Source organism: Pseudomonas salicis (assembly GCF_057128705.1).
In genome coordinates this window covers 624,466-1,308,723 of record NZ_JBSKHU010000001.1, presented here as the reverse complement: position 1 = coordinate 1,308,723, position 684,258 = coordinate 624,466, and the positions used below count along the sequence as shown (strand labels likewise).

Genomic DNA, 684,258 nt, shown 5'->3' with positions numbered 1-684,258 from the left:
CCCAGCCGCAAGCTTGGACAACCCTATGCGTTCGTTCGCGCAGAAGGGGCGTATCTCTTCGACGCCGACGGTCATCGACACACGGACTTTCATTGCGGATTCGGCGCCCATGTCCTGGGGCACGGGCATCCGGCAATCCGTGATCGGGTCTTCGAAGTGGCGCAGCGCATGGACCTGATGGGCGCAGGCATCACCGACCTGGAAGTCGAAGTGGCGGAGACGCTGGTCGGTCACATTCCCTGCGCCGAGCAGATTGCGTTTTGCAACAGCGGCTCGGAGGCGACCTATCACGCGTTGCGCCTCGCCCGTGCGGCCACGGGGCGCAAACGGATCATCAAGTTTCAGGGCGGATACCACGGCTGGCACGATTACGTCGCCATGAACGGTCAGACCGCCAGAGACCGGATCGGCCAGTTCGACCCGATGTCCGATGGCATTCTCCACGCCGCCGCCGAGTACACGGCTGTTCTTCCGTACAACGATGCCGAAGCGGTCGAGCAGTACCTCAAGGCTCATCCGGGGGAGGTGGCAGCCATTATCGTTGAGCCCATCGCTCACAATATGGGGGCGGTGGCGGCGACGGACGCTTTTCTTAAAGACCTGCGCAGCCTGACACGCGACCATGGCGTCGTGCTGATCTTCGATGAAGTGATCACCGGCTTCAGGCACGCGCTGGGCGGCTATCAGTCGATCGTTGGGGTGACACCGGATTTGGCCACGTTTGGCAAGGCGGCTTCGTCGGGCTATCCCGTGGGGTTCATTGCCGGGAAGCGTGAGTTGATGCACTTGATCGGTTTGACCGGTCCCAAGGGCGTTTTCATGGGCGGCACCTGCAATGGCACCCCTTCAACGCTGGCGGCGGTGCAGGCCACCCTCGAAGAACTGGCGCGCCCCGGGACGTACGAAAAGCTGTTCGCCTTGGGCGATTACATGCGCGCACAGCTGGACACCATCGTGCAACGCTTGGGCATTCCGGCACAAAGCGCCGGTTATGGTTCGGCCTGGCTGCTGTATTTTTTCGAGGGGCCGTACCACCAGTACACCGATCTGCTGCGCAACGATGACGCGCGCGACATGGCCTTTCGTCAGCGCCTGATCGAGAAACGGCACATCTTCCAGCCGATGCAACTCAAGCGACTGTATCTGTCGACCGCGCACACCCGCGAGATACTGGATGAGTCCCTTGGCGTGATGGAAGATGTGTTGAAAACGCTGGTCTAGCGGTTCACAGCGTTGTGTGCCGAAGACAGTCTGCCGACTGGCTTCGGGCTGGCGACAGTCGCCAGCCATCGCGAGTGAATTCGCTCCTACAAGTGATCGCGCCCTATATGTTATAAGTGGCCCCTTATCGCTTATGGGGGCGCGAGCCTTCATGCCATTACCCGAGACCGCCACTATCAGGAGCTCACTGTGCAGATTCAACCCTTGGAGCAAGGCAACCTTTCGGCTCGGGCGTATTTTTCGATTCGCGAAGGACTGATCGCTGGAAACTTCAAGCCGGGGGAGCGGTTGGTCATGCAGGACCTCGCAGAACGACTGGGAACCAGCGTCACGCCCGTGCGCGAAGCCTGTCTTCGGCTGGTCAGCGAACGCGGTCTGGAGCTTCGCTCTGGCCGGTTTGCAACGGTGCCGGCATTGACCCGGGCGCGTTATCTGGAGGTTCGGACCATCCGCATGGCGCTGGAAGGGCTGGCGGCCGAAATGGCCACGCACAACGTGACTGAAGCCGACCTGGCCAGGCTTCTGGCGCTTCACAACTTGTTCGAAGAAGCGGATCGAAACAACGACGGCCTGGCGGCGATGCACCACAACCGAGAGTTTCACTTCACGCTCTACAGGCTGTCGGGCATGGACATGCTCACCGCTCAGATCGAGGGCTTGTGGGTCTCCATGGGGCCGATCCTGAATCTGTTCTATACCTTCGGCCACAACTCTTATATCGGGGCCGATGAACACATGGTGCTGATGGATGCGTTGCGCGATAAAAAACCCGCCAAGGCCCGCAAGGCCATTGCTGATGACATCCTGCGCGGCGGTGTCAGCATTCTGAAATTCATTGATGAAACCGAGGAGAAACTGGCCTGATCAGGGTCTCTCCACAGGCCCTGACCGCGCTGCAATGCTCATCGCAGCCGGTCCGCAGATCAGGTTTCCAGCGCGCTACGCAGGAAGCCCGGCCCTGTCGCTTCAGTGCTGAGTGACCACCACCGAGGCGTCAGCATCCCCGGCCTGGCTGTTGCTGACGTTACGTCCCAGCACCAGCACCGTCGCCAGACCGCAGCCCACCAACGCCGTCGCCAGGCTCATCAACACCGAGCTGCCCAGTTGGTCGACGATCTGCCCGCCGAAGAACGAACCCAGCGCAATGATCACCTGGAACATCGCGACGAACAGCGGCATGCCGCGTTCGACATCTTTGGGGGCCACGACGAACATCCAGATACTGGCGCAGGCCGGGAAGGCGCCGAAGGCAAAGCCCCAGAGCGCGATCAGCATGGCAGCGCCCGTCAGGCCGGTGGCGAAGTACGGGAACAACGCGGTGCTGACGCCAATCAGCACCGCGACCAGCATCAGCGTGTGGCGCACGCTGCGGTTGGCAGCGAAACCGGCAAAGATGTTACCCATGACCCCGGCGATGCCATAGAGCAGCAGCAACGAACCAATGGTCGGGCCGTCGAACCCGGCGCTGTGTTTGAAGAAGGGCGCGACGTAGGTGTAGGCAGCGAAGTGCGCCAGGCCGATCAGCAGGACCGCGATCAGTCCCACCCTCGCTTGTGGATTGATGAACAGGGCCGGGAGGTCACTGATGCGAATGGCTTTGTCCGGATTGAGTCTTGGCAGCAGGAAAAGCTGCGCCAGCAATACCGGGACGCCCAGCAGTGCGGTCACCAGAAAGGTCATGCGCCAGCCCATCAGTTCGCTCAGCCAGGTGCCGACCGGCACGCCCAGCACCGTGGCCAAGGTCACGCCCACCATGATGATCGACGTCGCTTGCGCCACGCCTACGCCTTTGGGGGCGAGACGGCCGCTCAGGGCAATCGCCGTGGCCCAGAACCCGCCGATGCTGACGCCCAGAAGCACACGACCGAACAGCAGCAGACTGAAGTCGCTGGCGTAGGCCACGACCGAGTTGGCGATGATCATGATCAGCGTCAGGCCGATCAACAGGTAACGACGGTCCATGGCGCCAATGCCCACCGACAACAACGGCGCGGCGAGGGCGGCCATGATGCCGGGCAGGGTCACCATCAGGCCGGCGTGGCCCGCACTGATGCCCAGGTCGCGCGCAACGTCGTTGAGCACGCCGACCGGAAGAAACTCGCTGGTGACCAGGGCGAAGGCGCCGACGGCGACCGAGAGAATCGCCAGCCACTGCTGTTTGACGCTCTGCTGATTGTGTTCGGGCGGGGTATGACTGGCGCTTGGCATGGTTTCGAATTCCAAGGAAGAGTGTCGCCTCAAGCAGGCGCAGGAGCGGGGGAAAAGAGGAGGGGATTGTAGGAGTCAGCTTTCGAGCGCCAACAGGCGAGCGGTTCGATAGTCATCATCAGTAAGATTGATAAGACCCCTCGAAACGCCCTGGATAGAGCCTCTCACGGGTGCTGTCGGCAGGCCTGCCCCAAGAGCGGGTGCTCAACACTGATCGCCGATGGCCGAACCCTGGCCGTGCAAAAAACACCGACGGCCCGTCGCCTGTCACACAGGCAAACGGGCCGTTTGCAGGGGAGCATCAGCCGTGATTAATGCTGCAAGTCGCTCGGCAGGTAGGATTTGTCCATGATGGCGGCCCAGTCCACCGTGCCTTTGAGTTCGCCGTTGAGTCTCAAGCCGTCGGCCATGCGCTCCAGTTCGACCGTGTTGAAATCACCCTCGCTCCACATGTGGGGCGCGATCATATTGTCCACGGCTTCCTTGGCGATGGCCGGCTCCAGCTTGAAGCTCTTGGCGAGGATGTCGGCAGCCTGCTGCGGGTTGTCGTAGATGGCTTTGACGCCCAGTCGGCGGCCTTCGATGATTGCTCGCAGTTTGTCGGGGTGGGCCTTGGCGAATTCGCGGGTGGTGATCCCCACCGACGTCGTCATCGGCGGCAGCAAGTCGCTGGACTTGTAGAGCGTGGTGTACTGATCTTTGCGCAGGATCGACAGAGGCTCGATCTGCACGGCCGCGTCCACGGCTTTCTGATCCAGCAACGTCAGGCCGTTCACGTAGCCGCCGGAGGCCACTCGGGTCACTGTGTCCGCGTCGATGCCCTTGGCTTTGAGCGACATCAGCAGCAGCATTTCCGAGACACCCTTGGGCGAGGTGATCGCGACTTTTTTCCCTTCCAGTTGAGCGATGTCCTTCACCGGAGAACCCTTGAGGGTCACGACAGACGATTCGGCCACCGAGCGAGTGCCGATGTTGACGATGACCAAATCAAGCCCCTGGCGCTGGGCGGCGAGCGCTGCGGCCACGGCCACTTCACCGTAGGGCGTATCGCTTGCCAGAATATTGCGCACGGTGGTGCCGCCACCGCCCGATCCCAGAATGCCCGTGATATCGATACCAGCCTTCTTGAACAACCCGGTCTCCATCGCCACGGCATAAGGGAGGCCATAAAGGCTTGTTCCCCATTGGGTCACCGAAATCTCGTCGGCGTGCGCAGACGTGGCGATCAGCGACAACATCGCCAGGCCGGCTACGGCGAACTTTCGGGTCGAGTACAAAAGGGCTTGCTGTGCAGTCATTCTTGAAACTCCTATTGGCTTCAGGGTGCATGGGGCATGGCAAGAGAGGGGCGAGGCGTCGTTATTATTCGTTTCTGTACGCTATTAACTGCGGCCAGCAAAATGCAGGCCAAGGGTATTTTCTGAATGAGGTTTTTTGCAGTCTTGGGCATTAACACGCTGATAATTATGAACTTAGGACGTTTTCATTGTCTTTCGCCAAAACGGCCGCGTGCCGCGTTGAATCAGTGTGTACGTTGTTTTTGCCAGCCGTTGCGCGCACTGCTCGCTGAGCGGAAGACGGGTGAGTTCGTCCCGTTTTAGTGCGATTGTACGAACGACAGCACTAAGCTGGAGCGAGTAGCGTACACATTGCAATCGATTAACTTTCTGTTTTATAGCGCTTGTTTTTACCGCGCTCACTTATCCGCTTTAAAATCAGATTTAATCTGTTAAAAGCCGTTATAAATCATCTGTTTAATTGAATGTTGTTGTTACTTCAATGCGGGTTTTTATTACTTGGCAGCGATCTTGCTGTGTCCCTCATATGTAGCGTATGCATTATAAGTTGAGCGCTTTTAGCCTTGGCGGGCCAGGGCTTACCAGCGAATCTGGAGGAGTGAAGCATGACCTTTGCATTGAAGGGTGGGGCGGTTGAACCGCTAAGGGCGGCCCCGGAATCTCGCACGGCGCACGTCACTCTGAGTCAGGTGACTCGCTCGTTCAAAAAGGCGGGTACGCGTGAACTGTTTGCGGCGCTCGGGCCCATCGACCTGACGCTGAACAAAGGTGAATTCTTCTCCGTTGTCGGCCCCTCCGGGTGCGGCAAATCCACATTGATGGACGTCCTGTCCGGCCTTGCGCGACCGACGTCGGGCGAGGTGATGTTCGAAGGCAAGGTCATTTCCAGCGTGCCAGACGGCGTGGGCGTGGTGTTTCAGGAGGATGCGTCGTTTCCCTGGCTGAACGTGCGCGACAACATCGCTTTCGGCCTGCGTCGCAGCGGCGTCGATGGCCCGGAAGTGGAGCGTCGGGTGGCCTACGCATTGGGGTTCATGGGCCTGCGGGATTTCGCGAGTGCCTACCCCGCGCAACTTTCCGGAGGCATGCGCCAGCGGGTGTGCATCGCCCGAACGTTGGTCATGCAGCCGCGCCTGATTCTGATGGACGAACCCTTCGGTGCGCTGGACCAACAGACGCGCTTGTTGATGGGGGACGAACTGCTGCGGTTGTGGCGCGAAACGTCCGCCACTGTGTTGCTGATCACCCACGCGCTGGACGAAGCCGCGATGCTCTCGGATCGCGTCGGCGTGATGTCCTCACGGCCAGGGCTGTTCATTGACATGGTGGACACCGGCTGGGATCGCGACCGCGACAGCCGCGTGGTGTCCACGCCACGCTTCGGCGAGATCAATTCCCGTCTCTGGGAGAAGTTGCGCGTGGAAACCATGAAGGTCATGGGCACCCAGCACTGATCCGGTCGGGCCATCTAGCGAGGACGTCGAGTTGAATATCGAAAGCGTGCTGCGATCTGCACTGGTCGCAAGCTTCATCGGGTTGATCGAGCTGCTGTGCCGGACGCACGTCATCCCTCAAAGCGTGTTGATTCCACCCTCGCAAATGCTCACGCATCTGTTGGCACTGGTGTCGTCGGGGCATTACGGCGCCGACATTCTGTTCAGTTTCACCAACATTCTGGTGTCGGCGTTCATCGCGGTCATCAGCGGGTTCTTCATTGGCCTGGCGGTGCATTCGATGCCGCGTTTTCGGGCGGCCCTGGAACCGTTGCTGGCGAGCTATTACGCCGTCCCGACGTTCATTTTCTACCCCGTATTCATCGTGGTTTTCGGTGTCGGTCACGGCTCGATCATCGCCATCGCGGTGCTGCTGGCCATCGTCGCCATGATCACCGCCACGCTGACCGGGCTTGATCGTATCCCCAAGGTCTTGCGCAAGAGCGCTGCGGTCATGCGCATGTCCAGGCTTGAGACGGCGTACCGCATCGAGCTGCCCGCCGCGCTGCCGTACCTGTTTGGCGGGGTGAAACTGGCGGTGGCCTACGCCTTCATCGGCGTCATAGCCTCCGAGTTCATCCTCTCAGGCTCCGGGATCGGCTACGCCATTGCCTTTGCCTACAACAATTTCGAGAGCGACAACATGTACGCCCTCATGTTGCTGGTGTTGATCAGTGTCACGCTGATCAACGCGCTGCTCAATTTCATGGACCGTCGCCTGCAAGCGCGTCGTCAACGGTGAATACCATGCAAAGAATGGTTCCGACGTTTTTACTGGTCATGGCCCTGATTGCCGCCTGGCAGGTGTTGCACCTCATGATTGGGGCCGGCGCGCTGACCTCGCCCTGGATGACGCTCACACACCTGATTTCAATGATGGGCACGGCCGAGCTGTGGGCCAACGTGGGGGCGACCGCCAAGGCGTTCGCCTACGCTATGAGCCTGGCATTGATCGGCGGTATCGTGCTGGGCGTGTTACTGGGCATCAACCGCCTCGCCGGTGCGGTCGCCGAACCGATTCTGCTGAATCTGTACGCGATCCCCAAAGTGACGCTCTACCCGCTGGTCTTGCTGTGTTTCGGCCTGGGGCTTTCGTCGAAAGTGGCGTTCGGCGTCATGCACGGTCTGATTCCGATTCTGTTGTTCACCATGAACGCCATTCGCCAGATGCGACCGGTGTACCTGCGCACCGCCGGGACGCTGCGCCTGAGCCCCCTCCAATCGCTGTTCCACGTTCTGCTGCCCGCGATCCTGCCGGAAATCGTGGCCGGCGTACGGCTGGGTTTTGCGCTGACGTTGCTGGGGGTGCTGATCGGCGAAATGTTCGCTTCTCAACGGGGGCTGGGCTACCTGGCGGTCAACGCGATGGGGCTGGGGGATATCCCGACCATCATGGCCGTCGCGTTGTTACTCACCGTCATCGCCGTCACCTGCAACAGCCTGATGCTGATGCTCGACAAAAAATTGCAGCACCGATAATCGACCTTCACCGAACTGTATCCACACATAGGGGTAACCACGATGTATGACGTATTCCAGACTGACCGCCTGATCGACCTTTGGCTGGCCGAAGACATCGGTTATTGCGACCTGACCGCTCAAGTGATGATCGAAGCGGACGAAGTGGGCGCTTTCTACATGAACGCTCGCGAGACGCTGATCGTCTCCGGCATCGATATCGCTGCACGGGTGTTCAAGCGCTACGACCCGACGCTGGAAGTGATCGTGCGGGTGAAGGACGGTCAGAAAATCGAAGCCGGTACGGTGATGATCGATGTCCGTGGCAACGCGCGCAGCGTTCTGACAGCCGAACGAACGGCGCTGAATATCGTGCAGCGCATGTCGGGGATCGCCAACGAGACCGCCAAATACGTGGCCGCCGTTGCCGGCAGCCGTGCACGCCTGATCGACACCCGCAAGACCACGCCCGGCCTGCGCATGCTTGAGAAACACGCGGTGACGTGCGGTGGCGGCCTTAACCATCGCCTGGGCCTGGACAACGGCGTGATGATCAAAGACAACCACATTGCGGTGTGCGGCGGCATCACCCAGGCGGTACAGCGCGCGCGTCGCCAGTTGCCCGTGCTGACCAAGCTCGAAGTCGAATGCGACAGCCTCACCCAAGTGGCCGAAGCGCTGGAGGCCAATGTCGACGTGATCATGCTCGACAACATGAGCGTGGCGGACATGGCCGAGGCGGTGAAAATGGTCAATGGGCGCACCAAACTGGAAGCGTCCGGCGGCATCAATCTGTCGACCATCGGCGCAATTTCCAAGACCGGTGTCGACTACATCTCGACCAGCAAGCTCAATCAGGCCGCGGTGTGTGTAGACATCGGCCTGGACGAGGCGGAGTAAGTCACATGGCGCAGGGCATCTTCTTCTTTGTCGTCGGCCCCAGCGGTGCCGGTAAGGATTCGTTGATCGAAGGCGCCCGCGCCCAACTCGGTGACACCGGTCGATACGTGTTCGCCCGTCGCACGATCACGCGCCCCTCGGGCGCACCGGGCGAGGACCACATCGGCGTCACTGAGGCTCAATTCTCGGCGTCCGTGAGTGCAGGGGCGTTTCTGGTCACCTGGGACGCTCATGGACTGTCATACGGTTTGTCTGCTGATTTGCTGACAGCGTTGGGCGAGGGCTGCAACGTCATCGCCAACGGCTCACGCAAAATGATTCGTCAACTGGCCGGGCTGGTGCCCAGGCTCGTGGTGGTGGAAGTCACGGCGTCGATCGACGTGCTGGCGGCGCGCATTCTCGCCCGTGGCCGGGAAAATGCCCTGGAGGCGGGCGCGCGGGTGATGCGTCAGGTCGAGCCGTTGCCCGTGGACATCGAAACGATCCGTGTCAACAACGACGGCGCCCTTGAGCAGGGGGTCAGCGCGTTCGTTCATGCGTTGGCGAACGCCTCTCAACGGGTACGTCTGCGCCGTGTGCCGATCTCGACGGGCCTGGAGCGGGTGGCCTACTTGCCCCTTCACAGCGCCGTGCTGTCGGTCGGCGATTATCTGGGCGGCTCGAAAGTCGACCTCCTGGCCGACACCGCATCATTGAGCGTACAGATTCAAGGGCTGGACGCGCCGGGGTTGCTGGCGGCGGACGAAATCGGGTTGAGCGAGGAAGCATTCGCCCATTGGCGGGTTGCCGAGGGCGCCGAGATCGCCTTGCGCCGCACGCCATCACCGGCCAGTCGTCAGGCCCTGATTCAGAAGGTTCAGGGGCAAGAGCTGGGCGAACCCGAGTATGAAATGCTGCTGCGCGACATCATTGAGGGGCGTTACACGGATGGCGAAATCAGCGCGTTTCTGGTCAGCGCCACGCGCAGCCTGTCCGACGCCGAGGTCGTCGCGCTGGCCAGGGTGCGCAGCCGCTTCTCCCCGACGATGACGTGGGACCGTCCGATCGTGGTCGACAAGCACTCGATGGGCGGGGTCCCCGGCAGCCGCATCACCTTGCTGGTGGTGCCCATCGTCGCGGCTCACGGCCTGGCGATGCCCAAAACGTCGTCCCGGGCAATCACGTCTGCGGCGGGCACGGCTGACGCCATGGAGTCCGTGGCGCGAGTGGACCTGGACATCGCCGACGTGCAGCGTTGTGTCGCTGAGGCGGGGGCGTGCATTGCCTGGAATGGGCGACTCAATCACTCACGGGTGGACGATGTGATGAACGCGATCACCCGGCCGTTGGGGCTTGATTCCAATCGGTGGTCGGTGGCGTCGATCCTGTCGAAAAAGCTCACCGCTGGCTCGACCCACGTGGTGGTCGATCTGCCGTACGGCCCGCGCACCAAACTTAAGACGCAGGCGCAGGCCAGGGAACTGGGCGATTTGTTCGAGCGGGTCGGGGCCGGGCTGGCTCTGACCGTGGTGGCGTTTGCCACAGACGGAAGCCGGCCTATCGGTCGCGGCATCGGGCCTTCGCTGGAGGTGCGCGACGTGCGGGCGGTGCTGGCCAATGATCCTGAGGCGGCGCAGGACTTGCGCGACAAGGCGCTTTTTTTCGCGGGACAGATTCTGGCGTGGGACCCGGCCATCGGCAGTGTGGAAGCCGGTCGTCGCCGCGCGGAGGAACTGCTGACCAATGGCGAGGCCAATGCGGCGTTTGAGCGGATCATCGACGCCCAGGGTCGGCGAGCGCCCGTGTTGCCAGGTGCGCTGACCTTCGTGGTGTGTGCGAGCGCGGCAGGGGAGGTGAGTGCACTGGACGGTTGGCGCATCGGTGAGCTGGCCCGACGCGCCGGTGCGCCGGCGGATAAATCCGCTGGCATCGACCTCAAGGTCGGGCTGGGTGACCGGGTAACGGCGGGGCAATGCCTGTATGTCATCCATGGCTCCAACAGCACGGACCTTCAGTCTGCCAGCCTCTTGGCACAGATGAGCGACGGCGTGACCGTCACGCCAATCGCGTGATCCGGATGCACCGCCATCCGCGCCCTGAACAAACAGTGAGGTAGCCACATGCGTGAAGCGATCGCGACCACCCAGCGCTGGGTCATCCACGTCGACAACCGTCTGATTGCGGCAACCGACGGCTTCAATCCGGATGCCATCCGCAAGCTGGCCGCTCAATCGATGGCCCTGCATCAACGAGGGCTTGAAGTCGTTGTGGTCTCGACGCCTGGCGCCGGTGCCTCCACAGGCGTCGCGCTGCCCTTGCATCAAGCGCAGGCCCTGGCCGCGATCGATCAGATCAGGCTGACCCAGCTCTGGGCGCAAGCGCTGGCGCACGCTGGCGCTCAATCTGCGCAGATTCTGCTGACACAGGATGACCTGTCCCACCGCAAGCACTACCTCAACGCACGCAGCACGCTGCAAGTCTTGCTCGGGCAGGGCGTGATCCCGTTGGTCAGCGAGAACTGTGCCTTGGCCACCCATGGGATTCGCGCGGGAAACACCGACAGTCTGGGCGCGCTGGTGGTCAATCTGGTGCAGGCGGATGTGTACATTTTGCTGACCGAGCTGGAAGGCTTCCTGATTACGAGCCAGGGCCTAGAAACCGATCAGGCCACAGCGGTGATCGATGAAGCCGCTGCCGGGGATGCCTCGCTGGATCGCTACGCGCACGACATGACTGAACACTTCGGCGTCGATGTGCGCTCCTGGTTGCGCTCGGCGCGGCTGGCCGCCCGTTCAGGTGCCCACACGGTGATCGCCGATGGGCGCCAGGACGGCATTCTCGATGCCATCGCTGCGGGCGCATCGGTCGGCACGCTGCTGATCTCTGATACCCACCCGGCGGCGTCCCGAGGACGCTGGCTGTCCAATCAACTGCCCATGCGCGGGACGCTGGAGATCATCGACGGCAGCGCATCGGCCACGACGGGCATCACCGCGTTGATGATCCTGCGCAGCGAAGGCGTGTTTCAGCGTGGCGACATGGTGGTGTGCCGAGGCGCTGACGGCGTTGAGTGGGCGCGGGGGCTGGTCAACTACAGCTCGCAGGAAATTCAAAAGCTGCGTGGCCAGTTCGTCGAAGCGTTTTCCCGGCAAATCGGTTATGTCGCCGAACCGGACATCATCAGTCGCGAAAATCTGGTGGTTGTAAAGGCGCCCTGACCGGACGCCTTTAGGCGCGAGGGCCGTTCGCAGGCCGCTCCAATCCCAGATGCTCGCGCAGGGTGCGTCCGCTGTACTCCCGGCGGAACAGGCCCCGTCGCTGCAGCTCTGGCACCACACCGTTGACGAAATCGTCGAGGCTTTGAGGCAGGTAGGGCGGCATGATGTTAAAGCCGTCGCAGGCGCGTTCCGTGAACCACTGTTCGAGATCATCCGCGACTTCGCTGGCCGTGCCCACCAGCACCCGATGGGAGCGACTGCCACCAAAGCGTTTGCCCAGTTGGCGCAGGGTCAGGCCTTCGCGTTGCGAGAGTTCCTGCACGAGTTTGAAGCGGCTCTGGTTGCCGCGTATCTCTTTCACCTCCGGCAACGGCTCGTCCAGCGGGTAGACCGAGAGGTCGTGGTTCATGCTGTCAGACAACAGCGCCAGCCCGGCGAGGGGGTGAACGTTGTCCTCCAGTTCGGCGAATCGGGCCTGCGCTTCGTCTTTGCTCTTGCCCACGAACGGCATCACGCCCGGCATGATTTTCAGCGAACCGGCCGCGCGCCCCTGAGCGAGCAGGCGCTGATTGACTGTCTCGTAAAACGCCTTGGCTTTTTGCAAATCGGGCTGCGCGGTGAAGATCACGTCGGCGACGCTCGCAGCGAAGTCCTGGCCGGTGTCCGAAGAGCCCGCCTGAATCAGCACCGGGTGACCCTGCGGCGAGCGCGGCACGTTGAGCGGGCCGCGCACGTTGAATAATTCCCCCGCGTGATTGAGGTAATGCACCCGCTCGGGATGGGCAAACTCCCCCGTGACCTTGTCGTGGATGAAGGGGTCGTCTTCCCAGCTGTCCCACAGTTTGATCGCCAGTTCGACGAACTCCCGCGCACGCCGGTAGCGCAGTTCGTGTTCGAGGATCGGCTCGGCGCTGTGGTTCAGCGCTTCGCCGTCGTTGGTGGAGGTCACGATGTTCCAGCCGATGCGGCCTTCGCTGAGGTGATCCAGCGTGGCGAAGGTGCGCGCGAGGGTGAACGGGTGATTGAAGGTGGTCGAAGCTGTCGCCGCGAGGCCGATGTGCGACGTCGCGCCCGCCAACAGGCCCAGCAATGCGACCGGGTCGAGGCGGGAACTGGTGAGGTAGCGCACGCTGGCGTCGAGGTTGTCGCCGAAGCGGTCGGACAAGGCGAGACGGTCGGCGAAAAACAGGTAGTCGAACTTGCCGCGTTCGGCGGTCTGGGCCAAAGCTTTGAAGTAGGCCGGGCTGGTCAGATTGCCGGGTTGCGCGTCGGGCAGGCGCCAGGCGCTGGCGTGGTGGCCGATGCCCATGAGAAAGGCACCGAGGTGCAGTTGTCGGCTCATTGCGGGTGCTCCAGATCGACCACCGCGTCAGCAACGTGCACGGCCTTCGGCAGCAATTGGTTGCGATAGAACGCATCGGCCACCCGTTGCTGGGCATCAATCACCTGAGGGCTCAGCGGAAAATGCACGCCCCATGGCTGACGGGCCAGTGACCGAGTCCACACCGGCACGGGCACCTTGGTGTCGTCGCTCAACAGCTGCGCGACTTCCTGTTGATGGCTCTGAACGTAGTGTTCGGTGCTGTCCAGCTCGCGCAGCACGGTGGCGAGGGTTTCCGGGTAGCGTTTGGCGAACGGGCGCGGTGCGATGTAGAAGCTGTATTGAATCGGCAGGCTGCGCGCCGTGATCAACGGACGGGCGCCACTCGACAGTTCGGTGTCGGCGAGGCGCGGGTCCGGCACCACCCATGCGGCCACGTCGCCCCGCTCGAACGCCGCCCGGCCTTCGCTGTAACCGAGATAGGCTTCTTCCACGTCACCGAGTCTGAGCTTGGCCTGCTCCAGCGCGGCGATCAGCAGGTATTGACCCGCAGACCCCTTGGCCACGGCAATCCGCTTGCCACGCAGATCCGCAAGCGACTGCGCGGTGGAGTCCTTCGGCACCAGAATCGCGTAATTGTCCTGATAAGGTTCGCTGTAGCCGACGTACGTCACATCAGGCCCTGCGCCCGCCTGGGCGAACACGGGCGGGGTCGCGCCCACGAAGCCGATGTCGATGTCGCCACTGTTGATGCCTTCGACCAGCGGCGGCCCGAACGCGAACTCTTGCCACACCACTTTGACGCCGTGAGGCGCGAGGGCTTTTTCCAGCGTCCCGCGGTTTTTCAGGACCACCAGGCTGTTGCCTTTCTGGTAGCCGACGCGAACGGTTTGCGGATACTCGACGGCGGCCTGGGCAATGCTCGCCCAAACCCCTGCCACCTGAAAGGCCGCTACCCATACGGCTGTTTTGAAAGGGATGTGCATGGTTCACGCTTATGAAAGGGAAGGGGCGTCAGGGTATCCAGTCCGGGCGACGCACCGTAAATACCCAATACACATAAGCTTATGTGGGTTCAACGGACCACCGGAACGCTCAAAACAGCGCCTTCTCCTCCAGCATCTGCAACAGTCGCTCGACCGCCACCGATGGCTGTCGATCGGCGCGCACCAGCATGTGCGCCTCTGCGGTTTCGAACACCTCGCTACGGGTGCGGAGCGCGACAAGGCTGCCGTCGGCGACTTCATCTGCCACGGCGTGGGACGACAGAAAGGTCACGCCAAGCTGCGCCTTCACGTAGCTTTTCAGGGTGGCGATGGAGTTGGTCACCAGGCTGGATTCGAACTGCACGCGGTCGTGGTATTGCGCCAGTTTGACCAGGTTGCTCAGACCAAAGCCGTTGGACATCATCCCCACCGGATAGGGGCAAACGTCGCTCAGGGCCAGCGGCTGTTTTTTCCGAGTCAGAGGATGGCCAGGCCAGGCGATCACGCACATGGGCTGTTTGCGTTGCATGACCGTGCGCACGGCCGGGTCGATGGGCGGGCGATAGGCCAGGCCGAGGTGGGCCTGGTCGTTGGCGAGCATGCGCACGGTGTCCACGGCGTTGGCGAATTCCAACGTCACTTTCAGCTTAGGGTGTTGCTGGCAGAAATCCTGAAGCACCCAGCGCACCAATTCCTCGCGAAAACCTTCCCCCGCAACGATATGAATTTCGCCACGCTCCAGCCCCTGCAGTTCAGAAATCTGGGTCAGCAGCAGCGTTTCACTGGAGCGTCGTTCGCGGCAATGGTTGATCACCAGCTCGGCGGCTTCGGTCGGAATGACGCCTCGGCCGTGGCGCTGGAGCAACTGCACACCCAGCTCGCTTTCCAGCTGATGAATTTGCCGGCTGACCACCGACGCTTCGACATTCAGATGGTCTGCCGCGCCGCGTATCGAGCCGGTTTCTGCCACAGCGAGAAAGTAGTGCAAACGTCGTTCACTCAGGCCAATTCTTTGCACAGTCGGTGTCTCCTGACCGTTGACTTAAGGGCAACGCTCGCCGACGAGTATTGCTATTGTTCGCAGTCTTCATCCTTCTCATACTTTGTGTCAATCGGGCGATGCCAAGCTCATCGGTTCCAGACAACAAGAACAACAACGCAGAGTGTTCGAGGACATCACCATGGCTTACGCCGCAACGCTGATTACCGTGTCACCCCCGGATGACGGGGCTTTGGGGAGGATGTACCGCAAGATCAGTTGGCGGCTTCTGCCGTTCCTGTTGCTGTGTTATTCGCTGGCCTATCTGGATCGGGTCAACATCAGTTACGCCAAGATCGCGATGCAGCAGGAGTTCGGTCTCACCGATGCCGCGTACGGGCTGGCCGCCGGGATTTTCTTCATTGGTTACGTGATGTTCGAAGTGCCGAGCAACCTGTGGCTGGCGCGGGTGGGGATTCGCAAGACCCTCAGTCGCATCATGCTGTTGTGGGGCGTGGCCTCGACGTCGATGCTGTTCGTCCATGACAGCACCAGCTTTTACGTATTGCGTTTCTTTCTCGGGGTGTTCGAGGCCGGATTCGCCCCCGGCATGATCCTCTACCTGACGCTGTGGTTTTCCGGCAAACGCCGGGCGCAGGTCATGGCGTGCGTGTTGTTGGCGGGGCCGGTGTCGAATATCGTCGGCGGGCCGTTGTCCACCTGGATCATGCAAGCCTTCGCCGGGGCCCAAGGGCTGGAAGGCTGGCAGTGGATGTTCATCCTGGAAGGGGCGCCATGCATCCTCTTGGGGGTGGTCGCGTACTTCTTTTTGAGTGATTCACCCGCCCAGGCGCCGTGGCTGAGCACAGAAGAAAAACAGTGGTTGGCGAACGATCTCGAACAGACGCCGCCGTCGAAACAGCACACCTTTGCGGCGGCGTTGAAGGACTGGCGGATTTATGTGATGGCGCTGATTTACTTCTGCCTCATCTGCGGGCTTTATACGGTCAGCTTCTGGTTGCCGACCCTGCTGCGGGATGCGGGCGTGAAGGACATTGTCGACATCGGGCTGTACTCGGTCATTCCGTACAGCGCCGCCATCGTGGCGATGATGATCAACGCCCGGCGCTCCGACCGGCTCAGCGAGCGCCGATGGCACGGCGCGGTGCCAGCGTTCATGGGGGCCGGAGGGCTGGTCCTGACCGGTTTCAGCAGCGGCAACCTGCCGCTCGCTCTGGGGAGCATCACGCTGGCGACCTTATCGACCTATGCCGCTTATGCCGTGTTCTGGGCGAGGCCTTCGACCTACCTGAAAGGCACTGCGGCGGCGGGCGGCATTGCGTTGATCAACAGCATCGGAGCGTTCGGCGGCTTTGTCAGCCCGTCCATCATCGGTTTCCTGAAAACCCTCACGGGTTCGTTTGTCACCGGGATGGCCGCGATGGCCGCGCTGTTGGTCATAGGCGGTGTCTGCACGCTGGCCCTGCGTTTGCCAGCGCCTGCGATACCTCAAGCCGATGCGCCTTGATCGGCATGATTCACGCACTTTCATTTCTTATCGTCAGGTATGTTTCGGATGAACACTGAACCCCATTACTGCGAAATCGACGACCTCCAGCCCATGACGGATGAGCTGACCCGGATACGCCGCCACATTCACCAGCACCCGGAAATGGCCTATGAAGAGTTCGAAACCGCCGCGCTGGTGGCTGGCAAGTTGCGCGCGTGGGGGTATGACGTCACTGAAGGCGTAGGCGAAACCGGCGTCGTCGGCACGCTGACAGTGGGCAACGGCAAGCGTATCGGCCTCCGGGCGGACATGGATGCCTTGCCGCTGACCGAGCAGACTGGCCTGCCTTACGCCAGTGTTCATGCGGGAACCATGCACGCCTGCGGTCATGACGGTCACACCACCATGTTGCTGGGGGCGGCTGAATACCTGGCGCGCACCCGGAATTTCAACGGAACGGTGCACCTGTATTTCCAGCCTGCCGAGGAGAAGGGCTTCGACAGCGGCGCGCAGCGCATGGTGAACGACGGGCTGTTCGAGCGCTTTCCCTGCGACGCCGTGTTCGGGCTTCACAACCATCCGGGGGAGGCGCCGGGCACCTTTCTGTTTCGCAGTGGTGCGTTCATGTCGGCGAGCGACAAAGTGGCGATCACCGTGCACGGCCACGGCGGTCACGCGGCCCGCCCGCACCTGACGGTGGACCCCATCGTGGTGGCGTCGAGCATCGTCATGGCGCTGCAGACCATCGTCGCGCGCAACGTCAATCCGGTAGAACCTGCGGTGGTCACCGTCGGTTTGTTGCAGGCGGGGGTGGCCAACAACGTCATCTCCAACAGCGCCTATCTGGAGCTGAGCATTCGTTCATTCAGCAAGCCCGTGCGCGCGCTGTTGAAGGAACGTGTGCAGGCACTGGTTCACGCGCAGGCCAGCAGCTACGGGGCCACGGCGACCATCGATTACATGGAAGGCTACCCGGTGATCGACAACACGCCCGCTGAAACCGAGTTCGCCTTGCAGGTTGCCCGTGAACTGGTGGGCGACGCGCACATCATTCCCCACGCTGACCAGCTCATGTCCAGCGAAGACTTCGCTTACATGCTGGAACAGCGGCCCGGATGCTTTCTGCGGCTGGGCAATGGCGTGGGAGAAGACGGCTGCATGGTTCACAACCCGGCGTACGACTTCAATGACAAGAACCTGCCCATTGGCGCGGCGTATTGGGCACGTCTGGTGGAACGGTATCTGAGCTGAGGCACCGGCTCATTTCCCCGCGTGCTGATCGGCCTCAAGGATCGAGGTCACGGCGGCGGGGCGACGTTCTTTGGCAAACCACCACCCTGCACCGCCGCCCAAGAGACTCGCCAGCACCGCGAGAATCAAAACCACCGGTTGCGTGCCCAACGGCGACGCGAGCAGCGCCACCAGCAGGCCGGCAAACGGCTGCGAGAAGTTGTTGAGCAGGGTGATCACGCCCACGGTTTTGCCGAAGTCCCGAGCGGGAATCACGCGCTGGCGGGTGGTGCGCATGTAGACGTTGAAGACCTTGTCGAACGCGACGATCAGCAGAAACCCCACGCCGTAGCCAGGCAGATTCGGGCTTAGTGCACAGACGAAAGCGCCCACGGCGATCATCGAATACCCGGCTCCGCCCAACAGCCGCAAGGGCAGCGAAACGCGCGCCAGCACGAACAGAATCAGGATCGTGGCCACCGCACCCGCCGCCTGCAACCCGGCGTAGTGGTCCTTGTCGGCGCCGTAATCGCCGATCACCATGGCCGCCGAAGTGGCCAGGGTCACGCCGACGATCAGGTTGACGCCCACGGCCAGCGTGATGATCTTCTTCAGTTCCGCCAGATCCCGGATGTGCCCGAAGGCCACTCTCAACGGTTGCAGCCAGAGGCCTTGAATGGGCTCGAACACCTCAAGGGTGACGTGGCTGAGGCGCTGCCACATCAGCATGCTCAGGTCAGCCAGCAAAAACAGCCCGGCGATGCCCAGCACCACCCAATGCCAGGGCCAGACTTCCAGCACCAGAGCCGCCAGCAGTGGCCCGAGGACGAGCCCGGTCTGGTCGGCGATCTGCGAGTAAGACAGCGTTTGGGTGTAGCGGTAGTGCTGAAAAATGTGAGGCATCAGCACTTCCCGCGCCATGACACCCTGGGTCGTCAGCACCCCGCAGAGTGCCGACAGCGCCACCAACCAGCCGATCCCGCCGAAGACCCCGTAAAGCGCCATCGCCAGCAGACACAGCACCGCGCGGTACACCTGACTGATGTGCAGGATTCTGACTGGAGGGTATTTATCGCAAAGCGCCCCGCACACGGGAAATGCCAGAAAGCGCGGCAGCGACTCGACGAAAAACGCCAGCCCGGCCCAAGCGGCGCTTTGGGTGGTCTGGAACACCACCAGCGGCACGATGAACAGCAAAATCTGATCCGCCAATCGAGACAGAAACAGCGAGATGAAAAAGGCGAAGTAATCCTTGCGCACAGTGACCTCCTGGTGGTGAGCAGCGCGGGCGGGTCGATTCGGACGGGCCATCCTTCAACCGACGACGGGATTATGCCTGCAGGCGGCCTGTGCGACGATGCCGATCACTCACGACCCTCGCCGCTCAAACGCCCTCTGCTGGCGGCGACTGCTGGAACCGTTCGCTCAGAAAGTCCAGCAACGCACGCACCCTGGGCGCCAGATACCGGTTGCGCGGATACAGCGCGTACACCGGGGTTTCGGCGGTTTGCCATTCCGGCATCACCCGTATCAAGCGCCCGGCGGCGAGGTCGGCGCGGATGTCCCAGATCGACTTGAGGGCGATGCCGTGTCCATCAATGGCCCATTGCCGAGCGACCGCCCCGTCGTTGGTTTCACGCGCCGCCTCCAGAGGCACCTTGAACAGCGCGGTTTCATCCTCCCGTTGCAGGCGCCACTCGCTCGACCACCCTGTCTGGCCAGAAACGATGTGGTCGAAATTCGCCAGTTGATCGGGATGCGTCGGTACGCCTTTGCGCTGCAAATAATCGGGCGCGGCGCACAGCACGCGGTGATTGGCGGCCAGCGGTCGGGCGATCAGCGAGCTGTCCGGTGGCACGCCGAAGCGGATCACCAGATCGACATCGTCGGTGATCAGGTGCGACAGGGAATCGGACAGCAGCAGCGCGGGCACGACCTGCGGGTAAAGGCGGGTGAATTCATCGAGCCAGGGGTTAAGCACGTGGCGGCCGAAATCCGAGGTCGCGGAGAGACGAACCTTGCCGCGTATTTCCTTTTTTTCAGCGGACAGCGCGGCGCGGGCGTCGTCCAGCGATTGCAGCGCCAAGCGGCAGTGCTGCAAATACAGTCGGCCTTCATCGGTGAGCCGGAGCTGGCGGGTGGTGCGTTCGAAGAGACGGGTAGCGAGTGAGCTTTCGAGCTTGAGCAGGCGGGCGCTGGCAGCGGCGGGGGACAGGCCCAGTTTGCGGCCTGCGGCAGAAAGACCACCCAACTCGGCGGCTTCGACGAACAGACGGATCGCTTCCAGGTTGTCCATGATTCTTCCATTATTTTTGAAAATCCATCAAAGACTAGCCCAATTATCAAATGCAGTCGCTGATCGCAGACTGAGCCCATCTTCTCTTACTGGCTCAGGACACACCGATCATGACGACCTCTTCGAACCTGTTCATGCCCATCGACTTCGCGGGCCTGAGTGCCCCTCACCGTGTGGTGATGGCCCCGATGACCCGCGCTCGCAGCTCCCAGCCTGGCGACATCCCCAACGCGCTCAACGCGCAGTATTACGCCCAACGCGCGTCGGCGGCGCTGATTGTCACCGAAGCTTCGCAGATTTCCACCCAAGGCAAAGGCTACTCCTTCACGCCCGGCATCTATAACGACGCCCAGCAGGAAGGCTGGCGCGGGGTGACGGACGCGGTGCACGCCGAAGGCGGCCGGATCTTCCTGCAGCTGTGGCATGTAGGGCGCATGTCTCACCCGGACTTTCATCAGGGCGAGTTGCCGGTGGCACCGTCCGCCGAACCCTTCGAAGGGCAGATCTGGAAAGTCGACCCGGCGACCGGGCAGGGCACGATGGTCGATTCACCGACACCACGGGCGTTGAGCCGCAGCGAGATTGCCCAGATCGTCGACGACTTCCGTCAGGCGGCCCGCCGTGCCATTCGGGCCGGTTTCGATGGGGTCGAGATTCACGGCGCCAATGGCTACTTGGTGGATCAGTTCCTGCGCACCACCTCGAACAAACGCACTGATGAATACGGCGGGTCCCGCACTAACCGTCTGCGTTTTCTCCGGGAAGTGGTCGATGCGGTCGTTGACGAGATCGGCGCCGAACGCACGGCCATTCGCCTGGCGCCGTTTCTGACGGCCCGGGGCATGGACTGCCCCGACATCCTGCCGACCATCCTCGACGCTGCCGAATACCTGCAAGGCAAGGGCATCGGCTACCTGCATCTGGTCGAAGCGGATTGGGACGATGCGCCGGTGTTCACTGAAACGTTCCGTCGGGCGATTCGCGAGCGGTTCACTCGCCCGATCATCGTCGCAGGCAACTACGACGTCGCTCGTGCCGAGTGGGTGATCGCTCAGGGGTATGCGGACCTGGTGGCGTTCGGCAGACCGTTTGTGGCCAACCCTGACTTGCCGCGACGCCTGGCGCACGACTTGCCCCTGGCGGCACTCGACCCCGCCACGTTGTTCGGCGGCGCGGCCCAGGGCTACAGCGATTACCCTTCCGCAGCCAAGTAAACCGCAGGATGTCTGACGGGCAGCGGCAGGGCGCTAATCGATGCGCGCAGCCGCTGCTTTCAGCTGTTGAACAGAGGAATGAATGCCCCGAATATTCCCGGCGATTTCCGTGTGGGTCTGGTGGGGCTGACGAAACGTGGCGTAGGCCAGATGGCCCGCCATCGACTGAGACAGGCGTTCAAGATGAACGGCGGTTTCTTCAAGGTCGCGTTTGATCGCGGGTAGGGGTACGAGCACTATGGGCCTCTGGTGTGTACGTTCTGAAGCAGTCAGTGGTCACCGATCCGTTGACCTCTACGTCCGTCCGCTTTCACAGCACCAGCGTGTCCCGTGGGCATCCTCGGTTTGACGACACATCGGTTGGCTTGGCTCACAGCCAGCCTCCATAGTGAGCGGGAGCGTAGCTGATTGCCATCATACTTAAGGATACAGACCCGACCTTGACGTGCCGGTTTGCGACCTTTCGGGCCTACCGGTGCCATTCGTCCATCTTGCGGCACTCCTGAATGCGGGGCATTTCCGATGGGTATATGCGTGGATATCCCATGCTGTGAGGATGGAGAATCGAGATGGAGATGAATCCCGACGCGCCCGGCAATGTTTCGCAGAAAGGCGTGAACAGCCAGGCCGACAATGAGACCGGTTTCGATCATCGCGCTGGCACTCGCCCGGCTGAACCCACTTCAGGTGAAAAACCGCGCAAGATCGACCCTGATCTGGGATTCGATCCAGAATCCCCAGACGCTTCCGATCCCGCCGTTGACCCATTGCACCCGGCCCGGACCAGCAATGACCCGGTGCCGTCGGCGGATCGGTCGAACCGCGATGATTCGAAACCATCCTTGGGCGGTCGGGGCATCTAGTCCGAACCGCGCCTGGCGTCGCGCTGTTTAGCAGCGCACAGTGAAGCCCGACACCTGTGTCGGGCTTTTCCATTCTGTACAGCAGCAACGCGCAAGCATTCCATACGGCTTTTCGGCAACGCGCTAGAATCACGACGGCGCTCGATACCGGGCAGGCGATCTCCTTTCTCACGTGACCGAACCCCATGATGCTGTGGCTGTATAACCTCAAAAAACATCTCAAACCGGCCGAGTACACACGGCTGCTCAGCACCCACGACCTCGGCAAGAAGAAAAGCAATCGTCTTTTAAGCAAGACAGGCGTTGTGACCGCGGGCAATGCGGTCATCCGCCCACCGTTCTATTTCGAACGGGGCCGCATCACCTTGGGCAGCAACGTTTTGATCAACGCCGGTTGCGTCTTTCTGGATCAGGCAGGCATTACCATCGGCGCCGACGCGATGCTCGGGCCGCAGGTGCGTCTTTGCACCACCACCCATGACTTGAACCCTGCGCTGCGCCACAGCCACACCCGTTCATCACCGATCAGCATCGGCGCAAACGCGTGGATTGGCGCGGGCGTGGTGATCCTGCCGGGCATCAGCATCGGCGAGAACAGCGTGATTGGCGCCAACAGCGTGGTGAACACGGACGTTCCGGCGAATGCGCTGTATACCGGCAGTCCGGCCCGGTTCAAGAAATGGCTGACGCTGGATTCGAGTCGGGAAAACGGTGATCCATTCACGGAGCTGAATCGCGTTTTGAACGGCGATGCGACCCCTTGATAAGCCCTCGACACGTTAAACCTGTACACGCGTCCGCGGTTGTTCAGTCTTTCGGAACGAATTATCCCGAGCACCGGTCAACCTTTTTCACCCCCCTTGAACACGGAATGTCCATGAGCAAGATGATCGATAACCTCACCGAAACCCTGAGCGAGGACCTCTATGAAAAGACCCGCGCGCAGCTCAACACCTTTATCAATGAAACCAATGCGTTGCTTGCGGCGGGTGATGCCCTGCACGAAGACCGCACAAGTCAGGCCCACGCGCGTTTGATCGCATTCCTCAAAGACGCTGCCACACGCGGTGAAACGGTGTATGAACGTGACTTCCTCCCTGAGCAGCCACCGCTGACCCGTGCGCTCGATGAAGCCAAGGTGTTCGTCAAGGCCAACCCTTGGGCGGCCGTTGCGGCGGCAGCAGGTGTTGGCCTGGTCGTGAGCATTTTGCTCAACCGCCGGCAACCCTGAAAGGAGATCTGTCGTGATGCGTGGTCGCGGTATCGCAACAATGCGCAGAGGGCCAGGAGGCCGATTTTCGCTGTCCAACGCCTACAAACGGTGTGAGGGCGCGCGGCTATTTTCTCCCCGGTACTGGCTGGTCTATGGCTCGCCCAGTGTGGTCACGGCGGGAGGCCTCGGTGTCTATCTGACGCCGGGCGACGAACTGCAGAAATATCTAGGGGGGCGGTGCATGAATGTCGACGAAGAAGCTGTTCGTCAACTGGCGCAACTGATTTGGGAGACAGAGGGCCGACCCGAGGGGCAGGAGGCTCGTCACTGGGACATGGCCACCAAACTGGCCGAGTCCGCTGCGATGGCGCCGGTGCGGGTGTCGAACCGGCACAAGGTCGATACCCTGTTCCCGACCCCGGATGAGCCAGAGGACCCATGACGGCGGTGAGTGCGCCGTCAGGCTTCGCTGGCCTGCAACTCGCCCAGCAAGGACTGCGCAAAGCTCTCTGAAGCGATGAAGTCCAGCGCCTGACGCAGCTTTACCGTCTCTTCGACGCCGAAGGTCTTGTCGAAAACCTGCTGAACCCGCTCCGAAACCTTGCGCGCCTGTGCGTACTTTTCCTGACCGGCCTGGGTCAGGAGCACCCGGCGACTGCGGCGGTCCGTCTCATCTACCTGCAATTCCACCAGACCGTCGCGCACCAGCGGCTTGAGCGTATGGCCCAGGGCGGAGAGGTCCATGACCAGCGCCTGCGCAAGGTCGCGCATCTTGGGCTGGCCACTGCGTGCGATCTGCGACAGCAGAGAGTACTGAGTGGCTTTCAGGCCGCAGTCAGTAAAGGCTTCGTCATAGATCTGCCCCAGACGGCGGGAAGCCCGGCGCACCGAGCCGTTGGCACAACTGCTGGGCGCAACGGTATCTGAGCAGGAGGTCACGCGTTTCAATACGGGGTACTCATTCAATGCAAAGGGTGGACCGATTATGCCTGCGCGAGCGAGGCGGACAAGGTTTTTCAGCCCGCCGGGCGGTGACACGATGACGCACGGTCGTGACCGGGGGCTTGCCGAATCAGGATTCCCCGGCCGCTTGGCGGTCAAATCGCTGCGCGCTGGCGCGGGCATCGGTGATCGCCCAGTACCACATGCCCAGACCGCCCAGGGTCAGCGCCGCGGCGGCATAGCCGGTGGCGGGCAGTCCCATTCCGGCTGAAATCACCAGGCCGCCGACCCACGGGCCGATGGCGTTCGCCAGGTTAAAGGCGCTCTGCACCAATGCCCCCGCCAACGATTGCGCGTGGGGCGCGACGTCCATCAGGCGGGTTTGCAGAATGGCCGCCAGCCCGACGCCACAGCCGATGAAAAACACCAGCGGGATCAGTAGCCAGAGGTTATCGGTGGCCGAGGGGTAGAGCGCCAGTACCAATGCGGTGAAGCCCAGCGAGATGCCGGCCGAGCGCAGGGTGGCCCGGTCCGCTGCCCAGCCGCAGACCAGATTGCCGACCGTGGTGCCCACGCCAAATACAGCCATCACCACCGGAATCATGAAGTCTGAGGTCCTGGTGACTTCGATCAGCGTCGCGGCCAGGTAGGTGTAGACGCAGAACACGCCGCCAAAACCGATCCCGGCAATGCCCAGCGTGAGCCAGACCTGGCGCGAACGCAGTGCGCCGAGTTCACGCAGCGGGCTGGCGTCGGCCTGGGCGGGCGAGGCGGGGGCGAGGGTGCGGATCAGCACGGCAGTGATCGCGGCGAGTATCGCGACCACCGCCGGGCCCCAGCGCCAACCGACGGTCTGGCCGATCCAGGTGGCGAACGGCACGCCGACGATGGTAGCAATGGTCAGGCCGAGAAACACCCGTGAAACTGCCTGTGCACGCTGATTCTTCGGGACAAGAGACGCGGCCAGCAACATGGCGACGCCGAAATACGCCCCATGGGGAAAGCCGCTGAGAAACCGGAAGAACACCAGCCAAGGCAGCGAAGGGGCGATGGCGCTCAGGGCATTGGCGATGCCGATGAACGCCGCGAGGCCCACCAGCAGCGCCCGCCGTGGTAATCGGACGCCGAGGACCATGATCACCGGGGAACCGACCACCACGCCCAGGGCATAGGCACTGATGGCGTGGCCGGCCAGCGGCTGGGTGGTCTGGAAGTCGCCAGCGATAAAGGGCAACAACGTCATCGAAGCAAATTCGGTGGTGCCGATGGCGAACGCGCCCATGGCCAGCGCGAACAGCAGCCAGCCCATGTGAAAGTCGTGTGGGGTGTCAGGGGTGTGAGTCATTGGGGAGCGCGGCGCTTGAGAGAAGAAACATCCTGTTATACCTGAAACCGGTTTCAGATCAACCCGCAACCGGTTCAGAGGCGCGAAGGAGAGCGTTGGGGGCGTCAGCCGAAATGTGCCATTTTCTCTCGTAGCATGGCTTTCACGTCAGGCCACTCGTCATCGATGATGCTGAACCGCACGGAATTGCGCTTGCGGCCGTCGGGCATGATCCGCTCGTGGCGTACGATGCCTTCCTGTTTCGCGCCGATGCGCAGGATGGCGGCGCGGGACTTCTCGTTGAGTTCGTCGGTGGTGAACTGCACCCGCACGCACTGCATGACCTCGAAGGCGTATTCCAGCAGCAGGAATTTCATCTCGGTGTTCAGCCCCGAGCGCTGCACCGACTGGCCGAGCCAGGTGTGGCCGATCTCAAGCTTGCGGTGCTTGCGGTCGATCTTCCAGAACCGGGTGCTGCCAACGATCTTGCCGGTGGCGCGGTGCACGATGGCGAAGGGCATGACGGTTCCGGCCGCGCGTCCCGCCAGCGCGGTGGCGATGTACGTCTCGACGGTTGCAGGCCCCGGAATGACTGTGACTTTCATGTTCCACAACTCGCCGTCTTCAGCGGCTTGCACCAGTGGCTCCGCGTGCCCGGCCTGCAACGGCAGCAGGGTCACGGTGTTGCCGTTCAAGGTGACCTGTTCGGTGGCGATCACTTCACTGCTCATGCCGCATCATTCCTTGGGTTTTGCGTTGGGCAATGCTGCGCCTTTGGGCCACAGCATCCAGATCTGGCCTTGCTGTTTCATGTTGCCCGCCAATTCGCCCGCCGCGTCACCGGTGCCCCAGAACATGTCGGCGCGGACTTCACCGGCGATGGCACCGCCCGTGTCCTGGGCGGCGACCGGACGCACCAGGGGCGAGCCGTCGGGGCGGGTCGACGACAGCCACAACAGGCTGCCGAGCGGGATGACCTTGCGGTCGATGGCCACGCTGTAGCCCGCAGTCAGCGGCACGTTGAGCGAGCCGCGAGGGCCTTCGTCGCTGTCCGGGCGCAGGGTGAAGAACACGTAGCTGGGGTTACTGCCGAGCAGTTCATGCACGCGGTCCGGGTGAGCGATGGCCCAGTCTCGGATGCGGCCCATGGACACCTCGTCCTTGGTCAGTTGACCCTGTTCAACCAGCCAGCGGCCCACCGGCTTGTACGGGTGGCCGTTCTGGTCGGCGTAGGCGATGCGCAGTTGCCGACCGCTTTCCAGTTGCACCCGTCCCGAGCCCTGGATTTGCAGGAATTGCAGGTCGATGGGGTTTTCCAGCCAGGCGAGCACGGGGGCGTTGACGCCTTTCTCGTTGATCGTGGACGCGTCGTCGTAAGGGCGCAACACGCGGCCATCCAGACGACCACGCAAGCGTTTGCCCTTGAGTTCCGGATAAATGCTGTCGAGATTGACGATGATCAGATCGTCCGGCACGCCGTAGATGGCCACCGGATGCTGATCGTTATGGGCTTCGCTGCCTTTATAGATCGGCTCGTAATAGCCGGTGATTAAACCGTTGGCGCCGTGCTCGGACGAGCGCAGGCTGTAGACCTGCAATTGATTCTTGAGAAAGTCCCGTACCGCTGGCGGGTTCAACGGCACCTGAGCGGCGGTTGCGCAGGTCGTGCCCCAGACCGGGTCCTTGGCCAGGCGCTTGCACGCCGAGAACCAGCTGTTGAACCCGGCCATCAAGTCCTGATCACTGACCGCAGGCAGCTTGTCCCATTCGACACTTACATAAGTCGTGGCTTCGGAAGGCTTGGTCTTCGGCGCCCCTCCGTCGCAGGCCGCAAGCAGGGCGATCAAGGGAGCGAGGCAAAACAGAAAGCGGCGCCAGTGCAGGCTTGGGGTCATCACGCGGGGTGTTTCCTGAAAGCAAGTGAAGTCCGCTAGCTTGGTGAAAGGCGAGGGCGACGTCAAATGTGTGAGGCTTTGTTTCATCGACATGGGGTGTCAGACCCAACGCGCCCGGACGAAGGCGGTGTGTCAGGGGGTGCCAACGTCATTTCACCCCTGATTCCGCACTTTTCACCGATTTGCCGCTCTATGCATGGCCGGGACGCCGCGATTCGCGTGGGGTCCAGATCGTCGAAGCCCTTGAAACATGGTTCCACTGCGCCTTCCATTCCTTGCACGCCACCGCGTTCGCCCCTGGCTCGTGGTGTGTCTGACCGCTGTCTGTACCCTCGGCTGCACCCGTCAGGACGGGCAGGATGTGGCGACGCAGTTCGGCAATACCCGCCCTCAGGAATTCTTCCAGACCAGCGTCGACCGCATGGCCACCCTCGCCATGCATGACAACCTGGAAAGCCTCTACCTGCTGATGAACAAGCTCTACCTGCGCAACCCCGCCGAGTGGCGCAAGTCCGGGTTTGTCGATGCGCGGTCAGCCGAACGCAACGTGCGTAACGCCATCGAGCAGCAGAAGTCACTGGCGCAGTTGGGCAACCGGCGGGATCTGGCCGCCCTGAGCTACGCCCTCAGCCCGGAATTTCTCGGCGACCGGGTCGGCGCGTTCATCTACGCCATCGGCAGCATGCTGGTGACGGCCCACGGTGGACGGATGGAGTTCTTCATGACCGACCAGATCAACCCCAAATTCGTCAGCAACGCCGCCCGCAACATCGAAAAGGCCACGTGGCTGCTGAGCCAGCGGCAGAATGCCAATGGCGAGTTGATGCTGTTCTCGAACGAAATTTCGGAGGAGGGCAGCAACCTGAGTTTCGCCACGGAATTCGGCAAGATCGTGGCCCGGCTGGACCTGCTGACCCAGATGCTCGACGAGCGCTACCGGAGGATCGGGCTCAATTATGCGCAGAGCCTGTTGTTCCTGAATTTCTTGCCGGTGCAGTAACCGCACGGTCCGGGGTCGGACGCAGGGGTGGGTCAGGCGTCTTGAAACCTGCCTGACCCACCCCGGACTTCAATAACTCTCGCCGCGAATGTATTCCTGCATTTTCTGAATGAGCCTGGCCTGTTCCGCAATCGCCTCTTTCACCAAGTCACCAATCGACAGCAATCCCACCAGCTCGCCGTTGTCGACGACCGGCAAATGCCGCAGCCGGCCGTTGGTCATGATCGCCATGCAATCACTGACCTTGTCACCCGGCGCAACGGTCTTCACCTCGTGGGTCATGATCTCGCTGACGGGCGTCCCCACCGAGGCGCGGCCCTTCAACTCCATCTTGCGCACGTAATCCCGCTCGCTGACGATGCCCACCACCTTGCCGTCCCGCACCACCGGCACGGCACCGATGTTTTTCTCCGCCATCAACGTGATCACCTCAAAGACCATCTGGTCCGGCCTGACGGTATGAGGAACCCTGTGTTGTTCGTCTTTGAGCTTCAGTAACTCGGCTACGGTCGTCATGGTGGCCTCTCCGGCACGTATTGTAAGCCCGGCCACCGTGGTCGGGCCGTGTGTAGAGAATCGTAGAGAGATGGCATTCCGGCAAGTTTTTGAAAGCGCCGCGCAGATGGCGAAAAACGTCAGCTGAGCCAAGCATTGACGTTTTTAGCCGTATTTGCGGCTCGCGGGACGATCGATCAGACGAACCGTCGAGCCATCACCGGCGCAGCCGGAGCCGACGTCGCAGGGCGCAACAGCGCCGGGACCTCCTGCGTCTGCTTGACGAAGCCTTGCACCCAATGCACGAACGCCAGTTCACTCAAGCCGTCCAGCGGCAGCTCGGCGCACAGCCGCACCTGATTGCGGTCGTCGAGCGCCAGCCAGCAACCACTCATGGCGCTGGCGTCGAAGTTCAAGCGCAGCAGCTTTTCATGCAGCGCGGGGTCGGGGCGCAATGCCAGCCGACAGTGCAGGATCACCACGTCTCCTGCGGTGGGAATTTCAATGATGACCACTTCGCGCTGCTGGTCGAACAGGGCGCAGACGCCGTTTTCCAGCGTCAGCGTAATGCCCATCTGTTTGGCCAGGGCGTCGATCAGAGTGGTTGCAGTTGCCATGGGTGAGCTCCTCGAATGATGTCGTCGCGCAATCCTGCCTCGCATCACGCGGGCCTGAACACGCCTTGGGCGTCGCTGGCCAGATCGCGGGCCGGTTGTGGGTCGCTTTGATCCGCCTGCTCGCCGTCCAGGGTGAATTTCTTCGGCTGGGTCTGATCCAGCCCGTACTCGAACGTGACCTCGCCGCGCAGGCGCTCGATGCTCAGGTTGCTGCCGCTCTTGAAGCTGACATAGGGCAGTGGGATCGCCAGCGAATCGTCCTTCGCCGCCGTCCGGAAGATCGCGATGCTCTTGATGCGCAGGTTGTCCTTGTTGGCGAGCATCTCCTTGAGGTCCTTGTCGGTCAGGGTCCCGGCCAGCGCGCCTTCTTCGATGCGCTGCTTGATGTCGTCGCGCACCTCCAGCTTCAACTCGGCGCGGGTCGTGCCTTTCGTGCGTTTCAGTTCATCGAGCAGGCCCTTGAGCTGCGGGTCATGGCTCATCAAATCGTGGATATGCTCGGCATTGCCGGGGTTGACGTCCAGGCCCAGCAATTCCTTGGTCCAGTCGATGCCGCGTTTCGACAGCGCCGCCTGGTCGACCCGATTGACGTTGTTGTGCTTGACCACCATGTCCATCAGGGACATCAGGCTCGACCCCTGTTTGGCGGCCGTGTTCTGCCGGTCCAATTGGCGCAGGCTGGCAAGCGCGGCGAATTGAGCGTCGTTCTTCGGTGCCCCGGCGCTGAAGTATTTGGTTTTGAGCAGCAGGAGGGTGCGGTCTGCCGGATGCCCCTCGGTGGGCTGGTTTTTGGGCAGGGCGGGGTAGGCCTTCTCCAGGGTTTCGGCCAGGCTCTTCAGGTCGTTGTTTTGCACGGGCAACGCGTGCTTGAACCGCACGTCGTAGGTCTTGCCGGTCTTGTTATCGAAGGACAGGCTCGCCGTGACGCCCATCGGCGCCCCGCCGGCGATGAACAGGTTGCTGGGACGCGAACTGAACACGGTGCTGAACATCCGCGCATACCCCGAGACCGAGCCCTTTTCGAGGAAGCGCGCCCGATTGCTGCTGTAGATGTCAGAGGACAGGCCGTCGCTGCCGTGGCCTTCCGTCCGTTCCCGCTCGGCGCTGAGCAGGGACAGGCTGGCGAGCAGCCCGGCACCGAAACGCATGAACCCGGCGACCGGCTCGGCGTCGGTCTGGCCCTTGTTGGTCCGGGACTCGATGTTCAGTCCCACGTCGAGGTCGAAGTTGTGCTTGGTGGTTTCACGAACTTCCTTTTCCACGCCACGGTCCATCAACGCCATGGGCTTCAAGCCGCCCGCGTCGGGTTGCTTGCTGCTGTGCAGCGGCTCTTGCATGAGGTCTTTCATGAAGGCTTCAAGCTCGTCGTCGCGGATAAAAAAGCTCAGGGCCGTGTTGTCGGTGTATTTGTACTTGCCGTCGAGGCTGCCGCCGAACCAGCCGCCGTTGGACTGAATGTTCTTGTGGCTGTCGCCGGGCGTGGTGCGGGTGTCGCTGATGCCGTTGCCGAAGCCGAAACTGGCGGTGCCGCTGACCGCGCCCTCGCGATTGAGCGCGACTTTCAGGCCGCGATCAAAGCGGGTGAAGGTCAGGCCGAACGTGCGTTCGGGGTCGATGCTGCCGCGAAAACCGAGAAACGCCTTGCCTTCCGGTCCAGAGACGCCACCCGTGACGCCGCCGCCGTAGTTGCGGTTGAGCTTGAGGCTTTCCCTCGGTTCAAGATCGCGCAGGGCATTGGTCAGGTTGCTCACCAACGCGTCGGGACGGGTTTCCAGCCCTTGCAGGACGCTGCGTTTGACCGGGTGGTTGTCCTTACGCATGTACTTGAGCAGGCTTTTGGTCGCGTCGTAGCTGGCTTCCAGCGCGGCATGATTGCGGAAACCGGCGTCGGTGTAGCGCTTGATCGGGCTGCCTTCGTAGGTGTCGTTGTGCAGTTTGGCGAGTGACCTGGCGATGGCATCGAGGTTCTGCGGGCCGGTTTTTTGGGTCTCCGCGACCAAATCACTGAGCTTTTTGCTGATGTCGTCCAGCACGTTGATGTCCAGTGCCAGGCGCGCACGCAACAGCGCTTGATCGTCACCGCGTTTGCGCGAGGCATCGAGGCCGGTTTGCGAGGTGCGATGCTCCAGCGTGAAATGTTGGTCCTGCAGCGTATTGAGCAGTTTGCCCAGCGGGTGGGTGTCGTTGATCCCGCTGTTGCGCGCCACTTGCGCCACTTCGGTCAGCATGTCGTTGGCCCGGGGCTTGCCTTGATACGCCGGGTTGACCTCGCCGTTCTTGAGCAGCGCGTTCTCCTTTTCCGCCAGCTCGCGCAGGGTGTGTTGCAGGTCGTCGGTCACCGCTTTGTAGAACCAGTCGAACAGCTCGGTCAGCTCAGTGAGCGCTGGAGTCTGGGCCGGGATCGGGATGGCTTTCAACGCGTCGATACGAGAGGCCGCCGTGGGCGCGTTGACAGCGCTCATCGCGGCGGTCGATTTTTCGCCCAGGGTTTGCAGGGCGGCAGTTTCTCCGGTGTAGATCGGTTTGAGGCCTTCGCGGCCTTTCCAGGCGTGCTGCACGCTGTCGGCAGGCACCTTGACGGCGCCGGTCGGTGACAGGTGAGACGTGAGGTAGTTCTGATTCCAGCGTGCGGGGGCGAATTGTTCGGATTTGATCGTCTCGATGTTGCTGCGGCCCAACACATTGAGACTCGCCTTGACGTTGCCACGCCGAGTGAAATCCGGCTCGCCGGCCACCAATTGGTCGAAATGTTTGTGGGCCTTGCGTGCGGGGTCGGCGGGAGCCGTGGCAGCTGCCCAGGTGCCGTCACCGTTTCGGACGAAATCGCCCCGGTCGGTTTTCGCCAGCAGCTTGCCGTCGTGATCCGGTCGCAGGTCTTGCAGGGTCGCGCCTGCGAGTGGGCCGTCCACGGTGACGGGGTCCCAGCGGGGTGTTTCGGTGCTCATTTTTTTTGGGTCGGTGCTGTCGCCAGGGAGGCGAAACAGCTGATCGTCGCGCAGCGCGTACCAGTCTTTGCCGCCACTGCTCAAGGACTGAATCGGCCCGGTGCCGGGCGGCGAGGGCAGGAACGCACGCTCACCGTTCTGGTCGTGCAGGCGCAACTGGCCGGCGCTGAGGGTCACGTATTTCTGATCGTTCTGCACCGCGACTTTGTCCACGGTGAGGTGTTCGGCGCCGCGCATGACCGTGCCTTTGGCCTCGGTCCCGCGCCCCGGCAACGCCAGGTCCGCGCCTTTGCCCATTTCGTGGGCGGCGGCTTGCGGCGCGACCTTGAGTTGCTTGAGCTTGCCGTCCTTGTCGACCAGATACGCAAAACCGTCCTGACCCGCCTGCAGGGCCTTGAGGTCTTTTTCGCTGCCTTTCTTCCATTGCTCGGTGCGCGGGTCCTGCACCAGCAGGTCGTTGCCGCTGAGGGCGATGTTGCCGCGCGGCAGACGAATCTGCGACTGGGCGTCCGGGGTCAACGTCGGCAGGCCTTTCTGCCGGTCCATGATCAGCGGTGCCATGTTCCAGCCGGGTTTGAAGTCCTGACGGTTCGGGTCCCACTGAGCGCTGTGTTCGGCGCCTTTCTGATCCTTGACCCTGGCGTGCAACTGCCCCTGATCATCGTGGAAGAAGTCACTGACGGTGTGCTCGCCGAAAGCGTTTTGCAAGCGGGCGTCGGGTGTTTTCTCGCTCAGGTGCAGGTCGAGGCCGATCAACGGCGGGCGCCGGACCATCGTGCCTTCGGGGGCGTCAGGGTCCAGCGAGGGCATGAGGTCGTTGTCGCTGATGTGCGCCTGCAGCAACTTGCCCGACGCGCTGGTCGCAAGCAGCGTGTTACCGGCGATGGTCACGGATTTCGGCTTCAGGGCCTCGTCGTTGGGCGTGCCGGTGGGCAGGCGCAGGGGCTGAATGTCGTGGACGCCGTCGCCGAACACGTGCAGCCGCTCCAGCGTCGGGGTGTGGTCGTCGTCTTCGGACAGCGCGATCAGCCCACCGCCCGTGGCGCTTCCCAGCGCAGACACCTTGTGGGTGAATTCCAGCGGCGTGCGGGGATCTTTCAGCGAGCGTACCTTGCCGTCCTCGCCCAAGGCGTAGACCGTGCCGTCGCCGACGCTGTGCAGACTTTTCAGGTGGCGGACGTGGGTGCGTTCTTTCCATTCGCCGTTTTCCAGCGCGTAGAGTTTCTTTTCGTGCAGCCGCCATGCCTGGCCGTCATCGCCCACGTGAACGCCGGTGATTTGCGCCCTGTGCGCGTGGTCCGGCATGGTCAGGCTCGCCGGGTTGACGTGTGTCCCGCTGCTTTTGAAGACGGACACCGAGAGGTTGCTCGCCTGGGCATGGATCAGCCGATCACGGGCGTCGATCAGCGCATAGGTGCTCTGATCGCCATGGGTGCTGAGGTGCGCGAGGCTTTTGTAACGGTCGGCAGGCGTGTTGAGGATGCCGTCGAGGAGTTTTTCGGTGTGGGTGGTGTGGCCGTCCGCGCCGAACACCAGCTTCTGGTTGTCCAGCGCCATGGTGAGTTTCGGCATCAATGGCAGGGCCACTGGTGGCGGCGCCAGGCCCGGGTCAGGCGTGGGCGCGCGGGAACTGCGGGGCACGGAAGCGGCGTCGCCCGGTCGCGCCCTGAACAGCCCGTCCCTCAGGTTGCGGCCCTTGGTGACCGCCGACTGACTGAGGGTGGCCATGCGGCCCATGATGCCCGAGCGCTGGCGCGGTCCTTCGGCGGGGGCTGCTGCGTCGGCGTGTCCCGTCCGCGCCACATTGCCCGTGGGGGCGGTCCGGTGAAAAAGGTTCGGGGGTAAGGCCATGCTGACGCCGTCCATGCAGTGGGTACTGTGCGGACTGAGTGGCGTCAGACGGCGAGTGGTTCCCGCCGATCGAAAAAATCAGGCGGGCGCGTCAGGGGCCTTGCGTCGCGGGCGTGAGACGACGGACTCGATGTTCTTGCGGCCGATCAGCAGCGGGCTTTTGGCTTTGCGGGACGCAGGCATGTCCGCCAGCCATTTGTACATCACCAGGCAGTCGACCAGTCCGAGGCGGGCGTGACGATAGGCGCGGGGCAGGCGGCCAACGGTCTCGAACCCCAGTTTGCCCCACAGCGCGACTGCGACCTCGTTGGTGGCGACCACCGAGTTGAACTGCATCGCCGAGAAACCGCTGTCCACCGCCAGTTGCTGGGAGTGTTCGCACATCAGTCGGGCGACGCCTTTGCCACGGGCCTCAGGCGTGACCATGTAACCGCAGTTGCACACATGGCTGCCAGGGCCGGCGGCGTTGGCCTTGAGGTAATAGCTGCCGAGCAACACGCCGTCTTCCTCGGCGATGAGGGTGTGCAGCGGGTAGTCGAGCCAGAGGTGCAGGGCTTGTTCGTAGGTCGTGGCGGGGTCGTAGGCGTAGGTTTCCTGCGCCTGGACCACGGCCTGAAAGGTGGGCCAGAAGCGTTCGAAATCTTCGGGCGTCATGGGGCGGATGTGGATCATGAGGAACCGTTGGAGACCAGAGAGTTGAAGGGTAGGAGCGCGCTTGCCCGCGATGACGGTGTGTCAGCGCGTAAATGTGTCACACGCCCACCCCTCTCGCGGGCAAGCGCGCTCCTACAGGTTTGTGTGCCTCAAGACACCACGCGATAACACGGCACATACGCCGCGCCGCCCGGCAATTTCATCCGGTGCTGTTCGACGAAGGCTTGCAGCAATTTGTCCAGCGGCTGCATGACTTCGGCGTCGCCGTGAATCTCGTAAGGCCCGTGTTCTTCGATCAGCCGGATGCCCTTGTCCTTGACGTTGCCCGCCACGATCCCGGAAAACGCACGGCGCAGGTTGGCGGCCAGTTCATGGGGTGGCAGGTCGCGGCGCAGTTGCAGGCTGGCCATGTTGGCGTGGGTCGGGTCGAAGGGACGCTGGAAGCTTTCTTCGATCTTCAGCAACCAGTTGAAGTGGAACGCATCGGCCCGTTCGCGACGGAACTGACGCACGGCTTTCAGGCCTTCGGTCATCTGCCGGGCGACTTCCGCCGGGTCGTCAATGATGATCGTGTAATGCTTGTGTGCCTCTTCGCCCAGGGTCGCGCTGACGAACGCGTGCAACTGCTCCAGGTACGGCGCGGTGCTTTTTGGCCCGGTCAGGATCACCGGGAACGGCAGGCCCTGGTTGTCCGGGTGCATCAGGATGCCCAGCAGATAAAGGAATTCCTCCGCCGTACCGGCACCGCCCGGGAAGATGATGATGCCGTGACCCACGCGCACGAAGGCTTCGAGCCGTTTCTCGATGTCCGGCAGGATCACCAGCTCGTTGACGATGGGGTTCGGCGCCTCGGCGGCAATGATGCCGGGCTCGGTCAGGCCCAGATAGCGGCCGCCGTTGATGCGCTGTTTGGCGTGGGCGATGGTCGCGCCTTTCATCGGGCCTTTCATCACGCCAGGGCCGCAGCCGGTGCAGATGTCCAGCTTGCGCAGGCCCAGTTCGTGGCCGACTTTCTTGGTGTATTTGTATTCTTCGGTGTTGATCGAGTGGCCGCCCCAGCAGACCACCATCTTCGGCTCGACGCCCGGACGCAGGGTGCGGGCGTTGCGCAGCAGGTGGAAGACGTAGTCGGTGATGCCCTGGGACGAGCTGAGGTCGATGCGCTGGCTGTCCAGTTCACTCTCGGTGTAGACGATGTCGCGCAGGGCGCTGAACAGCATTTCCCGGGTACTGGCGATCATCTCGCCATCGACGAAGGCGTCGGCAGGGGCGTTCAGCAATTCGAGGCGCACGCCCCGGTCCTGTTGATGAATGCGGACTTCGAAGTCTTTGTAGGCTTCGAGGATGGTTTTGGCGTTATCGACATGGGCGCCGGTGTTGAGGATGGCCAGGGCGCACTGGCGGAAGAGGTTGTAGATGCTGCCGGAACCTGCGGCGCTGAGCTGTTGCACTTCACGTTGTGACAGCGTCTCCAGGCTACCTTTAGGACTGACCGAAGCGTTGATTACATGTCTTGGAGCCATTCTGAATTCCTTGAAAGCGATGCTGGCCAGCGGGTGTCGATGACCGGCATTAATACAGTGGGCCAGATTTCCGCCCACCCATGGGGGCCATTTTTTACATCGCTCGGTCAGGAAAGCAAACGTTGTGAGTGAAATCTTCGGCTGAGGCGTGAAACGGGTGGGCCTTGGCGTGCTGACGATGGCTTTGCAGCTGACGCAGATCTTTTGACCATTTGGACCGGCAGAAACACCTCTGCGGCCGCTGACATCAAATCCGGGCCAACTCCACCCGAACAGGCTAAACACGTAAACCCCTGTGGGAGCGAATTCATTCGCGAACGGCCGGTACAGCCGACGCATCTCCATCGGCCATGCCCTCTTTCGCGAATGAATTCGCTCCCACAGGGAATCCCGTGTGGCGATGTGGCCTCCGTTCGCCTGCCCGCTTTTGATTTTCCCGCGTGCCCCGGTATGCTGCACCTCGATGTCCACCAGCCCGTGACCACGCCATCCCCATGATCCTTAACTTCGCGATTTTCCTCTGCACCCTGGTCGCCATGGAGGGTGTCGGCTTTCTGGCTCACAAGTACGTGATGCACGGCTGGGGCTGGTTTCTGCACCGTTCCCACCACGAAGAACACCTCGGCGCGCTGGAAACCAACGACCTTTATTTGCTGGCGCTGGGCATGGCGGCAGTCGGCTTGATTGTTCTGGGCATTAACGGCTACGACCCGCTGCAATGGGTGGGGGCCGGTGTCGCGGCGTTCGGGCTGATTTACATGCTGGTGCACGACGGCATCGTCCATCGGCACTGGCCCATGCGGCCGCAACCGCGCAATCGCTACCTGCGTCGTCTCTATCAAGCCCACCTGATGCACCACGCGGTGAAGGGCCGACGCAACAGCGTGTCGTTCGGTTTCCTTTATTCGCCGTCGGTGCCGACGCTGCAAAAGCAACTGCGGGACATGCGCGACGCCGAGCGCGCCCGAGACCGCGACGCTTCCCTGACCGACCTCTGCGGGACCTCGATCAACTCCGATCTGCAAAACGGCTGAGCCTTGACATCGCTCATTTCTGCCATTTGATGGCAACTTTCATGCAATGGCCGTTATTTGCCCTTTTCAGGCGCGTGCAAGTGTCGTAGAACAGAGGGCTCTGCTGTCCGAGGATGCCCAAGGTCAGCGTCTCAGACACCTAAAACGCCCGGGAGATACACGTGACGCAATCCATCGCACAACCCGCAACAGGCAAAACCATTACCTTCAAACGCCCTGACGGCAAAGACGTCAGCGGCTATCTGGCCACCCCTGAGAAAACCGAAGGCGCGCCGGCCATCGTGGTGATCCAGGAATGGTGGGGCCTCAACGATCAGATCCGTGGCGTCGCCGACCGTCTGGCAGCCGCAGGTTATCTGGCGCTGGTGCCGGACCTGTATCGCGGCGAAGCCACGGTCGAGGAAGAGGAGGCCCATCACCTGATGAGCAAACTCGACTTCGCCGATGCCGCCACTCAAGACATTCGCGGTGCGGTGCAATACCTGAAAGGTCATGCGCAAAAAGTCGGCGTGACCGGTTTCTGCATGGGCGGCGCGCTGACCTTCCTGTCCTTGAACTTCATTCCCGAGTTATCGGCCGGCGTGGTGTTCTACGGGTTCCCGCCGCTGGAATACCTTGATCCGAACGCCATCAATGTGCCGGTTCAGGCGCACTGGGCGACGCAGGACGAGTTCTTCGCGATCGAAACCGTGGACGAGCTGGAAAAGAAACTCGGCGACGGCGGGGTCGACCTCGAATTCCATCGCTACCTCGCGCACCACGCGTTCACCAACGAAACCGCCGTGGGCCATGGCCGGATTCCCGGCACCCAGTACGACTCGGTCTGGGCGCAACTGGCGTGGGACCGGACCTTGACCTTCTTTGGTCGGACGTTGTGGGGTTGATGATTTAATCCCGTCACGCCGCCAAACGCTGCGGGAGGTTCTGGAGGTTACGACAGTCGCGGAAGGGGTGTGTCAGACAGCACCTATTCGCTGCCGTCGTTCCTCCGGCGTCTTCCACGGGATTGGGTTTGTCCCGGGATGTGTGAACTGCACCCACCCTGTGGCTGCCGGAGGAACGACGGCCGCGATGGCGAACGCACGTTGCCGAATGTTTCCGTTTGAAATATATTGCGAACCATTCCTATTTGCTTGCGTTTCTCACCATGCCCGTTTCCGGTTCTTCTTCCCATCCCCATCAGGGCGTTGCGACGCTGTATGGCGCTCATCACGGCTGGCTGGTGAATTGGCTACGGGGTCGTCTGGGCTGTTCCCATCAGGCCGCCGATATGGCGCAAGACACGTTCATGCGCGTGCTGCTGGCGGACCGTAACCAACCGATCACCCACGAACTGATCGAGCCCCGACACTTTCTGGTCACCATCGCCCGGCGGGTCATGGTCGACAGTTTTCGGCGTCGATCAGTGGAAGAGGCCTATCTGCACGTCCTCGCTGAACAGCCCGAACGTTACGCCGTCTCCCCGGAAGAACGCCTGATGCTGCTGGAAACCCTGCACGCGCTTGACGCGATGCTCAGCGGGTTGGGCAAGCGGGTGAAAGAAGCGTTCTTGCTCTCGCAGTTGCAGGGCTTGGGTTACAAGGACATTGCTGAACAACTGGCCGTATCAGTGAGTTCGGTGACCAAATACATCGCCCGCGCTACTGAACATTGCCTGCTGTTCCAGCTGGAACACGGCGCTTGAACCGTTCCCCCGAACATCAGGCCCTGAGCGCAGCTGCCCACTGGTTTGCGCGAATGGGCGCCACGCCTGGTGACGCGACGATGCAGCGCCAGTTCCAGACCTGGCACGACGAAAACCCCTTGCACCCTTGGGCCTGGCAGCGGGTCGCGCTGTTGCAGGCGCAGCTGGGCAACGCCAAGGGTGCGCTGGGTTATCAGGTGCTAGATCGCGCAGGTCGCGCTTCATTCGGGCGACGGGGCGTGCTCAAAACGGTTGCGCTGGGTGTCGGTTTTAGCGCGCTTGGCTGGGCGGGGTATCGTGAAGCGCCGGTGTTGCTCGCCGACCTGCGCACCGGCACTGGCGAGCGCCTGACCCGCACGTTGGCCGATGGCAGCACTCTTGTTCTGAACACGGCCAGCGCCGTGGACATTGTGTTCAACGCCGAGGCCCGATTGATCCTGCTGCGTGAGGGCGAAATTTTCGTTCAGACCGCCAAGGATGCCCGACCCTTCATCGTGCGCAGCGCACAGGGTGAGATGCAGGCACTGGGCACCCGTTTCAGCGTGCGGCAGCAGGACGGCGTCACGCAGTTGGGCGTGTTTCAGCATGCGGTCGCGGTTCGCCCTGGAGGCGCGCCGGGGGAGCAGACGATCATCGACAGCGGCCAGGCCGTGAGCTTCAACGCCCGCACGCTGTTCGACCGTCATCCGCTGGACCCTCTGGCTGACACGTGGATCAGCGGGCGACTCGTGGTCGACGGCTGGCGGCTCGACCGTCTCATCGGTGAATTGCAGCGCTACCGCAGCGGATACCTCGGTTGCGCGCCAGAGATCGCGCACCTTCGGGTCTCGGGTTCCTATCCGCTCGATGACATCGATCTGGCGCTGTCAGCGATTGCCCGCTCGCTGCCGGTCAAGGTGGTGCGCTGTACCGATTTCTGGACACGTCTGGTGGGGCATCAAGCGTCCGTTTGATTTTTTTTTGACTTTTTTTCAGGGTGGCATTGTCGATTTGCGCAGGCTCGCGCGACTCCTTGTAAGAAACCCTTACAACGCCCGAACAGGGCATCAGGAGCCAGCATGCGCACCCCGTCAAAACCCGCCAGCCGAAATCCCTTTGCCTTCACCCCGCGCAACACCTTGAGACTCGTTGTGCTCGGGGCTTCGCTCGCGTGGCTGGAGCCAATCTTACTGGGTGGGGCGTACGCGCAGGCGGCCAGCGTGCAGAAAAACTACGCCATCGCACCGGGGTCGCTGGGCGCAGTGTTGGGGCGTTTCGCCAATGAAGCGGGCGTGGTGCTGTCGTTTCAGGCCGGGTTGACCGATGGCAAGCAAAGCGCCGGGCTCAACGGCACGTACAGCGTCGATCAGGGTTTTGCGGCGTTGCTCGCAGGTTCTGACCTGATCGCCACCCCCGGCGCTCAGGGTGTTTACGTGCTGTACCGCGCCGAGAAAACCTCGGCCCTGCAACTCGGCGCCACCAGCGTCGTCGGCGCGGGAATCGATGAGACCACCGAGAACACTGGCACCTATACCCCGCGCCAGACCAGTACCGCCACCAAGATGGGGCTGTCGCTGAAAGAGACGCCGCAGTCGGTCACCGTGATCCCGCGTCAGGTCATGACCGATCACCACTTGGCGTCGCTGGATGACGTGGTCAAGTTCACGCCGGGCCTGTCCAGCAACCACCGCGACAGTGATCGCTACACCTTCTATTCGCGCGGCTTCCAGATTCAAAACTTCGAATACGACGGCATTCCATCGCAGACCGCCAACGAATCCCAGCAGTACACCAGCACCCTCGCGGACATGGCGATTTACGACCGCGTGGAAGTCGTGCGCGGCGCGACCGGCCTGTTGAGCGGGGCGGGCACGCCTTCGGCGACGCTGAACCTGATTCGCAAACGCCCGACCTCGGAGTTTCAGGGCTATGTGTACGGCGAGGCCGGTGCCTGGGACCGCTACCGCGCCGAGGCCGATGTGGCGGGGCCGTTGACCGACAGCGGCAACGTGCGGGGGCGGCTGGTCAGCGTGTATCAAACCGCTGGTTCCTTCATCGACGCGTACAAGACTGAGAAACGCGTGATGTACGGCGCGGTGGACGTGGACCTGAGCGAAGACACGCTGCTGCGCTTCAGCCTCGATTACCAGAATAACGACTCCGACGGCGTCAGCTTCGGCCATATCCCGCTGTTCAACAGCAACGGCACCGCGACCCATTTTTCCCGTTCGTTCAACCCCGGCGCGAAATGGAGCTACCTGGACAACACGCAGTACAACTTCAGCACCGTGCTGGAACAGAAACTCGCCAACGACTGGACGCTCAAAGCCGCCTACACCCATCAGTACGGCTACCGTCACGGCGTGGTCGGCTCGGCCAGTGCCGGTGCGCCGGATTTCGAAACCGGTGGCGGCGTGCGCATGTACGTTAACCGGCTGGACAGCTACCAGACCCAGGACAACGGCGACCTGTACGTCACCGGGCCGTTTGAACTGGGTGGCCGCGAGCATGAGCTGGTGTTCGGCGCCAACGTGGCGTACACCCACCTCAACTACCCGGACTATGAGCGTGCAACGCCCTCGGTCGACAATATTTACACCTACGATGGCAACCCCGGTGGCAAGCCGCACCTGGGCAAAACCGGTGAGAACCTGACGCGCCTGAGCCAGAACGGCGTCTACGGGGCCGTGCGCTTGAAACCGACGGATGCGCTGTCGGTGATCCTCGGCACGCGGGTCAGTTCGTGGACTGAAAAGGACGACAGCAGCGACGACTTCACCGGCGAATCCACCAGCCGTGACCGCACCAAAAAGACGGGCGTGGTCACGCCGTACGCGGGCGTCATCTACGACCTGAACGACACCTACTCGGTCTACGCCAGCTGGACCAGCATCTTCCTGCCGCAGACCTTCTACAAAACGGCGAGCAACACCTCGCTCAAACCACTCGAAGGCGACAACTACGAGGTGGGCCTCAAGGGCTCGTTCTACGACGGCGCGCTGAACGCGAGCATTGCGCTGTTCGAGGTGAAGCAGAAGAACACGCCGCAATTCGTCGACACCGGCGAAGACGGCCGTGAGGTGTATGAGGCCATCAGCGGCACCACCACGCGGGGCATCGAGACGGAAATCTCCGGCGAAGTGCTGCCGGGGTGGAACGTCATCGGCGGCTACACCTACCGCGAATCCCACGACAAGGATGACAATCGCGTCGAAACCAACCAGCCGATGAACCTGTTCAAACTCGGCACCACCTATCGCCTGCCGGGCGAACTGAACAAGCTGACGGTGGGCGGCAACATGACTTGGCAGAGCGACATTTACGCAGTCAACGAAGACTTTGGCACTAAAGCCCATCAACGGCCGTTTGGTGTGGTCGGGTTGCTGGCCAACTATGAAGTCGACTCGCACCTGAGCGTGGGTTTGAACGTGAACAACCTGTTCGACAAGAAGTATTACGACGGGCTGGGCACGTTCAACTCGGGGTCCTACGGCGACCCGCGCAACGCGGTGATCAACGCTCGCTGGAAGTTTTGAACGGAAGTCGTGTAACGGCTCAGGCCGGACGTGTGGGCGGGATCGCGTAGGTCCCGACCACATGGGCGACTGCGTCCGGCAGCCCCTCGGAATACAGCGACACCTCACCAATGGCCAGGGTCTTGCCGACCTTCAGCAACTGACACTCGGCCACGATCCGCCGCCCGGCCTCGGGTTTACGCAGGAAATTGATCGTCAGACTGGTGGTCACCGCCAACGGCACGATGCCAATCGCGCCCAACACCGCGACGTACAGCGCCACATCCGCCACCGCCATCAACGTCGGCCCCGACACCGTCCCACCGGGCCGCAAGTCCGACTCATCGACCGCCTGAGAAACCGTCGCGGTCTTCTCCCCAACCGCCTCGACCACGATCCGCGTCTGCGGAAACTCCTGCGCGATAAACGCCGCAATCTCTTCTTTGCTGGCCATGACGACTCCTGAGTGATGGGCAGCGCAAGACTTGATGAGCGGGCGGGCATTGTCAACGGAGCAATGCGCACAAGCCGCTGCCTCGTTCAGTGGGGGTTCTCTGTAGGAGCGAATTCATTCGCGAAAGATGTATCAGACGATGGAGATGTATCGGCCGCACCGGCCTCTCGTCGGAATGCCGCCCAGAATGAATTCGCTCCCACAGGGGGGGACGGTGTGCGACTTGAGTCAGCGGGGTCTATGCGGTTGGCGATGTTCATATTTGGAGAAATACCGAAGCGTACGATCTTCACACGCACGACTAGGGTGAGTAGGTACTAATCACTATCAGAGGTCGAGCGTGCTTAACCCATCGCAATCCCATCGTCTTCGCTCAGGGCGATTTTCCGAAACCGGCAGGGTGTATTTGATCACCTCGGCCACTTAAGGGCGTCATCCGTTTTTTTCGCGTTTTTGCCTGGGGCGTCTGGTGGTGGATGAGTTTCGCCGCGCTGACCGAGAGGAGATCGCGGCTTCGGTGGCGTGGGTGGTGATGCCTGATCACATTCACTGGCTAGCGGAGCTAAAAAGCGGATCACTGGATCAATTGGTAAAGCAGGTCAAGGCGAGAAGCGCGATCGCTGTGAATCGAGCGACTCACCGCCGAGGCAGGGTCTGGCAACAGGGTTATCACGAGCGGGCGCTGCGGTATGACGAGGATCTGAAGGCTGCCGCACGATACATCATGCTGAACCTGGTCAGGGCCGGTTTGGTTCAGCGTGTTGGAGACTATCCGCTGTGGGATTGCATGTGGGTCTGACGGGCTGGATGAAGAAAGTAGGGACGGCGCGATCTTCACTGTGGGAGCGAATTCATTCGCGAAAGATGTATCAGACGACGGAGATGTATCAGCCGTACCGGCATCTTCGTCGGAATGCCGCCCAGAATGAATTCGCTCCACAGGGGGGGGCGGTGTTTTGCCTGATAGGGAGGTGGTGCTCGTTGTTGACATCGCGAATGCTGCGGAAATATTTCTGACTGGCCGAAGACTCTAACTGTGGGAGCGAATTCATTCGCGAAAGCGGACTTTCAGGCAAAGAAGATGCAGCACCTGGGCCGACGATTCGCGAATGAATTCGCTCCCACAGGGGGAGTGGCTGGCTGAAGAGGGGCTTCGATCTTCGGCATGAAAGCCCACCCTGGGGCCTTGTGAACGCCATCGGGCTCATGCCGAACGGCCATAGGGGCATCACGCCGACCAGACAACGCCACACATCCTGAACTAATCTTGCCCTTCGACTTCAGGCGGTCACGGACGGTGATGGGGCAGGGCGCGCATGCATAAGCTGGTTATCGGTATCGATCTGAGCACGACCACCTGCAAGGCCATTGCCTGGGATGCGCGGGGCGTGTTGGTGGCGCAGGCGCGGGCGCCGTTGGGGCTGTCGCGACCGGCGCCCAATGCGTACGAGCAGGACCCGGAAGACTGGTGGCGGGCCACGCAACAGGCGGTCACCGCGCTGATGCGGTTGGTCGAAGGCTCGGCCATCGCGGCCGTTTCCATCGTCAATCAACGGGAAACCGTGGCCGTCACTGACGCCGAGGATCGCCTGCTGCGGCCCGCCATTCTCTGGCTCGACGAGCGTCGCAAGGACGAGGTCGCGGCGCTCTGTCATCGCGTTGGGCACGAACGTCTGCACAGCATCACCGGTAAACCTCACGATTGGGCACCAGCCATTTACAGCCTGGCGTGGCTGGCCGACGCAGAACCCGAGCGGTTCCGGCAGATTCGCCACGTCTACGAACCTCACGCCTGGCTGGTGCGCAAACTCACCGGCGAGTTCGTCACCAGTTGGGCCAGCGCCGACCCGTTTGGCGCCTTCGACATTCACCAACATCGTTGGGCGGACGACGTGCTCAGCGCATTGCCGATCCCGCTAACGACCCCATGCTTCCCCAAGGCATTTGCCCCCGGCTCGGTGCTGGGCACTGTCACGGACCACGCCGAAACCCTCACCGGTCTGCCCGCCGGTACGCCCGTTGTGGCAGGCGGCGGCGACGGTCAGGCGGGCGGGTTGGGGATTGGGGTGGTCAGCGCAGGCACGGCTTACCTGAATCTGGGCACGGCCATCGTCTCCGGTGTTTACGCCGAAACGCCTCGCGTCCACGACGCCTTTCGTACGTTGTGCGCCATCGATCGCCAAGGCTACGTGCTGGAAACCTCGCTGCGCTCCGGCACCTTGCTGATCAACAGCCTGCTCAAACAGTTTTTCGAGATCGACGTCGTGGCCCAGCCCGACAGCTTGATCCGTCTGGAAATCGAAGCGTCGCGAGTGGCCCCTGGCAGCGCGGGTCTGATGCTGTTGCCGTATTGGAACGGTGTGATGAACCCTTACTGGGATCAGGACGCACGGGGTTGTCTGCTGGGGTTGTCGCCGGACCACGGCCGCGCGGAGATCTACCGCGCCGTGCTGGAAGGCATCGCGCTGGAACAGGCCGTCGCCACTCAACACATGGTGCAGGCGACCGGCGAGCCGGTGAACACCTTCGTCGCCATTGGCGGAGGCGCTGCGAGCCGCTTGTGGTGCCAGATCATCGCCGACATTACCGACAGGCCGGTAATTCGCGCCACGACGCAAGAAGCATCAAGTCTGGGCGCAGGCATTGCGGCGGCGGTCGGAGCGGGTTGGTACGAAGATTTCGCCAGCGCCGCACAGGTCATGACTCAGGACGGCGAGACTTTTCTGCCCAACCCGGCGCTGCGGGAATTCCATCGCGAGCTATTGGCGCTGTACAGCGAACTCTATCCCCGCCTGCGGGATTTGTACCCGCGTCTGGCCCAGCTCGGTTCACGTTTCAACCCGCGCTGAAACCGCCGTCCACGGTCAGCGTCACGCCGTTGATCATCGCCGCGTCGTCGCTCAGCAGGAAGGCAATGGTCGATGCGATTTCACTGGGCTGAACGAAACGCCCCAGCGGAATACGCGACAGCATCGACGCGGACTTGGCCGGGTCGCTCCAGGCTTTTTCGGCCATCGGCGTCAGCGTTACCACCGGGTTGACGCTGTTGACCCGAATCCCGTGGGGCCCCAACTCCACGGCCATCACCCGCGTCATGGCATCCAGCGCCGCTTTCGACGCGCAATAGGCGAGGTGATCGCGCGTGCCCACCGCTGCGGCCAGGCTCGACACGTTGACGATGGCCCCCGGCACGCCGCGCCTGATCAAATCGCGGGCCACGACCTGGGCGATGACCATCGGCGCCCGGGTGTTGACCGCCATCAGGTGATCGAAGGTCTCGACCGAGGTGTCGAGGACCGACTCCAGCTCCACGACCCCGGCGCAGTTCACCAGTAGGTCGATGGGCAGCATCGTCGTCACAGCAGCCTGTGTGGCGGCTGCATCAGCGAGGTCCACCACCAGCGTTTGTTCGCAGTAGGCGAGGTCATCCGGGTTGCGCCCCAAGGCAATCACCTCCGCGCCGCAGCGGGTCAGCCACTGCACGGTCTCGCGACCAATGCCCTTGCCCGCGCCGGGGACCAGAATGCGTTTGCCGAGGAAATCGTGGGTGGCCATGGTGTGCGCTCTCATCAAAGATAAAGTGATTCACTGATTCATTTAAGCGGCCAAACCTGTGGGAGCGAATTCATTCTGGGCGGCATTCCGACGAAAAACCCGTTCGGTCGTCAGAGCTGTGTTGCCTGACCCACCTTCGCGAATGAATTCGCTCCTACCGTGTTTTGCCGTCTGACGAGTGAGCGCCTGCGAATGGTCAGTTGTCTTGGGCCAGCAATTCCAGGGCAGCGCTTTCGTCGATGACCAGTTCATGGACCACGTTGCGCAGCAGCACGGCGCGAATGATTTCCGCCTTGTACGGACCGCCCGACACCAGCACCACTTTTTTGATCTTGCGCAGGTCATCGGGGTCCAGCGAGATGGCGCGTCGGTTCAGCGGGTGGTTGACCTCGATGCCGTCGCGGTCAAGCCAACGGCCCAGCAAATCGCCCACCGCACCGGCAGCGCGCAGGGAGCGGGCGTCTTCCGGGTTGACCAGGCCCAGTTCGAGCATCAACGAGCGTTCGCTCAAATCCCCCACGGTCAGCAATGCCAGATCGGCCTGGCGCGCCTTGCCCAACACGTCCTGCACCGAGGCTTCTTCGAGGATCATGCTGCGGTATTGTTCGGACGGCGCGAACAGCGGCGCCGCGAGGTAGTAATAGGAGCCGCCGAACAGCGTGGCCAGGCTCGACGCGATTTCCACGGTGTTGTTCGCCGAGCCGTAATGCAAACCGCCGAGCAGCGACACCACGGTCATGTTCGGCAGCGTGCGGCCTTGCAGTTCACGCACCGCCTGACGCAGCGTGCGACCCCAACCGACCGCGATGATCGAGCCGTCGACGAGGTATTCCTCGATGCTCGGCGCCACCCCGACGCCAAGCACGCGAAAGATGGTCGACGGGTCGTCAGGGGAGGGTACAACGGTCACGCGTTCCAGCCCGAACCGCTCCTGCAACTGGTCTTCCAGCGCGATGCACGACGCCAGCGGCGAGTTGATGCGGATCTGCACCACACCGGTTTCGCGGCAGGTGGCGAGGGCCTTGTTGACCCGCAGACGGGTGATGCCGAGGCGGTCGGCGATCTGCTGCTGGGTCATGTTGTTGACGTAGTAGTACCAGGCGATACGGATGTTCAGTTGGTCCTCCGCGTTCACCGGGTCGGTGTCGGGGGAGAACTCGGGATAGCGGTTCTGCACGGCAGTGTCCTTGGCGCGGGAAGCGACGCGCCTACTTTACGGCGCCCATGGTCAGACCTTGTACCAGATGCTTTGAAACCATCAACGCGAAAATGATCACCGGGAACACGATTAGCGTGCCGGTGGCCATGATCTCACCCCAGGGCAAATCGTAGCCGCTCATGAAACTGGTGGCCGTGACCGGCGCGGTGCGGGCGGCGTTGCGGGTCAGCACCAGCGCATATAACAGCTCGTTCCACGAGAAAATGAACGAGAAGATTGCCGACACCGCGACCCCCGGCATCGCCAGCGGCAGCGCGATGCGCCAGAAGATCGTGAAGCGCGAGGCGCCGGACAGTCGCGCCGCTTCGTCGAGGTCCTTCGGTACGCCGCGAAACTGATCGGTGCAGATCCACACCACGATGGGCAGGTTGAATGTCAGGTAGACCAGAATCAGCACGAGGTGGGTGTCGATCAGGCTGAGGTTGCGCGCCATGAGAAAAATCGGCAGCGCCACGACAATCGGGCTGAGCATGCGGTTGGTGATAAACCAGAACCACAGGTCTTCCTTGCCTTTGAATTCAAAGCGCGCCAAGGCGTACGCCGCCGGGGTGCCGAGGCCGACCGACAGTACCGTGGTGCACGCCGCGACGATCACTGAATTGCCGAGGCTGTGCAGCACGTCGCGCTCGAACAGCACTTTCACGTAGTTATCAAGGTGCGGGGTGAAGGCCCAGATCGGCGGTGAAGCGAGGGCTTCGGCTTGGGTCTTCATGCTGGTGGCGACCATCCAGTAGAAGGGGAAGACCGCGAATAGAAAGATCGCCAGAAGGCCCACCAAATGCCAGGCGTTGACCTTCATCTTCGGTTTGACCCGCACGGGGGCGGCCACGACTTTTGCAGCGGAAATGGTGGCCATGTCAGATCTCCCGGTAGACGAATTTGATGTACAGCCGCGCCAGCACGATGGTCAGGATCAGCAGCAGAATCGCCTGCGCCGACGCCACGCCCTGATCGAACACCCGGAAGCCGATGCGCTGGATGTAGACGCTGACCAGCTCGGTGGCCGCGCCCGGGCCGCCACGGGTCATGGTGAACACGGTGTCGAACATTTTCAGGATGTCGGCGGTGCGCAGGATCAGGATCACCGTGGCGCTGGGCAGCAAAAATGGCAGCTGCACATAGCGCACGATCTGCCAGCGGCTGCGGGTTTCGAGACGCGCGGCTTCTTCGATCTCGTTGGGCACCATGGTCAGCCCGGCGAGCAGCACCAGGGCGCAGAAGGGCGTCCATTGCCAGATGTCCATCAGCGCCACGGCGATAAAGGCGTTGGTGGTGTCGCCCAGCCATTCCACGGGGCCGACGTTGAGCATCGCCAGCAGCGCATTGGCAACACCGAAATCACGGTTGAAAATCAGCCGCCCGATCAGCCCGGCGACGGCAGGTGCTGTGGCCAACGGGATCACCAGGCTCATCCGAGCCAACAGCTTGAACCCTGAGAGGCCGGGTTTGTGCAGGAGCAGGGCGATGATCAGGCCGAGTGCCAGTTGAATCGGGACGACCGTGATCAGGAACAGCCCCGTTCGCCCCAGCGCCGCCCAGAACGACGCGTCGTTGAGGACGTTGAGGTAATTGTCAAAACCGATGAACGGCGTCGCGTCCTTGGGACGGGCGAGGTTGTACTGGCGAAAGGAATTCACCAGCGCGAACACCGTCGGGAATATCCCGATCAACGCCAGCGCCACGGTGGCGGGGGCGAGGAAGGAGAAGGCGGCACGGGTGTTGTTCCACAGGGTGGGGAACACCGGTTTTTTGTGTTTGGACATGGTCATAGGTCTCGGGTCGAACTTGGGGCAGGCAGCTCACGCATTCCCTGTAGGAGCCGGCTTGCTGGCGAAAGGGCCGTGTCAGGCGACGCGAGGTTGATTGACACACCGCTTTCGCCAGCAAGCCGGCTCCTACAGGGTTGAAGCATTACTTCAACAGCTTGACCTTGCCATCGTAGTAACCGGCCTTCTTCAGGATGTCCTCCATTTTGGTCCCGATCGCCTTGGCGCCGTCCGCCACGCTCGACTTGCCGAGCATGATCGCGGTGCCGTTTTCGCCCACCACTTCGGACACTTCAGGCCATTGCGGGAAACGAGGGCGATAGTCCGGCACGCCGCCTTCCCACGAGGTCACCATCGGCTGCACGAACGGGTACTTCTTCTGCACGTCCGGGTCTTTGTAGACCGACATCCGGCCACTCACGCCACCCGCTTCCAGGTACGGTTTGGCCATCGCTTCCGACGTCACCCACTGAATGAACAGCCATGCGGCGGCTTTCTGTTTGTCCTCGGATTTGGAATTGACCCCCAGCGAGAAACCGCCCAGTGCAGGCTTCAGACCGGCCGGGCCTTTGGGTTCGGTGGCCACGGCCAGGCAATCGGTGATCTTGGATTTGCTCGGGTCGGCCAGGGTGCCGTAGAACGCCGACCACTCGGTAATCATCGCCACCTTGCCTTGGGCGAGGGCGTTGACCGCTTCGTTGTGGTCGTAATCGACGATGCCCGGCGGCATGAACTTCATCAGGTCCTGACGGAATTGCAGGCCTTGTTGCGACTCTTTCGAATTCAGGTTGGACTTGAAGTTGGCGTCCAGCAGCGACCCGCCGAACGGCCAGAGGAAACGCATGAAACTGTCCGCCGACTGCGTCTCGCCGCGTCGCGATTGCAGCGCGTAGGCGTAGCGATCCTTGGCCTTGTCGGTAAGCTTCGGCCCGTAGTCCTTGAGCACTTCCTCCCACGTCGCAGGCGGCTTGTCGAACCCGGCGTCCTTGAGCATGCACTTGTTGTAAAACAGCAGCCCCGAATAGTTATCAAAGGGCAGGCCATAGGTTTCATCACCCCAGCCGCCGAAGGATTTGAGAAGGATCGGGAAGAAGCCGTCGAGCTTCAAATCCGGGTCCGCCAGCTTGCTGTCCTTGGTGAAGGTGGTGATCGGTTCCAGCCAGCCGTTGCCCGCGAATTCGCCGATCCACACGACGTCGGTCAGCACCACGTCCAGCTGTTCGCCGGACGTGAAACTCAGCACCTGACGCTCGCGGCTGTTTTCGTAGGGGATGGTTTCGTAGCTGACCTTGATCCCGGTTTTCTTCTCGAATTCCGGCAGCAGTTTGATGGCGGCGGCGTAACCAGGACGGTCGAGGAAAATCGCCTTGATTTCCGTGCCCTTGTAAGGGGCTGAGGCTTCTTCGAGGGTCCAGGCCTGCGCTGCGCTTGAACCCAGGGCGGACCCCAGCGCAATCGACAGGGCCAGGGCGTTCCATACCAGCTTCTTCATGACGTGACCTCTTTATTGTTGTGGATGAGGAGTACGCGTTGTGCGCAGATGCGCGTGTCTGAGTCATCTAATCCGGGTGCGGCAGCACGATGGTTTTCAAGGCGCCGTCGAGAAATTCCGAGGGGTAGCTGAACGCTTCCGACGCCTGTTGCAGATCGAAGCGATGGGTGACGAGGCAATCCACGTCCACCGCGCCTTGGGCCACCAGTTGAATCGCGCGGTCGTACACATGGCCCATGCGCCGTGACATGCGGATGTCCAGCCCCTTGCGCCGCAGCAACGACGCGCTGAGCGGGGTGTATTGATCGCCATCGGGAATGCCCACCAGCACCACGCGACCGCCGATGCGCGCGGACTGCGCGGCGATTTGAAAACCTTCCGGGGAGTTGGTGGCTTCCAGCACCAGATCGACGCCACGCCCCTGGGTCCATTCGGCAATCGCAGCGTGGTCGGCGGCGACCTCATCGGCGCCCAGTTGCCGGGCTTTTTCAGTGCGGTAGTTGATCGGGTCGATGGCGTAAATGGCTTTCTTGCACAGCCGTCGAGCCAGTTGCAACAGGCACAGGCCAATGGGGCCGCAGCCGATGATGGCGACGGTTTCGAAGAGTTTTTTCGTGCCTGCCAGGTCCATCGCGTGAATCGCCACGCCCAATGGCTCCAACATCACCGCCTGCACCGGGGTGAAATGGTCAGGGACGGCGTAGATCTGACTTGGCGAGACGACGATGTATTCGGTCATCGCGCCGTGGGTGTGCGGGGGAGCGCCAAGGAATTGAACGTGGGGGCAAAGATTGACGTGGCCGCGATGGCACCATTCGCATTGGCCGCAGGGTTTGGCCGGATCGACTGCCACCAGTTGGCCGGCCTTTAGTCCGAGGGCGGGTTGATCGTCGACGACGCGAGCGGCGAACTCATGCCCGGCGATGAACGGCTGCGTGATTTTGGCGTGGCCGATGGCGCCTTCCTTGAAATAATGCAGGTCGCTGCCGCAGACGCCGACCGCGCTCACGCGCAGCAACACCTCGTCGCCTACCGGCACCGGCACGGGCTTTTCACCGATGCGGATGTCCCGGATGCCATGGATATACGCAGCCCGCATTCGGTGTGCTCCTTGACATTTGTATTTTTAGAATTACAAATGATCGTAGAGCGAAATGAATGGCTGTCAAGTTCCGGAATGAACAAGCACCTGTAGGAGTGAGCTTGCTCGCGATGGCGTTCTATCTGTCATGAATATGGAGGCAGACAGTCCGCCATCGCGAGCAAGCTCACTCCTACAATTGATCGGTGCTGCCAAGACCACAACAACAATAATTCAGGGGATACGATTTTGACTGAGCTCAGTTTGAGTGGCGTCGAGAAAGCCTATGGCGACATCAAGGTGTTGCATGACATCCACCTGAGTATCGAAAGCCGCGAGTTCGTGGTCTTCGTCGGGCCGTCCGGGTGTGGCAAATCGACCTTGCTGCGCTGCATCGCGGGCCTGGAAAGCATCACCCAGGGCCAGATTCGCATCGGCACGCGAGACGTGACCTACCTGGAACCGGCCGATCGCGGCGTGGCCATGGTGTTCCAGTCCTACGCGCTGTACCCGCACATGTCGGTCTACGACAACATCGCCTTCGGCCTGAAGATGCAAAAACTGCCCAAGGACCAGATCGAAGCCAAAGTGCGCAACGCCGCCCGTATCCTTCAGCTCGAACCTTTGCTCGACCGCAAACCCAAGGCGCTCTCCGGCGGGCAACGGCAGCGGGTGGCCATCGGGCGCGCCATCGTCCATGAGCCGGAGGTGTTCCTGTTCGACGAACCGCTCTCCAACCTCGACGCTTCGCTGCGGGTGCAGATGCGCATCGAGATCGCCAAACTCCACGCCGACCTGCAGGCGACCATGGTCTACGTCACCCACGATCAGGTCGAAGCCATGACCCTGGCCGACAAAATCGTGGTGCTGAACAAGGGCGGCATCGAGCAGGTCGGTTCGCCGCTGGAGCTGTACCACCACCCGCGCAACCGCTTCGTCGCGGGCTTCATCGGCTCTCCGCAGATGAGCTTTCTCCTGGTCTCGGCAGCAGCGGTCAGCGCCGACGGCGTGCAGGTGAATTTGCCAGGCGGCGGGACCTTATGGGTGCCGGTCAACGGCGAGGGCGTCAAACCCGGCGACCCGCTGACGCTGGGGTTGCGGCCGGAACACCTGTCCGAACAAGGATCAGGCGAAGCGCAGATCCCTGCGCTCGCCAGGGTCGTCGAACACCTCGGCGGCGAAACCTTCACCCACGCCGAAACCGACGACGGCAGCGACCTCATGATCAAGGGCGACGGTTTGTCCTCGGTCAAAGCCGGACAGGCGTTGTCGATTGGGGTGTCGGGTGCGCGGTGTCATTTGTTCGATGAACAGGGGCAGGCATTGGCTCATCGGCGGCATTACACGGAATTGGCAGCCGAAGCGAATGCTCAAGCGTCCGGCGCGGCGGCGGTGGCGAGGTAGGCCTACCGCATTCGCGACGGTCGCACACCTCCAGCAGATGCCACAGGTTATGTGTCGGTCGAAACTTCCCGGCACACCCCATCACCTGTAAGAGACGTTGGAGGTCACGACGGCAGCGATTGTCAGCGTGACCTCAGATCGGCCATTGGTGCGAGCCACCGCAGCCCCATAAAAAATGTGCGTGTTCTGATCATGTTTCGGGCGCTTCGCAAAGGTCTGCAAACAGGTCAATACCCCCGGCTCACGGCGCCTATTGCGTAAAGTTAAAATGCCACTATGCTGCTGTTTCGGCGAGCTATGCTGAAGGTTGCTGTTGTACCCCGGCGTCTCTACCCCCTAACAATCCATAACCAGTCGACGACAGCTTGCGACGTTCCGATTCACCCGATGGGCGCCCTTGGAAACGGCCATCGACGGTGACGCGGGTGCAGGACCGATCGGCCTCAGCAGAAGGTTCGACGATGCGCCTCTTTTCCCTTTCGATCTGTCTCACCGCGATCATGTTCGCCGGCCAGACCGTGGCCGCTGAAGCCACGCCCGAGCCTCAGGCGGTGGTTAGTAAAGCTCAGGTTCTTGAAGAAAAAGCCGCCGAGAAAGACGGCCCCACCCCGGCGGTGCCCAGCAGTCAGATCATCACCAAATCCGAAGCCCAGGCCGTGGACCCGGCGGGCGTGGCGTCAGTGGACGACGCGCTGGTCTGCCTGTCGCGGACCATCTATTGGGAAGCCAAGGGCGGCACGGATGCTGATATGGAAGGCGTGGCTGACGTGGTGCTCAATCGCCTCGGTCATGAGGGTTATCCAGACACCATTTGCGGCGTGGTGAAGCAGGGCGTCGAGAAGAAGGCCTGCCAGTTTTCCTGGTGGTGTGATGGGCGTTCTGATCAGGTAAAAGAAGACGACCGCTACGCCGCCTCCAAGGAAATCGCCCGCAAGGCCCTGAACCAGCAGCTCACCGACCGCACCAAAGGCGCCATGTATTTCCACGACCGCAACGTCAAACCGGCGTGGGCGTCGGAATACCTGCGCACCGCCGAGACCGGGAAGTTTCTGTTTTACAAGCCGAAGGATGGCAAGGCAAAGTGATCGATCAGGTTCACGCCCGCTCTAGCAGCACACCTTCGGCCAGAGTCAAAAGCCCCGCACGCATCACGCTTTTTACTGTTGCACCCCAAACATCGCTGTCCAGTAAATCCCGGCGTCGCTCTTCGGGTCCACTGCGTACGAGGCGCCGAGTTCGCGGAAGGCGGGGTTCATGATGTTGGCGCAGTGCCCGGGGCTGGCCAGCCAGCCTTCGACCACTTTGCGGGCGCTGTCCTGGCCTGCCGCGATGTTCTCGCCAATCGCCTGCCCGATGTAACCCGCCAACTCCGCCCGGTCACCCGGTGTGCCACCGTTGCGGCCTTTGTGGTCGAAATAATTGTTGTTGGCCATGGAGCGCGTGTGACCTTCGGCGGCCGTTGCGAGGGTGTCGTTCCAGGTCAGCGCCGAAGCAGGGCCGTAAGGTTGGCCGCCACACTGGTGAGGCACGCTGCGGGCGGCGTTGATCAGGCCGAGCATTTTTTGCCCTTCCGCCTGTGAATTGCCCAGGCCACCGGCCAGCAAAGGACGGGCCAGCACGACGCGCCAGTCGCGGTCATTGCGGCTCACGCCCACGTCGACGAACTGCGGGTTGAGCACCACCTGACAGAAACTCTCCTGAATCGCTTTCATCGCCGACTGCGCGTCCCGGGGGCCGGAAAGGCTGATCGCCTGCACGGAGACCATCGGGTACGAGGCCCGGGCCAGCATCGGTTGCAGGTCCACGGCGCCACTGGCCGGTAGGTTCAGGCGCGGGTCGGTGTTCAGTGGCGGCAGCTCCTGAGACACGACATTGGCGCAGGGCTGGGCCTCGCTGCGGTAGGTGTTGATGGACTGGATCAATTGCGTTTCTTCGCTGGCCAGCGCCGTCCCGGTCAACATCAGCAGCCCTGAAATGGCCGCAAGACGCGTGAAAGTTGTGAAGCGCATGAAGATCTCCCTTGAGCTGACTGCGGCCATGATGCGCGATTTTGCCTGTTTCGAAATAGTCTGAGCCGAAGAATCCACGGAGGTTGCAGTGCCGTGACAGGTTTTTGCAATGGCAAAAGGGAAAAACTGTCGGGTGGGGCAACACCGAGGACCCCCAGCGCTGCAAGTGTGGACCCCCGTCAGCCGCAGGAATCGACCACGTTCAACACCGTGGGCCGTACACTGACGGCCCATTCCTGGACGGCATAGTTGTTATCGCCACGCCCTGTCTACTGGGCCTCGGCGCGACTTGAGAGGATGAGCTCACCCAATGTTCATCACTCACAAGGACTACCGCCATGACCCTGCAAGCCACCCTCGACGCCTTCAAAGCTGATTTCGTCGCCGGTAAACCGCCTTACAACGCGCCGCCTCAGGTGCACGTCATCATGAAGCGCGCCACCGATGAACTGATCGCCTCTGGTCAGGCCGATCGAACGCTGAAGGTTGGCGACAAGGCCCCGGTCTTCACCCTCAACGATCCTGACGGCAACCCGGTGTCCTCCACCGAGCTGCTCGCCAAGGGGCCGCTGGTGATCAGTTTTTATCGTGGCGTCTGGTGCCCTTACTGCAACATGGAGTTGCAAGCCCTCGAAGCGACGCTGCCGGAGTACCAGGCGCTGGGCGCAAGCCTGGTGGCGATCTCGCCGCAAATCAGAGCCAACAGCCGCAAATCGGTGCGCCAGAACCACCTGACGTTCCCGATCCTCAGCGACGAAAAAAGCCAGGTCGCGGACGCTTTCGGCCTGCGTTTCGCGCTGCCGGACTACCTGGTCGACCTCTACAAAGGCTTCGGCAATGACCTGCCGGCCTTCAACGATGACCCGGCCTGGGTGCTGCCGATGCCTGCGCGCTTCGTCATCGGTCAGGACGGGCTGATCAAATACGCCGAGGTCAACCCGGATTACACCCAGCGTCCTGAACCGACCGATTTGTTGCCTGCCTTGCGCGGCTGATTCATCGGCGCATAGCGAGCCGTCACCCTGTGTGGCGGCTTTTTTGCGTTCACAGGTTTTGCAGCCCGTCGAATGATCGGCGATGCTGCGCGCACTGCTTCGACTGACAAGGAACCCCGATGGACCGTCTCGCCGCGATGGAAACCTTTATCTGCGCCGTGGAAACCGGCTCGTTCTCCACGGCGGCCAAGCGGCTAGGCGTCGGTCAGCCTGCCGTCTCCAAATCCATCGCCTCGCTGGAAGAGGCCCTCGGCACGCGCCTGTTATTGCGCACCACCCGCGGCCTGACGCCCACCGAAGCGGGACAGACCTATTACGAGGCCGCGCGGCGCACGGTGGATCAGGCCAACGAAGCCGATGCCGCCGTGCAGGGTGCGGGCGCCGGGTTCAGCGGGCGGTTGCGGGTCAGCGCGGCAGTGACCTTTGCCAGCCTGCACGTGGTGCCGTACCTCGGCCCGCTGCTCAAACAGCATCCTCAACTGAACATCGAAGTCGTGCTGGATGACCGCAGCGTCGATCTGGTCGAAGAGGGGATCGACGTGTCGTTGCGCATGGGCGCGCTGGAAGACTCGTCGATGACGGCGAGGAAGATTGCCGAAGGGCGTCGCCGGATCATCGCCACCCCCGCGTACTTCGAATCCCACGGTGTGCCAAAACATCCGCGAGACCTGGTCAGCCATCAAGGTGTGATCTACAACCGCAGCGGGGGCGGCGATACCTGGGCCATGCGCAAGGGCGACGAAGTGCTCAGCGCCTCGGTGGCCGGTCGTCTGAGGGTGTCGGCAGCGGAAGGGGTGAGGGCGGCGGTCAAGGCCAACCTCGGCCTGGTCATGGCCTCGGAATGGATGTTCGCTCCGGAGCTGGCCAGCGGCGAAGTGGTGACCGTGCTCGACGACTGGACGTTGCCCTCCATCGACCTGTGGGCCGTCTTCCCGGCCGGGCGCATGACCAGCGTCAAGGCCCAGGCGTTCGTCGATTACGTGGCGGCATTGCTGGCGCACTGACAAAACCTCAGGCGCCTCGCTCGACCTGTGGGAGCGAATTCATTCGCGATGTGGAGGCCGATCCAACACTGACGGATCGGATGTGCCGACTTCGCGTCGAGTGCCGCCCAGAATGAACTCGCGCTCACAGTCGAGAGCCGCTGATGTGACAAATGCCTCTCACTCATCAAACCCATAAAGCTGCGCCGGGTTGTCCACCAGAATGGCCTGTCGCGCAGCGTCGCTGTCGGTCCAGTCCAGCAACAGGTCCAGCAGGTCGGCGTCATCGGGTTTGTGGGCTTCGGTGACGTGGGGCCAGTCGCTGCCCCAGACCATGCGCTGCGGTGCCAGTGTGGCAAAGTCCTGGGCCAGCGAGCGCACATCGGCGTAACGCGGTCCGCCCTGCGCGGTATTCAGGTAGGGACCGCTGAGCTTGACCCAGGCTTTGTCGGCGTCGATCAGCCGCGCGATGAACCGAAAGGCCGGGTGGCTGGCGTTGGAACCTCCGGGCATCCGCCCCATGTGATCGAAGACGATCTGTACCGGCAGCGTCGCCAGCAGCGTTTGCTGTTCAAGAATCTGCTGCGCCGCCATATGGATCTGCAGGTGCCAGCCGAACTCGGCAACGCGCTCGGCCAAAGGCTTGATCATTTCGACGCTGACCACCTGATTGCCCGCATTCCACAGGCTGAAGCGCAGGCCGCGAATACCGCCCTCATGCAGTGTGATCAGCTCTTTGTCGGTGACGCGGGTGTCGACCACCGCAATGCCACGCGCTTGCCCGCGCATGCGTGCGATGGCGTCCAGAGTGCAGCGGTTATCGGTGGCGTAATACTTCGGTTGCACGATCACCGCACGACGCAGGCCGAGGGATTCGCGAACCTTGTGGTAGTCGGTGATCGATTGCCCGTGGGCAGACGGCGTCGATGGGTCAGCCGGGGCGAAGCGCGGGTCGATGATATGGATGTGCGCGTCGCAGCTGTTGGCGGGTGGTTTCAGGTCAGCAGTTTTCATAAATTCCTGGCTCTTCAGGCTCGCTTTCAGGGTATACACCCATTTCTGTAGGAGCGAATTCATTCGCGATACGGCGTGACAGGCGATGAATTGCGATTGACTGCACCGACGTCTCGCGAATGAATTCGCTCCTACGGGGGGGGCGCGTGTCGTGCGGTCTTACACCAGCAATAACAACGCCGCGCCGTACGCCACCATCGCCACCAGAAAGGTGACAAAGGTAAAGCCCAGCACCCGCTGCACGCCGACACCCGCCATGGCCACGACCGGCGCGGCCCAGAATGGCTGCATCATGTTCGACACCTGTTCGCCCATGGCCACTGCCATGGTGGTGGCGGCCAGCGAGGCGTGCAACTCGACCGCCGCCGGAATCGCGAACGGCCCTTGCACCGCCCAGTGTCCGCCGCCGCTGGGAATCAGGAAGGTGACCAGCAGCGAACACACGTAGCTCCAGAACGGCAGGGTGTGGGTGGTGGAAATCGCCACGAACAGCTTGGCGATCACCCCCGGCAGACCGGTGGCCTCCATCATGCCCATGATCCCGCCGTAAAGCGGGTATTGCAGGATCATCGAGCCGCTCTGTCTGGCCGCACCCTTGACCGCGTTGGCGTAAGCCAGCGGGTAGCCGTGCAGGATGATGCCGAGGGTGAACATGATCGCGATCACGCCGTTGACCCCGGACAATTGCAGATGCCCGGTGAACGAATACGCGACGATGGCAATGCCCAGCGCGCCCATGATCACGCTGCCCAGCGGCGAATATTCGAGGAATTGCGCGAAGCTGCGTTTGCCTTCGGGGCGTTTTGCGGGTTCCGGGTCCGGGTGTTGGGTGATGTCCAGGCACACCGCGTCTTCATCTTTGGGGCGCAGGGCCGCGAGGACGAACGGCATGATCACCAGCAACCCCAGGGTCGGCACCATGTTGTACGGCACGAACACCATGTCTCCCAGGCTCAGGACATGGCCGGTGAGTTTTTCCACGACGTTCATCGGGTTGCCCGGTGTGGTCTGGGCCAGCACGATGGAGCTGGACAGGCCGCCTGCCCAGACCACCCAACCCGAGAATCCCGCCGCGACCAGCCACGCAAAATCCACACGCATGCGTTTGGCGATTTCCCGGGCGAGCAGGGCGCTGAGGACTAATCCGAAGCCCCAGTTGAAAAACGAGGTAATCGCCACGCACAGGAAAATCATCGCACCGGCTTGCGCAGGGGTGCGTGCGAAGGCAACGAGGCGAGTGAAAAAACGCTGCACGATGGGCGCGTGAGCCAGCGCATGGCCGAGCACCAGCACCAGCGTGATCTGCAGCGCGAACGTGAAGATGTTGCAAAAGCCCTTGTACCAGCCGCCCAACAGCGCATCTACAGAGGCGTTCGGGGCCACCAGCAACGAAACGACGGCCACGATGAACGTGATGAAAATCGCCAGCACGAACGGGTCGGGAATGGTCCGTTCGAACAGACTGATCGTGCTGTCGGTGAAACGGGTGCGCAGGCTGCGCGGGGCAGTGATCGCCGTGTTCATGTGCGAGGGCCTCCGTGCAGACGGAGGGGTTGCGTGGTGCTGGTCATGGGGTGATCCCTTTTATTGTGTTTGTGGGAAATCTTTGGTGCTGTGAAGACACACGTCCAGTAGGAGTGAGCTTGCTCGCGATGGCGTCAACCCGGATGTTCCGGTGTCTGGCAGTAGATCCATCGCGAGCAGGCTCACTCCTACAAAGGGGCGCGCGAACATCAGGTCGTGCAAGTGTCCAGAATCATTGCAAGGCGCCGCTCGCCCGCAGCTGGGCAATCTGCTCATCGGTAAACCCATGCTCGGCCATCACGCGATCCGAGTCCGCGCCGAATACCGGTGCCGCGAAGGGTTCGGAGCCGGGCGTGCGGCTGAAGGTCACGGCGCGGGTGAAGCCCTGATAGCGCCCCACGGCAGGGTGCTCGAACTCGGTGATCAGCGATTCCGCTTCGCACTGCGGGTGGTCGAACATGTCCTCGACCCGACGCGCAGCGGCGCACGGCACGGCCTCGCCGAAAAGCGTTTCCCATTCCAGCGCGCTGTGCTGCTGAAGGGCTTCGTGCAGTTGTGGGACGATGATTTCGTGATGAATCGCCCGGTTGCGCACGGTGCTGAAACGCTCGTCGTTCGCCAGATGCCCCAGCCCGGTCAACTCGCACAAGGCGGTCCAGAAATGCGGCGTGTTGGCCGACAGGTACAAATAGCCTTCGCGAGTCGGGTGAATGCCGGTGATGCCGCCGGAGCGCATGTCGCGGTCCAGTGAGCGGGGTTCGCTGTCTGCCCAGATCAGCCGAGCGGACTGCATCGCCAGCGCGCTGCGCAACAGCGACACGCCCACCGACTGGCCCAGTCCGGTGCGTTCGCGTTCGAACAATGCTGAGGACACACCGCCTGCCACCAGCGACGCGGCGTAGTAATCGACCACTGAACCGTAAAGAATTTCAGGCGGGCCGTCGGGCTTGCTCTGGGCCGCGCACATGCCGGTCATGGTTTGCAGCACCTGATCGTAACCGGCCTTGGCTTTGAGCGGACCTTCTTCGCCATAACCGGTCACCGCGCAATAAATCAGTCGCGGGTTGACCGCTTTCAACTGCTCGTAGTCAATGCCGAGCCGCGTCGGGACGCCGGGACGGAAGTTGTGCACCAGCACATCGGCCTCACGTACCAGGGTCAACAATGCATCCAGACCACCGGGGGATTTGAGGTCCAGGACCACGCCGGATTTGCTGCGGTTGACGCCCAGAAAGGCGCGGCTTTCAGACGCCAGCGTGGACGGGTATTTGCGCAGGTTGTCGCCAGTAGGCGGCTCGATCTTGATCACCGTCGCGCCTTGGTCGGCCAGCAGGGAGCAGCCATACGGGCCGGCAATGTAAGCGCTGAGGTCGAGGACAGTGATCCCGGCGAGCGGGCCGGTGGAGGGGCGAGGGTGCGACATGGGTTTCTCCGATCTTGTTATCGCTGGACGGGCAACGCAGGCTCCGATGCAGCACATGGGAGCCATTCTGGTCAGCACAATGGAGAAATAAAATGCGTTTTAGCTAGCTTTAGAATCCATAAAAAATGGATTTATTGCGCGCTCAGTTGCTCGAACAACACCTTGCAGAACACCTCGATCAAACGCTCCTTGGCCGAATTGCGTTTCCACAACAGACCAATCGGTCGGTACAGCCCGGCGCCGGGCAACGGGATCTGTGCCAGTTCACCCAACTGCGCGTGCATCGGTCGCCACTGCGGCACGAGGGATACGCCGAGGTTGCCCTTGACCATCGCGGCGATGGCGTCCAGCGCGTCCATTTCGAAGCGCTCCTGGGGCTGAATGCCTGCCTGCAACAAGTAGCGGTCCGCCAACACGCCGCCCCAGGAGCGGCGGTGGTAACGAATGAACGGCTGACTGCGCAATACGCTGTGCGGGTGCTCGTCGGCGAGATGACGGGGAGCAAGCACCACAAACGGCTCGTCGCGCACCGGGCGCCAGACGAACTCTTTCGGCAGCTCGAATTGCGGCGCAACCATCATCGCGATGTCGGTTTCGCCGGACAGCACCTTGCGGTACAGGTCGGTGGAAAACGCCGGCTCCACGTGGGGGCGCAGGTGTTCGTAATTGGCGATCAGCGTCGCCAGTACGCCGGGGACGAGATAGGCCAGGGCGGTGGTGATGCAGCCGATGCGCAGCTCTCCGGCGACAGCGTCCAGCGCGGCGATGGCGCGCAGATCGCGAGCGCGCACCAGCAATTCACGAGCGGGGCCCAACAGCGCGGAACCGGCGGCCGTCAGTTGCATGTTGCGCCCGGTGCGGCTGAGCAGGGGCTGGCCGATTTCGTGCTCCAGCGCCTTGATCCGTTGCGCCACGGCGGTGGGGGTCAGGTTGAGTTTGCGCGCGGCAGCGGCGGTGGAGCCGAGTTGGGCGACTTGAAGGAAGCTGTCGAGGTAGCGCGTGTCCATAGTCTAAAAATTCTGGATTCTAAACGTAGAAATACGCACTTTAGTTAGCTTTTGCGCTTTTGCAATATGGGCCCGGCTTTCAATAGCGCCGGGGCCATGCACCTGGCTTCCAAGAACAATGCCGGGTATGGGGCGTGGTCCTGTCATCCGGCGCGACGTTGCGATGCCTTCCCGGCCGCCGTCGTCATCGAGTGAATCGCCCATGCGCAGCAAACTGTTTGTCCCCGGTTCCCGTCCCGAACTCTTCGAAAAAGCCCTGTCCTCTCGCGCCGACGGCGTCAGCTTTGATCTGGAAGACGCGGTCGCCGAAAGCGCCAAGTCCGAGGCCCGCGCGCAATTGGCGGGGTTTCTGGCGCATCTGCCGACGACCGGGAAAACCATCGTCGTCCGGGTGAACGGTCAGGATTCGGCCCATTACGCCGCCGACCTTGAAGCACTGGTCGGCACCCGGCTGGACATCATCAACCTGCCGAAAGTCGAAAGCCCCGAGCAGATTTTGCAACTGGTGGCTGACCTTGAGCGGCTGGAGCGTCAGCACGCGTCAGCGGCCAACATCCGCATCCTCGCCAACATCGAATCCCCCCGTGGCTTGCGTCTGGCCGCCGAGATTGCCAGTGCTCACCCCAGAGTCATGGGCCTGCAACTGGGTTTCGCCGACCTGTTGGAGCCGTTGGGCATCGACCGTCGCGACACCGCCGTCATCCGGCAGCTTCAACTGAGCGTTCGGATGGCGGCGGGGGAAGCAAACGTCGCCGCCTACGACGCGGCGTTCGCGGCCATCAAGGACCCGGACGGCTATCAAGAAGAGGCCCGTTACGCCCGACGGCTGGGTTTCACCGGCAAGTCGTGCATTCACCCGACGCAGATCGACCTGGCGAACGAAGCGTTCCTGCCGTCCGCCGAAGAGATCGACCGCGCCCGGCGTTTTGTGACAGCCGCCGACGAAGCGGATGCGGCAGGCGTCGGGGCTTACACGGTTGACGGGCAAATGGTGGATGCGCCGTTCGTGATCCGCGCACGGCAAGTGCTGGAACAGGCGCGTCAGGCCGGGCTGTTGACCCACTGACATCTCTGGACACCCCCGGCAACACCGCTCTACAACAATAAAAGAAGACGAGGTTTCCCCATGCATAACGCCGAATCGCTGGCACGGCCCGCCGTGGCCGGGTCCGAGCCACGCCGCAATGCGCTGTTCTGGCGCCTGATGGACATCCGCATCAGCTTCATTCCATTGCCGGTCTACCTGCTGCTGTTGGGGCTGGTGGCCGGGTTGCTGCTGACCAAGGAAATCAAGGCCGACCTGCCGACCATGATCGCGATCATCGGCCTGGGCGGCGCCACCTGTGGCGAGATGGGCAAGCGCCTGCCGTTCTTCGGCAAGATCGGCGGCGCGGCGATTGTCTCGGCGTTCCTGCCGTCCTACATCGTCAGCCTCGGCTGGGTGCCCCAGGACATCATCACGCCGGTCACGACCTTCACCAAGTCGAGCAACTTCATTTATCTGTTCGTCTCGGCGGTGGTGGTCGGCAGCATTTTCACCATGGACCGCAACCTGATCATCAAAGGCTTCGCCAAGATTTTCGTGCCGCTGCTGGTGGGCTCGGTGCTGGCGCTGCTCGCGGGGATCGCCGTGGGCATGCTGTGCGGGCTGGAACTGCGTCAGGTGTTGTTCTTCGTCATAGTGCCGGTGATGGGTGGCGGGCTGGGCGAGGGCGCGATTCCGCTGTCGGTGGGGTATGGCGAAATCCTTGGCATGGATTCCGGCAAGATACTGGCGCAATTCCTGCCGATCATTCTGCTGGGCAACCTCGTGGCGATCATGGCGTGCGGCGCCCTCGATCTGGTGGGCAAACGCTTTCCGCACCTGACCGGTAACGGGCGGTTGCAGATGATCGAACTGCCTCAGGACGCCACCGCACCGGGCGTGGAAAAGGAAACGCGCTTCGACAGCGACACGGTCAATCAGGTCATCGCGGCGGGCATGTGCGCGATCACGCTGTACCTGGCCGGTGTGCTGCTGCATGCGCTGTTCGGCCTGCCGGGGCCGGTGTGCATGCTGTTCATCGCGGTGCTGCTGAAACTCTGCAACGCCGTGCCGCAACGGCTGGAAGCCGGGGCGCAGGTGCTGTTCAAGTTCTTCACCACCTGTGTGACGTACCCGCTGCTCTTCGCCAATTCCATCGCCGTGACTCACTGGAGCGAACTGACGGCGGCGTTCCACATCGGCAACGTGCTGACCATCACCACCACCGTGTTGACGCTGGTGCTGACAGGGTTGGTGATCGCCCGGAAAATGGGTATGTTTCCCATCGAGACCGCCATCGTCAACGGCTGCCACAGCGGCTTGGGCGGCACCGGCGACATCGCCATTCTGACGGCCGCGAACCGCATGCAACTGCTGCCGTTCGCACAGATATCCACCCGCATCGGCGGGGCGATCACCGTGATGGGTGCGTTGCTGATACTGGCGAATTTGCCGCCGGTGTAGCGTCCAGCGTTAGGGCAGAAGGACATTCGGACAGCCAGCGAGGTCCCCTGTGGGAGCGGATTCATGCGCGAAACGATCTTTCAGGCGACAGAGCAGTGTCGAGTGCAACGCCAATTCGCGAATGAACTCGCTCCCACAGGTAGGTCCAGGCCATCGGCCTACCTGTTTCCATTCGCTCACAACGTCGCCTTGACCTGCAACCCGACAATCAAGGTGTTTTCGATGTCCTCCCCATAAAACGCTCCCGGTTCAATGATGTATTGCACCGACGGCCGAATCGTCAGCCACGGCGCCACCTGTGCGCCGTAGGTCATCTCCACCAGACCCTCGCCGCTGGCCAGGTCCGGGAAGTCTTCACCTCGGGCCAATGCCGCGTTTTCCTGCACATCACGGCTGCGCGGGTTGAACACCGCGCGGCCGTAACCCACGGCAATCGTGTCGTTGGGGCGTGACACGAAAGGCTTCTTCAGCGCAAAACCTGCCGAATACCAACGACGAAACGGCGCCGCCGCTGCACTGGCATTGGAGAACTGCCCGAACACATGGACGTTACGGCCAATCACCGCGTCCGAATTCCACACCGTCTGATCCATCAGGAAATACGAGCCTTCACGGCCTGCGACTGCTTTGCCGGTGCCGATGCGCGGCACGTCCGAGGTGTCGTAGTAATAGCCGACACGGTACTCGCCGGGCAGGTCGCCGAGGACGTTGTAGATGGCTTCGACCGGCAGGATGTTGCCCGTGCTGTCCTTGGGCGTGACATGCCATGCCCGGCTGGAATCGCCGTTGCTCGCGGCATCGACCTTGAACGCCGCGACCTGCACCGCGAAATTCGGGTTAAAGCGGTACCTGGCCATGCCGCCCAGATGCGCGTTGGGGTAGTTGCCCCAGCCGCTGCCCCCGGACATTGCCAAGGGATGACCGCAAAACCCGGCGTTCATGAAGTTGCACAAAATCCCGCTGCTCAGCCCGCCCAGGTCGTTGCCCATGGCCATGTAGCCGAGTTTCACGTTCAGCGCCGGGGTGAACAGCATGTTCTCGTAGCTCAGCTCGGTGAGGCGGGTGTAGAGGCCGCCGTAGTTTTCCTGCACCGGCAACCGGTTGCCGACCAGATCGCCCGAGCCGTCGTTGCCGCGCCGATCGTTGATCGTCAGTTGCACCTTACCGCCGCTGTCCAAGTCCAGCAGCTTGCCAAGGTCGAACTGCGCGCCAAGTTTGACGTTCTGCGAATACCGCGTGCCACGCTGCTTGCCGCCGTGGGCGTTGTAGACCGTTTCGCCGCTGTAATCGCCCGTGATTTTCACCCCTTGCGCCGTCAGGCGGCTGCGATTGCCATCCCAGTCGCCGGTCAGGGTGGTGCGGTCGAGCCAGTCATCGGCCCGCGTGGGCGAGGTGGCGGCCATTGCCATGACGGAACCGACGACCAGCGCGGTCGACAGCCCACGGCGGGCGCCGGGGTTTGCGGGGTATTGCGAAGGATTGCTCATCAAAAAACCTGAATGCGAAAAACCGGCCTCGCGGATGAGGGCGGCAGAAAGGGCACGCGCGGAGGGGCCGTTCACAAGCGGGCGACATGAAAACATATTCATGTACCAACCGGTTAATTCATTTTGGCGATGGCGACTATCGGCGCAGGTCATGCAAGAGGTCCTGATGTTACGGCGCCGTCCTGCACGTCGGCGGCGTCGGATTCCAACACGCTGCGGTCGATAAGCCAGAAGGCTACGAAGAAGGACTCTGCCCAACGCCTCAGGATGTGAGCGTGTTTTGCGTAGACCGACGCTGTGCGTGAGGACTTTTCAGGGGCAGGCACAATGTTCGATACTCCGCGCCATCTGACGTCCTCTCGATAAGAAAGAACATGGAAGTTTTGCACGGGCTCCACGACTATCGCTGGATCATTCTGTTGCTCACGCTCGGCGGATGGGCTGTGCTTGCCGCTCTCAAACAGGCGACCCGGACCGAAATCCGTCTGCTCCACCAGCGCAACGACCCACTCTTGCGGAGTGTCCTGGCGCAACACGGGATAGTAGAAGTGGAAATACTTCGGGACAGCACCATTCCCGGCGTGACGGGATCGTATGCACGTCCCTTCACGGTGCACCTGATTTTGCGCAGCCCGCCTGACCGCTGGTGGGTGTACATCCATGTTCAGGACTCGGACCCAGTCCTGAGGCCCATCTCCGAGGCGCGCGCCAGTGCGGCGCTTGGTTAAGGCTGTGCCAGACGTTTCAGCGGAGATGAGGTCGTCCTTTCATGGGGCAGTCGTCAAGCTGTCTCTGTACCTCATCGTCTGGCCCAACATGGTCTTTACAGCCATTTTTACGGTTGTCGCCGTCTTCGCTCCGCCCGTCATGATCATGATGATCATCAGTTGGTGGGGACTGGGCGCCCTGCTGGTACTTCATTACAGGTTTGCCGGTCAGTGGGATCGTCCCGGAAAAGCAGTGTGGTGGGGACTGGCGTTGGCGACTGCGTTGGTCGTATTGATCGGTTACGGTGGGGGCGTTGCGGTGTTGGCTCCTTCGATCTACTGGCTGCCTGCGTCCTGCATCCCTGTTGCAGCCCATTGGGCATGGCTCAGTTGGAAAGGATTTCGTCTCTGACTGTCGTCGTGGGGGGGCGAAGGAGAGGGGTCGATGATTTGAGTGTTGGCCCGTCACCCGCGCGACGTGAAGACCTCCTTGAGCACCGGCACAGCTGACATCGCTTTCGGCCAGCCGAAGTAAAACGCCAAGTGGGTCACCCATTCCGCGGCCTGTTCACGGGGCAGGCCGTTGACCATGGCGCGGTTGAGGTGGAAGGCCAGTTTCACCGGCTGCTTCTGGGTGATCAGCGCGGCAACAGTGATCGGGCTGCGGTCCTTGGGTATCAGGTCGGAGCGCGGTCTGGCCACTGTTGCCCAATGTGCGCTGTTGCATGGTGCGACTCCTCAGTGACGATCAACCTACCTTATATTCCTGTACGCTCGTCAACAATCCGCCAACCGTTGCATGACTCGCTGAGGGGAATTCACAAGTGATCCGCGCCGACTTGCCCGAATTGACGGCGTTCATCGCCATCGCCGAACACCAGAGTTTCAGCCGCGCAGCACGGGTGCTCGGGGTCTCGCCCTCGGCGCTGAGCCACTCGATGCGCAACCTGGAGGCGCGGCTGGAGATGCGCCTGTTCAACCGCACCACGCGGTCGGTGGCCCTGACCGAAGCGGGTGAGCAACTGTTGCAAGGGGTGCGGCCACTGCTCGCTGACCTCACCAACGTGGTCAACGAAGTCACCTCGGCGCGGAACACCCCGTCGGGGTCGATTCGCATCAGTGCCTCGGAGTCGTCGATCAAACTGTTGGTGCGCCATGTGGTGCCGGATTTCCTGCGAACCTATCCGCAGATCCACATCGAATTCGTGGCGGACAGCCGTTTCGTGGACATCGTCGGCGAGGGGTTCGATGCCGGTGTCCGGGTGTTCGAAGACGTGCCCAAGGACATGATCGCCGTGAGGTTTGGCGCCGATGTGCATTTTGGTGCGGTGGCGTCGCCCGAATATTTGCAGCACCACCCCGCGCCCGATGTGCCCCATGACCTCAAGCAACACCGCTGCGTCCGTTTCAAGTTTGCCAGCGGGGCGCTGTTTCGCTGGGATTTCGAATACCTGGGGCAGAGCGCGAGCATCGACGTCGATGGCCCGCTGACCATAGACAACGTCAATGTGATGATCGAGGCGGCGCTGGCGGGCGTCGCTATTGCCTGGTTGCCACTGGGTCAAATTGAAGAGCATCTGCAAGCGGGCAGGCTGGTGCATCTTCTGCCCGAGTGGGGTCCGGTCTATCCCGGCACCTGCTTGTACTACCCGGCGAACCGGCACCCGCCCATGGCCTTGCGGTTGTTCGCCGACGCCGTGCGGGCTTGGGCATCGACGCGGCTCACCTAAGGCGCAGCGTCGGGCGGATCGCCCCCCCTGGGTTTTATCGCGGCCCCATGACAACGGCGGGCGCTTGTGCGCAAATGCTTCATCTGCTGACAACGCTGAACAGGACACTCGATGCAACTGGAATGGCTGGAAGATTTCATTGAGCTGGCGCGCACCCGCAGCTTGTCGCGGGCGGCCGAAATTCGTTGCGTGACCCACCCAGCGTTCGGGCGGCGGATTCGTGCACTGGAGGACTGGGTCGGTGTGCCCTTGGTGGAGCGCAAACAGCCACTGTCGCTGACCCCCGCCGGCTTGCTGTTTCTCGACGCCGCGACGCAATCGATGGAGCTGCTGCTGGCCGCCCGCGCGCAGTTTCAGAACCTCGGCATGAACCGCGACGAGCCGCTGCGCATCGCCACGGGCCGCACCTTGGCCAGCGTGTTTTTCCCGGACTGGTATCAGTCGCTGCATGCGCAGTTCGGCGCATTTCCGGTGTGGCTTGTGACGGGCGGAGCGCAGGAAGCGATCACCAAGTTGAGCGCCGGGGAGGTGGACTTGCAGCTGATTTTCTCAAGCCCGCTGACGCGCATTCTGATCGACAGCGAGCGCTTCGATTCACGGGTGCTGGCCCGGGAAGAATTGCTCCCGGTCAGCGCGCCGGATGCTCAGGGGCAAGCGCTGTTTCTGATCGACGTCAGCAGTGATGTGTCGAGCATTCCGTGGCTGGGGTTTTCCCCCACATTGTCCCTGCGCGGAGTGTTGGCCCAGCATCTGGCGCGGCTCCCTCACCGGTTGGCGTTGCGCATGATCTATCAGGCGGATTCCTACGAGGCCATTCTGGAAATGGCCAAGCGCGGCAGTGGCCTGGCCTGGTTGCCGCGCATGGTGGTCAAAGAGGCGCTGGCAGCGGGGGAGTTGGTGATCGCGGGCGGGCCGGAAATGCAGATCGGTTTCGACATCTCGCTGCACCGCTTGCGCGCCAATCGCAGCGAACGGGTGATGCGGATCTGGGAGGGGTTGGCGTCGGATTGATTGCCTGGCCTTCAGGTCACTGCGAATGTGCGACCTGACGCGGACCACAACCTGTGGGAGCGAATTCATTCGCGAAAGCGGTAGTTCAGACGAAGAAGATGCGTCGCCTGTCCCGACGATTCGCGAATGAATTCGCTCCCACAGAGGTTCATCTGTGTTGCGGAGTCTGAGCCGGACACGTGCCGCTACAGACCCAGTTCTACCGCACCGTTTATGGGCAGCCGGCAAATAATCAACGCATCGTCCCGCCGTCAAACGCCCATCCCTACGCCCCTGTGCCGAATAAGCTCAACCCTGTGCCCAAACAGCAATTGTCCAACCCGCCGACCTGATCCACCTTTACACCGGGCCGGGCAGTCATGGAGGCGAAGACCTTCAGTCACTGTCCGGTTGTTTTCACCCAATAAAAAAGACTGCCGTCGAGTTCGCCCGCCATGGCTCGCGAACGTGATCGCCCACTGTGAAACAGACCCGGAAGCCATTCTTCATGACCCCTCATTCATCAACCGTGAGCGCCGCCCCGGCCACTGCCCGACGAGGCCCGTGGAAAGAGATCGTTGCCGCCAGCTTCGGCAATGCGCTGGAGTTCTACGACTTGCTGATCTACGGCTATTTCGCCGTGGTCATCGGCAAGCTGTTCTTCCCCTCGGACAACGAAACCACCTCATTGCTATTGGCCGTCGGCTCCTTCGGGATTTCATTCCTGATGCGCCCACTTGGCGCCATCGTGTTGGGCTCCTATGCCGACCGGGCAGGGCGCAAGGCCTCGCTGACCCTGTCGATTCTGATCATGCTGATCGGCACGGCCTTGATCACCTTCACCCCCTCGTACCAACAGATCGGCCTCGCCGCGCCCCTGCTGATCATTGTCGCCCGCATGCTCCAGGGCTTCTCTACCGGCGGCGAATTTGGCGCGGCGACGGCGTTCATGGTCGAGCACGCCGACGCCAGCCGTCGTGGCTTTTTCGCCAGTTGGCAACTGTCCACCCAAGGGCTGGCGACCGTGCTGGCTGCGGGCGTCAGCGCCTTGCTGAGCTATGTGCTGACCGACGCACAGCTGAGCGATTGGGGCTGGCGCGTGGCGTTCGGTGTCGGGTTGCTCATCGGGCCGGTGGGTTTCTACATCCGCAGCCAGATCGAAGAGACACCGGATTTCCAGAAAGTCGCCGCCAAGGTGGAAGAGAAAACCCCGCTTCGGGATGTGCTGATCAAGGGCCGCGTCAGCCTGTTGCTGGCCATCGGCGTGGTCGCGGGCGCCACGGCGTTCAACTACGTGCACAAGCTGTACATGCCGACCTACGCCCTGAAACAACTGAACATCGCGGCCACGTCGTCGTACCTGGGTGCGCTGGTCACCGGCATCACGCTGATGATCATGGCGCCGGTGTTTGGCAGCCTGTCCGACCGTTACGGCCGCTTCCGGGTGCTGACCCTCGCGTTGCTGATCACCGGCCTGTCGTCCTATCCGATGTTCGTCTGGCTCAATCACTTCCCCAGCGTCTCGACGTTGCTGATGGTGCAGGCGGTGGTGGGCATTTTGATCGCCGCGTGCCTGGGGCCGATTCCCGCGATGCTCGCCGACATCTTCCCGACCCGCACCCGGGGCACGGGCCTGGCGCTGAGCTACAACTTTTCGGTGACGCTGTTCGGTGGCTTTGCGCCGCTGATCGTGACCTGGATGATCGACGCCACCGGCAGCAAGCTGGCCCCGAGTTTCTACGTGGTCGCCACTTCGCTGGTCAGCGTCATCGCCGTGATTCTGCTGGGGCGGCGCATGCGAAACAGCACGCCTGCCTGATCCAATCCTTTCAACGAAGCACCTGTTGCCGCGCCTCGAATGAGCCCCGGCCTGCGTATGCCATTGTCTGCTGGAGACTGAAATGAAAACCCTTGAGCAAGTCCGCGCCGCCTTGAAACCGTACCCCGTCGAAGTCGAATTTCCGGACATCCGCCGTTGGCAGACCGGCACGGCTGGCGTGGAGTACGTGCACAGTTTCGACAGCGGCGTGCCCGGCCCCCACGTGATGATCATGGCCCTGACCCATGGCAACGAAGTCAGTGGGGCGATCACCGTGGACGCGTTTCTGAAGCGTGAACTGCGCCCGGTGCGTGGGCGCCTGACATTGGCGTTCGGCAATGTCGAGGCGTACCACCGCTTCGATCCGCAGAACATCGACGCGACCCGTTATTTGGACGAGGACATGAACCGGGTCTGGCTGACGGACAAGCTGGACGGTGATCTGGACTCGGTTGAACTGCGCCGGGCGCGGCAGTTGCGCCCGGTGGTGGAGACAGTCGATCTGTTGCTCGACATTCATTCGATGCACGAAGAAGCGCCGCCGGTGATGATGTGCGGCGCGCAATCCAAGGGTCTGGATTTCGCGGCGACCTTGGGCGTGCCGCAAACCGTGGTGGTGGATGCAGGGCACGCCAATGGCCGTCGCCTGCGTGATTTTGGCGGGTTTGACGACCCGGCCAGCGTGAAGAACGCGTTGTTGATCGAGACCGGGCAGCATTTCTCCCGACGCAGCCGGGAGGTGGCGCTGGACACCGCAGCGCGTTTTCTGGTGACGACGGGGGCGGTGAAGGAGGAGGACGTCGCGGAGTTCATTCGCCCGGCTGCCTCACAGCCGCAACGCTTTCTGGAGGTCACCAGCCCGGTGGTCGCCCGCAGCATGGCCTTCTCGTTCGTCGAGGATTTTCGGGGACTGGAAGTCATCGAAAAGGCCGGGACCGTGATCGCCCACGACGGCCAAACCCCCATCGTCACTCCCCACGACCACTGCGTGCTGGTGCAGCCGTCGCTGCGCCACCTCGGGGTGGGTGTGACCGTGGTGCGGTTGGCCAGGATCCTGGACGTCAACCCGCGCCAATTGTCGTTCTGAGTCCCATCGCGGACCGGATCTTCAAACCTGTGGAAGCGTCACACCGCGGCACTTGCGGTCTGGCGCCGACTCAACCTGTGGGAGCGAATTCATTCGCGAAAGCGGCATTTCAAGCGATAGAGATGTGTCGCCTGTCCCGGAAATTCGCGAATAAATTCGCTCCCACAGGAGTTCTGCGTCGCCGCGACATTTACGGTCTGGCACCGACTCAATCCACAGAAACCCTGCGTCGCCGCGGCACTTGCGGTCTGACGGCGACTCAGGTTGTTTGGCGTTCGCCAGTCGATCAGGGCTGAATGCCTTGAAGGGGTTCGCTCAGACGCTGACGAAACCTGAAAAGGCGCCAGGCGAGGTCTGAGTCCAGAACGGGTATGATGCGCGGGTTTGGCGTTTGAACGCCATCGCCGCGCAGCCTTCACCCTGACCCAGGATTGCCATGTTCACCCTGACACGCCTCGAAAATACGCCACCCGAATCCATCGACAGCCAGATCATGCAGATGGTGGTCGATTACGTCACTGACATCAGCATGGTCGGCATCGCGCCGAGCAACCCGTTGTATCCGCTGTATCAATTCGGGGTGGGGCATGAGGTGCATCAATATTTGCAGGCCATGGACGGTTCCCGTGGCTTTCCCGTCGAACTGATCGTGGCGCTGGACGACGAAGATCCGTCAGTCGTGTCGGGATTCCTGCTGTACCTCCCGGTGCAGGGCGATGCCGACGCCTGTTCGGTGGCGTACATGGCGGTGAAGGCCGACCAGCGCCGTCTCGGCATTGCCCGTGGCATGGTGCAGAAAATGCTGGCGCGCTACCCGCACGCCGAACTCGCGTGTTTCGTCGGGAGGGTGCCGTATTTCGAAGCGATGGGGTTTCAGGTGCTGGGCGCACGCGGCCCGCAAGTGCTGATGAACACCCGCGATCACCAGACCGAAGGCCTGCTGGGCGTGATCGACACAATGCCGATCTACCAATCTGTCGAGGTGCGGCAGATCCATGCCTATTTGCTGAAGCAACACGGAAAACGGGCGATGACCGACGCCGAGAAACAGCGCGACCGGCAGTTGGACCAAATGACGCGGCAGGCGCGGGTGTTTGTACAGGAGCGACTGGCCTGATACGCGGATGCTTGCGTAGCAGCCTGGTTTGCCAGCGTGGCGATCTCTAAGACCCCATCGCCAGCAAGCCGTGAGGCTACGGCCGCACCTGCTCATCCAGATCAATCCCACCCGGCTGCCGGCTCCACATCTCCAGCAAAAAATCCTGCTCTTCATGCTGCAATGTGCGTGGCATCTTCAGGTGCTGATCAAGCAGACCATGGGCCTCGCGACCCTCCATCGGGCAACCGTCGATGGGGTGCAGCCAATGACAGGCCAGCACGGCGCCGTCCGGCGTCAGATGGGCAACGATCTTTTCGATGACTTGCACAAACAACGCAGGCGCCAGGTAATACGCCCACTCGCTGACGACGATCAGATCGAACGTTCCCTCGGGCCAATCTTCCGGCAGGCACCCTTCGATCACCGTCGAGCGAGCGAAGGGCCTCAAGCGTTTACGCGCCAATTCCACCGCCCGGGCGCTCATGTCCATGCATACCAGCTCATCGCATCGCTGGGCCAGACGCAGGCTCAGCTCGCCATTGGCGCAGCCCGGCTCAAAAATCCGCTCATAGCGTTGACGGGGCAGGGCGGCGAGGGTCAGGTCGCGTTTGCGCTGTTCGTACCAGCGGGTGCGAAAGGCCCACGGGTCATCGCTGTCGGCAAACAGTTCATCGAAGTAATCAGCAGGCAGGCTCACAGAAACACCAGTTCGAAGGGCTGGAGCAAACGGTCCAGGGTCACGGCGTCCAGCACGGGCAGGGCGCCGGTGCTGGTGTCGGTTTGCAGCTGGCTGGCGTGAGAGGTGATGGCGCGGCGTTTGCGCGCCAACTGTTCGTCGCCGAGCATCAGCTTGCGCGCTTGTTCCCACGGAATGCGCGGGTCGTTGGGTTCGGCCCAGTGCCAGGCCCAGATCGGTACTTCCACCAGCGTTGCGCCGGTGCTGGCGGCGGCTTGGGCAGCGCAATGGCCGACGGCTTCGTGATCGCAGTGGCCGTCGTGGCGCCAGGTGCTGAGCAACACGTCGCTGGGGCGCAAGTCCTCGCTCAGCAGCGCGATCAACGCTTCGGAGCCTTCGGCCACGCCGCCATCGACGAGGCTCAGGCGATGCCAACTCAGGCGAGACACATCAAGGCCCAGCGCGGCGACCGCGTACTCGCTTTCGAGACGACGCTGCGCGCGAAGCCGCGCCTGCGGCCACTGTGACGAGCCGGGATGACTGCCTTCGCCATCGGTGACCGAAATCAGCTGAATCTCCTGTTCCCGACCGGCCATCGCCATCGCCGCCAGCAATCCGCCGCAGGCCAGCACTTCATCGTCCGGGTGAGGGGCCAGCACCACCAGCCGTGAACCCGGCGGCACCAGCGCTTCGAGACTGATGACCTGGGCGCCGCGCAAGGCGGTGCTGTCTTGCCATTGGCTCAAGGGCGTGCCCGCGACGCCAAAAGGTTGCGCCTGACTCATAACGACCAATCCTCCGTTTCCCGTGCGGCAAGCAGTTCGCCCAGTTGCGCCAAATCACGCTCGGCATGGCTTTGACGAATGAACACCGGCAGGTCCACGGCCAGACGGGCGAACTGCGGATCGCGACAGAACGGCGTCGCCCCCAGTGCGCGGCCCACATGCCGACAGACGTGCTCGACCGCCATTTCGACCTGTGCCCGCACCCGTTGCACCGACAGACGCGCGTCAGCTTCAGGGTGGGCGTCGATCCACGCCGCGCAAGCGTGCAACGCTGCCGATGCCCCATGCAGCGCAGCGTCTACCGAGCCAAGGTGCGCATCTGCATGGGGATCGGGCCGACCCTCTTGTCGCTGTCGATGAAGCGTTCGTGCGAGGGAAGCCGCTGCGCCGTACCACGCAGCGGCGATGCCAGCGCCGCCTTGCCAGAAGCCGGGGCGCGACAGGTAGGCGCCCGACTCACCGACGCAATGCCCGACAGCGCTGTCGAAATGCACATCCACGCTGGCGGTGGTGGCCATGCCAACGGCCTGCCAGGCTTGTGCGTCGATGGTGATGCCAGGCTGATCGAGTCGAACGGCCACCAGTTGCGGCTGGTCATCGGCGGTCCAGGCGGTGATCAGTGCGTAGTCAATCTGCTGCGCGCCGGAACACCAGGCTTTGCGGCCATTCAGGCGAACCTCTTCGCCATTCCGTGCACTGACCCCGACTCGCGCCGAGGGCGGCTCAGCGGCCCACACGCCCCAGATGCCCGGCTCGGTAAACGGTGCGCACGCCAGTTCCTGCAAGATGGCCAAGGCATCGGTGTGACCTTCGTACAGCTTGAGCAGTGCCAGATCGATGCCGCCGACCGCCGCTAATTGCTGCCAGCGCAGCAGGGTTTGCCCGCTTCCCGGCACCGGCAAGCGATCCAGCCCGCGCTCGATGCACAGCGTCATGGCCTCGCGCAGGTGGTCATCGATCATCGGCACGTTGGGACGGCGGGCGAAATCCGCCAGCACCGCGTCAATGCCTTTTGCGTCATGGCCCATGGGTTGCGTGCTCCCGTTGTTATTCTGGCCGGCACGTTCTGCGCAGGCTGCGTATGGGATTCGGCACTCCGGGCGGCTGGGGGTTCAAACAATTTGCGGGCCCTGGCGGGTCCGTCGCCGTGCGCGCGGCGGTGTGCTGCGAGTTCTTCAGGGCCTGCGCGGTTTTGTCGCACCCGGACAGTCCGGCGCCGAAACGTGTGTGCGGGGGCAACGATGTAGAATGGCGCCCCATGAAATTCGTCCGAACCCATCAATCGCTCATTGCCTGGATGCTGTATGGCTTCATCCTGTTCAGTGGGTTTGTGTGCAGCCTGAGCCACGGCCAGATGCTGCGGGCGTTCAATCAGACGAATCCCGGCGTGGACTGCAGCGAGCAGCACGGTCTGTCCGGGCACATGGACATGGCGCAGATGGGCGAGCATGCCCAACTCATGAAGCTGTCCATGGCCGACTGTGCCTTTGCGGGGACGCTGGCGCTGTCGCTGGTATTTTTCATTGGCCTCGGCTGGATGGCGCGCAGCCGGCGCAAGCTCATTCCCCGTTCTGATTACCTGCTGCGCAAACCACCCCGACATTGCCTCCCCGGATTGTCGCCTCAGGCACCCTGAACCGGCGTGCCATACTCGCGTACCGATGGGTGTCGCCCTTTATGCCAACAGGCATTCGCAGAGGGCGATCAAAGGCTGGCGCCAACGCTGGCCGCTTCAGAGAGTTCGTCAGATGAATGATTTATTGACCCGCCGTCAGGTGATGACCGGGATGGGCATTCTGGGCCTGGGCCTGCTCGCGGGCTGCGACGGTTCGACCACCGCCCTGGATTTCAAGTACGGCAAGGACCTGAGCAACAAGATCATGGGCCGTACCTTCAAGCTCACCGACACCCAGGGCGAAACCAAGACCCTGTCCAGCTTTCGCGGGCTGATGCCGGTGGTGTTCTTCGGCTTTACCCAGTGCCCGTCGGTCTGTCCAACGGCCCTGGCCCGAGCGGCTCAGGCCAAGAAGATGATGGGCGAGGAAGGCAAGATCATGCAGGTGATCTTCATCAGCATCGACCCTGAACGGGACACGCCGGAAATCCTCGACGCTTACGTCAAGCAGTTCGACCCGAGCTTCGTCGCCTTGCGTGGCACGCTGGAGCAAACGCAGCAGGTCGCCAAGGAATTCGGCGTGTTCTATGAAAAAGTGCCGATCGGCGACACGTACACCATGTCCCATTCCGCCACCAGTTATGTGTTCGACACCCGAGGCAATTTGCGCCTGGGCCTCGGTCCTTCGCTGACCGCCAAGCAATGCGCCGAAGACTTGCTCACTGTCATGGAGGTCTGCTGATGACCGCTCTGTTTCGTATTCCGGCCCTGCGCCGCGTGCTCGCTGTCTCTTTGCTGGCGGGCATCAGCCTGTCGGCGGTGGCAGAAACCAAGGTAGAAGACGCGTGGGTCCGCACCAGCGTGCCGGGCCAGCCGTCCTCCGGCGCGTTCATGCGCATCACCGCAGACAGCGACAGCAAGCTGTTAAGCGTCGCGTCACCGGCGGCGACTCACGTGCAAGTCCACGAGATGAGCATGACCAACGACGTCATGCGCATGGGGCCCGTGGACTCGGTGCCGCTGCCAGCGGGCAAGGCCGTGGCGCTGGAGCCGAACGGCTACCACGTCATGCTCATGGGGCTGGTGGGGCAGATCAAGGAAGGGGACCACGTGCCGCTGACGCTCACCATCGAAAACGCCAAGGGTGAGCGCGAGACTGTACAGGTCGATGCCCCGGCGAAATCGATGGCCGAGAGCATGGACATGGGCCACGACCACGGCGACAGCCATTGACCTGAGGAAGCGCGCCGGCCGCAATGGCCGGCGTTCCTTGTACCTCGCGTGTCAAATGTCAGTCCCCAAACATCCCCACCAGCAACACCCCGTTCAGACCGATGATCAGCAGCGCAATCACCCACGCTACCGATGTCAGCAGCGGCCCGGCCACCAGATTGCCCATCAGCTTGCGGTTGGAGACGAAACGCACCAGCGGCACGATGGCGAACGGCAGTTGCATCGACAGGATCACCTGGCTCAAGACCAGCAGCTTCGCCGTGCCTTCCGAGCCGTAGATGCTGGTCACGACGATCACCGGAATGATCGCCAGCCCCCGGGTCAACAAGCGTCGCACCCAGCCCGGTAATTTCAGCTTCAGAAAGCCTTCCATGACGATCTGCCCGGCGAGGGTCGCGGTCACCGTGGAGTTGATCCCCGACGCCATCAGCGCGATGGCGAACAGCGCTGACGCGATGCCGACACCGAGCATGGGCGACAGCAGATGGTAAGCCTGCTCGATTTCCACGACGTCGGTCTTGCCCGCCTTGTGAAACACCGTGGCCGCCGTGATCAGGATCGCAGCGTTGACGAACAGCGCCAGGGTCAGGGCGATGGTGCTGTCTGTGACCGACCAGCGCAGGCCGATGCGACGGCCTTCATCGGTGCGCGGGTAGGCGCGGGTCTGCACGATGGAGGAGTGCAGGTAGAGGTTATGGGGCATCACCGTGGCGCCGATGATTCCGATGGCCAGGTACAGCGCGGCGGGGTTGGTGACGATTTCCGCCTTGGGAATGAACCCGGCGAACAACTCGGCCATGTCAGGGCGGGCCAGCACCATCTGTATCGCAAAGCAGCCGAAGATGATTAAAAGCAGGGCAATGACGAACGCTTCCAGCGCCCGGAAGCCTTTGCCCATCAACAGGAAGATCAGAAACACGTCGATGGCCGAAATCACCGCGCCCCACACCAGCGGAATGCCGAACAGCAAATTCAAGGCGATGGCGGTGCCGATGACTTCGGCCAGGTCGCAGGCGATGATCGCAATTTCACAGGCCAGCCATAGGGCGATGCACACCGGACGGCTGTAGCGTTCGCGGCAGGCACGGGCCAGATCCCAACCGGTGGCGATGCCCAGCCGAGCCGACAGCGCTTGCAGGACGATGGCCATGAGGTTGGACAAGAGAATGACGGAGAGCAGCAGATAACCGAACTGCGAGCCACCGGCCAAGTCCGTTGCCCAGTTGCCGGGGTCCATATAGCCCACCGCGACCATGTAGCCCGGCCCGGTAAACGCCAGCAGCCGTTTGAACCAGTTACCTGATTTTGGCAGGGCGACACTGGCACTGGGCATGCCGCCACCCAGTGTGTCGTCACCGGGGTTGGCCCGGTTTTTCAAGGGTTGCATCGATTACGGTCCCGCCGAGGTCTGGGTTCTGCGCATGCAAGGGTAGGCGCCGAACGGAGCATTCTGGCGGCATGCGTTATGAGGGTTAGCCTAATAACGTTTGAGTCGCCAGTGAATTCAGGTAATCGCCGAAGCCTTCCTTGCATCGACAGTGCTTACGGGCGCTAGTGGTCACGCTGTTGCGCGCTGTCCAGACGATGCGAGCGCCGATGCGTTCGAGGTCCGCGACCAAATGCACGTCTTCATGGGCCGCCAGCGCCTTGAATCCTCCGGCTCGGAGGTAGGCTTCGGAAGACACGCCCAGATTCGCGCCGTGAATGTGGCGGTGATCATCCACCGGGCGATAAAGCGCGTCGTACCGCTCACGCACCTGCGGTGTGTGTTCGGACCAATCGTCCACCTGCACGATGCCGCAGACTGCGTCAGCGCCGAACGCGATTTGCTCCGCCAGCCACGCGTACGGCACAACGGTGTCGGCGTCTGTGAACGCGAGCCAGCGCGCGCCTCGGTCCAGCATGCGCCGGGCGCCTGCTGCGCGGGTCATGCCGACGTTGCGGTGGTTGCACGGATGGGTGTGTACGCTATGGGCGCGTGCAATCTGCGCCGAACTGTCGGAACAGTCGTCGAGGACGATCAGAATCTCGACCGCCTCGCCGCCCAAGTCTTCATGACCGGCAGCGGCAATCAGCGATTTGATGCAGTCATCCAGATACAGCTCTTCGTTGTGTGCGGGGACAATGATTCCAATCATGGGCGATTCTCGTCAGGGCACCCGCGGTGATCGCGTTGGCCTTTCGATGTCGACGTGATTGTTTGGACAAGAGTTGCAAGTATTTTCGTTTTCGAAGACAGGCTGTCGTAAACGAGAGGTTTTGGCCCTATAAACGAAGAAAGATTGAATTAGTTGGCCAACAGCAGTTCCTACCCCGTGAGTGCGAGACTCCCCTGGCGGACTGTACGTCGCTGTCTTCCGCTGGGGTTACTCTTCTTCTAGACGCACCGACGCCGCTATAAAAGCGGCGTCGGTGCGTTTTGCTTTCGGGCTACGCCACTGGCTTCATGCCGCAAGCAGCGCCTTGCCGATGGCCTCGTTGAAGGCAGGCAGGTCATCCGGTGTGCGCGAGGTGATCAGCGTCCAGTCGTTGGCGCCGCATTGCTTGACCTCGGCATCGACCCAACCTGCCGCCTTGGCGTTGAGCAGGTCAGTGCGCACGCTAGGATAGGAGGTGAGCGTCTTGCCTTCCACAACCCCGGCATCGATCAGCAGCCATGGGCCGTGGCAGATCGCGGCAATGAGTTTGCCCGCATCAGCGAAGGCCTTGACCAGACGCTGGGCATCGGCGTCCTGACGCAGGGTGTCGGCGTTGACGGTGCCACCCGGGATGATCAGCGCATCGAATTGATCAGCGGACAAGCCCGCCAGGCGGGCGTCCGAGGTGACGCTGGTGTCTTTCTCGGTGTCGTGCAGGAACGTCTGGGCGGCGCCGCCCTTGATGGTCGCATGAGTCACAGTTGCCCCCATGCCTTTCAACGCCTCCAGCGGCTTGAGCAACTCGTCGCGCTCGATCCCGGTGTTGGCGGTGATGATCAGGACTTTCTTGCCGTTCAGTGTGGTGCTCATGGTGGTGATGCCTCCCAGTGGATACCGTGCCCGATAAATCGGACGTGTCGGTTCTCAGAGGGAATTGCAAAAACGAAAGTTCAGCCTGATTGCACCGTCGGCCATTCGCGCCATTGGAGGGTCAGGCTGGACTCACAAACATTCCCGAGCGGCTTTTTCCAGCGCGCTGCGACCGAACGCGGCAGAGAGGGGAGCCCGTTGATAGAAGAACACGCGGGTGTTGGGGTTGCCTTTGAACACTTCGAGAATGTCGTCTTGAGACACTTTGCTGGAGACCAGCAACTTAAAGTGGTTCTTGCCTTCGGTCATCGTCGTTTCGGGTTTGATTTTCTGCCACTTGGGGAACACGCATTGCGCGTAGTCCGCCGGGGCTTTGGTGGTTTCCAGATCGACAGATGGATTGTTCGGCGTGGAACCACAGCCATAAAGCGACACGGCCAGCGTAGCCGTCAGCAGTAAATGACGCATCGAGTTCATCCTGAAACTAAGCGTGAGATCACGTGAAGCCACTGCCGAGAAATTAATATCAATCCGATATCACTTTTCGATTTTTAAGTGGGCTCGCACGTGTTTGTTTTATCTCGACTTGAAAGAGAGAAGTTGGGGAACGGTATCGATTCTCATTGAAGCGTTTAGCGCCCCCTTCATCAGTTGCCGCGTATGTTGACGAGCAAACGGCTAAATGAAAAGAGCGTCCCGTAAATATTCCCCGCGCCCTTGATCTGGGCAGCGAATAGGCAGGCAACAGAAGCGTTTCCAGCGGTCATGAAACGTACACATCACAAAGAGTCGCAGGACGGATGGTCACTTCAGTGCTCACTCAGGTGAGAAGTGAGCGCTCGATTTGAAGGCTTTCCGGCTTGACAATGCCTTTCATGAGCATAAAGTGAGCGACAACGAGCATTAATGCTCCTATTTATTGATGAGAACGAGCATGATGACCGAACTGCACCGAGCAGCCTATTCCGTCTTGCTACCGGCTTTCAGCGGACTCACGCTTGATGAGGGTGTGCGTCGTTTCCTGAAAAACGGTGGCGTTTCCATCTTGTTGGGCGAAACCCGCGACGAATACCTCGCGCGCAAGATGACTTTCGAGCGTCGCCGCGCTGAAGCCCAGGCGGATTTCTCCCGTATCGTCGAGCATGCCGCGGACTGTGCAGGTGGCCCGGTATTGGTGGCCGTTGATCAGGAGCTTGGAGGCATACAACGGTTGCATCGGCTGGTGCCCGGTATGCCGTCGGCAGATGAACTCAAGACGCTCAGCAGCGAAGACATCGAGGCGCGCAGCTATGAGATGGCAAGTTCGGCGCGGGCCATGGGGGTCAATATGTTCCTGGCCCCGATCGTCGATGTGGTCACCGGCAACAACCCTTGGTTGCACAATCGCCATTTGGGGCCGGATGCCGTTCAAGTCGCGCGTATTTCCTGCGCGTTCATCCGGGGCGTGCAGCGGGCAGGGGTGATCGCCACGGCCAAGCACTTCCCCGGTCACTATGAAACCCAGGACGACCCTGCTGTGGCGAGGGCCTTCGTACCGGACAACCTAGAAGCGCTGAACGAGGGGCTGGACGTGTTCCGCCAAGTGATCGCGGCCGGCGTGAAAGCGATCATGCCAGGTCCGGCGGTGTTTCCCGCACTCGACCCGCAGCACTCCGCCAGCACATCGCGCAAGGTCATTGGGCTGTTGAGCGAGGAGTTAGGGTTCGATGGGCTGATCATTTCAGACGACCTGGACGCCGTGTCCATCCTGCGCGACAACAGCATCACCGACACGGCCGTCACAGCGTTGGAAGCGGGCGCGCATCTTTTGCTGGTGTCCAGTGACTCGGGTCTGGACGACATCGCTCAGGCCATCGTCGATGCGGTGGAAAATGGCCGGCTTGATCGCCAGCGATTGGTGACGGCGTCGAATCAGGTACGAGGCCTGGCGCAAGCCTCCAGAGATCAGGTCGAATCCGGGCTGTACGTGTCCTACCCGATTCCGGGCGGTCAGCTCACCCGACGTGTCGTTCGCTGACCGCACACGTTCGTTGCAGGGCAGTAGGCAGGGGGTGGGGCGGCATTGCACAATGAGCCGCGCCTGAAAGACCTCATCTGCCAAGAGTCTGCTGCCCATGTTCACGCCTCTCGCCTACGCCGAACTCATGCGTTTCGCCCAACGCTCCCACACCCTCACCCAGCCTTGCACGTGTCAGTCCAAATCCTTCGTGGGCTGGGAAGGGCTTCCCGTCTCGCTCAAGGAAAGCCAACTGCGGGAAGTCGGCTCCCTGATCGCCGCCGAGGAAGAAGACCTCACGCTCGACGAATACCACCCCGCCAACACCTCCTATTGGTCACCCGACGCCCCCATCGCCCCACAGTTCTTTCCCTACAACCGCTGCAGGGTTTGCGAATGCGTGACCTGCGGCCGCGTGTACCTGCGCTATGCCGAGGCAGGGGCGTACCACATCGAGCAGCGGATTCGCAGTCTCGATGCGAGGTTGATGGTGGATGCGGCGTTCGAGGGGGTCGGGCGGGCGTAGCGCGGGCGTAGCGCGTCCAGCACTTAGAAGTAATACCCAACGTTCACATACAGCTGGTTCTCCCACTGATTGCTCCCCCCCGCGCCGAGGCTCTGGCTGTAATCGCTGCCGCCGATGTACGGGTCGTTCTTGCCGATCAGCCATTCGGTGGCGACCCACAGTTTGCTGACCGAGAACGAGGAGCCGAGGATTACGCGCTGGGAGTCGTCGAAGCCAGCGGCGGATTTCTGGTAGGCGCTGTAGTTGGCGTAAAGCTTGATGCCGCTGATCTGGTCGAACAGGTATTTGCCGCCGACGTCGTAGCTCAGGTCGGCAACGTACAGGTTGGCGCGGCTGGCGACGTTGTAGGTGCCGTCGTAACCGCCGAAGGTGACCAGTTCGTCGGTGCCGGGGTTGCGCGGCGACATCTGTTGGCGGGCGGGCGGCTTGCAATTGCACGCCCCACGGGCCGTTTTTACCGATGTAGTGAACGGCGACGGCGTTGCGTCGGCCATCGCGGTCGGTGTCGTTGTTTTCCAGCGAAGAGGTCAGGCCCGAGACGCCGACTTCGGATTTCCATGGCCCGAGGTCGAGCGCCCTGGCCACCCGCAGCACGACGGTGTTGCGCTCCTGGTTGTCGCTGCCGTTGGCGACGTAACTGTCCGCTTGCGACACGACACTGGAATAGGTGCGGCCATTGCTGGTGCCTTTGCCTTGCCACGCCGGACGCAGGTAGTAGCCCGCCTGAATGTTCCAGTCGCCGGTTTGCTGAATGTATTTGGCGCCCATTTCCTCGACGTCTTCCAGGCCGACCACGTTGCCGAGGGTCTCGAAGAAAGTGCTGCCGAAGTAAGGCTGCAAGCCGAACGGGATCTGGTTCAGGCCCACTTGGATCTGTTGATCCGGGTTGAATTTATAGCCGACCCACGCGTACTCGGGGAACGAAACATCGCCCACGTGTTTGGTGTATTTATAGGGGTAGGAGTGTCCGTAGAAGCGGTATTTCGCCGCACCGATCCAGCTGTCGGAGGTGTATTTGGCGGTGAGGAACACGGTGTCGAAGTTGAATTTCTGAATGTCCCGATCCGGGTCGTAATCCCAGCGCGCTCGGATGGCACCGCCCAGGTCGAGGTGGTCGGTGACTGGCACGGCCATGGCAGGCGCGGAGCAGGCACAGAGAAGGGTGAGGCACGAAGTAGACAGCCGCAGGGAAGCGCAGGAAGGCATGGGTACGTCTCGGTTGTTTTTATTAGATGGCGCGCAGTTTTGTGATCCGCGCTTCAATCGACAAACGATTATTTGTCCGGCCAAACCTTCGGCAAATGCATGTTACTGCCAGAAAATTCTCCAACGGCCGTAGTCGACACCTGTCGTACCGTGGGATGCTTCGCGCCTTCCCCGTGGCGGTCAGAGAGCTTCACATGAAACGCAAAATGCCCGGCCTCAATGCCCTGAAAGCCTTCGAAGTGGCCGGCAGCACCGGCAGTTTTACCCGCGCAGCCGAGCTGTTGAACGTGACCCAGAGCGCGGTCAGTCGCCAAGTGCGCCAGCTTGAGGAGCAACTGGGTGAGACGCTGCTGGAGCGTCGCCATCATCATCTCGACCTCACCAGTGCCGGTCGGGTGCTGTTGCGGGCGCTGCATCAATCCTTCGACAAAATCGAAATGACCGTGCGCAGCCTTCAGCAGAAATCCCACTCCAATCGTCTGCGGATCAACGCGCCGCCGACGTTCACCCATCGCTGGCTGATGCCGCGCCTGGGGCGCTTGCGCGAGCAGCATCCCGAATTGGAATTGAGCATCAGCACCCGTTTGCAGGACAGCCTGGCCGAGACCAGCACCCTCGATTGTGCGATCCGGTTTGGCAACGGCGAGTGGGACGGGCTGGACAGTTCACTGCTGATTCAGGAGCGGCACATCGCGGTCTGCGCGCCGTCGCTGTATGCGCGGGAGTCGAGCGACGAGGGGATCGACCTCAATCGCCTGACGCTGCTGCACGTGCTGGCCAACGAGGACCAGCGCTACCTGACGTGGAAACACTGGCTCGACGCCGCACGCATCCAGGGCGTCGATACCCAGGGCGGGTACGAGTTCGACCTGCTCGACCTGGCCATTCGTGCGGCGGTCGACGGGCTGGGCATCACCATCGCCGACTGGCACATGGTCGCTCCTGAATTGGCCACCGGACACCTGACTCAAGTGATGAACGTGCACGTCGAAGGCCACCAATCGTACTGGCTGGTGACGCGCCCGGAGCAGGATTTGCCGCAATTGCAGGTCTTCAGCCAGTGGTTGCAGGAAGAAATCTGGCTGGCGCAGCGTCAGCTCGAACCCTCTACGGCGGCCCTGACAGCGATTCCCTGACCACCCAACGATAGGGCTGGGCAGTAACGTGCGTTTTTGGAATGTTTGTCGGATCAATAAATCGTTTGTCGCCACCGTGTTCGATGACAAGACTGATCGTCATTCGTACAAAAACAACGGTGGACGTCCCACATGCGACTCGAACGAAACTATGTCAACGGCCAGTTTGCCGAGCCTGCCCATGACGCGGTGATTGCGGTCTACAACCCGGCCACCGAAGCGTTGGTTGGACATGTCCCGGCGGCAACCGCCGAGGAAGCGGTGGCGGCCGTGAACGCCGCCGCTGCGGCGCAGAAAGTCTGGGGCGGTTTGACCAGCATCGAGCGCGGTGACCATCTGCGTTCCCTGGCCGACGCCCTTGAGGCCTGCGCCGAAGACATCGGTCAGGCACTGGCCGCCGAGTCCGGCAAAAGCGTCAGCGACGCCAGCAACGAGGCTCGCTACGCCGCGCAAATCACCCGCTACCACGCTGAATGGGCACGCCGTATCGAAGGCGAGATCATTCCCAGCGACACCCCCAACGAAAATATCCTGCTGCAGCGTCAGCCGATCGGTGTGGTGGCCTGCCTGATTCCGTTCAACTACCCGGTCTATACGCTGCTGCGCAAAATCGCCCCGGCGCTGATCGCGGGCAACACCGTGGTGGTTCGTCCGAGCAACAACACGCCGATTTCAGCCTTTGAAATCGCCAAGGCCGTACAGCAATCGGGCATTCCGGCCGGGGTGATCAACATCCTCACCATGGACCACAAGACCGCTGCGAGCGTTTGCACCCATAAAGCCGTGGGCATGATCACCCTGACCGGCAGCGTCAACGCCGGGCGCATCGTGCTGGACTATTGCAAGGAAAACATCGCCAAACCGTCGCTGGAGCTGGGCGGCAAGACCCCTGCGATCATTGAGGCCGATGCTGATCTGGAAAAAGCCGCGAGCGATATCGTTGCCTCCAAGACCACCCACTGCGGCCAACTCTGCACGGCGGTTGAGCGGGTGTATGTGCACGAGAGCGTCTACGAGCGCTTCCTCAGTTTGCTCAAAACCAAGATCAGCGCGGTGGCTTTTGGTGATCGAGCCGAAGACGCTTCGCGCATGGGCCCGCTGGTCAGTGCGAGTGCCCGACAGAACATTCACGCCCTGGTCGAGCGTGCCATCGGCGAAGGCGCAGTGCTCGAAACCGGTGGCGTGTTGCCCGTAGGTAAAGGCCATTTCTACCCGCCGACCCTGCTCAGTGGCTGCCGTCAGGACATGGAGATCGTTCAGGAAGAAATCTTCGGCCCGGTGCTCCCGGTGCTCAAGTACCGCGACATCGACGAAGCGCTGGTCATGGCCAACGACCATCAATTCGGCTTGTCGTCGGTGCTGTACACCGAGAACTACCGCACCACGATGAAAGTCGCCAACGCCATCGAAGCCGGTGAGCTGTACGTCAATCGCACCCCTGCCGACCCGTATCAGGGTTTTCACGCCGGTTGGAAACGCTCGGGGCTGGGGGGCGATGACGGCAAGCACGGCATGCTCGAATTCACCCAGACCCGGCTCGTTGTCCTCAAGTTCTAGCGGCGAGCTTCAAGCTGCAAGATAAAAGCAGACCGCGTGCTGCTTTGAAGCAGCGGTAAGTCCCGAGCTGCAAGCTACAAGGCAAAAGCGCCCCGCGTACCGCTTTTACTTGCAGCTTGCCGCTCGAAACTCGCCTCTGCGCCCATAACAACAATATAAAAAGCGCCTCGGAATCCGGGGGCGCTGAGGTCTTTCCCATGTCCAAGCCTGCTTCTGTTGCGGCCGCTGTTCAGTCGTCCGCTGCCGTGCCCGTCGCCAAGAGCGACAAGGCCAGCCGTTATATCCAGCTGATGCTGCTGGTGCTCGCCGCTGGTGCGATCTACCCGATTCTCTATCTGCGTCAGGTCTACCAGACCACCATGCTCGACGTGTTTCAGATCAGCCACAGCGAATTGGGCTATCTGTATTCGATGCTGGGCACGATCTTTCTGATCAGTTACCTGCCCAGCGGCTGGCTGGCGGACCGTATCGCGCCGCGCTTTCTGATCTTCTTTTCCCTCGTCGCCACGGGTGTGTTGGGCCTGTGGTACTCGACCGTGCCGTCGATGACCGGGCTGATGATCATCTTCGGCTGCTGGGGGCTGACCACCGGTTTGACCTTCTGGGCGTCGGTGCTTAAGCGCGTGAAAATGATTGCTCAACACTCCGAGCAGGGACGGTTCTTCGGCATTCTGGACGGCGGCCGCGGGTTAGTAGAAGCGCTGCTGGCCACCGTGGCGCTGGGCATCTTCGCTTACGCCATCGGCACGGGCGGGCAGACGGCGGCGGAGGGTTTCCGTCATGTGGTGTACCTCTATTCGTTCATCTGCATCGGCCTGGGTTTTCTGCTGGTGCTGGTGAAAGACCCGAAATCAGTCGCGGCTGAAAACGCCGAAAACGAAGAAAAGCACCACCTGCTCAGCGACCTCGCGACGCTGATCAAAATCCCGGAACTGTGGCTGGTCACGGCGATTGTGTTCTGCGGCTATCACATCTTCTGGGCCACCTACAGCTTCTCGGATTACCTGCAAGGCAGCGGCATGACCGCCGTCATGGCCGGCACCATCACCACCATCAAACTGTGGATGCGTCCGGTGGGTGGCATCGGTGGTGGCTGGCTGGGCGACAAGTATTCGAACATCTCGGTGCTGATCGTGGCGTTGGCACTGGCGTCACTGGCGATGGTCGGGCTGGTGCTGTTCCCGGCGCTGAACAACCTCGGTTTGCTGGTGGTGACGGTGATCTTCATCGGCCTGATGACCTACGCCATTCGCGGCCTGTACTGGGCGATTCTCGACACGTGCAACATTCCGCTGCGCATCACGGGCCTGGCCATTGGCATCGTCTCAGTGGTGGGCTATCTGCCGGACACCTTTATTCCGCTGATCAATGGCTACCTCACTGAGCAGTTCCCCGGTGCTCTTGGTTACAAGCTCTATTTCAGCTACATCGCTTTCATTGGCCTGATCGGCACCCTCACAGCCCTGGCGCTGCGGGCGCGGGTCAAGCGCAAAACCTTCAACGCACACGGTGCCTGACATGAAAATCATCGCCCTGGAAACCCACATCGTCGCCGTTCCGCCGCCGCACATCGGTGGCATGTACTGGCTGTTCGTCAAACTGAAAACCGATTGCGGCATCGAAGGCGTCGGCGAAATCTACGCCGCCACGTTCGGCCCCAACGCCATGCTGCCGATCATCGAAGACGTGTTCGAGCGCTACCTGCTGAATCATGACCCGCACCACATCGAACGCTTCTTCCGTCAGGCCTATTCGAGCGGCTTCACCCAGCGCCCGGACCTGACGATGATGGGCGTGGTCAGCGGCCTGGAAATGGCGTGCTGGGACATCATCGGCAAGGCGGCGAACAAGCCGGTGTACGAATTGCTGGGCGGTAAGGTCAACGAGCGTCTGCGTTCGTACACCTACCTGTACCCGGTCAACAGCCAGGGCGAGTACGACTACGACGACCCGGACCTGGCGGCTGAATGTGCGGTCGAGAACATGAACAAAGGCTTCACCGCCGTGAAATTCGACCCGGCCGGGCCTTACACCGCGTACTCCGGCCACCAGATTTCCCTGGAAGTGCTGGAGCGCTGCGAAACCTTCTGCCGCAAGATTCGGGAAGCCGTGGGCAACAAGTGCGACCTGCTGTTCGGCACCCACGGGCAGATGGTGCCGTCCTCAGCGATTCGTCTGGCACAGCGTCTGGAAAAGTACGACCCGCTGTGGTTCGAAGAGCCGGTGCCACCGGGGCAGGAAGAGGCCATGGCGCAAGTGGCGGCCAAGACCAGCATCCCGATTGCCACCGGCGAGCGCCTGACCACCAAGTATGAATTTTTCAAGCTGTTGCAGGCGGGCGGTGCGTCGATCCTGCAAATGAACGTCGCGCGCTGCGGCGGTCTGCTGGAAGCCAAAAAGATCGCCAGCATGGCCGAGGCCTACTACGCGCAGATCGCGCCGCACCTGTACAACGGCCCGATTGGCGCGGCGGCGAGTTTCCAGCTGGCGACCTGCACGCCGAATTTCCTGATTCAGGAAAGCATCGAGACCTGGGACGGCTTCCACGCCGAGATCCTTAAGAAGCCCTTGCAGTGGGAAGACGGCTACATCATCCCGTCCACCGAGCCTGGCCTGGGTGTGGAACTGAACATGGACGTGGTGCGCGCCCACACGCCGTACACCGGTTCGCGTTTGCACCTGCAGATGGCGCCGACCCCGGCGGATGTGAAAGACACATCACCGGCGCGGGGCTGAAGCCGGCGCCAATGCCTCTTTTGAATAACGACTTACGCGGTAACCGTGCATGACATACGACTACATCATCGCTGGCGCTGGCGCCGCAGGTTGCGTTCTGGCCAACCGCCTTTCAGCGTCCGGAAAATACACGGTGCTGCTGCTCGAAGCAGGCGGCAAAGACAGTTCGCTGTGGTTCAAGATCCCGGTCGGTTTCGCCAAAATGTATTACAATCCGACCTTCAACTGGATGTATTACAGCCAGCCACAGAAGCAACTGGCCAACCGCGCCATCTACGCCCCGCGCGGCAAGGTGCAGGGCGGTTCGGGCTCGATCAACGCGATGATCTACGTCCGCGGCCAGGCCCACGATTTCGATGACTGGGCAGCGGACGGCAACGATGGCTGGGGCTTCAAGGACGTGCTGCCGTACTTCCGCAAACTGGAAAACCACCCGCTCGGCGACACCGAATACCACGGCGGCAGCGGCCCGATCAGCATCACCCCGATGAAGGGCCAGACACACCCGATCTGCGACGTGTTCCTCGAAGGCTGCGAACAGCTGGGCTATTCGCGCAGCGAGGATTTCAACGGGCCGACATTCGAAGGCGCAGGCCTCTACGACGTCAACACCCGCAACGGCGAGCGCTGTTCCAGCAGCTTCGCGCACCTGCACCCGGCGCTGGGGCGCAGCAACCTGACGCTGGAACATTACGCACTGGTGGACCGCGTGCTGTTCGATGAGCAGGGGACTCGCGCCGTCGGCGTCGAGGTCAGTCAGAACGGCGTGAACCGCACGTTCATGGCGAATAAGGAAGTGATCCTCTGCGCAGGCGCCGTCGACACGCCAAAAATCCTGCAACTGTCCGGCGTGGCCGATCAGGCGTTGCTGAAAAAACATGGCATCCCGCTGGTGAAGCACTTGCCAGCCGTGGGCCAGCACCTGCAGGACCACCTCTGCGCCAGCTATTACTACAAGGCCAATATTCCGACCTTGAACGACCAGCTCAGCTCGCTGTTCGGCCAGTTCAAGCTGGGCCTGAAATACCTGTTCACCCGCAAGGGCGCACTGGCGATGAGCGTCAACCAAGCGGGCGGCTTCTTTCGTGGCAACAATGAGCAGAGCCACCCAAACCTGCAGCTGTATTTCAACCCGCTGTCGTACCAGATTCCGAAGAACAACAAGGCCAGTCTCAAGCCCGAGCCGTACTCCGGGTTTCTGCTGTGCTTCAACCCGTGCCGCCCGACCAGTCGCGGCCACGTGGAAATCGCTTCCAGCAACCCTCGCGATGCGGCACTGATCGACCCCAATTACCTGAGCACCCAGAAGGACATCGACGAGGTGATTCAGGGCAGTCGCCTGATGCGCAAAATCATGGGGGCGCCCGCGCTCAAAGGCATCACCGTGGACGAGGTCTTGCCAGGCTCGGCGGTGCAAACTGATGAGGAAATGCTGCAATATTTCCGCGAGAACAGCGGCTCGATCTATCACCTGTGCGGTTCTTGCACGATGGGCGCCGACCCCTCGACGTCGGTGGTGGACAAGCGCCTGAAGGTGCACGGGTTTGACGGTTTGCGGATCGTCGATGCGTCAGTCTTCCCCAACATCACCTCGGGCAACACGCACGCAGCGGTCCTGATGGTGGCAGAGAAGGGCGCTGATCTGATTCTGGAGGATGCGGTGGTCGCGGTCAGTGAGGTCGCGCAGGCTGCCATTCACGCGGCTTGATAGATCTGAGGCGAGCGCGATGGCCCTGCGGGAGTGAACACGCTCACTCTCACCGTCGTCGTGCGGCGCCGATAGCTGTTCATTTGTACTCCCGCGCGGCAGGCTTTACCCTCCACCGCATGCCTTTCATGACAGAAGGAATGCCTGATGAGCTGGTCAGCCAAGCAGTATTCGATGTTCGAGCAGCAACGCACCCGCCCGGTTCGCGACCTGGTCGCCGCCATTCCCACGCAAGACGTCAAGACTGCGATCGACCTCGGTTGCGGTCCGGGCAACTCCACCGAAGTGTTGGCCGAGCGTTTCCCCGACGCGCTGATCACCGGTCTCGACAGCTCCGATGACATGCTGGGCGACGCCCGTCAGCGCCTGCCGAATATCACGTTCGAACTGGCCGACATCGGCGTCTGGAAACCGGCTCAACGCTACGACGTCATTCTCGCCAACGCCTCGCTGCAGTGGGTGCCGAACCACGCCGAGCTGTACCCGCGCCTCGTCAGCCTGCTCAACCCCGGTGGCAGCCTCGCTGTGCAGACCCCGGACAACCTTGAAGAACCCGCCCACCGACTGGCGCGCGACATCGCGGCGAACGGGCCATGGGCCGACAAGATCGCCTCGGTCAAACACCCGGATCGTCATCCGGCCGCGTATTACTTTGAGCTGCTGCAACCGCACGCAGCGGAAGTCGATGTCTGGCGCACCACCTACCATCACCCCTTGGCCGGTGGGCATGCGGCGGTGGTCGAATGGTTCAAGGGCTCGGCACTGCGTCCGTACCTGCAAAAGCTTGATGACAGCGAGCAGAAAGCGTTTCTCGATGCCTATTTGAACGCAATTTCACAGGCGTATCCCGCATTGGCGGACGGCTCCGTGCTGCTGCCGTTCCCGCGGCTGTTCGTCGTTGCGACCCGCTAGATGCGCGCCTACAGATGCTGGGATCACAGGAAAAAATATGACCAATCGTCAGCTCGATCTGGCATCTCGCCTGATCCGCAACTTCAACGAAGTGCCGTTGGAAGCTGAACGTCGCGACCCGCTCTACGAGAGTCAGGCCGCGAGACTCGGCACTGGCACCGCCGCCCAAAAGCTCGGCGCCTCCGTGGACATCGTTGCGCCGGGCAAACGCTCCTGCCCCTACCATTTCCACTACGCTCAGGAAGAGATGTTCGTGGTCATCGAAGGGCAGGGCAGCCTGCGCGTCGCGGGCGAAATGCTGCCGATCAAGACCGGCGATGTGATCTTCATTCCCCCGGGCCCGGAATACCCCCATCAGATCATCAACACCTCCGACGCGCCGCTCAAATACCTTTCCATCAGCACCCGCGAAACCCCGGAAGTCTGCGAATACCCGGATTCCGGCAAGTATCAGGCGATGGTCACTATAAACGGTGCGAGGGCGTTCAAGGCCGTGCAACGTCCGGAGGCAACGCTGGATTATTGGGACGGGGAGCCGTGAGCGTCGACGTGTCTGTGACGTGACTCGCTGTCCGATGTTTTGAAATGCCGCGCGGCAGTGGGAACGAATTCATTCGCGAAAATCAGTCAGGCGACAGAGATGTGCCGGATCTACGGGCCCTTCGCGAATGAATTCGCTCCCACAGTTGGAACGGCGTCGGGCGATACTTTTGCGGCGACACGGGGCCTCTGTGGGAGCGAATTCATTCGCGAAAGATCGACCAGGCAACGCAGGAGTGCCTTCTGGAACACGATCACACGCACAGCTTTGGTTATAACCATAGACCTTTTTGATCTACGCCCTATATAAGAAAAACAGCGGTCCTTAGATGAAAAATCGTTATCCTGCGCGCCAGTTTTTTTCCGCGCGTCAGGCAGAACAATGGATTTTGGCAATATAGGTTTCGTCGTGGCTGGCCTGGTGGTCGGTTTCATCGTCGGCATGACAGGTGTCGGCGGCGGGTCGTTGATGACTCCGATCTTGCTGTGGTTTGGCATCAATCCCGCTACCGCCGTGGGCACCGATCTGCTGTACGCGGCCATCACCAAAAGCGGCGGCGTGCTGGTGCACAGGAAGAACGACAACATCGACTGGGGCATCACTGGCTGGCTCACGCTGGGCAGCGTGCCTGCCGCCGGGTTGACGCTGTGGTTCCTGAGCAGCTTGCACACTGCGCCGGACGCGATGAACGCGGTGATCAAGCAGGGTCTGGGCGTCGTTCTGCTGCTGACGGCATTGGCCATCTTCTTCAAACAGCGTTTGTTGGCGTTCGCTCAGCGCCACGCCGGGGATCACTACCGCCTCAGTGATCGAAGCTTGAACAGCCTGACGGTGCTCACCGGGGTGATCCTCGGCGTCATGGTTGCGTTGACGTCTATCGGCGCGGGCGCGCTGGGCACGGTGGCTTTGTTTATCCTCTATCCGTTTCTGCCCACGCGTCGGCTGGTCGGCACCGAGATCGCCCACGCCGTGCCGCTGACGCTGATCGCAGGCCTCGGCCACGCCAGCATGGGCAACATGAACTGGCCCATGCTGGGCTTTCTGTTGATGGGGTCGTTGCCGGGGATTTATCTGGGCAGCCAGTTGACCGGGCGTGTGCCCGACGCGGTCCTGCGGCCGTGCCTGGCGGTGATGCTGATCGCTATCGGGTACAAGCTGGCGTTTTGAATCGGCCAGACAGACCCAATCAGTCCGCTCGTCAAAAACTCGGCAGCTCCGTAAACTGAGCCTCTTGTGCCAGCCACGAAAGGGACGTCCCATGCTCGCCTTCTCCACCCTCGCGTTGTTCTCGGGGGCCTGCCTCGCGCTGGCGCTCACCCCTGGCCCCGACATGCTGCTCATCGCCTCGCGCAGTGCCAGCCAGGGCAGGGCAGCGGGTTTCGCCTCGCTCGCAGGCATCCAGCTCGGCACCTATTGCCACGCACTGGCGGCCGCGCTAGGGCTGTCCCAACTGTTCGTCACGGTGCCCGTGGCCTACGACGTGGTTCGCTTCATCGGCGCGGCGTATCTGCTGTATCTGGCGTTCAAGACCTTCCGCTCCACCGGCACCGCGCTGTCGGCCAATGCGTCGTTGCCCCGCTATTCGCGGGCGCAGATTTTCCGTCAGGGCCTGCTGACCAACGTGCTCAATCCCAAAATGGCGCTGTTCGTGCTCGCGCTGTTCCCGCAGTTTATCGATCCCGACGCAGGGTCCATCGTCGTGCAGATGTTGCTGTTGGCAACGGTGCTGAACGCCGTGGGTGTCATCGCCAATGGCGCAGTGATTGTCATGGCCAGTCGTCTCGGTCAACGGGTCGGCAGCAGTGAGCGGGCGGCGCGCTGGATGCAGAAAATCCTCGGCACAGTCTTTCTCGGCCTGGCGTGCCGACTGGCCCTCGTCGGGCGCGATTGATGGAGATCATTGCTGAGCCGCAGTTGATCCGGCTGGTCACGGAGCGGTTGATCCTGCGGCCCGCGCTCGCTGGGGACGCGGCGCAGATACGGGCGTACAACCTGACCAACCACAAGCACTTGCAGCCGTGGCAGCCGACCCGTCCCGCCGGTTTTTTCGACATCGACAACATTCTGATGCGCATTGCCTACGTTGAACGCGAGCGGCTGGCGGGGCGTTGTCTGCACCTTTTGATGCTTGATCGTGCCAGCGGCGACATGGTGGGCGAATGCAATTTCAGCAACGTCGTGCTGGGGGCATTTCAGGCGTGTCACTTGGGGTATTCGCTGGCCAAGGCCGTCCAAGGACAGGGGCTGATGACTGAAGGGCTACGCCGGGGCATTGCCCACGTGTTCGACGATTTGCAGTTGCACCGGATCATGGCGAACTACAAGCCAGAAAACGAGCGCAGCGGTCGCGTGCTGGAAACACTGGGATTCGAGAAGGAAGGCTTCGCCCGGGCCTATCTGAAGATCAATGGCGAATGGGCGGACCATGTGCTGACGGCTCTGGTCAATCCGGGGCTTTCGTAAGCACCTGCAAAAACGCCGCTGCCCACCTGTTCAAACGAGTGGCCAGCGGCGTGGCAAGGTTCAGCAAAGTTTGTCGATGACGCGCAGGCCCGGCTCTTTTTGCGCGCTGCCCCATTCGCTGCTCAGGGTGTCGAGCACCTGACCCAGGAATTGTTTGTCGGCGGCGGCTTTCTTGCCGACGTAGCCGTGGCCTTTGCGGTACATCTTCAGCCGCGCACGCATGTGCGGACGTTGTTCGTCGAACTCTTGTTCCTCGGTGCAGGCACCCAGGCCGTCCATGTGCACATCACCTTTCTCACAGACCCAGAGAATGTGGCTATCGAGGGAGTCCTTCTGCGCCGCGAACAGTCGAGCCAATTGATCAATGGTGGGTTGATTGTTCAGATTCATGGTTGGATACCCCTTTATCGCCTGTCGTTAATCTATCTGGTTAGTTCAAACGTAATGGCAGATCGTCCATCGATCCGCAGTCCTTTCACACGCTGACAAACAAGGTCCGTCAAACACAACAGAGCCGGAGCCGTTGCCGGGCAGGAGGTGGTGTTGATGAGAGGCTGAAACGGGATGGGTCGAAACGCAGGAGAGAAACGGCGGGCGTCGTAAGGACACTGGCGACGTATCGTGGTCGGCCACAAGTGTCTTGAGGACGTTTCGCCAGCGCTCGGCCTATGGGTCGATCATGCCGGTTCAGCTTCATCAATCTGCCTTGTGGGCAGCACACATCCAGAGGTTGTTCGACGGCTTTGTCGAACGGGCCCGGAATACTTTTGCCAGCTCTCCCGATCAGGGAGACGGCCTCACTATGCAATCGCCGAAACACTTCGTCAACTGTTTTGTAGTGATTATTTTCGTGGACTACATTTTTTGTAGTGCCGATACACAAAGGTCCGTTCGTGACTACAAAGTCAGTGTTTACGGGGCCTGTACCAATGTCCCGGTTGTCATCGACCCAAGAACGGTTGCCTGAACCGCTTGCGAACCTTTACCTTCCCGAGGTCTATGTTCCATGGCTGGCGAGCCCGGGATTTTCGATGAAACCGGTCTTGCCGACGACTAAGAGGATGATGATGGAAACGCTCGTACTCCCCACGTATGACGATGTGATCGCAGCCGCCAAACGTATCGAAGGCCACGCCCACAAGACCCCGGTCCTGACCTCACGCACGGTGGACCGTGAGCTGGGCGCCGAGGTGTTTTTCAAATGCGAGAATTTCCAGCGCATGGGGGCGTTCAAGTTTCGCGGCGCGTTCAATGCGTTGTCGAAATTCGACGCTTCGCAGCGCAAGCATGGTGTGGTGGCGTTTTCTTCCGGGAACCATGCGCAAGGTATCGCCTTGTCCGCTCAACTGTTGGGCATCCCCGCGACCATCGTCATGCCCCACGACGCTCCGGCCGCCAAGGTCGCTGCGACCAAAGAATACGGCGCCACCGTGGTGGTGTATGACCGCTACAAGGAAGACCGCGAAGCGATTGGTCGCACTCTGGCGCAAGAGCACGGGCTGACGTTGATCCCTCCCTACGATCATCCGGACATCCTCGCGGGGCAGGGGACAGCCGCCAAGGAGCTGTTTGAGGAAGTGGGCGCTCTGGACACCTTGTTCGTCTGCCTCGGCGGCGGCGGGCTGCTCAGCGGCTCCGCGCTGTCGACCCGGGCGCTGGCGCCGAACTGCAGGCTGTATGGGGTAGAGCCTGAAGCGGGCAACGACGGTCAGCAGTCACTGCGCAGCGGCCGCATCATCAAGATCGACACACCCAAAACCATCGCTGACGGCGCCCAGACGCAGTATTTGGGCAATTACACTTTCGGCATCATCCAGCGTGACGTGGATGACATCCTCGTCGCCAGCGATGCGCAACTGGTGGAAGCGATGCGCTTCTTCGCCGAGCGCATGAAAATGGTGGTCGAGCCGACCGGATGTCTCGGCTTTGCCGCTGCCCGTGAAAGGGCGGCTGAGCTGAAAGGGCAGCGGGTGGGGGTGATCATCAGTGGCGGAAACATCGACCTGAACACGTACGCGAAGCTGCTGGCGCGCTGACCGATCCGTGAATCGACCGCACCAAAAGGGTCAGCCCGCGTCCTGAATCCCCCGATTTGGTGCGTGCGCTGACCCTTTCTCTCTGTCATGGCGGGGCGCTCCGGCTCAGCTCTGATGGCACTGTGCTTGCAGCATCTTCCGCACACACGGACGGAGATGCCGAATGTTTTCATTGCGCGCCAACAAACACCGGGCTCAAGACGACGATGCCCTCAACCTGTTGTTCGACGATCTGGACCTGACGGTGCAGCTGTCCGGGCCTTCGCCGTTCAATGCGCGTCTCAACGGCTTCAGCCAGACCCTGCACCAGCGCCTGGCCGAGAGCCTCGCCGCCTCGGTGGACATCGCGGCCCACGCCCCTGAGTTGGCGCGCATCGCCCGCGTCACCGAGCAGAGCGGGCAGCGATTGGCTCAGGCTTCGGAACTGATTGCCAGCGCCAGTGAGCAGGTCAGCACGTCGCTGGACACCGAGTTGGTGCCCGGCGCCGCGCAGGTGGCCAGGCTGTCCAGCGAGGTGACGTTGACCCTGCGCCAATGCCAGCAGACCGGCGAACAGGTGCTTGGGCAAGTCGAGGCCATCGGCTCCAGCGAGCAGAAACTGGAGGCGGTGATCGGTCAGTTGTTCGGCCAGTTGGAGGAGGTCAGCCAGGTCCTCGGCGTCATCGCCAGCATCTCTCAGCAAACCAACCTGCTGGCGCTCAACGCTGCCATCGAAGCCGCTCGCGCCGGGGAGCATGGCCGGGGCTTCGCGGTGGTGGCCGATGAGGTGCGACGGCTCGCCGGGCACACCACTGAATCCACGACGCGGGTGAGTCAGATCATCGAGCGTTTTCGGGCGGACATGGATCAGCTCGGCGCCGCGGGCAGCATCATGCACGCGGCCGTGGCCGAGGGCCGTGCGAGCATGACCCGCATGGGTGAGGACTTGCTCAGCACCCAATCAGCGATGGATCAGCTGGATCAACGGGTCGGCCACATCGCCTCAGGCACGGAGCACATCGGCATCGCGGTGCATGCGATCAACCGCGACGTGCAGAACATCGCCGGGGTCGCCTCGGAGCTGTTGGGCAACGCCGGACAGGTCCTGACCCACAGCGACGCCGTGCGCAACAGCGGCGATCATCTGTTGAACGGGTTGGGCGGGTTTCGGTTGCAGATGCACAAGGCAATTCAGGCGAGCGTCGAAAGCCTCGGCAGCGAAGCGGCGATGCACGGCGATCTGCAGATGGCCGAGCGTTTCATGCTCGACACCCTGCGCCGGGATTCGCGGTTTGAATTGTTTTACATGGTCGACCGCAACGGCAATCAGATCACCGAAAACATCGGGCTGGACACCGACGACAAGGCGCCAAGCTGCAAGGGGCGCAATTGGGCGCAGAGGCCTTGGTTCAAGGAGGTCGCGGATCAGTTGACCAGTTACATCACACCGGTCTACCGCTCTTCGGCCACGGACGCGTTTTGCATCACCGTGTCAGTGCCGATCTTTGCCGCGAACGGGCAGTTGCACAGGGTGCTGGCGGCGGACGTGAGGTTGTCGGCGTTGATGTGAAGGGCGGGCAGAGAAGGACTGCCGGGAATGCTGATGAACCTGTAGGAGCGAATTCATTCGCGAAGCGTTCGAACAATCGACGCCGTTTGGTTGGCTGTTCCAATGTCTCGCGAATGAATTCGCTCCTACAGGAAAATAGGCGCCGTCGAGATCAAGGGTTGATCCCAACGGCGATTGTGCAGCGGTTTACGCCTGCTCTTCCTTGTGCAGCTCAAACAGCAGCAACGAGCGCGGGGTCACGGTGTATTCGTTGCCGAATTCGAAGTGCTCCTTGCCCTTGATGTCCGGCTGGTTGGTGTCGACCAGGCTGACCCAGTTCAGGCCTTCCGGCACTTCTGGCAGGGTGAAGTTGACGCCTTCGTGGTGCGAGTTGACCACCAGCAACATGGTCGCATCGCCACCGCGACGGCGAATCCCGGTCTCCTGCGCACGGCCGTCGATGAGCATGCCCAGGCAACGACCATTGGCGTCATGCCATTGCTCGGTGGTCATCTCCTCGCCGCTTGGCGACAGCCAGGTCACGTCCTTGACACCCAACTCCTCGTTGTATTCGCCGACCAGGAAACGGCCACGGCGCAGGATCGGGTATTTCAAACGCAGCTTGATCAAACGTTGCACGAACGCATGCAGCGCCTTGCCGTCTTCGTCCCAATCCCAGTTGACCCAGCCGATCTCGCTGTCCTGGCAATAGGCGTTGTTGTTGCCGTGCTGGGTGCGTGCAAACTCGTCGCCCGCCACGATCATCGGCGTGCCTTGGGAGAACAGCAGGGTCGCGAAGAAATTGCGCATCTGCCGCAGACGCAGCGCGTTGATTTCCGGATCTTCGGTTGGCCCTTCCACGCCGTGGTTCCAGGAGCGGTTGTCGTTGCTGCCGTCCTGGTTATTTTCGTCGTTGTCTTCGTTGTGCTTGTCGTTGTACGACACCAGGTCGTGCAGCGTGAAGCCGTCGTGGGCGGTGACGAAGTTGACCGACGCATACGGCCGACGACCGCGCTGATTAAACATGTTGCCCGACGCGGTCAGACGGCTGGCGAGGTCGGCCAGTTGGCCTTCGTCGCCTTTCCAGAACGCGCGCACGGTGTCGCGGAACTTGTCGTTCCATTCAGCCCAGCCCGGTGCGAAATGCCCGACCTGATAGCCACCAGGGCCGCAGTCCCAAGGTTCTGCGATGAGTTTGACCTGACGCAGCACCGGGTCCTGACGGCAGGCGACGAGGAAACTGTGACGCTCTTCGAACCCATCGTGGTAACGACCGAGAATGGTCGCGAGGTCGAAACGGAAACCGTCGACGTGCATCTCGCTGGCCCAGTAGCGCAGGGAGTCGGTGACCATTTGCAGCACGCACGGGTGGCTCAGGTCCAGTGTGTTGCCGGTACCGGAATCGTTGATGTAGAAACGTTTGTCATCGGGCATCAGGCGGTAGTACGACGCGTTGTCGATGCCACGCATAGACAGGGTCGGGCCGCGCTCGTTGCCTTCGGCGGTGTGGTTGTAGACCACGTCCAGAATCACTTCCAGACCGGCGTGGTGCATGTGCGCGACCATTTCCTTGAACTCGGCGATCTTGCCGTGGGCCAGGAAACGCGGATCAGGGGCAAAGAACGCGATGGTGTTGTAGCCCCAATAGTTGGTCATGCCTTTTTGCAGCAGGTGCTGGTCGTTGACGAAGGCGTGGATCGGCAGCAGCTCGATCGAGGTCACGCCCAGCCCTTTGATGTGCTGGATCACGTCATCGACCATGAGGCCTGAGAACGTGCCCTTCAGCTCATCGGGAACGGACGGGTGACGCATGGTGAAACCCCGAGTGTGGGTTTCGTAGAAAATGGTTTTCTCCCACGGCACGTTCACCCGCTGATCGCGGCCCCAGGTGTAAGCGGGGTCGATGACCTTGCACTTCGGCACGAAGGGCGCGCTGTCGCGCTCGTCGAAACTCAGGTCGTCATCGGGGTGGCCGATGGTGTAGCCGAACAGCGCTTCGGACCATTTCAGCTCGCCGACCAGTTGCTTGGCGTAGGGGTCGATCAGCAGTTTGTTGTGGTTGAAACGGTGACCGTTTTTCGGGTCGTACGGGCCGTACACGCGGTAGCCGTAGACCAGCCCGGGGTGGGCGTCGGGCAGGTAGCCGTGGAAGATTTCGTCGGTGTATTCGGGGAGTTCGATACGTTCCAGTTCGGTCTCGCCGGTGGAGTCGAACAGGCACAGCTCGACCTTTGTCGCGTTGGCGGAAAAGATCGCGAAGTTAACCCCCAGGCCGTCCCAGTTCGCACCGAGCGGGAAGGGCAGGCCTTCGCGGATGCGCGACGCGGTGACTTCCGGGCTGTCGGCCTTGCTGGATTCATTCTTGGGGGCGGTGGTGTTTTCTTGCTTGCTCATGGGGATTCCTGACGTTCGAATGATTTCCTGAAGGCGAACAAAGCCTTTGTCGCAGGCTGGGACTGCGCCATTGGTGAAAACAGGCAAAGGGGTTACCGCAGGGGGAACATCGTTTTCAGGCGATCCCTGCGGTCGAGGTTTGCTACGCGACCAGTCTTCGGTATACCCGAAGACTCATGGCGCGGGTGGCTTGGCAGCCGCGGGTGTCTTCTTGGCCGCTGGTTTTGCGGCAGGCTTGGCAGCGGGCTTCGCAGCTGACGCGCCGTCAGCCGCAGCGGCTTTCGGTTTGGCTGGGGCCTTGGCCGCCGGTTTAGGCGCAGGCTTGGCCACCGGTTTTTCAGCGGCTTTCGCAGCAGGCTTGGCGGCAGGCTTTGCAGCAGGTTTGGCTGCGGCGGCCTTGGGTTCAGCCTTGGGTTTGGCCGCTGCCTTGGGGGCAGCCGCTTTTTTAGGCGCCTTGGCTTCGGCGTCCGCCAGCTTGCGGGCCTGTTCCCAATGAACGGCGTCCTTTCCGTGAGGCTTGCCTTCAGATTCCCAGATCTGATGGGCGAGCTCTTTGATTCGTTTTTCGTCGGCACTCATCTCGACACTCCCGGGTATTACAAGGTTTGAATAAGCAGATTGACGGAAAATTCCTTGAGCGCTGCGCTGAGCGACAATTCCTTGTTGTCTGTGACTGTAGCTTGCGCGAAAAGTCCCTTCCAATTTGGATTTGAATCAGCGAACGGCAGGAGGATTCGTGTATCGCCCCAATGTGCTGCATTGATGAATGGAGTTTGCGCAGTGCCCAATAGTTCAGCCGGCAAACGTGGTATCACAACGATAGCCCGCAAATCCTCCTTTTCCCGGGCAAATGCAAGGACGTGTGCGGCATGTTCGCCGACCACTTCCAACGGTTGATAGCGGCCCTCACTGAACAGTGTCGGATAGAGATTGCGCAACCTGAGCACCTGCGCGATCAACGCCTGTTTGATGCGACCGTCCTGCCACTGGGCAAGCAGCTCGGCGAGCGTCGTGAAGTCACTCAGCGCGCGTTGGCGAGCGGGGTAATCCACCGGACGACGGTTGTCCGGGTCCACCAGGCTGAAGTCCCAGAATTCAGTGCCCTGATACAGATCAGGAACACCGGGCACGGTCATGCGCAGCAAAGTTTGCGCCAGACTGTTCAAGGCGCCGGCGGGGGCGATGCGGTTGGCGGTGGCACCGATGGACTGACGCAAGGCGACGGTGTCCGGGCTCAGCAGCAACTGCTGGAGAAACTCGCGGCAGGCGCTCTCATAGGGCTCGTTCGGCGCGCTCCAACTGCTCTGCAACTTGGCTTCGCGCAGGGCTTTTTCCTGCCATTGCGTGAGGCGTTTGGCGTAGTCCTCGAAGGCGTCTTCACCCTCCATGTTCAGCGGCCAGCTGCCCAGAATCGCTTGATAAAGCATGAGCTCGTCGCCGGGGCTGATCGCCTGATCACCCTGTTTCAGCGGTGTCGATAACTGCTGCCAGCGCTCCACCTGTTCGGCATACCAAGGCGCCACTTCGCTGAGCACCGCCAGACGAGTCCGGGTGTCTTCGCCGCGCTTGTGATCATGGGTCGCAGTGGTCAAGAGGTTGTCCGGAAAGCTTGCACCGCGAGTGATGCACACCTCATGAAACGCCTCGGGCGGTGCACTGAAATGTTGCGGATGGAAACCCACGTCGTTACGCGACAAGAGCACGGCCGAACGGTAGAACGAGGTGTCTTCCACCGACTTTGCAGCCACCGGCGAAGTCAGTTGCTGGAAGCGATTGCAGGCCTTGCGGCGCATCTCACGCAACGGCCCGCTCGGGTAATCCCGCAGGCTCTCACCACCCAGCCAGCGGGCCAGATAATCCAGCACCGGCCAGTCGCCCTCGTTGAGCATTTCACGCGCACCGGTCATGGCTTGCTGGAAATACCGCTCGTCCTCGGCCGAGCGTCCGCACGCGGTGATGTAGGTGCGGTAAACCGGGAAGTTGCCCACCAGCGCCAGTAGCGCACGGCGGATGGCGTTGAGGGTCAGGTCGCGACTCATCACGTCGCTGCGGGCCACCTGTAACAGCGCTTGTGCCAGGTTCTCGAAATCGCCCGCCAGGGTGCCGTGCAGCACCAGGTCCCGCGCTTCGAGCACTTCCTGATTGAAGTCCGCGGTGCGGCCGCTGATGCGGCTCCACAGCTCGCCAAGGACTTCTTCGCCCTTCGGATCATGTTGAAGCAGCGACACCTGGTTCATGAATTCATAACCGGTGGTGCCGTCGACGTTCCAGTCTTTACGCACCTGCTCGTCGGAACCGAGAATCTTCTCGACGAAGATCGGCACATGGCTCAGCTCGGTGCCCGCCGGACGTTGGCTGAGCAGGCTTTCGACGCGACGGTGCAGCTTGCGGCAGTAACCCCGAGGGTCGGCCAGGCCATCGATGTGGTCGATGCGCAGGCCGTCCACCAGCCCCTCTGCGATCAGCTGGAAGATCTTGCCGTGTGTGGCCTCGAACACCTGCGAGCGCTCGACCTTGAGGCCGCCCAGCTCGTTGATGTCGAAGAAACGCCGCCAATTGATGTCGTCTCCCGCCGTACGCCAACTGGCGAGGCGATAGTCCTGGCGTTCCAGCAACTGATGAAGCCGTTTGAAACCTTCCGGGTCCTTGCCGTCGAACTGCTTCAGGCCGTGTTCGATGGCGTCAATCAGGTCGGGGTTGTCCTTCACACACTTGGTCAGTTCGGCCTTGGCAGCCACGGCCAGGTCGTAGGCGTCGGGACTTTCATCCAGTGCAGAGAAGCGGCTGGCCAGGGCGTCCAGTTCAGGGCGTTTGGCCGCCTTCAGCAGCGGCGCGTAGGTGCCCGGATTGATCGGGAAGTGATGCTGATAGTGCTCGACACGGAAGCTGCCGTGCTCGGCATCGAACAGCAGCGGCACGTCGCCGTTTTGCAGCACGGTGCCGTAATCGGTGCTGAGGAAGGGCAGCAGCAATTGGCCCTTGAGCAGCGGGTCGGGGGAATTCCACTGAATGTCGAAGAACTTGGCGTAGGGGCTGCGTTGGCCCCATTCGATCAGGTCCAGCCACCAAGGGTTATCGGCGCCACCAACGGCCATGTGGTTGGAGACGATGTCGAGAATCAGCCCCATGCCATGCTTGCGCAGCTCGGCCACCAAACGACGTAGCGCCGGTTCGCCACCCAGTTCAGGGTTGATGACGCGAGGGTCGACCACATCGTAGCCGTGCATCGAACCGGCGCGGGCCTTGAGCAGAGGGGAGGCGTAAACGTGGCTGATCCCCAGTTCGGCGAAGTAGGGGACCAGTGCGGTCGCGTCATCGAGGGTGAAGTCTTTGTGAAATTGCAGTCGCTGGGTCGCGCGCAGTGATTTGATGGGTGAGTTGACTGGGTGATTCATTGATCGCGCTCCGCGGCCTGTTGACGTGCTGCGGCAAGGATTTCCAGACGACGCGCCGCGTTGGCGTTGTCCAGCAATGAGGCGGTATCGCCGGGCAAGCGCCGACGCCAGTTAGGGTGGCTGTCGATAGTACCCGGAAAGTTGGCCTGCTCTTCGATACCCAAAGCGTCTTCGATGGGCAGCAACACCAGTGGAGCGCGTGTATGGCCCAAGTAGCGCACGCTGCCATCGATCACGTCGCTCTCATTGCCGAGCGGGGCGTGCTCATAGTTAAGCTTCAATGCGGCACGCAGTCCTTCGCGTTCACGCTCGCGCTCACCCCGCCAGCGGCGCTCGGCCTCGTCGTCGATATGGCCCAGGGTCTTGTTCCACTCGATGTCCAGCTCACTGAGCCAACCGGTCAGCGTCGGCAGGTCGTGGGTGCTGGTGGTGGCCAGGGCGTCGTCGGACCATTTGATGATGGGCTTGAAGTGCGCGTTGTCCTGTTCGAACAACAGCACGCGCATGCCGAGAATGCCGCGGGTCGAGAGTTTTTCGTGCAGGCCATCAGGCACGGTGCCCAAGTCTTCGCCGAGGACCACGGCCTTGTGGCGCCACGATTCCAGGCACAACAGGCGCAGCATGTCGTCGATCGGATAATTCAGGTAGGCACCTTCACTGGGCGGAGAGCCTTCGGGCACGACCCACAGGCGTTGCAGCCCCATGACGTGGTCGATGCGCAGGCCACCGGCGTGGGCGAAGTTGGCGCGCAGCATTTCGATGAAGGCGCGGAAACCGTTGCGTTTCAGGCCGGTGGGCGAGAACGCGGAGATGCCCCAGCTTTGACCCGCTCGGTTAAGGATGTCCGGCGGCGCGCCGACGGTCAGCGACGACAGCAATTCATCCTGACGGCTCCACGCCTGGCTGCCCGCACCGTCGGCGCCTACGGCCAGGTCGCCGATCAGGCCGACGCTCATGCCACTACCCCGTGCGGCGGTCTGGGCCCGTTCGAGGCCCCGGGCGATCAACCATTGGGCGAAGGCGTGAAAGCCGATCTGCTCGCCATGATCGGCGGCAAACACATCGATGGCTTTGCTCCGTGGATGCTTGTAGTCGTCCGGCCATTCGTGCCAATTGCCGCTGATGCCAAGCACGTCGCACTGGTCGCGCAGAGCCTCGAAGCGGCAGTGGTTTTCCAGCGCTTCGCCACCCGCGTGGCGGAAGCTGTTGAAGTCCTGATGCAGCGGGTGGTCGCTGGCGATGAACGCTGCGTACAGCGCTCGGTACAGTTTCCATTTGGCCGCCGCTGCGGCGGGCCAGTCGATCAGTGGCAAGTCTTCCAGGCGCTTGAACTCATCCGCCAGCCCTGTTTCTTCCAAAGCTGCGCGCACGGCACGCTCGCCCAGAATCGTGCCCGGCGCGGCATACAGTGCGTTGAGAAACAGGCGGCTGGACGGCGAGTACGGACTGAAACGCTCGCTGTCGTTAGAGAACATCGCGTGCACCGGGCTGATGGCGATGGCTGCGGCGCCGCGCTCACCGGCCGAGCGGGCGAAGGTTTCAAGCGCCTGGGTGTCGCCGAAGCCGCCATCGCCTTCCCGGCGCAAGTAATACAGCTGCAAGGTCAGGCCCCAGGTGCGAGGGACGCTGACGTCCGCCGCCATGGCCAGGGTGTAGGCAGTTTTTGGCGCGACGGCGATCGTCAAGTGTTGCCCTGCAATCGCCAGCTGCTGATAACCCACTGTGGCCAGCGCGGGCAGTTCGGCCTTGGCGGTGAGCCTGGCGTCCAGACGCGATCCGTCTTCCAGCTCCAGCACGAACGGCGTTTCGGGCTTGAACCACGCCGAGAGGTCAAGATTGCTGCCGTGGTCGACGGTCAACAGCGGTGGCGGGGTGGTGGAGAGGCTTTGATCCTGCAAGCGTTCGAGGCTGGCAGCGATGTGTTCGTCGTTCTCGGCGGGGTAACCCAGCCCGTCGAGGACCTTGCGCAGGACCTCGGGGCTGACGCGCTGCGGGCGTGCGTTGGCGTCCTTCCAATCGACTGACAGCCCGGCTTCGGCTGCCAGCATTTCCAGTTGCTCATTGCTCATCCTGTTCCTCCAACGTCACTCGATATCAGGCTGACAATGGCCGTGTAGGGATTGAGGGTGCCGCGCGAGGAAAGTTCTGCCGATTTTGGGTGGGACTCATGCAGCACGTGCTGCACACTGTGTTCGTCGACCTGCACCGCGTGCTCGCTCAGGTTCAGGTCGATGCGCAAGACCTGTCCGTCGCCCATCTCCCAGCGTGCGCTGACGGCCTTGTCGGCGAGCACGTCTGCACCCAGGGCTTTGGCGCCCTCCAGCCGAGGCACGATGTGCTCGCGACGAATCGCCAACAGCTCGCGGTACAACGCCAGCCAGCTGCGGTGATCCTGGCCCTTGTCGGTTTCCAGCAGCAAGGCGTCGAAAGCCGGGCGCGAGGCCTCGAAGGTCTTCAGCGCATTCGGATCAGGGATCTGCTCACGCTTGGCCGGGTCGGCGAACGCCGCGAAGTCCGCGAACTCCCCCCGGCGACCTTCGCGCACGGCGTCGGCCAATTCGTCGTGGAAGTCGGTGAAGAACAGGAACGGCTCACTCGCGCCCCATTCATCGCCCATGAACATCAGCGGGATCATCGGCGACAACAGCAACAGCGCCGTGGCCGCTCGCAGCGCGTGAGGCGGGCTCAACTGAACGAGGCGCTCGCCCAGCGCACGGTTGCCGATCTGGTCGTGGTTCTGCAGGAACAACACGAACGAAGTCGGCGACAAATGCGCGCTCGGTTCGCCCCGGGCGTGGCCGTGACGGGTGGACTCGCCCTGATAGACGAAGCCTTCGCCCAGCAGGCGTGCCAGCTTGTGGGTTGGCTGTTCGGCGAAGTCGGTGTAGTACGCGTCGGTTTCGCCGGTCAGCAACACGTGCAAAGTGTTGTGGCCGTCGTCGTTCCACTGTGCGTCGTAGCCCTGATCCATGCGATGGGCTTCGTTGTATTCGTTTTCCAGCATCAGCCACACGTGACGGTCAGGCGCGGTTGCCTGACGCACCCGTTCGGCCAGTTCCTTGAGGAAGGTCGGGTCTTCGATGGCATGCACCGCGTCGAAGCGCAGGCCGTCGAAGCGGTAGTCCTGCAGCCACATCAGCGTGTTGTCGATAAAGAAGTCCCGGACTTCGCGGCGCCGGAAATCGATGGCGTCGCCCCACGGGGTCTTCTTGTCGCTGCGGAAAAAATGCTTGGCGTACGCACCCAGATAGTTGCCATCCGGACCGAAGTGGTTGTAGACCACGTCCAGAATCACGGCCAGACCCAGACCGTGGGCCGTGTCGATCAAGTGCTTGAGTTGTTCCGGTGTGCCATAGGACGACTGGGGTGCGTAGGGCAACACGCCGTCATAGCCCCAGTTACGATTGCCGGGAAACTGCGCGATGGGCATCAGCTCGACGGCGGTGACGCCGGTGTCGGCCAGATGCTGCAAGCGTTGTTCGACGCCCGCGAAGCCGCCGAGTGCGCCAACATGCAGTTCATAAATGACGGCTTCGTGCCAGGGCCGTCCGCGCCAGGCATCGTGCTGCCAGCGGTAGGCATTCTGGTCCACCACTTGGCTGTAACCATGCACCTCGCTGACCTGAGCCCGGGAGGCCGGGTCAGGCACATGAAGGTCTTCGTCGATGGTGTAGCGATAGCGCGTGCCCGCCGGGCATCGAGCTTCGAGGACGAACCAACCGTCCTCTTGAGGCAGCAGGGCCAGTGACGGCCCATCCTCGATCTCGACGCTGACGTAATAGGCATCCGGAGCCCAAAGGGCAAACCGAGTGTGTTCGGGATCTAGCAGGACGGCGCCGTGGCGCCAGTTCTCATCCGTGCGCGAAGGCATCCGTTACCCCTTTTTTCAATTCATCGATCAGTAATGCAGTGCAGCGCCCACGTTTTTCTTCAACAACTCCTGATAGAGGTCGGCGTAAGGCTCGACCGCTTTGTGCCAGTCGAACGGCGCAGCCATCGCACGGCAGCGCATCGCGTTAAGCAATGTAGGGCTGGCGAAGACGTTGAAGGCGCGGGTGAGCGCTTCGGTGTAGCTTTCCACCGTGGATTCGTCGAACAGGAAACCGGTGCATCCGTCCTCGATGGTGTCTGCCAGGCCGCCGGTACGACGTGCCACCGGCAACGAACCGAAGCGCTGCGCGTACATCTGGCTCAGACCGCACGGCTCATAGCGCGACGGCATCAGCAGGAAGTCGCTGCCCGCGAACATGCGACGAGCGTCGGTTTCATTGAAGCCGACCCGGACGCTGACCTGGCCCGGGAAGCGGGCAGCGAGGGCGCGCATCGCGTCTTCTTCATCCGGTTCGCCGCGACCAATGATCGCGATCTGTCCACCGTTGTTGACGATGTATTCGGCCACGCCGATGGTCAGGTCCAGACCCTTCTGATACACGAGACGCGAGACCACAGCGAAGAGTGGGCCCGTGGACGGCTCAAGCTCGAACAGCTCGCGGACGTAGTCGGCATTGATCTCCTTGCGCGTCCATTCGTTCGGGGCGAAGCGGCAGATCAAGTGTTCATCGGTGGCCGCATCCCAGCTTTCATCGATGCCGTTGGGAATCCCACTGAGCTGGCCGCGATTGGCCTTGCTTTGCAGGAAGCCTTCCAGACCGCAACCGAAATCCGGGGTGGTGATTTCCTTGGCGTAGGTCGCGCTCACGGTGGTGATGTGGCTTGAATACGCCATGCCCGCCTTGATGAAAGACAACTGGCCGTAAAATTCCATGCCGTCCGGACCCAGCGCGGAATCGGGAATGCCCAGCTCGCGGCTCGACGCCACGCTGACGAAACCCTGATACGCGAGGTTGTGAATCGTGAAAATGCTCGGCGTGGTCTGGCCGCGCCACTTCATATACGCCGGTGCCAGACCCGCAGGCCAGTCGTGGGCGTGGACCAGTTCCGGGCACCACTGGGTCTTCACCGCGCCCGCGGCGAAGTCGGCAGCGGCCATGCCCAGACGGGCAAAGCGAATGTGGTTGTCGGACCAGTCGCGCCCGTGATTGTCGCCATAAGGCGTGCCTTCGCGCTCGTACAGCTCCGGGCAAATCAATACATAAATGACCAGACCGTCTTTCATGTCCATCCGGCCGATCTTGCAAGGCGGGAGCGCGGCGTGCCCGCTGAGTTCGCTGATGATGTGAATCGGGTTACCGCTATTGATGACCTGTGGATAGCCGGGAATCAGCACGCGTACATCGTGAAGGTGGCGCATGGCGCGCGGCAGTGCAGCAGACACATCGCCCAGACCGCCGGTTTTCACCAAGTCGGCCATTTCCGACGTCACGAACAGGATCTTTTTCCTGTTCGCCATGGAGATCCCGGGTTGTACAGGGGGCAGTTGCAGCACAGGTGCGCTCGTCGTTGCGAAGACCGGCAGATGGGTCAGCTCGCTGGCCGGCTGATTAAAACTCTCTCCCTTCTGGGTTTTGACAGCGGCACTAATCATCGTTTTCTCCCATTCGATACGCAGTGTTGGTACAGCACTTGAGTTGTAAAAGGCCATGTCCTATGGCCAGGCACACAAGACCTACGCAAAATCGATACCCATTTACCGACTGCATAAGTAAGGACAGGGTGAAAGCGGCCTCTGTTTGGGCTTCATCCGGTAGCATAGGCGCTCTAATCAGCTGACCCAGGGCATTTGTAGAAGTTTCGACTTTTTTTCCGGGAAATGTCTGGCCTGCGGGATGGCAGCTATTTGTAGGAAAAAATTCACCTCGCTACAGAAATTCCCTGACCGCGGAATGCGCCGTTCTGGCGCACATTTTCCTCCTGAACAGTATCGACGACCGCTGGTCGGATTGTTCGACAATCCCTCTGCAGCGGCTTGGGAAGCATAGCCGCGCGGTGATTTTTAGCGACCGGCGCTTCATGAAGTTTTTGTTGTCGCCATTTCTCGGTGCAACACAGCCCGAATCTCGTGCGTAATTGAGAAAAATCCTACTTTTGTATCGGGAATTTTTGGTGCGCTGCACGGTAGAATCCAACCCACGCGGCAGAGGGGCCTTCGGTCTTCTGTCTGTTCCCCCCTGAGTTGTAGAGGAAGTCAATGCAAGCCCCTGAGGTTCTGGTCCTGCAAGCCAGCTATACCAATCCGGTCCACGCAGAAGCCATCGGTTTCCTGATCAATCAATACGCCGAAGACGCCATGGGCGGCGGCGAGTCGCTGTCTCAGGACGCTCGTGGACAGTTGGCGCTCGAACTGGCCAAGCGTCCTCACGCGTTCAGCGTGTTGGCGTTCATCTCCGGCGAGCCGGTTGGGCTGGTCAACTGCTTCGAGGGGTTTTCCACCTTCGCCTGCCGTCCGCTGGTGAACATTCACGATGTGGTGGTCATCGCGTCCGCCCGTGGTCTGGGCATCAGCCAGAAGATGCTGGCCAAGGTCGAGGAAATCGCCCGCCAGCGCGGTTGCTGCAAAATGACGCTGGAAGTGCTGGAAGGCAATGAAGTCGCCCAGGGTGCTTACCGCAAGCTGGGTTTCTCGGACTATCAGCTCGATCCGAAGATGGGCAAGGCGCTGTTTTGGCAGAAGGCGTTGTAGGCACCTGCAAGCCCTCGCCGGACACCCATCTGTAGGAGCGAATTTATTCGCGATAGGCCGGTACATCCAATACGGGTGTATCGGCTGTATCAACGTTTCGCGAATGAATTCGCTCCCACAGGTCGACGGTGACCAGCCGATGTCAATCTGATCGCAGGTTGAAACCGTGTATGAGCTGTTGCCCACGCAACACCATCCAAAACATTTGTAACAGTTCTATCCTGTAAGACAATTCAGCGAGCGATGTAGGATCGCCTCCCGTATTGATTTCAGGACACCCATGTCACTCTCACTGGAACCTCCCAGTTGCCGATCCCGTTCCCTGAACCCGGATCTTCGTCACATGTTTCTCTGCGTCGACCGGCGCGTGTTTTCAAAGACCTTCATTTGTCTCGGCTCCCTCACGGTGACGCCGGGTGTCGTCGTGTCCGGCGCTCAGCCGCTGAAAAGGAACCACTGACCCATGGAATGGCTTGCGGACCCCACGGCCTGGCTGGGCCTGTTGACCCTGATCGTCCTTGAACTGGTATTGGGCATCGACAATCTCGTGTTCATTGCCATCCTGGCCGACAAATTGCCCCCCGAGCAGCGTGACAAGGCGCGGGTGTTGGGGTTGTCCCTGGCGTTGATCATGCGCCTGGGGCTGCTGGCGAGTATTTCGTGGATGGTGACGCTCATCGAGCCGCTGCTCGACGTGTTCGGCAAAAGCTTCTCCGGCCGCGACCTGATCATGCTGTTCGGCGGGGTGTTCCTGCTGTTCAAGGCGACCATGGAACTGCACGAACGACTGGAAGGCCATGTCGCTCAGCATTCGGGCAGCACGACGTACGCACTGTTCTGGCCCATCGTCGCGCAGATCGTCGTGCTCGACGCCGTCTTCTCCCTGGACGCGGTGATCACGGCGGTCGGCATGGTGGATGAGTTGTCGGTGATGATGATCGCGGTGGTGTTCTCCATCGGCATCATGATCATTGCCAGCAAGCCGCTGACGGCCTTCGTCAACGCACACCCGACGGTGATCATGCTGTGCCTGGGCTTCCTGATGATGATCGGCTTCAGCCTGACCGCCGACGGCCTTGGGTTTCATATCCCGAAAGGCTACCTGTACGCGGCGATTGGCTTCTCGATCCTTATCGAGGTGTTCAACCAGGTCGCGCGCTCGCGTCGCAAACGCAGCCTGAAAGGCAACTTGCCGCGCCGCCAGCGCATGGCCCACGCCGTGCTGAGGCTGTTGGGCGGCCGCAAACCCGCTGCCGAGGACGTGGGGGAGGACATCGCCGACATGCTGGACGGTGATGGCGATGCCGACGAAGCCGTGTTCGACCGGCGTGAGCGGGTGATGATCAGCGGCGTGTTGCAGCTGGCGCAAAAGCCGGTCCGCAGCGCCATGACCGCCCGCAACGATGTTGACGTGATCGATCTGTCGGATGACGAAGCGACCATCCGTCAACGCCTGATGGCGTCCTCCTACTCGCGCCTACCGCTGATTCGTGAGGGGCGCGTCGAAGAACCTCTCGGCTTCGTGCACAAAAAGGAACTGCTTAACGCGTTGCTCGCCGAAGAAGTGCCGAACCTGGAACACGCGGCGCGCCAGGCCCTCAGCGTGCTCGACAGTTTTTCGGTCCTCAACGCGCTGGATCAGATGCGTGCGCAATCGACTCACATTGCATTCGTGGTCAACGAGTTCGGCGACTTTGTCGGCATCCTGACCATGACCGACATTCTGGAGTCGATTGCGGGCGAGTTGCCGGACGCGACCGAGGCCGAGGGGCCAGGTCTGGTCGAGGAGGGCGAGGGCGTGTTGGTGAACGCCGCCATGAACCTGACTCACCTGCGCGAACGCACCGGCTTCAAGGCACGTCCTACCGAGGAATATCAGACGCCGGCCGGATTGATCATGAGCCTGTTGGACCGTTTGCCGATCGTGGGGGACGAGGTGCAGTGGGAAGGTTGGCGTTTGGAAGTGATCGAAGTGCAAGAACGGCGGGTGACCCGGGTGTTGTTGCGCAAGAAGTGACGCTGTCGCCGACGCTTGACCAGCGGCGGCGCGCAGGTTCTGGGGTTGCCCCGTGTAGAATTGTTTACGGCCGCACTAAATACGGCCGTATTTCGTTGTGTGTCCGCTTTTTCCAGCTTTGATCCGGAATTTGATCGCGGTCGAGTACTTGAATTTTGCTCCTTAGAAGTTAATTAGTATTTAGAGTCTTAACCGGTTTATAAAAGTTTGGTGCTGAAATATGAAGTCATGAATGTAGTATATATATACCGCACCGATTGAGTTCGCTGCCATCAAAGTTTGCGCCATACAGACAAGGAGAAACTGTATGAGCACAAACGATCGACCTGGACATATCACACTTCCCCCCATTGAGATCAGTGATGTTAACCACACCTCACACACCGGTCGCGATGGTGGCGGATCCGGCACTCGAGGCAGCAGTTGGAGTTTTGGTTTCGGCTCGGGAGGTGGAGGTTTCAGTGGCGGCTTCGGCGGCTCCAGCAAAAAACGGGCAAAAAAACGCGCCAAAGCTGCACGTGCCCGTGCTGAGGAGGCACGGCGTGCGCAGGACGCGGCCGCAGTGCAAGCGGCGGCAATTGCCGCCGAACAGGCTCAAAGAGAAGCGCAAGCGCGCTCTGAAGCGGAGTTTCAGCGTGTCTTAGCCGTTCACGAGCAACTGATTTCTGAACTTTCTGACGCATATATCAGAACGAAGAAAATACTGGATAGCGACTTTGTTACGAAAAGTACGAATATGTTGTTGCAACTGGAGCGGGAAATCGAAGCCAGTCGCACGCCCCATTTTGATTATGTCGTCAACGATAATGAGCCCTGGCACATCTACATAACAAGAAAGAGAAAGCGAGATCTGGATGGACTGATAAGCCAGTTGCGCGATCAGTTGCACGCAGGCTCGATAGATGCGGCTGCATTCAATGGCGCCGATCCCTTGGCGCTAACCACCGATCAATATGTGCAGCGAGTCAGAGACAGCAGTGGGTTCAGCGCTCAGGCTGCTCGCGAAGCACACGCTCTCTGGGAGCGGGCGTATCAGGCGGCACAATCGAACATCCTGCTCTCTCAGAAGATTCAGATGCTGAGTGAGCGATCTGCGTCCATGAGCGTCCACCACGCCGAGCAGTTGGTTCAGTGGCAGGAAATACAAAAGATTCGAGAACAGCAACGTGCTTACAGGCAAGCACGGGATGAACACATTCGTTTCAAGACCCGAACGGATCAGGACAAACGCAAGCAACAGAGAGTGAATGCAAACACGCTCTCGATTGCGATGGTGCCAGCTACCACTCAGGGCGCGGTGCTGACGCGGGCGGGGACATTGGTCGCTGTCGATGGTGTTGCAGCCGGCGTCAGCAGGGCGGTTGCCGCTGCTATTGGTGAAGTGGGCCGGATTGCAGCCATCGGTGCAGGGCAGTCTGTCGGCCTCTTCGCGACAGCTATGTTGTATGCCCAACCTCTGGGTAACGGCGAGCTTACCCCGGCGCAGCGCAATCGTTTCAAAGGCATCGCCGTGCCGGCCTCTGCAATAGGAGTGGTGGAGACGGATTTACGCAAGGTGGCCCAATCCTCAGGTGTCGTTGAGGTGCCAGTCAGACTGAAGCTGGAAAACACCGTTGCAGGGGTTGCAGTGCATGCTGCAACCACGGGGGCGGGTATCGCAGCCCAGATTCCTGTAAGAGAGGCAGCGCTTGATCCTGTTACCGGAACCTACACATTCACCTCTACCGGGCACGAGCAGAAGCATCTGATCTTTGTCGCTCAAGCTCAAGCTCAAGCTCAAGCTCTAGCGACGAGTGCGCCGCAAGTGGTTCCGGATCTTGCGTCCGGTTTGGCAGTTCCAACCGTGCAAGATGCTCAGGTGCGCAGTTCCGGTCTTGAGTTGTTGATCGACGATTGCATTGTCTGTGTCCCCGGATTTGAGCCCCTGTATCTGTCTTTCTCGCCCCGCTCCCCGGGCAGTGGCGTCGCCAATGGTGAGGTAGAGCTGGCACCCGCAGATTGGTGGGCACTCGCGCAACAGCCACAAGGGGCGACTTTCCCTGCGCAAGTCGCTGAAAAGTTGCGCTGGCGAGAATTTACGGATCTGCAGTCCTTCGAGGCAGCCTTCTGGAGCAATGTCGCCGCCGAGGACTTGTTTCTTAGCCCCTTGAGCGACGCCAACCGCAACCGCATCGCCAACGGCATGGCCCCGGTCGTCCCGCGCTCGCAATGGATGGGCGACAAGCGGGAAATAGAGCTTAGGTACGTCGATGTCGAGCGCGGGCAATCAGATCCTTTCAATTTCGACAACCTGAGAGTCGTACCGCCTTCGTCACAGAAAGGCACCCGCCCGTCCAGCGGTCGGCCGAGCTGGTCACAACAGTTGGCCACTGTCGCGTCTTCGGACACATCATCCAAATGGACATGGACGCCCCTCGTTCCCCCAGGTATTGATTCTCTCGGTTCAGATGGATTACCGATCAGCCCGCCAGAGCCGGGGATATATCCAGGAGATTCCGAGCTTCCAGAGTTGCCCGGGAAGGAAACTTTTCCTTCCACGGACGAAGAGGGGACATCAGCGCAGGGCGCCGGCTTTCCGGCCGATGAAGACCTGCCGTCTTCAGGCATGCAGCTAGCCGGACCACCGGTCGAGCCGTTGGAGGTAGGACCTTATAATGATCTCAATGGGCGAAGTCGGCTGGATGGACTGGATATTGATCATATTGTTTCGCGCAAGGCGCTGGAACGTTACTTGAGCGCGCAAAATGATAAAATTGAAGCAGAATACTTGAACGACGTTTTGCGCAAAGCACCGAGCATTGCTATTCCAGCTGAAATTCATCGTAAATATAGTGAGACTTATGGTGGCAGAAACACCATAAGTAAACAAATTAAAGATGCCGAGGATCTTCGTGCGGCAGTGGAGAGTAATTTTGATGCGATCAAGTCTGGATTGTTGGAGTATGGGTTCACCGATGCTGATGTAAAAAATGCTAGGGCTGCTTTGCATGAATTAAATACAGCGCAGGGGTGGTACTGATGAATGGTTTTAAATTCGATTTGTTAATTAAATGTTTGGGGCGAACCTATAAAGAGTTGGACTCGGAAAAGGTAATAGTAAATTGCCCGTTGAAAGATATGTATCCGGGCAGTCTTACCCAGTATGTGGTGCTTGATCAAGGTGTGTCATTAAAGTTTTGGTCAGAGACATCTCGTTATGAGGCGCTTCACATTAGATTGCGCGGGGGGGATTCTGAGCTTCCTAATTATGATGGTGAGCTTCCCGATCTTTTTGCATCAGTGACGAATAAGGCTGAGGTGAGGGTGAGATTTGGTACCCCTGTGGAGACAAAAGGGCCTTTTAAAATGCCGCTTCCTATAGGCATGACGGGGGGCTTGGATGTGTATTTTTATGATTTTCCGGATCGTCGTATACAAATGCACTTTGAGTACGATGCGAATCTTAGCGTTAGGGTACTTGGTTTCAGCCTCGCCGACACCGGTCGCGACTAAGAAATATCGGGGCGGCTTGCGCATTCACGGGAGCAACTGAAACAAGACCGGGCGTTGGCCGAAGAGGAAGGGAGACTTCCTCAATGGGCTGGCCTTGTATTGGAAAATTTTGAGCAATGGGTCGCACAGGTTGAGTCCTAGCCATTCAACAGTGAGCCGTTGCTCTCATCCGCGATTAGTGCAACGGCCAAATTGCATGAAATAAATAGACTGCAAGGGTGGTACCAATGATGGATATTAGGTTCGAGTTATTAATTCAGGCTTTGGGTAAGACCTATAAAGAGCTAATTGCCGAACAGGTCGTCGTCGATTGCCCGCTGGAGGAGATATTTCCAGATAGTCTGAGCAGTTTGGTGATTCTTGAAAAGGGAATATCTTTGGATTTTTGGTCGGAAACGTCTAGATATGAAGCGTTCCATATCCAGTTAAAAGAAAAGGGTTCTTGGGCACCATAATATGACGGGGCGCTGCCTCATCCGTTCTCGTCAATTTTGACACAAAGCGACGTGAGAAAAGTTTTCGGTACACCGATGGAGGCCAAGAAACCCTATCGATTGCCTCTCCCCGTCGGTTTGAACGGTGGTAGGGATTCCTATTTTTATCGCAAGACTGATGAGCGTATAAAAATGAGCTTTCTCTATGACGAAGATTTGACCGTTAGTAGTTTGAGTTTCAGCCTGACCAGTAGACCTCACGACTGAAACCCTTGCCTTGGCTTCTCGAACTAATGAGGAGCCAAGTTAGACATTTCAAGGAGACAGATAAATGGAATTAAAACCAAGGCTTCAAGACTACACGGAGCGGGAGTTTCTTGAACTCGTTCGCCGAATCGCCGCTGTCGATGTCAACAAGCAGGATCACGACCGCCTGATTGAGCACTTCGATAAGATTGTGGAGTGTCCCGATGCGATTGACTCGATCTTTCATCCTGCGCGGATGAAGAGGATTAAGGTTTATGTACCGAGCATGGTGTTGAGCATCGTCGCTGACTGGTGTGCTGCGAACGGGAAACCGGGGCCAAAGCCAGACGGCGGTGTACGTCAGACGGTATCCTCGGTAGCGCCCAGGCAGTCGATACCGTCCGGCTTCACCCCTGCCGCGAAACTTGCGCGTTCAAGGCAGCAAATGGAGCAAGGCCAGGCGCTGGCTGCAGAGGCTGGAAGACTTCTTCAATCGGCTAATCTTGCGTTGGATGACTTTGAGCAAAGGGTTGCGCAGGTTGGGTCCTTGCCAGTCAACAGTGAGCCGTTGCTCTCATCCGAGATGACGGCGACGGCCTTACCCGATCACGTTGATCAATTGTTACGTATGGAATTGCAAGCCATCCGTCAGATCCATGACTTTGCGCAACTGGAAATCCGCATTGACATGTTTCATCAGCCCGCCAAGTTAAACCTGTCCAGCGCGTTGTATGACGCAGGAACCCAAGCGCTTGTGCTTCAAGATGCGCAAGCCCTGAAAACGCAATTCACGTCGCAATTGTCCGCGTTGAAGAGTCGGCAAGTCATCGTGCAGCAGAAAATAGCCGACTATCTCGTGGCCGCTGATGAGCACCTGATGCGTCGAATGGCCCTTAACGATTGGGGGCCAGGAAAGGTCACTTCCACGCTGACGGCAATGCCGAGCAATATCGCCCAGCGACCCTGTCTGTTGAGCGCCGATGACGAAGCGTCTCACTTTTTCGCGGCGCATAATTCCAGCTTTCAGCAGAGCCTGAGGTCAGTCATCGCTGAATTCAACTGGATCGACGAAACCAAGGTGGATGAAGAGCAGGTGCATTCTGCCACTTTGCTTCAGTTCCATAGCGTGTTGGGGAACAGAGAACGTTTCGGCGTCAGTGCGCCATTGGTCGAACTGGTACAAATCGATACGGAAGAATTGCAGGCCATTGCGGCAGCCAATGCCCAAGTCAATGTTCCCGTGCGGATCGGATTTGGCGATACATCAAAAAGCGAATTCAATACTGCTATCGGTACTCGCAAGCTCAACCATTTTTGTACTGTTTATGCTGCATGCACCAATGCAAACTCACTAAGCGCCGTGAGGGTGCGGGCAGCGAGCTGGTGCTCCGAAAGAAGAGGTTATTGTTTTACAACATCGGGACAGGGCGCTACGACGTTGGTCTGGCGCAAGGCCGGATCTGTCGACGATCCGCAAGCCGCTATCCTGGACCCTACAATCGTTCCACCTCGCCTCAGGTCGATCCATGCCTATCAAACTCCGATTGTGGAGAAAGTAGTATCCACGGGAGACTTTAATTTTGAAGACTACGTTATCGTATTCCCACGAGAATCATGCCTTGAGCCGGTTTATGTGGCTATCAAGGACTGCCGGGACTTCCCTGGTGTTGCATCGGGAGTTGGTGAAGATGTGACAGATGACTGGCTGCAACGCGAACCTCTGGAGCGCGACGCCGCAATTCCTGCAAGTGTTGCTCAGCGATTACGTGGGCGAGTGTTCAGCAAGTTCAGCGAATTCAGAAGGGCGTTCTGGATCGAGGTGTCACAGGATGAAGGACTGAAAGCACAGTTCTCGGATTTCGACCTTGCAGCCATGAGAGGGGGTAACGGCCCATCGCTTGGAGCGGTCGGCCCATTGGTACAATTCGAACTCTATCACGTGGATCCAGTATCCGAGGATGGTGATGCCTACGATATGGATAACATATCGGTCATGACGGATGCCCAGCACGCAGAGATGATCAGATTGATAAACGAGTTTGATCATTGAACTGACTGCTTCTATTGTTCGCCCCCGCGTCAATCCCAATCAAAAGGCCTGCATTGCGCAGGCCTTCTTTGTTTGAGGCGTTTATTACTTGTTCGCCACTTCCGGCATCGGCGCCTCTTGAGTCGCGGCCTTTTCCATGCCGGCGAAGTCACTCAAGCCTTTCTGCGCATAAGGGTCGCCAATCAGTCGAGGGCGCGCCTTGAAGTCCAGGCTCACCAGGCTCTTCGTCGAGTCCAGCTCGTCGAAGCTCAGGCCCGCCAGTTGCGCCCAGGTGTGGATCAGGTTCGAGCTGGAGTAAGGACGGCTGTGGATGCTGTCGAAGCTCCAGTTGTGGGTTTCACGCCATTTTGGCGACGCATAGGCAATGAACGGCACCGTGTACATTGGAATCGTCGGTTTGCCCTCGTTGCGGCCCAGCGTGTTGTGCCCTGGCGAGTCGTAAACGTCTTCGCCGTGGTCGGACAGGTACAGCAGGAAGCCGTTCGGGTCCGCCTTGCTGTAGGTCTTGATCAGGCTCGACACCACGAAATCGTTGTACAGCACCGCGTTGTCGTAGCTGTTGTACATCTCCAGCTTGCTGTCATCGATGGCCGCAGGCACGCCGTCACGACCGGTGAATTTCTCGTAGGTTTCCGGGTAGCGGTACTGATAGGCCATGTGCGTGCCCAGCAAGTGAACGACGATCAGCTTGCGCGGCGCGGCATCGGTCAGGGCCTTGGCGAACGGCTCCAGCACGTCGCCGTCGTACTGGCGAGCGTTCTGGTTGCGGTTGTTGTTCAGGTAGACCTGCTCGTCCGCCTGCTCGGAGAACGTGGTGAGCATGGTGTTGCGCTTGGTCATCGTCTGCTGGTTGGTGATCCAGAAGGTCTTGTAACCCGCCTGCTTCATCACGCTGACGATGGACGGGGTCTTCAGGTACAGGTCCGGGTTTTCCTCGTCGGCGAAGGTCAGCACTTGCTGCAATGCTTCGATCGTGTACGGACGCGGGGTGATGACGTTATCGAAGACCTGCAGCTCACTTTTCATGGCGTCCAGGTTCGGCGTGGTCTGCCGTGGGTAGCCATACAGATGCATGCGGCCACGGTTGGTCGATTCACCGATGACCAGCACCAGCGTGGTCGGCAGGCCGGCCTGTTGATCCTTGAGGTTTTTCAGCGGCGGAATATTGCTGCTGGTGGTGAGCATGTCCTGCATGCTGTCCAGTTGCTGGGTGTAGCGGTGGTACGCCACCAGCATCTGCCAGGGCACGGCGGGTTCGATGCGCGATTCGAAGGCTTCAAGGCCGGCAGCCGTCGTGTCGAAGCGTGACATCTGTTTCGCCAGCGGGTAGCCGATGATCGCCACCAGCAGCGCGGTGGCCACGACCCAGGCACGGCCACGGGGCATGTACACGGGGCGCAGGCGGGTCCAGAGGAAAATCGCAAAGGCGGTGTGGGCGATGAACGCCAGCACGATCCACCAGGCGAAGTACTGCGTCATGTATTCGCCCGCCTCAGAGACGTTCGACTCGAACATGATGAAAATGACGCTTTGCGAGAACTCTTGCTGATAGATGAAGAAGTAGCCCAGGCTCGCCATGGAGCAGGCCCACAGCACGACACCGATGACGGCCGCCATGACACGGGTCTTGCCAGGGAACAGGAACATCGGCGCCAGCCAGATACCGCTCATCAGGAACGCCTGGCGGAAGCCCGCGAAGCCAGTGATGCCGGTCAGTTGGATCAGCAGTTGGGTGATTCCGGAAAAGTACCAGAAGAACAGGAAAAGCCAGGCCACGCCGGCCCAGTCAAAACCCTTCGGAGTGGGGGTGCTCCGTTTCATCGTTGCCATCAGGCGCTCCAGCTATGGATCTGTCGAGCGGCGCGATGGGCCGCCTCGTTTTTGCAGCGGGGCGTCGCGCAGGCCATGAACGACCGGCGTACGTTCCGCAGAGGTGCGGGAGTATGGTGAGGGTGAGGTGAAAAAAATGTGAGACAGCGGGAGACGACGTGTAAACGCGGTCAGGTCGGGGATTTTTAGCAGGGTTGGAACGTTACGGAATGTGTCGGGTCGGAAAAATGACGGAAAGTTCGTCAACTGAGAAGATGTAAAGCGGGGAAGGGTCAGGCGAAGGGATGAAGCGTGAAGGCAAGCCAGCAAATCGGGCTTGCCTTATTGGGTGAAGCGCGGGGGATCAGGCGTGAAGGGCCGTGCCGCTGGCGAGCTGAGCGTGTTGCAGCATCAGGGCCATCTGGGCGACTTTCTTTTGCAGCTGGTCACGTTCTTCGCGGAGCTGACGCAGCTCATCGCGACGGACGGTAACGTACAGAGTCTGTGGAACGCTTGCCGGTAGTACTGTGCCCATTGCTCACCTCGCAAATGGCGGATTCAACTTCGTAAGGTTCAAGCAATGACGCGATCGCTACCCGACTTGTCCATGCTTCCTACCTTTGTCGGCGCGGATTCTGATTTCTTTTCAAAAAAATTGGAACTTTTTTATTTTTAATTGTCACTGTCGTTTCGTCTTGGCGACGAACGGCGTAAAAAGCCCGTCCTTGACGCACCAACATGAAACTATTTTCACCGGGAAACCTTCGTTTGCCTCCCCGGACTAACCCTACAAGCGGCACTGGGCTATAAAATGGGGCACCCTGTTTACGAATTAAGGAGCACCTCTACATGCAACTCGGGATTGTTGGACTAGGCCGCATGGGCGGCAACATCGCACGTCGACTGATGCTCAATGGCCACACGACAGTCGTCTACGATCGCGATGAGCAGTCTCGCACCGTGCTCGCCAACGAAGGTTCGACGCCGGCCACCGACCTCAAGTCACTGGTCGCTGCGCTGGACAAGCCGCGAGCCGTCTGGGTGATGCTGCCAGCGGGCGCTCCGACCGAAGACACCATCAATGTGCTGGCTGACCTGCTCGATAAAGACGACGTGATCATCGACGGCGGCAACACGTTCTATAAAGACGACGTGCGTCGCTCCCACGCGCTGAAAGAGAAGGGCCTGCACTACGTTGATGTCGGCACGTCTGGCGGCGTCTGGGGCCTGGAGCGCGGGTACTGCATGATGATCGGCGGTGAAACCGAGGTGGTGAACCGCCTTGATCCGCTGTTCAAGACCCTGGCCCCCGGCATCGGCAACATCCCCCGCACCAAGGACCGCGCCAAGGACGCCGACCCTCGCGCCGAGCAGGGCTACATCCATGCTGGCCCGCCGGGCGCCGGTCACTTCGTGAAGATGATCCACAACGGCATCGAATACGGAATGATGCAGGCCTTCGCCGAAGGCTTTGACATCCTCAAGACCAAAAACTCGGAAAACCTGCCGGAAGACCAGCGCTTCGATCTGAACATGGGCGACATCGCCGAAGTCTGGCGTCGCGGCAGTGTCGTCTCCTCCTGGCTGCTGGACCTGACCGCCGACGCACTGGCGACCGATCCTCAGCTCAATGCCTATTCCGGCTCCGTGGCCGACAGCGGTGAAGGCCGCTGGACCATTGAAGCCGCGATGGAGCAGGCCGTACCGGTCCCGGTGCTGTCCACTTCTCTGTTTGCCCGCTTCCGCTCCCGTCAACAAAGCACGTACGGCGACAAGATGCTCTCCGCCATGCGTTTCGGTTTTGGTGGTCATAAGGAACCAAAATAATGGGTTTAACCCGAAGCAAGCAAAAGGCTGCGGTCGCTCCGGCGACCACTCTGTTCCTGTTTGGCGCCCACGGCGACCTGGTCAAGCGGCTGTTGATGCCAGCCCTCTACAACCTGTTCCGTGACGGACTGGTCGGTGAGGACTTGCACATCGTCGGCGTTGACCACAACACCGTCAGCGACGCCGACTTCGCCAAGAAGCTGGAGGATTTCATTCGCCAGGAAGCGGCCAGCAAGGTCGCCGAAGGCGGAAAAGAGCCCTTGGACCCGGGGTTATGGGGCAGTCTGGCCAAGCGCATCACCTACATCACTGGCGATTTTCTCGACGACGGCACCTACGCGGCCATCGACGACAAGATCAAGAGCACCGGCACCCAAAACGCTGTGTTCTATCTGGCCACTGCGCCGCGTTTCTTCAGTGAGGTGACCAAGCGCCTGGGATCGTCCGGACTGATGACGGAAGGCGACGATCATTTCCGTCGCGTGGTGATCGAGAAGCCGTTCGGGCACGACCTGCCCAGTGCGGTGGCGCTGAATGCGTGCTTGCTGAAGGTGATGAGCGAGAAGCAGATCTACCGGATCGACCACTATCTGGGCAAGGAAACGGTGCAGAACATTCTGGTCAGCCGTTTTTCCAACGGCCTGTTCGAGTCGTTCTGGAACAACCATTACATCGATCACGTGCAGATCACGGCGGCGGAGACCGTGGGCGTCGAAACCCGTGGCGGTTTCTATGAAACCACCGGGGCACTGCGCGACATGGTGCCCAATCACTTGTTCCAATTGCTGGCGATGGTGGCCATGGAACCGCCCGCGGCGTTTGGTGCGGATGCGGTCCGCGGTGAAAAGGCCAAGGTCATCGGCGCCATTCGGCCATGGTCGGAAATGGAAGCGCTGGCCAACTCCGTGCGCGGGCAATACACCGAGGGCACCGTGGGCGACAAGAAAGTCCCCGGTTACCGCCAGGAAGACCGTGTGGCCGAAGACAGCACCACGGAAACCTACGTCGCGCTCAAGGTCATGGTTGATAACTGGCGTTGGGTCGGCGTGCCGTTTTACCTGCGTACCGGCAAGCGCATGAGCGTGCGTGACACCGAGATCGCCATCTGTTTCAAACCCGCGCCGTACGCCCAGTTCCGGGACACCGACGTGGACAAGGTTGAGCCGAACTTCCTGAAAATCCAGATTCAGCCGGACGAAGGCATGTGGTTCGACCTGCAAGCCAAGAAGCCGGGGCCAACGCTGGACATGCAGACCATCGAGTTGGGGTTCGCCTACAAGGACTTCTTCGAGATGCAGCCTTCGACCGGGTATGAAACCCTGATCTACGACTGCCTGACCGGTGATCAGACCCTGTTCCAGCGCGCCGACAACATCGAAAACGGCTGGCGGGCCGTGCAGCCCTTCATCGATGCATGGGCCAAGGACGCGCATGTCGAGACGTATCAGGCGGGTGAAGACGGTCCGGCGGCGGCCGATGAGCTGCTGGCTCGCGATGGTCACAGCTGGCAACGCCTCGGATGAGTGAAGCCTCGCTCCCCCTCATCCGTTTCATGTTGTCGGACATCGATGGCACGCTGCTGCGGCCCGATCACAGCTTGAGCCAAGCTAATATCGACGCCGTTCATCAATTGCAGGCCGCCGGGATTCGCTTCTCGGTGGCCAGCAGCCGTCCGCCCCGTGCCATGCGTCAGCAGATCGAGGCCCTCGGCATCGATCTGCCAACCGTGGCGTTCAATGGGGCGAACATCATCAACCCGGACGGCAGTCTGCTAAAAGCCCACCGCATCGACCCTGAGGCCGCGCGCATCAGCCTTGAGCTGTTCGCCGGAGAGAAGGTGTCAGTGTGGGTGTTCGCGGACGATCAGTGGCTGCTTGTCGACCCGCAAGGGGATTACGTCGAGCACGAGCGCAACACGCTGGGTTACGACTTCGTGAAAGTCGATCACTTCGATGATTACATCGACCGGATCGACAAGATCGTCGCCGCCAGCAAGGATTTCGAGCTGCTAAAGCGGCTGGAAATCCAGCTCAATCCCCTGATCGCCCAGACGGCACGGGCGGCGCGTTCGCAGTCCTACTACCTGGATGTCACGGCGCTGGACGCCAACAAGGGCACGGCGCTGGAAACCCTCGCGCAAACGCTGGGGGTCGAGCTGGCCCAGACGGCGGCCATTGGCGATGCTGGCAACGACGTGGCGATGTTCCTGCGCGCAGGGCTGTCGATCGCGATGGGGCAGGCTGAAACCGGGGTCAAGACCCACGCTCATTATGTAACGGGCAGCAATCTGGAGGACGGGCTGGCAACGGCCATCGAACGTTACATCCTGCCGCGCTGATTTGGCGTTGCATGGCCCCTTGGCGGACAGATTCATCGTCCGCCAGGCGGGTTCATTACCTCAAAGACACCAGAAGGGACCTGCACCCCATGGCTGTACTGATTGAAGATTATGCGCTGCTCGGCAACTGCCGCACCGCAGCGCTGGTGGCCCGCGACGGGTCGCTGGACTGGCTGTGTTTCCCGCGCTTCGACGCCCCCGCCTGTTTTTCCGCCTTGTTGGGCGACAGCGATAACGGTCGCTGGAAGATTGCCCCCACTGACCCCAATGCCACCTCGCGACGCCGTTACCGCGAAGGCACGCTGATCCTTGAAACCACCTTCACCACTGCCACCGGCTCGGCGCTACTGGTGGACTTCATGCCGATGGCCGAAGAGAGCAGCGTGGTGCGCATGGTGATCGGTCTGGAAGGCCGCGTCGATTTCGCCATGGACCTGGCCATTCGCTTCGATTACGGCAGTACCGTGCCGTGGGTCGAAAAGCGCGAGCCCCATGTCCTGACCGCCGTTGCGGGGCCGGAGATGCTGGTGCTAAACACGCCCTCCGAGTTACACCCGCTGGACCATCACACCGAAAGCCAATTCACTGTGCAAGCTGGCCAGCGGCTGGGGTTCGGGTTGTCATGGCAGGCGTCCCATGAGCCGGTTCGGGAGGCGTTCGACATTGAGGAGGCGCTGGAACAGACCGAAAATTTCTGGCGTGAGTTTTCGGACCGCTGCCCTGATGTCGGCCCCTGGACCGCTCAGGTCAAGCGCTCGCTGGTCACGCTCAAAGCGATGACCTATGCGCCCACGGGAGGCATCGTCGCTGCCGTCACCACCTCGCTGCCCGAGCAGCTGGGCGGCGAGCGCAACTGGGATTACCGCTTCTGCTGGCTGCGTGACGCCACCATGACCCTGCTGGCGTTCATGAACCTCGGCTATTACGAAGAGGCGACGGCCTGGCGCAACTGGCTGCTGCGCTCGGTGGCGGGCAATCCTGAGCAAGTGCAGATCATGTATGGCCTGGGTGGCGAGCGGCGGCTGCCGGAATATCAATTGCCCTGGCTGAGCGGCTATGAAAACTCCCGTCCCGTGCGCATTGGCAACGCGGCGGCGACGCAGATGCAACTGGACGTCTACGGCGAAGTCGCGGACGCCATGACCCAGGCCCTGAAAAGCGGCCTGCCGCGACTGCCTCGCAGCACGGAAATCCAGAAGGTGATCATGCCGTTTCTGGAAAAGGTCTGGCATCTGCCTGATGCCGGTATTTGGGAAATTCGCTCCGAGCCCCGGCACTTCACCCACTCCAAAGTCATGGCGTGGGTGTCCTTTGACCGCAATGCGGGGGTGTTGGCCAAGAGCGACCACCCGGAAGACCGCGAGCGCGGGCGTCACTACCGGGACATCGCCGATGAAATTCACGCGGACGTCTGCGCCCACGGTTATGACGCTGATCTGGGGAGCTTTGTGCAGACCTACGGCGGCAAGGAGCTGGACGCCAGCCTGTTGCAGATCGCGCTGACGGGATTCCTGCCAGTAGACGACCCGCGCGTGACGGGCACCGTGGCGCAGATTGAAAAAGCCTTGATGCAGGATGGCTTGCTGCTGCGCTACGACAGCGAGCGCAGCACCGACGGGGTTTCAGGGAGTGAAGGGACGTTTCTGGTCTGCTCGTTCTGGCTGGCCGATGCGTACGTGCTGCAGGGGCGCGATCAGGAGGCCAGCGACCTGTTCGACCGGTTGTGTGGTCTGTGCAATGACGTGGGTCTGTTGGCGGAGCAATACGACCCACGGGCCGGACGCATGCTGGGCAACTTTCCGCAGGCGTTCAGTCACATTGGCATCATCAATACCGCGCTGAACCTGCACCGGGTCGTGTGTCCGGTCAAAACCCGCGCGGCGTCGGAACCGGATGCGGTGGTGGGTTGACTTGGAACTGTCAGATCACAATTTGCTTTGGATATCCCATGGCGTCCGGGTTTGTTGCCACGCAGCGGCAGCAAACCGGTGGTCGCGGTCTTTCTAAGTCAGCGCGCCTTGCGAAACGTGAAATTGATCCGCTGCTCGCCCAGCTGCGGGTGTTCAGCCTGTTTGATCGGCATCACTCCATGAAAACGCAAGCGGTCTTCGCCGCCCCAGACCACCACATCCCCATGAAAAAGCGGCACCCGCTGCGTGGCGTCGCTGCGCGCGTGTCCACCAAACAGAAACATCGCCGGGATGCCCAGCGATACTGAGACCACCGGCCATTCATACCCCCGTTCGTTCCTGTCCTGATGCAGCGACATTTTCGCGCCGGGGATATAGCGGTTGATCAGGCAGGTGTCAGGTACGAAATCCTGAAAACCCGCTGCGTCCGCTGCTTGTTGCGCCAGTTCGAGAAAGACCTCGGGCAAAGCAGGCCAGGGTTGGCCGGTTTGCGGGTCGATGGGGGAATAGGCGTAGCCCTGATGATCGGTGATCCAGCCGTAACGCCCGCAACTGCTCAACGCCGCCGACATTACGTGCCCACCGGGGGTGACCATCTGGCGAAAGGGCGCCTGGGTCAGCACGCTGTCGAGCGCCGGCAGCAGCCGGTTCACCCAGGGCAGGGCGAAACCGCGAAGGACCCACGAACGAGGGCCGATCTGTTCGTTGGCCTGCGGTTGTGGTGTGTCCTCCGCGAACAGGTCCAGCGTCGCGGGGGTAGTGCCCTTGCGGTGCATCATCACGGTCTTCCGGTCACAGCGCCTTGCTGACTTTCACATCGCTGATCACATCATCGCTGCCACTGTGCATTTTCTGCAGCGCGGCCAGCGCTTCTTCAGCGGACGGGGATTGCAGCAGGGCGAACTCGAAGCGGCGTTCGCCGTTGAGCTTGTAACTGATGGCATATTTCACGACGGGCGCGGACGTACTCACGATAGAATTCCTTGAAAACGGCAAAGGTCACAGGCGGCTGCACGAAAGCACGAAACGTTCACGCAGCCTGTGATGGAGTGATCAGCTCAAGCGCGAGGAAGTGCGTCGCACGATTTTGATCGAATGGGTGAATGTGGTCTTGCGACCGCCGTGGCTGTCCATCTTGCGTCCAGCGGTGTCGATGGTGATGTTCCAGAAACCGGTGCTGGGCACGGTGATCTTGGCCGGGAAGCGGTCGAATGCGCCGCCGTGGTAGGTGTGGCGGCCGCCGTTTTTGAAGCTGCGGAAATTCGCATCGCTCATCAGACGGATGTTGCAGAGCTGGGAGCACTCGATGACGACCATGTCGTCTTCGTTGAGGTGCTCGCGCTGGTGTACGAATTTCATGGATGTCTCCGGAGACAGGGCATTCTCGAAAACCCGAAACGATAGCACGGACGACCCCTGGGTTGATGGCCGTGCGGATTTTTATTGCTGGGTGCGTGACGAAAAAAAGCGCGAGCGTCGGGATTTAATCGAACGTCGACGTGTCGTAGCACCTTTACTGGAGGGATTGTATGAAACTGGCTGTTGTAATGCTGGCGCTGGCGATGACAGGTTGCGCCAGTGTCGCTGACATCGAACACTCGCCCGCGACCATGAGCGTGATGTCAGGGAAAAACCCGCAGGAGTACGCCGAGTGCTTCGTTGCCAGAATCGATGACAGTCGCATGCCGCCCCAGATTGAACCGCACAAGGAAGGCTTGCGTGTGATCGTGCCCCAGAAATTTTCCAGCGGGACGCCGACCGCCATTGTCGTCATCGAGAAACGTTCAGGCGGCAGCTCCATCAAGCTGTTCGAGAGCGGTGGCAACAACCCTTTGCGGCCCAAGGACATTCAGCACGCCGTCACGGCCTGTATCTCGGGTGAGTAAGAAGCAGGCGAGTGACGGGGGAAAGGCAGGGGAGCGCGTTTATTTACACATCACCAGCACCGTGCGGGTCTTGTAGTTGCCGACATCGACACCCAGGGTCTTGTCGGCTTCCTTGGGTTGCGGTGTGCCGTTGGTGCTGACGATGTTGTAGCCGGTGCCCGCGCAGGAGGCGTCGGCCTTTTCGTAACAGGCGGCCCACGACATGGCCTCGCCCGAGCAATCGATGCTCAGGGCCTGGTTGCCATTCTTCAGGTAAGTGCTTTGCGCGGTCGCGCAGCCAGTCAGGCCCAGTACGACGAGGACGAACAGGATCTTGGTCATTTCGAATGCTTCACGATAAGGGCCGGGGTTGAATAATCAGCCTTTCTGAGACTGAGCTGCTGTGCCATCGTTCCGGCATCACTGAACCTTTTTTTCAGGGCGCCTGAGCGGTTCAGTAAAGATTCAGGCCCCATTGCGAAGGCCTGAACCTGGTCACGAAGTCAGGACTTCTTGTCGGCGCGACGACGGGGTGCCGGGGTGTCCTGAAAGACCGATGCGACTTCAATGGCGCTGCTTTCGCTGGTGAAAGGCCCTGCCACGGCTTCTTCATCGTGACCTACCAGCCACCATTGGCCATCCTGCAGTTTCTTGATCTGGTAACCGTTTACGCTTTTGACTTCCGACATCGATCCATCTCGACAAGTGATTCAGGCGGCCATGATACGGCGTAATAGCATTATTTTCCTACGCAAACGAATGATCGCGGCTACGCTTGAGTCTGTCATTTAACGGTCGTTTCGCGGGACCGGATGCCTGCGTACGGATGACGTGACAGAGGGAGAGCGGGGCGCCTCGCGGTTGATCGTTTGCGCGACATCCACGATACGTCTCTGCGCGTTCGGTGATCGCAATATCGAAAACTGAACGGAACTATCTCAGCGGCTGTTCCTCTACCAAGACATCGAATCGGCCAGTGGCGGGGCATTGTAAGGTGATCGCCTCCTGATTAGACTGCGCCGCAACACCCCCAGCCCCATCAAGGACTTATATGATCAAGAAATGCTTGTTCCCTGCAGCCGGTTACGGCACTCGCTTTTTGCCAGCGACCAAAGCCATGCCCAAAGAGATGCTGGCCGTTGTCAACAAGCCGCTGATCCAATATGGCGTGGAAGAAGCACTGGCTGCGGGTCTGAACGAAATTTCCATCGTGACCGGTCGCGGCAAGCGCGCGCTGGAAGACCACTTCGACATCAGCTACGAGCTGGAACACCAGATCAAAGGCACCGACAAAGAGAAATACCTCGTTGGTATTCGTCAATTGATCGATGAGTGCAGTTTCTCCTACACCCGTCAGACTGAAATGAAGGGCCTGGGCCATGCGATCCTGAGTGGTCGTCCGCTGATCGGTAACGAGGCGTTCGCTGTGGTACTCGCGGACGACCTGTGTGTGAATCTGGAAGGCGACGGTGTGCTGGCGCAGATGGTCAAGCTGCACCAGCAGTACAAGTGCTCGATCGTGGCGATTCAGGAAGTCGATCCGAACGAAACCAACAAGTACGGCGTGATCGCCGGTGAAGAAATCAAGCCGGGCCTGTTCCGCGTTACCGACATGGTCGAGAAGCCAAAACCGGAAGACGCGCCTTCCAACCTGGCGATCATCGGTCGTTACATCCTGACCCCGGACATCTTCGAGAAAATCGAACAGACCGAGCCAGGCAAAGGCGGCGAAATCCAGATTACCGACGCGCTGATGAAGCAGGCTGCCGAAGGTAATGTGCTGGCCTACAAGTTCAAGGGTCGTCGTTTTGACTGTGGTGGTGCAGAAGGCTACGTCGAAGCCACCAACTTCTGCTTCGAGCACTTCTACAAGACGGGCACGTCCCTGGATCCAGTGGCTGTGCCTGCCAAGGCCAAGTAACTGTATCGCAGCACAAAGCCACCTTCGGGTGGCTTTGTCGTTTCTGCGCGCCAACCCTTGCCGAGCGCGTCGAAGTGGTTATGCTAGCCCTCCTGCCAAGGAGAAATTAATGAGCTACGACTTCGACCTTTTCGTCATCGGTGCCGGTTCCGGTGGTGTGCGCGCCGCGCGTTTTTCAGCAGGTTTCGGGGCCCGTGTTGCGGTCGCCGAGAGCCGCTATCTGGGTGGCACCTGCGTCAACGTCGGCTGCGTGCCCAAGAAACTGTTGGTGTACGGCGCGCATTTTTCCGAGGACTTCGAAAACGCCAAAGCCTTCGGCTGGACGTTGGGCGAGCCCGAATTCGACTGGGCCAGCCTGATCGCCAACAAGAATCAGGAAATCAGCCGCCTCAATGGCATCTATCGCAACCTGCTGAACAACAGCGGCGTGACGCTGATGGAAGGGCACGCGAAACTGCGCGGGCCCCATGAGGTGGAAATCAACGGCCAGGTGCACACCGCCGAACACATCATGATCGCCACCGGTGGCTGGCCGCAGATTCCGGACATTCCAGGCCGTGAACACGCCATCACTTCCAACGAAGCGTTCTTCCTCGACACACTGCCCAAGCGCGTAGTGGTAGTTGGTGGCGGCTACATCGCCGTCGAGTTCGGTTCCATCTTCAATGGCATGGGCAGCGACGTCACGCTGATGTACCGCGGCGAGCTGTTCCTGCGCGGCTTCGACGGCGGCGTGCGCGAGCATCTGCGCGAGGAACTGACCAAGCACGGCATGGCGCTGCGCTTCAATTCGCAGATCGAAAAGATCGAGAAGCTCGCCGACGGCACGCTGGACTTGACCCTCAACGATGGCAGCACGTTCAACGCCGATTGCGTGTTCTACGCCACCGGCCGGCGCCCGATGCTCGACAATCTGGGCATGGAGACGGTCAACGTCGAGCTCGACGACAAAGGCTTCATCAAGGTTGATGACAACTACCAGACCAGCGAGCCGTCGATCATCGCCATCGGTGACATCATCGGCCGCGTACAGCTGACGCCGGTGGCCCTGGCCGAAGGCATGGCAGTGGCTCGGCGCCTGTTCAAGCCGGAGCAATACCGCCCGGTCGATTACCGTCACATACCCACGGCCGTCTTCAGCTTGCCCAATATCGGCACAGTCGGGCTGACCGAGGAAGAAGCGAAAAAAGGCGGCTACGATGTGCAGATCTTCGAGAGCCGTTTCCGTCCGATGAAGCTGACCCTCACCGACAATCAGGAGCGTACGCTGATGAAGCTGGTGGTCGATGCCAAGACGGACCGCGTGCTGGGCTGCCACATGGTCGGGCCGGATGCTGGCGAGATCATTCAGAGCATGGCCATCGCCATCAAGGCTGGCGCCACCAAGCAGATTTTTGACGACACCATCGGTGTACACCCGACGGCCGCCGAAGAGTTCGTCACGATGCGCACCGTCACCCGTTAGTGTTTGATTCCCGGCCTCATGGATGAGGCACGGACCTGCAATCGTTGAAGGATGGACCCGTTTTGACCAGCAAGAGTTTTCCGGCATCCATGCCCCTGAATCCCATCGCGCCTGACGGCCAAACCACTGACGACCAAGGCCCTCACGATCAGGCGTCGACCCTCCCTGATGCGCTGCGTGAGAGCGAGCGTCAGTTCCGTACCCTGGCCGACAACATGAGCCAGTTGGCATGGATTGCCGACCCCAGCGGCAAGATCTATTGGTACAACGCTCGCTGGTACAGCTACACCGGCACCTCACACGAAGCGATGATGGCCCTCGGTTGGCGTTCACTGCATCACCCTGACCATCTGGAGCGCGTGGACACCCGCATGCGCCGCTGCTTCGCCACGGGCTCAATCTGGGAAGACACCTTTCCACTGCGGGGCAAGGACGGGTTGTACCGCTGGTTTCTGTGCCGCGCCCTGCCGATCCGCGACGAGCAGGGCAACATCACCTATTGGCTCGGGACCAGCACCGACATCACCGCGCAGGTCAGCGCCGAAGACGCGTTGCGCGAGTTGAACGAAAGCCTGGAGCGGCGCGTGGCAGAGCGCACCCGTGAGCTGGCGGAGATCAACGAGCGCCTGCAAGTGGAAATCAGTGAACGGGCGCAGGCCGAAGAAGCCTTGCGTCATGCGCAGAAAATGGACGCCATCGGCCAGTTGACCGGTGGCATCGCCCATGACTTCAACAACATGTTGACCGGTGTGCTTGGCGCGCTGGACCTGATTCAGCGTCGGGTGGCGGCGGGGCGGGTGTCGGAAATCGACCGCTATATCGAAGCGGCCATGAGTTCGGCGAACCGTGCCGCGTCCTTGACCCATCGGCTGCTGGCGTTCGCCCGTCGCCAGTCGCTGGACCCGCGCCCCGTGGACGTCAACCAGATGGTGGTTTCGATGGAGGAACTGGTGCGCCGGACGGTGGGCGAGAGCATCGAGCTGGAAATCGACCTGAACAGCGCGCTGCGATTGACCAACACCGATGAACACCAGCTGGAAAACGCCTTGCTGAACCTGGTGATCAATGCACGGGATGCCATGCCCGAGGGCGGGCGTTTGCTGATCCAGACTGAGGTCATTCATGTCGCTGTCTTGCATGACGCCCTGACGCCGGGGGACTACGTGCGGCTGAGCGTGCAGGACACCGGCACTGGCATGTCGGCCGAGGTCATCGCCAGGGCGTTCGACCCGTTCTTTACCACCAAGCCGATCGGGCAGGGCACGGGGCTGGGCTTGTCGATGGTGTATGGCTTTATCAACCAGACCGGCGGGCAGGTCCAGATCGACAGTGTCGAAGGCCGGGGCACGCGGATCGACTTGTACTTGCCGTGCCATTTTGAATCGGCCGGGCGGCACCTGCCGCCGACTGAGGATGCCGCGACACCAAGGGCCGGCCAGGGTGAGCGGGTCTTGGTGGTCGAGGACGAGCCCGACGTACGCATGCTGGTGGTCGATGTGTTGCGTGAGTTGGGTTACTCGGTGGAGGTCGCCGCTGACGGCCCCTCGGCATTGCCGTATCTGCAGGACGCGGGGCGCATCGATCTACTGGTCACCGACGTCGGCTTGCCCGGCATGAACGGCCGGCAGCTGGCCGAAATCGCTCGCCAGCACCGGCCGCAGTTACGCGTGCTGTTCATGACCGGTTACGCTCGAAACGCCCAGGTGCGTGGCGATTTTCTGGAGCAGGGGATGGACATGTTGACCAAGCCGTTCAGCATCGATGACCTGGCCCAGCGGGTTCGCGGGCTGATCGAAGCGCCTTAGGTCTGCGGCGTCTCCTGTCCGTCTGGACGCCCTGCGCGCGAGTTCTCCAGCGCGACCTCGGTCTTGATCAGAATCAGCTCCAGCACGCGATTCTGTTGATCGCGCTCGGTCAGGCGCGACTGAATCTTCTCGCCCTCGCTCAGGGCATTCTGCAGACGCTCCTGTAACAGCGCGCATTGAGTGTGGGCTTGCAAGTGCTGGTCTTTCAGCGCCTGGATCTGATCGTCCTTGTCCTGCAGCCTGGCAGCGCTATCGTGGGCTGCCTGGGTCAGTCGCGCGTTATCTTTCTGTTCCGCTTGCAGGGCTTTCTGAGTCGCCAGCAGAGTCGCGGTCTGGGTGCCGAGTTTCGTCGTTTGGGCCGCGTGTCGCTCGATCAAGTCGGCAAGGCGGCGCTCGACACTGCTCAAGTCGTCCTGCATGGCTTTCTTTTCAGCGTCGAGTCGGGCCTGCGCTTCGTCGAGCTGTTCCTGCGCCTGCGCTCGCAAACGTTGCGCCAGCCGTGCGACAAGGCTGTTCAGCTCGTCATCGATCGGTGCCGGTGAAGGGGCGTTTGTCGGTCCGTCGAGCTCACGCATCAGGCGATGGATGGTGGATTTGGAGCCGGTGTTACCCAGTTCGATACGTATTGCATCGATGCTGGGGTGTTCGCCCCGAGCGATGATCGAGAGACGTGCAGCCTGCACATCAGCCTTGTTGATGCCGCTTCGGGACATGACAACTCCTGAAAGATGAGGCAGGTACGTATCACGGGTTACATACCATCAAAACGCGGCATTTTGCGTCATTCTGTGAAGCTTGTCTGCACCGGCTTGAACATCGAAGGAGGAACTGGTTAGGCTGGGGTGGAATCCATGACCGAGGGTTCGCGAAGGTGTCACTGATTTCTTCTATTTATAGTGTGCCTTCATAGCGAAAACCAATCGCCGACATCAGGTTTGCCAATGAGCCTTAATCGGTGGTTGTGCGTAAGATCCCTCCCATCGAATTCAAATGCAGTTATTCAACAACCCTAAGGAGATCCACCCGATGCCTATCATTAACAGCCAAGTAAAACCGTTCAAAGCTACTGCTTTCAAAAACGGCGCTTTCGTTGAAGTTTCGGATGCTGACCTGAAAGGCAAATGGTCTGTGGTGTTCTTCTACCCAGCCGACTTCACCTTTGTCTGCCCGACTGAACTGGAAGACCTGGCTGACAACTACGACGCGTTCCAGAAACTGGGCGTTGAAATCTACTCCGTGTCCACCGACACCCACTTTGCCCACGCTGCCTGGCACAACACCTCGCCAGCTATCGGCAAAATCCAATACACCATGATCGGTGACCCAACCCTGACCATCTCCCGCAACTTCGACGTGCTGATCGAAGAAGCAGGCCTGGCTGACCGCGGTACTTTCGTGATCAACCCAGAAGGTCAGGTCAAGATCGTTGAACTGAACGACGGCGGCGTTGGCCGTGACGCTTCCGAGCTGCTGCGCAAAATCAAGGCCGCTCAGTACGTCGCTGCTCACCCAGGCGAAGTCTGCCCAGCCAAGTGGCAAGAAGGCGAGGCCACTCTCGCACCTTCGCTGGACCTGGTCGGCAAGATCTAAGTCCTCATGTCAGGACCGGGGGCGATGAGCCCATGAGCACGTAAGCCGCATCGCCCCCAAAAAACGCCCGGGCGGTCATCGCCTGGGCGTTTTTATTTCAAGCACTGCAGTTCAGACCCTGAATGTGAAGAAAAGGAAGCCGAATCATGTTGGACGCCAATCTTAAAGCTCAATTGAAATCGTACCTGGAGCGTATCACTCGCCCAATCGAGATCGTCGCGTCCCTCGATGACGGCGCTAAATCCCAGGAAATGCTGGCCCTGCTGAACGACGTCGTCAGCAGCTCCAATCAGATCACCCTCGACACCAATGGCAGCGATGCCCGCACGCCGTCCTTCGCCCTGAACAGCCCGGGCCAGGACATCAAGCTGCGTTTTGCCGGCTTGCCAATGGGTCACGAATTCACCTCGCTGGTGCTGGCGCTGCTGCAAGTCGGCGGCTACCCGTCAAAGGCCACCGAGGAAACCATCGAACAGGCCCGTGCCCTGACCGGTGACTTCAAGTTCGAAACCTACTTCTCGCTGACCTGCCAGAACTGCCCAGACGTGGTTCAGGCGCTGAACCTCCTGGCCGTGCTGAATCCAAACGTGCAGCACGTGGCCATCGAAGGCAGTCTGTTTCAGCAAGAAGTCACTGACCGTCAGATCATGTCGGTGCCGAGCATCTACCTGAACGGCGAACTGTTCGCCCAAGGCCGTATGAATCTGGAAGAGATTCTGGCCAAGATCGACACCAGTGCCGGTGACCGTCAGGCCGAGAAGCTGAACGCCAAAGACGCTTTCGACGTGCTCGTGGTTGGTGGTGGCCCGGCCGGTTCCGCAGCAGCGATCTACGCCGCGCGCAAAGGCATCCGCACCGGTGTGGCCGCCGAGCGTTTCGGCGGTCAGGTGCTGGACACCATGGCCATCGAGAACTTCATCTCGGTCCAACACACCGAAGGTCCGAAACTGGCTGTTGCCCTTGAAGAACACGTCAAGGAATACGAAGTCGACATCATGAACCTGCAACGCGGCGATCAGCTGATTCCGGGCAAGGATGGCGCGCTGCACCAGGTCAAGTTCGCCAGCGGCGGTGTGCTGAAATCCAAAACCGTGATTCTGGCGACCGGCGCTCGCTGGCGCGAAATGAACGTGCCGGGTGAGCAGCAGTACCGCAACAAAGGCGTGGCGTACTGCCCGCACTGCGACGGCCCGCTGTTCAAAGGCAAGCGCGTAGCGGTAATTGGCGGTGGTAACTCCGGTGTGGAAGCGGCGATTGACCTGGCCGGGATCGTGTCTCACGTGACCTTGCTGGAATTCGACAGCTCGCTGCGTGCGGACGCCGTGCTGCAACGCAAACTGCACAGCCTGCCGAATGTGACCGTTTTGACCAGCGCGTTGACCAGTGAAGTGACCGGCGATGGGCAAAAGGTCAACGGCCTGCGCTACAAAAACCGCATCACTGGCGAAGAGATCAATGTCGAGCTGGAAGGGATCTTCGTGCAGATCGGTTTGCTGCCGAACACCGAATGGCTGAAAGGCACCATCGAGTTGTCGCCCCGTGGCGAGATCGTGGTCGACAACCGCGGCGAAACCTCGATTCCGGGTATCTTCGCTGCAGGTGACGTCACCACCGTGCCGTACAAGCAGATCGTGATCGCAGTGGGCGAGGGTGCCAAAGCTTCGCTGAGCGCTTTCGATCACTTGATCCGTACCAGCGCTCCGGCGTGATGGCTGACTGAATCGCCGGCAAAAACAAAAAAACCTCATGAGCGATCATGAGGTTTTTTCGTGTTCAGCCGATTCAAACGCTTTCGAGCCTGTGGGATCCGGCTTGCTGGCGAAAGCGTTGGATCAATTACATCAATGTCGCTCAACCGACGCATTCGCCAGCGAGCCGGCTCCTACGGCCTTCGGCCAGAATCCGTGTCCAGGTCGGCGAACGATTATTCGGCAACCGGCGTCGGCTGGATGACTTCAACCCAATAGCCATCCGGGTCTTTGATGAACGCCAGGCTTTTCATGCGGCCATCGGTCAGGCGTTTCTGGAAGTCCACGCCCAGCGCTTCGAAACGGGCGCAGGCCACGTGAACGTCAGGTACGGAAATGCAAATGTGGCCGAAACCGCGCGGGTCAGTATTGCCGTTGTGGTAGGCAAAAGCGGGGTCGTTTTCGGTGCCGTGGTTGTGGGTCAATTCAAGAATGCCGGGAATGCCTTTCATCCAGACAGTGCGGGCAGCGGCGTCGGCCGGGATCTGCGCCTTGTCCACCAGAGCGAGGAAGTACAGGCTGAATTCGGCTTCGGGAAAGTCGCGCTTCTCCACCAGACTGAAACCGAGAACGCGGGTATAGAAGTCCAGCGAAGCGGTGATGTCCTTGACCCGCAACATGGTGTGATTGAACACGAATTGGGCCGTGGCGGCGTCCGGCTGAGCAGTGACGCCGGGAAATGTGTTCAGTTCGTGCAGACTCATGATGACTCCGGGTAATCCTGTAAATGTTGCACCATGATACGGGACGCAGACGCCGAGCCAAACCCGAAAGTGCGTCTTCATTGTCGCGGGCCTTGTCGGCATGGCGAGCGTGGCTCAAACTTTCGGGCTCGACGTTCAGGTATCGCTCATGTTTTCCATGTTCCGTATGTTTGCTTTGACAGGTCTGTGTCTGGCCTTGGGTGCGAACGCCGCGCTGGCCGCGGATACCATGATCGTCTGGCCCAGTGACTGGGAAGCCGAAGCCCTGCCACAGTCGGAATCCAGCCCTGACCGGCCGTCGGTCCAAATCCGCCAGCGGGCGGTGAAAAACGATGACAACGGTGATCCGGCCATGGTCGTCGAGTTGACTCAGACCCGCTTGCAACCCGGACACGAAGTCAACGTTGAAGGCGTGCTGCTGGAGATGCGCAAGGCGGTTCAGGTCAATTTTGTGCGGGGTGGCTTTCAGAGCGTTTGCACGAAGATGAAAGACACCACCTTGAGCGACGTTCCGGCCATGGAAACGACCTGCACCATTACCCAAAACGGTGCCCATGTCATGACGCAGACGCTGGTGGCGGCGGCCAATAAAGAAATGGCGTGGTCGTTGTCCTACGCTGGTTCGGCCGATGGCTATGCCGCGAACAAGGCCGAAGTCCTGCGTATCAGGGACAGCTTGCGACTCAACGCGGTGCCATGACGCCCCCTCGTAACGAAAAGGGCAGGCATAAAAGACAGGCATAAAGAAGCCCGCCGAAGCGGGCATGGGGCGCTAATCCTTTAGCAGTCTTCATCCTGTAGAAGTGGGTGTGAAAAAAACGTGAAGGCATTTACGCCCTGCAGCCTCCTGCCCGATCTTTTGAGAATAGATTGATCTGAATCCTGTACAGGCTTAGTTCAGCTTGTACTATCGATGTCAGTAATAACACTCACGCATTACTCTTTTATATCGATGTCGGCAGGGGCACGGGGCAGAGTGCCCGATGTATGTAATCGTCTCGGCGATTATCGCGCGTTGGTACGATATTGAACGATGTCAGGCCCGGCGGCAGTGTTCACGGTATTCACACCGAATCCGCCAGCAATGCCGGCTTCGGTGCAACGGTCGGCCCATAAAAAAAGCCCCTGGGAAGGGGCTTCTTATAAGGCAACGGCCTAGTGCGTTATCGATTAACCCCGCAGCCAGCTGTCCACGGTTTCGGCACCGTATTGCTCTTTCCAGGATTTGAGTCCCCGGTGATTGCCGCCCTTGGTTTCAATCAATTCACCGGTATGCGGGTTTTGGTAAACCTTGACTACGCGGGCACGGCGGCGTTTAGGGCCCGCAGGTGCGGCGGCGGTAGCAGACGGATTTGGATCGAGAATGGCAATGACGTCACGCAGGCTCTTGTCGTAGGTGCTCATCAAGGCCTGGAGCTTCTGCTCGAATTCGATCTCTTTTTTCAGCCCGGCATCATTCTTCAGGTTCTCCAGCTGAGCCAGTTGCTCCTGAAGGGCTTTTTCTGCTGCGCGAAACTCGGCAAGTCTGGACAAAAAATAGTACTCCGGCGGTAAATGGCTGTTGTCAGCCCGACGCAAGCAACATAGACGTTATTAAAGGCCTTGTGCTCACTGTGTGACTACCCCTCTGCGCCTTGACAATGTCTGCGGATGAAGAAACTAACGTTGATCAGTCAGCGTTCCGTGGACCACGGGGTAGTTGTGATTCGCTACGGGGTAAATAATGCACGTTTTTTCCGAGTTGGAAAATAGGCAGCGTGCATTTGTTATATGAAACTTGAGGCTCACTACAATCACGTCTGACAATTGACGCGCGAGCGACGCTTATCTTTGTAAGTAATTTCTCAAACTACGCGGCTATTGGAAACAGTCCGGCAGCGACGGCCACAAGTGGCCCTGTTCGCTATAACCCCTGTTGAAGCGCCGGATCATCAGGGTTCAACTGCTCCAGCTCGGCGAGCAATACCTGTACTTTCTGCAATTGCCCCGTTTCCTTCCAGTAGCGGATGAGCAATATCCTCGCGCTGCGATTCGCGGGCTGCCGTTGCAGGATGTCTTCCAGTTGTCGTTGCGCGGGTTCGACCTGCTGTAAGTCGTGCAGCGCGACCGCGAGTTCGAACCGATAGGCGGTGTTTTCGGGTTCCAGCTCCACCGCTTTGGCCAATGCCAGCAATGCGTACTCATTTTGGTGGTGACGCAACAGCCACTGGCCCAGTGCATGCTGCAGCAGCGAGGATTGCGGGTGTTTTTCTTGCAGCGTCGCCAACAGCTGCCGGGACCGGTCCGTTTCCCCTTGTTGGTCCAGCAGTTGCACTTGGGTGAGGCCCGCCTGAAGGTTATTGGGTTCCAGTTTCAATGCCAGATCGAGGGCGTCTGCGGCCCGACGAACTTCGCCCCGATTGATCAACAGTTTCGCCAGTTGCAACTGGCTCTGGCCGCTGGGCGGCTGAGAGGCGAGGGTGCTTTCGTATTGCTCGGCGGCTTCCTGAAGTGCACCGTAATAAAGCCCGATATCGTCAGGCGTCAGGCCCTGCAAGGCGCGAACGGCGCTGAAGCGAACGCCTTGGTCGGGGTCGTCCAGCAAAGGGCCGATCAGCAGGCTGCGCTGGGCCTCGGGGACGATGGCGGTGACCGTGTCGATGGCGGTCTGCTGGACCAGTGGCACCTGACGTTTCAGGTCCGCATCGAGAATTTTCAACGCCTGTGCGCTGGGGTAATTCGCCAGCTCAACGAGCAGACCCGCCCTGCGAATGTCGGACAGGTCAGTGCGGCTGAATTGCTGATAAAGGACGCGAGCTGCACCGGGCTTGCCGTCATGGGCCTGTTCAAGGGCTTCGGCGTAACTGTGATTGACGACGGGCGGCGGGGGCGGCGCATGCCAAGCGCGCACGAGCCATCCCAGGGCGACTACTGTCGCGACGATGACGGCTGTAATCGCTATCTTCCATCGGCGCCGGGCGTTCGGATGCCGTGGAGAGTGCTGCGAAGACGCTTTTGACATACCGATTTCCGTTTCTGCGTGGACAGCAGCTTCGGGGAGTCGTGGGCGGGTGTCAAACGGGAATGGTGTTAACCCCGGTCTTTCCCGACTGCGACTTCCGTGATCGCCATCGTCGGCAAGCGGGGCGGCTGCGAGATTCGCGTCATTCGCAGAACCCAAGCAACCCACGCACTTCTGTGAGAGCGAATTTATTCGCGAAAATGGGTAAGTCGATAGAGATGTATGGCCTGCACTGGCCTTCGCGCATGAATTCGCTCCCACAGTGGCCGCGGCGTACCGACGCCTTTCGAATAACGCTCCTTTCATATTAGGAATGTACGCCCGAAGCACCGTATTACCTCGAAGGCCCCGGTCTTGCATACCCCCTTCATCGTCCTCTCAAGACCCCGATGCCCATGACCGACACCCACATGCCTCCCGCCCTGCGTTTCATGCTGGCTGCCCGACGCAGTGAGCTGGCGGGGCTTGAAGGGTTGGCGCAGACCTGCGAGCTGGTGACGTCCATCAGCAGGCTGGTCCATGTGCTTCAACGCGAGCGCGGGTATTCGAATGTGTATCTCGGGTGCCCTGACGCGCACCATCTGCCCCAACTTGATGCGCTGAGTGCCGAAGCGCGAGCGATCGAGCACCAAGTGGTGACGTTTTTTCAAGGTATCGACCTGGAGCCGCATGCGGCGTCTGATCGCGCGCGGTTGTTCAACCGGCTGGCGTTCGTGATGCATGCGCTGGATGAGTTGCCCGGTTTGCGTCGACGTATTCGTGATCAACGGTTGACGGCGGTGGACGCCACGACGGCGTTGACCCGGCTGATCGGCGGCTTGCTGGCCGTGGTGTTCGAAGCGGCAGACACGGCGGTCGATCCGCAGATCACACGGGTGCTGGTGGCATTGTTCAACTTCATGCAGGGCAAGGAGCTGGCTGGACAAGAACGGGCAGCCGGGGTGGCCGGGTTCTCCGCTGGCTTCTTCGACGCGACGTTACGGGGGCGGATCGAGCACTTGGTGCACGGTCAGGAACGGTGTTTCCAGACGTTCATCGAGTTTGGCGAGAATGACGCCGCGACGTTGTGGCGCAACCAACAGGCGGGTGAGACCACTGCTCAGCTGTCTCGTTTGCGAGGCGTGGCGCTGAAAACATCGGAAAGCCAACGCGTTGACCCCGCGCTGTCGCCGATGTGGTTTGAGCTCGCGACCTTGCGCATCGATGCCATGCGCGCCGTGGAGACCCGCCTGGCGGAGGTCCTGTTGCAGAGTTGTCAGGCGAGCATCAAGCAAGCCCGCGCTGATCTGGAGAATCACCGGTCCTTGCTCAACCGCTTGATCAGCCTGGAAACGGCCGGTTGCCTGGATCAGGCCGTGCTGTTCAACGTACAGGCGGTTGAGCTGGACAGCCCGCCGCAAGACGGCTTGGGGCATCACGTCGGGCGTTCGGTCCTCGATATGCTGCAGACCCAGACACAACGGTTGATGAGTGCCAACGACGAGCGCGACGAGGCCCGTAAAGCGTTGAGCGAGCGGAAAGTGGTGGAGCGGGCCAAGCGTTTATTGATGGATAAATTCCAGTTGACCGAGAACGATGCGTACGAGCGCTTGCGCGTGTCGTCCATGGATCGCGGGCAGCGCATGGTCGATGTGGCGCAGGCATTGCTGGATCGGGTAGCCGCTCGGTCGGTAAGGCGTTAGCCGCCGGTCATGTTCATGAACCGGACCACCTGCACGTCATCGTTGATTTCGAAATTGTGCTGATACGGTTTGAGTTTCATCGCTTCGACGATGGCTCTTTCGAGCTTTTCCGGCTGGCCGGGATTGGCACGCAGGACGGCCTTGAGGTCGGCGGAATGTTCGTTGCCCAAGCACAGCAACAAGCGGCCTTCCACGGTCACCCGCACGCGGTTGCAGGTGGCGCAGAAATTGTGGCTGTGAGGGGAGATGAAGCCGACGCGGATATCCGGGGCCTCAGCCAGGCGCCAATAGCGCGAAGGGCCTTGGGTCGATTCCGTGGAGTTGATCAGGGTGTAGCGTTCGGCAATCCGCTCGCGCACTTGATCACTGGAGAAAAACGACTCGGCACGGCTGTGTTCGCTGATGATGCCCAGCGGCATTTCTTCGATGAAGGTGATGTCCAGGCCGCGATCGATGGCGAAGGCCACCAGGTCATTGATTTCGCGATCGTTGCGCCCTTGCATCACCACGCAGTTCAACTTGGTGTGGGTGAACCCGGCTGCGTTGGCCGCATCAATGCCAGCAATGACTTTACTCAAGTCGCCGGTACGGGTCAGTTCCTTGAAGCGCGCAGGGTCGAGGCTGTCGAGGCTGATATTGAGGCGTTTGAGTCCGGCTTCGAACAGCGGCGCCGCCAGCTTGTCCAGCTGCGAGCCGTTGGTGGTCATGCACAGTTCACGCAAGCCGGGCAGGGCGGCGATGTTCTTGCACAAACCGACGATGCCCGCACGCACCAGCGGCTCGCCACCGGTCAGGCGAATTTTTTTGGTGCCCAACTCGACGAAGCGCTCGGCGATCTGCAGGATTTCTTCCAGCGAGAGAATCTGCTGACGGGGCAGGAAGGTCATGTCCTCGGCCATGCAATACACGCAGCGGAAATCGCAGCGATCCGTCACCGACATTCGAACGTAATCGACCTTGCGTGAAAACCCGTCCAGCAGAACCCGATCAGACATTGCGTTTCTCGACAGCGTGTGGCGTGGCAGAAGCAAAACGTGCGTCAGTCCATTCGGATCGTCGCACGCAGGAATCGTTAAATTTTCTGGCTGGCCGGTTGTTCAAGGCGAGTGGCCTTGGCATCCGTCGCCGGAGGCTTCAGTGACCTTCGAGTAAGACACGTAATACGCCAGCCCGACGAAAATTGCACCCCCCACCGCGTTGCCGAGCAAGTCAGGGCACTGTTCAAGCGTCCGGTCTTGATGCGTCAGGTCTCGGGGGACGGGCGCCAGTCCTCGGAGGGCAACGGTGCAACGCCAGGCCGCATGGCAGAATCGCCAGGACGGACGTATTCAGTTGATGAGCAAGCTACCGATGCCGTGCCAGAGCGTCCAATCGCTTGTTCCGATGACTTGATCGACCGGCTCTATCGCGTCACCGATCAGCGGTTTGCGCCATGCTGCGCTCGTAGCGTTCGAGCAGCGGTTGAATGCTGATGCCGTGTAACAGAATGCTCAGCGCCACGACCGAGAGCGTAAGCCCTATGGTGGTAGGCACCGCGTCCATCGGCAGGCCGTGGGAAAGGGCGTAGCACAGGTAGTACAGCGTACCGATGCCGCGAATGCCGAACCAGCCCACCAGCGCCTTTTGCGGACGGCTCAGCAGGCGTCGACTGATCAGTAGCCAGACGCTCAACGGCCTGATCACACAGAACAATGCCAGGCCCAGCACCAGCGCGCGCCAGTCCCAATAAAAAGCGATAGCGGCGCCGAGCAGGGTGATCAGCAGCACCTCCATGGCGCGTTCCACCAGACTGCCGAACGCGAGCATATCGCCCATCATCACCCCGGCCGCCAGTTGCGATTCGGACAGTTCTTCGTGGTCGGTCACCGTGGCGGCCTGGGGGTCGCTGTCCATGTGCCCGAGCACTGGTTTGGCGACGTGTTCGGACGGGACTTCCGACTGAGTGATGCGCACCTCGGCCCGTCGCAGGCCCAATCCGGCGGCGAACACGGCCAGGAACCCATACGCGCCCAATGCTTCTGCGATGGCGTAGGCCATGGCGATCAGTGCCAGCGCGAGAAAATCGTTCGGCGAGGTGGTGCTGTCGGCGTTCTTGATGCGCAGGTAGATCATCAGGTGACCGACGCCGCGCCCCAATCCGTAGCCCAGCAACAGGCCCACAGGCACGCCCCACAGAATGTTTTTCAGCAGCCAGCCCTGCACCCAGGTGAAATCGGCGGTGCCGTGGGTGAGGAACAGCAGGGCGAAGATCACGAAGGGGAACGCGCTGCCGTCGTTAAGCCCGGCTTCCCCCGAGAGGCCGAAGCGCACGCGGTCAAAATCCTGAGCGTTGTTGACCTGCACCAGACCGGCGAGCACCGGGTCGGTCGGCGAGAGCATGGCGCCCAGCAGCAGCGACACGGCCCAAGGCAGGTCCAACAGGAAGTGCGCGGCAAGGCAGACGCCAACGATGGTCGCCAGCATCACCGGCACCGCCAGCAGGTAGGCCGAATGCCAGGCCGAGCGGTGCAGCGGCAAGCGCAGTTTGATGCCGGTATTGAAGAGCGAAAACAGCACGGCGACTTCGGTCAGGCGCTCCAGCCAGTGCCGGGATTCACGGACGTCCAGCTGCACCAGATCCAGCCCCCACGGGCCGATGCACGCCCCGAACGCCAGACACACCGCCGAGGTGGTGACGGGCAGCCAGCGCAGGTACGAAGAGGTCAACGCCAGGAGCATCAGAAGGACGCCCAGCACGGTCATGCAAAGAATAAAACTCATCCGGCCTCATCGAGCGTAAAGAAGTGGGTTCCTTGTGTGACTGTGCGGGGTGGGGATAGTTGGATGGAATGTTAAAGGGCAGTCAGATCCCATCGCGGGCAAGCGCGCCTCTATGGAGGGCGTTCGGAGAATTCGGGTGCACGCTGTGCTTTTTGTAGGAGCCGGCTTGCTGGCGAAAGCGATGGGTCAGGCTGAACATCGCTCCGCTGTCAGCCCGTTTTACCGCTCGATTGTCCGGCTCCAGCGTGCGTTCCACTCGGGCCGGATCAGGTTGACCTTGTCCCAGTCGATGGTCACGGCCGTTTCCAGGTATTTGTTCATCGCTTCGACCTGGCCACGGGTGCGGTCGCTGGTCGGGGTTTTCGGGTTGGACGGGATCTGGTCGCCCAATTCCAGCGCCGGGGCCTGGGCTTCCGGGGTCAGCAGGAATTCCGCGAGCTTCTGCGCCAGTTCCGGCTGGTCGTTGTTGGCGAGGGTGCATTCAGCCACGTTCAACACCACGGCGCCTTCTTTCGGCGGGGCGTATTCGACCGGGATGCCCTTCAGTTTCAGCGCTGTCACCTGGGTCGGCGTCAGCGGAAACAACGCGGCTTCGCCGGTCTGCACCATCTCGGAAATCTTCGCCGAGCTGGCGATGTATTCCAGCACGTTCGGGCCGACGGTTTTTGGCCAGGCCTTGAAGCCCGGTTCGACGTTGGTCTCGTCACCGCCCTGTAAGCGGTTGAACATCAGGAAGCCATGCAGACCGAAAGTCGAGGACGCCAGGGACTGGAACACCAGCTTGTCCTTGTAGCGTTTGTCGGCCATGTCGCCCCATGACGTCGGGGCGCTCCAGCCGTTCTCCTGGAACATTTTGGTGTTGTACGCGAGGCCGGTGACGCCGAGGCTCACGGCCACCGCTTCGTGCTTGATCTTGCCCTTGTCCGGAATGTCCGCCAGCGTCGCGCTGGGCTTCAGCTTGCCGCACAGGCCCATGGAAATGGCCCGGTACATGATCCCGTCATCGAGAAACATCACGTGCATCTGCGGGTTGTCCTTGCTCGCCTGCACCTTGGCCAGAATGTCGGACGACGTTCCGGGTACGATCACCACTTTGACGTTGTTGGCCTTCTCGAACGCGGGCAGCACCTGATCGGCATACAAGCGCTCCATGGTGCCGCCGTTCATGCCGAGGTATAGCGTGGTTTCAGCCTGTGCGCTGCCCGACGCCAATAACGCGGCGAGCGGGACGCAAGACAGCCCGGTGAGGGCAAAACGTTTGACGCTGTTCATGGTTTTCATGGGTGTGATCTTCCTCTGAACAAAGGGATAACGTTGACCGCGCCCTTGGGCACGGCGATGGCGGGCTGTACAGGCTGTGAAGCGGGTTGAAAACGGCGGATGGAAAAAACGTCGAGAGCAATGGCCGGTGCGCCGTGACAGACGATCTGCGCCAGCGCTTCCCCGGCGGCGGGGCCGATCTGGAAGCCGGACCCCGCAAAGCCGAACCCGTGCAACAGGCCCGGTTGGGTCGAGCTTGCGCCGAGCACCGGTTCGCGGTCCGGCAGATAACCTTCAGTGCCGCTCCACGTGCGGATCGCCTGTGCACCGGCCAGCGGCGGGTACAGTTCGACGGCGTTGCGCAGGATGTCGAGGATCGCGGCCTGACCGGGACGCGCGGTGGCCGGGTCGAGGGGGAAGCCCTGTCCGCCGCCCAGCACGCAGTTGCCCCGTGCGACCTGACGGGCATAAATCCCGCCGCCTTCGACGCCGGTGCTGACGTCCATGAACATGGGCAGTGGCTCGGTCACCAGCATCGCCGGGTGTCCGGCGCGCATCGGCACCGGCTCGCCAAACTGTTCGGCCAGCGCCGCTGCCCAGGCCCCGGCGCAGTTCAGCAGCCACGGCGCTTGAAACCGGTGGCCTTCGGCGGTCTGTACGTCGAAGGCCTGGCCGTCGTGGCTCACCTGGGTGACCTGCGCCTGTTCGAACACCTCGGCGCCGGCGCGGCGGGCGGCAAACGCGAACGCCGGAGAGACCAGCCGCGGATTGGCGTGGCCGTCGTCGGCGCACAGCGAGGCGCCCACCGCGACATCCCCCGCCCACGGAAAACGGGCGCGCAGTTGCGCACGGTCGAGCAATTGCAGGTCCAGACCAAAACCTCGGGAGGCCTGTTCGTAGGCCACCAGCGCGGTCATGTCCTGATCGCTGCGGGCCAGTTTCAGATGACCGGAGCGCAGGTATTCGCCGTCGATGCCAATGAGGTTTTTCAGGTCGCTCCAGATCCCGTGGGCCCGCTGCGACAATGGCAATTGCGACAGGGGGCGGCCTTGACGTCGCACACCGCCGTAGTTGACGCCACTGGAATGCGAGCCGAAAAAATCCCGCTCCAGCAGCGCCACACGTTTACCCGCCCTGGCCAGAAACAGCGCGGCGGAAGCACCGACGATGCCGCCGCCGATGACCACGGCATCCACTTCGACAGGCAGGCTCATGGCTCGATCTCCACACCGAAGGGCAGGGGTTTGATCGGTGCTTGACCCCGCAACCGGCCAACGCTGGCAATGTCGCGACCTGAGGCGTGCGCGACGAGTTCGGTCGCCGCCAGCCCGCACATGCGGCCCTGACAGCGTCCCATGCCGACCCGGCACATGGCCTTGACCCGGTTGATCTCCCAGTGCCCCTCGGCGACGGTCTGGCGAATGTCCCCCGCGCTGACTTCCTCGCAGCGGCAGACGGTCATTTCGTCTGGCGCGGTGGCAGCCCAGTGTTCGGGGAATGGAAACGCCGTTTCCAGGCCGTGTCGGAAGCGTTGAATGCCTCCGAGTTTGCGTTGCAGCTCGCCACTGCGGTTCGGATCAACCTGATGCCCGGTGTCGCTCAGCAGCGTCAAAGCCGCGAGTTCTCCGGCCATTTCTGCCGCGTCGGCACCCATGATTCCAGCGCCGTCGCCCGCGAGATACACACCCTCGACAGAGCTACGACCGCTGGCGTCCCGAACCGGCAGCCAGGCGCGGTTGAGCGCGCTCCAGTCGAACTCGCAGCCGAGCAGGTCGGCCAATTGGGTTTCGCTGCGCAAGGCGTGGGCGAAAGCGACGGCGTCGCAGTCGAGCCGCTTGAGGTGCGCACCGTCGCGCCACTGCACGCTGCCCACCCGTTGCTGGCCGTGGATGCTGTCCAGCGCGACGCCCTGATGCACGGGAATGCCACGGGCCGTTAGCCAGCCCCGGTAAAACATCCCTTTGGCCAGGGTGGCAGGCTGACCGAGCAAGGCGGGCAGGGCGCGGGTCTGGGCCGACAGCGGCGCGCTGTCGAGCACGGCCAGCACCTTCGCCCCGGCCTTCGCGTACTGATAAGCCACCAGATACAGCAACGGCCCGCTCCCCGCAAAAACCACGCGCTCGCCGATGGCGCAGCCCTGAAACTTCAACGCAATCTGCGCGGCGCCCAGGCTGTACACACCGGGCAATGTCCAGCCGGGCACGGGCAGAATCCGGTCCGTGGCGCCGGTCGCGACGATCAAGTGCTTGTACCGAACCTGCGCCGCCACGCCGTTGGACAGGGTGTCCAGTGTGTGCGATTCCGCGTTCCAGACCAGGGTTTCCGGGCGGTAATCGATGTCGGCTGTCAGGCGATCCAGCGTTGAATGCACGGCCTGGGCTTTCGAGGCTTCAAAGCCATACAAGGCCTTCGCCGAGCGCTTGAAGTTCTCCGGCTGACGACGATAAATCTGCCCGCCGCCCCGCAGGCTTTCGTCGATCAGGCAGGGTTGCAGCCCGTAGGCCACCAGGGTTTGCGCGGCACGGATACCGGCAGGCCCTGCGCCCACGATGACAATGTCGTTCTGTTTCATAGGCTGCGTCCCGGCTCGCGGCTGACGTTCAGGCCCGGCTCCAGCAGCGTCGCGCAGGCCCGCACCCGGCGCCCGTCGCCCAGCTTGACCCAGCAATCCTGGCAGGCGCCCATCAGGCAGAAACCGGCGCGGGGTTCGGCGCTGAAATCACTGCCACGCAGATGCTCCGAGGTGGTCAGCACTGCCGTGAGCAGAGTGTCGCCCTCGAGGCCCCTGGCGGGCTGGCCGTCAAGCGTGAAGGGCAGAACCTCGCGGTCGTGTTCGGCCAGTCGTTTCAGCAAAGCCATGGTGCGTTCCCTGAAAGGCGTTGGGTAATTGAAATCAAAGGCATCAGTGGCGCCCCACCAGCACGCGGTCCAGGCCGTAAACCCGGTCGAGGATGATCATGGTGATGGCCGTCAGCGCGATCACCAGTGCCGACACGGCCGCCATCATCGGGTCGATGGATTCGGTGGCGTAGACGTACATGCGCACGGGCAGGGTCTGCGTTGAGGGCGAGGTGACGAAGATCGACAGCGTCACTTCGTCGAAGCTGTTGATGAACGCCAGCAGCCAGCCTCCGGCGACCCCCGGCAGGATCATCGGCAGGGTGATCTGGCGAAACAGCGTGAAGCGGCTGGCGCCCAGGGATTCCGCGGCCTGCTCGGCGCTGCGATCCACGCCAATCGCCGCTGCAATGACCAGTCGCAGCACGTACGGCGTGATCACCACCACGTGGGCGAACATCAGCCAGACGAAGCTGCCGTTGACCCCCATCAGCGCGAACAGGCGCAGCATCGCCACCCCGAGCACCAGGTGCGGAATGATGATCGGCGACAGGAACAGGCCGTTGAGGAAGTTGCGCCCCGGAAACTGATAGCGGGTGATCGCCAGCGCGGCGGGCACGGCGATCAGAGTCGCCAGCGTCGCAGCAACGACCGCCAGAATCAGGCTGTTATAGAAAGACTGAATGAAGTCGGCGCGCTCGAACACGGCCGTGAACCAGCGCAGGGAAAAACCGTGCCACGGCAGGCTCAGGGTGTTTTCCGGCGTGAACGCCACCATGCACACAACCACCAGCGGCGCCAGCATGAACACCACGATCAGGGCGTGAAACGACAGGGCCAGAGGACCATTCTTGGACATCGATCATTCCCCCAGGGATTTTTTATAGCGGCCTTCGACCAGCCGGTTCCACGACAGCATCACCAGCAGGTTGATCAGCAACAGCGCGACGGCAATGGCGGCGCCCATGGGCCAGTTGAGTTCCGAGAGGTACTGGTCGTAGACCGTGGTGGCGACCATTTTCAGGCGGCGTCCGCCCAGCAGGCCGGGGATGGCGAACGAACTGGCCGACAGCCCAAAGACGATCAAGGTGCCGGACAGCACGCCGGGCATGACTTGCGGTAGCACCACCAGACGCATGACCTTGGCCTGACTTGCCCCCAGCGACAGCGCGGCCTGTTCAGCGGAGCGGTCGAGCTTTTGCAACGAGGTCCACACCGGGATGATCATGAACGGCAGCATCACGTGGACCAGCGCCAGCACCACCGCGAACGGGGTGTAGAGCATTTTGATCGGCCGGCCACCGAGGGCCTGGATCGCCTGATTCACCAGCCCGTCGGCGCCGAGCAGCAGGCTCCAGCCGAAGGCCCGCACCACCACCGAAATCAGCAGCGGCGTGAGGATCACGATCAGAAAGATCGAGCGCCACGGCGTGCCCATGCGGCTCAAGATGTAGGCTTCGGGCACCCCAATCACCACGCACAACAGGGTGACCAGCGCGCTGATCCAGAAGGTGCGAAAGAAGATTTCGTAGAAGTACGAATCGGTGACCAGATTCACGTATTGGGCGAAGGTCCAGCTGCCGCTTTTGACGCCCACGGTGTAGTCGAACACGTTGAACGACAGCACCAGCGTCAACAGCAGCGGCACCACCAACAGGCCGACGAACGACACCAAGGCCGGGGTCGAGAGCAGATAACCGCGACCGCTGTCGCGCAGCACACTCATGCCAACACCTCGTCAGCGGCCAGCACGCGCAGCAATTCAGACGGCCAGTCCAGCCCCACCGCCGTGCCTTCGTTCATCGGCGCATCGCCGTTGTTACGGCGCACGACGGTCAACTCGCCAATCGGCGTTTCGATGCGGTACAGCCACTGACTGCCGAGGAAATAACGGGTGATGATCCGGCCTTGCAGACGGCCTTCACCGGCGGTCACCAGGTCGATCTTTTCAGGCCGCAGGCTGAGGGTCAGTTCGCCGTCGCCCTCGCCCTGACTCTGGCCTTGGCGCACCTGAGCCACGCCGCTCGGATCACGGTCGCCGCGCAACAGGTTGGCCTTGCCGACGAACCCGGAAATGAAACGGGTGCGCGGGTGTTCGTAGAGCTTGTACGGTTCGTCGATCTGGGTGATGCGCCCGGCCTGCATGACCACCACGCGGTCGCTGATGGACAGGGCTTCGGCCTGGTCGTGGGTGACCATCAGGGTGGTGATGCCGACTTCGCGCTGGATGCGGCGAATCTCGAACTGCATCTCTTCGCGCAGATTGGCGTCGAGGTTGGACAGCGGTTCGTCGAGCAGCAGGACCGGCGGTTCGATGACCAAGGCCCGGGCCAGGGCCACACGCTGTCGCTGGCCGCCGGAGAGTTCACGCGGGTAGCGCTCGGCGTGCTGATGCAGGCGCACCAGCTCCAGCACGCGGGCGACGCGGCGCTGAATGTCGTCGGCGGAGACTTTGCGCATCTTCAGGCCGAAGGCCACGTTGTCGCGCACGTTCATGTGGGGGAACAGCGCGTAGGACTGAAACACCACACCGAGGCCGCGACTGGCGGGTTTGGCGTGGGTGATGTCGCGTCCATCAAGGAGGATCTTGCCCGAGGTGACGTCAACGAACCCGGCGATCATTTGCAGGGTGGTGGTCTTGCCGCAGCCGGACGGGCCGAGCAGGGACACGAATTCGCCTTTTTCCACCGACAGGTCAGTGGCGACCACCGCATCGACCGGGCCGTAACGTTTGCAGAGTGCCTGGAGTTGAAGAAATGCCATGGCTGCGTTCCACCTTTTTTTATGCACGCCGGGGGCATGCGTTTTTTATGGGCAGATGCGAAGAGAGACGGCGTGCCGATGCATGTCGGCATGCTCAATGGACGCTGGCGCTCGATCGGTGTCGGCTGCCGCTGTTATTCAAATCGCCCTGGTGGACTGATCCTAGGCCGAAGACTAGGATGGGCTCAACGATGAATTTCATTGAGCGATTAGTATTTTCAGATTTATTCGATCAGTGAATGCAGAAAGGTAAATATCAAAAATGGATTCCACTGAGCGGAATGATTCGACAAAAGAAACAGGCGTTGGCGCTGTGTCTCGATTGTTTGCCGTGCTGCGCTGTCTGGGGGAATGCCCCGAAGGCGGTGAACGGGTGACGCAACTGGCGCAGCAAGTGGGCTTGTCGCAGCCGACGACTCACCGGTTGCTGCGCAGCCTGATGGACGAGGGCATGGTCGAGCAGGACGTACGCAGCAAACGCTACCGGTTGAGCCTGGAGTTCTTCGCGCTGGCGGCGAAGGCGGGACAGACCGGAAACTTGCGCGACGTGGTGCGGCCGAGCCTGCTGCGGCTGTCGGCGTCGCTGGGGGATTCGCTGTTTTTGCTGGCGCGCAGCGGTTTTGACGCGGTGTGCCTTGACCGCAGCGAAGGGCCGTACCCGATCCGGACGTTCACCGGTGACATTGGCGGTCGCGTGGCGTTGGGCGTGGGGCAGGGGAGTCTGGCGATTCTGGCTTTCTTGCCGGAAGACGAGCGCGACACGGTGATCCGTTACAACCTGCCGCGCCTGCGGGATTTTCATCTGTACGACGAAGTGATGCTGCGCTCGGAGATCGACAACGTCAGGCGCCTGGGTTATGCCGCTCGCAACACCGGTGTGCTGGAAGGCATGGCCGGTCTCGCGGTGCCGATCCTCGACCGCGAAGGCCGGGCGGTGGCGGCCCTCAGCGTCGCCACCATCAGCGACCGCCTCAACGCCGAACGCATGCCCACCGTGGTGGACATACTCAAGCGCGAAGCGGCTGCCATCGGCCAAAGGATCAACCCTTTCGACCCGGTGTTGCGCAGGCCTTCGCAGGTGTTTGGGCAGAAGGAGGGATGAGGGGTGTCCCAGGGATGGCATTTAGAGATGTGGTCATCTGAATGCGTATGCAGGAAAAACACGTACATTCAAAGGGTTAGGGAGCTGTTCGCCAGTTTATTGACCCGTCTTTTCGCCACGGGATTGACGTTTTCTGACCGCTCGTCGGCCTGCTTGCGTCGCGTTTAAAGATGCGCTCGGCGGGGTCGAATCAGGCTGTGTAAGCCCTCCGTTTTTGACACGGCGGCACAGGGATGTGGCAAGCAGGCATTTTCGGGCAATCCCGAAAACCGCACTCCCCCCTGATGAGATTTCCCGTATGTCCAAATCCCTGAGATTGCAGATCCTGGCACTGCTTGGCGGCAGCCTGGCGTTGGTGCTGCTGATCGCACTGGCCTGTTTCCAGTTCCTCTCCAGCAACGTTCACGCGTACCGCGGCCTTTTGGACGGCCCGCTGCAGGCCTCGCAACGGGTCGATCAGGCCAACCTTCAATTCAAGATTCAGGTTCAGGAATGGAAAAACGTTCTGCTGCGCGGCAAACAGCCTGCGGACCGGGACAAGTTCTGGGGCCAGTTCGAGGAGCAGGAGCGTCTGGTGCAGACCACGCTGGGTCAGCTCAGCGGGATGGCCGGTCTGGATGCGGCGAGCAAGGCCCAGGTCGACAAGCTGCGTGACGAGCACCGTGCGCTGGGTGTGGCTTATCGCAAGGGCCGCGACGCATTCGTGGCGGCGGGCGGCGATCCGGTGGCCGGTGATCAGGCGGTGAAGGGCGTGGACCGCGCCGCCAGCGAGCAGATGAGCGAACTGGTGGGCAACCTGCGCACCCTCAGTGACGAGCAATCGAAGGTGATCAGCAGCACGGCCGATCGGACCATTCTCATCGGCACCCTCGTCATGCTGGCGTCGGCGTTGCTGGTGGGTGTGTTGGCGTTGTGGATGGTCAACCGCAACATCGTCGGCCCGATCAGTCTCTTGATCGAATACGTCGCGCAACTGAGCCACGGGCGCTTCAGCGACCGGGTCAGCGTGACCCGCCAGGATGAACTCGGACGTCTGGCGGTGGCGGCGAACACCTTGCGTGATTTCCTCGCGGACACCTTCACCCGCCTGAAACGCAGCACCACCGACCTGGACAGCGCGGGCGGTGAGTTGAAAGCCATTGCGTCGCTGATGGCTCAAGGCACCCACGAGCAATTCGAGCGCACCGATCAGGTGGCCACGGCGATGACCGAGATGTCGGCCACGGCTCAGGAAGTTGCGCGCCATGCGGCACAAGCGGCTCATGCTGCGGATGAAGCGGATCGCAGCTCCCAGGACGGCGGCAAGGTGATGAGCGCGACCATTACCGCGATCACCCAGATGCGCACCGAGATCAGCAACACCGCCGACGTGATTCGTCGTCTGGAAAGCGACAGCGGGCGCATCGGCAAGGTGCTGGAAGTGATTCGCGGCATCGCCGAGCAGACCAACCTGCTGGCCCTGAACGCGGCCATCGAAGCGGCGCGGGCCGGGGATGCCGGACGTGGGTTCGCGGTCGTCGCGGATGAAGTGCGCACCCTGGCCCAACGCACGGCGGCGTCGACGGCCGAAATCAACCAGATCATCAATTCGGTGCAGACCGGCGCCATCGACGCGGCGCAGGCCATCGAGAGCGGTCAGGCGCGGAGTCAGGAGAGCGTCGATCAGGTCGCCCTGGCCAGTTCGTCGCTGACCCGCATCACCACCGCCGTGGAGGCAATTCGCGACATGAACCGCCAGATTGCCACGGCCGCCGAAGAGCAGACCTCGGTGGCCGAAGACATCTCGCGCAACCTGACTGAAATCACTGCGATTGCCACCACCAACCAGAGCAATGTGCAGCGCACCCAGACGGCGAGCCAAGACCTGCATGAGTTGTCGGTGGGGTTGAACGACGTGATTTCGCGGCTCAGCGCTTAGAAGCAGCGGCGAGTCACGAGCGTCAAGCCGCAAGTGGGCGTGGGCATCTTGCGACCGGGTGAGGTGCCGATTTTCTTAGGTGTGCGTCAGACCTGGCGGAACACCAGGGCTTTGAGGCCGCCGTCCGGGTCAATGTCGGCAAACTCTGGCGGATTTTCCAGCCGCTGTTCAAAGCGTAACCCCGGTGCTTCTCGCGTCACGCCCTCGATCAGGAAATCCGCGCCCAGCGCCGGGTCGTTCATGCAGGCCAGCACGGTGCCGTCGGTTGTCAGCAGCTCGGGGAGTTTGCGCAGCACGCGCTGGTAGTCCTTGGTCAGCAAAAAACTGCCTTTCTGAAACGACGGCGGGTCGATGATCACCAGATCGTACGGCCCGCTGCTCTTCACCTTGCCCCAGGATTTGAACAGCTCGTGGCCGAGAAAGCTGACCTTGCTCAGGTCGTGGCCATTCAAGCGATGGTTGTCGCGCCCCCGGCTCAGCGCCGCCCGCGACATGTCCAGATTGACCACGAACGCCGCGCCACCCTCGATGGCCGCGACCGAAAAACCGCAGGTGTAGGCGAACAGGTTCAAGATCCGCTTGCCACTCGCGTTCGCCCGCACCCAGTCGCGACCGTAGCGCATGTCGAGAAACAGCCCGGTGTTCTGCTTCTTGCCGAAATCCACGAGGTAGCGCAGGCCGCCTTCGGTCAGCGTCCACTCGTCCGGCATCTCGCCGAACAGGGTTTCGGTGTGGCTGTCGGGCAGGTAGCGATGTTGCAGGAGCAGGGTGTGGGCCAGGCTGTCTTTCCAGACGGGCGTCTGAATCAGCTCCGCCAACAGACGCTTCAAACCCTCCAGCTCGTCAGCCGCCGGTTCCTTGAACAGCGACACCAGCACCACGCCCTGCATCCAGTCCACCGTCAGTTGCTCAAGGCCCGGCCAACGGCGGCCACGGCCATGGAACAGCCGACGGGTTTCCGTGGGCGCAGGGGCGAGGGCGGTGAGCAGGTGCTCGTTGAGGGTGTTCAGCGCGTCGGGATTCATCGGGTGGCGGCGGGTCGGCAGTGGAAAGGGGCGGCATTCTAAACCCAAAAGGTGGCCATGAATGATTATCCTGTGCCGCACACCGTATGAGCCAAGAAGACCGCTGATGACCGACCTGATCCTGCGCGACGCCCGCGACGACGACATGCCTGCCGTGCAGGCCATTTACGCCCATCACGTGCTGCATGGCACCGCCAGTTTCGAGCTGGAGCCGCCGACCCTGGAACAGATGCTCCAGCGGCGTGCCGACATCCGCGCCAACGGCTTGCCGTATCGGGTCGCCGAGCACGAAGGCGAAATCGTGGGTTACGCCTATGCCACGTTGTACCGGCCACGGCCGGCGTATCGCTTCACCGTCGAAGATTCGGTGTACGTGCGCGAAGGCATGGCCGGATTGGGGATTGGCCAGCAGTTGCTGGAAACGGTGATTCAGCAGTGCACCGATGACGGCCGACGGCAGATGGTTGCGATCATCGGCAACAGCGAAAACGTGGCCTCGATCCGGCTTCATGAGCGCCTGGGGTTTCGCAAGGTCGGGGTGTTCGAATCGGTGGGCTTCAAGCACGGCCGCTGGCTCGACACCGTGATCATGCAGCGCGAGCTGGGAGAGGGTGCGAGCAGCACGCCTCACCGGTAGCCTCTTTCAAACGCTCGGGTTGGCCCCGGGTAAGGGGGTTTCGACCGGGCGGTCGGAAATGTCCGAAGTCTCTGGCACCGCCACCCACAACAGCACGAATGCCACCGCCGCAATCGCCGCCAACGTCAGGAACGCCGCGTTGTAACCAGATTCGCGAACCACCCAGCCAGCGAGGCCATTGCTCAACGCGGCACCGAGGCCGAACACCGTTGAGATCGCCCCGAGGCTGACGTTGAAGCGGCCCGTGCCTTGGGTCAGGTCCTTGACCACCAACGGCATCAGCGCCCCGAACGCCCCGGCGCCGATGCCGTCGAGCAGTTGCACGCCCACCAGCCAGTAAGGGTTGTCCGACAGCACGTAAAGCACGCCCCGCAGCGGCAGGATGACGAAGCCCGCCAGGAGCAACGGTTTGCGCCCCCAACTGTCGGCCTTGGTGCCCACCAGCCAGGCCACCGGCACCATCACCAGTTGCGCGGCGACGATGCAGGCCGAGGTCAGAGGCGTCGCGAGGTTGAGGTCGATCTGCGAAAGCTTCTGGCTGACCAGCGGCAGCATCGCGGCATTCGCCAGATGAAACAGGCCACAGCAAATGGCAAAGACCAGCAGGGGGCGGTTGTGGATCAGCACGGACACGCCGCTGGGCTGTTCGGCGCCGTTCTCCTGTCGAGGGTCGAAACCCCGTGCCACTTCATGATCGATGGCCGACCCATCGACGAAGCTGACGGCGACCACGCTGGCGATCGCCATGAACGCCATCAGATAAAACACGGCAATCGGCCCGAACGCCCACGACAGGCCGCCCGCCAGCAGCGCGGCGCAGGCATTGCCCGCGTGGTTCCAGGTTTCGTTGCGGCCGGTCCGGCGAGTGAAGGCTTTCGGACCGGTGATGCCCAGAGAGATCGCCGCAATGGCGGGGGCGAACACAGAACCGGCAATCGCGCCCAGCCCTTGGGTGATCGCCACCCAAGTAAAGCTGTGAATGAACGGCAGGATCACGCAACTGGCGGTCACCAGCAGCGCGGCGATGACCACGACCAGGCGCTTGCTGCGGGTGCGGTCAATCAGCGCACCCGCTGGCGTCTGGGTGACCAAAGCGGCTATACCGGCGAGCGTCATGACCAGGCCGATGCTGGCCGGGTCCCATTTGTGCACCGCCAGCAGGTAGATCGCGAGGTATGGACCGAGTCCGTCGCGCACGTCGGCCAGAAAGAAATTGAGGCCGTCCAGCGAGCGGTTGTTACGAAGATCGGAAGGGGTGTTCAAGGCTGGCCTCGCCAAGTGGGTCGCGCAGCCTTAAGTACGCGCTGCTCCCGATTAATGACCTGTCGAGCGCTGAATTCGTTCGACCCAAGGTGCCGGACTGTTGCACGCACGACAATTGTCTTTATCGCCCCGATATTTGAATCCGCAGCGAGGCAGGCATAAGCTTCGCGCCATTGATGACGGTCACGCTTCGCTGTGTGCCGTTTTTCGCCATTTTTGTTCAGGAACTGCCATGTCCAGTCTGTTTCCCGCCGCCCGTCCACGTCGCCTGCGCAGCCACGCAAACTTCCGCGCGCTGTTTCAGGAAACCGAATTCACGCTGAACGATCTGGTGCTGCCGATCTTCGTCGAAGAAGAAGTCGATGACTTCGTGCCGATCAACAGCATGCCGGGCGTCAGCCGCATTCCAGAGTCGAAGCTGGCCCAGGAAGTCGAGCGCTATGCTCGCGCCGGGATCAAGTCGGTGATGACCTTTGGTGTTTCCCACCATCTGGACGCCAGCGGCAGCGACACCTGGCAGGAAAACGGCCTGGTGTCGCGCATCTCGCGCACGATCAAAGACGCGGTGCCGGAAATGATCGTGATGTCCGACACCTGCTTCTGCGAATACACCGACCACGGCCACTGCGGCGTGATGCACAACGGCCACGTCGATAACGACGCGACCATCGAAAACCTCGGCCGACAAGCGGTGATGGCCGCTCGCGCCGGTGCCGACGTGATTGCGCCGTCGGCGGCGATGGACGGGCAAGTGCGGGCGATTCGTGCTGCACTGGATGCTGCCGGGTTCACGAATACGCCGATCATGGCCTATTCGACCAAATTCGCGTCGTCGCTCTACGGCCCGTTCCGTGAAGCGGGCGGCTCGGCGCTGAAAGGTGACCGCAAGACCTACCAGATGAACCCGATGAACCGCCGCGAAGCCCTGCGCGAGTCGCTGCTGGACGAAGCCGAAGGCGCTGATGCGCTGATGGTCAAGCCGGCGGGCGCGTACCTCGACATCATCCGTGACATCCGCGAAGCCTCGAACCTGCCGCTGGCGGCGTATCAGGTGAGCGGCGAATACGCGATGATCAAGTTCGGCGCCCAGGCCGGGGCCATCGACGAAGGCCGCGTGGTGCGCGAAACCCTCGGCGCGATCAAGCGGGCAGGCGCGGATCTGATCTTCACGTATTTCGCGATGGATTTGGCGTTGCAAGGGATTTGATCCGGCGGGTTCACAGATACGTCTGACGTATACGCCACCTTGTGGGAGCGCCGCATGAGGTGCGGTACGGCACGTTTCAAACTGTGGGAGCGAATTCATTAGCGAAGGGTCGGTACGGGCGATACATCTCTATCGCCTGGACTATTTCGCGAATGAATTCGCTCCCACAGTTGAAATGCGTGCAGCCGATACCATTTTGGTGGGTGTACTGCCGCCTCAGTTACCTGATTGCGCCAGCGCTTTGCGTGTACGCCACCCTGTGGGAGCCCGCGTAAGGTGCGGTACGGCACGGTTCAAACTGTAGGAGCGAATTCATTCGCGAAGGGTCGGGACGGGCGATACATCTCTATCGCCTGGACTATTTTTCGCGAATGAATTCGCTCCCACAGGTGCGCGGTGGTGCCGCGAAGGGTGCGTCTTGATACGGCTTCAGCCGTGCGGGCCTTTCATTCACACCTGCCACGCCTTGCTCGCCTCGGTGAGCATCTCTTCGATCAGCACGCTGAATCGCTGGCTCAACACGCTCTGTGGCCGGTCTTCGGGCAGCAGCAGGTAGGTGGAAAACCGGATCTGCGGCGCGAAGGGCCGGGTGTCGATGCCCATGTGCAGGTATTCCTGCGCCACCATCGGGCTGACGATGCTCACCCCCAGTCCCAAGGCCACCAGCGAGCAGACCGTCGCAGCATACGGCGTCTCCAGGTTCAGCTTGCGATGCTCCTTGTCCCCCGCGAACGCCCGGTCCACGCGGGTGCGCGAACCATCGTTCAACGACAGTGAAATGAACTCTTCGCCGTACAGGTCTTGAGGCCTGACCGCCGCCAGCGCCGAAAGCCGATGCCCCTTTGGAAACACGCACACCCCCGGCACGTCGCAGATTTTGCGCGTGCGCACCCCCGGCATGTCATCGCCGACATAAGACGCCAAGCCGACGTGACAAAACTGCGAGGCCGCCCAATGCGCGACCATCGGCGAATCGTTGGTGTGGATGGAAATCGCCGCCTCGGGGTTTTCCTGACGAAAGCGTTGAATGACCCTCGGCAACAGTGTCAACGACAGCGATGGCACCGCCGCAATCCGCAATTGCCCCGTGCCGCCGCGACGGATGTTCTGCGCCGAATGTTCCAGGCTTTGCAGCCCGACGAACGCCCGCTCCACGTCGACAAACAGCGCCGCGCCTTCATCCGTAGGCAACAGACGGCCTCCCACGCGTTCGAATAATTTGAAACCACTGGCCCGCTCCAGTTGCGCGATCAAGCGGCTGATGTTGGGTTGTGAGGTGTGCAGCGACTCGGCGGCAGCGGTCATCGAGCCGCTCAACATCACGGCGCGGAAGGCTTCGACTTGTTTGAAGTTCATGGCGGACCATATCAATTCGGTATGGACGACCACTGTATTGTCATTTGTTGGCATGAGCCAGAGGCTTTATAACTGTTTTCGACATCGACAGTTCGCGCAGACGGACACGATGCCCCGGCGTCCTCAGGCGCCGCATTCTCGCTGAATCCTCTGCCCTTGAAATCGTTGCGTGGTGACGTCTTCGTTCGTCCCTGCGCTGGTAGTTAACCAGGAGGCAATATGTCGTTTTCGTTGAAATCCCTCGTTCGTGTCATGGCTCTTTCGTGTGTCTCGCTGGCAGGGATGGCGCAGGTCCATGCCGCTGAATTGCCGCCGGTGCCCGATGAAATCAAAGCGGCCGGTCAATTGCGTGCCGGGGTCCGTTGCGACCAGCCACCGTATGGCTTCCAGAACAACAACGGCGACTTCGCGGGCGTCGAAGTCGAGATGTCCAGGCAGATTGCCCTGTGGGCGCTGGGCTCCAAGGACAAAGTGACGTTCACCTGCGTCACCGCTGAAAACCGCGTGCCGCAGCTGCTGGGGCGCAAGGTCGACTTCCTCATCGCGACCCTCGGCGTCACCCCTGAGCGTCAGCGCGTCATCGACTTCACCACCCCGTATCGCTGGGGCGCCAGCGACGTGGTGGTGAAGAAGGACAGCCCGATCAAGTCGATCAAGGACCTCAACGGCAAGACCCTCGCCACGCTCAAAGGCTCGGTGCAGGCCAAGTGGTTCGAGGACCACATGCCCGAGGTCAAGACCCTGCGCATGAACAGCGCCGCCGACGCCTTGCAGACGTTCCGCCAGGGCCGCGCCGACGCTTACACCCACGACGCCGCCACGCTGGTGGTGGTTGCGGCCAACGACGGGGATGCGCGGCTGATCAACGAACCCTTCCAGATCTCCGACGCGGCCATTGGCGTGCGCAAAAACGATGAAGCGTTCCGCGATTACCTCAGCGCCGCGGTCGCCCGGATGCACGAAGAAAAACTGTTCCGCGGCTGGGTTCAGCAATACGTGCCGGAAAACATCCAGAGCTATTACCTGAGCGTGTTCGAACAGGCCAAGCCTGAAGAAAAACTCTGATCGGGCACCCCCATGGACTTCGATTTCAATTACCTGGTGGCGCAATGGCCAGCTTTGCTCGACGGCGTTTTGATGACGCTGCGGGTCTCGCTGCTGGCCATCGGGGCGTCGCTGCTGATCGGCATTCTCGGCGGCGCGGTGCGGTCCTTCCGCATCCCGCTGCTGTCGCAGATCGTGGTGCTGTACGTGGAGCTGATCCGCAACACGCCGATTCTGGTGCAGTTGTTCTTCATCTTTTACGGCCTGCCTGCGATTGGCCTGGAGCTGTCGCTGTTCTGGTCCGGTGTGGTCTGCCTGTCGCTGTGGGCAGGGGCCTATCAGGTGGAGAACATGCGCGGCGGGCTGGCCACGGTGGAGCACAAGATGCGTGAAGCGAGCATGGCGCTGAGCCTCAAGCCTCATCAGTATTTTTATCTGGTGGCCTTGCCGATCGCGTTTCGTACCAGCCTCCCGGCCGTGCTCAACACCTCGATTTCGCTGCTGAAGAACTCGTCTTACTTGCAGGCCATCGGTCTGGCGGAGCTGACGTTCGTGGCGGTGGACCGCATCGCCACGGATTTCCGGGCCATCGAGATGTTCAGTGCGATCTGCGTGATGTACCTGATTCTGGTGGCGATCCTGTCCTTGCTGACCGGTCGCTTGTCTGCCCACCTGCAACGGCCTTTCCGGCACTGAGGCCCCATGAACTTTCTGATCGAAAACTGGGGCTTCGTGCTCAAGGGCCTGTGGATGACCGTGCGCCTCGCGCTGGTGATCCTGCTGTTCACCACGCTTATCTCGACGGTGTTCGGGGTGCTCGCCACCCTCAAGAACCGGCTGCTGTGGTGGACGATTCACGGCTACGTCGAGCTGTTCCGCTCGATCCCGCTGATTGTGAATGTGTTCTTCATTTTCTTCGGTGCGCCGATGTTCGGCCTCGATCTGAGTCCGTTCGCAGCGGTGGTCACCGGCCTGACGTTATGGGGCAGTGCCAATGGCATCGAAATCGTGCGCGGCGGACTGGAGTCGGTGAACCGGCACCAGTGGAAAAGCGCCTGGACCCTGGGCCTGCGCCCTTGGCAGATCTACCTGCACGTCATTGCGCCGCAGTCGATGAAAGCCATTTTGCCGGCGTACACCGGGCTGCTGACGATGCTGGTGCAAGCCACGTCGCTGGGTGCACTGGTGGGCGTCAGCGAGTTTCTCAAAGTCGGGCAGATCATCGTCGAACGCTCCACGGTCATGACCGGCGTCAGCCCCGCCTTCGCGGTCTACGGCGCGGTGCTGCTGGTGTACTTCGTCATCTGTTCATTGCTGAGCTGGCTCAGCCGTTATCTCGAACGTCGCCTGGGTCGCCCGGCGATGCGCACCACTCGTTAAGGGATGTGATCATGCAAGAATCCAAAGTCAGTCGTCGCTTGAAAGAAGCCACCGCCCCCGAGGTCAACGAGTACATTTACCGGCCCCGTCTGGAAGGGTTTGCCGATGGCTTCCTCAACCTGGGCAACGTCAACAAGGCGCACATTGTGATGCTCGCCGAACAGGGCCTGATTCGCGACGAACACGCGACCGCCTTGGCCAAGGGCGTGCTGGACATGGAGGCGGCGGGGCCTGGCGTGGTCACTCTCGACCCGTCCCGCGAAGACGCCTATTTCAATTACGAAGCGCATTTGATCGAGCAGATCGGCACCGACGTCGGCGGCCGCCTGCACACCGGTCGCAGCCGCAATGACATCCTCGCGACCCTCGACCGGCTGCGCTGCCGCGAGGTGTTGATGGCGTTGATCGACGCGCTGATTCAAGCCCGTCAGACGGCCCTCAACAACGCCGAGGTCTTCGCCGAAGTGGTGATGCCCGGTTACACCCACCTGCAACCGGCGCAGCCGATCACCTATGGCTATTACCTGTCGGCAGTGGAGCAGGCCCTGGCCCGTGATTGCCAGCGCCTGACCCAGACCCTGGCCTCGATGAACCAGAGCCCGCTGGGCGCGGCGGCCTTCGCCGGGACGCCGTTCGACATTGACCGGGCACGCACGGCTGAATTGCTGGGCTTTGACGGCTACCTCGACAATGCGCTGGACGCCGTGGGGTCGCGGGATTTCATCCTCGAAAGCCTGTCGCACCTGAGTTTACTGTCGGTGTTCTGGAGTCGGGTGGCGCAGGATTATTTCGTCTGGAGCACCCACGAATTCAGCCTGATTGACTTCCCCGACAGCGTGGCGGCGACGTCGAGCATCATGCCGCAGAAGAAAAACCCCACGGTGCTGGAATACCTCAAAGGCCGCAGCGGGCACATCATCGGGTTGCTGATGGCGGCCAGCGTCACGGTCAAGGGCAGCAACTTCTCCCACACCGGCGATGCCAACCGTGAAGGCACCCGAGGGTTCTGGGAGGCGGCGGAAGAAAGCCTGCGCTGCCTGAAACTGCTGGACCTGGTGCTGCGCACCGCGACGCCGAATGTCGAGCTGGCGGTGAAGCGTGCCGGTGAAGACTTCTCCACGGCGACGGGGCTGGCGGACCTGATCGTGCGCGAAGCCGACCTGTCGTTCCGCGAGGCCCATCACATCGTTGGCGCGGCGGTGCGCATGGCCATGGACGCGGGTCTGCCCGCGCACCGGATCGACACCGACATGGTGGACATCTGCGCCATGGAACAACTCGGGCACGCATTGAACCTGCCCGCCGACAAGGTGCGCGAATGCCTGGACCCGACCGCCAACGTGCAGTCCCGGGATTCGGCAGGTGGCCCGGCGTTGTCGTCGCTGCGCCCGAGCCTGCTGCGCGCCAATGGGCGCTTGCAGGTTGAACGTCAGGCGAATCAGGCGCGCCGTGATCGTCTGTTGGCCGCGCAGGAAAAACTCCAGGCGGCCACCCGTGCGCAGGCCGGCCTATGAAAAGCATGCTGACAGTCCGTGGGCTGCATAAACACTTCGGTTCGGTGGAAGTGGTCAAGGGTGTCGACCTGGACGTGGCGCAAGGGGAGGTGGTGGTGATCATCGGCCCCAGTGGTTCGGGCAAGTCCACGTTCATTCGCTGCCTTAACAGCCTGGAAGCGCCGTCTGCGGGGAGTGTGGTGGTCGGTGGTGGCGAGTCGGTGCGGGCGGATGATCGCAAGGCCATGGCCCGGCTGCGCGAGGACATTGGCATGGTGTTTCAGGATTACACCCTGTTCCCGCACATGACGGTGATGGCCAACATGATTCTGGCGCCGGTCAAGGTCAAGGGCGTGAGCAAGGCCGATGCTCAGGCCAATGCGCTGGCGTTGCTGGACCGGGTGGGCCTCAAGCACAAGGCGGACGGTTACCCCAGCGAGCTGTCCGGTGGGCAGCAACAGCGGGTGGCGATCGTCCGCGCGCTGGCGATGAAGCCGCGCCTGTTGCTGTTCGATGAGCCGACGTCCGCGCTTGATCCGGAAACCGTCGGCGAAGTGCTGAGCGTGATGAAAGGCCTGGCGGCGGAGGGCATGACCATGATCGTCGTCACCCATGAAATGGGCTTCGCCCGTGAAGTGGCCGACCGAGTGGTGTTTTTCGACGGCGGCAAAATCGTCGAAATGGGCCCGCCAGCGCAGATCTTTTCGGCACCGGAGCATCCTCGGACCCGGCAGTTTTTGCAGAGTGTGTTGCATTGACGTTGTCGCGATTCAATAAGCCCTGACGGCTTGACGGTATCTGGCACCGTTTCAAGGGCTCAAGGCTCGGCGCATACCTCTGCGGGAGTGAACTCATTCGCGATTGGCCAGTACAGACGATGAATGGTCATCGTTCGAAACACCGCCTCGCGAATGAATTCGCTCCTACAGAAGTCTGGCGTCGCCGAATGATCAGGCGGTGGCGGCCTGTCCGGGGATGTTCTGGTCAGGGTGCGCCTCGCGCCAGGCGTCCAGACCGCCTATCAGCGCCTTGCCCCGCGTCAGCCCGCGTGCCCGCAGCTTTTCCGCCAACAACGCCGCGGACAGCTCGTTGGGGCAGGCGCAATAAAACACCATGTCGACATCGCTCAACTGATCGAGCCACGGGTCCAGGGGTTCTTCGAGGCTGATGGACAGCGCACCGGGGATGCCTTCGACCACGGCGGTGTGCAATTTGGCGCGAACGTCGATGATCAGCGGCATGTCGTCCGTGTCACGCAGGGCCAGCAGTTGCGGCACGGTGATGCGTGGCACCTTCGACGTGCGCTTCATCAAGCGACGGCGCTTCCAGTATTTCCAGCCGATGAACAGTCCCAACGCCAGCAAAACGCTGCCGATGGCCAAGGGCAAGTAGCCGGTCAACCACCCTAGCAACGGGATGATCGCATCGGTAAACAGCATGCCCAGCAACAGCGCCGATCCCGCCCAGATGAACGCCCCTGCCAGCGAATAACGCATGAACAGCGCAAACGGCGTGGCGTTCATGCCCGCGACCGTCGTCACCAGCGCGCCCGCGCCGGGCAGGAATTTGGACAGCAGCATCGCCCGGGGTCCGACCCGGTCGTAGACATTCAAGCCCTGACGGATGCAGGTGTCTTGTGAAAGGGAAATCTTGCAGATGGACTTCAGCAGCACGCCGCCATAGCGCTTGCCCGCGAAGTACCAGAGGGTGTCGGCGATCAGGCAGGCGAACATCGCCACCAGCACCCCGGCGCCCAGCAGTGGTTTGCTTTGCATGGCCAATGCGCCTGTGACGATGAGGGTGGGGTACGCCGGAACCGGCAGACCGATCTGCTCCAGCAGCACGTTGACGAACACCAGCAGCAGGCCGTGGCTTTCATTCAATTGCTGGAGTTCGTTCATGGCGAAAGCTCGGTCACAGAGCGATGACGGGCAGCACTCAAGAAAAAAGGGGTGTCAGTACCGTGGCCTGAACATCCCTTTCTGTCAACGCTGACGTTGCGTTAGCCAAGCTTCTCGATGGCCGCTGCAACGCCCGCGCCGTACGCCGGATCGGCCTGGGTGCAGTTGCCGATGTGACGCTGTTTGACCAGCGCCGACGCGCCGCTGATGGCCCGTGCGGTGTTGTCGAACAGCACCTGTTGCTGCGCTGGTGTCATCAGGCGGAACAGGGCGCGAGGCTGGGAGTAGTAATCGTCATCGTCTTTGCGGAAATCCCAGTTCGCTGCCGCGCCGTGCAGTTCCAGCGGTGGCTCGGAGAAGTCCGGCTGTTCGACCCACGCGCCCTTGCTGTTGGGCTCGTAGCCAATGGTGCCGCCTGCGTTGGCGTTGACCCGCATCTGGCCGTCGCGGTGGTAGCTGTTGACCGGGCACTGCGGGGCGTTGACCGGGATCTGATGATGGTTGACCCCCAGACGGTAGCGCTGCGCATCACCATAAGAGAACAGGCGGCCTTGCAGCATTTTGTCCGGCGAGAAGCTGATGCCCGGCACCACGTTGGCCGGGTTGAACGCGGCCTGTTCGACGTCGTGGAAATAGTTTTCCGGGTTGCGGTTCAGCTCCAGGGTGCCGACTTCGATCAGCGGATAGTCCGCGTGCGGCCAGACTTTGGTCAGGTCGAACGGGTGGATTTTGTAAGTGTTGGCGTCCTGCTCCGGCATGATCTGCACGAACAGCTTCCACTGCGGGAAGTCACCGTTTTCGATGCTGTCGTAAAGGTCGCGCTGGTGCGTTTCGCGATCACCGGCCACCAGATCAGCGGCTTCCTGGTCGGTCAGGTTCTCGATGCCTTGCTGGGTTTTCAGGGTGAATTTGACCCAGAAGCGCTCATTCTGCGGGCTGATGAAACTGAAGGTATGGCTGCCAAAACCGTGCATGTGGCGATAGGATTTCGGCAAGCCTCGGTCACTCATGACCACCGTTACCTGGTGCAGTGCCTCGGGCAGCGAACTCCAGAAATCCCAGTTGTTGTCGGCGCTGCGCAAGTTGGTGCGCGGGTCGCGTTTGATCGCGTGGTTCAAGTCGGGGAATTTCAGCGGGTCGCGCAGGAAGAACACCGGGGTGTTGTTGCCGACGAGGTCCCAGTTGCCTTGTTCGGTGTAGAACTTGACCGCAAAGCCGCGAATGTCACGTTCGGCATCGGCCGCACCGCGCTCACCGGCCACGGTCGAGAAACGGATGAAAATATCGGTTCTCTTGCCGATGTCCGAAAACAGCCTGGCTTTGGTGTAGCGCGTGATGTCGTGGGTCACGGTGAAGGTGCCGAACGCGCCCGAACCCTTGGCATGCATGCGACGCTCCGGGATCACTTCACGGTCGAAGTGCGCCAGTTTTTCCAGCAACCACACGTCCTGCAGCATCAGCGGGCCGCGAGGGCCGGCGGACTGCGAGTTCTGGTTGTCGACGACGGGTGCACCCGCCACGGTGGTCAGTTTATTCATGATCAGGCTCCGGTTTTTTGAACGGTGAGTCTTGCTGAATACGTCACGGCTGTATTGGACGCTCGTGCGCCTCTTTTAACGTGGGAATGGACAGTGCGGCTGGCTGTAACGCGCCATCCAGAGCGCTTCGACCGGCCCGCTTTCGAATACATTCCAGGCAGGCAAGGGATCGTGCGGCGGCGAAGGTTGAATCAGCGTAGCCCGGCTTTGGCGACAGACGGATGTCACGGGCTAAAAAATCGATGACGATTTTTACACGCACAAAAAAAGGCGCCCGATAAGGGCGCCAAACGAGGAGAGTTCGGGGTCTCTGCGCAGGGTTTGCGGGGGGTGCGGCCCGGTGGATCAATTGCTGCGGGTTATTTCACCAGCACCGGCTGCTCGCTGTAGCGGTCGGCGAACAGTTGCTTGAGCTGGCCGACTTTTGGCAAATCGTTGATCACGATGTACGGGTAGGTCGGGTGGGTGGTCAGGAAATTCTGGTGATAATCCTCCGCGGGGTAGAAGCCGTTGTAGGTCTCAATCTTGGTCACGATAGGCGCATTGAACGATTTGGCGCTGTCCAGTTGCGCGATGTAGGCCTGTGCCACGGCTTGCTGTTCGGGGCTTTCCGGGAAGATCGCCGAGCGGTATTGCGTGCCATGGTCCGGCCCTTGACGGTTGAGTTCCGTCGGGTTGTGGGCCACGGAGAAGAACACTTGCAACAGCGTGCCGTAGCTGACTTGCGACGGGTCGAAGGTGACTTCCACCGACTCGGCATGCCCGGTGTCGCCTTCGCTTACGCGCTCATACTGCGCGGTGTCGGCCTTGCCGCCGGCGTAACCGGATACGGCTTTTTTCACCCCTTGCACGTGCTGGAACACGCCTTGAACGCCCCAGAAGCAACCGCCCGCAAACACGGCGGTTTCGGTCCCGGCGGTCTTCACGGCTTCATCCTTTATAGGCGGGGCGATGCTCACGGCGTCTTCGGCGGCGAACGAGCACGCAGCGGTTTGCAACAGAGCGGCGCCGAGCAGCACGCGCAGGCCCATGCGGCGGCCGTCAGGCAGCGCGGCGCGAAGGGTGGAAACGTTGAATTTTTTCATGTCTGACACTCCTGAAACGGGGTGGAATCAACCGAAGGTGAAGGCGTATGCGGACACGCCCGGATCGCTGAATTCGATGCTGAAGGTATGGTCCGCCACGTCGCCGGGCTGACGCACCAGTTGGTACAGGCGTTGTTCTGTGACGGTGCCATTGCCGTCGGGCGCGATGTCGGTGCCGTGTGCATCCCCCGGCGCCTTACCGTCGAGGGAGACCTTGAAGCGCACCGGCTTGCCGTCGCTGCCAGGGCCGAGCACCAGATGCAGGTCGCGAGCGTGGAAGCGATAGACGATCTTGCCGTTGGGCGCGTTCAGGCTGGCGCGCTCGGAGCTGATGTTCCATTGACCGTCCAGGCCCCAGTTGTTCAGCGACAGGCTTTGCGGGGTGCTGTAGCTGGCGACCCGATCAGCCTTGGCGCCGCCGGGGGATACGAAGTTCTCGGCGCGTTCGAAGCCCAGGTAGGTTTCCGGCGATTTGACGTCGCCCATGTTCGCCGCCTGTTGCACGCCATTGCCGTTGGCGTCGATGAGGTCGGTGGTGATCTGAGTATTGCCTGCTTCGCGCAACAGCTCCTGAATCACGCGTTCAGATTCGTAATAGGCGCCTTCGCCGAAGTGGTGATAGCGGATCTGACCCTTGGCGTCGGCGAAGTAATGGGCAGGCCAGTACTGGTTGTCGAAGGCGCGCCAGATTTTGTAGTCGTTGTCGATGGCCACCGGGTAATTAATGCCCAGATCGGCCATGGCCTTGGTGACGTTTTTCACGTCGCGCTCAAAGGCGAATTCCGGGGCATGCACGCCGATCACCACCAGGCCCTGATCGCGGTATTTGTCGGCCCAGGCTTTGACGTAGGGCAGGGTGCGCAGGCAGTTGATGCAGGAGTAGGTCCAGAAATCCACCAACACCACTTTGCCTTTCAGCTGTTCGGCGGTCAGTGGGGCGGAGTTCAGCCATTGCACTGCTCCGGCGAGGGGCGGCAGCTGGCCTTCGACCGGCAGGCTCGATGTGCTGTTTTTCGCGGCCATCATCATCGCGCCAGAAGCTTGCATGCTCGCGCCCGCTTCATCCTTGCCGGGGATGTTTTGCGCCATCATCGCTCCGCCTTGCATGACGTTGCTGTTCTTGCCGTTACCGGCGAACTGGCCCACCAGCGATTGTTCAAGGCCACCGGTGGACGCGGTCGAGACGCGGGCCAGAATCCCGGTGTCCAGACCCAGCGCGATGGCGGCGACACCCGCCAGCATTGCGGCGCCCAGCCCCCGGCGAATCCACTCGCCAGCGCCCAGCGAACGTTTCATCGCGCTGAACACCTTGCCGCCCAGCAACAACGCCAGTGCCAGTGACGTGGCGGCGCCTGCGGCGTAGGCCAGCAGCAGCAAGGTGGTGCCGACGCTCGCGCCTTGCAACGCCGCGCCCGTCAGCACCAGACCGAGGATCGGGCCTGCGCACGGCGCCCAGAGCAGGCCCGTTGCAACACCGATCATGAACGAGGCCCACGGGCTGGGTTTGGCCTCTACGCCTGCGTTTTCAGACAGTCGGCTGCCCGCGGCCACCAACGGACGGGTCAGGCGGTCGGCCAGTTTCGGCAGCAGCAAAGTGAGGCCGAACAGCGCGACGAAAATCAGCGCCAGGCCACGGCCATATTGGTTGAGCTGCACGACCCAGCCGCCACCGACTGCCGCGAGGGTGGCGACCAGCGCGAAGGTCACGGCCATGCCCACCAGCAACGGCAGGCCGCTGCGGACGAAGGGTTGGCCGGTGCGGGCGAAGACAAACGGCAGCACCGGCAGAATGCATGGGCTGACGATGGTCAGCACGCCGCCGAGGTAGGCAAGGATGATCAGGAGCATGGGTCAATTCCCTTCTGGTGGATCAAAGAGTTACGTGCAGTGTGGCGGACGACGTACCTGTAGGAGTGAGCTTGCTCGCGAATGCATGTGTTCAGTCGATTGAGAGGTGACTGATATCCCGCCATCGCGAGCAAGCTCACTCCTACACCGGGCCTAGTCCTGTCATTGGTTGTTCATGTCGCCGACTCGGCGAATGTCATCGCCAGACCATTCATGCAATAGCGCAAGCCGGTCGGCTTCGGTCCGTCCGTGAAGACGTGCCCCAAATGCCCGCCGCAGCGGCGGCAATGGACTTCCTTGCGCAGCACGCCGAACGACGTGTCGGTGCGGATGGCGGTGGCGTTGTCCAGCGGCTGCCAGAAGCTCGGCCAGCCGGTGTGACTGTCGAACTTGGTGCCAGACGAAAACAGCTGCAACTGGCAACCGGCGCAGGCAAAGGTGCCGGTGCGGTGCTCGTCGTTCAGCGGACTGCTGTACGGGCGCTCGGTGGCTTCGCGACGCAACACCTGAAACTGGTCGTCGCTGAGCAAGGCATGCCATTCGGTGTCGCTGTGGCTGACTTCAAACGTGCCCACGGCCGAATCCGCCGGTACGAGGGTCTCGCCGTCAGCGAACTTGGGCAGCACGCCCAGGGCGATGGCCGCGACGCCAGCGCTGCTGCTCAGGACCATGAACTGTCTTCTCGAAAGCATGAGGTGTCTCCTTGGCACCGCCTGCACGGGGCAGGCTTGTCATGTGATGGGGCCAGAGTAGGGCCGGGCTGTTCCCGGAATCCTCACCGAGAGTTAAACAATTCGTGATAACTGGTCGACCGCAAAATCGGCACAATGGCGGCATCGCGCATTCAGCACTGGCAAGGTTTGCTTTCCATGGATCAGCCCAAACGCATTCTGGTGGTCGAGGACGATAGCCATATCGCCGACCTGATTTGCCTGCACCTGCGGGACGAACATTTCGACGTGGTGCACAGCGCCGACGGGGAAAAAGGCTTGCGCCTTTTGGAGCAGGGCGGCTGGGACGCGTTGATCCTCGACCTGATGCTGCCCGGCGTCGACGGTCTGGAGATCTGTCGCCGTGCCCGGGCCATGACCCGCTACACGCCAATCATCATTACCAGCGCCCGCTCCAGCGAGATGCACCGGATTCTCGGCCTTGAACTGGGGGCCGACGATTACCTGGCCAAACCGTTCTCGATGATGGAACTGGTGGCGCGGGTCAAGGCGCTGCTGCGGCGGGTCGATGCCATGGCGCGCAACCTGAAGATGGACACCGGCAGCCTCGACAGCGCCGGATTGTTCATCGACCCGTTGACCCGCGAAGCCTCGCTGGAAGGCCGCTTGCTCGACCTGACGCCCAGGGAATTCGACCTGCTGTATTTCTTCGCCCGCCAGCCGGGCAAGGTTTTCTCGCGGCTGGACCTGCTGAACTCGGTCTGGGGCTATAACCACGAAGGCTATGAACACACCGTCAACACCCACATCAACCGGTTGCGCGCCAAGATTGAGAAGGACCCGGCCCAGCCGTTGCGCATCCTGACGGTGTGGGGACGCGGCTATAAATTCGCCGATGCGGGAGAGGCGTCGTGAACATGACCCTGACCCAGCGGCTGTCCCTGGTCTTCGCGTTTCTGTTGCTGATCTGTTGCGGCACGTCGGTGCTGTTGCAGGTGCGCTCCAACAAAATGCATGAGCTGGAAGTGGTGCAGGGCCTGTCCCGCGACCTCGCCCAGCACATCGCCCGCGACACCCAATTGATGGACGCCAACGGCCTGAAACCCGATGCCGTGCGCGAGCTGTTCAGCCAGTTGATGCTGGTGAACCCCAGCGTCGAGGTGTACCTGCTCGACGGCGAAGGCAAGATCGTCGGCGACGCCGCGCCCAAGGATCACATGCTGCGGGACCGTGTCGATCTGGCGCCCGTGCGCAAGCTGCTGGCCGGAGAGCCGCTGCCGATTCTGGGGGATGACCCGCGCAGCATGGACACGCGCAAGGTGTTCAGCGCCGCGCCGTTGATGGTCATGGGCAAACCGGCGGGTTTTCTGTACGTGGTGCTGCTGGGCGAGGCCCATGACCGCTTTGCCGAGCGCGGCGCCACCAGTGAGGCCCTGAACACGGCGTTGTGGTCGATTGGCTTGATTGCCTTGCTGTGCCTGTTGGCGGGTCTGACAGCGTTCGGCTGGATCACCCGGCCGCTGCGGCGACTGACCGACGCGGTGAGCCACTTCGACATCAATGCTGCGCCGGTGCCGTTGCCCGCTTCTTCGACCGAATCGGCTCGGCAGGGTCACGACGAAATCGCCGTGCTCGACGCGACGTTCAAACAAATGCAGAACCGCCTGAGCGAGCAATGGCAGACCCTGACCCGCCAAAGCCAGGACCGCCGCGAGCTGGTGGCGAACATTTCCCATGACCTGCGCACCCCGCTGGCCTCCCTGCACGGCTATCTGGAGGTGCTGTCGGTCAAGGACGCCAGCCTCACGCCTGAGGAGCGGCGGCGTTACCTTGGCATCGCGCTGGACCAGAGCCGCAAGGTGGGCGGGTTGGCGCAGTCGTTGCTGGAGCTGGTGCGGTTGGAGCACGGGTTCGTGGTGCCGGTGGTGGAGCGGTTTTCGCTCACCGATCTGGTGCAGGACATTTTTCAGAAGTTCGAGCTGGGCGCCGAGTCCAAGGCCGTGACCCTGACCCCGAGCTTTGCGCCGTCGGTGCCCGGTGTGCATGCCGACTTGGGGCTGATCGAGCGGGTGATGACCAACCTCCTGGACAACGCCCTGCGGCACACGCCCCAGGGCGGCGAGATCAAAGTGGCGTTGTTGCCGAAGGGGCGGTTCGTCGAAGTGACCATCAGCGACACCGGGCCGGGGATTGCCGCCGAGCTGCGTGAAGGGCTGTTTCTGCGTCCGTTCAATATTGGCGGTGCACGGCGAGATGGCGGGCTGGGGTTGCGCATCGTGCACCAGATCCTGCAACTGCATGGGCACCGGATCGAGCTGATCGACGTACCGGGGCAGGGCGCCACCTTCCGGTTCGCGCTGCCCGTGGATCAGGAAACGGCGGAGCGGGTGTTGCCTAGGGGGTGAGCGGCTTCGCGGTCAACGCCGACCCACTGTGGGAGCGGATTCATTCGCGAGAGGCCCGTCCGGTCGATAGAGCTGTGTTGCCTGACCCACCTTCGCGAATGAATTCGCTCCCACAGGTTCAGCGGCGGCATTGGGAATGTCGCCACCGGCAAGCGCTGCGGTGGCGGGGAAATCGCTGTCTTAAGGCCAACGCCGATCCACTGTGGGAGCGAATTTATTCGCGAAAGACTGATCGGACGCTGGAGATGCGTCGTCTGTGGAGGCCTCTCGCGAATGAATTCGCTCCCACAGGTTCGGCGGCGGCATGAAGGGCCTCTCCACAGGTTCAGCGGCGGCGACACAGGGTCACGGCAACAACAACCCATGCTCCATCGCGTATTTCACCAGCCCCGCCGGTTTGTCGACTTTCAGTTTGCGGCGGATGCTCAGGCGGTGGGTTTCGACGGTGCGGACGCTGATGGCCAGGTCGCGGGCGAGGGTTTTGTTGTCCAGCCCCTTGGCCAGACCCACCAACACCTGCACTTCACGAGGCGTGAGTTCGTTTTCGTCGGTCTTCTTCGACACCAGCTTGAGGGTCACTTCGGCGCTGTAGAACGTTCCGCCGGTGGCAATCGCCTCGATGGCCGCGACAATTTCCCGGGACGGTGCGTTTTTCAGCACGTAGCCACTGGCCCCGGCGCGGATCGACGTGGCAACGTATTCCTGATTGTCGTACATGCTCAGGATCAGAATCTTGATCGCCGGGCAGCGCTGGCGGATCAGTTGCGTCAGTTCCAGGCCGTTCATGTCCTGCAGGCCGATGTCCACCAACAGAATGTCCGGCTTGACCTCTTCGCACATCTTCAGCCCCTGCGCCGCGTTCTCGGCTTCGCCTACCACCTCGAACAGGGGGCGGGTGGCGAGCAGGGCGCGCACGCCGTCGCGGACCAGTGAATGGTCGTCGACCAGGGCAATGCGGATGGTCTGGCTGGCGCTCATGATGGGGTGCGGGTTCCTGTCTGAAATGAAGGGTCAGGCGGCGACGTTGATGGGCATGGTCACGGTCAGTTCGCTGTGGCCGGGGACCGAGTAGAGATTGAGCTGGCCCTGGAAATGCTCGACGCGCTCGCGAATATTACGCAAACCGATGCCGCCCTGTATCTCCTGCAAGCGTTCGACATCGACCCGGAAGCCCACGCCGTCGTCGCGAACAGTGAGCTGGACGTATTTTCGGGTGCTGCGCAAATCGACGTAAACGTTCTGTGCGTGGGCGTGACGCTCGATGTTGGTCAGCGCCTCTTGCAGAATCCGGAACAGCGCCACCGGTGCACCTTCTGCCAGCTTCAACTTGCTGAGGTTGTGGGTGTACTGGATGGTCAGCCCGGTCTGTTGCTCGAACTCGGCCACCAGTTGCGTGACGGCCGCCGCCAACCCCAGGGTGTCGAGCAGGGAAGGGCGCAGGTCGTGGGAGATGGTGCGGATTTCGCCGATGGCCTCGCCGAGTCGTTCGGTGCCGTGACGCAGGGTCTCCAAGCCCCGTTGGTCATTGCCTTCGAGTTGCAGACCGGCCAGTTCGAACTGAAATTTGATCGACACCAGCACTTGGCTGATGCCGTCGTGCAGCTCCCGTGACAGCCGCGAGCGCTCTTCTTCCTGCAAATTCATGATGCGCTGGTTGAGCATTTGCAGCTTGCGGTCGGCCAGGCGGTGCTCGCTGGCGTTGAGGGTGACGCCGCAGACGAATACCAGCAGCACGGCGATCAGGGCGACGGCGCCGATGTCGAGCATGGTCGCGTAGATGCCCCGCGCGACTTCCTGTCGGGCCTGTTGCGTGGCCCTTTCGACGTCTTCCAGATAAATCCCGGTGCCGAGCATCCAGCCCCAGCGCTTGAGCATGACCACATGGGCGAGTTTGTCGGTGATCTGCCCGGTGGACGGTTTTTCCCAGGCGTAATGCTGGAAACCGTCGCCGGATTCCGCGCTTTGCAGCAATGCGCGGATCACCAGCAGCCCTTGCGGGTCGGTCATGTTCCACAAGTCCTTGCCCACCAGCGCCGCCTGCCGTGGATGCATCAGGTTGCGGCCGCTCTGGTCGTAGACGAAGAAATAGCCGTCGATGCCGAAGCTGAGCTTGGCCAGTTCTTCCAATACCTGCTGCTTGGTCTGTTCGTCATTGCGGCCGCTGTCGTAGATCGGGGCGAGGGCGCTCATGGCCATCTCCACGTAGTTTTTCAACTCGGCGCGCTTGCTGGACAGAATGCTGTCCTCGATCAACTGCGCCTGCTGCTCGCCCAGACGCTGGTTCTGCACGATCACCAGCGCGCAAATCACGCACACGGCAAGGATCAGCGGCAGGATGCCCAGGGCGACGATCTTGTGTTTGAGTTGCATGGCGTGGGATGTCCGGCGGGAGCGGGTGTTGTTGTGGGCGTATTAGACACGGTATGGGTGGCCAGACGCATCCTTCATGTTCAAGCGCAAGCGCTTCTGGCCGCAGGCCGTGGGAGCTGGCTTGCCTGCGATCTGCCGGGAACCGGCAGCAAACCCTGTGCATGCGGTCTGCCTGAGACAACCCATTCTCTGGTTTGGCTGCCGCTGCGCGTCAGATCGCAGGCAAGCCAGCTCCCACGGCCTGCGGCCAGAATCACAAACGCGTAGCGAACTGGCCTCTGCGTAGAACTACGCAGACGAAACCGTAGTAGTACGAATTTCTCTTGCTGACAACTGCGCGGATAGTGGCAACGCTCCGTTACCCCGGACCACACAATAACAATTACGCCGCAAGCCATGAGCTTCGGCAGGAGACCCACAATGACCCGACTGACCAAACATCTGGGTTGGTTCGCCGTTGCAGCCCTTGGGGCCTGCGCCTTGGGTGTCGTCGCGCTGCGCCGCGGCGAAGCCATCAACGCACTCTGGATCGTCGTCGCCGCCGTCGCCATTTATCTGGTTGCGTACCGCTACTACAGCCTGTTCATCGCCAATCACGTCATGCAACTCGATCCGACCCGGGCCACCCCGGCGGTGATCAACAATGACGGCCTGGACTACGTTCCGACCAACAAACACATTCTCTTCGGTCACCACTTTGCCGCCATCGCCGGCGCAGGTCCGCTGGTCGGCCCGGTGCTCGCCGCGCAAATGGGCTATCTGCCGGGCACGCTCTGGCTGATCGCCGGTGTGGTCCTGGCCGGTGCGGTGCAGGATTTCATGATCCTGTTCCTGTCCACTCGCCGTAACGGTCGGTCGCTGGGCGACATGGTCCGCGAGGAAATGGGCCGCGTTCCCGGCACCATCGCCTTGTTCGGCTGCTTCCTGATCATGATCATCATCCTCGCGGTGCTGGCGCTGATCGTGGTGAAGGCCCTGGCTGAAAGCCCGTGGGGCATGTTCACCGTGTTGGCGACCATCCCGATCGCGATGTTCATGGGCGTGTACATGCGCTATGTCCGTCCGGGCCGCATTGGCGAGATCTCCATCATCGGCGTCGTGCTGTTGCTGCTGTCGATCTGGGCCGGTGGCCAGGTGGCTGCGAGCCCTGAGTGGGCACACGTCTTCACCTTCACTGGCGTGCAGATCACCTGGATGCTGGTGGGCTACGGCTTCGTTGCCGCGATGCTGCCGGTCTGGCTGCTGCTCGCGCCACGTGACTACCTGTCGACCTTCTTGAAAATCGGCACCATCGTCGCCCTGGCGATCGGCATCCTGATTCTTGCGCCTGAGCTGAAAATGCCAGCCCTGACTCAGTTCACCGACGGCACCGGTCCGGTCTGGAAAGGCGCGCTGTTCCCGTTCCTGTTCATCACCATCGCCTGCGGTGCGGTGTCGGGTTTCCACGCGCTGATCTCCTCGGGCACCACGCCGAAACTGCTGGATAACGAGAAGAACGCCCGTTACATCGGTTACGGCGGCATGCTGATGGAATCCTTCGTCGCTATCATGGCGATGGTCGCGGCTTCGGTCATCGACCCAGGCGTGTACTTCGCCATGAACAGCCCGGCGGCAGTGGTCGGCGGCGACGTGGTTGCGGTCGCTCAAACCATCACGGGTTGGGGCTTTGCCATCACCCCTGAAGCGTTGACCGCTGTGGCCAAAGACATCGGCGAAAACACCGTACTGGCTCGCGCCGGTGGTGCGCCAACGTTGGCCGTGGGTATCGCGCAAATCCTGCACCAAGTACTGCCAGGCCAGAACACTATGGCGTTCTGGTACCACTTCGCGATCCTGTTCGAAGCGCTGTTCATCCTGACCGCTGTCGATGCCGGTACCCGCGCCGGTCGCTTCATGCTGCAAGACTTGCTGGGCAGCTTCGTCCCTGCACTGAAACGCACCGAATCCTGGACCGCCAACGTGATTGGCACCGGCGGCTGCGTGGCGTTGTGGGGTTACCTGCTGTATCAGGGCGTGATCGATCCACTGGGCGGCATCAACACCCTGTGGCCGCTGTTCGGCATCTCCAACCAGATGCTGGCCGGGATTGCGCTGATGCTGGCGACCGTCGTGCTGATCAAAATGAAGCGTCAGCAGTACGTGTGGGTGACGATCCTGCCAGCGTCCTGGCTGTTGATCTGCACCGTGACCGCAGGCTTCATCAAGCTGTTCGACCCGAGCCCGGCTGTTGGCTTCCTGGCCCTGGCCAAGAAATACAGTGCAGCGGCTGAGGCTGGCCAGGTCATCGCTCCGGCGAAGACCGTTGATCAGATGCAGCACGTGATCTTCAACGCGTACACTAACGCAGCGCTGACCACATTGTTCCTGTTCGTGGTGCTGAGCATTCTGTTCTACGCCGTGAAAGTGGGCCGTGCGGCGTGGGTCAAGAAAGAGCGCAGCGACAAGGAAGCGCCGTTCCAGGCGATGCCGGAAGCGCACTGATGTTCAATGACCTGAGTCGCCTCGGCAAATACCTCGGGCAGGCCGCCCGCCTGATGGTGGGCATGCCTGACTACGACAATTACGTCGAGCACATGCAGAAGACCCACCCGGACCAGCCGGTGATGTCGTACGAAGTGTTCTTTCGGGAACGCCAGGATGCGCGTTATGGCGGCAAGGCAGGGCCGAAGTGTTGTTGAGCTACTGAGTCAGGGCTTTTGATCGAAAAAACGCGCCATGGGTGATCCCTGGCGCGTTTTTTTATGTCTGGCGGATTTGCCGTAGGCCGCCACGCCTCGCAACCTGTGGGAGCGAATTCATTCGCGAAAAATGGTTCAGGCAACAAAAGTGTGCCGACTGTCACAACGCATCGCGAATGAATTGGCTCCCACAGGGTTTTGCGGCGTGTCAGGCATTCGTCAGCGCCTGCCTTTGATCATCCCGCACCCCGAACACCGCTTTTAACCTTTGACTTGGCAACCTGGAATTTGTAAGTATTACACATGTAATTTAAAGCAGGTTTCTCCCCCATGAATCGCAGCGACCTGCGCCATATCAACCTCAATCTGTTGTTGATCTTTGAAGCGTTAATGAAAGCCCGGAGCGTGAGTCTGGCCGCTGAAAGCATGTACCTCGGCCAGCCCGCCGTGAGTTCTGCGCTCGGCCGATTGCGGCTGCTGTTCAACGACCCGCTGTTCCAGCGTGCCGGTCGTTTCATGGAGCCAACGCCGAGGGCGCAGGAAATTGCGTTGCTGCTTGGCCCCGCGCTCGAATCCATCGCCATGGCGGTCAAGCGGCCGAAGGCGTTTGATGCCGCCACCAGCGACCGGGTGTTTCGCATCGGTTTGAACGACGACGTTGAATTTGCCTTGCTGCCGTCGATGCTCAAGCGTATCCGGGCGGAAGCGCCGGGGGTGTCGCTGGTGGTTCGCCGTGCCAGTTATCTGCAAATGCCGAGGTTGCTCGCCAGCGGCGAGGTGACCGTGGGCGTGGGCTTTACGACTGAGCTGCCGGCCAACGCCAAACGTCGGACCTTGCTCAGCACCCGCATCGTGCTATTGCGCGGTGATGACGTGCCTGGCGACTTGAGCCTGGATGATTTTTGCCAACGGCCACACGCCCTCGTGTCGTTCGGTGGCGGCACGGTGGGGTTTGTTGATGAGGCGCTGCGTCTGATCGGGCGTCAGCGCAGAGTGGTCCTCGCGGTGCCGCATTTCAACAGCCTTGGCGCGCTGCTGGAAGACACTGATCTGGTGGCGGCCGTGCCGGAATACGCAGCCGATGTGCTGACCGCAAGTGGTCGGTTACGCAGCCAGCCGTTGCCGGTGCAACTGGCTGATTTCCCGCTGCACATGGTCTGGACCACGGCCAAGGACAATGACGAATCCGAACGGTGGCTGCGTTCGCGAATCGGCCTGTTTCTCAGCGACGGGTCGTCCACCCGCGTGTCAGGCCCTTGTTCTTGAATCGTCTGTAAGCCCCGTGGCAGAGCGTCTCATCCCGTTTCTTCAATTAATATTGCAACTATCATTTGAGTTGATATCAACATTGAATCCATTCAATTCGTGGACCGGTGTGGCGTCCCACACACTCCGCGGCAATTCTTATAACCTTCGGCGGATTTTCCCATGCAACAGCCATTGACCCGTTTTCGTTATCCCCTTGCCGGACTGGCGCTCGTATTACTCAGCGCCTGCGACAAAGGCCCCGCGGCCACAGCCCAGGCGCCGAGTGCGCCCAAGGTGGATGTCGCCAACGTGCTGCAGCAACCGGTGATCGAATGGGACGAAGTGACCGCCCGTCTCGAAGCCCCCGAAACCGTCGAAGTGCGGCCGAGGGTCTCCGGGCAGATCGATTCCGTGGCGTTCGTCGATGGGGCATTGGTGAAGAAGGGCGATCTGTTGTTCCAGATCGACCCGCGTCCGTTCGAAGCCGAAGTGCATCGCCTTGAAGCGCAGTTGCAACAGGTGAAAGCCACCGTCGTGCGTACGGACGCCGAAGCCCAGCGCGGCGAGCGGTTGCGCACCAACAACGCGATTTCCGCCGAGATCGCCGAGTCGCGCACCACCACCGCGCAAGAGGCCCGGGCCGCTGTGGCGGCAACCCAGGCGCAGCTGGACCTGGCGCGTCTCAATCTTAGTTTCACCCATGTCGCTGCGCCGATCACCGGCCGTGTCAGCCGCGCCGAGATCACCGCCGGTAACCTGGTGACGGCCGACCAAAGCATCCTCACCCGCCTGGTCTCTACCGACAAGGTCTACGCCTATTTCGACGCCGACGAGCGCGTGTTCCTCAAATACAACCAGCTCTCCCGCGACGGCAAGCGCGGTGCCTCGACGCCGGTGTACATGGGCCTGTCCAACGAAGCGGACAACAAACACCTCGGCCAGATGAATTTCGTCGACAACCAGGTCAACCCGCGCACCGGCACCATTCGCGGTCGCGCCGTGTTCGACAACGCCGACGGGCGCTACACCCCCGGCCTGTATGCACGTCTGAAGCTGGTCGGCAGCGGGACCTACGCCGCGACGCTGATCAAAGACGAGGCGGTCGGTACTGACCTTGGCAAGAAATTCGTGCTCGTGGTCGACAAGGACAACAAGGCGACCTATCGCAGCGTCGAGCTGGGCCCGAAGCTGGAAGGGTTGCGCATCGTGCGCAGCGGTCTGGGGAAAGACGACCGCATCATCGTCAACGGCTTACAGCGTGTTCGTCCGGGTTCGCCCATCGACCCTCAGGACCGCCCGATGGCCAGTGACGAAACCCTCGCCGCCCTTGCGCAACAACGCCAGGCCCTGGAAGCGAGCAATCAGCCCTCGGCCAAATCCGCAGCGCCAGCGAAAATCGCCAGCGCTTCCGGCCCACGCGGATAAAGGCCGACGACGATGAAATTCTCCCAGTTCTTTATTCAGCGCCCGATCTTCGCAGCGGTGTTGTCGCTGCTGATCCTGATCGCGGGCGCCATCTCGCTGTTCCAGTTACCCATCAGCGAATACCCCGAAGTCGTGCCGCCCACTGTGGTGGTCAAAGCCAACTTCCCCGGCGCGAACCCCAAGGTCATCGGTGAAACCGTCGCCGCACCGCTGGAGCAGGCGATCACCGGCGTCGAGAACATGCTGTACATGTCCTCGCAATCCACGGCGGACGGCAAGCTGACCCTGACCATCACCTTTGCGCTGGGCACCGACCTGGACAACGCGCAGGTGCAGGTGCAGAACCGCGTGACCCGCACCGAGCCGAAACTGCCGGAAGAGGTAACCCGCATCGGCATCACGGTGGACAAGGCATCCCCGGAGCTGACGTTGTTGGTGCACCTGACGTCGCCGGACAAACGCTACGACATGCTGTACCTGTCCAACTACGCGACGCTGAACGTCAAGGACGAACTGGCGCGGTTGAACGGGGTAGGGGATGCGCAGGTCTGGGGTCTCGGCGAGTATTCGCTGCGGGTCTGGCTGGACCCGAACAAGACCGCCTCGCGCAACTTGACTGCCACCGACGTGGTCAACGCGATTCGTGAGCAGAACCGTCAGGTCGCGGCCGGACAACTGGGCGCGCCGCCGTCGCCGAGCGCCACCAGCTTTCAGATGTCGATCAACACCCAAGGCCGTCTGGTCACCGAGGAAGAGTTCGAGAACGTGGTGATCCGCGCCGGTGCCAATGGCGAAATCACACGCCTGAAAGACATCGCCCGGGTCGAGCTGGGCTCCAGTGCCTACGCGCTGCGTTCCCGCTTGAATAACGAACAGGCAGTGGCAATGCCGATCTTCCAGCGCCCCGGCTCCAACGCCATCGATGTGTCGAATCAGGTTCGCGCGAAGATGGCCGAGCTGAAGAAAAGTTTCCCCGAAGGCATGGACTACAGCATCGTCTATGACCCGACGATCTTCGTGCGCAGCTCCATCGAAGCGGTGGTGCACACCCTGTTCGAAGCGCTGATTCTGGTCGTGCTGGTGGTGATCCTGTTTCTGCAAACCTGGCGCGCCTCGATCATTCCGCTGGTGGCCGTGCCGGTGTCGCTGATCGGCACCTTCGCCGTGATGCACACCTTCGGCTTCTCGCTCAATGCACTGTCGCTGTTCGGGCTGGTCCTCGCCATTGGCATCGTGGTGGACGACGCCATCGTGGTGGTGGAGAACGTCGAGCGAAACATCGAACTCGGTCTGGACCCAGTGTCTGCGACCAAAAAGGCCATGGGCGAAGTGACCGGCCCGATCATCGCCACGGCGCTGGTGCTGTGCGCGGTGTTCGTCCCGGCAGCGTTCATTTCCGGCCTGACGGGGCAGTTCTACAAGCAGTTCGCGCTGACCATCGCCATCTCGACGGTGATCTCGGCTTTCAACTCTTTGACCCTGTCGCCTGCGTTGGCCGCCGTGTTGCTCAAAAGCCACGACGCGCCGAAGGACCGCTTCTCGCGGGTGCTGGACTCGCTGTTCGGCTGGCTGTTCCGGCCATTCAACCGGGTCTTCGAAAAGGCCAGCCACGGCTACGTCGGCACCGTCAAACGCGTGGTGCGCCTGAGTGGCGTCGCGCTGGTGGTGTATGCAGGGCTGATCGCGCTGACCTACCTCGGTTTTTCCACGACGCCGACCGGTTTCGTGCCGACCCAGGACAAGAAATACCTGGTGACCTTCGCCCAGCTGCCGGACGCCGCGAGCCTTGATCGCACCGAAGACGTGATTAAGCGCATGGGCGACATCGCCATGAAGGAACCGGGCTTTGACAGCGCGGTGGCGTTCCCCGGCCTGTCGATCAACGGTTTCACCAACAGCCCCAACAACGGCGTGGTGTTCATCGGCCTGAGCGCGTTCGACGAGCGTAAAGACGCAAGCATGTCCGCGGGCGCCATCGCCGGCTCCCTGAACCACAAATTCGCCGGGATTCAGGAAGCCTACACGGCCGTGTTCCCACCGCCGCCAGTCATGGGCCTCGGCACGATTGGCGGGTTCCGCCTGCAAATCGAAGACCGGGGTAACCTGGGCTACGAAGAGCTCTACAAAGAGACGATGAACATCATCGGCAAGAGCCGCAGCATCCCGGAACTGGCCAACCTGTTCACCAGCTACACCGTGAACGTGCCCCAAGTGGACGCCGCCATTGACCGGGAAAAAGCCAAGACCCATGGCGTGGCGATCAGCGACATTTTCGACACGCTGCAGGTGTACCTCGGTTCGCTGTACGCCAACGACTTCAACCGCTTTGGCCGCACCTATCAGGTCAACGTTCAGGGCGAACAACAATTCCGTCAGGACCCTGAGCAAATTGGCCAGCTGAAGGTGCGCAATGAGAAGGGCGAGATGATCCCGCTGGCGACCTTCGTCAAGGTCAGCGACGTGTCCGGCCCGGACCGCGTGATGCACTACAACGGCTTTATCACCGCCGAAATCAACGGCGGTCCCGCACCGGGTTACAGCTCGGGCCAGGCCCAGGCGGCGATGGAAAAACTGTTGGCCGAGGAACTGCCCCACGGCATGACCTACGAGTGGACCGACCTGACCTATCAGCAAATCCTCTCGGGCAACACCGCGCTGTTCGTCTTCCCGCTCTGCGTGCTGCTGGCGTTCCTTGTGCTGGCCGCTCAATACGAAAGCTGGAGCCTGCCGCTGGCAGTGATTTTGATCGTGCCCATGACGCTGCTGTCGGCCATTGCCGGGGTGATCATCGCCGGCAGCGACAACAACATCTTCACGCAGATTGGCCTGATCGTACTCGTCGGCCTGGCGTGTAAAAACGCGATCCTCATCGTCGAGTTCGCCAAGGACAAACAGGATGAAGGGCTGTCGCCGCTGGACGCGGTGCTGGAAGCCTGCCGCATGCGTCTGCGGCCGATTCTGATGACCTCGTTCGCGTTCATCATGGGCGTTATTCCGCTGGTGACCTCCACGGGCGCGGGTTCGGAAATGCGCCATGCCATGGGCGTTGCGGTGTTCTCCGGCATGCTCGGCGTGACCTTCTTCGGGCTGCTGCTGACCCCGGTGTTCTTCGTCCTGATTCGTAACTTCGTCGAGCGCGGCAAAGCGCGCAAGGCGGCCCGGTCTCATGCCGTGCGCTCGCTGAAACCGGAGGCCCATTGATGAAAACCTTGAAACTGTTCATGCCGAGCCTGTTGGTGCTGGCGCTGGCAGCCTGTGCGGTCGGCCCGGATTACAAGACGCCTGAAACGGCGGCGGCCAACGTGACGTCTGCGCAAGTCGGCCAGTACGACCGTAGCCATTTCGAAAGCGTCTGGTGGCAGCAATTCGACGACCCGACCCTTAATCAACTGGTCAGTCGTTCGCTGCAAGGTAACCGGGATTTGCGCGTGGCCTTTGCCCGCTGGAAATCGGCCCGAGCAATTCGCGACGACATCAGCAATGACGCGCTGCCGGTGGTCACCAGCCATGCCAGCAGCGACCTCGGCCGGGCGCAAGTGCCGGGCCAGACCGAGCACCGCGTCAACATCGAGCGGTACGATCTGGGCCTGGACATGGCCTGGGAAATCGACCTGTTCGGGCGCATCCAGCGCGAACTGGAAGCCAGCACAGCGCAACAGGACGCGGCGCTGGCCGACCTCGAACAGCTGAAAGTGAGCATGATCGCCGAACTGGCCGACGCTTACGGTCAACTGAGAGGCGCGCAACTGCGTGAGCGCATCGCCCGGGACAATCTGAAAAACCAGCAGGATTCCCGAGGCGTGACGGCGCAGTTGCGAGACGAAGGCCTGGGCAACGAAATCGATGTGGTCCGCGCCGACGCACGACTGGCGGCAGTGGAAGCGACGATTCCCGCGTTGCAGGCCGAACAAGTGCATCAGCGCAATCGCATCGCGACCTTGCTGGGCGAACGGCCTGATCAGTTGAGCGTCGACTTGCAGCCGAAAGACCTGCCCGCCATCTCGAAGAACCTGCCCATTGGCGACCCTGCTCAACTGCTGCAACGGCGCAGTGATGTGCGCAGCGCCGAGCGGCAACTGGCAGCGGCCACGGCCAACGTCGGCGTGGCCACGGCGGATCTGTTTCCCCGGGTGAGCCTGAGCGGCTTCCTCGGGTTCACGGCGGCCCGTGGTTCACAGATCGGGTCGTCGGCGGCGCAAGCGTGGGGGTTGGGGCCGCAAATCAGCTGGGCGGCGTTCGACCTGGGCAGCGTTCGGGCGCGCCTGCGCGGGGCCAAGGCCAACGCGGAGGGCGCGATGGCCACCTATGAGCAGACCGTATTGCTCGCGCTGGAAGAGTCGGACAACGCCTTCAGCGATTACAGCAAGCGCCAGCAGCGGTTGCTGTCACTGGTCCGTCAGAGCGAGTCGAGCCGCAAGGCCGCTGACCTCGCCGCGATCCAGTACCGCGAAGGCACCGCCGATTACCTGGTGCTGCTCGACGCGCAACGCGAACGGCTGACGGCCGAAGACGCACAGGCCCAGGGCGAAACCGATCAGTACCGAGGAATCGTGGCGATCTACAAGGCACTGGGCGGCGGTTGGGATGCCACCGAGAGTCCTCAGGTGGCGCAGAAATAACGTTGGGCACGGCCTGTCTGTTCTCCCCATCAACCCTGTAGGAGACGTCAGAGGTAACGGCGTCTTCCTCGGGATTTTTGCCGCCCACAAAAAAGCCCTGTCACGTGGACAGGGCTTTTGATCACGCTGGGCAGTTTAGAACACGACGCCCTGACTGCGCAGGTAATCGTCGTACGTGCCGCTGAAGTCGGTCACGCCGTTCGGGCTCAGCTCGATGATGCGCGTGGCCAGGGAGGACACGAACTCGCGGTCGTGGCTGACGAACACCAACGTGCCCGGGTAGTTCTCCAGCGCCAGGTTGAGCGCTTCGATGGATTCCATGTCCAGGTGGTTGGTCGGTTCGTCCATCACCAGTACGTTCGGCTTTTGCAGAATCAGCTTGCCGAACAGCATGCGGCCTTGCTCACCACCGGATATGACCTTGACCGACTTGAGGATCTCGTCGTTGGAGAACAGCATCCGGCCCAGGGTGCCACGGATGATCTGCTCGCCCGACGTCCACTGACCCATCCAGTCGAACAGGCTGACATCGTCTTCGAAGTCATGGGCGTGGTCCTGCGCGTAGTAGCCCAACTCAGCACTTTCAGTCCACTTCACCGAACCGGCGTCCGGGGTCAGCTCACCCATCAGCGTGCGCAGCAGGGTGGTCTTGCCGATACCGTTCGGACCGATGATCGCGACGCGCTCGCCGGCTTCGACGGTGAAGCTGAAGTTCTTGAACAGCGTCTTGCCGTCGAAGCCCTTGGACATGTGCTCGATGGTCACGGCCTGACGGTGCAGCTTTTTGGTCTGCTCGAAACGGATGAACGGGCTGACTCGGCTCGACGGCTTGACCTCGGCCAGCTGGATCTTGTCGATCTGCTTGGCGCGGGAGGTGGCCTGCTTGGCTTTCGAGGCGTTGGCCGAGAAGCGGCTGACGAAGGTCTGCAGTTCGGCGATCTGGGCTTTCTTCTTGGCGTTGTCCGACAGCAACTGCTCGCGGGACTGGGTCGCCGCGGTCATGTACTCGTCGTAGTTGCCCGGGAACAGACGCAGCTCACCGTAATCCAGGTCAGCCATGTGGGTGCACACGCTGTTCAGGAAGTGACGGTCGTGGGAAATGATGATCATGGTGCTGTTACGCGCCGTCAGAATCGTTTCCAGCCAGCGGATCGTGTTGATGTCCAGGTGGTTGGTTGGTTCGTCGAGCAACAGCACTTCAGGATTGGAGAACAGCGCCTGCGCCAGCAACACCCGCAGTTTCCAGCCCGGCGCGACTTCGGTCATCGGGCCGAAGTGCTGCTCCAGCGGAATGCCCAGACCCAACAGCAACTCACCGGCACGGGATTCGGCGGTGTAGCCATCCATCTCGGCGAACTCGGTTTCCAGCTCGGCCACAGCCATGCCGTCCTCTTCGCTCATTTCCGGCAGCGAATAAATGCGGTCGCGCTCGGCCTTGACCTTCCACAGCTCCTCGTGACCCATGATCACGGTGTCGATGACCGTGAATTCTTCATAGGCAAACTGATCCTGACGCAATTTACCCAGACGCACGTTCGGCTCAAGCATCACCTGACCGCCCGACGGGTCCAGATCGCCACCGAGGATCTTCATGAACGTGGATTTGCCACAGCCGTTGGCGCCGATGAGGCCATAGCGATTGCCGTTGTTGAATTTGACCGAAACGTTCTCGAACAGCGGCTTGGCGCCGAACTGCATCGTGATGTTAGCTGTGGAAATCAAAGCGTTTACCTATCAAGGAGTTACAGGTTACTGGTTTGGGTCTTGGACCAGAGTTCGACCCATGCCGGTCGCTCCCGTCACGCGCTGATCACGGAGGGAGTCGACTCAACACGCATACGTAAACAGCAACGTCTGCGCGGGTGGGCAGAGCTGCTGGGGAATTGAACGCGGGATTCAGACCGGAATTGGCGCGCATTGTCGCATAAGTCAGACGACAGTTGTATGGCGGACCTATGGCCGGTCGAAAATCCTGTGGTGATCAAACGGGCCCTGTCCGTCTCAGCGGGCAGCGGTTCAAACGGGCCTTTTAGTCGATAACTCATCATTCCTACAACAAGATGAGAAAGCGCTCGCACGGGGTAACCCAAATGCCGATTCCGATTTGTAGGGATTAGTCGTAGAACCCCGTATTCCGGGGCTTTGCGCGCAGATTAGCTGGCGCGATCCCATTAGACTCCGGCCCGACATTCATTGAGCACTGGAGCTGCCAAATGCCTTTCGCTACATCTTTAAAACTCGCCCTGACCGTCGTTGCCGCGATAACCGCCACCGGTTGCGCGAGCATCGTCAGCGAATCCCGGTACCCGGTGTCGATCCAGTCGAACCCGCCGGGCGCGTCTTACGAGATCATTGATCAAAACGGATTTCGCGTGATGCAGGGGCAGACCCCGGCTCAAGTGACCCTGGACGCCGGCGCGGGCTATTTCGACGGTGAAACGTACAAAGTGGCGTTTCGCAAGGACGGTTACGCCCCAAGCACGCAGGTGCTGGATTCAGGCATCGACGGTTGGTATTGGGGAAACATCCTGGTCGGTGGCGTGGTCGGGTTGTTCATTATCGATCCGGTCACGGGCGCGATGTTTTCGCTGCCGGACACGGTGTCTGCCGAGTTGAATCGCGTTACCCCATCAGACGCGTGATCTGCCTGCCGTAGAGGGAAAGGGGGCGTATTTGATACCCCTGCGAAGGCATCAAATCAGTGCTGGCGAGCCTCGTTTGTACTGGGTCGGCCTTCGTTTCGTGGGCACCATTCGTCCATTCCTTCTGGCGATATCCCCGTCATTTTCTACCCTTGCCCCCTCAATCACATCGATCGAGGGGAAGCCAGGATGACTTCATCAGTCCAACGAACCGATTGGTACGGTACGGCGAAGAGTGATTCGATCACGGGCGGCAGCGGTAACAACCTGCTGTTTGGCAATGCGGGCAACGACGTGTTGACGGCGGGCGAGGGCGTCAGCGTGCTGGTCGGCGGCGAGGGGCAGGACCGTTTGGTGGCCGGCAGCCAAAGCGATACGTTTCGGTACGTCACCGAAAGCGACAGCTACGTCGACAGCACGGGTGGCCACAGTGACTTGATCGTGGGCTTCGATCCCGCGCATGACATGCTCGACCTGACGACGTTGGGGCTGGACGGCATCGGGCAGGGGTACGGCGGAAAAGTCGACGTGGTTTACAACGAGACCCTCGACCGCACTTACCTGAGAAGCTATGAACACCCGTTCATTCCCGGCGAGGACCTCAAGTATTTTCAGGTGGCGCTGCAAGGCGACTACCGCACGAGCCTGACCAACGCCAATTTCTGGAACCTCGAAGCCCGCGATCGTTTTGACGACACCTTGACCGGCACTGACGCGGGGCGGGAGACCCTGTTCGGTGACATAGGGCGCGACACCCTCAATGGTGCGGGCGGCGATGACCGCATCGACGGCGGGGAAGACGGCGACACGCTGACCGGCGGCAGCGGCGCGGACATCTTCTTTTTTGCCCATGCAGAGGACAGCTACCGCGTCGATGGCACCGATGTGCGCAATCGCGATGTCGTCACTGACTTCAACGCCGCCGACGGTGATCTGGTCGACTTGTCGCTGCTGGGGTTTAGCGGTCTGGGCGACGGCCATCACGGCACCTTGAAGCTCAGCGTCAACGCGGCAGGGAATCAGACCTCACTTCGCTCGTTGGACGTTGATGCGCAGGGGCGCAGCTTCGAAATCCTGTTCAAGGGTGACGTCCGTGAGGGCTTGAGCCACGGCAGTGTGATTTTCGCGACCAATGACACGGGCACCGTCATCGAAAACAAGGTCGAGCTGGTCGGCGTAGCGCCTGTGGCTGTAGACGTCGTTTGAGGCAGGCGGCCATTTATCGAGGGGTTGGATCAGGTGTGGGCCTTGAGTGTCTGCACGACCGACGTCCTTGCTGACGGCGTCCCATGTCAGGTCGTCGGTCGAGCGGCAGCCTTCTCGGGCGAGCTGTTCGGCCCGTTCGCTGGAGGTCGCCGGGTCGATCCATTCCCGTGCATGCTCCGGTGTCAGTACGACAGGGCGTCTGTCGTGCAAGGCGGCCATGCCCGTGTCGCTGGCGGTGGTAAGGATCACGAAACCGCTGCGTTCATCGGCGTTCGGGCCTTTTTCGACGTCCGCCAGACCGGCAAAGAACAGCGGCGCCGAGTTTTTCAGCCGGATGAAAAAGGGCTGTCTGGTTTTCGGGTCTTGTGCATCTTTCGCCCATTCGAACCAGCCATTGGCGGGCACCAGCACGCGCCGTTTCGGCCACAGTGTATTGAAGAATGTACCCTCCAAAACCGTTTCGATCCGGGCATTGAACGGATCGGGCCGTTTGCCTTTGGCCCACGACGGCGACCAGCCCCAGCGCACCTTGTCCACCCTCAGCCCGTCATGGGTGGCCCGAATGATTTCGACCCGGCTGGTCGGCGCAACGTTGTAGCGTTCGATGGGCCAGAGGTCGTAGCCATTGATCACCGACTGCGTGGGCGCCAGCTCCTTGAGGTAGTGATCCATCGACTCGTAAATCGAATATCGCCCGCACATGTGTCACCCGTCGAAATGTTGTGTCGTGAGATTGACCAAAAGCCCGGTCACGGCGTTAACTGTATATGCATACAGTTATTCAAACAAGGCACACATCATGAGTCTTACCGTTCTGGGTCCGTTGAAGGCTGGCGGCGAACGCTTGCCCTATTTTTCTTCCCATGCCGCTGCGGGATTCCCGTCGCCTGCGGCTGATCACATTGAAAAACACCTGTCGCTGGACGAGCTGTTCGACATCCGTGCGCCCCACGTCTATCTGGTCAGGATCGAAGGCGACAGCATGCAGGGTGCCGGGATTTTCTGCGGCGACTTGGTGATCGTCGACCGAAGCCTTTACGCCGAACACGGTGACATCGTGGTGGCGTCGCTCAATACCGAAGCCGTGTGCAAGCGCCTGCACATGCGCGGGGCGGACGTCATGTTGAAGTCGGAAAACCCGAGTTATCCGCCTCGCCGCGTGCTGGAAAGCGATGACCTGATGATCTGGGGTGTCGTCAAGCACAGCATTCGCGCCCATGGCAAAGCCTGAGCCGGTTTTCGCGCTGATCGACTGCAACAGCTTTTACGCCAGCTGCGAGCGGGTGTTTCGCACCGATCTGGTCAAGACGCCGATTGTGGTGCTGTCGAACAACGACGGCTGTGTGATCGCGCGCAGTTATGACGCCAAACCGTTCGTGCAGATGGCTGCGCCGTATTTCAAGATCCGGGACGAACTGCGGCGTCACGGGGTGGTGGCATTCAGCAGCAATTACGCGCTGTACGGCGACATGAGCGAGCGGGTGATGACCATCATCGAGTCGAAGGTGCCCGCCCTTGAGGTGTATAGCATCGATGAGGCATTTGCCGACCTGACCGGCATCCCCGGCGACCTGACGGCATTTGGTCGAGAGATTCGCAAGACGATCCTCATGCACACCAGCCTGCCAGTGGGGATCGGAATCGCGCGCACCAAGACCTTGGCCAAGCTGGCGAATCATGTTGCCAAGAAGCGTGTAGGGCGTAACGAAGGTGTGTTCGACATGTGCGACCCGTCGTTGAGGGACAAGGTGCTGCGCAATAGCGATGTCGGCGAGGTCTGGGGCATCGGCAAGCGAATGAAGGCACATTTGAACGCGATGGGCATCAATACGGCCATGGATCTGGCGCGGGCCGATTACTGGGTACTGCGACAGAAGTTCAGCGTGGTGATCGAAAAGACCGCCCGGGAGCTGGCTGGAACGTCATGCCTGGCGCTGGAAGACACCGAAGCGCCCCGGCAGGAAATCTGCTGCAGCCGCATGTTCGGTGACCGGGTCACCGACATCGAGTCGATCCAGCAGGCCGTGGCCGCTTACACCCAGCGAGCGGCGGAAAAGCTGCGTGCCCAGAACTCCTTGTGCAAGAAGATTCGGGTCAGCATCCGCACGGGCATGTTCAACCCCGAAGAGGTTCGCTACGCCAATGCCGCGCTGGTGGAATTGCCCTATCCCACCAATGATGTGCGTCTGATGAGCAAGGCGGCGACCGAAGCGGTCAATCGCCTGTTTCGGCCAGGGTATCGCTACAGCAAGGCCGAAGTGTTGCTGATGGACCTGCGGCAGCCGGGGGAATTTACCGACGATCTGTTCGCCGCCTCGCAACCGCCAACCGCGACCAAGGTGATGGAAGTGCTGGATGCCATCAACGGCCGATGGGGCAGGGGCACGTTGCGCTGCGCCAGTGTTCCGCAGGACCCGGGGTGGGCGATGCGGCGGGAAATGATGAGTCAGAGCTACACGACCAAGCTCGATGAGTTGTGGAAAGTCGGGAATAAGGCTGAACTAAAAACTGACTGTTAAGTCAGGATGTTCGCCGATTCTTTCTTTACGAGGGCTCATGCATGCGTACTTACACGGTTCAATATGTTTTCAACGACGAGGCCCGGACCCATCGGTTCGAGCTCAAACAGGCCCATCTGCCGGTCCATGAAGCCGCGATGCATCTGCTTCAACTGCATTTCGGCGACGCTGAAAACAGCCTGATCATGCCTAACGGCGAGGCGTCGCCTGACGAGATTGTCGAGCAGGCTGCACGCGTAGGGTTGAGGAACATCCACGTCGTTGACGGGGCGGACTGATTCACGGTGTCACCAGCGTGTACATTTGAAATACAACGTCACACCCGACACAATCGCGCCCCAATCCGGCTCGTGGGGGGCCGGTCGTGCGGACGGAGCAGGCCGACGTTGAACGAACAGACATTGTCCGAGCGCCTTGAGCGCGTGGCGGCGCATGTGCCGACAGGCGCGCGGCTGGCTGATATCGGCTCGGACCATGCTTATCTGCCGGTGGCGCTGATGCGTCGTGGCCTGATCGAATCCGCCGTAGCGGGTGAGGTGGCGTTGACGCCGTTTCAGGCCGCGACGCGTACGGTGCGTGAAAACGATTTCGGCGAACGGATCATCGTGCGCCGTGCCGATGGCCTGCAGGCTATCGAAGCCCACGACCGGATTACTGCTGTCAGCCTGTGCGGCATGGGCGGGGAGACGATTCGCGACATTCTGGGGAGTGGCCAGTCGCGATTGACCGGTGAAGAGCGTCTGATCCTGCAACCCAACGGTGGCGAGCAACCCCTGCGTCGATGGTTGATGGAGCACGACTACCGGATTCTCAGCGAAGAGGTGTTGCGGGAGAACCGGTTCGACTACGAAATCATCGTGGCGGAACGGAGTGGCCCGGTGGCGTATCGCGAGGAAGAACTGTTCTTCGGTCCCTTGCTGATGCAGGCCCGTAGCGCCGCGTTTCTGGCGAAGTGGCAGCGCCTGATGCGTCTCAAACAGCGGACATTACTCAACCTTGCCCGGGCGAGACAGGCCTTACCCGCTGAAACGGTGCAGGTGCTTGAGCGTCAGGTGACGTGGATCACGGCGTTGCTCGCGGAGTCGTCGTAGGTCCATTCCGCCACGAAGTGTAGGAAAAGGGAGTTGCACTGGACGGCGGTGGAATAGAAGATTTTTTTATCCGCTCGCTTGACTTCTCTTTTTCAATCAGTAAGATAGCTCGCATTCCGCGATAGCTCAGTTGGTAGAGCAAGTGACTGTTAATCACTGGGTCCCTGGTTCGAGTCCAGGTCGTGGAGCCAGACGAAACATTGAAAAAGGCCAGCGCATCGCTGGCCTTTTTTGTGTGTGCGGGTTTTGTGTCGCGAAAACGGAAAAGCGACGAACTGCGCGCAACATTTCAGGAAGGCGGCCGATACGGTCGCAGGCAAATCAAGGAGAGAAACCCATGCCCTTCAACGATCAACGCGTCGCCAAGGCGCTTGAAATCTTTATCCATCGCAACGAGAAACTGCAGCGTGAGCTGGCGAGCCTGAGTCAGCATCCGGGCGGGCTGTATGTGGAAGAGCGCCGTCAGCAGCACGCGCAGACCGCGTATCTGAACGCAGTCGAAGACCACGGCACCAACCCTTATGACTTTGCGCTTCGATTCCTGGCCCGGTCGCCGGCGGAATTGGAGGCGATGCGAGAAGAGCGTCGGCATGAGTTGCGCCAGCAAACCCAGACGCTGAATGCCTGAAAGGCGCTCGCCCATGAATCACTGCCTTGACGGGCATCAGCCGGCAGGGCGGGGATCCTGCCGGGTCAATACCACGCCTGACCGGGACAGTTGATCCAGAAACGCGTCGGCCTCCCACAGCAACTCCGGCAGCAGGACGCCCGCTGTCGGAAGCGGGCGCCCACTCTGACCCGACGCGGGGGAAAGCAGCAACGCGACACACAGCCCGGTCAGCGATGCCAGGCCTTCCTCGAATGATAGGGTCGAGCGGGCATGCAGCGCTTGGCCCGCCTTTTCGCCTTCCACGTCGACCACGATTTCAGCCCCGGGGCGGCCGCCGCCAAGCCGACTCGACGAGGCGCCTGTCGCCAGGTCGAAGCGAATGTCCGGCGCGCCGGTGAGGGCGTAAAGGCTGGCGGTGTCGAAGGTCGAGAACGCCTTGGCGTCCAGTGTTCGGCCATCAATGGTCCGAAACGTCCCGTCGGTGGCCTCATTGATCAGCCAGGTGCGGCGCCCGTCGGCGATGGCCAGTGCGGCGGGGGCGGTGTCGTGAACGCGCTCCATGTCTTCCAGCGCGGTGGGGCCTGCGAGGTCTTGATCATCGATGATCGAACCGAGCCGGATCGAGGTCACGGTGTCGAAGTGCCGCGCGGCGTCTATCGCCAGAAATGTGGCCGCGCCGCCCAGCCAGTGGCTGGCAAAGATGATCGGCGCCTGGCTTGGGTGGTGGGCGAAAAAAGCCAGCTCGGGGCCGACTTCCACCACACCATTGACGATTGTGAGGTACGGAACGCCCTGTCCTTGCGCGAGTTTCAGGCCGTGAAGCCCGTCATCCGGTGCCAGCATCACTACCGCGCTGACACGTTGCCCTTGCGCCAAGCCAAGGCCCGATGTCGCTGAATCGACCACCACAGGCTGTGCGCCGCCCACAAGCGTCGCGACTTCGGCGGCGGTTACGGGGTTACGGCCGCCGATCAACAGCGGGAGCTCAGGACGTCGTTCGCGCAACCAGCGAGCAGTCTGGCGGCCGACGACGCCGGAACCGCCGACGAGAAGAATGGGATCGAGTGACATGGTCATGACTCCTTCCGAAGCCTTGTGGCTCGGTCAGGGGCACGATTGCCAGCGGAGACTAGAGAATCGCATCGCTCAGGAAAGCTTTGACGATGGATTTCACCGAGGGATTGACCTTCAAAGCGTTGAGCTGCTTGGCGGTGAACCACTTGCAATCGGCAATTTCGTTTTTGGGTGTCGGGGTGGCCATAAAGGTCACCGAGACCTCGAACACGTGATGCAACACGCTTCCACCTTCGAAACGGCTGACGTAGGAGAGTTCATTGAGAATGAGCCCGGTTTCTTCGCGCAACTCACGCACGGCAGCCTGAGCCGGGGATTCATTGGCTTCGACCTTGCCACCGGGCAGCGTCCAGCGGGCGTTGGGTTTGCGCACGTACAGGATCTGATCTTCCCGTCGGCAAATGACTGTGGCGCGTTCTTTCATTGGCTGTTCCTCCACCGCACAACCGGTGAGATGCGTCCCATGGACGCTTGGTCACGTGGTTGTCATAAAAGCTTCATATACAGCTTCGAAGCACTTACGGTGCCAATGTTCCCCTGATCTGTCAGGCGGGTAGGGGCGGGTCCGTCCTGGATGCTGTTGAGCGTAGCTAAACGCCGCAAGTTTAAGGCTGCAATCCCATTACGTTTTTATTGCCTCCACCTTATTCAAGCGCGCGGCGTGATTGTGCGTCTTCAGTGCACGGTTGTGGCGCGAGCGTGCACGCACGTGGGGCCTGGATACACAGCACTTGGGGTGATCGGTAGCGCGCAAGGCCACGTCCCTTCTCTTTCTCCGCTTCGACGTGACCTGCTAGCCCTTTGATATTTGGTGCTTTTTTCCCACTGGGATTTCACCAGGGTTCTGTGGCACACTTTCTGCTGTTCATTCCGTTGTTACATACACAGTTCCGGTATAGCGGAATTAATACTTTCTCGACGGAGTTCATCACATGCATCGCGGACCTTCTTTTCTGAAAGCTTGTGCATTCGTTCTGGCAGCGACGGCGACACTGGCGACCACCGCGCAAGCGGCGGACAGCAAGCTCGACAGCGTGCTGCAACGTGGCCATCTGGTCGTCGGCACCGGCAGCACCAATGCCCCGTGGCACTTCCAGGGCGCGGACGGCAAATTGCAGGGGTTTGACATCGACATTGCGCGCATCGTCGCCAAAGGTCTGTTCAATGACCCGAGCAAAGTCGAGTTCGTGGTGCAGTCTTCCGATGCGCGGATTCCCAACCTGCTTACCGACAAAGTGGACATGAGCTGCCAGTTCATCACCGTCACCGCCAGCCGTGCGCAGCAGGTGGCGTTCACCCTGCCGTACTACCGCGAAGGCGTGGCGCTGCTGCTGCCGGCCAACAGCAAGTACAAGGAAATCGACGACCTGAAAGCCGCTGGCGATGGCGTGACCGTGGCCGTGCTGCAGAACGTGTACGCCGAGGAACTGGTGCACCAGGCGCTGCCCAAAGCGAAGGTCGACCAATACGACAGCGTTGACCTGATGTACCAGGCCATCAACTCCGGTCGCGCCGACACCGCGGCCACCGACCAGTCTTCGGTCAAATACCTGATGGTGCAGAACCCTGGCCGGTATCGCTCGCCAGCCTTCGCCTGGAGCCCGCAGACCTACGCCTGTGCCGTCAAACGCGGCGATCAGGACTGGCTGAACTTCGTCAACACTGCATTGCATGAAGCTATGACCGGCGTGGAATTCCCGGCGTATTCGGAATCCTTCAAAAAATGGTTCGGCGTCGATCTGCCGACACCTCAGATCGGTTTCCCGATGGAATACAAGTAAACGCAACCCGCAATTGACGGGGCAGGGAAGGCCGTGGCGCCTTCCCGTCCCAGGTACTCCTGACCATGAATTATCAGTTGAATTTTGCGGCAGTCTGGCGGGATTTCCCCAGCCTGCTGGCGGGACTGGGTCTGGGCCTTGAGCTGGCCCTGATCTCCATCGCCATCGGCTGTGTGATTGGCCTGATGGCGGCGTTTGCGATGTTGTCGAAATACCGCGCGCTGCGGGTGGTGTCGTCGGTGTACGTCACGGTGATCCGCAACACGCCGATTCTGGTGTTGATCCTGCTGATCTACTTCGCGTTGCCAAGCCTGGGGATTCGCCTGGACAAGATCCCTTCGTTCATCGTCACCCTGTCGCTGTACGCCGGGGCGTACCTGACCGAAGTGTTTCGTGCCGGATTGCTAAGCATTCATAAAGGCCAGCGCGAAGCGGGATTGGCGATTGGGCTGGGCGAATGGCAGGTGAGGGCGTACATCATCGTGCCGGTAATGCTGCGCAACGTGCTGCCGGCGCTGTCGAACAACTTCATTTCGCTGTTCAAGGACACCTCGCTGGCAGCCGCCATCGCTGTGCCGGAACTGACCTATTACGCGCGCAAGATCAACGTCGAGAGCTACCGGGTGATCGAAACCTGGATGGTGACCACGGCGTTGTATGTCGCGGCCTGTTACCTCATCGCCATGCTCTTGCGCTATCTCGAACAGCGCTTGGCGATTCGCCGCTAGGAGGCCGACATGTACGAACAACCGACCTGGCTGCATGAACTGTGGATCGCCCGCGAAGCATTGTGGAACGGCTTTCTGACCAGCGTGCAGTGCGCGGGCCTTGCCATCATCTGCGGCACCGTGATTGGCGTGTTTGCCGGTCTGATCCTGACCTACGGCAAATGGTGGGCACGCTTGCCGTTTCGCGCCTACGTCGATCTGATTCGCGGCACGCCGGTCTTCGTGCTGGTGCTGGCCTGCTTTTATATGGCACCGGCCATGGGCTGGCAGATCACCGCCTTCAACGCCGGGGCACTGGGCCTGACGCTGTTCTGCGGCTCCCACGTCGCGGAAATCGTGCGCGGCGCGCTTCAGGCGATTCCTCGCGGGCAACTGGAAGCGGGCAAGGCCATTGGCCTGACGTTCAGCCAGTCCCTGAGCTACGTGCTGCTGCCTCAGGCCCTGCGCCAGATCCTGCCGACCTGGGTCAACTCGTCCACCGAAATCGTCAAGGCCTCGACGTTGCTGTCGGTGATTGGCGTGGCGGAGCTGCTGCTCAGCACGCAACAGGTGATCGCCCGCAACTTCATGACCCTTGAGTTTTACCTGTTCGCCGGATTCCTTTTCTTCGTCATCAACTACGCCATCGAGCTTCTCGGGCGGCAAATCGAAAAACGGGTGGCCTTGCCATGACACAGACTCAAACCGCGACCGCCGCCCCGGCTCTGCTGAGCATCGAAGGGCTGCACAAATCCTACGGCCCCGTCGAAGTGCTCAAGGGCGTGGACCTGAAAATGAACAAGGGCAACGTGGTGACCCTGATCGGCTCCAGCGGCTCGGGCAAGACCACGCTGCTGCGTTGCGTGAACCTGCTGGAAGAGTTTCAGGGCGGGCACATTCGCCTTGAAGGCCAGGACATCGGCTACAGCGACGTGCACGGCAAGCGCGTGCGCCACCCTGAAAAAGTCATCGCCCAGCACCGTGCCATGACCGGTATGGCGTTCCAGCAATTCAACCTTTTTCCGCACCTCACGGCGTTGCAGAACGTCACCCTGGGCCTGCTGAAAGTGAAGAAGCTGCCCAAGGATCAGGCCGTTGCGCTGGCCGAAAAATGGCTGGAGCGGGTGGGGTTGCTGGAGCGTCGCAATCACTATCCGGGGCAATTGTCCGGCGGTCAGCAACAGCGTGTGGCCATCGCCCGCGCCATCGCCATGAACCCGAGCCTGATGCTGTTCGACGAAGTGACCTCGGCGCTGGACCCTGAACTGGTCGGCGAAGTGCTCAGCGTGATCAAGGGCCTGGCCGAGGAGGGCATGACCATGCTGCTCGTGACTCACGAAATGCGCTTCGCCTATGAAGTGTCCGACCAGATCGTTTTCATGAATCAGGGCCGCATCGAGGAACAAGGCCCTCCCAAAGCCCTGTTCGAGCAGCCGAAATCGGCGCGTCTGGCAGAATTCCTCAAGAACATCCGTTTTTAAACGCTCAACCGAAGGAGAAATTTCATGAGCATTACTCGTTACGGCGCAGGCAGCACCGCAGGTGGCGGCCAGCCACGTCCTTTCGCCCGCGCTGTAGAGGCTGATGGCTGGCTGCACGTGTCCGGCCAGGTGCCCGCCGAGAATGGCGAAATCATCAATGGCGGCATCGTTGAGCAGACCCACAAGACGATGCAGAACCTGGTGGCGATTCTGGAAGAGGCCGGCTACGGCCTGGAAGACGTGGTGCGCGTCGGCGTGTGGCTGGAAGACCCACGGGATTTCTGGAGCTTCAACAAGGTGTTCGGCGAATACTTCAAACCCGAACACGCCCCGGCTCGCGCGTGCGTACAGGCCAACATGATGGTCGACTGCAAGGTAGAGATCGACTGCATCGCCTACAAGAAAAAGCAGCTATAAGCGGTGAGCTTCAAGTGGCAAGCTGATCGCGTCGTTGCGCCGCTTGCAGCTCGGAGCTTGCAGCTAGAAACTGGCGCCTCTTTTTACAGGCGTGCGGTGTGCTGTGCACCCCCGCCGCTCAGCTCGGAACTGCTCTTATGACCGAAGACACCATCAAACGCCGGGCCCGTGGTCTGGACCGGGCGTTCGATATTCTCGATTTCCTCAAGGAAACGGGCACGCCCCTGCGTCCGAATGAAATTGCCAGCGGCATCGGCAGCCCGAAATCGACGGTCTACGAGTTGGTCGCGTCCCTGCTGGAGCGGCGGATTCTGGAAAACGTGGGCAAGGACGGCCACGTCTATCTGGGGCGTCAGCTGTACTTTCTCGGGCAGGCGCATTTACGGCATTTCGACTTCACCCGCGAGGCCGAAACCAGCCTGGGCGAGATCGTCGACCAGACCCGTGAAACCGCGCAGATGTGCCTGCTCAACGGCCGCAAATACACCGTCGCACTGATGAAAGAGGGCGCACGGCATTTCCGCATTTCCTCGGACATCGGCGAAGACGCACCCATCCCGTGGACCGCCTCGGGCCGTCTGCTGCTGGGCCACCTGAGCGATCAGGCGATCACCGACCTGATCGACCCCGAGGATTTCATCCTGCCGGACGGCACGCGCCTGCCGCTGGAGACCTTCCTCGCGGAGATCCGCAAGGCTCATGCCGAAGGCTTCTTTTCCTTCAACAGCATCGCCGACACGTTTACCCATTGCTTCGCCGCGCCGGTCAAGGACAAGCAGGGCATTTGCATCGCCACCCTGTGCATCGTCGCGCCACGGGCCGACGCGACCGCGCATTACGACGACTACCGACGCGTGCTGATCGACAGCGCAAACGGCCTGGCCCGCCGGGTCAACGACTGACGGTTCGTCCTTTCACACCAACAAGAATTCCGGAGAACAGACATGACCACTGCCACCATAAATAAGGACGCCGTCGTCGAGAAAGGCGCCGCTAACCCGGGCGACCAACTGGTTCGCGACGTCAGCCTGCCTGCGCTGGTCATCCACGACAAAGCGCTGGAACACAACCTGCGCTGGATGCAGAAATTCGTCAGCGACAGCGGCGCCGAACTGGCCCCCCACGGCAAGACCAGCATGGTTCCCGCGCTGTTTCAGCGTCAGCTGCAGCACGGCGCCTGGGGCATGACGCTGGCCACCGCCACGCAGACTCGCGCAGCCTACGCCCACGGCGTGCGCCGGGTGCTGATGGCCAACCAACTGGTGGGCGCGCCGAACATGGCGATCATCGCTGAGATGCTCAGCGACTCGATGTTCGACTTCCATTGCATGGTCGATCATCCGGACAACGTCAAAGCCCTCGGCGAGTTCTTTGCTGCCAGAGGCCTGCACCTCAACGTGATGATTGAATACGGCGTGGTCGGCGGCCGTTGCGGGTGCCGCAGTGAAGAAGAAGTCATGGCCCTGGCCGACGCGATTGCCGCGCAACCGGCACTGAAACTCACTGGCATCGAAGGCTACGAAGGCGTGATTCATGGCGACAAGGCCATCGCCGGTATTCGCGCATTTGCCGCGTCGCTGGTGCGTCTGGCCGTGACCCTGCAAGACAAAGGTGCGTTCGCGCTCGATCGCCCGATCGTCACCGCTTCGGGTTCGGCCTGGTACGACCTGATCGCCGAAGAGTTCGACAAACAACAGGTGCGCGACCGCTTCCTCGCCGTTTTGCGCCCTGGCAGCTACGTGGTGCATGACCACGGCATCTATAAAGAAGCCCAATGCTGCGTGCTGGATCGCCGCCACGACCTGAGCGAAGGCCTGCAACCGGCCCTGGAAGTCTGGGCCCACGTGCAATCAATGCCGGAACCGGGGTTTGCCGTGATTGCGCTGGGCAAGCGTGACGTGGCGTTCGACGCTGGCATGCCCAACCCGATCAAACGCTACACACCGGGCGTGGTGCCCGCGCAAGGCGATGACGTCAGTGCCTGCAAGGTCACTGCCGTGATGGACCAGCACGCGTTCATGACCGTCGCGCCAGGCGTCGAGCTGCAGATCGGCGACATCATTTCCTTCGGCACCTCGCACCCTTGCCTGACCTTCGACAAGTGGCGCACCGGCTGTCTGGTGGGCGACGACTTGAGTGTCATCGAAACCTTCGAAACCTTTTTCTGACGGGAGCCTGTGATGAGCGAACTGGTCAGCCACAGTCATCCCCGCGTCGCCTTGATTGGCGAATGCATGATCGAGCTGCAACAGCACGCCGACGGTGCGCTCAAGCAGAGCTTCGGCGGCGACACCTTGAACACGGCGGTGTATCTGTCGCGCCTGTTGGGATCGGCGGCGCAGGTGGATTACGTCACGGCACTGGGCGATGACAGCTTCAGCGACGCCATGTGCGGCATCTGGGCGGACGAAGGCATCGGCTTGAGCCGGGTCCAGCGTCTGCCGGGCCGCTTGCCGGGGTTGTATTGCATTCAGACCGACGCCAATGGCGAGCGGCGTTTCCTGTACTGGCGCAACGAAGCGGCGGTGCGCGAATGCTTCACCACGCCATCGGCCGACCCGATTCTGGAAGCGCTGCCGGAATACGACGTGCTGTATTTCAGTGGCATCACCCTGGCGGTGCTGGGGGAGGTGGGCAGGGCGCGGCTGCTGTCGAGCCTCGGTGATGCCCGTGATCGCGGCGCGCGGGTGGTGTTCGACAACAACTACCGCCCACGGCTGTGGCGCAGCGTGGATCAGGCGCGACAGGCGTATCGGGCTGTGATGCACGAAGTGGACGTTGCCTTGCTCACTGAGGACGACGAACAGGCACTGTTCGGTTACACCGACAGTGAGCAGATCATGGACGCCTATCGCGGACTGGGCGTGGCCGAAGTGGTGATCAAGCGGGGTGCGCAAAGCTGCCTGGTGCGCGCGGGCGAGCGGCGTTATGAGGTGCCGGCGCATGCGGTGCGGAAGGTCGTGGACACCACGGCGGCGGGGGATTCATTCAGCGCGGCGTACCTGGCGAAACGCTTGCGTGGCGGCAGCCCGGAAGAGGCAGCGGACGCCGGGCATCGCTTGGCGGGGCTGGTGATTCAGCATCCGGGGGCGGTGATTCCACGGAGTGTGATGCCGGTCTGAATCACCTACACGATCCCCTGTAGGAGTGAGCTTGCTCGCGATAGCGTTTTACCCGACACATCTGCGGCATCTGCCATGGCGCAATCGCGAGCAAGCTCACTCCTACAGACTCATGGCGTGAACGTCACCTCAATCCCGATAAAACACCTGCACCAGGTGATAGCCGAACTTGCTCTTCACCGGCCCGTGCACCGTGCGCAACGGCTTTTTGAAAATAACCTGGTCGATTGCACCGACCATCTGCCCCGGCCGAACCTCTCCCAGATCCCCGCCCCGCTTGCCTGACGGGCAGGTGGAATATTTCTTCGCCAGCACATCGAAGGCCTCACCCTTGGCGATGCGCTGCTTGAGCTGTTCGGCCTCTTCGGCCGTCTTGACCAGAATATGGCGGGCTTGAGCCTTCATGCGGAATGAACCCCTCGATAAAAAAGCCGCGCATTATGCCTTTGTCACAGAATTTCAGGTAATTTCCTTCACTTGGTCGGACGAGCGTTGCGCGGCCTTCAAGCGAACGTTGGTACGGGTCGATGGTCGCACTTAATGTCGACCTGCAGTCTTCTTAAACCTTTATATGCGGTGTGATTTATGGATTTTCCGGCGTTGTTGAAGGTTTTGGCCACCCAGGATGGATCGGATCTCTACCTGTCTACCGGTGCGCCGCCCTGCGCGAAATTCAATGGCGTCCTCAAGCCATTGGGCACTGAGGCGTTCAAACCCGGCGACGTCGCGCTGATTGCCGACGGGATCATGGACGCCGAGCAGCGTCTGGACTTCGAGCGCGAGCTGGAGATGAACCTGGCGTTCTCCTTGTCAGGCGTCGGACGGTTCCGGATCAACATCTTCAAACAGCGCAACGAAGTCTCCATCGTGGCGCGGAACATCAAGCTCGACATCCCGAAATTCGAAGACCTGCACCTGCCACCGATCCTGCTCGACGTGGTCATGGAAAAGCACGGGCTGGTGCTGTTCGTCGGGGCCACGGGCTCGGGCAAATCCACCTCACTGGCCGCGCTGATCGACCACCGCAACCGGCACGCCAGCGGGCACATCATCACCATTGAAGACCCGGTGGAGTTCATCCACAAACACAAGCGCTCGATCATCAATCAGCGGGAAGTCGGGGTCGACACCCGCAGCTTTCACGCCGCATTGAAGAACACCTTGCGTCAGGCGCCAGACGTGATCCTGATCGGCGAAATCCGCGACCGGGAAACCATGGAGCATGCGCTGGCGTTTGCCGACACCGGGCATTTGGCGATTTCGACCCTGCACGCCAACAACGCCAACCAGGCGCTGGACCGCATCATCAACTTCTTCCCCGAAGAGCGCCGCCCGCAGTTGCTTCATGACCTGGGCAACAACCTTAAGGCTTTCGTTTCCCAGCGGCTGGTCAAGACCACGGATGGCAAGCGTCGAGCGGCCGTGGAAGTGATGCTCGGCACGTCAACCATCCGCGATCTCATCCACCGCAACGAACTGACCGAACTCAAAGGCATCATGGAAAAATCCGTGAACCTGGGGATGCAGACCTTTGATAACGCGCTGTTCGACCTGGCGGTGGAGGGGGCGATCACCGAAGAAGAGGCGCTGAAAAATGCTGACTCGGCGAACAACGTGCGTTTGCGCCTGAAGCTTCACGCCGAGGGCGATGCGAACACGATCTCGACGCCTCCGCCGCCTCCACAGCCCGCCGCGAAAGCAAACGTCAAGGATTGGGGGCTGGTGGATGAGCGGGATGAGCCGGGCGCCTGAAGTCCTGGTGTGAGCGTCGAACACATTTTGCATGACTGTTACGATCTCTGTGGGAGCGAATTTGTTCGCGAAAGCGGTACATCCGACGCAGTTGTGTCGCCTGCCGATCCTTTCGCGAATGAATTCGCTCCCACAGTGTGACCCACTCGCACGTCGTTACCGCGCCAACCAGCCCCCATCAATATTCCACGCCGCGCCACGCACCTGCGCACCCGCTTCGCTGCACAGGAACAGTGTCAATTCGCCCAGTTGAGACGGGGTGACGAACTCCAGCGACGGCTGCTTCTCCGCCAGCAGGTCATGCTTGGCCTGTTCGATGTCGCCCGTTTCCGCACCGCGATCATCGATCTGCTTCTGCACCAGCGGGGTCAACACCCAGCCTGGACAAATGGCATTGCACGTCACGTTACTGGTCGCCGTCTCCAACCCCACCACTTTGGTCAGCCCGATCACGCCGTGCTTCGCCGCGACGTACGCCGCCTTGCCGGTCGAACCCACCAGCCCGTGTACCGAGGCAATGTTGACGATCCGGCCCCAGTTCTTGGCGCGCATACCGGGCAGGCACAAACGGGTGCTGTGGAACACCGACGACAGGTTGATCGCAATGATCTTGTCCCAGCTCTCGACCGGGAAATCCTCCACCGCATCGACGTGCTGAATCCCGGCGTTGTTCACCAAAATGTCCACGCCGCCAAACTCACGCTCGGCATAGGCGATCATGTCGGCGATCTGCGCCACGTCGCTGACGTCCGCCGGGTGATGGCCGACCTTGCCGCCGAACTGTTTGACTTGCTCAATCACGGCCGAGGCGTCACCAAAGCCGTTCAGCACCAGATTGGCGCCCGCTTTCGCCAGGGTCAGGGCGATGCCCAGGCCGATGCCGCTGGTGGAGCCGGTGACCAGTGCGGTTTTGCCGTGCAGACTCATGTTGGATTCCTCATACGATGCCGGTTGCATAGAAAGTAGCGATCACCACGAAAACCGCCAGGGTCTTGATGAGGGTGATCTTGAAAATGTCCTTGTACGCCTCGCGGTGCGTCAGGCCGGTGACGGCCAGCAGGGTGATGACGGCGCCGTTGTGGGGCAGGGTGTCCATGCCGCCGCTGGCCATCGCCGCCACCCGGTGCAGGACTTCCAACGGGATGTTGGCCGCGTGGGCAGCGGCGATGAAACTGTCTGACATCGCCGCCAGCGCAATGCTCATGCCGCCCGAAGCCGAGCCGGTGATCCCCGCCAGCAGGGTGACGGTGATCGCCTCGTTGACCAGCGGGTTGGGGATCGACTTGAGGCCGTCCGCCAACACCAGAAAGCCCGGCAGCGAAGCGATGACTGCGCCAAAGCCGTATTCCGACGCGGTGTTCATCGCCGCCAGCAACGCGCCGCTGACCGCGCCCTTGCTGCCTTCAGCGAGTTTGGATTTCACGGCGCTGAACGCGAACAGCAACACGAAAACAATCCCTACCAGCAACGCGGCTTCCACGGCCCAGATGGCGGTGATCTTGGAGATTTCGGTCTGCACCGGCGTGGCCATGCCTGGCAGCGAGAGGGTGTGAGTTTTGCCGTACCACTGGGGAATCCACTGGGTGAACAGCAGGTTCATGACCCCGACCAACAGCAGTGGCGCGAGGGCGATCCACGGGTTGGGCAGTTGAATGTCAGCAGGCGTTTCCGGTTCGTTGCGCAGTTCAGTGCCGTAGCCTTCACCCGCGCGTTGCGCCTTGTTGCGCTGGTGTTGCAGGAACAGCATGCCCGTGCAGAACACGAACACCGTGCCGATCAGCCCCAGCCACGGCGCCGCCCATGCAGTGGTGTTGAAGAAGGTCGAGGGGATGATGTTCTGGATCTGCGGCGTGCCGGGCAGGGCGTCCATGGTGAACGAAAACGCGCCCAGTGCGATGGTGGCGGGAATCAGCCGTTTCGGGATGTCGCTCTGGCGGAACATCTCGGCGGCGAACGGGTAGACCGCGAACACCACGACGAACAGCGACACGCCGCCGTAGGTCAGCAGCGCGCAGACCAGCACGATCACCAGCATCGCCTGGCGCGTGCCGAGCAGCTTGATCGCAGCCGCGACGATGGAGCGCGAGAAACCGGACAGCTCGATCAGCTTGCCGAACACGGCGCCAAGCAGGAACACGGGGAAGTAGAGTTTGACGAAGCCCACCATCTTGTCCATGAACACACCCGTGAAGGCGGGAGCCACGGCTGACGGATCGGTGAGCAACACCGCACCGAGGGCGGCGATGGGGGCGAAAAGAATGACGCTGTAACCACGGTAGGCCGCGAGCATCAACAGCGCTAGGGCTGCCAAGGCGATGATCACACTCATTGAGTGTCTCCTGTTGTTTTTGTTATCGATGCGGTCGAGCCGCTTGGCAGGAGGTATAGCGATTAACGTGCCATATGCATAACTGGTTGAATTGTATGGCTTTAATTATTTTCAAAGCGGTGTCGGGTGTTTGCGTGTCTCGTTATTGAGACATTGGGAAGCCGTACGGGCCCCTCCGCCGGCGAGGTGTGCTCAGAAGTCCCGAGGCGATTGCCATATTTTTGAACATCGCAAGATTCTGTAGGAGCGAATTTATTCGCGAATGGCCAGTGCAGGCGCTGAAAATGTGTCGTCTGGAATACCGTTTCGCGAATGAATTAGCTCCTACAGGAGATGTGTGGCGCGGCGAGCTAAGCAATGCAGCCATCGACGTCCTCGTTCAGAGACGGCCTGTCTCGTTACTGAGACTCGGCAATCCCCAATGCCGCCATCTTCTTGTACAACGTCGAGCGCCCCAACCCCAATTGCCGGGCCGCGAGGATCACGTTCCCCCGACATTGCGCCAGTTTCGCCTGGATCAACTCCCGGTCGAACCGCTGCCGTGCGTCGTTGTAGGTTTCGTTGAGGACCGGCTCCGTCCGCCGCTGCGAGGCTGCAGGGGTATGAGGAACAACCGTGCCAATGGCCACGCGAATGTCGTCGACAGTCAATTGCGTGTCATCACTGAGCAGCGCCGCGCGTTCCAGCACGTTGCGCAATTCGCGGATGTTTCCTGGCCATGCATGGTGGCCGAGCATTGTCATCGCTCCGGGCTCCAGCTCGTGCTGGCTGTGTAACTCTTCGAGAATCGCTTCGGTCAGCGCGGGCATGTCATCCAGCCGGTCGCGCAAGGGCGGAACTTCAATCGGCAGCACGCTCAGGCGGTAATACAGGTCGGCGCGAAATTCCCCGCGCTTGATCGCCGCCTCAAGATTGATGGACGTTGCCGCAATCAGCCGGATGTCGGTCTTGATCATCTCGTTGGAGCCGACCGGTTCGTACTCCTTTTCCTGCAACACCCGCAGCAATTTGCTTTGCAGGGGCAGCGGCATGTCGCCGATCTCATCGAGAAACAGCGTGCCGCCCTCGGCCAGACGCAGCTTGCCTTGACGCCCGCGCCGGTCTGCGCCCGTGAACGCCCCCGGCGCCGTGCCGAAGAATTCGGCTTCCAGCAACGTTTCGGGAATGGCCGCGCTGTTGATGCTGACGAAAGGTTTGTGCGCCCGGGGCGAGGTGTTGTGAATCGCGTGAGCGAGCAGCTCTTTGCCGGTGCCCGTTTCGCCCATCAGCAGAACGGGAGAGTCAGTGCTGGCGCTGCGACGCGCACGGCGTTTGACTTCCAGGCTCGCGGCGCTGGTGCCAATGAACTGCGCAAAACTGTATTTGGCCTGTCGCGCCCGCAACAGCGAGCGGGTCGAGGCCAGTTCCTGCTGCATGCTCAGGTAGCGCTTGAGTAAGGGGGAGAGGGCGTGCAGCTCGTCGAACAGTGCAAAGCCGATGGCGCCGATCACGCCGCCCACGTCGTCGTGGATCGGCAGACGCATCACCACCAGCGGGTCCTTGGCGGTGTCCATCATGTCCAGCAAGATCGGCTGGCCGTTGCTCGCCACCTGACGCAGCAAGCTACCCGGAATCACCTTTTCGCAGGGCTGGCCCACCGCGCGGCTGGCGTCTTCGAGACCGAAACGACGCGCATAACGCTCGTTGATCCAGACGATCCGTGCGTCCTTGTCCACGATCACAGTACCTTCGCTGGACTGCTCGATGATTTCGAACAACGAACGGATCGCTAAGCGCCGAACGCGTCGGTAATCCTTGAGGCTGTCACTGTCTTTCATGCACTGTTCCGTCGTTTCCGTCCCGGGCATCTGGCCGCTCAGACTGCTGTTGCCAATCAGTTGTAACCCCTCAGTTGTAACCAGGGTGCGCCGCCGCCAGCAGCTCCCGGGTGTAGGGGTGTTGCGGAGCATCGAAGACATCATGACTCGCGCCGCGCTCGACCACTTTGCCGTCCTTGACCACGATCAGGTCGTGGGCGAGGGCCTTGACCACCGCCAGATCGTGACTGATGAACAGGTACGTCAGCCCGTGTTTCTCCTGCAGCTGGCGCAACAATGCCACCACCTGTTTCTGCACGGTACGGTCCAGTGCCGACGTCGGTTCATCGAGCAAAATCAAGGCAGGTTTGAGCACAAGGGCACGGGCGATGGCAATACGTTGCCGTTGCCCGCCGGAAAACTCATGGGGATAGCGATGCCGGCTCAGCGGATCGATGCCGACTTCCTCCAGGGCGCGAATCACTTCGGCATCGCAGCGGACCTTGTCCAGTTCGCTGTGCACTTCCAGCCCCTCGCTGATGATCTGTGCCACCGACATGCGCGGGCTGAGGCTGCCGTAAGGGTCCTGAAACACCACCTGCATCTGCTTGCGCCATGGACGCATCTGCTTCTGGTTCAGGCAGTCAAGCGCGTGACCCTTGAAGCGGATACTGCCACGGGATTCCAGCAAGCGCAGGATTGCCTGACCAAGTGTCGATTTTCCCGACCCCGATTCGCCGACGATCCCCAGCGTCTTGCCACGCTCGATGCTCAGGCTGATGTCATCGACCGCCTTCAGGTATTCGTGGTGGCGGTTGAAGATGCCGCCGCCCAGCGAGAACCAGACCCGCAGGTTTTCGACCTCAAGGACCTTCTCGCGGGTGTCCCGAGGCAGCGGCTCGCCCGCAGGCTCAGCGTCGAGCAACAGCTGGCTGTACGGGTGCTGCGGGTGCTTGAACAGGGTGTGGCAGTTGGACTGCTCGACGATTTCCCCGGCCCGCATCACGCAGACCTTTTGGGCAATACTGTGCACGAGGTTCAAATCGTGACTGATCAGCAACAACGACATGTTCAGGCGCTGTTGCAGCTCTTTCAGCAGCAACAGAATCTTGCGCTGAACCGTGACGTCGAGGGCGGTGGTGGGCTCGTCGGCAATCAGCAGTTCCGGCTCGCAGGCCAGCGCCATGGCGATCATCACCCGCTGCCGCTGGCCGCCGGACAATTCGTGGGGGTAGGCCTTCAGGCGCTTCTTCGGGTGCTGAATGCCCACCAGTTCCAGCAATTCAAGAATGCGTGCCTGCGCCGCCTTGCCCGTCATGCCCTTGTGCACCAGCAGCGTTTCACCGATCTGCTTGGAAACCGTGTGCAACGGGTTCAGCGAAGTCATCGGCTCCTGGAAAATCATCGCGATCTGGTTGCCGCGAATCTGCCGCATCGTCTTGCCATCGGCACCCAGCAATTCTTGCCCGCGATAACGGATGCTGCCGGTGCTGACCGTACCCGCCTGGGGCAACAGTTGCAGGATCGAATGCGCCGTCACCGATTTGCCCGAACCGGACTCGCCGACCAGCGCGAGGCATTCTCCGGCCGGGATGTCGAGGCTCAGGTGCTTGACCACGGTATTGCCGCTGAACGACACCGACAGGTCGCGGATTTCAATGAGATTTTCAGCCACGTCAGGACCTCGGGTCGAAGGCGTCGCGCAACGCCTCGCCAATGAACACCAGCAACGAGAGAATAAGTGCCAGCGTGAAAAAGGCTGTGAAGCCGAGCCAAGGAGCTTGCAGGTTCTGTTTGCCCTGACCGATCAGTTCACCCAACGAGGCGCTGCCTGCGGGCATGCCGAAGCCGAGGAAGTCGAGGGCGGTGAGCGTCGAAATCGCCCCGGTGAGGATGAACGGCAGGTAACTCAGGGTCGCGTTCATGGCGTTAGGCAGAATGTGGCGCAGGATCACCTTGCGGTCGTCCAGCCCCAATGCGCGGGCCGCCTTGACGTATTCCAGGTTGCGGCCTCGCAGGAACTCGGCGCGCACCACGTCCACCAGTGCGAGCCACGAAAACAGCGCCATGATGCCCAGCAGCCACCAGAAATTCGGCTCGACGAATCCCGACAGGATGATCAGCAGGTACAGCACCGGCAGGCCCGACCAGACTTCCAGCAAGCGCTGACCGATCAAATCCACCCAGCCGCCGTAATAGCCTTGCAGCGCGCCTGCGGCGATGCCGATCAATGCGCTGATGACGGTCAGCGCCAGGGCGAACAGAATCGACACCCGTGCCCCGAAAATCACCCGCGCCAGCACGTCCCGCGCCTGATCGTCGGTGCCCAGCCAGTTGATCGCCGACGGCGGGCTGGGGGCAGGCTTGTTCAGGTCATAGTTCGGCGTGTCGTCGCTGAACGGAATGGGCGGAAACAACATCCAACCGTCGCCCTTGCTGATGAGCTGGCGCACGTAATCGCTGCGGTAGTCCGGCTGGAAGGGCAGTTGACCGCCGAACGCCTGCTCGGTGTACCGTTTGAAAGCAGGGAAGTACAAGCTGTGTTGATAACTGAGCACCAACGGTTTGTCGTTCGCGACCAATTCGCCACAGAGGCTGATGACGAACAGGCCGCAAAACAGCCACAGCGACCACCAGCCACGGCGGTTGTTGCGAAAACGCTCGAAACGTCGGCGAGCCACCGGAGACAGTCTGCGCATCAGGCATTCCTCGCGCTGAAGTCGATTCGGGGGTCCACGAGGGTGTAGCAGATGTCCCCGACCAGTTTGATCAGCAGCCCGAACAGGGTAAAGATGAAGAGCGAACCAAACACCACCGGGTAATCCCGCGACACAGCCGCCTCGTAACTCATGCGGCCGAGACCATCAAGGGAGAAAATCACCTCGATCATCAGTGAACCCGCAAAGAACACGCTGATAAACGCCTGTGGAATGCCCGCGACCACGAGCAGCATGGCGTTGCGGAACACATGTCCGTACAGCACGCGGCGCTCACTCAGGCCTTTGGCCCGAGCCGTGACCACGTATTGGCGGGTGACTTCGTTGAGAAACGAGTTCTTGGTGAGAATGGTCAGCGTCGCGAAACCGCCGATCACCAGCGACGCGACGGGCAGCACCAAATGCCAGAAATAATCGGCGACCTTGCCCAGGGTGGTCATCTGATCGAAGTTTTCCGACACCAGCCCCCGGATCGGGAACCAGTTCAGGTACGTGCCTCCCGCGAACAACACCACCAGCAACATGGCGAACAGGAACGCGGGCATCGCGTAGCCGATGATGATCGCGGTGCTGCTCCAGATGTCGAAATGGCTGCCGTGTTTCACCGCCTTGCGAATGCCCAGCGGGATCGACACCAGGTAGGTAATCAGCGTCGCCCAGAGGCCGAGAGAGATCGACACCGGCATCTTTTGCAGGATCAGGTCGGTGACTTTGGCGCCGCGAAAGAAGCTGTTGCCGAAGTCCAGCCGTGCGTAATTCGACAGCATCAGCCACAGACGCTCATGCAGGGGCTTGTCGAAGCCGTATTGGTGCTCGATCTCCTTGATCAGCTTGGGGTCCAGGCCCCGGCTGGCGCGGGATTGGCCGACGTTCATGGTTTCGGTGTGGCCCGCGCCGATGGTGCCGCCCGCCACGCCTTGCAGCTTGGCGATGGCCTGTTCCACCGGACCACCGGGCGCAGCCTGCACGATGAAGAAATTCACCAGCAAAATGCACAGCAGCGTCGGGATGATCAGCAGCAGGCGTCGCGTCAGGTAGCCAAGCATTACTTCACCTCCGCAGGAATGGCCGAGGCGCCCCGTTGCTGGGCGAACTGTTCGGTGGTCAGCGCCTGCGGGCTGATTTCCCACCAGGTCTCGATGGCTTCACTGTTGCTGGCCTGCACTTTGGGGATGCCGAAGCGGTTCCACCAGACGGTTGAGGAGCCCGGCGGATAATAGTTGGGAATCCAGTAAAAGCCCCATTGCAGCACCCGATCCAGCGCATGGGCGTAATCGACCATCGCCGGTTTGGTGTCAGCTTTGGCGAGGCCGTTGATCAGGGTGTCGACCGCCGGGTCACGCAACACCATGTAATTGCTGGAGCCGGAATCGCGCGCCACACTGGAACCGAAATTGTTGTACAGCTCCATGCCGGGGGAGGTCGAGACGCCGTAGCCGGTCACGATCATGTCGTAGTCCCGCGCCATGACCCGGTTCAGGTATTGCGCGGAATCGATGCGACGGATTTCGAAATCGACGCCAATCTGCGCCAGATTGCGCTTATAAGGCAGAAGAATCTTCTCGAACCCGCTCTGGCCGTTGAGGAAGGTGAAACTCAGCGGCTCGCCTTCGGCATTGACCAGCTTGTCGCCTTTCGGCATCCAGCCGGCTTCTTCCAGCAACGCCAACGCCTGCAACTGTTTGTCCCGGATGAAACCGGTGCCGTCGGTCTTGGGCGTCTGGAACACCGTGGTAAAGACTTCTGGAGGAACCTGGCCACGCAACGGTTCGAGAATTTTCAGTTCAGACTCGGTGGGAAGCTGGGTGGCCGCCAGATCGCTGTTGGAGAAGTAGCTGTTCTGGCGCACGTAGACGTTGCGCATCATCTGCTTGTTGGTCCATTCGAAGTCCCACAGCATCGCCAGCGCCTGGCGCACACGGCGATCCTGGAATTTCGGCCGGTCAAGGTTGAACACGAAGCCTTGCGAACTTTGAACGGCGCCTCTGGCCAGGTGCGCGCGTTGCAGACGACCCTCAGTCAGTGCCGGGCTGTCATACAGGATGGAATAGCCAGTGGCCGAATATTCGCGGTTGTAGTCGTAGCCGCCGCCGCGTAGCACTTGGCGGGCGACGTCAATGTCGCCGAAATACTCGACGCTGAAGTGATCGAAGTTATAAACCCCGCGATTCACCGGCAGGTCCTTCGCCCACCAGTTCGGATCACGCTCGAAGGTGATGCTGCGGCCTGGATCGACCTTGCCGATGCGATACGGTCCGCTGCCGACGGGAACGTCGAAACCGCCGCCGTTGGTGAAGTCTTTGTCTTTCCAGTAATGCTCGGGGAACACCGGCAACGAGGCAAGGTCCAGCGGCAAGGTCCGGCTTTCATTGCTCTTGAAGTCAAAGCGGATCTGGGTGGGCGATTCCACCTCGACGCCTTTTACGTCGCCGAACTCGGTGCGGTAGGACAGGCTGCCCTGAGTCATCAGCAGGTTATAGGTAAAGCGCACGTCTTCAGCGGTGATGGTCGTGCCGTCGGAGAAACGTGCCTTGGGATTGAGGAAAAAACGCAGCGACATGCCGTCCGGTGCACGCTCCATTTTTTCCGCGATCAGGCCGTAAACCGTGTAAGGCTCGTCCAGGGATTTCACCGCCAACGGCGAGTAGAGCAGGCCGTTGACCTGCGACACGCCAGTGCCTTTGTCGAGGTACGGCATGATGTGATCGTATTGACCGATTTCCTGTGCGGACCGGCGCATGCTGCCGCCTTTTGGGGCATCCGGATTCACGTAGTCGAAATGTTTGAAATCGGCCGGGTAGCGGGGAGCTTCACCGTAGACGGTCAGGGCGTGTTGAGGTGCAGCGGACAGGGATTGAAGACCTGAGACAAGGACCAGTGTTGCAACGATCAGCGATGAAAAAACAAAACGCATTACACGAATCCTGACTGACATTGGCGGGCAATGTCAGGGTTGAAGGTCATGGACGGGAAGGTGCTGTCTGTCCTGTGGTTTTTTAATCGTTACCTCCGGTGGCAAGGTACCGCAACGCTGTGATCTTTGTAACCGCACTATTCCTGTGGTTGATGACATCTCTACAGTGCGGCGCGGGCGGCCGGGGCTCAAGCCTGTGTACCACCGTGAACCAGACAAAACGAAGCAATTTCTTTGCCGGAATAGGCAAGAATCTTTTTTGAGGGCTTAAAACGCAAACGGCCCGCTTTAGAAGGCGAGCCGTTTGAAGAGACAACCTTCAGAATCAGTCCTGACGGCTGGTCACTTCCAGCAGGTGATAGCCAAACTGGGTTTTCACTGGACCCTGAACGACATTCACCGGCGCGCTGAAGACCACGGTGTCGAATTCCTTGACCATCTGGCCGGGACCGAACGAACCCAAGTCGCCGCCCTGACGGCTGGAAGGGCAGCTGGAATTGGCTTTTGCGACTTCGGCAAAGTCAGCGCCATTTTCGATTTCTGCCTTGAGTTCGTTGCATTTCGCTTCGCTGGAAACAAGGATGTGGCGGGCAGTGGCTTTAGCCATTTGAAAGTACTCCTGTCAAAAAAAGGAACGAGCCTACCGGATTAAGGGACGCTTTTCCCGAGAAAGTTCCGGCTCGCAGGCTGAGCGGGTGAGCCGTCACGGAAACTACAAGCCTTTGCGAAACAACAAGCCTGCATGATCGACGTAAAGCTGTACGGGGTCGATATCGCCGCGCACCCATCCCGCCGTCTGGTTGATGGCGTCCATATGATCGAGTGGGTAGTCGGAACGAATGACTTTACCCAAATGGGAACTGTAGCGACCGACGAGGCCGTCGTTGTATTCGGCTTCGCGCTCAAACAGCAGGGCATAGCTGCGCAGTGCCAAGTGTAGTGGGTCGAATGCGTTTTGCCCTTCGTCCAACAGCGTGCCTCGCAGGTATCCGCTCCAGGAGTAGTAGTGCACCCCGTCCACGCGTTCAGGCCCCTCGCCACCCCATTCATCTGGCAGGCCCTGAGGGTACCGGCGGTTAAATTGTTCGACCCCGTTGGTTGTCAATGCATCCAGTGCGCGGACCGGGTCTCGCGGCAAATCAGTGGTGCCGCCCAGCAACGAGAGAAAATAGCTAAACCCTCTTACCAGTCGCGCGGCCTGTTGTTCCGGCAATGCACCGGGTGTCAACGCCCGCCGGACCCAGTCCGCGACTTCGGAGCCATGGTTCGGGCCACAGACAGAAGTGACTGAGGCCACACGGTCCGGACGGACAGCGGCGGCGTAACGGGCCGTTAACGCGCCCTGGCTGTGGCCGATCAGATTGGCTTTCAAATAGCCGGTGCGGTTCATGAAACGGTCGATCTGTTCGAGAAGCTGTTCGCCCCGGGTTTCATTGTCGTGGGTGCCGGACAGCACCGGCACGTGAACACGGCAGCCAGCGTTCTCCAGTGCGGGAACGATCCCGTGAAACATGTCGAACGTGCCGATACGATCAAACCCGAACAGCCCGTGGATCAACAGGATCGGGTATTTGGTCGTGATAGGTGTGTCATTCATGACGGGCAGTCCCTTGCTGGTAGTGAGGCGAGCGAGGTTAGCGAGTCATATGACGCAGTGAGTGCCACCTTTTGCGGTCTTCACGACCGGCGTAGCGCTGGTGTGAGCGTGAGCGGGGCAACGGAAGTCTGGATTCAAAGGGCTTGCTGCTGGTAGCGGGTGATGGAGCGAAAGGGCTCACGGGCATCGCCTGCATTTCCTACGGCATCGCTCTGGAAATCGACAACGGCGTGCTGTCGATGATGACGCAGTCATGGGAAGCCAGCCGCGGAATGCGAGCCAGCTTTCCCACACGTCTTACTTATCTGTAACGGAGTTTGTTCACGGCGTCACGCAGCAGCCGTTCCGTGCCGTCCCAGCCCAGGCAGCCGTCGGTGACCGATACGCCGTAACGCATCGAATCACTCAGTGGCTGGCAACCCTCGAAAAGATGGCTCTCCAGCATCATGCCAATCAGCGTTTGGTCACCTGCCAGCCGCTGTTGCAGGACGTCGTTGAAGACGTGGGGCTGACGCAGCGGGTCTTTGCCACTGTTGGCGTGGCTGCAATCGACCATGATCCGGGCCGCCATGCGGTATTTGTCCAGACTGGCGTTAACCGAGGTCACGCTGGCTTGATCGTAATTGGGGCCGGCATGCCCGCCGCGCAGCACGATGTGGGTGTCCGGGTTGCCCTGGGTCTCGATGATCGCCGGATGACCGTGGCGGTCGATGCCAAAGTGACGATGGGCATGGGCCGCCGAACGAATCGCGTCACAGGCCACGGCGATGCCACCGTCGGTGCCATTCTTGAAGCCCACCGGCATGTGCAGGCCGCTGGCCATTTCCCGGTGGATCTGCGATTCGGTGGTGCGGGCGCCGATGGCGACCCAGCTCAGCAGGTCATCGGAGTAACCGGCGGCCATCGGTTGCAGCAGCTCGGTGGCAATCGGCAGACCCAGACTGATCATCTCGCGCATCAAATGACGGGACAGCGTCAGGCCCGCGACCATGTCGTCGCTGCCATCCAGATGCGGGTCGTAGGCGAGGCCTTTCCAGCCCACGGTGGTGCGGGGCTTTTCCACGTATGCACGCATCACCAACAGCATCTGGTCGCTGACCTCGGTGGCAAGATTGGCCAGGCGTTCAGCGTATTCCAGCGCGGATTTCGGGTCGTGAATGGAGCAGGGGCCGACGACCACCAGCAGGCGGGTGTCTTCGCCGTTGAGGATGGCGCGTACCGATTGGCGATGAGCAGCCACTTGGGCGGCGAGGGCCGAACTCAGCGGCAACTGGTTTTTCAATGCCAGGGTGCTGGGCAGCCGTTGTGGGGCAGGGTGGCTGTCGATCAGGGTCACAGGGCTGGACGGCAGGTCGGACAGGTGTGTTGCGGCGACGGACGAATTCATGGTTCGGGCTTCCTGGTCGGCGGGCATTTTCCCGCGCGGACCTACTGGGGTGTTCGACAAAGGGCCGTACTGGCCGTGAGTGTTGATGCGCCACCTGTCAGTGACCGATCGGAGGCGGCAGGCTGTCCCGAACGGAGGGTGGTAAATCGCCAGGCGAAGTCGATGTCGTTGCGGTAATAGGTGCTGTAGTTCATGTCGTGTTCCTCGATTCGAAGCGTTGGTCGGTTGTTCAAACGGGCTAAAACCAAAGGGGCTAAAAAACAAAACCCCCGGTCGGGAGGCCGACCGGGGGTAGAGTTATCTCTGGTTGGCGTCCCGTGATTCGTGGGCGCCGGTTGGGTATCAGGCGCGCCAGTGGCTAAACCAATACCCATAAAAATAAGAAGCCGGGGAGGCGATCGTCGTTGCATCCCACATCGCCATGCCCGCTACCTGACGCGAGACGTCGGCAGTGCGCAGAAGCGATGTATGAATGGATGGCAACATGATGTATCTCCGTGGAATGTCGCCGAGCTTACTTCAGGGTTGCGCGTCTATTCAATTGGAAATTTCAATCGTGTCGATTTCGGGCAGCCTTTGACGATTGGCGTATACGGGCGCGATGAACGCTTCACGTAGAATGCCCCGGCGAACCAATCATCGAAGAAACGGCGCTCAGGAGGAACAGCCATGCTTACCAATGAGGCGCCCGGTGCGGTAATGCAGGCAGCGAAACCGCGTCGGCTAGCACCCGCCACCGATGAGACGCTTGCCTTCGCACGAGAGCTGACGCGGGTCAACATGCGTGACTATTACAGCCACTACGGTCTGGTCTGGCAGCCCGAAGCCTTCGACACGGAATGGCCCAACCGAGAGAGTTATGTGGTGGAGCAGGCGGGCAAGGCGATCGGCTTTCTCAGTCTGACCCTGGAGAGTGATTACCTTTATATCCGCGACATTCAACTGATCGAGGTCTATCGCGGCGAAGGCGTGGGGGAATGGGTCATGGTGTGGGTGTTGCAACTGGCCAGGGCGCGGGGGTGTGCGAGGGTTCGGCTGAAAGTGTTCAAGAACAATCCGGCGTCGGGCCTGTACCTTCGCCTCGGTTATCGCCACGTGGGAGAGGAGCCTGCACTGTATTGGATGGAGTATGTGCTGGAGGCGTGAAGCCGGCCCCGGCGCACCTCATATCTTGGGTTCAGCGGACGAAGCCGAGTCCGGAATGACCCCGATTTTCATCCCCAACAGCACCGCTACCTTATGGGATTCTCCGCGTCGGCCTTTTTTCCGGCCAGAAAGAATCTGATAGGTCGTGGCGGCGTCCACACAATTTTCCCGGGCAAATTCTTGAACAGATTTGCCTTGCTCTTCGAGCCAGGCCTTGGCTTGTGCTGCGGTGCGTATTCCGGGCATAGTTCAAAACCGTTCAAGTCTGTACAAATTTATCTGGATTCTACCATTCGTAAGGATGGGGTCAACAAGGTTACGCATTCAAATGAGTGGAATAGGTGCCCGGCTTAGGGAAGAACGCGAGCGCTTGGGGCTGTCGCAACGAGCGTTCGGCGAAATTGGTGGTGTCGAACCCAATGCGCAAGGAAAGTACGAAAACGGTGACCGTACGCCGAAAGCCGATTACCTGGCGGCAGTGGCTGCCAAAGGTGTAGACGTGCTCTATGTGTTGACCGGTTCGCCCACCCCGGTGCCGATCGAAAACCTCAGTGAGGTTGAAGAGTGGGTGCTGGGCAGCTACAGAACACTGGTCAAGGAAGATCAGGATGCCATTCTCCGGTTGACGACTGCGTTGGCGGAATACAAGGCGACCTACGCCGTTGAAAAGAAATCCGCCCCGCAAGAAGACTGACCTTCCGTTGCACGTGTGAGCGTGCGCCTCAAGATTTTTTGCAAGTTTCCCGGCTGATGATGATAGCGTGTCGGTCTCGTTATCGATTCTCTGTCAGGGCCGTTCGAACGCTGCTTCGTCCTAGGTCATGCGCTTTCTTTTTGTTAAGGTGGCGGGCAATCGCCATAAATTGTTTTTTGTGAGGTGTCTGCTTGATTAGGGTGCTGGTTGTCGATGACCATGATCTGGTTCGGACAGGTATCACACGCATGCTTGCCGACATCGACGGTCTGCAGGTGGTCGGCCAGGCCGACTCCGGCGAAGAGTCTTTGAAGAAGGCGCGAGAGCTCAAGCCCGACGTCGTCCTCATGGACGTCAAGATGCCGGGTATCGGCGGCCTTGAGGCCACGCGCAAAATGCTGCGCAGTCACCCTGACATCAAGGTCGTGGCGGTCACTGTCTGTGAAGAAGATCCGTTTCCGACACGCCTGCTGCAAGCGGGCGCGGCGGGCTACATGACTAAAGGTGCAGGCCTGACTGAAATGGTTCAGGCCATTCGGCTGGTCTTCGCAGGGCAGCGCTACATCAGCCCGCAGATCGCCCAGCAACTGGCACTCAAATCGTTCCAGCCACAGACCAGCAATTCGCCGTTCGACCTGTTGTCCGAGCGCGAAATCCAGATTGCCCTGATGATCGTCGGTTGCCAGAAAGTGCAAACCATCTCGGACAAGCTGTGTCTGTCGCCGAAAACCGTCAACACCTACCGGTATCGCATTTTCGAGAAGCTTTCGATCGGCAGCGACGTCGAGCTGGCCTTGCTGGCCGTTCGTCACGGCATGGTCGATGCCAGCGCCTGAAATGACCCAACCGTTCGATCCCAGCGCGTTTCTTGCCACCTGCAGTGGCCGTCCCGGTGTCTATCGCATGTTCGATATCGACGGGCGGCTTCTTTATGTCGGCAAGGCCAAAAACCTGAAAAAACGCCTCGCCAGTTATTTCCGCAAGACCGGCCATGCGCCGAAGACCGGCGCACTCGTCGCGCGCATCGCGTCGGTCGAAACCACCATCACCGCCAACGAGACCGAGGCGCTGTTGCTGGAGCAGACGCTGATCAAGGAATCGCGGCCGCCCTACAATATTTTGCTGCGCGACGACAAATCCTACCCTTACGTGCACCTGTCAGACGGCGAGTTTCCACGTTTGAGCATCCATCGGGGGGCAAAAAAAGCCAAAGGCCGTTATTTCGGGCCTTACCCGAGTGCAGGGGCGATCCGTGAAAGCCTGAGCATTCTGCAAAAGACCTTTCACGTGCGTCAGTGCGAGGACAGCTTCTACAAGAACCGCACCCGTCCGTGCCTGCAATACCAGATCAAACGCTGCAAAGCGCCGTGCGTCAATTTCGTCGAACCTGAGGTGTATGCCGAGGACGTACGTCACTCGGTGATGTTTCTGGAAGGACGCAGCAATGCGTTGACCGATGAGTTGAACATGCTCATGGAAAAGGCGGCAATGGCGCTGAATTTCGAGCAGGCCGCCGAACTGCGGGATCAGATCGGCCTGCTGCGACGGGTTCAGGATCAGCAGAGCATGGAAGGCGGAAGTGGCGACGTCGACGTGGTCGCGGCTTTCGTCAACCCTGGCGGCGCCTGTGTTCATCTCATCAGCGTCCGTGCCGGTCGCGTGTTGGGCAGCAAGAATTTCTTTCCTCAGGTCGGGATCGAGGAGGAGGTCGGGGAGGTTATGTCCGCATTCCTGGCCCAGTATTTCCTTGGGGGCGGCGAACGCGAGTTGCCGAGCGAAGTGATCGTGAACGTGGTCAACGACGACTTCCCGGCGCTGATCGATGCCATCGATGCTTCTCGCGGCAAGGAAATCACCATCAGCCACCGGGTGCGCGGCACCCGGGCGCGTTGGCAGCAACTGGCCGTGACCAACGCTGAACAGGCATTGGCGGCGCGGTTGGCCAACCGTCAGCACGTCGCGGCGCGTTTCGAAGCGCTGGCCGAGGTGCTCAAGCTGGATGAACCACCGCAGCGGCTCGAATGCTACGACATCAGCCATTCCAGCGGTGAGGCGACGGTTGCGTCCTGTGTGGTGTTCGGCCCGGAAGGTCCGATCAAGTCCGATTACCGCCGTTACAACATTGAAGGCGTGACGGCTGGCGACGACTACGCCGCCATGCATCAGGCGCTGACCCGACGCTTCAGCAAAATCAACGACGGTGCCGGCAAACTCCCCGACATCCTGTTGGTGGACGGTGGTAAAGGCCAGTTGAACATGGCGCGTGATGTGCTCAATGAACTCGCCGTGCCGGACCTCATTTTGCTCGGCGTGGCAAAAGGAACGACCCGCAAGGCCGGTTTCGAAACCCTGTATTTAAACGACGCTGCTCATGAATTCACGCTGAAAGGCGATTCGCCTGCGCTGCACCTGATTCAACAGATCCGGGACGAAGCCCACCGCTTCGCCATCACTGGCCACCGCGCCCGGCGTGGCAAGACCCGCCGCACGTCCACCCTCGAAGGCGTGGCAGGCGTGGGCCCGACGCGACGTCGCGACTTGCTCAAGCACTTCGGTGGGTTGCAGGAATTGTCCCGCGCCAGCATCGAAGAAATCGCCAAGGCACCCGGAATCAGTAAAAAGCTCGCAGAGTCGATTTATGCCAGCCTGCACAGCGAGTAGAATGCCCGCTCACCTCGTAGCCAGTTGTGCCGATGAATATCCCTAATCTGATCACCGTATTACGTGTCCTGCTGATTCCGATCTTCATTCTGCTGTTTTATCTGCCTTATCACTGGAGCTATACCGCTGCCAGTTCGGTTTTCGCGTTGGCGGCCGCCACCGACTGGCTGGACGGCTACCTCGCCCGGCGCCTGGAGCAAAGCACGCCATTTGGCGCGTTTCTCGATCCTGTCGCGGACAAGTTGATGGTGGCCGTGGCGCTGGTGCTGCTGGTCCAGGCCCATGCCAATTTCTGGCTGACGCTGCCTGCCGCCGTGATCATCGGTCGCGAGATCGTGATTTCAGCGTTGCGTGAATGGATGGCCGAGTTGGGCGCCCGTGCTCAGGTCGCTGTGTCTAATCTGGGCAAGTGGAAAACTGCCGCGCAGATGCTGGCGTTGGTGATTCTCCTGGCCAATCCACCCGCTTTCACCTTCTGGGTCGTGTTGGGTTATGTGTTGCTGATGGTCGCGGCGGGGCTGACCCTATGGTCGATGGTGCAGTACCTCAGAGCGGCGTGGCCTCATCTGCGCACTACCACAGAGCAAAAATAAGTATTTTTAAATCAAGGGGTTGACGGGGTCATTTGAATCTATAGAATGGCGCCCACACCAAGCGGGAATAGCTCAGTTGGTAGAGCACGACCTTGCCAAGGTCGGGGTCGCGAGTTCGAGTCTCGTTTCCCGCTCCAGTTTGTACGCGTTCAGGGTCAGTTGTAGGGGCGCTGGACGTTTGGGGCCGAGTAGCAAAATGGTTATGCCGCGGATTGCAAATCCGCTTACGCCGGTTCGATTCCGACCTCGGCCTCCACATATAAAACCCGCAAGATCAACGTCTTGCGGGTTTTTTTGTGCGCAATGTTCAGTCAATGAGTTCCGCTTCAATTCAAATCACTCCCACTTGTCAGCTTTATCTGGTGAAGCTGACGATCTCGCCAATATGCTTAGCGGTGGGCAGCAAACGGAGCATCATCAGCGTTGCCACCGCAGCGACCCGTAAAGAGGGCGGTCGTATCGCCCTGATGTTCGCAATATCTGTGATGCGAATGTCGCAGGCCCATGATTTATCGAGATTTTTCACAGAGCCCACAGTTACATTTTTCACGCCTATTGCAACGCTTCGCGCTTGCTTCACAGGGTAGGGATGTATATATTCCCACCTCTTGTCGACCAGCCTGCTTCCAAAGCCTGCGGTCGGACTGAAAACTGCAACACCGCCCTGATGGTGAAATTGGTAGACACACCGGACTTAAAATCCGTCGTCCGAAAGGATGTGCCGGTTCGACTCCGGCTCGGGGCACCATCCAGATCAGGCGCTTACGGAATCTTCCGAAGCGCCTGAGTCATTTTAGCGCTCTGACAATCCCGCATTTTACGCACCTCACTCCTCAATGTGGTTTCGTGCTTTTGTGTCATCGGCCACGCGCTGTAGCGTCGCTTCGGCATCCATTTCAATACCGCGTAGCGGACACTGCGAAACCTACAGATTGGCCAGCCGTTCCTGCACCGCGTCGTCGAACATCATGTAGAGCGCCTCAATGTCCGCTGGGCGCAGTTTCTTCGTTTTCTCCAGCGCGAGAATGAACGCGATCTGCATTGCACCCTCGCGTTCGACCGATTCTTTCCCATCCGCCGCGTTAAGTGCGCGCACCAGGTCATCGATTTCCCCTTGCAGGGGTTTCGAGAGGCGCAGTGCAGCGATTCGTTCTTGCAGCATTCATTGATCCTTACTGAGTGGCGTCACCGCAACGTTGCGCTCGTGCCTGACTGTGTGTGGCATCGCCTTACTTCGCGCCAATTCCGAATTTGAACTTGTCCAGAAATCCCCATGACCAGGAGGGCGGTGGCGAATAGCAGCCAGGCTGATTCGGGGGTGAGGCGTCGCACCGGACGGTGTAGCCGTTTTTCCCGGTTTCCCTTCCACCTTCGCCGGTTCCCCGATCACTGTAGTTCGCACATCCTGCGATCAGGCCAGCCAGCAGTACTACGAGTCCTGTTTTCATGTATTGATCCTTATTTGAGCGGACGTAGTCTGCTTGCGGCCCGGTCTTGGAGCAAGGTGAAGTTAGAATCCGGTTAACACCTTCCTCAAAAACGGCGCGGTCCGGCTTGCCTTTGCTTTGGCGACTTTCTCCGGCGTACCGCTGGCCACGATTTTTCCGCCTCGATCACCTGCACCAGGCCCAATGTCGATGACCCAGTCGCTCTGGGCCACGACGCGCATTTCGTGTTCGACGACGATGACGGTGTGACCGTTGTCGACCAGAGCGTTCAGTTGAACGAGCAGGCGGTCGACGTCGCTGGGGTGCAGGCCGGTGGTGGGTTCGTCGAGGACGTAAAGGGTGGCGCCACGGGCGTTGCGTTGCAGTTCTGTGGCGAGTTTGATGCGTTGGGCCTCGCCGCCGGAGAGTTCGGTGGCGGGTTGGCCGAGGCGCAGGTAGCCAAGGCCGATGTCCCGCAACACGGTCAATGAGCGAAGGACGGTGGGTTGCTCGGCGAACACCTCAACGGCTTGATCGACGGTCAGTTGCAGCACCTCGGCGATGCTGAGGCCTTGCCATTTGACGGCCAGTGTTTGCGGGTTATAGCGGGCGCCGTGGCAGGTCGGGCAGGGCGCGTAGACGCTTGGCATGAACAGCAATTCGACGCTGACGAAGCCTTCGCCTTCGCACACATCGCAACGGCCTTTGGCGACGTTGAAAGAGAACTGTCCTGCATCGTAGCCGGCTGTTTTGGCGTCCTCGGTGGCGGCGAACTGTTTGCGCACGTTGTCGAACAGTCCCGTGTAGGTCGCGAGGTTCGAGCGCGGAGTGCGGCCGATGGGTTTCTGGTCCACTTGCACCAGGCGCTTGATCGTTTCCAGCCCGCTGGCGATGCGCCCGCCGGTGAATTGCGGGGCGTCGTCTTCGAGGCTCGGTTCGTCCTGATCGCTGGCGGCGGTGGGACGACCCAGATCGGCGCCCACCAGTTCCAGCAATGCCTGACTGACCAGGCTTGATTTACCAGAGCCGGAAATGCCGGTCACGGCCGTGAAGCACCCCAGCGGAAAATCCGCGTTCAGGTCGTCGAGGTTGTTGCGGGTGATGCCTTCGAGACGCAGCCAACTCGAGGGTGTGCGGCGGTCAGTGCGCAAGTCGCTGTGTTCGGCGAACAAGTGCAGGCGGGTGCGAGACGCCTCGATCTGCGCAAGCCCTTCGGGAGGACCACTGTAAAGCACGCGTCCGCCATGTTCGCCCGCCGCAGGACCGACGTCGATCAACCAGTCAGCGCGGCGCATGGTTTCCAGGTCGTGTTCGACCACGAACAGAGAGTTGCCCGACGCTTTGAGTTGCTGCAACGCGGCGAACAGGGCTTCACTGTCGGCGGGATGCAGGCCAGCGGACGGTTCGTCCAGCACGTAAATCACACCAAACAGTTGCGAACCGAGCTGCGTGGCGAGGCGCAGGCGTTGCAGCTCGCCGGACGACAGGGTCGGCGTGCTGCGTTCCAGTGCCAGATAACCGAGGCCGAGGTCGGTGAGGGTCGTTACGCGAGCCAACAGGTCTTGGGCGATGCGCTGGGCGGCAAGGCGTTTTTCGATGGACATATCGGCCTTGGTCGACCCATCCGCCACCGGCTTCAACACGTCGGCCAGGCGCAGGAGCGGCATTTGCGACAGCTCGCCGATGTCTAGACCGGCGAAGGTCACCGACAGGGCTTCACGTTTCAGGCGCTTGCCGTCGCAGAGCGGGCAGGGGCTGCCGCGCATGAACTGCGACACGCGTCTCTTCATCAGCGCGCTTTGGGAGTGGGTGAAGGTGTGCAGCACGTAGCGGCGGGCGCCGATGAACGTGCCCTGATAACTCGGTTCCAGCTTGCGTTTAAGGGCGACGCGGGTTTCTTCCGGGGTGAGCCCGGCGTACACCGGCGCGGTCGGCTGCTCTTCAGTGAACAGAATCCAATCCCGCTGTTTTTTCGGCAAGTCGCGCCAAGGGATGTCGACGTCATAGCCCAGGGTCACGAGGATGTCGCGCTGATTTTGCCCTTGCCACGCGAGCGGCCAAGAGGCGACGGCGCGCTGGCGAATGGTCAGCGAGTCGTCCGGAACCATCAGCGCTTCCGACACTTCATACACGCGGCCCAAACCATGGCATTCGGGGCAGGCGCCTTGGGGCAGATTGGGCGAGAAGTCCTCGGCGTACAGCATGGGCTGGCCGTCCGGGTAGTGGCCGGCCCGCGAGTACAGCATGCGAATCAGGCTCGACAAAGTAGTAACGCTGCCCACCGACGAGCGTGTGCTGGGCGTGCCCCGCTGCTGTTGCAGGGCGACGGCGGGCGGCAGGCCCTCGATGGAATCGACGTTGGGTACGCCCACCTGGTCGATCAGGCGGCGAGCATAGGGCGCCACCGATTCGAAATACCGGCGCTGGGCTTCCGCGTAGAGCGTCGAGAATGCCAAGGAGGATTTGCCCGAACCCGACACCCCCGTGAACACCACCAAGGCATCCCTCGGGATGTCCACATCGACGTCCTTGAGGTTGTGTTCGCGCGCGCCGCGCACCCTGACAAAGCCGGGTTGATCCGGCGCGACTTTGAAAGAAACAGGGGGGCGGGTGTCGGCGTCGTGCGGAGGGTGTGGCGCTGTGGTCATGGGCGGGCCTTGGCGTGATTCGAATCGGTCTGGGTGCAGAGCTTACCGGGCATCAGGAACTTTGGGGGTATGGCCCGCGTCGTCGTGCTCGCCTCCAGTCAAGGGCTGCTCTTTGCGGGTTTCCTGGGTGCGGTCGCGATCATCCGCCACATCAGCGGGTTTGGCGTCAGGGTCGTTGATTTTTTCCCCGGGGGTATGGGCGGTCATGATTTGTCTCCTGTGACGTCACGCAGGGCTTCGGCAGCCTGCAAGCCTTTGAGAAATCCGGCCAATGCGGCTTCTTCCAGTCGTAAACCCTGGCGCTGACGCGAACGAGGCAGCTTGGCGAGTTCGCCCACGACAAAGGCCTCCAGCACGGCGGGGTGGATGTAGCATTTTCGGCACACCGCTGGGGTGTTGCCGAGCAGCCGGGCGACTTCCTTGACCATCGCGACGATGTGTTTCTTCGCGTCAGCCTCGGGCTCCCAGTCCAGTTTGCGCAGGGTGGTCAGTGCCATGGCGCTGCCGGCCCAGGTGCGGTAATCCTTGGCCGTGAAGTCGGCGCCGGTCAGGTCGTGGAGGTAGCGATTGATGTCCGACGAACTGACGGTGTGGCGCTGGCCGTCTTCGTCCAGGTATTGAAAAAGGTTCTGCCCCGGTAATTCCATGCAGCGCTTGATGATGTTCGCCAAGCGTCGGTCCGTGACGCTGACCTCGTGTTCAACGCCACTTTTGCCGCGAAACTGGAACAGGATTTTGCTGCCATGAACATCCACGTGTTTGTTGCGCAGCGTGGTCAGCCCGTAGGACTTGTTGTCCCGGGCGTATTGGCTGTTGCCGATGCGGATCAGGGTCTGGTCCAGCAGCGACACCACCGCCGCCATGACTTTTTCGCGGCCCATGCCGGGAGCGGCCAGTTGCGCCTCCAGTTGCTTGCGCACCTTGGGCAATGCCTTGCCGAACGCGATCATGCGCGCGTACTTGTTCTCGTCGCGAATCTCGCGCCAACGAGGGTGATAGCGGTATTGCTTGCGGCCTCGTGCGTCTTTGCCGGTGGCTTGTAGATGGCCTTTTGGGTCTGCGCAGATCCACACGTCGGCGTACGCGGGCGGGATCACCAGCGCGTTGATGCGCTTGATTTCCGCCTCGTCGCTAATGCGTTCGCCGTCGGTATCGAAATAGGCGAATTTGCCGCGCAGGATCTTGCGCGTGAAGCCCGGCTGGCTGTCATCGACATAATGCAGGTCTTTGGGCAGGTCTTCGCGGGTAAGAGCGTCCGACATGAAGGGCAATCCTGAGGGCTGGTCTTTGCATTGACCTTCCCGCTGCACAGTCGTGCCGATTATTTGCTTCGGCGATCAGCGCACGGCTCAGACGCAGCTCAAGCCAGCAGGGCCACCGACTTGATCTGCGCCCAGAGCGTCTGGCCCGTGTGCAAGTGCAACTGATCCCGCGAATAACGCGTGATGCGCGCCAGCAGCGGCGTGCCCGACGCGTCCAGACGGACCAGCACGTGGGCCGTGTTGTCGGCAGGCACTTCGCTGATGACGGTGACCGGCAGACGATTGAGGATACTGGTCTGATCGTCGGCTTGCAGGGTCAGGCTGACGTCTCGCGCTTGCACCTTGAGGCGTAGGGGTTTGTTCATTTCCAGCACGGAATGGGCCACGCGGATCGTGAGATCGCTACGGGGAAGGCGGACGGTGACCAGGTCGTAGGCGGCATCGTAGGCCACAACCGCGCCCTCAATGACCACGCCCGCGTCATCGCCCATTGCCAATGGCAGGTCGAGTCGCGCCAGGGTTTCAGCAATGGGACCGCTGGCCAGCGCCTGGCCACCGCTGAGCAGCACCAGATGATCCGCCAGTCGAGCGACTTCGTCCTGCGAGTGACTGACGTACAGCATCGGAATGTCCAGCTCGTCGTGCAGGCGCTCCAGGTACGGCAGGATTTCGCCCTTGCGCCGGGCGTCCAGCGCGGCCAACGGTTCATCGAGCAGCAGCAGCCGAGGGCTGGTCAGCAGGGCTCGGGCGATACCGACCCGTTGGCGTTCGCCCCCGGACAGCTTGTCCGGTTGACGGGCGAGCAGGTGATCGATGCCGAGCAGGGTGGTCGCCTGTTCCAGATTCACATGACGTTCCCGGGCCGGAATGCGTTTGAGGCCGAATTCCAGATTGCCCCGGACGGTAAGGTGCGGGAACAGGCTGGCCTCCTGAAACACGTAGCCCAGCGAGCGTTTGTGCGGCGGGACGAAGACGCCGTTGGCGCTGTCCTGCCACACCTCGCCGTTGATCGAGATGAAGCCGGTCGAGGCTTTTTCCAGCCCCGCGATGCAGCGCAGGCAGGTGGTCTTGCCGGAGCCGGAATGGCCATACAGCGCCGTGACGCCGCGCCCCGGCAGGGACAGATCGACGTTCACAGTGAATTCGGGGAAGTCCACGTTCAGGCGGACGTCGATGGTCGAGGTCATGACGGTCAGCTCCAGGTCGCTTTGGTCTTGCCGCTGGAGTAGAGGGCCAACAGAACCAGAAAAGAGAACACCAGCATGAAGCCCGCGAGCCAGTGGGCCTGCGCGTACTCCATGGATTCAACGTGGTTGTAGATCTGCGTCGAGACCACGCGGGTTTTTTCGGGGATGTTGCCGCCGATCATCAGCACCACGCCGAATTCACCCACGGTGTGCGCGAAGCCGAGGATGGCGCCGGTGATGAAGCCCGGGCGAGCCAGCGGCAGGACGACGGAAAAGAAGGTGTCCCACGGGGTGGCACGCAGGGTGGCGGCGACTTCAAGCGGGCGCGGGCCAATCGCCACGAACGCATTCTGCAGCGGCTGGACCACGAAGGGCATTGAATACAGCACTGAACCGAGGACCAGGCCGCTGAAACTGAACGTCAGCGTGCCCAGCCCAAGGCTTTGGGTGAATTGTCCAAACGCGCCATTCGGCCCCAGCAGCAATAAAAGGTAGAAGCCGATGACCGTGGGCGGCAACACCAACGGCAAAGCGACGATAGCCCCCACCGGGCCCTTGAGCCATGACCGGGTGTGGGCCAGCCACAACGCGATGGGGGTGCCGACGATCAGCAGAATCACGGTGGTCAACGACGCCAGCTTCAGCGTCAGCCAGATCGCCGCCAGGTCGGCACTGCCCAGCGGCATTTACAGCTGATACCCGTAGGATTTGATGACGGCAGCTGCTTTTGGACCTTTCAGGTAGTCCATCAGAGCTTTAGCAGCGGCACTGTCCTTGCCTTTGTTGAGGATGACCGCGTCCTGTTTGATCGGCTCATGCAGGTTGGCCGGCACGATCCACGCGGAACCGCTGGTCAATTTGCCGTCTTTATACACCTGTGACAGCGCGACGAAACCCAGCTCGGCGTTGCCGGTCTGCACGAACTGGAACGCTTGGGCGATGCTCTGGCCCTCGACGATCTTGGCCTTGGTCGCTTCAGTCAGGCCTTCCTTTTCCAGCACCTGAGTGGCGGCCAGGCCATAAGGCGCGGCTTTCGGGTTGGCGATGGAGAGGTGTTGGTACGCGTTCTTTTTCAGCACTTCGCCCTTGTCATCGACATAACCTTCTTTGGCGGACCACAGGGCCAGCGTGCCGACGGCATAGGTGAAGCGCGAGCCTTTGACGATTTCGTTTTCGCTTTCCAGTTTGGCCGGGGTGGTGTCGTCGGCGGCGAGGAACACTTCGAACGGCGCGCCGTTCTTGATCTGCGTGTAGAACTGACCCGTGGCGCCAAACGACGCGACCAGTTTATGGCCGGTGTCTTTTTCGAAATCCTTAGCGATGGCCTGGATCGGAGCGGTGAAGTTGGCCGCGACGGCGACTTGCACTTCATCGGCGAACGCGCTGCTTGCGGACAAGGCCGCGACGGCGAGGGCCAGGGATTTGAAGGTGACGCGGAGGGACGTTGCGCGCATGAAGCAGCTCCATGTTGGTTTTTATGTGAGTGAGGGCAGGGTCGGCTCGTACCGGCCAAACGCTATGCAGCGGAATATATAGCGATAGCGCGTGGCAAGGAAGCCAGATTGCGGTTGTTCGGTTTAGGTTGATTTATTAGACGGTCGGTCTAATATGGCATTCCATGACTGATCTGATCGCAAAACCCCGACGCCCAGGGCGTCCTCCGAAAGTGGCCCGCCCCGACGACTTCGACACCCGTGAAGCCCTTATTCGCTGCGGTGTGGAAGTGCTGACCGAGCAGGGCTTCATGGCCACTGGCATCGACAGCATCCTAAAACGCGTGGGCGTGCCCAAGGGCTCGTTCTACCATTACTTCGCCAGTAAAGAGGCGTTCGGGCTCGCGGTGCTGGACAGTTATGCAGGCTATTTCGCAAGGCGCCTGGACCGCTGGTTGCTGGATGAGTCGCTGTCGCCTCTGGAACGCCTGGCCGGTTTCGTACAGCACTCCAAGGCGAGCATGGCCCGTTATGATTTCAGGCGCGGCTGCCTCGTGGGCAACATGGGTCAGGAAGTCAGCGTGCTGCCGGAAGGGTTTCGCGACGCGCTGGAGCAGACGTTCCTCGATTGGCAACGGCGCTTGTGTGCTTGCTTCGATGCGGCAAAGGCCGTTGGAGAACTGCCAGGGCGTGCGGATTGTGGCGAGCTGGCCGCGTATTTCTGGATCGGTTGGGAAGGCGCCGTGTTGCGCGCACGGCTCGTTCAGAGCGACACCCCCCTCAATACATTCATCGCCGGGTTTCTGCGTGGGCTGCCACGCTGATTTCTTCGGCTCTATTTATAGACGATCGGTCTATACGGGAGAAGAGCATGTTCAATGGCATTTTGATCGATAAAGACGACAGCGGTTATCACGTCAAACTGACGTCTATCGATGAGTCGCAGCTGCCCGCAGGCGACGTCACCGTGCGGGTGTCCCACAGCACACTCAACTACAAGGATGCCCTGGCGATCACCGGCAAGGGGCCGATTGTCCGTCAGTTTCCGATGGTGCCGGGCGTTGATCTGGCGGGCATTGTCGAGGACAGCGGCGATCCGGATTTCAAGTCCGGCGATGCGGTCGTGCTCAACGGTTGGGGTGTTGGCGAAGGGCATTGGGGTGGGCTGGCGCAGGTGGCGCGGGTTCAAGGTAAATGGCTGATCCCGCTGAATGCGGCATTCACCCCCGCCCAGGCGATGGCCATCGGCACAGCAGGTTACACAGCCATGCTAGCGGTGATGGCGCTGGAGAAGAACGGCGTGACCCCGGACAAGGGCGACGTGCTGGTGACCGGCGCCAATGGCGGCGTCGGCAGCTTCTCGATTGCCTTGCTGGCGAAACTCGGTTATCGCGTGGTGGCGTCCACCGGGCGGGCCTCCGAAGCGGAATACCTGAAGCAACTGGGCGCGGCGGAAATCATCGACCGCGCCACCCTGTCCGAGCCCGGACGCCCTCTGGCCAAAGAGCGCTGGGCAGGCGCCATCGATTCGGTAGGCAGTCACACCTTGGCCAATGTCTGCGCCAGCACCCGTTATTGGGGCACGGTCGCCGCCTGCGGGCTGGCCCAAGGCATGGACTTTCCCGCGTCGGTCGCGCCTTTCATCTTGCGCGGTGTCACGCTGGCGGGCATCGACAGCGTCATGCGTCCGCGTCAGGACCGTATCGACGCATGGACGCGACTGGCGACCGACCTGGACCCGAAGGCGCTGGCGCTGATCAGCCACGAAATCGGCTTGAGTGAGGTGATCGCGACTGCCCATCGGCTGATGGATGGGCAGGTGCGCGGGCGGGTGGTCGTCGACACCGGGCGCTAAGCCGCGCTGCGGGTCCCCGATTTGCCATAGAAAAAGTCGGTGATTTGCAGCACCTTGATTAGGCTGCAGGCCGGGTGTTTTGGATTGATCAGCACCAGCCGTATTTCCTCCATGGCGGCTGACGGCAGGATCAATCCCAACTGGTCATTGCGTTCGAGCCATTCGCCCCCGTAGTCCATGCTGGGCCGGTCGGCGGGGAAGTTGTCCCAGCCCATCGGCAATTGGTCGACGGCGGGCGTTTCATACAGTTCGGGGTCGGGCGGCAATTCGAGGTGCATGAGCTTGAAACGCAGTTGAGGAACGTGCCCGGCGAGGATCACCGGGTCGAGCGCGCAGCCGGACGGACTCAGGCCCAGGTACACGGCGGGTACGTCCGGCGGATTCCAGCGACCGCCGTACACGGCGGCGCCTGCGCCGGTAAGGCCAGTGATGTCGTCGGCCTTGCTGATTCTCCAGGCGTGCATCACACCACCCCGCCATGTTCCAGGGCCGCCAACGCGCGGCGAACCTGGCCAGCGCCGATTTCGGTTTCGCACAAAGTGAGCGGGGTCTGGTCGTTGAGGGCGCGATTAACGGTCATCATCCAGCGCCGTGCGGTGTCTTGGTCCTGGAACACCTCGGCGGCGCGCATGGCCAGCGAAGCGACCCGGTCCAGCCGTTCGGAACCGACCAGATCCAGTGGCCGTCGTTGCCGCTGCCGACGTTCCAGTGTCGAAATCGAGGCGTTGAGCAGGGCTTCCAGCTGGCTGTTGCTCAATTGAAATGCGTTGCGTACGGTCTTGACCCACCCTGGCGGAAAACCGGTGCGGATGTAGGCGAGTCGTTCTGTTTCATTGCGGGTGCTGAGCTGATCGGCGATCAGCCAGAAAGCGGGCGAAGCCGCGTGAGTCGACGCTTGAAAAATGGCAGGCACGTCCATGCTCCTTCATCAGATGTCCGACGCAGGACGTTACGCCCCTGTCAGGGTTTCTCAAGCGCCAAGCTGTTACACGGATTTGCCTGTGTTTCGTGGTCGAGCAACTGACGCTTGCGCTCCGCGCCCCAGCGATATCCGGACAGCCCGCCGTCGCTGCGCACCACCCGATGACAGGGGATAGCCACTGCCAGCGGGTTAGCGCCGCACGCCTGCGCGACAGCGCGGAACGAGCGGGGCGCGCCGATGCGTTTGGCAATGTCTGCGTAGCTGGCGGTGGTGCCTGGCGGGATGTGTTTCAGCGCCTGCCAGACCCGTTGCTGAAACGCCGTGCCTTGCAAATCCAGGGGCAAGTCCAGACCCAGTCCGGGGGCTTCGACGAAGCCGACGACCTGAGCCACCAACTGCTCGAATCCGCCGTCGCCGCCAATCAGCGTGGCGTTGTGAAACTGATCTTGCAGATCGCGGACGAGTTGGTCCGGATCATCGCCGAGCAGGATCGCGCACACGCCGCGTTGGCTCTGAGCGACCAGAATCGAGCCAAGGAAGCATTCGCCCACCGCAAAATGAATGTCGGCGTTGGTGCCGCCCTTGCGGTAGTCCGACGGCGTCATGCCGAGCAGGGTTTCGCTGGCTTCGTAGAAGCGGCTGTTGGAGTTGAACCCTGCGTCGTACATTGCCTGGGTGATGGTCTGGGTGTCGCTCAGTCGATGGCGCACGCGCTCGGCGCGGTGGGCGCTGGCCCAGGCCTTGGGAGTGACGCCCGTGACGGCCTTGAACACACGGTGAAAATGCCAAGGGCTCATGCCCGAGCGTGCGGCGAGGGCGTTGAGGCTGGGGGGCTGTTCCGCCTCGGCGATGTGTCGGCACGCGTTGGCGACGATCCCGGCGTGTTGCTCGGCCAGGTGGGTCTGATCGGCAGCGGCCCGTTTGCTGGGGCGGTAACCGGCGGCTTCGGCTTGCGCCGCGCAGTCGAAGAAAATCACGTTCTCCGGACGCGGCAGGCGCGACACGCTGCTGGGGCGGCAGTAAATGCCGGTCGTGCGGACGGCGTAGACGAACTGCGCGTCGGCAGCCGGGTCACGGGCTACCACGGCCGCCCAGCGCGGGTCGTCTTCGATGTGTTGTGCAGACCGTTGCAACTTGCCCTGGCCCATGACCCATTACCTCTGAAAATGACTGTTGAGCCTCAAGACTACTGCCTGCGCCGAGGTCAGGAACCCCGAGTCTTGCGGTCAAATTCAGCCTGGCATGGGCGGCAGAGTGCCCAGCAAGGACACGGCCGCCAGCGCGGCCCCACCCGACAGGCCTTCGAGCAGTACACTGGCCCTCAAGACGGGAAGTCGCAAGACGTGGGCGCGCGCCAGGCTTCGGTTCACCGCTGCCAGCGCCAGCATGCACAGCACCAGTGCCACTTTGATCCCCAGCACTGCGCCGAACCCCGAAAACGCCGGGTCTGGCCACCATCCGCCACTCAGGGCGCGCACGTTGACCAGCCCTGTGACGATGATCACCGCCACCAGCCCGTAACCGATGCCGCTGAAGCGCAGCAGCACGGCACGCAGGCCCACCGGATCAACGGATTTGATCAGAACGGCCAGCATCAGCAGGCCGCCCAGCCAGGTGGCGACGCCGAGCAGGTGCAGCATCTGGTTGAGGATCAGCAGTTGGCCGCGCAGGCCGTCGAACATGGCGCCATGACCCACCGGCGCCAGCGTCAGCAACAAAAGGGCGTTGATCCAAAGGCGCGACTTCACCGATATGCCCGGACGGATCACCCAGATCAATGCCAGCAGATTGAGCGCCAGATGCACGACCCAGACGTGACCGAAGAAGGTGTGGCCCAGGACCAGTGCGAGCGTGGAGGGCGCAAACCCTTCGCGCCAGTCACCGGCCATGCTCCCGGCGGTCAGCATCAGCCAGCCCAGTGCGCTCAGCAGCGCCGTGCCGGTCAGCCACGCGAGCTGGAGGTCAAGTCGACGGCTGTCGGGACGTGTTACGAACGCCGTCAGGTTCGAGGTGAATAGCACACTGCGAAACAGGCCCGAACCGAACAGCAGCAAGACAGCGCCAAAGTGCACGAACCGGCACAGGATCAACCCTTCTTGCATGGCGTTATGGCGTCACCTGAAAGCGATAAACGCCTTCGCTTTTGTGCGTATCGACCGACACCGCATGCCATTCGACCTTGTATTTGCCCGGGGCCAGCGGGACGGCCGGGACCACGATCAGCACTTTTTTATCGGCGGGGTCGGTGGTGACGCTCTGGGTCTGGATGATTTCGGTGGTTTCCCCCGGACCGTCGAGGCTGATCGCGACTTTGGTGAATTTTTCTTCGACGCCTTCTGAGAAATTCAGGCGCAGTTCCTTGGGCGTGGTCACTTCGCTGTCGGCGGCAGGCAGTTGGCTCTCCAGGTGCGCATGGGCGAAAGCCGGCGTGGCGATCAGGGAGGCGAGCAACGGCAGGCAAGCGAGGGCGAGTTTCAAGCGGTGGGCAGACATCAAGGGTTCCTTCGAATTCGTGAAAGCGTGTTGCAGCGACAGGCCGGTCTGGAGCCGATGCCGTGTCGATTCCGGTCAATGCGAGCGCTACTAGACCAGAAACCGCCTCTCGACTCCAGTTAAACCCCTGAACGGTGCATCAGACCGGAAGGCGTTTCTGAACGCTGCGGGCCATGATCTCCAGGTCTTCGAACGGGTTTTTGCCCACCAGCATGAAGTCCTGCCGGGTGTTGGACCAGTACACCACGTTGAGTCCCAGGCGTTGTTCCCGGCCAAGGGTTTCGCTGCCGGTGCGTGCTTGATTGATGCACAACGCCAAGGGGCCGTGCCGGGCATCGAGGTAGGTCAATTGGCCGATAAGCACGCCGTCGTAGTCGAGGATTTGCGCCCGCCGGAATTCCGCACCGGGCAATGCCACCATTTCAGGGTTCAGCGCCAGGCCGAGCTGTTGTCCCACCGAACTCAACTGGGAGACATGGGACGAGCGGTCAGCGGTCAGGTTGTCGAGGGTTTGCGGGGTGTACAACGCCATGTATTCGGCCACCGAACCGCGCCATCCGCCGCCGGATTTAGGGCTTTGGACCCCCATAAACAGGCGATCTGCGGCGATTCCGGCGACAACGAAGGTCGCGGCCATGGCCAGGAAACCGCGACGGCTCAGGGCTGGCTTCGGTGGTGCGGCCGCTGCGGGCAACCCGTCGAGCATGTGTTGCAGGCGTGCGGTGGGGGCATCGTCCAGGACCGAATCAAACGCTTCGCGAAACGGCAGGTCCGACCGTTTCAGCCGTTCAAACCGTGCCGCGACCGAGGCGTCGGTGCGCAGCAGGTCATCGATGGACTGGCGTTGTTCCCGGTCGAGTTCGTCGTCCAGCCAGGCGACCAGCCATTCGTCCGAAGGGGGGGCGTGTGTCGTATCGTGGGTCATCGCCGTTCTCCTGTCGAAGGGCTCGACATGGCGGGTGGTGCGGTTTCAGCCAGTTTCAGGCGCGCGGCCGCCAATCGGCTCATGACGGTGCCCACGGGAATTTGCAGGATGTCGGCAGTCTCCTTGTACGAAAGTCCTTCGACATAGGTCAGAAAGACCGTTTCGCGTTGGGCTTCCGGCAGCGCGTTGACACGTTTGATCACTTGGGCGGCGAGGACCTCTTTCTGCGCCTGGCTTTCCCCGTCAAAGGACAGTTCCTGCTCGGCATCGACGAAACCCTGGCCCTGACGGACCCGTTGCGAGCGCAGTTCGTTGAGCCAGATCGAATGCATGATCGCCAACAGCCAACGGTCCAGACGGGTGCCCGCGGCGAACTGCGCGGCACGCTCCAGCGCCCGGACACAGGTGGCTTGCACCAGATCATCGGCCAGGTGCTTTTGTCGAGACAGCACCCAGCCGTATCGCCACAACCTTGGCAACAGAAGACCCAGCTCCCGGCGAAACTCAGCGTCTCTGCCTATGATGGCCTCCCGGCCTGTCGCTCATCATTCACTGAAGCGAACTCAGGTCTGCGGCGCTGCGGCGATGGCGTCGGCCAGGTCTTCGTACTCTTCACAGGTGGTGCTGCACAGCGCCTTGATCTTCACCAACTGTTCTTGAGCGAGATCGACGCGGCCCTTGATCACGTACGCCTCGCCCAGGTACTCCCGCACTTGTGCGTAGTTGGGGTCCAGGGCCACGGATTTCAGGTAGTAGCCGATGCCTTCATCGGTCCGGCCCAATTTGCGGGTGGCGTAGCCGCGATAGTTCAGCGCCTTCGCGGTATTCGGGTTTTGCAGGGTGTCGAGCAACGACAGCGCTTCTTCGTAGCGGCCGTCTTTGGCGAGGCGGTAGGCATAATCGGTGCGGTCGGCGTCCGAGGTGGCCTTGCTGGTCTGCATGACGCATTTGCCGGATTTGCTGTCCCAGACCTGGCCTTTCGGGCAGTTGGGCTTGGGCGGGGCGGATTCGTCGCCCGAGGCGTGGGCCTGACCGGCGAACAGCGCCAGGGCCACGCAGGCCCCCAGCAACAGGGAGGGACGGGACGGCGTGGCATGTGCCGAGTGGGTGTTCATGGTTCTCATGCTCCGTAAATGATGGGATCGAATACGCGTTCGGCCCTGCCGAACACCACAACGACCGGGTGCAGGCCCGGTCAGCGAAGGATCAGCCGCGCAGATCCCCGCGAGGCATCGGCAACATGCGTTTCAAGGTGCTGTCGCCGATGATGTAGTGATGCCACAACGCAGCGGCGGCATGCACCCCTGCCAAAAAGATGATCGCCCAGGCAACGTTGTCATGCAGACCGCCCAAGGTGCTCCGCAGCCCGTGATCGATGGCGAACGGCGCCGGGATCGGAAATAAGCCAAAGAACGTGAACGGCTCACCCTGCGCCCAGCGAAACAGAAAACCCAGCGAGATCTGCGCCAGCAACAGCAGGTACAGCACGCCGTGCCCGAGGCTGGCCGCCAGATGGGCGGCGGGGTGGGTGTCGTGTTTCGGGCGATTGCCACCGAACACGCGCCACACGATGCGCGCGACGATCAGCACGGCAAAAGCGATGCCCAAGGAAATATGCACTGACTGTAGCCCCTTGCGCAGGTCCGTGCCTTTGGCGAGAAACGCCCAGATGTGGGCGCTGGCGAACAGAAAAATGACAACCGCGGCGGTCAGCCAGTGAAAAAGGCGAGTGATGCGGTCGTAGTGGTGAGCGGGAAGGCTGTGCAGGCGTGAAGTCGTGCTGTTCATGTGTAATCCCCGAAAGTGTCGAACCGTAAACACCCCGGCGAAGAAAGTTATTCGGCCCGGTCGTAAATTCTTTTCGGAGAAGGTCCGACGTACCGGGACCCTACCTCATCCCGGCACGCCCAGCCCGTTTCAGACCTTGAAAAAGCTCACGCGGGCGGTGAGTTGATCGGCGAGTTGCGAAAGCTCCTTGCTCGACAGTGCGACCTGATTAGAGCCCACCGCCGCCTCGCGGGCCGAGTCATGAATACGGTTAATGTTCTGGCTGACGTCTTCCGCCACGGCGCCTTGCTGCGCAGCGGCACTGGCGATTTGCGCGTTCATGTCATTCAGCGCACCAACCTCGTGGCGAATTTTCACCAGCGCCGTTTGCGCTTCCTGGGTCTGCTGGACCGTACGGTGAGCCATTTCCCGGCTTTCGCGCATCAGCCCGGCCGTGACGCCAGCACCGGCCTGCAACTGGCCAACCATGTTGCGGATTTCCTGTGTGGACTCCTGTGTCCGTGTGGCCAGCGAGCGAACTTCATCGGCCACCACGGCAAAGCCACGACCTGCTTCACCGGCTCGGGCGGCTTCGATGGCGGCGTTCAGGGCCAGCAGGTTGGTGCGTTCGGCGATGGCGTTGATCACCGCGACGATGGTCTCGATGGACTGACTGTCTTCGGAGACTTTTCCGACAGAATCAGCGGCGCTTTCCAGCTTGTACGCCAGTTCGTGCATGGCTTTGGCGGTGCCTTCGACCATGAGCTTGCCGTACTCGACTTCCTGATCGGCTGTTTCGGTGGCGTTCGCCGCCTTGGCCGCGTAACCGGCGACTTCCTTGACGGTGCCCGCCATTTGGCCGATAGCCGTGGCCATGTGCTCAGTCTCGGTGGCCTGCAAGCGCATCTGTTCGCTGTTGCTGTCGGAACTGGCGCGCAGTTGCGAGGACGAGCCCATCAAATCCATCGCCGCCGCCCGCACCTGGTTGATGGTGGCGGAGAGGTGCGCATTGGTGATTTTCAAGGCGCCCATCACGCTGTCGGGGTAGGGCGTTTCAATGGCTTGAGTCAGTTCACCCGACGCCAGCCGTCGGATGGAGGCCGCGACTTCGTGGGGTTCTGCACCGAGGGTCGATTTGACGCTGCGGATGATCAGCAGCGAAGCCACAACGCCCAGCGCCACGGCAACGGCGGTGGCGATCAACATCAGCACCGCGAAACTGGCGGCAGTGACGCGCACCATGCCGATATGGTCGGCAATGGAGGCTTCTTCCAGATCGATCAGCGCGTTGATGCGGTTCAGCCAGTCCTTGTAGGCGCCCGAAACGTCAGCCATCAGCGCGGTCTGTGCCTGGTCGATGTCGCCTTGTTGACGCAGGCGCAGCACTTTGTCGGTCGCGCTCAGGGCGGCACGTTCCGCCGCTTTGATGCTGGCCAGAAACTCCTGTTCGCGGGCAGTGGCGCCTTTGGTTTGATAAATCTGGTCCATCGGGCTGGCGGACGCTTGATACAGCGCGTTCAGGCGCTCGATGTCGCGCAGGTGGGTCGCCAGGCCCTGGTCATCGCGGACCAGCACGGCGTCGCGCACCGCAATGGCCCGGTCATGCACGCTGCCTCGGAAGTTGATCGCATAACGCTGCTTGATCGTGGCGTCTTCACTCACATCCGTCAGCGTATTTTCAATAATGCTGACCCGGTGCACGCCGATGAGGGTGATGAGGATCATCAGGGCGAGTACCAGACCGAAGCCGAGCCCAAGCCGTTTGCCGATCGTAAGCTGTTTGAACATGTCCGCCGGTTCCAACTGTTGTCTGATATTAGATGGCTACTACTGATGCTCGTTATACGTCATCGCTAAGCCGTCTGCAGGCACTTTTATCTATCGGGGCGATATACGCTGCCGGTGGCGAGTCGGGTCGGGAAATGAAGCCTGCGGGTGATTAAACACTGTGAGTGATGGCATCAAGTGCGCGGAGAGTTGCGAACTATCGTGAATTAACCAGATAGTGAAAACTGCATGAAGATTATTTAATAAAAAAAGCCACCGCACTGACGTGGGGTGGCTAAAAAGTCTTACCAAAGGAATGATGAAGTGGAGCAAGATTCGATTACTTGATGCTGCGGATTCACCAAGTCATTGATTCGTGTGCTTCATCGCCGACAAAGGTAACACCGGTGGCGGCGCTGCAACTATTACTAAGATCGATAGTGACTATCACGACCCATTCATGAACCGTCCGGCGGAAAAATGCTAAAAGTTTTTCGCCCGAGGAGCACACTCGGCAAGAAATGGGGTTGATATACCTCATTGCAACAATAAGGAAATGGGCCTGTAGCCTGTAGATCAACCGTGAACATCAATTACGGTGCCGATGTATTTTTGCCCATCTGCCATAGCGCACATTCCACCGTTTCATCTTTCTCCTGAACTCAGGACGATACCCTGCATGTCAGGGTTTGCGGAACGTTGGGCCTTAATTGAGACAGGGGATAATAATGACATTTGTGAAATGGAACCTCGTGACGCTCGCGGTTTCGCTGGGCGTGAGCCAGATGGCGGCCGCTGGCGTCGTCAGTGATCAGTCCGATGCCAAGGGTTTTGTCGAAGACAGCAGCCTGACCGTTCATCTCAAGAACTATTACTTCAATCGCGACGGCAAGAACGGCGGTGGCGACCGCAAGGATTGGACCCAGGGCGTCATCGGTAACTTCACCTCTGGGTTCACCCAAGGCACGGTGGGCTTTGGCGTCGATGCCTACGGTGAGTGGGGCATCAAGCTGGACGGCGGCGCAGGCACCGCGGGGACTGGCAACCTGCCGGTGGATCGCCACGGCGATCCGGAAGACGAGTACGGCACCGCGGGCGGCGCCATCAAAATGCGGATTTCCAAGACCGAATTGCGCTACGGCGACCTGATGCCGACCGCGCCGGTGTTTGCCGCAGGCGGTTCGCGCCTGTTTACGCAGACGGCCACGGGCTTCAACCTGTTGAGCAGCGACATCGCCGGTCTGGAACTGGATGGTGGTCACTTCACGGGCGGCAATGGCCCGGTCACCACCAACCACGATCACGATATTTATGCGTCGTACGCGGGTGTTACGGCGTCGAGCATTGACTATGCCGGTGGCAAGTACACCTTCAACGACAACCTGACGGCCAGCCTGTATGGCTCCAACCTGAAGGACGTCTGGGACCAGTACTACGGTAACCTCAACTACACCCAAGGCATTACCGACACCCAGTCCGTCAACTTCGACTTCAATATCTATCGCACCAATGATGCCGGTTCGGCCAAGGCCGGTGATATCAGCAACACCACGTGGTCGCTGGCCGCCGCTTATTCTTTCCTGACCGCGCACACGATTACGCTGGCGTACCAGAAAGTGCATGGCGATACCCCTTTCGACTATGTGGCCTTTGGTATTAACGGCCCTGGCGATACGGCGGATTCGATCTTCCTCGCCAACTCCGTTCAATACTCCGACTTCAACGGCCCCGGCGAGAAATCGTGGCAAGCCCGTTATGACTTGAACATGGCGAGCTACGGCGTGCCGGGGCTTAGTTTCATGGCCCGTTATATCACCGGTGATGATATCGACGGCTCGCATATGCCGTCGAACAGCACCTACGTGAACTATGGTTACGGTGAAGATGGCAAGCACCACGAAATCAACGTCGAGGCCAAATATGTGGTGCAGGCCGGCCCGGCGAAGAACCTGTCGCTGCGTTTGCGTGAAGCGATCCATCGCGCCAATGCCGACCAGGCGGAAGGCGACGTGAATGAATTGCGTCTGATCGCGGATTACCCGATCAACGTGTTCTGATGCGTTAAACCTGCTGGTAATAAAAAGCCAGGCGAACCCGTAACGGTTGCCTGGCTTTTTTCATGGCGTAGAACGCTGTGTGAAAGATCAATCCGGCGTGTGATCCCCACGAATCGAGAAGTTCGACATGTGCTCCAGGCCTTTGATCAGGCCGGAGTGGTCCCAACCGCTGCCCCCCAGTGCCGCGCAGGTGCTGAATACCTGTTGAGCGTTGGCGGTGTTTGGCAGGTTCAGCCCCAGTTCGCGAGCGCCTTCCAACGCAAGGTTCAGGTCTTTCTGGTGCAGGGCGATGCGGAAGCCGGGGTTGAAAGTGCCTTTGATCATGCGTTCGCCGTGCACTTCAAGAATTTTCGACGAGGCGAAACCGCCCATCAGCGCTTCGCGGACTTTTGCCGGATCAGCCCCATTTTTCGAGGCGAACAGCAGCGCTTCCGCCACCGCCTGAATGTTCAGGGCGACGATGATCTGGTTGGCGACCTTGGCAGTCTGGCCGTCGCCATTGCCGCCGACCAGCGTGATGTTCTTGCCCATGGTCTGGAACAAGGGCAGGGCGCGCTCGAACGTGCCTTGATTGCCCCCGACCATGATGCTCAGGGTCGCAGCCTTGGCGCCGACTTCACCGCCCGACACCGGGGCGTCGAGGTATTGCGCGCCCGTGGCGTTGATCTTCTCGGCGAAGGTTTTGGTGGCGGACGGCGAAATCGAGCTCATGTCGATCACCACTTTGCCCGCACCGGTGCCTTCGCTCAGGCCGTTCTCGCCGAACAGTACGTCGTTGACCTGAGGGGTGTCGGGCAGCATGACGATGATGAATTCCGCTTCCTGGGCCACTTCTCGCGGGTTGTTCAACACCGTCGCGCCGCCGTCGATCAAGGAGGCGGGCGGGGCGACGAAGTGTTTCGACAGGATGAGTTGATGACCTGCTTTCTGCAGGTTTTCCGCCATGGGCAGGCCCATGATGCCGGTGCCGATAAAGCCGATGTTAGCCATGAAATGTTCCTCTTTTTTGTATATGTGCCGCCTGTAGGAGCGTGGCTTGTCCCGCGACCGACCGGGCACCGGTCGTAAAACTGAAACGCACGGTGTGTCAGGCACGCTGAGGTATCAGGTTTTACTGCTGCTTCGCACCAGATCGCGGGGCAAGCCACGCTCCTACAGGGCGATCCCGGTAGGCGTCAGTTTGTGTCAGATCAGGTTATGGGTCTTCAACCAGCCAAGCCCCGCTTCGGTGGTGGTCAACGGCTTGTACTCACAGCCGATCCACCCGCGATACCCCAGCTTGTCCAGGTGCCCGAACAGGAACCCGTAGTTGATCTCGCCAGTCCCTGGCTCATGCCGCCCAGGGTTGTCGGCCAGTTGCACGTGGCGAATCACCGGCAGGTTTTTTTCCAGGGTGCGGGCCAGGTCGCCCTCCATGATCTGCATGTGATAGATGTCGTATTGCAGCGACAGGTTGCGGCTGCCGACTTTCTCGCGGGTCGCCAGGGCCTGGGCCGTGGTGCTGAGGTAGAAGCCCGGGATGTCCAGGGTGTTGATCATTTCCATGACCAGATCGATGCCTTGGGCTTGCAGCCTGTCGGCCGCGTACTTGAGGTTGTCAACGAAGGTCTTTTCGATCAGCGCGTCATCGAAACCCTGTGGCTTGATCCCCGCCAGGCAGTTGACCTGGGTGTTGCCCAAAACCTTGGCGTAGGCGATGGCCAGATCGACCCCGGCGTAAAATTCTTCGACCCGGTCCGGGTGGCAGGCAATCCCGCGTTCGCCCTTGGCCCAGTCGCCCGCTGGCAGGTTGAAGAGCACTTGGGTCAGGCCGTTGGCGTCCAGTTCGGCTTTGATTTGCGCCGAGCTGAAATCGTACGGAAACAGGTATTCCACCCCGCTGAACCCGGCATTGGCCGCAGCTTCGAAGCGTTGCAGAAAGTCCAGCTCGGTGAACAGCATGGACAGGTTGGCGCAGAGACGTGGCATGGTTCGCTCCTTTCTTTCTCTTTATTCGGTGGCGTCGATCAGTGCCGTTATTTAGTCCAGCAGGCTGATCGCGGTCGGGGCGTCGGCTCGGTTGTCGGCGAGCGACTCGAATTCATTGATCGCGTTGATCTCGGTGCCCATGGCGATGTTGGTCACGCGCTCAAGGATGATCTCGACCACCACCGGCACGCTGTATTGCTGCATCAGGCTTGATGCCTCGGCGAACGCGGCCTGGATGTGTGCCGGATCGCTGACACGAATAGCCTTGCAGCCCAGGCCTTCCGCCACTGCAACGTGGTCCACGCCATAGCCTTCCAGCTCGGGGGCGTTGATGTTGTCGAACGCCAGCTGCACGCAATAATCGATGTCGAAGTTGCGCTGCGCCTGACGGATCAGACCCAGGTACGAGTTGTTCACCACGACGTGGATGTACGGCAGTTTGAACTGCGCGCCCACGGCCAACTCTTCAATCATGAACTGGAAGTCATAGTCGCCCGACAGTGCGACAACCTGGCGGCTCGGGTCGGCCTTGGCCACGCCCAGCGCTGCCGGAATGGTCCAACCCAGCGGGCCTGCCTGACCGCAATTGATCCAGTGACGCGGCTTGTACACGTGCAGGAATTGCGCGCCAGCGATCTGCGACAGACCGATGGTGCTGATGTAGCAAGTGTCCTTGCCAAAATACTGGTTCATCTCTTCGTACACGCGCTGCGGCTTGACCGGCACGTTGTCGTAATGGGTCTTGCGCTGCATCGTGCGCTTGCGTTCCTGACAACTGGCCAGCCACTGGCTGCGGTTTTTCAGCTTGCCAGTGGTGTGCCATTCGCGAGCGACTTCCAGGAACATCGCCAAGGCGGCGCCTGCGTCGGAAACGATGCCCAGGTCCGGCGTCAAAACGCGACCGATCTGCGTCGGCTCAATGTCGACGTGGATGAACTTGCGGCCTTCGCTGTACACCGAAACCGTACCGGTGTGGCGGTTGGCCCAGCGGTTGCCAATGCCCAGCACCATGTCCGATTCCAGCATCGTCGCGTTGCCATAACGATGGGAGGTTTGCAGGCCCACCATGCCGGCCATTTGCGGGTGATCGTCCGGAATCGTGCCCCAGCCCATGAGGGTCGGGATGACCGGAATGCCCGTCAGCTCGGCGAATTCCACCAGCGCATCCGAGGCATCGGCGTTGATAATGCCGCCACCGGCGACGATCAGCGGACGCTCGGACGCGTTGAGCATCGTCAGGGCTTTTTCAATCTGGTTACGGCTGGCCTGGGGCTTGATCACCGGCAGCGGCTCGTAGGCGTCGATGTCGAATTCGATCTCGGCCATTTGCACGTCGAACGGCAGGTCGATCAACACCGGACCCGGGCGGCCGCTGCGCATCAGCTGGAACGCTTTCTGGAACACGTACGGCACTTGGCCCGGTTCCATGACGGTGGTGGCCCATTTGGCGACCGGCGCGGCAATGCTGGCGATGTCGACGGCCTGGAAATCTTCCTTGTGCATGCGGGCCCGGGGCGCCTGGCCGGTGATGCAGAGAATCGGGATCGAGTCGGCGGACGCTGAGTACAGGCCGGTGATCATGTCGGTACCGGCCGGGCCGGAGGTGCCGATGCACACGCCGATGTTCCCGGCGATGGCGCGGGTGTACCCCTCGGCCATGTGCGAGGCGCCTTCGACGTGGCGGGCCAGCACGTGATCGATGCCGCCGAGTTTCTTGAACGCTGCGTACAGCGGGTTGATGGCAGCGCCGGGGATACCGAACGCGGTATCGACCCCTTCGCGACGCATCACCAGAACGGCGGCTTCGATGGCTCTCATGATGGTCATTTGTTAGTCTCCTGAACTCGATAGTTTTTGTACGTGCTCAGCCTGATTTGAATTCGAGAGTTTGTGAATGGCTGCTTTTGGCAGTTCTGTCGGTATCAGGAGTATCGAATGGATCGTTACACAGAGGTACGCAGTTACGTGCTGGTCGCCACTCACGGCAGTTTTGCGGCGGCGGCGCTGGTGGAAGGTGTGACGCCGGTGATCATGGGACGACGCCTGAGCGCACTGGAAGATCGATTGGGGGTGAAGCTGATTCACCGCTCCACTCGCGGCCTGACCCTGACCGATGCGGGCGAGTCGTACCTGGAAAACGCCAAGACCGTGTTGCAGTCGTTCGAAGAGCTGGACGCGAGCATCAGCGAGAACGAAAACAGCGTGCGCGGGCACCTGGTTGTCTCGGCCCCGGCAGGGTTCGGGCGTCAACATGTCGCCCCGCACGCACCGGAGTTTCAAGCGCGTTTTCCGGATTTGCAGCTGTCGTTCAACCTCACTGACAACGTGGTCGATCTGGTGCGCGAGGGCTATGACATGAGCATCCGCATCGGCGAGGTGCTCGACCCCAACTATGTGGCGATCAAGCTGTACGCCAACAAACGCGTGGTGTGCGGCTCACCGGGGTATTTTGCGGAACACGGTCTGCCGCAGACGCTGGAAGACCTGGCCGATCACAATTGCCTGACGTTCAACTTGCAGGGCGGACAACACAGGGGCTGGACCTTTCAGCGGGACGGCAAACCGGTGGCGATCAAGGTCACGGGCAATCTCTATTGCAACGATGGCGAGCTGTTGTACGACTGGGCCAAACGCGGGCTGGGCCTGTGCTGGCGCTCGACGTGGGAGATCCAGAACGCGGTGGGGAGCGGGGCGCTGGTCACGGTGCTGGATGACTTTGCGTTGCCCAGTTATGACATTCAGGGGGTCTATCCCCATCAGCACTACCTGCCCGCGAAGGTGCGGTTTTTCATCGCGTTTCTGAAGGAGGTGTACAACCGGCCGGGGTATTGGACGAACGGGGGATAACGGGCAGTCCTCAGCGGGAACCGATCAGGACGCTGACGCCACTCACGCGGTATTCAGACCGTCCCGGAGGTGTCAGATGTCTATGAAAATACTCGGTCCCGCCCAGCAGGGCTTTGGCCTGGACACCCGCGACTTCGCCCACAAGGACGCGTTCAAGGGCAGTGGAGGTTCATCCGCTCAGAGTGGGATGGTCAGTTTTGGTGGGGCAGCCGGGGCAGGCGGGCAAGTCAATTTTGGCGGCCAGCCTGCGGCGTTGAGCGACAGTCGGGTCGCGGCAGCTCAGGCACCGGCGGACGGCAACGACAGCTTGGGCAATCAGGTCCGTGACCTGGTGCAACAGATACTCCAGCTCATCGCGCAGATGATGCAAAACAACCAGAATGCGCCGCAGCCCCCCTCGGATGGCGCAGGCAATGGCAGTTCGCCGGGCCAATCGCAGAAGCCGGTGACGAACGCCGCCGCGCAGCCCCCGCAAACCGATCAGTCGGCTCAGCCTGCGCGCCAGACAGCGACACCGCCGACCTCGACACCGCAAACAGCGGCTGCCGAACCGCAAACCGCCACAGCCGACCCGGCCACGGCCACGCCTTCCACGAACAGCGCCAGCAGCACGGCTGCCACGGGAGACAATCCGGTCGCGGGCAGTGGTCCGCGCGCGTTCAACATCACCAACACTCAGGATCACCCGATCAAGATCGGGCAGTTCGACCAGCACGATCAACTGACGGCCGAGCTGACCCTGCAGCCCGGCCAGAAAGGCACGATGAAGTTCGAGAACGACACCACCGGATTGCTCAAACAGGCCGATGCCGATGGCCAGTACAAGCCGGACGCCAGCCGTCTGGAGTTCTACAACGGGTTCATCAACACCAGCGACATCGACGGCCGCAACGCCGCAATCCATGCCACCGATGGCAAGGGTTTCGAAGTGGGCGACAGCCAGAGCGTGGCGGACAAGGCATCGAGCGACATCGTCTCGGCCGACTCGGCGGGCAACAAAACCGTGGCGGGTTTCTATGACGGTTCAACCGATGCGATGCGCAAGGGCGGGGACTTCCTGACACAGACCCTGGGCACGGGCATGACCTACATGCACCCGAACGACGACACCCTCGGCCAGGGCAACAACCCGATGCGCCACACTGACGCGATGTCGCTGGACGTCACGTTCGGCAAGGCGTGACGCCCCTGTAGGCGCGAATTCATTTGCAAGGCGTTCGTACATCCGCCACCTGTCTGTCGCCTGGACGATTATTCGCGAATGAATTCGCTCCCACAGTGAAGCCCATGCCCGGTCAGATCAACTCCACGGATATCGGCGGTAATCCACGAACCTCTCCGAAGGCCACACCCGGCCCCTTCGTCAAATACATGCCGGTGTACGAGCCGGTGGTGATGATCAGGTCCGCCGTCACGCTCTGGCCGTTTTGCGTGTGGTGGTTGACCACCCACGGCAGCAGGCGACGCGGGTCGCCCGCCGGGTTGGCGCCGTCGCCGGGTACGATGTCTTCGTCGGCATAGGTGAAGGTCACGGCGGGTTCGACGAAGGGGAAGCTGGCGTCGTACGGCACGAAATCGCCGACGATCAGTGCCCCGTGGTTGAGCAGGTCGCCCAGCGCCAGCAGCGGGTCGATCTTTGGCCAGGCTCTGAACCGGCTGGAGACGATCTCAATGGTGGCGCCCATGGAGCCGATGCTGCCCAGCACGTCCTCATCGGAATAGGCCTCGGTGCGGGGCGTGAATTCGCGGTTCAGGCGAAAGGCGATTTCAAGTTCGAGGATCGGGTGTGGATAGTCGACAATCTCAACTTGGCTGCCACTGGCAAACAGGCCGTCTTCCGGGAGTAATGCGCCCGTGATGGGGCCGCCATGGGTGGCTTTCGAACCCACTTTCCAGCCGCCGACCGTGGTGTCTCGCAACCGCAGGATTTCCCGTTGCAGGGCGTAGGCACTCGGCGCATCGGCAGGGATGTAATCAGGGCGAATCTCGGTGATTTTCTGGCCGTCGCGCATGGCGTCGACGATCAATTCGGCGATTTTTGCTGGGTGAGACGGTTGATTCACGCGGGACTTCCTTCAGTCAATTGAATGGAAAGTGCCCCACGATCCGGTCTCAGTCGTGGGGCCAGCGTGACTACTCTAACCCCATTTGCCGACCACGCAGAACCCTGCGTTACACATCAGCCGTTCTGGCAGTCGTCACCCAGACGGGTGTATTCAAGTGTGTGGCTGACGCCCTTGCTGTCGACGTACTCGATTTGCGCCTTCACCGGCCCGCATTCCCCAGGGGCGTTGCTGGCGGTGTTGATGCGCACGACCTTGGCGATGTCCAGGTCCTGGGTGTAATCGTACTGGCCGTCCTGGACCGCCGCCGCCGTGGCGTGGCTGACCGTATCGTCGGCAAAGGTGAACACACTGAAAAACGACAACGCGATGAAGAGAAAGGTTTTCATGGCAGGCTCCACGTGATCCGCTGTGCCGGGCTCAGAGGTTGGCTCGGGTATGGCGCCATTCTAGGGAGCGGGCGGGACGCAGCTGAAATGGTGCGTGTCGATACACGTCATCAACGGGGCTGATGCCCGGTGTGGGCGAAGGGCGATGCGTCGGCGCGGCTCGAAATAATTGTGCGAGCGGTGGAATAACCGCCGGTCGGGTTCGTCTTGCTGCGGTCACTGACTGAACGCTGCGGCGTTCACCCCTACTTACCGCTTGAGGTCACGCCATGAAGTTTCGTCACGTCCGTTCCGCCTTCGCTGTCGCCGCACTCGCCCTGGCCACCGCCGGATTCGCCACTGCCGCTTCAGCGGCCCCTGTGAAAAACATCGTGCTCGTCCACGGCGCCTTCGTGAACGGCGCGGGCTGGAAGCCGGTGTACGACATTCTGGTGAGAGACGGCTATCACGTGTCCATCGCCGCGCACCCGCTGACGTCGTTCAGCGATGACGTCACCGCCGTCAAACGCATCCTGGCGATGCAGGACGGCCCGACCATCCTCGTCGGCCATAGCTACGGCGGGGCGATCATCTCCGACGCGGGCGAAGACAGCCACGTCGCGGGTCTGGTGTACATCGCCGCCCACGCGCTGGACGTCGGCGAGACCGAGGCCGCCAACGGTAAGCTGTACCCGAACGCGACCAAGGCGGTGAAAAAGACCGACGACGGTTTCCTGTACCTCGATCCGGCGTTTTACCCAGCGGATTTCGCCGCCGATCTGCCCAAGGCTCAGGCCGAGTTCGAAGCTCACAGCCAGTCCCTGACGTCGGCCTCGGTGTTCACCACGGCGGCCACTGTCGCGGCCTGGAAGACCAAGCCGAGCTGGTACGCGGTGGCCAAGTCTGATCGCATCATCAACCCCGATCTGGAGCGCATGTACGCCAAGCGCGCCAACGCGCACACCATTGAGATCCCAGGCGCCAGTCACGCGGTGTACGAATCCCACCCGAAAGAAGTGGCAGCGCTGATCGAACAGGCGGCACAGCACGCACAGGACGGGAAGTGAGTTGACCGGCGCCTGATTCAAGCTGCAGGAGCGAATTCATTCGCGAAGCGCCGGTATGCCAGACATGTCTCTGTCTGATGTACCGGCGTCACGCGTAGGCATTCGCTGCCAGGAGCAAAAACCAGGCAGTTTCAGTCATTCCTCCCTGGAATCCACTGCATAAAAAACATGAATTTTATTTATGGGAATCAACCCTCTACCGTGTACGGACATGTCCTGTGCACGGATCAGAGATGACCGCTCAACCCCCCGCTGCAATCCTCGAAGAACACTGGAAGCGCAACCTGGCGGTGTGCGTCGCCGGGTCGTTCACCACGATCATCGCCATGACCTTGCTGTTGCCATTCCTGCCGCTGTACGTCGAACACCTGGGTGTCAGCGACCCCGCGGCCATTGTGCAATGGTCCGGCGCGGCGTTCGGGGCGACCTTTCTGTCTGCCGCATTCACCGCGCCGTTGTGGGGTCGGTTGGGAGATCGTTACGGCCGCAAGCTGATGTTGATTCGCGCCAGTCTGGGCATGGCCGTGGCGATGTCGCTGATCGGTCTGGCAGAAAACATCTACCAATTGGTGGGTTTGCGGCTGCTGGCAGGCTTGTTGGGCGGGTATGCGTCCGGGGCGACGATTCTGGTGGCGACCCAGACGCCCAAGGAACGCTCCGGCTGGGCGTTGGGCATGCTCTCGTCGGGGATCATGGCGGGGAATCTCACAGGGCCGTTGATTGGCGGATTCTTGCCGCCGCTGATCGGCATCCGCAACACCTTTTTCCTGGCCGGTGGCGTGATCTTCCTCACGTTTCTCGCCACGCTGTTCATCATGAAAGAAGCGCCCAGGCCCAAGCGTGCGGCAGGCGAAGCCAGGCCTGTCGCCGTGCGGCCCTGGGATTTGATCCCGGACAAGCGGCCGGTGATCACCATGTTCGTGGTCGCGTGCCTGGTGATGTTTTCGATCATGTCCATCGAACCCATCATCACGGTGTACCTCACGCAATTGCACACGGAAAACGTGACCGTGATGGCGGGGCTGGTGATGTCCGCCACGGCACTGGCCAGTGTGTTGTCGGCCTCGCGGATCGGCAAGCTCGCAGACCGCATCGGCCACTGGAAAGTGGTGATGGGGTGTTTGATCGCAGCGGCCGTGCTGTTGATTCCCCAGGCCTTCGTGACCAACGAATGGCAACTGGTGGCGTTGCGCTTTTTGATGGGCGTTGCCTTGGGCGGGCTGCTGCCGTGTATCGCGGCGATTATCCGGCATTCAGTGCCGGATCAGGTCGCGGGGCGCATGTTGGGCTACTCGACGTCCAGCCAGTACGTCGGCCAGGTGCTGGGGCCGTTGACGGGCGGGTATCTCGGCGGACACTTCGGAATGCCCATCGTGTTCATCGCGACGTGTGTGTTGATGGCGATCTGCGCGGCGGTGATGTTGATGATGCGGCCCGCGACGCCTTAGCCTCCGGGGCATTCACCCCACGCTGCGCTTCACCGTCCACGTTTTGACGAAACCATGACATGGCATCCGGATAATCAGCCCGGCGGCGCAAGCCCTGATCTGAGTGACGCACGGAACCCCATGGATATCAAACACAGTCTGAAACAGCGGATCGTGATCGTTTTTGCGTTGATGAGCGCGTTGGTGGCCGGCGTGTTCGCGGTGGGCATCATCGCCACCGTGCACGTCGTGGAAAAACGTCTGACGGCCATCAACATGAGCGGCAATCTGCACCGCCTGCTCAAGCTGGACAATGTCGAGGAATGGCGCCATCGCCCGGAAAAAGGCGAGCTGTTCTATGCCGATGATGGCGCGAGCGATCTGGCCATGGCCGATGACCTGCGGGGCCTGCCCCTCGGCTTTCAGGAATTTTTCCGTGGCAAGCGCGCCTATTACGCGATGGTGGCGTCTGTCGGGGAGCGGCATTACGTGCTGTTGCGCGACCAACGTTCGTTCGCCAAGCGCGAGCGGATTCTGTTTGGCGTGGTCCTGGTCGGTTTCATTCTGAGCGTGCTGCTGGCGGTGCTGCTCGGCCGCCTGTTGGCGTCGCGGGTGATGGCACCGGTGTCGAGCCTGGCGGGGCAGGTGCGTCATCGTGATCAACTGCTCGAATTGGCGCCGGTGCTGGCCAACGGGTATGCCAGGGACGAAGTCGGCGCGCTGGCGCGATCTTTCGATGAAACCCTGGGACGCCTGCGGGCGGCGTTGGGGCGCGAGAAACTGTTCACCAGCGATGTCAGCCACGAATTGCGCACGCCGCTGATGGTGCTGGCGACGTCCTGCGAGCTGCTGCTGGAATACCCGCGTCTGGACGAGCGTTCACGAACGCAGGTGCAACGTATCAGCAAAGCCACGGCGGGCATGAATCAACTGGTGGAAACCTTCCTGTTGCTGGCGCGGACTGAAGGCAAGAACGCGCCACAAGGCCAGCGCGGCACACTGTCACAGATTGCCGACGAATTGCTTGAGGTCTGGCGTGCGCCTATCGAAGAGAAAAACCTGACGTTCATTTATGAACCCTGTGATGAAGCTGAAGGGCTGTACAACGAGCCGCTGCTGCGTTCGGTCATGGGCAACCTGTTGCGCAACGCCTGGCATTACACCGACACGGGCTTCATCCGGCTGACGTTGCATGCCCATGGGTTTACGGTCGAAGACAGCGGGATCGGGATTCCGCTGGAGAAGCAGCAGGCGATGTTCCAGCCCTTTGTGCGGGGCGACGAACAGCGCGGAGAAGGGCTCGGATTAGGGTTGTCGCTGGTCCAGCGGATTTGTGGCAATCAGCACTGGACCGTGACGTTGACCAGCCGGGAACCGGCGGGCTGCCGTTTTACCGTTGTGCTTGAGGCACCGGGACAATTGTCGGTGTGAGCGGTTTGGGCGCGGGCTTGAGTTCGATGCCGGGGTCCAGCCTGGCCCGCCCATAGAAGGCCAGCGCGGTCAGGAACATCGAGAACCAGACGATAATGCCGGCCCAAAAAGTGTGGGACATGAAGTGCCAGCCTTGCAGCACCCGCGTGGTGCCGTAGACCATGCCCAGCACCAGCGCGAAGCCCATCAGCTTGCGGGCGTGACGCCAGCGGTAACGCCGTGCCACGAAAAACAGCGCCATCATGGTGAACCCCCCCGATGCGTGACCACCCGGCCAGCAGCGCCCTTTGCCAGCGTCATGCAGCAGGTTGAAGTTCTCGAACCATTCCTTTTGCTTTTCGATGCCGCCGTACAGCGTGGTTTCGATCGGGCAATAGATGCTGGTGTGGCTCTTGAAATAGTGGATCGCGCCGGTGGTGATGGAAAACGCGAAGACCACGAACAGCAGGTCCCGGCGATGGCGGGTGAGGAAACGCAGCAAGGGCGCCACGCGGATTTTCTCCAGCCAGGCCATCATCTTCACGTGTTGTTCGGCCTTGAATCGCGGCCAGATGAACGACAGCAACGCGCCAATGATAGCGGCTTCGCCGGTCCAGTTCGGAATGATCCGCGCCCACTTGTGGGTGATGGTTTCAAACAGTTTGTTGTGTTGAAGCGGGAAGGCCTGGGTGGTCGTGTTGTACATCCAGTCGCTGAGGATCACGTCCAGCCCCGTCAAATCGAAGCTGACGAAGAGGATCAAGGCCAGCAGCAACGGGACACCCACATGCTTGAAGTAGAAACGGTTTCGGCTGTTGTGCACGGTCTGATGTTCCGAAAGGCGGGTGAAGGAAAAGGCGTGGGTCAGGGGCGTTTGGCTAGGACGGTGTTCCAGTCCTGCGCGTCGATATAGCCCAATACGGTGGCGCTGTGGTCTTTGCGGTTCACGGAGACGATCAGCGATGAGCCGTAATCCAGCGTGACCGGGGCGCGGACGTTCAGGGATTTTTCAACCTCGCTGATGCACTCGCTGTGGGTCACCAGAATCAGGTTGTACCCATCCATCTTGTGTTTGAGGACGTCGTCGAGCATCGATTTGCGGCAATTGATCAACCAGTCCTGAGCCACGGGCGCGCGGTTGAAGGCGAACGCGGCCGTCTGCTCGGTGCGGCGCAGCGGACTGTTGTAAATCGTGGCTTGATCCAGCCCCAAGGCCTGAAACGTACGCCCCAACTGTTCGGCAACGCGGCTTCCCTTGACCGTAATGCCGTCGGGTTGTGCGAGGCAGGGGTTGGTGGAGTGATCGCAGCGCTCAGCGTGACGGGTGAGTACCACCAGATCGCCCTGAGCCCAGAGCGGGAAAAAATTGATCCTGCGCAGACGATGGCCGTCCGAGAGGTCAGTCAAGGGTGGCGGTCGCAACGCCAGAGTGGTCACCCCGGCCAATGCCAGCATTGCCATACTAAACACCATTAAACGGGATAACTTTCCCAGCGCCTGATACCGCGCGTTCAATTGATCCAGGGCGTGGCTGAAGTTGAGCGTCATGACGAGCCCCGCAATAAATAAAAAGGATTCAGGACGCAACTTTCAAACTAAGTCGAGATAAGTGCGTCGCGTTGATTCAAAGTAAGCGAGTCAGAGTCAACAGGGAGTGAAGCGTTTGTGAAAATCGTTTTCACATTTGCCTCGCCGCTCAACAGCTCTATTTTGCAGGCTTTGGCGGGATGTTATCGCTGACGTTCGATCACAGAAGCCAGCACCGAAACGTGTCACAAAGACGTCATGGGCCGCGCATGCAATTTTCACGAAAGTTTGACACCCAACCATTAACGCTCTGTGACGAACTGCCATTGACGATACTGTCATTCTTCACTTTTCATGCGTGCACGCTTGCAGTAATACAGTGGGCGAGAAATAAAAACGGACGTCGTTATCGCCGCATTGCAATGCTAATGTGCATGCGGCTGCTGTGCTTCGCAGTGAACCGTCGTGGACGACAGGCCATCACGTAATCTCTGGATCACGTCTACGCTTCCGGCAGTCGTTAACCGATCCGCGTGCCCACAGGAGTCTGTATTGACAGTGATCGCTTCCGAGTTTCTGTCGGGTGTCACCCCGGCTCGGGCCAGACGCCACGCCTGGTGGGCAGGAGGACTGGCCTTTCTGTTATTCGTGACGGCCAGCTGGCACCTGAGCATCATCGGATTCGACTCTCGCTTCGTGATGTTCGCGCAGGAAATGCTGCGTCACGGTCCAGGCGTATTCCCCACGACTTACGGCGAGCCGTACCCGGACTACTCGGGTTTTACGACGTGGTTGATCTACCTCGGTTCATTGCCCTTCGGTCAGGTCACCAGTTTCAGCGCCTGGCTACCGACCTGCATCGCGTCAGCGGTGATGGTGGGGTTGATGTACCGGTTGCTGTCGCCGTACTCGCGCCGCTGGGCATGGCTCAGCATCGCCTTGTTGCTACTGAGCAATACCTTCATCACCGAAACCCGCGCCGTGTCGCTGGATCAGATGCTCGCCACGGTGTCGTTCGCCGTGTTTTACCTCGCCTACGCCACCGATCACTTTGGTTCGGCCCGACGCTTGAGCGCCGTGTTCGCGCTGTTGATACTCGGCTTCGCGATTCGTGGCCCGATTGGACTGGTGGTGCCCGCCGGTGTCCTCTGCAGCTATTACGTTTTGAACCGGCAATGGCGCCGTCTTTGGACAGTCGGGCTGGCGGCCGTCGTGTTGCTGTTGGCGTGCGTGCTGGTGCTGTTGCTGCTGGCGAGAATCAGCGGAGGGGAGGCATTGCTGGCCGAGGTCGTGCGCATGCAGTTCACCTCACGCATGGACGGCAGCGAGGGGAGCAGCCCGGTGTTCTGGTACTTCAGCAGTGCGTTCGGCAACTATGCGCTGGCTTACCCGCTCGCGCTGGTGGTGTTGGCGACGGTGGCGGTGGTGGCGAGAAAACAGCGGAGCGAAGCGCTGGATTTGCTGTACGTGTGTGCCTTTGCCGGTTTGACGGTGATGGTCGGGTTGTCGATTCCCCAAGCCAAGAAAGCGCGCTACATCCTGCCGATGTTGCCCATGGCGGCGATTGTTGCCGCGTACCCGTTTCAAGTCCGTGCAGGGCGTAGCTTCTGGTGGCTGCGTGGTTTCATCCTGACCTTCTGTTGCTTCATTCCCGGTGTGTTGATGGCGGGGTTGCTGGCGGTGCGTCCGCGTTTTCCCGAAGCCCTCAGCGACATCGGCCCGATTCTCGCGGTGCTGGGCATCTTGCAGTTGGTCGCGTTACCGCTGCTGATGCGGCCGCGCTTGCGGCTCTATGGGCTACCCGCCTGTGCGGTGCTGGCCGTGTGGATCAGCTACATCGGCGTGTTTGAAAAAACCGAACGCACGCTGTACGACACCCGGCATTTCACTCAAGCGGTGCGCGAAGCGACGCGGTCGGACAAGGCGCCGCTGGTTCTGCATTCGATGGGGAAAGACGCCAAGGCGATCAAATTCATGGTCAACGTCGATGAAGACCTGCAACCGGTGTTCACCGACACCCCGGAACAGCTGCTGTCCGTGCAAGGCCCGGCGAACGTGGTCATGAGCAACAACGATTTCCAGAAACTCCACGGCACCCGGCTCAGTGAGCTGCCGGTGCTGCTCAACGGCCGGTTCGATAAAGAGGATTACATCCTCGTCAGATTACCCGGCCCGTAGCACCGCGACGTGCCGACCGTGGCGGCAGAGGGGCGCTGCCGCCGCCACGCCGGACGGCTACGGGGAGGGCGGCGTGTCAGACCGCGTGGTGGTTGGCCAGCAGCTCATACGGCGCCCATTGTTGCTGGGGGATGGGCAGGTTGCAGGATTCACCACGCCCGATGGGGTAGTACTGAAAGCCGCGTTTGGCCATGCGTTCGGTGTCGTAGAGGTTGCGGCCGTCGAAGATCACCGGGGCTTTGAGGCGTTGCTGGATCAGGTCAAAATCCGGTGCCTTGAACTGTTGCCATTCGGTGCAGACGATCAGCGCATCGGCGCCCAGCAACACCGATTCCGGCGTGCCCATCAGCATCAGGTTCGGCTGCTCCGCGTACAGGCGCTGGGTTTCCTGCATGGCTTCCGGGTCGAACGCACGCACCGTCGCACCCGCTGCCCACAACGCTTCCATCAGCACGCGGCTCGGTGCATCGCGCATGTCGTCGGTGTTCGGCTTGAAGGCCAGGCCCCACAGCGCGAAGGTCTTGCCGCGCAATTCGCCCTTGTAGAACGCATTGATCCGGTCGAACAGCTTGTTCTTCTGCCGTTCGTTGATGTTCTCCACCACGTTCAGCAGGTCGTTGGAACAACCGGCCTCCCGCGCGCTGTGAATCAGCGCCCGAATGTCCTTGCCGAAGCACGAACCGCCGTAGCCGCAGCCGGGGTAGATGAAGTCGTAGCCGATGCGCGAATCCGCGCCGATGCCCAGGCGCACCGATTCAACGTCAGCCCCCAGGTGTTCGGCCAGCTCAGCGATCTGATTGATGAAGCTGATCTTGGTCGCCAGCATGCAGTTGGCGGCGTATTTGGTCAGCTCGGCGCTGCGCAAGTCCATGAACATGATGCGGTCATGGTTGCGGTTGAACGGCGCGTACAGCTCGCGCATCACCGGGAACACGTCGGGGTTGCCACAGCCGATGACGATGCGGTCCGGGCGACGGCAATCTTTCACAGCCGAGCCTTCTTTGAGGAATTCGGGGTTGGAGACGATATCGAATTTCAGCAACCGGGCCGACTGGCGCAGGTGATGTTCGATGTGGCTACGCAACGCGTCGCCGCTGCCTACGGGTACGGTGGATTTCTCGACAATGATCACCGGCTCGATGCGGTGCCGGGCGATGGATTCGCCCACCGCGAAGAACCCGTTCAAGTCCGCCGAACCATCGGCCCGTGACGGGGTGCCGACTGCGATGAACAGCACCTCGCCGTGTTCGACGGCGCGCTGTTCATCCACCGTGAAATGCAGCCGACCGGCTTCCAGGTTTTCCCGGACGAGGCTTTCCAGACCCGGTTCGTAAATGGTCACGTGGCCTTTGCTCAACTGCTCGACCTTGGCCGGATCGATGTCCATGCACACCACATCGTGGCCGACTTCCGCCAGAACGGTCGCTTGCACCAGACCCACATAACCGCTACCGAAGACGCTGATTTTCATCGGGAGAACTCCTTGGCGCCGTGATCGCTGTCACGCCGGAAATTGATCGTGATCACACCAACCACGATCAGGGTCACGCCCACCGTTCGGGGAACGGTGAGCGTCTCGTTGAAAAAGGGGAGGAGGGCCGCCAACCCATACACCAGCGCGTAGCTGAGGCTGAGCAGCGAATAGGCCCGGCTGAGGGGCAGGTCGCGCAGGGCGCCGAGCCAGCAGAGCATCGACAGGCCGTAGACGACGATAGCGGTCAGCACCACGCCGAGCGCCGTCAGGTCGACTGTCCCGGTCTGCAGCGCGCTCGCCCATTGCATCGGTTGCGGCAGGCGCAGCATGCTCCAGCGCATGGCCAGTTGCGCCGCGCTTACCAACGCCACGCTGCACAGGGCGAGTCCCAGCCCGCGACGGGTCGCGACGGGTGTGGGCATCACCGACACGTTCATGCCTGACGCCCCAGCAGCATCACGCCGACAAGGATCATCGCCAGGCCCAACCGGTGCCGACGGTCCACCGTTTCATTGAACAGGTAACGGCCGGTGAGGGTGATCAGCACGAAGTTCAGCGCCAGCATGGGGTAGGCGATGCCGACGTCCAGCCGTTGCAGCACCAGCAACCACAGCAACAGGCCGCTCCCCAGGCAGACCAGCGCCAACCACAGCCAGCCGCTGGTCAACGCCCCGGCGACGCCCGGAAAAAAGCCGCCCCAGTGCTCGACGGTGAGCTTTTGCGCGATTTGCCCGAGGCACGTCAGCAGGCAGGCGCTGAGCAAGAGGGCGAGGGTCATGACGATGTCCTGTCGAAGATCAGAATCAACAGATTGCCTTCTTGATATTGCTGTCCGTCGTTCGGCAGCAAACTCAGTTCATATTGTTGATCTTTGCCGTCGCCACGCATCACCACGCCCACTGAACCGGTGCGGCGGGCGTTGATCATCCAACCCTGGACCTGATGCCAGTCCACTTCGCGGACCGTGGTCTGCGGGTAATTCAGGCCGTATTCCAGCTCGCCACGGGTGTCGTAGAACACCACGTCGTTGCGCTTGAGTCGCCAGGACAGCGCCGCCGCCACGCCAAGGTCGTTACTGAGCAGGTGGGTCGTGGCCGCCAGTTCCGGCTGATGGCGGGCGACGAACTGATCAGGGGTCTTGTTGGATTCCACGCTGTTGGGCAGCGCCGCCGGAAGCAGCGCGATGGCCAGCCAGGCGCCGACTGCCGGCGCCAGCCAGAAACGCAGCGGCTTGAGGCCCTGCAAGGCATTGGCGACCACCCAACCGACCAGCACGATCACGGCGATCGTCAGGTGTTGCGGCTCGTGGTCATAGACCGATTTTTTGATCTGCATGACCACCAAGGCGATCAACCCGACCGCGCCGACGGCCATGTTCAGCCAGCCGTTAAGCCGCAAGGACAGGGACGTGCCGACGTTCAACCGGTCCACCAGCCCGTGGCCCATCAACAGCGCGAGGGGGATCAGGCACGGCAAAATGTAGGTCGGCAGCTTGCCGTTGCTCAGACTCAGAAAAGCCAGCGGCACCAGCAACCAGCACAGCAGAAAACCGATGTCCGGACGGCGACGCTCGTGCCACGCCTGTTTGAACGTCACCGGCAGCAGCACCGCCCACGGCACGCTCGCGCCCACCAGCAGCGGCAAGTAGAACCACCACGCCTCGTCGTGCTGGGCGTTGCTGCCGACGAAACGACGCACGTGTTCATGCCAGAAGAAGAACCGCCAGAAGTCCGGCTCGCGCAGGTGCACCGTGAGCACCCACGGCAGGCACACCACGGCGGCGACGACCACGGCAATCGGGCCGAAGGTCAGCAGTTCGCGCAGGCGGCGCTGCCAGACCATGTAGGGCAGGGCGACGATCACCGGCAGCGCCAGGGCCAGAAAACCTTTGGTCATGAAGCCCATCGCACAGGCCACGCCCAACAGCGCCCAATACCCGACCCGACGCCTGCCGACGCTGGAGACGGCGAACCAGAAGGCGAAGAGCGAGAGGCTCACCCAGAGGGTGAATGGCGGGTCGAGGTTGGCGTAGCCCGCTTGCCCGGCGACGAACACAAAGCTCATGAACAGCAGCGTGCTGGCGAAGCTTTTGCGCGGCGCTTGCCACCATTTCTCCGCCAACAGATAGACCAGCACAGCAGTCAGGCCGGTGCTCAACGCCGAGGCGAAACGCACCCCGAACAGGTTCTCGCCAAACACCGCTTGCGCCAGAGCAATCAGCCAATAGCCGCCGGCCGGTTTTTCGAAGTAGCGCAGGCCCATGAAATGCGGCGCGGCCCAGTTGCCGCTGTGGAGCATTTCCTGGCTGATTTGCGCGTAGCGGGTTTCGTCGGGAATCCACAGGCCGTGGAAGCCCAGCGGCAACAGGTAGGCCAGCAGGAATGCCGCTCCCAGCAGCAGAATGTGTTGAGAACGGGTCATGGCTGCTGCACTCCCAGCCAGCCTTCACGCCCCGGCAATGCGCCGCGCACCAAATGCCCGATGGGCAGGTTTTCAGGCTCGACGGGCAGTAAGTCGCCGAGGGGTTTGAAGCGCACGTCATGGGCCTTTGCCTGAGCCAGCAGACGGCGGAAGGGGTCGGCCATGACGATGCCCTCGACTTCTGCATGGACCGTGTAGACGTTCAGCTTTCCGGGAGTGAAGCGTTGCAGCAGGTAATCGTTGAACGCGCTGGGGTCCAGTTGCGGACCGACCACTTCGTCGAACGTCGGCAGGTCCACCGGAATCTGCGGGGTGCCCGATTGCCCATCGGCGAGCAGCGGACGGAACAGGCTGTGGCCCCGGCAATCGCTGTTGTAGCGAAAGCCAAACGCCTGTTTGGCCTCTACCACGTGTTCATCGGCGCGCCACCCGGCCGCAGCGGAACAGGTCACCGGCCGACCCAGAATATCGGACAGGGTATCGACCCCCCGCCCAATCTGCGTGGTCAGTTGCGCCGGGGTCCAGCGTCCGGCATTGGCCTGCCAGCCATGGTGATCCCAGGCGTGCAGGCCGACTTCATGACCCGCTGCCTGGGCGCGGCGCATCAACGGCCCGAGGTCACGACCGATGGGCTTGCCCGGCCACGCCGTACCCGCCAGCAAAATATCCCAGCCATACAGGCTGGCCGCCTGGGAGCGCAGCATCTTCCAGAAGAATTGCGGTCGGACCAGACGCCACAGGTGGCGCCCCATGTTGTCCGGGCCGACGCTGAAGAAAAACGTCGCCTTGATCCCGGCTTCGTCGAGCAGGTCCAGCAAGCGCGGCACGCCGTCACGGGTGCCGCGATAGGTATCGACGTCAATACGCAGGCCCGCCGGGATCAATGGGCATGCGCCTTTTCGGCCATGGCTTCGCGCAGGAAGAAGTCCAGCGTCTTGCCGATGGTTTCGCTGAGTTCGATGGACGGCGCCCAGTCGATCAAGCGACGGGCGTTGTCGATGCTGGGTTTGCGGTGGCTGACGTCCTGATAGCCCTTGCCGTAGAACGACTGGCTTTCGACTTCGCGAAAACCGGCGAACGGCGGGAAGTTGTCACGCAACGGATGCGCTTCGAACTGACGCAGCAGCTCCTCGCCCAACTGACGGATGCTTGCTTCGTTGTCCGGGTTGCCGATGTTGATGATCTGGCCGTTGCAGCGGTCGTCGCGGTTTTCGATGATTCGCGCCAGGGCTTCGATGCCATCGACCACGTCGGTGAAGCAGCGCTTCTGCGCGCCGCCGTCCACCAGCCGGATCGGCGTGCCTTCCACCAGGTGCAGGATCAGCTGTGTGATGGCCCGGGAGCTGCCGATGCGCGCGGAGTCCAGACGGTCCAGGCGCGGGCCCATCCAGTTGAACGGCCGGAACAGGGTGAATTGCAGGCCTTTCTGGCCGTAGGCCCAGATCACCCGGTCCAGCAGCTGCTTGGAAATCGAGTAAATCCAGCGTTGTTTGTTGATCGGGCCGACGACCAGGTTCGACGTGTCTTCGTTGAAGCTTGGGTCCTGGCACATGCCATAGACTTCCGAGGTCGAGGGGAAGATCACCCGTTTGTTGTATTTCACGCAGTAGCGGACGATTTTCAGGTTCTCTTCGAAGTCCAGCTCGAACACACGCAGCGGGTTACGGGTGTATTCGATGGGCGTGGCGATGGCCACCAGCGGCAGCACCACGTCGCACTTCTTGATGTGGTACTCGATCCACTCGGTGTGGATGCTGATGTCGCCTTCGATGAAGTTGAAGTTCGGGTGGCTGCGCAGGCGTTCTATAGCGTCAGAGCCAATGTCCATGCCGAAGATTTCATAGCGGTCGTCCTGCAGCAGGCGCTCGGACAGGTGGTTGCCGATGAAGCCGTTGACCCCGAGGATCAACACGCGGGTGCGGCGGACTGGGCGGCGTTTTTCACCCCCCAACAGGCGCGAGCCTTCCACCAGCCCGAATTCGCGGGCAAGCTGCGCGCCGCTCAGGTACAGGCCGTCGTCGCCGCTTTGGCCAGCGGTGATCAGGAGTGAATCCTCACCGCAGGCAATGCGCAACGGGTCGCAGCTGATGACGGTGCCCGGTGCCTGACCGGCATTGCCGGACTGGACCCGCGAACCCCAGACGATGAGTTTGTGTTCGCCCACCGGGCAAAACGCGCCGGGGTAAGGCTGGGTCACGGCACGCACCAGGTTGTACAGGCGCGAGGCCTGTTGCTGCCAGTCAATCAGGCCGTCCGCAGCGGTGCGGCGACCGAAATAGCTGGCCCTGGATTCATCCTGCTCGGTGCCCGACAGCTGACCTTGGCCCAACAGCGGGAGGGTGTCGGCCAGCAGGTCGGCGGCGGTGCTACGGAGTTTGCCGTGGAGCGTCAGCGCGGTGTCGGTGGCGCTGATGGCGATGCGTTGCTGGGCGACGATGGCGCCCGCGTCGGGACGTTTCACCATGCGGTGCAGGGTGACGCCGGTTTCGGTTTCGCCGTTGACCAGCACCCAATTGGCCGGGGCGCGACCGCGATAGCTCGGCAGCAGCGAACCGTGCAGGTTCAGGCCACCGTGTTTCGCGCAGGCCAGCAGGGTCTCGCTCAGCAGGTGGCGGTAGTAGAACGAGAAGATGAAATCCGGGGCCAGTTTGCCGATGCGCTCGATCCACAACGGATGATTGGCATCCTCGGGCGCATGCACCGGGATGTCGTGTTGCGCGCAGAGTTGCGCAACTGAGCCGAAGAAGGTCTTTTCCCTGGGATCGTCGGCGTGGGTGAACACGGCCGAAATCGTGTAGCCCGCGTTGAGCAGGGCTTCGATCCCGACGCAACCGATATCGTGGTAGGCAAAAACAACGGCGTTGAGGCTCATGGGGCCACCTTGTTCAAGAGAGCGGGGGAATCGACTTTGCTGACCGGCGTCGCGGGGGTGCTGCGTGCGACGCGTTCAATGAAGTAACGCGGGCGGGCGCGGACGTCGCTGTACATGCGGCCCAGGTATTCACCCAGCAGGCCCATTCCGATGAACTGGCCGCCGGTGAACACGAACAACACCGCGAACAGCACGAAGGTGCCGTGACCGGCCCAGGCGGCGCCGAACATCAGGCGCAAGACGATCAGCAGGCTGGCGAAGGCGATGCCCAGCGCGGCCATGCTGAACCCGATGATGCTCAGCAGGCGCAGCGGCGTGGTGGTCATGCAGGTGATCAGGTCGAACATCAGATTGATCAGTTTCATGGCGCTGTACTTCGATTCCCCATGCTCGCGCTCAGCATGCTCGACCACCACTTCAGTGGTGTGACGGGCAAAGCTGTTGGCCAGGATCGGGATGAAGGTGCTGCGCTCGGTGCACGAAAGCATGGCGTCGACGATGCTGCGGCGGTACGCCCGCAGCATGCAGCCGTAGTCGGTCATGGCCACGCCGGTGGAACGTTGCACGGCGAGGTTGATGAGCTTCGACGGCCAGCGGCGCAGCGCTGAGTCCTGACGATTGCCCCGCACGGTGCCGATGACGTCATAGCCCTGCTGGGCGAGGGCGACCAGGCGCGGAATTTCTTCAGGCGGGTTTTGCAGGTCGGCGTCGAGGGTGATCACCAGGTCGCCCTTGCACTGGCCGAACCCGGCCATGATCGCGGCGTGCTGCCCGTAGTTGCGGTTGAGGATGACGGCGACCACCGGGCTGCCTTCCCGTTGACTGGCTTCCAGCAGAATCTCGGCGGAATCGTCGCGGCTGCCGTCGTCCACCAGAATGATTTCCGCTGGCACGCTCAGTTTCGCGCAGGTCGCCTCGGTGCGGCGCAGCAGTTCAGGCAGGCTCTGTTCTTCGTTGTAGACCGGGATGACGATCGACACGCGGTGGATGGGATACGGTTTCACGAGCGGGCTTCCCCTTTGAATGTCAGGGTCGATTCAATGGCGCGGACCACGCGATCGACATCGGCAATCGTCATGTCCGGGAACAGCGGAATGGAACACAACCGCGACGAGTTCCACTCGGTGTCGGGCAGGCTGACGTCCGGGAAACGCTGGCGGTAATAGCGGTGCAGGTGGGTGGCGATGAAATGGATACCGCTGCCGATGTTCTGCGCTTGCAGGGCCTTCATGAAGGCGTCGCGGTCGAGCCCGCAGCGTTCCGGGTCGATGCGCACGATGAACAGGTGCCAGGCGTGGTGCTGGTCGTAGTGCGGTTGGGCCAACGGCAGCACCGGACTGCCCGCCAGGCGTTCGAGGTAATGATTAGCCAGTTCGGTGCGCCGGGCATTGATGGCTTTCAGTCGTTCCAATTGCACCATGGCGATGGCGGCGTTGATGTCGGCCAGGTTGTATTTGAAGCCCGGCTCGATCACTTCGGCCTGGGGTTTGCGGCCATGAGTCAGGCGGTCGTAAGCGTCGACACCCAAGCCGTGGAATTTCAGGCGACGCACGCGATCCGCCAGTTGCGCGTCATCGCTGACGAACATTGCACCCTCGGCACAGCTCATGTTCTTGATCGCGTGGAAGGAAAAGATCGCCGTGCCTTTCGCGCCGATGGGACGGCCCTTGTAGCCGGTGCCCGCAGCGTGGGCGGCGTCTTCGATCACCGGAATGCCGTGACGCCCGGCGAGCGCGTACAGCGGGTCGAGGTCAAAGGCGGCACCGGCGTAATGCACGGGAATGATGGCTTTGGTGCGGGGAGTGATAGCGCGCTCGATGCGGGCGGCATCGGTCATCAGGGTGTCGCGATCCACGTCGACGAACACCGGGGTCGCGCCCAGCAGGCAGATCATGTTGGCGGTGGATACCCAGGTCTGTGACGGGGTGATCACTTCGTCGCCAGGCCCGATACCCAGCGCCAAAAGGGTGATGTGCAGGGCGCCGGTGGCCGACGACAGCGCCACGGCCTGTTGCGCGCCGCAACGCTCGGCGAAAGCCTGTTCCAGTCGCTGACATTCGGGGCCGGTGGTGATCCAGCCTGAACGCAGCACACGGCTGGCGGCCGCCACTTCCTCGTCGCCCATGGTCGGGCGGGAAAAAGGAAGAAAGTCCTGACTCATTGATACTCTCCACTCGTTCAGCATGATCGAGGCGCACGGGTACGTCCGTGCCCACTTGTTTAAAAGCGCTCGTCGTTTAGGGGTAAAACCGTTGTAACGGGTGCAGCCGTGATCGAACTGAAACCGATGGGTTGTCCGTGCCTTAATTGCAGGAGTGCGCTCTAAACAGCGGAGGGACTCATAAACGTTAATGGCCCGACAATAGAGTGTTAATTATGAAAATTCCGTTTAAGCCGCGTTGGTTTTTCATCGAATGATGTGCCGCGATAAGCGGTGCTACGTTTATTTTCAAACTGAAATGTAAGGGTCATTATTTCCGTCTATGATCTTCCGCCCGTCGCGCTGAAGCCCCCTGTTTCAGGGGGGCGTGCGCCATTTTCGTCATGTGAAAAGACGTTTCGGGAACTCGGTCGAGGCATGTTCGGGTCTGAATTCGAGCGTACGCTCATAAAGCTGAACGGAAACTGAAAGCGCTTCAAATGAGGAAGTCTGTTGAGAGACGTTAACAACTAAGCAGTGACGTGATGTCAGGCGGGGAGTTAGGAAGCAGGCAAGGAAGTGATCAACAACGCGTAACCTTGGACAGAGTTTAAACAGCCAGCGACATCGATAAGTCGTCAATGTCGCTGCTGTCCTTGAACCTGAAGTTGGAAGGCTGGGTCCGCTCAATCGGGAATAACGGCAATCACATCAATTTCCATCAACCACTGCGGCTGGCCCAAGGCCGACACCACCAGCCCGGTGGAAATCGGGAACACGCCCTTCAGCCATTTGCCGACCTCGCGGTACACCTCTTCACGGTAGCGAGGGTCGATCAGGTAAATGGTGATCTTGACGATGTCCTGCAACTGACTGCCGGCTTCTTCCAGCAACTGTTTGACGTTCTTCATGGCCTGCTCAGCCTGTGCGCGTGCATCGCCGAGGCCGATGAGGTTGCCGTCGAAATCGGTGCCCAACTGGCCACGCACGTACACGGTGTTGCCGGCGCGGACTGCTTGGCACAGGTCGTTGTCCAGTGACTGGTTGGGGTAAGTGTCCTTGGTGTTGAACATGCGGATGCGGGTATGGGTGGGCATGGTGATCGGGCCTGGGTTACAGAAAGAGAGGGGGCCGTCCTTGGCGCTGAATCCGGGGATAGGCGTTACAGCGGCGGCGCGTCGAAGTAATCGGCGCGCACAGCGGCGCCGATCAGGTTGACGATGAGGCGCCCTGCGGTGATGCAACTGAGGTTGTTGACGTCGATGGCCGGGGTGATCTCGACGATGTCCATGCCCACGACCTTGCCCTTTTTCACCAGCCCGTGAATCAACTGGCGAATCTGCACGTAGGTGATGCCTCCCAGCGCGGGGCCTGCCACGCCGGGCATGATCGACGGGTCGAGGCCGTCGGCGTCGATGGTCAGGTAAAACTGGCCGCCGTCGGGAATCCGGTCCAGCACCGATTGCATGCCGTGGTCGTGGACGTCATAGGCAGTGATCAGGTGCGCGCCGTAATCGACAGCGGCCTGGTAATCCGCCGGGCGACCGCTGCCTTGGGCGCGCAGGCCGATCTGGAAGATTTCCCCAATATGTTCCATTTCCGAGGCGCGGCGGATCGGGCTGGAAAGGCCGTCGCGCACGCCGTTGATCTCGTCGCGCCAGTCCAGGTGCGCGTCGATGTGGATCAGGGTGATCGGGCCACGGCCCTCATAGGCGCGCAGCACCGGGATCGGGATGCTGTGGTCGCCGCCGAGGATGACCGGCATCGCCCCGGCGTCGAGAATTTTGCGCACGGCCTGTTCGGCGCGCAGGCTGTGGCTGTTGAGGTCGGTGGGGTCGGCGGGCACGTTGCCGCAGTCCACGACCTTCAGCGCGCGGTTGTCATAGATCGGGCCGCCGACGTCGAAGTCGTAATGGTGCAAGGCCCGGCAGATCCGGTCGCTCATGGCGCGAATGGCATCCGGTGCCTTGCTCTGGTCGTTGCTGATGTGCTCGGCGACATACGCTTTGCCGAACGGAATGCCGAGGATGGCGACGTGGGCGTCGAGTTGGTCGAGGTCAGTGCAAATAGGCGACCACAGGAAGCTCTGGTGTTTTTTCGACGGTGGAACGGTCAACGGGAAATCCATGGGTGTCTCCTGATTGTGGTTCTGAGCGTGTGTTTGAATGAGCAGCGCCGCGTGCAGCGGTCAGTGATCCAGTGAAAGAAAGCGCCGCAGCTCAACGGTCTGCGGGTTATCGAACAGTGCGTGGGGCGGTCCGGCTTCGTGGACCAAGCCCTGGTGCATGAAAATCACCCGGTCGCTGACCCGACGGGCAAAGGCCATTTCGTGGGTGACCATGATCAGCGTCATGCCTTCGGCCGCGAGGCCCTCGACGACCTGGAGCACTTCGCCGACCAGTTCGGGATCGAGGGCCGAGGTGATCTCGTCGCACAGCAGGACTTGCGGGTTCATCGCCAGCGAACGGGCAATCGCCACCCGCTGCTGTTGGCCGCCGGAGAGCTGATCCGGGAAATAGTCGAAGCGTTCGGCCAGGCCGACCCGCTCCAGCAGCTTGCGCGCCTGCCGTTCGGCGTCAGCCCCGGCGGTCTTTTGCACCAGGCGGGGCGCGAGCATCACGTTCTGCCCGGCCGTGAGGTGCGGGAACAGGTTGAAGCCCTGGAAAATCATGCCGACGTTCTGCCGCAGTTCGCGCATCGCGGCGCGGTTGTCGGGCTGGATCGGCTGACCGTCAACGGCAACCGAGCCTTCATGAAAGCGTTCCAGACCGTTCAGGCAGCGCAGCAGGGTGCTTTTGCCCGAGCCGCTCTTGCCGATGATGCAAACCACTTCCTTGCGGGCGATTTGCAGGTCCACGCCCTTGAGCACTTCGTTGTCGCCGAAGCGTTTGCGCAGGCCGCGAATGTCCACCAGAGCGAAGGCCGCTCCGGCGTCGTGGTGAGATGACGCAGTCATATGAGAGGTCCTTAGCGACGAAGTTGATGTTCAAGTCGGCGGCTGTACAGCGACAGCGGAAAGCACAGCGCGAAATACATCAGCGCCACCGATCCGTAGATGAAGAACGGCTGGAACGTGGCGTTGGTGATGATCTGTCCGGCGCGGGTCATTTCGACGAAACCGATGACCGAGGTCAGCGCCGTGGCCTTGACCACCTGCACCATGAAGCCCACGGTCGGGGCGATGCCGGACCGCAGCGCCTGGGGCAGGATCACGTGTCGTAACTGCTCGCCAAAACTGAGGGCCAGGCTGCTCGCGGCTTCCCACTGGCCGTTGTCGATGGACTCGATGTTGCCTCGCCAGATCTCACTCAGATAGGCGCTGGCGTACAGCGTCAGGCAGATCGAGGCGGCCACCAGCGCGCTGGTTTCGATGCCGAACATCGACAGGCCGAAATACACCAGAAACAGCTGCAACAGCAGCGGCGTGCCCTGAAACAGCTGCACGTACAGCATGATCAGACGGCGCACGGTGCGCGTGCCCGTCAGGCGCAGTACCACCAGCAATCCACCCACCAGCCCGCCGCCAATGAAGGCGATCAGCGACAGGCCGACCGTCCAGCGCGCCGCCAGCAGCAGGTTCCTGGCGATGTCCCACAGCGTGAATTCGTACATGTCAGGCCCTCAGCGACCGAAGATGAAATGCGGGCCGACCCAGTTCAGCAGGCGGCGCAGGGCGATGGAGAGCAGCAGGTACAGGGCCGCGACGACGATGTAGGTTTCGAAGTTGCGGAACGAGTTGCTGGCGATCTGATTGGCCGCGTACGACAGCTCTTCCGCCGAAATCTGGCTGCACACCGCCGAGCCGAGCATGATGATGACCATCTGCCCCACCAGCGCGGGCCAGACCCGTTTCAGGGCGGGCGGCAGGATCACGCGGGTGAAGATCTGCCAGCGGTCGAGGGCGAGGCTTTCGGCGGCTTCGATCTGGCCGTTGGGCGTGGCTTCGATGCCGGAACGGGCGATCTCGCTGACGTAGGCGCCGAGGTTGATTACGTTGGCCAGAATTGCGGCGGTCAGCGCCGTCATCTTCAGGCCCAGCCCCGGCAGGCCGAAGAAAATGAAGAACAGCTGAATGATGAACGGGGTGTTGCGGATCAGCTCCACATACGTGCCGATCAGCCAGCGCGCCCAGCGTGGGCCTTTGCTGCGGATCACCCCGCAGGCGATGCCCAGCAGCGTGCCGAGGACCGCCGCGATCAGTGTCAGGCCGACCGTCAGCGCCAGGCCGTCGAGCAGCAGCGGCCATTGCTTGAGTACCACAGAAAAATCGAGGGTCATGATTGCATCGTTTCCACAGGGGGCGTTTCGCAGGTGAGCAGGTCGCGAACGCCGGACAGGTCTTCCAGGTGCGAGAGGTCATCGAACAGGCGTTCAGCGCGGGCGACAGGCCACACGCCTGTCGCGCAGTGCATGAACTTGTGGTGAAGCTGGGCGCTCGACAGGGGCCGTGACGCGGACCCCACCGGCATCGCGCAAAAGCGCTCGACCCACGTGCCGTCGCGGCGCAGGACTTTCACCCAGGCCCCTTCGGGCGCTGAATCCAGCAGAGCGGTTTGCCAACGGGCGCTGCTCGCCATGCGGACCCGTTTCATCAGCTGTTGCAGGTCAGCGCGTGCCAGAACCGTCGCGTCCAGTGAGGCGAGGGTGATGTCACCGAGCAGCACGGTGCACGCCAGCGCGAACGGCATGCTGAACTGGGCCTGCTGACGGGTGACCGGCGCGTCGTGCACCAGGTTCTGGATCACGATGGGGGGCACGTCGCACAGGATCGCGTCGATGTCCTCGACCCTGACTTCGCCCTCATCGAGTAACTCGCGCAGGGCATCGATGGCGGCATGGGACGACAGGCACAGCGGCACCCGTTTGATGTCCACGCCGGGGTAAATCAGGCTCCAGCGACTGCCCAGGGCGGGCAGGGGGTTGAGCAGCCCGCCGTTGAACATCGCCGCCAGACCCTTCTCATGCTCGATCACGTCCAGCGGTCCGCGACTGCCGTGGCTGGCCAACAGCGCCGCGATCACGCCCGCTTCACTGCTGCGACCGGCCATGAGCATCTTGGCGTCGCTGCCGAACCCGGCTTTCATTCCGCCGGTGCCTGCGATGGCGAGGGCCAGCGCAGCGGCGGTCTGGTCCGCGTCCAGCCCCAGCCCATGACAGGCCGCCGCACAGGCCCCGACCACGCCGAGCACGCCAGTGGTCCACCAGCCCCGGTCGTAAATCTGCCGCGTCAACGCCTTGGCCAGCGCGTATTCGCATTCAGCCCCGGCGACGATGGCCGCCAGCAAGCGGGCGCCGCTCAGGTCGCGCATCTGCGCCACGGCCAGCGCGGCGGGCAGGATCACCGCCGAACCGTGGACGAAACCGGGATAACAGTTGTCGTCGAAATCCAGTGCGTGGGCGGCGGTAGCGTTGGCGAACGCTGCGGCCGGGGCGGCGGCGTTTCGCGCCTGACCCAGCACCGTCGATTCGCCTGCGCCCGCCGTGACCGCAATCACCGCACGGGCCTGGGCGGCGACCGTGCTGCGACTGCCCGCCAGCGCCACGCCGAGGGTGTCGATCAGGCAACGCTTGGCGGCGTCCTGCACTGCTGGCGGAATGTCCGCCCGTTGCAGGCCCGAACTCCAGCGCGCCAGGGTGACCAGGGAAGGGGTGAAGTCGCTCATGGTTATTCCGGCAAGTTGCCAGCCGGGGCGCCCAGCCATTTTTGCGAGATCGCGTCCAGCGTGCCGTCTGCCTTGGCCTGACGAATGATCTCGTTGACCTTGTTGCGCAGCTCCGGCTCGTCCTTGTTCATGCCGATGTAGTTGGGCGCGTTGGACAGCACCACCTTGAGCGCGATGTCCATGTTCGGGTTTTTCTGTTTGAGCGCGGCGGCGACGGTGGTGCCGATGGCGACCATTTGCGTCTGCCCGGACAGGAACGCCGAGATGCTGCTGTTGTTGTCCTCGAAACGCTTGGTGATCGCTTCAGGGGCCATGTCGGTCAATTCCTTGTCCTGCATCGAGCCACGGGTCACGGACACGGTTTTGCCCGCCATGTCACCCATGGACTTGACGGGCAACTCGGCCTTGCCGAACACCGCGTCGAAGAACGGCGAGTAAGCGATGCTGTAGTCGATGACCTTCTCGCGCTCAGCGGTCTTGCCCAGGGACGAAATGGTGAAATCCGCCTTGCCGGACTGGATGTAGGCCACGCGGTTGGGCGCCGTCACGGGCACCAGTTGCAGCTTCACGCCGAGCTTGTTGGCCATCAGGTTGGCGACATCGATGTCCAGGCCCTGGGGCACCATGTCCGGTCCGACGTAGCCGTAGGGCGGGTAGTCGACGGGCACGGCAACGCGCAGTTCCTTGGCCTTGAGGATGTGGTCCAGCGCTTCACCGGCCTGGGCGAAGGTGGAGCAGAGCAGGGCGCTGAGCCCGGCGGCGAAGAGGATGTGGCTGAATGGCTTGCACGGTCTGGCTTTCATCAGGACGCTCCGGTAGATGAAGGGGTCGAATCGGATTGAAAAACGGCAGAAATCGAAAGCGGGGCTAGCCGAGGTCCCACCACTCGCCGAGGCTGAGCAGCTTCTCTTCGGTGTGGGTGACCGAGGCTTCTACGTCCTGGGTCGAGGCGGCCGACATCAACGCCACCAGCATCTCGCTGACCAACATGGCCGGGACGATGGTGTCGTAGAACGACGGGGTCTGGTTCTTCACGATGATGGTTTCCGCCGCCAGCCGGGCCGTGGGTGAGGTCAGGCTGTCGGTGATGGTGATGATGCGCACGCCCTGTTGATGCAGGTAGTTGGTCAGGGTGATCAGCCGCCGGGAATAACGCGGCAGGCTGCACACCAATGCCACGTCCTTGGGGCTGGTCTGGTTGATGATCGACATGACGCCGCTTTCACCGGCGCCTTCCACCAGCCGCACGTTTTTCGCAAAGTAAGAAGCGACGTGGGAAAACTGAAACGCCACGCCGAACGACGAACGCATGCCCAGGCAGTAGACTTGACGCGCCCCGGCCAGCAGCGCCACGGCGCGGGAAATCGCCCGCAGGTTGTCGTGACTGCACATCGACTGAATCTGTTCGATGGCGTTGTTGGCCATGTCCTGAATCACTCGCTGCTCGCCGACCCGCTGTTTGAGTTCCACCAGGTCGTGGGCGCGGGAGCCGTAGGCGCTGTTCTGCCCGCGCAGCGAATCGATGAACAGTTCGCGCAGGTCGTCGTAGCCGGACAGGCCCATGCGTTTGGCCAGGCGGGTCATGGTCGAAGGCGGCACGTTGGCCAGCCGGGCGATGTCGCGCATCGACATCACCGCAATCTCGTGGGGGTTGTCCAGAATGAAACTGGCGGCCGCGCGCTCCTGCCGAGGAAAGTCCTCGAACTGTTGTTGAAGCTGGCTGCAGAGCAGATCGCGGTCCATCTGGCGCATCACCTGAAAGCGGGAGTTGCAGGTGAAATTGCAACGCTTGTGCCAGAAATTTCCGAAATGATTCAAGTGATTCATTTTGCGGGCGTGGTCATTCGCCGCAGTGGGCAAGGGACGGTGACCGGGGTGAGTCGTTTTCGATTGGTTTGATTCAAAAATCGTTGATAGGTGAATCGGGCGGGAGGTTGGTGAATTCCCTAACCGCAGGTTTGCGCTCTGAAACCCTGCCCGCGGGCATGCGTTACGTTGGTGCGGCGCACCGGGTCAGTGCGGGTTCAGTCCTTGGCGGAATGACCCGTTGCCTTTATTTCGCTTGTGAGAAAACGCGCTTCATCGCTTAGATAGGCGCCATTCCCACAGTCCGCAAGGCGCTTGAGCATGGCTTTCCCTTCCGTCAGCAACTCCATTTCCTTCGTCCATCCCGTCAGCCTGACCCACGGAAAAAACGCCGAGGTCTGGGACGTTGACGGCAAGCGCTACATCGATTTCGTCGGGGGCATCGGGGTGCTGAACCTGGGCCACTGCCATCCGCAGATCATCGCGGCGATTTGCGAGCAGGCTCAGCGCCTGACCCATTACGCGTTCAACGCCGCGCCCCATGTGCCGTATCAGCAGTTCATCGAGCGGCTGGCAGCGTTCATTCCGGTGAGCTACCCGGTCAGCGGCATGCTCACCAACAGCGGCGCGGAAGCCGCGGAAAACGCCTTGAAGATCGTGCGCGGCCACACCGGCAAGACGGCGGTCATCGCGTTCGACGGGGCGTTCCATGGCCGCACGCTGGCGACGTTGAACTTGAATGGCAAGGTCGCGCCCTATAAACAGAAAGTGGGCGTGCTGCCGGGGCCGGTGTTCCACGTGCCGTACCCGAGCGTGGACAACGGCGTGTCTGCGGAAGAAGCATTCAAGGCGCTGGACCGGTTGTTCAGCGTGGAAATCGACATCGACGAAGTGGCGTGTTTCATCATCGAGCCGGTGCAGGGCGAGGGCGGTTTCCTGGCACTGGACCCGCTGTTCGCGAAGGCGTTGCGCAAATTGTGTGATGAGAAGGGCATTGTGCTGATCGTCGATGAGATCCAGTCGGGGTTCGGGCGGACGGGAGAGCGGTTTGCCTTCAGCCGTCTTGGGATCGAGCCGGACCTGCTGTTGTTGGGCAAAAGCATTGCCGGTGGCGTGCCGCTGGGCGCGGTGGTCGGGCGCAAATCGCTGATGGACACACTGCCTAAAGGCGGATTGGGCGGGACCTATTCCGGCAACCCGATTGCCTGCGCGGCAGGGTTGGCGACGCTCGATGTAATGACCGATGCGAACTTGTCGGCGTGGAACGAGCAGTATTCATCGACGTTGTTGGCGCGTTACGAGCGTTGGCAAACGGAGAAGGTATCGCCGTACCTGGGCCGTTTGACGGGTGTGGGGGCCATGCGCGGGATTGAACTCATCACCCCGGAAGGCAAACCCGCCACGGCACAGATGGCGCAGCTGCTGCAATTGGCCCGTGAGCGGGGGCTGTTGCTGATGCCGAGCGGCAAATCCCGGCACATCATCCGGTTGTTGGCGCCGTTGACCATCGAGCCCGAGGTGCTGAACGAAGGGCTGGACATTCTCGAAGCGTGTTTGAAGGCGCTTGATTGAGATCGAGGTGAAAGGCGGCACGACCGGGCACCTCGTTGTGCTTGGCAGACCGCATGCGCAGGTTTTGCTGCCGGTTCCCGGCAGATCGCGAGCAAGCAACGCTCCCACGGCCTTCGGCCAGAATCAACCGCAAGCGTTTGTGCACATAGATCTGCTTCTGCCGAAGGCGTGGGAGTGCCGGGGTGGCGTTCCACCTTGCCTACGATCTGGCGCGCAGCGGCAGTAAAACCTGACGCCTCGGTATGCCAGGCATGGCGCATCCTCCATCAAAAAAAACGCACCTCTGGCACCCGCCGCACTCCAACCCCTGCATTCCTGAAAAAGAGGCAGCGGCCATGGGTTCTCATATCCCCGATCACGATCCCGTCGATCCATCCGACGACACACCCGAATTCCCTTTGTCGGCGCCGATCAAGCCCGACGACCCGGAGCGGTGCAGCGAGCAGTCGAAAGCGGAAACCGAAGGCTGCGTCCCAGAGCAAACGCATGACAAACGACCGTCGCGGCCATGAGGCCATTTCGCGGGTTGTGCCGTAAGTCTTCGCCACGAATGATGATTGCGCTTGGAAAGCGGCGCCAAACGCGAAAGAATGCGTCTTTCGTCGTGCGTATCGTTCGCACCGCTGACGATCACTGGCGGAGGGAGCACATTTGAACCAGCTAAGACGCCTCAAGAGCGGAATTCAGGGGCTGGATGAATTGTTGAAGGGAGGCTTCGTCGCCGGGTCTTCCTACATCATTCAAGGCCGCCCCGGTTCAGGCAAAACCATTCTGGCCAACCAGATCGGCTTCAACCATGCCCGCGACGGCGGTCGCGTGCTGTTCGCGACCCTCCTCGCCGAACCTCATGAGCGACTGTTCCAGTTCCTCTCGACCCTGAGCTTTTTCGACAAGGACAAGATTGGCGACCAGATCCAGTTCGTCAGCGCCTTCGATACCATGGAAAACGACGGGCTGGACGAAGTGGTCAAGCTGTTGCGCCGTGAGATCGTGCGACAGAAGTCCACGGTCATGATCCTCGACGGGTTGCTCAACGCCCGTTCCCGCGCCGATTCGCCGCTCAACACCAAACGTTTCATCTCCGAATTGCAGGGTCACGCTGCGTTCGCCGGCTGCACGGTGTTTTTCCTCACCAGCTCTCAGCTGGACGACGGCAGCCCCGAGCACACGATGGTCGATGGCGTGCTGGAGTTGGGCGAAGAGCTGGTCGGCATCAAATCCATCCGCCGCATCAAGATGCGCAAGACCCGAGGCAGTGGCGCCATTCCCGGCGCCCACGAGTGCGAAATCACCGAAGACGGCCTGGTGGTCTACCCGCGTCTGGAAAGCACGCTGACGCACTCGGCGATGCGTGACAGCGATCACATCACCGTTGTCCCTTGCGGCGTTCCGACACTGGACCGGCTGATCGGCGGCGGGCTGATGGCGTCGTCGGTGACGTTGCTGATGGGGCCGTCCGGTTCCGGCAAAACCTCGTTGGGCCTCAGTTTTCTCGGCCAGTCGACGGTGGAAGAGCCGGGGCTGCATTTCGGTTTCTATGAATCCCCTCAGCGCCTGCGCATGAAAGCCGCGTCGCTTGGTCTGGACTTTGGAGCCCTTGAGGCTTCCGGGGCGCTGACGATTGTGTGGAAGTCGATCACCACCGAGCTGATCGACAAGCTCGCGCTGGATCTGCTGCGCACGGTTGAGGAAAAGTCCATCAAGCGGGTGTTCCTCGACAGCCTCGGCGGCATGACCCGGGTGGCGGCGGACAAATCCCGCATCCTCGACCTCTACACCGCGTTGATGGGCGAGCTGCGGGCGCGCAATGTCACGGTCGTCGCGTCCTGGGAAGTCATCAGTCTGTTGGGTGGCGAAATAGACGCCCCGGCGCCCGACTTGTCATGCATCGTCGACAACCTGCTGGTGCTGCGGTTCGTGCAGGAATCGGCTGAACTTAAACGCCAGCTGTCCATTCTTAAAATAAGGGACAACCCCTACGATCCGGCATTACTGGAGGTGGTCTTCAGCGATCAGGGTCTCGACGTCAAAAAGGTTCATTTCCATGCCCCTGGCTCAACCCATCACGCCTAAAGGTCGCCGTCGCGATCTCGCTCATGGCGGGTTGCGCAGGCCGGAGGCGCTATGACCACGATCTTGATCGTCGATGACGAATACCTGATTGCAGATGTGCTCAGTTTCGCCCTTGAAGACGAAGGCTACCTGACGGTGACCGCAGGCAGCGGCCAGCGCGCCCTGACCATTCTGGAGCGGGAGCGGCCTCAACTGATCATCACCGATTACATGATGCCGGGGATGAACGGCATCGAGCTGGCAGAGACCGTGCGGGCACACAAGACACTGCATGAGATTCCCATCATGCTCATGAGCGGCGCTCAGGCGCATCTGGGCATAGCCCGCCGGGACTTGTTCCTTGAGGTGTTCGACAAACCGTTCGACATCCACGCCGTGGTAGACCGGGTCAAATCCCTCCTCAAACCGGACGGGGCGTAACGCAAAGCTGGCCGCTCAAGCTCCCCATCCACCTTCATACCCTTCGAGGCCAGCATGCAACCACCCGCGCCGTCATCAGGACTGCTTTCCCAGGAAGACCGCTATCGGATGCTGGTCGATGCGGTGTTCGATTACGCGATTTACATGATCGACACCGCCGGCATCGTCTGTAGCTGGAACTCCGGGGCGCGGCGGATCAAGCAGTACGACGAGGCGGAAATCCTCGGCCGCTCGTTCTCCCTGTTCTACACCGAAGAAGATCGTCTCGCAGGCCTGCCACAGCGTGCGCTGTCCATCGCCGCAACGTCTGGACGTTACGAGGGAGAAGGCTGGCGAGTGCGCAAGGACGGCACGCGGCTGTGGGCGCTGGTGGTCATCGACCCGATTCAGGCCGCTGACGGCACGTTGATTGGCTTCGCCAAAGTCACCCGCGACCTCACCGAGCGGCGCCAGGCCGAGGAAGCCCTGCGTCGCAGTGAGCAGCAATTCAGCCTGCTGGTGCAGGGCGTCACGGATTACGCGCTGTACATGCTCGACCCGACGGGCATCGTCACCACCTGGAACGCGGGCGCCCAGCGCATCAAGGGCTATACGCCGGAAGAGGTGATCGGCCAGCACTTTTCGCTGTTCTTCGAACCCGCCGACGCACAAGCGGGCATGCCGCAGCGCTCGCTGGACATCGCCGTACGGGAAGGGCGCTTCGAGGGCGAGGGCTGGCGGGTGCGCAAGGACGGCTCGCGGTTTCTGGTGCACGTGGTCATCGACCCGATTCGCGATCAGGGCGGTGTCATCATCGGCTTTGCCAAGATCACCCGTGACGTGACGGACTCGGTCATGGCGCAGACGGCGCTGAAAGAAGCGAGGGAAGCGCTCTATCAATCGCAGAAAATGGAATCCGTTGGCCAGCTCACGGGCGGCATCGCCCACGACTTCAACAACCTGCTGACGGTGATTCTCGGCAGCCTGGGCATCGTCAAGAAACGCCTGTCCAGCGATGCGAAAACCCTGTCCCTGCTCGACAACGCCATTGCCGCCGCCCATCGCGGCTCATCCCTGACCCAGCGCATGCTGGCGTTTGCGCGGCGCCAGGAGCTGGCGCCGGAGCCCGTCGACGTCGGTACGTTGATTCGCGGCATGTCCGAGTTGCTGGGGCACTCGTTGGGGGCGAACATCTCGGTGGACACCCGATTCCCACTGCTGTTGCGGCAGGTGTTCGTCGACGCCGGTCAGTTGGAAATGGCGATCATGAACCTGATGATCAACGCCCGGGACGCCATGCCGAACGGCGGCAACATTGAAGTCTCGGCTCGGGAAGCCGCGTTTTGGCGTTCGCCGGAATCGACCGAAGAGCCGTTCATCTGCATCTCGGTGGCCGACACCGGCACCGGGATGGATGAGGCCACGCTGCAACGGGCGATGGAGCCGTTCTTTACCACCAAGGGGCTGGGCAAAGGCACCGGTCTTGGCTTGTCGATGATTCACGGCCTGGCCGAACAGTCGGGCGGCAAGCTGGTCCTGAAAAGCCAACCCGGCCTCGGCACGACCGCTGAGCTGTGGCTGCCCATTTCAAAGGTGGCGAGCGAACCGAGCCCCATGGCGAACGAAACCCTCCCGCGCATTGCGGCGCTCCCCACCCAACCGCTCAAGGTGCTGTTTGTCGACGACGATCCGCTGGTGGTGCTGAGCACCCGGGCCATGATCGAAGACCTGGGGCACAGGGTTCTGACCGCCAGCGATGGCGACGAGGCGTTGGCCCTGATTCGCGAGCACAACGATTTCGATCTGGTGATCTCGGATTACGTCATGCCCGCGATGTCCGGTTCCGAGCTGGCCGAGCAGATTTCCCGCTTGCGCCCGGCCTTGGCGATCATCATTTCCTCAGGGTTCACCGACACGGTTTCGCCCTTGGCCCAGCGCTTGCCGCGCTTGCCTAAACCCTTCAACCAGGCAGAGCTGGCGCGGGCCATCGCTTCGATTGGCTCTTGAACGTCGCAAGGTGCACACCGGCTAGCGCAGAACGATGATTTTCGACACCAGATCGGCGCTGTTTCGTGCTTGCAGCTTTTTCATCAGGCGTGCGCGATGGACTTCGACGGTGCGGTGGGAAATCGACAGTTTGCGGGCAACCTCTTTACACGTCAGGCCATTGACGATGTGCGCGGAAATCTCGCGTTCTCTGGGCGTGAGATTGACGGTGGGGCGAATGGCCCGGTCCATGCGCTCGAAATGCCAGACCATCAACTGGAAGGGTTCGTCAGGGGTCAGGGTGTAGCCGTTGGCCCGCGCCCAGAACACCTCGCCGCTCTGGTGCTGCATGAAACGCTGGTCGGAATACGCGCCGTTAAGGGCGTTGCGCAGCCAGCTCAGGCTGCGCTCGCCGATGGCCTGATAGTCGGCTTGTGAGGGGTAAAGCTTCAAAATCAACTGATCGGCCAACTCGTCGCGCTGATAGCCAAACAGCTTCAGAAAGGCGTCGTTGAAGTCCAGCATGCGACGATTGCCGGTGATGACCTGAGGCGCAGGAGATACTTGAAACGCCAGCCGTTCCAGGTCCTGCAGGTGGTCGGACTCATCTTTCATCGCGCTGTCTCGCTGTTTTTATTGTCGTCTTCCAGACCAGTATCGGCCTTTGGCACTACTCATCCCTATACGTAGTTGTACGAACTGGCGAGGGGGCTTCGTGGTGGGCATTGTAAAGAACGCCTGCTCATTGCGAAGGAGAAAATAAAAATGGTCAATGACGCCGTATCCATCGTTGCCGCCGGCCACAGCCGGTTCGGGCGACTGGACAACACCACCCTTGAAGACCTGATCGTGCAAGTCACGCGTCAGGCCCTGGACGATGCCGCGATTGACGCCTCGGAAATCGACGCGATCTTCCTCGGGCATTTCAATTCCGGGCTGGTACCCGACGGTTTTCCGGCCTCGCTGGTGCTGCAAGCCGACCCTGCCTTGCGCTTCAAACCCGCCACCCGCTGCGAAAACGCCTGTGCCTCTGGTTCTGCTGCGATCCAGGCCGGGATCAACGCGATCCGCTCCGGCGCTGCCGAACTGGTGCTGGTGGTCGGTGCCGAGAAGATGACCTCCAACACCACGGCGCAGGTCACCCAGGCCCTCGCCGGTGCCGGGTATCAGAACGATGCCGAAGAGGCCGGCCTGAGTTTTCCTCAACTGTTTGGCATTGCCGCCGCCCAGTATCGCGACCGCTACCAAAGCCCGATGTCGGCGATGGCGGCGATTGCCGCGAAAAACCACGCCAACGCGATGGCCAACCCGCTGGCGCACATGCACAAGGCGATGCCGTTCGAACACTGCAACACGGTGTCCGACAGCAACCCGGTGATTGCCTCGCCCTTGCGCCTGAGCGACTGCTCGCTGATCACCGACGGCGCGGCAGCGATCATCCTCGCCTCGCCAAAACGTGCCCGTCTGTTTCGCCGTGAAGTGCTGATTCGCGGTGCGCGTCAGGTCAACGACGTGTTGCCCATCGCCCAGCGCGACATTCTCGCCTTCGAAGGCCCGCAGCGGGCGATTCACGCGGCGCTGCGTCAGGCCGAGGTGACGCTGGCCGATATCGGGTTCGCCGAAGTCCATGACTGTTTCACCATCGCCGAACTGCTCATCTACGAAGCCATGGGCCTGGCGCCGAAAGGCGAGGGCCATCGCGCGCTGGACGACGGCATCGTGCAGGCAGGCGGGCGTCTGCCGGTCAACCTGTCAGGCGGCCTCAAGGCCAAGGGGCATCCGGTGGGTGCTACCGGCGTGTCGATGCACGCGATGGCGTTCCATCAACTGACCGGCAACCCCATCGGCCTTGCTGCGCCGGAGGCCGAATTCGGGCTGCTGTTCAACATGGGCGGTATGGCCGTCGCCAATTACGCCACCGTGCTGCAAGCGCGGAGGGCCTGACCATGAACATCGCTCATTGGTTGAACGATGCGTCCCGGCGCTGGCCCGAACGCCCGGCACTGTTTCGCGGTACGGAACAGGTCGCGGACTACGCCGAATTTGCCCGACGCGTGCGGGTGCGGGCAACTTTTCTGCGTGAGGAATACGGCGTCCAGCCAGGCGATCGGGTCGCGCTGTTCATGAAGAACTGCTGCGAATATTTGGAGCTGTTTTACGCCATCTGGTGGATCGGCGCGGTGGCGGTGCCGATCAACTGCAAACTGCACGCCGCCGAAGCGGGCTGGATCGCTGAGAACGCCGAAGCGCGGCTGATGGTCACCGACGACGGCCAGGTGTTCGCGGCCGGAGAGTTGCCTGTCCCGTGTAAGGAAGTGGCGGTTCACGGGTCGTTGACTTCTCTGGCGGCCGAAGGTGAAGCGCTGAACGTGCCTGCTTCGCGCAACACCGACGACCTCGCGTGGCTGTTCTACACCTCGGGCACGACGGGGCGGTCCAAGGGGGTGATGCTGTCACACGGCAACCTCATGGCCATGTCGCTGTGTTACCCGCTGGATGTGGATCAGGTGTCTGCCGACGATGCCGTGGTGTACGCCGCGCCGATGTCCCATGGCGCCGGGCTGTACAACTTCATCCATGTGCGCTGCGGCGCCCGGCATGTGGTGCCCGAGTCGCGCGGGTTCAAGGCGGCGGAGCTGTTCGATCTGGCGCGGGGGCTGGAGCAGGTGTCGTTGTTCGCGGCACCGACCATGGTCAAGCGCATGGTCGAAGAGGCCAAGCGTCAGGGCTACTCTGGCGAGGGTCTGAAAAGCGTGATCTACGGCGGCGCGCCGATGTACGTGGCGGATCTGCGTGAAGCAGTGGAGGTGTTTGGTCCACGGTTGATTCAGATCTACGGCCAGGGTGAAAGCCCGATGACGGTGACCGCCTTGAGCCGCCAGGCCATCGCGGACCGGAGCAACCCGAATTGGGAACGCTGGGTGGCGTCGGTGGGCATGGCGCAGTCCTGTGTCGAAATCAAAATCGTCGATGACCAGCGGCATGCGGTTGCCAGCGGGCAGGCCGGAGAAATCGCCGTGCGCGGCGCGACCGTGATGCAGGGGTACTGGCGCAACGAAGCGGCGACCCGCGAAACCCTCGTCGATGGCTGGCTGTTCACGGGCGATATCGGGTATCTCGACCCGGATGGCTGCCTGACCCTGACCGACCGCTCCAAGGACGTGATTATTTCCGGCGGCAGCAACGTGTACCCCCGCGAGGTCGAGGAAGTGCTGGCCACGCACCCCGGCGTTTTCGAAGTTTGCGTGGTCGGTGAAGCGGACGCGGAGTGGGGCGAATCGGTGGTGGCGTTCGTCGTGGCGCGTGAAGAGCAGGCTGTCGATCAGCACGGGTTGAACGAGTGGTTCGTCTCGCGCATGGCATCGTTCAAAAAGCCGAAAAAGTACGTGTTCTGCGCCGAACTGCCGAAAAACAGCTACGGAAAAGTGCTCAAGACCGATCTGCGGCTCTGGTTGAAGGAGCGCAGGGCGGCGGCGGTGTGAGCGCACCGTTTCACCATGATGTTTTTCCTTGAATAACAACAAAAGACAGGAATACAACAATGGCAACTCAACAGCAAAACCCCGAACGGCAACGTCGCCGCGCCTTCATTGGCGCGATTTCCGGTCACCTCATCGAATGGTATGACTACGGCGTCTACGGCTTTCTGGCGGTGTACATCGGCGGTGCGTTTTTCGTTTCCGACAACCCCACCACCAGCCTGCTGAGCAGCTTCGCCGCGTTCGCGCTGAGCTTTTTCATGCGGCCGCTGGGCGGGTTGTTTTTCGGTCCGCTGGCCGACAAGATCGGTCGTCGCAAGACCCTGATCACGGTGTTGATGATGATGGCGGGTTCGACCTGCCTGCTCGGATTTCTGCCGACGTACGCGTCGATTGGCCTCGCCGCTCCGGTGCTGCTGATCCTTATCCGCTGCGTCCAGGGCTTCTCGGCCGGTGGTGAAATCGGCACCATCACCAGCTTCATCTCGGAGTACGCCGGGCCCGGTCGCCGTGGTTTTTCCACCTGCTGGCTGATGGTCACGGCGGTATTGGGGCTGCTCCTCGGGGGCGCTGTCGCCAATGGCATGACCTGGGTGTTGGGCGCGGAGACGATGCAATCGTGGGGCTGGCGTGTGCCGTTCCTGATCGCCGGCCCCATGGGGATGATCTCGATGTACATTCGCCTGAAACTCGAAGACAGCCCGGAATTCCTCGCGCTGCAAAAAGCCGGGGAGACTTCCAAGGCGCCGCTGCGTGAGGTCTGGCAGTGGAAGCGGGCGATTGCGCTGGTGTTTTTCATCATCACGCTGCACAGCTCGATCTTTTATCTGGTGCTGACCTTCGCCTCGACCTACATGTCGCGCATCCTCAAGTTCGACAGCGGCACCACGCTGTTCTACGTGTTCATCGCCAGCCTCGCGGCGGCGTTCGTCATGCCGTTGGGCGGGGCGTTCACCGACCGTTACGGGCGCAAACCATTCCTGATGGTGGTGGGTGTGCTGGCGACGATGGCGATGTACTGGTTCTTTAAAGCGGCACCGACCGCAACGCCTGCCACGTTCATCTGGCCGTTGATGGCCGTGGCGATTCTGTTCGGGCTGTACGCGTCGTCGACCTACGCGACCATGAGTGAGCTGCTGCCAACGCGGATTCGCTCGACCGGTATCGCGGTGGCCTACAACATTCCGGTGGCCGTGTTCGGGGGCAGCGCGCCATTGATTTCGACCTGGCTGATTCAGCAAACCGGCGACATCAGCTCACCGTGGTATTTCTACATCGGCACCGGGATCGCGTCGCTGATTGCCCTGACGTTGCTGCGCCAGGAAGATTTCGTGGCGTGTACCCAGGCTGTGCAACCTGCATCGAGCGAGCGGGACACCGGGTCTTCATCTTCGGCGTTCCCCGTCACACCTGCCTCCGAATCCAGCCACAGCACCGCGGCCTGATTCGTCCCGACTGCGTCGCACCCTCTGAGCGGTGCGACGCAGGCCGTTCTCCCTCAATGTGTCGCGTTTTCCTCAGGCCTGTACCGGTCCGCGGCCTCCCGATCTGCGTCCGCCGCCATCCGCTTTTCGTGCCTGCGTTCCATGTCATGAAAAATTAAGTGGCATATACCCGTATTTGTGAATATCGTGCGCCATGCCGCCTTTTCTGGACGGGCTTCGTCGATCGGATCGACCTGGACGTCGGAGCGCCGTCGGGCCATTTGTGCCTGATCCGCTTCGACATTGTTGTTTCACGCTTGTCTGGATACTTCCATGCTTGGCCTCGTACGCGTTGCTTTGAGACGACCGTATACCTTTGTCGTTCTCGCCGTTTTGATCATGATCGTCGGGCCGCTGGCGGCTCTGCGCACCCCCACTGACATTTTTCCGGAGATTCGCATCCCGGTCATCGCGGTCATCTGGCAGTACACCGGGCTCTCGCCGGACCAGATGGCCGGGCGCGTGACATCCCCGTTCGAGCGGGTGCTGACGACCACGGTCAACGACATTCGACACATCGAAGCCCAGTCGCTCAACGGCTTCGGGATCGTCAAAGTGTTTTTTCAGCCCGGCGTGAACATCAGCAACGCCAACGCCCAGTTGACGTCGGTGTCCCAGGCGATCCTGCGCAACCTGCCGCCCGGCACGGTGCCGCCGCTGATCCTCAACTACAGCGCCTCGACGGTGCCGATCGTGCAACTGGCGTTGTCCGGTCAGAACCTCAGCGAGCAGAAGCTGGGTGACATTGGCCTCAACACCGTGCGGCTGATGCTCACCACCGTGGCGGGTGCATCGCTGCCGTACCCCTTCGGCGGCAAGACCCGTCAGGTGCAGATCGATCTGGACCCTGCGCAGATGCAAGCGCGAGGGCTGTCTGCCCAAGACGTCGCCAACGCGCTGGCCACGCAAAACCAGATCACCCCCGTGGGCACCCAGAAGATCGGCGGCTACGAGTACATGCTGCAACTGAATAACTCGCCGGTGGCGTTCAAGGACCTGGAAGACCTGCCGATCAAGACCGCCAACGGCACCACGGTGCTGATTCGTGATGTCGGCACGGTCAAGGACGGCAGCCCGCCGCAGACCAACATCGTGCACGTCAACGGTAACCGTTCCGTGCTGATTCCGGTGCTCAAGACCGGCTCGGCCTCGACCCTCGGGGTGATCGAGGGGATCAAGGACAAGCTCGCGGATTCCAAGGCGCAGTTGCCTGAAAACCTGAACATCGACCTGATCGGCGACCAGTCGCTGTTCGTGCGAGCGGCCATCAGTGGCGTAGCCCGTGAAGGGTTGATCGCCGCCGCGCTGACCAGTTTGATGATCTTGCTGTTCCTGGGCAGTTGGCGTTCGACCGTGATCATTGCGGTGTCCATTCCCCTGGCGATTCTGTCGTCGATTGCCGCGCTGTCGGCGTTGGGCGAAACCCTGAACATCATGACCCTCGGAGGGCTGGCGCTGGCCGTCGGCATCCTGGTCGACGATGCCACGGTGACCATCGAAAACATCAACTGGCACCTGGAACAGGGCAAGCCGGTGGAGACCGCGATCCTGGACGGCGCCGCGCAGATCGTGACGCCGGCCTTCGTGTCCCTGTTGTGTATCTGCATCGTGTTCGTGCCGATGTTCTTCCTCGACGGCGTGGCCCGGTTCCTGTTCGTGCCGATGGCCGAAGCGGTGATTTTCGCGATGATCGCCTCGTTCATCCTGTCGCGGACGCTGGTCCCGACCATGGCGAACTACCTGCTGAAACCCCACAACCTGACGGAAGAGGGCACGCACAAACCTGCCAGCCGCAACCCGCTGGTGCGATTCCAGCGGGGTTTCGAGGCGCGATTCGAACGGATTCGCGAGGGGTATCACGGGTTGCTCGCCGCCGCGCTGGAGCACCGTAAAGGGGTGATGGTCGGCATCCTCGCCTTCGTTGTCGCGTCCTTCGCGCTTGTGCCGACGTTGGGCCGCAACTTTTTCCCGGCGGTGGATTCCGGGCAGATTCTGATGCACGTCCGTGCCCCGGTGGGCATGCGTGTCGAAAGCACGGCGCAGTTGATCTTCGACGTGGAGAATGCCGTGCGCCGAGTGATTCCGGGCTCGGAACTCAAGGCGGTGGTGGACAACATCGGGCTGGCGGTCAGCGGCATCAACACCGCTTACAACACCACCGGTACGGTCGGCTCCCAGGACAGCGACATTCAGATCAGCCTGAACGAAGACCATCAGCCGACCGCCGAGTACGTGCGCCAGTTGCGTGAGCAATTGCCTCGCGAATTCCCCAACGCGGTGTTCTCGTTCCCGCCGGCCGACATCGTCGGGCAGATTCTCAACTTCGGTTCGTCGGCCCCGGTGGACGTGCAGATCACCGGTAACAACCTGGGCGGCAACTACGCCTACGCCAACACGCTGCTGCGTGAAATCCGTCGGGTGCCGGGCGTCGCGGATGCGCGGATTCAGCAGTCCCAGCAATTGCCGACGTTCAAGATCGACGTGGACCGCACCCGAGCGCAACTGCTCGGGATCAGCGAGCGAGACATCACCAACAGCCTGGTGGTCAACTTCGCGGGATCGAGCCAGGTCGCACCGACGTTCTGGCTCAACACGGCGAACGGCGTGTCGTACCCCATCGTGCTGCAAACCCCGCAGTACAGCCTCGACAAGTTGGCGCAGCTGTACAACCTGCCGCTGACCTCCACGTCCTCGACCGGCAGCGGACAGATTCTCGGCGGCCTGGCGTCGGTGGCGCGGACCCACAGCAACTCCGTGGTGACCCAATCCGACATCCAGCCCGTGGTGGAAATCCTCACCTCGGTGCAGGGCCGTGACCTCGGAGGTGTGGCAGCAGACATCCAGAAGATTCTGGCCGCGCACGCCAACGACGTGCCGAAAGGCTCGAAAGTGGCGCTGCAAGGTCAGTCAACAACGATGAACAGCGCCTTCAGCGGCATGTTGTTCGGGCTGCTGGGGGCCGTCGTGCTGATCTACCTGCTGATCGTGGTCAATTTCCAGTCCTGGAGCGACCCGTTCGTGATCATCACCGCATTGCCTGCGGCGCTGGCGGGCATCGTCTGGATGCTCTTTGTCACGCACACGCCGTTGTCGGTGCCAGCGTTGACCGGGGCGATCATGTGCATGGGGGTGGCGACGGCCAACGCCATCCTGGTCGTCAGCTTCTGCCGGGAACGGCTGGCGGAGCACGGCAACCCGTTGCAGGCCGCGCTGGAAGCCGGGTTTACCCGCTTCCGTCCGGTTCTGATGACCGCCATTTCGATGATCATCGGCATGGCGCCCATGGCCTTGAGCCTTGGCGAGGGCGGTGAGCAAAACGCGCCACTGGGCCGTGCGGTGATCGGCGGTCTGTGCTTCGCCACTGTGGCCACGTTGTTCCTGGTTCCCATCATTTTCAGCCTCGTTCACGCACGCGACAGTCGCGCCCGCGTCCAGGCCACTGCTTCTCAAGGGTTTTGACATGCTCAACGACACTCCTGTAACCCAACGTCAGCCACGCGTCAGCGGCTGGCGGGCGAATCTGGGTCTGCTGATTGCGCTGGTCGTGGTCGCCGCCGTGGTGTTCGTCGGTCTCACGGCCCGCGCCAGTGAATCGAAAGACCTGAAAACCTGGACCGATGCCCAGGCGCTGCCCAGCGTGATCGTCATCAGCCCGGCCGCACCCACCCAAGGTTCGGCGCTGATTTTGCCGGGCCGCCTGGAAGCCTGGTCGCGGGCGGCGATCTTTGCCCGTGTCGGCGGTTACCTGAAATCCTGGAAAGCCGACATCGGCGCCAAGGTCAAGGCAGGCCAACTGCTCGCCGAGATCGACACCCCCGAACTGGATCAGCAGTTGCTCCAGGCACGCGCCGATCTGGCCACCGCCAAAGCCAACGCCTCGCTCTCCCAGACCAGTGCCAAACGCTGGCAGGCCATGCTGGCGTCGGACTCGGTGTCCAGGCAGGAAGTCGATGAGCGCAACGGTGACCTGGCTGCGAAGCAGGCGCAGGTTCAGGCGGCTCAGGCCAATGTCGAACGGCTGACCGCCACCAAGGGCTTTCAACGGCTGACCGCGCCGTTCGACGGTGTGGTCACGGCGCGCTCCACGGATGTCGGCGCGCTGATCAACGCGGGCAGCACGGCCAGCGGCCAAGAGCTGTTCGCCGTGTCTGACGTCAGCCGTTTGCGGGTCTACGTTCAAGTGCCGCAGAGTTACGCGCCGCAGGTGAAGGCCGGTGCAACGGCGCGACTGAGCGTGCCCGAATACCCGCAGGAACAGTTCAAAGCCACCGTCATTGCCTCGGCGGATTCGGTGAATGCGTCGTCGGGCAGCACGCTGGTGCAGTTGCAAGTCGATAATCCCACCGGTCGTCTGCTGCCGGGTGCCTACACCAGCGTACGCTTCGACCTGCCGATTCAACCCAATGTCGTGCGACTCCCGGCCAGTGCCTTGCAATTCGACGCCCAAGGCATGCGCGTCGCGACCCTCGATCAAAACGACCACGTGCTGTTCAAGACCGTGACCATCGCTCGGGATTTCGGTGATTCGGTGGAAATCGGTTCGGGCCTCGCCGCCACGGACCGCGTCATCGACACGCCGCCCGATGGCTTGAACGACAACGACCCGGTGCAGATCGCCAAACCCGCCGAGGCCAAACCCCATGGTTAAGCAGAGCATGCTGCTGATGGCGATGCTGGGGCTGGGCGGATGCTCCCTCGCGCCGGACTACACCGTGCCGTCGGTGCCCACGGCGCAACAGTACAAAACCCAGGGGCCGTGGAGCGTCGCCACGCCCAGCGACCAGATCAGTCGCGACGGTTGGTGGCAGGTCTACAACGACCCGCAATTGGATGCGTTGCAACAGCAACTGCTGGCCAACAACCCGACTTTGAGCGCGGCACTGGCGCATTACGCGCAGGCTCAGGCGTTCGTGGCCCAAGTGAATTCAGCGTTGTTGCCCACGGTGAAGCAGATTGGCAACGCGCAACGAATCCGCCAGTCCGATACCCGACCGTTGCGTGCCAGCACCACGGACGACGTCTACAACTCGGGCACCCTGGGTTTGCAGATCGACTACGAAGTGGACCTCTGGGGCCGCGTGCGCAATTCGGTGGCGGCGGGTACTGACGAAGCGCAGGCCTCGCTCGCCGACCTGGCGTCTGCGCGGCTGAGCCTGCAAGCGCAACTGGCCGACAGCTACGTGCGCCTGCGCGGCCTGGATCAGCAGACCCACCTGCTGGAACAGACGACCCAGGCGTTCAGCCGCGCGGTGGACCTGACCCAAGGCCTGCACGACGGCGGCATCGTCTCCGGGCTGGATGTCGCGCGGGCTTCTTCGCAGCTGTCGTCGACCAAATCGCAGCTCAAGCAAAACAACGTGCAACGGACGCTGCTTGAACATGCCATTGCGGCGTTGACCGGCGCCTCGGCGTCACAGTTCAGCATCGCGCCGAGCACCGCAGCCTTGCCGTTGCCCGCGGTGCCGACGGGCGTGCCCTCGACCTTGCTCCAGCGTCGACCTGATATTGCCGCCGCCGAGCGACGCATTGCCGCCGCCAACGCACGGATCGGTATCGCCCGCGCCGCCTGGTTCCCCACGCTGACCCTGAGCGCCCAAGGCGGGTATCAAAGCAGCGAGTTCGCCAATCTGCTCAGCGCACCCAATCTGTTCTGGGCCGTGGGGCCGTCGCTGGTGACCACGCTGTTCGACGGCGGCTTGCGTCAGGCCCAGGTGGACGCCGCGAAAGCCGCGACGGACGAGGCGGGCGGCAAATACCGGGCGCAGGTGTTGGCGGCGTTCGAGCAGGTCGAAGACAACCTGTCGATCATTGATGGCCTGGGTTCGGCCCTGGAGGATCAGCGCGCAGCGGCGGAAGCGGCGCAGTACAGCGAAAACCTCTCGCTGGCCCGTTACAAGCAGGGGGCGATTGGTTATCTGGACGTGGTCGTCGCACAAACCGCGTCGTTGCAGGCGCAACGCAGCGTGCTGGATTTGCAGACCCAACAACTGGCGGCGAGTGTCGGGCTGGTCAAGGCATTGGGGGGAGGGTGGAACGTCTCGGAGCTGGCGGTCAACGGCAAGCCGGAGACGCCGCTTCGCTAAGGGTGTGTCACTGAAAAGCCCCGCTGCATGCACGACTCAGCGGGGCTTGCGTGGATCGGGATCAATCAACGCTGATAGGCGGCCTTGTGCAAGGTCACAAACGCCTGAACGGTCATCGGCGCCACGCCGGTGACGTCGGCGATGATCGAGTCTTCGCCCTCGAACACGCCATGCTGGTAGTCCTGCGCCACTTCAATCAGGTGCTGGCGGAGGAACGGGCCCAGCCCCGATTCGGTCATTTCCTTGTCGTATTGCTCAAGGCTGATTGGCACGTAGGTCACGGTGCGGCCCAGCACTTCACCGACGGCATCGGCGACACCTTGCTGGCTCAGTTCGATCGGGCCGTTGAGGTCGTAGGTCTTGCCCGCATGGGGTTGCGGGTTTTGCAGGATCGCGGCGATCAGGCGGGCCTGGTCTTCAGCGGCGATCGGGGCGTGGCGGCCGTCGCCGAACGGCAGACGGATTTCGCCGCGTTCGACGATGTGTTTCCGCCAGTGCGGGTACAGCAGCCATTGGGCGAAGTACGTCGGGCGAAGGTGCGTGGTCGCCAGACCCGACCAGTCGAACACGCGTTCGGCGGTGTAATGGCTCAAGGCTGCGTTGCTTTTAGCCACGCGGCGGGCGGAAATCTGCGACATGTTCACCAACGAGGTCACACCAGCCTCTTTCGCCGCCAGCGCGAAACGGGCGCTCGCGTCGATGATGCCGGGGTGGATCGGGTAGACGAAGTAGGCCGACTCGATGCCTTCAAGGGCGGCGCGCAGCGAATCAAGGTCCTGGAAATCGCCAATGGCAACGTCTGCGCCCAGCTCGCGCAGTTCCGCTGCGCGGTGGTCATCGGCGCGCACCAGGGCTCGGACAGGGATGTTTTTTTCGCGCAGGATTTCGACGGTTTTACGACCGGTGAAGCCAGTGGCGCCGGTGACGAGCAGGGTGGGTTGAGACATGATCGATCCTCAGTGCAGGAAACCGCTTGCGCGGGTGGGAGAGTTATATGAAGCTTGTAATCCACATTAGATGGTGATCAGAATCTAATGTCAACAGCACGTCGGATATTCGGATAGAAAGAGGCGTTCCATGCGCAAGAGCAAACTGGAAACCGCTGCAACGAGGCAGAAAATCATTGAGGTCAGCCGCGTCGAGTTTCGTCGCCACGGCATCGACGGCAGCGGCCTCACCGCATTGATGGCGGCCGCGGGTTTGACGCAGGGCGGGTTTTACAAACACTTCAAGTCGAAGGCACACCTGGTCGCGGAGGCGACGAAAGCGTCCGTGGACGATCAGTTGGCGAAGTTGGCGCAAGTCGGGGCATCAGGCGAAGAAGCCGATGCGTTCAATGCATCGGTCGCCACTTACCTGAGCGTGCAGCACCGGGATGAAAGCAGTGGCTGCCCGTTTGCGGCGTTGGGCAGTGAACTCGCGAGGGCTGAAGACCCCGTGAAGACGGTCGCGGTGCAAGGGTTTGAGCAGACTCTGGCGCTGCTGACCGATCAGTTGGCGGCCGCCCGGCCCGCAGGGGATGCCGGCCCGTCAAACCGTGATCAGGCCATGCTGAGTCTCTGCGCAATGATGGGGGCACTGACCGTCGCCCGGATGGCCGAAGGTTGTGCGCTGTCAGAAGAAGTGCTGGCAGCGGTTCGTCGGCAGTTGCAGGTTGAAGCCCCGGCCGCTGCTAGCGATTGAACCGCTCGGCCAGGCTGTGCAGGTACTGGGCCATCTGCTCCAGCTCTCGGCTGATGCTCGACCCCTGTTGCGCTTGCCCCGCGCTCTGGTCGCACAGTTGAGCGATGCGGTTGATCTGCTGATTGATGCTTTCGGCCACGTGGGTTTGCTCCTCGGACGCGGAGGCCATCTGCTGGCTCATCCCGGTGATCCGTGACACCGCCTGGCTGATGCCACTCAACGCGTGCTGCACCGCCTCGACGCTGGTCACGCTCTCCTGCGACATGGCCTGGCCCCGCGTGGCCGTGGCGACCGCGCGGCTGGCGCCCTCGCGCAATTCGCCGATGATGCCTTGAATCTGTTCGGTCGAGGTCTGTGTCCGCGAAGCCAGGGAACGCACCTCATCGGCCACCACCGCAAACCCTCGGCCCTGTTCCCCGGCGCGTGCCGCTTCAATAGCCGCGTTGAGGGCCAGCAGGTTGGTCTGCTGGGCAATGGAATTGATGACGTCCACGACACTGCCGATGGATTGCGTCGCACTGGCCAGCTCGCCCACCGCTTCGCCGATTTCAGACACCGAGTTGGCCATGTGGCGAATCGCCAACAGGCTGTCGTCGGCCAGGCTGCGTCCCTGTTGGGCGAGGTTGTCCGCCTCCAGCGCAGCGTTGGCGGTGTTCTGCACGTTATGGGTCACTTCCTGAATTGTTGCGGCCATTTGCGTGATGGCGGTTGCCGATTGATCGGTTTCATTGCGTTGCTGATCGAGGGCTTCGGCCTGCAACAGCGACAGGCTGGCGGACTGACCGGCGCGCTGTTTGACGTTTTCCCCGGCATCCACCAGCCGCGTCAGCGCGGTTTGCAGGCGCGCTTCCTCGCTGAGCAACGCCAGGTCCAGACGCGCCTGCGGGCCGCGATTATCGCTGTAGGTCAGGGCGATCAGTGGGTCGGTGAAGGCTTTGGGGTGTTCGTCCAGTAGCGCCTTGAGCGTCTGGTTTTGCCGCCATTCCAGAAACACGCTGAGGGCGACCAGCGTCAGCAGCATGGCCGCCAACTCCGCATGATCGGCCAATAAATAATTGCAAACGCCGAGAATCACAGCGGCGATGATCAGCGGCAGTTGGCGGGTCAGGTGATAGCGGGCGGTTTCAACACCGGAAACGGCAGACTTGCCCGCTCGCAGGCGCGTGTACAGCGCCTCGGCCCGTCGCACCTGCTCTCGGGTCGGGAGCGCCCGAACGGACTCGAACCCCGCGATCTTACCGTGCTCGTAGATCGGCGTGACGTAAGCGCTGACCCAGTAAAAATCACCATTCTTCGCGCGGTTCTTGACCACGCCCATCCACGGCTTGCCCTGTTTGAGGGTCTCCCACATGTGGGCGAACACCGACGGCGGCATGTCGGGGTGACGAACGAGGTTGTGGGGCTGGCCGATCAGTTCTTCGCGGGTAAAACCGCTGAGGGCGACGAAAGCATCGTTACAGTAGGTGATGTGACTGCTGAGGTCGGTGGTGGAAATCAGACGCTCGCTGGCGGCAAAGGTACGTTCCTGCTGTGTAACCGGCATGTTCAAACGCATAGAACGACTCATCCCTGACAGTGCTGAAGTGCTTGCCAGTAGGTGTAGCACAACATTGCCGACGCCGACGAACGGTGCCCGGCAATGGGAATCTGTTCCCAAAACCGGGCAATGCAAGCGCCGGTCAGTTGCCGTCGGCGACCTTGCGTTCAATGGCGTCGGACTTGCGTTTCAGCTCTTCGGCTTCCTGTTCCTTGGTGCGAATCGATGTCGGAGTGATGACTTCGTCCACGGCGCGGGTGTCGTCGTCGCGGTCTTCGAGATCCCGCTCGACCACGTTCACGGGCTTGCCGGACGCATCGGTAGGTGGGGCGTTGGTGGGACGGGTGGAGGCGTTGCGGTCGTCGTTACTCATGTCAGTATCCTCAGGGGGCTTGAACGTTGGAGGACAGCGCGCAAGACGAGTTCGAGGAATTTGGGGGCGTTGGATGAGCACGCTGCTCAAATCCCGGGCAGAAAAAAGCCCGCTGGGGAAGACGGGCTTAAAGAGGATCAAAAGGAGTAAGTGCAGACTGGACCTTGCAACGTGAACATTTCGTGAAAACGGTTTTATGACTGATTCCTATTTATAAAATCACGACGAACGGTCAAGTCTTGCGGGTGACTGCCATGCGCTTCAAGGATTTATGTGCACGGGACTCTGCCAAAAGGACGGGTCGGCACTCTTCAGTCGCTCGACAGCGTTGTTGATGTGGGTGAGGGCGGCCTGGCGGGCAGCTTCCGGATCGCGGGCGGCGATGGCGTCGTAAATGGCGACATGTTCGACGCGCACGGTGCTGGCCATTTCCTGACGGCGCTCTTCATTGGAGCGGGTGATGCGGATGGCCTCTTTCACAAACTGGGCGATGAATTCGTGCAAGGACGGGTAAAGCGGATTGCCCGTGGCGTGGGAAATCGACAGGTGATACGCCAGGTCTTCCTCGACGCCGTCATGGCCTTCGTGTTCGGCGGTATCAATGGCTTTCAGCGCACGCTCGATGGTCTCCAGTTGGTGACGGGTGTGGCGCTGGGCGGCGAGGGCGGCCGCTTCGCCCTCAATGCCCCGGCGTAATTCCGTGACGCGCAGCACCGCTTCGATGGAGCCGCCAACGTCCACATCGATGGTGAACGCCTTGATGTGCGCACCTTCGCAGACCACGGTCCCGCTGCCCTGACGCACTTCCACCAGACCCGCCGACTTAAGTCGGGAAATCGCTTCTCGCACCACCGTGCGGCTCACCCCATAGCGCTCGCACAGCACAGGCTCCGTGGGCAGGCGCGTGCCGGGAAGGGCTTCGCCGTTGGCGATATGCGCTTTGAGTGCGGCCGTCACCTGATCCGCCAGTGTGCCTTTGGAGGCGTCTTTCAGGCTGGAAGGGGCATTCGGGCGCGGGGTCAGGTCGGAGGCGGACATGGAAATCTCATGTTTCAAATGAATGAACGTTACTGCATTTCCGGCGCCACGTCCCGTGCAGGAAGCGTGTTGAATTCGTATGACGTATTATGTTACTTGTTATGTCGCACGCTGTTCTGCCCCCAACAATCGCCCACGACAAAAACAAAGGGATGGGAAAGAAATGAGTGAATCCTTGACGCAAGGCGCCATCGGCACGCCCGCCGCCGATGCCTCCGAAGACGCGGCTTACCGCAAGGCGGCGTGGCGCATTCTGCCGCTCCTGCTGCTGTGTTATCTGGTGGCCTACCTCGATCGGGTCAATGTCGGTTTTGCCAAACTGCAAATGTCCGATGACCTGCATTTCTCCGAAGCGGTGTACGGCCTCGGCGCGGGCATCTTTTTCATCGCGTACTTCCTGGTTGAAATCCCCAGCAACCTGATCCTTCACAGGGTCGGCGCCCGGCTGTGGATTGCGCGGATCATGATCAGCTGGGGCGTGATCTCGTCCTGCATGGCCTTCGTGACCACGCCGATGTCGTTCTACATCATGCGTTTCCTGCTGGGGCTGGCCGAGGCCGGCTTCTACCCGGGCGTCATCCTTTATCTGTCGTACTGGTTCCCGACCCACCGTCGGGGGAAGATGTTCGCGTTGTTCGCCAGCGCCGTGCCGCTGTCGGGCCTGGTGGGTGCGCCGCTGTCCGGCTGGATCATGGCGGTGTTCGACGGCGCTCATGGTTGGGCAGGGTGGAAGTGGCTGTTCTTCATCGAGGGTCTGCCGTCGGTGGCCATCGGCATTCTGGTGATTTTCTGCCTGAGCGACCGCATCTCCCACGCGGGCTGGCTGACTCAGGAACAGAAAACCCTGCTGCAATCGCGCATCGACGCCGAAAGCCACTCCCACGAAGCCCACAGCGTGCGCGACGTGTTCCGCCAGCCGCGCATCTGGCTGCTGACCGCGATCTATTTCTGCATGATCGCGGGCTTTTACACCGTCGGTTTCTGGCTGCCGACGCTGGTCCGTCAGGCCGGCGTGACCGACGTGCTGCACATCGGCCTGCTGACCGCGATTCCGTACGGCGCGGCCGTCGCGACCATGTTGCTGGTGTCGCGCCACGCGGACCGGGTGCGTGAGCGCCGCTGGCATCTCGCACTGACGGCCATCGTCGGCGCCATCGGCCTGATCATCGCGGCGACCTGGAGCAGCAGTTTCACGATGTCGATGATCGGCCTGACCCTCGCCGCCATGGGCGCGCTCAGCACGTTGCCACTGTTCTGGAGCCTGCCGACGGCGTTCCTCGGAGGCACGGCGGCCGCTGCGGGGATTGCGCTGATCAACTCGTGCGGCAACCTTGCAGGGTTCGTTTCGCCGTATCTGATCGGCTTCCTCAAGGACATGACCCAAAGCACCACCATCGGCCTGTACGTGATGGCGGGTGCACTGATCCTCGGGTCGGTGTTGATCTTCCGGATTCCCGCAAAACTCGTTAACCGTTGAGCAACAGGAGTGACCCATGAATATTCTCGTGACCGGTGCGGCCGGCTTTCTCGGCCGTCGCCTGATCGAAGCCCTCTTGCAGCGCGGCGCGTTGACCGATCGACAAGGGGCCAGGCAGGCTCTCTCGAAAATCGTGGCTTTCGACGTGGTGCCGCTGACCGGTCTGGACGACCCTCGGGTCGAGGTGGTCTGCGGTGACATCGCCGACTCCAACGTGCTGGAAGGGCTGGTGAGCGCCGAAACCGACAGCGTTTTCCACCTCGCAGCCGTGGTGTCGAGTCAGGCCGAACAGGACTTCGAGCTGGGGATGCGCATCAACTTCACCGCGACGCAACAGCTGCTGGAACGGATTCGCAGCCTCGGCACTTGCCCGAAATGGGTGATGACCAGTTCCGTGGCAGTGTTCGGCGGACAGCTTCCTGCTCAGGTGGAGGACCATCAAGTCTGGGCGCCGCAAAGCTCCTACGGCACACAAAAGGCGATGAACGATTTGCTGCTCGCTGATTACAGCCGTCGGGGTTTCGTCGATGGCCGCAGCTTGCGCATGCCGACCATCGTCGTGCGCCCCGGCAAACCCAACCTTGCGGCATCGAGCTTCGCCAGTGGCATCATCCGTGAGCCGCTCAACGGGCAGGAAAGCGTGTGCCCGGTGCCGATGGAGACGCGCCTGTGGCTGATGTCACCGGCGCAGGCCATCGCCAACCTGATTCACGGCCATGAGCTGTCGGCGGAGCAATTGCAGTCGGGGCGGGTGATCAACATGCCGGGCTTATCGATCACGGTGGCAGACATGATTGACGCGCTGCGGCGAACGGCGGGGGACGAGGTCGCCCACCGGATTCGGCTGGAACGCAACCCGGCGATCGAGAAAATCGTCGGCTCCTGGCCGGGGTCATTCACCGCAACGTATGCGAAAAAACTCGGGTTTACCGCCGACCACGATTTCGCCGATGTCATCGGGCAGTTCATCGCGGAATACCCACCCCAACCCAGCTAAAACCGTCGCGTTCATATGTCGCGTGGCCGTCTAGGTCAGGGCGCTTAATCGTGTTCTAATCAGCCCCACTCAAACCGGGGAACGGCCCACGCTTCGTGTGTGAAAACAGGCACTTCCCCCGATACCCTCAGAATCAACCAAGGGCTGTCATGGATACGGGGTCACGACTGAAGTTAGTGCGGGAAAGCTACAAAATGTCCCAGCGTGAGCTGGCCAGACGCAGCGGAGTCGCCAATGGCACGATCTCCTTGATTGAGTTGAATCGCGTCAGCCCCTCGGTCAGTTCGTTGAAAAAACTGCTGGAGGGGTTTCCCATGACCCTGGCGGATTTTTTCTCCTTCGATCAGCCGCCTCAAGAACAACGCTACGTCTTCCGCGCCGGAGAACAGCCGGATCTCGGTCGCGACGGATTGCGCCTGTTGCTGATCGGCGCTTCGGTGCCCAGCCGCCAGATGCGCATGCTCCGTGAGCAATACGCGCCGGGTGCAGGCTCGGGCGATGAACCAATCGTGCATGCCCAGGGCGAGGAGTGCGGTCTGGTCACCCGAGGCACCATCGAGCTGACGGTGGACGGGCAGATCAGCATTCTCAACGCCGGTGATGGGTATTACTTCCCGACCACGCTGCCGCACAGCTTTCGCAACATCGGGCAGGATGAGGCAGAAATCATCAGCGCGAACACGCCCGCTAATTTTTAAGGAGCGTCTGGCGTCAGTTTTCCAAACGCCAGACAGCACGAAGGGGAGCCGGGGCTCCCCTTCAAGGTGTTTCAGTTGCATGCTCTTTTTTGTTTTTAGGTGGCCTGTTGTTGTTTTTGGCAGCCATACCTTTTTGGTTTTGAGCGACCCCCATCCGGGGCCAAGAGCAAACGTATTTTTTTGAGCGCTGATGTAGCTCCGATCTTGCGATTCAACCCGTGCGGTAGCTACCTGAGGGTAGTTTTATTGTTCTCTGCCCGGTCGAGAGGCCTGAGCCTCACAAAGCGATCCACTCCAAAAAAATCAGTTAGCTGCGTCTCTTCCGTCTTGTTCTTGTTATGTCAGAGCCGATACGTCTTGTTTTTATTGGGTTACTGCGATTTTTTATTTTTGTTGTACGTAAGACATAGCAGAAGCCATGCCAAGTTTCGTCAATGCTTTGAAAAGCCCGGAAACCGTGGCCTTCAGAAAAACCCCAAATTTAGCTTCACGCTGAAATCATCACCGGGTGTTTCCGTGTTACCCGTTTCCATCGCTTCAATGCCGGTCAGGGTAACACTGTGTGACAACTTGTCGCACATCAGGCCGACAAACGTGCCCTCGCCACCCGAGAGCCGTTCGCCTTGCCCAGCACGTCACTGATGCGCTGACCGGCTGCAATCAGTTTGTCGAGGTTGATACCTGTGTCGATGCCCAGCCCGTTGAGCATGTACACCACGTCTTCCGTCGCCACATTGCCCGTGGCCCCTTTGGCGTAAGGGCAGCCGCCCAGGCCCGCCACCGAGCTGTCGAACACCTGAATCCCCTCCAACAGGCTGGCGTAGATATTCGCCAGCGCCTGCCCGTAGGTGTCATGGAAATGTCCGGCCAGTTTGCCGCGAGGGATGTTGGCGGCGACGGCGTCGATCAATTCGCGGGTCGCGCCGGGTGTACCGGTGCCGATGGTGTCGCCCAGTGACACTTCGTAACAACCCATGCCGAACAGTTCGTTGGCCACTGCCGCCACCTGTTTCGGCGGCACGGTGCCTTCGTATGGGCAGCCCAGCACACAGGACACATAGCCCCGCACGCGAATACCGTGCAATCGCGCTGCTTCCATGATCGGCAGGAAACGGTCGAGGCTTTCGCTGATCGAGCAGTTGATGTTGCGCTGCGAGAAGGCCTCGGAAGCCGCCGCGAACACCGCGACTTCCTTGACACCCGCCGCCAGCGCGTCCTCGAAACCGCGAAAGTTGGGGGCGAGGGCGGCGTAGGTCACGTCGTCCTTGCGCTGGATGCCTGCGAACACTTCCGCCGATCCCGCCATTTGTGGCACCCACTTGGGCGACACGAAACTGCCGACTTCTATATAGCCAAGCCCGGCGTCGGAAAGATCGTCCACCAGCCGGATCTTGTCGGCAACGTCGATGGGGCGCGCCTCGTTTTGCAGGCCGTCACGGGGGCCGACTTCGACCAGACGTACGCGTTGGGGCAGCGACATGGCAAATTCATCCTCACTGTCAGCATCAGGTTTATGCGCTATTCATTTGTTATTTAACGGTATTTTTCAGCGCTTCTTTGCAGCGCTCTTCGGCGGTGTCCAGTTCCAGCTGCATCTGCTGGATGTCGAGCAACTGCTGATCGAGTTGGGCGCGACGCTCGGCGATCTTCTGCAGCATGGTGGTCAGTTGCTTTTGATTGTCGCCACTGGGGTCGTATAAGCCGATCAAGTCCCGGCATTCGGCCAGGGAAAACCCGATGCGCTTGCCCCTCAAAATCAGCTTCAGCGTGACCTTGTCCCTCGCTGAATAAATGCGCTCCAGCCCACGGCGTTCGGGGCTTAGCATGCCTTGTTCTTCATAAAAGCGAATGGTGCGGGTGGTAATGTCCAGCTCGCGAGCGAGGTCGGAAATGCTGTAAGTCGGGTGGTTCATGGCGGGGCTCGAACGAGGGAAGCGTTCGGCTAACGTACGGCGACCTTGACGTAAACGTCAAGGTGCCAGGTGGAATGCGTGTGAAGTGCATGTTCACGGCGCCAGGGTTTTCCATAGCTCAAATCGATGATCAACTTGAGGTTAAGTGGATAACCTATTGATTCATCGCTACTTAACTGCAACCTCAAGCTCTTTCTCAAGTTTGCGTTCCTGCGCAATCACCAGCTGACACAACTCAATGATCTGCTCCCGCATCCAACGGTTCGCCGGGTCTTGATCGGTGCTTTCGTGCCAGTACAAGTGGGTCTCCACGCTTGGCACATCGTTCACCGGGAGGTGAACGAAATGCAGGTCGTTACGCCGGGCGAAGCGTTCTGGCACGGTCATGACCATGTCGGTCTGGTGCAGCACCTGTGATGCCATCAAATAATGCTGCGACCGCAGGGCGATCTTGCGCTGGATGCCCATTTTGCCCAGCGCCAGATCGACGTAGCCCAACCCGCTGCGGCGACTGGAGATGTGGATGTGCGCCACCGACAGATAGTCGTCCAACGTTATCGAGCCTTTGTTCGCCAGCGGATGCCCTTTGCGCATGGCGCAGACGTAGTTGTCTTCCATCAGCTTGACGTGGCGCACCTGCGGGTCGGTGTTCAACGGCGCGTCTACGGCGAAATCCAGCCGACCCGCCGCCAGTTCCTTGGTGGTCTCCCGGCGCTTGGACAGAAAGCTTTCGATGGTGACCGCCGGGGCAAGGCGGCGCAGCCGCTGAAACAGCGCGGGCAGAATGATCGCTTCCGTGAGGTCGGTCATGCTGATGCGGTAGTTCTTGTTCGCCTGCAGCGGGTTGAAAATCCGGCTCTCCTGCACCGACACCCGGAGCAGCGACAGCGCATTACGCACCGGCCCAATGATGTTCTGGGCCATCGGCGTTGGCACCATGCCTTGGGCGGTGCGCACGAACAGCGGATCGTTGAAGGTCTCGCGAAGACGGGCCAAGGCATTGGACACAGCTGGCTGGGTGATGCCGACGATCTGACCGGCGCGGGTCAGGTTGGCCTCGGTGTAGATGGCGTCAAAGACAATAAAGAGGTTGAGATCGACCTTGCTCAGATTCATTGCGATGCGCCTCACGCTGTTGTTGTAGTTGGGACTTTCGTGCCGAAACGCGCCGATCATATATCAGTGATGAATGTTTATACACGCCGAGAATAGGTTAGATAAATGGAGGGGCCTGATCTAGCATCGCTTCCATGTCTTGAAACACCTCATCAGAAGGTAGCTGCCCATGGATTTCGCTTACTCCCCCAAGGTCCAGGAATTGCGCGAGCGCGTCACGGCGTTCATGGACGCCTACGTCTACCCGGCCGAGCCTGTGTTTGAGCGCCAGGTCTCGGAAGGGGACCGCTGGCAGCCGACCGCGATCATGGAAGAACTGAAAGCCAAGGCCAAAGCCGAAGGGCTGTGGAATTTGTTTCTGCCCGAATCCGAATTGGGCGCTGGCCTGACCAACCTGGAATACGCGCCCTTGGCGGAAATCATGGGCCGTTCGTTGCTGGGGCCGGAGCCGTTCAACTGCTCGGCGCCGGACACCGGCAACATGGAAGTGCTGGTGCGTTACGCCAGCGACGCGCAAAAGCAGCAGTGGCTCGAACCGCTGCTGCGGGGCGAAATCCGCTCGGCCTTTGCGATGACCGAACCTGACGTGGCCTCGTCCGATGCCACCAACATGGCCGCCCGTGCCGTGCGCGATGGCGACGAGTGGGTCATCAATGGCCGCAAATGGTGGACATCCGGTGCCTGCGATCCGCGCTGCAAAATCATGATTTTCATGGGCTTGAGCAACCCGGACGGCCCTCGTCATCAACAACATTCAATGATCCTGGTGCCGACGGATGCACCGGGGGTGAAGATCGTGCGTCCGCTGCCGGTCTTCGGCTACGACGATGCACCCCATGGCCATGCCGAGGTGCTGTTCGAGAACGTCCGCGTGCCGTACGAGAACGTCCTGTTGGGTGAAGGGCGCGGCTTCGAGATCGCTCAGGGTCGCCTTGGTCCGGGCCGGATTCACCACTGCATGCGTTCGATCGGCATGGCGGAGCGGGCGTTGGAACTGATGTGCAAACGCTCGGTGCAGCGCACGGCGTTCGGTCGGCCGCTTGCACGTCTGGGCGGTAACGTCGACAAAATCGCCGACTCGCGCATGGAAATCGACATGGCGCGGCTGCTGACCCTCAAAGCCGCGTACATGATGGATACGGTCGGCAACAAGGTGGCCAAGAGCGAAATCGCGCAGATCAAGGTCGTGGCGCCGAACGTTGCGCTGCGGGTAATCGACCGCGCCATCCAGATTCACGGCGGAGCAGGGGTTTCGGGCGACTTCCCGCTGGCTTACATGTATGCGATGCAACGTACCCTGCGCCTGGCGGACGGGCCGGACGAAGTCCACCGTGCGGCGATTGGGAAGTTTGAGATTGGCAAATACGTGCCGAAAGAGATGATGCGCAGCGAGCACCGTTGATTCGATTTTGCGCAAAATCACAGAGCCGGGTTTCAGGCAGTGAAAGGTCATTGCCTGAACCGGCTTTTCGCGAATGAATTCGCTCCCACAGTAGTCCTGCGTCGCCGCGAATGATCCGCCTGACGCTGATCCCACAGAAACCTTGTGTTGCCGCAGAATTTCGTTCTAACGCAGACTCCACTGTGGGAGCGAATTCATTCGCGAATCGGTGGTAAGGGCAATGCACATGCCGCGACTTGCGCATGTCCTATTGAACCCACACCTCAACCCGACGATTCTTGATCCTGCCCTCGTCGGCATCGTTGGCCGCCACGGGCATTTCATCGCCGAAACCGCGCACATCACGCAAGATCACATCGCCTTTCAGCAATTCCCGGCGCACCGCCATCGCCCGCAGTTTCGACAAGAGCTGCGCCCGTGCCGGGTCGCTTTTAGCATCGCCAAACCCTACCAGCGTGACGCTCTGGTTCAGCTTGTCATGGGTTTTCAGAAAATCGACCACCCGCCGGATGTCGCGCCGGGCCTTGGTGTCCAGCGTGGCGCTGCCCTGGGCGAAGCGGAAATTCACCGACAGCCGCTCGGCCTCACGGGTGAGGTTCTGGTATTCGGCGGGCATCTCCGAGGTGGCCCGGACTTTGACAGCCTGGACGGTCTGCGCCACAAAACCATTCTGCGCCACGATGGACTGGCCTTGCGGGCTTTGGGCGAACCGCACCAGCGCCTTGGCCCAGCGCTGGTTCGATTGCGGCGGCAGGTAGAAGTACAGGCGACGAGACAGCGGGTAATCTTCGGTCGCGATGAGGCTGATGGTCGGCAGCATGGGTTTGGATTCGCCGTCGATAATCGCCACCGCACGGCTTTGGCGGACATAGGGCAGACCAATGAAGCCGATGCCGTGGCGGTCCTGGCTGACTTCATCGGACAACGCTTCGCTGGATTCGAAGCGTTTCGCGTCCGGGGCCAACTTCTTGCCCGATTTGGCCAGCACCAACTCATTGAAGGTGTCGAACGTCCCGGATTGCTGGTCTCGCGCATAGAGATGAATGGGGCCACCGGTGCCGCCGAGTGCTTCCCAGTCGCGGATTTCCCCGGAAAACACTTTGGCCAGTTGCGTGATGCTCAGCTCCCGGATCGGGTTGGCGGGGTGCAGGATCACCGCCACGCCGTCGACGGCAATGACCTGTTCGGCCTCGTGCCCGCGCAGGTCGCCGAGCGTCGCGAGGTCGTTCACTTCGCTGTTCTTGATCGGGCGCGAGGAGGCGGCGAGATCCGCCTGGCCGGTTTTCAACGCCGCGAAACCTGTGCTCGAACCGTGAGCGGCGATGTCGATGCTGACGGCTTGCCCTGACGGCATTTGCCCGACGACCCGCATTTCATTGGGCTGCACGCCGGGTTGCAGCTGAATGCCGTGGGCGCCTTGCTGATCGAGCAACCCTGCGACCAGTGCAGGCCCCAGTTGCGCGCCGATGGTGTTCGAGCCCTGAAGGCGCAGCACAGGCGAGCCATCCCCCGGGACGGGAAGCGGAGCGGCGGCGTACGCTGACAGCGGTAGCAGGCAGATAAAAAAGAAAGAAAAGAACAGGCGAGTGCGCGACATGTGCGGCAACTTCTTATGGCCGAAAGTGGCCGGAGAATAAGACAGATGCGTTGCTGTAATGTGACAAGTCTTAGGCCACGCCTTTTACAACACCGCCTGCCAGCGGTGGCGACGTTCGAAACGCCACCGCTGGCCGGGTGGGCCGGACGGTTACAACTGCCTTACCGCCTCGGGAATCAGCTCAACTCCAGCCAGATCGGCGCGTGATCCGACGGTTTTTCCATCCCGCGCAGGTCGTAATCCACACCAGCGGCCTTGATTCGCGGTTGCAGGCCATGGGAAGCGAGGATCAGGTCGATGCGCAGCCCACGCTTCGGCTCGTCCTCAAAACCACGGCTGCGGTAGTCGAACCAACTGAACTGATCGACCACTTCCGGGTACAGGTGGCGGAAGCTGTCCACCAGGCCCCAGTTCTTCAACTTGGCCATCCACTCACGCTCTTCTGGCAGGAAGCTGCATTTTCCGGTTTTCAGCCAGCGCTTGGCGTTGTCCGGGCCGATGCCGATGTCGCTGTCTTCCGGCGAAATGTTCACGTCGCCCATCACCACCAACGGCTGATCATTGCTGAAACGGGTTTCCAACAGTTGTTGGAGGTCGGCGTAAAACTTGGTCTTGGCCGGGAATTTGGTCGGGTGATCGCGGCTTTCGCCCTGTGGGAAATAGCCGTTCATGATCGTCACCGGCAGGCCGTTGCGATCAGCGAAAGTGCCCCAGATGAAGCGACGCTGAGCCTCTTCGTCGTCGGTGTCGAAGCCTTTGTGCAGGACCAGTGGCGCCTGACGGGACAGCAGGGCGACTCCGTAATGGCCCTTCTGCCCGTGGAAGTGCACGTGGTAGCCCAGCGCCTCGATTTCAGCCTGAGGAAACTGGTCGTCGGAGACCTTGGTTTCCTGCAGGCCGATCACGTCAGGCTGGTGCTTTTCAATCAATGCCGCCAGTTGATGCGGGCGTGCGCGCAGGCCGTTGATGTTGAAAGACACAATTTTCATAGACGGCAGTCCTGGCAAAAATCAAACAGCGATGCTAGCCGACCTGCTCAGCGACGGCCAGCATCGCCGCACAAACTCGCGATCAGGCAGGGCTGCTACGCTGTGGGAAACGCCTGAAAAACTCGCCGGAACTGTCGACAACGGCCAGGACTCGAAACCCTGACACCACGAATCCGGCCCCACGCGTCGGGTCGTCATCGAAAGGGACACGATTACATGCCTGAACCTGCGAACGCTTCGCCTGACATCCGCCAACTGGACAGCGGTTATTCACGAGAGTCCCGCTCGCTGCTGTACCAGGCCTATCGCCACGAACCCAGCTTTGCCTACCTCTTTGAATCCGGGCGTTCCGGTTATGAACAGCGGGTGCGCGCGACCATTCGTGAATTGGTCAAACAACACTTTCTGCAAGACATGCCCGCGCTGGGGCTTTTCGTCCAGGACCGGTTGGTGGGGGTTGCCCTCATCGCACCGCCGCAGCGCCGTCTGGGCATCACTGAGAGCTGGGCCTGGCGACTGCGTATGGTCATGGGTACCGGTTTGCGGTGTACACAGCGGTATCTGGAGTATTACCAGGCGGTGCTCGCGTGCTTGCCGTCCGATGCCGTGCACGTGTTGCCCTTGTTCGCAGTGCACCCGGATTTTCAGGGCCAGCACTACGGTGAACAGCTATTGCAAGCACTGCATGACTGGTGCGCCGTCGATGAAAACTCTCAGGGCATCGTCCTCGACACCGGAAACGGCCACTATCTCGACTTCTATAAAAGACAGGGCTACGAGGAAATCGGCGAAGTTGCTGTAGGACCTATCCGCGAACACGTGTTTTTTCACCCGAACCCTCAGGTTTCAATGGGTTCGAGGGTGTGACGTCGGGTTTCTTCTCCCTTTTTGCGGGTTCCAGCAGCCCCCGCCGCTCGTGTTAGCATCCGCGCCTATGAAGTTTCCTGTTCGATTCACCAGTGGTTTTCTCCTGATGTTTTCCAGTTGCGCCGCGTTCGCCGACGCGCAACTGGAGGTGCGGATCAAACCTGCCAATTCAGAACTCAAGTCCAACATCGAGGGGTACGTGGGCAGCCTCGGCGAGCGTGACGAGCAGGCCCTCGAACGGTTCAGCGTCGGCGCCGTCGAACAGGCGCAAAAAGCGGCGCAAGCCCTCGGCTACTATCAGGCGCAGATCGACAGCGAGATCAAACACACTGACAAAGACCTGCACCTGGTCCTGAACGTGCAGCCCGGCGAGCCCGTGCACCTGCGCAACGTCACGGTGCGGATCGAAGGCCCCGCGAGTCAACTCAAGGCGTTCAAGGTGCCGAAGAGCGACGCGCTCAAGCCGGGCGCTGCCCTCAACCACGGCTATTACGAAGACGCCAAGAAACTCATCCAGAATCAGGCCGCCCGCTACGGTTTTTTCAATGGACGTTTTGTGACCCAACGGCTGTCGGTCGACCCCCGCGCGGGCGTGGCTGACATCGAACTGGTCTACGACAGTGGCCCGCGTTTCATGCTGGGCAAGGTCACGTTCAGTGGCGACGCGCCGTTCGACGAAGACCTGCTGCGGCGCATGGTCCCGTTCAAGGAGGACACCCCCTACGATTCCGAGCTGATCGCCGACCTCAACCAGGCGATGCAGTCCAGTGGCTATTTCGAAGGCGTGCGCGTGGACGCCTCGCCCACGGCCGCACAGGCGCAGACCATCCCGGTGGACGTGCAACTGCAAACCCGCAAGCCCCGGACCATGGGCCTTGGCGTTGGTTACTCCACGGACGTGGGGCCACGGGTCAAAGCCAACTGGACGCGGCACTGGGTCAACACCGAAGGTCACAGCTACGGCATCGAGTCCGAGCTGTCGGCGCCCCGGCAGAACGTCGGGCTGTTCTACGACATCCCGCTCGACCCACCCCTGACCGACAAATTGCGCTTTGCCGGTGGCTATCAGTATGAAGAAATCGCTGACACCGACAGCCTGAGCAAATTGCTCACCGTCGGGCCGGAGTGGCACAGCAAGCTGCCGAGCGGGTGGGAGCGAGTCATTTCCCTCAAATGGCAGCGCGAAGAATATCGACTTGGCAATGACGAAGGCATCAGCACCTTATTGATGCCCGGCATCAGCTATTCCTACCTGCGCAGCGACAACCGCATCGACCCCCACAACGGCTATCGCCTGCAATTCGAAACTGAAGTCGCGAAAGAGGGGCTGGGGTCGGACGCCAACGTGGTGCACGGCACGGCGCTGGTCAAGGGCCTGACCACTGTGGCGCAGAACCACCGGTTCCTCGGGCGCCTCCAAGTGGGCGGTACGGCCACCAACGGCTACAAATCCATTCCGCCGTCGCTGCGTTTCTTTGCCGGGGGCGACCAAAGCGTGCGCGGTTACGACTACCAGTCGCTGTCGCCGGAAAACGACGAGGGCGACAAGATCGGCGGGCGCTACATGATCGCGGGCAGTGCCGAGTATCAGTATTCGATTGCCGAGAAATGGCGCGTCGCGGCGTTCGTCGATCAGGGCAACTCGTTCAACTCGCTGGACCTTCCGAGCCTGAAAACCGGTGTCGGCATCGGCATACGCTGGGTCTCGCCGGTCGGCCCGCTGCGCCTGGACCTGGCACACGCACTGGATGACGACGGCGGCATTCGTCTGCACTTCTCGATGGGACCTGAACTGTGACGAAAGCGGCACTGTTTAAACGGGTCGCGCTGTATGGCGCGATCACTGTGTTGGGCGTCGTGGTGTTGATCGGCGCAAGCGTGGGCTTGATTCTCGGCACCGAAACCGGCAGCCGTTGGGCGCTGGGCCAAGTGCCCGGTTTGCAGTTGAACAACTTCTCTGGCCGGCTTGGTGGCCAATGGCAGGCGGATTCGCTGGTCTGGCAACAGGGTGAGAGCACAGTCGAGGTGGACGCGCCGGTGTTCGCCTGGTCGCCAGGCTGCCTGACCCGCATGACCCTGTGCATCGACACGTTGCAAACCGGCGATGTCCGTTTGCACTTTCCTCCTTCAGGCGCTGAACCTGGCAACGGCCCGATCACCTTGCCGGACCTCAAGTTGCCGCTCGCCCTTGAACTGGGACAGGTGCACGTGGGCAGCGTGCACCTTGACGGCCTGGAACAGGTACGCGACGTGCAGCTCGCGGCGCACTGGACGGCCGAGGGGTTGAAGATTGATTCAGTCCATGCCCAACGTGACGACATCGTCCTCGACCTCACCGGCCTGCTCAACCCCACGGCCGACTGGCCGTTGACCGCCGAGGGGCAGGTCAAACTGCCGGACGTGAGCGGTCAGCCGCTTTCGCTGACGCTGAACGTGAATGGCGATCTGCTGAAGACAGTGAACCTCAACGCCCAGACCCATGGCTACATCGACGCCAGACTGGTCGGCCAGCTGCAACCGCTGGTGGACAACCTGCCTGCCGACGTCGCCATTACCAGCGACGCCTTCAAGCCCAGCGCCGACCTGCCTGACATGCTGCAACTCAATGGCCTGAGCCTGAACGCCAAAGGCGATCTGGCCCAAGGCTACGCAATCTTAGGCAACGCGACGCTACCAGCAGAGCAGGGCCCCGTGGCGCTGGCGTTGCAAGGGCGTGTGGACGCCAAAGGCGCGGACATCGACGCGCTGGACCTGACTGCCAGCCCGACCCAGCACTTCAAGGCGAGCGGCAAGGTTGACTGGCAGAAGGGCGTGAATGCCGATGCGAAAATCGACTGGCTGGATTTCCCGTGGCATCGCTTGTACCCGGTCATCGACGAACCGCAGGTCAGCGTTCACACCTTCACCGGAGAAGTCTCCTACACCGATGGCAAATACCTCGGCAATTTCGCAGGGGCGTTCAAAGGCCCGGCGGGGCCGTTCACATTGGGCAGCCCGTTCAGTGGCGACCTGAAACAGATTTTCCTGCCGCAAGTCGAACTGGTGGCCGGGCAGGGCAAGGCCAGTGGTCATGTCAACGTCGGTTTCGCCGACGGCGTGTCGTGGGACACCGCGCTTGACCTCAGCGCCCTCGACCCGTCGTTCTGGGTCGGCGAGTTGCCCGGTTCGCTGGCCGGTCCGCTGCGCAGCAAAGGCGCCTTCAAGAACGATCAGCTCAACCTGAACGCCGACCTGGACCTGAAAGGCCGCCTGCGTGGACAGCCTGCCGTTCTGCAAGCCAAGGCCGACGGCGCCGGTGACAAGTGGACGGTCAGCGCGCTGGACATTCGGCTGGGGGACAACCGCATACAGGGCACCGGCAGCCTGCAACAGAAGTTGACAGCGCAGCTCGACATGAGCCTGCCCCGACTCGGTCAACTGTGGCCGCGCTTGCAGGGACAGGCCAAGGGCCGTCTGGATCTGGCGGGCACGCTGCAGGCCCCGCAAGGTCAGTTGGCGCTGCAAGGCACGCAGTTGGCGTATGACACTCACAAGCTGCAAACCCTGACCCTGGCCGCCAAGCTCGACGGCGCGCAGCGGGCGAACATCGACCTGAAAACCACCGGCATCCAGACCGGTGACACCGCGCTGGGCACATTGACCCTGAACGGGCAGGGCGACATCAAGCGACAGCAGCTCAAGCTTGACCTGCAAGGCCCTCTGCTCAAGCTGGCCCTTGCCCTCGACGGCACCCTTGACAAAGGCAACTGGCGCGGGCGGCTGGCCAGCGGCGACATCCAGACCGGCGGCCAGGACTGGAAGCTGCAACAACCGGCGAAGCTGGAGCGGCTGGCGGACGGCAAGATCAACTTCGGCGCCCACTGCTGGATGTCCGGGCCTGCGAGCCTGTGTGGCGAGGACCAACGCCTGATGCCTGATCCGCGCCTGCGTTACCACCTCAAGCAATTCCCGCTGGAAAGCCTCGCGCAATGGCTGCCCAAGGATTTCGCCTGGAAGGGTTCGCTCAACGCCGACGTGCAACTGGACGTTCCGGCATCGGGCCCGAACGGCCAGATCGTGATCGACGCCAGCGGCGGCACGTTGCGCGTGAAAGACAAAAACCAGTGGCTGGATTTTCCGTATCAGGCGTTGAAACTCACCAGCAGCCTGACACCGAAAAAGGTCGACACTCGCCTTGATTTTCGGGGCGGCAAGCTGGGAGAGCTGCTCGCCAGTTTGAGCATCGATCCTCTGGGCAAGAACAAGCCCGTCAGTGGCGACTTCACCCTGAGCGGGCTGGACGTGTCGGTGGCCAGACCCTTCGTGCCGATGATCGAGAAGCTCAACGGCAAGCTCAACGGCAATGGACGCATCACCGGCAGTCTCTTGGCGCCGCAGGTCAACGGCAACGTCACCTTGAGCGACGGCGAAGTGTCCGGACCGGAACTGCCCGTCAGCCTGGAGAAACTCAATGTTCAGGCGCTGATTGCGGGCGAGAACGTGCAACTGAAGGGCAGCTGGAACAGCGGCCCGACCGGGCAGGGCAGCATTGGCGGACACATCGGCTGGGCGGAGGCGCTGAATGTCGATGTCAGCCTGCAAGGTTCGCATTTGCCGATCACGGTCGAGCCTTATGCCAAGCTCGAAGCCGCGCCCGACTTGAAGATCACCCTGCAAGGGGATCGACTGGCGGTGTCCGGCAAGGTGCTGATCCCCAAAGGCGAGATCACGGTGCGCCAGTTGCCGCCGTCCACGGTCAAGGTCTCCGACGACACGGTGATCGTCGGTGCGCAGACCAAGGAGGGCAAACCGCCGATGGCCATTGCCATGGACGTCAACGTCGAGGTGGGGCAAGAGAAGCTGAGCTTCACCGGCTTTGGGCTGACAGCCAATCTGGCAGGGCACGTGCACATCGGCGACAATCTCGACACCCGGGGGGAACTGAACCTGAACGACGGCCGCTACCGCGCGTACGGCCAGCGCCTGACCATCCGCAAGGCGCGGCTGCTGTTTGCGGGCCCGGTGGACCAGCCGTATCTGGACATCGAAGCGATTCGTCAGACCGATGACGTGATTGCGGGCATTCGCCTCACCGGCAGCGCCGAACAGCCGACGACCACGGTGTTTTCGGAACCGGCGATGAGTCAGGAACAGGCGTTGTCGTACCTGGTGCTGGGCCGTCCGCTGAGCACCAACGGCGAAGACAGCAACATGATGGCCCAGGCCGCGTTGGCCCTGGGCTTGGCAGGCGGGTCGTCCACGGCGGGGAAACTGGCGTCAGGGCTGGGCATCCAGGACTTCGACCTCGACACCTCCGGCAGCGGCGACAAAACGTCCGTCGTCGCCAGCGGCAAGATCACCGACAAACTGAGCTTGCGGTATGGCGTAGGGGTGTTCGAACCGGCGAATACCATCGCGTTACGGTATTTGCTGAGCAAGAAGGTGTATTTGGAAGCGGCAAGCGGCGTGGCGAGTTCGCTGGATATTTTCTACAAACGGGATTTCTGAGTGTCAGCAAGCCTGTAGGAGTGATCTTCCCCGCGATTACGTTTCGCCAGACACCACAATAGGTGCCTGGCACACCGCCATCGCGAGCAAGCTCACTCTTACAGGTGCTCACTGCTAGCCATTCACCAACTTCATCGCCGCTTCCGGATACCGCCCACCGGACACCGCTTCCACCGTGAACAAATCCTTCAGCGCCTGCAACTCACCGGCGCTAAGCTTCACGTCCAGCGCTGCTGCGTTTTCTTCCAGGTATTTACGCTGCTTGGTCCCTGGGATCGGGATCACGTCGTTGCCCTGGGCCAGCACCCAAGCCAATGCCAGTTGCCCCGCACTGATGCCTTTGTCCGCCGCCAGTTGCTGGACCTTTTCCACCAACCGAAGGTTTTTCGCAAAGTTCTCGCCCTGAAAACGCGGGCTGCTGCGGCGGTAGTCGTCGGCCGCGAAGTCGTCGGGGCTTTTCAGGGTGCCGGTGAGGAAGCCACGGCCCAACGGGCTGTAGGGCACGAACGCGATGCCCAGTTTGCGACAGGTTTCCAGCACGCCGTTTTCTTCCGGCTCCCGGCTCCATAGCGAGTATTCGGTCTGCAGGGCGGCAATCGGATGGACCTTGTGCGCGCGTTCCAGCGTGGCCGCCGACGCTTCGCTCAGCCCCAGGTAACGGACTTTACCGGCCTTGACCAGCTCGGCCATGGCGCCCACCGATTCTTCGATGGCAATCTTCGGATCGATCCGGTGCTGGTAGTACAAATCCAGCGTGTCGATCTTCAATCGCTTTAACGTGCCATCGATGGCGTTGCGAATGTATTCCGGGCTGCCGTCGACGCCACGGGCACCGGCATCGCCGGGGGTGCGCACGATGCCGAACTTGCTGGCGATGAACGCCTGATCCCGCTTGCCGACCAGTGCCTTGCCCAGCAATTCTTCGTTGGTGTGTGGGCCATACATGTCGGCGGTGTCGAACAGCGTGACCTCCAGTTCCAGCGCGCGGTGAATCGTCGCAATGGCTTCCTGTGTGTCGCCGCCGGTGGTGTAGAAATCGGTCATGCCCATGCAGCCCAGCCCGACGGCCGATACCTGAGGTCCGTTTTTGCCCAGTTGACGCGTTTGCATGCTGCGTTCCTTTTGAATGTCGAACGGTTTCAAGACTCACCCATGGTGCCCCTCGACAGAGGCGGGATAAACCGGCTAAAAGTGCTTTCACTGTTGGCTTTTTCTAAACAATCCCTGACCGCCGGAGCCACGATGGACCGTTTCAATGCCATGCGCGCGTTCACCCGCATTGTCGACCTGGGCGGTTTTGGCAAGGCTGCCGACAGCCTGCACATGCCTCGGGCGTCAGTGACGATCTTGATCAAACAGCTCGAAGCGCACCTTGGCGTGCAGTTGCTTCGGCGCACCACCCGGCAAGTCACGCCAACGCCCGACGGGCAGGCGTATTACGAGCGCTGCGTCAGCCTGCTCAATGACCTGGACGACACCGAGTCGATCTTTTCCTCCAGCGCCAAAGCCCCGGAAGGCGTGCTGCGGGTGGACATGCCGTCGGGCGTGGGGCGGCTGATCCTCATGCCTGCGCTGCCAGCCTTTACGGAGCGTTATCCCGGTCTGGAAATGGAGGTGGGCATGAGCGACCGCCCGGTGGACCTGATCCGCGACGGCGTCGATTGCGTGATCCGTGGCGGGCAGGCGCTGGACCATTCGCTGGTGGCGCGCCCGTTGGCGCAGATGCGGCAGGTGGTGTGCGCCAGCCCGGCGTACCTGGAACGTCACGGCACGCCGCTGACCCTGGAGGACCTGAAGCGGCACAAGGTCATCGAATATTTTTCCGCGACATCGAGTAAACGCTATGGGCTCGAATTCGTCATTGACGGCAGGGATCAGGAGCTAAGCTTGCCCAAAACCCTGGCGACCAATAGCGCCGACGGCTATCTGGCGGCGTGCGCGGCGGGCTACGGTCTGGTGCAGACGCCCTGGTATCACGCCGCCGAGGCCTTGCAGCGCGGCGAAGTGGTCGAAGTGTTGAGCGATCATCCTCAGCCCCGATTGCCCCTCACCGCGCTGTACCCGGCGCACCGCCAGATGTCGCGGCGGGTGAGGGTGTTCGTCGACTGGATGGTCGAATTGTGTGCCACGCCGGGCCTGCTGGACAAACCCGCGGACTGACCGTGCCCGACACCTCAATCGGCAACATTTTCGTGTATACCGGTAGGTCGCTAACCGGTTTCGTGGTTAACTTCCGGTCTTGTCGTACACCGAACCTGCCACCTCAGAATAAGGACTCAGCTCATGGCTCAAGTGACTCGTAGAGGCTCCCCGGTACAAATCAGCGGCGAACTGCCAAAAGTCGGCAGCAAGGCCCCGGCCTTCAAACTGGTCGGCGCCGACCTGTCTGACGTCACCCTGGACACCTTTGCCGGCAAGCGCAAAGTGCTGAACATCTTCCCAAGCGTCGACACCCCGACCTGCGCCACCTCGGTGCGCAAATTCAACGCCCAGGCCAATGACCTGAACAATGCCGTCGTGCTGTGCATTTCGGCTGACCTGCCGTTCGCTCAGGCCCGTTTCTGCGGCGCCGAAGGCCTGGAAAACGTGAAAAACCTGTCCACCATGCGCGGCGCCGAGTTCCTGGAGGACTACGGCGTGGCCATCGCTGACGGCCCAATGGTCGGCCTGACCACCCGTGCGGTCGTGGTGCTGGACGAAAACAACACCGTCCTGCACAGCGAACTGGTGCCGGAAATCGGTCAGGAGCCGAACTACGACGCGGCGCTGTCCGTTCTCAAGTAACACGCTGCCAGGTACTGCCGGACCGTTACCGGTAATACTTCGCAACACAAGACGGCCTGACTCGATCAGGCCGTTTTCATTTGCAGTTCAGCACGTTAGCCACGTAAGCGTTGGGTAAATTGCCGGTAAAGGCCCTTTGCTTGGCACCTAACTATGCTTATTGTTCAGCCTCCCGCGCACTCTGGTCTTTTTATTCATGCAATCGTCCGCTCCTCGCAGTTCCCGTCGCTGGCTGATCAGCCTGTTGGTCTTAGTGATTGTTGCCGCCGTTTGCTGGCATTTCTGGCCCGGCTCGGCAGCCAAGACCGACGCGACGGCGCAAAAGAGCGAACAGGCCCACAGAGGCTCGGGTCGTAGCGGCACGGGCAAGACCGGCGCGCCACGGCCTGGCTTCGGCGGTTCCACCGGACCGGTGCCGGTACGGGTGGCAGCGGCAAGCACCGGTGATTTCCCGATCTATTACAAGGCGCTGGGCACCGTCACCGCGCTCAACACGATCAACGTCCGCAGCCGGGTGGCGGGTGAACTGATGAAGATCAACTTCCAGGAAGGCCAGCAAGTCAAGGCCGGTGATTTGCTCGCGGTCATCGACCCACGCAGCTACCAGATCGCCCTTCAGCAGGCCGAAGGCACGCTGATGCAGAATCAGGCGCTGTTGAAAAACGCGCAGATCGACGTCCAGCGGTATCGCGACCTCTATAAAGAAGACAGCATCGCCAAGCAGACGCTGGACACCGCCGAGTCCCAGGTGGGCCAATACTTGGGCACCATCAAGACCAATCAGGCGGCGGTCGGCGACGCGAAACTCAACCTCGACTTCACCCAGATCCGTGCACCGATCTCCGGCCGCATCGGCCTGCGCCAACTGGACGTCGGCAACCTGGTGGCGGCCAACGACACCACGGCACTCGCTGTGATCACCCAGACCAAGCCGATCTCCGTCAATTTCACCCTGCCGGAAAAAGACCTGCCGGACGTGATCAGCCATTACCGCACCGGTGAAAAACTGCTGGTCGAAGCGTGGGACCGGGGTGACGTGAAATTGCAGGCCAAGGGTTTTCTGGCGAGCATCGATAACCAGATCGACATCACCACCGGCACCTTGAAGTTCAAGGCCCGCTTCGATAACGACAACGAAGCGCTGTTCCCCAATCAGTTCGTCAACGCCCGCCTGCTGGCCACCACCCTGAAAAATGTCGTGCTGGTCCCGTCGGCGGCGGTGCAGTTCGGGGTCAACGGCACCTTCGTCTACGTCATGGACGGCGACAAGAAAGTCCGCATCCGTCCGCTGAAAACCGGGCCGAGCGATGAAAACGCCACCGTGATCACAGAAGGCCTGGCCGCAGGCGACCGCGTGGTGCTGGAAGGCACCGACCGCCTGAAAGACGGCAGTACGGTGGAAGTGGTCAACGACAGCAAGGACGTGCCGGTGACGCCGGGCGAAAAACTGCAAGGGCAACCGTCCAAGGAGTCCGGTGAATCGGCCAGCGCCGACGCCGCGAAAAAAGGCAACGTATGAACCTGTCCCGCCTGTTCATCCTCAGGCCCGTCGCCACGACGCTGAGCATGCTGGCCATCGTGTTGGCCGGTCTGATCGCGTACACGCTATTGCCGGTGTCGGCGCTGCCGCAGGTGGATTACCCGACCATTCGCGTCATGACGCTGTACCCCGGCGCCAGCCCGCAGGTGATGACCAGTGCCGTGACGGCGCCGCTGGAGCGCCAGTTCGGCCAGATGCCGGGCCTGACGCAAATGGCCTCTACCAGTTCCGGCGGCGCGTCGGTGATCACCCTGCGTTTCAGTCTCGACATCAACATGGACGTCGCCGAGCAGGAAGTGCAGGCCGCGATCAACGGCGCAACCAACCTGCTGCCCAATGATCTGCCCGCGCCGCCGACCTACAACAAGGTCAACCCGGCGGACACCCCGGTGCTGACCCTGGCGATCACCTCGAAAACCATGCTGCTGCCCAAGCTCAACGACCTGGTCGACACGCGCATGGCGCAGAAAATCTCGCAGATCAGCGGCGTGGGCATGGTCACCATCGCGGGCGGTCAGCGCCAGGCCGTGCGGATCAAGGTCAACCCGGATGCGCTGGCCGCCAATGGCCTGAACCTGTCGGACGTGCGTACGCTGGTCAGCGCCTCCAACGTCAACACCCCCAAGGGTAACTTTGACGGTCCGACCCGGGTGTCGATGCTCGACGCCAACGACCAGCTCAAGTCTCCCGAGGAGTACGCCAACCTGATCCTCGCCTATAGCAACGGCGGGCCGCTGCGTCTGAAAGACGTGGCGCAGATTGTCGACGGCGCCGAAAACGAACGCCTCGCCGCGTGGGCCAATGAGAACCAGGCCGTGCTGCTGAACATCCAGCGTCAGCCGGGGGCCAACGTCATCGAGGTGGTGGACCGGATCAAGGCGCTGTTGCCGAGCATCACCAACAACCTGCCGGCCGGTCTGGAAGTGGTGGTATTGACCGACCGCACCCAGACCATCCGCGCTTCGGTGAGCGACGTGCAGCACGAATTGCTCGTGTCCATCGCGCTGGTGGTACTGGTGACGTTCCTGTTCCTGCGCCGTTTCAGCGCGACGATCATTCCGTCGGTGGCCGTGCCGCTGTCGCTGATCGGCACCTTTGGTGTGATGTACCTTGCAGGCTTTTCCGTCAACAACCTGACCCTGATGGCCATGACCATCGCCACCGGTTTCGTGGTGGACGACGCCATCGTCATGCTGGAAAACATTTCCCGGCACCTGGAGGAGGGCGAGACTCCCTTGCAGGCGGCGCTCAAGGGCGCGAAGCAGATCGGCTTCACGTTGGTGTCGCTGACCGTCTCGCTGATTGCCGTGCTGATTCCGCTGCTGTTCATGGCGGACGTGGTGGGACGGCTGTTCCGCGAGTTCGCCATCACCCTGGCCGTGGCGATCCTGATTTCGCTGGTGGTGTCCCTGACCCTGACGCCGATGATGTGTGCCCGCTTGCTCAAGCGTGAACCGAAGGAAGAAGAGCAGGGCCGTTTCTACCGCGCCAGCGGCGTGTGGATCGATTGGCTGGTGGAGGCCTACGGCCGCAAGTTGCAATGGGTGCTCAAACACCAGCCCATCACCTTGCTGATCGCCATCGCCACCCTCGGCGTCACCGTGCTGCTGTACCTGGCCGTGCCCAAGGGCTTTTTCCCGGTCCAGGACACCGGCGTGATTCAGGGCATTTCCGAGGCGCCGCAGTCGGTGTCGTTTGCGGCCATGAGTGAGCGACAGCAGGCGCTGGCGAAGATCGTCCTGCAAGACCCGGCCGTGGCCAGCCTGTCGTCCTACATCGGCGTGGACGGCGACAATGCCACGCTGAACAGCGGGCGCATGCTGATCAACCTAAAGCCACACGCCGAACGCAGTGAATCTGCAACCGAGGTGATTCAGCGTCTGCAACCGGAAGTGGATCAGCTCTCAGACATCCGCCTGTTCATGCAGCCGGTGCAGGACCTGACCATCGAAGACCGCGTCAGCCGCACGCAATACCAGTTCAGCATGTCCTCGCCGGACGCCGAACTGTTGAGCCTGTGGAGCGGCAAGCTGGTCGAGGCGCTGGCCGAACGCCCTGAACTCACCGACGTCGCTAGCGACCTTCAGGACAAAGGCTTGCAGGTGTACCTCAACATCGACCGCGATGCAGCGAGTCGCTTGGGCGTGACCGTCTCGACCATCACCGACGCGCTGTATGACGCCTTCGGGCAGCGGCAGATTTCCACCATTTACACCCAGGCCAGCCAGTACCGCGTGGTGCTGCAAGCGGCGGCAGGCAGCGAACTGGGGCCGAAGGCGCTGGAGCAGATTCACGTCAAGACCACCGACGGTGGCCAGGTCAAACTGTCCAGTCTGGCGAAAGTGGAACAGCGTCAGGCGCAGTTGGCCATCGCCCACATCGGCCAGTTCCCGGCGGTGATGATGTCGTTCAACCTTGCCCCCGGCGTGGCGCTGGGCAAGGCCGTGGAAGTGATTCAGCAGGTGCAGAAGGACATCGGCATGCCGATTGGCGTGCAGACCGAATTCCAGGGCGCCGCCGAAGCGTTCCAGGCCTCGCTCTCCAGCACGTTGCTGTTGGTGCTGGCCGCCGTGGTGACCATGTACATCGTGCTGGGCGTGCTCTACGAGAGTTACATCCATCCGATCACCATCCTCTCGACCCTGCCGTCGGCGGCCATCGGCGCCTTGCTGGCGTTGATCCTCAGCGGCAACGACCTGGGCATGATCGCGATCATCGGCATCATTCTGCTGATCGGCATCGTCAAGAAGAACGCGATCATGATGATCGACTTCGCCCTCGACGCCGAGCGCAACCGGGGCATCGACCCGCAGACCGCGATCTACGAAGCGGCGTTGCTGCGCTTCCGGCCAATCCTGATGACCACGTTGGCCGCGCTGTTCGGCGCCATCCCCTTGATGTTCGCCACCGGCTCGGGTGCGGAGTTGCGCCAACCGCTGGGGCTGGTGATGGTCGGCGGCCTGCTGGTCAGCCAGGTCCTGACCCTCTTCACCACGCCGGTCATCTATCTGTATTTCGATCGCTTGGGGGGCCGGTTTCGTCGGTCGAGTAAGACTGAGGAGGCGGTATGACCGGCAGCTTCGAGCTTCGAGCTGCAAGCTGCAAGCTGATGAGCGCCGCGGCTTTTTCTTGCAGCTTGCAGCTTGAAACTCGAGGCTGCTTCTAATGAACCTGTCGGCGCCTTTCATCCGTCGGCCCGTGGCGACGATTCTGCTGAGCCTGGCGATCATGCTATTGGGCGGCATGAGCTTCAATCTGTTGCCGGTGTCGCCGCTGCCGAACATGGATTTCCCGGTGATCGTGGTGTCGGCGACGTTGCCCGGCGCGAGCCCGGAAATCATGGCGTCCAGCGTGGCCACGCCGCTCGAACGTTCCTTGGGCACGATTGCCGGGGTGAACACCATGAGCAGCCGTTCGAGCCAGGGCACTACGCGGATCATTCTGCAATTCGACATGGACCGGGACATCAACGGCGCTGCCCGTGAGGTGCAGGCCGCGATCAACGCGTCGCGCAGCTTGTTGCCCAGCGGGATGCGCAGCATGCCGACTTACAAGAAGGTCAACCCGTCCCAGGCACCGATCATGGTGCTGTCGCTGACGTCGGACGTGCTGGAGAAGGGCGAGCTGTACGACCTGGCCTCAACCATTCTGTCCCAGAGCCTGTCGCAGGTGAATGGCGTCGGTGAAGTGCAGATCGGCGGCAGTTCGTTGCCTGCCGTGCGGGTCGAGTTGGAGCCTAAGCTGTTGGACCAGTACGGCGTGTCGCTGGACGAAGTGCGCACGACGATTGCCAACGCCAACGTGCGTCGTCCGAAAGGTTCGGTGGAGAACGCCGAACACAACTGGCAGGTGCAGGCCAACGATCAACTGGAGAAGGCCAAGGATTACGGCCCGCTGGTGATTCGCTACCAGAACGGCGCGGCGCTGCGCCTCAAGGACGTGGCCCGGGTCAAGGATTCGGTCGAGGACCGCTACAACAGCGGGTTCTTCAATGAGAAATCCGCCGTGTTGCTGGTGATCAACCGGCAGGCAGGCGCGAACATCATCGAAACCGTGGCGGCGATCAAGGCGCAATTGCCCGCGCTGCAGGCCGTGCTCCCCGCCAGCGTCAAGCTCGACTTGGCGATGGACCGCTCGCCAGTCATCAAGGCGACGCTGCACGAGGCGGAAATGACCCTGTTGATCGCTGTGGTGCTGGTGATCATGGTGGTGTTCCTGTTCCTTGGCAATTTGCGCGCCTCGCTGATCCCGACGCTGGCCGTGCCGGTGTCGCTGGTGGGCACGTTTGCCATCATGTACCTCTATGGTTTTTCGTTGAACAACCTGTCGCTGATGGCGCTGATTCTGGCCACGGGACTGGTGGTGGACGATGCCATCGTGGTGCTGGAGAACATTTCCCGGCACATCGACGAGGGTGTGCCGCCGATGGAGGCCGCGTATCGCGGGGCCCAGGAGGTCGGCTTCACGCTGCTGTCGATGAACGTGTCACTGGTGGCGGTGTTCATCTCGATCCTGTTCATGGGCGGGCTGGTGGAAAGCCTGTTCCGCGAGTTCTCGATCACGCTGTCGGTGTCGATCATCGTGTCGTTGGTGGTGTCCCTGAGCCTGACCCCGATGCTCTGCGCCCGCTGGCTCAAGCCTCACGTGCCAGGCACGGAAAACCGCTTGCAACGCTGGAGCCAGCGGGTAAACGACCGTATGGTCGCCGGGTATGACCGCAGCCTCGGCTGGGCGTTGCGTCACCGACGCCTGACCCTGTTGACCCTGCTGATCACCATCGGCGTGAACATCGCGCTCTACGTGGTGGTGCCGAAAACCTTCCTGCCGCAACAGGACACCGGCCAGTTGATCGGCTTCGTGCGGGGCGATGATGGCCTGTCGTTCTCGGTCATGCAGCCCAAACTCAATGTGTTCCGTGACGCGCTGCTCAAGGACCCGGCCGTGGAAAGCGTCGCCGGGTTCATTGGTGGCAACGGCGGCACGGGCAACGCGTTCATCATCGTGCGCCTCAAGCCCATCTCCGAGCGCAAGATCGGCTCCGAGCAGGTGGTGGAGCGGTTGCGCAAGGAAATGCCGCTGGTGCCGGGCGGCCGGCTGTTCCTGCAACCGGATCAGGACCTGCAACTGGGCGGCGGCCGTGAGCAGACCACCTCGCAATACCAGTACATCCTGCAAAGCGGCGATCTGGAAAGCCTGCGCGAGTGGTACCCGAAGGTCGCCGCTGCGTTCAAGACACTGAAGGAACTGACCGCCATCGACGCCCGTGACGGCGGCGGTACCCAGCAGGTGACGCTGATCGTTGACCGCGACGCCGCCAAGCGTCTGGGCATCGACATGAACACGGTGACCACCGTGCTGAACAACGCCTACAGCCAGCGGCAAATTTCGACCATCTACGACCCGCTCAACCAGTACCGGGTGGTGATGGAAATCAACCCGAAATACGCGCTGGACCCGATCACCCTGGAGCAGGTGCAGGTGATCACCGCCGATGGCGCGCGAGTGCCGCTGTCGACCATCGCCCATTACGAACGCAGCCTGGAAGACGACCGGGTCAGCCATGACGGCCAGTTCGCCTCGGAAAGCATCTCTTTCGACCTCGCCGAGGGCGTCAGCCTCGATGACGCCAACGCCGCTATCGAACGCTCAGTGGCCGCGCTGGGGCTGCCCGAAGACGTGATTGCCAAAATGGCCGGCACCGCCGACGCCTTTGCCGCGACGCAAAAGAGCCAGCCGTTTATGATCCTTGGTGCGCTGGTAGCCGTGTACCTGGTGCTGGGCATTTTGTACGAAAGTTACGTGCACCCGCTGACCATCCTCTCAACGCTGCCTTCGGCGGGTGTCGGTGCGTTGTTGAGCATTTACCTCACCGGCGGGCAGTTCAGCCTGATTTCGCTGCTGGGGCTGTTTCTGCTGATCGGCGTGGTGAAAAAGAACGCTATTTTGATGATCGACCTCGCGCTGCAACTGGAGCGGGGCAGCGGCATGACGCCCATGGAGTCGATCCGCAACGCGTGTCTGCAACGCTTGCGCCCCATTTTGATGACCACACTGGCGGCGATTCTCGGCGCCGTGCCGTTGCTGCTCAGCAGTGCCGAAGGCGCGGAAATGCGTCACCCGCTGGGCCTGACGATCATCGGCGGCCTGATCCTGAGCCAGATTCTCACGCTGTACACCACGCCCGTGGTTTACCTTTACCTCGACCGTCTGCGTCACCGCGTCAATAAGTGGCGCGGCGTGCGGACGGATGCTGCCCTGGAAACACCGCTATGACCCTTCGCCAGAACCTTTTGACCCAACAGCGGACGTTGCCCGTGCGACGGCTCTTCGCCGTCAGCTTCAGCATGTTGCTGCTCAGCGCGTGTGCGGTCGGGCCGGATTACAAGAAGCCCGACGTCACCACGCCCGCGCACTTCAAGCAGGCCGACGGCTGGACCCAGGCCAACCCCAGCGACGCCATCGCTCGCGGTGCGTGGTGGGAAATTTACGGCGACGCGCAACTGAATGGGCTGGTGGAAAAACTCAACACCTCCAACCAGACCGTCGCCCAGTACGACGCGCAATACCGTCAGGCCGAGGCGCTGGTGCGCAGCGCACGAGGGGCGTTCTTTCCGACGCTGGACCTGACCACCAGCAAGAACCGTTCGAGCCAGGGCACCGGCAGCAGCAACTCCAGCCTGAGCAGCTCCAGCAGCGGGATTCGCGACACCTACAACGCGCAGCTGGGCGTGAGTTGGGAGGCTGACGTGTGGGGCAAGTTGCGTCGAGGGCTGGAAGCCGACAAGGCCAGCGCCCAAGCCAGTCTGGCTGATCTGGCTTCGATGCAACTGAGCCTGCAATCGCAACTGGTGCAGAATTACCTGCAATTGCGGGTGATCGACGAGCAGAAGCGTCTGCTGGAGTCCACGGTGCAGACCTACGAGCGCTCCCTCAAACTGACGCAGAATCAATACCGCGCCGGTATTTCCGGGCGTGACGCCATTGCTCAGGCGCAGACCCAACTCAAAAGCACACAGGCCGACCTCATCGACCTCGCCTGGCAGCGGGCGCAGTTCGAGAGCGCCATCGCGGTGTTGATGGGGCAGGCTCCGGCGGATTTCAGCCTGGCGCCGACCACGAACATTCCGGCCTTGCCGCAGATTCCGGCACAACTGCCCTCGCAGTTGCTGGAGCGTCGCCCGGACATTGCGGCCGCCGAGCGCTCGGTCATGACCGCCAACGCCAACATCGGCGTGGCCAAGGCGGCGTATTACCCCGATCTGACCCTGAGCATGAACGGCGGCTACAGCAGCAGTACGTTCAGCAACTGGATCACCTTGCCCAACCGTTTCTGGTCGGTGGGGCCGCAACTGGCCATGACCCTGTTCGACGGCGGTCAGCGCGCCGCCGAGGTGGATCGCACCCAAGCTGTATACGATCAGACGGTCGCCCAGTATCGCCAGACTGTGCTCGACGGCTTCAAGGAAGTCGAAGATTACATGGCGCAACTGCGGGTCTATGAGCAGGAAGCTCAGGTGCGCGCCGAGGCGCTGGACGCCGCCCGCGATTCGTTGCGCCTGACGAGTAACCAGTACAAGGCGGGCCTGATTGGCTATCTTGATGTCGTCACCGTGCAAACCACCGCATTGAGCAACGAACGCAGCGTGCTGAATGTGTTGCAGAGCCGGTTGATAGCCAGCGTTCAATTGATCGCGGCACTGGGCGGTGGATGGAATGCCGAGAGCGGGCTGTCGCGTGACCCGGAGATAACCCGGCGCTGAGCAAGGGCTAAATGGCTCAGTGCCATTATTTCGATGGACTGACGCGACATTCTTGCGGATTTCGGTAGAATTGCGCCGAGTTCATGGGGCCATCTGGCCCTTGTCGTTGAGTCGCGAGTTACGCCCCATGTTGATTGGACACTACACCTTTTCGCTGGTCCTGGTTTCCATCCTTGTGGCGATCCTGGCGTCGTACACGGCGCTCGACCTTGCGGGCCGCATTTCCACCGCCAAAGGCAGAGCCAAACCCTTGTGGATTCTGGGCGGCGCGCTGTCCATGGGCATTGGCGTCTGGTCAATGCATTTCATCGGCATGCTCGCGTTCAAACTGCCCATCGACCTGGGCTTCGACCTGTCCCTGACTCTCCTTTCCCTGTTGCTGGCGGTGCTGTCGTCCGGCCTGGCCTTGTGGCTGGTAAGCCATGAGCGCGTGCCGTTGCTGCACGTTGTATTCGGCGCGCTGGCCATGGGCGTCGGCATCAGCACCATGCACTACACCGGCATGGCGGCGCTGCGTATGCTGCCGGGCATCGACTACGACCCGACGCTGTTCGGCGCGTCGCTGATCATCGCGGTCACGGCGTCCGGCGCTGCGCTGTGGATCGCCCTGAGATTGCGTAAAGAAACCCCCTACATCCGTTTGATGCGCGGCGGGGCAGCCGTGGTCATGGGCTTCGCCATCGTCGGCATGCATTACACCGGCATGGCGGCGGCCAACTTTCCCGAGGGCAGTTTCTGCGGCGCGGCGGCCACGGGGCTGCGCACGGACGGCCTGGACAAACTGGTGCTGATCACCACCCTCGCGGTCCTGGCCATCACCTTGCTGACGTCGGTGCTCGACGCGCGCCTCGAAGCCCGTACCGCTCAACTGGCCCAGTCACTGAGTGAAGCCAATCGCGAGCTGACCCAACTGGCGCTCCATGACACCCTGACCGGGCTCCCCAACCGCATTCTGCTGGCAGACCGCATCGAGCAGGCCATGCGCAAGGTGGATTCCCAAGGCGGCCTGTTCGCCCTGATGTTCATGGACCTGGACGGCTTCAAGCCGGTCAATGACGCCTTTGGCCACCACGTCGGCGACCAGCTGTTGCGTGAGGTGGCCTTGCGGATGCGCGACAACTTCCATCGCCATGACACGCTGGCCCGTATCGGCGGCGATGAGTTCGTGTTGCTGGTGGAGCTGGAAGAAGTCGACGACGCAACCACCGTGGCGTCCCGTCAGGTCAGTCTGGTCGGCAGGCCGTTCAACGTGCAGGACCATGACCTGCAAGTCACGGTGAGCATCGGCATCAGCCTTTACCCCGGTAACGGGCGCACCCAGCAGGAATTGCTGATGAACGCCGACGCGGCCATGTACCACGCCAAAAGCGCGGGCAAAAACGGCTACAGCTTCTTCGATGCGTCGATGAACACCAACGCTCGCAACCAGCTGCAATTGCTGCAGGATCTGCGCATCGGCCTGCGCGAAGGGCAGTTCTGCCTGCATTACCAACCGAAATTCGCGGCCGGGTCGGGCACGCCTGTCGGGGCCGAAGCGCTGGTGCGCTGGAACCACCCCGAGCACGGTTTGCTGATGCCGGATGCGTTCATCGGCCTGGCGGAAAAAACCGGGCTGATCATCAACCTCGGCGAGTGGGTGCTCAATGAGGCCTGTCGGCAGATGCGCGTCTGGTACGACGCTGGGTACACCGACTGGCGCATCGCGGTCAACCTGTCGGCCTTGCAGTTCTGTCACGCCGGGCTGGTCAGAAGTGTGGCAACGTCGCTGGCGGCCCACGGTTTGCCCGCCAACTGCCTGACCCTGGAAATCACCGAAACCACGGCCATGAGCGACGCTGACGCCAGCATGTCCGTGCTGCAAAAACTCTCGGAGATGGGCGTCGACATTTCCATCGACGACTTCGGCACCGGCTACTCCAGCCTGATGTACCTCAAGCGGTTGCCAGCCAACGAGCTGAAAATCGACCGTGGCTTCGTCCGCGACCTGGAACATGACAGCGACGACGCCGCGATCGTCTCTGCCATCGTCGCGCTGGGGCAGGCATTGAACCTGCGAATCGTTGCCGAAGGCGTAGAAACCAGCAGCCAGCAGAATTTTCTGACGGAGCTGGGGTGCGATTCATTGCAGGGGTATTTGCTGGGTGTTCCGTTGCCAGCAGACCGCTTCATGGCGGATATTAGCGCGGCGCAGAACCGCGTCTCCGAGAACACCGTTTGACGTTTCACGCTTGGCATAACACTGGGACGCTACCAAAGACGGCGCATGCAGCTGGCGATTGGCAGAACCCGGAAAAAGATTAGAGCTTTGATTCGGATACTCCCATGGATAAAAACCTCCTCATCACTGGCGGCTCCAGAGGTATTGGTGCTGCCACGGCAGTTCTGGCGGCGTCGCAAGGTTATCGCGTGTGCATCAATTACCTGTCTGATCATGACGCCGCGGAACGCGTCTGCCATCAGATCCGCGAGGCAGGGGGTCATGCCATCGCGATTCAAGCGGACGTCAGCAACGAAGACGAAATCATTCGTCTGTTTGCCAAGGTGGACGCCGAGCTGGGGCGCATCAGTGCACTGGTGAACAACGCGGGCACCGTGGGCGAACAGTCCCGGGTCGAAAACATGTCCGAATTCCGCATGCTCAAGATCATGATGAGCAACGTCGTCGGCCCTATGCTGTGCAGCAAACACGCGTTGCTGCGCATGCTGCCGCGTCACGGCGGCCACGGCGGCAGCATCGTCAACGTCTCGTCGGTGGCGGCACGTCTGGGGTCGCCGGGCGAGTACGTGGATTACGCCGCGTCCAAGGGCGCGCTCGACACCTTCACTCTGGGTCTGTCCAAAGAAGTGGCGGGCGAGGGGGTTCGGGTCAACGCGGTGCGCCCTGGCTACATCTTCACCGATTTCCACGCCCTGAGCGGTGACCCACAACGGGTGACCAAGCTCGAACCGACCATCCCGATGGGGCGTGGCGGGCTTGCCGACGAAGTGGCAGAGGCGATTTTGTGGCTGCTGTCGGACAAAGCGTCGTATTCGACCGGGACGTTTATTGATCTGGGTGGCGGTCGCTGATCCTGCTACAGGACGGGATATTCCCCACATCCCGCCTGGAGATGATCATCTCTGTGGGAGCGAATTCATTCGCGAATGGGTCCAGCCGATGAAGAGGTGTCGTCTGTACCGACGTATCGCGAATGAATTCGCTCCCACAGGTCATGTGCCCTTCTGATCGTCACCCCATCATCGACTTGATGATCTTCCCCAAGGTCTCCATCGCCCGCTCGGCCGTCTCGCTCCACGGGCTGCCGTAGTTCAGGCGGATGCAGTGTTTGAACCGTCGCGTCGGGGAGAAGATCGGGCCAGGCGCGAGGCTGATGCCTTGGGCGGAGGCGACCTGAAACACCTTCAACGAATCGATCTGCTCAGGCAGCTCAACCCACAGAAAATACCCGCCCGATGGCTGGCTGACTCGGACCTGCGACGGAAAATACCGGGCGACGGCGCTGAGCATGGTGCGCAACTGATCTTCCAGGCTGTTGCGCAACTTGCGCAGGTGCCGGTCGTAGCCGCCGTGTTGCAGGTAATCGGCAATCGCCGCCTGTGCCGGCATCGACGCACACAACGAGGTCATGATTTTCAGCCGCTCGACCTTCTGCGCATAACGCCCGGCCGCCACCCAACCCACGCGATAGCCGGGGGCCAGGCTCTTGGCGAACGACCCGCAATGCAGCACCAGACCCTCGGTGTCGAAGGCCTTGGCGGGTTTCGGCGCGTGCTGCCCGTAATACAACTCGGCGTAGACATCGTCTTCGATCAGCGGCACGTCGTGCTTGCGCAGCAGCTCCACCAGTTCACGTTTGCGCGCTTCAGGCACCGTCGCACCGGTGGGGTTCTGAAAGGTGGTCATGCTCCAGCAGGCTTTGATCGGGTAGCGCTCCAACGCGTGTTCGAGCACGTTGAGGTCGATGCCGGTCTGTGGGTGCACCGGGATTTCCACGGCCTTGAGCTTCAGCCGCTCCAGCACTTGCAGGCACGCGTAAAACGCCGGGGCTTCGATGGCCACCAGGTCACCCGGTTCAGTGACCGCTTGCAGGCACAGATTCAAGGCTTCCAGCGCGCCGTTGGTGATCAGCAGCTCTTCCATCGGCAGCATCTGCCCGGCCACCATGTAGCGCAGGGCGATCTGCCGACGCAGGGTGGGGTTGCCGGGCGATAAGTCGCTGACCACCATGCTCGGGTCCATGTCACGGGTGGCGCTGGCCAGTGAACGGGCGAGGCGTTGCAACGGGAACAGCCCCGCACTGGGAAACGCCGAGCCGAAAGGGACGGTGTTCGGGTCTTTGATCGATTCCAGCACCGAGAACACCAGCTCGCTGACATCGACTTCCGTGGACTCACTGACGTGGGCTTCCAGCGGGAGCCCCGACACGGGCTGGGCCTCAAAGCGAGGGGCCGCAAACGTTTCGGGGGCGAGGCTGTCGTTGACGAAGTATCCGGATCGCGGCCGTGCACGGATCAGGCCTCGGCGCTCCAGCAGGTAATAGGCTTGAAAAACCGTTGAAGGGCTAACCCCGTGGGTCTGGCTGGCGTAACGCACCGACGGCACTCGTTGACCCGCAGCCAAGACGCCAGAACGGATGAGTTCGGCAATGTCGTCGGCGAATTTCTCATAGCGTTTCATGGCGGGCTCACACGGTCACACGGAAAGATGCCCGAACTATGCTCGCCCAACTGTTTTTAGTACAGGGGCAGTTTTTTCGATAAAAAGCAGATCAGAAGGTCATCTTGTAGCGGTCAGATCACCGGCGAGTCTTCACCCGGTTCGACGCCCACGGTGTGATGCCTGCGATCCTGAGCCAGATACACCGTCAGCGCATCCGCTTCGGCTTCGGTAATCGGCACCTTCTGCCCGCGAATGTTGGCTTCGGACATGTGGGTCGCATCATTGGTGGTGATCACCACGTCAGTGATCGGGCTGCTGTAGGGGGTGCCGTCGACCACCGCTGTGCAGGTGGTGTGGTCGCTGTTGAATTCGAGAGGCATGATCGTGCTCCTTCATAGGCCTATAAAGGTGCGACTGCGCAGCGCGCTCATTGTTTCGGGCTCCAGACGTGAGGCGCAGGTTCGTCGGACGGGTGAGCGAGCCGGCGGCGCGATACGCGATCGCGACCGCCGACACCTCAGGCTGTCACAGGGAAAGGCGCGCGCTGTCAGCGAAGCACAGACACCATTTGCCCCAGCACGGTCAGCACATCCCGGGCCAGTTGCATCGAGCGTTTGCCCGACCAGCCGGTGACGATGTCCGGTGCATCGTCGTTGTCCTTGAACGGCATTTCAAGGGTCAGCGACAGGCATTTGTAGCGTTCGCCGACGCTGTTGCAGGCCAGGTTCATGTTGGCCTTGCCAGGTTGGCCTTTCGGGTAGCCGTAGCGGGTCTGGAAGTCTTTGGTCAGGCCACTCAGGCGAGCGCGGAAGTCGGCTTCCAGTGCCTTCTGCTGCTCGGTGTACCCCGGATTGCCCTCACAGGCGGCGGTAAAGACGTACGGTATTTCCTCGTCACCGTGGACATCGAGGAACATGTCCACGCCGTATTTTTCCATCTGTTCCCTGGCGAAATACACTTCGGGGCTGAGTTCCGGTGTCGAATCCTGCCACGCACGGTTCAAGTCTTTGCCTTGGGCGTTGGTGCGCAAATGACCATGGAACGAGCCGTCCGGGTTCATGTGCGGTATCAGGTACAGATCAGCCGAGGCGAGCAGGGCCTGCAACTCAGGATCATTCTCTTGCAGCCGCTCGATGATGCCTTCCATGAACCATTCGGCCATGTGCTCACCGGGGTGTTGCTGGGCGATGATCCAGATCTTGCGTTTGCCGGGTGCACCGTCGCCTTTGCGCAGCAGCGGAATGCCGCGGCCCTCGACGCTTTTGCCCGTCGCCAACAATTCAGTGCCAGCCTTGTTCAGCGCCTGATCGATCAGCCAATCGTGACGTTCCCGGCTGTACGGCTCGAAATAGGCGAACCAGATGTGTGGTTGCTCAGGCGACAGTTCGAAATTCAGCGCTTTGCCGTCGAAGTGGCTAGGGACGCGGAACCAGGTTTTCTGGTCGTAGGAGGCGGCGGCGTTGTAGCCGGTCCACGCGCGGTTGTAGCTGGATTCGCTGGCGTTGCTCAGGCTGAATGCGTGAGGTTCGCCCACTTGCATGCCATCGACCTTGAAGTGGAACCACTGAAAATGCGGGCTGCGGGTGTCGGGTCGAATGGCCAGTTGGACATTCTGAGGGCTGCTTGCATCGAGTACGACGATGTTGCCGCTGTCGAAATCGCAGGTAACGGAGAGGGCGGTCTGAATCACGGAAAAGTCCTGAGTACGTAAGTGCCAACTCAGCGCCATGGCAGGCCGTATCCATCAAATGAGGAGGGCGCTGCTGGGCTGTTATAACCGCTACTTTACACGCATCAGGTCGGGGACCGGCGACAGAAACGGTTGCTGATGGGACTCAGGTGAAGGCTTCAGCGGTGACCAACAGGCTGCACAGAAAGGCGGTCAACATCAGCCAGCCGATGTAAACCCGGCGTTTGCGGCGGTACCAGCCGCTGGCGCCCATCAGCGCAGCGGGTGCTTCCAGGCTGCGCCAGAGGCGTTCGGCGTCCTGGAATGCGTTCAAATGACGTGAGTCGGCGTCGAGCCAGTGGCGGAATTCGATGCGCTGGCTGGCGGTGGCGAGGGGGCTCTGCAAGTGGGCATACCAGCGAAGCGCCTTCTCTGCGGTTTCGTCGGCGCTGTGACTGCAATGGACGAGAACGCGGACGATCTTGCGCTCGACCGAGTCGATGTCCAGTTCAAGCAACTGAGCAATGGCGGTGTAGGGCAACTGATCGAGACGGCTGAGCAGAAAGACCTGCTGCGTCTTGCGCGGGAGTTTTTGAATCCGCCGCCGACAGGTGTCGGTCTCGGCGCTGGCAGGCACGTCGGGTCGGCGAGGGGGCAAGGAAAACATCGAGCTGAGCTGATGGGTCATGGCGTATCACTCGCGGTCATCCGTTGATCATCCTGAGGAGCATCGTGCTGAACAGAGGCGTGGGGGCATCGTCCGTGATGCTCGTCGATGCTAGTGGGTATGAGATTCATTCTCAAGTAAAAGGTCGTTTATCCTCGACTTTTTTACTAAATATGTCGTTTTTGACCGCATTGCCGGTTCAGCGCTCATTTTTCTTTTGCTATGATGCGCGCCATCAAGCAGTCACCCTCTTCATTAGCCTGAAGATGCAACACCCGACCGAACCGCAGCACGAAATCAGACCCTTAAAGGGCACAAAAAAAGACCCGGCAAAAAGCCGGGTCAAAAACCGTGATTAGCCTGATGAGGAGATAATCCGGAAGCCGACCTAAGGCTTCTGGTTTACCGGCCCGTCTCGCGACGGGTTGCGCTCAATAATAATCATTATCATTTGCACGTCAAATGTTTTTTCACGTCTGCGCGAAAAAAGTCTCTGCACGCCAATCTGCGCACCGCGAACTCAAGCTCACCGCTAACACCTCTTGCAGCTTGAAGCTCGCCACTCGTCGCTGCTACTTGGCGCGGCTAGTCGATGGGCAATTCCGTCGTCCGCTTCACGACACTCATCGCGATGTTCGAATGCGCCTCCTGAACATGGGGGCTTTGCAGCAAGTGATCGCGCAGAAATCGTTCATAACTGGCGATGTCCTGGACCACGACCTTGAGCATGAAATCCATGTCGCCCGCCATCGTGTAGCACTCAAGGACTTCGGGAAAACCGATGACCGCCGCCTCGAATTCGGTCAGATAGCGCCGGCCGTGGCCTGACAGTTTCACATCGACGAACACGGTCATGGTCAGCCCGAGCTTTGCGGGATTGAGCAGGGCGACCTTGCGCTCGATCACCCCTTCTTCCTCCAGACGATTGATCCGCCGCCAGCAGGGTGACTGCGACAGTTCGACCCGTTCAGCGATTTCAGCGGCGGACAGGTCGGCGTCGTGCTGCAACAGGCGGAGAATTTTGCGATCGATGGGGCTCAGTTTGACCTGCATGAATTGACCCTTTTTTATTATCAAAGTGAAACAGGCATGCAGAATATCAGCAGAAACCGGCCAAAAGAGAAAGAAAATGCCCGCGCCGCACAGGCAGTATTTGGGCTGTGAGCGTCGGGCTGAACCGTCCCGACGACCGAATGGCAGCACCACGGCCCACGAGGCTTGAGACGCCGCCACTCGCCACATTCAAAACGCACTGATAACAATAAAGGAGTGCCTGAATGTCTTTGGCTGATATTCGTCTGGACGATAAATACCGACTCGCCACCGGTCATCTCTACCTGACCGGAACCCAGGCGCTGACCCGCTTGCCAATGCTGCAAAAGCAGCGCGACGAGGCCCGGGGCCTGAACACCGCCGGTTTCATCTCCGGTTATCGCGGCTCGCCACTGGGCAACCTCGACAAGAGCCTGTGGGACGCCAAGGATTACCTCCAGGAAAACGCTATCCATTTCCAGCCCGGCGTCAACGAAGAGTTGGCCGCCACGGCGGTGTGGGGCAGCCAGCAAGTCAACCTGTTTCCCCATGGCAAGTACGACGGCGTATTCGCCCTGTGGTACGGCAAGGGGCCGGGCGTTGACCGTTGCGGCGACGTCTTCAAGCACGGCAACTCGGCTGGCGTTGCGGAAAAGGGCGGGGTGCTGATCCTCGCGGGCGACGACCACGGCTGCAAATCCTCGACCATCGCCCACCAGAGCGAACACGCGTTCATTGCTTCAATGATCCCGGTGCTCAACCCGAGCAACGTTCAGGAAATCCTCGATTACGGCATCATTGGCTGGGAACTGTCCCGCTACAGCGGCTGCTGGGTGGCGATGAAGACCATTGCCGAAAACGTCGACTCCTCGGCCGTGGTCGAAGTCGATCCACTGCGCATCGAAACCCGCATTCCCGAAGATTTCCAACTGCCGAAAGACGGCCTGCACATCCGCTGGCCCGACACGCCGCTGGCCCAGGAAGCGCGCCTCAACACCTACAAGATTTACGCCGCTCGGGCCTTTGCACGGGCCAACGAACTGAACAAGGTGGTCATCGATTCTCCCGAGCCGCGTCTTGGCATCATCACCACCGGCAAGTCCTACCTCGACGTGCGTCAGGCGCTGGAAGAGCTGGGCATCGACGAAGCGCTGTGCGCGTCGGTGGGCATTCGCGTGCTGAAGGTCGGCATGAGCTGGCCGTTGGAGCCGGTGTCGGTGCACGATTTTGCCGAAGGGCTCGACGAGATTTTGGTGGTCGAGGAAAAGCGCAGCGTCATCGAAGACCAATTGACCGGCCAACTGTACAACTGGCCCGTCGATAAACGCCCTCGTGTGGTGGGTGAGTTCGACGAAGAAGGGCGCTCGTTGCTGCCTAACCTGGCTGAATTGACCCCGGCGATGATTGCCCGGGTGATCGCCAAACGGCTGGCCCCGATCTACAGCAGCCCGACAATCGAAGCGCGGCTGCAATTCCTGCAAGACAAGGAAAAAGCCCTCGCCGCGCCGCTGTTCAACACTCAGCGCACCCCGCATTTCTGCTCCGGTTGCCCGCACAACAGCTCGACCAAGGTCCCGGACGGCAGCCGTGCGCTGGCGGGCATCGGTTGCCACTACATGACCATCTGGATGGACCGGGAAACCGAGACCTTTACCCAAATGGGCGGCGAAGGCGTGACCTGGATCGGTCAGGCGCCATTCACCGAGACCCCGCACGTGTTTCAGAATCTGGGCGACGGCACCTATTTTCACTCCGGCCATCTGGCGCTGCGGGCGGCGGTAGCTTCGAAGGTCAACATTACCTACAAGATTCTCTACAACGACGCGGTGGCCATGACCGGCGGCCAGCCCATCGACGGCATCTTGCGGGTCGATCAGCTCAGTCGTCAGGTGTTCAACGAAGGCGTGCAACGCATTGCGCTGGTGTCGGACGAGCCGGATAAATACCCGAGCCGCGAAGCGTTTGCGCCGATCACGACCTTTCACCATCGCCGCGATCTGGACACCGTGCAGCGTGAACTCCGCGAGTTCAAAGGCGTGTCCGTCATCATCTACGATCAGACCTGCGCCACCGAGAAACGCCGTCGCCGCAAACGCGGCACGATGCTTGATCTGGACAAGCGCGCGATCATCAACCCGGCCGTGTGCGAAGGTTGCGGCGATTGCGGGGCGAAATCCGGGTGCCTGTCGATCCTGCCGAAAGAAACCGCCGAAGGGCGCAAACGCGAGATCGATCAAAGCGCGTGCAACAAGGACTTCAGCTGCGTCGAGGGCTTCTGCCCGAGCTTCGTCACCGTTCACGGTGGAAAGCTGCGCAAGCCTCAGTTGCCGAAACAGGCCCAAGCGTTTGCGCAATTGCCGGAGCCGACGCTGCCGAGCCTCGACCAACCGTTCAACATCCTGTTGCCGGGCGTGGGCGGGACCGGTGTGACGACGGTGGGTGCGATGCTGGGTTACGCGGCGAACCTCGAAGGGAAGGGCTGCAGCGTGCTCGATCAGGCTGGTCTGGCGCAGAAATTCGGTCCGGTGGTCAGCCACATTCGCATCGCGGCGCGGCAGGAAGACCTGTTCGCCGTGCGCATTGCGGCAGGTGAAGCGCATTTGTTGCTGGGGTGCGATCTGCTGGTGTCGTCCGGCCCTGATGCGATTGCCAAGCTCAACACCGCCAAATCACACGCAGTGGTGAACAGTCAGCAAACGCCGACTGCGGAGTTCACCCGCAATCCCGATGCCGAGTTCCCGGCGGACGCGATGATGCAGACCATTCGCGACGCTGTGGGCACGGACAAGACCCACTTCGTGCCTGCCACCGACCTGGCCACCAAACTGATGGGCGACAGCATTGCCAGCAACCTGTTCATGCTTGGATACGCGTTCCAGAAGGGGCTGATTCCGCTGACCTCAGCGGCCATCGAAAAAGCCATCGAGCTGAACGGCGTGGCGGTCAACCTGAACCAGCAAGCCTTTCTGTGGGGGCGTCGAGCGGCGTTCGATCTGAAAGCGGTGCAGGCGGCGGCCAATCCCGAAGCGGTGACCGTGTTCGAACCCGAGACGCTGAGCCTTGAGCAGCGTCTGGTCAACAACACCAAAACCCTCACCGCGTATCAGAACCTGGCGTATGCCGAGCGTTATCTGTCGCTGGTCTACAAAGTGCGCGATACCGAAGCGCGGCTGTTTCCGGGCGAGCAACCGGCGTTGACCGAGGCCGTTGCGTTCAACTACTTCAAGCTGTTGGCCTACAAGGACGAGTACGAAGTGGCGCGTCTGTACAGCAACGGCGAGTTCACCCGTCAGTTGCAGGCGCAGTTCGAAGGCGATTACCGGCTGGAGTTTCATCTGGCGCCGTCGTGGCTGGCCAAGCGCGACCCGCACAACGGCATCCCGCGCAAACGCAGTTTTGGCCCGTGGATGTTGAAGGCCTTCGATGTGCTTGCAAACTTCAAATTCCTGCGCGGGACGGCGTTCGACCCGTTTGGCCGGAGTCTGGAGCGTCGGCAGGAGCGTGCGCTGATCGACAGCTACGTGAGCGACATCGAGCTGATCCTGACGCATCTGAACGCCAGCAATCGCCACATGGCGCTGAGCCTGGCGCGCTTGCCCGAACGGATTCGCGGGTACGGCCATGTGAAGGAAACCGCGATGAACGCGGCGGCGTTGCAGGCGGTGCGCATGCGTCAGGGATTGGTGAATGGGGAAGTTGAGCTGCCGAAGTTGTATGAGGTGGCGGCTTGATGTGAATGAGAGCCGGGAGAACCTGTCATTCTTCCGGCTCTGCTAAGTCTCTGACGGAACGGTTTCCTGTGGGAGCGAATTCATTCGCGAGACGGTGGTGAAACAGACACGTTTTCTGCCGATGCACCACCGCTTCGTCGGAATGCCGCCCAGAACGAATTCGCTCCTACAGGGTTTGCGTCCAGCTGTGGGTTTTGCGCGCGGCGTTAGATCTCCTTCAGCTCCACCAACACCGTCCCTTCGCTGACCATCTCACCTTCTGCGCAATACAGTGCCGAGACGGTGCCCGCCAGATTCGCCCGAATGCTGTGTTCCATTTTCATGGCTTCCAGCACCACCAGCGGCGTTCCGGCTTCGACGGGCTGACCCACCTCGACCAACACCCGCACGATGCTGCCGTTCATGGGCGCACTGAGGCCACCTTGGTGGGTGTGGTTGGCGTCAACGGCGGCAATCGGGTCGAACGCTGTGATCGCGTGCAGCTCGCCCTGCCAGCGCAGGTACAGGGTGTCGCCTCGGCGGATCGCCAGGGTCTGGCGACGCAGCCCGTTGTGTTTGCGGGTCAGTTGTTCGCCTTGCAACGTCACGTCGGTCGAGGGCGCGCTCAGGGTCACTGTGCGGGTTTCGCCTGCGCAGTTCAGCTTCAGCTTGACTTCGTTCGGCAAGCCCAAACGCAAGCCGTTCGTGCTTGACCACGACGAGTGAGGATCATCAGCTCGCGCCGTATTCGACGTGCCCTGACGATACGCCTCGGCGGCAACAAGCCAGAATTCATCGGAGAGTCCTTGGGTCGGCGGCAACAACTCGGCCTGATAACGAGGAATGAACCCGGTGTCCAGTTCGCACGCCGCAAACGCTGGGTGAGCGATGATCCGGCGCAGAAACGCCAGGTTGGTGCGCAATCCGCCGATGGCAAATTCGTCGAGCATGGCCAGCAGTCGCAGCCGCGCCTGTTCGCGGTCTTCGCCCCAGGCGATCAGCTTGCCGAGCATCGGGTCGTAAAATGGTGAAACTTCATCGCCTTCTGTCACGCCGCTGTCCACTCGGCGTCCAGGCCCCGCCGCCGATTCCCGATACACCTGCAAGGTGCCCGTGGCGGGCAAAAAGTCATTGGCCGGGTCTTCAGCGTACAAGCGCACTTCGATGGCGTGGCCGTTGAGCGGCACCTGCGCCTGTGTGATCGGCAACGGCTCGCCCTGGGCCACGCGAATCTGCCAGGCGACCAGGTCCAGGCCGGTGATGGCCTCGGTCACCGGGTGTTCGACCTGCAGCCGCGTGTTCATCTCCATGAAGAAAAACTCGCCCCGCGCATCCAGCAAAAACTCTACCGTGCCCGCACCCACATAGCCGATGGCTTGCGCGGCACGCACGGCGGCTTCGCCCATGGCACGACGCAGCTCAGGACTGAGGCCCGGCGCGGGCGCTTCTTCGACGACCTTCTGGTGACGGCGTTGAATCGAGCAGTCACGCTCATTGAGATAGAGACAGTGTCCGTGCTGATCGGCGAACACCTGAATCTCTACGTGGCGGGGCTTGAGGACGTATTTCTCCACCAGCATGCGCGAATCGCCGAACGACGACTGCGCTTCACGCTGTGCCGAGGCGAGAGCGTCGGCGAGGTCTTCGTCACGCTCGACCACCTTCATGCCTTTACCACCCCCGCCGGCTGTGGCCTTGAGCAGCACTGGGTAGCCGATGCGCGCGGCGGCGTCGCGGAAGGTCTGTGCGTCCTGGGCTTCGCCGTGGTAACCGGGCACCAGTGGTACACCTGCGGTTTCCATCAAGGTCTTGGCGGCGGACTTGCTGCCCATGGCGTCGATGGCCGAGGCGGGCGGGCCGAGAAAAATCAGGCCCGCTTGCTCGACAGCACGAGCGAATCCTGCGTTTTCCGAGAGAAACCCATAGCCCGGATGGATGGCGTGGGCGCCGCTGCTTTTGGCGGCGGCAATCAGTTTGTCGATCTGCAAATAGCTGTCGGCGGCCTTGCTGCCGCCCAGGTCCACAGCGATGTCGGCCTCGCGCACGTGGCGGGCGTCGCGGTCAGTGGCGCTGTGTACCGCAACGGTCGTCAGGCCCATGGCCTTGGCGGTGCGCATCACACGGCAGGCGATTTCGCCCCGGTTGGCCACCAGCACGGACGTCAGGGCGTGGGTGTTCGGGCGGCTCATGGTGTGTCTCCGTTCTTGGATTCGTCTCGCCAGCTCGGCTCGCGCTTGTGCAGAAAGGCGCGCAGGCCTTCCTGGCCTTCGGGGCTGACGCGGATGCGGGCGATGGCGTTTTCGCAGTAGCGGCGCAGGGACGGGGTCAATTCGCCGTGGCCGACTTCGCGCAGCAGGTCTTTGCTGACCCGCATGGCCTGTGGGCTGTTGAGCAGCAGGTTCGACACCCAGTGTTGCAACTGGGCCTCAAGCTCAGCGGCCGGATAAGACTCGGCCAGCAGACCGATCTCCCGCGCCCGTTGGCCGTCAAAACGTTCGGCAGTCAGGGCATAACGGCGGGCATGGCGTTCGCCGATGGCCTTGACCACGAACGGGCTGATCACCGCTGGCGCCAGGCCGATCTTCACTTCCGACAGACAGAACTGCGCGTCGTCGACGCCGATGGCCATGTCGCAGCAACTGATCAGGCCCAGCGCGCCGCCATAGGCCGCGCCTTGGACCACCGCCAGCGTCGGCAATTTCAGTTTGGCGAGGCCGTACATCAGCTCGCCCAGTTCGCGGGCGTCGCCCAAATTGGTCTGATAATCAAGGTTCGCGGACTCCTGCATCCAGGCCAGGTCGGCCCCGGCGCTGAAATGCCGACCGCGCCCCCGCAGCAGCAGAAAGCGTAAGCGGCTGTCGCTCTGGACCTTGTCCAGCGCCAGGATCAGCTCGCGAATCATTTGCGCGTTGAACGCGTTGTTCTTGTCCGGACGGTTAAGCCAGAGGGTCGCAAAACCTCGCGGGTCGTACTCCAGCTCGACGGTGTCGAAATCGGTCATAGTCGTTCCTTGGGTTACATCCGGAACACGCCGAAGCGGGTCGGTTCGATGGGGGCGTTGAGCGCCGCGCTGAGGGCCAGGGCGAGAATGTCGCGGGTCTGCGCCGGGTCGATCACGCCGTCGTCCCACAGGCGGGCGCTGGAGTAATAGGGGTGGCCCTGGTGTTCGTACTGGTCGAGGATCGGCTGCTTGATCTCGGCTTCCTGCTCGGCGCTGAAGCCTTGGCCGCTGCGTTCGGCCTGCTCGCGCTTGACCTGCACCAGCACGCCCGCCGCCTGTTCGCCGCCCATCACGCCGATACGCGCGTTGGGCCACATCCACAAGAAACGTGGATCGTAGGCCCGCCCACACATGCCGTAGTTACCGGCGCCGAAGCTGCCACCGATGATCACCGTGAATTTCGGCACCCTGGCGCAAGCCACCGCAGTGACCAACTTGGCACCATGCTTGGCGATGCCGCCCGCTTCGTACTTCTGGCCCACCATGAAACCGGTGATGTTTTGCAGGAACAACAGCGGAATGCCGCGTTGACAGGCCAGTTCGATGAAGTGCGCGCCTTTCTGTGCCGCCTCGGCAAACAGGATGCCGTTGTTGGCCAGGATTGCGAGGGGATAGCCATTAAGGTGCGCGAAGCCGCACACCAGCGTGGTCCCGAACAGCGCCTTGAACTCGTCGAACATCGAACCGTCGACCAGCCGCGCAATGACTTCGCGTACGTCAAAGGGCTGTTTGGGGTCAGCGGAAATCACGCCGTACAGTTCGTCGCTGGGGTAGCGCGGGGCTTCTGGAGGGCGGGTTTGCAGCGCGCCCAGTTTGCGCCAATTCAGGTTGGCAACGCTGCGTCGCGCCAGTGCCAGCGCGTGTTCGTCGCTGTCGGCGTAGTGGTCGGCCACGCCGGAAATCTTGCAATGCACGTCGGCGCCGCCCAAGTCTTCAGCACTCACGACTTCACCCGTCGCGGCTTTCACCAGTGGCGGTCCGGCGAGGAAGATCGTCGCTTGCTGGCGCACCATAATCGCTTCGTCAGCCATGGCCGGCACATAAGCGCCGCCCGCCGTGCACGAGCCCATGACCACGGCAATTTGCGGAATGCCTTCGGCGCTCATGTTGGCTTGGTTGAAGAAAATGCGGCCGAAGTGTTCGCGGTCAGGAAAGACCTCATCCTGACGGGGCAGGTTGGCGCCACCCGAATCCACCAGGTAAATACACGGCAGGCGGTTCTGCTGAGCGATGGTCTGGGCGCGCAGGTGTTTTTTGACGGTCAGCGGGTAATACGACCCGCCTTTGACCGTCGCGTCGTTGGCGATGATCATGCATTCGACGCCCTCGACCCGCCCGATTCCGGCGATCACACCTGCGGCGGGCACGTCTTCGCCATACACGCCGTGGGCCGCCAATTGACTGATTTCCAGAAACGGCGATCCCAAGTCCAGCAACCGATTGATGCGCTCACGCGGCAGCAACTTGCCCCGCGATGTGTGCCGCTCCTGCGCTTTCGGCCCACCGCCTTGATACACATGCGCCAACAGCGTGTGCAGATCATCCACCTGCCTGCGCAACGCCTCGCTGTTCGCCAAAAACTCCGCCGAACGCGGATTGACCTGTGTCTTCAAAATCATCACTCATTCCCCTACCAGAACCGCTGACACGACGCCAAATACCCGGTCACCGCACACTACCTTTACTTGCCGCTTGCCGCTCAACGCTCGCCGCTGCTTCACCGCGTCTCGTTGAACAGCTCGCGCCCGATCAGCATGCGGCGGATTTCACTGGTGCCAGCGCCGATTTCGTAGAGCTTGGCGTCGCGCAGCAGACGGCCTGCGGGGAATTCGTTGATGTAGCCGTTGCCGCCGAGAATCTGGATGGTGTCCAGCGCCATTTGCGTGGCCCGTTCGGCGCTGTAGAGGATGACCCCGGCGGCGTCCTTGCGCGTGGTTTCGCCGCGTTCACACGCCTGCGCCACGGCGTACAGGTAGGCGCGGCTGGCGTTGAGTTGGGTGTACATGTCGGCGACCTTGCCTTGGATCAGCTGGAATTCGCCGATGCTTTGGCCGAACTGTTTGCGGTCATGAATGTAAGGCAACACCACGTCCAGGCAGGCTTGCATGATGCCGGTCGGGCCGCCGGAGAGCACAACACGTTCGTAGTCCAGGCCGCTCATCAGGACGCGGACACCGCCGTTCAGCGCGCCGAGCAGGTTTTCTTCCGGGACTTCGACGTCGTCGAAAAACAGCTCGCAGGTGTTGGAGCCGCGCATGCCGAGCTTGTCGAATTTGCTGCCACGGGAAAACCCTTTCCAGTCGCGCTCGACGATAAACGCGCTGATGCCGTGGGCGCCTTTTTCCAGGTCGGTCTTGGCGTAGATAACGTAGGTGTGGGCGTCGGGGCCGTTGGTGATCCAGGTTTTGCTGCCGTTGAGAACGAAGCGGTCGCCGCGTTTATCGGCCCGCAGCTTCATTGACACCACATCGGAACCGGCGTTGGGCTCGCTCATGGCCAGGGCGCCGATGTGCTCGCCGCTGATCAGCTTTGGCAGGTAGCGGGCTTTCTGCTCAGGGTTGCCGTTGCGGTTGATCTGGTTCACGCAAAGGTTGGAATGAGCGCCGTAGGAGAGGGCGACGGAAGCGGACGCCCGGCTGATTTCTTCCATGGCCACCACATGGGCCAGATAGCCCAGGCCCGCGCCGCCGTACTGCTCCTCGACGGTGATGCCCAGCAGGCCCATGTCACCGAACTTGCGCCACATGTCGGCAGGGAACAGGTTCTCCTGATCGATCTGCGCCGCGCGAGGCGCCAGTTCCGCCGCGACGAAGGCCTGCACCTGGTCGCGGAGCATGTTGATCGTCTCGCCAAGGCCGAAATTGAGCGTGGGGTAGTTCATGAGACTGCGTTCCCTTGTTGTTTTTGGAGGGTCTATCAGACGGAAATGATCTGTATCACCTTTACGTTAACGTAAACCTGAGGGTGAGGGGATGTCAACGCGGGGCATGAGTACGGTTGAGAAAAGAAATGAGGAGAAGGGGTGCGATCCGGCCAGAATCAAGAGCCTGACCGCGCTGCGATCCCGCCTATACCGAAGGTACAGGCGGTGCGGGAAGGGTCAAACCCCCGCCTTGGCCAGCATCGCGTGCAGCAACACATTCCCACCGGCTTCCGACCAATGAGGATGAATGTGCTCGGCTTCGTTGTGGCTCAGGCCGTTCACGCAGGGCACGAAGATCATCGAGGTCGGGGCGACTTTGCTCAGGTAGCAGGCGTCGTGACCAGCGCCGGAAATCATGCGGCGATGGCTGTAGCCGAGCTCCGAAGCGGCCCGTTCCACGCGGTCGATGCAGTCGGCGTCGAAGGCGATCGGCGCGTATTGAAAGATCTGCTCCAGCTTGAGTTGCAGGCCGATGGTGTCAGCGATGCCCTGCACTTCCTGACGCAACTGCCAATCGAGCACTTCCAGCACGGCTTCGTTGGGGTGACGAAACTCGACGCTGAACACCACGCGCCCCGGCACCACGTTGCGAGAATTGGGGAAGACGTTGACCCAGCCCACGGTCGCGCGGCCTTCATCGCCCTGGGCAACCCCCATGGCATTGACCGCTTCGACTACCCGCGCCAGACCGAGCAGAGCGTCCAGACGATGATCCATGGGCGTTGTGCCCGCGTGGGCGCTGCGTCCGGTGAGTTCAATTTCGTACCAGCGTTGGCCTTGAGCACCCGTCACCACGCCGATGGTCAGGCCTTGTGCTTCAAGGATCGGGCCCTGCTCGATGTGCAGCTCAAAGGCGGCGTGAATCTCGCGGCCGCCCATGGGCTCGCTGCCTGCGTAACCGATGGCTTGCAGCGCTTCGCCGAGGGTGATGCCCTTGGCGTCGGTGCGGGACAGGCCGTATGCCAGGTCGAACACGCCGGTGTAGACGCCCGAGGCAATCATCGCCGGGGCGAACCGAGAGCCTTCCTCGTTGGTCCAGTTCACCACTTCAATCGACCGATCGGTCTGAATGTCGTGATCGTTCAACGTGCGGATGACTTCCAGGCCCGCGAGCACACCATAGATGCCGTCGAATTTGCCGCCAGCCGGTTGTGAATCGCCGTGAGAACCGGTGATCACCGGGGCCAGGCTGTCGTCACGCCCCACGCGGCGAGCGAACATGTTACCCATGGCATCGACGCGCACGGTGCACCCGGCTTCGGTGGCCCAGCGGGCGAACAGGTCGCGGCCAATACGATCCTCCTCGGTCAGTGCCAGCCGGGAAACGCCGCCCTTGGGCGTGCCGCCGATTTGCGCCATTTCCATCAGCGAGTCCCACAGACGTGCGCCGTTGATGCGAGGGGCGGCGCTCATGATTGCGGCTCCTGATCCTTGACCTTGTAGCGGAAATTGCAGTGACTGGCGCCTTGCATCAGCGTTTGAGTGCGGGTGAGTTCGACGTTGGGGTCGTAGCCGACGATGAACAGTTCGTCGCGGTTGCAGGACAGCAGGTGGCCGATCTCGCCAAGGCCCATCTCGTGGTACATCTCGGCGTAGCGGCAGCGGTGCACGTCGTAGTCGAAGTGGGTGGCGTCGCTGGCGATGATGTCGACTTTCAGCGCGTCGTCTTTTTCCCACAGCTCTTGCAGGGCCACGAAACCTTCGAGGCTTGGGCCTTCTGGCTCGCGGGACGCGAAGTAAGCCCCGGCCTTGACCGCCGCTTGGGAAACCGCTTCGCCAATCACGGCCTGGGCGTGCTGTTTGCCGTAGTCGCGCACCAGTATTTCGTAGATTGGCTTGATGATCTCAGCCTCGATTCGCCGCCGGGCCAGAATGCCCAGTTCACCTTCGACAGCGCTCATGTGGTTTTCCTCGGGTTCACGGTGTGAGAGGGGCCTTTTATGAAAAGCAGGTAGGCCTCGTTGGAAAGAACACTAATTAACCATTCTATATTTATCAACTGTTAAGGCTATATAGGCTTATAACAGTCTGGATACCGGCGTTATTTAGTGCTTTTCGGCGTTTAATATCCGTAATAAGCTCAATACATGAATAATACAGAACAGTTTGAAAGCGACCCGCCGCTGCGTGCCGTGCGCACCTTCGAAGCCTTCGCCCGTCACGGTGGAGTGAATGCCGCCGCCCGTGAATTGGATGTCTCGCCGTCGGCCATCAGCCATCAATTGCGCCTGCTGGACGATTTTCTCGGCCAGTCGCTCACTTCACGGCAAGGCCGCAACCTGATCCTCACCGACGACGGCCGGGAGTATTACCGGGCGATCCGCTCGGCGTTCGCGGTGTTGCGCAGCGCCACCGAGCACGTGCGCGAGCAGTCCGCGACTCGGCAGGTCACCATCAGCCTGATCCCCATGCTCGGGATCAACCTGTTCATCCCGCGTCTGGGCGGGTTTCTGGCCGACAACCCGGCAGTCGACGTCAACGTGACCTACGCCAACCACCGCAGTTACCCCAGCGATGCGGCCGACATTTCCATCCGGTTCGGGACGGGGCATTGGCCGGGGTATCAGAGTGAGCCGCTGATACCGGGTGACGTGACCGTATGGTGCAGCCCGTCGCTGCTGGAGCGCGTCGGCCCTATCGATTCACCTGGGTCGCTGATCGACCTGCCGTTGCTGCACGATGAAGAACGCGGCACCTGGGCGCAGTGGTTTCAGCGTGTAGACGTTCGCCATCCGGGCGCGTTGCAGGGCTTGCTCTTCGAGGACGGCCAGTTGGCAATGACCGCCGCCCTCAATGGACTGGGCTGTGCGCTGCTTCGCGAGCCATTGGTGGCACCGCTGCGGGACCGGGGTGAATTGGTGAAACTGTTCGACCACGCGCTAGATGACGGGCGCGCGTATTACCTGTGTCGGCGGGCGGACGGGGAGTTGTCGAAAGAGGGGATGAGTCTTTACAGCTGGCTGAAGCGGGTGTTGATGATTCAGCCGCTGTCGACGGAATCGCCAAGCGCCGAATCGCGTCCATAAAAAAGCCGCCAACCCGTTATCTCGGACGGTGTGGCGGCCTGAAGGACATCCATCAAATCGGCGGATTTGATGGATCGAACGTTAGCAAGCTACCGAAGCCTCGACCATGTGAATTTTGGCAAATCTCTATTACTTAACGGGCAACAATCCTTCGCACATGCCTGAACACAATCCATAAATCAGATTGTACCCAGCGCTTGGGCGAGGTCCGCCCGTAGGTCTTCGATATCTTCAATGCCCACCGACAGGCGCACCAGCGAATCGCCGATCCCCAGCTTCGCCCGGTTTTCGGCAGGAATACTGGCGTGGGTCATGATGGCCGGGTGTTCGATGAGGCTTTCGACGCCGCCGAGGCTTTCAGCCAGCGCAAACAGCTCGACTTTCTCCAGGAATCGCCGGGTGCCGGCCAGGTCGGTGTTCAGGTCCAGCGAGATCATCCCGCCGAATCCGCGCATCTGCCGACAGGCCAGGGCGTGTTGCGGGTGAGTCGGCAGGCCGGGGTAATAGACCCGCGCCACCTGGGGCTGGCGCTCCAACCATTGCGCCAATTCCAGCGCGTTGCTGCTGTGGCGTTCCATGCGCAGGGCCAGGGTTTTCACGCCGCGCAGGGTGAGGAAGGCGTCGAAGGGCCCGGCGATGGCGCCCACGGAGTTCTGCAAGAAGCCCAAGCGTTCAGCCAGCTCAGGGTTGTCGCCGACCACGGCAATGCCGCCGATGACGTCCGAATGGCCGTTCAAGTATTTGGTGGTCGAGTGCACCACGATGTCGAAGCCCAAGGCCAGCGGGTGCTGAATCCACGGGCTGGCGAAGGTGTTGTCGGCCACGCAAATGATCCCGCGATCCCGGCAGACGCGTGCGATGGCCGCCAGATCGCTCAGGCGTAGCAGCGGGTTGCTCGGGGTCTCGACCCAGATCATTTTGGTGTCATCCTGCAAACCGGCTTCGAAGGCCGACAGGTCGGTCATGTCGACGAAGCTGAAACGGTGCCCCGCGCTGCGTTTGCGCACCTTGTCGAACAGCCGGAACGTGCCGCCGTAGAGATCATCCCCGGACAGAATGTGCGAACCCGCGTCGAGCAATTCCAGCACCGAGGAAATGGCCGCCAGCCCCGAGGCAAAGGCAAACGCCTGGGTGCCGCCTTCCAGATCCGCCACGCAACGCTCCAGCGCAAAGCGCGTCGGGTTGTGAGAGCGGCCGTAATCCAGCCCCTTGTGCACGCCAGGGCTTTCTTGCAGGTAGGTGGAGTTGGCGTAGATCGGCGGCATCAGCGCACCGGTGGACGGGTCGGGTGACTGTCCGGCGTGGATCACGCGGGTGGCAAAACCGTGGGGCTTGGCGTGTTCGTCGTGCTGACTCATGCAAGGGATCTCCGCAAGTGATTGAGCAGGTCGACGCGGGTGATCAGGCCGTGGAAGCCCGAAGCGTCGGCGATGATGGCGACATGGCCACGGTCCAGTTCTTCTTGCAGCCGGGCAAGGGAAGCGTCGGGCGGCAGGGTGTTCAACTGATCGGTCATGGCGCTGGCGACGGTGGTGCGAAAGTGAGAGGTGTCGTTGTGCACGTCCAGCAGGATGTCGGATTCGTCGATCACCCCCACCAGCCGTGTGTTGTCCACCAGCACCGGCAGTTGCGACACGTCGGCCAGGCGCATGCGCTGGAAGGCGGTGAGCAACGTATCGTCCGGGCCGACGCTGATCACCCGGCCATCCTCGAAACGACGGGCGATCAGGTCACGCAGGTCGCCGTATTTGGTACGTTGCAACAAGCCCTGGTCGGTCATCCACTGGTCATTGTAGACCTTGGATAAATAGCGGGTGCCGGTGTCGCAGACGAAGCTGACCACGCGTTTCGGTACGGTCTGTTCGCGGCAATAGCGCAAGGCAGCGGCCAGGAGCGTGCCGGTAGACGAGCCCCCCAGAATGCCCTCGGCGCGCAGTAACTGCCGGGCGTGTTCGAAGCTGTCTTCATCGCTGATGGAATAGGCCTGACGCACGCTGGTGATGTCGGTGAAGGAGGGGATGAAATCTTCGCCGATGCCTTCTACGGCCCAGGAGCCGGGGGTGGGCAGCGTCCGCGTGCGGCTGTATTCGGCGACCACCGACCCGACGGGGTCAGCGAGGACCATTTCCAGGTCCGGTTGCACGCGCTTGAAGAAGCGGGTCAGGCCGGTGAGGGTGCCTGCAGAGCCGACCCCGACGACGATGGCGTCCAGATCGTGTTGGGTCTGCGCCCAGATCTCTGGCGCGGTGCTGCATTCGTGGGCGAGCGGGTTGGCGGGGTTGTTGAACTGGTCGGCGAAGAAGGCGTCAGGTATTTCACTGGCGAGACGAGCGGCGACGTCCTGGTAATACTCGGGATGGCCCTTGCCGACGTCGGAACGGGTGATGTGCACCTCGGCGCCCATGGCCTTCAGGTGCAAGACCTTTTCGGTGGACATCTTGTCCGGAACCACCAGCACCACGCGATAGCCTTTGGCACGGCCGACCAGTGCGAGGCCGAGCCCGGTGTTGCCCGCCGTGGCTTCGACGATGGTGCCACCGGGGCGCAAACGGCCGTCGCGCTCGGCGGCGTCGATCATGGCCAGGCCAACGCGGTCCTTGATCGAGCCGCCAGGGTTTTGCGATTCAAGCTTCAGGAAGAGGGTGCAGAGACCGGTGTCGATGCGACTGACGCGCACCAACGGGGTGTTGCCGATCAGTTCGAGTACGGCTGGACGCGAATCAGCTGACATGTCAAATCCTCATGTGCAGAACACTCATCGGATGGACAGCAGCATAGTTCAAACGTGCACCGGAATGAGGCGGGGCAGCTCTAGTCGCTCATCAACTCCCTTCCAGCAACTTCGCATCCTGGAAGAAATAATCTTTCCACGAGGTCGGCTTGGTCTTGATCGCGCCGACGCGGTAGAGGAATTCGGCCATCGGGTAGGTGTTCTTCGGGTTGATGGTGAATTCGAACTGTGGGTTTTCGATGATCTTGATCAACTGCGCATGGTCGATGCTGGACTTGGTGACGCGAATATAGGTGTCCGCCGCGCCCGCCTTGTCGCGCTTGATGTAGTCCGCGGCATCCGCCAATGCGTCAATGAACGCCTGATAGGTCTTGGGGTTGTCCTCACGGAATTTTTCCGTGGCGAACAACACCGTCGGCGAGTTCGGGCCCAACACGTCGTAGGAATTCAGCACCACATGGACGTTCTTGTTCTCCACTTCCTGCTCCTGAAACGGCGGGTTGGAGAAGTGGCCGTTCAGCTCGGTGCCACCGGTCTTGAGGGCTGCGGCGGCGTCCGGGTGCGGCAGGTTGACGGTGTATTTGTCGAGCCGGTTGTATTCGGCATCGCCCCATAACTTCGCCGACGCAAATTGCAGGTAGCGCGATTGCACCGACACGCCGACGGCGGGCACGGCGATGCGGTCTTTCTCACTGAAATCAGCGATGGTTTTGACGTTGGGGTTATTGCTCACCAGGTAATACGGGAAATTACCCAACGAGGCGACGGCTTTGACGTTCTGCTTGCCATGGGTGCGGTCCCAGATGGTCAGTAATGGGCCCACGCCCGCACCGGCGATGTCCACGGCGCCAGAGAGCAGGGCGTCATTCACCGCCGAGCCGCCTGACAGCTGCGTCCAGTCCACCTTGATATCGACGCCCGCTTCCTTGCCGTGCTTCTCGATCAACTGCTGATCCCGTGCCACGTTGAGCAACAGGTAGACCACACCAAACTGTTCGGCGATGCGCAATTGACCTTCGGCCTGAGCGGCTTGCGGCGCGCCCAGTGTCGCGGCCAACACACTGGCGGCCAGCGTCGGCGCAGCGCCAACGCGGCCTTTGCCAGGAATTGTCGAGCGTTTTTGAGGCATCATAGGCTCCATCGTTTGAGGGACCGGAGCACGCCGCGCCGTCCTTGATGGAAGCGACTTTATAGATATAACCAGCGTTATTTAAATATCAAAATCGCATATCAATATGTTCGCGAAAGCAGACCTGCCGAAGGCGCGTATCAGCGCCGAAAGGCCCCGGGGCTGATGCCGAGCCGTTGGGTGAAAGTCGCGGTCATGTGCGCCTGAGACGAAAACCCACAGGTGTGTGCAATGTCGGCCAGCCGTTGTGCCGGGTCGCGCAACAGCGAACGGGCGCGAGCGATGCGGCGGTCAATCAGGTAGCGGTGAGGGCTGGTTCCCGTCGCCTCGGTGAAGGCACGCATGAAATAGCCCTCGGACAGGTCGAGCAGCACGGCCATTGCCTGCACGCTGATGGGCTCACTCAAACCGGCGTCGAGAAACTCGTCGAGCAAACGCAGGCGGCGAGGGGTGATCGATCCTGATCCTGCGCTCTCAGCATCGGCGCAGACGCGACTCGCCAGCGTCCTCGCCCAAAGCTCCCAGTCATCGTCCGACGCTGGCTTCAACAGCGCGTTGCGCATGCGTTGAGCCAGGCGAATGGCTTGAGGGTCGATCCGGTTATTGAACGGGCGTTCGTCATTCAGCGCCCAACCATCGGGGCGCAGCACCCGAAGATATTCGCCCCCCTTGGACGATTGCGAATAGACGTCACACCCGGCAGGCACGAAGGCCAGTCCATTGGGCAGGGCATCGAACGGACGCACCCGGTCGCTGCCGATCGCATGCACACCGCGCTGGCTGTCGAAGGCGAAACCGATGGACGAATGCACCGCGACGTAGCGGGCTTCGTACGCGCTGGCAGGCAGCAATTCGATCAGCCACGGCCCGACGACGGCGCGTCGGACCGGGTCGTTGAGGGGCAGAGAGGCAGGCTGATCAAGGGTGCTCATGGGCCTCATCTTACTGAGCGTTTCAACGAAGGTCAGGTGGTTTTTTTGAAAGCCTTCATCGTGGCCCGACGCCTAGACTCGGCAAAAAACAGGAGAGCACCATGCCCGGATTGACACTGCACGACATCGAAGACGCGGCCCGCCAGGTGTATCAGGTCATGCCCCCGACGCCGCAGTTCGTCTGGCCTTTGCTGGCGCAGCGTCTGGGCTGCACCGTGTGGGTGAAACATGAGAACCACACGCCGACCGGTGCGTTCAAGGTGCGCGGCGGCATCACCTACATGGCCTGGCTCAAGCGCAACTGGCCGAACACCACCGGCGTCATCGCCGCCACCCGAGGCAATCACGGGCAAAGCGTGGCGATGGCGGCGCAGGCACTGGGGATTCGGGCGGTGATCGTGGTGCCGAAGGGCAACTCGGTCGAAAAGAACAAGGCCATGGCCGGCTTCGGCGGCGAGGTCATCGAGTACGGTCAGGACTTCGACGAGGCCCGTGAAGAAGCGATTCGTCTGGCGCAGGTCGAGGGGCTGTTTCTGGTGCCTGCGTTCCACCCGGAACTGGTCAAGGGCGTGGCGACCTATGCGCTGGAGCTGTTCAAGGCCGCACCGGACCTGGACACCGTGTACGTGCCGATCGGCTGCGGTTCGGGAATCTGCGGGGTGATTGCCGCCCGCGATGCGCTGGGCCTGAAGACTCAAGTGGTCGGCGTGGTCTCCACCGAAGCCGACGCGGCCAAGCAGTCTTTTGAAGCCGGCGCGCTACGAGAAACGGCGTCGGCCAACACCTTTGCCGACGGGTTGGCCGTGCGTAAGCCCGTGCCCGACGCCTTCCGGATTTATGCCACGGGTGCGGCGCGGATCGTCTCCGTCAGCGACAGTGACATCGCCGAAGCGATGCGGGTCTACTACGCCGACACGCACAACCTGGCCGAAGGCGCCGGGGCGGCGGCACTGGCGGCGCTGATGCAGGAGCGGGCGGTGATGGAAGGCAAGCGGGTCGGGGTGATTCTGTCGGGGGCGAACGTTGATAAACAGATTTACGCAAAGGTCTTGGGCTGAGGTGCCCACGCGGGTTTACAACTGCGGGAGCTGCGCGCGAATGTGGGCTTCCATGGCGGCGACCGGCCCGGAGGTTTTCTGGCGGTCGAGTTTCAGGGTGATGGAGATCTGCGGCAGCGCGGGCAATCCGCTGTCACTGCGCAGGATGTGCAGATCGGCAGGCACGGCGGTCTGAGTCAGCACGGCGACGGCCTGACCCGACCGCACGACCGCACACAACCCGGTCAAACTGTGGCTGGCGTAGGCCAGGCGAAACGGTCTGCCGACGGCTTCGAGGCTGTTGACGGCGGCCTGATGGTCGAGGGTGTCCGGGTCTGAGAGGGCGAGTTGCAGCGTCTCCATCTGCGCCGCGTCGCTGCCCTTGGCGCCCACCCATACCAAAGGTTCCAGGCGAATGGTTGAGGGGGCGTTGTCGGTGTGCGCTTCAGAGATGATCGCGATGTCCAGCAAGTGGGCATTGATGCGTTCAATCAGCCGTGGGGTCGGTGCGCAGAACACTTCGACCTGCACCTGTGGGTGCAACGCCGCGAAATCCCGGAGCAGGGCAGGCAGAAACACCGTGGCGTAGTCGTCGGGGCAGCCCAGCCGGATGATCCCCGAGAGCGCGTCGCCACGCAGTTGTGCCATGGCTTCGTCGTGGGCGCGCAGAATCTTGCGCGCATGGGGCAGCAGCCGTTCGCCATGGGCCGTCAGGTTCACACCTCGACCGGTGCGGGTGAGCAGCGGCTGACCCACGATGTCTTCGAGGCGTTTCATCTGCATGCTGACGGCCGCCTGAGTGCGGCCAACGCGGCCAGCGGCCCGGCTGAGCGCGCCGGTTTCGGCAATGAGAAGAAAGGAGCGCAATAGATCCAGGTCGAGGTAGCTGCTCAAGGGAAGGCATCCTGTGAAATCAGGGGCACAACCAGGGTTTATCCCTGGATAAGTCAATTGCGATGACGTGATTCACGCCTTGGCGGAGGGCTTTGGCACCTCGATCCATTTCTCGAATCCGTCCAGCAGGATCGACACCCCGGTTTCATAAGTGGCAGGACTGTTGAGCGAGGCGAACGGCGCTGCGAGAAACGCCGCACCCGGATAACTGTCGTTGGCGAAGCGGGCAAGGTAACCGCTGATGAAATCTCCATGGGTCTTGGGCGACTGACGGTTTTCCTTTTCGGCGGCGATGACCGACACGAACAACAGCAGCAGGTGGTAGATCATCGCGCCCATGGGCCCCGAAACGCCCATGCTCATCAGAATCCGTCCCATGTGATCGAAGTACGCCAGGCCGTAATCGGTCTCGCCGGGCTGGACCCGCTGAAACAGGCGAAATTTGTTCTCGGTCAGGATGTACGTCGCCAGCCCCGGCCAGCGGCCCATGGTGTCCAGCGATGACAGCGCGAACTGTTCCAGATCGTGACGCCACGCGCCGGTCGGCGCTGGCAGCCTTTCCAGACGCTCCTTGAACGCGGCGTTGATCACGGCGCTGATCAGTTCGTCACGGCTGCCCAAATGGTAATGCACCATGCCAGCGGCCACCCCGAGTTCCTTGCCGATCCTGACCATGCTGACTTCGTTCAGGGATTCGCTGCGGGCGATCCTCACGGCGCATTCGATCATGGCTTCCCGCGAGACATCCTGGCCGCTCTTGGGCCGCCGTCCGACCTTTTTGACGGGCGCGGCCTTGGGGGTTGCAGCGGCTTTGGTTTTCTCTGACATCCGACAGTTCCCTGGAATTAATTGATACGGCCTCAGATTATCACTGCCTGTCACGTTTTCTAAAGCCCTCAATGAATGCAAGGCCAGAGCAGGGTTGCAGGATCAGGGAGAGGGAAGCCTCAGAAACTATTTTTCGAAACGCTAATTGACACCCTCTCAGATAGTGCTCTATCTTCTGCTCAACGCCTAATTGAGCCTGTCTCAAAAAGGCGATCTCAACGGCCTTTCGAGGCTTGGCAGGAGGGCCCACAGTGGCTGATTCCAATAACAAGAAAGTGGCAGTGACGGCAGGTTTGCGCGGCGCGTCCTGGCAAGCGGATCGCATGACCGTTCCGTTCAGCTCGACGCCGGTGCCGCTGACGACACAGGACGGCCAGGGCGCACTCGGCGTGCTCTTCTCCCGAGGCGGCGAGCGCAAAGTGCTGTTCATCATGCACCCCCGGGAGTTGGTGGTGACCCACTACCTGGTGCCGGATGCGCTTGATGCGGGGTGGGCGTGCTGGGTGCAAGGCGCGCGCTCGATTGGCAATGACCTGCGTCTGGAACACGAATTCGCGCTGTACGACGTCGCCGCAGGCATGCGTCATCTGCGTGCCGCCGGGTTCGACACCATCGTGCTGCTGGGCAATTCGGGCGGCGCCGGTCTGTTCGCTTACTACAACCAGCAATCGACACAGGCCGCGGAAAAACGCATCGATAAGACCCCGGGCGGCCGCGCCACGAAGTTCGACACCGCCGAATTCCCGGTCGCAGACGGCATCGCGCTGGTCTCGCCGCATCCCGGCCAAGGCATTCTGCTGATGAACGCGTTGGACCCGTCGGTGACAGATGAGCGCGATCCATTCTCCACCGACCCGACGCTGGACCCGTTCAGCGAGGCCAACGGCTTCCGCATGCCGCCTGACTCTGCCGGTTACAGTGCAGACTTCATCGAACGTTATCGGGCGGCGCAGCGTCAGCGTGTCGAGCGTATCGATGCCCATGCCCGTGATTTGATTGAACGTCGTCAGGCAGCACGTCATCGCCTGAAAACCAGTGGCGCGAACGCAGACCGGGCGCTGGCGGCGCACGGGGCGATCTTTCAGGTGTGGCGCACCGACGCCGACCTGCGCAGTTGGGACATCTCCCTCGACCCGTCCGACCGTTTCGTCGGTTCGTTATGGGGCGCAGACCCCTTCGTCTCGAATCTGGGCAGCGTGGGTTTCGGTCGTATTGTCACCCCGGAATCGTGGCTCTCGACCTGGTCGGGCCTGTCGTCGAACGCCTCTCTGGCCCAATGCGCGCACGCCATCGAACAACCCACGCTGTTGATCGAATACAGCGGCGACAACGCGGTATTTCCGCAGGATGTGGACGCGATTTATGAGGCGATCCCGGCTTCACGCAAAGAACGGCACCGCGTGCGTGGCAACCACCACGGTCAGGCACTGGAGGCGGGCGAGACGTCCGGCCAGGTCCTCGCGGGCCAGCACCTGAGACATTGGCTTCAAGAAAACTTCTGACAAGACAAAGGCGTTCGCTCATGACAATTACAAAAAATGAATCCGCTGCTGTACACACCCCACGACTGAACCGCGTCGCCGAGCCGATTGCCGGTGTCGTCTATCCACCACAGGCCGACCTTGACCGCTACGTCGCGGGCGGCGCATTGCGCCACGAAACCCTTGTTGACGGGCTGAAAGAGGTGGTTCGGCATCACCCGGACAACGTCGCGCTGCTGGGTCCGAAACTGCGCATGACCTACCGCGAGCTGGATGCGCTGTCCACTCGGCTGGCCGGGGCCTTCATCCAACAAGGGCTCAAGCCGCTGGATCGCGTGATCTATCAGCTGCGCGACAGCGAGCAATTGGTCATTTCGTTCTTCGCCTGCCTCAAGGCCGGTCTGATTCCGATCTGCACCATGGCCGCCCACCGCGAACGTGAAATCGGCTATCTGGCCAACCACGGTGAAGCCAGGTTGCACATCGTGCAGGGCGATGAAGTCGAGAAATTCGACAGCGTGGCCTTCGCCCGCAAGATGCAGGAAGCGGCGCCTTCCCTGAAACTCATCATGCAAGTGCGCGGCGAGCCTCAGGACGGGGTGCTGTTTCAGGACGCACTGATCGCGGGAATCGACCTGGTCGAAGCCGAAGCGCTGGTGGGGCAGGTGCGTCTGGACCCGTTTCAGGTCGCCGTTTTTCAGCTGTCCGGCGGCACCACCGGCGTGCCGAAAATCATTCCGCGCTTCCACAACGAATACCTCTACAACATGCGCTCGGTGGCCAAGTGGCTGGGCTTCCGTCCGGACGACACGCTGTTCATGCCGCAACCGATGGTGCACAACCTCAACATGGGGTGCTGTTTCGGGCCGTTCCTGATGACCGGCGGCACGGTGACGATCACCCCGGATCTGCAGCCTGAAACCCTGATCTCGTTGATCGCCACCACCCAGCCGACCTGGCTGATGCTGGGCGGCCCGATCATTGCGCGTCTGGAGTCGGCAATTCAGGAAGGGCGTGTGGACCTGTCCAATGCCCGTGGCGTGATCGTCGCCAACAGCGCAGCCAAGTTGCAGAAGCTGCTGGGCGTACGCACCCACAATATCTTCGGCATCACCGAGGGCGTGATCGCGTTGACTCACCGCGATGACCCGGCAGAAGCCCATGACACCACCAACGGCCGCCCGGTGTCCGAGTTCGACGAGATCCGCATCGTGGTGCCCGGCACGGACGAGGACGCCAAGCCCGGCGAAATCGGCGAGCCGGTGTTCAAGGGCCCGTACACCATTCACGGCTATTACAACGCCGAAGACCGCAACCGCGAGACCTTCACCCGCGACGGCTACTACCGCTCCGGCGACCTGATGTTCACCAAACTCATCGACGGCAAGACCTACTACGTGTTCTGCGGCCGTTTGAAGGACCTGGTCAGCCGTGGCGGCGAAAAGATCAACTGCGAAGAAGTGGAAATGGCGGTCTCCGGTCACCCGGCCGTTGCGGCGGTGGCGGCGGTCGGCTACCCGGACCCGGTGTTTGACGAGCGCCTGTGCGTGACGCTGGTGCTGCGCGATGGTTTTGCTGCGCCGAGCGTGGCCGAACTCGGGGAGTTCCTGCAGGACTACGGACTGGCCAAGTTCAAGTGGCCGGAGCGCGTGGAAGTGCTGGCGTCGTTCCCGCTGACCGCGTCCGGAAAACTCAGCAAAGAAGGCCTGCGCGACATCGTGAAAAAGAGTGTCGAGGCTGAGCGTGCCCAGCTTGCGGGCTGAATCCGGGCTGTCGAGTTCATTTGATTAAAGGGGCTGCGCGTCAGCCCCCTGGCAACTGGCGTCCTCCGACGCCGTTCACAGGAGTCGTTCCCATGACTGTAAAACAGCCCGTTCTCAAAGGCGTTCACCACAGCGCCAGGCCCACCTGGAAGCTGCGTGAAACCGTGGAGTTCTATCGGGACAAACTTGGCCTGCCATTGGTGCATGCCATCTCGGCACGCGCCTGGGGGCCCTCCAATCATCCCGATTTCCTGCACTTCTTTTTCGACAGCGGCAACCACAGCACCATCGCGTTTTTCTACTACATCAACACCGAACAGCCGGACTTCACGCTGCCGGTGGCCGACTATCGCTACGAAGCGACGCACACCGCGTGGCGCGTGGACACCCGCGAAGAGTTGCTGGAATGGCGCGACCGTCTGGAGGCACAGCAGATCCCGTTGATCTTCCAGATCCGCCACGAGTTGATCGAGTCGATCTACTTCAACGACCCGAACGGCTATTACATGGAAATCACCATTCAGGAGCGTCCGATGAACGCACTTGATGGTGAGGACGCGTCCCGCACGCTGGAAGCGGCGATGGCCCATGAAGACGCGCACCTCGCGGGTAGTGCACCGTTCGTGGGGATTGATCAGGTCTGGCTGGACAAGGCCGCCGATATTGCGCCGGACAACACCGACGAGGTGGTGCTCTTCGTCCTTGATGCCCCGGAATTTCAGCCGCTGGTGGACGCCGCCCGAGCGAACCCGGATTACGGTCTCGAACACCTGAGCAATGGTTACTGGAAAATCACGGCCCAAGACGCGCTGGTGTTCGAACGCAAGAAACTGGGTTTCGTCCCGGCATTGTGGAATGCGGCGCTGACCGGCGGGTTCGTCGGTCAGGTCACCGAGTTTGACCGCTATCGCCTGCAGATCAGCCGGGGAGCGCAATGATGAAGGTGGCCATTGTCGGCGGCGGTCCGTCCGGTCTGTACCTGGCGCTGTTGCTCAAACGCAGTGCGCCAGACTGGTCCGTCGAAATCATCGAACAGAATGCCGCAGACGCCACGTTCGGCTTCGGCGTGGTCATGGCGGACACCGGTCTGCAACAGCTGCGCGAAGCGGATGCCGGCTCGTACGACGCGCTTTCCGAAGCGACCCGGCAGCACCAGCATCAGGTGATCGTGCAGGACGAAACCGCCATCGGTTTTCGCCTGCCGGTGAAGGGCGGAGCGATTCCGCGCCTGACTCTGTTGCAGATTCTGGAGCGGCATGCGGAAGCGGCGGGGGTGGTCATTCATTACTGCCAACGCATCGACAGCACGGCCGATCTGGCGCGATTCGGGCTGCAGGACGCGGACGTCGTGGTCGGTGCCGATGGCATCAATTCGGTCATCCGTCGCGAGTTCGAACCGGGTTTCGGCACCACCACCCACACCCTCGGCAATCACTTTGCCTGGTATGGCACGCCGAAGGTCTTCGAGGCGTCCGCACTGGTCTTCCGCAAATACCAGGGCGGGCATTTCGTCGCGCACTATTACGCCTACAGCGATGAAATGAGCACCTTCGTCGCCGAATGCGACGACGCGACATGGGAGCGTCTGAACCTCGGCGCGCTGTCCGAAGACGCGCGTCAGGCGTTGATGGAACAGATATTCGCCCCTGAACTGGAAGGCGCGCCGTTGATCAGTGGCAACGTGCGCGTGGTCTGGCGCCAGTTCCCGGTGATTCGCAACGCCCATTGGGTCAGCGGTCGTCACGTGCTGGTGGGCGATGCCTTGGCCAGCGCGCATTTCTCCATCGGCTCGGGCACGCGCATCGCCATGAACGACGCCATTGCACTGGCGAACGCGCTGCTGTCCCACGAGGACAACGCGCTGGCAGGTTTGCAGGCCTATGAAAGCACCCACCGCCCCAGCAAGCAGAAGCTGATCGGTGCGTCCGAACGTTCTTACCTGTGGTACGAGCGGATGGGGCAGTGGATGGACACGTACACCCCCGAGGAATTCGTCTACCAGTTCATGACCCGCACCGGGCGTGTCGACGACGATCGCCTGCGTGACCAGTACCCTGAGCTGATGGTGCGCCTCGGGCGTACGGGAAGTGCGGCATGAACGGCGGCATCGAATACGTCGTCGCCGAACGGCCCTTCATTGTCCGGCGCACGGTGCGCTGGGTCGACTGTGATCCCGCCGGTGTCGCGTACACCGGTCGTTTCACCGAATTTCTGATCGGCGCGGTCATGCATTTCTACGGCCATATCGGCTGGGGGCCTGAAGCCAGGACCGGCCACGGCGGCCTCGCCTGCAAACACATGTCGTTGACCTTCAACAAAAGCCTGCCGCCGGGTTTGGTGGTGGACATTCGTATCGACGTGGGCGAGGTCCGTCAGCGCACGTTCGATCTGCACGCCACCGCGTTTTTGCCGGACGGCAGCGTGGCGTTCGAAGGGGTGTTCTCGCCGATCTGCGTCACCCCGCAGATGACCGGCCTGCCACTGCCCGATGCGCTGAAATCGGCACTGCGCGAGCATCAGCGCGCGACAGGAGGTCACCATGCGTGAAGCCCTGATCGTGTCAACGGCGCGCACGCCCATTGGCAAAGCCATGCGCGGCTCGCTCAATCACATCAAGTCGCCGACCCTCATGGGCCACGCGCTGCGCCATGCCGTGGAGCGCGCCGGGGTCGATCCTGCGCTCATCGACGACGTGGTGATCGGCACGGTGTTGGCAGCGGGCACCGCCGGTTCGAACCTGGCGCGCAATGCGGTGTTCGCGGCCGGTCTGCCGGTGTCGGTGAGCGGGATGACCCTCGACCGGCAATGCTCGTCCGGGCTGATGGCCATTGCCACGGCAGCCAAGCAGATTCTGCATGACGGCATGGAGGTCGTGGCCGCTGGTGGGCAAGAAAACATCTCTGCCGTGCAGGATGCTTATTTCCAGTGGGTGGCCCAGGAAGCGGATCGCACCGTGCAGCAAGCCGTGCCTCACGCCTACATGCCGATGCTGCAAACCGCCGAACACGTGGCGCGCCAATACGGGATTTCCCGTGAGGCGCAGGATGCGTTCGCCCTGAGTTCGCAGTTGCGCACGGCCCGCGCCCAAGCCAACGGCCTGCTGAACGACGAGATCGTGCCGATCAGCGCGGAGCGTCGCATCGTCGACAAGGAATCCGGCGCGGTGCGTTTTGAGCCGGTGCTGCTGGCGCGGGACGAGGGCAATCGGGCCGACACCACCCTCGACAGCCTGGCCAAGCTGTCGCCAGTCATCGCGGGAGGCAGCGTCACGGCGGGCAATGCCAGTCAGCTATCGGACGGCGCCAGCGCCTGTGTGCTGATGGACAGTCGGCGTGCGGCGCAAGAGGGCGCCACCCCGCTGGGTCTGTACCGCGGCATCGCCGTGGCGGGCTTGGCGCCGGAAGAGATGGGCATCGGGCCGATCTTCGCCATCCCCAAACTGCTCAGGCAACACGGGCTGACGGTCCAGGACATCGACCTCTGGGAGCTCAACGAAGCCTTCGCCTGCCAGGCGCTGTACTGCCAGCAGCAACTGGGGATCGACCCCGAGCGCTGCAACGTCAACGGCGGCGCCATTTCCATCGGCCATCCGTATGGCATGACGGGCGCTCGCCAGGTCGGGCACGTGCTGCTCGAAGGCCGACGACGCAAGGCGCGTTATGCCGTGGTGTCGATGTGCGTGGGCGGTGGCATGGGCGCAGCGGGGTTGTTTGAAATCCTCTGATCGGGCGCTTGCGATAAACCGTTTTTTGCGTGCATGAACAACGTCGTGGACCTGCACGGCGACCTCAACAATCTCTAACAACAAAGGTGGTAGGTGACATGTCCTCACAACAACAAAAATACGTGGTAGAGAAGCTGACCGACGGCCTGATCTTCGGTGAAGGCACCCGTTGGAGGGACGGCAAGCTGTACGTCTCCGACATGCTGGGCAAAAAGGTTTACACCGTTGATGCAGACGGCACAAAGACCGTCATCGCCGAAATGCCGCACAAACCCAACGGCATGGGCTTTCTGTCCGACGGCACGCTGATCCTGAGTTCGATGCACGAAACACGGCTGTACCGCTACCTGCCGGGCAAGCCGCTGGGTGAAAACCTTGAACTGTACGCCGACCTGTCCAGCGTGTTCACGGGCTACATTGGCGACATGGTGATCGATAAAAACGACCGCATTTACGTCGACGACGTCGGTGCCCGCGTGTTCGAAGGCGAAGGCCTGAAACCGGGTCGCATCGTGATCGTCGAGCCGGGCGGCAAGGACGTGTACGTGGGGCTTGAGGACTGCCACTTTCCAAACGGCATCGTGATCACCCCGGATCAGAAACACCTCATCTTCTCCGAAACCTTTGTCGAGCACCTGTCCATCGTCGACATCGTTGACGGCAAGCTGGTGAACCGTCGCGTGTTCCTCGACATGAAAAAAGCCTTCCCCACCGACGAAGATCGCGCGGGCCAACTGGGTTGCGTGGACGGTATCGCCATCGACGCCGAGGGCGGCATCTGGCTCGCCGTGTTGCGTTCGCACCAGTTCGCACGCATCGACGCTCAAGGCAACATCACTGACCGGGTTCACATTCCGGGTCACGAGGTGGTCTCCGTCGCACTGGGCGGCGAAGACGGCAAGACGCTCTACATGACCGGCACCCGGCTCAAGGGCGATCACCCCAACATCTTCCTGGCCATGGTCGCGCTGGACGTCGAAACCTCGATCTTCACCACCCGCGTCGCGGTAGGGCGTGGTGACGGTCGCCCGTAACCGCATCGGCATCTGAGGGGCAGGCGGACTGCCCCTTTTCTCAACAAGCTTTGATCGTGTCTACCGGCGTCGGCCCTCTCGCTGACGTTGCGGGTTCGGCTTGCCTGAGGCAACGCCGTGGGCATTGACCTGCCAACAATAAATATAAGGAATCAGGGTCATGAAAAATGTGCTGGGCGTCATCCTTGCGGGAACGGTGATGTTAGCGGCGAGGGTGGAAGCGGCAAACGGCCCTCAGTATGCGGGGTATGGGGTCACCGCCATGGGCATGGGCGGGGCGTCCATCGCCAATCCCGTGGATGCCACCGCCGCGATCAACAACCCGGCCGGCATGGGCGCGGTGGGGTCGCGGGTGGACGGCAACGTGATGGCGACCGTGGGGCAGTTGCGTTCCAACGTCCACGGGGCCAAAAACAGCGATGACATCTTTCTGTTGCTGCCGGGCTTCGGCGCCAACTATCAATATTCGCCCGACGTCACCTTCGGCCTCACGGCTGCCGGGTACGGCGCGGGGGTGGACTACGGCAAACCGATTCCGGCGTTCGGCACCTCGAAGGTCAAATCGGAACTGGGGCAACTGATTCTCTCGCCCACCGCGACCTACCAGTTCGCGCCGGGCCATTACCTCGGTTTCTCGGTGAAGCTGGGCTATGAAAGCCTGATGCTGCATGGGCTGGAAAATTTCGGTGCCACCAATGACACCGATCACGCGTTGGGGATCGGTTTTGGCGTCGGCTACCTGGGCACTATTGCGCCCAATCTGCGCCTGGGACTCACGTACTCGTCACCGGTGTGGTTTCAGAAACTGGACGCCCATGACGACATCATTCCAAACGGGCAGTTGAACGCACCACAACAGGCGGGCGCGGGGCTGGCCTACGACTGGGGCGACTGGACGTTCGCCTTCGACTACGTGTGGCTGAACTGGGCAAGTCAGAAGACGTTCAACAACTCGCTGGTAGAAGGCGGTGCGCCCGGTTCCAGCCGTGGGCCGGGATTCGGCTGGCAGAACCAGAACGTCTTCCGCTTCGGGGCGAACTACAAGGTCAACGACCGCTTGCAGGTTCGCGGGGGCGTGTCGCTGGCCAACCATCAGGTGCCGAACGACGAAGCAACGCTGATTGCCATTTGCCCGTGCAACCAGCCTAAAAGCGTCACGGCCGGGTTGACCTACACCGTATCCAAAGACCTCGAAGTGAGCGGCTCGTACATGTACGACCTGCGTCACATCACCAAGGGCACCGGACCCAGCGAAGGCACGGAAGCGGGCGGCGAACTGCATATGCTCGCCGTCGGTTTCGGCTACAAGTTCTAACGCTGGCCTGGGCCACCGTCCGGCACCCCGCATGCCGGGCGGTGTTCTCCTTTCCCGCCCTGGCGGGAGGGCACGAACTACTGACGCAACGGCACACCGCTGAGCTGTTGCAGTTCTTCAAACGTGATGTCGGCCACCATTTCCCGCACCAGCAACCCCTGATCCGTAACATCCAGAATCGCCAGGTCGGTATAAATGCGGGTCACGCAACCGATGCCGGTCAGCGGGTAGCTGCACTGTTCGACGAGTTTGCTTTCGCCGGTCTTGGTCAGGTGGTCCATCATCACGAACACTTGGCGAGCCCCTGTGGCCAGGTCCATCGCGCCGCCGACGGCAGGGATGGAGCCTTCGGCGCCGGTGTGCCAGTTGGCGAGATCACCGGTGACGGACACCTGAAAGGCACCGAGCACGGCGATGTCGATGTGGCCGCCGCGCATCATCGAGAAGGAGTCGGCGTGGTGGAAAAACGCGCCGCCGGTCAGCAGGGTGACGTGCTGCTTGCCCGCGTTGATCAGGTCATCGTCTTCGGCGCCGGGCTCGGGGGAGGGGCCCATGCCGAGGATGCCGTTTTCGCTGTGCAGGAAGACTTCCTTGTCGCCCAGGTAATTGGCCACCAGCGTGGGCAGGCCAATGCCAAGGTTCACGTAAGCCCCTTCGGGGATGTCGGCGGCCACGCGTTGGGCCATGTCGGTGCGCGACAGTTTTTGAGTGACGGTCATGGCAGGCCTCAGACGGCAGTGGCGGTGGCGGAAGGAGAGACGGCGTGGCCCGGCACGGCCACCACGCGCTGGACGAAAATCCCGGGGGTGATGATGTGTTCCGGGTCCAGTTGGCCCAGTTCCACGATTTCATCGACCTGAGCGATGGCGACTTTCGCAGCCATCGCCATGATCGGCCCGAAATTACGTGCCGCCTTGCGGTACACGAGGTTGCCCCAGCGGTCGCCCTTGTGGGCCTTGATCAGGGCGATGTCGGCGTGGAGGGGCATTTCCAGCACGTAGTCCCGGCCATCGATCACGCGGGTTTCCTTGCCTGCGGCGAGCAGGGTGCCGAAGCCGGTGGGCGAGTAGAACGCGCCAATGCCCGAGCCCGCGGCACGAATGCGTTCGGCCAGGTTGCCCTGAGGCACCACTTCCAGTTCGACTTTACCGGCGCGGTACAGCTCGTCGAACACGTAGGAGTCCGACTGGCGCGGGAAGGAGCACACGACCTTGCGTACGCTGCCCGCCTTGAGCAATGCCGCCAGGCCGTGATCGCCGTTACCCGCGTTGTTGCTTATGATGGTCAGCTCCCGCGCACCCGTGGCGATGACGCCATCAATCAATTCGGACGGCATGCCGGCACTGCCGAAGCCCCCGACCATGATGACGGCGCCATCACGTATGCCTTCCACCGCAGCGGCGATGGATTCGAATCTCTTGTCAATCACGGACAGCTCCTCGTTCTGAAAGGGCGGCGTCAGGAAGGGGGCACTCACGATCCCGGTTACTTCGACTGCGCGGCCACGTGTAAGCGACCGGCGCATCACACCATAAAGTGCGCGGACAGAGGGGGCTGTGGTGGCGAAGTTGGGCGATTATCGGACGGGATTTTGGAGACGTAGACGAGGGCAGGGTGCGCTACGGGCCAACTGTAGGAGCGAATTCATTCGCGAGTGGCCCGTTCGGTCGATGGAGCTGTGTCGCCTGACCCCACCTTCGCGAATGAATTCGCTCCCACAGGGGCCGGTGTCGCCGCAGGGTTCAGCCATGCCGCGGCCTCAATTGTGGGAGCGAATTCATTCGCGAAGGCGGTACGGCCGACGCAAAAGCCTGTGTGAATCACCGGGGACTCACACCCTGAACTGCCCCACCGCCGTGGTCAGTTCCTGACTGAGCAGCGACAGCTCCCGTGCCGTATTGGCCCCCTGTTGCGTGTCTTGGGCGACGGTTTCGATAGAGGATGCAATCTGCTGAACGCTGCGGTTGATCTCTTCGGAGACTGCGGTCTGTTGCTCGGCGGCGCTGGCGATCTGGGCGTTCATGGCGTTGATGGTGGAAATCAGCGCGCCGATGGCGTCCAGCGAGGTGGTGGCCCGGGCCGCCTGTTCGCGGGTCTGGTTACCCGCGTCACTGGACTGCTTCATGGCGCTGACGGTGTCGACCGTGCCCGCTTCCAGTCGGCCGATCATGCCGTGAATCTCTTTGGTGCTCTCCTGGGTGCGGCTGGCCAGCGCCCGAACCTCGTCCGCAACCACCGCAAAACCGCGACCCGCTTCACCGGCCCGTGCGGCTTCGATGGCGGCGTTGAGGGCCAACAGGTTGGTCTGTTCGGCGATGGCACGAATCACCCCGAGCACCCCGGCGATGGCGTCCACCTCGGTTTGCAATCTTGTCAGGGAGGTGCCGCTGACGCGCAGGTTGTCCACCAACCCGTGAATGCTGTCGACACTGGCGCTGACGATCTGCCCGGCGGACGCCCCCTCGTGCTGCGCCTGATTGGCCGCCCGAGCCGCTTCCTGAGCGTTTTGCGCGACTTGCAACGCGGCGGCACTCATTTCGTTGATCGCCGCTGCGACCTGATCGGTCTCCTGACGTTGCAGGTCCATGGCCCGTTCAGAGCGCTGCGCCTGATCGGTGACACCCGTCACCAACGTGTTCAGGCGCAGGGTCATGCCGGTGACGTTGCCGATCAGCCCCTGAATTTTCTCGACGAAACGGTTGAAGGCCACCGCCAGTTCGCCGAGCTCATCGTTTCTTGTCACAGGGAGTCGACGGGTCAGGTCGCCGTCACCCGAGGCGATGTTTTCCAGCTGGAGGCGCAGTTGCAGCAGCGGATTGAACAAGCGTTTCACCTGCCACGCGGCCAACAGCGCCAGCAGGATGGACGCCACGATGCTCAGCGCCAGGATTTGCCACACCAGCTCCGCGCGACGGGACTTGAGCTCGTCGCTCACTTGGGCGACCTGAGCGTCGATGTCGTCCATGTTCACCGCCGTGCCGATCATCAAATTCCATTTTTCGAGGTACAGCGCATAGCCGATCTTGGGCACGACCTTGTCGCTGTTCGGCACCGGGAAGCGATACCGCTGATAGTGCGACCCGGCCTTGGCCACCCGCACCAGTTCGTTGATCACGAACACGCCATCAGGGTCGCGAAAGTTGCTGAAACTCTCGCCGATCTTCACGTCCTTGTCAGCCCAGAACACTCGCACGCTATTGGCGTCGTAACCGAAGTAATAACCGTCGGTGCCGTAACGCAGTTGTTTGAGGACATTGACGGCCTTGTCGCGCGCGGTCAGGTCGCCGGGTGCGGAGGCGTCGTAAAGGGAGGCGATCGCACTTTGGGCAACCTGGACCGAATGTTCCAGGGCGTTTTGGCGATCAGTGATCAGGGTACGGCGCGTGTCGTTGATCTGGTCGTCGGCCGTTTTCTGCAACAGCATCACCGCCAAACCCGTAATCAGCACGGCGAGCAATAGCGCAGGGACAACGCACAGCAAAACGACTTTGCTACGGATAGAAAGGGTCATGTTTTCAGCACCGGAAATTTGTTATTGGGGTCGGCACGAAGGCGGGCTGATGATAACCAGCATGTAACAGATTTGATGCTCGTAGTAGTACGTAGGAATGTTTGAGCCGTGTTAGACATCTGTCTAATTGAAGAGTAGGGATGGAACTTTCTGGCGATAAAAATGACGGGGCTTTCACAATGTAAATAATCTGAAAAGGTCATCTTTACAGCTTGTTACAACTCTCCATGGAGGGCTAAATGACACTACACCGACCGCGTTCTAAGCCGCGTCGTTGACCGTTGCACGCGTTATCCCATGTCCAGCAGAAGTCACCCATGACCCAGATCCCGGCAGCCCGTTCACGCAAGCGCATCGTTGTCATTGCGCTCCTGATAGTCGCAGCCCTCGTCGCTGTCTTTCTTTACCTTCGGCACACGCCCGCCAATGCGCCGACCCAGCGTGACGGCAGCGCCGTGCCTGCCAGCCCCGGCGGACGTCATGCCGGGCCGGGGATGACCGACCCCAACGCCACGGTGAGCGTGGCGGTCGGGACGGCAGCAGCAGCGGATGTACCGGTGATTCAGCAGGCGCTGGGCACGGTGATCCCGAATTATTCGGTCACAGTCACCAGCCGCGTCGACGGTGAGCTGATGGCGGTGTATTTCACCGAAGGCCAGTACGTGAAAAAAGGCCAGTTGCTGGCGCAGATCGACCCCCGCGCCTATCAGGCCACGCTCGATCAGTACCAGGGCGACATGGCGCAGAATCAGGCGCTGCTCAAAAGCGCGCAACTGACCGCCGAACGCTATAAACGGCTATTCGCCAAGGACTCGCTGGCCAAACAGGACCTGGACACCCAGATGGCCACGGTCGGGCAGTACGCCGGTGCGGTAAAGGCCGATCAGGGCCAGATCGATGCGGCGAAGCTGAACCTGGTCTACGCCAAAATCGTCTCGCCCATCGACGGCTACGTCGGCTTGCGCCTGGTGGACCCCGGCAACATCGTGTCGTCCAGCAGCACCACGGGCATCGTCACTGTCACCCAGACCAACCCCATCGCCGTGACGTTCAGCCTGCCGCAAGCGCAACTGGCGTCGCTCTTGCCGAAAGTGCGCAAAGGCGAATCACTGAGCGTGCAGGCCCTCGATCAACTGGGCACCACGCCGTTGGCCAGCGGCACACTGAAGTTCATCAGCAACGAAATCGACACCAACACCGGCAGCATCAAACTCAAGGCGCAGTTCGATAACCCGGATGAAAAGCTCTACCCCAACCAGTTCGTCAACGTGAAGCTGACCACCGACACCCTGCACAACGCCGTCGTCGTGCCATCTGCCGCCGTGCAGTTGAGCAGCACGGGCGAGTTTCTGTATGCGGTGAAGGACGGCAAGGTCAACCGTCGCAGCATCAAGGTCGGCCCCGTCATGAGCGATCAGACCGTGATCACCGAGGGCGTGGCGCTGGGCGAGCAGGTGGTGACGCGGGGCATCGATCACTTGCGTGACGGCAGCAAGGTCGAAATCGAGAAGGCCGGCACGGACATCGCCACCGAAAAAACCGGCAAGCGTACCGCCGGTACCACCGCCCCATGAACCCATCACGGCTGTTTATCCAGCGTCCGGTCGCCACGATGTTGCTGATGCTGGCGGTGATGCTGGCCGGTATCTTCGCCTACCGTTTGCTCGCGACCTCGGCATTGCCCGAAGTCGATTACCCGACGATTCAGGTCAGTACGCTCTATCCCGGCGCCAGTTCCAGCGTGTTGGCGTCGGCGGTCACCGCCCCCCTTGAACGCCAACTGGGTCAAATGGCCGGGTTGGCGCAGATGTATTCCACCAGTTCGGCGGGGGCCTCGGTCATCACGCTGAAGTTTTCCCTCGACCTGTCGCTGGACGTCGCCGAGCAGGAAGTACAGGCCGCAATCAACGCCGCCAACAGCCTGCTGCCCAGCGACTTGCCGAACCCGCCGACCTACAAGAAGGTCAACCCGGCCGACACCGCCGTGTTGACCCTCGCTGCCACGTCCGACAGCCTGCCGCTGACCCGTGTGCAGGACCTGATCAACACCCGCGTCGCCCTCAAGCTCTCGCAGATATCGGGCGTCGGTATGGTCAGCCTCGCGGGCGGTCAGCAGCCAGCGGTGAAAATCGAGGTCAACCCCACCAGCCTCGCAGCCCACGGCCTGACGCTGGAAGACGTCTACGACAAGGTCAACGCCGCCAACGTCAATGGCTCCAAAGGCGGGTTTGACGGCCCGTCGCACTCGATCACCATCGACGCCAACGACCAGCTGCGGGATGCCGTGGAGTACGGCGAACTGGTCCTCGCCTACGAAAACGGCTCGGCCCTGCGCCTCAAGGACGTCGCCACCGCCGCCGAGGCGCCTCAGGACCAGTACCTGTCCGCCACCGCCAACGGCCAGCCGGCCATTGTCATCGCGGTGCAGCGTCAGCCCGGCGCCAACGTCATCGAAGTGGTCGACAGCATCGAGCAGAAGTTGCAGACCTTGCAGTCGGCGCTGCCGGATTCGGTGAAGCTGACCGTGATCAGCGACCGTACCCAGACCATTCGTGCGTCGATCAAGGACGTGCAGATCGAGCTGATGCTGTCCATCGGGCTCGTGGTGTTGGTGACGTTTGCGTTTCTCGGCAGTTTCACCGCCACGCTGATCCCCAGCCTCGCGGTGCCGCTTTCGCTGATCGGCACGTTTGGCGTCATGTACCTCGCCGGTTTCAGCGTGAACAACCTGACGCTGATGGCGCTGACCATCGCCACCGGCTTCGTCATCGACGACGCCATCGTGGTGGTCGAGAACATCTCCCGGCACCTTGAGGAAGGCGAAGAGCCGATGGCGGCGGCCTTCAAGGGTTCGCAGGAAATCGGCTTCACCATCATCTCGCTGACGTTCTCGCTGATCGCCGTGCTCATTCCGCTGTTGTTCATGGGCGACGTCGTGGGGCGATTGTTTCGGGAGTTCGCGATCACGCTGGCGGTGGCGATTCTGGTGTCGATGATCGTCTCGTTGACCCTGACCCCGATGCTCTGCGCGCACCTGCTGCGTCATGTGCCCGAAGAAGGGAAGGGGCGTTTTGCCGCGTGGGGGGACCGGCAGTACCAAAAGGTGCTGGACGGCTACGACCGCGGCCTGGTGTGGGTGCTGGATCACCAGAAGCTGACGTTGCTGGTGGCAGTCGGCACCGTCGCGCTCACCGCGTTTTTGTACCTCGTCGTGCCCAAGGGCTTCTTTCCGACGCAGGACACCGGGCTGATTCAAGGCTTTACCCGGGCCTCCCAGGACGTGTCGTTCAGTGAGATGGCGCGGCGGCAGCAGGCGATGGTGGAGGTGGTGCGCCAGGACCCGGCGGTGGCGTCGGTGTCGTCCACCATTGGTGTCGACGGCAACAACGACTCGCTGAACAACGGCCGCTTGCAGATCGACCTCAAGCCCTTCGAAGACCGGGACGAAACCGCCACTCAGGTCATCACCCGTCTGGAAAAAGCCGCCAGCGCGGTGGCCGGGATTCAGCTCAATCTGGTGTCCTCGCAAGACCTCACCGTCGATGACCAACTGACCCCCAGCCAGTACCAGTTCACCCTCGACGATTCCGAAAGCGCGAACCTCTCGGCACTGGTGCCGACGCTGATGGAGAAACTGCAACAGCGCCCGGAAATGCGCGACGTCATCGACAACCTGCAAGATCAGGGGCTGGTGGCCTATGTCGAGCTGGACCGGGCGGCGGCCATGCGTTACGGGATCAGCGCGTCAGATGTCGATACCGCGCTGTACAACGCCTTCGGCCAGCGCTTGATTTCGACGATCTTCACCCAGTCCAACCAGTACCGCGTGGTGCTGCAAGTGCCGGGGCAGTTTCAGCAGAACCTCGCGGCGTTCGACAACATTTACCTGTCGGCTGCAACGGGCATCACCAACGCCACGACTACGGCCACCACCGGCGCGTCGTCGAGCACCAGCAGCACGGCGACGTCCACGACCACCACAACACCTGCACAGATGGTGCGCCTGACCGACATTGCCAAGGTCGGGCAGCGCACCGGTTCGCTGTCGTTGAGCCGGCTGGATCAATTCCCGGCCGTGACGGTGTCGTTCAACCTGGCGGACGGCTATTCGCTGGAGCAGGCGCAGCAGGCCATCGCTCAGGTCATGACCGATCTGGCCGCGCCGACCAGCATCACCCTGCGTTATCAGGGCGCCGCCGAAGCGTTCCAGACCGCCACCGGCAACACGCTGTGGCTGATTCTCGCGGCGCTGGTAACCATGTACATCGTGCTGGGCATGCTCTACGAGAGTTTCATTCACCCGGTGACCATCCTCTCGACCTTGCCCTCGGCGGCCATCGGCGCGTTGCTTGCGCTGTTGCTGACCGGTACCGAATTCAGCCTGATTGCATTGATCGGGGTGATTCTACTGATCGGCATCGTCAAGAAAAACGCGATCATGATGATCGACTTCGCCCTCGAAGGCCGTCAGCAACAGCGCCTCAGCGCCCGCGATGCGATTCATCGCGCGGCCTTGCTCCGTCTGCGGCCGATTCTGATGACCACCCTCGCAGCGTTGTTCGGCGCCTTGCCATTGATGCTGGCGACCGGGGCGGGCGCGGAACTGCGGCGTCCGCTGGGGCTGGTGATCGTCGGTGGGTTGCTGCTGAGCCAAGTGCTGACGCTGTTCACCACGCCGGTGATTTACTTGCTGTTCGATAGCCTGTCGGAACGGGCGAAGGCGCGCTTCAACCATGGCAGCACGCGCATTGACCGAGGCGAGGCATGAACCTCTCGCGGCTGTTCATCCGGCGCCCGGTCGCCACCTTGCTGCTGAGCCTGAGCATCACGCTGGTCGGGATTCTCGGTTACACGTTGCTGCCGGTGGCGCCGCTGCCACAGGTGGACTTCCCGACGATCATGGTCAGCGCCTCATTGCCGGGGGCCAGTCCCGAAACCATGGCCGCCACAGTGGCCACGCCATTGGAACGCAGCCTCGGACAGATCGCCGGGATCACCGAGATGACGTCCACCAGCAGCCAGGGCTCGACCACGCTGATCCTGCAATTCGAACTCGACCGCGACATCAACGGTGCCGCCCGGGACGTGCAGGCTGCGATCAACGCCTCCCGCAGCCTGTTGCCCAGTTCCATGCCGTCGTTGCCGACCTACCGCAAGGCCAACCCGTCCGAAGCGCCGGTGTTGATGCTGGCCTTGACCTCATCGACCCGCAGCCCCGGCGAGCTTTACGACCTCGCGTACAGCAAGCTGCAACAGAAAGTCGCGCAGGTGAACGGCGTCGGCGAAGTGTCGGTGCGCGGCGGTGCGTTGCCGGCCGTGCGGATCGACATTCAGCCGAACCTGCTGAATCACGCCGGGATTTCGCTGGAAACCGTGCGCACCGTCATCAACAACGCCACCAAGGCCAAGCCCAAGGGCATTTTGCAGGGCGACGGGCAGAGTTGGGTGGTCGACGCCAACGACCAGATCGACAAGGCCGCTGATTACCAGGCGCTGGTCATCACCTACCAGAACGGCAGCGCCGTGCACCTGCGGGACGTGGCCAACGTCTATGACTCGGTGGAAGACGCCTTCGTCGGCGGCTATTACAACGGCCAGCCCTCCGTGACCCTCGGGGTGACCCGCCAGGCGGGCGCGAATATGTTGCAGACCATCGACCGGATCAAGGCGCTGCTTCCCGAGTTGCAGCGCGAAATCCCCGGCGACGTGCAATTGATCAGCGTCATCGACCGTGGCCCGACGGTGCGCTCGTCTCTGCACGACACCGAGGAAACCCTGCTGATCGCCACGCTGCTGGTGATCGCCGTGGTCTTCGTGTTCCTGCGCAACGTGCGGGCGACGCTGATCCCGGCGGTGGTGTTGCCGGTGTCGCTGATCGGCACCTGCTCGCTGATGTATTTGTTGGGCTACAGCCTCGACAACCTGTCGCTGATGGCGCTGATCATCTGCACCGGTTTTGTGGTGGACGACGCCATCGTGGTGCTGGAAAACATTGCCCGTTACCAGGAAATGGGCATGCGCCCGCTGCGTGCAGCGCTGATGGGGACCCGGGAAGTGGGCTTCACGGTGCTGTCGATGACCCTGTCGCTGATCGCGGTGTTCATCCCGATTCTGCTGATGGGCAGCATCGTCGGGCGGCTGTTTCGTGAGTTCGCCGTGACGTTGAGCATCGCGCTGGGGCTGTCGATGATCGTGTCCCTGAGCCTGACGCCCGTGCTGTGCGTGTTGCTGTTGCGCCAACCGGCCCACGATGCCTCTGAGCCGCGGCTGTATCGCTGGATCGAAGCCGGACTGGCCCGAATGCAAGGCGCGTACATCACGGCGCTGGGCTGGGTCCTGCGTCACCGGCTGCTGACCCTGTTCAGCCTGCTGCTGACCGTGGTGCTCAATGTGTACCTGTACGCCACGGTGCCGAAGGGTTTCTTTCCGGCCCAGGACACCGGGGTGTTGATGGGCGCGGTGCGGGCCGACCAGAACATTTCGTTTCAGGCGCTCAAGCCGTACCTGATGAAGATCGCACACGATCTGGCGGCGGACCCGGACGTTGAAGCGGTGATGTCGTCTACCGGCAGCGGGCGGGCAGGCTCGCGCAACACCGGTGACTTCTTCGTGAGGCTCAAGGATTACACCCAGCGCACCAGCAGCGCGGCAGTGATCGCCAACCGTCTTACCAAAGCGAATAACACGTCAGCGGGGATTCAAGTGTTCCTGACCCCGGCGGAAGACATTCGCGTCGGCGGGCGCAGCGCCAACGCCACGTACCAGTTCAGCCTTCAGGCGGACGACCTCGACGTGTTGCGCCAGTGGGAACCGAAGGTCGAGACTGCGTTACGCGCCTTGCCGGAACTGACGGGCATCGACTCCGATGCGCAAACCGGCGGGCAAGAACTCAAGCTGCACATCGACCGCGCCGCAGCGAGCCGGCTGGGCGTGAGCGTCACCGACATCGACAACCTGCTGAACAACGCCTACAGCCAGCGCCAGGTGGCGACCCTCTACAAAACCCTCAACCAATACCACGTGGTCATGGGCCTGGACCCGTTCTACACCCGCGACCCGACCATGCTCGACCGCATGTACGTGATCAACAGCGACAACCAGCAAGTGCCGCTGACCGCCTTCGCCACCTTCAGCCCGGACAACGCGCCGCTGGCCGTCGCGCACCAGGGCCAGTCGGCCACCAGCACCATTGCCTTCAACTTGCAGGACGGTGTTTCGCTGGATCAGGCGACCGTGGCGATCAACAACGCGGTGGACAAGGTCGGCATGCCCCGTGACGTGCAATACGGTTTCGCGGGCACCGCTCAAGCCTATGCGGCCCTCGCCGCGAGCATGCCCTGGCTGATCGCGGCAGCGTTGCTGGCGGTCTATATCGTCTTGGGCGTGTTGTACGAGAGCTACATCCACCCGCTGACCATCCTCTCGACCTTGCCATCGGCCGGGGTAGGGGCGCTGTTATTGCTCAAGGCGGTGAACATGCAGCTGACGGTGATCGCGCTGATCGGCATTCTGCTGTTGATCGGCATCGTCAAAAAGAACGCGATCATGATGATCGACTTCGCGCTGATGGCCGAGCGAGACCGTCATCTGCCGCCGGAGCAGGCGATCATCGAAGCCTGCCGCATGCGTTTCCGGCCCATCATGATGACCACACTCGCGGCGTTTTTCGGCGCCTTGCCGTTGGCGCTCGGCAGTGGCGGCGACGCCGATCTGCGCAAGCCACTGGGGGTGGCCATCGCCGGGGGCCTGGTGTTGAGCCAGGTGCTGACGCTGTTCACCACGCCGGTGGTGTACCTCTATCTCGATCGCTTGAGCCGTGCCTCCCGCCACGTCTGGCACACGCGTATTCGCCGCACTCACGTGCCCGGCTGACTGACAGGGTTGAATGAATGAACGCTCCACCGTTTTCCCGTTTGTGTCTTTTCGTGGTGCTGAGCAGCGGCCTGTTGAGCGGCTGCATGGTCGGCCCGGATTACCACCGGCCCACCGCGCCGATCTCGGCGACTTTCAAGGAGGCCGAAGGCTGGAAGGCCGCCAGTCCGCAGGATGATCAGCCCAAAGGGCCGTGGTGGACGCGGTATCAGGACCCGCAGTTGAACGCGCTGGTGGATCAGGTGCAGCTCAATAACCAGAACGTGGCGCTCTACGCCGCGCAGTACCAGCAGGCGTTGGCGCTGGTGCGGCAATCGCGCGCCAACCTGTTCCCGACGCTGGACGCCACAGGGTCCGGGACGCGCAGTGAAACGGGCACGGGCTCTTCGTCCGGCACGAGTGGCACCAGCGGGGGCAGCAGTGCGGGCGGGGTGCGGAAGGAATATTCGGCGAGCCTTGATTTGAGCTGGGAAGCGGACATCTGGGGCAAGCTGCGCCGCACCACCGAGCAGGACCGCGCCAGTGCCCAGGCCAGCGCGGCCGATTTGGCCAACGCCACCCTCAGTGCGCAATCGTCACTGGCACAGGATTACTTTCAATTGCGGGTGCTGGACCAGCGCATCGTGCTCTACCGCGAGACCATCGCCGGTTACGAGCGCTATTTGCAGATCATCCAGAACAAGTACGACGAGCAGATTTCGTCGCGGGCGGACCTCGCCACCGGCAAAACGCAGTTGCAGAGCGCCCAGGCCTCGATGCTTGATCTGCAATGGCAGCGGGCGCAGTTCGAGCACGCCATCGCGCTTTTGATCGGCAAACCGCCGGCCGACTTTGCGTTGGCGGCCGATCCGGCCTGGCGGTACCACGTGCCCAACGTGCCGACGGGTGTACCGAGCCGCCTGCTGGAACGCCGCCCGGACATCGCCTCGGCCGAACGGCAAATGGCCGCGGCCAACGCGGCAGTGGGCGTGGCGACCGCTGCGTACTACCCCGACCTGACGCTGAGCGCCAGCGGTGGCTATCAAGGCTCGACGATCAGCAACCTGTTCTCGATCCCGAACCGCTTCTGGTCCATCGGCCCGAGCCTGACCGGCAACATCCTCGATTTCGGCGCCACCGAAGCCAGCGTCGATCAGGCCCGCCACGCCTACGACGCGACCGTCGCCACCTACCGCCAGACCGTGCTGACGGGATTAGGCGAGGTGGAGGATTATCTGGTGGAACTGCGCACGCTGGAACCGGAATTGCTGGCGCGTCGCAACTCCGCGCAATCGGCGGAAGAATCGGCGTCGGTGAGTCGGGATCAGTACGAAGCCGGGGTGATCGATTATCTGGATGTCGCGACGACGCAGGCCACCAGCCTCAACGAGCGGCAGACGTTGTTGAGCCTGGTGGCGACGCAACTCACCGCGAGTGTGCAGCTTCAAGCGGCGCTGGGTGGGGGATGGGAGGGGTTGTGAGGATTTGGCAAGCCGAATGACGGGCGTGCTTGAGGTAGAGACACCCCTCAGGCCCGAGCTCAATCCCAGAATCTGTCACGCCGTTGACCTGTGGGAGCGAATTCATTCGCGAGGGGCCCGTACACGCTGCACATCTCTATCGGATGCACCGCCGTCTCGCGAATAAATTCGCTCCCACAGTTTGAGTCCGCGCCATACCTGAATCTGGCGGCGCCTCCGACTTCTGTAGGAGCGAATTCATTCGCGAAACGGTATTCCAGACGACACATTTTCAGCGCCTGCACTGGCCATTCGCGAATGAATTCGCTCCCACAGTGGATGACGAGTCCGATGCCGAAACCCGGCATCGGACTGCTTTAGCACCTCAATCGATATGGTGCGTCTCGGCCAGCTTGTACACCGGCGTCGACAACCCTTCGAACCGCGCTTTCAACTGCAACGCCAGGTACAGCGAGTAATGCCGTGACTGGTGAAGGTTGCCGCCGTGGAACCACAGGTTTTCCTGTTGCGTCGGCTTCCACATGTTGCGCAGTTCACCTTCGTACGGGCCTGGGTCTTTGGTGGTGCCTGAACCCAGTCCCCAGCACCGACCGACCTTGTCGGCGACTTCCTGAGAAATCAGCTTCGCCGCCCAGCCGTTCATGGAACCATACCCGGTGGCGTAGACGATCAGGTCAGCCGGCAGACGCGTTCCATCGTTGAGGATGACGGCATCGGCCTCAATCCGCTCGACACCTAAGTTCGGCGCGCTCTTGAGCTTGATCGTGCCATTGGCGATCAACTCGGAGGCGCCGACGTCGATGTAGTAACCCGACCCGCGACGCACGTACTTCATGAACAGCCCGGAGTCGTCATCGCCGAAATCGAGCATGAAACCGGCCTTGCTCAAACCGTCGTAGAAATCCTTGTCACGTTCCTGAATGGCTTCGAACACCGGCTTGTGAAAACTCGGCATCACCTTGTACGGGATCGACGCGAACAGCATATCCGCCTTGTCCGTGGTCAGGCCGCTTTCCACGGCGTCTTCCGAATACAGCCCGCCAAACACCAGCTCCATCAAGCTGTCGGAGCGCACGATGTGGGTGGATGAGCGCTGCACCATCGTCACGTCGGCGCCGTTTTCCACCAGGTCCGCGCAAATATCGTGGGCCGAGTTGTTTGCGCCGATGACCACTGCTTTCTTGCCACTCCACGCATCGCCACCGGGATGGCGGCTGGAGTGGTGCTGCTGGCCTTTGAAAGTGTCGGCGCCAGCGTAGGACGGTATGTTGGCCACCCCGGACATCCCGGTCGCCAGAATGAGTTGGGTCGGCTGCAAGACGAGACGCTCGCCGTTGCGTTCCACTTCTACGCGCCAGGTCCGGGACGGCTCGTCGAAGCGCGCATTCACGCATTCGGTGCGCGCCCAGTAGTTGAGCTCCATGACCTTGCTGTACATCTCCAGCCAGTCGCCGATCTGGTCCTTCGGCGTGAACACCGGCCAGTGATCGGGGAAGGGCAGGTACGGCATGTGGTCGTACCAGACCGGGTCATGCAGGCACAGGGATTTGTAGCGCCCCCGCCATTGGTCGCCAGGCCGGTCCGCCTTGTCGATGATCAGCGTTGGCACGCCCAGGCGCTTGAGGCGTGCGGCAAGACCGAGACCGCCTTGCCCGCCGCCGACGATCAGGCAATAGGGCTGCGTGGTGATGCCCAGCGACGCTTCTTCATCGCGACGGCGTTCCAGCCAGTTGCGTTTGTCGGCATGGCCATGGCCGTGGTTGGCGCCGAATGGACGGCGACGGCCGCTGGGTTCTTCATGGCCCTTCAGTTCGCGCATGGTGGTCAACAGCGTCCAGCACACACCGTCCTTGAGACGCACGTAACCCTTGCCGCGCGCTTCGGCGGTTTCCAGCGTGATCCAGCCTTCCAGCACGCCGTCGTTCAGGGTCGCTTCGCCGTCCACGTTCCAGTGGTCCGGTTTTGTCTGTTCGAGCCGTTCGGTCAACAGGTCGGAAATGGAGGCCTTGCCTTCGAGGGTCACCAGGTTCCAGCTGAACAGCAGCAAATCCCGCCAGTAGCATTCCTCTGCGAACAGCTCCAACGTACCGGGAATGTCTCGCTGGGCGAGGTGATCACTCAGGCGCGCAAGCCAGTCGCTGAGTTGGGCAGTGGGGGTTTGCAACGGGGTTTCAATCGCAACATTCATGGGGCTTCTCCCTGTTTTTTGTTGTTGTGGCCCGTGAGCTGAGCAAACCCCGGGCCACGTCGGAAAAACCGCTCTGGACAGGGCGTTGGAGCGACGTAAGCCCACATCCAACGCCCCCGTTGCCAGTGATGTGTCACGCATTTGGAAATCACGCTGAACAAAGTGTCACGTTGGGCAGATGAAGCCGCACGGGCTGGCCTTTTCGCCTAAGCTGCGGAATAAAGTGCATACCGATATGCAGCGGAGAATAAAAATATGACGTCCGCATTGCTCAGCGCCCATGCCCAGCAGGTGCTGCAGGCTGTACAGGGCTCGCCGAAGACTGCCGATTTTGCGAAAGACCCCGCGATCACCCGGTCCTGGCGTCGCTGCCTGGACCAACACGGGCTGGACCCGGCCAGCCGACGCCCGCCCAATGTGCTGGAAAACCACACCCTCAACGCCCACCGCGCGCCCCTTGAACACATCATCAAAGTGGCGCGCTGGCAGATGAGCAGCCTGCACCAGCAGTTGGGCGGCGATGGCCATGTGGTCATGCTGACCGATGCTCAGGGCGTGGTGATCGACAGCGTGTTCAATGACGCGGAACGCACCGACTTCCAGCGAGCGGGCCTCTGGCTCGGCGCAATGTGGGGGGAGGACGTCGAGGGCACCAATGGGGTCGGAACGTGCCTGGTGGAGCGTCTACAGGTGACCATCCGCCGGGATGAGCACTTTCGGGGAAAGCACGCCGGGTTGAGTTGTTCGGCCAGTCCTGTGTTCGACGACCAGGGCGAGTTGCTCGCTGTACTGAACCTGTCCTCGGCGCGGGAGGACCAGAGCCCTTCCGCCATGCTGCAAGCGATGGCGTTGACCAACCTGTCCGCCAAACTGATCGAAAACTGTTTCTTTCTGGGCCATGAACCCCAGCTGTACCTCCTTCGGTTTCACCCCGAAGCGCGGTTCGTCGGGCTGCTGGGCGAAGGGCTGGTCAGCTTTGATGACACGGCCCGCATACGTTCGGTGAATCAGGCGGCGCTGGATCTTCTGGGGGCCACGCGGGATCAATTGATCGGGCAGTCCCTGTCGACGCTGCTCGAAATGCCTGCTGAGCAGGTCATCCGGTATTCAAGCCATCAGCCCACCCTGTGCTGGCCCATGCGATTGGTCGACGGTCGCCTGTTTTACGGTCAGTTGCGCGCACCCGTTCGCATCGCAACGCCCACGGCTCTCAACGCCAGGCGTGCGCTGCCACACATCAACGATGACCAGTTCTGCATGGAGGACGAGCGTTTGCAGCGCGGTCTGAGCCGTGCGCTCAGGGTGTTGGAACGCGACGTGCCGGTGTTTTTGCAGGGGGAAACCGGGACCGGTAAAGAGGCATTCGCGGCGGCGTTGTACCGTGCGAGTTCACGATCGAATCAGCGGTTCGTCGCGATCAATTGCGCGGCGATCCCGGAAAGCCTCATCGAAAGCGAGCTGTTCGGCTATCAGGGTGGCAGCTTCACCGGCGCCCGCAAGGAGGGCATGGTCGGCAAGCTCGAACAGGCCCACGGCGGCATTCTGTTTCTCGATGAAATCGGCGACATGCCGCTGGCGCTGCAAACCCGGCTGTTGCGCGTGCTTGAAGAGCGGCAAGTGGTGCCGCTGGGCAGCGGTGCGCCACGTCCGATCGACATTCGGCTCATCAGTGCGAGCCATCAGGACCTTCAGGCAAGTGTGGTGGCAGGGCGCTTTCGTGAAGACCTGTTTTATCGCCTTGGCGGGTTCACGGTGCAGATTCCACCGCTGCGTGAGCGTTCGGACAAGGGCCCGCTGCTCGACTTTCTGCTGCGCAAGGAAGCAGGCGACAGTGCGATACAGCTGGAACCCGGCGTGCGTGAACACCTGATGGCACAGGCCTGGCCGGGGAATGTGAGGCAACTTCGAATTTGCCTTCGTACGCTGGTCGCACTCGCGTGGGAGGGGCGTATCACGCTGGAGGATGCGTTGGAGCTGCTTCCCGCGCCACCGGCATCGGAGACCGACTGCGAGGACCCTCTCGGTGCATCGGAGCGGCAGACGCTCATGGCGCTGGTCGATGAAGAGCGTTGGCACATCGGTCGGGTCGCCACTCGCCTCAACATCAGTCGCAATACGCTGTACCGCAAACTGCGACAACACGGGATAGCGCGCCGAACGGAGAGCTAGCGTCTAGAAGAGGGGTAGGGTTGTCAGGACGCGGGAGGCGCTGCCGAGACAGCCGCCTCCCTTTCCAGCTCAAACATGCGAACTCAAGCGTGAGGACTCAACGATTGCGCGTCACACGCCAGACCGTATTGGACAGGTCATCCGCAATGATCACGCCACCGCGAGGGTCCACCGTGACCCCGACCGGACGGCCTCGGGTCTTGCCGTCGTCACCCCGGAAACCGGTGGCGAAATCCACCGGCTCGCCGGAAGGCTTACCGTTGCTGAACGGCACGAACACCACTTTGTAGCCCACCGGGTTCTCGCGGTTCCAGCTGCCGTGCTCGCCGACAAAAACGCCATCCGCGAATTTGTCGCCGATGGCCGGGATCGAGAAGTCGAGACCCAGCGCGGCCACGTGAGACCCGAGGCTGTAATCCGGCTTCACGGCCAGCGCAACCTTTTTCGGGTCTTGCGGCTGGGCGCGGGTGTCGACGTTCTGGCCCCAATAGCTGTACGGCCAGCCGTAAAATGCGCCTTCACGGATCGACGTCAGGTAATCGGGCACCAGGTCTTCACCCAATTCATCCCGCTCGTTGGCCACGGCCCACAGCACCCCAGTGCCGGGCTGGATTTTCAACGACGTCGGGTTACGGGTGCCCGTGGCGTACGGTTTGTGCGCGCCAGTCTTGGCGTCGATCTGCCAGATCTGCGCCCGGTCCAGTTCGACCTCCATGCCACGCTCGGTGACGTTGCTGTTCGAACCGATGCCCACGTACAGCGTGTTGCCGTCCGGGGTGATGGCCAGTGATTTGGTCCAGTGGTGATTGATCTTCGCTGGCAGCTCGGTGACGGTCACGGGCTCGCCCGTGGCCTTGGTCTGGCCGTCGGTGTAGTCGAAGCGCACCAGCGCGTCCTGGTTGGCGACGTACAGTTTGCCGTTCGCGTAGGCCAGCCCATACGGCGCGTTGAGGTTTTCGGCGAACACGGTCTTCATCTCGTATTTGCCGTCGCCATCGGCATCGCGCAACAGGGTCAGGCGGTTGCCGCCTTTGACCTTTGTGTTGCCTTCGGCCTTGATGTAACTGGCGATGACGTCCTTGGGCTTGAGCTTCGGCGCTTCGGTGCCGCCTTTGCCTTCCGCGATCAGAATGTCGCCGTTGGGCAGCACCAACGTCTGGCGCGGCACTTTCAGGTCAGTGGCAATCGCCGAGATGCTGTAACCCTCGGGCACCTTGGGTTTCTGGTCACCCCAGGCCACCGGCTCGGCGATTTTCATGCTCGGCAGCAACCCGCGTTCAGCCTGAGGCATTTTCGGGTCCGGGCCGTGGGCTTGCGGGTTGTCCTTTCCTGCACCGCAAGCGCTCAGCAGCAGGGCCATGGACAGGGCAGTCAGTGCGAAGGCAGGTTTCATCGTGCGTCTCCCGAGCGAAGGTTGGTCAGACCGATCCAGGCGGAAACGATGCTCAGCACGGTCACGATCACCGACAGAATCAGCCCCGACGGCATCACGGCCCAGGCGTCCTTGGCGTGTTCGAATGAATTGATCCAGCCCAGCCCCCACGTGACGAGCAGGAGCAAGAAATACAGGACCGGGCGGCCGGATTTGCGCTCCGCCCGGATCAGGTTGACCAGCGCAAACAGCAACGCCAGGCCACAGAACAGCATGGCCCCGGCAATCAGCCACGACGCGAAGTTGCTCCATTGGATCAGGTAACTGTTGTAGTAGGCGATGTCGCTCAGCAGCCCGCCGAGAAACAACGGGACCGTGCCCGCCAGCAAAATCGCGTGAAGCGGGCCGGGGAGGTGGCGGTAGGGGGAGTAGGCAGTGTCGGTCACGTGAGCTCCTTGTCGTTCATCGACCTGTACCAAAGCCGCGAGCAACAGGGCTCGCGAAGGGGATTTGCGCTCAGTGCGCGCGTTAAAAGTGATCCTGAAGCAGACGCGTTAGTTCAACCGATTGTTCGACGACGCTCTATTTGTCGGCGCTTGTCTTCTTCCGCGGGGTTTTCCGGGGTTTGGCCTTGCGGGCGGCACCCAGGCGAATCCAGGTCGGGGCGTGGTCACTGGGGTGTTCTTCGCCGCGCACCCAGGCATCGACGCCCGCGTCGTGCAGGTGCGGCGCTAACACCGGATTGACCAACAGGTGATCGATGCGCAAGCCGGAATTCTTCTGCCAGTGCTGACGGAAATAATCCCAGAAGGTGTAGACGCGTTCGTCCGGGTACAGGTGCCGCAGCGAATCCAGCCAGCCTTGGGCGAGGAGCCGGGCATAACAGTCGCGGCTTTCGGGCTGGAGCAGGGCGTCTTTCAGCCATGAGCGGGGGTTATAGATGTCTTCGTCCGTGGGCACGACGTTGAAGTCGCCGGCCATCACCACCGGGTGGTCGCTGGCCTGCAATGATTCGGCGTGCTGGATCAGGTGCTCGAACCAGCGCAGTTTGTAGTCGAACTTGGGGCCGGGCTGCGGGTTGCCGTTGGGCAGGTACAGGCACGCGACCACCACGCCGTGGGCGGCGGCCTCCAGATACCGCGCCTGGGTGTCCAGTTCTTCCCCTGGCAAGCCTTTACGGATCAGCAACGGCTCGGCGTCACGGGCCAGAATCGCGACCCCGTTCCACGACGTCTGCCCCAGGTGCAGCGAGCCATAGCCCGCCGCTTCGATCTCGTGGGCAGGAAAGGCCTTGTCCGGCGCCTTGAGTTCTTGCAGACAGACGATGTCCGGCTGCTCACGCTCCAGCCACTGCAACAGGTTCGGCAGTCGTGCACCGATGCCGTTGACGTTGAACGTGGCGATTTTCAGGTTTTCCATGGCGGGCATAGCCTCGAACGATCAGGACCTGTTCATCAGAGGGTGTGCCGTTCACGGAGTTCGCCGCTTTATAACGTTGCTGTACTGTCGATTGACGACCGTTGGCGAACTTCATCGAACAAACCGTTGGCGGGGGACTTCATATCTGTATGTCGCGACTCATTCGCGGCCTAGCGAGGTGTGCAATGAATCCATCAACAGGCATTCCAGGTGGTACTGAAAACGCGGTCGACTCCATCGAGCCGCTGGAACCCGGCAGACCCGACGTGATTCCCAATCCGCCACCGGGCAGCGACGACGTGGGCGAAGGCGAGGGAGAAATTCCCCTGAAGCCCGACGACGAAGCGCCCCTGGAGGAGGACATGTCGGACGTCGAGGCCAATGACGCTGTGTCGGCAGAGCATCCGCCGCTGCGGTAACGAGGAAAAACGCGACACACTGGAGGGCGAGCGGGCTCGATCTCCAGTGTGATGCTCATTCGCAGGTCAGACCTTATCGAGGTCCACGTCCTTGGTTTCCTTCAAGAACAGCAGGCTGCAGACCAGGCTCACCGCCGTTACCAGCACCGGGTACCACAACCCATAGAAGATGTCGCCCGTGTACACCACCAGCGCGAAGGAGATGGTGGGCAGTAATCCGCCGAACCAGCCGTTGCCGATGTGGTAGGGGAGCGACATTGAGGTGTAGCGGATGCGGGTCGGGAACAGCTCGACCATCAAGGCGGCGAGCGGGCCGTAGGTCATCGTCGCGATCAGCATCAGGGCCACAATCACCAGCACCACGCCGGACGCGTTTACCAGCGCGGAGTCAGCCTTGGCAGGGTAACCGGCAGCCTTGACCGCGCCGTTCAATGCCGCTTCGTCGTAACCGGTGATCTGCGTACTGCCCACGGTGACTTGCACGGTGGCGCCAGCGGCTGCAGATTGCGAAGTGTACGGCAGGCCTTGCTTGATCAGCAGGGTCTTGACCTTGTCGCACGGGCTGTCGAATTTCGCCTTGCCCACCGGATCGAACTGGAAGGTGCACGTCGCCGGGTCCGCCACCACCACGATCGGCGATTGCTGGCGTGCGGCGTCGATCTGCGGGTTGGCGTAGTGGCCCAGCATCTTGAACAGCGGGAAGTACAGCACGGTCGCCAGCAGCAGGCCGGTGACGATGATTTTCTTGCGGCCGATCCGGTCGGACAGCCAGCCGAAAAACACGAAGAACGGCGCGCCGATGATCACACTGACGATCAGCAAGGTGTTGGCCAGCGACGGGTCAACCTTGAGCACCTGCGTCAGGAAGAACAGCACGTAGAACTGCGCCGCGTAGAACGTCACGGCTTGACCGGCGTTGACGCTGAACAGGGCGATCAGCACCACCTTGAGGTTGGGCCAGACGGTAAACGAATCGCGGATCGGCGACGTGGACAGCTTGCCTTCGCTCTTCATTTTGGTGAACGACGGCGACTCATGCAGGCTCATGCGAATCCACGTCGAAATCGCCACCAGCACGATCGACAGCAGGAACGGAATGCGCCAGCCCCAGGTGTCGAACCCGTCACCGGCAATCAGGCGAGAGGCCAGGACCACTGCCAGCGACAGCAACAGCCCCAATGTAGCTGTCGATTGAATGAATCCTGTGTGAAAGCCGCGTTTGTTTTTCGGCGCGTGTTCGGCCACGTAGGTTGCCGCGCCGCCGTATTCGCCACCCAGCGCCAGGCCTTGAAGCATGCGCAAGACGACAAGAATGATGGGCGCCGCGATGCCGATGCTGGCGTAGCCGGGCAGCAAGCCCACGGCGAACGTCGAGAGGCCCATGATGATGATCGTGGCGAGAAAGGTGTATTTGCGGCCAACCATGTCGCCGATCCGGCCAAACACCAGCGCGCCGAACGGCCTGACGATGAAGCCTGCGGCGAACGCCAGCAGGGCGAAGATGAACGCGGTGGTCTCATTTACGCCGGCGAAGAACTGCTTACTGATGACTGCCGCCAATGCCCCGTAGAGAAAAAAATCGTACCACTCGAAAACCGTACCCAGGGAAGACGCGATGATGATCTTGCGTTCTTCCTTGGCGGCGCTGCTCGCGTGCGCGGCGCCTTCTTGCTGCACATAACCTGCCATAAGTGTTTTCCTCGGCCCAAAGGCCCCAGCCATTATTGTTTTTATTGCATGTGGAAACGCTGTCTTGCTGCTTACGTATGCACCCGCAGTCTAATCAGCGGGGATGGCAGGCGCCACGCCCGGGAGCGCCATGGCGCCTGCCTTTCATCGGATCATTTCATGGTCGGCATCGAGAATTCGGCGCCCTCGCGCACGTTCGCCGATGGCCAGCGCTGAGTGATCGTTTTACGTTTGGTGTAGAAGCGCACACCGTCCGGGCCATACGCATGCAAATCGCCGAACAGCGAACGTTTCCAGCCCCCAAAACTGTGGGAGGCAACAGGGACGGGCAGCGGGATGTTGATCCCTACCATGCCCACTTGAATGCGGTCGCTGAAATAGCGGGCGGCTTCACCGTCGCGGGTGTAGATGCAGGTGCCGTTGCCGTATTCGTGGTCGTTGATCAGCTTCATGGCGTCGTCCATGGTCGCCACGCGGATGACTTGGAGCACCGGGCCAAAAATCTCGGCCTTGTAGCTGTCCATGTCGGCGTTGACCGCATCGATCAGCGTCGCGCCGACGAAGAAACCGTCTTCATGACCCGCCACGCGGGCGTTACGGCCATCGACGACGATTCGCGCACCCTGAGACTCGGCGCTGTCGATGAAGCCCACGACCTTGTCGCGGTGGGCGGCGGTGATCAGCGGGCCAAAGTCGTTGCTGGCGTCGGTGTGCACGCCGAATTTCAGCCCTTGCATCGCTTCGGTGAGTTTGCCGATCAGCGCGTCCGCCACGGCATCGCCCACCGCAACAGCCACTGACAGCGCCATGCAACGCTCGCCGGACGAGCCAAACGCGGCGCCCAGCAACGAATTGACTGCGTTATCGAGGTCCGCGTCGGGCATGACGATGGCGTGGTTTTTCGCGCCGCCCAGCGCCTGGCAGCGTTTGCCTTGGGAAGTCGCGGTGCGATAGATGTACTCGGCGATCGGCGTCGAACCGACAAAGCTGACGGCCTTCACGCGAGGGTCGAACAGCAGGGCGTCCACGGCTTCCTTGTCGCCATTGACCACGTTCAGCACACCGGCTGGCAGGCCTGCTTCGTGGAGCAGTTGCGCGATGTAGAGGGTGCTGCTCGGGTCGCGTTCGGAGGGTTTCAGGACAAAGGTGTTGCCGCAGACGATGGCCATCGGCAGCATCCACAACGGCACCATCACCGGGAAGTTGAACGGGGTCACGCCTGCCACCACGCCCAGTGGCTGGAACTCGCTCCAGGAGTCGATGTTCGGGCCGACGTTACGGCTGTGCTCGCCTTTCAGCAGCTCCGGCGCACCGCAGGCGTACTCGACGTTCTCGATCCCGCGCTGCAATTCGCCCGCGGCGTCATGGCTGATCTTGCCGTGTTCCAGGCCGATCAGTTCGCAGATTTTATTCGCGTTCTGCTCCAGCAATTCCTTGAAGCGAAACATGACCCGCGCGCGTTTGGCGGGCGGAGTGTCGCGCCAGGCCGGAAACGCCTCTTCGGCGGCGGCGATGGCCGCCTGCACGGTGACGGTGCTGGCCAGTGCGACTTGCGTGTTGCTCTCGCCGGTGGCGGGGTTGAAGACCGCTTGGGTGCGGCCATCAGGGGTGGTCGTTTCGCCGTTGATCCAGTGTCCGATAACGCTCATGAATGTGCTCCGTTTATCAAATAAGGTGGGAGAGGCGGGGAGGTCAGTTCCACAGGGCGTGATACAGCTCGACCATTTCCGGGACCGTCGGCACGCGCGGGTTGTTGCCCGGTGAACCCGAGGCCAGCGCCTGCTCGGCCATGGTGTTGACGACTTCATTGAAGCGCGCGCGCTCTACGCCAAAGTCCGCCAGGGTCGGGACTGACAACTCAGCGTTCACCCGCGTGAGAAAGGCGATGAGTTTCTGGCCCGCCGTCGCGTCGTCATCGTGGGAGTCGGCGACGCCCAACGCCTTGGCGCACTGCGCATAGCGACCGGGCGCGGCGCTCAGCGACCACGCGGTCAGTGAGGGCAGCAGCATCGCGTTGGACAGGCCGTGAGGCACGTGGAAGAAGGCGCCAATCGGGCGACTCATGCCATGCACCACTGCCACCGAAGCGGCAGAAAACGCGATGCCGGCCAGGGTCGCGCCGATCATCATCGCTTCGCGGGCGCTTTCGTTCTTGCCGTCCTGACAGGCCGTCAGCAGATTCGGGCCCAGATAGGCCAGCGCGGCCAGTGCCTGGCTGTCGCTGTACGGGTTGGCCTTGCGCGAAACATAAGCCTCGATGGCGTGGGTGATCGCATCGATGCCCGTGTCGGCGGTGGTGCGCGCCGGGAGGCTGAGGGTCAGTTTGTAGTCGATCAGGGCGGCGACCGGCATGAAGCCGATGCCCGCACACAGCAGTTTTTCGTCGGTGGTCTCGTCGGTGATGATGGTGAATCGCGTGACTTCCGAACCCGTGCCCGCCGTCGTGGGAATCGCAATCAGGGGGAGTCCGGCTTCATTGACCTGGCGGGGGAAACGGTAGTCGCGAATGACGCCGCCGTAGCGGGCAAGGATCGCCATGGCCTTGGCGCTGTCGATGGGGCTGCCGCCGCCGAGGGCGACGATGGCATCGAAGTCACCGCTGCGCAGCTTGTCCACGCCGGCTTGAATGGAGGCAGCGGTGGGCTCAGGAACGGTGTCATCGAAGACTTCGCTCTTGAGGCCCTTGGCTTCAAGAATCTCGTAGAGGCGTTGCGCCTGGCCCAGTTTGACCATGGTTTTATCGGTCACGATCAGCGGGCGGCTGCAATTCAGGAAACCCAACACATCAGGCAGGCGCGCGCTGGCATCAGCTCCGACCTCCATAATGCGAGGCAGGATGACGGGTACAGACATATCACACCTCAGGAAATAGTTGTTATTGTCTTATTCCGGAACGAAATGTATCGCTATAGCCATTTAATGTCGATAGAAGTGCAAAAAAAAGAGCGCCGTCAGTCGGCGCCCTTGGGTCGATCCGGGTGAGAAAACGTGGTCAGTCCAGCTCCGTGGGTTCTTCCACCAGAATGCGCAACTGCTCGGCGGCACGGCGCATGGCAGGTTCGAACGTCATCAGTTCATCCAGGCTTTTGCGGATTGTCGGGGCATGCGCGAACAGGCAAGCGATCAATCGGCCATCGCTGTCTCGGACGGGGACCGCGATGGCGACCATGCCATCGACGAATTCCTCGTTGTCGATGCCAATGTCCATCTGCCGCACGCGTTTGAGTTCGATTTCAAGCTCGACCGGGTCGGTCAGGGTGTTGCTCGCCATCCGCCGGAGCGCCAGGTTGTCGATGATCTGCGTGCGCCGCGTCTTGTTGAAACTGCTGAGGTAGAGCTTCCCGCTCGCCGTGCACCACATGGGCGTATGAGCCCCCACCGGGAGGTACATCTGCAACGGCCAGCTGCTTTGCACCCGGTCGTAATACACCATGTCGATGCCATCGGGGAGCGCGATGCCGCAGGTCTCGTCGAGGGTGTCACACAGATGGCGCAGGATCGCCTGGCGTTGCGCCTTGTAGCGACTGGCGTAAATCACCCCCACGGCGATCTTGTGCAACCGGTCATTGGGCACGATGCCGCCGCGCATGTTCGTCTGCAAATACCCTTCGCCCTGCATCTGCTGGAGCAGCCGGTGCACGCTCGGTTTGGGAATGTCCAGCAGGTGGGAGAGGTCGGCGGGCGATAGCGCATGGTCGGCCTGAACCACTGCCTCGATGATATCGAGCGCACGGGTGATGGAGGAACCGGAATTGCGGGTTTGCGGACTGTCGGACATGGAAACGGCCTTCTTTCAGAATGCGGCGATTCTTGCGTAGGCGCGGCGGGTTGTCCATTTTCCGGCCGCTCGGCATGATCCCGCTTCCCCTGGAACCGTATTCCTTACCTGAACGTCACCTTCATCACCTGGAAGGCTCGGCAGACATATTGACCGCCGTTCAACGAGGTACGCACCTTTGACCACCTTTGTACCAGGGGCGGTCCGGTGGCTCAGAGCTTGGCGTTCGAATACCTGAGCATCACGACCACCGCTCCCAGCAACAGCGTCACCGCGATCAGGTAAATGCCAGCGGCATAGAAACCGGTGGCGCTTTTCGACCAGCCGATGATTGCCGGACCGATCATGCCCGCGACGTTGGCCAGTGCGCTGATCGCGGCGATGCCAATGGCGGCCTGTTGTTTGCCCATGACCGACGCCGGGATGCTCCAGAACACCGGCATCGCGCCATAGGTGAAAAAGGCCGCGAGCATTAGCACCGAATACGAACTGAAACCCGATACCCATTGCGAAGCGATGACGCTGTAGGCGAGGGCGCCTGCTACCAGGGCGGCGGCGACGAAGCGGCGTCGCTGCATGTAGCGATCGGACAACCAGCCCATGACAATCATGCCCAGCGCACCCACGGCGTACAGGCCTGCCGACAGCATGGCAATCGTGCTGGTGGTGCCGCCGACCGCTTCCTTGATGAAGGACGGCGCCCAATAATTCAGCACGACCATCGACATGACGATGGCGAAGTAGACGAAGCCCAGCGCCAGGGTCACGGGTGACCGCAGCGTAGTCAGCAATCGGTGGTTGACGACGGTTTCGCGGGGGCCGGTCTGCTCACGTTCGATGGCGTCGATCAGCGTCTGTTTTTCGTCGTTGCTCAGGTGTTTGGAGGTGGAGGGTTTGTCATCGAGTACGACCCACGCCAACACGCCCAACAGCACGGTGATGCCGCCTTCCATGATGAACATCCATTTCCAGCCGCTCAGAGCGTGCCAGCCGTCGAAATAGACCATCAAAAAACTCGACAATGGGCTGCCGATGACCCCGGCAACGGGAATCCCCAAGGTGAACCACGAGGTGATCCGGCCGCGCCGTGATGCCGGAAACCAGTAGCTGAGGTAAAGGATCATGCCTGGCAGAAACCCGGCCTCGGCGATGCCCAGCAGGATCCGCGCCAGGTAAAACCCGCCGACGCTCTGGACCAGCATGAAGCCCGCCGTGACCAGCCCCCACAGCACCATGATCCGGGTCAGGGTGAACCGTGCGCCGAAGCGTTCGAGCATCATGTTGCTGGGCACTTCGAAGAGGATGTAGCCAATGAAAAACAGCGATGCGCCCAGCCCATACTGTGCTGCGCTCAGGCCAATCTCGGCACTGAATTCCAGGTGTGCGATGGCGACGTTCGAGCGGTCGATGTTGCACAGGACGTAGCAGATGAACAGGAACGGCAGGATACGCCAGGCGATCCGGTTCAAGAGCGCGTCCGAGCTGGACACGGCGGGTTCTACGACAGAGCGATGCAGGTCGGTGCGCATCTACGGTTCCTCTTATTATTCGAGTGGGAACAGAAATCGGAATGAAGCGGATTGGTGCAGCTGAATGTGCGAACTAGTGCTCTCGGGCGGTGAGGCGTTTGCTGATCAAGGCGGCCTGCTCGGCCAACACGGCGGCCGTCGCGGGCACCCGGTCTTGCGTCAGGTTGCTGGCGACAGCGGCCACGCTCAGGGCGGCGACAATTTCTCCCGCAGGCCCGTAAACCGGCACCGAAACAGCGGCCGTGCCTTGGGTGACGCCTTGCGCGGCATAAGCAAACCCTCGGGCCTTGGCGGCGGTGATGCGTGATTTGATCTCTTCAAGGGTGAGGTTGGACGTCTCCAGTCGCGCCTTGTCCAGTTGCAGCAGGTATTCGGCCTCCTCATCGGGCAGGCCGCACAGCAGCACCACACCGGCGACGCCGACACCCAAGGGCCGGCGGGTGCCGACGTCGATGGACATCACCTTGATGGGGTAGCTGCCGAGACGCCGGTCCAGGCACACCGAGTCTCGGCCGCTGCGCACAGTGATGAACACCGTGTCGCCCAGTTGATCGCTCAAATACTGCAAATGCGGTTCGGCCAGTTTGCGCAGCGGCGAACGGGAAGGGCGGGCCAGCGCCAGCATGGAAATCTCTCCGCCCACTCGGTAGCGGCGGGTCACCGGGTCCTGTTCCGCCGCATTTTCATCGATCAGCGCTTGCAGCAGGCGGTGCACCGTGGGCCGCGACAGTTGCGTATGACGCACCACATCGACCAGCCGCATGCCTTGCTCCTGGCCCAAAGCCAGGATGCGCAGCACCTGAAAGGCTCGGGTCAGCGAGCGCACTGTCGACGTGTTGTCACTCATGTCAGTGGGTGTTGGCTGACGGCTCATCGGCGCCTCGAAGCGGGTGGTCGGTCAGTTGAACGGGCCCGCGATGGACGCGGCGTTGGTCTTCACGTTGCTCTTCACGTTGTTCTGCATAGTGGTGCGGCTCACACGTCCTGAACAGACGTGGCGGAAGATTTTGTTCCGCACCGTGGACTTTTATCTGGCCTGTGGGGTGCGGGTTTCATCGACCCACGCGGTGAACTCACACTGGATCAGAAATTTTGAGGGCGTCGCGGCCTGAATGGCGTGGCGTGCCGGGCGGTTGTCCGGATCAGGAAACAGGCTGAGCCACTGCGCGTTCAAGGGGCCGCGCTGATCCCGGTCCTGCATCCAGACGGTCATTTTCACCATGTCGTCCGGAAGGGCTCCGGCGGCCTGCAAGATGGCTTTTATGTGGCTGAACATGTGCTGGCATTGGGTTTCGAGGTCCTCGGGCAATTCCCCGGTTTTCGGGTCGTTGCCATTGATGATGCCGGTCATCAGCAGCGGGCCGCGGCGGCAGGCGGCCGGAATCGGATTGGCGTGGGAAAACTGATCCAGATGAATGGTCTGGCGATGGCTCATGACGTACTCCGCAAAACGCGATAAGGCAGAAGGGTGACGTTATTGATAGCGACCCCTGCCGCGGTGCCACAAGCCGCATCCCTGCAAAGAGTCCACCAGCCGGAATCAAATCCAAGAGGCCCGTTGCTGGACTGCCTAGCCGTTCTTACAGTCGGATCAGGTTTTCCAACACGAGCACGCCCCATGCCTGACTACCTGCCGTTTGATCCCCATCCCCGTGCACCGGTGCCCCTGCCGCCGGCGTTGTCCTGCGATAGCCAGTTTCATGTGTTCGGCCCTCGGGACCGTTACCCGATCCAGCCGGAAGCCGCGTACAGCATGCCGTCCGCCACGTGGGAAGTGGCCCGCGATCTGCATCGCACATTGGGCATCCAGCGCGGTGTGATCGTGCAGGCCACCACCTACGGCGCCGACCACAGCGTCGTGCTGGACGCCCTCGAAGGCCTGAATGCCGGTGGAGGCCCCCGTCGTTACGCAGGCTGTGCAAACGCCGCCGTGCTGATGGACGGCCATGACCGCCAGCTTCAACGCCTGCACGACGCCGGGGTGCGCGGTGCGCGATTCAGCCGCGCCGGGCTGGGCATCAGTTTTTCCCCGGCAGAACTGCGCCGGGCGCTGGACCTCGTTGCCGAATTGGGCTGGTACGTCAAAGTGCAGCCCTCGGCGGACGGCGTCGTCGAGCAACTGAAAGATTTCGAACACCTCAAGGTGCCGGTGGTTATCGATCACATGGGGCGCGCCAAACCCTCGCGGGGGCGAACCGACCCGAGTCTCGACAGGGTGCTGGGACTGCTGGGCGAAGGCCACTTCTGGGTGATGCTGTCGCTGTCCGAAAAAATCTCGACCCAAGGCGAACCGTGGGACGACGTTCTGCCGCTCGCCCACACGCTGATCGCCGCTGCACCCGAACGTTGCCTGTGGGGCAGCGACTGGCCACATCCCCTCTCAACGAAACAACCGCCGAACGAAGGGGCGTTGATGGAGCTGCTGTATCGCTTCGCTCCTGAGCCCGCGACGTTGCAGCGCATTCTGGTCACCAACCCTGCACACCTCTTTGGATTTGAGCCATGAAACTGATCACGTACACGCACGCAGGTATTAGCACGTGGGGCGCCGTGGTTGAAGACGGCGTGATCGATCTCGGTCAGCGCTTTCCGGAGCTCGACGGCGTCGCTGCGCTGCTGGGAGCACCGGCTCAAGTGCTTGCCGACGTCAAAACCCTGGTCGCAGGCGCTCAGGCGGACTGCCCGTTGTCCGCCGTCACGTTGCAACTGCCGGTCCCGGCGCCGAAAAAGATTTTCTGCATCGGGGTCAACTACGCCCAGCGCAATGCCGAATACAAGGACGGCAGCGAGCTGCCGAAATACCCGAGCATTTTCATGCGCGTGCCGGATTCGTTTTCTGCGCCGGATCAAGCGTTGCTCCAGCCCCATGAGTCCCGGCAGCTGGATTACGAAGGGGAGATTGGTATCGTCATCGGCCAGGGCGGTCGCCGCATACCGGCCGATCAGGCGCTGGCTCATATCGGCGGCCTGACCTGCGTCAACGAGGGCACGATTCGTGACTGGGTGCACCACGCCAAATTCAACGTGACCCAAGGCAAGAACTTCCACCGTTCCGGCTCCTATGGGCCGTGGGTGGTGACGGCGGACGAATTTCCCGAGGGCTACGGCAATCTTCACCTGCTCACGCGCGTGAACGGCGAACTGCGCCAAGAGGACACGACAGCCCGTTTGATGTTCGATTTCGGCCACCTGATTGCCTACCTCTCGACGTTCACCACGCTGGAAACCGGTGACCTGATCGTGACCGGCACGCCAACGGGGGCTGGCATCCGGTTCGACCCGCCGCGTTTCCTGCAACCGGGCGATGTGGTGGAAGTCGAGGTGGTGGGCGTGGGCGTACTGCGCAACCCCGTGGAGCAGGAATCATGACGCCGGTGCTCACGGTTGAACAAACGCGGCACGCCGCCAGCCAACTGGCGCACGCTGAACAGCACCGCCAGCAATGCCGGCAGTTTTCCCTGCAATACCCGGACATGAACCTGGCGGACGCCTATGCCATTCAATCGGCGTGGATCGAACACAAAGTCGCCTCGGGCCGCCAGGTGAAGGGGCACAAGATCGGCCTGACGTCCAACGCCATGCGTCGCGCGGTGAACATCGATGAACCGGATTTTGGCGTGTTGCTGGACGACATGTTTTACGCCGACGGCGCACGCATTCCGACTGAGCGTTTCATTGAACTGAAAATCGAGGCGGAACTGGCGTTCGTGTTGAGCAGGCCGCTGTCCGGGCCAGACTGCACGCTGTTCGACGTGCTGGAGGCGACGGCCTACATCACGCCCGCGCTGGAAGTGCTGGATGCACGCATCCAGCGCCGGGACAGCGAGACCGGACGCACGCGCACGGTGCTCGACACCATCAGCGACAACGCGGCCAATGCCGCGATCATTCTCGGCGGACGGGCGTTCAAGCCAAACCTCGTCGACGCGGACATCCGCCGGATCGGTGCCATCGTCAGCAAAAACGGCGAGGTCGAGGAAACGGGACTGGCCGCCGGCGTGTTGAACCACCCGGCGTACGGCGTGGCCTGGCTGGTCAACCGACTGCACGCCCACGGCGTGGGGCTGGAGGCCGGGCAGGTGATCCTCGCCGGGTCGTTCATCCGGCCCATCGATGTGGTCCGTGGCGACACCGTCATGGCTGATTACGGCGAATTCGGCACGGTGTCGTGCCACTTCGCCTGACCCGCTTTGTTTTTCCACCGCAGGTGACGACCATGAACGAATTCAAACAGCGCCTGATGGCACGCCAACCGCAGATCGGTCTGTGGCTTGGACTGGCAGATCCTTATTCTGCCGAGCTGGCGGCCAATGCCGGTTTCGATTGGCTGCTGATCGATGGCGAACATGCGCCCAATGACCTGCGCAGTGTGCTGAGCCAGTTGCAGGCGGTCGCGCCTTATCGGTCCCGGCCTATCGTGCGCCCGATGTCCGGCGACGCTGCGCTCATCAAGCAACTGCTCGACATCGGCGCGCAAACCTTGCTGGTGCCCATGGTCGACACCGCCGACGAGGCGCGAGCGCTGGTGCGTGCCGTGACCTATCCGCCTCAGGGCATTCGTGGCATGGGGAGTGGCATGGCCCGGGCGTCTCGCTGGAACGCCATCGCGGATTACCTGGATCAGGCGGACGACGCGGTATGCCTGCTGGTGCAAGTGGAAAGTCTGGAAGGCCTGGCCAACCTTGACGCGATTATCGCGGTCGAGGGCGTGGACGGGGTCTTTATCGGTCCCGCCGACCTCTCGGCTGCGATGGGCCATCGCGGCAATCCCGGGCACCCCGACGTGCAGGACGCCATCGAGCACGCCATCCTGCGGATCTGCGAAGCGGGCAAAGCGGCGGGCATTCTCACCCCCGACGAACGTCTTGCACGGCGTTATCTGGAGCTGGGCGCCACTTTTGTTGCCGTGGGTGTGGATACGACGGTACTGATGCGCGGCCTCAAGGCGCTGTCCAGCCGCTTCAAAAGCCTGGATCCGCCGCCGTCGCCAACTGGCGGGTATTGAGCACGCGACGGTGGCCTGTCGCTGCATCGGTCTACCGACGGTCGCTTCCTATGTTCGAGGCGCGTCGGGCGCTGAGCGACCCACATGGCGTGGTACACCAGAGCTGCTCCACACCCCGGAACTGCCACGGCGATGGCTCTGCATCAGGTGGGTGTCCACGATGCCGGTGGCTTCCATCAAGGCGTACATCGTCGTCGGCCCCACGAAGGCGAACCCCGCTTTCTGCAACGCTTTGCTCAGCGCCAACGACTCGGGCGAGGTCGTCGGCACTTCGGCCATGGTCCGGGGTTCAGGCGTTACCTCGGGCTGGAACGACCAGATGAATGCCGTCAGGCCACCGCGTTCGCGAAGCGCAAGGGTCGCGTGGGCGTTTTTGATCGTCGCCAACACCTTCGCGCGGTTGCGAATGATCCCGGCATCGGCCATGAGGCGCTCGATGTCGTGCTCATCGAATGATGCGACCAGCTCCGGATCGAATTGCTTGAACGCACGCCGGAAGGCTTCACGCTTACGCAGGATGGTGACCCAGGACAACCCGGACTGAAACGCCTCAAGGCTGAGGCGCTCGAAGAGCCCTCGTTCGTCACGCACGGGCATGCCCCACTCGGTGTCGTAGTAATCACGCAGAAGCGGATCGGTCGTCGCCCACGGCGGCCTCACCAGGCCGTCTTCGCATTGGACGGCATGAATGGGTTTGGCTTGTGCAACGCGTGGCGCCCGTTTGCCTGCACCTGCACCTGACCCCATCGCTGGAGAGGTCGATGGGCCGACGTCGGTTTTAGGGGATTCGTCTTTCATGTATCAGCGCTACCGAGGTTGGCATTCATGGGTCGCTCTAAAAGCCGGTGTTGAAACACGACCGCAAGTATTCCACCAGCGCGGTCACCGAACGAGGGATCTGGCGAGAATACGGGCGAATCAGATAAATCTCTTCGGCGAATGCGCCTTTCAGCGCCCAATGCCCCAGCACCAGGACGAGCGACCCATTGTCCAGGGCGGCCTGCGCGCTGAAGTCTGGAAGCAGGGCGATCCCCAGATGTTGAAGCGCGGCATCGCGGAGGGCCTCGCTGTTGTTGGTCGCGAAGTTCCCGGTGATGGGCACCGTCAGGCGTTCCCCGGCGCGCTTTCCATTGGCGGGACGTTCGAACGTCCAGGCGGGGGCATCCACGCCGCGTGGGTAAAAAAGGCAATTGTGATCGACCAGCCCCATCGGGTTATCGGGATGGCCGTGGGTTGCGAGGTAGGCAGGGGTGGCCACCAGGACCGATCGTGTATCGCAGAGTTTCCAGGCGACATGAGTGTCGGGCACCTGATAGCTGTGGCGCACCGCCAGGTCGTACCCTTCAGCCGCCATGGAACTGAGATGGTCCGAGACGTCCAGTTGCACGCGCACGTCCGGGTGCCGCGCAAGAAAACCCGACAGCCGAGGCACGAGGTGTTGGCGAGCGAAAGCCACTGGCGCGGTGAGCCTCACCAGACCGCGTACGGCCCCGGCGGAATCCCTCACTTGAGAAAAACTGTCGGCAATGTGGGCGAACGCGCCGCGGACTTCCCGAACCAATGACTGCCCCGCATCCGTCAGGCGAACGCTGCGGGTCGTGCGTTGCACCAGACGATGCCCGGTGGCTTTTTCGAGTTCTGAAATCCGCTGGCTCACGGCTGATTTACTGACCCCCAAGCGCGTGGCGGCAGCCGTATAGGTGCCGACCTCTTCCAGAATCGCCAGCCAGTGGATGTGGGACCACAGGCCTTCCGCCTCAGATTTCTGCATGATTCGATTGTTCTCGACAGGAAACAATGAATTCGATAATCCCATCTCGTCCAGAACAATACAAAGGGCTATCGTCGCTTCATCGCCTGGCTGTGACCGGGCACACCCCTAAGCCATTGTCGAGGTAACTGTCATGCCACTGATCACGATTGACCTGATTGAAGGCCGCTCGGAAAAGCAGCTTCAAACTATTATGGATACCGTGCACCGCGCCATGGTCGACGCGTTCCAAGTGCCTGAGCGTGATCGTTACCAGATCGTCAACGAACGGCGTCCGGGGCGACTGATCGTTGAGGACACAGGGCTGGATATCCCACGGACCCAGAATGTGGTGGTCATCAGGGCGGTGAGCCGACCCCGTACCGAAGAGTCGAAAACCAGGTTCTACCAGTTGTTGGCTCAGTTGCTCAAAGAGCGTTGCGGCATCGAGCCGTCCGACCTGATGGTGTCCATCGTTACCAACTCGGATGCGGACTGGAGCTTTGGGCATGGCCGCGCCCAGTTTCTGACGGGAGAGCTCTGACCCGAACATGCCGACGTTCAGAACCGTGCCTCCCCAGGCGACTGGGGAGGAGGGCATGCCTCCCCAGTCGCCTAGTGAATCTTGCTGAACAGCCAAGTGGAGAACAGCTTTATTTTTTCGAGATTGCGCTCACTCGTGCGGCAGGACAGAAAGTGCGTTTCGCATTCGATGGCTTTGAACTGCCCCGCGCCCAGTTCCACCAGGGCGCCGCTGGCCAACTCGCGTTCGGCCAGTCGCACGGTTTCCAAGGCAATCCCCATGCCGTCGACGGCGGCGGAAATGGCCAGGGCGCCCCGGTCAAACGACTGCCTTGGCCGATCAGGAAAGGTCAGGCCGTTGAGCTTGAACCAGTCTTTCCACGTCACACGGCTCAGTTGCGAATCGATCAGGGTCAGGCGGGTCGCCAATTCCCGCGCCGAGAGGTCGCCGCGCAAGGAAGACGGCGCCACAGCAGCCCCCGCCGTTTTCGCGACCGGCGAAACGCGCACGCACGACCGACTCTATGGGCGCCTGACCCTCAGGCTCCTGCCGTTCCTTTTCATGTGTTACGTGTTCGCCTACCTGGATCGGGTCAACGTCGGGTTCGCGAAACTCCAGATGATCGATGATCTAGGGTTCAGTGAAACCATTTACGGCTTTGGCGCCGGGGTGTTTTTTCTGGGGTATTTCCTGTTCGAAGTCCCCAGCAACATCCTGCTGCACAAGGTCGGGGCGCGTCGCTGGATCGCCCGGATCATGATCACCTGGGGCATCATTTCAGCGTGCATGGTGTTCGTGACGACGCCGATGATGTTCTATGTGCTGCGTTTCCTGCTCGGCGTGGCCGAGGCTGGATTCGTACCAGGCATCCTGCTGTACCTGACGTACTGGTTCCCGTCTTCCCGGCGCGGAAAAATCACGGCCATGTTTCTCACCGGGATTCCCATGGCAGGTGTGATTGGCGGGCCGCTGTCCGGGCTGATCATGTCAACGACCCAGGGCTGGCATGGGCATTCGGCCTGGCAGTGGTTGTTCTTTCTGGAAGCCATTCCCTCGGTGCTGGCCGGGATTGCCGTGCTGTTTTACCTTCAGGACAAGATCGACGATGCGAAATGGCTGACTCAGGACGAGAAGCGCACGCTGCAACAGAACCTCGCGGCCGAGGCCACGCAATCCGACGACCATTCGGCGTTTGGCGCCTTCAAAAACAAAATGGTCTGGCTGCTGAGCCTGGGGTATTTCGGGCTGATGATGGGCCTTAACGGGATCACGTTCTGGCTGCCTTCGCTGATCAAGGGCGCGGGCATTCAAAGCGCGGCGACGGTTTCGATCATCACCACCATCCCCTACGCCTGTGCGGCCATCGCCATGATCATGATCGGTCGACGTTCTGACCTGCACCGCGAGCGCCGTTGGCATGCTGCGGTTCCTGCGCTGGTCGGCGCGTTCGGACTGGTACTCGCCACCTGGGCCGGCGCGAACCCGGTGCTGTTGACGATGTCGCTGGCTATTGGAGCGATGGGCGTCATGAGCGGCATGAGTCAGTTCTGGTGCCTGCCGCCTGCGTTTCTCAACGGCGCCGCTGCCGCTGCCGGAATCGCGATGATCAACTCCATCGGTAACCTCGCGGGTTTCGCCAGCCCGTACATGATCGGCTGGGTCAAGGATGCAACGTCCTCCACCGACTATGCGCTTTACGTCATCGCCGCTGCGCTGGTGTTGGCCGCCGGAGTGTGCCTGTCGTTGTCGAAGGAGCAGGTGAATCGGTAACCAAACGCTCCGGACCGGGAAGTTTGGTCAAGGGACGGGATGCGCTGACACAGCGGTAGGGAAGGGCGAGGAGGGGCATCACGCTCGCGCAGAAATGCCCCTCAGCGGGTCAGGCTTGCAGGTAGACGACGTGGGTATGCGTGTACTCATAGAGGCCATGCTTGCCGTCAGCCCCACCCACACCCGACTTGCGGACGCCGGCATGGAAGCCTTGCATCGCCTCGAAGTTTTCACGATTGATGTAGGTTTCGCCGAAATCGATTTCCCGCATGGCGTACATGGCCTTGCCCAGGTCTCTTGTGTACAGGGAAGAGGTCAGCCCGTATTCGCAGTCGTTGGCCATGGCGATCGCTTCATCCAGATCATCGACGATTTGGATCGGCAGCACCGGCCCAAAGATCTCTTTGCGCATGACCTCCATCTCGGCGCGGCAGCCGGTCAGCACGGTCGGTTGGAAGTGAAATCCCTGCCCAAGGTCCGCGACCTTGCCCCCGGTCACCAGCGACGCCCCTTGCTCCTGGGCTTTCTTGACTTTGGCCGCCACGCTGTCCAGCCCCTGACGATTGATCAGCGGCCCCATCTCCACGGTGGTGTCGGCCAATGGGTCGCCGTAGCGAGTGGCGGCCATGGCAGCGCTTATTTTTTCAATGAATTCGTCCGCCACTCGGCGCTCGACGTAAACCCGCTCAGCGCAGTTGCACACCTGGCCTGTGTTGATGATGCGCGAGTCGCGGATCGCCTTCACCGCCAGCGCTATGTCCGCATCGGCAAGCACGATGGCCGGCGCCTTTCCCCCTAGCTCCAGATTAAGCTTGGTGATGTTGGGCGCGGCGGCACTCATGATCCGCGCACCGGTTTCAACGCTTCCGGTGAAGCTGATCATGTCGACGCGTGGGTTTGCCGTCAGTGCAGCCCCTACGTGGCCGTCACCGCATACCACGTTGAACACGCCTGGCGGCAGGTCTGTTTCAGCCACCAACCGAGCGAACTCGAAGCAGTTGTTGGGGGTTTCCTCACTGGGCTTGATGACGATGGTGTTGCCGGTGACCAGCGCCGGGGCCATTTTGCGGGCAATCAAAAAGAAGGGGAAATTCCACGGCAGGATGCCCGCGACGACGCCCAGCGGTTTGCGAAACATGAAGATGTTCTCGCCCGGCCGGTCGCTGGTGATGATCTCGCCTTCGATGCGACGCGCCCATTCGGCCATGTAATCGAGATAGTCGGCGGTAAAATTGACCTCGACCTCCGCCAGACCATACGTTTTGCCCTGTTCCAGCGTGATGGTGCGGGCCAGATGGGGCACGTTTTCACGCAGTTTTTTCGCAATGCTGCGCAGGTGGCCAGCCCTTTCATTGGCGGGCTTGCGAGCCCAGTCCCGCTGTGCTGAACGGGCGGCAGACAGCGCCTGGTCGACGTGATCGGCATTCGAGGCCGGTACTTTGGCCAGCAACGCACCGGTGGCAGGGTTGAGCACATCAAAATGCTCGGTGCCGGGGACGAACTCACCGTTGATGTAGTTCTCGTACACGGGTACTGACGTCATGGTCGGGCTCCTTTCCAATCAATAGGTTTTGGATGCAGCGTGTTGTTCAGTGTTGCGGTAGCGCGCCAGGTTGCTGAGCGCCGCCTGGCGCATCAGGCTGATGTCGATGGCCACCGCAATGAACTGACAACCCCATTGTTGGTAGCGGCGTGCGTCTTCTTCAGCGGGTGCGAGAATTCCACAGACCTTGCCCGCCGCAATCGTTGCGTCAACGGCACGGCGAATCTTCTCCTGCACGTCCGGGTGTGATGGATTGCCAATGTGTCCGATGCCCGTAGAGAGGTCCGCCGGGCCAATGAAAATCGCATCGACGCCCTCAACAGCGGCGATTTCCGCCACATTGTCGACGCCTGCGCGGGACTCGATCTGCACGATCAGACAGAGTTCTTCATGGGCGGTATTGATGTAATCCGGTACACCGTCCCAACGCGTGGCCCGGGTCAGGCCACCGCCGACGCCGCGAACACCATGGGGTGGATAGCGGGTGGCCTGAACCAGGGCGCGAGCCTGTTCGGCCGTCTCGACCATGGGGATCATCAACGACTGGGTGCCGACATCCAGCAGCTGTTTGATCAGCACTGGATCATGGCCCACGGCACGAACGATGGGTGCGGTGGAGTAGGGCGCAACCGCCTGGAGTTGTGCCAGGATGGACGGCACGGTATTGGGGGCGTGCTCTCCGTCGATGAGCATCCAGTCGTAGCCAAAACCTGCGGTGATTTCCGCAGCGTAGCCCGTCGCAAATCCGGCCCATATCCCGTATTGCGGTTCACCCTTGGCCAGTCCGGCCTTGAATGCGTTACGCGGCATTTTCATGTCGAACTCCTGTCGAGCTTAATCAGTGCTGGTAAGGGCGATGCAACACGCATTCGGGATTCAACGTGACACCAAACCCCGGCTGATCCAGTCTGGACAGGCGCATGCGACCGTTTTCCGGAACCGGCTCGCCCAACAACTGTGGGTGAAACATCGGCACCACCTGATCGGCTTTGGGCGCCATCATCAGAAACTCCGCGAACGGACTGTTGGTGCGGGTTGCAACAAAATGGTAGCTGTACACCGATGAACCGTGGGGCACGACCAGGGCGCTGTGGGCATCGGCCAACGCGGAAATCTTGATCAGCTCGGTGATCCCACCGCACCAGCCGACATCCGGCTGGATAATGTCGCAACAGCCCATTTCCAACAGCATGCGGAAGCCCCAGCGTGTCGCTTCGTGTTCGCCCGTGGTGACCAGCATGCCCGGCGGGACCGCTTTTTTGAGCGCGGCATAGCCCCAATAGTCGTCAGGGGACAGCGCTTCCTCGATCCATTTCAAGCCAAACTCCTGAGCGCCGTGAGCCAGTTTGGTGGCGTAGTTCAGGTCCAGGCTCATCCAGCAATCGAGCATCAGCCAGAAATCTTTGCCGACGCGCTCACGCATCACCGCCAGCGCTTCCAGATTCTTGCGCAGACCTTCCTCACCTTCGGCCGGACCGTGGTGGAGCGGCAACTTGCCGCCGATGAAACCCATTTTCTGCGCGAGGTCCGGGCGGGCGCCGGTGGCATAGAACTGCAATTCGTCCCGGACCGCGCCGCCCAGCAACTGGTGCACGGGCTCCTTGCGCACTTTCCCCAATAAGTCCCAGAGCGCCAGATCGATACCTGAAATCGTGTTGATGACCAGGCCTTTTCGGCCGTAATACTGGGACGAGAAATACATCTGGTCCCAGATCCGCTCGATGTCCGTGACCTTGGCGCCCTCGACGAAGCGAGCCAGGTGTTTCTCGACGATATAGGCGGCTGGCTCACCGCCAGTGGTCACCGCAAAACCGACGTTGCCTTCGGAATCCTCGACCTCCACCACCAGGGTGCCGAGGACGTTAATGCCGAAACTGCGGCGGCTTTGACGGTACTCGGGGTACTTGCTCATGGGTGTGGCAATGTGATCGTCGATCCAGTGACCGTCGCCTTGATCATGGTAGTCGGCGCCGCCCCCGCGAAGGACAAAGGCACGAACATGCTTGATGGTTGGAGTGGCCATAATGCGTTCCTTGGAATCAGATCTGGAAGGTGGGTTGCTTGTGAGAACGGGTCGCGCGAGGAGGACGAATGCCCATCACCAGCGCGGCGGAGATCAGGGTCGTGACCGCCAGCAGGTAGAGCCCGGCCGCCGGTGAGTGGAATGCGCCTTCCGCCCAGTTTTTCAGGATGGGAGCAATGAAGCCGCCCACAGCGCCAAAGGAATTGATCAGCGCAATGGCGCCGGCGGCGGCAGAACCGGCGAGGAAGCTGCCGGGAAACGTCCAGAACACCGGTTGCACGGCAATGAAGCCCGAAGCCGCAAAACACAGGGCCAAAATGCCCAGCAACGGACTGGCAAAAGAGACGGACGCCGCGATGCCTAGCCCCGAAACGACCAGGGTCAAGGCGGCCACGGTGCGGCGCTGACCCGTGCGGTCGGCAATGGCCGGTATCTTCCACGCCGCGAGCAAGGCGCACAGCCAGGGCACGGCGCTGACCAGACCGACCATTAGCCCGACTTTGGTGCCGAGCAGGCCTGCCACCTGACTCGGCAAGTAAAACACCACGCCGTAGACGCTGGCTTGAATCAGCAGATAGATCAGGCTCAGGTACAGGACGGCAGGCTGAAACAGCACTTTGAGCACGCTGCCATGGGACTGCTTTTGGCCGTCCTCGGCGTCGAGCACGGCCTGAAGCTGATGGCGCTCCTGGGCCGTCAGCCACTTCGCATCGGCAGGCCTGTTGTCCAGATAGAAATACGCCCAGATGCCCACGGCCGTCGCCATCAAACCCTCGACGGCGAACAGCCATTGCCAACCATGGCTGCCCAGGACGCCGTCCAGCTCCAACAGCAGTCCGGACAGCGGACTGCCGAAGATGAACGCCAGCGGCGCGCCGAAATAAAAGAACCCCATGGCCTTGCCGCGCGCGGCGCCAGGAAACCAGTAAGTGAGGTAAAGGATCACGCCGGGAAAGAATCCGGCCTCCGCGACGCCCAGCAAAAAGCGCAGCACATAGAAGCTGGTTTCAGTGTGAGCGAAGACCATCGCCGCCGAAATCAGCCCCCACGTGACCATGATTCGGCACATCCACAAGCGCGCGCCCACCTTGTGCATGATCAGGTTGCTCGGCACTTCGAGCAGCGCGTAGCCCGCGAAAAACACACCGGCGCCAAACGCGAACGCCGCATCACCGATCCCGGTGTCGGCCTGGAATGCCTGCTTCGCAAAACCAACGTTGGCGCGGTCAAGGAAAGCCATGATGTACATCAGCAGCAGAAAGGGAAGCAGCCGCCAGGAGACCTTGCGCAACAAGGACGCGGGAAGAGTGGTCACGTCAGTATCCTTTTTTGGAGTTATTTGACTGCGTAATGTTTAACGAATGACAGGAGGGGGGAGGCTCCTCAAACGGGCTCAGGCGCAGAGAGGAGGGCCGGTGAACTTCGATCCGGCAAGGCAACGAATGAATAGGGGGCGGGAATAACGTTCATGGTGTGCACCTCAATGGGTGTTGTTTTTTGTTGAGTCGACTGTATGCCTCGTTACGATGCATGACCAATCGAATTAAGCTTATATTCGATACCTTAAGGTTATCGCTCGGGAAAACGGTATGAACAGCGAACGGTCGTCTCACCATCTTTTTGGCCGACTGCGCTACAAGCATCTCCAGATGCTGGTGGTGCTCGGATCAAGTCTGAATCTGCATCGCGCGTCAGTCAGCATGAGCATGTCGCAACCCGCGGCAACGCGAATGCTTCAAGAAATCGAAGACATGTTTGGCTGCGAACTGTTCGAGAGGCTGCCCAGAGGGATGCGTCCCACGGCATTGGGAAGCGAACTGTTGCGCTTTGCGGAAGCGGCGCTGAGTGGTTTGGACCGTTGTGCTGCCGACATCGCGGTGCGCAAGCAAGGCGGGTACGGGTATCTGTCCATCGGCACCATCATGGGAGCCGCCCCCGACCTGGTGATGAACGCTGTGGCAGAGATCAAAGGCCTGAATCCCCAGTTGCGCATCCGCATCATGGGAGACACCAGCGACCAAGTGGTCCAGCTACTGGAACAGGGTCGCATCGACATCGCAGTGACACGGCGCAACCTTGTGACCGAGCGAGAACAGTATGAATTTGAAGCGTTAGGCAACGAACAGCTGATCGCCGTCGTTCATCGCGGACACCCCTTGGCGAAGCGTCGCAAACTGGAGTGGCGTGAGCTGGTCAAGGATTGGCCCTGGATTCTTCAGCCTGAAACCAGCCCGGCGCGCATTGCCATCGATCAGGCACTGCAACAACTGAATCTGCCAACCCCGGCAGACATCATCGAATGCAGCTCCGTCTACTCGATGCAACAACTGGTTCAATTGACGGACGCGGTGATGGTGCTTTCCGAATCGGCCATGCGCGATTACCTCAAGATGGGACTGGTCACAGCCTTACCCGTCACACTCAACGCGCAGATGGCGCCGTTCGGTTTGTTGCGTCGCAAAGGGGAGCCCGTCAGCCGAGCGTTGCAGCACTTCATGGATTTGTTGCGCAGGAGGAGTGGCAAGAGCGGTTGATGGAAACATGAGTCATGCACTTTTATCCTCACGGAGAATGAGTCTCTTTAAGCAGGGGCTACCCGCTTTTTCGCAAGGTCGCTCACGCTCGGCCACGAAACTGGCCAGGCTCCCAAATGCAAAACTGTTCCCTCGACAGCCATCCTTCGCTGTTACGGGCGATGGGCTAAAGCCACCCGGATTCTGAAAAAAAACCAACTTGTCGTGACCGCCGCTTTGAGGTTTCTCGGCGGTCTGTGCGAGTAAGAAGGGGCGCCCTCCAAGCCGTTGAGTCAGCGCAGGCTGGTCAGCAGTTTTTGCAAGGCCTGACGGCCTTCATCAGACAGCGGAAATACCGGCAGGCGCGGGTTACCAACGTCGAGGCCACTGGCGCTTAACCCAGCTTTGATCGTCGCCGGTAAGCCACCTTTGAGGATGAAGTCCAACAGCGGCAGTTGCCGATAAAACAACGCACGCGCCTTGTGCAGATCATTGGCCAGCACGGCCGCGTACAAATCGAGATTGAGCTGGGGAATAAGGTTTGGGGCAGCAGTACACCAACCTTTGGCGCCTGCGGCGAATGCTTCCAGCGCCAGAGGATTGCTGCCGTTGTAAAACGGCACTTGGCCATCGCCGAGCAATTGCAGCTTGTGCATCCGTTGGATATCGCCGGTGCTTTCCTTGACCATAGTGACGTTATCAACGGCATTGAAAATGCGGAGAATCAACTCAACCGACATGTCGGTGCCGCTGGTGGCCGGATTGTTGTAAAGCATGATAGGTAGGCCGATGCTCTCACCAATGGCGCGGTAATGAGCGAGGATTTCTGCTTCGCTGAGTTTCCAGTAGGACGCCGGGAGCACCATCACAACGTCGGCCCCATGGGCTTCAGCGAATCGTGCGCGACGCACTGCTTTGGCGGTCGTCAAGTCTGACACGCTGACGACCGTAGGGACGCGCCCGGCCACACGCTTAATGCTGTATTCGCTGACTTGATCCCATTCTGAATCGCTCAGGTATGCGCCTTCGCCGGTGCTACCAAGCGGCGCAATAGCGTGGACGCCGCTGGCGATCAGGCGATCAATGGATTGTCCGAGCGCGTCTAGGTTGATGCTGTCGCCGTTGACCGAGAAAGGGGTGATTGTGTAACCGATGATGCCGTGAATGGGTGAAGTGGACACAGTGTCTCTCCTTATTAAAAAGAGGTGAATTCAGCTCAGGCAGTCAGCGTGCTGACGCAGGGTTTGCCGGACGTAATAGTTGAAAGTCGCAGCGTACCGTTTGGGTCTTGCGATCCAGTCGTGCGCTTCGCGGCCTAGCTCGGGTTGGATAGGCTTGATGTCGCCTGCGGCCATCGCCATGAGTTGAAGCCTGGCGGCGCGCTCTATCAGTTGCGCAATGACGCAGGCTTCTTCGATGCTCGTCCCTGTTGACAGCTGACCATGATGCGAGAGCAGGACTGCGCGCTTGTCGCCCAGTGCACCAGCGATCAGTTCGCCTTCTTCATTGCCTACTGGAATACCCGGCCATCCTTCAAGAAACGCACAATCTTCGTACAGAGGACAAAGATCCATATGTGAAACTTGCAGCGGCACTTCAAGCATCGACAAGGCTGCGACATGAGTGGGGTGGGTGTGAATGATGCAGTTCACATCCGGTCGAGCACGATACACCCAGCTGTGGAAGCGGTTGGCCGGGTTAGCCATGCCATTGCCTTCGAGCACGGTGAGATCTTCGTCTACCAACAGCAGATTGCCGACAGTGATTTCGTCGAATCCGAGGCTTAATTGCTGTGTGTAGTACGTGCCTGGTGTAGGACCTCGAGCAGTGATCTGACCTGCCAGCCCCGAATCGTGTCCGTTCTCGAACAGGATGCGGCACGTCAGCGCCAGTTTTTGGCGGGCGGTCCAGGTCGTGTCTGCGAGGTTGTTTTGCATCTGGCTCAACGCTTGGCTGACCAGTTGGTCCTTGGATAATTCGAGTGTCGTTGCCATACCGTATCCTCTGAATCATGGGAACTTGACTAAGTGTGCGTTCGGGGAGTTCTAACGACGTGCGAGTGGCTTTACACGCGCGCAGGCGTTAGCTCAATAACGCTTCTGGCGCCATAGAGATGCATTGCTTGAAGCGCGTTGGAATCGTGAAGTTAGACTCAGCGGGTCATTGATAGCAGGTGGTGTCCAGACCGCTTATCGATACCTTGGGTGATATAGGAGAGCAGCTCTGCCATCAGATGTTCCAAGGCGCTTAAGCGCTCGTTGGACGCGGCGCGAATGACCTGTTCCGATTGCACGAAGTTGCCTTCCGTCAGGTCGCCAGCGCCATGAACAAGCATTTTCTCGATGCTTTCACGGGTCATTTCCATATGGAACTGCAGGCCAATGACTCGACGCCCCAACTGGAAAGCCTGGTGTTTGCAGACGACGCTCTCGGCGAGGTTGACCGCTTCGTCAGGCAGGTCGAATGTTTCGCCATGCCAATGTAAAACGCTGACCGTGTTCGGAAAGTTGAAGGTGCTTGAAGAATTATCCGTGGCATGGATAGGGTGCCAGCCAATTTCCTTTTCAGGGCCGGGATACACGCGCTTCCCCATCGCGGAAGCAATGAGTTGGGCACCCAGACAAATTCCGAGGACTGCAACACCTTCTCTGATCGCCTGAGCAATGAACTGTTTTTCCTGAATAAGCCATGGCAACTCCGCCTCGTCGTTGACACTCATGGGTCCGCCCAAGGCAATGATTAAATCGAGCTGTTCCACCGCCGGGAACTTGGCCGCTTCATAGAGGCGGGTATAACTGATGGTGGCCCCTTGTTGTCTGAGCCAGTTTTCAATGTTTCCCAAGCCTTCAAAGAAGGCGTGTTGCAAGACATGGACGCGCATGTGAATTCCTCTTGCACACAATCGACGGTGCGGGAGTGGTGATGAAGATTTGATAAAAACTCTGAAGACCACAACTCAATTCAATACTGTGCGGCCATCAGCAAATGCTCGAAGTCTTTCAATGCCGCAGCCGCAGTGGCCGATGGGCTCGTCAGACCGATGGCAGAGATTTCTCCCATGACGTCGGTACTGACTCGAATTGCCTTCATCCGAGCGCTCACCTGGGCAAATGGATGGTCCAGCGGATAGGTTCTCAGCTCTACCGATGCCGTAACGCTCGGCCCGGTGTTGTCAATGCGACCGACAAGTTTGGGGACGACACCGGCAAGCTTCCAACGCTGTATATCTGAAGGTGTGATCTGATCGATGCCTTCGCGAGGGATGTCATGGAGTTTCAAGTTGGCGCCGAAGCCTGCATTGGCCAAGATATTGATCTTGCAGGCTGTGTCCCAGCCTTCCAGATCGAAGCGTGGGTCCGGCTCCGCCATGCCGAGTTGTTGCGCCTGAACGACTGCATCGGCGTAGCGAACCCCGTGCATCAACTTGCTGAGGACGAAATTGCTGGTCGCGGTGACGATTCCTTCGATCTCGAGAATCCGGCAACCGACAAGGTTGTATTGCAGCAGGTCAATGGTCGGCAACGCTGCGGAAGTCGCGCCGCTGATCTTGAGCTGTGCGCCATTGGCCCGAGCCAGCTCTGCGAGGCCTGGAAAGTCAAAGACCAGCGCACCTTTGGAAATCGAAATGGCATGCGAGCCGGCGGTCAATGCTTCTCGCAGATAAAGATATCCCGAGCCACCCGTCTGATAATCCGTTGGACCCGCCTCAATCACGACGTCAGCCCCGGCGCGCTGCAAGAAGCCGTCACCGGTCAGGCCTGGCTGCAACGCCAGCGCTGCCAAGTCATCCAGAGGCAGCCCCTCGTGATTGATCAAGCCTGCACGGGAGCCGCACACCGCCGCGATACGAACGTCGGCATCGTAGAGGGTCTTATAGCGCTGATTACGCTGGTGGATCATCTGGGCCACGGTTTTGCCGATAGCACCGAAGCCGGTTATGGCAATGTTCCATCTTCGCATGGTGGGCGTCTCGTTTTCAGAAGTAGGCGGGTGCGGATAAGCCATTCAGGCGTTCGGGTTATTTGGCGAACAAACTATTTATATCCGCGAATGCTTTGAACTCAAGCGCATTGCCGCTTGGGTCCAGGACGAACATGGTGGCCTGTTCGCCAGGCTCACCCTTGAAGCGAATGTACGGTTCAATAATGAATTGCGTGCGCGCCGTCTTGAGCCTGTCGGCCAGTGCCGTCCATTGCTCCATCGTCAGCAACGCACCGAAGTGGCGGACAGGCACACCATGGCCATCAACGCTGTTGGTCGGGCTGACCCCCGTTTCTTCGGGAGCAAGATGAGCGACAACCTGATGACCATAGAAGTCGAAATCAACCCACTGAGCAGAGCTACGGCCCTCGGAGCAACCGAGCAATTCACCATAAAATTGGCGGGCAACGGCAATGTCGTGCACAGGAAACGCAATGTGGAACGGGAGAAGCTGTGGGGTCGTCTGCATACTGGTTTCTCGCCTCTAGGTCACTTAGTCAACGGAGATCCGCGCCGTTTGCGCAGTCTGCTTATCTACCAAGCGTTCACGTAAAGCATCAGCTTGATGCGGTCCGTGCGCTAGGGATGACTAAAATGCTACCTTCTGCCTGGACCCTTTCAATCATCCAGATTCAAAAACATGGATGGTCCAGAAGTTGGAGAGATTCGCTCATGACTAACAGTTGGGACATCGGTATCGACATCGACCGCGCTGCGAGCACGTCGCTCAATATGCAGATCGTGGCTGCATTGACGGACCGTATCAGGTCGGGGCTATTACGGGCAGGAGATGCTTTGCCAAGCACCCGCGAACTGTCGGTCCGGCTCGGTGTGAATCGGAAGACCCTGATCCTGGCTTACGATGAATTGATAGCCCAAGGCTGGCTGGTCAGCCACGAAAAACGCGGCACGTTCGTTTCGCCGGAGCTTCCGGTGTTCAAGCAAGAGCAGCGAGTGGCGGCAGTAGCACAACGACTGTCGGGCCGTCTGGCAGAGCCCGCCTACCTACCTTACGGTGATGAACATCTGCCGGTGAGCGTACTTGATGAGGACTCAACGGATTTTAGCGATGGGGCACCCGATACTCGCCTTATCCCCTTTGAAGACCTGTCCAAGGCGTTTCGAATCGCGCTTATGGAGTCTGCCCGGGGTAATCGAATGGGCTACGGTGATCCACGTGGCCTAAGCACCTTGCGAATTGAGTTGGCGACCATGCTCCGAGCCGAGCGGGCTATCAATGCCGAAGAGGACACCTTGTGCGTCGTTCGGGGCAGTCAGATGGGTATCTATCTGATTGCGAAAATCCTGATACGTGCGGGCGACTGCGTGGCGATGGAGCGACTGAGCTATCCTCCTGCCAGAGAGGCTTTTCGAGCCTGTGGGGGCCTGGTGCACAGCGTCAAGCAAGATGAGTTCGGGATGATTCCGGACGACCTTGAGCGGGTGTGCCGCAGCCATCGTATCCGTGCTATTTACCTTACCCCCCATCACCAGTTCCCAACCACAGTGACGATGCCCATTGATCGTCGGATGCGCCTGCTAGCCATGGCCGAGCAATTCGATTTCGTGGTGATAGAAGATGACTACGATCACGAATTTCACTTCTCGCACAACCCGATGCTACCCATGGCCAGCATGGATCAAAGTGGCCGTGTCATCTACGTCGGTTCTTTGAGCAAGATTCTCGCACCCGGTTTGAGAGTCGGTTATGTAGTGGCTCCCGCGTCGGTCATCAACCGGCTGGCAAACCAGATCATGCTCATTGACCGGCAGGGCAATACGGTTACCGAGCGGGCGGCTGCACAGCTATTGCAAAACGGTAAGCTGAAGCGGCATATCCGCCGGGCACTGAAAGTCTACGAACAACGTTGTCAGTCAGCGGTGCAAGCGGTTCAGGAAATCCTGAAGGATACTGTTCACGTCACCCATCCCAGTGGGGGCTTGGCGTTATGGATTCAATTTTCTCAGCCGCAGAATATGCAACTATTGGCGAAGCTGGCTTTGCAGAATAACGTCAGGATCCTGCCAGGCAGCATGTTCTGCGATGACCACTCGAACGTTCAAGCGGTGCGGTTGGGTTATGGCAGTCTGAATGAGCGTGAATTTCGGCAGGGTATCGAGCGTTTGCGCGATGCGTTAAGGGGAAGCAGTCAGTGATAGGTTCAACTCAAAGATGGCGATAGCCGCTGTTCCAGGTTTCAACGGTCACGACCATGTGCTCCTGGCTCAGAAGATTGGCTAATAGCGTCAGCAGTCTCGATTGTCACTGCTGACCGACCGCTTCTGGCCGAAAACTGACTCTGAGCGCTGCGTTAATAGGGGTAGAAGATCAGTGATTCCAAAGGCAGCACACGCTTGCTTCTGTTTGCCTTGACGAGCACCAGCGTCTGACCGGAGCCAATTTGGGTTTGGCTAATCGGTACGTTGAGATTACTACCACGTTCGCTTTGTCCGGCGTTACCGATCCAAGGGGCCCCTTGGTGCCAGACTCTAGGAGCAGGACCAGGAGACTAAGTTTTCACGTGCTAGTCATAGGAGCGAATGGTAGCCAGCGCAGCTGACGCGACACTAAAGATAGCTCCCTATTTGAGAGTCTATCGCATCACTCCTTACGTTATGCGTACAGGTAAAGTTAGGTTGCGCAGGCTCACACGAAGAAAACCAAGTGGTTGCTAGTCGGCGAAGGCTTGATCCAGCGGAACGCGGTAGCCCGTTGCCAAGCGGTTTGTCTCATTCGCCATCCCCACTACAGCCTGCAGCTCACCAAACATTGCGTCCGTCATTCCTGCGTTGCGCGCCGCCGCGAGGTGAGAGGCAATGCAATAAGGGCAATTGTTTGTAACGCTTACTGCTACGTAGATCAGTTCTTTCGTCAGAGCATCCAGAGCACCAGGCGCCATGATCTGCTTCAGGCTATGCCAGGTGCGCTCTAGCGTTTCAGGGTGAGCCGCTAGGCATTTCCAGAAATTGTTTACCTGATCCACCTTGCGAGTCTGCATGATGTCGTCGTAGACCGCGCGTACACGCTGACTGCCCTGTTCGTATTCGATTAGATGCTTTGATGACATTGGTTTTACCTCTTGCTTGACCAGACTGTGTGCCCTGTAACTGGCGTCAGAAGGCGCCAGGATTCTCTGATGAGGTATTCGTTTGATCTAGCCGTCATAGCTCGCCCTGTTCATTCGATGTTCCATCGGATCTTGGGCGAGGCAGAACTGGGTTTGCGGTATTACGGTTGCCGGTCTCCAACAGCAAGTGTCGGGGGCTCACTCCATGACAACGGAGAGCACGTAGCTCTGTTTGCTGACTGCAGTGCGGGTCAGCACAGCTTTGCCACTTCCTACCTCTAACGTCAGAGGCGATCCTTTCATAATCGCCTCGTCAAATGAATGCGGAATGGACAGCCCCAACGCTCGAACAGAGAGGCGTTTGGTAGCCCTTATCAGCTCCCTCTTCGCTCCGTCTTCGTCCGAAGGCAAAAGCACGTTGAGTATCACCTTAACTCGACTAGCAACCCCGCTTCCTCCTTCTGCAGAGTAGGAGATTTTATTTCCGTCGCTCGCGTTCGTTTTTATCAACCGGGTGCCGCTGGTACAGCCTTCATGCCCATCTTGATAAGTCGTCCATTCGCCGGCACGAAGTTGGGTGTCGTTAAGCACCGTACAGATTTGGGCCGTCGATAGCGGTTGGAGATCTGCAAGGCAGCTGATGGAGGTAAAAATCGTTGCGAGGCCGATTGCAAGTCGAAACATTTCAATGTTTCTCCGTGGTGAATGATTGACCCCACTGAGAGCTGCCGCAGCAACGTCCCTGAGCTCGGGCTTGGCGCAAGCCAAGCGGGAGGGGCAATGCAGGTTTGAAAAGCAGCCAAACAAGGAAGGTTGTGACTGATGTGCCAACCAGCATCCCACTAACAAACGTCAGCCCGTACGCGAGCTGATTGCGGGCGTTGGTGTCATCAAAAAGAAAAGGCAGCAACGCATTGATACCGAATATCAATGCGCTCATCAGGATCACGGCAATCGCTGTTTTAACGGTACGTGACCATAGTCGGGTAGGGGGATGCCGCTTTGGGCATCTGGCGGCTACTTTTGCATGGCTACCACCATTAGAAGGATAGATCACGAATATTTCCTCCGCGCGCCGGTAATGTCGTGAAGACGTGGAATTCATATCTGTGGCCCTCCGACTCTTGGCGAGAGCTCACCGTCTTGGACGCTCAATGCGATCGCACCAGAGATCGCGGCGATCGCCGCTGCTGCGACAAATGCAATCGCCTAGCTAGTGATCGGATCGGTATTTCTGCGCTGAACGCAGACACTGCCGCAATAACCGCGATGCCCAGCGCTCCCCCGATTTGTTGATCCATTTGTACCGGGCCTGAAGCTGCCCCAGCTTGTTGGTTTGTTATCCCGGTGACTGAGGGATTACTTCAGAGTCAGATCTGCGAGGCGCCGCCGTCGACGAACAGTTCAATCCCGTTGATGTAGCCCGCAGCGTCGCTGGCGAGAAACGAAACAGTTTGTGCAATATCGTCCGGAGCGCCGATACGGCCCACAGTGCTTTTTTCGGCCAGGAATGCAAAAACGCCTTCCGCTTGCTCTTTGGGGAAATAGGCATCAAAGCCAGGCGTGCGGGTTGGCCCGGGGCTGACCACATTGATGCGAATGCCTGAGCCTCGGAGCTCTTGAATCCAAGCGCGTACCAGATTCCTGACACCAGCTTTGGCTGCACCGTATACGCTCATGCCTTCTGGAGGGTTGATGGATGCGGTTGAACCAATGAGGATTACCGACCCGCCGTCTAGCATAAGGGGGAGAGCGCCTTGAACAGTGAAGAGCACTCCTTTGAGGTTGGTGTTGAGTGTTTCGTCTACGTGAGCCTCGGTAATCAGCCTTAGCGGTGCTGGTTCCGCCCCGCCCGCGTTTGCGACGAGGACATCGACCCGCCCATATTGATCCTGAACACGTTCATACAAGGCCTTGATGTCAGCGACTTTGCTAATGTCGACGACCATCCCCGACGCCTGCTGTCCGATTTCAGCCACAGCTTTCTCGAGTTTTTCGGGGTTGCGGCCGGTGATCAGCACGCGCGCTCCGCGTTTGGCCAGGTCTTTGGCAATGCTCAAGCCTATGCCTGAGGACCCGCCAGTGATTAACGCAATTTTGTTATCAAAGGACATGATTGAACCCTGCTGTCGTTTTATGTAGCGATCACTATATTGGTGGTTGTGTCTGTCTGCAAGAGGAATATAGTGGTCGCTATAGCTGGGGTCGCGCTGAGCCGCAGCAGGGTTTACAATAGGGAATGACTAGGGAATCTACGGAAATGAATACAACGATACGCCGCCGCCGGCCGGCGTTTGACCGCGAAGAAGGTGTTCGAATCGCGCAGGAACTCTTCCATGCGCGTGGGTATGATGCGGTAAGCATCGCGGATTTAACCAAGGCCATGGGTATTGTTCCGCCCAGCCTCTATGCCGCATACGGCAGCAAGCTGGACCTGTTTGAGCGAGCGATGAACAGGTACGTGTCGACCAGCGCCCTTCCCATAGATGTTCTGTTGGCCGTGGAAGGTAAGCCTTCCGAAGTTCTAACCAATCTTTTTGTCACCGTAGCGAAGCATTACACCGACCACCCCACTCTTCGCGGCTGCATGGTTACTGAGGCGATGCGGGCGGATGACTCTGAGGCGGCAGCAATCGCTATACGGATTGCGAGCCCAGCCATCGAGGAGATTCGTTCCTACGTAGCCCAACACGCGCTGCCGGACAAGGTCGATGGGATTACCGACTACGTTGTCATGACGTTGCGTGGCTTGTCGTCCTACGCGTGTTTGGGTTACGCCCAGGAAAAGCTCGTGGAATGTTCGAAAGTCGCTGGCCGAGTTTTTGAGTCCGAATTCTCGCTGAATTGAGCGGGCGGCGTTGCCTGATAGGAGTCTTCCTATACCGCTCATCTTTTCACCGGCACGGGATCAGCATACCCCGCATTTTCTCTAGTTCGAGACATGGGGATTTTGGATTCCCTGTAGACACCCCTTAGTGGGCGACGTCCCTCGCTCATCGCGCATGTCCTTCATCTCCTCGCTTCTCATTCTTAAGCCACCTCCCCCCGTTTGAGGGGGACGCTTAATCGTTTAACTATCTCACCCATCCGAAAAGCGTTGCTTGGCGCTTAAAATCTATATAGTGTTCGATACATACGGAATCATATGGCCACCACGAGGGAAGCTCGTGCTCCGAGATCGAGTGATTTTAGTTACGGGTGGCGCTTCTGGTATCGGTTTGGTCGTGGCTCAAGGGTTGGCAAGTCACGGTGCCGAGCTCATCGTGACGGGAGTGACCCAAGGGCAAATTGATAATGCTGTCGCGAAGCTGGGCTTTTACGCCACTGGCATAGTGGTCGACCTTTCGAGAGTTGGGGATGTTGACCAGTTGTTTTCTAGAGTTCGGGTGACCCATGGCCGTTTGGACGTGTTGGTCGTAACCACCGGCGTAAACAGCAATCTGCCGCCGCTAGGGAAAATCACTGAAAAGGCGTTCGACCGGACGTTCGATACGAACTTGAAAATGGTCACATTCGCCATTCAGGCAGCCCGGCCAATGATGGGGGATGGAGGTGCCATCGTTGTTATCGGTGACTACCCTTTGACTGAGCCTGAGGAAGGGAAGAGTTTATGTTGCGTCACGAAATCTGCGCTTCGTGCATTGGTAGACGGATGGATAGCTGAGCTTAAGGATATCGGGGTGAGGGTCAATTTACTCACAGCAAACTCAGCGGTGTCCCCGGTAAGTTCGAGAAGTGTTACTCCAGTCGGCGAGCATGTTTTTTGCTCGCTGAGGAATCGGTGGTCTTTCGAACTCAGACATTCCCACAGCGAGATCGTCGAAGTGGCGACATTCCTAGCTAGTGACGCCTCCCGGTATTTGAGCGGTGTGGAGCTCGTTGTGGACAAGGGATGACGCACCTTTTGGGATTTTTGTAACTGGTCGGTCGAGAGCGATCAGCAGCTTTATGAGGCTCTCCCACCTGCGGCAGTGCCTGCCAGCAGTATCCAATAAAACCATATAAAAACAATAACTCCGACTCACTGGAAGCTCCCGTTTTCAGGAGTTTTTTGCCTTGGATATAGAAATTAACAATCAATTTTAAGCATGCCGAGAGGGTGTGCCACTGGATAGTGAGTCGCATAAATGAACAAGCTGTTGAGGCGTATGAAAATAGGTACCCGGTCAGCCGCGGGGTTCTCGGTTATAACTTGTATGCTGATAGGTATTGGATGCTTTAGCCTTTTGCAGATGGGACGTTTGCAGCATGCAACCGATGATATCAATCAGCTGTGGCTGCCCACTCTGAATAAAGTCCAGCAGCTTGGTGCGGAGGTAGCAAGTATGCGGCTAGAGGGGCAGCGCTATCGTGCAAGTACAGATCCCGTTTACAAAAAAAACAGCGCGGAACTGATCCGTACCACTCAGGTAGAAATCGATAAAATTCTAGAGGATTTGCGTCATGGAATGACGCGTCCAGATGAAAAAAGGGATCTCTCCGGGTTTGAAGAAGTTTACGGGCGTTACATTCAAGAGCTGGGTAAATTGGTGTACCTCACTAGCCGTGATCAGGGTGATGCTGCTGTTCAAGAGATAAATGCCAATCTTGCCGAAGCAGGCCGCCAGCTTACGACTCATCTGAAAGATCTGACTGGTCACCAACAAGCGGGAGCGAATGACGCTGCTGCTGCTTCGATGAGCCTATTCAAAGAAGTGCAGTTTGTAGTCGCATCCACGCTGTGTTTAGCCGTGCTGGTCACGATACTTTTGGCTTGGTATCTAACTGTCAGTATCGTTTCACCTATCCGGCAAGCGGTAGAGATTGCGACCACTATCGCGGCAGGGGATCTGACTTTTCCGATCGATAAGTCAGGCACTGACGAGCCGGCATTGTTGTTGGCGGCCATGGATGGCATGCAAGCCAATCTGAAGACGACCATTGCTTCGATAGGGAATACGGCGAGTCAGTTGGCAGCAGCAGCGGAGGAAGTGAGTTCGGTAATCAGTGACATGAGTGGCGGATTGACCAGGCAAAATGCGGATATTGAGTTGGCGTTTGCCTCGGTGCAAAAGCTCAGTAGGGCTGTTGATGAGGTCGCGAAAAATGCCGTCTCCACTTCCGAGCTTTCCCAGACATCGGAGTCTGGCTCTAGGGATGGTAAGGGGCAGGTCGAGGAAACCGCGAGCCGGCTGGAGAACCTAGAGCGTCAGGTGCGGCTCAGCTCTGCCGAGGCTCAGGAATTCCTCAATCAGACACAGGCGATCAGTAAGGTGCTGGATGTCATTCGTGGCATCGCAGACCAGACGAACTTACTCGCGCTCAATGCCGCCATCGAGGCAGCAAGAGCGGGGGATGCAGGTAGAGGCTTTGCTGTGGTGGCAGACGAGGTTCGCGCTCTGTCTCACACGACTCAGTCCTCAATATTCAATATTGAGTCGATGATTCAGTCGATTCAGGACGGAAGCAGCAGCACCGTCAGCTCTCTGCAGCACAGCGCAAAGCAGGCTAACGAGACGTTGGACGTTGCGCTCGCCGCGGGCAGTGCATTGGAAAAAGTGTCCCAGGCGGTATCCCTGATCAACACGCAGAATCTGATGATCGCGAACGCAACTGAAGAGCAGTCACAGGTCGCACAGAGGGTGAGTGAGAGTCTCAGTTCTATTCGTGACGTGTCTATTCAGACGGCTACAGGTGCCACTCAGACCGCTGCAGCAAGTCATGAGCTGGCAAGAATTGCCAGCAACATGTCATCGATGGTGAAGAAATTCACCCTTGCCTAATTCAGCTCTGAAAGCACGACGCGGTGGTTTGTCTGGCGCTTACTGAGAGGCGTTCGCCTGCGAAAATGGCGCAGGCGCCGCGCTTGACGTTTTGATCTTGCGGCTTTAGGCTTCGCCGATCTTGCCGTATCTGTGCAAGGAAATTTTAAACCCTCTGCCACCCTGCATCCGGCTGCCGCTTAGCGCAAGCGGATCGCCCCACAAGTCAGCCTCGATTTTTCAACGTGCAAGGCGATTATATCGATCGCTACAAAGCGCTTGCTCCCGAGCTTGTGGCTATGTGAAGATAGCTATGTATCGATCGCTATATAGCTCGTATTTTTACGAGCCCTCTTGGAGTAATTGTGATGACTAGCACCAACAACGGCTTGGATATTCTGGCACGACTGGACGCGGAGAGCTCGATCCATCGTCTTCATGCTACCTACACCCACCGGTTGGACAGCGGTGATTTTGAGGGTGTGGCGGATGTACTCCAGCACGCTGTGTTGCATGTAATGGGTAATGAGGCCTCGACCATCGACGGTTTGCTGACATTCTTCAATGCAGGCCTGCAGGTTCATGCCGACGGTACGCCTCGTACCTGGCACACGGTTGCGAATGTGCTGATTAATGTCGACGCTTCGGGTGAAAAGGCGAGTTCGGAAAGCTATTACACCGTGCATCAGCAACTCGATGGTTTTCCTTTGCAGCCAATTTGCACCGGTAAATACCTCGACCAATTCGAGCGTCATGATGGTGAATGGCGCTTCAGTCGCCGTGAAGTGACGCTGCGTCTGCCTGGGGATCTGCAGCACCATGTTCAAGGCGCGCAAACCGACGCTGTAGCGCAACACGCCTGATTGCCTTAGGGCTTGTGTACGCCCACTCGCCGGCAAGGCGGTAAGCAGCGGTTCGATTTGTCTCCTTGGCGAATTAAGGCCAAGGAGAACATGGGTTATGTGATGCGACAGGGCGTTCGTGCCTGTTCGCATATGGGAGGGCACCGCGACAGGCTGCTCTCCGTTCCCATCACATATATCCATTCAGCCCTCCCTGTAAGAGCGCGAGCGGCGCAGGCGACAACATCTCAACTCATCAGGCTGGATGTCCTTCGCGGGGCATGCAGATTCTTAAACATGAGGAATATGCGTCATGACGAATAAACGACAAGCGCTGGTAACCGGTGCTAACAAGGGGATTGGCCTTGCAATTGCCCGCGGTTTGGCTGAGGCAGGTATGTCTGTATGGATCGGGGCTCGAGATCAGACGCGTGGCGAGTTGGCAGTGGCCAAGCTGCGTGAGGAAGGGCACGACGCCTATTTTCTCGAGCTGGACGTTGCAGATGAGCAGAGCGTACTGAAAGCGGCGCAGACGTTGAGCTCCGAAATCGACGCGCTTGATGTATTGGTCAACAACGCAGGAATTGCAGTGGACATGACGCTTCCTCCGAGCCGTATCCGGATGGAAGACATGAAAGCTGTTTTCGAGGTCAACCTTTTTGGCCCGGTGCGTGTCACTCAAGCTTTCCTGCCGCTGCTTAAGGCTGCCAGCCAGGCGCGGATCGTAATGATGGGTAGTGGAGTTGGTTCGCTTACGCTTATCACCGATCCGACCTCACTTTATTCGACAGTCAATCTGCTGGACTACACGTCTTCAAAAGTTGCGCTGAGTGCTGTGACGGTCTCGTTCGCCAAAGAATTGGAACCCTTGGGCATCAAAGTCAACGTTGTTGAGCCTGGACACGTACGCACCGATCTCAATGGGAATTCCGGTTTCCTCACGCCCGATGAAGGTGCTGTGACGGCTATCAAGGCAGCGCTGCTCGATGCTGATGGCCCTACCGGAGGTTTCTTTGGTAGCCATGGCCGGCAGCCTTGGTGACGAGAGTCTCGGTGAGCGGACGCGTTTTGCCGCGTAGAGCCTCGGGCTTAGATCTTTCTGCCTAGCACCATTGCTTTAGAAACTCGGCCTTTCTTTTGGATGGCAGTGGTGGTGCTCACCTTTTAGGTTTTGTGCGTCAGCGAGAACGAAATGTTGAGCGAAAGCGGATGTGCTCACATCCGCTGAAACGTTTGATGGATGGAAGCATGGCCAGGGGAACAAATCCTTCTGGCCATGCTTCTTTTTGTCTTGCTTACAGCCTTCCGGCATCCCGGTCAGGGCCGCGAGAAGGATCTATATCCCGCTTTTGCAGCCACGTTTAGGCCATCCGAATCCAACGAACAGCGGTATCATCGATGCGTATATCCATTCAGACCCGACTCGTCCTGCTTTGCATATTTCCTCTCATCATACTGGCGTCGCTGACGGCCGCAGTATCGATTCTCGAGCTTCGGCGAGCTGCAGATGAGCAGCTTGTAGAAATGAATGACCTGCTGATAGCGGAACGAAAGACCTCCCTTGAACACTCGGTTCAAATCGCCCAGAGCATCATCGAGCCTATTTATCGTAGCTCTGCGCCTGGCGACCTTGTAGCCCGGGCGAAGGCGGTGGAGCTTTTGAAGCAAATGCGTTACGGGAAGGATGGATATTATTTTGGCTATGACTCGCAGAGCGTCCGAGTATTTTGGGCCGATAAAGACGTCAAGATAGGAACCAGCTTCAAGGACTTCCAAGACCCCAACGGTGTTTATGTGGTCAACGCTCTTGTGGCTGCTGGCAAAAGCGGTTCGCATTTTCAGGCCTACAGTTTTCCTTTGCCTGACAGCGATCGTCTGGTAAGCAAGATCGGGTACGCGCTCTACCTAGATAAATGGGATTTGATGATTGGTACATCGGTCAATCTCGATGATATCGCGGTTCAAATGGATAGCATCGCGGTTGAACTCAAGAACCGGAATCACCGAGTTGTGAAGTGGGTTGCCGCGCTGAGCGTGTTTGTTCTGCTGATATTGGCGACCGTGGCAACGGTGCTCATCCGGCGGATGCTCAAGCCACTCAAAAAGCTTCGCGATAACCTGGATCAGGTAGCCGCAGGCGACGGTGATTTGACCGTGAGAATCATCGTGTCGGGTAACGATGAGATCGGGGACCTGGCCGGAGCTTTCAACCGGTTCGTAGATAAAATTCACAGCCTTGTCGGCCATGTAAAAGACATCACCAGCCACTTGAACGATCATGTTTTGAGCGTCTCTGGCCAGGTTGAGCTCACCGAACAAGCAACCCAACTCCAGATGATTGAGACCGATCAGGTGGCTGCGGCGATCAACGAGATGTCCGCTGCAGCGGTTCAGGTTTCAGGTAGCGCCGCCGAGGCGTCCGTGGCGGCGACTAATGCCGAAAATCTGGCAAGTGCGGCCCGGAAAGTGGTTGAAGCAAGTGTTAGGCATGTACATGGGTTGACTGCCAATCTGGAAAGCAGCAGCGCTGCGCTTGACCATTTGCAATTCGAGGTCGGGTCTATTGAGCGGGTGTTGGTAGTTATTCGTTCAATTGCGGAGCAGACAAATTTGTTGGCCTTGAATGCCGCTATTGAAGCCGCTCGGGCTGGCGAGGCGGGGAGGGGATTTGCGGTTGTAGCCGACGAGGTTCGAGCGTTAGCGAGTCGAACACAGTCCAGTACGCTTGAGATTCAATCGATGATTGGACGATTGCAATCAGGAGCGGCGGCAACTGTCGAGTCGATGCAGCAGTCTTGTGAGGCGGGTAGATCGACCAGCGGTGAGGCAGAAAAAGCAATGGCGGCGCTTTCGGAAATCACGTCCCTGGTGAGCACGATAAATGCGATGAACGCCCAGATCGCGAGTGCGGCTCATCAGCAGACGGTGGTCTCGGAAGACGTCAACAGAAGCGTTCAGCAAATCGCATTGGCTTCTGAAGACATGGCGAAGAAAACCAATGAAAGCTCAAGAGCTACGCGCAAATTGGCGAATCTGAGCTCGAGTCTTGGAGATGCTGTTCATCAATTTCAGGTTTAAATAGTCGCCCTGTACTCAAGCCGTATTACGTAGGCTTGGGTGCTTCATGCCCTGAATCAAGGCGCCACAGGGTGGCGCCTTGATTCAGTCGGCTGTCGATGCGCGTTACCGGCTTAGCTGACCTCTTTGGCCACTGCTTCGATTGACGCTTGAGTGATAGAAATGATTTCGTCTGCTTCGGCGGTCGTCAACACCAGAGGCGGTGCGAATCCGAGGACATCAGCATGCGGCAATGCCCGTGCGATTAGCCCGCGCTCCATGCATGCGGCCGCAATCATGGGGCCAACCTTTCTCGCAGGGTCGAAAGGAGTACGCTGGTCTTTGTCGGCTACGAACTCAACCGCTGCGAGCATTCCTACACCTCGTACTTCGCCAACGATAGGGCTGTCCTTCAACGCTTCGCGAAGACGCTGATTGAAATAGGCCCCAACCTGCGCCGCGTTCGTAGCGATGTTCTCTGTCTCGAGGATATTGAGGTTCGCCAGCGCAGCAGCTGCACATACTGGATGGCCCGAGTAGGTCCAACCGTGGCCCATCGGGCCTTCGCGCGTCGACGCCTGCTCGATGACATCCCAGACTTTCTCACCGATGATCGAGGCCGACATTGGTGCGTATGCACTGGTCAAACCTTTTGCGACAGTGATCAGGTCCGGCTTCATATTGAAAAATTGGCTACCCATGGGAGTGCCCAGACGGCCAAAACCACAGACAACCTCGTCTGCAATTAGCAGTACGTCGTATTTGGAAAGCACTGCCTGGATAGCCTCCCAGTAACCAACCGGAGGAACGATGATTCCCCCCGTTCCCATTACTGGTTCGCCAATGAATGCCGCAACGGTATCAGGCCCCTCTTTTAGAATGAGCTGCTCAAGGTCCTCGGCGCACAGGCGGACGTACGCAGCCTCATCCATCCCGGCAGGCGCTTTGTAAAAGTGTGGGCACATGGCGTGCCTGACGTCTTGCTGAGGCAGATCGAAGTTCTGATGGAAGCTGGGCAGCCCGGTGAGGCTCCCGCTCATGATTCCCGAACCGTGATAGGCACGCTGGCGTGCGATGATTTTCTTTTTTTGCGGGCGGCCCAAAACGTTGTTGTAGTACCTGACAAGTTTGATTTGGGTTTCGTTGGCATCTGAACCAGAAAGCCCGTAATAGACTTTCTTCATCCCTGTTGGAGCCCAATCGATGATCCGGCGCGACAGCTCGATGATCGCTTCGGACGAATGCCCGGCGTAGGTATGGTAATAAGCCAGCTGCTTCGCTTGCTCATACATCGCCTCAGCAATTTCAAGGCGGCCGTATCCGATATTCACGCAATACAGCCCGGCGAATCCGTCGATGAACTCGCGTCCCTCACTGTCTTTTACGCGGATGCCCGAGGCGCTCTTGATGATTCTTCCCTTGAGCGCTCCAGTGGCATGGTCATGTGCATGTGTGGATGGATGCATGAAGTGCGCACGGTCCGCTTCAAACAATTCGTCGTATTGAGTCATGCTGATACCTCCAGTAATGGAAATGAAGCTCGTCAGGAAACGGGGGCGGTGTCGGTCTTGATGTGAACGTCCAGCTCAAGTTCGACCCAAGCTTTATCGGGCAGACTGCTGACTCCGACCGCTGTGCGAGCAGGTAAAGGAAGGCTGGGAAACGCTATTGCGAGGATTTCCGAGGCGGCGTCTAAGACCGCAGTGTGAGCAGTGAAGCTTTCATCGCTTCGGATGAAGCCGCGCAATCGAACCAGGTGCATGACTTGCCCCAGTTGACCTTCGCACGCCAGGTTGAGGGCCGCCAATGTGTTGAGCATCGCTACGCGTGCAGCAGCCCGCGGAGTTTCCAAATCGCTTCGCTCTGAGCAGACACCTTGCAGCGCTACGCCATCGATGCGGCAGGTCTGCCCGCTAATACTCACGTGTTTGACGTAACCTGCGATGAGGCAGGAGTACGGCGCGTAGTGGCCCTTGGGCTTAGGCGCTTGAGGGAGGTTTAGGCCTGATGCTGCCAGTCGCTTTTCGGGTGTAACGGCTGTCATAAAGGTCCTCCAGCACTCAAGCATTAGCCTGCGTGACAAACTTGCTGTTTAAATAATTTTCGATCGCCTCGCTGCCACCTTCAGCGCCATGCCCAGAATCCTTGATGCCACCATTGGGTGTTTCAGGGAGCGCCAAACCCGCGTGGTTGATAGACAGCATCCCGCTTTCGATACCTTGAATAAGCCGATGTGCAGTAGCGCTCGACGTCGTATATGCGTAGGAGGCAAGTCCGTAAGGCAGCCGATTAGCTTCGGTCAGGGCGTCATCGAGATCTTCAAAAGAGCTCAGCAGTGCCAAAGGGCCGAAGGGTTCTTCATTCATTGCTCTGGCGGTCGCCGGTACATGTCCAAGAACCGTAGGTTGAAAGAAACACCCCTGTTCCCCTACCTGTTCGCCTCCGCAGAGCAACTCGGCGCCACATGCGATCGCATCTTCTGTAAAGGCCTTCATTGCTGCCAGGCGCCGGCTGTTCGCCAGCGGTCCCATGCCGGTGTCAGGTGACAAGCCATGGCCTACGCGAATAGCTTTCGCATGCGTTACGAACTCAGATGCGAAGCGCTCATAGACGCTTGCTTGAATCAGAAAGCGAGTGGGCGAGATGCACACCTGCCCAGCGTTACGAAATTTACTGGCTGCCATTGTCTGGGCTGCAACCGAGATATCTGCATCAGCGCAGACGATGACCGGGGCATGGCCCCCAAGCTCCATCGACATGCGCTTCATATGAATCCCCGCCATGCCTGCCAGTCGTTTGCCGACAGGAGTCGATCCGGTGAAGGTCACTTTTTGAATCACAGGATGGGCGATCAGATAAGACGAGATCTGGGCCGGGTCGCCGAACACTAGATTCAAAACGCCAGGGGGAACACCCGCATCTGCGAAGGCCTGAATCAACGCGGCAGGAGATGCGGGTGTTTCCTCGGGAGCTTTAGCGATGATCGAGCAACCTGCCGCAAGCGCCGCGCAAATTTTCCTCACGATCTGATTGAGCGGAAAATTCCATGGAGCGAAAGCTGCGACTGGACCGACCGGCTCGCGAATGACCATCTGAGCGACGTGCCGACTGCGAGAAGGGATTACACGTCCATAAGTTCGCAAGGCTTCTGATGCAAACCAGTCAATCACGTCGGCAGCTGCAAGTGTCTCCGCTCTGGATTCAGCGAGCGGTTTTCCTTGTTCGAGCGTCATTAGGTGCGCAATCGATTCGAATCGCTCTCGAATCAGGGTAGCCGCCTGACGCATCACCTTGGCACGAGTGAAGGCAGGGGTGTCTTTCCAGGCGAGGAAACCCTGCGACGCGGCACTGAGGGCAAGGTCAAGGTCCTCAATTGTGGCACTCGCGACCGAGCCTATGGTTGACCCGTCTGCTGGGCTGATGATCGCAAGTGTTTTTTCATCCGAGGCCTGGCGCCACGAACCATTGATATACAACAGGGTATTGGGGTAATTCATAGATCTCTCCTGAGGGTCGTGTCTCAACCTATCAAGGCAATTCCGCGCGCAGCACGAGACGGCCGTTTACCGAGCCTTCCCGCAGGCGCACTAAGGCCTGATTTGCATCCTCTTGAGGGACTATCTCTACGGGGATGGGGGCCAGCTTGCCGGTCTGGGCGAGCGCGACGACAGCGCGCAGGTCTGCGGGCGATCCGACGAAGCTGCCTTGGACGGTCAACGCGCGGGTCGCCATGATGGGCAGCGGGATGGTGAGGTCTCCGCCGTACAGACCTACCTGTATCAGCTTTCCGCCTTTGCGCAGGCTGTCAAATGAGAACCGGGCGCTACTGGACCCGTTTACGAAATCAATGACTGCAGCAACTGGGCCACCGCATGTTTCGATGATGCGTGCTGCGACATCTTCACCACCTGCGTCCACCACGTCAGAGGCGCCATGCAGTAGCGCTGCTTCACGTTTTTCTGGACTGATTTCCACCACTACGATCTTGGTATGCCCGAGCGCTATGGCCATCGATATCGCAGCCAGTCCCAAGCCGCCAGCGCCGATAAGCACGAGCGATTCTTCGGGTGGTAGTGGCAGTACCTTGCGCAGTGCTGCATGTACTGTGATCCCTGAACACGCGTAGGTGGCCGCAACGGCGGGATCAAGGTTGCCAGGGTCCACAAGATGACGCGGATGAGGCACAACCACGTGAGAGCCGTAGCCCCCATGCTGATATACCCCGATGCTTCTGAGCTGCTGGCACATATTGTCTTGTTCGGCTTTGCATGCGCTGCATTCCCCGCAGCCCACCCATGGATAAACAATTAGCATGTCACCGACTTCAACGCCTGATGCATCCGGGCCGAGGCGGGCAACACGGCCAACCACCTCGTGCCCCATGGCCAGTGGAAGAGTCATTCCACGTTCGGTCATCTGTAGTCGTTTTGATCCGCCTAAATCGTAATAGCCATCCCAGATGTGCAAGTCGGAGTGGCAGACTCCGCAGTACGCAACCTCGAGCAAAATTTCGGTGCCAACGGGCTCCGGAGTTTCAAGCTCAAGGTGGCGCAGCGGTTGCCCGCATTCGCATACAGCCCATGCTTTCATTACGCGTACCCGTCGATTCAAGATGGATAAAAGGGTCAGTGAATGTGCTGCAGAAATTCCTGCAGTCGTTGACTGGGTGGGTTGGTCAGCAGGTCTGATGGGGGACCGTCATGCGCAATCGTTCCTCCATCCATAAACAAGAGCCTCGAGCCTACCGTGCGGGCAAAGCCGATTTCGTGGGTCACCACGACCATCGTCATGCCTTCAGCGGCCAACGCCTGCATCACCTTGAGAACCTCATGTCGAAGCTCGGGGTCGAGCGCTGAGGTGGGTTCGTCAAACAGGATGAGTTTGGGCTGCACGGCCAAGGCGCGAGCGATCGCCACTCGCTGCTGTTGTCCACCGGAGAGCTGTGATGGGTAATGATGCTGGCGATTGCTTAGGCCGACCTTGTCCAGCAACTGTGCAGCTATCTCTCGTGCTTGAGCCTTGGATTGCCCCCGGGCCCGAATAGGCCCGAACATCACGTTTTCCAAAGCCGTCAGGTGAGGAAACAGGTTGAATTGTTGAAATACCATGCCTGCTTCGAGACGGATTTGACGCAGTTGGGCTGAGCCGCCCAGAACGCTAATTCCGTCTACCTTGAGATCGCCGCCACTGATGTGTTCAAGACCGTTTATGCAGCGAAGCAAAGTGGATTTCCCGGAGCCAGACGGCCCGATGATGACGACGACCTCACCTTGAGTGATCTTCAGGTCCACTCCGTTGAGGATCGTGTGGTCGCCATACCGCTTGATGGTGCCTTCGAATTGAATCATGGCGTAGCTGTGCCTCGTTCAAGCAGTCGCAGCAGTCCTGCCACTGCGCTGATAAGCAGCAAGTAGATGACGGCAACAGTGCTCCAGATCTCGACGGTCTTGAAGTTTGCCGACATGATTGCCTGTCCTTCTCGGGTCAACTCGGCGACCCCGATAACCAGGAATATGGCGGTGTCCTTAATGCTCGATATCACCTGGTTTCCCAGCGCCGGAATTGCACGGCGCACAGCCAACGGCGCCAACACATAGAGCAGCACACGCCAGAACGGCAACCCCATTGCGAGACCTGCTTCGCGTAAGCCGTTAGGGATCCCCTGAAGCGCACCACGCACGATTTCAGCGAAGAATGCCCCTGAGTTGAGTGCGATAGTGATGATTGCCGCGTTGACCCCGCTGATGCGCAGGTCCGCCAGCATAGGTAGCGCGAAGTAGATGAACATCACCTGGACGACGATTGGCGTCCCGCGAATGAGGCCAACATATCCGCGGGCCAATGCATTCAGCACTCGACCGTAGGTCAATGCTGTCCCTGTCAATGCGCCGATGATCAAGCCCGCGATCAAACCGGACACCGAGATAAAGATAGTGACCTGCAGACCGGCTAGCAGATCCGGCAATGCGGCTGGGATGGCCGCCCAATCAAAGTTCATGCGAGGTAGTCTCCGTTGGCTGTGACGTCTAGATCCTGCGTTCGCAAATCAAGCCGGATCTGGAGCCTGGCCGAACCACTTGCGGTGCAGCTGCTCGTAGCGACCATCTGCCTTGATCTTGGCCAGCTCTTTGTTGACCGGCTCAACCCAGCGACTACCTTTTTGAAAGCCGATACCGTAGTCCAGACCGGTCACGATAGGAGGCGTGATGAGCTTGACCTTGCCTTTGCCTTCTGTGTTCGCGTAGTACACCAAGTTAGGCGTGTCGTGAACTACGGCGTCAATACGACCGGTTTGTAGTTCCAACAGGGCATTCACGATGTTTGGATATTGCCTTACATCGACGGTCTTCAACGATTGCAGATAAGAAACAGTGGCTGTTCCTGTTTCGGCTGCGACGACTTTTCCTTTTAATGACTCTGCGTTAGTAATGTCGTTGTTATTGATGCTGACGATGGCGCTCTCGCCGGTCTTATAATAAGAATCTGAATAGTCGATCACTTTTCTGCGTTCTTCCTTGATGTACAATCCGGCCAGGACCACATCAATGTTGCGGGTCTGCAGAGCAGGGACCAAGCCACCGAAATCCATAGGCTGGAGCCGCCATTTGACACCTAGGCCTTTTGCGATTTCACGCCACAGGTCGATGTCGAAGCCTACATATTCATTGCCTTGCTTGAATTCGAACGGAAGAAAAGATGTGTTGCAACCTACGACTAATTCCTCCTCTGCGCTGGCGAATACTGCGGTTAAGGAAAGAGGAATAGCGATAAGCCAATGCTTGAGCTTCTGGAAACGGCGCATGATTGATCCTTTATTAGTTTAATATCAGTATGCGGCAGTTAGAAATGGAACTTGATCCACGCCATGGCGCGGGTCGGATCTCGAATTGTGGGTGTCTTATTGTGCTGAATGGGTCAGCTGTTTCACTCGCTGACGGTTTGATGTTAGGACCGGGGAGGGGGTGAGACAAAACCAAAGCGCGACTGGGGCTGATCCAATTTGCGACAGCAATTTCGAGTCTGAGTGCGTGGGTAAGGCAAACGGTCAGGTACGAGCTAGGAACCAGGTATCAAGGTTTGATTGAGCTGCCGTGAATGTTTGGTCGCAACCCTAAGCTTTCCAGCAAGCGTGTGAGGTGACCGCTGTTGGCAAAGCCCAGCGCGCTACTCACGGCGGACAGACGATGGCCGCTGTTCAGCATTTCCATTGCGCGTGTTGCCAGCAGTCGGCGGCGTGCAGCTACCGGGCTAACCCCTAGCTCATCTTGGCAGACCCGCTGCAAGGTGCGGGTTGAAACCCCGAGGAGGCAGGCGACCGCTTCAACTGAGGGCATCTCGCAGCCATCGTCCAGCCCGCGCATAAATGCTCTCATCATCTGCGCGCTGAGGGCCTCCGATGCTGGTGCCAGATGCATGCGTCGGCTGCTGCCTAGTTGCTCAACCAGCGCTTTAACCAGCCATTCAGCACTGCTCGGCTTGAGCACTGGGGACATGAGCGCTTCGAGCATTGCCTGGCTTGATCCGTCTAAGTGAACTGGCCCCACCAGTTTAGTGAGGTCGATCAGATCGGGAGCGAGGTACAGCTCTCCGTGGTGTTGGCGAACGGTTTCGGAGCGCGTTCGATGGGCAACGGAAGCGGGCAAAAGAAGAGCGATGCCGCGAGTCAGCGTGATACTGCCTGCTTCTGATGGGGCTTCGCCTTCTGCGTCGGCCCAAGTGGTCTTGAGTCCGCCTAGTCGTGGCCACAGCAGCATGGCGCAGTCATGCATATGCCATCGATATTCGTACTTCGGTTGCTGACTCAACTGCAACGCAAAACCGGTCTCAGAAGCCATTGGCAGTTTTGATGACATATACGCGGTAATCGTCATAACCAAGGCTCCGCCGGAATCGGTATGTGCCCCCAGTCTCAACATCATCAGTGCCGCGTGCAACTGTTCACTGACGGGCGTCCACTGCCGCAAAACGGATTGGGCGTTGGCGGCTATTGGTTTGGATAGGGCAGGCAAGCCCCCATAGGCTGTGCCTCTTTATCGTCCAACGCCAAGGAGTAAACCGTTGAGTGACGTCAATTTGATCAGAGTATTTGTCAAGGATTCTGGTGGCGGGAACCCTGTGCCACTGGTTGCAAACGCCTCTAATATGAGCGCGGATGAGATGCGAAAAGTCGCGCTACACTACGGTCATGAATCTTGTTTCGTGATGCCTGTCGGCGACCCGGAATGTGACTATCACCTTCGATTTTTTGTGCCCGAGCATGAGATGGAAATGTGTGGGCATGCGACGGTGGGCACCATGTGGGCTTTGCGTCAATGGGGACTGTGGCAAGAGGACGTGGCTTGGGTGCAAACTTTAAGCGGACAGGTGCAAGTTGTCTGGGATGAGCCTACTAAACGAGTATGGATTTCCCAGCCGCCTGTGACCGTTGAGACCCTCAGCGACGACCAAGCTCATTTGATAGCGAGCGTTTTGGGCCTGCCTGCAGGCTCAGAAAACTTCACAGTGGTGAATGCCGCCACCAGTCGAGTGAAAACACTTATTCGGCTGTCTGACACTCATATTCTCAACACGCTCAAGCCGGATTTCAAATCAATCAAAGCCGTCTGTGAAGTCATCGGGTCGACAGGGCTTTATCCGTTCGCGGAGTCTTCTTCGGGCATGTACAGCGCGCGCCAGTTTCCAAAGGCTTCAGGATATCCAGAGGACGCAGCGACTGGGATTGCTGCGGCAGCATTATGGGGATATCTCGCTAAGACGGGCACCGCAGATCCAACGGCGGTCTGCGCCATTAGCCAAGGTGAGGCAATGGGCTCACCTTCTTTGATTGAGGTTAAAGCCCGCTACGATGAAGAGGGACGCGCTGCTGGCTGCTGGCTTAGTGGTGAGGTCATCTGGGCGGATGGTGCTCCGCGCGCTTAGAAATCAAGCGATCGCGTCGCGTATTTGTCGCTGTATCCACTCACAGAAAATGGTTACCCCGTAGCTGTGTTCTTGAGTGGTTGAGGTCAGCAAATAGTAGCCCGCGGCGCGCTCCATTGGCCTATTGAACGGTGTGATCAATCGTCCCGACTCCAACTCTTGTTTAAGGAGTCGGGTTTGCCCCATTGCTATTCCGAGCCCCTCGGCAGCTGCTTGGTAAGCCAGCAGGGAGCTGGGGAGCGACGCTCGATTGTCCTTATTGTTCAGATGCATGCCGTCGACAAAGGTCAGCCAATCTGGCCAGTCAGCGGTGCGGTAATGCGAGTCGAGTAGTTTGAAATGACGGAGATCCTCGGGAGCGTCTAACGGCGCCTTTCCTTGAAGTAAGGTGGGGCTGCAAACAGGCTCGATGATGTCAGAGAACAATTTGAGTGCTGAGGGCCCCGCCTGATCATCCCTTACAAATTCAATCGATATGTCCTGTTCATCCCGATCAAAGTTCGCAGGCTTAACGCCTGTGCTTAGCTGTACCTTGATATTGGGATACGCCGCTTCGAATCCAGGTAGGTAGCGAAGCAGCCATTTCGCAGCGAACGTTGTGTACGCTCGGATTCGCAATGTCTTGTCCTGCCGATGTATTCGCTCGGTCGCGCGCACGATTCCGGCAAACGCTGGGCCGATTTCCTGCTGGTATTCCATGCCTACCTTGGTCAGGGACACGCCTCTGGCTTCGCGCTGAAACAGGCGAACTCCCAGGTAATCCTCGATCAGTTGGATCTGCCGGCTGACAGCCGACTGCGATACGCTCAGCTCCTCTGCTGCTTTGGTCAGGTTGCCCAGCCGGGCGGCCGTTTCAAATACCTTGAGAGCGTTTAGGGGAGGGATGCGTCGCATGGGAGCCATACCAAAAACTCATGGATCACTACAGTATCGGAATTTGTCCTCCCGAGCTAGCAGCCAGATGATGGTGGTCAGTTGAACCCATAAGAGCATTAATAAAAATGAATTTTGAGCTGACAGACGATCAACGTGCTTTTCAGGATGCCATCCGCCGATTCGCCAAGGACAAATTGGCCGACGGAGCACTTGAGCGTGCCCACTCCACCGATTACCCGGCTGACATCGTGCAGTTACTCGTGGATCAAGGCCTCTTCGGCATTACGATCCCCGAGGCCGACGGAGGGATCGGTGGCCAGCTCATGGACGCGGTCATCGCGATTCAAGAGTTGGCGATGGTCTGTCCAAAGTCAGCGGATTTGGTTCAAGCCGGCAACTTCGGCGCTATTCGCACATTCGCAGAATACGCCAGCGATGATCTGAAGCAGCGTTATCTTCCTGACCTGCTCGCGGGGAAACGCCTGATGGCGTTGGGTATGAGCGAACCTGAGGCGGGCTCTGCGGTTACAGAGTTGAAGACCAGTGCGCGCGAAGACGGTGACCATTACGTCATCAAAGGCACGAAGGTGTTCTCGACTCACAGCCCTCATGCCGATCTGTTTCTCATCTACGTTCGTTTCGGTCCAGGCCTGGACGGCATTGGCTCGGTCATCATCGAGCGCGGTACACCCGGATTCGACGTAGGGCAGCCTTCCCCTTTTATGAGTGGGGAGGAGTGGTCGCAGCTGTACTTCGAGAATTGCCGGATTCCGAAAGAGAACGTTTTGCTTGGGCCGGGTGGCTTCAAGAAGCAAATTTCCGGCTTCAACGTGGAGCGTATCGGCAACGCTTCTCGCGCAGTGGCGCTTGGTCGTCATGCATTCAACATCGCTCGCGAGCATTGCTTGAACCGCTCGCAGTTTGGCCGCCTTCTGTGCGAGTTCCAGGGGTTGCAGTGGAAGTTCGCTGAGATGGCCCTCAAGCTCGACAGTGCTCAATTGCTGCTGTATCGGGCTGCAGTGAACGCCGACAACGGTCTGCCCACTGCTTACGAAACATCGATCGCCAAGCTGGGCTGCAATCTGGCAGGTTTTGAAGTGGCGAACGAAGCCTTGCAGGTCATGGGTGGTTACGGCTACTCCAGCGAATCTCTGGTTGAGTACTGCGTGAAGCGTACCCGTGGCTGGATGATCGCCGGGGGCTCTATCGAAATTCTCAAGAATCGCATCGCCGAAGATATCTTCGAGCGTCGCTTTGACCAGAGGGCCAAGTGATGACGTTGACAGGGCGAGCACTGGCAGACGCATTGATCCGGCCACGAGTGGTGGCGTTGGTCGGCGTATCTGATGACCTGTCAAAAACGGCTGCGAGGCCGCTGGCATTTTTGCGGCGTTCTGGGTACCAGGGCACGATTTACTGCGTCAATCCGAGCCGCGAGACCATTCAGGGTGAAGTCGCTTACAAGTCGTTGAGTGATCTGCCGGAGAAACCTGAGCACGTATTCATTCTCACCAATAGTGATCTGGCGATTAATGCTGTTGAGGAATGTGGCTTTCTGGGTATCAAGCTCGTGACCATTCTCGCCGGCGGTTTCTCCGAGTCAGGGGAAGCCGGCGTTGAGCGCGAGGAGCTACTCAAGACGCTTGGTGCGCAGCACGGAGTGCGCATCTTGGGGCCATCGAGCATCGGCGTGGTGAACGTCAAATCCCATCTGACGCTGACTGCAAATGCTGCGTTCGCAGAACCTGGTCTGAAAGCTGGTGGCATTTTCTGTGCGTCGCACAGCGGCAGCTTGATTGGGGCAATGATTTCCAGGGGGGCGACACGTTCCTTGGATTTTCACAGCTTGGTGTCCGTGGGGGGCGAGGTCGACCTTTCAATCGGAGAGATCTGTTCGTCCACGCTGGACGACCCAACCATCACAGGTTATCTGCTGTTCCTAGAGTCGATGCGTCACGCTGATCGACTTCGTGAGTTTGCGATCGCGGCTGCGGCCCGAGGCAAGCCAGTGGCGGCTTATAAGCTTGGACGTTCGGAGGTGGCTGCTGAATTGGCGGTCTCTCACACCGGTGCGCTCGCTGGTGAGGATTTGATCGCGGATACCTTCTTGCGTGATTGCGGTATCGCCCGCGTGGAGACGTTTGAAGGACTGCTGGAAATTGCACCTTTGCTGGCGCGCATGCCGAGCGTCCACCGCACACGCCCTTTGGCAGTGGGTGTTATCACCACTACGGGTGGTGGAGCAGCGATGGCAGTGGATCAACTCGGTATTCGTGATGTTAATGCGGTCCCTCCCAGTGCGGAGACTTTACGTCGACTTCGCGAGCGCAACATCGCGGTCAGCGCTGGATCAATTATCGATCTGACACTTGCCGGCACACGTTACTCGGTGATGCGAGATGCCCTTGATGTCTTGATGGACGCCCCCGAGTTTGACTTGATATTGGCAGTGGTAGGTTCTTCGGCGCGGACGCAGCCTGAGCTCGCCGTGAAGCCAATCATTGACGCGCGTCACGGCAATAAACCGTTGGCCTGTTTTGTTGTGCCAGAGGCGCCGCAGGCAATCATGTTGCTCGGTGAAGCCGGAGTACCTTCTTTCCGTACGCCGGAGAGCTGTGCGGATGCTATTGCTGCTCTGGGCCGGCGTAGACCGCCATCTCCCCAGGGAGCGGCGGCGCGAGCTCCAGTTGGTAAAGCGCGCACGCTCAACGAGCTTGATGCGTATGGCCTTCTCACCAAACTTGGTATCGACAGCGCGCCCTCGATTGCACTGGAGATCGATGCGCCGATTCCTGAACTGCCCTTCGAGTTTCCTGTTGTTGTGAAGGTGTTGCATGACCAGATTGCTCACAAAACGGAAGTGGGTGGTGTGGTGTTAAACGTGCGCAATGAAGCCGAGCTGCACCGAGCAATCAACACGATCGGGAAATCGGTTACGGAGTGTTTGCCCGACATCGAACTGACGAAAGTTCTGGTACAGGCTCAGACACGTGGGGTTGGTGAAGTCCTAATCGGGCTGCGCCGAGATCCAGAGGTGGGTTATCTGGTCATGCTCGCTGCTGGTGGAGTGATGACGGAGATCTACCGGGATCGTTCGATGAGGCTTGCGCCCGTAACGATTGAGTCTGCCCGCGAGATGATCTCCGAGGTCAAAGGGCTTAAAGCCCTGGCTGGTTTCCGAGGCAAACCCAAAGGGGATCTTGAGGCTGTGGCCCAAGCGCTCGTGAGCCTTTCAAGATTGGCTTCGCTGAGCAATGCCGTGGTTGATGAGGCGGAGGTGAATCCCTTGATCGTGATGCCCGAAGGTGAAGGCGTCTTGGCCGTTGACGGGCTAATAACCGTATTCACGCAGTGATCGTTGGCGAGGTCACTGAGACCTCGCCTGTCAGTTCTAAATGCTTAATAACAAGAGAGACAGGCATGGACATCCAACAGCTTGTAGAACGCGTCAACAGTGACGCATGGCTCGTCCACCGTGGTCGCTATCTGAGCACACGTTTTCTCGTCGCGTCCGGCACTGACCAGTACGTGATTGAAATCCATAAAGGTCGTATCGACTCGATCGAGCAGGGCCCATTTGTTATGGCGCGCTGGACCTTTGCGATGAAGGCTGAACCGCAGGTTTGGGAGAAGTTTTGCGTCTCCCACCCAGCTCCGCGCTTTCATGACCTCATGGCATTGATCCGTTTCAAGACACTTATCCTGGAAGGTGATCAACACCCATTCATGGCCAATCTTTTGTATCTCAAAGATGTTTTTGCCTGTCTGCGGCCGTTGGAGACTTCGCTATGAATTCTAGTAACCAAGCATATTTCGAACCGGTAACTGGCCGCTATCTGCACCTCGAGTTAAAAGGTCTGCCACACCGGATCTATGTTGAAGAAGCTGGCGAGGGTATTCCTCTTCTGTGTCTTCACACCGCCGGTGCGGATAGTCGCCAATACCGTGCGTTGCTCAATGATCCAGAGTTGCTTGCGAAGTACCGCGTTATCGCATTCGACCTGCCTCGCCATGGCAAAAGCTCCCCAGCGGCGGGATGGCACAAATCTGAGTACAAGCTGACGTCACGAGATTACGTGGACATCGTTTGTGCAGTAACCGACGCCTTGGCACTTGAGAAGCCCATCGTCATGGGATGCTCAATTGGTGGCCGCATTGTTCTGAATCTGGCGCTTGAATGCCCCGAGCGGTTCAGCGCATTGATCGGACTGCAGTCCGGTGCGCACGTGCATCCGTATTACGACCTGCAATGGCTGCATCGTCCTGACGTTCAGGGCGGTGAAACTTGTGCGGGAATCGTGTCGGGGCTGATCGGGCCGAGCGCTCCGGAAGCCGACCGCTGGGAAACATTGTGGCATTACATGCAAGGCGGCCCAGGCGTGTTCAAGGGCGACCTGCACTTCTACAAGATCGATGGCGATCTTCGCGAAAAGGTCAGCCAGATTGATACGAAGCGTTGCCCGCTTTATCTCCTCACTGGGGAGTATGACTACTCCTGCACGCCAGAGGACAGCATCGAGCTTGAGCGCTTGATTCCTGGATCAAAGTTGACGTTGATGGAAGGGATTGGCCACTTTCCAATGAGCGAAGATCCAGAGCGTTTCATCGGCTACCTGCGCCCGGTACTCGAGCAAATCCAAGCCTCTCAGGTGGTCCGTAATGGCTGATCGTCGAGTCCAAATCAGCATATTCGATGGCGTGGCTGTGTTGACGATTTTCAACCCTCCAGTCAACGCTGGCTCCGTCGCCGTTCGACGTCAACTGCTTGAGGCAGTCCAGACGTACTCGAATCGTCCGGACATCATCGCGCTGGTGTTGATTGGGGCAGGAAACACATTCATCGCAGGCTCGGATCTGAAAGAGTTTGGGCAGCCGTTAGAAGCTCCCCAGTTGCCCGAACTGATCGCAGCCATTGAGCAGTCCAGCAAACCGGTCGTCGCGGCACTCCATGGCGCTGCGTTGGGAGGTGGCTTTGAGCTCGCGCTGGGATGTGATGCACGCATTGCCGCACCAGATTGCGTGGTGGGGTTACCGGAGGTGACCCTCGGCATGATTCCAGGCGCTGGCGGTACTCAGCGCTTGCCTAGGCTGATCGGAATTCCTAAAACCATCGAACTCATCTGCGCGGGCACTCGGGTGCCCGCCGCTCAAGCGTTTGTTCTTGGCGCAATTGATGCCCTGACTTCCGACGATCTGTTGGTGGATGCGATAGCGTACGCGCGGCATGCTCGTAAGCGCCGTGTCGCGGAAATGAAGGTTCCTGAGTCAGATCCCGATTCCGTCAATACTGCAAAACATGACGCGCTTTCTAAAGGTCGAAACAGGCCAGCGGTCGCAGAAGCAATTGAAGCTATTTTAAATGCCCAACGTTTGCCTATAGCTGAAGCGCTGCATCTTGAGCGTGCAGTATTTCAGCGGTTGCGTGAAAGCCGCGAAGCTGCCGCCCTTCGTTATCAATTTTTTGCCGAACGTTCCGCAGGTAAGTTGCAGGCGTTGGAGGGGATTGAAGCACGAACGGTTGAGACCGTTGGAGTGATCGGTGCCGGCACCATGGGTAGCGCTATTGCTGCCGCGTTTCTTGATGCGGGTATGCGAGTGACACTCGTAGAGCAGACCGCCGCCAAGCTATCGGCGGGCTATGCACTGCTTTCTGATCTCTACGAGCGCCAGGTTAAGAATGGACGTCTTGATCGGCTTGCGCGAGATGCGCGCCTTGCGAGAGTCAAAGCGACCCTGCACTACGAGGATCTCAGTTCGTGTCAGATGATCGTTGAGGCTGTCTTCGAAGAGCTTCAGGTGAAGCTCGACGTGCTGGAAAAACTAGCGTCCGTCGCGGGGCCTCAGACGATTGTCGCCACTAACACCTCGTATCTGGATATTGATGTCATCGCGGCAGCTCACACTTATCCGGAAAACGTTTGTGGCTTGCATTTCTTCAGCCCAGCCAACGTGATGAAGCTGCTAGAAATCGTCGACGCCGAACGCACCTCACCGACGACACTGGCCACTGCTTTATCAGTCGCCAAGCGGCTTAAGAAAGTACCGGTTGTTGCGAGAAATTCCTTTGGCTTCATAGGCAACCGCATCTATTCGGCTTACCGACGCCAGGCTGAGTTTTTGATGGAGGAAGGCGCGTCGCCTTACGACATCGATTCCGCGATGGAGGCATTCGGGTTTGCCATGGGACCGTTTGCCGTTGCAGATCTTTCGGGGCTCGATATCGCGTGGCGGATGCGTAAAGCGCAAGCCTCACAGCGTGACCCTGAAGCGCGATATGTCGCGATTCCTGATTTGTTGTGCGAGCGAGGCTACCTAGGTCGCAAGACTGGCGCGGGGTACTACCGGTACGCCGAAGGCAAGCGCGAGCCCGATCCTCTTGTCCTCGATCTGATTATTGATTACCGAGCGGATAACCGAGTCGTCCCTAAAGAATTTACGACGGATCAAATTCAGCGGCGGCTTCTGTTAGCGATCGTCAACGAAGCTGCATTGGTCATGGCTGAGGGTGTAGCCACCAGCGAAGTCGATATCGATCTCGCGTTCGTCAATGGTTACGGCTTTGCGCGCTGGCAGGGCGGCCCAGTGTTCTGGGCCAAGGGGCAGGATCCTGCTCAGTTGCGTGAAGAGTTGATGGCACTCGGCGTTGTGAGTGGCCCTGGTGTCGCCTTGGGCGACCTTTCAGTATTGGGAATCTGACGTATGGATGCTTTCTCGATGCAAAGTCAGTCATACCCATGCCTTGGTAGCCGCATCGGCGGCAAGCGGATCGAAACCGGCGACGTTCTCATCGCTGTAGAAAATCCGGCGACCGGTGAAATCCTCGGCCAGTTACCTTATTTGGATAGGGCGAGTGTAGAGGCTGCAGCTGTATCCTCAGCCCAGGCATTCAAGGTATGGCGCAACTATTCACCCGCGGATCGAGCCCAAGTCCTGCATCGGACTGCACGGCTATTGCTCGCCCGTAAGGATGAGTTGGCCTGGCTCATTACTGTTGAGCTGGGTAAGCCTTATGAAGAGTCCCTGCGCGAAGCCCAAACCGCGGCTGAGTTGTTTGAGTGGGCAGCCGAGGAAGCTCGTCGCGCTTATGGGCGGACGATCCCTGGCCGGTCATCGGATGTCAGGCAGTACACGGTTTATGAGCCCATCGGTCCGGTTGCCGGTTTTTCAGGGTGGAATGCTCCAGCCATCACGCCTGCGCGCAAGATCTCCGGTGCATTGGCAGCAGGTTGTTCGATAGTCATGAAACCTTCCGAGGCCACTCCAGGGTGCGCCTTGTTAATTGCGGATGCTCTCGAGGAAGCAGGGCTTCCTGCGGGAACCTGCAACATCGTGTTTGGTGATGCCGCAATGGTCTCGGAATGTCTACTCGACGATCCCCTGATCAGGATGCTGACCTTCACCGGGTCTACGCCTATCGGCAAGCAATTGGCTGAGCGAGCGGCCAGAACTCTCAAGCGCATGACGCTAGAACTGGGCGGGTACGCCTGCGCGATGATCTTTCCCGACGTCGACGTCGATGCGGTCGCCGACAGTGCAGTGACCGCGGCATACCGCAACTCTGGACAGGTATGCACATCACCCACTCGGTTTCTGGTGCATGAGTCTATCTACCCGCGTTTTGTCGAGCGGTTCAGTCGCGGCGTCGCGGCGCTTCGGGTAGGAAATGGCCTGGTCCGTGAAACGCAAATGGGCCCATTGGCCAACGCTAGGGCCGTGTCTTCGATGCAGCGGTTGGTCGACGATGCGCGCGCTCGAGGAGTGCATGTGGTTGTCGGTGGAGAGCGGATCGACGCTCCCGGAAACTTCTACCAGCCCACGGTTTTGGTCGGACTGACCGACGATTGCCTGGCGGCCCAGCATGAGCCGTTTGGACCGGTAAAAGGCATCACGCCGTTCAGAGATCTCGATGAAGCACTCGCGATTGCTAACCGCCTGCCGTTTGGATTGGCCTCCTACCTGTGGACCCACGACACGCGAGTGGTTGGGGCTGTAGCGAACCAGATCGAAGCCGGCTCGCTGGCTGTAAATCAGTGGAGTGTGTCTTCGCCAGAAACTCCGTTTGGAGGCGTTAAGGACAGTGGCCAAGGGCATGAAGGCGGGACTGAGGGGGTTCAGTCCTTCATGCAGATGAGGTTCGTCTCGCAAAAGTACTGATGATGTTTCATAGCGGCGTGCTGCAACCAGCGCGTCCGCCACTACAACAATAAGTTTAAGAGCTGGCGGTATCCCATGAACACAAATCGACTCGAGACGATCGCCAAGATTGTCCGCAATGAGAAGTATCAGTTATTGGTGCGGACGCGCTCACGCTTTGCGCTGAAGCTTTCGGCATTTGTCCTGGTTATCTATTACGCCTTCATGATGATCGTGGCATTCAAGCCCGCATTGCTGAAGACCCCGGTGAGCGACACCTCGGTGATTTCCATCGGCTTTCCGATTGCAGTGCTGATGTTCGTGCTGTTTTGGCTGCTCACCGGCTGGTACGTGCATCGCTCCAACACAAGGTACGACCAAATGAGCCGTGATGTGATTCAGGAGGTGCTCAAGTGAGCGGGCTATTTTCCAAACTCAGTCTATTGGCTCTCTTGCCTGTTGCGAGCTCAACCTTCGCCGCTGATATCGGAGCCACGGCCAAGCAGCCGTTGAACATTGAAGCTATTGGAATGTTCTGTGTGTTCGTCCTGGTCACTCTGGGCATTACCTATTGGGCATCGCGTAAGACACATACGACTTCAGATTTTTACACCGCGGGAGGTGGCATCACGGGTTTCCAGAATGGCCTCGCTATCGCTGGCGATTACATGTCTGCGGCGACATTACTTGGTCTCTCCAGTTTGATATTTGCCCGAGGTTTTGACGGCATTATCTATTCGATCGGTTTTTTCGTCGGATGGCCATTGATCCTGTTTCTCATGGCCGAACGACTGCGCAATCTAGGGCGGTATACCTTCGCGGACATCGTGACCTACAGGCTCGATGAAATGCGCACCCGTTCGCTATCCGCGTTTGGGTCGTTGTCAGTCGTGTGCTTCTACCTGATCGTACAGATGGTTGGTGCCGGGCAGCTCATCAAGCTGCTGTTCGGTCTCGATTACAAAGTGGCCGTCATCATGGTCGGAGTCTTGATGATGCTCTACGTGACCTTTGGGGGCATGCTGGCCACTACATGGGTGCAGATCATCAAAGCTGTCCTCCTGCTCCTCGCTGGTACCTTCTTGACTGTTCTGGTGTTCGCGCACTTTGGGTACAGCCTTGATTTGCTGATGAACAAGGCCGTTGAAAACCACAAAAGTGGTATCAACATCATGAGCCCCGGCAACCTGCTTTCAGATCCCGTTTCCGCCGTTTCGTTGTCTCTGGGCTTGATGTTTGGCACTGCGGGATTGCCCCACATTCTCATGCGCTTCTTCACCGTTTCTAATGCGGTGGAAGCACGTAAATCAGTGTTCTACGCCACCGGCTTCATCGGTTACTTCTTTGTCTTGGTCGCTGTATTGGGGATGGCTGCAATCTCGATCGTCGGCACCGATCCACAGTATTACGAAGGGGGAATCCTCGGCGGCAAGATGCTGGGCGGCAACAACATGGTCGCGATGCATTTGTCGCAAGCGTTGGGCGGGAGCTTGTTCCTCGGATTTTTCTCGGCCGTCGCTTTCTCGACGATCCTTGCTGTGGTTTCAGGCTTGGCGCTGGCGGGCGCATCTTCAATTTCCCATGACCTGTACGCAACGCTCTTTCGCAAGGGTAAAGCGAGCGAGAGTTCAGAGCTAAAGGTCACCAAGATTTCGACTGTCTGCATAGGGATCGTTGCAATCTTCTTGGGCGTTGCTTTCGAAAACCAGAACCTGACATTCCTGACCGGTTTGGCTTTCGGCATCGCGGCATCTTCCAATTTCCCGGTCCTGATCCTGTCCATGTACTGGAAAGGTCTGACCTCGCTAGGTGCAGTGATTGGTGGCCTCGCCGGTCTCGTCAGCGCTCTTGTTCTGGTACTGCTTTCACCTAGCGTCTGGGTTCAAGTACTTGGCAATCCGCAAGCAATCTTTCCGTATGACCAACCGGCACTGTTCTCGATGCCATTGGCGTTCGTTGTGATCTACGTGGTTTCGAAGCTTGATAGCAGCGCGAAGGGCAGGGCTGAGCAGGATGCGTTCGAAGACTTGTCGGTGCATGCAGAGTTGGGCTTGAGCGTCGCGGCTCCTAGCGCTCATTAAGCTGGGCGCATTCAGCAGCAGTTCCAGGTTTGGGTAATTAATAAGGTGTTTCTATGAGTCGTGACGTTTATATCTGCGACGCCGTTCGCACGCCAGTCGGTCGGTTCGGTGGAGGGCTTTCGAGTGTTCGTGCAGATGACCTAGCAGCTGTTCCACTTAAAGCACTGATCGAACGTAATCCTTCGGTGAACTGGTCTTTGCTGGATGAGGTGTTTCTCGGCTGTGCTAACCAGGCGGGGGAAGATAACCGCAACGTGGCTCGCATGGCGCTGTTGCTCGCGGGTTTTCAGGAAAACATTCCCGGCGTGACCCTCAACCGGCTGTGTGCTTCTGGCTTGGACGCCGTCGGAGCTGCGTTTCGCGCGATCGCTTCAGGCGAGATGGAGCTGGCGATTGCTGGCGGAGTCGAGTCCATGTCACGTGCTCCTTATGTGATGGGCAAGGCCGATAGCGCGTTCGGCCGGACACAGAAAATTGAAGACACGACCATAGGCTGGCGGTTCGTAAACCCCGCGATGCAAAGTACGCACGGTGTTGATTCGATGCCGCAAACTGCGGACAACGTTGCATCTGCGTATAGCGTTTCCCGCGAGGACCAGGATGCGTTTGCCTTGCGCAGTCAACAGCGCGCAGCTCGCGCGCAGGAAACGAACTTCTTCGCCGATGAAATAGTGCCAGTGCTGATTAAAGGCCGAAAGGGCGACACGATCATTGATCGCGATGAGCATCTGCGTCCTGAGACAACGCTGGAGGCGCTCGCGAAGCTGAAGCCTGTCAATGGCCCTGGTAACACCGTCACCGCCGGCAACGCCTCGGGAGTAAACGACGGCGCTGTGGCGATGATCCTAGCCTCTGCAGATGCAGTTCGTGCTCATGGCTTGAAGCCTCGGGCCCGAATTCTAGGGACGGCGAGTGCCGGCGTGGCACCACGCTTAATGGGTATTGGGCCGGTGCCAGCCGTTCGTAAGCTGCTCGCAAGATTAGGTCTCAACGTGCATGACTTTGACGCCGTTGAACTCAATGAAGCATTCGCAAGCCAAGCCCTTGCCGTGCTTCGCGAATTGGGACTCGAGGATGACAGCATATTCGTGAACCCCAACGGCGGAGCTATCGCGTTGGGGCATCCATTAGGGGCAAGTGGTGCCCGGTTGGTACTGACACTCCTTCATCAATTGGAAAACACAGAAGGCCATAAGGGGCTGGCGACGATGTGCGTCGGTGTTGGACAGGGAGTGGCGCTAGCGTTGGAGCGAGTCGATTCCTCACAGATGGTATGAGGTCTGAGCAGAACTCCTCAGTCGCCTGATTCGAAGTTGATCAAGAAGTAAAACCCGCAACGGATTTTATCCGTAGCGCGGGTTCGTTTTGCCCAAAAGAAAGCCAACACGACAGTGAGTAAAATAAAAATGAGAATAACTTCGTCACCAACTTCACGATTTCTCGGCACGTTGTGCATAGGCACCGCGGTAAGTTCCAGTGCTATGGCGGATTTCTTATCCGATAGCCATGCAACCTTGGGATTGCGGAATTACTACATCAATAGTGATTTTCGAGACGACAGCGCTGCTCCCTCAAAAAGCGAAGAGTGGGCGCAGGGCTTCATGTTGAAGTTCGAGTCGGGATACACCAGCGGGCCGATTGGATTTGGCGTCGACGCGTTAGGTCTTGCGGCAGTTAAGCTGGATGGCGGCAAGGGGCACCATCCTGGCGGATCCATGATCCCAGACGCCTCCGACGGCTCTGGGGTGGACGAGTGGAGCCGAATGGGCATAACTGGCAAAGCCCGCTTTTCCAAGACTGAACTCCGCTACGGAACGCTAATGCCGAAGCTACCAATTTTGGTGTCTAGCGATGCGCGTTTGCTTCCGCAGACGTTTGAAGGTCTGTTAGTGACTTCCAAAGAAATCGATGATTTGACGCTGACTGGCGGCTGGATCGATAAAGCGACGGGCCGCGCTTCCACTAACCGGACAGGCCTTGCGGTGTTGGGTCCGGCTGCGGGAAACCAGGAGAGTGACGGTTTGTTTCTGGCAGGGGCGGACTACAAAATAACCAAGCAGCTGACAGGGCAGTACTACTACTCGAATCTCAAGGACTACTACACGCAGAACTTTCTTGGTTTGGTTCATCTGTTCCCGATTGGCGACAACCAATCGTTGAAGACCGATCTTCGTTATTTTCGCACCCGCTCGGACGGTGCGAATAGCTCTGCATCTGGCCGGGCTGACGGCTATCGGGTAGGTGGGTACACGAAGGACGGTACCGGAGAAATCGATAACGATACTTGGTCCGCCTACATGACGTATTCCCATGGCTCCCATACGTTTACTGCGGGCTACCAGCGAGTATCTGATGACAGCAACTTCGTCCAGCCGAACCAAAATGGATTAGGTGAGGGGGCTGTGGGTGCGGCCATTTACCTGTACACCGACCGACTTGTTGGGCAGTTCAACCGTGCTGGTGAAAACACCAAATACGGTGCATATGGGTATGACTTTTCCGCCCTCGGCGTCCCAGGATTGACCACATCGATTTCTTACTATGGCGGTCAGGGAATCAAGACTGCATCAGGTCACGATGCTGATGAGTGGGAGCGTGACCTGTTTGTCGATTACGTCATACAGAGTGGCCCCCTCAAAGGGGTTGGGCTGGGATGGAGGAACATCATGTACAGGGGGGACATCCAACGTGATCAGGATGAAAACCGTCTGATCATCAGTTATGCCTTCACCCTGCTTTAGTAGAAAACCAATACGACGCTCGTGCCTCAAGACGGCGAGCGTCTGTAGCTACAGCACCCTATCGCATTGCTGCACAGCTCCATGAGCTGAAACAGTCCAGTTTGCTCGCTCTACATCGTTGGCTCAGAAGACTCTCGCCGAGAAAGTCAGCATTTGTTGTTCACCGGCCCTTGATTGATTGTCTGAGCTGATATAGCGTTCACTATATATGCACGGTGCGCTAGGTCATGTCTGGGGCTGCTTAACCCCGTCGACTCAGATCAACAACACTTCGCAAGCTCTGTCCTACCGCCGAGGCGATTCAGTGCTCCAACGCTTTTCATCACAACTGCGACGACGGTCCACCAGGGTGGGTTTGGCCTTCTGACATGCATGGATGCCCCGCGGATTACTCAAGAGAGCGATTTATGAATATCCGAAATATGAGCATCGCACCGCGCGCCTTCTTGGGCTTCGCCTTCATTGCGGCGCTAGTAGTTGTGCTCGGGGTTTTCGCTTTGAACCGGATGACGGTGATACGCCAAGCCACCATTGAGATGGAAACGAATATGCTCCCAAGCATTGTGTTGCTTGGTGACGTAAATGAAAGCCTGTTGCGCTTGCGTGTCATCGTGTCAGGACTTTTGATCAATCGCGATGCGCGTGAGCTTGAAGCAGCCTACAAACTCCTCCCTCAGTTGGTAAGCAAGATGCAGGAGTCCAAAGCCGGCTATGCAGCTACTCCGGCTGAAACTGAGGAGAGGGGGGTATACGCAAAATTTAATTCGGCACTGGACACCTACCTGACTATCCAGAGTCAAGCGGTGGAGTTTTCGAGGCAGGGAAACGCTGATGAGTTACGCGCCTTGCTGAACACTCATCTCGCTGATGCATCGGAAGCAATGGCTACGCATCTTCAGCGACTGATCGACATCAACCAGGATGGCGCCAGAGATTCCTCGAAAGTGGCCGGGGAGCAGTATCAGAACGCGAACTTAGCGATCATTGGTACAGCTGTTGTGGCCGTCCTGTTGACCGTCCTACTAGCCTGGTTGCTGACCCGAAGTATCGTGAGCCCACTCGCCCGGGCCGTCGAGGCCGCGGGAGAAATATCAGGGGGAGACCTCACAAAAACCATTCGAGTCGATGGGAAGGATGAGCCTGGAAAACTGCTGGGGGCTTTGGCTGTCATGCAGCAAAGTTTGAGAGGCACCATTGAGCAGATCTCTGGTTCTGCCACGCAGCTAGCTTCCGCTGCCGAGGAGCTCAGCGCTGTCACAGAAGAGTCTTCTCGAGGGCTTCAGAAACAGAACGGTGAGATTGAGCAGGCTGCGACCGCAGTCAATGAAATGACCGTGGCAGTGGAGGAGGTCGCTCGAAATGCGGTCTCCACGTCCGAGGCCTCCAAGCATTCGAGCGAGATCGCTTCCAGGGGCCGAGACAAGGTTGTTGAAACGGTAGGTGCTATCCAGTCGATGAGCCGAGACGTCCAGGCAACCTCCACATTGATTGAGGGTCTTGCCGCTCAGGGGCGAGACATTGGACGTGTTTTGGACGTCATCAGGTCGATCGCGGAGCAGACCAACTTGTTGGCATTAAACGCCGCAATCGAGGCGGCGCGTGCTGGAGAAGCAGGCAGAGGGTTTGCTGTGGTGGCGGATGAAGTCCGAGCTTTAGCACATCGCACCGCTCAGTCCACTGAGGAAATTGAAAGCATGGTCGCCGGCATCCAAACGGGCACGCACCAGGCTGTTCAGTCGATGACATTGAGCACCACCAATACCCAGTCAACGCTTGTCCTAGCGAATGCGGCAGGCGAGGCGCTTGACCAAATCACCGAATCGATTGCCCTGATTAACGAGAGAAATCTGGTGATTGCCAGCGCTTCGGAAGAGCAAGCGCAGGTTTCTCGAGAGGTCGACCGAAACCTAATCAATATCCGTGACCTTTCCACTCAGTCGGCCGCAGGCGCTAACCAAAGCAGTGCTGCAAGCCATGAGTTGTCACGTCTGGCAGTTGGCCTCAACGCCGTAGTTGGACGTTTTGTGATCTAGGAGAAGCCTGCCGAATGGCTGGCACCGTAAACGGATGCCGAAGCGATGTTTGCCTTGGCGTTGAACTGACGATCTGGCTTGGATCATCGTCTGCTGATAGGGAAGGTCTGGATGTCCACTAAAACATACTCATTAGTCACGGAAACAGAAGTGCTGCTGATTGAGCGGAAAATTCAGCGCCTTCTCATAACCTTCGCGCAAAAGATGGATGATGGTCATTTTGACGAAGTCGCCGAGCTGTTCCGACATGCTGAATGCGACGTGAAAGGTATCAAATCCGTCGGGCGGGACTCCGTAGAGAATTTCTTCAACATGACTGTGCGACGGCATGCTGACGGCACTCCCCGCGCTTTGCATTTCATAACCAATGTGGCGGTTACGATTGACCCGCTTGGAGATAGTGCTTCCAGTCTCAGCTATTACATTGTTCACCAAAGGATTGAAGGGTCGTCTCTTGAGCCGGTATCCGCTGGGCGCTGGCACGATACCTTCGAACTCTGTAATGGAGATTGGAGGTTCAAATCTCACGTCGATGAGCCTTGGCTAACGGACCGGGCTCCTTCCCTCAATGTCGCACCCGCCTACGATCAAAGTAGGTGAAACAGATGCTGTCAGCCGATTCTTATCAGTTGCGCCAAGGCGCTTGTTCTCGGGACCAGAGATGCTTGGAAAGGCTCTGTCGCGGGATTTTCGTGACCATTCAAACTTGTTATAGCAATTGCTTGCACACGTCATAGAAACGAGAGGAAAAGCTAATGTCAGGCAAACTGGCGGGAAAAATCGCTGTTGTTACAGGCGGCTCTAGTGGCATCGGTCTGGCGATAGCCAAGGAATTTGTCGCCGAAGGCGCTTATGTGTTCATCACCGGCCGCCGCGCTGCGGAGCTCGAAAAGGCCGCTGATGAAATCGGGCGAAACGTCACTCCAGTTCAAGGTGACGTATCCAGTTTGGACGACCTTGAAAAGCTCTATGATGTAGTAGCGCGCGAAAAAGGCCGCATCGATGTGATTGTTGCCAATGCTGCCGTTGGGGGGCTGGCGCCACCGGGCGCCGCTGCGTCACCAGAACACTTCGACCGAGTATTTAACGTCAACACCCGCGGTGTCTTCTTTACCGTGCAGAAGGCGGTGAAGCTCCTGAGCGATGGAGCGTCCATCGTCCTTACCGCCTCGAATGCACATTACCTGGGCATTCCTGGTTTCGCGCCTTATTCCGCCTCCAAGGCAGCGGTCCGATCCTTCGCGCGCACTTGGGCGGCCGAGTTCAAGGATCGAGGCATCCGCGTCAACACCTTAAGTCCCGGACCAATCGATACGCCGATCATGGGCACGTCTGGGCTCACTCCAGACGAGGTTGAGACGTTCATGCAGCACATTGTGGCGAACGTGCCGCTTGGCCGCATGGGCCGTCCTGAGGAGATGGCGAAGGCGGCCCTGTTCCTTGCATCAAGCGACTCAAGCTTCATTACTGGTATCGATCTTGTTGCGGATGGAGGCATGACTCAGATCTGATTGATCCGCTTGTATCGGTGCCACTTAGCTTCCTTTCAAGCCGAGTTGCGCTGGTCATTACCATGATGCTCTTGGGCTCCGCCACGACGAGTCGAGGTTCAAATTTCGCATCAGCGAACCTCGAATGATGGGTAGCGTCCGTTTTCGTCTCATCGCCCCCAGGCGGAATGAGCTCTAGCGCTGGCGCCCGGTGAGATCTCGCTATTCAGAGTTTCCCAGACCCCCCTTCCGCACTGGTGTCAGCGCTAAGGATCGCAATCGTGGGATCACTTTAGTTATGAATTTTTTTCCTATAGCGATCGCTAAATAAACGCTTGCGTGCGCTGCCTTATGTAGTGTTTGCTATAAGCAGGTTCATCACTAACCCACTCCAAAAGGCGTTCCCCATGAGTTTCGATAACAAAGTTGTGCTGGTAACAGGAGGTTCATCAGGTATTGGGCTGGCAATAGCCAAGATTTTCTCGGATCAAGGCGCTCATCTGGTCATCACTGGTCGCAAGCAGGACCGTTTGGACGAAGCCAAGGCGATTCTTGGTACGAACGTCGCCGCTATCAAGGCCGATGTGGCCGATTTGAACGAGCTCGCCGGACTCTTTGAACAGATCAAGGCATTGCATGGCCGCATCGATGTTTTGGTAGCGAATGCAGGCGTTGGTCAGATATCACCTTTAGGCTCGATCACCGAGGCAGGTTTCGATCTGGCGTTTAACACCAACGTGAAGGGGGTGACGTTCACTGTCCAAGGAGCCTTGCCACTGATGGGGCAAGGCGGCAGCGTTGTCATCATCGGTTCGACTGCATCGATGAACCCGGGTGGCGGATTGAGCGTTTATGGTGCAACCAAAGCGGCACTCCGCAGCCTTGTAAGAAGCTGGATTTTGGATATCAAGGGCTCGGGTGTGCGCATCAACCTGCTGAGTCCTGGTCCCGTCGATACTGATTCATTACGCAATATGCTCGGATCAGACGCAGACTCGATCCTTGAATTTCTGAACGACAAAAGCACCCTGGGTCGAATCGGGCAGGCGGATGAAATTGGCAACGCAGTTGCTTTCCTAGCTAGCAATGACTCGAGCTACATCAATGGAGTTGAGCTGTTTGCAGATGGCGGTGCTTCTCAGGTGTAAATCCCCGTACGCGTGTTGCATGTCACGGATGCAGCACGCGTACGTTTCCATGTTGCCAACGAAATGTGTTGGATCACGCTCGTTTTTGAAGGGTCGTCTTAGGAGGGTCCTTATGTCCTGGTTCTCATTGTTCTCGATCTGGTTTGTGGTGGCCGTGAGCGCCGTCTTCGCAAGCGAAATATCGTTGCCGATTGACGATAAGACAAAGGTATTGCTCGGCCGGATAGGTCCTCCATCTCAAAAAGTCATTCAAGAGTTTGAGAAGGCTGGAATGGTTCATGTCCGAAACCACGAGATAACACAGGCAGAGCGCCTCAAGATCGGCTCCGTTTTAGCCTCGTTGCCAGAGTTGTATCGAGACATCTTGGTTGAACATCTCGATCGGTTGAGCTTTCTGGACGGTATCCCGGGGGAAGGGACTGGGCTGACGGCGCCCGCTGACAAGGATGGGGATTACACGATTACCTTCCGCGCAAGCATCATTGATGAATCGCTGTCCCAGTATTTGACGACCAAGGAGCGCAGGCTATTCAAATCCGTTGACGGTGGGCCGAAGGAGGCTGTCACTGCCGATGGTCTGGACGGTTTTACCTTCGTTCGGGCTCATAGTAAGCCGATGGATAGAGACGGTGCTCAGGATATTCAATTCAGCCCATCTAGAAAACTTGTTCTCTGAGCGTCCGCTCCTGGCCGAAAGCGACGGGATGACTACCCCGTCGCCATTGCCTGCTCACACTTCAGTCTGCTCGGCCATTTCAAGCGCGTCGTCCACTTCGATGCCAAGGTATCTGACAGTGCTTTCCAGCTTGGTGTGACCGAGAAGTATCTGTACTGCTCTGATGTTTTTCGTCCTCCGATAGATCAATGAAGCCTTCGTCCGACGCATCGTATGAGTGCCATATGGGACTGGGTCGAGGCCGATGGAGGCTACCCAAGCTTTTACTATGCGTGAGTATTGGCGTGTGGATAGATGTTCGGAGGTTCTTAGCCGACTTGGGAACAGGAAGTCCCCATTTCGGAGTCGAGCCTCTTGCACCCAGTCCTCCACGGCCAGTCGCGTTTGAGCAGTGATCTCGAACTGTACGGCCCGTTTTGTTTTTTGCTGCATCACCATTGCCCTGGCTGCAACGTGATTTCCGTGCGCGACATCACGAACGCGTAGCTTCGTCAGGTCGCATGCACGAAGCTTGCTGTCGATTGCCAAATCGAAAAGTGCTAGATCCCTCACGTTTTGCGCTAGCTCAAGCCTGATCCTGATGCCCCAGATATCCCGCAAGCGGAGCGGTGCTTTTTGACCGACCAGTTTGCCTTTATTCCAAGGCTGATATGAGGAAGTGGTTTTTGCGCTCATGTCGTTACCTCCGTTGGTGGAGGTCTAGCATGTCCCTTCTGCACGAAGGGCGGCAGTCGACCCAAAGCCGCCATGCGTCACCGGTTTCGTGTAAGCAATCTGAATCGCGGAACAGACGATCTTTGCCGCGATTCAGATTTGCAGTCGAGACTCGACTGCATGTCCGACTAAGCCCACCTCATGACCGTAGCTTCACCAACCCATTGAATGATTTACCTGGATACCAAGGCATCCGGTCAACCTGATCAAATCCGGGCACTGCCTCCATGTAGCGCAGCATCCGGTCACGCATCGCTTGATCAGGCAGCGGCCCGCGCATAGCTTCTAGGTTTTCGCTCATATGATCGGGGTTGGTGGTTGCGGGCAGTGCACAGGTGACGGCAGGGTGGGAAATAGCCCATTTGAGAAAATACTGTGACCAGGTCGTCACTCCAATGTCAGCAGCAAAATCGGGCAGTGGACGACCTTCGACGATTTTCAACAGGCGCGCCTTTTCGAGCGGCATGTTCAGCATCACGCCCAAGCCGCGCCTTTGCGCAGCAGGCAAAATCCGCTGTTCGGCCTCACGGGTACGCATTGAGTAGTGCACCTGTATAAAATCGATAGGCCCGTTCTCTGCCCACCAGGCAAGTGGTTCGAAGTACAACTTGTCATGGTGGGTAACACCCACGTAGCGGAGCCGACCTTCTGCTTTCATTCGATTGAGGTACGGGACCATAATTTCGACATTGGTCAAGCTGTGGACCTGAACGACATCAATTTTGTCGCGCGACAAGCGTTTCACCGATTGATCAAGGCTGCGCCGGGCATGACTGTCGTCGGTCAGGTAGTCGCCGGTCACCCACATTTTGTCGGTAAAAAACAGACGGTCCGTCAGCCCCAGTCCGCTGGACAATTCACCTACGTTAACTTCAGCATTTCCATAGAGGGGCGACGTATCGACGACCCGTCCGCCACCTTCGTAAAAGCGCCTCAGTACCTCACGCAAATTGTCGATGGGTTGCCCTGCCAGTACGTCAAAGGTCATGAACGTACCCATACCAATGGCGGGAAGCATTTCCCCAGTGCTTGGAATCGCTTTGGTGATCAGGCCGCTTGACGTGACGGCGGTTGTTCCTACGCGCGTTCCTGGGGAAGGCGAAGGTGTCGGTTTTGCGACACTGTTCGATGCTGCTGAGGTAGCGCTCGCCGAGGTGACGATTGAGCCCAGTGCGAGCGCAGCTGCACCGGCACCAAGACGGTTGACGAACTGTCTCCTGGATGAAGACCCAATGAGGTTTTCGAAGTCAGTCTTACTCATGAGCAGGGTTCCTTTCTGTGAGTGGTGGCGTCAGCCGATTGTGCGAATGGGATCTGGATCTTTCGAATAGGACGAATCCAATGCCTGCTAATGCGGCCAGTGCGCCCACGAGGAAAACCGATGCATACCCCGCTCGCGCAGCCAGTACGCCGGTGATTGGGCCAGTGACTCCGTAGGCGATGTCTTGGAACGCCACGAACCCTCCCAAGACTGTTCCTCTGTTGTGCGCAGGGATGTGTTTCAGGATTTCTACGCCTAGTGCGGGGAATAGCAGCGAGCAACCCATACCGGATAAGAACGCCCCTGCAAGGGCTACCGTTTCGGTCGCGGATAACCACAACATGGCTTGGCCAACACATTCGACGCCTAGCGAAATGACCGCTATTAGGTAACCCCCCATGCGATCAGGCAGGTGTCCAAAACACAGGCGCATCAGCGCGTAGGCTCCACCGAACAGCGTCATCGCCAACGCCGCATGTGACCAGCCGCGTGACGCGAAGAAAAGCGAAGCGAACGCGCTAATGACCGCGAACCCGACGCCTTGGAGCAGCAAACCCAAGCCGCTGCGCCAGATTGTTCCAAGTACGCGACTCATCGGCACGCGCACCCCTGGCGTGGCAAATGCGGAAGGCGTCCGAGCGCCGACTGCGCAGGCGAGTAAAGGGGCTATAACGATCACTGTCATTGCGCTGGAAAAACCAAGGTGCTCGTAGAGGACCATACCTAACGGTGCACTCAGGGCGACCGAGGCATACATGGCCATGCCGGTCAGCGACATCGCGGTCCCGGCATAGGCCGAGCCGCCAGTGGCGATCATCCAAGTCACGGACCCTGTCACCAACTGGCTTTCACCGACACCTGCTAGCACACGTCCGATGAGCAATACGGATAGCGCGACTGCGGGAGAAAACGGCAGGATTGAAGCGATGACATACAACGCACCCGCTACCGAGCAGGTCAAACCGCCACGCATCATCGACAGTTTGCCGCCGTGGGCGTCAGCGACACTCCCTGCATGACCGCGCGTAAGCACGGTTGCCAAAAATTGCAAGCCCACCGTAGTCCCAACGACGATGTCGCCATAGCCGAGTACCTGATGTACGAACAGAGGTACGATCGGAAGTGGTAACCCCACTGAGACGAAGCCAAAGAAAAGTGCCATGGCAATAGGCGCCATGGCTCGAACAGGATTCGGGTGCCGCGCGCCAGCCGGTGATACCGGTGGCAAGTTTGAATATGAGCGCATGTTTTTTCCCTGTGAACAACAGTTCCTCTGAACATGTTTTGCAGAACACGAAATCTGCCGCAGTCACTGACTGCGGCAAATTCGTTCATGTCATGGCGTTCATGTGGCAGGTTGCAGGCGAGGGAAGTCTTCTTCGAAGGCGTCGGGTTGATAACCCGCTGCTTCGAACAGATAGCTGCGGGCAGCCTCGGTGTCTTGTTGAATACGCGCTAGATCGACGCCCAGAAGTTGACCTTCATGCTTACGCAGGCGACCGGCGACCATGACAGTACGCACGTCACTGCGGTTAGCCATGTGAACAACGTTGCCTATGGCGTTGTGTGAAGGAAAAATACTGACGCCGTCGGTACGAATCATGATCAGGTCGGCCTGTTTGCCCGGTGTGAGACTCCCCACAGTGCTCTCCAGTCCCATGCATCGGGCACCGTCAATCGTCGCAGCTTCCAAAATCGGCCTTACGTGTACCGGACCAGGCACCGATGTATCTCCATTGGCGCGTCGTTTTTGGCTGGATGTGCGCTGCTGATAAAACGCCGCGTGCATCTCGCCAAACATGTCTCCTCCCTGTGAGGTGTCGATATCGATACCAAGCGCTGGTCGTAGGCCGTGTTCGAGCGCCGTTTGATAGGGGAATCCATCAGTTTCCAGGCCGAACAATGAGTCCGTTCTCGGATTTACAGTGATCTGTACCCCGGCTTCGCGGAGGATTTTCCAATCATCGTCGGTCAATCGGACGCAGTGGTTGAAGACATTGTCTGGGCCGAGCAATCCTTTGTCTTGAAGATCACGAAGCGGCGATACGCTGCCGTCCCAGTTGCCAAATTCGCTCAGAATCCGGCAGCCAGATGCGCGTGCAACGGCCCATTGATCCACGTCGGATGTATTGGCGAACAAGCCCACGTTAACCAGAGCGTCAGCAGATCTTTTCAGGCGCTGAACTTCGTTTGGCCAGTGCTTGACCGTCAGGCCCACCGGCTGACCCACCATATGGATAGCGCGGATACCCGCATCGTCGAAAGCTTCGAGTGCCGCATCGGTGTGCTCTGGGGTAAGGCTGTTGTGCGCAGCATCCAGGATGCTGGTGATACCCGCGTCCAGACATGACAGGCTCGTCAACAAGGTTGCCAGGTACACGTCGCGAGGGCGGTAATGGCGCCCGATTGCAAACGGGATCGCTTCGAAGTATTCGTTGAGTGTTTCGACGTTCGGCATGAGACCGCGCAGCAGACCAAGCCAAGCATGCTGGTGCGGGTTCACGAAGCCAGGCATTACGATGTGGCCGGTGGCGTCGATGACCAGTGCGCCTTCGGCGCTCAGGTTTTGGCCCACGGCGATGATGCGCGAGCCTTCGATCAAGATATCCGCTTTGGCGAAGTCGCCGGCGCTGGCGTCCAGTGTGAGGACGGTACCGCCTTGAAATAGCGTGCGCTTGTAAGGTGTGGTTTGCATTTGGGCATACATCCATAACGCTGGTTAGCTGAGGCAGCGGACTAAGAGGCGTCCTGCTGATTGTCCAGAGCTGGCAAGAGCAGCCCTGCGTGAAACAAAGCCTAAGGCTCAGGGGCTGTTTACTGAAGTGCGCTTATGTCCTTACACTCTTGACTCAAATTCAGAGGTGGCCATGAGCTTTGATGGGCGTTTGTTATCAGGCGTTGCGGTGCTGGCGGCGGTTGTGGAAACCGGAAGTTTTACGCGGGCTGCTGTTGTGCTGGGAATGTCAGATTCGGGTGTTGGGCGTGCCGTGGCGCGCCTGGAAACGCGGGTTGGTATTCGCCTGCTTGACCGTACGACTCGATCACTGGCGCTTACAGAAGAGGGTCGTCGGTTTTACCAGCAAGTTGTTCCGGGGCTTGCCGACATTGAAGCTGCGGCCGCAGATTTGGTCAGCTCACCCGCAGCGGTACGCGGGAGGCTCAGGGTCGATGTCGATCCTTTTTTTCTGCGCACGATACTGGCGGATCGATTGACTGCCTTTCTCGGTGCATTCCCGGAAATCCAACTGGACCTTCTGACGCGGCAATCGGTAGGCGATCTAGTGGTCGACGGGATTGATCTTGCCCTGCGTTTCGGCGAACCCCCGTCTTCTTCAGGAGCCTCAGAGAAACTGCTTGATACTCGCGTGCTCACATTGGCGGCGCCAAGTTACTTGGCAGTGCACGGACATCCCGTACACCCGCGAGAATTGAACAGTCATGAGTGCATCCACTTTCGCAATCCGGTCACAGATCGTGCATTTGGATGGGAGTTTCACCGGGGTGATGAGGTCCTGACGGTGTCGACATCAGGGCGCCTGATGGTCAGCGATGTGACGGCGATGATTCGTGCATGTGCCGCTGGGGCTGGTGTGATACAGACCATTGATATTGGAACTCAGGATCTGATCCGAGCCGGAAAGCTGGTGCAGCTATTCCCTGATTGGTCCGATGAGCGCTTCGGGTTGTACGCCCTTTATCCTTCACAGCATGACCCCTCTCCTCGGGTGCGCTGCTTTGTCGAGTTTGTGTATGAGGCCCTGAATTCATGAACCTGTTAAACAGCCTGCCGCCAGAGCGGCGTCCTTCTCGGGAACGGTAGAATGGACAGTCGACTACTGACCGGTGTGAGTGTACTTGCCGCCATTGTAGAAACCGGCGGGTTTGGGCGTGCGGGTGAACTGCTCGGTATCACCACGTCGGGTGTGAGTAGATCTATATCTCGACTTGAGTCACGGGTCGGGGTTCGGCTGCTTGATCGCACGACCCGCTCCGTCAGCCTCACCGATGAAGGGAGGCGGTTTTATGAACGTGTCAGACCCAGCATGGACAGTATTGAGGAAGCCGCTGCCATGGCTTCGGCTTCGGCCGCAGTGGTTCAAGGTCGCTTGCGTGTCAACATAGACCCCTTTGTCACCCGATTACTGGTCAATGGCCGCATTGGCGACATACTCGATGCTCACCCGCATCTGAGCCTTGACCTGATATCGCGTGACCAGATTGGCGATCCGGTAGCTGAGGGCATTGACGTCGCGGTCCGGTTTGGTGAGCCTGAGGGCGCATCGTTGATTGCTCGGAAAATCGCTGATCTGCGGCTTATAACCGTTGCATCTCCAGCCTACCTAGAAAGGCATGACTTCCCAGAACACCCTGAAGATTTGCATACGCACCACTGCATTCATCTCAGGAATCCCCGCACAGGCAGGCCGTTTGCGTGGGAGTTTCATGGGAGGACCGATGCGGTTGTGGTCAAAACGCAAAGCCGCCTCTGTGTCAGTGATTCGTCTACCATGTTGTCCGAGTGCATTGCAGGCACTGGCGTTGCGCAAGTTTTCTCCATCGTAGTTCGCGACCTGATCAAACGTGGTGTGCTCGTCGAGCTTTTCCCTCAGTGGGCGGAGGAAACCTACCCGCTTTACGTGTCGTACCCATCGCGTAAAAACCTTCCTATGAAGGTTCGAGCTTTCGTCGATTTCATGGTTGAAATGGTTAGATAGGGGCTGACCTTTTTTGGCTGCTCACTCTGCGCTGATTACTGAATTCCCGTAGCAGTGAGCGACCGCTAATGGCCGGAAGCAGTCGCTCATTCCCGCTCACGGCTCGTGAAATCGGGGCGCAGCCACAAATCACCTCAATCCACTGAAAGCTCATGATACTGGCGATTGAAGTAGATCAGGTTGCGCGCCTCTGCGCTGACAGTTATCGACCTCACTTCGCAGATCAGGATGTCATGGGTGCCCACTTCGGTGATCTGGCTCAAGCGGCAATCGAACGACACGCTGGCATCGTCCAGCAGAGGGCTTCCCGAAGGCCCAACTGACCACTGCCCCGCGGCAAAGCGTTCATCCATGGGCGTCTTGCCGCCGAACAGGTTAGAGATGTCCTGATGCCCCGCGCCGAGGACATTCACGCACAGCACACCGTTGCCCTTGAACGTCTGGTAGACGGAGGCGCTGCGGTTGAGACAGACCAGCAGGGTAGGCGGCTCATCGGTCACGCTACATACGGCGGAGGCGGTAAAGCCCGCGCGGCCTGCCGGGCCGTCGGTGGTGATGATGTTCACGGCCGCACCCAGGCGCGACATGGCATGACGGAAATCGGTTTTGCTCAGCATGACGTGATCAACCATGGGTGAGGTGTTGCGGGGGGCGACAAGTGTGGTGTGCATGATCGGATACCAGGTCCAAAAAACAGGGTCAGAGCAGGGTGCAGGCTTGATCGAAGTCCAAGCGCGGCAAGCGGTCGTGTAGTCGAGTTGTGTCGCCATGGCCCAGGTTGATGATGAAGTTCACGGTCCAGGTGGAATCACTGAAAAACGTCTCGTTGACCTGCTTGGCGTCGAAGCCTGACAAGGCGCCGGCATCGAGTCCCAACGCCCGGGCTGCCAGGATCAGATAGGCACTCTGCAACGACGCATTACGGAAGGCCGTTTCATGAGCTGCCTGAGAGCTGTGTGTGAACCAGCTTTTGGCGTCTGCATGGGGAAACAGTGTTGGGAGGTGGTTGAAAAATGCAGTGTCCCAAGCGGCAATCACCGTGACCGGGGCGGTCATGGTTTTCTCCAGATTGCCCTTCGACAGCGCGGGCGCCAGGCGCTCTTTCGCTTCAGTGGTGCGCAGGAACACAAAGCGGCCGGGGGAGCAGTTCGCCGAGGTTGGGGCCATTTTCAGCAGGTCGTACAGGCGACGCAAAACGCCATCCGGTACCGCTTCGTCGGTCCAGCCGTTATAGGTGCGCGCGTCGGTAAACAGCAGGCGCAGGGCGTCGTCGGTCAAAGCAGGTTTCATGGTTTTCCTCTGGGAGTCGACGGGCCGAGGGGCACGGCCCGTTTTCAATGTGCCGGTTACAGGCGAGCGATGCGGCCTTCGATGGGGTGGTGGGGGTCCATCGGACCCAGCGTCGAACTCTTGCCGGGGGACACCAGCGCGTCGCAGAAAAGCTCGTCTTCCAGCGTCCACGGGCAGGTCATCGCAGCGAGCGCGTCGTCCCACTGTTCAAACGTTCTGGGGCCTACCAATGTGCTGGTGATATGAGCGTTGCGCATGACCCAGGTCTGGGCCAAGTGCGCAGGCTTGCGCCCGGTCTGCTCGGCATAAGCCACCAGCTTTGATGCGACAGCCAGCGATTCTGGTCGCCACTCGGCTTCCAGCATGCGCGGGTCGGCGCGGGCGATGCGGCTGTCGGCCTCGGGGGGCGCCCCTTCGCGGTATTTACCCGTGAGAATCCCTCGTGCCAGCGGGCTGTAGCAGACGGTGCCGACACCATAGTGCGTGGCTGCTGGCAGGATTTCGACCTCGGCTTCGCGGTTCACCAGGTTGTACAGCGGCTGTGAAGCGACCGGGCCGCAAATGCCGGCTTCGCGAGCCAGCCGTACGGTTTCCGCCAGGCGCCAGGCCTTGAAGTTGGAGACTGCGAAATAGCCGATCTTGCCTTCACGAATCAGGTCGGCGAAGGCCAGCACCATCTCTTCCAGCGGTGCGTCGAAATCGGCTTTGTGCATGTACAGAATGTCGATGAAATCGGTGCCCAGGCGCTTGAGCGAGCCATGGGTCGCCTCACGAATCCACTTGCGTGACATGCCGCTCTGATTCGGCAACTGGCCCATGGGGTTGCCGACTTTGCTGGCCAACACCCAGCGATCGCGCTGATGGGCGATGGCTCGGCCGACGGTACGCTCCGATTCGCCCTTGTTATACATGTCGGCGGTGTCGATGAAGTTAACGCCGTGATCAGCCGCGCTGGCGATGATCCGTTGCGAGGTCGCTTCGTCGGTAGCACCGCCGAACATCATGGTGCCCAGACACAGTTCAGACACCTTGAGGCCACTGCGGCCCAAATAGCGGTATTGCATGTCAAACATCCTCACTCACAAACACAGATGCAGGTCGCTCATAGGCCGGCGAGCATAGCTGCGGCCCTCAGGGCTTCTCAGGACGGGATGACCGCCGTGCTGGCGATCTCGACCAGAAACTCTGGCTTGACCATTTCCAGCTTCACGCAGAAACGAGCAGGCAAGAGCGTTGGGAAGTAGGTGACATAGATCTCGTTGAAGGCGTGGTAGTCGTCCAGATTTCGCAAGAAAATCTGGTTCATGGTGACGTGGTCCATGCTGCTGCCCGCGGACTCCAGCACTACTTTGATGCTGTCGAGCACGCGGCGGGTTTGCACCTCGATATCACCTTCGCCGACCAGGCTGCCATCCACCGGATCGGTGGACAGCATGCCGGCGACATACACATGGTTACCGGCCTTGATGCCCCAGTTGAGGTGATTGAGGCCGGTAGCGGTTTTGCCGATGATCCAGCCTTGCGGGTTGATTGCCTGGTTCATGTGTCACTCCTGATTGAGGTGTCGAAACGTGGGTTGATAGAGTTGGCGACGGCCGTGGATCAATGTGCGGCGCCGCGTAAAAACGGTTTACCCAGATCACCCGGTGCGGCGCCCGCGCGGCCCATGACGACCCAGGCGACGAGGGCGACCACGAAGGGCGTGGCCATTAACAATGGGGTGGCGATCTGAATGCCGAGGTACTGCCCCTGAAATTGCAGGGCTTCCAACAGGCCCAGGGCAATGGCCACAAGTAGAGTGCGCAGCGGCATCCAGCGGGCGAAGATCGCAATCGCGATGACCAGATAGCCACGTCCGGCGGTCATGTCGTCGATGAACGTGCCGCCCGACGCGATGATGCACAGGTAGGCGCCACCCAGGCCCGCCAGCATTCCGGTGAACAAAGCCGCGCCGAAACGCAGTCCCAGAACAGGCTGTCCGGCAGCGTCGAGGGCCGAGGCGTTTTCCCCCGCCGCCCTCAGCAACAGACCTAAACGGGTGAAACGAAACATCAGCCACAGCGCCACCGCCAGCAGGACCACGACGTAGAACACCGGGCTTTGGGAAAACAACGCACGACCCACTACCGGAAGATCCGAAAGCCACGGCAGTTTCATCATCGTCACCGAGCGCAGCGATCCTGCTGGTGGCGTATTGACCAGCATCAGTTGGCGGATCAGCGACGTGACGCCCATGGCCAACAGGTTGAAGCCGATACCCATCACGATCTGGTTGGCTCGGGCCAGCACCGTGCCCAATGCCAACACCATCGCAGCGAGCATCCCGCCGAGCATGCCAATGGCCAACGCGGCGACAGGGGAGCCGGTCATCGCCAGGCCCACCGCTGAAGTCACGGCGCCGAACAGCATCAGACCTTCAAGGCCGATGGTGAAAACACCCGCGCGTTCCGACACCAGTTCGCCAAGCGCTGCGAGCAAGACCGGCACACTCATGCGAACACCAGCGGCCAGGAACAGCGCGATCGTTACCGAGTTGAGGTCCATACAGGCTTCCCTTTGGTGAGCATGACGCCGCTGATCACGGCCAGAAGAAGGATCGGCAGGCCGCTGAGCACATCGGCCAGCGCTGCGGGGATCGACAGTGAGCTTTGCAACGCCAGGGCGGCGCTGTTGATCGCGCCGAAATACAGCGACACGACCACTGCACCGAACGGTTCCAGGCCGGCGAGAAAGGCCACGGCCAGCCCTTCGAAGCCGAGCCCCGAAGAGAACCCGTCGATCAGACGGTACTGCACGCCCAGCACTTCGAACGCGCCCGCCAGCCCGCCGATTGCACCGGACAGCGCCATGCTCGATAGCACCATCCGGCCCGCCGACTGGCCTTGCAGGCGCACGAAACCGGGGCTCTGGCCGCTGGCACGCAGCTTCAGGCCGAAGGCTGTGTGTTGCAGCAGGACCCAGATCGCGATGGCGATGACCAGCGCCAGGATCACGCCCAGGTGCAGACGAGTGCCGTCGATCAGCGGCAGGAAGATCCCTTCCCGTGGCAACTGTGCCGACATGTTGAAGGTCGACCCGATCGGGCGCATCGGACCTTGAACCAGGTATTTCACGAAGTAGATGGCGATGAAGTTCATCAGCAGCGTGACGATGATTTCGTCAGCGCCGCGCCACAGTTTCAGTACCGCCGGGATCAGCCCCCACAGGGCGCCGCACAGCGCGCCGCTGAGCATCGCCAGCGGCAACAGCAACGGGCCGATGTTGCCGAATGCGAGGAAGGGCAGCATCGCGCCGATGGCCCCCATTTGCAGTTGGCCTTCACCGCCGAGGTTGAACAGGCCGCCACGAATGGCGATCAGTGCACCAAGGGCAACCAGCAGCCTTGGTGTCATGAATACCAGCGTGTCGGCGATGGCTCGCGCATCGCCGAATGCGCCGTCCGCGGCCACGCCCATCGCCGACAGGACTGGAAAACCGAGCATCGTGATCAAGGCCAGACCCAGAATCAGTGAGCCGGCGAACGCACCGAGTGTGACTCGCAGTGAGAGGGGAACGCTGAGTCTCGCCAGGATCAGGCGCAGCGCCGCCATGGGTGGGGTGGGTTCAGGCATCGGCCGTCTCCAGAACACGTGAATGAGGTTGCCGACCGAGGGTCATCAACGGGCCGATGGCCTTAACGGACATGCCGTCACCTGTGACTTCGCCGGTGATTCGGCCGCCGTTGACCACGAGAATGCGGTCCGAAATGCGGATCAGCTCTTCGATGTTCGAGGAAATGACCACCACGCAGGTGCCGCTGTCAGCGGCCTTTGCGAGCCGTGTCAGGACCGCATCGGCGGCCGCCACATCGAGGCCCCGAGTGGGCTGATACACCACGACGATGGACGCCGCCTGATCCAGCGCGCGGGCCAACACGATCTTCTGTTGGTTGCCCCCGGACAGCGAACGGGCCGGGGTGGTGGGAGAGTGCGTGCGAATGTCGGAGACCTCGATCATCACATTGGCCTGTTCGCCAATGGCGCCATGATCAAGCAGCCCGCCGCGGCGGAATTCGCCCGCCATGATGCGAGGGTAGAGCAGGTTCTGAGCCACCGACAGGTCGAGCGACAGGCCTTCGTGGTGACGGTCCTGGGGCACCAGCGCCACGCTGATGTCCTGAGCGTTATGTGTCAGCAAACCCCTGTCCGGCTGACTTTGTCCGGCCAACAGGTCGAACAGTTCGGTCTGGCCATTGCCTTCGACACCTGCCACGCCGACGACTTCGCCTGCACGCAGGGTCAGGTCGATCTGATGCAGGCCCGGCGAACCACTGGAAGGACGCAGCGACACGTCACGCAGTGCCAGGCATTCAACACCTGGTGTGCGTGCGGCGCCGATTCGGGCCGCGTTGGAAACGGCATGGCCGACGATGCGTTCGACCAGTTGCGCCGCATTCGTTTCAGCGATCAGGCCCGTGCCGTTGGTACGGCCACGCTTGAGCACGGTATAGCGATCCGTATTGGCCAGCACTTCGTCGACGTTATGGGTCACCACGGCAACGGCAGTGCCTTGATCCCGAATACGGCGCAAGGTGAGGTACAGGTTGTCGATTTCCGCAGGCGTCAGGATGGTCGACGGTTCGTCGAGCAGCAGCACGCGGGTCTCGTTGACCAGCGCCTTGAGGATCTCGACCCGCTGCTGCAAGGCCAGCGGTAATTGCCCGACCACCGCAGCAGGGTCCAGATCGACGCCGAAACGTTCCATAAAGGCGCGAGCATCGGCGTGACGACGAAACGCACTGCGCTTGGCGCCCTTGGCGACCAAGGCCAGGTTCTCCGTTACGGTGAAGGGCATGACCAGCTTGAAGTGCTGGTGAACCATGCCAATCCCGTTGGCGATGGCGTCGGCGGGGCGCCGGTGGACGACCTCTCGGCCCTCCATCAGCACACCGCCTTCGCTGGGCTCATGAACACCGTAGAGAATGTTCATGAGCGTTGATTTGCCAGCCCCGTTTTCACCCAGCAGGGCGTGGATCTCACCCGTGTGAAGGGCGAGCGACACGTTCTCCAGGGCAAGAAAGCCATTGGGATAGCGTTTGGAAACGTGATCGAGCGCAATGATCGGGACTGGCATGATCGTCACTCTTCAATCTTGATCTTGCCGGCCTTCAAGTCGTCCATGACTTTCGTAACCTTGGCTTGAACACTGGCATCGACGTGGGCGAACGGCATGACCAGGCCCCAGCCGTTGGACGCCAGATTTTCAGTGACGATGCGGTTGCCGAGCTTGCCCGATGCGTAGTCCTTGCCGATGTCGGCGTAGGATTTTCCGAAGTTCATCACCGTTGAGGTCATGACCGAGCTGGGATACGCCTTCGACTGGTCGCCATAGGAGCCGATGGTCAGCGCGCCTTCTTCGTCGGCGGCCTGTTGAACCCCGGCGTCGGCAGTGTCGGCGGATGGAATCACGAAGTCGGCACCGCGAGCGATCAGGCCGGTAGCGATCTCCTTGGCCCGTGCGACATCGACGAAGGAGCCAACGTAAGCCGAGTCCACCTGCACCTTGGGATTGACGTATGCCGCCCCTTTTTTGATGAACTGTATCGTGCGTTCAGCCGAGGGGATCGGCTCGCCAGAGATCACCGCGATGTGCCCCGATTTACTGGCCGACGCTGCCAGCGCGCCGAGCACGAAACCGTATTCGTCCCAGTCCACCGACCACGCGGAGTAATTGGGCAGGTTAGCGGTGGAGCCTTCATAGGAATAGAGCACGAACTCGGTGTTCGGGTAGGAAGGCGCCACTTCCTTGATGGCCGCCGAGTAGCCCGACGAGTGCGCGATGATGAGTTTCACGCCATCGGACGCCAGTTGCCGGAGTGCGGCGGGGGCGGCCTCGTAGGAGGTGTTTTCCAGGTAGCTGGGCTTGAAGCCGTCTTTGTCGGCCATGGCCTTGAAACCCGCATAACCTGCGCTGTCCCATGTCCCTTGTGTGACTGTTTGAGTGAACAACGCCGCCACGCGCGGGGCTTCGGCTGCATTCGCAAATGAACCGAAGCCCAGCGTGGTGGTGGCCGCGATCGCTAAGAGGTGATGCATGTTCATGTCGAAACTCCTGGTCGCACCGCGACGGTTGGCAAAGGGGCTGGCTTGAAGAATCTGTTCAGTCCTGCGGCAGAATCAGGGTCACGTCGATCTCGGCGAGCAGGTCGGGATCGGCGAGCCCGGCCACCACCACAAAGGTGCTGGCGGGCAGGTCGTAACCGTCGAAGAACGCCGAACGGGCACGATGCAACGCCGGGATGGTTTCCCGGGACAACGCATAGGTGTTGAGCTTGACCACCGCTTCCGGGCCGACCCCGAATGCCGCAAGGGCCAGGCCGATGTTTTCCCAGATCTTCTTCGCCTGGGTATCGATGTCGCCTTTGCCGACCACGTTGCCGTCGGCGTCCCAGGCCACCTGGCCGGTCAGAAATACCGGTTGCCCGCGCCGAACCACCGCGTGGTTGTAGTAGGTCTGCTGCTTGAGACCTTTGGGGTTGCAGGGACCGGTCTTCATCCGCGCGCCGCCTTTTGGTGGGCGCGTGCGTTGGTCTGCACGCCGTTGAGTTCGAGCACTTCCAGCACTTCGGTGCCCACGACCTTCAGGTCGTCGATGAAGTCGGGAACGATGACCGTTACACCGTCGAGCTGCGCGCCCTTGATGATTTCAGCGAGCTTGTTGCCGATGGTTTCCGGCGAGCCGACGAGGGCGGCACGGGTCATGGAGTTGCGTTGTTCGCCCTGGGAGACGAAGCGCTGGGCCATGGTGTTCTGCTTGAAGCTCTTGTCGCCGGAGTATTCGCGGGTCTGATTGTCCAGCGCGATGGTGTCTACGCCGGAATCGTAAAGCGCGACGCGTTCACGGGCTTCGGCATCCGTGGTGCCGGGCACGATGGTGAACAGGCCGTAGGTCTTGAAGTCTCGCTTGCCTTGCTGGGCGGCCAGCTCTTTTGCGCGCAGGCCGGTCTTGATGAAGTCGTCGTGGTCCGAGCCCAGCATGAAGCTGCCGGTGCAGTGCTGCATGGTGAACAGGAAGCCCCGATCCGATGCGCCCGCGCAGATGATCGGCGGCGGTGTGACGGGTTTCGGGTTGGACATGCAATCGGTCAGTTCATAGTGCTTGCCTTTATGGTCGACACGGTCCTCGGTCCACAGACGCTTGAGCACGGTCAGCCACTCTTCGGCCATTTCATAGCGCTCGGAGTGGTCGAGGTCCTTCCAGAGCCCCATTTGGCCCTGGTCGGTGGGGTTGGAGCCGGACACAATGTTCAGGCCAAAACGTCCCTTGGATATCTGATCGAGCACGGCCGCCATCTTCGCCACCACCGCCGGGTGAAAGACCATGGTGTGCACGGTGCCCCACACGCCGATGCGACTGGTGGCTTCGGCGAGACCTGCCATGGTGGTCATGCTTTCAAGCGTAATGTCCCAGTGCTGCGAAGGGCCGCCGTAGCCGCGCCACTTGGCCATCGATAACGCAAAATCAAAGCCCAGCGTTTCGGCCAGAATCGTGACTTGCTTGTTGTAGTCGTAGGTCGCGGGAAGCTGCGGGCTGGTGGTAGAGGTGATCCAGCCGCCGTTGCCGACGGGCAGAAAAACACCGAACTCCACGCTTTTGCTGTCGTTGCCGGACATGATGAACTCCTTGAATCAGAGGACTGAGGCTTCGGCTTGCAAGAAACCGATGCGAGATAAAAAATCGGAGACGAGACCGTTGAATGTCACGGTTTCGGTCTCCGAAAAACTGTGTCCGCCCTTGGGCACGATGTGCAGATCAGCGCCGTCGATGGCGTCTGCCAACAAACGTGATTGGTAGGGCGGGGTGAGGATGTCGTCGTCGGCGCAGGTCACCAGCGTGGGAATGCGGATCATCGACAACTGGGCCGTGGCGTCGTGGGCCATGATCGCGTCGATGCGGCGCAGCACGATTTCCCGGGGCGGGAAGTTGGCGACCGATGCCAGGAGGCCAGGCGACAGCGATTCGGCGTTGTCGCGAATGTGCTCCGGCGGATACAGGAACAGCGCGCTGCCGTGGACGTACTCTTCCAGCGACGTGCCTTCCAGCAGCGTCCGACGCATGCGGAAGCACCAGTTGAAGTGCGCGTCGGATTTCGACCAACTGGCGTACAGCACCATGCCCGCCAGCAACTGCGGTTCACGCGCCGCGAGCAATTGGCCAATCGCGCCACCGGTCGAGTGACCGATGAGCACCGGGCGATCCAGCTCAAGCCCCTCGATCAGCGCCTGCAGATCGTCGGCAAGGGTCTGGATGCTGTAAGTCTCATCCGGATGGTCGGATTTGCCTGCGCCGCGCTGATCGTAAGTCACGACGGTGAATGTCTTTGCGAAGCGCTCAACCTGCGGCGCCCAGTAACCACCTGCGCCACCCAGCCCGGAAACGAACACCAGCGCGGGTCCACTGCCTTGAATCTGGTAGTGGGTCTGGATTCCATTGGTGAACATGCTCGGCATCTGGCTTCCCCTGGTCAGCTTGGTTGCGAATGTCAGTGGCTGATGTTCGCGGATGACTATTTATTGCACGGGGATTTGGGCGGCACGTAACTGCGAATGCTGCATGCCATGTTGCCCAAATTCGAACACCCTCACGCTTCGCTGGCCAGCGGGAAGCGGCCCTTGAGAAATTTGAGAAACGCGGTAGTGGCGTAACTGGGCACCCTTTCCTGGTGCACGCAGACCGCCGAGCGCACGTTTCTGAACGAGTCGAGGTCGATGGGAATGGCCTTGAGCAATCCGGCGTCGATCTCCCGTCGTGCCGAGATCTCCGGGCCGATCGTGACGCAGGCGCCAAGTACCGCCGTGGCGCGCAGAATGTCCAGATTGTTGGCTTCGACGATGATACGCGGCTTGAGTTGACGCGCCTCTGGCGTGCGGTCGAACAGCTGGCGCAACCCAAAGCTGGGGCGAGGGAGGGCGAGGGGACGTTTGCATAGTTGGTGCATGGTCACCACGGCTTCGCCGGCCAGTTCGTCGTGCCTGGAGACCAGGCAAACCACGGGCTCCTTGCGTTCGGCGACCACGCTGATTTCGAAGCGCAGTTCGGGGTTGTAGATGATGCCGATGTCCGTTTCGTCGCGAATCAATGCCTCGACGATCAGGTCGCTGGAGCAGGTAGTGACCTGAAAATCGATGCGCGGGTGCAGTTGCAGGAAGGCTGCAATCGTCTCTGGCAGGAAGCTCGACAGCACACCTTCCATGGCGTGAATCTTCACCTCGCCTTGATCCAGCGAGCGAAACGCAGCGATGCCTTCCCGTACGCGCTCCAGGTCGCGAAACAGGGTGCGGGTGTAACGCTCCAACATAACGCCTGCGGCGGTCAGTTCCACACCCGTATTGGTGCGTTCCAGCAGCGGAGTGCCGAGTTCATGTTCAAGTAAGGCGATTTGTCGGCTGACGGCGGACGGGGTGACGTGCAGGCGGTCCGCAGCGCGGCGGATCGCTTTGGATTGCACGACTTCATTGAAATAGCGGAAGGCGGTGAAGTTCAAGGCTTTCTCCAGGCCGGCCCTGGAGCGCGAGTGCATCAGCCGTTGTGATCTGGTCAACAGGCAAGGCGGACCGATTCGGTGCCCTGACTCGATCGGGCGATGCAGCTCGTTGTCCAGAGTGGCTAATGGGACGGCAGGCCGAAGGTCCCTGGCCGGATGCTGAGGCGCTCAGCCTCAGTGGCTATGCACAAGACGTGCCCCTGGCCCCCATGCCGTACGGTTGTATGAGGATTTCGAGTTCCAAGGGCGTGTTTTTGGAGATGAGAAGGCCATTTTGATCTGACTTTAGCCCTGTTAACCTGCTTGCGGACTGACCGCTCACAACCCAAAGCAGACATCCAGAGGGCTCAAAACGGAGGGCTGGTAATCTCATATTTTGGCCCCCGTTGCTCATCACATCCTCGCCCCACGTAGAGGTTATGGTCATGCTCGGGTTTGTCTTATGCCGAATCACGAGTCCCGGGAGGGCGGAATGCGACTCGCTCTAGTCTTCTGCGGGCAAGGTTCGGGCAATCCCAAAAGGTGAGAAGGTCCAGCCAACTATAAGGAATAGGCCTTCTAACCAAGCGGCAGGACACCGGGGGCCGCTAATTGCAGGACAGACTGATGATACTTATCGAATGAAGACATCCAATTATCGCACCGCTACAAACGCAGCGTCGGTGAATGAAACATTCCGCCGTTCTCACCGACAAAGGGAGATTCTGATGATGATTTATCTGTTCACCTAGCGTAGCGCCGAACTGGCGTTGCCCACCCTGATTTGTAACCTCAGCGTGGACGGTTAATGAAGAGGTAATGACACACGAAAGGTAGTACCAAAAAATGCTGTGCACTCGACATCAATGTGGTCGCCGTGGCCGGCCGCGATTTCGGATGCAATGTGCAGGCCATAATGGCAGTGGCATTTACCGATCTCTTGCCAACGGCTGAAAAGCTGCTGATGCACAGGTTACCGAGAAAACAGGTTGCATTTACGCTGATGCCGCCGCCTAGGTTCATTCCATTCACCTTCATTGACCATGACTGTTATGACGCTTGAAATCTTGTCGCTCCTAGCCATGGCCACGCTGGTTACCTCCTATCCTGTGATCTTCTTTTTAGCTCCTATGGCATCGAGGCGACCCGCACAACACGCTGTTCAATTACTGTTGCTAGTACTAGCTATCTTTGTTGCATTGGCGTTAGAACCCATTCCCAATCCATAGTAAATGTTGCTACATCCACAAGCCCGCCTCAATGCCGCTTTAGCCCGAAGAATCGAGCGGGAATCGTAGTAGCAACGTCGTTTCAGAGCTGCAGATGTGGGAGCGAGCCGTATCGGTTAAAAGCCCATCTGTTTTGCAAACACCTCCTGAACACTTAGAGCATAAGGAAGTGGTCTCCAAGCCACTCTATGAGTCGGTTGCCGATAGTCACACACACAATGGAAAACAGAATGTATGTGTTGACGGCGAATGCAATTCTGTCGCCTATTTCGCGGACTTTTCGAATGCGTCGCGGGCTTCACGGATCGTCCTCGTCAGCAACGTAATATCGCTGTCGGTGGTGCGCCAGGAAGAAACGCTCAAACGAAATGCCGCTCGGCCGTCCCACATCGTTGTGCCGAACCAGACGTCGCCCGAGTCGTGAACATAGGCCTGGATGGCCTTGGTTTCAGCATCGTCTCGACCGCGCACCAGTACCTGATTGAGCACCACGCGGTTAACCACGTCGAATCCGCTGTCGCGCAATGCGTGCGCCAGGGCACTGGCTTGGATGCAGTGGCGCTCGATCATGGCAGCGACACCTTGGCGACCCAGCGTGCGAAGCGCTGCCCAGACTGGCACCCCCCGGGCTCGGCGAGAGAACTCGATCGTCAGATTTTTCTGAGCCGATCTCGCGCCATTGGCATACACCGCGTCGCTGTTCATCGCCGCTGCGAGCGTTGCGGGGTCTTTGCAGATGGCCATCGCGCAGTCGTAAGGGGTGTTTAGCCATTTATGGCCGTCGACGGCCCAACTATCTGCCAGCTCCATGCCCACGGCGTGGTACCTGAGCTTTTCAGACGCACGCGCCCACAAACCAAATGCACCATCGACATGCACCCATGCGCCGACCTCTTGAGCCTTGAGTGCGATCGCCTCAACGGAGTCGAACTCGCCCGTATTCACCTCGCCGGCCTGAAGACAGACAATCGTGCAAGCGTCGAGCGGGGGCAGTCTTGCCAGGTCTATTGCGCCGTGATCATTCACCGCCGCGAAGATGATTCGCTCAGTGCCGAAACCAAGTATCCGTAAGGCTTTCAGGACCGTAATGTGGACTTTTTCAGAAACCACGACCTTGATTTCTGGTGCACCAAAAAGGCCGTGTTTGTCGGCATCCCAACCGGCGTTCATCAACAGTTTCTGACGGGCCGCCGTCAGACAAACGAGGCTGCTGGCGGAGGCCGATGTTCCAAAGCCCACCGCGCTTTGCCGCGGCAGGTCGAGGATGTCCAGCAACCAGCCGGCTGCGACTTCCTCGATCTTGGCGCAGGCAGGGGAGGTGAGATGAAGCGGTGCCCCATTGTCCCAGGCCAACATCAGCCTCTCGGCGGCGGCGGCGACCGGCAACGCTGCGCCGACCACAAAGCCGAAGTACCTAGGGCCGTTGGTAGCCACTGTTGCGGGGGATCCGACGTCGTCCAGCAGCGCCAGTGTTTCCTCCGCGTCGGCACCCCGTTCGCTCAGGTGCTCATCGAAGGCTGAGAGCGCAGCAAGCGCATTGTTGTCGGGAAAAACACGGCGCGTAGCCACGGTTTTCAGGTAGGCAAGCGCTCGGGTGTCAGCGCTTCGGGTCAGGCTTGCTTCTTCAATGTCCATCACTGCTCCGTAAACACTCCAGGGTTCAATCAGGGGATTCCGCGGGCCAAGCGGCTCAGTCAGCTCATTAACTTGTATCCCTTGAGCAGCTTGTCAGCGGCGTTTCTCGGGCATCGAAATGCCAGGCCCGCGAGGTTCAGATCTTCGCTGTAAAACGCCGACACGGCCTGCCTATTGGCCTCATCGTCGTAAGTCAGAAACAGCTCATCGGTGAAGATGGCGAATGGAATGTCACGCACCCGCGCGCGGTCGGCGATGGACCGCAGCCCCTCCAGCGAGGCGCTGTAGGTCATCACCGGTTCCTGAAACATCGGCAGGTACTTGTAGCCCGATTTGTCGTAATAGGTCAGGCCCTGCACCATGGCTCCAGCGGTGATGCCGCTGGCCAGAAACGCGGTGACATTGAGCTTTTGCCAGCCTTGCAAATCCTCGCGCAGAACGACAGCGATCTTGTATTTGACGGCCTGTTCGAGACTGTCCACTTCAGTCATGGAAAACATCCTTTTGATGGGTTGGAAAAGCCGCTCACCTTGAAGGTCGCCCTCACAACGCGGCGTTGAATGCCTGCCGCGCGAAATCGGCGAAAGCCGTCGGTGGCTGGCCGGTCAATTCCTTCACGGCATTCGACACAATGTTGAAATGGCCCGCCCGGACAGTGGCATCAGTCGCAACGATCATGGGCGCAACCTGAGGCGGGACTTTGGTAGCCAACAGTCTGTCCAGCAGCTCAGCGTCTCCGAGAGAAACGACGCGCAACGCCTTTTGCGAGACGTGCGAGAGCGTGGCCGCCATTTCATTTACCGTGAGTGCCGCTGAACCGGTAATGTCCAGCGTCCGGCTGCTGGTGCCGGTATCGAGCAATGCAGCGCAGGCTGCCCGCGCTACGTCCTGGCGCATGACGTACGGGATCGCGCCTTCGCCCGACGACGTCAGCCAGGTACCTGTCGAAAGGGCAAGCGGCAGAATGCCCAGCTCAATCAAATTCTCGGCGTACCATGCCACGCGCAGAATCGTGTGATGGATGCCGCTGGCTTTCAACGCCTGCTCGGTGGCCGTGTGGTCAGGTGCGAACGGGATGGCTCGCGCGCGCTCAGGGGTCGGCATCGAGGTGTAGACGATATGTTTCACACCCGCCTCGCGCGCAGCATCGATTGCCGCCTGGTGCTGCACGATCCGCTTGCCCGGGGCGTGGAGTTCATCGGTGGAAATCAGCAGTAGCCGATCAACGCCAGTGAACGCGTCCACCAGACGCTCCGGTCGATCGAAATCCGCCTTGCGCAGGGTGACGTTCAGTGATTTAAACGCCGCTAGCTTTTCCGGCGAGCGACTGGCCGCAACGACATTGACGCCGTCGCGTGCAGCGGCCAGCGAAACCACCGCTTGACCCAGTCGCCCGCTGGCGCCGGTAATGAGAACCGTGTGTTTGACATCAGGCATATCGAGATTCCTCGGTAGGCGTCACGCTCAAATCAGCTGAAGTTTTTTAATGCTGGGCGGGCTGATCAACTTGCCCTCAAGCGCGGCAAAAAAAGCTTCGGCGTAGTCCTGTGTCAGGTGCACTTCGTGCGCCGCGACCGAGCTGAAGACTTCGAAGAACACCAGCTCATTCGGATTGTCTGTCGCGGTGGTTTGAAAGAAGGCCTCGCAGCCCGGCTCCGCAAGGGTCTGGGGAAAGTTGGCTCGTGCCGCGTTGAGGACTTCGTCGCGGCATTCGGGTTTGACATGGGCCTGGACCAGAAGAATGAATTTTTCCGACTGCATAGCGGGTTACCTGGTTTTTGAGTGCGAACAGGGGAGAGCAGGAGGCCACGTGACTGGCCCCCCCAAGCGATCAGACGGTCAAGAACAGCTGGTCTGCGCTTTTGCGCACTTTTGCCAGGCCGGCCGTTGGATCGTCAGATGCGCGATGGCCGATCACCGCGAACACCGTTGACGCCAGCCCTTGCTCTGTCAGGCTTAGAATCTTGTCCACTTGCGAACGGTCGAAGCCTTCCATCGGGCAGATGTCGATCTGCATCTGCGCGGCTGCGCTTACCAGGACACCCAGGGCGAGGTACGCCTGTTTCTGTGCCCAAATGATTCGCTCGGGCGGGATTAGCTTATTGACCGCGCCCTGAATATGCGTCTCCCGAGGGGCGAGGGTTTCGCGGCTTAATCCACGCGTCTTTGCGGCCAGGTCGATGAACTGGGCAACATCGGCGCTATTGAGATCAGTACGCACGGCGAAAACGAGCAGATGGCTGCCCTCGGTGATCTGCGGTTGACCGATGGCGGCTTCCCTAATTTGCGCGCGAAGTGCCGGCGTGCGGACATCAATGACTTTGAAAGGCTGCAAACCGTAGGAGGTGGGCGCCAATTGGACGTTGAGCAGCAGCTCTTGCAGCTCTGCTTCTGACACCTTTGCGGCCGGGTCGAATTTCTTGGTTGCGTAGCGCCATTTCATGTGGCTGGAGAGCATGGGGTAACTCCTATGAATTATGATTGACATCTAATCGGGCGAATCGAACGTCTAAAATGCTAGTGTTTAGAACTTGAACAGGATCTTGCCTATCCGGTGAGGTCGCAGGGCATGGGCAATCGCTTGCTGGTAATCATCGATCCCATAAACCGCCTCGACAGGGGACCTGATGGTGCCCGCTATGATCAGATCTGCCAGCCGTTGGTAAAGGGCGTCGATTTGCGCCCGTGGCGTTGACCGGATCCAGTTGATCAACCAGAACCCGTGAATGGACAGCCCTTTGAAATTCAGGTCGATCGGTGACACGAGCGGAGCAGCGCCGCTCTGGGCTGCATAACAGACCATGGCGCCGCCTTGATCCATTAGCGACGTCAGACTTCCCGCGGTTTTCCCGCCCACCGAATCCAGTACCAGTGACAGCTTTCTTCCTGCCAAACGCCGTGCGACATCCGCGATCAGCCTATCGCCTTCGACGGCAATCAGATCGCCCGGATGGCTCAGCACTTCGCTTACAGCCTCTGGCCGCCTGATGATATGGACGACATGGACACCGGCCTGATGCGCCAGTTGAGCGATGCAATGCCCAACGGCAGAGTTGGCGGCCGTCTGAGCGATCGTGTCCCCGGCCTTCAGTGCCTTGAAGTGATTGAAGATCAGGTAGGCCGTCAGGGGATTGATGCCCAGCATGGAGATCTGAACGGATTCGTCACTCTCACCGACCGCCACCAGATTTCTCACTGGGGCCACTATTTCTTCGGCCCACGTTCCGGCTTCGTTGGTGGGCAAGACGATGACCCTTGCGCCTTCCCATGTTTGGCTGACCTTTGGCCCCAGCGCAACCACGCGGCCGACGCCCTCTGCACCGAGGGTGAAAGGAAATGTCGGCTTCACCGCGTACCGCCCACGCACCAGCATGAAATCGGATGGGTTGATCGGCGCCGCTTCAAGCCTCACCACCACTTCACCTTCGTTCGGCGTTGGGAAAGGAAGCGACGCTAATGCGATGACCTCGCCCGGCTCGCCGAGGGCGTTAATTTGAAGTGACTTCATCACCGCTCTCCCGTCAATGTAATTGCCTTAAATTATTATGACCATTACAATCTCGGTGCGGCAAGGCTTTTTTGTAGGATGGGCTTTTTGCATTGCGAGGAAACACTATGCCAACCCAGCAGCAGGCTTCGGCCATCGACCGTTTGTTAGCCCTTTTGAATTCAGGCGGAGTCGGGTTTGAACAAGGTATCGATCAGATGGAAAACGCCGACCGGTTCGACGCGTTTCGCCTGCCGCTGATCATGGCGACTGCCGAGAAGGTTGGAGAGGATTCACTTCCGCTGGCCCGTCAGCTTCGTGACTGCCTGTTGACGATGGTCTACCACGGTGGCGACGATCCCGACGCACTAGCGAGGCTGAATCAACTCTCGACGCAGCGGTCTTTCCACTATTTTTTTGCTGAAGCGTCAGGCGCCTGTCTGGAAGAGCAGGGGGGTGAAACCCTGGTCGGATTGGTCCTTCGGGATGTTGCGCAGCTGCGCCGGGAGGGGAAATGGAATCGTTTCAAGATCTGTGCCAACCCCGATTGCAAGGCTGCTTACTTCGACACGACCCGGGCCCGCACTCAGCGATGGCACTCGTACGCTCTTTGCGGTAACAAAGCGAACGTGGCGGCTTTTCGCTCACGCACCGTATGAGCAATCGCGTTCCGTACATGAAGCGCCGGGGTAAGTGGCTTGTATGGAAGGACTATGCAACCGTACCCGCACACATGAAGCAATGCCCGAAATGCCTGGCTGCTGAAAAGATGTACCCGGCGGCAGATGACGAATCAGCATAGGAAAAGTCTTTATGACTGAACTGAAGAAATCTGCATTAATTATGGCTTTGCAATCTGCTGACTGGTCAGGTGTGAGTCTCGGTAACAACGCCCTAATCCAAGCTGCAATCTACGAGTTGGCTAGCATCGCTGCAACGAATTCAGGACAGATAATTGATCTTTCAAAGGTCTCGCAAATGGCGGCTTATTACGAGGCGCCGAAGGGCCTTTTTGATTGGCTTGATTTGATGCGGAGCATCCAGATGGAGAGAGCCGGCGACCTGCCCCGGCAGTCGAGGATAACGCCATAAGCGGAATCAAGACAGAGCTTGAGAAAGTAGCCTTTGCATGCCGAGTTGGGCTCATCAGTCTCGTTGATGCGAAGGACTCCGCTTTCGACGGATTTCCCTGAGGCGCATGCGGAGTCGCTTCCGACATCCTAGGGCGGGTAGTTTGGGAAACGCTTCACTGTGAAGGGGAGTACGTCTGCGGTACACGTCACCCGAATCTGAAAAACGGTGCCAATCACGTCTGGTTTGAGGTAAGTGATTTCATCATCGATATCACCTACGACCAGTTTGAAGCTACTGGACTATTTGGTTGGGTTTTCGACGGTTACGGGGGCTGGCATTCGCAGTTCAAATGCCAGGAGCGACGTCAGGGTTTTTGTGGACCGTCCGGATGGCTTGCATATCCCTGGAATGGGTACGTAGCCGCCCGCGAGACGCCGAGAAAGTAGGCCTCATCTTTAAGCTGGAATAAGTAGGAAAGCCATCATGAGTACACGTCACCGACACGCACGAGGGCCAGTCACTGCCCAGCTGAAACAGAAACTGCTGTTGCGCCTCAAACAAGACCAGGGCAATGCAGATCTGCTGGCAGAAGACATCATCGAACTCAATGCAGTTGCGCGAAACGATCAAGGTGGGTTCAGCGCTGCGAGTTTGCAGCTTGATCGACTGCTCAGTTTCGACACTCCAGCTGCATAGGAAAACGCACCAGATACATCCCAAGCCCCGCCGACTGTGAGCCGATCCCGTTGAGGATCGCCTCTTTGGCGCTTTCTAACATACGCTAAGGACTACTTATAGATTTCAAGCTTACTTATTGGACACGTCGGTGGTCAGCGAACACGACGCTCAAGGTCCAGAGGATCGAGGCTGGATGGCACATTTCCCACATCGCGATCAATGGCGATGCTGATCGAGCAGGTGCACCATTCCTTGAGTCGAACTTACATCAAGACCACGTTAAATTCCCTAACGACGTCGGTGCTTTCTTGAGCTTCGTACGGGAGCAGTTGGATGGCAACGAAATCGACGAAGAGCGAGCCCAAGAAATGATTCAGGAGATCGGTGACTGGATCACCGCATGCGAGACATCGCAGCCTGTATGGAAGGTTTGGAACAGCTAGGAAACGGACGAGGCAACGTCGTTGACAAGGACATTGGCCTAAGATTGATGTGATATGAAAGGAGGGGACGGGTTATGGAAAATCCAGCGACATCACGGCTAATCGAATCGGTGCTAGACGAGATGAATCGTGTTTGGGGATCGAAGGGATTTCACGGTGAAGGCGAAGCCTATACATGGTTGGAAGAGAACTTTGGGATAACGGAAGAAGATGATGTGAAGTGGCAGGACATCCTTGCAGATTGGTCAGGCACGTTCGATGAAGACACCGCTGATCTGACACAGGACGAGCGCGATAAGGGCAGAGTGTTTCTGAATGACACTTCTGCAGTGACGGGCTTTTTGCGAGCTTTGCTTCAACGCTATAGAAGCTCGGATGCCGTCTACTTCGGGCCTGCCTAGGAAAACTGCCTATTCCAGCAGCCTGCCAAGTCACGGGCTTTGTCAGTAGGAGAGGCCCGCTTTCGCCTTTATGATCAAGCGGGACAAGTGATGTCTGCCGTTGGTCAGTGAGCCACCCATAATGAATGAATGCGTATCTCGCCTATCAATCAGAAATTGGGAGACCACAATAAGAGATAGAACTGTGACAGCGTTGGATGAATTGATTGCCTGGAACAGCCGTTGGCGGATTTCCGGACGGGTGATTAGATGCAGATCATGCGCCGGAAACCAGCCGATTGAACGCTCTGGCAGTCCTTTTTGCCACTCATCTGAATGTATTCACGCAACGAGGGTGTCCTGCCCTTGGGACGAACTGGATGCAATCTGTTCTCGACTTTAAACGTCTCTGCGATCTGTTGGCGGTAAGCCGTCTTTTGAAATAATTAGGAACCCATATGAGTCCCAAGACGACGATACCTACTCCTGCTCGTCCGCCAAACTTCATCGTTCGATTTCCGCCTGGCATGCGGCCTAGGATTGCAGACCTGGCAAATAAATACCGACGAACCATGCACACAGAAATCGTTACGCGTCTTCATGAGAGCTTGAGCCAGGACGGCGGTGCGTACGCCGAATCAATGGATGAGTGTCCAAGCCCTAACCTTTTAAAACATGAACTTGCGCTGCTTTGCAGTTTTCGCCGACTCAACCCTCAGCAACAAGAGGCTCTTGTTTTGCTGATATCTCCTAGATGAGTTGAGCCGATCGCGCCTGAGTACTCCATGTGGGTTGATCCCACTGGGCCTCCAGACCAATGGCGCAAGTACGCTGGAACGAAGGCTGTAAACGACGCTCATATGTACTGAATGGCATTTTGCCTTCGCCGCAAGACCACGAGTGAATTCAGCTTCACGCTACCGTTCTTGTGCCTTTTAGCGGTCATAGGATGAAGCATGCCTAACCACTCAGCGACGACCACGCTTCTTCATGTGCTGCTAAAAAACCAGCAAACCATTGCCACCGCACTGTCGGACCTGATCGACTGTTTAGAGCGGTCAGACACGGGTGATTTAGAAGCTACTGCAGGGCGGGTTCGTCACTCGCTTCGAAGCGTTGAGGAGAGTCAGGCAATCGTAGGCAAATGCCTGGTCGAATTCATGCGAGGGGCACAGCCCTAGGTAGCCATCGCTACTTTCCTCCTTTCTGAAGCCTCTTTTCATCTGCGGGGCCCAGATCTACCCTTGCACCTTCATCAGCCTGGTCTTCACGGCTTACACGCTCGTCGTCCGTCAGGCCTTCACCCGAGTTCTCTTGAGGTAGAGGGCTCTTCAGAACGGGCTCTTGGCTGGTCGTTGCGGGTAGATCTTTGTCTTTGGCATTCATGACGTGCTCCAGGTGGCTCGAAAATCAAGCCTTGTAAATCTGAATCGATCCTCCTGAAGGCGTTCATTTTTTATTAGTTACATTGAGTGCCTATTGAAGGTAAGCGTCCGCTTAATTCATCTTGCATGACTCATGCGGCCATTGGTCAGCAAATCAAGTGTTATAGACCCAAGTGCCAGATGTCCCTAGTGCTGTCTGGAGGGCATGGCGACCAGTTTTGGCCAGCCAGTGGTCAAAAAATTGCAGGTCGGGGACGATCATCCGGCAACTCTCCAGGTCAGCCTTGCCTCGAAGGGTTCCATCGTCCACCAGCTCGGACAGTTTTCTCAGAAAGGGGTTTTGCTCCAAGACCTCCTCGGAAAAACGTGCATATCTGATCGGAATGCCCGCCATTTGCGTAAACGTAGCCTCCAGGTCTTTACCCGTGACCGTATCGCTCGCGATGTCGAGCGTTTTTCCACTGAATTGCAGCTTGTCCGCGAAGATAGCGGCCACAAACTTGCCGATATCTTCCACTGCAACAAGTTGCATCGGCTGATCATGCCTCATGAAGAAGTTGAAGCGACCCTCATCCAGCCCGAAGCCAGGCATTACTAACATTTCCATGAAGCACGCCGGGCGAATAATGGTCGCGGTGATCGGCAGTGTGCGGATATGTGCTTCGATATCAGCCTTACTGTCGAAATGGCCCATGCCGGTTGGCTTTTCGCTTACGGCTCCCCCGGAGCTATAAACAAAATGATCGATGCCGTATTCAACGGCGAGGTCGGCTACAACACTGCCAAAACGGATCTCGTCATCGTCGCTCACAGTCCCGCCAGGTGAACTGGGCTGAACGCTGAAGACACCGTACATCCCCTGCATGGCCATTCGGATCGACTCATTATCATTGAAGTCGCCTTGAATCAGCTCAACGCCGGATGTTCGAAGCGACTTGGCCTTAGCGGAAGCAGGATCGCGTACAAGTGCGCGAACCTGCCAGCCTTCCTTGAGAAGTGCTGATGCGACTGCTCCCCCTTGCTGGCCCGTTGCCCCGAAAACCAAGATCGAACGTTTAGTGCCTGACATGACATTACCCTCGTGAACATCCAAGGGTTACCAATATATACTGGAGAAAAGACACCACAAGACGGCACATTTTTCACCCTCGAGCACACGGATGATCATCCGCTCGTGCTCGAATCGCCCGGGGGGTTGGTCAATGTCGAAGTTGACGTGCGAGAGTCGCAGGTTCAATCGGTCACGTTCCGGCCCGACGATACAGCCAGCCTCGTGGCATGCGATCTTTCAGTGAGGGTTGAAGGGCGTGGCGAGATTACCTACGACCTGGTATGGGCGGGTTGCTGGTACGCCGTGGTCGCGGCCGAGCCCTATGGCTTCGGTCTGAATCGTGAAGAAGAAGCCGCTCAAGGGCAATTCGCTTACGAACTGATGGAAGCCCTTGGTCGTTTTGACAACCCGGTACACCCCAGATTGGGTGATCAAGGCCGAGTGGCACTGGTCTTGTTCGCTGCGACACCGGAGATCGGCTCTACAACAGACTTCACTCGTCGCATTTCTCCCGTTGTCTACCCTCATTCGGTTTCGCGTTGTCCAGCTGGAACCGGGACAACGGCGGCGATCGCGCAGATGGTTGCAAAAGGGCAGATGTCGTGCGGTCAAACCCTCGAAGCCGTCAGCAGTTGGGACACTATATTTAGCGGAGATTGCTATCGGATCGAATCAGGGCTTGATGTACGTGTTGCTGTGACTGGCCAAGGTTGGGTCATATGCAGGAAAGAAATCATCCTGGATTCGACTGACCCTTTGACGCCTGTTTCTGCAATTCGTGAATTGCTTACAGACGGTTGCTGACGGCTGCGCTATCCAGCGATAGCTTCTATATCGGGGTGTAAACCAGCCTGCATCGGGCCAATCTCAGTCAGGAGCCACAGTGGGCATCCCATCAGTTTCGCGCAGTCAAAACTGCGCGAGAAATGACTTTAAAGAGGTAATCGCTTCGAGGTACGAACGCAGGTTGCTCACCTAGCCAACCCAGCGCCGCAATTAACGCGAACAGATCCTCACTCGTCATTTCATTATCTGCCATCCCCGTCGCCTGAGCACGATTGAGCAAGCGGTTTCCGGCCAAGCGCAGGTTTTCACACGAGAGGTGCAATGCCGAGTCGGGATCTGCCAATGCGGCGGCCATCATGGTTACAACGCCGCTGTAGGCTCGAACAAATGCCACAGCTTCCCCAAGCCATGTCACCAGAGCGACGTCTGGCGCGCTGGAGGCTTCCAATGCTGCCGCCGTATCAGTCAACTCTTCCAGACTTTTACGCAGGAGAGTGTCCAGTAAAGCCTCGCGCGTTGGGAAATGCCTAAACAAGGTTGCGAGTCCGACTTCGGCTTTACGCGCAATATCGCGCATAGATACGTCTCCGCCTCTCTCCGCAATGATCACGCGAGCAACCGCAAGAATATGATGATAGTTCTGTTGAGCATCGGATCGCATTGCATCAGGCCCTATTGACAATTGGATCAGTGATCCACATATTTGGATCACTGATCCTTTTATTGTAGCGCCGCTACGATGAGGACGACAATGAGGTGAACCGATGCGCTATAAAATACTCGGCAAACACACTGGTCTACGTGTGTCTCAATACTCACTCGGCACGGCTAATTTTGGTGAGGCGTGGGGCCACGGCGCATCCCAGGATGAATCGCGTCGCATCCTTGATGCTTACGCTGACGCTGGAGGCAACTTCCTTGATACGGCAAACGGGTATCAGGAAGGACAATCCGAGGAAGTTTTGGGCAACCTGCTGAAGGGCCGACGCGAAGAGTTTGTGCTGGCGTCCAAATTCACAGTCAAGACTACGATGAATTCGGGAATCCTCGTGACTGGGAACAGTCGCCAATCGATGGTTGCCTCCGTGGAAGCGAGCCTCAAACGTCTGAAGACCGACCGGATCGATCTTTTTTATGCGCATGTCGATGACGGCGTGACACCCATGGAGGAAATCGTACGCGGTTTCGACGATCTTGCCAGAGCAGGCAAAATCCTCTACGCAGGGCTTTCCAATTTTCCCGCATGGCGCGTTGCCCGTGCCAGTACGTTTGCCGAGCTGCGAGGCTCCCTTCCGATCGCCGCGATCCAGATTGAACATAGCCTCGTCCAGCGCGCACCGGAACAGGAACTTATCCCCGCAAGTCAGGGGCTCGGAATTGCGGTAGTCGCTTACTCTCCCATGGGGGGCGGCGTGCTGACCGGGAAATACCGCTCAGACTCGAATGAAAGCAGACGAGACGAAGCATGGGCCGGCGCGGGATTTCAACCAGAGAACTCCGCTCAACGGACAGCCATCATCGACACGCTTATCTCTATTTCTGAAGAAATTGGCGTCACTCCCGGGGAGATCGCCATCGCGTGGGTGGCGGCCAAAGGATCTCTTCCAATTCTCGGGCCTCGCACATTAGCTCAACTGGAAACCAATCTCCGGGCAGCCACAATTTCATTGTCTTCGCAACATATGGCACGTCTTGAAAGCGTGAGCGCATTCCCGCGGACTTATCCGTTCACGGTAATCGATCAACCACGTATTCAAGACATTGTAACAGGAGGCTGCTTTGAAAAAATTGATACCCCAAGCGAGCCTGTAGCGTGATGTAGGTAAGGAAACGCATCGGAGTTCGTAGATGGCATGCATCAGAGGACGCCGCTTAGGCATTTTGCCTAAGTCGCAATTCACCCACGACTATTATGGATTAGGGCAGTCTACTCTTGAACGTTACGACGTGCGGGGCGGCCTGGATCATAATCTTCTCCAAACCAACCCTCACATGGAAATCAGTGGATGCCCCCTGCAAGTCGTAGACAGCGCGCGGTCCTGTTCAATCAATACTGCATGTTTTACGAACTGCATGCTGTTCAGCAGTCTTTGAGACGTTAGCGCCACGTCGTCTTCCGATTCAGCAGGATTTGCAGACGTTTGTTTTCACTCAGAGGTTTGGCGTTGAGCGCATCCTCGAAACGGTCGAATACTTCGTCACTGAGATGGAACACCTGCTGTTCGATAATTATCTCTAGTGCGCGTTTGCTCGCAGCTTCAAGGATGAAGCTGGTCCGATTCGTCCTAAGTATGTCCACGGCTGCATCGATCAGTTCGCGCGTTTGGACATCCATTCGGATATTCAACGTCTGTTTCGCAGTCGTGCTGCGATCGTCACTGTTACGCATGAGTAGCCTCGTTTGCGCACTTGCGCGTAAAGAGCTGCTGTTGAGACCGGGTGACGGCCGGGAGCTCCTTGGCGAGCGAGCTGAAATTGAGTTCAATAAATTTTGCATAGGTTTCGAAGAACGGGTGCGGTATTAAAGGGACTGGCATAGTGATATCGGGAGGAAGAAATTTGAGGCTTATTTTGAGGCCTATAGTGGCGAATAAGCGTAAGTCTGCAATATCCGGGTCTGGTGAACATCGGATACTGAATCTGCAATTTCTCTTTTTCCCTAGCGCGAATCTATGTCGCGTCAGTCGGGACTGGCACTGTGCTGGGAAGGCCTGGAGATATGCAGGAAACATCAAGGGTGGTTGACTGAATCATGGCTGAGAGCGGGATGTGATGCCCCTTGGTTCCAGACCAGCGAGTCCAATAGCCCGACTGCCGCGGATGGCTATTTAGATTTAGGGGGCGAGGGGAGTAGAGCAGATGGTTCACAATCTAGACTTTGGGCAATTTGGTAAAGCTTCTCAAGCGTCAGATTCACCTCACCTCTTTCAATGCGGCCCATGTAGCTGCGATCCACCCTGCACATCAGTGCAAGGCTTTCTTGAGAAATCCCTCTGAGCTTTCGAGCGCCTTTGATTTGCTTGCCCAGCTCCTTCGCCAGATCCCACATAGCTGCCTCTTCTACCTGAGGCGGCACTATCTTGCGTTTGCGGACAGCTAGGCCACGGACTATAATCCGTATTTCTAGGTGCAAAGCGTCTTTACACGCTCAGTCTCTGAGCCAAATCATGGCCAATCAGACAGAGCAGCTTGCTGGTTCAGAAGTGAGGGCGTTAACAGATCTCAACTCGTGCTGTAGCAGGGAGCCAGCCAAACCCACGATGGTGTATCAGTGATATACGTGCTCGACCCCGCGCGCCGCTCAGTTGAAACCCGGTCGCATTGCGAAGTGGAGGGACTCTGCTTTCTCGCGACAATCACTTCAATCCATACAGGCAAACGGGACCGGGCTGCGATCGTGCGTTGCGCCTACGAGCTCCAGAGCTATTTGAATTTTGCGAAGGGTGTGGTCATTGAAGGAGTGCAGATGTTGTGCCCTCCCGATTTAACCGGCCGGCCGGCCTGGAGCTTAGAGACGCTGGTCCAGATTGTCTGTTTCAGAGGTGTTGAAACCGAAGATTCAGCGGTGGTTTACGAGACATCCATGGGAACCTACAAGCTTGGAGATCTGGACCTTCGCAGGAGGAAGACGCGCCACGTGTGGTACTCAGAGCGGCACCTGCGCGCTCATAGTCCACGAGCTTCAAACCAGACTGTTGACCTAAGCGAGCCTCAGTTCTACGGCTCGATGTTGAAGGATCGCGCCTAAGCTACTGCGTGTGAACCCTTTCAAATCTCGTTGATTAACTGGTTGCCAGAGGGGGGCTCAGTGGCAATTCTGGAGCAAGCTACAAAAGCCCTAAACGACGCCAAAAGCATTGTGTGTTTTTCCGGCGCGGGCATCTCGGCAGAGAGTGGTATCCCGACATACCGTGAAGGGACGACTGGGCTATGGGCAGGTCACTCTCCTCAACAGATGGAGACAGCCAAGGCGTTCCGACAGAACCCTCGACTTATCTGGGGATGGTATCTATGGCGAAGGCAGCAGGCGGCCCGTGCGCAGCCCAACTCTGCTCACTTGGCGCTAGGACAACTAGTGCGCCGGGACCGTGCAATCCCCATCATCACGCAAAACATAGACGATCTGCATGAGAGAGCGGGATCACTGGAGGTCGTGCATCTGCATGGCAGTTTATCGTCTTCGAAATGTTTTGCCTGTCATCGTCCAGCGCTGGTTATGCCAGCTCCCATTCAGGAGGAGGGCTTACTGGTCGAGCCACCGCGGTGCGTTCGCTGTAATGGGAAGCTGCGTCCAGGGCACGTGTGGTATGGAGAGGATCTCCCTGCGGGCACCTGGAAATCAGCCGTAACATTGGTGAAAAAATGTGACGTTTTGCTATCAGTTGGAACATCTGGAGTGGTCACCCCCGCTGCCAACCTTCCAGGGATTGCACTGTCTGCCGGAGCCACGGTTATCCACGTCAATACAGCTGACGTCGGCTTTGGCGCGCCCAAAGAGCTCATGCTCATCGGCAAGGCGACTGAAATCCTCCCACGGCTGTGCTCACCCTTGTTTACCGAGAAGCATGCTTGATGACGACGATTCATGAGCGAACACGCGGCGTCGTGGATGCGGGAGAGTTTCTTGAAAGACTTTCAAAAGACCGCTCGCTGCCTGGCCCTGTGAGGTTTGAAGCCAAGCGCCTGCATCGTCATTTTCCCAGCGCACAGGACATCTTGCGGGCCGGTCGCCTAGAAAACCTTCGACAGCGAGCCATCGACGAGCTGTTGGGTAACGGCGTTGAGTTACCTCCTGTCCTTAGTACCTGGCCGATCTGCGAGACGTTTTTCTCTGGCGATGACGATGAGGCGGCAGCCATCCTCGCATGCCCATCGGAAGACCTCGATACTAAGGACCCGCTGTAGATCCGCCGGCGTGGGAAAGAATGCCGATGATCCCGAGCAACCGCACGGACTCGTGATCTTACCTCAGCGACCACATCAGTACCTTTTTCAGGAACGTATACGGATAGTGCGCAATTCCTGCGCGCTGATTGAATCTGGCTCGTGTACGCCGCCGCCCTCTTAGCACAACGCGGTGGCGAAAATTCACAATCTCTACTGGAGCGGTGCACGCGCTGGGCTAGAGTTTAAAATGCGTCAGCCCGGCGTATTAGTTTAAACAGTCACAAGGAAGAGGCTATGCAGATCCAGTATCTGGAGATCGCGAATTTCCGCAAGCTCCTGTCCGTTCGAATCGACCTGGCAAGCACCACCACCCTGTTGGTCGGGGCTAACAACAGTGGTAAGTCCTCCGCGATGCTGGCCTTGCGTAAATTTCTTCTCTCGAAATCGCGCGCTTTCCGCCTTCAGGATTTAACACTTGCTCACCTCACGACCATCAATGTCATCGGTGTCGAGTGGGAAGAGGCAGACGAAACCTTCGAGATACCAGCTGCAAACGAGTGGAAGGATTGGTTACCCACTCTCGATCTATGGGTCGAAGCCTCAAAAGGGGAGCTGCACTACATCAAGGATCTGATCCCCAATTTTGCCTGGAAAGGTGGCTGTGTAGGGATGCGTTTTCGACTGGAGCCAATGGAGATGGCCAAGCTCGTCACCGATTACCGGAAGGAGCGTAACCGGGTCAAAACGCTTTTGCAGGAAATATCGAAGAAGACCGAGAAAGGAAAAACTCCGCCCACGCTGTCACTTTGGCCGCAAAGCCTGCATGACTACCTTAACCGGCGCTTGGGAGACATGTTCACCATACGCTGGTACCGGCTCGACCCGGCGCGGCTCTGCGACCCAGATCCCGAGACTCGTCATGCAAGCCTGCAAGTACTGTCTGCGAATGCACTTCCGCTGGAGAGCAATCCGCTGACCGATCTCATACGTGTGCACGAGATCAATGCGCAGCGCGGCTTCGGTGGTAGCGCCGATGAGTCCATCACTGAGGGACGAGGTGGTTCAGGAAAAAAGCTAACTGAGCAACTGCGTGCTTACTACAGTCGGCATCTCGATCCCGGAGATAGCCCTGATATTTCGGATTTGGAGGCGCTGACAGCCATTCAAGCTGCGCAGTCGGCATTTGATTCCCGACTAACCTCTAGTTTCGCTCCAGCCCTTGTAGAGGTCGCAGGTCTGGGCTATCCGAACACCACTGACCCGGCAATCAGGGTAGAAACCCGGCTTTCCCCTACGGACGGCATGAACCATGAAGCTGCGGTGCTGTTCGAGTTGGATTCAGTCGCGGGCGCACCTGGGGCTCCTCCCATGCGCCTCCCCGAAACATCCAACGGCCTCGGTTACCAGAACCTGATCTCGATGATTTTCCAGTTGATGGCATTTCGGGATGAGTGGCTGAGGAAGTACAAAAATACCGAGGAGCAGTCCGACGCCGGCATCGAGCCGATCCACCTCGTGCTGGTTGAGGAGCCAGAGGCTCATCTTCATGTCCAAGTGCAGCAGGCCTTTATCAAGCACGCGTATCACGTCCTATGCAATGACCCCCTTCTCAAGAAATACCCGAGGCTCAAGACACAACTGGTGGTCAGTTCCCACTCCAGCCATGTTGCTCACGAGACGGACTATGCAAACCTTCGGTATTTCCGAAGGCTACCCGCAGGAATGGCCGGTGTGCCTATCCCGGTGTCCACTGTCTCTAACTTGAGCACGGTGTTTGGCGACAAAAACCGTCACAGGCAAACCAAGGAGTTCGTCACTCGTTACCTGCGGGCGCAGCATGCCGATCTCTTCTTCGCTGACGCGTTGATTTTGGTTGAAGGCGCTGCGGAGCGAATGATGTTGCCGCATTTCCTACGCAGTCAATTTTCATTCCTTGACCGTTGCTACATCACCATTCTGGATATTGGTGGCAGTCACGCGCATCGCCTCAGGCCACTAGTGGATGCATTGGGAATCGTGACGCTGGTGATCACGGATCTGGACGCCGGACTGAAGAAATCAGCGGTACCCGTCAAGCGTAAAGCCGAACAAGAAACCAATAACCCTACCCTGCGCGGCTGGGTCACCGCCTTGGGAATAGGGCACGATGTCGACACCTTGCTGGATCTCGATGCGGAGAAAAAATCACAGCAGATAGACGACTTGTTTGCGATCCGCATTGCGTATCAGACCCCCATCAGCGTCGTTCTGCCCAAGACTGAAATTGAGGCCCAGGCGCTGCCCAACACGTTTGAGGACAGCCTGGTGCTGAGCAATGTGCAGCACTTTGCAGCCAAGAAAGGCCGTGGTCTGACCAAAGCCTTCGCCAAAGCGCTGCGTGAGTCTGCCGCGGTAGACGACCTAGGTAAGGCTTTGTTTGAAGCGCTCAGGACGGGTGACAAAGCGGAGTTTGCGCTACAGGTGCTGGGGGATCCCGACTTCGCCAAGGTGGCTGTTCCAGAGTACATCCGGGAAGGGCTCATCTGGTTAGAGGAAAAGCTGAAGAAGAAGAGCAAGGAGCTCTTAATTATCCCGACGGCCAGTATCGAGGTAACGCCCGAATGAGTGCCCTAAAGGATGCCGCCGATGAGGTCACGCCCACTGCGGATGACATTATCAAGCAATGCCTGGATCTTGAGACGCCACGCAGTTTTTTCCTATATGCCGGCGCCGGCTCAGGTAAGACCCACTCCCTCGTCGTAGCGGTGAAATCACTTAAGGAACGTGAACGTCAGCGCCTCACGTTTGAAGGCCGTCAAATCGCGATCATCACGTACACCAACGCAGCCTGTGAGGAGATCGCACGTCGCCTTGAGCACGATCCGTTGGTGGAGGTTTCAACCATTCATGCTTTCTCTTGGAAGATGATCAAGGGCTTCAACGATGATATTCGTGAATGGTTACGTATCAAGCTTGCAGACGACATCGCTGAGTTGGACGACAGGCTTGGTCGGGCGAGAACAGTGACCAAGACGTCCCAGGCTAATCAGGCGAGCCGGGATAGCAAAGCTCGTCGTTTGGCGGCGCTAGATGAAATTCCTGAGTTTACCTACAGTCCGACGGGAAATAACGTAAGTAGGCAATCGCTGAACCACAGTGAAGTCATCCAGATGGCAGCAGCGTTTTTACCCCAGCCGCCTCTACTCGATGTTATGGCGGATCGGCATCCGGTGCTGCTCATCGATGAAAGCCAAGATACGAATGGCGCGCTCATGGATGCATTTCTGAAAGCTCAGGCAGCGATTCCTGAGAGATTTTGCTTAGGACTGCTCGGCGACACGATGCAGCGTATATATAACGACGGGAAGCTAGGGCTTGATGAGGCGATACCACCAGATTGGGCCAAGCCTGAAAAACGTGTCAATCGTCGTTGCCCGATTAGAGTTATCAAATTGATCAACGATATCCGCGCCGGCGCCGATGATCATCTGCAGATACCAGAGCCGGGAGCTGCCCAAGGTGCCGTACGTATGTTCTGCACTCGGCAATCACCCGGGCAGGCTTTCAGCTTGGAAGACCAGATCGCTGAGCAAATGGCAGAGATCACGGGTGATGCTTATTGGGCCACCGGCAAAGATGGCCGCAAGACGCTGATCCTAGAGCACAAGATGGCAGCCCGTCGGATGGGGTTTGAAGGCGTGTTCGTTCCGCTCTATGCAGTTGCACATCTGAATACCGCGCTGATGGACGGTACGCTACCCATCCTCAAGGTTTTCTTCGATGGGGTTACTCCAATCGTCGCCGCAGCCCGTTCGGATGATTTCACGCTCATGGAGGCGGTGCGGCTGCGCTCTCCTTTGCTTGATCCTAAGCACCTGGAGGTGGCTGGCAACAATCAATTCGAACTGCTGGAGTCTGTTGGCGCGGCAACCCATGCACTGTGCGAGATGCTCAAAGATAACAATCCCTTGATTGAAGAGGTTGCTCAACTCCTCCAAAGTTCGGGTTTGCTTGCGCTGCCTGATCGACTCATTGCTGCGATGGCTCAAGGGGCCACTGCAGACCCCGCACCAAAAACGTCCGATCGTGAGGCGCTTGAAATCCATGCTTATCGGGTTGTCCTGGGACGTCGTTACTCAGAGATGGCGGCCTTCGCAGGCTACGCAAATGGCCTCTCGCCCTACGGTACCCACCAAGGCGTCAAAGGCCTGGAGTTTCCCCGCGTGATGGTCATCCTGAACGACGAAGAAGCCGGTGGTTTTCTGTTCAGCTATGAGAAATTGCTCGGTGTTACACCTGCCTCTGCCACAGATATGAAGAATGAGAGCGAGGGTAAAGACACGTCGCTGTCACGCACCCGCAGACTTCTCTACGTCACCTGCAGTCGTGCAGAGGAGAGCTTGGCCATCGTGGTCTACAGCTCTCAGCCAGAGATTGCGAAAGATAGAGTCATTGAAGCTGGCTGGTTGACAGCCGAAGAAGTCGTAGTGCTCTAAACCAGCTTGGGAAAGGGACAGTAACGTACGAGCACCGTGCACTCCGCGTTTAAGACGGCTGGTGTCTACTGATGATAATCGCGACGGCTCGACTGATAAGGCCGACGGTGCCAAGCGGGCTCAGCGAGCTTAGTGGCGGGACACAAACCTGCAGACTATCGAGCGCAACAAACAGCTTTTCGAACACAAGCCGCTTTTCGGGGGGAGGGGGACGTAAGAGGTCATTTTCTCAAGAAACTCTCAGCAAGCCGGTGCACACCATAATAACGTTTCCCGTCCTTCCTCATACACCAGGGATCAAAGAATTCGCGAACGTGCGGAGGTTCTTCATTAGGGTCTTTGGCTAGTCGCTGGCGAACGGCCTTGCGGAAACGCCGGTGCCAGGCTTGCTTGTCTGAATGCTCGCTGACGGCGGTGGTGATGCCGCAGACAGGGGTCTTGCGTCGGCTTCTGCTCATACTGAGACCAAGGCTGAGGAAGCGCGCCATTGCGTGCTTGCCCTGGAATGCAGAGCCGTTCAGGTTATCAGGCTGATGAAGAATCGAAAAGCTCAGCACTGACGACAACGAAGAATTCGACTTGGAGAACGGGGCCCGTTTAGCCAGCGCCGCAATCCTATTTGAGCTTGAAAAGGTTAGAAAAGGTTAGGAAACATGGTGATGACAGAGTGTTCAGACAGCCTCATCGAGACTTGTTTGCCCTCATCCAGAGTGATTAACCGCTCGCTTGCCATCTGCACGAGTAAATCGCGAGTTGATGATTCACTTAGACCTAACCTGGTTTGTATCTCTGAATGTTGCATGGGCCCAGACTCAAGAAGCCGGCGGTAAATGTGAAGGGCTTCGATGCGTAGGATAGGCAGCGCTATACCGTTGGCCCTCGGAACTGCAGAGTTTTGACGCATCTGGAAGTACTGATCGATACGGCGGTTCAGCATGCGAGGTTCCAAAAGCGCGCTGACGAAACGCACCTGCTCCAACGCCGTCGTGATGAAGTATTCGGTAAATTTGAGCAGGCCGCTGTCAGAGAGCTCACCCCGACCATCAAGATCGCCTTTACGAGCATGGTCGGCAGCTCCCAAGGCCGCATAGTATGCGTCCGCGTAATGGCAAAATCCGCGACTCATTGACCACAGTCCGTAACCCTGCAAACCGCGCCTGAGATACTCATCAGTAAAGAGGCGACCCATCCTTCCATTCCCATCGACAAATGGGTGCAACCAGAGGAGGCGATGATGAGCACCCGCAGCCGCTAAAAGCGGCGCTAGCCCATGCAGCCGGTCCAGCCGATAAGCGTTTTCGAACCACGTAAGATAGGTTCCGATTTTATCAGCGTGAGGTGGAATGTGGTGGCCCACTTTTACGCCTCGAGTTCGATACTCACCTGGTGCCAGTGAGGCGAGTTCGCCACCAACGCCGGCCCTGAGGCGCAAATGCTTCTCGGGAAGCCCGCTAAATAGCTCGCGATGCATGCGTGCAATCGATTCGCGATTGCAGATTACGGCCGCATCGATCGGATCCACAGCCAGACAGAGTTGAGCTTCAGTGTGGTGTTTAATTTCCAGTAAGTCCGGCGCGATCTCAGCGTCTGTTGCATCATTCTGAGTACACAGCAAGTCCGCGGGTGACGCCCGACTTCCCTCGAGCTTGTTGCTGTAATACGAGTTCACCAGGCGTTGCAGCTGGATCATCGGAGAGCGCATCTGTTCAGGGATATTTGTATTCAACGAGGCGTCAAGGTGCATGAGCTCCAGAGCGGCTTCCCTTAGGGCGCCTGGAGCGCGGTCCTCAGTGATAAAGGGGGTTAAAGCCATATCAATGATCGCTATCGCCGAAGTAGTCATCCTTGGTTATCAGGCCCAGATTTTCGTTGATATCTGGGCCATCTTCTGCAAATAACGTATGACCGCGCCGTTCCTGCTTGATATAGGCGATCATCCGGAAGAAACAGTCTTCACACAGATGAAGTTTGTACCGCTCACCATCGTGAGCCGACCCGTAACCCCAGCGCGCATAAACAACGCCGTACTCGTTCGCACTCGTTTTAATCCGTGTAGAGCTAGCACAGGCGTCACAGAGCACATCAACGACGGTTTCTATCTCGGCTTTGCCGATAATCTTCATGGCGACCTCGTCGCAAGAGGCGAACACTACAGCTTGCCTTGTCAGAACCAAGGCACCTTATTCAGGACCTGATGGGACAGCCAGTGTAGGAATCAGCGAAACACCAAACAAGCTGTTTAACGGCGAGTGGTGAATGCTTACGCTGAGAGCTCAAATCTACCAAGGACACAGAGAACTGACACAGGCACAGGAGCGGGCCGAGTGTCCGCCGCCGAGTTTCCGTCAATTCACATAGGCGGAAATTGTGACAATGGAGGAGGGTGGTCGTCAGCCTTCAGGATGACAGGAAGCTGCGAACAGACCTTGCTTAACCACCACCGTGCCGAACGACGCTTCGTGCCTCCCCCCTGCCGCTGAATGTTGACACTCAATAACCACTAGCTAATCTCAGCAGATCACCTTCAGGACCAACTCGGTGGAGAGACGTCCATGGTCAACCATACTGCCAAAAGCGATAATGCCCCCGTTTATATAGTCTTCAAAGCACTTCACTTGCGAGAATCACCGCATCGGCGTCCAGTTCTAATACATATCATCGACGCTCAAAGCCGCGCACATATTGGCGTTCAAATTGACCTTCCTGACCTCGGCGACCAAGCACCGCCTCCCGAGAATGCGTAGTCACCAATGGCATTGCCTTTCTGACTATGAGGTTGAGCTAAGAGCGCTGGTAGCCTGTATCGGAGTAATCTATGTCACATGAAATCGCCAGCAAAGAGGCTGTCCGTACATCGCCCCGGGTAAATCAGTCTTTGAAAGCGCTAGATGAGGAAAGGCACGACCATGGGGTCAGCCCGTTGGAACGCCTGGCCAGACTCGTCATGGCGCTGCACGCCGAATTGCAGCAACAAGCTAACGACACAGTCGCGAAAGGCGCTGCGGACAGTCGAAAGGCAGCCGTCGCAGCTAAAGAAGACCTGAAGGTCGTTCAGCAGAATTTCGCCATCCTGCAGCAGGATCTGGCGAGCGCGCATAAGAAAATTAACGCGCAATCTGCCGAATGCGCCAAGAGTGTCGGTCTGCTAAACAGAGCCAACGAGGAGCTTGCTGCTCAGGCGGTAAGGCTTCGATCTACAGAGCAAGCGAGAAGTTTGCTCCAATCTCGTGCGACTACTCTCGAAGAAAGTTTGGCTGAGAATCAGGATGCACTAATGGCATATCAACAGCACGTGGCCGACGACCGAGAAAAGAGCACAAGTGCGTTTGAGTCAGCGCTGGAAGTTCTGAAGACGGAATTACGCGAAGCATACAACCAAGTCTCCATCAGCAAGCTCTCGCTCCAGGAAGCCACAACTCAAAATCTCGCGCTGAGTCGCGATGTCGAACGGTTTACAGGTGAAGTAGGTGGATTGAGTAAGCGTATTCAAATGCTAGAGGACGAGATCAAAACAGAACGAGCGAAGTCGGATAGCCTCCGCGAATCAGAAATATCTCTAAAAGTGGCCACCGCGAGCGCAGAAGGCCAAATCCGTCTTCTGACCCAACAGCTCGAAGACTGCAGCGCAGTCCACAACTCCAGCTTGAACCAGAAATCATAGCGTTGAGGGGGAGCACCGCGCAGGGTCGTTCGCACTGGGATTGACACAACATACGTCGATGTAGGAAGCGAGCGCACCACACGTGGCAAGCAGGAGAAACGTCTTCGAGCGCCCTCGAAGTCTCAAATTTACAGAAAATATACGAGCTGAGTTTCAAGTTTGCGGAAAAAGTCTGCGTAGGCTCGCAGTTCGGCGCGAATAGTTTCAAATTTGTAGAGTCGCAAGGGAACCTGTGTGAGGGACCGGCAAGGTCCATTCCAATTACACTATTTAACATAATATACATTATACGTAACATACTGTGTCAGCACTGGGGACGCTTTGCAACGCTCAGAACCCCCAAATTCCATCCTTGGGCGTCCAGTCCTCAAATCGCTACCTCGGCGTCTATCCTCAAGACGATCTAGTCACCACCCTCATTCTCCATCCCGATCTTCCCATCACGAATGCCTCCACACCTCACATCAAGCTGAGCAACATCGACTCAGCACCAACGCTCACGCCCAGATCAAGGATGCACAATGAATCGCGTACTCGCCGCGCTGCTCATCTGCGCAAGCTTCAACGCGGGCTCTGTGGTTTCCATCGCACACACCGTCGCCAGTCAGGCGTCAACATTCACCAATGCAACGCCGTGCGACTCCCTCAAGGGTGATCATTCTCGGTTCGGCCTGGCAATGGACAATGCCGAAGCAGACAACGGACCGAGTTCGATGAGCTTCAAGACCGCAAGTCGCTTAAGGACTGCATCAAGCCAGAGAACGTCATTGATGACGATGTCCGGAAATGCATGAAAGGGATTTGAGCACACAGTGATTGCTTATCGGATGCGACGGCGCACGCCGATAGGCTGGGCCAGATATTGCGAGAATTCGCTGGATTCAGCATTCAGGTAGCCGGATTGACGCGTTTGCAATATCCGATAACTGTCAGACCCGGATATTGCACAATACTGCTCCACATAGGATTATCACGACCATTCCAGAGCCTTCTGCAAGCGATTTTCAAAAATGTCCACGCCTTCGACACCGCACCCGTTATTCGAGACCTTTGCCCGTTTCGTCGAGCTGAATTTCAGTTCGCTCAAGGAGGAACTGCCCGCCGTCACCGGCTATCTGGAGCAGTTTCCCGCTGAATTGCAGGCCCTTGAGGGCTATCGTGCCGTGCGGGTTTTTTTGAAGTCCTATGCTGGTAACGAGTCTACGTTCAATTCCTACCGCACGCACGTCGAGCGCCTGTTGCTATGGACCCTGCTCAAGTCTCGCGTTTCCCTTCTGGACATGCGCCGTACTCATGCCGAATCGTTTCTGGAGTTCTGCCTCGCACCCGACCCCGCCTGGGTCGGCCCTGTCGTGAAATCTCGCTTCTTGCGGGTCGGTGGTCGCAAGAAGCTGGCGAGTGATACGTCTGTGTTGAACCCTGATTGGCGGCCTTTCAGTCAGTCAGCTTCGAAAGAGGATCGCAAGCGCGCCAGCGAGGACAACCGCCCTCTCCTTCAGGACCATTACAAACCTGCGCAAGGCTCGATCGCGCAGATATTTGCGGTCTGCGGCAGCTTTTTTCAGCATGCCATCGATGAGGGTTTCTGTGAGCACAACCCGTTCAAGGCCGTTAAACAGAAGAGCAAGTACAAGCAGCGCACCACGGGCGACGCCGACACGCGCATTCTGACCTCATTGCAGTGGGACTTTGTGCTGGAAACAGCCGAGTTGCTGGCCTCCCAGGATGCTAGATATGAACGCACGCTGTTCATCGTGGCGACGATTTTTGCGATGTATTTGCGGGTTTCCGATCTGGTCGGGCGTGAGAACTGGACGCCGAGCATGGGCGACATGCGCAAGGATGGCGCGGGCAACTGGTGGTATCACGTGGTTGGCAAAGGCAACAAGGCCGGGAAAATCAGCGTGCGGGACGACTACGTCGAGAACTACCTCAAGCGTTGGCGGGTGCATCAGGGCCTGTCGCCGTTGCCCGGTTTCCGCGAAACCACCCCGTTGATCGCGACGCAACGAGGGCGCGCCGGGTTGTCGGATCGACATATCCGGGTGTTGCTCCAAGAGGTATTCGACCGGGCACTGGAGCGGATGCAGGCGGAAAACTGGGCAGATGAAGACGTTGGACGCTTGCGTGCGGCATCTTTGCATTGGTTGAGGCACACCTCGGCGACGTTCGATGCGCCCCATCGGGACATGAAAGACCTTCAGGTCGATTTGCGGCACAACAGCCTCAGCACGACCCAGAACGTCTACTACAATTCCGAGGACGAAAAGCGCGCGTATTCGGCAAAACGGCTGCCCATGAGGGAGCGTGATTGAGCCTTTATATTCATCGCGAATCACCCACCTCTTCAGGATGCCGGAGGGCCGCAATGGTGACCGGCAAAAACGATACGGCCGCCGTGACCGCTATGACGATGACCGCCGCTGCGATACCTGCGTGATCACCCACGTAACCGTACAGCACCGGGGCCAGCGCGCCGGCGCCAATGGTCCCGGTGTAAAACACTGAAAAAGCTCGGGCGTGCCCGGGCGTGTCGACCACGTCGGTGACCGCGCCGTACAACACGGAAGATGTGCCGTTCAACACCACTCCCAGGAACGGCAGTGTCAGCATGGCGATCGTCAGCGGTGTCGTCAGAACCAGCACGATAAGCAGTGCGGTCGCCACCTCCGTCAGCATGATTGCCCTGGTGCTGCCGAGTGAGTCCGCCATCCAGCCGCAACAAAACTTGCCGACTGCGCCGCCGATGAAGACCAGCGTCAGGCCAACGCCCGTTTGAGCCAACGAGCCGCCGCTGGACTTGATGATGAACGGAAGAAAGGTGAGAAATCCCATGCGCACAGCACTGTCCAGTATCGCTGTGGCGAGCAGTGCCCGAAAGGCGCCCGGTGTCTCGGTCACTCCGTTGATATCCCTTGCCGGACGACTCCGCTCAGGCGACGCGTGAACGGTGTCAGTCCTTTTAAGGAGCGCTCCGATCAATAACGCCGCGAGCACGCCCACGCCTGCGTAGACAAAGATCACATTACGATACGAGCCATAGGTGAGCAGTACCGCCGCTGAAGCGGGCAGCACCGATTTGCCGACATCCCCCGCGAAGTTGTAGATCCCCAGCGGCCGCTTGGCCCCGCTGCCGTAGGCCCGAGACACCATGGCGGACGCCACGGGGTGTTGCACGCTCGCGCCGATCCCGGCGACCACCAGTGCGGCACCCAACCCGACGGCGCTCCCGGCCAGGCCCGCCAGTAACCAGCCGAGCGCGGTGACAGCGGTTGACCCGACGAGCAAATGGACCGGACGAACGTTCGATGTCAACGAGGTGACCGGTATCTGCAACGCAGCCAACGTCAAGGCATAAGCGCTTCTGAGCACACTGAGCCACACATAGCCGAGCATGAACATGTCCTGCCAGACGGGGAGGAACACATACACCAGATCGCACAAACCATCGTGCGTGGCATGGGCCGCGCAGGCGGCGGTGAGCGCATTTTTACGTGATGTTCGTTTAGTATGCGGGACGTCAGGCGCGGGAGCTGATGAGGTCATGGTGAGTGTTCGCGGCAGGGAAAAGCTATTCTGTCCCGACGCGGGAACCGGTCGTTAATGAAAGGATTTTATGCCCTATGAATGTCCAGTTGAGGCTCGGCAATGGCCGCTAGGAAATTCCCCTCGATGGCTGCGCTCAGAGGTTTTGAGGCCTGCGTTCGGCACCTTAATTTTTCGCAGGCGGCGTTGGAGTTGCATGTCACGCAAAGCGCGATCAGCCACCAGGTCAGGCAACTGGAGGAGATACTGGGCGCCGAGCTGTTTGACCGCACTGCAGGTGCGATGGTCGTGACGCAGGCTGGCATCGAACTGCTTCCTGTCGTGCGCCAATTCCTGAAGGATTTTGCCGCCCTCGCCACGCGCTTCGAGCGAAATGCTCAGGGCACATCGCTGATCGAGCTGTTCGTTCACGACTCGTTCGCCAACACCTGGTTGATCCCTCGCCTGCCCGCCTTCTACGCCAGGCATCCCGACATCCGTATTCAACTCAACACCGAGGATTTCTCGCGATTCGATAATGCCAGCGGACAAGCCGCCATACGCCTGGAAACCCGCGACGCCACATGGCCGGGCTTTTACGCCGAGTTCGTGCTTCCCGAACGGATTTTCCCGGTTTGCAGCCCTGCCCTGATTGACCGAATCGGCCCTCCCGCAACCCCCGCAGACGTGATCAAGTTCCCGGTCATTCTGCGTTCCCGGAACATGGCCAATGGCGAGCAGATATCGACGCCTTCCTGGGATTACTGGCTTGAGAAACACGCACTGGCACCCTCCTCGCTCAATTGCGTGCTGGTCGTGCCTCACTCGAACATGGCCGTCTCGGCGGCGATTCGAGGGCTGGGCGTCGCGATGGCCAGGACATCGCACATTTCTGATGAGCTGCGCACCGGCACGCTTCGCAAGCTGCTGGATGAGGAAATGGAAAGTGACACGGGTTATCACTTTCTCTGTGCCCCAGGCAAACAGAGCTCGCCTGAGATTCGCGCCGTGCTTGACTGGCTCAAGGCAGAAAGCAGAGAGGCTGACAACCCTGACACTGCATCGGCAGATTGATCCGGCGCGACAGATACGCTTGTTCAGCGACGCAATCTGGACAGGCTTCGAGACACCGTGAGAGGCGGGTGTCGTCGCTCGCGCGTGAAGCCCCTCACACCAGTTCTTTCTCCAACTCCAGCGTCACCCGGTCTTCCAGCGCCTTGGCCTCGGTCACGCTGACGTCCCGAGGCAGGACGACGCCGTTTTTGGCGGCGAGGATTTCGGCCATGACGCTGACGGCGATTTCCGCCGGGGTCTTGCTGCCGATATAAATGCCAATGGGGCCGCGCAGTCGCTGAAGTGACGCTTCGGTCTCGCCAAAATGTTCGATCAAGCGCTCGCGGCGCTGTTGGCTGTTGCGTCGCGAACCGATGGCGCCGATGTAAAACGCCGGACTCTGCAAGGCCTCCAGCAAGGCCAGGTCGTCGAGCTTGGGATCGTGGCTCAAGGCGACGACGCAAGTCCTGAGGTCAACCGAGAAATCCCGGACGACGTCATCCGGCATGCCAACGATGCGCTGGACACCGTTGACCGACCAGGTCTCGACGTACTCGGAGCGCGGATCACAGACCGTGACTTTGAAGCCGTTGAACAACGCCATCGTGGCCAGGTACTCGGCCAGCGCACCGGCGCCGATCATGAGCAGGCGGTACCCTGGGCCCAAGGTGTTGAGCATCTGTAGGCCGTCAAAGCTGAACTGCTCCGGTGCAGGGCTGTGTTCGAGGCTTACTTCGTTGCTCGCCAACACCAGGCGCCGACGCACCAAATGCCCCGAGTCGAGCTGGCCCAACACTTCATCCAGCGATTGCCAGGAAGGGTTGAACTCGAAGACCAGCTCCAGGGTTCCGCCACACGGCAATCCGAAACGATGGGCTTCGTCGGCCGTGACGCCGTAACGCACCACTTCCGGGTGCCCTCCCCTTAAACCCTCACCTCCGTAGGCGGTGGTATAGCGGTGGATGAGATCGTCTTCGATACAGCCCCCCGACACGCTGCCCACCACGCGACCGTCGTTACGCAGGGCCATCATCGAGCCGACGGGCCTCGGCGAGGAGCCCCAGGTCCGGGACACGGTCGCCAACAGCACGTGTTCTCCTGCCGCGAGCCAGTCACGGGCGGTGCGCAACACCAAAAGGTCAATGCTTTCCATCAGGCGTCTCCTTACCGCATTTGCAGAATGATCGGGCTGCTACTCGCCGGGTCTGTGTGTTCACGTAGTTTGCTGACTGCCTGCGCGTCCACGGGTTCACTCTGATTGCCCCACGTGCTGCGCACGAAAGACAGGACTTCGGCGATTTGCTGATCCGACAGCTGTTCGCGGAACGCCGGCATGCGATAGGCATCCGGGACGCCAGCCGCGACGACCCGTTGCGAACCGTTCAGGGTGATGTTGATGGCCGAAGCGTTTTCTTTCGCCAGCGCCGACGTCGCCCCGGCCAAAGGTGGCATCCACTCCGACTGCCCTTTTCCATCGTCCCCATGACACGACGCACAGCGGGTCACATACGTGTGGGCGCCGGGAACGTCCAGCCGGGCAGCGGCAGACACTGCTTGATACTGCCAGGGTGCGCCGTCGCGTTGGCCGTCGCCGGGCAATGACTTCAGATAACGCGCAATCGCCGACAGGTCCCCGTCGCTCATGAACTGCGTGGAGTTGTTGAAGGCCTCGGTCATCGAACCGAAGACTACAGCGTGTTTGTTGCGGCCGGTCTTGAGGAACTGCACGATTTCCGGCTCGTCCCAGCGACCCAGCCCGGTGTTGTGATCGTTGCGCAAACTCGGCGCGTACCAGCCGTCGAGCAACGCACCCGCCAGGAACGGTGTGCCGGAATCGTCGAGCGCCTTCTCATTGAACGCCAGTCCGCGCGGCGTGTGGCAACTGCCGCAGTGGCCCGGGCCTTGAACGATGTAGGCACCGCGATTCCATAGCTCGTCCTTACCCGCCTTGGCCGCATACGGCGCGGCGTCGGTGAACACGCCGTTCCACAACGCGATGGGCCAACGCATGTTCAGCGGCCACGGAATTGCGCTCGCGATGTTGGCCTGTTTGACCGGCGCTATCCCTTTCATGAAAAACGCATATAACGCGCGGACGTCATCGTCCGTGAGCTTGGCGTAAGACGGATACGGCATGGCCGGGTACAGACGACGTCCGCCGGGGGCGACGCCATGTCGAACGGCCCTGTCAAAGTCCGCCAGACTGTAGCCGCCAATGCCGGTGTCCCGGTCCGGGGTGATGTTGGTGGTATGAATCGCGCCCAGTGGCGTGGCCATTTCCAGGCCTCCGGCAAACGGCGCACCCCCAGGCACGCTGTGACACGCCACGCAATCACTGAGCCGGGCGACATACTCACCTCGGGTCACCAGCGCGGGTGCCGTGTCAGCGGTCTGATCAGCTTGCACATGCGAGGCGGGCTCGCGGGTAACGTACCAGGCCAGCAGGCCCGCCGCGACCAGGCACGGCAGCGCCAGCCAGCCAGCGGTTCTTGCGAATCGGCTGTTATTCATAAAGGCTCCGGCGCAGGTCAGGTAAAGGTGTATCGGCTCAAGGGCATGCTGCGAGGCCGTTGCCCCGTCAATGCCGCGACCGCGTTGGCCACGGCAGGCGCCACCGCAGGCAGCGGCGGTTCACCGATGCCGCCCATTTTTTCCCCGCTTTCCACCACCTTCACATGCACCCGTGCCATCCGCGAGGGCGGCAGAATCGGATACAAGTCGTAGTTGCGCGCACGGGGTTTACCGTCGACGTACACCGCCTCCTCCACCAATACCTGAGACAACCCCAACGACACCGCGCCGTTGACCTGCGCCTCGACAATCGCCGGGTTGACGATGCTGCCCGGGTCGATGGCTTGCCAGATGTCGTGCACCTTGACCTGCCCATGCTCGATGGACACCTCGGCGATCACGGCTGTCTGCGTGCCGAACGGCGATGCCATGGCCACGCCGCGAGCGCGTTTGCTGCCGTCCTCTGCAGTGAACGGGCCGCGCTTCCAGCCTCCCGAGAGTTCGCCGACAGCGTTGAGCAAGGTCGTCAGGCGTTTGTTGTCGCGCAACAGGTGCAGGCGCAGTTCGAACGGATCTTTGCCGCCTTTGTCCGCCAGCTCGTCGAGAAAGGACTCATAGAAGAAGTCGTTGAGCGAATTACCCACCGAGCGCCAGTAGCCCAACGTGACCGAGCCTTTGACGTAGATCTGGGCAATGCGCTTGTTGGGAATCGCGTAGGACTTGCCAGACAACCCTTCAAGGGCCGTCGGGTCGATCTTGTCGCCCTGCTTGCCGGCCAGTCCCTCGGTCGGCCCTTCCGTCGCGCTGATCGCTTCGATTGCAACAGGCCAACCGTCATTGTCCAGAGCGCCGCGGAAATTGACTGCTGCGCCGGGTCTCAAGACGTCACGCAAAAACTCTTCTTCACGGCTCCAGATCATTTTCACCGGACGCCCGACCGCTTTCGCCAGTTCGATGGCCTGCGGGTACGGACTGGCCGAGTCGTACAGGAAATGCCGACCGAAAAAGCCGCCCAGCAACGGCGAATGCAGGGTGATACGCGACGGGTCCAGCCCGAAGCGCTTGGCAATGTCGGCCTGGAACATTTCAGGGGCCTGGTTGGGCAGCCAGATTTCCAGCGACCCGTCCGGGTTGAACCGGGCCAGGGCCGACGGCGGCTCCAACTGGGCATGGTGCAGGTACTGATTGTTGTAGGTTGCTTCGATTTTGCTCTTGGCGTTGGCCAGCGTACCGGCCACATCGCCTTCGTTTTCGTCATCGCGAGCCGGGCCTTTCTCAGCGGCCAGTCGTTTGAAATAGGCGTCGGTCGAGAAATCGGCGGGCATCACGCGCATCGTCGAATCGGCCGGTGCTTCCTGCCAGTCCACCTGAATCGCTTCCACGGCACGCTTGGCATGCCACCAACGCTCGGCGACCACCGCCACGGCGCCGGGCAGACGGTGCACCGAATGCACGCCTTTCATGGCCTTGACCTGGTCTTCGTTGCGCAGGGTGCCCACGGTCATACCCAGGCGCGGCGCGTGTTGCACCGCAGCGTGGAGCATGCCGTCGACTTTGAGATCGATGGTGTAGAGCGCCTTGCCGGTGGATTTGTCGTAGGCATCGAGGCGTTTCACCGGTTTGCCGATCCAGCGGAACTGGCTCGGGTCGCGAAGCTTGACGCTGGCGGGGTCCGGCACCGGCAAGTCCAGTGCGCGGCCCGCCAGTTCACCATAAGGAATGGACCGACCCGAGGCCGCGTGCACCACTTTACCGGGCTCGGTGGTCAGTTCGCTGACGGGCGCGTTGAGCGCCTCAGCCCCTGCCTGAAGCAGCATGGCGCGGGCCAACGCGCCCATACGGCGCATGGTCGGGTAGCTCATCCGGATCGACATGCTGCCGCCCGTGATGCGGATGCCGTTTTCCATCACGTAATACGCTTCACCCGGCGGAGCGCACTCGACGATAAAGGTGGCAGGGTCGGCATCGAGCTCTTCGCCGACGATCTGCGCCATGGCCGTGAACGTGCCCTGCCCGCCTTCGATGAACGGCGACAGCAGCCGCACGGTGTTGTCCGGGCGAATTTCCAGAAACGCAGGCACTTGGGTCCCGCGTTCTGCGGCGGCGGTCGCGGCCTGTACGCGAGACGACCCGAGTGGCAAGCCAAAACCCAACACCAACGCGCCGACGGCGGTACCGGTCAGGAAGCGTCGGCGAGAAAAGTTTACAGGGTCGGTCAGGGGTTGCCCCATGAGATGGGCGACGGCATCGAAACGAACGTTCATCAGGCATCCCCCTTCACGGTTTGGCCGGCGAGGTCATGGACAGCGGCATGAATCGCGTTATAGGTCCCGCAGCGGCACAGATTGACCATCGCGGCTTCGATCTGCGCGTCGCTGGGTCTGGCCGTGTGTTTGAGCAGCGCGGTGGCGGCCATCACTTGACCGGACTGGCAATAGCCGCACTGAGCGACTTGATGCTCGACCCACGTGGCGACCACACGCTTACCGACTTCATCGGACTCAATCGCCTCGATGGTCGTCACCTCACGGCCCACCACACCGGCCACCGGAGTCACGCAGGAACGCACGACGTTGCCATCCACCAGCACCGAGCACGCGCCGCACTGTGCGAGGCCGCAACCGTATTTGGTGCCCGTCATGCCCAGGTCGTCGCGAATCACCCACAGCAAGGGCGTATCGGCGTCGGCATCGACTTGATAGGTCTTCTGATTAATGCGTAATTCCATGGCTCACCCGCTCATCATCGGTTGATTATGCTTTTTGATTTTTTAAACGGCGGCGCTGCGGGCAGCGATGACAGGCGGGGTCTCCCGGCTGCGTAGACGCGTGTCGAAGGCCGGCGCCAGGTGCGATGCCTGGCAGGGAGGAGGCTTTTTGAAACAGGCTCCCGGTGGCCCAACTTTAGCCCTTGGTTCTGACGTTTTCTATCCATACCGTGAAAGGTCGGAGGATTAGGCAAGTATTCAGGAGGATTGCACTTCAGAGGCGCGCGGGTGGGCCTGATTCACTCCGTGGCGCGGCTCCCCGCCGCCAGACACGATTGGATATCGCGCATAGGTGGCGCGCCGAAACTGCGTTTGTATTCCCGGTTGAACTGGGTGGCGCTTTCGTAGCCGACACGCACGGCAGCGGTCGTGGCATCCACGGCTTCGGTCAACAGAATCCGGCGAGCCTCGTGAAGACGAAGGTGTTTCTGGTACTGCAACGGGCTCATGGCGGTCATGACCCGAAAATGGTGATGCAACGTCGACACGCCCATTCCCGCCAGCGTCGCGAGGTCTTCGATCCGCAGAGGCTGCATATAGTGATCCCGGAGCCAGGCGATGGCCTTGGCGATGCGCTGACTCTGCGTACCGGCGATGATCGTGTCTCGAAAGCGAAGCCCCGCCGAACTCACCAGAATCCGATAAATGATCTCGCGTTGTATGAGCGGCCCGACATGAAGCAAATCCTGGGGGTTGTCGATCAGCTTGATCAGCCGCCCCACAGCATCGAACAGCTCGACCGTCGCCGGTCCGAGGGCCATGCCGATGCCGGTGGCAGCGCCGCCTGAACCTGTGGTTCCCACATCGGCCATGACCTGGCGCGCCGTCTGCAAGTCGAGTCGCATCAACAGCGAGACGTAAGGCGCTTCGGGGGTCGCGTCCAGCACTTCAGTCACCGTTGGCAGGTTGACAGCAGTGAGCAGGAATCGGGACTCGTCATAGATGTAGGTGGTTTTTCCGAGGTGCAGGCGCTTGCGCCCCCGAAGGATCAGGGAAATGCTCGGCTCGTAGATATATGAGCTGGGCACGGTCGGCCTCAGAACCGTGGCAACGCTGAGACCGGGCAACGAGGTCATGCGCTCGGCATCGTTTTTCAGAAACCTTTCAATGCGGTTTGCCAGTTCCTCGCGAATGCCGGCGGTTTCGGCACGCCGGATATCATCCGCCTCGTTTAATTCAATCATGATGAGGGACCTGAATCACCGTGTTCATGGGGAGACGTTGCGGCCATGACGACTGTAGAGGCATGCGCTGTTTTCAAGTTAGCCCATTTCTATCGAGGGATTGCCTGATTCTCTGGCTTGCCATTGCGAGGAGATACGGCGCGTTCCCTGTTTCCCGCCAGCGCACTCTGTCACCTCCCTCTTCCAGCCCCGTCATCCAAGCGGATCGGGCAATGACCCGGGAGTATCGGGCTGACCGGCGGCCGACATTCAGCCGTATGGTCATTGCTCCTCCCTACCACGACATTCGACCGATGAAGACTTATGGATACGCGGCACACAATGCCAACAGCCCCCTGACTCATTTTTCCTTCGAACGCCGCGAATTGCGGCCGGATGACGTTGCCATTGAAATCCTCTACTGCGGGGTGTGCCATAGCGACCTGCATCAGGCACGCGGCGATTGGAGCGCCTTCCAAAAGACGCACTACCCCTGCGTGCCGGGCCACGAGATCATTGGCAAAGTGGTCGAAACGGGCCGCCACGTCAGCCGGTTCAGCGTTGGGCAGCACGTGGCGGTCGGGACCATCATCGACAGCTGCTCGCACTGCGATCAGTGCCGACTCGGCGAAGAGCAAATGTGCCGCGAGTACCCGACCGTGACCTATAACGGGCAGGACCGGATCACCCACGACATCACCTTGGGCGGTTACGCCAAACACATCGTCGTCAAAGACCATTTCGTGCTCGCGCTTCCCGAAAAGCTCGATCCAGCCCTCGCTGGCCCGCTGCTGTGTGCCGGGATCACCGTTTACTCCCCGCTGCGCACATGGAACGTCGGCCCCGGCAGCCGCGTAGGCGTCATCGGCATCGGCGGGCTGGGGCATCTGGCCGTGCGTTTCGCCGCAGCGATGGGCGCCAACGTAACGGTCCTCACTCGCACGTCCGGGAAGGCCGACGAGGCGTACGCATTGGGCGCTGACAATGTGCTGCTGTCCACCTCGGACGAGGCCATGGCTAACGCCGCGTCAGCCTTTGATGTGATCATCGACACGATTCCCGTCGCCCACGACCTGTCGCCTTATCTGGGGCTGCTGGACGTGGCCGGCGCGCTGGTCATCGTCGGCAATCTGGGTGACATGGACGGCTTTAGCACCTTGCCGTTGATCATGGGTCGCAGACGCATCACCGGGTCGCCCTCCGGCGGCATTGCCCAAACCCAGGAAATGCTCGATTTCTGTGCGCGTAAAGGCATCGTTCCGGACTGCGAAACCATCGCGATCCAGGACATCAATCACGCCTTCGAACGCATGGAGCGCGGCGACGTCCGCTACCGGTTCGTGATCGACATGGCCTCACTGACCGCGGCCTGATCCTGCACTGCGAGGACACGCATGATGTTGCGTACCTCCTCTTGCAGCAAGAAACGCATGCCATGAAATAAAACAGGGGCTTCTGAACGTATCGCCTTGGCCGTTGATCTCAACCTCTCTGGGCTGGCGCTTTCACGGCATTTATCGAGGTTCGCGCACAGGCTATTACGGACACAGGAGCCACCTGATGTTTCATCTTATGTTCAGCACGCCTTGCCTGTATGTGATCGTTCGATTCGTCTGGCCCCTGCCATGGCCCTTGCCCGTCAGAGTCGGGGCCGCGCTGGTCCTGTTGCTGGCGTCGCAGTACCACCTGTACGCGAAATTTTCCTCCGGCAGCGTGTTCTCGCCGGAGTTTCCCCGTGGGGTGATTATTCTTTTCAACTGGGCATTCGGCGCGATTCTGCTGATCGCGGTGTTGCAGCTCGTCGTTGATCTGGGCGCCCTGCTCACCTTGCTGGTTCGTCGCCGCTGGCTGGAGATTCCCGTCGCGCTGCGCTATGGGATAGGGACTGCGGCGCTGTTACTGGCGGCTGTCGGCGTGCACCAGGCGATACGGGTCCCGCCGGTCAAGGACATCGATGTGGCCATTAAAGACCTGCCGCCGCAATTCGACGGCTATACCGTTCTGCAATTGACCGATATGCACATCAGTCGCCTCTTTAATCAGCCGTGGGCGCACGCGGTGGTTGATCGTTCCAACGCGCTGGGGGTTGATCTGATCGTGGTCACCGGCGACCTCATCGACGGCCCGCTCAGCGCACGAAGACAAGACGTCGAACCGCTGCGCAATCTGCACGCTCCCGACGGGGTGTATGTGATTCCCGGCAATCATGAGTATTTTTTCGATCACGAAACGTGGATGCGGTACTTCGCGTCTCTGGGCATGATCCGTCTGAACAACAGCCATGCACTCATCAAGCGCAACGGCGCTCGTTTAGTCCTCGCTGGCGTCACCGACCTGAGCGCTCCACGGGCCGGTTTGCCGGGTCCGGACCTGAAACAGGCGCTGGCAGGCGCGCCCGACCACACGCTGATCATTCTGCTGGACCACTAGCCGCGCAACGCTCGGCTCGCCGCGAGTCAAGGCGTGGCGTTGCAGTTGTCGGGGCATACCCACGGCGGCATGATTCGTCCGCTTGATCTGATCATCGCTCGGGCCAACGAAGGTTTTGTGTCAGGGTTCTATGACGTTGACGGCCTGCAGCTTTACGTCAACAACGGCACCGCGCTCTGGCCAGGCTTCGCCCTGCGACTCGGCGTGCCTTCGGAACTGACACGCATCACGCTCAGGCGGGCAGCCGAGCCGGGATGATCAAGACGATAGCCATAACAGAGGAAGTTTATATAACGCACACAAAAACGCTGCGTCATTAGCGCAGCGTTTTTCTTATTGCCTATGAGCATATAAACATCGCCCAGCGAGATCAGCCGTTCTGACGGCCATAACCCATGGTGGTGTATTCCAAGTTATGGGTGACGCCGTTGCTATCAACATACGTCAGATCAGTTTTTACCAGGCCGTCAAACTTCTCAGGGTCTTGAGCGGTTTTAACGCTGGTGACCTTGGCGACGTCGAGGCCTTTGTGACGGTTGTACTGTTCGGTTTGAGACACTGGCTGTGCGCTGGCCTGGGTGTTCGACAGCTCATTGGCCGAGGCGAAGACACTGAACAGCGAGAGTGCGGCGAAGGCTACGTATTTCATGTGATTCTCCAAAAGTGGGTAAGGATCATTAAGTCGTCATTAGCAAAGCGGTGGTTTCGTTTGCTGTTGGGATCATTCTTCCCGAATAACGATGAGAAGATAAATACTCAGCATCGATAGGCGACATTACTGAAATCGATGATGTGTATTATCTTATATCCTGCAACGGTCTTTTACGCATGAAGTCATCATTAAAGTAAGTTCATCGACTTATTAACGTTTAATTTAACTATTGCGTTAACTTTGCCTTAATCAACGCAGCAAATAACGCCTGTTATGCCCATCAGGAAGCGTCTGGCCTCTCGGTTACGGGGGTGGAAAGCGCCAGCTCGCGCTTCTCGGCGCGGTGGGAGATATGTATCTTAGGCATGGCCCATGCTCAAACGACATAACCTGCGGTTTTTCGGCATGTTAGTCTCGCCGCTCATTTTAAATTGGCGTAGATCGTTTCATCGATGATGGCCAGCACCAGGAAACGTCAATGTCCAGAATCTCTCACTCCGCGCTGCGCCGTAATTTCCGTGAACTGCTGGCGTCCAGCACCAGCTTCGAAACCGCTTCCGTGTTTGACCCGATGTCAGCCCGTATTGCCGCTGACCTGGGGTTCGAAGTCGGGATTCTCGGCGGTTCGGTCGCTTCGCTGCAGGTCCTGGCGGCACCGGACTTTGCGTTGATCACCCTGAGCGAGTTCGTTGAACAGGCCACGCGTATTGGCCGTGTCGCTCAACTTCCTTTTATCGCCGACGCCGACCACGGCTATGGCAACGCGCTGAATGTCATGCGCACCGTTGAAGAGCTGGAACGCGCGGGCGTTGCGGCATTGACCATCGAAGACACCTTGCTGCCTGCGCAATTCGGTCGCAAGTCCACCGACCTGATCACCATTGAGGAAGGCATTGGTAAGGTCAAAGCTGCACTGGAAGCGCGGGTTGATCCGGAACTGTCGATCATCGCCCGGACCAATGCGGGTGTATTGCCTGTGCAAGACATCATCGAGCGAACCCAGGCGTATGAAAAAGCCGGTGCGGACGGCATCTGCATGGTGGGCATCAAGGACTTCGACCACCTCGAACAGATTTCGGAAAAACTCACCGTGCCGCTGATGCTGGTGACCTACGGCAATCCGAAACTCAGCGACAGTGACCGTCTGGCCAAGCTGGGCGTGCGTATCGTCGTAGCCGGGCATGCCGCGTACTTCGCGTCGATCAAGGCGACCTATGACAGCTTGCGTGCGCAGCGCAAGGTCACGCACAGCACCGAAAACCTCAGTGCCACCGAACTGACTCACACCTATACCCTGCCGGAAAGCTACGTGGCCTGGGCCGAGGAGTTCATGGACGTCAAGGAGTGATCGACGTCTTCACTCGACACGGCCAGCAGTAAATCGCAGGCAATAAAAAACCCGCCTGGGCGGGTTCTTTTCTATCAAGACCATTCCAACGTCCTGTCGGTTGCGTTCCGGGCAAATGGCAGATCATCCGTGACCTCTGAAGTACTTCCTGTACTTCAGTCGATGGATCCAATGTACGGCTTTCCCTGATTGGCGTATACGGCACTTTCGCTGAACTGCGTGTAAGCCTTTGGCTATACCCCGCTCAGATGACCGGAAATTCCGCACCGTCCATGGCGATCACGGTGCCGGTGATATAGCGCGCCTTGTCCGACGCCAGGAACAGCGCCAGATCAGCGATTTCTTCCGGCTGGGCCATGCGCCCCATCGGAATTTTCTGCACGCTGCGGGCGATGGCGGCGTCCATGGAAATACCGGCGTGGGCGGCGTCCGCTGCCATGCCTTCGGCCACGCGGCCCGTTTCGGTGAGGCCCGGGTTGATGCCCACCACCCGAACGCCAGTCCCGGCGTAAGCATTGCCTAATCCAGACGTCGCCAGCATCAACGCAGCATTCGCCGAGCCGCCTGCCAAGTGAATCGGCTTGGCGACTTTTCCGCCGACGCCGATGATGTTGACGATCACGCCCTGCCCTCGCTCGGCCATGAGCTTGACCACCGGATCGACGACATTGATCGTGGAAAAGAACTTGGCGTTCATGGCCTCGCGCCAGAACGTCGGTGTGAGCTCTTGCGGCGGGGAGCGTTTTGCCGCGCCGGCCGAACTGACCAGCACGTCAATAGGCCCCACTTCCAGCACCACGCGTTGGACCAAGGCCGCCGCGAAAGCCTCGTCGGAAACATCGGCCGCGAAACCCACCGCCCCCGGCAACGTCTTCAGCGCCGCGTCGATATTGGCCTGGGCGCGAGAACTGATCACGACCCGGGCGCCCTGAGCCGCGAACTGCTGCGCGCAGGCCAGGCCAATGCCTTTTGAGCCGCCGGTGACGAGAACGATCTTGCCGTCGAATTCTTTCATTGCTGTCTCCCTGGGGTGGGCGTTTGAGTGCTGATCGAAACGGGCGACGTTACACCATTTCGCGACTGCTTTATCATCGGCCCCTTCACAACGGCTTCGCACCTCAGGCGTGCCGTTTCGTTTCCTCATCAGAGAGCGCCCATGTCCAGCCAACACGTTACCTTCCTGCCCGATCCAGACGCGGATTCCATTTCTTCTGACGTTGCGACGTTCGGCGGCATCATGGTCTCCACGCAGATCCCGACCCGTGCTGACGGCAGCCTGGAACTGGGCACGATCACGGCTCAGAGCGAATGCACCCTTCAGGCGCTGAAAGTCGCGCTGGAACGTGCGGGCAGTTCGATGGACCGCGTGATGCACCTGACCATCTACTTGACCGACATGGCCGACCGGGCTGCGTTCAATGAGGTGTACAAGCGCTTCTTCGCCAAGCCCTGGCCCGTGCGTGCAGCGGTAGGCGTTGCGGCGCTTGCCGTGGAAGGCATGCGCGTGGAAGTGACGGCGATGGCGGCCAAGGGCTAACGTTTCGAGGCAGGATTCATCCTTCCCGGGCGAACCGGCATCCCTGTAGGAGCGAATTCATTCTGGGCGGCATTCCGACGAAGGGCCGGCACAGTCCATACATTTCTGTCGCCTGACCCATTTTTCGCGAATGAATTCGCTCCTACAGAAAATTGGGTCCGCCGGGGCGTTCTGTTTTCCGCCATCGGGCAGTCCATGGATGCCCCTCGGGCGTTTCGCCGCTACAATGCGCGCCTTGACCGTGACGATCCGACTAAAAAAACATGTCCCTACCCAAGCATCACCTGGAATTGCTCAGCCCGGCCCGCGATGTGGCGATTGCCCGCGAGGCCATTCTGCACGGCGCTGACGCCATTTATATCGGTGGCCCGAGCTTCGGCGCACGCCATAACGCTGCCAACGAAGTCAGCGACATCGCCGAGCTGGTCGAATTCGCCCGTCGCTATCACGCGCGGGTTTTCACCACGATCAACACGATCCTGCATGACAACGAACTGGAGCCAGCGCGCAAGCTGATCCACCAGTTGTACGACGCAGGCGTGGACGCGTTGATCGTTCAGGACCTGGGCGTCATGGAGCTGGATATTCCGCCCATCGAGCTGCACGCCAGCACCCAGACCGACATTCGTACACTGGAGCGAGCCAAGTTCCTCGACCAGGCCGGTTTCTCGCAGTTGGTACTGGCCCGTGAGCTGAATCTTCAAGAGATTCGCGCCATCGCCGACGAAACCGACGCCGCCATCGAGTTCTTCATTCATGGCGCACTGTGCGTGGCGTTTTCCGGCCAGTGCAACATTTCCCACGCCCACACCGGCCGCAGCGCCAACCGTGGCGACTGCTCCCAGGCCTGCCGCCTGCCCTACACATTGAAAGACGATCAGGGCCGCGTCGTGGCCTTTGAGAAACACCTGCTGTCGATGAAGGACAACAATCAGAGCGCCAACATCCGCGCCCTCGTCGAAGCCGGCGTGCGCTCGTTCAAAATCGAAGGCCGCTACAAGGACATGGGCTACGTGAAGAACATCACGGCCTATTACCGCCAGCGCCTGGACGACGTGCTTGAAGACCGCCCGGACCTGGCCCGCGCCTCCAGCGGCCGCACCGCGCATTTCTTCCTGCCCGACCCGGAAAAAACCTTCCACCGCGGCAGCACTGACTATTTCGTCACCGACCGCAAGATCGACATCGGCGCCTTCGACACCCCGACCTTCACGGGCCTGCCTGTGGGCATCGTCGAAAAAGTCGGCAAGCGCGACCTCCAAGTCGTGACCCATGACCCGTTGACCAACGGCGACGGCCTCAACGTGCTGATCAAGCGCGAAGTGGTCGGCTTCCGCGCCAACATCGCCGAGCCAAAAGGCGAATTCGAAGAAGACGGCGAAAAGCGCTACCGCTATCGTGTCGAACCCAACGAAATGCCAGCCGACTTGCATAAAGCCCGTCCGAATCATCCGCTGAATCGCAACCTCGACCACAACTGGCAACAAGCCCTGCAGAAGACCTCTGCCGAGCGCCGGATTGGTGTGTCGTGGCAGGCGCAGCTGCGTGAATCGCGTCTGGACATCACCGCCACCAGTGAGGAAGGCATCAGCGCCAGCGTCTCGCTGGACGGCCCATTCGGCGTGGCCAACAAACCGGAACAGGCACTGGATCAACTGCGCGACCTGCTCTGCCAGCTCGGCACCACCCAGTACCACGCCGTCGACGTCAAACTCGACGCGCCCGAGGCGTTCTTCATCCCGAACTCGCAGCTCAAGGCCTTGCGCCGCGAAGTCATCGAAGCCCTCACCGTCGCCCGCGTCGCTGCCCACCCACGAGGCGGTCGCAAGGCCGAAACCAGTCCGCCGCCGGTCTACCCGGAAGCGCACCTGTCGTTCCTGGCCAACGTCTACAACCAGAAGGCGCGCGACTTCTACCACCGCCACGGCGTCAAGCTGATCGACGCTGCGTACGAAGCCCACGAAGAAGCAGGCGAAGTGCCGGTGATGATCACCAAACATTGCCTGCGTTTCTCCTTCAACTTGTGCCCGAAACAGGCCAAGGGCGTCACGGGCGTCAAGACTAAAGTGGCACCGATGCAGCTGATCCACGGCGACGAAGTCCTGACCCTGAAATTCGACTGCAAGCCGTGCGAAATGCACATCATCGGCAAGATGAAAGGTCACATCCTCAACCTGCCACAACCCGGCAGCGCACCGGTCGTGGGCCACATCAGCCCCGCCGACCTGATGAAAACCATCCCTCGAGCACCGCACTGAGTCAGCACGGGCGCGCCGCAACGGCGCGCCCGACCGCTTCTCCCCCACCTCTCGCTCACCAATAGCGACAGTCGTCAGCCTGCCTGCGACGCGCCCACCTCGGCCATTGGCGAGCCTTTCAATATCCACGCTATAACAGGCGCCCAATGTCTTGTGGAGCCTTGTGAATGACTGTCGAGTTTCGTCCGGCCACGGCGGCGGATGCCCGTGAGATTGCCCGTTTGTTTCAGATCACGTCGGAGGGGGCTTCGGATTACATCTGGAGTCAGTTGGCGGAGCCCGGTGAGGCGTTGCTGGACGTAGGGACTCGGCGTTATGCCAGGGAGGGCGTGGACTTTTCCTTTCAGAACTGCCTGATCGCCGAGGCCCATGGCGAGGTCATTGGCATGATGCACAGCTATGCCATGCGCGAAGACCCGAACCCGACACCGGCGACCGATCCGGTGCTGGCGCCTTACGCAGACATGGAAATCCCTGACACGCTGTACATTTCGAGCCTGGCGTTGCACGAAGGCTGGCGCAGCAAGGGACTCGGTTTGCGGTTTCTGGAAAGCGCCCAGGCCCGCGCCGCCGCCATGGGGCTGAAGGGATTGAGCCTGATCGATTACGCCGAGAACACCGGCGCTCGACGCTTTTACGAACGTCACGGTTTCAGTGTGGTGAAGACCTGCCAGATCACGCCTCACCCGATGATCAGGGTCACCGGCGAAGCGTATCTGATGCAGCGTTTGAGCTGATCGGTCCAAATTACCGGCGCGCCAGTTCGTGCCGGGTGCACCCTTCGTAGTACACCTGCCGAACGCCTTCGGGGCGCATGCGCGAATCGCTGTTGTAGGTCTGTTCGGTGATGCCCAACGCGCTCATGCGCATCCATTGCTGGGGAAAGTGCCGGGCCTGAAACTTTTTCCGGGCCCCGTACAACGTCAGCCCCGCCAGTTTGTATTGCTGTGCCGTGCTGGCGATGCCTGCGCCCCACGTGCAGAGATCACGTTCGTTTTTGCTCAAATCCCGTGCAAATACGTGGCTGGAAGCGGCTGAAAGAACACAGAACGTCACAAACCACTTGATAATCCGCATGCAAATCCCTGGCTAAGTCACTGATCAGGCGCGGATTCTGCCGAGACTTTTCTGCAAAAGGGGCCAGCATAGTGCCTCTTTAGGCCCGCAGCCGACCAATGACCGGTAAGGGGTGTAAATCCCGAGCCGGGATGTGACAATTGCGTCACGAAACCCCGCGCCGCCTGCTACCGTGTAGAGGTGACAGGTGAACCTTATGGACCGACAACCGGTCGATAGTTGCACCTCTGGCCAGGTCTACGGTCACCGCCACGGTGAATCGATCGGGCCAGCTTTATTTTCAGAAGGACCGTCCATGATTCCAATTCAACGTATCGCCTGGCTCAAAGCGTGGGGTGCCCATGGTTTTACGGCGACCGGCGTCGTCCTCGCGTTCCTCGCGACCATCGCGCTGTTCGATAACCAGCCCAAGGCGTGCCTGCTGTGGCTGGGCATCGCGCTGATCGTGGATGGCCTGGACGGCTCGCTGGCGCGCAAGGTCAACGTGCAGTCGGTCCTGCCGCATTTTGACGGTTCGGTACTGGACCTGGTCATCGATTACCTGACCTACGTCTTTATCCCTGCCCTGTTTATCTACCGCTACATTCCCCTCCCCGACTACACCCTGCTGCTGACGATTTCGATCATTCTGGTGTCGTCGCTGTTCTGCTTCTGCAACACCGAGATGAAGAGCAAGGACAATTATTTTGTGGGCTTCCCGGCGGCCTGGAACGTGGTTGCGTTGTGTGTGTACATCCTGTCGCCCGCGCCGTGGCTGACGTTCATCACGGTGATCTGCCTGGCGCTGCTGACCGTCACCCGCATGAAGTTCCTCCACCCGTTCCGCGTGCGCCGCTTCATGCCGCTCAACATCGCGGTGACCAGCGTGTGGTTCTTGTGCAGCTTTTTGATGGTGATCAACCATCCCTACAACGGCTCGTGGGTGCTGAGCGTATGGCTGGTGATGTCGGCGTACTTCCTGGGGATTTGTATCTGGCGCACGTCGCTGGAATGGATTGATAAAGCGCGGTATTGATCCAGGTGCTGGCGTCATGAAAAAAGCAGCCTCCTGAGGCTGCTTTTTTGTGGGCGCTTGGCACGGTTTTCTGTGGGAGCGAATTCATTCGCGAAATGATGTATCAGACGGTGGAGATACATGGGCTGTACCGGCCAATCGCGAATGAATTCGCTCCTACAGGGATATTGCATTTCAGTCTTCAGGCGGTGCTTTCCGGACCCAACCCCGCCAAATACGCCCACGGGTAAATCCCGCGCTGATGCCTGTCGCTGAACACCAGTTGCAACCCGTAGCCCTGTGGGTTGATCTCAATCAGACATAACGAAGACGCAACCACCGGTTTCATCCCCTTCAAACGAAACGCCCGGCATTGCGAGCACGGACATTGCTGTCGCAGCAGCACATGGTCAATGTACTGCTCACGCCCATCCTGCCAGCTCAACCTCAGGCGCTGCCGCTCCGTGGAATTGCCGATGGAGACCGGGGCCGGGATCATGGCAGTTGCGCCAAGGCGATGCGCACGGCCTTGCGCACCTCGGGATCGCCGTCGTGTTCCAGCTGCAACAGCGCCGGTCGCGCGCGGCCGTCGCGCAGTTCACCAAGGGCCAAGGCCGCTTCTTTGCGCAGGTTGCTGATGCCGTGGGTCAAGACTTCCACCAACGGCCACAGCGCCTCGACGTGACGCAAACGCCCCAGGCTGCGGGTGGCACGCAACCGCACTTGCCAGTACTCATCCGCCAAGGCGTCGATCAGCGCCGGTCCGGCGTCCTGTTGCCCCACCTTGCCCAACGTCGTGGCCGCCTCTTCGCGCACTTGCCAGGCGTCGTCCTGCAAGGCTTTACGCAAAGCAGGCAACACGTCGGCGTTGCTGGCCAGCCCCAGCGCCCCGGTCGCTGCGCGACGCACTTCACTGTCAGGGTCCTGGCTGGCCAGGGTGGCCAAGGCAGCCAGCGCATCGGTGTTCTTCAGCCAGCCCAGCACCCCAACGGCCTCTCGACGCACGCCAGCGTCCTCGTCGGCCAACGCATGAAGCGCGGCAGGTGCGGCGTCTTCAAGGCGCAATTCACGCAGCGCCCGAAACGCCGCGGTCCGCACACTGACGTCAGCGTGGTCCGCCCACGGCAGAATCACCCGGCCCGCCTCCACCGTCTTCAACACGCTCAGGCTCTGAGCCGCCGCGTCACGCACCGCAGGCTCGGCGTCGGTCAAGGCTTCACACAGGGCCTGCACCACTTCGGGCTCTTCCCAGGCTTCCAGCAGTGCTGCAGCTTGCGCACGCACATCGGTTGCCGGGTCGGACGCCAGCCGGTTTGCCAACCAGTCCAATCCCTCCGGCTCTTCAAGGTCCGCCAGCTCAATCAACGCGATGCGCCGCACGCCAGCGTCCGTATGTTCGAGACGGCTTCGCAGGGCGAGAATCTCCGGGTGGTCGATGTCTTCAAAATAGCTCGTCAGGTCAGTCATAAGGCCAGTCGCAGTCCGTCGTGTTCGTTAGGAAGCCCGAGGGGGTTCAGCCGTGGCAGCTGCCGACCGTCCTCGTGGTGCAGCAGTTCGAGGCAATGCCGTTTCAGGCGCGAAAATTCCGGGCGGGTCACCAGCTCAGTGCTTCTCGGGCGCGGAAAATCCAGTTGCAGGTCTTCGATGAAACGCCCTGGCCGTGGACTCATGACCAGAATCCGGTCAGCCAGGAACAGCGCCTCGTCGATGTCATGGGTCACGAACACCACGGTGGTGCGAATCCGCGTCCAGATGTCCAGCAACAGCGCCTGCATCTTCATGCGGGTCAAGGCGTCCAGCGCACCAAAGGGCTCGTCCATCAGCAGCAGACGCGGGCGATTGATCAGCACACGAGCGATTTCCACCCGCTGCTGCATGCCGCCCGACAACTGATTCGGCCAGTGCCCGGCAAACCCTTCGAGGCCCACCAGGGCGAGCATTTCATCTGCGGCCGACAGGCGCTCGGCCTTGCCCACCCCGCTCATCTTCAAACCAAAGGCGACGTTCTCGCGAACGGTGCGCCAAGGAAACAGCGTGTGTTGCTGAAAGACCATGCCCCGTTGCGGCGACGGCCCATTGACCGAAGCGCCATCGACACTGAGGTTGCCAGCGACCGGCTGCAGGTGCCCGGCCAGCGCGCCGAGCAGGGTCGACTTGCCACAGCCGGACGGCCCGAGAATGCAGACGAACTGCCCCGACTCGATCTGGCAATCCAGCGCCTGCACGGCTTGAAAAGCGTTCTGCCCTTCGCCCAGGGATATCGTGAGGCCGTGGATGTCCACGCGGCCTGCGGGGTGGGTCGCGACAGTCATCAGGCTTTTCCTCGTGGTCGGTGCCAAGGGGTGAACAACTGCCCCAAACGCTTGATCAACAGGCTGCTGCCCATGCCCAGCAGGCCGATCAGCAGCATGCCGACGACGATGTCGGCGTAATTCTGGATGGTGTACGACTCCCAGGTGTAATAGCCAATGCCGAACTGCCCGGAAATCATCTCGGCCGTCACCAGGCAAAACCACGAGGTGCCCATGCCGATGGCCAGGCCGGTAATGATGCTCGGCGCGGCGCCCGGCAGAACGACTTCCAACAGAATCGCCCGCCGCCCTGCCCCCAGGCTTTTTGCCGACGCGATCAGTCGCGGATCGACGCCTTCGACACCGTGCACGGTGTTGAGCAGGATCGGAAACAGCGCGCCGGTGAAGGTGATGAACACCATCGACAGTTCGGAAGACGGAAACATCAGGATCGCCAGCGGAATCCACGCCACGGCCGGAATCGGTCGCAGCACTTCCAGTGGCGGCAGTAGCACGTCTTCCGCCCAGCGCGAACGGCCAATGATGACGCCCAGGCCAACGCCGATGATCAAGGCGGCCAGATACCCCGCGAACACTCGGCTGAGACTGGCCGTCAGGTGCTGCGTCAGCCGACCCGAATCCACCAGTCCGGCCGCAGCCTCGATCACCGAGAGCGGCGTCGGGACGTTGGCGAAGGTCACCAGCCCTAGATTCCAGTGGTTGCTCGCTGCCAGTTGCCAGAACAGCAGGCAGAGCAGAATGGATGCGCTTCTCGGCAACCATCGCAGCAAAGGTGAAGTCACAGCGTTCTCCATGTGTGTGCAAGTCTTTCAAACGACGCAGCTATCACTGTAGGAGTGAGCTTGCTCGCGATAGCGTCCGGTCAGCGGAATCGGTTTCATGCCGCCCACCCTTATCGCGAGCACGCTCACTCCTACAAAGGGTCAGCGGCTGGCCACAGCAACTTGAGTGCTGGCGTCCTGGAAGTTCAACACCTTGCCCCCCTACGCCTGAGCGAATTGCTGCGCCTGGCCTTTGAGAAGGAAGGCACTCAACCGACCTTTGCTGTCACTGGCAAACCACGCCTGACTGGCCAACAGCTTGATCCCGCTGTCTTCGGCCTGGGCGTACACAGCGCGGATCGGCTTGCCGTCCTTGTTCAGCGCCTGCAAGGCCGTGAATGCCGATTCGGCCGAGGCGTAATGGCGCACTTTCGGCTCACCCTTGACCCAGATTTCGGCGACGTGGCTGAAATCGGTGATCGGGTTGCCCGTCAGCGCGTCGTTGGCCTTGAGCGGCGACTGGGCGTAGTTGGCCAATTGCGCGTTGTAGTCCACGCCCGATGCTTTGTACGCCGCACGGACGTATTGGTCGTCGATGAAGGTGTTCAGGTCCAGCCCACGGTCGGCTTTCTTCATCAGTTTGAGCGTGTCGATGGCGGTGCCGACGGCTTGGCGGTATTCGGGTTTCCAGGTCTGATCCCGGGTCTGCAAGCCCAAAGGGCCGTGGAACAGGTAATTGACTTCGGCCTCGATGCCGGTGACTTTTTCGATCAGCTCGCTGTATTTCTCGGGCTCGGCCGCCAGCAACTGATTGGCCTCGATTCCGGCGCGCAGGTAGGCGACGACGATTTCCGGGTATTTCTTCGCGTAGCTCTCGTCCACCAGCGCGCCGTGGAATGTCGGGGTGTTGGATTGGGAACCGTCATAGATTTTGCGGGCGAAGCCACGGTTCGGGAACAGTTCTCCAAACGGCACGAAGTCGGCGTGGGCGTCTATCTTGTCGGCTTGCAGCGCAGAACCTGCGACTTCCGGCGCTTGGGCGATGATGTTGACGTCTTTCAGCGGGTCCCAGCCCTGAGCCGCGACGGCGCGCAGCAGCATACCGTGGGCAGTGGACGCGAACGGCACGGAGATCGTTTTGCCCTTCAAGTCGGCCAACGACTGCGCCGTGGACGCGGTCGGTACGACGATGCCGTTGCCGCTGCCCTTGATGTTGCCCGACAGCACGCTGATGAACAGGCTGTGCTTGCCTGCGGTTTCGAACGCGACGCCGTTGAAGGCGCCGGGGAAATCGGCCATCGCGCCAAAATCCAGTTTGCCCGCGACCATCTCATTGGTCAGCGGCGCGCCACTGGTGAAGTTTTTCCACTCGACCTGGTACTGCGCGTCTTTGTATTTGCCGTCATGGGGCAGGTATTTGTCGAGCAGCCCGAGCTCGCGAATCAGCAGCCCGCCGGCCGCGCAATTGATGGTGGTGTCTTGGGTGCCGATGGCAATCCGGATGGTCTCGGCCTGAACCGACAGACTCAACGAAGCCAGTACGAAACCGGCCAGCGTGGCGCGCAATAACATGGATGTATCCCCTCGCATCATTGATAGGAAGTGTCGTCTCCGCCACGATCGGGCGCGGTGGGAAACGAGGGGTGCTGCGTGAATCAGCGTCCGGGGTTGGCGGATGGCTTTAGGTTCACGTGTAGGAGTGAGCCTGCTCGCGATGAGATGGATCAGACGCATAACGGTGTCTGACCTGACGCAATCGCGAGCAAGCTCACTCCTACAAAGTTTACGTATCAGCGCAGCAGGTACGGAATCTCGACCTTCACGGCCCCGGTCGGGCAGTCCTTCTCGCAGGGCATGCAATACCAGCACTCGTCGAACGCCATGTAGGCTTTCTGGGTCGCGGGATTGATCGCCAGCAGGTCCATCGGGCAGACGTCGACGCACACCGTGCAGCCCTTGTCGGCGATGCACTTGTCCTCGTCCACGGTGACCGGGGCGTTGGAGCGGAAGAAAATTTCCTGGGGCTGGTAAGCCATTTCACGGTGTCCTTGGCGCGTATCGCGCTCTCTGTCTAAAAGGTGCAGGCGACGCCGGATCAGGCAGCGTAAGCCCCCACGCGCAGGCGGTCATAGGCGAGCATTTCGTCGGCGTCCAACGCCACGATGTAAGGCTCGACCGGCTTCTTGAAACTGACCATGCGGCCGTCTTCGTCTTTCTTCAGGTGCGCATGGCAGAACCAGTCGCGGTCGTTGCGCAGTGGATGATCGACGCGATGGTGGTACAGACCCCAACGACTTTCGGTGCGATACAGCGAAGCGCGGGCGGCCATCTCGGCGCAATCACGGATCACGCTGACTTCCATGGCCCGCATCAGTTCGTGAGCGTTGTTGGCTTTCAGTTGGTCGAGATCGCGCTCGATGTCATCAAAGCGCTGCAAGCCGATCTGCATCTTTTTGGTCACTTTTGGCGGTTGCAGATAGTCGTTCACAAAACGCCGCAGCTTGTATTCGACCTGCGCCGGTGGCAGGCCGTGCTCGCGATCCAGAGGCGCATAGACTCGCGCCTTTTCGCGTTCGATCTGTTGCGCATTCACGCTGCTGAAGTCCCGCTCCGCGACGTAATCCGCCGCGTTGTTGCCGGCGAACCAGCCATACGTGAACGCGCCGAGCATGTAATTGTGCGGCACCGCTGCCATGTCGCCCGCCGAATACAGGCCCTTGACCGACGTTTCCGCACGCTCGTTGACCCACACCCCCGAGGCGGAATGCCCGCTGCAAAAGCCGATTTCCGAGATGTGCATCTCCACCATCTGGCTGCGGTAATCGGTGCCGCGATTGGCGTGAAACTGCCCACGACTCGGGCGCTCGTTGCTGTGCAGGATTTCCTCGATGTTCTGGATGGTTTCTTCAGCCAGGTGATCGAGCTTGAGAAACACCGGACCGTTACCGCTTTCCAGTTCCTGGTGGAACTCCCACATCATCTGGCCGCTCCAGTAGTCGCACTCGATGAAGCGTTCGCCCTTGTTGTTGGCGGTGTAGCCGCCCAAGGGGCCGGTCACGTACGCGCAAGCGGGGCCGTTGTAATCCTTGATCAGCGGGTTGATCTGGAAACACTCCAGGTTCGCCAGTTCTGCACCGGCGTGATAGGCCATCGCGTAACCGTCGCCTGCGTTGGTCGGGTTTTCGTAGGTGCCCATCAGGTAACCCGACGACGGCAGGCCCAGACGGCCGGCGGCGCCGCAACAGAGGATCACGGCCTTGGCTTTGATCACGTAGAAATCGGCGGTGCGGCAGTCGAACCCCATGACGCCGTTCACCGCGCCTTCGTCATCGGTGAGCAAACGGGTGCAGACCACGCGGTTGGTGATGGTCACCCTCGCCCGTTTCAACTGGCGGTGCAGCACTTTCTTGATGTCGTGGCCTTCAGGCATCGGCAACACGTAGGCGCCCATGTGGTGGACTTTTTTGACGGCGTAATCGCCGGTCTCGTCCTTCTCGAACTTCACGCCCCAGCAGTCCAGTTGCTCGATGGTTTCGTAGCTGTGGGTCGCATAAGCGTGCACCGCCGCCTGATTGACGATGCCGTCGTTGGCGATGGTAATTTCCTTCGTGTATTGCTCAGGCGTGGCGTGGCCGGGAATCACGGCGTTGTTCAAGCCGTCCATGCCCATGCTGATCGCGCCGCTGCGCTTGACGTTGGCCTTGTCGATCAGCAGCACGCGCAGGTCGCGATTGCGTTCCTTGGCTTTGATCGCCGCCATCGGTCCGGCTGTACCGCCGCCGATCACCACGATGTCGTATTCCTGTTCCAGCACTTGGCGCGTCATCACTGAGCCTCCGGGTGATGCATATTCGCATCACTTGTCATAACGAGTTATGGCGGAAGGATAATGAGCTTAAGCGCGGATCGAGAAATACCGTTTGGCTATAAGGATATGCGTGCCGTCAGCCGGTGTAGGTCAACGGCAGTTGCGTGGTGGATTTGATCTGCTCCATGGCGAAGCTCGAGCTGATGTCGGTGATCCCGGACAGTTGGATCAGCTTCTTATAGACGGCGTCATAACCGGCAATGTCCGGGACAACGATACGTAACATGTAATCTGTATCTCCTGCCATTCGATAGCATTCCACCACTTCAGGGAGCGTAGATATCAAGTCGTGAAAGCGCCCTAGCCACTCAGCGTTGTGCTGGTTGGTACGTATCGCAGCGAATACGGTGACGTTGACGTTCAATTGGCCGGGGTCCAGCAATGCAACGCGCCCCCTGATCATCCCCTGCTCTTCCAGCTTCTGAACCCGCCGCCAACACGCGGTGCTGCCCAAGCCAATGGCGTCGGCGATTTCCGCAATGGGACGGGTACAGTCGGCCTGAAGAATCCCGAGAATGGCTTGATCGAATTTATCCATCGTAAGGTGTCGACTCGTCTGAAGGTTATGACCGATGGCGATGAAGATAAGCCGAATCTCGCAGTCCACGAAACTTTATTCTCTAAAGCACGGGCAGATACGAAAAATATTCTAACCAGCCGCCCAATCGGCGTTCAGTAATCAATTTTTTTTCAGGTCCGCGCAGGTAATATTTTTCCCATTACGGACAGCGCGGATTTCTCCCCATGAGCACACTTCCTTGTTACTTCGATTACGCCGCCACCACCCCTGTCGATGACCGTGTCATCCAGGCGATGGTCACCTGCCTCGGTCGCGAAGGCACCTTCGGCAACCCCGCCTCCAACTCCCACGCCTATGGCAATCTCGCCCGCCAGTCAGTCGAACTCGCTCGCCGTCAGGTCGCTGAGCTCGTCGGCTGCTCGGCCGATTCAATCATCTGGACGTCCGGGGCCACCGAATCCAACAACCTCGCGATCAAAGGGATTGCGCAACGTGCGCAGGGTCAGCGCCGTCACCTGATCACCAGCTGCATCGAGCATAAAGCCGTGGTCGATACCGTACGCCAACTGGAACAGGCGGGGTTTCCCGTGACATGGCTTGAACCCGACAGCGCCGGTTTGATCCGCCCCGACGCCGTTCGCAATGCCCTGCGGGACGACACGCTGCTGGTGTCGCTGATGCTGGTGAACAACGAACTCGGCACGCTGACCGACATCGCCACCATCGGCGAGATGCTCCGCGCTCAGGGCGTGCTTTTCCACGTCGACGCCGCACAAGGCGCAGGCAAGGTGGCCATTGATCTCAACGCACTGCCTGTGGACCTGATGTCGTTCTCCGCTCACAAAATCTACGGCCCAAAAGGCATTGGCGCGCTGTACGTCGGCGAGCGTGCCCGTCCGTTGCTCGAAGCGCAGATTCACGGCGGCGGGCACGAACAGGGTTTCCGCTCCGGGACGCTGGCCACCCACCAAATCGTCGGCATGGGCGCGGCCTACGCGTTGGCGGCCGCTGAAATGCACGAAGAAGTCGCACGCATCACTGCGCTCTCCGATCGCCTGCGCGACGGCCTGCTGCAATTGTCCGGCGTCAGCCTGAATGGCGATCCGATTCAGCGCGTTCCCCATACCCTCAACGTGTGCGTCGACAAACCAGGCTTCAACGCCCTGAGCCTGTCGAGCGACCTCGCAGTCTCGTCGACCTCTGCCTGCAATTCGGCAAGCAGCGGCGCGTCTCACGTCCTGCTGGCCATGGGCTTATCGCCTGCGCTCGCCAGCAGCAGCTTGCGCCTGAGCCTCGGTCGCTACACCGACGCAGCCGACGTCGACAAAGCCATCGCGGTCATTGCCGGTCGGGTCAACAGTCAGGCGACGACGTTCTGGTAAGACTTTGCGCCACGGCCATGCCGTCGCGCCCTCGTCTCTGGCACAATCGCCCATCGTTTTTGTCGAGACCGTCACGAGCATGGACCTGAACAGCGTTTATCAGCGCCTGAACACCGGCAGCAAGAAGTGGAGCCAGTACCCGGAAGACGTGTTGCCGATGTGGGTGGCAGACATGGATTTCCCAGTGGCCCCGCCGATCATGCAGGCGCTGAAAAACCGGCTGGAACACCCGCTGTTGGGGTATTCAGTGGCGCAGGACACCTTGCGTCAGACGCTGGTCGAGCACTTGGCGCGTCGGTACGGCTGGCACGTTCAGCCGCAGGATCTGGTGTTTTTGCCCGGTGTTGAGCCGGGCGTGAACATGGCCTTGAATACACTGGCGCCTCCGGGCAGTGGCGTACTGGTGCAGACGCCCAATTATTCGCCGCTGCTCAGTGCTCCGGCGAACTGGAAACTGCCACGGGTAGACCTGCCTTTGCAGGCCGATGCCAACGGCGAATACCGGACTGACATCGGGGCACTGCACCACGCCCTGCTCAGTGCCCGTACTTTTTTGCTCAGCAACCCGCACAACCCCATGGGCAAGGTCTTCGACCGCGAAGAACTTCAAGCTATCGGTGACGCCTGTGTGCGGCACGACGTACTGATCGTCTCCGATGAAATTCATGCCGATATCCTGTTCGACGGGCGTCGCCACACGCCTATTGCGTCCCTGAGCGCGGAAATCGCTGATCGCTCGGTGACGCTGATGTCGGCCAGCAAGGCGTGGAACATCGCCGGGATGAAAACCGCCTTCGCCATCATCCAGAACGCCGATCTGCGCGAGCGCTTCAATGCCGGTCGGCTGGGGCTAGTGGACAGCGTCAACGCCTTGGGGCTCGAAGCGACGCACGCGGCCTACAGCCAGGGCGAAGCGTGGCTCCAGCAGGTCAACGCGTATTTGCAGGACAACCGCGATTACCTGGCCCACGCCATCAAAAACCGCTTCCCCGGCGTTCGCATGCACCTGCCGCAGAGCACCTATCTGGCCTGGCTCGACTGCTCGGCGCTGGACATCCAGCACCCGCAGGCATTCTTTTTGCGCGAGGCGAAAGTGGCGCTCAGTGACGGCCTGGAGTTTGGCGAGGACTGCGGCCAGTTCGTGCGCCTGAACTTCGGCTGCCCTCGGCCGATGCTGGAAGAAGCGTTGGCGCGCATGGAGCGCAGTCTTCAGCCGCCCGCGTGACCTTCGACGGCTATCGGCTGGACGAGAACGCGACGGCATCGTGAGGATGCAGGCTTTCGAAGTGGCGCACTGAGACGCTGCTGGCGGCAAAGTGCCCCGTCAGCGCCTGCTGAACCTTTCGCGCGGCATCTTCGACGTACATCAGGTTCTGCCCGTTGAGACGGGCGAAGGCTTGCTCGTCGGCGCGCTTCACGGCGGTCTGCACCGGCGTGCCCAAGGCGTCTTCGATGACGTCGATCAACCCAAGCAGCTCCAAGCGCTCAGCGTCCTCATCGACATCCACCCGAACCCGCGCCACGCTGCGCTGGCTGTGCGGTGTTGCGTGGGAGCCATTCCGGCGAAGCCAGGTCGCCACGGCGTCGGCATCCACTGATCCTGAACCGAAATGCCCGGTGAACGCCTGCTCCAGCAATTGCCGCGACAGCGCCGCCGAGCACGGGCAGGTCGAAGAATAGGTGACGTCCACACTGACCGTCAGCGCGAGCCGCCCTTCCCTCCACTGCGCCTCAACCACCACCGGATAGGACTTCCAGCCGCTCAACCCCTGCGTGATCAAGGCAGGCCGTTTGCTCAGCAATTCGAAGGACAGACACACGCTCGCCTGCGAGGAATGGCAATCAGCATGACTGGACACCATCAACTGCAAAAGCGCGGCGAGGCTCGCCGGGCTGACGGCGTGGTGCTCGGCAAACCGGTCGAGCAGCGTGTACAGCCGTGACATGTGAATGCCCTTGATCTGTGGCATTGGCAAATCCACCTGCAAATCCGCACGGGCATGAATCGGCGCGTCAACGCCAGGTTCATCGAGGATCAAAGGGATATCAATGCCTCGCATGCCGACCCAGTCCAGCGGCAGCAGCGATTGAGAGAATTCGGAGGAGGCAACGTCGGGAAGCGGAGTGTTCATGTAAGGCAGGTTCTCGCAGCATCAGGACAACGCGAACCGGAGAAGGCTCGCCGCAAAGAGTTATAACATAACACCCGCGACATGGCCGATGGCAACCAAAATCTGTGCATCAAAAAAACGGGCGAGGCAACTGCGCTGCCTCGCCCGTATTTACTGTGTGACCCTTACACCTCAATACCCCAGCGAAAGCCCGGTATTGCGACGTGGGTCGTTGGCACCGTAGAAGCGGTTGTTGCCCACCGGCTTGCCACCCAGCGAAGGTGCACCGACCAGAATGGCGGCCAGGTGGTTGGCGTCCTGTGGCGCGCCAAATTTGTGGCCCCAGCTTTCGAGAATCTTCTGCGTGTCAGGGCTGACGGCGAAGTTTTCGAGGTTGGTGGTTTCCGGCATCCATTGCTGGTGGAAACGTGGCGCATCTACCGCTTCCTGGATGTTCATGCCGTAGTCGATGACGTTGAGCATGGTCAGCAAAGTCGCCGTGATGATGCGGCTGCCGCCCGGCGTACCGACGACCATTACCGCCTTGCCATCCTTGGTGACGATGGTCGGGCTCATCGACGACAGCGGCGTCTTGCCCGGGGCAATCGCGTTGGCTTCGCCCTGCACCAGACCGTACATGTTCGGCACGCCGACCTTGGAAGTGAAGTCATCCATTTCGTCGTTGAGGATCACGCCGGTCTTGCTCGCCATCACGCCCGCGCCGAACCAGTCGTTCAGGGTGTAGGTCACGGACACCGCGTTGCCCCACTTATCGACGATGGAATAGTGCGTGGTGTTGTTGCCTTCGTGAGGCGAAACGCCCGGTTTGATGGCCTGGGAATCGCCGGCTTTTTGCGGTTCGATGGCGGCGCGCAGTTTGGTGGCGTAGTCACGGTCCAGCAGGTGCGCGATCGGGTTCTTCACGAAATCCGGGTCGCCGAGGTAGCTGTTGCGGTCCACGTAGGCGTGACGCATGGCTTCGATCTGGTAGTGCATGCCCTGAGCCGAGTGATAGCCCAGCTCCTTCATCGGGTAGCCTTCGAGGATGTTCATGATCTCGCAGATCACCACACCACCCGAGCTTGGCGGCGGCGCGGAGACCACGTGGTAGCCCCGGTAATCGCACTCGATGGGCGCCAGTTCGCGGGTTTTGTACTTATCGAGGTCGGCCTGAACGATGATGCCCTTGCCCGCCTTGCTCGAATCGACGATAGCCTTGGCGACCCAGCCTTTGTAGAAACCGTCGGTGCCCTTGGCAGAGATTTCCTTGAGGGTTTTCGCCAGGTCCTTCTGCACCAGCTTGTCGCCAACCTGCATCGGCTGGCCTTTGTTCAGAAAGATCGGGGTCAGGTCCTTGTCAGCCTTGAACTCGTCGGTCGCGGTGTGCAGCAGATCGATGTCGCCCTGCTCAAGCGGGAAGCCGTTTTCGGCGAGTTTGATCGCCGGTGCAATGACCTCGGCGCGCTTCTTGGTGCCGTATTTGCTCAGCGCCATTTCCATGCCGGACACCGTGCCTGGTACGCCCACGGCCAGATGGCCCTTGGAGCTGAGGTCCGGAACGACGTTGCCGTCCTTGTCCAGGTACATGTTGGCGGTGGCGGCCTGCGGGGCTTTTTCGCGGAAATCGAGGAAGGTCTTGCGGCCGTCCGCCAGCTGGATGGTCATGAAACCACCGCCGCCGAGGTTACCCGCAGCCGGGTAAACCACTGCCAGCGCATAACCTACGGCAACGGCAGCGTCCACCGCGTTACCGCCGGACTTCAGCACATCGACGCCGACGTGAGTGGCCAGATGCTGAGCGGTGACGACCATGCCGTTTTCAGCGGCAACGGGGGCGACGGAGGCGGCGTAAGTGGAGGAAAACGCGAGGGTGAGCGAGGTCGCAATGAGCGACTTGGCCAAGGGTTCAAACTTCATGAGTCGACTCTCTTTCTTCTTTTGAATGTGGAACAGCATTGGCGGGTCGAGCCGGATGGGGACATGCCCTCTCACGACTCGCCCGGCATCCTTGCGACTGCAGATGCACATTTGTTGGAGCGCTGTTGCTAGCCACCCCGGCCCACGACAGTACCGGGAAGCCGCACCAAAATAGCGCAGCCAGAAGAATCAACCTAGAGCCAATGACAGGTTATTTCAAAGAATCAGTAGAACCTTTGCAAAATCTGACCTGTAGGAGCGAATTCATTCGCGAGACGTCAGTTCAGTCGATAGACCTGTGCTGGATGCACTCGCCTCTCGCGAATGAATTCGCTCCCACAGGACAATCAGGTCAGAACCAGCGATCGTTGCGTTTGCGGCCACGGGTCAGCGCTGGGAGGATCAGGCCCAGTAACAGGCCCGCCCCGGCGATGCTGCCGCCGTAGACCATGTAACGCATTAACACCTGGTTGTTCTCGTCCCCCAGCTTGGCTTGGGTAGAGCGCAGTTCCGACTGGGCGTCGGTCAACTGGGCGTTGAGGTCTTTGGTGCGGGCTTCGAGCTCGTCGACGAGTTTCTTGCGGGAGTCGAGGGTCTCCTGCATGCCCTGGACTTTGGTTTTCCAGTCATCATCGATGGTTTTGAGTTGGCCGCTGAGGTCGGTGACCTGCTGGGTCAGTTGCGGCAGCCGTTCGGTCTGGCCGGGGACTTCTTGAAGATCGCTGGAGGGAATCCAGACGGTATCCCCGGAATTGCCGCGCACCTGGCTGTAATCGCCCTGGGTGTTGATCAGCTCGACTTTCTGCCCGGATTTGAGGGTGCCAACGATGCGATAACCGTCGGTGGGGCCGCTGCGGACATAGGTGCTGAGGGTGTCGCTGACCCAACGGTCTTTGCCTTCAGCGTGAGCCTGACCGGCGAGTCCGACGACAAACAGCGTGCCCATCAAACCGGCGCTGAGCAAACGGCGTCGAGCACCCGGCAGTGGGGAAATCAGGGAATTGGGGGTGGAAACGAGGCGAGATAGTGACATGGGGAATCTTCGACAAATAAAAAGAATGGCCGGGTGGACAGGCCGCATGCGATAGACGAGACGTGGTCAACAGACCATTGAAAGCGTGTCAGGTTCACTGCGTGGGGGTGACGTTCGTCCGAGCGCTGGGGTGAATCCGTCGAAGCGGCGTAGAGGTTTGGCTGGGGACACGGCGGGAATCACGCCGTCCAGATACCTGAAAAACAGCGTGGGAGGCGCGGAGAGCGCGACGGCAGCGAAGGTGGCGTATCAGTCAACCTTGCTGTGACTGATGAACCGCACTCGCTGCCGTCGTTCCCCCGACGGCTCCCATCGGTTGGGCGGCGTACCGCCGATTGCTTTAGCCGATGACTTTACTGGTCGCTCACCGGTTTCAAGACCACCACCGCCAACGGTGGCAGGTTCAAAGCCACCGAATACGCCTGCCCGTGGTTTTTGATCTCCTCGGCCATCACGCCCCCGCCATTGCCGATGTTCGACCCCGCATACACCTCGGCGTCGGTGTTGAGCAACTCGGCCCATTTGCCACCAAACGGCACGCCTACGCGGTAATGCTCACGGGGCACGGGCGTCAGGTTCGCCACCACCAGCAGCGGCTCGCCGTCCTTGCTCCAGCGCAAATACGCGTACACGCTGTTGCCCGCATCGTCACCGATGACCCATTGGAAACCTTGCGGCTGGCAATCCTGCTCGTACAACGCCTTCTCGGACCGATACAGCCGGTTCAGATCGCCCACCAGCGTGTGCACGCCTTTGTGGTCCGCGTAGTTGAGGAAGTGCCAGTCCAGCTCGGTATCGTGGTTCCACTCGCGCCACTGCCCGAATTCGCAGCCCATGAACAGCAGCTTCTTGCCAGGATGGGTCCACATGAAGGTCAAGTACGCCCGCAGGTTGGCGAATTTCTGCCAGCGATCCCCCGGCATCTTGTCAATCAGCGAATGCTTGCCGTGGACCACTTCATCGTGAGAAATCGGCAGGATAAAACGCTCGGACCACGCATACACCAGGCCGAAACTCAGGCGGTCGTGGTGATGCTGACGATGGATCGGGTCCTGCTCAATGTACTTGAGCGTGTCGTGCATCCAGCCCATGTTCCATTTGTAAGCGAAGCCCAGGCCGCCCTGTTGAGTCGGTTGACTGACGCCCGGCCACGCCGTGGATTCCTCAGCGATGACCAACGCCCCCGGCGCTTCCAGCGCGACCACGTCGTTCAGGTGACGCAGAAAATCGATGGCTTCCAGATTTTCACGACCGCCGTAGCGGTTCGGCACCCACTCCCCGGCTTTACGTGAATAGTCGCGATACAGCATCGACGCCACGGCATCCACCCGCAGGCCGTCGATGTGGAATTTCTTCAGCCAGTGCAGGCCGGAGGCGATCATAAAGCCGTGCACTTCGGTGCGGCCCAGGTTGTAGATCAGCGTGTCCCAGTCCTGATGGAAACCCTCCTGCGGGTTGCCGTATTCGTACAGCGCCGTGCCGTCGAATTGCGCCAGGCCGTGAGTGTCGGTCGGGAAATGCGCAGGCACCCAGTCGAGAATCACGCCGATGTCGTTCTGGTGACAGGCGTTGACGAAGGCCGCGAAATCCTCTGGAGAGCCATAACGGGCGCTCGGCGCGAATTGCGAGAGCAGTTGATACCCCCAGGAACCGCCGAACGGGTGTTCCATGATCGGCATCAATTCGATGTGGGTGAAGCCCAGACCTTTGATGTACGGAATCAGCTCCCGCGCCAGCTCTTGCCAATTGAACGGACGATCCGGCTCGTCATCGCCGCCGTGGTGCCATTTCCAGGACCCGGCGTGCAATTCATAGATCGACAGCGGCTGATGCACATCCTGCTTGTCGCCACGGGCCTGCATCCAGTCGTTGTCCTGCCAGTCGAAGCTCAGGGGCGCAGCGACCTTCGAGGCGGTGTCCGGCGGCAGCTTGGTGGCCAGCGCCATCGGGTCGGCCTTGAGTGGCAGGACGCCGTGCTGGCCGAGGATTTCATATTTGTATGCTTCGCCGGGGCCAAGGCGCGGGATGAAAATTTCCCACACACCGGACGGGTAACGCACACGCATCGGGTGACGGCGGCCATCCCAGCTGTTGAAATCGCCGACTACCGAAACGCGACGGGCATTCGGCGCCCACACCGAGAAACGCACGCCGTTGACGCCGTCCACGGAAGTGACCTGTGCGCCCAGCGCGCTGCTCAGATCGCGGTGATTACCTTCAGCAAACAGGTACAAGTCCATCTCGCCGAGGAGTTGGCCAAAGCTGTACGGGTCTTCGGTGATCTGCTCGCCGGTGGCCCAGTTGATCTTCAACAGGTAAGGCTCTCGCACCGGAAAGTGCCCGGCGAAAAAGCCGGGTTTGTCGCTCATGCTCAGTTCGCCCAGATCGCGTTCACCGTCACGGGACAGCACGCGCACGCCTAATGCATTGGGGAGGTAGGCGCGAATCACCTGGCCTTCCTTGCCGTCGCTGTGGGGGCCGAGCATGGAGAACGGGTCGCGGTGTTCGGCGCGGATCAACGCGTCCATGTCGCCGGCGTTGGGCAGCACATTTTGGTTGCCTTTACCGAATGGGTCAGACGCACTCATTTTCATTCTCCATCAGACAAGTCCAGCAGCCCACGTAGACCTTGAAGCGGTACCGACAACCAGGTCGGCCGATTCTCGGCCTCGTAGGCCACTTCATAAGCCGCTTTTTCCAAAGTGAACAGCGCCAGTGCGGCCGCCTCCCCTTTGGTGTCTTTCCAGGCGTGGGCAACGTCGACGGTAGCTGTTTTGTAAGCCCCGAGGAACGCGTCCCGCGCCTGTGTCAAATACGTTTCGGCCACATGCTTGCGCGCGGCCTCTGCCTGAGGCGAGCTATCCGCACTCTGGGCATTGCGTACCGCCATGGCGGCAGCGTAGTCGAAAGATCGCAACACGCCGCTGACGTCCTTGAACGGGCTGTACTTCGCGCGACGTTCCTGCAGGGGACGCGCCGGTTCACCCTCAAAGTCGATCAGGTACGCATCGCCTTTCACCACCAGCATCTGGCCCAAGTGCAAGTCACCGTGAACCCGCATGCGCAGGCCGCCCACCGACTGTTTCGCCAGGCTCTGCACCTGTGCCAGCAGCGGTTTGCGTTTACCCAGCAGTTCACTGACCAATTGCTGATCGCCGGGTTCAAGGGTATTGCGATGCTGTTCGAGCAAGTCCAGCGCGCGTTCGATTTGCGCCCCCACACTTTTCGCCGACGCTTGACTGTCCTTGACGCTGGTGACTTCGGTCTTGAAGTCGGGATTGTCGGTCGGCGCGCCCAGCACCACGTGCATTTCACCCAACCGCTGTCCTAGCAAACCGGCGAAATCCTTGAGTTCCAACAAGGCATTGGCGTGCTGTTCAGCCGATGACGAGCCATGGGCCATGTGATCGCGCACAGCGCGTTCGAGGTTGTTCTGAGTCCATTCCCACGCGTCGCCCTGATTGCTCAGATACCCCTGAGCGATCATCAGCAGATTACTCTCGCCCGCCTTGTCGACCCGCACCACCGCACCCAACAGCGGCGAGATGTGTTCGTAGCCGGCTTCGGTGAGGTACGCGCCCATTTCCAGTTCAGGGTGCGTCCCGGCCGCCACGCGACGGATCATCTTCAGCACCAGCGCGTTGCCGACCACGACCGAGCTGTTGGATTGCTCGGCGGACAGATAGCGCACTTCAGATTCGTCGTTCAGGCCCAGGGCCGCCAGTTTCGAGGTCTGCTGAAAACGCAGCTCGCCATCGCCAGTGGGCAATGCAGTCTTGTCCTGCATGCCCTTGATCACGGCACGAATGAACGGCTCCAGGGTGAACGCATCGGTAATCAGGCCAACCTGACGGCCACGGCGCACACGGGCCAGGGCCAATTGCTGCGGCAGCGCGCTGCTGAAATCATCTTCGGCGAGGAAGCCGAACGGCAGTTGATACCGCGCCACATCGTTGCCCGACGTGACTTCGATTTCGCTGAGCAGCACCGGGCGTTCGGCCGTGCCGAAGCGTACGGCGTAAGCGATGTGCACGTTGTCGATGGCCGTGCCCTTGCCCGCGAACCAGCGACGTTTGGGCAAGTAGACCGACAGCGAGGTCTGTTCCATGGTCTGGCGCAGCGGTTCGTCCAGCAGTTCTTCCAGACGTTGCTTGAGCACCAGGGTGGGGAAATCCGGCATGCTTTCGGCCGGTTCGACGTGCCAGCTGGGCATTTGATTCTCCGCGGCCAGCACGAACCAGTAGAAGCCATACGGCGGCAACGTCAGCAGGTAATTGAGCTGGCCAATGGGTGGAAAGGCGCTGCCGCCCAACATCTCGACCGGCACGGTGCCCGCGTAATGGGACAGTTCCAGTTCGGCCGCCTGGGACGCGGCGGAGACGTTGGCAACACACAGGATAATTTCAGTCTTGCCGTCCGGCCCGGTGTATTCCCGGGTGTAGGCCAGAATTCGGCGGTTGCTCGGCGAAAGCATTTTCAGCGTGCCCCGGCCGAACGCTTTCTGCTGTTTGCGCACGGCGAGCATGCGCCGGGTCCAGTTGAGCAATGAATGCGGGTCGTGGTCCTGAGCTTCGACGTTGACCGACTGATAGCCGTACAGCGGGTCCATGATCGGCGGCAGCACCAGACTCGCCGGGTTGGCCCGGGAGAAGCCGCCATTGCGGTCGATGGACCACTGCATCGGCGTGCGCACACCGTCGCGGTCGCCGAGGTAAATGTTGTCACCCATGCCGATTTCGTCGCCGTAATACAGGGTCGGCGTTCCTGGCATGGACAACAACATGCTGTTAAGGAGCTCTACGCGGCGACGGTCGCGCTCCAGCAGCGGGGCCAGACGACGGCGAATGCCCAGGTTGATCCGCGCGCGGCGGTCGGAGGCGTAGTAGTTCCACAGATAGTCGCGCTCACGGTCGGTGACCATTTCCAGGGTCAGCTCATCGTGGTTGCGCAGGAAAATCGCCCACTGGCAGTTTTCCGGGATTTCCGGGGTCTGGCGCAGGATGTCGGTGATCGGGAAACGGTCTTCCTGCGCCACGGCCATGTACATGCGCGGCATCAGCGGGAAGTGAAAGGCCATGTGGCATTCGTCGCCGTCCTTGCCTTTGCGATCCCCAAAATACAGCTGCGTGTCTTCCGGCCATTGATTGGCCTCGGCCAGCAGCATGCGGTCGGGGTAGTTGGCGTCGATCTCCGCACGAATCTGCTTGAGGACGTTGTGGGTCTCTTGCAGGTTTTCGTTGTTGGTGCCGTCGCGTTCGATGAGGTACGGAATCGCGTCCAGACGCAGGCCGTCGATGCCCATGTCCAGCCAGTAGCGCATCACTTCCAGCACCGCTTTCATCACCTGCGGGTTGTCGAAATTCAGGTCCGGCTGGTGGGAATAGAAGCGGTGCCAGAAGTACTGACCGGCGACCGGGTCCCAGGTCCAGTTGGACTTTTCGGTGTCGAGAAAGATGATCCGGGTGCCGTCGTATTTCTGATCGTCGTCGGACCAGACGTAGAAATCTCGGGCTTTGGAGCCCTTCTTCGCGTGCCGTGCCTTCTGGAACCACGGGTGCTGGTCCGACGTGTGGTTGATGACCAACTCAGTGATCACCCGCAGCCCGCGCTTGTGGGCCTCGGCAATGAACTTCTTGGCGTCCGACATGTTGCCGTAATCGCTGTGAATCCCGCGATAGTCTGAGATGTCGTAGCCGTCGTCGCGCCGGGGCGACGGGTAAAACGGCAGCAGCCAGATGGTATTCACGCCGAGTTCGGCGATGTAATCGAGTTTGGCGATCAGGCCCGGAAAGTCGCCGATTCCATCATCGTTGGAATCGAAATATGACTTCACGTGCACCTGGTAAATCACCGCATCCTTGTACCAGAGCGGGTCTTCGATAAAGGCAGCGTTGCGGGGTTTCTTTGCCATGACCACGTCCCTTGAATTATTGGTTTGGCGCCTTGATGCGCCAGATGCCAAACGGCTGATAGTTCGGGTCGATGCGCATGAACTGCGTTTTGCCGTACCAGGTCCAGGAGTGGCCGGTCATCAGGTCTTCACCCAAGGTCGCCGCGTCATCCGCCAAGCCCATTTCCCACAACGGCAGCTCGAAATACGCTTCCTGCGCGTTGCGCGGATCGAGGCTGACGGCCACGAGCACGAAATTACTGCCGTCCGCGCTGCGTTTGCCGAAATACAGAATGTTGTCGTTCCAGGCGTTGTAGATGCGCAGGCCCAAGTGGGATTGCAGCGCCGGGTTCTGACGACGGATGCGGTTCAGCTGTGCGATCTCGGCAATGATGTTGCCGGGTGCGGTGTAGTCCCGAGGGCGAATCTCGTACTTCTCGGAATCCAGGTATTCCTCTTTGCCCGGCACCGGTGCCGACTCACAGAGTTCAAACCCGGAATACATGCCCCACAGCCCCGACCCCATGGTCGCCAGCGCGGCGCGGATCAGGAAGCCCGGACGCCCTGAGTCGTGCAGGAAGTGCGGGTTGATGTCCGGCGTGTTGACGAAGAAGTTCGGCCGGTAGCATTCGCGCCACGGCGACTCATTGAGCTGGGTGAAATACTCGGCCAGCTCGGCCTTGGTGTTGCGCCAGGTAAAGTAGGTGTAGCTCTGGGAGTAACCGACCTTGCCCAGACGCGCCATCATCGCCGGTTTGGTAAAGGCCTCGGCGAGGAACATCACGTCCGGATGCTGCGCACGAATGTCGGCGATCATCCATTGCCAGAACGGCAGCGGCTTGGTGTGCGGGTTGTCGACGCGGAAAATCTTCACGCCCTCCTCGACCCAGCCTAGGACCACATCGCGCAGTTCCAGCCAGAGGCTAGGGATCGCATCCGGCGCGTAGAAATCGACGTTAACGATGTCCTGGTATTTCTTCGGTGGGTTTTCCGCGTAACGGATCGTGCCGTCCGGCCGCCACGAGAACCAGCCCGGATGCTCCGTGAGCCACAGGTGATCCTGGGAGCACTGGATCGCAAAATCGAGGGCGATTTCCAGGCCGTGCTCGGCAGCCGCAGCCACCAGATTGCGGAAGTCTTCACGGGTGCCCAATTGCGGGTGGATCGCGTCGTGACCGCCATCCGCACTGCCGATGGCGTACGGGCTGCCCGGATCGTCAGGACCGGCTTTCAGCGAGTTATTCGGGCCTTTTCGGTGCGCGCGGCCAATCGGGTGAATGGGCGGGAAATACAGCACGTCAAAACCCATGTCACGAATCATCGGCAAGCGGCTGTGCACGTCGTTGAAGGTGCCGTGGCGATGCTTATCGTCGGTGATCGAGCGAGGAAACAGCTCGTACCAACTGGCGAACTGCGCCAGCTCACGTTCCACATCCAGCGGGAATTCGAGGCTGCGGCTGAGGAACGCGTGATTGTCGGCCTGCGCCATGATCGCGGCGGTTTCACTGTGCAGCAGCAAGGTGACCTGCGCTTCGTGTTCAGTGTTCTCGCCGAGACGTTTCAGCAGGCTATCGATCTGCCCTTTGAGTTCGTTCTGGCTGCGTTCGCTGGCGTGCACGAGGTGCAAACGCCCTTCTTCCAGCTCCAGACCGACCGGCACACCGGCGGCGTATTTTTTCTCCAGCTCATAGCGATAGCTGGCGAATTGATCGATCCAGGCTTCCAGGCGAAACAGGTAGCGGCTGACTGAGGTTGGGGTGAACTCACCGATCCAGCTGTCATTGCCCAGTTCGCGCATCGGCGCCTGATGCCATTCCTGCTCGTCGGCAGCGCGGTAACGGATGCGCACGGCCATTTTGTCGTGGCCATCGGCGAACACCTTGCTGGTGACGGTTACGGGTTGCCCGGTGATGGCTTTGGCCGCCAACTGCCCATGCTCGATCACCGGCTGCGTGTCTTCGATGACGATCCGCGGCAGTTGCAAGGCCTGGGTCAGGGATAAAGGCTGGATTGGGTGTGGAACATCGGTGGCCAGGGAATCCGGGCCGTATGGCTGATCAGCAGTCACATTCATCGAGCATCACTCCTCACGCCCCAGGGACGCTCCTTGTACAAGTCCGTAATAGTCCATTTCGTCGACACTTCATCCTTGAGCTGCATGCGTCCGACCTCAGGGCAGGTGTGCCCGAATCTGGCCGCATAGGTTCCGAACGCCAGTTTCGGGGAAAAGTTCAAAGAGCTTGCGCGGCAAAAATCGATCCGTTGGCAGCTTAGTCGCGGGCTGGCAAACCACCGGGAAATTGCGCTGAATCATTCAATCCCACGCACTGTCGAACGCAGCGAGCGCGCAGAAAAAAACCGGCACGATTGCCTCTTGCGACCTGCGCCTAAGGAAGGTGAAGCAATGACCATTCCCGTTCCCGCTGAAACGCCCGATCCGAACATCGATGATCCGGAACTGCCGGTGCCGAAACCGGAAGAACCGCCTCCGCCGACCATGCCACCGGTCATCGAACCGCCCAAGGGCGACCCGCCCAGTCAGGAGCCTCCTGCGGTACTGGGTGAAAGGTTTCCAGAATGATTGAATGAAGAAGCCCTGAGCGCGCGCCGCCGCGCTCAGGGTTGGTGCGAATCCCCGCCGGTGTTGCGGGCCGGGTCTTTGTCCCGCTCCTCGGGCGGGTCGAAGCGATCAACGATCAGCGGCATCAGACTGAATATCCCCAGCGCCAAGAGCGTGCTCAGCACGGCAGTGGCTTCCCGGCCCATGCCAGCGGCGATGCCAATGGCCGCCGTCATCCATAACCCGGCTGCAGTGGTCAAGCCTTTCACTTGATGGGTGTTGAGTTTGTCACCCTTGAGGATGGTGCCCGCGCCGAGAAAGCCGATCCCGGCGACGATGCCTTGCACCACGCGGCTCAACGCCGCGTCATCCGCGCCCGCCAGTCGCGGCACCAGAACAAACAGCGCCGCGCCCATGCAGACCAGCATGTGGGTGCGCACCCCCGCCGCCTTGCCTTTGTGCTCGCGTTCGAAACCAAGAATCCCGCCCAGTACGGCCGCGATCACCAGCCGCACACTCACCCGCGTCAGTTGGGACGCATCAGTGATGTCTGAGAACTCGGAACGCAACGTCTCGACGACTTCCTGCCACCAGCCGTTCATGAAGGGTCTTCCTTGCTTGGGATGCGGTGATCAATGGACCACGGCGACAGACAAGAGTGCGACCGGACGAGCAGCGTCATGACCCCCGCGTTTTCCCTCGCAACATGCTGTCCAGCACTTCATCGCGGCGAATCCAGCCATGAAACAACGCGGCCGCGAGGTGCGCGAGGATGGTCAGGAAAAACAGATACGCCAGATAGCGATGGGCTTTGCGCAGAAACGCAAACGTCTCGGCATGAGCCGCAACGATGGAGGGCAGACGGATCGAGCTGCCGAGCATCACCGGGTCGCCCGCTGCCGAGATCATCGCCCAGCCAATCAGCGGCATCGCCAGCATCAACGCATAGAGCAGGTAGTGAGAGAGCTTCGCCGCCAACGCTTGCACCGCAGGCAAATCCGCTGGCAACGGCGGCGTTTGCGTGGTGAAGCGCACGATCAAACGCACGATGACCAATGCCAGAATCGCAATCCCCAGCGGTTTATGGATGTTCAATAACCACTCATGGCGTTCGGACACCGAGGCCACCATGCCCGCGCCGATGAACAACATGGCGATCACCATCACGGCCATCAACCAGTGCAGCGCGCGTGCCAGAGGCGAAAAATGCAAGGTGGGCGTACTCATGGCTTTTTCTCCTGGGCAGGCGCGGCTTTCAGTTGATCGACTTCACCTGTGCGGCGCAGGTATGACGACGCGTAGGCAGCAGACCGAGCCGCCAGCAGCGGATCGTCTGACCCTTCGATGCCGCTCGGCAACACCAGCGGGTCGTAGTTGATGTCCCGGCACGCGCCGTCCAGCTGGGCGCTGTCGCTTTCAACCACCAATGTTCCAGCTGTCACGGTCTTGTGCTCCCCGGACCACGCCTTGGACGCATCGTTGGTCGGGTCTTGCGGGTTAGCAAGGGTCAGCTCCAGATTCCAGCGCTGTGGCCCGCTGGCCAGTTTGTCGCTCAAGTCTTGCTGCAAGTAATCCTTGGCGTCCGGGGCCGGTGCATCGCCTTTCGCTTCAGGGACCAGACTCCAGCGCACCGGTTGCCGCTTGCCCTGCGCATCTACCAGCACAAACGCGTTGACGCTGTTGTAGGTCTCGGTCACAAAGCTGGCGGACGGTTTGGCCGTCTTGACCCAGGCCAGAAACGGCTGGGCCTCGGGGTGCGCGGCAAAGAACGCCGGAGGCCTGGACGGATCAGGCTTGCCGGTTTTGGGATCAGGCGCGGTGGCTTTTTGCAGGTCGACGAACGCTTCAGGCGTGCCCACCGGGAACACCGGCATGCTGTTCATCCCGGTGCGCCATTGCTGGCCGTTGGGTTGGGTGAACTGCACCGCGAAGCTGCGGATGGGCGCCGCGCTGTCAGGTGAATACGGATTGCCGGTGGGCAGCGCGAGCCGTCCGACCACCGGGGTGCGGCCACTGGCGAACACTTCGGCTTTGGACAGCGTCGCCGCCGCGCCATTGCTCTCGAAATACCCGGCGACGCAGATGCCTTTGGGGTGGTTGCGACGGTAGCCAGGGTGCACGCCGTTGCTGTGTTCGAACACGTCGACAACCCGTGCAGGCGTCAAGCGTTGTGGGTCAAGGCTGCCATTCACGTAGGCGAATGCGCCGACGGCGATGGCCACCACCAGGCCAATACCGGCGAGGCGAACGAATTTCTCCGAGGGGGTCAAGGGTGGTTTGCGGGGGTACGGCGGCTCACGGTCAATCATCGGTCACACTCCGGGCCTGGGGCCTCTCTGCATTCATGTAGCGGTAGGACGCGGCATAAACGCCTTTATTCCATGGCGTGATATTTATTTTGTGTGCGGTGGAATAACTTGCACGGGCGTGCGTCTTTCTGGTCATACGATCCGAGCGATCCCGCCGATCGATCAGGAAATCACCTTATGTATGATGTCGACGATCAATTACGAGAGCTGCTGCCACGAATGCGTCGGTTTGCCGCATCGCTCACCCGTGACCACAGCGCGGCCGATGATCTGGTGCAGTCGAGCCTTGAAAAAGCCTTGTCTGCCTGGAGCAGCAAACGGCCGGAAGGCGACCTCCGCGCCTGGCTGTTCTCCATTCTTTATAGGCAATTTCTCGACGCCCATCGACGTTCGCGCCGATACAGTCGCATGCTGGAGCTGTTTACCGGCGGCAAGGAAGATCACCATGAGCCTTCCGTGGAGCGCACCGTGGTTGCGCAAACCACGCTGCAGGCGTTCGAACGGCTGAACACCGAACAACGTGCCCTGTTGCTCTGGGTGTCTGTCGAAGGCTTGAGTTATAACGAAGTGGCGGAAATCCTCGGCGTCCCCGTGGGCACCGTCATGTCCCGCTTGTCTCGCGCGCGCCAGGCCTTGCGCCTGCTCAGCGAAGGCGAAATCACCACCCCTGCTCTGCGGATATTGAAATGATGACATTGCATCCCAGTGAACGCGACTTGCACGCCTACGTCGATGGGCAGCTCAACGACGCCGACCGGCAGACGATGGAGACGTATCTGGCCACGCAGCCCGAGCTGGCCCAGCAACTGCTGGCCTGGCAACGGGATGCCCAGAACCTGCGCGCCAGCTTGAGTGGCGAGCTGCATCGCCCGGCCAACCCAGACCTGGACCCGGCGTTCATCCGCCAGCGCGTGCGTCGCAGCCGCAGCCGCCAGTTCGCCACCGCGGCAGTGCTGTTGATCGCGGTCGGTGTCGGCGGAATGAGTGGCTGGCAGGCCCGGGAAATGACCCTCGTCAGCGGCGTTCAGCCCATGGCCGACGCCGTGCAGGCCTATCGGATGTTCGCGGTCAACGACAGCATGGCCAGCGACTGGAACACCGACAAGCCGAACAACGCGCAGGTCTGGCTGGACAAGCATTTCGCCCAGGCCAACCGCCTGCCCGATCTGGCGTCAGCCGGGTTCAAACCCGTGAGTGGGCGCCTGACCAGCACCGAACAAGGTGCCGCCGCGATGGTGGTGTACAAGGATGACGAAGGACGGACGCTGAGTTTCTACATCCGTCCACCAGGGCCGAACAATCATTTGCTGGCCCCCGGCACGCGACGGGACGGCGAGCTGGAAGCCGATTATTGGTCAGGAGGTGGTTACAACTACGCCGTGGTCAGCCCTGCCGATGACCCTGCTGTCAAGGCTGCGCGACAGGCGTTGCGTCAGCCGATTTGAACAGAGAGCGGTGGGTCAGACAGCCGGTCTGTCACAGATCCACCGCTCAACCCTCCCGGTCTCTCGCACTGGCTCGCAACAATACCTTGTCCTGAATACCTGCCAGGGTGTCCTTGAGCGTCGAAACGCCACGGCCTTGTTTCGCGTCCTTGTCCTGCTGCAGCGCCTGTTGCAGCACGCTCAGGAAATTCTGGGTTTTTGACGATGACAACGGCGTCCGCGTGTCGCTCTCCAGGTGCCCCATCACGTATTTGGAAATACGCGTCGACTGGCTTGCGGACTGGCTGACCGACGCCTGCACCAATGCCCCTTTGTCGTAACCGATGTTGGTCTTGCTGCTGGCCTGATCGTTGATCTGGTAATACAGATAATTCTGCGACGTCGGATCGCGGCTCAGGTCCAGCTTCTGGCCTGCGGTGAGCGCCTTGTGGTAACTGGCAATCAGGCTCGATTGCTGGTTCTGAACGAGGGTCCGGTTCAACTGATCCCGGCCTTTGGATTGCGTCGATTGCGACAGGTTGTACGAGAACGCGTCCAGCTCATCAGGGCGTGCCGGGTTGCTGGCCTCGGTCTTCTCGGTGACCGACGCCTTGAAATCGGCCAGGCCCGTCAGCAAACCGTGATCGGTATCGGTCAAGTCGATGGAGTTGATGGTCTGGGGTGCGGTGGAAGGCCGGGCTCCGGGGTATTGGCTGTGCAGCGTCTTGAACCCGTCTTCGAAGAGGGAGAGCAATTGTACGTCGCCGTCACCGCGTGTCCGGGCGGCTTCAATCTGACTCACGTAGTTTTTAACGGCTTTCGCCTGCTGGTCGCTGTTGCCGATAATGGCGGCATTCTTCAGATCGACGGAAATGTCCAGATTGCCCGACGCACCGCTCATGCGCACTGAACGCTGGTCGGCGTCGGCATTCATATCCAGGCTCTGGACGCTGCCGTCATTCAGTTTGATGCGGGTGCTCAGCGTCACCGACGAAAACACGTTGCTGTCATATTGCGTCAACGCGTCCAGCTTGAGCTGAGGAGATTTCGCCGTCAGCCCGTCGATGGCCGATTGAAAACCGTCTGCCATCTTGCCCAGCGCGGCAAGTTCGTCGTCGCTCAGGTCGCCACCGCTGACCTGTGCCTGTACCGCCAGCCCGTTTTCGCTGCTGGAAAGGGTCAATTGCACGGTCTTGCCGCTGGCGGTCTTCAGGGTCAGGCTGATGCTGTTATCGGCGGCACTGCTGTGCAGTTTGTTCTGGGCGGCCGCCAGCTCGGAGGGTTCAAGGGTTCGTCCGGAAGGCGAGCTGATCACCGACTGGGAAACACCCTTCCCGGTCTGCGCCAGTTGCGCAAGCAGCGTGGCGCCAAGGCCCTGGAAACGGCCCACACCATGCGTCGTGCTGAAGTTGCCTTGCATCGCCAGGGTCACCGAATCCTGCCGCGTGTATTCCCAGGCGGGCGGCACATCGGCGTCGGCAATCACACCACGGGCGGTGTAGGTCTGTGCGTTAGTGACGAGGGTGTCCTGCCCCAGCATCACGACAGACGAAGGCGATGCGGTGCTCGGGGTCGTCCCCACCGCTGAGGTGGCCACCGGCTGAGTCGCCACTGTCGGGGTGACTACCAGAGGCTGCGTGGAGGTGATAGAGGAAATCGAAGTCATAGCTGATCCATGCTCAATTGAGTCGAGTGTGTCCCAGCCGGTTTATCGGCACTGCGGCCCCTGACTTTAGGGAATGGGCGGCGCCGCGCCCATTTCCAGTGCTATCCGGAGTCAGGCCGCGCGCGCCTTGGTCATGCGCTGCATCAGCAACCCGCCCAGGGCCAGCAACGCCAACACGACCACTACGGCCCCGTACACGTTGGTCGTGACCACCAGCCCCTCGCTTTTGACCGCCAGCCCCGCAAGCAGCGCCGGGACGCAGAACGCCAGGTAGCTCAACGCCAGAAACGTCGACATCAGCCCCGCCCGTTCATGGGCGTGAGCCAGCGGCAGCAGCAACCGCAACGCCCCCAGGAAGCTGGCGCCAAACCCGATCCCCGCCACCACGGCGCCGCTGAAAAACAGCCACAGCCAGCCCACGTTGACCGCCAGCAGAATCACCGACACGCCCAACGCCAAAAAGCTGCACCCCACCAACAGCGCCAATTGCGGCGGGCGCAGGCGCAGGTTCATGATGGAAATCGCCCCGCTGATCGTCAGAGCCGCCACCGCCAAACCACCGTGAAGCACGGATTTCGAGCCGGTCGCGGCGGCGAGCAATGAAGGTGCCAGCGACAGGAAGAACCCGCCCAGCGCCCAGGCGGCGATGTCCGCTGGCAACACCAGCAGCAAGGTACTGCGCGCACGCTGCGGCACATAGAGCCTGGGTTTCAGGGTCTTCAACACACCGGGTTGCGGGCTGACGGTTTCCTGCACGCGCCAGAGGTACAGGATCTGCGCCACGAATGCCGCCAGCAGCAGAATGAAGGCCAGCAGCAACGGCATCGGCGCGTATTCCACCAGCGCGCTGGTGCCGAGCGCGCCCAACGCCATGCCGAACATCGGCGCAATGCTGTTGATCAACGGGCCCTGATTCTGATCGGTGTCGAGCATCGCCGCGCCCAATGCGCTGCTGGCGATCCCCGTCGCCACCCCCTGCAAGACGCGGGCGGCTATCAGCCAACTGACGTCGCTAGCGCCGATGAACAAGAGCATCGACAAGGCCTCCAGCAGCAGAGCGACGAGGATCACCGGACGCCGCCCCAAATAGTCTGACAGCGAACCGAACACCAACAACGTCGCCAGCAAACTCAAGGCGTACACCGCAAAAATCAGCGTCAGCAGCGCGGAAGAAAAGCCCCACGCCTGCTGATACACATGGTAGAGCGGCGTCGGTGCACTGGAAGCGGCAAAGAAGCACAGCATCACAAACGCGAAATACCCGAGGTGCCCTCGGCTCCGACCATCGACTTGCGGGTTCTGCATCGATTCAGACACGCGTACACTCTCCCGAAAAAGCACACCATAAAAGCTATTAATTTGCGTTAGGGAGTGTGCGAGCAGAAACCGCTTAAAGCAAATACTTTGTGTTAAGGTCCGATTCATGGCTATCAAAGAAGGCATTCGTACCGGCGGCCGTAGCGCCCGGGTGCAGACATCGATCCACGCCGCCGTGCGCGACTTGCTTGAAGAGCAGGACCGTTCCGCGTTGAGCGTGCCCATGATCGCTGCCCGTGCGGGCGTCACGCCCTCGACCATCTACCGTCGCTGGGGCGATTTGACGTCGCTGCTGGCCGATGCGGCAGTGGAACGGTTGCGCCCCGATGAACCGGTGGATTGCGGCAGCCTGCGCGAAGACCTGCGTACCTGGGTCGAGGTCTACCTCGAAGAAACCAATTCCGCACCGGGCCGCGAAATGATGCGCGACGTGGTCGCCAGCAGCGCAACCCTGTGCTCGGGCAAGTGCCTGAACATGGTCCGCGATCAGTTGCAGATCATCATCGACCGCGCCCACTTGCGCGGCGAGCGCAGCCCATCCGCCGATGAGCTGGTCGATGCCGTCGTGGCGCCCATGGTGTACCGGATTCTCTACGCCGAGTCGGCCCCTACCCTCGAACGCATGCATCAGCTGCTGGATCGCTGCCTCGGTTGAGCGCGACGCTCACGAACTCGCTATCATGACTGGCCCTGAACCACGGGCCTTTTCCCCATGCACACTCTCGCAGACCTGCGCGCCGGCACACTGGCGGGCAGCAAACGGCTGGACCTCAGCTGCGGCCTCACGGCGTTTCCCGACGAGATTTTCAGCCTCAGCGATTCGCTGGAGGTGTTGAACCTGTCGGACAATCAACTCAGCGAGCTGCCGGCCGATCTGCACCGGCTCAAACACCTCAAGATTCTGTTCTGTTCCAACAACCTGTTCACCCACCTGCCCGAAGCGTTGGGCCAGTGCGAGCAGTTGTTTTTCGTCGGCTTCAAGGCGTGCCGGATCACCGACGTATCGCCCCGCTCGCTGCCACCCCGTCTGCGCGCCCTCGTATTGACGGATAACCGCCTGGAATCACTGCCAGATGAGCTGGGTCGGTTCGAACACCTGCAAAAACTGATGCTGGCCGGAAACCGATTGCGCACCCTGCCCCCGTCACTGGCGGCGTGTCAGCGGCTGGAGCTGGTGCGCATAGCGTCCAACGAGATTCGCCGATTGCCGGATTGGCTGCTGCAGATGCCCGCGCTGGCCTGGCTGGCGTTTTCCGGCAACCCGCTGAACGACATTCACACTGAGGAGCCCATCCGGCAGATTCCCTGGTCAGCGCTGACCTTGCATCAGGTGCTGGGAGAAGGCGCTTCCGGGGTGATTCAGCAGGCGGAATGGCAGCACGACGACGGAGTGACCGACGAGGTGGCCGTCAAGCTCTATAAGGGCGAGCTGACCAGCGATGGCTCCCCATTGAATGAAATGGCTGCGTGCATCGCCGCCGGTCAGCACCCGAACCTGATTCCCGTCCTGGGGCAAGTGTTCGATCACCCGCAGCAGGCGAGAGGGTTGGTGATGGAGCTGATTTCCCCGCGATTCATCACCCTGGCCCGCCCGCCCAGCCTCGAATCCTGCACGCGTGACGTCTACGGCAGTACGCGCCTGAGCCTTGCGACGGTGCGGCGCATGGCCCACGGCCTTGCCGACGCCTGCGGGCATTTGCATCGCAAAGGCATCAATCACGGCGACCTGTACGCCCATAACGTTCTCTGGGCGGAACAGGGCGAGAGTCTGCTGGGGGATTTCGGCGCTGCCGCGTTTTATCCCGATGAAACGACGGGCCAGACCCTGGAGCGCATCGAGGTGCGGGCGTTCGGGATATTGCTGGATGAGTTGCTGACGTGTTGCGACGGGTCTGACGAAGAAACGGCTGTGCTGCGGGGGCTTGCGGCGCGCTGCATTCAGCCACAGGTCATGAAACGACCGGGGTTTGCCGAGGTGCTGGCGCTACTGGATCGCTAGGCAAACATCACTGGCTTGCGGCGGCCTCGGGCTCTTGGGGGATGCCGGAGGCGCGACCGCAGCGATGCGGTGGGTCAATCACTCCAATCAGTCACTGACCCACCGTGGTATCAACCGGCCAGACCGACGTACACGTCCTGCACGTCATCGTGGCCGTCAATCGCTTCCAGAAACGCTTCAACCTCGGCCATCTGCTCGTCGCTCAAGCCCGACACCGGGTTTTTCGGGCGGTAGCCGATCTTGGCGGATTCCACAGTGAAGCCTTGTTCTGGCAGCGCCTTGCACACGGCGTCCAGGTCAGTGACTTCGGTGTAGAACAGGGTCACGCCCTCGTCGCCCGGCTCGACGTCCTGCGCCCCGGCTTCGATGGCGGCTTCTTCCGGGTCGGCCTTGCCGTCGCCCGCCGCTTCGATCATGCCCAGATGATCGAAATCCCACGTGATCGAACCCGCAGCGCCCATTTGCCCCTTGCGGAACAGCACACGGATCTCGGCAACCGTGCGGTTGACGTTATCGGTCAGGCATTCGACGATCACCGGCACCTTGTGCGGCGCGAACCCTTCATAGATCACTTTCTCGAAGTGCACGTGCTCGCCCAGCAGGCCAGCGCCCTTTTTGATCGCGCGCTCTAGCGTCTCCCGGGGCATCGAGGCTTTCTTCGCCTGCTCGACCACCAAACGCAGGCGCGAATTCATGTCGGGATCAGCGCCGGAACGCGCGGCAATCATGATTTCCTTGGACAGCTTGCCGAAAATCTTGCCCTTGGCATTGGCTGCTGCTTCTTTGTGTTTGACCTTCCACTGTGCGCCCATGATTACTCTCTTGTTCCGGTGGCAGTACACCGTCGGGGCCGATCCGGCGTGGCGCGTCGGACCGAAGACGGTGAATGCTGAAAAGGTGAACGATGATGACGCGCCAGGACAGAACGCTGGCGCCCGCCGCATTTTATACGCGCTGGCGTCATATGAAACCCCTGACGTGCTGCCGTCGATCAAACGAGCGCGGATAAGTTTCCCGGAAAACGTCAACACAAGGCTCTGGATATGGCGACGCGACCTGTAGTCCCTTTCTGAAAATACAGAACTAGCCCCTTTGTGGCGCCGCTTTTCGTACCCTTTGCACCCCGAAATTTCACGGTGCCCCACTCGATGCACAAAGACTCGCCAGTGACGATGACCCTGTCCATCGCCAGCCGCCCCAGCGACCTGCTGGTCGTCGGCGTCAAGGGTCGTGATCGACTCAATGCGCCATTCTGCTTCGACATCGACCTTGTGAGCCCTGATCCCGCGCTGGATCTGGCGTCGTTGCGGCAGTGCAACGCTGGATTGGAAATCGGCGGCACGCCTGCCCCGCTGCATGGCTTGCATGGCTTGCATGGGCAGATCAGCGACGCCCGACAACTGTATCGCGGCGCTGACCTCAGCGTGTACCGGCTACGCCTGACCCCTGCCCTCCAGAAACTGTGCAGCCCGACCCGGCGTCGCGCATTCAACGGTCTGACAGTGCCGCAAATTCTCACGCGGCTGCTGCACGACCACGGGCTGACTGACGGCGCGTTCCGCTTCGATCACTTGATCGGCGTGTATCCCCGCCGAACTCACTGCCTGCAATACGACGAAAGCGACCTGCACTTCCTGCAGAGGTTGTGCGAAGAAGAAGGCATTGCCTTTCGCCATGAACACGCTCTACAACGGCATACCCTGGTGTTTTCCGACGACCCGATGGGTTTCCCGGAAGGGGCAGCGCCCGCCCCGATCGATCACCTCGCCGAGCAACTGTCCGTGCAGGCCAGCTACAGCAGCCATGCGGGCGAGCATTACACGCCTCAGGCCTTTGCACCTCAACATCACGCCTCCGATGCCGACAATCAGCGCCTTTGCGCGGTGCAGCACGCCAATCGCCCCCTTGCACAACAGCAGCAGAAACAGATCAGCGTCCGCCTCCTGGAACGGCTGCGCTGTGAACGGCGGGAAATCAGGGGCCGCAGCCGCTTGCCCTGGTTTCGCGCGGGCCTGGTCGTGCGCGTGGCCGGACAGCCAGACCCATTGCTCAATGATCAATCGCTGTTGACGGAGGTGTGCCACAGCGCCTGGCAACTGGCGCCGTTAAGGGGCTGCACCTCCAACGACGTCATCCATATTTTGCAGGCGATGGCGTCAGCGGGCGCCGCCGACATGGGCATTGCACAATGGCTGCTTGTCCAGCCGGGCGCAGACCGGCCAGCGCTGGCGGGCTACGAAAACAGTTTTAGCGTGCTGCCGTGGACGATGCCGTTCAGGCCGTCCGTGGAGCATCCGAAACCCGTCGTGTCGTCGCTGGAAACCGCCACCCTGATCGACGGACGAGCGGACGAAGCCGGTCGCGTCAGGATTCGGTATGGATGGCAGGTCGAAGGTCCGGCGAGTCCATTCAGGGACAGCTGGGCACGCGTCGTCACCAGCCTCACCGAGCCGCGCGCTGGAATGGCGTTGCATATTCAATTTTTCGAAGGTGACCCCGACCAGCCGCTGGTCTGTGGCATGGCCGAGGGCCCTGAGCGGATTTCGGTCCTTGAAGCCACCGAACGGGACGGTGCGTCGCCACCGACGAAACCGCCCGAGCCAGCGCCTGTGCTCGTCGACAGCAAGGTACCCCTCACCCTGCGCGGCGCCCGCGCCACCTTGCACATCAACGCGCAGGGCATCCGGTATACGCCGCACGCCACGGGAGACGACGGCATGTGAGGTAAGCCGCCGCTGATCAGCGGTGCTTGAAGCTTGGCTCACGCTTCTCGATGAATGCCGCCATGCCTTCCTTCTGATCCGCGCTGGCAAACGCCGAATGGAACACCCGACGTTCGAAGCGGATGCCCTCGGACAAGCTGACCTCGAAGGCGCGATTGACACTTTCCTTGACCATCATCGCCACCGGCAACGACTTGGCGGCGATGCTCTCAGCGACCTTCAGCGCCTCCTCGAGCAATTGCGCTTGAGGCACGATGCGCGCCACCAGTCCGGAACGCTCCGCTTCCTCGGCGTCGATCATGCGCCCGGTCAGGCACATTTCCATGGCCTTTGCCTTGCCAACGGCGCGGGTCAAGCGCTGCGTGCCGCCCATGCCCGGAAGCACGCCGAGCTTGATCTCCGGCTGACCGAACCTGGCGTTGTCCGCCGCCAAGATGAAATCGCACATCAGGGCCAGTTCACAGCCGCCCCCCAACGCAAACCCGGACACCGCTGCGATAATCGGCTTGCGGCGACTAGCCACCCGGTCGCTGTCGCTGAACAGGTCATCCAGATAGATTTGCGGGTACGTCAGTTCAGCCATTTCCTTGATATCAGCACCGGCGGCAAACGCTTTGGCCGATCCCGTCAGCACGATGCAGCCAATGTCACGGTTACGTTCGAGTTCATCCAGCGCGTGGTTGAGCTCGCTGATCAGCTGTGCATTGAGGGCATTCAGTGCTTGCGGGCGGTTAAGCGTGAGCAGCGCAACCCGACCGTTTATTTCCTTCAAGATTGTTTCGTAAGCCATTGTTCTTGATCCCATTAATCAGAAATTGTCAATACTGGAAACAGCATTACCCGACTTTAAGTTAAAGCTTCAAACCATTGAATTTAAACGATTAAAGCACCTCTAGCGCCATGGCCGTCGCCTCGCCGCCACCGATGCAAATAGCGGCCACGCCGCGTTGCAATCCCCGCTGTTTCAGCGCCGACAACAGGGTCACCAGAATCCTCGCCCCCGAGGCACCAATGGGATGGCCGAGGGCACAGGCGCCGCCGTTGACGTTCACTTTTTCGTGGGGCAGTTCCAGCTTGCTCATGGTCACCAACGCGACCACGGCAAACGCCTCGTTGATCTCGAACAGGTCCACATCGCTAAGGGACCAGCCGGTTTTGCGCATCAGTTTTTCGATGGCACCAATCGGTGCGGTCGGAAACAGGTTGGGCTGGTTGGCATACGCCGCATGGCCGCGAATCACCGCCAAAGGCTTCAGCCCGCGCCGTTCGGCCTCTGATTGACGCATCAACGTCAACGCCGCCGCGCCGTCGGAAATTGAACTGGAGTTGGCCGCCGTGACCGTTCCCCCTTCGCGAAAAGCCGGTTTGAGCTGCGCGATCTTGTCCAGCCTGGCTTTCGGCGGTTGCTCGTCCTGGGAGACGGTTTTCTGTTCTTTGCCGACAGTCACCTGCACCGGGACGATTTCACCGTCGAAATAACCCTGTTTCATGGCCTCTTGGGCCCGGGTCAGCGAGGCGATGGCGAACGCGTCCTGGGCCTCGCGACTGAAACTGTGGAATGACGCGCAATCCTCAGCGAAGGTGCCCATGAGGCGCCCACGGTCGTAGGCGTCTTCCAGCCCGTCGAGAAACATGTGATCGACGATCTGCCCGTGGCCCATGCGATAACCGCTGCGCGCTTTGTCCAGCAGGTACGGCGCGTTGGACATGCTTTCCATGCCGCCCGCGACCACCACCCCGGCGCTGCCCGCCAGCAGCAGGTCATGGCCCATGATCGCCGCTTGCATGCCGGAGCCGCACATCTTGTTCAGCGTCGTGCACAAGGTGCCGTTGCTCAGGCCGGCCCCCAAAGCGGCCTGTCGTGCCGGGGCCTGGCCAAGTCCGGCAGGCAGCACGCAGCCGAACAGCACCTGCTCGACATCCGTGGCCTCAAGCCCCGCACGTTCAACCGCTGCACGGATGGCCGCCGCGCCGAGTTGCGGCGCCGTGAGGCTTTTGAGGTCTCCCTGGAAGCCGCCCATGGGCGTGCGCACGGCGCTGACGATCACCACGGGGTCTTCGTTCTGTGGCTGACGCTGGTTGTGTGGCATGTTGAATGTCCTCGATTAGCGAGCAGCCATGCGCAAGGCACCGTCGAGACGGATCACCTCACCGTTGAGCATGCTGTTTTCGATGATGTGGCGCACCAGGGCGGCGTATTCGTCGGGCTTGCCGAGCCGTGGCGGGAAAGGGACGCCTGCGGACAGGCTCTCGCGCACCTGCGGGGTCATGCCGGCCATCATCGGGGTTTCGAAAATGCCGGGGGCGATGGTCATGACCCGGATGCCGAACCGCGCCAGTTCACGGGCGGCGGGTAACGTCAGGCTGGCGATGGCCCCCTTGGACGCCGCGTAGGCGGCCTGACCGATCTGGCCGTCGAACGCGGCCACGGACGCGGTGTTGACGATCACGCCGCGCTCGCCACCCTCGTCCGCCACGCCCTCGGCGATGGCGGCAGCGGTCAGACGCAGGAGGTTGAAGCTGCCGATCAGGTTGACGTTGATCACCCGGCTGAAACTGTCCAGGCCATGGGGGCCTTCCTTGCCGAGGATTTTTTCCGCCCCGACGATGCCCGCGCAATTGATCAGGCCATTGATCTGACCGAACTCAGCCAGCGCCGTGTCCACCGCCGCCTGCGCAGCGGCCTCATTCGTGATGTCGGTGACACTGGCCCGGGCATTGACGCCGAGCACGTGCAGTTGGGTGTCCAGCGCCTGGGCATTGACGTCCACCAGCATGACCTTCGCGCCCGCCTGGATCAGCATCTGCGCGGTCGCCGCGCCCAGACCCGATGCGCCGCCGCTGACCAGAAATACCTTGCCTTCGATCTGCATGATTGTGCCGTCCTTCACTTCTTATTGTTCGAGTGACGAAATACTCCGCTCTGTCCCGGCAATGGGCAATAGTCAAAGCGCGCAGCCGCGATGACGGTTTTGGACAGTGCGTGACGTTACGATGCCGCTCAGGCCTTGCGCTGCAGCACCGCCTCACCGGATTCGGAGGACAGCCGCCGGTTATCCAGTAACGCCAGCAATGCGATCAGCGCCACCCCGATGAACGTCAGCTGAAAGTCCGCCGTCTGCGCCTGGCCGTCGTTGCCGTGCAGATACATCGAGCCGCGCAGCAGCAGCGCACCAATGGCCACCCCCATGCCCATGCTCAGCTGGAAAAACATGCTGAACATCGTCGACGCGTCGCTCATCTGCGGCTTCGGCACGTCGGCGAACCCCAGGGTGTTGAAGGCCGTGAACTGCATCGACCGCGACAGCCCGCCCACAAACAGGATGAACAAGATCAAGCCCCAGCTCATGCGCTCGTCGAGCAACGCGCAGGCCGCGATGGCCAGCACACCGATCACCCCGTTGCCCATCAGCACGGCGCGAAAGCCCCAGCGCTGCATGATGGGGCTGGTGAAAGGCTTCATCGCCAGGTTCCCCGCGAACACACCCAGCACCAACAGCCCCGAATCGAACGCTGACAGGCCAAAGCCCAGTTGAAACATCAACGGCAGCAGGAACGGCAAGGTGCTGATGGCAATGCGAAACAGCGAGCCGCCGAAGAGGCTGACGCTGAACGTGCGGATGCCGACCACATTGACGTTCAACAGCGGTTCGGCCCGCTTGCGCATGTGTGCCCAGGCCAGCACGGCGCTGACCACGCCGATGGCCGTCACCAGCAGCCCGGGCCCATGGCTGCCACGAGCCTGTCCAAGCATCTCCATGCCGTACAGCGACGCCATGCACGCTACCCCCACCAGCACGAAACCGGGAAAATCGAACGCCCGCTGGCTGACGTCATTGCGTCGAGGGATCAAGACCCAGGTGGCGATCAAGGCCAGCGCGCCCAGTGGCAGATTGAGGTAGAAAATCCACGGCCATGAGGCGTGAGTGACAATGAATCCGCCCAACGGCGGGCCGAGAATGGGCGCCACGAGGCCTGGCCACGTGATCAGCGAAATGGCGCGGACCAGGTCCTTCTTTTCCGTGGCACGCATCACGGCCAGGCGCCCGACCGGGACCATCATCGCGCCGCTGATGCCCTGCAGTACCCGCGCCGCGACGAACGCCTCCAGCCCTGTGCTCAACCCGCAGAGCAACGAAGACAGGGTGAACAGCACGATGGCGCCGCCGAACACCAGCCGCGAGCCCAGCCGATCCGCCAGCCAGCCGCTGATGGGAATGAAGGCCGCGATGGCCAGCATGTAGGCGCTCATGCCGATGTTCAGGTCGACTGCCGCCACACCGAAAGTTTTCGCCATTTGCGGCAAGGCCGTGGCGATCACTGTCGCGTCGAGGTTTTCCATGAAAAACGTGACCGCCACCAACAGCGCGATCAGGGTGGATTGGCGTTGCGACATCGGCACCGGTCCTTGAATGGGCAGTGCTCTAGCGTAGCGGTTTCAGGGCGTCACGCGCAGAGCGAATTCGCCTCAGTGGCGGCAATCGGCGTCATGGTTTCAGATACCGCATCACCGAATCGCTCACCATCGCCCTGTGCCGGGCCTTGATGTGTGGGTCTTCCAGCTCGATCTGGAAAATCTCCGAAAAAGTGTGGCGGTTCGATACGCGGTAGAAACAGAACGAACTCAGCAGCATGTGCAGATCGACCGCCTGTACACCTTCGCGAAACACGCCTTCTTTTTCTCCACGTCGCAACGTCTCGTCCAGCGCTTGCAGCACATGCTGGCTCAGCGCCCGAATGGTCGGAGACTGTTTGACGTTTTCGCCGTTGTGGATGTTCTCGATGCAGACGATGCGCACGAAATCGACGTTGCGGTCGTGGTGATCGAAAGTGAACTCCACCAGACGCTGAATCGCCTCCATGGGCGGCAGAACGTCGAGTTTCAGGCTGCTTTCGGTGTGACGGATGTCGCCGTACAACTTCTCCAGCACTTCGCTGTACAGCTGTTCCTTGCTGTTGAAGTAGTAATAAATCATCCGTTTCGAGGTTTGCGTACGTTCGGCAATGGCGTCGACCCGTGCACCTGAAAGGCCTTGGGCGACGAATTCAGCGACGGCAGCCTGGAGGATGCCGTCGCGGGTTTTTTCCGGATTGTTCTTGCGGCCCTTGCGTGGCGACTCTACGGACGCTTCGACAAGAGTGTCGTCGACAGTTTTCATGCTTGGCTCACGACCACGGTGGAATCCGCCGATTATGAGCCGCAGCGCCGCGTTACGGAAGCGGCATATGCCAGCATGCGTGTGGTCTGTCACAACCTCGCTTGCCGTGGCGTGCCTTTCCGTGAAGCGGCCATGGCTGCCAGACGCACCGCCACGTTGGCTGCGCCATAACCGGCGTAGCCATTTTTGCGTTGCAGTATCTCGAAGAAAAATCGATCGTCGAAGGCCTCGGTGTACACATGAAACAGCTCCCCCCCCTTGGCATCGCGGTCATACAGCACATTGTAATAGGCCAATTCACTCAGAAATTCGTCGTCGAAATCGAAGCGGGCCGCCAGGTCGTCGTAATAATTGAGGGGGATGTCCAGCAATTGCACCCCAGCCTCTTTCGCCCGCGCCACCTGGGTAAAAATGTCCTCGCAGGCGAAGGCGATGTGGTGCACACCGGAGCCGCGGTAACTCGACAGGGCATGTGAAATCGCCGTGTTACGGTTCTCGGAGATGTTCAGCGGCAGGCGCACGGTGCTGCAACGGCTGCGCAACGCACGGCTTTTCACCAGACCGTAAGGGTCTGGCAGCACCACTTCGTCGTCGGCCTCGAAATCCAGCAGGCTCTTGTAGAACAGCACCCACGTGTCGAGGCTGTCCGCCGGGAGCGCCATGGCCATGTGGTCGATGCGGTGCAGACCACCGGCAGCGGGGGTGTCCGTAAGAATATTGAAATCGCTTTCGTAGATCGACTCGCCGAGCGGGGCTGGCTCTACCAGATAAATCAGGCTGCCATCCGGGGCGCGCACGGCGGGAATCTCTCGCTCGTTCGGCCCGACCAGCCCTCGGTACGGCTGCCCCTTGAACTGTCGGGCGCGCTCCAGCGCCACGCTGCCATTTTCAACGCGCAACGCCGTGGCGCACAGCGATGGGCCGTGGGATTCGAAAAAACTGTGGGCGAAGGAATAAGGCTCGGCATTGAGCACGATCTTGATATCGCCCTGCCCCAACAGGCGGACAGCCTTCGAGCGGTGCTGACCCAACTGAGCGAAGCCGAGGCCCTGCAACCAACTGCCCAAACGGGCGCCGTGAGCCTCATCGACAGCAAATTCAAGAAATTCAACGCCGTCGTACGCGCTGGCTTTCGGCGGGTTGAACAACAACCCGGGCGAAACAGACTGCGCCTCCTCGGCCAGCCGCTCGCGGGTTTTTTCTTCCAGGTAAAGCAACGAACGCAAACCGTCCGCCGCATTGGCCCGAGGGGGCGCAGCACGAAAACCATCGTTGAAGATTTCCAGTGACAACGGCCCGGTGTAACCGCTGCGCAGGATCGGGGCGAGAAAACCCGGCAGGTCAAATTCACCCTGGCCAGGAAAGCAGCGAAAATGCCGACTCCACTCCAGTACGTCCATGGCCAGCAAAGGCGCGTCGGCCATTTGCACGAAGAAAATCTTGTCACCGGGAATATCGGCAATGGCGCCTGGATCACCGTTCAACGACAGCGTGTGAAAGCTGTCCAGCAACACCCCCAGTGCCGGGTGATTGACCTGACGCACCAGATTCCACACCTGCTGCCACGTGTTGACATGTCGGCCCCAGGCAAGTCCCTCGTAGCCCACGCGCAACTGCCGCGCACCGGCCCTTTCGGCCAACAGCGCCAAGTCGTCCAGCAGGAGGTTTTCGTCTCCGTGGGAATCGCTCGCGGTGTTACTGCACACCAACACCAGGTCAGTGCCCAGCGCTTGCATCAGATCGAACTTGCGCTCGGCCCGGTCCACGTTGCGTTGCAGGCGATCGCGTCGGCAACCTTCGAAGTCGCGAAACGGCTGAAACAGGGTGATCGCGATGCCCAGATCCGCGCACATCTGCCGCACGGTGCGCGGGCTGCCGTCGTAGTACAGCAGGTCATTTTCAAAGATTTCCACGCCGTCGAACCCGGCGGCGGCAATGGCTTCCAGCTTTTCGGGCAGGGTCCCGCTCAGGGAAACGGTGGCAATCGAACGCTGCATAAACTGACTCCAGAATGAACGCACCCAAGAGACAGCGCCTGGCTGATGCTTCGGTGTCAAAACCGATTATTCTTCGCCCGTCCTGTCAGTGCAATTTAAATGTACGTACCGGTTAGTTTTGTGTTCGATAATCGCCCAAAAATGATTTACCTCAATTGACGCTCCTGCCCATGATCTCCACCATCGTTTGCACATTGTCGGACAAAGGCTGCCTCTGCCTGCACGTGGACCCTTTGCTGCGCCGCATTGGCGCCGCCATCGCCGACAAAACCATAACAATTCCAAGACAGGTTAAATGCTCATGCGCTCCTACCCCGCTTCGTCTGCGCCGGTCGCAGCCAGCTCCCCGGACACTCACGTGACCCCTCATGCCGGGATCGGCGACAAAGTCCGAGGCGCGCTCGCCGTCGGCAAGACCCGCTGGGGCATGCTCGCGCTGGTGTTCCTCGCCACCACCCTCAACTACATCGACCGCGCCGCGCTGGGCGTCATGCAGCCCATTCTGGCCGAGCAAATGCGTTGGACGGCCATGGATTACGCCAACATCAATTTCTGGTTTCAGGTGGGCTACGCCATCGGTTTCCTGTTGCAAGGCCGGTTCATCGACCGCGTCGGAGTGAAACGGGCATTTTTCCTCGCCGTGCTGCTCTGGAGTGTCGCCACCGGCGCGCACGGCCTGGCGACATCGGCGGCGGGCTTCATGGTCTGCCGGTTCATTCTCGGGCTGACCGAGGCGGCCAACTACCCGGCCTGCGTCAAAACCACACGGCTCTGGTTCCCGGCCGGAGAGCGGGCCGTCGCAACGGGCATTTTCAACGCAGGCACCAACGTTGGCGCGATGATCACCCCGGCCCTGCTGCCGCTGATTCTGTCCGTCTGGGGCTGGCAGGCGGTGTTCATGTGCATGAGCGTCCTGGGCCTGACCTGGGTGATCACCTGGCGCTTGAAATACTTCAATCCCGAAGACCACCCCACTGTTCGTGAAAGCGAGCGGGCCTACATCCATCAGGGTCACGAGCCCGAGGGGGTGACGGAGAAAGTCCCGTTCTCGACGATCCTGAAAATGCGTGGCACCTGGGCATTCGCACTGGCGTACGCGATGACCGCGCCGGTGTTCTGGTTCTACCTGTATTGGCTGCCGCCGTTTCTGAACCAGCAATACCACCTGGGCATCAGCGTGACGGAAATGGGTCTGCCATTGATGCTGATCTGGCTGACGGCGGATTTCGGCAGCATCGGCGGTGGTGTCCTGTCGTCGTGGCTGATCGGCCGGGGGGTGCGTCCGATGACGGCGCGTCTGGTGTCGATGCTGATCTTCGCGCTGACGATCATTTGCGTGGTGTTTGCGGCCAACGCGAGCGGGCTGTGGATCGCGGTGGCGGCGATCGCGCTGGCCGTGGGGGCGCATCAGGCATGGACAGCGAACATCTGGACCCTGGTGATGGATTACACACCGCCGCACAGGGTGAGCACGGTGTTCGGGTTTGGCGGGATGTGCGCGTCGATTGGCGGGATGTTCATGACCCAGATCGTCGGGGCCGTGCTGACGGCGACCCATAACAATTACAACGTGGTGTTTACGTTGATTCCGGCGATGTATTTTCTGGCGCTGGTGTGGATGTTCTTCATGGCGCCGCGTGACGTTAAAGAAAGCGCTGCCTGATGGTCAGCGATGCGGATGGGTCAAGCGCCATTCTGGACTGCCCCCCCCCCGCATCGCGCCGTGGTCAACGCCCTACCCGCCTGACCTGCGCTGCTGCCAGGCGGCCGCCAGGCCGCTCAGGCAGATAATCGCAATCCCCGCTTGCGCCGTCAGCGACGGCGCGTGGTTGAACACCAGATACCCCCACAGCCCCGCGAACACGATCTGGCAGTAGCCGAACGGCGCCAGCAACGCGGGTGCCGCGAACCGGAAAGCCTGGGTCAGCAGCAAATGCGCGACCATCCCGCAGGTGCCCAGTGCCAGCATGAATGGAATGTGTATCCACTGCGGCGATTGCCAGAAAAACGGCACGATGGCGCTCATCAGCAAGCTATTGAACAGCCCCGCAAAGAAATTGCTCGTGGTCGGGCTGTCATGGGCGGCAACCAGCCGAGTGAGCAATTGATAACACGCAAAACACAACGCGGAGCCCAGCGGCAGCAGTACGGCGGGGGTGAACAGTTCGCCGCCCGGATGCACGATCACCATCACCCCGCCAAACCCTACAAGCACGGCTATCCACTGACCTCGCGACACCTGCTCCTTGAGCAGCGGCACCGACAAGGCCGTCACCAGCAAGGGCGCCAGGAAGTTCACGGCCGTGGCTTCGGCAATCGGGATGAACATCAGTCCGCTGGTGAATAACAGACTCGTGCCCAACAGGCATGCCGCCCGCAGCGCTTGAAGCCCCGGCCGCTTGGTCCGTAATACGCGCAGCCCTGCGGACGGCATGAAAATGCAGGCCATCAACGCGGTGTGCACGACATAACGCACCCAGACCACCATCATGATCGGGTAAATGCCGGAGAGGTATTTGGACAGGGTGTCGTGACTGGAAAACAGGAAGGTCGCCAGGACAATCAGTGCGATGCCCTTGAGTGGCTGGTTGACGCCGGAGAGCGGCGTACGGGTGGTGCTCATCAGGGTTCCTTTGGCCTTGCGGAAGCGCGTAGTCGACCGACCATCGCTGCGAGTCTGGAGCTAGACACGCAGAGAATATAGAAGCTGTCGTCAGATAACCAAAGAAACCTCAAGGATGACGTCGTTTTTGTCGCGCCCGGCGTCGTACGTCGGACGCTGTAAGCAGCACAGGGTGCGGAAGCGAACGCACTCATTCACCCCGTTCGCACCGCTCGCAACGCTCACTCCTGCAACGACTCAACCCCCAGTTCATCCCACACGGCTTCTGCCAGATGAAAACTCGCGTTGGCTGCCGGTATGCCGCAATAGATCGCACTTTGCATCAACACTTCCTTGATCTCGTCGCGGGTCACGCCGTTGTTTTTTGCGGCACGCAGATGCAGGCGCAGTTCGCCCTCGCGGTTCATGCCGATCAGCATGGCGATGGTGATCAGGCTGCGGGTATGGCGTGGCAAGCCGGGGCGGGTCCAAATGTCGCCCCAGGCATGGCGGGTGATCATTTCCTGAAACTCGCCGTTGAACGGCGTGAGTTTCTCCAGACTGCGGTCGACGTGGGCGTCGCCCAAGACTTCACGGCGCACGCTCATGCCGGCTTCGTAACGGTGTTTCTCGTCCATTTGCGATCCTGTCGATTCAACGAAGATTGAAAGCCTGGTGATCGGCCACCGCGCGCTTGACCCAGCGCCGCGACTGCCCCAGGTAACGGGTGGGGTCGAGCAGATTATCCAGCGCCTGCGGCGACAGCTGTTCGCTGACCGCCGGATCGGCGCCCATTATGACGCGCAACGGTTGCCCCTGCTCCACGGCTCGGCGACAGCATTGCTCGATCAGGTGGTGGGCCCTGTCTCGCCCCACGCGTCCGGCCAGCGCAATGCTCACCGCCTCCGCCAACACCAGCCCTTGGGTCAGCGCCAGGTTGTGGGCCATCCGCTCGGCATCCACCTCAAGGCCGGGAATGACCGCCAGCGCCTGTTGCAACGACCCGGAGACGAGGCAGCAAAGCTCCGGCAGTGTTTCCCATTCGGCGTGCCATAAACCCAGGCTGCGCTCATGCTCCTGTGGCATGGCGCTGAGCAACGTGGCCACCAACCCCGGCGCACGGGTGGCGGCGGCGATCATCACCGCTGCCCCCACCGGGTTGCGTTTGTGGGGCATGGTGGATGAACCGCCCTTGCCCGCCGCTGCCGGTTCGAACACCTCACCGGTTTCGGTCTGCATCAAAAGGCTCACGTCCCGCCCGATCTTGCCCAGGCTCCCCGCCATCAGTCCCAACAGGCTGGCGAACTCCACCAGCCGGTCGCGCTGGGTGTGCCACGGCTGATCGGGCAGGTTCAGTTTCAGTTCCCTGGCCAAGGCTTCGGCGATGGGAAAGGCCATGTCGCCCAGCGCCGCCAGGCTCCCCGACGCCCCCCCGAATTGCACGCACAGCACCCGCGATTTCAGCTCTTTGAGACGCTGACGATGGCGGGTCACCGCCCCTAGCCATCCGGCGATTTTCGCGCCAAGGGTGACCGGAGTCGCCTGTTGCAGCCAGGTGCGCCCTGCCATCGGGACGTTGGCATGCCGCTGGGCCTGTTGCGCCAACGCTTCCGCGAGGTTGGCCAATGCCTGCTCCAACAGACCGATCGCGCTGCGCAGTTGCAGCACCAGCCCACTGTCCATCGCGTCCTGACTGGTGGCGCCCATGTGCACGTAACGCTCGGCGGTGGGGTTGCGCGTGGCGACTTGCTTGCCCAGCGCCTTCACCAAAGGAATGGCGGAGTTGCCCGCGTCGCCGATGGCCACGGCCAGCGCATCGAAGTCGTACAGCGATGCATCGCACGCTGCGACGATATCGGCCACGACGTCGGTCGGGATCGCGCCGACCGTGGCCTCGGCATTGGCCAGCGCGGCCTCGAAATCGAGCATGCCTTGCACTCGCCCTTGATCGGAAAAGACCTCGCGCATGGTGTGTTGAGTGAAATAACGGTCGAAAAGCTGATTGCCGGATCTGTTCAACGTACTGCTCCTGACGGCTCGTCCATACAGTTCATGCGGTCACGCGGTCAGAAATCGAAGAACACGGTCTCATCTTCGCCCTGCACACGGATGTCGAAACGATAGGCGACTTTGCCGTCCACGGTGCAGCGTTTCGCAACTAATGTCTGACGACGGGCCGGGTGCTCAATCAGGTTGAGCACCGGGTCTAGCGTGTTGCTGGCCGCTTCGTCATCGAAATACAGCCGCGTGTGGAGGTGAATGTTGATGCCGCGAGCGAACAGCGACAGGTTCACATGGGGTGCCATGGGCAGCCCCGCTGCGTTACGTACGACGCCCGGTTTAACGGTCATGGCCAGCCATTCGCCTTCGTCGCTGGTCGCCGTGCGGCCAAAGCTGTTGAAGGGCTTGTTCAGGTCGAAATCTGTCTCGTACACGCCGTCGGCGTTGGCTTGCCACAGCTCCAGAAACGAATCGCGAATCAGGTGACCGTTGCCGTCGTAGACGTGGCCCAGCAGCAGGATGTGCTCGCCAGGGGCGTCCGGCCTGGCCATCTCGTTCCAGATTTCCTGCTCCCGGGGCGGGTTGCCTGCGGCGGCCAGCGCCAGGCCGATGTGAACGTAGGGGCCAGCGGTCTGCGAAGGGGTTTCCGGCAGAATATGAACGGGCATGTCAGCCTCCTCAGACGTTTTCGAAGTGGGTCTTGCGCTGGCCGCGCAGCACGATGTCGAAGCGGTACGCCAGGCAATCCATCGGATTGGCCATGCTCATGTCGAGCCTGGCGATGAGGCCTTGCACCGCTTCCGGGTTGGCGATGGCTTTGACAATGGGGCACAGGGGGATCAACGGATCGCCTTCGAAATACAGCTGTGTGATCAGTCGGGTGGCTATCGACGGGCCGCTGACAGAGACGTGAATGTGCGCGGGACGCCAGTCGTTGGGGCCATTGCGCCAAGGGTACGGGCCGGGCTTGACGGTGCGGAAGCAGTAATGGCCGTCGCGGTCGGTGAGGCAACGACCCACGCCGCCGAAATTGGGGTCCAGCGGCGCCAGATAGGCGTCTTTTTTGTGCCGATAACGACCACCGGCATTGGCTTGCCACATTTCCACCAGCGTGTGCGGCACGGGCTGGCCGTACTGATCGATGACCCGACCGGCAACGATGATGCGCTCACCGATGGGCAGGCCGCCGTGGTTGAAGTTGAGCAGCAGGTCCGCGTCATGACGCCCGAATTGCAAACGTGTGAAATCGGGCCCCCTGGTTTCCGACATCGACTGGGGAATGCTCACCAGTGCCTGACGCGGCGAGCGCAGAATCGATGTCTTGTAATCCGGGGTCAGTGCCTTGGGGTGCCAATGACGGTCGCGGGTGGCGAAACGGCTGTCGTGCAGGTCGGACATGCCATTCTCCTTGTTGTCGTTATGGGAGGTTCGCGCCTGCCGGATGACCGACAGGCATCGGCGCAGTGTCCCCCAGCGACGTCCTCGACAACATTGAAAAAACCACCCGCATCCATAACCGTCTGGTTATGGATAATCGCCCTCGCGGTACGCGTGGCCCACCTCCCGCAGCACGTCCACACACCACTGCGCCGCCAGCGTCAGAGGCAGCGCCGGGTTGCTGCACAGCCCCACCGAGCCGCCCGGTTCGCGCATGCCCAGCTCCAGTTCCATCAATTCGCCGCTCTGCAAATCCTGGCGAACCGCGTCGAAGGGTGCGATCCACACCGCGTCGCTGGCTGCCACATAACGACGACTGAGGGTCAGGGACAGGGTTTCCAGACGCTGCCGAGGGGGCTGAATGCCGTGTTGCACGAACAGGCTGTCGGCGAACTGGCGAATGGTGGTCCCGGCCAGCGGCAACACCAGCGGAAAGTCTTCCAGTGTGGCGCGAAGGTCGCCCTTGGCGAGAAGCGGATGGCCTGCCCGCACCACCAGGGTCATGGATTCGCTGTAGAGGTGCTCAAAGCTCAGGCCGAGAATTTGTGGGCTGTCGGTCATGCGCCCGACCACCAGGTCCAGCTCGCCCAGGCGCAGCTGAGACAGCAGGTACGCGCTAGGGCCCGTGGCGACGCTGACCACCAGTGACGGGTGCCGGGCGTGCAGGCGACAGATCACTTCCGGCACCAGCAGGCTTTCGACTGTCGACAGCACCCCCAAACGCACCGTCACCGGCTCATGAATGCCCGACCGCAGGCTGTTCACCCCTTCGCGCAACGCCTGAACGCTGGGCCCGGCGTAGCGCATGAACGCCACCCCCGCTTCGGTCAACGCCGCGCCGCGCTTGCTGCGCACGAACAGCGTGGCCGACAGCAGGCTTTCCAGCTCCTTGAGGGTCTTCGACAGCGCCGGTTGACTGATCGCTAGCTTGTCCGCCGCCTTCGCCAGACTGCCCTGCCTCGCGACCTCCAGGAAACACAGCAGATGGCGGAATTTGATGCGGGTGTCGATGTTCACAGGCGGAAAAACCTTCTAAAACAGTTGGGCGTCACGCGATTCGCTCCGATGACGAAGCCTTCAGACCTGTAGCAGCCTGACCCACCGCCATCGCGGCCGTCGTCCCTCCGGCGGCTCCCACAGGTTGGGTGCCGTCCACACATTTCATGGTCAAGCCCAATCCCGTGGGAGACGCCGGAGGGACGACGGCAGCGACAGCGCCCGCCAGACCGGCACTCATCTCACGCGCTCGCCACCAACGGCACGGTAAGCCGAAACGTGCTGCCCACCCCCTGCTCGCTGCTGGCGGTCAGTTCGCCGCCATGGGCTTTGACGATCCCTTGCGAGATGTACAGCCCCAATCCCGTCCCGCTCGGGTTGCCTTCGCGGATACGCCAGTAGCGCTCGAACACATGGGGCAGCTGCTCCGGCGCAATGCCCGGCCCGGAGTCGACGACGGTGATCGCGACAAAATCCCCTTCGACGGTCGCGGTGACACTGATCTGGCCTTCTTTCGGGGTGAACTTGATCGCGTTGCCCACCAGGTTCGACAACACCTGAAACATCCGCTCAGGGTCGGCCATGATTTTCAGGTTCGGCTGGCCGGTGAAGGTCAGGTCGATGAATTTGTTCAGCGCCAGCGGCAGCAGCAGTGACCACGCGTCTTCGAAAAACGGGCTCAATTCCAGCGGCTGCGGGTCGATGGAATACCGCCCGGCCTCGATCTTCGACGTATCGAGCAAATCTTCCAGCAAGTTGGTCATGCGCGCCGTCGCCCGTTGCAAGGTGTCGATGGCAGAATTTAGCCGTTTCGACGCGGGGCTGACGTCCGCCGCGATCAGCCGCTGCATCATCCCGCACTGCATGACGATCACCGTCAGCGGGCTGCGCAGATCGTGGGAGACCACCGCCACCAGCTCATCCCGCGCTCGCACGGCGTCTTTCTCCCGCAGCACTTGCCGCGACAGGTCCGACTCCAGCGCCGAGCGACGCAAATCGGTCACGGCGTACAGATCGCCGACGCTCCACAGCCGGGACGTGCCTTCCACCTGTTGCTTCCAGACTTCGAAGGATTCACGGGGCTGCAACCGGTTGCCCACCCGCACCTTGGACACGTCGGGGTTGCCGCTCCACTGCACGCTGTCCCTGATTTCCGGGCGGAACCACAGCACACCGTTGTCGACGGGCTTGGGCAGCGTGAACGCCAGCAGGCCGCTGGCGACGTGCTGATACTCCGCAGCGTCGGGAAACACCGCGCTCAGGCTGGAGGTGTCGACCACAGGAGACGGCTGCCGCTGCACCCAACCCAGCAACGCCCGCACCTGCTCGCGGGTCGGGCATTGGCCGAACAGGTGAACGTCCTGCTCGATGATGACCGCTGCCCCGGTGGCATCGGCTAATGCCAAGAGGTCGTCCGCTTGCGCCACCAGACCGTGATAAACGTCGCCCTCGGCGTCGACCATCGCTTGGGCCAGTGTTGCCAGCAAGCTGTTCTTGGCCTGCCGTTGACGCTGTGCCTGCACCTCTTCCAGCGCGCTGATCTGCATCGACAGCACCTGGCCGATGGTCTGGCAGGCAGCGCGCAAGGCATGAGGCACTTGCAGCGGTTCGCGGTTACCGCAGCTGATCAGGCCCCACAGTTGCTCGTCCTTGAGCAACGAAATGCTCATCGACGAGCGCACGCCCATGTTTTGCATGTACTGGCAGTGAATCGGCGAAACGCTGCGCAACACCGCGTAACTCATGTCCAGCGGCTGGCCGGTGTCCGGGCGCAGCGCAGGCACCATTGGCACCGGCACATACGCGGCCTCCGGAATGATCCGCAGCCAGTTGAGGCGATAGAGTTCGCGGGCTTGCTCGGGGATGTCACTGGCTGGAAAAAACAGGCCCTGATAGGCATCGAGTTCTGGGGTGGCGGACTCGGCGATGACCTGACCGTGCCCCTGTTCCTGGAAACGGTAGATCAACACCCGGTCGTAGCCGGTCAGCGTCCGTATCTCGTTGACGCTGATGTCGTACAGCTCAGCGAGGGTTTTCGCCGATTGCAGACGGCGCAGGGTCCGACTCAGGTGATGGTCCAGCGGAGGCAACACAGCGTGCTCATCGACGGGTTCCAGTTCGAGGAACAGCAGGCCGTCATGCCGATGGATCAAGCCGTCTGTCCACTGTCCACCGCAGTGCAGGCGCAGCGGATTGATGTCGTCCAGCGAGCCGGTGGCCACGGCCTCGCGCAGGGCGTCGGCCTGATCCACGCCGAGCCAGATCGACAGCGGCTGGCCGGCACGCAGGTCATCGGCACCGCCCAGCAGCAAGGAAGCATTGGCGCTCGCTTGCTGGACGGTCCAGGAGGTTTCCTCGAGGGTCAACAGCACGCCATGGGGCTGGATGGCGCCGGGGATGCGAATGGGCTCGTCAGCGCAGTTGTGCAGCAACGATTCCAAAGTGTGTTCGGGAGTGGGGTTCATTTCAAAACGCCTGCGCGATCCAGCCAGTGCTCGAAGCGGGCGAAGGTGTCGCATGCCGCGTCCACCACCCATGGGTTTTCGTCAGGATGATCGAAGTCGGCCAGGCGGGCCAGAAATGCTTTCCATAACCGCCCGGTGTCCCGGCCATACACGTCAAGAAACTCACCGCCGGTGTCGGCGTCGATGCCCAGCCGGTCGGCGATGATCCGCCGCAGCATCTGTCCGCCCAGCGTCGCGCCTTCCATCACGTACATCACGCCCAGCAATCGCGCTTCACTGTCGATGACGGGTAAATCCGTGCAAAGCGGCAAGGCGTCGATCTGTGCGCGATGCAGCCCCAAGGCGTGAAGGTCTTTGATCAGCGCGGGGATTTTGTGCCGTGCGGGGTCAGTGGCGGCATCCAGAAAACACTCGATGCTGTGCTGCAACGGCACATGGAAACCGTAATAGGCCTTGATGATGCGCGCATAGGTGGAACGATCGAGGTCGGGGCTCGTCAACGGCAGTCGTGCCTCCAGCGCCTTGTGCTGCACCGCAGTGGCCGTGCGCAGCTGTTGCAACACGCTGACGGACGGCAACGATGACGATGACGATGAAAGGGAAATCGACTTGGGGGTAGCTTCAACCAAAGGGGTGTCCAGTCAGCAATGAAAAAGTGGGGCGTAGGCAGACATCCGCAAGGTTCTGCCAAATGACTGTCTCGCACGGTAATGGACACCATGCCCGGGTGTAAACATGCGTCTCAAGGGCTTGCCTTATGGCAACGGCAATCTCAAAGCCCCATCGGCGTTTACCACAGCCTCAGGGGTGCGTCAGACCGGACCCGGCAATCGGCGGCAATGGGCAATCGAGGATGTCGGCGACGGCGCGCATCAATTCGGCTTCGGCCGCGGTGACCCGTCCGTCGTGTTCGACGCAGCGGGCCATGGCCTTGAGCAGTTGCGGCTTTTGCAACGGCCACAAAAGGTTCAGGCGGCTGACGGACGTGGACAAGGACTTCAGGCCTGCCGGTGCGGCCATTTCCAGACCGGCGAGAGGCACGGGCAAACTGGCGCGGGCATGCACGAACGCTGCCTGCGCCTGATCCGGGTTGTCATGGCCTGCCCTGGCCAATGCGCTTAACAGAACACCCACGTCATGGCCCGACTGCACGAGATCGTATTTCGCCTGGCGTTGACGCGGTGGGTTCACGCTGCGCTCGACGATCCGCAGCAGCGTCCATTCCCACATTTCGATCCGCTGATCTGCCTTGATCAATAGCGTCATGCTGTCCGTGAACCTGACGATGGCCTGCGTATTCATCTGTTTGAGCGCCGGGATCGCGAGGTCAATCAGCGGCAGGCGCAGGTCTTGATCCAGTCGTTGCAACGGCGTGACCAGACGCCGCAAACGATCCTCCAGTCGCGCCTCGATCCGGGGTTTCAGAAGCTGCAATTGCTGCTCCCTCATCGCGGCGTCGGACGACAGCAACAGGCCGTATACCAGCGCTTGCGCCCCGATCTCGTGGTGCGCGGCGTCGTAGAGCAGCCCGTCCAGTCGGGCCAACGCGCCTTGAGCCAAGGCCCGGTGCACCGGTTTCGGATCGCCAATCGACGCCAACGATTCTTCGATCCCGGTAAGGGTCAGGTTCAACCCGTTGTATTCGGTCGGTACGCGCACAGGCGGCGTCGCAGGAAAGTGCGTAAAAGCCGTCGGCCACACCACCTCGGGAAACACGCCGTCCCACTGCGGCTCGATGCGTCGAATGCGTTTCTTCAGCGGTGGGTGCGTGGCCATGAAGCCTTCAACGTAGGCCGCCACCCCCGCTGCGAAATAAAGATGGCTGAACTCCGGTGCGTGACTCGCCTGCAAGTTCGAGCCTTGCCCGTACCCGCCAATCTTTTTCAGCGCACCGCCGATGGTGGCCGGGTCCCGGGTGAACTGCACGGCGGAGGCATCGGCGAGAAACTCCCGCTCCCGGCTGACCGCAGCCTTGATCCAATTGCCGAAAAACGTGCCGGTATAACCCAGCACCCACAGCGTCGCGCCGACGAAAAACAAGGGCAGTGCGGCTTTTTCGCCGTCTTTCGCGCTGCGCATGCCGAACTCGCCGATCAGCCCGATTACCAGAATCCCGTGCAGCACCGAGACCAGCCGGGTGTTCAGGCGCATGTCGCCGTTGTGAATGTGGCTGAACTCATGGGCAATCACCCCTTGCAGTTCTTCCCGCGACAGCAGGCAGATCGCACCCCGGGTGATGCCGATCACGGCGTCTTGCGGGGTCAATCCGGCGGCGAAGGCGTTGATGCTGGTGTCGTCGATCAGATAGACCGGCGGCACCGGACTCCCCGAGGCAATGGCCATTTCCTCGACCACATTGAGCACCTTGCGCTCGTCGTCGTTGTGCTGCGTCAGGTTGATCAGACGCCCGCCCAGGCGCTCGGCAATCGCCTTGCCACCGCCCTGAAGCTGGCGGCTTTTGTACAACGACGCCAAGAGGATCACCAGCACCGTCACCAGCGCAATCGCAGGCACCAGGTTCCAGGCCACGTGCAAGGTTCGGTGTTTGCTGCCGCTGTCGGCCATGAATTGCAGCCCGACGCTCACCGCCAGGCTGGTCAGCGCCACCAGACTGGTGACCGCCAGGGTCATCAACAGCACCAGCCGCCCGGTGTTGCGTCGGGCGCGGTCTTGCTGCTCGAAGAAGTTCATCACGCGGTCCCTGCGGTGGGTCGATTAAAACGCCACCTTGGGCACAGCCTGATCTGCGCGGTGTCGGCGAACTCCAGCACACCGGCATCGGCCTTGTGACCGAAGTTGGCGGCGAAAAACACCGGCGGGAAGGACTGCTTGTAGGTGTTGTATTCCATCACCGCGTCGTTATACGCCTGACGGGCAAACGCCACCTTGTTTTCGGTGCTGGTCAGCTCTTCGCTGAGCTGCTGCATGTTCTGCGAAGCCTTGAGGTCCGGGTAGGCCTCCATGGTCACGTTCAGGCGACCCATGGCGCTGGTCAACGCCCCTTCGGCACTGCCCAGTTGCGCCATGCGTTGTTCATCTCCGGGCTGACCGGATGCCGCCTTGAGACCGGCCACGGCCTGATTGCGCGCACTGATCACCGACTCCAGGGTGTCGCGTTCATGGGCGAGGTAGGCTTTGGCGGTTTCGACCAGATTGGGGATCAGGTCGTGACGGCGCTTGAGCTGCACTTCGATCTGGGCGAAGGCATTCTTGAAGCGGTTACGCAACAGGACAAGTCGGTTGTAGACGCCGATGACGTAGACCACCGAACCGACGACGACAACCAGAAAAACGATAGCGGAGACGCTCATGCTGACTTCCTTGAGGTGCAATGACTACAGCGACGTGGGCTGCGGAATCTTAGCCCAAGTCGCTGCGAGACACATCAGGAAACCCAGCGATAAACCGGGAGATCAAAAAATGTAATCGGTGGTCAGGAAGCTCGACTCGCGGTTGTGGATGATGTCGCTGATCAGCGCTTTGTTGTTCTCCTGGAACTTGGTCGCGACCAGTGTGCGGATCGAGAACACGCGCAGGGCATCGTCCACCGAAAGCGTGCCTTCGGCCGAGTTCTTGCGGCCGTTGAACGGGAAGCTGTCCGGCCCGCGCTGGCACTGGGCGTTGATGTTGATGCGGCCCACCTGATTGGCGAACGCATCGACCAGTCGCCCGACCTGCTTGGAGTCGTTGCCGAAGATGCTCAACTGCTGGCCGAAATCCGAGTCCAGCACGTACTCAATGACGGTTTCCAGATCGCGGTACGCCACCACCGGCACCACCGGCCCGAACTGTTCTTCGTGGTAGACGCGCATGTCCGGTGTCACCGGGTACAGCACCGCCGGGTAGAAGAACTGCCGATGGGTCGTGGCGCCGCCTTCGTTGACCACCTTGGCGCCTTTGCTCACGGCGTCATCCACCAGGCCTTGCAAGTAGTCGGTCTTGCCCGGTTCCGGCAGCGGCGTCAGGGAAACCCCCGGCTCCCACGGCATGCCCGGTTTCAGCTGGGCAAGTTTTTCTTCGAATTTCTCCAGAAAACTGCCCACCACGTTTTCGTGCACGAACAGGATCTTCAGCGCGGTGCAGCGTTGGCCGTTGAACGACAGCGACCCGGTGATGGCTTCGGTCACGGCGTTGTCGAGGTTGACATCGGGCAGGACGATGCCCGGGTTCTTCGCGTCCAGGCCCAGTGCCGCACGCAGGCGGTGCGGCTTGGGGTGCAGCTTTTTCAGGGCGCTGGCGGCCTTGTTGGTGCCGATGAAGGCGAAGACGTCAATCTTGCCGCTGGCCATCAGCGCACTGACGGTCTCGCGGCCGCTGCCGTAGATGACGTTGATCACGCCGGCGGGGAAGCTGTCGCGGAAGGCTTCGAGCAACGGACGGATCAGCAGCACGCCGAACTTGGCGGGTTTGAAGACCACGGTATTGCCCATGATCAGCGCCGGAATCAGCGTGGTGAAGGTTTCGTTCAGCGGGTAGTTGTAGGGCCCCATGCACAGGGTCACGCCCAGCGGCACGCGCCGAATCTGGCCGAGGGTGTCCTGTTCCAGCTCGAAGCGGCTGGAGCGGCGGTCCAGTTCCTTGAGGGCGTTAATGGTGTCGACGATGTAATCGCAGGTGCGGTCAAACTCTTTCTGCGAGTCCTTGAGGTTCTTGCCGATCTCCCACATCAGCAGGGTCACGACGGCCTCGCGTTGTTCGCGCATTTTCTTGAGGAAGGTTTCGACGTGATGAATGCGGTCCACGACGCGCATCGTCGGCCAGGCACCCTGCCCTCGGTCATAGGCTTTGACGGCCGCATCAAGGGCGGTCATCGCGGTGTCGGCGTCCATCAGCGGCGTGCTGCCGAGGATCACGTCTTCAAGGCCTGCGTCGGTCTTCAGCGACACCGGACTGAGCACCGGCGCCAATGGCCCCTGCCACTGATGCAGCGCGCCGTTGACCAGGTAATCCCGCTGCTCGATGACAGGGCCTGCGCGGAACTGCTCGGGGATGTCCTCGGCACGCGGGTACAGGTTGTCCAGTTGGTTTTGCAGGGTCATCGCTCTTTACCTCTTCCAGTCGGCCAATGTGCGCCAGACACTACGCCACAGCTTGAAGAGAATGAAAAGAGTCAGGGGGAATGTCACGGGGGTGTGACAGAAAGGGTCGCGATCTCATGGCCGAACAACGAACCCCGTGGGAGACGCCGGAGGTTACGACGGCAGCGAAGGCGGTCTGTCTGACACGCACGCGTCTGTCTGGACAAACCGCCCCTCATGCCACTGCGGTTTGATTACGCCCCTGCGCCTTGGCCCGGAACAGCGCTTTGTCCGCGTCGTTGAGCAACGCATGAACGCTCTGCCCTTCCGCCCCCATCGACGCCACGCCAATGCTGGCGGTGATCACTTCACCGTGATCACAGCACAGCCGCGAGATGGTTTGGCGCAGTTGCTCGGCCCGTACCTCGGCGGCAATGAGGGACGTGTCGACCAGCAGCAGCGCGAACTCTTCGCCGCCCAGCCGGCCGCAAATGTCGCCCTCTTTCGCGCACTCGCTGATCACGACCCCGATCTGCCGCAACACCTGATCCCCGGCCTGATGCCCATAAGAATCGTTGATCCGCTTGAAGTGGTCGATGTCCAGCATCAGCGCACTGATCGGCTGGCGGTTGCGTTTGCCGTGCGCGTACGTCTGCTCGGCATGATGGAAAAACGCTCGACGGTTCTTCATCCCGGTCAGTTCATCGGTTTGCGCCGCCTGATTGGCGATGTCGCGAGCGTGCTCCATTTCCCGGGTCAGGCGAAACGCCGTCTCCATCGCCTCGGACAGTCTGCGGGTGGCAGTGATCACGAAAGACGCGAACACCAGCGACGCCACGGCCATGCCCACCTGCATCGTGCCCTGTTGAAAGAGCAGCCAGAGCGAACACGGCAGCAAGACCAGCCCGATGGACACGATGGTCATCGAGCGATACGCCGAATAACAGGACACGGCGCTGACCGACATCCCCACCGTAAACAGCAACACCAGGGCCTGGATCAGCAGGTCATCCGAGCGCATCAACGCCAGCGCGCCTAACCCCCAGATCGTCGCGGACAGCACCAGCGTCAGCCAGTATTTGAGCTCCCAGCATTCAGGGGTGCGCGTGACGACAGGGCTGCGGAAATACGTGACCAGCAGCGCCACCCTCAGCGCGGTGGACGCGCCCAATGGCATCAGCCAGCCAAACACCAGCGCGTGATCGATCCGGCTCCAGCACAGCCAACTCAACATCACGGCAGCCAGAAAACTGCCCAGCACGGAGAACACCGTTTGCCTGAACAGCAGCTGCAATCGATCCGTCCGCACCTGAGCATCGATCAGGGCTTTGCGCTCATGCTGAAACTCAACGAGGTACATCGAAATGGCCTGCCCATCCTGCGGTCACAGGCGCGATTGTGGCACCGGGCCATGACCGCACACAACACGGACGCACCGAAAGCGCCGACAATTCATGCTTTTACCGACCGATCAAGCCAAAAAACGTCCGAACGCGCCATTTAGAGGCGGCGGTGGCGACATCGGAGATCCGCCATCCCTCAATTTCCGCCATGTGCGCTGTTCTCGTTGTGGGAGCGAATTCGTTCGCGAAAGCCGGGACAGGCAATGGTGATGCGTCGCCCGAAAAACCGTTCGCGAATGAATCGCTTCCACAGGATTCAGCCCTCCCCATTCTGGAATTCAGGGTTGTGAGGGGTCCATGAACTGCCGATAGAACGCTTCCGTGGCCAGGTTCTTGTCCTTGGCTTCGAACATGATGTCGAACCGATCGAGGAATTGCAGGGCGTAGCGGTTGGTCCAGTCGTTCCACATGCGGTCGCTGTGCAGGTACAGGTCACGTTTGTTGACCACCTGAAGCAATGCCTCCATCTCCAGCTTCTGCTCGGCGGTGAAGCCCAGTGCCTGAAGGCTTTCGGGCGGCTGCGAGTAATGCATGACCGGTCGCACGCCACGCCAACTGTCGATGATGCGGTTGACCCGGGGGTCGTCGGGGGTGATGTAACGGCTCTCATGAATCCAGCAGTGGTGAATGTCCAGCACCACCGGCGCCAGGTCCGCCAGTTGCAGGCAGTCATCGACGCCGTAGGTTTTCTCGTCGTTCTCGAACGTAATGCACTGGCGTGCCACTTCAGACAGACGTGGCCACACGGCGCGCACCCCGTCCGCACCGAGTCGCCCCGCGATGTGAATGTTGCATTTGAAATCCTGGAAACGGCGACCGAAACCCATCATGCGGATCATGTCGGCGTGGTATTCGAACTCCGCAAGGCTGTTCTCTACCACGTCCGGACGGTCCGACCCCAACACGCAGAACTGACCGGGGTGGAACGACAGCCGGATGTCCGCCTGCCGCGCCGTGTCGCCAATGGCCGCAAACAGGCTGGCCAACCGTGTCATGACCGAGGGCGCTTGATAAAACGCCGCGACCTTGGGGTGGCTGTAGAACGGCAACAGATCGCTGCTCAAGCGCAACATGCGACGCCCCACCGGCAACTGCGCGACGTAACCCAACAGGCGAATCTGCGCCGCCAGGTTGTGCTCGACGATGTCCAGCAACTTGTCCTGCGCCTCTTGCACGGTGACGCTGTCCATCCAGCGCAAGGTCGTGGTGCGCGGGTTATAACCGCCCTCCAGCGCTTTGAGTTCCTTGAGCGTCAGTTCGCGCTCGGGGTGGCGGTACATGCAGGCGAAGCCGATGCGGGGTGTGTTCACGGAAAGTCCTGAAGAGGGTCCTGATGACGGTTTTGACGGGGTGCCTCTCACAGCAGACGTCACGGACGGGTCGGGAGTTCGGGTTATTTCGCCCCCTTGCACCGGTCGACGACAGGCGAGCACACTGGGACACACTTTGACATCTGTGCGTTCAACGCACACAGGAAGGATTGCACCATGACCACTCAAACCGAAACCGCCCTCCTCGCCGGCGGCTGCTTCTGGGGCATGCAGGACCTGCTGCGCCGCTACCCCGGCGTCGTGTCCACCCGCGTCGGCTACTCCGGTGGCGATGTGCCGAACGCCACCTACCGCAACCACGGCACCCACGCCGAAGCCATTGAAATCGTCTTCGACCCGGCGCTGATCAGCTATCGGAAAATCCTCGAATTCTTCTTCCAGATCCACGACCCGTCCACGGCCAATCGCCAGGGCAACGACATCGGCCTGAGCTACCGGTCGGTGATTTTCTACTTGAACGACGAGCAGAAACACATCGCCGAAGACACCGTCAAAGACGTCGATGCCTCCGACCTGTGGCCTGGCAAAGTCGTGACCCAAATCAGCCCGGCCGGGGATTTTTGGGAAGCGGAACCGGAGCACCAGGATTACCTGGAACGCATCCCGAATGGCTACACCTGCCATTTCATCCGCAAGGATTGGGTGTTGCCGAAGCGCGCATAAAGGTCGTACGGATCAGTGACACACCAACCCATCGCTGATCTTCATGCTATCGACCAGAAACGCATTGCTGTGCACATCCCAAGCCTTCGCCTGCCCGCCGTCGGTCTGCCAGTCGCGCAGTCCCGCTTGTAGCAGGCGCAGGCTTTTCGGGTCAGGTTGGGACAGGTAGACCCGCGCATCGCTGCTGGCTTCGAGGGTTTGCGGCAGCATACGGTAGAAGCGCCAGTCGGGGGTTTGCAGGAGGCTGGTGAGGACTGTGCGTTCGTCGGCCAGCAACTGGCAGTCGCCCGCCATGAACGCTGTGGCTGCCCGAATCCCGGACACGTAGGTTTGGACCTGCGCGCCTTTCGTTTGCAACGTGTGGACCCATGGGCTGCCATTGGCCACGCAAACGGTCTGACCTTTGATTGAGGTTTGCGGCGCGTTGCGCAGGCTGAGCAACGCGCCCTTTTCATACGCCGATGGCACGTCGCTCAGGGCTGCCCGTTGTCGCTCAAGCCCCGGAATATCGAGGCTTCCGGCGATCACCGCGTCCACTGCGCCGTTGCGCAAAAAACCCGCGACGTCCTGTGCCGGGATCGCTGTCAGCTCAACCTTCACCCCCAGATAACGGCCCAATGCGGTGGCCAGTTCGCTGTCCATTTCATCCGGCTCAGACACGAGCGCGTCAGTGGTGTAGGTCGGCCGCGGGTAGCTGCGCACGCCGATGCGCAACACCTGCCGGGCCTGCGCTTGCAGCAATACCGGGCCCGGGCCCTGTTCGGCGCCATCGATCATCGGCAACAGCCAGATGGCGCAGACCGCCCCCGCGCCGATCAACCCGGCCAGGCTCCAGCGAATCCAGCCTCCGGTGAACGCTGCGGCGGTGTCAGCCCGCATGTTTCAACCCACGGCGCCAACGGGTGAAGCGACGCTCCAGCAGCGCCAGCAGGAAGTTCAACAACAACCCCACCACCGCCAGCAGCAGAATCCCCGCGTACATGCTCGGGATCTGGAACACCTCCTGCGAATTGAGCGTCAGGAACCCCAGCCCGGAATGGGCGCCGATCATCTCGGCCGCCACCAGCGCAGTGATGCAATAGGCGCCCGCCAAACGCACCCCGGTAAAGATCGACGGCGACGCCGAGGGCAGGACGATTTTCAGGAACAGAAAACGGCGGTTGGCGCCCATCGACAGCGCCGAGTTGATCAGCAGGCTGTCCACCTGTTTGACCCCGCTGATGGTGCTCAACAGGATTGGCCAGAACGACGCCCAGAAGATGATCGCCACTTTCGACAGTTCGCCGATGCCCAGAAACAGGATGAACACGGGAAACAGCGCCAGTGCCGAGGTTTGCCGGAAGAACTGCAATAAGGGGTCGAGAATCCGCTCCAGCCGCGCAAACCAGCCCATCAGCAGGCCCAGCGAAATGCCCGTGACGATGGCCAACGCGAGGCCTGCCAGAGACCGGATCAGACTGGCCTGAAGGTGTTTGAGCAGCGCGCCATTGCCCGCCATGTCGACGATGGCGCCCAGCACAGCGGACGGCGGGCTCAGGTAGCCGGGGTTGACGATGCCCAGTCGCGGCAAGGCTTCCCACAGCGCCAGAAAGGCCAGAATGCCGATGGAACTGTCCACCGCGCGGCGTGAGTGTCGGGACCAGCGAGACCACGCATTCATGCTCAGACCCCCACCCGATAGCCACCGAGCCGGGCGACCTGCTGCCAGCTTTCATGACGGGCGGCTTCTTCGACCTCCGCCGCATCCGGAACTGCATTGCCCATGCCTTCGCGCAACGACGCCCACGCCCGCTGACGCAGATGAACGAAGGCATGGCTGTTGCGCAGTTGCGGCAATCGGGGACGTGGCAGGTCGATGTCGATGATCTCCTTGATCCGGCCAGGGCGCGGGGTCATGACCGCCACGCGATCAGACAGGAAGATCGCTTCGTCGAGGCTATGGGTGATGAACACGATGGTTTTTTTGTGCAGGTCCCAGATGCGCAGGAGTTCGTCCTGGAGCGTTTCGCGGGTTTGTGCGTCGAGGGCAGCGAAGGGCTCGTCCATCAGCAGCACGTCAGGTTCGTAGACCAGCGAGCGGGCGATGGCCACGCGTTGGCGCATGCCGCCTGAGAGTTCGTGCGGGTAGCGGGAGGCGAAGCCCGTCAGGCCAACGAGGTCGAGGTATTCGCGTGCCCGTTCCCGTCGCTCGGTTTTGCCGACGCCCCGGATCTCCAGCCCCACGGCGATGTTGTCCAGCACCGAACGCCACGGCAGCAAGGCATAGCCCTGAAACACCACGCCCTGATTGCGGTTGATGCCCTGCAAGGGTTTTCCGTCGATCTCCAGCGTGCCGCCGGTTTTCTGCGCGAGCCCGGCGAGGATATTCAGGTAGGTGGATTTGCCGCAGCCGGACGGGCCGAGGATCGACAGGAACTCGCCTTCGCGCACTTGAAGATCAAAGTCCTTCAACACCTCGACCCGCTCGGTTTTGCCTGATTCGTCCTGCGCCTGGTATTCCATGTGCAGATTAACTGTGGAGATTTTGTGCACTGATGCCTCTTCTGTCCTTTGTAATGACCACCCCCTTTCATTGGGTGAACACCGGTTCTTTGTGGGAGCGAATTCATTCGCGAAAGCCAGGACAGGCGATGAAGAGGCGTCGCGTGAACAATCTTTCGCGAATGAATTCGCTCCTACGGGTAATTTGCGTCAAGGCAGGCACACATGCATCGCCCGACCCACTGCCTTCGCGGCCGTCGTAACCTCCGGCTGCTCCCACAGGTTCGGTGTCGGTCGCAGACCTTGAGCACGACGCCCTCTTCACTGTGGGAGCGAATTCATTCGCGAAGGGGGTTCAGACAATGAAGATTTCTTGGCTGTACCGGCCCTTTCGCGAATGAATTCGCTCCTACAGGTTTTGCAGCGGCTGCGTGACCGGGGGAATCCATGCCGACGCCCTGCGCTCAAGCTTTCGCCAGCGCATTGAACGCATTGGTGTACACGTCCTTCACGGCCACTGCCCCGGGCTTGATCTTCTTCTCGTTTTCGAGGATGTCGATGTAGTACTGAATGGGCGGTTCGGTCACCACCAGGTCATCGACGTAGGCGTAGCGCTCCACCAGCTCCAGCGGCGTGCCGATGCGTTGGGAAACGATCTTGCGCGCCTCGTCAGGGTTGGCATTGACCCAGTTGGCGGCCTTCGCAATCGCGGTGACGAAATCCTGCGTGGCCTCAGGGTTTTCCCGGATGAACTTGCCATAGCCGCTGTACGGCGCCATGCCGCCCAGGCCTTTGTCGAGGTCGTAGTCGCTCCACAACTTGCGCAGTTCGGGGTTGTGTTCCGCGCCGCCGGACGCTGGCGGGTGAATGATCGCGATGTCGACGTTGCGGGTCAGCACGGTCTGTTCGCCCTGGTTATCGGGCACGACCACCCAGTTGATTTTGTCCACGTCCACATCATGCTCACGCAGGTATTTCTTGGTCACGAACTCGGCGCAGGCCCCAAAGCTGTTGAAGCCCACGGTTTTGCCTTCCATGTCCTTGGGCGTGAAAATCCCCGAATCGGCCCGCACGAAATACTTCATGTGAGGCGCTTCCTGCAGGGTCTTGCCGCCCGCCGCGACCACCTTGAGGTCGAGGCCGCTGGCAATCGCCGAAATCACCAACGGCACCATCCGCGAACCGAAGTCGATTTCACCGGTGCCGACCAGCGGGATGATCTGCGGCGCGGCAATCTTGCCGATGTAATTCGGCCGGGTGCGGGTGCCCTCGAAATAGCCCAACGAGTCGGCGAGGTACACCAGGTCGAACGACGGGTTGTCCGGGTATTTGAAGCTGACCACCTGATCCGAGCGGTTCTTGATCACGGCAGGCGCAGCGTTGGCGGTTTTTTCCGGCTTGCCGCAGCCTGGGAGGATCATCCCGGCGGCCGCCGCCGTGCCCAATAACGCCACCTGTTTGATAAAAGCCCTGCGGCTGTTAAGCGTTTCCATGACGAGCGTCCTTGGTTATTCAAATCTTCGAGACAGGCACGCGTTATTCATGAACGGCAGGCACTGTTTAAATAAGAGGCTATGGCCGGAGCGACAATAATGAGGCGATGGATTCAGCGTCAATTGCCACTTGAATATTGGCTATAACGTTTTCAACTAAAGTTATGCCAGCTGTTATCTGCAATGCCTTAGTTCGCAACTCCGATGAAATGACCGGTCAACGGTGAGGCCTGTGCAATCCCTGTCGCCGTTAAGGCGGCCTGCTAAGGGATGCGGCTTTCCGCCACCGCGCACGCGAATAACACCGCGCAAGACAAGTGTTGATCCAGCAACAGTCAAACAACAGATACCCTCTTCTTGACACACATCAATTCGAAGCTGCGTTTAACGAGCCTGGTTAAATACTGATGTATTGCGCCTTTTAAATAACGGCCCTTTTACGGCACAGCCCTTGCAACTTCATGACCTCTACTGCGCACCGCTTAATGAATGACCCCACGAACACCTGCCTGTTTTATTCCCTGCATGATAAACAGGCGCGTGCCATTAACGGACGCTGGCTGAATACTCACGATTGCACGGAGTCATCCCATGAGCACACGCACTGACACCCTGAAACTCGGCCTCTTCCTGCGTGCCACCGGGCACCACATCGCGGCCTGGCGTGACAACGGCTCTCAGGCCGACGCAGGCGTCCGCCTGGACCACTTCATCGACCTTGCACGCAAGGCCGAAACAGCCGGGTTCGACACACTGTTTCTCGCCGACAGCGTGTCCGTGCGCGGCATCGACGCGCCGACCTTCGACCGGGTGATCGCGCCGAGCTTGAGTTTCGAACCGCTGACGCTGCTGTCCGCGCTGGCAGTCGTCACCTCGCGCATCGGTCTGGTGGCGACGGCCAGCACCAGCTACAGCGAGCCGTTCAACCTGGCGCGCCAGTTCGCCTCGCTGGACCAGATCAGCGGCGGTCGCGTCGGCTGGAATCTGGTCACCAGCAGCGACCCCGACGCCGCGAAGAACTTCGCCAAGACCGCCCAGGGCCAGCAGCCTGCCCACGCCGACCGCTATAGTCGGGCGCGGGAGTTTCATGAAGTGGTGCAGAAACTCTGGGACAGCTGGGAAGACGACACGCTGCTGCTGGACAAGGAAAAAGGCGTGTTCCTGGACCGCACCAAGCTGCACCGCGCCGACCACCACGGCGAGCATTTCCACGTGCGCGGGCCGTTGAACGTGCTGCGTTCCCCCCAAGGCAAACCGGTGTTGGTGCAGGCGGGGGCGTCTGAAGACGGACGTGATCTGGCAGCGGCCACCGCCGAGGCGATTTTCGCCGCGCACCAAAGTCTGGCCGATGCACAGGCGTTCTACAGCGACATCAAATCCCGCGCTGCCGTGCTGGGCCGCAAACCCGAGCACATCAAGATTCTGCCGGGGGTGACCATCTTCACCGCGCCGACCTCCGCCGAAGCCCATGCCAAGCATCAGCGGCTGCAAAATCTGGTACACCCGGAAGTCGGCCTGAGCCTGCTGTCCGGCCTGCTGGGTGGGGTCGATCTGTCCCATTTGCCGCTGGATGGCCCGCTGCTTCAAGACCTGCCCGCCACCAACGCCTCGAAGAGCCGTCAGCAGTTGATCCTGCAACTGGCCGCCGAAGGCCTGAGCATCCGCGAGCTGTACCTGCGCCTGGCCGGTGCGCGGGGGCACTGGACGCTGGTGGGGTCGCCGGAAGAAGTCGTGGACCAGTTGCAGGCGTGGTTCGAAGGCTACGGGGCCGACGGCTTCAACATCCTGCCGCCGACCTACCCCGAGGGACTCGACGATTTCATCGCGCTAATCCTGCCGGAACTGAAACGTCGCGGGCTGGTGCCGCAAGACGGCCCCACCGGCAACACCCTGCGCGAGCGTCTGGGCCTGCCCTTCCCCGCGCACCCGGCGACCTTGCTTCGTGAGCCGTCGATTGCCGTTTGATTTCCAAAAAACCATGAGGCGGACGCCTCCTGATTCATTTTTGTACAGAGAGTTTGACCATGGCGCATCAAGTCAACGCAGCCTGGGGCGCAGGCCCTTCCGCCCGCTACGAACAACTGGCCGAGCGGTTTCGTCCGCTGTTTGCCAACCTGCGCGAAGGCGCGATCAGCCGCGAGCTGGAGCGCCGGTTGCCGGTCCAGGAGCTGCAACTGCTCAAGGCCTCGGGTTTCACCGCCGTGCGGGTGCCGAAAGAATACGGTGGGCTGGGCGTCACTTTGCCCGAGCTGGCCAACCTGCTGATTGAGCTGGGCGAAGCCGATTCCAATCTGGTGCAGGCCCTGCGCGGGCATTTGGGGTTCACGGAAAACCTGCTGAACAGCCGTGACGAAGAACGGCGCAAAGTCTGGTTCGAGCGGTTGGTGCGCGGCGAAACCGTGGGCCCGGCCACCGGCGAAGTCGGCGACACGCCGCAATCGCACCTGCATTCGCGGCTGTATCTGGACGGCGAGCAGTGGCGCATCGACGGCAACAAGTTCTACACCACAGGCTGCCTGTACAGCGAATGGATCGACGTGGCGGTCAGCGATCACGACGACAAACGCGTGTTCGTGACCGTACGCCGTGACGCGGAAGGCGTGGAGGTGGTGGACGACTGGAACGGCTTCGGCCAGCGCCTCACCGCAAGCGGCACCACGCATCTGCGCGGCGTAGCGGTGGACACGCGGAACATCGTCAGCGTCGAGGACAAGTTTCAGTATTCCCCGGCGCTGTATCAAATCGTGCACCTGGCCAACCTTGCCGGGATCGGTCGTGCCCTCAGTGGCGAAGTGGCGGCTGCCGTGGCCAAGCGCACCCGCAGTTTCAGCAATGGCAATGCGTCGCGGGTGGCCCAGGACCCGCAGGTCTTGCAGGTGGTGGGCAGTCTGCGCGCGGCGGCCTACAGCGCCGGGGCCATTGTGCTGAAGACCGCCGAGGCCTTGGAGCGGGCGTATCAGGCGCGGCTCACCGGTGATGCCGAGGCCTTGAAGAAAGCCGTGGACATCGCCGAGCTGGAGATTGCCCAGTCGCAAACCATCGTCAGCGACTTGATCCTCGACGCCAGCTCGCGGATGTTCGACGCCCTCAGCGCGTCCGCCACGCTGCGCCCGCTGGGTCTTGACCGTTTCTGGCGCAACGCCCGCACCCTCACCTCCCACAACCCGCGCATCTACAAGGACCGCATCGTCGGCGACTACGCGGTCAACGGCACGCCGCCACCTGCGCAGTGGAAAATCGGCGTGGCGTGATTCTTCAGCGCTGCGTTTCTGGATACGGTCTTGCCAATCCGGGGCACCAAGGGGACTGTAACGGCCATCAAGGTGCCCGATTCTGCCAAACGGGAACGACTTTCGTTTCGGCCCCGGATCGCTGCGTATACTCGGCGACGACGACACGAGGCGCTTTGAATCCGGGGGCTCGATGCCAGAAAAACGTTCACCTCAACGCGCTTCCAACGCCAGTGCCGGTGCAGATCAGCCCTGGTCCGACTACTACGACATGTCAATGCCCCCGGAGCAGACCGAGTCGATGTATCGGCTGATCCCCGACCCGCAGAGCGGCATCGCCATCACCCCGCTGCCGACGCCCTACCCGGCCCAGCACCTGGGCACGCTGGAACTCTGGGCGCCACACGCCCCCACCCCATCTCACAACGCCATTCTTAAACCCGCACCCGCGATCAGCCCGCAGGATGACTTCTCACGCAACGCGCATTTACAGGTGATGGGTGAGCTGACGGTGTCCATCGCCCATGAAATCTGCCAACCGCTGCTGGCCATCGCCTCCAATGCGTCGGCCTGCGTCCGCTGGCTGCAACGGGACAACCCGAATCTGGACGAAGCCATCGATGGCCTCAGCGACATCCGCAAGGACTGCGAACGGGCCGCCAACATCGTGGCAGCCCTGCGGGCTCTGGCCCGTCGGTCGCCGTGTACGCCGCAACCGGTCAACGTCAACGATCTGATTCACGAAGCCGCCCGCCTGCATGCGCCTGCGCTGACGCGGGCCGGGGTGGCGCTGAACACCGAACTCATGGCCAACCAGTCCGTGATCGCCGATCCGGTTCAGGTCCAGCAATTGGTGTACAACCTGATCGCCAACGCCCTCGAAGCCGTCGCCCAAGCCCCGATATCGTCGGGTGTGGTGAAAGTGTCTTCGGTGTCCTTGCGCGACGGCGTACAGGTGTCCGTAGAGGACAACGGCCCCGGCATCCCGGTGCAAGACCGACAGCAGATTTTCGGCGCGTTCTACACCACCAAGCCCAGCGGACTGGGCATGGGGCTGACCATCTGCCGATCCGTGGTCGAAGCCCACAACGGCAACCTCTACGCCGAAACCTCCGAACTGGGCGGCGCGATGATCCGGTTTCAACTGCCGGTAGGGTGCAAGAACCATTGAGGCCCCTTTCCACCTGACACGACCGAGGTGTCTGGTTTTACTGCGGGTTCCCGGCAGATAGCAGCAGTAGCAAACTCTCTGCGCACGATCTTGCTGGCACTCTCCCGATTCCGCTGTACCGGATTCCCTTCGATTTGCCCTACACTCCCGCCATGAAAGACCCGAGCCACCGGCCTGTGCCGGTCCGGCCCTGAAAAAAGGCGGTTGATGCATGCAAGACCCTTGTGCCCACAAGACCGTAGTGATGGTGCTGTTCAACGACGTGCTGATGCTCGACGTGACCGGCCCGATGGACGTCTTTACCCTGGCGAACCGCCTGCTCCCTACGGACAAGCATTATCACTTGCTCACTGTGTCCGACCGTGCGGGCCTGGTTCGCAGTTCGTGTGGCCTCAAGGTCCATGCCGACCTGCGCCTTGAGGACTGTCCCACCTCCGTTGACCTGCTTCTGGTTCCCGGCGGCCCGGGCGCCTACGGTGTCAGCCACCCCGCGCTGAACGACTGGCTGCCGGATGCCGTCAAAAACGCCCGGCGCTTCGGCGCGATTTGCACCGGCGTGTTCCTGTTGGCCGAGGCCGGGCTGATCGACGGCTATCGCTGCACCACCCACTGGAATTACGTCGAGCGCCTCGCCCAGCGCTACCCGGAGACGCGGGTCGAAACCGAACAGATCTACGTCATGGACCGCAATCTCATCACCTCGGGCGGCATCACCGCCGGTATCGACATGGCGCTGGCCGTCGTCGCCGAAGACCACGGCAAAGAGTTGGCCTTGGAGGTCGCGAAAATCCTGCTGGTAGTGATGAAGCGCCAGGGCGGCCAGACCCCTTATGGCCCCCTGCTGGCAGCGGTGCCCCGGGACGGCGGTGCCATTGCCAAGGTCCAGGCCTACGTCGTCGATCACATCGAAGAGCCTTACACCATTCAGCGCATGGCCGACCTTGCCGCCATGAGCGCCCGCAATTTTGCCCGCGCCTTTCAACGAGAAGTCGGCGTGACGCCCATGCAGTACGTGCAGAACGCCCGCATCGACCACGCCAGGAAACTGCTGGAAGCCTGCAACCTGCCCCTCAAGACCCTCGCCACCCGCTGCGGCTTCGGCAGCCCACGGCACATGCGCAAGGTATTCAGCGAACGGATCGGATTGTCGCCGAATCAGTATCGGCAGCAGTTCGGGGGAGAATGATAGCGTCGACGTGTGCTATCAGGATCAAGCCGGTTTCCACACGGTGGCAGGAATGCACACGCGGCCTTCGAACAACAGTCGAGCGGTGCGGACAATACCTCCGCCAAGCAGCTGCCCTTCAGACCGGTGGATCTCAGCGACGAAGTGCCCCGTGGGGTGTTCGATCTTCAGGCGCTGAGGGTCGGTGTCCTCCCGTTCCACGAAGTCATCGGCGACAGAGCCAGGCAGCAGACAGGCCGCCGCCACACTTACCGCGCCGAAGACACCAATGGCCGTGTGGCAACGGTGCGGGATGAACGATCGGGTGCAGATCGCGCCACCTTCACGGGGCACAGCAACCAAGACCATCTTTGGCACGTTGCGCTGACCGACCTCCCCGAGATTCATCAAAGGGCCGGCCTGGAGACGGATCGACTCCAGTCGCGCTTTAAGCGTCGCATCGGCATCGAGGCAGTGCGGGGTTTCGTGACCGCTCTTGCCCAGATCGCCTGCGCGGATCAGTACCACAGGCATGCCGAAGTCGATGCACGTGACCTCAATGCCGTCGATCACATCCCGCACCTGGCCAGTGGGCAACAAGGCGCCGCAACTCGACCCGGCGATGTCCTTGAATTCGACGGCCAGCGCAGCCCCTGTTCCCGGCACACCGTCAATCCGTTGATCGCCCGCGTAATCGACCTCGCCATTGGCCGTAGGGACGTGGATCACCGCCACCTGCCCGGTATTGACCATGTACACCCGCACCGGCGTCACACCCGGAGAGGCTGCGATCAACCCCCGCTCAAGGGCGAACGGTCCGACACCAGCCAGGACGTTGCCGCAATTCTGGCCGTAATCCACACGAGGCTCGTCCACCAACACTTGGGCGAACAGGTAATCCACGTCGGCATCTTCCCGTTCGGAAGGGCTGATGATCGCCACCTTGCTGGTCAGTGAATCCCCGCCGCCCAGGCCATTGATCTGCCGGGTATCCGGCGATCCCATTACGGCCAGCAACACCCGATCACGCACCTCCCCCGGCGCCGGCAGATCACTCGCGAGAAAATACGCGCCCTTGGAGGTGCCGCCACGCATGAACAGACAGGGAATGCGGGTTTGACTCATCGTCAGTGTTCGATCTCTTCCAGTCGGTCGACATACATCAGGCCTTTCTCCGCGAGACGGCCGCGCATGTCGTAGATGTCGAGGCCCAGTTCGCCATTGGCCAGCCTCACGCGTTTCTGCTCCTCAAGGTCTGCCCGCTTGCGCGTCGCGTCAAGCACCGGCGCCAGTTCAGCGTGTCGGACCACGACCACGCCGTCGTCGTCGGCGACGATGACATCCCCGGCATTGATCAACTGTCCCGCACAGATGATGGGTAAATTGACCGAGCCCAGCACCTCTTTCACAGTGCCTTGCGCGTGCACCGCGCTGGACCACACGGCAAATCCCATCTCGCGCAGGGTCTGTGTGTCGCGAACACCCGCATCGATCACCAACGCGCGTACACCCCGGGCCTTCAGCGACGTGGCCAACAGATCGCCGAAATAACCATCGGTGCACGGCGACGTCGGCGCGACGACCAGAATGTCGCCTTGCTGGCACTGCTCCACCGCCACGTGAAACATCCAGTTGTCACCCGGCGCCACCGACACGGTGACGGCAGTGCCGCTGACGCACACGCCCTGCTGAATAGGCCGCAACCGGCTGCTGAGTAAACCCTTGCGGCCTTGGGCTTCGTGCACGGTGGCGACACCGAAACGGCTCAGATCATCAATGGACGACGGGTCGGCACGGGGAATCTGACGCACTACGAAGCCTGATTTTCCAATCAAGTGACTCATGCCAGATTCTCCGTCACGCGCGGGAAGATGCTTTGATACCCCTCGCCATAGACGATGTCCCGCGCCGAGGTGATGCCCACGTTGCGCTTGGCCTGAACGCCCCGTTGCAGCGCGACCCGTGTGTAGTACTCCCACAGGTGTTCCTGACCCGCCATGCACTGGATGGCCGCGTATTTACGGTCCCAGACGCTGGTGATGTCCAGCAGCACATCGGGCCGCCATTCGCATTGTTCGGGCTGGTGCGGCTCGAAGCTGTAGACCGGTGGCGCGCCGACGATTTTCTCCCCCGGACGATACCCTTCTGCCTGGGCAATGATGCGAGCCTCTTGCGTCAGGTTCATGGCCAGCGGGTGATCGTAGTTGTAGGGGTCTTTCAGCGAATGGCTGAGCACGAAGGACGGCTGCACGCGACGAAACACGTCTGCCAGACGAAACAAGGTCTCCCGGTCGGCGCGCATCGGGTAATCGCCGATGTCAAAGAACTCGATGGTGGCACCCAGAATCTCGGCGGCAGCCAGCGCCTCGGTGCGACGGGCGTCTTTGACCTTGTCCTCAGTCATCTCGCCCTTGCGCCACAGCTTGGCCGACTCGCCCCGTTCGCCGAATGACAGACAGACGATGTGCACGGCGTAGCCCTGACTCACGTGCAGCGCGATTGAACCGCCTGCGCGCCAGACGAAATCGGCGGAATGAGCGCTGACGACCAGTGCGGTTTTCTGTGGGGTGACCATGTGGGATGAACCTCCTGCTTTTTTCCAGAGCATGTCACCCGTCGGGGTCGCGGAATAATGCGTTCAACCCATGCTGATATGCGTTTTACTTATTGCAAGGCACACTGATGCCCCGCATATTCCCGCCATTCGTGCCTTTCGGAGCGCCCCGCCCTCTATGTTCAGTGATGACCTCGTCAACCTCATGCAGGTCCGCGCCTTCGTCCGTGTCGCGCAGTTGGGCAGCGTGTCCAAGGCGTCGGAAGCCCTGTATCGGGCGCAGTCGGTGGTCACGCGGGCGATCTCCGAGCTGGAAATCGCACTGGGTGTGTCGCTGTTCGAACGCCACGTCAACGGCATGCGCCTCAGTGAATCCGGCGAACGGATTCTGCCCCGGGCGTTGCGCGTCCTCGACGAGTTGCAGACCGTGCCCCTCCTGCTCAACGCGGCGACCCCACTCATTGAGCCCCTGTACCTGTTTCAAGCGAGACGCCTGGAACTGTTCGTCAAACTCTGCGAAACCCGGCACATGCAGACGGTGGCCCGGCATTTCGGCCTGAGCCAGCCAGCGGTCAGTTCGGCGCTCAAGGTCATGGAAGGCGGCTGCGGCCAATCATTGTTCGAGCGCACGCCCAAAGGGTTGCAGCCCACCCGCGTCAGCCTCGAAATCCTGTTCCCCATCCGCCGCGCCCTTAATGAGCTGCGGCATATGCGTTCGGACATCACCGCCATGCGCGGCGCGCTGGAAGGCGTCGTGCACATCGGCGCCCTGCCCTTGGGCCGTACGCGAATCCTGCCCGAAGCCATCGTCCGCCTGACTGCCGAGCACCCCGGCATCCGGGTCATCACCAACGAAAGCCCCTTTGATTTCCTGGCCACGGAACTGCGTGTAGGAGACATCGATTTTATTTTTGGGGCCTTGCGCTCGGCGGACTATGCCTCGGACATGACCGGAGAAGCCTTGCTCGTCGAGGAAATGGTGGTTCTGGCGCGCCATGATCACCCGCTGAGTACGGGGCCGGTCGCCGTGCACGCGTTGGCCAATGCCCGATGGGTATTGCCCCGCGCCGGTTCGCCCGCTCGCCGTCTGCTGGAAGCCTGCTTCACCGAAGCGGGTGTACAGGCGCCATGGCCAGTGGTCGAAACCGCTGACATGGCCATCATTCGCGGTTTGTTGCTGCGCTCGGACATGCTGGCGGCGGTGTCCCGCCATCAATTGGAGCAGGAGATGGCCTCCGGTGAGCTCTGTCAGATCGACGTGCAACTGACCGGCACGGCGCGCCCCATCGGCCTGATCTACCGCAATGCCAGCCTGCATTCGGCGGCGGCCAATGCAGCGATGGGGGCGATCCGACACGTCGTGAAAGAAATGTCCGATCATTGATCAGCACGATTCGCTGCTGACTTTAGCGCTATCGCTTTTCTTTATTCGACAATCGACCGACACCTAAGAAGCCCCCGCAATCATTGGCGCAAAGGGTCCATAACCATAATCGCAGGCTCCATCAGCATTTCGCAGAGGCCTGCCTGCCCGTTCCGATTTAGCCTGCTGACGTCCTCCTATAAAAATAAAGGAAAGCACCATGCGACTGGGTTGGTATTCGGACTTGAACAAACAGGAGAAGCGGACCTATTGGGCCTGCTTCGGTGGCTTCACCCTCGATTCGATGGATTCGACGATTTACGCGTTGATGATGCCCGTGCTGATGACCGTGTTGGCGTTGAGCAAATCCGACGCGGGTCTGCTCGGCTCAGTCTCATTGATCGGCAGCGCCATCGGCGGTTGGGGCGCCGGCATGCTGGCCGACCGTTACGGCCGCATCAAAGTCATGCAGGCCACGGTCCTGTGGGTCGCGACCTTCACCTGCATGGCGGGGTTCTGCAACGGCTTCTGGTCGTTTCTGCCCGTACGCTTCCTGCAAGGCATTGGCTACGGTGGCGAAGCCGTCGTGGGCGCGGTGCTGATCAGCGAAGCCATCAAACCCGCCTTGCGCGGCCGGGTGGCCGCCTCGGTGCAAAGCGGCTACGCCGTGGGTTACGCCATCTCCCTGACCGTGATGCCCGTGGTGTTCGCGTTTCTACCGGAAGACATCGCGTGGCGCGCCTTTTTCGCCATCGGCGTGTTGCCTGCACTGTTGATCTGGTTCATCCGTCGCCTGGTGCCGGAATCTGAGGCGTTCCAGCAGGTGAGCAAGCAGTCGCGCAAGATCGACCTGCGGGTGATCTTCGGTGGCGAACACCGGCGCATCACGTTGATCAGCACAATCCTGGCCAGCGGAATCTTCGGCGCGGCGTACATCATGATCACCTGGCTGCCGACCTACATGCGCACGGTGCTTAACCTGCCCATTGCGTCTACGTCCGGCTACCTCGCGGTGAACATCATCGGCTCGCTGATCGGCCCGTTCGTCTATGGCCTGATCAGTGACTACATCAGCCGTGGCCGGGCCTTCATGCTGTTCCTGATCTGCCAGACGCTGGTGGTCTCGGTCTACATGTTTGCGCCGGTCAACATGACCGTGGTGTTGGCGTTGGGCTTATTGCTCGGCGCGTTCCAGGGTGGCCTCGCGTCCGGTTTGCCACTGGCGTTTTCCGAGCTCTACCCCACCCAGATTCGCGCCAACGGCGCCGGTTTCTGCACCAGCTTCGGGCGCGGCTTCGGCTCGATCATGCCCGCCGCCGTGGGCTTCGCCTCGACAGAAATGAGCCTGCCCGTGGCCATGGGAATCTTCGCGGTAAGCTCGTACCTCATCGCCTTCATTGCTGCTATGTGCCTGCCGAATGCCACGGGCGTGGACCTCAGCGACCACCCGGCGAGTGTCGTGAATGAGCCGTCCCCCACGGAAGCAGCGCTCCAGAAAACCCCAGCCGTTTTTCGGTGACCGCAGGGTTATCAGCGCTTAAAGCTAAATCCTAGCTATATGGATAGCGCTCCAAAGTCTATGGGGTCTTGGATCGGGGCAGGTAGAGTGGATTTCTATCGATCTCCGAGAGTGGATTCCATGTCCTCATCCATCGCGAAAGAAGTGGTCTGGATCACGGGTGTCGGCGCCGTCGAAGGCTTGGGCGCCGCCCTTGCCAGGCGTTTTGCCCAAGGTGGTTATAAGGTGGCGGTGAGTGGCCGCAGTCCTGAAAAACTCAACGCCGTGGTGCGCAGCATCGAAGCCGTCGATGGCGAAGCCCTCGCGTTGCCGGGCGATGCAGGCAGCGAAGCCGACACGCTTGCCGCCATCCAGCGCATCCGTCAGTGGGGTCCGTTGAAAGCCGCGATCTTCAACGTCGGCAACTCCGTGGTCGCGCCGACGCTGGAGCTGAGCACCGAACTGTTTGAGCAGACCTGGCGTGCGTCTACCCTCGGCGGGTTTATCTTCGCCCGGGAAACGACCCGGCTGCTGCTGGAAAACGGCGGCGGCACATTGCTGTTCACCGGTGCGACCTCCGCGTTGCGCGGCAAACCGCCCTTCGCCGCCTTTGCCGCCGCCAAGGCCGGGTTGCGCTCGCTGAGCCAATCGTTCGCCCGGGAATTCGGCCCGCAAAACGTGCACGTCGCGCATGTGGTGATCGACGGTGCGATCAATGGCGAACGCATCCGCAGCAACGCTCCGCAGCGTTTTGAACAACTGGGCGACGACGGCACGCTGGCGCTGGACGACATCGCCGACGCCTATTGGTACCTGCATTCGCAACCGCGCAGCGCCTGGACTCAGGAGCTCGACCTGCGGCCCTACAAAGAACCTTTCTGAAGCGCTTCGTCTCCACTGGAGGAACGTTCACATGGGCATTCATCAGCCAAACCTCGGCCCGGCGTCTGTCGTCGGCGAACTCAATTACCTGCTGGACGACGGCGTGCGGCCAGTCAATTACACCTGGCCGCAGCCCGATGGCCAGCCGCAACGCACCGGCACCCTGCAACCGACGCGCGTGGATATTCACAACGCGCGTTTGCTCAAGACCGCGCCTTTGCTGGACGCCCAAGGGTTTCAGCGGGTCGAACAGGCCAGTGCCGTGGCGGACCTGGAAGACGAGGCGCAGGTCGTGCAGCAGTATTACGCCGAAGCGGATGAGCTGTTGCGGGCACAGACCGGTGCGGTCAAAACGCTGATTTTCGACCACACGATCCGCGTCGATCAGCCAGGTCGTGAAGCGGCGGGCCTGCGCGAACCGGTGCGCTACGTGCACAACGACCAGACCGAGCGCTCGGCCATCCGCCGCGTGCGTGATCATCTGCCCGCCGACGAAGCCGAACAGCGCCTGCGAAAACGCTTCGCGATCATCAACCTGTGGCGCCCGATCGGCGGGCCTATCTTCACCACTCCGCTGGCCTTGTGCGACGCCAGCACGATGGACGCCGAGGACTTCATCCCCAGCGATCTGGTGTACCGCGACAAGGTGGGCGAGACGTTTTCCATCCGGGCCAATCCAAACCACCGCTGGTATTACTACCCGCAACTGCGCCCGGAGGAAGCGTTGCTGTTAAAGATCTACGATTCCAGAACCGACCTCAGCGCCCGGGCCGGCGCCCACACCGCCTTCGACGACCCCACCACCCCACCCAACGCACCGCCGCGCCGCAGTATCGAATTGCGGGCGTTGGTGTTTTTTGAGGAGTGAATCGCACACCCTGTAGCAGTCCGGCTTGCCGGCGGTGGCGTTTGTGAAATTGATCCCCCAGTTTGATTCGGATCAGCCCTGAAATTCGGAGGCGACACTGGACTTCTGTGGGAGCGAATTCATTCGCGAAAGATGGGCCAGGCGATAGAGATGTACGGGCTGTGCCGCCGCCTTCGCGAATGAATTCGCTCCCACCGTTGCGCCGGAGCCAGACCCCGAGACTCGTGGCGACACAGCCCCCTGTGGGAGCGAATTCATTCGCGAAAGATGGGCCAGGCGATAGAGATGTACGGGCTGTACCGCCGCTTTCGCGAATAAATTCGCTCCCACCGTTGCGCCGGAGCCAGACCCCGAGACTCGTGGCGACACAGCCCCCTGTGGGAGCGAGCCTGTGACCTCAATGCACCCACCGCCGATGCAGCCCACGGGCCAAGGCGTCGAGCATGAAGCCCAGCACCCCGATCAGCAGCACCATGGCCATCAATTCCGAGTACGCCAGGCGGTCGCGGGTGTCGAGGATGAAGTAGCCCAGGCCCGCGCTGACGCCGAGCATTTCGCACGGCACCAATACGATCCAGAGGATGCCGATCGACAACCGCACACCGGTCAACACATGCCCCAGCACGCCGGGCACGATGACCTTGGTCAGTGTTTCCCAGCGACTGGCGCTCAAGCTGCGGCTCAATTGCAGCCAGCGCGGGTCGAGCTGTTTCACCCCCGCCACGGTGTTCAACAGGATCGGCCACACCGCCGCGAAGGTCAGCAGAAAGTAGATCGGCTGGTCGCCCACGCCCATCAGCATCACCACCACGGGCATCCACGACAGCGGCGAGATCATGCGCAGGAACTGAAACGCCGGGGTGGTCGCCGCCTCCAGATTCCGCGAGCTGCCGATCAACAGGCCCAGCGGCACGCCGATCAGCAAGGCCAACAGCAACCCCACCAGAATGCGTTTCAGGCTCACCCACACGTGGCCGTACAACTCGGCACTGCCCAACAGCGTCCAGAGACTGGCGAGGGTTGCCTGCGGGGAAAACCGGGCCGACAGCCCCTTCGGATCGCCGAGCAGGTGAATGCCCAGCCACCAGACGATCAGCAGGCACAGCAGCCCGCCGATACCCAGCAGCCAAGGCCCGAGCGACGAGTGCTTGCGTGGCGTCAAGCGCTGTACTCCTCGTTCCGTTGAAAGCTCTCGGCGAGGCCGAAGGTTTTCAACCCGCCCACTGCCGCAATGCTGTTGCGCACGAAGCGGTCATCGACCAGATCCCCGGCGACGGTTCTCGGATCGAGGCTGGCGAGGAAACCCTTGTCACCTTCGATCAGCGTGTCTTTCAAGCGGCGCACCAGCTCCTCGGTGTAGCTCGGGAACGGGTAAGGCTGGAAATCGATGCGGTGCTCGTCCCATTGCGCGTGCTGAATGGCGCCGCTGGCGAGGTAGCCCTGCCGCTCACTCGCGGCCGGCGACAACACCCGATCCAGCACGGTCTGGGCGTGAGGCGTGTAACGGTTGGCGCCGTCCTTGGACAGCAGCTTCGCGGCTTCGGCGCGGTTGTCACGGGTCCAGACCTGCGCCTTGACGATGGCGTTGACCACCTTCTGCGACCACTCCGGCCGGTTGTTCAAATCGTGCTCGTGCATGAACACCACGCAGCACGCATGGTTGCGCCAGACGTCGCCGGTGAAGCGCTGCACGCGACCGACTTTCAGATCTTCGGCCAATGCATTGAACGGCTCGGCGACGATGTAACCGGCAATACGCTTGCTGGCGAGCGCGGGCGGCATGTCCGACGGCGGCAGCACCACCAGGTTCACCTCGTTGGCCGCGAGTTGTGTGCTGGCCGGTTTGCTCACCGGGGTCAGGCCGTTGTCGCGCAGCAGCTGTTGCACCACGACGTTGTGCACCGAATACCAGAAGGGAATGGCGATGGACTGCCCGCCCAATTGCTTGACGTCGGTAATGTCCGGGCCGACGGTCAAACCCGAGCCGCCAACGTGGTTCCACGCCACGACCTTGGCCGGGACCTTGCTGCCGTAGCGCGCCCAGACGGTCATCGGCGACAGCAGGTGAATCACGTTGACCTGCCCTGAAATGAACGCCTCGATGACCTGCGCCCAACTGCGCAACAGCACCGGACGCTCGGCCTGAATGCCTTCGGCTTCGAACAGGCCATTGTTATGGGCCACCAGCAACGGCGTGGCGTCAGTGATCGGCAAGTAGCCGATGCGCACCGGGGCATCCGGTTCGGCGGCGGCCCGGGCTTGCAGGCTGTTGAGCAGCGGCATCGCGCCTGCGGCGGTGAGCATCGCGCTCAGTTTCAAAAAATCACGACGGGTGTGAGTGAAGTCGTCCAGGCACATGGCCAATCTCCGGCGGTTCGAGCGATTCAGTTCGAGGGTGTGGGTTGCGGCTCGCCCGCCGAAGGGTTTTCAGAATGTCGACACGCAACGCGCCCATTTCCTCGACCAGCTCGGCCCGAGGCCGTGGCAGATCGATGTGCCACTCGCCCACCGTCCGCGCCGGGGTGTCGCCCAGTAGCAGGATGCGGTTGGAGAGCAGCAAGGCTTCGTCGATGTCGTGGGTGATCAGGATCGCGGCGGTGTCATGCCGCGCCGTCACGTCCAGCAGCAGCTGTTGCATGTCGGCGCGGGTCACCTCGTCCAGCGCCCCGAAGGGTTCGTCCAGCAGCAACACCAGCGGCTGACGCGCCAGACAACGGGCCAGCGCCGTACGCTGCGCCATGCCGCCCGACAACTGCGCCGGGTGATAGCCGCGCGCATGGCTCAGGCCGACTTCCGCGATGGCCTGATCGACTCGGTTTTGCCGTTCAGCCGCGCTCAAGGACGGCTGGCTGGCGAAATCCAGCCCGAAGGCCACGTTCTTTTCCAGGGTCAGCCATGGCAACAGGCTCGGGTCCTGAAACGCCACGGCTACCCGAGGATGCGGCCCGGTCAGCGGCTCACCCGCCACGTGGACGTCACCGGTGTGCGCAGTTTGCAGGCCCGCCAATACGCGCAAAAGGCTCGACTTGCCGACGCCGCTGGGACCGAGAATCGAGACCACATCCCCGGCGCGCGCTTCCAGGTCGAACTGCGCCAACACGTGCTGCCAGCCTTGCTCGCGGGCGTACCCCAGGCTGATGCCCCGGGCGCTCAACACGGGATTCGCGGACCCGTTCATGCCGCCGACTCTCGGGCCTGACGCTGCAACTCGCCTTGAAGTTGCACCAGGCTCGGCGTGACGATGGGGATGAACGCCGACTCGCGCCAGCGTCGGGCAAACGCGCTGCCGTGCTCATCGAGAAACGCCTTGCCGCCACTGGCTTGCAGCTCCAGTTGCACGGCGCTTGCGACGGACTGCGCCAAGGCGATGCGCAAGCGGAACAGCGCGGCGGCCTGGGTCAGAAAACGGCCATCGAGCAACCCGGCCTTGAGTCCGCTGATCACGGACTCCAGACGCTCGACCTGTTCATGATGTTCGGCGCTCAGCACAGAACGCGTGCCGTCGAGGTGACGTTTGACTTCGTCCAGTGAACGCCGTGCTAGGCCAATCGACAAGCCGCATTGCAGGCCGAGAAAGCCGGGGCGCACCGCTGGCAGAAACTGCTTCGCATCGGGGTGCAACAGCCAGTCGCGGGACAGTTCGATGTCACTGAACTCCAGCGCTGCCGTGTTGCTCGACTGCAAGCCCATGAGCTGCAAGTCTTCTGACCGACGCAGGCCGCTCGCGGTCGAAGGGATGGCCATGACGAAGGGCTTTTTCCCCGCCTCGCCCTCAATGGCCGCCGCGACCACGAAACTCTGTTTGCGCAGGTTGGTCACCCAGTGCAGGCGGCCTTCCAGTGACCAGCCGTCTGGGTTTTCAGTGCCGCGTACTTGCAGGGTTTCGATGCCGGATAAAAACTTCATTGCGTTGGAGAGCCCTGTGGCCCCCGCCAGCGAACCGTCGAGCAGCGCGGGCAGCAGGGTTTCCCTCAATCGCGCATTGGGGCTGTGCAGCAGGTATTCGATGAACGCCCGTTGCCCCCAAAACACGAACGCCGCCGTCACCGAATGGGTCGCGATGGCCGCCACGGTCTCCACCGCGTCGGCCAGCGTGCCGCCTGAACCGCCGTCTTTCCGGCCAATGCCGACCCGCATCACCCCGGCGTCGGCCAGTTGCGGCAGCACGGACTCCGGATCGCACTGGCCGAGATCCAGTGCCTGGGCGTGCGCATCCAGCCAGTGGCCAAGTACCGAATCCACCATGAGAGCTCTCCTTATCTGTCTTTCATTCATGCATCGACGCCCGCACTCACTGCGCGGGACGTTGCCATTGGTATTTCTCAAGTTCCGGGTTGAGCTCGGTCTGGGCGAACACGTTGGCGAAGTTGCACAGGGTCGCCAGGCTGACGCCGAGGATCACTTCCAGTGCATTGCCTTCGCTGTAACCTGCCCCTTTGAACGCGGCATAAGTGGTGTCGGACACGTTGCCACGGGTGGCAATCACTTCACGGGCGAAAGCGGCCAGTGTTTCGAGCTTCGCCTCGGGCAGGGCGGAACCTGTGCGCAGAGCCTCGACGACCTCCGGGGCCAGACGTGCCTTGTTCAACCCCACGGCGGTGTGGCCCGCGACGCAGAACGAGCAGCCATGACGGGTCGCTGCGATCAGTTGCACCACTTCCCTTTCGGCCAGACTTAGCTCAGCCTTGCCATTGATTGCCGAGACGGTCAGGTAGGTTTCGAGCGCGGCCGGTGCATTGGCCAGCACGCCGAGCAGATTGGGCAGATATCCGTTGGCCTTGAGCGCGTTTTCCAGAAAGGGTTTGGCGGCTTCAGGCGCGCTTTGCAGGGTTTGCACGGTGACGCGGGACATGTTGGACTCCTGTGGTAGAGGGTCCGACCAGTGTGTTGGTTATAAAAATTTCACTCCATATTCTAAAGTAGCGATTACTTGCTCCTGAGTGTTTCCATTAGATGAATTTCGCCACCCCGCTAATCGATTGGTTATTAGAGAGTCTTGAGCTGGACGCCAGCATTTTCCACGTGGGCCGCTATTGCGGCGGCTGGCACGCCAGCACTCAAGGGCTGGCGCGGTCGAGCTTTCATGTGTTGGTGCAGGGGCAATGCTGGCTGCACGTCGAGGGCCATGATCAGCCTCAGCACCTGGATACGGGGGATGCGGTGTTTCTGCTGCGGGATTTGCCGTATCGGCTGTCGAATGAGGCCGACGCTCAGGCCGCCCAGGGTCAACCGCGCATGGAAATGCTCGCCCTGGACGGTGCCGCTGCCGATGGCGTAGGGCTGGTGTGCGGCTTCTTTCATTTTCACGCCGGTTTGTCGTCGCTGATCGTGGAAGCGTTGCCCGATTTCATCATTCTCCGAGCGGGTGACCCGTCGTCTACGGCGGCGCGCAGTGTGTTCGAGTTGATCCTGCAGGAGTGTCAACGCGCATCGGGCCCTTCATCGACGCTCCTGGAGCGGTTGAGCCATTTGCTGTTTTTGTACGTGCTGCGCCAACACGTGGGCGGCAATCCGGCGCTGGGCGGGCTGGTGGCCCTCGCCCGCCAGCCGTTGTTCGCGGCGCTGCTGCAACAGATGATCGAACGCCCCGAGCACGCCTGGACGCTGGAGACCATGGCCGCGTGCACCGGCTTGTCGCGGTCGGCCTTCTTCAAACGCTTCAACGAAATCGCCGGGCAATCGCCAGGCAACGTCCTGCTCGCCCTGCGCATGCGCCACGCCGCGCACTTGCTCAAAGCCAATCAGACCGTCGAACACGTCGCCAGCGCCGTGGGTTACCAATCGGTGTCCGCCTTCACCCGCGCGTTTACCAAGGCCGAGGGTGTGCAGCCGGGGGCGTATCGCAAGCAGCATGATCGGCGGTGATCTGGCTGAGCATTTGGCAGCGCCGCTGATTACCTGTAGGAGCGAATTTATTCGCGAGACGGGGGTACAAGCTGGCAGGTATGCGTTGGATGTACCGGCCCCTTCGCGAATGAATTCGCTCCCACAATTGGAACCGCGTCGGACTCAGTATTTGGCAACGCCGCCGACTCCCTGTAGGAGCGAATCTATTCGCGAGACGGGTGTACAGCCGACACTGATTCGCTGGATGTACCGGCCCCTTCACGAATGAATTCGCTCCTACAGAAAAACCGTGTCGGACTCAGTATTTGGCAACGCCGCCGACTCCCTGTGGGAGCGAATTTACTCGCGAGACGGGGGTACAAGCTGGCAGGTATGCGTTGGATGTACCGGCCCCTTCGCGAATGAATTCGCTCCTACAGAAAAACCGCGTCGGACTCAGCATTTGGCAACGCCGCCGACTCCCTGTGGGAGCGAATTTATTCGCGAAAAGAAGTGCAGGCGCCGCCTATGGCAGCGCTGTCAATTGGGGTTAGCCCAACACAATCTCATCCTTCAATGCCCAGGCCTTTTCCAGCGGCGCGGGGTCGATCCAGCGCTCGAAGTCGAAGTCCTTGTCGATGAAACCTTCGGCCAGCAGGAAATCCTTCTGCCGACGCAGCCCTTCGATGTAGACCTCAGACAGTTTCGGTTCGAACGACAGGTGCAGCTCAGGGCCGAACGCGTAGCGCACGCTCTCGGCATCGGTCGCGGTTTCGGCGGCAATGGTGTCCACCACTTCCTGCGGATGGTCCTTGGCCCATTCGTAGGTCTTCAACAGCACGGCGAGGTAACGGGTGACGATCTCGGGCGAATCTTGAAGCGTCTGGCGATCCACGGTGATGGGACGCGGCGAACCGGCGCTCAGCCGCAGCAACGGGTCTTCCTGTTCGTTGATGTTGAGGATCGGCCGCAGCCCCTGAGCCAGCGCACGGGCACTGCCCGCGCCCTTGATGAAGATCGCGTCCACGGTGCCGTTGAGCAACGCCAGTGTCGGAATCGCATGATGGTCTTCGCGGGTTTTCGAGACTTCCTTGAGGTCCCATTCCGGTGTCGCGATGTCAACGATCTCCACGCTGTCCCGTGGCACGCCGCCCAGTTGCAAGGCGGTCAACAGCCCGCGTAATCCCTCCGCCCGCCCCACGTCCACCAGGTCGCTGGCGGCCTTGCGCACCACGCCGAGTTTACGGCCACGCAGGTCGGCGACGGTCTTGATGTCGCTGTCGCCGCGCACGAACACCAGCTGTTCTTCATCGACCCACGTGATGCCCACCACCACGGTGTCCTGTCCTTGTGCCTTGGCCCAGATCGGCGGCACGTTGCCGCCTTCACGGAAGCTGCCGGCCAGGCTGTGGCGGAAGTGCGATTCACGCACGGCGCGGTCCTGCGACGCGCGGATCGAATCCAGGGTGATGCCGTGACGGGCGAATTCGTGTTGCAGCCAGTGTTTGTGCTGGGCGATACCAGACGTGGTGGGCACCGGGCAGCGGGTGTACCAGATCGTGGTCGGTGCGGCGCTCTCGACGGCTTGCGGTTCTTTTAGCAGTGCTTCGGACATGATCAGACTCCTGAACGGGTTGGCTTGGCGTTGGATTGGTGCAATCCCGACAGGCAGTCAGGTGGTTGTTGAGGTCTTTCGATTCATGGCATGACGTCGGCGGTCACTTGCACCGCCTTGATCCGCTGGGGCTTCTCCCGCACCAGACTCAGCTCGACCACGGTGTCGTGCAGCGCCAGTGTCGGCTTGGCCGGTTCGATGCGAATCCCGTCGTGCAACGGCACGGTGCACGCCAGCTTGACCTCGCCGTCGATGCGCATCGCGCAGAGCTTGCACAGCCCGCGACGGCAGGACAGCGAATAACCAAGGTTGGGTTCGAACACACGCTGGGCGTATTGCAGCGCAGTGCTGACCGACGCGCCTTCCCAGCGATCAATGCCCAACCCCAGACCGGCAGGTGGCGGCAGTTGAATGTCCAGCTGACGAAGCTCGCCGTCACGAAACAGCGTCAGGTGCATCAGCATGCAAGGCTCCCGATAACGAAAAGGTTCATGGCCGCGCTAAAAACGGAAAGGCCACGGGGGTGGTGTCACGCACCAGTGCCTGACCGTCGTAACGGATGAGCGAGTGGCTCAGCGGCCCGGCGTAAGCGCCTTTGTGGTCGTGACGCTGGTGTGCGCCGATGGAATGGGTACGTCCGGCGGCACCGAGCAACGCGGCGTCCAGCACTGAAAACGCCGCCTGACATTCCAGCGCGTCGCTCCAGTCGCGGTTCCACATCGAATCCCGGGTGCGGCAGGCCAACTGCGGCAGGGCGTTGTCCTTCAGGTCTGCCAACGTGGCCTGGGCCTTGACGATCGACTCGGCAGTGCGCACCGGCCCGAGCGCCGTTTCGGCCAGCTGCGACAGTTGTTCCTTGAGTTCGAACGGCGTGACACCGCTTTCCCGCTCGAACGGCGCGATGGTGATTGCGTAAGCGCTGCCGACGTTGTCGGCGTGGCGGTCACGGGCACGGCGATCCCGTGCATCACGGGCCGCCGCGACCCCGGCCACCCTGCCCTGCACCAACACGTGCGCGCCCGCGTTGCCAGACAGGCGATTGGCGCCGTGCATCGCGCCGGTGGCTTCACCGCAGGCGAACAGCCCCGGCACGCCAGTGCTGGCGCCTCTGTCGACGCGCACGCCGCCGAGGGAAAAGTGCGCGGCGGGGGCGACTTCGATCGCGTAGCCCTGCTTGATCCGCGCCACCAACGGCGTCATGTCGAAGCCTTCCCACTGCCAATCGGCGCTGATGTTGCGGGAGTTCAACGGGAAGTTGTCGATGATGTCGTTGGGCAGGTGTTTCCATGACAAGTACACGCCACCGTTGGGACTGCCGCGCCCTTCGTAGACTTCCGTGGCGCAGGCGGCCGACACCATGTCGCGGGTCGCCAGCTCCATCCGGGCCGGGTCCCACCGGGCCATGAAGCGTTCGCCGAAGCGGTTCATCAACCAGGCGTGGACGCCGCTTTGCGGGCCAAGAATCCATGGAAACTGCAAACCGCGCCAGATTGCCGGGGCGGCCAGGCAGCAGGGCAAGAACTGGGTCATTTCCATGTCGATCAGGGTCGCGCCCGCTTCCACCGCCATGCGCTGTCCCTCCCCAGACAGCTCTTCCGGTGCGGTGCGCAAGCTCCAGTTCGAGGTGGCGCCACCTGTGGCGATCACCGTGGCGTGGCCGGAAATGCTGTCCACCGAACCGGTGCGACGATCCAGGCCCAGCACGCCGACCACCTCGCCCTGACGTTGCAGCAGTTGCGTCGATTGAAAGTCCTCGCGAAAACTCACCCCCGCCTGCACCGCAATCCGCGTCAACGCGCGCTGCATGTCCACGCCACTGATGTGAATGCCCCGACCGCTGCTGTGACCCGGCGCACGCCGGTTGATGGTGAATTTAATGCCCCACTCCACCAGCCGACCGACCTCTTCGCCCACGCCAGTCACCATACTTTCAACCAACTGCTGGTCGTTGAGCCAGGACCCCGCCGTGATGGTGTCGTGCAGAAAGCGCTCTTCGGTGTCGCTGGCATCAGCGTCGAGGCCCAGGGCGCGCAGGCTTTCCCCCGCAATGGACACGCCGCCGCCCGAGGTGATCGTCGCGCCGCTACGCCCGACCAGCCCCTTGTTCACCACCAGCACCGAGGCGCCGGTCTGACGCGCATGAAACGCCGCGACCAGACCGGCTGCCCCACCACCCAACACGATGACGTCCCAGACTGAGGGCGACTCAGACATGCAGCCAGTCCTCAACCGAGAAGTCCTGTTCGATGAAGCCTTCGCGCAAGAGGAAATGCTTGAACGACTGAATCGCTTCCACACCCGCCGGGGCGAGGTGGGTGGTGAATTTAAGGTGCAGGTCCGGGCCGAAGGCCCCTTGAACCGCTTCCTCGGACACGCCGATTTCCTGGGCCACGAAGCGCTGGGTCAAATCGGGGTTCTGCGCTGCCCATTCACCCGCACGCCGCACGGACTCCAGCAAGGCCTGAACCAGATCGGGCCGCTCTTGAGCGAGGGTTCCGTCCACCGTCAACAGCCGTGGCGTGCCGTTGTTGATGCGAATCGCCGCATCGTTGTGGCTGCCGGTTTCACTGAGGATCACTGCGCCGAACTGATGGGCCACGCTCAGGCCTTCCGCGCCTTTGATGAAAAACGCGTCGATGGTGCCTTTGATCAGTTGCGTGAATTCCGCCGCGTACGGCAGGCGGCGTTTCAGCTCGGGCGGATAGCCCACGGTGGCCTGGCCGAATTGCGGGGTCTGCGTCACGACGTCGACAAAATGCACGTCCTTGCGCGGGATGCCTGCGACTTCGAGGGTCGAGAGCACGCCCTTGAGCGCAGTCGCCCGCTGAAAGTCGATGATCCCCGGCGGCTGGCGTGGCAGACCGAGGCGTTTGCCCACCAGTTGCGAAGCGTCGGTGATGCCTGATGACGGCAGCGTGATGACCGCCTGAAATTCGTCGATCCAGGTGATGCCGACCAACCGGGTGTCTCGGCCACTGGCGCGGGCGTGAATCGGAGGAATGTTGCCGCCCTGGCGGAAGGACCATGGCTGGGAGTGATCGAAATGGCTGGCGCGGACTTTTTCATCCGTCGAGCTTTGCAGCGACTGGATGCCCACCGAATGCTGCGCCAGCGCAGATTCCAGATAGCCCAGTTTCACGGCAAGGCCGAGGGGCGTCGGGGTGGGGCAACGGGTGTACCACAGGTTCAGATCGGTCATGAAATCGGCCATTAACGGAATGGGTTTGGGCATTCGCAGGCGTTGTTCGCAATCCAACGGCTGCAACGGGAAACTTCATCAATGGCGGACGTGGTCGCACGACATTTAATAGAAACAACGCGGTTGTCTATAGAGGCCTCGTGCGAGGTGCAGCGAGTGTAATGCAAACTAATTAACAGCAGATAGACCGTTACGTTCTGAGTTTATGACCGGGGATTGATTGACAGTCATTGACACACTCATCAGTCTGTCGAGCGTTTTAAGTTGCTCAGGTTAGTTCAGTGTTGCCTGAGCAACAGCACTGTTGAATCAACAACAGTCATTAAACAATCCATCTCCTTATTATTGACCGGATCGATAACGCCGATGTCTGCCCTTTCGTTGTGGTTGAATAACTTCACGCCTTTGCGCACGGCGCATACACGGGTTTATCTGTCGGGCCAGTCTGTCTCAATGATCGGCATCTGGCTGCAACAGACGGCGATGGCGCTGTTGGTCTATCAGTTGTCCGGCGGACAGGCGTTTGCCCTTGGCGTCAGCGCGTTGTGTTCAAGCGTGCCGATTCTGGCGTTCAGCCTGTTCACCGGCGGCCTCGCCGACCGCTACGACCGGCGCAAACTGCTCATCGGTTGCCATCTGCTGGAGATCGCGCTGACGTTCGCCATCGCCGCGATGATTCAGGCCGAGCACGTGCAATTGGCGCATATCTATGTGTTCGCCTTTCTCATGGGCTGTGTGAACTCCGTGTATTTCCCGACCCAGCAGGCGTTTCTGTTTGACTTGGCGGGGATGGACAACATCCGCAAGCTGATCAGCATCAACTCGATGATTCTCAATGGGTGCCGGACGGTGGGGCCCACGCTGGCGGGGTATCTGGTGGCGCAGGTGGGGATGTCGGCAGCGTTCTGGGCCAACGGTTTGTCGTACTGGGTGGTGATTTTCTCACTGATCTCGTTGCGCGGCGTGAATCAGGAGCGGCGTCACGGACAGGTGTCCGCTTCGCTGACCGAGGTACTGGCGCACATCCGCGACACCCTGACCCTGCGCAACCTTTACATCTGCTGCGCGACGCTGACGATGTTCGGCCTGGGCACCCTGGCCCTGTTGCCCGCCGTGGCCCACGGCGATCCCCGGCGCACGGGCCTGTTGCTGGCAGCGGCGGCGTCCGGGTCGCTGGTGTATGCGTTCTTTCTGTCGCCAGTCATCAGCCATATCAAACGCATGGGGCTGACGCTTTCGCTCACGCTGGTGTGGATGGGCGGCTGGCTGATCGTCAGCGCACTGAGTCAATGGCTGGCGTTGCAGTTGATCGCGTTGTTCATGTTCGGGCTGGCAACGTCGCAGGCCATGGTGACCTGCACCAGCATGGTCCAGATCCTTTCCCCTGCGGCCATGCGCGGGCGTCTGATGGGGTTGTTCAGCATCATCGGCTTCGGCCTGCAGCCCGTAGCGACGCTGATTGGCGGGTTTCTCGCGGATCGATGGGGCGTGACCACCACCATCGCCGCCTGGGGACTGGTGGCCGTGACGCTGGCGGGTGGGTTGTTGGTGCAGAGGCGGTGGCGTGGGTGGGATTTGACGGCGCAGTCGTAGGGTCAAAGCGGGCGTGATCGTTCCCACGCTCCGCGTGGGAATGCACCTCGCGACGCTCCGCGTCAGCCTCAACAAAGGACGCAGAGCGTCGAGCGCGCGTGACCACGCGGAGCGTGGGAACGATCAGTCAGCAATCAGCGAATCAACATCCTGATCAAACCCGCGACTTACGCCCCGCAAACGGGTGGCTCGGGTCGTTATAGCCCGGTGTCGAGGAATGGCCGGTGATGACCAGGTCGTCGATGAACGCTTCGTCTTCCGCCGTGAACGCGTAGTTCAGCGCGGGCACATAGTCATTCCATTGCTCTTCGGTGCGCGGACCCGCGATGGCGGACGTGATGAGCTGGTTGTTCAGCACCCAGGCCAAGGCGAACTGGCCCGGCGTGATGCCCCGCGACTGAGCGTGGTCCTTGACCCGTTGCGCCAGGTTCAGCGACTCCGGGCGCCATTCGGTCTGTTGCAGGCGCTTGTCGTTGCGGCCTGCGCGGGTGCCTTCGGACGGCGGCTGCGTCGGATCGTACTTCGCGGTCAGTACGCCACGGGCCAGCGGGCTGTAGGACACCACGCCAACCCCGTAATACTCGGCCGCAGGCAAATGCTCGTTTTCAATCTGACGGTTGGCCAGGTTGTACAACGGCTGGCTCGCCGCCGGACGCTCAACCCCCAGCACATCCGCCGCACGGCTGAACTCGGCGAGTTTCCAGCCCCGGTGGTTGGACAGCCCGTAAGAACGAATCTTGCCCGCACGAATCAGGTCGGACAGCGCGCGAACGGTCTCTTCCACCGGCGTCGTGTGGTCTTCGCGGTGCAGGTAGAACAGGTCGATGTAATCGGTGTTCAGGCGTTTGAGGCTGGCGTCCACCGACTGAATGACGTTGTGACGGGACGCGCCACGGTCGTTCGGGCCAATGGCGCCGGGGTTCGGGTTGACGAACTTGGTCGACAGCACCCACTGCGAGCGACGGTCGGCGATCAGGCGCCCGACCACTTCCTCGGATGCGCCGCCGTTGTAGCCGTTGGCCGTGTCGATGAAGTTGATGCCCTGCTCATAGGCCTTGTCGACGATCCGCTTGGCCACGCTGTCGTCGGTCTGGCCGCCGAACATCATGGTGCCCAGGGTGATAGGCGACACCTTGATGCCGTTGCGACCCAGATTGCGGTATTCGATAGCGCTCATGTTTTCTCCCTCAATGGTCTTTCATCGTGTGTGTAGCAAATGTGTGGAAACGTCGCCGCTAGACCGCGAAGCGCGACAGCAGCATGGCCACCGGCAGTTCCTGCCAGGCCGAATCCGCGTAGGGCACCGACTCATCGTCCGCCAGCGCATAACGCGGCACGGGAACGGAGCCAATGAGTTTGCGGGTGTAATCGTGGCGGGCGTTTTTCCAGATGCCGTCGTGGGCGCCCTCTTCGACGATCTTGCCGTCGTGCATCACCAGCACCCGGTCGGCCATGTACTTGACCACCGACAGATCGTGGGAAATGAACAGGTAGGAAAGCCCGAATTCCTGCTTCAGGTCCGCCAGCAGGTTGAGGATCTGCGCCCGCACCGAGACGTCCAGCGACGACACCGCTTCGTCGAGGATCACCAGCGACGGCCGCAGGATCAGGGCCCGCGCCACGCCGATGCGCTGGCGCTGGCCGCCGGAAAATTCATGGGGGTATTTCCACACCGCCGATTGCGGCAGGCCGACACGGTGGATGATCTCGAAGATCTGCTGGCTGCGACTTTGCGCGCTCTTCACCCCGTGGTTTTTCAGCACGCCGTCGAGGATGCGATAGACGCTGTGCTTGGGGTTCAGCGAGCCATAGGGGTCCTGAAACACCATTTGCACGAACGGGCGATGGCCACGCAGCTGTTTTTCGTCAAAACCGGCGATATCGGTCCCGTTCAGCAGGATCTCCCCCGAACGGGCCTTGATCAGCCCGAGAATTGTCTTGCTCAACGTGGACTTCCCACAGCCGGATTCCCCCACCAGCCCCAAGGTTTCGCCGGGCCGGATCTGGAAGCTCACGTCGTCCACCGCGGTGACCGTGCCCTGACTGGTCTTGTACTCGGTGCGCAAATGACGAACGTCAAGGATCGGCTGTTCCAAGGCCCCCGTGCTGGCATCCCGGGCCGTGAAATAGCGGGAATGGCTGTGCAAATCGAACTCGATGACCCCGCTGTTGTGCTTGCGCACGTTGATTTCCGGCAACGACGCGATGGCGTAATGGGCATCCGTGTCCAGCCGCAGCGAAGCGCCCAGCAGCCCTTTGGTGTAAGCGTGTTGCGGCGCGGTGAAGATGGCCTCGGTGGTCCCGGACTCGACGATCAGTCCGTCGTACATCACCGCCACCCGGTCCGCCCATTGCCCGACCACGCCCAGGTCGTGGGTGATCAACAGCAGGCCCATGGCGTATTCCTCGCTCAACTCCTTGAGCAGTTGCAGGATGTGCGCCTGCACCGTGACGTCCAGCGCGGTGGTCGGCTCGTCCGCGATCAACAAACGCGGGTTGCAGGCCACGGCGATGGCGATCATCACCCGCTGCCGCTGACCGCCGGACAGGTTGTGCGGAAAATCGTCGAGCCGCGCTGCGGCGTTGGGGATGCGCACTTTTTTCAGCAGCTTCAGGGCTTCGTCGCGGGCGTCCTTGCGCGACAGGCCACGATGGCGCCGCAGCACCTCGCCGATCTGCTCGCCGATGCTCAGCACCGGGTTCAGCGAGGTCATGGGGTCCTGAAACACCATCGAAATGTCGTTGCCCCGCAGGCTGCGCATCACCGGGTCGCTGACGGTGGACAGGTTCTGGCCGTCGAAATCGACGTTGCCGGTGATCCCGGCACGCCCGCCCAGCAGGCGCATGATCGCCATGGCCGTGGTGGACTTGCCGCACCCGGATTCGCCCACCAGCGCCAGGGTTTCGCCCCGCGCCACCGTGAAGCTCACGCCTTTGACCGCCTGGTACTCGCCGTAATTGACCCGCAGATCGCTCACGCTGAGCAACGGCTGACCCGAGTCGTCGATATTGGCTACAGCGTTCATGCCGTTCTCCCACGCAGTCTTGGATTCAATGCGCTGATCAGGGCGTCACCCACCAGATTCAGGCTAAACACGGTGACCACCAGCACGGCGCCGGGGATCGCGGTCAGGTAAAGCGCGCTGCGCAGCATGTCCCGGCCACTGCCGATCATGCTGCCCCAGCTGATGAGGTTGGGATCACCGACGCCGAGGAACGACAGCGACGACTCAGTGAGAATCGCCGACGCCACAATCACCGACGCCGTGATGATGATCGGCGGCAAGGCGTTGGGCAGGACTTCACGAAAGATGATCCACCGGGTGCTGTAGCCCACGGTCCGTGCCGCCAGCACGAAATCGGCGTTGAGCAGTGCACGAAATTCCGCACGTACCAGTCGGGCGACGGTGTCCCAGGACGTCAGACCAATCACCACGGCGATCACGCCCACCGTGGATTGGGTGATCGAGACCACCACCACGACCAGCAGGAACGACGGCGTGGTCTGGAACAGCTCGATCAGCCAGGTCAGGGCACGGTCAATACGCCCGCCGAAGTACCCGGCCAGCGCGCCGATCAGGGTGCCGATCACCACGCTGACCAGCGCCGCCGTGATGCCGACCAACAGTGAGACCCGTGCCCCGTGGGCAAGGCCAGCGGCGATATCGCGTCCGAGGGCGTCGGTGCCCAGTGGGAATGCCCAGTCTTCGCCCGGCGCCAACAGCGGCTGACCCGCCATGTCCAGCGGGTCGCCGGGGTACAGGTGCCCCGCCGCCAACGCCACGAGCACGATCAGCAGCAACACGCCGATGCCGACGACGGCGCCCGGTGAGCGCAATAAGGCACGCAGCACGGGCCAGCGGTCGTGGGCGTGAAACTCAGAGGAAGGGTCGTCCGGCTGATCCGCCAGGGTTTTCCCGTTGCCCGCGAAACGCCCGAGCAGCGAACTGCCCAGTTGCTGCCGCCAGGAACTGTCCGGCAGGTTGACCGGCGCGGGGCGTGGACGGCTGATGGGTGCAGAGGTTTCCAGGGTCATGCTCAACGCCCCCCTTTTCGCGGAGATATCCGGGGATCGAGCCGTTTGTGCAGCAGGTCCACCAGCAGGTTGGCGACGATGACGATGAACGACGACAGCAACAGAATGCCGAGCAACACCTTGTATTCACGGGCCTGCACCGCTTCGAGGGTGAGGCGCCCGATGCCCGGCCAGCCGAACACGGTCTCTGCCACGGCGGCCCCGCCGAGCAAGCCGCCCAAATGCGTCCCGGCCACGGTGGTCAAGGGCAGCAAGGCGTTGCGCAGTACATGGCGCCAGGTGATGTGCCACGCCGTCAGGCCCTTGGCGTGGGCGGTGCGCACGTAATCGTGAGTCAGGACTTCCAACACCGAGGCGCGGGTCAGCCGGGCATAAATCGCGATGAAGAAGCTGGACAGCGTCAGTGCGGGCAGGATCGCGTACTGCAATTTGTCGACGAATTTATCGACGCCGGTCAGCCCGGCGCCGATGGTCCCGTCGCCGCCACTGGGCAGCCATTCCAGCTTGACCGCGAACAGCACGATGGCCATCAGGCCGATCCAGAAACCGGGCGTCGAATACAGCACGAACGCCAGCGACGACAGCACGCGATCCGGCCATTTGCCCTGCCACAGCGCCATGATCACCCCGAGGGTGACGCCGACCACCAACGAAATCGCCAGCGCCAGCCCCATCAGCAACAGGGTGTTGGGCAGGCGTTGGCTGATCACGTCCAGCACCGGAATGCCGTAACGGGGCGAGTCGCCGAGGCTGAGGTGGGCCAGTTGATTCACGTAGTCGCCAAATTGCGCCAGCGAAGATTTGTCGAGGCCGTATTGCTGCCGCAGCAAGGCGCTGGTTTCCGCGGTCGCGGAGCCTGCTTCGGCGGTCAGGGCATCGACGGCGTCGCCGGGCACCATCTGCAACAGAATGAAGTTGAGGACGATCACGCCAAGGGCGGTCGGCACGGCACGAAACAGTGAACTGCGAAAGCCTGAATGCAGCCGCTGAGTTAAACGCTGGTAGAAAGTTCGGACCGACATCGAGTTCTCTATAAACAATCGAATTGAGCGAGGACTGTTTCAACGGCGAACACTAATACAGTAATTTTTCGGCGCGAACACCGCTTAAAAAGTTCTAAACTTATAAAGCCAGGCGGCATGAAGTCTGAATTTAAAGTTATAAGACCGGCACTTGTGTCCGCTGGAATAAGTCCGTTAGTCTCGCGGTTCGATTCTGACGCCCAACAGAACATCGCCTCCCTTACTTCTTAATAAGATCGCCGCGCAGGCCAGACCATGAGTGCGCGCGTTTCTCTCGTCCGCGTCATTGAAGGTGCAGCATGTCGTTGAGCAGAAGAACGTTCATCAAACATTCCACGATTCTGGCGGCCGCGGCCGGGTTGTCCAGTCACGCCTCGGGGCTGTTCGCCGCCACCGACGGCACGCAGACGCTGGTGGTCTCGCAATTCCCCGAGCCCACCGTCCTGACCAACGCGCTGACCACCGACGGCACCATCTATACGGTGACCAGCAAGCTGTTCGATGGCCTGCTGTCCTACGACAGCCAACGCCAACCGGTCCCACGACTGGCCACCGACTGGCACGTCAGCGCCGACGGGCTGGTGTACACCTTCAACCTGCGGGACGGGGTCACCTGGCATGACGGCCAGCCGTTCAGCGCCGACGACGTGGCGTTTTCCCTGCAGAACATCTGGCGCAAATTCAATTCTCGCGGTATCACCACCTTCGCGCCGGTGAGCAAGGTCGAAACGCCGACGCCGTTGCAAGTGGTGATCACCCTCTCCGCCCCTGCGCCGTATCTGCTCAGCGCGCTGTCATCCACCGATGCGCAAGTGTTGCCCAAACACCTGTACGCCAACGGTAATCCGCTGACCAACCCGTACAACATCAAGCCCATCGGCACCGGTCCGTTCAAGTTCGAGCGCTGGGACCGTGGCGTGTCGATCAACCTGGTAAAGAACGAACACTATTGGGACACCGGCAAGCCGCACCTGGACAGCCTGATTTTCCGCATCATTCCCGACCTCACCGCAGCCTCCGCCGCGCTGGAAACCCAGGCCGTGCAACTGGCGTCGGTGGCCCTGAGCAACGTCAAGCGCCTGCGCAACGTGCCGCAGTTGCAAGTCAGCGAGATCAGCGCGCCGTACTCGCCGGGGCTGGTGGGCTTCGAGTTCAACCTGGAAAAGCCGGTGTTTCAGGACGTGCGCGTGCGTCAGGCCTTCGCCCATGCGGTGGACCGGGATTTCATCGTCAAGAACATCTACTTCGGTTTTGCCAAGTCGGCGTACAGCGCGATTCCGTCGAGCATGAGCGATTTTTACGACGACACCGTGCCGCGTTACCCCTTCGACCTGGCCAAAGCCGAAGCCCTGCTGGAGGAGGCGGGCTTGAAGAAAGGCGCCGACGGCGTGCGACTGACCGTCTACAACGACCCCAACCCGGCCAATGAAACCCTGCAGATCGCCCATTACCTGCGCAGTAACCTGGCGAAGATCGGCGTCAAGCTGGTGATCCGCTCCCAAGACTTCCCCGAATACGTGAACCGCGTGTACACCCGCCGCGACTTCGACACCACGCTGATCAGCGCCACCGCCGGTCCCGATCCGGTGATGGGTACTCAACGTTTTTATCAGTCGTCGAACTTCAAGCCCGGCATCGCCTTCTCCAACGGCGCGCGTTACGCGAATCCCCGGGTCGATGAACTGCTTGCACAGGGTCAGGGCGAGGTCGATCCCGTTAAGCGCAAAGCGCTGTACGCCGAGTTTCAGCAGATCGTGCTCACGGATTTGCCGAAGATTCCGCTGGTGTCGCCGACGGTGGTGGTGGTCACCCAGAAACAGCTCAAGGATTTCTTCAATTCTTCGGAAGCGCTGTACGGCAATTTCGCCGACGCCCGTTATCAGGCGTGATGCAGTCGCCAGATTCACCGACGCCCTTCAGGAACAGGACACCTCTTTCATGACCGACACATCGTTTGCCCGGCACGCCTCGTCGAACCCTTCAGCCTCAGAGCGCAACGTCACCGCCCCTGCCCGCCCGGCCCAGGTCATTCGCAGTGAACGCGAAGCGGTGGAGACGGCTGAACGGCTGGCCGCCGTGTTCCGGTTGAACGCTCAACGCCGTGACGTAGAGCGCCAGCTGCCGTGGCAGGAGCTGGACGACTTCGCCCACAGCGGGTTGTTGGCCATTCGCGTGCCCAAGGCGTTTGGCGGTGCGGAGGTGTCGTACCGGACGCTGACCGAGGTGGTGGCGATCATCGGCGAGGCCGACGCCTCCATTGGCCAGTTGATGCTGAGCATTCTCCTGGCGTGCAGCGTGATCGAGGCGGTAGGCCGTCCGGAGCAGCAGGCATTGTTCTTCGGCAAGATTCTGGAGGGCTATCGCTGGGGCAACGGCCATGCCGAGGGCGGCAGCTTGCCCGCGGGCACCACGCGCACGCAGATCACCCGTGAAGGCGATCACTATCGGGTCAACGGGTCCAAGGCGTATTCCACCGGGGCGCTGTTTTCCCAGCTGATTTCCGTGGGCTGCGTGGACGAGAACGGCCAGTCGAAAACCGCCGTGCTGGACCGCTACGCACCGGGCCTGACCATCATTGACGACTGGGACGGCTTCGGCCAGCGCACCACCGCCAGCGGCACCCTGCTGCTGGATAACGTGCGCGTCGAACACAGCCACGTGCTCGACACCGAACAGGGCAAAGTCAGCGCCAACACCTACGGCATTCCTGATCTGTTTCACAGCGCGCTGGACCTGGGCATCGCGAGGGCAGCGTTTCGCGACACGCTGGATTACGTGCGTGAACACGCCCGGCCTTATGCGCGTACTGGGGTGACAGCAGTAGCCGAAGATCCGTATGTGCTGGAAATCATCGGCGACCTGCACACGCGGATTCACGCCGGAGAAGCGGTGCTGGAAAAAGCGGCGGCGTTGTTCGACCAGGTGACGGCGGAACATGGGCCGGGGCCGTCGATTCAGGTGTCGTCGGCGCTGGCCACCGCGAAAATCCTCACCACCGAAGCGGCCTTGCTGGCCAGCAACAAACTGTTCCAGCTCGGCGGCGCCAGCTCCACCCGCCTCGAATATGGCTACGACCGCCACTGGCGCAATGCACGCACCCACACCGTCCACGACCCGGTGGCGTGGAAATTCAATTTGATCGGGAAGTTTCAGTTGTTGGGGCGGTGAACAGGGATTTCATTCTGGCCGGAGGTTTGAGTACAACTCGGTTGTGCTTTTGATTCTGGCCGCAGGCCGTGGGAGCGTTGCTTGCTCGCGATCTGCCGGGCACCGGCAGCAAGACCTTCGACCTCGGTGTGTCAGGCACATCGAAGACCTAGGTTTTGCTGCCGGTGCCCGGCAGATCGCAGGCAAGCCAGCTCCCACGCCTTCGGCAGATGCAGGATGGCGGCATCAGCAAACATTTTGATCCTGATCCGTAGGTTGATGAAACACCCATCAGTTTTTGATTCTGGCCGAACACCGCTTCACCCAAACCCCTGCCAGGCCCAACCGGCCAGCGTCGACTCACTCCTGCACACACAGCGAAGAATGCAGAAGCAACACCAGGCACATACCCATGTCTTCACTCCCGTCCAGACGCCATACCCTTGGCGTGGTTCTTTCCGTCGGCGCCGCCAGTCTCGCGCCGTACGACACCGCCAACGCTGAAACCGAATACGAAAAGGAACGCCTTGAAACCGTGGTCGTGACCGGCTCCAGGGTCGAGACCACGGCCCTCAAGGCCCTCGCTCCCGTGCAGCTGATCAAGGGCGATGCGTTGCGCGCCACCGGGGCCAGTGACCTGCGGCGGGCGTTGTCTCAGGTCGCGCCGTCTTACATCAACATCAACAGCAACGGCGGCGCCCTGTCGAAAAACGTGGGCGGCTCCTCTTTGCGCGGGCTGTCCGGGAATCAGGTACTGGTGCTGGTCAACGGCAAACGGCGCCACGGCACGTCCATGATCAACAACAGCGGCGGCGCGACCTTGGGTTCATCGGCCGCAGACCTCGGCCTGATCCCGATTTCGGCCGTGGAACGGGTCGAAGTGCTGACCGATGGCGCAGCGGCGCAATACGGTTCGGACGCGATTGCCGGGGTGATCAACGTCATCCTCAAATCCGCGTCGTCCGGCGGTTCGGCGGACGTCTCCTATGGCGAGTACAACCACGACGTGTCGAAAGTCGGCAACCTCGGCGACGCCGGCGCCACTTACACCGGCGGCCTGAACTCCGGTTTCGCACTGGGTGAAAACGGCGGCTTCGCCAACTTCAGCCTGTCGTACCTGAAAACCGGTGACAGCCACACCGTCGGCCCGTGGAAGCAGCCCAGCCAGTCGATCTGGCAGATTTACGCCTCGCCCAACGACCCTCGCGAAGCCACGGCCAATCGCAACGTGCCGGAAAACTACGAGGTGGTGCCGATTCAGGAGAGCACCAGTTTCGCCTACAACATCGGCCTGCCGCTGAACGACAACCTGGCGCTGTATTCCTTCGCCACCTACGCCCCGCGCACCTCCGAGGCCAAGGGCTCGTTCCGCTCCGAAACCAACGCCACCTCGAACGTCATCACCACGCCGGGCGGCTACAGCTCGCGTTTGCAAACCAAGGAAGAAGACCTGCAACTCAACCTGGGCCTCAAGGCCGAGGACATCCTGGGCTGGCGATGGGACGCGGGCGTGAGCTACGGCCAGAACCGCGCCGACATCAACATTCTCAACACCACCAACCCGTCGTTCGGCGCGCTGCTGCCCTTGCAGAACATGCACGCCGGAGACCTCACATTCAGCGAGAGCATCTTGTCGCTGAGCGGCCAACGGGCTTTCGACACCGGGCTGTTTGCGGCACCGCTGAACGTGACCATCGGCACCGAATACCGCTACGACCAGCTGGAACTGGGCCCCGGTGAATACTACTCCTACGCGGGCGGCGGTTACCGCTACCCCAACGATTACCTGGCGGTGAACCTGCGGGGCAAGCTGGCCGGCGCCGGTTCGGCGTTTCTCACCGGTTTCAGTCCGCAATTCGCCTTCAATGAAGCGCGGCACAACACCGCGTATTACGTCGACCTGGCGCAAAAGCTCACGGACAAATGGGACACCGGGCTGGCGGTGCGTTACGAGGATTACTCGGACTTCGGTTCGGCGGTCGCGGGCAAGTTTTCCAACCGCTACCAGTTCAATGACCAGGTCGCGGTGCGGGGCACGTTGAGCAACGGTTTCCGCGCGCCGTCACTCGCGGAGCAGAACTACCAGAGTGCGACGGTGCAGCCGGTCAACGACCCGATCACCAACACCTCGTACATTTCGTACTACTACGACACCCTGCGCCCGGACTCACCGGCCGCTCAGGCACTGGGTGCGAAGAAGCTCAAGCCGGAGAAGTCCACCAACGTCAGTTTCGGCCTGGTCTTCACCCCGACCGATCGGCTGTCGGCATCGGTGGACGTGTACCAGATCGACATCCGCGACCGCATCTTCCTCACGGGGGCCTTCAACGGTTTCAACAACGCCGCAGTGGCACAAGCGCTGACCAATGCCGGGCTGACCAGCCAGCAGCAGGTGCGTTACTTCACCAACTTCGGCGACACCCAGACCCGCGGCATCGAGTTCAAGCTCGACTACGACGCCGACTACGAGCGTTACGGCCGGGCCCATTGGGCGTTGTCCTATGCGCGCAACAAGAACGAGGTGAAAAGCGTCGACGACCCTGCCGTGCTGAGCAACGCCGGACTGAGCCTGCTGGACCGCGAGCGCATCACCCTGCTCGAAGAAGCATTGCCGCAGAACATCGTGCGGGCGGCGCTGGACTGGCAACTGGGCAAGGTTCAGGTGCAGTTGACCGAGCACTACTACTCAAAGACCCGCGCCGTGAACAACGTCCTGAACCGGTCGCAAGACTCGACCACCAGTGATTCGTTCATCACCGATGCCGCCATCAGCTACCTGCTGACCGACAACATCAAGGCCACGCTCGGCGCCAACAACCTGTTCAACAAACGCCCCCCGAACCAGGCCGACACCCTCGCCTCCACCATCAACCACGAAGACCCGTACGCCAACCGCAACACGCCGTACGGGATCGGGGGCGGTTTCTACTACGCGCGGGTGAGCTATGACTGGTGAGCTATGACGAGTGAGTGATGAAGGGTAATTGACCCGCACGCTTTCAGGCATCCATAGCGGTCCTGATAGACGCAGCGACCTCTGTAGGAGCGAATTCATTCGCGAATGGCCGGTGCCTCCAACGCAGTTATTTAGCCCGTACGCCCTATCCGTCGGAATGCCGCCCTGAATGAATCCGCTGCCACAGGAACCCAGCCAGGCGAAACATCCGCTTCACAACCGGTCCCACGAACGATTTAAGAGGAGCTTTTCTGAATGGTTTCAAGACGCACCTTCCTCGGCTATTCCCTGGCCTCCACCGCCGCCTATGGCCTGCTCGGCCAGCGCTTTGCTTTCGGCAACAGCCCCGGCGGCACGCTGATCATTGCGCAAAACCCTGAGCCGACGTTACTCACCACCGGCCTGACCACCGCACCGGCCACCCAACTTATTTCACCGAAGATTTTCGACGGCCTGCTGTACCTCAGCCCCGACAACGGCCCTCAACCGCAACTCGCCGAAAGCTGGACATTCAGCCCGGATGGCTTGCAGGTCACGTTCAAGTTGCGCCCCGGTGTGGTGTGGCATGACGGCAAACCGTTCACCTCGGAAGACGTCGCGTTTTCCGTGCTCCAGGTCTGGAAGAAATACAGCTCCCGAGGCCGCTCGGCGTTCCCCAACGTGCAAAGCGTGGACAGCCCCGACCCGCTGACCTCGGTCTGGCACCTGTCGAAACCCACGCCTTATTTGCTGAGCGCCTTGAACGCCCGCGACTCGCAAGTGTTGCCCCGTCACCTTTATGAAGGCACCGACATCCTCAACAACCCGGCCAACACCGCGCCGATCGGCACCGGTCCGTTCAAGGTCAAGGAATGGGTGCGCGGCAATTACCTGACCCTTGAACGCAACCCCGCGTACTGGCAGTCCGGCAAGCCGCTGCTGGATCAGGTGGTCTATCGCTTCATGGCCGACCCGTCCTCGGTGTCGGCGGCGCTGGAAACCGGCGCGGTGCACGTGGCCTATGCCGACACCCTGTCGAACAGCGAAATCAAGCGCCTGAAAACCAACCCTGCCCTGACCATCGTTGATCGCCTGAACACGTATGGCGGCACCGGCATCATGGCCCTGGAGTTCAACCTGCAACGACCGGAATTCCAGGACCTGCGGGTGCGTCAGGCCTTCGCCCACGCCATCGACAAGGAATTCATCCTCAAGAACATCCTGCTGGGCCAGGGCACCACCGCCGACTCACCGATCCCGAAAAACTTTCCGCAGTTCTACAGCGCCGACGTGCCGCAGTACCCCTTCGACCTGAAGCGCGCCGAGGCCTTGCTCGAAGCCGCAGGTTTGAAGAAAGACAAAGACGGCGTGCGCCTGCGCATCAAGAACGACCCGAGCCCGTCCGCCGTGTATCAGCAGACGGCCAACTTCCTGCGCAGCACCTTCGCGAAAATCGGCGTGAAGCTGGAAATTCGCAATCAGGATTACGCCCAGTTCATCGACCGGGTGTATGGCCGTTACGACTTCGATACCAACCTGTCCCCCGCGTCCACGGCGCCGGACCCGGCCATCGGCCTGCAACGGTTCTACTGGTCGAAGAACATTCAGTCCGGGGTGGCCTATTCCAACGCAACCCACTACGTGAACGCCGAGGTCGATGGCCTGCTGGAACAGGCCCAAGTGGACAACGACCCCACGCATCGCTGGGACTTGTACCACCAGGTGCAGAACAAGGTGCTGGAAGACCTGCCGAGGATTCCGATCATCTCCACCGAGGACGCCCTGCTCGCCCGCAGCAACGTGCAGAACCTTACCGATTCCACAGGTGGCGGGTTCATTGGCAATCTGTCCGGGGTGCGTCTGGGCTAGCGCGTGGGTTCAGCGCGGCACCAGTAACCGCAGGGCATGGGCCTTGACCAGCAGTTCCAGCAATTGCCGCAGATCGCTCGGTGTGATCTTCGGCAACTGTTCGCTCAGTTGGCGCAGATTGAAGGCAGTTGGGCGTTGATTGATCCACGCCAATGCGGGGAGCAGCGCGACGGGGATTTCCGTGTCGAGGGTCACGCGTTCACGCCAGTCCTGATCCAGCGCCCGGACTACGATGCGCGCTCTGTTCGATGCCGTGGTTTGCCATGAGATGCGCGAACTCGGGACGTTCAACAGCTCGCTGTTTTCCACTGAAGGGCCTGCGTTCCAGCTGAGGATAGGGGTTTCGGCGCCCTCGCTGAGACGCTGGGCCAATTCGGCCAGCAGCGGCTTCAACGCCTTTTCATGGGCGGCCCGTTCACCGTAAACCGGAGCACGCCAGCGCGAGTCGCCCAGCAGCCACGGTTTGAGCCAGCTTAGCAGTGCGTCGGCCAGGACCGGCGGGCGAATGACGATGCTCAGGGACAGCGACGGCTCCCGGGCTTCGGTTCTGTGCCAGGTGCCTCGCGGCAGGTACAGCACCGAGCCGGGGGCCATGTCGTGGGTGACGAACGCAGCGTCATCGGGGGCTGGAAAGCCTTCACGCGCCTGTTCGTAGAGGTTCTCCACGGCCACCATGTCCGGCCCGAATTGCGCGCCATAGGGGTGTTCGATCTGGGTCATGGGCGCGACGTGAAAGGTCTTGTGGCCGAGCAACTGGATCGAGATCACCTCCTCCGCGTCGTAATGGCAAGACACGCCATCGTCGCCCGGTGAAGCAAAGGCACTGAGGCGAGCGCTGCCGGAGGTGACGCCCAGTTCATTTTCAAGTTGACGCAGGAACGCGGCCGAACCTGGAACGCTGCTCGCCACGTCTTGAAAAAACACCGTCAGGCCCAGTTGCAGCAGGCTGGCGGCGTTGGCGTGGCTGTCGAAGGTTTTGGGCGAGCGCAGGCCGCGTCCGAATGACAGGCGCCCCCGGTAGCGGTCGGCCAGTTGTTCGAGGTCACTGAGGACGGGGTGCCTGAAGAGATCGGGCAAGCGCTGGAGATCACCATGATCAACCCGCACCCTGGACGGAAAGCTACTCCCGTCGAAAGTCGCACCCGTCTCGCCGAATAACTGATCCAGCAAGCGGCGCTCAGGCATGACGGGCGACAGCAGCACGAACCAGCGGAATCACATCGCGGCCAAACGTCAGGGTGTCCGGAACCGGGTCGAAACCGCGAATCAGGAATTTGCTGACGCCGATCTTGTGGTATTCCAACAGCGCGTCGGCGACCTGCTGCGGCGTCCCGACCAGCGCCGTGGAATTGCCATGGGCACCGGTCACGGCGGCGAATTCGGTCCACAGCCGCTGATCCAGTACCGCGCCTTGCGCCGCTGCATCGCGTAAACGTTGCGAACCGACGTTCTGGTGCAGGACCGGAGCGGCCGGGTATTTGGCTTTGGCGGCGGCCAGCAGCTCGCGACTGCGGGCCCACGCGGCATCTTCGGTGTCGGCGACCAGCGGCCGGAACGCCAGCAGAAACTGGATATGATCCTCACGGCCATAACGGGCCGCAGCCTTGCGCACGTTGGCGATGGTTTCGGCGGTCTGGGCCAAGGATTCGCCCCACAGCGCGTAGACCTCGGCGTGCTGGCCAGCGACGTCGAACGCGGCCTGGGACGAGCCGCCGAAGAAGATCGGCACCCCGCTGTCGCGCCAGGGTTTGACGTTCGACAGCGCACCCTTGACCCGGTAATAGTCGCCGTGGTGGTCGAACGGCTGGTCGCTGTGCCAGACCTTTTTCACCACGCTCAGGTACTCGGCGGTGCGGGCGTAGCGTTCGTCGTGGGCGAAGAAATCACCGTCCCGCTGTTGATCGACGTCCGTGCCGCCGCTGATGACGTGCACGGCAAGGCGGCCTTCGCTGAACTGATCCAGCGTCGCCAGTTGCCGAGCTGCCACCGTGGGCGCGACGAAACCGGGGCGGTGCGCGAGCATCACGCCCAACCGTTCGGTGTTGTGCAGCACGTAGGCCGCGATCTGGTTGTTGTCCGGCCAGGTGGCAAAACTGCCGATCAGCAGCCGGTCAAAGCCGTTGGCCTCGGCGGTGTGGGCCATGTGTTTGATGTACGCCTTGTCGATGACCGGACCACTGGCCTCAATCACCTCCGCACCGCTGCGGCTGCTGGTATGCCCGATGAATTCGAGGCTCATGGTGTGCTCCTGATAGTAGAAATGTGGCGTCTATGCGGGCCTCTTCGCGAATAAATTCGCTCCCACAGGGGGATCGAGGTTTGACGCATCAACCGGTGCGCCGCTGCACCCATGGGATCGAGTCTTGGCGCTTGAATCGGCACGCTATCGAAACCTGTGGGAGCGAATTCATTCGCGAAGAGGCCAGTACAAGCACCACACCTCCAGTGGCCGAACCATTTTTCGAGAATGAATTCGCTCCTACAGGGATTGGGGTTTGCCCCGTCAATTAATGCGCCGCCAAAACCCGAAGCAGCCCGCGTTACACCCGCAACCCCGCCTCTTTCAACAACGGCAAAATCCGTTCGCCAAAATGTTTGAGGTCCACGGCAAAGTCGTGGAAGTTCAGCTGCACGCCATCGATTCCCGCCGCTTTCAACGCCACCAATTGCTCGACCACCTGCTCCGGTGTGCCGACGATTTCGATGTTGCCGCCCAGTCCCAGGCCAGTGTTGCGCGAGCCGTCTGCGCGACCGCGCCAGGCGTGGGCGTCGCTGGCGTAAGCTTTGTGGTTGCCGAACGCGCCGGGGACTTTGTTGCCGACGATTCCTTCCAGGTAGTCGCGGGTTTCTGCCTCGGTGTCGCGGCTGACGATGATCGGGTTGATGATGGTCCTGACCTCACGCCCGAACTGCCGCGCACGGGCCTTGATCTTCTGCACGTGGGCCGGGATGTCTTCCAGGGTTTCGCGAATGCCCGAGCCCGACGAATTGGTGATGAAAATCAGGTCCGACTGGCTGGTAGCAAAATCGATCCCCGCCTCCGACCCCGTGGCTGTGACCAGCACCGGGCGCCCGTACAGCGGCTTCGGCGTGATGTAACCGTCCTTGATCTTCCAGCCGTGTGCGCCTTCGTAGCTGAAATTCTCGGTGCTGCTCCACAGCGTGTTCAGTACGTCGAACAATTCACCCGCCAGTTGATAACGCTGGTCGTGCTCGATCTGCGGGCGGCCGAACATTTCATGCTCCACCGGACGATGCCCGGTGACGATGTTGATGCCCCAGCGGCCCTTCGCGATGTGGTCCAGGGTCGCGCCGTATTTGGCGATGTGCAGCGGGTGCAACGGGCCGTACAACACGTGAATGGTCGAGACCAACAGGATGCTTTTGGTCACCGCCGCCATCGCACCGAGGGCAATGAACGAGTCCAGCGACGCCTCGCCGTCATACCCGCCTTTCGGCAACCACTGGGTCCGGCTGAACGCCAGTTCGAAGCCCAGCGCTTCGGCCTGCTGGACGATTTGCGTGTTGTAGTCGAACGTCCAGGTGTTGGACGTCGGGTGATTGGTCAGGCGAATGTCCTGCATGTTGAGGAACACGCCTAGCAGCAACGGCTGTTTGAGGGCCTGGCTGAGCGGGCTGTCGGGGTAATCGGTCGGCGCGGGAAAGGCCGAGCGTTCGAACGCCGGGTTGAGCTGTGCTTGAGCCATTTCGGTTTCCTTTTTCCAGGTGATTGAAAGGCCGGGCCATGGGACCGAATGCGGTCGCGTGGCCCTGTCGGGTTACCAGAAATAATCGAGTCGGGCGTAGTAGTAGCCGCCGTCCACTCCGTACGGGGAGTACCAGCTGTAGGCCGGGTTATCGACCGGGAACAGGTAGAACTGCTTGGCCTGCTGCGAGAGTTGCTCGGGCCGTTTGTTGAAGATGTTCAAGCCGCCCACCGACACCTTGAAGCTGTCGCTGATGTTGTAACCGACGTCCAGATCGGTGATGAACGCGGGCTTGATCTTCTCGTCGCGGTTTTCGTTGTAGTAGCTCTTGCCGGTGACCGCCGAGTAGCGGGTTTCCTTGAGCGAGACCTCGAAATCATCGATGTACCAGGTGTGTTGCAGCGCAGTCTTGTTCTTCGGAAACGCGGTTTCCAGGTTGCCCTGCTTGTCGCGCCCGAGGACCGACACACCGGTGCCCGCCAGAGAGTCCGGCTCGTTGATGCCGCGAATCTGCTGCAATTGCTGGGTGCTGGTCAGCGTCCACTTGCCACGGCCCCACGGCCCGTAGTCGACGCGGTAGTCGCCGACCAGGTCGATGCCTCGGGTGCGGGTGTCGGCCAGGTTGCCGTAATACGAAACGGCCTGATTGGTGCTCAACCCGGCCGCGTTCAACAGGGCGGCGACGTTCGGATCGTTCAGGCCACTGAGGGAGCTGGTCTGCAGGATGCGGTCCTTGATGTCGATCTGGTAGAAGTCCACCGACAGGTCGAGGTCTTTCGACGGCGTGGCGACGAAACCGATGCTGTAGTTCTGCGACTTCTCAGGCTTGAGTTTCTTCGACCCCAGGGCCGCTGCTGTCGCGGACCCCGGCACCGCGTAGTTGGTGACCTGCTGTTGCAACTGGCCGGTGATCGGGCTGACGCCCCAGGCCGAGGTGCTGGACGAGAAATGCTGTTGTTGCAACGAAGGCGCACGGAAGCCGTTGTTCACCGTGCCGCGCACCGCGAAGGTCGGCGTCAGTTGGTAGCGGGTGGACAGCTTGCCGCTGGTGGTGTCGCCCACATCGCTGTAATGCTCGTAACGACCGGCCAGGCTCAGCTCCCACTTGTCGGTGACCTTCTGGGTGAAGTCCACGTAGCCCGCGGTGTTGCTGCGATCCCAGCTGCCCTCCGCCGCCGGACTGAAACCGCCCCAGCCCGCCGAGCCGGAATTCGGGCGTTTGCCCGCGTTCGGCGAGCCGACCGGGTACACGTAGCCGCCGTCGGCGTAAGACTGGAACTCGCCTTTGCGAATCTGATAACTGTCGACGCGGTATTCGATACCGCTCGCGACCCTGAGCGGGTCCTTGAACAGCCCGGTGTCAAAGGCACGGGTGATGTCGAGGTTGTTGGTCCACTGACTGAAGATCGCTTCGCCGTTGTCGAAGTCGGTCTTGCTCGCCGGGCCGAACGAAGCGTTGAGGGAATCATCGTTGTGCAGGTGCAGATCGTTACGACCCCAGCTGCTGGACAGGTCCCAATCCCAGCCCAACACGTCCTTGCCCTTGAGGCCGAACACGCTCTGCACGTCGTCTTCGACGGAGCGGAATTTGGGCTGGAAACCGTCCGGGTAGATTTCCGGTACGTTCTGCGCCGACACCGCCGTACGGAAGGTGCCGAAGCCGGTGGAGTCGCGGTGGCTGAAGGTCGAGAACGAGTAGAAGTCGAGGTCGTCGTTCAGCGGCAGGTCGAGGTTGTACGAGGTGTTGTAGGTCTGCACCCGAGGCTGACCCATGGTCTGCCGGTAGCGGCTTTCGCCGTATTCGCGGGGGTCGTTGCCGGCGTAGATCTTGGTGCGATCCGGCACGGCGCCGGCGGCGTTGCTGGTTTCCTGAATCTTGATGTCGGCGCTGAGGTTGAAGAAGCCGTCGTTCGGCAATTCAAAACCCTGGTTGGCGGAGGTCTGGCCGGTGGCGCCGTAGAAACCCTTGTGCCCTTCCCGCTGGCCGTACTGCCCGTAAATCGCCGAGGCCTGGCCGCCGGATTTGTTGCTCTTCAGGATGATGTTGATCACCCCGGCGATGGCGTCCGACCCGTATTGGGCCGCCGCGCCGTCACGCAGGACTTCGATATGGTCCACCGCGCTGATCGGGATCAGGTCCAGGTCCACCGGCGACTGACCGTTGGAGGTGGCGGATGACTGGTGGAAGATTTGTGCGGTGTTGTGACGGCGCTTGCCGTTGACCAGCACCAACACGGCGTTACCGCCCAAGCCGCGCAGGGTCGCCGATTTGACGGCGATCCCGGTCGCGCCGGTGAAACCCGCGTCGTTGGTGTAGGACGGCACCTGCGCGGCCAAGGCATCGCGCAGGTTCTGCTTGCCGGAGCGCGCCAGGTCATCGGCGCTGATCACGTCGATGGGCGCCAGGCTTTGAGCGACCGTGCGTTTCTCGGCCCGCGAGCCGGTCACGACCACGGTTTCCAGTGCGTCCTCACCTTTACCCGATTGCGCGGAGTTTTTCGGAGCGGTGTCATCGGCGAACACGGCCGCGCTGCCACACAGCGTCATCACGCCAATGGACACCATCAACGCGAGCGGTGAGCGTGGGGTATTGATACGAGCATTCATGGGACTACCTGCAAAAAATCAATTTATTGCTGGCGTGGTGGACGTTCCTGGCCATCTAACAAGGATTGTGAAAAAGCGGTACCTGGTGGGGTCTTGCGCGTGGAGGTTCTGATGAACTCTGATTGTGTAAGGGGGTGGACGAATCCCTGTCCTGCTGACACTAAAAGACCAAACCTTCCCGCAGGTGAGTGGTCGTTTCATTCACATAATAATCACCGACGACTCGGGCTTTGTGCAGCAGCGGGTTGTGATTCAATACGGTGCGTATATTGCGCCAGTGACGATCAAAGTTATATTTGCGCGACGTGGCCGACCCGCCGCCTACTTCAAAGATGATTTCAGCGGAACGCAACGCTAGTTTGGCGACCACGACTTGCATCTGTGCATTACTGATCGATCCGTTGATTAATTGCTGATCCAGTGTTGCTGTAGCAACAGCCGCTGTTTCCGCCGACGCAAGTTGCACGTCGGCCACTGCAAACAACCCCAGTGAACTGTCGTTAAGTACACGGGCGGTATTGGCGATCAGTGCATCAACAGCGTAGGCATTGGCGGCGATCTCACCCACCACTTGCTGCACGAATTGATCGTCACGGGCGGTGTCTGCCGGGCTGTGCATGGCGGCGCGGGCCTGTTTGCGCACGTACGCCACGGCGTCTTCGCGAATGTTGCGCACCACCCCGGCTGCGCAGGCTGCCAAGTGCAATTGGCGCAGGCTGGAACAGTGACGGCCGACGTCGGCGTTGTGGCTGCGGGTCTTGATTTCGTTCGGGAAGACTTCGACGTTGTCCAGCAATACGCCGCCGCTGGCGGTCAGGCGCTGGCCCATGCCGTCCCAGTCGTCCAGTACGTTGATCCCGGCGCGGTCGGCGGGCAACAGCACGCTAATCAGTTTGCCGCTGTCATCGGTGGCGGAAAACGAGAGGAGGTCCGCGTAGGCCGAGCCCGTGGCGTACCACTTCTTGCCGTCGAGACGGTAGTGATCGCCCACCCGGGTGAGCCGCGTGAGGATGGTGCCCAGCGGCGCGCCGACCTCAGTGTGGGCCCCGGCGAACAGCTTGCCGTCGAGGATTTTGGCGATGTAATCACGCTTTTCAGCCGTGTCCGGGCTGTGAATGACTGCTTCGCTGAAATTGAAATGCGAGCGCAGCGCGTGAGCGACGTTGGGGTCGGCACTGGCCAGGGTGGTGATGAATTCGATGTAGTCCTGCACGCTGCCGCCCGGCCCGCCGAGGTCGCGAGGCACCCGCAGCGCGCCGAGTCCGGCTTCACGAATCAGCGCGAAGGCGGCGAATGGGAGTTCACGCTCCAGGTCTCGACGGGAAGCGTCTTTGGCCACTTCTTCCACCAGCGCCGGAATCCGCCCCAGCAACCGGGACAGCGCATCAGCAGATGAAGGTTCATGCCGGACTTGACCCGATTCAATGGAATGATTGAGTGCCACACGTGCCTCATCTAAACAATTTAAAGTAAGTGCACTGCCTGCAGGGGCAGCCCTATAACGTAGTTCGCGATGGGGCATGTATCCAAACTGACATCGCTGACAGGTGGCCGACAGTAATGTTCCCTCTTTCCTGCGTCAATCATCGACATGGAAAGTACGTATATCGTTTTTATCTATGCTTAGAGTGTCTGTTTGCATAACGTTATGCCCCTTTCGTGCATTGACAAAGGTTATAAGCAAACCGTTAATAGCGCCGCACGAAATGGAATCCTTTAATGAAGATATGGCTGACCCTGAGCCGCGCACTTTGGCGCGCGCTGCTGCATACCTTGCCCACGATGTTGGGCATTCTTTTGATCAACTTTCTATTGTTGCAACTGGCTCCCGGCGACGCCGCCGATGTGATGGCGGGCGAATCCGGTTCGGCAACACAGGAAAGTCTCGCGGCATTACGCAGCCAGTTCGGTCTGGATCAGTCGATCCCGGTGCAGCTCTGGCATTACCTGAGCAATCTGGCGCACTTGAACCTGGGCTACTCGCCTCGTTACGGCGCAACCGTGCAGGCGTTGATCACTCAGCGCCTTGGCACCACGCTGACGTTGATGCTGTTGGCGCTGTTCTTTTCCCTGCTGCTGGGCGTGGCCCTCGGCATGCTCATGGCCCGGTGGCAAGGGCGCTGGCCGGATCGCGTGCTGTCGGTGTGCTCGCAATTCTTCTATTCGGTGCCGGGATTCTGGATCGGCCTGATGCTGATCGTGGTGTTCTCGGTCAAGCTCGGCTGGCTGCCAACGGGCGGCGCAGGCACCATCGGCGCCGACCTGCACGGCTGGGCGGCTGTCGGCGACACCCTGCGTTTCATGGCGTTGCCTGCCAGTTCGCTGGCGTTGATCTACATCGCCATCTACGCCCGGCTGACCCGCGCCTCGATGCTCGAAGCCGGCGCCCAGGATTACGTGCGCACGGCGCAAGCCAAAGGCCTGTCGCCGTGGGTGATCACCTTCAAACACGTGCTGCGCAATGCCCTGCTGCCGATCACCACCATGGCCGGCCTGCACTTCGGCGGCATGCTCGGCGGTGCCGTGGTCATCGAAACGGTGTTCAGCCTGCCGGGGCTGGGGCGCCTGGCCTATGACGCGGTGATGGCCCGGGATTACAACGTGCTGCTGGGCATTCTGCTGATGTCCTCGCTGCTGGTGATCATCACCAACGTGCTGGTGGACCTGCTGCAAACCTGGCTTGACCCACGCATTCGGAGTCACCGATGAGCGCCCGCCGCAGCCTTGGGCTGCGCCGCTTTCTGCGCAATCCCACCGCATTGGCCGGTCTGGCCTTTCTGATGGTGATCACCCTGCTGGCGGTGTTCGCGCCGCTGATTTATCCCGGCGACCCGCTGGGCATGGAAGCCGACGCCTTGCTCTGGCCGGGGCAGGATTGGCATTACCCGTTGGGCACCGATGCGCTGGGGCGCGACGTCATGGCCGGGGTGGTCCATGGCGGGCGGGTGTCGTTACAAGTGGGCATCCTGGCCAGCCTGTTCGGCGTGCTGCTGGGCCTGAGCATTGGCGCGGTGGCCGGGTACTTCGGCGGCAAGCTGGATTACGGCCTGCAACGGCTGATCGAGATTTTCCAGACCATGCCCAGTTTCGTCCTGCTCGTCGCGCTGGTGGCCATCGCGCAGCCCTCAGTGCCGACGCTGATCTTCGCCATCGGGGTCATTTCCTGGCCCACCGTCGCCCGATTGGTGCGCGCCGAAGTGCGCTCGATTCGGGAGCGCGAATACATCCTCGCCGCCCGCAGCGTGGGGTACAGCCACCTGCGGATCATCGCGCTGGAAGTGCTGCCCAATATCTTGCCCACGCTGATCGTCACCACGTCGATCATGGTCGCCTCGGCGGTGCTGATGGAATCGGCGCTGTCGTTCATGGGCCTGGGCGATCCGAATCAGGTGAGTTGGGGCAGCATGATCGGCAGTGGCCGGGAGCAGATCCGCACCGCGTGGTACCTCACGGCGATTCCCGGTCTGGCGATCTTCCTGACCGTCCTGGCTTTCAACCTGATAGGCGACGGCCTTACCGACGCCTTCAACCCTTCCCGCGACCGGGCGTCCGAATGAGTCCGTCGCTGTCCTTCGTGCCCTTCTACGGAAACCCACCATGAGCCTGACTCGACGCCAGTTGCTGGTTTACGCCGGTGCCACCGCCACCCTCCTACAACTCACACCCCGCTTCTCCTTCGCCGATGAACCGCCCGTGCGCGGCGGCACCCTGAGAATGCACATCGCCATCGAGCCGCCGATTCTGGTCAACCTGACCCACACCGCAGGCGCCACCGTGTACATCGCGGGCAAGGTCACCGAAGGCTTATTAACGTACGACCTGGACCTGAACCCGAAACCGCAGCTGGCCACGGCCTGGACGGCGAGCGACGACGGCCTCGAATACACCTTCACCCTGCGTCAGGGCGTGAAATGGCACGACGGCCAGGACTTCACCGCCGATGACGTGGTGTTCTCCCTGCAAACCCTCAAGGCCTCCAACCCCCGAGGCCGGGCGACCTTTGCCAACGTCGCCAGCGTCACGGCGGTCAACCCGCATCTGGTGCAGCTCAAACTCAGCCAACCTGCGCCGTACTTGCTCAAGGCCCTGGCCGCCTGTGAATCGCCCATCGTGGCGAAACACGTGTACGGCGACGCCCGCCCGGAGACCCACGCCAACGCCACCGCGCCCATCGGCACCGGGCCGTTCGTGTTCAAGGAGTGGGTGCGCGGTAGCCATGTGATCCTCGAACGCAACCCGAATTACTGGGACGCGCCGAAGCCGTATCTGGACCGGGTGATCGTGCGTTTCATCGCGGACTCGGCGGCGACGGTGGCCGCGCTGGAAGCGGGGGAAATCGACATCTCCACGGGTGGCGTGCCCCTCAGCGACATCGAGCGGATCAAGACCAATCCGCGCCTGAGCGTCGATGATCGCGGCGAGCCCTACGTCAACAGCATCACCCGGATCGAGTTCAACTTCGACAACCCGTACTTGCAGAAACACGAGGTGCGCACGGCCATCGCCCACGCGATCAACCTGGACTTCATCCGCAAGACCATCTTCCTCGGCTACGGCAAACCGCTGTACGGGCCGATCAGCCCGGACATGGAAAACTTCTACAGCCCGGACCTGCCCCGCTACGCCTTCGACGTGGCCAAGGCCAACGAATTGCTGGACCAGGCCGGATTGCCGAAAGACAGCAGCGGCGTGCGCTTCAAGCTGACGCTGGACCCATTGCCGGGCCCTGAAACCTACCGGCGCACGGCGGACTACATCAAACAGGCGCTGGCGAAAGTCGGCATCCAGGTGACCCTGCGTTCCCAGGATTTCGCGACCTACGTGAAGCGGGTGTACACGGATCGGGATTTCGATTTCACGCTGAACGGCATGAGCAACCTGTTCGACCCGACCGTGGGCGTGCAACGGTTGTATTGGTCGAAGAATTTCAAGCCAGGGGTGCCGTTTTCCAATGGCGCGCATTACAGCAACCCGAAGGTCGACCAGTTGCTGGAAGCGGCCGCGATAGAGACGGACGTGCAGAAGCGCTTCGGGTTGTTTGCGGAGTTCCAGAAGGTTGTCGTCGAAGACTTGCCGGATCTGGGCGTCATGACCTTGGCCAACCCGGTGGTCTACGACAAGCGCGTGACTGATTTCTTCGTCGGCGCCGAGGGGTTGGGCGGGAACGGGGCGCAGATTTACCTCAAAGGTTGAGTGAAATCGCTCCCACTGGAATTCGACTCGCCACGCCATGTTTCGTGTGGCACGGGCTGAACTGGGGGAGCGAATTTATTCTGGGCGGCATTCCGACGAAGGTGTTTCAGGCGAAAGAGATGCAGCGGCTGTACTGACCTCTCGCGAATGAATTCGCTCCTACAGGGGGGCCGCGCTGCCGCACTGTTCGGCGTTTGGCGCGGACTCAGCTGTAGGAACGATCCATAAAAAAACAGGTTGCCCTCCGCCTGAGAAGCAACCTGTAAAAGCTTGAAGCATTCATGCGCTAACAGCGCTGGCGATCACTTGGCCGTGATCACCGACAACTTGGTAATCCCCGCCCTTTCAATCGACGCCATCGCCCGAGCCACCTCGCCATAATTCACACCGTTGTCCGCCTGTAATTGCACCCGCACATCGGCATTTTTGTCCTTGGCCGAACGCAGGTTGGTCTCCAGCAGATCCGGCTGAATCTCGTCCTTGTTGATGAACAATTTGCCCTTGTCATCGATGCTCACCACCAGCGGGTCTTTCTGTTCCACCGGGGCAACGGCTTCGGTCTTGGGCAGGTTGATCGGGATGGAGTTGGTCAGCAGCGGCGCGGTGACGATGAACACCACCAGCAGCACCAGCATCACGTCCACCAACGGCGTGACGTTGATTTCACTCAGCACTTCATCGCTGTCTTGTGTGGAGAAAGCCATCTCAGGACGCCTCCTTCACTTTCTGGCCCGCACCGGTGGCGCCGGATTTCAGTACCGGGTGCAGCAGCACGCGGAACGCATTTTTCTGCGCCAGGCTGTAGAAGTCGTGGGCAAAGTCATCAAGGTCCGCAGCGGTCAGTTTCAGACGACGCAGGTAATAGTTGTAAATCAGCACCGCTGGTACCGCGACAGCGATCCCGACGCCGGTCGCCACCAACGCCGCACCAATCGGGCCAGCCACGGTTTCCAGGCTCGCCGAGCCCGCCGCGCTGATGCCCTTGAGCGCCGACATGATCCCCCAGACGGTCCCGAACAGGCCGATGAAGGGCGACGTGCTGCCGATGCTGGCGAGGATGGCCAGACCGGTTTCCAGCGAACGACGCTCACGGACGATCTGCTGGCGCAGCGCGCGCTCAAGGCGATCCTGATGGTTGATGGCCTGGCTCAAGTCGGCGGCCTGCCCGCCTTCTAGCACCTGAATCGCGGCATAGCCCGCCAAGGCGACACGGGCCGCAGCACCGGGTTGGGTCTGGGCCAGTTCAGCGGCGGAATCCAGGCTCGACGCGGCCCAGAATTGCTTGTGGAATTTCTTGTCCTGCCCCTTGAGGCGAGCGAACTGCACACCTTTCAGCAGGGCCAGGCCCCACGTGGCGACGGAGAAGATAATCAGCAGCCAGATGACCGCGTGTTCAATGGAATCGAAGGGGGAAGCGATGAGGTTCATGTGAGGCTCTCCAACAAGGCAAGGGATCGTTGTAGCGATGCGCCTTTTGTCAGGTGGCCCGCGGTGTCACGAATGGGGGTTGAACGTTATTTGATCTTGAAATCGATGGGCACGCTGACCCAGCCGTCAATCGGGTCATTGCCCTGTTTGGCCGGGACGAAACTCCAGCGTTTCACCGCCGCTTGCGCAGCGTCGTCGAGCTGCTCATGGCCACTGCTTTTCTGGACCTGGATTTCGCTCGGCTTACCGGAGCCCAGCACATGCACACGCAGCAACACGGTGCCTTCCCAGTTACGCCGCATCGCCAGCGCCGGGTATTCCGGGGCCGGGTTATGCAGGTAGCCGGCGCTCGCGGAGGCCGGGGTGATGGGCGCCGGGGCGGGTGGAGCCGGCGGTGCAGGCGCCGCAACCGGTTGTGGCGGTGCGGGGGGTGCGGGCGGTTGCTCGACGGGCTTGGCCACCGGTTTAGGCACGGGCTTCACCACAGGTTTTGGCTTGGGAATCGGCTTGGGCGGCGGCGGTTTCACGGCCAGTTCGTCTTCCACCGGAGGCGGCGGTTCGACCACGGGTTGAGGAATCGGCTCGGGCGGTGGTGGCGGTGTTTCGACCACAGGCGGCGCGGGCTGGGAAAACTCGATGGTCATCGGCGGAATTTCTGGCGGCACCACCGGCAAGGCTGGCGTCGGGGTGCTGTTGACCCAGTAGATCACCGCGCCGTGCAAGACCAGCGCGAACGCACCGAGCAGCACGGCCTCTCGCCGACTCAGAATGCGCCGGGGCGTGGTGTGCAGCCGCGACAGCGCCAGCGGCCCTCGATAGACCCGGCCCAGGTCGAGCAGCTCGCCGCCCGGCGCCTGACGCCAGAGCACGTCCAGTGCATTGGCGGTTTGGGCATTACTCATGTGTCACTCCTGCATGTCCACTTAAGGGTGACAACGGCGTTCCAGAGCGTCTGACCTGCCGCAGTCACCTTCCGAATAATCCATGATTCGTTTTATCTCTTAAAAGAATATTTAGGTCGAAGACGCTTTGAATCAGGCATAAGCGATGCCCTGTCGCCGCGCTGAAATTGCTGAATAAGCTAATAGCCAGAAGGTATTTAAAGATTATTTCTTAGAACCCTATGATTCGGGGCTTGGCGTTCGCCACCGTTTACGTCGACCCACATACTTCGAGCACGAATCCATCATGCCCAGCCCTTCCGACACCCGCCGTACCCCGTTTCGCCGTCCGCTGTTCGCGGCGCTGAGTCTCGCCCTCGCCCTTGCGTTCGTTTTGCCGTCAAGCGCTCAGGCACGGGAGACGGTGCGCATCGGTTATCAGAAATCGTCGACGCTGATCACCTTGCTCAAGGCCCAGGGGACTTTGGAAAAAGCGCTAGGCAACGACAATATCGACGTCAGCTGGCACGAGTTCCCGAGCGGGTTGCCACTGCTGGAAGCGTTGAACATCGGCAACGTCGACATCAGCGCGGATGTCGCCGACACCGTGCCCATTTTCGCCCAGGCCGCTCAGGCCAAACTCACCTATTTCGCTGAAGAGTCGGCCTCCCCCCGTGCGCAGGCCATCGTCGTCTCCAAGGATTCGCCGATCCAGCAACTGGCCGACCTGAAAGGTAAGAAAGTCGCCGTGACCAAAGCGGCGGGCACCCATTACCTGTTGATCGCGGCGCTGAACAAGGCAGGCCTGACCTTCTCCGACATTCAGCCCGCCTACCTCACACCGGCTGACGGTCGAGCGGCGTTCGAGAACGGCAAGGTCGATGCGTGGGTCACGTGGGAACCCTTCCTGACCAGCGTTCAGCGCCAGTTGCCGACCCGCACCTTGACTGACGGCACCGGCCTGGCGAGCTACAAACGCTATTACCTGACCAGCACCGCGTACGCGGGCGCGCATCCGGAGGTGCTGAAGTTGGTGTATCAGCAGCTGCAGGAAGCGGGCAGCTGGATCAAGAAGAACCCTAAAGATGCCGCGAAAGTGCTGGGTCCGCTGTGGGGCAATCTGGACGTGGACACCGTGGAATCTGCCAACGCCCATCGCAGCTATCAGGTCGAGCCGGTGAAGGCTGATCAGTTGGGCGAACAGCAGAAAATTGCCGACGCCTTTTTAGCAGCGGGTTTGCTGCCCAAAGCCGTGGATGCCAAGGACGTGGGCATCTGGACGCCCTGATTCGTCGCCACTGGCTCAATCTCACGCAACCGATTTTCGTTCACTTCCTATCGAGCACTGTTCATGAAAGGCCTGAAATCGCTGTCTGCTGCAATCGGCTCCGCCGTGCTGTTCAACGCACTGTTCGCCTCCTCCGCATTTGCCGGTCTGCTGGAAAAAGGCCGCACCCAAGGCCTGACCGCTGGGATCGCCAACGAGCAACCTTACGCCTACATCGACACCACCGGCAAAACCGTCGGCGCCAACGTCGAGATTCTGCAAGCCATTCTCGGGCAACTGGGCATCAGCAAAATCGAAACCCCCATCACAGAATTCGGTTCGCTGGTGCCGGGACTGGCCGCAGGACGTTTTGATCTGATCGGCGCGGGCCTGTTCATCAATCCGGCGCGCTGCAAGGTGATCGGCTATTCCAACCCGGTGACCCGCTCGGGCGGCGCGTTCATCGTCAAGGCCGGCAACCCGCTGAAGCTCCACAGCCTCAAGGATGTGGCCGCCAACGGAAAAGCGCGACTGGCCACACAGCCGGGCAGCAACCAGGTGCAGGAAGCCAAGGACAGCGGTATCGCCACCAGCAATGTCGTGCTGCTGGACAAGGACACCGACGCCCTCGCCGCGCTGCAAGCCGGTCGCGTGGACGTGGTGTATTTCCCGGACGCGGAGATCATCAACCTGGTCAAGAAAGCCAACGACCCGGGCATCGAGCGCGCCCTGCCGTTCGACCAGATCCCCGACCCGGAAGGCAAACCCACCTGGAATTACCACGCTTACGGTTTGCCGAAAAACGACCCGGCATTCACCCAGGCCTTCAACGGCGAACTGGCGAAGCTGCGTGCCTCGGGTGAATTGCTGAAGATATTGCAGAAGTACGGCTACACCGAAAATGAATTGGCTCCGGCAGATGTGACGGCCGAGCAGCGGTGTAATCGTTAGTGCTTCGTCTGGCGTGGATTCAACTGTAGGAGCGAATTGATTCGCGAGCGCTGTGACAGACGCTGGAGATGCGTCGACTGTACCGCCCTCTTCGCGAATGAATTCGCTCCCACAGGGTTTCCGCGTCGCCACGCAATGTTTCGTCTGACGCGGACTGAATCTGTAGAAGCGAATTCATTCGCGAGCCGTGTGTCAGGCGCTAGAGATGCGTCGGTTATACCGGCCTTTTCGCGAATAAATTCGCTCCTACAGGGACTCCGCGTCGCCACGCAATGTTTCGTCTGACGCGGACTGAACTGTGGGAGCGAATTCATTCGCGAGCGGTGTTTCAGGCGCTAGAGATGCGTCGGTTATACCGGCCTCTTCGCGAATGAATTCGCTCCCACAGGGACTCTGCGTCGCCATACAAAGCGACGTCTGGCACAGGACGCTGCCTTTTCCGGCCCCAACCCACACGAGTACGGCCATGTTCTTCGATTCTCCCGCCGTGGAAACGGCACGTTTCATCGCTCATCAGCTGGCCAACGGCGCATGGGTCACGCTTCAGCTCACGTTCTTCGCTCAGTTGATCGTCATCGTGATGTCGTTCGTCATCGCCCTGATGCGGCTCTCGCCCTGGCGAATCCTGCGCTGGATCGCCACGGTCTACGTTGAAATCCTGCGGGGCATTTCGGCCCTCGTGTTGCTGTTTTACCTGTTCTTCATCCTGCCGCTGTTCGGCATCAGCCTGTCGCCGATGACCACCGGCATTCTCGGGCTGGGCCTGACCTTTTCCGCCTACGGTTCGGAGATCGTGCGCTCAGCCCTGAACAACGTCAGCCTCGGGCAGCGTGATGCCTTGCGGGCACTGGACTTCGACTCCATCACCGCCTTCCGCCGCATCGTGTTGCCGCAAGCCCTGCCCTTCATGCTGCCACCCATAGGCAATCAACTGGTCGAACTGCTGAAAACCACCTCGCTGGTGTCGTTGATCACTCTGAGCGACCTGACCTTTTCCGGCGGCCAGTTGATCACCACCCTCGGCCAACAAACGCTGATCTGGAGCATCGTGCTGGTGTGCTATTTCGCCATGGCCTGGCCGTTGAGTTGGCTGGTGAAACGCTACGAGCGCCACATCACGTCCTGGCGTCGCGGAGGTGCGAGATGATCTTCGACCCCGCATTCGCCTGGTCCATCGTCCCGGACCTGTTCGACGGTTTGCTGGTGACCGTGCAGGTGGTGATGCTGGGCTTCCTCCTCGCGACGCTGATCGGCCTGCTCCTGGCCATTGCCCAACGTTCCCGAAGCACCTCGGTTCGACGCCTGAGCAGTGCCTACCTGAGCTTTTTCCGCAACACGCCACTGATGGTGCAGCTGTATGTGCTGTTCTTCGCCCTGCCGCTGGCGGGCATCACGCTGCCAGCGATGTCCACGGGAGTGATCGGCCTGGGCCTGTATTACGGCTCGTACATCGCCGAAGGGTTTCGCGGCGCCATCGAAGGCGTTCCCGCCGGTCAATGGGAAGCGGCCCGGGCACTGGACTTTGACGCCACGACGACTTGGCGCCGCATCGTCTTGCCTCAGGCGCTGAAACCGATGGTGCCGGTGCTCGGCAACTACCTGATCGGCATGTTCAAGGAAACACCCCTGTTGGCGGTGATCAGCATTCCCGAGCTGTTCCAGGCGGCCAAACAGATCGCAGGCATGAGCTACCGCTACAACGAGCCGTACACAGTGATGGCGCTGATGTTCCTGGCCATCAGCATCCCCACTTCCCTGCTGTTCAAATACTTAGAAAGGCGCAGTCATGTCTGATCTCACCCACGGCCTCCCCCTCGCCTCGCCGCAAATCGTGCTCAACGGCGTGGTAAAGCAATTTGGTGAAAACCGGGTGATCGACCATCTGGATTTGAGCATTCCCCAAGGCCAGAAAGTCGCGCTGATCGGCCCCAGCGGTTCGGGGAAATCCACGGTTTTGCGCCTGATCAAAGGGCTCGAAACCTACCAGCAAGGGCGTATCGAAGTGGCGGGCGCCGACGTGCCTGCACGGTCCTCTGGCTGGCGCTGGCCGGGATCGAAGAAGGCGCCGGTGGTGCATCGGGTGGGGATGGTGTTCCAGCAGTTCAATCTATTCCCGCATTTGACCGTTCAGGAGAACGTGACGGAGGCGCCGTTTCGGGTGCTGAAACTGAGTCGCGAAGAGGCATTGACCCGCGCCCATGAATACCTGGGTTTGGTGGGGTTGAGCCACAAGGCCGACGCCTACCCGGCGCAGTTGTCGGGCGGGCAGCAACAGCGCGTGGCGATTGCCCGTGCGTTGGCGATGCGGCCGCAGGTGATGCTGTTCGATGAAGTGACCTCGGCCCTCGACCCGGAATTGGTCGGCGAGGTGTTGGCGGTGATTCGCGCCATTGCCCATGAGCAGCAGATGACCATGCTGCTGGTGACCCACGAAATGAAATTCGCCCAGGACATTGCCGACCGGGTGCTGTTCATGGAAGCCGGGAAGATCGTCGCGGACGGCACGCCCGATCAGATTCTCGTCAACCCGCAGAACGAGCGGACGCGGCGGTTTTTGAATGTGGTGGAGCGGCGTTGAACCCGTGACGACGTCTTCGCTGCCGTCGTAACCTCCGGCGTCTCCCACAGGAATCTTTGGCGTATCGAAGCGCTATGCCCGACGCTGAGCCTGTAGGCGCTTCTGGAGGTTACGACAGTGGCGAAAGCGGTAGGTCAGCCCCTAATCCAGCACTGACTCACCGCCCACGCGCTGGAAACGACCTTATGGCTTCCAGTCCCCACCTTCGACGATCACCGCCGCAGGGTCGGTGCCATCGGCCAGTTGGCTGCGCACGTACTGATCGTAGAGCTTGAGCAGGTATTTTTCCTTGCCCAGAGTGGCGAGTTCGGTGTTCACCCAATCACGCAGCTCGACGTTGCCTTTCTTCACCGCCGGTGCAATCGGTGCTTCGTCGCCCAGTTTCTGGGTCAGCACGCGGTAGCCGGGGTTTTGCTTGGCCCAGCTGAACAGCACCAGATTGTCCTGCGCGTAGGCATCACCGCGACCGTTGGCCAGGGCTTGCAGCGACTCGGAGTTTTTCTCGAACTTCAGCAGTTTCCAGTCCGGATGATTCTTGGTCAGCCAGATGTCCGCCGTGGTGCCGGTGGTGACGATGGTGGTCTTCTTGGCCAGGTCATCAAGGCTCTTCACGTCGCTCTTCTCCGGCACCAGCGCCTGCACCGCCACGCGCAGGTTCGGGTGGGTGAAGTCCACGACTTGGGCACGCTCCGGGGTCACGGTCATGTTGGCCAGGATCAGGTCAACCTTGTCGCTTTGCAGGAACGGAATACGGCTGGCGGGCTCGACCACCACGAATTCGATTTTCTTTTCGTCACCCAGCAAATCCTTGGCGAAACGGCGGCCCAGATCGGTGTCGAAACCGACGTAGTCACCCTTCTCGTTGACGAAGCCGAACGGCGGTTTGTCGCTGAACACGCCCACGACCAGCTTGTCGCGGGCCTTGATCTTGTCCAGATACCCCTCGGCATGGGCAGCGACGCTGCCCCACAAACCGAGGGCCAGCAGTGGGAAAACGAGGGCAGTTTTAAGGTTCACGATGCATTCCTTTTAGGCATATTTTCTACGTAGGAGAATTTCTCCAGAAACTGCTGCGCGCGTGCGGTCTGCGGGGAGCTGAAGAAGGTTTCGGGGTCGGCCTGTTCGACGATGCGGCCACCGTCCATGAACAGGACCCGGTCCGCCACCGCACGGGCAAAGGCCATTTCGTGGGTGACGATTAACAGAGTCATGCCGCTGCGCGCGAGGTCGAGAATCACCTCCAGCACTTCCTTGACCATTTCTGGGTCGAGGGCGGCGGTCACTTCGTCAAACAGCATGACTTTGGGGTTCATGCACAACGCACGGACGATGGCGATGCGTTGCTGCTGGCCACCGGACAACTCGCGGGGAAAGGCGTCGCGTTTGTCCAGCAGGCCGACCCGCGCCAACAGCGTTTCGGCTTGCTGCCGCGCCTCGGCCTTCGGGCGCTTCTGCACGTTGACCGGGCCCAGCAAAATGTTATCCAGCACGCTCATGTGCGGGAACAGGTGGTAGCTCTGGAACACCATGCCGATCTGCTGGCGAACGAGGCGCCAGTCGGTGTTGGCCGCCAGTTCACGACCGATGAAACGGTAGTGTCCGGCGTGGCCCGCTTCGAGCCCGTTCAGGCAACGCAGCAAAGTGCTTTTGCCACAGCCGCTGGGGCCGAGAATGACCAGCACCTCGCCCTCTTTGACCTGGAGATCGACGTCCTGCAACACCGGGACATCGCCAAAACGTTTACTGAAACCGGACAGCTCTATCAATGCACTCATGAGTGACTCCAGCGTCGCTCAAGCACACGGGAAGCGGCTGACAACGGGTAGCAGACGAGAAAGAAAAACAGGAACAGGAAGCCGTAGATCAGCACCGATTCGTAGGTGCGCTCGATGATCTGCTGGCCGATCTTGATCACATCGACCACGCCGATCAGCACCGCCAGCGAGCTGGTTTTGATGATGCGGGTGAACACGTTGATCATCGGCGGCGTCATGCGCTGCAAGGCTTGGGGCAACAAGACCCGGCCATACAAACCGGGCAGACCCAGACCGATGGCCAGACCGGCCTCGCGCTGGCCACGGGGGATCGAACGCAAGGCGCCGCGCACCACCTCGCCGGTTTCGCTGATGCCCCAGAGGGACAGCACCAGCACCGCGCACCAGAAGCCCGGAATGCTCCAGCCGAAAAAAATCGGCAGGCCGAAGAAGAACAGGTACAGCCACACCAGCACCGGAATCGCCCGAAACGCTTCCAGATAAATCAGCAGCATCGTGTCCAGCCAGCGAATGCCGAGATTGCGCAGCACGCCATACCCCAGGCCGCCGACACTGCTGAACACGATGGCCAAGGCGGAAATCCCCAGCGTGCGACCGATCCCCGTCAGCAGTTGCGGCGCCGACACCCAGAGCAACTCAAGACCCGAACTGGCCATGCTGGAGCCTCCTTTCAATCACGCGCAGCAACAGGGAAAGTGGCACAAACAGCAGCACACACAGACCGGTCATGACCGCGAGCATTTCGTAGGTCTTGTAGTAGAGCGCGATGTAATTCTTGGTGGTGTACAGAATCTCAGGCACCGCGACCGCCGAGACCACGGTGGTTTCCTTGAGCAGGAACACGAAGTTGGCGAACAATGCGGGCAGGCTGAGGATGCCCGCTTGCGGCAGGATCACATGCCGCAGCAACTGCCAGCGCGACAGGCCAATCGACAGGCCCGATTCGATCTGCGCCTTGGGCACCGCCGCGACACCGGCCCGCAGGATTTCCGTGAGGTACGCCCCGCCGAGAAAGGTCATGGCGATGATTGCCGAAGCAAACCCGGAGATGCGGATGCCGATGCTCGGCAGCGCGAAGTAGATGAAAAACAGCTGAATCAACAGCGGCGTGTTCCGCGCCAGTTCGACGTACCAGCGCACCAAGCGTTGCAGCACGGGCACTTCAAACACGGCGATGGCAGCGTTGATCAAGGCGACGCACAACGAGGTGGCGATGGCGATCAACCCGACTTGCAGGGTGACCCCCACCGCGACCAGAAACGCGGGCAAGGTGGACAGCGCAAAATCAACATCGAAACTCATGGCGATTCACGCGGGGGCAGGCAGCCCCAGGACGCAGGGAAAGACAACAACGGACACTCCTGAACGATCGGACACAATGCGCCGGACAGCGCATCGCGGGATGGATTCAGGGGATTGCAGGCTTTGTGCCATGCGTCATCAGCGCCGTTTTCAAGGCTTGCAGCCGCCGAATGACGGACGTAACTGTTTGTTTTAAAGCATTTTTGTTCGGTCGGTGTTGCTGGCGCAACAGCAGGTGAGCCGTCTTTCATGTTTGAAACGTCGATCGATCGCATGATGCGAACTTCGCGCCATCTATAGCCGTTGCACGTCACAAGCCGACCGCCTCAATGGCGCCATGAAAAGCGTATGATTCGACCAGCAGATACGCCTAAGCTAATGCCAAAATGATATTTAAAACAAAATTCATAGAACCTTATGCTCCATGCCTGACCGCCGTTCGCTGTGACCGGCGCCGACTTTCAACCAAGGCATCGACCCCCCATGATCAAGACACATTGGACGGCCCCTCTCTCTTTGGCATTGAGCGTGTTTGCGTTCTCAATGGCCGCCCAGGCCGCTGACCTCACGTTCGGCTACATCACCGGCATTGACCCGGTGAAGCGCGCCATCGCCGACGGTGAGTACGAAAAAGCCATCGGCCAGAAAATCGACTGGCGCCAGTTCGATGCAGGCCCTGCGGTGATTGCGGCGATGGCCTCGGGTGACGTGCAGATCGGCAATTTGGGGTCGAGTCCGCTGGCAGCGGCGGCGTCGAGAAAAGTGCCGTTGGTGGCGTTCATCGTCACCTCGCAGATTCAAAGTTCCGAAGCGCTGGTGGTGCGTAATGGCAGTGGCATCGACAAGCCGGAAGACCTGATCGGCAAGAAAATCGCCGTGCCGTTCGTGTCCACCTCGCATTACAGCCTGTTGGGTGCGCTGAAACACTGGAACATCGATCCGAAGAAAGTGACGATCCTCAACCTCACCCCGTTGCAGATCACGGCGGCGTGGAAACGTGGCGACATTGATGGCGCGTTCACGTGGTCACCCGCGCTGGGGGAAATCCGCAAGACGGGCAAGATTCTGACCGACGCCGGGCAAGTGTCGCAGTGGGGTTCACCGACGTTTGAAGTCTGGGTCGCCCGCAAGGATTTTGCCGAGAAACACCCGGACGTCGTCGCCAGTTTTGCCAAGGTCAGTCTGGCCGCCATTGCGGATTACACGGCCCATCGTAGCGAGTGGACGGCTGATTCTGTGCCGGTCAAGACCATCGCGCGGTTCACGGGTGCCAATGCAGCGGACGTGCCTGAGCTGCTGGACGGCTCGCACTTCCCGACAGCAGCGGAACAGAAATCGCCTGAATTGTTGGGTGGCGGAACCGTGACCGCGATTGCCAAGACGGCGGAGTTTTTGAAGGATCAGGGGAAGATTGAAAGCGTACTGCCGGATTATTCGGCGTATGTGAGTGAGCAGTTCATTGCCAAATAGGTGACCGCTTCCACAATCGAGGAATGCCGGCGACGGTGATTCCTGGAGGAGCGAATTTATTCGCGAGAGGCCCGTTTGGTCGACGGATCGGCATTGCCTGACCCACCTTCGCGAATGAATTCGCTCCCACAGCTCTGTTGTAGGGCGCCCGCAAGGTTATCGAGGCATTCCACCCGAGGACCGCCTGACAATCTTGATCGAATGCTTGATGTTGGGCTTGCGCGTCACGCTGATTGCCCGTCTGGTCACGGTGTCCAGCGTGATGTTCCAGAACCCGCTGCTCGGCACCACGATTTTCGCCGGGAAGCGGTCGAACGCGCCGCCGTGGTAGGTGTGCCGACCGCCGTTCTTGAAGCTGCGAAAGTTCGCGTCGCTCATGAGGCGGATGTTGCACACGCCCGACGACTCGATGACCACGATGTCACCTTCATTGAGGTGCTCGCGCTGATGGATGTATTTCATGGGAAACCACAGACAGGACAGACAAGCCGCGAGAATATCACGGTCGCCTGCCCCGCTCCCCGGCTACATCGTCAGGTACGCCTTGCGTACCGCCTCGTTTGCCGCCAGTTCCGCCATGCTGCCCTCGTAGCGCACCAGCCCCTTTTCCAGCACGTAGGCCCGGTCCGACACCAGCCCGGCAAAGTGCAAATTTTGCTCGGACAACAGAATGCTCGCGCCTTTGGCTTTCAACGCCAGGATCATGTGCGCCATCTGCTCGACAATCACCGGCGCGACCCCTTCTGACGGCTCATCCAGCAGGATCAGAAACGGATTGCCCATCAGCGTGCGCGCCACGGTCAGCATCTGCTGTTCGCCGCCACTCATTTGCCCGCCTGGCCGGTCCTGCATGGCGCCGAGGTTGGGAAAGAACTCGAACAGTTGCTGAGGCGTCCAGTTCAGCGCCTCGGTGCCGTCCGGCCAATGCCGGTTGGACTGACGCCCCACTTCCAGGTTCTCGGTCACGGTCAGGTGAGTGAACACGCGCCGGTCTTCAGGGACGAACCCCAGCCCCAGCCGCGCCCGCTCGAACGGCGCCAGGGCCGAGATGTCCTGGCCCATGAAGTGAATGCCACCCTGACGCCGCGCCAGCATGCCCATCAATGCCTTGAACGTGGTGGACTTGCCTGCGCCATTGCGCCCCATCAGGGCCACGACTTCGCCGCGTTTGACGTTGAGATTCAGGTCGTACAGCACCTGGGCGGCCCCATACCAAGCGTTGAGGCCGGTGACTTCCAGGAGGGATTCACCGACTGAAGCGGACTCCGGACGTTGCGAGGACAGCACTGCGTTCATACCTGCACCTGCGACTGAGCGATTTCGTTTTCGAACGTCTTGCCGGTGCCGAAATACACTTCCTGCACCTTCGGATGATTACGGATGTACTGCGCGTCACCCTCGGCAATCAAACGCCCACGGGCCAGCACGATCATCCGGTCGGCGTAGGCGAAGACCACGTCCATGCTGTGCTCGGTGAAGAGCACGGCCATCTTGCGCTCCACCACCAGCCGCTTGGTCAGCGCCATCAGGTCGTTGCGTTCTTCCGGCCCCATCCCCGCCGTGGGTTCGTCCATCAGCAGCAGTTTTGGGTCGTTGGCCAGCCCCATTGCCAGTTCCACCCGCTTGACGTCGCCGTACGCGAGTTCGCTGCACGGACGTTCGGCGTGCCGCTGCATGCCGACCTGAGCGAGCAGGTCCATGGCCTCTTCGCGGTACTGTCTGCGCGCCGAGGTGAACAACGAAAAGCCTTTGCCGTGATGTGAAAGCAACGCCATCTGCACGTTTTCCACCACGGTCAGCGAGGCGAAGGTTTCGGCGATCTGGAAGGTGCGGCCCACCTGCATGCGGCAGATGTCGCGCGGGCGTTTGCCCACCAGTTCCTGCCCCAGCAGACGGATCGAACCGCCCGAGGCCTTGAGCTGGCCGCCGACCATGTTGAAGGTGGTCGATTTGCCTGCGCCGTTGGGGCCGATCAAGGCCAATAGCTCGCCTTCGTGCAGGTCGAAGTTGATGCCGTCAACGGCACGGACGCCGCCGAAGGACTTGTTCAAATCACGTACTTGCAGAAGGGTCATGCCTGTTTCTCCATCACCGTGGTAACGCTTGCCTCATGCGCAGGCGACCGGGATCGCCACGCGTGCCACCACCCGCCCACTTGTTGAAAGAACCCGGCGATGCCCTGCGGAAAGACCAGGACCAGCAACAAGATTACGCCGCCGAACACGGCACGCCAGTAGTCGGTGGCGCGCATGATCGAGTCCTGCAAGACACTGAAAACACTGGCCCCGACCACCGGCCCCAGCAGGTTCTGAATGCCGCCGAGCAGGACCATCACCAGCCCGTCCACGGACTTGCCGACCGCCATGGCGTCCGGCGAGATGCTGCCTTTGGAGAAGATGTACAGCGTGCCCGCCAGCCCGGCGAACACCCCGGCGATGACGAACGCCAGCCATTGCACGCGTTTGACGTCGATGCCGATGGCGTCGGCGCGCAAGGCTGAATCCCGCGCCGCCCGCAGGCTGTAGCCGAACGGCGCGAACAGGATGCGTCTGACCAGAAAAATACTCACTGCCACCAGAAAAAGCGTCAGGTAGTAATAGCGCGTGCCGTCGAGCCAGGCCGACGGCCAAATGCCGGTGATGCCGTTGGAGCCGCCGGTGACGTCCTCCCACTGAAACACCACCGACCAGACGATCTGCGAGAACGCCAGCGTCAGCATCGCCAGGTACACCCCCGACAAGCGCACGCAGAACCAGCCGAAGACGAACGCGCCCAACCCCGCCACCAGCGGCGCGAAAGCAAAGGCCATCGGCATGGGCATCGTCAGCACCTTGAACAGAATCGCCGCGCCGTACGCTCCCAGCCCGAAGTACGCGGCATGGCCGAACGAGTGCATGCCACCGGGGCCCATGATGAAGTGCAGGCTCACCGCGAACAGCACGGTCACCAGCACGTCTTGAGTCAGCACGCTGGCATAAGGCAGCCAGGTCGAGAGCAGCGGCAGCACGGCCAATACCAGCAACACCCCACCGACCAGCCATTTGAACGAGGCCGAACCCGGTCGCATCGGGGCTTCTACCGGCGCCGAGTTGCGGCTGGTGGCTTGCGGTTTGCCCATCAGGCCCCACGGCCGGATCACCAGCACCACGGCCATGACCAGAAACTCGATCACCAACGTGAGCTTGGAAAACGACACGCTGATGCCGAACAGGGTGACCGACCCCAGGCCGATGCACAGCGCCTTGATTTCGGCGATCAGCAGGGCCGCGACATAAGCCCCCGGCAACGAACCCATGCCGCCCACCACCACGATGACGAAGGCCTCGCCGATGGTGCGCAAATCGAGGGAAAGGCTGGCCGGTTCGCGGGGCAACTGCACCGCGCCGCCGAGCCCCGCTAGCATCGCGCCCAACGCGAAGACACTGGTGAACAACCACGCCTGATTGACGCCGAGGGCGCCGAGCATTTCCCGGTCCTGGGTGGCGGCGCGGACCAGCACGCCCCAGCGGGTGCGCACCAGCAACAGCCACACGAGACCGAGCACAACCGGCCCGATGGCGATCAGGAAAAAGTTATAGGTGGGGAACTGACGCCCCAGAATATCGATGGAGCCGGACAACCCCGGTGCACGACGACCGAGCAGCTCTTCCGCGCCCCAATAGCCGAGCACCGCGTCGTTGATGACCAGCACCAAGGCGAATGTGGCCAATAACTGGAACAGCTCCGGCGCCTTGTAGATGCGGCGCAGCAGAACGATTTCCACCACGGCGCCAATCAGGCCCACGGAAATCGCCGCCAGCGCCAAACCGAGCCAGAACCCGGCCGCGCCCATCGACCCCATGAGGTGTTCGACGATGGAATAGGCGATGTACAGCCCGAGCATGTAGAACGAGCCATGGGCGAAGTTGACGATGCGGGTCACGCCGAAGATCAGCGACAACCCCGCCGCCACCAGAAACAGCGACGACGCTTCGGCCAGGCCGTTGAGTAACTGTGAAAATAACGCTGAAAAGTCCATGACGCCCTCGATCTGGAGGTGGAACGGTGTTGCTGATGCGTCGATCGCTGTAGCAACACGGCTTGTCGGCAATGGCGTCCGTGAGATCACCACCGCCGACGAGTCGTGCCGCTACGCCCTTCGGGCAGAATCACCTACCACGAATCACTCGGCCGGACGCAGTTTGCGCACGTCATCATCGGAAGGCAGGAGCGTGTCGCCCGGCTTGAAGGTGTAATCCACCATCACGCCCGCACCGTCCTTGACCGCCAGCTTGCCGACGTACAAACCCCAGGTCGCCTGGTGGTCGATCTTGCGGTACTCCAGCGGGCCGTCCGGGGTGTTGACCTTCAGGCCGCTGAACGCATCGACCAAAGACTCGGAGTCCGTCTTGCCGCCCGCCGCCTTGATCCCGGCCGCGATGGACTGGATCGCCGAATAGCCGATGTCCGAGCCGAAGCGCAGGTTCTCGGTGCCGTATTTGGCGTGATACGCCGCAACGAAGGCTTTGTGCGCCGGGGTGTCGATGCTGTACCAGGGGTAGCCGGTGACGGTCCAGTTCGGCGGAATCTCGTCCTTCAGCGGTTCCAGGTATTCCGGCTGACCGGTGATGATGCTCAGCACCGGCAGTTGCTCGCCAAAGAAGCTGCGGGTGGTGCCTTCGCGAATGAACTTCGCCAGGTCAGCCCCGAACAATGCGTTGAACAGCGCATCCGGTTTCGAGTCCACCAGGGCCTGCACCACGCTGCCCGCATCGACCTTGCCGAACGGCGGCGCCTGCTCGGTCACGAACTCCACATCGGGTTGACGGGCCTTGAGCAAGGTCTTGAACGCGCTGGCGGCCGCGGTGCCGAACTCGTAGTTGGGGTACACCAGCGCCCAGCGTTTCTTGTGCAGCTTGACGGCTTCGTCCACCAGCGCCGAAGTCAGCATGTAGGTCGAGGCGTCGAGGCGGTACGTGTAGCGGTTGCCCGCGCTCCAGACGATGTTGTCGCTGAGGGCTTCGGTGATCAGCACGAAGCGTTTTTTCTGCTTGGCGTAGTCTGACAGCGCGGTGCCGATGTGGGCGTAAAACGCACCGGCCAGCACATCGACGTGCTCGCGGTTGATCAGGTCTTCGGCCTGACGGATCGCGTCGCCAGGGTTGGCATTGTCGTCGCGGGTGATCAGCTCCAGTTTCTTGCCGTTGACACCCCCTGCCGCGTTGATCTGTTCAACGGCCAGTTCCATGCCCTTCTTGTAGCCGTCGGTGAACACCGGCTGGGATTTGTAGCTGTTGATGTCGCCAATCTTGATGGTGTCCGCCGACCAGGCAGCGCCGCTGACGATCAAGGCGATCACGCCCGCCAACAGGTTCGATTTCGTGAAACGTGCACGCATGTTCATGGTGTTCTCCAAGCTGATCAGGTGAAAGGCTTGCACAGCATTAGGGCGTTCCAGGCTCGGACCACCGTTATTAAACGGGCAGTTAATTAAATAGCAACGCGTGTGCCAGATTGGCTTGTTGTAGGGTCAGGCGTTGTCCAGCAGCGCCAGCGCTTCGGTCATCGGCTTGACCACGGCGTACTTCTGCGCCAGGTCGAACAGGTTGGCGTCATGGGGGCCGATGGCTCGATCGCCCACGCAGTCACTGACCACCAGGGGCCGGAATCCATGGTTCAGCGCGTCGAGCACACTCGCCCGCACACACCCACTGGTAACCGCGCCGGCCACCAGCAACGTGCGCACGCCTCTGAACGTCAGCCATGCGGCGAGATCGGTGCCGAAGAATGCCGACGGCAGGGTTTTGCGCACCACCAGCTCGCCTGACACGGGGGACAGCTGCGCCACAATGGCGCTACGGGGTGCGTGTTCGGTCAGCGTCAGCATCGACGGCACCTTGAGCGAGAACACGTTGGCGTCCGCCCCGTCGTCGGCAAAAACGATCCGCGAATGGGCAACCGGCCAGCCCTGTGCCCGTGCGTGGGCCAGCAGGTGTTCGGTCTGCGCGATGGCCTGGGGAATGTTGCCGCCTCCAAAAATCTCGGGGTCCGCGAAGCCTTCCACCAGATCGACGATCAGCAACGCGTAAGGCGCGGGCAATGCCATGTCGGCACCGAAGCCCTGACGTTGGTAGCTTTCAAGATCGTTGCTCATCACAGCGGCTCCTCGTTGATCACCTTGCCTGCCTCGACCACCATCCGGTCGTCCAGTGAAACCGTGCAGCCGCGCAGGGGAATGTCGATGTGACACGCCGTCGTGCGCGACCCGCCCGCCTCATTGTTCGGCCCCAGTGAAAACAGGAAATTGCCCTCGTACGCCCGCGCATCCATGCCGATGTGTGCTTCGCGATCCAGCAGCCCCAGCGTTGACCAGCGCGCCCGGGGTTGCAGCCCCCAGCCGATGTGAGAAATGGCGTAGGCCTCCGGGTCGGCGAAGCTTTCCATGTAATCGCGCAGCAATGCCGCGTCGACGCCGCCTTCGATGACCGTGGCGTAGCCAGCCTCGACGGTCAGCACGATGGGGTCCTGCACATAACTTTTGTGCGGCAAGAGGATGTCGCCCCGGTCGATGACGATGGTGCCGCTGGCCTGCAATTCATTGGGCCACGTCAGCACGAAGCCGCTCGGCCAGTGATCCCAGCGCCCCGGTGCATCGACGAAGCCGTATTCACTGATTGCCGGAAACTCGCCCAGCGGACAGGACAGTGACGTTCCGGCAGGCGACGTGACGGTCATCCGGCTGGCCTGCTCGATCTTCGCCGCAGCGGCCATGACCCGCGTGCGATCCGCTTCGGTCGGCACCATGCGCGCAAGAATTTCCGGCGGCTCGACCGCCAGCAGGATCTTCGTGCCGCCAGCGAGAATGTCGTGCTGCTCGGGAGAGAACAGCAACGTCATCAGGTCCAGCACCAGGTCGCTGGCTTTCAGGGCGGCCATCGCTGGCTTGTTGCCGGTCAACGGCGTGGTGCCGAGATAGGCCAGCGGGTCGCGGCTGAGGGAGCGTTCGCCATTGACCGGGGCCAGGTCGAGACGGCTGATCACCGCGCCCAGCGATTGGCACGCAATCTGCGCGGTGCGCAAGGTTTGCGGATGGGTGTCGGCGCCCGTGAGGATCGTCACGGCTTGCCCCGCTTGCAACTTCGAGAGGCGCAACACCTGGGTCCAGGCCTCGATCATCGTGAAATCACTGACGGCCATGACGTGCACCCTCCTCGCTCAATGACGCGCCAAGAAAATCCCCCAGCGCGGTGTAGAAACCTTCCTCGTTGTCCCAGGGAATCATGTGACCGGCATCGGCGACGCGCACATGGGCCAGCGTTGGCAACAGCGCCTGGCATTCGGCGACGTCATCGTCCTTGACCACCTCGCCCCTGGCGGCCGTGACCAGCAACGCCGGGCAATCAATGGCGGCGACGTTTTCCACCACCGCGTCGTCGTGAAAGCCATTGAAACTCGCGAGGATCGCCCGCTCGTCACAGGTGTGCAGCCACTGGGCACGCAAGGCCAATTGAGCCTCGGTCCAGGTGGGGCAAAAGGCGCGCATGTCGGCGGCGCTCATGCCGACCTTGGCCTGGCGAATCGAATCGATGTACCACGGCAGGTGTGCCGGATAAGGCCGACGCCCCGGCCCGGAAACAGGCGGGTCCACCAGCACCATCCGGGTCATGCCATCGGCGCCGGACGCCTTGGCCCTCAAGGCGATTCGCGCACCCATCGAGTGACCGACCACGCTGTAACGCTTGATGCCCAGTGCGTCGGCGAACGCGACCAGATCCGCCGCTTGGGCGTCGAGGCTGTAATCCAGCGCGTCACCGGATTCCGAAAGCCCGCGCCCGCGCACGTCCAGCACGTAGGTGTCGAAGTGGCTGGCAAAGCGCTCGGCGACAAAGCCCCAGGTGACCGCCGGGCTGGTGATGCCCGGCACGATGATCACCGGGTCGAGCCCCTCGGCTGCACCCTCCGGTGGCCCGTAACGCAAATAATGCTGGCGAATCCCGTTGGCGTGCACCTGCCCACCGTAGCGAAGATGACTCATGGCATGACCTCTCCCGTTATCGTTCTGTCCGATCTGCAATCGTTGGCTGTGCAACGACGATCAGGCAGGGATTTTCTGCGCCAGCGGGAAACGGGTTTCGCAGTCCCGGGCGTCGTATTCGTAGACCCAGTTGGCCTGAATCCCCACAGCATTCGGGTTGAGCAATTGACGCCAGCGGTAGGCCATGTCGCGCTTGAGCTGCGACCACGCCGACGGCAGGTGATAGGTGCGCCCGCGCTCCCGTGCTTCCAGTTGAACCCGGCTGGTGCGCGGCAGGCGTTCCAGTTCGTAGGCGCGTAGGGCCTGCTGCAATTGGCGCGGCCCGTGATACGCCAGGGACTGGGCCAGCACGTACCCGTCTTCGATGGCCATCGCCGCGCCTTGGGACAGGAACGGCAGCATCGGGTGCGCGGCGTCGCCCAACAGCGTGGCGTTACCCTTGGACCAGGTCTTCATCGGGTCTCGGTCGAACAGGCCCCATTTGAAGATCGCGTCGGGGTCGGTGCGCTTGAACAGTTCGATCAAGTTCGGGTGCCAGCCTTCGAACCCCGCCAGCAATTCCTGCTGCGTGCTCTTGGCGTTCCACGACTCCTCGACCCACGACGGGTTTTCGTTCACGGCGACGATGTTCACCATCGACCCGCCTTTCACGTAGTACGTCACGACGTGGCCTTTGGGCCCCATCCAGAAGCTCGAATCCGGGCTGACAAACGGCAGCGGGTGTTTATCGACGTTGACCAGCGCACGCCAGCACATGTGGCCGGTATAGTTCGCCGCCTCTTCGCCCCACAATTGCTCGCGAATCACCGAACGCACGCCATCGGCGCCGACGATCAAGTCCGCCTCGAATTCCGAGCCGTCGGCGAATTTCGCCACGGCGGTGTTGCCCAGTTGCTGCAAACCCACACAGTGAGCGCCAAAGGTGGCTTGCCCCGGCTTGATGTCGCTCGCCAGCGCGGCATGCAGGTCGGCCCGGTGCACGTGATAGAACGGTGCGCCGTACAGGGCCGGGCAGGACTCTTTCAGGGGCGTGCGAAACAACTCACGGGCGGTTTTCCAGTTGCGCCCCACCATGGCGTCGGGCAGAAAGCCGATCTTTTTCAGCTGATCGTCCAGCCCCAGCTCACTCAGCACCTTGACCGCGTTAGGGGTCATCTGCACGCCCGCGCCTACTTCGCCGAACATTGGCGCACGCTCGAAAATCCGCGCTTCGATGCCGCGCTGTTCGAGGGCTCGGGCCAAGGTGACGCCGCCGATACCGGCGCCGATGATGCCGACTCGCAATGCTCTGTCCACGGGTGTTCCTCCTGCCGCGCAAGAAAGTTTCGCGCTGGCCTCTTGTAATAATTGATCAACCAATTAATTAACCGGCGAAAAAAACGCCGGGCATTCCAGCGCTACAGGTCGAGTACCAGGCTGTCGCCAACGCCGCGCGAGCAGCAGATCATCATGCTTTCGCTGCGCTCCCGCTGCTTGGGGGTCAGCACCGTGTCGCGGTGATCGACATGTCCGCCAAGCACCTTGACTTCACAGGCGCCGCACACCCCTTCTTCGCAGGAATACGCCACGTCGACACCCGCCGATTCACAGACCTGCAACAGGCTCAGTTCGGCCGGCACGGTCAGCGTCAGCCCCGAGCGTTGCAGGCGTACCTGGAAGCTGTCGCCGGGTTGCAGCGCATCCGTCGTCGCGCTGAAACGCTCGCGATGGGTGTTGGCTTCCGGTCGGTCCAGCGTCAGTCGGTCAAACTCATCGACCATGCCTTGCGGGCCGCAGCAATACAGCTGAGCGCTGTTGGGCAAGGTCGCGATCACGTCCTTCAAACGCGGCGGCGCAGCCCCGCCGCAACGGGTGTGAAACAGTTGCACGCCGTCCCTCTCGTGACACAACGCTTCATGGAACAGCATGTGTTGCGCGCTCGCCGCCCAGTAGTACAGAAACACCGTGCGCCCGCTGGCCTTCAACTGCCGGTACATCGAGATGATCGGCGTGATGCCGATGCCGCCCGCAAACAGGTGAAACGCCTCGTCGCTGGGCATCAGCGGGAAGTGATTGCGCGGCGCCGACACCTCGTACGTCGCGCCCACCACCGATTCGAAATGCAGCTTGCGCGAGCCACCCTTCCCCACCTCAGCCAGTTGCACCGCAATCCGGTACTGGCTTGGCTCGGTTGCTGGCCACAGCAACGAATACTGGCGCAGCAGGTTCGGGGCCATCGCCACGTCCACGTGAGCACCCGGCTCGTAGGGCGGTAGCGGTTGCCCGTCGAGGGATTCGAAGGTGTAAAGGTTGATGCCCGGCGCGCCGTATTCGATGGCGCGCAGACGCACGCTCAACAAGCCGTCAGATAACGCCATATTGGATGCCCTTGTTGCGCAACCAGGTGCGGTAGCGCTGGCCCATGAGGTCGGTGCGGTGGTGCAGCTCGTAACGCAGTTCGGTGGGGATGCGCTCTGGACGCTGTGTTTCGACGATGTCGCGGTCCTGGCCGAACACCACGTCGGCGCGGGCGCGCACGGCGTCGGCATCCGGTCGCGGGTTGACGTCCATGGCGGCGCACACCCGCACGATGCAATTCACCGCATCCAGCGGCTGCACGGTGAACAGTGTCGCGAAGGTGTCGGATTTGTCGCTGATGACATTGCCTTCGGCGTCGGAGTCCTGGGTGCGTTTGGAGAAGTAACCCACCAGCGGACGGAACGCGTGGTAGGTATAGAACGCCACCAGCGGCTTGCCCCGCGCATCGCCCCACGGCTGGAACACACGCACTTCGGAAGAACGCAGGCCGGTGTCGACCTCCTCCACGGTGTACGGCTCCAGACGATCGGGTTTGTCCATCACGCCGTTGAGGCCGGCGTGCACGAACGGAAAGTGCGACGCATCAATGAAGTTTTCCACCGCACGGAAACCGTTGGCGGCGTATGGGTACGGGCCGCTGTGCACCTTCATGAACACGTCGTTGTCCCACTCTGGGAACACCGGAATGTCCGAAGCGGGTTCGCCCAGACAAGTCCAGACGAAGCCATAACGCTCCACCGCCGGGTACGGAAAGGCGCGGGCTTTCTTCATCGGTTTTTCGTCCGGCGCGGCAGGCATCAAGGTGCAGGCGCCGCTGCCGTTGTATTCCCAGCCGTGGTACGGGCATACCACGGAGTCGTTCTTGATCCAGCCTTTGGACAGACGCGCGCCACGGTGAATGCACAGGTCTTCCCAGACGTGAATCTGGTTGTCGGCGCTGCGCCAGACGATCAGCTCGCGCTCCAGCAGGCGCACGGGATAGATCGTACCTTCGACGAAATCAGTGCTGTAGCCCACGACGTGCCAGTCATTGAGCAGCACCGGGTCTTGGCATCCGTCTGCGGCGGTGACCGGTTGATGAGAGGAAACGGCAATCAGGTTCATCACGACTCCTTTGCTTTTCTGGGTGTAACCACTCAAAAGCTGTAATTAATTAATCAACCTTTTAATTAATAGATAGCAGAAGCTGTGCCAAATGCAAAAAAATGTGACAACTACCTGATTCTTATGGATTTTCTATTTAAGCCGTCGATTCGTCGCCGTTACGTCTCGCACTTGTTTGGGGAGCCGCTCCCCAATCTGGTGCCGTTTTACCCACCTGTAACCCGTTACGCCGACATCCCGCCCACCACGAAACTGGTGACCTGCTGAATCAGCGATTGCCAGTCTTCGGGGTTGTATTGCCCGTCCGGCAGGCGCTCTTCCATGCGATGGCTGTCCGAGAACGCATATAAGTACGTGCCCACCATCAAGGTTATGCGCCAGTTGGCGTCCAGATCGCTCAACCCCGGCACGGCATCTTTCAAGGCATCGACGTAACGTTGCGTGGACGTGCCATAGGCTTTGTCCCGCAACGCGTAGGAAATATTAGGCGGCTCAGTGTGAAGTCGCGCCTGTAAACGAAGGAAATGTCGCCCCTGCACGGACGTCCTCAGCACTACGGTCGGCAACAGGAACGCCTCGACAATCGCCCGCGCCCCCGGTACCTGGCCCTGGGCTTGTAGCGTGTCGAGGTTTTTCAGGCGCTCATCGGAGATCGCGCTGCCGCGTCGCAGGAACACCTCTTCGAACAGACCGTATTTGGAACCGAAGTAATAGCTGATCAGCGCCTGTGTCACGTTGGCGTGTTGGGACACTTCGCGCATGGTGGTGCCGGCGTAGCCCAAGTTGGCGAACAGCTCCTCGGCGGCGTCCAGAATCACGTCGCGCAAGTTGCTGGCGCCTTCGGGGCGTCCCGGGCCTTTTCTGTTGGTCTTGGCCTTCCCTTCAGGAGAAGCGGCCTTGCCACGACGGCCAATGATTGTCTGCATGGGTACGGGTTACCTTGAGCGGCCAAATTCGATGTCGGGAGAGGCCCATTGGGGCCTCTGAAAACCGGAGCCCACAAATTAATTGATTAGCTCTTTAATTCCTAGCAGCGATCATGCCAGTGGCTGGTTCACGCCCCGGACAAGCGACTCACGCTAGTAATCCGCCCGTTCCAGATCATTTCGTAATGCGCGCTCTGGTGGATCGAGGCGACGTGCCGAGGCGTGAGCAGCCCCCAACACACATTGCCCGGCGAGCGAACCGAGTGATAACGCAGCCCCGTCACGCTCTTGTGTTTGAGGGCCGCACCCAAGGCACGGGACGCGCTGTAGTCGTCAGGGGCGTAAATTGGGTGGGAGGACGGGAGCACGGTGGCATCGACGCTGCCGACTTCGCGAAAACGGCAGGACAGGCTGCGGAACACGAAACGTTCGTAGTTGAGGTCGGCAACACGGGACCAATACTGCTGCTGGTGATGACGCACCTCGGCGACGGCCGTTTCCACGGTATCCGCCAGGTACAACACCCCGAACTCACCCGCGCTGAAACGCGAACCGTCGGCATTGACATGAGTGAACGGCGCGGTGGCGTAGGAGCAGCCGGGAATGCCGAAGGGGATGTCCTGACGAGGAATCAGCTCCAGCCTGCCGACCTCATTCAACAGGCGTGGGTTAGTCATGGCCTGGAACTGAAACAGGGTATCGAACTCCTCCGCATCGGCCACGTCGTTGAACAGGTCGATGGGCGGGTATTTAGAGTTGACCAGTCGGTGGGCGAGCCGTTTTTCATCCGGCAGAACAGGCAAGTCGTCCGGATTCACCATTGGGCGCCCCGCAGGGCGTCGATCCGGCGGAAGGTTTCGTAGAGGGAAATCATGTCGCCCTGGGCCATCACGTCCAGCGGCTTGCGGCCGTTGAAGAACGCGTTGTGGTTGTCCATGGACGGAAAGCCGTAGACGTTGTCCGGGTTGTCGAACAAGGTGCGCAGCGCGGCGTGAATGTTCAGCACGAAACTGATGCGCTGCATCTGATCGAGGTCCAGCGCCACGGACCACTCAGCGTCGTCCTGCCGAGCCCGGGTGTAGGTGCTGCGGGAAATGCGCAGCATGCGACAGGCCTGATCGCCGGAGGCCTTCCATTTGTCGAGAATCCGCAAGGCCGTGCGCAAGCCCACCACGCCTTGGGATCGGGAAAGTTGCGGTTGTTGCAACGCCACAGTCATCACAGTGCCCTCTTGATCTGTAGACCCTAATTTATACCCATTGCGTCTACAGATGCAAATTCTGGCAAAACTGTCCGACGAGCGTTCGAGGTTTCAAGGCCGCTACGCGCCCCGCTGCCTGACGAGTCCTTCAAGAGTAAAACGGGCCTGAGTCAGCACCACGTCTCGCACCAACTCCATTTCTTGCTGATCGATGGCGGTCCAGTTCAGCGCTTCCAGCAGCTTGGGTTTCTGCACCCGGAACGCCAGCCCCTGGGTGAACAGCGCCATGGAGTGAATGATCGTGCGCTCATCGTCAACGGCCAGCCCGGACAGGCGGGCGATCAGTTGCCGGATGACCACGCCGATGCGTTTCTTGAAGCGGTCCTCGAACGCGTTCGTCGCAACCTCGGGGCACAGTCCGGCCTGATGCCGGTCGAGAAACGCCCGCCACGCCGTGGTTTGCGGGCTGTCCTGGATGGTCGAAACCACCGCGCTCAAAATCCCCAGCGACACCTCGATCAGTGCCGGGTCACCCGACGTTTCGTCGGCCAGCGCCGTTTCGGCTGCCTCGACCGGAGCGCCCATCTTGCCCCACAGCAGCATGATCAAATGCTCGACGCAGGCGAGATAAACGCCCTCCTTGCCATCGAAGTAATACTGCAAGGCCGGGGAATTCAGGCCTGCTGCGGTGGCGATGTCACGGGTCGAGGCGCCGTCGTAACCACGCTCGCCAAACACCGCGACGGCGGCTTCGATCAGGCGGGCGCGGGTCTCTTCACCCCGTTGGTAACCCCCTTCGGCGGCAGGTTTGTGTCGTGCCATGTGCTGCTCCTTTTCAGTGACCGCCAAAATATACCGATTGACAAAAAATGGCGAAGAAACGAATTTATATCACCTGATACAAATTCGGAGTTGACCTGATGTCCGTTGCACAACCTACCCCTCAGGTCGCCCCTGAAGAAACCGCCACCGGCCAACGTGGCAAAGCCCGACGCATTCTGCTGACCCTGGGCTCCGTCGCCCTGCTGCTCGCCGTGGGCTGGGGCGTGTGGTGGTGGCTGCATGGCCGCTTCATCGAAACCACCGACGACGCCTATTTGCAGGCCGACAGCATCAGCGTCGCGCCGAAGATCAGCGGCTACGTCGGTGAAGTGCTGGTGGCCGACAACCAGCCTGTCAAGCGCGGCGACATCCTGGTTCGGCTCGACGCCCGCAAATACCAGGCGGTGAGCGATGAAGCGTCAGCCACCATCGCGGCGCGCACAGCGGACCTGGCCAAGGCCGAAGCCGACCTGGTGCAACAGGACTCGACCATCGCCGAGGCCCAGGCCCAATTACAAGGCGCGCAAGCCGACGCCAGGCACGCGCAAACCGAGGCCGCCCGTTATGCGCCGCTCGCCCGATCCGGGGCCGAGCCGGAAGAACGCCTCGCACAACTGAACAATGAACTGGCCCAAGCCCGCAGCAACGTCGCCGCCAAGCAGGCCGCATTGCGGTCAAGCCAGACCCGCTACGGCACGCTGCAAGCGCAACTCAAACAGGCTCAGGCGCAACTGGGCGTGGCCAAGGCCAGCGAGGCGCAGAGTCAGCTGGACGTTGACGATGCAGTGATCCGCAGCCCGCTGGACGGCCGCGTCGCCGATCGGGGCGTGCGGGTCGGTCAGTACGTCCAGCCCGGCACGCGGTTGCTGACCGTGGTGCCGGTGAACGCGGTGTACCTGACCGCCAATTACAAGGAAACCCAGATTGGCGAGATGCGCGCCGGTCAGAACGTGGTCGTGCACGTCGATGCCCTGCCGGGTCGCGACCTGCAAGGCCACATCGACAGCCTCGCCCCGGGCACCGGCGCCCAGTTCGCGCTGTTGCCGCCGTCCAACGCCACCGGCAATTTCACCAAGATCGTGCAGCGGGTGCCGGTGCGCATCGCGCTGGACGTGACCGATGACGTGCGCCCTGCCCTCGTGCCCGGCCTGTCCGCGACGGTGGACGTGGACATTCGCACCGCCAAGGCAGACGCCCATCATGGCTGATGCCGCTGCCCTTCCGGCCATCGCCGAGACACCCCGCAACGCCTCGTTGACCGACTGGATCGCCGTCGCGGCGGGTTCGTTGGGGGCGTTGCTGGCAACGCTGGACATCTCGATCACCAACTCGGCGCTGCCGCAGATTCAGGGGCAGATCGGCGCCACCGGCACGGAAGGCACCTGGATCGCCACCGGTTACCTGATGTCGGAAATCGTCATGATCCCCCTCGCCGCCTGGCTGACCCGCGTGTTCGGCCTGCGGCGTTTTCTGATCGGCACGGCGCTGATGTTCACCTTCTTCTCGCTGTTCTGCGGCCTGTCATCGAGCCTCGGCGCGATGATCGCCGGGCGCATCGGTCAGGGTTTCGCGGGGGGCGCGATGATTCCCACGGCGCAGACCATCGTCCGCACGCGCCTGCCGCCGCATCAATTGGCGATCGGCACCACGCTTTTCGGCATGACCGCGATTCTCGGTCCGTTGATGGGGCCGGTGGTGGGAGGCTGGCTCACGGAAAACATCAACTGGCGCTGGTGCTTTTTTCTCAACCTGCCCATCAGCATCGCACTGATCACCCTGCTGCTGACCGGTCTGCCCAGCGAGCGCATGAACCTGGAACGCTTCATCAAGGCCGACTGGCTGGGCATCATCGGCCTGGCGATGGGGCTGAGTTCGCTGACCGTGGTGCTGGAGGAAGGCCAGCGTGAGCACTGGTTCGACTCGCTGCTGATCGTCTGGCTGAGCCTTGCCACGCTGCTGGGTTTCTTTTTGATCGCGGTGGGCCAGGTCCGCTCCAGTACGCCGATCCTGCGTCTGCAACTGGTGCTCAACAGCAGCTTCGGCAGTGTCTTGCTGATCGCCACGGCGGTGGGCGCCGGGCTGTACGGCACGGCGTATCTGGTGCCGCAATTCCTCGGCATCCTCTCGGGCTACAACGCCGAGCAGTCGGGTTCGATCATGCTGCTGTCAGGCATTCCGGCGTTCTTCCTGATGCCGATCCTGCCGAAGATGCTGGGGCGTTACGACCTGCGGCTGATGGTCGGCGCGGGGCTGCTGCTGTATTGGGCCAGCTGTTTTCTCGACACCGAACTGACGGTTCAGAGCGTGGGCCACGACTTCACCCTGTCGCAGTTACTCCGAGGGTTCGGCCAGATTCTGGTCATGCTGCCGTTGAGCCAACTGTCGATGCGTTCGGTCGAGGCCAAAGACGCGGGCGACGCCGCCGGGCTGTACAACATGTCGCGCAACCTGGGGGGCACCCTCGGCCTGGCGCTGCTCGGTGTGTTGATGGACCGACGCAGTCACTACCACGACGACGTGCTGCGCGAAGGCATTCTTGCCAACAGCCAACTGGCGCAGGACCACATGGCCAGTGACACCGCCCGATTTCTGGCCCAGACCGGCGACCCGTCCACCGCCCAACTCCAGGCCTTCGCGCAACTGGGCAGCGACATTGCGCAGCAGGCGTCGGTGCTGGCCTACAACGATGCTTTTTATGTGCTGGGGATGGCCATGCTGGCGTGCTTCCCCCTGATCTTCATCCTGAAAAAGCGCGCCGCGCAGGCAGGTCCACGATAATGATTCCCCGTTCATTCCCCCTCCTGCTGCTGTCCGCTGCGCTGTTGTCGGCCTGCACCGTCGGCCCGGATTACCACGGCGCACCGAACGTGGCGCCGAAAACCCTGGCGGCCGGTCAACTCCCCCACGCGGACGCCCACGCCGCCCCGGAACCCGCTGTCGCCCAGTGGTGGCAGTCGCTTGGGGATACGCAGCTCAATGCGCTGATCAGTCAGGCGATGCAAAACAGCCCCGACATCGCCACGGCTCAGGCACGGCTGCGGCAATCTCGCGCCAGTCTCAAAGGCGCCGACGCCGAGTTGCTGCCCAAAATCAGCGGCGATGCCGCAATGCTGAAACTGCGCTCTCCTGACACCTCTGTATTGGGGGGTGACAGTGGCGGCGGTGGTCGTGGGCCGCTGACACTGTACCTCGCCGGGTTCGACGCCAGTTGGGAGGCCGACCTGTTCGGCGGCTCGCGTCGCGCCATCGAAGCCGCCCAGGCCGAAGCCGAATCGTCACAGGCCCGGCTGGCGGACGCGCAGGTGCAACTGGCGGCAGAGATCGTCCAGACCTACGCCGACCTTCGCGACCAACAGGCGCGTCTGGCGCTGGTCGAGGCCAGCGTGGCCATCGAAGATCAGGCACTGGACCTCACGCGGCAACGCCGCAGCCGGGGCGTGGCGTCACAATTGCAACTGGAGCAAGTGCTGACCCAGGCCGACAACACCCGCGCCCAGCGTCTGCCGCTGCAAGCCTCGATTGTCGAATCGGTGGACCATCTGAGTCTGCTGTGCGGGCTGGAGCCCGGCGAACTCGACGACAAACTGAACACCGCGCAACCCATGCCGTCGATCCCCAGCCAGGTGCCCTTCGCCGACCCAGCGGCGATTCTCAAGGCGCGCCCTGACATCCGCGTGGCCGAACGCGCCCTCGCTTCCAGCAACGCACAGATCGGCGAAAAGAAAGCCGACTGGTTCCCGAAGCTCAGCCTGACCGGAGACCTGTCGTTCTCCGCGGCCGACCCCGGCCACCTTGCGCGCAAGGAAAACGGCACGTGGCTGTTGTTGCCGCGCCTGACCTGGAACATTCTGGATTTCGGGCGCGTGGCCGCCAGCGTCGAAGGCGCCGAAGCCGGGCACGACGAAGCGCTCGCGCAGTATAAAAGTGTGGTGTTGAGTGCCTTGCGGGATGCGGACGTGTCACTGGCGCGCTACGGCCATCAGCGGGAAAACGTCGTGCTGTTGCGCAACGTCGAGGCCTCCGCCGTACGCGCCGCCGACCTCACCCAGCAACGCTATCGCGCTGGCACCGCCAGCACGCTGGACTGGCTTGACGCCGAACGCACCCGCTACCAGGCGCAGGAAAGCCGCATTTCCGGTGATGCAGCGCTGCTCAAAGATTTCGCCGCGCTGCACAAATCGCTGGGACTCGGTTGGGTGCTATAGACCGTAGCGGGCTGAATCACACGCAGTCTTTGGCGGCCTGGCCCACGCCCGACGACAGCAGGCTGCGTTCATAGATGAACACCTTGCCACCGCTGCCCGCCTTATAGGCTTCGATCACGTTGTCGGCCGCCAGTGAGCTGGACATGGTGATCCGGTAGTGGCGCTGGGTCTGGGACAGCAACGGGCTCAGCGAATGACTTTGCAGCTTGGGCACCACACAGGCCGCGAACTGCTCCGGCGACTTGCTGGTTTGCAGGGTCAAAGTGGGTTCGTTGGGCGCAGAAGCACAACCGGTCAACACGGCGAAAGCCGTCAGGGCCATCGAAGCAAGGGTCAGACGCATGGGGGATTCCTGTCATTCGTGCTGCCCCAGCGGGCAGCTTTTCTAATGCAGGCCATTGTCCAGATCGGGCGGCATAACTGAACTTGTAATCCTTGATGCTGACTATCACCGTTAACGATAAAAAGCCTGTCACCCGCTGAGCCATCTGCTCAGGAGATAACCACCATCGCGTAATTTCGTTACGGCCTCCACGCCCGTATCGCTTAGCCTGACCAAGTCCCTTTGCCCTCAGAAGACGCCTAAAAACGATGCGCAATCCTCATCTCAAGCGCCTTCCCCTGTCGCGTCATGACGGCTTATTTAAAGCTCACCGGACGCATCGCCTTGGTGTTGACCTGCAACTCGAACACGTCGGGCCGCGAGTAATGGCCGCAGACATCGAAGTCCAGGTTGGATTTGTTCAGCATCGCCAGGTCGACGTCGGCGTACAGCTCGGTTTCGGTGTCGAACACCGGCCCCGCGAGCACTTCACCCATGGGGCTGACGATCATGCTGCCACCGCGCATGATGTATTCGTCGGCGTTGAATTCCAGACCGAACGCCTCCTGATAGCTGTGCGGGTACTCGTTCAGCTTGATCGCCTGGCAGGCCGACAGCACGAACGCTCGTCCTTCCAGCGCGATGTGCACCATCGAACTGCTCCAGCCCTTGCGGTCATCGGCGGTCGGTGCGCAATAGAACTGAGTGCCTTGGGCGTACATCGCCTGCCGCAGCGCCGGCATGTAGTTTTCCCAGCAAATCACGTTGCCAATGATGCCAATCTCGGTGGGCACCGCCTCGATGGTCGAGCCGTCACCAAACCCCCAGATGATGCGTTCCTGGCCAGTGGGCATCAATTTGCGGTGATAGCTTGCAATGCCTTTGCCGGGCACGAACGTCACGGCGGTGCAGTACAGGGTCCGCCCGAAACGTTCGATGATGCCCATGACTGCGATCACGTTCACCTCAGTCGCGCACTCGGCGATGATGGCCAGCTCGGGCCCGTCCAGCGCAACGGCGCCTTCGAAATATTCGTTGTAGAGGTCCCGGCCATCGATGGTCCGGTTACCGACGACGCTGCCGAAACTCTGGCCCTTGGGATATCCGCCGATAAAGGCTTCCGGGAAGACCGCCAGCCGCGCGCCCTGGCTGGCGACGCGGTGCAAAATCTCACAGGCCTTTTCGGCGCTGGCCACGGGGGCGAACGGAACGGAAGAGGCTTGTACAACGGCGATACGGGTCATGCTGTTCTCCTAGTACGCAGAAATGTTGTTGTCTTTGGTTTCTGGAAGGGTCATCAACAGCACGGCAAAACACAGGGCCGACACTGCGGTGAGGTAAAGCGCGGGCATGTTGACGTCGCCGGTGGCCTTGATCAGCGCGGCGGCAATGAACGGTCCGGGGCCTGCCAGCGTCGCCAACGCCAGGTTATGGCCCAGGGCGGCACCGGTGGAACGAATGGAGGCCGGGAAGACTTCCACCAGCAGCACCACGTCCATGACCGCCGTGATCGCCACCAGAATCGCGAACACCAGCAAGGCTGTGATGATCAGCGCGGTGCTGCCACTGTTGAGCATCCAGAAGATCGGGTAGGCCATGACCGTCAGGCCCGCAGCGGAAAACAGCACCAATGTGCGGCGGCCAATGGCGTCGCTGATGCGCCCAATGACCGGGTTGACGATGCAGTACACCACCAGCGCGGCGCTGCACAGCCACAACGCGGTGCTTTTCGGCAGGCCGACGGCGGTGACCAGATGGTTGTTGGCGTAGGTGATGAAGTAATACAGCGACACCCCGAACAGCGCCGAAAACGCGTACGTGGTGATGAACGCCTTGCGCTTGGCCGCGCGGGACGGCAGCGACACATGGGCAGACTGACGTTGTTTGACCAGTTCTTCGTAGACCGGGGTGTCGCCCAACTTGCGGCGGATGAACACGGCGATGCCGGTCATGACGATCGAGACCACGAACGGCACACGCCACCCCCAGGCCATCAGTTGCGCGTCCGTCAGGTTCGAGGACAGCATCGCCGCCGTAAACGTGCCGACCAGAAACGCCAGCCCGGCGGTGCCGGTGATCACACTGGCAGCTGTGGCCCGGCGGTGGCTCGGCGCGCTTTCCACAATGTAAATCCCGGCGCTCGACCACTCGCCGCCGACCATCATCCCCTGAATGAAGCGCAACGCGATCAACAGGATTGGCGCCGCGATGCCAATGGCCTCGTACGAGGGCAACAGGCCGATGATCGTGGTGCAAATGCCCATGCCGAACACCGTCACAATCAACACGGCGCGACGACCCAGCCGGTCACCCAACGGCCCCAGCACCAGAGCGCCCAACGGGCGGGACAGAAAGCCGACAGCGAACACGGCCAGGGACGAGAGCAGCGAAACCCCCGCTGCGGTGGAGGGAAAGAACAGCGTGCCGATGATCCCGGCGAAGTACCCGTAGATCGCGAAGTCGAACCATTCCATGAAATTGCCGATACCAACGGCGATCGCCCGCTTGTTGATGTCGACCCGTTCCGTGTCGGAAGCCGACGCTTCCCTTTGTGCCGAATGTTGTGCCACGCTCATTGGACTGCCCCTTTGGTTGGTCATTTCTGGTTATGTGTGTCGTGCGGGGGCATCGTGAAATGGCCAGGGAGCGGTGACAAACGATTAGGAAATATGAGCCGGATTAACGTACGTAATATCGCGCGCATGGACCTGAACCTGCTGCTGACGTTTCACTGTCTGATGACGGAACGCAGCGCCACGCGGGCGTCCGCCGTCTTGCACGTGACTCAGGGCGCAGTGAGTTCGGCGCTTCGGCGTCTGCGCGAACACTTCGGCGATGAGCTGTTCGTGCGCACCAGTGCCGGGATGCAGCCCACACGCAAGGCACTGGAGATCGCGCCGATGATCACCGAGGCGCTGTCCACCGTGTCTGCGCTGCTGGGGTCGGACACCTCGTTTTCACCCGAGGAATCCCATTACGTCTTCAACCTCGCGATGTCGGACGACCTCGAAGCGTTTCTCGCACCCCGGCTCGTCGGTGCCGTGTCTCAGGAACGGCTCGGCATTCGCTTCGCCTTTCACCAGACCAACAGTTCGCTGTGGAAGAACGCGCTGCATGATCCGGCGATGGACCTGGTGATCTGCAGCGAGCCGAAGGATTTCAGTACGCAATACTCGTCACAGGTGCTGTTTTCGTCGTCCTATTCCTGCCTGTACCGGCCAGGAGCAGGCGAATCGGAGCCGCTGGAACTGGACGATTATTTTGCCGCGGAACACGTGCGAATCTGCTTCGACGGACGACGGGGGTTCATCGATGACCTGTTCGAGGCGGCGGGCCACACGCGCAAGGTGACGGCGTCGTTCACCCACTTCGCCGGGGCGCTGACGACGCTGTTGAGCACCGACGTGGTGGCGACGATTCCGACCTTTGCGGCGCGCAGTTTCGCCCAATACATGCCGCTGACGACCTGCCCGGTGCCGCTGGCCGTGCCGTCGTTTCGCTGCTTCATGGTCTGGGACATCGCCAAGCAGGACAAACCCCAGCATGAGTGGATTCGCAGCTTCATCTCCCAGGTCACGAGGGAGCTGAAATAGCGGGCGAGAAGACCCCTGCAACGCGCGACCCGCCGTGCTTTTCTGCACACCCGTTGCGCACCGACGACACGAGTCCGGGCATTCTGTTCCGATCAGGCCTGGACGTCTGAACCCTTGATTCGAACCACCAGGAGTCACCCATGAGCCACCGCATCCTCGACCTTTTCGGTATTGATCTGCCCATCATCCAGGCCCCCATGGCGGGCGCGACCACCGCGAAAATGGTCATCGAAGCCAGCAATGCGGGCGGCCTGGGTTCCCTGCCGGGGGCGATGCTCTCCATTGAGCAAATGACCGCCGCGCTGGACGAGATTCGTGGGCAGACCCGCAAGCCGATCAACCTGAATTTTTTCTCCCACATCGCGCCCGCCGCTGACCCGGTGAAGCAGATGGCCTGGCGATCGAAACTGGCGCCCTATTATGTCGAGCTGGGGTTGGACCCTGCCGAGCCGATTCCCTCCTCGGCGCGGGCACCCTTCGATGACGCCTATTGCCGTGTCGTCGAGCAGTACCGGCCCGAGGTCGTCAGTTTCCATTTTGGCCTGCCGGATGAAGCGCTGTTGAAGCGCGTGCGCGCCACCGGGGCGAAAATCATCGCGTCGGCCACCACGGTCAAAGAAGCGCAATGGCTGGCCGAGCGTGGTGTCGACGCGGTGATTGCCATGGGCTACGAAGCGGGCGGTCATCGGGGCAACTTCCTGACCCACGATATGGCCGCGCAGGTCGGGCTGTTCTCGTTGGTGCCGCAGATCGTTGATGCTGTGTCGATCCCGGTGATCGCAGCGGGGGGCATTGCCGAGGCGCGGGGTGCGCGGGCGGCCTTCGCGTTGGGGGCCGAAGCCATTCAGGTGGGCACCGCGTACCTGTTGACGCCGGAAGCGAAGATCAGCGATTTCCACCGTCAGGCACTGCTGAATGCCGACGACGACAGCACAGTACTGACCAACCTGTTCACGGGCCGTCCGGCGCGGGGCATTCTCAACCGCCTGATGCGCGAAATCGGCCCGCTGTCCGAACACGCCCCGGCCTTTCCCACCGCAGGCGGCGCGCTGATGCCGTTGCGTGCAGTGACCGACAAGGCCGGGGTCTCAGACTTCACCAACATGTGGGCGGGCCAGTCCTTCAGGCTCTCGCCACAGATGACCACTGCTGAGCTGACCCGTCACTTGGGCGGCGTGGTGTTGAACCTTTCCGGAGCCTAAGCGGTGGATCAAGGGCGCGGGGATTCAACCCATCGAGCGGCTGGCCAGGATGCCGGTGATGTACCCGGGCCTCGACATTGATCTGGCCACCGACCTGCGCTCGGTCAGCCTGGAACGGCATCAGGCGGACATCGCCGTGCGCATCGGCAAGCCACTGGATGGCAATTTCATCGCCAAACCACTGGGTCGACTGGCCTTCGGGTATTACGGCACGGACGACGTCTGCCGCGCCGTCGAAGCCGGTGGCGATCCGAAATTCATCAGCTTCGATGAAGAAAATTCGGACATGCCAGAAGCGTTGTGGCTCGCCCGCCACTTCCCGTCCGCACGGGTGCCGTTTCGCGCCAACAACCACATTGCCCAGGCCACGGCGGCCCGGTTCGGATCGGGGCTGGCGCTTGTGCCTCATTACGTGGGGCGACAGGAACCGACGCTGCGGCTTTGCCAGTTGAAGAGTGCCCCGCCGCCCAGGGAGGCATGGCTGTTGATACGCCCGCAGGATCGGAAAGACTTGCCCATTCGGGCGGTCGCGGATTACCTGATGGAGACCTTCGAGCAGGAACAGGGGTTGTTTCTGGATTAGGCACGGCGGCTTCTTGCCGCGTATGGCCGCGTCGCCATGAAGGCTCGGGCCTGACACAGGACTGCGGAAGCGGCCTGAATAACCTCATTAAAACCTTTGGGCAAGTTAGGGTTTATTTGAAGAAACCCAACCGACGCCCATAAAAAATGGCGACCACAATGGCCGCCATTTTCACGTTCTGCTTTAGCTTCAAGTGTGTCACTTGACCCTCGAAGCGGCCGCCTTACTTGCGCTTGACGTTATGGTCGAGGAACTGAACGATCGCCGCGCCTATTTCATCGACGTGAGTTTCGAGTGCGAAGTGACCGGTATCGTAGAAACGAACATCGGCATGTTTCAAATCCCGCTTGAAGGCTTCTGCACCGGATGGCAGAAAGAACGGATCATTCTTGCCCCATACGGCCAGGAGCGGCGGCTGGTGTTCGCGGAAGTACTTCTGAAACTCGGGATACATCGCGACGTTGTTACGGTAATCGCGAAACAAATCCAGTTGAATTTCAGCGTTATCACCGCGAGCGACATGCGCGGCATCCATCAAGTACGTTTCCGGTGCGACCACACTCGGATCTTGCGTGCCGTGCGTGTATTGGTCCCGGATGGCATCTGTCTCAAAGAACGGACGCAATGCATCGCGGTTCTGCTGCGACGGGTCTTTCCAGTATTTCTGAATCGGCGCCCAGCCATCGCTCAAACCCTCGACGTAGGCGTTGCCGTTCTGGGTGATGATCGCAGTGATGCGCTCAGGGTGGGCTTTCGCCAGACGCCAGCCCACCGGTGCACCGTAGTCGAACACTTCCATTGCGTAGTGCTTCAGGCCGAGCTGTTCCGTGAACTGATTGATCGTGTTCGCGATGTTCTCGAACGAATACACATAGTGATCCCGGGCCGGACTTTCGGTCAGACCGAAGCCTGGGAAATCCGGCGCAACCACGTGATAGCGCTTGGACAGGATCGGGATCAGGTTACGGTACATGAACGATGAAGTCGGGAAACCGTGCAGCAGCAAAACAGTGGGGTTGGCCGGGTTGCCTGCCTCACGGTAGAACACTTTGACGTCATTGACTTGCGCGTAGCGGTAATGCACTTGCTGGAAAGTTTGAACACTGGACGTCATGGTTTTCTCCGTGGCCGCCTGAGCGGTTGTGATGCCTGAACCGACAGCGATCGCCGCACTGGCGCACATGGCCGCCAGCAATTTATTGAACGTCATACGTTGTGATCCTTGATAGGTAAACAGGAGGTCAGCATGGGGCGTTCCCCCTGCAGGCCTGCGTTGAAGTGGGTTCATCCTTGCATACGAATAAGTAACCTGTCAAACATGTTAATGCAGGTTATTTTCTATAAACGAACAGGAAAATGCAGGCGCAGGAGGGAGCTACACACGGGCAGCCGTGCGCACCATGAACGTGGAAAGAGGAATGAAACAAGACGTCCCTGTCTTGCGGGCACGCCGTAGCGTCAGGACGTGCGTTTGAGGCTGTCCCGGTATTCTGAAACCGTGACACCGCCGACACCCCAACTGTCGAGGTCGACCTCGTCAATGACGACGAACGTGGAATCGAGCGGCTTGCCCAATACGTCGAGCAACAACTGGCTGACGCCTTGAATCAAGGCTTTTTTCTGTTCCGGCGTGGTGGCACTGGCACCGGGCGAGGTGCCTTCCCGGGTGACTTTGATGTTGACGTAAGGCATCGATTCATCTCCTGGTGTTGGGAGTCACTTGGCCGTGGCGGCCGGGGCGCGAGTGGCGAATTCAACACGAATCCCGCCTGGGATTGCGCAAATGAAATGGGAGCGTAGAGAGTCGGGCCCTGTCGGCTGCGGCGCGAATTCCACGACCACGCCGGGGTAGGCACTGACTTTCTCGAACACGTCCGGCAAGTCGGTCACGGCCAGGGCAAGGTGGTGCAGGCCAATGTTTTTTCGGCGGTCGAAGCGTGTGGCTGTCTGCGGGTCCGCCACCTGCCAGAGCGTGACGGTCACGGTGCCGTCGTTGACGAATGCCGAAGGATAGGCCGGGTTGCGCCCGACTTCTTTCCAGCCCAGGCATGTGCAGAAAAAATCGACGGTCTGGTCGAGGTCTTCCACGGCCAGCCCTACGTGGTGAACACCTTGGGTCAGTGCGTCACTCATGACAAATTCTCTTGGATGCCGTGTTGATTTTGAAGGGACAGACCCAGGCTGCGGCATCACCCGGGGTCGCGTGTACAGTCATAGCCCAGCCTCGGCGTCGGCGCCGGTTTCGCGCGCGACAAAACTCCGCTGCGTGGCGCCACACAGACGGTTCTTGCGCTGCCCAAAGGGCTGGACCAGACTATGAACCCTCCGCGGAACCTTGATAATCCAACGTTTTCGGGAAAGACCTTCACTGTTTTCGGGAAGATGAAGTGGACCGTATCGAAGCGATGAACCTGTTGCTGAGCACCATCGAAACCGGGAGTTTTTCCGCTGCCGCTCGTGCCTTGCGGATTCCGGTCCAGACGGTCAGCCGCAACATCGGGGACCTCGAAAAGCATTTGGGAACGCAGTTACTAACGCGCACGACGCGCAAACTCGGCCTGACCGATGCGGGGGTGATTTATGCCGCCGCCGCGAAGAAAATCCTCGAACAGGTCGCCGAAGCGGAACGTACGGCTGCGGGGGAATTCGTTGCGCCTCGGGGGGAACTGGTCATCTCCGCCCCGCTGCTGTTTGGCCGCCTTCACGTGCTGCCGGTGGTGGCGGATTTCCTCGGACTGTTTCCCGAAATCAACGTCAGACTCGACCTGCGAGACCGGAATGTCGATTTGCTCGACGACCAGATCGATATGGCCGTGCGCATCGGCCATCTACCCGACAGCGGCATGATTGCCACCCGCGTCGGTGCGGTGCGCGGAGTGATCTGCGCCAGTCCCAAGTTGCTCGCCGAACATGGCGTGCCGCAGACGCCCCTCGACTTGAAGCACATGCCGTGTATCGCCACAGACGGTCCGACGTTGACCGCTGGCTGGCGCTTTCAGGCTCCGGACACCGGCGCGTCCATTGAGGTGGCCTTTGCTCCGCGCCTCCTCACGGGGGCCAACGCGCTGGTGGACGCCGCCGTGCAAGGTGTGGGGTTCGCCCGACTGCTTCATTACCAGGCCCATGAAGCCATCCAGGCCGGAACCTTGCGCATCGTCCTCGAAGAATACGAATTGCCGCCCTTCCCCATTCATATCCTGCACGCGCCTCACCGTCACATGCCGTTGAAAATCCGTCGATTTCTGGACTTTGCCAGTCCGCGCCTGCGCGATGCGCTGGCGCCCCTGTCTTCACCATGAGCGGCTTCGGTCATTCGTCAGTGCGCAGTGTCACTCACGAAACCGTAACTTGGCCAAGTGCATTTCAGGGGTTACCATTGGCCGATTCTTCGTTGGGGAACCTTCATGACCTCCAAGCTTCGCGGCCCCGCCATTTTCGTCGCAGACGCCCCTGCACTGGACTTTCTGAATTCCATCGCCACGCCGATGACCGAACCTGTCGACTGGATCAATGACGGTGACGGCTGGCTGGACTGGTTGCGCCAATCGGGCTGGGTCGACGAATCCGTTCTTAACACCCTGCGTGAAAGCGCGCTGCCGGGCGAGCTGGACAACGCCGCCGCGCAAGCAAGATCGCTCCGCGAGTGGTTTCGGGCGTTCGTGCTCAAACACCGAGGGCAGCCCCTTGATCCGTCGGCCGCTTCGGAACTCGGATCGCTGAATCGTTTGCTGGAACGGGATGAGAAGTACGCGGAAATCACGGCCGGCGAAGGTCTCGACGGAAAACTGTCCCTTGGCCTGAAACGGCGCTGGCGTACGCCGGAATCTTTGTTGTTGCCCGTAGGAGAGGCGATTGCCGAGTTCCTGTGCACCGAGGATTTTTCAGACGTCAAAAGCTGCGAAGGACCGACCTGCACCCTGATGTTCGTTGACCACACCCGAGGCAAGAAACGCCGCTGGTGCAGCATGGCCGCCTGCGGCAACCGCGCCAAAGCAGCGGCGCATCGGGAACGGCAGAAGAAGTCGGTTTAGGTCGGCGATTGCGGCAGCGCAAATTACCGGAACACGACACGCTCCCACAGTTGAAACTGCGCCAGTCGCTTCGCTGCCGTCGTAACCTCCGGCGTCTCCCACAGTGTGCGGCGTGCAGGGAGGTTGCGGATCACATGGCTCTTTGTAGCAGCACGGCGTGCCCATCACAGAACACAAAAGAAAAACCCCGCGCAGTCATTGATTGCGCGGGGTTCGGTGCTACCGGCTGACGCCGATTAACGACGATCCAGCCAGACGGTCTGCGCGTTGCAGAATTCGCGGATGCCGAAGTGCGACAGCTCCCGGCCGAATCCGCTTTTCTTCACGCCGCCAATGGGCACCCGGGCGTCAGAGGCGGTGTAGCCATTGATGAACACGCCGCCGGTTTCCAGTCGCGCCGCGATGTCGCGGGCCTTTTCGACGTCCGCCGTCCAGACGCTGCCTGCCAGACCGAACTCGCTGTCGTTGGCAAGTTCGACGGCATGCTCAGCATCACGGGCGACGATCAAGGACGCTACGGGGCCAAACAGCTCTTCCGTAAACGACGTCATGCCTGGCCGCACATCCGACAGGATCGTCGGCGCATAGTAATTGCCCTCGCCCGCGACCTTTTCACCGCCGAACAACAGCGTCGCGCCTTCGCTCAGGGTTTTCTGCACTTGGGCATGCAGCTCGTCGCGCAGGTCGTAACGGGCCATTGGACCGACGTAATTCGCCTCATCCAGCGGATCACCGACTTTCAGCGCCTTGACCGCCGTCACAAACTTCTCGGTGAACGCGGGCAGCACGCTTTCTTCGACGATGATGCGCTTGGCCGCCACGCAAATCTGGCCACTGTTCTGATAACGGCCGATCGTCGCGGCCTTCACGGCCTCGTCCAGATCCGCGTCCGCCAGCACGATGAACGGGTCCGAACCGCCCAGCTCCAGCACGCACTTCTTCAACGCTGCACCGGCCTGAGCGGCGATGGCAGCACCGGCGCGCACGCTGCCAGTGACGGCAACCGCGGCAATGCGTGGATCGGCAATGGCTTTCGAAACGCCTTCGTTGCCGACGTTGATCACTTCGAACACACCTTCCGGCAGACCGGCTTCGGCCCAGGCATCACGCAACAGGTACGCGCTACCCATGACGTTGGGGGCGTGTTTGAGGACGTAGGTATTGCCCGAAAGAATCATCGGGATCGCGCCGCGCATCACCTGCCAGATCGGGAAGTTCCACGGCATTACGGCCAGGATCGGGCCCAGCGGCAGGTAATCGATGTACGCCTTGTCGTTCTCGACCGGGGTCTTTTCCGGGGCCAGCATGGCCGGGCCGTTTTCGGCGTACCACTCGCAGGTGGCAGCGGTTTTTTCCACCTCGCCACGGGACTGGGCGATGGGCTTGCCCATTTCGGCGGTCATCATCTGCGCCAGTGCCTCGGCGTTCTTGCGCAAGACCTTGGCGATTTTGCGCAACTGCTCGGCGCGCACGCTGATCGGCTCCTTGCGCCAGGCTTTGAAGCCAGCGGCAGCGCGGCTCAGGGACTGCTCAAGCTCGGCAGCCTGTTCGAACGGATACTCGGCAAACACCTTGCCAGTGGCAGGGTTCAACGAAATGGCGTGAGACGAAGATGCGTGTTGCGACATGAGTAAATGCCTCCTGTGGTGGTGTGACCTTCACACTGAATGCCGTCCGACGGCCACCCATTGCTGAAGTCTTGGGACCACGATAGGCTCTCCAAACCATTTCCGATAATGAATAATTATCAAAAACACATTCTCAAAACGTGAAAGGTTGACCGCCCACATGGACCTGACCCAACTCGAACTGTTCAAGGCCATTGCCGAAGAAGGCAGCATCACCGCGGCGGCCCAGCGCCTGCACCGTGTGCCGTCCAACCTGACCACTCGCATCAAGCAACTGGAACAGGAACTGGGCGTCGATCTGTTCATTCGCGAAAAACTGCGCCTGCGTCTGTCCCCCACCGGCTGGACGTTTCTCGACTACACCCGGCGCATTCTCGATCTGGTTGAGGAGGCGCGTCAGGCCACCTCGGGGTCCGAGCCTCAGGGCGCGTTTTCACTGGGTTCCATGGAAAGTACGGCGGCCGTGCGCATCCCGTCCCTGCTGGCGGCGTTTCACCAGCGCTACCCCAAGGTCGAGCTGGACCTCTCAACCGGGCCTTCCGGAGACATGATCGACGGTGTGTTGTCAGGCCGGCTGAGTGCTGCGTTCGTCGATGGGCCACTGCGTCACCCCGAGCTGGAAGGCGTCGAGTTGTTCGAAGAGGAAATGCTGCTGATCACCGCTGCCAGCCATGATCCCGTGACCCGTGCGCTCGATGTGAACGGCAAGACGGTCTATGGCTTTCGTCAGAACTGCTCCTACCGCCGCCACTTCGAAGCCTGGTTCAAGGCCGACATGGCCACCCCCGGCAAGATCCTCGAAATGGAGTCCTATCACGGCATGCTGGCCTGTGTGACCGCGGGCGCGGGCGTGGCGATGGTGCCGCGCAGCATGCTCGAAAGCATGCCAGGCAGCCCCAACGTCCGGGCTTATCCGCTGAGCGAAGACTTCCGCTACTTGAACATCTGGCTGATCTGGCGACGGGGCGTGCGCTCGCCTGCGCTCAACGCTTTCATCGACCTGGTGCAGAGCGCCGTCGAGCATGCCAACGAGCCGCGCCTCGCCGGATGACTCCATCAGGCCTTGGTGTAACGCAGCCACACAGCGCCGCCTTCTTGAACCTCGGCAGACGACAGCTTGAGGTGCGCGGGCTGTTTCCAGGCGCCCGGCGACACTTCAAATGAAGCGGGGTGTTCGCCACGACCGTCCACCAGCGGCAGAACCAGCACGCTCACTTCGTCCACCAGACCGGCGTTGACGAACGAGCCGCTGACATGGGGCCCACCTTCGACGATCAGCCGTTTGCAGCCCAGTTCTCTGCTTAACACGTCCACCACGTGCTGGAGATCGATTTCGGTTTTTCCCGCAAACAGGTACGAAACACCCACGGATTGCAGGTGCGCGAGGTAGTCGTCCGAAACGCCCTCGGTGAGCACTTCAACCACGTGGGAACCCAGCGCCTCATTTTTCTTCCAGCCCACCTTGCCGTGGGGGTCGATGGAAATGGCATAGGTGTCGGCTTTCCGCTCGACGAAGTGATCCGTGCGCGGAATCGCACCCTTCGCCAAGCCTTTCGGATAGCCGTCGTCGTGGGCGATTTCCTGCATGGTCACGCGACCGCAGATCCAGGCATCGAATTCGAAGGTCTGGGCCAGCGTTTCGTAGAGGTCGCCCGCGGATTTCTTGAAGGCGCGGTCCCAGCCGTCGGTGAGCGCGTGGCCGTCGAGGGACGACATCATGTGGCAAATGACATAAGGCTGCATGGCAGACTCCAGCAATGGATGAGCGATGTAAAACCGACCCGGATGGCGCAGCGTTAGTTCAGCCCATCCTCCACGAGCGGCCGGCTGTCATACCGCCCAATGATCACGCCCGACGCCGCACCGCCACGCATTTGATTTCCACCAGGATGCCGGGGTGCGCCAGTTCGCTCACGCCGATGCAGGTCCAGGCGCACAGGCCTCGGGGGAACAGCCGGTTTTTCACATCACGAAACATCGGCATGTGCTGCGACATGTTCACGTGGTAGGTGGTCATGTCGACGATGTCTTCGAACGTGCAGCCTCCCGCTTCGAGCACCTGACGCAGGTTGTCCCAGGCAGCGATGAACTGTTGTTCCGGGTCGTCGATCACCTTGAGGTCGGCGGTTCTGCCGACTTGTCCGGCGCAGTACAACGTGTCGCCGACGCTCACAGCAGGGGCGTAACCGGCGCGTTCAACGAGGGATGTCATGGTGTCGGGAACAATCAGCGTACGGTCAGTCATCGGGCGGTCTCCTGTTGAAAGAAGGCGCGATTATGCCGTCGAGGGAGGGCACGCGAGTAGCGGAAGCAAAAAAAGCCCGCCCTCGATGCATTGAGGGCGGGCTTTCACGTTACGTCAGGATCATCGGGTAAGTTTGTCGTAATCCATCTCACCGGCCACTTCGCGGAAGTTCATGTGGTCGAGTTTTTTCTCGTCCTGAGCCGCCACGCGGGACGCGCCGACCTTGTCCGCGCCATCGGATGCGAGGCCGCGTTCAGGCTGGCCGTTCGCAGCGACAGCGTTGGCGCCGACGTGATCTGCTCCGTCAGCAGCAACACGATTGGCACCGACGCGATCCGCGCCGTCGGCGGCTACTCGGTTGGCTCCCACACGATCGGCGCCGTCAGCGGCTACGGAGTTCGCACCCACATGATCCGCACCGTCGGCCGCTACGCGATTGGCACCTACACGATCCGCACCGTCAGCTGCTACTCGGTTGGCTCCCACACGATCAGCGCCATCAGCCGCTACGCGATTGGCACCTACACGATCAGCGCCATCAGCAGCAACGGAATTTGCGCCCACATGATCAGCACCGTCAGCCGCTACGCGATTGGCACCTACACGATCAGCGCCATCAGCAGCTACGCGGTTTGCACCCACACGATCAGCGCCATCAGCAGCTACGGAATTCGCGCCCACATGATCAGCACCGTCAGCCGCTACGCGATTGGCACCCACGCGATCAGCGCCATCAGCAGCTACGCGGTTTGCACCCACGCGATCTGCACCATCAGCCGCTACGCGGTTCGCACCGACTCGGTCTGCGCCGTCAGCAGCGACACGATTCGCACCGACTCGGTCTGCGCCGTCAGCAGCGACACGATTCGCACCGACACGATCCGCGCCGTCAGCCGCTACGCGGTTGGCACCTACGCGGTCAGCACCATCTGCGGCTACGCGATTTGCACCGACGCGATCAGAACCGTCGGAAGCGGTGGCATTGGCGCCCACGTGATCCGCGCCATCGGACGCGGTCGCATTCGCTCCGACATGGTCGCTGCCATCAGAGGCCGTTCGGTTCGGGCCGACTTTCTCGGAGCCGTATTCCGCCACGGCCTTGCCAGTGTTCACATCGGACGCCGCATACGCGGTGGACACACCCAAAGCCAGCACGGAAACCGTCAGGCCCCAAACCCATTGCTTATTCATCGCCGATTGCTCCAAGTGTCATGTCTGTCGAGGCGGGCGAATCGCCCGGCCAGTGAATGTCTTCGACAATAAAAACGGTGCCCTCAAATAAGGACGGTCTACATTTCCAGACTTGCATGGATGGCCTGTGCAGCCAGCGAGCGGCGTTTGACTGGACAGTCGGTATCAACGGCGAACGCCCGCGTCTGCTCAGGTTAGTCCTGATTTCGGGCGTGTGCCTCAATCGCGAAGCTTCATCCGCCCGATGGCAAACTATCTGCCATTAAACGCTTCGAGTGGGCCGTGTGCTATTAGTTCTGTGGGCTTAAATAAAAGCACGATTGTGCAAGTTTTGAGGGGTACTAACAGACTTTTGAGTTATGGATATCTAATGTGTATGCGCCAAATAAGTGCAGACGGAAAAGAACTAAGGCCATAAAGGCTAACGCTATACGCTAACGCATCAGTTTGCATAGTCACTGAACGCGTCGCGTACTCTAACAAGCGCTGCACAACGCTTTTGATTACGGGCCGTGGGAGTTGGCTTGCCTACGATCTGCTGCGCAGCGGCAGTAGAACCAAACACCTCCACCCTGTCAGACAGATCGCATGCTCTGAATTTGCGACTGCTTCGCAGCCGATCGTAGGCAAGCCAACTCCTACGCCCTCCGGGCAGAATCAAAAGCGTCTGAAGCGCGCGAATTCTGCTCTTTCTTGCAGCTTGCAGCTCAAAACTCGCGGCTCAAAACTTCAAGCCACCTCAGGTCATCTCCATCCCCCCTTCCCCCTCGACATCCCGCTCCCGTTCACGACGGCGCACATGATTCTCGTACTGCGCCCGCAAGGCCGCGCCGGTTGTGGACACAGTTTCGGAAGCACCACGGCCCACGGCTTTGGCGCCCGCCATGGTCTTGTCGCCAACGAAAGAAGCTGACGTGGACGCCGCACCCTTGACGGTGTTTTGCAGGAAGGCTTCCGCGCCCTTGGTGGCTGGGTCGGTCATCACGCCTGCGGTGGTCCAGCCAGCAAACACGGCGGCCGATGCAGCCGTGTTGGTCAACTGGCTGACAACGGTCTTGGCATAAGGATTACTGAGGTTTCTGGTCGCCAATTCCTGCAACTTGCCCGCGCCCGCGAACCCACCCGCCAACGCCAGCCCGTTCTGGGTCAGGCTGGTGGCCGAAACCAGGCTGCGCACGGCTTTGCTGCTGTCGGTCAGGATGTCGATAGGCATGCCCGCGAGGCGTTTGCCGGCATTGACCGCCGCTCCCGAATAGCTGGCGTTCTTGATGCCCTTATAGGCGTCGAGCCATTCCGTTTCTTCGTCCAACGGCTTGGTCTCGGCGTCTTTACGGCCGAACACATAGGCCCCACCGCGCTGATGGTCACGGTGTTCCGTGGCTTGCAACCGGTTGCCGAATACAGCATTCGCCCCGAGTCCACCGACCGTGGAGATCGCGGTGTCCATCGCGCCCTGTGCCTTGGGATGCCCCGCCAGCGCGGTGGCCATGACCGTACGCGCTGCGTTACGGGCGGTGTAGCCCTGAATCGCCACGCCCATGTCGACGCTCTGCCGGACCAACCCCGGTGCGTGCAGCCGCTGGGAGACCGCCATCGCATCATGCAGTTTGTCCGGCGTGGTCTTGAGGAATTGATTGTCGCCGGTGACCCGGTTCATCACCCCGGTGCCCACCTGATCCATGACACCCGACAGCGCTCCGGAAATCAGCGGCGTCAGGGGTTTGAGTGGCGTCGGCAGCCAGTCGCCCTTGTTGATCTCGGGGCGGGCGTATTGCAACGCCGTGGCGGCGGCGAAGGGAATCGCACGGAACGCGCTGGACGTGTGGGTCGCCAGCCGGTCGAACTTCTCGCCCTTGGCCAGGGTGTCGGCGATGTCGCTCAGGGTTTCGCCCTCCCGCTGCAACACGCGGGCACGGCTGGTGGCGATGTCGTTGAGCTGCGCGTTATGCCGGGTCACGCCTTCGTTATGTTGGTTGATGTCATCCAGCGCCTCTTGGCTGGCGCCGGGAGGAGCCGTTTTCAAATTCTGGTAATGGGCAGAAAAAACGCGCTGTTTCAGGTAATCGGCGATCAGCGTGACTTCCGCTTGCACCAGCGCCGGAGACAACGCGGCAACCCGCCCCGCGCCATGCCCTGCGTCGGTGTCATTGACGGTGTTCGCCGACGTGCTGGCGACCGGCTGAGCGCCTTGGGGGGTTCTCTGGATTCCATTCATGGTTAACACCTCTTGTTGATGTACGAGCCAGACCGCGCGACGGGCACACACCCGCCCGTCACCCGGCCCTTGAGCGAGTCACCGATCAGCCGGGCAATTGCCCCTGACCGCTTTCGATGATCTTCGCGAAGTTCATGACGTTGTTGACGTAGTCGGGATCGCCCACGCCGCCTGCGTTGGCCAGGTCACCCTTGCTGACCTTGTCCGGGCCAGAGTTGTAGGCCCGCAGCGCGGAACCCCAGTCGCCGAACGCCTCTTTCTGATCGCGCATGTACAGCGCGCCCGCCATGATGTTGTCGTGGGCGTTGTTCACGTCGGCGTTGCCCAGCAGATCGGGGTTTTCCTTTTTCAGACCGGCGAAGGTATCGGCGTTGACCTGCATCAGGCCCGCATCGGTCTTGCCGTTGACGTTGGTGGTGTCCTGGCCCAACTGGCCACGGGACTCGGCCCAGATCTGCCCGGCCAGCACGCTCGGCGGAACGCCCGTGGCCTTCGAGGCGTCCATGATGTCGTTGCGGTACGGTTCGAGCTGCTTGGGCAGGTGCAGATCGCCGGAACCGGTGAGCGACGTATCGCCCGGCACCGCGCTGGCGGCGTTGCTGGCCGGCGCCCCAGCGCCCTCTGCACCCGACGCGCCCTCGCCCGAACCTGCGCCGGAACCCGCCCCGTCCACTGCGCCGCTCCCGGCACCGCTTCCGCTACCACTGGCCGGGTTCTGCGCCGCGAGGTTTTGCGCGTTGGACGGGCTGTTGGGGTTGTTCTGCATGAGCATCTGCATCAACTGCATCAGCAGGCTCATGATCTGCTGAACCACCCCGGCCTGTTGATCAGTGCTGGAGGCCGGGTTGCTGGCGTCCACCTGCGGGTCCTGGCTGTTGGGTGGCGCGAAGTTGACTTGGGACTGCGTCGGGCTGGCGAACAGCAACGCGCTGGGGTCGATGGCCTGGTTGCCGCTGCCACTGCTGCCGAGGCCGTTGTGCTGGCCGGATTTGCCGCTCAGTGAGGAAAAATCCGTGGGTGTGTTCAGGTCCTGCGGGGGGCGATGCGACGAAACACTCATGTTCATGATCGTTTACCTCGTTTCAGGTCAGGGAAGAATCAATGGGCCTTCGGAATGCCGAACTGGTCCAGGACCGGGTCGACATTGTGGTCGAAGGCTTTCTGCGCCTTATGCTTCTTCACGGCTTCGATGATCGCGGAGATCCCGAAACCCAGGCTCATGGCGGCGTCGGCGATCCAGCCGACCACCGGAATCGAGGCGCCGATGGCGGCCCCGGCGGCCATCCCGGCGGCTTCACCGACGACCATGCCCGCGACGCGCCCGCCGACTTTCGCCGCCACTTCACCCAACCCCGCGCGCCCGGCGGATTTCGCCACCGCGTCGTAGCCTTGCTTGGCGGCCGACAGGCCTGATTTGGTGCTGTCGTAAATCGTCTTGGCGGCGTCGGTCTTGTCGCCGCGGGCCAGCATGTCGGAGACGGAGGCGAATCCTGCGATGGACTGGAACGCTGCCGGGCCCATGTGGGAGGCCATTTTCGCGACCTGGGACGGCGCGTGGTCCTTGTCACCCTTGCTCGCTTCGTCGAGCATCTTGCGGCCGGGTTTGGAGTCCTGAAGCTGTGCGAAGGTGGACTGCACGTAGTTCTGTTGTTGGCCCTGCACGAAATCCTGCGGCAACACGCTGTCGTAGGCCGCCTTTTGCGCGTCGGCGCTATTCAAGGCTTGCTCGCCGTCGGCTTTCTTCTGGTTCAGCAGCTGCTTGACCGCGCCGCCTTCGCTGAAATTACTGACGTACGAGTCCTGAACCTTGCCTTGCAGGTCCGGGCGTTGGCCCAGCACCTGTTGCGCGGTGGGCACGTTGGCGTTCGGCCCCAGCAGGTCCTGTTGCATTTGCAGTTGCGCGGACAATCCGCCGAGGGCACTGCTGTAATCGGCGTTGGGTTTGTCCTTGCTGGTGGCCTTGTCGGCGGTGTTCAAATCAGTCTGCAAGGCCTCACCGCTGTTGACCTTCTGCATCTGTTCGTTGACGGCCTTTTGCAAGCTCGGCGTGTTGTTGACCAAGTTGCGCGACTGCTGCGGGATCTGTTGATCAAGGAAGGCTTGCACGTCGGGGTCGGCCTGCAATTGGCCAATTTTTTCGTTGAGCGCGTCTTCGGTCTTACCGGTCTTGCGCAGGTCTTCCCCGGCCACGACGCTTTGCTGGGTCTGTTGCAACTTGACCATCACCGCAGCCTTTTGCTCGCCGGTGTAGGCCGAAGGGTTGTCGAAAACGTCCTTGCCCAGCTTGCTGATGTCGGTGTTGGCGACCGAATTGAGGGTCGCGGCGTCGCTCAACACGCTGGCGAATTCACCGCCGTTGGTGGGCGCCTGTTTCTTGATCCAGTCGCTGATGTTGCTGGCGCTGAACAGTTTGTCGGGGCTGTGGGCCGCCAGTGACCGTCCTTCCAGACCGCCCTGGTCGATCTGGGTCAGGAAGCCCGGCTGCGACCAGGTCTTGGCCGCCTGTTTGAGCGGTCCGGCCAGCCCGGGGTTGTCGCTTTGGAGGGCTTTCAGGCCATCGGCGCTGGTCAGCCCGTCGACTTTGGTTTCGCCGTCTGTGCCCGCCGCGTGCTTGGGGTCGGCGGCCTTGGTCAGCGGTTCGTTGGCGCGCATCAAGGCGGCGCTGCGCACCAGTTCCATCGACTGCGGATCGGCGTCCGGGTGGTCTTTCTGATAATTCGAAATGTCTTTGTCAGCGCTGTCGGCGGCCTTTTGCATGTTCTTGGCGAAGGCGTTGAGATCGCCGTCGGTGATCTTGCCGTCCGCCTTGCCGCCGTGCTTGCCGGTGTCCACGGCGGTTTTCAGCGCCGGGTTGGCGTTGATGAAGTCCATGGCCTTGGCGGCGTCCGGGCCTTTTTCAGCCGCCATGCGCGCGGCGGCGATGGGCCGGTTCAACTCCTTGGCGGCCTGCTCGCGCTGGTCCGGCGGCAAGTTGGCGACCATCGGCGCCCAGCGTTCCAGCTCCTTGGGCGACGAGTATTTCGAGTCGTCGAGGAAGCTGGCTTCGGTGGATTTGGGTTGGTCGGTGGGTTGGCTGGCATCGGTGGGTGTCGAGGCACTGACGTCGCTGACGGCGTTGGGTTTGCTGGCGCTGGCCGGGGCTTGCGTGGGCGTATTGGCCGAGGATGTGGCCGACGATGTGGCTGAAGATGACGTGTTGGCCGGCGTGCCTTGGGGCGGGGTTTGCGGTGTCTGCGGGTGTTGGGCGTTGCCCTTGAACAGCTGCAACAGCAGGGACAGCAATTGCTTTTCAGTGGCTGCGATGTCCCCGGCAGGCTGAGCCGTCGCCGCGCCGAACTGGACATTGGGGTTCGCGCCCTGACTCAGCAACGTGCTGGCTGATTTTGCCAGTGGCAGGGATTGAGCCGACTCGCCGCTGTCGGACTGAGGTGCGATACCGCTGTAGGGGCTGTTCGAAATACGCATGGGAGTCGCCATCCGGGAATGAAGGATGGCAACTGTGTGGTCCCGCATGCAGGTCGGTTCCGGGAAATGTTTCAGGTTGTTTCATTTTCGCGCTTGATTCTGGCCGAAGGCCGTGGGAGTTGGCTTGCCTACGATCTGCCGCGCAGCGGCAGTAAAACCGATCACCTCGGTTGTGTCAGGCAGCCCGCGTGCATCGGATTTACGACTGCTGCGCAGCCGATCGTAGGCAAGCCAACTCCTACGCCCTACGGGCAGAATCAAGCGCAAGCAATGCATCAGGCCCAATATCGCCTTCGACCAGAAGCAGGAGCGGTGCTGGCGCACGCCTTGAAACACAAGGCCCAGAGCCTCCCGCCGCCCTTATTAATCCCGTTGATGTCCACCATGAAAGCGATTGTCTTCAGGTTTTTCGGGCCTCGCGTAACATCGCCTCCATCGCTTACCTCCCTTACGATCTTCCCTACAGGATTCACGACCATGACTATCCACTTGATCAATGCCGTTGCCCTCACCTCCGTCACCGTTTTCCTGGTTAACCGCGCATTCGCCCTGTACGACCTGGTCAACGCTGCCACCGTTTCCGAGCACATCTGAAACGGTCTTGCCGTTTCGGCTGCGCTCGGCCAACGCTGAGCCTGGCTGAAGAAGACCGGCCTCAACTGAACGGGTCCATCTGACGCTTCAACTGCTCCCTGGCACGGGACAGGCGCGAACGCACCGTGCCAATCGGCACCCCCAGCGAACTCGCGGTTTCCTGATAGTTGCCGTCCATTTCCAGTGACACCTCGATCACCCGCTGCATGTTCGACGGCAAGGTCCCGATGGCCTTGACCACGCGAACCAGTTGGCGGTGGCCGTCCACCTGATGCCCGATGTCCCCCTGGCTGTCGAGTTCGGTGTGGGTCTGGTCCTCCCAGCTCTCCTGATAGGGCTGACGATACATTTTGCGAAAGTGATTGCGGATCAGGTTCAGCGCGATCCCGCACAACCACGTCTGCGGTTTGCTCGCATTCTGGAACTTGTGTTCGCTGCGCAGCGCCTCCAGAAAGGTGCATTGCAAGATGTCGTCAACGTCATCCGGGTTCATCACGCGCTTTTGAATGAATGCACGAATCATCTTGATCTGATCGCTCGTCAATTGGCGGATGCCGGAGATCGGCTGGTGGCGGTTTTTAGGTTCGATGTCGAGCAGTGCGAGGCTTGGGAACATCAGGGCGCTTCCTTGTTTGAAGTGTGTTAGCCCTATAGCGATAGCCGTGCCAGCCTCAAAAATACGCTATCTGTCTGATTTTTAACGGGAATAAATTCGATCCAAAAACCATTCGTGCAAAAACTTGCGCGAAGGCACTGAATCCCTAACGGTTTTTGGCACAGATGCCGATTGTGCGGAATCGATGGAACCGTAATCCCCGGACGTCCCACTCAGAGCCCATGACCACGCTCAGAATCGTCCTATGAAGATCTCCGCTCCCGCTGCTCCTCAAGCGTTGCACACCCCTGAGCCCGCCCTCGCGAAGAACGCGGCGACGGTCACGACGCCCCCGCGCACCAACCTGCCGAACCTGGGCGGCACCTCGCCGCAACAGGTGGCCCGTTTCGCGTCGGCGCTGGTGCAACAGAGCCGCAGCCTGGGTCAGCGCGAACTGGTGGCGAGCGGCAATGCCTTGCAGTCTCGGGCGGCGAAGCTGGGGGAGTTGTATCAACTGTTGATGGGCACTCAGGATTCCGGGCTCGACGACGCGGCCCGCAAGATGCGCAAACAGTTGCAAAAGGAGCGGGCCGTCAGCCTTGAGCAGATTCTCGATTTTTCCGAAGGCGATCCCGCGAAGGCGCACGTGGTGCTTCAGGCCGCGAGAAAGCAGGCGCAAGCGGACGGCGCCACCGGCGAACACGTGGTCCTGACCCAACAATTGAAACTGCTGCGCCGCCAATACGGCCAGCGGACGCGCGCGGGAATCAACACCGCCAAGGCCTTCGCCCGCTCGGGCATCGACAACAAACGTCGCGGCGCCCTGCGCAACCTGTACGGCGTGGCCGTGTCCGGTCAGCCCAATATCACCGGCCTGATCGATGCCCTGCTCAACGAACAGGAGCAAGCCGGCGAGTTCGAACTCAACCTGCGGGACATGCGCAGCGCCCTCGCCGATGACCTCTCCGCCCTCACCCCTTCCACATCGCCCCAGCAATTGCGCACGCTGATGCACGGCCTCAACACCGCGCGCCACGTCGCGACCCTGCTGCAAAGCTGCGAACACCTGCTGGGGCGGATGCGCAACAAAAACCCCGGCGTCCAGGTGGATTCCGCCGCGTTCCTCAAACACCTGCTCGCACTGTCCGCCAAAGGCATGAGCCTCAATGAAACCCTGCAACTAACCCAGCACATTGGCGGCAAACAGCTCAAGCATCAGCTCGCGTTCCTCAACGGTCTGCGGCCGATGCTGCAGCAATTGCCGATTCTCCTGTGGCGCGACATGAAAAGCCGCCAGAACGCCTTGGGCAACCTGCTCATCCTCATGGCCGAGCTGACTCGGCTGGAACAGAACCCGCAGCAAGGGGGCCTTGCCTGATGGATCGTGTCATCAACCTGCTCAACCAACTCGCCCTGGCGGCCATGCGCCGCTCGGAAATCGTCGGCGCCTTCGTGGTGATCGCCATCGTCTTCATGATGATCACGCCGCTGCCCACGGGGCTGGTGGACGTGCTGATCGCCATCAACATCTGTATTTCCTGCCTGCTGATCATGCTCGCGATGCACCTGCCCCGGCCGCTGGCGTTCTCGACCTTCCCCGCCGTGCTGTTGCTGACGACGATGTTCCGTCTGGCGCTGTCGATTTCCACCACCCGGCTGATTCTGCTCAACCAGGACGCCGGGCACATCGTCGAAGCCTTCGGCCAGTTCGTGGTCGGCGGCAACCTGGCGGTGGGCATGGTGATCTTCCTGATCCTCACCGTGGTCAATTTTCTGGTGATCACCAAAGGTTCCGAGCGGGTGGCGGAAGTCGGCGCGCGGTTCACGCTGGACGCCATGCCCGGCAAGCAGATGTCCATCGACAGCGATTTGCGCGCCAACCTGATCAGCGTTCATGAAGCCCGCCGTCGTCGCTCTGAGCTGGGCAAGGAAAGCCAGTTGTTCGGCGCCATGGACGGGGCGATGAAGTTCGTCAACGGCGACGCCATCGCCAGCCTGATCATCGTCGCGATTAACATGATCGGCGGCATCGCCATCGGCGTGGTGCAGCACAACATGACAGCGGGCGATGCCTTGCAGGTCTACACCGTGCTGACCATCGGCGACGGCCTCATCGCGCAGATTCCGGCGCTGCTGATTTCCGTGACCTGCGGCATGATCATCACCCGCGTGCCGGACGAGGACCGCGCCGAGGCCAATATCGGTCGGCAGATCGCCGAGCAGATCACCAGCCAGCCCAAGGCCTGGATCATCGCCGCCGTGGCCATGCTCGGGTTCGCCGCGCTGCCGGGCATGCCGACGGCGGTGTTCATCGTCATTTCGATCGTCTGTGGCACGGGCGGCCTGCTGCAACTGCACCGCGCCAAACCCCAGGCGGAACAGGTGCAGGCGGTGGCCGTGGCGCCGGAGATGAACGGCCGTGAAGACTTGCGGACCTTTTCGCCGAGTCGTCAATTCGTCCTGCAATTCCACCCTAGCCAGAACCCGGCGCAGGTCGAGGCGCTGGTCAGCGAGATCCGCCAGCGCCGCAACCGGCTGGTGGTGCAATACGGCCTGACCCTGCCCTCCTTCATCATCGAACAGGCCGAACACCTGCCTGCGGATGAATTCCGTTTTTCGGTCTACGAGGTGCCGCTGCTCAAGGCGACGTTCACCCAAAGCCACGTGGCGGTGGATGCGCGGATGGTCGAAGAATCGCCGGACGCCGGGGTCTACGGCAGCGTCGAACGGCAGGAAGGCCAATGGCTGTGGCTGCCTTATGACGACCCGCAACTGCAAAACCATGACGTCGAGCGGGTGGACGCCATGACCCTGATCATCGAGCGCATGGAGCGCGCCTTGCAGTCCTGCGGTCCGCAATTCATCGGCTTGCAGGAAACCAAGGCGATTCTCGGCTGGCTGGAAAGCGAACAGCCGGAACTCGCTCAGGAAATGCAACGGGTGCTGCCGCTGGCGCGGTTCTCGGCGGTGTTGCAACGTCTGGCGTCGGAGTGCGTGCCGTTGCGGGCCATCCGGGTGATTGCCGAAACCCTCATCGAACACGGCCAGCACGAACGGGAAGTGACGGTGCTGGCCGACTACGTGCGCATCGCCCTGAAGTCGCAGATCTACCACCAATACTGCGGCGCCGAAGGCCTGTTGGTGTGGGTCCTGACCCCGGAAAGCGAAGGCATCTTGCGCGACGGCCTGCGTCAGACCCAGACCGAAACCTTTTTCGCGCTGGACAACGAGACCAGCCAGTTGCTGGTGCAGCAGCTGCACATCGCCTTTCCGGTTCGCACCGCCGAACGCGCGGTGCTGCTCGTGGCTCAGGACCTGCGCAGCCCGCTGCGAACGCTGTTGCAGGAAGAGTTCTATCACGTGCCGGTGCTGTCGTTCGCCGAAATCAACAACGCTGCGCAGGTCAAGGTGCTGGGCCGCTTCGACCTCGAAGAAGACCTGGAAGCGCTGGACAACGAGTACGCCGCGTGAGTGGCTGGAGAGCGTCGCATGTTTGAATTACGGGTGTTGACCGGCCTGCATCAAGGCGCTGCCCTGCCGCTGGTGGGTGAGCAATGGGTGATCGGCTCGGATGAGGAGCAGGACCTGGCGCTGCACGATCCGGGTGTCGAACAGGTGCATTGCCGCTTGCAGCGCCAGGGCGAAGGGTTCGTGCTGAACGCGGCCGAGGGCCAGATCGGCGATCAGGAAGGCCATCGCCACGCGACCGCCGAGCTGATTCCCAACACCGCGTTCGTGCTGGGTTCGGTGTGGCTGTGCGTGTCGGCGGCCGAGGATGCGTGGCCATCGGTGCCGGTTGTCATCCCGCAACCCAGGGTCGAAGCCGCGCAGGAAACGCCCGTGACCGAGCCGCCCGACCCTGCACCAGACGCCCGTAGCAGCGCACCCCCGCTGGAAAAAGTCGAGTCGCGCTCAAGGCTGTTGAACCGCACCACCGGGGTCATCGTCGGCGTGTTGTTGGGCGTTGCTGGCAGCGCCTGGAGCCTGACGCGCAGCAGCGGCAGTCCGGACACGGTGGCCGCCGTCGCCATGGTCCAACCGTCGAAGCCTTCCGCAGCAACCACGAAACCCGCCTTGAAACCCGTCGCGGAACCTGCTTCAAAACGTATTCACCTGGCCAATGTCGACGACACCCGGCGCCAGCTCACCACCATGCTCAGCGACCGCCTGCTCAGTGGCGTCGATGTGCAGCAGACGCCCGAAGGTCTGGTGTTGAGCGGCAACCTGAAAGCCGAGTCGCAGGTGGTGTATCAGCGCATGCTGCAACGCTTCAAGGACCGTTATGACGCCCCCGTCGGCGTGATCGACAACGTCACCACGTCCAGCAAAGGCCTGCCGTTCACCATCGTGCAGATCATGTCCGGGCCGCACGCGCATCTGGTCACGGCGGACGGGCATCGGCTGTACGTCGGCGATGAACTGGCCGGGTTGCGCCTGACCCGCATCGACGACAATCGCATTCAGTTCGACGGCGAACGGCATTACGAGGTGAACTGGTGAACGCCGCCCTCGATCACTGGAAAACCGGCCACGCCCGGCGTCTGAACGGGTTTTCCGCCGTGCAGGTCAGCGGCCGCGTGAGTGCGGTGAGCGGGATTTTGCTGGAGTGCCAGATTCCGGCGGCGAAGGTCGGGGACCTGTGCGAAGTCAGCAAGGCCGACGGCAGCACCATGCTGGCGGAAATCGTCGGTTTCACCCGCGACTGCACGTTGCTCAGCGCTTTGGGCACGCCGGACGGGATTCAGGTCGGCGCGCACATTCGCCCGCTCGGCATGGCCCACCGTATCGGCGTCGATGACAGCCTGCTCGGCAGCGTTTTGGACGGGTTCGGCCGGCCGTTGCTGGAGGATTCTCTGGGGGCGTTTGCCGGTCCCGGTGATCGTCGGGTGACGCTTCCGGTGATCGCCGACGCCCTGCCGCCCACCCAGCGCCCACGGATCACCAACGCGTTGCCCACCGGCGTGCGGGCCATCGACAGCGCGATTCTGCTGGGCGAAGGACAGCGCGTCGGGCTGTTCGCCGGGGCCGGGTGCGGCAAGACCACGCTGATGGCCGAACTGGCGAGGAACATGGACTGCGACGTGATCGTCTTCGGCCTTATCGGTGAACGGGGTCGGGAATTGCGCGAATTTCTGGATCACGAACTGGACGCCACGTTGCGCAGCCGCTCGGTGCTGGTCTGCGCCACGTCCGACCGTTCCAGCATGGAGCGGGCCCGTGCGGCGTTCACCGCGACCGCCATCGCCGAGGCCTACCGCGAGCGCGGCATGAAGGTGCTGTTGCTGTTGGACTCTCTGACGCGTTTCGCCCGGGCCCAACGGGAAATCGGCATCGCGGCGGGCGAACCGTTGGGCCGGGGTGGCTTGCCGCCGTCGGTGTACACACTGTTGCCGCGTCTGGTGGAACGGGCCGGGATGAGCGAAAAGGGGTCCATCACCGCGCTGTACACCGTGCTGATCGAGCAGGATTCGATGAACGATCCTGTGGCCGACGAAGTGCGGTCGCTGTTGGACGGTCACATCGTGCTGTCGCGCAAACTCGCCGAACGCGGCCACTACCCCGCGATTGACGTGCAAGCCAGCATCAGCCGGATTCTCAGCAACGTGACTGGCCGCGAACACCAGCAGGCGAACAACCGGCTGCGGCGGCTCATGGCGGCGTACAAACAGGTGGAAATGCTCCTGCGCCTCGGCGAATACCAGCCTGGCGGCGACCCCGTG

Annotated in this window: 592 protein-coding genes, 4 tRNA genes and 19 pseudogenes (1 of these 615 only partly in view); 272 read left to right on the top strand and 343 right to left on the bottom strand. The window is 60.8% G+C overall.

The genetic code is table 11. The features are described 5' to 3' along the window. Both ACWKWE_RS05990 and ACWKWE_RS05985 read left to right on the top strand, forming a co-directional pair. Window positions 1–1,221, top strand: a 1,221-nt coding sequence (locus ACWKWE_RS05990; RefSeq protein WP_483849954.1) for an aspartate aminotransferase family protein, incomplete at its 5' end; no start/stop codon positions are given. A 189-nt stretch (window positions 1,222–1,410) separates the two neighbouring features. Further along, window positions 1,411–2,085: a GntR family transcriptional regulator gene (locus ACWKWE_RS05985; protein WP_341958447.1), complete on the top strand. Its 675-nt coding sequence runs from the start codon at window positions 1,411–1,413 to the stop codon at window positions 2,083–2,085. 102 nt (window positions 2,086–2,187) lie between these two features. Here ACWKWE_RS05985 and ACWKWE_RS05980 read toward each other — a convergent pair whose 3' ends face one another. Together ACWKWE_RS05980 and ACWKWE_RS05975 are read right to left on the bottom strand one after the other, a co-directional pair. After that, complete coding sequence (locus tag ACWKWE_RS05980) at window positions 2,188–3,429, bottom strand: MFS transporter (protein WP_166597014.1); 1,242 nt, start codon at window positions 3,427–3,429, stop codon at window positions 2,188–2,190. Window positions 3,430–3,740: 311 nt separating this feature from the next. Continuing rightward, the gene (locus tag ACWKWE_RS05975) at window positions 3,741–4,727 is read right to left on the bottom strand and encodes an ABC transporter substrate-binding protein (protein ID WP_483849953.1); all 987 of its coding nucleotides are present in this window, start codon (window positions 4,725–4,727) and stop codon (window positions 3,741–3,743) included. A gap of 605 nt (window positions 4,728–5,332) precedes the next feature. Here ACWKWE_RS05975 and ACWKWE_RS05970 point away from each other — a divergent pair. The 6 genes from ACWKWE_RS05970 to proB are packed head-to-tail and all read left to right on the top strand — an operon-like array spanning window position 5,333 to window position 11,775. Next, window positions 5,333–6,181, top strand: a complete 849-nt coding sequence (locus ACWKWE_RS05970; protein ID WP_166596970.1) for an ABC transporter ATP-binding protein — start codon at window positions 5,333–5,335, stop codon at window positions 6,179–6,181. Window positions 6,182–6,212: 31 nt separating this feature from the next. After that, window positions 6,213–6,962 (top strand): ABC transporter permease, encoded by a 750-nt coding sequence (locus ACWKWE_RS05965; RefSeq protein WP_166596971.1) that lies wholly within the window; start codon window positions 6,213–6,215, stop codon window positions 6,960–6,962. Window positions 6,963–6,967: 5 nt separating this feature from the next. Next, complete coding sequence (locus tag ACWKWE_RS05960; RefSeq protein ID WP_166596972.1) at window positions 6,968–7,699, top strand: ABC transporter permease; 732 nt, start codon at window positions 6,968–6,970, stop codon at window positions 7,697–7,699. A 42-nt stretch (window positions 7,700–7,741) separates the two neighbouring features. Further along, window positions 7,742–8,578: a carboxylating nicotinate-nucleotide diphosphorylase gene (gene nadC, locus ACWKWE_RS05955; RefSeq protein ID WP_166596973.1), complete on the top strand. Its 837-nt coding sequence runs from the start codon at window positions 7,742–7,744 to the stop codon at window positions 8,576–8,578. A gap of 5 nt (window positions 8,579–8,583) precedes the next feature. Further along, the gene (gene phnN, locus ACWKWE_RS05950) at window positions 8,584–10,629 is read left to right on the top strand and encodes a phosphonate metabolism protein/1,5-bisphosphokinase (PRPP-forming) PhnN (RefSeq protein WP_483849952.1); all 2,046 of its coding nucleotides are present in this window, start codon (window positions 8,584–8,586) and stop codon (window positions 10,627–10,629) included. A gap of 48 nt (window positions 10,630–10,677) precedes the next feature. Beyond that, the gene (gene proB, locus ACWKWE_RS05945) at window positions 10,678–11,775 is read left to right on the top strand and encodes a glutamate 5-kinase (RefSeq protein WP_483849951.1); all 1,098 of its coding nucleotides are present in this window, start codon (window positions 10,678–10,680) and stop codon (window positions 11,773–11,775) included. Between the two features lie 10 nt (window positions 11,776–11,785). On the opposite strand, the gene ACWKWE_RS05940 is transcribed toward proB, so the two are convergent. From ACWKWE_RS05940 to ACWKWE_RS05930, 3 genes are all read right to left on the bottom strand, one after another. Continuing rightward, window positions 11,786–13,117 (bottom strand): LLM class flavin-dependent oxidoreductase, encoded by a 1,332-nt coding sequence (locus ACWKWE_RS05940; RefSeq protein WP_483849950.1) that lies wholly within the window; start codon window positions 13,115–13,117, stop codon window positions 11,786–11,788. After that, window positions 13,114–14,082 (bottom strand): aliphatic sulfonate ABC transporter substrate-binding protein, encoded by a 969-nt coding sequence (locus ACWKWE_RS05935; protein ID WP_483849949.1) that lies wholly within the window; start codon window positions 14,080–14,082, stop codon window positions 13,114–13,116. Before ACWKWE_RS05935 ends, ACWKWE_RS05940 begins: the two co-directional genes overlap by 4 nt. Window positions 14,083–14,191: 109 nt before the next feature. Continuing rightward, complete coding sequence (locus ACWKWE_RS05930; protein WP_166596978.1) at window positions 14,192–15,100, bottom strand: LysR substrate-binding domain-containing protein; 909 nt, start codon at window positions 15,098–15,100, stop codon at window positions 14,192–14,194. Window positions 15,101–15,263: 163 nt separating this feature from the next. Between ACWKWE_RS05930 and ACWKWE_RS05925 the strand changes: the two genes are divergently transcribed. After that, window positions 15,264–16,589, top strand: a complete 1,326-nt coding sequence (locus tag ACWKWE_RS05925; RefSeq protein WP_483849948.1) for an MFS transporter — start codon at window positions 15,264–15,266, stop codon at window positions 16,587–16,589. A 48-nt stretch (window positions 16,590–16,637) separates the two neighbouring features. After that, a complete protein-coding gene (locus ACWKWE_RS05920; protein WP_483849947.1) occupies window positions 16,638–17,822 on the top strand; it encodes a M20 aminoacylase family protein in 1,185 nt (394 codons plus the stop codon). A gap of 9 nt (window positions 17,823–17,831) precedes the next feature. Here the strand turns inward: ACWKWE_RS05920 and ACWKWE_RS05915 are convergent, their stop codons facing one another. Both ACWKWE_RS05915 and ACWKWE_RS05910 read right to left on the bottom strand, forming a co-directional pair. Continuing rightward, complete coding sequence (locus tag ACWKWE_RS05915; protein ID WP_483849946.1) at window positions 17,832–19,061, bottom strand: MFS transporter; 1,230 nt, start codon at window positions 19,059–19,061, stop codon at window positions 17,832–17,834. A 124-nt stretch (window positions 19,062–19,185) separates the two neighbouring features. Next, complete coding sequence (locus ACWKWE_RS05910; protein ID WP_483849945.1) at window positions 19,186–20,097, bottom strand: LysR family transcriptional regulator; 912 nt, start codon at window positions 20,095–20,097, stop codon at window positions 19,186–19,188. Window positions 20,098–20,207: 110 nt separating this feature from the next. Here ACWKWE_RS05910 and ACWKWE_RS05905 point away from each other — a divergent pair, with 110 nt between their 5' ends. Continuing rightward, window positions 20,208–21,311, top strand: a complete 1,104-nt coding sequence (locus tag ACWKWE_RS05905) for an alkene reductase (RefSeq protein ID WP_483849944.1) — start codon at window positions 20,208–20,210, stop codon at window positions 21,309–21,311. 33 nt (window positions 21,312–21,344) lie between these two features. On the opposite strand, the gene ACWKWE_RS05900 is transcribed toward ACWKWE_RS05905, so the two are convergent. Continuing rightward, window positions 21,345–21,548, bottom strand: coding sequence for a hypothetical protein (locus ACWKWE_RS05900; RefSeq protein ID WP_166596984.1), 204 nt, complete (start codon window positions 21,546–21,548; stop codon window positions 21,345–21,347). A 332-nt stretch (window positions 21,549–21,880) separates the two neighbouring features. On the opposite strand from ACWKWE_RS05900, the gene ACWKWE_RS05895 reads away from it, so the two are divergent. The 4 genes and pseudogenes from ACWKWE_RS05895 to ACWKWE_RS05880 form a co-directional block, all read left to right on the top strand. Further along, the gene (locus tag ACWKWE_RS05895; RefSeq protein WP_166596985.1) at window positions 21,881–22,174 is read left to right on the top strand and encodes a DUF6021 family protein; all 294 of its coding nucleotides are present in this window, start codon (window positions 21,881–21,883) and stop codon (window positions 22,172–22,174) included. A gap of 185 nt (window positions 22,175–22,359) precedes the next feature. Further along, window positions 22,360–22,938 (top strand): DapH/DapD/GlmU-related protein, encoded by a 579-nt coding sequence (locus ACWKWE_RS05890; RefSeq protein WP_483849943.1) that lies wholly within the window; start codon window positions 22,360–22,362, stop codon window positions 22,936–22,938. A gap of 113 nt (window positions 22,939–23,051) precedes the next feature. Next, a complete protein-coding gene (locus ACWKWE_RS05885; protein ID WP_166596986.1) occupies window positions 23,052–23,405 on the top strand; it encodes a glycine zipper domain-containing protein in 354 nt (117 codons plus the stop codon). A 223-nt stretch (window positions 23,406–23,628) separates the two neighbouring features. Then, window positions 23,629–23,760 (top strand): annotated as a pseudogene (locus tag ACWKWE_RS05880) (DUF2934 domain-containing protein); the annotation flags it as partial. 86 nt (window positions 23,761–23,846) lie between these two features. Here ACWKWE_RS05880 and ACWKWE_RS05875 read toward each other — a convergent pair. The 4 genes from ACWKWE_RS05875 to mltA all read right to left on the bottom strand — a co-directional run bounded on the left by ACWKWE_RS05875 (window position 23,847) and on the right by mltA (window position 27,548). After that, window positions 23,847–24,326, bottom strand: a complete 480-nt coding sequence (locus tag ACWKWE_RS05875) for a MarR family winged helix-turn-helix transcriptional regulator (protein ID WP_341964564.1) — start codon at window positions 24,324–24,326, stop codon at window positions 23,847–23,849. A gap of 133 nt (window positions 24,327–24,459) precedes the next feature. After that, window positions 24,460–25,674: an MFS transporter gene (locus tag ACWKWE_RS05870; RefSeq protein WP_483849942.1), complete on the bottom strand. Its 1,215-nt coding sequence runs from the start codon at window positions 25,672–25,674 to the stop codon at window positions 24,460–24,462. Window positions 25,675–25,778: 104 nt separating this feature from the next. Continuing rightward, window positions 25,779–26,384 (bottom strand): GNAT family N-acetyltransferase, encoded by a 606-nt coding sequence (locus ACWKWE_RS05865; protein WP_483849941.1) that lies wholly within the window; start codon window positions 26,382–26,384, stop codon window positions 25,779–25,781. Window positions 26,385–26,390: 6 nt separating this feature from the next. Next, window positions 26,391–27,548 carry a murein transglycosylase A gene (gene mltA, locus ACWKWE_RS05860; protein WP_166597017.1) on the bottom strand — a complete coding sequence of 386 codons (1,158 nt, stop codon included), beginning with the start codon at window positions 27,546–27,548 and terminating at the stop codon, window positions 26,391–26,393. 250 nt (window positions 27,549–27,798) lie between these two features. Here mltA and ACWKWE_RS05855 point away from each other — a divergent pair, with 250 nt between their 5' ends. Then, window positions 27,799–28,548: a hypothetical protein gene (locus ACWKWE_RS05855; RefSeq protein ID WP_166596990.1), complete on the top strand. Its 750-nt coding sequence runs from the start codon at window positions 27,799–27,801 to the stop codon at window positions 28,546–28,548. 69 nt (window positions 28,549–28,617) lie between these two features. Here ACWKWE_RS05855 and ACWKWE_RS05850 read toward each other — a convergent pair whose 3' ends face one another. The 5 genes from ACWKWE_RS05850 to ppnN all read right to left on the bottom strand — a co-directional run bounded on the left by ACWKWE_RS05850 (window position 28,618) and on the right by ppnN (window position 36,633). After that, window positions 28,618–29,064: a CBS domain-containing protein gene (locus ACWKWE_RS05850; protein WP_166596991.1), complete on the bottom strand. Its 447-nt coding sequence runs from the start codon at window positions 29,062–29,064 to the stop codon at window positions 28,618–28,620. 176 nt (window positions 29,065–29,240) lie between these two features. Next, window positions 29,241–29,660: a type III secretion system chaperone gene (locus ACWKWE_RS05845; RefSeq protein ID WP_483849940.1), complete on the bottom strand. Its 420-nt coding sequence runs from the start codon at window positions 29,658–29,660 to the stop codon at window positions 29,241–29,243. Between the two features lie 44 nt (window positions 29,661–29,704). Next, window positions 29,705–34,456, bottom strand: a complete 4,752-nt coding sequence (locus ACWKWE_RS05840) for an AvrE-family type 3 secretion system effector (RefSeq protein WP_483849939.1) — start codon at window positions 34,454–34,456, stop codon at window positions 29,705–29,707. Between the two features lie 78 nt (window positions 34,457–34,534). Further along, window positions 34,535–35,128, bottom strand: coding sequence for a GNAT family N-acetyltransferase (locus tag ACWKWE_RS05835; protein WP_166596994.1), 594 nt, complete (start codon window positions 35,126–35,128; stop codon window positions 34,535–34,537). A gap of 131 nt (window positions 35,129–35,259) precedes the next feature. Continuing rightward, a complete protein-coding gene (gene ppnN, locus ACWKWE_RS05830; protein WP_166596995.1) occupies window positions 35,260–36,633 on the bottom strand; it encodes a nucleotide 5'-monophosphate nucleosidase PpnN in 1,374 nt (457 codons plus the stop codon). Window positions 36,634–37,127: 494 nt separating this feature from the next. Here ppnN and ACWKWE_RS05825 point away from each other — a divergent pair, with 494 nt between their 5' ends. The 5 genes from ACWKWE_RS05825 (at window position 37,128) to ACWKWE_RS05805 (ending at window position 42,866) form a co-directional block, all read left to right on the top strand. Beyond that, window positions 37,128–37,667 carry a sterol desaturase family protein gene (locus ACWKWE_RS05825; RefSeq protein ID WP_341958426.1) on the top strand — a complete coding sequence of 180 codons (540 nt, stop codon included), beginning with the start codon at window positions 37,128–37,130 and terminating at the stop codon, window positions 37,665–37,667. A 161-nt stretch (window positions 37,668–37,828) separates the two neighbouring features. Beyond that, a complete protein-coding gene (locus ACWKWE_RS05820; RefSeq protein ID WP_483849938.1) occupies window positions 37,829–38,551 on the top strand; it encodes a dienelactone hydrolase family protein in 723 nt (240 codons plus the stop codon). A 263-nt stretch (window positions 38,552–38,814) separates the two neighbouring features. Continuing rightward, window positions 38,815–39,351: a sigma-70 family RNA polymerase sigma factor gene (locus tag ACWKWE_RS05815; RefSeq protein WP_166596997.1), complete on the top strand. Its 537-nt coding sequence runs from the start codon at window positions 38,815–38,817 to the stop codon at window positions 39,349–39,351. Next, on the top strand, window positions 39,348–40,304 hold the full coding sequence (locus ACWKWE_RS05810) for a FecR domain-containing protein (protein WP_483849937.1): 957 nt from the start codon (window positions 39,348–39,350) through the stop codon (window positions 40,302–40,304). The genes ACWKWE_RS05815 and ACWKWE_RS05810 overlap by 4 nt, the downstream gene beginning before the upstream one ends. A gap of 105 nt (window positions 40,305–40,409) precedes the next feature. After that, on the top strand, window positions 40,410–42,866 hold the full coding sequence (locus ACWKWE_RS05805; protein ID WP_483849936.1) for a TonB-dependent siderophore receptor: 2,457 nt from the start codon (window positions 40,410–40,412) through the stop codon (window positions 42,864–42,866). Between the two features lie 19 nt (window positions 42,867–42,885). Here the strand turns inward: ACWKWE_RS05805 and ACWKWE_RS05800 are convergent, their stop codons facing one another. After that, the gene (locus ACWKWE_RS05800) at window positions 42,886–43,299 is read right to left on the bottom strand and encodes a PaaI family thioesterase (RefSeq protein WP_483849935.1); all 414 of its coding nucleotides are present in this window, start codon (window positions 43,297–43,299) and stop codon (window positions 42,886–42,888) included. Between the two features lie 340 nt (window positions 43,300–43,639). Here ACWKWE_RS05800 and ACWKWE_RS05795 point away from each other — a divergent pair. Together ACWKWE_RS05795 and ACWKWE_RS05790 are read left to right on the top strand one after the other, a co-directional pair. After that, a pseudogene (locus tag ACWKWE_RS05795) lies at window positions 43,640–44,098 on the top strand (REP-associated tyrosine transposase). A 517-nt stretch (window positions 44,099–44,615) separates the two neighbouring features. Further along, complete coding sequence (locus ACWKWE_RS05790) at window positions 44,616–46,148, top strand: xylulokinase (RefSeq protein ID WP_483849934.1); 1,533 nt, start codon at window positions 44,616–44,618, stop codon at window positions 46,146–46,148. On the opposite strand, the gene ACWKWE_RS05785 is transcribed toward ACWKWE_RS05790, so the two are convergent. The 6 genes from ACWKWE_RS05785 to ACWKWE_RS05760 form a co-directional block, all read right to left on the bottom strand. Then, window positions 46,135–46,854, bottom strand: coding sequence for an SDR family oxidoreductase (locus ACWKWE_RS05785; RefSeq protein WP_483849933.1), 720 nt, complete (start codon window positions 46,852–46,854; stop codon window positions 46,135–46,137). The two genes, ACWKWE_RS05790 and ACWKWE_RS05785, sit on opposite strands and share 14 nt — an antisense overlap. A 196-nt stretch (window positions 46,855–47,050) precedes the next feature. Further along, complete coding sequence (locus ACWKWE_RS05780; RefSeq protein WP_166597657.1) at window positions 47,051–48,031, bottom strand: sugar-binding domain-containing protein; 981 nt, start codon at window positions 48,029–48,031, stop codon at window positions 47,051–47,053. Between the two features lie 31 nt (window positions 48,032–48,062). Further along, window positions 48,063–48,929: a carbohydrate ABC transporter permease gene (locus ACWKWE_RS05775; protein WP_483849932.1), complete on the bottom strand. Its 867-nt coding sequence runs from the start codon at window positions 48,927–48,929 to the stop codon at window positions 48,063–48,065. Window position 48,930: 1 nt separating this feature from the next. After that, window positions 48,931–49,836 carry a carbohydrate ABC transporter permease gene (locus tag ACWKWE_RS05770; RefSeq protein ID WP_166597658.1) on the bottom strand — a complete coding sequence of 302 codons (906 nt, stop codon included), beginning with the start codon at window positions 49,834–49,836 and terminating at the stop codon, window positions 48,931–48,933. Between the two features lie 148 nt (window positions 49,837–49,984). Beyond that, window positions 49,985–51,331, bottom strand: coding sequence for an ABC transporter substrate-binding protein (locus ACWKWE_RS05765; RefSeq protein WP_166597659.1), 1,347 nt, complete (start codon window positions 51,329–51,331; stop codon window positions 49,985–49,987). 67 nt (window positions 51,332–51,398) lie between these two features. Further along, window positions 51,399–52,430 carry a zinc-dependent alcohol dehydrogenase gene (locus ACWKWE_RS05760; RefSeq protein ID WP_166597660.1) on the bottom strand — a complete coding sequence of 344 codons (1,032 nt, stop codon included), beginning with the start codon at window positions 52,428–52,430 and terminating at the stop codon, window positions 51,399–51,401. 231 nt (window positions 52,431–52,661) lie between these two features. Between ACWKWE_RS05760 and ACWKWE_RS05755 the strand changes: the two genes are divergently transcribed. After that, a complete protein-coding gene (locus tag ACWKWE_RS05755; RefSeq protein WP_166597661.1) occupies window positions 52,662–53,816 on the top strand; it encodes an ABC transporter ATP-binding protein in 1,155 nt (384 codons plus the stop codon). A 500-nt stretch (window positions 53,817–54,316) separates the two neighbouring features. Then, on the top strand, window positions 54,317–54,901 hold the full coding sequence (locus ACWKWE_RS05750; RefSeq protein ID WP_341964563.1) for a cell wall hydrolase: 585 nt from the start codon (window positions 54,317–54,319) through the stop codon (window positions 54,899–54,901). A 72-nt stretch (window positions 54,902–54,973) separates the two neighbouring features. Here ACWKWE_RS05750 and ACWKWE_RS05745 read toward each other — a convergent pair whose 3' ends face one another. After that, window positions 54,974–55,825 carry a CAP domain-containing protein gene (locus ACWKWE_RS05745; protein WP_341958414.1) on the bottom strand — a complete coding sequence of 284 codons (852 nt, stop codon included), beginning with the start codon at window positions 55,823–55,825 and terminating at the stop codon, window positions 54,974–54,976. A 338-nt stretch (window positions 55,826–56,163) separates the two neighbouring features. Here ACWKWE_RS05745 and ACWKWE_RS05740 point away from each other — a divergent pair, with 338 nt between their 5' ends. Both ACWKWE_RS05740 and ACWKWE_RS05735 read left to right on the top strand, forming a co-directional pair. After that, entirely contained in the window at window positions 56,164–56,820 is a 657-nt protein-coding gene (locus ACWKWE_RS05740) for a peroxiredoxin-like family protein (RefSeq protein ID WP_166597664.1), read from the top strand. Between the two features lie 119 nt (window positions 56,821–56,939). Then, complete coding sequence (locus tag ACWKWE_RS05735) at window positions 56,940–57,824, top strand: LysR family transcriptional regulator (RefSeq protein WP_483849931.1); 885 nt, start codon at window positions 56,940–56,942, stop codon at window positions 57,822–57,824. 159 nt (window positions 57,825–57,983) lie between these two features. On the opposite strand, the gene ACWKWE_RS05730 is transcribed toward ACWKWE_RS05735, so the two are convergent. The 4 genes from ACWKWE_RS05730 to ACWKWE_RS05715 form a co-directional block, all read right to left on the bottom strand. Beyond that, a complete protein-coding gene (locus tag ACWKWE_RS05730) occupies window positions 57,984–58,817 on the bottom strand; it encodes an amidohydrolase family protein (RefSeq protein WP_483849930.1) in 834 nt (277 codons plus the stop codon). A 159-nt stretch (window positions 58,818–58,976) separates the two neighbouring features. Beyond that, window positions 58,977–60,341: a short-chain fatty acid transporter gene (locus ACWKWE_RS05725; protein ID WP_166597667.1), complete on the bottom strand. Its 1,365-nt coding sequence runs from the start codon at window positions 60,339–60,341 to the stop codon at window positions 58,977–58,979. Between the two features lie 232 nt (window positions 60,342–60,573). Beyond that, window positions 60,574–61,764 (bottom strand): CaiB/BaiF CoA transferase family protein, encoded by a 1,191-nt coding sequence (locus ACWKWE_RS05720; RefSeq protein ID WP_483849929.1) that lies wholly within the window; start codon window positions 61,762–61,764, stop codon window positions 60,574–60,576. A gap of 131 nt (window positions 61,765–61,895) precedes the next feature. Beyond that, the gene (locus ACWKWE_RS05715; protein ID WP_483849928.1) at window positions 61,896–62,771 is read right to left on the bottom strand and encodes a LysR substrate-binding domain-containing protein; all 876 of its coding nucleotides are present in this window, start codon (window positions 62,769–62,771) and stop codon (window positions 61,896–61,898) included. Between the two features lie 202 nt (window positions 62,772–62,973). Here ACWKWE_RS05715 and ACWKWE_RS05710 point away from each other — a divergent pair, with 202 nt between their 5' ends. Next, complete coding sequence (locus ACWKWE_RS05710) at window positions 62,974–63,837, top strand: HpcH/HpaI aldolase/citrate lyase family protein (RefSeq protein WP_483849927.1); 864 nt, start codon at window positions 62,974–62,976, stop codon at window positions 63,835–63,837. A gap of 60 nt (window positions 63,838–63,897) precedes the next feature. Beyond that, entirely contained in the window at window positions 63,898–65,259 is a 1,362-nt protein-coding gene (locus tag ACWKWE_RS05705) for a 2-hydroxycarboxylate transporter family protein (RefSeq protein ID WP_218576380.1), read from the top strand. Between the two features lie 176 nt (window positions 65,260–65,435). Here the strand turns inward: ACWKWE_RS05705 and ACWKWE_RS05700 are convergent, their stop codons facing one another. Continuing rightward, window positions 65,436–66,668 carry a carbohydrate porin gene (locus ACWKWE_RS05700; protein ID WP_483849993.1) on the bottom strand — a complete coding sequence of 411 codons (1,233 nt, stop codon included), beginning with the start codon at window positions 66,666–66,668 and terminating at the stop codon, window positions 65,436–65,438. A 452-nt stretch (window positions 66,669–67,120) separates the two neighbouring features. Between ACWKWE_RS05700 and ACWKWE_RS05695 the strand changes: the two genes are divergently transcribed. Further along, window positions 67,121–67,474, top strand: a complete 354-nt coding sequence (locus ACWKWE_RS05695; protein WP_483849926.1) for a hypothetical protein — start codon at window positions 67,121–67,123, stop codon at window positions 67,472–67,474. 145 nt (window positions 67,475–67,619) lie between these two features. Next, the gene (locus ACWKWE_RS05690) at window positions 67,620–67,865 is read left to right on the top strand and encodes a hypothetical protein (protein ID WP_483849925.1); all 246 of its coding nucleotides are present in this window, start codon (window positions 67,620–67,622) and stop codon (window positions 67,863–67,865) included. Window positions 67,866–67,918: 53 nt separating this feature from the next. Here the strand turns inward: ACWKWE_RS05690 and ACWKWE_RS05685 are convergent. After that, window positions 67,919–68,158: pseudogene (locus ACWKWE_RS05685) on the bottom strand (carboxymuconolactone decarboxylase family protein); the annotation flags it as partial. Between the two features lie 119 nt (window positions 68,159–68,277). Between ACWKWE_RS05685 and ACWKWE_RS05680 the strand changes: the two are divergent. The 5 genes from ACWKWE_RS05680 to ACWKWE_RS05660 all read left to right on the top strand — a co-directional run bounded on the left by ACWKWE_RS05680 (window position 68,278) and on the right by ACWKWE_RS05660 (window position 74,196). Beyond that, a complete protein-coding gene (locus ACWKWE_RS05680) occupies window positions 68,278–69,183 on the top strand; it encodes a LysR family transcriptional regulator (protein ID WP_483849924.1) in 906 nt (301 codons plus the stop codon). A 111-nt stretch (window positions 69,184–69,294) separates the two neighbouring features. Further along, window positions 69,295–70,194: a LysR family transcriptional regulator gene (locus tag ACWKWE_RS05675; protein WP_483849923.1), complete on the top strand. Its 900-nt coding sequence runs from the start codon at window positions 69,295–69,297 to the stop codon at window positions 70,192–70,194. 487 nt (window positions 70,195–70,681) lie between these two features. Then, window positions 70,682–71,992, top strand: a complete 1,311-nt coding sequence (locus tag ACWKWE_RS05670) for an MFS transporter (RefSeq protein WP_166597677.1) — start codon at window positions 70,682–70,684, stop codon at window positions 71,990–71,992. 82 nt (window positions 71,993–72,074) lie between these two features. Then, window positions 72,075–73,079, top strand: coding sequence for a M14 family metallopeptidase (locus ACWKWE_RS05665; RefSeq protein ID WP_483849922.1), 1,005 nt, complete (start codon window positions 72,075–72,077; stop codon window positions 73,077–73,079). 436 nt (window positions 73,080–73,515) lie between these two features. Continuing rightward, the gene (locus tag ACWKWE_RS05660) at window positions 73,516–74,196 is read left to right on the top strand and encodes a GNAT family N-acetyltransferase (protein WP_483849921.1); all 681 of its coding nucleotides are present in this window, start codon (window positions 73,516–73,518) and stop codon (window positions 74,194–74,196) included. A gap of 76 nt (window positions 74,197–74,272) precedes the next feature. Here the strand turns inward: ACWKWE_RS05660 and ACWKWE_RS05655 are convergent, their stop codons facing one another. From ACWKWE_RS05655 to ACWKWE_RS05645, 3 genes are read right to left on the bottom strand one after another with little or no spacing between them, the layout of a single operon-like run. Continuing rightward, the gene (locus tag ACWKWE_RS05655; RefSeq protein WP_166597680.1) at window positions 74,273–74,875 is read right to left on the bottom strand and encodes a class I SAM-dependent DNA methyltransferase; all 603 of its coding nucleotides are present in this window, start codon (window positions 74,873–74,875) and stop codon (window positions 74,273–74,275) included. Then, window positions 74,872–75,639, bottom strand: a complete 768-nt coding sequence (locus ACWKWE_RS05650; protein ID WP_166597681.1) for a PIG-L deacetylase family protein — start codon at window positions 75,637–75,639, stop codon at window positions 74,872–74,874. The genes ACWKWE_RS05655 and ACWKWE_RS05650 overlap by 4 nt, the downstream gene beginning before the upstream one ends. Beyond that, window positions 75,636–76,667, bottom strand: coding sequence for an acyl-CoA dehydrogenase family protein (locus tag ACWKWE_RS05645; RefSeq protein WP_483849920.1), 1,032 nt, complete (start codon window positions 76,665–76,667; stop codon window positions 75,636–75,638). The genes ACWKWE_RS05650 and ACWKWE_RS05645 overlap by 4 nt, the downstream gene beginning before the upstream one ends. Before the next feature lie 230 nt (window positions 76,668–76,897). Between ACWKWE_RS05645 and ACWKWE_RS05640 the strand changes: the two genes are divergently transcribed. From ACWKWE_RS05640 to ACWKWE_RS05630, 3 genes are all read left to right on the top strand, one after another. Then, complete coding sequence (locus ACWKWE_RS05640; protein ID WP_483849919.1) at window positions 76,898–77,275, top strand: DUF2946 domain-containing protein; 378 nt, start codon at window positions 76,898–76,900, stop codon at window positions 77,273–77,275. A 112-nt stretch (window positions 77,276–77,387) separates the two neighbouring features. Then, window positions 77,388–77,996 carry an SCO family protein gene (locus tag ACWKWE_RS05635; RefSeq protein WP_166597684.1) on the top strand — a complete coding sequence of 203 codons (609 nt, stop codon included), beginning with the start codon at window positions 77,388–77,390 and terminating at the stop codon, window positions 77,994–77,996. Then, complete coding sequence (locus ACWKWE_RS05630; protein ID WP_483849918.1) at window positions 77,996–78,487, top strand: copper chaperone PCu(A)C; 492 nt, start codon at window positions 77,996–77,998, stop codon at window positions 78,485–78,487. Before ACWKWE_RS05635 ends, ACWKWE_RS05630 begins: the two co-directional genes overlap by 1 nt. 58 nt (window positions 78,488–78,545) lie before the next feature. Here ACWKWE_RS05630 and ACWKWE_RS05625 read toward each other — a convergent pair whose 3' ends face one another. From ACWKWE_RS05625 to ACWKWE_RS05610, 4 genes are all read right to left on the bottom strand, one after another. Beyond that, window positions 78,546–79,820, bottom strand: a complete 1,275-nt coding sequence (locus ACWKWE_RS05625) for an Nramp family divalent metal transporter (protein WP_483849992.1) — start codon at window positions 79,818–79,820, stop codon at window positions 78,546–78,548. Between the two features lie 139 nt (window positions 79,821–79,959). Beyond that, window positions 79,960–80,625 carry a glycosyltransferase family 2 protein gene (locus tag ACWKWE_RS05620; RefSeq protein WP_483849917.1) on the bottom strand — a complete coding sequence of 222 codons (666 nt, stop codon included), beginning with the start codon at window positions 80,623–80,625 and terminating at the stop codon, window positions 79,960–79,962. 306 nt (window positions 80,626–80,931) lie between these two features. Beyond that, window positions 80,932–81,495 carry a type 1 glutamine amidotransferase domain-containing protein gene (locus ACWKWE_RS05615; protein WP_166597688.1) on the bottom strand — a complete coding sequence of 188 codons (564 nt, stop codon included), beginning with the start codon at window positions 81,493–81,495 and terminating at the stop codon, window positions 80,932–80,934. Window positions 81,496–81,627: 132 nt separating this feature from the next. Further along, window positions 81,628–81,963, bottom strand: coding sequence for a hypothetical protein (locus ACWKWE_RS05610; protein ID WP_166597689.1), 336 nt, complete (start codon window positions 81,961–81,963; stop codon window positions 81,628–81,630). A 466-nt stretch (window positions 81,964–82,429) separates the two neighbouring features. Here ACWKWE_RS05610 and ACWKWE_RS05605 point away from each other — a divergent pair, with 466 nt between their 5' ends. Both ACWKWE_RS05605 and ACWKWE_RS05600 read left to right on the top strand, forming a co-directional pair. Beyond that, complete coding sequence (locus tag ACWKWE_RS05605) at window positions 82,430–83,512, top strand: glycoside hydrolase family 3 N-terminal domain-containing protein (RefSeq protein ID WP_483849916.1); 1,083 nt, start codon at window positions 82,430–82,432, stop codon at window positions 83,510–83,512. A 97-nt stretch (window positions 83,513–83,609) separates the two neighbouring features. Beyond that, complete coding sequence (locus ACWKWE_RS05600; RefSeq protein ID WP_483849915.1) at window positions 83,610–84,017, top strand: hypothetical protein; 408 nt, start codon at window positions 83,610–83,612, stop codon at window positions 84,015–84,017. 23 nt (window positions 84,018–84,040) lie between these two features. On the opposite strand, the pseudogene ACWKWE_RS05595 reads toward ACWKWE_RS05600, so the two are convergent. Continuing rightward, window positions 84,041–85,223: pseudogene (locus ACWKWE_RS05595) on the bottom strand (hypothetical protein). Window positions 85,224–85,417: 194 nt separating this feature from the next. On the opposite strand from ACWKWE_RS05595, the gene ACWKWE_RS05590 reads away from it, so the two are divergent. From ACWKWE_RS05590 to ACWKWE_RS05545, 10 genes are all read left to right on the top strand, one after another. Continuing rightward, window positions 85,418–86,359 (top strand): LysR substrate-binding domain-containing protein, encoded by a 942-nt coding sequence (locus tag ACWKWE_RS05590; RefSeq protein WP_166597693.1) that lies wholly within the window; start codon window positions 85,418–85,420, stop codon window positions 86,357–86,359. A gap of 132 nt (window positions 86,360–86,491) precedes the next feature. Continuing rightward, complete coding sequence (gene aldA, locus ACWKWE_RS05585) at window positions 86,492–87,916, top strand: aldehyde dehydrogenase (protein ID WP_483849914.1); 1,425 nt, start codon at window positions 86,492–86,494, stop codon at window positions 87,914–87,916. A 197-nt stretch (window positions 87,917–88,113) separates the two neighbouring features. Continuing rightward, window positions 88,114–89,433, top strand: a complete 1,320-nt coding sequence (locus tag ACWKWE_RS05580) for an MFS transporter (RefSeq protein WP_483849913.1) — start codon at window positions 88,114–88,116, stop codon at window positions 89,431–89,433. 1 nt (window position 89,434) lies between these two features. Continuing rightward, window positions 89,435–90,652 carry a mandelate racemase/muconate lactonizing enzyme family protein gene (locus ACWKWE_RS05575; protein WP_483849912.1) on the top strand — a complete coding sequence of 406 codons (1,218 nt, stop codon included), beginning with the start codon at window positions 89,435–89,437 and terminating at the stop codon, window positions 90,650–90,652. A 49-nt stretch (window positions 90,653–90,701) separates the two neighbouring features. Continuing rightward, window positions 90,702–92,360 carry a GMC family oxidoreductase gene (locus ACWKWE_RS05570; RefSeq protein ID WP_483849911.1) on the top strand — a complete coding sequence of 553 codons (1,659 nt, stop codon included), beginning with the start codon at window positions 90,702–90,704 and terminating at the stop codon, window positions 92,358–92,360. A 147-nt stretch (window positions 92,361–92,507) separates the two neighbouring features. Further along, entirely contained in the window at window positions 92,508–93,272 is a 765-nt protein-coding gene (gene tam / locus ACWKWE_RS05565) for a trans-aconitate 2-methyltransferase (RefSeq protein ID WP_483849910.1), read from the top strand. A 37-nt stretch (window positions 93,273–93,309) separates the two neighbouring features. Beyond that, a complete protein-coding gene (locus ACWKWE_RS05560; RefSeq protein ID WP_166597699.1) occupies window positions 93,310–93,813 on the top strand; it encodes a cupin domain-containing protein in 504 nt (167 codons plus the stop codon). Window positions 93,814–94,194: 381 nt separating this feature from the next. Beyond that, window positions 94,195–94,980 carry a sulfite exporter TauE/SafE family protein gene (locus ACWKWE_RS05555; protein ID WP_483849909.1) on the top strand — a complete coding sequence of 262 codons (786 nt, stop codon included), beginning with the start codon at window positions 94,195–94,197 and terminating at the stop codon, window positions 94,978–94,980. 91 nt (window positions 94,981–95,071) lie between these two features. Next, entirely contained in the window at window positions 95,072–95,704 is a 633-nt protein-coding gene (locus tag ACWKWE_RS05550) for a LysE family translocator (RefSeq protein ID WP_166597701.1), read from the top strand. Next, window positions 95,704–96,276, top strand: coding sequence for a GNAT family N-acetyltransferase (locus tag ACWKWE_RS05545; RefSeq protein WP_166597702.1), 573 nt, complete (start codon window positions 95,704–95,706; stop codon window positions 96,274–96,276). The genes ACWKWE_RS05550 and ACWKWE_RS05545 overlap by 1 nt, the downstream gene beginning before the upstream one ends. 60 nt (window positions 96,277–96,336) lie before the next feature. Here ACWKWE_RS05545 and ACWKWE_RS05540 read toward each other — a convergent pair whose 3' ends face one another. Further along, window positions 96,337–96,666: a hypothetical protein gene (locus tag ACWKWE_RS05540; RefSeq protein WP_341958372.1), complete on the bottom strand. Its 330-nt coding sequence runs from the start codon at window positions 96,664–96,666 to the stop codon at window positions 96,337–96,339. A gap of 677 nt (window positions 96,667–97,343) precedes the next feature. Here ACWKWE_RS05540 and ACWKWE_RS05535 point away from each other — a divergent pair. From ACWKWE_RS05535 to ACWKWE_RS05525, 3 genes and pseudogenes are all read left to right on the top strand, one after another. Beyond that, window positions 97,344–98,312: a threo-3-hydroxy-L-aspartate ammonia-lyase gene (locus ACWKWE_RS05535; protein WP_483849908.1), complete on the top strand. Its 969-nt coding sequence runs from the start codon at window positions 97,344–97,346 to the stop codon at window positions 98,310–98,312. A 163-nt stretch (window positions 98,313–98,475) separates the two neighbouring features. Then, window positions 98,476–99,303, top strand: a pseudogene (locus ACWKWE_RS05530) (methyl-accepting chemotaxis protein); the annotation flags it as partial. 165 nt (window positions 99,304–99,468) lie between these two features. Continuing rightward, on the top strand, window positions 99,469–99,861 hold the full coding sequence (locus ACWKWE_RS05525) for a PDC sensor domain-containing protein (protein ID WP_483849991.1): 393 nt from the start codon (window positions 99,469–99,471) through the stop codon (window positions 99,859–99,861). A 186-nt stretch (window positions 99,862–100,047) separates the two neighbouring features. Here ACWKWE_RS05525 and glgX read toward each other — a convergent pair whose 3' ends face one another. The 6 genes and pseudogenes from glgX to glgA all read right to left on the bottom strand — a co-directional run bounded on the left by glgX (window position 100,048) and on the right by glgA (window position 111,114). Beyond that, complete coding sequence (glgX, locus tag ACWKWE_RS05520; RefSeq protein ID WP_166597706.1) at window positions 100,048–102,234, bottom strand: glycogen debranching protein GlgX; 2,187 nt, start codon at window positions 102,232–102,234, stop codon at window positions 100,048–100,050. A gap of 174 nt (window positions 102,235–102,408) precedes the next feature. Then, the gene (locus ACWKWE_RS05515) at window positions 102,409–102,813 is read right to left on the bottom strand and encodes a DUF2934 domain-containing protein (protein ID WP_483849907.1); all 405 of its coding nucleotides are present in this window, start codon (window positions 102,811–102,813) and stop codon (window positions 102,409–102,411) included. A gap of 17 nt (window positions 102,814–102,830) precedes the next feature. Then, entirely contained in the window at window positions 102,831–105,629 is a 2,799-nt protein-coding gene (locus ACWKWE_RS05510; protein WP_483849906.1) for a malto-oligosyltrehalose synthase, read from the bottom strand. Further along, on the bottom strand, window positions 105,626–107,698 hold the full coding sequence (gene malQ, locus ACWKWE_RS05505) for a 4-alpha-glucanotransferase (RefSeq protein WP_483849905.1): 2,073 nt from the start codon (window positions 107,696–107,698) through the stop codon (window positions 105,626–105,628). The genes ACWKWE_RS05510 and malQ overlap by 4 nt, the downstream gene beginning before the upstream one ends. Next, a pseudogene (gene treZ / locus ACWKWE_RS05500) lies at window positions 107,688–109,500 on the bottom strand (malto-oligosyltrehalose trehalohydrolase). Before treZ ends, malQ begins: the two are co-directional and overlap by 11 nt. A 27-nt stretch (window positions 109,501–109,527) precedes the next feature. Beyond that, entirely contained in the window at window positions 109,528–111,114 is a 1,587-nt protein-coding gene (gene glgA / locus ACWKWE_RS05495; RefSeq protein WP_483849904.1) for a glycogen synthase GlgA, read from the bottom strand. A 603-nt stretch (window positions 111,115–111,717) separates the two neighbouring features. Between glgA and ACWKWE_RS05490 the strand changes: the two genes are divergently transcribed. The 6 genes from ACWKWE_RS05490 to ACWKWE_RS05465 all read left to right on the top strand — a co-directional run bounded on the left by ACWKWE_RS05490 (window position 111,718) and on the right by ACWKWE_RS05465 (window position 120,448). Further along, window positions 111,718–112,209, top strand: coding sequence for a GNAT family N-acetyltransferase (locus tag ACWKWE_RS05490; protein WP_166597712.1), 492 nt, complete (start codon window positions 111,718–111,720; stop codon window positions 112,207–112,209). Window positions 112,210–112,672: 463 nt separating this feature from the next. Beyond that, on the top strand, window positions 112,673–114,226 hold the full coding sequence (locus tag ACWKWE_RS05485) for a TerC family protein (protein ID WP_483849903.1): 1,554 nt from the start codon (window positions 112,673–112,675) through the stop codon (window positions 114,224–114,226). A 307-nt stretch (window positions 114,227–114,533) separates the two neighbouring features. After that, window positions 114,534–117,245, top strand: a complete 2,712-nt coding sequence (locus ACWKWE_RS05480) for an S-type pyocin domain-containing protein (protein WP_483849902.1) — start codon at window positions 114,534–114,536, stop codon at window positions 117,243–117,245. Next, window positions 117,245–117,718, top strand: coding sequence for a DUF6392 family protein (locus ACWKWE_RS05475; protein ID WP_483849901.1), 474 nt, complete (start codon window positions 117,245–117,247; stop codon window positions 117,716–117,718). The genes ACWKWE_RS05480 and ACWKWE_RS05475 overlap by 1 nt, the downstream gene beginning before the upstream one ends. Window positions 117,719–117,945: 227 nt before the next feature. Then, a complete protein-coding gene (locus tag ACWKWE_RS05470; RefSeq protein ID WP_483849900.1) occupies window positions 117,946–118,173 on the top strand; it encodes a hypothetical protein in 228 nt (75 codons plus the stop codon). Between the two features lie 310 nt (window positions 118,174–118,483). Next, window positions 118,484–120,448 carry an S-type pyocin domain-containing protein gene (locus tag ACWKWE_RS05465; RefSeq protein ID WP_483849899.1) on the top strand — a complete coding sequence of 655 codons (1,965 nt, stop codon included), beginning with the start codon at window positions 118,484–118,486 and terminating at the stop codon, window positions 120,446–120,448. 84 nt (window positions 120,449–120,532) lie between these two features. Here ACWKWE_RS05465 and ACWKWE_RS05460 read toward each other — a convergent pair whose 3' ends face one another. Then, window positions 120,533–122,278 carry a phosphoethanolamine transferase CptA gene (locus ACWKWE_RS05460; RefSeq protein WP_341958355.1) on the bottom strand — a complete coding sequence of 582 codons (1,746 nt, stop codon included), beginning with the start codon at window positions 122,276–122,278 and terminating at the stop codon, window positions 120,533–120,535. A gap of 343 nt (window positions 122,279–122,621) precedes the next feature. Next, on the bottom strand, window positions 122,622–122,792 hold the full coding sequence (locus ACWKWE_RS05455) for a DUF6026 family protein (RefSeq protein ID WP_166597715.1): 171 nt from the start codon (window positions 122,790–122,792) through the stop codon (window positions 122,622–122,624). Window positions 122,793–123,106: 314 nt separating this feature from the next. Between ACWKWE_RS05455 and gnd the strand changes: the two genes are divergently transcribed. From gnd to ACWKWE_RS05435, 4 genes are all read left to right on the top strand, one after another. Next, window positions 123,107–124,084 carry a phosphogluconate dehydrogenase (NAD(+)-dependent, decarboxylating) gene (gene gnd, locus ACWKWE_RS05450; RefSeq protein WP_166597716.1) on the top strand — a complete coding sequence of 326 codons (978 nt, stop codon included), beginning with the start codon at window positions 123,107–123,109 and terminating at the stop codon, window positions 124,082–124,084. Further along, a complete protein-coding gene (zwf, locus tag ACWKWE_RS05445) occupies window positions 124,084–125,607 on the top strand; it encodes a glucose-6-phosphate dehydrogenase (RefSeq protein WP_483849898.1) in 1,524 nt (507 codons plus the stop codon). Before gnd ends, zwf begins: the two co-directional genes overlap by 1 nt. Next, complete coding sequence (locus ACWKWE_RS05440) at window positions 125,604–126,422, top strand: HAD family hydrolase (RefSeq protein WP_483849897.1); 819 nt, start codon at window positions 125,604–125,606, stop codon at window positions 126,420–126,422. Before zwf ends, ACWKWE_RS05440 begins: the two co-directional genes overlap by 4 nt. Window positions 126,423–126,511: 89 nt before the next feature. After that, window positions 126,512–128,332, top strand: a complete 1,821-nt coding sequence (locus ACWKWE_RS05435) for a glycoside hydrolase family 15 protein (RefSeq protein WP_483849896.1) — start codon at window positions 126,512–126,514, stop codon at window positions 128,330–128,332. Between the two features lie 98 nt (window positions 128,333–128,430). On the opposite strand, the gene alkB is transcribed toward ACWKWE_RS05435, so the two are convergent. The 3 genes from alkB to ACWKWE_RS05420 form a co-directional block, all read right to left on the bottom strand. Further along, the gene (gene alkB, locus ACWKWE_RS05430) at window positions 128,431–129,108 is read right to left on the bottom strand and encodes a DNA oxidative demethylase AlkB (protein WP_166597752.1); all 678 of its coding nucleotides are present in this window, start codon (window positions 129,106–129,108) and stop codon (window positions 128,431–128,433) included. Between the two features lie 16 nt (window positions 129,109–129,124). Continuing rightward, entirely contained in the window at window positions 129,125–129,304 is a 180-nt protein-coding gene (locus ACWKWE_RS05425; protein WP_166597720.1) for a hypothetical protein, read from the bottom strand. Window positions 129,305–129,385: 81 nt separating this feature from the next. Next, a complete protein-coding gene (locus tag ACWKWE_RS05420) occupies window positions 129,386–129,691 on the bottom strand; it encodes a DUF1883 domain-containing protein (protein ID WP_166597721.1) in 306 nt (101 codons plus the stop codon). Between the two features lie 170 nt (window positions 129,692–129,861). Here ACWKWE_RS05420 and ACWKWE_RS05415 point away from each other — a divergent pair, with 170 nt between their 5' ends. Beyond that, on the top strand, window positions 129,862–130,218 hold the full coding sequence (locus tag ACWKWE_RS05415; protein WP_166597722.1) for a hypothetical protein: 357 nt from the start codon (window positions 129,862–129,864) through the stop codon (window positions 130,216–130,218). A gap of 39 nt (window positions 130,219–130,257) precedes the next feature. Here the strand turns inward: ACWKWE_RS05415 and ACWKWE_RS05410 are convergent, their stop codons facing one another. Then, window positions 130,258–130,539, bottom strand: coding sequence for a hypothetical protein (locus ACWKWE_RS05410; protein WP_166597723.1), 282 nt, complete (start codon window positions 130,537–130,539; stop codon window positions 130,258–130,260). A gap of 161 nt (window positions 130,540–130,700) precedes the next feature. Then, complete coding sequence (locus ACWKWE_RS05405) at window positions 130,701–130,886, bottom strand: hypothetical protein (protein WP_166597724.1); 186 nt, start codon at window positions 130,884–130,886, stop codon at window positions 130,701–130,703. Between the two features lie 362 nt (window positions 130,887–131,248). Between ACWKWE_RS05405 and galU the strand changes: the two genes are divergently transcribed. From galU to ACWKWE_RS05390, 3 genes and pseudogenes are all read left to right on the top strand, one after another. Further along, window positions 131,249–132,118 carry a UTP--glucose-1-phosphate uridylyltransferase GalU gene (galU, locus tag ACWKWE_RS05400; RefSeq protein ID WP_166597725.1) on the top strand — a complete coding sequence of 290 codons (870 nt, stop codon included), beginning with the start codon at window positions 131,249–131,251 and terminating at the stop codon, window positions 132,116–132,118. 109 nt (window positions 132,119–132,227) lie between these two features. Beyond that, window positions 132,228–133,583, top strand: a complete 1,356-nt coding sequence (gorA, locus tag ACWKWE_RS05395) for a glutathione-disulfide reductase (RefSeq protein WP_483849895.1) — start codon at window positions 132,228–132,230, stop codon at window positions 133,581–133,583. 167 nt (window positions 133,584–133,750) lie between these two features. Then, window positions 133,751–135,388: pseudogene (locus ACWKWE_RS05390) on the top strand (hybrid sensor histidine kinase/response regulator); the annotation flags it as partial. Here ACWKWE_RS05390 and ACWKWE_RS05385 read toward each other — a convergent pair. Continuing rightward, window positions 135,385–136,101 carry a DNA-binding protein gene (locus ACWKWE_RS05385; RefSeq protein WP_483849894.1) on the bottom strand — a complete coding sequence of 239 codons (717 nt, stop codon included), beginning with the start codon at window positions 136,099–136,101 and terminating at the stop codon, window positions 135,385–135,387. The pseudogene ACWKWE_RS05390 and the gene ACWKWE_RS05385 overlap by 4 nt on opposite strands. A 313-nt stretch (window positions 136,102–136,414) precedes the next feature. Between ACWKWE_RS05385 and ahpC the strand changes: the two genes are divergently transcribed. Continuing rightward, window positions 136,415–136,978 carry an alkyl hydroperoxide reductase subunit C gene (gene ahpC / locus ACWKWE_RS05380; protein WP_166597729.1) on the top strand — a complete coding sequence of 188 codons (564 nt, stop codon included), beginning with the start codon at window positions 136,415–136,417 and terminating at the stop codon, window positions 136,976–136,978. Window positions 136,979–137,124: 146 nt separating this feature from the next. Beyond that, a complete protein-coding gene (gene ahpF, locus ACWKWE_RS05375) occupies window positions 137,125–138,687 on the top strand; it encodes an alkyl hydroperoxide reductase subunit F (protein WP_483849893.1) in 1,563 nt (520 codons plus the stop codon). Window positions 138,688–138,902: 215 nt separating this feature from the next. Here the strand turns inward: ahpF and gloA are convergent, their stop codons facing one another. Further along, entirely contained in the window at window positions 138,903–139,430 is a 528-nt protein-coding gene (gene gloA / locus ACWKWE_RS05370) for a lactoylglutathione lyase (RefSeq protein WP_483849892.1), read from the bottom strand. A 33-nt stretch (window positions 139,431–139,463) separates the two neighbouring features. Here gloA and ACWKWE_RS05365 point away from each other — a divergent pair. After that, window positions 139,464–140,130: pseudogene (locus ACWKWE_RS05365) on the top strand (DUF4946 domain-containing protein). 470 nt (window positions 140,131–140,600) lie between these two features. On the opposite strand, the gene ACWKWE_RS05360 reads toward ACWKWE_RS05365, so the two are convergent. After that, window positions 140,601–140,963: a histone-like nucleoid-structuring protein, MvaT/MvaU family gene (locus tag ACWKWE_RS05360; protein WP_166597733.1), complete on the bottom strand. Its 363-nt coding sequence runs from the start codon at window positions 140,961–140,963 to the stop codon at window positions 140,601–140,603. 370 nt (window positions 140,964–141,333) lie between these two features. Next, a complete protein-coding gene (locus ACWKWE_RS05355; RefSeq protein ID WP_483849891.1) occupies window positions 141,334–142,431 on the bottom strand; it encodes a tetratricopeptide repeat protein in 1,098 nt (365 codons plus the stop codon). Between the two features lie 395 nt (window positions 142,432–142,826). On the opposite strand from ACWKWE_RS05355, the gene ACWKWE_RS05350 reads away from it, so the two are divergent. Continuing rightward, window positions 142,827–144,113, top strand: a complete 1,287-nt coding sequence (locus ACWKWE_RS05350; protein ID WP_483849890.1) for a nitrate- and nitrite sensing domain-containing protein — start codon at window positions 142,827–142,829, stop codon at window positions 144,111–144,113. On the opposite strand, the gene moaA is transcribed toward ACWKWE_RS05350, so the two are convergent. The 9 genes from moaA to ACWKWE_RS05305 form a co-directional block, all read right to left on the bottom strand. Beyond that, window positions 144,110–145,108: a GTP 3',8-cyclase MoaA gene (gene moaA, locus ACWKWE_RS05345; RefSeq protein ID WP_166597734.1), complete on the bottom strand. Its 999-nt coding sequence runs from the start codon at window positions 145,106–145,108 to the stop codon at window positions 144,110–144,112. The two genes, ACWKWE_RS05350 and moaA, sit on opposite strands and share 4 nt — an antisense overlap. A gap of 415 nt (window positions 145,109–145,523) precedes the next feature. After that, on the bottom strand, window positions 145,524–146,873 hold the full coding sequence (locus ACWKWE_RS05340) for a cation:proton antiporter (protein WP_483849889.1): 1,350 nt from the start codon (window positions 146,871–146,873) through the stop codon (window positions 145,524–145,526). Between the two features lie 219 nt (window positions 146,874–147,092). Beyond that, window positions 147,093–148,145 (bottom strand): ABC transporter substrate-binding protein, encoded by a 1,053-nt coding sequence (locus ACWKWE_RS05335; RefSeq protein WP_483849990.1) that lies wholly within the window; start codon window positions 148,143–148,145, stop codon window positions 147,093–147,095. A 5-nt stretch (window positions 148,146–148,150) separates the two neighbouring features. Further along, window positions 148,151–149,347 carry an NAD(P)/FAD-dependent oxidoreductase gene (locus ACWKWE_RS05330; RefSeq protein ID WP_483849888.1) on the bottom strand — a complete coding sequence of 399 codons (1,197 nt, stop codon included), beginning with the start codon at window positions 149,345–149,347 and terminating at the stop codon, window positions 148,151–148,153. Next, window positions 149,344–150,705, bottom strand: coding sequence for an FAD/NAD(P)-dependent oxidoreductase (locus ACWKWE_RS05325; RefSeq protein ID WP_483849887.1), 1,362 nt, complete (start codon window positions 150,703–150,705; stop codon window positions 149,344–149,346). The genes ACWKWE_RS05330 and ACWKWE_RS05325 overlap by 4 nt, the downstream gene beginning before the upstream one ends. Next, on the bottom strand, window positions 150,702–150,992 hold the full coding sequence (locus tag ACWKWE_RS05320; protein ID WP_483849886.1) for a (2Fe-2S)-binding protein: 291 nt from the start codon (window positions 150,990–150,992) through the stop codon (window positions 150,702–150,704). Before ACWKWE_RS05320 ends, ACWKWE_RS05325 begins: the two co-directional genes overlap by 4 nt. Before the next feature lie 43 nt (window positions 150,993–151,035). Continuing rightward, window positions 151,036–151,830: an ABC transporter permease gene (locus tag ACWKWE_RS05315; protein WP_166597739.1), complete on the bottom strand. Its 795-nt coding sequence runs from the start codon at window positions 151,828–151,830 to the stop codon at window positions 151,036–151,038. Between the two features lie 3 nt (window positions 151,831–151,833). Continuing rightward, window positions 151,834–152,697, bottom strand: coding sequence for an ABC transporter permease (locus ACWKWE_RS05310; protein ID WP_483849885.1), 864 nt, complete (start codon window positions 152,695–152,697; stop codon window positions 151,834–151,836). Then, entirely contained in the window at window positions 152,694–153,734 is a 1,041-nt protein-coding gene (locus ACWKWE_RS05305; protein ID WP_483849884.1) for an ABC transporter ATP-binding protein, read from the bottom strand. The genes ACWKWE_RS05310 and ACWKWE_RS05305 overlap by 4 nt, the downstream gene beginning before the upstream one ends. 262 nt (window positions 153,735–153,996) lie before the next feature. Here ACWKWE_RS05305 and ACWKWE_RS05300 point away from each other — a divergent pair, with 262 nt between their 5' ends. Further along, complete coding sequence (locus tag ACWKWE_RS05300; RefSeq protein WP_483849883.1) at window positions 153,997–154,836, top strand: IclR family transcriptional regulator; 840 nt, start codon at window positions 153,997–153,999, stop codon at window positions 154,834–154,836. A 298-nt stretch (window positions 154,837–155,134) separates the two neighbouring features. Further along, complete coding sequence (locus ACWKWE_RS05295; protein ID WP_166597743.1) at window positions 155,135–156,754, top strand: methyl-accepting chemotaxis protein; 1,620 nt, start codon at window positions 155,135–155,137, stop codon at window positions 156,752–156,754. A gap of 86 nt (window positions 156,755–156,840) precedes the next feature. Here ACWKWE_RS05295 and ACWKWE_RS05290 read toward each other — a convergent pair whose 3' ends face one another. Continuing rightward, window positions 156,841–157,779, bottom strand: coding sequence for a class I SAM-dependent methyltransferase (locus ACWKWE_RS05290; RefSeq protein WP_483849882.1), 939 nt, complete (start codon window positions 157,777–157,779; stop codon window positions 156,841–156,843). Window positions 157,780–157,885: 106 nt separating this feature from the next. Between ACWKWE_RS05290 and ACWKWE_RS05285 the strand changes: the two genes are divergently transcribed. Next, window positions 157,886–158,416 carry an N-acetyltransferase family protein gene (locus ACWKWE_RS05285; RefSeq protein WP_483849881.1) on the top strand — a complete coding sequence of 177 codons (531 nt, stop codon included), beginning with the start codon at window positions 157,886–157,888 and terminating at the stop codon, window positions 158,414–158,416. A gap of 6 nt (window positions 158,417–158,422) precedes the next feature. Here ACWKWE_RS05285 and ACWKWE_RS05280 read toward each other — a convergent pair whose 3' ends face one another. After that, window positions 158,423–159,679 carry an MFS transporter gene (locus tag ACWKWE_RS05280; protein ID WP_483849880.1) on the bottom strand — a complete coding sequence of 419 codons (1,257 nt, stop codon included), beginning with the start codon at window positions 159,677–159,679 and terminating at the stop codon, window positions 158,423–158,425. Between the two features lie 232 nt (window positions 159,680–159,911). On the opposite strand from ACWKWE_RS05280, the gene hemB reads away from it, so the two are divergent. Further along, on the top strand, window positions 159,912–160,886 hold the full coding sequence (gene hemB, locus ACWKWE_RS05275; RefSeq protein ID WP_166597746.1) for a porphobilinogen synthase: 975 nt from the start codon (window positions 159,912–159,914) through the stop codon (window positions 160,884–160,886). 450 nt (window positions 160,887–161,336) lie between these two features. On the opposite strand, the gene ACWKWE_RS05270 is transcribed toward hemB, so the two are convergent. Beyond that, on the bottom strand, window positions 161,337–162,242 hold the full coding sequence (locus ACWKWE_RS05270; protein WP_166597747.1) for a LysR substrate-binding domain-containing protein: 906 nt from the start codon (window positions 162,240–162,242) through the stop codon (window positions 161,337–161,339). Window positions 162,243–162,461: 219 nt separating this feature from the next. Between ACWKWE_RS05270 and ACWKWE_RS05265 the strand changes: the two genes are divergently transcribed. The 5 genes from ACWKWE_RS05265 to ACWKWE_RS05245 are packed head-to-tail and all read left to right on the top strand — an operon-like array spanning window position 162,462 to window position 166,917. Further along, window positions 162,462–163,307, top strand: a complete 846-nt coding sequence (locus ACWKWE_RS05265; protein WP_401143419.1) for a transporter substrate-binding domain-containing protein — start codon at window positions 162,462–162,464, stop codon at window positions 163,305–163,307. A gap of 12 nt (window positions 163,308–163,319) precedes the next feature. Next, a complete protein-coding gene (locus ACWKWE_RS05260) occupies window positions 163,320–163,982 on the top strand; it encodes an amino acid ABC transporter permease (RefSeq protein ID WP_166598726.1) in 663 nt (220 codons plus the stop codon). Between the two features lie 6 nt (window positions 163,983–163,988). Then, window positions 163,989–164,666: an amino acid ABC transporter permease gene (locus ACWKWE_RS05255; protein WP_166598725.1), complete on the top strand. Its 678-nt coding sequence runs from the start codon at window positions 163,989–163,991 to the stop codon at window positions 164,664–164,666. 11 nt (window positions 164,667–164,677) lie between these two features. Further along, the gene (gene argH / locus ACWKWE_RS05250; RefSeq protein ID WP_166598724.1) at window positions 164,678–166,180 is read left to right on the top strand and encodes an argininosuccinate lyase; all 1,503 of its coding nucleotides are present in this window, start codon (window positions 164,678–164,680) and stop codon (window positions 166,178–166,180) included. Beyond that, window positions 166,177–166,917 carry an amino acid ABC transporter ATP-binding protein gene (locus tag ACWKWE_RS05245; RefSeq protein ID WP_306167766.1) on the top strand — a complete coding sequence of 247 codons (741 nt, stop codon included), beginning with the start codon at window positions 166,177–166,179 and terminating at the stop codon, window positions 166,915–166,917. Before argH ends, ACWKWE_RS05245 begins: the two co-directional genes overlap by 4 nt. A 192-nt stretch (window positions 166,918–167,109) precedes the next feature. Here the strand turns inward: ACWKWE_RS05245 and ACWKWE_RS05240 are convergent, their stop codons facing one another. The 5 genes from ACWKWE_RS05240 to msrB form a co-directional block, all read right to left on the bottom strand. Continuing rightward, window positions 167,110–168,060, bottom strand: a complete 951-nt coding sequence (locus ACWKWE_RS05240; protein ID WP_483849879.1) for a VTT domain-containing protein — start codon at window positions 168,058–168,060, stop codon at window positions 167,110–167,112. 101 nt (window positions 168,061–168,161) lie between these two features. Continuing rightward, complete coding sequence (locus ACWKWE_RS05235) at window positions 168,162–169,598, bottom strand: catalase (RefSeq protein ID WP_483849878.1); 1,437 nt, start codon at window positions 169,596–169,598, stop codon at window positions 168,162–168,164. A gap of 359 nt (window positions 169,599–169,957) precedes the next feature. Beyond that, window positions 169,958–170,629, bottom strand: coding sequence for a peptide-methionine (S)-S-oxide reductase MsrA (gene msrA / locus ACWKWE_RS05230; protein ID WP_483849989.1), 672 nt, complete (start codon window positions 170,627–170,629; stop codon window positions 169,958–169,960). 81 nt (window positions 170,630–170,710) lie between these two features. Then, complete coding sequence (locus ACWKWE_RS05225) at window positions 170,711–172,531, bottom strand: cytochrome c biogenesis protein DipZ (RefSeq protein ID WP_483849877.1); 1,821 nt, start codon at window positions 172,529–172,531, stop codon at window positions 170,711–170,713. A gap of 173 nt (window positions 172,532–172,704) precedes the next feature. Further along, the gene (msrB, locus tag ACWKWE_RS05220) at window positions 172,705–173,223 is read right to left on the bottom strand and encodes a peptide-methionine (R)-S-oxide reductase MsrB (protein WP_483849876.1); all 519 of its coding nucleotides are present in this window, start codon (window positions 173,221–173,223) and stop codon (window positions 172,705–172,707) included. Between the two features lie 177 nt (window positions 173,224–173,400). Here msrB and ACWKWE_RS05215 point away from each other — a divergent pair, with 177 nt between their 5' ends. Further along, on the top strand, window positions 173,401–174,117 hold the full coding sequence (locus ACWKWE_RS05215; RefSeq protein WP_483849875.1) for a response regulator transcription factor: 717 nt from the start codon (window positions 173,401–173,403) through the stop codon (window positions 174,115–174,117). After that, on the top strand, window positions 174,114–175,607 hold the full coding sequence (locus ACWKWE_RS05210) for a sensor histidine kinase (protein WP_483849874.1): 1,494 nt from the start codon (window positions 174,114–174,116) through the stop codon (window positions 175,605–175,607). The genes ACWKWE_RS05215 and ACWKWE_RS05210 overlap by 4 nt, the downstream gene beginning before the upstream one ends. A 345-nt stretch (window positions 175,608–175,952) precedes the next feature. On the opposite strand, the gene ACWKWE_RS05205 is transcribed toward ACWKWE_RS05210, so the two are convergent. Together ACWKWE_RS05205 and ACWKWE_RS05200 are read right to left on the bottom strand one after the other, a co-directional pair. Continuing rightward, on the bottom strand, window positions 175,953–176,585 hold the full coding sequence (locus tag ACWKWE_RS05205; protein ID WP_166598717.1) for a response regulator: 633 nt from the start codon (window positions 176,583–176,585) through the stop codon (window positions 175,953–175,955). A gap of 33 nt (window positions 176,586–176,618) precedes the next feature. Beyond that, entirely contained in the window at window positions 176,619–177,977 is a 1,359-nt protein-coding gene (locus ACWKWE_RS05200) for a cache domain-containing protein (protein ID WP_483849873.1), read from the bottom strand. 420 nt (window positions 177,978–178,397) lie between these two features. Here ACWKWE_RS05200 and ACWKWE_RS05195 point away from each other — a divergent pair, with 420 nt between their 5' ends. The 6 genes from ACWKWE_RS05195 to ACWKWE_RS05170 all read left to right on the top strand — a co-directional run bounded on the left by ACWKWE_RS05195 (window position 178,398) and on the right by ACWKWE_RS05170 (window position 187,947). Continuing rightward, window positions 178,398–180,458 (top strand): carbon starvation CstA family protein, encoded by a 2,061-nt coding sequence (locus tag ACWKWE_RS05195; protein ID WP_483849872.1) that lies wholly within the window; start codon window positions 178,398–178,400, stop codon window positions 180,456–180,458. After that, on the top strand, window positions 180,458–180,655 hold the full coding sequence (locus tag ACWKWE_RS05190) for a YbdD/YjiX family protein (RefSeq protein ID WP_166598714.1): 198 nt from the start codon (window positions 180,458–180,460) through the stop codon (window positions 180,653–180,655). The genes ACWKWE_RS05195 and ACWKWE_RS05190 overlap by 1 nt, the downstream gene beginning before the upstream one ends. A gap of 330 nt (window positions 180,656–180,985) precedes the next feature. Next, window positions 180,986–181,921, top strand: a complete 936-nt coding sequence (locus ACWKWE_RS05185) for a LysR family transcriptional regulator (RefSeq protein ID WP_483849871.1) — start codon at window positions 180,986–180,988, stop codon at window positions 181,919–181,921. A 162-nt stretch (window positions 181,922–182,083) separates the two neighbouring features. Next, a complete protein-coding gene (gene mexE / locus ACWKWE_RS05180; protein ID WP_483849870.1) occupies window positions 182,084–183,328 on the top strand; it encodes a multidrug efflux RND transporter periplasmic adaptor subunit MexE in 1,245 nt (414 codons plus the stop codon). Window positions 183,329–183,340: 12 nt separating this feature from the next. Then, window positions 183,341–186,529, top strand: coding sequence for an efflux RND transporter permease subunit (locus ACWKWE_RS05175; protein ID WP_483849869.1), 3,189 nt, complete (start codon window positions 183,341–183,343; stop codon window positions 186,527–186,529). Next, window positions 186,529–187,947: an efflux transporter outer membrane subunit gene (locus ACWKWE_RS05170; RefSeq protein WP_483849868.1), complete on the top strand. Its 1,419-nt coding sequence runs from the start codon at window positions 186,529–186,531 to the stop codon at window positions 187,945–187,947. Before ACWKWE_RS05175 ends, ACWKWE_RS05170 begins: the two co-directional genes overlap by 1 nt. A 135-nt stretch (window positions 187,948–188,082) precedes the next feature. On the opposite strand, the gene ACWKWE_RS05165 is transcribed toward ACWKWE_RS05170, so the two are convergent. Continuing rightward, window positions 188,083–189,669: an ABC-F family ATPase gene (locus tag ACWKWE_RS05165; protein ID WP_166598646.1), complete on the bottom strand. Its 1,587-nt coding sequence runs from the start codon at window positions 189,667–189,669 to the stop codon at window positions 188,083–188,085. A gap of 491 nt (window positions 189,670–190,160) precedes the next feature. On the opposite strand from ACWKWE_RS05165, the gene ACWKWE_RS05160 reads away from it, so the two are divergent. Next, complete coding sequence (locus tag ACWKWE_RS05160; protein ID WP_483849867.1) at window positions 190,161–190,589, top strand: hypothetical protein; 429 nt, start codon at window positions 190,161–190,163, stop codon at window positions 190,587–190,589. Between the two features lie 189 nt (window positions 190,590–190,778). After that, window positions 190,779–191,795: a calcium-binding protein gene (locus ACWKWE_RS05155; protein WP_483849866.1), complete on the top strand. Its 1,017-nt coding sequence runs from the start codon at window positions 190,779–190,781 to the stop codon at window positions 191,793–191,795. Window positions 191,796–191,810: 15 nt separating this feature from the next. On the opposite strand, the pseudogene ACWKWE_RS05150 reads toward ACWKWE_RS05155, so the two are convergent. After that, a pseudogene (locus tag ACWKWE_RS05150) lies at window positions 191,811–192,497 on the bottom strand (SOS response-associated peptidase); the annotation flags it as partial. A 97-nt stretch (window positions 192,498–192,594) separates the two neighbouring features. On the opposite strand from ACWKWE_RS05150, the gene ACWKWE_RS05145 reads away from it, so the two are divergent. The 6 genes from ACWKWE_RS05145 (at window position 192,595) to ACWKWE_RS05120 (ending at window position 196,033) form a co-directional block, all read left to right on the top strand. Beyond that, window positions 192,595–193,026: a LexA family protein gene (locus ACWKWE_RS05145; RefSeq protein ID WP_341958256.1), complete on the top strand. Its 432-nt coding sequence runs from the start codon at window positions 192,595–192,597 to the stop codon at window positions 193,024–193,026. Further along, window positions 193,013–194,314, top strand: coding sequence for a translesion error-prone DNA polymerase V subunit UmuC (gene umuC, locus ACWKWE_RS05140; RefSeq protein ID WP_483849865.1), 1,302 nt, complete (start codon window positions 193,013–193,015; stop codon window positions 194,312–194,314). The genes ACWKWE_RS05145 and umuC overlap by 14 nt, the downstream gene beginning before the upstream one ends. Before the next feature lie 41 nt (window positions 194,315–194,355). Continuing rightward, window positions 194,356–194,592 carry a hypothetical protein gene (locus tag ACWKWE_RS05135; RefSeq protein WP_483849864.1) on the top strand — a complete coding sequence of 79 codons (237 nt, stop codon included), beginning with the start codon at window positions 194,356–194,358 and terminating at the stop codon, window positions 194,590–194,592. A 108-nt stretch (window positions 194,593–194,700) separates the two neighbouring features. Then, on the top strand, window positions 194,701–195,405 hold the full coding sequence (locus ACWKWE_RS05130; RefSeq protein ID WP_483849863.1) for a tRNA (adenine(22)-N(1))-methyltransferase: 705 nt from the start codon (window positions 194,701–194,703) through the stop codon (window positions 195,403–195,405). A gap of 115 nt (window positions 195,406–195,520) precedes the next feature. Beyond that, window positions 195,521–195,596, top strand: a tRNA-Asn gene (locus ACWKWE_RS05125). A 146-nt stretch (window positions 195,597–195,742) separates the two neighbouring features. Further along, a complete protein-coding gene (locus ACWKWE_RS05120; RefSeq protein ID WP_166598652.1) occupies window positions 195,743–196,033 on the top strand; it encodes a DUF6388 family protein in 291 nt (96 codons plus the stop codon). 36 nt (window positions 196,034–196,069) lie between these two features. Here the strand turns inward: ACWKWE_RS05120 and ACWKWE_RS05115 are convergent, their stop codons facing one another. Together ACWKWE_RS05115 and ACWKWE_RS05110 are read right to left on the bottom strand one after the other, a co-directional pair. Beyond that, window positions 196,070–197,086: a hypothetical protein gene (locus tag ACWKWE_RS05115; RefSeq protein WP_483849862.1), complete on the bottom strand. Its 1,017-nt coding sequence runs from the start codon at window positions 197,084–197,086 to the stop codon at window positions 196,070–196,072. A 58-nt stretch (window positions 197,087–197,144) separates the two neighbouring features. Further along, the gene (locus ACWKWE_RS05110) at window positions 197,145–197,513 is read right to left on the bottom strand and encodes an NUDIX hydrolase (protein ID WP_166598654.1); all 369 of its coding nucleotides are present in this window, start codon (window positions 197,511–197,513) and stop codon (window positions 197,145–197,147) included. Window positions 197,514–198,021: 508 nt separating this feature from the next. Between ACWKWE_RS05110 and ACWKWE_RS05105 the strand changes: the two genes are divergently transcribed. The 8 genes from ACWKWE_RS05105 (at window position 198,022) to kdgK (ending at window position 204,597) form a co-directional block, all read left to right on the top strand. Continuing rightward, window positions 198,022–198,870, top strand: a complete 849-nt coding sequence (locus ACWKWE_RS05105) for a transporter substrate-binding protein (protein ID WP_166598655.1) — start codon at window positions 198,022–198,024, stop codon at window positions 198,868–198,870. Window positions 198,871–198,935: 65 nt separating this feature from the next. Then, window positions 198,936–199,598 (top strand): amino acid ABC transporter permease, encoded by a 663-nt coding sequence (locus tag ACWKWE_RS05100; protein ID WP_166598656.1) that lies wholly within the window; start codon window positions 198,936–198,938, stop codon window positions 199,596–199,598. Window positions 199,599–199,607: 9 nt separating this feature from the next. Beyond that, on the top strand, window positions 199,608–200,270 hold the full coding sequence (locus tag ACWKWE_RS05095; protein ID WP_341958239.1) for an amino acid ABC transporter permease: 663 nt from the start codon (window positions 199,608–199,610) through the stop codon (window positions 200,268–200,270). Continuing rightward, the gene (locus ACWKWE_RS05090; protein WP_483849861.1) at window positions 200,267–201,058 is read left to right on the top strand and encodes an amino acid ABC transporter ATP-binding protein; all 792 of its coding nucleotides are present in this window, start codon (window positions 200,267–200,269) and stop codon (window positions 201,056–201,058) included. The genes ACWKWE_RS05095 and ACWKWE_RS05090 overlap by 4 nt, the downstream gene beginning before the upstream one ends. A 24-nt stretch (window positions 201,059–201,082) precedes the next feature. Beyond that, window positions 201,083–201,475 (top strand): RidA family protein, encoded by a 393-nt coding sequence (locus ACWKWE_RS05085; RefSeq protein WP_166598659.1) that lies wholly within the window; start codon window positions 201,083–201,085, stop codon window positions 201,473–201,475. Between the two features lie 137 nt (window positions 201,476–201,612). Next, window positions 201,613–202,377 carry an IclR family transcriptional regulator gene (locus ACWKWE_RS05080; protein WP_166598660.1) on the top strand — a complete coding sequence of 255 codons (765 nt, stop codon included), beginning with the start codon at window positions 201,613–201,615 and terminating at the stop codon, window positions 202,375–202,377. A 42-nt stretch (window positions 202,378–202,419) separates the two neighbouring features. Next, on the top strand, window positions 202,420–203,643 hold the full coding sequence (locus ACWKWE_RS05075) for an amino acid deaminase (protein ID WP_483849860.1): 1,224 nt from the start codon (window positions 202,420–202,422) through the stop codon (window positions 203,641–203,643). Window positions 203,644–203,655: 12 nt separating this feature from the next. Then, a complete protein-coding gene (kdgK, locus tag ACWKWE_RS05070; RefSeq protein ID WP_166598662.1) occupies window positions 203,656–204,597 on the top strand; it encodes a 2-dehydro-3-deoxygluconokinase in 942 nt (313 codons plus the stop codon). A gap of 129 nt (window positions 204,598–204,726) precedes the next feature. On the opposite strand, the gene ACWKWE_RS05065 is transcribed toward kdgK, so the two are convergent. Further along, on the bottom strand, window positions 204,727–205,002 hold the full coding sequence (locus ACWKWE_RS05065) for a peptidylprolyl isomerase (protein WP_037009819.1): 276 nt from the start codon (window positions 205,000–205,002) through the stop codon (window positions 204,727–204,729). A gap of 180 nt (window positions 205,003–205,182) precedes the next feature. Here ACWKWE_RS05065 and ACWKWE_RS05060 point away from each other — a divergent pair, with 180 nt between their 5' ends. Then, a complete protein-coding gene (locus tag ACWKWE_RS05060; RefSeq protein WP_166598663.1) occupies window positions 205,183–206,349 on the top strand; it encodes a PilT/PilU family type 4a pilus ATPase in 1,167 nt (388 codons plus the stop codon). Between the two features lie 156 nt (window positions 206,350–206,505). On the opposite strand, the gene ACWKWE_RS05055 is transcribed toward ACWKWE_RS05060, so the two are convergent. The 9 genes from ACWKWE_RS05055 to ACWKWE_RS05015 all read right to left on the bottom strand — a co-directional run bounded on the left by ACWKWE_RS05055 (window position 206,506) and on the right by ACWKWE_RS05015 (window position 217,702). Continuing rightward, on the bottom strand, window positions 206,506–207,276 hold the full coding sequence (locus tag ACWKWE_RS05055; protein ID WP_483849859.1) for a 3-hydroxybutyrate dehydrogenase: 771 nt from the start codon (window positions 207,274–207,276) through the stop codon (window positions 206,506–206,508). Window positions 207,277–207,286: 10 nt separating this feature from the next. Beyond that, window positions 207,287–208,678, bottom strand: coding sequence for a GntP family permease (locus ACWKWE_RS05050; protein ID WP_483849858.1), 1,392 nt, complete (start codon window positions 208,676–208,678; stop codon window positions 207,287–207,289). A gap of 398 nt (window positions 208,679–209,076) precedes the next feature. Further along, entirely contained in the window at window positions 209,077–210,495 is a 1,419-nt protein-coding gene (locus tag ACWKWE_RS05045; protein ID WP_483849857.1) for a sigma-54 interaction domain-containing protein, read from the bottom strand. Window positions 210,496–210,565: 70 nt separating this feature from the next. Continuing rightward, window positions 210,566–212,149 carry an ABC transporter ATP-binding protein gene (locus ACWKWE_RS05040; RefSeq protein WP_483849856.1) on the bottom strand — a complete coding sequence of 528 codons (1,584 nt, stop codon included), beginning with the start codon at window positions 212,147–212,149 and terminating at the stop codon, window positions 210,566–210,568. Window position 212,150: 1 nt separating this feature from the next. After that, window positions 212,151–213,173 carry an ABC transporter permease gene (locus tag ACWKWE_RS05035; RefSeq protein WP_166594737.1) on the bottom strand — a complete coding sequence of 341 codons (1,023 nt, stop codon included), beginning with the start codon at window positions 213,171–213,173 and terminating at the stop codon, window positions 212,151–212,153. Next, entirely contained in the window at window positions 213,173–214,237 is a 1,065-nt protein-coding gene (locus tag ACWKWE_RS05030) for a microcin C ABC transporter permease YejB (protein WP_166594736.1), read from the bottom strand. The genes ACWKWE_RS05035 and ACWKWE_RS05030 overlap by 1 nt, the downstream gene beginning before the upstream one ends. Next, a complete protein-coding gene (locus ACWKWE_RS05025; RefSeq protein ID WP_483849855.1) occupies window positions 214,237–216,105 on the bottom strand; it encodes an extracellular solute-binding protein in 1,869 nt (622 codons plus the stop codon). Before ACWKWE_RS05025 ends, ACWKWE_RS05030 begins: the two co-directional genes overlap by 1 nt. A gap of 325 nt (window positions 216,106–216,430) precedes the next feature. Beyond that, window positions 216,431–216,712 (bottom strand): peptidylprolyl isomerase, encoded by a 282-nt coding sequence (locus ACWKWE_RS05020; RefSeq protein WP_166594734.1) that lies wholly within the window; start codon window positions 216,710–216,712, stop codon window positions 216,431–216,433. Window positions 216,713–216,817: 105 nt separating this feature from the next. After that, window positions 216,818–217,702: a triacylglycerol lipase gene (locus ACWKWE_RS05015; RefSeq protein WP_166594733.1), complete on the bottom strand. Its 885-nt coding sequence runs from the start codon at window positions 217,700–217,702 to the stop codon at window positions 216,818–216,820. A gap of 143 nt (window positions 217,703–217,845) precedes the next feature. Between ACWKWE_RS05015 and ACWKWE_RS05010 the strand changes: the two genes are divergently transcribed. Beyond that, on the top strand, window positions 217,846–218,013 hold the full coding sequence (locus ACWKWE_RS05010; protein ID WP_483849854.1) for a hypothetical protein: 168 nt from the start codon (window positions 217,846–217,848) through the stop codon (window positions 218,011–218,013). On the opposite strand, the gene ACWKWE_RS05005 is transcribed toward ACWKWE_RS05010, so the two are convergent. Together ACWKWE_RS05005 and ACWKWE_RS05000 are read right to left on the bottom strand one after the other, a co-directional pair. Further along, window positions 218,004–219,089 carry a 3-deoxy-7-phosphoheptulonate synthase gene (locus ACWKWE_RS05005; RefSeq protein ID WP_483849853.1) on the bottom strand — a complete coding sequence of 362 codons (1,086 nt, stop codon included), beginning with the start codon at window positions 219,087–219,089 and terminating at the stop codon, window positions 218,004–218,006. The two genes, ACWKWE_RS05010 and ACWKWE_RS05005, sit on opposite strands and share 10 nt — an antisense overlap. Before the next feature lie 342 nt (window positions 219,090–219,431). Next, window positions 219,432–219,575, bottom strand: a complete 144-nt coding sequence (locus ACWKWE_RS05000; RefSeq protein ID WP_166594730.1) for a hypothetical protein — start codon at window positions 219,573–219,575, stop codon at window positions 219,432–219,434. Between the two features lie 183 nt (window positions 219,576–219,758). On the opposite strand from ACWKWE_RS05000, the gene ACWKWE_RS04995 reads away from it, so the two are divergent. Further along, window positions 219,759–220,235 (top strand): GNAT family N-acetyltransferase, encoded by a 477-nt coding sequence (locus ACWKWE_RS04995; RefSeq protein ID WP_483849852.1) that lies wholly within the window; start codon window positions 219,759–219,761, stop codon window positions 220,233–220,235. 18 nt (window positions 220,236–220,253) lie between these two features. Here ACWKWE_RS04995 and ACWKWE_RS04990 read toward each other — a convergent pair whose 3' ends face one another. After that, the gene (locus ACWKWE_RS04990; protein ID WP_166594728.1) at window positions 220,254–220,481 is read right to left on the bottom strand and encodes a DNA-binding protein; all 228 of its coding nucleotides are present in this window, start codon (window positions 220,479–220,481) and stop codon (window positions 220,254–220,256) included. 82 nt (window positions 220,482–220,563) lie between these two features. On the opposite strand from ACWKWE_RS04990, the gene ACWKWE_RS04985 reads away from it, so the two are divergent. From ACWKWE_RS04985 to ACWKWE_RS04955, 7 genes are all read left to right on the top strand, one after another. Next, window positions 220,564–220,929 carry a helix-turn-helix domain-containing protein gene (locus ACWKWE_RS04985; RefSeq protein WP_341958206.1) on the top strand — a complete coding sequence of 122 codons (366 nt, stop codon included), beginning with the start codon at window positions 220,564–220,566 and terminating at the stop codon, window positions 220,927–220,929. Window positions 220,930–221,120: 191 nt separating this feature from the next. Then, window positions 221,121–221,765, top strand: a complete 645-nt coding sequence (gene gacA, locus ACWKWE_RS04980; RefSeq protein WP_341958204.1) for a response regulator transcription factor GacA — start codon at window positions 221,121–221,123, stop codon at window positions 221,763–221,765. A 1-nt stretch (window position 221,766) separates the two neighbouring features. Beyond that, entirely contained in the window at window positions 221,767–223,590 is a 1,824-nt protein-coding gene (uvrC, locus tag ACWKWE_RS04975) for an excinuclease ABC subunit UvrC (protein ID WP_483849988.1), read from the top strand. Window positions 223,591–223,622: 32 nt separating this feature from the next. Next, the gene (gene pgsA, locus ACWKWE_RS04970; RefSeq protein WP_166594725.1) at window positions 223,623–224,183 is read left to right on the top strand and encodes a CDP-diacylglycerol--glycerol-3-phosphate 3-phosphatidyltransferase; all 561 of its coding nucleotides are present in this window, start codon (window positions 223,623–223,625) and stop codon (window positions 224,181–224,183) included. A gap of 61 nt (window positions 224,184–224,244) precedes the next feature. Then, window positions 224,245–224,320 (top strand) — tRNA-Gly (locus ACWKWE_RS04965). Window positions 224,321–224,365: 45 nt separating this feature from the next. Further along, a tRNA-Cys gene (locus tag ACWKWE_RS04960) sits at window positions 224,366–224,439 on the top strand. Between the two features lie 405 nt (window positions 224,440–224,844). Further along, a tRNA-Leu gene (locus ACWKWE_RS04955) sits at window positions 224,845–224,931 on the top strand. A 177-nt stretch (window positions 224,932–225,108) separates the two neighbouring features. On the opposite strand, the gene ACWKWE_RS04950 is transcribed toward ACWKWE_RS04955, so the two are convergent. The 7 genes from ACWKWE_RS04950 to modA form a co-directional block, all read right to left on the bottom strand. Then, window positions 225,109–225,342 (bottom strand): hypothetical protein, encoded by a 234-nt coding sequence (locus ACWKWE_RS04950; protein ID WP_483849987.1) that lies wholly within the window; start codon window positions 225,340–225,342, stop codon window positions 225,109–225,111. Window positions 225,343–225,693: 351 nt separating this feature from the next. Further along, a complete protein-coding gene (locus tag ACWKWE_RS04945) occupies window positions 225,694–228,258 on the bottom strand; it encodes an excinuclease ABC subunit UvrA (protein ID WP_483849851.1) in 2,565 nt (854 codons plus the stop codon). A gap of 42 nt (window positions 228,259–228,300) precedes the next feature. Further along, window positions 228,301–228,465 (bottom strand): hypothetical protein, encoded by a 165-nt coding sequence (locus ACWKWE_RS04940; RefSeq protein ID WP_166594671.1) that lies wholly within the window; start codon window positions 228,463–228,465, stop codon window positions 228,301–228,303. Continuing rightward, window positions 228,462–229,520: a DNA topoisomerase IB gene (locus tag ACWKWE_RS04935; RefSeq protein ID WP_483849850.1), complete on the bottom strand. Its 1,059-nt coding sequence runs from the start codon at window positions 229,518–229,520 to the stop codon at window positions 228,462–228,464. Before ACWKWE_RS04935 ends, ACWKWE_RS04940 begins: the two co-directional genes overlap by 4 nt. A 98-nt stretch (window positions 229,521–229,618) precedes the next feature. After that, window positions 229,619–230,707, bottom strand: coding sequence for a molybdenum ABC transporter ATP-binding protein (modC, locus tag ACWKWE_RS04930; RefSeq protein ID WP_483849849.1), 1,089 nt, complete (start codon window positions 230,705–230,707; stop codon window positions 229,619–229,621). Between the two features lie 5 nt (window positions 230,708–230,712). Next, on the bottom strand, window positions 230,713–231,393 hold the full coding sequence (gene modB, locus ACWKWE_RS04925) for a molybdate ABC transporter permease subunit (protein ID WP_166594668.1): 681 nt from the start codon (window positions 231,391–231,393) through the stop codon (window positions 230,713–230,715). Next, window positions 231,394–232,161, bottom strand: a complete 768-nt coding sequence (gene modA / locus ACWKWE_RS04920; protein ID WP_166594667.1) for a molybdate ABC transporter substrate-binding protein — start codon at window positions 232,159–232,161, stop codon at window positions 231,394–231,396. Between the two features lie 164 nt (window positions 232,162–232,325). Between modA and acuR the strand changes: the two genes are divergently transcribed. Both acuR and acuI read left to right on the top strand, forming a co-directional pair. Then, on the top strand, window positions 232,326–232,964 hold the full coding sequence (acuR, locus tag ACWKWE_RS04915) for an acrylate utilization transcriptional regulator AcuR (RefSeq protein ID WP_166594666.1): 639 nt from the start codon (window positions 232,326–232,328) through the stop codon (window positions 232,962–232,964). Window positions 232,965–233,011: 47 nt separating this feature from the next. Continuing rightward, the gene (gene acuI, locus ACWKWE_RS04910; protein WP_483849848.1) at window positions 233,012–233,995 is read left to right on the top strand and encodes an acrylyl-CoA reductase (NADPH); all 984 of its coding nucleotides are present in this window, start codon (window positions 233,012–233,014) and stop codon (window positions 233,993–233,995) included. Here acuI and ACWKWE_RS04905 read toward each other — a convergent pair. From ACWKWE_RS04905 to ACWKWE_RS04855, 11 genes and pseudogenes are all read right to left on the bottom strand, one after another. Further along, a complete protein-coding gene (locus tag ACWKWE_RS04905) occupies window positions 233,992–234,459 on the bottom strand; it encodes an RES family NAD+ phosphorylase (RefSeq protein ID WP_483849847.1) in 468 nt (155 codons plus the stop codon). The genes acuI and ACWKWE_RS04905 overlap by 4 nt on opposite strands. Continuing rightward, complete coding sequence (gene parS, locus ACWKWE_RS04900) at window positions 234,459–234,908, bottom strand: type II RES/Xre toxin-antitoxin system antitoxin (protein ID WP_483849846.1); 450 nt, start codon at window positions 234,906–234,908, stop codon at window positions 234,459–234,461. Before parS ends, ACWKWE_RS04905 begins: the two co-directional genes overlap by 1 nt. A 47-nt stretch (window positions 234,909–234,955) precedes the next feature. Then, window positions 234,956–236,065 (bottom strand): bifunctional DNA-binding transcriptional regulator/O6-methylguanine-DNA methyltransferase Ada, encoded by a 1,110-nt coding sequence (ada, locus tag ACWKWE_RS04895; protein WP_483849845.1) that lies wholly within the window; start codon window positions 236,063–236,065, stop codon window positions 234,956–234,958. An 84-nt stretch (window positions 236,066–236,149) separates the two neighbouring features. Continuing rightward, the gene (copD, locus tag ACWKWE_RS04890; RefSeq protein WP_483849844.1) at window positions 236,150–237,019 is read right to left on the bottom strand and encodes a copper homeostasis membrane protein CopD; all 870 of its coding nucleotides are present in this window, start codon (window positions 237,017–237,019) and stop codon (window positions 236,150–236,152) included. A 4-nt stretch (window positions 237,020–237,023) separates the two neighbouring features. Further along, window positions 237,024–237,410: a copper homeostasis periplasmic binding protein CopC gene (gene copC, locus ACWKWE_RS04885; protein WP_166594660.1), complete on the bottom strand. Its 387-nt coding sequence runs from the start codon at window positions 237,408–237,410 to the stop codon at window positions 237,024–237,026. A 139-nt stretch (window positions 237,411–237,549) separates the two neighbouring features. Continuing rightward, the gene (locus tag ACWKWE_RS04880; RefSeq protein ID WP_166594659.1) at window positions 237,550–238,335 is read right to left on the bottom strand and encodes an anti-sigma factor family protein; all 786 of its coding nucleotides are present in this window, start codon (window positions 238,333–238,335) and stop codon (window positions 237,550–237,552) included. Continuing rightward, window positions 238,332–238,826 carry an RNA polymerase sigma factor gene (locus ACWKWE_RS04875; protein ID WP_166594772.1) on the bottom strand — a complete coding sequence of 165 codons (495 nt, stop codon included), beginning with the start codon at window positions 238,824–238,826 and terminating at the stop codon, window positions 238,332–238,334. The genes ACWKWE_RS04880 and ACWKWE_RS04875 overlap by 4 nt, the downstream gene beginning before the upstream one ends. Before the next feature lie 72 nt (window positions 238,827–238,898). Beyond that, the gene (locus tag ACWKWE_RS04870) at window positions 238,899–239,450 is read right to left on the bottom strand and encodes a tetratricopeptide repeat protein (RefSeq protein ID WP_483849843.1); all 552 of its coding nucleotides are present in this window, start codon (window positions 239,448–239,450) and stop codon (window positions 238,899–238,901) included. A gap of 91 nt (window positions 239,451–239,541) precedes the next feature. Continuing rightward, window positions 239,542–240,123: a cytochrome b gene (locus tag ACWKWE_RS04865; RefSeq protein ID WP_483849842.1), complete on the bottom strand. Its 582-nt coding sequence runs from the start codon at window positions 240,121–240,123 to the stop codon at window positions 239,542–239,544. Window positions 240,124–240,252: 129 nt separating this feature from the next. Beyond that, a pseudogene (locus tag ACWKWE_RS04860) lies at window positions 240,253–240,759 on the bottom strand (methyl-accepting chemotaxis protein); the annotation flags it as partial. A 621-nt stretch (window positions 240,760–241,380) separates the two neighbouring features. Continuing rightward, window positions 241,381–241,890 (bottom strand): annotated as a pseudogene (locus ACWKWE_RS04855) (MCP four helix bundle domain-containing protein); the annotation flags it as partial. 707 nt (window positions 241,891–242,597) lie between these two features. Between ACWKWE_RS04855 and ACWKWE_RS04850 the strand changes: the two are divergent. Further along, a complete protein-coding gene (locus ACWKWE_RS04850) occupies window positions 242,598–243,926 on the top strand; it encodes an OprD family porin (protein ID WP_483849841.1) in 1,329 nt (442 codons plus the stop codon). A gap of 87 nt (window positions 243,927–244,013) precedes the next feature. Here the strand turns inward: ACWKWE_RS04850 and ACWKWE_RS04845 are convergent, their stop codons facing one another. From ACWKWE_RS04845 to gcl, 3 genes are all read right to left on the bottom strand, one after another. Next, window positions 244,014–244,916 carry a 2-hydroxy-3-oxopropionate reductase gene (locus ACWKWE_RS04845; protein WP_483849840.1) on the bottom strand — a complete coding sequence of 301 codons (903 nt, stop codon included), beginning with the start codon at window positions 244,914–244,916 and terminating at the stop codon, window positions 244,014–244,016. A 195-nt stretch (window positions 244,917–245,111) separates the two neighbouring features. After that, complete coding sequence (gene hyi, locus ACWKWE_RS04840; RefSeq protein ID WP_483849839.1) at window positions 245,112–245,894, bottom strand: hydroxypyruvate isomerase; 783 nt, start codon at window positions 245,892–245,894, stop codon at window positions 245,112–245,114. A 51-nt stretch (window positions 245,895–245,945) separates the two neighbouring features. Then, a complete protein-coding gene (gene gcl, locus ACWKWE_RS04835) occupies window positions 245,946–247,721 on the bottom strand; it encodes a glyoxylate carboligase (RefSeq protein ID WP_483849838.1) in 1,776 nt (591 codons plus the stop codon). A gap of 108 nt (window positions 247,722–247,829) precedes the next feature. Between gcl and ACWKWE_RS04830 the strand changes: the two genes are divergently transcribed. Together ACWKWE_RS04830 and ACWKWE_RS04825 are read left to right on the top strand one after the other, a co-directional pair. Then, window positions 247,830–248,741 (top strand): LysR family transcriptional regulator, encoded by a 912-nt coding sequence (locus tag ACWKWE_RS04830; RefSeq protein WP_166594651.1) that lies wholly within the window; start codon window positions 247,830–247,832, stop codon window positions 248,739–248,741. Between the two features lie 76 nt (window positions 248,742–248,817). Further along, a complete protein-coding gene (locus ACWKWE_RS04825; RefSeq protein WP_483849837.1) occupies window positions 248,818–249,924 on the top strand; it encodes a hypothetical protein in 1,107 nt (368 codons plus the stop codon). Window positions 249,925–250,036: 112 nt separating this feature from the next. On the opposite strand, the gene ACWKWE_RS04820 is transcribed toward ACWKWE_RS04825, so the two are convergent. Continuing rightward, window positions 250,037–250,804 carry a 2-keto-4-pentenoate hydratase gene (locus tag ACWKWE_RS04820; RefSeq protein ID WP_483849836.1) on the bottom strand — a complete coding sequence of 256 codons (768 nt, stop codon included), beginning with the start codon at window positions 250,802–250,804 and terminating at the stop codon, window positions 250,037–250,039. A 116-nt stretch (window positions 250,805–250,920) separates the two neighbouring features. Next, the gene (locus ACWKWE_RS04815) at window positions 250,921–251,193 is read right to left on the bottom strand and encodes a DUF2790 domain-containing protein (RefSeq protein WP_401143601.1); all 273 of its coding nucleotides are present in this window, start codon (window positions 251,191–251,193) and stop codon (window positions 250,921–250,923) included. A gap of 269 nt (window positions 251,194–251,462) precedes the next feature. Here ACWKWE_RS04815 and ACWKWE_RS04810 point away from each other — a divergent pair, with 269 nt between their 5' ends. The 3 genes from ACWKWE_RS04810 to ACWKWE_RS04800 all read left to right on the top strand — a co-directional run bounded on the left by ACWKWE_RS04810 (window position 251,463) and on the right by ACWKWE_RS04800 (window position 255,097). Beyond that, window positions 251,463–252,239, top strand: coding sequence for an alpha/beta hydrolase (locus ACWKWE_RS04810; RefSeq protein ID WP_483849835.1), 777 nt, complete (start codon window positions 251,463–251,465; stop codon window positions 252,237–252,239). Window positions 252,240–252,472: 233 nt separating this feature from the next. Next, the gene (locus ACWKWE_RS04805; protein ID WP_483849834.1) at window positions 252,473–253,687 is read left to right on the top strand and encodes an MFS transporter; all 1,215 of its coding nucleotides are present in this window, start codon (window positions 252,473–252,475) and stop codon (window positions 253,685–253,687) included. A 120-nt stretch (window positions 253,688–253,807) separates the two neighbouring features. Then, window positions 253,808–255,097, top strand: a complete 1,290-nt coding sequence (locus ACWKWE_RS04800; protein ID WP_483849833.1) for a sensor histidine kinase — start codon at window positions 253,808–253,810, stop codon at window positions 255,095–255,097. Here the strand turns inward: ACWKWE_RS04800 and ACWKWE_RS04795 are convergent. Together ACWKWE_RS04795 and pmrG are read right to left on the bottom strand one after the other, a co-directional pair. Then, window positions 255,057–255,899 carry a phosphatase PAP2 family protein gene (locus ACWKWE_RS04795; RefSeq protein WP_166594644.1) on the bottom strand — a complete coding sequence of 281 codons (843 nt, stop codon included), beginning with the start codon at window positions 255,897–255,899 and terminating at the stop codon, window positions 255,057–255,059. The genes ACWKWE_RS04800 and ACWKWE_RS04795 overlap by 41 nt on opposite strands. A gap of 41 nt (window positions 255,900–255,940) precedes the next feature. Further along, on the bottom strand, window positions 255,941–256,537 hold the full coding sequence (gene pmrG / locus ACWKWE_RS04790; RefSeq protein WP_483849832.1) for a lipopolysaccharide core heptose(II)-phosphate phosphatase PmrG: 597 nt from the start codon (window positions 256,535–256,537) through the stop codon (window positions 255,941–255,943). A gap of 642 nt (window positions 256,538–257,179) precedes the next feature. Here pmrG and ACWKWE_RS04785 point away from each other — a divergent pair. Further along, window positions 257,180–258,781 carry an ArnT family glycosyltransferase gene (locus ACWKWE_RS04785; RefSeq protein WP_483849986.1) on the top strand — a complete coding sequence of 534 codons (1,602 nt, stop codon included), beginning with the start codon at window positions 257,180–257,182 and terminating at the stop codon, window positions 258,779–258,781. 76 nt (window positions 258,782–258,857) lie between these two features. Here ACWKWE_RS04785 and ACWKWE_RS04780 read toward each other — a convergent pair whose 3' ends face one another. From ACWKWE_RS04780 to ACWKWE_RS04705, 16 genes are all read right to left on the bottom strand, one after another. Next, window positions 258,858–260,252 (bottom strand): UDP-glucose dehydrogenase family protein, encoded by a 1,395-nt coding sequence (locus tag ACWKWE_RS04780; protein WP_483849831.1) that lies wholly within the window; start codon window positions 260,250–260,252, stop codon window positions 258,858–258,860. Further along, window positions 260,249–260,677, bottom strand: a complete 429-nt coding sequence (arnF, locus tag ACWKWE_RS04775; protein ID WP_483849830.1) for a 4-amino-4-deoxy-L-arabinose-phosphoundecaprenol flippase subunit ArnF — start codon at window positions 260,675–260,677, stop codon at window positions 260,249–260,251. Before arnF ends, ACWKWE_RS04780 begins: the two co-directional genes overlap by 4 nt. A gap of 11 nt (window positions 260,678–260,688) precedes the next feature. After that, on the bottom strand, window positions 260,689–261,033 hold the full coding sequence (locus tag ACWKWE_RS04770) for an EamA family transporter (protein WP_483849829.1): 345 nt from the start codon (window positions 261,031–261,033) through the stop codon (window positions 260,689–260,691). Continuing rightward, window positions 261,030–262,676, bottom strand: a complete 1,647-nt coding sequence (arnT, locus tag ACWKWE_RS04765; protein ID WP_483849828.1) for a lipid IV(A) 4-amino-4-deoxy-L-arabinosyltransferase — start codon at window positions 262,674–262,676, stop codon at window positions 261,030–261,032. The genes ACWKWE_RS04770 and arnT overlap by 4 nt, the downstream gene beginning before the upstream one ends. Further along, window positions 262,673–263,557: a 4-deoxy-4-formamido-L-arabinose-phosphoundecaprenol deformylase gene (arnD, locus tag ACWKWE_RS04760; RefSeq protein WP_483849985.1), complete on the bottom strand. Its 885-nt coding sequence runs from the start codon at window positions 263,555–263,557 to the stop codon at window positions 262,673–262,675. Before arnD ends, arnT begins: the two co-directional genes overlap by 4 nt. Further along, a complete protein-coding gene (arnA, locus tag ACWKWE_RS04755; protein WP_483849827.1) occupies window positions 263,557–265,548 on the bottom strand; it encodes a bifunctional UDP-4-amino-4-deoxy-L-arabinose formyltransferase/UDP-glucuronic acid oxidase ArnA in 1,992 nt (663 codons plus the stop codon). Before arnA ends, arnD begins: the two co-directional genes overlap by 1 nt. After that, a complete protein-coding gene (gene arnC / locus ACWKWE_RS04750; protein WP_483849826.1) occupies window positions 265,545–266,552 on the bottom strand; it encodes an undecaprenyl-phosphate 4-deoxy-4-formamido-L-arabinose transferase in 1,008 nt (335 codons plus the stop codon). The genes arnA and arnC overlap by 4 nt, the downstream gene beginning before the upstream one ends. Beyond that, on the bottom strand, window positions 266,549–267,709 hold the full coding sequence (gene arnB / locus ACWKWE_RS04745) for a UDP-4-amino-4-deoxy-L-arabinose aminotransferase (RefSeq protein ID WP_483849825.1): 1,161 nt from the start codon (window positions 267,707–267,709) through the stop codon (window positions 266,549–266,551). Before arnB ends, arnC begins: the two co-directional genes overlap by 4 nt. A gap of 665 nt (window positions 267,710–268,374) precedes the next feature. Then, window positions 268,375–268,785 (bottom strand): RidA family protein, encoded by a 411-nt coding sequence (locus tag ACWKWE_RS04740; protein WP_166594637.1) that lies wholly within the window; start codon window positions 268,783–268,785, stop codon window positions 268,375–268,377. A gap of 65 nt (window positions 268,786–268,850) precedes the next feature. Further along, a complete protein-coding gene (locus ACWKWE_RS04735; protein WP_341958153.1) occupies window positions 268,851–269,816 on the bottom strand; it encodes an agmatinase in 966 nt (321 codons plus the stop codon). Window positions 269,817–269,876: 60 nt separating this feature from the next. After that, complete coding sequence (locus ACWKWE_RS04730; protein ID WP_483849824.1) at window positions 269,877–270,644, bottom strand: amino acid ABC transporter ATP-binding protein; 768 nt, start codon at window positions 270,642–270,644, stop codon at window positions 269,877–269,879. Between the two features lie 11 nt (window positions 270,645–270,655). Next, window positions 270,656–271,300, bottom strand: coding sequence for an amino acid ABC transporter permease (locus ACWKWE_RS04725; protein WP_483849823.1), 645 nt, complete (start codon window positions 271,298–271,300; stop codon window positions 270,656–270,658). Window positions 271,301–271,309: 9 nt separating this feature from the next. Next, on the bottom strand, window positions 271,310–271,966 hold the full coding sequence (locus ACWKWE_RS04720; protein ID WP_483849822.1) for an amino acid ABC transporter permease: 657 nt from the start codon (window positions 271,964–271,966) through the stop codon (window positions 271,310–271,312). Beyond that, window positions 271,963–273,351 (bottom strand): MmgE/PrpD family protein, encoded by a 1,389-nt coding sequence (locus ACWKWE_RS04715; protein WP_483849821.1) that lies wholly within the window; start codon window positions 273,349–273,351, stop codon window positions 271,963–271,965. The genes ACWKWE_RS04720 and ACWKWE_RS04715 overlap by 4 nt, the downstream gene beginning before the upstream one ends. A 2-nt stretch (window positions 273,352–273,353) precedes the next feature. Next, window positions 273,354–274,154 carry a transporter substrate-binding domain-containing protein gene (locus ACWKWE_RS04710; protein WP_166594631.1) on the bottom strand — a complete coding sequence of 267 codons (801 nt, stop codon included), beginning with the start codon at window positions 274,152–274,154 and terminating at the stop codon, window positions 273,354–273,356. A gap of 64 nt (window positions 274,155–274,218) precedes the next feature. After that, window positions 274,219–275,094 carry a MurR/RpiR family transcriptional regulator gene (locus tag ACWKWE_RS04705; protein ID WP_166594768.1) on the bottom strand — a complete coding sequence of 292 codons (876 nt, stop codon included), beginning with the start codon at window positions 275,092–275,094 and terminating at the stop codon, window positions 274,219–274,221. 384 nt (window positions 275,095–275,478) lie between these two features. On the opposite strand from ACWKWE_RS04705, the gene ACWKWE_RS04700 reads away from it, so the two are divergent. The 4 genes from ACWKWE_RS04700 (at window position 275,479) to ACWKWE_RS04685 (ending at window position 281,208) form a co-directional block, all read left to right on the top strand. Beyond that, on the top strand, window positions 275,479–276,729 hold the full coding sequence (locus ACWKWE_RS04700) for a 2-aminoadipate transaminase (RefSeq protein ID WP_483849820.1): 1,251 nt from the start codon (window positions 275,479–275,481) through the stop codon (window positions 276,727–276,729). 651 nt (window positions 276,730–277,380) lie between these two features. Beyond that, the gene (locus ACWKWE_RS04695) at window positions 277,381–278,802 is read left to right on the top strand and encodes an ATPase domain-containing protein (RefSeq protein WP_166594628.1); all 1,422 of its coding nucleotides are present in this window, start codon (window positions 277,381–277,383) and stop codon (window positions 278,800–278,802) included. A gap of 51 nt (window positions 278,803–278,853) precedes the next feature. Further along, on the top strand, window positions 278,854–279,222 hold the full coding sequence (locus ACWKWE_RS04690) for a response regulator (protein WP_166594627.1): 369 nt from the start codon (window positions 278,854–278,856) through the stop codon (window positions 279,220–279,222). Between the two features lie 54 nt (window positions 279,223–279,276). Next, complete coding sequence (locus tag ACWKWE_RS04685) at window positions 279,277–281,208, top strand: hybrid sensor histidine kinase/response regulator (RefSeq protein WP_483849819.1); 1,932 nt, start codon at window positions 279,277–279,279, stop codon at window positions 281,206–281,208. A 21-nt stretch (window positions 281,209–281,229) separates the two neighbouring features. On the opposite strand, the gene ACWKWE_RS04680 is transcribed toward ACWKWE_RS04685, so the two are convergent. After that, window positions 281,230–281,802 carry a LuxR C-terminal-related transcriptional regulator gene (locus ACWKWE_RS04680; protein ID WP_483849818.1) on the bottom strand — a complete coding sequence of 191 codons (573 nt, stop codon included), beginning with the start codon at window positions 281,800–281,802 and terminating at the stop codon, window positions 281,230–281,232. A 150-nt stretch (window positions 281,803–281,952) separates the two neighbouring features. On the opposite strand from ACWKWE_RS04680, the gene ACWKWE_RS04675 reads away from it, so the two are divergent. The 6 genes from ACWKWE_RS04675 (at window position 281,953) to ACWKWE_RS04650 (ending at window position 292,233) form a co-directional block, all read left to right on the top strand. Then, entirely contained in the window at window positions 281,953–283,131 is a 1,179-nt protein-coding gene (locus ACWKWE_RS04675; protein ID WP_166594624.1) for an acetyl-CoA acetyltransferase, read from the top strand. A 2-nt stretch (window positions 283,132–283,133) separates the two neighbouring features. Continuing rightward, window positions 283,134–284,669: a class I adenylate-forming enzyme family protein gene (locus ACWKWE_RS04670; protein WP_483849817.1), complete on the top strand. Its 1,536-nt coding sequence runs from the start codon at window positions 283,134–283,136 to the stop codon at window positions 284,667–284,669. Between the two features lie 59 nt (window positions 284,670–284,728). Further along, window positions 284,729–286,111, top strand: a complete 1,383-nt coding sequence (locus ACWKWE_RS04665; RefSeq protein ID WP_341958126.1) for an MFS transporter — start codon at window positions 284,729–284,731, stop codon at window positions 286,109–286,111. 312 nt (window positions 286,112–286,423) lie between these two features. Beyond that, a complete protein-coding gene (locus tag ACWKWE_RS04660) occupies window positions 286,424–289,609 on the top strand; it encodes an efflux RND transporter permease subunit (RefSeq protein WP_483849816.1) in 3,186 nt (1,061 codons plus the stop codon). Window position 289,610: 1 nt separating this feature from the next. Continuing rightward, window positions 289,611–290,798, top strand: coding sequence for an efflux RND transporter periplasmic adaptor subunit (locus ACWKWE_RS04655; protein WP_483849815.1), 1,188 nt, complete (start codon window positions 289,611–289,613; stop codon window positions 290,796–290,798). Beyond that, window positions 290,791–292,233, top strand: coding sequence for an efflux transporter outer membrane subunit (locus ACWKWE_RS04650; protein ID WP_483849814.1), 1,443 nt, complete (start codon window positions 290,791–290,793; stop codon window positions 292,231–292,233). Before ACWKWE_RS04655 ends, ACWKWE_RS04650 begins: the two co-directional genes overlap by 8 nt. Window positions 292,234–292,298: 65 nt before the next feature. Here the strand turns inward: ACWKWE_RS04650 and ACWKWE_RS04645 are convergent, their stop codons facing one another. Beyond that, window positions 292,299–293,180 (bottom strand): NmrA family NAD(P)-binding protein, encoded by an 882-nt coding sequence (locus tag ACWKWE_RS04645; protein ID WP_483849813.1) that lies wholly within the window; start codon window positions 293,178–293,180, stop codon window positions 292,299–292,301. 130 nt (window positions 293,181–293,310) lie between these two features. Here ACWKWE_RS04645 and ACWKWE_RS04640 point away from each other — a divergent pair, with 130 nt between their 5' ends. Continuing rightward, window positions 293,311–293,916 (top strand): TetR/AcrR family transcriptional regulator, encoded by a 606-nt coding sequence (locus ACWKWE_RS04640; RefSeq protein WP_483849812.1) that lies wholly within the window; start codon window positions 293,311–293,313, stop codon window positions 293,914–293,916. Here the strand turns inward: ACWKWE_RS04640 and ACWKWE_RS04635 are convergent. The 4 genes and pseudogenes from ACWKWE_RS04635 to ACWKWE_RS04620 all read right to left on the bottom strand — a co-directional run. After that, window positions 293,906–294,403 (bottom strand): annotated as a pseudogene (locus ACWKWE_RS04635) (methyl-accepting chemotaxis protein); the annotation flags it as partial. The gene ACWKWE_RS04640 and the pseudogene ACWKWE_RS04635 sit on opposite strands and share 11 nt — an antisense overlap. 786 nt (window positions 294,404–295,189) lie before the next feature. Beyond that, window positions 295,190–295,459: pseudogene (locus ACWKWE_RS04630) on the bottom strand (PAS domain-containing protein); the annotation flags it as partial. A gap of 136 nt (window positions 295,460–295,595) precedes the next feature. Continuing rightward, complete coding sequence (locus tag ACWKWE_RS04625; RefSeq protein ID WP_166594615.1) at window positions 295,596–295,826, bottom strand: hypothetical protein; 231 nt, start codon at window positions 295,824–295,826, stop codon at window positions 295,596–295,598. Window positions 295,827–296,087: 261 nt separating this feature from the next. Then, on the bottom strand, window positions 296,088–296,864 hold the full coding sequence (locus tag ACWKWE_RS04620; RefSeq protein ID WP_483849811.1) for a FadR/GntR family transcriptional regulator: 777 nt from the start codon (window positions 296,862–296,864) through the stop codon (window positions 296,088–296,090). A 163-nt stretch (window positions 296,865–297,027) separates the two neighbouring features. Here ACWKWE_RS04620 and ACWKWE_RS04615 point away from each other — a divergent pair, with 163 nt between their 5' ends. From ACWKWE_RS04615 to ACWKWE_RS04605, 3 genes are all read left to right on the top strand, one after another. Next, window positions 297,028–298,341, top strand: a complete 1,314-nt coding sequence (locus ACWKWE_RS04615; RefSeq protein WP_483849810.1) for an MFS transporter — start codon at window positions 297,028–297,030, stop codon at window positions 298,339–298,341. A gap of 16 nt (window positions 298,342–298,357) precedes the next feature. Then, window positions 298,358–299,338 (top strand): D-erythronate dehydrogenase, encoded by a 981-nt coding sequence (denD, locus tag ACWKWE_RS04610; RefSeq protein WP_483849809.1) that lies wholly within the window; start codon window positions 298,358–298,360, stop codon window positions 299,336–299,338. A gap of 149 nt (window positions 299,339–299,487) precedes the next feature. Next, on the top strand, window positions 299,488–300,036 hold the full coding sequence (locus ACWKWE_RS04605; protein WP_341958107.1) for a cupin domain-containing protein: 549 nt from the start codon (window positions 299,488–299,490) through the stop codon (window positions 300,034–300,036). 580 nt (window positions 300,037–300,616) lie between these two features. Here the strand turns inward: ACWKWE_RS04605 and ACWKWE_RS04600 are convergent. The 3 genes from ACWKWE_RS04600 to ACWKWE_RS04590 all read right to left on the bottom strand — a co-directional run bounded on the left by ACWKWE_RS04600 (window position 300,617) and on the right by ACWKWE_RS04590 (window position 303,065). Beyond that, the gene (locus tag ACWKWE_RS04600) at window positions 300,617–301,516 is read right to left on the bottom strand and encodes a hydroxymethylglutaryl-CoA lyase (protein WP_483849808.1); all 900 of its coding nucleotides are present in this window, start codon (window positions 301,514–301,516) and stop codon (window positions 300,617–300,619) included. Between the two features lie 49 nt (window positions 301,517–301,565). Continuing rightward, a complete protein-coding gene (locus ACWKWE_RS04595; protein WP_483849807.1) occupies window positions 301,566–301,949 on the bottom strand; it encodes a MerR family transcriptional regulator in 384 nt (127 codons plus the stop codon). 168 nt (window positions 301,950–302,117) lie between these two features. Continuing rightward, window positions 302,118–303,065 (bottom strand): LysR family transcriptional regulator, encoded by a 948-nt coding sequence (locus ACWKWE_RS04590; protein WP_166594608.1) that lies wholly within the window; start codon window positions 303,063–303,065, stop codon window positions 302,118–302,120. A gap of 169 nt (window positions 303,066–303,234) precedes the next feature. Here ACWKWE_RS04590 and ACWKWE_RS04585 point away from each other — a divergent pair, with 169 nt between their 5' ends. After that, entirely contained in the window at window positions 303,235–304,467 is a 1,233-nt protein-coding gene (locus ACWKWE_RS04585) for an acyl-CoA dehydrogenase (RefSeq protein ID WP_166594607.1), read from the top strand. A 247-nt stretch (window positions 304,468–304,714) separates the two neighbouring features. On the opposite strand, the gene ACWKWE_RS04580 is transcribed toward ACWKWE_RS04585, so the two are convergent. Together ACWKWE_RS04580 and xthA are read right to left on the bottom strand one after the other, a co-directional pair. After that, window positions 304,715–306,064: a substrate-binding domain-containing protein gene (locus ACWKWE_RS04580; protein ID WP_483849806.1), complete on the bottom strand. Its 1,350-nt coding sequence runs from the start codon at window positions 306,062–306,064 to the stop codon at window positions 304,715–304,717. A gap of 176 nt (window positions 306,065–306,240) precedes the next feature. Next, window positions 306,241–307,053 (bottom strand): exodeoxyribonuclease III, encoded by an 813-nt coding sequence (gene xthA / locus ACWKWE_RS04575; RefSeq protein WP_401143711.1) that lies wholly within the window; start codon window positions 307,051–307,053, stop codon window positions 306,241–306,243. 216 nt (window positions 307,054–307,269) lie between these two features. On the opposite strand from xthA, the gene ACWKWE_RS04570 reads away from it, so the two are divergent. From ACWKWE_RS04570 to ACWKWE_RS04560, 3 genes are all read left to right on the top strand, one after another. Further along, window positions 307,270–307,920, top strand: coding sequence for a GNAT family N-acetyltransferase (locus ACWKWE_RS04570; protein WP_483849805.1), 651 nt, complete (start codon window positions 307,270–307,272; stop codon window positions 307,918–307,920). 67 nt (window positions 307,921–307,987) lie between these two features. Next, complete coding sequence (locus ACWKWE_RS04565) at window positions 307,988–309,718, top strand: autotransporter assembly complex protein TamA (RefSeq protein WP_483849804.1); 1,731 nt, start codon at window positions 307,988–307,990, stop codon at window positions 309,716–309,718. A gap of 29 nt (window positions 309,719–309,747) precedes the next feature. Further along, complete coding sequence (locus ACWKWE_RS04560) at window positions 309,748–313,407, top strand: translocation/assembly module TamB domain-containing protein (RefSeq protein WP_483849984.1); 3,660 nt, start codon at window positions 309,748–309,750, stop codon at window positions 313,405–313,407. Between the two features lie 114 nt (window positions 313,408–313,521). Here the strand turns inward: ACWKWE_RS04560 and ACWKWE_RS04555 are convergent, their stop codons facing one another. Next, window positions 313,522–314,517, bottom strand: a complete 996-nt coding sequence (locus tag ACWKWE_RS04555) for an aldo/keto reductase (protein ID WP_483849803.1) — start codon at window positions 314,515–314,517, stop codon at window positions 313,522–313,524. A gap of 132 nt (window positions 314,518–314,649) precedes the next feature. On the opposite strand from ACWKWE_RS04555, the gene ACWKWE_RS04550 reads away from it, so the two are divergent. The 8 genes from ACWKWE_RS04550 to ACWKWE_RS04515 all read left to right on the top strand — a co-directional run bounded on the left by ACWKWE_RS04550 (window position 314,650) and on the right by ACWKWE_RS04515 (window position 328,560). Next, window positions 314,650–315,567 (top strand): LysR family transcriptional regulator, encoded by a 918-nt coding sequence (locus ACWKWE_RS04550; RefSeq protein ID WP_483849802.1) that lies wholly within the window; start codon window positions 314,650–314,652, stop codon window positions 315,565–315,567. A gap of 123 nt (window positions 315,568–315,690) precedes the next feature. Next, a complete protein-coding gene (gene tpx, locus ACWKWE_RS04545; RefSeq protein WP_483849801.1) occupies window positions 315,691–316,191 on the top strand; it encodes a thiol peroxidase in 501 nt (166 codons plus the stop codon). A gap of 196 nt (window positions 316,192–316,387) precedes the next feature. After that, on the top strand, window positions 316,388–317,710 hold the full coding sequence (locus ACWKWE_RS04540; RefSeq protein WP_483849800.1) for an MdtA/MuxA family multidrug efflux RND transporter periplasmic adaptor subunit: 1,323 nt from the start codon (window positions 316,388–316,390) through the stop codon (window positions 317,708–317,710). Continuing rightward, the gene (locus tag ACWKWE_RS04535) at window positions 317,707–320,802 is read left to right on the top strand and encodes an MdtB/MuxB family multidrug efflux RND transporter permease subunit (protein WP_483849799.1); all 3,096 of its coding nucleotides are present in this window, start codon (window positions 317,707–317,709) and stop codon (window positions 320,800–320,802) included. The genes ACWKWE_RS04540 and ACWKWE_RS04535 overlap by 4 nt, the downstream gene beginning before the upstream one ends. Before the next feature lie 94 nt (window positions 320,803–320,896). Next, window positions 320,897–324,004 carry an efflux RND transporter permease subunit gene (locus tag ACWKWE_RS04530; RefSeq protein WP_483849798.1) on the top strand — a complete coding sequence of 1,036 codons (3,108 nt, stop codon included), beginning with the start codon at window positions 320,897–320,899 and terminating at the stop codon, window positions 324,002–324,004. A 17-nt stretch (window positions 324,005–324,021) separates the two neighbouring features. Continuing rightward, entirely contained in the window at window positions 324,022–325,491 is a 1,470-nt protein-coding gene (locus ACWKWE_RS04525) for an efflux transporter outer membrane subunit (RefSeq protein ID WP_483849983.1), read from the top strand. A gap of 127 nt (window positions 325,492–325,618) precedes the next feature. Beyond that, on the top strand, window positions 325,619–327,709 hold the full coding sequence (locus tag ACWKWE_RS04520) for a putative bifunctional diguanylate cyclase/phosphodiesterase (protein ID WP_483849797.1): 2,091 nt from the start codon (window positions 325,619–325,621) through the stop codon (window positions 327,707–327,709). A 104-nt stretch (window positions 327,710–327,813) separates the two neighbouring features. Then, window positions 327,814–328,560 carry an SDR family oxidoreductase gene (locus ACWKWE_RS04515; RefSeq protein ID WP_166594593.1) on the top strand — a complete coding sequence of 249 codons (747 nt, stop codon included), beginning with the start codon at window positions 327,814–327,816 and terminating at the stop codon, window positions 328,558–328,560. A 160-nt stretch (window positions 328,561–328,720) separates the two neighbouring features. Here the strand turns inward: ACWKWE_RS04515 and mapR are convergent, their stop codons facing one another. The 4 genes from mapR to ACWKWE_RS04495 all read right to left on the bottom strand — a co-directional run bounded on the left by mapR (window position 328,721) and on the right by ACWKWE_RS04495 (window position 332,508). Then, entirely contained in the window at window positions 328,721–330,169 is a 1,449-nt protein-coding gene (gene mapR, locus ACWKWE_RS04510; RefSeq protein WP_483849796.1) for a GntR family transcriptional regulator MpaR, read from the bottom strand. 113 nt (window positions 330,170–330,282) lie between these two features. Further along, the gene (locus tag ACWKWE_RS04505) at window positions 330,283–330,531 is read right to left on the bottom strand and encodes a DUF3203 family protein (protein ID WP_166594591.1); all 249 of its coding nucleotides are present in this window, start codon (window positions 330,529–330,531) and stop codon (window positions 330,283–330,285) included. Between the two features lie 167 nt (window positions 330,532–330,698). Further along, window positions 330,699–331,880 carry a M14 family metallopeptidase gene (locus ACWKWE_RS04500; protein ID WP_483849795.1) on the bottom strand — a complete coding sequence of 394 codons (1,182 nt, stop codon included), beginning with the start codon at window positions 331,878–331,880 and terminating at the stop codon, window positions 330,699–330,701. Between the two features lie 106 nt (window positions 331,881–331,986). Next, window positions 331,987–332,508: a DUF4880 domain-containing protein gene (locus tag ACWKWE_RS04495; RefSeq protein ID WP_483849794.1), complete on the bottom strand. Its 522-nt coding sequence runs from the start codon at window positions 332,506–332,508 to the stop codon at window positions 331,987–331,989. Between the two features lie 44 nt (window positions 332,509–332,552). Here ACWKWE_RS04495 and ACWKWE_RS04490 point away from each other — a divergent pair, with 44 nt between their 5' ends. Next, the gene (locus ACWKWE_RS04490; protein WP_166594588.1) at window positions 332,553–332,846 is read left to right on the top strand and encodes a hypothetical protein; all 294 of its coding nucleotides are present in this window, start codon (window positions 332,553–332,555) and stop codon (window positions 332,844–332,846) included. Between the two features lie 226 nt (window positions 332,847–333,072). On the opposite strand, the gene ACWKWE_RS04485 is transcribed toward ACWKWE_RS04490, so the two are convergent. After that, a complete protein-coding gene (locus ACWKWE_RS04485; RefSeq protein WP_166594587.1) occupies window positions 333,073–333,540 on the bottom strand; it encodes an Lrp/AsnC family transcriptional regulator in 468 nt (155 codons plus the stop codon). Window positions 333,541–333,764: 224 nt separating this feature from the next. On the opposite strand from ACWKWE_RS04485, the gene ACWKWE_RS04480 reads away from it, so the two are divergent. Continuing rightward, a complete protein-coding gene (locus ACWKWE_RS04480) occupies window positions 333,765–337,250 on the top strand; it encodes an indolepyruvate ferredoxin oxidoreductase family protein (RefSeq protein WP_483849793.1) in 3,486 nt (1,161 codons plus the stop codon). A gap of 206 nt (window positions 337,251–337,456) precedes the next feature. On the opposite strand, the gene ACWKWE_RS04475 is transcribed toward ACWKWE_RS04480, so the two are convergent. The 6 genes from ACWKWE_RS04475 to ACWKWE_RS04450 form a co-directional block, all read right to left on the bottom strand. Beyond that, window positions 337,457–339,418, bottom strand: a complete 1,962-nt coding sequence (locus tag ACWKWE_RS04475; RefSeq protein ID WP_483849792.1) for an acetyl/propionyl/methylcrotonyl-CoA carboxylase subunit alpha — start codon at window positions 339,416–339,418, stop codon at window positions 337,457–337,459. After that, on the bottom strand, window positions 339,415–340,230 hold the full coding sequence (locus ACWKWE_RS04470; RefSeq protein WP_483849791.1) for a gamma-carboxygeranoyl-CoA hydratase: 816 nt from the start codon (window positions 340,228–340,230) through the stop codon (window positions 339,415–339,417). The genes ACWKWE_RS04475 and ACWKWE_RS04470 overlap by 4 nt, the downstream gene beginning before the upstream one ends. Window positions 340,231–340,244: 14 nt before the next feature. Continuing rightward, window positions 340,245–341,852, bottom strand: coding sequence for a carboxyl transferase domain-containing protein (locus tag ACWKWE_RS04465; RefSeq protein ID WP_483849790.1), 1,608 nt, complete (start codon window positions 341,850–341,852; stop codon window positions 340,245–340,247). Window positions 341,853–341,947: 95 nt separating this feature from the next. Then, window positions 341,948–343,111 (bottom strand): isovaleryl-CoA dehydrogenase, encoded by a 1,164-nt coding sequence (locus ACWKWE_RS04460; protein ID WP_483849789.1) that lies wholly within the window; start codon window positions 343,109–343,111, stop codon window positions 341,948–341,950. A 219-nt stretch (window positions 343,112–343,330) separates the two neighbouring features. Next, entirely contained in the window at window positions 343,331–344,566 is a 1,236-nt protein-coding gene (locus ACWKWE_RS04455) for a Zn-dependent hydrolase (protein WP_483849788.1), read from the bottom strand. Next, on the bottom strand, window positions 344,563–345,054 hold the full coding sequence (locus ACWKWE_RS04450; RefSeq protein ID WP_166594580.1) for an L-2-amino-thiazoline-4-carboxylic acid hydrolase: 492 nt from the start codon (window positions 345,052–345,054) through the stop codon (window positions 344,563–344,565). The genes ACWKWE_RS04455 and ACWKWE_RS04450 overlap by 4 nt, the downstream gene beginning before the upstream one ends. 186 nt (window positions 345,055–345,240) lie before the next feature. On the opposite strand from ACWKWE_RS04450, the gene ACWKWE_RS04445 reads away from it, so the two are divergent. After that, complete coding sequence (locus tag ACWKWE_RS04445) at window positions 345,241–346,179, top strand: LysR substrate-binding domain-containing protein (protein ID WP_483849787.1); 939 nt, start codon at window positions 345,241–345,243, stop codon at window positions 346,177–346,179. A 179-nt stretch (window positions 346,180–346,358) separates the two neighbouring features. Here ACWKWE_RS04445 and ACWKWE_RS04440 read toward each other — a convergent pair whose 3' ends face one another. The 4 genes from ACWKWE_RS04440 to ACWKWE_RS04425 all read right to left on the bottom strand — a co-directional run bounded on the left by ACWKWE_RS04440 (window position 346,359) and on the right by ACWKWE_RS04425 (window position 350,980). Beyond that, window positions 346,359–347,537 (bottom strand): cystathionine gamma-synthase, encoded by a 1,179-nt coding sequence (locus tag ACWKWE_RS04440; RefSeq protein ID WP_483849786.1) that lies wholly within the window; start codon window positions 347,535–347,537, stop codon window positions 346,359–346,361. After that, window positions 347,534–348,910: a pyridoxal-phosphate dependent enzyme gene (locus ACWKWE_RS04435; protein WP_483849785.1), complete on the bottom strand. Its 1,377-nt coding sequence runs from the start codon at window positions 348,908–348,910 to the stop codon at window positions 347,534–347,536. The genes ACWKWE_RS04440 and ACWKWE_RS04435 overlap by 4 nt, the downstream gene beginning before the upstream one ends. A gap of 91 nt (window positions 348,911–349,001) precedes the next feature. Further along, complete coding sequence (locus ACWKWE_RS04430; protein WP_483849784.1) at window positions 349,002–350,042, bottom strand: ABC transporter substrate-binding protein; 1,041 nt, start codon at window positions 350,040–350,042, stop codon at window positions 349,002–349,004. Window positions 350,043–350,179: 137 nt separating this feature from the next. After that, window positions 350,180–350,980: a helix-turn-helix transcriptional regulator gene (locus ACWKWE_RS04425; protein WP_483849783.1), complete on the bottom strand. Its 801-nt coding sequence runs from the start codon at window positions 350,978–350,980 to the stop codon at window positions 350,180–350,182. A gap of 92 nt (window positions 350,981–351,072) precedes the next feature. Between ACWKWE_RS04425 and ACWKWE_RS04420 the strand changes: the two genes are divergently transcribed. Continuing rightward, the gene (locus ACWKWE_RS04420; protein ID WP_483849782.1) at window positions 351,073–352,029 is read left to right on the top strand and encodes a threonine dehydratase; all 957 of its coding nucleotides are present in this window, start codon (window positions 351,073–351,075) and stop codon (window positions 352,027–352,029) included. 15 nt (window positions 352,030–352,044) lie between these two features. Here ACWKWE_RS04420 and ACWKWE_RS04415 read toward each other — a convergent pair whose 3' ends face one another. Continuing rightward, window positions 352,045–352,902, bottom strand: coding sequence for a LysR family transcriptional regulator (locus ACWKWE_RS04415; protein ID WP_483849781.1), 858 nt, complete (start codon window positions 352,900–352,902; stop codon window positions 352,045–352,047). 72 nt (window positions 352,903–352,974) lie between these two features. Further along, window positions 352,975–353,730 carry a TetR/AcrR family transcriptional regulator gene (locus tag ACWKWE_RS04410; RefSeq protein WP_483849780.1) on the bottom strand — a complete coding sequence of 252 codons (756 nt, stop codon included), beginning with the start codon at window positions 353,728–353,730 and terminating at the stop codon, window positions 352,975–352,977. Between the two features lie 251 nt (window positions 353,731–353,981). Between ACWKWE_RS04410 and ACWKWE_RS04405 the strand changes: the two genes are divergently transcribed. The 8 genes from ACWKWE_RS04405 to ACWKWE_RS04370 all read left to right on the top strand — a co-directional run bounded on the left by ACWKWE_RS04405 (window position 353,982) and on the right by ACWKWE_RS04370 (window position 363,047). Next, complete coding sequence (locus ACWKWE_RS04405; protein ID WP_483849779.1) at window positions 353,982–355,232, top strand: alpha/beta hydrolase; 1,251 nt, start codon at window positions 353,982–353,984, stop codon at window positions 355,230–355,232. 20 nt (window positions 355,233–355,252) lie between these two features. Beyond that, the gene (locus ACWKWE_RS04400) at window positions 355,253–356,974 is read left to right on the top strand and encodes an AMP-binding protein (RefSeq protein WP_483849778.1); all 1,722 of its coding nucleotides are present in this window, start codon (window positions 355,253–355,255) and stop codon (window positions 356,972–356,974) included. Window positions 356,975–357,066: 92 nt separating this feature from the next. Further along, window positions 357,067–357,912 (top strand): VOC family protein, encoded by an 846-nt coding sequence (locus ACWKWE_RS04395; protein WP_166594570.1) that lies wholly within the window; start codon window positions 357,067–357,069, stop codon window positions 357,910–357,912. Then, window positions 357,912–359,072 carry an FAD-dependent monooxygenase gene (locus ACWKWE_RS04390; protein ID WP_166594569.1) on the top strand — a complete coding sequence of 387 codons (1,161 nt, stop codon included), beginning with the start codon at window positions 357,912–357,914 and terminating at the stop codon, window positions 359,070–359,072. Before ACWKWE_RS04395 ends, ACWKWE_RS04390 begins: the two co-directional genes overlap by 1 nt. Continuing rightward, window positions 359,069–359,521, top strand: a complete 453-nt coding sequence (locus ACWKWE_RS04385) for an acyl-CoA thioesterase (RefSeq protein ID WP_483849777.1) — start codon at window positions 359,069–359,071, stop codon at window positions 359,519–359,521. Before ACWKWE_RS04390 ends, ACWKWE_RS04385 begins: the two co-directional genes overlap by 4 nt. Next, window positions 359,514–360,698 (top strand): acetyl-CoA C-acyltransferase, encoded by a 1,185-nt coding sequence (locus tag ACWKWE_RS04380; protein WP_483849776.1) that lies wholly within the window; start codon window positions 359,514–359,516, stop codon window positions 360,696–360,698. Before ACWKWE_RS04385 ends, ACWKWE_RS04380 begins: the two co-directional genes overlap by 8 nt. A gap of 98 nt (window positions 360,699–360,796) precedes the next feature. Beyond that, on the top strand, window positions 360,797–361,732 hold the full coding sequence (locus ACWKWE_RS04375; protein WP_166594566.1) for an SMP-30/gluconolactonase/LRE family protein: 936 nt from the start codon (window positions 360,797–360,799) through the stop codon (window positions 361,730–361,732). A 160-nt stretch (window positions 361,733–361,892) separates the two neighbouring features. After that, window positions 361,893–363,047 carry an OmpP1/FadL family transporter gene (locus tag ACWKWE_RS04370; protein ID WP_166594565.1) on the top strand — a complete coding sequence of 385 codons (1,155 nt, stop codon included), beginning with the start codon at window positions 361,893–361,895 and terminating at the stop codon, window positions 363,045–363,047. A 77-nt stretch (window positions 363,048–363,124) separates the two neighbouring features. On the opposite strand, the gene ACWKWE_RS04365 is transcribed toward ACWKWE_RS04370, so the two are convergent. The 3 genes from ACWKWE_RS04365 to ACWKWE_RS04355 all read right to left on the bottom strand — a co-directional run bounded on the left by ACWKWE_RS04365 (window position 363,125) and on the right by ACWKWE_RS04355 (window position 366,558). Beyond that, a complete protein-coding gene (locus tag ACWKWE_RS04365; RefSeq protein WP_483849775.1) occupies window positions 363,125–363,766 on the bottom strand; it encodes a 3-oxoacid CoA-transferase subunit B in 642 nt (213 codons plus the stop codon). A gap of 8 nt (window positions 363,767–363,774) precedes the next feature. Continuing rightward, window positions 363,775–364,476 carry a 3-oxoacid CoA-transferase subunit A gene (locus ACWKWE_RS04360; protein ID WP_166594563.1) on the bottom strand — a complete coding sequence of 234 codons (702 nt, stop codon included), beginning with the start codon at window positions 364,474–364,476 and terminating at the stop codon, window positions 363,775–363,777. A 402-nt stretch (window positions 364,477–364,878) separates the two neighbouring features. Next, on the bottom strand, window positions 364,879–366,558 hold the full coding sequence (locus ACWKWE_RS04355; RefSeq protein ID WP_166594562.1) for a methyl-accepting chemotaxis protein: 1,680 nt from the start codon (window positions 366,556–366,558) through the stop codon (window positions 364,879–364,881). 317 nt (window positions 366,559–366,875) lie between these two features. Here ACWKWE_RS04355 and ACWKWE_RS04350 point away from each other — a divergent pair, with 317 nt between their 5' ends. Genes ACWKWE_RS04350 through ACWKWE_RS04335 form a run of 4 tightly spaced genes read left to right on the top strand, consistent with a single transcriptional unit; the run spans window position 366,876 to window position 375,890 of the window. Next, entirely contained in the window at window positions 366,876–368,132 is a 1,257-nt protein-coding gene (locus ACWKWE_RS04350) for an efflux RND transporter periplasmic adaptor subunit (protein WP_483849774.1), read from the top strand. Then, complete coding sequence (locus tag ACWKWE_RS04345) at window positions 368,129–371,326, top strand: efflux RND transporter permease subunit (protein WP_483849773.1); 3,198 nt, start codon at window positions 368,129–368,131, stop codon at window positions 371,324–371,326. Before ACWKWE_RS04350 ends, ACWKWE_RS04345 begins: the two co-directional genes overlap by 4 nt. Next, entirely contained in the window at window positions 371,323–374,430 is a 3,108-nt protein-coding gene (locus ACWKWE_RS04340; protein WP_483849772.1) for an efflux RND transporter permease subunit, read from the top strand. Before ACWKWE_RS04345 ends, ACWKWE_RS04340 begins: the two co-directional genes overlap by 4 nt. Before the next feature lie 17 nt (window positions 374,431–374,447). Continuing rightward, window positions 374,448–375,890, top strand: a complete 1,443-nt coding sequence (locus tag ACWKWE_RS04335; RefSeq protein ID WP_483849771.1) for an efflux transporter outer membrane subunit — start codon at window positions 374,448–374,450, stop codon at window positions 375,888–375,890. Window positions 375,891–376,254: 364 nt separating this feature from the next. Here ACWKWE_RS04335 and ACWKWE_RS04330 read toward each other — a convergent pair whose 3' ends face one another. Then, complete coding sequence (locus tag ACWKWE_RS04330; RefSeq protein WP_483849770.1) at window positions 376,255–378,078, bottom strand: flavin-containing monooxygenase; 1,824 nt, start codon at window positions 378,076–378,078, stop codon at window positions 376,255–376,257. A gap of 255 nt (window positions 378,079–378,333) precedes the next feature. Here ACWKWE_RS04330 and ACWKWE_RS04325 point away from each other — a divergent pair, with 255 nt between their 5' ends. Further along, window positions 378,334–380,247, top strand: coding sequence for a sigma-54-dependent Fis family transcriptional regulator (locus ACWKWE_RS04325; RefSeq protein WP_483849769.1), 1,914 nt, complete (start codon window positions 378,334–378,336; stop codon window positions 380,245–380,247). 97 nt (window positions 380,248–380,344) lie between these two features. Here the strand turns inward: ACWKWE_RS04325 and ACWKWE_RS04320 are convergent, their stop codons facing one another. The 3 genes from ACWKWE_RS04320 to xth form a co-directional block, all read right to left on the bottom strand. Continuing rightward, window positions 380,345–381,640 carry a PQQ-dependent sugar dehydrogenase gene (locus ACWKWE_RS04320; protein ID WP_483849768.1) on the bottom strand — a complete coding sequence of 432 codons (1,296 nt, stop codon included), beginning with the start codon at window positions 381,638–381,640 and terminating at the stop codon, window positions 380,345–380,347. Continuing rightward, window positions 381,637–382,065, bottom strand: a complete 429-nt coding sequence (locus ACWKWE_RS04315) for a DUF2231 domain-containing protein (protein WP_341958013.1) — start codon at window positions 382,063–382,065, stop codon at window positions 381,637–381,639. Before ACWKWE_RS04315 ends, ACWKWE_RS04320 begins: the two co-directional genes overlap by 4 nt. Before the next feature lie 136 nt (window positions 382,066–382,201). Beyond that, window positions 382,202–383,038, bottom strand: a complete 837-nt coding sequence (xth, locus tag ACWKWE_RS04310) for an exodeoxyribonuclease III (protein WP_483849767.1) — start codon at window positions 383,036–383,038, stop codon at window positions 382,202–382,204. Window positions 383,039–383,223: 185 nt separating this feature from the next. On the opposite strand from xth, the gene ACWKWE_RS04305 reads away from it, so the two are divergent. Next, a complete protein-coding gene (locus ACWKWE_RS04305) occupies window positions 383,224–383,457 on the top strand; it encodes a hypothetical protein (RefSeq protein WP_341958007.1) in 234 nt (77 codons plus the stop codon). Between the two features lie 66 nt (window positions 383,458–383,523). Here ACWKWE_RS04305 and ACWKWE_RS04300 read toward each other — a convergent pair whose 3' ends face one another. From ACWKWE_RS04300 to ACWKWE_RS04270, 7 genes are all read right to left on the bottom strand, one after another. Next, window positions 383,524–385,146: an MFS transporter gene (locus ACWKWE_RS04300; RefSeq protein ID WP_483849766.1), complete on the bottom strand. Its 1,623-nt coding sequence runs from the start codon at window positions 385,144–385,146 to the stop codon at window positions 383,524–383,526. Between the two features lie 152 nt (window positions 385,147–385,298). Continuing rightward, window positions 385,299–386,795 (bottom strand): CoA-acylating methylmalonate-semialdehyde dehydrogenase, encoded by a 1,497-nt coding sequence (locus tag ACWKWE_RS04295; RefSeq protein ID WP_166594552.1) that lies wholly within the window; start codon window positions 386,793–386,795, stop codon window positions 385,299–385,301. 43 nt (window positions 386,796–386,838) lie between these two features. Continuing rightward, complete coding sequence (locus ACWKWE_RS04290; RefSeq protein ID WP_483849765.1) at window positions 386,839–387,999, bottom strand: iron-containing alcohol dehydrogenase; 1,161 nt, start codon at window positions 387,997–387,999, stop codon at window positions 386,839–386,841. A 139-nt stretch (window positions 388,000–388,138) separates the two neighbouring features. Next, window positions 388,139–388,924 (bottom strand): IclR family transcriptional regulator, encoded by a 786-nt coding sequence (locus tag ACWKWE_RS04285; protein WP_166594550.1) that lies wholly within the window; start codon window positions 388,922–388,924, stop codon window positions 388,139–388,141. 212 nt (window positions 388,925–389,136) lie between these two features. After that, a complete protein-coding gene (locus ACWKWE_RS04280; RefSeq protein WP_483849764.1) occupies window positions 389,137–390,453 on the bottom strand; it encodes an MFS transporter in 1,317 nt (438 codons plus the stop codon). A 73-nt stretch (window positions 390,454–390,526) separates the two neighbouring features. Continuing rightward, window positions 390,527–391,327 carry an IclR family transcriptional regulator gene (locus ACWKWE_RS04275; protein ID WP_483849763.1) on the bottom strand — a complete coding sequence of 267 codons (801 nt, stop codon included), beginning with the start codon at window positions 391,325–391,327 and terminating at the stop codon, window positions 390,527–390,529. Window positions 391,328–391,480: 153 nt separating this feature from the next. Beyond that, window positions 391,481–391,888 carry a RidA family protein gene (locus ACWKWE_RS04270; protein ID WP_166594548.1) on the bottom strand — a complete coding sequence of 136 codons (408 nt, stop codon included), beginning with the start codon at window positions 391,886–391,888 and terminating at the stop codon, window positions 391,481–391,483. 183 nt (window positions 391,889–392,071) lie between these two features. Here ACWKWE_RS04270 and ACWKWE_RS04265 point away from each other — a divergent pair, with 183 nt between their 5' ends. Genes ACWKWE_RS04265 through hpaI form a run of 4 tightly spaced genes read left to right on the top strand, consistent with a single transcriptional unit; the run spans window position 392,072 to window position 395,458 of the window. Then, window positions 392,072–392,959, top strand: coding sequence for an amidohydrolase family protein (locus tag ACWKWE_RS04265; RefSeq protein ID WP_166594547.1), 888 nt, complete (start codon window positions 392,072–392,074; stop codon window positions 392,957–392,959). Continuing rightward, on the top strand, window positions 392,956–393,822 hold the full coding sequence (locus ACWKWE_RS04260; protein ID WP_483849762.1) for a fumarylacetoacetate hydrolase family protein: 867 nt from the start codon (window positions 392,956–392,958) through the stop codon (window positions 393,820–393,822). The genes ACWKWE_RS04265 and ACWKWE_RS04260 overlap by 4 nt, the downstream gene beginning before the upstream one ends. Before the next feature lie 5 nt (window positions 393,823–393,827). After that, window positions 393,828–394,637, top strand: a complete 810-nt coding sequence (hpaH, locus tag ACWKWE_RS04255; protein ID WP_483849982.1) for a 2-oxo-hept-4-ene-1,7-dioate hydratase — start codon at window positions 393,828–393,830, stop codon at window positions 394,635–394,637. Between the two features lie 32 nt (window positions 394,638–394,669). Continuing rightward, window positions 394,670–395,458: a 4-hydroxy-2-oxoheptanedioate aldolase gene (hpaI, locus tag ACWKWE_RS04250; RefSeq protein WP_483849761.1), complete on the top strand. Its 789-nt coding sequence runs from the start codon at window positions 394,670–394,672 to the stop codon at window positions 395,456–395,458. Window positions 395,459–395,506: 48 nt separating this feature from the next. Here hpaI and ACWKWE_RS04245 read toward each other — a convergent pair whose 3' ends face one another. Further along, entirely contained in the window at window positions 395,507–396,256 is a 750-nt protein-coding gene (locus tag ACWKWE_RS04245; RefSeq protein WP_483849760.1) for a DNA-3-methyladenine glycosylase I, read from the bottom strand. 37 nt (window positions 396,257–396,293) lie between these two features. Further along, on the bottom strand, window positions 396,294–397,229 hold the full coding sequence (locus ACWKWE_RS04240; RefSeq protein WP_483849759.1) for a LysR family transcriptional regulator: 936 nt from the start codon (window positions 397,227–397,229) through the stop codon (window positions 396,294–396,296). 133 nt (window positions 397,230–397,362) lie between these two features. Between ACWKWE_RS04240 and ACWKWE_RS04235 the strand changes: the two genes are divergently transcribed. After that, window positions 397,363–397,752, top strand: a complete 390-nt coding sequence (locus tag ACWKWE_RS04235) for a tautomerase family protein (protein ID WP_483849758.1) — start codon at window positions 397,363–397,365, stop codon at window positions 397,750–397,752. 71 nt (window positions 397,753–397,823) lie between these two features. Here ACWKWE_RS04235 and ACWKWE_RS04230 read toward each other — a convergent pair whose 3' ends face one another. Further along, window positions 397,824–398,201, bottom strand: a complete 378-nt coding sequence (locus ACWKWE_RS04230; RefSeq protein WP_483849757.1) for a LysR substrate-binding domain-containing protein — start codon at window positions 398,199–398,201, stop codon at window positions 397,824–397,826. A gap of 91 nt (window positions 398,202–398,292) precedes the next feature. Here ACWKWE_RS04230 and ACWKWE_RS04225 point away from each other — a divergent pair, with 91 nt between their 5' ends. Then, window positions 398,293–399,501: an MFS transporter gene (locus ACWKWE_RS04225; protein ID WP_483849756.1), complete on the top strand. Its 1,209-nt coding sequence runs from the start codon at window positions 398,293–398,295 to the stop codon at window positions 399,499–399,501. A gap of 109 nt (window positions 399,502–399,610) precedes the next feature. Here the strand turns inward: ACWKWE_RS04225 and aldA (ACWKWE_RS04220) are convergent, their stop codons facing one another. Genes aldA (ACWKWE_RS04220) through ACWKWE_RS04205 form a run of 4 tightly spaced genes read right to left on the bottom strand, consistent with a single transcriptional unit; the run spans window position 399,611 to window position 404,382 of the window. After that, complete coding sequence (gene aldA / locus ACWKWE_RS04220; protein WP_483849755.1) at window positions 399,611–401,044, bottom strand: aldehyde dehydrogenase; 1,434 nt, start codon at window positions 401,042–401,044, stop codon at window positions 399,611–399,613. Window positions 401,045–401,062: 18 nt separating this feature from the next. Next, on the bottom strand, window positions 401,063–401,860 hold the full coding sequence (locus ACWKWE_RS04215) for an HpcH/HpaI aldolase family protein (protein ID WP_483849754.1): 798 nt from the start codon (window positions 401,858–401,860) through the stop codon (window positions 401,063–401,065). A gap of 22 nt (window positions 401,861–401,882) precedes the next feature. Beyond that, window positions 401,883–403,067: an L-rhamnonate dehydratase gene (gene rhmD / locus ACWKWE_RS04210; RefSeq protein ID WP_483849753.1), complete on the bottom strand. Its 1,185-nt coding sequence runs from the start codon at window positions 403,065–403,067 to the stop codon at window positions 401,883–401,885. 16 nt (window positions 403,068–403,083) lie between these two features. After that, window positions 403,084–404,382, bottom strand: coding sequence for an MFS transporter (locus tag ACWKWE_RS04205; protein WP_483849752.1), 1,299 nt, complete (start codon window positions 404,380–404,382; stop codon window positions 403,084–403,086). Window positions 404,383–404,656: 274 nt separating this feature from the next. On the opposite strand from ACWKWE_RS04205, the gene ACWKWE_RS04200 reads away from it, so the two are divergent. Continuing rightward, the gene (locus tag ACWKWE_RS04200) at window positions 404,657–405,601 is read left to right on the top strand and encodes a LysR family transcriptional regulator (protein WP_483849751.1); all 945 of its coding nucleotides are present in this window, start codon (window positions 404,657–404,659) and stop codon (window positions 405,599–405,601) included. Between the two features lie 272 nt (window positions 405,602–405,873). Here ACWKWE_RS04200 and ACWKWE_RS04195 read toward each other — a convergent pair whose 3' ends face one another. From ACWKWE_RS04195 to ACWKWE_RS04175, 5 genes are all read right to left on the bottom strand, one after another. Further along, window positions 405,874–406,761: a dihydrodipicolinate synthase family protein gene (locus tag ACWKWE_RS04195; RefSeq protein WP_166594533.1), complete on the bottom strand. Its 888-nt coding sequence runs from the start codon at window positions 406,759–406,761 to the stop codon at window positions 405,874–405,876. A gap of 30 nt (window positions 406,762–406,791) precedes the next feature. Then, a complete protein-coding gene (locus tag ACWKWE_RS04190; protein ID WP_483849750.1) occupies window positions 406,792–407,574 on the bottom strand; it encodes an aldolase in 783 nt (260 codons plus the stop codon). Between the two features lie 158 nt (window positions 407,575–407,732). After that, window positions 407,733–408,461 (bottom strand): type 1 glutamine amidotransferase, encoded by a 729-nt coding sequence (locus ACWKWE_RS04185; protein WP_483849749.1) that lies wholly within the window; start codon window positions 408,459–408,461, stop codon window positions 407,733–407,735. An 80-nt stretch (window positions 408,462–408,541) separates the two neighbouring features. Then, window positions 408,542–409,585 carry a homoserine dehydrogenase gene (locus ACWKWE_RS04180; protein WP_483849748.1) on the bottom strand — a complete coding sequence of 348 codons (1,044 nt, stop codon included), beginning with the start codon at window positions 409,583–409,585 and terminating at the stop codon, window positions 408,542–408,544. Between the two features lie 13 nt (window positions 409,586–409,598). Beyond that, entirely contained in the window at window positions 409,599–410,030 is a 432-nt protein-coding gene (locus ACWKWE_RS04175; RefSeq protein WP_483849747.1) for a VOC family protein, read from the bottom strand. A gap of 203 nt (window positions 410,031–410,233) precedes the next feature. Between ACWKWE_RS04175 and pdxR the strand changes: the two genes are divergently transcribed. Further along, the gene (gene pdxR, locus ACWKWE_RS04170; RefSeq protein WP_483849746.1) at window positions 410,234–411,718 is read left to right on the top strand and encodes a MocR-like pyridoxine biosynthesis transcription factor PdxR; all 1,485 of its coding nucleotides are present in this window, start codon (window positions 410,234–410,236) and stop codon (window positions 411,716–411,718) included. Window positions 411,719–412,233: 515 nt separating this feature from the next. On the opposite strand, the gene ACWKWE_RS04165 is transcribed toward pdxR, so the two are convergent. From ACWKWE_RS04165 to ACWKWE_RS04150, 4 genes are all read right to left on the bottom strand, one after another. Further along, entirely contained in the window at window positions 412,234–412,629 is a 396-nt protein-coding gene (locus tag ACWKWE_RS04165) for a carboxymuconolactone decarboxylase family protein (RefSeq protein ID WP_483849745.1), read from the bottom strand. Window positions 412,630–412,827: 198 nt separating this feature from the next. After that, window positions 412,828–413,313: a hypothetical protein gene (locus ACWKWE_RS04160; protein ID WP_483849744.1), complete on the bottom strand. Its 486-nt coding sequence runs from the start codon at window positions 413,311–413,313 to the stop codon at window positions 412,828–412,830. Between the two features lies 1 nt (window position 413,314). Beyond that, window positions 413,315–413,686, bottom strand: coding sequence for a hypothetical protein (locus ACWKWE_RS04155; RefSeq protein WP_483849743.1), 372 nt, complete (start codon window positions 413,684–413,686; stop codon window positions 413,315–413,317). 313 nt (window positions 413,687–413,999) lie between these two features. Further along, window positions 414,000–414,743 carry an SDR family NAD(P)-dependent oxidoreductase gene (locus tag ACWKWE_RS04150; RefSeq protein WP_483849742.1) on the bottom strand — a complete coding sequence of 248 codons (744 nt, stop codon included), beginning with the start codon at window positions 414,741–414,743 and terminating at the stop codon, window positions 414,000–414,002. Window positions 414,744–414,889: 146 nt separating this feature from the next. On the opposite strand from ACWKWE_RS04150, the gene ACWKWE_RS04145 reads away from it, so the two are divergent. From ACWKWE_RS04145 to ACWKWE_RS04110, 8 genes and pseudogenes are all read left to right on the top strand, one after another. Then, complete coding sequence (locus tag ACWKWE_RS04145) at window positions 414,890–415,477, top strand: TetR/AcrR family transcriptional regulator (RefSeq protein WP_483849741.1); 588 nt, start codon at window positions 414,890–414,892, stop codon at window positions 415,475–415,477. Between the two features lie 334 nt (window positions 415,478–415,811). After that, window positions 415,812–416,525, top strand: a complete 714-nt coding sequence (locus ACWKWE_RS04140) for an SDR family NAD(P)-dependent oxidoreductase (RefSeq protein WP_483849740.1) — start codon at window positions 415,812–415,814, stop codon at window positions 416,523–416,525. Window positions 416,526–416,756: 231 nt separating this feature from the next. Then, window positions 416,757–417,530, top strand: a pseudogene (locus tag ACWKWE_RS04135) (MCP four helix bundle domain-containing protein); the annotation flags it as partial. After that, a complete protein-coding gene (locus tag ACWKWE_RS04130) occupies window positions 417,516–418,391 on the top strand; it encodes a methyl-accepting chemotaxis protein (RefSeq protein ID WP_483849981.1) in 876 nt (291 codons plus the stop codon). The pseudogene ACWKWE_RS04135 and the gene ACWKWE_RS04130, both read left to right, overlap by 15 nt. 347 nt (window positions 418,392–418,738) lie before the next feature. Next, complete coding sequence (locus ACWKWE_RS04125; RefSeq protein WP_483849739.1) at window positions 418,739–419,233, top strand: nuclear transport factor 2 family protein; 495 nt, start codon at window positions 418,739–418,741, stop codon at window positions 419,231–419,233. A 292-nt stretch (window positions 419,234–419,525) separates the two neighbouring features. Beyond that, window positions 419,526–420,254 carry an SDR family oxidoreductase gene (locus ACWKWE_RS04120; RefSeq protein ID WP_483849738.1) on the top strand — a complete coding sequence of 243 codons (729 nt, stop codon included), beginning with the start codon at window positions 419,526–419,528 and terminating at the stop codon, window positions 420,252–420,254. 356 nt (window positions 420,255–420,610) lie between these two features. After that, a pseudogene (locus tag ACWKWE_RS04115) lies at window positions 420,611–421,432 on the top strand (cache domain-containing protein); the annotation flags it as partial. Between the two features lie 114 nt (window positions 421,433–421,546). Continuing rightward, window positions 421,547–422,290 (top strand): methyl-accepting chemotaxis protein, encoded by a 744-nt coding sequence (locus ACWKWE_RS04110; protein ID WP_483849980.1) that lies wholly within the window; start codon window positions 421,547–421,549, stop codon window positions 422,288–422,290. 113 nt (window positions 422,291–422,403) lie between these two features. Here the strand turns inward: ACWKWE_RS04110 and ACWKWE_RS04105 are convergent, their stop codons facing one another. From ACWKWE_RS04105 to ACWKWE_RS04070, 8 genes are all read right to left on the bottom strand, one after another. After that, window positions 422,404–423,780, bottom strand: coding sequence for an aminotransferase (locus ACWKWE_RS04105; protein ID WP_483849737.1), 1,377 nt, complete (start codon window positions 423,778–423,780; stop codon window positions 422,404–422,406). Between the two features lie 32 nt (window positions 423,781–423,812). Then, complete coding sequence (locus tag ACWKWE_RS04100; RefSeq protein WP_483849736.1) at window positions 423,813–424,313, bottom strand: RidA family protein; 501 nt, start codon at window positions 424,311–424,313, stop codon at window positions 423,813–423,815. A 16-nt stretch (window positions 424,314–424,329) separates the two neighbouring features. Further along, a complete protein-coding gene (locus tag ACWKWE_RS04095) occupies window positions 424,330–425,766 on the bottom strand; it encodes an NAD-dependent succinate-semialdehyde dehydrogenase (RefSeq protein WP_483849735.1) in 1,437 nt (478 codons plus the stop codon). Window positions 425,767–425,797: 31 nt separating this feature from the next. Beyond that, window positions 425,798–426,859: an alcohol dehydrogenase gene (locus tag ACWKWE_RS04090; RefSeq protein WP_483849734.1), complete on the bottom strand. Its 1,062-nt coding sequence runs from the start codon at window positions 426,857–426,859 to the stop codon at window positions 425,798–425,800. Between the two features lie 35 nt (window positions 426,860–426,894). After that, the gene (gene glnQ / locus ACWKWE_RS04085; RefSeq protein WP_483849733.1) at window positions 426,895–427,617 is read right to left on the bottom strand and encodes a glutamine ABC transporter ATP-binding protein GlnQ; all 723 of its coding nucleotides are present in this window, start codon (window positions 427,615–427,617) and stop codon (window positions 426,895–426,897) included. Further along, window positions 427,614–428,267, bottom strand: coding sequence for an ABC transporter permease subunit (locus tag ACWKWE_RS04080; protein WP_483849732.1), 654 nt, complete (start codon window positions 428,265–428,267; stop codon window positions 427,614–427,616). The genes glnQ and ACWKWE_RS04080 overlap by 4 nt, the downstream gene beginning before the upstream one ends. Window positions 428,268–428,315: 48 nt before the next feature. Continuing rightward, window positions 428,316–429,071, bottom strand: coding sequence for a glutamine ABC transporter substrate-binding protein GlnH (gene glnH, locus ACWKWE_RS04075; RefSeq protein ID WP_483849731.1), 756 nt, complete (start codon window positions 429,069–429,071; stop codon window positions 428,316–428,318). Between the two features lie 268 nt (window positions 429,072–429,339). Continuing rightward, a complete protein-coding gene (locus tag ACWKWE_RS04070) occupies window positions 429,340–430,140 on the bottom strand; it encodes an AraC family transcriptional regulator (RefSeq protein WP_483849730.1) in 801 nt (266 codons plus the stop codon). A 187-nt stretch (window positions 430,141–430,327) separates the two neighbouring features. Here ACWKWE_RS04070 and ACWKWE_RS04065 point away from each other — a divergent pair, with 187 nt between their 5' ends. Next, a complete protein-coding gene (locus tag ACWKWE_RS04065; RefSeq protein WP_483849729.1) occupies window positions 430,328–431,188 on the top strand; it encodes a PhzF family phenazine biosynthesis protein in 861 nt (286 codons plus the stop codon). Between the two features lie 3 nt (window positions 431,189–431,191). On the opposite strand, the gene ACWKWE_RS04060 is transcribed toward ACWKWE_RS04065, so the two are convergent. Next, window positions 431,192–432,082 carry a LysR substrate-binding domain-containing protein gene (locus ACWKWE_RS04060; protein WP_483849728.1) on the bottom strand — a complete coding sequence of 297 codons (891 nt, stop codon included), beginning with the start codon at window positions 432,080–432,082 and terminating at the stop codon, window positions 431,192–431,194. Between the two features lie 107 nt (window positions 432,083–432,189). Here ACWKWE_RS04060 and ACWKWE_RS04055 point away from each other — a divergent pair, with 107 nt between their 5' ends. From ACWKWE_RS04055 to ACWKWE_RS03985, 15 genes are all read left to right on the top strand, one after another. After that, complete coding sequence (locus ACWKWE_RS04055; RefSeq protein ID WP_483849727.1) at window positions 432,190–433,338, top strand: acyl-CoA dehydrogenase family protein; 1,149 nt, start codon at window positions 432,190–432,192, stop codon at window positions 433,336–433,338. Next, the gene (locus ACWKWE_RS04050) at window positions 433,338–435,419 is read left to right on the top strand and encodes an acetate--CoA ligase family protein (RefSeq protein ID WP_483849979.1); all 2,082 of its coding nucleotides are present in this window, start codon (window positions 433,338–433,340) and stop codon (window positions 435,417–435,419) included. Before ACWKWE_RS04055 ends, ACWKWE_RS04050 begins: the two co-directional genes overlap by 1 nt. A gap of 65 nt (window positions 435,420–435,484) precedes the next feature. Continuing rightward, on the top strand, window positions 435,485–435,856 hold the full coding sequence (locus ACWKWE_RS04045) for a hypothetical protein (RefSeq protein ID WP_483849726.1): 372 nt from the start codon (window positions 435,485–435,487) through the stop codon (window positions 435,854–435,856). Next, the gene (locus ACWKWE_RS04040) at window positions 435,853–436,731 is read left to right on the top strand and encodes an alpha/beta fold hydrolase (protein WP_483849725.1); all 879 of its coding nucleotides are present in this window, start codon (window positions 435,853–435,855) and stop codon (window positions 436,729–436,731) included. The genes ACWKWE_RS04045 and ACWKWE_RS04040 overlap by 4 nt, the downstream gene beginning before the upstream one ends. After that, window positions 436,724–438,760 (top strand): 3-hydroxyacyl-CoA dehydrogenase NAD-binding domain-containing protein, encoded by a 2,037-nt coding sequence (locus ACWKWE_RS04035; protein WP_483849724.1) that lies wholly within the window; start codon window positions 436,724–436,726, stop codon window positions 438,758–438,760. Before ACWKWE_RS04040 ends, ACWKWE_RS04035 begins: the two co-directional genes overlap by 8 nt. Before the next feature lie 3 nt (window positions 438,761–438,763). After that, on the top strand, window positions 438,764–440,218 hold the full coding sequence (locus ACWKWE_RS04030; RefSeq protein ID WP_483849723.1) for an NAD-dependent succinate-semialdehyde dehydrogenase: 1,455 nt from the start codon (window positions 438,764–438,766) through the stop codon (window positions 440,216–440,218). A 75-nt stretch (window positions 440,219–440,293) separates the two neighbouring features. Beyond that, on the top strand, window positions 440,294–440,614 hold the full coding sequence (locus ACWKWE_RS04025; RefSeq protein WP_447650520.1) for a DUF485 domain-containing protein: 321 nt from the start codon (window positions 440,294–440,296) through the stop codon (window positions 440,612–440,614). Between the two features lie 26 nt (window positions 440,615–440,640). Continuing rightward, window positions 440,641–442,278 carry a cation acetate symporter gene (locus ACWKWE_RS04020; RefSeq protein WP_483849978.1) on the top strand — a complete coding sequence of 546 codons (1,638 nt, stop codon included), beginning with the start codon at window positions 440,641–440,643 and terminating at the stop codon, window positions 442,276–442,278. Between the two features lie 53 nt (window positions 442,279–442,331). Continuing rightward, complete coding sequence (gene pcaF, locus ACWKWE_RS04015) at window positions 442,332–443,555, top strand: 3-oxoadipyl-CoA thiolase (RefSeq protein ID WP_483849722.1); 1,224 nt, start codon at window positions 442,332–442,334, stop codon at window positions 443,553–443,555. 129 nt (window positions 443,556–443,684) lie between these two features. After that, window positions 443,685–445,019 (top strand): OprD family porin, encoded by a 1,335-nt coding sequence (locus ACWKWE_RS04010; RefSeq protein WP_483849977.1) that lies wholly within the window; start codon window positions 443,685–443,687, stop codon window positions 445,017–445,019. Window positions 445,020–445,426: 407 nt separating this feature from the next. Beyond that, window positions 445,427–447,052, top strand: a complete 1,626-nt coding sequence (locus ACWKWE_RS04005; RefSeq protein ID WP_483849721.1) for a methyl-accepting chemotaxis protein — start codon at window positions 445,427–445,429, stop codon at window positions 447,050–447,052. 111 nt (window positions 447,053–447,163) lie between these two features. After that, window positions 447,164–447,652: a nuclear transport factor 2 family protein gene (locus ACWKWE_RS04000; RefSeq protein ID WP_483849720.1), complete on the top strand. Its 489-nt coding sequence runs from the start codon at window positions 447,164–447,166 to the stop codon at window positions 447,650–447,652. Window positions 447,653–447,807: 155 nt separating this feature from the next. After that, on the top strand, window positions 447,808–448,563 hold the full coding sequence (locus tag ACWKWE_RS03995; RefSeq protein WP_483849719.1) for an SDR family NAD(P)-dependent oxidoreductase: 756 nt from the start codon (window positions 447,808–447,810) through the stop codon (window positions 448,561–448,563). 386 nt (window positions 448,564–448,949) lie between these two features. Further along, entirely contained in the window at window positions 448,950–449,690 is a 741-nt protein-coding gene (locus ACWKWE_RS03990) for an SDR family NAD(P)-dependent oxidoreductase (RefSeq protein ID WP_483849718.1), read from the top strand. A 112-nt stretch (window positions 449,691–449,802) separates the two neighbouring features. After that, on the top strand, window positions 449,803–450,366 hold the full coding sequence (locus tag ACWKWE_RS03985; RefSeq protein WP_483849717.1) for a hypothetical protein: 564 nt from the start codon (window positions 449,803–449,805) through the stop codon (window positions 450,364–450,366). 54 nt (window positions 450,367–450,420) lie between these two features. Here ACWKWE_RS03985 and ACWKWE_RS03980 read toward each other — a convergent pair whose 3' ends face one another. The 4 genes from ACWKWE_RS03980 to ACWKWE_RS03965 all read right to left on the bottom strand — a co-directional run bounded on the left by ACWKWE_RS03980 (window position 450,421) and on the right by ACWKWE_RS03965 (window position 455,036). Next, a complete protein-coding gene (locus tag ACWKWE_RS03980) occupies window positions 450,421–451,041 on the bottom strand; it encodes a tyrosine-type recombinase/integrase (RefSeq protein ID WP_483849716.1) in 621 nt (206 codons plus the stop codon). A 178-nt stretch (window positions 451,042–451,219) separates the two neighbouring features. Beyond that, complete coding sequence (locus tag ACWKWE_RS03975) at window positions 451,220–452,341, bottom strand: aldo/keto reductase (RefSeq protein WP_483849715.1); 1,122 nt, start codon at window positions 452,339–452,341, stop codon at window positions 451,220–451,222. Then, a complete protein-coding gene (locus ACWKWE_RS03970; protein ID WP_483849714.1) occupies window positions 452,334–453,587 on the bottom strand; it encodes an arabinose transporter in 1,254 nt (417 codons plus the stop codon). The genes ACWKWE_RS03975 and ACWKWE_RS03970 overlap by 8 nt, the downstream gene beginning before the upstream one ends. Window positions 453,588–453,686: 99 nt before the next feature. Further along, window positions 453,687–455,036, bottom strand: a complete 1,350-nt coding sequence (locus ACWKWE_RS03965) for an amidohydrolase family protein (RefSeq protein ID WP_483849713.1) — start codon at window positions 455,034–455,036, stop codon at window positions 453,687–453,689. Between the two features lie 172 nt (window positions 455,037–455,208). On the opposite strand from ACWKWE_RS03965, the gene ACWKWE_RS03960 reads away from it, so the two are divergent. Together ACWKWE_RS03960 and ACWKWE_RS03955 are read left to right on the top strand one after the other, a co-directional pair. Further along, entirely contained in the window at window positions 455,209–456,111 is a 903-nt protein-coding gene (locus ACWKWE_RS03960) for a LysR family transcriptional regulator (RefSeq protein ID WP_483849712.1), read from the top strand. 51 nt (window positions 456,112–456,162) lie between these two features. Continuing rightward, window positions 456,163–457,056, top strand: coding sequence for a LysR family transcriptional regulator (locus ACWKWE_RS03955; protein WP_483849711.1), 894 nt, complete (start codon window positions 456,163–456,165; stop codon window positions 457,054–457,056). A gap of 134 nt (window positions 457,057–457,190) precedes the next feature. Here ACWKWE_RS03955 and rutF read toward each other — a convergent pair whose 3' ends face one another. From rutF to ACWKWE_RS03865, 18 genes are all read right to left on the bottom strand, one after another. Continuing rightward, window positions 457,191–457,688, bottom strand: a complete 498-nt coding sequence (gene rutF, locus ACWKWE_RS03950) for an NADH-dependent FMN reductase RutF (RefSeq protein WP_483849976.1) — start codon at window positions 457,686–457,688, stop codon at window positions 457,191–457,193. Window positions 457,689–457,755: 67 nt separating this feature from the next. After that, window positions 457,756–458,346: a malonic semialdehyde reductase gene (locus ACWKWE_RS03945; protein WP_483849710.1), complete on the bottom strand. Its 591-nt coding sequence runs from the start codon at window positions 458,344–458,346 to the stop codon at window positions 457,756–457,758. A gap of 56 nt (window positions 458,347–458,402) precedes the next feature. Continuing rightward, window positions 458,403–459,410, bottom strand: a complete 1,008-nt coding sequence (locus tag ACWKWE_RS03940) for an aldo/keto reductase (RefSeq protein ID WP_483849709.1) — start codon at window positions 459,408–459,410, stop codon at window positions 458,403–458,405. 77 nt (window positions 459,411–459,487) lie between these two features. Further along, the gene (locus tag ACWKWE_RS03935) at window positions 459,488–459,889 is read right to left on the bottom strand and encodes a Rid family hydrolase (protein ID WP_483849708.1); all 402 of its coding nucleotides are present in this window, start codon (window positions 459,887–459,889) and stop codon (window positions 459,488–459,490) included. Window positions 459,890–459,948: 59 nt separating this feature from the next. Beyond that, window positions 459,949–460,890 (bottom strand): ABC transporter permease, encoded by a 942-nt coding sequence (locus ACWKWE_RS03930; protein ID WP_483849707.1) that lies wholly within the window; start codon window positions 460,888–460,890, stop codon window positions 459,949–459,951. Next, window positions 460,872–461,957: an ABC transporter permease gene (locus tag ACWKWE_RS03925; RefSeq protein ID WP_483849706.1), complete on the bottom strand. Its 1,086-nt coding sequence runs from the start codon at window positions 461,955–461,957 to the stop codon at window positions 460,872–460,874. The genes ACWKWE_RS03930 and ACWKWE_RS03925 overlap by 19 nt, the downstream gene beginning before the upstream one ends. Next, window positions 461,950–463,458: an ABC transporter ATP-binding protein gene (locus ACWKWE_RS03920; protein WP_483849705.1), complete on the bottom strand. Its 1,509-nt coding sequence runs from the start codon at window positions 463,456–463,458 to the stop codon at window positions 461,950–461,952. The genes ACWKWE_RS03925 and ACWKWE_RS03920 overlap by 8 nt, the downstream gene beginning before the upstream one ends. A 5-nt stretch (window positions 463,459–463,463) precedes the next feature. Continuing rightward, a complete protein-coding gene (locus tag ACWKWE_RS03915) occupies window positions 463,464–464,426 on the bottom strand; it encodes a BMP family protein (RefSeq protein WP_483849704.1) in 963 nt (320 codons plus the stop codon). A gap of 58 nt (window positions 464,427–464,484) precedes the next feature. After that, window positions 464,485–464,880: a RidA family protein gene (locus tag ACWKWE_RS03910; RefSeq protein WP_483849703.1), complete on the bottom strand. Its 396-nt coding sequence runs from the start codon at window positions 464,878–464,880 to the stop codon at window positions 464,485–464,487. Further along, a complete protein-coding gene (locus tag ACWKWE_RS03905; RefSeq protein ID WP_483849702.1) occupies window positions 464,877–465,998 on the bottom strand; it encodes an LLM class flavin-dependent oxidoreductase in 1,122 nt (373 codons plus the stop codon). Before ACWKWE_RS03905 ends, ACWKWE_RS03910 begins: the two co-directional genes overlap by 4 nt. A gap of 15 nt (window positions 465,999–466,013) precedes the next feature. Continuing rightward, on the bottom strand, window positions 466,014–466,826 hold the full coding sequence (locus ACWKWE_RS03900) for an alpha/beta fold hydrolase (RefSeq protein WP_483849701.1): 813 nt from the start codon (window positions 466,824–466,826) through the stop codon (window positions 466,014–466,016). A 140-nt stretch (window positions 466,827–466,966) separates the two neighbouring features. Then, window positions 466,967–467,869 (bottom strand): LysR family transcriptional regulator, encoded by a 903-nt coding sequence (locus tag ACWKWE_RS03895; RefSeq protein WP_483849700.1) that lies wholly within the window; start codon window positions 467,867–467,869, stop codon window positions 466,967–466,969. 1,472 nt (window positions 467,870–469,341) lie between these two features. Continuing rightward, a complete protein-coding gene (locus ACWKWE_RS03890; protein ID WP_483849699.1) occupies window positions 469,342–470,712 on the bottom strand; it encodes a pyridoxal phosphate-dependent decarboxylase family protein in 1,371 nt (456 codons plus the stop codon). 59 nt (window positions 470,713–470,771) lie between these two features. Next, on the bottom strand, window positions 470,772–471,203 hold the full coding sequence (locus ACWKWE_RS03885; RefSeq protein WP_483849698.1) for a DUF2000 family protein: 432 nt from the start codon (window positions 471,201–471,203) through the stop codon (window positions 470,772–470,774). Between the two features lie 52 nt (window positions 471,204–471,255). Next, entirely contained in the window at window positions 471,256–472,149 is an 894-nt protein-coding gene (locus tag ACWKWE_RS03880) for an SDR family oxidoreductase (RefSeq protein ID WP_483849697.1), read from the bottom strand. Window positions 472,150–472,176: 27 nt separating this feature from the next. Beyond that, the gene (locus ACWKWE_RS03875; RefSeq protein ID WP_483849696.1) at window positions 472,177–472,473 is read right to left on the bottom strand and encodes a putative quinol monooxygenase; all 297 of its coding nucleotides are present in this window, start codon (window positions 472,471–472,473) and stop codon (window positions 472,177–472,179) included. A 70-nt stretch (window positions 472,474–472,543) separates the two neighbouring features. Beyond that, complete coding sequence (locus ACWKWE_RS03870) at window positions 472,544–473,170, bottom strand: NAD(P)H-dependent oxidoreductase (protein WP_483849695.1); 627 nt, start codon at window positions 473,168–473,170, stop codon at window positions 472,544–472,546. 66 nt (window positions 473,171–473,236) lie between these two features. After that, on the bottom strand, window positions 473,237–474,220 hold the full coding sequence (locus ACWKWE_RS03865; protein ID WP_483849694.1) for a zinc-dependent alcohol dehydrogenase family protein: 984 nt from the start codon (window positions 474,218–474,220) through the stop codon (window positions 473,237–473,239). 107 nt (window positions 474,221–474,327) lie between these two features. Between ACWKWE_RS03865 and ACWKWE_RS03860 the strand changes: the two genes are divergently transcribed. From ACWKWE_RS03860 to ACWKWE_RS03840, 5 genes are all read left to right on the top strand, one after another. After that, window positions 474,328–474,858 carry a CGNR zinc finger domain-containing protein gene (locus ACWKWE_RS03860; RefSeq protein WP_483849693.1) on the top strand — a complete coding sequence of 177 codons (531 nt, stop codon included), beginning with the start codon at window positions 474,328–474,330 and terminating at the stop codon, window positions 474,856–474,858. Window positions 474,859–475,012: 154 nt separating this feature from the next. Next, window positions 475,013–475,291 carry a hypothetical protein gene (locus tag ACWKWE_RS03855; protein ID WP_483849692.1) on the top strand — a complete coding sequence of 93 codons (279 nt, stop codon included), beginning with the start codon at window positions 475,013–475,015 and terminating at the stop codon, window positions 475,289–475,291. 465 nt (window positions 475,292–475,756) lie between these two features. Further along, window positions 475,757–475,969: a hypothetical protein gene (locus tag ACWKWE_RS03850; protein WP_483849691.1), complete on the top strand. Its 213-nt coding sequence runs from the start codon at window positions 475,757–475,759 to the stop codon at window positions 475,967–475,969. Between the two features lie 499 nt (window positions 475,970–476,468). Next, on the top strand, window positions 476,469–476,795 hold the full coding sequence (locus ACWKWE_RS03845; RefSeq protein WP_483849690.1) for a hypothetical protein: 327 nt from the start codon (window positions 476,469–476,471) through the stop codon (window positions 476,793–476,795). A 437-nt stretch (window positions 476,796–477,232) separates the two neighbouring features. Further along, a complete protein-coding gene (locus ACWKWE_RS03840) occupies window positions 477,233–477,532 on the top strand; it encodes an Arc family DNA-binding protein (RefSeq protein ID WP_483849689.1) in 300 nt (99 codons plus the stop codon). Window positions 477,533–477,965: 433 nt separating this feature from the next. On the opposite strand, the gene ACWKWE_RS03835 is transcribed toward ACWKWE_RS03840, so the two are convergent. Beyond that, the gene (locus tag ACWKWE_RS03835; RefSeq protein WP_483849688.1) at window positions 477,966–478,160 is read right to left on the bottom strand and encodes a hypothetical protein; all 195 of its coding nucleotides are present in this window, start codon (window positions 478,158–478,160) and stop codon (window positions 477,966–477,968) included. Between the two features lie 153 nt (window positions 478,161–478,313). Continuing rightward, window positions 478,314–479,228, bottom strand: coding sequence for an NmrA/HSCARG family protein (locus ACWKWE_RS03830; protein ID WP_483849687.1), 915 nt, complete (start codon window positions 479,226–479,228; stop codon window positions 478,314–478,316). A gap of 12 nt (window positions 479,229–479,240) precedes the next feature. On the opposite strand from ACWKWE_RS03830, the gene ACWKWE_RS03825 reads away from it, so the two are divergent. Continuing rightward, window positions 479,241–480,014, top strand: coding sequence for a proline racemase family protein (locus tag ACWKWE_RS03825; protein WP_483849686.1), 774 nt, complete (start codon window positions 479,241–479,243; stop codon window positions 480,012–480,014). Between the two features lie 91 nt (window positions 480,015–480,105). On the opposite strand, the gene ACWKWE_RS03820 is transcribed toward ACWKWE_RS03825, so the two are convergent. Further along, the gene (locus ACWKWE_RS03820) at window positions 480,106–480,657 is read right to left on the bottom strand and encodes a TetR/AcrR family transcriptional regulator (RefSeq protein WP_483849685.1); all 552 of its coding nucleotides are present in this window, start codon (window positions 480,655–480,657) and stop codon (window positions 480,106–480,108) included. 103 nt (window positions 480,658–480,760) lie between these two features. Between ACWKWE_RS03820 and ACWKWE_RS03815 the strand changes: the two genes are divergently transcribed. Next, a complete protein-coding gene (locus ACWKWE_RS03815; RefSeq protein WP_483849684.1) occupies window positions 480,761–481,813 on the top strand; it encodes an aldo/keto reductase in 1,053 nt (350 codons plus the stop codon). Window positions 481,814–482,094: 281 nt separating this feature from the next. Here ACWKWE_RS03815 and ACWKWE_RS03810 read toward each other — a convergent pair whose 3' ends face one another. Both ACWKWE_RS03810 and ACWKWE_RS03805 read right to left on the bottom strand, forming a co-directional pair. Next, window positions 482,095–482,385 carry a type II toxin-antitoxin system TacA family antitoxin gene (locus ACWKWE_RS03810; protein WP_483849683.1) on the bottom strand — a complete coding sequence of 97 codons (291 nt, stop codon included), beginning with the start codon at window positions 482,383–482,385 and terminating at the stop codon, window positions 482,095–482,097. Between the two features lie 435 nt (window positions 482,386–482,820). Beyond that, window positions 482,821–483,045: a helix-turn-helix domain-containing protein gene (locus ACWKWE_RS03805; RefSeq protein ID WP_483849682.1), complete on the bottom strand. Its 225-nt coding sequence runs from the start codon at window positions 483,043–483,045 to the stop codon at window positions 482,821–482,823. Window positions 483,046–483,267: 222 nt separating this feature from the next. Here ACWKWE_RS03805 and ACWKWE_RS03800 point away from each other — a divergent pair, with 222 nt between their 5' ends. From ACWKWE_RS03800 to ACWKWE_RS03780, 5 genes are all read left to right on the top strand, one after another. Further along, entirely contained in the window at window positions 483,268–483,744 is a 477-nt protein-coding gene (locus tag ACWKWE_RS03800; protein ID WP_483849681.1) for a hypothetical protein, read from the top strand. Window positions 483,745–483,804: 60 nt separating this feature from the next. Beyond that, on the top strand, window positions 483,805–484,569 hold the full coding sequence (locus tag ACWKWE_RS03795) for an SIR2 family NAD-dependent protein deacylase (protein ID WP_483849680.1): 765 nt from the start codon (window positions 483,805–483,807) through the stop codon (window positions 484,567–484,569). Beyond that, a complete protein-coding gene (locus tag ACWKWE_RS03790; RefSeq protein ID WP_483849679.1) occupies window positions 484,569–484,901 on the top strand; it encodes a BPSL0761 family protein in 333 nt (110 codons plus the stop codon). The genes ACWKWE_RS03795 and ACWKWE_RS03790 overlap by 1 nt, the downstream gene beginning before the upstream one ends. Before the next feature lie 276 nt (window positions 484,902–485,177). Next, the gene (locus ACWKWE_RS03785) at window positions 485,178–487,487 is read left to right on the top strand and encodes an AAA family ATPase (protein ID WP_483849678.1); all 2,310 of its coding nucleotides are present in this window, start codon (window positions 485,178–485,180) and stop codon (window positions 487,485–487,487) included. Continuing rightward, window positions 487,484–489,358, top strand: coding sequence for a UvrD-helicase domain-containing protein (locus ACWKWE_RS03780; protein WP_483849677.1), 1,875 nt, complete (start codon window positions 487,484–487,486; stop codon window positions 489,356–489,358). Before ACWKWE_RS03785 ends, ACWKWE_RS03780 begins: the two co-directional genes overlap by 4 nt. Before the next feature lie 221 nt (window positions 489,359–489,579). On the opposite strand, the gene ACWKWE_RS03775 is transcribed toward ACWKWE_RS03780, so the two are convergent. The 3 genes from ACWKWE_RS03775 to ACWKWE_RS03765 form a co-directional block, all read right to left on the bottom strand. Continuing rightward, window positions 489,580–489,924 (bottom strand): hypothetical protein, encoded by a 345-nt coding sequence (locus tag ACWKWE_RS03775; RefSeq protein ID WP_483849676.1) that lies wholly within the window; start codon window positions 489,922–489,924, stop codon window positions 489,580–489,582. A 68-nt stretch (window positions 489,925–489,992) separates the two neighbouring features. Next, window positions 489,993–491,102, bottom strand: coding sequence for a Fic family protein (locus ACWKWE_RS03770; protein ID WP_483849675.1), 1,110 nt, complete (start codon window positions 491,100–491,102; stop codon window positions 489,993–489,995). Window positions 491,103–491,172: 70 nt separating this feature from the next. Further along, window positions 491,173–491,481, bottom strand: a complete 309-nt coding sequence (locus ACWKWE_RS03765; protein ID WP_483849674.1) for a hypothetical protein — start codon at window positions 491,479–491,481, stop codon at window positions 491,173–491,175. Window positions 491,482–492,173: 692 nt separating this feature from the next. Here ACWKWE_RS03765 and ACWKWE_RS03760 point away from each other — a divergent pair. The 3 genes from ACWKWE_RS03760 (at window position 492,174) to ACWKWE_RS03750 (ending at window position 495,334) form a co-directional block, all read left to right on the top strand. After that, the gene (locus tag ACWKWE_RS03760) at window positions 492,174–493,019 is read left to right on the top strand and encodes a hypothetical protein (RefSeq protein WP_483849673.1); all 846 of its coding nucleotides are present in this window, start codon (window positions 492,174–492,176) and stop codon (window positions 493,017–493,019) included. Window positions 493,020–493,540: 521 nt separating this feature from the next. Next, window positions 493,541–493,813: a hypothetical protein gene (locus ACWKWE_RS03755; RefSeq protein ID WP_483849672.1), complete on the top strand. Its 273-nt coding sequence runs from the start codon at window positions 493,541–493,543 to the stop codon at window positions 493,811–493,813. A gap of 216 nt (window positions 493,814–494,029) precedes the next feature. Then, on the top strand, window positions 494,030–495,334 hold the full coding sequence (locus ACWKWE_RS03750; protein ID WP_483849671.1) for a tyrosine-type recombinase/integrase: 1,305 nt from the start codon (window positions 494,030–494,032) through the stop codon (window positions 495,332–495,334). A 10-nt stretch (window positions 495,335–495,344) separates the two neighbouring features. Here ACWKWE_RS03750 and ACWKWE_RS03745 read toward each other — a convergent pair whose 3' ends face one another. Further along, window positions 495,345–496,565, bottom strand: a complete 1,221-nt coding sequence (locus ACWKWE_RS03745; RefSeq protein ID WP_166594478.1) for an MFS transporter — start codon at window positions 496,563–496,565, stop codon at window positions 495,345–495,347. Window positions 496,566–496,691: 126 nt separating this feature from the next. On the opposite strand from ACWKWE_RS03745, the gene ACWKWE_RS03740 reads away from it, so the two are divergent. Further along, the gene (locus ACWKWE_RS03740; RefSeq protein WP_166594477.1) at window positions 496,692–497,618 is read left to right on the top strand and encodes a LysR substrate-binding domain-containing protein; all 927 of its coding nucleotides are present in this window, start codon (window positions 496,692–496,694) and stop codon (window positions 497,616–497,618) included. A gap of 94 nt (window positions 497,619–497,712) precedes the next feature. Here the strand turns inward: ACWKWE_RS03740 and ACWKWE_RS03735 are convergent, their stop codons facing one another. The 5 genes from ACWKWE_RS03735 to ACWKWE_RS03715 all read right to left on the bottom strand — a co-directional run bounded on the left by ACWKWE_RS03735 (window position 497,713) and on the right by ACWKWE_RS03715 (window position 504,059). Further along, window positions 497,713–498,750, bottom strand: coding sequence for an XdhC family protein (locus ACWKWE_RS03735; protein WP_166594476.1), 1,038 nt, complete (start codon window positions 498,748–498,750; stop codon window positions 497,713–497,715). 11 nt (window positions 498,751–498,761) lie between these two features. Further along, window positions 498,762–500,108, bottom strand: a complete 1,347-nt coding sequence (locus tag ACWKWE_RS03730) for a c-type cytochrome (RefSeq protein WP_483849670.1) — start codon at window positions 500,106–500,108, stop codon at window positions 498,762–498,764. A gap of 17 nt (window positions 500,109–500,125) precedes the next feature. After that, entirely contained in the window at window positions 500,126–502,372 is a 2,247-nt protein-coding gene (locus tag ACWKWE_RS03725) for a xanthine dehydrogenase family protein molybdopterin-binding subunit (protein ID WP_483849669.1), read from the bottom strand. Next, window positions 502,372–502,836 (bottom strand): (2Fe-2S)-binding protein, encoded by a 465-nt coding sequence (locus ACWKWE_RS03720; protein ID WP_166594473.1) that lies wholly within the window; start codon window positions 502,834–502,836, stop codon window positions 502,372–502,374. The genes ACWKWE_RS03725 and ACWKWE_RS03720 overlap by 1 nt, the downstream gene beginning before the upstream one ends. Before the next feature lie 278 nt (window positions 502,837–503,114). Next, window positions 503,115–504,059, bottom strand: a complete 945-nt coding sequence (locus ACWKWE_RS03715; protein WP_483849668.1) for an AraC family transcriptional regulator — start codon at window positions 504,057–504,059, stop codon at window positions 503,115–503,117. Between the two features lie 293 nt (window positions 504,060–504,352). Between ACWKWE_RS03715 and ACWKWE_RS03710 the strand changes: the two genes are divergently transcribed. Both ACWKWE_RS03710 and ACWKWE_RS03705 read left to right on the top strand, forming a co-directional pair. Then, entirely contained in the window at window positions 504,353–505,411 is a 1,059-nt protein-coding gene (locus ACWKWE_RS03710) for an NAD(P)-dependent alcohol dehydrogenase (protein ID WP_483849667.1), read from the top strand. Window positions 505,412–505,598: 187 nt separating this feature from the next. Next, window positions 505,599–506,726, top strand: a pseudogene (locus tag ACWKWE_RS03705) (metallophosphoesterase). 112 nt (window positions 506,727–506,838) lie between these two features. On the opposite strand, the gene ACWKWE_RS03700 reads toward ACWKWE_RS03705, so the two are convergent. Next, window positions 506,839–507,117, bottom strand: a complete 279-nt coding sequence (locus tag ACWKWE_RS03700; protein ID WP_166594469.1) for a DUF2790 domain-containing protein — start codon at window positions 507,115–507,117, stop codon at window positions 506,839–506,841. Window positions 507,118–507,598: 481 nt separating this feature from the next. Here ACWKWE_RS03700 and ACWKWE_RS03695 point away from each other — a divergent pair, with 481 nt between their 5' ends. Continuing rightward, the gene (locus ACWKWE_RS03695) at window positions 507,599–508,468 is read left to right on the top strand and encodes an isocitrate lyase/PEP mutase family protein (RefSeq protein WP_166594468.1); all 870 of its coding nucleotides are present in this window, start codon (window positions 507,599–507,601) and stop codon (window positions 508,466–508,468) included. Window positions 508,469–508,712: 244 nt separating this feature from the next. Here the strand turns inward: ACWKWE_RS03695 and ACWKWE_RS03690 are convergent, their stop codons facing one another. Next, a complete protein-coding gene (locus ACWKWE_RS03690; protein ID WP_483849666.1) occupies window positions 508,713–509,483 on the bottom strand; it encodes an SDR family oxidoreductase in 771 nt (256 codons plus the stop codon). A 141-nt stretch (window positions 509,484–509,624) separates the two neighbouring features. On the opposite strand from ACWKWE_RS03690, the gene ACWKWE_RS03685 reads away from it, so the two are divergent. The 3 genes from ACWKWE_RS03685 (at window position 509,625) to ACWKWE_RS03675 (ending at window position 513,000) form a co-directional block, all read left to right on the top strand. Continuing rightward, window positions 509,625–510,005, top strand: coding sequence for a RidA family protein (locus ACWKWE_RS03685; protein ID WP_166594466.1), 381 nt, complete (start codon window positions 509,625–509,627; stop codon window positions 510,003–510,005). A gap of 263 nt (window positions 510,006–510,268) precedes the next feature. Then, window positions 510,269–512,263: a peptidase U32 family protein gene (locus ACWKWE_RS03680; RefSeq protein WP_483849665.1), complete on the top strand. Its 1,995-nt coding sequence runs from the start codon at window positions 510,269–510,271 to the stop codon at window positions 512,261–512,263. Between the two features lie 167 nt (window positions 512,264–512,430). After that, entirely contained in the window at window positions 512,431–513,000 is a 570-nt protein-coding gene (locus ACWKWE_RS03675) for an N-acetyltransferase family protein (protein WP_483849664.1), read from the top strand. Between the two features lie 10 nt (window positions 513,001–513,010). Here ACWKWE_RS03675 and ACWKWE_RS03670 read toward each other — a convergent pair whose 3' ends face one another. Next, window positions 513,011–513,340: a hypothetical protein gene (locus ACWKWE_RS03670; protein WP_166594463.1), complete on the bottom strand. Its 330-nt coding sequence runs from the start codon at window positions 513,338–513,340 to the stop codon at window positions 513,011–513,013. A 295-nt stretch (window positions 513,341–513,635) separates the two neighbouring features. On the opposite strand from ACWKWE_RS03670, the gene pcsA reads away from it, so the two are divergent. Next, a complete protein-coding gene (pcsA, locus tag ACWKWE_RS03665) occupies window positions 513,636–514,355 on the top strand; it encodes a phosphatidylcholine synthase (protein WP_166594462.1) in 720 nt (239 codons plus the stop codon). A 181-nt stretch (window positions 514,356–514,536) separates the two neighbouring features. On the opposite strand, the gene ACWKWE_RS03660 is transcribed toward pcsA, so the two are convergent. The 8 genes from ACWKWE_RS03660 to ACWKWE_RS03625 form a co-directional block, all read right to left on the bottom strand. Next, window positions 514,537–514,833, bottom strand: a complete 297-nt coding sequence (locus ACWKWE_RS03660) for a DUF971 domain-containing protein (RefSeq protein WP_483849663.1) — start codon at window positions 514,831–514,833, stop codon at window positions 514,537–514,539. Beyond that, window positions 514,830–515,801: a HEAT repeat domain-containing protein gene (locus ACWKWE_RS03655; RefSeq protein ID WP_483849662.1), complete on the bottom strand. Its 972-nt coding sequence runs from the start codon at window positions 515,799–515,801 to the stop codon at window positions 514,830–514,832. The genes ACWKWE_RS03660 and ACWKWE_RS03655 overlap by 4 nt, the downstream gene beginning before the upstream one ends. Next, the gene (locus tag ACWKWE_RS03650) at window positions 515,798–516,646 is read right to left on the bottom strand and encodes an ABC transporter ATP-binding protein (RefSeq protein WP_166594460.1); all 849 of its coding nucleotides are present in this window, start codon (window positions 516,644–516,646) and stop codon (window positions 515,798–515,800) included. Before ACWKWE_RS03650 ends, ACWKWE_RS03655 begins: the two co-directional genes overlap by 4 nt. Beyond that, entirely contained in the window at window positions 516,646–517,428 is a 783-nt protein-coding gene (locus ACWKWE_RS03645; RefSeq protein ID WP_371928493.1) for an ABC transporter permease, read from the bottom strand. The genes ACWKWE_RS03650 and ACWKWE_RS03645 overlap by 1 nt, the downstream gene beginning before the upstream one ends. Window positions 517,429–517,629: 201 nt before the next feature. After that, window positions 517,630–518,979, bottom strand: coding sequence for an ABC transporter substrate-binding protein (locus tag ACWKWE_RS03640; RefSeq protein WP_483849661.1), 1,350 nt, complete (start codon window positions 518,977–518,979; stop codon window positions 517,630–517,632). A gap of 218 nt (window positions 518,980–519,197) precedes the next feature. Continuing rightward, window positions 519,198–519,443: a 4Fe-4S dicluster domain-containing protein gene (locus tag ACWKWE_RS03635; RefSeq protein ID WP_110950700.1), complete on the bottom strand. Its 246-nt coding sequence runs from the start codon at window positions 519,441–519,443 to the stop codon at window positions 519,198–519,200. Between the two features lie 59 nt (window positions 519,444–519,502). After that, window positions 519,503–521,233: a fumarate reductase/succinate dehydrogenase flavoprotein subunit gene (locus tag ACWKWE_RS03630; protein WP_483849660.1), complete on the bottom strand. Its 1,731-nt coding sequence runs from the start codon at window positions 521,231–521,233 to the stop codon at window positions 519,503–519,505. A gap of 118 nt (window positions 521,234–521,351) precedes the next feature. Next, complete coding sequence (locus tag ACWKWE_RS03625) at window positions 521,352–521,813, bottom strand: Lrp/AsnC family transcriptional regulator (RefSeq protein ID WP_166594456.1); 462 nt, start codon at window positions 521,811–521,813, stop codon at window positions 521,352–521,354. 206 nt (window positions 521,814–522,019) lie between these two features. Between ACWKWE_RS03625 and ACWKWE_RS03620 the strand changes: the two genes are divergently transcribed. Together ACWKWE_RS03620 and ACWKWE_RS03615 are read left to right on the top strand one after the other, a co-directional pair. Next, window positions 522,020–523,177, top strand: coding sequence for an aminotransferase class V-fold PLP-dependent enzyme (locus ACWKWE_RS03620; protein WP_483849659.1), 1,158 nt, complete (start codon window positions 522,020–522,022; stop codon window positions 523,175–523,177). A gap of 79 nt (window positions 523,178–523,256) precedes the next feature. Beyond that, a complete protein-coding gene (locus ACWKWE_RS03615) occupies window positions 523,257–524,402 on the top strand; it encodes a MalY/PatB family protein (protein WP_483849658.1) in 1,146 nt (381 codons plus the stop codon). Window positions 524,403–524,412: 10 nt separating this feature from the next. Here the strand turns inward: ACWKWE_RS03615 and folE2 are convergent, their stop codons facing one another. The 6 genes from folE2 to ACWKWE_RS03585 all read right to left on the bottom strand — a co-directional run bounded on the left by folE2 (window position 524,413) and on the right by ACWKWE_RS03585 (window position 536,202). Next, complete coding sequence (gene folE2 / locus ACWKWE_RS03610; RefSeq protein ID WP_483849657.1) at window positions 524,413–525,309, bottom strand: GTP cyclohydrolase FolE2; 897 nt, start codon at window positions 525,307–525,309, stop codon at window positions 524,413–524,415. A gap of 171 nt (window positions 525,310–525,480) precedes the next feature. Beyond that, entirely contained in the window at window positions 525,481–527,205 is a 1,725-nt protein-coding gene (gene ggt, locus ACWKWE_RS03605) for a gamma-glutamyltransferase (protein ID WP_166594452.1), read from the bottom strand. A 352-nt stretch (window positions 527,206–527,557) separates the two neighbouring features. After that, complete coding sequence (locus tag ACWKWE_RS03600) at window positions 527,558–528,238, bottom strand: TIGR04211 family SH3 domain-containing protein (RefSeq protein ID WP_483849656.1); 681 nt, start codon at window positions 528,236–528,238, stop codon at window positions 527,558–527,560. A gap of 353 nt (window positions 528,239–528,591) precedes the next feature. Then, the gene (gene glgB, locus ACWKWE_RS03595; RefSeq protein WP_166594450.1) at window positions 528,592–530,826 is read right to left on the bottom strand and encodes a 1,4-alpha-glucan branching protein GlgB; all 2,235 of its coding nucleotides are present in this window, start codon (window positions 530,824–530,826) and stop codon (window positions 528,592–528,594) included. 2 nt (window positions 530,827–530,828) lie between these two features. Further along, a complete protein-coding gene (treS, locus tag ACWKWE_RS03590) occupies window positions 530,829–534,149 on the bottom strand; it encodes a maltose alpha-D-glucosyltransferase (RefSeq protein WP_483849655.1) in 3,321 nt (1,106 codons plus the stop codon). Between the two features lie 16 nt (window positions 534,150–534,165). Then, window positions 534,166–536,202 carry an alpha-1,4-glucan--maltose-1-phosphate maltosyltransferase gene (locus ACWKWE_RS03585; protein WP_483849654.1) on the bottom strand — a complete coding sequence of 679 codons (2,037 nt, stop codon included), beginning with the start codon at window positions 536,200–536,202 and terminating at the stop codon, window positions 534,166–534,168. 330 nt (window positions 536,203–536,532) lie between these two features. Between ACWKWE_RS03585 and ACWKWE_RS03580 the strand changes: the two genes are divergently transcribed. Continuing rightward, the gene (locus tag ACWKWE_RS03580; protein ID WP_166594447.1) at window positions 536,533–536,709 is read left to right on the top strand and encodes a hypothetical protein; all 177 of its coding nucleotides are present in this window, start codon (window positions 536,533–536,535) and stop codon (window positions 536,707–536,709) included. A 35-nt stretch (window positions 536,710–536,744) separates the two neighbouring features. Here ACWKWE_RS03580 and ACWKWE_RS03575 read toward each other — a convergent pair whose 3' ends face one another. The 3 genes from ACWKWE_RS03575 to ACWKWE_RS03565 all read right to left on the bottom strand — a co-directional run bounded on the left by ACWKWE_RS03575 (window position 536,745) and on the right by ACWKWE_RS03565 (window position 538,997). Continuing rightward, on the bottom strand, window positions 536,745–537,290 hold the full coding sequence (locus ACWKWE_RS03575) for an MgtC/SapB family protein (RefSeq protein ID WP_166594446.1): 546 nt from the start codon (window positions 537,288–537,290) through the stop codon (window positions 536,745–536,747). 76 nt (window positions 537,291–537,366) lie between these two features. Next, complete coding sequence (locus ACWKWE_RS03570; protein WP_166594445.1) at window positions 537,367–537,915, bottom strand: cytochrome b; 549 nt, start codon at window positions 537,913–537,915, stop codon at window positions 537,367–537,369. Next, window positions 537,912–538,997, bottom strand: coding sequence for a catalase family peroxidase (locus ACWKWE_RS03565; protein ID WP_483849653.1), 1,086 nt, complete (start codon window positions 538,995–538,997; stop codon window positions 537,912–537,914). Before ACWKWE_RS03565 ends, ACWKWE_RS03570 begins: the two co-directional genes overlap by 4 nt. 177 nt (window positions 538,998–539,174) lie before the next feature. Here ACWKWE_RS03565 and ACWKWE_RS03560 point away from each other — a divergent pair, with 177 nt between their 5' ends. Then, entirely contained in the window at window positions 539,175–539,687 is a 513-nt protein-coding gene (locus ACWKWE_RS03560; protein WP_483849652.1) for a sigma-70 family RNA polymerase sigma factor, read from the top strand. Continuing rightward, window positions 539,684–540,442: an anti-sigma factor family protein gene (locus ACWKWE_RS03555; RefSeq protein ID WP_483849651.1), complete on the top strand. Its 759-nt coding sequence runs from the start codon at window positions 539,684–539,686 to the stop codon at window positions 540,440–540,442. Before ACWKWE_RS03560 ends, ACWKWE_RS03555 begins: the two co-directional genes overlap by 4 nt. Before the next feature lie 46 nt (window positions 540,443–540,488). Here the strand turns inward: ACWKWE_RS03555 and ACWKWE_RS03550 are convergent, their stop codons facing one another. Together ACWKWE_RS03550 and ACWKWE_RS03545 are read right to left on the bottom strand one after the other, a co-directional pair. Further along, entirely contained in the window at window positions 540,489–542,087 is a 1,599-nt protein-coding gene (locus tag ACWKWE_RS03550) for a lactate dehydrogenase (protein ID WP_483849650.1), read from the bottom strand. Between the two features lie 111 nt (window positions 542,088–542,198). Then, entirely contained in the window at window positions 542,199–543,392 is a 1,194-nt protein-coding gene (locus ACWKWE_RS03545) for an MFS transporter (RefSeq protein WP_483849975.1), read from the bottom strand. Window positions 543,393–543,510: 118 nt separating this feature from the next. Between ACWKWE_RS03545 and ACWKWE_RS03540 the strand changes: the two genes are divergently transcribed. After that, the gene (locus tag ACWKWE_RS03540) at window positions 543,511–544,059 is read left to right on the top strand and encodes a TetR/AcrR family transcriptional regulator (protein ID WP_166594439.1); all 549 of its coding nucleotides are present in this window, start codon (window positions 543,511–543,513) and stop codon (window positions 544,057–544,059) included. 57 nt (window positions 544,060–544,116) lie between these two features. Next, on the top strand, window positions 544,117–545,403 hold the full coding sequence (locus ACWKWE_RS03535) for a leucine-rich repeat-containing protein kinase family protein (protein WP_483849649.1): 1,287 nt from the start codon (window positions 544,117–544,119) through the stop codon (window positions 545,401–545,403). 110 nt (window positions 545,404–545,513) lie between these two features. Here the strand turns inward: ACWKWE_RS03535 and ACWKWE_RS03530 are convergent, their stop codons facing one another. After that, a complete protein-coding gene (locus tag ACWKWE_RS03530; RefSeq protein ID WP_483849648.1) occupies window positions 545,514–546,215 on the bottom strand; it encodes a YebC/PmpR family DNA-binding transcriptional regulator in 702 nt (233 codons plus the stop codon). On the opposite strand from ACWKWE_RS03530, the gene ACWKWE_RS03525 reads away from it, so the two are divergent. After that, a complete protein-coding gene (locus ACWKWE_RS03525) occupies window positions 546,214–546,465 on the top strand; it encodes a hypothetical protein (RefSeq protein ID WP_483849647.1) in 252 nt (83 codons plus the stop codon). The genes ACWKWE_RS03530 and ACWKWE_RS03525 overlap by 2 nt on opposite strands. Window positions 546,466–546,551: 86 nt before the next feature. Continuing rightward, window positions 546,552–548,126 (top strand): type VI secretion system Vgr family protein, encoded by a 1,575-nt coding sequence (locus tag ACWKWE_RS03520; RefSeq protein WP_483849646.1) that lies wholly within the window; start codon window positions 546,552–546,554, stop codon window positions 548,124–548,126. 16 nt (window positions 548,127–548,142) lie between these two features. Here the strand turns inward: ACWKWE_RS03520 and ACWKWE_RS03515 are convergent, their stop codons facing one another. From ACWKWE_RS03515 to quiC, 6 genes are all read right to left on the bottom strand, one after another. Further along, a complete protein-coding gene (locus ACWKWE_RS03515) occupies window positions 548,143–548,916 on the bottom strand; it encodes an enoyl-CoA hydratase (protein WP_483849645.1) in 774 nt (257 codons plus the stop codon). A gap of 91 nt (window positions 548,917–549,007) precedes the next feature. After that, window positions 549,008–550,216: an acetyl-CoA C-acyltransferase gene (locus tag ACWKWE_RS03510; RefSeq protein WP_483849644.1), complete on the bottom strand. Its 1,209-nt coding sequence runs from the start codon at window positions 550,214–550,216 to the stop codon at window positions 549,008–549,010. A gap of 15 nt (window positions 550,217–550,231) precedes the next feature. Beyond that, window positions 550,232–550,999 (bottom strand): SDR family NAD(P)-dependent oxidoreductase, encoded by a 768-nt coding sequence (locus tag ACWKWE_RS03505; RefSeq protein ID WP_166594432.1) that lies wholly within the window; start codon window positions 550,997–550,999, stop codon window positions 550,232–550,234. A gap of 128 nt (window positions 551,000–551,127) precedes the next feature. Beyond that, the gene (locus ACWKWE_RS03500) at window positions 551,128–552,522 is read right to left on the bottom strand and encodes an MFS transporter (protein WP_483849643.1); all 1,395 of its coding nucleotides are present in this window, start codon (window positions 552,520–552,522) and stop codon (window positions 551,128–551,130) included. 91 nt (window positions 552,523–552,613) lie between these two features. Beyond that, the gene (locus ACWKWE_RS03495; protein WP_341957831.1) at window positions 552,614–553,285 is read right to left on the bottom strand and encodes a TetR/AcrR family transcriptional regulator; all 672 of its coding nucleotides are present in this window, start codon (window positions 553,283–553,285) and stop codon (window positions 552,614–552,616) included. Between the two features lie 89 nt (window positions 553,286–553,374). Next, window positions 553,375–555,282, bottom strand: a complete 1,908-nt coding sequence (quiC, locus tag ACWKWE_RS03490) for a 3-dehydroshikimate dehydratase QuiC (protein WP_483849642.1) — start codon at window positions 555,280–555,282, stop codon at window positions 553,375–553,377. A gap of 295 nt (window positions 555,283–555,577) precedes the next feature. Here quiC and ACWKWE_RS03485 point away from each other — a divergent pair, with 295 nt between their 5' ends. After that, the gene (locus ACWKWE_RS03485) at window positions 555,578–556,945 is read left to right on the top strand and encodes an MFS transporter (RefSeq protein WP_483849641.1); all 1,368 of its coding nucleotides are present in this window, start codon (window positions 555,578–555,580) and stop codon (window positions 556,943–556,945) included. Window positions 556,946–557,017: 72 nt separating this feature from the next. On the opposite strand, the gene ACWKWE_RS03480 is transcribed toward ACWKWE_RS03485, so the two are convergent. From ACWKWE_RS03480 to uvsE, 13 genes are all read right to left on the bottom strand, one after another. Beyond that, window positions 557,018–557,905, bottom strand: a complete 888-nt coding sequence (locus ACWKWE_RS03480) for a DMT family transporter (RefSeq protein WP_166594428.1) — start codon at window positions 557,903–557,905, stop codon at window positions 557,018–557,020. A gap of 221 nt (window positions 557,906–558,126) precedes the next feature. Then, window positions 558,127–558,522, bottom strand: coding sequence for a 4-carboxymuconolactone decarboxylase (pcaC, locus tag ACWKWE_RS03475; protein ID WP_166594427.1), 396 nt, complete (start codon window positions 558,520–558,522; stop codon window positions 558,127–558,129). Window positions 558,523–558,538: 16 nt separating this feature from the next. Continuing rightward, window positions 558,539–559,903, bottom strand: coding sequence for a 3-carboxy-cis,cis-muconate cycloisomerase (locus ACWKWE_RS03470; RefSeq protein WP_166594426.1), 1,365 nt, complete (start codon window positions 559,901–559,903; stop codon window positions 558,539–558,541). A gap of 47 nt (window positions 559,904–559,950) precedes the next feature. Continuing rightward, entirely contained in the window at window positions 559,951–560,553 is a 603-nt protein-coding gene (gene pcaG, locus ACWKWE_RS03465; RefSeq protein WP_483849640.1) for a protocatechuate 3,4-dioxygenase subunit alpha, read from the bottom strand. Between the two features lie 10 nt (window positions 560,554–560,563). Continuing rightward, window positions 560,564–561,283, bottom strand: a complete 720-nt coding sequence (gene pcaH, locus ACWKWE_RS03460) for a protocatechuate 3,4-dioxygenase subunit beta (protein WP_483849639.1) — start codon at window positions 561,281–561,283, stop codon at window positions 560,564–560,566. 126 nt (window positions 561,284–561,409) lie between these two features. Beyond that, window positions 561,410–562,339 (bottom strand): pca operon transcription factor PcaQ, encoded by a 930-nt coding sequence (gene pcaQ / locus ACWKWE_RS03455; RefSeq protein ID WP_483849638.1) that lies wholly within the window; start codon window positions 562,337–562,339, stop codon window positions 561,410–561,412. Between the two features lie 221 nt (window positions 562,340–562,560). Then, entirely contained in the window at window positions 562,561–564,783 is a 2,223-nt protein-coding gene (locus ACWKWE_RS03450) for an ATP-binding protein (protein WP_483849637.1), read from the bottom strand. Next, complete coding sequence (locus tag ACWKWE_RS03445; RefSeq protein ID WP_483849636.1) at window positions 564,780–565,412, bottom strand: biliverdin-producing heme oxygenase; 633 nt, start codon at window positions 565,410–565,412, stop codon at window positions 564,780–564,782. Before ACWKWE_RS03445 ends, ACWKWE_RS03450 begins: the two co-directional genes overlap by 4 nt. A gap of 172 nt (window positions 565,413–565,584) precedes the next feature. Next, window positions 565,585–567,474 carry a M48 family metallopeptidase gene (locus ACWKWE_RS03440; protein ID WP_483849635.1) on the bottom strand — a complete coding sequence of 630 codons (1,890 nt, stop codon included), beginning with the start codon at window positions 567,472–567,474 and terminating at the stop codon, window positions 565,585–565,587. After that, window positions 567,474–568,094 carry a LemA family protein gene (locus ACWKWE_RS03435; protein WP_483849634.1) on the bottom strand — a complete coding sequence of 207 codons (621 nt, stop codon included), beginning with the start codon at window positions 568,092–568,094 and terminating at the stop codon, window positions 567,474–567,476. The genes ACWKWE_RS03440 and ACWKWE_RS03435 overlap by 1 nt, the downstream gene beginning before the upstream one ends. Before the next feature lie 102 nt (window positions 568,095–568,196). Next, complete coding sequence (locus tag ACWKWE_RS03430) at window positions 568,197–569,822, bottom strand: NADP-dependent glyceraldehyde-3-phosphate dehydrogenase (protein ID WP_483849633.1); 1,626 nt, start codon at window positions 569,820–569,822, stop codon at window positions 568,197–568,199. A gap of 214 nt (window positions 569,823–570,036) precedes the next feature. Next, on the bottom strand, window positions 570,037–571,161 hold the full coding sequence (locus ACWKWE_RS03425) for a GGDEF domain-containing protein (protein WP_483849632.1): 1,125 nt from the start codon (window positions 571,159–571,161) through the stop codon (window positions 570,037–570,039). Between the two features lie 321 nt (window positions 571,162–571,482). After that, on the bottom strand, window positions 571,483–572,514 hold the full coding sequence (gene uvsE / locus ACWKWE_RS03420) for a UV DNA damage repair endonuclease UvsE (RefSeq protein ID WP_483849631.1): 1,032 nt from the start codon (window positions 572,512–572,514) through the stop codon (window positions 571,483–571,485). Window positions 572,515–572,691: 177 nt separating this feature from the next. Here uvsE and msrA (ACWKWE_RS03415) point away from each other — a divergent pair, with 177 nt between their 5' ends. After that, a complete protein-coding gene (gene msrA, locus ACWKWE_RS03415; protein ID WP_483849630.1) occupies window positions 572,692–573,198 on the top strand; it encodes a peptide-methionine (S)-S-oxide reductase MsrA in 507 nt (168 codons plus the stop codon). A 12-nt stretch (window positions 573,199–573,210) separates the two neighbouring features. Here msrA (ACWKWE_RS03415) and ACWKWE_RS03410 read toward each other — a convergent pair whose 3' ends face one another. From ACWKWE_RS03410 to ACWKWE_RS03395, 4 genes are all read right to left on the bottom strand, one after another. After that, window positions 573,211–574,077 carry a substrate-binding periplasmic protein gene (locus ACWKWE_RS03410; protein WP_483849629.1) on the bottom strand — a complete coding sequence of 289 codons (867 nt, stop codon included), beginning with the start codon at window positions 574,075–574,077 and terminating at the stop codon, window positions 573,211–573,213. Beyond that, window positions 574,067–574,858: an ABC transporter permease gene (locus ACWKWE_RS03405; protein ID WP_483849628.1), complete on the bottom strand. Its 792-nt coding sequence runs from the start codon at window positions 574,856–574,858 to the stop codon at window positions 574,067–574,069. The genes ACWKWE_RS03410 and ACWKWE_RS03405 overlap by 11 nt, the downstream gene beginning before the upstream one ends. Window positions 574,859–574,860: 2 nt before the next feature. Continuing rightward, complete coding sequence (locus ACWKWE_RS03400; protein WP_341957803.1) at window positions 574,861–575,730, bottom strand: ABC transporter ATP-binding protein; 870 nt, start codon at window positions 575,728–575,730, stop codon at window positions 574,861–574,863. A gap of 413 nt (window positions 575,731–576,143) precedes the next feature. Then, complete coding sequence (locus ACWKWE_RS03395) at window positions 576,144–577,172, bottom strand: ABC transporter substrate-binding protein (protein WP_401148158.1); 1,029 nt, start codon at window positions 577,170–577,172, stop codon at window positions 576,144–576,146. A 591-nt stretch (window positions 577,173–577,763) separates the two neighbouring features. Between ACWKWE_RS03395 and ACWKWE_RS03390 the strand changes: the two genes are divergently transcribed. From ACWKWE_RS03390 to ACWKWE_RS03375, 4 genes are all read left to right on the top strand, one after another. Then, window positions 577,764–579,137: an LLM class flavin-dependent oxidoreductase gene (locus ACWKWE_RS03390; protein ID WP_483849627.1), complete on the top strand. Its 1,374-nt coding sequence runs from the start codon at window positions 577,764–577,766 to the stop codon at window positions 579,135–579,137. Between the two features lie 59 nt (window positions 579,138–579,196). Further along, on the top strand, window positions 579,197–580,423 hold the full coding sequence (locus ACWKWE_RS03385; RefSeq protein WP_483849626.1) for an acyl-CoA dehydrogenase family protein: 1,227 nt from the start codon (window positions 579,197–579,199) through the stop codon (window positions 580,421–580,423). Window positions 580,424–580,595: 172 nt separating this feature from the next. Then, window positions 580,596–581,573 (top strand): sensor histidine kinase, encoded by a 978-nt coding sequence (locus ACWKWE_RS03380; RefSeq protein WP_483849625.1) that lies wholly within the window; start codon window positions 580,596–580,598, stop codon window positions 581,571–581,573. A gap of 211 nt (window positions 581,574–581,784) precedes the next feature. Further along, window positions 581,785–582,759 carry a GlxA family transcriptional regulator gene (locus ACWKWE_RS03375; RefSeq protein WP_483849624.1) on the top strand — a complete coding sequence of 325 codons (975 nt, stop codon included), beginning with the start codon at window positions 581,785–581,787 and terminating at the stop codon, window positions 582,757–582,759. Window positions 582,760–582,783: 24 nt separating this feature from the next. Here ACWKWE_RS03375 and ACWKWE_RS03370 read toward each other — a convergent pair whose 3' ends face one another. From ACWKWE_RS03370 to galB, 3 genes are read right to left on the bottom strand one after another with little or no spacing between them, the layout of a single operon-like run. Further along, the gene (locus ACWKWE_RS03370; RefSeq protein ID WP_483849623.1) at window positions 582,784–583,863 is read right to left on the bottom strand and encodes a 4-oxalomesaconate tautomerase; all 1,080 of its coding nucleotides are present in this window, start codon (window positions 583,861–583,863) and stop codon (window positions 582,784–582,786) included. A gap of 2 nt (window positions 583,864–583,865) precedes the next feature. After that, window positions 583,866–584,582, bottom strand: coding sequence for a 4-carboxy-4-hydroxy-2-oxoadipate aldolase/oxaloacetate decarboxylase (locus ACWKWE_RS03365; protein ID WP_483849622.1), 717 nt, complete (start codon window positions 584,580–584,582; stop codon window positions 583,866–583,868). Then, complete coding sequence (gene galB, locus ACWKWE_RS03360) at window positions 584,579–585,313, bottom strand: 4-oxalmesaconate hydratase (RefSeq protein ID WP_166594407.1); 735 nt, start codon at window positions 585,311–585,313, stop codon at window positions 584,579–584,581. The genes ACWKWE_RS03365 and galB overlap by 4 nt, the downstream gene beginning before the upstream one ends. 157 nt (window positions 585,314–585,470) lie before the next feature. On the opposite strand from galB, the gene ACWKWE_RS03355 reads away from it, so the two are divergent. The 4 genes from ACWKWE_RS03355 to ACWKWE_RS03340 all read left to right on the top strand — a co-directional run bounded on the left by ACWKWE_RS03355 (window position 585,471) and on the right by ACWKWE_RS03340 (window position 589,903). Beyond that, window positions 585,471–586,676: a LysR family transcriptional regulator gene (locus ACWKWE_RS03355; RefSeq protein WP_483849621.1), complete on the top strand. Its 1,206-nt coding sequence runs from the start codon at window positions 585,471–585,473 to the stop codon at window positions 586,674–586,676. 199 nt (window positions 586,677–586,875) lie between these two features. Further along, entirely contained in the window at window positions 586,876–588,174 is a 1,299-nt protein-coding gene (locus ACWKWE_RS03350; protein WP_483849620.1) for an MFS transporter, read from the top strand. 120 nt (window positions 588,175–588,294) lie between these two features. Next, a complete protein-coding gene (locus tag ACWKWE_RS03345; RefSeq protein ID WP_483849619.1) occupies window positions 588,295–589,035 on the top strand; it encodes an SDR family NAD(P)-dependent oxidoreductase in 741 nt (246 codons plus the stop codon). A gap of 31 nt (window positions 589,036–589,066) precedes the next feature. After that, window positions 589,067–589,903 carry a CmcJ/NvfI family oxidoreductase gene (locus ACWKWE_RS03340; protein WP_483849618.1) on the top strand — a complete coding sequence of 279 codons (837 nt, stop codon included), beginning with the start codon at window positions 589,067–589,069 and terminating at the stop codon, window positions 589,901–589,903. Between the two features lie 397 nt (window positions 589,904–590,300). On the opposite strand, the gene ACWKWE_RS03335 is transcribed toward ACWKWE_RS03340, so the two are convergent. From ACWKWE_RS03335 to ACWKWE_RS03315, 5 genes are read right to left on the bottom strand one after another with little or no spacing between them, the layout of a single operon-like run. Then, on the bottom strand, window positions 590,301–591,029 hold the full coding sequence (locus ACWKWE_RS03335; RefSeq protein WP_483849974.1) for an ABC transporter permease: 729 nt from the start codon (window positions 591,027–591,029) through the stop codon (window positions 590,301–590,303). Between the two features lie 32 nt (window positions 591,030–591,061). After that, window positions 591,062–592,261, bottom strand: coding sequence for an ABC transporter substrate-binding protein (locus ACWKWE_RS03330; protein ID WP_483849617.1), 1,200 nt, complete (start codon window positions 592,259–592,261; stop codon window positions 591,062–591,064). After that, window positions 592,227–593,081, bottom strand: coding sequence for an ABC transporter ATP-binding protein (locus tag ACWKWE_RS03325; RefSeq protein WP_483849616.1), 855 nt, complete (start codon window positions 593,079–593,081; stop codon window positions 592,227–592,229). Before ACWKWE_RS03325 ends, ACWKWE_RS03330 begins: the two co-directional genes overlap by 35 nt. Further along, entirely contained in the window at window positions 593,078–594,148 is a 1,071-nt protein-coding gene (locus ACWKWE_RS03320; protein ID WP_483849615.1) for an acyl-CoA dehydrogenase family protein, read from the bottom strand. Before ACWKWE_RS03320 ends, ACWKWE_RS03325 begins: the two co-directional genes overlap by 4 nt. Before the next feature lie 46 nt (window positions 594,149–594,194). Next, window positions 594,195–594,755 (bottom strand): carboxymuconolactone decarboxylase family protein, encoded by a 561-nt coding sequence (locus ACWKWE_RS03315; protein WP_166594399.1) that lies wholly within the window; start codon window positions 594,753–594,755, stop codon window positions 594,195–594,197. Between the two features lie 101 nt (window positions 594,756–594,856). On the opposite strand from ACWKWE_RS03315, the gene ACWKWE_RS03310 reads away from it, so the two are divergent. Beyond that, the gene (locus ACWKWE_RS03310; RefSeq protein WP_166594398.1) at window positions 594,857–595,768 is read left to right on the top strand and encodes an AraC family transcriptional regulator; all 912 of its coding nucleotides are present in this window, start codon (window positions 594,857–594,859) and stop codon (window positions 595,766–595,768) included. A 511-nt stretch (window positions 595,769–596,279) separates the two neighbouring features. Here the strand turns inward: ACWKWE_RS03310 and ACWKWE_RS03305 are convergent. The 4 genes from ACWKWE_RS03305 to ACWKWE_RS03290 all read right to left on the bottom strand — a co-directional run bounded on the left by ACWKWE_RS03305 (window position 596,280) and on the right by ACWKWE_RS03290 (window position 600,543). Beyond that, window positions 596,280–597,344, bottom strand: a complete 1,065-nt coding sequence (locus ACWKWE_RS03305) for an ABC transporter substrate-binding protein (protein ID WP_166594397.1) — start codon at window positions 597,342–597,344, stop codon at window positions 596,280–596,282. An 83-nt stretch (window positions 597,345–597,427) separates the two neighbouring features. After that, complete coding sequence (locus ACWKWE_RS03300) at window positions 597,428–597,808, bottom strand: 2Fe-2S iron-sulfur cluster-binding protein (protein ID WP_483849614.1); 381 nt, start codon at window positions 597,806–597,808, stop codon at window positions 597,428–597,430. A 25-nt stretch (window positions 597,809–597,833) separates the two neighbouring features. Continuing rightward, window positions 597,834–599,558: an FAD-dependent oxidoreductase gene (locus ACWKWE_RS03295; protein WP_483849613.1), complete on the bottom strand. Its 1,725-nt coding sequence runs from the start codon at window positions 599,556–599,558 to the stop codon at window positions 597,834–597,836. Next, complete coding sequence (locus tag ACWKWE_RS03290; RefSeq protein WP_483849612.1) at window positions 599,551–600,543, bottom strand: ABC transporter substrate-binding protein; 993 nt, start codon at window positions 600,541–600,543, stop codon at window positions 599,551–599,553. Before ACWKWE_RS03290 ends, ACWKWE_RS03295 begins: the two co-directional genes overlap by 8 nt. 366 nt (window positions 600,544–600,909) lie before the next feature. Between ACWKWE_RS03290 and ACWKWE_RS03285 the strand changes: the two genes are divergently transcribed. Next, window positions 600,910–602,136 (top strand): MFS transporter, encoded by a 1,227-nt coding sequence (locus ACWKWE_RS03285; protein WP_483849611.1) that lies wholly within the window; start codon window positions 600,910–600,912, stop codon window positions 602,134–602,136. Window positions 602,137–602,290: 154 nt separating this feature from the next. Here ACWKWE_RS03285 and ACWKWE_RS03280 read toward each other — a convergent pair whose 3' ends face one another. The 4 genes from ACWKWE_RS03280 to ACWKWE_RS03265 are packed head-to-tail and all read right to left on the bottom strand — an operon-like array spanning window position 602,291 to window position 607,194. Beyond that, window positions 602,291–603,313: an aldo/keto reductase gene (locus ACWKWE_RS03280; protein WP_483849610.1), complete on the bottom strand. Its 1,023-nt coding sequence runs from the start codon at window positions 603,311–603,313 to the stop codon at window positions 602,291–602,293. Window positions 603,314–603,371: 58 nt separating this feature from the next. Beyond that, a complete protein-coding gene (locus ACWKWE_RS03275) occupies window positions 603,372–605,162 on the bottom strand; it encodes an ABC transporter ATP-binding protein (protein WP_483849609.1) in 1,791 nt (596 codons plus the stop codon). Beyond that, window positions 605,159–606,172 (bottom strand): ABC transporter permease, encoded by a 1,014-nt coding sequence (locus ACWKWE_RS03270; RefSeq protein ID WP_483849608.1) that lies wholly within the window; start codon window positions 606,170–606,172, stop codon window positions 605,159–605,161. The genes ACWKWE_RS03275 and ACWKWE_RS03270 overlap by 4 nt, the downstream gene beginning before the upstream one ends. A 2-nt stretch (window positions 606,173–606,174) precedes the next feature. Beyond that, window positions 606,175–607,194 (bottom strand): ABC transporter permease, encoded by a 1,020-nt coding sequence (locus tag ACWKWE_RS03265; RefSeq protein ID WP_483849607.1) that lies wholly within the window; start codon window positions 607,192–607,194, stop codon window positions 606,175–606,177. A 299-nt stretch (window positions 607,195–607,493) separates the two neighbouring features. On the opposite strand from ACWKWE_RS03265, the gene ACWKWE_RS03260 reads away from it, so the two are divergent. From ACWKWE_RS03260 to ACWKWE_RS03245, 4 genes are all read left to right on the top strand, one after another. After that, window positions 607,494–609,083, top strand: a complete 1,590-nt coding sequence (locus tag ACWKWE_RS03260; protein WP_483849606.1) for an ABC transporter substrate-binding protein — start codon at window positions 607,494–607,496, stop codon at window positions 609,081–609,083. Window positions 609,084–609,132: 49 nt separating this feature from the next. Continuing rightward, window positions 609,133–610,362, top strand: coding sequence for an SfnB family sulfur acquisition oxidoreductase (locus ACWKWE_RS03255; protein ID WP_483849605.1), 1,230 nt, complete (start codon window positions 609,133–609,135; stop codon window positions 610,360–610,362). Window positions 610,363–610,753: 391 nt separating this feature from the next. Next, complete coding sequence (locus ACWKWE_RS03250) at window positions 610,754–613,297, top strand: TonB-dependent receptor plug domain-containing protein (RefSeq protein WP_483849604.1); 2,544 nt, start codon at window positions 610,754–610,756, stop codon at window positions 613,295–613,297. A gap of 255 nt (window positions 613,298–613,552) precedes the next feature. Further along, on the top strand, window positions 613,553–615,145 hold the full coding sequence (locus ACWKWE_RS03245) for an ABC transporter substrate-binding protein (protein WP_166594388.1): 1,593 nt from the start codon (window positions 613,553–613,555) through the stop codon (window positions 615,143–615,145). A 9-nt stretch (window positions 615,146–615,154) separates the two neighbouring features. Here the strand turns inward: ACWKWE_RS03245 and ACWKWE_RS03240 are convergent, their stop codons facing one another. The 5 genes from ACWKWE_RS03240 to ACWKWE_RS03220 form a co-directional block, all read right to left on the bottom strand. Beyond that, window positions 615,155–616,330: a JmjC domain-containing protein gene (locus ACWKWE_RS03240; RefSeq protein ID WP_483849603.1), complete on the bottom strand. Its 1,176-nt coding sequence runs from the start codon at window positions 616,328–616,330 to the stop codon at window positions 615,155–615,157. Further along, complete coding sequence (locus ACWKWE_RS03235; RefSeq protein ID WP_483849602.1) at window positions 616,323–617,384, bottom strand: LLM class flavin-dependent oxidoreductase; 1,062 nt, start codon at window positions 617,382–617,384, stop codon at window positions 616,323–616,325. Before ACWKWE_RS03235 ends, ACWKWE_RS03240 begins: the two co-directional genes overlap by 8 nt. Before the next feature lie 301 nt (window positions 617,385–617,685). After that, window positions 617,686–618,852, bottom strand: a complete 1,167-nt coding sequence (locus ACWKWE_RS03230; RefSeq protein ID WP_166594385.1) for an LLM class flavin-dependent oxidoreductase — start codon at window positions 618,850–618,852, stop codon at window positions 617,686–617,688. A gap of 72 nt (window positions 618,853–618,924) precedes the next feature. Then, window positions 618,925–621,459 (bottom strand): TonB-dependent receptor plug domain-containing protein, encoded by a 2,535-nt coding sequence (locus ACWKWE_RS03225; RefSeq protein WP_483849601.1) that lies wholly within the window; start codon window positions 621,457–621,459, stop codon window positions 618,925–618,927. A 160-nt stretch (window positions 621,460–621,619) separates the two neighbouring features. After that, window positions 621,620–622,903 (bottom strand): acyl-CoA dehydrogenase family protein, encoded by a 1,284-nt coding sequence (locus ACWKWE_RS03220; protein WP_483849600.1) that lies wholly within the window; start codon window positions 622,901–622,903, stop codon window positions 621,620–621,622. Window positions 622,904–623,178: 275 nt separating this feature from the next. Here ACWKWE_RS03220 and ACWKWE_RS03215 point away from each other — a divergent pair, with 275 nt between their 5' ends. The 3 genes from ACWKWE_RS03215 to ACWKWE_RS03205 are packed head-to-tail and all read left to right on the top strand — an operon-like array spanning window position 623,179 to window position 626,652. Then, entirely contained in the window at window positions 623,179–624,168 is a 990-nt protein-coding gene (locus ACWKWE_RS03215; protein WP_166594383.1) for an ABC transporter permease, read from the top strand. Continuing rightward, window positions 624,165–625,016, top strand: coding sequence for an ABC transporter permease (locus ACWKWE_RS03210; protein ID WP_483849599.1), 852 nt, complete (start codon window positions 624,165–624,167; stop codon window positions 625,014–625,016). Before ACWKWE_RS03215 ends, ACWKWE_RS03210 begins: the two co-directional genes overlap by 4 nt. Window positions 625,017–625,056: 40 nt before the next feature. Next, entirely contained in the window at window positions 625,057–626,652 is a 1,596-nt protein-coding gene (locus tag ACWKWE_RS03205; RefSeq protein ID WP_483849598.1) for an ABC transporter substrate-binding protein, read from the top strand. Window positions 626,653–626,954: 302 nt separating this feature from the next. Here the strand turns inward: ACWKWE_RS03205 and ACWKWE_RS03200 are convergent, their stop codons facing one another. From ACWKWE_RS03200 to ACWKWE_RS03190, 3 genes are all read right to left on the bottom strand, one after another. Further along, window positions 626,955–627,356, bottom strand: coding sequence for an ExbD/TolR family protein (locus ACWKWE_RS03200; RefSeq protein WP_483849597.1), 402 nt, complete (start codon window positions 627,354–627,356; stop codon window positions 626,955–626,957). Between the two features lies 1 nt (window position 627,357). After that, window positions 627,358–628,080, bottom strand: coding sequence for a MotA/TolQ/ExbB proton channel family protein (locus ACWKWE_RS03195; RefSeq protein ID WP_483849596.1), 723 nt, complete (start codon window positions 628,078–628,080; stop codon window positions 627,358–627,360). A gap of 86 nt (window positions 628,081–628,166) precedes the next feature. Continuing rightward, complete coding sequence (locus ACWKWE_RS03190; RefSeq protein WP_483849595.1) at window positions 628,167–628,982, bottom strand: energy transducer TonB; 816 nt, start codon at window positions 628,980–628,982, stop codon at window positions 628,167–628,169. 286 nt (window positions 628,983–629,268) lie between these two features. Between ACWKWE_RS03190 and ACWKWE_RS03185 the strand changes: the two genes are divergently transcribed. The 5 genes from ACWKWE_RS03185 (at window position 629,269) to ACWKWE_RS03165 (ending at window position 633,757) form a co-directional block, all read left to right on the top strand. Then, entirely contained in the window at window positions 629,269–630,249 is a 981-nt protein-coding gene (locus tag ACWKWE_RS03185; RefSeq protein WP_483849594.1) for an aliphatic sulfonate ABC transporter substrate-binding protein, read from the top strand. Window positions 630,250–630,312: 63 nt separating this feature from the next. Continuing rightward, window positions 630,313–631,179 (top strand): ectoine/hydroxyectoine ABC transporter substrate-binding protein EhuB, encoded by an 867-nt coding sequence (ehuB, locus tag ACWKWE_RS03180; RefSeq protein WP_483849593.1) that lies wholly within the window; start codon window positions 630,313–630,315, stop codon window positions 631,177–631,179. 466 nt (window positions 631,180–631,645) lie between these two features. Then, the gene (gene ehuC, locus ACWKWE_RS03175; RefSeq protein WP_483849592.1) at window positions 631,646–632,326 is read left to right on the top strand and encodes an ectoine/hydroxyectoine ABC transporter permease subunit EhuC; all 681 of its coding nucleotides are present in this window, start codon (window positions 631,646–631,648) and stop codon (window positions 632,324–632,326) included. Beyond that, the gene (gene ehuD / locus ACWKWE_RS03170; protein ID WP_483849591.1) at window positions 632,323–632,973 is read left to right on the top strand and encodes an ectoine/hydroxyectoine ABC transporter permease subunit EhuD; all 651 of its coding nucleotides are present in this window, start codon (window positions 632,323–632,325) and stop codon (window positions 632,971–632,973) included. Before ehuC ends, ehuD begins: the two co-directional genes overlap by 4 nt. After that, complete coding sequence (locus ACWKWE_RS03165; RefSeq protein WP_483849590.1) at window positions 632,966–633,757, top strand: amino acid ABC transporter ATP-binding protein; 792 nt, start codon at window positions 632,966–632,968, stop codon at window positions 633,755–633,757. The genes ehuD and ACWKWE_RS03165 overlap by 8 nt, the downstream gene beginning before the upstream one ends. Before the next feature lie 183 nt (window positions 633,758–633,940). Here ACWKWE_RS03165 and ACWKWE_RS03160 read toward each other — a convergent pair. From ACWKWE_RS03160 to ACWKWE_RS03140, 5 genes and pseudogenes are all read right to left on the bottom strand, one after another. Next, window positions 633,941–634,702: pseudogene (locus tag ACWKWE_RS03160) on the bottom strand (transporter substrate-binding domain-containing protein); the annotation flags it as partial. A gap of 68 nt (window positions 634,703–634,770) precedes the next feature. Next, a complete protein-coding gene (locus ACWKWE_RS03155) occupies window positions 634,771–635,532 on the bottom strand; it encodes an amino acid ABC transporter ATP-binding protein (RefSeq protein WP_166594372.1) in 762 nt (253 codons plus the stop codon). Next, entirely contained in the window at window positions 635,529–636,188 is a 660-nt protein-coding gene (locus ACWKWE_RS03150) for an amino acid ABC transporter permease (protein ID WP_483849589.1), read from the bottom strand. Before ACWKWE_RS03150 ends, ACWKWE_RS03155 begins: the two co-directional genes overlap by 4 nt. Then, complete coding sequence (locus ACWKWE_RS03145; RefSeq protein WP_166594370.1) at window positions 636,169–636,834, bottom strand: amino acid ABC transporter permease; 666 nt, start codon at window positions 636,832–636,834, stop codon at window positions 636,169–636,171. The genes ACWKWE_RS03150 and ACWKWE_RS03145 overlap by 20 nt, the downstream gene beginning before the upstream one ends. Further along, window positions 636,831–637,109, bottom strand: coding sequence for a hypothetical protein (locus ACWKWE_RS03140; RefSeq protein WP_483849588.1), 279 nt, complete (start codon window positions 637,107–637,109; stop codon window positions 636,831–636,833). The genes ACWKWE_RS03145 and ACWKWE_RS03140 overlap by 4 nt, the downstream gene beginning before the upstream one ends. A 208-nt stretch (window positions 637,110–637,317) precedes the next feature. On the opposite strand from ACWKWE_RS03140, the gene tauA reads away from it, so the two are divergent. Continuing rightward, complete coding sequence (gene tauA / locus ACWKWE_RS03135) at window positions 637,318–638,304, top strand: taurine ABC transporter substrate-binding protein (protein ID WP_483849587.1); 987 nt, start codon at window positions 637,318–637,320, stop codon at window positions 638,302–638,304. Window positions 638,305–638,460: 156 nt separating this feature from the next. Here tauA and ACWKWE_RS03130 read toward each other — a convergent pair whose 3' ends face one another. From ACWKWE_RS03130 to ACWKWE_RS03060, 15 genes are all read right to left on the bottom strand, one after another. Beyond that, entirely contained in the window at window positions 638,461–638,766 is a 306-nt protein-coding gene (locus ACWKWE_RS03130) for a DUF1883 domain-containing protein (RefSeq protein WP_483849586.1), read from the bottom strand. A 63-nt stretch (window positions 638,767–638,829) separates the two neighbouring features. Then, entirely contained in the window at window positions 638,830–639,600 is a 771-nt protein-coding gene (locus ACWKWE_RS03125) for an ABC transporter ATP-binding protein (RefSeq protein WP_166594366.1), read from the bottom strand. Next, the gene (locus ACWKWE_RS03120) at window positions 639,597–640,379 is read right to left on the bottom strand and encodes an ABC transporter ATP-binding protein (protein ID WP_483849585.1); all 783 of its coding nucleotides are present in this window, start codon (window positions 640,377–640,379) and stop codon (window positions 639,597–639,599) included. The genes ACWKWE_RS03125 and ACWKWE_RS03120 overlap by 4 nt, the downstream gene beginning before the upstream one ends. Continuing rightward, complete coding sequence (locus ACWKWE_RS03115; protein WP_483849584.1) at window positions 640,376–642,322, bottom strand: ABC transporter permease; 1,947 nt, start codon at window positions 642,320–642,322, stop codon at window positions 640,376–640,378. The genes ACWKWE_RS03120 and ACWKWE_RS03115 overlap by 4 nt, the downstream gene beginning before the upstream one ends. 144 nt (window positions 642,323–642,466) lie before the next feature. Next, complete coding sequence (locus ACWKWE_RS03110) at window positions 642,467–643,687, bottom strand: ABC transporter substrate-binding protein (protein ID WP_166594363.1); 1,221 nt, start codon at window positions 643,685–643,687, stop codon at window positions 642,467–642,469. A gap of 126 nt (window positions 643,688–643,813) precedes the next feature. After that, window positions 643,814–644,437, bottom strand: a complete 624-nt coding sequence (locus ACWKWE_RS03105; RefSeq protein WP_483849583.1) for an isochorismatase family protein — start codon at window positions 644,435–644,437, stop codon at window positions 643,814–643,816. Then, complete coding sequence (locus tag ACWKWE_RS03100; RefSeq protein WP_483849582.1) at window positions 644,437–645,480, bottom strand: 2,5-dihydroxypyridine 5,6-dioxygenase NicX family protein; 1,044 nt, start codon at window positions 645,478–645,480, stop codon at window positions 644,437–644,439. Before ACWKWE_RS03100 ends, ACWKWE_RS03105 begins: the two co-directional genes overlap by 1 nt. Continuing rightward, window positions 645,467–646,318, bottom strand: a complete 852-nt coding sequence (locus ACWKWE_RS03095; RefSeq protein WP_483849581.1) for an alpha/beta fold hydrolase — start codon at window positions 646,316–646,318, stop codon at window positions 645,467–645,469. The genes ACWKWE_RS03100 and ACWKWE_RS03095 overlap by 14 nt, the downstream gene beginning before the upstream one ends. A gap of 60 nt (window positions 646,319–646,378) precedes the next feature. Continuing rightward, a complete protein-coding gene (locus tag ACWKWE_RS03090) occupies window positions 646,379–647,614 on the bottom strand; it encodes an FAD-dependent monooxygenase (RefSeq protein WP_166594359.1) in 1,236 nt (411 codons plus the stop codon). A gap of 101 nt (window positions 647,615–647,715) precedes the next feature. After that, window positions 647,716–648,675, bottom strand: coding sequence for a PDR/VanB family oxidoreductase (locus ACWKWE_RS03085; RefSeq protein ID WP_483849580.1), 960 nt, complete (start codon window positions 648,673–648,675; stop codon window positions 647,716–647,718). Further along, window positions 648,662–649,720: an aromatic ring-hydroxylating oxygenase subunit alpha gene (locus tag ACWKWE_RS03080; RefSeq protein WP_166594357.1), complete on the bottom strand. Its 1,059-nt coding sequence runs from the start codon at window positions 649,718–649,720 to the stop codon at window positions 648,662–648,664. The genes ACWKWE_RS03085 and ACWKWE_RS03080 overlap by 14 nt, the downstream gene beginning before the upstream one ends. Before the next feature lie 224 nt (window positions 649,721–649,944). Further along, entirely contained in the window at window positions 649,945–650,646 is a 702-nt protein-coding gene (locus ACWKWE_RS03075) for a TetR/AcrR family transcriptional regulator (protein ID WP_166594356.1), read from the bottom strand. A gap of 128 nt (window positions 650,647–650,774) precedes the next feature. Further along, on the bottom strand, window positions 650,775–651,467 hold the full coding sequence (locus ACWKWE_RS03070; protein ID WP_483849579.1) for an RES family NAD+ phosphorylase: 693 nt from the start codon (window positions 651,465–651,467) through the stop codon (window positions 650,775–650,777). Continuing rightward, window positions 651,461–651,865, bottom strand: coding sequence for an antitoxin Xre-like helix-turn-helix domain-containing protein (locus tag ACWKWE_RS03065; RefSeq protein ID WP_483849578.1), 405 nt, complete (start codon window positions 651,863–651,865; stop codon window positions 651,461–651,463). Before ACWKWE_RS03065 ends, ACWKWE_RS03070 begins: the two co-directional genes overlap by 7 nt. A gap of 102 nt (window positions 651,866–651,967) precedes the next feature. Further along, window positions 651,968–652,669, bottom strand: a complete 702-nt coding sequence (locus ACWKWE_RS03060) for a CerR family C-terminal domain-containing protein (protein ID WP_483849577.1) — start codon at window positions 652,667–652,669, stop codon at window positions 651,968–651,970. Between the two features lie 98 nt (window positions 652,670–652,767). Here ACWKWE_RS03060 and ACWKWE_RS03055 point away from each other — a divergent pair, with 98 nt between their 5' ends. Genes ACWKWE_RS03055 through ACWKWE_RS03045 form a run of 3 tightly spaced genes read left to right on the top strand, consistent with a single transcriptional unit; the run spans window position 652,768 to window position 656,874 of the window. Further along, window positions 652,768–653,877, top strand: a complete 1,110-nt coding sequence (locus tag ACWKWE_RS03055) for an HlyD family secretion protein (protein ID WP_483849576.1) — start codon at window positions 652,768–652,770, stop codon at window positions 653,875–653,877. Continuing rightward, entirely contained in the window at window positions 653,870–655,447 is a 1,578-nt protein-coding gene (locus ACWKWE_RS03050; RefSeq protein ID WP_166594351.1) for an MDR family MFS transporter, read from the top strand. Before ACWKWE_RS03055 ends, ACWKWE_RS03050 begins: the two co-directional genes overlap by 8 nt. Continuing rightward, complete coding sequence (locus ACWKWE_RS03045; protein WP_483849575.1) at window positions 655,447–656,874, top strand: efflux transporter outer membrane subunit; 1,428 nt, start codon at window positions 655,447–655,449, stop codon at window positions 656,872–656,874. The genes ACWKWE_RS03050 and ACWKWE_RS03045 overlap by 1 nt, the downstream gene beginning before the upstream one ends. A gap of 16 nt (window positions 656,875–656,890) precedes the next feature. Here ACWKWE_RS03045 and ACWKWE_RS03040 read toward each other — a convergent pair whose 3' ends face one another. From ACWKWE_RS03040 to ACWKWE_RS03030, 3 genes are all read right to left on the bottom strand, one after another. Beyond that, the gene (locus tag ACWKWE_RS03040; protein WP_483849574.1) at window positions 656,891–657,217 is read right to left on the bottom strand and encodes a hypothetical protein; all 327 of its coding nucleotides are present in this window, start codon (window positions 657,215–657,217) and stop codon (window positions 656,891–656,893) included. Window positions 657,218–657,513: 296 nt separating this feature from the next. Beyond that, window positions 657,514–658,440 (bottom strand): carbon-nitrogen hydrolase family protein, encoded by a 927-nt coding sequence (locus ACWKWE_RS03035; RefSeq protein WP_483849573.1) that lies wholly within the window; start codon window positions 658,438–658,440, stop codon window positions 657,514–657,516. A 9-nt stretch (window positions 658,441–658,449) separates the two neighbouring features. Next, a complete protein-coding gene (locus ACWKWE_RS03030; protein WP_483849572.1) occupies window positions 658,450–659,772 on the bottom strand; it encodes an MFS transporter in 1,323 nt (440 codons plus the stop codon). 93 nt (window positions 659,773–659,865) lie between these two features. On the opposite strand from ACWKWE_RS03030, the gene ACWKWE_RS03025 reads away from it, so the two are divergent. From ACWKWE_RS03025 to ACWKWE_RS03015, 3 genes are all read left to right on the top strand, one after another. Continuing rightward, entirely contained in the window at window positions 659,866–660,789 is a 924-nt protein-coding gene (locus ACWKWE_RS03025) for a LysR family transcriptional regulator (protein WP_166594346.1), read from the top strand. Between the two features lie 140 nt (window positions 660,790–660,929). Further along, a complete protein-coding gene (locus tag ACWKWE_RS03020) occupies window positions 660,930–661,991 on the top strand; it encodes an NAD(P)H-dependent flavin oxidoreductase (protein WP_483849571.1) in 1,062 nt (353 codons plus the stop codon). Window positions 661,992–662,040: 49 nt separating this feature from the next. Beyond that, complete coding sequence (locus ACWKWE_RS03015) at window positions 662,041–662,574, top strand: LysR family transcriptional regulator (protein ID WP_256665136.1); 534 nt, start codon at window positions 662,041–662,043, stop codon at window positions 662,572–662,574. Between the two features lie 223 nt (window positions 662,575–662,797). On the opposite strand, the gene ACWKWE_RS03010 is transcribed toward ACWKWE_RS03015, so the two are convergent. The 3 genes from ACWKWE_RS03010 to ACWKWE_RS03000 all read right to left on the bottom strand — a co-directional run bounded on the left by ACWKWE_RS03010 (window position 662,798) and on the right by ACWKWE_RS03000 (window position 664,707). Further along, complete coding sequence (locus ACWKWE_RS03010) at window positions 662,798–663,784, bottom strand: alpha/beta fold hydrolase (RefSeq protein WP_483849570.1); 987 nt, start codon at window positions 663,782–663,784, stop codon at window positions 662,798–662,800. Window positions 663,785–664,032: 248 nt separating this feature from the next. Next, on the bottom strand, window positions 664,033–664,266 hold the full coding sequence (locus tag ACWKWE_RS03005) for a tautomerase family protein (protein ID WP_166594342.1): 234 nt from the start codon (window positions 664,264–664,266) through the stop codon (window positions 664,033–664,035). 24 nt (window positions 664,267–664,290) lie between these two features. Beyond that, window positions 664,291–664,707 carry a VOC family protein gene (locus tag ACWKWE_RS03000; protein WP_483849569.1) on the bottom strand — a complete coding sequence of 139 codons (417 nt, stop codon included), beginning with the start codon at window positions 664,705–664,707 and terminating at the stop codon, window positions 664,291–664,293. 254 nt (window positions 664,708–664,961) lie between these two features. Here ACWKWE_RS03000 and ACWKWE_RS02995 point away from each other — a divergent pair, with 254 nt between their 5' ends. Together ACWKWE_RS02995 and ACWKWE_RS02990 are read left to right on the top strand one after the other, a co-directional pair. Continuing rightward, a complete protein-coding gene (locus ACWKWE_RS02995; protein WP_483849568.1) occupies window positions 664,962–665,873 on the top strand; it encodes a LysR family transcriptional regulator in 912 nt (303 codons plus the stop codon). 105 nt (window positions 665,874–665,978) lie between these two features. Further along, a complete protein-coding gene (locus ACWKWE_RS02990) occupies window positions 665,979–666,605 on the top strand; it encodes a CGNR zinc finger domain-containing protein (protein ID WP_483849567.1) in 627 nt (208 codons plus the stop codon). 236 nt (window positions 666,606–666,841) lie between these two features. On the opposite strand, the gene ACWKWE_RS02985 is transcribed toward ACWKWE_RS02990, so the two are convergent. Then, the gene (locus ACWKWE_RS02985) at window positions 666,842–668,233 is read right to left on the bottom strand and encodes an aldehyde dehydrogenase family protein (RefSeq protein WP_483849566.1); all 1,392 of its coding nucleotides are present in this window, start codon (window positions 668,231–668,233) and stop codon (window positions 666,842–666,844) included. A 160-nt stretch (window positions 668,234–668,393) separates the two neighbouring features. Between ACWKWE_RS02985 and ptrR the strand changes: the two genes are divergently transcribed. Then, window positions 668,394–669,284: a putrescine utilization regulator PtrR gene (ptrR, locus tag ACWKWE_RS02980; protein WP_483849565.1), complete on the top strand. Its 891-nt coding sequence runs from the start codon at window positions 668,394–668,396 to the stop codon at window positions 669,282–669,284. A 5-nt stretch (window positions 669,285–669,289) separates the two neighbouring features. On the opposite strand, the gene ACWKWE_RS02975 is transcribed toward ptrR, so the two are convergent. The 8 genes and pseudogenes from ACWKWE_RS02975 to ACWKWE_RS02940 form a co-directional block, all read right to left on the bottom strand. After that, a complete protein-coding gene (locus tag ACWKWE_RS02975) occupies window positions 669,290–669,976 on the bottom strand; it encodes a dihydrofolate reductase family protein (RefSeq protein WP_483849564.1) in 687 nt (228 codons plus the stop codon). A 103-nt stretch (window positions 669,977–670,079) separates the two neighbouring features. Continuing rightward, the gene (locus ACWKWE_RS02970) at window positions 670,080–670,478 is read right to left on the bottom strand and encodes a RidA family protein (protein ID WP_483849563.1); all 399 of its coding nucleotides are present in this window, start codon (window positions 670,476–670,478) and stop codon (window positions 670,080–670,082) included. A gap of 312 nt (window positions 670,479–670,790) precedes the next feature. Continuing rightward, window positions 670,791–671,042, bottom strand: a pseudogene (locus ACWKWE_RS02965) (hypothetical protein); the annotation flags it as partial. A gap of 177 nt (window positions 671,043–671,219) precedes the next feature. Further along, window positions 671,220–671,669: pseudogene (locus ACWKWE_RS02960) on the bottom strand (phage infection protein); the annotation flags it as partial. Window positions 671,670–672,408: 739 nt separating this feature from the next. Next, the gene (locus ACWKWE_RS02955) at window positions 672,409–673,884 is read right to left on the bottom strand and encodes a type III effector (RefSeq protein WP_483849562.1); all 1,476 of its coding nucleotides are present in this window, start codon (window positions 673,882–673,884) and stop codon (window positions 672,409–672,411) included. Window positions 673,885–673,969: 85 nt separating this feature from the next. After that, on the bottom strand, window positions 673,970–674,944 hold the full coding sequence (locus tag ACWKWE_RS02950; RefSeq protein WP_483849561.1) for a transglycosylase SLT domain-containing protein: 975 nt from the start codon (window positions 674,942–674,944) through the stop codon (window positions 673,970–673,972). A gap of 38 nt (window positions 674,945–674,982) precedes the next feature. Next, window positions 674,983–677,349, bottom strand: a complete 2,367-nt coding sequence (locus ACWKWE_RS02945) for a type III effector HrpK domain-containing protein (protein WP_483849560.1) — start codon at window positions 677,347–677,349, stop codon at window positions 674,983–674,985. A gap of 655 nt (window positions 677,350–678,004) precedes the next feature. After that, window positions 678,005–678,559, bottom strand: coding sequence for an RNA polymerase sigma factor (locus tag ACWKWE_RS02940; protein WP_166594333.1), 555 nt, complete (start codon window positions 678,557–678,559; stop codon window positions 678,005–678,007). 244 nt (window positions 678,560–678,803) lie between these two features. Here ACWKWE_RS02940 and sctW point away from each other — a divergent pair, with 244 nt between their 5' ends. The 4 genes in view from sctW to ACWKWE_RS02920 are tightly spaced (at most 18 nt apart) and all read left to right on the top strand, a layout consistent with a single transcriptional unit that may run on beyond the window. Next, window positions 678,804–679,916, top strand: coding sequence for a type III secretion system gatekeeper subunit SctW (gene sctW / locus ACWKWE_RS02935; protein WP_483849559.1), 1,113 nt, complete (start codon window positions 678,804–678,806; stop codon window positions 679,914–679,916). Continuing rightward, entirely contained in the window at window positions 679,916–682,009 is a 2,094-nt protein-coding gene (gene sctV / locus ACWKWE_RS02930; protein WP_166594331.1) for a type III secretion system export apparatus subunit SctV, read from the top strand. The genes sctW and sctV overlap by 1 nt, the downstream gene beginning before the upstream one ends. A gap of 18 nt (window positions 682,010–682,027) precedes the next feature. Beyond that, window positions 682,028–683,038 carry a type III secretion system inner membrane ring subunit SctD gene (gene sctD, locus ACWKWE_RS02925; RefSeq protein ID WP_483849558.1) on the top strand — a complete coding sequence of 337 codons (1,011 nt, stop codon included), beginning with the start codon at window positions 682,028–682,030 and terminating at the stop codon, window positions 683,036–683,038. Then, window positions 683,035–684,258 carry the 5' portion of a FliI/YscN family ATPase gene (locus ACWKWE_RS02920; protein WP_483849557.1) on the top strand. The gene runs 126 nt beyond the window's last position, so only the first 1,224 of its 1,350 coding nucleotides appear in the window; the start codon lies at window positions 683,035–683,037; its stop codon lies off the right edge, out of view. Before sctD ends, ACWKWE_RS02920 begins: the two co-directional genes overlap by 4 nt.

Coding starts and splice junctions, on each gene's coding strand:
- ACWKWE_RS03890 (WP_483849699.1), bottom strand. CDS start 470,712: ATGGACATTGAAGAAGCAAGCCTGACCCGAAGCGCTGACACCCGAGCG.
- proB (WP_483849951.1), top strand. CDS start 10,678: ATGCGTGAAGCGATCGCGACCACCCAGCGCTGGGTCATCCACGTCGAC.
- ACWKWE_RS05675 (WP_483849923.1), top strand. CDS start 69,295: ATGCAACTGGAATGGCTGGAAGATTTCATTGAGCTGGCGCGCACCCGC.
- ACWKWE_RS03040 (WP_483849574.1), bottom strand. CDS start 657,217: ATGCGTCTGACCCTTGCTTCGATGGCCCTGACGGCTTTCGCCGTGTTG.
- ACWKWE_RS03550 (WP_483849650.1), bottom strand. CDS start 542,087: ATGACTTCGATTTCCTCTATCACCTCCACGCAGCCTCTGGTAGTCACC.
- ACWKWE_RS03315 (WP_166594399.1), bottom strand. CDS start 594,755: ATGTCCCGCGTCACCGTGCAAACCCTGCAAAGCGCGCCTGAAGCCGCC.
- ACWKWE_RS03585 (WP_483849654.1), bottom strand. CDS start 536,202: ATGAATGTGACTGCTGATCAGCCATACGGCCCGGATTCCCTGGCCACC.
- ACWKWE_RS03990 (WP_483849718.1), top strand. CDS start 448,950: ATGAGTTTCGATAACAAAGTTGTGCTGGTAACAGGAGGTTCATCAGGT.
- ACWKWE_RS03715 (WP_483849668.1), bottom strand. CDS start 504,059: ATGATTGAATTAAACGAGGCGGATGATATCCGGCGTGCCGAAACCGCC.
- phnN (WP_483849952.1), top strand. CDS start 8,584: ATGGCGCAGGGCATCTTCTTCTTTGTCGTCGGCCCCAGCGGTGCCGGT.
- ACWKWE_RS03750 (WP_483849671.1), top strand. CDS start 494,030: ATGTCCACGCCTTCGACACCGCACCCGTTATTCGAGACCTTTGCCCGT.
- ACWKWE_RS05695 (WP_483849926.1), top strand. CDS start 67,121: ATGGAAGTTTTGCACGGGCTCCACGACTATCGCTGGATCATTCTGTTG.
- ACWKWE_RS04325 (WP_483849769.1), top strand. CDS start 378,334: ATGACGTCCGCATTGCTCAGCGCCCATGCCCAGCAGGTGCTGCAGGCT.
- sctD (WP_483849558.1), top strand. CDS start 682,028: ATGTTTGAATTACGGGTGTTGACCGGCCTGCATCAAGGCGCTGCCCTG.
- ACWKWE_RS04045 (WP_483849726.1), top strand. CDS start 435,485: ATGGACATCCAACAGCTTGTAGAACGCGTCAACAGTGACGCATGGCTC.
- ACWKWE_RS03575 (WP_166594446.1), bottom strand. CDS start 537,290: ATGAACGGCTGGTGGCAGGAAGTCGTCGAGACGTTGCGTTCCGAGTTC.
- kdgK (WP_166598662.1), top strand. CDS start 203,656: ATGAGCGAACTGGTCAGCCACAGTCATCCCCGCGTCGCCTTGATTGGC.
- ACWKWE_RS05410 (WP_166597723.1), bottom strand. CDS start 130,539: ATGACCAAGATCCTGTTCGTCCTCGTCGTACTGGGCCTGACTGGCTGC.
- acuR (WP_166594666.1), top strand. CDS start 232,326: ATGACTGATCTGATCGCAAAACCCCGACGCCCAGGGCGTCCTCCGAAA.
- aldA (WP_483849914.1), top strand. CDS start 86,492: ATGCGACTCGAACGAAACTATGTCAACGGCCAGTTTGCCGAGCCTGCC.
- modA (WP_166594667.1), bottom strand. CDS start 232,161: ATGCGCGCAACGTCCCTCCGCGTCACCTTCAAATCCCTGGCCCTCGCC.
- ACWKWE_RS03955 (WP_483849711.1), top strand. CDS start 456,163: ATGGACAGTCGACTACTGACCGGTGTGAGTGTACTTGCCGCCATTGTA.
- galU (WP_166597725.1), top strand. CDS start 131,249: ATGATCAAGAAATGCTTGTTCCCTGCAGCCGGTTACGGCACTCGCTTT.
- ACWKWE_RS03095 (WP_483849581.1), bottom strand. CDS start 646,318: ATGAGTCATCTTCGCTACGGTGGGCAGGTGCACGCCAACGGGATTCGC.
- ACWKWE_RS03780 (WP_483849677.1), top strand. CDS start 487,484: ATGAGTGCCCTAAAGGATGCCGCCGATGAGGTCACGCCCACTGCGGAT.
- ACWKWE_RS04640 (WP_483849812.1), top strand. CDS start 293,311: ATGCGCAAGAGCAAACTGGAAACCGCTGCAACGAGGCAGAAAATCATT.
- ACWKWE_RS05510 (WP_483849906.1), bottom strand. CDS start 105,629: ATGAATCACCCAGTCAACTCACCCATCAAATCACTGCGCGCGACCCAG.
- ACWKWE_RS05515 (WP_483849907.1), bottom strand. CDS start 102,813: ATGAGTGCCGACGAAAAACGAATCAAAGAGCTCGCCCATCAGATCTGG.
- ACWKWE_RS05335 (WP_483849990.1), bottom strand. CDS start 148,145: ATGAACAGCGTCAAACGTTTTGCCCTCACCGGGCTGTCTTGCGTCCCG.
- mapR (WP_483849796.1), bottom strand. CDS start 330,169: ATGAAACGCTATGAGAAATTCGCCGACGACATTGCCGAACTCATCCGT.
- ACWKWE_RS03815 (WP_483849684.1), top strand. CDS start 480,761: ATGCGCTATAAAATACTCGGCAAACACACTGGTCTACGTGTGTCTCAA.
- pcsA (WP_166594462.1), top strand. CDS start 513,636: ATGATTCCAATTCAACGTATCGCCTGGCTCAAAGCGTGGGGTGCCCAT.
- ACWKWE_RS03140 (WP_483849588.1), bottom strand. CDS start 637,109: ATGCGATCGATCGACGTTTCAAACATGAAAGACGGCTCACCTGCTGTT.
- ACWKWE_RS05925 (WP_483849948.1), top strand. CDS start 15,264: ATGGCTTACGCCGCAACGCTGATTACCGTGTCACCCCCGGATGACGGG.
- ACWKWE_RS03050 (WP_166594351.1), top strand. CDS start 653,870: ATGGCTGATGCCGCTGCCCTTCCGGCCATCGCCGAGACACCCCGCAAC.
- ACWKWE_RS05330 (WP_483849888.1), bottom strand. CDS start 149,347: ATGAGCCTGCCTGTCGAAGTGGATGCCGTGGTCATCGGCGGCGGCATC.
- ACWKWE_RS04435 (WP_483849785.1), bottom strand. CDS start 348,910: ATGTCAGCTGATTCGCGTCCAGCCGTACTCGAACTGATCGGCAACACC.
- gnd (WP_166597716.1), top strand. CDS start 123,107: ATGCAACTCGGGATTGTTGGACTAGGCCGCATGGGCGGCAACATCGCA.
- ACWKWE_RS04200 (WP_483849751.1), top strand. CDS start 404,657: ATGAACAGCGAACGGTCGTCTCACCATCTTTTTGGCCGACTGCGCTAC.
- ACWKWE_RS03915 (WP_483849704.1), bottom strand. CDS start 464,426: ATGAACATGCATCACCTCTTAGCGATCGCGGCCACCACCACGCTGGGC.
- ACWKWE_RS04825 (WP_483849837.1), top strand. CDS start 248,818: ATGTCTATGAAAATACTCGGTCCCGCCCAGCAGGGCTTTGGCCTGGAC.
- ACWKWE_RS03060 (WP_483849577.1), bottom strand. CDS start 652,669: ATGGCACGACACAAACCTGCCGCCGAAGGGGGTTACCAACGGGGTGAA.
- pdxR (WP_483849746.1), top strand. CDS start 410,234: ATGACTAACAGTTGGGACATCGGTATCGACATCGACCGCGCTGCGAGC.
- ACWKWE_RS05610 (WP_166597689.1), bottom strand. CDS start 81,963: ATGCGTCATTTACTGCTGACGGCTACGCTGGCCGTGTCGCTTTATGGC.
- ACWKWE_RS03655 (WP_483849662.1), bottom strand. CDS start 515,801: ATGACTGACCTGACGAGCTATTTTGAAGACATCGACCACCCGGAGATT.
- ACWKWE_RS03370 (WP_483849623.1), bottom strand. CDS start 583,863: ATGAGTCAAACCCGCATTCCCTGTCTGTTCATGCGTGGCGGCACCTCC.
- glnH (WP_483849731.1), bottom strand. CDS start 429,071: ATGCGCCGTTTCCAGAAGCTCAAGCATTGGCTTATCGCTATTCCTCTT.
- ACWKWE_RS04570 (WP_483849805.1), top strand. CDS start 307,270: ATGCCTGAACCTGCGAACGCTTCGCCTGACATCCGCCAACTGGACAGC.
- ACWKWE_RS05005 (WP_483849853.1), bottom strand. CDS start 219,089: ATGAATTCGTCCGTCGCCGCAACACACCTGTCCGACCTGCCGTCCAGC.
- ACWKWE_RS05435 (WP_483849896.1), top strand. CDS start 126,512: ATGGCTGTACTGATTGAAGATTATGCGCTGCTCGGCAACTGCCGCACC.
- ACWKWE_RS03620 (WP_483849659.1), top strand. CDS start 522,020: ATGAGCACACTTCCTTGTTACTTCGATTACGCCGCCACCACCCCTGTC.
- ACWKWE_RS05540 (WP_341958372.1), bottom strand. CDS start 96,666: ATGAATCTGAACAATCAACCCACCATTGATCAATTGGCTCGACTGTTC.
- ACWKWE_RS05000 (WP_166594730.1), bottom strand. CDS start 219,575: ATGTTGCCATCCATTCATACATCGCTTCTGCGCACTGCCGACGTCTCG.
- ACWKWE_RS04040 (WP_483849725.1), top strand. CDS start 435,853: ATGAATTCTAGTAACCAAGCATATTTCGAACCGGTAACTGGCCGCTAT.
- ACWKWE_RS03840 (WP_483849689.1), top strand. CDS start 477,233: ATGAGTCCCAAGACGACGATACCTACTCCTGCTCGTCCGCCAAACTTC.
- ACWKWE_RS04410 (WP_483849780.1), bottom strand. CDS start 353,730: ATGTCAGAGAAAACCAAAGCCGCTGCAACCCCCAAGGCCGCGCCCGTC.
- ppnN (WP_166596995.1), bottom strand. CDS start 36,633: ATGGCTCCAAGACATGTAATCAACGCTTCGGTCAGTCCTAAAGGTAGC.
- ACWKWE_RS04430 (WP_483849784.1), bottom strand. CDS start 350,042: ATGATGCCTCAAAAACGCTCGACAATTCCTGGCAAAGGCCGCGTTGGC.
- ACWKWE_RS05105 (WP_166598655.1), top strand. CDS start 198,022: ATGCATCGCGGACCTTCTTTTCTGAAAGCTTGTGCATTCGTTCTGGCA.
- ACWKWE_RS03000 (WP_483849569.1), bottom strand. CDS start 664,707: ATGAGTGACGCACTGACCCAAGGTGTTCACCACGTAGGGCTGGCCGTG.
- ACWKWE_RS04810 (WP_483849835.1), top strand. CDS start 251,463: ATGAAGTTTCGTCACGTCCGTTCCGCCTTCGCTGTCGCCGCACTCGCC.
- ACWKWE_RS04290 (WP_483849765.1), bottom strand. CDS start 387,999: ATGTCTGTACCCGTCATCCTGCCTCGCATTATGGAGGTCGGAGCTGAT.
- ACWKWE_RS03505 (WP_166594432.1), bottom strand. CDS start 550,999: ATGCAGATCGAAGGCAAGGTATTTCTGGTCAGCGGCGGCGCATCGGGT.
- rutF (WP_483849976.1), bottom strand. CDS start 457,688: ATGGTTGATCACGTCATGCTGAGCAAAACCGATTTCCGTCATGCCATG.
- ACWKWE_RS03110 (WP_166594363.1), bottom strand. CDS start 643,687: ATGAACATGCGTGCACGTTTCACGAAATCGAACCTGTTGGCGGGCGTG.
- ACWKWE_RS03070 (WP_483849579.1), bottom strand. CDS start 651,467: ATGGTGAATCCGGACGACTTGCCTGTTCTGCCGGATGAAAAACGGCTC.
- ACWKWE_RS03830 (WP_483849687.1), bottom strand. CDS start 479,228: ATGTCAGGCACTAAACGTTCGATCTTGGTTTTCGGGGCAACGGGCCAG.
- ACWKWE_RS03515 (WP_483849645.1), bottom strand. CDS start 548,916: ATGGCTTACGAAACAATCTTGAAGGAAATAAACGGTCGGGTTGCGCTG.
- quiC (WP_483849642.1), bottom strand. CDS start 555,282: ATGCAGCGTTCGATTGCCACCGTTTCCCTGAGCGGGACCCTGCCCGAA.
- ACWKWE_RS03600 (WP_483849656.1), bottom strand. CDS start 528,238: ATGTCACTATCTCGCCTCGTTTCCACCCCCAATTCCCTGATTTCCCCA.
- ACWKWE_RS05850 (WP_166596991.1), bottom strand. CDS start 29,064: ATGACGACCGTAGCCGAGTTACTGAAGCTCAAAGACGAACAACACAGG.
- gcl (WP_483849838.1), bottom strand. CDS start 247,721: ATGACCATCATGAGAGCCATCGAAGCCGCCGTTCTGGTGATGCGTCGC.
- ACWKWE_RS03405 (WP_483849628.1), bottom strand. CDS start 574,858: ATGAATGCGTGGTCTCGCTGGTCCCGACACTCACGCCGCGCGGTGGAC.
- ACWKWE_RS04945 (WP_483849851.1), bottom strand. CDS start 228,258: ATGACCACAGCGCCACACCCTCCGCACGACGCCGACACCCGCCCCCCT.
- ACWKWE_RS03970 (WP_483849714.1), bottom strand. CDS start 453,587: ATGCGCTCATATTCAAACTTGCCACCGGTATCACCGGCTGGCGCGCGG.
- modC (WP_483849849.1), bottom strand. CDS start 230,707: ATGACCTCGACCATCGACGTCCGCCTGAACGTGGACTTCCCCGAATTC.
- ACWKWE_RS05100 (WP_166598656.1), top strand. CDS start 198,936: ATGAATTATCAGTTGAATTTTGCGGCAGTCTGGCGGGATTTCCCCAGC.
- ggt (WP_166594452.1), bottom strand. CDS start 527,205: ATGAAGTTTGAACCCTTGGCCAAGTCGCTCATTGCGACCTCGCTCACC.
- ACWKWE_RS03570 (WP_166594445.1), bottom strand. CDS start 537,915: ATGAGTACGCCCACCTTGCATTTTTCGCCTCTGGCACGCGCGCTGCAC.
- tam (WP_483849910.1), top strand. CDS start 92,508: ATGAGCTGGTCAGCCAAGCAGTATTCGATGTTCGAGCAGCAACGCACC.
- ACWKWE_RS04870 (WP_483849843.1), bottom strand. CDS start 239,450: ATGAACACCCACTCGGCACATGCCACGCCGTCCCGTCCCTCCCTGTTG.
- pcaH (WP_483849639.1), bottom strand. CDS start 561,283: ATGTCCGACCTGCACGACAGCCGTTTCGCCACCCGCGACCGTCATTGG.
- ACWKWE_RS04690 (WP_166594627.1), top strand. CDS start 278,854: ATGACCACGATCTTGATCGTCGATGACGAATACCTGATTGCAGATGTG.
- acuI (WP_483849848.1), top strand. CDS start 233,012: ATGTTCAATGGCATTTTGATCGATAAAGACGACAGCGGTTATCACGTC.
- ACWKWE_RS03925 (WP_483849706.1), bottom strand. CDS start 461,957: ATGCCTGAACCCACCCCACCCATGGCGGCGCTGCGCCTGATCCTGGCG.
- ACWKWE_RS03630 (WP_483849660.1), bottom strand. CDS start 521,233: ATGACGCGCCAAGTGCTGGAACAGGAATACGACATCGTGGTGATCGGC.
- ACWKWE_RS04030 (WP_483849723.1), top strand. CDS start 438,764: ATGGATGCTTTCTCGATGCAAAGTCAGTCATACCCATGCCTTGGTAGC.
- copD (WP_483849844.1), bottom strand. CDS start 237,019: ATGCAAGAAGGGTTGATCCTGTGCCGGTTCGTGCACTTTGGCGCTGTC.
- ACWKWE_RS05815 (WP_166596997.1), top strand. CDS start 38,815: ATGCCCGTTTCCGGTTCTTCTTCCCATCCCCATCAGGGCGTTGCGACG.
- ACWKWE_RS03535 (WP_483849649.1), top strand. CDS start 544,117: ATGCACACTCTCGCAGACCTGCGCGCCGGCACACTGGCGGGCAGCAAA.
- ACWKWE_RS03195 (WP_483849596.1), bottom strand. CDS start 628,080: ATGAACCTCATCGCTTCCCCCTTCGATTCCATTGAACACGCGGTCATC.
- ACWKWE_RS04495 (WP_483849794.1), bottom strand. CDS start 332,508: ATGACCCATCAGCTCAGCTCGATGTTTTCCTTGCCCCCTCGCCGACCC.
- ACWKWE_RS05885 (WP_166596986.1), top strand. CDS start 23,052: ATGAGCAAGATGATCGATAACCTCACCGAAACCCTGAGCGAGGACCTC.
- ACWKWE_RS05910 (WP_483849945.1), bottom strand. CDS start 20,097: ATGGACAACCTGGAAGCGATCCGTCTGTTCGTCGAAGCCGCCGAGTTG.
- ACWKWE_RS05235 (WP_483849878.1), bottom strand. CDS start 169,598: ATGAATAAACTGACCACCGTGGCGGGTGCACCCGTCGTCGACAACCAG.
- ACWKWE_RS05095 (WP_341958239.1), top strand. CDS start 199,608: ATGTACGAACAACCGACCTGGCTGCATGAACTGTGGATCGCCCGCGAA.
- ACWKWE_RS03690 (WP_483849666.1), bottom strand. CDS start 509,483: ATGAAAGAATTCGACGGCAAGATCGTTCTCGTCACCGGCGGCTCAAAA.
- tpx (WP_483849801.1), top strand. CDS start 315,691: ATGGCTCAAGTGACTCGTAGAGGCTCCCCGGTACAAATCAGCGGCGAA.
- ACWKWE_RS04700 (WP_483849820.1), top strand. CDS start 275,479: ATGGCTTTCCCTTCCGTCAGCAACTCCATTTCCTTCGTCCATCCCGTC.
- ACWKWE_RS04385 (WP_483849777.1), top strand. CDS start 359,069: ATGAACGGCGGCATCGAATACGTCGTCGCCGAACGGCCCTTCATTGTC.
- ACWKWE_RS05785 (WP_483849933.1), bottom strand. CDS start 46,854: ATGGCCACCCACGATTTCCTCGGCAAACGCATTCTGGTCCCCGGCGCG.
- ACWKWE_RS05545 (WP_166597702.1), top strand. CDS start 95,704: ATGGAGATCATTGCTGAGCCGCAGTTGATCCGGCTGGTCACGGAGCGG.
- ACWKWE_RS05475 (WP_483849901.1), top strand. CDS start 117,245: ATGAATGGTTTTAAATTCGATTTGTTAATTAAATGTTTGGGGCGAACC.
- ACWKWE_RS04710 (WP_166594631.1), bottom strand. CDS start 274,154: ATGAAAGCCAGACCGTGCAAGCCATTCAGCCACATCCTCTTCGCCGCC.
- ACWKWE_RS03145 (WP_166594370.1), bottom strand. CDS start 636,834: ATGAGTTTCGATGTTGATTTTGCGCTGTCCACCTTGCCCGCGTTTCTG.
- ACWKWE_RS05560 (WP_166597699.1), top strand. CDS start 93,310: ATGACCAATCGTCAGCTCGATCTGGCATCTCGCCTGATCCGCAACTTC.
- sctW (WP_483849559.1), top strand. CDS start 678,804: ATGAAGATCTCCGCTCCCGCTGCTCCTCAAGCGTTGCACACCCCTGAG.
- ACWKWE_RS04320 (WP_483849768.1), bottom strand. CDS start 381,640: ATGAAACCTGCCTTCGCACTGACTGCCCTGTCCATGGCCCTGCTGCTG.
- ACWKWE_RS04130 (WP_483849981.1), top strand. CDS start 417,516: ATGGATGGCATGCAAGCCAATCTGAAGACGACCATTGCTTCGATAGGG.
- ACWKWE_RS02950 (WP_483849561.1), bottom strand. CDS start 674,944: ATGAGTGTTTCGTCGCATCGCCCCCCGCAGGACCTGAACACACCCACG.
- ACWKWE_RS03380 (WP_483849625.1), top strand. CDS start 580,596: ATGCCAGAAAAACGTTCACCTCAACGCGCTTCCAACGCCAGTGCCGGT.
- ACWKWE_RS05420 (WP_166597721.1), bottom strand. CDS start 129,691: ATGAAATTCGTACACCAGCGCGAGCACCTCAACGAAGACGACATGGTC.
- ACWKWE_RS04440 (WP_483849786.1), bottom strand. CDS start 347,537: ATGAGTCAGCACGACGAACACGCCAAGCCCCACGGTTTTGCCACCCGC.
- ACWKWE_RS04215 (WP_483849754.1), bottom strand. CDS start 401,860: ATGAAAATGCCGCGTAACGCATTCAAGGCCGGACTGGCCAAGGGTGAA.
- ACWKWE_RS05290 (WP_483849882.1), bottom strand. CDS start 157,779: ATGAATCCCGACGCGCTGAACACCCTCAACGAGCACCTGCTCACCGCC.
- ACWKWE_RS05320 (WP_483849886.1), bottom strand. CDS start 150,992: ATGGCTTTGCTGAAACGACTGGCCGAACACGACCGCGAGGTTCTGCCC.
- ACWKWE_RS05805 (WP_483849936.1), top strand. CDS start 40,410: ATGCGCACCCCGTCAAAACCCGCCAGCCGAAATCCCTTTGCCTTCACC.
- ACWKWE_RS03185 (WP_483849594.1), top strand. CDS start 629,269: ATGCCCAGCCCTTCCGACACCCGCCGTACCCCGTTTCGCCGTCCGCTG.
- ACWKWE_RS04050 (WP_483849979.1), top strand. CDS start 433,338: ATGACGTTGACAGGGCGAGCACTGGCAGACGCATTGATCCGGCCACGA.
- ACWKWE_RS04735 (WP_341958153.1), bottom strand. CDS start 269,816: ATGGATTTCCCGTTGACCGTTCCACCGTCGAAAAAACACCAGAGCTTC.
- glgA (WP_483849904.1), bottom strand. CDS start 111,114: ATGATTAGTGCCGCTGTCAAAACCCAGAAGGGAGAGAGTTTTAATCAG.
- ACWKWE_RS05225 (WP_483849877.1), bottom strand. CDS start 172,531: ATGCTCCTGATCATCCTTGCCTACCTCGGCGGCGTGCTGACCATCGTC.
- ACWKWE_RS04305 (WP_341958007.1), top strand. CDS start 383,224: ATGAATCCATCAACAGGCATTCCAGGTGGTACTGAAAACGCGGTCGAC.
- modB (WP_166594668.1), bottom strand. CDS start 231,393: ATGCCGCTGGGCAGTGCCGACCTGGCGGCGATCTGGCTGACGCTGAAG.
- ACWKWE_RS05065 (WP_037009819.1), bottom strand. CDS start 205,002: ATGAAGGCTCAAGCCCGCCATATTCTGGTCAAGACGGCCGAAGAGGCC.
- ACWKWE_RS04480 (WP_483849793.1), top strand. CDS start 333,765: ATGTCTTTGGCTGATATTCGTCTGGACGATAAATACCGACTCGCCACC.
- ACWKWE_RS03425 (WP_483849632.1), bottom strand. CDS start 571,161: ATGTACCTCGTTGAGTTTCAGCATGAGCGCAAAGCCCTGATCGATGCT.
- ACWKWE_RS03190 (WP_483849595.1), bottom strand. CDS start 628,982: ATGAGTAATGCCCAAACCGCCAATGCACTGGACGTGCTCTGGCGTCAG.
- ACWKWE_RS04470 (WP_483849791.1), bottom strand. CDS start 340,230: ATGACCGATTTCGACACCGTCGAGCTGGAGTACGACCCGCGAGGTTTT.
- ACWKWE_RS04240 (WP_483849759.1), bottom strand. CDS start 397,229: ATGCAGAAATCTGAGGCGGAAGGCCTGTGGTCCCACATCCACTGGCTG.
- ACWKWE_RS03500 (WP_483849643.1), bottom strand. CDS start 552,522: ATGTCGCAACGCCAATCCACCCTGATCGCGCTGTTGGTGGCGGTCACG.
- glgB (WP_166594450.1), bottom strand. CDS start 530,826: ATGAGTGCGTCTGACCCATTCGGTAAAGGCAACCAAAATGTGCTGCCC.
- ACWKWE_RS03695 (WP_166594468.1), top strand. CDS start 507,599: ATGTCCAGAATCTCTCACTCCGCGCTGCGCCGTAATTTCCGTGAACTG.
- ACWKWE_RS05480 (WP_483849902.1), top strand. CDS start 114,534: ATGAGCACAAACGATCGACCTGGACATATCACACTTCCCCCCATTGAG.
- ACWKWE_RS03810 (WP_483849683.1), bottom strand. CDS start 482,385: ATGCGTAACAGTGACGATCGCAGCACGACTGCGAAACAGACGTTGAAT.
- ACWKWE_RS05700 (WP_483849993.1), bottom strand. CDS start 66,668: ATGGCAATGGCCGCCACCTCGCCCACGCGGGCCGATGACTGGCTCGAC.
- ACWKWE_RS05340 (WP_483849889.1), bottom strand. CDS start 146,873: ATGAGTTTTATTCTTTGCATGACCGTGCTGGGCGTCCTTCTGATGCTC.
- ACWKWE_RS03870 (WP_483849695.1), bottom strand. CDS start 473,170: ATGCTCTCCAGCCACATGAAATGGCGCTACGCAACCAAGAAATTCGAC.
- ACWKWE_RS02945 (WP_483849560.1), bottom strand. CDS start 677,349: ATGCGTATTTCGAACAGCCCCTACAGCGGTATCGCACCTCAGTCCGAC.
- ACWKWE_RS05470 (WP_483849900.1), top strand. CDS start 117,946: ATGATGGATATTAGGTTCGAGTTATTAATTCAGGCTTTGGGTAAGACC.
- ACWKWE_RS04245 (WP_483849760.1), bottom strand. CDS start 396,256: ATGAAAGACGAATCCCCTAAAACCGACGTCGGCCCATCGACCTCTCCA.
- ACWKWE_RS04395 (WP_166594570.1), top strand. CDS start 357,067: ATGACTGTAAAACAGCCCGTTCTCAAAGGCGTTCACCACAGCGCCAGG.
- ACWKWE_RS05670 (WP_166597677.1), top strand. CDS start 70,682: ATGACCCCTCATTCATCAACCGTGAGCGCCGCCCCGGCCACTGCCCGA.
- ACWKWE_RS03560 (WP_483849652.1), top strand. CDS start 539,175: ATGTATGATGTCGACGATCAATTACGAGAGCTGCTGCCACGAATGCGT.
- ACWKWE_RS05775 (WP_483849932.1), bottom strand. CDS start 48,929: ATGGCCACCATTTCCGCTGCAAAAGTCGTGGCCGCCCCCGTGCGGGTC.
- ACWKWE_RS03115 (WP_483849584.1), bottom strand. CDS start 642,322: ATGGACTTTTCAGCGTTATTTTCACAGTTACTCAACGGCCTGGCCGAA.
- ACWKWE_RS04100 (WP_483849736.1), bottom strand. CDS start 424,313: ATGACAGCCGTTACACCCGAAAAGCGACTGGCAGCATCAGGCCTAAAC.
- ACWKWE_RS04995 (WP_483849852.1), top strand. CDS start 219,759: ATGCTTACCAATGAGGCGCCCGGTGCGGTAATGCAGGCAGCGAAACCG.
- ACWKWE_RS02940 (WP_166594333.1), bottom strand. CDS start 678,559: ATGTTCCCAAGCCTCGCACTGCTCGACATCGAACCTAAAAACCGCCAC.
- ACWKWE_RS03940 (WP_483849709.1), bottom strand. CDS start 459,410: ATGCAATACCGCTATTTGGGCCGCAGTGGCCTCAAGGTGTCTGAACTG.
- ACWKWE_RS05215 (WP_483849875.1), top strand. CDS start 173,401: ATGGATCAGCCCAAACGCATTCTGGTGGTCGAGGACGATAGCCATATC.
- ACWKWE_RS05730 (WP_483849930.1), bottom strand. CDS start 58,817: ATGAAAACTGCTGACCTGAAACCACCCGCCAACAGCTGCGACGCGCAC.
- uvrC (WP_483849988.1), top strand. CDS start 221,767: ATGACCCAACCGTTCGATCCCAGCGCGTTTCTTGCCACCTGCAGTGGC.
- ACWKWE_RS05960 (WP_166596972.1), top strand. CDS start 6,968: ATGCAAAGAATGGTTCCGACGTTTTTACTGGTCATGGCCCTGATTGCC.
- ACWKWE_RS03345 (WP_483849619.1), top strand. CDS start 588,295: ATGTCCTCATCCATCGCGAAAGAAGTGGTCTGGATCACGGGTGTCGGC.
- ehuB (WP_483849593.1), top strand. CDS start 630,313: ATGAAAGGCCTGAAATCGCTGTCTGCTGCAATCGGCTCCGCCGTGCTG.
- ACWKWE_RS05075 (WP_483849860.1), top strand. CDS start 202,420: ATGACCACTGCCACCATAAATAAGGACGCCGTCGTCGAGAAAGGCGCC.
- ACWKWE_RS05350 (WP_483849890.1), top strand. CDS start 142,827: ATGACCGACACCCACATGCCTCCCGCCCTGCGTTTCATGCTGGCTGCC.
- ACWKWE_RS03555 (WP_483849651.1), top strand. CDS start 539,684: ATGATGACATTGCATCCCAGTGAACGCGACTTGCACGCCTACGTCGAT.
- ACWKWE_RS03785 (WP_483849678.1), top strand. CDS start 485,178: ATGCAGATCCAGTATCTGGAGATCGCGAATTTCCGCAAGCTCCTGTCC.
- ACWKWE_RS04350 (WP_483849774.1), top strand. CDS start 366,876: ATGACCCAGATCCCGGCAGCCCGTTCACGCAAGCGCATCGTTGTCATT.
- ACWKWE_RS03920 (WP_483849705.1), bottom strand. CDS start 463,458: ATGCCAGTCCCGATCATTGCGCTCGATCACGTTTCCAAACGCTATCCC.
- ACWKWE_RS03710 (WP_483849667.1), top strand. CDS start 504,353: ATGAAGACTTATGGATACGCGGCACACAATGCCAACAGCCCCCTGACT.
- ACWKWE_RS03100 (WP_483849582.1), bottom strand. CDS start 645,480: ATGGCCGTCAGTGATTTCACGATGATCGAGGCCTGGACCCAGGTGTTG.
- ACWKWE_RS04165 (WP_483849745.1), bottom strand. CDS start 412,629: ATGTCATCAAAGCATCTAATCGAATACGAACAGGGCAGTCAGCGTGTA.
- ACWKWE_RS04335 (WP_483849771.1), top strand. CDS start 374,448: ATGAACGCTCCACCGTTTTCCCGTTTGTGTCTTTTCGTGGTGCTGAGC.
- ACWKWE_RS03105 (WP_483849583.1), bottom strand. CDS start 644,437: ATGAGCAACGATCTTGAAAGCTACCAACGTCAGGGCTTCGGTGCCGAC.
- ACWKWE_RS05190 (WP_166598714.1), top strand. CDS start 180,458: ATGTTCAATGACCTGAGTCGCCTCGGCAAATACCTCGGGCAGGCCGCC.
- ACWKWE_RS05640 (WP_483849919.1), top strand. CDS start 76,898: ATGAAATTCGTCCGAACCCATCAATCGCTCATTGCCTGGATGCTGTAT.
- ACWKWE_RS03640 (WP_483849661.1), bottom strand. CDS start 518,979: ATGTTATTGCGCGCCACGCTGGCCGGTTTCGTACTGGCTTCGTTGAGT.
- ACWKWE_RS04060 (WP_483849728.1), bottom strand. CDS start 432,082: ATGCGACGCATCCCTCCCCTAAACGCTCTCAAGGTATTTGAAACGGCC.
- argH (WP_166598724.1), top strand. CDS start 164,678: ATGCAAGAATCCAAAGTCAGTCGTCGCTTGAAAGAAGCCACCGCCCCC.
- ACWKWE_RS04475 (WP_483849792.1), bottom strand. CDS start 339,418: ATGAGCCGCCCGAACACCCACGCCCTGACGTCCGTGCTGGTGGCCAAC.
- ACWKWE_RS03130 (WP_483849586.1), bottom strand. CDS start 638,766: ATGAAATACATCCATCAGCGCGAGCACCTCAATGAAGGTGACATCGTG.
- ACWKWE_RS03150 (WP_483849589.1), bottom strand. CDS start 636,188: ATGGCCAGTTCGGGTCTTGAGTTGCTCTGGGTGTCGGCGCCGCAACTG.
- ACWKWE_RS04770 (WP_483849829.1), bottom strand. CDS start 261,033: ATGACCCTCGCCCTCTTGCTCAGCGCCTGCCTGCTGACGTGCCTCGGG.
- ACWKWE_RS05870 (WP_483849942.1), bottom strand. CDS start 25,674: ATGACTCACACCCCTGACACCCCACACGACTTTCACATGGGCTGGCTG.
- ACWKWE_RS04105 (WP_483849737.1), bottom strand. CDS start 423,780: ATGACTCAATACGACGAATTGTTTGAAGCGGACCGTGCGCACTTCATG.
- ACWKWE_RS03125 (WP_166594366.1), bottom strand. CDS start 639,600: ATGAACGCAGTGCTGTCCTCGCAACGTCCGGAGTCCGCTTCAGTCGGT.
- ACWKWE_RS05550 (WP_166597701.1), top strand. CDS start 95,072: ATGCTCGCCTTCTCCACCCTCGCGTTGTTCTCGGGGGCCTGCCTCGCG.
- ACWKWE_RS04565 (WP_483849804.1), top strand. CDS start 307,988: ATGAAGTTTCCTGTTCGATTCACCAGTGGTTTTCTCCTGATGTTTTCC.
- ACWKWE_RS05840 (WP_483849939.1), bottom strand. CDS start 34,456: ATGGCCTTACCCCCGAACCTTTTTCACCGGACCGCCCCCACGGGCAAT.
- ACWKWE_RS03320 (WP_483849615.1), bottom strand. CDS start 594,148: ATGGTGGATTCGGTACTTGGCCACTGGCTGGATGCGCACGCCCAGGCA.
- ACWKWE_RS03565 (WP_483849653.1), bottom strand. CDS start 538,997: ATGATTGACCGTGAGCCGCCGTACCCCCGCAAACCACCCTTGACCCCC.
- ACWKWE_RS03965 (WP_483849713.1), bottom strand. CDS start 455,036: ATGCAAACCACACCTTACAAGCGCACGCTATTTCAAGGCGGTACCGTC.
- ACWKWE_RS03530 (WP_483849648.1), bottom strand. CDS start 546,215: ATGGGCGCACAGTGGAAGGTCAAACACAAAGAAGCAGCAGCCAATGCC.
- ACWKWE_RS03545 (WP_483849975.1), bottom strand. CDS start 543,392: ATGCAGAACCCGCAAGTCGATGGTCGGAGCCGAGGGCACCTCGGGTAT.
- sctV (WP_166594331.1), top strand. CDS start 679,916: ATGGATCGTGTCATCAACCTGCTCAACCAACTCGCCCTGGCGGCCATG.
- ACWKWE_RS05030 (WP_166594736.1), bottom strand. CDS start 214,237: ATGCTTGGCTACCTGACGCGACGCCTGCTGCTGATCATCCCGACGCTG.
- ACWKWE_RS04090 (WP_483849734.1), bottom strand. CDS start 426,859: ATGAAAGCATGGGCTGTATGCGAATGCGGGCAACCGCTGCGCCACCTT.
- ACWKWE_RS05170 (WP_483849868.1), top strand. CDS start 186,529: ATGAAAACCTTGAAACTGTTCATGCCGAGCCTGTTGGTGCTGGCGCTG.
- ACWKWE_RS05050 (WP_483849858.1), bottom strand. CDS start 208,678: ATGAGTGTGATCATCGCCTTGGCAGCCCTAGCGCTGTTGATGCTCGCG.
- ACWKWE_RS03835 (WP_483849688.1), bottom strand. CDS start 478,160: ATGAATGCCAAAGACAAAGATCTACCCGCAACGACCAGCCAAGAGCCC.
- ACWKWE_RS04275 (WP_483849763.1), bottom strand. CDS start 391,327: ATGAGCCGTCAGCCAACACCCACTGACATGAGTGACAACACGTCGACA.
- ACWKWE_RS05020 (WP_166594734.1), bottom strand. CDS start 216,712: ATGGCTAAAGCCACTGCCCGCCACATCCTTGTTTCCAGCGAAGCGAAA.
- ACWKWE_RS04355 (WP_166594562.1), bottom strand. CDS start 366,558: ATGACCCTTTCTATCCGTAGCAAAGTCGTTTTGCTGTGCGTTGTCCCT.
- ACWKWE_RS03255 (WP_483849605.1), top strand. CDS start 609,133: ATGACCGACACATCGTTTGCCCGGCACGCCTCGTCGAACCCTTCAGCC.
- ACWKWE_RS04340 (WP_483849772.1), top strand. CDS start 371,323: ATGAACCTCTCGCGGCTGTTCATCCGGCGCCCGGTCGCCACCTTGCTG.
- ACWKWE_RS05135 (WP_483849864.1), top strand. CDS start 194,356: ATGCGTACTTACACGGTTCAATATGTTTTCAACGACGAGGCCCGGACC.
- ACWKWE_RS03910 (WP_483849703.1), bottom strand. CDS start 464,880: ATGAAGACCGGTCCCTGCAACCCCAAAGGTCTCAAGCAGCAGACCTAC.
- ACWKWE_RS04845 (WP_483849840.1), bottom strand. CDS start 244,916: ATGGCTAACATCGGCTTTATCGGCACCGGCATCATGGGCCTGCCCATG.
- ACWKWE_RS04865 (WP_483849842.1), bottom strand. CDS start 240,123: ATGAACAGCACGACTTCACGCCTGCACAGCCTTCCCGCTCACCACTAC.
- ACWKWE_RS03270 (WP_483849608.1), bottom strand. CDS start 606,172: ATGACCCTGGAAACCTCTGCACCCATCAGCCGTCCACGCCCCGCGCCG.
- ACWKWE_RS03085 (WP_483849580.1), bottom strand. CDS start 648,675: ATGGCGTTATCTGACGGCTTGTTGAGCGTGCGTCTGCGCGCCATCGAA.
- ACWKWE_RS04725 (WP_483849823.1), bottom strand. CDS start 271,300: ATGTACGAATTCACGCTGTGGGACATCGCCAGGAACCTGCTGCTGGCG.
- ACWKWE_RS03790 (WP_483849679.1), top strand. CDS start 484,569: ATGACGACGATTCATGAGCGAACACGCGGCGTCGTGGATGCGGGAGAG.
- ACWKWE_RS04815 (WP_401143601.1), bottom strand. CDS start 251,193: ATGAAAACCTTTCTCTTCATCGCGTTGTCGTTTTTCAGTGTGTTCACC.
- ACWKWE_RS03875 (WP_483849696.1), bottom strand. CDS start 472,473: ATGCAGTCGGAAAAATTCATTCTTCTGGTCCAGGCCCATGTCAAACCC.
- mexE (WP_483849870.1), top strand. CDS start 182,084: ATGCAACAGCCATTGACCCGTTTTCGTTATCCCCTTGCCGGACTGGCG.
- ACWKWE_RS04730 (WP_483849824.1), bottom strand. CDS start 270,644: ATGACTGCGTCATCTCACCACGACGCCGGAGCGGCCTTCGCTCTGGTG.
- ACWKWE_RS03030 (WP_483849572.1), bottom strand. CDS start 659,772: ATGAGCGTGGCACAACATTCGGCACAAAGGGAAGCGTCGGCTTCCGAC.
- arnB (WP_483849825.1), bottom strand. CDS start 267,709: ATGAGTCAGGACTTTCTTCCTTTTTCCCGCCCGACCATGGGCGACGAG.
- ACWKWE_RS05270 (WP_166597747.1), bottom strand. CDS start 162,242: ATGAACTTCAAACAAGTCGAAGCCTTCCGCGCCGTGATGTTGAGCGGC.
- ACWKWE_RS05635 (WP_166597684.1), top strand. CDS start 77,388: ATGAATGATTTATTGACCCGCCGTCAGGTGATGACCGGGATGGGCATT.
- ACWKWE_RS03975 (WP_483849715.1), bottom strand. CDS start 452,341: ATGAGTAAGACTGACTTCGAAAACCTCATTGGGTCTTCATCCAGGAGA.
- ACWKWE_RS03670 (WP_166594463.1), bottom strand. CDS start 513,340: ATGCGGATTATCAAGTGGTTTGTGACGTTCTGTGTTCTTTCAGCCGCT.
- ACWKWE_RS04585 (WP_166594607.1), top strand. CDS start 303,235: ATGGATTTCGCTTACTCCCCCAAGGTCCAGGAATTGCGCGAGCGCGTC.
- ACWKWE_RS05310 (WP_483849885.1), bottom strand. CDS start 152,697: ATGAGTGTGCTGCGCGACAGCGGTCGCGGTTATCTGCTCTCGACCCCG.
- ACWKWE_RS04940 (WP_166594671.1), bottom strand. CDS start 228,465: ATGACCGCCCATACCCCCGGGGAAAAAATCAACGACCCTGACGCCAAA.
- ACWKWE_RS03615 (WP_483849658.1), top strand. CDS start 523,257: ATGGACCTGAACAGCGTTTATCAGCGCCTGAACACCGGCAGCAAGAAG.
- ACWKWE_RS05045 (WP_483849857.1), bottom strand. CDS start 210,495: ATGAAAGACAGTGACAGCCTCAAGGATTACCGACGCGTTCGGCGCTTA.
- gloA (WP_483849892.1), bottom strand. CDS start 139,430: ATGAGTCTGCACGAACTGAACACATTTCCCGGCGTCACTGCTCAGCCG.
- copC (WP_166594660.1), bottom strand. CDS start 237,410: ATGTCTGCCCACCGCTTGAAACTCGCCCTCGCTTGCCTGCCGTTGCTC.
- ACWKWE_RS05080 (WP_166598660.1), top strand. CDS start 201,613: ATGACCGAAGACACCATCAAACGCCGGGCCCGTGGTCTGGACCGGGCG.
- ACWKWE_RS04740 (WP_166594637.1), bottom strand. CDS start 268,785: ATGCCCACCCATACCCGCATCCGCATGTTCAACACCAAGGACACTTAC.
- ACWKWE_RS04660 (WP_483849816.1), top strand. CDS start 286,424: ATGCTTGGCCTCGTACGCGTTGCTTTGAGACGACCGTATACCTTTGTC.
- ACWKWE_RS04225 (WP_483849756.1), top strand. CDS start 398,293: ATGTGTTACGTGTTCGCCTACCTGGATCGGGTCAACGTCGGGTTCGCG.
- ACWKWE_RS04455 (WP_483849788.1), bottom strand. CDS start 344,566: ATGAGCGCCGCCCCTCGCATCAACGGCGCACGTCTGTGGGACTCGCTG.
- ACWKWE_RS03310 (WP_166594398.1), top strand. CDS start 594,857: ATGAATTTCGCCACCCCGCTAATCGATTGGTTATTAGAGAGTCTTGAG.
- ACWKWE_RS04380 (WP_483849776.1), top strand. CDS start 359,514: ATGCGTGAAGCCCTGATCGTGTCAACGGCGCGCACGCCCATTGGCAAA.
- ACWKWE_RS05200 (WP_483849873.1), bottom strand. CDS start 177,977: ATGCAACTCAAACACAAGATCGTCGCCCTGGGCATCCTGCCGCTGATC.
- ACWKWE_RS03275 (WP_483849609.1), bottom strand. CDS start 605,162: ATGAACGCTGTAGCCAATATCGACGACTCGGGTCAGCCGTTGCTCAGC.
- ACWKWE_RS03325 (WP_483849616.1), bottom strand. CDS start 593,081: ATGAACGGGTCCGCGAATCCCGTGTTGAGCGCCCGGGGCATCAGCCTG.
- hpaI (WP_483849761.1), top strand. CDS start 394,670: ATGAACGAATTCAAACAGCGCCTGATGGCACGCCAACCGCAGATCGGT.
- ACWKWE_RS03625 (WP_166594456.1), bottom strand. CDS start 521,813: ATGGATAAATTCGATCAAGCCATTCTCGGGATTCTTCAGGCCGACTGT.
- ACWKWE_RS04145 (WP_483849741.1), top strand. CDS start 414,890: ATGAATACAACGATACGCCGCCGCCGGCCGGCGTTTGACCGCGAAGAA.
- ACWKWE_RS04715 (WP_483849821.1), bottom strand. CDS start 273,351: ATGAGCGACTTCACCCCTTCCCTGGTCACCCTGGCGCGCTGGAGTTCG.
- ACWKWE_RS03010 (WP_483849570.1), bottom strand. CDS start 663,784: ATGACGTTCAATAAATTGCTGGCGGCCATGTGCGCCAGTGCGGCGATC.
- denD (WP_483849809.1), top strand. CDS start 298,358: ATGAATATTCTCGTGACCGGTGCGGCCGGCTTTCTCGGCCGTCGCCTG.
- ACWKWE_RS05085 (WP_166598659.1), top strand. CDS start 201,083: ATGAGCATTACTCGTTACGGCGCAGGCAGCACCGCAGGTGGCGGCCAG.
- msrA (WP_483849989.1), bottom strand. CDS start 170,629: ATGGGCCTGCGCGTGCTGCTCGGCGCCGCTCTGTTGCAAACCGCTGCG.
- ACWKWE_RS04460 (WP_483849789.1), bottom strand. CDS start 343,111: ATGAACTACCCCACGCTCAATTTCGGCCTTGGCGAGACGATCAACATG.
- ahpC (WP_166597729.1), top strand. CDS start 136,415: ATGCCTATCATTAACAGCCAAGTAAAACCGTTCAAAGCTACTGCTTTC.
- ACWKWE_RS03860 (WP_483849693.1), top strand. CDS start 474,328: ATGCCAACCCAGCAGCAGGCTTCGGCCATCGACCGTTTGTTAGCCCTT.
- ACWKWE_RS03285 (WP_483849611.1), top strand. CDS start 600,910: ATGTCTGCCCTTTCGTTGTGGTTGAATAACTTCACGCCTTTGCGCACG.
- ACWKWE_RS04520 (WP_483849797.1), top strand. CDS start 325,619: ATGTTGATTGGACACTACACCTTTTCGCTGGTCCTGGTTTCCATCCTT.
- ACWKWE_RS05260 (WP_166598726.1), top strand. CDS start 163,320: ATGGACTTCGATTTCAATTACCTGGTGGCGCAATGGCCAGCTTTGCTC.
- ACWKWE_RS02985 (WP_483849566.1), bottom strand. CDS start 668,233: ATGTCGCAACACGCATCTTCGTCTCACGCCATTTCGTTGAACCCTGCC.
- ACWKWE_RS04780 (WP_483849831.1), bottom strand. CDS start 260,252: ATGAAAATCAGCGTCTTCGGTAGCGGTTATGTGGGTCTGGTGCAAGCG.
- ACWKWE_RS05865 (WP_483849941.1), bottom strand. CDS start 26,384: ATGAGCAGTGAAGTGATCGCCACCGAACAGGTCACCTTGAACGGCAAC.
- ACWKWE_RS03770 (WP_483849675.1), bottom strand. CDS start 491,102: ATGCACCTTGACGCCTCGTTGAATACAAATATCCCTGAACAGATGCGC.
- gorA (WP_483849895.1), top strand. CDS start 132,228: ATGAGCTACGACTTCGACCTTTTCGTCATCGGTGCCGGTTCCGGTGGT.
- ACWKWE_RS05440 (WP_483849897.1), top strand. CDS start 125,604: ATGAGTGAAGCCTCGCTCCCCCTCATCCGTTTCATGTTGTCGGACATC.
- ACWKWE_RS05355 (WP_483849891.1), bottom strand. CDS start 142,431: ATGTCAAAAGCGTCTTCGCAGCACTCTCCACGGCATCCGAACGCCCGG.
- arnF (WP_483849830.1), bottom strand. CDS start 260,677: ATGCCCACACCCGTCGCGACCCGTCGCGGGCTGGGACTCGCCCTGTGC.
- ACWKWE_RS05630 (WP_483849918.1), top strand. CDS start 77,996: ATGACCGCTCTGTTTCGTATTCCGGCCCTGCGCCGCGTGCTCGCTGTC.
- ACWKWE_RS03200 (WP_483849597.1), bottom strand. CDS start 627,356: ATGGCTTTCTCCACACAAGACAGCGATGAAGTGCTGAGTGAAATCAAC.
- ACWKWE_RS04235 (WP_483849758.1), top strand. CDS start 397,363: ATGCCACTGATCACGATTGACCTGATTGAAGGCCGCTCGGAAAAGCAG.
- ACWKWE_RS05625 (WP_483849992.1), bottom strand. CDS start 79,820: ATGCCCAGTGCCAGTGTCGCCCTGCCAAAATCAGGTAACTGGTTCAAA.
- ACWKWE_RS05725 (WP_166597667.1), bottom strand. CDS start 60,341: ATGAACACGGCGATCACTGCCCCGCGCAGCCTGCGCACCCGTTTCACC.
- ACWKWE_RS04615 (WP_483849810.1), top strand. CDS start 297,028: ATGAGTGAATCCTTGACGCAAGGCGCCATCGGCACGCCCGCCGCCGAT.
- ACWKWE_RS04450 (WP_166594580.1), bottom strand. CDS start 345,054: ATGAGCGCTGTCGAAGGTGAACTGGGCATTCTGGCCCGGCGGCGAATC.
- ACWKWE_RS04160 (WP_483849744.1), bottom strand. CDS start 413,313: ATGTTTCGACTTGCAATCGGCCTCGCAACGATTTTTACCTCCATCAGC.
- ACWKWE_RS03120 (WP_483849585.1), bottom strand. CDS start 640,379: ATGACCCTTCTGCAAGTACGTGATTTGAACAAGTCCTTCGGCGGCGTC.
- ACWKWE_RS05025 (WP_483849855.1), bottom strand. CDS start 216,105: ATGCGTTTTGTTTTTTCATCGCTGATCGTTGCAACACTGGTCCTTGTC.
- ACWKWE_RS03540 (WP_166594439.1), top strand. CDS start 543,511: ATGGCTATCAAAGAAGGCATTCGTACCGGCGGCCGTAGCGCCCGGGTG.
- ACWKWE_RS05745 (WP_341958414.1), bottom strand. CDS start 55,825: ATGCGCTTCACAACTTTCACGCGTCTTGCGGCCATTTCAGGGCTGCTG.
- ACWKWE_RS03855 (WP_483849692.1), top strand. CDS start 475,013: ATGACTGAACTGAAGAAATCTGCATTAATTATGGCTTTGCAATCTGCT.
- ACWKWE_RS05660 (WP_483849921.1), top strand. CDS start 73,516: ATGTTCACCCTGACACGCCTCGAAAATACGCCACCCGAATCCATCGAC.
- ACWKWE_RS03385 (WP_483849626.1), top strand. CDS start 579,197: ATGGCGCATCAAGTCAACGCAGCCTGGGGCGCAGGCCCTTCCGCCCGC.
- ACWKWE_RS04270 (WP_166594548.1), bottom strand. CDS start 391,888: ATGAGCCATCGCCAGACCATTCATCTGGATCAGTTTTCCCACGCCAAT.
- ACWKWE_RS05315 (WP_166597739.1), bottom strand. CDS start 151,830: ATGTCCAAGAATGGTCCTCTGGCCCTGTCGTTTCACGCCCTGATCGTG.
- ACWKWE_RS02975 (WP_483849564.1), bottom strand. CDS start 669,976: ATGCAGCCTTATGTCATTTGCCACATGATGTCGTCCCTCGACGGCCAC.
- hemB (WP_166597746.1), top strand. CDS start 159,912: ATGTCCAGTCTGTTTCCCGCCGCCCGTCCACGTCGCCTGCGCAGCCAC.
- ACWKWE_RS03985 (WP_483849717.1), top strand. CDS start 449,803: ATGTCCTGGTTCTCATTGTTCTCGATCTGGTTTGTGGTGGCCGTGAGC.
- ACWKWE_RS05525 (WP_483849991.1), top strand. CDS start 99,469: ATGCACAAGGCAATTCAGGCGAGCGTCGAAAGCCTCGGCAGCGAAGCG.
- ACWKWE_RS03410 (WP_483849629.1), bottom strand. CDS start 574,077: ATGCGGGCTGACACCGCCGCAGCGTTCACCGGAGGCTGGATTCGCTGG.
- ACWKWE_RS03395 (WP_401148158.1), bottom strand. CDS start 577,172: ATGGAAACGCTTAACAGCCGCAGGGCTTTTATCAAACAGGTGGCGTTA.
- ACWKWE_RS04025 (WP_447650520.1), top strand. CDS start 440,294: ATGAACACAAATCGACTCGAGACGATCGCCAAGATTGTCCGCAATGAG.
- ACWKWE_RS03295 (WP_483849613.1), bottom strand. CDS start 599,558: ATGTCTGAGTCGCCCTCAGTCTGGGACGTCATCGTGTTGGGTGGTGGG.
- ACWKWE_RS03900 (WP_483849701.1), bottom strand. CDS start 466,826: ATGTTCACCAATGGAATCCAGACCCACTACCAGATTCAAGGCAGTGGA.
- ACWKWE_RS04365 (WP_483849775.1), bottom strand. CDS start 363,766: ATGACCGTCACTCAAAAACTGTCGCGCACCGACATGGCCCAACGCGTG.
- ACWKWE_RS05465 (WP_483849899.1), top strand. CDS start 118,484: ATGGAATTAAAACCAAGGCTTCAAGACTACACGGAGCGGGAGTTTCTT.
- ACWKWE_RS04010 (WP_483849977.1), top strand. CDS start 443,685: ATGAGAATAACTTCGTCACCAACTTCACGATTTCTCGGCACGTTGTGC.
- ACWKWE_RS03525 (WP_483849647.1), top strand. CDS start 546,214: ATGATTACTCTCTTGTTCCGGTGGCAGTACACCGTCGGGGCCGATCCG.
- ACWKWE_RS04425 (WP_483849783.1), bottom strand. CDS start 350,980: ATGAGGCCCATGAGCACCCTTGATCAGCCTGCCTCTCTGCCCCTCAAC.
- ACWKWE_RS04150 (WP_483849742.1), bottom strand. CDS start 414,743: ATGTCCTTTGATAACAAAATTGCGTTAATCACTGGCGGGTCCTCAGGC.
- ACWKWE_RS03760 (WP_483849673.1), top strand. CDS start 492,174: ATGTCACATGAAATCGCCAGCAAAGAGGCTGTCCGTACATCGCCCCGG.
- ACWKWE_RS03365 (WP_483849622.1), bottom strand. CDS start 584,582: ATGAGTCACTTGATTGGAAAATCAGGCTTCGTAGTGCGTCAGATTCCC.
- ACWKWE_RS04905 (WP_483849847.1), bottom strand. CDS start 234,459: ATGCACGCCTGGAGAATCAGCAAGGCCGACGACATCACTGGCCTTACC.
- ACWKWE_RS05825 (WP_341958426.1), top strand. CDS start 37,128: ATGATCCTTAACTTCGCGATTTTCCTCTGCACCCTGGTCGCCATGGAG.
- ACWKWE_RS05580 (WP_483849913.1), top strand. CDS start 88,114: ATGTCCAAGCCTGCTTCTGTTGCGGCCGCTGTTCAGTCGTCCGCTGCC.
- ACWKWE_RS04705 (WP_166594768.1), bottom strand. CDS start 275,094: ATGGACCGCGATCTGCTCTGCAGCCAGCTTCAACAACAGTTCGAGGAC.
- moaA (WP_166597734.1), bottom strand. CDS start 145,108: ATGTCTGATCGGGTTCTGCTGGACGGGTTTTCACGCAAGGTCGATTAC.
- ACWKWE_RS03340 (WP_483849618.1), top strand. CDS start 589,067: ATGGGCATTCATCAGCCAAACCTCGGCCCGGCGTCTGTCGTCGGCGAA.
- ACWKWE_RS05090 (WP_483849861.1), top strand. CDS start 200,267: ATGACACAGACTCAAACCGCGACCGCCGCCCCGGCTCTGCTGAGCATC.
- pcaF (WP_483849722.1), top strand. CDS start 442,332: ATGAGTCGTGACGTTTATATCTGCGACGCCGTTCGCACGCCAGTCGGT.
- ACWKWE_RS03055 (WP_483849576.1), top strand. CDS start 652,768: ATGTCCGTTGCACAACCTACCCCTCAGGTCGCCCCTGAAGAAACCGCC.
- ACWKWE_RS05790 (WP_483849934.1), top strand. CDS start 44,616: ATGCATAAGCTGGTTATCGGTATCGATCTGAGCACGACCACCTGCAAG.
- ACWKWE_RS05710 (WP_483849927.1), top strand. CDS start 62,974: ATGCGCAGCAAACTGTTTGTCCCCGGTTCCCGTCCCGAACTCTTCGAA.
- ACWKWE_RS04685 (WP_483849819.1), top strand. CDS start 279,277: ATGCAACCACCCGCGCCGTCATCAGGACTGCTTTCCCAGGAAGACCGC.
- ACWKWE_RS03035 (WP_483849573.1), bottom strand. CDS start 658,440: ATGACCCGTATCGCCGTTGTACAAGCCTCTTCCGTTCCGTTCGCCCCC.
- ACWKWE_RS05705 (WP_218576380.1), top strand. CDS start 63,898: ATGCATAACGCCGAATCGCTGGCACGGCCCGCCGTGGCCGGGTCCGAG.
- zwf (WP_483849898.1), top strand. CDS start 124,084: ATGGGTTTAACCCGAAGCAAGCAAAAGGCTGCGGTCGCTCCGGCGACC.
- ACWKWE_RS05160 (WP_483849867.1), top strand. CDS start 190,161: ATGCCTTTCGCTACATCTTTAAAACTCGCCCTGACCGTCGTTGCCGCG.
- ACWKWE_RS03225 (WP_483849601.1), bottom strand. CDS start 621,459: ATGAATGCTCGTATCAATACCCCACGCTCACCGCTCGCGTTGATGGTG.
- ACWKWE_RS04035 (WP_483849724.1), top strand. CDS start 436,724: ATGGCTGATCGTCGAGTCCAAATCAGCATATTCGATGGCGTGGCTGTG.
- ACWKWE_RS03960 (WP_483849712.1), top strand. CDS start 455,209: ATGAGCTTTGATGGGCGTTTGTTATCAGGCGTTGCGGTGCTGGCGGCG.
- ACWKWE_RS04500 (WP_483849795.1), bottom strand. CDS start 331,880: ATGGCGCTGAGTTGGCACTTACGTACTCAGGACTTTTCCGTGATTCAG.
- arnA (WP_483849827.1), bottom strand. CDS start 265,548: ATGAGCCTCAACGCCGTTGTTTTTGCCTACCACGATATCGGTTGCGTC.
- folE2 (WP_483849657.1), bottom strand. CDS start 525,309: ATGAACACTCCGCTTCCCGACGTTGCCTCCTCCGAATTCTCTCAATCG.
- ACWKWE_RS04080 (WP_483849732.1), bottom strand. CDS start 428,267: ATGAACTTTGATTGGGCGGCCATCCCAGCCGCATTGCCGGATCTGCTA.
- xth (WP_483849767.1), bottom strand. CDS start 383,038: ATGGAAAACCTGAAAATCGCCACGTTCAACGTCAACGGCATCGGTGCA.
- galB (WP_166594407.1), bottom strand. CDS start 585,313: ATGGTCACCCCACAGAAAACCGCACTGGTCGTCAGCGCTCATTCCGCC.
- ACWKWE_RS04505 (WP_166594591.1), bottom strand. CDS start 330,531: ATGCCTCTCGAATTCAACAGCGACCACACCACCTGCACAGCGGTGGTC.
- ada (WP_483849845.1), bottom strand. CDS start 236,065: ATGGGCCAGGGCAAGTTGCAACGGTCTGCACAACACATCGAAGACGAC.
- ACWKWE_RS05845 (WP_483849940.1), bottom strand. CDS start 29,660: ATGGCAACTGCAACCACTCTGATCGACGCCCTGGCCAAACAGATGGGC.
- ACWKWE_RS03885 (WP_483849698.1), bottom strand. CDS start 471,203: ATGACTGAAGTGGACAGTCTCGAACAGGCCGTCAAATACAAGATCGCT.
- ACWKWE_RS03865 (WP_483849694.1), bottom strand. CDS start 474,220: ATGAAGTCACTTCAAATTAACGCCCTCGGCGAGCCGGGCGAGGTCATC.
- ACWKWE_RS05120 (WP_166598652.1), top strand. CDS start 195,743: ATGCCCTTCAACGATCAACGCGTCGCCAAGGCGCTTGAAATCTTTATC.
- mltA (WP_166597017.1), bottom strand. CDS start 27,548: ATGACCCCAAGCCTGCACTGGCGCCGCTTTCTGTTTTGCCTCGCTCCC.
- ACWKWE_RS03660 (WP_483849663.1), bottom strand. CDS start 514,833: ATGATCCCGGCCCCGGTCTCCATCGGCAATTCCACGGAGCGGCAGCGC.
- ACWKWE_RS04850 (WP_483849841.1), top strand. CDS start 242,598: ATGACATTTGTGAAATGGAACCTCGTGACGCTCGCGGTTTCGCTGGGC.
- ACWKWE_RS05015 (WP_166594733.1), bottom strand. CDS start 217,702: ATGAATGACACACCTATCACGACCAAATACCCGATCCTGTTGATCCAC.
- pcaG (WP_483849640.1), bottom strand. CDS start 560,553: ATGCCCGTTCATATTCTGCCGGAAACCCCTTCGCAGACCGCTGGCCCC.
- ACWKWE_RS03680 (WP_483849665.1), top strand. CDS start 510,269: ATGTCCCTACCCAAGCATCACCTGGAATTGCTCAGCCCGGCCCGCGAT.
- ACWKWE_RS04265 (WP_166594547.1), top strand. CDS start 392,072: ATGCCTGACTACCTGCCGTTTGATCCCCATCCCCGTGCACCGGTGCCC.
- ACWKWE_RS04300 (WP_483849766.1), bottom strand. CDS start 385,146: ATGGCAGGTTATGTGCAGCAAGAAGGCGCCGCGCACGCGAGCAGCGCC.
- ACWKWE_RS04295 (WP_166594552.1), bottom strand. CDS start 386,795: ATGAGCGTTATCGGACACTGGATCAACGGCGAAACGACCACCCCTGAT.
- ACWKWE_RS03300 (WP_483849614.1), bottom strand. CDS start 597,808: ATGCTGATGCACCTGACGCTGTTTCGTGACGGCGAGCTTCGTCAGCTG.
- ACWKWE_RS03805 (WP_483849682.1), bottom strand. CDS start 483,045: ATGTGGGATCTGGCGAAGGAGCTGGGCAAGCAAATCAAAGGCGCTCGA.
- xthA (WP_401143711.1), bottom strand. CDS start 307,053: ATGAAAATTGTGTCTTTCAACATCAACGGCCTGCGCGCACGCCCGCAT.
- ACWKWE_RS03065 (WP_483849578.1), bottom strand. CDS start 651,865: ATGACTGTGGCGTTGCAACAACCGCAACTTTCCCGATCCCAAGGCGTG.
- ACWKWE_RS04420 (WP_483849782.1), top strand. CDS start 351,073: ATGCCCGGATTGACACTGCACGACATCGAAGACGCGGCCCGCCAGGTG.
- ACWKWE_RS05835 (WP_166596994.1), bottom strand. CDS start 35,128: ATGATCCACATCCGCCCCATGACGCCCGAAGATTTCGAACGCTTCTGG.
- ACWKWE_RS05115 (WP_483849862.1), bottom strand. CDS start 197,086: ATGTCACTCGATCCCATTCTTCTCGTCGGCGGTTCCGGCGTCGTCGGC.
- ACWKWE_RS04120 (WP_483849738.1), top strand. CDS start 419,526: ATGACGAATAAACGACAAGCGCTGGTAACCGGTGCTAACAAGGGGATT.
- ACWKWE_RS05175 (WP_483849869.1), top strand. CDS start 183,341: ATGAAATTCTCCCAGTTCTTTATTCAGCGCCCGATCTTCGCAGCGGTG.
- ehuC (WP_483849592.1), top strand. CDS start 631,646: ATGTTCTTCGATTCTCCCGCCGTGGAAACGGCACGTTTCATCGCTCAT.
- ACWKWE_RS04005 (WP_483849721.1), top strand. CDS start 445,427: ATGAATATCCGAAATATGAGCATCGCACCGCGCGCCTTCTTGGGCTTC.
- umuC (WP_483849865.1), top strand. CDS start 193,013: ATGGCAAAGCCTGAGCCGGTTTTCGCGCTGATCGACTGCAACAGCTTT.
- ACWKWE_RS04070 (WP_483849730.1), bottom strand. CDS start 430,140: ATGACGATTACCGCGTATATGTCATCAAAACTGCCAATGGCTTCTGAG.
- ACWKWE_RS05770 (WP_166597658.1), bottom strand. CDS start 49,836: ATGTCCAAACACAAAAAACCGGTGTTCCCCACCCTGTGGAACAACACC.
- ACWKWE_RS03700 (WP_166594469.1), bottom strand. CDS start 507,117: ATGAAATACGTAGCCTTCGCCGCACTCTCGCTGTTCAGTGTCTTCGCC.
- ACWKWE_RS04280 (WP_483849764.1), bottom strand. CDS start 390,453: ATGCGCACCGACCTGCATCGCTCTGTCGTAGAACCCGCCGTGTCCAGC.
- ACWKWE_RS05245 (WP_306167766.1), top strand. CDS start 166,177: ATGAAAAGCATGCTGACAGTCCGTGGGCTGCATAAACACTTCGGTTCG.
- ACWKWE_RS03080 (WP_166594357.1), bottom strand. CDS start 649,720: ATGAACCTGATTGCCGTTTCCTCTCATCAACCGGTCACCGCCGCAGAC.
- ACWKWE_RS05620 (WP_483849917.1), bottom strand. CDS start 80,625: ATGATTGGAATCATTGTCCCCGCACACAACGAAGAGCTGTATCTGGAT.
- ACWKWE_RS03025 (WP_166594346.1), top strand. CDS start 659,866: ATGAGCCGGATTAACGTACGTAATATCGCGCGCATGGACCTGAACCTG.
- ACWKWE_RS03735 (WP_166594476.1), bottom strand. CDS start 498,750: ATGGAAAGCATTGACCTTTTGGTGTTGCGCACCGCCCGTGACTGGCTC.
- ACWKWE_RS03720 (WP_166594473.1), bottom strand. CDS start 502,836: ATGGAATTACGCATTAATCAGAAGACCTATCAAGTCGATGCCGACGCC.
- ACWKWE_RS04540 (WP_483849800.1), top strand. CDS start 316,388: ATGCAATCGTCCGCTCCTCGCAGTTCCCGTCGCTGGCTGATCAGCCTG.
- ACWKWE_RS03155 (WP_166594372.1), bottom strand. CDS start 635,532: ATGAGTGCATTGATAGAGCTGTCCGGTTTCAGTAAACGTTTTGGCGAT.
- ACWKWE_RS05980 (WP_166597014.1), bottom strand. CDS start 3,429: ATGCCAAGCGCCAGTCATACCCCGCCCGAACACAATCAGCAGAGCGTC.
- ACWKWE_RS04390 (WP_166594569.1), top strand. CDS start 357,912: ATGAAGGTGGCCATTGTCGGCGGCGGTCCGTCCGGTCTGTACCTGGCG.
- ACWKWE_RS03355 (WP_483849621.1), top strand. CDS start 585,471: ATGTTCAGTGATGACCTCGTCAACCTCATGCAGGTCCGCGCCTTCGTC.
- ACWKWE_RS03450 (WP_483849637.1), bottom strand. CDS start 564,783: ATGAACCCCACTCCCGAACACACTTTGGAATCGTTGCTGCACAACTGC.
- ACWKWE_RS03730 (WP_483849670.1), bottom strand. CDS start 500,108: ATGAATAACAGCCGATTCGCAAGAACCGCTGGCTGGCTGGCGCTGCCG.
- ACWKWE_RS04125 (WP_483849739.1), top strand. CDS start 418,739: ATGACTAGCACCAACAACGGCTTGGATATTCTGGCACGACTGGACGCG.
- ACWKWE_RS05940 (WP_483849950.1), bottom strand. CDS start 13,117: ATGAGCCGACAACTGCACCTCGGTGCCTTTCTCATGGGCATCGGCCAC.
- msrB (WP_483849876.1), bottom strand. CDS start 173,223: ATGCTTTCGAGAAGACAGTTCATGGTCCTGAGCAGCAGCGCTGGCGTC.
- ACWKWE_RS05145 (WP_341958256.1), top strand. CDS start 192,595: ATGAGTCTTACCGTTCTGGGTCCGTTGAAGGCTGGCGGCGAACGCTTG.
- ACWKWE_RS03250 (WP_483849604.1), top strand. CDS start 610,754: ATGTCTTCACTCCCGTCCAGACGCCATACCCTTGGCGTGGTTCTTTCC.
- ACWKWE_RS05650 (WP_166597681.1), bottom strand. CDS start 75,639: ATGAGTCAGGCGCAACCTTTTGGCGTCGCGGGCACGCCCTTGAGCCAA.
- ACWKWE_RS05300 (WP_483849883.1), top strand. CDS start 153,997: ATGGATTCCACTGAGCGGAATGATTCGACAAAAGAAACAGGCGTTGGC.
- ACWKWE_RS04675 (WP_166594624.1), top strand. CDS start 281,953: ATGGTCAATGACGCCGTATCCATCGTTGCCGCCGGCCACAGCCGGTTC.
- ACWKWE_RS03725 (WP_483849669.1), bottom strand. CDS start 502,372: ATGAACGTTCGTTTCGATGCCGTCGCCCATCTCATGGGGCAACCCCTG.
- ACWKWE_RS04110 (WP_483849980.1), top strand. CDS start 421,547: ATGATTGAGACCGATCAGGTGGCTGCGGCGATCAACGAGATGTCCGCT.
- ACWKWE_RS02955 (WP_483849562.1), bottom strand. CDS start 673,884: ATGAATGGAATCCAGAGAACCCCCCAAGGCGCTCAGCCGGTCGCCAGC.
- ACWKWE_RS03165 (WP_483849590.1), top strand. CDS start 632,966: ATGTCTGATCTCACCCACGGCCTCCCCCTCGCCTCGCCGCAAATCGTG.
- ACWKWE_RS04175 (WP_483849747.1), bottom strand. CDS start 410,030: ATGCAGACGACCCCACAGCTTCTCCCGTTCCACATTGCGTTTCCTGTG.
- ACWKWE_RS05935 (WP_483849949.1), bottom strand. CDS start 14,082: ATGCACATCCCTTTCAAAACAGCCGTATGGGTAGCGGCCTTTCAGGTG.
- ACWKWE_RS05615 (WP_166597688.1), bottom strand. CDS start 81,495: ATGAGCACCACACTGAACGGCAAGAAAGTCCTGATCATCACCGCCAAC.
- ACWKWE_RS03015 (WP_256665136.1), top strand. CDS start 662,041: ATGCCGGTGATGTACCCGGGCCTCGACATTGATCTGGCCACCGACCTG.
- ACWKWE_RS03440 (WP_483849635.1), bottom strand. CDS start 567,474: ATGAACTTCTTCGAGCAGCAAGACCGCGCCCGACGCAACACCGGGCGG.
- ACWKWE_RS04805 (WP_483849834.1), top strand. CDS start 252,473: ATGACCGCTCAACCCCCCGCTGCAATCCTCGAAGAACACTGGAAGCGC.
- ACWKWE_RS03075 (WP_166594356.1), bottom strand. CDS start 650,646: ATGCAGACAATCATTGGCCGTCGTGGCAAGGCCGCTTCTCCTGAAGGG.
- pgsA (WP_166594725.1), top strand. CDS start 223,623: ATGAATATCCCTAATCTGATCACCGTATTACGTGTCCTGCTGATTCCG.
- ACWKWE_RS05305 (WP_483849884.1), bottom strand. CDS start 153,734: ATGGCATTTCTTCAACTCCAGGCACTCTGCAAACGTTACGGCCCGGTC.
- ACWKWE_RS05970 (WP_166596970.1), top strand. CDS start 5,333: ATGACCTTTGCATTGAAGGGTGGGGCGGTTGAACCGCTAAGGGCGGCC.
- glnQ (WP_483849733.1), bottom strand. CDS start 427,617: ATGATTCAATTCGAAGGCACCATCAAGCGGTATGGCGACCACACGATC.
- ACWKWE_RS03205 (WP_483849598.1), top strand. CDS start 625,057: ATGAGCCTGACTCGACGCCAGTTGCTGGTTTACGCCGGTGCCACCGCC.
- ACWKWE_RS04190 (WP_483849750.1), bottom strand. CDS start 407,574: ATGGCAACGACACTCGAATTATCCAAGGACCAACTGGTCAGCCAAGCG.
- treS (WP_483849655.1), bottom strand. CDS start 534,149: ATGGCAAAGAAACCCCGCAACGCTGCCTTTATCGAAGACCCGCTCTGG.
- ACWKWE_RS03485 (WP_483849641.1), top strand. CDS start 555,578: ATGCTCATGCGCTCCTACCCCGCTTCGTCTGCGCCGGTCGCAGCCAGC.
- ACWKWE_RS04670 (WP_483849817.1), top strand. CDS start 283,134: ATGAACATCGCTCATTGGTTGAACGATGCGTCCCGGCGCTGGCCCGAA.
- ACWKWE_RS04180 (WP_483849748.1), bottom strand. CDS start 409,585: ATGGCTTATCCGCACCCGCCTACTTCTGAAAACGAGACGCCCACCATG.
- ehuD (WP_483849591.1), top strand. CDS start 632,323: ATGATCTTCGACCCCGCATTCGCCTGGTCCATCGTCCCGGACCTGTTC.
- ACWKWE_RS03995 (WP_483849719.1), top strand. CDS start 447,808: ATGTCAGGCAAACTGGCGGGAAAAATCGCTGTTGTTACAGGCGGCTCT.
- ACWKWE_RS03350 (WP_483849620.1), top strand. CDS start 586,876: ATGCGACTGGGTTGGTATTCGGACTTGAACAAACAGGAGAAGCGGACC.
- ACWKWE_RS03930 (WP_483849707.1), bottom strand. CDS start 460,890: ATGGACCTCAACTCGGTAACGATCGCGCTGTTCCTGGCCGCTGGTGTT.
- ACWKWE_RS04625 (WP_166594615.1), bottom strand. CDS start 295,826: ATGAGTAACGACGACCGCAACGCCTCCACCCGTCCCACCAACGCCCCA.
- ACWKWE_RS03020 (WP_483849571.1), top strand. CDS start 660,930: ATGAGCCACCGCATCCTCGACCTTTTCGGTATTGATCTGCCCATCATC.
- ACWKWE_RS04720 (WP_483849822.1), bottom strand. CDS start 271,966: ATGACCCTCGATTTTTCTGTGGTACTCAAGCAATGGCCGCTGCTGCTC.
- ACWKWE_RS03245 (WP_166594388.1), top strand. CDS start 613,553: ATGGTTTCAAGACGCACCTTCCTCGGCTATTCCCTGGCCTCCACCGCC.
- ACWKWE_RS05195 (WP_483849872.1), top strand. CDS start 178,398: ATGACCCGACTGACCAAACATCTGGGTTGGTTCGCCGTTGCAGCCCTT.
- ACWKWE_RS05490 (WP_166597712.1), top strand. CDS start 111,718: ATGCAAGCCCCTGAGGTTCTGGTCCTGCAAGCCAGCTATACCAATCCG.
- ACWKWE_RS04595 (WP_483849807.1), bottom strand. CDS start 301,949: ATGAACCACCCGACTTACAGCATTTCCGACCTCGCTCGCGAGCTGGAC.
- ACWKWE_RS04055 (WP_483849727.1), top strand. CDS start 432,190: ATGAATTTTGAGCTGACAGACGATCAACGTGCTTTTCAGGATGCCATC.
- ACWKWE_RS03230 (WP_166594385.1), bottom strand. CDS start 618,852: ATGGCTCAAGCACAGCTCAACCCGGCGTTCGAACGCTCGGCCTTTCCC.
- ACWKWE_RS04285 (WP_166594550.1), bottom strand. CDS start 388,924: ATGTCCGACAGTCCGCAAACCCGCAATTCCGGTTCCTCCATCACCCGT.
- ACWKWE_RS04880 (WP_166594659.1), bottom strand. CDS start 238,335: ATGACCCACGATACGACACACGCCCCCCCTTCGGACGAATGGCTGGTC.
- ACWKWE_RS02990 (WP_483849567.1), top strand. CDS start 665,979: ATGACCTCCAAGCTTCGCGGCCCCGCCATTTTCGTCGCAGACGCCCCT.
- ACWKWE_RS05895 (WP_166596985.1), top strand. CDS start 21,881: ATGGAGATGAATCCCGACGCGCCCGGCAATGTTTCGCAGAAAGGCGTG.
- ACWKWE_RS04645 (WP_483849813.1), bottom strand. CDS start 293,180: ATGTCTCAACCCACCCTGCTCGTCACCGGCGCCACTGGCTTCACCGGT.
- ACWKWE_RS03045 (WP_483849575.1), top strand. CDS start 655,447: ATGATTCCCCGTTCATTCCCCCTCCTGCTGCTGTCCGCTGCGCTGTTG.
- ACWKWE_RS03635 (WP_110950700.1), bottom strand. CDS start 519,443: ATGGCTTACCAGCCCCAGGAAATTTTCTTCCGCTCCAACGCCCCGGTC.
- ACWKWE_RS05800 (WP_483849935.1), bottom strand. CDS start 43,299: ATGGCCAGCAAAGAAGAGATTGCGGCGTTTATCGCGCAGGAGTTTCCG.
- ACWKWE_RS04345 (WP_483849773.1), top strand. CDS start 368,129: ATGAACCCATCACGGCTGTTTATCCAGCGTCCGGTCGCCACGATGTTG.
- ACWKWE_RS05605 (WP_483849916.1), top strand. CDS start 82,430: ATGATGACCGAACTGCACCGAGCAGCCTATTCCGTCTTGCTACCGGCT.
- ACWKWE_RS03580 (WP_166594447.1), top strand. CDS start 536,533: ATGACCATTCCCGTTCCCGCTGAAACGCCCGATCCGAACATCGATGAT.
- ACWKWE_RS05590 (WP_166597693.1), top strand. CDS start 85,418: ATGAAACGCAAAATGCCCGGCCTCAATGCCCTGAAAGCCTTCGAAGTG.
- ACWKWE_RS03765 (WP_483849674.1), bottom strand. CDS start 491,481: ATGAAGATTATCGGCAAAGCCGAGATAGAAACCGTCGTTGATGTGCTC.
- ACWKWE_RS05665 (WP_483849922.1), top strand. CDS start 72,075: ATGAAAACCCTTGAGCAAGTCCGCGCCGCCTTGAAACCGTACCCCGTC.
- ACWKWE_RS04650 (WP_483849814.1), top strand. CDS start 290,791: ATGGTTAAGCAGAGCATGCTGCTGATGGCGATGCTGGGGCTGGGCGGA.
- ACWKWE_RS03330 (WP_483849617.1), bottom strand. CDS start 592,261: ATGTGCCTGGACGACTTCACTCACACCCGTCGTGATTTTTTGAAACTG.
- ACWKWE_RS05185 (WP_483849871.1), top strand. CDS start 180,986: ATGAATCGCAGCGACCTGCGCCATATCAACCTCAATCTGTTGTTGATC.
- ACWKWE_RS03820 (WP_483849685.1), bottom strand. CDS start 480,657: ATGCGATCCGATGCTCAACAGAACTATCATCATATTCTTGCGGTTGCT.
- ACWKWE_RS03745 (WP_166594478.1), bottom strand. CDS start 496,565: ATGACCTCATCAGCTCCCGCGCCTGACGTCCCGCATACTAAACGAACA.
- ACWKWE_RS05890 (WP_483849943.1), top strand. CDS start 22,360: ATGATGCTGTGGCTGTATAACCTCAAAAAACATCTCAAACCGGCCGAG.
- rhmD (WP_483849753.1), bottom strand. CDS start 403,067: ATGGCCACTCCAACCATCAAGCATGTTCGTGCCTTTGTCCTTCGCGGG.
- ACWKWE_RS05555 (WP_483849909.1), top strand. CDS start 94,195: ATGGATTTTGGCAATATAGGTTTCGTCGTGGCTGGCCTGGTGGTCGGT.
- ACWKWE_RS04330 (WP_483849770.1), bottom strand. CDS start 378,078: ATGAATGTTGCGATTGAAACCCCGTTGCAAACCCCCACTGCCCAACTC.
- ACWKWE_RS05205 (WP_166598717.1), bottom strand. CDS start 176,585: ATGAGCGCCAGCCAGACCATCCGCATTGCCCTGGTCGACGACCATTCA.
- ACWKWE_RS04620 (WP_483849811.1), bottom strand. CDS start 296,864: ATGTCCGCCTCCGACCTGACCCCGCGCCCGAATGCCCCTTCCAGCCTG.
- ACWKWE_RS05295 (WP_166597743.1), top strand. CDS start 155,135: ATGTCCAAATCCCTGAGATTGCAGATCCTGGCACTGCTTGGCGGCAGC.
- ACWKWE_RS03305 (WP_166594397.1), bottom strand. CDS start 597,344: ATGTCCGAAGCACTGCTAAAAGAACCGCAAGCCGTCGAGAGCGCCGCA.
- ACWKWE_RS03905 (WP_483849702.1), bottom strand. CDS start 465,998: ATGTCCGGCAACGACAGCAAAAGCGTGGAGTTCGGTGTTTTTCTGCCC.
- ACWKWE_RS03215 (WP_166594383.1), top strand. CDS start 623,179: ATGAAGATATGGCTGACCCTGAGCCGCGCACTTTGGCGCGCGCTGCTG.
- ACWKWE_RS03675 (WP_483849664.1), top strand. CDS start 512,431: ATGACTGTCGAGTTTCGTCCGGCCACGGCGGCGGATGCCCGTGAGATT.
- ACWKWE_RS03235 (WP_483849602.1), bottom strand. CDS start 617,384: ATGAGCCTCGAATTCATCGGGCATACCAGCAGCCGCAGCGGTGCGGAG.
- ACWKWE_RS05485 (WP_483849903.1), top strand. CDS start 112,673: ATGGAATGGCTTGCGGACCCCACGGCCTGGCTGGGCCTGTTGACCCTG.
- ACWKWE_RS04555 (WP_483849803.1), bottom strand. CDS start 314,517: ATGCAAACGCGTCAACTGGGCAAAAACGGACCTCAGGTATCGGCCGTC.
- pmrG (WP_483849832.1), bottom strand. CDS start 256,537: ATGGCAATGCTGGCATTGGCCGGGGTGACCACTCTGGCGTTGCGACCG.
- ACWKWE_RS04580 (WP_483849806.1), bottom strand. CDS start 306,064: ATGTCGCGCACTCGCCTGTTCTTTTCTTTCTTTTTTATCTGCCTGCTA.
- ACWKWE_RS03520 (WP_483849646.1), top strand. CDS start 546,552: ATGCACAAAGACTCGCCAGTGACGATGACCCTGTCCATCGCCAGCCGC.
- ACWKWE_RS03510 (WP_483849644.1), bottom strand. CDS start 550,216: ATGCCACACAACCAGCGTCAGCCACAGAACGAAGACCCCGTGGTGATC.
- nadC (WP_166596973.1), top strand. CDS start 7,742: ATGTATGACGTATTCCAGACTGACCGCCTGATCGACCTTTGGCTGGCC.
- ACWKWE_RS05975 (WP_483849953.1), bottom strand. CDS start 4,727: ATGACTGCACAGCAAGCCCTTTTGTACTCGACCCGAAAGTTCGCCGTA.
- ACWKWE_RS05265 (WP_401143419.1), top strand. CDS start 162,462: ATGTCGTTTTCGTTGAAATCCCTCGTTCGTGTCATGGCTCTTTCGTGT.
- ACWKWE_RS03390 (WP_483849627.1), top strand. CDS start 577,764: ATGAGCACACGCACTGACACCCTGAAACTCGGCCTCTTCCTGCGTGCC.
- ACWKWE_RS02970 (WP_483849563.1), bottom strand. CDS start 670,478: ATGACTGACCGTACGCTGATTGTTCCCGACACCATGACATCCCTCGTT.
- ACWKWE_RS04590 (WP_166594608.1), bottom strand. CDS start 303,065: ATGAATCTGAGCAAGGTCGATCTCAACCTCTTTATTGTCTTTGACGCC.
- ACWKWE_RS05535 (WP_483849908.1), top strand. CDS start 97,344: ATGGAAACGCTCGTACTCCCCACGTATGACGATGTGATCGCAGCCGCC.
- ACWKWE_RS03880 (WP_483849697.1), bottom strand. CDS start 472,149: ATGCCTGATGTCAAACACACGGTTCTCATTACCGGCGCCAGCGGGCGA.
- msrA (WP_483849630.1), top strand. CDS start 572,692: ATGACCACTCAAACCGAAACCGCCCTCCTCGCCGGCGGCTGCTTCTGG.
- ahpF (WP_483849893.1), top strand. CDS start 137,125: ATGTTGGACGCCAATCTTAAAGCTCAATTGAAATCGTACCTGGAGCGT.
- ACWKWE_RS05155 (WP_483849866.1), top strand. CDS start 190,779: ATGACTTCATCAGTCCAACGAACCGATTGGTACGGTACGGCGAAGAGT.
- tauA (WP_483849587.1), top strand. CDS start 637,318: ATGATCAAGACACATTGGACGGCCCCTCTCTCTTTGGCATTGAGCGTG.
- ACWKWE_RS04375 (WP_166594566.1), top strand. CDS start 360,797: ATGTCCTCACAACAACAAAAATACGTGGTAGAGAAGCTGACCGACGGC.
- ACWKWE_RS03435 (WP_483849634.1), bottom strand. CDS start 568,094: ATGAGCGTCTCCGCTATCGTTTTTCTGGTTGTCGTCGTCGGTTCGGTG.
- ACWKWE_RS03375 (WP_483849624.1), top strand. CDS start 581,785: ATGCAAGACCCTTGTGCCCACAAGACCGTAGTGATGGTGCTGTTCAAC.
- ACWKWE_RS05760 (WP_166597660.1), bottom strand. CDS start 52,430: ATGCGGGCTGCGTATATCCATGGCATCCGGGACATCCGCATCGGTGAA.
- ACWKWE_RS03430 (WP_483849633.1), bottom strand. CDS start 569,822: ATGACCCTGCAAAACCAACTGGACAACCTGTACCCGCGTGCCGAGGAC.
- ACWKWE_RS03945 (WP_483849710.1), bottom strand. CDS start 458,346: ATGAAACCTGCTTTGACCGACGACGCCCTGCGCCTGCTGTTTACCGAC.
- ACWKWE_RS05750 (WP_341964563.1), top strand. CDS start 54,317: ATGTTCGCCGGCCAGACCGTGGCCGCTGAAGCCACGCCCGAGCCTCAG.
- ACWKWE_RS05405 (WP_166597724.1), bottom strand. CDS start 130,886: ATGTCGGAAGTCAAAAGCGTAAACGGTTACCAGATCAAGAAACTGCAG.
- ACWKWE_RS04665 (WP_341958126.1), top strand. CDS start 284,729: ATGGCAACTCAACAGCAAAACCCCGAACGGCAACGTCGCCGCGCCTTC.
- ACWKWE_RS05570 (WP_483849911.1), top strand. CDS start 90,702: ATGACATACGACTACATCATCGCTGGCGCTGGCGCCGCAGGTTGCGTT.
- ACWKWE_RS03685 (WP_166594466.1), top strand. CDS start 509,625: ATGTCCAGCCAACACGTTACCTTCCTGCCCGATCCAGACGCGGATTCC.
- ACWKWE_RS04185 (WP_483849749.1), bottom strand. CDS start 408,461: ATGCGCGTCCATGTCTTGCAACACGCCTTCTTTGAAGGCTTGGGAAAC.
- arnT (WP_483849828.1), bottom strand. CDS start 262,676: ATGACCCGTTCTCAACACATTCTGCTGCTGGGAGCGGCATTCCTGCTG.
- ACWKWE_RS04605 (WP_341958107.1), top strand. CDS start 299,488: ATGGATACGGGGTCACGACTGAAGTTAGTGCGGGAAAGCTACAAAATG.
- ACWKWE_RS03480 (WP_166594428.1), bottom strand. CDS start 557,905: ATGAGCACCACCCGTACGCCGCTCTCCGGCGTCAACCAGCCACTCAAG.
- ACWKWE_RS05735 (WP_483849931.1), top strand. CDS start 56,940: ATGGACCGTCTCGCCGCGATGGAAACCTTTATCTGCGCCGTGGAAACC.
- ACWKWE_RS03280 (WP_483849610.1), bottom strand. CDS start 603,313: ATGAGCGCTATCGAATACCGCAATCTGGGTCGCAACGGCATCAAGGTG.
- ACWKWE_RS04655 (WP_483849815.1), top strand. CDS start 289,611: ATGCTCAACGACACTCCTGTAACCCAACGTCAGCCACGCGTCAGCGGC.
- ACWKWE_RS04550 (WP_483849802.1), top strand. CDS start 314,650: ATGGACCGTTTCAATGCCATGCGCGCGTTCACCCGCATTGTCGACCTG.
- ACWKWE_RS05600 (WP_483849915.1), top strand. CDS start 83,610: ATGTTCACGCCTCTCGCCTACGCCGAACTCATGCGTTTCGCCCAACGC.
- ACWKWE_RS05720 (WP_483849929.1), bottom strand. CDS start 61,764: ATGTCGCACCCTCGCCCCTCCACCGGCCCGCTCGCCGGGATCACTGTC.
- ACWKWE_RS05285 (WP_483849881.1), top strand. CDS start 157,886: ATGACCGACCTGATCCTGCGCGACGCCCGCGACGACGACATGCCTGCC.
- ACWKWE_RS04985 (WP_341958206.1), top strand. CDS start 220,564: ATGAGTGGAATAGGTGCCCGGCTTAGGGAAGAACGCGAGCGCTTGGGG.
- ACWKWE_RS05715 (WP_483849928.1), bottom strand. CDS start 62,771: ATGGACACGCGCTACCTCGACAGCTTCCTTCAAGTCGCCCAACTCGGC.
- ACWKWE_RS04370 (WP_166594565.1), top strand. CDS start 361,893: ATGAAAAATGTGCTGGGCGTCATCCTTGCGGGAACGGTGATGTTAGCG.
- ACWKWE_RS04530 (WP_483849798.1), top strand. CDS start 320,897: ATGAACCTGTCGGCGCCTTTCATCCGTCGGCCCGTGGCGACGATTCTG.
- ACWKWE_RS04485 (WP_166594587.1), bottom strand. CDS start 333,540: ATGCAGGTCAAACTGAGCCCCATCGATCGCAAAATTCTCCGCCTGTTG.
- alkB (WP_166597752.1), bottom strand. CDS start 129,108: ATGCACCGCAAGGGCACTACCCCCGCGACGCTGGACCTGTTCGCGGAG.
- ACWKWE_RS03265 (WP_483849607.1), bottom strand. CDS start 607,194: ATGTCGGTCCGAACTTTCTACCAGCGTTTAACTCAGCGGCTGCATTCA.
- ACWKWE_RS05920 (WP_483849947.1), top strand. CDS start 16,638: ATGAACACTGAACCCCATTACTGCGAAATCGACGACCTCCAGCCCATG.
- ACWKWE_RS04535 (WP_483849799.1), top strand. CDS start 317,707: ATGAACCTGTCCCGCCTGTTCATCCTCAGGCCCGTCGCCACGACGCTG.
- ACWKWE_RS05060 (WP_166598663.1), top strand. CDS start 205,183: ATGGATTTTCCGGCGTTGTTGAAGGTTTTGGCCACCCAGGATGGATCG.
- ACWKWE_RS05905 (WP_483849944.1), top strand. CDS start 20,208: ATGACGACCTCTTCGAACCTGTTCATGCCCATCGACTTCGCGGGCCTG.
- ACWKWE_RS04600 (WP_483849808.1), bottom strand. CDS start 301,516: ATGTCGCTGCCCCAACGCGTACGTCTGGTCGAAGTCGGCCCCCGTGAC.
- ACWKWE_RS03495 (WP_341957831.1), bottom strand. CDS start 553,285: ATGAAAACTGTCGACGACACTCTTGTCGAAGCGTCCGTAGAGTCGCCA.
- ACWKWE_RS03740 (WP_166594477.1), top strand. CDS start 496,692: ATGGCTGCGCTCAGAGGTTTTGAGGCCTGCGTTCGGCACCTTAATTTT.
- ACWKWE_RS03650 (WP_166594460.1), bottom strand. CDS start 516,646: ATGACTGTCGCGACCCACCCCGCAGGCCGCGTGGACATCCACGGCCTC.
- ACWKWE_RS05055 (WP_483849859.1), bottom strand. CDS start 207,276: ATGAGTCTGCACGGCAAAACCGCACTGGTCACCGGCTCCACCAGCGGC.
- ACWKWE_RS05575 (WP_483849912.1), top strand. CDS start 89,435: ATGAAAATCATCGCCCTGGAAACCCACATCGTCGCCGTTCCGCCGCCG.
- ACWKWE_RS05690 (WP_483849925.1), top strand. CDS start 67,620: ATGATGATCATCAGTTGGTGGGGACTGGGCGCCCTGCTGGTACTTCAT.
- ACWKWE_RS03845 (WP_483849690.1), top strand. CDS start 476,469: ATGGAAAATCCAGCGACATCACGGCTAATCGAATCGGTGCTAGACGAG.
- ACWKWE_RS05455 (WP_166597715.1), bottom strand. CDS start 122,792: ATGGGCACAGTACTACCGGCAAGCGTTCCACAGACTCTGTACGTTACC.
- ACWKWE_RS03260 (WP_483849606.1), top strand. CDS start 607,494: ATGTCGTTGAGCAGAAGAACGTTCATCAAACATTCCACGATTCTGGCG.
- ACWKWE_RS03935 (WP_483849708.1), bottom strand. CDS start 459,889: ATGAACCAGGCAATCAACCCGCAAGGCTGGATCATCGGCAAAACCGCT.
- ACWKWE_RS04515 (WP_166594593.1), top strand. CDS start 327,814: ATGGATAAAAACCTCCTCATCACTGGCGGCTCCAGAGGTATTGGTGCT.
- glgX (WP_166597706.1), bottom strand. CDS start 102,234: ATGAGCAAGCAAGAAAACACCACCGCCCCCAAGAATGAATCCAGCAAG.
- ACWKWE_RS05385 (WP_483849894.1), bottom strand. CDS start 136,101: ATGTCCCGAAGCGGCATCAACAAGGCTGATGTGCAGGCTGCACGTCTC.
- aldA (WP_483849755.1), bottom strand. CDS start 401,044: ATGACGTCAGTACCCGTGTACGAGAACTACATCAACGGTGAGTTCGTC.
- ACWKWE_RS05035 (WP_166594737.1), bottom strand. CDS start 213,173: ATGCGCAGACTGTCTCCGGTGGCTCGCCGACGTTTCGAGCGTTTTCGC.
- ACWKWE_RS05855 (WP_166596990.1), top strand. CDS start 27,799: ATGGTTCCACTGCGCCTTCCATTCCTTGCACGCCACCGCGTTCGCCCC.
- ACWKWE_RS04830 (WP_166594651.1), top strand. CDS start 247,830: ATGGATCGTTACACAGAGGTACGCAGTTACGTGCTGGTCGCCACTCAC.
- ACWKWE_RS04400 (WP_483849778.1), top strand. CDS start 355,253: ATGACAATTACAAAAAATGAATCCGCTGCTGTACACACCCCACGACTG.
- ACWKWE_RS04935 (WP_483849850.1), bottom strand. CDS start 229,520: ATGTCGGACGCTCTTACCCGCGAAGACCTGCCCAAAGACCTGCATTAT.
- ACWKWE_RS04680 (WP_483849818.1), bottom strand. CDS start 281,802: ATGAAAGATGAGTCCGACCACCTGCAGGACCTGGAACGGCTGGCGTTT.
- ACWKWE_RS05110 (WP_166598654.1), bottom strand. CDS start 197,513: ATGAAAGAACGCGCCACAGTCATTTGCCGACGGGAAGATCAGATCCTG.
- ACWKWE_RS04000 (WP_483849720.1), top strand. CDS start 447,164: ATGTCCACTAAAACATACTCATTAGTCACGGAAACAGAAGTGCTGCTG.
- pcaC (WP_166594427.1), bottom strand. CDS start 558,522: ATGGACGAGAAACACCGTTACGAAGCCGGCATGAGCGTGCGCCGTGAA.
- ACWKWE_RS03210 (WP_483849599.1), top strand. CDS start 624,165: ATGAGCGCCCGCCGCAGCCTTGGGCTGCGCCGCTTTCTGCGCAATCCC.
- ACWKWE_RS04800 (WP_483849833.1), top strand. CDS start 253,808: ATGGATATCAAACACAGTCTGAAACAGCGGATCGTGATCGTTTTTGCG.
- ACWKWE_RS05255 (WP_166598725.1), top strand. CDS start 163,989: ATGAACTTTCTGATCGAAAACTGGGGCTTCGTGCTCAAGGGCCTGTGG.
- malQ (WP_483849905.1), bottom strand. CDS start 107,698: ATGAGCAATGAGCAACTGGAAATGCTGGCAGCCGAAGCCGGGCTGTCA.
- ACWKWE_RS03850 (WP_483849691.1), top strand. CDS start 475,757: ATGAGTACACGTCACCGACACGCACGAGGGCCAGTCACTGCCCAGCTG.
- ACWKWE_RS03240 (WP_483849603.1), bottom strand. CDS start 616,330: ATGCCTGAGCGCCGCTTGCTGGATCAGTTATTCGGCGAGACGGGTGCG.
- ACWKWE_RS05765 (WP_166597659.1), bottom strand. CDS start 51,331: ATGAAGAAGCTGGTATGGAACGCCCTGGCCCTGTCGATTGCGCTGGGG.
- ACWKWE_RS03980 (WP_483849716.1), bottom strand. CDS start 451,041: ATGAGCGCAAAAACCACTTCCTCATATCAGCCTTGGAATAAAGGCAAA.
- ACWKWE_RS05240 (WP_483849879.1), bottom strand. CDS start 168,060: ATGAACGAACTCCAGCAATTGAATGAAAGCCACGGCCTGCTGCTGGTG.
- ACWKWE_RS04260 (WP_483849762.1), top strand. CDS start 392,956: ATGAAACTGATCACGTACACGCACGCAGGTATTAGCACGTGGGGCGCC.
- hyi (WP_483849839.1), bottom strand. CDS start 245,894: ATGCCACGTCTCTGCGCCAACCTGTCCATGCTGTTCACCGAGCTGGAC.
- ACWKWE_RS05415 (WP_166597722.1), top strand. CDS start 129,862: ATGAAACTGGCTGTTGTAATGCTGGCGCTGGCGATGACAGGTTGCGCC.
- ACWKWE_RS05740 (WP_166597664.1), top strand. CDS start 56,164: ATGACCCTGCAAGCCACCCTCGACGCCTTCAAAGCTGATTTCGTCGCC.
- ACWKWE_RS05460 (WP_341958355.1), bottom strand. CDS start 122,278: ATGGCAACGATGAAACGGAGCACCCCCACTCCGAAGGGTTTTGACTGG.
- ACWKWE_RS03755 (WP_483849672.1), top strand. CDS start 493,541: ATGAATCGCGTACTCGCCGCGCTGCTCATCTGCGCAAGCTTCAACGCG.
- ACWKWE_RS04445 (WP_483849787.1), top strand. CDS start 345,241: ATGAATAATACAGAACAGTTTGAAAGCGACCCGCCGCTGCGTGCCGTG.
- ACWKWE_RS05645 (WP_483849920.1), bottom strand. CDS start 76,667: ATGGGCCATGACGCAAAAGGCATTGACGCGGTGCTGGCGGATTTCGCC.
- ptrR (WP_483849565.1), top strand. CDS start 668,394: ATGGACCTGACCCAACTCGAACTGTTCAAGGCCATTGCCGAAGAAGGC.
- ACWKWE_RS04095 (WP_483849735.1), bottom strand. CDS start 425,766: ATGAATTACCCCAATACCCTGTTGTATATCAATGGTTCGTGGCGCCAG.
- ACWKWE_RS04990 (WP_166594728.1), bottom strand. CDS start 220,481: ATGCCCGGAATACGCACCGCAGCACAAGCCAAGGCCTGGCTCGAAGAG.
- ACWKWE_RS05325 (WP_483849887.1), bottom strand. CDS start 150,705: ATGAAACAGAACGACATTGTCATCGTGGGCGCAGGGCCTGCCGGTATC.
- ACWKWE_RS03290 (WP_483849612.1), bottom strand. CDS start 600,543: ATGACCGATCTGAACCTGTGGTACACCCGTTGCCCCACCCCGACGCCC.
- ACWKWE_RS03005 (WP_166594342.1), bottom strand. CDS start 664,266: ATGCCTTACGTCAACATCAAAGTCACCCGGGAAGGCACCTCGCCCGGT.